The following is a 904,652-nucleotide window of genomic DNA, read 5'->3' as shown; positions in this document are numbered from 1 at the left end:
CGGGGATCCCTGCGGCGTCGGCCGGACGTCCCCCTGATCGGTGCAGTCGATCGGTGCCCCCCCGGGGGCCACGATCGACTGCAGGTCGGTGGCGGCCTGCGGTGCGTCGGGAGGCTGTGGGATGGTCGGGACATGGCACAGCGACGTGTGACCCTGACCTTCCTGGGGGCGGCCGGGACGGTGACCGGGTCGAAGTACCTGCTGACGGTCGGGCCGGAGGACGGCGGTGGGCAGGGCGAGCGCCGGATCCTCGTCGACGCGGGGGTCTTCCAGGGGGAGAAGCAGTGGCGCCTGCGCAACTGGGAGGAGTTCCCGGTCGACCCGGCCACCATCAGCGACGTCGTCCTCACCCACGCGCACAACGACCACGTGGGCTACCTGCCGGCGCTCGTCCGGCAGGGGTTCGGCGGACCGGTCCGGGCGACCGAGGGGACGCGACGGCTGGCCGAGATCGTCCTGCGCGACGCCGGCAAGCTGCAGGAGGAGGCCGCCGAGGAGGCCCGGCGCGGCGGCTGGTCCAAGCACGAGGACCCCCAGCCCCTCTACGACGTGCACGACGTGGAGGAGACGCTGCCGCTCTTCGAGACGGTGCAGTTCGACGAGGACGTCGACCTCGGCGACGGCCTGGTCGCGCGGTGGACGCGGGCGGGGCACATCCTCGGATCGGCCAGCGTCCGGCTCGCGGTCGGCGGCACGAGCGTGCTCTTCTCCGGCGACCTCGGCCGGCACGACCATCCGCTGCTCAAGGCCCGGGGCACACCGCCGGCGTCCGACTTCGTGGTCTGCGAGTCCACCTACGGCGACCGCGAGCATCCCGAGCCCGAGGTCGAGCACGGGCCGATGGCCGACGCCGTCAGCCGGACGCTGGCCCGCGGCGGCCTCGTCGTCATCCCGGCGTTCGCCGTCGACCGGACCCAGCTGGTGCTCAAGGTGCTGGTCGACCTCATGCGCTCGGGCCGGATCCCCGAGGTCCCCGTGGTCGTCGACTCGCCGATGGCGCTCAAGGCCCTCGACGTCTACCGCGACGAGTCTCTCGGGGAGCTGCGCGACGACGTCGACACCGACGACTTCACCGGCATGCCGGAGCTGATCGAGGCGTCCACCTCCCGGGAGTCCCGGGCCCTCAACCGCAGGTTCGACCCGATGATCATCGTCGCCTCCTCCGGGATGGTCGAGGGCGGGCGCGTGCTGCACCACCTGGCCCGGCTGCTGCCCGACGTGCGCAACACGGTGATCCTCACCGGGTACCAGGCCGCGGGCACGCGGGGGCGCAGCATCGAGGAGGGCGCCCGGTCGGTGAAGATCAACGGCCACTACATCCGGGTGCGGGCCGAGGTGGTGCGTGACGAGGAGTTCTCGGTGCACGGCGACGCCTCCGACCTGCTCGACTGGTTGCGCGACCTGGGGCGGGAGCCGGAGACCGTCTTCGTCACCCACGGCGAGCAGGACGTCGCCCGGCACTTCGCCGGTCGGATCGCCGAGGAGCTGGACTGGACGGCCGTCGTGCCCCGCTACGGAGAGGTGGTCAGCCTGGTCCCCGGCGCCGCCCACCCCGAGGACCTGCCGCCGGACCCCGCAGGGTGACCGCGGCCCGGAGCTCCTCGGCCACCCACCGGTCGACCGGGACCCACGTCATACCGCGGTCCCACCCGGCACGGGCAGGGAGGGCCCCAGGTATGACGCCCGCGCGCCCCTGCCGACCTACGCTGCTGGGGTGAGGGTGACGACGGAGGCCGCGCGGGAGTCGTGGCAGGCGCTGTGGGGCGGGGGGCGCCTGCGCGACCGGCCCTGGTGGCCCGAGCTGCTCGTCGTGGGCGGGCTGCTGGCCTGGGTGTTCGTCTCCAGCGCCGTCGCCGGGTTCGGGATGCTCGTGCTGGGGATCCTGCAGGTGGTGCCCCTGCTGTGGCGGCGCAGCCATCCGCTGCAGGCGGCGCTGGGCGTGGCCGCGGCCTGCCTGCTGCAGGTGGTCACCACCGACGGACCGCACCCGGCCAACGTGGCGGTGCTCGCGGCGGTCTACAGCGCGGCGGCGTACGGCACCCGCCGGGACTCGATGGTCGTGCTCGGGCTGGGGCTGGTGGGGGCGTTCGTGGCGGCGCTCGACTGGTCGGTCCCGTCCCCGGACGCCACCCGGTCCCTCGTGGTCGTCGCGTTCCAGGGGACGTTCACCGGCCTGTTCGTCGCGGTCGCCTGGGTGCTGGGCGACGTCGTCAGACGGCGGCAGGCGGTCATCGCCCGTCTGGAGCAGCAGCGCGCCGCCCTCGCCCGTGACCAGGCCCAGCGGGCCCGGCTGGCCGCGCAGTCCGAGCGGGCCTCGATCGCGCGGGAGATGCACGACGTCGTGGCGCACTCGCTGGCCGTCGTCGTCGTCCAGGCGGACGGGGCGCTGTACGCCGCGCAGCGGGCGCTCGCCGCGCCGCCGGCCATCGGTCCGGACCGGGCGGCGCTGGAACGGGCCGCCCAGACGCTGGAGACGCTCGCCGGGACCGCGCGGGAGTCGCTGGCCGACACCCGTCGTCTCGTCGGGGTCCTGCGGGACGAGGGGTCGACGGCCGAGCTCGAGCCGACGCAGGGGCTGGCCTCGCTCGACGACCTCGTCCAGCGCGTGCGCGACTCGGGGGTCCGGGTCGACCTCGCGGTGCGGGGGGACGTCGGTGGACTGCCGCGCGAAGCCGACCTGGCGGCATACCGGGTGGTGCAGGAGGGGCTGACGAACGTGATGAAGCACGCCGGGCCGGGCGCCGCGGCCGACGTAGACCTCCTGCGCACGCCCGCCGTGCTGCTCGTGCGGGTCACCGACGACGGAGGCGCCCCACCGCGCACCGACGCGGACGGCCCGCCCGCCCGGGGCCGTGCGGTGCACCCCGAGGGGGACGCGACGGACGGCAACGGGCTGCGGGGGATGGCCGAGCGGGTGGAGGTGCTGGGTGGCACGGTCCACGCCGGGCCGCGCCAGCGCGGCGGCTGGGAGGTCGTGGCGACCATCCCGACAGGGACTCCGGTGGGTGCGCCGTCCGGGAGACCTGGAGGAGCGACGGCGGCGGTTCCTTCCGGGATGCCCTCCGCCGCCGGTGGGGGCCGGGGCCACGGAGCAGGACGAGGGACCGCATGAACGACCAGGAGGTCGGGGCGGGGCACGGCGGTCCGGGCGCAGGACCCCGTGACGAACGCCCGGGTGACGGTGGCCCCACCGGGGGAGGTCCGATCGGAGGGCCCGTCCGCCTGTTCCTCGTCGACGACCAGGAGCTCGTGCGCGCCGGCTTCCGGATGGTGCTCGACGCCCAGCCCGACATGACCGTGGTCGGCGAGGCGGCGGACGGACTCGCGGGGGTCGAGGGCGTGGCCGCGACCCGACCGGACGTGGTGCTCATGGACATCCGGATGCCCCGGATGGACGGGGTCGAGGCCACCCGCAGGATCAGGGAGTCCGTCGACGCGCCCAAGGTGCTGGTGCTGACCACGTTCGACCTCGACGAGTACGTCTTCGCGGCTCTGCGGGCAGGTGCCGCCGGGTTCCTCCTCAAGGACGCCGGACCGGCCGAGCTGCTGGCGGCGATCCACGCGGTGCACGAGGGGGACGCCGCCATGGCACCGTCGACGACCCGGCGGATGCTGGAGCGGTTCGTGCCCCAGCTGCCCGACGGCGACCTCGAGCTGGCGCGGGCCGCTGAGCGTCGCGCCGCCCAGGCCCGGCTGGCGCCGCTGACCGACCGCGAGCGCGAGGTGCTCAGGGCCGTCGGTCACGGGCTGACGAACGGCGAGATCGCCGCCGAGCTGTACCTGGCCGAGGCCACCGTCAAGACCCACATCGGGCGGGTCCTGCACAAGCTGGACCTGCGCGACCGGGTGCAGATGGTCATCACCGCCTACGAGACGGGGCTGGCGGGCCGCCCGGAGTAGACGGGCGACCCTTCGACGACGCCACCGGCGGGCTGCTCCACGAGGGCGCGCGGGCCGCCGGCAGCGGGACGACTCTGTCCTCCGCAGCGCCACGGCCTGGACGGCCGGGGCCAGCAGCAGACCGACGAGGTAGGGGGCGAACACCGCCAGGGAGAAGACGTCCTGCCCCAGCGCCAGATGAGCGCCAGCGGCGGCCTCGCGGTCGACCTCTGTGGCGGTCGGCCCGGTTGTCCACTTGGCTGCAGGTCTGACCACTCGTGCAGTCGGTCGTGGCCCTGTCCGGGGCACCTATCGACTGCGGTCCGTCCTGTCAGGTGAGGGCGAGCTGTATCCAGGCCGTGATCCTCGGCGTGGGCACGCCGAGCCGGTCCGGGTCGACCGGGTCCAGGAGGCGCAGCCAGGACGCCGCACGGTGGACGGCACCCAGACGGTCGGCGGCGTCCAGGACCTCCGGCCGGTCGGGCCGGGGGACCTCCGGCCACCGCTCGACGTAGGCGTCCACGATCCGTCGGGTGAGCGGGGTGTCGGGCCGGGGGCCGGAGAGGCGTACGCCCGCCGCCAGCCGCACGGTGGTGTGCAGGACGGCCCACGGGTGCGAGCGGACGGAGTCGCCGAGGTCGAACAGCCTGACGGGACCGCCGGGTGACGACGGGCCGACGGCGTTGCGCGGGTGGGCGTCGTTGGGCTGCAGGGTCTCCGGCAGCCCGGTCGCGGCCAGGAGGGCCATCTGCTCCTCGAACCGGGCGAGCCGCCTGCTCATCCACCTCGCCCGTCCCGGGTCCAGGTGCTGGGGGTCCGCTGCGGGGAGCCCGGCGAGCCGGTCCACCGTCCGGGCGATCCAGCCGGCCGCGCCGTCCGCGGACAGCTCCGGGACCATGTCGAGCAGCCCGCCGGGCGAGGGCGACGGTGAGGCCGTCGACGAAGGAGAGGCTGAGGGCGAGGGCGAGGGCGAGGGCGAGGCTGACGGCGACGTCGACGGTGAGGCTGAGGGCGACGCCCCCGGCCGACGGCAGGAGCGAGCGCAGGCCCGCTGGAGGTCCGCGACGTCACCGATCAGGTCGACCCAGTCCTGCGGGCGGGTCCGGTCCAGGGTGGGACCGCCGTCGGGAAGGAGCCACCAGCCGGGGTCGTCGTCGACGGCCCAGGGGGTGACGACCCGGTCGGGGACGACCTCCCCCAGCGCCTCCAGCAGCCGGCCCTCGAAGGCCTGACCGGGGTTGCCGACCTTGAGCCAGGCACGAGCAGGACCACGCCCGTGCGACCAGGCCGCGCCGGGACCGGTGACCTCGCGCAGGGGCACCACGAACACCGCCGACCAGAACCGGATCTTCTCCGGCACCAGGGGGCCCGACCGCACGAGCCCCCGCGCTGCGAGGACCTCGTCGGCCCAGGTGGCGGCCTGGTGCTGGAACGCCGTCCCGGACCAGCGGCCCACCAGGTCCTCCATCCCGGCAGGTTAACCGCCGCATCCGCCGCACCCCTCCACCCAGGGACTGACGCGGCGCGCCCGACCCGGGCCCACGTCATACCCCGGTCTGACAGCCGGCTCCCCGGGTCGGACCCGTGGACCGACGCGCGGCACGCCCCGCGGTCCATAGCGTCAGCACCATGACGACCACCACGACCGGGACCGGCCCGGAGCAGAGCACCCGAGAGGCCCCCGGCGCGGGGCTGGCCGCGAGCACACTGGACCTGACCAAGACCTACGGCAGCGGCGAGACGGCGGTGCACGCCCTGGACGGGGTGTCCGTCGGGATCGAGGCGCAGCGCTTCACCGCCATCATGGGCCCGAGCGGGTCGGGCAAGTCCACGCTGATGCACCTGCTCGCCGGCCTGGACACGCCCACCTCGGGCCGGGTCTTCCTCGGGGGTACCGAGCTGACCGCCCTGTCGGACAAGCAGCTCACCACCCTGCGGCGGCGGTCGGTCGGTTTCGTCTTCCAGGCGTTCAACCTCCTGCCACACGCTCACCGCCCGGCAGAACGTCCGCCTCCCGCTCGACCTCGCCGGCCGGCGCGCGGACGCGGACTGGGAGCGGCGCATCGTCGACGGGCTGGGCCTGGCCGACCGGCTGGACCACCGCCCGGGCGAGCTGTCCGGGGGGCAGCAGCAGCGGGTCGCCCTCGCGCGTGCGCTGGTCACGCGGCCGGAGGTGATCTTCGCCGACGAGCCGACCGGGGCGCTGGACTCCACGACCGGCGCCGAGGTGCTCGCCCTGCTGCGGCGCTCCGTCGACGAGTGGGGCCAGACCGTGGTCATGGTCACCCACGACGCCGACGCCGCGGCGGTCGCCGACCGCGTCGTCCTCCTGGCCGACGGCCAGGTGGCCGGCGAGATCCTCGACCCGGCCGTCGACGCCGTGCTGGCCGCCGTGCGCGACCTCGGGAGGCTCTGATGGGCACCTGGCGCACCGCGGGCCTGGCCTCGCGCGGCCGACGCCTGCTCTCCGCGGCGGTGGCCATCGTCATCGGCGTCACCTTTCTCGCCGCCAGCCTGGCCCTGCTCACCACCGCCCAGCGCGGCATGGAGGACGCGGTCGCCGCCGGGGTGCGGGACGCGGACCTCGTCCTCACCGTGGAGGGGGAGGGGATCTCCACCGCGGGGTATGACGTCGCGGCCGCCCTCGAGGAGGTCGCCTCGGTCCGGGGGGAGACGGTCGTCATGGCCGAGGTGACGCCCCAGGAGTGGGTGGCCGGTGCTCCTGTGCCGACGACGGGGGTGACCCTGCTGGAGGGCCGGATGCCCGGGGGCGCCGGCGAGGTCGTGGTGAACTCCGAGCTGGCCGAGGACGTCGCGGTCGGGGAGAGGCTCGAGGTGACCGTCGTGCCGCTGGAGGAGGCGGTGAGCCGGTCGGAGGGCGAGGGTGCCGGCGGCGATGGGAGCGTCGGTGCGGGCGCCCCGTCCACCTCCACGGACCCTGAGACATCCACGCGCGAGACATCCACGCGCGAGACATCCACCCACCGCCCGGCCGCCACGACCGACCGGGCCGCCCTGGACGTCGTCGGCGTGGCCGACTTCGGCGACACCGCCCCGATGCTGTCGTACGGACCCGCCTTCGCCACCGACGACGCGACGCTGCGGCTCGTCAATCCCGGGCTGACCTACGGGTCGGTGATGGTCGAGCTGGTCGACGGGGCCGACGAGGCGGCGGCGCGGGAGTCGCTGGCCGGCGCGGTGCCCGGGGCCACGGTGCAGACCGGGGCCGAGGCCGCCGCTGAGCGGGTCGCCGTGCTCACCGGCGGGACCGACGTGATCGGGGCGATCCTGCTGGGCTTCGGCGCGGTCGCGCTGCTGACCGCCGCGATCGTCATCGCCAACACGTTCACCATCACGCTGGCCCAGCGCACGGGGGAGCTCGCGCTGCTGCGCGCCGTGGGCGCCACCAAGCGCCAGGTCCGCTCGCTCGTGGTCCTGGAGGCGGGCCTGCTCGGACTGGTCTCCTCCGCGGTGGGCGTGGGCTGGGCCTGGTCGCGGCGCTCGGCCTGCTGGCCGTGGGCGACCGTCTCGACCTGGGCCTGCCCCTGCCCGAGGGCCTGGAGCTGACGCCGGTGGTGCTGGGCGTACCGCTCCTCGTGGGCCTCGTCGTCACGGTGCTCGCCAGCCTGTGGCCGGCCGTCCGGGCCACCCGCGTCTCGCCGCTGGCGGCGCTGCGCCCCAGTGGCCCCTCCGGGGAGAAGCAGCAGGTCGGGGTCGTGCGCATCGTCCTCGCCGTGGTCCTCCTCGGTGCCGGCGTGGCCGCGATGGTGTACGCCGCCACCTCCCGCGACATGCTCAGCGGCGTGGTCGGCGGTGTGGTCTCCTTCGTCGGGGTCCTCGTCGCGGCGGTCGTCGTCGTGCCGGCGGCGGTCCGTGCCCTGGGCCTGGGAGCCCGGGCGGCCGGGGTGCCGGGACGGCTGGCCGTCGACAACGCGGTCCGCAACCCGGGCCGGGCGGCCGCGACCAGTGCCGCGCTCGTCGTCGGGGTCACGCTCATCACAATGACCTCGGTCGGTGCCGCCTCCGGGCAGCGCACCGCGATGGGGGAGATCGACGAGTCCTACTCGGTCGACCTGATGCTGTCGGCCGGTGCGGAGTACGCCGAGGCTGGAACCGCTGCCGGTTCCGACCCCGCGGGTGGGAACGGCGCGGCTGGTGGGAACGGCTCGGGCGACGGTGCGGGCGGGGGCGACGGCGGGGGCGACGGGATCGGTGCCGGCAGCGGCGGGACCGAGGGCCTCCACGCGCTGCCGGTCCCCGCCGACGTGCCCGATCGGGTCGCCGCCGTCGACGGGGTGGCGACCGCCCGGGTGACGGACACGGCATACCTGACCCTGGGTGAGGAGGACGGGGGCGGCACCGCCGCGGTCGGGATCGACCCGGCCCGTGACGGGGACGTCGTGCGCGGGGACGAGCAGCTCGCCGCGCTGGTGCCCGGCACGGTCGGGATGGCCGACGGGATGCTGTCCATCTACGCGCTCGAGCCCGGTGACCGGGTCGAGGTGTCCGGGCCGGGGGGGCGCGCCGAGCTGGAGGTGGTGCCGTTCGCGCTGGGGTACGACCTGGCCGTCAACGTCGAGGACCTCGCCGCGCTCGGTGGCGACGCGGTCGCCCCCGGTACCGTCCTGGTACGGCTGGCCGACGGTGCGGACGTCGCCGACGTCATGGGTGCGGTGTCGGACGTCGCGGACGAGCAGGGGTTGCAGGTCGCGGGCTCGGCGGCCGAGCGGGCCGTCATCACCCAGGTGCTCGACGTGCTCGTGCTCGTCACGACCGCCCTGCTCGGCGTGGCCGTCCTCATCGCCGTCGTGGGCATCGCGAACACCCTGTCGCTGTCGGTGCTCGAACGGCACCGCGAGCACGCGCTGCTGCGCGGCCTGGGCCTGACCCGCGGCCAGATGCGGTCGATGCTGCTGGTCGAGGGTGTGCTGCTGGCACTGGTCAGCGCGCTGATCGGCCTGGGCCTGGGTCTGGGGTATGCCGCGCTCGGCGTCCAGACGCTCCTGCCGGAGGACGTCCCGCTGCAGCTGGCCGTGCCGTGGGGACGGGTCGGGCTCATCGTCGGGGTGGCGCTGCTGGCCGGGGTCCTGGCCAGCGTGCTCCCGGCCCGGCGGGCCGTGCGGGTGTCCCCGGCGGAGGGGCTGGCGACGGGGTAGACCACCGGCCCGGTCGCGACCCTCAGGGATGCGGCCGGTCCCGGTCGGGGCGTGGCGGGGAGGGGACACCCCGCCGGCCCGGCGACCCGCGCGGGACACGCGGGAACGCCCCGCCGCCCGGTCACCTCGTCGAGGTGGCCGGGCGGTCAGGTGCTGCGGGGGGCTCAGGCCGGGGGTGTGCGATGCATCAGGTCGTCGACGCCGCCAGCCGCTGACGCAGGCCGCTGGCCCGGACGACCCGGCGCTCCACCGCCGCCCGGACGACCTCCTCGGGAGCGACGACCCGGACGGTCTTCTCCGCCCGGGTCACCGCCGTGTAGAAGAGCTCCCGGGTCAGCAGCGGCGAGTCGGCCTGGGGCAGCAGGACGGTGATCTCCCTGGCCTGGCTGCCCTGGGCCTTGTGGATCGTCATCGCGTGCATCGTGTCCACCTCGCCCAGGCGGCTCGGAGCGAACCGGTGCGACCCCGTGGCTCCCTCGACGACGGCCATCCGCACGGGCGTCCCGTCGGGCGTGCGCGAGGCGACGACGACCCCGGTGTCGCCGTTGAGCACCCCGTTGGCGTAGTCGTTGGCGGTGACGAGGAGGGGGCGGCCGACGTACATCTGGTCGTAGAACGTCAGGCCGGTCTCCTCGCCCAGCCAGGTCTCGGTGAGCTGGTTCCAGGTGCGCACGCCCCGGGGGCCGGTGCGGTGCGCGCACAGCAGCCTGTGGCTGCCCAGGGCGGTGAGAGCGCCCTCGGCGTTCCCGTCGCGGGCGGCGGTGAGCACGCGGTAGGCCTGGGCGGTGAGCATCTGCCGCAGGGCCGGCACCGGGTCCTCGTCGTCGGTGACCCACCGAACCTCCTCGCTGCCCGCCGAGAGGGCCGCGACGACGGCGTCGGCGTCCCCCACCCGCAGGGCCTCGGCCAGCGCGCCGATCGTCTCCCCGAAACGGTGCACCGTGCGCAGCCGGGCGAGGGCGACCGGCGGGTCGGCGGCAGCCTCGGCACCGGCGACCAGGTCGGCCAGGACGGCGCCCGCGTCGACGGAGACCAGCTGGTCGGCGTCCCCGACGAGGATGAGCCGCGCCTGCGGCCGCAGCGCCTCGAGCAGCCGGGCCATGTGGGTCAGCGAGACCATCGAGGCCTCGTCGACGAGGACCACGTCGTGGGGGAGCCGGTTGCCGCGGTGGTGGCGGAAGCGGGAGCGGCTGTCCGGCCGCCAGCCGAGCAGGCGGTGCAGCGTGCTCGGCTCCACGTGGCGGAGCGGCTCGACGACCGTCCGGGTGGCGGGGTCGGGGGTCCGTTCCAGGATCTCCTCCAGCGCCCCGTTCACCGCGACCCGCACCCGGGCGGCGGCCTTGCCGGTGGGGGCGGCCAGCCCGATCCGCAGCGGGCGCTCGCCGGCCGCGGCGGCCTGCTCGGCCAGCAGCGCCAGGACCCCCGCGACGGTCGTGGTCTTGCCGGTGCCCGGACCTCCGGTGATCACGCTCGTCCGGGAACGGGCGACGACCTTCGCGGCGGCGCGCTGCTCGGCATACCCCTCCCCGGGGAAGATCCGGGCGAGCCCCTCGGTCAGCACCTGTTCGTCGACCGCGGGGGCCGGGAGCGCCGCCCGGGCCCGCAGGTCGTCGACGACCTGGACCTCCTGGTGGTGGTAGCGCTGCAGGTAGACCAGCCCCTGGTCGACCACCAGCGCCCCGGATCGGACCAGCGCGCTGGCGGACACGGCGTCGGTCCACCCCCCGGGCGGCGGCCAGGGCAGGTCGGGCAGGGTGTCGGCACCCGTCGTGGCCAGGTCGGCGAGGTCGACGGCGACGGACCCGGACCGGACGGCCCGGGTCGCCACGGCCGCGGCGAGCACGGCCGTCTCGTCCTGCTCGCCGCAGACGCGGGCGAGGGTGCGGGCGACGTGGACGTCGGCGGCGGTGAGGACGCCCGCACGGTTGAGCTCGCCGAGGGTGCCGGGGGTGTCGACGGCCAGCCGGCGGTCGTGCTCGACCGGCTCGAACAGCTCGAGGATCGTCATGCCGCCCCCTCCGTGGTGCGTCCGTCCAGCAGGTCCGACACCGCGGTGACCAGGGCCACCGGTGGTCGCCACGAGAACACGCCGCAGGGGTGGCCGTCGACCACCGGGGTGCCGGGTCCGCACATGCCCCGGACGTAGAGGTAGAGGACCCCGCCCAGGTGACGGTCGGGCCGGTACCCCGGCAGCCGCCAGCGCAGGAAGCGGTGCGCCACGACGGCGTAGAGCAGGGCCTGCAGGGGGTAGGAGGAGTGCCCCATCGCCTCGGCGAGCTTCTCCGGCCGGTAGTCGGCCGCGGTCAGCGGCTCCTCGGGCCGGCCCAGCCAGTTCGTCTTGTAGTCGACGACCAGGTAGCGGCCGCCGGTGCGCAGGACGACGTCGACCGACCCGGTGAGGTAGCCGCGCAGGGCCTGCTCGGCCAGCTCGGGGGATGTGTCCAGCACGTCGGCCCAGGCGCGGACGGGATCGCCGGCCGGCAGGTGACCGCGCAGGAGGGGGACGAGGTCGCCGAGCCGGGCACCGTACGTGGTCCCGCCGCCGGCACCCACGACCGCGTCGCGCCGCAGGTCGCCCCCGCCGAGCGGCAGCTCAAAGTCCAGCTCGCACAGCCGGTCGGCCCGGCCGATCTGCCGCAGGGTCAAGCCCTGGGCGAGCGGGCCGAGGGGAGAGTCGCAGACGTCCACGAGCGCGTCGGCCAGCGCTTCCGGGTCCAGCTCGACCGGCCACTGCACCAGCTGCTCCCGGACGTGCTCGAGCAGCTCGGCCCGCAGGTCGGCCGCCTGCGGGTCGGCGTGCTCGAGCACCCCGTGGACCAGGGAGCCGAAGGTCGCGCCGACGGGCAGGTCGGCCATGGGCGAGGCGACGTCCTGCCCCGGCAGCACGACCTCCAGGCCCGGCAGGGACGGGGTCTGCTCCACCACGGGGTCGACCGTGTCGGGCTCGTCCTCGCGCGGGGAGAGCTCGGGCTCGCTGCCGACGCCACCGGTCAGCTCGTGCCCCTGGGCGTCGCGCGGCGTGGACAGGGCGGTGTATGACGTGCGCCGCCAGTCGGTGTCGATCCGCCGGGACCAGGTCGCCGGGCGGGGCGGTGGGGGCACCTCGGTCGTCATCGGAGGCACGTGCTCGGCATGGTCCGCCCGTTCCAGCGCGAGCGCACCACGGGCGGCCCACTCCTGCAGGCGGGTCGTGGCGAAGTCCTCGGCGGGCACCGGGGTGGTGTCGGGCACGGGTCCGTCGCCGGGACCGCGGCCGAAGAGGATCCGGTGCAGCGGCGAGGGCGAGGTGTTGCGGCCGGTGGGCGACCACCAGGTGACAACCTGTGACTGGGCCCGGGTGAGCGCGACGTAGAGCAGGCGCAGCGACTCGCCGGCCTCCTCGGCCTTGTGCCGGGCGACCGAGTCCTTCCACTGCGGGCCGGTGCTGCCCCCGACGTCGATCGAGCGCGTCCGCTCCGGGGGGTCGTCGTGGCACAGGGGGATGTCCGGCACGTCGGGCACGTTGCGGTCGGTGAGGGCGGGCAGGTAGACGACGGGGAACTGCAGCCCCTTGCTCCCGTGCACGGTGAGCAGCTGGACCGCGGCGGCGTCGCTGTCGAGCCGGCGGGTGCGGGCGTTCGTGGAGGGCGGGGCGTCCTCGGCCATCTGGGCGCGCAGCCACTCCAGCAGCGCGACCAGTCCGAGCTGCCCCTCGCGCCCGGTCTCGTGGAGCAGCTCGGCCACGTGCTCGACGTCGGTGAGGGTGCGCTCGCCGCCCACCTGGCCGAGCACCCGCGCGGTCAGCCCCTCGGCGACGAGCCGCTCCAGGACCGCGGCCATGCCCTGACGGCGTAGACGGCGGCGAGGTCCCGGACGGTCTGCGCCAGGACGTCGTCGAGGTCCTCGCCCCCCTCGTCGACGGCGACCGGGTCGTGCCCGAGCAGGTCGGTGAGCGCGGCGGCGCGGGTGAGCACCGAGCGGTGCGGGGCGACCATCGCCTCCAGCAGGGTGAGCCACTCGTGGGCCGCGCGGGTCTGCAGCACCGACATGCCGCCGGCGCTGACGGCGTGGACGCCCAGGTCGCGCAGCGCCTCCTGGGCCCGGACCAGGTCGCTGCCCTTGTGCGCGAGCACCGCCACGTCGCTGGCCTGCAGGGGGCGGCCGTCGAAGGTGGCGTCGGACCCGAGCAGACCGGCCACGTCGCGGGCGAGGTCGGGGTAGATGTGCTCGCGGGTGGCCCCGATCCGGTCGCTGCCCCGCAGGTGTTCCTCGAGGAGGACCTGCCGCAACCGGACGGGAGCGTCGCTGGGGGCCCCCTTCAGCCGCCGGTCGTCCCTGGCCGCCTCGACGGGCCGGACCACGATCTGCGGGTCGCCCAGCTGGGCGCCCTGCAGCAGCGTGTCCAGGGCGCGGACCACGCCGGGGTCGGAGCGGTAGTTGCGCGGCAGGGTCCTGCGCACGCCCGCCGCCTCGGCGGCGGTGAGGTAGGTGGCGATGTCCCCGCCGCGGAAGCCGTAGATCGCCTGCTTGGGGTCGCCGATGAGGACCATCGCCCGGCAGTGGCCGGTGAAGGCCCGGTCGAGGACCTGCCACTGGACCGGGTCGGTGTCCTGGAACTCGTCGACGAGGACGACCTGCCAGCGCTGCCGCATGCGGTCCCGGGCCAGGGAGTCCGGATCCTCCAGGGCGTCGGCGAGCTGGGTGAGCAGGTCGTTGTAGTGCATCACCTGGAGCCGGCGCTTGCGCAGGTCGAACTCCGTCCGGACCGCTCTGGCGAAGCGTACGCGCCGGGCCGGCACGGTGCCCGGCTCGGCGGCCTGGGGTCGCAGGTCGGCGTGGATGTCGTCGACGGCCGTCCGTCCGGCGATGTCCAGCGCCTCGGCACGCGTGAAGACCGCCTGCCGGTCGTTGCGGAACCCGCGCAGGTAGATGTCGTCGACCACCTCGACGAGCAGGTCGTCGAGGTCCTCCGCGAGGGTGGCCGAGGCGTCGGTCGTGCCGGCCACGCCCAGGCTGCGCAGCACCTCGTGGCAGAACTGGTGGACGGTGGCGATGGTGGCGGCGTCGAAGTCGGTCAGGGCGGCGCGGACCCGTCGGTGCATCTGGGTGAGCCGCCCCTCGTCGGCCGCGAGCAGGTGCGCCACGAGGGCGTCGCCCGCGGGGCAGGTCCGCTCGCGCAGGCAGCGCTCGACGAGCACGAGCTGCTCGCGCACCCGGGCACGCAGCTCCTGGCTCGCCGCGCGGCTGAAGGTGACGACGAGCATGTCGCGCAGGTCGGCCTCGCCCTCGGCGACGAACCGGGCCACCAGGGCCGCGATCGTCCACGTCTTGCCCGTGCCGGCGCTCGCCTCGAGCAGGACGGTGCCGCTCGGCAGCGGGTCGGTGATGTCGAAGTGGTCCACGGTCCTCAGCCCCTCTCCAGCGTCTCGTGACCGGTCAGGAGGGGTTCCCACAGCCGCAGCGACAGCTGGCCCAGGCGGTGCGGCACGTCGGGGACCCACCGTTCGTCGTCCAGCGGGGTCCCGACGACGTCCTGGAGCGGCAGGACGTCGCCGAGGACGTGCTGCCAGGAGGTGTCGTGCTGCTCCTGACGGATGCCCCACCCGCCCTGCTGGGTCTGCCAGCCCCGTTGAGCGGCCCGTTCGTCGGCCGCCCGGACGCTGCGGTTCTTCAGGTACTGCTCCGCCCAGGCACGGCTGGTCTCCACCGGCAGCGGCAGCACCGCGTCCAGACCGCGGTCGCGCAGGTCGACGAGCTGTCCCAGGGTCTGCAGGGCCAGCTCCTGCGGCAGCGGTCCGTGGCTGACGTGCCCGACACCCTTGACCCTGCCGAAGCTGTAGCGGCCAAGGTGGTGGCTGCGGGCGTGCTCCTGCCCGGCCGCGGCCAGGACGAGGGCGTAGATCCAGGAGTGCAGCCGGTGCTTGGCCTTGACGGAGGAGAAGCTGACCGTCAGGGCCGACTCCCCGACGAGCCCGGCCAGCGTCCCGACGAGACGGCGGTGGTCGGGCAGCGGGAGGGCGATGTCGACGTCGAGGCTCTCGCGGTCCAGCGCCTGCCCCCAGCCGCCCTGACCGACGGCCCGCCAGGTGGCCTGGCACAGCTCCTGCACCTGGCCGGTGAGCTGCTCCATGGTGCGGTGGCCCAGGGCGTCCGGCGGGAGCTCGCCGCGCCAGAGCTCGGCCTCGCAGGTCGCGGAGGCGTCCCGCCCTGCCAGGACGGCGGTGAGCATCCGCTCGCCGATGACCCACCGCTGCAGGCCGTCGAGCTCCACGGGGATGCCCTCGCCCCGGAGCTCGGGGACCTCGGGCACGTAGAGACCGATCCGGGAGCGGAGGAAGGCCTTGGCCGGGTTGTCGAAGAAGCGGACGAGGTCGTCCAGGAGCACGTCCTCGCGGGGCCAGGGCGCGAAGGTGCGCCGGGCCAGCGGGACCGGTTCGGTGGGCCGCTCCCGCAGGGCCCGGGCGCCGGCCAGCGCGGACGGGTCGTAGCTGAACGGTGCGTCGTCGGGCAGCAGCGGGACGGTGCCGTCCGGGGTGCGGCCCAGGTTTCGCAGGTCGTAGGGCTGCAGCGGGTGCTCGGTCAGGACCCGCTCGACCCCCTCCCCGGTCGCCGTGACGCGCAGGGCGTCGACCAGCTCGCCCAGGGGGACGGCCGGCGGGCGCGTCTGCCCGGTGTGCTCGTCGAAGCCGGTGTAGGTCACGACGAACGTCTCGCCCGCGGACATCAGTGCGTCGAGCAGCAGCTGGCGGTCCTCGCTGCGGGGGTCCCGTTCGCCCGTGACCGGGCGCCGCGCCAGGACGTCGTCGCCGTCGGGGGTGGTCGACCGGGGGAAGTCCCCGTCGTCCATGCCCACGAGGGCGACCACCCGGTGCGGCACCGAGCGCATCGGCACCATCGTGCAGACGGTGAGCGTGCCGGTCCGGAAGTTGGAGCGGGTGGCCCGCCCGGCCGTCTGCTCCGTCAGGAGTGCGTGCACGTCGGCCAGCGACAGCGAGACCCCGCCCCCGCCGGCGACCCGCCCGGCCGCCTCGGCGGTGCGCCGCAGCTCGCGCTCCAGCTGGGCGACCTGCCAGGCGTCCTTGAACGGCACGTCGGCCAGGTCGAGCACCCCTTCCTCGACGACCCGCAGCCACTGGCCGGCGGTGTCGGCGGTGCGCAGGCCGCGCAGCGTGCGACCCAGCCGCTCGACCAGCTCGGCGAGACGGCCGGCCAGGTCGAGGTCGCCGCTGTCGAGGTCGTCCAGCCCCAGGGTGCGACCGACGTGGTCGACGTCCTGCCCGTCGACCGAGGCGCCGACGAGGATGCGGTCCAGCCCGGCCCGCCAGGTGTTCTGGACGACGTTCCTCAGCTGGTAGTCGGCGCGGTGCTCCCCGTCCAGGCCCCACCGCACGGTCGTGGCCCCGACCCAGTCGCCGATGCGTTCCAGCGCGTCGTCGTCGAACCCGAACCGGTGCCGCACCGGCGCGCTGCGGGCCAGGTCGAGCACCTCCCCGGCGGTCACCCGTCCTCCGGCGAGCTCGGTGAGGTGCAGCGCCAGCCGCAGGAGGGGGTTGAGGTGCACCGGGGCCCGGTCCGCGAGCCGGACCCGCAGGCCGTGGGCCGGGTGCGTGCGGGTCGCGCCGTCCCGCACGACCTCCCCCAGACCGAAACCCGCGTGGACGAGCGGGGCGTAGGCGTCGATGTCGGGGCACATCACGAGGATGTCCCGGGGCTCGAGCGTGGGGTCGCGCTCCAGCAGGTCGGCGAGCACGTCGCGCAGCACCTCGACCTGGCGCGACTGCCCGTGGCAGGCGTGGACCTGCACGCTCCGGTCGTCCGCCGGCACCTGTCGCCCCGCCCGGGTCGCCCGGTCCGGCGCCCTGTCGGCCCGGACGTCGTGCTGGAGCATCGCGAGCAGGCTGACCTCGTCGTCAGACCCGGCCTCTGTGCCGTCGCCCCCCGTGCCGCCCTCCGCGCCGGCCCCCGCGCCGCCTGCCGACGCAGCCAGGCCCGACGCGCCCGACGCGCCCGTCGCACCGCCGGGAGGAGGCGGACCCACCAGCTCCTCGCGCCCGCCCGTGAGGGCCAGGGTGCGCTGCAGCTCGCGGGCGTCGCGGCCCAGGCTGGCCAGGAGCGGGTGCTGCACGAGCTCGCCGGACCGGTCCTCATCCCGGGGCACCGGTCCGACCGCGACGGTGGGCGCGAGCTCCTCCCACGCCGCCGGCGAGGCCTGCGGCAGCCACAGGTGGACGTCCCGGTGCTCGGCGAGCGCGCCGAGCACCTCGACCTCGCTGCGGGAGATGCGGGTGTGCCCGAACAGCGACAACCGCCCGGGCAGCTCCAGCCCGGTCAGGCGTCCGGCGCGCAGCGCTCCACCGCCCGGGCGTGCCGCTCGTCGGGCGCCTCCGAACCCACCACCTCGAGCACCCTGCGCCACAGCGGGGGCTGCCAGGCCAGGTCGTCGGCCACCCGCCCGCCGAGCCCGTCGCCGTCGCCGCCGGCCCGCCAGTCGGTCAGCACCGCGGGCCGCTGGGCGGCGTAGTCGGCGAACAGACCCGCCAGTCGGCGGGCGACGGCATACCGGCGGCCCTGCCTCAGCTCGCGCTCGGTGCCGGTCTCGGCATACCCGAGGTGGTCGGCGAGCGTCGTCGCCCACGGCTCACCCAGGCTCTCGTCGACCGCCCGCAGCACGGCCCACGCGAGCTGCCCGGGCCGCCAGGGGTCGTCGCGCTCGACGCCGAGGACCATCGTCACGAGCGAGTGCGGGCTGAGGAAGCGCACCCCCGCGCACACCCCGTCGTGCCCCGACGGGCCGGCCCCGAGCCGGTGGGACAGGCGCTGGGCCAGCCACCGCTCCACCCCGCGGGGGGGGCACGGCGACGACCTCCTCGGCGAACGGGTCCTCGAGCGGACTCCCCAGGAGCTCGGCCAGACCGTCGGCCAGCACCCCCGTCCCGGCCGCCCGGTGCACGATCAACGTCACGCGGTGACCCTACCCACCGGCCCCGACAGACCCGGGCCGGGCCTCAGCGCACGCGGACGACCTCGCCACCCGTCACCCGGACGAGCTCCTCGAACGTCAGCGGCACGATCGAGTCGGGTGTCCCGCCGGCGGCCCACACGGTCCCGTAGGCGCGCAGGTCCTCGTCGACCAGCGTCCGCAGCGGGGTGGGGTGGCCGGCCGGTGCGACGCCGCCGATGACCTGACCGGTGGCCGCGCGCACCTGGTCCGCGGAGGCCTTGGTCACCGCCCCGGCGCCGACGGCCGCGGCGATGACCTGGGTGTCGACGCGGGCGGCACCGCTGGCCATGACGAGGAGGGGTGCGTCGTCGGCCATGAACACCAGGCTGTTGGCGATCGCACCGACCGGGCAGCCGAGCTGCTCGGCCGCGAGCGGGGCCGTGCGGGCGTGCTCGTCGAGAAGGCGGATCTCGGCCTCGACGCCGGCGACGCGAAAGGCGTCCTGGACGACCTGGTTGCGGGGGCGCATGCGGGGAGTATGCCGTGTCGGTGCCCGCCTCTACACTGAGCACGCTCGGGGAGGTGGCGTGACGTCGGGGCTGTCGCGCCAGATCGAGCGACGGAGGGGAAGTGCGGACGTGGGCGGTGCAGGCGTGGGCGGGTCGGTCGTGAGCGGGACGGTCGTGAGCAGGTCGGTCCTGGGCGGGTCGGTCGTGAGCAGGTCGGTCCTCGCGACGATGGTGTCGTTGCTCCTCGTGGTCGCAGGGATCGGGCTGCCGGCCCAGGCGCTCACCGACGACGCGGACGACCTGGGAGCCAGGGCCCTGAGGGGTGCGACCTGGAGCACCCCCGTGGCCGAGCCGGACGACATCACCCGCAGCGGGCCCGTCGTCCCCATGACACCGCCCTGGAGACGCTCTACAACGAGAACCCGAGCTACTACGACGACGGCTGTCACGTGGACGCCAGCGGCACGAAGGTTCTTCCCGGCTGCACCTATGGCGATCCTGCCGGCACGGTCGAGGTCGCCATGGTGGGAAGCTCCAAGGTGGGACAGCTCTTCGGGGCCCTCGACGAGATCGCCCGGCGGGAGGGCTGGCGGTTGCGGGCGTACACCAAGAGCGCCTGCGCGTTCGTGCACACCCCGCACTCGTCCTACGCCGAGTGCAACGTCTACAACGAGGCGCTGCGCGCTCACCTGGCGGCCGACCCCCCTGATCTCGTCCTGACCGGTGGCATGCGTCGCAGCGTGACCGACGGCTACGTCCAGACGTGGACGTGGCTGCGCGAGCTCGGTGTCGAGCGCATCGTGTCGTTCTGGGACACCCCTGTCCCGGATGTGCAACCGGCCGAATGCGTCGCGGCCGCTCTCTCGGGCGGGACCGATCTCACGGCGTGCGCCACACTGCTCCCGGACAGCGTCAGCGGGAACCCGTCGATGCGGACCGCGGCCGCCCAGGTCGAGGGCGCTGATTTCGTCGACCTGCGTGACTGGGTCTGCCCTTCCACCTGGTTGAGCCCTCGGTGTCCGGCGGTGGTCGGTAGCGCCCAGGTGTACGCGGAAGGCTCGCACATGGCCCCGGCCTACGGCGCGAGCCTCACCGACCCGATCCACGAGCGGCTCCACGAGCTCGGGGTCGCCCGCTACCGACCCAGCGTCGACCGGGTCGGGGGCGCCAACCGGTACGAGACCGGGGCGCTGATGGCCGGCGACGTCGAGCCGGGTGCCCGGGTCTTCGTCGCCAGCGGCCAGGAGTACGCCGACGCGCTCACCGCCGCGGCCCAGGCGGGTCAGGACGGTGGCGCCGTGCTCCTTGCCAAGGACATCGACCTCCCCTCGGCCACCCGGGCGGCCCTGACCAGGCTCCGTCCTCGGGAGATCGTGCTCGTCGGCGGCGATCTTCGGATCCACGACGAGGTGCTTCTCGCGCTGCGGAACTACAGCCCGGTGGTGCGCCGGGTCGCCGGGACGGACCGCTACGAGACCGCGGCCGCGCTGGCCCGGTTGGACGGGCCGTCCTCGGGCGGGACGGTCTACGTGGCGACCGGGACCGACTTCCCGGACGCGCTCGCCGCGGCGGCCCAGGCCGGGCAGCGGGACGCCCCGGTCCTGCTCGTCAAGCAGGACTCGGTGCCCCAGGTCACCGAGTCCGTGCTCCGCGAGCTGGCCCCCCGCCGCGTGGTGGTGGCCGGCGGCACCGTCTCGGTCTCGCAGGACGTCGTCGACCGGCTGGCGGAGCTGGTGCCCGGTGAGGTCGTCCGGCAGGCGGGCGCCAACCGGTACGAGACGGCCGTCGCGCTCGCGCAGGGAGCGTTCGGGCAGGCGACGGGGGAGCGGCTCCTGCACGTGGCCTCGGGCACGTCCTACGCCGACGCGCTCACGGCCGCGCCCGCGGCCGCCGCCGCCGGGGGTGCCGTCCTGCTCGTGCCGGGTGACCGCATACCCTCCGCGACGGCGGCCGGCGTGCGCGGACTCGCACCCACCAGGATCGTCCTGGCCGGCGGGAGAGGCGCGGTCTCCGACGAGGTCGAGCGCGGGCTCATCCGTCTCGTCGAGTGACTCGCGGTCTGCGAGAGGTCGAGCGCGGGCTCATCCGTCTCGTCGAGTGACTCGCGTTCTGCGAATAGTCGAGCGGGGGCTCATCCGTCTCGTCGAGTGACCTCGCGGTCCCGGGCGAGCTTGCGTGCGGCAATCTCCTTCCACACCGGCGCGTTGGTGATCCCGATGTCCTCGGGGTCGAAGACCGGGTCGAGGCCGGCGGAGCGCTGCCGGTCGTAGTCCCGCACCACCGCGGTGGCCTGCTTGCTCAGCAGCACGAGCGCGACCAGGTTGATCCACGTGTAGATCCCCAGGCCCACGTCGGCGAGGTTCCAGGCGAAGGTCGCGGAGCGCAGCGAACCGAGGAAGATCGACCCCGCCAGGACCACCCACGCGATGTTGACGACGAGCCGCTCCCGGCGGCTGTTGCGCAGCAGGTAGGCGATGTTGGTGTCGGCGTAGAAGGCGAACGACAGCAGGGTGGTGAAGGCGAAGAAGAACATCGCCACCGCGATGAACGCCGATCCCAGGCCCGGGAAGGAGGCGTCGATGGCGGCCTGGGTGTACTCCGGCCCCTGGACGAGCCCGGGAACGTTCTCGGTGACCATCTCCCCGTCCGGTCCCTCGACGTTGTAGGACCCGGTGACCAGGATCATCAGACCGGTGACGGTGCAGATGAGCAGGGTATCCACGTACGCCGAGAACCCCTGGGCCAGCCCCTGCTTGACCGGGTGCGACACCTCGGCGGCGGCCGCGGCCTGCGCGCCCGAGCCGGTGCCGACCTCAGAGGAGTAGATCGCCCGCTTGACGCCCCACATGATCGCCGCGCCGACGATGCCGCCGAAGGCCGCGTCCGTCCCGAACGCGCTGCTGAAGATCAACCCGAACATCTCTGGGACGGCGTCGGCGTTGATCACCAGCAGGACGATCCCGAGGAGGATGTAGGCCGCCGCCATGATCGGCACCACGAGCCCGACGACCCGCCCGATCCGGTGCATGCCGCCGAAGACGACGAGGCAGAAGAGCGCGGTGACCACGACCCCGGTGATCCACGGCGGGACCGAGAAGGCCGACTCGGCCGACACCGCGATGTTGTAGGACTGGATCGAGGGCCCGGTGATCGTCAGCGCGAAGACCGCGGCCGCGGCATACAGCACCGCCAGCCACTTCCACCCCAGACCCTTCTCGATGTAGAAGGCCGGCCCGCCGCGGTACTCCCCGCCGACCTCCTCCTTGTAGACCTGCGCCAGCGAGCTCTCCGCGATGGCGACGGCCGCGCCGACGAACGCGGTGACCCACATCCAGAAGAGCGCCCCAGGGCCGCCGAAGTGGATCGCGGTCGCGACGCCGGCGATGTTGCCGACACCGACGCGCCCGCCGAGCGCCATCGCGAACGACTGGAAGGACGACAGGCCCTGCGTGGAGTCGTCGCCGCCGACGAGGTAGCGGACCATGTCGGGCAGCCGCCGCACCTGCGGCACGACCATCCTGACGGTGAACCAGACCCCGGCCGCGAGGACCAGGACGACCATCGGGGTGCTCCAGAGGAGCTCGTTGACCCTGGCGATGACGGTGTCGAGCATGGGCGCAGGCCTTCCGGGAGGGTGGAGGCAGACTATGCGCGCACCGGGCGCAGTGCCCACCGGAGGGACCCAGGGGTATGCCGTCGCTCGCGGTCCCGAGGTCCGCCCGGCTCAGTAGTCCGCCCGGCTTAGTAGGTCGTGCGCCCTGGTCCTTCCGACCACCGCCGCATGACCTCGGCGGCCTCCGGGACGTCGAGCCGGTGCAGGGGGAGCCGGCGCTCCTCGGCCGGCCTGCCGAGCTCCTCGTAGATGAGCGAGTCGTCGAAGCCCACGGCCGCCGCGTCCTCGTGGGTGGCGGCGAAGTGGACCTGCGCCGGGCGGGCCCAGTAGAGGGCCCCCAGGCACATGGGGCACGGCTCGCAGGAGGCGTACACGTGGGCGCCGGTCAGCTGGAAGCTTCCGAGCGCCGCGCACGCCCGCCGGACGGCGACCATCTCCGCGTGGGCCGTCGGGTCGTCGGTCGCCACGACCTCGTTCCAGGCCTCGGCGACGACCCGGCCGTCCACGACGACGACCGCGCCGAAGGGGCCGCCGTCACCGCGGTCGGACCCTTCGCGGGCCAGCTCGACGGCGCGCAGGAGGTGGCGGCGGTGCTCGGCGTCGTGGTCCTCCGTGCGGCGGAGACCCTCGGCGACGGCGTCCGTCCGACCGTGATCCCCGGCGTCGGCGTCGGCCTCCGTCCGGCCGTGGTCCCTGGCGTCCGCCTCCGTCCCGACGTGTCCCCCGACCTCACCCTCGCTCACAGGTCGGCCAGCAGGGTGCCCGGCCGTTCGACGCCGTCGGCGACGTACCGCAGGAAGCCCCCGGCCGTCCCCCCGTCGCACACCCGGTGGTCGAACGTGAACGACAGCTGGGTCACCTGCCGCAGCCTCACCTTCCCCCTGTGCGCCCACGGTTTCTCCACGATCCGGCCGACGCCGAGCATGCCGGCCTCGGGGTGGTTGATGATCGGGGTCGAGCCGTCCACGCCGTACACGCCGTAGTTGTTGAGCGTGAACGTCCCGCCGCTCATCTGCGCCGGCGACAGCGTCCCCTCGCGGGCCGAGGCGGTCAGCTCCCTCAGCGCGGAGGCCAGCTCGGTGGTGCTCATCGCGTCCGCGCCGTGCACGACGGGGACGACGAGGCCGCGGGGGGACTGGGCGGCGAAGCCGAGGTTCACCCGTCCGTGCCGGAGGATCTCTCCGGCCTCGACGTCGACCGAGGCGTTCAGCTCAGGGTGCCGCGCCAGCCCGGCGACGACGATCCGCGCCAGCAGCGGCAGCACGCCGATCCGGGCGTCGGGCGCGCCTCGCGCAGGGTGTCCTTGAGCCGCATCAGCCGGGTGGCGTCCACGTCGACCCAGGTGGTGGCGTCGGGGATCTCGCGCCGGGAGGTGGTCAGGCGGTCGACCATGAGCCGGTGCACGCCCTGGATCGGCACGCGCACGTCCTCGCGGGTCCGGGGGGAGGAGGGGTATGCCGTGGTGCCGCCGCCGGTCCCGTCCGTGGCGGCCACATCCGCAGCCGCGCCGCCGCCGGAGCGGCCACCGGTGCGCACGTCCTGAGGACCTCGGGCGTCCCGCGCCGCCTCGAGGTCGGCGCGTCGGACCACGCCGGTCGGGCCAGGCTTCACGGTCCGCACGTCGATGCCCCACTCGGCGGCCAACCGGCGGACCAGCGGCGAGATGACACGGACGGCCTGCCGGCTGTCGGAGGAGGCTGCCGTCGTCTCCCTCTGACTGCCCTCCGAGGGGGCCGACGTCGTCCGCGCCCGCTGCTCCTGAGCGGGGCCGCTCCCGTCGGACGTGCCCATCTCCGGGACGGAGGAGCTCCGACCGCCGCGTCGACGACCGCCCCGCCGTCGCCGCTCGGGGGCCTCGCCCGCGCCGTAGCCGATGAGCGGCCGCTCAGGCCCCCCGTCCTCGGACTGAGCGGAGCCGCTCCCGACCGACACGCTCGCCCCGGCACGCTCCTCGGTGCGGTACTGCTCCACGGCGTGGTCCGCCTCGGAACCGCCGGCGCCGTTGGTCGACGCCCCGCCCTTCGACGCCCTGCTGTTCGAAGCTGCGCCGTTCGACGCCCTGCCGTTCGACGCCCTGCCGTTCGACGCCCCGCCGTTCGACGCCCTGCCGTTCGACACCCCGCCCTTCGACGCCCCGCCGTTCGACGCCCCGCCCCCCTGCGCTCCAGAGCCCTCCTCGGCCGCCGGCACCGGCTCGGCCGCTGCCGAGACCTCGCCCACGGTGATGAGCGGCTGACCGACGGCCAGCACCGTGCCGGCCTGGACGTGCAGCTCGGCCACCGTGCCGGCGTACGGGCACGGCACGTCGACGGACGCCTTGGCGGTCTCGACCGTGACGACATCCTGGTCGATGGAGACCTCGTCACCGACGGCGACGTGCCACTCGACGACCTCGGCCTCGGTCAGGCCCTCACCCAGGTCGGGCAGCCGGAAGACGAAACCCCCGCTCACGCAGACACCTCCCGGTCCGCGCCCGGGCCGGACGGCACCGTGCCCGCGCTGGGTGACGCCCCGCCCGAGGCGGGCGGCACGGCATACCTGAGGTCGGGTTCGTCGTCCCACTGCAGCCGCGCGACCGTGTCGAGGATCCGGTCGACCCCCGGCAGGTGCGAGTGCTCCAGGATCGGCGGCGGGTAGGGGATGTCGAGGCCGCTGACCCGCAGCACCGGCGCGGCGAGGGAGTGGAAGCAGCGTTCCTGGACCCGCGCGGCGATCTCCGCACCCATGCCGGCGAAGCCCTGCGCCTCGGCGAGGACGACGGCGCGACGCGACGGTCTTGCGCACGGACGCCATCACCGTCGCGTCGTCGAACGGGACGAGGGTGCGCAGGTCGACGACCTCGAGGTCCCAGTCCTCCTCGGCGGCGGCGACCTCGGCGGCGCGCAGGGCGTTGGGCACCTGCGGGCCGTAGGTGATGACGGTGACGTCCGACCCCTCGCGGCGCACGGCGGCCCGGCCGATCGGCTCGGTGGTGGTGGGCAGCTCGACCTCGGCCTTGGACCAGTAGAGCGACTTGGGCTCCATGAAGACGACCGGGTCGTCGGAGGCGATCGACTCGCGCAGCAGGCTGTAGGCGTCGGCGGGGGTCGACGGGGTGACGACGTGGAGGCCTGGGGTGTGGACGTAGTAGCCCTCGGAGGAGTCGCAGTGGTGCTCTACCCCGCCGATGCCGCCGGCGTAGGGCACCCGGATGACGATCGGCATCGTGAGCCGCCCGCGGGTGCGGTTGCGCATCTTGGCGATGTGCGAGACGACCTGCTCGAACGCCGGGGAGCCGAAGGCGTCGAACTGCATCTCGATCACCGGCCGGAAGCCCTGCATCGCCAGTCCGACCGCGAACCCCGCGATGCCGGCCTCGGCCAGGGGGGTGTCGAAGCACCGGTCCTCGCCGAAGTCCCTGGTCAGGCCGTCGGTGATGCGGAACACGCCCCCGAGCGCCCCGACGTCCTCGCCGAAGACCAGGACGTTCTCGTCCTCGGTCAGCGCGTCCCGCAGGGCGGTGTTGAGGGCCTGGGCGTATGTGGTGGGTCGGCTCATCGGGCCACCTCCTCGGTCTCGGGCCGGCTGGCCTCGCGCTCGGCCGCGACCATCTCCGCCTGCTCGCGCAGCTGGGGGGTGGGCTCGGCGTAGACGTGGGCGAACAGGTCGGCCGGGTCGACCTGAGGGTCGGCGTTCATCCGCTCGCGCAGGTCGGCGGCGAGCTCCTCGGCCTCCTGGCGCACCTCCTCGACGCGGGCGTCGTCGACGGCGCCCTGCGCGACGAGGTAGGCCTGCAGACGCACGAGCGGGTCCTGCCCGGTCCACCCGTCCACCTCGTCGGGCGTGCGGTAGCGGGTGGCGTCGTCGGCGTTGGTGTGCGCCTCCATCCGGTAGGTGTGCGCCTCGATGAGGAAGGGGCCCTGCCCCGAGCGGGCGTGCTCGTAGGCCTTGCGGGTCACCGCGAGGACGGCGGCCGGGTCGTTCCCGTCCACCTGCTCGGCGCGCACGCCATACCCGATCCCCTTGTAGGACAGCGCAGGTGCCTTGGTCTGCTTGGCGAGGGGCACGGAGATGGCGTACTTGTTGTTCTGCACGAGGTAGACGACCGGGGCCTTGAAGACGCCGGCGAAGTTGAGGCCTTCGTGGAAGTCGCCCTCGGAGGTGGCCCCGTCGCCGATGAAGCACAGGGCGACGGCGTCGGATCCCCTGCGGCGCAGGCCGTCCGCGGTGCCGGCCGCGTGGACGGCCTGGGTCGCCAGGGGGGTGCACTGGGGGGCCGTGCGGGTGGCCTGGGGGTCGTAGCCGCAGTGCCAGTCGCCGCGCAGGAGGGTAAGCACCTCGACCGGGTCGATGCCGCGGGTGACCAGGGCCATCGAGTCGCGGTAGGTGGGGAAGAACCAGTCGTCCTCCTGCAGCGCCAGCACCGGCGCGACCTGGCAGGCGTCCTGGCCGCGGGAGGAGGGGTAGACCGCCAGGCGCCCCTGCTTGGTCAGCGCCGTGGCCTGGGCGTCGAAGCGGCGGCCGACCACCATCGCGCGCCAGACCTTCACCAGGTCCTCCAGCGGAGGTATGGCGTAGCCGCGGTCGGTCATCTCCTGCGTGGGTGCGGCCTCGGTCCCGTCGGGGGACAGGAAGCGGACCGGCTCGCGGCAGGGGAGCAGGTCGTCGATCTCGCTCATCGTTGAGTCCTCACGGGTGGTGGTCGGCAAGACGATCGTGACGTCCATCGTCTCGCACGGGGGTCGTGGCCCCGGCATCCTGGGGATGAGTCGAGACGTCTGGCATAGTGTGTAGATGAGCGATGACAGATCGTCCAGTGTGACCCCGGACACGTCCGGGTCGGGGAGACGGGTGGCCGCGGGGGCGGTGGGGGTGGACGACACGGACCGGGCGATCGTGACAGCGCTGCGGTCGGACGGGCGGATGTCGGTGCGAGCTCTGGCCGAGCAGGTGCACATCTCGCGGGCCAACGCCTACGCCCGGCTGGAGCGGCTGCAGCGGGACGGTGTGATCACCGGGTTCACGGTGCGGGTGGACCCGGTGCGGCTGGGGCTGATGACGTCGGCCTACGTGTCCGTCTCGATCGAGCAGGGGTCCTGGCGCGAGGTGCTGGGGGTGCTCGAGCAGCTGCCGGGGGTGGAGAAGGTGGCGCTGGTCGGGGCGGAGTTCGACATGTTGGTCGAGGTGCGGGCGCACGACAACCACGAGCTGCGGGACGTGGTGCTCGAGCAGATCCAGGCGGTGCCGGGGGTGCGGGCGACGCGGACGTGGTTGGTGTTCGACGAGTGGAGCACGTGAGGGGGCACCTGCACCCTGCCGGGTCTCACCTGTCCGTGGCCATGGAGCGACGTCTCTGCGGTGGCCCGGAGCCGCTCCCCGGGCAGGAGTGGCACGGTCCGGCCCCGACCCCTACGGTCGAGGGTGTCGGGCCGACCCGACCGGCCCGGGAGAGGACGGAGGACCATGGCGGTCTGCGAGGTCTGCGGCAACGACTACGACAAGAGCTTCGAGGTGATCGCTGCCGGCCAGCGGCATGTGTTCGACAGCTTCGAGTGTGCGGTGCACCGGATGGCGCCGGTGTGTGAGCACTGCGGCTGCAAGGTCATCGGGCACGGCACCGAGGTGGACGGGCGGTTCTACTGCTGCGCCCACTGCGCGAAGGACTCCGAGGGAGACGTCGCGGTCGACGACCGGGTGGGTTGACAGGACTGCTCGGCTGTCAGCTCATCCCGTGCGGCCGTCGATGGACTCGCGGAGGAGGTCCGCGTGGCCGTTGTGCTGGGGGCGTACTCCTCGATCATGTGCACCAGGATCCAGCGCATCTTCGCCGGCACACCCAGGTAGGTGGGTCGCACCGCGAGGGTGTCCAGGCCCTCGGGCGTGTCCAGCAGGTCCTCGGTGATCCTCCGGGACTGGGTGACGGCTGCGTCATACAGCGTGAGCAACTGGCGCGGGGAGTCCTGGGCGGCGGAGTGCCACTCCCAGTCGGGGTCAGCGGACCAGTCGACGGTGTCGAAGGGCTCGAGCAGGGGCCCGCCGAGCAGGTCTTCGGAGAAGAAGCTGGACTCCACGTAGGCCAGGTGCTTGAGCAGCCCGGCCAGGGTCATCGTCGACGGGGGCAGCCGCTGGTTGAGCTGGGGGTAGTCGAGGTCGGCGCACTTGTGACGGAGGGCAGCCCGGTGACGGTCGAGGATGTCGAGGAGCACCTCGGCCTCGTCGCCCTGGACCGGCTCGGGAGCGGTCTCGTCGGGGGCCATCGCTCCACGGTGGCACGGTACCGTCGATGGTAAAGAGCCGGCGCTCCTACGCGAGGTCCTCCCATACGAAGGTCGACACGGTGCCCGTCTCCCAGTCGCGACGCAGGATGCCGTAAGCGACGGAGGCGACCGGGTCGGCGCCATCGACGGGCCAGCCTTCCCGGTAGTGGGCCTCCTTGAGGAAACCGCAGCGAAGGAACGTCCGCCGCATCGGGAGGTTGTCCTCGCGGGTCTGTCCCTCGAATCGATTGACCTGGGGCATCGTCCGGAAGACATGGTCCGTGGCTGCCCTCAATATCTCCCGGGACAACCCACGCCCACGAAAGTCCAGCGCGAGCCGGAGGTCGAAGAGTGGCGCGTCGTCCGACAGATCCTCCAGGCGGAAGAAGCCGACCCGCCCCAGTTCGTCGTGCTCGACCCAGAAGGAGTCGTTGTCCTCGTCCCGGTAGGCGCCTTCTCCGACCCAGGACTCCACCTGCGCCCGAGTGGGGCGAGGGACGACGTGGAAGGGGAACTCGTTGTCGGTCATGAAGGCCACCAGGTCCTCGTGGTCGGCGCCGGTGGGGTCGAGGCGACGGAGGGAGATGCTCACCGGGGGGAGGCTACCCGCCCAGCTTGCAACGATCGGTCCGAGAAGGCTGCTTGCGGGGCGCGCGTTCCCATAGGGGACGAGGACGGTCAGAAGGGTGGGGTGCCGTAGGTGCGCTTGCCCCAGGGGGTGTTGCCGTTGGCGTCGCCGTGGTCGCCGTGGGTGTCGTCGCGGTCGCCGTGAGCGTCATCGCCGTCGTCGGCGGCGTGACCCGGTCGGGTCGAGGTGCACGGCGCGGGGGGCTGGGTCGGTCCGGTCGGGGCGAGCGGGTTGATCGGCGTACCTCCACCGCTGCCGACGGTCGGGGCGTCGCAGGGGGTGGTGGTCTGGTCCGGCTCGGTCGGCGGGGGTCCCCAGCGGCGTCGACCGTCGGGGTCGGTGTGGGTGAGGGTGGTGGCGGCGTCGGCGGTGAAGACCTGGTCGGTGTCGCCGCTGGGCTCGCCGTGCTCGTCGCGACGATGGCCGGCGCGGCCGCCGTCGTGGTGGGGTCGGTGGTAGGGGTTGTCGTAGGGGGTGAGGTCTTCCTCGGCGGTGGGGAGGGGGTCGGTGGGTGCGCGGTGGCACAGGGCGGTGTAGATGGCGTGGTCGATGGCTTCGGCCCGGGCGGTGCGGGGGTCCTGGCCGGTCGCGGTGGCTGCGGTGGCTGCGGCGTGGTGGACGGTGGCGATGGCGGTGTTCAGGAGGGTGGTGTAGGCGCGGTGGTCGCGGACCCGGGTGGCGTAGATGCGTCCTAGCAGGGTCTGCCAGGTGAGGTTGCGGTGGGCGTCTATGGTGGCGTGCCAGTGGCGGGCGGTCTTGAGGTCGTGGTGGGTGGTGCACAGGCATTGCAGGTTGCACAGGGTGGTCGCCCCGCCGGTGGCGTGCTCGTGGACGTGGTCCAGCTGGGTGTAGATCGCCGGTCGGGTGCAGCCGGGGGCGCGGCAGGTCCCGTCGGCGGCGGTGGCCTGGGCGCGCATGTGCGCGTCGGGCTGGTAGGCGGTGGTGGAGCGTTCCACGCACCGCCCGTCCAGGGGGTCGATCACGAGCCGGTGCAGGGTGGTGCCCGGGGTCAGGACCAGGCCGGCGATGTCGGTGGCGTTCAGGAACGCGGGAGTGGTGCCGCTCGCCTGCGCCACCGCCAGCAGCATCTCCTGCCCATCGCCGGGTGGGTCCGTCCCGGGCGGGCCGGCTGAAGGGGTGGAAAGTTCTGACGGGTCCGGGGTCCGGTCCGTCGTTCCGGGTGCTGCGGACGCCCCAGGCTTCTGCGGCGGGATCGTCCCGGACGGCGCGGCCGGAATGGTCGTTGCGCTCCTTCCAGGTGGTGCGGCGGGGCGGGGCGGTGGTGACGCGGCGGGGCAGGGGGTGGTCGTGCACCGGTGGGGGTGCTCGTGCCCGCTGCCGGTGCCGGTGCCGGTGCCGGTGCCGGTGCCGGGGGTGCTGCCGGTGCCGGTGTCTTTGGTGCCGGGCAGGAGGTGCCAGGGGGTGATGACGTTGAGGGTGGCGGCGGGCAGGCCTTCCAGGATCGCGGCCAGGGCGCTGATGTGCTCGACGGTGATCTGGTCGGGGTCGGTGGGGGTGTCGGGCAGGGGCAGGGTGCCGTGCAGCAGCAGGGCGGTGGCGGTGTCGGCGCGCAGCTGGGCCAGGGTGCGGGTGTCGCCGTGGCGGCGGGCGGCGCGGGCGGCGGCGTGCAGCCGGTCGATCAGGGCGCTGGCCTGGGTGGGGGTCGCGGTGATGCTCACCGTGGCGGTGCCGTCGTCGTCGATGCGGGCGGTGGCGTCACGGGCGGCGCGGGCACCGGCCCGGGCGGCCCGGGCGGCGGGGGCCTCGCCGCGGGTGAGCTTGGCGGTCTCACGGTCCAGGGCGTGGTGGTAGGCCCGGTGGCCCCAGGGCAGGGTGGACACGGTCCCGGTGGGGGTGAGGCGCTCGACGGCGACCCGGTCGGGGTCGGTGCCGAACATCACCTGGGCCAGGTGGGCGGTGGCGGCCACGTCCAGCCCCGCGGCGTGGGCGGTGCGCCAGGCGCGGCGCACCAGGCGCCACGGGACGCTCCCGGTGCCCAGCGCGTCCAGGACGGGGCCGGTGATGGCTGCCGGGGCGGTGGCCACGGCGACCAGGTCGCGGGCCTCGCCGATGCCCCACCCGGACGCTGCGGACAGTTCGTGCGCGGTGGCCGAGCGGGACCGGGCGGCCCACCGCTCCCGGGCGGTGGGAGACAGCTCGGCCGGGTCGGTGGCGCCCTTGGCCGCCAGCAGCAGGGCGGCGTTGGCCGTGGCCAGCTGCCCGGTCGCGGCCAGCAGCGCCCCGTCCAGGCGGGCGCCCAGGTCCAGAAGGTCCTCGATCCGGTCCAGCACGCCCTGCCCGGCGCGGCGGGCCGCCCCGGCGTCGGGGACACCCACCCCGGTCTCACCCCCCTCACCGGGGGCACCGGGGCCGGCCCCGTGCCCGCGGACGCCGGGTCGGCATCGGCGTCGGCATTCGTGCAGCGCTCCTCCTCATCGACCCTCTCACCCCTCCCCTCGGGGTCGCCGGCGCCGACGGCGGGGCGGTTGGCTCGGGTCGTGGTCGAGGGGGCGATCTGCGCCAGCGACCGGCCGGTGCGGACCGCGGCCAGGGTCGTGGCCGCCGAGGACAACAACGCCACCGACCCCGCATCCAGACCCATCTCGGACAACACCTCCCGCAACCGCACCTCCACCGGATCACCAGACCCTGAAGCGGTGGGCTCCTCGATGGTCGGGGTGTCCGAGGACGGGCTGGTGGGGACCGTGGAGGTGGTGGGGGAGTCGGTGGCGGTGCCGGAAGGACCGTCGCTGTCCCCCGGGGAGAGAAGGCCTGCGTAGCCCGGTCCGCTGTGCGGTGCGCCCACCTCCACGCGCACGACCTGCCCGGCCAGCCTGGGTCCTGGGGCGAAGGAGAGAAGGTGTTCCAGCTCCCGCTCCAGCGGGGACTCACCGGCCCCTCCTGCCGCGGCAGCTCCAGCGGTGGCCTCATCGTCCCTCCCCTCTGTCCGAACCAGGACCGCCAGGACGGTCCCCCCTCATGCGCCTTACCGCCGCTCCTTCCGACGATGTGACCATATTAGGACACCTGTACGACATACCTGACTGAGCGAAGCGGGCTGTGGATGAAGGGGAGGCTCCACCTGCGGATGTGGACAGCAGCAGCCTCGCCGTGCCTCAGCCTCGCTGCGCCGACCCCGCCGCTGCGCCTACCCCGCGCCGCGCCTACCCCGCCGCTGCGCTTGCCCTGTGTCGCCGCGTCTAGCCCCTGTGACCGCGCCTGCCGCGCGCGACGCCCTACCTCACCCGTGGCAGCCTCTGGCCCGCCTGCAACACGCTCCGGAACAGATCCCCACGCTCGGCCAGCCGCTCCACGATCGTCCGCACCGTCCACCTGTCCGGCCGCAGCTCAGGATCCTCCAGCTCGTCCCAGGAGATCGGCGCCGACACCGGCGCGCCCGCCGCCGGCCTCGGGCTGTACGGCGCCACCAGCGTCTTGTTCACCGCGTTCTGCGTGTAGTCCAACCGTGCCAGCCCGCCCCGCTCCTTGACCGACCAGCTCCAGCTGACCAGCTCCGGCACGACGGCCCCGATGCTCCTGGACACCTTCTCCGCCCACGCCCGTGTGTCCGCGAAGCTCGGGCCCCGTCGGATAGGCACCCACACCTGGAACCCCCTCCGACCGGTCACCTTCGGATACCCCCGGATCCCCATGTGGTCCAGGGCGGTCCGGTGCAGCCGGGCGATCTCCAGCGTCTGCTCCCAGGTCGTCTGCTCACCCGGGTCGATGTCGAACATCACGTAGCTCGGACGGTCCGGCGCCTCCGTCGGCGAGGTCCACGGATGCCACTCCAGCGCACCGAAGTTCGCCGCCCAGACGAGCGCCGCGGCCTCATCCACGACCAGGTACGTCCTCGTCTCCCCAGGGCCGGCCTCCGGGTTGTCCCACCGCGGCAGCCAGTCGGGGGCGTGGCCGGGCAGCTCCTTGTGCCAGAAGCCCTTGCTGTCCGCGCCGTCCGGGAAGCGGTGCAGGTTGAGCGCCCGTCCCGCGAGGTAGGGCAAGGAGACCGGGGCGACCTGCGCGGCATACCTGATCAGGTCGCGCTTCGTGACGGGCTCCTCACCCTCTCGTGCGGGGAAGAGGTTCTTGTCGAGGTTCGTCACCCGCAGCGTCCGGCCGAATACAACCCAGCTCCCCGACCCGCCGAGCTCGTCCAGCGCCGCCAGCTCGTCGTCCCCCACCCCGTCGATCTCCCTCCCACCGACCTGCAGCGAGGCACGCTCCGCGGGCAGGTCGCTGCGCCATACCCGCTCCGGGTCCGCCCGCACCTCCTCGTTGGTGCGCCCGCTGAGCACCGAGCGGGGGAAGTCCTCGGCGTCCCACCCCTCCTCGACGTGCTCGTCGTGCTTGTGGAAAAGCAGCCACTGCTCCTTGTCCCCCTCCTGCCGGCCGGGTCCGCACGAGCATGAACTCGCCCCGCAGCCTTTCCCCGTGCAGCCGCACGTGCAGCGTCCCCGCGCGGATCGCCGCGGCCGGGTCCTCGTCGTGCGAGTCCCAGGTGCCGGTGTCCCAGACGATGACGTCGCCCCCGCCGTACTCCCCGGCCGGGATGACGCCCTCGAAGTGGAGGTACTCCATCGGGTGGTCCTCCACGTGGATCGCCAGCCGCCGCACCTCGGGGTCCAGCGAGGGTCCCTTCGGCACAGCCCAGCTCGCGAGCACCCCGTCGACCTCGAGCCGGACGTCGTAGTGCCTGCGGGTCGCCCGGTGCCGCTGGACGACGAAGACGGGGTCGGGGCTCGGTCTGTCGGGCTGCGGTCGGTCGCCGGTGCCTGGTCGCTCGTCGTCACCGGTCCGGTCGCCGTGATCCGAGCGGTCGTCGGGGGTCCCCCCGCTCGGCTCCGGCGTCCTCCCGAAGTCCCGCATCCTCCGATAGGTGCGCAGAGCCTCCTCGGGCGTCGGTCCCGCCTCTGGGGACGCGTCCTCGTCTGGGGTATGCCGCTCGCGCGCCACCCCTCCACGGTGCCACGGGGAGGGGGCCGGCGCCCGGTGGTGGTCGAATCCTTCTTCCACATCCTGGCCGGGAGCGGACGTGCGTGCTCGTGGAGCAGCTGAGGACGCTGGACGTGGGGCGGCTCGGTCCGCTGGTCGGTCACCTCGGGCTCGCGGACCAGGAGTCCGTGGACCGGGCCCTCGGGCTGGTCCTCACGCTCGATCGTCGGGGCGCCGTGTAGGCGAGGTCTGCGCGGAAGGAAGGGTCTGCGGGAAGGTGGGGTGATGGCGCAGTCCGAGGTCACGGTGCAGACCGCCTACGACCTGGTGGCGGACGACTACGCGCGCCTGCTGCCGGACACCCGGGCGGAGACGACCCTGGACCTGGCCGTTCTCGACGTCTTCGTCGAACGGGTGCGGGACGTGGGGGAGCTCCTCGACGCCGGCTGCGGGGCCGGGCGGATCGCGCGGCACCTGACAGACCGGGGATGCCGGGTCAGGGGTGTGGACCTCTCACCCCGGCTGGTGGCCGCTGGGCGGCGCACCCACCCCGACCTCGATCTGTCGGTGGCCTCACTCGCCGAGCTTCCCTTCGAGGACGACCGGTTCGCGGGGGTGATGGCGTGGTACTCGACGATCCACACCCCCGACGACGAGCTGCCCGGCGTCCTGGTCGAGCTCGTCCGGGTGCTGCGGCCGGGCGGCCACCTGCTCGTCGCGTTCCAGTCCGGGGAGGGCGTCGTGGACCTGGCCGGGTCCTACGGCCGGCACGGACACGCCGTGGTGCTGGAGCGCTACCGGCGCACGGCGGACGCGATGGCCCACCTCCTGGATCGGGCAGGGTGCCAGGAGGTGGTCCGGATGGTGCGTGCCCCGGAGGGGAGGGAGGCGGAGGACCAGGCGGTGCTGCTCCTGCGCCGGTGCTGATGGCGCGGCAGTCCTGCGCCGGCGCTGATGGCGCGGCAGTCCTGGTCGCGCGGCGGCGCTGAGCGGCCGCTCAGCCCAGCCAGACCTGCTCCGGTTCCGGGTGCGACAGGAAGTGGCTCATCGCCTGCGTGAAGGCGTAGGCGCCGGCCTGGCCGAACACCACGACGTCGCCCGGACACAGGTCCTCGGGCAGGTCACCCGTGCCGACCCGGTCGAGCGAGGTGCACAGCGGTCCGGCGAGCGTGGTCGGGACGAGGTCCTGCGACAGCACCCCCACCCCCGGCCGCAGCGCCAGGGTCGGGAACGACTGCCCGGTCAGCAGCGGTCGCAGCAGGTGGTTGATCCCGCCCTCGAGCATGACGAAGCGCTGCCCGCGCGAGACCTTCGTCCGCACCACGCGGGCGCAGTAGACCCCCGTCGGCGCCGACAGCCACCGGCCCGGCTCGAGCAGCAGCTCACCGGTGAACCACGGGTGCTCCGCGAGCACCCGCCCCAGCCCCGCACCCAGGGCGCGCACGTCCAGGCTCGCCTCGCCGGCGGCATACCTGACCCCCAGGCCGCCACCGAGGTCGATCAGGTCCAGCCCGCGCCCGAGCAGCCCGGCCAGATCCCGACCGATGCGCAGCGCGGTCCGGTGGTTGGCCAGCAGCCGCCCGGCGTCGAGCTCGTTGCTCGCCGCGAACACCTGCAGGCCGGTGATGCGCACCCGGTCGTACGCCCGCGCCGCCGCGACGAACTCCGCCACCTCCTCCTCGTCGACACCGAACGCGCTCGGCCCGCCGCCACCGATGATGGTCGCGACCTCCGACACACCCGAGGCCGGGTTCACCCGCACGCTCACCTCGAGGGGGTCGTCGCCGGTGTGGAGGGTATGCAGCCGCGCCACGTCCTCGATCCCGTCCACCTGGACGCGGGCGCCGGCGAAGAGCGCCGCGTGGAGGTCACGCTCGGACTTGGCCGGCCCGGCGAAGACCATCCGCCGGCCCGTGCCCCCGGCCGCGAGCACGGCCGAGACCTCGCCGGCGCTCGCGCAGTCGAACCACGCGCCGGCGGCCGAGAACGTCTCCAGCAGCGGCAGGCCCGGGTTGGACTTCACGGCGTAGGCGAGGCGTACCCGCTCCGGGAGCGCGGCCCGCAGCCGCGCGAACCGCTCGCGCGCGACGCCCAGGTCGTAGGCGAAGAACGGGCCGGCGCGGTCGGCCGTTAGGTCGAGCAGCCGCTCGGCCCCGAAGGTGAACAGGTCGGTCGTCGAGGGTGCCAAGATCATCCTTCCCACCAGGGCGCCAGGCGCACCAGGCCCTCCACGAGCTCCTCGACCGGGCCGCCGAGGCTGACCCGCAGGTAGCCGGCACCGGCCGGCCCGAACGCGTCGCCCGGCACCGTCGTCACCAGGGCCTCGTCGCGGACCCGCAGCGCGAAGGCGGTCGTGTCCACCGGGTCGGTCCCGGCGGGGAGGGGGAGCCAGAGGTAGAAGCCGGCGCGCGGCGTGACGGGCGTCGTCGCCCTGCCCGCCGCCTCGTCCGCCAGCGCGCCGCAGCTCGGGCGCGACCTCGGCGAGCACCTCCCACCGCCGGGTGACCTCCCGCCGCGCGGCCGGGAGCACCTCGCCCGCCGACGACGTCAGCAGCGCGGTCGCCGCGTCCTGCGACGGCCTGGCCGGCGCGGTCGTCATCGCGTTGTGCACGATCCGCGCGGGGGCCAGCGCCTCGGCCGGACCGACCGCCCACCCGACGCGCAGGCCGGGCGCTCCGTACGCCTTGCTCACCGACCCCAGCACCACCCCCGCCTCCAGCCCGGCGGCCTCGTGCAGCCCGGCGGGTCGCTCGCCCAGCCAGAGCTCGCGGTACACCTCGTCGCTCACCAGCAGCACTCCGTGCCGCGCGCACACCTCGGCGACCCGTCGCAGGGCATCGGCGTCGGCCAGCCCGCCGGTCGGGTTCGCCGGGTGGTTGAGGACGACCATCGACACGGGCCGGGGCCCGTCGGTCGCGTCCCCCCGTCCAGCCCCGACGCGTGCAGCCCCACCTCGTGCAGCCCTGCCCCGTCCAGGCGCACCTCGTCCAGCCGCGCCCCGCAGCGCCCCGACCAGCGCCTCCTCGAGAAGGTCGGCGTCGAGCGCGCCCCCGGGCCCCACGGCATACCCCACGGGGTGCGCCTGGCAGAGCTGCGCGAGCGAGCGGTACGCGACGAAGCCCGGGTCCGGCACCAGCACCGCGCTGCCCGCCTCGACGTGCGCGTGGAACAGCGCGAACAGCGCCGCCTGGCTGCCGGAAGTCACCATGACCTGCTCCGACGCGAGGGGTATGCCGTGCTGCCCCGCCACCGCCGCGACCAGTTCGGGGGAGGCGGAGTTGGGGCCGTAGGGGAGCGGCCCGTCTGCCCGGCCCTGGTGCGCGAGGGACCGGCGGGCGGGGGCCGGCATCGGCCAGCCGGGCTCGCCGAGGGCCAGGCTGACGGTGCCCTCGGGAGCGCCCACGGCCATGCGTCGGATGGGCGAGACGGCCAGCCCGCCCACCCGTGCGGCGACGCTCACCGGAGCGTCCCCCGGAGGAGAGGCTGGACGACGCTCACCGGAGCGACCCCCCGGAGGAGGGCCTGGGCGACGCTCACCGCAGCGTCCCTTCGAGCACCGTGGCGGCGTCGGTCCCGGCGTCGCGGTACTTGACGATCACCGGAGCGTAGAGCGAGAGCCCCAGCACGTCGGCGTAGTCGCCGCGGGCCGGGCGGGACCCGGGCACCACGACCGCGCCTTCGGGCACCTCACCCTGCCACTCGCGCTCCTCGACCAGGTCGTACACCGTCGTCCCGGCCGTCAGCACGACCCCCGGCGCGAGGACGGCGCGCGAGCGGACGACCACCCCCCCCTCGTAGAGACCGCACTGGGCCCCCACGAAGACGTCGTCCTCCACGACCACCGGGCGGGCGCCGACCGGCTCGAGCACGCCGCCCAGCTGGACGGCCGCCGAGAGGTGGACGCGCTCGCCGACCTGCGCGCAGGAGCCGACGAGCACGTGGCTGTCGACCATCGTCCCGGCACCGACGTACGCGCCGACGTTGACATAGCTCGGGGGCATGACGACGACCCCACGCGCCACGTGAGCACCACGGCGCACCGAGGTCCCGCCCGGCACGACGCGGATGCCGTCGACCGCCCCGAAGGTGCGCGCGGGCACGAGCGACCTGTCGACCGCACCGCCGGGCCACTCCATCTCGACGGTGTCGCTGAGCCGGAAGGCCGTGAGGATGCCCTCCTTGACCCAGGCGTGCGCCGACCACCGACCGTCCGCGTCGCGGGTCGCCGCCCGGACCGTCCCGGCCTCGAGGTCGGCGAGGAGCTGCTCGACCTGCTCGGGCGTCTCGACCGGGCGCTCGCCACCCGGCGCCTGCGCCTGGCCGGGCACCTGCGACGCACCCGGCGCCTGCGCCTGGCCCGGCACCTGCCGCTCACCCGCCTGCGCCTGGCCCGGCACCTCCACCTCGTCCACGTCGTTCCTCTCCGTCTGCTCCTGCGTCTCCACCGTCACGACGCCACCCGTCCGCCCAGGCTCTCCCGCGCCGGCGGATCCGTCCGGGCGGCCCGGCGGGCGGCGACGACCCCGGCGAGCGCGGTCTGCACCTGCGACCAGGTCCCCGGCTCGGCCGGTGACAGCGGCAGCCGCACCATCGCCGTCCCCAGCCCGAGGCATGCGAGCGCGGCCTTGACCGGCACCGGGTTGGTCTCGACGAACATCGCCTCCATCAGCGGCGCCAACGACGCGAACGCCGCCCGCGCACCCTCCAGATCCCCGCACCGCGCCGCCCGCACGAGCTGCGCGGTCTCGACCGGGGCGACGTTGCCGCACACCGACACCAGCCCCTGCGCACCGACGGCGATCGAGGCCAGCGCGAGGTCGTCGTCGCCCGCGAGCACGACCCGCCCCGCGGGCGCTTCCTGGCAGATCCGCGCGATCTGCCGCAGGTCGCCGGAGGACTCCTTGACGGCGACCACCTCGTCGACCTCCCAGATCCGCCGCATCGCCTCGGGGGTGAGGTCGTGCCGGTGCGGCCGGGCACGTTGTACGCGACGATCGGCACGCCCGGCGCCGCCTGTGCGACGGCCCGGAAGTGCGCGACCAGACCGCTGACCTGCGGCTTGTTGTAGTACGGCGTGACGACCAGCAGCCCGTCCGCCCCTGCGGCCACGGCCTCGGCGGCCAGCTCGCAGGTGCGCTCGGTGTCGTTGTGCCCGACGCCCACGACGACCGGGACGCGCCGCCCCAGCCGACCCTGACGTCGCGCGGAGCCGACGTGCTGGACCGCCTGCCGCACGAGGGCGTGCCGCTCGGCGTCGGTCACCGTCGCGGCCTCACCGGTCGAGCCGAGCACGACGAGGAAGTCGACGCCCCGGCCGTCGGCGAGCACGTGGTCGAGCAGCCGCGCGTACGCCGGGTGGTCCACCTCCGGCTTTCGCCCCGCCCCGACCGCGTCGGTGCCGGTGGTGAACGGGGTCGCCAGGGCGACGCCGAGACCGGTGAACGGGGCAGCAGCCAGGTGGACGGACATGGTGGACCTTCCTCGGGGGTATGCGGCGCGCCCGGTCAGGCGGCCGCGTGCGGCGCGGGTGCGCCGGGGGTCGAAGGGGTGGGGGGTATGCCGTGCGCGCGGCCCGGGTCGGGGTCGCTCCCGCCCGGTTCCGGTGCGGGGCTGCCCGAGCGGCCGGCGAGGTCGCCGAGCTGCTCGGCCGCCAGGTCGGCCATCGACCAGCGACCGGCCGGGCGGCCGACCAGCCAGCGGGCGGCGGTCAGGGCGCCGGTCGCGAAGACGGCCCGGTCGTGGGCCTCGTGGGTGAGCGCGATCGTCTCCAGCGCTGAGGCCGCGACGACCTCGTGCCGCCCGACGACCTCACCGACCCGCAGGCTGGTGGTCTGGACCTGGACGTCACTGCCGGCGCCGTCGACGAGTGCGTCCCGCAGGACGATCGCCGTGCCGCTCGGTGCGTCCACCTTGTGCCGGTGGTGCGTGTCGGTGACGGCCAGGTCGACGGGGGAGGGGGCGTGCGCGGCATACCGTCCGAGCACCCGCGCCAGCTGCTCGACCAGGGCGACGCCGAGGGAGAAGTTGGAGGCGAGCAGGACGGGGACGTCGACGTCGTCGGGCACCAGGGCCCGGTCCCAGCCGGTGGTGCCGACGGCGATCGGCGTGCCGGTGCGCCGCGCCCAGCCGAGGTGCTGGGGGACCGCGGCGGCGTTGCTGACGTCGATCGCGACGTCGACGGGCGGCAGACTCTCGAGCTCGGCGCCTCGGCCGACCGCCCAGACGATCTCGACGTCGTCGCGGGGCGCGGCAGCAGCGCGGACCGCCGCGCCGAGGCGGCCGGTGCCGAGGAGTCCGACGGAGAGGGGCATGCATTGAGTATGCCGCCGTCCAGGCGCCCTGTCGGACCACGTTTCCGCAGGTCAGAAAGGGTGTGTACGGCGATCGCGGGGAGTGACGGGACGATCTCCTGTCGCTGGGTGGCGATCCGGTCGTGGACGTCCCGTGGATGGAGAAGAAGTTGGTACGGGCGTTGCCACGGACCTGTCCACGGTGCCACGCTTGACGTTGCGTCACCTTCGGCCAGCCAGGTCGACCGGACGTCGCCTCGGGAGACATCATGAACAGATCGCTCAGGAAGTACCTCGCCGCTTCGGCCGCCCTCGCGGTGGCCCCTGCAGCGATGATCATGACCGCAGCCCCTGCCTCGGCCACCGTCCACGAGATCGTCGGACAGTGGTGCTCCGGCCAGGGCGAGCTGAGCCCGCCGGGTATCAGCGGCGGCAGCAAGGCCGACAACTTCGCGAAGCCGCTGCAGGCCAGCGGGTTCATCGGTGGGCTTGCCCCGCACAATGACGGGATGAGGATCGTCTTCAACTACGACCAGCCCAACTCCAAGGTCATGGGCACGGGCGTCTTCGTCGAGATCGGCACCGTCCCCACGCCAGAGGGCACGGTGCCCCTCTACCTCGAGCTCATCGAGCCCGACCCCGACTTCCCCGCCTTCCGGCACTGCCCCAAGCTGGCCGGCTGACCCCGGACCCTCGCTGCAGGGCCATCGAATCGGAAACCATCCCCCAAGGGCGGCGGACTCACGCGTCCGCCGCCCTCGGTGTGCAACCCGTCCACCGGGCAACCGGTCCCGCGGTGCGACCCGTCCCGCGGTGCAACCCCTCCCGCCGTGCAACCCTCCCAACCCCTCGGCGCGCCCCCCTTGGCGGCAGGCCCCGCGCCTCAGGGACGCACGAGCCCCGAGCGGTACGCCAGCGCGACCAGCTGGGCCCGGTCGTGCGACCCCGTCTTCATGAGCAGCCGCGAGATGTGCGTCTTCACCGTGGCCTCGGACACGAACAGCATCTCGGCCAGCTCGGCGTTGGTGGGGGCGTCCGCCATCAGCCGCAGCACCTCGACCTCCCGCGGCGAGAGGTTCTCCAGCGTGGGGCGCCCTCGGCCGTCGACCGGTGAGCTCGCCCGCAGGGTGGCGATGACCTTCCCGGCCACGCTCGGGTCGATCCACGACCCCCCGTCGGCCACGACCCGGACCGCGTCGACGAGGGTCGACGGCGCGGACTGCTTGAGCAGGTAGCCCGAGGCCCCCGCCTTCAGCGCCCCGTAGAGCACGTCGTCGTGGTCGAACGTGGTCAGCACGAGGACCGCGACCGTCTCGCTGCACCGTCCGCCCCGCCGGCCCGGCTCGTGCGCGGCGTGCCCCTCGGTGATCCGCCGGGTCGCCTCCACCCCGTCGATCCCGGGCATCCGGATGTCCATGACCACCACGTCGGGGTGCTCCCGCTCGGCCATCGCCACCGCCTGGACCCCGTCCTCGGCCGTCCCCACCACCTGCACGTCCGGCTCGGCGGAGAGCATCATCGACAGCCCTCCGCGCACCGCCGCCTGGTCGTCCGCGACGACGATCCGGATCACGGGGCCGCTCCGGTCAGCGGCAGGTCGGCCGTCGTGACGAACTCGTCCCCGACCCACCCGGCCTCGAACCGACCGCCGACGAGCTCCACCCGCTGCCGCAGCCCGACGAGCCCCTTGCCGCCACCGCGGGCGTCGGGCCGGAACCCCTGGTGCCCGGACCGGCACCGGACCTGGAGCCTCACCTCACCAGGCAGCCAGGACTCGAACACCTCGACCACCGCACCCTGCCCGCCGTGCTTCATGGCGTTGGCCAGCGACTCCTGCACGACGCGGTACCCCGCCAGCCCCACCGACCAGTCCACCGGCCGCTCCTGCCCGGAACGGTGCCGCTCGACGACGAGCCCGCTGCTGCGGGTGATCCGGACGAGGTCCTCCAGCGCCTCCAGCCCCGGCGGGCTGGTGGTCACGCCGACCGCCGGCTCGTCCTCCCGCAGCGCCCCGAGCAGCCGCTGCAGCTCCCGCATGCTCTGGGACCCGGTCGCCTCGACGGTCGCGAGCGCCTGCTCGACGCTGGCCCAGCGCGGATCACCCTCGCCGACCCCGCCCTCCTCCGCGTCCCGCCCGATCGCCCTGGCCACCGCCCGCCCCCCGGCCGCCGCCTGCATCATCATCGCGCTGACCGAGTGGGCCAGGATGTCGTGCAGCTCCCGCGCGATCCGCTGCCGCTCGGCCGCGGCCGCGTGCTCCTGCAGGTGCGCCAGCTCCACCCTCAGCGCGGCCGTGCTGCGCACCGCCCGCTGCTCCCGCCGCCCGGCCAGCCACACCCCGCCGGCCACGGCCGCCCCGATCGCGGAGGCGATCAGCACGTCGTACCCCCGGTCCTGGTGCAGCGGGATCTGCCCGGCCACCGCGACCACCCCCAGCACCAGCGACGTCCGGGCGATCCAGGCCCGTTCCACGACCGCGGCCGTGGCGTAGAGGGCCACCAGCACGCCGACGATCGGTTGTGCGAGCTCGGAGACGTAGCTGAGCACCAGCGCCAGGACGGTCATCACGACGAGCACCGCGAACGGCCAGCGCCGGCGCAGGAACAGCGCCGAGTAGGCACCCGCGAGCAGGATCACGTACGTGCTCACGTCCACGTCCCACCGGGCCGAACGCCAGCCAGTGGTGCCCCACCCGCTCGCTCGCCGGCGCCATCGTGAGGAACAGGTCCAGCAGGTATGCCGTCACCGTGCCGAGCACGAACCCCACCTGCCGCAGCCGCTCGGGCGGGAACCACGACGCCCGGCGCGAGCCCGCCCGCGCCGGCGACGCGCCCGCGGGTGAGGCACCCGTCCGCGAAGCACCCGTCGGCGTCCCGCCCGAGGACCGGGCCCGCGGGGCAGGGTCGGTGCGCGACGTCATACCTCCCCCTCTCGGCGCGGCGGGCTCTGCCGACCATTCCTAGCAGAGCCGGGGTATGCCGTGGGGTCGGCGCTCGTCCCTGCCGCCCCCTGCAGCGGCAGGGACGAGCGCGCGATGCATCCACGGGCGCGCGACACCCCTGACAACACCGCGCGGCCGCACCCTCGAGGCGGAGAGGATTCCCGTAGGAGGTCTCTGCGAGATGCAACGCCTGCCAGTCTGGGCGCCGGATCTGCGTACGGCGTCATCCTGGAGAGTGATTTCTGGGCGTCACCTGAGACGTTGCGCCCCGTCGGCGGGGGGTGTGGTTGTGGCAGGCTGGGCGCACACGTCCAGCGTCCCGGTCGCGGCGCGGACCAGGCACCAGGAGGACCCATGGAGCGCGTGCAGGTCGAGCTGGACACCGAGGGTGTGGGCCGCGGGACCGTCATCCGGTACGGCCACTGGGGGCGGCCGGTGCTCGTGTTCCCCTCCGAGGCCGGGCGCGCGTGGGACTTCGAGAACAACGGGATGATCGACGCGATCCGCGACCTGATCGACGGGGGACGGGTCAAGCTCTACTGCGTGGACGCCTTCGACCACGTGAGCTGGTCGGACAACAGCCTGCCGACCGAGGAGCGGGCGCGGCGGCACGGGGTCTACGAGCGGTGGATCCTGGAGACGGTCGTGCCGCGGATCAGCGACGACTCGCCCGGCCACTCGGGCATCGTGACGACCGGGTGCAGCATGGGCGCCTTCCACGCGGTGAACTTCGGGCTGAAGCGGCCCGACGTCTTCCCGGTGGCGATCGGCCTGTCGGGCAACTACGACCCGACGTCCTGGCACTGCTGGGGCGACCTGGGCGAGGCGACCTACTTCGCCAACCCGTGCGCATACGTCCCGGGGATGGACGACGGCCACCTGGACTGGGTGCGGGCGAACGCCAGCATCGTGCTGGTCGTGGGGCAGGGGGCCTTTGAGGTGCACCCGACCAAGTCGCTGCCCGGCGCCCACCAGCTCGCCGACCTGCTCGCCCAGAAGCAGATCCCGCACGAGCTGGACGTGTGGGGCTACGACTCGGCGCACGACTGGCCGTGGTGGCGCCAGCAGCTGGCCCACCACCTGCCGCGGTTCTGCTGAGGTTGGTGCGGGTCGTCGGTGCTCAGCTCTGGGGCTCTCAGATCCCGGGCAGGTAGCGCGGCTCAGCTCTCGTGTGTCGTGCTCAGCCCTCGGGCACGCAGCACCGCTCAGCCCTCGTGTGTCGTGCTCAGCTTCAGGCACGCAGCACCGCTCAGCCCTCGCGTGTCGGTGCTCAACCTTCGGGGAGGTAGCGCCGGCACTCGTCGGCGAAGTCGGGCAGTCCGCTGCGACCGAGGGTGCCCAGGATCTCGCTGATGGGGCGCGGCGGTCGGGTGTAGCCCTCGGACTGCCGGCCCAGGGCCTCCAGGACCAGGCCCGGCGTGAGGTCCAGCTGGCTGGACATGAACTGGTCCGGGTGGACCGTCTCGATGCCCCAGGGTTCGAGGCTCTCGGCGGGGAAGTCGTCCAGGTCGAAGGTGACGACGGTGTGCGCCTCGGACCGGATCGCGGCGGCCAGGACGTGACGGCGACCGGGGGTGTTGGTGAGGATCGGCTCGATCTCCTCCTGGCCGGCGACCTCGGCGTAGGGGAAGGCAGAGGTCATGGCTCCCACCCGCCGGGAGGCTGCGCTCGCCGACGCGCCGGCCGAGACCATCCGTTCGGCGACCTCGTCGAGGATCCGCCGGGACCAGCGGGGGCCGACCACCCCGGCCTCGGCGACCCGCAGGACGGTGTCTGCCAGCGTGGGCGGGACGAGGACGCCGGCGTCGAGCAGGACCGGGAACACGGCGCTACCGCCCTGCCCTGCTGAGGGTCGGCGCGGTGGTGCGGCCGACTGGTGGTGACGTCCCGCCGGGGGGTGTGGTGGTGCGGCCGGCTGGCGGTGACGTCCCGCCGGGGGTCGCGGTGGTGCGGCCGGGTGTTGGTGACGTCCCGCCGGGGGGTGTGGTGCTGCCGCCGGGTGGCGCGGGCCGGCCGTCGAGCAGCTCGTAGAGACCCTCGACCTGGGCGTCCACCTGCATGGACGCCAGCGAATCCGCCCGCTCGCCGTGCAGCGCGTCCTGGTGCCTGAGCACGTCGTCGAGCCGGACCCGCCGGTGCCGGCCGCGCATCTCGTGGGGGATCGTGCCGTCACCGAGCAGCCCGAGCAGCGTGGGCCGCGGCACCCCCAGCAGGTCGGCGGCTCCTGCGTGGTCAGCCACCGGTGACGCGGGACCACGCTGACGCCCTGCCCCTCGGCCAGCGTCCGGCAGACCCGGGCCAGCAGGTCCGTCAGCCGCGGCGAGATCTCGTGCAGGATGCCGTCGTCGGTGATGACGCCCGCCTGGGCCTCCACCCTCGAGCGGTTCCTGGCCTCCAGGGCGGTGCACAGCTCGATGAGCTGGGCCTGTTCCTCCTCGTCCGGCACGTACGTCTCCGGCTCCACCGACCGCACAGGATGTCCCATGACGTCTCCTCCCACCGAGGACTCGATGCTAGTAGCCAGAGCCGCCGATGGGGAGGGGTCGATGGGACCGGATCGGGCGCGGTGCCGACCCTCAGCGGGCGTCCTCGGCTTCATTCCGGGCACTGTCGGCCGGTTCTTGTCGAAGGGCCTCATCGTGACCTGCGGTTTTGTCGTGAGCCACGTCAACAACCGGCTGATAGTCAGGGTGAGGCCGGCTGACAGACCCTGGTGGCGGGGAGGTGTCGTCCACTTTGCACACCCGCGTCGGATCGCGACCTGCGGAAACGCGGTCGGCGTCTGTGCAAACCGGACGACACCTTCGGCCGACCGGCCGGCAGTGCGCGAAACGGCCGCGGCACCTCCCGCAGACCGGCCGACACCCGACCCGGGACCTCAGCCCACCGGATGCCCGGCCGCCACCAGCACCTGTTCCCAGGTCACCGACCGCGGAGCGCCCAGCCGGTCGGGCGTGGCCAGTGTCGCGATGGCCTGCGCCCGCTCCCGGCGGCCCAGCTCCTCGCCGAACCGGTCCACCACGAGCAGCGCACGGGGTCGGGCAAGACCGCCGAGCAGCTCGCGCACCGTGTCCATGAGATCCACGGCGATGGCGTCGAGGTCGGCCGAACCCGCGCCACCGGCCGAGCCGGCGCCACCGGCCGACCCACCAGACCCGCCCGACACCCCCGCCGCTCCCGACAACGTCACCGCCGCCACGAGCGACCGTCCCAGCTCAGGGTCCTTCCGCCAGGTCACCTCCGCCCGGTCGACGTAGGGATGCTCGGTGAGCACCTCCCGGACCTCCCGCAACGACACCAGCTGCCCCGAGATCGACACCACGTCGTCGGTCCGGCCGAGGAACTGCACGCACCCGTCCTCGTCGAACCGCCCCAGGTCACCGGTCGCATACACGCCGGGGTGCCGCGTCCAGTGCGCCTCGGCCACCCCGGACGAGTCGCCCTCGACGCCGACCATCGTCGCCGCCCACGGGCGGGTCAGCACCACCTCACCGGTCTCGCCGACCGGCACCGGCACGCCGTCCACGTCCACGATCGTCAGCCCGCAGTCCGGCAGCGGTGGTGCGTCGGACAGCCCGGTGATCCGCACGATCCCGCCCAGCTCCAGCTGCCCCCACGCGTCGGCCACCTCGGTGCCCTCGACCCCGAACGCCCCCCGCAGCCACGACGCCAGCTCCTCCTCGACCGGCTCACCGGCCGTCGCCACCCGGCGCAGCGTGGGGATCCCCGACACCTCGGGCATCTCCCTGGCCCACCCCCGCACCGTGCGCATGACGGACGGGCTCGTGAGGAGGGACTCCACGTCATACCGGCGGATGATGTCCCAGGCCCGCTGGTGGTTGGGCACGTCGAGGGTGCCCTCGTACATCACCGTCGTCCCCCCGCACGCCAGCGGCCCGTAGATCCCGTGGAACTGCGTCACCGCCCACGCGATGTCCCCCACGCACCAGAACGGCCCACCTGTCGACAGGTGCTCGTGCACCGCCACCGCGCCGGCCAGCATCGTCCCGGTCCCGTGCACGATCGAGAGGGCCTGGCCGCCCCGGTTCGCCAGCGGGATGCTCGCCACCGGGTGGTCGACCGGCAGCGCGACCGCGTCACCGTTCACCTCCGGCCGCGCCCCGTCCAGCCCCGGCCGCGACCCCGCGAGCAGGTCGTGGAGCCAGCGGTCGCCCTCGTACCACTGCACGTCCATCCCCGTGCGCCGCACCACGACGACCGTGTGCTCGATCCCGCCCGCGGCCAGCATCGCCTCGTCCGCGCGCGCCTTGAGCGGCAGCACCGTCCCGTGCCGCCACGCACCGTCCTGGGTGAAGAGCACCTTGAGGTCCAGCAGCGAGAGCCGGTCGGCCAGCGGCTCCACCGGCAGCGGCGCAGGCAGCACCGTGTGCACGGCTCCGATCCGCGCGCACGCCAGCATCGCCACGACGGTCTCGGGCAGCCAGCCCAGGTGCAGCCCCACCCGGTCGCCGACGCCCACGCCCATCTGCCGCAGCGACCGCGCGAGCGCCACGACCTGCTCGTGCAGCTCGGCGTACGTCAGGCTCCGCCGGTCCCCGGGCTCACCCTCCCAGTGCAGCGCGACCTGATCGCCGCGCTCGGGCAGGTGCCGCTCGACGCACGAGACCGACAGGTTGATCGTGGCCCCCGACATCCACGTCCCGGACCGCGCGCCGGGCTCCCACAGCGTCCCGTGGTCGGACAGCAGCCCCAACCGCTCCTCCACACGCCCGCCCACGCGAGCTCGTCCGGCCCCGTCATGGACCGAGGGTATGCGGCGGAGCTCACCTCTTCCTCGCTCGGGGCGGTGGAGGAGGGGTATGCCGAGGAGCTCACTCACCTCGGCGTGGTCCGCCGGCGGCCGACCCGCCACGGTCACCTCGTCCTCACGCATGGCCGAGCGTCCGTCCGGCGGCGCGGGCGGCCCGGCCGAGGTGGGCGGCGACGGTGGCCACGTGCGCCTCGTCGGTCGTGTCGTCGACGGTGGCGGCCAGCGCGGCGACGGTCGTGCCCTGGCCGTCGACGACCGGGACGGCGACCTCGGCGGGCAGCATCGGGTCCTCGGGGGTCACGGCCAGGTGGTCGGCCGAGGCCCACGCCTGCTGCTGGCCGCGGGCGATCTCGATCAGATCCTCGGAGGCCGTCTGCAGCAGCCGTTCCCACTGGTCGGTGTCGCCGCGGGCCCCGAGGATCCGGCCGCCGGCGCTGTCGAGCGCGCGTGGTGCACGCGCGGTGGGTGTCGCGGTAGGGACCCCGGTCCTGGCCGTCCACCCGGTCGATGTCGACGACCTCGCAGCGCACGAGCGTCTGGACGCGGACCGTCGCGCCGACCTGGTCGCGCACCTGGGTCAGGTAGGGGGCCAGCGCGCCGAGCAGCGGCAGTCGCGAGAGGTAGTGGTTGGACAGCCGGGTCAGCTCCGGCCCCAGGCCGTAGCGCGAGGACCGCGGGTCCTGCACGACGAGGTCGGCCAGCACGAGCGAGCGCAGCAGGCGGTGGACCGTCGGCACCGAGAACTGGCTGCGCTCGGCCAGGTCGGTGAGGTGCTGGTAGGCGGGGCCGTCGCTGAGCAGCTCGAGCAGCTGCACGGCGTTGCGGACGGTCCCCAGGCCGCCCCGGGCCGCGGCCTCGCCCCCTGCGTCATGGTTGGGCATGAGGGCCATCTTCCACCACGTGTCGACTTCGTACCACCATCCGGCAGAAACTTTCTGTAGACAACGCTTGATTTCAGATAGTGAAAATGTAGCGTCAGTCTCCGAACGGATCGACGACGACCGAGGAGCCCCCGTGACGAGGACCCGCCCGTGCTGACCAGGGCCTACCAGCACTCGCTCAACGGCAGCAGCCGCCCGGCCGGCCTGCCGCTGCTCGAGGTCGACGACATCTCGCTGCGATTCGGCGGCGTCAAGGCGCTGACCAACGTCTCCTTCACCGTCACCCAGGGCGACGTGCACGCGATCATCGGCCCCAACGGCGCCGGCAAGTCCTCCCTGCTCAACTGCATCAGCGGCATCTACCACCCGCAGGAGGGCCAGATCCGCCTGCACACCGGCGGCGGGCAGGACGTCTCCGGCAAGGACGTCGCCGAGGGCCACCACCTGCTGACCCAGCTGCCGCCCTACAAGGTCGCCCGCCTCGGCGTGGCCCGCTCCTTCCAGAACATCGAGCTCTTCTCCCACCTCACGGTGCTGGAGAACCTCATGCTCGGCCGGCACATCCACATGAAGCACAGCGTCCTGGCCTCCATGCTCTGGTTCGGCCCGGCCCGCAAGCAGGAGATCGAGCACCGCCACCTGGTCGAGGAGGTCATCGACCTGCTCCAGCTGCAGGAGTTCCGCAACAAGCCGGTCGGCGCCCTGGCCTACGGCATCCAGAAGCGGGTCGAGCTCGGCCGGGCCCTGTGCATCCAGCCCGCGCTCCTGCTCCTCGACGAGCCGATGGCCGGCATGAACGCCGAGGAGAAGGAGGACATGGCCCGCTACGTCCTCGACGTCCACGAGCTCGCCGGCGTCACCGTCATGCTCATCGAGCACGACATGAACGTCGTCATGGACGTCTCCGACAAGGTCAGCGTCCTGGACTTCGGCAAGCTCATCGCCGACGGCACGCCCGACGAGGTCAAGAAGGACCCCGCGGTCGTCGAGGCCTACCTCGGCGCCGACGAGGACGAGGACGCCCAGGCCCCCGCACCCGCCGCCGGCGCGACCAGGACGGAGGGCTGACATGGCGACCGCGAGCACCAGGATGAAGAAGACCGACCAGACCCCGGTCGACCTGGACACCGCCACCTTCCCCCGCCTGCTCCTGGACCTGGCCGCCACCCGTCCCGACGGCATCGCCATGCAGGAGAAGCTCTACGGCATCTGGCAGCCGCTGACCTGGGCCGACTACCGCCAGCGGGTCGAGGACTTCGCCCACGGGCTGGCGGGGTACGGCGTGCAGCGCGGCGAGATCGTCGCCGTCCTGGGCGACAACCGCCCCGAGTGGCTCATCGCCGAGCTGGCCGCCCAGAGCATGGGCGCCGCGGTCGTGGGCATCTACCCCACCTCCATCGGGGAGGAGCTCGAGCACATCCTCACGACGTCGCGCGCCCGCGTCGTCGTCGCCGAGGACCAGGAGCAGGTCGACAAGCTGCTCCGCCTGCGCGAGACCAGCGACAGCCTGCTCGTGGAGCGCGTCGTCTCCTACAACCCGCACGGGCTGGAGGCCTACGACGACCCGTGGCTGTGGACTTCACCCAGGTCGAGGCGCAGGGCCGCCGGCGCGCGGAGACGCACCCGACCTGGTTCGAGGACGAGATCGCCCGCAGCACCCCCGAGGACATCGCGGTCATCTGCACCACCTCGGGCACGACCTCCAAGCCCAAGCTCGGCGAGCTGTCCCACCGCAACCTGCTGACGATGGCCGACCACCTCACCGAGATCGACCCGGCCGACCACACCTTCCGCTACGTCTCCTTCCTGCCCTTCGCCTGGATCGGCGAGCAGATGCTTGCGGTGGCGATCGGCCTCTCCCGCGGCCTGACGATCTCCTTCCCCGAGGACGCCTCCACCCAGCGCAACGACCTGCGCGAGATCGGGCCGGACGTCATGTTCTCCCCGCCGCGCATCTGGGAGTCGATGCTCTCGGAGGTCCAGGTGCGCATCGACGAGGCCGGCTGGCTCAAGCGCAAGATTTTCGGATGGGGGTATGACGTGGGGGACCGGGCCGCGCAGGCGCGCGTCCAGGGCAGGGGCGGGGGTGGCCCGCTCGGCTGGGTCGCCGACCAGGTCAGCACCCGCCCGGTCCGCGACCAGCTCGGCCTGTCCCGGGTGCGCCGCGCCTACACCGGCGGTGCGCCGCTGGGGCCGGACGTCTTCCGCTTCTTCCACGCCATCGGCGTCAACCTCAAGCAGATCTACGGCCAGACCGAGATCTGCGGCATCGCCGTGGTCCACCGCGACGACGACATCGCCTTCAACACGGTCGGCCAGCCGATCCCAGGCACCGACCTGCGGATCAGCGACGACGGCGAGATCCTGCTGCGGTCCGCCTCGATCTTCCGCGGCTACCACCGCCAGCCGGAGGAGACCGCCAAGACGGTCGACGCCGAGGGCTGGCTGCACACCGGCGACGCCGGCTACCTCGACGAGGACGGCCACCTGGTCGTCATCGACCGGGCCAAGGACGTGCTCACCGCGCCCGACGGCAGCCGCTACTCCAGCGCGTTCATCGAGAACAAGCTGAAGTTCAGCCCCTACGTCGAGGAGGCGGTCGTCTTCGGCCCCACCCGCGAGGGCGAGCGGATGACCGCGATGATCACCATCGACCCCGGCACCGTCGGGTCGTGGGCCGAGCACGAGCGGCTCAGCTACACGACCTACACCGACCTGGCCGGCAAGCCCGAGGTCTACGAGCTCCTCGCCGAGGAGATCACCCGGGCCAACGAGGACCTGCCCGAGTCGATCCGGGTGGCCCGCTTCCTGCTCCTGCACAAGCAGCTCGACCCCGACGACGACGAGATCACCCGCACCCGCAAGGTGCGGCGCAACGTCATCGACGAGCGCTATGCGGACCTCATCGCCTCGCTGCGCCGGGGGGACGACTCGGTGGGCATCTCCAGCCGGGTGACCTACCAGGACGGCAGCTCGGTCCTGCGCGAGCTGTCGCTGACGATCTTCGACCTGACCACCTACTCGATCCCGGAAGGCCGGGGTCGTCGACCCGTCTGGAGCGGCCGCCGATGAGAGCGACAGGGTGACGAGGACACGAGCCTGCGAGGCCCGCAGGCACCCGCGGAGCTGGTCGGAGGAGACGTTGTGAGCGCCTTTCTGAACCTGCTGGTCTACGGACTGGCCGACGGGGCGATCCTGGCGCTGGCCGCGCTCGGCTTCGTGCTGATCTACAAGGCCACGAGCGTCATCAACTTCGCCCAGGGCGAGTTCCTGCTCGTCGGGGCCTACATGTTCTACACGGCCTTCGTCGTCCTGGGGCTCCCGCTCATCGCGGCCGTCGCGGTCGGCGTCGTCGTCGCCACGATCGTCGGTGTGGTCGTCGAGCGGTTCATCCTGCGGCCGATGGTCGGGGAGGACCCGATCAGCATCATCATGGTGACGATCGGCCTGTCGATGCTGCTCTCGGCGCTGGTGCAGATGTTCTACGGCACCAGCCCCAAGAGCCAGCCGGCGATCCTGCCGCGCGGCTCCGTGGAGTTCTTCGGCGCGACGGTGCCGCTCAACCGGCTGCTCGTCATCCTCATCGCCGCCATCGTGCTGACCGCCTTCACGATCTTCTTCCGCCGCTCCCGGCATGGCATCGCGATGCGCGCCGTCGCCGACGACCAGCAGGCGGCGATGACGATGGGCATCTCGGTGCGGCGGATCTTCGCCCTCGCCTGGGTGCTGGCCGCCGTCTCGGCCCTCATCGCCGGCGTCCTGCTGGCCGACATCTCGGCGGTCGACCAGAACCTGGCCGCCTTCGGCCTCATGGTCTTCCCCGTCGTCATCCTCGGCGGGCTCGACTCCGTCCCCGGCACCATCGTCGGCGGGCTGACGATCGGCCTGCTCAAGCAGTTCGTCTCCGGCTACCTCGACCCGGGGCTGGCCACGGTCATCCCCTACGTGGTGCTGGTGCTCATCCTGCTGGTGAGGCCCTACGGCATCTTCGGCGAGCAGCGGATCGAGAGGGTCTGAAGCGATGGCGACCGCAACCGGCATCTACCACCGCACGTACTCCTCGGAGCTGCGCTGCGCAGCACCCGCGCGGAGCTCTTCCGCCTGGGGCTCATGCTGGCCCTCCTCGTCGTCCTGCCGTTCGTGCTGGACAACTACTGGCTCTCGATCGTCAACACGATCCTCATCGCCGTCATCGGCGCCGTGGGCCTGAACATCCTCGTCGGCTACACCGGCCAGATCAGCCTGGGCCAGGGCGGCTTCCTCGCGGTCGGCGCCTACAGCTCGGCGATCCTCTCCGAACGGATGGGTATGCCGGTCCCGCTCGCGATCGCGTCCGCGGTGGTCTTCACCGCGGTGATCGGGACCTTCTTCGGCCTGCCCGGCCTGCGGCTCAAGGGCCTCTACCTGGCGATCGCCACCCTGGCCTCCCAGCAGATCATCGAGTTCATCATCCGCCGCTGGGGCTGGCTGACCGAGGACCGCGGCTTCATCAGCCTCTCCCGGCTCGACGTCTTCGGGTGGACGCTGCCGCGGGAGTCCTTCGAGCAGAGCTGGTACTGGATCCTGGTGGTCCTGGCCGGGATCGCCGTGATGGCCGCCCGCAACCTCTTCCGCACCGGCCTGGGCCGCTCGTTCATGGCCGTGCGCGACCAGGACATCGCCGCCGAGGCGATCGGGGTCAACATCACCCGGGCCAAGCTCACCGCGTTCGCGGTCTCCAGCGGGTTCGTCGGCCTGGCCGGCGCGCTGACCGCGCACTACACCGAGACGGTCACCTGGGAGGCGTTCACCCTCAACGTCTCGATCATGTACCTGGCGATGATCATCGTCGGCGGCCTGGGCAGCATCGCCGGCGCCGTCTACGGCGCGGTCTTCATGTCCCTGCTGCCGGTGCTCATCCGCGAGCTCGCCGACGTCGTCGGCCCCGCCGCCCCGTGGCTGTCCAGCCAGCTCCCGGCGATCCAGAACGCGATCTTCGGCCTGGTCATCATCCTGTTCCTCATCATCGAGCCCCGCGGCCTCAACCGGCTGTGGGAACGCGCCAAGGAGTACATCCGCTTCTGGCCCTTCCGCTACTAGTCACCTCACACCACCCCCCACAAGGAGAACACCATGAAGAGCACTGGACGTGGCGCGTTCGTCGCCTCCCTCGCCGCGCTGGCGCTGGGCCTGTCCGCCTGCGGCAGCGACGACGGCGGAGACGGTGGCGGCGGCGGTGACGCCGGCGGAGACTCCGGCGAGCCGATCAGCGTCGGCATGATCGCCGACCTCACCGGCGCGACCGGCGACGTGGGCGCCCCCTACAACGAGGGCATGCTGGCCTACGTCGAGTGGCGCAACGCCAACGGCGGCGTCGCCGACCGCGAGCTCGAGCCGATCTCCAACGACTACGCCTACGAGGTCCCGCAGGCCGAGCAGCTCTACAAGCAGTACGTCAACGACGGCGTCGTGGCCATCCAGGGCTGGGGCACCGGCGACACCGAAGCGCTGCACACCAAGGTCGCCGCCGACGAGCTGCCGTTCATGTCCGGCTCCTTCGCCGAGAGCCTCACCGACCCGGAGGAGGCGCCCTACAACTTCGTCGTCGCGCCGACCTACTCCGACCAGATGCGGATCGCGCTCAACTGGATCAACGAGGACTCCGGCGGCGGCGCCGAGGTCGCGGTCTTCCACCACGACAGCCCGTTCGGCCAGGCCCCCGTCGGCGACGGCGAGGCGTGGGTCGAGGAGGAGGGGCTCGACCTGGGCTACCAGGCCTACGCGATGCCCGGCGGCCAGCAGAACTACGTCGGTCTGCTCTCCCAGGCGCAGAGCCAGGGCGCGGAGTACATCGTCATCCAGAACGTCGCCTCCCCGGCGGCGCAGGTGGCCAAGGACATCGCGGCCCAGAACCTGGACATGAAGATCGTCTGCCTCAACTGGTGCGGCAACGAGCTGTTCATCACCACCGCCGGCGAGGAGGCCGCCGAGGGGCACATGCTCATCCAGCCGTTCGCGCCGATCACCTCCGAGAAGGACGGCCACGAGGAGATGACCGCCTACCTGGAGGAGCAGGGCGAGGACCCGGCCAGCAAGGGCACCTCCTGGGTGCAGGGCTGGATGGTCATGCACGTCATGGCCGAGGGCATGGAGAAGGCCGCCGAAGACGGGGACATCACCGGCCCCGCCATCAAGGAGGCCCTGGAGACCATGGGCGCCATCGACACCGGCGGCGTCATCGGTGAGGGCAACATCGAGTTCTCCGCCGACTCCCACCGCGGCTCCACCAGCGCCGGCATCTACATGGCCGAGGGCGGCCAGATGGTCGAGGTCGAGGCGGGCGCCACGCCATGAGCACCACCGCAGGAGCCACCCCCGGCGCAGCCTCGGCTGCGCCGGGGGGCGGCCCCGGCACGGGCGACCTGCTCGTCCTCAACAACGTCGAGGTCATCTACGACGACGTCATCCTCGTGCTGCGCGGCCTCTCGCTCGGCGTGCCGGAGGGCAAGATCGTGGCGCTCCTCGGCTCCAACGGGGCCGGAAAGTCGACGACGCTCAAGGCGGTCTCCGGGCTGCTGCCCAGCGAGCGCGGCGAGGTCACCGACGGGTCGATCCACTTCGGCGGCGAGGACATCACGCGGATCGAGGCCTCCGACCGGGTCACCCGCGGGATGAGCCTGTGCATGGAGGGACGGCACGTCTTCGAGCACCTCTCGGTCTCCGAGAACCTCGTGGCCGGCGCCTACACCCGCTCGGGCAAGGAGTCGGCGCAGGACCTGGACGTCGTCTACGAGTTCTTCCCCAAGCTGGCCGACATGCGGGCCCGGGTCGCCGGCTACCTCTCCGGCGGCGAGCAGCAGATGCTCGCCATCGGGCGGGCGCTGATGGCCCGGCCCACGCTGCTCATGCTCGACGAGCCGAGCCTGGGGCTGGCGCCGCTGCTGGTGCAGGAGATCTTCGGCTACATCAAGCGGCTCCACACCGAGACCGGGCTGACCGTGCTCGTCATCGAGCAGAACGCCCGGCGGGCCCTGGAGGTGGCCGACCACGGCTACATCATGGAGCAGGGCCGGATCGTGCTCGAGGGCCCCGCGGCCGAGCTGCGGGAGAACCCCGACGTCAAGGAGTTCTACCTCGGCCTCGGCGACGAGGGCAGCCGCAAGAGCTACCGCGACGTCAAGCACTACAAGCGCCGCAAGCGCTGGCTGTAGACCCCCCACCTTCCACAAGGAGTGACCCATGTCGATCCAGGCTGCCCTCAAGGCTCGTGAGGAGGCCCTCGCGCCCGCGCTGGAGCAGAGCCTGCGGCGGGCCGCCGAGCGGGTGCCGGGTTTCGCCGCCCGGCTCGCCGAGGCGGGTCTGACGCCGGACAGTTTCCAAGCAGGGCATGCCGTCTCCGAAGTGTTGGGGCAGCTGCCGGTGCTGTCCAAGGACGAGCTGGTGGAGCGGCGGCAGCAGGCCGACCCCCCGCACGGGGGGATGCTGGCGGCGGACGCGGACGTGGCGCGGTGGTTCCAGTCGCCGGGGCCGCTCTACGAGCCGCAGCTGGAGGGCGCCGACTGGCGGTGGGGGCAGGCGCTGGCCGACCTGGGCGTGGGCGCCGAGGACGTGGTGATCAACTGCTTCGGCTACCACCTCTCGCCGGCCGGGGCGATGCTCGAGCAGGGCGTGCGCTCGGTCGGGGCGGCCGTGGTGCCCGGCGGGATCGGCAACCAGGACCTGCAGGCGCGGGCGCTCGCCGACCTGGGCGTGACCGGGTACGTCGGGCTGCCGTCCTACCTCAAGGCGCTGATCGAGCGGTTCGACGGGCTCGAGGGTGTGGCGGCCGACCGCTGGCGGCTGGAGCGGGCGCTGATGACGGCCGAGCCGCTGCCGGAGTCGCTGCGGGCCGTGATCGCCGAGCGGGTGCCGGCGGCGCGGATGGCCTACGGGACGGGGGAGACGGGGCTGCTGGCGTGGGAGCCGGCGGGGGAGGACCCGTTGGCCGGGCACGGGATGGTGCTGGCCGACGGGGTGGACGTGCAGGTGTGCGAGATCGGCACCGGGCGGCCGGTCGACGACGGGACTGAGGGGGAGGTCGTGGTGACGCTGCTGCGCAGCGACTACCCGCTCGTGCGCTTCGGCACGGGTGATCTGTCTGGGTGGACGCTGGGGCCGGACGGCTCGCTGCGGCTGCGCGGGGTGCTGGGCCGGACCGGGGCGGCGGTGAAGGTGCGGGGGATGTTCCTGCACCCGCGCCAGGTCGCCTCGGTCATGGAGGGGGTGGAGGGGGTCGCCGACTACCGCTTCGTCATCGAGCGGGTCGACCACGTCGACCAGCTGCGGTGCGAGGTGGTGCCCGCCGCCGCCAGCGGCGGGGAGCCCGGCGCCGGCGCGACGACCACCGGGCCCGAAGGCGAGGCTCTGGCCCGCCGGGTGGCCGACCGGGTGCGCGAGGGGTTGCGCTTCAGCACCCGCGTCCAGGTGGTCGAGGCGCTGTCGCCGGGCGACGGGCCGGTCGTGGACGTGCGGGACTGGAGCTGACCGCCGGTGGAGGGGGCCGCGCCCGCGTCCCTTTCCCGCGCCTGGACGAGGGCCGTCAGCCGACCTTGACACCTGGGTGCCCCCGGCGAACCTGTCGTGCCAGCCCCGCCGCCCGGCGGTGTCGCTGCTGATGCCGACCGCGATGGCGATCATGGCGGCGAGCTGGGCCAGGCCGGCCAGGAAGCCGCCCACGAACGGGAGGATGCCCAGGAGCGTCAGGGCGACCCAGATGTTGCGCCTGACGGCCTCCTCGATCGTCGGGCGACCGCCGCCCGCGCCCCGGGTCTCGAGCTTGACGACCATCTTGCCGATGGTCTGCCCGCGGCTGGACTCCAGGTAGGCGAAGTAGCCCAGGTAGATCGCCGTGGCGAGCACCGAGCCGACGGCCCCGGTGAGGAAGTTGCCTCCGCCGCCGAACATTCCGCCGGACCCGCCCATGAGCGACCCGACGACGACGAAGGAGACGAGGACGAAGTTGACGACAAGCAGGATGACGTGGTCGATGAGCCGCGCGAGGAAGCGGTCGAGCAGCTCGGCGGGGCGCCCCACCATGCCCCCCGCCTGGGTGCCGGGGTGTCCCGGCTGCTGGTAGTACCCGTCCTGCGGCGGCGTGCCCTGCCGGTAGCCGCCCTGTGACAGTGGTGGGGGCTGCTGGTAGCCACCCTGCGGCGATGGCTGCTGGTAGGGCGGCGGTGGGGACTGCTGGTAGCCGCCCTGCGGCGGCGGGGGCTGCTGGTGACCACTCTGGGGTGGTGGCGCCTGCTGGTAGCCCCCGGGAGGAGGCGGCGGCGCGGCGCTGGCACCCTCGGTGGGCTCGTCCTCGGGCCTGGGCTGTGGCGACATCGGATCCGTCATCGTGCATGCACTCCTTCGTCCTGGTTGCCACGGCTCGCCCCGGTGCTCAGGAGGAGACGCCGCGGGCCGAGCCCCCGTCGACGTCGGCCACCGCCACCGTAGCGAGGTTCCGCGGGCCTGGGAAGGGTGCCGCCGGCCTGCTGCACCAGCCCTGCACGGACAAGGGTGTGCACCGGATACCAGGTCGTCGACGGTGCATCTGCGCCACAACCTTGTCCCGCGACCGGTCGACCTGCTTCGGTGTGCAGATGCACCTCAGCCGCCCGGCCTTAGGCCGTCCTGCCCTCGCCGTGAGCCTCGTCGGTGCCCTCGTCCTCACGGCCTGCGAGCCGGCGGTCGAGGGCTCGCCCCAGGAGGTCGCCGCCGCCGTGGCCGCGGCGTTGGAGACGGGGACCTTCGACGCGGTGCCGATGGCGGACGCCGTCCCCGCCGACGTCCAGGCCCAGCGTGAGGAGGCGTACGCCGGGCTCGGTGAGGTGCCCCTCGACGTGCAGGTGCTCGACGTCACCGAGGAGGACGACACCGCCGAGGGACGGCTGCAGCTGACCTTGGACCTGCCCGGCGAGGGCGACGACCTCGTGCGCGAGGTGCCGGTGCGGATGCAGGTCGTCGAGGAGGAGTGGACCGCCACCTGGGAGCACGCGCTGCTGGGCGTGCCCGACGGTCAGGTGCTCGACCTGGAGGAGACCGAGCAGCCGCGTGCCGACATCTCGACCGCGACGGCGAGGGGCTGGCCACCTCCCGGCCGGTCTGGCACGTCGGCATCGACAAGACCCAGGTCGGGGCCGATGAGGTCGAGGAGTCCGCCCGCCGGCTCGCCGAGGCGGCCGGGACCGACCCGGCGGGGTATGCCGCCTCCGTCGCCGCCGCAGGACCCGAGGCCTTCGTCCGGCTCATCACCTACCGGCAGAGCGACGAGGAGGGGGACAGTCTCGTCGCCGCCACCGAGGAGATCCCCGGTGCGGTCGCCCTGGACGCCACCCAGGTGCTGGGACCGACGCGGACCTTCGCCCAGCCCCTGCTCGGCACGGTGGGAGAGGTCACCGCCGAGCTCGTGGACTCCGACCCGGAGCGCTACGCGCTGGGCGACGTGGTCGGGCTGTCGGGGTTGCAGTCGGCCTTCGACGACCAGCTCCGCGGCGAGCCGGGGCTGCGCGTCTCGGCCGTCGACCCCGACACCGGCGAGGGCTCCGAGCTGCTGGATCGCGAGGGGGTGGAGCCCGAGCCCCTGCAGGTCACGCTGGACACCGACCTGCAGGAGCTGGCCGAGGAGGTGCTCGCCGATGTCGGGCCGGCGAGCGCCCTCGTGGCGCTCCAGCCCAGCACCGGCGACGTGCTGGCCCTGGCGAACGGCCCAGGGTCCGAGGGGACGTCGACTGCGCTCGCCGGCCAGTACCCGCCCGGCTCGACGTTCAAGATCGCGTCCGCGCTCGCGCTCCTGCGGGAGGGCCTGACGCCCGAGTCCACGGTGCGGTGCGAGCCGTCGCTGGTGGTGGACGGCTACGAGTTCACGAACGTCACCGGCTACCCCGAGGCCGCGCTGGGCGACATCCCGCTCGTGACGGCGATGGCCAACTCCTGCAACACCGCGCTCATCGGTGAGCGCGACCGCATACCGATGGAGGAGCTGGCGCAGGCCGCGCGGGACCTGGGGATCGGGGCCGTGTGGGAGATGCCGGTCACGGCGTTCAGCGGCAGCGTCCCCCCCGAAGAGGCGGCCTCGCAGACGGAGCACGCCGCCAGCCTCATCGGGCAGGGCTCGGTGCTGGCCTCGCCCGCCGCGATGGCGGCGGTGGCGGCGAGCGTCGCGGAGGGCGGGCCGTTGGTGCCGCGCGTGGTCCTCGACCAGGAGGTGCCGGAGCCGGAGGGCGGCCTCTCGACCGAGGAGGCCGATGGGCTGCGCACGATGATGCGGGCCGTGGTGACCGAGGGGAGCGCCTCAATGCTCGCCGACAACCCCGGCGAGCCGGTGCTGGCCAAGACCGGCACGGCGGAGTTCGGCACGCAGGACCCGCCGCAGACACACGTGTGGATGGTCGCCGTCCAGGGCGACCTGGCGGTGGCGATCTTCGTGGAGGAGGGGGAGTTCGGCTCGACGACCGTCGGACCGCTGATGGACGCGTTCCTGACGGAGGCGGTGGGCTGACGGGTATGCGGTGGGCCGGCCACCCGTGCGTCGACCAGCGGGGCCGTCCTCAGCCCTCGATGAGGATCTCGGCGAAGGCCAGCGCCCACTCCTCGGCCGTCGGGTCGTCGGAGGCGATGGTGGACAGGTCGACGACCGCCACCCGGTCGGCGTTGTCCTGCGCCCAGGCGAGGATCTCGTCGGCGACGCCCGGCCCGTACAGCTCCGGAGGGGCGACGGCGACGAGCACGGGCAGGTCCTCGTCGATCGCGTCCACCTCGGCCAGCAGCGTGTCGAGCGAGGCGGCGACGTCCTCGTCCTCGCTGTCCATGCCGAGCGAGACCAGGACCGCGTCCACGTCGCCCGCCTCGTCGGCGAACCGGTCGACCCGTTCGGCGGCGTCGGCGATGGACGTGCCGTCCCGGCTCGCGCTCCAGATCGTCAGCTGAGGACCGTCCTCCTCGGACAGGACGATCGGGTCGTTGAAGGTGACGTCCGCCGCCTCACCCCAGTGGTGGATGGTGACGGGGCGGTCGCTCCCGACTTCATCGCCCCAGAGCTGCACCCACTGCGTGGGCATGTTGCTGTAGCCGTCGCCGATCACCAGGAGGTCGCTCTCGTCCGACCAGGCGTGAACCCAGGCCTCCACCGTCGCACGGTCAGCGGGATCCGTAGCGTCGGTGGTAGGCGCGGCCATCTCGACCGAGCCCTCCGTCCGAGTCGCACCGTCGGACGACGTGACAGCCGCACCGTCGGCGCCCTGCTCACCCACACCGGTGGTCACTGCGGCGCCGTCCGGCTCCGCGGTCGAGGCCCATCCGGCGACCTGCCCGGCCGGCCCGTCGAGCGAGGGGTGCGGACGGTTGACGCTCCACACCGCATAGGCCGAGCTCGCGACCGCCAGGGCGGCGAGACCGGCGATGAGCGCGTTCTGGCTGCGGGTCGACAGTTCCATCGATCAGCCCTGGGCGACCGGCGTCTGCGTCTCGCGCCGCGCCTTCCGTGACCGGGGCCGACGTCCGCGGCCTTCAAGCTCGGTGTCGGGGCGGTAGTTGCCGTAGGAGTAGCTGTAGGCGTCCGGGCCCTTGGTCGACAGACGGTTGGCGACCAGGCCCAGCAGCTTGCCGCCCACTCGCTCAAGCGTGCCGAGGGCCCGCTCCAGCTCGTCCCGTCGGACGACGTTGGCTCCGACCACCACCAGGACACCGTCGGTCAGCGTGGAAAGGATGGCGCCGTCCGTAACGGCGAGGAGCGGCGGGCCGTCGATCAGCACATAGTCAAATTCCGTGCTGAGCCGCTCCAGCATACGGTGCATCGCGTCTGACCCGAGCAGCTCGCTCGGGTTTGGCGGGATCGGGCCGCAGCCGAGGACGTAGAGGCCCTCGACGTAGGGCTGCAGCACGTCGGCGAGCTCGACCCGTCCCACGACGACGTCGGTGACGCCGGCTGCGTTCTCCAGGCCCATGTAGTCAAGTAGCCGGGGACGGCGCAGGTCGCCCTCGATGAGACAGACCGTCGATCCGGTCTCGGCGATCGTGAGCGCCAAGTTCGCAGTGGTCGTGCTCTTGCCCTCCCCAGGGACCGACGAAGTGATGAGGAAGGTTGTCGGCTGGTCGTCCGGGTCGAGGTAGAGCAGGTTGGTCCGCAGCGCCCGGAATGCTTCGGCCCGGGGGCTGTGGGGGTCTATCTCGATGACCAAGGGGTGCGCAGGGGCGTCCTTGTCGAAGGAGATCGCGCCGATCGTCGGCTCCTCAGTGACCCGGGCGATGTCGGATTCCCCACGGACGCGGCGATCCAGCAGATCGCGCAGCACGGCGAGTACTAGCCCAAGCAGGGTTCCCAGCACCGTGGCGAGGGCGAGGTTAAGTAGCGGATCGGGCTTGGCGGGGGACTCCGGCGCGATGGCGGGCCGCACGACCGTTGCCTTGACCGGGCTCTGGGCGTCGTCCGAAACCCGTTCCAGCTCCTGCACCGTCTCAGTGAGATGGCCGGCGACACTATTGGCGATCTGCGCGGCCTGCTCCGGGTCGCGATCAATCACGGCGAGGTCGATGAGCACCGTATTCAGTGGCACCGTCGCTGTCACCTGCTCCGCCAGCGAACTGGCCGATAAGTCAAGACCCAAGTCGTCGATCACCGGTCCCAGCACAGCGGGCGTGGTGACAATGTCGGCATACGTCGCGACCTGCCGCTGGGTGAACGAACTGCCCTGCACGAGGTCTGAAACATTGTCTCCAGCGGCCGTCGAGATAAAGAGCTCGGCCTCCGCACGATACTCCCGCGGCGCCAGCGCCGTGAGCAGCGCGGCGACCGCGATCGTCGCGAGCAGCACGGCGACGACGAGCCGCCAGCTGCGCCGGACGATGCGCAGATAGTCAGACAGTTCCATTCACGATCCTGGGCTCGGTGGGACGATCGGCCAAACGACGCCCAACCTACCGGACCGGGTAGCGTTCCCCCATGGCGAACGACGTGCGCACCCACCTCATCGGTCTGCTGCTCGGCGCGGAGGAGGACTGGCCCCGCGCCTTCGAGACCATCCTCGGCATGGTCGGCCCGCTCAAGGCGGGCGGCCAGACGCACACGATCTCGAGCGAACGGGTGCGCATCCACCCCTTTGACCTCACCGACCCGGTGCGCCATGGCCTGGTCATCGACCGCCTCGCGTACTGGTACTACCACCCCCGAGAGTGGCTCAAGAAGGCGTCGCTGATGAACGACACCTATCTGCTCAACAGCCCGTTCACCTTCCAGGCCATGGAGAAGCACAGCGCCTACGTCGCGATGCTGCGGCTGGGCATGAAGATCCCCCAGACCGTCCTGGTGCCCTACAAGAACCCCGTCGACAACGTGCGTTGGGCCTACACCTCCTCGCGCTACAACGACCCGTTCGACCTGGAGAAGATCGCCGAGGAGGTCGGATACCCGCTCTACATGAAGCCCTTCGACGGGGGTGGCTGGCGTGGCGTGTCGCGGGTCGACAACGTGGACGACCTGCACCGGTCCTACGACGAGTCCGACAAGATGCTCATGCACCTGCAGGCCACCGTCGACTACGACCACTTCGCCCGGGCGCTGTCCATCGGGGCCGGAGACCATGGTGATGGACTTCCGCCCCGGCGAACCCATGCACAGCAGGTATGCCGTCACCCACGACTTCCTCTCCCCGCAGGCCGGGTGGGAGACCGAGACGGTGAGCAAGGTGGTCAACGCCTTCTTCGGCTGGGAGTTCAACAGCTGCGAGATGCTCGTCAAGGGCGACGAGGTCCACCCGATCGACTACGCCAACGCCTGCCCCGACGTCGCCCTGACCTCGCTGCACTACTACTTCCCATGGGCGATCACCGCGCTCGTCCGCTGGTCGACCTACTGCATGGTGACCGGCCGCCGGTCCTTCATCGGGGTGCGTTCGCCTCGGGCCTACTTCGACATCGCTGACGACCCGGACCGCAGCTACGCGGAGAAGATGCAGGCCTACCGCGAGTTGGCGGACGATGAGTTCGAGACCGACCGCTACTGGGAGTGGTGCGAGCGGAACCTGCCTTACCTACCGGCGCGGGTGCTGGAGTGGGTCAGCTCGGACGACTTCGACCGGCTGCTGGTCGAGACGGTCAAAGCAACCTACCCGGAGCACGAGCACGAGCAGTTCGTCGCGCACTTTCGCGGGCTGACGGGGATGTGGGTGACCGATCAGACTGGCCTCGGCCCGCGGGAGGGGTGAAGCGTCTCAGGGCGGAGGGGATGTACGGGCGGTGTAGGGACCGATGGGGCCGGGACACCGACAACGCGATGGCCCCAAGCCGCCCCCACCGCCAGCCACAGCCCACATGGGGGCGGCATCACCCTGAGGCCTAGTGATGAGGATGCCGCAGTTGGACCCAATGGCTACCGGCTGGTTAACTATCCCAGGTATTGCACGGGTAAAGGGCTGGCGGTCCGGTGAGACCGCCGTGGGGCGGCCTGGTCGGGTAGATGGGAACTTTTCTTGATTTCTTCGGTGGAGATCCCGCGTGAGCCGCAGGGGGCTCGCGACGGTCTCGGCGTCGGGTCCGCCCCGACGCCGCTCTTCGTCGTCCCCGACGGACTGCAGGGTGGGCGACGGAGGGGGCTGCCCCAGGCCCGCAGGTACCTGACGGGTTACCTGTCGGTGGTGCGGGTGGCCGACCTGCTCGTGGTGGCGGTGGCCGTCGTGGCGGCGCAGCTGTTCAGGTTCGGGACCGACGGGCGCGAGCTGCAGAGCGCGCTCGGGGCGGTGAGCTACACGACCGTCTCGCTGGCGCTGATGGCCGGGTGGATGGCCTCGTTGCACCTGCAGAACTCCTACGACGGGCGCCTGGTGGGGCACGGCGTGCAGGAGTACAAGCAGGTGTTCCAGGCCTCGACCTGGCTGTTCGCGATCGTGGCGATCGTCGCGCTGGCGCTGAAGGCGGACTTCGCCCGGGGGTATGTCGTGCTGGCCTTCCCGCTGGGGACGGTGCTGCTGCTGGTGGCCCGCTGGAGTGCGCGCCGATGGTTGGTGCGCCGGCGCCGGGAGGGTGCGCTCTCGGACCGGGTGCTTCTTGTGGGGGACCGGGACCACGTGGCCAGCCTGGTGGTGGCGCTGGGGCGGGCGCCGGACGCGGGCTACCAGGTGCTGGGGGCCTGTGTGGACGGTGCCAGCGAGGGCCGGGTCGCCGGGGTCCCGGTCCTGGGGCCGGAGTCCGACGTGCTGGTCAAGGCGCTGGAGATGGACGTGGACGTGGTGGCGGTGTCCTCCTCCGCGGGGCTGGGCCAGGAGGGGTTGCGCCGGCTGGGGTGGGCGTTGGAGGGGACCGACATCGACCTGGTCGTCGCGCCGGGGATCATGGACGTGGCCGGGCCGCGGGTGCTGACCCGTCCGGTGCAGGGTCTGCCGCTGATCCACGTGGAGTCGCCGCGGTTCGCCGGTCCGCAGCTGGTGGCCAAGAACGTGGTGGACCGGATGGCGGCGGTGGCGGTGCTGGTGGTCATGGCTCCGGTGATGGGGCTGGTGGCGCTGGCGGTGCGGGGCGAGGACGGCGGTCCGGTGCTCTTCCGGCAGGAGCGGGTGGGCCGTGACGGACGCACGTTCGCGATGCTGAAGTTCCGCAGCATGGTGGTGCAGGCCGAGGAGATGCTGCCCACGCTGCGGGCGGTGGACCAGGGGGCCGGGCCGATGTTCAAGGTGCCCGAGGACCCGCGGGTGACGCGGGTGGGAGCCTTCATCCGGCGCCACTCCCTGGACGAGCTGCCCCAGCTGATCAACGTGCTGCGCGGCGACATGAGCCTGGTCGGGCCGCGCCCGCCGCTGCCGCGGGAGGTCGCCGCCTACGAGGCGGCCACCCATCGTCGACTCCTGGTCAAGCCGGGCATGACCGGCCTGTGGCAGATCAGCGGGCGCAGCAACCTCTCCTGGCAGGAGTCGGTCCGCCTCGACCTCTACTACGTCGAGAACTGGACCCCGGTGCTGGACCTGATGATCCTGTGGCGCACCGTCCAGGTCGTGCTCAAGCCCGACGAGAACAGCGCTTACTGAACGCTTGGGCGGGGCTTTGGGTCACCGCCGGGACCTCTCCTAGGCGGTCTATCCGCTACTTGTTGGTCTCGTCCGCCAGCTGCTTGGGGCTCTTGCGCTGGCCCTTGGCGACCACCCTGGTGGTCTCGCGGTTGGCCAGCATCCGGACCATCCCGACGACCGCACCGGACAGCACCGCGAAGGCGATGGCCTCCTTGATGTCGATGTCCGGGTCCTCCGGGTTGCTGGGGGAGTCCTTGCCGGTGACGAACTTCCACGTGCCGTCCGTCATCTTGCGGGCGACGACGCTGGCGCCGATCGCGGCGGCGGTGGTGGCGAGCTTTGCGACGAGGTTACCCATGAGAGCGATCCTGCCACAGCGGTGCTAGCGTGGATAACGGAAACGACAGGGGAGCGCCCTGAGCGCTGAGAGTGCGGCACCCGCCGCAGACCCTCGAACCTGCACCGGTTAGCACCGGCGAAGGAAGTCGACAAGGAGACTCGATGATGCCCATCCACCGGTCCACCCTCCGCGCCCTGGCTCTGAGCGCCACCGCCGGCCTGGTCCTGAGCTCGTGCACCCTGCTGGGGGGTGACGAGGAGCCGAGCCCAGCACCGGCGCCCGCGCCGACCCAGGACCCGGCAGACGAGGGGACGGCCACGGGCGGCTCGGGGCTCGACGGTGACAATGCGACCGCGTCCTCCGGCAACGACGCGGACCGCAGCACCGGGACCGCGGCGGCCCCCACCACCGACGAGGTCGTGCTCGTCACCCACTCCTCCTTTACCGTCCCCGAGGAGCTGGTCGCCGCGTTCGAAACCGAGACCGGTTGGGACCTGACCATCCAGTCCTCCGGCGACGCCGGCGAGCTGACGAACAGGTTGGTCCTCACCTCGGGCAGCCCCATCGGGGACGTCGTCTTCGGGATCGACAACACGTATGCCAGCCGCGCGGTCGACGAGGGGGTGCTCGCGGCATACACCCCCTCGGACCTGCCCGAGTCGGCGGAGGAGCACGCGCTGGAGGGGGGCGCGGCATACCTGACCCCGGTCGACTTCGGTGACGTGTGCGTGCGTGAACGTGGACGACGTGTGGTTCGCAAACAACGGCATCGCCCCGCCGGAGACGCTGACCGACCTGACGGAGCCGGAGTATGAGGACCTGTTCGTCACGCCGGGGGCGAGCACGTCCTCGCCGGGGCTGGCGTTCCTGTTGGCCACGGTCGGGGAGTTCGGGCCGGGGCAGTGGCAGGGCTACTGGGAGGACCTGATGGCCAACGGGGCCAAGGTCACCAGCGGGTGGACCGACGCCTACACGGTGGACTTCACCGCCGGCGGGGGTGGTGGTGACCGGCCGATCGTGCTGTCCTACGCCAGCTCGCCGCCGTTCACCATCCCCGAGGGTGGGTTCCAGCCGACGACGCGGGCGCTTATGGAGACCTGCTTCCGGCAGGTGGAGTACGCCGGGGTGCTGGAGGGGGCGCAGAACCCTGAGGGTGCGCAGGCGGTCGTGGACTGGCTGGTGAGTCCGCAGGTGCAGGCTTCGATCCCGGACAACATGTTCATGTTCCCGGTGGACGAGGAGGTGGCGCTGCCCGAGCTGTGGGCGCAGTGGGCGGCCGTGGCCGAGGACCCGATCGTGGTGCACCCCGACCAGATCGAGGAGGAGCGGGAGACCTGGCTGCGGGAGTGGGCGGACATCGCGACTGGGTGAGTGTCGCGGCTCCGTGATTTGGCGGGCCGAGGTGGCTAGCGCCGCCGGTCGCGGCGGGGCTTCGAGAAGGGGCTCCCCCCTCCTGCGCTACGTCTCGACCGCGGGTGCGACGGCATACCCCGTCCGGAGTCGGGCGACCAAGGTCACGGAAAGGGCTTTACTCATTCCGATGCCATCCCGCCGATTGAAGGGCCGCCACGAGCCCCCGAGCGCCCGCTCGCCACGTGTAGGCCCCAGAACGTTGCCTACTCGAAACACTTAGTCGTTCGCGCAGATCGCGATCATGCCACAAGTGTTGAATGGCTTCTGCAAGAGCGGGAGGGTCGTCGGGATCGATCAGCACGCCGCTCTCGAGGGCCTCAACCATTGCTTGACTGGCCCCTCACCCGTGTTGCCACGACCGGCGTTCCCAGCGCTGCAGCCTCGAGAACCTTGTAGGGGGACACCCCGCGTTCAGAAGCTGGGCCGGCTTTTCGCACAGCCAAAGACATGGCCGCACCTCCAGTCCAAGCTAATGCTCGTTCAGCGCTCACCCGTCCTACGTAGTGAACGCGAGAGTCTCTAGCCGCGGCAGCCACGACCAGTGGCTCGTCCGCCCCATCGCCCACGAAGACGATTGGCAGGTCGTCAGGCCAATGCTCGGAATCGAGAGCCGCTAGAATCGTGTCGATTCCCTGCCAAGTGGCGAACTTCCCCACAAACACGACGAAACCATTATGCCGAAGGCCCATCTGTGCCAACTCCTCCGTGGAGATGGGTGACACTGCAGCGACGCTATCGCCGTTGAACCCATTTTCGAGAACGAACCCACGCGGGGTCGTCAGTCCCAGATCATGATTGATCCAATCCAAGATCCCAGCGCTCGGTGCGACAAGGGACGTAGACATGGCGATCGTCGGCTTGATGAATAACGTTTCTATTGGCAGTCTAGCCGTGAACGGGTAAGCCGCGTGCATATCGGCAGTGTTCCCCTGGACCATCAGTACGACAGAACCTCCGCGCAGCTTTTGGAGCGCGACCGGCAGAAGGCTGGCAGGGTGCATACGACCCAGTAGGAGCCGCTCTCGGCCGCCCGCCCGGACGGCCCTCACCTGCATAAGCGCTAGGCGTTTGACTCTCGCGATCCATCCGGGCCTGGAAGCTCCGGTCTGCGCGACGACGTGTGCAACGGGCACTGCCGCCTCATCGAGCCGTTGAAGAGTTCCCTCCAGATGTTGCCCTGCGGCCGTTCCAGGCTCGGCCGACTCAAACCAGACCAACACAACGTCCTTCACGAGACGTCCTCTCTGCTGATCGCTGTCGTCCACCGGAACCCAACCACGGTTTGCGGCAAAGCCATGTAAGTGTTGTAGCCAGACCTGGTTGCGGGAGTGGGCGGACATCGCGACGGGGTGAGGTGGTGCGGCCCCGTGGGTCGTGGGCTGTCGGGCCGTCGCGGCTAGCGCCTGCGGTCGCGGCTGGGCTTCGAGAAGGGGTTCCCCCGCCCGCGCTGCTGCTCGACCGCGGGTGCGACGGCATACTCCGTCAGCTGTTCCTCGGTGCGGCTGACCACGGTGACGGTCCCGCCTCCGTCGGCGCAGCGACGGCGCGCGTACCCCTGGGCGCGCAGCTTGTCGCCGTGGAAGAGGCGTTGGCCGGTGTCGTCGAGCACCTCCCAGCTGCCTCGGTCGTTCATCTTCACCACTAGACGTGTCACGGTCGTCTCCCCAGAGCGTGGACTGAGGGCATATTTTTTCACACTTGTGTCGCAGGGAGGTCGGGCGGCGACGGGGGTGGGGAGCGCCGGACCTTGCGGGTTCCTCCTGGTGCCCGTGGTGACGGTGGCCCGCCGGGAGATAGTCTGCGCGGGTCAAGCTCACGGTCTTCTCGGGGAGGCTCAGGGTCGCGTGCCCACCATCACTGTCGTCGCCGTCGTCATCGTCCTCGTCCTGCTGGTCGTCGCCGTCCTGGCCCTCTCCGCCCGGCACGCACGCGACGTGATCCGCGGGGCCGGGACGTGGCTGGACCCCCGGAGCGAGATCGAGGACCCCGGCGACGACGACCGGCGGTCGCGCGGCGCGAGGGGTGAGGGGCGGGACGGCGAGGACGGGCGCTGCGCGTAGGGGGGCGACGGCGGTCCGAGACACCCGGGTCAGGGCGCCTGGTCGCCCACCGTCTCGACGGTGCGCCGGGGGCGGTTCCACCACCGTGCCTCGCGTCCTGGGGCGGCGCGCTCGCGCCGACCGTGCCGGGGCGGATCGGTCGCTGCTGAGGGTCCGTACTCGTGGTAGTAGCCGTAGGTGCTGGCCCCGCTGGACGGGAGGCGGTTGAGCAGCACGCCCAGCACCTTGGCGTCCACGCTGTTGAGGGTGGCCAGGCTCTGGGCCAGCTGGTGCCGGCGCACGATGCCCGACCCCACCACCACGATCGTGCCGTCGACGACCTTGGACAGCACCGCGGCGTCGGTCACGGGCAGGAGCGGAGGAGCGTCGACGACGACGTACTCGAAGCGGGACCGCAGGTCGTCCATGAGAGCACGCATCGCCGGCCCGCCGAGCAGCTCGCTGGGGTTCGGCGGGATCGCGCCCGCGCCCAGCGCCGTCAGGTGGTCGCCGTAGGGCTGCAGGACGTCGTCGAGCGAGGCCTGCCCGATCAGGACCGACGTCAGGCCGGCGGTGCCGTCCAGGCTCATGTACTCCAGCAGCTTGGGACGGCGCAGGTCGGCCTCGACCACGCACACGGACGCGCCCGACGCCGCAAGCGTCAGCGCGAGGTTGGCCGCGGTGGTCGACTTGCCCTCACCGGGCAGGGACGAGGTGAACAGCAGCGCCCGGGGCTGCTCGGCCGCGTCGATGAACTGCAGATTGGTGCGGACGGCGCGGAACGCCTCGGCCCGGGGGCTGTAGTCGCCGTCCTGCACCATGAGCGGGTTGCGCGGCGCGTTGCGGTCGAAGGTGATCCCGCCGATGACGGGCCGGTCGCTGACCCGCTGGACGTCGCTCGCCCCGGTGATCCGGGTGTCCAGCATCTCCCGCAGGACGGCCGCGGCCACCCCGAGCATGAGGCCGAGGCTCAGACCGAGGGCGAGGTTGCGGGAGGGGTTGGGCGAGACCGGGACGGTGGCGGCCCTGGCCGGCCGGATGAGCGAGGCTTTCACCGGGCTGACACCTTCGCCGTCGGACTGCTCCAGGTCGGCCACCGTGCGGGTGAACTGCTCGGCGACGGCGTTGGCGATCTCGGCCTCGCGCTCTCCGTCCTCCCCGGTGACGCTGATGTTGATGAGCACCGTGTCATTGGGAACCGACGTGCTGATCCGGCCTGCCAGGGCCTCCGGTGACACGTCCAGATCCAGCTGCCTCACCACCGGCTCGAGCACCACCGGGGGCCGTGACCATGTCGGCGTAGGTGGTCACCTGCCGGAAGGTGAACGAGCTCCCCTGCGCAAGGTCGGCCACGCTGCTCTGGGCGGGGCTGGTGGAGATGAACAGCTGGGCCGTCGCCCGGTAGACCGGGGTGGTCAGGTTGGTCGCGGTCACGGCCCCGCCCACGCACAGCACGAAGACCAGGGCCATCCAGCGCCACCGCCGGCGCAGCACGCGCAGATAGTCGTGCAGCTCCATGACCGACCTCCCGAGTCCTGCTCGTCGTATCCGGAGCGTAGTCCAGGGGGTCGTGATCCGGCATGATGACGCACGTGCCCCCCCACCGGCTCGACCGCGGGTTCGCCCGCAACGTCGGGGCCCTGCTGATCGGCCAGGTCCTGCGGGTGCCGATCACGGCCGTCTACTTCGTGGTGGCGACGCGGGCGCTGGGGGTGGAGTCCTTCGGCCGGCTCACGGCGGTCGCCGCCCTCATCATGATCGCGGCGCCGTTCTCCGCCCTGGGGCTCGGGCGCGCTCATCGTCAAGTACGGCGCGACCGACCCGGGCACCACCCGGCACTGGCTGGGCGCCGGTCTGACGATGAGCCTGCTGGGCTCGGTGCTGGTCGGTGCGCTGCTCCTCCTGCTGTCCCCGTTCCTGGTCCCGGTCGGGACGGGCCTGGCCGTCGTGGCCGGGCTGCTCCTCGCCGAGTTCGTCTTCGCCCGGGCCGCGGACCTGTCCTCCTCGGTATTCGTGGCGCGGGAGGAGATGCACGTCACCGCCTTCTGCCAGGTCCTCGTGCCCGCCCTGCGGCTCCTCACCGCCGTGGCCCTGGTCCTCTCGCCCACTCCGGTCGGCCTGGGGACGTGGGTCCTCGCGCTCGTGGTCAGCTCGGCGGTCTCCGGCGTGGTCTGCCTGGTCCTCGCGGTGCGGGCGGTCGGCCGGCCGGTCCTGGGGCTGGCGCCGTTCCGGGGACGTTGGCGGGAGGCGGCGCTCTTCAGCGTGGGGATCGGCATCCAGGCGGCGCACAACGACGTCGACAAGGTGATGCTTGGCCGTATCGACGGTCCGGTCGGGGCGGGCCTCTACGGCGCGGCCTACCGCGTCGTGGACACGGCCTGGCTGCCGGTGCGGGCGACGCTGGGGGCGGCCTGGCCCCGCATCTTCCGGCACGCGAGGGGCGGACCGGTCGAGATGCTGCCCTTCGTCAGGGCCGTCGCCGGGCCGGCGCTGCTCTACAGCACGGTGGTCGTGGCGGCCATGGTCGGCGGCGCGGCCCTCCTGGTCCCGCTCCTGGGGGAGTCCTACGCCGAATCTGTGCCGCTCCTGCGTGTCCTGGCCGTCGTCGTGCTGCTGCGCTGCCTGCACTACCTGCCGGCGGACGTGCTCACCGGGATCGGGTGGCAGGGGGTGCGCACGACCATCCAGGTGGTGGTCCTGGCGGGCAACGTGCTGCTCAACCTGTGGCTCATCCCCCGGTACGGCGTCTGGGGGGCGGCCTGGGCGACGCTCGCCTCCGAGAGCCGCCCTCGCCGTCGCGCTGTGGGTCGCCCTGGTGGTCTGGCTGCGCCGGCCGCACGGCGGACGGGCGCCGATGGTGCAGGAGACCGGATGAGACGCCGGGCCGCGCCGGCGTCGTCCCTGTCTCCGAGGCGGGTGACCTTCCTGGCGACGGTGCTCACGCCCCGCCTGGGGATGGAGAACGCCCTGCTGCGGCTGGCCGCGGCGCTCGCGGAACGGCACGACGTCGAGGTCCTCGTCCTGCACGACCCCGGCCCCCTGCGCGTGCCCGGGGTCAGGATCACCTGCCTCGACGCGGGGAGCGAGCGCCGGACCCGCAGGTCCCTGCGCCGGCGGTTGCGGTCCGCGGCCGGGAGGGAGGTGCTGGTCGTGACCGGGGTGTGGGCCGGGGCGCAGCTGCTCCTGGCGGCGCCCTGGCGGTTCCGCTCCGCGGTGGCGTGGGAGCACTCGGTCACGCCCCGGCGCCTGGTCACGGGGCGGCTGTTCCGCCTGCGCGCCGAGGCGGTGGCCCGCGCATACCGGCGCTGCGCCGGGGTCGTCAGCGTCAGCGCCCCCGTCGCCTCGACGCTGCGCGAGCGCTGGGGCGTGGAGTCCCTCGTCGTGCCCAACCTGCTCGACCTGCCGGCGCGCTCGCCCGGGGCGCGGCGGCATACCCCGCAGGGTGGTGCCCCGCCGCCCGCCCGAGCGGACGGCCCCGCCCGACTCCTCGCGCTCGGTGAGGCGCGGGCGGTGAAGAACTACGACGTGCTGGTCCGCGCGCTGCCGCTCCTGGACGTGGACTGGCGGCTGGCGATGGTGGGCGGCGGGCAGGTGGCCGGGCTGCAGGAGCTGGCGAAGGGGCTCGGCGTCGGCGACCGCGTCACCTGGCACGGGCACGTCGCCGATCCCGCCGGGTTCATGGCCGACAGCGACCTGCTCGTGCACCCCTCGGCCTCCGAGACCTTCGGCTACGTCCTGCTGGAGGCGGCCGAGCAGTGGCTCCCGGTGGTCGCGACCGACGCCCCGGTCATGGACGCGCTCGTCCCGGACCTCGTGCCCGGCGTCCTCACGGCCCCCACCCCTGCCGCGCTCGCGGCCGCGATCGGCACGGCGCTGCGGCGGTTCTCCACCCCGCAGGTAGCGTCGGAACTCCTCGCCGCGGACGACCGCCGCCGGCGGGAGTTCGACGCGGCGGCCACGCTGGCCGCCTGGGAGGGGGTGCTCGGTGTCTGAGACCACTCGCCCAGCAGGTCGCGTGCGGGTGAGCGCGGTCCTTCCCGTGCGCGACCCGGGTCCGGGCCTGGCCTCCAGCCTCGCCGCGGTCAGGGCCACGCTCTCCGACGCCGACGAGCTCGTCGTGGTCGACGACGGGTCCACCGACGGCACCCCCGAGCTGCTGCGCCGCACCGACCTCGGGGGCCTGCGCACGACGGTGCTGACGACGCCCGGGCACGTGGGGGTGGCCGCCGCGCGCAACCTGGGCCTGTGGCGGGCCGCGGGGGAGCTGGTCTGGTTCGTCGACTGGGACGACCGCTGGGACCCGCGGATCGTCGAGGCGCTGTATGCCGCGCACCTCGCCTCGGGCGCGCCCGTCGTGGGGTGCGGGGCCGACCTCGTCGACCAGGACGGTCGCCGTCGCGAGCTGCTGGGCACGGTGCCGCGCCCCACCCCCTGCTGAGGGGCGGGGAGATCGGCGTGGCGATCCTCGACGGCCGCCTGCGCGGCTACCTGTGGAACAAGCTATTCGCCCGGGCCGTCCTGGGGGAGGCGCCCTTCCCCGAGCGGCGGACGCGGTCCGACTTCGCCGGGTCCGTCGAGCGCATGGCCGCGCAACCCACGGCATGCCTGCTTCCCGAGGTGCTCTTCCACCACGTCCGGCGGCCGGGCTCGCTGACGACCGGACGCCATCCCGAGCTGTCGACCCTGCGGGAGTCCCTACGCATCGCCGAGCGGGTCGCCGTCCTGGCCAGGACCCACCCCGCCGGTCCAGCAGCGGACTCCGCGGTGGACGCCGCGCTGCGGGTGTTCCGCTACCGCGAGTGGCACCTGGCGGTCGCGGGCACCGCGGCGCGTGCGCCCCTCGACGCGACCGAGAGGCAGGAATGGCTGCGCCAGGCCCTCGAGGGTGCCCGGTGGAGGGACGCCGTCGGCCTGGCCCGGCACGACCCCGCCACGGCCGCCCGGGCCGCGCTCCTGCTCGCGGCGCGGCACCGCTACCCGGCGGTGCGCCGGTCGTGGGTGGCGGCACGCTCCGCGGCTCGCCGGGTGACGGGGCGGGGGGGCCGGTCGTGAGGGTCCTGCTGCTGACCAACATCTACCCGACGTCGGGCGTGCCGAACGCGGCGACGTTCATCCGCTCCCGCCTCGACGCGCTCGTGGCCCACGGGGTGGAGGTCGTGCCGGTCGCCCTCCGGCCGACGTGGACCCCCACGGCGCAGGTGCTGCGGAGGCTGGCGGGTCGTCAGGTGGAGGATCCTCCGAGCGAGCCCTTCCGGGAGGCGACGGCACCCCTGGGACCGCGCACGCCCGCCGGCGACGGCTGGAGACGCGGTCGGGGGGACGGTGGCTGGACGCCGTGACCGGGTCGGTGCTGGCGTCCGTGACCGGACCCGTGGACGTGGTGCATGCGCACGGCATGTACGACCTGCCCGCCGGTCTCGTCGCCCAGGCGGTGGCCGGCCGGCTGGGCGTCCCCTACGTGGTCACCATGCACGGCACCGACGTCAACCTGCTCATGCCGCGACGGACCGGTCTCTACGGCCGCGTGCTCGCCGGAGCCTGCGCCACCGTCTACGTCAGCACCGCCCTGAAGGACCGGGCCCACTCCCTCGTCCCCCCGCACCCGCGGGCCCACGTGGTCCCCAACGGTGTCGACCTGTCCCTCTTCCGCCCGTCCCCGCGGGCGGCCGCCCCCACGGTGCTCTACGTCGGCAACCTCGAGCACGTCAAGGGGGCCGACCGCCTGCCGGCCATCTGGCGTGGGGTGCAGGACGCCCTGCCGGAGGCCCGCCTGACCGTGGTCGGTGCGGGGACCCTGGAGGGCGCGCTGCACCGCGAGCTGACGGGTCCGACGGTCCGGTTCCTGGGACGGCTGGACCAGACAGAGGTGGCCCGGCAGATGGGGGAGGCGCACGTGCTGGTCCTGCCGAGCCGGGCCGAGGGCGGGCCCACGGTGATGATGGAGGCCTACGCGGCCGGCACGCCGGTCGTGGGGACGGCGGTCGGCGGCATCCCCGAGACCGTCGTGGACCCCTGGTGCGTGGTCCCGAACGGGCCCGACGTCGAAGGTGCGCTGGCCCGCGCGGTGGTGCGGGTGCTGCGGTCGGAGGAGGATTCCCGGGACCGCCTGGTGGACGTTGCCCGGCCGTTCTCCTGGCGCAGCGTGGGGGCTCGGGAGCTGGCGATCTACCGCGGCTGCGGGTCCTGACACCGGCGCGGCCGGGGTGTCAGGATGACCCATGGGGCAGACACCGCGGCAGGCACTGACCGTCGCCACCGTCTCCAGGAGCCTGGCCAGAGCCCGGAGGCCTGGCGGGTGCTCCGCGACCGGGGGTACACGATCACGTTCGCGGCCGCCCGCGACACGTGGACCGACCGCCTGCTCGCAGGTCACCCCGGGAGCGCCTTCCACGAGATCCGGGCCGAGCGGAGCCTGCGCCCCCGCACCCTGCTCGGGCTGGCCGGGCACCTGCGGGCGCTGAGCCGGCGGGACTGGGACCTGGTGCAGGTGCAGTCGCCGATCATCTCCGTCCTGTGGCGAGTGGTGGCGACGCCTCGTGCCCGCCGGCGCACGGTCTACGTCGTCCACGGGTTCCACTTCCAGCCCGGTGAGCGGGGTGCGAAGGCGCTGGCCGTGCGGTTCCTCGAGGGTGCGCTGGCGCACCGCACGCTGGCGCTCGCGACGGTGAGCGCGGCGGACCAGGCGTTCGTGCGCCGCCTGCCGCGTCCCCTGAGGCCCCGGGTCCTGGCGGACCTGCCGGGCGCCGGTGTCCCGGTCGAGGAGTACCGCGACGCCGCCCTGGGCGGCGGGCGTCCCCCGGGCCTGCCCGAGGGGCCCTACGCGCTCTTCGTCGGGGACCTGAACGCCAACAAGGACCCGCTGTGCGCCGTGGACGCCGTCGCCGAGTGCCGACGACAAGGCCTGGCCCTGGACCTGGTCGTCATCGGCGAGGGCCCGCTGACCGCCGGGGTGGCCGACCTGGCCCGGACCCGTCCGTGGCTGCACCTCGTCGACCGCTCCGACGACGTCCCCCGGTGGATGGCCCACGCCGCGGTGCTGCTGGCCCCCAGCCACCGCGAGGGGCTGCCGCGGGTGGTCCTCGAGGCGCTGGCCGCGGGCACGCCCGTCGTCTCCCGGCGCAACCGGGGGTCGGCCGAGCTGCTCGCCGGCGGGGTCGGGGTCCTGCTGGAGACCGGCGCTGCCGGCCGCTGGGCCGACGCCGTCCACGCTGTCCTCGAGTCACCGCCCGGTATCGAGGCTCTGTGGGCCCGGGCGCGGCGCTACGGCGTCGACCGCTTCCGGACCGCCTACGAGGGCCTGGTCGCCGCGGTCGAGACCGAGCAGGCTCAGCATGGCGACGACCCACACCAGGCTCATCGCCTGCGGCGTGTACATCGGGGTCAGGGTCAACGAGGCCAGAGTCACGACCGCACTGATCACGATCAGCGGAACGACGTTGCGCGCGCCCCGGCGGTGCAGGAGGAGCGGTGAGAGCAGGGCCAGCACGTAGGTCCCGACCAGCAGCACCCCTCCCTGCAGGTAGTACGCCACGAACTGGTTGTCGATGAAGCTGATGAACTGGACCTGTGGAGGTCCGAGGGTGCCCAGGCTGAACCGGGGGTCCAGGGGGGAGTAGCTCAGCGCCAGCTGCCACGCCTCGACCCGGCCCAGGAGGTTCTCGTCCGCGTCGACGCCCTCGGTGACGACGGAGAGCGCCGTGGTCAGCCGGGCGACGAGCGTGCTCGCGAGCACCATCTGGAACAGCCCCATGGCCCAGGCGACGACGAGGAGCGGGAGCCCGAGCACGGCGGCTCGCAGGACGTGCCTGCTGGCCTGGGTCGAGTCGCGCAGGGCCTGGGCGCCCCAGAGCAGGAGCAGGACCGTCAGACAGGCCAGTCCCGTGCGCGACTGGCTGCCGACGATGCCCAGGACCGCTACGGCGACACCGCTCCACCGCCGCCAGCCGCTCAGGTAGAAGTAGGACAGGACCAGGGCCACGGCCGACCACAGCGCGAACGCGTTGGCGTTGATGAAGAGCCCCGTGGAGCGCCCGTAGATGACGTAGGCCTCCGACAGCGAGCGCTGCGTGGCGGCGTCCCACTCCTGCAGGGGCGTCCACAGCGCGTCCGGCACGATGCCCACCCGGAAGAGGGTCTGCCCCAGCCCGTAGCCCCCCTGGACCAGGATCGCCGCGTGCACGAACGGCAGCAGCCGGGCTCCGGCCGCGGCCGTCAGGGCGAGGACGGCGAGCGGGACGAGCACCACTATCCAGAAGTAGAGCGAGGTCATCCCGTAGGTGCCGAGAAGGACCCCGAGCAGGGGCAGGACCAGCAGCAGCACGAAGAGCGGTCCGACGCTGACGACCCAGCCGCCGCGGATGGTGGGCCGGGGCGAGCCGGCCTGGATCCAGGCGAGGAAGGCGGCGGCGACGAACGCGATCTCCAGCACCGGCACCCCCGGGAACCCGGGGACCCGACCCGGGTGCACCCGCTCCCCGAGGGTGAGGTAGGCGACGAACAGGGTCATCGCGACGGTCGTCACGGTGCGGGCTCCCGCAGCCGGTGCAGTCCGTCCGCGTCCGCGAGCACGCGCCCGTGCTGCTCCCACCCGCCCCCGGCACCGGCTGCGCGCGCCTGCTCGGCCAGCGGCTCGCGGACGCCCGCTCCAGCAGGCTGCGGACCGCCCGGGCCAGCAGGTCGACCTCCGGGGGCCAGTCAGGCTGCTCCGGGGCGGTGCTCTCCAACCAGAGGACGGCCGTGCGCGGGATCTGGTCGGGCACCGGCGTCACATCCCCTTGAATCGGACCACCTCGACGACGGTGGCCAGCAGGATCCGCACGTCCGTCAGGCAGGTGGCCCGGCGGACGTAGTCGAGGTCGTAGTCGAGCTTCTGGTGCCAGTCTGCCACCGAGGTGGTGTAGCAGTGCCGGACCTGGGCCAGGCCGGTCAGCCCGGGCCGGACGCTGTGCCGCTGGGGGAAGGAGGAGAACTCCGCGGTAAGGAGCCCGACCAGCTCGGGACGTTCCGGACGGGGACCGACCAGCGACATGTCCCCGCGCAGGATGTTGATCGCCTGGGGCATCTCGTCGAGGTGGCTGGCCCGCAGGAGCCGGCCGAGGCGGGTGACCCGCGGGTCCCCGCAGTAGGTCCAGCGGGGCAGACCGTCCTCCTCCGCGCACGGAACCATCGAGCGCAGCTTGTAGATGGAGAAGGGTCGACCGTCCAGGCCGACCCGGACCTGGGTGTGGAAGACGGGACCACGGCTGTCCAGCTTGAGCAGCAGGGCCATCAGGGCAGCGTCAGCGCGAGGACCACGAGCAGGACCAGACCCCCCGAGACGTCCAGGAGCCGCTTGGTCCGGGAGGCCACCAGCGGGTGTCGGGTGTCGACGGTCGCCGGAACGAACCTCACCCGTGACGGGACGCGCAGCGTCGTGCCTGCATGTCCGAACTGTTGAACGGCCGAACGTATCGTCGGCGTCGCCATGATCTGCAGCCCCCGAGACTGTCTGTCAGGCCGGCCGTGAGGCCCCTGGTCGGTCAGGCCATGGAGGATCCGGTGGATCGGCCCAGGCGCGTAACCCGTCTCCTGCTCGGCGTGGACTCCCCGACACGCACAGCCTCATCTGTCCCCACTCCTTCATCGTCACGGGACGATCGATGACGGTTGAGCGTATCGCTTTGAGTCCGCTCTGGATAGAGATTTTGTGAGATTGGTCTCCTCTGTCTTTACCTCCCTTTGACCTGCGCTTTAGGAGCGCGAGGTCCACGCGCGCCCCTCTCCACCCCGTCGCTACGCTCGAACCCGTACACGACAGGGGAGCGCCCCGGCGCTGAGAGTGCGGCCCGCAGCCGCAGACCCTCCGAACCTGATCCGGTCAGCACCGGCGAAGGAAGTCGACCATGACTCCGCCCACCACCGCACCGGCGCGCCGGTCGCCGTTCCCGACCCCGCCCGGCCCCGCGCCCGGGGGCAGGACCGCGCGGCGGGGGCGGACGGCATACCCCTCCGGGCCGGGCCTGGTGCTCGGACTGGCGGCGCTGCTCCCGCTGGCCTTCCTCGCCGTCTTCTTCCTGCTGCCCGTCGGCGGGATGCTGGCGCGCGGGTTCCTGCCCGAGGGGCGGCTGGACCTCTCCGGGGTGCCCGACGTGCTCGGGCGGGCGCGCACCCTGCGGGTGCTGTGGTTCACGCTGTGGAGCTCGGCGGCCGGCACTGTGGGGACGCTGCTGCTGGGGCTGCCGACGGCGTACGTGCTCTACCGCCTGCGCTTCCCCGGCCGCGGCCTGCTGCGGGCGGTCGTCATCATGCCGTTCGTGCTGCCGACGGTGGTCGTCGGCGTGATGTTCCGCTCGCTGCTCTCCAGCGGCGGGCCGCTGGGGTTCCTCGGCGTCGACGGCACGTGGGTGCCGATCCTGCTGGCGTTCGTCTTCTTCAACCTGGCCGTCGTCGTGCGTACCGTCGGGGGGATGTGGGAGGGGCTGGACCGGCGGGCGGAGGAGTCCGCCGCCACCCTCGGGGCCACCCCCTGGCAGGTATGGCGCACCGTCACCCTCCCCGCGCTCGCGCCCGCCGTCGTCTCGGCGGCCACGCTCGTCTTCCTCTTCTGCTCGACCGCGTTCGGGGTGGTGCTGACGCTGGGCGGGCTGCGCTACGGGACGATCGAGACCGAGATCTACCTGCTGACCACGCAGTTCCTCGACCTGCAGGGGGCGGCGGTGCTGTCGGTGCTGCAGCTGGTGGCCGTCGTGGCGATGCTGACGCTGGCGGCACGGACCCGGCGGCGCACCGAGGGGGCGCTGAAGCGGGTGGGTGCCAAGGCGGCGGCGCGCGGGCCGCGCGCGGACGACATACCCGCGCTGGTGGTGACCGGACTGGCGGTGGCGCTCGTGCTCGTGCCCGTCGGCACGCTCGTGGTGCGCTCGCTGCGGCGGGGCGGGGGGTGGACGCTGGAGAACTACCGGATGCTGACCGACCCGGCCTCGACGCCGGTGCTGCGGGTCAGCGTGGTCGACGCGGTGGAGAACTCGCTGCGCACCGCCGTCGACGCGACCGTCATCGCCATGACGCTCGGGCTGGTCGTCGCGCTCGTGGTCTCGCGCCGGCCGCGCTCGCCGCGGTGGGCGCGGACGGTGTCGGTGCTGGACGGGGCCTTCATGCTGCCGCTGGGGATCTCGGCGGTGACCGTGGGCTTCGGCTTCCTCATCACCCTCGACCGGCCGCCGCTGGACCTGCGCTCCTCGCCGGTGCTCGTGCCGATCGCGCAGGCGATGGTGGCGCTGCCGCTGGTGGGTGCGGACCCTGACGCCGGTGCTGCGCTCGGTCGACCCGCGGCAGCGGGAGGCGGCCGCGGCGCTGGGGGCCGGGCCGTGGCGGGCGGCGTGGACGGCCGAGGCGCCGGTGCTGGCGAGGCCGCTGGCGGCGGCGACCGGGTTCGCGTTCGCGGTGTCGCTGGGGGAGTTCGGGGCGACGGCGTTCCTGGCGCGGCCGGACCGGCCGACGGTGCCGGTGGTGATCTACCAGCTCATCTCGCGACCGGGTGCGGAGAACCTGGGTATGGCGCTCGCCGCGTCGGTCGTGCTGGCGGGGTTGACGGTCGTGGTGATGGCGGTCGTGGAGCGGCTGCGCGTCGGGTCGGTCGGGACGTTCTGACATGGGAGAGGCGATGCTGGAGCTGAGGGACGTGACCGTGCGGTTCGGGGCACTGGCGGCGGTGCGGTCGGTCTCGCTCGACGTGGCGGAGGGGGACGTGCTCGCCGTGCTCGGCCCGTCCGGGTGCGGGAAGTCGACGCTGCTGCTGCGGGCCGTCGCCGGGCTGGAGCCGCTGACCGCCGGGTCGGTCGTCTGGGACGGGCGGGACCTGGCGGGGGTGCCCACGCACGAGCGCGGGTTCGCGCTGATGTTCCAGGACGGGCAGCTGTTCAACCACGCGTCGGTGGGGGAGAACATCGCCTACGCGCTGCGCCTGCGGGGGCTCGGGCGCGGGGCGCGCCGGGCGCGCGTGGAGGAGCTCCTCGAGCTGGTGGGGATGCAGGGGTATGCCGACCGCCGCCCCTCGACCCTGTCCGGGGGTCAGCAGCAGCGGGTGGCGCTGGCCAGGTCGTTGGCCGCAGACCCGGCCCTGCTGCTGCTGGACGAGCCGTTGTCGGCGCTGGACCGGTCGCTGCGGGACCGGTTGGCGGGGGACCTGCGGGAGATCCTGCGGCAGACCGGGACGACGGCGGTGATGGTCACGCACGACCACGACGAGGCGTTCACGGTGGCCGACCGGATGGCGGTGATGCTCGAGGGGGAGATCGCCCAGGAGGGGCCGACCGGTGAGGTGTGGCGCTCGCCGGTGTCGCGGGAGGTCGCGGAGTTCATCGGGTACGAGACGTTCCTGGAGGGGGAGGCAGCGGAGCGTGTCGTGGGTCGGGCCGGAGATGAAATCGTGGCCCTCCGCCCGAGCGCGCTGCGGGTCGAGGACGCCGGCGAGCTCGTCGGGGTCGTGCGGCGGGCGGTCACGGTGTCGGACGCGGTGCACCTGGACGTCGAGGTCGACGGCGTGGGGACCGTCGCGGCGCTCGCCGACGAGCCGGACCACCAGCCGGGGGAGACGGTACGGCTGCGGCTGGACCGGAGAGGGGTCGCGGGTCTGAGCGGGGCGTCACGGGCCTGATGCGGGGCTGACGCGGGGCTTGCAGACCGGAGGCAGGCGTCACCGACCTGCCCGGTGGGCGTCAGGGGCGGAAGATGTCCTTGCCGAACCGGGCACGCGGGTAGCCGGCGACGACCGAGGAGCTGGTCATCAGGTCGTGCAGCCCGCGGTTCTTGCGGTCCCGCAGGGGCCAGAGCACCGCCAGCACGAAGAAGATCCCACCGGTGACCCCGCCGAGCACCCACAGGATCGCCGAGCGCACCAGTCCTACCGGGCCGCCGAGCGTGGTCCCGTCGACGTCCCGGACGACCCGGAGCCCCATGACGGCCTTGCCGGGCGACTGACCCTTGCTGCCGTTGAGCCAGGCGAGGTAGCCGGCGAACCCGATCCAGAGCATGGCCGCGAGACCGCCGAGCGTGTCGGAGAAGTCCGTCAGGGTCCCCAGCACGACCAGGGTGCCCAGGAGGATCCCGGAGTCGACCAGGCCGGCGCCCAGCCGCTCCGCCCAGTCGGCGTAGCGCGACCCTGCCGGTGAGGGGGCGGGGCCGTTCCCCTGATGCGGCTGCACCGGGTGGCCGACGTGCGGCTGGGTGGTCCATCCCGGGTGCGTCTCCGGGACCCCGGCCCCCGGGGGCGACCAGGTGGGGATCGGCGGGGGGGCCGGCCGACCACGGCGCGTCGTCCAACGGTCCGACGGGGCGTTCCTTGTCGCGGCCGTCGTCCTGCGGGTGCCGCGGGGCGTTCGGCTCCTGGGGTGGCCAGCTCATGGTGTCCCTCCTGCTCTGGGCGCACGCTGCCGTCGGAGCGAGACAGCGGCGCCCTCCCAGTGTCGGACATGAGGAGCTGGGCAGCGACACCGGGTGGCTCCGTGCTTACGGTGTGAGCAACAGCACCGGGCCGGGCCATAGACGTCCGTCACAGCCTGCGGTTAGGGTCGTGCCCTCGACACCGGTGGGTGTCCGAGCCTCTCGCGACACCCCCCTGGAGCTTTCATGGCAGTACTGTTCAGCCGTCGGTCCGTCGTCCACGTCGCCCTGGTAGCCGTCCTGGCCTCGATGCTGGTCTGGATCCAGCCGTCGGTGGCCGTCATGGCCCCCAGCACGCTGGCCGACCAGAAGCCCGTGCAGGCAGGACCCGTGGAGACCGACTTCCCGATCGACTACGTCGGCGTGCTCTACGACGCCCCTGGGGCGCACGGCCACGACAACGAGCACGGCCACGCCGCCTCGCAGGCCGCCGTCCGCCTCCGCCACGACGGGGTATGGGGTACCTGGATGCCCCTGCAGGAGGACGGCGCCCAGGCCGAGGACCGGTGGACCAGCGCGCTCGTCTCCGCAGCCGGCGCGACGGCATACCAGGTCCGGGGTGTGCCCGCGGCGGCCCTGGACGCGAAGGCAGTTGCCATCAACACCACGGACGGCCCGCTGGAGAAGGTGGGGGAGCGGCCGGGCGGCGCGGCGGACGCTCTGTCGACCGCGGACTGCGTGACGCGGGCCGAGTGGGGTGCGGACGAAAGCTGGCGGACGACGGGGAGGAACAAGCGCTACACGCCGGAGTACCAGGACGTCCAGGCGCTGACCGTGCACCACACCGTGACCGCCAACGACGACCCGGACCCGGCGGGGACAGTCCGCGCGATCTACCGCTGGCACGCCGTGGACACGGGTGGGGCGACATCGGCTACCAGTACCTGATCGGCGAAAGCGGCGCCGTCTACGAGGGCCGCTGGTCGGGAGGCGACAGTTCGACCTGCGATGACTTCGCCCACGAGCAGGGCACGGACCGCGTCGTGACCGGTGCTCACACGGGTGGGTGGAATTCCGGAAACGTCGGGGTCGCCCTCCTGGGGACGTTCGAGGAGACGCCGACTGTCTCTGCGGCGGATCCGGCCCCTGCGGCTGTCGACGCCCTCGAGGGCCTGCTGGCCGACCTGTCCGTGCGGCACGACCTGAGTCCTGGGGCGGAGATCACGTACCTGAACCCGGTCAGCTTCGAGGAGAAGGTGGTTCAGACCATCGGTGGCCACCGGGACTACAACGCGACCGCCTGCCCGGGAGAGCGGCTCTACGCGCAGCTGCCGGCGATCCGGACGGCGGTGGCGGAGCGGATGGCCGGAGGCCCGGAAGACCCGGCGCCCACCGACCCCACGGACCCGGGCGACCCGACGGACCCGACCGAGCCGACGGACCCGACCGAGCCGACGGAGCCCACAGATCCGACCGAGCCCACGGATCCGACCGATCCGGGACCGACCGACCCGGAACCCGCGACAACCGTGCACGTCGGGGACCTCGACGCGACGACCGTTGACGACAAGAACCAGTGGCGCGCCGATGTCACCGTCACGGTCGTGGACGGCAACGGTGGGCCGGTCGACGGTGCTGAGGTGGTGGGCACCTGGACCACGACCGGTGGGTCCGACTCGTGCACCACGGACGCCGGCGGGACGTGCACGGTCGCCGCGACGACCGGTAAGAAGGACAACGCCCTCACCTTCGTCGTCGAATCCGTGATGGCGACAGGCCTCGACTATGCGCCGGCCGCCAACACCGATCCGGACGGCGACTCCAACGGCACGACCATCACGGTCGTACGGGTGAATTAGCCGCAGGCCTCGGAGCGCGACCGGCTGTGGTCGTCCTGACGACCACGACCGGTCACGCTGATCTCAGCCCCTGGTCCGCGCGGCCTCGAACCCGTCGTCCAGCCCCTGCAGCTCCACCAGGCCGGCCTCCTGGACACCCCGGCGTTCGGGCTGCGCAGCTTGGCCACCGCGCGGGTGACGCGACCGGTGTCCACGCCCTGAACCTCGGCACGGCGCAGGTTGGCCGGGCTGTCCAGGCGTCTCCTCAGTGGCGCATACGTCTGCAGCCGATGAGGACATCTCTGCCAGGGTGTGTCTTCGTCGATGGCGTCAGCGGTGACATGTCCGTTTCGACCCGGGGGCAACCGGACCCACACGGAGGAGGCCCCTCCCGGACGGATCCGGGAGGGGCCTCCTCGTTGGGTCGACGGTCTAATCGTCGGTGGTCATCCTCAGGGGTTGACAGTCACGAGCGTGCTGCCCGCGAGCGTCGTGCCCTCGAGGAAGTTGACCTGACCGAGGTAGCGCTCACCACCAAGCAATCCGTCCCACGAGGCGGTCACCGTCACCGTGGTGCCTTGGGTCACCGTCAGTGATGCAGGCGAGGCTGTGAGGTTGGCTTCATCCTCGTCACCCAGATTCCAGATGTGCACCGGTGCGGTGACCGACGCTTCGTCACTGTAGAGGTCGACGATGGCCGCGTACGTACCGGGCTCAAGGCTCTCCACGGTGATTTCCTCGCCCGAATCGAAGTTGCCACTGGAATCCACCAGCACGAGGCCGCGAGAGGTCAGGCGAGCGAGATAGAGGTCGATGTCTTCGGCTTGCACCTCGTCCGCAAAGGTGGAGAGACGGGTGACCTTCGTGCCCGCGGGCACCTCGAAGAAGTCACCACCATCGACGACTGTTGTGCCGTCCTTGATGACGTCTAGCGGCAGGACCGTTGACGGCAGGAGGCCGTCCACGTCGGTGTTCATCACACCGCTGAAGCCGGTGGTGATGTCCAGCTCGAGAGAACCGGAGGCGCCGGACGCGTAAACCTCACCCGGAGCGGCCACGGCGACCGGACGGACGGACCGCGATGGTGCTGGTGCTTCGGACCGGCTGGACCTTGGTGCTGGACGGCTGCCAGGTAAGAGCGCCGAATGCGTAGGTGTTGAGCGCGGCATCCGTCCGGGTGATGGTCACCTCGAAGGTGGCCTCACCCTTGGCCGGCACCTCGATGGTGCTCGGCTCGACCGTGACCGTCGTGCCTGCCGGCGCCTCCACCTGTGCGGTGTAGGTCATCGGCCCCTGTCCCACGTTGGTGACGGTGCGGGTGATCGTCTGGGAACCCGCGAGGTCTCCGACCGAGATGCTCGGGTAGTTCAGGTCGCTCGGGTCGACCGGGGTCTCCGGACACGGGGCTGCGAGCTGACCGATGCCGCACGCGTAGGCGAGCCAGTCGTTCCACCCGGCGTCGTAGACCAGGCCCGGGTTGTAGGACTCGATCGGCTGCACCTCACCGGCACCGTAGTTCAACGGGGTCGCGACGGACGGTCCGCGCATGATGGGCTCGCCGGCGTCGGTGGTCTGACGAGCAGTCGTCATCATGGCGGACTTGACCGCTGCCGGGCTCCACATGGGGTTCTTCTGCTTGAGCAGCGCACCGAGTCCGGCCACGTGCGGGGCAGACATCGACGTTCCCGACAAGAGGTCGTACTGCGACTCTCCCGTCTCCGGGTTCTCGCCGACGGCTGCCAGGACATCGGCACCAGGGGCTGTAATGTCCGGCTTGAGCAGGTCACCGCCACCGGCCAGTGCAGGGCCGTAGGAGGAGAAGCCCGCCATCGAGGGGGCGTCGACCTGGACCGTGGTGGTCTCCGAGATCGCCCCGGTCCCAGCCTGCCCAGCCGCGTACTCCTTGACCTCGGCGCCGTCCGGCGCCGTCAGGTGGGTGGCGGGCAGGCCATAGATGATGGCGTTCTGGTTGGCAGCACCCCCGGGCAGGTTGACGAGCACCATTCCGGCTCCACCAGAGTTCTTGACCTCCGCAGCCTTGTCGACGAGTGCGTACGCACCGCGGTCGCACACGACCAGCTTGCCAGCCGTCAGTTCGTCGTCGAGGCTCCCCGTGGGACACAGCTCAGGGTCTTCCGCACCAGCGGCCGCCACATCAGCAGCGAGCACAAGGTCGGTGGCGTCGAGGGGACCGCCGTAGCCGACGCCCTCGAACGTACGACCGTCGCCCAGTGTGAGAGTGTTCAACGCACCCCGGTCGTGCGTGCTGGCTGCGACGGTCATGGTCCATGGGGCGTTGTGCGCCACGGACGAGACACCGACGCTGTCACCGCTGTTGCCGGCGGACGTCGAGACGAATACTCCGGCGTCGGCTGCAAAGAGGAAGGCGATCTCATCCGGGCCGACGACCGAGGTGCTGGACCCGGAGACCGAGTAGTTGATGACGTCGACGCCGTCAGCGACGGCGTCGTCGATGGCTTCGACCAGGCCGGACGTGGTGCCGGATCCACCGCCGTCCTCCGTCTGCCAGAGCGCCTTGTAGACCGCGATATGCGCAGCAGGAGCCATCCCGGAGCCGGTGCCCATGTCCTGGCCCTGCACCGTCATGGGGACGCCGTGGTTTCCGGCGGCGGTCCCCGCGGTGTGAGAACCGTGACCGTTCATGTCGCGCGGACTTTCGTAGTCGTACGCGATGTTGTTCCCGTAGTCAGTGCCGTAGTAGCGAGCCCCGACGATCTTGGTAGAGCACTTGAACTTGGGGTCCCTGGGCGTGGCGCACTTGTACTTCCCCTTGGGCTTCTTCACCTTGTCGGTCTGGGCGAAGCTTGGGTTCTCCGGGTCGATCCCGGTGTCGATGACACCGACCACGACTCCCTTGCCGGCGTCTGCCGTGCCGCCGAACTGCTCGGCCCAGACACCGTCCTCGCCGGTCATCCCGAGGTAGTCGGGGGTGTGGCGGTGTCCGCATACCGGATCTCATCTTCCCAGACCTGGACCACGTCGGGGGACTTGGAGAGCTTTGCCGCCTCGACTGCAGTCAGGTCCGCAGTGAAGCCGTTCAGCGCCACCGTGAATTCGTGAACCTTGGCCTCGGTGGGAAGACCTGCACGGCGCAACGCCTTGGCGTGCTCGTTGCGTAGATGGACCTCGTATGCGCGTGCATTGCGAGACTCCGTGTCCACCTTCTCGCCCTTGGCGGGCTTGGTGGCCGGGATGCCGGCGACGCCTCCGGTGTAGCTGGCAATCGGCGCGTCATCGAGCTGGACGATGTACGTCTTGCGGCTCTGGTCCAGCTGCAGTTCTGGTGCTGCAGTGGCCGACATGGCGAGCGGCGAGACGACGACGGTGGCGGCGGTGGCGAACGCGGCGATGCGTGCACCCCGGCGCGGGGACGTCATACCCACGGGGTTCCTCTCTCACAGGGACGGGACGGATCTGGGCGGCCACCACGGTGTGGCCTGATTCCCAGATCCGCCCTGATCCTGCGCCCCGCGACGCCGGAAGTACACGGTCTTTGCCGAATTGTTACCAGCAAGTCACCCTTCGGGGTGGGACCGGTCCTCGAACTCCTCGTCCAGCCCCTGCAGCTCCACCAGGCCGGCCTCCTGGACCGCGGTGTTCGGGCTGCGCAGCTTGGCCACCGCGCGGGTGACGCGGCCGGTGTCCACGCCCTGGACCTCGGCCCGGCGCAGGTTGGCGGGGCTGTCGATCTCCATCGCCAGGACGGCCTCGGCCTGCTGACGCACGCTCAGGTCGGTCCCGCGGGCGGGAAGCTCGGTCGACGTCGACCGCTCGGTGCTGCCCGTCGGGCCCAGGTCCGCGTCGGCGCTGGTCACCTTCTTGCCCTTGCCGCCACCACCCTTGCCGCCGCCCTTCCCGCCACCACCGGTCGAGCCGTCGTCCCCGCCCCCGCCACCGGACGAGGGGACGAGCGCGGGGGCGATCGCGACGGCATACCCCTCGTTGCCCAGCCTGTTGGGGTGGTAGGACTCCACGATCGGGTTGCTCAGCCCGTTGATCCACTCCGGGTCGTCGCAGACGGCGTGGCCGAGGAAGTCGTCGCGCACCTCGACGTAGGTGAAGCCTGCTCCGGTCGCCCTGGCCTGGATCAGCGTGTCGAGCTCGGCGGTGCCCGCGTTGAGCTCGCGCATCTCGCCGGAGGAGAAGAAGGTGGCCAGGTTGCAGTCCTCGCCGTTGAACAGGTACGGGTAGCCGGCCACCGCGACCGTCGCGCTCGGTGCGCCCGCGCGGATCTCGCCGTAGAGCGCGTCCAACCGGCCCGGCATCACCCCGGTCAGGATGCTCCGGGACCGGTCGATCTCGCCGTAGCAGTTGCTCAGCCACCCCGGCAGGGCGCACTCGGTGATGACGTCGGCGAACCCGACGTCGTTGCCACCGATCGTCATGGTCACGTATGCCGTCGCGTCCGTGAGCGTGCCCAGCTGGTTGGCGTGCACGTCGGCGGTCGTCGCGCCGGAGCAGGCCTGGTAGTCGAGGGTGAGCTGCTGGCTGGAGGCGAGCAGCGCGGGGTAGCCGTAGGGCGAGCGGTAGCACCCGTCCGTCGATGCCCGGGTCCCGGTGCCGGCGGAGAAGCTGTCGCCGAGGGCGACGTAGTGCTCGCCGGCGGCCTGGGTCGGGCTCGCGGCGAGGGTGGCGGTCAGTGCGGTCGCGCAGAGGGCCGTCAGTGCACGTGTCGTCGTTGACATGGGGGAATGCTGGCACCCGGCGGCGCTCCCGGCAAGGGGAGACGTGGCTCAGGTCACATGTCGGTCGGGTTCGCGCCCCCGCCGGTCGGTGCTGACGGGTCGGCGCAGTAGCTGAACGAGCCGTCCCTGGACGCGTGGTAGCTGGCCGTCTGCCCGTCGACCGCCAGGATCAGCTGCCGTCCGGGCACGAGCGCCTGGGTGTACATCATCCCCGGCTTGGGGCACCCCAGGCTGCCGTCCGGCCAGGTCACCGCGGCGTACCCCACGACCTCGACGTCCTCGGGCTCCACGCCGCGACGGGCGGCCTCGGCGGCGATCGCCTCCTGCACGGCGTCGCTCTGGACGATCGAGTCCGGCACGGGGCCGGTCGGCAGCGCGGGTCCGGGGACCGGGATCGGGGTCAGGCCTGGGTCCATGTCGTCCTCCGTGGTGGTGGCGTCGTCGCCGGGGTCGTCGGTCGTGGGGGCGGGCTCGTCGGTCCGGGTGGGCTCGGCGCTCGCGTCGTCGTCGGCGGGTGCCTGGCCCGGCGCCGTCGCCGCCGTCCCGTCGGTCTCGGCCGGCTCGTCGGCGTCCCCGCACGCCCCGAGGAGCAGCGCGCCGGCGGCGGTGAGGGCCAGCACCGCCCGCGCGCCGGGGCGCGGACGGCCAGCCCGTCCGGTGGCGGCTCTGCGCATGGGTCCTCCTCGACCGGTCTGCTCCCGCCGGCCCGACGGCCGACGAGCGGAGCATCTCACTCCTGGGGGTGCGACGCCTGCGCGACCGGTCCCGTTCCGTGCCGCGCCAGACCCAGCCGCACCGGTGACGAGGACCGGACGATGGACGTCGTCCATGGCGGGAGGGTAGGGCGGAAGGTAGGGCCGGTGGCGGGGACGCGGCTACGCTTCCGCCATCCGGTCGTGCCCGGGGATGGCGCGACACCGTGGTCGTCGAAGGGACTCCTCATGGGCAGGGTGCTCAAGGTCGTGTCGCTCCTGGTGGTCGGGGCGCTGGCCATGGTCGGGGTGATCGGGGCGGCCGGTCTGGCGGGGGTCACGTTCCCGTTCCAGACAGAACGGGTCGACCGGAACCACCCGGCGCTGCTGCGGTCGGTCCAGGACATCAGCCAGTTCCACGCCGCGGTCGGCAGCTTCGAGATCGTCCTCGACCAGGAGGACGACGTGAGGTGGGTGCCGGGCTTCATCGCCGGCGAGCGCTCGCTGTTCGTCGCGGCCGGCACGGTCAACGCCTACGTCGACCTCTCCGGCCTGGCCGACGGCGACCTCACCCTGTCGGCGGACGGGACGTCGGCACGGATCCGGCTGCCGGCGCCGCAGCTGGACGCGCCCAACCTCGACCACGACCGGACCTACCTGGTCTCCCAGGAGCGGGGCGTGATCAACCGCCTCGGCGACGCCCTCTCGGCGCAGGATCAGCAGGAGCTCTACCAGGAGGCCGAGCAGAGGATGCTGGCCGCAGCCGAGGAGTCGGGGCTGGTGCAGCAGGCCGAGGAGAACACGCGGGAGATGCTGACCGGCATGTTCGGCGCCCTCGACATCCAGCTGACGGTCGTGGAGGGTTGAACACCGCGGATCGTCAGCCGGTGCGCAGGAGGTGGAGCGCCGGTCCCCTGAACCAGCGCCCCACCCCTGCTCCCCCCAGTGAGCCACGCGCCATTGCGACGCCCCTCGTGACTGCATCGGGTGTCCCGTCCCGACATCAGTAAAGACGTCGGGGAACTGCTAGACGTTGCCCCCGTTTCGTGTGATCTGCATCACACTTTCCGCGGCGCTGGATGAATCGCCCCCCGGACCGCCGTTTCTACCCCCTCGCCCGGATCGTCAGCGACTGCTCCACCGTCCCGACCGGTCCCGACCTGTCGTGCACCACCGACGACGTCTGGCCGGTTCCGCCCGGCCCCCAGCTGACCGAGGTGTCCAGCCCGACCCACTCACCCTCGGGCTGGCGGTGCAGGTGCAGCGTGAGGTCGACGTTCGGATAGAGCCACTCCGTCGGCGGCCGCCGGTTCGCGACCCCGTTGGCCACGTCCAGCAGCCCGCACCACCGCGCGAACCGGCTGCTCTCCTCCCCGTCCACCAGCCCGACCGGCGTCCGCACCCAGGCCTGCCCCCGCCCCGGCCTCGACTCCGCGGACAGGAACTCCAGGGAGTGGATGAACCCGCCGCCCCAGTGCTCCATCCCCGTCCACGGCGGCACCCCGTCCGGCCCCGGCAGCGACGGCGCCTCCACGCCCGCGACCTGCGCGGTGTCGGCCCTGGCCAGCCGCCACGCGGTCGCCCGCACGACGTCACGCCCACCGGCGCTGGCGGTCGCCTCCACCAGCTCGATCGTCCGCCCCGGCCGCAGCGTGCGCGTGACCACGGTCGTCTCCTCCAGGTGGATCATCCCCAGGATGTCGAAGGTGATCCGCGCCCACTGGAGCTCGGGCCGCGGGTCGTGCCGCTCCAGGCAGTGCACGAGCAGCCCGGCGACCGGCGCCATGTGCTGCTCGGTCTCCTGCCAGGCGCCCTGGGCACGGAGGGTCGGCGCGTACCGACCCTTCCCCTGCGCGACGTAGTAGAAGTCCTGGTTCTCATCCGCGCTCACCCGGCGAGTGTAGTAATGGACCATGGCCCCCCTCCCGCCGCCCGACGCCGCCGCCTGGAGCCGCATCGCGCGCGCGGTCGTCACGACGCCCTACCCGTGGGCGCCGGGCCACGTCGTCACCGGCCCCGACGACACCACCCTCGTCCCCGAGCGTCTGCACCCCGCCTTCCACGGGTCCCTGGACTGGCACTCCTGCGTGCACGTCCAGTGGTCCCTGGTCACCCTCCTGCTCCGGTATGCCGACGCGCTCGGCGAGGAGGAGAGCGCCGCCGTGGTCGGTCTGCTGGGGGGGAGCGGCTGACCGCGCAGAACCTCACGGTCGAGGTGGCCTACCTGCGGGAGCGCCCGGCTTTCGAGCGGCCCTACGGCTGGGCCTGGGCCGCCCAGCTGGTCGCGTCGGTGACGGAGGGGGTGGCGGGGTTGGGCTCGGACGCCATGGAGCGGGCGGAGGAGCACGGGGACAACTCCCAGCCGGGGACCGCGGGCGGGGCGGGGGAGGGCTCCGCCGGCGCGCGGCATACCCCCTGGTCGTCCTGGGCCGACGCACTGGCGCCGCTGGGGGAGGTCCTGGCCGAGCACGTGCTGGGGTGGTTGCCGCGGCAGACGTACCCGGTGCGGCACGGGAAGCACCAGAACGACGCCTTCGCGCTGTGGCTGCTCGTCGACGCCTTCGAGCGGCTGGGGCGGGACGACGTCGTGGCCGCGTGCCGGGAGAAGGCGCTCACGTGGTTCGGGGAGGACGCGGGTGCGCCGACCGCGTGGGAGCCCGGGGGCACCGACTTCCTCAGCCCCGCGCTGACCGAGGCCGGGCTCATGACGCGGGTGCTCGAGCCGGGAGCGCTCGCGGCGTGGCTGGACGGGTTCCTGCCCGGGCTCGGCGAGGGGCGGCACGAGCACCTGCTGGAGGTGCCGGAGGTGGGCGACCCGACGAACGGGCAGTACGCCCACCTGCTCGGGCTCGCGCTCAGCCGGGCCTGGCAGCTGAGGGTGCTGGCGGGGCGGGTCGAGGTTGACGGAGTGGCCGGGCGGTTGCGGGCGGCGGCCGACGCGCAGGAGGCGGCGGTGCTGCGGCAGATCACCGACGGGGACTTCATGGCGACCCACTGGCTCGTGTCGTTCGCGCTGCTGGCCCGCGGGGTGCTGGAGGAGCGGTGGGCCGGGGCCGGGTCTCGTGGCGTCCCGCCCTCGCCCCGACAGGACGGCCGCGTCGCGCCGCGCCGGCAGGACGGCCGTGTCACGCCGCGCCGGCAGGGCGGCCGTGGCGCGTCCTCGCGCCGGCAGGACGGGGGGGTTCGCCGTGAGGGGGCGCGCGTGGTCCGTGCGACAACGCCTGCTGGCCCTCATCGTCGCGGTGATGACGGTGGGCCTGCTGGTGACCGGGCTGGTGAACTACGCGCTGGGCTACCGCTCCCTCGTGGAGCGGGTGGACGCCGAGCTGCTGCAGGAGCAGTCCGAGCTGCTGCTGCTCGCGCAATCGGGGCCGGACGGTGACGGGCAGCCCTACCGGGACGCCGACCAGCTTTTCCTGACCTTCCTGCAGACCGCGGTGGCAGGGGAGGACGAGGCGCTGCTGGCGGTGGTCGACGGGCAGGTCGTCCTCTACTCCGGCGGCGAGCGGCCGTTCGACGTGCGGCACCCGGACATCCGGGAGGCGGTCGAGGAGCTGGCCGTGGAGGAGGGGCGGGCCCGGATGACGACGCTGAGCTCGCAGGACACCTCGCTGCGGATGCTCGTCAGCGACGTCCAGCTGCCGGGGGAGACGCGTGAGGCCACGTTCGTCGTCGTCATCGACCTGGGGCGGCAGAGCACGCAGGTCACCCGGCAGGCGCTGACGTACGCCGGGCTGTCGCTGGCCGTGCTCTCGGTCGCGGCGCTGCTGGCGCACCTGTCGCTGGGACGGCTGCTGCGGCCGCTGCGCGACCTGCAGCAGGCGACCGCCGAGACCACCACCGAGGACCTGAGCCGGAGGGTGGAGGTGGAGTCGGCCGACACGGAGGTGGCCGAGCTGGCGGTGCGCTACAACGACATGCTCGACCGGATCGAGGCCGGCGTGCGGGAGCAGCGGCAGTTCCTGGACGACGCGGCCCACGAGCTGCGGACCCCGCTGACGATCGTCCGGGGCAACGCCGAGCTGCTCGACACGCGGGACGCCGAGGACGTGGCGGCCTCGCGGCGGTTGATCCTCGAGGAGGTCGACCGGATGCAGCGGCTCGTGGACGACCTGCTCATGCTCGCGCGCTCGCAGCGGCCGGACTTCCTGCGGCCGGCAGGGACCGACGTGACCCAGCTGGCGGTGGAGGCCATGGACCGGATCACGGCGCTCGGGCCCCGGGCCTGGCGGCTGGACGTCGGGGCCGAGGGGGTCGTGGAGCTGGACCGCCAGCGTGTGCTCCAGGCGCTGGTCCAGCTGGCGGCGAACGCGGTGAAGTTCAGCGGGGAGGGGTCGACCGTCGAGCTGTCCACGGCGTGGGCGCCGGCGGGGTCGGGCCTGGGCCGTCTGGCCGAGGAGCTCGGTGCCCGCCCGGCCCCGCGCTACCTGGTGCTGGGGGTGAGCGACCGGGGGATCGGCATACCGCGGGAGAGCCGGGAGCGGGTGTTCGACCGGTTCACCCGCGCCGAGAACGCCGCCCAGACCGAGGGGTCCGGTCTCGGCCTGCCGATCGTGCGGGTGATCGCGGAGGCGCACGGCGGCGCGGTCGGGGTGGAGTCCGAGGAGGGCGTCGGGTCGACGTTCCGGATCTTCCTGCCCGACTTGGGGAGGCCGGAGGAGGGTGGCCTTGAGGGGGATGGCCGCCAGGCGGAGCACCGGGACGGGGTGCCTCAGGGTGTGGTCAGCGACTGACGGGGCTGGACGGCTCTGGTTCGTGGGTGCGGACCGGGTCAGCGACGGATGAGCGTGGGCGGGTCGTCGAGGTGCGCGTGGACCGGGTTAGCCGGGATGGCACGCCGACCCGGGTCAGCGGTGGGCGAAGGGGGTCGTGGGGTGCGCGGCGGCCGGATCGTGGCCCGGCTCGCTGTCGGGGATGTCCGGGAAGGCCGCCCCCATGGCCAGCAGACCCACCCCGCTGGTCACCAGTGCGTAGGTGCAGGCGGTGAGCAGGGGCTGAAGGAGCTCGGAGGCTGCGGTCCGGTCGACGAGGGCAGATCCGGCGGCCAGGAGGACGAGGCCGACCATCAGGCAGACGACGCCAACGCGCACGAGGTTGAGTGAACGCATCGGAGGACCATAACCCCGCTCCCAGGCTTTCCCAAGTCTGTTGTCCACAGGGATGTGGCGGACCCGCATCGTCGCTGTTCAGGGGGGCTGTCTGGGGATCGTCGACGGCTGTCGCAGCGCGCTGGCGTGGTGCTGTCGGGGGGCGTCGCAGCGTGCTGGCGTGGTGTTGTCGGGGGGCGTCGCAGCGTGCTGGCGTGGTGCTGTCGGGGGGCGTCGCAGCGTGCTGGCGTGGTGCTGTCGGGATTGGCCGGTCGTCCTCCAGCGCCGGCCCTGGGGTGTCCTCCAGCACTGGGCCCGTGGTCTCGTCCGGTGTCCGCCTGGGGGTGTCGTCCGGTTTGCACATCTGCCGATCGCGTTTTCGCAGGTCGCGCTTTTAGCAATCTGTGCAAAGTGGACGAGACCCTGCCCAGGGTGCTCGCCGGTGAACGATGCGACGGCTATGAGATGCAGTGATGCCGACGCTCAGGAGGCGGGCCTGACCCGTGGGACGGTCCTCGCGGCGTCCTTGATGTAGCGGTCGATGAGCTCAGGCTTCGTCAGATCCTCGTTCCCCACGCGGACCACGCCATACCCCAGACGCCGGATGCGGTCCTCCCGGTGCTTCTCGGCGACGACGGCGTCAGCGTCACCCGTTCCGTCGGCCCGGACGTACTTCACCCGCCCGTCGAACTCCACGACTACCCCCAGCTCGGGCAGGTAGAAGTCGACCCGCGCGAAGACCCGGCCGTCCTCGCAGATGGCGTGCTGCGCCACGACCGTGTACCCGAGCTCGAGGAGGATGAGCCGCAGCCAGGACTCGGGCGACGACTCGGCCAACCCGTCCGACCTCTCCAGCGCCTCACGGGCGTGCGGGATGCCGGGGACGAAGCGCATCCGGCCGAGCCAGTCCTGCAGCTGGGGGACGGTCGCCAGGCCACGGTGACGGACGGCGTCCATGATGCTGACCGCGATGCTCGGGCGGGTGAGGAGTGCGCTCTGGATGGCGGCGACGGCCGGATGGACCACCGGCACGGTCGGTGCCTCGCACCGGGAGGGTCCGGCGACGGCATGGGCCCGGTCAGACGTGGGGTCAGGCAGGACGATCCCGAAGGCGTTCGAGGACCGGACGACCTGTGCCGCGACGACGGCGCCCTCGCCCGGGCAGCAGTGCACCGTGAACTCGCGGTGCAGACGGGTCGTTCCCTTCCGCGTCCGGTGGCAGACATGCATGCGTTCCATCGCCGAGGTCGTCACCGGCAGACCCCACATCACCGCCGCACTGGTGTGGCTGGCCGCGAGGTCCTCGGGGCGGGTGCGCAGCAGGACGGTGGTCCTGAGGACGTGCCGCGCCTCGAATCGCACAGCCAGCATCGCCGACCTCGTGACGTAACCCCCGCGGACCACCCGGACCAGCTCTCCGGTGTGCACCGCCGCGCGGATCTTCTCGGTCCTGATCCCCACCGACCTGGCCTCCCGCGCGGTGACGATCTGGTCGTGCTCGGCCAGGTAGCTCTCCAGGTCCCCATCCATGCCGCAGCACGATGACGCATCGGGGCCTCCCGCCGCTGCCGCACCGCGCCAGCCTGTGGACGACACGACCGCCGCACAATGATGATCGCCCGATCTGCTCAAGTGTCAGCCGTCGGGCCTGTCAGCCGTCGGGCCAGGGGTCTCATCCACTTTGGACGAATCCCACCCGCGTTTGCCCAGGTCATCTCGTCCGGCCTGCGGGCAAAGTGGATGACACCTTCGTTATCGGCCGACCCCCCGCTCGCCGTCGTGGCCCTTCCCGCCCCCGACTACCCTGACCGGATGCATCACATCCTGATCGCGGAGGACGAGGAGGGCATCGCCCGCGTCATCGATCGCGGTCTGCGGGGGGCCGGCTACCGGACGACCGTCGTGAGCGACGGGTTGGCCACGCTCGAGGTTGTCGCCGAGGGCAACGTCGACCTCGTCGTCCTCGACGTCGGGCTGCCGCGGATGGACGGGTTCACCGTGCTCAGGATGCTGCGCACGATGGAGGACCCGGTCCCGATCATCATGTGCACGGCCCGCGACTCGGTCGAGGACACGGTCTCCGGACTGGAGAACGGCGCGGACGACTACCTGGCCAAACCTTTCCGCGTGGAGGAGCTGCTGGCCCGGGTCAAGGTCCGGCTTCGGCAGAAGACTCACGTCAGCACCGACGCCCAGCAGGTCATAGCCGGAGGCGTGGTCCTGGACCTCGTCGCCCACACGGCCGAGGTCGACGGGACGCCGGTCGACCTGTCCGCCCGGGAGTTCACCCTGGCGCGCGAGCTGATGGAGCACGCCGGCCAGGCCCTCAGCCGCGACCAGCTCCTCGACCGGGTCTGGGGGTACGAGGTGACGGGCAGCTCCAACGTCGTCGACGTCTACATCCGCTACCTGCGCACCAAGCTGGGTGCCGACCGGATCACCACCGTGCGCGGGATCGGCTACCGCTTCGAATCCTGACGAGGCCGCACCTCGGCACCGCTCGCCTCCCACGTCCAGCGACCAGCCACCGTGATCGCACGGTCGACTCTCACCTCCAGCGACCAGCCAGCGTGATCGGCCGCTTGCCCCACCTGCATCCACCCGCCAGCGTGATCGGGCGCTCGACCCCCACCTGCAGCGACCAGGCAGCGTGGTCGCGCGGTCGCGGCCGCAACCCTTTCGCGGCGCTCGGCCAGGACCTGCTGGCGGACGCATGAGAGCACTCTCACCGGGACGTCATCCTGTGCTCATCCCCCGGTAGTTGACTCGTTCCACAGCCGTCATCCCGACGGCTGGGACGAGGAGGACGACCATGAGCAGGGACACCGTGCCACCGCCGGTCGCCCATCCCACGTCCGGTCCCGCCCAGGATGCCGCACCGGCCCCGGTCGCCCATCCCGCGTCCGGTCCCGTCCGGCACGCCGTGGCCGAGCCGGTCCGGGTGGTCTTCTACTCCCACGACTCCCAGGGCCTGGGCCACTTCCGGCGCAACCGGGCGCTGGCCCATGCGCTCGCGGGCGGACTGCCCGGACTCACCGGTCGGCAGGTCACCGGCCTGCTCGTCAACGGCGTGGCCGGCACATCGGGCGCCTCGGTCCCCGACGGTTTCGACGTCGTCACGCTCCCAGCGGTCGGCAAGAGCGGCACCGGCTACGGACCGCGCAACCTCGGCATCGGGATGGCCGCCGTCACCGGGCTGCGCAGCGAGATCGTCCGCGCCACCCTCAACGCCTTCGCGCCGGACCTCGTCGTCGTCGACCGGCACGCGCTGGGCGTCGACGGCGAGCTGGCCCCCGCCCTCGCCGAGCTGCGCGCCACCCGAGCCGGCGCCCGCACCGTCCTGGGTCTGCGCGAGGTCCTCGACGACCCGTCGGCCGTCGCGGCCGAGTGGTCGCGCACCCCCGCGTCCGTCGTGCGGGAGCTCTTCGACGAGATCTGGGTGTATGGCGATCCTCGCGTCCACGACCTCCGCACCACCGGGGAGCTCCCCGAGGCGCTCCACGACCTGGCCCGCTACCAGGGCTACCTGTCCCACGGCCGCGCCGAGGACCCCGACGACCTGCACCCCGAACGGCCCTACCTCATCACCACGGCCGGCGGCGGCGGGAGCGACGGGGTGGCGCTGTGCCTGGCCGCCGCGGCCGCACCGGTCCCCGCCGGCCACCGCCACGTCGTGGTCACCGGGCCGCAGATGGCCGACGCCGACCACCGCAGCGTAGAGCTGGCGGCCGGGCCCCGCACCAGGGTCGTCCGCTCGGTGCCCGACGCCGGCGGCCTGATCCGTCAAGCCGTCGCCGCCGTCTCGATGGCCGGGTACAACACCGTCGCCGAGTCGATGGCCACCGACGTCCCCGCGCTGCTCGTGCCCCGCGAGTGGCCCCGCCGGGAGCAGCTGATCCGCGCCGAGGGGCTGGCCGAGGCGGGTGCCGCCGACGTGCTGCGCCAGCGCGACCTGTCCCCCGCCCGCATCGGCGACTGGTGGGCCGGTGCCGTCGACCGTCGGGTCGACCGAAGCCACCTCGACCTCGCCGGCCTGTCCGCCGTGGTGCGGTCCACGGTCCGGCTGACCTGCGACGGGGCGGCGACCTCCACCGCCACCTCCGCCCGGGTCGACCACCTGGCCGACGCGACCGCATACCCGATCCCTGCCGCCCGATCCGAGGAGCTGCGCCATGCAGGCTGAACCGACCACCCTCGCACCCGTGACCGCCCCCGCGGCACCCCCGCGGCGCACGGCCTACGTGCTCAAGGTCTACCCCCGGTTCTCCGAGACCTTCGTCGTCACCGAGATCCTGGCCCGCGAGGCGGCGGGGGAGGAGCTGGCGATCTACGCGCTGCGGCCCACGAGCGACGCGCGCTTCCACCCACAGCTGGCGCAGGTCCGCGCGCCGGTGACCCACCTGCCGCGGCCGCACAAGCTGGCCACCGAGTGGGAGGTCCTCGCGCGGGCGCAGGCCGAGCTGCCCGGGTTCGGCGAGCGGTTCGGGGCCCTCATGCCGCTGCTCGTGCGGCTCGACCCCTCGGTCGTCACCCAGGGCGTCGACCTCGCGCTGCGGCTGCGGGCCGACGGGATCACGCACGTGCACGTGCACTTCGCGTCGATGGCCTCGTGGGCGACCGCGATCGCCGCGGCGCTGACCAGCATCCCCTACACCGTGACCACGCACGCCAAGGACCTCTTCCACGACAGCGTCGACCGGGTCGTGCTGCGCGAGGTGCTGCGACGGGCGAGCCGGGTGGTGGCGATCAGCGACTACAACCGGCGCTTCCTCCTCGCGCTCGACCCGACGCTGGCCGACACGGTCGTGCTGGTGCGCAACGGGCTGGAGCTGTCGAGGTTCGGCTACCGGGACCCGCAGATGCCGCGGAACCGGCTTCGGGTGCTGGCCGTGGGGCGGCTGGTGGAGAAGAAGGGGTTCACCCACCTCGTCGAGGCCGCGCGGCTGCTGGCGGGGGGTGGCCACGCCGGGGACGGGCCAGCCGGGGACAGGCCAGCCGGGGACGGGCCAGCCGGGGACGGGCCAGCCGGGGACGGGTCGGCGGCGGCAACGCCCGGCTCTGACCGGACCCCCGACCGCACCCCCGGGCGACTGTCGCTCGAGGTCCGGATCGTCGGCGACGGCGAGCTCGGGCCGGACCTCGCCGCCCAGGTCGAGGCCGCCGGGCTGGGCGGGACCGTCACCCTCCTCGGGCCGCGCAGCCAGGCCGAGCTCGTCGAGGAGCTCGCCGCGGCCGACGTCCTCGTGGCGCCCTGCATCGTCGGCGCGGACGGCAACGCGGACGGCCTGCCCACCGTGCTCCTCGAGGCGATGGCCAGCGGCGTCCCGTGCATCGCGACCGACGTGACCGGCATCTCGGAGGCGGTCCATCCCGGCGGCGAGCACGGCCCGGCGACCGGCATCCTCCTGGGCGCCGACCCGTCCGACCTCGCGGAGCGGCTCGCCGGTGGGCTCGCCGAGGTCGCGGACCCGACGTGGCCCCGGGTGGAGGTGGCCCGGGCCGCCCGGGCGCTGGTGGAGGCGGAGTTCGACACCGCCCGCCAGAGCCGTCGCCTGGCTGCGCTAGAGGGTATGCCGCGCGCCGGCTCCGGTGACGGTGAAGCCTTCGGCGTCGCCGCAGAGGACCCCGCACGGGCCGCCACCTCCGAAGCGTCCGCCGGGGACGGCACCGACGAGGAGCCGACGGGTGCCGTCCCGACGATGGCCGGTGCGCGATGAGCCTCACCGTCGCCTACGTCTGCGCCGACCCCGGCATCCCGGTCTTCGGGACCAAGGGGGCGAGCGTGCACATCCAGGAGCTCGTCCGGGCGTGGCGGGCACGGGGCGCCTCCGTCGAGGTGTACGCCGTACGCCGCGGTGACGACGTCCCCGCCGACCTGGCCGACCTGCCGGTGCACGTCGTGCCGGTCGCCAAGGTCCCCCGGGAGGGTTCGTCGCGCGACCAGGTCGTCGAACGCGAGTCGGCCCAGCAGAAGGCCGCCGCGCAGATCGCCCGGATGGTCCTCGAGCGGGGGCCCGACGTCGTGCACGAGCGGTACTCCTTGTTCTCGACCGTCCTGGTCGACGTGCGGGCCGGTCTGGCGGCGCGCGGTGCCGAGGTGGCCACGGTCCTGGAGGTCAACGCCCCGCTGATCGACGAGCAGCGCACCCACCGGGTCCTGGTCGACGAGACGGGTTCCCGCCGTGCGCTGGCCGACCAGCTGGCCGCCGCCGACGTCGTGGCCTGCGTCTCCGAACCCGTCGCCGACTGGGTGCGGGGCCAGATGGTCGAGCGTCTAGCGGTCCGTGACGACCACCGTGCACAGCAGTCGTGTCACATCGGTCGCCAGGACGACCACGGTGACACGACAGCGATGCACGGCGGTGGTGCTGAACCGGCGGACGCCTCTGTCCCCGCACCCGTGGACGCCTGTCCAGGGTGGGATTGGACGCAGGAGGGTCCGGTGGTCGTGGTCACGCCCAACGGCGTCAACACCGACCGGATCCGCCCGACCACCCCCGACCTGTCGGACGATCCTGTCGTCGTGTTCGTCGGCACCCTCAAGCCGTGGCACGGGGTCGAGGACCTGCTCCGCGCAGCGGCCCTGGCCCACCGGCCCTGGCGGCTGCGGATCGTCGGCGACGGGCCGCAGCGCCAGGTCGTCGAGGAGCTCGCCGCCACCTGCGGCCGGCCGGTCGAGCTCATGGGAGCCGTGGCGCCGGAGCAGGTCCCGGCCACCCTGGAGGGGGCTCTCGTGGCGGTCGCGCCCTACCCGGAGTCGGGAGACCACTACTTCTCGCCGCTCAAGGTCTACGAGTACGCCGCGGCCGCACTGCCCGTCGTCGCCTCCCGCATCGGCCAGATCCCTGCGGTGGTGCAGGACGGGCGCACCGGCGTCCTCGTCTCGCCGTCCGACCCCGCGGCCCTGGCGGCCGCGATCGACGCCCTCGTCGCGGACCCCGCCCGGGCGCAGCAGATGGGCCGGGCCGGCCGCGAGGCCATGGTGGCCTCCCACTCCTGGCACGCGGTCCTCGAGGCGACGCTCGCCCCGCTCGCCGGGTCGCCCACCGACCCTCGCCCGGTTCCCGTCCCGTCCACGGGCGCGCCCGGTGGCGCGACCGCATACCCCGTCCTCGCCGGAGGTGCCCGTGGCCTCGCGTGACACCGTCGACCCGTCCGCGCTGCGGCGCACCCTGGGCCTGCTGCGCCCGCACCTGCCCGGGCAGCGGCTGCTGCTCGCCGGGGGCGGCGGGCTGCTGCTGCTCGAGGTCGGCTTCCGCATCCTCGAGCCGTGGCCCACCAAGCTGGTCGTCGACGCGGTGACCCGCAGCCTGGGCGCCGACCTGGGCGAGGCCGGCCCGACCGCGGGCGTGCAGCTCCTGCTCGCCTGTGCGCTCGCGACGGTCTCGATCATCGGCCTGCGAGCGGTGTGCAACTTCGGCGCGACCGTGGCGTTCGCGCTGGGCGGGTCGCGGATCGCGACGGCGCTGCGCGCTCAGGCGTTCGACCACGTGCAGTCGCTCAGCCGCAGCTTCCACGGGACTGCGCGGTCCGGCGACACCGTCCAGCGGCTCGTGGCCGACGTCGGCCGGCTGCAGGAGGTCGCCGTCTCGGCGGGAATGCCGCTGCTCGTCAACGTCATCACGCTCGTCGCGATGCTGGGCGTCATCACCTGGCTCGACCCGGTCATCGCCCTCGTCGTGCTCGTGGCCGTGCTGCTGTTCGCGCTGTCCTCGCCGCGCAGCAGCAGCCGGATCACGCAGGCCTCGCGCAAGACCCGCCGCAGCGAGGGGGACCTGGCCAACATCGCCCAGGAGACGCTCTCCGGGATGACGCACGTGCACGCGTACGGGATGGAGGACGACCGCGCGCAGCACTTCCGGGGGTCCAACTCGCGCGCGCTCAAGGACGGCGTGCAGGCCAAGCGGCTGGCGGCCGGGCTCGAGCGGCGCACCGACGTCCTGGTGGGCGTCGCGACGGCGGCCGTGCTGTTCATCGGCGGGCTGCGCGTCGTCCAGGGCGCGATGACCCCCGGCGACCTGGTCATCGTGCTGACCTACCTCAAGACGGCGATGAAGCCGCTGCGGGACATGGCCAAGTACACCGGCCGCATCGCCCGCGCGACCGCCTCCGGCGAGCGGGTCGCCGACCTGCTCGACGTCGTCCCGGACATCACCTCCCCGGCCGAGCCGACCCCGCTGCCGCGCACCGTCCGCGGTGAGCTGGAGTGGCGCGACGTCGACCTGTCCTTCGTGCCCGAGGTTCCCGTGCTGCGGGGCTTCTCCCTCCACGTCCCCGCAGGTCAGCAGGTCGCGCTCGTCGGTCCGTCCGGCTCCGGCAAGTCGACGCTCGTCGCCCTCGCGCTCCGCCTCGTCGACCCCGACCGGGGCAGCGTGCGGCTCGACGGCATCGACCTGCGGCGCCTCGACGTCACCGGGCTGCGGGCGCAGACCGCGCTCGTGCAGCAGGACGCGGTGCTGTTCACCGGAACGGTCGAGGACAACATCCGCCACGGCCGCCCCGGGGCGAGCGACGTCGAGGTCGCGCGCGCCGCGCGGCTGGCGGGGGTGGACGAGTTCACCGACGCCCTCCCGGAGGGTATGCAGTCGCTCGTCACCGAGCGCGGCGGCAGCCTCTCGGGCGGTCAGCGGCAGCGGATCTCGCTGGCCCGCGCGTTCCTGCGGGACGCGCCGGTGCTGCTGCTGGACGAGCCGACGACCGGGCTGGACCCCGAGAACGTCGAGCTGGTCAGCCGGGCCATCGAGGAGCTGTCCCGCGGCCGGACCTGCCTGGTCGTCACGCACGACGCCCAGACCGCCCGCCGGGCCGACCGGGTCGTCGTGGTCGAGGGCGGCCGGGTGACCTGGGACGGGTCGCCGCAGGACGCGCCGCTGGAGCGGGTGCTCGAGGAGGAGACGACCGCTGCCGGTCCGCACGATCAGCACGCCCTGCGGAGCGTCTCGTGAGCCTGGCGGACGCGGGGCTGTCCCTGCTGCTGGACCCGGACCGCCTGACCGCCCTCGTGGGCCGGCCGGTCCGTGCCACCCACCTGCGGCCCAAGCCAGGCGTCAGCACGACGGCGGCCCTGGTCGACGGGGAGGGACGGCCCTGGGGCTGGATCCGCACGCTGACCGGCGACGCCCGGGCCAAGGCGGACAAGGCCCGGGCGGTGGCCGAGGAGGTCGGGCTGGCCGACCGCCTGGGTGAGGCCGAGCTCACCGGTCGCGACACCGTGGTCCAGTGGGGTCCGGTCGCGACCGACCTGCGGCTGGCCCGGGAGCTGGTGGGCGTGGCGGCCGCGATGGGAGAGGTCCGGGGCGGGGTGGGACCGAGCGAGCCGCCGGGGTCCCGCGGCAGCAGGCCGCCCGTGGTCCTGCCGGTGCCCGGGGTCCACGGGAGCGCCGAGGACCTGGTCGGGCGGTCCACGATCCTTCGCTACAACCCGCTGCGCCGTCTCGTCCTGCGCCACGACGACCTCGTGCTGAGGGTGACGGCGGACCGGCACCGTCGTCGCCTGGAACGCACGACCCGCCCGCTCGTCGCGGAGGGGATCCCTTTGGTCGGCCCCTGGCGCTCCCCGGCCGACCCGGTGAGCGACGGCCCTCCGCACACGGCCTCCTCGTCCCAAACCGCTCCCACCCGGCCGCCTCCTCCCGCACCTCCGTGTGGCCCTGGGTCCCCGGAAAGGATGCCTCCGGGAGCACCGACCCCGACGTCCTGCGGGCGGTGGGTGAGGCCCTCGGCCGGCTGCACCGGGCGGACCCGGCCGGCACGTCGGACCGGCCCGACCTGCCGCGGCGGGGTTGGTCCGAGCTGCGCGCCGCCGCCGCCGACTCGGTCGCGCTGCTGGAGCAGGTCGCCCCTGGGGCAGCCTCCGCCGCGGCCCGTGCCCTGGCGCTGCTGCCCGAGGAGAACCCGGGTCCGCACGTCCCCCTCGTCCTGGTCCACGGCGACTTCTCGCTCGACCAGTGCCTCGTCCTGGTGGGTCGGCACGCCACCGACGAGCCGCCCATCGGTCACCGCCCCACCCACCGGCCAGCTGTCCGGCTCACCGACCTGGACCGGGCGGCGCTGTCGGTCCCCGTCCTCGACCACGCCGTGCTCCTGGCCACCGCGCTCGCAGATGACGACCCGGTGCTGGCCGTTCCGGAGGCGCTGGCGGCGCTCGCCGACGGGTACGCCACGACGACCGGGGCCCCCCTCGTCGTCCCCGGACCCTGGGTCGCGGCGGCCCTGCTCGCCCGCGTGGCCGAGCCCTGGCGCGCCCAGCGCCCCGGCTGGCACGCCGAGACCGCCCGCCGCAGCCTCCTGGCCGCACGGCTCGTCCCCGAGCAGGACGCCTGGCCGCGCGCGACGCGGGCCCCGGCCCCTTCCGACGCGGGGAGTCCTGTCGCCAGCCCCGCCACGGTTCTCACCACCTCGACGCCCGTCGACGCCGCACCCTCGACGCCCGTCGAGCCCGCAGCTGCGGGCCGGGGTGCCGACGCACGGCACCGGATCGGCGTCGACCGCGCCTGGCCGGGCCGGGTCCGGAACGGGTTCCGCGAGACCACCGTGGAGGGCCGGGACCACCTCGGCCGGGTGCGGGCCGGGACCGTGGGGCGCGACGGCATACCTCGGTTCCTCCTGCCGCCCGCGGAGGACCCCCGCCTGCCCGCGCTCGCCCGCGTCGCCGACGGCGAGGTCGTCGTGCACCGGGCCGGGCGGCGCGCGGTGGTGCGCACGGGGGAGGGGTACGTCAAGGTGCTCCGCCCCGGTCGCGCCCCCGCGGTCGCCGAGGCCGGGCGGGTCGGTGCCGGGTTCGCGCGGGCCGCCGGGCTGGCCGCGCCGGCCGTCCTGGCAGCCGACGACGACACGGTGACCTTCGCGCGGTTGCCGGGCCGGTCGGTGCACGAGCTGTCCGGCTCCCCGCAGTGGACGCAGGTATGGCGCGACTGGGCGCGGGCGTGGACGCGTCTGCAGGAGCTGGACGGGCTGGTCGCCGACCTCCCTCGGCACACGGCGGCGGACGAGGCCGAGGTCGTGCTGACCTGGGTCGACCGCGCGCAGGAGGCGGGTCTGCTGGGCGGCCGGTGGGTCGAGCGGGGCCGGTGGGTCGCCGACCGGCTGCGATCGGCAGGACCCCCCCCAGGCTCGTGCCCACCCACCGGGACCTGCACGACAAGCAGCTGCTGTGGGACGGACCGGCGCGCGGCGGTCCACGGCTGGGTGTGCTCGACCTGGACACCGTCTGCCTGGCCGACCCGGTCCTGGACCCGGTCAACCTGGCCGTGCACGCCGACCTGCGCCGGGCGCAGGGGCTCTGGGCGCCGGCGTCGTCGGAGGTCGTCGTCGGAGCCGTCGGTGAGGTCCTGGGAGAGCTCGGCCACGACGGGGTCGCAGCCAGCCGGAGGGCCGAGCTGGCGACCGTGGTGCGGCTGGTGTGCGTGTACGCGTTCCGGCCGCGGTGGCGCGGCACCGTCGACCGGTGGGCCGAGGAGCGGTGGGCCCGGGCGCTCGATGAGACCTTTCTCATCGACGTCTCACCCCCCTCTCCTGCGGACCGTGCATCCTGGGTGTCATGAAGGTCCTCGCGTCGGCGCTCGCGCTGCTGCTCGTCGGTCTGACGGGGGTGTGGCTGTGGTACGACGCCACGGCCGAGGCGGGTCAGGACCGGGCCGGCGTGGTCATCACCGGTGCCGTCGACCCGGCCACCGCCCGCGAGCTGGCGGAGGCGGCCGGGCTGGACGGCCCGCCCGTCGCCCCGGAGGTCGACGGTGCGAGCACCGCGGGCGGGGCTGACGGCGCCGTCCGGCGTGACCCGGCCCGGGCCGACCGCGCGGTCGACGTGCTCACGGACGCCTCCGCCGAGCTGCGCGAGCGGTGGCAGGAGACGGTCGAGGCCGCCGAGCGGGCGGCCCAGGAGGAGGCCGACGCAGCGCAGGAGCGGGAGGAGGCCGAGCGGGAGGCCGAGGAGCGCGCCGCCGAGGAACGGCGGGAGGCCGAGGAGCGTGCCGCCGAGGAGGAGCGTCGCGCCGCCGAGCAGCCAGCGCCCATCCCCGTCCAGCCCGCGCCCGTGGCTCCCGGCGCGGACGAGGACGACTGGGACGACGACGACGACGACGACGATGATGACGACGACGACGACGATGACGACGACGACTGACGCCCGCCCCCTCCTCCACGGCTGATCCCCTGCTCGCCCGGTTACCGTGACCCGGTGACCACCCCCGACCGCCGCACGCTCCTGACGGAGACCGTGCTCGTCCTCGGTGTCAGCCTGGGCGCCTCGGCGGTCTGGTCGCTGCTGTCGCTGGTGCGCAAGCTCACCGCCGAGGTTCCGCTGTCGGCGCAGACCACGTCGATGAACACCAGCCGCGCCCCCGACCGGCCCTGGCTGGACCTGGCCTACCAGCTGGCCGAGATCACCCTGGCCCTGGTCCCCGTGCTCCTGGCGCTGCACCTGCTGGCGCGCGACCGCGGCCCGGACGTCGCGGTGGGCCACGGCCCGGGCGACGCGGTGGGCCACGGCCCGGGCGACGCGGTGGGCCACGGCCCGGGCGACGCGCGCGACCGCGGCCCGGGCGGCACCCCCGTCTCCCCCTCCCGCCTCATGGGCCTGGACCTGGCCCGGCCGGCCCGGGACCTGCTGCACGGGACCGCCCTGGCCGCCGCGATCGGCATACCCGGTCTTGGTCTGTATCTCGGGGCGCGGGCGCTCGACCTCAGCACGACGATCGCGCCCGCCAACCTCCCGTCCGTGTGGTGGGCGGTGCCGGTGCTGATCCTGGCGTCGGTGCAGAACGCGCTGCTGGAGGAGGTCGTCATGGTCGGCTACCTCTTCCGCCGGTGGTCGCAGGCCGGCTGGTCGACGGCGGCGATCATCGTGACCTCGGCGCTGGTCCGCGGGGCCTACCACGCCTACCAGGGCTTCGGCGGGTTCGTGGGCAACGTGGCGATGGGGCTGCTGCTCGGCTGGGTGTACACGCGCACCCGCCGGGTCATGCCCCTCGTCGTGGCGCACACCCTCCTCGACGTCGTGGCCTTCGTGGGGTATGCCGTGCTCGCCGACCGCGTCGGGTGGCTGTGACGGGCCTCGCCGCTAGGGTGGGCGTATGACCAACGTCGCAGTCGTGCACCGACCGACCCGCCGAGTCCCGCTGGGAGGCCATGAGCGGGGAGGACGTGGTGGGCCACCTGTCCTACGACACGATCGGCAACACCGTCGACCTGCACCACACGGTCGTGGACCCGGCCCACCGCAACAAGGGTGTCGCCGCCGCGCTCGTCGAGGAGGCCGTGCGGGAGATCCGGGCCGAGAAGATGAGCGTGCGGCCGACCTGCTCCTACGTGCGGGCCTGGATGGACCAGCACCCCGAGCACCAGGACCTGCTCGAGCCGAGCCTGCTGCCCGAGGACCAGGACGTGGCGGCCGACGAGGACTCGTCCGGGGACCAGCGTAAGGCGGGCGAGGGCGCGTCCGGCGGGCGCTCCCCGTCCGACCCGGCGCCGTGAGCGACGGGCCGGTCCAGCAGGTGCCGATCCGGGACGGGTCGATCCGTCTCGGACAGCTGCTCAAGCTGGGCAACCTTGTCCAGGACGGGGCGATGGCGCGGATGGTCGTGGAGAACGGCGAGGTCACCGTGGACGGTGAGACCGTGATGCGTCGCGGGACCCAGATCCGCCCGGGCCAGGTCGTCGAGTACGCCGGCCAGGCGATCACCCCCACCCACGGGTGAGCGGGCGGCGGGTCCGGCGGCATACCCGCGGCACCCCCTCCGCGCGTTCGCACCCTCCGGAGGCACCTGCGATCATCGGGTGATGCACACCCCTCCTGTCGCACTGACCATCGCAGGGTCGGAGGCCACCGGCGGCGCCGGCGCCCAGGTCGACCTCAAGACCTTCCAGCAGCACGGCGTCTTCGGCTGCATGGCCCTGACCTGCATCGTCTCCTTCGACCCGCAGGACGACTGGAACCACCGGTTCGTCCCGGTCGAGCCTCAGGTCATCGCCGACCAGCTGGAGGTCATCACGACCGCCTACCCCCCGGAGCAGCTGCGCGTGGCCAAGATCGGCATGCTCGGCACGCCCGCCACCATCGGCACGGTCGCCGAGGCCCTGCAGCAGCGGCGGTTCGACCACGTCGTCCTCGACCCGGTGCTCATCTGCAAGGGGCAGGAGCCGGGCGCCGCGCTCGACACGGACGAGGCGCTCAAGGCCCAGGTCCTGCCGCTGGCCACGTTCGTCACCCCCAACCACTTCGAGACCCTGTCCCTGTCCGGCATGGAGTCGATCGAGACCGTGGAGGAGCTCACCGAGGCGGCGCGCCGGATCCACGAGGGCTCCGGCGCGGTGGTGCTGGCCAAGGGCGGGGTGCACCTGCCGGGCGACGACGCGGTCGACGTCTACGTCGACGCCGAGCGGGTCGAGGTCCTGTCCGCGCCCAAGCTGGGCGACGGCGCGCAGGTCGCCGGGGCGGGCTGCACGCTCGCCGCCGCCGTGGCCGCCCGCCTCGCGCTCGGCGACGAGCCCTTCGGCGCCGCGAGGGCCGCCAAGGAGTTCGTCACCCGGGGGATCGAGGCGCGGCTGACGAGCGCGGCGCCCTTCGACGTGGTCTGGCAGGGCGCCTGAGGTGACCCTCTCGCCGAGCGGTGCGAACGCCGTCGTGACCGGGCACCCCGGTCGCGCGTGGTCGATCATGCTGGTCGGCGGGGTCCTCGGCTGGATCTCCGGTCAGTCCTGGAGCGTGGAGCGGGGTTTCGGGGAGTTCTTCTCCCTGCTCATGGCGTTCGGCACGCTCGCGGTCATCGCCGCCCCGGCCCAGCTCATCGCCGGCCGGGCGGCGCGGCCGGTCTGGATGGCGGTCGTGGGGGCGGTGGGGATCACCGTGCCGTGGTTCTTCGACCTGGCCATCGAGCTGGGCGGCGACGGCGTGTGGCTGCCGACCCTGTTCGTGCTCGTCGTCGGGTTCACCGTCACCTACGTGGTGGCCACGCTGACCCGGGTCGCGATGTTCCGGTTCGAGGACCTGTAGGTCAGGTCCGCACCGGGGCCTCCCGATCGCCCCGGACCCGGCCCGGCCACGGCCCGGACCCGATCCGGACCCGGTCCAGACCCGGCCCGGGGACCCCGCCGGGCACCCCCTGGCCGCCGGTCGCTCTGTTCCTCACCCCCGGCTGCGCAACCACTCCCCGGCGATGCCGATCAACCGGTCGTTGGCCTCCCTCTCCCCGACCGAGCAGCGCACGCCCTCGCCGGCGAACGGGCGCACCGTCAGCGCCCGGGCCTGGCATGCCTGGGCGAAGGGCACCGCGTCCTCGCCCAGCGGCAGCCAGACGAAGTTGCCCTGCGCCGCAGGCACGTCCCAGCCCTGCTCGGTCAGCGCGGCGTGCACCCGCTCCCGCTCGGCGACGAGCTCCTCGACCCGCACCATCAGCTCGTCGCGCGCCCGCAGCGAGGCGATCGCGGCCTGCTGGGCCAGGTCGGTGACCCCGAACGGCGTGGCCGCCTTGCGCAGGGCGGTGGCCACGTCCTCCTGCGCCACGGCATACCCCACCCGCAGACCCGCGAGCCCGTAGGCCTTGGAGAAGGTGCGCAGCACGACCACGTTGGGGTGCTCGCGGTAGAACGCCAGCGCGTCCGGGACCGTCTCGTCGGTGGTGAACTCCAGGTAGGCCTCGTCGATCACGACCACGACGTCCCGGGGCACCTTCGCCACGAACGCCCGCAGCTCCTCCTCGGTGACGGCCGGACCGGTCGGGTTGTTGGGCGTGCAGACCAGGACCAGCCGGGTCCGCTCGGTGACCGCCGCGGCCATGGCGTCGAGGTCGTGCCGGGCCTCGGCCGTCAACGGCACCTGCACCGAGCTGGCGCCGGAGAGGGCCACGACGATCGGGTAGGCCTCGAACGAGCGCCACGCGTAGACGACCTCGTCGCCGGGCTCGCAGGTGATCTGGACCAGCTGGGCCAGCACCGCCACGCTGCCGGTGCCGGTCGCCAGGTGCTCCGCCGGCACCCCCAGGTGCTCCGAGAGCGCCCGCGTGAGCTCCACGACGCCCATGTCGGGGTAGCGGTTGATGCTCCGCGCCGCGTCGGCCACGGCCTGCACCACCGAGGGCAGCGGCGGGAACGGGTTCTCGTTGGAGGAGATCTTTGTAGGCCGTCATCCCCTCCACCGGCGCCGGCGGGCGGCCGGGGGAGTAGGCGGGCACCTTCGCCAGGGCCTCGCGCAGGCGGACGGGGACGGGCCGGTCGGCGGACTGCTCGGACGTCATGGCCGCAGCCTAGTGAGCCGGACCGACGGAGGGGACGGGACCCGGACGACGGAGGGAACGGAACCCCGACCGACGGAGGGCGGGACCCCGGACGGACGACTGGGGCCGAGGCCCCGCCGCTGGACGGACGGGACGGGGGACGACCGACGGGCTGTCGGACCCGCGTGCCACGATGGACCCATGAGCATCCTCATGCAGATCGTCGCCAACGGCGTCGCCCTCTGGGTGGCCTCCCTCCTGCTGGACGGGATCGAGTTCGGCGGCAGCGGCACCCAGAAGCTGATCACCATCATCGGCGTGGCCGTCGTCTTCGGGCTCGTCAACGCCCTGGTCAAGCCGTTGCTGAAGCTCATCTCGCTGCCCCTGGTCATCCTGACGCTCGGCCTGTTCCTCATCGTCATCAACGCCCTGATGCTGCTGCTGACCTCCTGGCTCTCCGGCGTCATCGGGCTCGACTTCAGCGTCCAGTCCTTCTTCTGGGACGCCGTGCTCGGCGGCATCATCGTCGGTGCCGTGGCCACGGTCGTCGACATGCTCCTGCCCGACGGGAAGGACTGAGATGGCCGGCGGGTCGACCGCGTCCGCCGGCGGGTCCCGGCGCGAGCCGGTCCGGCACGAGATCAGCACGGCCGACGGGCCGCTGCCCGCACTCCTCTGGCTGCCCGAGGGTGCCTCGGCGGACGCCCCGGTCCCCGGGCTGGTCCTGGTGCAGGAGATCTTCGGGCTCAGCGACTACATCCGCTCCCGCGGCGCGGACCTCGCCGACCAGGGGTATGCCGTGCTCGCGCCCCAGGTCTTCGCCCGCCTCGCCCCGCCCGTCGAGGCGGTGGAGGACGACGACCCGGACGTGCTCGGCACGGCGATGGGCCTCGTCGTCGGCAGGTCGACTGGGAGCTGGCGGTCCGGGACGTCCTGGGAGCCCGGGACGCGCTCGTCGCGATGCCCGAGGTCGAGGACCTGTCGGTGGGTCTGGTCGGCTTCTGCTTCGGCGGCGGCCTGGCCTTCGACGTGGCCGCCCGGGCAGCCCAGGCCGGCGCGCCGGTCGCGGCGCTCGTCAGCTTCTACGGATCGGCGCTGCCCGGGCTGCTGGCACAGGCCGAGCACGTCACCTGCCCCAGCCTGCACGTCTTCGGCACGGCCGACAGCTACATCCCCAGCGAGCAGGTCGAGCAGATCCGCGAGGCCGTCACCGCCGGCGGCACCCGGGAGCAGGTGCGCCTCGAGCTGCACGAGGGCGCCGGGCACGCGTTCGACAACCCCAACCCGATGTTCCACCACGAGGAGGCGAGCCGGGCGGCGTGGGCGCAGGCCGAGGAGTTCCTCGCCGAGCACCTCCCGACGGGGCGTTAGGCGGGCGGTGGCGCCAGCGGGAGGGGCGGCGCACCCGTCCGGCACGAGCGGCACCCGTCCGGCACGGGCGGCGGCAGGCGCCTGCGGCACGGGCGGCATACCCCTCCCTCACTGCTTGACGTTCACGTCCGGCAGGCTCCCGCCGGTGCGGTAGCGTGACCCTCCGAACGAAGCCGTCACCGTCACGCCGCGGCAGGCACGCCGCACCGATGGAGGAGTCAGCGTTGAGCGACGAGGAAGTCGCGCGGTCCACCGCGCCCAGCACGCACGAGCCGCCCGAGCGGGACATCACCGACGGTGGTCCGGACATGGTCCAGTTCCTCGCGGCCGACGGCACGCGGGTCGAGCCCAGCGCGGCGAGCGCGCCCTACCTGTCCTTCCTCGAGGACGTCGACGACGAGGCGATGCGCGGGATGTTGCGCGACCTGATCCTCGTGCGCCGCGTGGACGCCGAGGGCTTCGCGCTGCAGCGCCAGGGCGAGCTCGGCCTGTGGCCCAGCCTGCTCGGCCAGGAGGCCGCCCAGGTCGGTGCCGGCCGCGCGATGCGCCCGCAGGACTACGCCTTCCCCGGCTACCGCGAGCACGGCGTGGCCTGGTGCAAGGGCGTCCCGCCGGAGAACCTGCTCGGCCTCTTCCGCGGGGTCAACCACGGCGGCTGGGACAGCAACGAGAACAACTTCCACCTCTACACGATCGTCATCGGCAACCAGATGCTGCACGGCGTCGGCTACGCGATGGGCGTCCAGCTCGACGGTGACGTCGCGACCGGCGACCCCGACCGCGACACCGCCGTGATGGCCTTCACCGGCGACGGCGGCACCGCGCAGGGCGACTTCAACGAGGCGCTCGTCTTCGCCTCCGTCTCCAACGCCCCGGTCGTCTTCTACGTGCAGAACAACCACTGGGCGATCTCCGAACCCAACGAGCGCCAGTTCCGGGTGCCGCCCTACCGCCGGGCCGACGGGTTCGGCTTCCCCGGCGTGCGGGTGGACGGCAACGACGTGCTGGCCTCCTACGCCGTCACGCGCGCCGCGCTGGACCGCGCCCGGTCGGGGGAGGGACCGACGCTGATCGAGGCGTTCACCTACCGGATGGGGGCGCACACCACCTCCGACGACCCCACGAAGTACCGCATCTCCGCGGAGGTCGACATCTGGAAGGCCAAGGACCCGGTCGAGCGGATGAGGAAGTACCTGCTCACAGAGGGGATCGTCGACGATGACTGGCTCACCGGTGTCCAGGAGGAGGCCGACGAGCTGGCCCGCCGCATCCGCACCGCCTGCCAGACGATGCCGGACCCGCCGCACGAGCTGATGTTCCAGCACGTGTACGCCGACGCGCACCAGCTGGTCGAGCGCGAGGCCGCCGAGTTCGCGGCCTACCAGGCCGGCTTCGAGGACTGAGGAGGAGAACGGGATGACGACGACGACCAGCGCCTCCGCGGGCGGGGCGGCCTCCGCGCCCGCCGCACGCCCGGGTGGAACCGCCGCCGGGACGGGGAGCACGGCGCGGCGCACGACGATCGCCAAGGCGCTCAACGCCGGCATGCGTGCCGCGATGGAGCGCGACGACAAGGTCCTGCTCATGGGCGAGGACATCGGCAAGCTCGGCGGCGTCTTCCGGATCACCGAGGGCCTGCAGAAGGACTTCGGCGAGCACCGGGTGCTCGACACCCCGCTGGCCGAGTCGGGGATCATGGGCACGGCCGTGGGCCTGGCGCTGCGCGGCTACCGGCCGGTGGTGGAGATCCAGTTCGACGGGTTCGTCTACCCCGCCTTCGACCAGATCGTCTCCCAGGTCGCCAAGATGCACTACCGCTCCCTCGGGCGGCTGAAGCTGCCGATGGTCATCCGCATCCCCTACGGCGGCGGCATCGGCGCGGTCGAGCACCACAGCGAGTCCAACGAGTCCTACTTCTCGCACACCGCCGGCCTGCGGGTCGTCACCGCGTCCACGACCGAGGACGCCTACTGGATGATCCAGCAGGCGATCGCCAGCGACGACCCCGTCGTCTTCTACGAGCCCAAGCGCCGCTACCACGAGCGCGGGATGCTGGATCTCGGCGACGGCAGCGCGCCCGACCTGGCGGAGGCGCCATACTCCCTGGGCGAGGCGGTCGTGCGCGCCGAGGGGACCGACGTCACCGTGCTGACCTACGGCCCGATGGTCAAGGTCGCGATGGCCGCGGCGCAGGCCGCCGAGCTGGAGGACGGGCCCTCGATCGAGGTGCTCGACCTGCGCTCGCTGTCGCCGATGGACACCGACGCGATCGAGGCGTCGGTGACGAAGACCGGGCGGTGCATCACCCTCTCGGAGGCGCAGACGTTCACCAGCGTCCACGCCGAGATGGCCGCGTGGGTGCAGGAGCACTGCTTCTACTCCCTCGAGGCGCCGGTCCTGCGGGTCGGCGGCTACAACATCCCCTACCCGCCCAGCCGCCACGAGGAGGTCTTCCTCCCCGACCTCGACCGCGTCCTGCACGCCGTCGAGACCGTGCTGTCCTACTAGGACGTATGCCGTTCGCGCGCGCCCGTCCTCGTCCCTCCGCCCGTCGCGCCGCCGACGCTGATCACGCAAGGAGCTCCTCGTGCCCGAGTTCAAGCTGCCGGACCCCGGTGAGGGTCTGGTCGAGGCCACGATCGTCCAGTGGAAGGTCGCCGTCGGCGACACGGTGAAGACCAACGACATCGTCGTGGAGGTCGAGACCGCCAAGTCGCTCGTCGAGCTGCCCATCCCCTGGGACGGCACCGTGACCGCGATCCTGGCCCCGGAGGGCGAGGAGGTCGAGGTCGGTGCCCCGATCATCACGATCGACACCGGGGACGGTGCGGGAGCCGGGTCGGCGGGGGACGGTGCGGGAGCCGGGTCGGCGGGGGTCGACGACGGCGGTGCGGGAGACACCTCGGCCGAGGACGTGACCGACGCGGCGACCGCCGCCAGTGACGACCTGGTGCCCACGCCGCCGGCCGGTGGCGGGGACGAGGGTGGTTCGGGGTCGGGCGGCTCGGGTGGTCGGGAGGCGATGCTCTCGGGTACGGCGCGATCGAGACGTCAACCACCCGCCGCCGCCGTCGGGGTGCCGCGGTCACCGAGGAGGCCGCGCAGCAGGCCGGTGCCCCGCGCCGGGCCAAGGCCGCGCCGCCGGTCCGCAAGTACGCCAAGGACAGGGGCGTCGACCTGACCCGGGTCACCTCCAGCCGCGAGGACGGCGTGGTCACCCGCGCCGACGTGGACAGCTTCCTCGCCGGCGACGCCGCCAGCGAGTCGGCCCAGCACGCGGCCGCCCAGCACGCCGTGCCCCCGGCCCAGGGTGCGGCGACGGAGCTGGGCGAGGTCGCCTCGCCGGCGACGGCTGGGGGGGACACCGGGGGCGGCGCCCCCCGGGCGGCATACCAGCGTCCCTCGTTCTCCCGCTCCGGCGAGCGCGAGGAGCGCACCGAGGTCAAGGGCGTGCGCAAGATGATGGCGCAGGCCATGGTCAGCTCGGCTTTCACCGCACCGCACGTCACCGAGTTCGTCACGGTGGACGTGACGAGGATGATGGACCTGGTCGAGCGCCTGAAGAAGGACCGTTCCTACGGCATGACCGACCTCAAGGTCAGCCCGCTGCTGGTGCTGGCCAAGGCCATGTGCCTGGCGGTCCAGCGCAACCCGGGCATGAACGCGGTCTGGGACGAGGACGCGCAGCAGGTCGTGCAGCGCAACTACGTCAACCTCGGGATCGCGGCGGCCACCCCGCGCGGGCTGGTCGTGCCGAACATCAAGGACGCCGACCTGATGGACCTGCGCCAGCTGGCCGTGGCGCTGGGCGACCTCGTCGCGACGGCCAAGGCCGGGCGCACCCAGCCGGCCGACATGTCGGGCGGGACGATCACGATCACCAACGTGGGCGTCTTCGGCGTCGACACCGGGACGCCGATCATCAACCCCGGCGAGTCGGCGATCGTGGCGTTCGGCGCGGTCCGGCGGATGCCGTGGGTCGTGGGTGAGGGCGCGGACGAGCGTATCGAGCCGCGCTGGGTCACCCAGCTGGCCGTGTCGTTCGACCACCGCCTCATCGACGGCGAGCTCGGGTCGAAGTTCCTCGCGGACCTGGCCGCGCTGATGGAGGACCCCGCCCGGGCGCTCGTCTGGGGCTGAGGTCGGCTGGCCAGGTCGGGACACGCCCCGCCCGGACGACCCTGAGGGTTCACGTGAACCCCGTGGGTCGAGCCGGACTGGCGTGTCGCGGCCCGGTCGGACCGATCTGGGGGACGGCGAGGCCCGGCGCACTCCCGACGCCTCCGGGTCGGGCCGATCTGGGGGACGTCGGGGCCCGGCGAGCTCCCGTCACCTACCCGTCTGTGAGGTGACCTGTCCGCCGCGGGCCCGCGGCCGCATACGATCGCGCACATGGCTTCCCGCGCCCGGCTCCAGGACCGGTTGTTCTCGCTGCTCACGACCGTCGCGGCGCTGGTCGTGCTCGTGGTGGGGCTCAGCCGCGGCAACGTGCGCTTCGCGGTCCTGGGGATGCTGTTCTTCCTGGGGGCTACGGGGTGCTGCACTCGGTCAGCCGCCGGCTGATGCCGGCCGCCCGGCTGCTCGACGGGTCGGAGGCCGACCAGGCCGAGCGGATGGCGCAGTTCCGCGCGACGAGGCTCACCGGGCAGGTGGCGCTGGGCGTGGCGGCCGTCGCGCTGGTGCTCGAGCTGACGATGCAGTGGCCGCAGGCCCTGTGGGTGGCCGGTACGGCGATGCTGGTGGTGGCGGTCTTCGTGGGTGCGCTGTGGTTCTACGGCCGGTCGGCGAGGCGCTGACTCTCCACCGGCACCGGCACCGGCACCGGCACCGGCCGCTGCACCGGCACCGACACCGGCACCGGCACGGCCGCTACACCGCCGCGCCGGACCCCGGAACGACCCGCCACCTCAGCGGTCGACGCCGCGCCCGTCAGGTGCTGCGCCCGTCAGGGTCGCGAGCGTCGTCGGCCACCTGAGTGACCTCCTCCGTCGTGGTCCCCTCGTCGACCGCCCCGCTCCCGGCTCCCACGCTCGGGCCGACCCCGCGCCGTCGCGTCGCCGCGAGGGCCTGCAGCTGGTCGGTCTTGTCACGGGCCGCCTGCTCGCCGGAGTCGATCGCGATCGTGGACCGGTGGAAGTCGCCGATGTCCACACCTGCGATGGGCGGGTCGATGAGCACGTCCGGCCGGTAGAAGCCCAGCCTGGCCGCCGTCAGCTGCGCCTGCATGACGTCGATCGCCCGGAACGCCTCGCGCAGGGTGCCCAGCGCGTGCCGACGCTGGTAGCGGTCCGCCTCGATGTCGGGGGCGGACATCGGCGTCAGCGTCGTGGCGTCGACGGCGACGACCCGGCGGGCGCCCAGGGCCAGCGCCCCGTCGACCGGGATCTGGTTGAGGATGCCGCCGTCGACGAGCAGCGCGTCACCGGCCGGGACGGGCGGGATGACGCCCGGGTAGGCGGTCGTCGCCCGCAGCGCGGTGATGAGGTCGCCCTGGGAGAGGTAGTGCAGGCGCCCCTCCACGATGTCGGTGGTCGCCAGCACGAGCGGCAGCTCGAGCTCCTCGAAGGTGGCAGGCAGGTGGTCCGAGAGCCAGGCGGCGATCCTCTTGCCGCTGAGGAGCCGCCCGCTGATGCGCCAGTCGATCATGGAGGTCCACCGGACCTCTCCCGCGACCCTGGTCATCTCCTCGGCGGTGTACCCGGCCGCGATGAACGCCCCCACCAGCCCGCCCATGCTCGTCCCGGCGACGAGGTCGGGGCGGATGTCCAGCTCCTCGAGCACCCGCATGACACCGATGTGGCACAGCCCCCGTGCGCCTCCGCCACCCAGCGCCAGGCCCAGCGGCGACTCCAGCCGGCGCAGCTCGGCCTGGTGGTCGTGGGGCGCGGGCGCGCCCCGACGGCCACGCTCCCTGCGACCCGGCGGCAGCGGCACGGCTCAGGGGGTGAGGTTGAGGACGTCGAGGACGGCGCGGGCCAGCTCCTCGTCACCCACGACCTGGTAGGCCGTCCCCTCCGAGGGGCAGCGGCCGGCCGCGCGGCGCCCGAGGGCGTGGGTGGACAGGGCGATCGAGGTGGTCCGGTCGGCCGACTCGTCGTCGACGCTGGGGACGTCGTCCTCGTCGCTGGTCTGGCCGGTGAACAGCTCGTGCGCCACGGGGTCGCCGTCGGCGTCGGTGCCGATGCGCACGCCGCCGCGGGCCGTGACCGGTCCGGTGCACTCGAGGATCACGACCGTGCCGGGCTCGGGCCGCACCTTCTCCAGCACGATGGTGGGCAGGGCGTCCAGGACCTGCGAGACGACCTCGCTGGCCCCCGGGGAGTCCAGCGAACCGGGCCGGTCCAGGGCGTCGCGCAGGTCCTGCTCGTGGACCCAGACGTCGAAGATGCGCCGGCGGGTCAGGTCCTCGAAGGTGGCCTGGCGTCCGCGCACCGACCGGACGGGGGTGTCCAGCTCCAGGTCGGGGTCGTACATGCTCGCGGCCCGCACGTCGAGGAGCCCGCGCAGCTCGGCGACCAGCGCCCCCGCGGGTCCTGGTCGCGGCGGGCGCGCACGCCCTCCTCGACCCAGGCGCCCAGGGAGTTGCGCACGTGCTCGGGCTCGCCCACGCGGACGGGATCGTCGCCGACGCCGGACCAGCCGGCCCCCGGGTGCTCGGAGCCGGACAGGTAGTCCTCGACGTGCACGACGTGGGCCAGGTGGTCGCGGGCGGTCCACCCGGGGCAGGCGGTGGGCAGGTCCCACTCCTGCTCGCGGAGGGAGTCGGCGACGTCGCAGAACGAGCTGAGCGTCTGCCGGTAGGCCTCGACGAGGCCGGAGACGTCGACGGGCGGAGCAGGATGGACGGGCATGTCCCTCAGGCTACGCGCCAGCCCCGACAACGCCCCAGTCGTGCAGGTCGGAACACGCAGGTATGCCGTCGCGCGGCCCGGTCCTCCCCGGCGCCCCGGGACGCGAGGACCCGGGGCCGTGACGTCGTCGGGTCAGGAGGTGCAGGAGGCGAGGAGCTCCTCCTGCGCGGCGCGGAGTCGGTCGTGTCCACCTCGGGCACGGTGATCTCCGCGTCGGACACGGTCTGGTCCGGGTCGTCGAGGACGGCGTCGCGGACCTGGACGAACGGGGCGTTGACCCGCTCGAGCAGGCCGGCCTGGTCGGCGGAGGCGTCCTCGACGAGGTCGGTGATGCGCTGGCTGAGCAGGCTGACCTCGCCGTAGGAGGCGGGGTCGCTGACCTGCGCGTCGTCGAGCATCGTCCGGTTCTTCTCGGCACGGTCGGCCAGCTGCACGGCCCCGCTCTGGAAGAAGTCGGCGCAGACCTGGTCGTCCATGGGGGCGGCGTCGGCGGTGCCGCCGGCGGTGTCGGTCCCCTCGGCCCCGGCGTCGCCGGTGCTCCCGGTCGTGCCGTCCTCGGTGGTGCTGCTCTCGCTGGCGGCGGGGGGGTCACGGTCTCGTCCGCGCCGTCGTCGGAGCAGCCCGCCAGCACCAGGCTCAGACCCAGGGTGGCGGTCACGGTGATGCGTCGCATCGTCATGTCATCCTTCGTCTCGTCGTGTCCACGTGCCGCAGGGACGGACGTCGTCGGTGCACCCGTGCCATGCCGGAGGTCACGCTCCGGGCGGCCGACGCCTCCTGGGGACGGAGCGCACGGGGGTCGCGGTACAGGGGCACCCGTGCGCAGTCCGGCACCCGTGTCGCCTGCGACCTCCCATTATGACTCCTCGGTAACACCGGGACGAGCCAGGGTGGGCCGGGACGGTCAGGGGGCCGACCTAGCATGGCCCCATGTCCACCGTCAGCGCCTCCGCGACCGGGTCGCCGCGGTGGGCCACGCCCGTCACGGTCCTGCTGGTCGCCCTCGTGACGGCGGTGCCGGCGGCCGCGCTGACGGGAGCCGCCGCCCCGCTGGTGCTGGGGGACGCCGGTCCGCTCGTGCGCTGGGGTATGCCGCTCGTGGGGGTGGTGCACGACCTCGCGGCCGCGCTCACGGTCGGGCTGCTCGTCGTCGCCGCGTTCCTCGTCCGCGAGGGCCCGCACGACCGACCGTCGGGGGAGCGCCGCCCGGCTGGCGGTGCGCTCGACCCTCGTGTGGCTGGCGAGCGCGGTCGTGGGCCTGGTGCTGACCTTCGCCGAGCTGGCCGGCATCCCGGTCTCCGCCCCGGGGTTCGTCGGCGACCTGGTGGACAACGTCTGGCGGCTGGAGCTCACGCGCCTGCTCCTCACCGAGATCCTGCTGGTCACCCTGCTCCTGCTCCTGGTGACGTGGGCACGGACCCGTGGGGCGCTCGCCTGGTCGACCGCGCTCGCCGTGCTCGCGCTCACGCCGCTGGCGTTCACCGGGCACTCCGCCTCGGCGATCGGCCACGAGACGACGGTGACGGGTCTGGGCCTGCACCTGGTCGGGCTCAGCGTCTGGGTCGGCGGGCTGATGGCCATCGCCATGCTGCTGCCCGTGCTGGGACAGGCGCTGCCCGACACCGTGCGCCGCTACTCGGTGCTCGCGCTGTGGAGCTACGTCGCGGTCGGCCTGTCGGGCGTCATCTTCTCCACCGTGACGCTGGGCGGCCTCGAGAACCTCACCACCCCCTACGGCCTGGTCGTCGTGGCCAAGGCGGGACTGCTGGTCGCGCTGGGCGTCCTCGGCTGGCAGCAGCGGCGCACCGTCGTGGCGCGTGGCGTGGTGGACTCCCCGGGCCGGTTCGCCCGGCTGGCCTCCGTCGAGCTGGCGGTGATGGGGGTGGCCGTCGCCCTCGGGGTCGTGCTCGCCCGGACCGAGCCGGCGGTGCCCGAGCAGGTCGACGTCAACTCCGTCATCGACCTCACCGGCTACCCGATGCCCGAGCCGTGGGGCGCCGACCGGTTGCTGACGACCTGGCGGGTGGACTGGTTGTTCCTGCTCATGGCCCTGACCGCCGTGGGGCTCTACGCGTGGGGCGTGGTCAGGCTGCGGCGGCGCGGCGACCGCTGGCCCGCGTGGAAGCTGCTCCTGTGGGTGCTGGGGTGGGCCGTCTTCGTCTACGTGACCAACGGCGCGCCCGGTGTCTACGGGCGGGTGATGTTCTCGGTCCACATGGTCGAGCACATGGCTCTCATGATGGCCGTGCCGATCCTGCTGGTCCCGGCCAGCGCCATCACGCTCGCCCTGCGTGCCCTGCGGGCCCGGCGGGACCGGACCCTGGGTCCGCGCGAGGTGCTGCTGGCGCTCGTGCACTCCCGGTGGGCCTCGTTCGTGGTCAACCCGGCCGTCGCCGGTGCGATGTTCTTCGGCAGCCTCGTCGTCTTCTACTGGAGCGGCATGCTCGGGTGGGCGCTGACGACCCACGTCGGCCACCTGTTCATGGTCATCCACTTCACCCTGACCGGCTACGCCTTCGTCTGGTCCCTCGTCGGCACCGACCCAGGCCCGCCCAAGTGGCCCGCGCCGTTCCGGATGATGGTCCTGCTCATCACCCTCGCCGCGCACGCGTTCTTCGGGCTGGCGCTCATGCAGGGGGCGTGGTTGCTCGCACCGGAGTTCTTCAAGACGATCGCGTGCCGTGGGTGCCCGACCTGCTCGCCGACCAGCAGCTCGGGGGCACCATCGCCTGGGGCATCGGCGAGCTGCCGACCGTCGTCCTCATGCTCATGGTCGGTCTCGACTGGCTGCGCCGGGACACCCGGGAGGCCGTGCGCTCGGACCGGCAGGCCGACCGGGACGACGACGCCGAGCTGCGGGCCTACAACGAACGGCTCGCCGCCATGTCCGCCCGTTCCGACCGGAGGAGCACACCATGAAGATCGCCATCATCCAGCTGGGCTACGGCGAGGGGGCCGACGAGAGCGTCGTCGCCCGGGCCGCCCGCGTCGCCGACCTGGTCAGCGAGCACGCGCCGGGGCACGACCTCGTCGTCCTGCCCGAGCTGTGGAGCGCGGGCGGCTTCGCGGTCTCGGAGTGGGAGGAGCGTGCCCAGTCGCTGGAGGGCCCCGAGCTGCCCGAGGCCCTGGCCCCCCTCCGGGAGGCGGTCCGAGGCACGGGTGCGGTGCTGCACACACCGGGTCGGTGGTGGAGCGGACCACCGAGCCCGGGGTGGAGGGCCGCCACCTGCGCAACACCTCCGTGGTGCTCGACCCGGAGGGCCGCGTCCTGGCGACCTACCCCAAGATCCACCGCTTCGGGTTCGGCGGCGGCGAGCCGCGGCTGATGGAGGCCGGGGGCGACCTGGTCGTCATGGACCTGCCCGCCCCGGCCGACGCGCTGCGGGTGGGCCTGTCGACCTGCTACGACCTGCGCTTCCCCGAGCTGTACCGCGCCCAGGTGGACCTCGGGGCCGAGCTGTTCCTCGTCCCGGCGGCCTGGCCGGCGCCGCGCGTGGAGGCGTGGCGGCTCCTGCTGCGGGCCAGGGCGATCGAGAACCAGTGCTTTCGTCGTGGCCTGCAACACCGTCGGCGAGCACGCCGGCATCCGGATGGGCGGCTTCAGCGCGGTCGTCGACCCGTGGGGCAAGGTCCTGGCCGAGGCGGGGACCGAGCAGGAGGTCCTGTCCGTCGAGATCGACCCGGGCGAGGTCCGGCGGGCCCGGACCGACTTCCCCGTGCTCGGCGACCGGAGGCTGTGAACCGGGCCGGGGCGGACCGGGGCCGGGAGCGGCCAGCGCGTCCGGCCTGCCTCGTGGTGCGGAACGGGCTACCGTGGTGGGCGATCTCCTCGGAAAGGAACCACCATGGGCCTGGGCCTCGGCATCTTCCTCCTCGCCGTCGGCGCGATCCTCGCGTTCGCGGTCGACTACGCCGTCAGCGGCATCGAGGTGAACACGATCGGATTCATCCTCATGGCGGCCGGGGTGCTGTCGCTGCTGCTGGGTCTGGTGATGAACACCCAGCGGGCCAACACCACGCACCGTGAGGTCGTCGACCGCCGCGACGACACCGACGTGCGTCACCGCGACGTCTGAGGCCCGTCGCGATCCAGGACCGGACGGACGTCGGGGGGTCGGGCCAGGGCGGGCGTCGGGGGCGCGCCCAGGTCGCACAGCACGCACCCAGGTGGGGTCCCTACCCTGGAAGCGTCCCCCCGTGTCCCACCGTGAGGCTCCCTGACGCATGAGCGAGACCGCCCACCGCGAGGCCGCCGTGCTGTCCCCGCCGGCCTCCGGGCGCGCGCCGACGCCTCCCGGGCGGGACCTGACCGGCGTGCCGGCGCTCACCGCCGCCGAGCGGTTCGCCCTGCTCCGGGACCGGGTCCACCGGACCCTCCCCGGAGCGCTCGGGCGGATCGTGCCGGCCACGGCGATCGGCTTCGCGGCGATCAGCTCCTTCACCTACGCCGTCGACCTCGGCATCCTGGCCGTGGGCTACGGCCTCGTCGGCCTGCCGTACCCGCTGGCCGTCACCCTGGGCTACCTCGTCGCCTTCACCCTGGCCTTCGTGCTCAACCGGTGGCTGAACTTCCAGTCGCACGGCCACGTCGCCGGGCAGACCGGGCGCTACGTCCTCACGGTGGCGGCCAACTACCTGCTGTTCATCCTGCTGCTGTCGACCACGCTCGAGGCCGTGGGCGTGCACTTCCTCGCCGCCCGGCTCGTCGCCGGCGCCTGCGAGGCGGTCTTCATGTACCTGATGATGCGCATCGTCGTCTTCCGGCAGAAGCGCTACGCCTGACGGCGCCGAGGCCCCGCCCGGTCCGGGCGAGGCCTCTCCGACCGTAGGGGTCAGGCGCTCAGAAGGACTCCTCCGGCAGCTCCATCAGGTCGGACGCGTCGCCGGCGGTGACCACCCGGCGGTCCGAGCCCAGGCGGGGCAGCACCTCCGCCGCGAAGAACCGGGCGGCGGCCACCTTGCCGCGCAGGAACGCCTCGTCGGCCGGGCGCTCGCCCGCGTCGAGCAGCCGCTGGGCCACCTCGGCCTGGCGCAGCAGCAGCCAGGCGATGAGCAGGTCGCCCGCGGCGAGCAGCAGCCGGGTGGTGTGCAACCCGACGGCGTAGATCTGCTCGGCCTCCTGCTGGGAGGCCATCGCCCTGCCGGTCAGGTGCTCGATCATGGCCTGCAGCTCACCCAGCGCCCGCAGCACGGCCTGCCGTACGTCGCCGAGCCCGTCCTCGGTCTGCGCGGTGGCGGTGCCCATGATCTGCTGCGCGACGTAGCCCAGCGCCGCGCCCTTGTCCCGGAGGATCTTGCGGAAGAAGAAGTCCAGGCCCTGGATGGCGGTCGTGCCCTCGTAGAGCGAGTCGATCTTGGCGTCGCGGACGTACTGCTCCAGCGGGTAGTCCTGCAGGAAGCCGGACCCGCCGAAGGTCTGCAGCGACTCGGTCCCGAGCAGCACCCAGGCCCGCTCCGACCCGCACCCCTTGACCAGCGGCAGCAGCAGGTCGTTGACCCGCACGGCCATCGCGGCGGGGGAGTCCGCCTCGACCTGCTCCCCGCCGGAGGCCAGCTGGGCGGCCTGCACGGTGTCCTGGAAGGAGGCGGTGTAGAGCATCAGCGCCCGCAGCCCCTCGGCATACGACTTCTGCAGCATGAGCGAGCGCCGCACGTCGGGGTGGTGGGTGATCGTCACCCGCGGGGCCGTCTTGTCCGTCATCTGCGTCAGGTCCGCGCCCTGGACCCGCTCCTTGGCGTAGTCGAGCGCGTTGAGGTAGCCGGTCGACAGCGTCGCGATCGCCTTGGTGCCCACGAGCATCCGGGCGTACTCGATGACGCGGAACATCTGCGCGATCCCGTCGTGCACCTCGCCGACCAGCCAGCCGACGGCCGGCCGCGACGCGTCCTCGCCGAAGCGCAGCTCGCAGGTGGTGGAGACCTTCAGGCCCATCTTGTGCTCGATGTTGGCCACCTCGACGCCGTTGACCTCGCCGAGCTCACCGGTCTCCCGGTCGACGTGCGTGCCGGGGACGATGAACAGCGACAGCCCCTTGGTGCCCGGGCCGGCGCCCTCGGGCCGCGCCAGCACGAAGTGGATCACGTTGTCGTAGAACGGAGCCGTCCCGCTGGTGATGAAGCGCTTGACCCCCGTCACGTGCCAGGTGCCGTCCTCCTGCTGCACCGCCTTCGCGCGCGCCCGGCGCCGACGTCGGAGCCGGCGTCCGGCTCGGTGAGCACCATGGTGGCGCCCCACTTCTTGTCCACCATCAGCTGGGCGAAGCGCTGCTGCTCGGGGGTGCCCAGGCGGTAGAGCACGGTCGCGAAGGAGAACCCGGCGGCATACATCTTCACTGCGGGGTTGGCCCCGAGCACCATCTCGGCGACGGCCCACGCCAGGCTCGGCGGGGAGGCGGTGCCACCCAGCTCGGTCGGGACCTCCAGGCGCCACCACTCGTTGTCGACCCAGGTCTGGTACGACCTCTGGAACGACTCGGGCATCGTCACCGACCCGTCGCTGGTGTCCAGCACGGGAGGCGTGCGGTCGGACTCCATCAGCGAGTCCCCGATGGGTCCCTCGGCCAGCTCGGCGACCTGGCGCAGCACGTCCCGCGCGGTCTCCGCGTCGATGTCCTCGAACGGCGCGGTGCCCAGCACCTCACCCCGTTCGAGCACGTCGAACAGCATGAACTCGATGTCACGGACGTTGCTCCGGTAGTGCCCCACGGTCGCCTCCACGCTGAGTCCCAGTACCCGGTACCGGGAGTACCTACTTCTTGGTAACAAGTGTGGACCACGGGTCCCGGGAAAGCAACAGCGGGGGTATGCGGTCGCGCCCCGGGTGCGGGGGCGCTCGAAGGCCGCGTGTGCTGGGGTGCGCGGATGTCGCGCCTGTCTGTGTGCGGATGGTGGGCGTGCCTGGGGGCAACGGTGTTGCGTAGCCGGGGTGCGCGGCTCCTGCGTGTGCCCGGGGTGCGCTCGTCAGAGCCTGAGCAGCTGCTCGCGGGTCGCCCGGGCCAGGCACTCGGCCGTGCGGTGCCAGGAGGCGTGCGCACCGAACCGGGCCGAAAGGTCGACCGCGCTGACCTTCCCCACCTGCGCGACCGGGGTGCCCGGCCGCACGGTCCCGACGAGGACCACGACCGGGATGCCGTGCCGGGCCGCTGCCGCAGCCACGCCCCCGACCACCTTGCCGCGGAAGGACTGCTCGTCGAGGGCGCCCTCACCGGTCAGGACCGCGTCGGCCCCGTCCAGCGCGGCCTCCAGACCGACGTGCTGCGCGACGACGTCGAAGCCCGGGGCGAGCCGGCCCCCCAGCGCCACCAGCCCGGCGCCCAGGCCACCGGCGGCACCGCCGCCCGGCAGGGTCGGCAGGTCGACACCGGCGGCGCTCATGCGCGCGCCGAAGACGTCGAGGTACTCCTCCTGGACGCGTTCGAGCCGCTCGGTCAGCTCCTCCACCTGCTCGGGACTGGCGCCCTTCTGCGGTCCGAAGACCCTGGCGGCGTCGGTGAGCACGGTCGTCACGTCGCAGGCGACGACCAGGTCGACGCCCAGCCCCAGCGGGGTGCGTCCGTCCAGGCCCTCCAGGACCGCGGCGACGGCGTCGCGACCGCCGTCGGTCATGGCCGATCCGCCGAGACCCACGACGACGGTCCGGGCACCGGCGCGCACCGCCTCGGCCACGAGCTCCCCGGTGCCGCGGCTCGTCGCCCGCACCGGGTCGTTGCCGGCGCCCCCGCCGGCCAGGAGCAGGCCCGAGGCGCGGGCGCTCTCGATGACGGCCGTGCCGTCCTCGCCCAGCCGCCACGGCGCCTCGACCGGCCGCCCGTGCGGCCCGGTCACCAGGCTCGTCCGCGTGGCCCCGCCGAACGCGTCGAGCATGCCCTCCCCGCCGTCGCAGAACGGCATACCTTTCACCTGCCAGCCCAGCTCCTCGGCGGCGGGGGTGACCGCGGCGACGACCTCGGGGGCGGTCAACGAGCCGCGGAACTTGTCCGGGGCCACGACCAGGACGCGGCGGCGGTCGCCGGCGCTGCTGCCCCGCGCCGCTCCGCTTGCCTCGCCCCTGTCCATCAAGCGATGCTAGCGGTCGACCGGACAGGGGGTGGCAGGTGAAGCAGCTGCTCGGCCGTGCCGCCACCGTCCTGGGCGTGGTGGTCGTGGCCCTCGGCCTGTGGGCGCTCGCGGAGCCGCGGCTCGTCCTCGAGACGGCGCGCCACACCGTCGAGATCCCCGGGCTGGACGCGGACCAGTCCGGTGTCGAGGTGGCCGTGCTCTCCGACCTGCAGGTGGGGATGTGGTGGGCCAACACCGGCATGGTCCGCCGGGCGGTCGACGAGGTGCTGGCCGAGGACCCCGACCTGGTGCTCCTGCCGGGCGACTTCCTCTACAGCACCGAGCCGGACGTGCAGACCCAGGTGGACACGGTGCTCGCGCTGCTCGCGCCGCTGGTGGACAGCGGCATCCCGACCCTGGCGGTCCTCGGCAACCACGACCACGAGGCGGGAGGTGCCCAGGAGATCGAGGCGGCGCTGGAGGACGCCGGCATCGACGTGCTGCTCAACGAGTCGGTCGTGGTCCCGGTGGCCGGGACGGGGGGCTCCCAGGAGGGCGGGGGAGAGACCGGTGGCCTGCACGTGGTGGGCGTGGGCCCCTCCCGTCCCGGGCTGGCGGACCCCGAGAAGGCCGTGGCCGACGTCCCGCCGGACGCGCCACGCATGGTGATGATGCACAACCCGGCCGCCTTCGTTGACCTGCCGGCACAGACCGGGCCGCTCGCCGTGGCCGGCCACACGCACTGCGGCCAGATCGCGCTGCCGTTCGCGCCCCACTCCTCCTACCTGGGGCTGACCGAGGAGGAGGAGGTGGTGGCCGACGGCTGGGCGCCGGACGACCACGGCGCCGAAGGCAACGACCTGTTCGTCACCTGCGGCGTGGGCTTCAGTCTGCTGCCGGTGCGCTTCAACGCGCCTCCGCAGGTCGCCTTCTTCGAGCTGGTGGCCCCGGGCGGCTGACGGCCAGGCCGGGTGGTCTGGCCGGGCGGCCCAGCAGGGTCTGGCCGGGCGGTTCGGACGGAGACGGCCAGCTGGGTGGTCTGGCGGAGCGGTCTGGGCCGAGACGCGCACGGCCGCGACGACCCTGAGGGTTCACGTGCACCCCCCAGGTCGAGCAGCCCGGGCGTGTCCCGACATGGGGGGTCGGCGACGAGTGCGGGTCAGCGGGGGTCGGCGCGGAGAGTGCGGGTCAGGGCGGGTCGCCCGGAGAGTGCGGGTCGGCGCGGAGAGTGCGGGTCAGCGCGATGAGCGGTCTGGCGTCGACCGTCCCTGGCCGTCGTCCTGCTCCGGCTGGTCGCGGCCCCGCGGGGGCTGCTCCTTATCGCGCCCCTTCTCGCGCTTCTCCTGCTCCTTCGCCTCCTGCTTCCTCTCCTTTCGCTCCTCCCGCTCCTGCTTCTGCGCCTCCTGCTCCTCCTCCTGCTCCTCCCGCTCCTTCTCCTCCCGCTCCTCCTCCTCGTGGGAGAGCTCGCGCTCGGACAGCATGTCCAGGGTCTTGGACATCGTGATGAGTACCGCGGTGGCCGTGGGGGAGGCGGGGGTCGAGGGGTCGTTGACGGCCTCGTCGAGACGCGCGGTGGCGGCGTGCATCCGGCGCAAGTCCAGCTGGTCCTTGGTGAGGCGCCACTCGTCGAGGAGCTCCTGCAGTGCGGCCAGCGCCTCCGTCGTGGCCTCACGCACCAGGTCCGGCATCCGGGGACCCTTCAGGTCCCGTCCTGCCGAGACCAGCTCCATCGCGGCGGCCGCGAACTCCCAGGTGCGCAGCTGGTCCTCGGCGCGCGCGATGGTCGCGGCGTGCTGGTGCGCGCGCTGGTTCTTGCGCCGTGCGTCGCGCAGCTCGGCGACCGACTGGCGGGCCCGGGAGAGCTCCTGGTCGAGGTCGGGTCGGCGTCCCTTGCGGGGGTCCTCGGCGTCCTCCCGCATCTTCTCCAGGCTGCGGGCGTCCTCCTGGCGGGTGCTCTCGGTCTCGGTACCTCCGGTCGTCGCCGCTCCCCGGGTCTCGCGCTGGTCGTCGCGACCCTCGGCGTCGGCGGAGTCGCGGGGCGCGTCCTCGTCGGCGTCGGCGTCGCCGTCGGCGTTCCTCTCGCCCTCGTGCGAGCCCTGATCACCCGTCCTCTCGTGACCGTCCCCCTCCTCGTCACGCTCGTCTCTCGTCGACGCCCTCGATGCACTCCTCGATCCGGGTCGACAGCGCGTAGCGCAGCCGGTCCAGGTCACGCTCCGCCAGCGCCACCGGCTGACCGGGCAGGACCACCGCGATGAGCACCGCGACGGCGGCCCCGATGAGGATGAGGCCGGTGTAGTAGCCGACGAACTCCAGCTCCCCGTTGCCGAAGATCAGCGTGAACAGCGCCGCGGTCGGCACCCACGACCCCATCGGGCCCAGCCAGCGGAAGGCGCCCAGCAGCACGGCGAGGCCGACGGTGATCGCCATCGGGAGGAAGTTGTCGACGTCGCCGAAGATGTCGGCCACCGCCGCCGCGGTGCCGCCGAGCACGATCGCCGCGGCCGCCTGCAGCGCCGTGCGCAGCGAACCGCCCGGGTTGTTCGTGGTGGCGATGACCGCCCCCAGGGGGGCGTAGTAGGCGTACTGGGACGCCTCGCCGGGCAGGTTGTACCCGACGATCCAGGCGAGGCCCACGGCCAGCATGGTCCGGAAGGCGTTCGCTGCCACCGGGTTGCGGTCCCACAGGGACACGGAGGTGTGCAGGGCGGTGCGCGCGGAGGTTGCGGTCGGGGTCGCCACCCTCCGATTGTGACCCAGGACGCTGGGCGGGGCGGGAGCGGGTGGTGGTCCCGCGGCAGCCGGTGGCCGCCGTCCCCCCGCAGCGGATGGCCGTCCCGCGGCAGCCGGTGGCCGTCCCCGGCGGCCCGTGGCCGTCCCCCGGGCCGGGGGTGGGTGGCGGCACGGGGGTGCCATGCAGGATGATGCGGGACCATGAGGACGTCGATGAGGACGAGAACCCGTGGCCGCGCCGTCGCCGGCGTCGCCGCGGTGGCCCTGCTGACCGGGTGCAACGCGGGCGCCGGCAGCAGCGACCCCACCACCGATCCGGACGACGGAGGGACGGCGGAGGGGGACCCGCCCGACGGGGGCAGCGACACCGCCGACGCCACCGGTGGCACGGCCGCTCCCGGGGGCGCCGCCGGCAGCGATGAGACGGTGCGCGTCGGCCTCGTCGCCGAGCCCGCCAGCCTCGACTTCTCCACCACCGACGGTGCTGCGATCCCGCAGCTGCTGCTCGACAACGTCTACGAGACGCTCGTGCGGGTCGACGTGGAGACCGGTGAGGTCGTCGGCGCGCTCGCCGAGGACTGGGAGGTCAGTGACGACCGGTTGACCTACACCTTCACCCTCAAGGAGGGCGTCACCTTCAGCGACGGCGCGGACTTCACCGCCGAGGACGCGGCGTTCTCCCTCGAGCGGGTCTCCTCCGACGCCTGGACCACCAGCCTGAAGGCCCAGCTCGACGTGGTCGAGAGCGTCGAGGCGGTCGACGAGCAGACCCTCGAGGTCACCCTGGCCCAGCCGAGCAACCAGTTCCTCTACGCCCTGACCACCCGCGTCGGCGCGATGTACGACACCGAGGGCGTCGACGACCTGGCCAACGACCCGGTCGGCACCGGCCCCTACGTCTTCGACGAGTGGCAGCGCGGCTCCCAGATCACCCTTCAGCGCAACGAGGACTACCACGGGGAGACGCCGTACTTCGCCACCGTGGAGATGCACTACTTCCGCGACCCCAACGCGCTGAACAACGCCATGCTCACCGACGCCATCGACATCGTCTCGACCGTCCAGGCGCCGGAGTCGCTCGCCGAGTTCGAGAACGAGGACTACCAGATCGTCGAGGGCACCACCAACGGCGAGGTCGTCCTGTCCTTCAACAACGCCGACGGGCCGTTCTCCGACCTGCGCGTGCGCCAGGCCGCCCGCCACGCCATCGACCACCAGAGCCTGCTGGACACCTGCTGGGCCGGCCGCGGCGAGCTCATCGGCAGCATGGTGCCCCCGACCGACCCCTGGTACGAGGACCGCACCGGCGACTACGCCTTCGACCCCGAGCAGGCCCGCACCCTCCTGCAGGAGGCCGGCGCCGAGGGCGAGGAGGTGCGCCTGCGCCTGCCCACCCTCCCGTATGCCGTCGCGTGCGGCACCGTGGTCGAGTCCATGCTCGAGGACGCGGGCTTCGAGGTCACCGTCGACGAGCTGGAGTTCCCCTCGGCCTGGCTGGAGACGGTCTACACCAACAAGGACTACGACATGTCGGTCATCGCGCACGTCGAGCCGCGGGACCTGGGCACCGTCTTCGGCAACCCCGACTACTACACCTCCTACGGCACCGAGGAGCTGCAGGCCCTGCTGGCCGAGGCCGACGCCGGCACCCAGGAGGAGCAGGTCGAGACGATGAAGGAGGCGGCCGAGCTGATCAGCACCGACGCGGCCGCCGACTTCCTCTTCCTCCTGCCCAACCTCATGGTCGCCGACCCCGACATCACCGGGCTGCCGGAGAACGCGATCACCGAGTCCTTCCGCCTGGCCCCGCTCGGGCGCGGCTGAGCGGCATACCCGAAGATCCCCAGCGGCCCCTCCCGGGGCGAGACGGAGACCACCTCCCCCATGCTCCTGCGAGTCGCGCACCGGTTGATGGTGCTGCTGGTGAGCCTGGCGCTGGCCTCGGTGGTGGTGTTCGCGTTTATGCGCGTGCTGCCCGGCGACCCGGCGCGGGTGGCGCTCGGGGTGAACGCCTCGGAGGAGGCGGTGCGGGCGCTGCGCACGCAGTTCGGGCTGGACCGGCCGGTGGTCGTGCAGTACGTCGACTGGGTCGGCGGGCTGCTGACCCTGGACCCGGGCATCGAGTTCCTCTCCCGCGCGCCGATCGGTCCGCAGATCGCCGACCGGCTGCTGGTGACCACGTGGCTCGTCGTCGCCTCGATGGTCCTCGCGCTGGTCGTCGCGGTCCCCGTCGGCCTGTGGATGGCGCTGCGGCACCGCCACTGGGACGGGATCGTCCTCTCGGGCTTCTCGCAGGTGGGCGTGGCCGTGCCCGCCTTCCTGGCGGGGATCCTCATGATCTCGGTGTTCGCCGTCCGGCTGGGCTGGCTGCCCTCCGGCGGGTGGGTCGTCCCGGCCCGGGACCCCGTGGCTTCCTGCAGCGGCTGGCGATGCCGACGCTGTCGCTCGCGCTGGTGCAGGGGGCGGTGCTGGCGCGCTACGTGCGGTCGGCCGTGCTCGACGTGCTCCGCGAGGACTACCTGCGGACCGCCCGGGCCAAGGGGCTGCGGCCGGTGCAGGCGCTGGTGCGGCACGGCCTGCGCAACGCCGCGGTACCGGTCGTCACGGTCCTGGGCCTGCAGCTGGCGACCCTGCTCATCGGGGCGGTCGTCGTCGAGCGGGTCTTCGTCATCCCTGGGCTGGGCTCGCTGCTGCTGGACTCGGTCGCCAAGCGCGAGCTGCTGACCGTGCAGACGGTGGTCATGGTGCTCGTCGTGGCGGTGCTGGTCATCAACTTCGTCGTCGACCTGCTCTACCTGCTCATCGACCCGCGGCTGCGTAGGGCGGCGCGATGAGCGGGCAGGGCGGACCCCTGACCGGTCCGGGCACGCCGGAGGGGCCCGTCACCGGCGGCCGCGTCGAGGAGCCGGGGGGCCGGTGGCGGGCCGGGGACCGGCGGGGGGTCGGGGACCCCCGGTGCCGGACCAGTCCTCGAGACCGCGCCGTCGACCGGCCGTGCCTGGGGGCGGCGGCTCAACCCGAGCCTCGTGGTCGGCGGCCTGCTGGTGGCCGCGATCGTCGTGCTGGCCCTCGTCTCCTACGTCTGGACGCCCTGGCCGCCGATGCGGGTGCTGCCCGTCGAGGCCTACCAGACCCCCAACGCCGAGCACTGGCTGGGCACCGACCGGCTGCGGCGCGACGTGTTCACCCAGATCCTCGTGGGCGCGCGCACGACCCTGTACGTCGGGCTGGTCGCCGTCGGCGTGGCCGCCGTCGTCGGGGTGCCGCTCGGCATCCTCGCCGCGATGTCGCCGGGCTGGCTCGGCCAGGTCGTCATGCGCACCAACGACGTGCTGCTGGCCTTCCCCGCCCTGCTGCTGGCGATCATGTTCGCCGCGCTCTACGGCGGGTCCACCCGGGTGGCGATGATCGCCATCGGGATCGCCACCATCCCCGCCTTCGCGCGGATCACCCGCTCGGGGGCGCTCGGGGTGATGAAGAGCGAGTATGTCGTCGCCGCGCGCGCCGCGGGGCGCTCCCCGCTGGCGATCGCCTGGCGCCACGTGCTGCCGAACGTGGCCGGGCTGGTCATCGTCCAGGCGTCGGTCTCGTTCGCGATCGCGATCCTGGCCGAGGCGGCGCTGGCCTACCTCGGCCTGGGCACGCCCACCGGTCAGGCCTCGTGGGGGCGGATGCTCTACGAGGCGCAGACGACGCTGCGCTCGGCCCCCCACCTGGCGCTCATCCCCGGCGGGGCGATCGCGCTGTCGGTGCTGGGCTTCAACCTCTTCGGGGACGGCCTGCGCGACTGGCTCGACCCCAAGCTGGAGAGGCGGTGAGCGGCGTGGGCGAGGAGGCACCGGGCGGGGCGACGGCGGTCCGGCCGGAGGAGGGCGGCGGCCGGGACGTGCCCGAGGTGCCCGACCGCACCTCCTGCAGGTCACCGGCCTGGACGTGCACGCCGGGTCCACGCCGCTGCTGCAGGACGTCTCGTTCTCGATCGACCGGGGCGAGCGGGTGGGGCTGATCGGCGAGTCCGGGTCGGGGAAGTCGTTGACCGCCCTGGCCGTCATGGGCCTGCTGCCCGAGGGACTGTCTGCCGGGGGCGACGTGCGGCTCGCGGCGCGCAGCCCCGCGGAGCACAACCTGCTCCAGCTGGGCGAGCGGCAGCTGGCCCGGCTGCGCGGGGACGGCATGTCGATGGTCTTCCAGGAGCCGATGACCGCCCTCAACCCGACCATGCGGGTGGGGTCCCAGGTCGCCGAGGTGATGGTCCTGCACCGCACCCGCTCGACGGCGGACGCCCGTCGACGGGCCGTCGAGCTGCTCGACCAGGTCGGCCTGCCCGACCCCGCGCACGTGGCCCGGGCCTATCCGCACGAGCTCTCCGGCGGCCAGCGCCAGCGCGTCGTCCTGGCGATCGCCCTGGCCAACGACCCGGCGCTGCTCATCTGCGACGAGCCGACGACCGCCCTGGACGTGACCGTGCAGGCGACCGTGCTCGACCTCGTCGTGCGCGGCGTGGAGGCCCGCCACGCCGGGATGCTCTTCATCACCCACGACCTGGGCGTGGTGGCGACGGTGTGCGAGCGGGTGCTGGTCATGTACGGCGGCCGCATCGTCGAGGCCGGTCCCGTCCACGAGGTGTTCTCCGACCCGCGGCACCGCTACACGCAGGGGCTGGTCGCCGCGAGCGACCTCTCCGGGGCCGACGGTCGGCGCGGACGGGCCCAGCTGCCGACGATCCCGGGGACGGTCCCGCCGGCGGGCCGCTTCCCCGACGGCTGCGTCTTCCGGACCCGCTGCGAGCACGCCACCGACGTCTGCGCGACCCTGCCGCCGTGGACGGCGCGCGGGGAGCACGCGGCGGGCGCGACCGCATACGGCTATGCCTGCTTCCACCCCGCAGGAGGTGAGGGGGATGGCTGAGAGAGCCCGCCGCCCGCCCCGCCCGGGCCGCGTCCGCCGACGGGGCCGACGTAACCGACGGGGTCGGTGCGGCCGACCCGACCGTCCCCGCCGTCGAGCTGCGCGGGGTGGGCCGGCAGTTCCGGCGCCGGCGCACGTCGCTGCTGACCCCTGCGCCGGTCGTCGACGCCGTCCGCGACGTGTCCGCCACGATCGCCCGGGGCGAACGGTTCGGCATCGTGGGCGAGTCCGGGTCGGGCAAGTCGACCCTCCTGCGGCTCATCAGCGGGCTCGACCAGCCGACGGCGGGGGAGATCCTCGTCGAGGGCCGGCCGGTGCACGACCAGCCCGCGCGCCGGCTGGGCTGGCTGCGCGAGACGCTGCAGCTGGTCTTCCAGGACCCGATGAGCAGCCTCGACCCGCGGATGCGCGTGCGCGACATCATCGCCGAGCCGCTGGTCGCCCAGGGCCGGCACGACAACCGGGCGCGGGTGGACGAGCTGCTCGTGGCGGTCGGGATGTCGGCCGAGGCGGCGGACCGCTACCCGCATCAGTTCTCCGGCGGCCAGCGCCAGCGCATCTCGGTCGCCCGCGCGCTCGCCCCGGGGCCGGACATCCTGGTCGCCGACGAACCGGTCAGCGCCCTCGACGTGTCCGTCCGCGCGCAGGTGCTCAACCTCATCGACGAGGTCGTCGAGGAGTTCGACCTGACGCTGGTCTTCGTCTCCCACGACCTGTCCGTCGTGCGCCACGTGTGCGACCGGGTGGCGGTGATGCGGCGGGGGGAGTTCGTCGAGGTGGCGCCGACGGAACAGCTGTGGACCGACCCGCAACACCCGTACACCCAGCAGCTGCTCGCCGCCGTGCCCGACCTCACGAGTGCCCTCGCCGGCCGGACGGCGAGGGAGCTGGCCGCCGACGTGGCGCGGCGGGGGCAGGACCCCGGGGCGACGGGTGAGGTGGGGGCGACGGGCGAGGCGGGCTGAGGTCCCGGGCACCCGAGCACGCGCCGAGGGCCCGGGTGCCGGGCCCGGCGGCGGACTCACGCCTCGGAGGAGGCCCAGTCGGCCGGACGCGGCAGGGTGCGCAGCGCCCGGCTGGACAGCACCGCCCCGACGGCGAGCAGGCAGACGCCGGCGCACACCAGCAGGGTGGGCCGCAGCCCGAGCAGGCTCAGGCCCCACCCCGCCAGCACCGGTGCGAGCGGCAGGGCACCGGCGCCCACCAGCTCGGCCGCGCTCATCACCCGGCCCAGCACCCGACGCGGCGTCTGGTGCATGAGGTAGCTCATCATCGCCGCGTTGGTCGCCGGCCCGCCGAGGATGCCGACGGTCAGCACCGCCAGGGTGCCCCAGAACCCGGGGACGAACGGCAGCACGAGCATGGACAGCCCCGCCAGCGACATCCCCGCCATCGCCACCAGGCCCGACGGGAAGCGCTGCACGACCGGGCCGGCGGCCACCGCGCCCACGAGCATCCCGACGCCGAGCGCGGTCGAGACCAGGCCGATGCGCGCCGGGTCCTCACACGGTCGTGGCCAGGTGGTAGAGCAGCGTCGTCACGGCCGCGTTGAGCCCGAGGTTGAGGAGCAGGGCCACGGTCATGACCCGCCGCAGCTCGGCGCGCGCCCACAGCCACCGCAGGCCTTCGACGGCCTCGGCGCGCACGGACGCGGCAGTGGTCGTCCGCTCGGGCCGGAAGTCGCCCCGGAGCACCAGGGCGCCCGCCGCGGCCACGAGGTATGCCGCACCCGCCGCGGCGAGCGCGGGCACCGCGCCGATCCCCAGCAGGACCCCGCCGAGCGGCGGGCCGCCCATCGCCACGGCGGCGTCCCGGGCCTGGTTGGCGCTGGAGGCGGTGGGCAGCAGGGGGGCGGGCACGACCTGCTTGAGCGCCGCGTCGGAGGCGCCGGCCAGCAGGCCGGCGCGGACGCCCGCCAGCAGGTTGAGCGCGCCGAGCGCCAGCAGGCCGAGGTCCAGCCGCAGGACCACGACCATGCCGGTGACGACCGCCGCAGCTCCCGCCCCGCTGAGCATCATCAGGTGGCGCAGGTCGTGGCGGTCGGCGAGCACCCCGCCGAGGAGGGTCGTGGCGATGCGCCCCCCGACGCCGAGCGCGGCGACCGTCCCGGCCGCGGCGGCGCTGCCGCTGACGAGGACGACGAGCAGGGGGACGAGGAAGAACTGCAGCGAGGAGCCCAGGGCCTGCCCGGTGTCGCTGAGCAGCCAGGCCCAGTAGGCCCGCTGGCGGTGGAGCGCAGGGGCGGACGTGGCAGGGGCTCCGCCGGTGGCGGCAGCGGCCCCGTGGCCGGCTGAGGAGGCAGCGTCGGTGCTGGCGGCCGAGGAGGTGGCCGGTGCGGTGGTGGTCATGGCACAGACGGTAGACCCGCACGAATAATTGCGCAATAGAAAGTGCGCAACTTTCTCTGCGGAATGATCGGTAGGGTGCCGTCATGACCGACGACCCACCCTCCGAGCCCGTCGCCGACCCGGCGTCCGGAGCCGTCCGGCTCACCTCGCCCATGCTCAAGGCGATGGCCCATCCGATGCGCCGCCGTCTCCTGGAGCTGATGCACGAGGACGTGCCCCGTCGCGCGACCGACCTGGCCGAGCTCGTCGGGGCCCCGGCCAACTCGGTCAGCTTCCACCTGCGCCAGCTCGCCAGGGCCGGCCTGATCGTGGAGGCGCCCGAGCACGCCCGGGACCGACGCGACCGGGTCTGGGTGGCCGCCGGCAGCGGCTTCACCGTCCGGCCGCCGGAGGGCCCGGTCAGCGCCGACGACGAGCTCGTGCTGCGCTCTTTCATGGACCAGGAGGCCCTCGACCTGCACGACCTCGTCGACCGCATCACCGCGTGGGCGGCGGCGTGGGGCAGCGGGCGGGCGGAGAGCACCCGTGCCGCCATCCACACCGGCCTGGTCGAGCTGACCGAGGAGGACGTGCGCTGGCTGAGCGGTGAGCTCGAGCAGCTCATGGACCGCGCGATCGACCGCAGCCGAACGCCCACCGACCACCGACCAGCCGAAGCGGCTCTGGAGGATGGTCTCCCTCGTCGCCGACGACTCGTTGCCCAGCCCGCCCCAGCACGACCCAGGAGGAGCACCATGACGACCGAGCCCACCGCCGGCCCCACCAACTCGCTCGTCGACGTCGCCGGCCTCGCGGTCGGCCATCACACCGCATCCGGCGACGGGTGGCTCACCGGCTCCACCGTCGTCCTCGCCCCGCCGCAGGGCGCCGTGGGCGGGGTCGACGTCCGCGGCGGCGGTCCCGGCACCCGCGAGACCGACCTGCTGGACCCGCACAACCTCGTCGACCGGGTGCACGCCGTGTCGCTGTCCGGCGGCTCGGCGTTCGGGCTCGCGGCCGCCGACGGGGTGATGCGCTGGCTGCTCGACGAGGGCCGCGGCTTCCCGATGGGCGCCCCCGGCCAGGTGGTCCCGATCGTGCCCGGCGCCGTCATCTTCGACCTGGGCCGCGGCGGACGCTGGACGAGCACGCCGGACGCGTCGTTCGGCCGGCAGGCCTGCGAGCGCGCCCAGGACGCGCTCGCCACCGGCTCCGAGGGGTATGCCGCCGCGCCTCCGGTCGGAGCCGTCGGCGCGGGCACCGGCGCCCAGGTCGCCGGTGGCCTCAAGGGCGGCGTCGGCACCGCCAGCCTGGTGCTCGACGACGGGACGACCGTGGCGGCGCTCATCGTCCTCAACGCCGTCGGGTCCACGGTCGACCCGGCCACCGGCGAGCTCTACGCCGCCGACCGGCTCCTGGCCCGCGACCTGGAGGACCTCCCGGGCTTCCCCGAGGGTGCGCGGCTGCACACCCCCGAGCCGGTGGACGTCGAGGCCGCCCGTACGCGCGCCGCCGAGCTGGGGTCCGAGGCCCTGCCCCGCACGCTGGCCACGACGATCGGGGTGATCGGCACCGACGCCGCCCTGACCAAGGCGCAGGCGTCGCGGCTGGCGATGAGCGGGCACGACGGCATGGCGCGGGCGGTCGTGCCGGCGCACACGATGTTCGACGGGGGGACACGCTGTTCACGCTGGCGACCGGAGAGCGGGACGCTCCCGACGCGTGGGCGATGCACCAGCTGCTCCAGGGGGCGGCCGACGTGGTGGCCCGGGCGATGGTGCGCGCCACGCTGGCCGCCCCGACCGTGACGACGTCGGCGGGTACCTGGCGGGGTTACGTCGACGCCTTCCCCAGCGCCGTGTGGTGACCCGTCCTCCCGTGTGGTGACCCGTCCTACCGTGTGGTGACCCGTCTCCCGTGAGGTCGGCTTCCACCGACCTCCATCGCCGTACAGGCCGATGGAGGTCGCGACGACCCGACCTCACCCCGGGAGGGAGCGCCTCACGGGAGTGCAGCCACCCGGCCTAGACTCGCTCCCCGTGACCGCCGAGCCCGGACGCGACGTCGTCCTCACCCTGTCCTGCCCCGACCGCCCCGGGATCGTCCACGCCGTCTCCGGGGTGGCCCTGGAGCAGGGCCTGACGATCACCGACAGCCAGCAGTTCGCCGATCCCTCCAGCGGAGAGTTCCACCTGCGGATGGAGCTGCGGCGCGAGGGTGGGCCTGCGCCCCTCAAGGAGCTGCGTGCGGCGTTCGCACCTGTGGGGGACCGGTTCGGCGCCCAGTGGGACGTCCACGACCGGGCCAGGCCGCACCGGGTGCTCGTCATGGTCAGCCGGATGGGCCACTGCCTCAACGACCTGCTCTTCCGGGCGCGCAACGGCCAGATCCCGATCACGGTCCCCGCCGTCGTGTCCAACCACGAGGACTTCGCCGACCTCGCCGCCTGGCACGGCATCCCGTTCCACCACGTCCCCGTCACCAGGGACACCAAGCCGCAGGCCGAGCAGCGCCTGCGGGACCTGCTCGCCGAGCACGACGTCGACACGATCGCGCTCGCGCGCTACATGCAGGTGCTCTCGCCGCAGCTGTGCGCCGACATGTCGGGGCGCATCATCAACATCCACCACTCGCTGCTGCCCAGCTTCAAGGGCGCCAAGCCCTACACCCAGGCGCACGACCGCGGCGTGAAGGTCATCGGCGCGACCGCCCACTACGTCACCGCCGACCTCGACGAGGGGCCGATCATCGAGCAGGACTTCCGCCGGGTCGACCACCGGCTCACGCCCGAGCAGCTGGCGCAGGCCGGCCAGGAGGTCGAGGCCGCCGCGTTCTCCCGGGCCGTGCGCTGGCACGCCGAGCACCGGGTCGTGCTGCGCGGCGGGCGCACGGTCGTCTTCAACTGACCTCCCCCTGGCAGCACCGGGGCGCACGCTGCCAGGATCGGGGTATGACGCCGCTCGACTACGCCCGCATGTTCCGCCTCGACGGTCGGCACGCGGTGGTGGTGGGGTGCGGCGGGATCGGGGCCGAGATCGCCGCCGGGCTGGCCGCCCAGGGGGCCCGGGTGAGCTGCCTCGACAAGGACGAGGCGGTGGCCGCCGCCGTGCGGGACCGTCTGTCCGACAACGGAGGCGAGGGGGACCTGCCCACCGACGGGGGTGACGGGACCGGCGGGGCAGGGCACGCGGCATACCTCGTCGACGTCCTGGACGAGCGCTCGCTGGACGCGCTCGCCGCCGCGCTGGGCGACGTCGACGTGCTCGTGCTGACCGCGGCCACCAACGTGCGCAAGCGGCTGCTGGACTACACGGTCGAGGAGTTCGACCGTGTCGTCGCGCTCAACCTGCGCGCGACCTTCACCGCCGCCCGGGCGTTCGCGCCGCGGATGGTCGACCGGGGGACTGGGTCGGTCGTGGTGATGACCTCCATCCGGGCGGTGACCGTCGAGCCGGGGCAGGGGGCGTACGCGGCGACGAAGGCCGGGGCGATGCAGCTGGTGCGGACCCTGTCGGCCGAGCTCGGGCCGGCCGGGGTGCGCGTCAACGCGGTGGCGCCCGGTGTCGTCGAGACGCCGCTGACGCAGCAGATCCGCGACGACGCCGACTGGGGGAGGGCCTACGCGGAGAAGTCGGCGCTCGGCCGGTGGGCCCGGCCCGAGGAGATGGTGGGGGCCGTCTGCTGGCTGGCCTCGGACGCCGCGAGCTTCGTCACCGGCAGCCAGGTGATGGTCGACGGGGGGTGGACGGCGATCGACGGGCGGTTCACGCCCCCGACCTGAGGCTTCCGCCGCGACCGTCAGCCGGTTCTTGACGCGGGCCCGGACGTTTCCGCAGGTCGCGCAGAGGCCATCTGCCAGGAACCGGACGAGAGTGCGCTGCGGCCCCGGCCGGCGTCACTCCCCGCGCTCGCCCCGGCCGGCGTCCCTCGCGCTCGCCCCGGCCGGCGTTCCTCGCGCTCGCCCCGGCCGGCGCCTCTCCCCCCCGCTCGCCCCGCCTCACTCCTGGATCAGCTGCTCGCCCTTCTCTCGCAGCTCCACCTTGCGGATCTTGCCGGTGACCGTCATCGGGAACTCCTCGGTCACCTGCACGTAGCGCGGGATCTTGTAGTGCGCCAGCTTCCCGGAGCAGAACTCCCGCACGGCCTCGACGTCCAGCCGCGGCGCCCCCGCGCGCAGCCGCAGCCAGGCCATCAGCTCCTCGCCGTACTTCTCGTCCGGCACCCCCACGACCTGGGCGTCGACCACGTCCGGGTGGGACATGAGGAACTCCTCGATCTCGCGCGGATAGATGTTCTCCCCGCCGCGGATGACCATGTCCTTGATCCGGCCGGTGATCTCCACGTAACCCTGCTCGTCCATCACCCCGATGTCGCCGGTGGCCATCCACCCGTCGCGCACCACCTCGGCCGTCTTCTCCGGCTCCTCCCAGTAGCCCAGCATCACCGAGTAGCCCTTCGTGCAGAACTCCCCGGGCTGCCCCCGCGGCACGACCTCCCGGGTCACCGGGTCCACGATCTGGATCTCCAGGTGCGGGCCGACCCGCCCGACGGTCCCGACCTTCTTCTCGAACGGGTCCCGGGGCGAGGTCTGGGTCGACACCGGCGAGGTCTCGGTCATCCCGTAGGCGATCGTCATGTCGCGCACCCCGGCGTCGATGAGCCGCTGCATCACCGACGCGGGGCACAGCGACCCGGCCATGATCCCGGTCCGCACCGTGGCCAGGTCCTCGACCGAGAACCCCTGGTCGGCGTCGATGAGCTCGAACATCGCGATGAACATCGTCGGCACCCCGTACAGCGAGGTGCAGGACTCCTCGCGCACCGCCGTCAGGGTCGCCGCCGGGTCGAACCCCGGCCCGGGGATGACCATGCACGCCCCGTGAGTGACACAGGCCAGGTTGCCCATGACCATCCCGAAGCAGTGGTAGAAGGGCACCGGGATGCAGACCACGTCCTCCTCGGTGTAGCCGCAGCCCACGCCCACGAACCAGCCGTTGTTGAGGATGTTGCGGTGCGAGAGGGTCGCGCCCTTGGGGAAGCCGGTGGTCCCGGAGGTGTACTGGATGTTGATCGGGTCGGTCGGCGAGAGCCGGCTCTGCGCCTCCGCGAGCCGGTCGCGGGTGACCTGGTGCGATCCACCGCGGAACTCATCCCACCCGGAGCTGCCGATGACGAGCACCTGCGCCAACGACGGGCACCCGCGCCGCACCTCCTCGACCATCGCCGGGTAGTCGCTGCTGCGGAAGGCTTCCGCCACCACGATCGTGCTGATCCCCGACTGATTGATCACGTAGGCCAGCTCGTGGGTGCGGTAGGAGGGGTTGATGTTGACCAGGATCGCGCCCATCTTGGCGGTGGCCAGCTGCACGAGCGTCCACTCCGCGCAGTTCGGCGCCCAGATCCCCACCCGGTCGCCGGTGCGCACCCCCGAGGCGATGAACGCCCGTGCCAGCAGGTCCACGTCCTGGAGCAGCTCGGACCAGGACCACCGCCGGCCGCTGGCCGACTCGACGAGCGCCTGCCGGTCCCCCTGCCGACGGGCGGTCGCGTCCAGCGCCTGCCCGATGGTCCCCTCCAGGAGGGGTATGTCGTCGCGCCCCCGGGTGTGCGAGAGCTCCGGGGAGGGGGTGCGGACTTCGCTGTCGGCCATGGAGCCATCCTGCCCCCGGCCGGGCGCGGGGCACCACCCGGGGGCGCGCGCACGGCATACTCGGGAGGCATGACCGACACTCCCGCCGCCGACCCCTCCGTCCCCGCCGCCGACCCCGCCCGCGAGGCGCGGATCCGGGAGCTCTCCAAGGCGCACGTGTTCACCTCGTGGTCGGCGCAGAAGGCGGTCGACCCGCTGCCGCTCGCGGGGGGTGAGGGGGGGCGTGGTTCTGGGACTTCCGGGGTCGCCGGTTCCTCGACCTGACCAGCCAGCTGGTCAACGCCAACCTGGGCTACCAGCACCCCGCGCTGAGCCGGGCGATCGCGGACGCGGCGATGCGGATCACCACCGTGGCGCCGTCGTTCTACGAGGAGTCGCGCGCCGAGGCGGCCGCGGCCGTCGCGGCCGTGGCCCCGGAGGGGATGAACAAGGTCTTCTTCACCAACGGCGGCACCGAGGCCAACGAGCACGCCACCCGGATGGCCCGCCACCACACCGGGCGGCAGAAGATCCTGGCCGCCTACCGCAGCTACCACGGCTCCACCGCGGGCTCGGCATCCCTGACCGGGGAGCCCCGCCGCTGGGGATCGGAGCCGGCGGTGCCCGGGGTCTTCCACTTCTGGGGGCCCTACCTCTACCGCAGCGAGTTCTGGTCGAGCACGCCGGAGGAGGAGACCGAGCGGGCGCTGACCCACCTGCGGCACACCGTCGAGGCCGAGGGGCCGCAGCACGTGGCGGCGATCGTGCTGGAGAGCGTGGTCGGCAGCGCCGGGGTGCTGCCGCCGACGCCGGGCTACCTGCAGGGGGTGCGCGAGCTGTGCGACGAGCACGGCATCATGCTCATCGCCGACGAGGTGATGGTCGGCTTCGGGCGGACGGGCGCATGGTTCGGGTTCGACCACGCGGGGATCGCGCCGGACCTCATCAGCTTCGCCAAGGGCGTCAACTCCGGCTACGTCCCGCTCGGCGGCGTTCTCATGTCCGACGAGATCGCCCGGACCTTCGACGACGTGCCCTACCCGGGCGGACTGACCTACTCCGGGCACGCGCTGGCCACGGCGTCGGCGGTCGCGTCCCTGCGGATCCTGCACGAGGACGGCATCGTCGAGCACGCCCGGGAGCTGGGGGAGCGCACGCTCGGACCCGGGCTGCAGGCGCTGGCGGAGCAGCACGGCGTCGTCGGCGAGGCGCGCGGGCTGGGGGCCTTCTGGGCCCTGGAGCTCGTCGCCGACCCGGACACCCGCGAGCCGCTGGACGCCGGCACGATGAAGAAGGTCGCCGCCGCCTGCCAGGAGCGAGGGGTGTGGCCGCTCGTCGTGGCCAACCGGATCCACGTGGCGCCGCCGCTGGTCATCACGCACGAGGAGGCCGCCTCCGCCGTCGAGACGCTCGGCGCGGCGCTGACCGAGGTGGTCGGGTGAGCACCGAGGGTCCCGGGCGCGGGGTCCGGCACCTCGCGGGGGAGGGACGGGCGCTCTCGCTGGCGGCCGCCCGCGGCGTGACGGAGGAGACGGACGACGCGGGTGCCGACAGCGCGGGGCAGCACCCCGCCCTCGTGGAGGCGCACGTCAGCGTGCCCGACACCGACATGGCCCAGCGCATCGCCAGCGACCTCGTCGCCCGGCAGCTGGCGGCCTGCGTGCAGGTGCTCGGGCCGATGACCTCGGTCTACACGTGGGACGGCGAGGTGCACCGCAACCAGGAGTGGCTGCTGGTCGCCAAGACGACCGAGGAGGCCTTCCCCGACGTGGCCCGGGCGGTGCGCACCCTGCACAGCTACGACGTGCCCGAGGTCGTCGCGGTGCCCATCACCCAGGCGCTGGGCGAGTACGCCTCCTGGGTCCGGCAGCACTCCGACGGCATCGACGACGCCGAGCTGACGGGGCACGACGGCGGCCAGCCCTGAGGGGTCGGCGACTCCGGCGACCAGCCCCGAGCAGATCCGCGGTTCCGCCAGCCGGCCCGGGCGGCCAGGCCTCAGGTGTCCGTCGTCCCCTCGTACAGGCCGACGGTGTTGCCGTCCGGGCCTCGAAGATCGCCCACCAGCTGGTCTCGCTGATCGGACTGCGGTCCATCACGACGCGGCCGCCCTGGTCCTGCACCGCCCGCAGCGTCTCCTCGATCGAGTCCACCTCGACGTAGGACCGCGGCTGGGTGAAGCCCTCGCTGCGGGGCGTCAGGCCACCGCCGCTGATCTCGTTCGGCGCCTGCCACATCGGGTAGCCCTCGAACCCGGGCAGCTCCGCGATATGCCAGCCGAAGAGGGTGCTGTAGAAGGCCTGGGCGCGGTCCATGTCCGAGACCGGGATGTCGATGTGGGTGATGTCTCCGTGAGCCATGGTGTCTCCTCTGGAACGGGCCGCCCCTCCTGCGGCGGGGGCGGCTCACCCTCATCGTGGCACCGATCCCGGCCGTGGGGGAGGGTCCTCGTCCGGTCAGTCCAGGCAGAACTCGTTGCCCTCGGGATCGGCCATGACGATGAAGCCGACGCTCATCGGCGGGTCGGGTTCGAACCGCTGCAGGCGGGTGGCGCCGAGGGCCAGCAGGCGCTCGCACTCGGTCTCCAGCGCCGCCATCCTCTCCTCGCCCCGCAGGTCGGAGGCGGTGCGTACGTCCAGGTGGAGCCGGTTCTTGGCGACCTTGTCCTCGGGCACCTGCTGGAAGTACAGCCGCGGCCCCGACCCGTCCGGGTCCTCCAGCGCGGAGGCGCTGTTGCGCTGCTCCTGGGGCACCCCGGCCTGCTCGAGGAAATCGTCCCAGGCCGCCAGCGGGTCGGCCCCCTCCGGCAGGTCGACGCCCGGCGGCGGCGGATGGACGTAGCCGAGCACGTCCCGCCAGAAGACGGACAGCGCCCGGGGGTCGTGCGCGTCGAAGGTGACCTGGATCTGACGGCTCATCGCGCCTCGCCTTCCTGGACCGGGTATGCCGTGCCGCACCGGCACGGCACACCCACTGTGCCGCAGCACCCGGTCCGGCGGAACCCCCCGTGCCCGGACGAGGGGCGGAAACCCCCCGTGCCCGGACGAGGGGCGGAACCCAGGATGCCCGCCCAGGCGCGAAGGCTTCGGCACCCCGGTGACCGGGACGAGAAAGGCCCCGACGGTGGTGACCGGCGGGGCCTTCCTGGGTGGAGCGGGCGACGAGAATCGAACTCGCGTATTCAGCTTGGGAAGCTGATGTTCTACCATTGAACTACGCCCGCGCGCATCCGACCCGAGGTCTCCCGGGTCGGGTAGAGAGCATACCCCACCTGCGCAGTCGCCCCGAAACCAGGCCGGGGACGCGCCCACTACAGTGGCTGCCGTGCTGCTCTCCGACCGCGACATCCGCGCCCAGATCGACGCCGGCAGGGTCGTGCTCGACCCGTGGGACCCGGTGATGGTCCAGCCCTCCAGCGTGGACGTGCGGCTGGACCGCTTCTTCCGGCTCTTCGACAACCACAAGTACCCGGTCATCGACCCCGCCCAGGACCAGCCCGACCTCACCCGGCTGGTCGAGGTGGAGCCGGACGAGTCGTTCGTGCTGCACCCCGGGGAGTTCGTGCTCGGGTCGACCTACGAGGAGGTCAGCCTCCCCGACGACGTCGCCGCCCGGGTCGAGGGCAAGAGCTCGCTGGGACGGCTGGGGCTGCTCACCCACGCGACGGCCGGCTTCGTGGACCCCGGCTTCACCGGGCACGTGACCCTGGAGCTGTCCAACGTGGCGACCCTGCCGATCGTGCTGCACCCGGGGATGAAGATCGGCCAGCTCTGCTTCTTCCAGCTCAGCTCGCCGGCGGAGCACCCCTACGGCTCGGACGTGCGCGGCAGCCACTACCAGGGGCAGCGCGGCCCGACCGCCAGCCGCTCGTGGGCCAACTTCCACCGCACCCAGATCGTCTCGTAGGGCCGTGGCCGGCACCACCTCCGACGGGGCGGTGGTGCCTACCGTGCGCTTCGCCGGGCTGACCTGGGCCGTCAAGGTGGCCGCCGAGCCGGTCGGGCCGGGCCCCAACCGGTTCGCCGCGGGGTCCGTGCGCGCGGAGGGTGGGGCGGTCCGGCTGCAGGTCCTCCCGGACGGGCGGGGCTGGGTCTGCGCCGAGATCGTCGCGCTGGGCACCTTCGGATACGGCACCTACACGTGGGACGTCGAGGTGGACGTGCCCGGGCTCGACCCGTCCTCCGTGCTGGGGATGTTCACCTGGTCCCACCGGCCCGAGCACCACCACCGGGAGATCGACGTCGAGCTGGGCCGCTGGGGCGACCCGGGGGCAGAGCTCGACGGGCTGCACGTCGTTCAACCGGGCGGCCCGGGACATGAGCACCGGTTCGAGACGGGCCGCTCCGGCCGGGGGCGGCACACGATCGACTGGGCACCGGGACGGGTGCGGCTGACCTCGACGGGCGGCGGCCAGACGCACTCCTGGAGCGTGACCGGTGCCGCCGTCCCTCCGGCAGGGGGAGGGGTGGCGCCCCGGATCAACCTGTGGATGTTCCGGGGGCGGGCGCCGACGAGGCCCCAGTCGGTGCGGGTGACCGGGTTCGGCTACCGGCCCTGAGGCTCGTCGGTGTCGGCGGTGGGCGCAGCGTCCGAGGGCTGGTCGACGGCCGACTCCGGACCCTCGGTCCGGTCGACCGCCTCGTCCTCGCGCGGGGCGACGCCCTCCTGGACGGCGTCGCCCTCCGCCTGGGCCTGATCGGCCACCGGGGCCGACGGGTCGTCGGCGCCCGGGACGGGCGCGGACGTCGTCGCAGACCGTGCCGCAGTGGCGGGCGCGGCCTCCCGCGTCCGCGTCGTTCCGGCCGGCGACACGTCGGCGTCCTGGACGGCGATGGCCTCCGGCGCCTCGTCGACCTCCGGCTCCTCCCCGCGGCGCACGGCGGCGAGCAGCATCTGAGCCACGTCGACGACCTCGACCTCCTCGCGGGCGCCCTCCGACTGCTTCTGGGTCAGTCCGTCGGAGAGCATGACCCGGCAGAACGGGCAGCCGATCGCGATCCGGTCGGCGCCGGTGGCCAGCGCCTCCTCGGTGCGGTTGAGGTTGATCCGGGTCCCGAGCTTCTCCTCCATCCACATCCGCGCACCGCCGGCGCCGCAGCAGAAGGACTTCTCCGCGTGCCGCGGCATCTCCCGCAGCTCCACGCCGGGCAGCGCGCCGAGCAGCTCGCGCGGCGGGGCGTAGACCTGGTTGTGCCGGCCCAGGTAGCACGGGTCGTGGTAGGTCACCGACGCGGCGGTGGAGGCCACCCCGCTGGTGTCGGCCCGGTCGGGCCGGGAGACGGGGGTCAGCCGCTGGTCCCGCACCAGCTTGTTGAGCAGCTGGGTGTGGTGGACGACCTCGAACTGGCCGCCGACCTGGGGGTACTCGTTCTTGATGGTGTTGAAGCAGTGGGCGCAGGTCACCACGATCTTCGTCGCGTTGACCTCCTTGAGCACCTCGACGTTCTGCATCGCCAGCATCTGGAAGAGGAACTCGTTGCCGGCGCGCCGGGCGGGGTCACCGGTGCAGGTCTCCCCGTCACCCAGCACGGCGAAGGAGACGCCGCCGGCGTGTGCAGCAGCTCGGCCACCGCCCGCGTCGTCTTCTTGGCACGGTCCTCGAACGCGCCGGCGCAGCCGACCCAGAAGAGGTAGTCGACCTGGGAGAGGTCCTCGACGTCGGCACCGGCCATCGGGATGTCGAACGGCAGGTCCTTGGCCCAGTCCATCCGGAGCCGGGCGTTCATCCCCCACGGGTTGCCCTTGTTCTCCAGGTTCTTGAACAGGCCGCCGAGCTCGTTGGGGAAGGCCGACTCGATGAGGTTCTGGTAGCGCCGCATGTCGACGATCGCGTCGACGTGCTCGATGTCCACCGGGCACTGCTCCACGCAGGCGCCGCAGGTCGTGCACGACCACAGGACCTCGGGGTCGATCACGGCGCCGCCGTCGGGGACGGTCGGGTCGCCGACGGTCTCCCCGACGAGGGGCCGGGCGGCCTCGGCGACCGCGGTGGTGGGTATGCCGTGCAGCTGCTCGGGGCGGTCCCCGTCGCCGAGCGCCTGGAAGGCCTCCATCGCCGCGTCGCGGTGCTCGCTGTCGGCCAGGAGCCACGGCGCCTTGGCGTGGTGGTGGTTGCGCAGGTTGACGACGAGCATCTTGGGCGAGAGCGGCTTGTCGGTGTGCCAGGCCGGGCACTGCTCCTGGCAGCGGCCGCACTCGGTGCAGGTGGAGAAGTCGAGCAGACCCTTCCAGGTGAAGTCCTCGACCTTGCCGGCGCCCAGGGAGGCGTCCTCGTCGAGCTCCTCGATGTCCTCGAAGTCGACCGGCTTGCCGTCGACCGCGACCGGCTGCAGGGCGCCGAGGCTGGTGGCGCCGTCCGCGTGCCGCTTGAACCAGATGTTGAAGAAGGCCAGGAACCGGTGCCAGGCCACGCCCATCGTCGGGGTCAGCGCGATGATGATCATCCAGGCCATCGAGATGAGGATCTTCAGCAGGGCGACCAGGACGATGCCGGTCTCCAGCGCGCCGACCGACAGGCCGGAGAAGAGCCCGCCGACCCAGGCGGTGAACGGGAAGTGCCCCAGCGTCGCCCAGGACTCACCGGTCGCGCGACCGAGCGCGTACTCCATACCCCGCAGGGCCACGATGCACAGGCCCACGCCGAGGATGACGGCCTCGACCACGTAGGCCTGCCAGAAGCTGGACCCCCAGAACCGGGAGCGGCGGCCCTCGCGGCGGGGGTGGCGGACCTGACGGACGACGATCAGCGCGAGGATGCCGAGGACGGCGGCCCAGCCGAAGAGCTCGGTGATCCACTCGTAGGGGGCGAAGTGTCCGATCAGGGGAAGGACGAAGTGGGGGTCGACGAGCTGCCCGTAGGCGGTCAGCAGGGTGAGGAACAGCAGACCGAAGCTCACCATGACGAACCAGTGGGCCACCGCGACCCCCGGTTTGCGGGCCATCCGTCCGTGCCCGACCACCTCGCGCAGGAGGGTCAGCGTGCGGGTGCCGGGCTCGTCCGTGCGGTGCTCGGGCTGGCCGACCCGGAACTTCGCCACGAAGCCCGCGACCGTCCGGACGAAGAGGGCGACCGCGGCCAGCGTGACCAGGCCCGCGACGACGATGGCGAAGACCTGCAGCGTGCTGACGTCCATGGGTGCAGGGTAGCCGTCACCCCCGACGGACCGGCGGGGGCTCGTGGGCCCACCCATGGAATAACGGGGCATTCCGTGATGTATAACTGCTGGAACGTCTTCCTGCCCCCGACGAAAGGTCACCTCCCGTGCCCGTCTACGACGACGTCACCCAGGTCATCGGCCGCACCCCCCTCGTCCGCCTCAACCGGCTGACCGAGGGCATCGCGGACGGCGCCCAGGTGCTCGCCAAGCTCGAGTCGCAGAACCCGGCCGCCTCGGTCAAGGACCGCATCGGCGCCTCCATCGTCGACGCCGCGGTGGAGAGCGGCGAGCTGCAGCCCGGCGGCACCATCGTCGAGGGCACCTCCGGCAACACCGGGATCGCCCTGGCCATGGTCGGCGCCGCCCGCGGCTACAAGGTCGTCCTGGCGATGCCGGACACCATGTCGATGGAGCGTCGCGCCCTGCTGCGCGCCTACGGCGCCGAGCTGGTGCTGACCCCCGGCGCCGAGGGGATGAAGGGCGCCGTGGCCAAGGCCGAGGAGATCGCCTCCGAGCGCGGAGCCGTCCGGGCCCGCCAGTTCGCCAACCCGGCCAACGTCAAGGTCCACCAGGAGACGACCGGCCCGGAGATCTGGGAGGACACCGACGGCGGTGTCGACGTGTTCGTCGCCGGCGTGGGCACCGGGGGGACGATCACCGGCGCGGGGCGCTACCTGCGCGAGCAGAAGCCCGACGTGCAGCTGGTCGTCGTGGAGCCGGCGGCGAGCCCGATCCTGTCCGGCGGCCAGCCCGGTCCGCACAAGATCCAGGGCCTGGGCGCCAACTTCGTGCCCGAGATCCTCGACACCGAGCTTTACGACGAGGTCGTCGACGTCGAGCTCGACGACGCCCTGACCACCGCCCGTGCCCTGGCGACCCAGGAGGGCATCCTGGCCGGCATCTCCTCCGGCGCCAACGTGTGGGGCGCCCTCGAGGTCGCCCGGCGTCCCGAGAGCGCCGGCAAGACGATCGTCGTCATCATCCCCTCCTTCGGCGAGCGCTACCTGTCCACCGTGCTGTTCGACGGGTTGCGCGACTGATGAGCCTGCGCTCGACCGTCGGGGCGCTGGCCCGAGCGGCCGGCGACCTGGCCACGCACGTGCGGGAGGACCTGGACGCCGCGGTCGCCCGCGACCCGGCCACCGACTCCCGGCTGGAGATGGCGCTGGCCTCGCCCGGGCTGCACGCGGTCTGGACCCACCGGGTCTCGCACGCGCTGTGGACCTCGGGGTCCAGGCTCCCGGCCCGGCTGCTGTCCCAGGCGGCCCGCGCCGCGACCGGGGTGGAGATCCACCCCGGGGCCCAGATCGGCCGCCGGTTCTTCATCGACCACGGCATGGGCGTCGTCGTGGGCGAGACCGCCGAGGTGGGTGACGACGTCATGCTCTACCACGGCGTCACCCTCGGCGGCCGCTCGATGGAGTCGGTCAAGCGCCACCCCACCGTCGGCGACGGGGTGACCGTCGGCGCGGGAGCGAAGATCCTCGGGAACATCGTCCTGGGGCACGGCGCCCAGGTGGGTGCCAACGCCGTGGTCACCAAGGACGTGCCCTCGATGGCGGTCGCGACCGGCATCCCGGCGAAGATCCGCCGCACCGACGGCAGCGTCGACCCCCAGCACGCGCTGTACGACGAGCCCGCCCTCTGGATCTGAGGCGCGAGAGGGTCTGAGCACGAGAGACGGCCGGGCCGTCACCCTCGAGCCACACCACCCACGCACGAAGCGGCCCGCCCCGGAGTGATCCGGGGCGGGCCGCTTCGTCGGTGTCAGCAGCCGGTCAGGGCAGCTTCTCCCCGCCGGGGCCGAACGACGTGGAGTCCACGTCGACGCCGGCGTTCGGGTCGTAGGACCCGGTGGCGTTGGAGTAGGTGCCGTCGGACGTCGTGCCTCGTGCCCACCGACCTTGGACTTGACCTCGCCGGCCTTGGACTTGGCCTGCTCGGAGAACTTGTTGGCGACCTCGGGGGCCTTCTCCTTGACCTCCTCGACCTTGGTCTGGACGCGGGGGTCGGTCCACAGCTTGTTGGCCTGGTCGGCGATCTGGTCGTAGCGGTCGCGACCGGCGCGGGCCCCCAGCACGTAACCGACTCCGGCACCGACGAGCAGCAGCAGCTTGTTCATGATGACTCCTTCCATGGGTCAACGTCTTTCACCCCGACCCTACAAGGCGTACCCGGCGATGGCACACCGAACCGCGTCCCCCGCGTGGCGAGGGCCGTGGTGGGACGTCGCCCGGCGCGCACGGCGTCGGCGGGCGAGGGTGGCGGAGGGTGTGGGATTCGAACCCACGGAGGTCTCCCTCGGGCGCTTTCAAGGCGCCTGCACTCGGCCACTATGCGAACCCTCCTGCACCGACGGCTCGGCCGGCGGCAGGTGACCATCATTCCACGCGCGTCCGCAGCCCTGTGGAGGATGCGCGTCGGGGGTCGCCGTGCTGCTACCGTTGACCCTGGTTGACGTTGCATTTCTCTGGCTGTGAAGGACACCGGCCCACCCATCGCTGCGGCAGTGGGAGGACGGCGAGCGCACGACCCCGGGTCGCCCGGGTCGCTGGGGGGTTCATCGCTCACCGTCCCCCGCCGACCTGGTGGGGGTCGCACCTGGCAGTACTGCAGAAAGAGACATCCCATGGCACAGGGAACCGTGAAGTGGTTCAACTCCGAAAAGGGCTTCGGCTTCATCGCTCAGGATGGCGGTGGCCCCGACGTGTTCGTCCACTACTCGGCCATTGAGAGCAACGGGTACAAGTCCCTCGAAGAGGCGCAGCGCGTCGAGTTCGAGGTCACCCAGAGCCCGAAGGGTCCGCAGGCGGACGCCGTCCGCGCGATCTGATCCCAGCTCACCGAGCTTCCGAAGGCCCTCGTCACCAGCGGTGACGGGGGCCTTCGCCCGTCCCGGCACCGCGACTCACCCCGCGACTCAGTCGCAGACCGTGCCGATCTCCTCCAGCTCGTCGGCCGGCTCCGTCGTGGTCGCCGACCCGTCGTCCACCGGCGAGGTGGTCGGCGCGTCCTCGGTGGCCCCGGTCGGCGTCGCACCGTCCACGTCCTCGGTGGGCACCGCCGGCGCCGGCTCCTCGGTCGGCTCCGGCTCGGGAGCGGGGTGCAGCGCGCCCCAGACGCGGTAGCGGATGTTCGAGTAGTTCGGGTCCGCGGTGTCGGTGTTCTGCGCCGTGAAGGGCAGGCTCTTGAGCGTCCCGTCCTGCACGAGCAGCGTCAGCTCGGCCCACGCGCCCAGGTCCTGGCGGGGGATGTCGGTCACGACGTTGTCCCCGACCGCGGTGATGATGGCCGGGTAGCGCTGCAGCAGCGTCATCGGGTTGGCCTGGTCGATGACCGCGGCCACCATGCACCGCTGCCGGCGCATCCGGTCGAAGTCGTCGGAGAGGACGCGCGAGCGGGAGTAGCCCAGCGCCTGGAACCCGTTCAGCCGCTGGGTGCCCGGCTGCAGCCACTCCAGCTGCGGGGAGTTGGGATCCAGCTGCAGCTTGCCGTTGGCGTCGGTGAAGGTCCGCCCGTTGATCGGGATCTCCTCCTTGACCGTGATGGTCACCCCGCCCATCGCGTCGATGAGGTCCTCGAAGCCCTCGAGGTTGACGATCACCGTGTGGTGGATCGGCACGCCCAGCACCGTCTCGAGCGTGCGCCGCGTAGCGGTGAGGCCGACGTTCGGGTCCCCGGCGTAGAGCCCCGGCTCCTCCTCGGCGTGCCTCTCCGCCTCCATCCAGACGGCGTTCATCAGGCACTGGTCGCCGCAGTCGTAGCCGTCGGGGTAGACCTCGTGCAGCGGGTGGTCGCGGGGGAAGGGAACCTGCTGCAGGTTGCGGGGGACGGAGAAGAGCACCGCGTCCCCGGTGCGGGTGTCGATGCTGGCCACGATCATCATCGTGTCGGTGCGGGTGCCCTCGCGGGCCTCGGCGGCGTCGGAGCCGAGCAGCAGCATGTTGACGCGGGGCAGGTCGACCCACGGGTCCTCGCCCGGGCGCAGCGAGGAGGTCGCCACGGCGCCGTCGTCCGCGTCCCCGCCGCCGACGGTGCCGTCGGTGAAGACCTTGTCCATCGCGTCCAGGTGGCTGTCGATGTAGCGCACCCCCATGACCGCCGGCGCGCTGACGACCAGGCACAGCAGCCCGGTGAAGGAGGCCAGGGCCACCCGCTGCCCGGTCGAGGAGCGGCGCGGCTGGGTCATCAGCGCGGTGAGGGAGATCGAGCCGATCCACACCAGGGTGCCGGCCACGAGGATCCCGATGATCGTCCGCAGACGTCCTCCGTCGGCGGCGGTCTGCAGGGCGGTGCTGGTCAGCCCCTCGCGGGAGACCCACCAGCCGACCGCCACGAGTGCGGCGACGGCGAGGGCGACGAGCACCAGGCCCATGCCCCGGCGGCGGGTGGGCAGCAGGCCGGCGCCCGGCACGACGGCGCTCAGCGCGGTCAGCCCCAGGGCCCGGCCCAGTCCCTGCCGGGGTCGACGTCGTCGGTGCTCCGCGCGGGTCACGTGCGCAGCGTGCTCTCCGCCGGACCGCGCGCGGCTGACGCGGTCGGCGTCGCGCGACTCGTTCATCGGGCCGGGGCAACCTTTCGTTCCAGGTGGAGGACCATCATGTCCTACCAGGCGCCGCTGGTGAACCGCTGGGAGCGCCCGCGGTGGTTTGGGGGCCGGACGGGGGGTGCAGTAGGCTGACCTGCGATCTGGAGGCGTCGCCTAGTCTGGTCTATGGCGCCCGCCTGCTAAGCGGGTTTGGGGTTTAGAGCCCCATCGAGGGTTCAAATCCCTCCGCCTCCGCCGGTCCGCTGCGCACCGCGCAGACGCCGAAGCCCCCGGACCTCGGGTCCGGGGGCTTCGGCATACCCGCTCCGGTCCGCTCCGGCGGGACCGCCCAGGTATGACGCTCAGTCGGGTTCGTCCGCGCCCTCGCCGTCGTCGGTGGGGTCGGCCTCGGCGTCCGCGTCGGAGGCGGCGTCGCCCGGCTCGTCCCCGTCGCCGGGGCCGTCGGCGGCTTCGCCCTTCTCGACCGTCTCGTCACCGTCCTCGTGCTGGCCCTCGCCCTCGACCGCGTCGGCCGCCTCGTCGGCCTGCTTGGCCTCCTTCGAGCCGCCCTCGCGCACGCTCCGCTCGATGTCGTCGACCGCCTCGACGCGCTCCTCCTTGCCCGGGGGCAGGGGCTCCTCGGCCAGGAGCGGCTCCGTCTCGTAGGGGCCGGGCTCGGTGCCCGGGACGATGCCCATCAGGCACCTGCTCCGGCGAGACGCTCCTGGAGCGTGGCGAGCTCGTCCGCCATGGCCGAGGGGAGGTCGTCGCCGAACTTCTCGAACCACTCCTGGATGAGCGGCAGCTCCTCACGCCACTCCTGGGCGTCGAAGTTCAGCGCCCTGGCGACCTGCTCCTCGTCCACGTCCAGGCCGTCGGTGTCCACGTCGCCGGGGTGGGGCAGGTAGCCGATCGGGCTCTCCTGGGCCTCGACGTTCCCCTCGAGCCGCTCGAACATCCACTTCAGCACGCGGGAGTTCTCACCGAAGCCGGGCCACAGGAAGGACCCGTCCTCGTCGCGGCGGAACCAGTTGACCATGAAGATCTTCGGCAGCTTCTCGGCGTCGGCCTGCTTGCCGAGCTCCAGCCAGTGGTCCACGTAGTCACCGGCGTTGTAGCCGATGAACGGCAGCATCGCCATCGGGTCGCGGCGCACGACGCCGACCGCGCCGGTCGCCGCGGCGGTGGTCTCCGAGGACAGCGTCGCGCCGACGAAGGTGCCGTGCTGCCAGTCCCGGGACTCCGAGACGAGGGGCACGGTGGTCTTGCGCCGTCCGCCGAACATGATCGCCGAGATCGGCACGCCGTCGGGCTCGTCGTACTCCGGGGCGATGGTCGGGCACTGGGTGATCGGCGTGCAGAAGCGGCTGTTGGGGTGCGAGGACACCTTGTCCATGTCCGGGGTCCAGCGTTCGCCGTGCCAGTCGATCAGCTCCGCCGGCGGCTCGTCGGTCATCCCCTCCCACCAGACGCCGCCGTCCAGGGTGCGGGCGACGTTGGTGAATATCGAGTTGCCCTTCTCGATCGTGGCCATGGCCACCGGGTTGGTGTCGGCGCCGGTGCCGGGGGCGACCCCGAACAGACCGAACTCTGGGTTGACGGCATACAGGCGTCCGTCTGGGCCGAAGCGCATCCAGGAGATGTCGTCGCCGACCAGCTCGGCCTTCCAGCCGGGCATCGTGGGCTGGATCATCGCCAGGTTGGTCTTGCCGCACTGCGAGGGGAACGCGCCGGCGATGTAGTGGGTCTTCCCCTCGGGGTTGGTCAGCTTGAGGATGAGCATGTGCTCGGCCATCCAGCCCTCGTCGCGGGCCATGACCGAGGCGATGCGCAGGGCGTAGCACTTCTTGCCGAGCAGGGCGTTGCCGCCGTAGCCGGAGCCGTAGGACCAGATCGCCAGCTCCTCGGGGAAGTGGACGATGTACTTGGTCTCGTTGCAGGGCCAGGGAACATCGTCCTGGCCTTCGGCCAGGGGGGCGCCGACGGAGTGCAGACCCTTGACGAAGGGAGCCTGGGTCTGCTCCATCTGCGCCAGGATCTTCGCGCCGATGCGCGCCATGATCCGCATCGAGGCGACCACGTAGGCGGAGTCGGTGACCTCCACGCCGTACTTGGGGTCCTCGGCGTCGAGGTGGCCCATGACGAAGGGGATGACGTACATCGTGCGGCCCTGCATCGACCCCTCGAAGAGCGGCCACAGGAGGTCCTTCATCTCCTGGGGGTCCATCCAGTTGTTCGTGTGCCCCGCGTCCTTCTCCTCCGCCGAGCAGATGTAGGTCTGGTCCTCCACCCGGGCCACGTCCTGCGGGTCGGACAACGCGTGGTAGCTGTTCGGCAGCGTGTCGTCGGACAGCTTCGTGAAGGTCCCCGCCTCCACGAGCTCGGCGTTGATCCGCTCGATCTCCTCGTCGGACCCGTCGATCCACACGACCTCGGTGGGCCTGGTGTGGGCGGCCACCTCCTTCACCCACGCGTCGAGCTCGGCGTGGCTGGTGCCTCCGACGGTCTGCGTCTGATGCATGAAATGAGTCCCTTCCCTGGCCTCGGCGCCATTGGTCCCTGCAAGGCGTCAGTGCCTTGACCTTTACCGTATCGTGACCCCGCCGGCCCGCAGCCCGGGGTCGCGCCCCGGGGCCGCGAGATCGGTCACACCGGTGCCGGGCCGCGAGCGCCCCGGAGGGGTGCGCGCCGGCACTACGCTTCGCTGGTGTCCGCCGAGATCGTCTACCTGCTGCTGGGCCTGGGGCTCCTGCTCGCCAGCGTGCTGCCCACGATCGTGGAGGGACGCGCGTTCTCGGCCCCGATGGTCGTCCTGACCTTCGGCGTGGTCGCCGGGCTGGTCGTGCCGGGGGAGGACCCGATCAGCCCGATCCTCGACGCCCGGGCCACCGCCCACCTGGCCGAGGCGACCGTCATCATCTCGCTCATGGGCGTCGGGCTGGCGCTCGAGCGGCCGCTGCACTGGCGCACGTGGATGCCCACGTGGCGGATGATCGCCCTGGCGATGCCCCTGAGCATCGCCGCCGTGGCCCTGCTGGGCTGGTGGTCGATGGGCCTGACGGTGCCGGCGGCGGTCCTGCTCGGTGCCGTGCTCGCGCCGACCGACCCGGTGCTGGCCAGCGACGTGCAGGTGCCTGGACCGCAGACCCCGGGGACCGGGCGCACCGAGGGGGACGTCGCGGACGTGCTGACCGAGGAGGACGAGGTGCGCTTCACGCTCACCTCCGAGGCCGGTCTCAACGACGCCTTCGCCTTCCCCTTCGTCTACCTCGGACTCTTCCTCATGGGGCGGGGAGCCTGGCAGGAGTGGGGTATGGAGTGGCTCCTGTGGACCCTGCTCGGCAAGATCGTCGTCGGGTGCCTGGTGGGATGGCTGGCCGGCCGGTTGCTCGGGGCGCTGCTCTTCCGGGGCCGGCTGCGCGGCCGGCGGGTCGCCGAGGTCGGCACCCCGCTCTTCGCGCTCGCGGCCACCTTCGCGGTCTACGGGTTGACCGAGATCGTGCAGGGGTACGGCTTCCTGGCCGTCTTCGTCGCCGCCCTCGTCCTGCGGGGCGCCGAGCGCGACCACGGCGTGCACACCGCCCTGCACGAGTTCGTCGAGCGGACCGAGACCATCCTCACCCTCGTGCTCCTGCTCATGGTCGGGGCCGCCATGTCGGCCGGGCTGCTGGCGGGGCTGACCTGGGGCGGTGCGGCCGTGGGCCTGCTCCTGGTCCTCGTCGTGCGCCCGCTCGTCGGCTGGATCTCCCTCCTTGGCTGCCGCCGCGTCGACCTGCCCGAGCGGGCGGCCATCTCCTGGTTCGGCGTGCGCGGCATCGGCTCGATCTACTACCTGGCCTACGCGCTCAGCAGCGAGTACGTCGCCGAGGGTCTGGAGCTGTGGTCGGTGGTGGCGTTCACCATCACGCTGTCCGTCGTGGTGCACGGACTGCTCGCCACCCCCGTCATGCGCTGGCTCGACGCGCGCCCCCACCGGGGCCGCGGCGGCGATTTCGCCCCCTCCGCACCCGTGGGCTAAAGTGGGTCGTCGCCGGCGCCCGTAGCTCAACGGATAGAGCATCTGACTACGGATCAGAAGGTTAGGGGTTCGAATCCCTTCGGGCGCGCGCTGTGTTGAGACAGTCGAGCGAAGGCCCTCTCCGTCAGGAGGGGGCCTTCGTGGTCGTGGGGGTCGGTGGACCGGGGTTCTGCCGACCGAAGGGTCAGCCGACCGGCGTGACCGGGTCCTCGCCGGCGAGCACGGCCACGACGTTGCGCGCGGCCAGCAGCGCCATCCCGGTGCGCGTCTCGACGGTGGCCGACCCCACGTGCGGCAGCAGCACGACGTTCTCCAGCTCCAGCAGCCCGGGGTGGACCCGCGGCTCGTGCTCGTAGACGTCCAGCCCCGCCCCGGCGATCGTGCCCTCCTGCAACGCGTGCACCAGCGCCTCCTCGTCGACGACCGGCCCCCTGGCGGTGTTGACGAGGTATGACGTGGGGCCCAGCCGGGCGAGCTCGTCCGCCCCGACCAGGTGGTGGGTGGCGGCGCTGTAGGGCAGGTGCATCGAGACCACGTCACCGGCCTCCAGCAGCTCGGCCAGCTCGACCCGCCGTGCACCCAGCTCCTCGACGACGTCCGACGGTGCGTCCCGCCGCCCGGTGTAGAGGATGTGCATCCCGAACGCCCGGGCCCGGCGTGCCGTGGCCCGGCCGATGCCGCCCAGGCCGACGATGCCGAGGGTGCGGCCCTGCAGCCCCCGGCCGAGCAGAGCTGCATAGCTGCATACCCCACTGCCACTCCTGCCCCGACCGCACGAGCCGCTCGGCCTCGCCCAGCCGGCGCGTGGACATGAGGACCAGCGCCATCGCCAGGTCTGCGGTGGCCTCCTCAGCACGCCCGGGGTGTTCGTCACCACGACCCCCCGGTCGGCGCAGACCGGGACGTCCACGTTGTCGTAGCCCACCGCGACGTTGGCCACCACCCGTACCCCCGGCCCTGCGGCGTCCAGCAGCTCGGCGTCGACCCTCTCGGTCACGAGCGTGACGAGCGCGTCGGCCCCCTCGACCAGCGCGAGCAGCTGATCGCGGGGGACCGGTCCGTCGTGCTCCCACGCGCGCACCTCGTGCCCCGCGTCCCGCAGCGCTCCGAGCGTCTCGTCGGGGAGCCTGCCCGTCACCACGACCGTCGCCATCGCCCCAGGGTATGGCGTCCGTCCTCGTCCTCGTCCTCGTCCTCGTCGCCGGCAGTCCGCCGGCCCCGTCCGCAGGCACCGTCCGCCGCCGGCCCCGTCTGCCGGCCCCGTCCGCCGGCGGGGGCGGCGCGCCAGGTGGCGCAGGTCACACCTTCAGGTGCAGACTTGCGGGCACCTCGTCGCCGGAGGAGCGACGACGAACTCCTCGGGAAGGACGGGCCATGGCCACCACCACGGGTGAGGGCGAGCGGGACTACGTGCTCAGCAAGGCGATCCACCTCGCCTCGGTCGCCGCGCTGGGCGGCTTCCTCTTCGGCTTCGACACCGCCGTCATCAACGGCGCGGTGAACGCGATGCGCGAGGACTTCGAGATGGGGTCGGCGACCACCGGCTTCGTGGTCAGCTCGGCGCTGCTGGGCTGCGTGCTCGGTGCCTACCTGGCCGGCCGCCTGGCGGAGCGGATCGGCCGTATCCGGGTGATGGTGATGGCGTCCGCGCTGTTCACCGCCTCGGCGATCGGGTCGGGCCTGGCGTTCGGCGCCTGGGACATGATCTTCTGGCGAGTCCTGGGCGGCGTCGGCGTGGGTGCGGCCTCGGTGATCGCACCGGCCTACATCGCCGAGATCTCCCCGGCCTCGATCCGCGGGCGTCTCGGCTCCCTGCAGCAGCTGGCGATCGTCACCGGCATCTTCCTGCCCTGCTGTCCGACTACTTCCTCGCGACGGTGGCCGGCGGGTCCGGCGAGCCGCTGTGGGGCAGCACCGCCTGGCGCTGGATGTTCCTGGCCGAGGTCATCCCGGCCGTCTCCTACGGCGTGCTCGCGCTGACCATCCCGGAGTCGCCGCGCTACCTCGTGGCCCGGGGCCGGATGGACGAGGCCAAGGAGGTGCTCGGCCGGGTGATGCTCAAGGGCATCCCCGAGCGGATCGCCGAGATCAAGCGGACCGTGCGCCAGGAGGCGCGGGCCTCCCTGTCGGACCTGACGACCGACGCGGGCAAGGTGCTGCCGATCGTCTGGATCGGGATCGCGCTGTCGGTCTTCCAGCAGTTCGTCGGCATCAACGTGATCTTCTACTACTCCTCGACCCTGTGGCAGGCGGTCGGCTTCACCGAGGAGGACGCCCTCACCCAGACGGTCATCACCTCGGTGACCAACATCGTCGTCACCCTCGTGGCGATCTCGCTGATCGACAAGATCGGCCGGCGGGTGCTGCTGCTCATCGGCTCGGCGGGCATGTTCGTCTCGCTCGGGCTGATGGCCTGGATCTTCGCCACCGCCAACCAGGTCGCCAACGAGGCCGGCGAGCTGGAGCCGGTCCTGGGCGACACCCAGGGCCTCATCGCCCTCATCGCCGCCAACGCCTTCGTCGTCTTCTTCGGGATGTCCTGGGGCCCGGGCGTGTGGGTGCTCCTGGGCGAGATGTTCAACAACCGCATCCGCGCCACCGCCCTGGGCATCGCCGCCGCCGCCCAGTGGCTGGCCAACTTCGCCATCTCGACCAGCTTCCCGGTCATGGCCGACCTGGGTCTGGGCTTCGCCTACGGCTTCTACACCCTTTGCGCCGTCCTGTCCTTCTTCTTCGTCCTGAAGTGGGTGCCGGAGACCAAGGGCAAGGAGCTGGAGGACATGGACTGACCGCCGCGGGCCCGCGTCGTGCGCACGACGGGGGCCGGTCGGGCCAGACGCGGTCGGGTCAGACGGGACGCGGGCCGGTCAGGCCGAACGAGGGCCGGTCCGACCGAACGAGGGCACGGGTTGTGCTGCCGGATCACGGATTTCGGCTGAACAACCCGTGCACTCGTTCGCTCGCCCGGCCCAGGCACCGTCGACAGGGCCGAGCACCGCACGCCTCGGTCCAGCAGCCGCCTCGGTCTGGCCGCACACCTCGGTCTGGCCGCACGCCCAGGCCTACCTCACGCCTGGGCCTGGCAGGCCAAGCTCCGGCCGCCGGCGGCCTGACCCTCAGACCTCGTCGGAGGACTGCGTGGACGGGTCCCACTTGAGCACGCCGTCGGCGGCCCAGCCCCGGTCCTTGATCGCCTCGCGGGCCTCGGTCTTGACGGGGCCGGTCAGCCGGTCCACGTAGAGGTAGCCGTCCAGGTGGTCGGTCTCGTGCTGCAGGCACCGCGCGAGCAGCCCCTCGCCCTCGACGACGACCTCGCCGCCCTCCAGGTCCGTGCCGGTGACCCGCGCGCGGGGGTGGCGGGCCAGCGGGAACCACTCGCCCGGGACGGACAGGCAGCCCTCGCCGTCCTCCTCGGAGTGCAGCGGCGGCGGGGTGCCCATCTTCTCCAGGACCGGGTTGACCACGACCCCGCGCGCGTTCGGACCGTCGGGCACGGGGCAGTCGTAGACGAAGATGCGCAGCCGCGAGCCCACCTGGTTGGCCGCCAAACCGACGCCGTCGGCGGCCTCCATCGTCTCGAACATGTCGGCGACGAGGGTACGGATCTCGTCGGTGACCTCCTTGACCTTCTTGGTCGGAGCGTGGAGGGCCTTGTGCCCGATGACGGTGATGGGACGGACTGCCATGGGGACGATTCTAGGATCGTCCGGAGGATGCAGCCGCACGCGTCGACGCCGCTGGGCCGGCAGGCCCGCGCAGCGCCCGCGCCAACCGCACGCGTCGACGCCGCTGGGCCGCTGGGCCGCCCCAGCGCCTACGCTTCGCCCATGAACTGGATTGAGGTGGTGGCTGGACGGGCTCGGCGGTCCTGGTGATCTCCCTGCTGCAGACCCGGCTGCTGCGGCTGCGGATCATCAACCTGGCCGGTTCGCTGATCCTGCTGGGCTACAACGCGATCATCGAGGTGTGGCCGATGGTCGGCCTCAACGTCGTGCTGTCGCTCATCAACGTCGTCTACCTGTGGCGGATGCTGCGCTCGCGGCACGACGCGCAGGCCTACACGGTGCTGGAGGTGGAGCCGGACGACCGCTACCTGGCCCACGTCCTGCACGTCCACCGTGAGGACATCGCCCGCTACAACCCCGGCTTCACGCACGATCCGCACGGGGACCACAGCGCCTACCTCGTGCTCAAGGGGGACGAGACCGTCGGGGTCGTCCTCGTCCGGGACGCCGGCGACGGGGTCGCCCAGGTGGTGCTCGACTGGGTCAGCCCCGGCTACCGGGACTTCACCCCCGGTGAGTTCGTGTACCGCGAGTCCGGGCTGTTCGCCCGGCGAGGCTTCGAGCGGGTGCTGTCCCCGGCCGGCATGGCCAACCCCTACTACGGGCGCATCGGGTTCCGGCCCGAGGGGGAACGCTGGGTGCTCGACGTCCGCGAGGACGCGGCCGGCTGAGCCTGCCACGGACCCGGGGTATGCCGCCGTCAAGCGGCCCGGTCCACGCGCCACGGACCCGCGGTATGCCGCCGTCAAGCGGCCCGGTCCACGCGCCACCGACCCGGGGTATGCCGCCGCGCGGGCGCCGCGTGCCACGTGCCTACGGACGCCGGTCCCGTCGGTCGCGTCCAGCCCGTTGGCCACGCCGGTCCCGGGGCTCCTGGCCCTCGGGGGACCGGCTGGGCGTCGGGTCGGGGTCGACCGCCACCCGGCGTCGCGTGCGCGGCTCGTCCACCCAGTCCCAGTCGGCCGGCAGCTCGCCGCGGTCCACCGCCTCCCACCGGCTCCCACCCTCCCGGTCCCGCGCGTCAGCTGCCTCCTCGCGCCGGTCCTGCCGCCGCACCCGCCCGGCGGGCGTCCCCCGCCGGGCGACGATCACGTCCGCGTCGAACCGGTCCGCCATTCCCGGGTCGTCCGACAGGTCCGTCTCGAACGGGTCCTGCACGGCCGGCTCGTCCCACGCCCCGGCGCGGGCGACGTCATACCCCTGGTCCTCCCGGTCCTCGTCGGGCCCGGGGCCCGCGTCCTCGTCGGGGTCCCACCCGGCGGTGCCGAAGATCGTGGAGCAGATGCGGCGGTACTTGTCGTCCGGGTCCGGCAGCCAGTTGATCTCCCGCATCGCCTGCTCCTGCCCGGCGGACTCCAGCACGAAGGTGCCGTAGCCGAGCATCCGACCGAGCAGGCTGCGGCCGTAGTTCATGTCGGTGACCTTGCGCAGCGGCATCATCGCGACCTTGTGCGTCAGCAGCCCGTAGGTCATGATCAGCCGCTTGTCGGTCGCCACGAACCACTCGTTGCGCCACTCGGCGAACCGCCACACCGCCCGCCCCAGCACCGCGAACCAGACCCACCACAGCACCGCGACGAGCTCGCCGACCGTCTCCTCGACCGCGGGCGACACCGCGGCGACGGCCACCAGGGAGACGAGCGCGGTGGCGACCGGCTCGAAGAGGTAGGCCCAGTGCTGGCGGGTGGCCACGACCGGCCGCTCGTCGTCGAGCAGGTAGCGCTGCAGGATGCGCCGGCTGAGGCGGATCCCGTCGTCGGTGGTCGCGGCCACGGCCATGGCGCCTGTGCTACCCGTCGACGATGTTGCCGAAGAAGCGCCCGATGTTGAGCACGCCCTGGCTGATGATGTCCCAGATGGCGCGGACGATGTCGGCGGCGCGGTCGGGGTTGGTGACGACCGCGTAGATGATGAACCCCCACAGCAGCCAGTGCAGGACCTTCTTCACCGTGGCTGGCATCGGGCGTCCTCCAGGGGGTCGGGGTCGGGGTCGGTCTGGGTCGCGGGCCGGGCACCGGTCGGCGCCTGCCCACAGGTCTGGTGCCAGTGTGGCAGAAGTGACGGAGTATGCCGTGCTCCGTCCGGTCGGGGTGTGTCGCACCTCCGTCGCAGCCGGCCGCCACCGCCCGCCGGCCCGGTCCCACCTGGCCGCGCCCCCGTCGGTGGAGCCTGCGTGCCGCTCAGCCGGCCTGGTTCAGCCCCGCAGCAGCGGCGAGGCCACCATCCGGTCCAGGGCCTCCTCGACCTCGGCCGTCGACCCGGCGAAACTCAGCCGCACCATCCGGTGGCCCTCGACGGTGTCGAAGTCCACGCCGGGGGTGATCGCCACGCCGCAGTCGGCGAGCAGGGCCTGGCACCAGGCCACCGAGTCGTCGGTGAGGTGGCCGACGTCGCACCAGGCGTAGAACGCGCCGTCCGGCGGGGCGTCCGTGCGCAGCCCGACCTCGGGAAGGCGGCGGACGAGCACCTCGCGGGTGACGGCATACCGCTCCCGGTGGCCCTCCAGCTCGGCCCGCGCCTGCGGCGTGAACGCGCCGAGGGCGGCGTACTGGCTGATGCGGGCGGGCAGATGTTGAGGTTGCCGGTGAGGACCTCGAGCGGGCGGCGCAACGAGGCCGGGGCGAGCAGCCAGCCCACCCGCCAGCCGGTCATCGAGAAGTACTTGCTCACCGAACCCACCACGACCGCCTCGCGGGAGGTCTCCCACGCGCTCGCGGTCGCCCGGCCGTAGCTCAGCCCGTGGTAGATCTCGTCGCTGACCAGCAGCGTCCCGTGCTCCTCGCACCAGCGGGCCAGGCCGGCCAGCTCGTCGGCGTCGATCACGGTCCCGGTCGGGTTCGCCGGGGACGCGACGATCAGCCCGGCGGGCGGCCCGGACGCCGCGGCCAGCTCCTCCATCATCGCCACCGTCGGCTGGTAGCGCGTGTGCGGCCCGCAGTCCAGCTCGTGCACCCGCACGCCGAGCGCCTGCAGGGTGTTGCGGTAGGCGGGATATCCCGGCCGGGCCATCACGACCGTGTCGCCGACGTCGAACGCGGCGAGGAAGAGGGCGGTGACGCTCCCGAGGACCCGGGGAAGACGAGCACCTCGTCCGGGTCGACGTCGATGCCGCTGAGCTCCCGGTGGTGCTCGGCGACCGCCTGCCGCAGGGGGAGGATGCCGGTCGACTCGGTGTACCCCAGCACCTGGGAGGTGGCCGCCCGGACCGCCGCCTCGACGGCGGGCGCCGGCGCGGGCGTCGAGGGCTGGCCGGCGCAGAGCATGAGGACGTCACCGTGGGTGCGCTGCCGCTCGGCCGCGGCCTTGAGCACCTCCATGACGTGGAAGGGCTCGACCGCGGACCGCCGCGAGACCCGCGCGGGGCGCGACGCCATACCCGGTGCTCCTCAGACCACGCCGTAGAGCCGGTCGCCCGCGTCCCCCAGGCCGGGGACGATGTAGCCGTGCTCGTTGAGCCGCTCGTCGATGGCGCCGGTGACGATGGTGATCGGGCACTCGACGTCGGACAGCTCGGACTGCAGGCGCTCGATGCCCTCCGGGGCGCTGAGCAGGGTGATCGCGGTGATGTCGTCGGCGCCGCGGTCGACGAGGAAGCGGACGGCGGCGGCGAGGGTCCCGCCCGTGGCCAGCATGGGGTCGAGCAGGTAGCACTGCCGCCGGTCCAGGTCCTCGGGCAACCGGTTGGCGTAGGTGTGCGCCTCCAGCGTCTCCTCGTTGCGCACCATGCCCAGGAACCCGACCTCGGCGGTCGGCAGCATCCGCATCATGCCGTCGAGCATGCCCAGGCCGGCGCGCAGGATGGGCACGACGAGGGGCTTGGGCGAGGCCAGGTGGATGCCCTTGGTGGGCGCCACCGGCGTCTCGATGTCGAACGGGGCGACCCGCACGTCCCGGGTGGCCTCGTAGGCGAGCAGCGTCACCAGCTCGTCGGTCAGCCGGCGGAAGGTCGGGGTGTCGGTCCGCCGGTCACGCAGGTACGTGAGCTTGTGGGCGATGAGGGGGTGGTCGGCAACGTGCACGCGCATAGGCAAGACTCTAGGTCGTGGCGGATCGCGGCGGCACCCCGGTCGGGGGCGGAGGGCCCGGGAGGGCGGACGGGGCCTCCGGCGTGCGCGTCGGACCGGGCGCCGGCCCGGCCTTCCCCCCGAGGTATGCGGAGTGGCTGCGGCTCGCGCTCGACGAGGCCGGGGCGGCGGCCGGGTCGGGCGACGTGCCGATCGGCGCGGTCGTCGTGGACGAGGACGGCCGGGTGGTCGGGCGGGGGCACAACGTGCGCGAGGCCGAGCACGACCCCACGGGGCACGCCGAGGTGGTCGCCCTCCGGGAGGCGGGGAGGGCGCAGGGACGGTGGCGGCTGGAGGGCTGCACGCTCGTCGTGACCCTGGAGCCGTGCGCGATGTGTGCAGGGGCGGCGGTGCTGGCCAGGGTCGACCGGATCGTGTTCGGCGCGTGGGACGAGAAGGCCGGGGCGTGCGGGTCGGTGTGGGACCTGCCGCGGGACCGGGCGGCGCTGCACCGGCCGGAGGTCGTCGGTGGGGTGATGGCCGAGGAGAGCGCCCGGTTGCTGCTGGACTTCTTCGCGGGGCGTCGCGGGATGACGCGGGCCGACGGGGCCGACGGGGCCAGTGGGGACGGCGGGGACGGCGGGGATGGCGGGACCGAGGGAGGGCGTCCGCTGACGCCCGATCCCGATGCGCACTGATTTTCAGGCCCCGGGGCCGTTCGGGTAACCTGTCCGGCGGTGGCGTGTCCGAGCGGCCTAAGGAGCACGCCTCGAAAGCGTGTGAGGGCGCAAGTCCTCCGTGGGTTCAAATCCCACCGCCACCGCGCTGGTCCGAGCAGGACCCGAAGACCCCCGAGCTGAACGGCTCGGGGGTCTTCTGCGTCCTGGTCGCTGCGGGGCTCCCAGGGGTGCCCGTGCAGACCCCGCTGGACGGGGAAGGCGACGGGGCGTTGCCCAGAATGGACCTCACTAGTTGCGCTGTCTGACTAGTCAGATATACGATCTAGTCATGCAACGAGAGCAGTGGCCGAGCGAGTGGCTGCGGGGTGTCCTGGGGGTCTGCGTGCTGCGGATCCTGCTCGACGGCCCCAGCTACGGCTACGCCATCACCCAGCGGCTGGCCGAGGTCGGTCTCGGCGAGGTCAAGGGCGGGACGCTCTATCCCCTCCTGGGCCGGCTCGAGCAGGCCGGCCACGTCGAGGTCGAGTGGCGACCCGGCGACGGCGGGCCGGGACGCAAGTACTTCGCCCTCACCGGCACAGGTCGCGCCCACGCCCACCGGCAGGCGGCCGACTGGGCCGCCTTCACCACCACCACCCGCGCGCTGACCGACGGCGCGCTCGACCCCCAGGGGGAGCACCGATGAGCAGGACGAGCAAGCAGAGGAACGGCCGGGCAGGACGCGACCGGTCGGCGCAGCACCCGGCGGACCGGGACCCGGCGGACCTCGCGCCCAGCGTCGACCGGGCCTGGGCGGACGAGTTCGCGCTCGAGCAGCGTCTGCTGGACGTGCCCGGGGCCCGGATCGGCGACGCCCTCGTCACCGTCGAGACGCACGTGGCCGAGTCCGGTGAGACGGCGCAGGAGGCGTTCGGCGACGCCCGGGCCTACGCCCGGGAGCTGGCCGACAGCGAGGGGGCCGCACCCGGTCCGGTCGGGGTGACCACGGCGACGTGGGCGGTGCTCGGCCTGGTCGGGATGGTCCTGTCCGGGTGGGGGTTCTCGGCGTGGCTCGAGGAGGTTCCGGCCGACATCTCGGTGGGCGCGCTCGTCGGTGGCGCGTTCGTGCTGACCTCCCTGGGGGTCCTCCTGCTGGCCCCGGGCGTCGTCCTGCGGGCCCTCGTCTCCCGGCTCTGGGTCGGTGCGGTCCTGATGGCGGTCCCCGTCATGGCGATGGGCGTCGCGATGGTGCTCCTCCCTGCCACCGCGTTCCAGGTCCCCGCACTGCCGGTGCTGGCTCTCGGGCTGCTCCTCGTGGCCGTGGCCAGCGTGCTCGGGTGGTTCGACCACGACCAGGGCGACCTGGTCCTGGCCCCCGGGGAGCGACCGACCGGAGACAGCCGCGTCCGCCTGCGCCTGGCCCTCGTCCTGCCGGCGGCCACCCTCGTCGTGCTGATGCTCTCGTGGGTGGTTGACCTGCTGCTGTGAGCGGAGTGCTCAGCCCGTGGTGGTGGAGACCGACGTGATGAACAGGCCCATGAACGCCAGGAAGACCAGGGTCCCGAGCACCAGGAAGACGGTGCCCACGATGCCGGTGACCATGCCCCCGACGAGCATCGAACGGTTGGCGGCCGGGACGCCCGAGCGGTCGACCTCCTTGAGCGCGCTGTGGCCCATGGCCCAGGCGAACGGCCCGAGGAGGGGCAGCATGACGACGCTGAGGATGCCCAGCACCAGGACGGTCGTCCCGCGGGGGTGGTTGTAGGCGGCGGGTGCGCCCCAGGGCGCCGGCCCGGCGGCCGGGCCGGTCTCCATGCCGGACCGGTCGTCCGGCAGGCCGCCGGTCGGGGAGGAGGGAGCCGCGGACCCGTGGGACAGCTGGGGCCGGTAGGCCCAGGGATCCTCCGGCTCGCTGCCCCCGGTCGGCGGGGTCGGCCTGAACTCGCGCATGCAGGCGACGGTACTCCTGGCAGCACCTCCTCGGGAGGGCCGACGACGAACCTGTGGACGGAGCACCGACGGGGCAGCGGCCACCGCGAGATGCGGCGACCGACGCCGGGCGGACGGGCCGGCGGCGACCCTCAGCCGCGCGCGAGCTCCTCGGCCGCGCGGGCGATGTCGTCCAGCTCGGTCCTCAGGGACTTCTCGGTGAGCTTGGTCCCCAGCGGACCGACGACCTTCAGCGCCAGCCGCTGCAGCCGGCTCGGGTCGGTCACGTGGGCCTCGAAGACGACGGTCAGGAGCGTGCCGGCCGACTCGTCCAGCGACTCCAGCAGGAGCGTCGTGCGGTAGCGCGTGCTGCCGTCGACCGCCTCGGTCACCGTCCGGCGGAGCGGGTCGTTGTCCACGACGACCATCTCCTGGGTCTCGGAGGCGCCCATCATCCGCCGCGTCTCGCGCCAGCGGGTGCCGACGGCGTACGGGCCGTCGGAGACGACGTGCAGCTCGGTGACCTGCGAGAGCCGCTCCGCCGCCCGGTCGAGGTCGGTGACGACCTCCCAGACGGCCGCGGGCGGTGCCGAGACCCGTCGGGAGAGGGTGACCTGGTGGTCCATGCTCAGCCTTCCTCGGTGCTCTCGGCGTCGGTCTCGGCGCCCTCGTCGGCGTCCGGCGCGGCCAGGTCCTCCCACTGGGAGCCCAGCACGAGGTCGACCGACAGCGCCTCCCGCCCGTCCTCGACGAGCTCGACGCCCTCCGGCAGCGCGTCCAGCAGGACCTGCGCCTCCTCCAGGCCCTCGGGGCCGTGCCGGACGACGGCCACCCCGTCGATCGTGGCCCCCTCCGGGTCGTTGGCGACGGTCAGCACGTCGAACGAGCGGGCGCGCAGGGCCTCGCCCGCCCGTCCGGCCGCCCCGGACCCGGCGTTGGCGTTGTACACGTTGACGGGCACGTCCTCCGGGGCCAGGCTCGGTGCAGGCGCGGGCACCGCCGTCGTCACCGCCGCGTCGTCCGTGCCCCCCTCGTTGAGACCGAACCACCCCTGCACGTAGGCCAGCGCGAAGCCGAACACCAGCAGCAGGCCCAGCAGGAGGGCGACGATCACCAGGACGGCCCGGCGGCGTGCCCGGCGGGCGGCCGTCGACATGCCGGCGGTGCGCACGTAGCCCACGGGGCTGGTCCTTCCGTCGTCGGGGTCGGGTCGGTGGTCGGGGTCGGGTCGGTGGTCGGGGTCGGGTCGCAGGACCCGCTGTGCGAGGTTAGCGACCGCCGCGGGCGTCCAGGTCCAGGACACGCCCGTGCACCACCGGACGCCCCTGGAGCGCGGCCCTCAGCGCCCGGTGCAGCCCGTCCTCGAGGTAGAGCGTGTCCTGCCACTTCACCACGTGGCAGAAGATGTCGCCGTAGAAGGTCGAGTCTGGCGACAGCAGCACGTGCAGGTCCAGCTCGGCCCGGGTGGTGACGAGGTCGTCGAGGCGCAGCATCCGCGGCGGCAGGTGGGCCCAGTCGCGGGCCTCGTCCAGCCCGTGCGGCGGGTAGGGACGTCCGTCGCCCACACCCTTGAAGATCATGGGCGCGAGTGTAGGCGGCGGCAGGTCCGTCCGCCCGTCGCACTAGAGTCGGCGGCGTGAGCGAGGAGAGCAACGAGCAGAGCAGCCAGGTCGAACTCATCCGCGAGGGCTACGCCTTCAGCGAGCCCAGCATCGTCCTGGGTGGGGCCGTGGACGACGGGCAGGTCGTCCCTGACGCGGTCGTCCGCCTGCCGCTGGGCTCGATGAACCGCCACGGTCTGGTGGCCGGCGCCACCGGCACGGGCAAGACGGTGACCCTCCAGGTGCTGGCGGAGCAGCTCTCGGACGCCGGCGTCCCGGTCTTCCTGGCCGACATCAAGGGAGACCTGACGGGTATGGCGTCGCCCGCCGAGGGCGGTGGGCGCATCGACGAGCGCATGGGGGCGCTCGCGCAGGAATGGAGCGGGACGGCATACCCCGTGGAGCTGATGAACCTCGGAGGGGAGGGGGTCGGCACCCCCGTGCGCGCCACGGTGACCTCCTTCGGTCCCACCCTGCTGTCCAAGGTGCTGCGGCTGAACAAGACGCAGGAGTCCAGCCTCGGCCTGGTCTTCCACTGGGCCGACCAGCAGGGGCTGGCGCTGCTGGACCTCAAGGACCTCACCGCCGTCATCCAGCACCTGCTCTCCGACGAGGGCAAGGGCGACCTGAAGTCGCTCGGCGGGCTGGCGACCTCCACCGCGGGCGTCATCCTGCGTGAGCTCGTCGGGCTGTCCGCGGCCGGCGGCGACGTCTTCTTCGGAGAGCCGGAGTTCGACACCGCCGACCTCATGCGCACCACCGACGACGACAAGGGCATCATCAGCTGCCTGGAGCTGCCGGGCGTGCAGGACAAGCCGGTGCTCTTCTCCACCTTCCTCATGTGGCTGCTGGCCGACCTCTTCCAGGACCTGCCCGAGGTGGGCAACCCGGACAAGCCCAAGCTCGTCTTCTTCTTCGACGAGGCGCACCTGCTCTTCGACGACGCCTCCGACGCCTTCCTCGACTCCGTCGAGCAGGCGGTGCGGCTCATCCGCTCCAAGGGTGTCGGCGTCTTCTTCGTCACCCAGACCCCCAAGGACGTGCCCGACAGCGTGCTGGCCCAGCTGGGCAACCGGGTGCAGCACGCCCTGCGCGCGCACACGCCGAACGACGCCAAGGCGCTGAGGGCCACGGTCTCGACGTTCCCGAGGAGCGGGTACGACCTGGAGGAGCTGCTGACCGCGCTCGGGACCGGCGAGGCGGTGGTGACCGTCCTGTCGGAGAAGGGCGCACCCACCCCGGTCGCGCACACGATGATGCGCGCCCCGCAGGGACGGATCGGGCCGTCGGACCAGGCCGTGGTCCAGCAGGTCGAGGCCGGGTCGGCGATCATGTCCCGCTACGCCGAGCAGGTCGACCGGGAGTCGGCCTACGAGCTGCTCGCCGCCCGGCTCGAGGCCGCCGCCGACGAGGCTGCGGAGGAGGAGAGCGGGGCCGGGACCTCGGGGCGGAGCGGTCGCACCGGCTCCGGGCGGGGCCGGGCCGCCGAGGAGGACAAGGGCATGATCGGTCAGGTGGTCGAGTCGACGGCGTTCCGCTCGATGCTGCGCTCGGCCGGCACGGTCATCGGTCGGGAGATCACCCGGTCCATCTTCGGAACCGGTCGACGGCGCCGCTGACCTGCGATTTCGGCCCCCGGGCGGCTGTCGGGTATCCTCGTCGGCGGAGGATTCGCATAGTGGCCTAGTGCGCACGATTGGAAATCGTGTTGGGGATGAAACCCCTCGCGGGTTCAAATCCCGCATCCTCCGCCACCGTCCAGCAGGACACCATCAGACCCCCGGCGCCCCGGCCCGGGGGTCTGATGCGTGTCGGGGCGCGGTGTGTCACGATAAGTGTTGCTTCCCACGTTCATAGCAACGACTGATAGGACCGTGATGGGCACCACCACCTGGCGACCGGACCCCACCTTCTACCCCTCCCCGGAGCTGGCGGGGGAGGCGCCCCCGGAGCAGCACGCCTTCGTGGCCACCTTCTGGCGGGGGGAGGGGGAGCCGGGCAAGGACGCCCTGGCGGTGGTCAGCGTGGACCCGGCGGCCCCGGACTACGGCCGGGTCGTCGGCTGGTGCGAGATGCCGAACGTCGGGGACGAGCTGCACCACCACGGTTGGAACGCCTGCTCCTCGGCCCTGTGCCCCGGCAGCGCGCACCCGCACGTGGAGCGCCGGTACCTGCTGCTCATGGGGCTGCGCTCCTCGCGGATCCACTTCGTCGACGTCAAGGACGACCCGCGCAACCCCACGATCGCCAAGGTCATCGAGCCCGAGGAGTACAAGGCCAGGAGCGGGTACTCCCGCCCGCACACGGCCCACTGCGGGCCCGAGGGCATCTACATCACCAACCTCGGCACCGCGGAGGGGGATGAGGGGCCTGGCGGGATCGCGCTCCTGGACCACGACACCTTCGAGGTCAAGGGGGCCTGGGAGAAGGACCGGGGCGAGCAGTACCTCGCCTACGACTTCTGGTGGCACCTCAACCACGACCGGATGATCACCAGCGAGTGGGGGACCCCCCGCCAGGTGGAGAACGGTGTGCTGCCCGAGGACCTGCTGGCCGGCCGGTACGGCAACAAGGTCCACGTCTTCGACCTCGTGCGCCGCACCCACCTGCAGACCCTGGAGCTCGGCCCGCAGTACCAGATGGCCCTGGAGCTGCGGCCGGCCCACGACCCCGACCAGCAGTACGGCTTCGTCGGCGTGGTCCTGAGCCTGGAGGACCTCTCCGGCTCCATCTGGTGCTGGCAGCGCGACGGCCGGGACGGCGACTTCAGCATCACCAAGGTGTTCGACATCCCGGCCGAGCCCGTGGCCGACGAGGACGTGGACCGTCTGCCGGAGCTGCTGCGTCCGTTCAAGGCGGTGCCTCCGCTCATCACCGACATCGACCTCTCCGTCGACGACCGCTTCCTCTACGTCTCCTGCTTCGGGACGGGACAGACGATCCAGCTCGACGTGACCGACCCGCTGCACCCGAAGCAGGTGGGCGAGATCCGCCTCGGCGGCATCATGACGAGGGCCAGCCACCCGGCCGCACCGGACCTGCCCCTGGCCGGCGCCCCGCAGATGGTGGAGATCAGCCGGGACGGCCGGCGGGTCTACTGGACCAACTCGCTCTACGGCGCCTGGGACGACCAGTTCTACCCCGACGGGGTGGGGGCCTGGATGGCCAAGGCCGACATCGACCCCGAGACCGGCCGGATGACGCTGGACGAGCGGTTCTTCCCCCACGGGGACGACTTCCGGGGCAACCGCGTGCACCAGACCCACCTCGAGGGCGGCGACGCGTCGAGCGACTCCTACTGCTTCAGCTGACCTGCCCGGTGCCGTCCTCGCCCGGGCCGCCCGCCGACGCCTCGGTGCTGCTGACGCACGCCGGTCACGGCGGGGGCGGGGCGGTCGACGTGGCCGCGCTCCTCGCCGCGCTGGGCCTGGGTCTGTTCCACGGCGTCAATCCCGCGATGGGCTGGTTGTTCGCCCTCTCCTACGGCCTGCAGGAGAAGAGCCGCCGGGCGCTGCTGCGCTCCCTCGCGTGGATCGTCCTGGGCCACGAGCTCTCGGTGCTCCCGACCGCCCTGGTCGTGACCCTCTTCGCCAGCCAGGTCTCCCGCGGGCTGGCGCTGGGGGTCGTGGCCGTCGTGCTGCTCGTGTTCGGGGCGGTGCAGCTGCTGCGGCCGCGCCACTTCCGCTGGGTGGGGATGCGGCTGCGGCCTTGGCAGCTGGCCTGGTGGTCGTTCCTGATGTCCACCGCGACCGGGGCTGGCCTCATGCTCGCGCCCGTGCTGCTCAGCACGACGACGAGCGGGCACGAGGACGCCGTGGCCGGCGCGCTGGCCGGGGACCTGTGGGCGGCGGTGCTCGTCGCCGTCGTGCACGCGCTCGGGATGGCCCTGGCCGCCGGCGCCACCGCACTGGTCGTCCACCAGGTGCTCGGCCTGCGGGTGCTGCGCTCGCACTGGATCAACCTCGACAAGCTCTGGGCCATCGCCTTTCTCGTCGCCGGGGCCGGCGTGGCCCTCGCGTGGTGGCTCGGCTGAGGCCCTGCAACCGGGGCTGGCCTGAGGCGCTGCGACCGACCCACAGCGGCATCCGGCTCCTGGAGCGGGTTCCTCCCTGCTCCAAGAACCGGTTCCCGCTGTGGGTCGCCCGCTCTTTGGCCGGCCCGCGGCCGTCGCCTACACTGGTCCCCGGACCCCTCGTGCGGTGGTACCTCACTGAACTCCCCCAGGGCAGGAATGCAGCAAGGGCAGGTGAGCTCTTCCAGGTGCGCGAGGGGTTCTTCTCGTTCCGGGGTGTCGTCCGCTTTGCCCGACCTCCGCCTGCGTTTGCGCAGGTCGCGATCCAGGTGCCCGTGCAAACCGGACGAGACCCCTGTGCAGACCGGATGAGACCCCTGTGCAGACCGGTCGAGAGCCCTTCGCAGACCGGGCGAGACCGCTGTCGACACCGGCCGGCCTGCCCGGTGGCGGCCAGGTGCAGGGCGTCCGACGGAGCTCCTCGCCGGACCGGGACGGCACCCCGCCGGTGGCCGCCCACCGTCAGGGCGTGAGCATCACCTTGATCGCCCGGCGCTCGTCCATCGCGCGGTAGGCCTCGGCGACCTCGGCCAGCGGCAGCGTCAGGTCGAACACCAGACCCGGGTCGATCTCCCCGGCCAGCACGTCGTCGCGCAGCTGCTCCAGGTAGTGCCGCACCGGCGCCACCCCGCCGGCCAGCGCGACGTTGTGCCGGAACATCCGCCCGACCGGCACCTCCACTCCGTGCGGGACGCCGACGAAGCCGACGGTCCCGCCCGGCCGCGCCGAGTCGAAGGCCTGCGTCATCGACTCCCCGGTCCCGACGCACTCCAGCACCCGGTCGGCCCCCACGCCGTCGGTCAGCTCCAGGATCTTCTCCGCACCCTCGGCGCCGCGCTCGGCGACCACGTCGGTGGCGCCGAACCGCCGGGCGATCTCCTGGCGCGGCACGTGCCGCGACATCGCCACGACCCGCCCCGCGCCCATCCGGGCCGCCGACAGCACGGCCGACAGACCGACGGCCCCGTCGCCGACCACCACGACGGTCTCGCCCTCCTGCACCCCGGCCGAGACCGCGCAGTGCCATCCGGTGGCCATGACGTCGGACAGCGCCAGCATCGAGGGCAGCATCGCCTCGTCCGGCACCTCGGGCGTGGCGACGAGGGTCGCGTCGGCGTAGGGCACCCGCATGACCTCCCCCTGGCACCCGGGGGTCCACTCGCCGTCCCCGTCCCGGCCGCCCCAGCCGTCGCCGCCCAGCACGCACGAGGTCTGCACCCCGTTCCGGCAGTGCGCGCACTCCCCGCAGCTGAACCGGAACGGCGCGATGACGAACTGCCCGGGCCGCACGGTCTTCACCTCGGCCCCCACCTCCTCGACGACGCCCACGAACTCGTGGCCGATGCGCTGGGGCTTGGACACCTTGTTGATCCCCCGGTAGGGCCACAGGTCCGAGCCGCACACGCAGCTGGCGCTCACCCGCACGATCGCATCCGTCGGGCGGACCAGCTGCGGGTCGGGCACCTCCTCGAGACGGACGTCGCCGGGCGCGTGGAGGATCGTGGCTCGCATGGCCCCCATCCTGCCACCGCCGCCGTGAGGGAGCCGCCCCGCCGTCTGCCCGAGAAGGCCCCCCACCGTCCCCGCGTCGTACCCGCCCCGCCGTCTGCACGAGGAGGCCCTCCACCGTCCCCGCGCCGTCCTCCACCCGCACCCCGACGCGCACCCGCAGCCCCCTGCACCGCATACCCGGTCCGTGGGAGGATGGGGCGCCCTCGGCGTCCCGCGTCGGGAGCCTCCCCAGAAGAGAGGAAGCGACGGCATGCCGTTCCACGTCGGCTCCGAGGTCGGGCGCCTGCGCCAGGTCATCGTCCACCGCCCGGGCCTGGAGATGCACCGGCTCACCCCGGCGAACAAGGAGCGCTACCTCTTCGACGAGATCCTGTGGGTCGAGAAGGCCCAGGAGGAGCACGACGACTTCTCCCGCGTGATGACCGAGCGCGGCATCACGGTGCACCACTTCGACCAGCTGCTGCGCGAGACCGTCGCGGTGCCGGAGGCCCGGCGCTACATCCTGGACGCCTCGCTCGACCAGCGGCACGTCGGGCCGATGGCCGCCGAGGAGCTGCGTACCGCGTTCGAGCAGATGGACGACGCGCTGCTGACCCGCCACCTCATCGGGGGGATCACCAAGGCCGAGATCCTCGAGGTCCTGCCCGCGCCGCAGTCGCTGATGATCGAGCAGCTCGACCTCTACGACGCGGTGCTCGCGCCGCTGCCCAACCACCTGTTCACCCGGGACACCTCCGCCTGGGTGCACGACGGCGTGGCCGTGAACTCGATGCACAAGAAGGCCCGTCGCCGCGAGACGGTGCACTACGACGCGATCTACACCTACCACCCGATGTTCGCCGGGGCCGGCATGCGCTGGTGGGCCCACGGCGTGCACGACGGGCCGGCCACCGCCGAGGGCGGCGACGTCCTGGTGCTCGGCAACGGCGTGGTCCTCGTCGGGCTCTCCGAGCGCACCACCGCGATGGGGGTCGAGCGCCTCGCCCGCCGGATGCTCGCGGCCGGCGACTTCACCACCGTCGTCGCCCTCGACATGCCCAAGGCCCGGGCGGTCATGCACCTCGACACCGTCATGACGATGATCGACGAGGGCACCTTCACCCGCTACAGCGGGCTGCCGGACCTGCCGTCGTGGACGATGACCGCCGGCGACCCGTCCGGCGACGGCGAGGTGGACGTGGTCATCCGTCGCAACGCGCCCGAGCGGATGATGGACGTCATCGCCGAGGCCCTGGGGATCGACTCCCTGCGGGTGCTCGCCGCCGACCAGGACCCCCGCCGCCGCCCGCGAGCAGTGGGACGACGGCTGCAACGTGCTCGCCCTCGAGCCCGGTGTGGTCGTGGGGTACGAGCGCAACACGGTGACCAACGACCACCTGCGCGCCCAGGGGGTGGAGGTGCTGACCATCTCCGGCTCCGAGCTGGGCCGGGGCCGCGGCGGGCCCCGCTGCATGTCCTGCCCGATCGAGCGCGACCCCCTGGGCTGAGGGGTGCCGGCACGACGGCGCACCGACCCCGCCGAGGGGGAGCAGGCCCTGGCGGCCTGGCGCGCGGCCACCCAGGGCGAGGACGACCCGCAGGTATGGCGTGCCGCCTCCGCCGCCCTCGGGCGGGCCGTGCTGGGCCCGGCGGTGCGGTGGACCACCGAGGAGCTGGCCCTGCGTGCCCCCGGCCGCTCGGTCGAGGTGCGGGTGCCGCCCTACGCCGCCGTGCAGTGCATCGAGGGGCCGCGGCACACCCGCGGCACGCCGACGAACGTCGTCGAGACCGACGCGGCCACCTGGCTGGCGCTCGCCACCGGCCGGCTGACCTGGGACGACGCCCTCGCAGAGGGGGCCGTCCGGGCCTCGGGCCGACGGGCCGACCTGGCGGAGCACCTGCCGCTGGCCTGAGCCGGGCCCTTTCCCGCCGGGGGACGTGCGCACGGGCTGCGGCACGGCATACGCACCTCTGCGTATGGCGTGGGCCGCACCCGGGCCGCCACGCTGGTCCGGAAGTGCCCCGCCGGGGGGCACGACACCGAAGGAGAAGACCATGCGGATGCGTCAGCGGGCCGTCCGGGCCCTGGCGGCAGGAGCCGCACTGTCCCTGCTCGGGGCTGGTGCCGCGTCGGCCCACGAGTGCTACAAGCACGACTGGCAGCAGCAGGCCTACGACAACCTCGCCGCCAACGGCTCGGCCTGGATGCCGGTCAGCGGGATGGTGCGGATGTTCCTCGTCGCCCCGGACGAGCAGGAGACGTGCGGGCCGCTCGCGGACGCGGCCGTGGCGGAGTGGGTCCAGACGTGGGACTTTCCGCGGGAGCCGCTGATCCACAGCCGGGCGACGATCGGCGGAGGGGCCAAAGCCAAGGGCAAGAACCCACCGCCGATCGGCTACCTGACCGACGACCAGTTCGGCAGCCTCATCGGAGGGGTGGTGGGAGCCCTGGGACCGGCAGGCTGCACGCTGCCCCCGATGGACTGAGCGCCCGCTCCCGGGTGGAGGCGTCCGGCACCGGGTCCAGGAGGGGCGGTGCCGGCAGCAGCCCGAGCTGCTGGCCGGTGAGGACGGCCGAGAGCCGGTCGACCGCACCGAGCTTGCGGTAGAGGTGCTCCTGGTGCTTGTGCACGGTCCGCGGGGAGATCGCCAGCCGGGCGGCGATCCCCGCGGCCGTGCGCCCCTGGGCCAGCATCACCAGGACCATCCGCTCCCGGGCGGTCAGCCGGGGCGCGTCGGCTGCCGCGACGGGGCCGGGCGGACTCGCGGGGCGGTCCGGGCCCGCCGGGGCAGCCGCCGGGCCCGGTGCAGGGCCCGGCGCAGGGCCGAGCCGGGCCAGCAGCCCCAGGTGGTGGTCCGCCCCGACGATCGTCGGGGCCGCCTCGACGATCCGGTCGACCGCGCAGGAGGGCAGCGGCTCCTCGGAGACGAGCACCCACCCCAGCCAGGCGCCCTGGCGCAGCGGCCGGGGGTCGCGCACGGTGGGGATCGTCAGCTGGTGGGGGGAGAGGTGCAGCCGCTCGTACTCCTCGTGCGTCCGGGCGTCCCCGGTCCAGCCCGCCGCCACGGCGTCCTGCAGGAGCGTGGGGCGCAGGGTGCCGGTGTCCCGGTGGAACCGGGTGAACGGGTGCTGGCGGAAACGCTCCGGCCCCGGCCACTCCGCGGCAGGGGGTAGCGGGGCCCACGACGGGGCCATGATCTCCCAGTCCGTCACGTCGACACCGAACCGCAGCCGCGCGGCCAGGCCGGCGCCGCTGACCTGCACGAGCCAGTCGGCCATCACCTCGACGGCCGCGGGGCGCGTCCGGCGCGTCCAGGATCTGGACCGCCAGGTCGGCCGGGGTGGGTGCAGCGACCACACGGAGCTCCTCGCACGGTGCGATCACCGGCCGCGGGCGACGGCCGGGACCCCGAGACCTCGTAGCGTACTCCTGACCGGCGCTCGGAGGGATCTCTCAGCCGCCGGGGTGATACTGGGAGGCGTGGCACGACAGCGAGACGACATCGAGACCGTGGACCAGCCCGGCCCCCAGCACGTGCCCGTGCGGCGCCGTCCGGACCTGGTCAGGTTCCTCGTCACCGGCACCGTCCTCGGGGCGGTCCTCGGCGGGCTGATCGGCTGGCTGGGCCCGGACGCCTACGGCCGGACGCAGGGGCAGGAGGTGGTCCTGCTCGCCGTGGTGGGTGCGCTCCTCCTGGGCCTGGTCGCGGCGGTGGCCTACCTGGTGGCCGACCGCTCCAGCCTGCGCGGGCAGGACTGACCGCCCGCGGTCGCCGCCCGGCTGCTCACCCCCGGGCCAGGCCGCGCCTGATTGCGTCGGCGAAGGCGTCCACCGGCTGGGCCCCCGCGACGCCGTAGCGGTCCGCCACGACGACGAACGGCACGCCGGTCGCGCCGTAGGCCCTGGCCTGCTCCACGTCGGCGGCCACCGCCCCGGCGAACTCCTGCCCGGCGAGCACCTCGTCCACCCGGTCGGCCGGGAGCCCGACCTCGCCCGCCACCTCCCGCAGCACCCTGTGGTCGCTGACGTCGCGCGCCCCGGCGTGGTAGGCCGTCATCAGCGCCGCGACCGCCTCCGCCTGCAGCGGCGCCCCGCCCTCCTCGCGGGCCAGGTGCAGGAGCCGGTGCGCGTCGTGGGTGTTGACGTGCGGGGCGGCCTCGGGTCGGTGGGTCAGCCCCTCCTGGGCGGCCAGGTCCCGCACCTGCCCGACCATCGCCGCCACCTGCGCGGGGCCGGCGGCGTAGCGCCGCCCGAGCGCCTCCACCGTCGTCTCGGCGGGCGGCACCGGGGCGTCGGGGTCGAGCTGGAAGGAGCGCCAGACCACCTCCACGTCCTCGGCGCCCGCCGTCCCCTCGTCACGCACGAGCTCCAGGGCCCGCTCGAGGCGGCGCCGGCCGATGGAGCACCACGGGCAGACGATGTCGGACCAGATGTCGATGCGCACCCGCCCAGGGTAGGCGTCGGGGCCCTCGGCGCACGGCATACCCCTGCCCGGCCCCTGTGGGATGATCGGGCCGTGGCACGCGCTGACGGACGGCTCTCGCACGACCTGCTGCCCGGGGAGCGCCTGCCCCAGGACGCCTGCGGGGTGTTCGGGGTGTGGGCCCCCGGCGAGGAGGTCGCCAAGCTGACCTACTTCGGCCTCTACGCGCTGCAGCACCGCGGCCAGGAGGCGGCCGGCATCGCGACGAGCGACGGTCAGCGGCTGGTGGTCTACAAGGACGTCGGGCTGGTCAGCCAGGTCTTCGACGAGTCCGCGCTCGCCTCGCTGCAGGGCCACCTGGCGGTCGGCCACTGCCGCTACTCCACCACCGGGCGCAACTCCTGGGAGAACGCCCAGCCCACCCTCGGCGGCACCGCCGACCGCACCGTGGCGCTGACCCACAACGGCAACCTCATCAACACCGCCGAGCTGCGCGACCTGCTCGCCGAGTCCCACGGCGGGGACCTGTCCAGCTCCCGGGGCGAGGTCGGCCGGGGCAACACCACCGACACGGCCATCGTCACCGGCCTGCTCACCGCCGACGAGGACCTTCCCCTGGAGGAGGCGGCGATGCGGGTGCTCCCGCTGCTGCGGGGCGCGTTCAGCCTTGTCTTCTGCGACGAGGGCACCCTGTATGCCGCGCGCGACCCCCAGGGGGTCCGCCCGCTGGTCCTGGGTCGCCTCGAGCGCGGCTGGGTGGTGGCCTCCGAGACCGCGGCGCTGGACATCGTCGGCGCCTCGGTCGTGCGGGAGGTCGAGCCCGGCGAGCTGATCGCCGTGGACGAGCACGGCCTGCGCTCGCAGCGGTTCGCGAGGCCGCGCCCAAGCGGTGCGTCTTCGAGTGGGTCTACCTGGCCCGGCCGGACACCACGATCGCGGGCCGGGAGGTCTACGACGCGCGGGTGGAGATGGGTCGCCGGCTCGCGGGGGAGCACCCCGTCGAGGCCGACCTGGTCATGCCGACGCCGGAGTCCGGCACCCCCGCCGCGATCGGCTACGCCGAGGCCTCGGGCATCCCGTTCGGCCACGGCCTGGTCAAGAACGCCTACGTCGGGCGCACCTTCATCGCCCCCAGCCAGACGATCCGCCAGCTGGGCATCCGGCTCAAGCTCAACCCCCTGCGCGACGTGATCAAGGGCAAGCGGCTCGTGGTCGTCGACGACTCGATCGTGCGCGGCAACACCCAGCGGGCCCTGGTGCGGATGCTGCGCGAGGCCGGCGCCGCCGAGGTGCACGTGCGCATCTCCTCCCCGCCGGTGCGCTGGCCCTGCTTCTACGGGATCGACTTCGCCACCCGCGCCGAGCTCATCGCCACCGGCCTGGACACCGAGTCGATCCGGGCCACGATCGGGGCCGACTCGCTCGGCTACATCAGCGAGGACAGCATGGTGGAGGCGACCCAGCAGCAGCCCTCGACCCTGTGCACCGCCTGCTTCAGCGGCACCTACCCGATCGAGCTGCCGCACGAGGACCAGCTGGGCAAGGACGTCCTGGAGCTGCAGTTCCCCGTCCACGAGGGGGTCGACCCCACCGACGTGGGCACCCTCGACGTCGAGGGCGTCAGCCTGGGCGCGGCACTGGGCGGCTCGGACGCGGTGCGACGTCCCTGACCGGCTGCCCACGCACGCCCAACCGCCCCCACCGGCCCACCCGCACCAGCCCACCGCCCGTCGACCCACCCGTCCACCCACCCGTCCACCCGCCCGCCGACCCGAGCTGCGCCATACCGACCCGTCCGGAGGACCGCGATGACCGACCAGCCGATCACCTACGCCAGCGCGGGCGTCGACGTGCACGCCGGGGACCGGGCGGTGGAGCTGATGAAGGACTCCGTGCGCCGGGCCCAGCGGCCCGAGGTGCTCGGCGGGCTCGGCGGCTTCGCCGGGATGTTCGACGCCTCGGCGCTGAAGGGGATGCGACGCCCGGTGCTGGCCACCTCCACCGACGGGGTCGGCACCAAGGTCGCGGTCGCCCAGGCGATGGACGTGCACGACACGATCGGCCAGGACCTCGTGGGCATGGTCGTCGACGACATCGTCGTCTCCGGGGCCGAGCCGCTGTTCATGACCGACTACATCGCCTGCGGGAAGGTCGTGCCCAAGCGGATCGCCGCGATCGTTTCGGGCATCGCCCGCGGCTGCGAGCTGGCCGGGGTGGCCCTCGTCGGCGGGGAGACCGCCGAGCACCCCGGGCTGCTCGACCCGGACGAGTACGACGTGGCCGGCGCCGCCACCGGGGTGGTGGAGCACGACGACGTCCTGGGGCCGCACCGGGTGCAGCGCGGCGACGTCGTCCTGGCGCTGCCGTCCTCGGGGCTGCACTCCAACGGCTACTCCCTCGTCCGCCGCGTCGTCGCGGCCGCCGGGTGGGACTGGGACCGGCACGTCGACGAGCTCGGTCGCACCATCGGCGAGGAGGCCCTGGAGCCCACGCGGATCTACACCCGGGCGCTGCTCGAGGTGGTCCGCGCCGACGTGGGGCTGCACGCCCTCTCGCACGTCACCGGCGGCGGGCTGGCGGCCAACCTGGCCCGGGTGCTGCCCAGGGACACCCTGGCCACCGTCGAGCGGTGCTGGAGCCCGCCACCGATCTTCGGGCTGGTGCAGGAGCTGGGCCGGGTCCCGCTGGCGGACCTGGAGCAGACGCTCAACATGGGCGTCGGCTTCGTCGCCGTCGTCGCGCCGGAGGGTGTCGCGCGCGCCCAGGAGATCCTGCGGGCGCACGGCACGGAGCCCTGGGTGGTGGGGGCGGTCGGCGATCCCAGCACCGTGTCGACCTACGGGGCGCCGGTCGTGCAGGGTGCCAAGGGCGTCGACGGGGGCGCGGTGATGATGCTGGGGGACTACCCCGCCTGAGAGGGGGTCACCAGCAGCCAGTAGCTCGTCGGTCCCCGGGTGCCGACCGTCCCGGTCCACCGGGTGTCGGCGGCGTCGGAGGTCAGGGCGGTGCGCACGGTGCCCTCGTCGTGGTCGAAGAGCACCACGCTGCGGGCGGGCTCGGGCAGGTCCACCTGCACGGCGTTGGCCACCGTGTCGATCGGCACGTCCTCGAACTGCCAGGTCGGCCCCTCGGCGGAGACCGGGTCGCGCGGACTGGACTGGTGCCACAGGCGCACCCGCTCCTCGGTGACGTCGGTCGGGGTGCACCCGGCCGCCTCGACGTCGGCGCTCGTGGCGTCCTCGGCCAGCGGCTCCTGACAGATCTGCAGCTGCACCTGCAGGTCCTGGAAGTTCAGCTGCCGGGTGAAGGCCCACGTCGAGATCACGGCGATGAGGCCGAACAGCACGAGGATCACCCAGAACCGGTTGCGGGCCACCCGCCCCTTGACGACCGCGTCCTCGGCCGTCCACCGTGCCTCGTGCCGTGCCCTCGTCGCCATGCGTGCGGTCCTCCCCGTCGTACGTCGCCGACCCAGGGTATGCCGTGCCGCGAGGTGCCGACGAGCCGTCTCCGGACCGGGTGGCTGGGTGGTCGGGGCGACCGGGTGGCCGCGTGCTTGGGGCGACCGGGTGGTCGGGGCGATCTGGTGGCCGGGGCGGGGTCGGTCAGGCGACCCCGTCCGTGAGCACACCGGTCTGCACGGCCCACAGGTCGGCGTAGGGGCCGGGCCGCGCGACCAGCTCGTCGTGGGTGCCCGCCTCCACGACCCGGCCGGCCTCCAGGACCCAGATGCGGTCGGCGTGCCGCACGGTCGAGAGCCGGTGGGCCACCATGATCGTGGTCCGGCCCTGGCTCACCTCGGCCAGCGAGCGCTGGATCGCCGCCTCGGTCTCGTTGTCGACGGCCGAGGTGGCCTCGTCGAGGACCAGCACGGCGGGGTCGCGCAGGATGGCCCGGGCCAGCGCCAGGCGCTGGCGCTGGCCGCCGGAGAGGGTGACCCCGCGCTCGCCGACGAGGGTGTCGTAGCCATGGGCGGTCCGGCTGACGAACTCGTGCGCCGCGGCCTGCTCGGCGGCCCGCCGCACCTCCTCACGGGTGGCGTCGGGGCGGCCGTAGGCGATGTTCTCAGCGATCGTGCCCTCGAAGAGGAAGACGTCCTGGGCCACGTAGCCGATGCGGCCGCGCAGCGAGTCCCAGGTCAGCTCCCGCAGGTCGGTGCCGTCGAGCAGCACCTGACCGGCCCGGGGGTCGGCGAAGCGCAGCAGCAGCCGCAGGAGCGTGGACTTGCCCGCTCCCGTGGCCCCCACGACCGCGTGGACCTGCCCGGCCGGGACGTCCATCGACACCCCGTGGAGCACGTCGGGGCCGTCGGCGTAGCCGGCCCGGACCTCGACCAGCTCCAGGTGGCCGCGCACCTGGGGGAGCGTGCGTCCGCCCTGGACGGTGACCGGCTCCTCGTCGAGCAGGGCCAGGATCCGCCGGACCGAGGCCATCGCGCGCTGGTAGAGGTCGAGCACCTCGCCGACGGAGGTCAGCGGCCACAGGAGGCGCTGGGTCATGAAGACGAGGACGGAGTACAGACCGACCTCCAGGGTGCCGTCCAGCGCCATCCACCCGCCCATGAGCAGGGTGGTGGTGAACCCGGCGAGGATGGCCATCCGGATGAGCGGCACGAAGGCCGCCGAGGCCCGGATCGCGTCGGCGTTGGCGAGCCGGTACGCCTCGGAGACCTCCCGCACGCGCGCCAGCTCGCGGTCCTCGGCGGTGAACGACTTGATGGTGGCCATCCCGCCGAGGTTGGCCGAGACCAGGCCGCTGATCCTGGAGACGGCGGCGCGGACCACGGCGTACCGGGGGACGAGGTGGCGCTGGAACCACAGCGAGCCCGCCACGATCACCGGGATGGGCAGGAAGGCCAGCAGCGTCAGCGTCCAGCTGCTGACCGCGAAGACGGCACCGACCAGGAGGATGTTGAGGGCCAGCGTCCACAGCTTGTCGACACCCGCGTCGAGGAAGCGCTCGAGCTGGTTGACGTCGTCGTTGACGACCGCGAGCGTGCCGCCGGTCGGCCGGGACTCGTGCCAGGCCATGTCCAGGCCCTGGACGTGCCCGTAGACCTCCAGGCGCAGGTCGTGCTCGACCTGCTGGGCCAGGTTGCGCCAGGTCAGCGCGGAGAGGTAGTCGAAGATCGACTCCAGGACCCACACGACTGCGTTGATGACCGCGAGCCAGAGGAGCTGGTCGCGCCGGTCGGCCACACCCAGCACGTCGGCGACGAAGGAGTCGCTGCCGCGGACGACGACGTCGATGGCCGCGCCGATGAGCAGCTCGGGCACGACGTCCATGACCTTGCGGACCGTGGACAGCAGGAACGCCAGCACCACGCGTGCGCGGTACTGGCGGTACCTGGTCCAGAGCTGGGCGAGCGGGTGGGTCACCTCACCACCACGGGGCCCGGGGCGGGTGCGCTCACCTCAACGGGTGCCTCCGGGTGCCCAGGCTCCGTCGTCGCTCTCGTCGTCGTCGTCGGAGTCGTCGACGTAGGCCGCGTACGGGTCCTGGTCGTCGTCCTCCTCGTCGGCGTCCGCGTGGTCGCTCTCGTAGGTGAACTCACCTCGTCCGCTGCGGAGCTCGCGCTCCAGGGCGGTGAGGTCGGTGCTGGGAGCCGAGTTGTACTTCAGCTTCCGGGCGACCTTGATCTGCTTTGCCTTGGCTCGGCCGCGCCCCATGGCGTGACCCCCTCGTGTCGTGTCGTCCGGAACGGCACCGCTTGCTGATCACATCAGGTCGCGCAGCCGGCCCGGGAGTGCGAATGTTCGTGCGCCCAAGGCTACATGAGACGACGCTCACAGCCCGCATCGCCCCGGCCGGGGCTCAGCCGCGACGGTTGCGGGTCCAGGTGTGCACCAGCAGCGCCGCCAGCCCCAGGACGGCGAGCCCCACGACGAGCCAGACCCACCCGGGCAGGCCGGTGTCCACCCCCTGCGCGACCGGCGGATCGACGTCCTCCTCGTCCTCGCCGGCGTCGGCAGCGGCCGTGCCGTCGTCGGTCGTCCCCCCGGCGGGCGTCGAGCCGTCGGTGCCGTCGGGGGAGTAGTCCTGCGCCGCGGCGCCACCGGCGCCACCGGCGGCGTCGGCGCCGTCGCCCGTGGTGACCGTGAAACCCAGCGTCCCGGAGATCGGGTGGCCGTCGGAGCTGGTGATCCGCCAGGCGACCTCGTAGGTCCCGTCGACCATCCCGGTGACCTCCTGCACGACCGCCCGGCCGTCCACGACGGGCTCGCCGACGAGGTGGTCCTGCCCGGGGCCGGTCGTCACCGCCACCTGGGCACCGACGGGGGCGACCTCGCCGGAGAAGGTGAAGGTCAGTGCCTCGGGGGCCTCCGTCAGCACCGCGCCGTCAACCGGATCGGTCCCGGTCAGCTGGTCGTGGGCCTGCGCCGCCCCGGGCACGAGCAGCAGCAGCGTGGCGAGCAGGAGGATCAGCGGACGCAGGAACCGGGTCACGTCTCTACTGTAGGTCGGCTCCGACGCAGCGTCGGACCGGCCCGACCCCACCGGCCGGGCCAGGTCGACCCCACCGGCCGGACAGCCCCACCCCGTGGCGCGGGCCTGTCCGGCCCCACGGCATACCCTGCCCGGATGGGCCCCTCCTCCTACCGCACGCTGGCCGCCGGGGCCGAGGCCACCCTGGAGGACCGCCGCTCGGTCTTCACCTGCTGGCTGCGCCGGGTCGAGGACGAGGCGCAGGCCAGGGCGGTCGTCGAGGAGGCCCGCAGCACGTTCTGGGACGCGCGGCACCACTGCTCGGCCTTCGTGCTCGGGCCGGACGGGGCCACCGTGCGCAGCAACGACGACGGGGAACCGGGCGGGACCGCGGGGGCGCCGATGCTCGAGGTGCTCACCGGGTCGGGGCTCACCGACGTCGTCGCCGTCGTCAGCCGGTGGTTCGGCGGGACGCTGCTGGGGAGCGGGGGACTGGTCCGCGCCTACTCCGGGGCCGTCCGCGAGGCGCTCGCCGGCGCCCGGGTGCTCGCCCGCGTGCGGGTCGAGGAGGTGGACGTCGTCGTCGGGCACGACCTGGCCGGACGCCTCGAGCACGACCTGCGCTCCCGGGGGGTCGTGGTGCCCTCCGTGGGGTATGCCGACCGCGTCCGGCTGCGCGTGCGGGTGCCGGTCGACCGGGCCGGGGAGCTGCCCGGGCTGCTCGCCGGGCTCACGGGCGGGGTGGCCGTCCTCGACGAGTCCAGCCGGGTGCAGGGCTGGGCCGACGAGGGGACCTGAGGCGCCGGTCGGCCCGGCCCTGGAGACGGCCGTGACGGCGACGCGCCCGACCCGACCGACCTGGGGGATCACGTGAACCCTGGGGGTCGGTCCGCCCGGGCGCGTGCCGGCCGGCTGGTACTTTTCCCGCATGCCCCCGCACACCTCCACCGTCCCCTTCGTGCCCGTGGTCATGGGCGGGGAGCTGGCGACGTACACCCTGGCGCGGGCCTTCCACGCCGAGCTCGGGGTGCGCACGACGGTGATGACCCGTGGCGTCCCCGCCCCGGTCCGCGGGTCGGCGATCATCGACAACGAGGTCGTGCCCGGGCTGGACGACCTCGACGAGGTGGTGGCCGCGGTGCACCGGGTGGCCGACGCCCGGCCCGGCCACCGGGTGATGCTCATGGGCACGATGGACTGGTGGGTGGAACGGCTCGGGGCCCTGCGCCACCGGTTCGACGAGCGGGTCGTCGTGCCCTACCCCGAGCTGCCTCTCATCGAGCGGCTCAGCGACAAGGAGCGCTTCGCCCAGGTGTGCGCCGAGGTCGGCGTCGCCCACCCGCGCACGGTGGTCGTCGACCACGCCGTCGCGGAGCAGGACGTCGCGGGGATGCTGGCCGACCTGCGCCCCCCGCTGGTCGTCAAGCCGGCCGACTCGCCCGCCTTCCACGGGCTCCTCTACGCCGGCAAGCAGAAGGTGGGGTATGCCGCCGACGTGGCCGAGCTGCTCGCCCTGCGCCGGGTCATGACGGGCGCGGGCTACGCCGGTGCGCTCGTCGTCCAGGAGCGGGTCCCCGGCGGGGACGAGCAGATGCGCGTGCTGACCACCTACTCCGACGGCTCCGGCAGGGTCCGGTGGGGGCGGATGGGCCACGTCCTGCTGGAGGACCACGACCCGGGGATGATCGGCAACCCGCTGGCGATCGTCCACGGCGCCAGCAGCTCCGCGATGGCCGACGCCACCCGGCTGCTCGAGCACGTGGGCTGGACCGGCTGGGCCAACTTCGACATCAAGGTCGACCCGCGCGACGGCCGGGAGCACTTCTTCGAGCTCAACCCGCGGCTGGGCCGGTCGCACGGGTACCTCACCGCGGCGGGCCATCCGGTCGCCACGCCCTGGGTGCGCGAGCACGTCGAGGGGCTGGACCCCTACGAGGGCCTCGACGTCGGCGCGGAGACCGACGACTGGCTCTACTCGATCGTGCCCGTGCCGCTGCTGCGGCGCTACGTCACCGACCCGCGGACCAAGGAGCGCCTGGCCCGGATCCGGCGCACGGGCCGGGTCGTGCGGCCCTTCGTCTACGGGCCGGACCGCGGCCGCGACCGGCGGCTGGCCCAGCTGAAGAACGACGTGCTCTACGCGCGCAGCTTCGCCCGCCACTACCGCCGCCCGGTGACCTCGTGAGCACCCCCGGACGCCTGCTGCCGGACACCTGGGACCGTCCGGTCCTGGGCGTGCTGGGCGGGATGGGGCCGGCCGCGACCGTGGCCTTCCTCGACGCGCTCGTGCGGGCGTGGCCGGTGACGCGCGACCAGGACCACCTCGACACCGTCGTGCTGGGCCACTCCTCCACCCCCGACCGCACCGCCCGGCTGCTCGACCCCGAGCAGCCCGACCCCACGCCATACCTCGTGGGGGACCTGGAGCTGCTCGCCCGGCTGGGCGTCAGCCGGGCGGTCATCGCGTGCAACACCGCGCACGCGTTCCTGCCGGAGGAGCTGCCGCTGCCCCTCCTGTCGCTGGTGCGCGTCGGCGCGGAGGCCGCCGTCGACCGGGCCCGCGCGCAGGGCGCCGCCAGGCCGCGCGTCCTCGTGCTGGCCACCGACGGCACGGTCCTGAGCCGGGTTTACCAGGACGCGCTGACCGACCTGGGCGCCGAGCCGCTGGTCCCGGACGAGGAGGGCCAGCGGGCGGTCATGACGATGATCTACGACGGGGTCAAGGCCGGCGTCGAGGTCCCCACCGGCGACCTCCTCGCCCTCCTGCGGCGCCTGCGCGGCGACGCCGACGCGGTGGTGCTGGGCTGCACCGAGCTGTCCGTCCTGGCCGAGCAGGCCGGTGACGCCCTGCCGGGGTATGCCGTGGACGCGCAGGCCGCGCTCGTCGCCCGGGTGGTCGAGGAGCTGGGTCGGCCGGGCGACGGGGCGGGGTGACCGGACGGCGGGTCCCGACGAGCGGGCAACGGGCGGCAACAGCCGACGTCCACGCCGGGTCCCGACGAGCGGGCAACGGGCGGCAACAGCCGACGTCCACGCCGGGTCCCCGATACGGTGGCCGGCATGACCCCCCTGCTCGCACCGGCCCCCGGCGTCCCCGTCCACGTCGTCGTCATGGGTGTGTCGGGGTGCGGCAAGAGCACGATCGCACGGGCCCTGCACGAGCGGCTCGGGTGGGAGTTCGCCGAGGGCGACGAGTACCACCCGGCGTCCAACGTGGAGAAGATGGCCGCCGGACGGCCGCTGATGGACCAGGACCGCTGGCCGTGGCTGCGCACGCTCGCCCGGTGGACGCAGGAGCGGGACGAACGGGGGGAGAGCACGATCCTGTCCTGCTCCTCGTTGAAGCGCAGCTACCGCGACCTGCTGCGCGAGGGTGCCCCCGGGACCTACTTCGTCCACATGCACGGGGACAAGGGCCTGCTGCTGGAGCGGATGGAGACGCGAGAGCACTTCATGCCCCCGACGCTGCTGGAGTCCCAGCTGGACACGCTGGAGATGCTCGAGCCGGACGAGCGCGGGGTCGTCGTCGACATCGCCCACCCGGTGGAGCGGGCCGTCCGCGTCGTGCTGGCCCACCTGGAGTAGGTCTCAGACCAGCTCGAGCCCCTCGGCCACCACCCGACCGCGGTGCAGGACGGTCCGGTCGGGCAGCCGGTCCATGACCGCGGCGGTGGGTGTCTCCCCGTCGAGGAGCAGCAGGTCGGCGCGGTCGCCGACGGCCAGCCCGGGGCGGTCCTCCACCCCGGCGAGCCGGGGCAGGTCGGCGTCCATGATCGAGGCCCCGCCGCGGGTGGCCACCGCCAGGCAGTGCTCGACGAGGTCGTCCCGGCGGAAGCCGTGCGTGAACGCCAGCTGCCAGGTGCGGTCGAGCATGTCGGCGTTGCCGTAGGGAGACCAGTAGTCGCGCTGCCCGTCCTCGCCCAGCCCCACCCGGACGCCGTGCTCGACGAGCAGCTGCAGCGGCAGGTTCTGCCGGCCTCCCGGCGCCACCGTCGCGGTCGCGACGTCGGCCTCGGCGAGCCGCTCCACCAGCGCCCGCGTCTGCGACTCCGTCCCGTCCCACAGCCCGTAGCCGTGGGAGATCAGCACGCGGCCCTGCATCCCCAGGGCGTGGGTCCGCTCCAGGATGAGGTCGGCGGAGAAGCGGCCCAGCTCGCCCGGCTCGTGCAGGTGGACGTCCACGGGCAGGCCGTACCGCTCGGCCAGGCCGAAGACGACGTCCAGGTGGCGGACCGGGTCGCGGTCCAGGCTGCACGGGTCGATGCCGCCCACGACGTCGGCCCCGGCACGCAGCGCGTCCTCGAGCACCCGGGCCGACCCCTCCTCGCGCAGGAGCCCCGCCTGGGGGAAGGCGATGACCTGCACCTCGGCCCGGTCGCGGAAGGCCTCGCGGGCGGCGAGGACGGCCTCGAGCCGCTCCAGCCCGGCGTCCACGTCGACCTGGGCGAAGGAGCGCACCCGTGTCGTGCCGCGGGCGACCATCATCCCCAGGGTCCGCGCCACCCGCTCGGTGATGCCCTCCTCGGCCTGGCGCCAGTGCTCCCGGTCGTTGAGCATCATCGCCCACACGCCGGGCGCCCCGGTGTGCGGCCGGAAGGGCAGCCCCAGCCGGGTCGAGTCCAGGTGGACGTGCACGTCGGCGAAGGCGGGCAGCAGCAGCCGTCCGCGCCCGTCGACGTCGTCGGGCCCGACGTCGGCCCGGGCCCGCGCAGCGTCCGTCCCGACGCCCGCGGCGGAGCCGCCGTCCGCCGCATCCACCCCGACCGGCACCACCTCGGCGACCAGCTCCCGCTCGAGGCGGACGTCGGACAGGGCGGCGCCCCACGGGCGGCAGCGGCGGATCCACATGGTCGTCAGGGTATGTCGTGGCCGTGCCACCCTGGGGGCATGGACGGACCTCCCAGCCCCCGCGTGCTCCAGGTGCTCCCCTCGGCCGCCGCCGCCGTGACGCCGCTCGTCGAGGGTGTGCCCCCGCAGCGCTGGACCGCCCCGACGCCGTGCCAGGGATGGGACGTGCGCACCCTGGTCAACCACCTGGTCGCCGAGCACCTCTGGGCCCCTCGGCTGCTGGCCGGGGAGGGTCTGGCCGACGTCGGCGACGCCTACGACGGCGACGTCCTGGGTGAGCACCCGGTCGAGGCCTGGCGCTCGGCGATCGCCTCCTCCCTGCTGGCCTGGGCGGACGTCCGGGACCCCGACCGGTCGGTCGAGGTCTCGGTCGGGCCGGTCCCGGTGACCGAGTACGCCTCCCAGATGCTCGTCGACCTCGTCGTGCACGGCTGGGACCTGGCCGTGGCCACCGGGCAGCCCTACACGCCGACCGCCGAGGCGGTGGCGGAGGCGCTCGCCTACGAGGAGCCCCGGGTGGAGGCGGGCGGTCTCGAGGGACTCTTCGACCCGCCCGTGCAGACCTCCTCGACGGCGCCGCTGGACCGGCTGGTCGCCCTGCTGGGCCGCACGCCGCGCTGAGCCGGGTCCCTCCCGGGGCCGCACGCCGCGCTGAGCCGGGTCCCTCCCGGGGGCGCGCGCCCCGCCGGGCCGGGGAACCCCATACCCTGGGGTGCGTGCTGACCCAGGACCTGCCCCGCGACTGGTGGAAGAGCGCCGTCGTCTACCAGATCTACCCCCGCAGCTTCGCCGACAGCGACGGGGACGGCGTCGGCGACCTGCGCGGGATCATCGGCCGGCTGGACCACCTGGCCGCCCTGGGGGTGGACGTCGTGTGGCTGTCGCCGGTCTACCGCTCGCCGCAGGACGACAACGGCTACGACATCAGCGACTACCAGGACGTCGACCCCCTGTTCGGCACGCTCGAGGACCTCGACGAGCTCGTCGCCGCCGCGCACGACCGTGGCCTGCGGGTCGTCATGGACCTGGTCGTCAACCACACCAGCGACGAGCACGCGTGGTTCCTGAAGAGCCGTGCGGCCACGGACTCGCCGAAGCGCGACTGGTACCACTGGGCGCCGCCGCGGCCCGGTCACGTCGGCGGGCAGCCGGGGGCCGAGCCGAGCAACTGGGGCTCCTTCTTCTCCGGGTCCGCCTGGGAGTGGGACGAGGCCACGGGGGAGTACTACCTGCACCTGTTCAGCCGCAAGCAGCCCGACCTGAACTGGGAGAACCCGCAGGTCCGCGAGGCGGTCTACGCGATGATGCGCTGGTGGCTGGAGCGGGGTGTCGACGGCTTCCGGATGGACGTCATCAACCTGCTCGACAAGCCCGAGGGCTACCCGGACGGGCAGGTGCCGCCGGACGGCCTGTGGGGCGACGCCTTCTCCATGGTGGCCACCCGGCCGAAGGTCCACGAGCACCTGCAGGAGATGTACCGCGAGGTCTTCGCCGACCATCCGCGCGCCTTCCTCACCGTCGGGGAGATGCCCGGCGTCACGATCGAGCAGGCACGGCTGTTCACCGACCCGGCCCGGCGCGAGGTCGACATGGTCTTCCAGTTCGAGCACGTCGACCTGGACTCCGGCCCGGGCGGGAAGTTCGACGTGGCGCCGCTGTCGATGCCGCGCCTGCGGGAGAACCTCATGGCCTGGCAGACCGGGCTCGCCGACCTGGGCTGGAACAGCCTCTACTGGGACAACCACGACCAGCCGCGCGCGGTGTCCCGCTTCGGCGACGACGACGAGGTATGGCGCTCCCGCTCGGCGCGGACGCTGGCGACGGTGCTACACCTGATGCGCGGCACGCCCTACGTCTACCAGGGCGACGAGATCGGGATGACGAACGTCGGCTTCACCGCGCCGGAGCAGTTCCGGGACATCGAGTCGGTGAACTACCTCGCCGAGCAGACCGCCACCGGGCGCACGGTCGAGGAGGTCCTGCCGGGGCTGTCCTTCAAGAGCCGGGACAACGCCCGGACCCCCGTGCAGTGGACGGCGGGGCGGCACGCGGGCTTCACCACGGGGGAGCCGTGGATCGCGGTGGCGGACAACCACCACACCGAGATCAACGCCGAGTCTCAGGTCGGGGTCCAGGGGTCGGTGTTCGAGCACTACCGTGACCTGATCGCGTTGCGGCACGACGAGACCGCCGTCGCCCACGGTGACGTCGAGCCGCTCGCCGCGGACCACCCGGACCTGTGGGCATACGCCCGCCGGCACGAGGGGACCGAGCTGCTCGTCCTGGCCAGCTTCACCCGGGAGACCCTGACCGTGCCTCCGGGGCTGCTCGAGGGTTGGGCCGGCGCCGAGGTGCTGGTGCCGACGTCGTCCGAGGCCGCGCGGTCGGTCCTGGCCGACGGCACGCTGCCCGGGTGGGAGTCGCTCGTCCTGCGACGGGTGCGCTGACCTGCGGCCACGCCGCCGCAGCGGCGGCCGACCTCACCGCAGCGCCGGCAGGACCTCCTCGGCGAAGGCGTCGATGAACGCCTCCTGCTCCTGGCCCACGTGGTGCAGGTAGAGGTCGTCGAACCCGAGGTCGGCGTACTCGGCCAGCCACTCGCGGTGCCGGCCCAGGTCGTGGGAGATGCGCACGCTCTCGCGCACGACGTCCAGACCGACGTGCTCGGACGCGACGTCGAAGCCCTCGGTGGTCGCGGTGTCCCAGTTGACCGGCTCGGAGAAGACGTTGGAGCGCCACTGGTCGACGGCGATCCGCTCGGCTTCCTCCTGGGTCGGCGCCCAGGAGAGGTGGATCTGCAGCGAGGTGCGGCCGCGGCCGCCGGCGTCCCGGTAGGCCGCGAGCAGCTCGCGGAGCGTCTCGACGGGCTGGTTGATCGTGACCAGCCCGTCGGCCCACGCGGCGACCCGGGCGGCCGACCCCACCGACACGGCGGGACCGACGAGCAGGGGAGCGGGGTCGGCGGTCTCCCAGATCCGGGCACGGTCCACGCCCACCAGCCCGTCGTGGGAGACCTCCTCGCCGGCGAGCAGCCGCCGGATGACCTCGACGCTCTCCTCCAGACGCCGGGTGCGTATCTCCTTGCGCGGCCAGACCTCACCGGTGACGTGCTCGTTGATGTTCTCGCCGCTGCCCAGCGCCACCCAGAACCGGCCGGGGAACATCTGTCCCAGCGTGGCGATCCTCTGGGCGTGCACCACCGGGTGGTAGCGCTGCCCCGGGGCCGACACGCACCCGAGGGTGAGGTCGGTCGTGGCGAGGGCCGCACCCAGCCAGGACCAGGCATACCCCGAGTGGCCCTGGCGGGCGCTCCACGGGTAGAGGTGGTCCGAGCACATGGCCATGTCGAAGCCCGCCCGCTCGGCGTGCTGGACGTCGGTCAGCAGCTGGCGGGGACTGATCTGCTCGTGCGAGGCGTGGAAACCGATCCTGCTCATGCCGGTCCTTCCGGGAGGGGATGCGCGCGGGGTGTGCCGTGGGTGCGGGCCGGGGTGCGGCGACCGCGGGGTATGTCGTGCACGCGGGCGGCGTGGTCGTGGTCGTGGTCGTGTTGAGTCTGCCCGGTCACGGGATGGACAGCTCGCCCTGACGGCGCAGGCGGACCCAGCGCACGCCGTAGCCGTCGAGCTGCACGGGCAGGACCCGGCCCTTCTCCACCTCCAGCGTCTCGTGGGAGAGCAGGTCGGTCAGGTGCGGGTCGGGGATCGGCCCGTCGACGGACACCTGGACGGTGACCGGCTCCGGCCCCAGGTTGTGCACCGTGAGGACGGCGGACCCGTCGACGTCCAGGCGGTGCGCCAGCACCTGGGGGCCGGCGTCGTGCTCGAGCACCGTCAGCTCGCCCCAGCCCACCTCGGGGCAGGAACGGCGGATGTCGATGAGGCGGCGCATCCAGGACAGCAGCGAGTCCGGGTCGTGCTGCTGGCTGAGCACGTTGACGTGCTCGGGGCCGTAGGGCCCGGGCACGACGCGCTGGACGAGCTGGGAGGGTCGGGCGGTGGAGAAGCCGCCGTTCTTGCCCGGGCTCCACTGCATCGGGGAGCGCACCGCCATCCGGCCCTCGGCCTGCAGGTCCTCGCCCATCCCGATCTCCTCGCCGAAGTAGAGGGTCGGGGTGCCGGGCAGGGAGAACATCAGGGAGTAGGCCATCGCGATCCGGCGCGGGTCGCCCCCGAGCATCGGCGGGAGGCGGCGCTTCAGACCTCGGTCGTAGACCTGCATCTCCTCCTCCGGCCCGAAGGCGGCGAAGACCTCCTCGCGCTCGCCCTTGGTGAGCTTGTCGAGGGTGAGCTCGTCGTGGTTGCGCAGGAAGGTCGCCCACTGGCAGGTCCGGTGGATCTCCGGGCGGCTGTGCAGGGCCTCGACGATCGGCCGGGCGTCCTGGCGGGCCATCGCGAGGTAGGTCCGCTGCATGAGGATGAAGTCGAACTGCATGTGCATCTCGTCGGCGGCGTCCCCGCCGAAGAAGCGCAGCTGCTGCCTGACGGCTCAGGTTGACCTCGCCGAGCATCATGGCCGAGCCGTTGCGCCGGGAGAGGAAGTCGCGCAGCTGCGCCATGAAACGGTGCGGGTCCACGACGTACTCCGGGGGAGCCGGTGGCCTCGGCGGACTGCTCGAAGAACGGCACCCCGTCCACCCGGAAGCCGTCCACGCCCAGCTGCAGCCAGAACCCGACCGTGCGCATGATCTCGTCGACGACCGCGGGGTGGTCGAGGTTGAGGTCGGGCTGGTGCTTGTAGAAGTGGTGCAGGTAGTACTCGCCGGTCTTCTCGTCCAGCTCCCAGATGGAGTCCTCCTCGTCGGGGAAGACGACCTGGTCGGAGGTGTCACCGGGGTCGTCCGGGCGCCACACGTAGAAGTCGCGGTAGTAGTTCTTCTCCGGGTCCTTCTCCTTGCGGGAGGCCTTGAACCACGGATGCTGGTCGCTCGTGTGGTTGATGACCAGGTCGGTGATGACCCGGATGCCGCGGTCGTGGGCCAGCCGGACCAGCTCGACGAACTGGCCATGGTTGCCCAGCCGCCCGTCGACGCCGTAGTAGTCCATGACGTCGTAGCCGTCGTCCCGGTCGGGGCTGGGGTAGAACGGCATCAGCCACAGGCAGGTGATCCCCAGGTCCGCCAGGTAGTCGATGCGCTGCGCGAGGCCCTGGATGTCACCCACCCCGTCGCCGTCGGCGTCGTAGAACGTCTCGACGTCCATGGAGTAGAGGATGGCGTTCTTCCACCACAGGTCGCTGGTGTCGGTGATCCGCATGCCCCCACCCTGTCCTGTCGCGCCCTCCGGCTCAACCGGTGGGGGTAGGACAGTCGTCGGCCGTGCAGTCGCCCGTGGCCCCTGGCGGGGCCTGGATCGACTGCACGAGTTCCGGGTGGTCCTGCCGGTGAGCGGCCCAGCCGTGCCCGCCGGCCGTGCAGTCGCCCGTGGCCCCTGGCGGGGCCCGGATCGACTGCACGAGATGCCGGCCGGACGCGGAACGGGGCCGCGACCTTGCGGTCACGGCCCCGTCCTACGGTGCTGCGGTGGGCGCTCAGCCCTCCGGGCTCTGGTCCCAGGGCTTGCGCTCGCCGGCGGGCCGCTCCCAGGAGTGGGCACCCGGCTGGTCGCGGTGCGCACCCTGCGCGGGCCGGTCGGCCACCGCCGGGTCCTGGTGCTCGGGCAGGTCGGGGACGACCTGCTCCTGCTGCGGCAGGGTGCCCAGCTCGGGCGACCCCTCGGCCGCACGCTGCTGCTGGGCGGCCTTGGCCTTGCGGGCGGCCTCGGCCACCGCGGCCTCGGCCTCCTTGCCGGAGCGCTGCTTGGTCGCGCCCTCGGCGTCGCGGGAGGCGTCCTCGGCCTCGGCCCGGGCACGACGCAGCGCCTCGCGCGGGTCCTCCAGGGTCGGGGTGTCGAGGTCGTCCAGCCCGGTGTAGCCGGCGTCGTCGCGCAGGCCGGCGCTCGGGCCGTCCAGCCCCGCGTCGGCACCGCCGCCGCTGCCCCCGCCGAGCGCCTTGCCGATGCCCGAGAGGGCCGCGGTGAGCTCGGTGGGCACGACCCACATCTGGTTGGAGTCGCCCTTGGCGATCTCGGGCAGCATCTGCAGGTACTGGTAGGCCAGCAGCTTGCTGTCCGGGTTGCCCTTGTGGATGGCGTCGAAGACCTGCAGGATCGCCCGGGCCTCACCCTGGGACTCCAGGATCGCCGACTGCGCGGTGCCCTCGGCCCGCAGGATCTGGGCCTGCTTCTCACCCTCGGCCGTGAGGATCTGCGACTGCTTGACACCCTCGGCGTTGAGGATCGTGGCGCGGCGGTCGCGCTCGGCGCGCATCTGCTTCTCCATCGAGTCCTGCACGGAGGCGGGCGGGTCGATCGCCTTGAGCTCGACCCGGTTGACCCGGATGCCCCAGCGGCCGGTGGCCTCGTCGAGGACGCCGCGCAGCTGGCCGTTGATCATGTCGCGGCTGGTCAGCGTCTGCTCCAGGTCGAGGGACCCGATGACGTTGCGCAGCGTGGTGACGGTCAGCTGCTCGATGCCCTGGATGTAGTTGGCGATCTCGTAGGTCGCCGCCTTGGGGTCCGTGGGCTGGAAGTAGATGACGGTGTCGAGATCGAGACGACGAGGTTGTCGCTGGTGATCACCGGCTGCGGCGGGAAGCTGACGACCTGCTCGCGCAGGTCCACGACCGAACGCGGCCGGTCGATGAAGGGGATGAGGAAGTGCAGGCCGGCGTCGAGGGTGCGGTCGTACTTGCCCAGCCGCTCCACGATGACGGCGGTGGCCTGGGGGACGATCCGGATCGCGCGGGCGATCGCCACGATCGTGAACAGCACGAGCAGGGCGACGACGGCCCACACGATGATGCTGACGGGGTCTGGCATGACACGGCTCCTTCGGTGTGTCGGACCCGGAGGACGCTGCGGTCCGCCGGACGGTCAGGTCGGGTCTGGGGTGCTTCGGAGGTGGGGGTATGCGGTGCGAGGGCGAAGGGTGCGCCGGCCTCAGTCCCGTGCGGGGGGCTCGAGCGGCTTGTCCTCCGGGGTGGCGGCCGCCACGACCGCGGTGGCGCCGTCGATGCGGACGACGGTGACCACGTCCCCGGGGGCGAAGCTCTGCCCGGCCAGCTCGGCCCGGGCGGTCCAGGTCTCCCCGCGCAGCTTGACCAGCCCCGCGTGGTCGGTCACGGTCTGCTCGACGGTGGCCGGGTGGCCGATGTTGCCCTCGACGCCGATCCGGGCGCCCTTGCCCTCCAGGTTCCAGTACTTCAGCGCCATCGGACGCAGGGCCAGCACGAAGAGGCCGGCCGCGCCGATGAAGACGAGGACCTGGACGAGGATGGGCAACCCCGCGCCGGCGACGACGGCGGCCACGAGGGCCCCGAGCGCCAGCATGAGGAAGAGCAGGTCGAGCGTGGTCATCTCCACGACACCGAACGCCAGCGCCGCACCGAGCCACCACAGCCACTGCGTGTCGCGCAGCCAGTCCATGTGGTCTCCTTTCCCTCCCGGGGTCCCAGTCTAGGGGTCCGACGCGGGCCGGGCCCGGGTGGTTCCCCAGGGTGCGGCCGGTTCGCGCTGCGGGAGCACGAGCAGCGCACCGACGAGGAGCAGCGCCGCGGAGAGGACCAGACCCGCCCCGAGGCTGTCCAGCCGGTCCGAGAACCATCCGGTGAGCCACGGGCCGACCGTCTGGCCCGCCCCGAACGCGGCCGTCGTGAAGGCCAGCCCGGAGGTCCACAGCCCCGCGGGCAGCGCCCGGCGCACACCGACCGTCATCGCGGTGACCACCGACAGGAACGTGCCGCCGACGACGACACCGGAGAGCAGGAACGCCCAGGTCTGCGCGACGACGACCGGCAGCACCGTGCCCAGGGCGAGCACCGTCATCAGGACGGTCATCGCCCGTGCCCCGCCCAGGCGGCCGATGAGCGGGCCCCACACGAACCAGCCTGCTGACGCCGCCAGGCCCACGACCACCCAGAACACGGCCACGGTCCGCAGGCCCACGCCCTGCTCCTGCAGGAAGGCGATGACGAAGGTGAGGTAGGCGATGTAACCCAGCCCGAAGAAGGTGTAGCCCGCCGACAGCCAGCCGACCTGGCGGCGGTCCCGCGTCGGTGCTCGGCGGCCGGCGGCGCGGGGTCGCTGGTCGACCGCAGCGCCAGCGCCGCCACCGCGGTGGCGACCCCGGCCAGCACGGCCAGGGCCACCCAGCCCAGCTGCCAGCCCGCGAGCCCGGCCAGGAGGCCGTCCGGTCCGACGCCGGGCCCGCCGCCCGCCCCGAGGCCGGACGATCCATCCGCCCCGACGCCGGACGATCCGTCCGCCCCGACGCCGGACGATCCGTCCGCCCCGACGCCGGACGCTCCATCCGCCCCGCCGCCGGTCCCTCCACCGGCGTCCGAGCGGTCAAGGACCCACGGCACGAGCAGCCCGGCCAAGGTCATCCCGCCGCCGGCCCCGCCGTAGTACAGGCCGAGCATGAGCGCCGCCCGGCGCGGGGTCCCCTCGGCACCCGCGGCGACGACGAGCGCGGCGCCCAGCACGAACGCCCACGCACCGCCCACCCCGGCGGCCGCGCGGGCCACGAGCAGCAGGGGGTAGGCGACCGTGACGGCCGTGAGGAGCAGCGCGGCCGTGCAGACCGCCGACCCGAGCAGGAAGGCCCGGCCGGTCCCCAGACGCCGCGCGACCGGTGCCGCGACGAGCGCGCCGAGGAGGTAGCCGGCGGCGTTCGCGGTGTTGAGCGCCCCGGCCTGGGACCACGTCCAGCCCAGGTCCGCCCGCATCTCGGGCAGGAGCAGGGCGTAGGCGAAGCGGGCCAGGCCGAGGGAGACCAGCGGGCCGGAGGAGAGCGCCAGCGCCACGAGGAGACGGTCGGCGCGGCTGGTCACTGCTGCAGTCTGCCAGCCGCCGTCCTCACCAGAGGCTGGGACCGGCGACGAGCGGCACCGGGGTCGAGGCGGCCGACGCGACGGCCGGTCCCCCGTTCTCCGCGCCCGCCGCCTCCTGCCCGACCACGGCCTCGCCCCCTGCCCGCGCCGATGGACGGTCGGCGGTCCGAGGGCGGGGAGGACGGTTCGCCTGCGGCACCGGGTCGCTGCGCAGCGCCCGGGCGACGATCGCGAAGACCTGCTCGGTCTCCACGAGGAAGGCGTCGTGCCCGTAGGGGGACTCGATGGTGGCCAGCTCCCGGCACGCGGGCGACGCGGCGACGACCGCTCCGTCGGCCGGGGTGAACAGCCGGTCGCTGGAGACCACGCCCACCGTCAGCTCGGCGGTGATGCGGCGCAGCGCGGCCTCGACCCCGCCGCGTCCGCGCCCGACGTCGTGGGAGTTCATCGCCTCGGTGAGCGCGAGGTAGGCGTTGGCGTCGAACCGGCGCACCAGCTTGGCGCCGTGGTGCTCGAGGTAGGACTGCACGGCATACCGACCTCCGCGCAGCGGGTCCTCCCCGCACTGCCCGTCCCGCCCGAACCGCAGGGCCAGCTCCTGCGCGGAGCGGTAGGTCGCGTGCGCGATCTGGCGGGCGATCGCCAGGCCCTGTCGCGGCCCGGGGCCGGGGTAGTAGTCCCCGCCCTGGAAGGCCGGGTCGAGGCGGACCGCGTGCTGCTGCGGCACCGACCAGGCGATCTGGTCGGCGGTGGCCGCCGCGCCCGCGGCGAGCACGACGCACCGCTTCACCCGCCCGGGCAGCGTCACCGCCCACTCGAGCGAGCGCATACCTCCCACGGAGCCGCCGACCACGAGGGCGAAGCTGTGGATGCCCAGGGCGTCGGCCAGCAGCGCCTCAGCGCGGACCTGGTCGCGGACGGTCACGGCCGGGAAGCAGGAGCCGTAGGGGCGCCCGTCCGGGGCGGCCGAGGAGGGGCCGGTCGTGCCGCCGCAGCCGCCGAGGACGGCCGGGGCGACGACGAACCACTCGTCCGTGTCCACCGGGCAGCCGGGCCCGACGAGCCCGGGCCACCATCCCGCGGTCGGCTGGCCCGGCCCGCGCGGGCCGACGACGTGGCTGTCACCGGTCAGCGCGTGCAGGACCAGCACCGCGTTGTCGCGGGCCTCGTTGAGGCGGCCCCACGTCTGGTAGGACACGCGCACACCCTCGATGACCTTCCCCGACTCCAGGGTCAGGTCGCCCACGGGCTGGACGCGGCGCCGGCCGGCGGACACGGCTCAGGCCGCCGCGGTCTCGGCGGAGCCGGCGACCCGGGCCGCGGCCTCGAAGCCGGTCCCCAGGTCGGCCAGGATGTCCTCGATCCCCTCGATGCCGACGGCCAGCCGGACCAGGCCGGGGGTGACGCCGGCGGCGCGCCGGGCGTCCTCGGACAGCTGGCTGTGGGTCGTCGAGGCGGGGTGGATGACCAGGGAGCGCACGTCCCCGATGTTGGCCACGTGGCTGTGCAGCTGCAGCGCCGAGACGAACGCCTTCCCGGCCTCGACCCCGCCGGCGATCTCGAAGGCCAGCACGGCTCCGGCGCCCCCGGGGAGGTAGCGCTGCGCGAGCTCGTGCGAGGGGTGGTCGGGCAGGCCGGCGTAGTGGACCTGCTCGACCTGGTCGTGCCCGGCGAGCCACTCGGCGACCCGGCCGGCGTTGGCGACGTGCCGCTCGACCCGCAGGGACAGCGTCTCCACACCCTGCGCGATGAGGAAGGCGTTGAACGGCGCGACGGCCGGGCCGAGGTCGCGCAGCAGCTGCACGCGGGCCTTGAGGATGTAGGACAGGTTGACCCCGAAGATGCCGTCCTTGCCCAGCGTCTCGGCGTAGACGAGCCCGTTGTAGGAGGGGTCGGGCTCGGTGAAGCCGGGGAAGCGGTCGCCCTGGCCGTAGTCGAAGGCTCCCCCGTCGACGATCACACCGGCGATCGAGGTGCCGTGGCCGCCGAGGTACTTGGTGGCCGAGTGGACCACGACGTCCGCGCCGTGCTCGATCGGGCGGCACAGGTAGGGGGTGGCGATGGTGTTGTCCACGACCAGCGGCACGCCGACCTCGTGAGCCACGTCGGCGACGGCGCGGATGTCGAGCACCTCGCTGCTGGGGTTGGCGATCGTCTCGCCGAAGAACAGCTTCGTCTCCGGCCGGGCGGCGGCCCGCCCGCCACGACTCGGGGTCGGTCGGGTCCTCGACGAAGGTGACCTCGATGCCCAGCTTGGGCAGGGTGTGGGCGAAGAGGTTCTGCGTCCCGCCGTAGAGCTGCGGGCTGGCGACGAGGTGGTCGCCGGAGCCGGCGAGGTTGAGCACGGCGAGGGTGATGGCCGAGGAGCCGGACGCCACGAGCAGGGCACCGACGCCGCCCTCCAGGTCGGCGATCCGGTTCTCGACGACCTCCTGGGTCGGGTTGGTGATCCGGGTGTAGATCGGGCCCAGCTCGGCCAGGGCGAACCGGTTCGCCGCCTGGTCGGCGTCCTCGAAGACGTAGGAGGTGGTCTGGTAGATCGGCAGCGCGCGGGCGCCGGTGGCGGCGTCGGGGGTCTGGCCGGCGTGGATCTGACGGGTGTCGAAGGAGAGCTGGGCGGAGGTGGACGAGGTGCTCATGGGGAGGCCTTCCGGTGCAGGGTGGGGGCAGGTGAGGAGGTGGTGTCACGCTGCTGAGCCCGCCTCGACAGCGGAGGGTATGCCGTGGGGCACCGGGGGTGCCGCCGGTCGCGCACGGGGCGCAGGCTGCGAGGGGGAGGCTCAGCAGCTGCGCATTCGGCGTCGCGAGGTCGTCATGGAAGAGATGTCTAGCAGCGCGCGACGACCGAAGTCAATTCGTCAGACGGGCCGTGTCGACCCGAACTGACACAGAATCCTCGGATGCAAATCCGGTTGGCGGGCAACGTCTTCGGTCATGCCCGTCCTCACGGCAGGACGGACGGCCGCAGGGCCGGCGGACACGGGTTTCTCCCGATCCACCGGCCCTGTGCCGCAGCGTCCTCGTGCCCCTCAGGGAAGGTCCACCGCCCAGCCGCCCTCGAGCGTGCCCAGGTCGAACCGGGCCAGGCCCTGGTGGTCGAGGGCCCACAGGTCCTGACCCACGACGATCGTGCGGGAGGGTGCGTCCACCCACCGGTCGTCCGCGTTCGTGCGGGCCCGGCCGCTCTCGGCGAGGACGCCGGGGCCCACGTCGTCAGGGCGAGGACGCCTGCGAAGCCCGGCTTGTCCTGGACGTCCCCGTCCCCCTCGGAGGCCACCGTGCCCCACGTCATCGCGGGCAGGAAGGCCTGACCGGTCGAGGGCCAGGCGGTGAACGCCCGGTGGTCCCACTCGACGGGGGAGTAGGTCTCGGGCCAGGTGAGCACCTCGGTCCGGACCGGCGCGTTCACGTCGCGCACGTCGAAGAGCGAGGCCTGCAGGCCCTTCGTCTGCCCGGTCCGCTCGTCGGCGTCCTGGCCGACGCCCAGCAGCCACCCGTCGCCGACGGGGTGCAGGTAGGCCGAGTAGCCGGGGATCTTCAGCTCGCCGGCCAGGGTCGGCGCGGAGGGGTCGGAGGTGTCGACCAGGTAGAGCGGGTCGGTCTGCCGGAAGGTGACGATCGCGGCCAGGTCGGCGTCCAGGTAGCGCACGGCGTAGATCTGCTCGGTCTCGCCCAGGCCGTCCACCCGCCCGGTCTCCACCAGCTCCTCGCCCTCCTCGGCGAGGACGACGAGCGAGGAGCTCGAGGTCTGCGAGCGCCCCGGCGGGTCGATCGTCGTGGCCACCCGCAGCACGCCGTCCTGCTCGTCCAGGGCCCACTGGTTCAGCAGGTGGCCCTCGACGCTGCCGGAGGCGACGTAGCGGGTGGCGGCCGGGTCGGAGATGTCGAAGGTGTGCAGGTCGGTGCGCATCGGCCGGTCCTGCGGCCACGGCATGCTCATGGCCGCCCACTGCCAGGCGTCCCAGGCGCTGGTGCCGACGACGAGCCGGTCGGGGGAGGCGTAGACGGTGCTGCCGCTGGCCACCAGCCCCGCGCCGGAGGTGGGGGTGACCTGGCCCGAGGCCAGGTCGAACGTCAGCACGGACATCGTCGACAGGCCGGCGGGGTCGCGCGGACGGGAGATCTCCGAGCACTCCAGCAGCGGCTCGGTGCCCACGACCCGCCCGTCGGCGTCCAGCTCCTGGCGGTGGGGCACCCAGTCCTCGATGGTGGTGGAGCGGATGAGCTCCCGGTTGCGCTCCTCGGCCTCGTCCTCGGCCCGGAGGCTGCCCGAGCCGGGCTGGGTCTGCGGGACGCCGGGGGGCTCGGTGACCATCACCATCCGGACGGTGCCGTCGATCATCCGGGCCGAGCGGTAGGACCCCTCCACGCGGACCGTCCCCAGCACCTGCGGCCGGCTCGGGTCGGACAGGTCGACGGTCATCACCAGGGTGCGGCTGGCGGGGTAGGCCACCCGCAGGCCGTCCACCGGCTGCGGCGAGGACCACTCCTGGCCGAGCACGACGAGGGTGCTGCCGTCGAGCAGCAGCTCGGAGGGGGAGGCCTGGTCGGCGCGGCCCGGCATCGGGATCCGGGCGAGCACCTCCTCGGAGGCCAGGTCGACCACGCGGACCTGCCCGCCGGTGGTGGTGACGAGGATCCGGCCGTCGGTCTTGACCGTGTCGGCCTCGTCGACGCCCTCCTCCTGGACGTTGGTGCTCGAGTGCTCGGGCGCCGCGCCGCCCCCGTCGGAGGCGGCGGACGCGGCGTCGCCGCCGGCGGCGGAGTCCTCCATCGCCCCGCCGGAGTCGTCGACGGCCATCCCCCACCCGCCGCCCCCGAGCCCGTAGGGGGTGACCAGCTCCAGCGCGTTGGCCTGGTAGTAGGTGAGCAGCTGCTGGCAGTCGTCGAAGGGCGCGAGGTAGCCCGCCGGCAGGGCCGTGGTCGCGGCCCGGACGGTCGCCTCGTCCCAGGGGGCGGGCGTCCCGCTCGTCGGGGCCCCCGTCGTCGGTGCCGACCCCGGCGGCGCCGGCTCGGGGTCCTGGGGGGCCGGGGCGCAGGCCGTAAACGCGAGGACGGCGGTGAGCGGCAGGCCCACCCGGCGGAGTGCGGTTGGCGCGGGCACGGCAGCCTCCTGGGGTGCGTGGTCGACGATGACAGGGGTATGACGTGCCCCGCCTCCGCGGCGTTCCGCCCGCCCGTGCGCTGCCGTTCCGCCGGCCCGTGCGGTGCCGATGCGCCCGCCCGTGCGGCGCCGTTCCTCCGGCCGTCCGTGCGACGGGCCCGGCGACACCGCGGCGGATGGGCGGGAATGGCATCCCGCCCGTTGTTAGGTTGGACCGTATGCCCCCCTCGCCAGGAGCCGTCCTCGTCCTGGCGCACGTGCGGGACCGGGCGGCGGTGACCGTGGCCCGCGCCCTGCGCCGCCAGGGGTGGCGCGTCGGTGCCGGGACGCCCCGGGCCTCGGCCGGGTTCGTCGGTGCCTCCCGCGCGGTGTCCGCCACGCACGTCGTGCCCCGGGCCCGCGGGACGCTGGGCGAGTTCGTCCGCGCGGTCACCGCGGCCGTGGAGGCCGAGGGCTACGACCTGGTGGTGGGCGCCGGCGACGACTGGATGGCCGCGCTCTCCCACGTCGCCGACCGGCTGCCCGTCCCGGTCGCCGCCCCCTCCCGCGCCGTGGTCGAGCAGGCCCTCGACAAGCTGGGCCTCGTGGAGGCCGCGGGCGCGGCGGGACTGGCGGCACCGCATACCTGGATCCCCTCCGACGATGTGGACCCCGGGTCGGTGCCGCTGCCCGTCGTGGTCAAGTCGCGCACCCACTGGCGGCCGGGGGTGACCCGCCGCCACCGGGTGGAGGTGGAGCTGTGCCACGACGCCGACGCGCTCGCCGGGCAGCTCGCCCGGATCCGGGCGCACGGGGACGAGCCCGTCCTCCAGCAGCCGGTGCACGGGCGGCTGGGCGCCCTCGTCGGGGTGGTGCACGAGGGACGGCTCATCGGCCGCGTCCAGCAGGTCGCCCCTCGGCTGTGGCCGACCCCGCACGGCGCTTCCGCCCGGGCTGTCACGGTGCCCGTCGACGCGGAGCTGGCCCGGCGCAGCGAGGACCTTCTGCGGCGCATCGGCTGGGTGGGGCTCGTCGAGCTGCAGTTCCTCACCGGCAAGGACGGGACCCCCTGGCTCATCGACTTCAACGGGCGGCCGTTCGGGTCGGTGGCGCTCGCCGAGAGCGCCCGGCCGGGGCTGCTCGACGCCTGGGTGCGCGGGGCGCTGGACCTGCCGGTGCCGGACCTGGCCGACGGGCGGGTCGGGGTCCGCTACCAGTGGCTGGCCGGCGACCTGCGCCGGGCGCGGATCGAGCGGCGCGGGGGACTGGCCCGGGACGTGGGGAACAGCCTGCGGTGGGCCGTCGGCGCGCGGCACAGCCTGACCCGGCTCGACGACCCGGGGCCGGTGGCGCACCTGCTCACCGCACGCTTCCGGCCCGACGACCCCGACCCGGACCACGACGAGGACGCGTCGCGCGGCACGCCCCGCAGCACCCCGCCGCTGGCGTCCTGAGGGGACGGGGGCAGCAGGTCAGGCCCGGCGTCGGAGCAGACCGACCACCTCGGCGACCACCCGTCGCTCGGGCGCCCGGAGCAGGTGCAGGACGGCCTGCTGCCCGGCCAGGGCGGCGAGCCCGACCACGGGCACGACGAGCAGGTCCGGCGCGGAGCCGAGGGCCAGGGCCGTCCCGGCGGCGACGACGAGGCCGGCGGCCAGACCGCTGACCAGGGCACGCACGACCTGCCCGCGGGCCTGGGCGACGTCGAGCAGGGAGTGGCGGTCGGCGACGTACCAGCTGGTGAGCACGGCCGCGAGCACCAGCGACACCGAGGTGGCCAGCACGATGCCGGGAACGCCCAGGACCGGTGCCAGGACCAGGTCACCCACGACGTTGACGACCATCGCCACGATGCTGATCGCCACCGGGCCCCGGGTGTCGCCGACGGCGTAGGAGGCGCTCACGACGACGTGCCGCCAGCCGACGGCGAGCAGCGCCGGCAGGAACCACACGACGGCGGTCGCGGTGAGCGCGACCGCGTCCTCGTCGAAGGAGCCCCGGCCGAACGCCAGCGCGACCACCCGGTCGGGCACCACCGCCAGGGCCGCCACCACCGGCACGAGGATCGTCAGCGTCACCCCCGTGCCGCGGTGCAGCAGCGCCCGCAGCTCCCGCGGACGACCGGCGGCGGCGGCCCCCCATCGCGGGGTAGAGCGGCGCCATGAGGGCGGCGACGATCAGCGTCTCCGGAAGGCTGGTCAGCCGCCACCCGAGGAAGATCGCCGAGACCGCGCCCTCCTCCACCGTGGAGGCCACCGCCCGGTCGACGAGCGTGTTGACGTTGACGACGGCCTGACCGACCATCAGCGCCGGCACCATGGCGGTGATCTCGCGCCAGCCGGGACCCTCGAGGTCCAGGCGCGTCGCCAGCCGCCAGCGGTGCCGGTGGGCCGGCCACAGCTGCAGCAGCATCCGCAGCAGCGACCCGACGACGAAGCCCCAGGCCAGGGCGGAGATGCCGTACCGGGGGCCCAGCAGCGCGGCCGCGGCGATCATCACGAGGTTGAAGGGGATCCCCTGCAGGGCGACCCAGCGGAACACGCCGTGGCCGTGCGCCAGGCCGGCGAGCAGGTCGGTCGCGGCGATGAGAACCGTGGCCAGCAGCACCACCCGCACCAGCAGGACCAGGGTGCCGTCGTCGCTCCCGGCCAGACCGGGGGCCAGGACCACGGAGATCGGCGCCGCCGCCAGGCCCAGGACGACACCGACCACCCCCAGGGCGACGGTGCCCACGACGCTGGCGGTCCACCAGCCGGGGTGGCCGGTGCAGCGTCCGGCGGCGTCCGCCCCGTCGGGTGGGCCAGCGGCACCGGTTGCGCCGGCCACCTTCTCGGCCTCCGCCTCGCGGGCGACGACCGGGGTGACCGCCCGCGTCAGCGAGGTGCCGAGGACCCCGAGCAGGATGCTGGAGAGCCCCAGCGCGACGAACCACGCGTCCAGCTCGGCGCCGGCGCCGTAGACCGCGGCGACGACCGCGTCCCGGACCAGGCCCAGGACGGTGGACACCGCGGTCAGCGCCGCGACGAGCAGGGCCGCCCTGCCCACGCCGGAGCGTGCGGCCATCACGCGGGCCCCGGTGCCCGCGTCAGAAGTTGATCATGTGGCCGGCGATGCCGTGCATGGCCTCCTTGACGGCCTCACCCAGGGTCGGGTGCGCGAAGACGACGCGGGAGACCTCGTCGGCGGTGAGGTCCCAGGTCTGGGCCACGTTGATCGCCGGCAGCAGCTCGGTCACGTCCGGTCCGATCAGGTGGGCCCCGAGGATCTCGTGGTGCTCGGCGTCAGCGACGATCTTGACGAACCCGACGGGCTCGCCCAGGCCCATGGCCTTGCCGTTGGCGGTGAACGGGAAGCTGGCGACCTTGATCTCGTGCCCGGCGTCCTTGGCCTGCTGCTCGGTCAGGCCCATCGAGGCGACCTGCGGCTGGCAGTAGGTGGCCCGGGGGATCATCCGGTAGTCCAGCGGCATCGTCTCGGCGCCGGCGATGACCTCGGCCGCGACGATGCCCATCGACTCGGCCACGTGGGCCAGCATCAGCTTGGCCGTGACGTCGCCGATGGCGTAGACGCCGTCGACGTTGGTGCGCATGTAGTCGTCGATCGCGATGGCGCCGCGCTCGGTCAGCTCGACGACTCCGGTGCTCTCCAGGCCGAACCCCTCGGTGCGGGGGGCGAAGCCGATGGCCGACAACAGCCGGTCCGCCTCGAGCGTCTCCTCCTTGCCGTCCTTGCTCACCTTGACCTTCACGCCCGATCCGGTGTCCTCGACCGCCTCGACCTTGGTGCCGGTGAGGACCTTCACGCCGAGCTTCTTGTAGTGCTTGGCCAGCTCCTTGGAGATGTCCGCGTCCTCGGCGGGGACCATGCGGTCCATGAACTCCACGATCGTCACGTCGACCCCGAAGTTCTTCATCACGTAGGCGAACTCCACACCGATCGCGCCGGAGCCGGCGATGATGATCGAGCCGGGCAGCTCCTCGTCGAGGATCTGCTCCTCGTAGGTGACGACGTTCTTGCTGACCTCCACGCCCGGGAGCATCCGGGTCACCGAGCCGGTGGCGAGGATGAGGTTGTCGAACTCCAGCTGCTGGGTCTGGCCGTCGTTGAGCGCGACGTCCATGCTCTTCGGGCCGGTGAGGGTGCCCCAGCCGTCGATCTCGGTGATCTTGTTCTTCTTCATGAGGAAGTGGACGCCCTTGACGATGCCGGCCGAGACCTGCCGGCTGCGCTTGAACGTCGGGCCGTAGGACATCGTGGCGTCACCCTCGATGCCGAACTTCTTCTTGTCGTGCTGCAGCGTGTGGGCCAGCTCGGCGTTCTTCAGCAGCGCCTTGGACGGGATGCACCCGACGTTGAGACAGACACCGCCCCAGTACTGCTTCTCGACGACGGCCACCTTCTTGCCCAGCTGGCTCGCGCGGATCGCCGCGACATACCCACCGGGACCGGCGCCCAGGACAACAACGTCAAAGTGATCGGCCATGGGGTCAGTATGCCGTCAGGCCTCCGGCGCCGCGCCCCGGGCACCCCCGGAGGGCCGCAGCCGCCCCACCAGCACCGTCGCCGGGAACAGAGCCAGCGCCGCCGCCCCGACCATCTTCGCCGTCTCCTCGGCCACCCGGCGCACCGTGGAGTCGATGCCGGTCAGGTCGAGGGCCACCGACGCGGCCATGGCGTCAGGGCGCGGACGGGCACCAGGGGCAGGAGGGGTCGTCGACGCGACGTCGGCACGCTCACTCCTCGATGATCTCTCCCTCGGCGACCTCGTCCTCGCCGTCGGGGCCCGCGCCTCCCGCCCCCGGGTCGTCCTCGCGGGCGACCTCGGTCTCGGCGAGCATCCGGTAGAGCTCGCGCCGGGTGCGGTCCAGCAGCCCGGCCGCCCGCTCCGTGAGGTCCTCGTCGCCGGACTGGCCCACCGCCTGCGCGGCGACCGCCAGCCCGCCCACGGCCTTCCACAGCCGCGTGCCGCTGCCGCGGCCGGACTCCCGGCGGCCACGCCGCCCGCCGCCCGCGCTGCCCGTGCCGCGACCGGTGCCCGCCCACGGGTCGGCCGGCTCGTGGCCGGTGGCGAACCCCGGGTCGGGGCCGTCCGCGGCAGCCTGCCGGCCGGCGTCGGTCAGCGTGTAGGCCTTGCGCCCGTCGTGCTCGACCTGCTCGATGAGGCCCTCGTCCTCCAGCTGGGCCAGGGCCGGGTAGATCGCGCCCGAGCTGGGCTGCCACTCCCCGAACGTGCGCTCGGAGATCTCCTGCATGAGCTGGTAGCCGTTCATCGGCCCGCCCGCGAGCAGGTGCAGGACGGCGTTGCGCACGTCCCCGCGGCGGGCCCGTCGGGCCCGTCCCTGCGGACCGCCCCGGCGGTGCTGGTGCCGGTCGCCGCCGAGGCCCGTGCCGCCCAGGTCCACCCCCGGCCAGGAGCCGGTGCCGAACGGCCCCTGCGGACCGAAGATGCCGCCCGGGCCCATGGGGCCGCGCGGACCGAACGGTCCCTCGGGACCGAAGAACTGCTCCGGGTCGAACCCGCCTCGTCGCTGTGTCATGGCTCCATCGTCCGCCTGCGGTGTCGACATGTCAACGTCATATCGATAGCGGCGCACCCGGCTGCCCCGGGGTGCACTGCATACCTGTGCGGTCGGTCACATATCCATCCAGGGGGTTGACGTCGCGGCAGCGATGGGCCAGAGTTGCGCCCATGCACCTCTTCGTTCTCGTACTTATTAGCCAGGGACGCGCCACGGCCTGATCTCAGACCGCGCCGCGTCCTCCCCTCGTCAGCCCTCCGGGCCGAGGGGTTTTTTGTTGCCCGACCACCACTCCGACACCCTCCAGCACCCCTCGTAGTCAGGACCAGGACGATGACCGCCACCCCCGTGAGCAGCGACACGATCACCGACGGCGCGACCGTGACCGCCCCCGGCACCACCGGCGGGCGGTCCGTGGACGGAGGCCCCCGCACCGGGGCCGAGCAGCTCGTCGACACCCTCCGGCGGGTCGGGGTGGAGCACATCTTCGGCCTGCCCGGCGGCGCGGTGCTGCCCCTCTACGACGCGCTCTACGAGGCCGAGGGGATCCGCCACATCCTCGTCCGGCACGAGCAGGGCGCCGGCCACGCCGCGCAAGGGTATGCAGCCGCGACCGGGAAGGTCGGCGTGTGCCTGGCCACGAGCGGGCCGGGGGCGACGAACCTGGTGACCCCGCTGGCCGACGCCAACATGGACTCGGTCCCGATGGTGGCGATCACCGGGAACGTGGCCAGCACCGCGATCGGCTCGGACGCCTTCCAGGAGGCGGACATCCGCTCGATCTCGATGCCGGTGACCAAGCACTCCTTCTTCGTCACCCGTCCCGACGAGATCGCCGCCACCATCGCCTCGGCCTTCCACCTGGCCTCCACCGGCCGTCCGGGCCCGGTCCTGGTCGACATCACCAAGGACGCCCTGATCGCCCACGCGAGCGACGAGCTGCGCCAGCTGCCGATGCCCGGCTACCGGCCCGCGACGGCCCCGGCGCCGCAGGAGGTCCGCGACGCCGTCGAGCTGATGCTCACCGCCCGTCGTCCCGTCCTCTACGTCGGCGGAGGCTGCATCCGCGCGAACGCCTCCGAGCAGGTGCGGGCCCTGGCCGAGCTCACCGGGATGCCGGTGGTCACCACCCTCATGGCCCGCGGAGCCTTCCCGGACAGCCACCCCCAGCACATGGGGATGCCGGGGATGCACGGCACCGTCTCGGCGGTCGCCGCCCTGCAGAAGTCCGACCTCATCATCAGCCTGGGCGCCCGCTTCGACGACCGGGTCACCGGGGCCAAGGACTCCTTCGCCCCCGGCGCCACGATCGTGCACGCCGACATCGACCCGGCCGAGATCGGCAAGAACTTCCCCACCGCGGTCGGCCTCCTGGGTGACGCCCGCGCGACGATCGAGCTGCTCGCCACCGAGTGGACCCGCCGCACCGCCGAGGGCGCGACCTACGACTTCGAGGCGTGGAACGCCCGCTGCCGCGGCTGGAAGTCGCGCTACCCGCTGGGCTACGAGGAGCCCAGCGACGGTGCCCTCGCCCCGCAGTACGTCATCGAGCGCCTCGGCGCCCTCGCCGGTCCGGACGCGATCTTCGCCTCCGGCGTCGGGCAGCACCAGATGTGGGCCAGCCAGTTCATCGGCTACGAGGAGCCGCGCCGCTGGCTCAACTCCGGCGGGCTGGGGACCATGGGGTATGCCGTGCCCGCCGCCATGGGCGCGAAGGTGGCCATGCCGGGCAGCACCGTCTGGGCCATCGACGGCGACGGCTGCTTCCAGATGACCAACCAGGAGCTGGCCACCTGCGCGATCGAGGGCATCCCGATCAAGGTCGCGATCATCAACAACGCGGCCCTGGGGATGGTCAAGCAGTGGCAGGCGCTGTTCTACTCCGAGCGCTTCAGCGCCTCCCAGCTGCCCTCGGCCCAGATCCCGGACTTCGCCGCGCTGGCCCGGGCCTACGGCTGCGTGGGGCTGCGCTGCGACACCCGCGAGGACGTGGACCGCACGATCGAGGAGGCCATGGCCGTCGACGACCAGCCGGTCGTCGTGGACTTCCGGGTCAGCAAGGACTCGATGGTCTGGCCGATGGTCCCCGCCGGCACCAGCAACGACGCCATCCAGCACGCGCGCGACCTCACCCCCGAGTTCGGCGAGGACGAGTGATGACGCTGCTCCACGACTACCCGCTGCCCGACCGCGAGGTCCCCACGGCCCCGCAGGCCCACCGACCCGTTCCTCCCTCCTCCACCCCTCCCCCCCCCCACCGGCACCACCACGAAAGGCACTCCCATGCGACCCGACCACCACCGCCACGCCCTGTCCGTCCTGGTCGAGAACAACCCCGGCGTCCTCGCCCGGGTCTCGGTCCTCTTCGCCCGGCGCAACTTCAACATCGACCACCTGGTCGTCGGTCCGACCGAGGACAACAAGGTCTCCCGGATGACCATCGTCGTCAACGTCGACGCGGAGCAGCTGCACAAGGTCACCAGCCAGCTGGACAAGCTCGTCGAGGTCATCCACATCCAGGAGCTCGACGACGCGGACGCCATCCGCACCCAGCTGTGGGAGATCAACGACAACGGTCCCCGCCCGGTCGGCGCCATGGCGGCCGCCGCCTTCTGACCCGGCGGCGCGCCGCACCGCATACCCTCTGCACCACCTGGACCACGGCGCCACCCCCGCGCCGCGGTCCCCCCACCTGCACCCCACCACCACAGGAGAGAACACGCCGATGGCCACCATGTACTACGACGACGACGCCGACCTGTCCATCATCCAGGGCCGGAAGGTCGCCGTGCTCGGCTACGGCAGCCAGGGGCACGCGCACGCGCTGTCGCTGCGGGACTCCGGCGTCGACGTCCGGGTCGGGCTCGCCGAGGGCAGCTCGAGCCGGGACAAGGCGCGGGCCGAGGGGCTGGCCGTCATGACGCCGGCGGAGGCCTGCGCGGAGGCCGACGTCATCATGGTGCTCGTCCCCGACCACGTGCAGCGCCACCTCTACGCCGAGGCGATCGAGCCGCACCTCTCCGACGGCAAGGCGCTGTTCTTCAGCCACGGCTTCAACATCCGGTTCGGCTACATCAAGCCCCCGGCCGGCGTGGACGTGTGCATGGTCGCGCCGAAGGGCCCGGGCCACCTCGTGCGCCGGGAGTACGTCGACGGGCGCGGCGTGCCGGTGCTCGTGGCCGTGGAGCAGGACGCGACCGGCGACGCCAAGGCGCTGGCGCTGTCCTACGCCTCGGCGATCGGCGGCCTGCGCGCCGGCGGCATCGAGACCACCTTCACGGAGGAGACCGAGACCGACCTCTTCGGCGAGCAGTCGGTGCTCTGCGGGGGCATGAGCCAGCTGGTGATGTACGGCTTCGAGACGCTCACCGAGGCCGGCTACCAGCCGGAGGTGGCCTACTTCGAGTGCCTGCACGAGCTCAAGCTCATCGTCGACCTCATGTACGAGGGTGGCATCGCCAAGCAGCGCTGGTCGATCTCCGACACCGCGGAGTACGGCGACTACGTCTCTCGGTCCGCGGGTCATCGACCCCAGCGTGAAGGAGAACATGCAGGCGGTGCTGGAGGACATCCGCAACGGGTCCTTCGCCGACCGCTTCATCCAGGACCAGGACGCGGGCGCGCCGGAGTTCAAGGCCCTGCGCGAGAAGGGCGCCCAGCACCCGATCGAGGCCACCGGCAAGGAGCTGCGCGGGATGATGGCCTGGGTCAAGTCGCACGACAGCGACTACGTCGAGGGGTCGGCCGCACGTGACTGAGCCCACCGTCCCGACCGGGGTCGACCCCAAGCCCCGCTCGCGGGACGTCACCGACGGGCTGGAGAAGACCGCCGCGCGCGGCATGCTCCGGGCGGTCGGCATGGGGGACGACGACTGGGTCAAGCCCCAGGTCGGCGTCGCCAGCAGCTGGAACGAGATCACGCCCTGCAACCTGTCGCTGGACCGGCTCGCCAAGGCCGTCAAGGACGGGGTGCACTCCGCCGGCGGCTACCCGCTGGAGTTCGGCACGATCTCGGTCTCCGACGGCATCTCGATGGGCCACGAGGGGATGCACTACTCCCTGGTGTCGCGGGAGATCATCGCCGACTCCGTGGAGACGGTGATGTCGGCCGAGCGGCTCGACGGGTCGGTGCTGCTCGCCGGCTGCGACAAGTCGCTGCCCGGGATGCTCATGGCCGCGGCCCGGCTGGACCTGGCCTCGGTGTTCGTCTACGCCGGGTCGATCCTGCCCGGCCGGGCCCGCATGTCCGACGGCTCGGAGCGCGAGGTCACGATCATCGACGCCTTCGAGGCCGTCGGGGCGTGCGCCGCCGGGCTGATGTCGCGCGAGGACGTCGACGCCATCGAGCGGGCGATCTGCCCGGGCGAGGGCGCCTGCGGCGGCTTCTACACGGCCAACACGATGGCCGCGGCGGCAGAGGCCCTCGGCATGTCGCTGCCCGGCTCGGCGGCACCGCCGGCCACGGACCGCCGCCGGGACGGGTTCGCCCGCCGGTCCGGCGAGGCTGTGGTGAACATGCTGCGCACCGGGCTGACGGCCCGGCAGATCCTCACCCGGGAGGCGTTCGAGAACGCGATCGCGGTGACGATGGCCTTCGGCGGGTCGACCAACGCGGTGCTGCACCTGCTGGCGATCGCCAGCGAGGCCGAGGTGCCGCTCACGCTGGACGACTTCCGGCGGATCGGGGCCAAGGTGCCGCACCTGGCGGACGTCAAGCCGTTCGGGCGGCACGTCATGGTCGACATCGACCGGATCGGCGGCATCCCCGTCGTCATGCAGGCGCTGCTCGACGCCGACCTGCTGCACGGCGACGCGATGACGGTGACCGGGAGGACGGTGGCCGAGAACCTGCGCGAGCTCGGCGCCCCGCCGCTGGACGGGACGGTCCTGCGGACGATGGACAACCCGATCCACGCCACCGGTGGGCTGACGATCCTGCAGGGGTCGCTGGCCCCCGGGGGAGCGGTCGTGAAGTCGGCCGGTTTCGACTCCGACGTCTTCCGCGGCACCGCCCGGGTCTTCGACGGGGAGCGAGCCGCGATGGACGCGCTCGAGGCCGGCGCCGTCTCGGCCGGCGACGTCGTGGTCATCCGCTACGAGGGACCCAAGGGGTGGCCCGGGCATGCGCGAGATGCTCGCGATCACCGGGGCGATCAAGGGCGCCGGCCTGGGCAAGGACGTCCTGCTCATCACCGACGGGCGCTTCTCCGGCGGGACGACCGGCCTGTGCGTGGGCCACATCGCCCCCGAGGCCACCGACGGCGGCCCGGTCGCGCTCGTGCAGGACGGCGACCCGATCGTCCTGGACGTGGCGGGCGGCCGGCTCGACCTGGAGGTCGACGAGGCCGAGCTGGAGCGGCGCCGGGCGGGCTGGTCGCCCCCGGAGCCGCCCGCGCGGGCGCGTCGCGGCGTGCTGGCCAAGTACGTCCAGCTCGTCGGGTCCGCCTCGGAGGGTGCGGTCACCCACTGAACGTGCAGTCGGTCGTGGCCCCGGCCGGGGCCACGATCGACTGCGGCCGCCCAGGCCCGGGATGGGAGGATGGCCGGCATGCCGTCCCGCCCCCTCGACCAGATCCTCGCCGACCCCTCGGGCCAGTCCTGGGCGGTCCTGTGGCGCGAGGGTCAGCAGCAGGCCGAGGTGGTCGTGGGCGACGTCGTCGACCTGCACCGGCTGGCCGACCTGCCCCGTCCGCGCGAGGGCGAGCCGGTCCTGGCGCTGGTGCCCTACCGGCAGATCACCGAGCGCGGCTTCGCCGCCCACGACGACGGCACCCCGCTGCGCGTGCTGCGCCCGGCCGGCCCCACGGCATACCAGCACCTGCCCGTGGACGAGCTCGTCGCCGCGCTGCCCACGGTGCCCGTCGAGGTGACCGACGAGCGGTTCAGCGTCTCCGACGACGACTACGCCCGGATCGTCGAGCGGGTCATCACCGACGAGATCGGCACCGGCGAGGGGGCGAACTTCGTCATCCGCCGGGACGTGCTGTGCCGCACCGCGACCGACCCTGCGCTGGCCGCCCTGACGTGGCTGCGGACGCTGCTCACCGACGAGCAGGGCGCCTACTGGAGCTTCGCGGTGCACACACCCGGGCACACCCTCGTCGGCGCCACCCCCGAGCGGCACGTCAGCGTCAAGGACGGGCGGGTGTGGATGAACCCGATCTCGGGCACCTTCCGCCACCCGCGCGGCGCCGACCCCGACGGCAGCGTGGTGACGGCGGCGTTCACCGACTTCGTCCAGGACACCAAGGAGACCGAGGAGCTCTTCATGGTGGTCGACGAGGAGATGAAGATGATGGCCCAGATCTGCTCCGACGGCGGGCGGATCACCGGCCCGCTGCTGAAGCAGATGGCCCACCTGACGCACACGGAGTACCTCCTGGACGGCGCCAGCGAGGCCGACGTACGGGACGTGCTGCGCGCCACCATGTTCGCCCCGACGGTCACCGGCTCGCCGATGGAGAACGCCTGCAGCGTGATCCGCCGGCACGAGCCCGGCGGCCGCGGCTACTACTCCGGGGTGCTCGCCCTCGTCGACCTCGACGAGGAGGGAGGGGAGCGGCTGGACGCGCCGATCCTCATCCGTACCGCCCACGTCGACGACGCCGGCACGATCACCGTCAGCGCGGGGGCCACGCTCGTGCGCCACTCCGACCCGCGCTCGGAGGTGGAGGAGACCAGCGCCAAGGCGCGGGGCATGCTCGCCGCGCTCGGCCTGCGCGAGCGCCGGGGAGGAGGGTATGCGGTGCAGCTCGCCTCCCTGCCCGGCGTCGCCGAGGCCCTGGCCGCGCGCAACGAGACCCTCTCGCCGTTCTGGCTGTCGCCGCAGGAGGTGCGTCCGGACCCCGATCTGGCCGGCCGGCGGGTGCTGGTGGTCGACGCCGAGGACACCTGGACCCAGATGCTGGCGCACATGGTCCGGCACGTGGGGATGACCGCCACCGTCCGCCGGTGGGAGGACGTCCGGGTCGAGGACGTCCTGGACGAGGGGCTGGACCTGCTCCTCCTGGGCCCGGGGCCCGGCGACCCGACCCGGCGGGAGGACCCGCGGATCGCCCGGTTGCGCGAGCTGGCGCTGGCGCGGCTGGAGGCCGACCGGCCCCTGCTGGCCGTGTGCCTGTCCCACCAGGTGCTCTGCGACCTGGCGGGCCTGGAGATCTCGGTGCTGCAGAGGCCGAACCAGGGCGTCCAGCTGCCGGTCGACCTGTGGGGCCGCCGGCGGCTGATCGGCTTCTACAACACCTTCGTCGCCAGGCCGTCCGGGGTGGCGCCGGTGCTGGCCGGGCGGGACCTGGAGGTGGCGCTGCACGAGGACGGCCAGGGGGTCGTCGCGCTCCGCGGCCGGGGGGTGGCCACGATCCAGGGTCACGCCGAGTCGGTCCTCTCCCGGGACGGCCTGGTCACCCTGCACGAGCTGCTTCGGCACGCCGTGGGAGCACCCTAGGGGGAGACTGGACGGATGCGCACCGTCGGCGTGGAGGAGGAGCTGCTCCTGGTCGACGTGCGCACCGGCGAGCTCGTCCCGGCGGCGGAGGTGGTCCTGCGGGACGCCGACGAGCGGATCACCTCCGAGTTCCTCGCGCAGATGATCGAGACGCGCACCCGTCCCCACGCGGACGCCGACGACCTGCGCGCGGACCTGCTGGGCCTCCGGAGCGAGGTGGCCGTCCGCGCGGCCGAGCTGGGGGCCGTCCCCGCGGCCCTGAGCACCTCGCCGCTCCCGTTCCGGCCCGTGGTCATGCCGGTGGAGCGCTACGGGCGGATCGTGCAGGAGTACGGCGTGCTGGCGCGCCAGCACCTCACCTGCGCCTGCCACGTGCACGTCGAGGTCGCCGACGAGGACGAGGGTGCAGCCGTCCTCGACGGGCTACGCGACTGGCTGCCGGTGCTGCTGGCCCTGTCGGCCGGGTCGCCGTTCGCGGCGGGGGAGGAGACCGGCTTCGCCAGCTACCGCTGGCAGCTGATGGCCCGCTGGCCCACCTCCGGGCCACCTCCGCCGGTCGGCTCGGCGGAGGGGTACCGGCGCGTGGTGGACGCCCTGCTGGAGACGGGGGTGATCCTGGACCCGGGGATGCTCTACCTCGACGCCCGCCTCTCGGCCCACCAGCCGACCGTGGAGGTCCGGGTGGCCGACGTGTGCCCCGACGTGCGGGTGACGGTGCTGCTGGCCGTGCTCGTGCGGGCGATGGTGGAGACGGCGGCGGAGGAGGGTGCCGGGGCTGCGGCGGCGGGTGCGGCGACGGACACGGCGCTGCTGCGGGCGGCCACCTGGCAGGCGTCCCGGGCCGGTCTCACGGGCCGGCTGGTCGACCCGACGACGGGTCGGCTCGCCCCGGCGGCAGCGGTCGTCCGTGGCCTGGTCGACCACGTCCGGCCGGCGCTGGCGCGGGCCGGTGACCTGGAGCTCGTCGAGCGCGAGGTGGGGCGGCTCCTCGATGCCGGGGGTGAGGCGTCCCGGCAGCGCGATGTGCTGCGCCGGACCGGGAGGCTGGCCGACGTGGTCGCCGACGTGGCCCGGCGGACGGTCGAGGGCACCTGACGCGATCGGTCTGCGGGGCGGTCGGCTGAGGGCAGCAGGTGCACCGAGGGCGGTCGGGTGCGCCGGGACGTCAGCTCCGGGCACGCCGGACGTAGACCTGCTTGCGGATGCGGGCGACCAGGGTGCCGTCGTCGGCGGTCACGTCGTTCTCGAACCAGTGGAGCACCCGGTCGCCGTCGTCGGCGCGCACCTGCAGGTCGTCGAGCACCTCCTGGGAGAGGTGGAAGGTGGTGCAGACCGGCCCCCGGCCGGGTGCGAGGAACTCGACCTCGGCAGCCCGGTCCCAGACCACGTAGCCCGGTCCGAGGTTGCGCAGGACCATGAGCATCCAGAAGGGGTCGCACATCGCGAAGATCGACCCGCCGAACTGGGTGCCCACGTAGTTGCTCGTCAGCGGCGTGTGCCGCAGGCGGACCGCAACCTCGCGGAAGTCGCCGGCGATGTGCTGGACATGGATCCCGGAGAACAGGAAGGGCGGCCAGACGTTCATCCCGACGCGCAGCACCCGGGCGTCGCGGGCCATGGCCTTGAACGGTCCGACCCGCTGGTCGACCTGCTGCCGGGCCCGCCCGGCCGACCTGCTGCCGGGCCCGCCCACCCGCCGGCAGGACGGACGGGCCGCTCACGTCTCGGCCCCGGGGACGGCCCGGCAGGGGCCGTCGACCCAGGCGGCCACGGTGTCCCCGACCGCGGGCGGGAAGGCTCCCGTGCGGGCCTGGGCGGTGAGGCCGCCGGCCAGCTCGAGGGTCACCAGGGCGTCGTGCCCGTGGAAGTCGACCGTCATCACCCGGGCCCGGACCGACCCTGCCGGCGCCGGTCGCCTCGGGTCGTCGGCCGGGGCCAGCTGGACCTGCTCGGGGCGCACGACGACCCGGGTGGCACCGGGGACGCCCGGCACCACCTCGACCCGACCCAGGGGAGTGCTCACCTCGGTGGCGGTCTCGTCGACGAGGTCGACCAGGTCCGCCTCGCCGACGAAGGAGGCCACCCAGGCGTCCACCGGCGTGCCGTAGACCTCCTCGGGCGTGCCGACCTGGCGCACCCGCCCGTCGCGCATGACGGCGACCCGGTCGGCCATCGAGAGGGCCTCGGCCTGGTCGTGGGTGACGAGGATGGCCGTGGCGCCGTCCTCGTGCAGCGCGCGGCGCACGTCGCGGCGCAGCTCCACGCGCAGCGAGGCGTCCAGCGCGCTGAACGGCTCGTCCAGCAGCACCAGGGGTGGGCGCGGCGACAGCGCACGGGCCAGCGCCACCCGCTGCTGCTGGCCACCGGAGAGCTCGTGCGGCATCCGGGCCCCGAGCCCGGCGAGGCCGACCAGCTCGAGGCACTCGGCGATCCTGGCCGAGCGGCGGCGGTCGCGACGGGGCAGTCCGAAGCCGACGTTCTCGGCCACGGACAGGTGCGGGAAGAGCGCCCCCTCCTGCGGGACGACGGCGACCTGACGGCGGTGCGGGGGCAGGTGGATGCCGGGCAGGGCGACGGCCCGGCCGTCCAGGGCGATCCGTCCGCTGTCGATCCGCTCGAAGCCGGCCATGCAGCGCAGCAGCGTGGTCTTGCCGCAGCCGGAGGGGCCCAGCACGGCGAGGAACTCCCCGGAGTCCAGCTGGAGGGAGACCTCCTCGAGCGCGGTGACGTCGCCGAACCGCTTGCTCACGCCGACGATCTCGACGGCGTGCGCCGCCGCCCGGGCGGCCTGCGGGGTGCGGGTGGTGGACGTCGTCATGGTCAGGTTCATGGTTGCATGCCTCTCACGAGATCGACCTCCGGCTCCTCCAGCTCCTCCACCTCGGCCACCGGAGCCCCCGGGCCGACCGCGGGCAGGATCCCGCTGCGGCGGGTGATGAGCCAGGTCGGGACGGCCGCGAGCGCGACCAGCACCAGCGCGTAGGGGGCGGCCTCGGCGTAGCGGCCGATGGCGGTCGCGCTCCACAGCCGGGTCGCCAGCGTCTCGGTCCCGGTCGGGCGCAGCAGCAGCGTGGCGGGCAGCTCCTTCATCGCGGTGAGGAAGACGAGCGCGGCGCCGGCCCCGATCCCGGGCAGCGTCAGCGGCAGGGTGACCCGGCGGAACACCACCGCAGGGGTGGTGCCCAGCGCCTGCGCGGCCTCCTCCAGCGACGGCGGCGCCTGCCCGGCGGCCGAGGCCACCGCGCTGACGCCCAGGGGCAGGAAGAGGGTGGCGTAGGCCAGCGCGAGCAGCCAGGTGGTCTGGTAGAACGGCAGCGCCACGGTGACGCCGAAGAACACCAGCGACAGGCCCACGACGACGCCCGGCAGGGAGTGGGCGAGGTATGCCGCGCGCTCCAGGGCCGCGGACAGGCGCCCCGGGTGGCGGGCGGCGAGGATGCCGACCGGCAGGGCCAGCGCCATCGTCAGCAGCGCACCGGCCCCGGCCGCCGTCAGGGAGCCGGCCGCGGCCTCCCCGAGCCGCTCCCACGCCTGCGACCCCGAGGTCCCGTCGCCGATCCACCGGACCAGGGACAGGGCGGGCACGCCCAGGGCGGCGACGACCACGGCGACCAGACCTGCCAGGGCGGGCCAGCGCCATACCCCGAGGTCCAGTGCCCGGGCCGGGCGCACGACGCGGGGGGAGGAGAACCGGGCCCCTGCCCGCCGGGTCCGCCCCTCGCCCCAGAGGATCGCCAGGGTGATGAGGACGAGCAGCGTGGCCAGGGTCAGCGCCATCGTGCGGTTGAAGCCGGCGTTGAACGCCGTGAAGATCGCCCGGGTGAAGGTGTCCACGCGCAGGATGGACACGGCGCCGAAGTCGGCGAGCACGTAGAGGGACGCGAGCAGCGCCCCTCCCGCGATGGCGGGACGGACCTGCGGCAGCGTGACGGTGGTCAGCGTGCTCCAGGGGCCACGGCCCAGGGAGCGGGCGACCTCCTCCTGGCTGGGGTCCACGCGGACGAGCGCCGCGGCCACGGGCAGGTAGACGTAGGGGTAGGTGTAGAGGGTGAGGACGACCGCGGCGGCGGTGAAGCCCTCGAACCGGGTGCCCGGGTCGGCCGACCACAGGTCGGCCACCGAGACCCAGGTGAACGCCGCGACGTAGCTGGGCACCGCCAACGGAAGGGCCAGCAGGACCGCGAAGAGCCGCCGGCCGGGCACGTCGGAGCGGGTGACGAGCCAGGCGCCGGCGACGCCGATGACCAGGCAGGCGAGGGTGACGACGGCCGCGAGCAGCAGGGAGGTGCTCGCCAGGGTGGCGGTGCGGGCGGTGACGACCGTGTCCCACCAGGACGACAGACCCCCCTGGGCCGTCCGCAGCAGCAGATAGCCCAGGGGGATGAGCGCCACCGCCGTGGCCACGAGGGCCCCGGCGGTGAGCGCTGGGTGCGGTCGTCGGCTCAGAGCAACCCTGCCTCGGTGATCATCTCGATGGTCGTCTGCAGGTCGTCGAGGTCGTTGAGGTCGACGTCGGGCACGTCCAGGCTGTCCAGCGAGGGCAGCGACGGGTCGGGCTCGACGCCCTCGACCATCGGGTACTCGTGGGTGTTCTCCACGAAGTAGGTCTGGCCCGCCTCGGAGAGCAGGTAGTCGACCAGGGCCTGGGCGTCGCCGTCGGCCTGCTCGCCGACCAGACCGATGCCGGAGATGTTGACGAGGGCACCGGTGTCGCCGTCGGGGAAGAAGTGCAGCGCCGCGGAGAGGTCCTCGGCCGGGACGCCCTGCTCCTCGGCCAGCTCGTAGAGGTAGTAGTGGTTGACCAGGCCGGCGTCGATCGCCCCGGAGTCGACGTCGGCGACGATGATGCCGTTCTTCTCCCGGATCTGCGGGTCGTTGGCGGCCATGTCGGTCAGCCACTGCCGGGCGGCGTCGTCGCCCTCGAGCACCCTCATGGCGGTGACGAAGGACTGGAAGCTGGCGTTGGTGGGGGCGATGCCGACGCGACCGGCCCACTCGTCCTCGGTGAGCTCCTGCACCGAGGTCGGCAGGTCCTCCTCGGAGACGGCGTCCTCGTTGTAGACGAGCACCCGGGCGCGTCCGGTCAGACCGACCCAGTCGCCGTCCTGGGACCGGTAGGTCTCCGGGACCAGCTCGAGGGTCTCCTCGGGCAGCTCGAGCAGGCGGCCCTCCTTGGCGACGGCGCCGAGCGCGCCGGCGTCCTGGGCGAGGAAGACCTCGGCGGGGGAGTTGTCCCCCTCCTCGAGGATCTGCGCGGCCATCGCGGCGGTGTCGGCGTAGCGGACCTCGACCTCGATCCCGGTCTCCTCGCTGAAGGCGTCGAGGACGGGCTGGACGAGGTCCTCGTTGCGGCCGCTGTAGAGCGTCACGGTGCCGTCGCTCGAGTCGCCGGCGGCGGCGTCCTCGGTGGTCGTGCCGTCGTCGGTCGTGCCGTCGTCGGTCGTGCCGTCGGCGGTGCCGTCGGCGCCGGACGTCGGCTCCTCGGCGTCCGTCCCGCACGCGGTCAGGCCGAGGCCGAGCACGGCGAGGGCGGCAACGGTGCGCGTGGCGCGGATCGTCATCGGGGGGTCTCCTGGGATGTGATGCGACAGGGAGTGCTTGCGCTTCATCGCTGAGGCAAGGCAACCCTTACTTCAGCACAGGATCGGCGGAGAAGCAATTGGCCACACCAGGACGTGCCGTAAATCACATCGGGTGAGGGGAGGCGGCGCGAAAGGGGCAGGGACGCCACGGCGCTCACGGGGCTTCGCGGCGAGCGCCCCTCGACCCGCGGAGACGTGCGGCGCGCGCCCCCTCGACCCGTGGAGACGTGCGGTGCGCGCCCTCGACCCGCGGAGACGCGAAAGCCGCGGGGGTCTCAGGGGCGCCCCGCGGCTTGTCGCCGTGGCCAGGGGCGGGGTCGAACCGCCGACCTTCCGATTTTCAGTCGGACGCTCGTACCAACTGAGCTACCTGGCCCGGAGTAGTGCAGAGGCGTGGCCCCGGTCTGTCGACCGGAACCACGCCGCACTCTCTGCGACCCCGACGGGACTCGAACCCGCGACCTCCGCCGTGACAGGGCGGCGCGCTAACCAACTGCGCTACGGGGCCTCGTAACAGGACGAGACCTGTGCATCCCCAACGGGATTCGAACCCGTGTTACCGCCGTGAAAGGGCGGGGTCCTAGGCCACTAGACGATGGGGACCCGTCCTGCTCGGTCCCTCGCTCAGAAGCCCTGCTCGGTTCCGTTGAGGACAGTGAGAGAGCATACGGGATGCCGGGCCGGACGCCAAAATGCCCGTCGTCAGGCCGGCGTGGTCCCGCCGGCGACGGCGTCGAGAGCCTGGTCGACGGGCACGTCGCCCCCGTTGAACACCAGGGTCGTCCCGGCGAGCGCAGGACGCTCCACGGCCGCCGCGAGGACCGCGGCCACGTCCGCCCGGGGCACCTGGGCGCCCTCGAAGCCGTCCGCGGGACGGCCGGAGCCGTCGGCCGTCACCAGCTCGACCGCGCCGGTGCCCGGGTCGTCGGTCAGGCCGCTGGGCCCCAGGATCGTCCAGCCCAGGTCGCTCCCGCGCAGGTGCATGTCGGCCGCGCTCTTGGCGTCGGCGTAGGTGGCGAACGGGTTGTCCTGCGGCACACCGTGGTCGGGGCGCGAGCCGGCGTAGGACACCATGACGTAGCGGTCCACCCCGGCGGCCTGGGCGGCGTCCATGGATCGGATGGCCGCGTCCCGGTCGACGGAGAGGGTGCGCTCGGGGCTCCCACCACCGGCGCCCGCGGACCAGATCACCAGGTCGTGACCGTCGAGGAGCTGGGTGAGGCCGGACACGTCGAGCGTCTCGACGTCGGCGACGACCGGCTCCATGCCGGCCTCGCGGACGTCGGCCTCGTGGTCGGGGTTGCGGACGACGCCGCTGACGTCGTGACCGGCCTGCTGCAGCAGGGGACCGGCGAGGAGGGCGATGTTGCCGTGGGCTCCGATGAGTGCGATACGCATGTCAGGGCCAACAGGCAGCCCCCGGCCCGGCATTCCTCAGGGCCGGGCCCACTCCAGCAGCTGCTCCCGCGGCCAGGTGTTGACCACCCGCTCCGGCGGCACGCCCAGCCGCTGGGCGCGCTCGCACCCGTAGGCCAGGAAGTCCAGCTGGCCCGGGGCGTGCGCGTCGGTGCTGATGATCGTGAACAGGCACCCCAGCTCCAGCGCGAGCGTCATGAGGTCGTCGGGCGGGTCCTGGCGTTCGGGCCGGGAGTTGATCTCCACGGCCGTCCCGGACTCCACGCACGCGGTGAAGACCTCCTCGGCGTCGAACTCGCTCGGCGGTCGCACGCGGGCGCCGCTGCGCCCCTCCCCGCCCTTGTCGCCCTTGCGCGGCATCACCCGGCGACCGGTGCAGTGGCCCAGCACCGTGGTCAGCGGGTCGCGCACCGCGGCGACCATCCGACGGGTCATCGCCGCGCTCTCCATCCGCAGCGAGGAGTGGACCGAGGCGACCCGCACGTCCAGCTGCGCCAGCAGGTCGCGGTCCTGGTCGAGCGACCCGTCGTCGAGGATGTCCACCTCGATCCCCTTGAGCAGGGTGAACGACCCTCCCGTGTGCGCGTTCACGGCGTCGACGACCTCGAGCTGGCGGCGCAGCCGGGCCGCGGTGAGGCCGTTGGCGACCTTCAGGCGGGGGGAGTGGTCGGTCAGCGCGACGTACTCGTGCCCCACCTCCATCGCCGAGGCGACCATCTCCTCCACCGGCGACCCGCCGTCGGACCACGACGAGTGCGTGTGCAGGTCGCCGCGCAACCGCTTCCGCAGCTCCTCGCCCCCGTCGACGAGCGGTCCGCCGTGCGTGCGCTCCAGCTCCGCGAGCCTGTCCGGGACCCGGCCGGCCACGGCCTGCTCCACGACGGCCGAGGTGGAGGACCCCACCCCCGCGATCTCGCGCAGCCGCCCCTCCTGCACGCGCCGGCGCACCTCGGCCTCGCCGAGCGGCAGGATCGCGGCCGCGGCCCTGCGGTAGGCCTCCACCCGGTAGGTCGACTCGCGGTGCCGCTCCAGCAGGAAGGCGATCCGGCGCAGGGCGTCGACAGGCTCGATCGGCATGGGAGCACGGTATGCCGCACCCGCCTCCCCCACCACGGCACGGGACGTCGACGCCCGCCCGCGCGACGGCATACCCTCCCTGCATGCGTCGTCCGACGACCCCGGCCCCGGTGCACCGCGGGTGCGCGCCGCGCGGCTGGTCGACCTCGACCCGGTCACGCTGCACGACCTGCTGCGGCTGCGGGTGGACGTCTTCGTCGTCGAGCAGGAGTGCGCCTACCCCGAGCTGGACGGGCGGGACGCGGACGGGACGACCGAGCACCTGTGGGTGGAGGCGGACGGCACGCCCGTGGCCACGCTGCGCCTGCTCACCGACGGGGACGGGGCCCGCCGGATCGGGCGCGTCGCCACCGCGCGGGGTCACCGTGGCCAGGGGTATGCCGACGCGCTGGTCCGCGAGGCGCTGCGCCGGTCGGGCGGGGCCGAGGTGGTCCTCGACGCGCAGACCTACCTGGAGGGGTGGTACGCCCGGTTCGGGTTCGTCCGCACGGGGCCGGACTTCGTCGAGGACGGGATCCCGCACCTGCCGATGGGTCGGGCGGGCGGCGGGGCAGCCAGCACCTGACCTAGGAGGTCCGGTCGGTGGGCTGCTCGGCGGCGGGATCGTCGGTGGCCCCGTCCTGGGTGGGGTGCTCCTGCACGGCCCCGTCCTGGGTCGACCGCCCCTGGACGGCGTCGTCCCCGGTGGGCTGCTGACCCAGGGAGCGACGCTCCACCGGATCCTTGCGCAGCGAGGTGCGCAGGAAGTCCTCGCCGAGGTACTCCATCGCCAGCCGGGCGAGCACCTGCTGCTCGGTGACCGTGCGCTCGGAGCGGTCCCGGCCCACGAAGCTCACCGCCCAGTGCATGAGCGTGGTGACCTGGGACTTGAACCCGATGATGTAGAAGAGGTGGACCGCGAGCCAGGCCACCCAGGCGGGCACGCCGGTCAGCTCGATGCGGCCGCGCTTCATCACCGCCCGGAAGCGGGAGATCGTGGCCATCGACCCCTTGTCGAAGTAGGAGAACGCCTGGCCGGTCTCCTGCCCGCGGATCCGGCGCAGGAGCTGGTCGGCGGCGTGCCGGCCCATCTGGATCGCGCCCTGGGCGACCCCGGGGACGCCCTCCATCGCCACCATGTCGCCGACGGCGTACACCTCGGGGTGGCCGGGCAGGGTGAGGTCGGGGTTGACGCGGATGCGCCCGGCGCGGTCCAGCTCGGCGCCGGACTGCTCCGCAAGGGTCTTCGTCAGCGGGTTGGCCTGGACGCCGGCGGCCCACACCTTGGTGGTCGCCTCGATCCGCTCGGTGGTCCCGTCCTGGGTCCTGACCTCCAGGCCGCCGGCGTCCACGTCGACGACCATCGTGTTGAGACGGACCTCGATGCCGACCTTCTCCAGGTCGCGGCGGGTGCGCTCCGCCAGGTTCAGGCCGAAGCTGCCCAGGACGGCGTCGGCGGCGTCGATGAGGATGATCCGGGCCGCGCTCGGCTCGATGTGACGGAACTCCTTGGTCAGGGTGCGGCGGGAGAGCTCGGCGAGCTGACCGGCCATCTCCACCCCGGTGGGACCGGCACCGACCACGACGAACGTCAGCAGCCGGCGGACCGCCTCGTGGCGGCCGGAGGCGGCGGCCACCTCGGCCATCTCGAAGGCGCCGTAGATGCGACCGCGCAGCTCGAGGGCGTCGTCGATCGTCTTCATGCCGGGGGCGAACTCGGCGAAGCCGTCGTTGCCGAACCACGACTGGTTGGCGCCCGCCGCCACGATGAGGCTGTCGTAGGGGTAGACCGTCTCCTGGCTCACGGTCCCGGCCATGACCGTCCGGGCGTCGAGGTCGATGTCGATCACGTCGCCGAGCATGACCTGGACGTTGTCCTGGCCGGCCAGGACGTCGCGCGTGGTCGGCGCGATGACGCCCTCGGACAGGATGCCGGTGGCCACCTGGTAGAGCAGCGGCTGGAAGAGGTGGTGACTGGTCCTGGCCACCATGGTCACGGCCACGTCGGGCTCGTCGAGGGCCTTGGTGGCGAACAGGCCGCCGAAGCCGGAGCCGACGACGACGACACGGTGGGGCGAGGCGGGTGCGGGCGCAGTCATGTCCTGAACAGCGTCGTGCGCCGCCCGATTCTTCCCCGGCCCACCTGGATGCGAGGGGACGACGGGCCGCCCGCGGGGCGTGGAGCGCTGCCACACTGGGGGGATGAGCACCCTGGAGAAGGACCCGCCGGAGCGGGTCTGCGGCGACGAGGAGCACGACCGTCCGGAGCTGGTGCCGCCCCGCGAGGTGCCCCTGGGCGGTCCGCGGGCCATGCGGGTGCGCCGCACGCTGCCCGCCCGCGGCCGGTCCATGGTGGGGGCGTGGTGCTTCGTGGACCACTACGGGCCCGACGAGGTCGCCGAGACCGGCGGCATGGTGGTCCCGCCGCATCCGCACACCGCCCTGCAGACCGTGTCCTGGCTCTTCCAGGGTGAGATCGAGCACCGGGACAGCACCGGTGCCCACGCGATGGTCGTACCCGGCGAGCTGAACCTGATGACCGCCGGTCACGGCGTGTGCCACAGCGAGGTCTCCACGCCCGCGACCGAGGTGCTCCACGGGGTCCAGCTCTGGACCGCGCTGCCGGCGGAGCACGCGGAGGTGGACGCCTCCTTCGTCCATCACGTACCCGAGCCGGTGGAGGTGGGCGACGCCGTGGTCAGCGTCTTCCTGGGCGAGCTGGGCGTCACGGCAGCGGGTGTCGCCGGCGGGGAGCCAGCCGGCGCCGGGGACCCGGCCCCGGTGAGGTCCCTGGGCAGCCCCGTCACGACATACTCACCGCTGCTGGGGGCCGAGATCGTGCTGCACCCGCACGCCTCGCTGGTGCTGCACGTGGACCCGGCGTTCGAGCACGGGATCCTGCTCGACCGGGGGGAGCTGAGGGCGGCGGAGCAGGACGTCCCCGGGGCGCACCTGCTCCACCTGCCGGTGGGACGGGACACGGTCGAGCTGGCGGCCGGCGCCGAGGGGGCGCGGGTGGTGCTGCTAGGGGGGACGCCGTTCGGGGAGGAGATCGTCATGTGGTGGAACTTCGTGGGGCGCAGCCACGACGAGGTCGTGCGGGCCCGTGAGCAGTGGCAGGCCGAGCTGGGGCACGTCGCCGACGGTCGTTTCGGTGCGGTCGACCATCCGGGGGAGTCGCTGCCCGCCCCCGCGCTGCCGCAGGTCCGGCTGCGGCCGCGTCGCTGAGCCCTGCGCGTGGACCGTCCCGTCCTGCTCGTCGACAACGTCGACAGCTTCACCTACAACGTCGCCGACCTGCTCCACCGGGTCCTGGGGCGACCGCCCGTGGTCTGGGGGCACGACCACCCCGCCACGACCGCGGACCTGCAGCGGTTCGCGGCGATCGTCGTGGGTCCCGGGCCGGGGCGTCCGCAGGTGGCGGCCGACATGGGCCTGTCCGACCTCGCGCTGCGGCAGCGCGACGTGCCCGTGCTCGGGGTCTGTCTGGGACACCAGGGGATGGCGCACCTCGCGGGTGACCAGGTCGTCGAGATGGCCGTGCCGCGGCACGGGATCGTCAGCGAGCTCGCCCACGACGGGACGGGGATCTTCGAGGGCGTTCCCGAGGGGCTGCAGGTGGTGCGCTACCACTCCTTGCAGGTGGCCGACCCGATCGCCTCCGGGCTGAGGGTCACCGCCCGGGCGAGGGACGACGGCTCGGTGATGGCGCTCGCCGACCCGGACGCGCCGAGGTGGGGGGTGCAGTTCCACCCCGAGTCGGTGTTGTCGCAGCACGGGGACCGCATCGTGGCCAACTTCCTGCGGCTGGCGGGCGTCGACCTTTCTGACCCCGGCCCGGACGCCGGGACGGTGGCTGTCGGCGACGCGCTGGCGCCCCACCCCACCCGTGGTGGGGGACGGCGGGTGCGGGTCGAGGTATGCCGCACGGCCGGCCCGGTCGACCCGTGGACCCTGCGGGAGCAGCTCGTGGGCGGGTCGCCGACGTCCGTCTGGCTCGACGCGTCGGACGGGACCGGATGGTCGGTGGTGGTCGACGGCGAGGGGCCGCTCGCGCACGAGCTCACCCACCGCGTCGGGGAGGGGCGCCCGCTGCTGGACCGGATCGACGACGAGCTCGGCCGGTGGGAGCTGGTGGGGCCCGTGCCCCAGGTGCCGTTCGGATGGCGCCCGGGGTACGTCGGCTACCTGGGCTACGAGCTGAAGGCCGAGACCGGCGGCAGCGTCGCGCACCGCTCGCCGTGGCCGGACGCCTGGCTGGTCTTCGCCGACCGGGGCGTGGTGGTCGACCACGGGTCCGGGGACGTGTGGGCGGTCTGGCTGGAGGAGGAGGCGGGGGACGGGCCCGTCGGGGACCGGCAGCGGTCGTGGGCCGCCCGGGTCCGCGAGGCGGTGGGACGGTCTCGTCCCGGGGTGGCGGCGTCGGGCCGGAGCGAGGAGTCGGGGCCGGGAGAAGAGTCGGGCCGGAGCGAGGCGTCGGGCCGGAGCACGGCGTCGGGGCGGGCGGGGGCCACGGCGTCGGGGCGGGCGGAGGCCACGGGCACGACCTCGATGCCGGCTGCCTCCGGGACGGCGGGCGCCTCCCCGCGGGAGGACGCGACCGCATACCTGGACCTGGTCCGGCGGTGCCAGGAGGAGATCGCCCGCGGTGAGTCCTACGAGATCTGTCTGACGACCACCTGGTCGGCGCCGGGCACCGGGGTGGCGGAGGACGATCTCTACCGCGCGATGCGGGCGGTCAGCCCGGTCCCCCACGGGGTGTGGCTGCGCTCGCCGCACCTGAGCGTGCTGGGCTGCTCGCCGGAGCGGTTCGTGTCTGTCGCGGCGGACGGGCGCGTCGAGGCGCGGCCCATCAAGGGGACCCGCCCGCGAGGGGCCGACCCGGTCGAGGACGCGGACCTCGTGGCCGACCTGGTCTCGGCGGAGAAGGATCGCGCGGAGAACCTCATGATCGTCGACCTGCTGCGCAACGACCTGCACCGCGTGTGCCGGGCGGGAACCGTCCACGTGCCGGAGCTCTTCGCCGTGGAGACGTACGCGACGGTGCACCAGCTAGTCTCCACGGTCAGAGGGCAGCTCGTCGAGGGGATGGGTGCGACGGACGTGCTGCGGGCCTGCTTCCCCGGCGGGTCCATGACCGGTGCGCCCAAGGTGCGGACGATGGAGATCCTCGACCGACTGGAAGGAGCGGCCCGGGGGGTGTACTCCGGCGCGATCGGGTGGATCGGCCTCGACGGGTCGATGGACACCTCGATCGTCATCCGGACGGCCACGTGGCACGACGGCGATGTGACCTTCGGTGTCGGCGGGGCCATCACGGCACTGTCCGACCCGCAGGAGGAGCTGCAGGAGACGACGACCAAGGCCCGGTCGGTCCTGGTGGCGCTGGCGTTGGCGCGAGACGGCGCAGCCTCGCTCCCCGCGTCGCGCCCCTCGTCCTCCTGACGGCTGGGCCGGCCAGATCGCCTGCGTGCCGGCCTCCGGGGGGACCTGCACGCTCAGGCGCTCCGTCGGAGGGGGTCGTCCTCGTCGTCGAGGGCGCTACCGGTGCGCGGTGATGGTGCTTTGGCCGGTGGACGGCCGTGGAAGGTGTCCAGGACCGGTGGTGGGTCCTGGTAGGTGCTGGGTGGTGGGTCGGCGTGGCGGGGGTGCTCGCGGGCCAGGTTGCAGCGGGCGCACAGGCCTCGGGCGTTGTCGACGGTGGTGGTGCCGCCGTCGCGGTAGCGGGTGATGTGGTCCAGGTGGCGGATGGGCGCGCCGCACCAGGCGTGGGCGCAGTAGCGGCCGCGGGCGATCAGCGTGGCGCGCAGGGCCCCGGTGAAGACGCGGCGCCGGGGGTCGCGCACGGTCAGCACCCCGGTGAGCGGGTCGGTCCACAGCCGGCGCAGCCACACCGTGCCGGCCCTGATCGTGCCGGGGTCCGGCCCGGGCAGCCCGGGTGACCCGGGTGACCCCGTAGACGCGGGTGGCCCGGTTGACCCGGTTGACCCGGCAGACCCGGTTGACCCGGGAGACCGAGGGGTCCCTGCGGTGGGGCCGCCGGGTGTCTGGGGTTGCTGCTGGGAGGTGCGGGTGGGCAGGGTCGGTGGGGGCGGCCCTGGGGGTGTACCGCCGTGGACGGCGGTGCACCGGGCGTCGGTGCACCGGCCACCGGCCGGGCACGGCCCAGGAGCCTGCTGCCGCCCGCGGGCCGGCCGATCCTTGTCGCCGGTGCCGTGCTGCCCGGCGCCGGTGTTCTGCTGCCCGCCGCCGGTGCTGCGCTCCCACTCGTCGTCGTCGACCTGCGGGTGGTCGGTGTCGTCGTGGTCGTCCGGGGCTTCCCGGGTGTCGGTGTCGTGCGTGTCCTGGGTGTCGGTGGAGGGGGTCAGCAGGTCGCGGGCCAGGTCGGCGGGCAGGGGCCCGTACCCGGTCAGGTCGGCCGCGGCGCTGTCCCCGGCCAGCAGGGTCGCGTCGGTCAGGACCAGGCCGACCTCGACGTCGATGCCGTCCACGACGGTGCGGCCGGTGACCCGCGCGACCAGCTCGTCGGCCATCAGCTGGTTCAGGGTGCGCGGGTCGCCGGCGGCGCGGGCGCCTTCGGCGTGGGTGCGCAGCACCTGGTGGGTCGCGATCGCCTGCGCAGCCGGCAACCGGGCGCACAGCAGGCCCATCACGTCCGGGGCCGGGCGCACCGACACCCCCCGGTCGGCCGCCGCTCGGCGGGCCCGTCCCACGAACCCGGCCGGGTCGAGCTCGTAGGCCAACGCACGGGCCGCCGCCACGATCTGCCGGGTGGAGGCCCCTTCCAACGACCCGGCCAGCCGCCGGTCCACCTGCGCCCGGTCTGCGGGGTCCAGGCAGGAGGTGGCCTCGGTGACCAGACGGGCCTGGGCCGGGCTGATCGTGCCCACGGCCAGTGCGGCGAACGTGGCCGGCATCTCGCCCACCAGCGCCCGCGCCGCGGTCAGCTCCCGCCCGGCCCAGTACGGCGAGGTACGCCGCGCGGCCGCCAGATCATCAGCCACCGCCCTCCCGCGCCTGGAGGCGGGGACCCCGTCCCGGGCCTGGGCGGCCACCTGGGAAGCACCGAAGGCGACCTGCACCCGCGCCGAGGCCGCCCCCCGACCCCCCCAGCACCTCCAGCCCCTCCACCAGGGCCAGCAGCCCCGCATCGTCGATCTCCGACACCTCCGCGCCGGCCAACGCCCGGGTCCAGCCCTGCACCACCTCGACCAGACCCGGCTCCCCGGGCCCGGCCGAGGCGCAGCGGCACCCGCACGAGCAGGCGGGTGACGCCATACCCCGCCCCTGCCCGGCCGACTCCGCGGCCGGCCCGGTGCCGATCCCCTCCGGTCCTGCGTCCACGTCCCCCACCCCCTCCGGTGGTCCAACGGCGAAACCTCCCCCGGCTCCACCTTTGAAGAACACCCTAGGACCCACCACCGACAGACCCTCGAACACACGTCCGGCCACCCCCTGAGCAGCCACGATGCCCACGAGGGTCCGGACCGCGGCCGTCAGTCGGGCTGGTCGGGACCCACCACGCGGACCCGTACCGTCCCGGCGCGCCGGGCCGTCCCCCTGCCCCGACCCGGAGGACGCCCACCCGCCTCCGCCAGGTCCAGCACAGGGCCGTCGTCCGTCTCGGCCCACCCGCTGATGACGACCGACCGGCCGGACGTCATGGCGCGCACGACCCGTCCGAGCGCCATCGGATCGACCGACGCGACGAGGAAGGTCGTGCCGTCGCCCATCCGCAGCCTGCCCACGCCCCCGACGGGCCCGTGCTCGACCAGGCGCACAGGCACCCGGCGTTCCACGAGGCCGGGGAGCAGGACACGCACGTGCGCCACCGGGTCGTGCGGGCGCCCGGACCGGGCGCCCCCGGTCGACCCGGCGCGGGACGGATCGGTCGGATCCCCCGGGCCGGGCGTCGCGGACGGGTCGTCCCAGTCGGACGGCATGGTCAGAGTCTGTCCCTAGGCTCGGGTTCATGACTACCCAACCGATGATCGAGCTCAACAACGGCGTCCGATCCCGCAGGTCGGCCTGGGCACCTTCAAGGTCGACGAGGACGACACCCAGCGCGTGGTGGAGGCCGCCCTGGAGGTGGGCTACCGACACGTGGACACGGCCGCCGGCTACTACAACGAGGCCGGGGTCGGTGCGGCGCTGCGGGCCAGCGGCCTGGCCCGCGAGGAGCTGTTCGTCACGACCAAGCTGCGCAACGGCGACCAGGGGTACGACAACGCCCTGCGCGCCTTCGATGACAGCCGGGCCGCCCTCGGCGTGGACGTCGTCGACCTCTACCTCGTGCACTGGCCGGTGCCGTCCAAGGGACTGGCGCCCGAGACGTGGCGCGCCTTCGAGAAGCTCTACGACGAGGGGGCGGTCCGCGCGATCGGCGTCTCCAACTTCCTCCCGGAGCACCTCGAGGACCTGCTGCGCACCGCCCGGGTGGTCCCGGCCGTCAACCAGATCGAGATCCACCCCTCGTTCCAGCAGCCCGAGGCGCAGGCGGCCAGCAGGGAGGCCGGCCTGGTGGTGGAGGCCTACGCCCCGATCGGGCGTGGTGAGGACCTCGAGCTCGGGCCGGTCGTGGACCTGGCGGAGGAGCTGGGGGTCAGCCCGGCGCAGGTCGTCCTGCGCTGGCACCTGCAGCGTGGCCGGGTCGTCATCCCCAAGTCGAGCACCCCGGAGCGGATCGCCGCGAACATCGACGTGTTCGGCTTCGAGCTGACCGGACCCCAGCTCGAGGCGATGGACGCCCTCGACACGGACGAGCGGATGTTCGCCGACCCGCGGACGGCGGAGTTCACCCAGTTCCGTTCCTGAGGGGTATGCCGGACCTGTTCCTGACGGGTGTGCCGGACGCGCGACACCCCCGCACCGTTCGACCGGTGCGGGGGTGCGGCTCACCAGGGGCAGGGGGACGTCCCCGGGGAGAGGAGGGGCTCAGGCCGCCTTGATGAGCGAGATCTCGAACTCGAGGGTGGCCTTGTCGGAGACGAGCACGCCACCGGTCTCCAGCGCGGCGTTCCAGGTGAGGCCGAAGTCCTTGCGGTTGACGACGGTCGAGCCCTCGAAGCCGATCCGGGTGTTGCCGAAGGGGTCCTGGGCGGCGCCGGCGTACTCGAAGTCGACGGTCACCGGGCGGGTGACGTCCTTGATGGTCAGGTCGCCGGTGACGCGGAGGGTGTCGTCGTCGGCGGCCGCGACGTCGGTGGAGCGGAAGGTCATGGTGGGGTACTGCTCCACGTCGAAGAAGTCGGCCGACGTGAGGTGCGCGTCGCGGTCGGCGCTGCGGGTGTCGACGGAGGCGGTCTGAATGGTGACCTCGACCGAGGCGTTCTCCAGCCCGGGGGCGGTGGTGGCCTGGCCGCCGACCTCGTTGAAGGCGCCGCGGACCTTGGTGACCATCGCGTGGCGGGCGGAGAAGCCGAGGCGGGAGTGGGACGGGTCGATGGTGTAGGTGCCGTTGAGCTCGTTGACCGACATGGGAGGTCCTTCCGGAGGGGTTGTGGTTGATGTGTCACCAACATTACAGGAGCATCGATGACGCGTCAAGCAACTGGTAGGATGGGGTCATGACGAAGGCCGAGACTCCCTGGTTGGATGACCGCGAGCAGCAGCTGTGGCGCCGGTGGCTGCGCGTGCAGACCGAGCTGCCCGCGGCCCTCGGCCGCGCCCTGTCGCGCGACAGCGGCCTGTCGATGCAGGACTTCGAGACGCTGGTGTGGCTGTCCGAGGCTCCGGGGGAGCGGCTGCGCATCTCCGCCCTCGCCGAGCAGATGCACTGGGAGCGCAGCCGGTTGTCGCACCACCTGCGCAGGATGTCCGCGCGCGGGCTGGTGGTCAAGGAGGACTGTCCGGAGGACGGTCGCGGCTCCTTCGTCCTGCTCACGCCGGCCGGCCGGGCGGCCCTCGAGGCCGCCGCGCCGGGCCACGTGCGGACCGTGCGCGCCCTCTTCCTCGACGGGATGGACGACCAGGACGTCGAGACCCTCTCCGTGCTGCTCGGCAAGGTCCTGGCCCGCGCCCAGGAGCAGCCGGACCAGGACGAACCCGGTCAGGAGCACCTGCAGGAGGAGCAGCTCCGGGCGTAGCCCCGGCCAGCTCCGCGGCCGCACGCCACCCTCTTCCCGCTGTCCTGCCCGCCTGCCATGATCGACCCAGGGCCGCCGGCCCGGTCGAGGAGGCGTCATGGAGTCCCTGCGCAACGAGCTGTCCCGGGTCCTGGGACCGGGGCAGGTGTCCGACCGCGCGATCGACCGGCACGCCCTGGCCCACGACGCGTCCCACTACCTGCTCGTCCCCGACCTCGTCGTCCGCCCGAGGGACCAGGCCCAGGTGGCCGCCGTGCTGGCTGCCTGCGACCGGGCGGGGACGCCGCTGACCTTCCGGGCCGCCGGGACGAGCCTGTCCGGGCAGGCGGTCACGGACACGGTCCTGGTCGACGTGCGCCGCCACTTCCGGGGGGTGGAGGTGCTGGACGACGGCATGCGGGTACGGGTCCAGCCCGGCACGACGGTCGGCATGGTCAACGCCCACCTGGCCAGGCACCGCCGACGCCTCGGGCCCGATCCGGCGAGCGAGGCCGCCTGCACCGTGGGCGGGGTGGTGGCGAACAACTCCTCGGGCATGCAGTGCGGCACCGAGGCCAACACCTACGCGACGCTGGAGTCGATGGTGCTGGTCCTGCCCTCGGGCACCGTCGTCGACACCGGTGCCCCCGACGCCGACGCGCACCTGCGCGCGGCCGAGCCCGAGCTGCACACCGGGCTCCTGTCCCTGCGCGACCGGGTGCGTGGCGACGCGGAGTCCGTCGCCACGATCCGGCGGCTGTTCGCGATGAAGAACACGATGGGCTACGGCGTCAACGCCTACCTCGACGCCGACGAGCCGGCCCAGATCCTGGCCCGGCTGATGATCGGCAGCGAGGGCACCCTGGGGTTCGTCGCCTCCGCCACCTTCCGCACCGTGCCGGTGCGCTCCCAGGTCGCGACCGGGCTGCTCGTCTTCGACGACGTCGTCACCGCGACCGGCACCGTGCCGCGGCTCGTCGAGGCCGGCACCGCCACCGCCGAGCTGCTGGACGCCGCGTCCCTGCGCGTCTCCGCCCAGGATCCGGCCTGCCCGCAGGTCATCCGCGACCTGCACGTCGTCGACCACGCCGCACTGCTGGTGGAGTGGCAGGCCGACGACGCCGAGGAGCTCGCCGACGCGGTCGAGCGGGCGGGCCGCCTGCTGGCGGACCTGCCGGTCAGCAGCCCCTACCGGCTGACCCGCGAGGCGGACGAGCGGGCCGGGCTGTGGCGGGTGCGCAAGGGTCTCTACAGCGCGGTCGCGGGGGCCCGGCCCAGCGGCACCAACGCCCTGCTCGAGGACGTCGTGGTGACCGTGGACCGGCTCGGTGGCACGATCATGGCGCTGACCGAGCTGTTCGAGCGGCACGACTACCCCGAGTCGGTCATCTTCGGCCACGCCCGGGACGGCAACGTGCACTTCCTGCTCAACGAGCGGTTCGAGGACCCGGTGGCGCTGGAGCGCTACGAGGCATTCACCGAGGACATGGTCGACCTGGTCCTGTCCGAGGGCGGGTCGCTGAAGGCCGAGCACGGCACCGGGCGGATCATGGCGCCGTTCGTGCGGCGGCAGTACGGCGACGAGCTCTACGCGGTGATGTGGGAGACCAAGCGGCTGATCGACCCCCGCGGCCTGCTCAACCCGGGGTCGGTCCTCTCCGACGACCCCACGTCATACCTGCTGCACCTCAAGACCGCGCCCGAGGTGGAGGTGGAGGTCGACCGGTGCGTGGAGTGCGGCTTCTGCGAGCCGGTGTGCCCCTCGCGGGACCTGACGACCACCCCGCGGCAGCGCATCGTGGCGCGGCGGGAGATGCGGGCGGCGGAGCTGCGCGGGGACACCGGGCTCGCGGCGGAGCTGGCGGAGCAGTACGAGTACGACGGCACGCAGACCTGCGCGGTCGACGGGATGTGCCTGACCGTGTGCCCGGTGCAGATCAACACCGGCGACCTCACCCGGCGGCTTCGGGCGGAGTCCTCCGGTCCCGTGGGCGAGGTGGCGTGGCGGGGAGCGGCGCAGGTATGGGGTGCGGGCACCGTCGCGGCGTCCGCCGCGATGTCGGTGGCCGGGCGGGTCCCCCGGCTGGCGGAGATGACGACCGGCGTCGCCCGTCGGGTGCTGCCGCACGAGCTGGTGCCGCGCTACGACGGGCGGCTGCCCGGCGGTGGTCCGCGGCGCGGGAGCGGTCCGGAGGCGGGGGCCGGGGTGCGGCAGGACGGGGCGGTGCCGACGGCGGTGCACTTCGCGCCGTGCGTCGGGACGATGTTCGGCTCGGACGGTGCCGGCGAGGACGGGCTCCGGGGGGCGGGGGCCGAGCGGGCGCTGCGCGTGCTGGCCGACCGCGCGGGCGTGGCCCTGGTCGACCCCCCGGGGCTGGGCGGTCTGTGCTGCGGGACGCCGTGGAAGTCCAAGGGACGCACCTCCGGGTATGCCGCGATGATGCGTCGGGTGCTCCCGTCGCTGTGGGAGGCGAGCGACCACGGCCGGCTGCCGGTGGTCTGCGAGGCCTCGTCGTGCGCCGAGGGCCTCGTGCAGATGATCGCCAAGGACCCGGACCGACCCATGCAGGTGGTCGACGCCACCCGCTGGGTCGCCGAGCACCTGCTCGACCGGCTGCCGGTGACCAGCCCCGTGGGTCCTGTCGTCGTGCACCCGACCTGCTCGGGCGTGCACCTCGGTTCGACCGAGGCGCTGGTGGCCGTGGCCCGGCACGTCAGCGACGACGTGACGGTCCCGCTGGCCTGGGGGTGCTGCGGCTTCGCCGGCGACCGCGGGATGCTGCACCCCGAGCTGACCGCCTCGGCGACCGCGCCGGAGGCCGCCGAGGTCGCGGGCCGCAGCTACGCGGCGTACGTGTCGGACAACCGGACCTGCGAGATCGGGATGAGCCGGGCGACGGGTCGGGCCTACGAGCACGTGCTGGAGGTGCTGGCGGCCGCGACGAGGTGAGCGGGAGGGCCGCTCGGGCCTCCACGGCAGGTTCGGTCGGCGCCGGCCTCACCCCTGTCGGGGCCGCAGCGCCGCGTAGAGGAGCATGTCCACCCGCCGACCGCCGACCTCCTGGTGGCTCCGGAGCCGCCCCTCGTGCGCGTAGCCCGCTGTGGTGGCGGTCCTGACCGAGGCGACGTTCCACGGCTCGATGTAGAGCTCGATCCGGTGCACCTCCGGCAGCGTCCAGGCGAAGGCGGTCAGGGCCGCCAGTGCATGGGCGGCCAGTCCCCGGCCCCGGTGGACCGGGGCGACCGCATACCCGGCGGTGGCCCTGCCCGAGGCGACGCTCCGCAGCCCCAGGCCCGCCTGTCCGACGGCCTCGTCCGTCTCCCGGAGGGCGACGCAGAAGGAGAAGCCGGCCCCGGTCACCAGCCGCTCGTGCTGCCGTCGGACGTAGTCGAGGGCGGACTCCCTGTCGGCGTCCCCCGGGAGGGTGCCGGTCAGGGGGACGTAGGGGTCGGTCGACAGGTCCATCAGCATGGGCACGTCGTCGGCGGTGAACGGCCGCAGGTGGACCGCTCCCCAGCCGGGGCGGACGCGGGCAGGACGAGCGGCGTCGGCATCCGTCTACGCGGGGTTGACCGGACCGTCCGCGTCGACGGGCGGGTCCTCGGGACCGGCGGGGGCCTGGGGAACCGCGCCGCCCCCCTCCTTCAGACGGCGGCTGCCGGCGTGCCAGTCCTCCTGGGTCCCGGGCTCTGCCACGTCCACGCCCAGCCCGGCCAGCTGGGGAGTCTCCCGCAGGCTGCGCTTGAGCTCGGCGAAGCCGGGGAAGCCGGCCAGACCGACGACGTGGTCCCAGAGCCGTCCGGCGTCCTCCTCGTCCGGCAGCCGGCTGATGACCGGCCCGAAGAACGCCACGCCCCCGGGCGGCTGGAAGTGGATGATCGGCGTGCCGACGTCCTTGCCGGTGAGGCCGAGCGCCTCGTCGGTCTCGGCCTGGACCACCGCGTCCAGGGTGTCGTCCTCCAGCGCCTCCGCCAGGCCGAGCGGCAGGCCGGCCCCGGCCAGGACCGGCTCGAGGAAGGCGCGGGTGCCCCGGCGCTCGCGGGTGCTGGACGCGTCGGGCGGACCGGACCAGGTGTCGAAGATCCGGGCGCCGAGCGCGGCATACAGGGTGTCCACCGCCCCCGGCCCGAGCTCCGCGCGAGCCCGGGCCGCGACCCTCAGCAGCCGCAGCCCCGCGGTGTGCCCGGCCTCGTACTCCGGCGGGAAGTGGGCGTCGTAGTCGACGTCCGCGTTGAGCAGCCGCAGGGAGATGAACCGCCAGTCGACCGTGTAGTCGCGCTGGGCCTGGACGAGCCGGACCCACTTGCTGGTCATCCACGCGAACGGGCAGACCGGGTCGAAGTAGAAGTGGATGTCGCTCATGGAGCGAGACTACGGTCACCGGTCAGGACGGGGCAGAGGTCCGGGGCTCGACGACGAGGCCGTGGCACGATCAGGTATGGCGGTCACGCAGACGGAAGGACGGTCGGACCGGGTGCGCGTGGGCCTCGTGGGCTACGGGCCGGGCGGTTCGACCTTCCACGCGCCCTTCATCGATCGAGACCACGCCGGCGCTGGACCTCGTGGCCGTCGTGACCTCGGACCCGGGGCGCAGGTCCCTCGTGCAGGAGCGGCACCCGGACGCACGGGTCGTCGGGTCGGTCGAGGAGCTGCTGGCCCGTGCCGATCTCGACGTGGTGGTGGTCACCACACCCAACGCCACCCACGTGCCGCTGGCCCTGCAGGTGCTGCGGTCGGGCCGTCACGTCGTCGTGGACAAGCCGGTCGCGCCGACCACGGCGGAGGCGCGGGCGCTGGCGACCGCGGCCGCGGAGCACGGGAGGGTGTGCATCCCCTTCCACAACCGGCGCTGGGACGGTGACTTCCTCACCGTGCGCGACCTCGTGACCCGGGGGCGGGTCGGACCCCTGCTACGCGTGGAGATCCGCTGGGAGCGGTGGCGGCCGCAGGCCTCCTCGCCGGGACGGGAATGGAAGGACGACCCGTCACCGGGGGCCGCGGGCGGGGTGCACTACGACCTCGGCCCGCACGTCGTCGACCAGGCCATGCTGCTGCTGGGTCGGCCGTCGACGGTCTACGCCGAGCTGGCGACCCGGCGCCCGCAGGCCCGTGCGGTCGACGACGCGTTCCTGGCCCTGACGTTCCCGGACGGTGCGGTCGCGCACCTGACGACGAGCCTGACCGTGGGTGGACCCCTGCCGCGGTTCCACGTCGTCGGCCGGGACGCCACCTACGTGGGGGCGAGCACCATGGACCCGCGGTGGGGGGTCGCGCTGGCCGAGGGACGGATCCCCGCCGGGCCGTCGTGGGGACGGGTCGAGGAGTCCGGGTGGGGGACGCTGCAGGCCGGCGAGCGGTCCGAGGTCGTGGCCACCCTGCCCGATGACCACGGAGCCTTCTACCGGGGGGTGGCCGAGACCGTCCTGACCGGGGCGCCGCCCCCCGTCGCCCTCGACGAGGCGGTCTCCGGCCTGCAGGTCCTGGAGGCGGCGCGCCGCTCGGCGGACGAGGGCAGGGTGGTGCGGCTGCCCGGTCGCAAGGACGCGGACTGAGAGGGAGGGACGAGGGCGAGACCGCCGGAGGATCAGTCGCGGAGGGTGGGGGTGAGGCGCTTGTGCACGCCGTCGCACCAGGGGAGCCGCTGGCTGGATCCGCAGCGGCACAGGGCGACCACGGGACGGGTCACCGGGTGGCTGACGCCCTGGGCGTCGACCACGGTGAGCGCGCCGCGCACGAGCAGGGGACCGCCCTCGCACTCGGTGGTGCGCACCTGCTCGGCCGGCAGCGGGGTGGCTGTCGGTGGGGTCGCCGGGCGGTCGCGGCTCACGCCGCCGCCCAGGGCCGGAGCGGCGCACGCAGGCAGGACCGACCCTGGTGCCAGGCACCCATGGCCTGCTCGGCGACGGCAGCCTCGACGGACAGCCCGACCACCGCGCCGACCAGCAGGGTGGGCAGGGACCGCGGGTCCTGCGCCACGAGAGGTCCGCACACGTCGCGGACGGCGACCTGCTCGTGGGCGGCGTCGGCCTCCACGTGCTCGTCGAAGTAGCGCCACGCGGCCTCGGGCAGACCCAGGCGGCGGGCACCGGCGACGTAGAACTTCGACGGCAGCGAGCTGGTCATCTCCACCATGGTCAGGTGGCCGACCACCGCCGGCGCCCAGCGCCTGCGCCCGGCCAGCCACCCCAGTGCCACGTTCGCCAGCAGGACCGGAGCGGGCCAGGCGTCGGCATACCCTCCGTAGGAACGGTTTAGACCCACCGCCGCCATCGCCTCCCCGTAGAGCTCGGAGTGCATCGCCCCGGGATCGCCGCTGCCGTACTCGTCGAACTGGATCTCCATCAGGGCCACCTTCGCCGCACCGGGGACACGGGGTATGGCGAAGGTGTGCGGGTCGGCCTCCTTGAGCTGGGACGCCGATCGCAGCACCAGCATCTCCCGCCACTGGTCGATCGTCATGGAGGACCGTGCCCAGGCCGAGATCGAGGGTGCGTCGGCCGCGACCCGGTCCGGAAGGGAGAAGAGCGTCGTGGTGAGGTCCTCACGGGCCTCGGGCAGCAGCTGCTCCACCACCGGCAGCGCCACGTCCAGCAGCTCCCGCTGCAGCTCCTCCTCGAGCCGGACGCGGGCCCCCACCGCCGGCAGGTCCCACTCCAGGTCGGGGTCCACGTCCGTGTAGCCGTGGTAGCTCAGGCCCTGCAGCAGCCAGAGGGCCAGCAGACGGTCCTCGTCGTCGGTGATCCCGGGGCGGGGATCGCGAAGGGCGGACTGCAGCCGCTCCTCGGTGCTCGGGGAGGGGTCGCGCAGGTGCTCGACCACCGAGGTCGAGATCGGGCCGCGAGGCTGGGGGAGGTCCACCGGGCGTCTCCTTCTCGTCGAGGGACCAGGCTAGACGCCGTTCCTGCCGGTGCCGACGGCAGAGGCCGGAGAGCAGCGCCGGGCTCGGATCAGTCGGCGGTCTCCTCCAGGCGGCGGACCAGCGTCGGTGGAACGACCGTGTCGGGGTCCCGTCCGGCCAGGTCGTGCAGGGCGTCGTCGTGCCGACGAGGGCGGCGTACAGGGGGTGGACAGGTCGGACAGCGCTCCAGGTGGGTGGCCACGCGACGCGCGACCAGCGGGTCGAGCTCTCCGTCGATGTAGTCGCTGACCTGCTGGCGGGCCTCCCAGCAGCGCAGAGGCACCCCCTTGAGGGCCTGCCGACGCTCACGGCCGCGGGCGAGCTCGCTGACCAGCATCATCCGCCCTCGGCGCAGTCGTTGCTTGGCGGCCGGCAGGCTGATCCCCTGGACGGCGGCGACCTGCGGCATGGTCATCCCTTCGGCATCGTGCAGCAGCACCGCGCTGCGGTAGATGACGGGCAGGTGGGTCAGGGCCTCCAGCAGGCTGTCGCGCGCCTCGGCCCGCGCGACCACGTCCGCCGCGTCGACCGTGTAGTCGTCCCGCTGCCACCGCCGCTCGACCTCCTCGGCGACGGTGTCCTGGGCCGGGACCTCGCGGTCGCGCCGGGCCACGTCGACGGCGAGGTTGTGCAGGATCCGGTGCAGCCAGGTCGCCAGGGACGCCTCGCCGCGGAACTGCCCCGCCCTCTGCAATGCTCGCGCCACGGTCTCCTGGACGAGGTCCTCGGCGCGGCCGGGGTCGCGGGTCAGGGAGCGGGCGTACCGCAGAAGTCCCGGCAGCTCGGGGACCAGCCGGTCCCCGAGCTCGGTGACGTCCATGCGGGAAAGGGTAGCGATCCCGGTCTACCTCGCTGCGGACCTGCTCACCTGGTGACGGTTGCTCGTGCTGATGCCCAGCAGCCGGTAGAGGGGGCAGAAGCCGACGGCTGCTGTCCCGAGCAGGACGGCGGCGACGACGAGCAGCGCCAGGCCGGCTCCGCTCGTGACGCCGGTGACGAACGCCCACCCCAGGGCGGCTGCGCCCACGACGGCTCGGGCGGCCCGGTCCACGGTTCCGACGTTTGCGGTTCATGATGTCCTCCACGGGAGATCGGTCGAGACGAACACCCCATGGACGCACCAGGTGCTCCCACCGATACATCGGCATCGGGGCCCAAGAGCGGGTGGTGACGGCCGTGATCGAGCCTCCGGAGCGGTCGGGCGCAGGTCCTCCCGTCCTGCCAGGATGGAGTCACCACCTCGAGGAGACCGGCATGAACAGGAACAGCTTCTCCGTCGCCACGTTCAACCTGTACAACCTCAACCTGCCCGGGCTCCCCATGTACCGGGACGCCGAAGGCTGGGACGCCGACCAGTACGGGCGCAAGGTCGCCTGGTCGGCCCGCATGCTCCAGGAGCTGCAGCCCGACGTGCTGGGCGTGCAGGAGCTGTGGCACGCCGACGCGCTGGCCGCCGTCGTGGAGCGGGCGGGGCTGACCGAGGAGTACGAGGTGCTGGCCGAGGTCGCGACCGGCGGCAGGATCGTGTGCGCCGCCGTGGTCCGGAGGAGCCTGCTGGTGGCGGGATCCGCCGGATGGGTCAGCACCTTCCCGGAGGCCCTGCGCCTCGAGTCGGCGGGGGAGGATCCGCAGACCCCGATGGTGGACGTGCGGATCCCGGGCTTCTCCCGGCCCGTGCTGCGCTTCGAGCTGCGGCTGCGGGAGGACCAGCCGGCCACGGTGGTCTACGTGTGCCACTTCAAGTCCAAGGCGCCCACCCAGATCTGGCGGGAGCCCTGGTACAACGCCGATCGTGAGCGGTACAAGGCCCACACCACAGCCCTCGGGGCCGCCCTGTCCACGATCCGTCGGACCGCCGAGGCGACGGCGCTGCGGGTGCTGCTCACCGAGGAGATGAAGGGCACGGTGACTCCGGTCATCGTCCTCGGCGACCTCAACGACGGGGTCGGGTCCAACACCCTCAACGTGCTGACCGAGCAGCCGCGCTACCTGGTGGGAGGTTCACGCGGAGGGGGAGACATCGCGCTCTACTCCGCAGAGACCCTGCAGAAGTACCGCGACACCCGCGACGTCTACTACACGCACGTCCACCAGGACATGCGCGAGTCTCTGGACCACGTCCTGGTCTCCGAGCAGTTCTACGACCACTCCTACCGCAGGCTGTGGATGTTCGACGGGCTGGCGATCTACAACGACCACCTCAACGTCGAGGACCACAAGGAGCGGGGGACCGGTGACCATGGCGTCGTCCTGGTGAACTTCCGGCACGCCCCCGCCTGAGAGACCGCCTGGACCGGGAAGGTGGGCAGCCGTTGACCAGTGGACGCGCAGAGCGGGTTCGGGCGCTGTACCAGGCGTTCAACGACCGAGATCTTGACGTCGTCATCAGCGCGATGGCGCCAGACGTCGACTGGCCCAACGGCTGGGAGGGCGGTCGACTTCTCGGAAGTGACAATGTCCGGCAGTACTGGGAACGACAGTGGGCCCAGGTGCGCCCGACGACGACGGTCAGAGGGATCGTGGAACGTCCGGACGGAACGGTCGAGGCGCAGGTGCACATGGTGGTTCGGGACCCCGCCGGCACCGTCCTGACCCGGTCCGACGTCGTCCACGTCTATGAGTTCGCGGGGCCTCTCGTCCAGCGCATGAGTGTCGAGGAAGGACGCGCCCGCCGCTAGCGGTCCGCCCGGTCGAGCGGGGGCCGTCGTCAGCCGCACACGCTGTCGACCTGCGCCGAGAGCAGGCTGTTGAACAAGGACCGCAGCAGCTCGGGCCTGGCCCCGGTGGTCGCGGTCGGATCAACCGAAGGATGGATGCTGGCAGGGCGAGACGGACCCCAGGCCCGGCCTAGCGTCGAATCATGGTCACCCGCACATCTTTCTCTGCGCTGCCGCACCTGCTCACCGGGCGCCGTGGCGCCCTGGTCACTCTCCTGCTCGCTGTCCTCGTCTCGGTCGGTCTCGTGGGCGCGCTGCGGGGTGCTGAGGTGCTCAACGACCACGGGTCGCCGCCGCCGGGTTCGGAGTCGGCCCAGGTCGAGGACCTGCTCGCCGAGCTGCCCGGTCACGACGTCCAGCAGCTCGTCGTGGTGCTCACCCGCCAGGACGGCACTGCCCTCACCGACGGCAACCTCGGCCAGCTCGCCGGCCTGGGCGCCGCGCTGCCCGCCGCTGCCGGACACGAGGTCACCGGCCCTGTTCCGGCCGAGGATGGTGGCGCAGCGCTCCTGCAGGTGCCGGTGAGCGTCGTCGGCACCGACACCGAGGCGATGCGCGAGGTGGTCGAGGACGTCCGGGGCACGGTCGCCGCCGAGCTGCCGCAGGGCCTGTCCGCCCAGACCACCGGGGGCCCCGCCTTCGGCGCGGACCTCGCCGCCTCCTTCGACGGTGCGAACCTGCGTCTGCTGCTGGTGACGGTCGGCGTGGTCGGTCTGCTGCTGCTGTTGACCTACCGTTCGCCGATCTTGTGGCTCGTCCCGCTGACCGTGGTCGGAGTCGCCGACCAGGTCGCCGGCGTCTTGACCCGGACGGTCGGTGAGCGGCTGGCGCTCAACTTCGACTCCGGCATCATCAGCGTGCTGGTCTTCGGGGCGGGCGCCAACTACGCGCTGCTGCTCATCTCCCGTTACCGCGAGGAGCTGGCGGGGTATGACGACCACCGCCAGGCGCTCGTCGTCGCCTGGCGCGCCACGTTCCCGGCGATCCTGGCGAGCAACGTCTCGGTCGTGCTGGCTCTGGCCACCCTGACGCTTGCGGTGATCCCGGGCACCCGGGGGATCGGCGTCGCCGCTGCCGTGGGGCTGCTCGTCGCCCTCGCCTTTGCGGTGCTGGTGCTACCGGCGGCCCTGGCCGTCGTAGGGCGGGGGGTCTTCTGGCCGTTCGTGCCGCGCCCGGTCCGGGAGGGCGACGGGGTCGTCCGCGAGCCCGGTCGTGACCCGTGGGGTGCCGTGGCCGGCCTCGTCGTCCGCCGGCCCTGGCAGGTGCTGGCAGGCGGGATCGCCCTCCTTGCGTTGATGGCGACCGGCCTGGTCGGGACCCAGGTCGGGCTGAGCCAGACCGAGCGCTTCCGGGTCGCGTCGGAGTCCGGTGCTTCGCTGGAGACCCTCGCGGAGCACTTCCCGGCCGGCAGCAGCGGCGCCCCGATGACCGTCGTGACGACGCCGGAAGAGCTCCAGGAGGTCGCAGCGACGGTGGCGACGGTGCCCGGAGTCGCCTCTGTCCGCCCCCGCCGACACCGGTCGACGTCCGTCGGCGAGATCGCCACCCTCGTGGTCACCGGGGACGCCACGCCAGGCTCGCCGGCCGAGCGCGTGCTGGTGGAGGGTGTGCGCGAGGCCGCGCGTGGCGTCCCAGCAGCGGACGCGCTCGTGGGTGGTGCCCCCGCCGCCGAGCTCGACGCCCGTGACGGGGCACTCGGGGACCTGCTGCTGATCGTGCCGCTGGTGCTGGCGGTCGTCGCGGTCGTCCTGGCGTTCCTGCTGCGCTCCGTCGTCGCGCCGGTCGTGCTGCTCGCCGTCAACGTCCTCAGCACGCTGGCCACCATCGGTGCCGGTGCCTGGCTGGGTCGCACCGTGTTCGGGTGGGAGGCGCTGGACACACCGGTGCCGCTGCTGGCCTTCCTCTTCCTGGTAGCGCTGGGCATCGACTTCACGATCTTCCTCGTGCACCGGATCCGTACCGAGGTGCCGCACGTCGGGACGCGCCGCGCCGTGGTCCGGGGTGTGAGCACCACCGGTGCCGTGATCACGAGCGCGGGGATCGTCCTGGCAGGTGTCTTCGCCGCGCTGGGCGTGCTTCCCCTCATCACGCTCGGCCAGCTCGGGCTGATCGTCGGCCTCGGGGTCGTCCTGGACACGATGCTGGTCCGCACCCTGCTCGTCCCGGCGGTGATCGTGCTGCTCGGCGACCGGTTCTGGTGGCCGGGCGGGCCCGGCGCCGCACCCGTCCCCGACCCTTCCTCCGCCGCGTCCACGCTGTCGGAGGTCAGCCCCCAGCCAGCCCTGACACGATGAGGGCGTGAGCCACCCCACCGTGATGATCCGTCGCCTGGCGGGTGTGCAGCACGTGCTGCTCGCGTTCCTGGTCGTCGTCGGTGTCAGCCGCGGGCTGGGCGCCGGCGACGACGCCGGTCTTCTCTGGGAAGCGCCGCACTCTTCCTCGTCTGGTATGCCGTGGGGGCGCGTCGTGCCGCGTCCGGTCTCGCGGACGGGCGGGGCCGCCCCGGGCGGGGACTGCCCGCCGGCGGGTGGTGGCTCCTGGGGCTGGTGGCCGCGTGGCTGCTCACCGTCGCCGCGTCCCCGGAGATGGTGTGGGTCGCCTTCTCCCTGTGGTTGCTCATCGGCCACCTGCTGCCGCTGGTTCCTGCGGTCGTCGTGTCGGTGCTGGTCCTGGTGGTGGTCGTCGGTCGTGGCGGTCATGCCGAGGGCTGGTCGACGGCTGCGGTCCTCGGGCCCGTCATCGGCGCAGTGTTCGCGGTGGCGCTCTCCCGTGGCCTGCAGCTGATCGTCCGCGACAGCCTGCAACGCGAGCAGCTCGTGACCTCCCTCGTCGCCGCTCAGGCGAAGGCCGAAGAGCTGCACGCCGAGCTGGCCCAGACCCAGCACGCCGCAGGGGTGCTGTCCGAGCGGACGCGGCTCTCGCGCGACATCCACGACACCCTCGCCCAGGGGTTCTCCTCCATCCTCCTGCTCGCCCGTGCCGGTGCCGCCACCGGGGAGCCGGCTGCCAGGACCCGCCTCCTGGGACAGATCGAGTCCAGTGCGGCCGAGCACCTGCAGGAAGCCCGCCGTGTCGTCGGCGCCCTCGCCCCGACCCCGCTGGAGTCCGGTCTCGTCGACGCCCTCGGTCGCATCACCGCCCGCCTGGAGCAGGAGACCGGTGTGCGGACCGAGGTCCGGGTCGAGGGTGAGGTCACCTCGCTCCCCCCGTCGACGGAGGTGGCCCTGCTGCGCACGGCCCAGTCCGCCCTGGCCAACGTCCGGCAGCACGCACGGGCCACCTCGGTCGTGCTCACGCTGGCAGAGGCCGAGGACTCGGTGCGCCTGGACGTCGTGGACGACGGCCGCGGGTTCGACGTCGCGACGCTGGGCGCGGCGCAGGGTGGTCCGGCGCGTGGGGGCTACGGGCTGCGGGCTCCCGGGAACGGCTCCAGGAGCTGGGTGGTGGGCTGGACGTCGAGTCCGAACCGGGCCGCGGCACCGCGCTGAGCGCGCACCTGCCGCGCGGGACGGCGGGAGGGTGGGGGTGAGCGGTCCGGACCCCGGCGCGCAGCGGCATACCCCGGTGTCGGTGCTCGTCGTGGACGACCACCCGGTCGTGCGCGCCGGACTGACCGCACTGCTGTCGGTGCAACCCGGTCTGCTCGTGGTCGGCGAGGCCGCCGACGGGACGGAGGCGGTGCGACTGGCTGCGGAACTGACCCCTGACGTGGTCCTGTGCGACCTGCGCCTGGGGGACGTGCCAGACGGGGTCCAGGTGACCCGGTCGGTGGACACGGCCGTCCTGATCCTGACGACCTACGACCACGACGCCGACCTCGTGCGGGCCGTGGAGGCCGGCGCGGCGGGTTACCTGCTCAAGGACGCGGCCCCGGCCGACATCGTCGCCGCGATCCAGTCCGCCGCCCGCGGTGAGACCGTGCTGGGCCCCTACCTGACCAGCCGGGTGGTGGCAGCCATGCGGGTACGTCGCAGTGAGCTGTCGGCCCGTGAGCTCGAGGTCCTCGGCCTGGTCGCGCGGGGGCTGTCCAACCGCGAGATCGCCCGTCAGCTCGTCGTCAGCGAGGCCACGGTCAAGACGCACCTCAACCACGTCTTCGGCAAGCTGGGCGTCGACAACCGCACCGCCGCGGTCGCAGCCGCGCGGGGGGCCGGCATGGTCGACTGAGCCAGACGCGAGCGGCGTCCGTGAGCGGCTCACCCGCGCGCCCAGGACGCCTGGTCCACCTGCCACGCGTCCTGGGAAATGGACCGGACCGCGTCCTGGCGTCCTGGCGTCCTGGCGAACGAGTCAACCGAAGGATTGATGGCGGCGTCGGGCGCACGGCACCTGGTGCTCCGTACCGTCGAGACCATGCTTCGTTACCTGTTCCGCTCCGCCGTCACCTGGACGGTCCTCGGTCTTCTCGGAGGGCTGGCCTACCGCGAGGTGACCAAAGCCTTCGACTTCGCCGGCCGTACCCAGCTGGCCGTCGTCCACACCCACGCGCTCACCCTGGGCACGCTGCTCATGCTCCTGCTGCTGGCTCTGGCGGCCGCCCTGCCCGGCCTCCGCGCGGACAAGCGCCTGCGCTGGGGCACCCACCTGCTCAACACCGGCCTCGTCCTGACCGTCGGCATGCTGGCCTACAAGGGAACGCTGCAGGTGATCGGTGCCTCGTACGCCGACCACTCTGCTCTCGCCGGCGTCTCCGGCCTCGGGCACATGCTGCTCACCGTGGCGCTGACCCTCGCGCTGATCGCCACCGGCCGCGGGGTCGACGCCGCGGTCGATGCCTCGACGGCAGACGCTGCCGCTGTCCGCGGTCAGACCCGCGAGCTCCTGCGACCACGATGAACCCGCTCCATGACGCGGCTGGCACCATCCGGGTCGTCGATCGACCGGCCCGCGCCGCTGCGGTCTCATCCGGAGAGATGGACACGTGCCCGACCACGCTGCGCGTCGTGGTCGCCGGTTCCGGCAGCGAGATCCTGAGCCGCATCACGGTCCTCCTGACGAGCCGGGCGGTGACCACCCGCTCGCTCTGCGCCACCTGCGACCCGGCCGCCGGCGTGACCCTGGTCCACCTGGTCGTCGAGTGCGCCCCGGCCAGAACCCCCCTGCTCTGCAGCCAGCTGGAGCGCCTCGTCCAGGTCAGTTCAGTCGAGGTGCTGCGGACGTCCTGCACCGATGATGCGCTGGACACTGCGCACTGCCAGGCGTGAGTGCGGGTTGTCAGCTGATGACAGGGACGTCGTGGCCGCCATCCCGGCGGGGGTGGGGCCCTACGGCGGGGCCCCAGCCCGGACGGGTGGTGCGCACATGAGGCGATCGTCAGTTCCTCAGATGTTGCTGTCGAGTGCGGGAAAGCCTGGGGGCAGGTCCGCAGCTCCTGCGTCCGAGGCGTCCGACTCGGACACGCTCTGCCCCTGCGTGCTGGACCGGTGTGCCTGGTCCAGGTCGATCCCCAGGGTGTAGGCAGCCATCGAGATGGACCCCGCGGCATGACCCTCGACCAGAAGGTCCAGCGGCTCACCGTCGGCCAGGCCGGCCACATACAGCAGCGGCAGGTAGTGGTCGGGGGTCGGGACCGCCGCGTCGAAGTCGGCGTGCCCGTCCAGCGCGGCGACACCGGTCGGGTCCTGCGTCAACGTCTCCCGAGCCACGTCGTCGAACCGGCGGGCCCAGTCGTAGCCGTCGTGGGGCAGCGAGAAGTCGACGGCCCGCAGGTTGTGCACGATGTTGCCGCTGCCGATGATCAGGACCCCCTCATCGCGCAGGGCACCGAGTCTGCGGCCCAGCTCCAGGTGGTGGTCGAAGTCCTTGAAGGCGTTGAGCGAGAGCTGGACGACCGGCACGGAGGCGTCGGGGAAGGCGTGCAGCAGGACCGACCAGGTGCCGTGGTCGATGCCCCAGCTGTCGATGTCCTGGCCGACCCAGGTCGGCTTGACGACGTCGGCGACCATCTCCGCGACGTCCGGGGCCCCCGGCGCGGGGTACTGCACGTCGAAGAGCTCCTGGGGGAACCCGTAGAAGTCGTGGATCGTGCGCGGGCGGGGCATCGAGGTGACGGCGGTGGCATTGGTGTACCAGTGCGCCGAGATGACCAGGATCGCCCGCGGCTTCGGCACCGACCGACCGAACAGCTGCCACGCCTGCGTATAACGGTTGCGCTCCAGGGCGTTCATCGGGTTCCCGTGGCCCAGGAATGCCGCCGGCATGCGGGTGCTCGTGGCGCTCATGACACTCCTTCCGGGAGACGTGCACCTCAGACTAGGCACCTTCATCGTGTCCGCAAAGGACCTCGGCTTCGACCACTGGGGGGTTACCACTGGCAAGGTCGACGCCCAACGCCGGAACCCGGAGGTCGGCCCGCGGCCAGTGGCCTGATGGTGGCCATGGACAACACGTCAAGACGGGCGCATGACCGAGCTACCCCGGCGTCAGGGCCCTGACCAGCACGTAGGGCCCCGTGGGAATCGAACCCACAACCTACGGATCAAGCGGCAGCTGCACTGCCCTGCAACGGGCTGGCTCTTGCCTTGATCGGCCGAAACGAGCGTCCCTGACCCAATCAGCGCCCCTCGCGACGATGCTGTGGTGGCCAGATGGTGGCCACCGACGGCTCGGTCCTTCCCTGGGGGAAGAGCACGCCCGACGGCTCTTGAACGGCGAACCATGCTGGGCGCTGAGACGAACCGTCCTCTGCGCAGCCCCGTCCCCGCCACTTGCGCGACCCTGTGCACGACGACAAGGGCGCGGTCGTGCGACACCGCGTGTCTGCTGCTGAGGGCTAGGAGGTGCAGCGACTGGGGAGGCGTGGCCACCACTCTCTGGTGGCCACATCGCCAACGCCCTACAGACGACCGTGATGTCGAGATCATCGTGGCGGGTTGGGTTGATGATCGACTTGACCGGCTTGCGGACTCGGGTGATCGGGCCTGCCACTTCGGGCAAGGACAACGCAGAGGGTGAACATGACGAGGGTGAATGGTCCCCAGCCAAAGCGTTCCCAGGGGCTGGACGAGGCGAAGTTCATCAACGCGCCCAGGCCTAGAAGGCCCACCAGCACCCAGGTTCCCACCCGGACGAGACCCTCCGGGAGGGGAGCGAGGGCACGCCCTCCTCTGGCCAGAACAAGCAGCGTTGCGAAGAGCCACACGAAAGCGGAGAAGCCGGTCACGAGCCGGAGCGCGTCGGGGAGTTGTCCGGGGTTCTTGCCTCCCAGGGCAGCAGCGCCGAACGGCGCACCGAACGTGAGGGCGGCTTGGAATGCCGTCACGATCAGTAGGCCGGTCGCCAGCACGACAGCCACTCGGCGCCGTGCGGCTTGGTCGTTGGTACGTTGTGCCGTCGTCCTGGTGTGCATGGTGGTTGCCTCGCAGCCGCTGGGAAGTGGGTCGGAAACAGGCACGGTGACAGGGTCGGGTGCGCCGTAGAAGTGCGGATCCCGCCCGGCTCAGTGTGTGCTTCCTGGCGGCGAGCTGAGGCCCCACTGGCCTGCCAGCGGGGCCCCAAGTGCTTATGCCGCGAGGACTGCCTGTTCGGCGGGTCGGAGGGTCCGCACGCCTCGGATCAGGAGGTAGAAGAGCATCGAGCCCTCGGCCACCGAGAAAAGGGTGACCAGCACGGGGTTGACGGCATCGGCGAGCTCGGGGGTGAGGAACTGCAGCAGCACGTCGAGCAGGTAGCCGGCGGAGGCCACCATCAGCAGCCGGGCCAGCAGTCGCGGGAACATCCCGGAGCGGATGGCGAGGAGCCCGAGCGGGAACAGCCACAGGCCGAAGAAGATCTGGGCGACGAGGTATCCAAAGTGCTGCAGGTCGAGCAGCAGCAGAACGAGGGCCTCCGATCCCTGGACGCCGAACGCGGCGGCGTACGCGGGGTCGGTGGCGACCAGGAGCGCCCCGAGCTGGTGGATCATGTTGAGGCAGATGATGGCGACCGCGATGACGACGAAGATGACCATCGCGCGGGCCACGTTCTTGCCCGCGTGGTGCAGCAGTCGGTAGAGCGTCATCACGACGAACACGAGGAATGTCGCCTGCACGAGGTCGGCGACGAAGCTGTGGTTGACCAGCGAGGCTTTGGCCACAACGTTGTCCGCCGAGGCCGCGGCGTCTCCTGGCACGTAGACCTGTGCGCGGACGATGTGGGCGAAGGCGCCTAGGACGGCGACGATCAGGTAGTACATTCCTGCGGTGCGGGCGAGGCGCTTCTGGGAATCCATGACGTGCTCCTTTGTCTGGGTGTGCTGTCCGAGTGATCAAGAAAGTTCGTCATCGGCGGGGGACGGTCGCCTTACCGTGGCGAGCCTGAGGACCAGGGAGGGGACATACCCGAACTTCGTGTGAACGACGGCGTTCATCACCGGTGCCGTGTCACCGTGCTGTGAAATGTTCGACGGTGTGCCTGCGGTGTGCGCCATGGCGGGGCGTCCTTCGTGGTCGATGCGTGCCTTGGTGCCCCAGGATGTGCGCGGGGGGCCTGTCGAGTTCGACGCTACGAACTGCCGTTCCGCGCCACGATGGGGCAGGCAGCACGACCTGGGGGGTCAGCACTCGTGCGCAGGCGGGTGACCCCCATGACGCCGTACCTGTGGCTACAGTCGTGGGCATGGTGCTGCGCGTCGTCTTCGCCGACGACAACTTCCTGGTCCGGGAAGGGGTGTCCGGCCTGCTGGCAGAGGCTGAGGGCGTGGAAGTCGTGGCTGCCGTGGGTGACGCGCCCAGCCTGCTACGGGCCGTAGAGATGCATTCCCCTGATGTGGTGCTTACCGACATACGGATGCCGCCCACCAACACCAAGGAAGGCATCGACGCGGCCAAGCAGATCCGTGCCCGGCACCCGGGCACCGGTGTTGTCGTCCTGTCGCAGTACGTCGAGGAGGACTACGCCTTCGAGCTCCTTGCCGAGGGCGTGGCCGGTATGGGATACCTGCTGAAAGAACGGGTGTCGGACCTGGACGAGGTGGCGCGCGCCCTTCATCAGGTGGCCGGCGGAGGGTCCGTTCTGGACCCGCTGGTGGTGGAGGCGCTCCTGGCGCGTCGAGCCGCTGACGCCCCGCTCCTGGGTCTGACCGACCGGGAGCGAGAGGTCCTCGAGCAGATGGCCACCGGTCGCAACAACGCGGCCATCGCCCAGACCTTGTTCATGAGCGACCGTGCCGTGGAAAAGCACATCGGGGCCGTCTTCCAGAAGCTCGGGCTCGTGGAGGAGCGCGCGGTCAACCGGAGGGTCAGCGCGGTACTGGCCTACCTCGAGGCGCGCGGCACGCGCCGTTGAGCCCACTGGCGTCAGCCCCCGCGGCGAGTGGGGGACAGCCGCACTTGCGGGTTCGGGCCGCCCCCTGCCCATCGGGGGCGCAGAGGAGCACACTGCCTTATGAGTGCCCGCCGTGTGCTGTCGCGAGTGCATCGCCGCTGGAGCGGGCGATTGGCTGTCATGGTCGCGCTGCTCGGGTTCGTCGTCCTGGTCTACGTCATCATCGTCGTCGTGGTGGGCGGCGTGCTCATCGGCAGCACGGAGTCGCCGTCTGTGCCGCTGTCGGTGCTGGCCACCGTCGTGGTCGCGCTGCTCATAGCGCCCGTGCAGGCGACGCTGCAACGGTGCGTGGCCCGGGTCGGACACCACAGCGCTGCCACACCGTACGACGTGCTGAGCCGGTTCTCCATAGACCTCACCGGGGGCGGCACCACAGACCAGTTGCCCGGTCGCATGGCGAAGCTGCTGACGGAGGGGACCGGTGCGCAGTGGGCACAGGTCTGGCTGGTCGTCGCCGGCCGACTGACTCTGGCCGGCAGTTGGCCGGTCGACGCAGACACCGACCCGCGTCAGCCACCGGTGCCGTTCACGGACCGGGAGGCAGCCGAGGAGGTGGGACGGCGTTCCCTGCCGGTCAGGCACGATGGGCAGCTCCTGGGAGTGCTGAGGCTTCAGGAGCGCCCTGGACTCACCCTCACCGTTGTAGAGCAACGGCTGTTCAACGGACTTGCCGGCCAGGCTGGTCTCGTCCTGCGCCTGGTGGGGCTTCAGGCCCAGCTCGAGGCCCATCACGCCGAGCTGGTGGCTCACGCCGAGGAGCTGCGCGTCTCCAGGCACCGGTTGATCGGCACGCAGGACGCCGAACGACGGCGCCTGGAGCGGGACATGCACGACGGTGCGCAGCAACACCTGGTTGCCCTGGCCGTGCACCTGCGCCTCGCCCAGGCCGTCGCGGGGAGCTCCCCGCAGCGCGCGGCGCAGCTGCTGGTCTCGCAGGCGGACGCGGCTCTGGAGGCGATCGCGACGCTCACCTCGTTGTCCCGCGGCATCTACCCACGGTTGCTGACAGAGGCTGGCTTGCTGGCCGCGCTGCGGTCCGCGCTGGCCGCCAGCGCCACGCCCGTCACCGTGCACGGCCCCCAGCTGGGACGCCTGCCGGCGCCGGTGGAGGCCGCGTTGTACTTCTGCGCGATGGAGGCGGTCCAGAACGCGACCAAGCACTCCGGCGCCGAGCACGTGACGGTGACGGCACGTCGAGACGACGAGCACCAATGGTCGCTCCTCGTCGTCGACGACGGCGTGGGATTCGACAGCGAGCTGCTCCTCGCCACCGCGGCGTCGGGGGGCCTGCTCAACATGGCGGACCGGCTCGGCGCGGTGGGTGGAACGGTCGAAGTCCTCTCCCGTCCGGGTGGTGGCGGGACCAGCGTCACGGCACGAGTGCCATGTGAGGAGTGCTCAGGCGTGGCACCCACCGCGCCCGTCCGGCACCGGGCGGTGTCGACGTGAGGGTCCGGTTGGCCTGGGCGTTCGTCGGCATAGCCGTTGTGGCGATCATCCTCGACACGATGTTCACGGCGGCCCACCGGTCGCTGCTGAGCGAGGCCACCTGGGCCGACCACGGCTGGCCGTTGACCCCGTTGGCCAGCCTGGGGTGCGCGTTGATGGGGGCGCTCATCGTGTCGCGGCACCCCGGACAGCGGGTCGGGTGGCTGCTGTGCGCCGCCAGTCTGCTCTCGGTGACCCTGGCCGGTGAGGCGTACAGCATCTGGGTCCTCGACGGGGAAGGTCCCGGCAGCCCGTACTGGGCGCACAGGATCGCGTGGGCGGCGCCGCTGCTGGGCTGGCCCGCGTTCGTGGCGCTGATCATGGTGTTCCTGATCGTTCCCGATGGTCATCTGTTGTCGCCGCGGTGGCGCTGGGCCGTCGGAGCCACGGTCGCGGGGCTGGTGCTGCACACCCTGGGGTCACTGATGAGCCCGCCAGCCGACGTCGTCTACGGGGAGCAGTACAAGGGGAGCAGCACAGCGACCGTCCTGCTCACCGTCGGCTACCTGCTGGTCGCTGCCGGTCTCATCGCCTCCGCCGTGTCCTTGCTGGTCAGGCTGCGGGGCGCGCGGGACGACGCGCGACGGCAGCTGCTGTGGATAGCCTCTTCTGCCACGTTCTGGCCGTCGGCGTCGTGGTCATCCTCGTGGTGCCACAGGTGCAGGGTGTGGAAGGGACCTGGCTCGCGGGGTTGCCGCTGCGGCTCGCTCAGGTGGCGGTCCCGGTCTGTGTCGCCGTCGCCGTCCTGCGGCACCGGCTGCTGGAGATCGACCTCATCATCAACAGGGCCATCGTCCTGGCCCTGGCGGCCGCGGTGGTGGGTGTCGGATATGTGCTCGTCGTGGTGCTGACGGGGTCGGTCGTGAGCGGGGGTACCGACAGCTTCTGGCTTTCTCTGCTGGCGACCGCGCTGGTGGCCACGGCGTTCCAGCCGCTGCGCAGCAGGGTGCTTCGGGCCGCTGACCGGTTGGCCTTCGGGGCCGCTGCCGCCCCGTACGAGGCACTGGCGAGCTTCAGTCTCCGCCTCGGCGAGCGCCCTGACCCGGCGGGGCTGCTCCCCGCCATGGCCCAGGCCACCGCAGAGGCCGTCAACGCCCACCACGCTGTCGTGCGACTGGACGTGGAGCACGGGCAGGACCAGTCCGCGCGGTGGCCTCAGCACTGTCCCGACAACTGGGGCGGCTCGACCACCGAGGTGCCCATCGTGCACGGCGGGTTGCCGCTGGGAAGTGTGACGGTCGCGATGGCACCCGGACACCCGCTGCGGGCGCGTGAGCATCGGCTGGTGGTCGACCTGGCCGAGCAGGCCGGGCTGGCCTTTCGCAACGCGCGGCTCACGGCCGAACTCTTCGGGCAGGTGGACCAGCTCCGCCAGCGCACCGATGAACTGGCGCTGTCCCGCATGCGACTCATCGACGCCGGTGACGCCGAGAGAAGCCGGCTGGAGCGGGCGATCGCCGGTCAGGTCATCCCCCACCTGGCCACCATGCCAGAACGGTTACGCCGGCTGGCCCGTTCCGCCAGGACGGAGGACCCACCGCTGGGTCCGGCACAGCTGGAGCCGCTGCTGAACGCCTCGACGAGTGCTCTCGAGGCCCTGCGTGAGATCACGCGCGGCGTGTTCCCGGCTCAGCTGGCCCGGTCAGGACTTTCTGCGGCGCTCCGCTCTCTCCTGGCCCGCGAGGGCACCTCGGGCCAGCTGCTCGTGGCTGATGAGGACGCCGGTCGACGTGTCGACGCACGTGCGGAAGCAGCCGCATACTTCTGCGTGGCCGAGCTGGCCCGCGAACTGGCCAAGCCGGTCGTCGTCCGTCTCGGGGTGCGCCACGGCGAGCTGTCGGTCGAGGTGTCGGGGGAGAACCGCCTCCCTGAGCTCGACCTCCGTCATATGAGGGATCGGGTCGATGCGGCCGGCGGTTCCATCGCCCTGACCGCGTCGGAAAGCCGCGCAGTGGTCAAGGTCTCCCTTCCTGCGACCGAGAGGGTGGCCGCCGGGTTGCCCCTGGCGCGTCGATCACCTGGTGGGTGAGTCACCCTGACAGCTGGGCCCACGTCCGGGCCAGGACGTCGGGTGCGAAGGCCGACTTGGTCACGTAGGCGCTCGCCCCCGACTCGACCAGGAATCGCTCGCCTGTTTCCTCGTCATACGTCGACAGCAGCACCACCGCGGGCGGTACGTCCCCGCCACACAGTCGGCGCGCCACCTCCACGCCGTCGATATCAGGCAGGTTCACATCCAGGAGCACCAGATCCACGCCCACCGTCGTGGTCAGTCGCAGGCACTCCTCGCCCGTGGCGGCCTGCCCCACCACCGTGAAACCGGCCGTCTCTCCGACCACGGCCGCGAGGGCGGACATGTACCTCGGCTGGTCATCGACCAGCAACACGCGGACGTCCACGAGGGAGCCACCTCCTGGGACAATTCTGCGCTTCAACCGCCGGAGAGTGTAGGGGGCGGGCCGCACGGTCCAGGTGCTTGACCCCTCGACCTATGGGATGTGCATCCCCCCCGGTCTGCTGCTGCCTCTCAGACCCCATGAGGAACTGACGGGGGCCCCGGCACAACGACGACCGCGAGCGCTGCTAGGCCCCTGCCACCGCCCTCGGGCTCCCTGGACCCCACTCCGGACCGGTGAGATGGCACGAACCCGGGATCATCCCGGATACGACCAACCCCCGCCGCTGCAACGCTCAGGAGACACCGACGAACCGAGGAGACGACGATGGGATCGGCATCAGACGTGACGATCAGGGTTCGGCAGGGTGCCGTGGCGCCCCTTGGGACGAGCCTGGTCGGGACCTACGCAGGCGGGGAGGCCTGGACGACCGGGGCGGGCTCGTTGGAGGTTCGCGACCCCGGCAGACTGGACGAAGTGGTGGGCGTGGTGTCGACGGCGACCGTGGACGACGTCGATGTCGTCGTAGATATCGCTCGTCGGGCGCAAGCCGGTTGGCGCGCACGACCGGTGGAAGAACGCGCCGCGCTCCTGACCCGTGCCGCCGATGACCTCCAGGGCGCGCACGAAGAGCTCGCGGTCGTGCTCACCCGGGAGAACGGCACGGTTCTACGAACACGCGCCGAGAGCTGCTGGGTGCGTCGGGGGTGCTGCGTACCGCGTCCCGGTGGGGGCAGGATCTGCTCGGAGCCGGCTCCGTCTTCGAGGACTCGTGGGGGTGGGTCCGTGTCGAGCGTCGCCCCCTGGGGGTCGTCGCCTGCATCGTCCCGTGGAACGCACCGGTCGTGCTGGCCGCGCAGAAGATCGGACCGGCGCTGGTCGCGGGCAACGCGGTCATCGTCAAGCCCTCGCCATTCGCTCCGCTCGCCGTCTCCCTGGCGCTGACACGGATCGCGAGCCTCCTCCCACCCGGGGTCCTCAACGTCGTCCACGGCGACTCCGACGTCGGGGCCGCCCTTGTCGCGAACCGCGAGGTCCACAAGGTCTCGTTCACCGGGGGCGGCCCCGCCGCAAAGCTGATCATGAAGTCTGCGGCCGATACGCTCACCAGGATCCACTTCGAGCTCGGCGGCAACGACCCGGCCATCGTCCTCGATGACGCCGACCTCGAGCGCACCGCGGACCAGATCTCGGCCCAGGCCTTCCAGAGGGCCGGTCAGGTCGCTACGCCATCAAGCGGGTCTATCTGCCGCGTGCCCTCGTACCCGACTTCAGTGAGGCGATGCTGGACCGGGTGGGTAGCATCGCGGTCGGCCACGGACTGGACCCGGAGGCCACGATGGGGCCGGTGAACAACCGCCCGCAGCTCGACCGGATCCGAGCGATCCACTTCCGCCTGGCCGAGGCCGGCGCAGACGTCCGCACGACCGGCCGGGTCCTGAGCCCGGACCGCTGGGACGAGGGCTACTACCTGCGGCCCGCCGTCGTCGTGGACGCGGACCCGAGGGACCCGCTCGTCCTGGAGGAGCAGTTCGGTCCGATCCTTCCCATCGTCGGTTACGACACCGAGGAGCAGGCCATCGAGATGGCGAACGCCACCGAGTACGGCCTCGGATCGTCCGTGTGGGGCTCCGACCCCGAACGCGCCGAGTCTGTCGCCTCGCGGATGGAGGCTGGGCTGGCCTTCGTCAACCACCACACCGCCCTCTCCCCCTCGGTCAGAAGCACGTTCCGTTCGGTGGGATCAAGCAGAGCGGGATCGGCTGGGAAAACTCGCCGTCCGGCCTGGGTGAGTACCTCGAGTTCCGCAGCCTCCTCATCCCCGGGCCCGAGGCTGTGCGGTGATCACCACGGTGCAGGTGGCCCAGTCCCGATCGGCCACAGACTGTGGTCGTGGTGGGCCGCTCCGGCCTCCAGTACAGCGACCATGCCGGTCTCGACGTCGGTCTGCCGCGCGCCCCTCGGCGGGGTCATCCGTCAGCGTAGGTAAGAAGTGGCTCTCCGCACGTCCCTGGCCAAGGGAGTCCTGGCGCGGTGTGCATCGGCAGGTTCACCGAGGAATGCCAGGGCGGCGTAGGCGATTCCGGCTGCGGGGTCGCCTGCGAGCTGCAGGCTCCTGGCCTGCTGGTAGGGGCATCCGGCCGAGAAACTCGAGAAGCTGCTCCCGTTCCGCGGTCAACAGGGGCCGAACATCCACCACCGGTGCCGCAAGAAGATCCATGGACACAGTCTGACCGGTCGACCGGAGTGGAGTCCATCAGAGTGGTGTACGACGACCACGGTGGTGAGCGTGTCCTGCTGATGTAGGCGCGGTCACCGCGTGATCCTTCGAGTGAACCTTCCACAGCACTCTCGAACGGAGCATCACGATGACCGCTTCTCCCAGTATCGACCCTGAGGTCTTCCTGCACGAGCAGCTCGCGCAGGCGAGCCCGGACCTGATGCGGCACCTGCTGCAGTCCTTCATCAACACGCTGCTCTCGGGGCAGGCCGACGCGGTCTGCGGCGCCGACTACGGCGACCGCAGCGCCGAGCGGACCAACCGGCGTAACGGGTACCGGCACCGCGACCTGGACACCCGGGTCGGCACGCTGGACGTGGCGATCCCCAAGCTGCGCGAAGGTTCGTTCTTCCCCGACTGGTTGCTCGAGCGGCGCAAGCGTGCCGAGGCGGCCCTGACCACGGTCGTGGCGACCTGCTACCTGCTCGGGGTCTCCACGCGCCGCATGGACAAGCTGGTGACGGCGCTGGGCATCACCGGCCTGTCCAAGTCGCAGGTGTCGGTGATGGCGGCCGAGCTGGACGAGCACGTGGAGTCCTTCCGCACCCGGCCCCTGGACGAGGGGCCGTACACGTTCGTGGCCGTCGACGCCCTGGTGCTCAAGGTCCGCGAGGGCGGGCGCGTGGTCAAGGTGTCCGCGCTGGTGGCCACCGGCGTGAACGCCGAGGGCTACCGGGAGATCCTGGGCATCCAGGTCGCCACCGGGGAGACCACGGCCTCCTGGCTGGCGTTCTTCCGCGACCTGGTGGCCCGCGGGCTGACCGCGGCCGGTCCGGTGGGCCTGGTCACCTCCGACGCCCACGCCGGCCTAGTGGAGGCCATCGGCGCGACCCTGCCCGGGACCGCGTGGCAGCGGTGCCGCACGCACTACGCGGCCAACCTCATGGCCGCCACGCCCAAGTCGTCCTGGCCCTGGGTCAAGGCGCTGCTGCACTCGGTGTACGACCAGCCCGACGCGCCAGCGGTGCAGGCCCAGTTCGACCGGGTGCTGGAGACGCTGGCCGGCAAGCTGCCCGCGGTCGCCGAGCACCTCGAGGACGCCCGGGCCGACATCCTGGCCTTCGCCGCCTTCCCCAAGGAGGTGTGGCGCCAGATCTGGTCCAACAACCCCCAGGAGCGCCTCAACCGCGAGATCCGCCGCCGGACCGACGTCGTGGGCATCTTCCCCCACCGTGAGGCCATCATCCGCCTCGTCGGCGCCGTCCTGGCCGAGCAGCACGACGCCTGGGCCGAGCAACGCCGCTACATCGGCATCGACGTCCTCACCCGCTGCCGCCACGCCCTGGCCCCCACCACCACCGGACAGGAGGAAACCGCTGCTACGGTCCCCGCACTGACGGCCTGATCAACCCCACCGAGGGATCACCGTCGTATACCACTCCACCGGACTTGACCTCGACCGGCCGGCGCACGCTCATGCCGCGGTCGTGGCGTTGCGTCTTCCGTGTCGATTCACGAGCGGGTGGCTGGGTGGATGACGGCGCGACTCTTCGGTTCTTCGGTACGGTTCACGCCATGGACGACGCTCGGGACTGCACCGAGCGGCGTCGAGAACCGGCGAAATGGCGTTCGACGGCTCTGGTGGCCATCGTTCTGTGTCTACCCGGTGTCTACCTGCTGGGGCGCGGACTGTTGACGGCCTTGCCGATCGTCTACGGCGGGTCGGAGGAAGAGGCCGCGAGGCGGGCCCTTGGTCTCGTCCTGTTGCCCGTCGGGTGCGCGCTGCTCGCCCTCCTCGGAATCATCCTCGCCCTCGCGGGGGGTCGCCCCATCGGGGACGTCATTGTGGTCGCGGCAGTGGTTACCGCCTTTCTGGGCCTGGGGATGAGTTGGAGTCTGTACGCATATTTCGCCGGGCTGCCGCTGGCGGCCTTTGCGATCGGCGGGACGGCTGCAGCGGTGCACGAGTGGAGGGGGGTCCAAACGCCACTCGCCCTCAACACGTGACAGGGCTATACGCCTGCGAGTCATACTTGAGTTGCAGGCGTACCGACGTACTCCTTTGCCGCTGGCCGGGCTGAGTTGAACACGGCGCCTCCACGTCGCTGGCTAGAGTGCTCAGGTGGCTGTGCTCTTCGACTACTTCGCCGCGTCAAGTGACGCCGAGGCCGCGCTGGCGGTCCACCGCCCGGGGGGTCCTGGACAGCCGGCGGAGTCAGCGCCGGCAAAGCGTACAGGGATCTTCTCTCGTCGGCAGCGCGTCGACGATCACGGACATCAGCCGACTTTTCAAACTGTCGCGGACACCGGCATCGACCCTGTAGTCAAGGGCGGAACTCTCGAGGAGTTGTTAACCGGGAGGCCGTATGCGGAGATTGCGCAAGACGCACGCTCTGGCCATGCCCTCGCTGTTCGCCATGACGGTGAACGACTGGTTCTCACCTTGACGGACGGATTGGTAGATGCGCTAGCAAAGGCAACACGGGAGCGACTCGGTGCTATAGCGCGGTTCCGTGGTCAGGGACCGAGGAGTTCATGGGTGCCGGAGATCCCGAACAGCTCGAGTCACTCCTGCTGGACCTGTCCGCTCTGGCACGAGACGCGCGGGCACGGGGAGGCTCCGTCTACTGCTGGGTGTCGGTCTGACGACGCACTACTTTGCCGCTGTTGCATGCCGGCGTCCGAGTACCGGTGAGTGCGGTCCGGGGGCAGCTGCGTCTCGTTATCTCGTGCTCCACGCGATCGAGCCAGTCGTGTACGAGGGTGTTGAAGGCCTCCGGTCGCTCGATCTGCGCGTTGTGTCCCGCAGCGTCGAGCACGGCAAAGGTGGCTCGAGGGTAGTGCTCGATGAGGTCCCACACGTCGAGGTAGCCGGTAGACGAGTCTTGGCGACCAGTGACGATGACCGTGGGCCAATCGAACGGCGGACCACTCTCCGGATCGCGGGTCAACGCCCACCGAGTGCGGATGCGCTCCAGCGCCGTCGCGTCTGCGCACATGAGGCCCGCTACGACTTCACGCTGCGTGCGGTCGAAAGTCTCCTGGGTCTGCACCACTGCAATCTCCGCGAAGGGTGCGTCGGGCGCGAGGTCAATCTCCGAAACCAGCACCTGATGCTCGGGCACCCTGCGGTCTGCGTTCTCAACTGCGGAGCCCATGGGGCAGATCAGCACCATTCCCCGTACCTGGTAAGCCCGATGCGCCGCGAGAGCGCGAGCGACATAGCCACCGTAGGACTCGCCAAGGAGGAGGAACGGCTCACTACCGATGTGCTCGTCGATGAACGCTTCCACGCTTTGGAGCACGTCGTCCGACGAGTCAACGCCCACAGCTTCAGATTGCCCCATCCCGGGAAGGTCGGGATATAGCCGGCGGTACGACCCTTCACGGGCCGCGAAGACGGGCTCGCAACAGCCCACCATCAGGCGGTGGTCAGGACTCCACCCGTGGATCGCCAAGACGGACAGACCATCCCGAGGACCCTCTTCAACGAAGTTCAGACTTGGGCGCGCGCGCGACTTCATGCCGCCTTGTCTAGCAGTGAGCACCGACTCGGCCTTCATCCAGCGCAGGCGCTGTCAGGTCATCCGACTTTGCCGCAGACCGATGGCGAGCGTAGTGTCCGAACATGCCGCATCCGGTGCGCTTGGGCGGCGTTGTGGATCCTCAGTTAGTCGTGAGGGACCTGACGTAGGCGCCGAAGCCTGGGACGGTGAACTGGAGCATTCCGTGGGCGGGTGCGTCCAGGATGCCCTTGTCGAGCAGTGACTGTCGGGCCATGGACAGGGCAGTCGTGTGTACACGAATCTCTTCGGCGATGGCGCCGCGTGGGACGGGGCCTTCGGGGTGGTTGGCCATGGCGGTGAGGATGTCGCGTTCGCGGGCGGTGGCTTTGGCCCAGCGGGTGCGGTACAGCTCGGTCAGGTCGACCTCGACACGTTCCTGGGCGGCGTTGACGTCGTCGAGGGTGAGTTGGCCGCCGGCGTCGGGGTTGCCGGCGGCGTGCCATGCCTCGTCCCCGTAGACCTGGACGAAGTAGGGATACCCCTGGGCGCGTTCGACGACGGCTGTCAGGGCGTCGGTGGCCCAGGAGACTCCTAGGGCCGCGCTGGGCGCGGTCAGAGCCTCGCGGGTCTCGTGCGGTTCGAGATCGCGCATCGGACGGTACTGGAAGCGCTCGGCGTGAGTGACGGCGCGGGTGACGACATCAGGGGTGTGGGACAGACCAGCGGCCAGGAGCGCAGCCGGAACGGGGCTGTCGGAGGCCTGCAGCTCCTGCCAGGCGTAGGCGATCGTGCGCAGGGAGTCGGGGTCGGCTGCCTGGAGCTCGTCGATGAGCACGAGGATTCCCTTGTGGTCGGCGTCCGATCGCGCGGCCTGGGCGGTGTGGGCGATGAGCCCACGGAACGCGCGCGTGGCTTCGGGTTCGGGTGCTGGGCGTTGCCCACCCGTGAGTTCGAGGTGACCGACCCCGGGGACACCGGCCGAGACCTTGACCTGGCTGACCCGCTCGGTCAGCACGTCGCCGTGTCCCCAGGCACGGGTGAGCTGGTGAACCTCATCGGCGATCACCGCTGTCAGGATGCCGTTGCCGGCCGTCACGAACACCGACGCCAGGCCGAGGTCGTGCGCCGTACGTTGGGCACGCCGCAGCAGGCTGGTCTTTCCCACACCACGCGGACCGACGTCCACGCGCACCCGACCGGCGAAGCGCCCCTCGAGGGCGACCCGACCCAGCAGGCCTGTGATGTCGGTGAGCTGCGTCTCCCGCCCGGGGATCTCGCGAGCGGTCACACCTGGCGTGTAGGGACTGGGCTGCACGATCGCTCCTCCGCGCTCAGAAGATACGCCCTTATAGATTCCCTCAACTATAAGTCTTGATCAGGCTGACCGTCGGGAAGCGCGAGGATCGGGGTTCGCCCAGACGCACCGGCCCGTGGGCACAGGCATACCTGTTGGTTCACCGACCCGGCCCAGCCAGCCGCCGAAGCGTCGCCGCACAATCCGTAGGTCCGTCATGGACCGTTCCATGCGTGACCAGTCACGATGCCCGCCCCGGTGAGCCGGCGACGCACGGATCGGACTGGGGTCCGGTGGCCTGACGGTGGCCAAGGACACCATGCCAAAGTGGGCCCGTAACCGAGCTCCCGGCCGCGTCAGGGCCCTGACCTGCAGAAACACAGTGGGCCCCGTGGGACTCGAACCCACAACCTACGGATTAAAAGTCCGCAGCTCTAACCATTGAGCTAGAGGCCCTCGCGCCCGACACCGCCGCCCACCGCGCAGGCGTCGGGACCTGTGCAGTCTAGAGCCCGTGCCGCCCGTCGCTGGATGCGCCCGGCCGGATCCGTTCCGACGGGCCGGCGGTCCCGGCGGGTTCCGGCTGGTGCAACGGCGCTCAGGCCGGGAGCACGTAGACGTACATCAGCAGGAAGTGCAGGAACGCGGCGATCATCACCAGCAGGTGCCACAGCTCGTGGAAGCCGAACACCCCGGGCCAGGGGTTGGGCCGCTCCACGACGAAGACCACGAAGCCGACGCTGTAGACCAGCCCGCCCACCGCCATCAGCGCCAGCGCCCCGAACGGCAGGGTCGTCCCCTCGGCCAGCAGCACGGTGGGGATCCAGCCGAGGGCGATGTAGAGCGTGTTGGTGACCGACTTGGGCAGCTGGCGCCAGACCGAGCGCACGACGATCCCGAGCGCCGCGATCCCCCACACCGTCCCCAGGACCGCCCAGCCGAACGGGGAGCGGAAGAGCACGAGCACGAGCGGGGTGACGGTACCGGCGATGAGCCCGAAGACCGACGTGTAGTCCAGCGTCCGCAGGATCTCGTTGAACCGGGGGCCCCGGTCGAGCCCGTGGTGCAGGGTGCTGCTGACAAAAAGCGTGATGAGAGAGGCGCCGTAGACGCTGAACGAGACGATCTTCCACGGGTCGCCTTCGGCCGAGGCCTGGACCACGAGCAGCGCCGTGCCGAGCGCGGCCAGGCAGGCAGGCACCCACCAGGTGCGAGAGCGTGTTGAACCGCTCGTCGGTGACGTGGACGCTGCCGTCCCGGCTGCGGTGGGGTGCATCCATCGTCCGATCCTAGAGGCCGGGCGGAGGTATGCCGTGCGCGTGCGGCTCGGCCCTGCCGGGCCCCCGCCGCCGTCCCTGACCCGGCCGACCGCACCCGGTCGCACCCACCCTCAGCGGTAGTCCAGCCAGCGCACCGCCTCGGTCGTCGCCGAGGACACCGCGACCGGCCCGCCGGCCACGCGGACCGTGGGGGCCTCCAGGCGCAGCAGCGCACCGGCGGCCGCCGAGGTCAGGGCGTCCGGCCGGGTCAGGACCAGCGGGACCCCCTTCGCGGCCGCGGCGGGAGCGGCGGCCAGGGCGTCCGGGAAGTCGGTGCCGCTGGCCAGCCACGCTGACGGGCCGGTCACCGGGTAGAGCCTGGCCAGGCGGGCGGCCACCTCGTACCGGTTGGCGCCGTCGATGCGCACCACGGTGGTCGCCAGCGCGCAGCTGGGTCTCGACGGGCGCGCCGACCGCCGCGGGGCCGCCCACCAGGACGATCCGGCTGGGGGAGAGGCGCTCGATGGCCGCCGCCGTGTCGGCCGGCAGGCCGTCGGGGCGGGTCAGCAGCACCGGCGAGTCGGTCGCGCCGGCCCGCGAGGCCGCCGACAGGGCGTCCGGGAAGGCCACGCCGCTGGCCACGAACACCGTGTGCACGTCGGCCGGGTAGGTCGAGGCCACCCTGGCCGCCACGGCATACCGGTCCTTGCCGTCCATCCGCTCGACCGGCAGCCCGAGCGCGCGCACCTGGTCGGCGACGGTCTCGGACACGGCGACCGTGCCGCCCAGGACGACCACCCGGGCGGGCGCCAGCGTCCGCAGGGCGGACGCGGTCACGCTGGGCAGCCCGTCCGCCCGGGTCAGGAGCACCGGCACGCCCTGCTTGCCGGCGAGCGCACCGCCGGAGAGAGCGTCGGGGAAGGCCTGGCCCGAGGCGAGGAGGTAGACGACGGGCCGGCCCGCGGCGAAGGTGTCGAGCGCGACGTCGGCCGCCGTGGCGTAGCGGTTGGGACCGCTGTGCCGCACGACCGCCGGCCCGGCCGAGGCCGGGTCCTCGGTGATCGTCACGGTGCTGCCGCGGGAGTCGCCGTTGCGCGCCCGCAGGGTCACCGTGTGCGCTGCGGTGTCGCTGCCGGGGTAGGTGAAGGAGAAGGCCCCGTCGGCCGCGACCGCAGGGCTGGTGACGAGGGAGCCGTCGACGCGCACGTCCATCACCGTCCCCGGCGCGACCGAGTCGCCGGACTGCCGGGTGAGCCGGCCCGACACCGTCTGACCCGTGCTCCACCGGGCCCGCCCGGTGAGGGCGTCCGCGTAGCGGGCGGAGGGCAGGCTCGCCCGACCCAGCCAGAACGCCACCTCGGCACCGGGCCGCCAGTCGTCCAGGTCGGTGACGAGGGAGGCGGTCGCGTAGGGGGAGCCGTCGGCGTAGGAGTCGTAGGAGGAGGTGATGCCGACCGCCTTGTGGCCCGAGACCCACGGCCCGCCGGAGTCGCCGGGGACCACCCGGGTGTCGGCGAAGAGGGACCACACCCAGCGCTTGGGGCGGTTGATGTCGCCGGAGCCGTCCCCGATCCACTGCCAGCCGACGCTGCGCACCCGCGTGCAGGTCCAGCCGGTGCGCCGTCCGCTCTTGCAGACCGGCATGCCCACCACCGGTGCCGCCTGACCGGTCACGGTGACCGTCGAGGCGTAGGTGGTCACGCTGGCCGGATAGCTGTGCCCGGCGACCACGTCGACGGTGGCCAGGTCCGTTCCCCAGCTCTCCCAGGCCGACCCCGGCGCCCCGAACTGCCACCAGTCGACGGTGCCGAGCGTGCTGCCGCCGATCGAGACGCTGCCGCCCCCGGCGTAGGGACAGTGCCCCGCGGAGATGCCGCGTCCGTCGCCGTTGTACCACCCGTTGAACCCCCACGAGCAGATCACCGAGCCGAACTCCACGCCGGCTCCGCCCCGCACCGTGGCAGCCGGGGTGGTGGGGCCGGTCGTGGCGACGGTCTCGACGCCCGGGTGCTGGGCGGCCCACTGCGTGGGGGAGAGGAGCGGGCCGACCGCGTCGGTCCGGCCGCGCTCGACCACCTCGTCGGGGTCGATCACGCGCACCTCGTAGCCGGTGGCGGTGTAGGCCAGCCCGGTCAGCCCCTCGGGCCCGACCTGGCTCAGGTAGCTCTCGCGCAGCTCCTCCAGGTCGGCGAAGGAGGCGGTGGCCTCCTCGGTGCCCGAGCCGTCCGTCCCGATCGACCCGTTCCCGCCGCGGACGACGACCTCGCCCCTGCGCAGCACCCCCACGGCCAGCCCGCCCGCGTCGGCGACGAGGGGGGCCGCCTGCTCGGCGAGCGCACCCGCCTCGACGAACTGCTCCATCGTCAGCCCCAGGTCGCCCGCCAGGGCCTCCTCGATGCTCCGGCCCTCGGCACCGACCTCGGCGTCCGCCCCGGGCTCCGCCGCCGTGGGCTCCGGATCATGTCCGGCCGGGTGGACGACCGCCTCCGGCGAGGTGGGGTATGCCGCGTGCGCGGCGGGGTCCGGCGTGGCACCGACCGCGATCGCGGCCGCGGCGACGACGGCGATCAGCGCGGACACGGGGCGGGTCCTGGTCATCGGTGCCTCCCTGGGCGATGACGGTGGGTCGAGGAGCACCCTAGACCTGCAGGCCACCCGTGTCAGGCCCTGTGCCAGAGTGTCCTCCCATGACCGAGAACCCCTCCTCCACGCTCACGACCACCGAGCGCTCGCTCGTGGAGGTCAACGGCATCGAGGTGATCGACGAGGCCGAGCGCACCGCCAAGCCGTCGGACCTGTTCTGGCCGTGGTTCGCGGCCAACGTGTCGGTGTTCGGCATGAGCTACGCGGCCTTCGTCTACGGTTTCGGGATCTCCTTCGCCCAGGCGGTCGTCGTCGCCGTCGTGGGAGTGGTGCTGTCGTTCTTCTTCTGCGGGGTCATCGCCATCGCCGGCAAGCGTGGCTCCGCCCCGACGATGGTGCTCTCCCGGGCCGCCTTCGGCGTCGACGGACAGAAGGTGCCCGGCGTGGTCTCCTGGCTGGTCTCGATCGGGTGGGAGACGTTCCTGGCCATTCTGGCGGTGCTGGCCACCGCGACGGTCTTCCGCGAGCTCGGCTGGGCCAGCGGCACCGCCACCAAGGTGATCGCGACGCTGGTCGTCACCGCTCTCATCGTCCTCGCCTCCGTCGCCGGCTACCACACGATCATGCGGCTGCAGTCGGTCCTGACCTGGCTCACGGGGGCCATCACGATCGTCTACATCGCGATGACCTTCCACCTCGTCGACATGTCCACCGTGACGCTGCGGGAGAGCGGGTCGACCGAGTCCGTCATCGGTGCCCTCGTGATGGTGATGACCGGCTTCGGCCTGGGGTGGATCAACATCGCCGCCGACTGGTCGCGCTACCAGAAGCGGACCGCCTCCGGCGCCTCGATCGTCTTCTGGAACACCCTCGGCGGTGCCCTTCCGGTCGTGCTGCTCGTCGGTTACGGACTGCTGCTCGTCGGGTCGAGGCCGGACCTCGAGGAGGGGATCGCGAACGACCCCATCGGCACGCTCGCGACGATCCTGCCGACCTGGTTCCTCGTGCCCTTCCTCCTCGCCGCGGTCCTGGCGCTGGTCAGCGGCGCGGTCCTGGGCATCTACTCCTCCGGGCTGACGCTCCTCTCGCTGGGCGTCAACATCCCCCGCCCGGCCGCCGCGGGCCTCGACGGGCTCATCCTCACCGCCGGCACGATCTGGGTGGTCTTCTTCGCGGAGAGCTTCCTGGCCCCGTTCCAGAGCTTCCTCATCACCCTCGGCGTCCCGCTCGCCGCGTGGGCCGGCATCCTCATGGCCGACATCGCGCTGCGCCGCCGCGACTACGACGAGCGCGCGCTGTTCGACGCGGCCGGTCGCTACGGCGCCTGGGACTGGACCTCGGTCGGCACGATGGTCGTCGCCTCGGTCGTCGGCTGGGGGCTGGTGATCAACCTCTTCGCCGACGCCGCCTCGTGGAACAACTGGCAGGGCTACCTGCTCGGCCCGCTCGGCCTGGGTGGCAAGGAGGGGACCTGGGCCTTCGCCAACGTGGGTGTGCTCGTCGCCCTGGCGCTGGGCTTCCTCGTGACGTATGCCGCCCGCCGCGCCACCGTGCGCCGCCAGGAGGCCGGGCCGGTCCGGGTGGAGGAGCCGGTGGTCGCCCCGTGAGCACCGCCCCCGGTCAGGACGGTCCGTGGCTGGTCGTCGTCGACGCCCAGCGCATCTTCGCCGACCCCGCCTCGGACTGGGGGGCTCCCCGCTTCGCCGAGACCCTGAAGCCGCTGCGCGGGCTGGTCGCCGAGCACGCCGGACGGACCGTGGTCACCCGGTGGGTGCCGCCGGTGACCAAGCAGGGCTCGTGGGTGCCCTACTTCGAGCAGTTCGCCTTCGCCGACCGGCCCGCCGACGACCCGATCTTCGACCTCGTGCCCGAGGTGGCCGCGCTCGGGGTCGAGCACCTGGTGAGCGCCCCCACGTTCGGCAAGTGGGGTCCGGCGCTGGCCGGGATCACCGGGCAGCTGGCCCACCTCGTGCTGGGCGGGGTCTCCACCGACTGCTGCGTGCTCTCGACCGCGCTGGCGGCCGCGGACGCCGGGTGCACCGTCGAGGTCGTCGCTCAGGCGTGCGCGGGGTCCAGCGACGAGGCGCACGAGCGGGCGCTGGCGGCGATGGCGCTCTACGCCCCGCAGATCACCGTTCGCTGAGGGGGACCGCCACCGGTCGTCCGGCGCCGCGGTCTCGGCCGCGGCGCACCGCCCCGGCACGGGTCAGCGCCGCTGCAGCACCTCCAGCAGCGCCAGGCCGTAGGCCTCCTCGGCGTCCTCGTGGACGAAGGTCCGCGGCTCGCCGTCGAGGAGCGCGACCACGGCATACCCCTCCTTGGTCAGGCCCAGGCCGACGAAGTCGTGCCCGAGGACGGCGCGCAGCTGGTCCTCCCGCGGGAGCCACACCGTCTCCTCGAGGGCGACGGAGTCCAGCGCCCACTCGGCGACGCCGTTGAACCCGATGACGCTGCCGCCGACGAACTCGTGGACCTCGACCGTCATGTCGGCCAGGTGGAAGACGTCGTGCGCCACGCCGGGACGGTCCACGGCGAACCGGTCCCCGGGCAGCGGGGACCAGACCATCCCGGTGTCGAGGAGTCGTCGGGCCAGGTCCACGGAGATCATCCGCCCAGTCTGGCAACCGAGGCTGGGAGGTCCCCCCTGGTGGTGGGTCGTGCGCAGGTGCCGGTCCGTCCCGTGGACGCAGGACGCCCCGCCGGGGACGTCGACGGGGTCGACGTCCCTGCGGGGCGTGCGGGTGCGAGCGGGTCTGCTCAGACCTCGCTGCGGGCTGCGGGCCGGACGGCGCGGGCGGCCTCGGAGCCGACGGCACGCAGGCCGAGACCACCGAGGATCATGGCCAGGCCGGTACCCATCGCCATCAGGGCGACGCCGAAGGAGACGACCGAGGTGAACAGCGAGGCGCGCAGGAACGAGGCGTTCATCGCGACGTCGCGCAGGGGGTCCTCGCGCTCGAGCTCGGCGTAGGTCTTGCCGTCGGTGCTCTCCAGGGCGTGCTTGTCGATGATCATCGCCTGGGAGTAGGCCGAGAAGGGGCCGTCGACGTGGTCGCCGGCCAGGAAGTCGGCGTCCTCGGCCACGGTGACGTTGGCCCGGCTCAACTCCTGGCTGACCATGACGTAGGTCGCTCCGCCGGCGATGATGAAGATGAGTCCGAGGATCATGAGGAGGGTCCCCATGGTGCGGCTGGTACGCATGTGTGGTGCCTTTCATTCAGTGAAATACCAGCCTAGGCCCTTCCGGGACCTGTTTTACTACATTTAGTCGTAATCTGGTGTGACCTTGGGCACGCCCCGTGCCCGACAATGGGAGGGATGACTGCCGACCCCGCCCCCGAGGCCTCCGTCCCCGAGGCCACCACCGCCGCGTCCACCCTCGTGGACCGGCTGCCCTCCGGGCCGTTCGACCCGGACGCCACCTACGAGGTGTTCGAGGCGTGGGCCGCCGAGCGGGGCACCCCGCTCTACCCCCACCAGGAGGAGGCCGTCCTGCACCTGCTCGGCGGGGCCAACGTCGTCCTGTCCACGCCGACCGGCAGCGGGAAGTCGCTCGTGGCCACGGCCGCGGCGCTGCAGGCGCTGGCCGACGACCGGGTCACCTTCTACACGGCCCCGATCAAGGCGCTGGTCAGCGAGAAGTTCTTCGACCTGTGCCGCGTCCTGGGCGCCGAGAACGTCGGCATGCTCACCGGGGACGCCTCGGTCAACGCGGACGCCCCGGTCGTGGTCTGCACCGCCGAGGTGCTGGCCAACATCGCCCTGCGCGAGGGGGAGGGCGCCGACGTCGGCATGGTCGTCATGGACGAGTTCCACTTCTACGCCGAGCCGGACCGGGGCTGGGCCTGGCAGGTGCCCCTGCTGACGCTGCCGCACGCGCAGTTCCTGCTCATGTCGGGCACGCTCGGCGACATGAGCAGGATCAGCGAGGACCTGACGCGACGCACCGGCCGCGAGACCGCCCTGGTGACCGGCGTGGACCGCCCGGTGCCGCTGCACTTCAGCTGGGCGATGACGCACGTCCCGGAGACGATCACCGACCTGCTCCAGGAGCGCAAGGCACCCGTCTACGTCGTGCACTTCACCCAGAAGGACGCGCTGGAGCGGGCCCAGTCCCTGATGTCGGTCCAGCTGCTGACCAAGGAGGAGAAGGAGTCGGTCCGCGAGGCCATCGGCGCGTTCCGGTTCACCGCCGGCTTCGGGCGCACCCTGTCCAAGCTGGTCCGGCACGGCATCGGCGTGCACCACGCGGGCATGCTGCCCCGCTACCGCCGGCTCGTGGAGCAGCTGGCCCAGGACGGGCTGCTGAAGGTCATCTGCGGCACCGACACCCTGGGGGTGGGGATCAACGTGCCGATCCGGACGGTGCTGTTCACCGGGCTGGCCAAGTACGACGGCACCCGGTCGCGCATCCTGCGCACCCGCGAGTTCCACCAGATCGCCGGGCGCGCCGGGCGCGCGGGCTTCGACACCGCCGGGTATGTCGTGGTGCAGGCGCCCGAGCACGTGGTCGAGAACGCCCGGGCGGTGGCCAAGGCCGGTGACGACCCCAAGAAGCAGCGCAAGATCCAGAAGAAGAAGCCCCCGGAGGGCTCGGTGTCCTGGACCGAGGAGACCTTCACCAAGCTGGTGGACGGACAGCCCGAGGCGCTGGGGTCCCGGCTCAAGGTCGACCACTCCGTCATCCTCAACACCGTCGCCCGCTCCGGGGACCCGGTGCGCAACCTGGCGACCCTGCTGCGGGACAACCACGAGGAGCCGCGGGCCCAGGCCCGCCTGGCCCGCAAGGCCGTCGTCCTGGGCCGCTCCATGCTGGACAGCGGCGTGCTGGTGCGCCGGGAGGCGCCGGGGGCCGACGGTCGGACCGTCGACCTGGCCCCCGGGGTGCAGGAGAACTTCGCCCTCAACCAGCCGCTCGCCCCCTTCGCCCTCGCCTCGCTCGAGCTCTTCGACCGGGAGTCCCCGACCTACGCCCTCGACGTGCTCTCGGTCGTGGAGTCGGTGCTCGACGACCCGATGCCGGTCCTCGTGGCCCAGCGCTACAAGGCCCGCGGCGAGGCCGTCGCCCGGATGAAGGCCGACGGGCTGGAGTACGACGAGCGGATGGCCGAGCTGGAGGAGGTCACCTGGCCGCGCCCGCTCGCCGAGCTGCTCGAGGGGACCCTGGCGATCTACCGGCAGACCCAGCCGTGGGTGCGCGAGGACGCCCTGTCGCCCAAGGGGGTCGTGCGGGACATGTGGGAGCGGGCGATGAGCTTCACCGAGTTCGTCGGCTTCTACCAGCTCACCCGCAGCGAGGGCGTGCTCCTGCGCTACCTCACCGACGCCTACCGCACGCTGCGCCAGACGGTGCCGGAGACGGCATACACCCCCGAGCTCGACGACGTCGTGCAGTGGCTGGGGGAGACCATCCGCCAGACCGACTCCTCCCTCCTGGAGGAGTGGGAGGCACTCACCGACCCCGAGGCCGTGGCCGCCGCGGCGGCCCGGGCGGCCTCCGGGGACCCGACACCGCCGAGCCGGCCGATCACGAGCAACGAGCGGGCGTTCCGGGTGATGGTGCGCAACGCCCTGTGGCGGCGGGTCGAGCTCGTCGCGGCCGATGCGTGGGAGGCGCTCGGCGACCTGGAGGCGCAGGTGGCCGCGCTGCCGGACCCGCCGGTGGAGCCGCTTCTGAGCCGCGCCGCCTGGGACGACGCGCTGGAGGCGTACTACGACGACCACGACCACGTCGTCCTCGACGCCGACGCCCGCGGGCCGCAGATGCTGCTCGTCGAGCCGCTGGCCGGGGAGCACGCCGGGATCACGGACGGTCGGCCAGGACGGGTGTGGCGCGTGGTGCAGACGCTGCTGGACCCCGACGGGGACAAGGACTGGGTGGTCGAGGCCGAGTGCGACCTGGACGCCTCGGACCTGGTCGGCGAGCCCGTCCTGCTGGCCACCGCCATGCGCCGGCTCGGGGGCTGAGCCGTGGCAGCCACCCTGCACGTGCAGGGGTTCGGGGCGGCCCACGGCGCCCGGCAGCTCTTCGCCGACCTGACCCTGACGGTGGCCCCCGGCGACGTGTGGGGACTGGTGGGGGCCAACGGCGCCGGGAAGTCGACCCTGCTCGCGGCGCTGGCCGGCCGGCCGGGGACCGCGGAGACCACCGGGCGGGCCGTGCTGTCCCCGCCGCACGCCACGGTCGGCCATCTCGACCAGGAGCCGGAGCGCCGGCCGGGTGAGGACGTCCTGGCCTTCCTGCACCGTCGGACCGGGGTCGCCGGGGCGGCCGCCGCCATGGAGGCCGCCGCCGAGGCGATGGCCTCGGTGCAGGACCCCACGCTCTCGCGCGGCGGCGCTCCGAGCCTGGCCGACGCCTACTCCGCGGCGCTCGACCGGTGGCTGGCGCTCGGGGGTGGTGACCTGGACGACCGGGTGCCGCCCGCGGCCGCCGACCTGGGCCTGCGGGTCCCCCTCGACGCCCCGATGACGACCCTGTCCGGGGGAGAGGCTGCCCGGGTCGGGCTGCTCGCCCTGCTCCTGCAGCGCTACGATGTGGTGCTGCTCGACGAGCCGACCAACGACCTGGACCTGGCCGGGCTGGAGCGGCTCGAGCAGGTGGTGCGCGGGTCGCGGGCACCGATGGTCGTCGTCAGCCACGACCGGGAGTTCCTCGCGCGCTGCGTCACCGGCGTCGTCGAGCTGGACCTGGCCCAGCAGCGGGTGACGGTCTACGACGGTGGTTACGAGTCCTTCCTCGCCGAGCGGGAGCGGGCCCGGCGGCGGGCGCGGGATGACTACGAGGAGTACGCCGACACGCTCGGCGCGCTCAAGGACCGTGCGCAGACGCAGAAGCAGTGGACCGACAAGGGCGTGCGCAACGCCCGCCGGAAGGCCCGCGACAACGACAAGAACCTCGTCGCCCGCGCGGTGTCGCGCTCGGAGAAGCAGGCCGCCAAGGTGAGCCAGTCCGAGCGGGCCATCGAGCGGCTGGAGGTCGTGGAGGAGCCGCGCAAGGAGTGGCGGCTGCAGATGTCGGTCGCCCCCGCCGCGCGCTCCGGCGCCGTGGTGGCCACCCTCGACGCCGCCGTGGTGCGGCGCGGGCCGTTCACGCTCGGTCCGGTGACGGCGCAGGTCGACGCGGGGGACCGGATCGTCGTCACCGGGGCGAACGGCTCGGGCAAGACCACCCTGCTGTCCCTGCTGCTGGGTCGGGTGGAGCCGGACGCGGGGCGGGCCACTCCGGGCGCCTCGGTCGCGGTCGGCGAGGTCGACCAGGCGCGGTCGCTCTTCGACGGGCCGGACCTGCTGCCCCGCACGTTCGGCCGGCTCGTGCCCGACTGGTCCGAGGCCGACGTGCGGACGCTGCTGGCCAAGTTCGGGCTCGGGGGCGAGCACTCCCGCCGCCCGGCGTCCTCGCTGTCGCCGGGGGAGCGCACCCGGGCGGCCCTGGCGCTCCTGCAGGCGCGCGGGGTGAACCTGCTGGTGCTCGACGAGCCGACCAACCACCTGGACCTGCCGGCGATCGAGCAGCTGGAGCAGGCGGTGGACTCCTTCGGCGGCACCCTGCTGCTGGTGACGCACGACCGGCGGATGCTCGAGCAGGTGCGGGCCACCCGCCGCTGGCACCTGGACCAGGGCCGGCTCACCGAGCTCTGAGCGCTACAGGACGCCGGCCAGGTAGTCCATGACGCTGGTGCGTACCGGCATCAGGTAGACGTGGTGGTCGCGCTCGCGGGCGAAGTCGATCGCCTGCCGGGCGAAACGGCGCTGCCACCGCAGGGTCGGCTCGAAGTCGGTCGGGAAGGCCACGAGGTTGCGACGCCGCCAGTATCCGACCGCCCCTTGGCTGGTCACGGTCGTGGCGCCCCACCACACCGGCAGGTCCCGGGGCAGGATGCGCGCCCAGGCCCCCATCAGCCCGACGTCGAAGAAGGGCTGGGTGAACACGCCCGTCGCCCCGGCCGACAGCTTGCGCTCCAGGTAGCGCATCTCCTGGGCGATCCCCTGCCGGTAGGGATCCAGCCCCGCGTAGATGCGCAGGTGGGGCAGCTCGGCCCGGATCCGGCGGATCACGTCGACCGCGTCGACCGGGTAGGTGTGGTGGGTGAAGTAGTCGGCGTCGTCACCGGAGACCACGAGCACCTCCTCGGCACCCTGGTCGGCGAGGGAGCGTGCCATGGCCAGCGGGGCCTCGGGGTCGACGTCCGCCGCCCTCAGGTGCGGGATCGCGCGGTATGCCGTGCCGTCGGGGCGGCGCGCGGACTCACGGGCGAGTGCGGTCGCCTGCCAGCTGCGCAGGTCGAACTTCACCAGGTCGGGCACGTTGACCGTGTCCGCCCAGGGAAGGTGCTCGGCGACCTGCGCCATCTCGGTCCTGATCGACTCCTCCGTGCGCGGGACGAGCTCGACGGAGATGCGGGACTGGGTGGCGGTCATCGTGGTCAGTCTTCCAACCCGCCGGGCGGGTCGAGAAATCGCGGTCCGCTCCGACGGTCCTGCGTCGGGGGGGCCTCGAGACCGTGCGACCTGCGGGCGAGGATTCCGCTGCGTCAGGGTCGGAGGATCTCCAGCACCTCGTCCAGCTTCGTCTCCACCGACTCCAGCTGCTGGGTGTGGGCGCTGACGGTGGTGGTGATCGTCTCCAGCTGCTGGGTGTGGGCGCTGACGGTGGTGGTGATCGTCTCCAGCTGCTGGGTGTGGGCGCCGACGGTGGTGGAGATCTCGTCGAGCCTGGTGGTGTGCCTCGTCTGGGTGACCTGGATCGTGCCCAGCAGCTCGTAGATCGCGGTGACGTCGTTCTCGAGCCGGCCCACCCGGTGCTCGAGGTTCGAGGAGGTCATGTCTGCCACTGTACGCATCGTGACGGGACGTCAGCGGGCCGCGGACGGTCGCCTGTGGACGACGACGCCCCCGCCGGCGGACCGGCGGGGGCGTCGTCGTGCGGGGTGGTGCCGGAGAACCCGGCACCACGGCATACCTCACTCCGAGGTGGGCAGCTCCGGGAGCACGTCGGGGTTCTCCTCGATCCAGGCCTTCACGGCCTCGGCCTCGTTGCCCTCGCCGTACTCGTTGACGACCATGTCCTCCAGGGACCCGTACTGGTCGTCGTCCAGCTTCAGCTGGCCGATCCACTCGGCGGCCTCGGGGAACTCCTCGGCGAAGCCCTCGCGGCCCAGGAAGTGCAGGGCCTCCGGGTCGCCCAGGGCGCCCTCGGGGTCCTCGAGGTCCTTGACCGGGAACTCGGCGTTGGCCCAGAACGGCCGCCACAGGGTGACGACGATGTCCTCCTCGTTCTCCACCGCGTTCTGCAGCTCGGTGAGCATCGCGGTCGTGGAGGAGGTGACCAGCTCGAACTCCTCATCCAGCCCGTAGGTCGGGAAGACGCTCTCGTTGGTGACGCGGGTCAGACCGGCACCCGGCTCGATGCCGATGACCTGGCCGTCGAAGCGGTCGGCGTTGTCGGCCAGCTCCTCCAGGGAGTCGATGTCGACGTACTCCGGCACCGCGATGGTCAGCACCGCGCTGTCGTAGTAGCTGCCCAGGTCCTCGATGCTGTCGCCGTACTCCTCCATGTAGTCGGCGTGCGTGACCTCCGACCACGCCGAGGGGTACATGTCGACGTCCCCGTTGGCCAGCCCGGCGTAGAGCGGGGCCGGCTCGGTGAGGGTCTCCATCTCGACGGTGTAGCCCATCTCCTCCAGCTGGTTCTCCAGCAGGTAGGCGGTGGACAGCCCGTCGGTCCAGGAGGGCAGGAAGCCCAGGGTGATCTCGCCGGAGGCCCCGCCGGCGGCGGCGGCGTCCTCGGTCTCCTCGGTGGTGGTGTCCTCGCCGCCGGTGTCCTCGGCGGCAGGGTCCTCGCCGCCGTCGCCGCAGCCGCAGCGGCCAGCACACGAGGCCGGCGGTGGCGAGGCTGGCGACGAGCCCGGTGGTGCGGGCCCGGCCGGTGGTGCGCGTGATCGTCGTGTTCCTCATGATCGGATCGTTCCTTTCGGTCGAGGTCGTGCGGACGGAGTATGTCGTCGCGCCGGTCAGGTGCCGGCGCGGACGGACGTGTCGGTCGGGGTCGGGGACGTCCCGGAGGAGTCTCCCGACGGGGTCTCGGAGGTGGTCGTCGGCTGCGGTCCGCCCGCCGCGGTGCGGCGCGCGCGCAGGCGGGCCAGCAGCGAGCCGGGCTGCCGGCCGGGGTTGCCCAGGGCGGAGGTGACCCGGTCGAGGAAGATCGCCAGGATCACCACGCCGATGCCGGCCTCGACCCCGAGCGGGGTGTTGAGCCGGGCGATGGACTCCACGACCAGCTTGCCCAGGCCGTCGGCGCCGGTGAAGCCGGCGATGACCGCCATCGACAGGGCGAGCATGATGACCTGGTTGACGCCGGCCATGATCGTCGGCACCGCGAGCGGCATCTGGATGCCGCGCAGGATCTGCCAGGAGGAGGCGCCGAACGCCTGCCCGGCCTCGACGGTCTCGGCGTCGACCTGACGGATGCCCAGCTCGGTGAGCCGGACCCCCGGCGGCAGGGCGAAGATGATCGTGGCGAAGATGCCGGGCACCAGGCCGATGGAGAAGAAGGTCACGGCCGGGATGAGGTAGACGAACCCGGGCATGGTCTGCATGAAGTCCAGCACCGGCCGGACCACGGCGCTCACCGCGTCGTTGCGCGCGGCGAGCACGCCCAGCGGGATGGCGACGGCCACCGCCACGACGGTGGCGACGATGACCAGCGCGAGCGTCTGCATCGAGGGCAGCCAGATGTCCATCGAGATGATGAGCGCGAAGCCCAGGGCGGTGCCGACCGCCAGCCGCCAGGAGGCGACCACCCAGGCGACGAGGGCGAAGAGCGCCACCATGACCAGGGGCGGGGGCCACATCAGCAGGTCGACCAGGCCCTCGACGACGAAGGTCATGACGTCGCGGAAGAGGGTCAGCAGGACGTTGAGGTTGTCGTCGATCCAGTCGAACGCGGTGTCGATCCAGTCGCCGACGGGGACGCGCGGCAGCATGCTCTCCTCGGCCGTGCTCATCGGGACACCTCCTCGGCGGGGTGGTTGGACAGTGCGGTCAGCAGCGTCACCTGGGGGATGAGCCCGGCGAGGCGACCCTGCTCGTCCACGACGAGCAGCGGGCTGGTCCGGCGGGCGGCGTCGGCGAGCAGGTCGGCCAACGGGGTGCCCAGCGTGACGGTGCTGGCGCTGCGCTCGGTCAGGGGCAGGTCGGTGCGCCCGGCGCGGACCGCGGCCGCGATCTCACCGGGCAGCACGACCCCGACCGGGGTGCGGTCCCGACGGACCACCGGAAGCGCCTCGAGCTGGTGCTCGCGGATGAGCTTGTGCGCCTGCTGGGGGCCCTGCTCGGCACCGATGACGTACTCCGGCTTCTCCATCACCGCGCCGGCCGTGAGCACCTTGGCCCGGTCGACGTCCTGGACGAACTGGGCCACGTAGTTGCTGCTCGGGTCGTTGAGGATCTGCTCGGCGGTGCCGATCTGCTCGATCCGTCCGTCGCGCATCATGGCGATCCGGTCGCCCAGGCGCATGGCCTCGTTGAGGTCGTGGGTGATGAAGACGATGGTCTTGTCCAGCCGCTGCTGCAGGTCCACCAGCTGGTCCTGCATCTCCCGACGGATCAACGGGTCCAGCGCGCTGAAGGCCTCGTCCATGAGCAGGATGTCGGTCTCGGCGGCCAGGGCCCTGGCCAGGCCCACGCGCTGCTGCATCCCTCCGGACAGCTCGCCGGGCAGGGACTCGCCCCAGCCCTCGAGCCCGACCATCTCCAGAGCACGGTCGGCGCGCTCCTCGCGGTCGGCGCGGGACATCCCCTGCACCTGCAGCCCGTAGGCGGCGTTCTCGCCGACCGTGCGGTGCGGCAGGAGCGCGAAGTGCTGGAAGACCATGGAGATCTTCTCGCGGCGCACGCGCCGCAGGGCCTCCCCCTTCAGCCCGGAGAGGTTCTCGCCCTCGATGACCACCTCGCCGGCGGTCGCGGGGTGCAGGCCGTTGATCATCCGGATGAGCGTGGACTTGCCGGAGCCGGAGAGCCCCATGACGACGAAGATCTCGCCGGGCTCGACCTCGAAGGAGGCGTCGATGACCGCGGGGGTCAGCCCGTCGGCGCGCAGCTCGCTCCGGGTGGCGCCCCGCGTCAGGGCGTCGACCCCCCGCTGGGGTCGTCGGCCGAAGATCTTGTACAGATGCTCGGCGGCTAGGAGTGGCACAGGGTCGTCCCTCGGTCGTCGGTCGGCGGTCGTCGGACAGCAGCTCGCTCGCGCGGTCGTCACGCGGCAGGGTCGCGGTCCGCCGCGCGGGGGGATCGTCGCCGACGGCGACGACCGTCTCGCCCGGCCGGGGCGCCAGGAGGCGCCGACACCGGCAGCGCAGGACGACCCTTTTCGACGTTAGAGGACGCGAATGCCGGGCAGCCACCGCAACCGTCGTGAATTGCGGTTTCGTGATCACACCGTGATCGGCCCGTGGCCGGATCGTGACGGGGAGGACGGAATAGGTCCCCGGTGGGAAAGGCCCTCCCACCGGGCGCGGAAGGGCGCGGCTGGCTAGACTCGCCGGCACCGGCGGAACCGGCCGCGGGTCCGCCCGTCACCCACGGAGGTCACGCATGTTCCTCACCCCGCTGATGAAGCGCCTCGAGGAGACGGAGGGCCTCGACGCCGCCGTCGACTCGGCCCGGTCGACGGTCAACACCGTCCTGCCGCAGGGTCCGGTCAAGGACGTCCTGCACGGCAAGCCGCTGGGCCACGCCCTGCACCCCCTCCTCGTCGCCCTGCCGATCGGCCTGAACGTGGGCGCCAGCCTGCTGGACGTGCTCGGCGACGAGGGCGACCAGGCGGCGGCCCGCCGGCTCGTCGGGGCGGCGCTCGTCTCCACCGTGCCGACGGTGGCCACCGGGTGGGCCGACTGGTCCGAGCTCGGCTCGGCGCAGCGACCGGCGCGGGTGGGCCTTGTCCACGCCGTCGCGAACGGCGCCGCCGCGGGGGTGTTCGCGGCGAGCTGGTTCGCGCGCCTGGCGGGCCACCACCGCGCCGGCGCGGCGCTGTCGATGGTGGGCCTGGCGGGACTGGGGGCTGCCGGCTACCTCGGCGGGCACCTCGTCTACGCCCAGGGCGTCGCGGTGAGCCGCACGATGGACCACGAGCCGGCGCCAGCCGACTGGACCGACGTGGCGGCGGCGGAGGACGTGGGGGAGGGGCTCCTGCGGGTGGAGGCGGCCGGCCAGCCGGTCGTGCTGACCCGGGCCGGGGGTGGGCTCGCCGCCCTCGCCGCCACCTGCACCCACCTGGGCGGACCGCTGGACGAGGGCACGGTGGAGGACGGGTGCGTCGTGTGCCCGTGGCACGGCAGCCGCTTCGACCTGCGCGACGGTGCGGTCGAGCGGGGCCCGGCCTCGGTGCCCCAGCCCGCCTACGACGTCCGGGAGACGGACGGCCGCGTCCAGGTGCGCGCCCGGCCCTGACCCGACCCGATCAGCGCAGGAGGGGGCCGAGCCAGCGCTCGGCCTCCTCCACCGACCAGCCCTTGCGGTCGGCGTAGTCCTCGAGCTGGTCGCGGTCGATCCGACCGACGGCGAAGTAGGTCGCCTCGGGGTGTCCGAGGATCAGCCCGGACACCGCGCTGTTGGGGCTCATCGCTCCGTGCTCGGTCAGCACCATCCCGGCGGCCCGCTCGGCGTCCAGCAGCGTCCACAGGGTGAACTTCTCGGTGTGGTCCGGCTGGGCCGGGTAGCCGGGAGCGGGCCTGATCCCGTCGTAGCGCTCCTTGATAAGGTCCTCGACCGGCAGGTCCTCCTGCGCCGCGTAGCCCCACAACCGGGTCCGCACCTCCCGGTGCGTCCACTCCGCGAACGCCTCCGCGAGCCGGTCGGCCAGCACCTGCACCATGATCGCGCCGTAGTCGTCGTGCTCCTCGCGCAGCTGCGCGGCCAGCTCCTCGGCCCCGTGGATCGAGACGGCGAACGCCCCCACGTGGTCGTCCTGCGGCGCGACGAAGTCGGCGAGCGCGGCATACCCTCCCTGGGAGCGTTCCCGCTGCTGCCGCAGCGTGTGCAGTCGCACCGGCCCGCCGTCCAGGTCTGCGTCCACGTCCAGGAGGATGTCGTCGCCGTCGCGCCGGGCCGGCCACAGCCCGACGACGCCGCGGGCCCGCAGCAGACCCTCCTCGAGGATGAGTTCCAGCCACCGCTGCCCGTCGGCCCAGGTGGTGCGGGCCTGCTCGCCGACCTTGGGGTCCTGGAGGATGCGGGGGTAGGAGCCGCGCAGCTCCCAGGCGGTGAAGAAGGGCGTCCAGTCGACGATCTCGAGCAGGTCCGCCAGCGCGGGCTCGAGCACCTGGGTGCCCAGCAGCGCGGGCGTGGTCGGCACCGGCTCGGTGACCGCCCGGCTGCTCGCGCGCGCGGTCTCCAGGGGCACCAGCGAGACCTTCTTGCCCGCGTGCCGCTCGCGCAGCTCGGCGTAGGCGAGCGCCGTGCGGTCGCGCAGCTTCTCCTCGTGGTTGATCGCGTCGGCGACCACCCCCACGGCGCGGGAGGCGTCGACGACGTGCACGACGGTGCCCTCGTAGGCGGGGTCGATCTTCACCGCCGTGTGCGCCGCCGACGTGGTCGCGCCCCCGATGAGCAGGGGCGTGGCGAGCCCGCGGCGCTGCATCTCGGTCGCCAGCGAGACCATCTCGTCCAGGCTCGGCGTGATGAGGCCGGAGACCCCGACCACGTCGGCCCCGATCTCGTCCGCGACGGCCAGGATCTTCTCCGCCGGCACCATGACGCCCAGGTCGGTGACCTCGTAGCCGTTGCAGCCCAGCACGACCCCGACGATGTTCTTGCCGATGTCGTGCACGTCCCCCTTGACCGTGGCCATGACGACCCGTCCCTTGGTGCGGCCGCCGGTCTCCGCGGCGGCGGCCTCCAGGTAGGGGGTCAGGTGGGCGACGGCCTTCTTCATCACCCGCGCGGACTTCACGACCTGCGGCAGGAACATCTTGCCGGCACCGAAGAGGTCGCCGACCACGTCCATGCCGGCCATGAGCGGGCCCTCGATGACCTGCAGGCCCGAGCCCAGCTGCTGGTAGGCCTCCTCGGCGTCCTCGACGACGTAGGTGTCGATCCCGTGCACGAGGGCGTGCCGCAGACGCTCGGTGACGTCGGCGTCGCGCCAGGCCAGCTTGGCCAGGGCGGCGGCCGACGGGCCGCCCCCGCCGGGGCCGGCCGCCTCGGTCTCCGCCTTGATCCTCTCGGCGAGCTCGATGAGCCGCTCGGTGGCGTCCTCGCGACGGGCGAGGACCACGTCCTCGACGTGCTCGCGCAGCTCCGGGTCGAGGTCCTCGTAGACGCCGAGCATCCCGGCGTTGACGATGCCCATGTCCAGGCCCGCGCGGATGGCGTGGAAGAGGAAGACCGAGTGCATGGCCTCGCGCACGGTGTTGTTGCCACGGAAGGAGAAGGACACGTTGGAGATGCCGCCGGAGACCAGGGCACCGGGGAGGTTCTCCTTGATCCAGCGGGTCGCCTCGATGAAGTCCAGGGCGTAGCGGTCGTGCTCCTCCATGCCGGTGGCCACCGTCAGCACGTTGGGGTCGAAGACGATGTCGTGGGCGGGGAAGGGCTCCGGCAGCGCCTCGCCCCGGGTGGTCAGGAGGCGGTAGGCCCGCTCGCACACCGCGGTCCGCCGCTCCAGGGTGTCCGCCTGGCCCTGCTCGTCGAAGGCCATGACGACCACGGCGGCGCCGTACCTGCGCACGACGGCCGCCCGCCGCAGGAACTCCTCCTCGCCGTCCTTGAGCGAGAGGGAGTTGACCACCCCCTTGCCCTGGATGCAGCGCAGCCCCGCCTCGAGCACCTCCCAGCGCGAGGAGTCGATCATCACCGGCACCCGGGCGACGTCCGGCTCACCGGCGAGCAGGTTGAGGAAGTGGGTCATCGTCGCCGGGCCGTCGAGCATGCCCTCGTCGACGTTGACGTCGATGAGCTGGGCGCCGGCCTCGACCTGCTGCCGCGCGACCGCCACCGCGGCGTCCCAGTCGCCCTCGGTGACGTGGCGGGCGAACTTCGGGCTGCCGGTGATGTTGGTCCGTTCACCGACGTTGACGAAGTTGACGTCGGGCGTGAGGGTGAACGCCTCCAGGCCGGAGGTGCGCAGGTATGGCGTGCCGCTCCCGGGGGTGCGGGGGGCCGCGTCGGCGACGGCCTCCGCGATGGCGCGGATGTGGTCGGGGGTGGTGCCGCAGCAGCCGCCGACGATGTTGAGCAGTCCCTCCTGGGCCATCGAGCCGAGGACCTCGGCCATCTCCTCGGGGGTGTCGTCGTAGCCGCCGAACGCGTTGGGCAGGCCGGCGTTGGGGTGCACCGAGGTGAGGGCCGTGGTGGCGGCGGCGACGTCCCGCAGGTGCGGACGCATGGCCTCGGCGCCGAGCGCGCAGTTGAGGCCGAGCGAGAACAGGTCGACGTGCTCGGTGGAGACCGCGAAGGCCTCGGGGGTCTGGCCGGACAGGGTGCGGCCGGAGGCGTCGGTGATCGTGCCGGAGAGCATCACCGGGACCGGTCCGTCGGCGGACCCCGAGGCCAGGCGCCCCTCCTGGACGTCGGCGATCGCGTGCAGGGCCGCCTTGGCGTTGAGGGTGTCGAAGACGGTCTCGACCATCAGCAGGTCGACGCCGCCCTCCAGGAGCGCGGCCGCCTGCTCCGCGTACGCCGCGCGCAGCTGGTCGTAGGTGATCGCGCGGACCTCGGGGCGCTCGACGTCGGGGGACAGCGACGCGGTCCGGTTCGTCGGTCCGAGCGAGCCGGCGACGAAGCGCGGACGGCCGTCCTCGGCCGCCACCTCGTCGGCGGCCCGGCGGGCGACGCGGGCCGCGGCCACGTTGATGTCGTGGACCGCTCCTGGGTGCCGTAGTCGGTCTGGGCGATCGAGGTCGCGCTGAAGGTGTTGGTCGTGAGGATGTCGGCACCGGCGCGCAGGTAGGCGCGGTGCACCTCGGCCACGACGTCCGGTCGGGTCAGCCCCAGGAGGTCGAAGTTGCCCCGCAGCGCCGTGCCGGCGTGCGCCGACCATCCGGGACCCTTCCCGTGGAAGTCGGCCTCCCCGAGCTCGACCTGCTGCAGCATCGACCCGTATCCGCCGTCCAGGACGAGGATTCTTCCGCGGGCAGCGGTCCGCAGGGGGTGTTCAGGGGTCGATGCTTCGGCGGTGGTCGTGGTCGAGGGCACCCGCCCACTGTAGGTGCCGCCACGTCAGGGTCCGAATCTCCCGGGGCGCCCTCAGTCTCCTGCGGCGTCCTCGTCCACCCGGTTGTCCGGACCGGGGGCGTCCGGCAGCTCGCTGGCCCGGACCAGCCGCAGGGCGGTGACGAAGATCAGGCCGCCCAGGATGTTGAGCGGCACGACGTACCAGAACCAGGCCAGCCACTCGCCGTACGTCACCGACCCCTCGGCGTGGATGGCGCCGAAGATGATGATCGAGTCGAGCACGGAGTGGAACAGGCTCAGCCCCGCCAGGAGGAAGCCGGCGGCGAACGCGGCCACCACCTTGACCCCGTCCGAGTCCGTGCCCTGCTGCATCCGCGTCAGGACCGTGATGACGAAACCGCCGAGCAGTGCGAGGGCGACCGCGCGCAGGTCGAGCGGCGCGTCCACGAAGTGCCGGGCGGTCTCGGTGAGCACCTCGCCGTACTCCGGGAACGCGCGGGCGACCAGCCACATGAACACCCACCCGCCCACGAGGTTGGTCACCAGGGTGACGCCCCACAGCCGCATCAGCTGCAGGAACGTGCCACGGCCGGCGAAGAGGGCCATGACCGGCAGCAGGAACCCCTCGGTGAACAGCTCGCTGTGCGCGAGGTAGAGCGCCATGAAGCCGATCCCGAACGCGAGCCCGGCCAGCAGGTGGTCGCCCGTCGCGTGCAGCACCGCGAGGTAGGCCAGGATCCCCAGTCCTACCTCGAACCCGCCGGAGATTCCGGTCGTGAGCAGCGCCCGCCAGCTGCGGTGCAGCCGCTCGGCGCCCTCGTCCACCGTGTCGTGGAAGGAGTCGACCACCTCTTCCTCGGCCCGGGGCGCGGTGGCGTCGACCTGGCCCTGCCGGTCCTGGGCGAGCTTGTCGTCCGTCGGCCGTGCGCCGGTCTCGCTCATGGTGCCTCCTGGGTCCTGGGCTGCCCATGCTAGATCCGCGGACCCCCTGGAACCCCCCAGCCGGGGGGTGGGTCGGCGTCCCGGCCCGCGGGATGCTGCAGGGGAGGCCACCGGATCCGCGCGTGGCCGCACCGAGGAGGACGAGATGGATCGGGGAAGGGTCGAGACGGACCAGGTGCTGGTGGTCGGCAGCGGACCGGCCGGGCTGGCGACGGCGGCGGAGCTGCTGCGCCGCGGCATACCCACGACGGTGCTGGAGCGGGGCGAGCGTCCCGCGGCCGCCTGGGCCGGCCGGTACGACGGGTTGCGCTTCAACACGAGCCGCTGGTGGTCGGCGCTGCCGGGAGCGCCCTTCCCCCGGTCCTACGGGTGGTTCCCGACCCGGGACCAGTACGTGGACTACCTGGACGCCTACGCGGCCCGCCACCACGTCCCGGTCCGGACCGGCGTGGAGGTCCGGCGCATCGACCCGACCGACGACCGGGACGGGTGGACCCTGACGACGGGAGAAGGAGCGGTGAACGCCCGGCACGTGGTCGTGGCCACCGGGATCGCCAACCGGCCCGTCCTGCCCGGCTGGGCCCACGGGTCGCCGTTCACGGGGACTGTCGTGCACTCGGCGGCCTACCGGAACGCAGGCCCCTACCGCGACCGGCGCGTCCTCGTGGTGGGGGCCGGGTCCTCGGGCATGGAGATCGCCCACGAGCTCGCGGTGGGCGGCGCTGCCGAGGTGCTGCTGTCCGTGCGAACCCCGCCGAACCTGCTCCTGCGCTCCAGCGGCGGGTTGCCGACGGACCTTCCGGTGCCGGTCTTCTTCCGCCTGCCTGTCCCGCTGGTGGACGGCATGCTCCGCCGGCTGCAGCGCCTCACCGTGGGAGACCTGTCCGGCCACGGACTGCCCCCGTCGCCAGAGGGCTCGATCGCGGCGCTCATGGCCCGCGGTGCGGGGACGGCGATCGTGGATCGCGGCACCGTCGCGTCGATCCGGGACGGGTCGATCCGGGTGGTCCCCGCCGTAAGCGGCCTGGACACCACGGGCGCGCGGTTCACCGACGGCAGGCGGGCGGACGTCGACGACGTGGTGCTGGCCACGGGGTTCAGCACCGCGCTGGAGGAGATGGTGGGACATCTGGACGTGCTCGGTGTGCTGGGACTGCCCCGCGTGGCCGACGGGGGCGAGGCCGCCCCCGGTCTGCGGTTCGTGGGGTACGTCTACCGGCCCGGTCTCACCGGGTTCGTGGGGCGGCTGGCGCGCGGCGGGCCGCCCGTGAGCTGGCCCGGGAACGGCGTGGCGCCCCTGCCCCCGCGCCCGTCTGAGGGCGCCGGACGGGGAGCCGTGGCGCGGGCCGTCGAGCAAGCCCCGGCGGGACGGGTCCTCGAGGTCAGGACCCGCGGGCCGACCGTACACGGGGCTCGTGGGAGAGCCGGGCGACCAGCTCCACGCGGCTGCCCACGCCGAGCTTGGCGAAGATCGCCTTGACGTGGCCGCGCAGGGTCTCGGACGTGATCCACAGCTGCTGGGCGATGTCGGCGGTCGACATGCCGGTCAGCAGGAGCTGGGTGACCTCGCGCTCCCGGGCGGTGAGCTCGTGCAGGTGCAGCAGCAGCGGTGCCACGTCGGACCGGCGGGCCGGCTCCACGAGGACGGCGGTGCGGCCCGAGGGACCCGCCAGCCTGGTCCCCCGGACGAGCAGCCACTCCCCGGTGACGGCGCGGGCCCGGGCCACGGCGGGCGGACCGGAGACGCACCGCTCGGCCAGCGCCCGCGCCTGGGCCGCAACCTCGTGGACGACCACAGATCCGTCGAGCCGGCCGTCCTCCACCGGTCCCAGACGCTCCAGGGCGTCTGGGGTGGCGGACTCGACGCCGCCGTCGTCGTCGAGGACGACCAGACCGGGGCCGTCGTCGCGGTGTGCCTCCTCGGACCACTCCTCGTGCAGCAGGAGCCCCGTGCGGATCCCGTGGGCCACGTGCGGGGACAACCGCGCGACGACGTCCACCTCGCGCCGGCTGAACCACGGCTCCTCGGCGAGGCGGGTCAGGCACGCGTGGCCCCACATGACGGCGCCCGTGCGGAAGACGGTGCGCAGCTCGTCGCCGAACCCCTCGGGGTCGTAGATCCGCGTCCACCGCAGACATCGCTCCAGATGCCCCCCCGTCGTCGCGCTGAGCGCGGCCGCCGGCACCTTCGCCCGTCCCAGGTCGACGAACTTGTTGAGGTCGTCCCCGTGGCTGCCCAGCTCCAGCTCGATGAGTCCCAGCTGGGCCTGCCGGGGCACGTCCTCCTCGTAGACGCCGTTGATGAGCAGGGTGTCGGGATCCACGAGGAGCCAGCCTGCGACGTCGTAGGGAACGTGCCGACGGACCGCCGCCGCGACCCGCTCCAGCAGGACCAGGGGCTCCTGGGCACGCGCGCAGATCCCGGCGACCTGCGTCACGAGCCGGTCGTCGTCCGCGCGGGAGCGGAGCGCCATGATCGCTCATTGTGCTCACCTCCGCCCCCGGGTGTCGAGGGCCTGGCCACCGGGCGGGGCGACGTCCGGGGGTGTCGACCGCCCCGCGTTTGCCAGACCCCCGGGGCGCTGGGACAGGGTGGAGCAGTCCGAGGCGCGTGCGCACCCACCACCCCCCGGTGGTGGCCGTGGGCGTCGAGACCGGCCCCGGCCGGTCGTCGCACCGACGATGAGGAGACCTCATGCTGACCGTCACCGAGAACGCCCAGGCCGTCGTCAAGGGCCTGACCTCCGAGCGGCATGCCCGAGACCGCGGGGCTGCGCCTGGCGCTGGCCCCCGACCAGACCCAGCTCCAGGTGGCCCTCGTGCCGCAGCCGGAGCCGACCGACCAGGCCGTCCCGAGCACCGAGGCGCCGGTCTACGTGGCCGAGGACACCGTCCCGGCCCTGGCCGACCAGACGCTCGACGCGGCCCAGACCGCCGAGGGCGTCGGCTTCACCCTGCAGCCGCAGGAGCCGAGCGCCTGAGCAGCTCCTCGCGCACGACGGCCGTCGGACCCCAGCCGGGTCCGGCGGCCGTCGTGCGGAATGGTGGTCGGTCGGTCCTTGCTGGGACACTGGTGCAGCCATGACGAACCCGCAGAGTCCCGACCGCCGACCCCTCACCGCCACGTACCGGATGCAGCTGCACGCCGGTTTCACCTTCGCCGACGCCGAGGCCGTGCTGCCCTACGTCGAGGCGCTGGGCGTGAGCCACCTCTACCTCTCCCCGGTGCTTACGGCGGTACCGGGCTCCGAGCACGGCTACGACGTCCTCGACCACACCCGGGTCAGCCCCGAGCTGGGCGGCCGCGAGGGGCTGGGCCGGCTGGCCGACGCCGCCCACGCCCGGGGGATGGGCGTGGTCGTGGACATCGTCCCCAACCACATGGCGCTCGTGGAGCCGCTGTGGCGCAACGCCCCCGTCTGGGAGACCCTCCGGGAGGGCCGGTATGCCGCGCGCGCGCACTGGTTCGACGTGGACTGGGACCACCTCGGCGGGCGCTTCGGACTGCCCGTGCTGGGCGCTCCCCTGGAGGACGTGCTCGCGGCGGGCGAGCTGACGGTCGACCGGGGTCGCCCCGACGAGGGGGACGGGCGGATCGCCGGTCAGCCGGTGGTGCGCTACTTCGACCACGTCTGGCCCCTCGCGCCGGGCACCGAGCACCTGCTCGAGGACCTGCCCGCGCTCCTGCAGGCCCAGCACTGGCAGCTGGGCTTCTGGAAGGACGCCGCCGAGATCCTCAACTACCGGCGCTTCTTCGAGGTCGACCAGCTCATCGGCGTCCGCGTCGAGGAGCGCGACGTCTTCGAGGCCACCCACGCCGAGCTGCTCGACCTGCACCACCACGGCGTGATCGACGCCTTCCGGATCGACCACCCCGACGGCCTCGCCGACCCCACGGCATACCTGCAGACCCTGGCCTCCTCGGTCCGCCCGGGCACGCCGGTGTGGGTGGAGAAGATCCTCGAGGGCGACGAGCGGCTGCCGCAGGGGTGGGCCTGCGCGGGCACCACCGGCTACGACGCCAACGCCGCGATCACCGCCGCTCTCGTGGACCCCACCACCGCCGACGCGGTCAGCACCGCGTGGTTCGCCACCGGCGGGGAGCCCGACCTGGAGGTCGAGGTCGACCGCTGCAAGCGGCAGGCCGTCGATGCCCTCCTGCAGCCCGAGATGGGCCGGCTGGTCCGCCGGGCCGTGGAGGCGCTGCCCGGCCACGACGAGCACCGTCTGCGCGCCGCGCTCGCCGAGCTCCTCGTCGACGTGCACGCCTACCGCGCCTACGTCCGGCCCGGGCCGGAGGACGCGCCGGAGCTGCGGCAGCCCCTGCTCGACGCGGTCGACCGGGCCAGGGCGACCAGGCCGGACCTGCTGGCCGAGGTGGACGCCCTCGCCGAGGTCCTGCTGCACCCGGAGGGCAACGGGGCGGCACCCGCCGCCGCGGCCGACCTGTGCGTGCGCTTCCAGCAGACGACCGGACCGGTGATGGCCAAGGGGATCGAGGACACCGCCTTCTACCGGTGGCACCGGCTGGTGGCCCTCAACGAGGTCGGCGCCGACCCCTCCCGCGGGCAGGCGCCGGACGTGGCGGTCCTGCACGCCTGGGCCGCCCACCAGGCCGAGCACTGGCCCCGGGGCATGACCACCCTGTCCACCCACGACACCAAGCGCAGCGAGGACGTGCGGGCCCGCATCCTGGCCGTCGCCGGTGACGCGGACGCCTGGCGGGCCCTGTCCGCCGCCGGGGCTGCCGCCGCCCAGCGCCACGGTGTCGACGCCCCGACCGCCCACCTGGTCTGGCAGACCCTCGTGGGCGCCGGCCGGGTCTCGGAGGAACGGCTGCACGCCTACCTCACCAAGGCCGTCCGCGAGGCCAAGCTGCACAGCACCTGGGTGGAGCCGGACGAGGACTACGAGGCCCGGGTGATGTCCCTGGCCAGCGAGATGGTCTCCGAGGGCGAGGTGAGCGAGGCGATCGGGGCCGCGCTGCGCGACAACGAGGCCACCGTGCGCACGCTGACCCTGGCCCAGAAGCTCGTCCAGCTCACCGTGCCCGGGGTGCCGGACACCTACCAGGGCTCCGGCCTGGTCGACCTCTCGCTCGTCGACCCCGACAACCGCCGACCGGTCGACTACGACGAGCGGATGGAGCGGTTGCGTCGCGTCGACGGCGGGGGTGACCTGCGCGACCTCTCCGACGAGGTGCTCTGGGTCACCTCCCGCACGCTGCGGCTGCGCGGCTGGCTTCCCCAGGCCTACGGTCCAGGCGCCTCCTACGCGCCCGTGGAGGCCGGCCAGCACGTGCTCGGCTTCCTCCGCGGCGGTGCCGCCGCCACCCTGACCATCCGCGCGCCGCGGGCGCTCGGCGCCGCCGGCGGTCTGCAGGAGACCCGGGTTCCGCTGCCGCCGGACGTGTGGACCGACGCGCTCACCGGTCGCGACCACGTCGTGGGCGACGACGGCGTGCTCGCCCGGGAGGTCTTCAACCGCCTCCCGGTGGCCCTGCTCGTCCGCGCCCGTGACCTCCAGGAAGGACCCCGATGACCTCGTCGCACACCTACCGCGTCTGGGCGCCCGACGCCGACCGGGTCGACCTGCACGTCGGCGTCGCCGACCCGCGGGTCGAGCCCATGGCGACCGCCGGGGGCGGCTGGTGGGAGCTGACCACCGACCGGGGCGACGGGCGCTACGCCTTCGCCCTCGACGGCGGTGACCCCCGGCCCGACCCCCGCTCCCGCCGGCAGCCCGACGGGGTCCACGCGCCGAGCGCGATCGTGGACACCGCGGCGTTCGGCTGGACCGACGACGGGTGGGGCGGCGTCCAGCTGCGCGACGCGGTCGTCTACGAGCTGCACGTGGGCACCTTCACCCCCGACGGCACCCTGGACGCGGCCGTCGAGCACCTCGACCACCTCGTCGACCTGGGCGTCACCGTCGTGGAGCTCATGCCCGTGGCCGCCTTCCCGGGCGACCACGGCTGGGGCTACGACGGGGTCGACCTGTACGCCGTGCACGAGGCCTACGGCGGCCCCGAGGGGCTGGCCCGCCTCGTCGACGCCGCCCACGCGCGGGGGCTGGCGGTCTGGCTGGACGTGGTGCACAACCACCTGGGCCCCAGCGGCAACTACCTCGCCGAGTTCGGGCCCTACTTCACCGACCGCCACCACACGCCCTGGGGCGACGCGGTCAACCTCGACGGCCCCGGCAGCGACGAGGTGCGGGGCTTCCTGCTCGACAACGTGCGGCTCTGGCTGGAGGACTACCACCTCGACGGCCTGCGCCTGGACGCCGTGCACGCCCTGCACGACGAGCGGGCGGTCCACCTGCTCGAGGACCAGTCCAGGCTCGCCGACGAGATCGGGCGCGCCACCGGGGTCCCGCGCACGCTCGTGGCCGAGTCGGACCGCAACGACCCCTCCTTCGTCGCGGTGCGCGGACCGGGCGGCTCCGGCGGGCTGGGACTGCACGGCCAGTGGGCCGACGACGTGCACCACATGCTGCACGTGCTGCTCACCGGGGAGACGCAGGGCTACTACCACGACTTCACCGACCCGCACGCGGCCGTCAAGGTGCTCGGCTGGAGCCCGTTCCTGCACGACGGGACCTTCTCCACCTTCCGGGGCCGGGTCCACGGGAGACCGGTCGACCCGCGCGTGACGCCGGGCTGGCGGTTCGTGGCCTCCCTGCAGACTCACGACCAGATCGGCAACCGGGCCGCGGGGGACCGGGTGCACCACGGCATACCCGCGGGTCGGCACGCGATCGGCGCCGCCCTGCTGCTCACCTCCCCCTACACCCCCATGCTGTTCATGGGGGAGGAGTACGCCGCCTCCACCCCCTGGCAGTACTTCACCGACCACGCCGAGGACTGGCTGGCCCAGGCGATCCGGGAGGGGCGCGAGCGCGAGTTCGCCGAGCACGGGTGGGCCGGCGACGTGCCCGACCCGCAGGACCGTGGCACGGTCACCGCCTCCACGCTGCGGTGGGAGGAGGTGCACCGGGGGGAGCACGCGACGATGCTGGAGTGGTACCGCACCCTCCTGCGGCTGCGGCGGGAGAGGCCCGCCCTGCGCGAGACCCCCCTGGGTGAGGCCGAGGTATGGCGTGCGCCCGCCGGGGACGGGGAGCTGCTCACCCTCGCCCGGGGCGACGTGCGCGTGCTCGCGCTGCTCAGGGAGGGGTCCGCCGAGGTCGCCCTGCCGGACGGGGCCGAGGTGCTGGCCAGCTTCGCCCGGGTCACGGTGGAGGAGGACCGGCTCGTGCTGGGTGCCGACTCCGTCGCCGTCGTCGGGGGCTGGACGTGAGCGGGCCCGGGCGTGAGCGGCGCCCGTTCCACCGGCCCACCCTGCGGCCGCCGGAGGCGCTGGACGCCGCGGCCGGCGGGGTCGACCCGCTCGACGTCGCCGAGGCGGCCCACCGGACGGCGCAGATGGTGGTCGGGCGTGGCCGGGACAGCGGCGACCCGGAGGTCACCGACAGGCTGGTCAACCTCGTGTCCGAGGTCGGTCTGGCGACCGTCGCCCAGATGTGGGCCGACCGCCCCGCCCGGACCCTCCCCGGGGCGCTGTGGCGGCTGTACCTGCTGCACGAGTGGGTGCTGCGCCAGCCGGAGGAGGTCGGGCGGTTGTTCTCCTCCGGCCGCGCGCACACCGAGGTCTGGTCGGCGGTGGCCGGGGTCGCCGAGCCGCCGGACCCCCACGCGCTGCGGCGGCTGACCGAGGAGATCCTCACCGGCGTCTTCGACGGCGACCTGGGGCTGGCGCTGGAGCGGGCCTCGGCCTTCTGCCACGTGGTGGCCGTGGGGCTGTCCGAGCCGGGGGCGGAGGACATCCCCACCGAGCAGGTGCGTCGGGCGGCCCGGATGCGCGACACCGCCGACGACCTGATGGCCTGCGCCCGCCTGTGGCGCCGGGACTCGCTGCACTAGCGGCACCAGCGACCGGGTCGGTGGAGGAACGGCATGACGTCGGCGGGACCAGGACCGGAGGAGCCTGCCCCCGGCGCCGGGGGTCCGGCGACGGGGGACCACCGGACGCCCGAGGACTTCTTCGCCGGCTCTCCCGAGGGGACGGCGGTCTTCCATGAGGTCCACCGGGCGGTGCAGGCCCTCGGGCCCGTCGACGTACGGGTGACCCGCAGCCAGGTCGCCTTCCGGCGGCGCCGGGGGTTCGCCTACCTGTGGCGGCCCGGACGCTACGTGCGCAGCGACGTTCCTGCGGTGCTGTCCGTCGTCCTGCCCGCCCACGACCCGTCCGGACGGTGGAAGGAGGTGGCCCACCCCTCGCCGCGGGTCTGGATGCACCACCTCGAGGCGAGGTCGCCGGACGAGGTGGACGACGAGGTGCGGGCGTGGCTGCGGGAGGCCTACGGAGCGGCCGGCTGACGGGACGTTCGACCCGGAGCCCGGTCCGCGCGGGGGAACAAACCTCCGGCCCGCCTCGTTGTCACCTGTCGCGTGCCGGGCCGCGGTAGCCCCGGGCTCCAACATTCGCCGCTACGAGCGGCCTCGCGCCGAGAGGCGCTCCCGGTCCGGCACGCACCAGCCTCCTCTGTCCGGCGGACTCTCACCGCCGCGGGACTTCTCGCCGTCGGACCGTCCGCGCGCGGGCTCCTCGCCGGCGACGCCGGCTCAGCCCGGCGGCCGGTGCCGCACGACCGCGACGACCTCGGCCTCGTCGCCGGCCCCGACCATCGTCAGCGCCAGCACCTCGCCCTTGTCCAGGCCCACGTCCACGAGCCGGGCCAGCATGCGCCGGTCGGTGCCGGGCAGGTCGGCCCCGGCGCGGGCGAGCAGGTCGGTCAGCACCGGTCCCATCACCGGACCGTGGGTGCACACCGCGACCGCCTCGGCGGCGTCCATGATGCGGCGAAGGTGCTTGCGCACCTTCTCCGGACGTGCCTCGAAACCCTCCTCCGACAGCCCGCGCCGGGTCACCAGCTCCACCCCGCGCGCCGTGCAGAAGGGCTCGACGGTGTGGAGACAGCGCACCGACGGGCTGGTCAGCACGCGGGCCGGGGCGTAGGCCTCCAGCAGGCCGACCAGGCGTGCGGCACGGCGCACCCCGACCGCGCTCAGCGGGCGGGAGGCGTCGGGCCCCGACCAGCCGCTGCGCGGGTGGGCGTGGGCGTGCCGCACGACGAGGAGGGGCCAGCTGCCCAGCCGGTCCCGCCCGTCGAGCGCGACGAGGGCGTCCAGCTGGTCGCGGTCGCGCCCGTACGTCAGCCGGCGGGCGGCCAGCGTCGGGGACAACCACGGACCGCGTCGACCTCGTGCTCCAGCTGCCCGTCGCCACCGACGACCTCGCCCGCCCAGTAGCGCACGAGCTTGTCCTGGCCGCCGGTCAGGGCGTAGCGCGACTCGGGCAGCGGCCGGCCGAGCCGGACCCGCAGGCCGGTCTCCTCGAAGGTCTCGCGCGCCGCCGCCGCGGCGAAGTCCTCACCGGGGTCGAGCTTGCCCTTGGGCCAGGACCAGTCGTCGTACCGCGGCCGGTGCACCAGGGCCACCTGGAGCACCCCCTCGTGGACCCGGTGGGGGAGGACCCCCGCGGCCCGCACGAGCGGGACCCCCGCGCTCACGACCGGTCGGGCCCGGCGGCATACATGACGTCCACGGCCGAGCGCTCGAAGTCGAGCCGGCCGTAGGTGGCGATCGCGGAGGAGTTGTCGCCGTCCACGTAGAGGGTGGCCACCTCGCACCCGACGTTGCGCAGGTGCTGCAGCCCGAGCAGGGTCACCGCCCGGCCCAGGCCACGGCCCTGGTAGTCCGGGTCCACGCCGACGACGTAGACCTCGCCCGTGGGCGGGTTCCCGGCCTGGGGCGGCTCCACCTTGGTCCAGTGGAACGCGGCGATCCGGGCGTTGCCGTCGGGGTCGACGTCGGTGGTGTCCTCGACGATGAGGAAGCCGTGCGGGTCGAACCACGGCTCCTCCTCGCGCTCGCGCAGGTCGGTCCCCGTCATCCGGCCCTGCTCGGCGTGCGCGGCGAACGCGCGCGCGTTGACCGACAGCCAGGGCTCCTCGTCCTGGCCCACGACGAAGGGCCGGACGGCGAAGCCGTCGGGCAGCTCGACGTGGTCGGGCAGGTCGCTCCACTCGCCGCGCAGCGGGCGGCTCATCTGCCACAGCTCGCGGACGACGACGAGCTGGCGGGAGGTGTAGAGGCGACGGGCGTCCTGCAGGTCGCCGTGGCTCCACAGCCGCACCCCGGGCCAGCGCCGCAGCACGTGGTCCAGCAGCATCCCGCCCAGACCGCGGCGGCGCTGCTCGGGGTCGACGACGAGCTCGGCGGAGGGATGGTCGGGGTCTCCGTGGTCGACGTGGCCGTATGCCAGCACCCGCGGGTTCGGGGTGCCGGGCACCTCCTCGGTGATGACGAGGTGCGTGGACGTGGGCACGGCCACCTCGCCGGAGAAGCGGCGCGCCTCGAGCACGGTCTGTTCCGACAGGGGTCGGACGCCGTCGTGCTGGGCCGCGCGGACGGCGAGCGCGAGCACGTCGCCGGACAGGCGGGGCGGAAGGGTGGGCAGCTCCTCGACGGTGGGGCTCTGGCCAGGCATGGGGTCAGTCTGGCACGCTCACCGGTCCTCGCCACCCCGCGGGCCGCTGAACCGGTAGCCCACGCCGCGGATGGTGCCGATGAGGGACTCCCGCTCCGGCCCGAGCTTGGCCCGGAGCCGTCGGATGTGGACGTCGACGGTGCGGGTGCCCCCGTAGTAGTCCATCCCCCAGACCTCCTGCAGGAGGGTGTCCCCGGTGGACCACGCGCCCGGGTCGCCTCACGAGGTAGCGCAGCAGCTCGACTGACCACGCGCCCGGGTCGCCTCACGAGGTAGCGCAGCAGCTCGAACTCCTTGTACGTCAGGTCGAGCACCTGGCCGCCCGCCCGGACCGTCCAGCTGGCCTCGTCGACGACGACGTCGGCCACGCGGATGGCCTCGGGCTCCTCGGAGGCCCCCGGCCGTCCGCCCCCGTCGGGGTGGACCTCACCGGCGCCACCGACGGCCCCCTGTGCTCGGTGGTGGTGCGGCCGCGCCAGCAGGAGCCGGACCCGGGCGGCGATCTCGGCGGGCCCGGCCTCGCGCAGGACGAGGTCGTCCAGCGGCCAGCTGTCGTCGAGCAGGCCGAGGGCCGCGTCCGAGACGACGGCCAGCACCGGTCGGTGCAGCTCGAGGGCGGCGAGGGTGCGCAGCGCACCGTGCGCGGCGACGAGGTCGGTGACCGCGTCGACCACGAGCAGGTCCGGGTCCGGCGCCGTCCGGGTGAGCAGGCCGCCGACGTCCATCCCCAGGACGGCGACCCGGTGCGGCAGCAGGACCAGCCCGGGCGCCACCTGGGCCACCGCGGCGTCGGCCGGGGTGCGGGGCGTGAGGAGGACCAGGTCGGCCACGGACCCAGCCTAGTGGCGTGGTCGGGCACGCCCGGCCGAGCACGTCCGGCCCGCGCGCACGGCACCCGGCAGGGTCGGGCTCGCCCGGCCGAGCACGCCCGGCCTGCGCGCACGGCATACGGCAGGATGGGCGCATGTCCACCGAGCCCGAGCCCCGCCCGCGGATCACGCCGTCGGCGCACGTGGCGGGGGCGGTCTCCACGGTGGGCGGGGTGCTGGCCCTGGCCGCGGCGGTCTCCCCGGAGCTGCTGACCTTCGCGATCGCGGCGGCCGTGGTCGCGCTGGCCTGGGGCTGGGCCGGGACGCTGGCGCTGCCCACACCCCGCGGCTCGCTGGGGGTCATCGTCGTCGGCGGTCTGGCCCTCGTGCTGGCGGTGGGGACGCGTCAGGAGGGCCCCTGGCTGGTGTGGGTGCCGCCGCGCTGAGCATCTCGATGATCGCGGCGTTCGCCCACCAGCTCTTCCGCCGGGACGGCCGCCCGCGGCTGGTGGTCTCGGTCAGCTCGGTCGTGCTCGCGCTGACCCTCGTGGCCGTCGGCACGCTCATGGTCCCGCCGACGCACACCCTCCAGGGCACCGGCCTGGTCCTGGGTGCCCTGGCCGCCGCGGTGGCCTCGGCCGGCACCGACCTGCTGGGGCGGTGGCCCGCGCTGCGGGCCTGGCTCGTGCCGCTGGCCATGACCGGCGGGGCGGTGGCGTCGGTGGTCGTCGCCCTGGTCCTGGACGAGCACTGGACGACCTGGCTGCTGGTCGGCGTGGCCAGCGGAGCGCTGAGCCAGGCGGTGAGGGCGGTGCTGGCCCCCCTGCCGACCCTGGCCCTGCCGCGCCCGCGGCTCGTCGCCGCGATCGCCTCGGTCCTCGTGGTCGGGGCCGTGCCCTACCTCGTCGCGCTCGCCCTGGTGCCGGACGCCGTCGCCTGAGCGCAGCCGCCGGGCCCACTCCCCGACGACCTGGTCGCGCGCCCCCGACGGCCCGGGCGCGCTCACCCCTACGATGGGCGCGTGCCTATCGAGCTGGACCCCACCATGCACCCCGACCTCGCCCCGCTGGCCTGGATGATCGGCTCCTGGGCCGGTGCGGGGGTGGTCGGCTACCCGTCGATCGAGTCCCGCAACTTCGGCCAGGAGATCGAGGTCACCCACGACGGCCGGCCCTTCCTGCGGTGGAGCTCGCGGGCGTGGCTGCTCGACGAGGAGGGGCAGAAGGTCAAGCAGGCCGCGGTCGAGACCGGCTTCTGGCGTCCGCAGCCGGACGGCGAGGTGGAGCTCGTGCTGGCCCACCCGACGGGGATCGTCGAGATGTACTTCGGCCACACCCAGCCCGCCCGGGTCGAGGTGCGCACCGACGGCGTGATCCGCAGCCCGCACGCCAAGGAGTACACCGCGGCCCACCGGATGTACGGCTACGTCAACGGCAACATGATGTGGGTCATGGACATGGCCGCCACCGGCCACGCCCTGCAGTCGCACGTCTCCGCCGAGCTGCGGCGGGTCTGAGGCCCGTCGGCCCCCGGGGCGTCGGCCTCTCGACCCGATGCGACGAACCTCCCGGTCCAGGTTGACGTGCCCGGCGAGCTCGAAGCGGCCGCGGGGGACGATCAGCCGCCGAAGCCGGTCCGGGGGGAGACCGGGTCGGAGTAGGACTCCATCGTGTCGGTGCGCAGGTGCTCCCCGAGGGTGGCCATCTGCTGGTCGGCCATCAGCACGATGGACCCGGCGACCGGGTGCATGTCGATGCCGCGCCACGGGCCCTGCCAGAAGTGGATGTCGCCGCCGCGCACGCCCCTCATCTCGAACGCCAGGTTGCGCATGTCGCCGACGCGCAGGTCCTGGTCCACGGTGAGGTTCGTCGTCGCGGCGTCGACGAAGTTCGCCAGCCGGCCGGGGTTGGTCAGGGTCTCGCGCGAGAGGGCCTTGAGCATGACGGCCTTGACGAACTGCATCTGCCGCTCGCCGCGGGAGATGTCGCCCTGGCTCAGGGAGTAGCGCTCGCGCACGAAGCGCAGGCCCTGCTCGCCGTCCATGTACTGCGTGCCCACGTCGAACCCGCCGCCGGCCTCGGTCACCTGCACCTCGACCCCGCCGATCGCGTCCGTCATCGCCTTGAAGCTCTCGAAGTTGACGATGACGACGTGGTCGATCGGCACGTCGATGAGCGGCTGGAGCGTCTGGACGAGCAGGGGTGCGCCGCCGTAGGCGTAGGAGGCGTTGATCTTCGAGCTGCCGCCGGTGCCCGCGATCGGGACGAAGAGGTCACGCGGGAAGTGCACCAGGTCGACCCGCTCGCGCTCGTCGTCCACGTGCGCCAGCACGATGACGTCCGATCGGCCGCGCTCCACGGACAGGTCGCGGCTGTCGGTGCCGATGATGAGGAAGTTCATCGCGTCGCCGGCCTCGTCCGGCCGGGCCGGGACGCTCGCCTCGACCTCGACGCCGGTGACGTCGATCTCCTCACCGTCCTCGCCGACGATGGGGGCGACCTCGTCGTCGACCTCCTCCACCTCGGTGTCGTCCTCGGCGTCGACCCTCCCGGCGCCGTCGGTCTCACCCTCCTCGCTCGGCTGCTCGCTCCCGTCGCCCTCGTCCTCGGTGCCCTCCTGACCGGGGCGCTGACCGCCGGAGACGTCGGGGGACAGGGTGATGGTCGACCGGTCCTCGGCCACCAGGTCGTCGTGCACGATGTTGTTGGTGACGGTGCGCTGGAGCCAGAAGGCGTAGCCGCCCAGCACCAGGACCCCCAGCAGGGCGAGGAGCCCGACACCGGCGGTGAGCGTGCGCAGGGGACCCCTTCGACGGCGTCGACGGCTGGACGCGGTGTCGCCCCGGTCACGGGCGGAGCGCTCGGTGAACCCCATGGCGGGAAGTGTAGGACCCCGTCCTGACAACCGGCTGTCCGGACGCTGCCGCGACGGGCCGCGACGAGGAACCACCGGGAGGGCCCGGTGACCAGCCCGGTGACCGGCCCGCCGGGGAGTCCGACGAGGAGCCCGACGAGGAGCCCGGTGAGAGGTCGCGGTGACGTACCGTGGCGGGCGGAGCACTGCACACCCCCTGGAGAGGAGACGAGCCGTGAGCGTCCTGCTGAGCCGTCCCGGTGCCGTCGAGGCGACCGGACCGGACGCCGGCGTCGCGTCCCACTACGGGAACCCGTCGAAGGAGCAGCGCCTGCTCGCCGAGGGCCTGGCCGTCGTCGACCTGTCCCACCGCGGGGTGGTGACCGTCACCGGCCCGGACCGGCTCTCGTGGCTGCACTCGCTGACGACCCAGCACCTGCTCGGGCTGGCGCCGCGCACGTCCGTGGAGACGCTGGTCCTCTCGCCCAAGGGCCACGTCGAGCACGCGCTGCACCTCGTCGACGACGGGGAGACGACCTGGCTGACCACCGAGCCCGGCGCGGCCCCGGCGGTCGTGGCGTGGCTGGACTCGATGCGCTTCATGCTGCGGGTGGAGGTCGCCGACGTCACCCAGGGGTATGCCGTGCTCGGCGAGCCGGTCGCGGCGGAGTCGGTCGAGGGCGAGCCGGTCGCCTGGGTCGACCCCTGGCCGCGGGAGGTGGGGGACACCTTCGCCTACGGGCCGCCGGAGTCGCAGCACCCCGCCCGGGGGCGGGCCTGGCGCGAGCTGGTCGTCCCCCGGGACGACCTCGAGGCGGCGGTGGGGGACCGCCCCCTGGCCGGGACCTGGGCGGCCGAGGCGCTGCGGGTCGCCGCGTGGCGGCCCCGCGCCGGGGTCGACACCGACCACCGCACGATCCCGCACGAGCTCGACTGGCTGCGCACGGCAGTCCACCTGCAGAAGGGCTGCTACCGCGGGCAGGAGACGGTCGCCCGGGTCAGGAACCTGGGGCGGCCGCCCCGGCGGATCGTCTTCCTCGACCTGGACGGGTCGGGCCACCTGCTGCCGGACCCGGGGACCGAGCTCGTCCCGGTCGAGGGGGGCCGTGCGGTCGGCACGCTGACCAGCGTGGCCAGGCACGCCGAGGACGGTCCGGTCGGGCTGGGCGTGGTCCGCTACGGCACCGATGTCGACCTCGTCCTCCTGGCCGGCGACGTGTCCGCCGCGCAGACGCCGATCGTCCTGCCGGAGCGACCGGTGCGGCGGGAACGCCCCTCCGCGCCCCGTCCGCCCGGGCCGCGCTGAGGCCGGACGGCACCGACGCCCCGGCCGCCGACCCGGCCTGCCCACCGCCCACCCCCACGGAGGAGACGACGATGCACGCGGAGCACTTCGACCAGCAGGCCGCCACCTGGGACGACGACCCGGACAAGGTCCGGCGGGCCCGTGACGTGGCCGAGGCCGTCGCCACCGCCGTGCCGCTGACCGGTCGGGAGCGGATGCTGGAGTACGGCGCGGGCACCGGCCTGGTCTCCCAGGCGCTCCAGGACCGGGTCGGGCCGGTCACCCTGGCCGACACTCTCGCGGGAATGCGGTCGGTGATGGAGGGCAAGGTCGCCGCCGGCGTCCTTCCCCGGGACGCCCGCGTGGTGTCCCTCGACGTGGAGATGCAGCAGGTGCCGCAGGAGCGCTTCGACCTGATCGTGGGCTCCCTGGTGCTGCACCACGTGCAGCAGCTCGACGCGGCCCTGGCCGCCCTGGCCGACCTGCTCACCCCGGGCGGGCACCTGTGCATCGCCGACCTGGACAGCGAGGACGGCTCCTTCCACCAGCACGACTTCGACGGGCACCACGGGTTCGACCGGGTCGCGCTCGCCGCCGACCTCGAGGCCGTCGGGCTCACGGACGTGCGGGTGGAGGACTGCACGACGATCGAGAAGGACGGCGGCACCTACCGGGTCTTCCTGGCGACGGCGCGCCGCGCCCTGGCCGACACGGGGCCGTCCACCGAGCCGGTCGGGGAGGTCGCCCCGGGGTCGCCGGGGGAGCCTTCCGGCGCCGGCCGCTGACGACGACCGCCGACCCCGTCCCCGTAGTGCGCCTCGTCGACGACCGCGAGCGCCGGAGCAGGCTCGCGGTCCGGCACGCGCTGCACCCGCGCCACCGCGTGCCCGACCCGGTCGCGGCGACCAGGGCGATGACCGTGCTGCACGCGACCGAGGCCGCCACGGTCCACCTGGCGGTGCGCGCCCGGACCGACCCGGCCGGACCCCCGTCCCCCCAGGACGTCGACCGCGTGCTCTACCAGGACCGGTCCCTGGTCAAGCAGCTGGCGATGCGCCGGACCCTGTTCGTCCTGCCGCGGGACCTGCTCCCGGCGGCGCTGGGCAGCGCGTCCGCCCGGGTCGCGCAGACCCAGCGGCGCGCGCTCGCCCGCGACGTGGAGCGCCACGGCGTGGCCCCGGACGGGGACGCCTGGGTCGAGCGGGCCCGGCGGGCGGTCCTGGAGCGGCTGGCCGGGTCGGAGCCGGTGGGCGCCCGTCGGCTGCGCGAGGAGGTTCCGGAGCTGAGCGGGGAGGTGCTCTACTCCCCCGGCAAGCGCTACGGCGGGGCGGCGCCGCTGGCGCCGCGCGTGCTCACCCTGCTGGGGGCCGAGGGCCGGGTCGTGCGCGGACCCAACGTCGGCCACTGGCGGCTCAACCGGCCGACGTGGGTGCTGGCGCAGGAATGGCTGGGCGAGCAGGTCGAGCCGGTCGCCTCCGGGGAGGGGTATGCCGAGCTCGTGCGCCGCTGGCTGCACTCGTTCGGGCCCGGCACGCTGGAAGACGTGCAGTGGTGGCTGGGGTCCACGCGGACGGCGGCGCGGGCGGCCCTGGCCGCGGTCGGGGCGGTCGAGGTGTCGCTGCAGGACGGGTCGGCCGGCTGGCTGCTCCCGGACGACCTCGCCCCGACGGCCCCGGTGGAACCGTGGGCGGCCCTGCTGCCGACCCTGGACCCGACGACGATGGGGTGGAAGGGGCGGAACTTCTACCTGGACCCCGCCCTCGTCCCCCATCTCTTCGACACGAACGGCAACGCCGGCACCACGGCCTGGTGGGACGGCCGCGTGGTGGGCGCGTGGGTGCAGGACGAGGAGGGGGTCGTGCGGGTGGTCCCCGCGCCGGGGGTCGCCCTGGGAACGGACGCCCGCGCGGCGCTGGCCGAGGAGGCCGGGCGGCTCACCCGCTGGCTGGACGGCGTGAGGATCGGCAACGTCTACTCCTCGCCGCTGATGAAGCAGGCCCGCCTGCCCTGACCGCACGAGGTGCCGCGTCCCGGCACCCGCCGGCCGCACGCCATACCCGCCGGCCCCCGACCGGTGCCGGTCCCCGACCGGCTGGCAGGATCGGCCCATGCCCGCTCCGACCCTGATCACGGTGGCGCCCACGGGCGCCGAGACGGCCAAGGCCGACGTCCCCCAGCTGCCCACGACGCTCGAGGAGCTCGTCGCCACGGCGCTCCGCTGCCAGCAGGCCGGCGCCGGCCTGGTGCACGTGCACGTGCGCGACCCGGAGGACGAGCACCGGCCCACCCTGGACCCCGCGCGGCTGCGCGACGCGGTGCAGGCGCTGCGCGAGGCCACCGACCTGGTCGTCCAGCTCTCCACCGGGGGCTCGGTGCACGACCCGCTGGAGCGCCGGCTGACGGTGCTGGACGCCGAGCCGGACTCGTGCTCCCTGACCTGCGGCACGGTGAACTTCGGCGACGACGTCTTCCTCAACCCCTTCCCGTTCATGAGCGAGCTCTACGTGCAGGCCCAGGAGAAGGAGGTCGTGCCCGAGTTCGAGCTGTTCGACCTGGGCCACGTGGCGGCGCTGCGCCGGCTGATCGACCAGCACGGCCTGCCCTACGGCGGAAAGGTCCACGTCGACTTCGTCACCGGTGTCCCCGGCGGCATGCCCGGCACCGTCGAGGCGCTCGTCGCCGGGGTGCAGATGCTGCCCCAGGAGGTCACCAGCTGGTCGGCCACCGGCATCGGCCGGGCGCACCTGCCGGTCGCCGCCGCGGCGCTGGCGATGGGCGGGCACCTGCGCGTCGGGATGGAGGACAACCTCATGTACGCCCGGGGGCAGCAGGTCCAGCACAACGCCGAGCTCGTCGAGCGGGTCGCCGGGCTGGCGACGACGATGCAGCGCCCGCCGACGACCCCTGAGCAGGCGCGCGAGCTGCTGGGCGTCAAGGAGAGGAGGACCCGGTGAACGGGGGCCAGGGCACGCGCCCGGCCCGGCCGGGCGACAGCCCGCTCGCCGGCGCGCCGGTGGTGGCCGAGGTCGTGCGCAACGGCTTCGTCGAGTCGGTCCACCACGGGATCGTCGTCGCGACCGCCCCGGGCGGCTCCGCACCGGTGGCGATCGGCCCGGTCGACGCCCCCGTCCTGCCGCGGTCCTCGCTGAAGCCCCTCCAGGCGGTGGCGATGCTGCGCGCCGGTGCCGACCTGTCCGGCGAGCTGCTGGCGCTGGCCTGCGCGCGAGCCACTCCGGGGAGGACGTGCACCAGGAGGGGGCCCTGGCCATCCTGCGCTCGGTCGGGCTCGGCGAGGAGGCCCTGCAGAACACCCCCGACCGTCCGCTGGAGGACGACCTGCGCGACCGGTGGTACGCCGAGGGGCGGCCGCCGACGTCGCTGGCGCAGAACTGCTCGGGCAAGCACGCCGGGATGCTGGCGGCCTGCGTGGCCGCCGGGTGGGACACCGGCACCTACCGCGACCCGCACCACCCCCTGCAGCAGCTGGTCGTGGAGACGGTCGAGGAGCTGACCGGCGACCGGGTGGGCGCGGTCACCGTCGACGGCTGCGGCGCACCGGCGCTCGCGGTCAGCACCAGGGGCCTGGCGCGGGCGTTCGGCCGGATCGCCTCCGCCGTCCCGGGCACGCCCGAGGGGCGGGTCGCCGACGCAATCCGTGCGCACCCGCGCCACCTCGGCGGCACCGGCCGCGACGTCACGCTGCTCGTGGACGGGGTCGCCGGGCTGATCGCCAAGGACGGGGCCGAGTCGGTGTACGCCGTCGGCCTGGCCGACGGCCACGGGGTGGCCGTCAAGATCACCGACGGAGCCGAGCGGGCACGGGTGGTCGTGACCACCGCGGTGCTGCGGCGGCTCGGGGTCGGCCGGGACGAGGCCCGCGTGGCCGCCCTGCTGGACGAGCTCGACGCCCGGGCGGCCGTCCGCGGGCACGGCGAGGTGGTGGGCGGGGTCCGCGCGGCGGGGATCTCGTGAGGGCGGTCCTGCAGCGGGTCACCCGCGCGCAGGTCACCGTCGAGGGGGAGGTGGTCGGGGCGATCGGGCCGGGCCTGGTCGCGCTCGTGGCCGCCACCCACGACGACGGTCCGGCCGAGGTGGAGCGGATGGCCCGAAAGATCGCCGAGCTGCGGATCCTGCCGCAGGAGCGGTCGGTGTCCGACGCCGGGGCCGCGGTGCTGGTCGTGAGCCAGTTCACCCTCTACGGGCAGACCCGCAAGGGCCGCCGTCCCTCCTGGGTCGACGCTGCTCCGGGCGAGGTCGCCGAGCCGCTCGTCGACGCGGTCGTCGCGGAGCTGCGCGGGCGGGGGATCGAGGTCGCGACCGGTGTCTTCGGCGCGATGATGGAGGTGGAGCTGGTCAACGACGGGCCGTTCACGGTCGTCGTCGACACCTGAGGATCCAGCCGGCCCCCAGCGGCGCGGCATACCCTGGGAGCATGCCTGCGATCTTCTCGGCCCAGAGCCTGCTCGAGACCGTCATCGGGGTGGGCGTCTTCGCGATGATGGTGTGGGCGCTGATCGACGCCGCGCGCACGCGGCCCGACGCCTTCCCGGCGGCGGGCAAGCGGACCAAGACGTTCTGGCTGCTGCTGACCGGGGGGGCCACGGCGATCGGGTTCATCTTCATGTTCAGCCCGTTCAACCTCTTCAACCTGGCGGCCATCGTCGCCGCCGGCGTCTACCACGCGGACGTCAGGCCGGCGCTGCGCGCGGTGCAGCAGCGGGGCGGGTCCGGTTCCCACATGGGCCCCTACGGCCCGTGGTGACCGCCAGACCCGACCAGGCCAGACCCGACGACACCCGGCGCGACGAGACGCGCACCGACCAGACACGCACCGACCGGACGCGCACCGACCAGGAGCGCACCGACCGGACCCGGACCGGTCCCGCCCGTCCCTCCTCCCGCGCCGCCGGCTCCACCCGCACCCGCCTCGTCCCCGGTCTGGACGGGGACGTCGAGGTGCTGACCACCGGCCGCGGGCGACCGCACACGGTCCTGGCCCACGGGGCGGGCGGGTCGATCGCGACCACCCGGCCCTACGCCGGCCGCGTCGCCGGGACGCGCACCTTCGTCCACCAGCGCGGACACGGCCGGTCCCACCGGCCGGCCGGCACGACCTGGGGGTATGGGGATCTCGCGGGGGACCTGTGGGCGGTCGCCGACGTGGTGGAGGCCGACCGGGCCCTGGGGATCAGCATGGGGGCAGGGGCCCTGCTGGCCGGCCTGGCGCAGGACCCCGACCGCTTCCAGCGGGTCGTCCTCGTGCTGCCGGCCGTGCTCGACCGGGTGCGCGAGGACGCGGCGACGGTGCGGCTCGGCCGGTTCGCCGACCTTCTCGACGCCGGTGACGCGCAGGCCGTCGCCGCGCACCTGCTGGCCGACCAGCCGGCGACGGTCCGCCACGACCCCGCCGTGGTGCGCTGGGCCCACGACCGGGCAGAGGAGCTGGCCGGGAGCGGGGTCGCCGACGTGCTCCGGGTGCTGGTGGACCGCACGCCGCTGACGGACCCCCGTCTGCTGCAGCAGGTCCGCTGCCCCGTGCTCGTCCTGGGTCAGGAGGACGACCCCCTCCACCCCGCGTCGGTGGCCCGGGAGGTCGCCTCGCTCCTGCCGCGCTCGGTGCTGCACGTGGCGGGGCCGGGTGGCATCATGTGGGAGCACCGCGAGCGCACCCGTGACCTCGTCGGTGAGTTCCTCTCGGCGCACTGAGGGGAGCAGGGTGGCACGGCCGGAAGGGAGCCCGGCGACGTGCGTCGCAGAGAGGCCGGAACGAGGATGAGCGCACAGCAGCAGGGGTTCGACGACGACGGCCGGGGGCCGGGGGCGCCCGGCGCGCCGGACCAGGACGGCGACGGAACCGGCTCCGACGTGCGCCGGGACCGCACGCAGGACATCTTCGTCGAGCGCCGGCCGTGGGGGCGCTTCCAGCAGTTCGCCACGAACGAGCCGGTCACCGTCAAGATCATCACGGTCGAGCCGGGTCACCGGCTGTCCCTGCAGCGACACGGCCACCGGGCCGAGATGTGGCACGTCCTCGACGGCCCGGTCGACGTGACCGTGGGGGAGCGCCGCTGGTCGGTGGCCGCGGGCGAGGACGTGTGGGTGCCCGGCGGGGCCGTGCACCGGCTCGGCAACTCGGGGGACCGGACCGCCCGGCTGCTGGAGGTGGCGTTCGGCGACTTCGACGAGGCCGACATCGAGCGCCTCGAGGACGACTACACCCGCCGCTGACCGACGGTGGGGGCCACCGCGTCCCAGGCCACGGTGAGCTCGCCCTGGCGCCACCGCGCGGGCCCGCCGCCAGCGGCCAGCCGCGGTCGGTCAGCTCCCGGGCGAGCGCGACGAAGCGCTGACGGGCGCCGTAGGCGCCCAGCGGGGCGTGCCGGGCCCAGGCGCGGTCGAGGTCCTGCATCAGGGCGTGCACCGGCTCACCGGGCACGTTGCGGTGGATGAGCACCTTGGGCAGGCGTTCGGCCACGACCGACGGGCGGTCGAGCCCGGCCAGCCGCCAGGCCAGGGTCAGGGACCGGGGGGCGGGCGCTCCGTCCTCCCCCCGGCGCACGTCCACCCACGCGGCCAGACGGCCCGGCTCGTCGCAGGTGCCTTCCACCAGCGCCCCGCCGAGGGCGAGCCTCGACACGACCCGGGACCAGGCGTCCGGGACCTGCTCCTCGTCGTACTGCCGCAGCACGTTGAACGCGCGCACCAGCACCGGACGCCCGCCCCCGGGCACCGGCACCTCGAACCCGCCGAGCACGAAGTCCACCGCGGGCGGGTCGGCGACCGCCCGTCCCCGGGCCACCCGCACCGGGTCGATCTCCACCCCCAGCACGCGCACGTCCGGGCGCACCGCGCGCAGACGGGCCGCCAGCTCGAGCACGGTGACCGGCGAGGCGCCGTACCCCAGGTCGACGACCACCGGGGCCTCGACCGGCCCCCGCAGCAGCGGCGCCATCGTGCGGGCGGTCCAGCGGTCGACCCGGCGCAGCCGGTTGGGGTTGGTCGTCCCGCGGGTGACGGTGCCGACCGGACGTGCTGCCACGCAGGACAGGGTATGCCGGGACCACCCGTGGGACACTGGGCCGATGACCAGTGCGGACACGTCCGGGGGCCCCACGGGGCGGCCCACCGGGGGACTGAGCAGGGTGGCGATGCTCACGGTGCACACCTCCCCGCTGGAGATGCCGGGCACCGGGGACGCCGGCGGGCTGAACGTCTACGTCGTGGAGACGGCGACCCGGCTGGCCGCCCGCGGGGTGGCGGTCGACATCTTCACCCGGGCCACGAGCGGCGCCCAGGGGGAGGCGGTCGAGCTGGCCCCCGGCGTCGTCGTCCACCACGTCGTCGCCGGACCGCTGGAGGGCCTGGGCAAGGAGGACCTGCCCGGCCAGCTGTGCGCCTTCACCGCGTCCACCTCCCACCACGTGGCCCAGCACCCCGAGCACCACCACGACCTCATCCACGCCCACTACTGGCTCTCCGGGCAGGTCGGCTGGCTGGCCTCGGACCGCTTCGACGTCCCGCTGGTGCACACGATGCACACGATGGCCAAGGTGAAGAACCAGGCCCTGGCCGACGGCGACGACCCCGAGCCGCGCGGCCGGGAGATCGGCGAGGAGCAGGTCGTCGCCGTGGCCGACGCGCTCGTGGCCAACACGCAGGAGGAGGCGCGTCAGCTCGTGGAGCTCTACGACGCCGATCCCGCCACCGTGCACGTCGTGCCGCCCGGCGTCGCGCTGGAGACCTTCCGGCCCGGCCCGCAGGAGGAGGCGCGCGCCCGGGTCGGGCTGGCGCCCGAGGCGGTCGTGCTCCTCTTCGTCGGACGCATCCAGCCGCTGAAGGCGCCCGACGTGCTCCTGCGGGCGGCCGCCGAGCTGCTCCGGCGACGTCCCGAGCTGCGCGAGCGGCTGGTCGTCGCCGTCCTCGGCGGGCTCTCCGGCTCGGGCCTGACCCGCCCCGACCTGGTCCAGGACGTCGTCGACCAGGAGGGGCTGAGCGACGTCGTGCGGCTCGGCCCGCCGGTCTCCCGCGAGGAGCTGGCCGACTGGTACCGCGCCGCAGACGTCGTGGCCGTGCCCTCCTACAACGAGTCCTTCGGCCTGGTCGCCGTGGAGGCGCTGGCCTGCGGGACCCCCGTGGTCGCCGCGGACGTCGGCGGTCTGCCCGTGGCCGTCGGCGAGGCCGGCGTCCTCGTCGAGGGGCACGACCCCGGACGGTGGGCAGACGCGCTCGACGGCGTGCTGCACACCCTCGAGGTCCCCGCGGAGCGGGAGGCCTGGTCGTGCCGAGCGGTGGCGCACGCCTCCAGGTTCTCCTGGGAGGTCACCGTCGACCGGCTCGTCGAGGTCTACGCCGGCGCCGTGGCGGCCCGGCGCGCCCCGGGGCGGAGGAGCAGGTGAGCGCGGCCCCGGTCGACGTGGTCGAGCACCTTCGCCACCTGCTCGATCGGATCGGCGTGGACTGGGAGGAGGGAACGCGCGACGGCGAGACGGTCGTCACCCTCCCCGGGGAGCGCAAGCTGCGCACCGTGGTCTCCCTGCTCGTCGGCGAGCGGGCGCTGGACCTGCGCGCCTTCGTCATCCGTCACCCCGACGAGAACCACGAGGAGCTCTACCGGCACCTGCTCCGACGGGCGCTGCGCCTGCCCGGGCTGGGGTATGCCGTGGACGCGGTCGGCGACGTCTACGTCACCGGGCGGCTGCCGCTGGCCGCGATCGAGGAGGAGACCGTCGACGAGCTCCTCGGGGCGGTGCTCGCGGCGTGCGACGACCCCTTCGACGACCTGTTGCGGCTGGGCTTCTGGACCTCGATCCGGCGGGAGTGGGCCTGGCGCCGCTCGCGGGGGGAGTCCACCGCCAACCTGGAGGCCTTCCGGGCCGAGCTGGAGCGGCTGGACGGTGCCGCCGGGCAGCCTCCGGTCCCCGGGGCCGGGCGGGCCGCACCCCAGTAGGGTGGGGCCATGAGCGACGTCGCACACACCCTCATCCTGCTCCGTCACGGCGAGAGCGACTGGAACGCCAAGAACCTGTTCACCGGATGGGTGGACGTGGACCTCACCGACAAGGGCCGTGCCGAGGCCGCGCGCGCCGGCGAGCTGCTGCTGGGCGAGGAGCTGCTGCCCGACGTGCTGCACACCTCGCTCCTGCGCCGGGCGATCACGACCGCCAACACCGCCCTCGACGTGGCCGACCGGCACTGGATCCCGGTGCGCCGGTCCTGGCGGCTCAACGAGCGGCACTACGGCGCGCTGCAGGGGCTGGACAAGGCCGAGACGCGGGAGAAGTACGGCGAGGAGCAGTTCATGCTCTGGCGGCGCAGCTTCGACACGCCGCCGCCGCCCATCGAGGCCGACTCGCAGTTCTCCCAGGCCGGCGACCCCCGCTACGCCGACGCCGACGGTCCGATCCCCGAGACCGAGTGCCTCAAGGACGTCATCGCCCGGATGCTGCCCTACTGGGACTCCTCGATCGTGCCCGACCTGCGGGCGGGCAGGGTCGTCCTCGTCGCCGCCCACGGCAACAGCCTGCGGGCCCTGGTCAAGCACCTGGACGGGATCAGCGACGACGACATCGTCGGCCTGAACATCCCGACCGGCATCCCGCTGCTCTACGAGCTCACCGCCGACCTGGAGCCGGTGACCCCGGGCGGCCGCTACCTGGACCCCGACGCCGCCGCGGCCGCGATCGAGCAGGTCGCCAACCAGGGCAAGGCCAAGGCCTGAGCCCGGGCGGTCAGGCGGCCGTCTCGAACTTGTAGCCCAGCCCCCGGACCGTGACGATGTGCACGGGACGGGAGGGGTCCGGCTCGACCTTGGCGCGCAGGCGCTTGATGTGCACGTCCAGGGTCTTGGTGTCGCCGACGTAGTCGCTGCCCCACACCCGGTCGATCAGCTGCCCGCGCGTGAGCACCCGTCCGGCGTTGCGAAGCAGCATCTCCAGCAGCTCGAACTCCTTGAGCGGCAACGATATCGACGTGCCGTCGACCTGGACGGTGTGGCGCTCGACGTCCATCCGCACCGGCCCGGACTCCACGGTGGAGGGCAGCAGCTCCTCGGGCTCGACGCCCCGGCGGAGCACGGCCTTGATCCGCGCGAGCAGCTCACGCCCCGAGTACGGCTTGGTGACGTAGTCGTCGGCGCCGATCTCCAGCCCGACGACCTTGTCGACCTCGGAGTCCTTGGCGGTGAGCATGATGACGGGCACGCTGGAGCGCTGGCGCAGCGCGCGGCAGACGTCGGTGCCGGACAGCCCCGGCAGCATGAGGTCCAGCAGCACCAGGTCGGCCCCGCTGCGGTCGAACTCCGCGAGCGCCTCGGGCCCGGTCTCGGCGACGGCCACGTCATACCCCTCCTTCTCCAGCAGGTAGGACAGGGGGTCGGAGAAGGACTCCTCGTCCTCGACCACGAGGATCCGCGTCATCGGTGGTCACCTTTCCGTGGGGGCGTGGGTGCTGCGGGCGTCGACGGGTCCCAGGGTATGCCGTCGCCGCGGGCCGGTCCGTCGCCCCCGCCGGCTGCAGGCGCCTCGGGAGCCCCGGGGGTCTCCTGGGTGCCGGGGGTCTCCTGCGGGCCGTCGACCTCCCGCGGGCCGGCGACCTCCTGGAGCGCGGGACCGACGGGGTGCTGCCCCGGTCCGTGCGGTGCCTCGGACCCGACGGGTCGGTCGTCGCCGACGACCGCCGGCAGCCGGAGGGTGAAGGTCGAGCCCTGCCCCTCCTGGCTCCACACCGTCACCTCCCCGCCGTGGTTGGCGCAGATGTGCTTGACGATCGACAGCCCCAGACCCGTGCCGCCCGTGCTCCGGGACCGGGCGGCGTCCACCCGGTAGAAGCGCTCGAAGATGCGCTCCTGGTCGGCGACCGGGATGCCGCGGCCCTGGTCGGTGACCGAGACCTCCACGAGGTCGTCCACCCGCCGGGTCACCACGCTGATGCGGGTGCCGTCCTCGGAGTAGGCGATGGCGTTGGTGATGAGGTTGCGCACCGCCGTGGTGATCAGCTCGGGGTCGCCGTAGACCCGCAGCCGGTCGCGCGCCTGGGTGGTCAGCGCCACGACCTCCCGCTCACCGGCGAGCAGGCGGGTGTGCTCGGCCGCCTCCTCGGCGCAGCCGGCGACGTCGACCACGACCATCCGGTCGAGCACGTCGTTGGTCTGCAGGCGGGACAGGTCGACGATCTCGCTGACCAGCCGGGTCAACCGGGTGGTCTCCTTCTTCATCCGCCCGGCGAACCGGGCCACGGCCACCGGGTCGTCGGCGGCGTCCTCGACCGCCTCGGCCAGCAGCGCGAGGCCGCCGACCGGCGTCTTGAGCTCGTGGGAGACGTTGACGACGAAGTCGCGCCGGACCTCCTCCACCCGCCGGGCCTGGGTGCGGTCCTCGACCAGGGCCAGGACCAGCCCGTCGCCGATGGGGGCGACCCGGGCACCGACGACGGCCCGCCCCGGACCGACGGGACCGCGGGCGATGTCGTACTCCGCCTCGCGGATGACCCCGTCCTGCTGGACCTGGGCCACCAGCTGGCGCAGGTCGTCGTGGACCACGTCCCGCCCGCGGACCAGACCGAACGCGACGGCTGAGGCGCTGGCGGTACGGACGGTGCCGCTGCGGTCGACGACGATGCCGCCGGAGCGCAGGACCGAGAGCACGTCCAGGACCCCCTCGGGCAGGGCGGGGGGCTGGTCGACCGGCTCCGGGGGGCGCGCCTGCGGCCGGCCGGCGAGCAGGACCACCCACCAGACGATCGCCGCCAGGAGCAGACCCACGGCCATGCCGACGACGGCCGCGATGACAGGACTCACGGGTCCAGCCTAGGCCGGGCGCCCGGGGGTCCCGGACCGTGCGCGCCGTGCGACGGGGGCGCGACGGCAGCGCGACGGCACCGGCCAGGGTCCTCGCCGGGTGCTGTCGGCCCAGAGTTCACCCGGGTGTCGTACGGTGTTCACACGTCGCTGCCATGGTCGTCGGGCGTGGTCCCCGGTCGGGCCGGCCCAGGGGCCGCCGCACCCGGACCAGGGCGCGCCACACGTCGTTCACCACGAAAGGACCGGTCGATCCATGCGCAGTCTGTTCCACGAGGAGCTCGAGACGCTCTCCGACGAGCTCGTCGAGCTGAGCAGGCTCTCGGCGCGGGCGCTCGAGCGCGCCACCCAGGCGCTGCTGGAGGCCGACCTGGAGCTGGCGGAGCGGGTGATCAGCGAGGACGAGCAGATCGACGCGCTGCGTCGGGACCTGGACAACCGGGCCATCGACGCGATCGCCCGCCAGCAGCCGGTGGCCACCGACCTGCGCCAGCTGGTCACCACCCTGCGGATGAGCGCCGACCTGGAGCGCTGCGGCGACCTGGCCCGGCACGTGGCCAAGCTGGCCCGGCTGCGCTACCCGGTGGTCGCGGTCTCCGGCGAGCTCACGGACGTCTTCGCCCAGATGTCCGAGCACGCCCGCGCCATGTGCCTGCGGTCGGGTGAGATCGTCTCGGCGCAGGACCCCTCCGGGGCCGTGGAGCTGCAGCGGCAGGACGACACCATGGACCGGCTGCACCGCGAGGTGTTCCGCATCCTGCTGGAGCCCGACTGGGACGGCGGCACCCAGGCCGCCATCGACGCCACGCTGCTCTCGCGCTACTACGAGCGCTTCGCCGACCACGCCGTCTCGGTCGCGATCCGGGTGGTCTACCTGGTCACGGGGGTGTGGATGGACGAGCAGGACCCGGCCGCCCGCGACCACCGCGGCGGTGGGGGAGTGCCCCGCGCGGGGATCTGACGCTCGTCCGTCCGACGAGCGGCCCCGCAAGCCGTCGCGGACGGGCGGCGCACCCGGCCCGTCCGGACCGCGTGGGCGCAGGTCGTCAGTGGTCGGCGTCGCCCTCGTCGCCCTGCGGCGGCTCGACGGTCCCGCCCGCGTCGTCGGCGTACTGCTCGTAGGGGCCCCGCGGGAGCAGGACCGGCGCCTCGGCCGTGAGGGTCTCCTCGGCGGTCTGGATCCGGACCTCGACGAGCTGGCCCGCCACGGCGTCGACCGCCTCCACGACGAGGCGCTCGCCCTCGGAGCCGTCGGGCTGCACTCCGTCGAGGCGGACCGCCTGGCCCGGCTCGACGGTCACCTCGGACCCGACCTGCTGGCCGGCGACGGCCACGGTCACGGTGGCGGGTTCGGCGCCGGAGTTGACGACCGAGCCGGACACGACGCCCGGGGCGCCGGAGCCCTGGCTCACGACGAACAGGTCGCGCACGTCGACCGTCTCGCCGTCGAGCTCGACGCCGTCGGCCGGCGCGTAGCGCAGGGTGGTCGTGGTCGGGTCGTTGGTGACCGAGCAGCCGCTCAGGGCCACCGCGCCCACCGCGGCGGCGGTGAGCAGCACGGCGCCGCGGCGCGTACGGGGGGTGGGTGCAGTCGTCACGCCGCACAGCCTAGTGGGTGCCGCCCCCGCCGGGTGCCCGCGACCCGCGCTGACCTGCGTCGACGGGGGCCCGGAGCCGGCGCCGGACCGGGTGCGGGGGAGCGTGCACGGCATACCCCCGGAAGTATGGTAGGCCGCTGACCTGCACAGATGTCGGTCGCCGATTCCCCTGGCCGATTCTCCCGTGATATCCTGGAGATCCGCGAAAGGGGCTATCTGAATGACGTTCAAGGTCGGCGAGACGGTTGTGTACCCGCATCACGGAGCCGCTCTCATCGAAGAGATGAAGACACGCACCATCAAGGGTGAGGAGAAGCTGTACCTCAAGCTCAAGGTGGCCCAGGGCGACCTCACCATCGAGGTCCCTGCGGAGAACTGCGACCTGGTCGGCGTCCGCGACGTCGTCGGCAAGGACGGCCTCGACAAGGTGTTCGCGGTGCTGCGCGCCGAGCACACCGAGGAGCCCACGAACTGGTCGCGCCGCTACAAGGCCAACCTGGAGAAGCTCGCCTCCGGCGACGTCATCAAGGTGGCCGAGGTCGTCCGCGACCTGTGGCGTCGCGACAAGGACCGGGGCCTGTCCACCGGTGAGAAGAGGCTGCTGAGCAAGGCCCGGCAGATCCTCGTCTCCGAGCTCGCGCTGGCGGAGAAGACCAACGAGGACACCGCCGAGGCCACCCTCGACGAGGTCCTCGCCTCCTGAGCAGGATGTCCTCCTGAGCAGGAGGTCAGGCCAGCCCGACGACACCGTCGGTGCTGGCCTCATCCTTGTCGCCGCCGGGCAGGGCACCCGCCTGGGTGCCGGTCGTCCCAAGGCGCTCGTGCTGCTCGGTGGCGACGGGAACGGTGACGGGGGCAGGGGCACGGGGACGGCGGCCGAGCCGATTCTCGTCCACGCCCTCCGCGGCGCGCTGCGGTGCCGGGCGGTGACCGACGTCGTCGTCGTGGCCCCGCCCGACCCGGAGGCCTTCGCCGAGGTGGACGAGGCGGTCGGCTCCGTCGTCGACGGCTCCGGCCGCGTCGGGGTCCAGGTGGTGGCCGGAGGGGCCGAGCGGTCGGACTCCGTGGCCCGCGGGTTGGCGGCGCTGCCGCAGCACGTGGGGGTCGTCCTCGTGCACGACGCCGCCCGGGCCCTCACGCCGGTCGAGGTCTTCGACCGGGTCATGCACGCCGTGCACTCGGGCACTCGGGCCACCCCGCCGTCACCCCGGCGATCGCCGTGGCCGACACGATCAAGCAGGTCCGGACCGGACCGACCGGTGTCGAGACCGTGGTGGCCACCCTCGACCGGTCCACGCTGCGGTCGGTGCAGACGCCCCAGGGGTTCCTGCGCGAGACGCTCGAGCGGGCGCACGCGGCCCCGCCGCCGGCACCGGCCACCGACGACTGCGGCATGGTCGAGGCGCACGGCGGTCGGGTCACCGTCGTCGAGGGCTCCCCGCGCGCCCTGAAGATCACCACGCCGCACGACCTCGAGGTGGCGGCGGGGTGGCTGCGGCCGGCCGGGGGAGCTCATGACTGAGCAGACCGGTCCGGCCGGAGGAGCCGACGGGGCACGCGGGGTGCCCGCGCTGCCCCGCACCGGCATCGGCGTGGACGTCCACGCCTGGGCGCCCGAGGGCGAGGACCGGGTCCTGTGGCTCGGCTGCCTGGAGTGGCCGGGGGAGCGCGGCATCGCGGGGCACAGCGACGGGGACGTCGCGGCCCACGCCGCCTGCAACGCCCTGCTGTCGGCCGCCGGCCTGGGCGACCTTGGGTCGGTCTTCGGCACCGACCGTCCCGAGATGGCCGGCGCGTCGGGGGCGCAGATGCTCGGTCACGTCGCGGACCTGCTGGACCGGGCCGGCTTCGTCGTCGGCAACGTCGCCGTCCAGGTCGTCGCCCGTCGTCCCCGCGTGGGCGCGCCGCCGGGCCGAGATGGAGGCCGCGATGTCGGCCGCCCTCGGGGGCGCACCGGTCTCGGTGAGCGCCGCCACCACCGACGGCCTCGGCTTCGTCGGCCGGGTGGAGGGGCTGGCCGGGCTCGCCAGCGCGCTGGTCGCCCGGCGCTGACCCCGAGCCCCGGGTCGGCTCAGCCGCCGGCGCGCTCGCGCAGGGCCAGGATCCGTTCGCGCACGTGCCGTCGTAGCACCTTGCCCAGCTGGCTGCGCGGCAGGTCGTCGAGCACGTGCAGGTCGCGCGGCACCGCATATCGGGAGACCTTGTCCTGCAGCCACTCCCGCACCGAGGGGAGGTCCACCGAGGCGCCGGGCTCGAGCACCAGCGCGGCGACGACGTGCTCGCCCAGGGAGGTGTCCGGCAGGCCGACCACCGCCACGTCGACGACGCCGGGCATCCCGCGGACGGCCTCCTCCACCTGCGAAGGGTAGATGTTGAACCCGCCGGAGACGATGAGCTCCTTGCGGCGGTCGGCCAGGGCGACGAACCCGTCGGCGGGGTCACGGCGGACCAGGTCGCCCGTGCGCAGCCACCCGCCGGGCAGCAGGACCTGGGCGGTCTCCTCGGGGGCGTCCAGGTAGCCGCCGAAGACCTGCGGGCCGCGGACGAGCAGCTCGCCCACCTCGCCGTCGGGCACGTCCGGCGCGTCGGCGTCCTCCTCGACCAGGTCGGGATCCACGACGCGGATCTCGGTGCCCGGGAACGGGATCCCCAGCGTCCCCGGGCGACGCTCGGGCCCGAACGGGTTGCCGAGAGCGATCGGGGAGCACTCGGTCATGCCGTAGCCCTCGATCACCAGTCCTCCGGTCGCGGCCTCCCAGCGGTCGGCCACCTCGGGCTGCAGGGCCATCGCGCCGGAGATGGCGTAGCGCAGCGGGTGCAGCAGCTCAGGGTTCTCCTCCCCGGCGGCGGCGAGCCGGTCGAGCATCGGCGGAACCCCGGCGAGGAACGTCCACGGCCGCCGCCTCATCGCCGCCAGCACCATGTCGACGTCGAAGTTGGGAAGCACCACCTGGGTGGCACCCATCGACACCGCGAAGGTCAGCGACAGCGTCATCCCGAAGGCGTGGAAGAACGGCAGCACCGCCCCGAACGTCTCCTCGCCCTCCTGCAGCCCGGGCACCCACTGGCGGCCCTGCGCGACGTTGGCCATGAGGTTGGCGTGCGTCAGCGGCACGAGCTTGGGGGTACCGGTGGTCCCGCCCGTCGGCAGCAGGACCGCGACGTCCTCCGGCGACGGACCCGGGGTATGCCGTTGCGCACCTCTCTCGTCCGTGCCACCGGGTGAGGTGCCCGTGCCGCGGCGCGCTCGCCCCGAGCCCAGGGCTGCGGCGACCTCGCGGTCCCAGGAGCCGACGCCCTCCGGCACCGGGGCCCGGAGCTTGGCGCGCTGGGCCCGGGCCGCCTTGACGGGGAGCCGGAGGAGGAGCCGGGTCCGCCACGGCATCGCCGCGGAGAGGTCGACGGCCAGGACGGTGCGGTCCTGACCCTCCTGCGGCAGCACGGTCCCCACGGCGTGCTCCCACGCCACGACCACGCGGGCGCCGTGCAGCTTCAGCTGGGCACGGACCTCCTCGGGGGCGGCGAGCGGGTTGTGCTCGGCCACGGTGGCCCCCAACGAGGTGACCGCGTAGAAGGCGACCACGTGCTGGGGGCAGTTGGGCAGGACGAGGGCCACCCGGTCACCGGGGCCGACGCCGAGGCCGGCCAGCACCCGGGCAGCGGCGGCCACCTGGTCGGCGAGCTCGGCGTACGTCGTCGTCGCACCCAGGAAGTCGACCGCCACCCGCTCGGGCCACCGTCGGGCGGTCTGTTCGAGCAGGGTGGTGGTCGTCGGCGCGGGGTCGACGGTGAGCGGGATCAGTGCGTTCGATGACACGGTCCCAACCTACGGTCCCGTAGGTTCAGGTGCACGCCCGGGGGTCCGGCTCTGGTGGAGCCGGCCGGGCGCCGGGGCTAGATTGAGGCGAGGGGGCAGGTCGGCCTCCAGTCCGTCGGGGCCCGGAGGGCGAACGGGTCGCCACGCACGTCGGCCACGCACGTCGGCCCACGCACCGTGACCGTGCACGGCGGAGGGGGCACGAAGGGAGCCAGGTGGGAGCCAGGGTGGGAGGGGTACGGGGTGCGGCCGGGGTCGTCGTGGTGGCGGGGCTGATCACCGGGTGCTCCGGGCCGCTGACCGAGCCCGCCGCCCGGCCGTCCCGCTTCGTGGAGGAGCCGGTGGTCTCCGCCGCTGCCCGGGAGTCGTACGGGCCGGCCGCCGAGCAGGCCTACCAGGAGCTGGCCGCGTTCGTGCTGGACGAGTCGCTCGTCGTCGACCTGCTGGAGGTGCCGAGGGAGGAGATCACCGCCGAGCAGCTGAACGAGGGGATCCGGGAACGGTTCGCGCCCGAGAGCCGACCGGGCTGGGAGATCCGCGTGGGTGCCGCCCTCGCAGGCGACGCCGAGGCACAGGCGGACGTCCAGGTGCTGCGCCTGCACGACCTGCAGGTGCCCGAGGGGGTGGGCCTGGCCACCGAGGACCCGGTCCGCAGCCAGGTCGTCACGGAGGCCGTGACCGACGTCGCCCAAGGGTCCGCGGACGAGGGTGGTGCCACCACCCCTCCGGACGACGTCGACGGCGGCACGGCGGGGGCGGACCGGCCGCTGACCGTGGCGTTCCGGCACCGGGCGGTCATCGCCCTGCGCGGCCGCGGCGGACGTCAGGACGTCGAGCTGGACCGGGTGCTCAGCTTCGAGGTGGTCCAGAACACCTCGACCACCGAGGGGTACGCCTGGCTGATCCAGAGCTACGAGGGTGACGTGACCCTGACGGTGGCGGACGAGGAGCTGCCGCTCGTGGACGAGGCGACCACGACGGCCGGGTCCGGTTCGGGATGAACGCCGGACCGGCCTAGCGGCCCTCGGGGGGAAGCGCGCCCCGGTCCCGGAGGACCTGCACCGCCACCGGGAGGCCGGCCAGCGCGTCGACGAGGTCGTCCGGGGACGCGACGGCGTGGGCGTTCTCCGCGAGGTAACGGCGCACCGCCTCGTCGAACGCGTCCGGATCCACGGCCCGACGGGCCTGGACGAGGGCCCGGCCTCCGTCGAGGTAGACGGTGTCGACGTAGGTGCGGCCGGGCTGCCGGCGGTCGGCGAAGAACTCCATCGGGCGCCCCACGGCGCCGGGCACCCCCACCGCGTCCTCGGTCGGGTCGTCGTCCCCGGACACGAGGTGCTCGGCGTAGTTCGCGAAAGCCTCATCCATCCACGGGTCCCGCGCCTGGTTGTTGCCGACGAGCCCGTAGAACCACTGGTGGGCCACCTCGTGGACGAGCAGCCAGCGCTCCCCTCGGGGGTCTACGTCACCGAACTGGATCGCGCCCGAGTACTCCACGCCGTCGGTGACCCCCGGCAGGACGCTGACCCACAGCTCGTCGTAGGGCACCGGTCCGAAGTGGTCTGAAAGGTCCGCGGCGGCGTCGAGGACCTCCTGGGCCCACTCGGTGGCCGGCGCCCGGCTTCCTCCGGCGGGGACGGCCACGACGACCGTGAGTCCGTCCGCCGACTCCCGGACCAGGTCGAGCTCGCCCACGGTGACGGTGACGTCCCGCACGACGGGGGCCGAGAAGCGGTGCTCGGTCGTCCCGTCGGCGCGCTGGACGGCCGGTGCCGGTGCACCCACCCCCGTCACCTCGAACCTGGACGGTGCCCTGACGACCAGCGAGGCGAGCTCGAAGGCGGTGCTGGTGGTCGTCTCCCCGGGGACCGGGACGGCGTCGTCCAGGGCCCACCCGGCGCCGTCCCAGGCGAGCAACGGGTATGCCGTGCCGAGCCACGCGACCTCCTCCCGGGCCGAGTACCCGATCCGCTCGTCGGTGCCCTCGCCGAGCTCGACGCTGAACGAGAGCTCGACGTCCAGGGTCTGGCCCGCAGCGGTGCACTCCGCCAGCGGGAGGGTGACCAGGGTGCCCGGACTGTCCGGCGGGGCGCCCCCCCCGGCTCCGTGCGCACGGTGACCTCGGCACCGTCCACGGTGGCGTCGAGGACGGTGAGGGCGTTGCCCGTCGCGGCGGTGAACGGCTTGTTGGGCCAGGCGCGGAACACCACCTCGCAGACCCGCGCCCCGGGCGTGAAGGACACCCGTTCGGTCCCGGTGGCGCTGGCCAGGTCCTCGGCGACCTCGAGGGCGAGCTCGACCACGGGTCGGTCCGCCGGAGGGTCCGGCCAGGTCGGACCGGACGGCTCGAGTGTCGTGGGTGTCGTGGGTGGTGTCGTCGGCGTCGTCGTCGCGCACCCGGTGGCGACCGCGCCCAGGAGGACCACGGTCCCGAGGAGGTGGGAGGAGCGTGTCACCACCGGGTGAGACTAGCGGCTGAGAGGCGGGGGTCGGCGTCCTGGAGGTCAGGTTCCACCGTGGTCACACCCACGGCGGCCAGGGTTCCGGCCACGGTGGGCAGGTCGACGTCGGCCAGGGCGACCGGGACGGCGGCGAGGTCGGCGCCGGCCAGGTCCGCGTCCCACGCCAGGAGGCGGGGAGGCCCTCCCGGGGGTGAGACCCGCAGCGCTCGTGGCGGCACCGACAGGCCGTGGCCGAGCGCCTTGAGCACCGCCTCCTTGCGCGTCCACCAGCGCACCAGGGCGGTGCTCCGCGCACCCGCGGGCAGGGCCAGCCACTCGCGGTGCTCGGTGGGTCCCAGGACCTCGCGGGCGAGCGTCCCGTCCCCCGCGGGGTCCGCCGCGAGCCCGGGTGGAGGCCGCCGCGGCTCGGCGTCGAGACCGACGAGCGGGCGGTGCCGGGGGGAGACCGCGAGCAGCACCGTCCCTCCCGCGTACGTGAGGCTGAGATCGAGGTCCGCTCCGGGCACCCGCGGTTTCCCGTGGGGCCCGCCGCACCGCCGGCACGTCCGGTCGAGGACGAGCCGGCCCGGCGCGAGGCCGACCAGCGGGGCCACCACGACCTGCAGGAGCACCTGTCCGGTGAGGTGTGCGTCCCGATGTCGTGGGTCGGTGATCCTTGCACCCGTCGCGGGCCCGTCGCGATGTCGGGGGTCGGTGATCCTGCACCCCCGTCGCCGGGCCACGTCGTCCCCGGCCAGCAGCCGGACCACGTCGTCCCCGTCCCGGACGGTGGCGTGGAAGACCGGAACCCTCATCGGCCCAGGGTGGCCAGGAGGAGGTCGACGGCCAGGTCCGTGGCGAGGGGCGAGGGCGGATCCAGTCCGGCGTCGGTGAACCAGTCGCGGGTGGCCTCGGGGTGCGGGCCGAGCACTCCCACCCGGCCACGGCCGTAGCGGCAGACGACCGCCGCCACCGGCCCGTCGTCGTAGCGCGCCAGCACCTGCGCGTCTGCGTCCGGCCGCAGGTGCACGGCGGCGCCGTCCTGGAAGTACACCCTGCGGGTCCGGCCGCGCCAGCGCACCGCCACGACGGTGTCGCGGCCGTCGCGGACCGTGGCCGAGGGTGCGGCGGTGTACTGGTCCGTGTCACCAGGAAGCAGTCCGAACCCCGGGTCGTGGTCGGCCAGGTAGGCGCCCAGGCAGTAGCCCAGGTAGGCGCCCCCTCCCGACACGTAGTCCCTGATCGTCGGGGCGACCCCGCGGAGCAGGGGCCACGCCCGGTCCAGCTCGTCCCCGCCGGGCTGGGCGTAGGCCGCCGCGCCGGAGAGGGCCCTCACGTCCAGGGGCAGGCGTTCGTGCGGTCCGACGAAGCGGGGGACCAGCCCCGCGGCCACGACGGTCTGCGCCACCGCCTCGGCGCACCCCGGCAGGCTGGCAGGACCCCGGTAGACGAGGACGACCCGGCGCCGGCGCGCACCGGGAGTCATCCTCCCGTGCCCTGGGGCCGGCCGGGGCGGTGCCGGCCCCGGGCGGCGCGGCGGGCGAACACTCCCGAGGCCGCCCACCACACGGCACCCTCCAGGGGCCCACGGGGGAAGCGGCGGTGCCAGAGGAGGGCGAACACCGTCAGGGCGACCACGTGGACGGTGAACTCCACCGACGCCGCCCACCGGGAGTCCGTGATGGGCAGGAGCAGGGCGTGCGCGGTGTAGAGGGTCAGCGTCATGCTTCCGGGGGTCGCCACCACGTCCAGGGCACCGTGGAAGGCGTGCGCGAGCACCAGGCAGACGCCCAGCACGGCCAGCGCCACGCCGCTGGTGCTGACGAGGTCCAGCGGCGTGCCCGAGTGCGGGGCGGCCGTGGCCAGCCACCACCAGGTGTCGGTGGGAGCCGTTCCGTCGCCGCCCCACATCAGCCGGTCGGTGAACTCCTGCAGGCTCATCCTCCCCACCGCCTCGTCCGCCAACCTGTCCCTGACCCCGAGCGGGCCGAGCAGCAGGGCGGACAGGACGGAGGCGGACGCGGCCACCAGGGTGCCCGAGACCGTGAGCAGCACGGCGACGCGCCGGGACCCCAGCTCCAGCCGTCCGACGCCGATGCCGAGGCACAGGTAGGCCATCCAGGTGAGGGCGGGGAAGGAACCGGACAGCAGCACGGTCGTCAGGGCCTCCTCCGGACCGGCGAGCACCTCCGGAACCGTCAGGTTGGAGGCGTCGGGCAGGTCGGCACCTCGGCGCAGCCAGTGGCTGGCGACCGGCCCGGCCACGCACCAGGCCGCCCACAGCGCGATCAGCACGGGCGGTCTGAGCATGAGGAGCGGGAGCGCCAGCACGAACATGACACCGAGGTAGGGAAGGATGACCAGCAGATGCTCGGTCCCGACGGCGGCGCCGAGGAGCAGACCCACCAGGGTGATGAGCACGCCGCGGATCACGGGCACGCGGGCACGGCGCGGGAGGGTGCCGAGCGTGACGCGGCGGCGTCGCCCCGTCATGAACGCCAGCCCGATGCCGGCCAGGACCGCGAAGAGCGCCGAGGACCGTCCGGAGGCCAGTGCCCAGGGGAGGCTGACGTCTCCCTCCGGGGTGCCGGCGGGGTAGACGTGCACGGCGAACATCCCGAGCAGGGCCAGGCCCCGCGCCACGTCCACGCCCGCCAGGCGGCCCACCAGCCGCGACGGGTCGGCCCCGGGCTCGTGGGTCTGCGGTTCGCAGTCGTGGGGCAGCGCGTCGAGGTGCTCGCCCGGGGACGGCTCGCCCGGGTGCACGCCGGGGGCACGCCCGTCCGCGCCCACGGCCTTCGGCCCGGCCGTCCGGGTCACGGTCACGGCGGCGACCCCGTCCGGCCGAACGGCTGGGCCGGGATCCCTGCCCAGCGGGTGGCGGCCGGCAGCGACTCCCCCTTCATGACCAGGGACAGCGGCGCCAGCTGGGCCTCCTCGCCGACGTGGGCGTCGTAGAGCACCACCGCCCGGGTGCCGAGGTCGGTCCGGCGGCCCAGCTCGACGGTGCCCATCTTCATCACCCGGTCCTCGAAGAGGTGGGTCTGCAGGGACACGTCCGGGCCCACCACGCTCTCGTCGCCGATCCGCACCAGGTCGAACTCGGTGAGGTAGGTGGTCTCCACCAGGGTGCGCCGACCGACGTGCACCCCGTAGAGCCGCAGCAGCGGGCCGAGCATGGGGGTGCCGGTCAGCAGCGTGAGCAGGGCGGGGACGGCGGCCGTCTCGTAGACACCGGTCACCAGTTCGGTGCGCCGGACGAAGGAGCTCCACAGCGGCTCCACCCGGGGCCGGTAGCGTCCGACCAGCGCCCACTTCAACAGCGCCACGAGGATCACGACGCCCAGGCCGGACAGGAGCGCGGCGCCCGGCACCGTGATGGCGACCAGCCACCAGGGGGCACCCGCGCCGGCGGCGATCGAGGCCAGGTGCAGGGTGGCGAAGAGCGAGACGGCCAGGAGGGATGCGGGCAGCGTGATCCGGACCGCCTCGACCAGGTAGCGGGCCACCACCTTGCGCCGCGGGGGGCGGTAGGTCTGCTCGTCGCCGAAGTTCTCGTAGAGCTCGCGCCTGGGCAGGAAGATGGGCGGGTTGCCCAGCCACGAGCTGCCGGCGGGCACCCCGGCGGCCGGGGGCACCGAGCCGACACCGATCAGCGAGTCGTCGCCCAGGTGGGTGCCCGAGGGGACGAAGGCGGCGTTGCCGACGAACGACCGGCGCCCCACGGTCGTGGTCCGGAAGGCCACGTGACCGTTGCAGTACGTGGCGCTGCCGACGCTGGCCATGTCGGCGACGAAGGACTCCTCCCCGATGGTCAGCAGGTCGGGGTCGATGTTGGCGATGGTGGAGACCTCGGCCCGTGGGCCGATGTGGGCCCCCAGCTGACGCAGCCAGGGTGCGGTGTACAGGGTGGAGTAGAGGGAGTTGGTCAGCAGCAGGCTGGCCTCGAGCAGCTTGTCGGCGAACCACTTCTCCACCCCGAGCCGGGAGCGCAGGTGGTGGATCCCCACGGGCGCCTGGGGGAGGCCGAATCGCCGCAGGGCCAGGATGAGCAGGCAGGCGGTGACCACGAACACCGGCCCGGTCGCGGCCGTGACCACGAGGGCCCAGATCTCCGGCCCGGACAGCAGCGTCCACCACACCAGCGCCACCACCGGGAGCAGGGCGACCAGGGGGGTGAGCTCGAGGGCGACCAGGCCCAGCGCGAAGCGTGCCCGCAGGGGGGGCGCCCACGTGCGCGGGGCGTGCTCGCACCCGGCCATGACCTCGAAGACGGGGTCGCCCACCGAGCTCAGCCGGACCGACGGGGAGCCCTGCCAGGCCTCGGCCTCACCGGTCGACTGACCGGGCCGTAGCGAGGACTGCTCCCGCAGCACCGTCCGGGGACCCACGGCGCAGGGGCCGACCAGCACGCAGTTGGCGGCGACCGTCGACCCCGTCCCCAGGCGCACCCGCCCGAGGTGGAGCCGCCCGCCGCGCACGTCGTAGCCCTGCAGGTGGGTGGCGTAGCCGACGGTCACCCGGTCCTGCAGCTCCACCAGGCCCGGAAGCGCCACCTGGGCGCTGCCGAGGTGGCACTCCGCCCCGATCCGGGCCCCGGCGGCCCGCAGGTAGGCGGGGGCGAAGGCGGAGCCGGCCAGGTTGCCGAGCGGCGAGAGGGACATCGCCTTGGCCACGATCCAGACCCGCAGGTGTGTCCACCCGTACAGCGGGTGGGTGCCCTCGACGAGTCCCCGCCCGACGACCCGGGCTACCACCAGGGGGAGCAGCCACCGTTCGCCGAGGTAGACGAAGGCGAAGAGCAGAGCGAGCTGACGGACCATGGCGGAGGAGGGGACGCCCCCGTGCCACCAGTAGATCAGCGAGACCGGGAGGAAGGTCAGGGTGAGCAGGGCGAAGATGCACGCCAGCTGGACGGCTCCGAAGGTGGCCACCTGCAGGCTCGAGGCCAGCCTGCGGCGTGCCGACCGGCGCTGCGGGTCCGCCTCCTCGACCTGCCCGTCCTGCCGCACCAGGAGCCCGGCGTCGAGCCGGGTCGCCAGCTCCCGGACGGTCGGGGAGGCGTAGAGGTCGATCACGGACATCGACGCGCCACGGGGGTCGGTGCGCAGCCGCGAGGTGACGGTCGCGGCCAGGAGGGAGTGCCCGGCCAGGTCGCCGAAGAAGTTGGCGGTCACGGACAGCTGCTCGGGTCGAGCCGGAAGGTCTCCGCCCACACCTCCTGCACCCACCGCTCGGTGGGGGTGGCCGGGGGGACGAGGTCCCCGTCGCCACCCACCAGCCGCCCGGTCCGGGGCTCGGGCAGGGCCGGGCGGTCCACCTTGCCGCTGGGCAGCATGGGCAGCTCGTCGACCTGCTCGAGGTAGGACGGGACCATGTAGGGCGGCAGCGAGGCGCGCAGGGCCTGGTGGACCCGGGTAATCACCTGCTGCGCCGCCCGCGCGTCGGTGGCGCCCGGCAGCACGAGGTAGCCGGCCAGGTCGTCCCCGACCTCGGAGCGCAGCGGCCTGACGGCGGCGCTGGGCACGTCCTCGTCCCGCATGATGACGCTCTCGATCTCACCCAGGTCCACCCGGTGCCCCCGGATCTTGACCTCGGCGTCGGCCCGTCCGAGGTAGACGATCTCGCCGTCCTCCTGGACTCTGGCCAGGTCGCCCGTGCGGTAGATGCGGCCGCCGCCGGGGTCGGTGGGTCCTTGATGAACCGCTCGGCGGTCAGCTCCGGCCGGTTGAGGTACCCGCGGGCCACCCCCGGCCCGCCCACGCACAGCTCGCCGACCTCCCCCTCCGGCACCGGCTGCAGGTCCTCGTCCAGGATCACCGCGGTGTACGTGGGGACCGGGACCCCGATGGTCACCGGACGGCCCGGCAGGAGGACGCTCCAGACGCAGGTGACGGTCGCCTCGGTCGGGCCGTAGGTGTTCAGCATCCACCGCCCCGGGGCCCAGCGCTCGACCAGCTCTGCAGGACAGGCCTCGCCCCCGACGAGGAGTCCACGGATCGAGGGCACGGTCCGCTCGACCGTGGACAGCACCGTCGGCACGCAGTAGAGCAACGTGATGTGGTGGTCCTCGAGGAACGCGGTCAGGCCTGCACCGACCCGACGTCCGTCGGTGGGTCCGGCCACCAGGGTCGCGCCCGCGGCCCAGGTCGGCCACACCTCCTCGATCGCGAAGTCGAAGGAGATCGTCATGCCCTGGTAGACGCGGTCGGAGGCGCGGACGTCGTACACCTCGGTGATGACGTGGATGAAGTTGCAGATGCTGGACTGGGCCACGTCCACGCCCTTCGGGGTACCGCTGGACCCCGAGGTGTAGATGACGTAGGCGGTCGGGTCGCCGTCGACGGTGATTTCCGGCCGCCCGGCGGGCCGGTCGAGCACCGCGAGCCGTTCGGCGACCCCGTCGACGCACAGGACGGGCACCGGCGAGCCGGCCAGCCGGTCGGCCAGGTCCTCCACGGTGACCATCAGGACGACCGCGGCATCCTCGGTCACGAAGCGCACCCGGTCGGGCGGTGAGTCGGTGTCGACGGGCACCCACGCCGCACCGGCCTTCTGGACGCCGAGCAGCGCGACGTACAGGTCCCGCGAGCGGGGGACCATGAGTCCCACCCGCCCGCCGGGGCGCACGCCGAGCGCGACGAGGTGGTGCGCCAGTCGGTTGGCGTCGGCGTCCAGCTCGGCGTAGGGGGAACGGCCGCCCTCCCACTCCAGGGCCACCGCGTCGGGACACCGGTCGCAGCTGGCCTCGAAGTAGTGGTGCATCCGCGTGCGCAACGGAGGTCGGACACCCGACATGAGCACGTGCCGGGTGGGCGAGGAGGACGCCCGCGGAAGCTCCGTGGGTGAGAACCTCGTGGACAGGCGCGTGCGCGGCGGGTGCTCCGGTCCGGAATGCTCCCGGAGCCCCCCGTCGGAGGTCCTGCGATGTCCTGACATGTCTGTGGTGACCACTGCGTCCCCTTGACGGACTTCGCCCCCGGCCCCGTCTGCTTTACCAGGGGTTTACCGAAACTTGACCATAGCGTGACCGAGCGAGGTCCTCGCGGTCAACAGTCCCCGCTCCCCTGACGGGGTCAGCGGCGTGGTGAGCCCGGCGGACCGGCCGACCGGGGTCGGGCCCGCATCCGTGCCGGCAGGGCCCACCACAGGGAGCCGAACACCAGCAGCGCCGCGGTGCCGGCGGCATACCCCGCGGTCCGACCCAGCACCACCCCGAAGATGAGCACGAGCACCGCCGTCATGGTCAGTCCGAGGGTGACGAGGCCGACCCGGGTCATCCGGTGGGAGACCTCGACGAGGTCGTCCTTGCGGTGCTGCCGGAACAGGGCCCGGTGCAGGCTCACGGGTCCGACGAGCAGCACCGTGGTCAGGAACGCCAGCACGATCGCCACGAGGAAGACCGTGCGGTGCTCCAGGCTCAGGTCCGGGAAGCGCGCCTGGAACGGCAGGGTCATGAGGAAGCCCGCCAGGATCTGGGTACCGGTCTGCAGCACGCGCAGCTCCTGCAGCAGCTCCACGAAGTTGCGGTCCATCCGCTCGTCGTGGGACTCGTGCCGGTCGTCGGGGGACTCGCGCCGTCCGTGGGTCGCCGGCTCGCCCCGGGTGGAGGGGTCGGGCTGCCGGGCCATGCGACCACTGTGGCCCGGGCGCGTGCGCTCGTCCAGCCGTCACTTGCGTCGCGCGCCCCGCGGCGGGGTTGGCTGGGGGCACCGTTCCCCGTGACCAGGAGGTTGTCGTGCCCAGCACCGTCAAGGGTGTCATCGCCCGCAGGAAGGGGGCCGACGTCGAGGTCGTCGACGTCGTCGTGCCCGACCCGGGACCCGGTGAGGCGGTGGTCAAGGTCGAGGCGTGCGGCGTCTGCCACACCGACCTGCACTACCGCGAGGGCGGCATCAACGACGAGTTCCCCTTCCTCCTCGGGCACGAGGCCGCGGGCACCGTCGAGGCCGTGGGCGAGGGCGTCACCGACGTCGCACCGGGCGACTTCGTCGTGCTCAACTGGCGGGCGGTGTGCGGGCACTGCCGCGCGTGCGCCAAGGGGGAGCCGTGGTACTGCTTCAACACCCACAACGCCACGCAGAGGATGACGCTGGCCGAGGACGGCACGGAGCTGACGCCGGCCCTGGGCATCGGGGCCTTCGTGGAGAAGACCCTGGTCCACGCCGGGCAGTGCACGAAGGTGGACCGGGAGGCCTCGGCCGTGGCGGCCGGTCTCCTGGGCTGCGGCGTGATGGCCGGCTTCGGCGCGGCGGTCAACACCGGCAACGTCACCCGCGGCGACTCGGTCGCCGTCATCGGCTGCGGCGGGGTCGGTGACGCGGCGGTCGCCGGGGCCCGCCTGGCCGGGGCCACGACGATCATCGCCGTCGACATCGACGACCGGAAGCTGGAGGCGGCGCGGTCCTTCGGCGCCACCCACACCGTCAACTCCTCCGGCACCGACCCGGTGACCGCGATCCAGGAGCTCACCGGCGGCAACGGTGCCGACGTCGTCATCGACGCGGTGGGCCGTCCGGAGACCTACAAGCAGGCCTTCTACGCCCGGGACCTCGCCGGCACGGTCGTGCTCGTCGGCGTGCCCACGCCCGAGATGGAGATCACCCTGCCGCTGCTCGACGTCTTCGGCCGGGGCGGGGCGCTGAAGTCCAGCTGGTACGGCGACGCACTGCCCTCCCGCGACTTCCCGATGCTCATCGACCTCTACCGGCAGGGCCGGTTCAACCTGGACGACTTCGTCAGCGAGACGATCGGCCTGGGCGACGTCGAGGCCGCCTTCGAGAAGATGCACGCGGGTGAGGTGCTGCGCTCCGTCGTGATCGTCGACGACGCGGCCACCCCGACCACGGACGCCGACGGGACCAGCACGTCCACCACCGAGGAGGCCGGCGCATGAACGCGCGCATCGACCACGCCGTCACCACCGGGACCTTCAGCCTGGACGGGGGCACCTGGGAGGTCGACAACAACGTGTGGGTGATCGGCGACGACGAGGAGTGCATCGTCGTCGACGCCCCGCACGACGCGGACACGATCGTGGCCGCCGTCGCCGGCCGGACCGTGCGGGCCCTGCTGCTGACCCACGGTCACGACGACCACGTCGACGCCGCCCCCGAGGTGGCCCGCCGCACCGGCGCGACGACCTACCTGCACCCCGACGACCGGATGCTGTGGGACCGGGTCCACGACGTCTCCCCGGGCGGCGACCTGGCGGAGGGAATGGCCTTCGAGGTCGCCGGGGTGACGCTGCACGTGCTGCACACGCCGGGACACAGCCCCGGCGCGTGCTGCTTCCTCGTGCCCGAGATGGACGTCGTCTTCTCCGGCGACACCCTGTTCGAGGGCGGGCCGGGGGCGACCGGGCGCTCGTTCAGCGACTTCCCGACGATCGTGGACTCGATCACCCAGAAGCTGTTGACGCTGCCGGAGGAGACGGTCGTGCACACCGGGCACGGCGGCACGACGACGATCGGGGCGGAGAAGCCGCACCGCCAGGAGTGGCTCGACCGCGGCCACTGACCTCCTCGGACGGGGCCGGCGCGACGCCGGTCAGCCGCTGCTCGCGCCGCCGGCCGTGACCGCAACCACCATCACGGCCGTCGTGGCCTCCTCCACGGCCTTGGCCACGGCCTCCGGCGCCCACCGTCCCTTGGTGATCTCCTTGCCGCGGCGCTTGACCTCCCCGTTGGTCATCCCGGGTCGCATCTCCTTGGTCACCGCCTTGGGCAGGGCCTCGACGGCGTGCAGGAGCGAGATCAGCGCACCGGTTCGGGAGTCCGGTTCGCGGGCTCCCGTGATGACCTGGACGAGGTCCGCCAGGACGGCGTCCCGCGGGCCGGTGACGAGCGCCGGCCACCGGGTCGTCAGCTTCAGCCCGAGCGCCGTCACCGGCTCGGGGCGGACCAGCTCACGACGGACGAGGCTGTCGAGCAGGGGCTGCTGAAGCTTCTTGCCCACGCGGTCGAGCACGTCCTTGGGCTTCTTGCCCTCCCGCTCGGCGAAGCGGACCAGGGCCTCGTCGAGCACGGGCTCGCCGATCGCGCCGCCGTCGAGGATCCGCAGCCGCTTGCGGTCGTCGACGTTGAGCCGCTCCCGCAGGGCCAGCTCGGTGAGCAGGGCCCCGCCGAGGACGACGGTCCGGGAGCTGCCCAGCAGGCTGCGGCCCTCGGGGGAGGTCCCGACGAGAAGAAGTTCTTCGGCGATGAGCATGACCCCGACGTTAGGGGCCGGCCGGCCGGCTGCGCATCGGTCCCTCGTCGGAGGCGCGGCCGGGGCGCCTCATCCGGCGGGGGGAGGCGAGGAAGCCGTCTGCTCCCGGGCGTCGTGACCTGCGCGCTCGCGGACGGCCGGCCATAGACCGCGCCGGGCCGACCGCTCCCGCCGCCGGGCCTCCTCCGAGCAGACAAGGATGTGCACCGGATGCGCCGTCGAGAATCGTGCATCCGGTGCAGAGCCTTGTCCGGGCGTGGTCTTCTCATGGATGACAGCCGACCGGTCCGCGTGCCACGGCGTCCATGCCGGCGCCACCGGTGCCACGGGGTCCCGTGCGACCGGGCCGCTGCTCCACTCCGATCTCAGCCGATCGCGGACGACCGGGCCTCGGCGCGGGCGATCGCCTCGAGGAGGCGGCGGCGGACCAGGTGCGGGCGGGCCAGGTCGGCCCACCGGAGCCTGACCACCTCGTACCCGGGGCACGAAGGCGGTCCTCCCGGTCCTTCTCGGCAAGGAGGGCCCCATGGCCGGTGTACTTCCCGGTCCCGTCGAACTCGACCAGAACGTCCCACCGGGCCAGCTTGAGGTCGACGATCCCCACCAGCTGGTCGCCGTCGTGGACCACGAACTGCGGGATGCACGGGCCGAGTCCGAGGACGTGGACCAGCCACCGGGTGCGGCTCTCGCCGGCGGACTCACCGCGGCCGTCGGCCAGGTCGACGACGAGTCGGACGGTCGGGGTGGCAGACCCGAAGCCTTCCTCGAGAGCCTCCGCGACCTCCTGTCCCACCTGGGCGGCGGCGGGGTTCTCCGGACGACCGTCACCCTCCTTGTCCTGCTCCTGCGCCGCATGCAGCACACCGTCGAGAGCCACCAGTCCGGCCTCAGCACCGTGGGTCGCTGCCACCTGCAGGGCTGCCATCGCCGGTGCCACCAGCACGAGGCCGTCGAGCTCCACCGTCCATCGGGCGTCCACGGGCCGGTGCACCCAGACGGTCCCGTCCCGCCGGCCTCGTCGGCCGTCGGTGCGGACCAGGTGGATGAGCCCGTCCTCCCCGAACCAGGGCAACCCGTGCACCATCAGCGCGCTCTCGTGGCTCAACGCGTGCGTCGTGCTGTCGCTCGCAGTCGCTGCGAGGCTCCGTCCTACGGCCCGGGCGACCAGTGCCTGTCTCTCCCACGGGGTGGAACCCGCGAGAGCGCTGGCGAGGACGAGCGCGTCGCGGCGCACCCGCACCAGCTCCCCCCGCCGCACCATGATCTCCACCGAACGGCGGGAGAAGCCGCCCCGTTGCAGCTCGCGACCGCTGGCCGCCCCGCCCTGCATCTGCAGCAGGCGGGTGATCTCCTCGTCCATGGGCCGAGTCTGCCGTTCCTGCGGCCGCCGGCTCCGAGCTCGTCCACAGGGTGGCCGGACGGGCCACCGTGCCGTGCCAGACCAGCCAGGACGACGAGCCGATGGGCCCTGCCAGCGAGCTGGCCCCACGACAGACAAGAGTATGCACCGCAGACAACGTTCTCGACGGCGCATCAGGTGCAGAGCCTTGTCTTCATCGTGAGGGGTGGGTGGTCGACGCGGGTGGCCCGCTGGGGAGGGTGGCCGGTTGGGTAGGGCCCGGCTGGAGAGTGACAGGGGCGGTGCCGTCGGCCGGCGCAGGGCGGCCCTGGGCCAGGAGGTCAGCGGGTGGGAGGCGCGCCGGTACCCTTGAGCGGGTGAGCCTGCACCTCTTCGACACCGCCACCCGGCAGCTGCGGCCGTTCGAGCCGCTCGAGCCCGGTCGGGTCGGTCTCTACATCTGCGGGCTCACGACCCAGGGCAGCCCGCACATCGGGCACGTGCGGTTCGCGGTGGCCTTCGACGTCCTCCGCCGGTGGCTCGAGCGCGGGCACGGCTACGAGGTCACGCTCGTGCGCAACGTCACCGACATCGACGACAAGATCCTCACCAAGGCGGCCGACGCCGGGCGCCCCTGGTGGGCCTGGTCCTACAAGCACGAGCGGGAGACCACCCGGGCGCTGGAGCTGCTAGGAGTCCTGCCACCGACCTACGAGCCGCGCGCCACCGGGCACATCACCGAGCAGCTCGAGCTGGTGCAGGCCCTGGTCGAGAGGGGGCACGCGTACGTCGCCGAGGACGGCAGCGGTGACGTCTACTTCGACGTGCGCTCCTGGCCCGACTACGGGTCGCTGACCCGGCAGCGGCTCGAGGACATGGAGCCCGCCGGCGACGCCGACCCCCGCGGCAAGCGCGACCCGCGCGACTTCGCGCTGTGGAAGGGGCACAAGCCCGGCGAGCCGCTGACGGCCTCGTGGCCGGCGCCCCACGGGCGCGGCCGCCCGGGCTGGCACCTGGAGTGCTCGGCGATGGCGCGCAAGTACCTCGGCGACGCCTTCGACATCCACGGCGGCGGCGTGGACCTTCGCTTCCCGCACCACGAGAACGAACAGGCCCAGTCCCGCGCCGCCGGCCTCGACTTCGCGAGCTACTGGCTGCACAACGCCTGGGTCACGGTCAAGGGCGCCAAGATGGGCAAGTCCCTCGGCAACGCCCTCGCCGTCACCGAGCTGACCAAGACCGTGCGCCCGCTCGTGCTGCGCCACTACCTCGGCGCCGCGCACTACCGGTCCACGATCGAGTACGGAGACGACAGCCTCGACGAGGCGCTCGCCGCGGTCGAACGGATCGAGGGGTATGTCGTGCGCGCCCGGGAGGTGCTGGGGTCGCCCCCCGAGGAGCTGCTCGAGGCCTCCCGAGCGCTGCCGGCGAAGGAGGCCTTCCCGGCCGACTTCCGGGCCGCCCTCGACGACGACCTCAACGTGCCGGAGGCGCTGGCTGTCGTGTTCGGCCTGGTGCGCGACGGCAACCGCGGCCTCGACGCCGCCGGTGCCGGGGGCGACGCGGATGCGGTGCGGCATACCCTCCTGCAGCTGCTGGCGATGCTCGACGTGCTCGGCACCAACCCGCTCGACCCCTCCTGGGGAGGCGGGGCCGCGGGGGACGACCGCGGCGCCGAGGTGCTGGCCGCGCTGGTGCAGGAGCGGCTCGACGCCCGCGCCCGGGCCCGGGCCGAGAAGGACTTCGCGACCGCGGACGCCATCCGCGACCACCTGACCGCGCTCGGCGTGGTCATCGAGGACACCCCGGCCGGCGCCCGCTGGTCGCTGCGCTGAACGAAGGACGAGAACACCATGGCCGGCAACCAGCAGCGCCGCAACGCGCGCACGAGCAACAAGAAGGGCATGGTCGTCGGCTCCGGCGGTCAGCGCCGCAAGCAGCTCCAGGGCCGCGGACCGACCCCCAAGGCCGAGGAGCGGGTGGGTCACGTGGCCTCGCGCCGCGCCGGGGCCACGTCGGGCACCAGGAGCGCCGGCCGGGGCGGACCCCGCCGGGCGGGACCGGGCCGGGGAGGCGCGACCGAGATCGTCGTGGGCCGCAACAGCGTGCTGGAGGCGCTGCGCACGCACGTGCCCGCGAGCACCCTGTATGTCGGGTCGCGGATGGAGAGCGACGACCGGGTCAAGGAGAGCATCACGCTGGCGACCGAGCGCGGGATCGCCGTCCTCGAGGCGCCGCGCACCGAGATGGACCGGCTCACCGACGGGGCGGTCCACCAGGGGCTCGCGCTGCAGGTGCCGCCGTACGAGTACGCCCACCCGGAGGACCTGCTGGACGCCGAGCTGCCCGGGACGCCGCTCATCGTCGCCCTCGACGGGATCACCGACCCCCGCAACCTGGGCGCCGTCGTGCGCTCGGTCGGGGCGTTCGGCGGCCACGGGGTCGTCGTGCCGGCCCGGCGCTCCGCCGGGATGACCGCGGCCGCCTGGAAGACCTCGGCCGGGGCCGCCGCCCGGGTCCGCGTGGCCCAGGCGACCAACCTGACGCGGGCGCTGGAGGACTACCGCAAGGCCGGGTTCTTCGTCGTCGGCCTGGACGGCGAGGGCGATGTCGAGCTGCCCGGTCTTGAGCTGGCCGACCAGCCGCTGGTCGTGGTCGTCGGCTCCGAGGGCAAGGGCCTCTCGCGGCTCGTGCGCGAGACATGCGACCAGATCGTCTCCATCCCGATCGCCGCGGTCACCGAGTCGCTCAACGCCGGCATCGCCACGGCCGTCGCGCTCTACGAGATCACCCGCTCGCGCCGGCTGCGGTAGGGCGGAGGGCCTCGGTCCCTCAGTCCTCCAGCTGGGCCCGGATGGGGATCTCCTGGGTGTCCACGCCGACGACGGCCACCTCGTCCGGCCGCGACGGCAGCACCGTCTCCAGGTAGTCGCGCACGGCGTCCTCGATCGGGGTGTCGTGGCCGGCCTGCTCGGAGAGGTACCAGCGGTGCTCGAGGATCTCGTGGAAGAACTCCGCCGGCTCCAGCTTCGAGCGCAGCTCGCGGGGCACCGAGCGGATGACCGGCTCGTAGATCCGTGAGAGCCACTCGTGGGCGACCATGTCCTCGTCCTCCTCGCTCTGCCGGTCGGTCGCGGCACGGTAGGAGTCGAGGTCGTTGAGCAGGCGCCGGGCCTGGTTCTCCTCCACGTCCAGGCCGGTCAGGTGCATCAGCCGCCGGGAGTGGTGGCCGGCGTCGACCACCTTGGGCTGCAGCCGGATGTGGGTGCCGTCGACGTCGGTGCTCATCTCCAGCTCGTCGACGTCGAAGCCGAGGTTGTTGAGCCGCCGGATCCGCTCGTCCACCCTCCAACGGTCGCCGCGCTCGAAGCGCTCCTCCCCGGTCAGCTCGTTCCACAGCAGGTCGTAGCGGTGCATGATGAGGTTGGCGATCTCGATCGGGTCCTCGCCCTCGTCCAGCTGGCCGCCGGCCTCCAGGTCCATCAGCTCCCCGGCGATGTTGCCGTGGGCGATGAACAGGTCGTGCTCGCGCTGGCCGTGCGACAGCGTCGGGTGCAGCTCGGCGGTCTCGGCGTCGACGAGGTAGGCGGCGTACTCCCCGGCGTCGCGGCGGAAGAGGGTGTTGGACAGCGACACGTCCCCCCAGAAGCACCCGGACAGGTGCAGCCGCACCAGCAGCACGGCCAGCGCGTCCAGCGTGCGCCGCGCGGTGTCGGGCCGCAGCCGCTGGGAGAAGACGGCCCGGTAGGGCAGCGAGAACTTCAGGTGGCGGGTGATCAGGCAGGCGTCCAGCGGGTTGCCCTCGGCGTCCAGCCGCCCGGACACCACGCCCAGCGGCTCCACGGCCGGCTGGTCCAGCCGCCGCAGGTTGCGCAGGGTCTGGAACTCGCGCCGGGCGAGCGGCTCGCTGATCTCCTTGACCGCCATCACCTTCCCCGACAGCCGCACGAAGCGCACGACGTGGCGCGAGATGCCCCGGGGGAGCGCGGCCAGGTGCTGCTCGGGCCAGTCCTCCAGGGGCACCTCCCACGGCAGGTCCAGCAGGGCCGGATCCGGCGCGATGGCGGTGATGTCGAGGGCCATGGGACGAGGGTATGCCCCTCGGCGCGCACGAGGGCCGGGCGGCGGCGCGCCGCCCCCCACGTCATACCCTCCGGTGCGGTCGCTGCACCGGGAGCGCGGTCACTGCGTGAGGCGCTCCCCGGTCTCCGTGTGGAAGAGGTGCAGGTGGTCGCCCTTGGGCTGGAAGTGGACGATCTCACCCTTCTTCGGCGGCGTGCGGCCGTCGACCCGGGCGATGAACGGCTTGTCGTTGATGCCGGCACCGGGCAGCTCGCCGTAGATGTAGGCGTCCGCGCCGAGCTCCTCGACCACGTCCACCTCGATCGGCAGGCCGCGGCCGGAGTCGGAGATGGTCAGGTCCTCCGGGCGCACGCCCAGCACGACGTCGCTGCCGGCCCGCGAGAGGATGTCGCGGTCCACCGGGTGCACGTAGTCGCCCAGCTTGACGCCGCCGTCGGCGACCGGGACGGTCATGAGGTTCATCGCGGGGGAGCCGATGAAGCCGGCCACGAAGACGTTGTTCGGGTGGTCGTACATGTGCCGGGGGGCGTCCACCTGCTGGAGGATGCCGTCCTTGAGCACCGCCACCCGGTCGCCCATCGTCATGGCCTCGACCTGGTCGTGGGTGACGTAGACGGTGGTGACGCCCAGGCGCCGCTGCAGCGAGGCGATCTGGGTGCGGGTCTGCACGCGCAGCTTGGCGTCCAGGTTCGACAGCGGCTCGTCCATGAGGAAGACCTGCGGCTGGCGCACGATGGCCCGGCCCATGGCCACGCGCTGACGCTGGCCACCGGAGAGGGCCTTGGGCTTGCGCTCGAGGTAGTCGGTCAGGTCGAGGATCTTGGCGGCCTCCTCGACGCGCTCGCGGATCTCGGCCTTGGGCTTGCCGGCGATCTTCAGGGCGAAGCCCATGTTGTCGGCCACCGTCATGTGCGGGTAGAGCGCGTAGTTCTGGAACACCATCGCCACGTCGCGGTCCTTGGGCGGCATGTGGGTGACGTCGCGGTCGCCGATGAGGATGCGACCGCCGTTCACCTCCTCCAGGCCGGCCAGCATGCGGAGGGAGGTCGACTTGCCGCAGCCCGAGGGGCCCACGAGGACGAGGAACTCACCGTCGGCGATCTCGATGTTGAGCTTGTCCACCGAGGGGGAGTCGGCCCCCGGGTAGATGCGGGTGGCCTCGTCGAACGTCACTGTTGCCATCTGTATGCCTTTCCTTCACCGGCAGGTACGTGCCGGACGATCCGTCGTAAAGGAACCCGTCCGCGGGTGCGGGCGGGCGTCGTGCGGTGTCTTCGGGAACGGCGCGGGAACGACGGACGACAAGGTATGGCGTGCCCGGCGCCGTTGCCGGTGACGGTCCTCACGCTAGCACGGGGCCGGACGCCGCGCTGCAAGATTTTGCAGAACTTTCGCAGCGACCCCATACTGAGGTCGTACGTCGCGGCTCGGTCTCCCCGGGTCGTCGTGTACCGGCGTCGTGGCCGTCCTGAGCGCCACGGGCCTGGGAACACCACAGTTCGAAGGAGAACCATGAAGCGCACCACCGGAGCGGTCGCCATCGCCAGCGCGGCGGCCCTGCTGCTGTCCGCCTGCGGCGGCGACACCGCCGACACCGCCGACGAGCCCACCACCGCCGCCGAGGAGACCGCCGAGGACGACGCGGCCGCCGAGGACGACACCGAGACCGAGGACGCCGCCGCCGGTGACGACGCCGCCGCCACCTCCGAGGCTGCACCCCCGGCCGCCAGCGACGGGACGAGCCTGGTCATCTGGGCCGACGACCTGCGCGCCGCCGCGCTCGAGGACGTCGCCGCCACCTTCGAGGAGGAGACCGGCGTGCCGGTGACCCTCCAGGTGGTCGCCAACGAGAACCTGCGCGAGCAGTTCAAGGACTCCGTCGGCGCCGGCGCCGGTCCGGACATCGCGGTCGGCGCGCACGACTGGCTGGGCGAACTCGTCCAGAACAACGTCGTCGCCCCCGTCCAGCTGTCCTCCGACCTGGCCGGCCAGTTCACCCCCGAGTCGGTCGAGGCCTTCACCTACGAGGGCCAGGTCTACGGCGTGCCCTACTCCGTGGAGTCGCTCGCCCTCATCCGCAACACCGCCCTGGCCCCCGAGGAGCCCGAATCGATGGAGGCGCTCGTGGAGACCGGCAAGCAGCTGGTCGCCGACGGCGAGGCCGAGCTCGTCATGGCCCAGGAGCTGGGCCAGGAGGGTAACGCCTACAGCATGTACCCCTACCTGGCAGCCTACGGCGGCGGCATCTTCCCGCTGCTGGAGGAGGGTGGCTTCGACTCCACCCAGGTCATCATCGACTCCCCGGAAACCGTCCAGGGCGGCGAGAAGATCGCCTGGCTGGGGCAGGAGGAGGCGCTGAGCGTCAACATCGACCCCTCCAACGCCATCCCGCAGTTCGTCGAGGAGAACACCGCGTTCCTCGTCTCCGGCCCGTGGGCGGTCCAGCAGGTCGTCGACGCCGGCATCGAGTACGAGATCACCTCGATCCCCGACTTCGAGGACGGCGGCGAGACCACCCCGTTCCTGGGCGTCCAGGGCTTCTACGTCTCCGCCGAGTCGCAGAACCCGCAGATCGCGCAGACCTTCGTCCAGGAGTACGTCAGCCGCGCCGACGTGCAGGTCTCGCTCTACGAGGCGGGCGACCGCCCGCCGGCCCTGGTCGAGGCCTACGACCAGGTCTCCGAGGGCAACACCGACATCGAGGCCTGGGGCGCCGCCGCCGAGGGTGGCACGCCGATGCCGAACATCCCGCAGATGAACGCCGTCTGGGGCCCGCTGGGCAAGGCGACCGCCGACATCGTCAGCGGCAACGACCCGGCCGAGCGTCTGGGCACCGCGCAGTCCGAGGTCGAGGCCGCGCTCTGACGCAGGCCTGATCCCGCCACGGCGGGTGGGTGCCTCCGGGAGGCACCCACCCGCACCGGCGAGGCGTGGTATGCCGTGCGTGCGCACCCCTCGGGGCGCGCCCGCACGGCATACCTCCCCCTCCGGTCCTTCACGAGGAGACATCGATGTCCCAGACCGTCGCCGACCCTCCACGGTCGTCCGGCCCGCCCTCGGGCCCCCTGTCCGACGAGGTGGCGCACACCCCCGTGTGGGTGCACGCCGCCCGGTGGGGCCTGATCCTGCTGACCGTGGTCATCCTGGGCTACGCGGCCCAGCAGGCCGTCGAGGCCGGTGCCTGGCTCATCGTCATCGCCGTGGCGTTCATCGCCATGTCCGTGCTGGTCGTCTACTCGACCCGGCGGTTCATCCCGCTGAAGTACCTGCTGCCGGGTCTGGTCCTGCTCCTGCTGTTCCAGATGTGGCCGATCATGTACACCGCGGCCACGGCGTTCACCAACTACGGCGACGGCCACACCCTCTCCAAGGAGGAGGCGGTCTCGGCGATCCAGGCGCAGTCGGTGCGCCAGGACCCCGACGCCCCGCGCTACGGGATGTCGGTCGCCGTGCCGGAGGACGAGCCGATCGAGACCGGTGAGCTGTCGCTGCTCCTCACCGTGCCGCCGGCCGAGGACGCCGGCGAGCTGGAGGAGGGGGCCGAGGAGGGTGCCGGGGGGGCGCCGAGCTCGGGGAGAACGTGACCGCCGAGGGCTACCAGCTCTTCGTCGGCACCGAGGAGGGGCTGGAGCCGCTGGCCGCCGAGGGGGTCGAGGTCCGGGGCAACGGGACGATCGGCGCGGCGCCGGGCTACCGGGTGCTCAACCTCCTGGAGGCCAACCAGCGCGCGCAGGAGGTGCAGGCTTTCGCGGTCCCGGTCGGGGAGGAGGGGGCCGCGGTCAAGCCGGCCACCACGTCACAGGCGTTCGTGGGCCAGCCCACGATCTCCTACGACGAGGAGAACGACGTGATGGTCACCGCCGAGGGGGAGCGCTACGTGGCGCAGGACGGCAACTTCGTCCCCGAGGACGGCCAGGGGCCGGTGCTCCCGGCCGGGTGGACCGAGAACGTCGGCTTCGACAACTTCGCGACGATCTTCACCGACCCGACCTTCCGCGGCGGGTTCCTGAAGATCTTCCTGTGGAACCTGGCCTTCCCGCTGCTCAGCGTGGCCAGCACGTTCGTCCTCGGGATGCTCCTGGCCCTGCTGTTCAACGACCCGCGGCTGAAGGGCAAGGGCGTCTACCGCTCGCTGCTGATCCTGCCCTACGCCCTGCCGATCTTCGTGACCGGCCTGGTGTGGGCGGCGATGTTCAACCAGCAGTTCGGCCTCATCAACGAGGTGACCGGGCTGAACATCAACTGGCTCGGTGATCCGTGGGCGGCCCGGGCGGCCCTGCTCATCACCAACCTGTGGCTGGGCTTCCCCTACATGTTCCTCATCTGCACCGGGGCGCTGCAGTCGATCCCCAACGACGTCAAGGAGGCGGCGGCGGTGGACGGTGCCGGGCCCGTGCGCACGCTGGTGTCGGTGACGATGCCGCTGCTGCTCGTGGCGGTCGGACCGCTGCTGGTGGCCAGCTTCGCCTTCAACTTCAACAACTTCACGCTGATCTACCTGGTGACGCGGGGCGGACCCTTCGACGCGGGCAACAGCCTGGTCGGCAACACCGACCTGCTCATCAACTTCGCCTACCGGCTGGCGCTGGAGTCCGGCCAGCCGAACATCGGTCTGGCCTCCGCGGTGAGCATCGTCATCTTCATGCTCGTCGGTGCCATCAGCTACGTCGGGTTCCGCCAGTCCGCGGCCCTGGAAGAGGTGAACTGACATGACTCAGCCCACGGCCAAGACCCCCGCCGCCGACGCCAACGCTCCCGCGCCGGTGCCCGAGAGCAAGCGGGCCGCCGCGAGCACCGTCTCCAGGCCCCGGACGGGGGTCTGGTGGCGGCACGCGCTGGCCCTCGTCGCCCTCGTCTGGGCGCTGTTCCCGGTGATGTTCATCCTGTCGGCGGCACTGAACCCGGCGGGGACGCTGAGTGCCTCCTCGCCCCTGCCCCAGCACTTCTCGGGCAAGAACTTCTCCGACCTGTTCGCCTCGACGACCTTCCCGTTCTGGACCTGGTTCCGCAACAGTCTTCTGGTGGCGGGCCTGGGCACGGTCTTCCAGGTCTTCATCGGCGCGGCCGCGGCCTACGCCTTCTCCCGCCTGCGCTGGTCCGGCCGCCGCCCGGGCCTGATGGGTCTGCTCCTGGCCCAGATGTTCCCGGCGCTGCTGGCCTTCCCGGCGCTCTACATCATGTTCCTGCGGATCGGCGAGGTCCTGCCCGCCATCGGCCTGAACACCCTGTGGGGACTGCTGCTGGTCTACCTGGGAGGGGCGATGGGGGCCAACGTGTGGCTGCTCAAGGGCTACTTCGACACCATCCCCAAAGAGATGGACGAGGCCGCCAAGATGGACGGGGCCAGCCACGCCCGGATCTTCTTCACGATGACCCTGCGCCTGGTGGCCCCGATCCTGGCGACGGTCGGGATCCTGGCCTTCGTCATGCTGTGGGGCGAGTTCCTCCTGGCCAGCATCTTCCTGCTCGACCAGGACCAGCGCACCCTCGGCGTCGGGCTGTACTCGCTCAACGCGGCCGACCGCAACCGCTACTTCGGCATGTTCAGCGCCGGTGCGCTCCTGGCCTCCATCCCCCCGGTGCTGGTCTACCTGTCCTTGCAGAAGCAGCTCATCGGCGGGCTGACCTCCGGCGCCGTGAAGTGACGAGCACGCCCACACCTCCTGCGCGCCGGGGGGAGGGTGAGCCGGGCGGTGCCCGCGGCCGCCTGGCCGACCTCGCCTCCTACGCCGGGGTCAGCGAGGCCACCGTCAGCAGGGTGCTCAACGACAAGCCCGGCGTGGCCGCCGGCACCCGGCAGGCCGTGCTCACGGCGCTGGACGTGCTCGGCTACGAGCGCCCGAGCAAGCTGAGGCGCAACAGCGCCGGCCTCATCGGCCTCGTCGTGCCCGAGCTGACCAACCCGGTCTTCCCGCTCTTCGCCCAGAACATCGAGACCTTCCTCGCCGCCGCCGGCTACACCCCGGTGCTGTGCACCCAGACCCCGGGAGGGGTCCACGAGGACGAGTACGTCCAGATGCTGCTCGACCGCGGCGTCTCCGGCATCGTCTTCGTCAGCGGCTACCACGCCGACTCCCGGGCGGGGACAGAGCGCTACACCCGGCTGCGCGAGCGCGGCCTGCCGATCGCGCTCATCAACGGCTACCGCGAGGGGATCGACGCGACCTTCATCAGCCACGACGACCGGGTGACGATGCAGCTGGCGGTGCGGCACCTGCGCGAGCTGGGCCACTCGCGGATCGGTTTCGCCACCGGGCCGGCGCGCTACGTCCCGGTCCAGCGTCGGGTCGAGGGGTTCCTGGAGGCGATGGCCGGGGTGGAGGGCGTGCAGCCCGAGGAGATGGTCCGCACCACCTTCTTCTCGGTGGAGGGCGGCGCCGCCGCGACCCGTCAGCTCGTGGACGCGGGCGCGACCGCGGTCGTGGCCGGTTCCGACGTCATGGCGCTGGGCGTGCTGCGGGCGGCCCGCCAGCTCGGCCTGCGCGTCCCGGAGGACCTCTCGGTCGTCGGCGGCGACGACGTGCCGTTCATGTCCTTCGTCGACCCGCCGCTGACCACGGTGCGCATGGACGTCCCCGGCATGGCCGAGGCCGCCGTGAGCACGGTCCTGGAGGAGATCGCCGGGGAGAGGGTGGAGCACCGGGAGTACCTCTTCGAGCCCGAGCTCATCCTGCGCCGCTCGACCGCCGGCGCCCCGACCCCGACCTGACGCTCCGGCCGGGCGTCCGGCCTCCCGAGTCGTCCGGCGTCACCCGTCGTCCGGCGTGTCGTGCACCGTGTCGCTTCCGCTGCGGCGTGTCGCGGGTCATAGCCCGGTTTCTGCAACACGTGATCTGCACCGGTGCGCGACACGCCGACGAACGGCAGCCAGGGTGGAAGGACCGTCGGTCGCGGTCAACCCATCGGTCGCGGTCAACCCGCCGGTCACGGTCAACCCGCCGGTCGTGGTCAGCCCGCCGGCCGGTGCTCCCGCCGGGCGTCGAGCAGCGCCCGGAGCACCTCGACGAGGGAGGGCTCGTCGGGGACCCGGAACTGTGCGCCCGTCTCCCCGTCCCCCACCCGCACGGTGAGCCGTCGCGCGGCCCGGTCCTGGTCGGGGTCGTCGGCCAGCGCGGCGAATCCCTGCTCGTCGGTGAGGTCGTCACCGGCGTAGAAGACCCCGTCCACGCCCAGCTCCTGCGCCAGGTCGACGAGCGCCACGCCCTTGCCGACGTGGGCGACGGCCAGCTCGACCACCTCCTTGCCGGGGGTGACCACCAGCGAGGTATGCCGTTCGCCGAGGGCGTGCGCGGACTCCAGGGCGGCGGCGCCCACCTCCGGATCGAGGCCCCGGGTGTGCAGCACCCGTCCGGCCGGCTTGTCCTCGACGCGGGTGCCGGGATGACGCTCGACGACGGCGCGCAGGTCGGCGTCGAGGGTCGCGAGCAGGTCCCGCTGCTCATCGTCCAGCGCCAGCCCGTCGGGCCGCCGCGAGTCCTCCACGCCGTGGCTGCCCACGAGCAGGAGCGGCTCGGTGGCTCCGGACAGCTCCCGCAGCGGGGCGAGCGCACGCCGGAGACGAGGGCGACCGTCGTGCCGGGGAGGTCGGCGATCGCGGCGAGCGTCTCCATACCCCCCTCGACGGGGCGGGACCGCAGGGGATCGGTGACGAGCGGCGCCAGCGCCCCGTCGAAGTCGGTGGCGACGAGGACGGTGGGCAGCGCGGCGAAGCGGCGGACCGCCGCGGTCAGCTCGGGCGGCTGGGCCATGAGGTCTCCTGGTCGGACGGTCAGCGGCGGGGCCGCGGGCGGGGGCGGTCGGGAGCGACCGCGAGGGCGGCGAGGAACTCCTCGGCCCAGGTCTGCACGTCGTGGCGGCGCACCCGGCGGCGCAGTGCCGCCATCCGCCGGGTCTTCTCTCCGGGGTCGTCCCGGATCGCCCGCAGGATCGTCTCCTTCAGGCCCTCGATGTCGTGCGGGTTGCACAGGTAGGCCGCCCGCAGCTCCTCGGCCGCCCCGGTGAACTCGGAGAGGACCAGGGCACCGTGGCCGTCGTGGCGGGCGGTGACGTACTCCTTGGCGACGAGGTTCATGCCGTCCCGCAGAGGGGTCACGAGCATGACGTCGGCGACCTGGAAGAGCGCAGCCATCTCCTCGCGCGGGTAGGACTGGTGCAGGTAGTGCACCGCGGTGTCGCCCAGGTGGGAGAAGTCGCCGTTGATCCGGCCCACGGTCGCCTCGATCTGCTCGCGCAGCGTCCGGTAGGCCTCCACCCGCTCGCGGCTGGGGGTGGCCACCTGGACGAAGATGACGTCCGGCGGGGCGATGTCGCCGTCGGCGTAGAGCTCCTCGATCGCGCGCAGGCGGTGGCGGATCCCCTTGGTGTAGTCGAGCCGGTCGACCCCGAGCAGGACGACCTCGGGGTCCCCGAGCGAGGCGCGGATCTCCCGGGCACGCTCGCGGACCTCGGGGGAGTCGGCCAGCCGCTGGAACCCGGTCGCGTCGATGGAGATCGGCACGGCCGCGGCGCGCACGGTCCGGGCACCGGCACCGGTGCGCTCGTCGTCGGTGCCGGCCCAGCCCAGCGGACCTGGTCGCCGGCGGCCCGGGCGCCGAGCACCGCCCGGCAGGCCCGTCGGAAGTTGCGGGCGTCGTCGGCGCGCTGGAAGCCGAGGAAGTCGGCGCCGAGCAGGCCGCGCAGGATCGAGGCCCGCCACGGCAGCTGGGCGAACAGCTCGACCGGGGGGAAGGGGATGTGGTCGAACCACCCGATCCTGACGTCGGGGCGCCGGTCGCGGATCATCGCCGGGACGAGCTGGAGCTGGTAGTCGTGCACCCACACGGTCGCGCCCTCGGCGGCCACCTCGCAGACGGCCTCGGCGAAGCGCTCGTTCACCCGGCGGTAGCAGTGCCACCAGGAGCGGTGGAAGGTCGGCGGGACGATGACGTCGTGGTAGAGCGGCCACAGGGTGTCGTTGGAGAACCCCTCGTAGTGGTCGGCGACCTCCTCGGCCGACAGGGACACCGGGACCAGACGCAGCGGCCCGTCGTCGAAGGGCTCGGGGGCCTCGCCGGGGAAGCCGGCCCAGCCGACCCAGGCGCCCTCCCGGTCGTGCATGACCGACTCCATGGCGGTCACGAGGCCACCGGGGCTGGTCTGCCAGGTCGTCGTGCCGTCGGGCTCGACGTGCCGGTCCACCGGCAACCGGTTGGCCGCCACGACGAAGTCGTAGGTGCCGTTCGTGCCGCCCGTGGACGAAACCATCTGACCTCCTTGCTCGTTGACCTCGTCGACCCTCCGGTGACCAACCCTAGTGAGCGCCTCCGGAGCCCGCCCGTCGGACCCGCACGCCGGGTCGCCCGAGGAGGAGACCGCATACCGTGGACCCTGTGACGACCGAGCTGCCCCGCACCCCCGGTGCCGACCCGACCCGTCGGGTGCCGGTGGTCGTGCCGCGTCGGCTGGGCCGCTACGAGCTCCTCGAGCGGATCGGGGAGGGGGGCATGGGGGTCGTGTGGCGGGCCGTGGACGACCGGGGCCGCCAGGTCGCGGTCAAGGTGCTGCGCGAGCACATCGCCCACGACGAGCAGGCCCGCGCCCGGCTGCGGCGGGAGGTGCACAGCCTGGCCAGGGTCCACCACCCGCGGGTGGCCGCGGTCGTGGACGCCGACGTGGACGGACCGGCGCCGTACATCGTCACCGAGCACGTCGCCGGCCGGCCGCTCGACGAGGTCGTCCAGCAGGAGGGTCCGCTGAACAGGGAGGAGCTGCTCCGGCTGGGGCGGGGCCTGGGGGAGGCGCTGGACGCGATCCACCGCGCCGGGATCGTCCACCGCGACCTCAAGCCGGGCAACGTCCTCATGGTCCCCGGCTCCGGCCGGGGCCACGGGGCGGACCGGCTCGACCCGGTGGTCATCGACTTCGGGATCGCGCAGGTCGCCGACGACGTGCGGCTGACGATGACCGGGATGGTCATGGGCACGCCGGGATACCTCTCGCCCGAGGTGGTCGAGGGGGGTGACGTGGGGCGCGCCACCGACTGGTGGGGCTGGGCCGCCACGCTGGCCTTCGCCGCGAGCGGGGAGCCGCCGTTCGGTCGGGCCCCGATGACCGTCGTGCTCGACCGGGTCACCCGGGGGCGGCTGCGGATCGACGGGGTGGACCCCGAGCTGCGGCCGCTGCTGGCCGCCGCGCTGGACCCCGACCCCGGGCGACGCCCGACCCAGCAGCAGGTGCTGGACGGCCTGGAGCGCTATGCCCGGGGGGAGGACGTGACCGGGGCGCTGCCCCGCGGCGCGACCGTCGTCGGTGTCGCCGGGACCCACGGGCCCGCCGACGCGCCGGACGTCGACGTCACCCGCAGGCAGCCGGTCGTCGACCCCACCCGCGGCACGCCCCAGCACCACCCCCGGGTCCAGGCGGTGCCCCCGCCTCCGTGGGAGGCCCCGCACGCCGACCCGGCGGGCCGCGGGGGAGCGGCGCCGACGGCATACCCCTCGCACGACCCGAAGCCGGGTCGTGGGGGACCGGTGGCACCCTCCTCGCCCGACCCGGGGCAGGATCCCTACGCGGTCCCGCCGGGGGAGCAGGGCGGTCCCGACCCCAGGATCGGTCGCAGCCCGCGGACGGGCACGTTGGCCGCCCTTCTCGTCGCTTTCGTGGGGCTGGCCTCCGCCGTCCCGCTGCTGGCCTGGTCGCTCTTCGCGCTCTGGGGGGTGGCCGCCCGGACGGTGGACGCGAGCCTGACCACCCTCGTCCTGCGCCGCCACGAGGCGGGGCGCCGACGCAGCGACGTGCCCGTGCTCGTGGCCGCCTCGCCCTGGCACCTGACCCGGGGGGTGCTGGCGACGGCGTTCTCGCTGCTGCTTCCGCTGGGGATGGCCGCCCTCGTCGCCCTCGTCGTCTCGGGGGTCGTCACGACGACGGAGACGATGATCGGGGTCGACGTCGAGCATCCGGTGCCCGTCGCGACCGGGTCGATCGTCGGGGCACTGCTGGCCTGGTGGGGGCTGTCCGCCACCCCGCTGCGCCGCGGCTCCCGCACCATCCTGCGCGGAGGTGTTCCGGCCGGTCTGCCCACGGTGGGGCTGGTCACGGTGACCCTCGTGGGAGGTGTGGCGCTCGCCGTCTGGGGGTTCCTCGACGCACCGGCGGTGTCCTGGTGGCCGCTGCCGCCGGACCTCGATCTGCGTGACGTGCTGCCCATCCAGCTGCCCTGAGCCCTAGCAGTCCGCGTCGCCGAGGGCGTGGAGGAACGGGTATGAGGTGCGTCACATCCCCTTTCCCTGCGCCTCGAGAAGCCCTACGCTGGTCCGGCTTGTCCCATCCGTCACACCCGTCACTGTGGTGCGACGACCGCGGCGTCCGTCCCGGCGCTCGCGGCCCCTGCCGGAAGGACTTCTCCATGGCCTCCACCGTCTCCCACCGCGCGCCCCGCACCGGGGCGCTCCGGCGCCGGGCAGGTCGTCTGACCCTGGCCGGTGCGACCTCGGTCACGGCTGTGGGGCTCGCGGCACACGACCGCCGCCGCCGACGACCACAGCGTCTGGGACCGGGTGGCCGACTGTGAGTCCAGCGGCAACTGGAGCATCAACACCGGCAACGGCTTCTACGGCGGGCTGCAGTTCTGGCACCCCACCTGGACGGGCTTCGGGGGAGCGGAGTTCGCCCCTTACGCCCACCAGGCGACCAAGCTGCAGCAGATCACCGTGGCCCAGCGGGTCCTGAAGGTCCAGGGGCCTAATGCCTGGCCGGTGTGCTCGGTGCGCGCGGGGCTGACGATGACCAACGGGCTGGCGCCCTACGGGGACGAGGCGCCGGCACCCGCGCCGACGCCGGACCCGGGGGTGCAGGGGTCGTGGTGGGTGAGTGCGACGCCGGGGGCGAACGTGCGCTCGGGTCCCTCGACGTCGTATGCGGTGGTGGGGGCTGCGGCGAAGGGGTCGAAGGTCACGGGTGTGGCGAGCAACGGGTGGGTGCGGCTGGCCGACGGCCGTGGGTGGATCGCGCTGTCGACGTTGACGGACAAGGACCCTGGGGCCTCGGCGCCGGCTCCGACGCCGGACCCGGGGGTGCAGGGGTCGTGGTGGGTGAGTGCGACGCCGGGGGCGAACGTGCGCTCGGGTCCTTCGACGTCGTATGCGGTGGTGGGGGCTGCGGCGAAGGGGTCGAAGGTCACGGGTGTGGCGAGCAACGGGTGGGTGCGGCTGGCCGACGGCCGTGGGTGGATCGCGCTGTCGACGTTGACGGACAAGGACCCTGGGGCCTCGGCGCCGGCTCCGACGCCGGACCCGGGGGGGCAGGGGTCGTGGTGGGTGAGTGCGACGCCGGGGGCGAACGTGCGCTCGGGTCCTTCGACGTCGTATGCGGTGGTGGGGGCTGCGGCGAAGGGGTCGAAGGTCACGGGTGTGGCGAGCAACGGGTGGGTGCGGCTGGCCGATGGCCGTGGGTGGATCGCGCTGTCGACGCTGACCGACAGGGACCCTGGGGCCTCCACACCGGAGCCCGACCCCGCACCGCCGTCGGCCGCGATCAGCTGGACCGTCACCGCGACCGCCGGGGCGAACGTCCGTTCGGGCCCGTCGACGTCCTACGCGGTGGTCGGGGGGCTGGCCCACGGCGCACAGGTGCACGGCGAGCTGTCGACCAACGGCTGGGTGCGCCTGACCGACGGGCGTGGCTGGGTCAGCGGCTCGATCCTCAAGCCCGCCGGTGGAGCCGCCAGCGGGACCGACGCGGGGACGGACGACGCGCCGGTGGCGCCCGCCTCGGACCTGGCGCCCCTCGCGCTCGACGGAAGCATGGGCCCGTTGACGGTCAAGGCCGTGCAGCACTGGGTCGGGCTGCCCGGGACGGGGCGGTGGGACGGCACGACCATCCGTGCCGTGCAGGCCGAGGTCGGCACCCGGGTCGACGGGGCCTGGGGTCCGATGTCGCAGGTCGCGCTGCAGGACCACATCGGACTGTCGCGGGACGGGTCGACCTACCTGAACCACCGCACCGTGGTGGCTCTGCAGGCGTGGCTGAACGCGAACGTCATCGGCTGACCGGCGGACCGGTACGATCGACCGTCGCCGGGGGGACTCCCCGGCCTGCTGGCGTGGCGCAATTGGTAGCGCACCTGTCTTGTAAACAGGTGGTTGAGGGTTCGAGTCCCTTCGCCAGCTCTCCTCCTGAACACGCGATCTAGCCCTTTGACCTGCGAATACGCGAACCGCGCGTCGCAGACCGCAGTGGTCAGTCGTTGCCACGGATGGTCAGTCACGACCCCCCTCTGCCGCGGCCGCCCGTCGCACGCCCAGCGGGGACGCTCCCGGGAGCGCTGCAGGGACGCAGCGGGGACGATGAGCGATCAGGGAGATCGGGGTCCTCCGTGTGATGCCTGTTCACGGGCGTGGATGAGGAGGACACTCCGGACATGGACTCTTTCTCCCGGGCACTGGACGTCGCGCACGACCACGCCATGGGCTGGCTGGACTCGCTGGGGGAGCGGCCGGTGCCACCGCAGGCATCCGTCGAGGAGGTGATCATGGCGCTGGGCCCGGACCTGCCCCAGCGCGGTTGTCCACCGGAGAGGCCGTCGCGCTCCTGGCGCAGGCGTGCGACCCGGGGTTGACCGCCATGGCGTCTGGCCGCTTCTTCGGGTTCGTCATCGGTGGCACGCACCCGGCCGCACTGGCCGCGGACTGGTTGGTCAGCGCCTGGGACCAGAACAGCGGTCTGCGCACGCTTACGCCGGCGCACAGTGCGGTCGAGGACGTCGCCAGCGCGTGGCTGCTGGATCTGCTCGGCCTGCCCATCGAGAGCGCCGTCGGTTTCACGACAGGCGCGACGATGGCCAACTTCACCGGCCTGGCTGCCGGGCGTGACGCGGTGATCCGCCAAGCGGGCTGGGATGTCGCTCGTCGGGGGCTCGCCGGTGGACCTCCGGTCCGGGTGCTGGTCGGGGCCGAGCGGCACGACACCGTGGACGTGGCGCTGCGCTACCTGGGCCTGGGTGCTCCCGAGGTCGTCGACGTCGACGACCAGGGACGGATCCGGGCGGACGCCCTCGAGCTGGCCCTGAACCGGGGCGACGCCGGGCCGGTCATGGTCGTGCTGCAGGCCGGCAACATCCACTCCGGCGCCTGCGATCCCTTCGCCGAGACGGTTCAGGCCGCGCACCGGCACGGCGCCTGGGTGCACGTCGACGGCGCCTTCGGGCTCTGGGCCGCCGCCTCACCCGCCTACCGGCACCTCGTCCAGGGGTATGAGGCGGCTGACTCCTGGGCGACCGACGCCCACAAGACCCTCAACGTGCCCTACGACAGTGGGTTGTGCATCGTGCGTGACGCCGCGGCGCTCCAGGCGGCGATGGGCGCGCACGGTGCCTACCTGGTGCGCGACGAGACCTGCCAACCGCTGGACAAGGTGCCCGAGCTCTCCCGTCGCGGCCGGGCGATCCCGGTCTGGGCCGTGCTGCGCTGCCTCGGCCGGGACGGGGTCGCCGACCTGGTCGAGCGACTCTGCCGGCACGCCGCCATGTTCGCGGACGCCCTGCGCACCATCCCGGGCGTCACCGTCCTCAACGACGTGGTGCTCACGCAGGTGTGTGCCACCTTCGGCTCGGACGAGCGCACGGACGAGGTGGTCCAGCGGCTCCTCGCCGACGGCACCACGTGGATGACCGGTTCGACCTGGCACGGGCAGAGGATCCTGCGCATCTCGGTCAGCAACTGGTCGACGACGGAGGATGACGTGGATCGGTGTGTGGCGGCTGTGCGGCGGGTCGCTCGCGAGGTCGGTTGACTATTGCCTGCGTCGGTCGTGCTCGACGAACGCGGCGCCAGAGGTGTCAGCAGCTCGGTCGCAGCACCGCTGATGCACAGGCGCTGTGGAACGGTCGTCGAGCGCAGAGTCACCGTGCCGGTCCGGCAGTCTCCGCGCTCGGCGCGTGTGTGGATCGACGTGCTGGACCGCCTGACCTGGGCGCTGAACACGAACCGGATGGATGAGGATGACCTCGCAGTGCTCGAGCGCACGGCGGCCGTACCGGCCACTTGTCCGCGCCCTCCCACCGCGCGAAGGACTCCCTCCGGGCTCCCTGCCTGGCCGGCGCTGGGGCACTAGCCTGACGTCGTGGCCCAGTCCATCCGCTTCTGCACGTCGGCCGATGGAGTGCGTCTGGCGTTCGGGGTCCGCGGGACCGGCCCTCCGCTGGTACGTGTGGCGACGTGGATGACGCACCTGCAGTACGACCGCGACAGTCCTTTGTGGCGCCACTGGCTGGACGCCCTCGCTGAGGGGCGGACCCTGATCCGGTACGACGAGCGCGGTTCGGGGGTTTCAGACCGCGACGTGTCGCGCTTCTCCGTGGACGCCTGGGTGGAGGACCTGGAGGCAGTGGTCGACGCGGCCGAGCTCGAGCGCTTCTCCCTGCTCGGACTCTCGAACGGCGGCGCGGTCGCGATCGCCTATGCAGCGCGCCACCCGGAGCGGGTCAGTCACCTGGCCCTCTGCGGTGCCTTCGCGCGGGGACGTCTGCGTCGCGAGCCGACGGCACGCGTGGAGGCCGAGGCGATGCTGTCGTTGATCCCGGATCGGCTGGGGCCAGGCGAATCCGGCGTTCCGACGAATCTTCACCACGCTGTTCGTCCCGCACGCGACCCCCGAGCAGATGCTGTGGTTCGACGAGATGCAGCGGATCTCTGCCGCCCCCGAAACGGCAGCGCTCATGCGGCTGGCCCGCGAGGAGGTCGACATCACCGACCTTCTCCCGCAGGTCCTCACGCCGACACTGGTCATGCACGCCCAGGACGACGCCGCCGTGCCGTTCGAGCAGGGCCGGGAGGTGGCGTCATCCATCCCCGACGCTCGCTTCGTCCCTCTCGAGGGACAGAACCACATCCTCCTCGCCGACGAGCCCGCGGGGGCGGTGTTCCTGCACGAGCTCAACACCTTCCTCCCGACGCTGCGCCCGGACCACGGCACGGAGGGGGTGCTGACCGCACGCGAGGCCGAGATCCTCGAGTGTGTAGCAGCGGGGATGACCAACCAGGCGATCGCAGAACAACTCTTCGTCAGTGTCCGACGGTCGAACGCCACATGGGCAACATGTACGAGAAGTTCGGGCTGCGTGGCTCGTCCAGCCGTGCGGCGATCGCCGCTCGCGCCGCCTCGTTGATCGAGCAGCAGCGGGACGCCTAGCCCGAACCGTGGCGGGAGGCCGCCACCGCGGCGAAGCCGGGGCGCCACATCTGCGTGCTCGCCCCGATGTGCACACCCTGGTGCCGAACCTAGCCTCGTCCTTATCAACGACGACGTGGGGAGACGCCATGACAGGCCTCGCGGCAGACACGGATACACCGGCCAGGCGGGTCTGGGCCGTGATCCCCAACAGCTGCAACGACTGACCACAATCCGGGGCTCCCACAAGCCGCATCACCCAGGCGCCCACGTACGGGCGCCACAACCGAAAGGAAGTGTTATGCCGCTCATCCAGGTCAAGGTGATCGAGAACGTCTTCACCCACGAGCAGAAGCAGGAGATCGTCCGCAGGCTCACCGACACGATGGTCGAGATCGAGGGCGGGCGAGAACATGCGTCCCGTCACGTGGTGCCTCGTCGAGGAGGTGCACAGCGGCGACTGGGCCATCGCGGGCAACCCGCTTTCCACCGCCGATGTCAAGGCCCTTGCCGCCGGGGTCGGCGTCTGAGGTCCCCTCGCAGCTCAACCGTCGGCACGGTCGCTGTGCAGTGGCCGTGCCGACGGTGGGTTCCGACAAAGGGCCCTTCTCCGTACGGCAGGAGCGGTAGATACCAGAGTGGTTCCATGGTCGGATGGCGATCACTCTGCGACTGTCCCCGGAGGACGAGCGAGCCCTGGCGGCAGTGGCCGAAGCCGAGGGTGTGAGCAAGCAGGAGGCGACGGTGCGGGCGATCCGAGAGGCGGCCGCGCGGCGCGGCCACGAGGAGCGTGTCCGCGAGCTGTCCGCACGTGGGCGAGAGCGGTACGCCGACCTGCTTGAGCGTCTCGGGCGCTGACCCGGGAGTACCTGACCACCGAGGACCTGCTCGCCCTGGCGGCGGACCTGGGCGTGGGGCCGATCCAGGACATCGGCCTGCTGGACTCCGCTGCCCACCGCGCCAGCGCCAGTCTCTTCGGACGTGACGCTTGCCCCGACATCGACCCCAAGGCTGGCGCGCTCCTGGAGTCCGTCGTCGTCAACCACCCGCTGGGCGGCGACAGCACGTCGGGCAGTCACCGTGGTGCTGCTCGGTACGGGTGCGCTCGTCACCCTCCAGGGGTGTCTCGGCGACGCCCCTCCCGACCCTCGGAGCGCGCCGCTGGAGGTTGTGCTGGACGGATGCCACGTGAACCGCCCTGACGTCCAGGCGGGCTCTCACGAGATCTCCATCATCGGTGAGGGACGGCTGAGCGTCACGGACGAGGCGGGAACGGAGGTGCTGGAGGCGGGCGGCATGCAGATCCCGCAGAACGCCCCCGCGGTGACGGTCATGCCCGAGGGATACCCACCCACCCTCGTCTCGACGAGCCAGACCTACACCTTCACCTGCACGGTCGGCTCCAAGGTCACCAGCGCCACCCTGGAGTCACTTCCCGCCTCGAACCGATGAGCGTCGGTCAAGTGGTTTATCCCACGACAGCGCCAGGGTCGTCAGCCTCTTCGACACGACAGCGTCGGACCGAACCATCCGGGATGTCGAGGCACGTGCGAGCCTCAAGCGTCACTGGCATCCGCGGCTGGAGCGAGCCGCTGCGCCGGCGGATTCCGCACAACTAGCCTTGCGGGCATGTCTGGAAGGCTACGGGCGCTGTGGGCACGCACACCACTTCCGTGGGAGACGTTCGCAGGTATGGCCGCAGCAGTGGGAGCGCAGCACGCGCGGCCGCTGCGCCTACCGGCATGGCCGCAACTGTGCGGTGCTGCTGTGGCGTGCATGGGCCTCGGCCTGGTGACTGCAGCGGTGCGGGAGCGAGGGCCGGGGTCATTGGCCGAGCCGGTCACCCTTGTCACCCGAGGACTGCACTCGCGGTCTCGAAATCCGATGTATGTGGGTTGCTGCCTGGTCCAGGTGGGGCTCGCCTGCGTGACCCGCAACGCTTGGATGCTGGCGTTCTCTCCAGTGAGCGCGGCGCTGTTGCACCAGTCGATCCTGCGCGAGGAACACGTGCTGCACGAACGGTTCGGCGTCGAGTACGACTCCTACGCCGCCGAGGTGCCGCGCTACTGGTGACTCCGTCCACCGGACTTCCGGCGCGACGCGAAGGGGCAGTACCGCAGCGACTCACCCGGCGGCAGCAGCGTCCGACCACGCGCTTGGTGCGCGGTTGCTTCGCTACCCAAGGTGTTCGTGTAGCAGCGTCACCAGGCTCAGCAGAACCGCGTAGAGGACCATGCCCACGACGAACCAGCCGTAGTGTGACCGACCGCCGGTAGGGATCTCCTGGGTGAAGACGTTGAGGAGCACGCTGCCGGCCAGGAAGGCGACCATGAGGGTGACGACCAGGGAACCCGACGGCGCAAAGATTGCCGCGAGCCCCCATCCGGCCAGCAGGGCCACTGCCAGCGGAGGCGGGGGCCCCGCCGGTCGAAGCGCTTGCCGTAGTGCTCTTCCAGGCCGCGGTCGACGAGGATGAAGTGCAACGCCATGGCCACGGTGAACAGCGCTGCGAAGGGCACACTGGTGCGGTAGTTCAACGGCAGGGAGTAGGCGATGATCGCGTTGTACAGCATGAAAGAACTCAGATGGAGCCAGAACACCGCCGGTGCCGCCGACGCGTCCTCACGGCGTGAGCGGTGGGCCAGCCTGTCCAGGCCGTAGAACACAGCGAACCCCACCAGGGCCACGAAGAAGACCTCCAGACCCAGCAACGGGCTGGGGTCACCCTGCTCACCCAGCACCTCCCGCAGCGACTCGTTGCCCTCCGCCAGTTCGGGAAGAAGGTGCAGGAAGACGTAGGTGACCGCCACGCCACCGGCGAAGGAGCCCGAGGCGTCCTCAGGGACCAGCGGGAGCTGCCGGATGCGTGGCGCCAACAGGTGCAGGGCGACGAGGACAGCTACCGAGCCAGAGCCAGGAGGAGCGCGGGTCCGGTCTCCACCCCGCTGCCCCCTACATGCTCGTCCACCGTGCTCATCACCGTCATGCACTTCCTTCCGCGGTTGTCGGTAAACCGCGGTGGACGGCCCGGGACAACCGGGCCCGCTCCAGGCAGCCGGCCGGCAAGTGGATCTGCGTCGCGCCTTGACCAATCTCGCGAAGCTCGTCACGTAGAGCGCCAAGATCGACCCTCAAGGTAGACCTGACCCTGCGCGACGTCGACCTGGCGCCGCCTGGCGATGCTAGGCGGCGACATCTGCTGCCCCCGTGGGCGCTCGCGTAGAGGAGGCCGGTGTAGTGGAGCACGACGACGGTCTGGTGCGGTCCGGCGCTCAGGCTGACGATGGCGCGCTGTCGCTGGGTGCGGTTGCGGTGCTCTTCGTCTTCGTGCCGGTTGCGGTGATTTCGTTGCCGTGCCGGCAACCCTGCCTGCCGTGAGCCTGGGACTGGTCGGCTTCCTGTCCGTGCCTGACCTGTCGTCGGCACATGTGCGTGAATGGCTAGCCGAGTCCGCGGGAGGCGAGGTGTGGGGAGGAACATCCGAAGCGTCAGGTGCCAGTCGATGAGGCGCCGCTCAGGGGCGGAAGGTGGTGCCCAGGTTCTTCAGAGCCTCGTTGTCGACGGGGAGTTCGCCGCGCTTGACCGCGGCCAGCAATTGGTCGTGGTCGGCCTCGGTCTGATCGGCGTACAACCGGGCGAACCGGGTTAGGGCGACGTCCACCTTGTCCGAGCCCCCGACATACCCCGCGATCATGGATGCACCGCTGGTGCGGGCGTGCCCCTTGGCGAGCAGGTGGCCGACGATGCCGGCGTAGTCGGTCAGTGCGGGGGCGTCGATCGCGTCCAGGGGGATGGTGCCCTTGCTGTTGCGGAACTGCCGCACGTAGTAGGTGTAGTCGGCGCCGACAGTCGCCCACCCCAGCAGCGGGTCACTGACCGTCTGCAGTGCCTGCTGGTACTCGACCACCCGTTGGCCCTGGTGCTCGTGCAGCGCGGAGTCGCCGTGCACGTGGCGGGCGATGACCGAGCGACGGGCCTGCTTGAGCTGCAGGAATAGCACGTCGTCGGGCGTACTGCCCTCCAACAGCGCGACGTAGGCGCGCAGGCCGACGCTGCCGACCCCGACCACCTTGTGCACGATGTCGACCAGGGTGTAGCCGCCGACCACCCGACGCCAGTGCGGTGCGAGCGTCATCAGGTAGCCGTCGAGCGCCTCGGCCAGTGCCTCCCGCTCGGTGTCGCTGACCCGGGTGATCGTCGGCGGGTCCTCGACGATCACGCGCCGCCCGGCCTGCTCGGCCGTGAACTTCGGTAGCGCCCGGTCGCTGGTGCGCCTGCGGGCCCGCTTGGCCGAACGTTGGATCTCCTTGCGCAAGGTCTTCTCGGTCGCGGTCTCGTGCATCCGGCCGACGTCGAGCCGGTTGTAGGAGCGCATCATCAGGGGCTGCTCGGCCAGGAATCTCAGTTCGGTGCGGTATGCCGTGACGCAGGCCCGCACGGCAGCCTCGCACTGCTCCTCGGACAGGCCGTTCTCGCGTCCGGCGACGTAGATGCTGGCGACCAGGCGGCGCAGGTCCCACTCCCAGCACCCGGGGTGGGCCTCGTCGAAGTCGTTGAGGTCGATCACCAGCTCGCCCTCGGGGGAGGCGTAGAAGCCGAAGTTCCCGAAGTGCGCGTCACCGCCGATCACCGGCATGATCCCGGTCGACGGCAGCCGCGCGACATCGTCGGCCATCACCATGGCCGTGCCCCGCAGGAAGCCGTAGGGGTTGATGATCATCCGGGCCACGCGCAGCGGGATCAGCTCACTGCGCCGCCCCTTGTGCGACTCCTGGATCAGCGTCACCGGGTCCGGACGCCCCGGCCAGAGTCTCCAGTCGCCAAGGCTCTTGCGCGGTACGTCCTTATGTAGCGCCTTGCCCATGGCATAACGCTCCGCCCGCGAGGTGGGTCGTTTGCGGATGGAAGCGTAGGCCGTGCTGTCGGCGGTGGCGAGCACCCTATGGCCGGTTGTTGCGGAGGTCACGAGACCGGGCCCGCTTCCGCGGCCTGTCGGTACCCTCGGACCGCGGTCCAGTCCACCGCAGCGTAGGAATGATCGACTGGCACGAACCTCACCCTGGCGTGTTCGCGCCACCCCTGCAACACCTCGCTGGCCATGACCCCCAGGACCAGTGCCCGGCCGGGCTCGGTCCAGGTGGTCGGCGCAGTCGCTCTCGTAAGGGGGCCCGCCCCCGGTGGTGTGACCCATGCTCGCCTGCTCGATACGCGTCACCCGCTTGACCTGAGCACGTCGACATCCGTGCGCGCAGTACCCGCGGCATCTCCGTATGCGGGTATGCGCTTACCGCGCTGGGGGTCGAGGAGGCGGGCTGGGCCGTGGCCAAGGTCGTCGCCTACCGGCTCGCCGCCAAAGATCACCTCGCAGGTGACGTCGTCGGTCGAGTCCTGTGAACCGGTGAGCACCAGTGGATGCCGTGCCATGCCATGCCTTGTCCAGATCCACGGAGGTCTCTTCGTCGTCGGACTCCAGCAGCGACTTGATGCTGTCGGTGCTCTCGACCAGTTCAGCGGCCTCGTCGGCCGAGCGTCGGTAGGCGACCCAGATCATTCCCACCTGGGCATAACCCGTGAACGGCCGCCGTCGCCACCCGCGGCATGGGTGTTCGGCGGAACGCCGTGAGCCTGGCCTGGCCTGGGTCCGGTCATCGGTACCGTGTACTCACGATGCTTCGTCTCCGGCCCTTTGCGGCTGGGCATTGCGGGGGCAACCGCGATCATGCTGGGCGGATCGTGAACGGAAGGGGGCAGCCGGAATGAGCCTTGGCCAGCAGATCGGCCCGGAGTTCGAGGCCTTCGACTTCACGCACGACACGCGCACCTACGAGGTGTTCCGGGGCGGTTCTGGGCCGGCGGTTCTGGTGCTCCATGAGATCCCGGGCTTGCATCCGGGCGTCATCGACTTCGCCCGCCGGCTCATCTCCGCCGGGTACACCGTGTTCCTGCCGTCCCTGTTCGGTCGGCCCGCGGTACCGGCGACGGGCCGCGAGGTCGCGCGATCGATGCTGCGCGTCTGTGTGGCACGTGAGTTCACCAAGCTGGCCGATCGCACGAGCCCGGTCGTGGGGTGGCTGCGGGCACTGGCAGCGTCGGCCTACGGCGAGTGTGGCGGGCCGGGGGTCGGTGTGGTCGGGATGTGCTTCACCGGAGGCTTTGCGCTGGCGACGGCGCTTGAGCCCTCGGTCGTCGCCTCCGTGATGAGTCAGCCGGCCATGCCGGGGCCGATCGGGCAGCGTGGCCGTGCCGCCCTTGGTCTGGATCCCGAGGACCTCGCCACGATCACGGCACGAGCCAATGACGACCTGCGCGTGCTCGGGCTCCGGTTCACCAACGACCGGGGTTGCCCGCCGGAGAGGTTCGAGACCCTGCGGGCGTCGCTCGGGGCATCCTTCGAGGGAATCGAGATCGACTCGTCGCCGGGCAACGCTGCTGGTATCGCGCCGTCGGCGCACTCGGTCCTCACGATCTCTCTGGTCGACGACCCGGGGCATCCGACGAGGGTCGCCCTCGATCGGGTCCTGGCGTTTCTGGCCGAGCAACTGCGACGTTGACCTCCCCATGCGGTTCTCCTCGACGGGAAGGGCGTCGCCAGGTGGGTGCGCAGCATGGTCCAGAGTCCGGTATGGAACATCGTCGCGGCCGCCTGGTCGGACCAGATCGCGGCGGGGACGCCCGCCTGCCGAGCATGGCCCGGCGGGGGCGGGGTCGGGAGCCGGTGGACGCGGCGGGTGGTCCAGGGCGTCATCGTGTGGATGGTGGCGATCGCGCCGCCGCCGGGAATGCGCGCTGGGAACTGGCGGTTGCTGCCGCCGGAAGATGACGAGCCCCGGCGGGGCACATTCTTGTGAGAAGGAGCACGATGAAGGCAGTGTTTTACGACGAGTACGGTGATCCCGACGTTCTCCAGTACGGCGACCAGCCTGACCCGAAGGTGGGGCCGGACAGCGTGCTCCTGGACGTGCGGGCATCGTCGGTCAACCCGGTCGACTGGAAGATCACCGCCGGCTACCTCGACGCTGCCCTGCCAACCTACTTTCCGGTGATTCCGGGTTGGGACGTGGCTGGCGTCGTCGTGGAGCCGGGAGTCTCGGTGACCGAGTTCCAGGCCGGTGACGAGGTGATCGGCTACGCCCGCATGGACACGGTGGGGTTGGGCACGTTCGCCGAGCGCGTCGCCGCTCCGGTGCGGGCCCTTGCCCGGAAACCGAGCAATGTGTCCTGGGCCGAAGCAGCCACCATCCCCCTTGCGGGACTGACGGCGTACCAGTCGCTCGAGGCGGTCGACGCGACCGCGGGTGACACCGTCCTGGTGCACAACGGCGCGGGCGGCGTTGGTACCTACGCCATCCAGATCGCCACGGCGTGGGGAGCCCGCGTCCTGGCCACCGCGTCCGAGAAGAACCACGACTTCCTGCGCTCGCTCGGCGCCGAACCGCTGACCTACGGGGACGGGCTCGGGGAGCGCGTCGCCGAGGCGGCGCCCGATGGGCTCGATGCCGTCGTCGACTTCGTGGGAGGCGAGGACTGGATGGCATCCCTGCCGTACCTGAGGACGCCCGGGCGGGTTGCCTCCGTGGTCGACGACGGGGTGAAGGAGAAGGGTGGCCGTTACATCTTCGTCCGCCCCAACCCTGTTCACCTGCTTGCGCTCACCGAGCTCGTGGAGGTCGGGAGGGTGAAGCCGGTCGTCGCCGACACCTTCCCGCTGGAGCGCGCGGCCGACGCCTTCCGTCGCAGCATCGAGGGACACGTGCGCGGCAAGATCGCCATCACCATCGGCGACCAGAGCTAGATAAGGCTCCTCGGACCCTGCGCCGGCGTTGCAGCCGCCGCGGCTTCCGACGCAGGGTCCGTACACTCCCGCTGTCGGAGCATGGAGCACTTGTGGGTGGGGCACTGCCACTCCTCTGCCTTCGGAGCGGGCCTGGCGTTCCTCGGCTGAGCATGGCATCGCCCACCTCGATCCCACCTGGTCCAGCAGTTGCACACTCACGGCTCGCGCGCGGCTGAGTTGAACGGAAGAGCCGGCCCCTGCGCGGCGTGACCGAACCTTGAGCCGCGGCAGATGAGGGCGTGCGCTGCGTGTCCGAGGGCCTTCAGAAGGCCACGGATGGGACTAGGGACGCACCAGCTTCACGAGTGCCTCGACGGTCTCCTTGGCGTCCCCGAAGAGCATCCGGCTGTTGTCCTTGTAGAAGAGCGGGTTCGGTACGCCTGCGTAGCCGCTAGCCATGGACCGCTTCAGCACCACCACGTCGCGGGCCTTCCACACCTCCAGCACCGGCATGCCGGCGATCGGTGACCCGGGCTGGTCGATCGCCGCTGGGTTGACGGTGTCGTTCGCGCCGATGACCAGCACCACGTCGGTCTGCGGCAGGTCGTCGTTGATTTCCTCCATGCTGAGCACGACGTCGTAGGGGACCCTGGCCTCGGCGAGAAGCACGTTCATGTGGCCGGGAAGCCTCCCGGCCACCGGATGTATGCCGAAGCGCACCTGTGCGCCTCTGGCGCGCAGGCACGCGGTGAGCTCCGCCACCGGGTACTGCGCGCGCGCGACGGCCATGCCGTAACCGGGCGTGATCACCACCGACTGCGCGTGCCGCAGCAGCTCGGCGACCTCGGCGGCGTTGCTCTCCCGGTAGTCGCCGTAGTCGGTGCCGTCGCCCTCGAAGGTCGTCCCCTCCGTGCCGAAGCCGCCGGCGATTACCGATACGAACGAGCGGTTCATGCCCTGGCACATGAGGTAGCTGAGGATGGCACCGGAGGAGCCGACCAGCGCACCGGTGACGATGAGCAGGTCGTTGCCGAGGAGGAAGCCGGCCGCGGCCGCCGCCCACCCGGAGTAGCTGTTGAGCATCGACACCACGATCGGCATGTCACCCCCGCCGATGGCGGCCACCATGTGCCAGCCGAGCGCCAGCGCGACGGCGGTCATCAGGACCAACGGCATTGCGGTGTGGGTGAGGACGAACCAGACCATCAGCCCAGCCGAGGCGAGCAGAGCCACCAGGTTGAGCAGGTGCCGGTGCGGCAGCACCAGCGGGTTGGCCGAGATGCGGCCACTGAGCTTGAGCGCGGCGACGACGGAGCCGGTGAAGGTCACGGCTCCGATGAGGACGCCGAAGAACACCTCGACGAGGTGGAACGTCTCCTCGGAGGAGGGCAGCGCGCCTGGCGCGAGGTAGGCGTTGTAGCCGATCAGGACCGCGGCGATGCCGACGAAGCTGTGCAGCATGGCGATGAGCTGCGGTACGCCGGTCATCTCGACCACCCGCGCCCGCCACAGACCGATCCCGGCCCCGACCAGCATGGCCGCCGCGATGAGGGCCAGGGTCAGCTCCGGGTCTGCCGCACGCTCCGCGGCCAGCCAGATGGTCGCGGCAAGCGCGATCGCCATACCGACGATGCCGAAGGCGTTGCCCCGCCGGGCGGTCTCGTGCTTGGAGAGTCCGGCGAGGGACAGGACGAACAGGACGGCCGCGACGACGTAGGCGGCCTGCACGACGGTGACGCTCATGCGTCGCCCTGCCGCCGGAACATCTTCAGCATGCGCCCGGTGACCGCGAAGCCTCCGAAGACGTTGATGCTCGCGACGACGGTGGCGCCGAGCGCCAGGCTGCGGACCAGCGGGTCCTCGCTGCCCACCTGGAGCAGTGCACCGACGAGGATGATGCCGCTGATCGCGTTCGTCTCCGCGAGCAGAGGGGTATGGAGCGCGTGCGTCACGTTGCTGATCACGTAGAACCCGACGATCACCGCCAGCACGAACACGGTGAAGTGGCCCAAGAACGCAGCGGGCGAGACGGTGGCGACCAGCGTGAACAGGACCGCAGCCATGGCCATGGCGAAGTAGCCGCGCCGAGCGTCGAGCCGGACGGCCGCCGGCGGGGGCGTCCCGACCGGAGGATCGGCGGTCGGGGCGGGAACGGACGGGAGGGCGGACACGCTCACGGGCGGCGGTGGCCACAGGACCTCCCGCTCGTGCGTGACGGTCAACCCCCGCACCACCTCGTCGTCCAGGTCCAGGACGATCTGCCCGTCCTTGGCAGGGGTGAGCAGGGCGAGGAGGTTGACGATGTTGGTGCCGTAGAGCTGGGAGGCCTGGGTCGGCAGACGCGCGGGCAGGTCCGTGTAGCCCACGATCTTCACCCCGTTGTGGCTGATGACGACCTTACCCGGCTGCGTGAGCTCGCAGTTGCCGCCGTTGCGGGCAGCCATGTCCACCACCACGCTGCCGGAGCGCATGCGCGCGACCGTCTCGGCCGTGACGAGCCTGGGAGCGGGGCGACCGGGGATCAGCGCGGTGGTGATGACGATGTCGGCCTCGGGACACTCGCGGGCGTAGACCTCCATCGCCCGCCGGTGGAGGTCTCCGCGCATCTCGCGGGCGTAGCCGTCCGCACCCTCGCTCTCGCCCTCAGACGCGATCCACACGAACTGGCCGCCCATCGACTCGACCTGCTCACCGGCGGCCCGCCGGATGTCGAAGGCGCGCACCACCGCGCCCAGGCTGCTCGCCGTCCCGATCGCGGCGAGCCCGGCGACACCGGCGCCGATGACGAAGACCCCGGCCGGAGGGACCTTGCCCGCGGCGGTGACCTGGCCGGTGAAGACCGAGCCGTACTCGTAGGCCGCCTCGATCACCGCGCGGTAGCCGCCGATGTTGGTCATCGAGGAGAGGACGTCGAGCGACTGGGCCCTCGAGATCCGGGGGACAGCGTCCATCGCGAGCGCCGTGACGGCCCGGTCGGCGAGCGCCTGGAGGAGCTCGGGGCTCTGACCGGGGCTGAGCTGGGTGGCCAGGATGGCACCGGCCCGGAGGCGGCCGACCTCCTCCGCGGTGGGGGCGTCCACCTTGGCCACCACGTCGGCGGCCCACACCGCTGGACCGGGGTCGAGGGTGGCGCCGGCCCCGGCGTACTGCTCGTCAGGAAAGCTGGCCCGCTGGCCAGCACCCTCCTGCACGACGACCTGGTGGCCCAGCCGCATGAGCCTGCCAACCGTCTCGGGCGTCGCCGCCACACGGGTCTCTCCGGCCTTGGACTCCGTCGGTATGCCGATCAGCACGCGGCCTCCTTGCCTCGTGGGTCGCCGGGAGGTGCCGTGCGCGTGTGACCGTGGCACCCTCGCCGAGCCGCACCCTACAAGGCCCCTGTGTCCAGCAGCCAGGCGTACCGCCTCACCAGGAGGGGGCCCCGGCAGAGTGGGTGTCTTCAGCTCACCGGATCGGCGGCACTCGAGGAGCCGCAGTGCGGCAGGAGCGGACGCTACCGCGTGCGCAGTGCGGCCATAGGAAGGCGTTGTCGCGCTGGGGTCTGGACGTGAGGAACGTCCTCCTGATGCGCTTGTCGGGCTTGGTGTCCCATCGCCTTCAGGAGGACGTCCCCATGTCCACCCCTGGTGGTGTCTCGCGTGGTGACCGGAACCGGAACGCCCGGCTGGCCCGCCTGCGCGACGGTCCCGCCCACGAGCGCGATCGTGGGGATCGACCTGGCCGACCGTAGACCGGCCAGCATGCCGCCCGGCACGGGTTCGCCGGGCACCTTGCGGCCGGGCGCGAGCCAGCCGCCCAGTTGACTGAAGCCCTGCGGCCGCACAGGTGGGCGACCCGCGGCAGAGGCGCGCCTCTGGTTCTCATGCGGCTCCGGCGTGCGTGCACACTCCATGCGCAGTTGGGTGCGTCCGCTGGTCAGCCAGATGCGGTGGGCGGTGGCGGCGCAGACCCGGACGTGTCGGCGAGGATTGTTGGCTAGCCTGGACAGCACGAGCCAGACCCGCAGGCGCGTGATCCAGAGTGTTCGCTCACCGATGAGGAGAACCGATGCCCACAGAGTCACTGACAGAGCTCGTACAGCAGCACCTCGAGACAGCCTCGACCGCGTCCAGCGGGCGTAGCGCCCATACGATCTACGGCGGTCACGAGAACGTGCTCCGACAGACCCTGATCGCCCTCCGGGCAGGTAGCAGCCTCGACGAGCATGAGAGCCCTGGCGAGGCCACCCTTCAGGTGCTGCACGGGCGTATCACTCTGGTGGCAGGACAGGACCGGTGGAACGGCTCCCCCGGTGATCTCATCCCCATCCCCGACTCTCGCCATGCGCTCGAGGCGGTTGACGACTCCGTGGTCCTCCTCACGGTCGGGATGCGTGAGGCGTAGCAGGCCCCAGGAACGGTCCACGAAAGGTGGTCCACGGTTCCGTCAGTTGGCGACGCGTGCAGGCCATCGCCGCACTGGATGATTGCTGACGCTGCTCCATGACCGCGGCGAGCAGGGCCTGCTCGGAGCGGTGGTGGTGGTCAGCGTCCGCATCGACCACCGCGGTCGCCTCCTTCGTGCCAGGGTGAGGGGGCCGCTTGACACCCGGCCCGTCCTGTCAGTCCAGCCGGACCGACCGAGCGCTCGCTCGGTCAGGTCCCAGCACGAGAGAGCGTGAGTCGATGAGGCCCTGGGAGGCGCACTACCCCGCCGGTCTCACGGCGCAGGCCCCGCCCACACCGGCCGACCTGACGACGGCGTGGAGGGAGCGGGTCGAGCGTGACCCCGACGGGCTGGCCCTCCTGCACCTCGGGCGGGCAGTCACGGCCGCCGAGCTGGACGCCCAGGCGGAGGCGTTCGCCGCTCTCCTGGCCAGCCGGGGCATCGGTGCCGGGGACCGGGTCGGCATCGTCCTGCAGAACGTCCCCACCGCGGCCGTCGTGCTGCTGGGCGCCTGGCGCCTCGGCGCGGTGGTCCCGCTGCTGAACCCGATGTACCACGGCACGGAGCTGCGGACCCTGATCAAGACCTGCGGCGCTAGCGCCCTCGTCGTCGACCCCGACCTGCTGGGGACGGTCCGCAGCGCCGCCGAGGGCACGACGGTCGAGGTGATCTGGGCAGACGGCGACCCCGAGCTCAGCTCCCGTCGGGACGAGCGCGTCGACCCGGCGCTGCAGAGCACCGACGACGTCGCGCTGCTGACCTTCACATCCGGCACCACGGGCGTGCCGAAGGCGGCGATGAACACCCACGGCAACGTGCTCACCGTCGCCGCCTGCGTCCGCGACTGGATGGGGCTCACCACGCAGGACCGGGTGCTCTGCGTCGCTCCCGTCTTCCACATCACCGGCGCGGTCATCACGCTCATGGCGCCGCTGCTGGCCGGTGCCGCGGTCGTGCTGATCGGGCGTGCGAGCCCTGAGGGCGTCCTCCGCGCCTTCCGCGAGGACGGCGTCACCACGACCACCGGGTCGATCACCGTCTTCAACGGGCTGGCCCGTCTTGAGGGGGTCTGCCGGGACGATTTCCCCAAGGTCCGCCACCTCTACTCCGGCGGGGCGCCGGTGCCGCCCTCCACCGTCGAGCGCTTCCGCCGCGAGCTGGGGGTCTACATCCACAACATCTACGGCATGACCGAGACGACGTCCCGCGTGCATCGGCGTGCCGCCCGGGGGCGAGGCCCCGGTGCACGAGCCGACCGGCTCGCTGGCCGTCGGGCTGCCCTTCCCCGGGCTCGAGGTCCGCGTCGTCGACCCCGAGGGCCACCCCGTGCCCGCGGGAGCGCCGGGCGAGCTGGAGCTGCGGGGCCCGCACGTCGTGCCCGGCTACTGGGAGGACGAGCAGGCCACCGCCGCCACCTTCCCCGGCGGCGCGCTGCGGACCGGTGACGGGGCCGTCCTGGACGAGCAGGGCTGGGTCTACATCGTCGACCGGCTCAAGGACCAGATCAACACCTCCGGCTACAAGGTGTGGCCGCGCGAGGTCGAGGAGGCCCTCCTGCGGCACCCGGCCGTCCACGAGGCCGCCGTCGTCGGGGTTCCGGACGACTACCGCGGCGAAGCCGTGACCGCGTTCGTCACCTCCGTGGCCGGCGCCGCCGTGACCGAGGACGAGCTGCGCGCGCACGTCCGCGCCGAGCTGGCGGCATACAAGGTGCCCCGCCGCATCGGGTTCCTCGACGAGCTCCCCAAGACACCCACGGGCAAGATCCGCCGACGCGACCTGCGCGACGGCCTCGACGAGGAGGATTCTCAGGTATGACGCAGCGACCGCTTTCCGGACAGGCGGCCCTGGTCACCGGGGCCAGCCGGGGGATCGGGCTGGCGATCGCCGCCCGCCTGGTCGAGCTCGGTGCCCAGGTGGTGATCACCGCCCGCGGCCAGGAGACCCTGGACGAGGCCGTGGCGAGCCTCGGCGACGCGGCGCTCGGCGTCGCCGGCAAAGCCGACGACCCCGACCACCGGGCCCAGGTGCTGCAGACCGTCGCCGATCGTCACGGCCGGCTGGACATCCTCGTCAACAACGCCGGGATCAACCCCGCCTACGGCCCGCTGGAGGAGATCGACCTCGGCGTGGCCCGCAAGATCCTCGAGGTCAACGTGCTGGGCAACCTGGCGTGGACGCAGGGCGTCCTCGCGCACGAGGGGCTGGGCTTCCGGCAGCACGGGGGCCGCATCGTCAACGTCTCCTCCGTCTCGGCCAGCGTCCCCAGCCCGGGGATCGGGTTCTACGGCGTCTCCAAGGCCGCCGTGCACCACCTCACCCGCACCTGGGCGGTCGAGCTGGGCCCGGAGATCCGCGTCAACGCGGTGTCCCCGGCGGTGATCAAGACCGACTTCTCCAGGGCGCTCTACGAGGGCAAGGAGGCGGACGTCGCGGCTGGCTACCCCCTCGGGCGGCTGGGGGAGACGCGGGACGTCGCCGACGTCGTCGCCTTCCTCGTCGGCGAGGAGTCCCGCTGGGTGACCGGGCAGGTCGTCGACGTCGACGGCGGCCTCCTGGTGGGCGGGGGCCACGCATGAGCACCCGTCCCGACGCGATGTCCCCCGAGCTGGCCGACCTGGTCGCCCGCACCCGTGCGTTCGTCCGTGAGGTCGTGATCCCGGCCGAGCCCAGGCCGGGGGAGACCCTTGAGCTGGACGCCCGCCGCGAGCTCTCGGAGAGGGCCAAGGAGGCCGGCGTCTTCGCCCCCGTCTCCAGCGCGGCCTACGGCGGGCTGGGCCTGCCGCTGCGCGACTGGTCGCCGGTCCTGCAGGAGGCCGGCTACAGCCCGATCGGTCCTGCGGTCCTCAACTGCATGGCCCCCGACGAGGGCAACATGCACATGCTCTCCCTCATCGCCACGGAGGAGCAGAAGGAGACCTTCCTCGCGCCGCTGGTGCGCGGGCAGGAGCGCTCCAGCTTCGCGATGACCGAGCCCCACCCCGGCGCCGGCTCCGACCCGTCCGCCCTGACGACCACCGCCCGGCGCGAGGGGGACGAGTGGGTCATCGAGGGCCGCAAGCGCTTCATCAGCGGGGCCAACGAGGCGGGGATCGCCATCGTCATGGCCCGCACCGAGGAGACCGTCGACGCCGACGGGCGGACCCGGCCGGCGGGGGCCACGATGTTCCTCACCCGCACCGACGTGCCGGGCTGGCGCGTCGGGGCCCAGATCCACACCTCCGAGCAGATCATCTCCGGCGGCCACCCCTACGTGCATCTCGAGGGCCTGCGCGTGCCCGGCTCGGCGGTGCTGGGCCAGGTCGGGGAGGGCTTCCGCTACGCCCAGGTCCGGCTCGGCCCGGCGCGGCTGACGCACTGCATGCGCTGGCTCGGACTGGCGCGCCGGGCCCTGGACACGGCGCTGGACCGGGTCGAGCGGCGCGAGCTCTTCGGCTCGCCGATGAGCCAGCTCGGGCTGGCCCAGGGGCTGGTCGCCGACTCGGTCATCGACATCGAGACCTCCGACGCCATCATCGCCCGCACGGCCGCGCTGCTGGAGAACGACGAACGGGCCGGGCAGGCGATGAGCTCGGTCGCGAAGGTGCACTGCGCCGAGGCGATCTACCGGGTCGTGGACCGCAGCATGCAGCTGTGCGGCGGCGACGGGATGAGCGAGGAGCTGCCGCTGGCGCAGTTCCTCATGGAGGTCCGGCCCTTCCGGGTCTACGACGGCTCCAGCGAGACCCACCGGTGGGCCATCTCCCGACGGGCCTCCCGCGCCCGGCGCCGCGAGATCGAGGCCGGGGCGAGCCCGCTCGACCGGGTCGCCCCCGAGGAGCACGATGGCTGAGTCGCGCCCGGACGGGGTGGACGTCGTCGCCACCCGCGCCGAGGCGCAGGGTATGACGATGCCTCCGCTGCTGGTGCTCGACGCCCTGGGCGAGTGGTTGGACGGGCAGGGGATCGGCCCGTCGGGTGGCCCGTTGTCCTGGGAGCGGATCGGGGACGGACAGTCCAACATCACCTACCTCGTGCAACGTGGGGACGGCGCGGACGCGGCGCGCGTCGTGGTGCGTCGCGGCCCCCGTCCACCGCTGCCGCCCTCGGCCCACGACATGGTCCGGGAGTCGCGGATCCAGCGGGTGCTGGGGGAGCGGGAGGTGCGCGTCCCCCGCATCCTCGGCGTCTGCGAGGACGAGTCGGTGCTGGGTGTCCCGTTCTACGTCATGGAGCACCTGGACGGCGTGGTCGTCACCGACACCGAGCCGCCGGCGCTGGGCTCGGCGCAGGCCCGGGGCCGCACGAGCGCTGCGGTCGTCGACACGCTCGTCGCGCTGCACGCGGTCGACGTGGCCGATCCCGCGGTGGCTGCCCTCGGCCGGCCGGCCGGCTACCTGGAGCGTCAGGTGAGGCGGTTCGCCGGGCTGTGGCCGCAGGTCTCCGTCCGTGAGCTGGACGACTTCGAGGTCGTGACGCAGTGGCTGGCCGACCGCCTGCCCGGGCAGGCGGGGAACGCCGTCGTCCACGGCGACTACCGGCTCGGCAACCTCATGCTCGACCGTGGCGCTCCGGACCGCGTGCTCGCCGTCCTCGACTGGGAGATGGCCACCCTCGGTGATCCGCTGGCCGACCTCGGTTACGTCACCGCCACCTGGAGCGATCCCTCCTGGGAGCCGACGGTGATGGATCACGCCACGGTCACCCGCGACGAGGGCTGGTGGCACCGCACAGATCTGGCGCAGGCCTACGCTGCCAGGACCGGCGCCGACCTCGACGCCCTTCCGTGGTACCAGGCCCTGGCGATGTGGAAGTCTGCCGTCTTCTGCGAGGCGATGTACACACGATGGCTCCGCGGCGAACGCCCGGGCGACACCACCTTCGCCCCTCGTCTTGAGCGCGGGGTCCCGGGGCTGCTCGCGAGGGCGCGCGCGCACGCAAGCGAGCTGGCCTGACCCCAGCACGCCCCGCAACGCGCCACACCTGGCCGCCTTCCGAGAGGTGTGTGTGCCGTTCCTAGGACGCCTGCCGGCCGACCCGCTCTCCCAACGCATCCTCCAGGAGCGTGACCAGGGCCTCGAGCTGGACGTCGGAGGACTCGGCGATCTCCTGGTCGGCCCCGTCGAGCGCCCGGGCGGCCAGCCCCGCCTTGCTGTCGATGAGCTCGGCGATCCTCGTGTCGAGGGTCTGCGCTGCGATGATCCGCCACGCCGTGACCGGCTCCTCCTGCCCGATGCGGTGGACGCGGTCGATGGCCTGGGTCTGCTCGGCGTCGGTCCACGACAGTTCCGCGAGCACCATGTTCGAGGCGACCTGCAGGTTGATGCCCACGCCGGCGGCCGTCAGCGAGCACACGACGACCGCGACGTCCGGGTCGTCGGTGAAGGCGTCGATGTGCTTCTGCCGGGCCGCCGCCGTCTGGTCGCCGCGGATGGAGGCGTACCGGATGCCCCGCCGGGCGAAGGTCGCCTCGGCGGTGTCCATGACATCGATGTGCTTGGCGAAGAAGACGACCTTCCCCGCGCTGCGGGCGAGCTGTGCGGCGTAGTCGGCCGCGAGGCCGGCCTTGGCCTGACCGATGCGCCGCATCATCGTGAACACGTTCTCGTCCGACGTCTTCGTCGCCTTGTTCGCCCGCTCCCACGCGGCCACCTGACGCACGAGGTCGTGGTCGATGCCCTCGACGACCTCGCCGGCGTGCCGCGCCTCCAGCGCCCGCTCGTAGCGTGCGACGAGTCGGCGGGCGAGGGCTTGCTCGGCCGCCCGGATGGACCGCCCGGCCTCGTCGTCGAGCTCGACGGGGACGTCGGCCACGCGGCGGGCGGGCAGGTCGGCAGCCACGTCCCTCTTGCGTCGCCGGACGATGCCTCGGTCGATGACGGCGGCGCGGGCGACGGTGGAGAAGCCGCGGTCCGCCGGCGTCAGACCGCTCTCCTCCAGCGCCACCATCAGCTCACCGACCGGTCTGGTCTCGTCGATCCAGCCGAGGAACTGCCAGATCGCCGTGAAGTCCTCGATGTCGTTGATCAGCGGTGTGCCGGTGAGGGCCATGAGCAGCGGATGACCGGTCCGCGTGCGGATGCGCTCGGAGAGCTTCAGCACGTTCTGCGACCGCTGCGACTTCCTGTTCTTGATGTAGTGCGCCTCGTCGACCACCATTCCCCGCAGGCCCAGTTCCCCGAGCCACCCCACGTGCCGGTCGAGCACCTCGTAGTTGACGACGATGATGTCCGCGAAGCCGTCGATCGTGTCACCGTCGCCGTGGACCACGGTCGCGGGGTGGTTGGGCGTCCACAGGGCGGCCTCGCGCGCCCAGTTCATCTTCACCACGTTGGGCACGACGACGAGCAACGGGTAGGCGTCCGCCGCCTCCGCCGCGAGCAGAGCCTGGGCCGTCTTGCCCAGGCCGGGCTCGTCGGCGAGCAGGAACGTCCGGTGCCCCGCCGCCGCGGCGGCGACCAGTCTCCCCTGGTGCGGCATGAGCTCTAGCCCACCGGACACGCGGGTGGCGCCAGGTTCCGGCAGGGTCATGCACGAGAGCGCGCCGCCGTCCTCGAAGGACGTGAGCAGCGGTCCGATGAGCTCCCAGCCGACGAGGCGGCGGGGCTTGGCGGTGCGCCTGGCGACGGCCGAGAAGTCGGGTGCGAGGAAGGGGTTGGCGAGCTGGCGGGACACCACGGACCTGGGCACCACCCGGCGCTGGACGGCTGCCGTGGGCTCGGTGGGTGCGGGTTTCTCCGCGGGGTCCGGCGGCACCTCGACCCCGGCGGCCTCCAGCAGCTCGCGACGGAGCGACCGCGCGCGGTCGGAGATGACGGCGTCGTCGGCGAGCAGCCCGAGGAGGGAGGTGTCGCGGGCGGCCGTCGTCGCGAGGATGGTGGCGATGCCGTCGAGGCGCTTCAGCTCCTCGGTGCGCCGGGCCGCGGACGTGCTCTCCTCCGCCTTGACGCGGGCGCGCTCCTCGCGCATGAGGAGGGCCACCACCTGGAACTTCGTCCGGATCGAGGGTTGCGTCCGACCCCGCTGGACCGCGGACTCGACCTCACGGACGGCCTTGGCGAGCACCTGGATGACACCGTCGTCGTCGCGGGGGCGCTGGGCGCGCGGGCGCGTGCCGTTCTGACGCGGGTGCGCGCCGTTCTGACGCGTGCGCGCGTCCTTGTGACGCTGGGCTCCTCGAGCCACGAACTCCTCCTCGGAGCGATCGGTCAATCCCCGGCGGACCCAGCCCTCACCGCACCTGCGGGGGGATGGACGTCCCAGCCGCCCCCGGCAGAAGACGTCCCGGGGAGCTGCTGGTTCAGCGGATCTGCGATGAGATCGACGCGTACGACGTATCCAGCCACGATGGCATCTTCAGCGTACCGCGTACCGGGTGCATGTCGGGCCTCGGGGAGCCGAGGAGGACCTCGTCCTGTCGATCCCCACCACCGTCGGCGGCGTCGGGGGTCTGCTCAGCCTCACCGGGTCACCGGTCACCGATGTGCGTCGGCACGTGCAGGGTCGTCTGCGGGAACGGGTGGGCGCGGGGCAGGACCGGTGCGGCGTGCTCACCGCCGTCGATCCGGACGGGGACCCGGTCGGCTGTCGAGGACTGCGGCGTCCTGCGGAACGGCGGGAGGTGCCTGCGGGACGAGCAAGGGGGTTCGTGCAGGTTCGTTCTGCCCGAACTCGGTGTACGTGGCGAGCACGGCGCGGCCGCGGCCCGGCAGGTCACCGTCCCGCTCCACGCCGGCGCGGACCCGCCTGCGATCTTCGGGTGGGGGGAGGGGGACGAGCCGTTGGACCGCGGGGTCGTCGTGCTTGCCGGCGCACGGCATCGCCACGGCGTGCTCAGCCAGGGTCAACGTCACCGACGGCGGGAGGAGGTCGATGCCCCGGGGTGGCATGTCGCACCACAGCACCGCGTACATCGTCCACCCCTGGCGGGGCAGGGTGTCCAGGATCAGCGGCCTGGTGGCATCGGCGTAGTCGATGGTTGCGACGTCGATGAGCCGGAGGCCTTCCGGGAAGGGCGGCGCCTCGGCGCGCGGTACGCGACCTGAGGTCTGGCGGTCTTCGGGTGGGGACCGGCACGGCCGTGGCCGAGGCTGGCGAGCGGCCCTCGTCGGCCGGGTACGAGGACGTGCGGTCACCGCCGTCCGGGTCGACAAGAGGTTCGCTCAGCGCCGCGGTGAAGAGGTCCTGCGCCGGTCCGTAGTGGTGGTACGCCACCGCGTGGAGGCGTCGGCCAGGCCCTCGGTCTGCGGCACCAGGGAGGGGATGCGCCGGGGTGGCACGCCCAGCACCTGCGCGGTGTGCTCGGCCGCCCACCCCTGGACCAGCATGAGGACAGCGGCGGCACGCTGGCGGGCGGGCCACGACCCGCAGATCCCGAGACGGCTCATCTGACCCTGGGGCCATGTCTCAACGTCGCACCGGCACCAGACCTTGGCAAGAACGAACCCGCACCGGGTGGGTGCCGCGCATCCGCTGACAGGCCGGTGGAGCCAGCCCTCTGGGGTGACCGTCACACCGACCAGGTGTCAGGCTGGGGTCGTGGCTTCCGAGGCTGGATCCTACGCGCGCGTGTTCCGTCGACACGCTCATCCCGTCAGTGCCTGGTCGAGACTGCTGAGCACACCCCTTCTGCTGGTACCACCGTGGACCCGGCGCTGGTGGTTGTACGTGCCCATCGGTGCCTGGTTCGCGGTCAACCCGGTGATGACCCCGCCGGCTCACGACACGTCCTCGTTCGCGACGAGGGCCATCCTGGGCGAGGAGTCCTGGACCCGGGACCCCACGTCCGAGCCGAAGGTCCTGGCCCTGACAGGCGTGGTCACGGCCTCGCTCGTGGGCGCCATGGTGGCCAGCTACCAGCACAGGAGGACCGCCGCGGTCGTCGGCACGGGGAGCTGCGTGGTGCTCACGCTGTGGCAGTGGAAGCTGTGGGCGGACCGGTTCACGCGGGAGACCCGTCGGACGGCCGACGGCGAGCGGGTGCGGTGAACCACCGGGGCCCCCTCGCAGCCACGCTCAGGTCCTGACGGGGCGACCCGGGAGGCGCTCTACCGGCCCGACGCACGGACGGCGGCTCGGACCGTGAAGACTGCCGCGTAGCGTGAGACGCCATGGCATGGACGTACTCAAAGGTGGCCTGGGTCGCCGCCCTGATCTCGCTGTTCGCGCTGCTGCGCGGCCTGCGCGGGCTGGTGGAGGTCGACGACCGACCGGTGGCGCTGGTCGTGGCGGTCGTGGTGGTGGCCGTCACCGGCCTGGTGCCGTCCACCCTCGGCCGGGGGCAGGTGCTGCCCGAGCAGGCCGGTTGGCGCAAGACGCTGCAGTTCTTCGGTGCGAGCGCGGCGACGGTGCTGGCGGTCCTCCTGGGTGTCGACGTGGTCCTCGCCGGGGTGGTCGGTGTGGCCGCCGCCGCGGTGGTGCCACTGGCCTGGCGGGCGCCGCAGAGCTGACCGGAGCCGGGTGAGTCCCCTACGAAGGGGTCCCGCGGGAGCGCGGCCTGGCGAAGAGGCGGGAGAGCCCGAGCCGCAGGGCGGTGACGTCGGTGTCGACGGCGACGAGGTCGGCCTCGGGCGCCACCTCGAGAAGGGCCGGTCGGCCAGCCATGAACCCCACGACCTTTCCTGCCCCGCGGGCCAGGCCGACCACGTGCCGGAGGGCCTGGACGGTCTGGGCCGAGTCTGGCTCGGGATAGCCGGCGGAGATCGAGAGGTCGTAGGGACCCACGAAGACGCCGTCGATCCCGGGCACCGCGAGGATGTCGGCGGCCCGCTTCAGACCGGTGGCGGTCTCGACCATCGGCAGCAGGAGCTGCTGCGCGGGGGCCCGGGTGACGCCGAGAGCCTGCCGGCAACCGCCTGTGCTGCGGGTGCCGTGCGGAGGGGTCCGGCACGCCGACACCAGGGCGCGGGCCTGGTCGGCCGTCTCCACCATGGGGACGATGAGGCCGTCGACCCCGGCGTCGAGGAGGCGGCCGATCGTCGCGGCGTCGTGGGAGGGTGTCCGTGCCAGGACGGGAAGCCGGGCGTGCTCGACCACGCGCAGCAGCCCCGGGACGTCCGTGGGCTCGAGGTCGCCGTGCTGCAGGTCGAGACCGACCCAGTCGACGCCGCTGCCGACGACGACCTCCAGCCCGTAGGGGTTGAGAAAGCTCACCCACAGTCCGCGGCGCAGACCCTCTCCCTCCCCGGCGGCTGCGGTCAGCAGCCTCGTCCTCAGGTCCGGGGCGGGGGTGTCGTCCGGCGCGGGCATGGGCACCTCCTGGGGTGGGCGAGCGTGTCGTTCCAAGGGTCAGAGTGCCAGCAGTCCACCTGCGACCTCGACGAGGTCCTCCCCGCGGACGTCAGCAGGAAGGAAGACGTCGCCGGGCTCACCCTCCAGGCGGGAGCACCAGCCGGCGAGGGCACCGACCTTCTTGGCACCGTGGCAGTCCCAGGCGTGCACCGCGACGAGCGCCGTCCGGTCCACCTCGCAGCCGAGAGCCTGCGCGGCGTGGCGGTAGACCTGGGGTGCGGGCTTCCACACGCCGACGGTGTCGCAGGTCACGACCTCGTAGTCCGCGACGTCGCCGGCGAGCGTCAACGCCATCGCGTCGCGCTGGAACCGCATGAAGAACGCACCCAGCACCTCGGGGCGCTGCCCCACCTCCACGAGCCTCTCCGCGATCGGATGCAGGTCGAGCAGGGTCTCCAGGACGTCGAACACGACGGCGTCGACACGGGGAGTCAACGCAGCTCCTCCAGCAGCGCGGGAAGGACCTCGTGCATGTCACCGATCACGGCATACCGCGCCTTGGTCACCATCGGCGCCTCCTCGTCGGTGTTGACCGCGATGATGGTCCGCGAGGACGAACACCCCGCCCAGTGCTGGATCGCGCCGCTGATGCCGCACGCCAGGTAGAGGTCCGGGCTGATGCGGCTGCCGGTCTGACCCACCTGCTCGTGGTGCGGACGCCAGCCGAGGCTGGTCACCACCCGCGAGACACCGACCGCGCCACCGAGCCGCTCCGCCACGGCCTCCGCAGCCGCGAACCGGTCCGCCCCGCCGACCCCTCGTCCGACCCCCACGACCACCGAGGCGCCGGTCAGGGCCGAGGTGTCGCCGGCCTCGCGGGCCTCGGTCCGCCGCACCTGGGCGACCAGGTCGGCCGGGGTCAGCTCGACCTCGACCTGCTCCACCGTCGTCTGCCTCGGATCCGACGCCGGGGCGGGTGCCACCGCGTGCCCCGCCACCGACGCCACGGCGGGCCGGCCGCCGAGCCCGACCCGCTCCAGGACCGCGCCGCCCACGACCTGCCGCTCGACCTCGAGCGGGTCGGACTGCACGACCTGCACCACGTTGGCGGCCATCGGCACGTCGTGGACGGCCGCCACGTGCGCCAGCACCTCGGTGCCGCGCGGGGTGCCACCGGCGAGGAGGTATGCCGCGCCGCTCGCCTCGAGGGCGGCGTCGACGACGCGCGCCCAGGCGCGTGCGGCATACCGCTCCAGCCGTGCGTCCGTGGTGACGAGCAGGGTGCGCACCCCCTGCTCGCGGCACTGCGCCAGCACCTCCTCACCGGGCTGGCCCACCTGCCCGACGAGCACCGCGTCCACCGCCTCCCCGGGCAGGTCACGCGCGAAGGTCAGACTCTCCTCGGCCACCACGGACAGCCCCGCCCCGCCCTGGCCGGGATCCTCCAGCTCCACCAGCACCAGCACGCTCACCGAACGACCCCCAGCTCCCGCAGCACCTCGGCCAGCCGGACAGCACCGCCGGCACCCTGCCCGAGCACCTCCACCCGGCTCTCCGGCGCAGGCAGCACCCGCAGCCCGAGCCGGCCGCTGCCGCGCGGCTCGACACCCGGGTCGACCACCTCGACGGGCGTCTTCCGGGCGCGCATCCGTCCGGTGATGGAGGGGTAGCGCGGCTGCACGCCGCCCTCCAGCACGGTCACGACGGCGGGCAGGGGGAGCTCGTAGACCTCGGTGCCCGTCGCGGTCCCGGCCCGGACCTCGGCCCGTCCCTGCGCCACGGTGATGTTCTGCGCCCCCGCCACCACAGGACGCCCGAGGAGGTGCGCCAGCCGGATGCCGACCTGGTGGTCGCCGGTGTCGGCAGCGTCGTTGCCCAGCAGCACCAGGTCGTAGCCGGTGCCGGCCGACTCCTTCTCGCGCACGACGGCGGCGATCGCGGCCGCGACGTCGCCCGGGCCGAACGCGTCCGCCTCGGCGTCGACGCGGACGGCCGCGTGGGCTCCCACGGCGACCGCGGCCCGCAGCTGCTCCTCGCAGTCCTCGTCCCCCAGGCTGAGCACGGTGACCTCACCACCGGACGCGCCGGCGACGTCCACCGCGATCTCCACGGCGCACTCCTCGTGCGCGCTCATGGTGTAGCCGGCGTAGCGTCCGTCCACCGCGTCGCCGGCCTCGGTCAGCACCACCTCACCGCTGTCGTCGGGCACCCTCTTCACGCAGACCAGCACGTCGGCCATCTCAGGTGCCCCCCGCCCGGGCGCCCAGCTCGGCATACCGTCCTTTGACCCGCAGGTTGTCCGGGTCGAGCAGCGGGCTGGCGTCGGCGCGGACCACGGTGACGGGGAAGAGCTGCTCCATGTAGGAGACCGCCAGCCCGGTCCCGGGCACCGCCTGCGCGGGCGGGAGGAACGCCATCAGCACGTGCTGGCCCAGGCTCGGGGCCGAGGCGGCCGAGGTGACGTACGGATGGTGCCCGTGCCCGTCGGTCAGGGGGTGGCCCTCCCGGGTGAGGACGGGCTCGCCGCCGAGCATGTAGCGCTTCGTCCCGTCGGCGCTCGTGTGGTCGTCGACGGTCAGGGCGCACAGGACGGCCCTGGGGGCCATCCTCTCCTGCTCGAGGACCGCCTGCCTGCCGATGAAGTCGGCGTCCTTGATCCTGGCCCTGCTCATCCCCGTCTCGGCGAGGCTGCGCTCGGCGTCCAGCTCCGCCCCGAAGGCGCGGTACCCCTTCTCGATCCGTCCGGTGGCGGTGTAGACACCCGTCCCGACCGGCACCACGCCGTGCTCGCGACCGGTCCGGACCAGCCGGTCCCACAGCGCCGCCCCGGTCTCCATCGGCACGTAGAGCTCCCACCCGAACTCGCCCACGTAGGAGATCCTGGAGGCCAGCACCGACAGCTCCCCGACCTCGATCGTCCTCCACGTGCCGAACGCGAACGTCTCCGGGGAGATGTCGTCGTCGGTCAGCGCGCCGAGCACGTCGCCGGCCGTGGCCCCCACAGACCGATCGTGCTGATCGCGGAGGTGAGGTCGACCAGCTGGGCCCCCTCGGGCAGGTGGTCGGCGAACCATTTCTTGTCGACCATGCCGTGCGCTCCGCCGGTGACGACGCGGAAGCGGTCGTGCCCGAGGCGCATGACGGTCAGGTCGGAGCGGAAACCACCGGCCTCGTCGAGCACCGGGGTGTAGACGACCCGGCCCACCGGGACGTCAGCCTGCGCCACGACGATGCGCTGGACCGCGGCCATGGCCTGGGGGCCGACGACGTCGAGGACCGCGAAGGAGGTCAGGTCCACGATCCCGCCGCGGGCCCGCATCGCCAGGTGCTCGGCGTTGATGATCGGGCTCCACCAGCGGGCGTCCCACTCGTTCTCCCGGGGCATCACCGCCTCACCGAACTCCTCCAGGAGGCCGGCGTTGCTCTCGTACCACTGGGGGCGCTCCCAGCCCACGGCCTCGTGGAAGACCGCTCCGAGCTCGCGCTGGGAGGCGTGCATGGGGGAGAGGCGCACCGGGCGCGAGCTCTGCCACTGCTCCGCGGGGTGCACGATGCCGTAGGTCTTGTTGAAGGCCTCGCTGGTGCGGGCGCGGACGTGGGCGCGCGTGCGCTGGTGGGGGTAGAAGCGGGCGATGTCGCTGGCCCCCAGGTCGATCTCGGAGTGGCCGTGGGTCATCCACTCGGCCACGGCCCGGCCGACCCCGGGGCCCTCCTTGATCCACACCGCGGCGCAGCTCCACAGCCCGGCGACCTCGGGCGTCTCTCCCAGCACCGGTGCGCCGTCCGGGGTCAGCGAGAGCAGACCGTTGATGGCGTATCGGATCTCGGCCCGCTCGTCGCCGAGCAGCTCGGGCATGAGCTCCAGCGCCTGCTCCAGCTGCGGGTCGAAGTCGTCCTCGGTGAACGGCATCTCGGTCGGCGAGAGCTTGGCCTGCGCGATCGAAGGGATCTCCTCGGGCTCGTGCAGGATCGGCCGGTGGGCGTAGGAGCCGACCTCCATGTCCGAGCCGTGCTGGCGCTCGTAGCAGAAGGTGTCCATGTCGCGGACGATCGGGACGCTGATCTCACCGTCCGTCACGGCCAGCGGGGCGCAGGGCCCTACCGAGATCATCTGGTGCACCGCCGGGGTCAGCGGGATGTGTGCGCCGGCCATCCGCGCGAGCTTCGGGCTCCACACGCCGCAGGCGATGACGACCACGGGGGCCTCGATCGTGCCCTTGTCGGTCTGCACGGCACGGACCCGGCCGTCGACGACGCTCATCCCGGTCACCTCGACGTTCGGGACGGTGGTCAGGGCGCCGGACTCCTGGGCCCGCTCCCGCATGATGGTGCCGGCACGCAAGGAGTCGACCACGCCGACGGACGGCGTGTAGAAGCCCCCGACGACGACGGAGGGGTCGACGAAGGGCACCAGCTCCACGATCTCCTCCGGGGTGACCAGCCGCGACTCGATCCCCCAGGCCCTCGCCGAGGACATCCGGCGCCGCAGCTCCTCCATCCGCTCCTGCGTCCGGGCGACCTCGATGCCGCCTGACTCGGTGAAGACACCCATCTCGCGGTACTGCCGGACCGAGTCCACCGTCAGGTCGGTGATCTCGCGGCTGTGGTCGACCGGGAAGATGAAGTTGGAGGCGTGGCCGGTGGAGCCGCCGGGGTTCGGCAGCGGCCCCTTGTCGATCTGCACGATGTCCTGCCACCCCAGCCGAGCCAGGTGGTGGACCAGCGCGTTCCCGACGATGCCGGCTCCGATGACCAGCACGTCGCAGCGGTCCGGGAGCGGTGACGTGCTCATCGAGCACCCTTCGACGTGCGTAGTGCGCAACTGTGCGCACAGGACGCAGTCATCGTGGCTGCGGGCCGAGCGTCTGTCAAGGGTCCTCCTGGCGGGTCCCCGGGAGAGGGTGACGAGCCGGGCGCCTGTGCCCGTCGTTGCGTATGACGCAGACCGTTGCACACTCCGCACCGCTGGGGTAGCGTCGAAGCACGCTGGATCACAGCCCCCGCTCCGGTCGGTCCGTGCAGGCCCGGCCCCGCACCACAAGGAGGGCGCCGATGACTCTGACCGAGAGCACCGCGACCCGCTCTGACGACGCCGCTGACCTCGCCGCCCCACCCACGTCGGCACCCCGGACCATCCACCCCAACCACCCGACGGTGGACCAGGGCCGGACCGTCCCGGTGAACCTCCGGCAGAGCGGCCCGACGCCGGTGGAGCTGCTGATCTCCACCCGCATCCGCAAGTCGCCCTACTGGCACCTGTCGGTCGCCGCCGGCGCCTGGCGCGCGGAGGTCTACAACCGCGTCTACCACCCGCGTGGCTACCTCTCGATGGAGGAGGGGGGCCCGCTGGCCGAGCACCGGTCCGTCGTGGACGACGTCAGCCTGTGGAACGTCGCGGTGGAGCGGCAGATCCAGGTCAAGGGTCCGGACGCCGAGGACTTCGTCAACTACGTGATCACCCGGCAGGCCAGGAAGATCTCCCCGATGCACGCGCGCTACGTCATCCTGTGCAACGAGGCCGGCGGCATCCTCAACGACCCGGTCCTGCTGCGGCTGTCGCAGGACGAGTTCTGGTTCAGCGTGTCCGACTCCGACCTCATGCTCTGGCTGCAGGGGGTGAACGTCGGCAAGGGGTACGACGTGCACATCCAGGAGATCGACGTCTGCCCGGTCCAGATCCAGGGCCCCAGGTCCACGGCCCTGATGCGCGACCTCGTCGGCCCGGTGGTCGACGACATCCCGAACTACGGTCTCGCGGCGGCCGAGGTCGCCGGGCTGCCGGTCATCGTGTCCCAGACCGGGTTCACCGGGGAGAAGGGGTACGAGATCTACCTTTACGACGCCACCCTGCACGCCGAGGAGATGTGGAACGCGGTGCTCGAGGCCGGCAGGGCGCACAACCTGCGGGTGATCGCGCCGGCCCACCCCCGCCGCGTCCAGGCCGGCATCCTGTCCTGGGGTCAGGACATGGACGCCGAGACCTCCCCGCTGCAGACCAACCTGGCCTACCAGGTGCCGCGGATGAAGGAGGAGGACTACGTCGGCAAGAAGGCGCTGGAGGCGCAGCGGGCGCAGCTGGAGGCGGGCGAGGCGCCCTTCACCCAGATGCTGGTCGGGATGCGGCTGGGCGGGAAGCCGATCACCGACTACGCGCCGGACTTCTGGCTGGTGAGCACCGCCGAGCACGACGACCCGGTCGGCTACCTGACCTCGCCCTGGTACTCACCCGAGCTGGGGACGAACATCGCCCTCGGGTACGTCCCGGTCGCGCACAGCGGGATCGGCTCCCGGATGCGGGCCTGGCTGCCGGAGGAGTATGCCGAGACCCCCGGCGAGCCGGTCGACGCCGAGGTGGTGGAGGTGCCCTTCCGCCCGTCGGTCAACCCGAACACCCGCGAGGTGCTCAAGGACGAGGGCAGGCAGTTCCTCTGAGCCTCAGCCGTGCCAGCCGAGCCGGGTGGACAGGTCGTCCGCGGCGCGGCGCAGCGGGGCGAGCAGCTCCCGCTCCCGCTCGACGTCCATCCGGAAGGACGGCCCGGACAGGCTGATCGAGGCGACCAGCTCGCCGTGGACGTCGTAGACCGGGGCGGCCATCGCGGTGAGGCCGATGTCCAGCTCGTCCCGCACCACGGCATACCCCTGCTCCCTCGCCGCCTGGACGAGCCGCTCCAGCTCCGCCGGCTGCGTCACGGTGTGCTCGGTGAAGGCGGTCAGCTCACCCCAGACCTCGCTGCGTTCGGCCGCCGACAGCCCACCGAGCAGCACCCGGCCGTTCGAGGTGGCGTGCAGCGGGATGTGCTGCCCCACCCAGTTGTAGGAGGTGATCGTCGAGGGGCCGAGCGCCTGGTCCACGTACAGAGCCGTGGGCCCGGCCATCACCGCGACGTTGACGGTCTCGCCGGTCTCCTGCGCCAGCGCACGGCACACCGGCCGCCCCTCCTGGACGAGGTCGAGCCGGGCGGTCGTGGCCCCGGCCAGGCGGAGGATGCCCGCCCCCAGCCGCACCGGACCGCGAGGCTCGGGCTGCTCGACCAGGTCGTGGGCGGACAGGGCGGCGACCGTCCGGCTGACGGTGCTCTTGTGGACCCCCAGCTCCTCGGCGATCTCGCCCAGACCCGCCTCGCCGGCGCGGGCCAGGATCTCGAGGATGGTCAGGGCCCGGTCGACCGACTGTACCGGGGAGCGGTCGCCTCCGTCGCTCTCCTCGTCCGCCACGCGCCCCACCCTAGGGACCGACGGGGCGGGAGCCCCGTCCGGGGTGGTCGACCGACAGCAGGTCCAGCTGCTCCTGCCGCCAGGACTCGGTCAAGCCGACCTGGTTGAACGTGTAGACGTGCAGCCCGCAGATCCCGAGCCGCTCGTCGGCCGCCAGCCGGGCGATCCTGTGCACGAAGCCGGTGCTGGAAAAACCGGGCAGGGCGATGCGGGCGAACACGTTCTTCTGCTTGCGCAGGAAGCGCATCGAGTCACCGACCCCGATCGTCGCGGCCATCCGCAGCAGCCTGCCGGGGTCGACCGGGCCGGGGACGCCGATGCGGACGGGCAGCGTGACGCCGCGGTCGCGGACCGCCTCGAGCCACCGGCGCACCATCGCGTCGTCGAACGTCATGTTGGAGACGATGGAGGTGGCGTGCTCGTGCTTGGCCCACATGGACTGCACCAGGACGTGGTCCTCGATGCCGGGGTGGGACTCCGGGTAACCGGTGATGCCCACGTGCGGGAAGGGCCTGCCCAGGTCGTCCAGGGCCAGCAGCAGCTCGAGCGCACCGGCGAAGGTCTCGTCGGTGCCGGTCGCGTCCCCACCGGGCACGAAGACCTCGGTCACGCCCGCTTCCTGCAGCCGGGACACCAGGTCGGGAAGCCCGGCCCGGGGCACCATCCGGGCCGCCAGGTGCGGCACCACGTGGTAGTGCTGGGCGAGCCTCTCGGTCACCTCGAGCGTGGCGTCCAGTCCTCTGGTCGGTGACGCGGTCACGGTGATGGCGCGCGCCCAGGGGCCACGTGCTCGAGCACCCGGTCGACGATGCCGGCGGACGGCAGGACCTCCAGCCGGGCGTCGAGCAGCAGCGACTGCAGGGCCGAAGGCGGACGCTTGTTGCCCATCACGCAACCTCTTTCTCAGGACGCATCCAACCTACGAGAGTCCGGGGTCCGGGACAAGCGCCGGAGCGTGAGTCGTCCGGGTGAACAGCGTGCGCCGTCCCCGGACCTCAGGTCCCGCAGAACGTGCGGTACGGACCGAGGTCCGACGGGGCGGGGGCGGCGTAGCGCTCCAGGTGGGGACGCTCGACGTAGGGGTCGGTCACCGCCTCCAGCAGTCGGTGCACCAGCGTCAGGTCGCCCTCCACGGCGGCGTCCAGCGCCTCCTCGACCAGGTGGTTGCGGGGGATGTGGACGGGGTTGACCAGGTCCATCGACGCCGCGTCCGGCCGCAGGGGCAGCCAGCGGCCGAACCAGGCGTCGAACGCGGCCTCGTCCGCTCCGGCACGGCGTGCGGCACCGGTGTCACCGCGTGCCACGGCGCCGAGGCTGCGGAAGAACGCCGTGTGGTCGACCCGGTGCTCCTGCAGCAGACCCAGCAGCTCCTCTGCCAGGGAGCCGACGTCGCCCGACGCGACCTGCTCCGGCAGGCCCAGCCTGGCCCGCATCCCGGACGTCCAGGAGGCGCCGTAGGCCGGGACGAACGCGTCGACCGCCTCCACCGCGAGCTCGACCGCGCGGTCCTGCTCCTCGTGCAGCAGCGGCAGCATCGCCTCCGCCAGCCGGGCCAGGTTCCACCGGGCGACGGCGGGCTGGTTGCCGTAGGCGTAGCGTCCCGCCGTGTCGATCGAGCTGTAGACCGTCGCCGGGTCGTACCGGTCCAGGAAGGCGCACGGCCCGTAGTCGATGGTCTCCCCGGAGATCGTCGTGTTGTCGGTGTTCATCACGCCGTGGACGAAGCCCACGAGCATCCACCGCGCCACGAGCGAGGCCTGGTCGGCGACCACGGCCCGCAGGAGCGCGGCATACCGGTCGTCCGTCCCGGCCGCCTCGGGGTGGTGACGGTCGATCGCGTGGTCGGCCAGGCGCTGCAGCAGGGCGACGTCGCCGGTGGCGCGGGCGAACTGGAAGGTCCCCACGCGCAGGTGGCTGCCGGCCACCCGCGCGAGCACCGCGCCGGGCAGCGTCCTCTCCCGCTGCACCCGGCGACCGGTGGCCACCACCGCCAGCGACCGGGTGGTGGGGATGCCCAGGGCGTGCATCGCCTCGGAGACGACGTGCTCGCGCAGCATCGGACCGACCGCGGCCAGGCCGTCACCCGCGCGGGCGAACGGGGTGCGCCCGGACCCCTTGAGGTGCAGGTCGCGACGGCGGCCGGCAGGGTCGAGCACCTCACCCAGCAGGAGCGCCCGCCCGTCCCCCAGCCGCGGGGAGTAGGCCCCGAACTGGTGCCCGGCGTAGGCCTGCGCCACGGGGGTGGCGTCGACCGGGACGCTGCGCCCGGTCAGCAGGCCCACGCCCTCGGCGCCGCGCAACCACTCCGGGTCGAGGCCCAGCTCGGTGGCCAGGGGTTCGTTCAGGACCAGGATCCTCGGGTCCGGGGCGGCCTCGGCCTGCCAGGGGATCGCGAGCTCGGACAGCTCGGCGGCGAACTGACCGCCGAGAACGAGGGCCGGTCGGGTGGACGTGCTCATCCGACGAGCCTAGGTCAGCCCCGCGGCCCCGGACGGATCAGCCGACGTCCGGGGCGGTCGGCGGGCGGGACGGACCGGTCGGACCGGTCGAGGCACGACGTGCTGCGCGCAGCTCGCGGCGGCCGCGGTCCCAGGCGCGGTGGGCCAGGTCGCGCGGAGGGTGCTGCTGCATCCACCGGCGCAGCTCGTCCTGCGCGGCCTCCCGCCCCGGGTCGGGCCCGGTGACGTCGTAGCCGCGCACCGCGGCCTCCTGCTCCGCGCTCATGGGTATGGCGTACCGGTGCACCTGCTCGGTGATGAGGGCCCGGTAGCGCGCCGGAATCAGGTCCAGGGCGGGCTCGTAGGAGCGGGCGAGCCAGGTCCGCGGGTCGGGGCCGGCCTTCGCGGCGACGAGCCGCATCAGCTCGCTGGTCCCGCCGTCGGCGAGGTAGCGGTGCGCGCAGTGGGCCAGCACCGGTTCGACCTTCATCGGTTCCGCCAGCAGGTGCTGCCGCGACTCCGTCCCCCGCCACTGCCGCTCCAGCACCCGGTCGGACGGCCACGCGCCGCTGATGGTGGAGGCGAGGAGGGTCTTGCGCGCGCACTTCGGGCACCGTCCGCAGGGGCGTCCCAGCCGGGGGCCCCGCACGCAGGACTGGGCCGCCCGACCCACCGGGTGGGTGGCCACGATCGTGCTGGTCACCAGCTCGGACACCCCGGCGACGGGGACGCACACCGCCAGGCCCAGCGCGGCGAGCACCGGGCCCCACTCGGCCACGAAGGGCGACTGCGCGTAGTCGCGGTAGCGGCCGCGCTGCAGGCGGTAGGTGGCCTCGAGCGGGGCGCCCCACGCGACGGCGTCCAGCCGGTCGGCGTCGGCGTGCAGCAGCAGCGGGACGGCGGTGGTCAGGTCGTGCGGGAAGCCCACGGGGTCGGCGAGGTACTCCACGTCGCTGGGCACGACCCTCACCGCCCGTCCCTGCCGACGCAGCACCTCGCAGGACTCCAGGGCGGCCCGGCCGTCCATGAGCGTGGACCGGCGCTCGCCGGCGGGCGCCCGCCGGGCCAGGTGGTAGCTGCAGGTGGTCGCGGGCATGAGGGCCAGGGCGGCCACGCTGTCCGTGCCCCCGCTGAAGCACAGGCCCGGTCGTCCGTCCGCGGGGGCGTGTCGCGGCGTCCCCGTCCCGACGTTCGCGAGCCGCAGGCGGGGTCCGGCGCGCAGGGCCTCGGCCAGCTCCCGGCTCGCCGGGACCGAGCAGGAGAAGCGCCTCCGGCGGGGGACCCACGGCCGGGCGCAGAGCAGGGCGGCGACGACGAGCAGGTCGGGGTGGACGCCGCCCGGCGGGACGTCGAGGTGGACGTGGGCCGTGCGCCGCGCCAGGTGGACCCGGCCGGTCCCGTCGCCGTCGTCCGGCTGCAGGGTGAAGGTCACCCGGCCCGGGACGTGCTCCACCTCGACGTGCATCGGCCGAACCTACCGGAACGCCGCTGCCCGACGTCCGCGGTCACCCCGGCTGCGGACCCGTCCCTCCGCCCGGCACGTAGCCGCGCCGCTTGTCGACCACGTTCTCCAGCGGCTCCGCGTCCAGCCAGCGCCGGGCGTTGGCGACGAACTGCTCGGCCAGCGTGTCCCGCCACCCCAGGACGTCGCCGGACATGTGCGGTGAGACGACCACGCCCGGGGCGTCCCAGAACGGCGAGTCCTCCGGCAGCGGCTCGGTGGCGAAGACGTCGAGCGTGGCACCGTCGAGGCGGCCCTCGCGCAGCGCGGCGAGCAGGTCGTCCTCGACGACGGTCGGGCCCCGCCCGACGTTGATCACGTGGGCCGTCGACGGCAGCGCCGCCAGCACCTCGGCGTCGAGCAGGCCCCGGGTGCGGTCGGTCAGGGGAGCGGCGTTGACCAGGTAGTCCACCCCGCCCAGGTGCTCGCGCAGCCGTCCGCTGTCGAGCACCTTGCCGAGCTCCGGGTCCGTGCGGGCGTGGCTCCCGGCCACCGAGACGTCCATCCCGACGGCGCCCAGCAGGCGCGCGGTCTCCCGGCCGATCCCCCCGGTGCCCACGACGACCGCCCGGGCGCCCCTCAGCGAGCGGGTCTCCCGGTGCCGCCACTCCCGCCGCCGCTGCAGCGCCGAGCTCTCGTGGAGACGTTTGGCGTGGGCCAGGACGGCGGCGAGCACGTACTCGGCGATCGGCCGGTCGAAGACGCCCCGGGCGTTGGTGACCACCACGTCCGAGCCGCGCAGCTCGTCGAAGAGGAGGGTGTCGACCCCCGCGGCGGCCACGTGGATCCACTGCAGGTCACCGCAGTGCTCCCAGACGTCCCGCAGGGCGCCGGAGAAGAAGTCCCACAGGAACAGGGCCCGGGCGCCCCGCACCGCCTCGCCGAGGTCCGCCTCGGTGGCGGTCCGCAGGTCCACCCGGCCCGACAGCGCCGCCAGGTGCGGCGGGGCGTCGTCCGGGCTCGCGCACAGGACGACCAGGACCGGCAGGGTGCTCACCCGGTCACCGTAGGAACCGGCCTGTCTGATTGTCAACAATCCAGGCGAGGGTGCACGATGGCCCCATGCCCTGGCCTGGTGACGGAACCCCCGACGACCCGACGGACGTCGAGTCCCGGCCGTTCCCGCGGGCCGAGTACCGGGACCGGCTCCAGCGGGTGCAGGAGGCCATGGCCCGCCACTCCTTCGGGGCGCTGGTCGTCGTCGACCCGGCGAACCTCTACTACCTCACCGGCTACAACGCCTGGTCCTTCTACATGCCCCAGTGCCTGATCGTCCCGGCCCACGGCGAGCCGCACCTGTTCACCCGGGCGATGGACGCGCAGGGGGCGCACTACACCGCATACCTCCCGCCCGCCCAGATCCACGGCTATCCCGAGGACCTGGTCCAGCGTCCCGACGTCCACCCGTTCGGGTGGATCGCCGACCGCGCCCTGGAGGTGGGCCTGCTGCCCGGCGGCCCGGACGCCCGGGTGGCCGCGGAGACCGACGCGCACTTCTTCTCGCCCCGCGGCTACCTGGCGCTGCTCTCGCGGCTGGGGCAGGGGCACCTGCTCGACAGCCACGAGCTGGTCAACTGGGTGCGGGTGGTCAAGTCGCCGCTGGAGCAGGACAAGCTGCGCGTCGCCGGCGAGATCGCCCAGCAGACCATGCGGATCGCGGTCGACAGCATCGAGACCGGGCGGCGCCAGTGCGACGTCGTCGCCCAGATCCAGTACTCCCAGGCGCTCGGCGCCCGCAAGCTCGGTGGCGACTACCCGGCGATCGTGCCGATGCTGCCCACGGGTGAGACCGCCGGCACCCCCCACCTGACCTGGAGCGACCTGCCGCTGCGGGCGGGGAGGCGACCACGATCGAGCTGGCCGGCGTGCACCACCGCTACCACGTGCCGCTGGCCCGCACGGTCAGCCTGGGCCGGCCCCCGCACGAGCTGGACCGGTGCGCCGGGGCGGTCACCGAGGGCCTGCAGGCGGCCCTCGAACGGATGCGGCCCGGTGTCCCGGCCCGGGACGTGCACGCCGCCTTCACGCGGGTCATCGCGCAGTACGGGTACACCAAGGCCTCGCGCATCGGCTACTCCATCGGCATCGGCTACCCGCCCGACTGGGGCGAGCACACCATCAGCCTGCGACCGGAGGAGACGACCGTCCTGCAGTCCGGCATGGCGCTGCACGTGATCCTCGGGATGTGGATGGACGGATGGGGCTACGAGCTGTCCGAGTCGGTCCTGCTCGGCGACGACGGTCCCGAGCGCCTGGCCCCCCTGCCCCAGGAGCTGGTCGTGAAGATCTGACCCGGCCCCACGGCATACCCCCCACCCGCCCGCACGAGACCGACGACGAGACCTGACACGAGAGGGCCCACCATGACCACCCCCCCCACGACCGCACTGCCGCTGGCCGCCCGCACGACCGGGCTGGTCGGCTCGGTCATCGACTCCAGCACCTCGCTGCTGGCCGGCCAGACCCACGACATCGTCCGCTTCGCCATGGGTAGCCCCGCCCGGGAGGCCATCCCCGCGGAGATCCTCGCCGAGGTGGGCCGGGAGGCGATCGGCGCGCAGGCGCACGACGCCTTCGACTACGCCGCCACCGAGGGCGACCCGGCGCTGCGCGAGGCGCTGCTCGAGATGCTGGAGGGCACCACCGACGCGACCACGCCCGAGCGGCTCACCATCACCTCCGGCGGCATGCAGGGGCTGGACCTGGCCTGCAAGCTCTTCGTCGACCCCGCTGACCTCGTCGCCGTCGAGTCACCCACCTACACCAACGGCAGCGGCACGGCCCTGTCCTACCAGGCCGAGCTGCTGGAGATCCCCGTCGACCGGGAGGGCATGCAGGTCGCGACGCTGCGCGAGGAGGCGCAACGGCTCGGCCGCCGGCCGAAGGTGATCTACACGATCCCCACCTTCCAGAACCCCTCCGGAGCGACGATGACCCTGGAGCGCCGCCGCGAGCTGCTGGAGCTGGCCCGCGAGTGGGGCAGCCTCGTCATCGACGACGACCCCTACGGGATGCTGCGGTTCGCGGGCGAGCCCCTGCCCAGCCTGCACGAGCTCGCCGAGGGCGACCCGCTGGTCTTCTCGGTGCGGACCTTCTCCAAGATCGTCGCCCCCGGGCTGCGGGTGGGCTGGGTGGACACCGACCCGTCCCTGCAGCCGCTGCTCATCAACGCCAAGCAGGCCATGGACACCTGCACCAACCTGCCGATGCAGCGGCTCGTGGCCGCCTTCCTGCGGGGCGGTCACCTGGACGCCCACCTCGTCGAGCAGCGCCAGCAGTACCGTCGCCGGAAGGAGACGATGCAGGCCGCGCTCGCCGAGCACTTCGACGGGCTCGCCCGCTGGACCGACCCCGAGGGCGGGTTCTTCCTGTGGGTGACCTTCGACCCGGCGGTCGACACCCAGGCGCTGTTCCCGGTCGCGCTCGAGGAGGGGGTGGCCTACATCCCCGGCAACGCCTTCTCCCCCGAGGGTCGCTTCCCGGACGCCCTGCGGCTCTGCTTCGCCTCCACCCCGCCCGAGCGGATCGTCGAGGGCGTGCGGCGGCTGCGCGGGGCCGTCGACCGGCTGGGCGGCGGCCCGGGGTGAGCACGCCGGGCAGGCTGGAGGGGGATCCGCTGCCGCACAGCGGAAGCGCCGGCCCGGGCGACGACGGGCGCTCCCTGCTGACGCCGGTCGTGCAGGAGTCCACGCCGAGCATGATCGCCTCCCGGCTGCGGGAGGCGATCGCGGCGGGGGAGCTGGCGCCGGGCAGCCGGCTCAGCGAGGCCCGGCTCGCGGCCCGCCTCGGCGTGAGCCGGGGGCCCCTGCGGGAGGGTATGCAGCGCCTCACCCAGGAGGGGCTGCTCGTCTCGGTGCGCAACCGGGGGCTGTTCGTCACCGAGATGACGCCGGACAACATCGAGGACATGTATGTCGCGCGGCAGGCGGTCGAGCGCGCCGCGGCCCGGTGCGTGCTGGCGGCCGATCCCGGGGCGGCGGGCCGCTCTCTGCTGCTGGTGGTCGACCGGATGGAGGCCGCGGCCCGGGCGGGGGACGGCGCGCTGGTCGGCGAGGCGGACGTGGAGTTCCACGAGCGGCTCGTGGCCCTGGCCCGCAGCCCGCGGCTGTCCCGCATGCAGCAGACGCTGCTCACCGAGACCCGGATGTGCATCCACGCCCTGGAGGAGACCTACCCCGACCCGCTGGTCCGCGTGGAGGAGCACCGGGCGATCGCCGAGGCGCTGCGCGACGGCCGGGCCGAGGAGGCCGACCGCCTGCTCATCGCGCACATGGTCGACGCGATCGACCGGCTCACGAGCACCGGGCCCGGCGCCCGGCTGACCGGGGCCGGGGGACGGGGGTAGCCGACGGCCCCTCAGGACAGGGCGATGCCGACGTACTTGGTCTCCAGGAACTCCTCGATCCCCTCGGCGCCGCCCTCGCGGCCCAGGCCGGACTGCTTGATGCCGCCGAAGGGGGCGTAGGGGTTGGACACGACGGCCTGGTTGAGCCCGACCATGCCGCTCTCGAGGGCCTCGGCCACCCGCAGCGCACGCCGCAGGTCGTTGGTGAACACGTAGGAGACCAGACCGAACTCGGTGTCGTTCGCCAGCCGGACCGCCTCCTCCTCGGTGGAGAACGGGGTGAGGGGTGCGACGGGTCCGAAGATCTCCTCCCGGGCCATCCGGGCGTCGGTCGGCACGCCGGTGAGCACCGTGGGCGGGTAGAAGAAGCCCGGCCCCTCGACCCGTTCGCCGCCGGTGAGCACGGTGGCGCCGCGCCCGACCGCGTCGGCCACGAGCGAGCTGACCTTCTCCAGGCCGGCCTCGTCGACCAGCGGCCCGACGTCGACGCCGTCGTGGGTGCCGTCGCCGACGGTGAGCGCCCCCATCCGCTCGGCCAGCCTGGTGCCGAACTCCTCGATGAGGGAGTCGTGCACGTAGATCCGGTTGGCCGCCGTGCAGGCCTCGCCCATGTTGCGCATCTTGGCCTGCAGCGCCCCGGCGACCGCCTCCGCGAGGTCGGCGTCCTCGAAGACGACGAACGGGGCGTTGCCCCCGAGCTCCATCGAGGTGCGCAGCACCTTCTCCGAGCACTGCTCCAGGAGGATCCGGCCCACCCGGGTGGACCCGGTGAAGGACAGCTTGCGGGCCTTGCCGGAGCGGATCAGCGGCTCCATGGTGCCGCCGGCGTCCGTGGCGGTGAAGCAGTTGACCACCCCGTCCGGCACGCCCGCCTCCCGCAGGACGTCCATGAGCGCCAGCATGGACAGCGGCGTCTGGTGGGCCGGCTTGACGACGCTGGTGCACCCCGCGGCGATCGCCGGGCCGAGCTTGCGGGTGCCCATCGCCATCGGGAATTTCCACGGCGTGATGAGCAGGGACGGGCCGACCGGCTGCCGGGCCACGAGGAAGCGGGACCCGCCCTGGGGCGCGACCTGGTAGCCGCCGTCGATCCGCAGCGCCTCCGCGGCGAAGTGCCGGAAGAACTCCGCCGCGTAGGTGATCTCGCCCCGGGAGTCCTTGAGGGGCTTGCCCATCTCGGTCGTCATCAGCAGCGCCAGCTCGTCGATCCGCTCGTGCAGCAGCCGGAAGGCGGTCATGAGGATCTCGTGCCGTTCCAGCGCCGTCGTCGCGGCGAAGGCCGGCTGGGCCTCCACCGCGGCGTCCAGCGCCGCCATGGCGTCCGCAGGGGAGGCGTCGGCCACCTGGGCGATCTCCTCGCCGGTGGCCGGGTTGAGCACGGGGAAGGTCGCGCCGCCCTCGGCGTCGACCCAGCGCCCTCCGACGAACAGCTGACGGGGGGCCGGTCCGGTCACGGACTGCGTCATGGTGTGCACCTTTCTCACGTCGGGACCCTGAGATACGCTGATTGTCGACAATCTATCAAGGAGGTCTGGCGTGACGTCGTTGTCACCGGTGCTCAAGCAGGCCACGGGCGTCGTCGCCGCCCGTGGCGAGGGTGCGCTCATCTTCGACGAGGAAGGACGGCGCCACCTGGACTTCACGGCCGGGATCGGCGTGACCAGCACCGGCCACTGCCATCCGCGCGTGGTCGCCGCCGCGCAGGAGCAGGTGGGCCGGATCATCCACGCGCAGTACACGACCGTGATGCACCGGCCGCTGCTGGACCTGACCGAGCGGATGGGGGAGGTGCTGCCGGCCGGCCTGGACCGGATGTTCTTCGCCAACTCCGGCTCGGAGGCCGTCGAGGCGGCGCTGCGCCTGGTGCGCCAGGCGACCGGCCGCCCCAACGTCGTGGTCTTCCACGGCGGCTTCCACGGCCGGACGGTGGCGGCAGCCTCGATGACGACCTCGGGCACCCGGTTCCGCTCCGGCTTCTCCCCGCTCATGCCCGGCGTGGTCGTCGCGCCGTTCCCCGACCCCACCCACTACGGCTGGAGCAGGGAGGAGGCGACCCGGTTCGCCCTGGAGCAGCTGGACTACACCCTGCAGACGATCAGCGCCCCGGCCGACACGGCCGCGTTCGTCGTCGAGCCGGTGCTCGGTGAGGGCGGCTACGTCCCGGCCAGCACCGAGTTCCTCACCGGCCTGCGGGAGCGGGCCGACCGCCACGGCATCCTGCTCGTGCTCGACGAGGTGCAGACCGGGTGGGGGCGCACCGGGAGGTTCTGGGGGCACGACCACTTCGACGGGCGCCCCGACGTCCTCGTGACCGCCAAGGGGCTGGCCTCCGGCTTCCCGCTCTCGGGCATCGCCGCCTCCGAGGAGCTCATGGGCAAGGCCTGGCCGGGCTCCCAGGGCGGCACCTACGGAGCCAACGCGGTGGCCTGCGCCGCCGCCCTGGCCACCCTCGACGTCATCAAGGACGAGGGGCTGGTGGACAACGCCGCCGTGCGGGGCGACCAGCTGCGCGCCGGTCTGGAGACGGTGGCCGCGGGGCAGGAGCGGATCACCGACGTGCGGGGCCTGGGCCTGATGCTGGGCTGCGAGTTCCGGGACGTCGACGGCCGGCCCGACGGGGCCGCCGCGGCCGCGGCCCAGCAGGAAGCCGCCCGGCGAGGGCTCCTGCTGCTCACCTGCGGCGCCTGGGGTCAGGTGGTGCGGTTCATCCCGGCGCTGGTCGTCGACGAACCGCTCGTCGAGGAGGCCCTGGGCATCTGGAGCGAGACGGTCGCAGCGGTGTCCTGAGCCGCAGAGTGCCCCGGTGCGGCTGACCTCGGAGCTGCAGGCCAGGCGTACGGCGGCTGCGACGGGGGTTGACGTCCGGACGCCGGTCGGGACGGCCGGCGGTTCAGCCGAGCTGGGGCAGCACTGCGGAGGCCACCAGCTCGAGGTGGTCGAGGTCGGACAGGTCAAGCATCTGCAGGTAGAGCCGCTCCACCCCGCTGCGTTCCCGCCAGCGGCCGATCTGCTCGACCACCTCGTCGGGCGTGCCGACCAGTCCGTGCCCGCGCAGGCCGTCGAGGTCCTGGCGGGTCGCACCGGCCCGTCGGGACACCTCGACGCCGTCCCGGCCGACGCACGCCGTTAGCGCGGCGGAGCGCAGCAGGGTCCCCGGGTCCCGACCGACGACCCGGCAGGCCTCGTCCACCCGCGCGAGCTGCTCCCTGCCCCCCTCGACCGTGACGAACGGCAGGTTGAACTCGTCGGCGAACCGGGCCGCCAGCGCAGGTGTGCGCCGGTGCCCCTTCCCACCGAGGATGATGGGCGGACGGGGCTGCTGGAGCGGCTTGGGCAGGCCCGGCGACCGGGTCACCGTGACCGTCGGACCCTCGTGGTCGAAGAGCTCCCCGGGCGGGGTCGCCCACATCCCGGTGACCACCTCGAGGGTGTCCTCGAGCAGGTCGAACCGGGTCCCGACCTCCGGGAAGGGAACCCCGTGGGCCGCGTGCTCGGCCTCCATCCAGCCGGCGCCCAGCCCCAGCTCGACCCGCCCTGCGCTCATCGCGTCGACCTGGGCCACCTGCACCGCCGTCAGCCCGGCGTGGCGGAAGGTCACCGAGGTGACCAGGGTGCCGAGCCGCACCCGCGAGGTCTCCCGGGCCAGCGCCCCCAGCGTCACCCAGGCGTCCGTGGGGCCCGGCGCGCCGTCCCGGGAGAGGAAGTGGTCGGACCGGAACCAGGCGCCGAACCCGCAGTCCTCGCTGAGGCGGGCGTGCCTGAACTGGTCCTCGTAGGTGGCGCCGAGGTGGGGTTCGGTGAAGATACGCAGGTCCACGCCGACCCAGTCTTCCCCTCCACCGGCGTCCACGCACCCCCGAGGGGCACCGGCGACGACGACCGGTCGAGCCCCCCCAGGTCGACCCCGCCCAGGTCGTCGCCGCCCAGGTCGACCCCGCCCCGTCGCCGTCCAGGGCGTCGCCGGCCACGAGCCGGCGGCCCGCCGGACCGGACGCCCTCGGCAGCACCGCGCCCGCGGCTACGCTGCCGGGATGACCTGGGTCCGACACCGTCCCATCGCCCTGTCCTGGGCGCTGCTGCTCGCCTTCCTCGCCGTGCTGGGGGTCACCGTCCACCGCTACACCGCGGGCGGGGTGGCGGTGGGCGAGGACCTCCTCGGCCTGGTCCTGCGGCTCGTCGTGCTGGGGGTGGTGGTCGCGGCCTACCTGCGCACCGGTGGCAGCACGACCGCCTCGTCGGACGGCCTCTCGGTGCACGACGGCATCCGCCGGGTCGAGGTCCCGACCGCGCAGGTGAGCAAGGTCGTCGAGGAACCGTCGCGCAACGGTGCCGTCGCGGTCCTGCAGGGCGGTCGCCGGCTGGCCCTGCCCGGGGTGCCCGCGGAGGCGGTGCACGACGTGCGCCGCCGGCTGCGGGGGCGCTGAGGCGGCCGACCCCACCAGGCTCCCGGCCACCACCAGGAGGCCGGCCTGGACGAGGACCCACGACCTTCGGTGGTACGTCGACCGCATGCCGGTGGCGGCAGGCGTCCTACGCTGGACGGGTGCGACCCTCCCGCCCCGCGCGGCCCCCGACCGGCGAGTGGCTGATGCAGCCGCGGTGGCTGCCCGCCCTCCGGGCCGCCCTCGGCGTGGCCGTGGTGCTCGTCGCCCTCGTCGCGCTGGTCGCGACCCGTCCCGGACCGGTCGGGCTCGTCGTCGTGGCGGCCTGGTCCGCCTACGGCCTCTTCCTGGTCTGGGCCAGCCGGCACGAGCACAGCGGCACCCGGTTGGAGGACGACGCGATCGTGCTGACCGAGGGCCGGCGGGTGCGCCGTCTGACCCGCGCCGACATCCTCGACGTGCGCCCGGACGCACCGGGGGACCAGGCCTGGCGGGTGCAGGCGCTGCTGGCCGACGGCAGCCTGGTCACCCTCCTCGGCGTGCCCCCCACGGAGCTGGAGCGCCTCCGGCGCTGGCACACCGGGGTATGACGTCGCGCGGCTTCGTCGTCGTGCCCGCTCAGCGGGGCGGCATCCGCAGGGCCCCGTCGAGGCGGATGACCTCGCCGTTGAGCAGCGGGTTCTCGACGATGTGGGCCACGAGCGCGGCATACTCCTGGGGCTTGCCCAGCCGGGCGGGGTGGGGCACGAGCGCCTCCAGGGACTCCTTCACGCCCTCGGGCATCCCCGCCATCATCGGGGTCTCGAAGACCCCCGGGGCGATGCACATGACACGGATGCCCTTGTCGGCCAGGTCGCGGGCGGCGGTGAGGGTCAGCCCGGCGACGCCGGCCTTGGACGAGGCGTAGGCGGCCTGGCCGACCTGCCCGTCGAAGGCGGCGACCGAGGCGGTGGTCACCACGACCCCGCGGTCGCCGAGCCCCCGGTCGTCCTCGACCGGCTCGTTGGTGGCCATCTGCTCGGCGGCCAGCCGCAGCACGTTGAACGTGCCGACGAGGTTGATCTCCACCACCGTGCGGAAGGTCTCCAGCGGCAGCACGCCCCGCCTGGACAGGATGCGGCCCGGGGTGGCGACCCCGGCGCACGCCACGACGATCCGCAGCTCGCCCAGATCCGCCGCGGTGGCGACGGCGGCCGCGACCTGCTCCTCGTCGCGCACGTCCGCAGCGGCGAACCGGACCCGCTCGCCCAGCTCGGCGGCGAGCTCCTCGCCGCGTCCGCCGGGCAGGTCGACGAGCACCACCCGGGCTCCGTCGGCGAGCAGGCGGCGGGCGGTCTGCTCACCCAGGCCGGAGGCCCCGCCCGTGACGAGCGCGACCGTGGACTTGGTGATCTGCATGCGTTCCTCCGGGTGTGCGGGGCGGGCTCAGCGGTGCTGCGCGAGGACCTGGCGCGAGATCACCAGTCGCTGGATCTGGTTGGTGCCCTCGAAGATCTGGGTCACCTTGGCCTCGCGCATGAAGCGCTCGACCGGGAAGTCGGTGGTGTAGCCGTAGCCGCCGAGCACCTGGACCGCGTCGGTCGTGACGCGCATCGCGGCGTCGGTGGCGACGAGCTTGGCGATCGAGGCCTCCTGGGTGTGCGGCTGACCGGCGTCCTTGAGCCGGGCGGCGTGCAGGTAGGTCGCCCGGGCCGAACCGACGGCCGCGGCCATGTCGGCGAGCAGGAACGCCAGCCCCTGGTTCTCGGCGATCGGGCGGCCGAACTGCTCCCGCTCGGTCGCGTAGGCGGCCGAGACCTCCAGCGCGCGCTGGGCCAGGCCGGTGGCCGCCGCGGCGATGCCCAGGCGGCCGGAGTCGAGCGCGGCGAGCGCGAGCTGCATACCCTGCCCCTCGGCGCCGATGCGGCGGGCCTCCTCGACGCGGAGCCCCTCGAGGAGGACCTCGCCGACGGTGTCGCTGTGCAGCCCCATCTTGCGCTCGGGCTCGGCGAAGGTCAGGCCCTCGGCGTCGGCGGGCACGAGGAAGCAGGACAGTCCGCGGCCGCCGTCGTCGGAGGTGCGCGCGAAGGTGGTGTAGAAGTCGGCGTGGCCGGCGTGGCTGATCCACGCCTTGCCGCCGGTGAGGACGTAGCCGTCCCCGTCGCGGACGGCCCGGGTGCGGATCGCCGCGACGTCGGAGCCCGCCTGCGGCTCCGAGAGGCAGTAGGCACCCAGCTGCTCGCCGGAGAGCATCCCCGGCAGCCAGCGCTCCTGCTGCTCGGACGTGCCGAAGGTCGCCAGCGGGAAGCAGGTCAGGGCGTGCACCGAGACGCCGACCGCCACCGACATCCAGGCGCGGGCGATCTCCTCGACGACCTGCAGGTAGACCTCGGCCGGCTGGCCGCCGCCGCCCTGCTCCTCGGGGTAGGGCAGCGAGAGCAGCCCGGCCCGGCCCAGCAGGGTGAACACCTCGCGGGGGAAGCGGGAGGCCGCCTCGGCCTCGTCCACCTGGGGGAGCAGCTGCTCGTCGGCGATCTCGCGCACCAGCTCCAGCAGGTCGCGCGCCTCCTCGGTCGGGAGCACTCGTTGCACCATGGGCCGAGGCTAGCGCCGGACGCCGCGTCAGGAGGTAGTCGGGGTGGGACGGTGGGGCCGGCGGGTGGGGCGACGGCGTGTCGTGCACCGGCGGCCGGTTGTCCGCGGCGGGTGGGACAACGGCGTGTCGTGCACCGGGGCCTGCTGTCCCCGGCGTGTCGTGCACCGGGGGCCGGTTGTCCCCGGCGTGTCGTGCACCAGGGCCGGCTGTCCGCGGCGTGTCGTGCACCGTGCTGTCGCCGCTGCGGCGTGTCCCGCGTCAGGGCGCGGTTCCTGCACAGTCGCCTGCTGGCAGCACCCGTCTCGCCCCCGCCTCACCCGTCTCGCCCCCGCCTCCCTCGCCCCCCTCACACCCTGCACCCACCGCCCCACCGGTGCCTCTCGTCCGTCAGGCGGGCTGGACCCGGACCTCGGTCGCCTTGACCGAGGCCCACAGCCGGGTCCCCGCGACGACGCCGAGCTCGGCGACCGCCCCGGCGGTGATCTCGGCGACGAGGGGGACCGGCCCGTCGAGGCCGATCCGGGCCCGCTGGCCGGCCATGGTCACCTCGGTCACCACGACCGGCCACACGTTGCGGGGCGAGCCGGCCGGGCGCTCGCGGTGGACCGACACGGCGGCGGGGTCGACCGTGACCAGTGCCCGGGACCCGGCCGCAGGACGGCCGGGCTCCTCGGCGGTGACCACCTCGGCCCCGGTCCCGTCCACGACGACGATGACGGGAGGACCGGTGCGGACCGTCCCGGCGAGCAGGTTCAGGCCCACGACCTGGGCCGCGTACGGCGTGCGCGGATGGGCGACGACGTGCGCCGGGGTGCCCTCCTGGGACACCCGGCCCCCGTCGAGGAAGACGAGCCGTCCGGCCATCGTCAGGGCGTCGACCGGGTCGTGGGTCACCAGCAGTGTCACCCCGTCGAACTCCTGCAGCCGGCGGGTGAGGTCCGCCCGGGTGCTCGACCGGGTCTGCGGGTCCAGCGCCGACAGCGGCTCGTCCAGCAGCAGTACCGCAGGGTCGGTGGCCAGGGCCCGGGCGAGGGCGGCCCGCTGGGCCTGCCCGGAGGACAGCCCGCGCGGCCGGCGACGGGCCAGGTCCGACAGGCCGACGCGGTCGAGCTCCAGGCGGGCCCGGTCGCGCGCGGCACGCCGCGGTACACCCCGGGAGCGAGGTCCGAAGGCCACGTTCTCGACGAGGTCGAGGTGAGGGAACAGGAGCGGCTCGGCCAGCAGCAGGCCGACGCTGCGGCGGTCGGCGGGCAGGTCGACGCCGCGGGCGACGTCGAGCCAGTCCGGCTCGGGGGCACCGGGGACGCGGACGTGACCGGCCCGCGGCCGGCGCAGCCCCGCGAGGGCCGTGAGCGCGGTCGTCTTGCCGGAGCCGTTCGGTCCCAGCAGGGCCGTCACGCCGGCCGCGCACGCGAGGGTGAGGTCGAGGGAGAACTCGCCGGCGTCCACGACGAGGCGCGCGTCCAGGGCCACCTCCTCCCGCGACGGGGCGGGTGCCGCACTCACGGCAGCCACCGGGAGCGCAGGGCTCCGAGCACGACGACGACGGCCACGAGGAGCATGACCAGCGAGAGCGCGATCGCGGCCTGCGGGTCCTGCTCCAGGGCGGCGTACACGCCGAGCGGCGCGGTCTGGGTGCGGCCCGGGAAGCTGCCGGCGAAGGTGATCGTCGCGCCGAACTCCCCGAGCGCCCGGGCCCACGCCAGCGCCGAACCGGCCGCGATGCCGGGCAGCACCATCGGCAGCGCGACCCGGGTGAAGGTGCGCACGGGTCCCGCTCCGAGGGTGGTGGCGAGCTGGTCGTAGCGCCGGTCCAGGCCGCGCATGGCCCCCTCGACCGTGATGACGTAGAACGGCAGGGCCACGAAGATCTCGGCGAGCACGACGGCCACGGTCGTGAACGGGACCGTCAGCCCCGTCGTCCGCTCGAGCCAGCCGCCGACGACGCCGCGCCGGCCGTACGTCATCAGCAGCGCGACGCCCCCGACCACGGGCGGCAGGACCAGCGGGACGGTGACCAGCGCGCGCAGCCAGGAGGTCAACCGGTGGTCCGAGCGGGCCAGGAGCCACGCGAGCGGGGTGCCGACCAGCCAGACGACGACCATGGTGGCGCTGGTGGTCACCGCCGAGAGCCGCAGGGACTCGCCGACGACCGGACGGGACAGGTGGGTGGGCAGCTGCGTCCACTCCACCCGCAGGAGGAGCGCGAGCATCGGCAGGACCACGAGGGTGACCGCCAGCCCGGCCGGCACGATCAGGGGCAGGCGTCCGCCCCGGACCCTGGTGCTCACGGCGCCCCGAACCCGGCGTCGACGAGGACCTCCCGGCCCTGCGCGGACGTCACGGCCTCGACGAACCAGCGAGCCGCGGGGTCGTCCGAGACGACGGCGAGCGGGTAGTCGTTGCGCACCTCCGCGCCCTCGGGCAGGGGGACCTCGCGGACCCGTCCCTCCGCGGCGAGCACGTCGGTGCGCCAGACCAGCCCGGCGTCCGCCTCGCCGAGCTCGACCTTGGTCAGCGTGGCGCGGGCGTCCGGCTCGTACGAGGCGATCCGTGGCTCCAGGCCCAGGTCGGCGAACAGGGCCTGCGCGGCCCGCCCGCAGGGGGCCTCGGGACGGCACACGACGAGGCGTATGCCGTCGCGCTCGAGGTCCTCCACCGAGGCCACCGGGGCTCCCTGGTCGGCGGGGAGGTCCGAGCTGCCCGGGTCCGCGGGGTCCACCGGCACAGCCAGGGCGAGGGTGTTCGTGGCGACGACGACCGGGTCGCCGCGCACGAGGTCGGGGTCGAGGAGCGTCAGCGGCTCGGGCCCGGCCAGGACCACGACGTCCACGGGGGCGCCCTGCTGCACCTGCTGGACCACCGTGGAGCTGGCGGCGAAGGCGAGGTCGACCTGCAGGCCGGGGTGCTCGGCGCGGACCAGGTCGGCGACGTCCGACAGGACGTCGGTGAGCGAGGCGGCCGCCAGCACGGTGAGCCCGTCGGAGGTGGGAGCGCCGTCGTCCGCGACACCGTGGTCCGCAACCCCCCGTCGTCCCGCCACGCCGCCGGGGGGCTGGGCGCAGCCCGCGAGGCCGGCCACCGTGGCCAGGAGCCCCGTGGCCAGGACCAGCGTGGCCCGGACGTCCGCGGCCCCGACCCTCACCGGGGCAGCCCGACGGTGACGTGCGTGGACTTGATGGAGGCGACCACGACGCTGCCCACCTCCAGCCCCAGCTCCTGCACCGCCTCGGTCGAGAGCAGCGACACCAGCCGGAACGGGCCGGCCTGCACGTCGACCTGGGACATGACGGTGTCGCTGACGACGCGGGTCACCAGCCCCCGCATCTGGTTCCGTGGCGAGGAGGTCCCGGTGCCGGCCTCGGCGGCCTGGGCGGTGCGCTGGGCGTAGCCGGCCAGCTCGGCGCCCCCGACGACGATCCGGCCGGCGTCGTCGCGGCTGGAGCGTAGCCGGCCCGCGTCGATCGCCCGGCGGACGGTGTCGGGGGAGACTCCGAGCAGGGACGCGGCCTCGGCGACACGCAGGTGCGACATAAGACGCAATACATACAATCGCAGATGCGTCGTGAACGATCAGATGGATCGAACGAGTGCACGGCCTGTCCTGACCGCGACGCCCAGGAGCCGGAACCACGCGTGCACTCGTTCGTCCGCGACGGCGACCGCGCCCATGTGCGGGAGTGTGCCTGGTGCGGCTGCGCCCACACGCCGGTATGCCCGGTGCGACCGCGCCCAGACGCGGGAGGTGTGCCTGGTGCGGCCGCCCTCAGATGCGCAGGGTCACCTCCTGCTCGCGCCACTCCTGCACGAACGGGGCCAGTCCCTGCTCCAGGAGCGGCAGCTGGGGGACGAGGCAGAGGCTCGCCACCATCTGCACCCGGCGGGCCGCGTCCATGGCCTCGACCAGGCGGGGGTCGGTCGGGCGCAGGTCCAGGTTCTCCACCGCCTCGTCGTAGGCGGCGACCGCCTCGGCGCCCAGACCGGCCAGGTCCCACTCCACCGGGCCCACGCACACGTCCTCGAAGTCGGCGAAGACCAGCCCGTGCGGGCTGCGGATGACGTTGTGGGCCGGCGCGTCGCCCTGGATCGGCTGCACGGTCGTGGGGCCGAAGCGCGCCTGGAAGGTCTCCTCGTCGGCCAGCACCGGGGCCAGCGCGTGCCACTGGGCGTGCAGCCGGTCGACGTCCTGGGCCGACAGCAGGGGAGAGGCCTCGGCGGCCTCCACCATCGCGGCGAGCGAGCCGTTGAAGGGGGCCAGGAAGGGCAGCGCGCCGGGATAGGCCGCGAGGGCCAGGTGCAGCGCCGCCGCCACCTGCGGGTCGGCCGCCCGGTAGGGACGGTGCTCCGGCGTGGTCTCCACCAGCTCCCAGAAGGTGATCGAGAAGCCGTCCTGACGGACCGGCTCGGGCGGCAGGAGGGGGCTGGGCCGGGTGGCCGGGACCCCCTGCTCGTGCAGCCAGCCCGCGACGTCGAGCTCGCGGCACTGGCGCTCCTCGACGAGCTCGGCCGTCACCCCGGGCGGGTGGACCACCGGGATCCGGGCCACGACGGGGGCCGGCGAGAGGCGGACGACGACCGAGAAGGCGTCGTGCAGCACCTCCGTGTCGGTCACGTCCAGGTCAAGGTCGCTCGCGGCGGTGAACGCCGCCTCGCACGCGAGCTCGGTGCGCCGGGTGGTCTCCTCGGGGGTCAGGACCGGGTGTGCCATACCTCATCGTGGCAGGGTCCCCCCTCACCCGCACGCGGGGGTCCGGACGGGCTCGGCCAGAGGTCCGGGCGGTCAGCCCGCCGGGTGCTCGACGGGCAGCAGCGTCGGCCGCTTGGCGGTGCGCCCGTCGCCCGAGGAGCGGCCCTGCACCCGGCGCCGCACCCAGGGGCCGGCGTGCTCGCGGGCCCACCGGCCGTGCTCGCGCGCGCCGGCGACGAACCCGGGCGGCTGCTGCGGGGGGAGGGGGACGTGCCAGTCCGCCTCGGCGGGGTTGTGCCCGAGGGCGGCGTAGGCGGCCAGCGCCACCCGACGGTGCCCCTCGGAGGTCATGTGGATCCGGTCGTCGGCCCACATCCGCCAGTCCTGGAGGAAGTCGCAGGCCCACTGGTTGAGCACGTAGCACCCCTGCCGCTGCGCGATCGACCAGATGTGGGCGATGTAGGTCGCCGCCCGTCCGCGGGTGCGGCCGATGATCGGCGCCCCGACGGGGTCCGTGGGCGTGGCCATGAGCACGTCGGCCCCGGTGGCCCGCACCCGCGCGACCGCCTCCTCGAGCCGGGCGGCCAGGGCGTCGACGTCGGCCCGGGGCCGCAGGATGTCGTTGCCCCCGCCCACGATGCTCACCAGGTCCGGCTCCAGCGCCAGCGCCGCGTCCAGCTGCGGGCCGGCCACGTCCGCGAGCTTGCGTCCGCGCACCGCCAGGTTGGCGTAGCCGAGCTCGTCGGTGTGCGCCGCGAGCAGCGAGGCGAGCCGGTCGGCCCAGCCGACGTAGCGGTCGGGGTCGTGCGGCGAAGCGTCGCTCATCCCCTCGGTGAAGGAGTCACCCACCGCCACGTAGCGCGACCACGCCCGGGGCACGGGGCGCACGCTGCCGGCCTCCCCGTGCACGAGCGCACCCGAGGGGAGGGACGGCATACCTGCGGGCGGGGTCACGGCAACCTCCAGTCGACGGGGTCGGCACCCTGCTGCTGCAGCAGGGCGTTGGTGCGGCTGAACGGGCGGCTGCCGAAGAACCCGTGCCGGGCCGACAGCGGGGACGGGTGGGCGCTCTCGACGCGGGGCACGTCGCCCAGACGGGCGGCCAGGCTGCGGGCGTCGCGGCCCCACAGGACCGCGACCAGCGGGCCCCCGCGACGCACGAGCGCGTCGATGGCCAGCTCGCTGACCTGCTCCCAGCCCTTTCCCCGGTGGCTGGCCGGGGCTCCGGGCCGCACGGTCAGCACCCGGTTGAGCAGCATCACGCCACGCTCGGACCACGGCCCCAGGTCGCCGGTCGAGGGCGACGGGCAGCCGAGGTCGTCGACGAGCTCGGTGAAGATGTTCTGCAGGCTGCGCGCGGCAGCGGCGAGACGTCGGGGGCGACCGAGAAGCTGAGGCCGACGGCGTGGCCGGGCGTGGGGTAGGGGTCCTGGCCCACGACCAGCACGCGCACCTCGGACAGCGGCCGCTGGAAGACGCGCAGCACCTGCGGGCCGGGCGGGAGGTAGCCGCGCCCGGCGGCCAGCTCGGCGCGCAGGAACTCGCCCAGGTCGGTGACGGTCCGCGCAGCCGGGGCGAGCGCGTCGGCCCAGCTGGGGTGGACCAGCTCGGTCAGCGGGGCGGTGGCGGGCACCGGGACAGGGTATGCGGTGGTGCCGGGGGCGGCGAGGCGGTGCGCCGCCGGCGGGTCAGAGCTCGATGCCCAGGCGGCGCGCCGAGCGGCTGCGCTGACGGCTGGCGCGCTGGCGCCGGAGACGCTTGATGAGCAGCGGGTCGTGCGCGAGGGCGGCCTCGCTGTCGATGAGCTGGTTGAGCAGCTGGTAGTAGCGCGTGGGGCTGAGGTCGAAGAGCTCCTTGACCGCGTCCTCCTTGGACCCGGCGTACTTCCACCACTGGTGCTCGAAGTCGAGGATCTGGCGGTCGCGCTCGGACAGGTCGGTCCCGACATCGTTGACCCGCGGGGCCGCGCCCATGAACACTTCCTCTCGTTCCGGTTGGTGCCTGGCCACGCCCGTGCCAGAGCCGTTCGAACTGGTCGTCAGTCTACGACACCGAAGTTGCACCGGTGTGATTTGCCGGGAGTGTCCCGGCCCCGTCCGGACGGAGGTGGGACACTCCGGTCCCGCAGGTCACAGACGTCCCACGGGCCCCTGGCGCCTGGTCGCTCGACCACGCCCGGTGACTTCGGCGACCACTCCCGCGGCGCCGCCCGACCACCCCGCACCCCCCGCGGGAGCAGTCGGTAGCGTGAGACGTCACGCGGGGCCAACGGCGGCCCCGCCCGGTGCCAGGAGGCCAGCCGCCCGTGAAGACCGACGTGCAGATCGCCCAGTCCGCCACCCTGCGCCCGATCGGTGAGATCGCCGAGGGCCTGGGGCTGGGGCCGCAGGACTACGAGCCCTACGGCCACGACAAGGCCAAGCTGTCCCTGGAGATCCTCGACCGGCTCGCCGACCGCCCCGACGGGCGGCTCGTCCTGTGCACGGCGATCAACCCGACCGCGGCGGGGGAGGGCAAGACGACGACCAACGTGGGCCTGTCCATGGCGCTGAACCGGCTCGGCCACCGGGCCGTGACGACCCTGCGCGAGCCCTCGCTGGGGCCGGTCTTCGGCATGAAGGGCGGGGCCGCGGGCGGCGGCTACGCGCAGGTGGTGCCCATGGAGGACATCAACCTGCACTTCACCGGGGACTTCCACGCCATCACCTCGGCGCACAACCTGCTCGCGGCGCTGCTCGACAACTCCATCCACCAGGGCAACCCGCTGGGCATCAACCCCAAGCGCATCACCTGGAAGCGCGTCCTGGACATGAACGACCGCGCGCTGCGCAACGTCGTCGTGGGCCTGGGCAAGGTGCGACGGCGTCGTCCGCGAGTCCGGCTTCGAGATCACCGTGGCCAGCGAGATCATGGCGGCGCTGTGCCTGGCGACCGGTGTGGAGGACCTCAAGGAGCGCCTCGGCCGGATGGTCGTGGGCCAGACCTACGACAAGCGGCCCGTGACGGCCGCCGACCTGGGGGCGGCCGGGGCGATGGCGCTGCTGATGAAGGACGCGGTCAAGCCCAACCTGGTGCAGACCCTGGAGAACACGCCGGCGATCATCCACGGGGGACCCTTCGCCAACATCGCGCACGGCAACAACTCGGTGCTGGCGACGAGGACGGCCCTGAAGCTGGCCGACTACGTCGTCACGGAAGCGGGGTTCGGTGCCGACCTCGGGGCGGAGAAGTTCTTCGACATCGTCGCGCCGGCGGGCGGGCTGACCCCCTCGGCGGTCGTGCTGGTCGCCACCGTCCGCGCGCTGAAGCTCAACGGCGGGAAGGACAAGAAGGAGCTGGCCGAGGAGGACCTGGAGGCCCTGGGGCGGGGAGTGGTCAACCTGGAGCAGCACCTGGAGAACCTGCACAAGTACGGCGTCCCCGTCGTGGTCGCCCTCAACCGATTCCCGACCGACACCGACGCCGAGCTGGACCTCGTGCGCGCACGGTGCGCGCAGCTGGGGGCCGACGTCGAGCTGTCCGAGGTCTTCGCCCGCGGCGGGGAGGGCGGGGAGGACCTCGCCCGCGCGGTCGTCGAGCTGTGCGGGCGGCCGAGCCGCTTCGCGCCGCTCTACGCCCCCGAGGACGACCTGCTGACCAAGATCGGCACGATCGCCCGGGAGATCTACCGGGCAGACGGAGTCGACCTCACCGGACCGGCGCGCACGCAGCTGGCCGAGCTGGAGGCGCAGGGGTACGGCGGCCTGCCCGTGTGCATGGCCAAGACGCAGTACTCCTTCTCCGACGACCCGACCCTGCTGGGCGCACCCCGGGGGTTCAGGATCACCGTCCGCGAGCTCGTCGTCAACGCAGGCGCCGGGTTCGTGGTCGCCCTGACGGGCGACATCATGCGCATGCCCGGGCTGCCCCGGGTGCCCGCGGCCGTCGGGATGGACGTCGCCGAGGACGGGACGATCACCGGGCTGTCCTAGCCCGCAGCTCGCCCCGCTCCTGCGGCTCAGGCCCGGGTCCTGCGGCTCAGGCCCGGCTCCGGCTCAGGCCCGGGTCCTGCGGCTCAGGCCCGGCTCCGGCTCAGGCCGGGCTCCTGCGGCTCAGGCCCGGCTCCGGCTCAGGCCCGGCTCCGGCTCAGGCCGGGTCCTCAGGCTCAGGCGTAGACGACCACGAGGAACGCCGTCAGCGCGAGCAGCCCGATGGACAGGAAGCGGTAGTTGGCCCAGAACGGGGTGCCCCGCAGCTCCTTGCTCTCCTCCGTCCAGTACTTCTTCTTCCAGGTCAGCTCGCCGGTCTTCGACTCGTCCGGAGAGGGGCCGAGCAGGCTGATCCCGAAGAGCATCAGGACCGAGAGCCCGAAGCTGATCCCCGCGGCGTAGAGGAACTGGATCGTCGGCTCCTCCGGCAGCACCTGGGTGACGATGAAGAGGGCCAGGCCCAGCGGCTGGAGGATCACGAGGGTGAGGAAGGCCGCGGTCGCGCTGATCCGCTTGGAGGCGATCCCGACGAGGAAGACGGCGACCACCGGGGGCACGAGGAAGGACAGCACCGACTGCAGGTACTGGTACAGCGTGTCGAACTGCGCGATGAACGGGGCCCAGACGATGGCCACCACCAGGGCGACGACGGTGGAGACCCGGCCGCTGAACACCAGGCGCCGCTGGGAGGTGTCCGGACGCAGGGTCTTGACGAAGTCCATCGTCACGATGGTGGAGGCGGAGTTGAGGATCGAGTCGACCGTCGAGGTGATCGCGGCGATGACGGCGGCCAGGATGAGCCCGCGGAGCCCGACCGGCAGCAGGTCGAAGACCAGCGTGGGGAAGACCGTGTCGGAGCTCTCCAGCTCGGGGTAGAGGGAGAGGGCCATGACGCCGGGCAGGATGAAGAGGAAGAGGAAGCTCAGCTTGATGAGGCCGGCGAGCAACGAGCCCCACCGGCCGTGGTCGAGCGAGCGGGCGCCGAGGGTGCGCTGGACGACGAGCTGGTTGGTGGTCCAGTAGTACAGACCGATGATCAGCACGCCGGTGATCAGGCCGGGCCACGGGAGGTCGGGGTGGTCGGCGGGCAGGATGAGGCTCATCTTCTCGTCGCCCGCGGTCTGCACGACGGCGTCCCAGGACTCGATGGCGTTGAAGGTGGCGATGAGGACGATGACCCCGCCGATGATCGTCACGGTCGCCTGGATCGAGTCGCTGATCATCACCGCGCCCAGCCCGCCGATCACCGTGTAGACGGCCGCGAGGATGGCCAGCACGGCCACCGAGACGATCATCGGGATGTCGGGGTAGAGCACCTTGACCACGACCGCACCGGCGAAGAGGGCGGCCGCCATGTCGATGAACATGTTGGCGAAGAGGTTGAAGCCCGCGAAGGCCATCCGGGAACGACGGTCGTAGCGGTTCTCGAGGTACTCGGGGAGCGTGAAGACCTTGGAGCGCAGGTAGAAGGGCAGGATGAAGAAGATGAAGATGACCAGGATGACCGCCGACATCCACTCGTAGGCGAAGATCGAGATGCCCTGGTCGTAGGCACCGCCGGCGAGGCCGACGAAGGTCGCGCCGGACATGTTGGTCGCGACCAGCGAGAGCCCGACGAAGGGCCAGATGAAGTTGCGACCACCCAGGAAGTAGTCCTCGGACTCGTCGGTCTCCTTCCCGCCCGCCTTGGCCTTCTTCTTCATCCGCGCGCTGGCCACGAGCGGGATGATCCGGCTCAGCACGAGGTAGCCGATGATGACGGCCAGGTCGAGGCCGGTGACGGTGAACTCGGGCATGCCACCCCCGGAGGTGGTCGAGGCTGGCAGCATCACTGCTCCTTCGAGGCGGGTCGGACGACGAGGACGTCGCAGGGGGCGTGGCGCAGGATGGTCTCGGCGTCGTCCCCGAGCAGGACGCGGGAGAAGGCGTTCAGGCCGCGGCTGCCGATGACGACCAGGTCGGCCCCGATCTCGTCCTGGACCCTGAGGACCTCGTGCGGCGGTCGGCCCAGGCGCAGGTGCGGCTCGGCCTCCAGACCCGCCCGTCGCACCGCGGCCACCTCGGCGTCGAGCACCGGGCGGGCCTCGTCCAGCAGGCGGCTGCGGTGCTGCTCGCCCAGCGGGCGCGGGGTGGTCCAGGGACTGGCCAGCGCCACGTGCACCACGTGCAGCTCGGCACCGGTGTACCGGGCCAGCTCGACCGCGCGCTCCCGGGCGAGCGCCGCGGTCGTCGAGCCGTCGGTGGCCAGCAGGATGCGCGCGGCGAACGTCATGGGAAGCTCCTCCGAGTCGAACGGTGCCGTCTGCGCGGCACCCTAGAGCGGATGTGTGACCCGCGCCACACGAACTACCGGGACCTGGCCCGCAGCGGGGCGCGCCCGGACCGGCGGGGTGCGCCATACCCGTCGGACCCGTATGACGGACCCCCGGGCGGAGGGGGCACGCACGCCCCGCCCGTAGAGTGGGGGCATGGCAGAAGTCACCTGGCGCAGCGTGGCGCCCGGGGTCTACGTCCGTCGGCACGAGGAGCTCAACCTCAACTGCGGGCTGGTCGTCGGCGACGACCGGGCCCTCCTCGTGGACACCCGCAGCTACCACCAGCACGGGGTGGAGCTGGCCGAGGCGGTCCGGGAGATCACGGACCTGGAGATCACGGTCGTGAACACCCACGCGCACTACGACCACTGCTTCGGCAACTCCGCCTTCCGCGACTCCCAGATCTACGCGCACGCCGGTGCGGTGGAGGACCTGCGCCGCACCGGTGAGCACCAGCGCGAGCAGATCGTGGCGCACATGCGGGCCACCCACCGGGAGGCGATCGCCGCGGACATCCTCGACACCGAGATCGTGCTGCCGTTCTACCTCGTGGAGCAGGACACCCCTCTCGACCTGGGCGGACGCTCCGTGGAGCTGCTCTTCTCCGGCCGTGGGCACACCGATCACGACCTGGCCGTGTCCGTGCCCGACGCGGGCGTCGTCTTCGCCGGCGACCTCGTGGAGGAGGGTGCCGACCCGATGATGGAGGACGCCTTCCCCCAGGAGTGGGCGCCCACGCTCGAGGCGCTCCTGGCCAAGCCCTCCGCCGGGGGGTCCGACGTCTGGGTCCCGGGGCACGGAGCCGTCGTCGACCGCGGCTTCGTCGAGGAGCAGGCGGCCCGGCTGGCCCACCTGGGGGAGCGCTTCGACGAGGTCCTGGCCGGCGGGCTGGCGGGGGTCGACGCGCTGGTGAGCGCGGGCCGCGGGCTCGGGCTGCAGGACCAGACGCTGCGCGACGCGGCGGTGCGGGCGCTCGAGCTGCGCTGAGGCATTTGCACTCGGAGGGGTCGAGTGCTAATCATGGACCTAGCACTCTCGACGTGAGAGTGATAAGACCGACCGGCAGTGTCGAGGGTCGGGAGCCCGGGCGACGTGAGCCCGAGGGGACCGGCCCGTCCGTCGCGGGCGACACCGCGGGTCAACCGCCCATCAGCGTGTGGAGGACAGACCACGATGGCCAAGACCATTGCATTCGACGAGGAGGCCCGGCGCGGGCTCGAGAAGGGTATGAACACCCTGGCCGACGCCGTGAAGGTGACGCTCGGCCCCAAGGGCCGCAACGTCGTGCTCGAGAAGAAGTGGGGTGCGCCCACCATCACCAACGACGGTGTGAGCATCGCCAAGGAGATCGAGCTGGAGGACCCCTACGAGAAGATCGGCGCCGAGCTGGTCAAGGAGGTCGCCAAGAAGACCGACGACGTCGCCGGTGACGGCACCACCACCGCGACCGTCATCGCCCAGGCGATGGTCCGCGAGGGCCTGCGCAACGTCGCCGCCGGCGCCAACCCGATGGCGCTCAAGCGCGGCATCGAGGTGGCCGTCCGCGCCGTCAACGACGAGCTGCTCAGCATGGCCAAGCCGGTGGAGACCAAGGAGCAGATCGCGCAGTCCGCGTCCATCTCCGCGGCCGACACCGAGATCGGCGGCATGATCGCCGAGGCCATGGACAAGGTCGGCAACGAGGGTGTCATCACCGTCGAGGAGTCGAACACCTTCGGTCTGGAGCTGGAGCTCACCGAGGGCATGCGCTTCGACAAGGGCTACATCTCGCCCTACTTCGTCACCGACACCGACCGGATGGAGGCCGTCCTGGAGGACGCCTACGTCCTGGTCGTCAACTCCAAGATCTCCTCGGTCAAGGACCTGCTGCCCCTCCTGGAGAAGGTCATGCAGTCCGGCAAGCCGCTGGCGATCATCGCCGAGGACGTCGAGGGCGAGGCCCTGGCGACCCTGGTGGTCAACAAGATCCGTGGCAACTTCAAGTCGGTCGCCGTCAAGGCCCCCGGCTTCGGCGACCGCCGCAAGGCCATGCTCGGCGACATCGCCATCCTCACCGGTGGCCAGGTCATCTCCGAGGAGGTCGGCCTCAAGCTCGAGACCGCCGACCTGGACCTGCTGGGCTCGGCCCGCAAGGTCGTGGTGACCAAGGACGAGACCACGATCGTCGAGGGCGGCGGCGACGCCGACCAGATCGCCGGTCGCGTGTCCCAGATCCGCACCGAGATCGAGAACAGCGACTCCGACTACGACCGCGAGAAGCTGCAGGAGCGCCTGGCCAAGCTGGCCGGCGGCGTGGCGGTCATCAAGGCCGGCGCGGCGACCGAGGTCGAGCTCAAGGAGCGCAAGCACCGCATCGAGGACGCCGTCCGCAACGCCAAGGCCGCGGTCGAGGAGGGCATCGTCGCCGGTGGTGGCGTGGCGCTCATCCAGGCCTCCAGCGCCTTCGAGGGGCTGACCCTGGAGGGTGACGAGGCGACCGGCGCGAACATCGTCAAGGTCGCCATCGAGGCGCCGCTGAAGCAGATCGCCATCAACGCCGGCCTCGAGGGTGGCGTCGTCGCGGAGAAGGTGCGCAACCTGACCCCCGGCGAGGGCCTCAACGCGGCCACCGGCGAGTACGGCGACATGCTGAAGTTCGGCGTCGCCGACCCGGTCAAGGTGACCCGGTCCGCCCTGCAGAACGCCGCCTCCATCGCGGCCCTCTTCCTGACCACCGAGGCCGTCATCGCCGACAAGCCGGAGAAGGCTCCGGCCATGCCGGCCGGCGACGGTGGCATGGGTGGCATGGACTTCTGACCCACCCGGGTCGGAGCACAGCGCGCCCGCGTTCCTCGCGGGCGGTCATCGCACCGACGGGGCGGTCCCTCCCAGCGAGGGGCCGCCCCGTCGGCGTGCGTGCAGGGGGTCGACGGCCTCAGCCCGTCTGGAAGCGCATCCGGTTGGTCTGCTCGACCAGCTCGTAGTCCTGGCCGGCCGTGCGCAGGGTCGTGGAGATCTGCTGCAGCGAGGAGCGGACCCGCTCCTGGGTGGCGCTCCAGTCCTGGGTGACCGTCTGGAAGCCGGCGGACGCCGACCCCTGCCAGCAGTCCTGGAGCGCGGTCAGCTTGCCCATCATCGCGCGCACCTCGGCCTCGATCGTGGCCGAGATCCGCTCGATGTCGCCGGAGGCGGCGGCGATCCGCGCGGTGTCGACGGCGAACGTGTTGCTCATGGGTGTCCCTCCTCGTCGTGGCGGCCGGTCGGCCCCCTCGACCCCGACGGTAGGCCCGATGACCGCGAGGCCCGGCGAGTTGTCCACAGCTCCCCGGGCCTGCGCCCCACCTCCCCCCGCACCTGCGTCCGGCCGGCCCGGCGCCATACCCCCTCGGCCCCGCCCCACCTGCCGCTCGCCCCCCGGACCCGCGTGCGCGACGCCACACCCCTCGCCCCCGGTAGTCTCGGACGCCATGACCGGACGCTCGATCGCCCTCTTCGCCCTCGCGGCGCTGCTGGAGATCGGTGGTGCCTGGCTGGTGTGGCAGGGGATCAAGGAGCACCGGGGGTGGCTTTTCGTGGGGGTCGGGGTGGTCAGCATGGGTCTGTACGGGGTGGTCGCCGCGTTCCAGCCGGACGCGCACTTCGGCCGGGTCCTGGCCGCCTACGGCGGGGTCTTCATCGTCGGGTCGCTGCTGTGGGGGGTGGTGGCCGACGGCTTCCGGCCCGACCGCTGGGACGTCCTCGGCGCGCTGACCTGCCTCGTGGGGGTCGCGCTGATCATGTACGCCCCCCGGCCGGTGGCATGACCGTCTACCTGGACCCGCCCCTGTGGCCCGCCCACGGACGGCACTTCTCCCACCTCATCAGCGACTCCTCCCTGGCCGAGCTGCACGCCTTCGCGCGCGCGGTCGGCCTGCCCGAGCGCGCCTTCGAGGGCGACCACTACGACGTCCCCGAGGAGCGGTATGCCGCCCTCGTCGCCGCGGGTGCGGTGCCGGTGCCGGCCACGGAGCTGGCGCGCCGGCTGCGGGACAGCGGGCTGCGCTTCCGCAAGCGGCGGGGGGAGCGCCCGCTGGCGCGGGTGGAGAACGGCCTGTCGACGGCCACGTCGGCGCCCCACGTCCTGGACGTGGTCGCCTCCGGCCTGGAGCAGACGCAGGCCGGCGCCGCGGTCGTCCTCGTGCGTGCGCAGCAGTGGATGGCACTGGTGCGCAACGCCTCCCGTCCCGGATGGTCACCGCCCGGCGGCAAACGGGAGCGCGGGGAGAGCGTCCGGGAGGGGGCCGTGCGGGAGGTGGTCGAGGAGACCGGGCTGGTGCTGGAGACCAATGCGCTGGTGGCGGTGGGCTACGAGCGCATCACCGTGCCCGACGGGGTCGATCCGCGTCCGTTCGAGACCGGGGTGAACCATCTGCAGGTGTTCGGGGCGGTGGTGGCCCCGCGGTCCGACGGCCGGTCGAGGGCCGACCGGTCCGCACCGGGGGGACCGGGTACGGTCCCGGCCCCGGACGGCCTGCCGGTGCTGCGGCCCGACCTGGACGACGTGCTGGAGGCCGGGTGGTTCACCCGCCGGGACGCCGTGGAGCTGGCCGGGCACGAGCCGTGGTGGCCGCTGGTGGACTGGTGGTGGGAGCGGGGCTGACGTCCTACGCCGCCTGCTCAGAGGTGCTTGGCGGCCTCACGCCTCGTCAGGCCGCTCAGCCCGTCGCCGTGGCGTGCGAGCACCGCGAGCACCCAGGCTGGGTCGGTCCGGGCGTGCTCCCTCAGCGCCCAGCCCAGGGCCTTGCGCACGAAGAACTCGCCTCCGAAGGGGGAGTCCTGGAGGTTGGCCGCGACGCACCGCTCGAGCAGGGCGGTGTCGGTGGCCTCCCGGTGCTTGAGCTGGGACAGGATCGCCACTCTCCGGAGCCAGAGGTCCTCCCCGGTGGCCCAGTCGTCCATGAGGGGGGTGACGGCGTCCCGGTACGTCAGCAGGACCGGCCCGACGAGCCGGGTCGCGACCGTGTCCACGAGGTCCCACCAGGCGCCGGTCACCGCGAGGTGCCGGTGCAGGGGGAGCACGTCGGGGTCCTGCCACCCGCGGGCGGAGCGGTGCTGCGCGAGGGCGAGCGCGGCATACCTCTCCTCGCGGTGCGTCGCGCCGTCCCAGAGCTCCCGGACGGTCGCCTCCCAGGTCCTGCGGTTGGCCGGCGCCCACGCCCGCAGCAACGGACGCAGGAGGCCCCGCAGCTCGGGCGCGGTGATGCCGTGGAAGGGCATGGCCGATTTCATGTAGGACTGCTGCCCGGCGGCCCGTCCGGGTTCGCCGGCGGCGGCCAGGGCCGACCGCAGCTGGGCGACCAGCGCCGCGTCAGGCCCCACGGTCCAGCTCCGCGAGCTCGCCGCGCAGGTTGGCCCGTGCCCGGGCCGTCCAGCGCTCGTGGGCGTGCGCGGTGCGGTAGAGGCGGTCCCGGGCGCTGAAGGCCTGCAGCACCTCGGCCCGTCCGGTGCGGAAGGCGGCGTCGGGGACCGAGGCGTGCTCCTGCCGGACCTGCGCGCGGTAGGCGGCGTAGCGGCCGGGAGGCGCGGACAGGATCCACAGGTCGGCGTCGTGCACCGCCGCCTGCACCGCCGGGTGCCGCGCGTCCGCCCGGACCTCGTGGGTGGCCGTCATGAGCACCCCCGCCTCGACGGCGTCCACCACGACGTCGTCGGCCCCCAGGTGGTGCAGGTGGTCACGGGCCAGGGTGGCGCTGCGGTGCTCGTTGCTGCCCGGGGCGGCGCGGGGGTCGTAGGCCAGGTCGTGGTACCACGCCACGGTGCGTGCGACCAGCGCGTCCTCGGGGGCCAGCGGGACGGCGGCCTCGAGCTCGTCGAGGGCGGCCAGCATCTCCGCGAGGTGCTCGCCGGTGTGGTAGCGGCGGTGCGGCTCGGTCCACCCGGCCAGCAGCCGGGAGCCCTCGCCCAGCCACCGGTCGCGCCCGGCGTCCGGTGCCAGCACGGCGGCGTCGAGCAGCCAGCGGTCGAGCAGGGCCTCGGGGTCCGGCGTCATGGTCGTCAGCCTGCCACGGCGGGTGCGGGGCCGGGACCCCGCCGGCGGGCGAGGGCCACGGTGCTGCAGGCGTCGGTGGACCACGGCGCGGACGGCGACGGCGACCGCGGCGGGTGCCGGGTCGCCGTCGACGGTGCCGGGCCGGTCAGCGCTTGATGAGCGACTCCGCGAGGTCGGCCAGGGTGTCGGCGAGGTCCTCGCGCGCGTCGTGGGCGCTGCTGAGCAGGCCCTTGACGCCCTTCTCCGCCTTGTGCGAACCGGAGCCGACCGCGCCGGTGACCCCGGAGGCGACCGCGCCGGCGGCCCCGGTGACGCCGCCCGCGACCGCCTCGGCCGCGTGCTTGGTGCCGGAGAGGAAGGACTGCATCGCCAGCGTGAGACCGGCACCGACGAGCCAGACGTCCTTGGCCACCGCAGTGCCCTCCTGGGTCGGCCGGATGCCGTCGTCCTGGGTCATGCCGGGGGTGTTCAGGTACATGCCGACCAGGCCTGCGCCGAAGGCGGTGAGCGCCCCTCCGGCGACCGCGGAGGGGACGGTGGGCAGCAGCAGGAGAGCGCCCACGCCGATCTCGCCGTAGCCCAGGAGCTTGGTGAAGTCGGCGGGCTTCATGTCCTTGAACACCGGGTAGACGCTGGAGGCCCAGCCGTGCATCTGCTCGGCGGCCTCCTCGTCGGCCTTGAGCTTGGTGAGCCCGGAGTTGACGATGAAGGCGCCGGTGGTCAGCCGCAGCGGGACGTGGGTGGGGTGCATGGTTGCTCCTTGTCGGTGGGGTGGTTCGTCTGGTCCCACGGTATGCCGTGCCCCGGCCGGGTGCGACCTCACCCCTGCCGCAGGGGGGCGGGCAGCGGTCGCGCGTGCACGACCGTCAGGCCGCTGACCGCCCGGGTCAGCACGACGTAGAGCCGGCGCAGGCCGCTGCGCAGGTCCGGCTCGGCGGCGGCGATGTCGGCCGGCTCCACCACGACGACCTGGTCGAACTCCAGGCCCTTGGCCACCGTTGCCGGGACCAGGTGCACCGGCAGCAGCCGCTCCTCGGCGTGCTCGCCGTCGAGCACCTCGTGCTCCAGCCCGGCGACGGTCAGGGCGGCGGCGACCCGGTCGACCCAGGCGTCGGGCACGACGACCCCGACGGTGCCCTCGTCCTGGGCCGCCGCGGCGACCGCGGCGACGGTGCCGGCCACCGCGTCGGGCACCTGCAGGACGTCCAGCCGTCCGGGGTCGGTGCGCACCGACTCCGGAGCCGCCAGACCCGGCGCGACGTGCGGAAGCAGGCGGGCGGCATACCCGATGACCGAGGCGGGCACGCGGAAGCCTCGGACGAGGACCTCCAGGTGGGTCCCGTCGGCGTGCGGGTCCTTTCCCAGGTGGGTGAGCGACTCCTCCCAGCTGTCCGTCGACCAGGGGGTGGTGCCCTGGGCGATGTCCCCCAGCACGGTGAGCGACCCGGTGGCGGCGCGCCGGCCGACGGCCCGCAGCTGCATCGGGGAGAGGTCCTGGGCCTCGTCGAGCACCACGTGGCCCAGGCTCGGGGTCCGCTCGAGCAGGTCGGCGACCTCGTCCAGCAGCGCCAGGTCGGCCACGCTCCACCGCGCCGAGCCCGGTGAACGGGGCGGCCGGGCCCACACCACGTCCTGCTGGTCCGGCGCGAGGCCGTCGCCCGTGCCGAGGACGCCGGCGAGGACGGACCCGGGGGTCAGCTGCGGCCAGACCTGCTTCACGTACGCCCTGACCGGGGCCGAGCGGGCGACGGCGTCCTGGACGCGGTCGTCGGGGGAGTCGCCGGCCCGCTCCATCTCCAGCAGGACGGCGTGGGCCAGCCGGTGGGGCAGCATGGCGCGCGCCGCGGCGTAGCGCACGCCCCGGGTGCGCAGCTCGTCGAGGATGTCCTGGACCTGGGAGGCCGGGAGGCGCCAGCGGCGCGACCCCCGGGGCACGACCAGCGCCTCGGGAGCCGGACGCACGGAGGACCAGACCGCGTCGGAGAGGACCTGGGCCATCCGGGCCTCGCCCTTGAGCCGGGCCACGTGGGCGGGGTCGGCCGCGCGGACGGGGGCGTGGGCGAGCAGCTCCTCGACGGTGGTGTGCCGCACGGTGATCTCACCGAGGGAGGGCAGGACCGCGCCGACGTGCTCGAGGAAGGCGCGGTTCGGCCCCACGACGAGGACCCCGGAGCGGGCCAGCCGCTCGCGGAAGGCGTAGAGGAGCCAGGCCGCCCGGTGCAGGCCCACGGCGGTCTTGCCGGTGCCGGGGGCGCCCTGGACGCAGATAGTGGTGGAGACGTCGGCGCGCACGATCTCGTCCTGCTCGGGCTGGATGGTCGCGACGATGTCGCGCATCGGTCCGATGCGGGGGCGTTCGATCTCGCGGGCCAGGAGGGCGCTCCGGCCCGTTCCGCCGGCGTCCGGGTCGCCCGGGCCGGTGTCCGCAGGGGTCAGCCACTCGTCCTCCAGCGCCGTGATCTGCCCGCCCTCCACGCCGAAGCGACGGCGTCGCCGCACGCCCATCGGCTGGGTCGGCCCCGCCCGGTAGAACGGCGTCGAGACCCCGGCCCGCCAGTCGACGACGACCGGGTCGCCCGACGCGTTCGTGACGTGGCGGCGGCCGATGTAGAGCCTGTCCTCGCCGACGGCTCCCTCGGTGTCGATGCGTCCGAAGAACAGCGTGGTGCGGGGGTCGTCCTGCAGGGCCCGGGCCCGCAACCAGAGGGTGTGCGCCAGGGCGTCGCCGGCGATCGCGTCGCCGGCGTCGGCACCGAGTGAGAGGGTGTGCTCCCGCATCCGGGCCAGCTCGGCGCGGGCGAGGGCCAGGTGGGCGCGCTCGGCGGCGAGCTCGTCCGCGGGGGCGGAGACCGGCTCAGAGGTCGCGGAGGTCGCGGAGGTCGGGGGAAGACGCGGGGGAGGTGGCGGAGCAGGCACGACGAGACCTCGGGAAGGAGGGGGAGCACGACGATACACCCGGCCGGCGGGTCCGGGAGGCCTGTGCAGGAAAGGTGCCCTGGCACGCGACACGCCGCAGCGGCGGTGGCACGGTGCGCGACACGCCGGGGCTGCGGGGCACGCGGCACACGCGGCACGCGACACGCCGCAGCGGCGGTGGCACGGTGCGCGACACGCCGGGGCTGTGGGTCAGGGGTGGCGGGCGCGCAGGAGCCGGGGCACCGGGGCGCGGCCCTGGTGCCGTTCGACCGCCAGCTCGTAGTCGCGGACGAGCGACTCGGTCGCGGCGCGCCAGGAGTGCGTCTCGGCGTCGTCGCGGGCGGCCCGCCCCATCCGCCTGCGCAGGTCGGGGTCGGTCACCAGCGTGCGCAACCGCTCGGTGAGGGCGTCCGCGTCGCCCGGCGGCACGAGGAAGCCGGTGCGCCCCTCGTCGACCACGAAGGGGATCCCGCCGGCGTCGGCCCCGACGACCGGCACGCCGCTGGCCATCGACTCCAGCGCGACCAGCCCCAGCGTCTCGGTGGTGGAGGGGAAGGCGAACACGTCGGCCGAGGCGTAGGCCGCCGCCAGGTCGGCCCCGCCGAGGTAGCCGGTGAACACCGTCGGCGTCCCGGCGAACATCCGCTCCAGCTCGGCCCGGCCCGGACCCGAGCCGACGAACGCCAGCCGGGCGCCGGCCCCGGCGAGCCGCCGGAGCGGTTCGAGGAGCTGGTCCAGATCCTTCTCCCGGGACAGCCGGCCGACGTAGAGGATGAGCGGTGAGTCCGGCTTCCCCCCGGTGAGGCGGCGCCGCATCTCCTGGGTCCGGGCGCCGGGGTGGTAGACGCGGGTGTCCACCGCCTTGGGCCACAGGTCCACCTCGCGGATGCCGACCTGTCGGGCGCGCTCGACCATCTGTCCCGACGTGCACAGGTTGACCTCGGCCAGGTTGTGCATCCCGGTGATCCACGCCTGCGAGGGTGCCCGCAGCGCCGACAGTCCGAGCCGGGTCGTGTAGGAGGGCACGTCGGTGTGGAAGCTGGCCAGCAGGGGCAGGTTGCGCCGCCGGGCCGAGACCACGCCGTAGGCCGCCAGCCACACCGGGTTGACCGCGTGCACCACGTCGGGCTGGAAGGCCATCATCTCCCGGCGATCCGCGCCGTCGGCAGTCCCACCTTGATCTCGGGGTACCAGGGGCGGAAGGACACCGACCGCACCTTGACGACGCGGTGGGGCCCGTAGCTCTCCGGCGGGTCCCCCGGCGCGAAGACCAGCGCGGTGTGCCCCAGGTCGGTCAGCTGGTCGAGGGTGCGGGTGATGCGGGTGACGACCCCGTCGACCTTGGGCAGGAAGACCTCGGTGAAGAGCGCGACGCGCACGGGGGTATGCCGTCGCTCAGGCGGACCGGGGGGCGGTCGCCGGAGCAGGGACCGCGCCGTCAGTCCCCTGGACGGCCTGCGGCGGGGCGGGGGCGGGGCCGCGGGAGGTGGGCACGCCCGGCTGCTGCTGGCGGGTCCACACCGAGGTGCACGGGATCGCGTCCAGGTCGGCCCGGTCGGCGTAGCGGCGTGCCACGTCCTCGACCTCCAGGAGCAGCCCCTCCTCCAGGAGGGTGGGCTCCAGCCCCAGGTCGAGGAAGGTGTCGTTGCTCACGTGCAGCTCGTTCTCCGGCGCCTCGGAGCGGGGGTTGGGGACCAGCTCGACGGTGGCTCCGCTGATCCGGGCGACGAGGTCGGCGAGGTCGCGCACCCGGTGGGTCTGGGTCATCTGGTTGAAGATCTTGACCCGGTCGCCGCGCGCCGGTGGGTTCTCCAGCGCGATCTGCACGCACCGCACCATGTCGCGGATGTGGATGAAGGCCCGGGTCTGCCCACCGGTGCCGTGCACGGTGAGCGGGTAGCCCACCGCTGCCTGCATGAGGAAGCGGTTGAGCACCGTGCCGTAGTCGCCGTCGTAGTCGAACCTGTTGATCAGCCGTTCGTCGCGCAGCGTCTGGTCGGTGTGCGTGCCCCAGACGATCCCCTGGTGCAGGTCGGTGATCCGCAGCTGGTCGTTCTTGGCGTAGTAGGCGAAGAGCTGCTGGTCGAGGCACTTGGTCATGTGGTAGATGGACCCCGGGTTGGTCGGGTAGAGCATCTGCACGCTGACACGGTCCCCGTCCGCCCCACCCTCGGGGACCACCTCCACGTCCAGGTAGCCCTCCGGGATCTTCATCCCGGCCGTGCCGTAGCCGTAGACGCCCATCGTGCCCAGGTGGACCAGGTGGGTGTCCAGACCGGACTCGACGAGGGCGCAGAGCAGGTTGTGGGTCGCGTTGGTGTTGTTGTCGACCGTGTAGCGCTTGTGCGCCGGCGACTTCATCGAGTAGGGGGCGGCCCGCTGCTCGGCGAAGTGCACGACCGCGTCCGGGCGCTCGGTGAGGAGCAGGTCCAGGAGAGCGTCGTAGTCCTGGGCGACGTCGACCTCGACGAAGCGGATCTCCCGGCCGCCCACCTGCTCCCAGGCCGACAGCCGTTCCTGGGGGGAGGCGATCGGCGTCAGCGAGGAGGCCCCGAGCTCTTCGTCGATCCGCCGGCGGGAGAGGTTGTCGACGATGACGACGTCGTGACCGAGGTCGGACAGGTGCAGGGACGCGGGCCAGCCGCAGAACCCGTCACCGCCCAGGACGGCGATCTTCACGTGAGCACTCCTTGTCGCAGGGTCGCCGCGGCACTACAGGCGGCCTCGTGAGCGTATCAACGCCCTGCGGCGGCGGAGCGCGACGACCCGGGCGGGTCAGCCCTGGTCGGGGCGGGTGGCCAGGGTGACGGTCACCTGCAGACGCTCGCCGTCGCGGACGACGTCGAGCTCGACCTCCTCGCCGGACGCGCGCTCGCGGACCTGGCCGACGAGGGCGATGGCCGAGGGGACCTGCTCCCCGTCGATGGCGACCACGAGGTCGTCGTCCTCGATCCCGGCGCCGGCCGCCGGCGAACCGGGCTCCACCTGGCTGACCTGGGCGCCGGTGAGGGCGGCCCCGTCGATCTCGGCGGCACCGTCGCGCAGACCGACGCCCAGGAAGGCGTGCTCGGCCGTCCCGTCCGCGATGAGCTGGTCGGCGATCACCCGCACCTTGGTCGCGGGGATGGCGAACCCGATGCCGATCGAGCCGGCCTGCGACTGCCCGGCTGCGGGTAGCGCGGCGATCGAGGAGTTGATGCCGACGAGCTCGCCGGCGGCGTTGACCAGGGCTCCGCCCGAGTTGCCGGGGTTGATCGCGGCCGAGGTCTGGATCGCGTTGGTCACGACCTCCGTGGCCACCGGGGCACCGCCGGGCGTGGTGCCCGTGGCCTGGGTGGTGACCGGCCGGTCGAGGGCGCTGACGATGCCGGTCGTCACGGTGCCGGACAGCCCCAGGGGGTTGCCGATCGCCATCACGGGGTCGCCCACCGCCAGGACGCCGTCGTCCCCCACACGCACCGGCTCCAGGCCGGCCGGAGCGTTCTCCAGCGCCAGGACGGCCAGGTCGCTGGAGGGGTCCTGGCCCACCACCGAGGCTTGGTAGCGCCGACCGTCGGAGAGGACGACCTGGACCTGCTCGGCGCTGCCCACGACGTGGGCGTTGGTCACCACGTGCCCCTCGGTGTCCCAGACCACGCCCGACCCCGAGCCCTGACCCTGCCGGCCGACCACGTCGATCGAGACCACCCCCGGGGTCACCGAGGAAGCGACCGCGGCCCAGTCCTGGTCTCCGGCGAAGGAGACCGTGGTGCCGTCGGCGGCACCGTCCTCCTCGGGCGCGGACGTCGGGTCCTGGGCCGCCGACACGGCGTCCGCGCTCGTCGACGGTGCGGGGGCCGGGTCACCGGCGTCGGTGGCCTGCACCACGGCATACGTCCCGCCGGAGGCCAGCACGGCCGAGAGCAGGCTGGCCGCCACGACGTCCCCCCAGCGACGCCCGCCGCGGTCCCGCACGCCCCCCGGAGGCGCTGTCCCGGGTCCCCCGGCCGTGGCGCGGTGGGCGCTGGCGGCGTCGGTGGGGGTGTGCGGGCGCAGGTCGTCGTGGGGCGTGGTCATGGTCCCAGGAGACCATCCGCCGGTGGACCCTGCCTGGAGATCTCCTGGACGTTCCCTGGGCGTGAGGGGTCACGGAGCGGTCGCGTCCAGGTTGCTATCGCATAACGATGCGTGATCCCGGCCGTCGTGAGGCGTGCTGACGGTTGAGACGTCACCGGTCCTCTGGCACGGTCGAGGAGTTACCAGCCAGTCCAATCGGGGCGACCTGTTCCCCGCGTACTCGCACATCCGTGAGCGCGGCGGGGAGGCATGTGCCTCGTCCAACCGAAAGGACCGTGGTCGACCATGACCCAGCACACCATCGCGACCGGCGGCACGACCGCCCGGCGTCGCGTCTCCTTCATCGCGGCCGTGGCGGCCGCCGGCCTCGGCCTTGCAGCCTGCGGCGACGGCGACGGCGACGGCGGGAGCGCCGGCGGCGACGCCGAGGAGGCGTCCACGCTCGAGCGGCTCCAGGAGGAGGGCACCATCAAGGTGGCCTTCGCCGGGGAGATCCCCTACAGCTACGAGGAGGACGGTGAGCTCACCGGCGCCACGATCGCCCTCGACCGGAAGATCTTCGCCGCGATGGGCATCGACGAGGTCGACGGCCAGCTCGTCGAGTGGGACGCGCTCATCCCGGGGCTCAACGCCGGTGAGTACGACGCCGTGTCCGCAGGCATGTCGATCCTGCCGGACCGCTGCGAACGGGCCGCCTTCGCCGAGCCCACGATCATGTACACCAGCACCCTCATGGTCCCCGAGGGCAACCCGGAGGGGCTGAGCGACTTCGCCAGCTTTGAGGGCTCGGACCTCACGCTCGCCGTGCAGTCCGGGGCGATCGAGCAGGGTTACGCCAGCGACATCGGCCTAGAGAACACCATGACGGTCAACTCGGCGCAGGACGGCATGGACGCGGTGTCCAACGGTCGCGCCGACGCCTTCGCGCTGACCAACATCACGCTCTCCACGATGGCGGAGGAGAACCCCGACGCGGGCGTGGAGACCACCGGCGGCTTCGTCGCCGAGATCGACGGGGTCAAGCAGATCAGCGCCGGCTCGACCGTCTTCCGCCCGGAGGACACCGAGCTGCTCGAGGCCTACAACGAGGAGCTGGCCAACATCGTCGGCGACTCTGCCGGCTTCGAGGAGGTCGTCGGCGAGTTCGGCTTCACCGACGCCGAGCGTCCGCCGGAGGGTCTGACGGCCCAGATGCTCTGCGACGGTGACCTGGAGGCCGCCAACGAGGCTGCGGACCAGGCCGGCGAGTGAGACCTCGCCCGTGACCGAGTTCGTCACCGACCTCGGCACGGTCCTGCCGCGGCTGCTCGGCGAGGGTCTTCGGGACACCCTCGTCGCCTTCCTCGGCGGGACCGTGCTGATGCTCGCGGTCGCCCTGGTGCTGGGCCTGGCCCTGCACCAGGGCCCGCGGTGGCTCCGGGTGTTCGCGCGCGTGGTCGTCGAGTTCTTCCGCGGCACCTCGCTGGTCGTCCAGCTCTTCTTCCTCTTCTACGTCATCCCCACCCTGACCGGGCTGGACATCGGCTCGACGTGGACCGCGATCCTGGCCCTGGGCCTGAACTACGGCGCCTACGGCGCCGAGGTCGTCCGGGGGTCGCTGAACGCGGTGCCCCAGGGGCAGTGGGAGACCGCGACCGCGCTGTCGATGCCGTGGGGCACGACGATGCGCCGGGTCATCTGGCCCCAGGCGTGGGCCCTGATGCTGCCCGGCATCAACAACCTCGCGGTCATGCTCGTCAAGGGCACGGCCGTCGTCGGTCTGGTGCTGCTCAACGACCTCACCTTCGAGGCCGACCAGGCGCGGCGCGAGGTGGGCACGTGGCCGGCCTTCGTCGCGGCGCTGTTCATCTACTTCGCCATCGCCTGGCTCGTCTCGCTGGTGCTCCGCCAGATGGAGGCCCGCGCCCAGCGGCGTCTCGGACTGGGCGACTTCGAGATCCGCAAGGCCCGCAAGGACGCCGACCGGGTCCTGGCCGGAGCCACCGCCCCGGGCGGATCGACGGGAACGAGGTGAGCTGATGTTCGAGACAGAGCTCTTCCTGGAGGCCCTGCCCGTCCTCATCGAGGCGTTCGTCCGGGTCACGCTGGTGGTGACCGTGGTCGGTTCGCTGCTCGCCGCGGCGCTCGGCCTGGTCTGGGCGATCACGCTGCGGGAGCTGCCCGCCGTGGTCGCCCGCCCGCTGGCCTTCGTCCTGGACTTCATCCGGATGACGCCGCTGCCGGTGCACCTGCTGGTGATCTACTACGCGTTCACCGAGCTCAGCCCGATCACCGTGGGCATCCTCGTCATCGGCGTCCACTACTCGACCTACATGGCCGAGTCCTACCGGTCCGGCATCGAGTCGATCGGCAAGGGACAGTGGGAGGCGGCCAAGGCGCTGTCGCTGCCCCAGCACCGGACCTGGCGCGCGGTGATCCTGCCGCAGGCCATCCGCAACACCCTGCCCTCGCTGGGCAACTGGGCGATCGCGATGTTCAAGGACACCCCCTTCCTGATCTTCATCTCGGTGCCGGAGATGGTGACCGCCGCGCGCGAGTTCGGCGGCCGCCACTTCTCCTACGTCGAGGCGATGACCGTCGCCGGCCTGCTGTTTCCTGCTGGCCAGCTACCCCACCGCGGTCCTGATGCAGAAGCTGGAGAAGAAACTTGCCTACTGACCCGGACCACCGATCCCACCCCGACCCCGACGCCGGTCCGACCGGGTCGACCGACGGCCAGCGCCCCGGCGGCGGCGAGGAGCCCCGCGTCCGGTTCGAGGACGTGCAGAAGAAGTTCGGCCGCACGACGGTCCTGGAGGACCTCAACTTCACCGTCGACCGCGGCGAGCGGGTGACCCTCATCGGGCCCTCCGGGTCGGGGAAGACGACGATCCTGCGGCTGCTGATGACCCTGGAGACGCTGACCGGCGGCTACATCTGGGTGGACGGGGACCCGCTCACCCACGACCGGCGGGACGGGAAGCGGGTCGAGCTGCGAGCCAGGCAGGTCGCCGAGGTGCGCAAGCGCATCGGCATGGTCTTCCAGCAGTTCAACCTCTTCCCCAACATGACCGTGCTGCAGAACATCGTCGAGGCACCGATCCACGTGCTCGGCCAGAGCCGGGAGCAGGCCTCCGAGAACGCCCTGTCCCTGCTCGACAAGGTGGGGCTGGGTCACCGGGGCGACGCACACCCCACCGAGCTCTCGGGCGGCCAGCAGCAGCGGGTGGCCATCGCCCGCGCCCTGGCGATGGACCCGGAGATCCTCCTGCTGGACGAGGTCACCTCCGCGCTGGACCCCGAGCTCGTGGGCGACGTCCTCAACGTCCTCAAGGACGTGGCGGCGAGCACCGACATCACCATGCTCATCGTCACCCACGAGATGCAGTTCGCCCGCGACGTCTCCGACCGGGTGATGATGTTCGACGGCGGCCGCGTCCTGGAGGAGGCCCCGCCGGCGGAGCTGTTCGGCAACCCCCGCCACGAGCGCACCCAGAAGTTCCTCGAGGCCGTCGTCTGACGCAGGCGCGGGCTCAGGCGCCCGAGGACATCTCGTCCACGGACTCCTGCGCGTCCCACCCGTCGGGCGGGGCGGCGGGCAGCTCGACCCGGAAGGTCGCCCCGCCGCCGGGGGTCGGCCGGTGCCGCACCGAGCCACCGTGCCGCGCGACGATGGCCGCGACGATCGCCAGGCCCAGGCCGGTGCCGCCGGAGGCCCGGCTGCGGGAACGGTCGGCGCGGTAGAACCGCTCGAACGCGCGCTGGGCGGCGTCCTCCTCCAGTCCGGTGCCGTGGTCGCGGACCTCGACCGCCACGGTGCCGTCGGCCCGCCCCACCGCGACCTCCACGGGGGTGCCGGAAGGAGTGTGGGTCAGGGCGTTGGCGACCAGGTTGGTCAGCACCTGCCGCAGCGCCCCGTCCTCGCCGACGACGACCGAGGCGGCCGAGCGCTCCGCGTCCTCCAGGGCGACCAGGCGCACCGTCCGGTCCGGCGTGCGCACCCGCGCGTCCTGGACCGTGTCCGAGGCCAGCACGGTCAGGTCCACCCGGGTGGGCGACATCGGCGGCTCGGAGTCCAGCCGGGTGAGGGTCAGCAGGTCCTCCACGAGCCGGGACATGCGGGTGGCCTCGTCCTCGATCCGCCGCATCGCCCCCGGCACCTCGCCGGGGGGCACGGCCCCGACCCGGAACAGCTCGGCATACCCCTTGACCGTGGCCAGGGGCGTGCGCAGCTCGTGGGAGGCGTCGGCGACGAAGTCGCGCATCCGTCGTTCCGACCCCTGCCGCGCCGCGAAGGAGTGCTCGATCTGGGCCAGCATGCGGTTGAGCGAGTCCGCCAGGGAGCCGACCTCGTCGTTGGTCCCGCGCGGCGGGATGCGACGGGTCAGGTCGCCGGCCGCGATGGCGGCGGCGGTGTCCTCGATCCGGGTGAGGGGGCGGAAGGCCCGGCGCACGGCGAACCAGCCGAGCACCCCCACCAGGACCAGGGTGGTCAGTCCGATGACGGCGGTGAGCCAGGCCAGCGTGCGCACGGTGCTCTCCACGCTCGTCAGCGGCAGGGCCACCGCGATCGTCCCGCCGGTGCGTCCCTGGCCGTCGGTCAGCTGCGCGGCCAGCACCCGCCAGGAGCCCACGCCGTCCTCGCCGTCGACCGTGAAGTGCTCCCCGAGCCGGGGGTCCTCCACGTCGACGCGGTGCAGCGCGGGCATGCTCACCTCCAGCCGGTGCGGCTGGAAGACCCGCGTGCGGGCGGGGCTGGAGGGGTCGGCGGGGGTGAAGACGACGACGTAGGGGTTGGGCGGCACGAACGTCTGCTGCTCCAGGTCCACCTGCTCCCCGGTCGCCTCCTCCACGATCTGGCTGTAGGTGCGCTGGGCGAGCGGTTCGATGTAGGCGCCCAGGTCGGCGTCCGCCCGGTCGACGAGGTAGCCGCGGAGCATCATCAGCGACACCGACGTGGTGAGCACGTAGGCGGCCAGCACGAGCAGGACGACCACGGCGACGAGCCGGTGCGTCAGCGACAGCCCGTGCAGCCGCTGGTAGGTCCAGCTCCTCAGCCGGCGGATCACCCGCGCGGACCTCAGGTCGGCCGCGGCGCGCGCAGCACGTAGCCGACCCCGCGCTTGGTGTGGATCAGCGGGTCGCCGACGACGTCGATCTTGCGGCGCAGGTAGGAGATGTAGGACTCCACGATGTTCATCTCGCCGCGGAAGTCGTAGTCCCACACGTGGTCCAGGATCTGGCTCTTGGACAGCACCCGGCCGGGGTTGAGCATGAGGTAGCGCAGCAGCTTGAACTCGGTGGGGGAGACCTCGATGACCTTCCCGGCCCGCCGCACCTCGTGGCTGTCCTCGTCCAGCTCCAGGTCGGCGACCCGCAGGACGAGGTCGTCCTCGGGGTCCACGACCCGGGTGCGGCGCAGCACGGCCCGGATACGGGCGACCACCTCCTCCAGGCTGAACGGCTTGGTCACGTAGTCGTCGCCGCCGACCGTCAGGCCCTTGATCTTGTCGTCCAGGGAGTCGCGCGCGGTGAGGAAGACGATCGGCAGGTCGGCCCCCCGCTCGCGCAGGGTCCGCGTCACGCTGAAGCCGTCCATGTCGGGGAGCATGATGTCGAGCACGGCCAGGTCGATCTCGTGCTCGCCGGCCAGCTGCAGCGCGGTCCGCCCGTCGGGCGCGGCGTGCACGGTGAAGCCGGCGAAGCGCAGGCTGGTCGTGAGCAGCTCACGGATGTTCGTCTCGTCCTCGACCACCAGCAGGGTGGCCTCGGGCTCCTGGGTCGGCGCGCTCATGGTCCCCATGGTCCCCCGCGCTCCTGGGAGTCCTCTGGGAGCTGCCTGGGAGTGCGGTTCCCCTCACCCGGCGCTGCGGTCCAGCGGCGTGCGGTCCTCCCGGGCGGCCGGGGAGGGCTCCGCCGCGAGCAGACCGTCCCAGTCGGCCTCCAGCAGCTCCTCGGGGGTGCCGGCCACGTGCACCGCGCCGGCGTCCTCGAGCTCGACGCGGCCGAAGCCGCCGGAGAGCAGGGCCACGCACGGAGCTCCCATGCGGGCGGCCGCGGTGACGTCGTAGGTGGTGTCGCCGACCACGACGGCCGAGGACCCGCCCGCGGCCTCGGCGCGCGCTGGTCAGGATGTCCGGCTCGGGCTTGGAGTGCTCCGCGTCGTCCGAGCTGGTCGTGGCGGCCAGGGTGTCGGCGGGCAGGTCGAGCAGGCCGACCACGTGGTCGGTGAACCGGGCCTTCCCCGAGGAGGCCAGCGCCACCCGCACGCCCCGGCCGGACAGGAGGAGCACGAGGTCGCGGGCGCCGGGCAGCAGCACGATCTCGGGCAGGAGGCGCTCGTACTCCTCCTCCCAGCGCTCGCGCAGCGCGTCCCCGGAACGCTCCTCGACGTCGTCCCCGGCGACCGCGGCGACGAGCTTGTCCCCGCCCATGCCGATCGCCCGGTGCACCTGCCACAGCGGCGGCGTGAGGTCGTGCGCGGCGAAGGCCCTCGCCCAGGCGAGCGCGTGGTGGTAGGTGGTGTCGGCGAGCGTGCCGTCGACGTCGAGCAGGACGGTGTCGTGGGGAGCCATGCCCCCATTCCACCCGGTATGGCGTCCCGCGTCACCCCAGGGGGTCAGGCGCGGTCGAGGGTCTCCAGGTCGTCGGCGTCCACGATCCGGTAGGCGTAGCCCTGCTCGGCGAGGAAACGCTGGCGGTGGGCCGCGAACTCCGCGTCCACCGTGTCCCGGGCCACCGTGGTGTAGAAGTGCGCCGTGCGCCCGTCGCCCTTGGGCCGCAGCACCCGCCCGAGGCGCTGGGCCTCCTCCTGGCGGGATCCGAACGTGCCGGAGACCTGGATGGCCACGGAGGCCTCGGGCAGGTCGATGGAGAAGTTGGCGACCTTGCTGACCACGAGCAGGTCGATCTCGCCCTCGCGGAACTGTCGGAAGAGCTCCTGGCGCCGGGTGACGGTGGTGGCCCCGGTGATGAGGGGGGCCTCCAGCCGCTCCGCCAGCTGCTCGAGCTGGTCGAGGTACTGACCGATGACCAGGGTCGGCTCGCCCCGGTGACGCTCGACGAGCGTCTCGACGACCGCGTCCTTGGCCGGGGCGCAGGCGGCGAAGCGGTAGCGCGTCGTCCGGCTCGGCCACGGCATACGCCATCCGCATGGACTCCGGCAGGGAGACCCGCACCTCGACGCAGTCGGCCGGCGCGATCCACCCCTGGGCCTCGATGTCCTTCCAGGGGGCGTCGTAGCGCTTGGGGCCGATGAGGGAGAAGACGTCGGACTCGCGCCCGTCCTCGCGCACGAGGGTGGCCGTCAGCCCCAGGCGCCGGCGGGCCTGCAGGTCCGCGGTCATGCGGAAGATCGGGGCGGGCAGCAGGTGCACCTCGTCGTAGAGCACCAGGCCCCAGTCGCGGGCGTCGAGCAGGTCGAGGTGGGGGAAGACGCCCTTGCGCTTCGTCGTCAGCACCTGGTAGGTCGCGATGGTGACCGGGCGGATCTCCTTGCGGGCGCCGGAGTACTCACCGATCTCGTCCTCGGTGAGGCTCGTGCGGCGCAGCAGCTCCTCGCGCCACTGGCGGGCCGAGACGGTGTTGGTCACCAGGATCAGGGTCGTGGTCTGCGAGCGCGCCATCGCCCCCGCCCCGACGAGCGTCTTGCCGGCGCCGCACGGCAGCACCACGACGCCCGAGCCGCCGTCCCAGAAGCCGTCGACCGCCTGCTGCTGGTAGGGGCGCAGGGACCACGCGGGACTGCGCCCGCCGTGCCCGTCGTCCTTGCCCCCGGTCGCCAGCTCGATCGGATGGGCCTCGCCGTCGACGTAGCCGGCCAGGTCCTCCGCGGGCCAGCCGACCTTGAGCAGCTCCTGCTTCAGGTGGCCCCGCTCGGAGGCGTGCACGACCACGGAGTCCTCGTCGACGCGCTCGCCGACGAGGGGCTTGATCCGCTTGTGCCGCAGCACCTCGGTGAGCACCGCGCGGTCGGTCGTGCGCAGGACCAGACGGGTCACGGGCAGCCCGGTCTGCGGGTCGTTCTCCCCGTCGACGGGTTCCTTGGCCAGCGACAGGCGGCCGTAGCGGGCCATCGTGTCGGCGACGTCCACCAGGAGGGCCTGCGGCACCGGGTAGCGGCTGTGCGTGAGCAGGGCGTGCACCACCTGCTCGGCGTCGTGCCCCGCGGCCCGGGCGTTCCACAGCCCCAGGGGGGTGATGCGGTAGGTGTGCACGTGCTCCGGGGCTCGCTCCAGCTCGGCGAACGGCGCGACGTCACGACGGGCCGCCTCCGCGTCGGGGTGGTCGACCTCGAGGAGGAGGGTCTTGTCGGACTGGACGATCAGTGGGCCGTTCATCGTGGGGACAACGGTGCGCGGGGGTCCGGGCATTCCGGGTCGGCCGCCGGCGTGCGTCCGCCGGGTCGCGCGGACGCGCCGCTCACGGTAGGAAGTCGACGTGAGCGCACCGCACCTGGACGTCGACCCGTGGACCGTCCGTGAGCCCGAGGTCGACGTGGAGCGGCTGCCGGTCTCCGAGACGCTGTTCAGCCTGGCCAACGGTTTCGTCGGCCTGCGCGGCACCCTGGACGAGGGGCGTCCGTGCACGACCCGCGGCACCTTCCTGTCCGGCGTCTTCGAGACCTACCCCCTGTCCTACCCCGAGCGGGGGTACGGCGACCCGCCGGAGGGGCAGGCCGTCGTCTCGGTGGCCGACGGGACCGTGGTCCGGCTGGTCGTCGACGGCGCGGCGGTCGACGCCCGCAGCGTCCGTCCGCGCCGGCACGAGCGGACGCTCGACCTGCGCTCCGGCACCCTGGACCGGCACGTGGAGTGGACCCTGCCCTCGGGCACGACCCTGCAGGTCCGCTCCCGGCGTCTGGTCTCGCTGCGGGAACGGGCCGTGTGCGCCGTGCGCTACACGGTGCGGGCGGTGGACGGCCCCGCGCACCTCGTCCTGCGGTCCGACCTGGCCGGGCTCGTGGACCGCCCGTCGGTCACCAAGGGCGACCCCCGGGTCGAGGAGGTCCTCGCCGAACCGTTCGAGGTGCTGCGCCAGCACGCCGGCGCGGACGGCGGGGAGATGGTCGCCCGCACCAGGCGGTCGGACGTCGTGGTCGCGTCGGCCGTGGCCCACCGGGTGCAGGGCCCCGGGACGGTGGGGACCGAGCTGTCCGACCACACGGTGCGCACCACGGTGACGGCCGACCTGGCGGCGGGGGAGGAGCTGGTCCTGACCAAGGTCCTGGGCTACGCGTGGCAGCGGGAGGGCGACCCGGGGGACGTCCTCGACCTGGCCCGGGCCGCCGTCGTGTCGGGGAGCGACCTGGGGTGGGACGGGCTGCTGGCGGCCCAGCGCGAGGTGCTCGACGACTTCTGGGACACGGCCGACGTGGAGGTCGACGGCGACGGCGGGCCGGAGCTGCAGCAGGCGCTGCGCTACTGCCTCTTCCAGCTGTTCAGCTCCGCGGCGGTCATCAGCGACGCGCCGGTGGGGGCGAAGGGGCTGAGCGGCCTGGGCTACGACGGGCACACGTTCTGGGACATCGAGGGCTTCGTCGTCCCGGCGCTGACCCTGCTGCGGCCCGACGTGGCGCGACGGCTGCTGCGCTGGCGGGCCGGCTCGCTGGACGAGGCGCGCCGCCGGGCGGACGTCCTGGACCTGCAGGGGGCCACCTTCGCCTGGCGCACGATCGACGGCCGCGAGTGCTCGCCGTACTGGCCCGCCAGCACGGCCGCGATGCACGTCAACGCCGACGTCGTCCGGGCCTTCTGGCTGCACCGCAACGTCACCGGCGCGCCGTTCGACGACGACCTGAGGCTCGGCGAGATCCTCGTGGACACCGCCCGGCTGTGGATGTCGATGGGCCACCGCGACGCCGGGGGCGGGTGGCACCTGCTGGGGATGACCGGGCCGGACGAGTACACGGGGGTCGTGGACGACAACGTCTTCACCAACCTCATGGCGCGTCGCAACCTGCTGTGGGCGGCCGAGGCCGCGGAGGAGGAGCCCGCCCTGGTCGGCCGGCTCGACGTCGGGCCCGAGGAGGTCGACGCGTGGCGGGACGCCGCCGCGTCGGTGCACGTCCCGTGGGACGAGGAGCGGCAGGTGCATCCGATGAACGACCACTTCACCACCTACCGCGAGTGGCGCTTCGCCGACCACCAGGACTCCTATCCGCTGCAGGAGCACCACCACTACGCCAAGATCTACCGTCGCCAGGTGCTCAAGCAGGCCGACCTCGTCCAGGCCCTGTGGTGGTGCCGCGACGACTTCACCGACGAGGAGGTGGCGCGCGACCTGGACTACTACGAGGCCAGGACGGTGCGCGACTCCTCCCTCTCCGCGGCGGTCCAGGCGGTGGTCTGCGCCCAGGCCGGCCACCCGGACCTCGCGCTGCGCTACCTGCGGGAGACCGCCCTCGTGGACCTGCGCGACGTGCAGGGGGACACGGACGAGGGCCTGCACCTGGCCTCGGTCGCCGGCTCCTGGCTGGCGCTCGTGGCCGGGCTCGGGGGGCTGCGCGAGGACCGCGAGGAGCTGGAGCTCTCGCCGGTGCTGCCGCAGGCGCTGGAGCGGACGGCGTTCCACCTCACCTGGCGGGGCCGGGTGCTCCGGGTCGAGACGACGCGGGAGGGCACCACGGTCACGCTGCGGCGGGGGGAGGGGCCGGTGACCGTCGTGGTCGACGGGGCGGCCCTGCAGGTGCGGCCCGGGAGCCCGGTGCGCGTGCCGCTGCGGACCCCGTCGGCGCTGCTGCCGGAGCCGACGCAGCCGGTCGGTCGCGAGCCGCGCACCTGACCACTGGCTGCGAGCCGCGCACCTGACCCCGGGCCCCGCACCCGTCCCCGGTCCGCGCACCCGTCCCCGGTCCGCGCACCCCTTCCGCGCGGTGCTGCTCCCGTCGGTGGCTGGGGGATGATGGGGCCCATGACGCCGGAGTCCCGCCAGCTGCCGATGACCGTCCCGATGCCGGGGATGCCCGACCGGGTGACGATCTACGAGGTGGGTCCCCGGGACGGGTTGCAGAACGAGCCGACCTCGGTGCCGGTGGAGACCAAGGCAGAGTTCGTGCGCCGACTGCTGGACGCCGGGCTGGACACGGTCGAGCTGACCAGCTTCGTCCCGAAGCGGTGGGTGCCGCAGCTCGGTGACGCCGAAGAGCTGCTCGACCTGCTCGGACCCCTCGGCACCGGGCAGCAGCGTCCGGTCCTGGTCCCGAACGAGCGCGGCCTGGACCGTGCCCTGGACAAGGGCGTCGGCGCGGTCGCGGTGTTCGCCAGCGCCACCGAGACCTTCGCCCGAAAGAACCTCAACCGTTCGGTGGGCGAGTCCCTGGAGATGTTCGCCCCGGTGGTGCGCCGGGCCCTGGACGGCGGCGCCTGGGTGCGTGCCTACGTGTCCATGTGCTTCGGGGACCCCTGGGAGGGGCCCGTGCCGGTGGGCCAGGTCGTGGACGTGTGCTCCCACCTCATGGACCTGGGCTGCGACCAGCTCTCGATCGGCGACACGGTCGGGGTGGGGACGCCGGGACAGGTCGTCCGGCTGCTCTCGGCGCTGGACGCCGCCGGGATCGGGGCCGACCAGGTGGCCGTGCACTTCCACGACACCTACGGCCAGGCCCTCTCGAACACCCTCACGGCGCTGCAGCACGGGGTGAGCGTCGTCGACGCGGCCACCGGCGGCCTCGGCGGCTGCCCCTACGCACGGTCGGCCACCGGCAACCTCGCCACCGAGGACCTCGTCTGGGCCCTCGACGGTATGGGCGTGGAGACCGGCGTCGACCTCGACGCCCTGGTCGCCACGAGCACCTGGATGGCCGAGCAGCTGGGACGCCCGGCCCCCTCCAGGGTGGTGCGCGCCCTCGCCGGCGGCTGAGGGCAGCCCGCCGGTCAGAGGTTCCGGACGATCTCCGCGTCCTCCTCCAGCTCCTCGAGGATGGTGGCCAGCGCCTCGTTCTCACGCTCCCGGGTGAGCTGCTCGGCCAGCTGCTCCTGCACGTCGTCGAACGCGGGGACCGAGCTGTCGTCCGCCCCGCCGGTGGCCGCGGCGTCGTCCGCGCCGTCGACGCTGCCGGTGAGCTCCTCGTAGTAGGCGCGCAGCTCCTCCTCGCTCGGGGCCTGCACCTGTCCCTGCTCCTGCACCAGCTCGTCGATGAGCAGCAGCCGGCCCACCTCCTCGCGGACCTGCTCCTCGGCCATCCCCTGCTCGCCCAGCACGGCGACGAGCTCGTCCCCCGGAACCGACCCCGTTGAGCTCGGCCAGCGTGTCGAGCTCGGCGTCGATCTCCTCGTTGCTGGCCTCCAGGCCCAGCCGCTCGCCCTCCTGGGTCAGCAGGGCGCTGCCGACGAGGGACTCGAGGACACCCTCGCTCAGCGCGACCTCGTCGACCGGGGGGCCGCCCGCCTGCTCCTGCTGCCGGCTGGCCTCCAGCTGCTGCTCGAACACCTCGACGAAGTCCGCCCGGGTGATCTGCTCGCCGTTGACCTCGGCGACGGGGTCGGGCAGGGCGTCGGGGTCGATCCCCGCGGTCCCGTCGGCCGTGGCCGATCCGGCATCGGTGGTGGCGGAGGCCGCGTCCGCACCGGAGCCGGCGTCCGCCCCGGAGGTGACGGCGGCGTCGTCGCCCTGGCCGTCCTGACCGTCGGGGGTCGAGCAGGCCGCGAGGGCGAGCGTGGCGGCGAGGGCGATCCCCAGGGCGCCGCGGCTCCTGCTGCGGGTCGTGCCGGTCACGGGCTGCAGGATGCGTCGCATCCTGGTGATGCTACGGGCCGGGTCTGGACGTCGGTCCCAGCCGGGCTCCAGCCGGCTCCCAGGTGCGAGAACCCCCGGCGGGCGCGAGGGGCGGATACGCTCGCGGGTCATGACCGGTCCCGGGGAGAGTACGTCGCGGGAGCGCGGCGTCGGCCCCTCGGGTGCCGGGGACCCCGGCGGCACCGCGGGTGCTGAGCGCCCGGTCGGCACGGCGGGGCGCGTGCTGGCGGGCCTGCGCTCGCGGTGGGTCCGACGGGGGTTCGTCGTCGCCGCGGTGGCGGCGGCGGTCGTCGCCGTGGCCCTCGAGCGCGAGGCGGTCGGGCAGGCGCTGCGCCAGGTCTCGTGGTCGTTCGTGGCGCTCGCGTCGGCGCTCTCCCTGCTCAACGTCCTCTTCGCGGCCCTGTCGTGGCGGGCGGTCGCGGGCGGGCACGGGGTGCGGCTGGGGGTGCGCGACGCCGCGGTGGTCTACCTGGTGGGGCAGGTCGGCAAGTACCTGCCCGGTGGCGTCTGGAACCTGCTCGCCTCCGCCGAGCTCGGCCGCGACCGCGGGGTCGGCCGACGGCGCACCGTCGGGACCCTCCTCGTGGGCGTGCTCCTCTCCGCACTGGTGGGTGGCCTGCTCGTGCTGCTCACCCTGCCCGGGGTGCCGGGAACCCCCCTGGCGACCCACGGATGGTTGACGCTCCTGGCGCCGCTGGCCCTGCTCGCGATGCTCCCGCCGGTCCTCGACCGGGTGCTCGGCCTCTTCCTGCGCGTCGCCCGGCAGCCGCCGGCCGCCGAACGGCTGGACGCCGCCGCGGTCGCCGTGGGCTCGCTCTGGTCGCTGGCCTCCTGGGTCGCGATCGGTCTCCAGGTCCTCGTGCTGGCCGTGGCCGTCGGCGCGGACCCCGGCCTGCCGCTGCTCAGGCTCTCGGTGGGCGGTTACGCGCTCGCGTGGATCGTGGGCACCGCCCTGGTGTTCCTGCCCGCGGGGGTGGGGGCCCGGGAGGCCGTCCTGGCCCTGGCGATGGCCCCGGTGCTGGACGCGGGTGGCATCCTCGTCGTCGTCCTGCTCTCGCGGGTGCTCCTCACCCTGGGCGACCTGGGTGCCGCGAGCGGAGCGCTGGCCGTGCAGCGGTGGTGGCCGGGAGGTCAGCCGGTGCCGACGTCCCGGCGGCGGTAGCCCGCCAGGCCCACCGCCATGAGGGCCACCGCCGCCAGGGTGGTCGCCAGCACCGGCGTCCAGGCCATCTCCTCCACCGGCAGCGTGGGCAGCGGTTCCCAGGGGGTCAGGGCGGTGAGCCATCCGGGCAGTCCCAGGGTAGTCCCCACCCAGACCATGAACAGGGACCACCCGAGCAGCAGCCACACCAGCCATCCGGCCCGCGGGACCCAGCCGTGCAGCGCCACGGCCACCCCGAGGACGAGCAGGGCGCCGGGCGCCAGCGCCAGCGAGGCCCCGGTCGCCCTGGTGACGACGTCGCCGCTGCCGGTCTCCACCGCGTAGGGCGCCCCGAGGAGGGCCCCGAAGAGCGCAGACGTGCCGAGACCGACCACGACCGCGACGGCCAGGTGCGACAGGGCGAACCGGGTGCGCCGGACCGCGGTGGACAGGACGAGCTCGGCGTGGCCCAGGCGCTCCTCGGCGGCCAGCCGCTGCCAGACGAGCACGACGAGCACGGCGATGAGCACCGAGACCAGACCGAGCATCGCCACGTAGAAGGCGTCGACGAGCTGGTCCGCGCCGCCTCCCATCCGCCGCAGCACGACCTCGAACTGGGGCAGGTCGGCGATCATCCGCTCGAAGCTGCCGGTCAGCGAGCCCATCCCCAGGGCGAAGACCGACAGTCCCAGCACCCAGCCGAGCACCCCGGGGCGGTGCAGGCGCCAGGCCAGCCCCAGCGGCGAGCGCAGCCCGGGCGCGGCTCCCGCCGGACCCGGCCGGACGGCATACACCCCCGACCCGTGGTCGCGCCGCTCCTCCAGGGCGAAGGCGCCGACCACGAGGAGCGCGGTGAGCACCAGGGGCAGGAGGAGGACCGCCCAGCGCTCCTCGGCGTAGGGCCTGGCCAGGGCCATCCACTCCACCGGGGAGGCCCAGCGCAGAGCCTGCACCGTCGAACCGTCCGCGGCGGCGTCGGCCACCGCCCGCAGCAGGTAGGCGCCACCCAGCACCGCCAGGCCCAGACCGCGGGCGGCCCGGGCGCTCGCCGTCAGCTGGGCGGTCACCGCGCCCACGCCGACGAACACGGCGCCGGTGAGGGCCGTGCCGACGCCGAAGGCGACCGACCCGCCCACCGGCTCGCCCACGAGCACCATGCCCACCGTCAGCAGCAGGCCCAGGACCCCGACGGCCAGCAGGCCGACGACCAGCGCGGCGGTCAACGGGGCGTGCCGGCCCACGACGCCGGAGCGCAGCAGCTCGGTGCGGCCCTCCTCCTCGTCGGCCCGGGTCACCCGGACCACGCCCAGCACCGCCATCAGCCCGGCCAGGGTGGCCACGAAGGTGCCGACGCGCCAGACGGTGAAGCCGCCCGGGGTGGTGAGGTCGTGCGGCGGGCCGAGCATGGCGCGCATCGTGGGGTTGGCGGCCATGACGTCCAGGGCGCCCGCCCCGGCCAGCCCGCCGACGACCGTCTCGTAGGCCGCCGCGGTGGCGGGCGCGAGGACCGCCAGGCCGACCACCCAGGCCAGGTAGTACCAGCGGCTGCGGCGCAGCGCCAGCGCGACGAGGGCCCGGGTGCCGGTCATCGGCGCGAGCCGTCGTAGTGCCGCAGGAACAGCTGCTCCAGGGTGGGCGGGGAGGAGCGCAGGCTGCGCACGCCCAGGGGCAGGAGCCGGGCCAGCAGGTCGCCCAGGGCGACGTCGTCGACCTGGCAGGTCAGCAGGTGGCCGTCGACCACCGCGTCGTGCACGCCGGGGGCGTGCGCCAGCTCGGGCGGGACCGGCGTGGCCAGCTCGGCCTCCACCTGCGTGCGGGTCAGGTGGCGCAGCTCGGCCAGCGTGCCGCTCTCCACGACCCGGCCGGCGCGGATGATGGAGACCCGGTCGCACTGGTGCTCCACCTCCGAGAGGATGTGGCTGGAGAGCAGGACGGTGCGCCCCCGTCCCCGCTGCTCGCCGACCACCTCGCGGAACTGCGCCTCCATGAGCGGGTCCAGGCCCGAGGTCGGCTCGTCGAGGAGCAGGAGCTCGACGTCGGAGGCCAGTGCGGCCACGAGCGCGACCTTCTGCCGGTTGCCCTTGGAGTAGGTCGAGCCCCGGCGCCGGGGGTCCAGGTCGAAGCGGTCGAGCAGCTCGTCCCGGCGGGCCGGGTCCAGGCCGCCCCGCAGCCGTCCGAGCAGGTCGATGACCTCGCCGCCGGTCAGACCGGGCCACAGCGCGACGTCACCCGGGACGTAGGCCAGCCGGCGGTGCAGCTGGGCGGCGTCGGCCCAGGGGTCGCCACCGAGCAGCCGGGCGGAGCCGCCGTCGGGGCGCAGCAGCCCGAGCAGGACGCGCAGGGTGGTCGACTTGCCCGACCCGTTGGGACCCAGGAAGCCGTGCACCTCCCCCTGGGCCACCGACATCGTCAGGCCGTCCAGCGCGACCGTGCTCCCGAACCGCTTGGTCAGATCCCGGATCTGGATCGGGTCCATGGGCGCAATCTACGCCCGTCCACCGACCCGGCGCCGCGCCGCGCAGGCCGGGCGCGCGCACCCGCCGGGGCGCCGCATACGGTGGGGGTATGCAGTTCTTCACCGACAGTGCCGCCGACACCGCCGGGGCCCGCGCCTCCGGCATCGACCGAGCCCTCATGGACCCTGCGGTCCGGCCCCAGGACGACCTGTTCGCCCACGTGAACGGCACCTGGCTGGCCACCGCCGAGATCCCTGCCGACCGCGCGCGCTACGGCGCCTTCGACATGCTGCGGGAGAACGCCGAGACCCACGTCCGCGAGCTCATCGAGCAGGCGGCCGCACGGCGCCCCGCGCCGGACAGCCCCGAGGGCAAGGTCGGCGCGCTCTACGCCAGCTTCATGGACACCGACCGGGTCGCCTCGCTCGGCACCGACCCGCTCGTCGGGCCGCTGGGCCGGATCGCGGCGGTCACCACCCCGGTCGACGTCGTGCGGGTCAGTGCCCAGCAGGAGCGGGAGGGGGCCGACGGACTGGTGAGCACCTGGGTCACCGCCGACGCGGGAAGCCCGGAGGAGTACATCGCCTACCTGCACCAGGGGGCCATCGGTCTGCCCGACGAGGCCTACTACACCGACGAGGAGCACGAGGGCGTGCGGGAGGCCTACCGGACCTACCTGGCCCGGCTCCTCGAGCTGGCCGCCCCGGCGCTGTCCGGCGCGGGGCTGGACCTGGGTGAGGACCCGGTCGCGGCGGTCTATGCCCTCGAGGAACGGATCGCGGCCGCCCACTGGGACCGCGTGGCCGCCCGGGACGCCGTCCGCTCCTACACGCGGCTGGACCGGGAGGAGCTGTCCGGGCGGACCCCGGGCTGGGACTGGGACGCCTGGGCCGAGGGTCTGGGGGCGCCCGCGGGGGCGCTCGAGCGGGTCGTGGCCCGCCAGCCCGACGTGCTGGCCGCGGTCGCTCTTGCCCTGCAGGAGGTGCCGGTCGGGCACTGGCGCGCCTGGCTGACCGTCCGCCTGCTCGACGCCACCGCGCCCTACCTCACCGAGGAGCTGGTCGCCGCGCACTTCGACTTCCACGGGCGGGCCCTGTCGGGCACCCCGGAGAACAAGGAGCGGTGGAAGCGGGGCGTGGCGCTCGTGGAGGGCCTGCTCGGCGAGGCGGCCGGCGAGCTCTACGTCGCCGAGCACTTCCCGCCGGCCGCCCGGGAGCGCATGGAGCAGCTCGTGGAGCACGTCGTGGCGGCGTTCCGGCAGCGCATCGGAGAGCTGGAGTGGATGAGCCCGGAGACCCGCGACCGCGCCCTGGAGAAGCTGGCCGCGTTCCGGCCCAAGATCGGGCACCCGCCGGCCTTCCGCGACTACTCGGCCTACGAGCTGGACGCCACCGACCTGCTCGGCAACGTCCGGCGCGGCAGCGCGTTCGAGACCGACCGGCAGCTGGCCAAGGTCGGCCGGCCCATCGACCGCGACGAGTGGCTGATGACGCCGCAGACCGTGAACGCCTACTACCACCCGATGCTCAACGAGATCGTCTTCCCCGCGGCGATCCTGCAGCCGCCGTTCTTCGACGTCGACGCCGACGACGCGGTCAACTACGGCGGCATCGGGGCGGTCATCGCCCACGAGATCGGGCACGGGTTCGACGACCAGGGCAGCCGCTACGCCGGCGACGGGTCGCTCACCGACTGGTGGACCGAGCAGGACCGGGAGCGCTTCGACGCCCGCGCCCAGCGCCTCGTCGAGCAGTTCGGCACGCTCTCCCCGCGCGACCTCCCCGACGACGCCACCGTCAACGGCGGACTGACCGTCGGGGAGAACATCGGCGACCTGTGCGGGCTCGAGCTGGCCCACCTGGCCTACCGGATCGCCACCGACGGGCAGGCTCCGCAGATCGAGGGCTGGACCGCCGACCAGCGGTTCTTCCTGGGCTGGGCCTCGGTATGGCGCACCACCGCCCGCCCGGAGGAGGCCCGCCGCCTGCTGTCCGTCGACCCCCACGCGCCGGCGGACCTGCGGGCCAACACGGTGCGCAACGTCGACGCCTTCCACGAGGCCTTCGGCACCGCCGAGGGCGACGACCTGTGGCTCGCGCCCCAGGAGAGGGTGCGGGTCTTCTAGGCGACCCCCGGCCCGCGCCACGTCACGATCCGCACCACGTCAACGAGAGGAAGCACCATGAGCTACACCATCGGCGTCACCGTCGAGCAGGACTACGCGAGCACCGTCGAGGCCACCCGGGCGGCGCTGGCCGACCAGGGCTTCGGCGTGCTCACCGAGATCGACTTCGCCAAGACCCTCAAGGAGAAGCTCGACGTGGACGTGCCCGCCCACGTCGTGCTGGGCGCCTGCCGTCCGCCGCTGGCGCACCAGGCCCTGCAGATCGACCCGGCCGTGGGTACCGTCCTGCCGTGCAACGTGGCCGTGCGCGACCTGGGTGACGGCACCACCCGCGTGGAGGCCTTCGACCCGGACGCCATGAGCCAGCTGGCCGGCGACGCGTTCGCCCCGGTGGCCGCGGACGCCAAGGAGCGGCTGCAGAAGGCGCTCGACTCCCTCGTCTGACCCGGGCTCGACCCGGCACGCCCGGGTCGGGCACGCGTCTGGACCAGCGAGGTCCGACCCGTCACCGCGAGGGTTCCTTCAGAGCAGGCCCTCGTAGCCCAGGGCGAGGAGGTTGTCGCGGGAGGTGACGAGGCAGTCGAACGGGTCGCGGCCGTACTGCTCGTCCTGTTCGATGAGCAGGTACTTGGCCCCGGAGGCGACGGCCTGTCGATGACCTCACGCCACTCCAGGTTGCCCTCGCCGACCTCGCCGAACTGGACGACCCCGGTGAAGGCGGCCATGAACGCCGCGAGGTCTCCGGCGCGCAGCGCGTCGAAGGCCGTCGGGTCGATGGCGCCGACGCGGTAGTCCTTGAGGTGGACGAGGTCGATGAGGCCGGCGTACTTCTGCAGGGTGCGCACCGGGTCCTTGCCGCCGCGCTGGACCCAGTGGACATCGATCTCGAGGCGCATGCGCGGGGCCTCCGCTCGGATGACGTCGAGGATCAGCTCGCCGCCCACCTTCGCGAACTCGACGTGGTGGTTGTGGTAGTGGAGGCCGATGCCCTCGTCGGCGAGGCGCCCCGCGAGCTGGTCGGCCTGGTGGCAGAAGTCCAGCAGCGCCTCGTGGGAGGTCATTGCGGAGAAGGGCATCATGCCGATCCGCACCATGGTGGCTCCCAGGGTGCGGGCATCGGCGACGATCTTGTCGAAGTTCGTGGTCAGGGAGTCGTTCGGTGAACCTTCGTAGGCCTCCACCGCCGCCGAGAGCGCGGCGTAGTCGATGCCGAGCTCCTCGCGGGCACGCGCCATCTCGGCGACGTTCTCGGCCGTCATCGGGATCTGCGACACCTCGACCGCACGGAACCCGATGTCGCGCAGGCGCCGGAGGGTCTCGAACGGCCCGAGCTCCTCGACCGGGGACTTGAGCATCATCATCTGGACGCCGATGGTGGCCATGCGAACTCCTTCTCGGTGGGGGCGCCCGACCGGGGTGGCCGGCGCCGGGGCGATTCAGACGCCGGGGACGGACAGACGGCTCTGCCTGTAGACGTCCTGGACGATGCGGAGGGACTTCATCGCCTCGCGCGGGCTGAGCCAGAACGGCTCCTTCTCACCGCGGCGGTCGTAGAAGTCCTCGATCAGCAGCTCGTGGGACACGCCCCAGTAGGACCTGCCCGTCGAGGGCGCGCGGCGCTCGGGCACGACCACGGTGCGGCCGTCGGCGTAGTGACGCTGAGGTCGTGGCGGATCGAGAGGGTGGCTCCCTCGGTGACGATGTCGATCGTGACGGGTGCGTGGACGACGTTCGCGAGGGTGGCGAAGAGCACGCTCCTGGCCCCACCGGCGTGGTCGAGGACCATCTCGGCCGTGTCCTCCACCTCGATGACGTCGGCGTAGACGTGCGAGGTCGCGCTCCCGCGGACCCGCACCACGTCGCCGACCAGCCACTGGACGAGGTCGACGGTGTGGATGGCCTGGTTCATGAGCACCCCACCACCGCTGCTGGCCATCAGGCCCCGCCACGGCTTCGCCTGGTAGTACCCGGCCGTCCGGGTCCACATCACCGTCGCACTGGCGCCCAGGACGGCGCCGAGCTCACCGGAGTCCAGGAGGGTGCGCGCGGCCTGAGCGGTGGCGTTGTACCGGTTCTGGAAGCACACGCCCGCCCGGGCAGTCCCGGCCTCGGCGGCGGCGACGAGCCGCTCGCCCTCGCCGACGGAGGCGGCCAGGGGCTTCTCGGTCAGGACGTCCACCCCGTCCGCGAGGCAGTCGAGGGCCACGGGGACGTGCTGATCGTGCGTCGTGCAGACGTGGACCACGTCGGGTCGCGCCTCCGCCAGCAGGGCGCGGTGGTCGGCGAAGCCGGGGACGCCCCAGGCGTCGACCGCGGCGGCGAGCGCACGCGGGTCGGTGTCGCAGACGGCCACGAGCTCGGCGCCGTCCATGGCCGCGAGGGCCTCGAGGTGGACGATCGAGACGTCGCCGCAGCCGACGACGGCCGCCCGGGGCACGGCCCGCTTTCCCGGGCCGGTCAGCATGCGCCGCTCATCGGTACGCGATGCCCTCGGAGTCCAGCAGTCCGGTAAAGGCCTCCCAGGCCTCGGTGAACAGCTCCGGCCCGGAGAAGCCGCCGAGGCTGTGCGCCTGGCTCAGGTGCGGCTCGAGGGAGAAGAAGCCTTCGAAGCCGTCCTCCCGGAGGGCGCGGAGAGTCTCGCGGACCTCCCCGTCGCCGCGCCCCGCAGGCACCACCTCGCCGTCCGCCATGGTCGCGTCCTTGATCTGGACGTACTCGAGGAAGGGGCGGATCTGGGCGAAGGCCTCGGAGAAGGGCCGGACGCCGACCTGGACGAAGTTGGCCGCGTCCCACGCCGCCCGGAGGTGGGGTGAGCCGACGGTCTCGAGGAGGTCGACGCAGCGGCGCGGGATGTCGCCGTAGATCTCCTTCTCGTTCTCGTGGAGCAGGACGACGTCGCCCTCGGCGGCGATGTCGGCCAGGGCGCGCATGCGGTCGACGACCTCGTCGCGGTGGGAGTCCGGGTCGTCACCGGGGCGGATGAAGAAGGAGAAGATCCGGATGTACGGCGCGCCGAAGTGGTGGGCGACCTCGACGGCGTGGCGGGCCCGGGCCTGGTGCTCCGCGAAGTCCTCGTCGATGAAGATCTTTCCGATCGGTGAGCCGATGCTCGAGACGCGCAGGCCGTGGGCGTCGAGGATCTCCTTGGCCCGGGCGAGCTGGTCCGCGTCGAGGTCGAGGACGTTCGTGCCCCAGGCGCTGCGCAGCTCGACGAAGCCCATGCCGAGCTTGCGCACCAGGGCGCACTGCTCCTGCAGGTCGGGGGAGATCTCGTCGGAGAAACCGGACAGGGTCCACATGGCGCTGCTCCTCGCTGGGGTGACGGGTCCTGTCCACTGTGATGCCCGGCGACGGTGCACACCGAGGGTTGCCATCAGTTGCCACCGAATCGGCGGGAGTGGCAACTCATGGCAACTCTTTGGGTCGGCGCGGGGGGGACCGGAGAGTGGGAGGCCAAGGACCCGGTCGCCGCAGCACGGTCGGACGGGCCTGACGACACCACCAGGAGGAGCTCACCATGGCTGACAAGGTCCGTCTCGGCATCATCGGGCTAGGTGCCCAGGGCTCGATGTACGCGAGCTTCATCGACCAGGGCACGGTCCCCAACATGGAGATCGGCGCCATCGCCGACATCGACGCCACGAAGGAGCAGGCCGCCGCGACGGCGTACCCGGGCGTCCCGTTCTTCACGGACTACACCGAGATGCTCGCCAGCGGGACGGTGGACGCCGTCGTCACGTGCGTTCCGCACTACCTCCACCCGGAGATGGGCATCGCCGCGCTGCGCGCCGGCATCCACGCCCTGGTGGAGAAGCCGGCCGGGGTCTACACCGCGCAGGTCACCGAGCTCATCGACTACGCGACGACGCGGCCGGAGCTGACCTTCGGCATCATGTTCAACCAGCGCAACAACCCCCTCTACCGGCGCATCAAGGAGATCGTCGACGCCGGCGAGATCGGCGCGATCCGCCGCACGAACTGGATCATCACCACGTGGTGGCGCCCGCAGGGCTACTACGACCAGAGCGACTGGCGGGCCACCTGGGGCGGGGAGGGAGGGGGCGTCCTGGTGAACCAGGCGCCCCACCAGCTCGACCTGTGGCAGTGGATCTGCGGCGTGCCGACGTCGGTGTTCGCGAAGGTCGGCTACGGCTTCCGCCGCGACATCGCCGTCGAGGACGAGGTCACCGCCGTCGTCGACTTCGGGGACGGCGTCACCGGCGTCTTCGTCACGGCCACGCACGACATCGTGGGGACCGACCGGTTCGAGATCCTCGGCGACCGCGGCAAGATCGTCGTCGAGGGCTCGCAGACAGCCACGGTCAGCCGCCTGGTGAAGGACGAGCGCGAGCTGTCCGAGTCCATGGACATGGAGGCGGTCCGCAAGCTCTTCATGGGGGAGATGGACCCCGCCGACTACTACTCGGACGAGGTCATCCGGTTCGATTCCCCCTGGGGTGCGCAGCACGCCGGTGTGCTGGAGAACTTCGCCGCGAACGTCCTCGACGGCACCCCGCTGCTCGCCCCGGGCAGCGACGGCATCAACGGCGTCCGCCTCGCCAACGCCATCCACCTCTCGAGCTGGCTCGGCGCGGAGGTCCCGCTCGACTTCGACGAGCAGCAGTATCTCGCCGAGCTCAACGAGCGCATCCGCGCGCCGAGGGGGCGTTCCCCGAGCGCGCGGCGCCGTCCGGCACGGCAGGCACCGGGTGAGGACCCCGTCGCCGACGACCGGCGGGCACGGGTGCCGATCTCAGCGGAGCACGTGACGAGGTCGCCAGCGCGAGCAGCGCGAGGCCGAGCACGGAAAGGTCCGGCCGGCCGCGAGCGTGTCACGCCCGAGCCGGCACGCGACCGGACCAGCGGGATCCGGTCCGTCACCTCGACGGCGGTGTCCTCGACGGCTCAGTCCGCCGGGGCCACCCCGGTGATCCGGTGCAGCAGGAAGGTGCGCCGGGCGTCCCCGTCGCCGACCCCGGCCCGCAGCCGGCCGGCCTCGACGGCCAGCGGCCGGACGAGGTGGGTGCCCACCCCGCCGGCGTCGTCGGCATACCCGATCCGCACCGCGACCCCGTCGGCGACCGCCTCGCGCAGGACCGCGGCCACGACGACCGGGTCGGCGGTGCGCCCGAAGGCGCCTGCGCCCGTGCCCTCCGCGCCCACCGGGTCCACCGAGACCGGCGGGTCCGCCGAGCCCCTCCGTCCCGTCGGCGTCGAGCCCCTCACCCTCGCCACCGACGCGTCGGGGCCGCAGCACCTCGCCCCTGCGGAGCTGGGCCACGACCTGCCGGGCGACCTGGTCGTCCACGCTGCTGACTCGCACGGGGGAGGAGGTGCGCGGCGACGTGCGCCGCGCCGTCGTCGTCGACACCTCCAGCCCGCCGTCGCCACCCTCGACGAGGGGGCCGTACTGCTGCTCGCGCAGGAGGTCGACGACCGTGGGCGCCGGCACCGGGCTGACCAGCACGCTGGGCGCGATCCGCCGCCACTGCAGCATCCCCAGTGCCCGGTCGCGCTCGATCCGGTCCAGCAGGGCGGGGTCGTCGGAGCGCAGGTAGGCCGCGCAGGCGCCCACCCGCGCCTGGCCGTGGCGCCGGGCCACGTCCCGCACCAGGTAGTCGAGAGGCTGCGGCACCCCGGTGCGCGAGGCGTCGGCCAGCTCGGCGAGCACCCGGTCCGCCGACCAGCCCAGGTCCAGCGCCCGGCGCACGCTCGTCTCGCTGAACCGGTGCACGCTGGCACCGCCGCGGGACTCCACGTCGCTGACGACCTGCAGCAGCGAGCGCACCGGGCCGTCCAGGCGGCCGGGCGCCACCGCCGTCAGGTCCGCCTGCAGCAGGACGTGGTCGACCGCGGGCGGGACGAGCGGCTCCATCAGGGCGGCCACCCGGGCGGGGTCGTCGCCGGTCACCACCGCACGGCCCGGGCCGCCGAGGGCGCCCCGGCCGGTGACGCCGGCCCACTCCGCCTCCCGGGCCACCACCTCCAGCCCCGGTCCCAGGTCCGCCGCCCGGGCGGTGCGCAGCGGGTGCCGCCAGCGCAGCAGCTCGGTCAGCCCGTCCAGGGTGGGTGCCGACCCCGCCGGCAGGGTGGCCAGCGCCGCCAGCGCGTCGTGCCGGCGCACGCGCCCCAGGGGGTATGACGTGTGCACGGACAGGGCGTTGACCCGCCCCGCGTCCCCGGAGGTCACCAGGCTGGGAGCGGCGGGCATCGACCACCAGGCGGCGGCCAGGGCAGCCCACCGGGCTCCCGCGCCGGCCTCGAGCCAGTCGTCGGCGGCCGTGGTCGGCACCCAGGCCGGCTCGCCCGTGCCCCGCGGACCACCGTCGTCGGCCGCGACCAGGCCGGCCGCCAGCGCCGTCTCCAGCAGCCAGGCCGTCTCGTCCTGGCCCACCTCCAGGTGGGCGGCCAGCCGGGTGAGGTCGCGCACGGCCAGCCCGCCGGAGCGCAGCACCCGCGGTGGCCGGGCGCCCCACCGGTCCAGCACCTCGGTCACCAGGACCAGCAGGTCCCCGGCCCGGCCGCCCGCGGCGGCGTCGACGACCTCCTGGTCCAGCCCGGTCGTCTCCACGGCGGGCGGCTCCGGGGCCGGGTGGCGGTGCAGGCGGCCCTCCCGCAGCCGCAGGGCCAGCACGCGGGGCAGGACCACGTGCGCGCCTCGTCCTGCCGGACGAGCAGACCGGCCTCCACGAGCGACCGTGCGGCCGTGGCCATCGGCGCGTCCGGGTCCTGCGGGAGCGTGCCGACGGCCGGTCCCCAGGTGAGGGCGTCCAGCAGCTGGCGTCCGGGCGGGTCGAGGTCCGCCAGCGCACCGTCGGGGTCGGCGCTCACCCCGGGGGAGGGGCGGACGTCGGCCGCCGCCAGCCCCGCCGGGTCGCCGACGACCTCCAGGACGGGCCGGGCGGGCAGCAGGCCGTCGGCGGAGATCCAGCACAGGGCCAGCGTCCGCAGCCGGCCGGTCAGGGCCTCGGCCCGCTCGGCGGAGGTGCCCAGCAGCGCGGCGACCTCCGCGGGCCCGGCCGGTGCCGCCACCACGACGGCCTCCAGTGCCTGCAGGTGGGCCAGGTCGAGGTGGTCCAGGGCCCGCCGCACGCTCGCCAGGGTGGTCGCACGGGCGGCGAGGGTGGTGACGTCGGCGGGGGTGGGCCGGGCCAGGTCGGGCCGTGCCCGCAGGAGGGCGGCCAGCTCCTCGTCGCTGCGTCCCCGCAGGTCGTCGGCCAGCGAGCGCACGCTCACGGATCAGCCGAAGAGCGCGTCGTAGACCCGCTCGAACCGCTGGAAGCGGTCGGTGTAGTAGCGCCGCCGGTTGTAGTCCGGCGTCAGGGCCCGTCCCCGGTCCGGCCGGGCGCGGCGCACGTCCGGGGCGAGGGACTCCAGGGCCAGCAGCGCGGTGCCGTGCAGGGTCGTGCGCTTGATGCGCACCGGGGTGACCGGGGTGCGCATCGCGTCCGCCATCACCTGCAGCAGCTCGGGGTGGTCGGTGGTCACGCTGCCGCCGGCGAAGAGCCGCTCCGGCTGCGGGGCCACCTCCCGCAGCTGGCTGACGATCCGGGCGTAGGACAGGGCGATCCCCTCGACGACGCCGCGGTAGACCTCCACCGGCGCCGACCCCGCGGACACCCCGACGACCACGGCACGCGCGTCGGCCGCCCCCAGCCGGTGCTGCGCTCACCGGTGAAGAACGGCAGCACCAGCGGGGTGGTCTCGTGCGGCTCGGCCAGGAGCGCCGCCGACAGCTCGTCATCGTCGATCTGGTCGACCGCGAGGGTCACGTCGGCCCAGGCCAGCGCGCGCCCGACGTCGTTGAGCGCGCCGCCGACCAGCGCCCGGTCGTGCGAGACCCGGTAGCACCACAGGCCGGGCGGCAGCTCGTCGGGCATCTCCTGGACCAGCACCCGCAGGGCTCCGGAGGTGGCGCAGGAGGCCCCCATGGCCGTCTCGTCGTAGGCGCCGAGGCCGACGTTGGCGGCCAGGCCGTCGGTGATCGTGGCGTACCAGGCGGCGTCCTGGAGGTTGGGCCAGCGCTTGGCGATCTTGCCCGCCCGGCGCTCCTCCACCTGCAGCGGCTGGTCGAGGTGGTGGATGGGCGGCAGCTGGTCGGTGGTGATGCCGACGATCTCGGCCAGCTCGGGGTACCAGTCGGCCGTGTGCCGGCGTCCACCATCCCGGTCCAGGCGGCGCTGGAGGTGCCCGTCCCCAGCGTGCCGGTGAGGCGGTGCAGCACGTGGTCGCCGAGGGAGAGATAGCGGGCGGCCTGCGCGGTGACCTCGGGGCGCTCCTCGGCCAGCCAGCGCAGCCGGGCCGGCCAGTAGCTGGCGTGCACCCGGGTGCCGGTCCGCTGCTGCAGGGCCTCCTCGTCCAGCTCGACCCGCAGGGCGGCGACGTGGTCGGCGCAGCGGGAGTCGGCGTAGGTGAAGCACGGGGTCAGCGGCCGGCCGTCCTCGTCGACGACGACCATCGAGGAGGCGAAGGTGTCGAGCGCGACGCCGGCGACGGGGGTGTCGTCGAGCGCCTCGACCAGCTGGTCGAGAAGGGTGGTGACCTCCTCGACGATCTGGTCGGGGTCGATCTCCGACGTGCCGTCGGGGGCGGTGGTGAAGGAGTGCGCGACCTTGGCCCGCTTCCCGACGGGGCGGCCGTGCGCGTCGTAGACGGCGCCCCGGCTGGCGGTGGAGCCCACGTCGAGCGCAAGGACGAGCGGGAGGACGGCGTCCTTGAGCTCGATGTCGAAGTCGGAGGCCATGGTCGGTCACTCTACTGGGGCGCGCGGGGCCCGTGGCAGGATCGCCCCGTGCACCCCTCCACGGCCCTGGCCACCGTCCTCGTCGACGAGCTGGTGCGCGGCGGGGTGCGCGAGGCGGTGCTGTGTCCCGGGTCGCGCTCCGCGCCGCTGGCCTACGCCCTCGAGGAGGCCGACCGAGCCGGTCGGCTGCGGCTGCACGTGCGCGTGGACGAGCGCTCCGCCGCCTTCCTGGCCCTGGGTATGGCGCGCGCCTCGGCCCGGGCGGTCCCCGTGGTGACCACCTCGGGCACGGCCGTGGCCAACCTGCACCCGGCGGTGCTGGAGGCGCACCACGGCGGCGTCCCGCTCGTGGTGCTCTCCGCCGACCGGCCGGCCGAGCTGCGGGGGACGGGGGCCAACCAGACCACGGTGCAGCCGGGCATGTTCGGCGGTGCGCTGCGCCACGAGGTCGACCTGCCCGCGCCGGAGCGGCGTGCCGGTCAGGTGGCGCACTGGCGCTCGTCGGTGTGCCGGGCCCTGGCCGCGGCGCTCGACCCCGGCGCGGTGGCCGGGTGGTCCAGGCGCGGCCCGGTGCACCTGAACGTGGGGCTGCGCGACCCCCTCGCGCCCGCCCTCGAGGACGACGGGTGGCCCGAGCCGCTCGACGGCCGGCCGCACGGCGGCCCGTGGGTGCGGGTGGCACCGCCCGGTGAGCAGGTGGGTCCGGGCGGACGCACGCTCGTCCTGGTCGGTGACCTGCCCGACCCGGAGCTGACGCGGGCGGCGCTGGACTGGGCGGGCCGGGCCGGGTGGCCGGTCCTGGCCGAGCCGTTCGGGGTGCTGGCCACCGGAGGGCACGTGGTCCGGCACCCGCCGGTGGTCGCCGCCCGTGCCGCCGCCGACCCCGGGCTGCGGCCGGACCGGGTCGTGTGGGTGGGACGGCTGACCCTGTTCCGCGAGCTCGCGGCGCTGCTGCGGCTGCCCGGCGTCGTCGTCGAGCAGGTCTCCGCGGTCCCGGCGTGGACCGATCCCTCGCACGTCGTGCAGGTGGTGCACGGACCGGAGGTGCTGCGCACGCCGCCGGAGCGGGCCCCGGGCGCGGAGGCGTGGGTGCGGGACTGGGTGGGCCTGGGGGAGGCGCTGACCGGAGGCGTCCGGGCGGCCGTGCTCGCGGACCCGGACCGCCCGTCGGGACCGGCCGTCGCCGCGACCGTGGCGGCCTCGCTGGGGGACGCGGACGTGCTGGTGCTGGGGTCCTCCAACGGGCCGCGCGACCTGGCGACCGGGCTCGGCCTGCTCGAGCAGAGAGGTGCCCCCCGGGTGGTCTCGGGCCGGGGGCTGGCCGGCATCGACGGGACGGTGTCCGCCGCGGTCGGGGTGGCGCTCGCCGTGCGCGGGGCCGGCGGCGGCCGCGACCGGGACCATGCCCCCCGGCCTGCCAGCTGGAGAGGCACTGCCGGTCCCGTCGGACGCACCGTGGCACTGATGGGCGACCTGACCTTCCTCCACGACGTCAACGGGCTGCTGGTCGGCACGGGGGAGCCCCGTCCCGACCTGACGGTCGTGGTCGTCAACGACGACGGTGGCGGCATCTTCTCCACGCTGGAGTACGGCGACCCGGCCCGGTCGGCGACCCCGGGAGCCGGGGCCGCCACGGAGCGTCTCTTCGGAACCCCGCACGGCACGGACCTGTCGGCCCTCTGCGCCGCCCACCACGTCGAGCACCACCGGGCCGCCACCGTCGAGGACCTCGCCGAGCTGCTGCGCCGGCCCGCGGAGGGGATCCGGGTGCTCGAGGTGCCGGTCGACCGCTCCGGCCACCGACGCCTCCACGACCTGCTGCGGCCGACCCGCCCGCCCGAGGCCGGTCCGACCGCCTGAGCCGGGTGGCCGCCCGAGCCGGGTGGCGTCCGCCCGAGACGGGTGCCCCGCCCCGAGACGGGGGCTGACCCTCCCGGCCGAGCCGGGTGCCGTCCCCTCCTGTCGCTCCTGTCCGCTCAGGGTGGCCGGTCAGAAGCCGATGGCCCCCACCGGCTCGGTGTCGCCACGCATCGCCCGGGAGAGCTGGCGGACCGCGCCCGGACGCAGCTCCCGCACGCCCAGGGTGGGCACCTGCGCCGCGATCGTCCGGCCACCGGCGTAGGCCGCGCCGAGGGCGGCCACGGGCAGGACCACGTCGGGCGCGCTCCCTCCGGCGGCCGGCTCGCAGGTCGCCGCCCCCGAGCCGTCCACCGTGAGCCGCCAGCGACCGGCGTTCCAGGGGCACAGCTCGTCGACCACCTCCAGCACGAGGTCGGCGGGGGCCGCGTACCCCCGCTCGGCCAGCGCCCGGGGGACGTCCACGAGCCGCAGCCACAGGCTGTCGATCGCCACGACGCCGACCGACCGGGGGCCGCCGCACCACCACAGCACCGGGTCGTCGACCGAGCGCGCCCGGAGGGTCACCTTCGTGGTCAGGTCCAGGTCGACGAGACGCCGGACCAGGGCGAGCAGGCTCGCGTGGTCGGTGGCGCCCAGCTCGTCGACGGTCACCTCGCCCCGGGACCGCTCGTCCTCCCACCTGCTCTCCCGGCGGAGCACGGCATACCCCGTGAGGGCACCGTCGCGGCGGGCGAGCAGGAGGCGACGGGGCTCCTTGCTGCCGCGGGCCTTGGGCACGTCGCGGTACCAGGTCGCCGCGAAGGCGTCGGGGCGGGTCACCGCCCCCAGGCTGGTGGCGGCGCACGCCAGGTGGGCCTCGTGCAGCGCGGCGGTCCCCTCGGGGGTGGGCAGGGTCACCAGGTGGGTCTCGACCGCGTCCGCGGCGGTCCCGAGCTCATCCGGGACGCGCAGCTCCTGACCGCGGTCGAGCACCAGCTTGACGTCCAGGCTGGCCGAGCCGTAGCCGAAGCGCCCGTAGATGGCCGGCTCGGAGGCGTGCAGCCCGGCGACCGCCTCGCCGCGCTCGTGCACCCGGTGCAGGTGGTCGCGCATCATCCGGGTGAGCAGCCCCTGGCGGCGGGCGTCCGGGTGGACGCCGACCCAGGTGAGCCCGTCGACGGGCACCGTGCGCAGACGGTCGCCGGGAGCGGGCACGGTCAGGCGCAGGTCGTAGGCGCTGTAGACGCCGACGAGCGGCGGCCGGTCCCGCTCCGGCTCTCCGGGCAGGGCCGGTCCGGTCCGCTCCAGCGCCCGCGCGTGCCGCAGGTCCAGGTGGTGGACCAGCTCCTCCGGCTCGGTCCCCGGCACGACCTCGAACCAGACCAGCGTGTCCAGCTCCTGGACCCGGGGGAGGTCCTCGCGGGTGAGGTCGAGAAGGCGTGCGTCGATGTCCACCGGCCCAGTGTGGCGTCGTAGGGTGGTGACGAGCCAGGGGTTTTCTCCGCGGCCGCCCGCGGTCCCGGCGACCCGGTCTCCCCGCTCCCCGGCACCCCACCACCGCGCGCCGTCGACGTCGCGCCCCACGCCCCCGACGTCGCGGCCTCCTGCGTCGCCGCACGAGAGGACAGCCATGCCCGCCGACGACCCCCGCACCGTCCCGGCCGCCGCCGGCTCGCGGACGAGCGGACCAGACCGGTCGGCCGAGGACCGACGGTCGATGCAGGACCGAGAGCCGCCCCGGGACGCCGGGCAGCCCGCCCGCGGGTCGGTCCTGGGCGTCATGGTCGTCTTCGCGGCCGCCGGCTTCGTCATGGGCCAGGCGCTGGCGCGGGTCCCGGCCGTCCGGGACGCGCTGGGCGTGGACAAGGCCCAGCTGGGCCTGGCGCTCATGGGCATGGGTCTGGGGTCCCTGCTGGCGATGCCGTTCACCGGGCGGCTGGTCGACCGCTTCGGCAGCCGTCGCGTCGTGCTCCTCGCCGTGGTCGTCGGGTGCGCCGGCTGGGGCGCGGTCGCGCTGGCTCCCTCCGCGGCAGTGCTCATGGGCACCCTGGTCGTCACCGGGGTGGCGTCGGCATCTGGGACGTGGCGATGAACATCCAGGCGACCCACGTCGAGCAGCAGCGGGGACGCTCGTGGATGCCCTACTTCCACGCGGGCTTCTCCGGCGGTGCCGTCCTGGGCTCGGGGACGGGCGCGCTGCTGGCCTGGCTCGGGGTCGGTCTGGTCCAGCTCCCGGTGCTGGCGGTGGTCGCCGCGGTCGCGGGGGTGCTGGGAGCCGTCCGCTTCGTCCGGGAGAGCGTGGGGCAGGAGCAGGACGACCCGTCGCCGGCCGGGGGCGAGCGGCCGGTCCGCCGCGGGGTCACCCGGCTGGAGATCCTCATCGGCCTGGTCTGCCTGGCTGCGGCCCTGGCGGAGGGATCGGCCAACGACTGGCTCGCCCTGCTGCTCGTCGACGTCCAGGGGGCCCCCGAGGCATTCGGGGCCCTGGCGCTCACGGCCTTCAACCTCACGATGACGATCGGCCGGCTGGTCGGCGGGCCGACCATCGACCGCTTCGGGCGGGCGGTCGTGGTGCGGGCGGGAGGCGTGCTGGCGGCGACCGGCATCCTGGTCGTCACCCTCGTGCCCTCGACGAGCCTGGCCCTGGTCGGGGGGCTGCTGTGGGGCCTGGGGGTCTCCACGATCTTCCCGGCCGCGATGTCGGCGGCGGGCGAGGTCCCCGGGCGGGGCAACCGGGCGATCACCGTGGTGTCGACGATCGCCTACGGGGCCTTCCTGTTCGGGGCGCCGACGATCGGCCTTCTCGCCGAGCTGGTGGGGCTGGACCGGGCGCTCTTCCTCGTCGTCGGCTTCCTGCTGGTCATGGCGGTCCTGGCCCCCGTCATGCGAGACCAGCGGGTCAGGTCGTGATCCAGTAGCGCCGGGCGGGCGGGTGCCCGGCCACGGTGCGGACGTCCTCCAGAACCCCTCCGCACGCCTCGACCACCCGGGCCGAACCGGCGTTGTCGTCGTCACAGGTGACCAGGACGCGCTCCACCCCGAGGTCGCGCAGGCGGGCGACCGACTGCGCAGGATCTCGGTGGCGTGGCCGCGCCTGCGGAACTGCGGGCCCACGGCATACCCCACGTGTCCCCCGTGCTCCAGCAGGGTCGGGGTCAGCCGGTGCCGGACCGAGACGCGCCCGACGACCTGGCCGTCGACCTCGGCGAGCAGGAAGTCGGCCGGGACCCGACCGGGCGGAAGGTCGGTGCCGGCGGCGTCCCGGGCGCAGGCCGCCAGCACCTCCTCCCAGGTCCCGTCGGCGAGCAGGAAGCTGAAGCCGTCGGAGCGCAGCTCCTCGTGCAGGGCGCGGGCCGCGGCCTCGTCCCCGGGCCCGGGAGGACGCAGCCGCAGCGTCACGACGGCTCCGGGAGCAGGCCCAGGGCGTGCCGCATCGCGGTCAGCTTGACCTCGGTCTCGGCGAGCTCGGCCTGCGGGTCGGAGGCGGCCACGATCCCGCCCCCGGCGAAGATGCGCAGCGAGCGGCGGTCGGGGGCCAGCTCGCCGCAGCGCAGGGCGATCCCCCAGTCGCCGTCCCCGGACCCGTCCACCCAGCCGACGGGACCCGCGTAGCGTCCGCGGTCCATCCCCTCCAGCTCCTCGATGAGGGTGGCGGCGGCCGGCGTGGGCGTCCCGCAGACGGCGGCCGAGGGGTGCAGCGCGCAGGCCAGGCGCAGGGAGGTGGCTCCGCTGACCATGCGGCCGGTGAGGTCGCTGGCGAGGTGGTAGACGTCCGGCAGCTCCAGGACGTAGGGCGCCTCGGGGACCTGCAGGTCGGTGCAGTGCGGAGCCAGGGCGTCGGCCACCGACCGCACCGCGTAGGCGTGCTCCTCGAGGTCCTTGACGCTGCTCACCAGCCGCAGACGGGGGTCGGTGGGGTGGTCGGTCGTCGTGGGGTCGGGAACCGGGGTGGGGGTCGGAGCCGGGGCCGGGGCGGGTACCAGGGCGGTGGTGGGGACCGGGGCCGCGGCCGGAACCGGGGCGGGGGTCCCGCGCCGGATCGTGCCCGCCAGGACGCGGGAACGGGCCCGGCCGCCCTGCAGCCGCACGAGCATCTCGGGCGTGGCACCCACGAGGCCGTCGACGGCGAAGGTCCACGTGGCGCCGTAGCGCGCCTGCAGGCGCTCCAGCACCGGGGCCACCCGCACGACGTCGCCGTCGCGGTGGCGCACGGCCACGTCCCGGGCGAGGACGACCTTGTCGACCACGCCGCTGCCGATCCGGCGGACCGCGCGGGCCACGACCTGGGGCCAGTCCTGCGCCGCCACCGTGCCCGGGAGCTCCACGAGCGGGTCCAGCCGGCCCAGGTGCGGGTTGGTCCGCGCGAGCATCTCGGCCGGGTGCCCGGTGGGCCACGGCTCGTCGTCCACCACCACCTGGGTCACCCAGGCGAGCCCGTCGCGGCGACCGATGAGCGTGCGGGGCACGGTGAGGACGCTGTCGTCGGCGGACCCGGGGGAGAAGGCGAAGGAGCCGAAGGCCACCAGGCCGGTGCCGGGCAGGCGCACCTCGTCCTCGACCTCGGCGCGGTGACGGACCCCGTCCCACCACGTCTCGGCGGCGGTGAACCGCTCCGGCCCGCGGGTGCGCACCACCGCGGCCCGGCCCCACCCGACCATGCCGTCGCCCTCCCGCAGCCAGGAGACCACCTCCCGGGGGTCGACCTCGTCGGGAACGCGGGTGAGCAGGTCGCCGGTGACGTCGACGGCGACCGATCGTGCGCGCAGGCGCGGGGGAGGCGGGGGCACGAGGGATCACTGTAGGTGGTGGGAGGATGGGGGCCATGAGCCCCTCCCGCGCCAGCCTGGAGAAGAAGCCCCGCGAGGTCGCCGAGATGTTCGACGACGTGGCCCGTCGCTACGACCTGACCAACACGGTGCTGTCCGGCGGGATGGACCACCTGTGGCGGCGGGCCGTCGCCAGGGCGGTCGACGCCTCGCCCGGCGAGCGCGTCCTGGACATCGCCGCGGGGACCGGCACCTCCAGCGAGCCCTACGCGGACCGGGGCGTGCAGGTCGTGCCGGCGGACTTCTCCCTCGGCATGCTGCGGGAGGGCTACCGGCGTCGTCCGGACCTGCCGTTCACCGCCGCGGACGCGATGTCCCTGCCCTTCGCCGACGACTCCTTCGACGTGGTGACGATGAGCTTCGGGCTGCGCAACGTCGCCGACGTCGACCTGGCGCTCCGCGAGTTCCTGCGGGTGGCCCGGCCCGGCGCGCGGCTGGTGGTCTGCGAGTTCTCCACCCCGGTCGTGCCCCTCTTCTCCACCGTCTACAGCAACTACCTCATGCGGGCCCTGCCGCGGGTGGCCCGGCGGGTCAGCTCCAACCCCGACTCCTACGTCTACCTGGCCGAGTCGATCCAGGCGTGGCCTGCCCAGCGTGAGCTGGCCGCGCGCATCCGGGACGCCGGCTGGGGCCAGGTGCGCTGGCGCAACCTCACCGGCGGCGTGGTGGCCGTCCACCACGCCGTCGCCGGCGGGGACTGAGACCGCACATCCCACCACCGCCGAGGAGGCACGACATGGACGTCGAGCTCGCCGAGGTCAGGGACTTCCTGGCCCAGCACCCGCCCTTCGACGCGCTGCCGCCGGAGGTGCTGGACCGGCTGCCGGCGCGGTGCACCCTGCGGTACGCCCGCCGGGGCAGCGTGATCCTGCACGCCGGGGGGCGGGGGGACCGGCTGTGGGTGGTCCGCAGCGGTGCGGTGGACATCACCGACGAGGGACGGCTGGTGGACCGGCTCGGGGCGGGGGGCTGCTTCGGCATGTCGGCGCTGGTGGAGCACGGACCGATCCGCTACGACGCCACCGCCCGGGAGGACAGCCTGCTCATCACCCTCCCGCAGGCGGACTTCGACGAGCTGGCGCAGGAGCACCCGGCCGTGGCCGTGCACTTCGCGGCCACCCACCACGGCAGGATCCGGACCGCGCTGAGCCAGCTGCAGCAGCCCCGCACGGGGTCGGCGGTCTTCCGGACGGCGGTCAGGGACCTGGTCCGCGGGGAACCGGTGGCCACCGGTCCCCAGGTCTCCGTCGCCGAGGCCGCCCGCCGGATGACCGAGGCGGGCGTCTCCTCGATCCTGGTCATGGAGGGTGACCGCCTCGTCGGCATCCTCACCGACCGGGACCTGCGCCGCCGCGTGGTGGCCGCCGGGACGCCCACGGACCGGCCCGTCCGCGAGGTGATGACCCTGAACCCGGTGACGATCAGCAGCGACGCGCTCGCGCTGGAGGTCATGCTCGAGATGACCGGGCGCAACATCCACCACCTGCCGGTGGTGGACGCCGAGGAGCGGGTGGTGGGCCTGGTCACCACGACCGACCTGGTCCGGCTGGAGCGCTCCAACCCGGTCTACCTGGTCACCGACCTGGCCAAGGCGCCGGACGTCGGCGCGGTCGTGGGGCTGGCCGCCCGCATCCCGCGGATCGTGGAGCAGCTGGTCAGCGAGGACGCGACGGCGGCCGACGTCGGCCGGGTCGCCACCGCGCTGACCGACGCCGTCACGGTGCGCGTGCTGCTGGAGCTGGCGCAGGCCGAGCTGGGTCCGGCCCCGGCGCCCTGGGCCTGGGTGGCCCTGGGGTCCGCCGCCCGGGAGGAGCTGACCCTTCGCGGCGACCAGGACCACGCGATGGTCCTGGGGGAGGAGGCGGACCCGCAGGACCCGTGGTGGGCGGCGGTGGCCGACCGGGTGACCGACGCGCTGGAGGCCTGCGGGCTGGAGCGCTGCGACGGCGACGTCATGGCCACCAACCCGCGGTGGCGCAAGCGCGTTCCGGAGTGGCGGGCCCAGTTCGCCCGCTGGGCGCACGAGCCGCAGCCCGAGGCGGTGCTGTGGGCGGCCATCTTCTACGACATGCGTCCGGTGCACGGCGACGCGGACCTGGTCGCCGGCCTGCGCGAGCAGGTCGTGCGGATGGGCTCACGGTCGGACCTGCTGCTGGCGCACCTGGCAGGGCAGGCCGCGCGGATGCGTCCGCCGATCGGATTCTTCCGCGGGTTCGTGCTCGAGGACGCCGGGGAGCACCGCGACACGCTGGACATCAAGCGCGGCATCTCCGCGATCGTCCAGCTGGCGCGGATCCACTCGCTCCGGGCCGGCGCCACGGCGCTGCCGACCGGGGCACGGCTGGCGGCGGCCCGTGCCCGCGGAGTGCTGGCCGCCGAGTCGGCGGTCGACCTGGCCGACGCGCACGAGCTGATGTCCTACCTCCGCCTGCAGCACCAGGTCGCGCAGGTGCGCGACGGCCGCCGGCCGGACAACCACCTCGACCCCGAGCTCCTGAGCAGCCTGGACCGGCGCCACCTGCGCGACGCCTTCCAGATCGTGCGGCAGGCGCAGCACGGGCTGAGCACCCGGCTGCCGCAGGTGACCTGAGGTGGGGTGGTGGGACGACTGGCGCGGACGGCTCGGTGTCGGTGGCGGTGGGAACGGGCGGCGCCGGGGGCCCCTGCGGGAGGGTCTCGACCCCGTCCTCACCCAGGCGTGGGAGCGGTTGTCGGCGGCTGCTCCCTACCCGCCCGACACGCCGCTGGACGACGTCGAGCTCCTGGCCCTCGACCTGGAGACGACCGGGCTGCAGCCCGCGAAGCACGAGCTGCTCTCCTTCGGCCTCGTCCCCGTCCGCAAGGGCGAGGTGCGGCTGGCGGGGGCGCTCCACCTGCCGGTGCGGCCGCGGGGTGACGTGGGGGACTCCGCCACCGTCCACGGCCTGACCGACGACCGGCTGGCGCGCGAGCCGACGGTGGCTGAGGTGCTGCCTCAGGTCCTGCGGGCCCTCGTCACCGAGGACGGCCGCCGGCGGGTCCTGCTGGCGCACTTCGCCCTGGTGGAGACCTCCTTCCTGGAGGACGTCGGGGTGGACGTCCTGGGCACGTGGCTCGACCTGCAGGTGGTCGACACCCTGGAGGTGGAACGTCGGCTGCTCGGGGCGCAGCACAGCGAGATGCGGCCCGGTGCGGTGCGCCTGCACACCTGCCGCACCCGGCACCACCTGCCGCGCTACCAGGCGCACTCCGCCGTCGTCGACGCCGTCGCCTGCGGTGAGCTCTTCCTGGCCCAGTCCGCCACGCTCGTCCACCGGCGCCGGCGCCCCCTCCTCCTGGACGACGTGCTCGAGCGCTGACGGTGCCGTTGCCGTTGCCTTGCCGTCGCCGTTGCGGTTCCCGTTGCCGGTGATCGTGACGGTGCCCGGTGGTCGCGTTTCGGCATACCGGCGTCCGCTAATTCCAGGCAGGCATCCCTCGCCCGGAGCGCGGAGGGGCGACACCTAGACTGACCAGGTTCGTGAAGGTCGGCACAAGCGAGGCGCAGACACGGTGAGTGGACAGGTCGAGACGGCTGACGTGATCGTCGTCGGGGCGGGCCCGGGAGGGGCCTCGACCGCGGCGTACCTGGCTGCGCACGGGCTGGACGTGCTGCTCCTGGAGAAGGCGTCCTTCCCCCGCGACAAGATCTGCGGGGACGGCCTGACCCCCCGGGCGGTGCGCGAGCTCATCAGCCTCGGCGTGTCCATCCGCGAGGAGGACGGCTGGCACCGGACCAAGGGGCTGCGGATGCTCGGCGGCGGCGTCCGGATGGAGCTGGACTGGCCCGGCAACGCGACCTTCCCGCCCTACGGCCTCGTCCGCACCCGGATGGACCTGGACGAGATCCTCGCCCGGCACGCGCAGTCCCGCGGCGCCCGGCTCCTGGAGCGGATGAACGTCTCCGAGCCGGTGCTCGACCACCGCGGCCACATCTGCGGGGTGCGGGCCAAGGTCATGGGGGAGGACGGGCGGCCCACGGGCCAGACCCGGGAGTTCCGCGCCCAGCTGGTGGTGGCCGCCGACGGCAACTCCAGCCGGCTGTCGCTGACGATGGACCGGCCCCGGCGTGACGACCGTCCCATGGGGGTCGCCGTGCGGACGTACTACCGGACGCCGCGCCACGACGACGAGTACATCGAGTCCTGGCTCGAGCTGTGGGCCAAGGGCGAGGACGGCCAGCAGGACGTGCTCATGCCGGGCTACGGATGGATCTTCCCGGGGGTGACGGCACCGCGAACGTGGGCCTGGGCATCCTGGACACCGCCAAGGACTTCGGCACCTTCGACTACAAGGACGTCATGCGTCGCTGGGTGGCGACCATGCCGGCGGAGTGGGAGTTCGGCGAGGAGACCCAGCTCGGGCCGATCCGCGGTGCCGCCCTGCCGATGTGCTTCAACCGCCAGCCGCTGTACGACCGGGGGCTCCTGCTCGTGGGCGACGCCGGCGGCATGGTCAACCCGTTCAACGGCGAGGGCATCGCCGAGGCGATGGAGGCGGGGCGGCACACGGCCGAGGTCGTCGCCTCCGCGCTGGCGCGCGCCACGCCCGGGGAGCGGGAGGCGGTGCTGCAGTCCTACCCCGGGGTGATGAAGGAGTCCCTCGGGGGCTACTACATGCTCGGCAAGCAGTTCGCCACGCTCATCGGCAACCCGGAGATCATGCGGCTGGCCGTGCGCTACGGGCTGCCGCGGCGCGCGCTGATGCGCCTGCTGCTCAAGATCATGGCCAACCTGCCGCAGGAGCGCGGCGGAGGTCTCGACGACCGGATCATCAACGCGCTGAGCCGGGCCACCCCTGCCGCATGAACGCCCCGACCATGACTAGGCTAGGCGCGAGCCCGCCCCGTCCCTGGGCGGGCCCGACGCCGCGCTCGTCCCGAAAGGAGTCCTGGCTCTGATGGACTACCACCCCTATCTGCCGGTTCTCTTCTTCCTCTTCTTCGGCCTGCTGTTCGCCTTCGGGTCCGTCTTCGGCGGTGGGCTGCTGGGGCGCTCGACGTACAACCGGGCCAAGGCGGAGGCCTACGAGTGCGGCATCCAGCCCACCCCCCAGGCCCACGAGGGGGGCCGGGTGCCGATCAAGTTCTACCTGACCGCCATGCTCTTCATCGTCTTCGACGTCGAGGTCCTCTTCCTCTACCCCTTCGCGGTCGCCTTCGACCAGGTCGGGCTCTTCTCCGTGCTGGCGATGCTGCTCTTCCTCGTGGTCGTCTCCGTCCCGTTCGTCTACGAGTGGAGCAGGGGGGGTCTGGAGTGGGACTGAGCAGGGACAGCGACAGGGACAGGGACGTCAGCGGGTGCGACGAGGTGCCGGTGACCGGGGCGAGCGCCCCGACCGGCGGAAGGATGAGTGAGACAGATGGGTCTTGAGGACAAGATTCCCGGCGGCATCCTGCTCTCGACCGTCGAGGGGCTCGCCGGGCAGCTGCGGCAGCAGTCGGTGTGGCCGGCGACGTTCGGGCTGGCCTGCTGCGCCATCGAGATGATGGCCGTCGGCACCCCCGACTACGACATCGCCCGCTTCGGGATGGAGCGCTTCGCCGCGACCCCCCGTCAGGCCGACCTGATGATCGTGGCCGGGCGGGTGTCCCAGAAGATGGCTCCCGTCGTGCGCCAGGTCTACGACCAGATGCCCAACCCCAAGTGGGTCATCTCCATGGGCGTGTGCGCCAGCTCCGGCGGCATGTTCAACAACTACGCGATCGTCCAGGGCGTGGACCACATCGTCCCGGTGGACATCTACCTGCCGGGCTGTCCGCCCCGCCCCGAGATGCTGCTCAACGCGATCCTGGAGCTGCAGCGCCAGATCAGGGAGTTCAAGTTCGGCGTGCACCGCGAGCAGGCGGCGCGGGCGGCCGAGGCCGCCGCGCTGGCCGCGGTGCCCCGGCAGGAGATGAAGGGGCTGCTGGCATGAGCGAGGAGAAGACCCCGCCCGCGGAGGGGAGCACCCGCGACGAGGCCCACCAGCCGCGCCAGGACGAGGACCAGCTGGCGGACACCACGCACGCCCAGGAGGGGGCGGCCGGGGCGGTGCCGACGAGGGTCGGGACGCCGGGCGAACCGGTGCCGGTGGCCTCCCGCCGGGGCATGTTCGGCGGGTCCCTGGGCACCGACACCAGCGGCTACGGCGGCCTGAAGACCCCCGTCCTCTACCCGGGTGCCGCCGAGCGGCCCTACGGCTCCTACTTCGACGAGGTCGTCGACGCCCTGCGCGACGCGGCACCGGAGGCGTTCGAGGCCGGGATCGAGCGGGTCGTCGTGGACCGGGGCGAGCTGACCCTCGTCACCCGGCGCGAGCACCTGCGCGAGCTGCTCCAGCCGCTGCGCGACGACGCCCGCCTGCGCTTCGAGATGTGCTCCGGGGTCTCCGGCGTGCACCTGCCCGAGCACGAGGGGGCCGAGCTGCACGCGGTCTACCACTTCCTGTCGATCACCAACGGCGGGCGCCGGGTGCGCTTCGAGGTCACCTGTCCCGACGCCGACCCGCACGTGCCCTCGATCGTGGACATCTACCCCGGCAACGACTGGCACGAGCGGGAGACCTTCGACATGTTCGGGATCGTCTTCGACGGTCACCCGGGCCTGACCAGGATCCTCATGCCGGACGACTGGGCCGGCCACCCCCAGCGCAAGGACTACCCGCTCGGCGGGGTCCCGGTGGAGTACAAGGGCGCCACCATCCCCGCGCCGGACCAGCGGAGGAGCTACTCGTGACCATCGACCCCCACCCACACCGACACCGGCCCCCGCCGGGCCGACACCAAGGCCGGCGAGGGCGCCGAGCACCTGGCCTCGACACCGACCGACCTCTACGCCGAGGGCGGCCCGACCGTCGACTCCGTCGACGGCGGGGCCGTCTACGACGCAGCCGGGGGGGACTGGGACGAGATCGCCAAGGACGTGGCGACCCTGGGGGCCGAGCGGATCGTGGTCAACATGGGCCCGCAGCACCCCTCGACCCACGGCGTGCTCCGGCTCGTCCTGGAGCTCGACGGCGAGACGGTCCGCGAGGCACGCGCGGGCATCGGCTTCCTGCACACCGGCATCGAGAAGAACATGGAGTACCGCACCTGGGTGCAGGGGACCACGTTCTGCACCCGGATGGACTACCTGACGCCGATCTTCAACGAGGCCGCCTACTGCCTGGCCGTGGAGAAGCTGCTCGGCATCACCGACCAGATCCCGCGCCGGGCCAGCGACATCCGGGTCCTGACGATGGAGCTGAACCGGATCTCCTCCCACCTCATCGCCCTGGCGACGGGTGGGATGGAGCTGGGAGCCACCACGATCATGACGACCGGCTTCCGCGAGCGCGAGCGCATCCTGCGCTTCCTGGAGGCCATCTCCGGCCTGCGGATGAACCACGCCTACGTGCGCCCCGGCGGGGTGGCCCAGGACGTGCTCCCCGAGCACCTGGACCAGCTCGAGGCCGAGCTGCCCGAGCTGCGCCGCGGCATCCGCCAGCTGGAGCTGCTGCTCCTGGAGAACCCGGTCTTCAAGGGCCGCACCGTCGACGTCGGCCACCTCTCGCTGGCCGGGTGCATGGCGCTGGGGGTCACCGGCCCGATCCTGCGGTCCACCGGGCTTCCGCACGACCTGCGCAAGCTGGACCCCTACTGCGGCTACGAGACCTACGAGTTCGACGTGGTCACGCGTCGCGACTCCGACGCCTACTCCCGCGTGGTCATCCGCTTCGACGAGATCTGGCAGTCGTTGCGGATCGCCGACCAGGCGATCGAGCGGCTGCGCGCCAGCCAGGGCGACCCGGTGATGGTGGCCGACAAGAAGATCGCCTGGCCCGCCCAGCTGTCCGTGGGCGCCGACGGCCAGGGCAACAGCCTGGACCACATCCGGGACATCATGGGCGAGTCCATGGAGGCGCTCATCCACCACTTCAAGCTGGTCACCGAGGGCTTCCGGGTGCCGCCGGGCCAGGCCTACGCCGCGATCGAGTCGCCCAAGGGCGAGCTCGGCGTGCACGTCGTCTCCGACGGCGGCACCCGGCCCTACCGGGCGCACTTCCGCGACCCCAGCTTCCACAACCTGCAAGCCGCGTCGGCGCTGTCGGAGGGCGGCCTCATCGCCGACGTCATCGTCGCCGTCGCCTCGATCGACCCCGTGATGGGAGGCGTGGACCGATGAGCACCCACACCGACGGAGGACGGCCGCCCGGCACCGCACCGGGACCGACCACGGCCCCGCCGGGCACGACGCCCACCCCGGGTCGGGGCTGCACCACCACACCCCGTTGCACGCCTCGGAGGAGCCGTACGCCGAGGAGGTCCTCGCGCAGCTGCGGGCGGACGCCGCCGAGATCGTGGTGCGCTACCCGCAGAAGCGCTCGGCACTGCTGCCGCTGCTGCACCTGGTGCAGTCCGTGGACGGCTACATCACCGGCCGGGGGGTCCAGTTCTGCGCCGAGCAGCTGGAGCTGACCACCGCCGAGGTCAGCGGGGTGGCCACGTTCTACACCCAGTACAAGCGCCACCCCAACGGCGAGTACACCGTCGGGGTGTGCACCAACACCCTGTGCGCCATCATGGGCGGCGACCAGATCTTCGACGAGGTCAGCGAGCACCTGGGGATCGGCCACGACGAGACGACCGAGGACGGTCGGGTCACCCTCGAGCGGGTGGAGTGCAACGCCGCCTGCGACTACGCGCCCGTCGTCATGGTCAACTGGGAGTTCTTCGACCAGCAGACGCCGGCCTCCACCAAGGAGCTGGTCGACCGGCTGCGTGCGGGCGAGCAGGTCACCCCCACCCGGGGCGCGTCGAGGGTCTGCACGTTCAAGCAGGTCTCCCGCGTGCTGGCCGGCTTCCCCGACGGGCTCGCGGACGAGGGTCCCGGCGCCGGAGGCCCCTCCCTGGAGGGGCTGCGCGTGGCCGAGGAGCACGGCTGGACCGCCCCGGTGGCCCAGCAGGACGAGGGCGACACCGACACCGACGCCACGGCCGAGGGCCGGCAGGGCGGTCTGGCCGCCGGGCGGCACGACTCGGTGAACGCCCCCACCAACGAGCCCGACGAGAAGCCGGGCGACGCCGAGGTCGGCGACGGCACGCCGGCCGGGGAGAAGGAGGACGGCCAGTGAGCACGCAGCTGACCCCGATCCTGACCAGGTTCTGGGACGACCCCCGGTCCTGGACCATGGACACCTACGAGGCCAACGAGGGCTACCAGGCCCTGCGCCGCGCCCTGGAGGCGCCCGCCGAGGACCTGGTCCAGGCGGCCAAGGACTCCGGCCTGCGAGGGCGCGGCGGAGCGGGCTTCCCCACCGGGATGAAGTGGGGCTTCCTGCCCCCGCCGGACGGCGGACCCCGCTACCTGGTGGTCAACGCCGACGAGTCCGAGCCGGGCACCTGCAAGGACGTCCCGCTGATGATGGCCGCCCCGCAGTTCCTCATCGAGGGCATGATCATCACCAGCTACGCCATCGGCTGCGACCACGCCTTCATCTACGTGCGGGGCGAGGTCGTGCACGTCTACCGCCGCCTCCTGCGCGCGGTCGAGGAGGCCTACGACCGGGGCTACCTCGGCAAGGACATCCTCGGCTCCGGCTTCGACCTGGACATCACCGTCCACGCCGGTGCGGGCGCCTACATCTGCGGCGAGGAGACGGCCCTGCTGGACTCCCTGGAGGGGCGGCGCGGCCAGCCCCGCCTCAAGCCCCCGTTCCCCGCGGTCGCGGGCCTGTACGCCCGCCCCACCGTGGTCAACAACGTCGAGAGCATCGCCTCCATCCCCCCGATCGTCCTCCACGGGGCCGACTGGTTCTCCGACATGGGCACCGAGAAGTCCAAGGGCTTCGGCATCTTCAGCCTGTCCGGGCACGTCACCCGTCCCGGTCAGTACGAGGCGCCGCTGGGCATCACCCTGCGCGAGCTGCTCGAGATGGCCGGCGGGGTCCGCGAGGGCCACCGGCTCAAGTTCTGGACCCCCGGCGGGTCCTCGACGCCGATCTTCACCGACGCCCACCTCGACGTCCCGCTGGACTTCGAGTCGGTGGCCGCCGAGGGATCGATGCTGGGGACCCGGGCGCTGCAGATCTTCGACGAGACCACCTCGGTGGTGCGCGCCGTCTCGCGGTGGACCGACTTCTACGCCCACGAGTCCTGCGGCAAGTGCACCCCCTGCCGGGAGGGCACCTTCTGGCTCAAGCAGATCATGATGCGCCTCGAGGCGGGCCAGGGTCTGCCCGGCGACATCGAGAAGCTCGACGACATCTGCGACAACATCCTGGGCCGGGCGTTCTGCGCCCTCGGTGACGGAGCCACGAGCCCGATCACCTCGGCCATCCAGTACTTCCGGGAGGAGTTCGAGGCCGGCATGCACACCCCCTGGCACGAGCTGTTCCCGCCCGAGCGCTCGACGCTGTTCGCGAAGGAGACGCAGCCCGCATGAGTGTCAACACCTCTCCTGCCGCCGGCGGCAACGCGGTGACCGACGGGGGCAACGCCGAGCCACCGACCGAGCCCGAGGTCCCCCAGGTCACCCTGACCATCGACGACGTCCCGGTCAGCGTCCCGGAGGGCACGCTGGTCATCCGCGCCGCCGAGGAGATCGGGATCCAGATCCCACGCTTCTGCGACCACCCGCTCCTGGACCCGGTCGGCGCGTGCCGCCAGTGCCTCGTCGACGTGGCGACGCCGGACCGCGAGGGCAACGTCAAGGCGATGCCCAAGCCGCAGGCCTCGTGCACCATGACGGTCTCCGAGGGCATGGTCGTCAACACCCACCACACCAGCCCGGTCGCCGACAAGGCGCAGCACGGCATCATGGAGATGCTGCTCATCAACCACCCGCTGGACTGCCCGGTCTGCGACAAGGGCGGCGAGTGCCCCCTGCAGAACCAGGCCATGTCCAACGGTCGGCCGACCTCGCGCTTCGACGACATCAAGCGCACCTTCCCCAAGCCGATCAACATCTCCTCCCAGGTCCTCCTGGACCGCGAGCGCTGCATCCTGTGCGCGCGCTGCACCCGCTTCTCCGACCAGATCGCCGGGGACCCGTTCATCGCCCTCATCGAGCGGGGGGCGCTGCAGCAGGTGGGGATCTACGAGGAGAAGCCGTTCGAGAGCTACTTCTCGGGCAACACGGTCCAGATCTGCCCCGTCGGCGCGCTCACGGGCGCGGCCTACCGCTTCCGGTCGCGGCCCTTCGACCTGGTGTCCACGCCCAGCGTGTGCGAGCACTGCGCGTCGGGCTGCTCGATCCGCACCGACCACCGCCGAGGCACCGTGCTGCGCCGGATGGCGCTGAACGACCCGCAGGTCAACGAGGAGTGGAACTGCGACAAGGGCCGCTGGGCCTTCACCTATCCCACCCTGCCCGACCGCCTGCGCGACCCCGTGGTCCGCGGCCAGGACGGGGAGTATGCCGTCGCCCCCTGGCGCGCCGCGTACGAGGCGGCCGCCCGCGGCCTCTCGGCGGCCCGGGACGCCGGTGGCGTGGGGCTGCTCGTGGGTGGCCGGGCCAGCGTCGAGGACGCCTATGCCTGGAGCAAGTTCGCCCGGGTGGCCCTCGGCACCAACGACGTCGACCACCGTGCCCGGCCGCACAGCGCCGAGGAGGCCGACTTCCTGGCCGCCAGCGTGGTCGGCCGTCGGGACGTGAGCTACGAGACCCTGGAGCACGCCTCCTCCGTCCTCCTCGTCGGCCTGGAGCCGGAGGAGGAGAGCCCGATCGTCTTCCTGCGGCTGCGCAAGGCGGTCCGGCGGAACACAGACCCAGGTCTACGCGGTCGCCCCGTTCGCCACCCGGGGCCTGACGAAGGTGGACGGCACGCTGCTGGCCTCCGCGCCGGGCACCGAGGCCGAGGTCCTCGGCGCCCTGGCCGGCCGGCGTCGCCAGGGTGGGGACCCCGTCGATGGCACGGCCGTCCCGGTCGACGTCGACGGCGGCCCGGTGAACGAGTACCACGCCGCCTCCGACTCCCTGGGCAGCGGCTCGGTGATCCTGGTGGGCGAGCGGATGGCGACCGTGCCCGGTGCGCTGTCCGCGGCCGCCGCGCTGGCCGAGCTCACCGGGACCGCGCTGGCCTGGGTGCCCCGCCGCGCGGGGGAGCGGGGGGCCGTGGAGGTCGGGGCGATGCCCAACCTGCTGCCCGGTGGCCGCCCGGTCACCGACGCGTCGGCGCGGGAGGACGTGGCCGCGGTCTGGGCCGCCGGTCGCCCGGTCCCGGCCGGGGCCGGCCGGGACACCGCAGAGATCCTGGCCGCCGCCGCCCGTGGCGAGCTGTCGGCGCTGGTCGTCGGCGGGGTCGAGGTGGAGGACCTGCCCGACCCCGAGCTGGCCCGTCGCGCCCTGGCGAACACCTTCGTGGTGTCCCTGGAGGTGCGGGAGAGCACCGTGCACGAGTACGCCGACGTCATCCTGCCCGTCGCCCCGCAGCAGGAGAAGTCCGGCGCCTACGCCACCTGGGAGGGGCGGCTCCGGCCGTTCGAGCAGGCCCTCGACTCGGCCTCCTCCTCCGACCACGTCATCCTGGACCGTCTCGCCGACGCCATGGGCGTGCGGCTGGGCACCGGGACGGTCTCCGCCGTCCGGCAGGAGCTCACGGCCCTGGGCACCGGCAGCGGCTCGTCGCCGGCCCCGCAGGTCTCCCCGGCCGGCCCGGCCGCCCCGGGGCAGGGTGAGGCCGTGCTCGCGACCTGGCACCACCTGCTCGACGCCGGCGCGCTGCAGGACGGCGAGCCGTTCCTGGCCGGCACCGCACCGCGTCCCGTCGCACGGGTCTCGGCGGCCACCGCCGCCGCGGCCGGGGCCGGCGACGGCGAGCTGCTCGCGGTGTCCACCGACCGGGGCGAGATCGTCCTGCCCGTGGTGGTGACCGCCATGCACGACGGGGTCGTCTGGGTCCCGACCAACTCCGCCGGCTCCGCGGTGCGGGCGACCCTCGGGGTCGACGCCGGTGCCGTCGTGCGGATCACGGCCGCGCCCGCGGCCACCCCGCAGAACCAGCGAGGGAAGGCATGAGCATGCTTGCGGCATACCCCGACCTGCTGGCGCTGGCCCAGGTGCCGGCGGCGATGCCGCTGGTGACCGAGGACCTGCCGTCGGCCGACTTCAGCGACACCCCGCTGTGGCTGTCGTTCGTCAAGGCGGCGCTGCTGTTCGTCTACCTGATGATCTCGGTCGTCGTCGTCATCTGGTTCGAGCGCCGCGTGGTCGGCCGGATGCAGCAGCGCCCGGGCCCCAACAGGCTCGGCCCGCTCGGCATCCGCAGACCGCCGCGGACGGGATCAAGCTCTTCCTCAAGGAGGACGTGACTCCCAAGAACGCGGACCGCCTGATGTTCTTCGCCGCCCCGCTGCTGGTCGCGAGCCTGGCCTTCGTCGCCTTCGCGATCATCCCGCTCGGCGGCGACGTGCGGATGTTCGGGCACACGACCCCGCTGCAGCTGACCGACACCCCGGTCGCGGTCCTGCTGGTGCTGGCCGTCGCGGGTGTGGCGGCCTACGGCTTCGTGCTGGCCGGCTGGTCCTCGGGCTCGACCTACCCCCTGCTGGGCGGGCTGCGCTCCACCGCGCAGGTGGTCTCCTACGAGATCGCCATGGGCCTGTCGCTGGTCGCCGTCTTCCTCTACGCCGGGTCGATGTCGACCAGCCAGATCGTGGACGCCCAGGCGCAGACCACCGTGCTCGGACTGCCGATGTGGTACGTCGTGCCGCTGTTCTTCAGCTTCGTCGTCTACGTCATCACCATGGTCGGCGAGACCAACCGGTTGCCGTTCGACCTGGCCGAGGGCGAGGGTGAGCTGGGCGGCGGGTTCCACACCGAGTACTCCTCGATGAAGTTCGGCATGTTCTTCCTCGGTGAGTACATCAACATGTTCACCGTCTCCGGCCTGGCCACCACCCTGTTCCTGGGGGGCTGGCACGCGCCCTGGCCGATCAACCTCGTCGCCGACGGCATGTTCGACCAGGGGTGGTGGGGGCTGCTGTGGTTCACCCTCAAGATGTGGGTCTTCATCTGGTTCTACGTCTGGCTGCGCGGCACCCTGCCCCGGGTGCGCTACGACCAGTTCATGAAGCTGGGATGGAAGATCCTCATCCCGCTGTCCCTGGTCTGGGTGATCGCGGTGATGATGATCCGCGCCGCCCAGGAGGGCTACTTCGGTGACGGCGTGTGGCCGCTCGTGCTGACCCTCATCATCATCGGCGTGTTCGTCGTCGCCGGGATCCTGGTCTGGGACCACTACACCCAGCGCCGGACCGCCGAGCGCGAGGAGCGGATGGAGGTGCCGACCGAGGTGGACCCCTTCGCCGACGGCTACCCGGTGCCCCCGCTGCCGGGCCAGAAGCTGGTGGAGCCCCGGCGCGCCGTCGCCGCCGCCCCGCCGGTGACCACGACCCGCCCCAGCGCCGAGACCGACCCGACCCCGGAGGACCGCCGTGGCTGACCCGACCGATCCGACCACCCGCGGGACGGAGGAGACCTCCCCGACCCGTCGCGCCCAGGCCGACGCCCCGGCCCGACGGGCCAGCGACCCGACCGGCGGCAAGGAGGAGTCCGGCCTGCTCGGACAGCTCTTCGCCCCGGTCGCCGGGTTCGGGGTGACCTTCGCCCAGCAGTTCAAGAAGGTCCCCACCCAGGAGTACCCCGAGGAGAGGCGTCCGACCGCCAAGCGGTTCCACGGGCGTCACCAGCTCAACCGTCACCCCGACGGGCTGGAGAAGTGCGTGGGCTGCGAGCTGTGCGCCTGGGCCTGCCCCGCCGACGCGATCTACGTCGAGGGCGCGGACAACATCGACGAGGCCCGGTTCTCCCCGGGCGAGCGCTACGGCCGCGTCTACCAGATCAACTACCTGCGCTGCATCTTCTGCGGCCTGTGCATCGAGGCGTGCCCGACCCGGGCCCTGACGATGACGAACGAGTACGAGATGACCGACGCCAGCCGTCGTCCCCTCATCTACGAGAAGCACCAGCTGCTGGCCCCGCTGCGCCCCGACATGCTCACGCCGCCGTTCCCGATGGCCGAGGGCATGGAGGAGCGCGACTACTACCGGGGTCGGGTCACCGGGCCCACCCAGGCGCAGAAGGACCACGTCGCCGACCGTGAGGCCCGGACCGAGCCGGAGCCGGGCGACCCGAGCCACGAGGAGGTGGCCCGATGACCCCCACCCCCGGGGCCGAGGTCATGGGCGGGGGCGAGACCCTCGTCTTCTGGGTGATCGCCGTCGTGACGGTCGTGGGCGCCCTAGGGCTGCTCTTCTCACGCCGGGCCGTGCACGCCGCGATGGCGATGGCCATGGCGATGGTCGGCCTGGGGATCCTCTACATCACCCAGGACGCCGAGTTCGTCGGGATCATCCAGATCTTCGTCTACTCCGGCGCGGTGATGATGCTCTTCCTCTTCGTCGTCATGACCGTGGGGGTGGACGCCTCCGACTCGATGGTGGAGACCCTGCGCGGCCAGCGGTTCTGGGCCTTCCTCCTCGGCGCGCTGTTCGCCGCGGTGGCCGTCTTCGGGCTGAGCCGGGTCGCCTGGCCGCAGGCCGTTGGTCTGTCCCAGGTGCAGGCGGAGGGGCCGGTCACCGGCCTGGCCCGCGAGATCTTCGAGCGGCAGGTGCTCTCCTTCGAGGTGCTCGGCGCCCTGCTCGTCATCGCGGTCATGGGCGCGATGGTGATGGCGCACCGCGAGCGCCTCACGCCCCGCCGCACCCAGCGGGAGTGGAGCGAGGCGAAGATGCGCTCGGGCCGCTGGCTCGCCGGCAAGCCCAACCCGGGCGTCTACGCCCGGCACAACGCCGCGGACACCCCGGCGCTGGCGCCCGACGGCACCCCCGTGGAGGCGTCGGTGCCCCGGGTGCTGGTCGCCCGCGGCCAGGTGGGCTCGCCGTCCGCCTACCGCCTGCAGGACCCGCGGGAGACCACGGTCGAGCACGAGCCCGAGGTGGCCGACGGCACCCCCCCGGCGGACGCCGGGCACCAGGGTGCGGCGCAGCCGACGCAGACCGCCACCGGTGAGGTGGCGGCGGGGGCCCGCACGCACGGACCGACGACCGGGTCCACGACCGGGTCGGGAACCAGCCCCGGGGAGGGTGAGCGCTGATGGGGCTCGAGGCCTACATCTACCTGTCGGTGGTCCTGTTCACGCTCGGCGCCGTCACGGTGCTCGTCCGGCGCAACACGATCATCGTCTTCATGGGCATCGAGCTGATGCTCAACGCCTGCAACCTGGCGCTGGTGACCTTCTCGCGCATGCACGGCACCCTCGACGGGCAGGTCTACGCCCTGTTCGTCATGGTGGTCGCCGCCGCCGAGGTCGTCGTCGGGCTGGCGATCATCATGGCCATCTTCCGTGCGCGCCGGTCGGCCTCGGTCGACGACGCCAACCTCTTGAAGCTGTAAGGAGCGAGCTGACGTGTCCTTGCTCGAAACGACGCTGCTCAGCGTCGCCCCTGCGGCCGCCGACGTCGGCACCAACACCGGGACCTACTCCGCCGTCGACGGCGGCGTGGCCCAGGTCGGGTGGCTGATGGTCGCGCTGCCCCTGCTCGGTGCGGCCCTGCTGCTGCTCGGCGGCCGTGCCACCGACCGGTGGGGCCCGCTGCTGGCCACCGTGCTGTCCTGGTCCTCCTTCGCCGTCGGCGTCCTGGTGATCGTGCAGATGCTGGGTCTGGCCCCCGAGGAGCGGGCGCTGCAGCTGCCGCTGTGGGAGTGGGTCGCAGCGGGGGAGCTCTCGCTCACCGCCGGCCTGCTCATGGACCCGCTGTCGATGGCCTTCGTCATGCTCATCACCTTCGTGGGCTCCCTCATCCACGTGTACTCCCTGGGGTACATGGAGCACGACCCCGACAAGCGCCGGTTCTTCGCCTACCTCAACCTCTTCGTGGCGGCGATGCTGCTGCTGGTGCTGGCGGACTCCTACATGCTGCTGTTCGTCGGCTGGGAGGGCGTCGGACTGGCCTCCTACCTGCTCATCGGGTTCTGGAACTCCAACCCCGCCTACGCGGCGGCGGCCAACAAGGCGTTCATCGTCAACCGGATCGGCGACTTCGGCCTGATCACCGCGATGGCGCTCATGCTCGCCACGTTCGGCGCGCTCGACTACGCGACGGTGCACGCCAACGCCTCCGGCGCCAGCGGCACCGTGCTCACCCTCATCGGGCTGGCGCTGCTGCTGGGGGCCACCGGCAAGTCGGCCCAGTTCCCGCTGCAGAGCTGGCTGGGCGACGCGATGGCCGGTCCCACCCCGGTGTCGGCGCTCATCCACGCGGCGACCATGGTCACCGCGGGCGTCTACCTCGTGGCCCGCTCGCAGGCGATCTACGACCTCACGCCCGACGCCCGCCTGGTCGTGGCCGTCGTCGGCGCGATCACGCTGATCTACGGGGCGATCGTCGGCTCGGCCAAGGACGACATCAAGAAGGCGCTCGCAGCCTCGACGATGTCCCAGATCGGCTACATGATGCTCGCCGTGGGCCTGGGCCCGATCGGCTACGTCTACGCCATCTTCCACCTGCTGACCCACGGCTTCTTCAAGGCCGGGATGTTCCTGGGCGCCGGCTCGGTCATGCACGCGATGAACGACCAGGTCGACATGCGCCGCTTCGGAGCGCTGAGCACGAAGGTGAAGATCACCTGGCTGACCTTCGGCGCGGGCTGGTTGGCGATCATCGGCTTCCCGTTCACCGCCGGCTGGTTCTCCAAGGACCACATCATCGAGTCGGCCTTCACCGCCCCGGGCTGGCAGGGCTGGGTCTTCGGCCTGGTCGCGCTGCTCGGCGCGGGGATCACCGCCTTCTACATGTCCCGCCTGTTCTTCATGACCTTCCACGGCAAGGCCCGCTGGACCGAGGACGTGCACCCGCACGAGGCTCCGCTGACGATGACCGTGCCGATGATGGTCCTCGCCGTCGGGTCGCTGGTCCTGGGCGCCGCCCTCTACCCGACGGGCATCCTCACCGGCTGGCTGGACCCGGTGTTCGGCACGGTCGAGCACGGGGAGCCGCTGATCCCGCTGCTGGCGATCCAGATCTCGGTGTTCGTCCTCATGGTGCTCGGCGCCGGGCTGGCCTGGAAGATGTACGTCGCCGGCGACGTCCCGCAGACGGCCCCGCACGGCTCCGCCCTGACCCGGGCGGCCCGCCGCGACCTCTACCAGGACGACGTCAACGACACCTTCTTCGTCGGTCCGACCCGGACCCTGTCCACGACGGTCGTCGAGACCGACCGCGACCTGGTCGAGGCCGGCCTCACGGGCGGGGGACCACCGCCGGACTGACCGGGCTGGCCTCGGTCCTGCGGAGGACCCAGAACGGGTTCGTCCGCTCCTATGCCCTGACGATGCTGATCGGCGTCGTCGCCATCCTCGGTGCCGTGTGGGTGATGCAGTGATGAACTTTCCCTGGTTGACCACCCTGCTGGTGCTTCCGCTGCTCGGCGCGCTCGTGGTGGCCCTGCTGCCCCGGGCCAGCACCGCGGTGCGCCCGGTCGCGCTCGGCTTCTCGCTGCTGACCCTGGCGGTCGGCGTGGCGATGACCACGCAGTTCCGCACGGGCTCCGACGAGGCGTTCCAGCTGACCGAGACCTACTCCTGGATCCCGCAGTTCGGCGTCTCCTACGCCCTGGGCATCGACGGCATCTCGTTGACGATGATCCTGCTGGGCCTGGTCCTGGTGCCGATCTGCATCGTCGCCGCCTGGGACGACGTGCCGGCCGTGGACCGCCGCCAGCACACCTACTTCGCCCTCATGCTGGCCCTGGCCTCGATGATGGTCGGCGTCTTCGCCGCGATCGACGTGTTCCTCTTCTACGTCTTCTTCGAGGCGATGCTCATCCCGGTGTTCTTCCTCATCGGGATGTTCGGCGGGGCCCGGCGCTGGAAGGCCGCCACGACCTTCCTGCTCTACTCCCTCGTCGGCGGCCTGGTGATGCTCGTCGCGGTCATCGGCGTCTACCTCGCCGGTCCCCGCGGACCGGAGGGCTTCCTCGTCACCAACCTCACCGGCCTGGACCTGTCCGTGGCCGCGGGCCGCTGGCTCTTCGTCGGCTTCTTCATCGCCTTCGCGATCAAGGCGCCGATGTGGCCGGTGCACACCTGGCTGCCGCTGGCGGCCGAGCAGGCCCGTCCCGCGACCTCGGTGCTGCTGGTCGGCGTGCTCGACAAGGTCGGCACCTACGGCATGATCCGTTTCGTCGTCACGATGTTCCCCGAGGCCACCCAGTGGGCGACCCCCCTCATCCTGGCCCTGGCCCTGGTGTCCATGTTCGTCGGCGCCTTCCTGGCCATCGGCTCCACCGACATCATGCGCCTGATCGCCTACACCTCGGTGAGCCACTTCGGCTTCATCGTCCTGGGCATCTTCGCCTTCACCACGGTGGGCGGCACCGGCGCGACCCTCTACATGGTCAACCACGGGTTCACGACCGCGGGGCTCTTCCTCGTGGCCGGGATGCTCGTCGTGCGCCGCGGGTCGCGCGACCTGCGCGACTTCGGCGGCTGGCAGCGCGTCACGCCGCTCATCGCCGGGTCGTTGCTCGTGGCGGGCCTCTCCGGCCTGGCCCTGCCCGGCCTGAACTCCTTCGTCAGCGAGTTCATGGTCATCATCGGCCTGTTCCAACGGCACCCGTGGCTCGGCTTCGCCTCCGCCCTCGGCGTGATCCTCGCCGCGGTCTACATCCTGGTCATGTACCAGAAGGTGGCCACCGGCCCCCGGCCGCAGCTGGCCGACGTGCCGGACATGACCGGACGCGAGAAGTTCGTCGTCGCCCCGATCATCGCCGCGTTCCTCATCCTGGGGTTCTACCCCCAGCCGGTGCTGGACGTCCTCGAGCCCGCGGTGGAGCAGACGCTCCAGCACGCGGGGACGAGCGACCCCGAGCCGGCCGTCGACACCGCCAACGCTGAGGGGAGTGGCCGCTGATGACCGACGTCTTCGTCGCGCCCGACATCGACTGGATCGCCCTGCTTCCGCTGATCATCGTCTTCGTCGGTGGTCTCGTCGGCGTGCTCGTGGAGGGTTTCGCGGGCCGGGGGAGCCGGTATGCCGTGCAGGTCCCCCTCTCCGTGGCCACGCTCGTGCTGGCCTTCGTGGCCCTCGTCGTGCTCGGTCCGGACCGCCAGGGCCGCACCGCGGACGCCGTGCTCGTCCTCGACGGGCCGGCCCTGCTGCTGCAGGGGATCATCCTCGTGCTCTCGCTGCTGGGCCTGATGGTCATGGCCGAGCGGCTCGGCGGGCAGCAGCCCGACACCTTCACCCAGGCGGGGTCGCTGGTCCCCGGGTCCCCGGAGGAGTCGCAGGCCGCCCGCCTCGGCGCCACCACCACCGAGGTCTTCCCGCTCACGCTGATGTCGGTCGGCGGGATGATGCTCTTCGTCGCCGCGAACGACCTGCTGCTCCTGTTCATCGCGCTCGAGGTGCTCTCGCTGCCGCTCTACATCCTCGCGGGCCTGGCCCGCCGGCGCCGCCTGCTGTCCCAGGAGGCCTCGCTGAAGTACTTCCTGCTGGGGTCCTTCAGCTCGGCCTTCTTCCTCTTCGGCGCCGTCCTCATCTACGGCTACGCCGGGTCGATGCGCTTCGACCAGATCGCCCTGGCGATCTCGAGCAACGTCGGGATGGACGGACTGCTGGTCCCCGGCGTCCTGCTCGTGGCCGTCGGCCTGCTGTTCAAGGTGGGCGCCGTCCCGTTCCACGCCTGGACCCCGGACGTCTACCAGGGCGCTCCGACCCCGGTGACCGGCTTCATGGCCGCCTGCACCAAGGTCGCCGCCTTCGGCGCGATGCTGCGGGTGTTCTACGTGGCCGTGGAGGGCGTCCGGACCGAGTGGCAGCCGATCATCGCGGCCGTGGCCACCCTCTCGATGGTCGTGGGTGCGCTCATGGCCATCGTGCAGACCGACGTCAAGCGGATCCTGGCCTACTCCTCGGTGGCGCACGCGGGCTTCATCCTCGTCGGGCTCGTCTCGATGGACCAGGCCGGCATCTCCAGCACGATCTTCTACCTGGCGACCTACGGGTTCATGACGATCCCCGCCTTCGCCATCGTCGCGCTGGTGCGCTCCTCGGGCACGGAGGCCTCCCAGGTCGGCCAGTGGGCCGGGCTCGGCCGACGGGCCCCGTGGCTGGCCGCCGCGTTCACCTTCCTCATGCTGGCCTTCACCGGCATCCCGCTGACGTCCGGCTTCACCGGCAAGTTCGCGGTGTTCTCCGCCGCGATCAGCCAGGGATGGGCCTGGCTGGCCGTCGTGGGTGTCCTGGCCAGCGCGGTGACCGTACTACATCTACTTCAAGCTCGTCGTGGTGATGTGGCTCGGTGACGAGGAGAGCGGCGACACGAGCGTGATCAACCCCTCGCTGCTGACCACCACGGCCATCGTCACCGGTCTCGTGGTGACCCTGGGCCTGGGCGTCATGCCGTCCCCGCTGCTCGACCTGGCGCAGAGCACCGCCACCTTCCTGCGGTGACGGTCGGCACCAGCGCCGGAGCGTCCGTCGTCCCCACCGTCCCGGGGATCGACGAGGCGCTCCAGGCGCGGGTCGTGGACGCCATGGGAGCGGTCGCCTCCCGGCTGGCCGAGGTCGTCGACCACGAGGACCCCTTCATCGCCGAGGCCTCCGGCCACCTGGTCGCCGCCGGCGGCAAGCGCTTCCGTCCCCTCCTGACCGTGCTGGCCAGCGAGGTCGGGCAGGGGTGGAACGAGCAGGTGGTCGACGCGGCCGTCGGGGTCGAGCTGACCCACCTGGCCTCGCTCTACCACGACGACGTCATGGACGAGGCGGACCTGCGCCGCGGGGTGACCAGCGCGAACGCCCGCTACGGCAACGCGACCGCCATCCTCGTCGGGGACCTGCTCTTCGGCACGGCGTCCAGCGTCGTGGCGGGCCTGGGCGCCGAGGCCGTGCGCATCCAGGCGGACACCTTCGTGCGGCTGTGCGCCGGGCAGATCCGCGACGACCGGCAGGCGGCCCTCGGGGCCGAGGCGGCGGTGCTGGCCGGGGACGCCGACGACGACGGGGCGGTCGCGGCATACCTGCAGATCCTCGCCGACAAGACCGGTGCCCTCATCGCCACGGCGGCCCGGTACGGGGCGATGTTCGGCGGGTGCGAGCCCCGGACCGTGGAGGCCCTGACCGCGTTCGGCGAGAAGCTGGGCGTGGTCTTCCAGCTGGCCGACGACCTGCTCGACGTCTCCTCGGACACCTCGGGCAAGCCGGCCGGCGCCGACCTGCGGGAGGGCAAGGCCACGCTCCCGGTGCTGTACGTGCGCACCTCGCCGACCCCGCGGACGCCCGCCTCGTGGAGCTGACCAGGCGCCCCGTCGAGGGTGCGGCCGAGCTGGAGGAGGCGCTGCGGCTCCTGCGCGCCCACCCGGCCATGGAGGAGGCGCGGCGGCACACCCGCCGGCTGGCCGACGAGGCGCGGGCGCTCCTGGACGGGATGGGCGACGGTCCGGCCGTCGAGGCACTACGGTCGTTGGTGGACGGCGTGGCCGAGCGGTCCGTCTGAGCGACCGTCCGCGGCGGCCCGGCACGCGGCCGCCCACGACCCGGAAGGACCTCAGCGACATGGACACCCAGGACCCCGCGGTCGGCGGCAGGGACGAGGGACGGCAGATCCGCATCTACCTCCTCGACGACCACGAGCTCGTGCGTCGCGGGCTGCACGACCTGCTCTCCGCCGAGCCCGACCTGCTCATCGTGGGGGAGTCCGGGTCCGCCGTGACGGCGGTGCGGGAGATCGTCGAGCTGGCTCCCGACGTGGCCGTCCTGGACGGCCGGCTGCCGGACGGATCGGGGGTGGAGGTCTGCCGGGACGTGCGCGCCGCAGATCCCGCGATCCGCGGGCTCATCCTCACCAGCTACGACGACGACGAGGCGCTCTTCGCCGCGATCATGGCCGGCGCCGACGGCTACGTCCTCAAGCAGATCGCCGGCACCGACCTCATCGAGGGGATCCGCAGCGTGGCGTCGGGGCGCTCCCTCATCGACCCCTCGCTGGTGACCAAGGTCATGGACCGGCTGCGCCGCGGAGACCCGCAGGCCGACAAGCTGGCCCTGCTGACCGACCAGGAGCGACGGATCCTGGAGCTGATCGCCGAGGGCATGACGAACCGTCAGATCGCCTCGACGATGTACCTGGCCGAGAAGACGGTCAAGAACTACGTCACCAACGTCCTGGCCAAGCTCGGCCTGGAGCGGCGCACGCAGGCGGCCGTGCTGGGCGCCAAGCTCTTCGACAAGTAGGTCTCCCTCGGGGGCCAGGCCCCCGGGGCGGTGCCGGCGGGTGGGGTGGGGTCCGTGTGGGTGGTGGGGGTGGGGACCTTGGTCCTGTCCGGGTGTGGACCTGTGCCTCTACTACGGGGGGTCGTGTTCTTGGGAGGGTGGTGTCAGCCAAGCGGAACACGATGAGAGAAGGAGCTGGCTGTCATGACTGCTCGTAGCGAGATCAGGGTCGACCCCCACCTGGATGGTCTGGTGGGTGAGAAGCACTACCTGCCCATGGCGGGTGGGTATGCGTTGGGTGTGCTGCGGATCGCGTTCGGGTTCACGTTCTTGTGGGCGTTCCTGGACAAGCTGTTCGGGCTGGGTTTTGCCACGCCGGCGGAGCGGGCGGTGGTCAACGGTGGGTCGCCGACGACGGGGTACCTCTCGGGGGTGGAGGGTCCGTTCGCGGGGGTGTTCAACGCGATGGCCGGTGGTGCGGTGTGGGACGTGCTGTTCATGGCGGGTCTGCTGGGTATCGGTGTGACGTTGATGCTGGGTGCTGGTGCCCCGGGTGGGTGCGGTGGCGGGTGCGTTCATGTACCTGTTCATGTACCTGGCGGCGTTGCCGATGGTGAACAACCCGGTGCTGGATGACCACCTGAGCGGTGTGCTGGTCATGGTCGTGATCGCCACGGTCCCGGCGTCCTGGTCCTTCCTGGGTCTGGGCGAGTGGTGGGCCCGGGTCTCTCCCTCGCGCTTCCTGCGCTGAGATCGGCGGTCGGGTCGTGAGCGCCACGGTCCGGGCCCTGGGTCCGGTGCTGGTGGGCGTGGACGGGTCGGCCTCCGCCGCCTCCGCGGTCGCCTGGGCGACCGCGGAGGCCTCCGCGTCCGGGGTCGGACCGACCCCGACCACGCACCGCGGCGAGGGGCCGGCGGCCCCCGCCCTGCGGGAGGCGGCGCGGGCCGGGGTCCTGGTCGTCGGCCGGAGGGGTGCCGGCGGCTTCGACGGGCTGAGCCTGGGCTCCACGGCCCGCCGCCTCGTGCACGAGGACGGCCCGGTCACGGTCGTCGTCCCGGCGGAGGGGGGCCGGCCTGCGGCCGACGCCCCCGTCGTCGTCGACGTCTCACCGGACGCCGGCTGGGCCGGCACGGGATCGGGGCCGCTCCCGCAGCACCGGGCCGTGGGACCGGAGGAGGTCCTGACCCTGGCGGCCTCCAGGGCGGCACGCGAGCGCCGTCCCCTGCTGGCCGTGCTGCACTGGGCGGTGCCCTCCTCGGCCGCCGCGGAGGGCCGCTCGATCGCGCAGGTGTGGGACGAGCACGCCCGCCTGGCGGCGCGCCGGCTCGAGCGGCTGCTGGAACCGTGGCGCGCGGCATACCCCTCGGTGGAGCTGCGCACCCTGGTGACCGACCGGCACCCCGTCTCCACCCTGCTCGACCTGGGACGGCGCGCCGAGCTGCTCGTGCTGCCCCGCGGCCCGCGGGCGTGCGCGGTCGTGGAGGACGCGACCTGCGCGGTCGCCGTCGTCTGAGGACTACAGGGGGACCGACCAGGTCAGCTCGGTGCCGTGCGGCTCCACCCGGCGCAGCCGCACGGCACCGTCGCGCTCCCGCGCCCGCGCGCGGACGTTGCCCAGCCCCGACTCGGCCACGTCCGACCCGATGCCCACCCCGTCGTCGCGCACGACCAGCCGCAGGCCGGAGGGGTCGTCGAGGACCTCGGCGGTGACCACGACCGAGGTGGCCCGCGCGTGCCGGGCCACGTTGGACAGCGCCTCGCGCACGACCATCAGCACCTGGGTGTGCACCTCCTCGTCGGCCACGGTGTCGAGCGGGCCGCGCAGGTGCACGACCGGGGCGAAGCCGAGGGTCGAGGCGTAGGACTCCACGAGCTGACGCAGGTCGGCCCGGAAGCTGCCCGCCCCCGGGTGGTGGCGCAGCTCGAAGATCGTGGCCCGGATGTCCCGGATCGTCTGGTCCAGCTCGGCCACCGCCCCGTCGAGCCGCTCGACGATCTCCGCGTCCGGGCTGTGCCGGGCCGAGCCCTGCAGGGTCAGGCCCACGGCGAAGAGCCGCTGGATGACGAGGTCGTGCAGGTCGCGCGCGATCCGGTCGCGGTCCTGCAGCAGGGTGACGAGGTCGTGGTCGCGCTCACCGTGCTCCCGGTCCAGGACCAGGGTGGCGTGCAGGGCCAGCGCGCTGATGACGTCCCGCACCTGCTGGGCCGAGACGCCCGGGGCCGGTGCCCACCGGTGGGCCACGAGCACCACGGGCAGACCGGCCCGGGTGTCCAGCGGGACGAGGCTGGTGCTGCTGCGCTCCGTGGGGTCAGGACCGGCGGCGGAGGTGCGCGGGGTGGCGGTCGCCGCGAGCGAGACCGGGTCGCGGGTCGTGGTCCAGTGGTGCGGCGACCCGTCGGCCATCACCTCGCGCAGGTCCGGCCCCAGCTCGGCCAGGGCCGCCCCGGCCTCCGGGCCGGAGGCCGCCAGCACGCGCAGCTCCCCGTCCGGACGCGTCCCGACCAGGGCCACGGCGCGCGCGCCCGTGAGCTCGCGAGCGCGGTCGGTCAGCAGCGGCAGGGTGACCTCCAGGTCCACCTGCTCCACGATCGTGCGGTCGATCGCCCACAGGGAGCCGGCCACCGCCTCGTAGAGACCGGCCACCTGGCGCTGGCGCTCCTTGCCCAGCCGCAGCCCCAGCACCGTGGCCACCAGGCGCAGGCAGCTGGGGGCCGCGCGCCCGGCGGTCGGGGGGACCCCGACCACGTGCAGCGACCCGTAGCGCAGGCCACCCACGACCACCGGCGCGTGCAGGACCGCCTCGGGACCGTCGTGGGGGGCCGAGGCGGTGAGCGACTCCACGACCGGGTCGTCGGGGGCGACGCCGTCGGTGAGCACCTGCGCCACCCAGCCGGGGTGCTCCTCGTCCTCGACCGTGAGCACGGCGGCCCGCGCACCGGTCAGGTGCCGCGCCCCCGCCAGCGCCGTCCTCATGGCGTGGCGGACGTCGCCCACGTCGGCGGCGGCGCGATCTGCCGGACGGTGTGCACGACCAGACCGAGGGTGTCCTCGGGGTCGCTGCTGGCGGAGGTCGTCGTCATGGCGCCTCCAACCTAGACCAGCGGGTCGCGGGTCCGGGGCCGACAGGCGGTCGGTGCCGGACCCGCGACACCGGTCAGCGGCCCGCCCGGCCCCTGCCCCGCTGCACGCGGTGGACGTGCGCCACGCCCGGCCGCGGCACGGGGTCGCCCAGGTAGGGGTAGCTGCTGGGCAGGCCACCCTCACCCGGGTGCTGCACGCACACCAGCACGGAGCGGTCGTCCCAGGAGACGACCGGGCCGCAGCACTCGGCGCCGGCGGGCACCGAGAGGAACTGCTGGACCCGCCCCTTCTCCGGTCCGGCGGTCGGCAGAAGGAACATGCCGTCGCAGGTGCCGATGGTGCCCGGGGCGCCGTCGGTGGAGATCCACAGGTGGTCCGCCTGGCTGTCGAAGGCCACGTTGTCCGGGCAGCTGATCGGGCTGACCAGGCTCTTGTCGAAGCCGTCGAACCAGCTGCCCGGGTCCTCCGGCCGCCCGGCGATGAGGACGATGCGCCAGCCGAAGGTGAGCGCCGCGGCGTCGTCCCCGGCCTCGGTCATCTCGATGACGTGCCCGAACTTGTTGTTGGCCCGCGGGTTGGCCTCGTCGATCTGCGACGGGGCACGGCGGGTGTTGTTCGTCATCGCGGCGTAGACGCGGCCGGTGTGCGGGTTGGGCTCGACGTCCTCGGGACGGTCCATCTTGGTGGCGTCGACCTGGTCGGCGGCCGTCCGGGTCCACAGGAGCACCTCGGCCACCGTCATGCCGGGGACCGTCGAGGCGCCACCCTCCACGAGCGGGAGCCACTGCCCCGAGCCGTCGAACTCGCCGTCGCCGAGCCCGTCGCCGGTGTAGCGGGAGACGTAGAGGTCGCCCTCGGACAGCAGCGTCATGTTGTGCCGCCTGTCGCCCTCGCGGTAGCGGTCCTTCGACACGAACTTGTAGACGTAGTCGAACCGCTCGTCGTCACCCATGTAGACGACGGCCCGACCGTCGGCGGCCAGCCGCACGGTGCCGCCCTCGTGCTTGAAGCGGCCCAGGGCGGTGTGCTTGACCGGCGTCGACGCGGGGTCGTCCGGGTCGACCTCGACGATCCAGCCGAACCGGTTCACCTCGTTCGGCTCCCCGGCGACCAGGAAGCGGGGCTCGGCCTGCTCCCAGCCGCGCCCGCCCGAGGTGATGCCGTAGCGCGCCAGCCGGCCGTCACCGTCGTCCGCGCCGGTGGCGTTGAAGTACTGGTTGAAGTTCTCCTCGCCGGACAGGCTCGTGCCCCACGGGGTCTCGCCACCGGCGCAGTTGTTGAGGGTGCCGAGGACGACCGTCCCGGTCGGGTCGGCGGCGGTCCGCAGCGCCTCGTGGCCGGCGGCCGGACCGTCGACCGCGAACTCGGTCCACGTGTGGATCCGCCGGTTGCGGGCGCCGTGCCTGTCGTAGACCCACGGCGAGAAGGAGTTGCGGCGCTCGACCTCGACGATCGTCATGCCGTGCGCCGCCATCTCGATCCGCGCCTGCTCCGCGGTCAGGACGCCGTCGAAGCCGGGGAACATCGCTTCGGGGTTCGTGTACTCGTTGTTGAAGACGATGAGGGCCTTGTCGGCGGCGTCGTTCCCGGCGCCGCCGCGCCGCAGGGCGAGGTAGTCGGCGTTGTAGCCCGCCTGCTTCATCTGCGCCTCCACGGTCTGGTGGGAGGCGTCGAACTTGGGGGCGCCCGGCTCGACGGGGTCGCCCCAGGAGACGACCGGCGACCAGGTGTAGCCCTCGGGGACGACGAGCTCGTCGACGTGGGCGGGCGTCGGCGCGATCGGCTCGAACCCGGCGAGGTTCTTCCGGCCCCGGCCCCCGCCGGGAGCGGCGTTGGCGTTCTCGGCGGTGCCCCAGGCGAGGCTGGTCACGACGGCGGCACCGGCACCGCCCTGCAGCACGGCCCGGCGCGAGACCGAAGCGGCGACGACGTCGCCGAAGTAGGCGTTGGCGGAGGTGTTGGGCACCGGCTGGGAGCACTGGTCTCCGCACCGGTAGCGGCAGGTCGCGGCGCTGCGGTTGGTGAGGTGCTCGGAGAAGCTCAGCAGGGGCAGCAGGGAGCGGCGGGTCGTCGGAGCGGTCACGTTCTCGTCCTTCGTCGGCGGTGGCGTCCCGGGACCCTGCGGCCCCGGTCGTCGGCGACGCTAGGCCGCCCCGATGGCCACGCCGGCGACGCCGCGGTGAACCCTGGTCGGCGGGCGGGTGACGGTTCCGTGACCGGGTGCGCGGCCGCATACCCTGGAGCGGTCCCGCCCCCGCCCGAGAGGAACCCCGTGCGCCGCGTCCTGGCCGGCCTGTGGGCCATGCTCCCGCTGGCCCTGCTGCTGCTGACCCTGCCCTGGACGGCCCGGGGCGGCGGCGCGGCCGTCGACGTCGGGCTCCTGCAGACCGGGCTGACCGCCACCGTGATGGCCGCGCTCGCCGCGGCGGGGGTGGCGCTGCTGAGCAGGGTGGTGCCCGCGGGCTGGGGCCGGTGGGGGTTGGCTGCGGCCTCGGCCCTGGGCTGGGGCGGGTATGCCGTGCCGCTGCTGGGGGCGGTGGCGCCGGGTCTGCGGTGGACGGTCGTGGGGGTGGCCGCGGTCCTCGCCGGGTGGGTGGGCCACCGGCTGCACGGGTCGCGCGCGCTGCCCCGGGACCAGCTGCTGCGGCGGGTGCCGGAACGGGCCCGCGTGCAGGCGCTGCGGGGGCGGGCCGTCGCCCCCGTGCCGGTGTGGACGAGCGACGTCACCTCGGGCACCCTGCGGGTCCAGGGACTGGTCCTGCTGGCGGTGTTCAGCCTCACGGCCGTCGTCGTGCTGCTGCTGGGCGAGGGGGTGCTCCTGACCCTGGGGGTCCTGCTGTTCGGCCTCGCCGGCGGCGGGCTGGCCCTGGCCTGGTCCCGGGTCACCCTCCGGGTCGACGAGGACGGCCTCCAGGTGCGCTCGGGCGTGCTGCCCGCTCGGCTGCTGCGGGTGCCCGCCGGCGACGTGGTGGGGGTGGAGGTCCTCGACCTGGACCCGATGGCCTGGGGCGGGATCGGCCTGCGGCCCCTGCCCGACCGGACGTCCTACGTCGTGGACGCCGGCCCGGGCCTGGTGGTCTGGCGCTCCGACGGGCGCCGGCTGGCGGTCCAGGTCACCGAGGGCGACCGGGCCGCCCGCGCCGGCGCCCGGGCGCTCGCGCAGGCCGCCGGTCAGCGGCTGGGGGTCGCCACCGGCTCCTGAGCGGAGGAGGTCGCCGCGTCCTGGGTCGGCCCGGCGAGCGCGCGCTCGAGCTGGGCGCCCTCCACGTCCACGTCCGGCAGGATGCGGTCCAGCCAGCGTGGGAGCCACCAGGCCTTCTCCCCGAGCAGGGACATGATCGCCGGGGTGAGCGTCATCCGGACGAGGAAGGCGTCGATGAGCACGCCGACCGCCAGCCCCAGCCCCATCGGCCGCACCATCGCCAGGTGCGCCCAGACGAACCCGCCGAAGACCGAGATCATGATGATCGCCGCGGCCGTCACCACCCGGGCGCTGTGGTTGAAGCCGGTCACCACGGCCCGGCGGGCCTCCTCCCCGTGCACGTGCGACTCGCGCATCGCCGAGACGAGGAAGACCTGGTAGTCCATCGCCAGCCCGAAGAGGATCCCGATGAGCAGGGTCGGCAGGAAGCTGAGGACCGGTCCCGGCTCGTTGACCCCGAAGACGCCGGAGAGGTGACCCAGCTGGTAGACGGCGACCACGGCGCCGAACGAGGCGACGAGGCTGAGCAGGAAGCCGCCCGTGGCCAGCAGCGGGATGACGACCGAGCGGAAGACCAGCAGGAGCAGGATCAGCGACAGCCCCACGACGACGACGAGGTAGAGCGGCAGGGCGTCCGCGAGCTGGCCGGAGATGTCGATGTTGGCCACGGTCGCCCCGGTGAGGCCGACCTCGGCGCCGATCTCCTGGCCCAGGTCGTCGAGCACGGGCACCAGCCGGTCCACGAGCGCCTCGGTCGAGGCGTCGGCAGGACCGCCCTCGGGCTGCACCTGGAAGGCGAGCGTGTCCCGGTCCGCGCTCACCCCGGCGGGCAGCACCCGCACGACCCCGTCGACGGCCGCCAGCTGCTCACCGACGTCAGCCTGGGTGGTCAGCAGCGCGGTCTCGCCGTCGGCGACCGGTGCGTCCAGCTCGGCGACGACCAGGAGCGGGCCGTTGGCCCCCGCCCCGAACTCCTCGCGCACCGTGTCGAAGGTCCGGTACGCCGTGGAGCCGGCCGGCTCGGTCGACCCGTCGGGCAGGCCCAGGCGCAGCTGGCCGACCGGCCAGCCCAGCCCGGCGACGAGGGCCAGCGAACCGACGATCACCAGCCAGGGGTGGCGCTGCACCCACGCGGCCCAGCCGCGCCGGACGTCGGCCTCCCGCTCGTCCTCGGCCCGGGCCACGGCCAGGTCGCCCCGGGCCACGGCCTCCCGCTCGCGCCGGGGGAGCACGCGCAGGCCGAGCAGGGACAGCAGGGCGGGGGTCAGCGTGAGGGCCACGAGGACGGCGACCGCCACGGTGCCGGCCGCCACCAGCCCCATCACCCCCAGGAACGGGATGCCGGTGATGGTCAGCGCCGCCAGGGCGATGATGACCGTGAGCCCGGCGAAGGTGACCGCGTTGCCCGAGGTCCCCACGGCCAGGGCGAGCGACTCGCGCACCCCCATCCCGTGCCGCAGCTGCTGGCGGTGCCGGTTGATGAGGAAGAGCGAGTAGTCGATGCCGACGGCCAGGCCGAGCATGAGCGCGAGCGCGGGGGTGACCGAGTTCATCGAGATCCACTGGGTCAGCGTCATCGCGGCGCCCAGGCCCACGCCCACCCCGACGAGCGCCATGAGGAGCGGCAGCCCGGCGGCCAGCAGCGAGCCGAGCATGACGACCAGGACGACCGCGGCGACGACGAGGCCGATGACCTCGCCCGGTCCGAGCAGGCTGGACAGGTCGTCGGTGAGCTCCTTGGAGAAGTCCACCTGCACGTCCGCGGCGGCCAGGTCGTCGGAGACCGCCAGGATCGCCTCGCGCGTCTCGGGGGCGAGGGTCCCGGAGGCGTCCTCGACCGTGACCTGGGACATCGCGACGGTGCGGTCCTCGTTGACCAGGAGGGTGCCCTCGGTGAGCGAGGTGACCCGCTCACCGGCGGCCAGCGCCTCCTGGCCCTCGACCAGCTCGGCCCGGCCGTCCTCGAGCTCCTGCTCGCCGCGGGCGATCTCCTCCTCGGCAGCCTCGAGCTCGGCCTCGCCCGCGGCGATCGCCTCCTCGCCGGCGGTCAGCTCGGCGCGCGAGGCCTCCAGCTGCGCCCGCCCGGCCTCCAGCTGCTCCCGGCCGGCATCCAGCTGGGCCTGACCCGCGGCGATCTCGGCGCGGGCCTGCTGCTCGGCGGCCGGCGGCACCATCCCGGCGGCCACGCCGGCGTCGAGCTCGGCCAGCTGGGCGTCCAGCTCGGCCTGGGCGGCGTCGAGCTGCTCGGCTCTGGGGGTGCCAGCTCGGCCTCGCCGGCGTCGAGCTCGGCCCGTCCCTCCTCGAGCTGGGCGCTGCTCCCGGCCAGCTCGTCGCGGCCCTGCTCCAGCTGCTCGCGGCCGTCGGCCAGCTCCTGCTCCCCGGCGTCCAGGTCGGCGCGGCCCTGCTCCAGCTCGGCGCGTGCCTGCTCGATCCGGGTGCGTCCTGCCTCCAGCTCGGCCTGGGCGGCCACCGGGTCGACCGCGGAGACGCCCTCGACCGACTCCCACTCCTGGACGGCGTCGGCGATCGCCTCCTCCTGCTCGTCGTCGAAGGGGGTGTCGCTGCGCAGGACGACGGTGCCGGTGGTGCCGGCCGCCTCGGGGATCTCCCGCTGCAGGGTCTCCAGCACCTGGGCGAACCTGGCCCCGGGCAGCGAGAACTCGTTGGTCAACGGCTTGGACAGCAGGACGGTGCCCGCGACCAGGAGCGCCAGCAGGGTGCTCCACGCGGCGACGACGAGCCACCGGCGGTCGGCGCACCAGCGTCCGAGGCGGTGCAGGAGGATGGCCACGGTGGTGGTCCTTTCACGAACGGCGGGGGAGGGGTATGGCGTGGGCGGGCCCGGTGGTCGTGCCCCGGCGGGGTCCGGGCGACCCGGGCGTGGTCCTGGGCCCCGCGGTGGGGTCCGGCGCGGGTCGTCCGGTCAGGGGCCCGGTGCGGTCGGCAGGGCCCAGCCGTCGGCGACGTAGCCCAGCGCCCGGTCGAGGTGCTCGAGGAACGCGGTGACGTCCTCGGCGGTGAGGTCCACCCGGCCGTCGAGCCGGGCGAGCCAGGGCTGCTCGGCCGCCGCGAAGGCGCTCATGACGGCGTCGGCGAGGGTGGCGACGTAGACCGGGTCGACCTCGGCGGGAAGAGCTTCGACGAGCAGGCCGCGGAACCAGTCGCCCAGGTCGGTCCAGACCGCACGCTCGACGAGCACCGCGGTCTCGCTCGTGGAGCCGTGGCAGTTGAGGGCGGCCATCCAGGTGAGGAACTCCGCGGACAGGCCCCGGTCCCGCAGCACGCGGCGTAGCGAGGCGACCGGGTCCTCGCCCAGGGGATCGGTCTGCAGCCCCTCCACCAGGTGGGTGGTGTGCCCGCGCATGACGTCGGCCAGCACGGCCGCGATGCCGCCGTAGTAGTTGAAGAAGGTGCGGCGGGAGATCCCGGCCCCCTCGGCGACCTGGTCGACGGTGATGTCGGCGACGGGGTGGCGCACCAGGAGCGTGCGCAGAGAGCTGGCGACGGCCTCGCGGGTGCGGGCCTTGTTGAGCTCTCGCCGACCGGCCGGTGCGTCGGCCGGTGCCCTGCCCGCGGTGGTCGGCTCGGTCACCCCCACAGGATACGCGGACGTGCACGGTGTGCAAAATTGCCCTGAGTGCACGAACCTGTGAGGTGCGTCATACCCCGGTCTCAGGGGGCGGGCTCGACCAGGTCCCGCCGGGCGCGCACGGACCGACGCACGTGCCTGGCCATGTCCCAGGTCAGCACCGCCAGGGCGAGCCAGACCATGGCGAAGCCGACCCAGCGCGAGGCCGGCACGGTCTCACCGAGGAGGAGCACACCGGTCATCAGCTGCAGGACGGGGGTGAGGAACTGCAGCAGGCCGATGGTCGACAGCGGCACCCGGCTGGCCGCCGCGGCGAAGAGGAGCAGCGGGACCGCCGTCGCCACCCCGGTGGAGACCATGAGCAGGGTGTGCACGCCGCCGTGCGCCAGGAAGGTGGTCTCCCCCCGTGCCGAGAGCCACACGAGGACCACGACCGCGACCGGCAGGATGGCCAGCGACTCGCCGGCCAGGCTGCGGATGGGGGACAGGGAGATGCCCAGCCGGTTCTTCAGCAGGCTGTAGGAGGCGAAGCTCACGGCCAGGACCAACGAGATCCACGGGGGGCGGCCGTAGTCCACGGTCAGGTAGACCGCGGCGATCCCGCCGACGCCCACGGCCACCCACTGGGCACGACGCAGGCTCTCCTGCAGGACCACCACGCCGAGGGCCACGGTGACCAGGGGGTTGAGGAAGTAGCCGAGGGCGGCCTCGGTGACGTGCCCGCTGAGGACCGCGTAGGTGTAGACCCCCCAGTTGACGGCGATGAGCAGCCCGGCCAGGGCGACCCCGCCGGCCCGCCGGGGCCGGCGCGCGAGGTCGGCCAGCCAGCGCACGTCGCGGGTGAGCAGCAGGACGAGCGCGCACAAGAGCAGGGTCCACACGATGCGGTGGGCCAGGATCTCCCACGGTCCGGCCGGTCGCAGCGTGGCGAAGTAGAGCGGGAAGGCGCCCCAGAGCAGGTAGGCCAGGAAGCCGGCGGCCGTGCCCTCCTGCCGACGGCGCGCCTCGGTCACTCCTCGTCCAGCGCTTCCTCGCGCTCCTCGACCAGGGCGTCGCCGGCCGCGGGGATGGGTCCCTCGGTGGTCTCGCCGGCGAGGGTCTGCTCGACCTGGCCGGCCCGGGTGCCGTCGATCGTCCAGGTGTCCCGGCCGCGCAGGAGCGCGGCGAGCTCTCTCGTCAGGCGTTCCGGCCGGCGGGGCAGCGGCCACGGCCGCGGCCACCTGCGCCCGCACACCGTCGTCGTAGGTGGGGCGGCTCACCGCGCGGAAGACGCCCATCGGCACGTGCTGCATGCTCGCGTCGTCGAGGCGGGACAGGGCGAAGGCCGTCGAGGGGTCCGGGTCGGTCGGGTCGTGCACGACCACCCGGGCGGGGTCGGCGTCGGTCTCGGGGACGACGGCCAGCCGGCCGGAGTCCTCCCGCACCACCACGCGGGCGTCCTCACCGTCGCCGATGCGCACCGGCTCGCCGGCGCGCAGGTGGGCCAGGCGGGCGGTCGCCTCGTCGCGGTCCTTGAGCAGCTGGAAGGCACCGTCGTTGAAGATCGGGCAGTTCTGGTAGATCTCCACCAGGGCCGTGCCGCGGTGCTCCGCGGCCTGGCGCAGGACCTCCGTGAGGTGCTTGCGGTCGGAGTCCATCGTGCGGGCCACGAAGCTGGCCTCGGCGCGAGAGCGCCAGGGAGACCGGGTTGAACGGGTGGTCCACGGAGCCGGCCGGCGTGGACTTGGTGACCGCGCCGACCTCGGAGGTGGGGGAGTACTGGCCCTTGGTCAGCCCGTAGATCTTGTTGTTGAACAGCAGGATCGTCAGGTTGACGTTGCGGCGCATCGCGTGGATGAGGTGGTTCCCGCCGATCGAGAGCGCGTCGCCGTCACCGGTGACGACCCACACCGACAGGTCCTCCCGGGCGGTCGCCAGGCCGGTCGCGATGGCCGGGGCGCGCCCGTGGATGGAGTGCATGCCGTAGGTGTCCAGGTAGTACGGGAAGCGGCTGGAGCAGCCGATCCCGGAGACGAAGACGATGTTCTCCCGGCGCAGCCCCAGGTCGGGCAGGAACCCCTGGACCGCCGCGAGCACGGCGTAGTCGCCGCACCCGGGGCACCAGCGCACCTCCTGGTCGGAGGTGAAGTCCTTCTTGGTCTGGGCGGACCCGTCCTGCAGGGCGGGCACGCCCGCGGTGCCCCCGCGCGACGGCATACCGATGTCGGTGGTGCGTGTGCTCATGAGCGGCGTCCCTCCTCGGACCCCTCGGTGACCTCCAGCAGGTGTGCGTGGATCACCTCGGCCAGCTCGGCCGCCGTGAAGGGCAGGCCGCGGACGGCGGTGTGCGACCGGACGTCGACCAGGTAGCGCCCGCGCAGGAGCAGGGCCAGCTGGCCGAGGTTCATCTCCGGCAGCAGCACCCGGTCGTAGCTGCGCAGCACCTCGCCGAGGTTGGCCGGGAACGGGTTCAGGTGCCGCAGGTGGGCCCGGGCGACCGGCGCTCCGGAGCTGCGCACCAGCCGGGTGGCGGCGGCGACGGGTCCGTAGGTGGAGCCCCAGCCCAGGACGAGCACGCGGGCCCGACCGTCGGGGTCCTCGACCTCCAGGGGCGGGACCGTGTCGGCGATCCGGTCGATCTTGGCCTGGCGGAGCCGGACCATCCGGTCGTGGTTGGCCGGGTCGTAGGAGATGTGCCCGGTGACGTCGGCCTTCTCGATGCCGCCGATCCGGTGCTCCAGGCCGGGGGTCCCCGGGACGGCCCACGGCCGGGCCAGGGTGCGTTCGTCGCGCAGGTAGGGGTGGAAGACCGGCTCGCCGGCCTCGTCCACCGCGTTGGGCGTGGTGGCCTTCTCCACGGTGAGGTCGGGCAGGGAGGCCACGTCCGGCACGGCCCACGGCTCCGACCCGTTGCCCAGGTAGCCGTCCGAGAGCAGGATGACGGGCGTGCGGTAGGTGGTGGCGATGCGGACCGACTCCAGGGCCGCGTCGAAGCAGTCGCTGGGCGAGCTCGCGGCGACGACGGCCACGGGGGACTCCCCGTTGCGGCCGTACATGGCCTGCAGCAGGTCGGCCTGCTCGGTCTTGGTCGGCAGCCCGGTCGAGGGGCCGCCGCGCTGGATGTCCACGACGACGAGGGGCAGCTCGGTGGAGACCGCCAGCCCGATGGTCTCGCTCTTGAGGGCCAGCCCGGGCCCGGAGGTCGTCGTCACACCGAGCGCCCCGCCGAAGGAGGCGCCGAGGGCCATGCCCACGGCGGCGATCTCGTCCTCGGCCTGCAGGGTCGTCACGCCCAGGTGCTTGAGGGCGGAGAGCTGGTGGAGCACGTCGGAGGCGGGGGTGATCGGGTAGGAGCCCAGGACCAGCTGGAGCCCGGCGCGCCGGGCGGCCGCGACCAGGCCCAGGGCCATCGCCTGGTTGCCGGTGATCGTCCGGTAGGTGCCGGGGCGCATGGGGGCCGGCGCCACCTCGTAGCGCACGGCGAAGTCCTCGGTCGTCTCGCCGTAGGCGTGCCCCGCCCGCAGCGCAACCAGGTTGGCCTCCAGCACGTCCGGCGCCTGGGCGAACTTGGCCCGCAGGAAGGCCTCGGTGCCGCTGGTGTCCCGCGAGTAGAGCCAGGACAGCAGGCCCAGGGCCAGCATGTTCTTGGCCCGCTCCTTCTCCTTGCGGGTCAGCTCGAAGTCGGTGAGCGCCTCGACCGCCATGGAGGTCAGGGGCAGGGCGTGGACGTGGTAGCCGGCGTCCGTCAGTGACCCGTCGTCCAGAGGGTTGGCGCTGTACCCCACCTTGGCCAGGTTGCGGCGGCCGAACTCGTCGCTGTTGACGATGAGGGTCGCACCGCGGGGCAGGTCTCCCAGGTTGGCGCGCAGCGCCGCCGGGTTCATCGCGACGAGGACGTCCGGGGCGTCGCCGGGGGTGGCGATGTCGTGGTTGGCGAAGTGGAGCTGGAAGCTCGAGACGCCGGGCAGGGTCCCCTGGGGGGCCCGGATCTCCGCCGGGAAGTTGGGCAGGGTGGACAGGTCGTTGCCCAACGAGGCGGTGTCGGAGGTGAACCGGTCGCCCGTCAGCTGCATCCCGTCGCCGGAGTCCCCGGCGAAACGGATGACGACCCGGTCGAGCTGGTGGAGTTGAGTCGAAGACATGTCACCCATCACCCTACGCCTCCGTAGGTCGTGCGGCCGAACGTCCCGGCCGTGGCGGTGGTCAGCGGGGCAGGGTGAAGCGGCCGGCGATGCGGCGCGGCGGCACGGCGGCGTCGTTCGCCGACTCCGAACGGTTGGTGCGGCCGAGGAAGGCCAGGCGCGGACGGTGGGAGCCGCGGCGGGCCGGGGAGGCCGTGCCGAGCACGACGGGCACCTGGGCGAGGGCCGCGAGCTCCGCACGCTGGGCGGTCGTGGGCATCTGCGATGTTGTTGACATGTCCCCATTGTGGCTCAACAGGCACTATGCGTCCAATGTACGGATGACATATCACTCTTGTTCTGCAAGCATGGGTCGATGGACGTGCGTACCCTCCGGTGGTTCCAGCAGGTGGCCGACGGCCTCACCCTCACCGAGCTGGCCGACCTGGAGTCGGTGGCCCAGTCGGGGATCTCCCGTGCCCTGGCCCGGCTCGAGGCCGAGGTCGGGACGCCGCTGCTGGGACGCTCCGGGCGCACCCTGCGGATGACGCGCGCCGGCGTGGCGTTCAAGCGGCACGTGGACGCGGCCGTCCACGAGCTCGACGACGGGCTGGCCGCGGTGCAGCAGCTGCTGGACCCCGAGGCGGGCACGGTGCGCCTGGCCTTCCAGCCCTCCCTGGGGACCTGGCTGGTGCCTGGGCTGGTGAGCGGGTTCCGGCGGGCGCATCCCGGGGTCGGCGTGGAGCTGGTCTCCAAGCAGGAGGAGCTGGTCCTGGCCGTCGGCGGGCCCACCGGTGTGGAGCTGGAGTTCACCACCCGCCCGCCCGAGGACCGGACGATCCGCTGGCGGGTGCTGGTGCGGGAGCCGCTGATGCTGGCGGTCGGGCCGGAGCACCGGTGGGCGGGGCGGACGCACCTCGACCTCGCCGAGGCCGCCGCCGAACCGTTCGTGGCGACCCATCCGCGCTCGCACCTGTGGGAGGTGGCCCTGCGGCTGTGCCGGGGGGCCGGGTTCGACCCCCGGGTGGCCCTCGTCTGCCAGGACCTGCCCACCACCCGGGCGTTCGTCGCCGCGGGGCTGGGCGTGGCGGTCCTGCCCGTCCCCGACGCGTGGGTCCCCACGCACGAGGGCCTGACGCTGCTGACCCTGGACGACCCCCTGGCCCACCGCGACGTGGGCATCGCCTGGTCGACCGACCAGCTGATGCTCCCCTCGGCCCAGCTGTTCCTGGAGCACGCCGTGCGCCACACCGAGGAGGTGCCGCAGGGCGGGGGCTGAGCAGGGGCTGACGACGGTCGGGGCGGGCGCCGGGCCGGGCGCCGTGCGCCTCAGGTGCTGTGGGCCACGCAGGTCGTCGCCCAGGGACGGGCCTCCAGCCGACCGGCGGGGATGGAGCTCCCGCAGACCTCGCACACGCCGTAGCGGCCCTGATCGAGGCGGGCCTGCGCGTGCCGCACGGCGTCGAGCAGGCCCTGCAGGTTGTCGTGGGCCGTCACCGCGGTGAGCCGGTCCACGGCCATCGCGGTGCCGTCGCCGACCCGCTTGCCGAAGGAGATGCTCCCCTGCTCCTGCATGGGTCGGCTGAGCGTCGTCATCTGCTCGACGATCTCGGCCTCCTTGGCCACCAGCACGTCCCTGACCTGCGCGTCCATCGGCCCAGCATCCCACGTGGGCCGTGGTCGGGCCCTCCGGGGCGGTCCGGGGCCCCGCCGGAGGCCCGACGACGTCTGCTTGACTGGCGCCCATGCACATCATGACGGTCTGCCTGGGGAACATCTGCCGCTCGCCGGCGGCCGAGGCGGTGCTGGTGCGTCGGTTGTCCGAGGCCGGCCTGGACGAGGTGCGGGTCTCCTCGGCCGGCACGGCCGACTACCACGTGGGCGAGCGACCGCACCCCACCAGCCGGGCGGAGGGGGAGCGGCGCGGCTACGAGCTCACCACCCGGGCCGCCCAGCTGGAGCCGGCGGACCTGGAGCGGGCCGACCTGGTGGTGGTGATGGACGAGGCCAACGAGCAGGACGTCCGTGCGCTGGCCCGGCGTGCCGAGGACGTCCGCAAGGTCGTCCGGCTGGGGGTCTTCGCCCCCGACGCCGAGGAGGGGGTGCAGGACGTGCCGGACCCGTGGGGGCGACCCGAGGTGGCCTACGTGGAGATGTACGACCAGATCGAGCGGGCCGTGGACGTCCTCGTCGCGGCCATCGCCGACGGCTCCCTGGAGCAGGTCCTCGACCGGCACCGGACGGCGTCGTGAACGCCCCCGGCAACGGGCCCGAGGGGCTCGCCGACCGGATCGAGGCCAGGGCTGCCGAGCTGCGCGCCGAGGCCGTCCTCACGATGACCGACCTCGCGGGTCCCACCAGCGCGTGCTCGCTGGCCCGCGACGGCCGTCCGTTCCCCGCCTACAAGCTCCACGAGGGCAGGTACGCCGCGGCGAGCGAGATCGTCCGGGCGCTGCGGGAGGAGCTGGCCGGCGAGGGGAGGGGCACCGCCGCCGTCGCGGTCCTGGAGGGTGCGCGCGAACGGTGGGCGCAGGAGGTCCTGCGCCGCCAGGACCAGGGCCAGGACTGGCTCGCCTACGCCACGGGCGCCGCCGACCTGGTCGAGCAGCTGGCCGATGAGCTCGTCGAGGAGGGTGGCGGGGCGTGACCTCCGCGCACCCGACCGGCACGCCGGCCCGGGACCACCTGCCCGACGGCACGGAGGTCTTCACCAAGACCCTGACCGGGGCCCCGCCCCGGTTCTTCGAGCGCGAGGCCGCCGGCCTGCGGGCGCTCGCGCAGGCCGGGGCGCGGGTTCCGCAGGTGCTGGCCGTCGACGCGGAGCGGATCACCCTGGCCTGGGTGCCGCAGGGCCACGGCCGGACGGCGGCGACCGAGGAGCAGTTCGGCCGCGAGCTGGCCGCCCTGCACCGGACCACGGGGCAGCGCTACGGCTCGGTCGACGAGGAGTCGACCGCCTACCTCGGCGCCTGTCCCGTCGACCTCACCCCGACCCCCTCCTGGGCCGGGAGCTGGCTGGAGCGCCGGGTCGTGCCGCTCGCCCGTCGGGCGGCCGACGAGGGGCGCCTCGACCCGGACACCGCAGCGCTCGCCGAGCGGATCGACCTCGACCGGCTGGGGCCGCCCGAGCCGCCCACCCTCGTGCACGGCGACCTGTGGGGCGGGAACCGGCTGCTCGACCCGGCGGGGCGCAGCTGGCTGATCGACCCGTGCGCGCACTACGGGCACCGGGAGGTCGACCTGGCGATGATGCAGCTGTTCGGGGGGTTCAGCGGCCGGGTGTTCGCGGCCTACGTCGAGGAGTTGCCGCTCGCCGACGGCTGGCGCGAGCGGGTCGCGGTCTACCAGCTCGTGCCGCTGCTCGTCCACGCCCTCCTCTTCGGCGGCGGGTACGGCGTCCAGGCCGGCGACGCGCTGCGCCGGGCCGCCGGATGAGCGCCGGGCCCGCCCCGGTGGCACCGCGCGCGGACGGCGAGGTGGCGGCATACCTGCGCGACCTGGGTCTCCCGGGCCTGGCGGACGTGCACGTGCACTTCCACCCCGACCGGCTCATGCGAAGGATCTGGGCCTACTTCGACGAGGGCGAGCGGCACTACGGGGTGGCCTGGCCGATCCACTACCGCACCGGCACCGAGGACCGGCTGCAGACCCTGGCGGCCCTCGGGGTGCGGCGGGTGCCGGCGCTCACCTACGCGCACCGGCCGGGGATGGCGGCGTCGCTGAACGCGTGGTGCGCCGAGTTCGCCGACGCCCACCCCCAGGTGCTCCGGTGCGCGACCCTCTACCCCGAACCCGGTGTCGCGCAGCAGATGCGGGACGCCGTCGGCGACGGACTGCAGCTGGTGAAGGTGCACGTGGTGGTCAGCGACCTGGACCCCAACGACGAGGAGCTCGACGAGGCGTGGGAGGTGCTGGCCCGGGCCCGGGTGCCGGTGGTGATCCACGCCGGGCACGGACCGCGGGCGGGGCGCTTCAGCGGCCCGGAGGGGGTGGCCCGCCTGCTGGGCGACCACCCGGACCTGACGCTCGTCGTCGCGCACATGGGGATGCCGGACTACGACGCCTTCGCCGACCTCGTCGAGGCCCACGACCGGGTGCACCTGGACACCACGATGGTCGGCACCGACTTCATGGAGCGCCTGGCCCCGGTGCCGCCGCGCTTCCTCGGCCGTCTCGCCGAGCTGAGGTCCAGGGTCGTGCTGGGCAGCGACTTCCCCAACGTCCCCTACCCCTACGCCCACCAGCTCGAGGCGCTCCACCGCTGGGGGCTGGGCGAGGACTGGTTGCGGGACGTCCTGTGGCACAACGGTGCGCGGCTCGTGCCCGGCTACCTGCCCCCGGCGGGGGTGGGCGTGAACGCGAGCGGGTAGCGGACCGCGCCGGTGTTCCCGGAGACCGGCAGCCACTCCCCGGGACCGTCGGCACGGGCGTCCGGCATCCGGGCGGCGAGGACCGGCAGGGCCACGGCCATGTCCATCCGTGCGACCCAGTGGCCCAGGCAGTGGTGCACGCCGCCCCCGAAGCCCATGTGCATCGGGTGCTCGACCGTGATGTCGAAGGACGGGTCCGGCTGGGTTCGCGGGTCGGTGCCGGCGCTGTGCGAGAGCACCTGCACGATGTCGCCCTCCCGCAGCACGAGGCCGTCCCCGAGGTCGACGTCCTCGAGCGCCTCCCGCGTGATCCAGGTGACGGTGGGGTTGACCCGCATCACCTCCTCGACGGCGTTGCGGCCCAGCTCCGGCCGCTCCGCCAGCAGGCGCCACTGGCCGGGGTGGGCCAGCAGGGTCTGCACGGCGAGGCCGAGCTGGTTGCGGGTGGTCTCCATGCCGGCGAAGACGAGGAAGACCAGCGCGACCGACAGCTCCTCGGCCGACAGCCTGCCCTCCTGCTGGGAGCGCACGAGGTCGGAGACGAGGTCGTCGCGCGGGGCGGCGGTGCGGTCCCGGACGACGTCGTCGCAGTAGCCGTAGAGCCCCTCCAGCGCCCGCTCGATGCGCGGCAGGTCCTCCCGGATCCGCACGCCGAAGCACTTGCCGAGGTCGTCCGCCCAGTGCGCGACCTGGGCCCACTCCTCCTCCGGAAGACCGACGAGCCTGCACAGGACGCGGGAGGCGTAGGGCTCGGCGAACTCGCCGACGAGCTCGACCGACCCGCGGCCGCTGAAGCCGTCGACCAGCTCGTGCGCCAGCGCGGTGAAGCCCGGAACCATCGGCGTGACCGCGCTCTGCTTGAAGGCCGGGTTGAGCAGCCGTCGCAGCCGCAGGTGGTCCTCGCCCTCGAGCGAGAGCAGCACCCTCTGCCACCAGTCGCTGAACAGGCCCGAGGAGATGCCGTTCTGCGCCGGCCACCGGGCGTTGCCCTGCCGGAAGCGACGGTCCTTCAGCAGTGCGGTCACCTCGGCGTGCCGCAGCACCGCGTACCCGTAGCTGGTCCGCGCCCAGAAGGCCTCCTCCCGGGCGTCGCGCACCTCGGTGCCCGTCACGTCGAAGGCGGGGTCGGCAAGATCGAGGAAGCGGGTGCCGGTGTGCATGATCAGATGCTAGGAGGGCGGGTATGCCGCAGGGGCCGGTGGGTGCGCCCCAGCGGCCCCTGCGGCACGGCATACCCGTCAGGAGCGGGCGGAGACCACCGTGCCGGCGTAGGTCTCCTCGATGAACCGCGCCACCTCCGCCGAGCCCAGCAGTTCCGCGAGGGCGGCGACGCGGGGGTCGGACCCGTCGCCCGCCCGGACCACGAGCAGGTTGGCGTAGGGGTTGCCCTCGGCGGACTCCGCCGCGATGGCGTCCTCGGCCGGCGACAGGTCGGCCTCGATGGCGTAGTTGCCGTTGATCACGGCGGCGTCCACGTCGGGCAGGCTGCGCGGCAGCTGGGCGGCCTCGATCTCCACGAAGTCCAGGTTCCTGGAGTTCTCCTCCACGTCGAGGACGGTGGCCGACGCCTCGCCGGTGTCGGCCAGCGTGATGAGGCCCTGGTCGGCGAGCAGCTGGAGGGCGCGGGCGCCGTTGGTCGGGTCGTTGGGGATGGCGACCTGCGCGCCGTCCCCGATCTCCTCGACCGAGCCGAGCGTTCGGGAGTACAGGCCCAGGGGCTCGAGGTGCACGGGGGTGACGGCCTCGAAGTCGTAGCCGGCGGCGGCCTCCTGCTCGGCCAGGTAGGGCTCGTGCTGGAAGTAGTTGGCGTCCAGCGAGCCGTCGTCGAGGGCGACGTTGGGCTGGACGTAGTCGGTGAACTCGACCAGCTCCAGGTCCAGGCCCGCGTCGGCCGCCAGCTCGTCGTCGACGAACTGCAGGATCTCGGCGTGCGGGACGGGGGAGACGCCGACCGTCAGGGGGCCCGTCCCGGCGTCGGCGTCGTCCGTGCCGGAGCTCGGGGCGGTGCCTGTGCCGCAGGCGGTCAGCAGCAGGGCCGCGGCCGGGAGGAGGGCGGTGAGGGGGAGGTGGGTGCGCATGGGGTCTCCTTCGTCGATGGGGTGGTCGGGGTGTGCCGCGGGGCGGAGCGGGTGTGCCGTGCGGTGGGTATGCCACGGGGTGGTGCGGGTCAGAAGGCCGCGACGACGGCCCCGCGGTAGGTCTCCTCGATGTGGCGGCGGACCTCCTCGGAGGTGAGCAGCTCCAGCAGCTGCTGCAGGCGCGGGTCCTCCTCCTCGCCGGCGCGGACGACGAGCTGGTTGGCGTAGGTCGTGTCGCTGGTGTCCTCGGCGACGAGGGCGTCGTCCTGCGGCGAGAGGTCGGCGTCGAGCGCGTAGTTGCCGGGCACCGCCGCGACGTCGACGTCACCGAGGCTGCGCGGCAGCTGGGCGGCCTCGACCTCCTCGAACTGCAGGTCCTTGGCGTTGTCGGTGACGTCGAGCAGGGTCGGCACGGCGGCGTCGGGGTCGGCCAGGGTGATCAGTCCCTCCTGGGCGAGCAGCTTCAGCCCGCGCGAGCCGTTCACCGGGTCGTTGGGGAGGGCGACCGTGGCGCCCTGCGGCAGGGCGTCCAGGTCCGTCACCGTGCTGGAGTACAGGCCCATCGGCTGGAAGCTGATCGTGGCCAGCCCGGTGAAGTCGTAGCCCGCCTGCTCCTCCTGGTCGGCCAGGTAGACACCGTGCTGGTAGTAGTTGGCGTCCACCGAGCCCTCGTCCAGGGCGGAGTTGGGCTGGAGATAGTCGGTGAACTCGATGATCTCCAGGTCCAGGCCGACCTCCGGGGCCAGCTCGTCGTCGACGAACGCCAGGATGTCGGCGTGCGGCACGGGGGTGACGGCGACCCGCAGCGGGTCGGAGGTCCCGGTGGCGGCGTCGGAGCCGGGGTCGGAGCCGGCACCACCACTCGCCGAGCCGCAGGCGGACAGGGCCAGGGCGGCGGCCAGGGCGGTGGTGACGAGGGCGGGACGGCGGGGTGCGGAGGACGGCATGACGGATCCTTGGGGGCTCGGGAGAACGGGGGAGGTCAGGAGGCGAGGACGGGCAGGGCAGGGGGTATGGGGCGCCCGCCCGGCTCAGCGGTGCGCGAGCCGACGGGCCAGGCGGTCCCCGGCGGACTGCAGCAGCTGGACCATGACGAGCAGGACCACGACCACCGCCACCGTGACGCCGGTGTCGAAGCGTTGGTATCCGTGCCGGATGGCGAAGTCGCCCAGTCCGCCGCCGCCGATCGCGCCGGCCATGGCCGAGTAGGAGATGAGGGCCACGAGCGTGACCGTCCCGGCGGCCACGAGGCCGGGGCGGGCCTCGGGCAGCAGGACCACGCGCACGATCTGCCGGGTGCTGGCTCCCATGGAGCGGGCCGCCTCGACCTTGCCCGGGGCCACCTCGCGCAGCGAGGCCTCCACGAGGCGGGCGAAGAAGGGCACAGCGGCGATGGTCAACGGCACGATCGTGGCGGTGGACCCGATGGTCGTGCCGGTCAGGAGCCGGGTCACCGGTGCCACGAGGACGAGCAGCACGATGAACGGCACCGACCGGCCCACGTTGACGAAGGCCCCGAGGACCTGGTTGACGACCCGGCGGGGCGTCAGCCCGTCGGGGGCGGTGAGCAGCAGCAGGACGCCGAGGGGGATCCCGAGCAGGACGGCCAGCACCATGGAGACGCCGACCATGTAGGTGGTCTCCAGGGTGGCCTGCCACAGGGCCGGGCCGATGCGGTCCCAGTCGATCATGCGAGGGCTCCTTCGAGGGTGCGGGCGGCGGGACGGTCCGTGACGTCACCGGTGGGGTCGGTGGAGCCGGTTCCGTCGTCCTCACCGGCCTCGTGCTGGTGGACGGCGAGGTGGTCCAGGGCGGCCCGCACCTGCTCGGGGGCACCGTCGACCCGCAGCTGGAGCCGGCCGAACCGCTGGTCGCCCAGGGTCTCGACCGAGCCGGCGAGCACGGCCACGCGGACGTCGTGGAGGCGGATGAGGTCGGTGAGCACCGTGTCGTGCTCGGTGGCGCCGACGATCACCTCGACCACCTGCTCCCCGCCGGGAGCGGCTGGAGGAGGCAGCAGCCGGGTGGCCAGGGGCGAGCTCGGCCGCCGGACGACGTCGCCCAGGGCGCCGGAGTCGACGACCCGACCGGCCTCCAGGAGGGTGACCCGGTCGCAGGCGCGCTTGACGACGTCCATCTCGTGGGTGATGAGCACCGTGGTCAGGTCGAGCTCGTCGGTCAGGGTGCGCAGCAGCGCCAGGACCGAGGACGTGGAGACCGGGTCGAGCGCGGAGGTGGCCTCGTCGCACAGCAGCACCGTGGGCCGGGGCGCCAGCGCCCGCGCGATACCCACGCGCTGGCGCTGGCCGCCGGAGAGCTGGGCCGGGTGGGCGTCCACCTTGTCGCCCAGTCCCACCCGCTCCAGCAGCTCGGCGGCGCGCGCCCGGCGCTCGCGGGTCCCCACGCCGGCCAGCTCCAGCGGCAGCTCGACGTTGCCCCGGGCGGTGCGCGAGTCGAGCAGGTTGAACTGCTGGAAGATCATGCCGATGCGGCGCCTGGCCCGGTCGAGCTCGTGCGGGCGCAGGGCGGTCAGCTCGACCCCGTCGACGGTCACGGTGCCGGCGGAGGGACGCTCGAGGAGGTTGACGACGCGCGCCAGGGTCGACTTCCCCGACCCGGAGGGGCCGACGACCCCCATGACCTGACCGCGCTCCACGCTCAGGCTGACGTCGTCGAGCGCGGTGACGGCGGGGCTGCGACGGCGGGCGGGAAAGGTCTTGGAGATGTGCTGAAGGGTGATCACGGAAGGTTCCTCACGACGGGCAGGTCGACGGGCCCGACCGGCGGCGCGGCGACGTGGCCGCAGGCGCGGGTGGGCGGAGCGTGGAGGGCAGAGGGTGCTGTGCGGGGGAGGGGGACGCTCGGGCGGTGGCGTCAGCGGTCGTGCCGCCGGGACGCCGGGGGCTGTGGCCCGCCCGGCGCCTCGCACATTCGTCGATCGATCCTCGAGGTCCTCATCGGGTCCCACGCTAGCCGCGCGGGATGGCGGATCCCAAAGCGGACGACGAACGATCTTTTCCGATCGGCCCACAAGATCCGATCTGCCCGGAACGATCTTCGGTGACCGCCTCCATCTCCACCTCGGTCTTCGTCGAATGCGTCGACGAGCAGACGGCTTTCGACGGACGCGCCGCCGGAGTGAGAGGTGCGCCACACCCGCGAGGGACAGGGGTCGAGACTGCCGGTCCGGACGCGTCGGGGAGCGACGTCGCCCGGCCCCCCCGGTGGTGGGGCCGGCCGGTGAGGAGCATGATGACGGCCATGGGTCCGCCCCGGTCGCAACGCTACGAGGCGGCGGTGCGCTCCGCCCGGGAGTCCTACGCCGCCCTGCCGCCCGACGCCCCCGTGCGCCTGGCCAAAGGGACCTCCAACCTGTTCCGGCCGCGCTCGGACCCCGGTCCCTCCGGTCTGGACCTGTCCGCGCTCCAGGGGGTCTTCGACCTGGACCCGCAGGCGGGCCTGGCCCGGGTGGGCGGGCTGACGACCTACGAGCAGCTCGTGGACGAGCTGCTGCCCCACGGCCTCATGCCGCTCGTCGTGCCGCAGCTGCGGACCATCACCGTCGGCGGGGCGGTCATCGGGCTGGGGATCGAGGCCACCTCCTTCCGCTCCGGCCTCCCGCACGAGTCGGTGCTGGAGATGGACGTGCTCACCCCGACGGGCGAGGTGGTGACCGCCACCCCCGACGGGGAGCACGCCGAGCTGTTCCGGACCCTGCCCAACTCCTACGGCTCCCTGGGCTACGTGCTCGGTCTCGTCGTCGAGCTCGAGCGCACCAGCAGGTATGTCGTGCTCGAGCACCTCCGGTTCGAGGACGTCGAGGAGGTCGTCGAGGCGATCGGGGAGGTGATGGCCACGGGGGCCCACGGGCAGGCCCACGGCGGTGCCCGGGTCGACTTTCTGGACGGCGTCGTGTTCGGGCCCACCGAGGCCTACCTGACGCTGGCCCGGTGGACGGACAGCCTCGGGGGCGCCACGCGGCCCAGCGACCACACGGGTGCCGAGCCGTTCTACCGCTCCGTCCAGCACCGCCGCCGGGACGTGCTCACCGCCCGCGACTTCCTGTGGCGGTGGGACACCGACTGGTTCTGGTGCTCGCGGGCCTTCGGCGCCCAGCGCCCCCCTCGTCCGCCGGGTCTGGCCACGCCGGCTGCTGCGCAGCGACGTCTACTGGCGGATCATGGCCTTCGAGCAGCGCCACGGCTGGGTCTCGGCCTACCGCCGGGCGCGGGGGCGGGCCCCCCAGGAGCGCGTGATCCAGGACGTGGAGATTCCGCTGGCGCGCACGGCCGACTTCCTGCGCTGGTTCCAGCGCGAGGTGCCCATCGAGCCGGTCTGGCTCTGCCCGGTCCGGCTCCGGACGTCCACCCCGGCCCCCGGCGGAGGCCCGCCCTGGCCGCTCTACCCGATGCGCGTGGGCGAGGACTACGTCAACGTCGGCTTCTGGTCGGCCGTGGACATCCCGCCCGGGGGCCACCACGGGGACACCAACCGGGCCATCGAGGAGCAGGTGCACGCCCTGGGCGGCCACAAGGGCCTGTACTCGGAGTCGTTCTTCGACGAGGCGACCTTCGAGCAGCGCTACGGCGGGGCGGCCTACGGCACGGTCAAGCGGCGCTACGACCCCGACGGGCGCCTGCCCACCCTCTACGACAAGGCGGTACGAGCGCGATGAGGACGAACGGGCCCTCGCCCACCGGGACGACGGCAGGCCGCGGCTCCCGCGCCTCGTCCCGGACCGTGGCCGGGACGGTCCACGAGCTGCTCGGGGAACCGCCGGAGGTCCGCGTCGTGGGCCCGGACGGCTCGTGCGCCGGCCCCGACGGCGGGCGGGTGCTGCGGATCCGCACCACCCGTGGTCTGAGCTACGTCGCCACGCACCCCGGGCAGCTGGGGTTCGTGCGGGCCTACCTCCAGGGTGACCTGGTGGTCGACGGCATGGACGAGGCCTACCCCTACGAGGAGCTGAAGCTGCTCGGCGGGCTCGACCTGAGGCGTCCCCCGCTGCGCGAGGTGCCCGACCTGCTCCGGATGGCCCGCGCCACGGGCCTGCGGGTGCCCGAGCTGCCCGCCCTCGAGACGCCCTCCGAGGTGCGCAAGCTGGCCCACGGGCTGCGGCACGGTCGGCGTCGGGCCGCCGAGGCCGTCCAGCACCACTACGACGTCTCCAACCGCTTCTACGAGCTGCTGCTGGGTCCCTCGATGGCCTACACCTGCGCCGTCTACCCCCGGGCGGACGCCACCCTGGAGGAGGCCCAGGAGGAGAAGTTCGACCTGGTCTGCCGCAAGCTGGGGCTGGAACCGGGGATGCGGCTGCTGGACGTGGGGTGCGGCTGGGGAGGGATGGTGCGGCACGCCGTGCGCCACTACGGCGTCACGGCCCTCGGGGTCACGCTCTCCCGCGCCCAGGCCACGTGGGCGCAGGAGGCGATCGAGCGCGACGGGCTGACGGGCGCCGAGGTCCGGCACGCCGACTACCGCGACGTGACCGAACGGGGCTTCGACGCGGTCTCCTCGATCGGCCTGACCGAGCACATCGGCGTGCGCAACCACGGACGCTACTTCGCCTTCCTGCGCGACCGGCTCCGGGACGAGGGCCGCCTCCTCAACCACTGCATCACCTGGCGCGACCCCGACCGGGCCCCGGCGAGCCACACCGACTTCGTCTTCCGCTACGTCTTCCCCGACGGCGAGCTGGCGGCGTCCGGGCGCATCGTCACCGAGATGGAGCGGGCCGGCCTGGAGGTGCAGCACCACGAGAACCTGCGGCAGCACTACGCCCGCACCTGCGGGGCCTGGTGCGAGAACCTGTCGGCCCACTGGGAGGAGTGCGTGGCCGAGGCGGGCCTGGCGACCGCCCGGGTCTGGGGTCTGTACCTGGCCGGTTCCCGGCTGAGCTTCGAACGCGGAGGCATCCAGCTCCACCAGGTGCTGGCCACCCGCACCGGTGCCGACGGCGCCACCGGCTACCCCCTGCGCCCGCGCTTCTGAGCCGCGCGCCCCACGGCATACCCCCGCGTCACCGCCTCCCGCCGCGCCCCGCGGGGAGCGACTAGGGTGGGCGCGATGCGTGAGTACCTCGTCGTCGCGGCCGTCACCCTGGCCGGCGTGGCCCTGGTGGCCGCCGGCATGGGCGTGCGCCGCCTGCTCGCGCCGAGCGACCCGACGACCGCCAAGCTGAGCACCTACGAGTCGGGCGTCGACCCGATCGGCAGCGGGTGGGAGCAGGGCAGCGTGCGCTACCTGGTGTTCGCGCTGCTCTACGTCATCTTCGCCGTGGACGCGGTCTACCTCTTCCCCTGGGCGCTGGTGATCCGCAGCGAGCTCGGCGTCGCCAGCCTGGTCGAGATGGCCGTCTTCATCGGGGTCCTGGTGGTGGCCCTCCTGCACGTGTGGCGTCGCGGCCTGCTGAGGTGGTGGTGACGATGGCGACCCCCCCGCCCGCCGCCGGCGCGCCACCCACCTCCACGGCCCTGCCCACCCCGCGCGTCGGAGCCCCCGTGGAGCGCGCACCCCGGGCGGTGCAGGTGGTCCTCAACTGGGGCCGCAAGTACTCCCTGTGGGTGTTCAACTTCGGCCTGGCCTGCTGTGCGATCGAGTTCATCAGCGCTTCGACGGCCAGGCACGACTTCATCCGGCTGGGCGTCATCCCGTTCGCGCCGGGTCCGCGCCAGGCCGACCTCATGGTCGTCTCCGGCACGGTCACCGACAAGATGGCGCCGGCGATCCGGCGGCTCTACGACCAGATGCCCGAGCCGAAGTACGTCATCTCCTTCGGGGCCTGCTCCAACTCCGGGGGCCCCTACTGGGACTCCTACTGCGTGACCAAGGGCGTGGACCAGCTCATCCCCGTCGACGTCTACGTCCCCGGGTGCCCGCCGCGGCCGGAGGCGCTGCTCGCCGGGATCGTCCAGCTCCAGGGCCAGATCGCCGCCGAGGTCCCCGGGCGGGCCCGGGCCCACGCGCGCTACGGCGACCGCGACGTCTCCGCCGGCGAGGTCACCCGCGGGCTGGTCCGCGCGCCCGGGACGGATCCGGCGTGAGCGTCGAGCTGCGGCGGGTCGCGCCGGCGGAGTGGGTGGATGCGGCGCGCGCGGCCAGGAACGAGGGGTACGCCTTCTTCGACTGGCTCTCGGCCGTCGACGAGACCGACGCGAGCGACGAGCACGGTCCGGGCCTGGAGGTGGTCTGCCACCTGATCGACGTGCGGCGCGGTGAGGACGGGCTGCGGCGGGTGCTGCTGAGCACCAGGGTCCCCGAGGGGCAGCGGCTCGGGTCGGTCACCGGCGTCTTCCCCGGTGCCGGCTGGCACGAGCGGGAGACCCACGAGATGTTCGGCCTGGACCTCGAGGGGTTCGACGACGGCACCGGCGAGGGGCTGCGTCCGCTGCTGCTGCCCGAGGGTTTCGAGGGGACCCCGCTGCGCAAGAGCTTCGTGCTCGCGGCCCGGGCGTCCAAGGCGTGGCCGGGCGCCAAGGAACCGGGCGAGGGGTCGGGGGCCAGGCGGTCACCGTCCCGCCGGAGGCTGCTGCCGCCGGGGGTGCCGGACCCCTCGTGGGGTCCGCGGTGACGTCGTCCGGCGACGCACCGCTGCAGGGCACGAGGGTCGTCAGCGTCGCCGTCAACCTGCCGGGGCCGGCCGCCGCGGCCCGGCTGACCTCGCTGGGGGCGCAGGTCACGACGGTGCTGCCGCCAGGCGGCGACCCCCTGGACCACTACCACCCGGACTGGTTCGCCGACCTGCACCGCGACCAGCAGCTGGTCACCCTCGACCTCAAGCAGGAGGCCGACCGGGACCGGCTGGACGCCCTCCTGGCCGGTGCCGACGTGCTCCTCACCTCGTCCCGGCCCTCGGCGCTGCGGAGGCTGGGCCTGGACTTCGGGACGCTGCACGCCCGCCACCCCGGCCTGTGCCAGGTCGACGTGGTGGGCTCGCCGGGGGAGCGCGCCGAGCTCCCGGGCCACGACCTGACCTACCAGGCGGCGGTCGGCCTGGTGCGACCGCCCGACGTGCCACCCACCCTGGTCGCCGACCTCGTCGGCGCCGAGCGGGCCGTGGGAGAGGCCCTGGCCGCCCTGCTGCGACGGGGGCGCACGGGGGAGGGCTCACGGCGGGAGGTGGCCCTGGAGGACGCGGCCCGGACGATGGCCGAGCCGGCGGTGCGGGGGCTGACCGCGCCGGGGGGTCTGCTGGGCGGTGGGCTGCCGGGGTATGCGGTGTACCCGGCCGCCGAGGGACACGTCGCCCTCGCCGCGCTCGAGCCGCACTTCCTGCGCCGGACCGTGGAGGCGCTGGGGGTGGAGGCCACCCACGAGGCCTTCGCCGAGGTGTTCGGGCGACGGACGGCCGGGGAGTGGGAGACGTGGGCGAGCGAGCACGACGTGCCGCTCGTGGCGGTCAGCGTTCCTTGGGGATGATGATCCACAGGGCGAGGTAGACGAGCTCGCCGACGCCGACCAGCCCGAAGACCACGAAGCCCACCCGGACCAGGAACGTCGGCAGGCCGAAACGGTCCGCGAGCGCCGCGCAGACGCCCGCGATGATCTTGCCCCGACGGGGACGGACCAGGGCGTTCGACATGAGGGAACCTTTCGTCGACGGGCCTCCAGTCTGCCACCGTGGCCCGCGGACCTCTCTGCCACAGTGGTGGCATGCGTCTGCCGGCGATGCCCCACCCCCACCTCGTCGCGCTGCGCAGCGCCGTGACCGTGGTGCTCAGCTGCCTCATCGGCCAGGCCGGCTGGGCGGCCGCCTTCCTGGACGGTCAGGACAGGTACCTGCGTCACCACCAGGTCGGCGCCTGGGTGACCCTCGTGGCCGCGGTCCTGTCCGCGGTCGTCTACCTCGTCCTGCGACGGTCCGCCGGACCGGTCAACACCACCCTGGCCGTGCTGCTCGCCCTGGCGGTCGCCGTCCAGTTCGGCCTGGGGGAGTCCGACCAGCGGGCGCTGCACATCTTCCTCGGCGTCCTCGTGGTCATGCTCGGCACCGCACTGACCTCGTGGACCTACCGGCACGACATACCCTCCCGTCCCTGAACCGGCCGGGTCCGGCGCGGCGCGGGGCCAGCGCACCGTCGGTCGACTTGGTTAGGGTGGCGCCGATGCCGTCCGAGCTCCCCCTCCTCGTCGAGGTCGCCCTGAAGGCCGCGGTGGTCCTCGCGGTCTTCCTCACCATGCCCCTGGCCCTGGGCCAGCTGGAGCACAAGGTGATGGGGCACATGCAGGGACGCCTGGGCCCCATGGAGGCCGGTCCGCACGGGATCCTGCAGCTGGTCGCCGACGGCATCAAGTTCGTCCAGAAGGAGGACGTCACCCCGGCCGCCGCGGACCGGCCGGTGTTCCGCCTGGCCCCCGCGGTGGCGCTGATCCCCTACCTGGTGGCGCTCGCGGTCATCCCCTTCGGCGCCTCGTGGGTCGCCGCCGACGTGCCCGGCTCGCTCCTGCTCGTGCTGGCCGTGACCAGCGTGGGCGTCATCGGCACCCTCATGGCCGGATGGGGCAGCGGCAACAAGTACTCCCTGCTCGGCGGCATGCGGGCCGGCGCCCAGCTGGTCTCCTACGAGCTGCCGCTGGTGATCGCCGCGGCCAGCGTGGCGATGGCCGCGGGCACCCTGTGTCGCTGACCGGCATCGTCCAGGAGTGGTCCTGGTGGTGGCTCCTGTGGCAGGCGCCGGCGGCCTTCGTCTTCCTCGCCGCCAGCGTCGCCGAGCTGCAGCGCACCCCCTTCGACGCCCCGATCGCCGACTCCGAGGTGGTCTTCGGCCCGCTGACGGAGTACACCGGGCTGCGCTTCGCCTTCTTCCTGCTCGCCGAGTACGCCGGCATGGTCGTCATGGCGCTGCTGTTCACGGTGCTCTTCCTCGGTGGCTGGCGGGGGCCGTGGGCCGACGCCGAGGTGGTCGGCGTGGTCGGCGTTGTCGGCGTGCTCTGGACGCTCCTGAAAGCCACCGCCGTCGGGCTCGTCTTCCTCTGGCTGCGGGTCGCCTGGCCCCGGGTTCGGGAGGACCAGCTGCAGCGCTTCGCCTGGCTGGTGCTGCTGCCGGTCGCGCTGCTCCAGCTGGCCGTCACCGGCGTCGGGGTGGTGTTCCTGTCGTGAAGGGCCTGCTCAAGGGACTGCGCACGACCGCCCGGGTGCTCGCACGGGGAGCGCACACCCGCCAGTACCCGCACGAGGAGCCGACGCTGCCTGAGCGCTCGCGCGGCGTCATCGCGCTGCTCGAGGAGAACTGCACCTCCTGCATGCTCTGCGCCCGCGAGTGCCCGGACTGGTGCATCTACATCGACTCGCACAAGGAGGAGCTGCCGCAGGAGGGCGACGCTCCGCGCGGGCGGCCCCGCCTGGTGAACAAGCTGGACCGGTTCGAGATCGACTACTCGCTGTGCATGTACTGCGGCATCTGCGTCGAGGTGTGCCCCTTCGACGCCCTCTTCTGGGCGCCGGAGTTCGCCTACGCCGAGGGGGACATCCGCAACCTGCTGCACGACAAGGAGCGGCTGGGCGGCTGGATGGAGCAGGTTCCCCCCGCCACCCTGCCCGAGGGGCACCGGCCCGGCACCGCGGACGAGGGGGGTGAGCGGTGAGCGGTCCGGACGTGCTCTTCGTCGCCGTCGGCCTGCTCACCGCAGGGTCCGGCCTGCTCGCGGTGACCGCCGGACGGGTGGTGCACGCCGCCCTCTGGCTGGTCGTCGCCCTGGTCGGCCTGGCCGGCTGCTACCTGGTCCTGGGCGCCGAGCTGGTGGCCCTGGTCCAGCTCCTCGTCTACGTCGGTGCCGTCGTCGTCCTCCTCCTCGTGGCGCTCATGCTCACCCGCGCCGGAGGCGTGCCGGTGGTCACCTCCCGGGGCCAGCGGGCCGGTGCGGCGGTCGTGGGCGCCGCGACCACCCTGCTCCTGGGGGTCGCCCTGGTGGGGACCGTGGGCTGGGCGCCGGTCGAGCTGGGCGGTCCGGACAACGCGCGAGTGGCCGAGGGGATCTTCGGCGTCTACGTGTGGCCCTTCGAGCTGCTCTCCGCACTGCTCCTCCTGGCGCTCGTCGCCGGGGTCGCGGTCGCCCGCGGGGGGGTGAGCGGTCGTGATCCGCCCCGCCCTGCCCTACCTGCTGGTCGCCGTGCTCGCCGGTCTGGGGGTCTACGGGATCCTCGCCCGCCGGCACGCCGTGCTCGTGCTGGTCGGGGTCGAGCTGCTCCTGGGCGCCGCCGGGCTGCTGCTGGTCACCGTCGGCTCGACCACCGCCCCGCAGACCACGGCCGCGGCCACCTCCGGTCCGGTCCTGACGCTCTTCCTCATCACCATCGCCGCCGCCGAGGTGGTCGTGGCCCTGGCCGTCTTCCTCGCCCTCTCCCGCGAGCGCGGCCACGTCGACCTCGCTGCGCCGCTCGAGGACGGGGGGCCCACGCCGTGACCCGCCTGCCCGCCGCCCCGCCCGCCCTGCCGGCCCCGACCGTGTCCTGGGACGACCTGCAGATCCCGCTGCCCCCCGTCCCGCCGATGCCCGACCTGCCCTTCCTGCCCGGACTTCCGGACTTCTGGGGCACGCCGATGCAGTGGCTCGTCGTCGTCCCCGCGCTCACCGCGCTGGCGGTGATCACCCTCAGCGGGCGGTCGAACCGGCTCGCCGCCTGGCTGGGGGTCGGAGGTGGCCTGGTGACCTTCCTGGCCGCCCTGTGGCAGCTGGTGGTGCTCGTCCGGCTGGACGGCCGGCACACCTCCGGCTCGCTCGGCGCCCTGCCCTTCGGCGAGCTGTCCGTCCCGCTGGGGCTGCAGGTGGGGTGGCCGCTCGGTCTCGTCGCCGTGGCCGTGGCGCTCGTCGCCCTCGTGGTGCAGGTCTACGGCCGCTGGTACCTCTGGTACGACCCGCGCTACAAGGTGTTCGCCGCCACCGTGGCGGCGTTCACCGCAGCGATGCTGCTGACCGTCCTGGCCGACGACGTCCTGCTGCTGCTCGTCGGCTGGGAGGTGATGGGCTGGTGCTCCTACCTGCTCATCGGCCACCACTCCACGCGGGCCGCCGCCCGGCGGGCGGCCCTCAAGGCGCTGGTCGTCACCCGCACGGCCGACGTCGGGGTGGTCCTGGGGCTGGTCGTCCTCGCGGCGGGGGCGGGCACCACGTCCCTCACCCGGATCGTCGAGCACTGGTCGCAGGTGGCCGGCGAGGCCGCGGCCGGGTCCTCCCCGGGAGGCCCCGGTCCGGCCCTCACCGCGGCGATGGTGCTGCTGGTGGTCGGCGTCGCCGGCAAGTCGGCCCTGTTCCCGTTCCAGGACTGGCTGCCCGACGCGATGGAGGGACCCACGCCCGCGTCGGCCCTCATCCACGCCGCCACGATGGTCGCGGCCGGCACGGTCGTCCTCGTGCACGTCTTCCCGCTCCTGGCCGTGACGGACCCCGCCCGTCTGCTGCTGGCCGTGCTCGCCGCCGTGACCATGCTCGGTGCCGCCCTGCTGGCCTTCGCCCAGGGTGACCTCAAGCGGCTCCTGGCCTGGTCCACGGTCAGCCAGGTCGCTCTCATGCTCGGCGCGCTGGCCGCGGCCACCCCCCAGACCGGACCGGACGCGGCCACCCAGCACCTGCTGGCGCACGCCTGGTTCAAGGCGCTGCTCTTCCTGTCCGCCGGCTGGCTGGGCGTGCTCGTGGGCGGCACGGCGATGGCCGTGGTCGCCTCCGGCGGGCGGCGCTACCGGGTGCTGCGCCGGCGCTTCGCCTGGGGGCTGCTCGCCCTCGCCGGCGTGCCCCCGTTCGTGGGGTTCGTCTCCAAGGAGCTGGTCCTGGGCACCGCGGAGACCGGGGCCATCGGTGCCGGAGGAGCGGCCTCCGTCGTGGTCCTGGCCGCGGTCGGCGCCTCGGCGCCGCTGACGGCCGCCTACTGCATGCGGGCCTGGCTGGTCCTGGACCGTCCCACCCTGGCCCAGCAGCACGCCGCCACCTACCACACCGGACCGGTGGAGCGGATCGACGACTTCTTCGACGAGCCCCAGGTCGTGCACGAGGCCGAGGGGGTCGAGCGCGCGGAGGCGGCGATCACCTCCTCCGCCCGGCTGGGCACGACCGTGCTGACGGTGATGACCCTCCTCGGCTCGATCGTGGCCCTGCTCCCCGTCTGGCGCTCCGACGTCCACCTCAACGTGCAGCTCCTGCTGGCCACCCTCGTCCTCATGGCCGCGGCGGCCCTGGCCGTGTGGTTCGCCGCCCGCGGGGTGCGCACGCGCGACGCGGCCGCCCGGGTCCCCGCCCGTCTGAGCCTGGCCGCCGAGCGCGGCCTGGGGGCCGACTACGCCTACCGGCTCGTCGTGGCCACCCCCGTGATGGCCCTGGCCCGGGCCGTCACCTGGTTCGACGGTCAGGTCCTCGACGCGTGGGTCCGCGGGGCCGGTTCGGGAGCCCGGCTCGTCGGGCGCGCCGGTGACCTGCTGACGCCCCGACGGGTCACGCCGTCGCTGGCGGGGGTGCTCGGCGGGATGCTCCTCGTCGTGCTCGTGGCGGTGGTCACCTCGTGACCGGTTCCCTGCGCTCGGCCGTCGAGCAGGCGGTCGACCTCGTCCCCGACCTGGGCCCCTGGTGGCTGGTGCTGGCCCTGGCCCCCCTTCTCCTGGGAGCGGTGGTCCTGCTCACCGCCGCCGGCCGGTGGCCGACCGTCCCGGGCCACCGTGCGGTGCAGGTCCTGTCCCTGGCCGCGGCCACGCTGTCGGCGGCCGGTGCCGCCGGGACCGCGCTGCACCGTCCCGAGCTGGAGGTCCCCTGGATCCCCAGCCTGGGGGTGTGGCTGCGGCTGGGGGCCGACGGGATCAGCGCCCCCCTGGTGCTGCTCACCGCGGTCGTCGGGGTCGTCGCCGTCGTCCAGCACCTGCACGTCCCCCCGCCGTACCGGCCGGTGGACCTGGACCTGGACCTCGACCGCGACGCCGGGGCCGGGACGCTGGAGCGCACCGCGCCGATCCCGCTGCTGCGGGGCACCGACGTGCCCGGGCTGGCGACCTACCACGCCTGCCTGCTGCTGGTCCTGCTCGGGGCGCTGGTGGCCTTCCTGGCCGGGGACGCGCTCCTGTTCTTCGTCGGCTTCGAGCTCGTGCTCGTGCCGATGTGGGTGCTCGTGGCCCGCTGGGGAGACCCCCGCAGCGACCGCGACGGGGCGGCCCTGCGCTTCCTCCTCGTCACCGTGCTCGGTTCCACCCTCGTCCTGGTCGGGCTGCTCGGCGTCGCGACCGCCACCGGCACCACCGACCTGGGGGTCTGGGCCGACCTGCGCGGCGAGGGCATCTCTGCGCGCACCCAGGTTGTGCTGGCCGCCCTGCTGCTGACCGGACTGGCGCTGAAGGTGCCGCTGTGGCCCCTGCACACCTGGCTGCCGTGGGTGCACGCCACCGCCCCGACCGCGGGCTCGGTCCTGCTCGCCGCCGTCCTGCTCAAGCTGGGGACCTACGGCATGGTCCGGCTCGTCGTCCCCGTCCTGCCCGAGGGCTTCGCCGCCCTGGCGCCGCTCCTCGGCGGCCTCGCGGTCACCGGGATCCTCTGGGCGGGCCTGGCCTGCCTCGTCGAGCGCGACCTCAAGCGGCTCATCGCCTGGGCCTCGATCGCCCACCTCGGGTTCGTGGTCCTCGCCCTGGCCACGGGGACGGAGACGGGCCTGCAGGCGGCCCTCTTCGGCAACGTGGCCCACGGCCTCGTCTCGGCCCTGCTCTTCGTCGTCGTCGGCGGGCTCAAGCACCGCTGGGGCTCGGCCGACCTCACCGTCGCCCGGGCGGCGCTGCGCGAGAGCAGCCCGCGGCTGGGGGCGGCCCTGGTCCTGGGCATGGCCGCGGCCATGGGGCTGCCCGGCCTGGCCGGCTTCTGGGGGGAGATCGGCGCGGTCTACGCCGCCTGGGCCCCGGCCGAGGGCCTTCCCCTGCCCTGGTTCCGCGGGTATGCCGTGGCCGCCGCCCTCGGCGCGGTGCTGGCCGTCGCCTACGGCGCCAGGGTGCTCAAGGAGGTCTGGGCCGGTGACCGGGTCGAGCCGCGGGTCCCCGACGCGGTCCGCACCGAGCGTCTGTCCGTGCGGGTGCTCGCCGCCCTCGTCGTCCTGCTGGGCGTGGTGCCGCACCTGCTGCTGGCCGTCACCGCCCCGGCCGTCGAGGCGGTGCTCGCCCGATGAACCTCGAGCTCGACCTCGTCGCCACCCTCCCGGTGCTCGCCCCGCTGGTCGCCGCCGTGCTGGTGCTGCTGCTGGACGCGGCCGTCCCCGGTCGCCGCGAGCCGCACCTGCTGCTCGCGGCGGGCGGCCTGGCCGCGGGGGCCCTGGGCACATGGCCCGGTCTGCGGCTGGGCGCCGGGGACCGGCGGGGGGCCTTCTGCCTGCCGACGGGTGAGTGCCTCTACACCGCCGACCGGCTGACCTCCGTGCTCCAGCTGACCGCGCTCCTGGGGGCGCTCGTCGTGCTCGTGCTCGCCTGGGACGACTGGCGCCAGCGCTCGGTCACGGGCCGCGCGCCCGTGGTGGCGGCCCTGGTCCTGGGGGCCACGGCCGGTGCCGCCGCGGTGCCGGCGGCCGGTGACCTGGGCACGCTGCTGGTGTCCCTGGAGCTGGCCACGCTGCCCACGGTGGCGCTCGTGGTGCTGGCCGACCCGCGGTGGACCTCGGGCCACCCCGGGCCGGGGCCGTGGACGGGGCGGTGGCCCTCCTGACGACCTCGCTCGTCTCCTTCGGGCTGATGGCCCTGGGGGCGGCCCTGTGGGTGGCCGCGACCGGGACCGCGCTGCTTACCGTCCCCACGTCCGAGGAGACCGGACTGCTGGTCGTGGCCGCGGTCCTCCTCCTGGCGGGGCTGGCGTTCAAGGTGTCCGCGGTCCCCTTCCACGCCTGGACCCCCGTGACCTACACGCGCGCACCCCTGCCCGTGACGGCATACCTCGCGACGGTCTCCAAGGTCGCCGCCCTCGGCGGGCTCGTGGTGCTCGTGCGCGCGCTGGGCACCGTCGACGGGACCACCCTGGTGGCCGTGGCCCTGCTGGCCGCCCTGTCGATGACCGTCGGCAACCTCGTCGCGCTGGGGCAGGTCGACACCGTCCGGCTGCTCGCCTGGTCGACGGTCGCCCAGGCCGGCTGGGTGCTGCTGCCCCTGGCCGGGCTCTCCTCGCGGGCGGTGCACGCGGCCGGGTCCTATCTCGTCGTGTACGTGCTGGGCACCCTGCTGGCCCTGGTGGTCGTCGTGGCGGTCGCCCGTGCGGGCGCGGCCGACCCGGTCGCCGCCGGCCCCGGGACCGCCCTGGCCGCGCACCAGGGGCTGGTGCGCCGCCGACCGCTGCTGGGGCTGCCGCTGGCCCTGGCCCTGCTCACGCTCGCCGGTCTGCCGCCGGCCGTGCTGGGACTGGTCGCCAAGATCGTCGCCCTGCGTCCGGTGGCGGCCGAGGGCACCTGGTGGCTCGCGGTGGTGGCCGCCGTCAACGTGGCCCTGGGGATCGCCGTGTACGTCCGGTGGATCGCCGTGCTCCTGCAGGCGCCGGACCCGGCGAGGCCCACCCGCGCGGCTGCGGTCGGGAGCACCGAGGGTGCGGTCGGGAGCGCCGGGGACGGGAGCGCCGAGGACGAGGACGCCGGGGACGGGGACGCCGGGGACGGGGGCGCCGGGCGCACGGGGGCCGGGGACGAGGGTGCCGGTGACGGGGGTGGTGCCGCCCGCACCGTCCCCGTGCGCGAGGCCGTGCTGGTCGGTGCGCTGACCGCGGTCGTCGTCGTGGGCAGCATCGCGCCCTTCGGCGTGCTCTGACATCGGCACGCCGCGGTCCGTCGGCTGCGCGGAGCGGCACGCTCCGGAACACCGGGGGGTGGGACCCGCGTTGGACCCCACATGCACAACCACTTCAACGGTGTGAAGACCACGCTGCTGTTCGGCGCCATCATGGCGCTCTTCCTCGGGCTGGGCGCCGTCGTCGGCGGGGGCCGCTACATCTGGCTGTTCGCCCTCCTGGGCCTGGGCGCGACCTTCTACAGCTACTGGAACTCCGACAAGCTGGCGATCCGGGCGATGCGCGCGCACCCGGTCACGCCGGAGCAGCAGCCGCAGATGTACCGGATCGTGGAGGAGCTGTCGCAGAAGGCCGGCAAGCCGATGCCGCGGCTCTACGTGAGCCCGACCGCGGCGCCCAACCTTCGCCACCGGGCGCAACCCCGAGAACGCGGCCGTCTGCTGCACCGAGGGGATCCTGCACCTGCTCGACGAGCGCGAGCTGCGGGGGGTCCTCGGGCACGAGCTCATGCACGTCTACAACCGCGACATCCTCACCAGCTCGGTGGCCGCGGGGATCGCCGGCGTCATCACCTCCGTCGCCCAGATGATGCTCTTCTTCGGGGGGGCCAACCGGGGCAACGGCGGAAATCCGCTCGCGATGCTGGCCATGGCGCTGCTCGCGCCGTTCGCCGCGACGGTCATCCAGCTGGCCATCTCCCGGACCCGTGAGTTCGACGCCGACGAGGACGGGGCCGCGCTCACCGGGGACCCGCTGGCCCTCGCCTCCGCGCTGCGCAAGCTGGAGACCGGCACCGCCCGGGCACCGCTGCCGCCCGAGCCCCGCCTGCAGAACGCCGCGCACATGATGATCGCCAACCCGTTCCGGGCCAAGGACGCCGGTGCCCTCTTCGCCACCCACCCGCCGATGGCCCGGCGGATCGCCCGCCTGGAGGGTATGGCGCAGTCGCGCCAGCCGGGCATCGAGCGGCTCTGAGCCGGGTCACTCCCAGCTCTGCCAGTCGATGGCCTCGTCCGCCACGGCCAGGACCGTGTAGTGCATCCCGTCGCCGGTGAGCAGCTTCCACACCGGGACCTCCAGGGAACCCCCGGTCTGGGTCCACATCGCCCCCCGCACCAGCTCGGCGTCGGTGACCGTCTTGTCCTTGATGAGCATGGGGATCTTCATGCCCGGTTCGAGCGCGACCGGCTCGGGCATCTCGTACTCCGGATAGGGCACGGACGTGTCGGCACCCTCGAGCGAGGCCGCGTCCTCGGGGAGGTAGACCCCGTAGTCGACGGAGAACTCCCGCAGGCCGTAGCGCTCGACCGCCTCGACCGGTGAGACGACCGGGTAGTCCCCGAGGGAGGTGAGCTCCCCCGTCACGCCCCAGGCGCTGACGACCCCCTCCGGGCCGACGGTGACGCTGACGCTGAGCTCCTGGAAGGTGGAGTCGGCGGGTCGGCCCTCGACACCGACGGTCCGCGAGCCGGGCTCGTCCCACCCCGGCACCTCCAGGGTCCAGTCCTGCCCGACGACCCCGGTGTCGTCGAGGAAGTCGCGGGCGGCGGCGACCGCCTGCTCGGGGGTGGGGGCCTCGCCGGTCACCTCACGGCAGTCGTCCGGGTCGGGCATCGGGACGTCCGGACCCCAGGACGCCGCCCACTCCTCCTGCATCTGCTCGCGGCTCCCGGCGTCCGGCGGCACCATCTCCCGGCACCACGGTGAGCGGAAGCTGTCCTCGTAGGAGTAGTTCAGCGCCCCGCCCTCGGTCGCGTGGACGCTGAGCATCCGGCCGGTCGCGGGGTCGTACAACCCTTGACCGGAGCCCCACAGGTCACCGGTCTGCGCCACGGTGTCCCCGTCGAGCCCCAACGAGGTGGCCCAGGTCGTCAGGAACTCCTCGGGATCGAGGTCGGAGACCAGCGCCCGCACCTCCGCGCTCGTCCGCTCCTGCGAGAGGTCCTCGCCCGCGAGCAGCCGGACCGGGCCGGGGTCGACGTGCATCCCCTCGACCGTCCCGCCGCTCGTGGCCATCCCGGCCTCCGAGGAGCCGGTCTCCGAGGCCACCATCTCCTCGAGCGGCTGGGCTCCCGGGGAGGTCCCCGTCAGCGTGCCGTCGGCGGCCGGCCCGGGCGTCCCGTCACCCGTCCGGACGGCCACCACCCCGGGGTCGTCGGCGGCGCGCGAGCCGAGCAGGTAGCCCCCCGACCCCATCCCGAGCGCCAGCGCCACGGCGGCGGCGACCCAGGGCAGGGGTGCCCTGGCGCCGCGCCCGACCTCGTCGGGCACGGCCGTGGCACGGTCGGCGTCCAGGCTGTCGGGGGCCTTGCCCGCCACGCGGGCACGCAGGGAGTGCAGGTCGGGGTGGGACCCGGTGGCCGGGTCGCTGGTCCGCAGGCGGGCGAGGGCCTCGTCGTCGGTGCTGTCGTTGTCGACCATGGTGAAAAACGCCTCCTCGGTCGTTCAGTGGTCCTCGGACCAGGCCTGGCGGAGCCGGGCCCGGGCGCGGGAGAGGGCGGCCGCGGCGCCACCGCGGGTCAGACCCAGGGCGCGCGCCAGGCCCTCACCGTCCACGCCCTCCCAGGCGTGGAGCATCAGCACGCTGCGGTCCCGCGGACTGAGCAGGGCCATCGCCGCACGCACCTCCTGGTCGGCCATCACGAGCTCGGCGGGGTCGGCCGTCCTCGTGGTGTGCCGCTCCTGCTGGCTGCCGTACTCCGAGATGAGCGTGAGCGTGGGCCGACGGCGGTGGTTGGCCAGGACGTAGGAGGCGGTGCGGTAGAGCCACGGCAGTTCGAATCCCGTCGGGATCCGCTCGCGCCGCCGCCACGCGGTGGCGAACACCTCCGCCGCGAGGTCCTCCGCGTCGTCCCGGGAGGCGCGGCGCACGAAGTAGCGGTGGACGGACGTGGCGTGGTCGGCGAAGAACGCGTCGAACCACGTGGCGTCCCTGGGGTCCGCGACGCGCGCGGCCGTGCCGTCGTCGTCGGCGAGGCTCACACCCATCGCTCCTCCTGGCGCTCGAAGCTGGCGCCGGCCCCCTGGTCGGGGGCCGACACCCGCACTATGTCGCCGGTGGCCCCGGTGTTGCACGCACCGCGCCGGAAGGTGGGCGCGCACCGTGCCGGGAACGACGAAGGGCCCCACCTCGGTGGGACCCTCGCGTGCTGGTGGCAGGTGCAGGATTCGAACCTGCGTAGGCGTACGCCGACGGATTTACAGTCCGCTTCCATTGGCCACTCGGACAACCTGCCAGTGCGCTGCGCGCGGATGAAAGGATAACAGGACGGGACCACGGGTCCGAACCGACCACAGCAGGAGGTATGCCGTCATGGCCGACTCGTCCTTCGACATCGTCAGCAAGGTGGACCACCAGGAGGTGGCCAACGCCGTCAACCAGGCGGCCAAGGAGATCAGCCAGCGCTACGACTTCAAGAACGTCGGCGCCAGCGTCGAGCTGTCCGGGGAGGTCATCAAGATGGCGGCCAGCAGCGAGGAGCGGTGCCGGGCCGTGCTCGACGTGCTGCAGACCAAGCTGGTCAAGCGCGGCGTCTCGCTCAAGCACCTGGAGTACAGCAACGACGGGGAGCCCCGGCTCTCCGGCAAGGAGTACCGCCTCGAGGCCACCCTGACGGCCGGCATCTCGAGCGAGAACGCCAAGAAGATCTCCAAGATCATCCGCGACGAGGGGCCGAAGAACGTCAAGGCCACGATCCAGGGCGACGAGCTGCGGGTGACGTCCAAGTCCCGCGACGACCTGCAGGAGGTGCAGCGGCTGCTCAAGGCCAAGGACCTGGACGTGGCGCTGCAGTACACCAACTACCGCTGAGCGGGCGGGGCCGGGTGCCGGACGGCCCGGTCCCGTGACGTTGGTCACCCCGGGGCCGGAGCCTCTTCCGGCGTCCGCGCGGCAGAGATAGAGTGGGGATGACCAAAAGAAGGTGATCGCGATGACTGCGGTCCTCGCAGCGGGAACCGTTCCCGCCTACCCCGTCCACCTCACCGCCGAACCCCGACCGGACCGGCCCTCCCGCGGACTGTGGGTGATCAAGTGGCTGCTGATCGTGCCCCACGCGATCGTGCTCGCGGTCCTGTGGGCGGCGTTCCTCGTCCTCACCGTGGTCGCGTTCTTCGCGATCCTGTTCACCGGGCGCTATCCCCGGGCGGTCTTCGACTTCAACGTCGGCGTGCTCCGCTGGAGCTGGCGGGTGGCCTACTACGCCTACGGCGCCCTGGGGACCGACCGCTACCCGCCGTTCACCCTGCACGACGTGCCGGACTACCCGGCCCACCTCGAGGTCGACCGCCCCGGGCAGCTGTCGCGGGGCCTCGTCCTCGTCAAGTGGTGGCTGCTGGCGATCCCCCACTACCTGGTCGTGGCGGTGCTGACCACCAACGGCATCCGGTGGGTGGGCGACGCCCGCGTCGACGGTCTGGCCTGGGAGACCGCCGAGGGTGCCCGGTGGGTCTGGGAGGGGGGTGGGCTGATCGCCCTGCTGGCCGTGGTCGCCGGGTTCTTCCTGCTGTTCACCGGGCGCTACCCCCAGGGCCTCTACGACCTGCTCCTCGGCCTCAACCGCTGGGTGCTGCGGGTCGCCGGCTACGCCGCCCTGATGACCGACACCTACCCGCCGTTCCGGCTGGACCAGGGTGGCGGGAGCGACCCGCAGGACACCCTGGCTCCCTACGCCCCCGCAGGGACCTCCCTGCACGCCGGGAGCCCGCTGCTGCAGGACGACGCACCCCAGGCTCCCTCCACGACGGGCCGTTCCTCGTGGACGACCGGCCGGGTCGTCTCCGTGGTCGCCGGGGCGCTGGCCCTCCTGCTGGGTCTCGGCCTCGTCGTCGGCGGCGCCGGGGTCTCCGCCCTGCGCCAGGACGGCTGGGTCACCAGCCCCACCCTGCGGGTGCAGACCGACGGGTATGCCGTGGCCACCGAGCCGCTGGAGCTGCGCGGCCTCGGTCTGGACGAGGGTCTGGGCCAGCTGCGCGTGCGCGCGCAGGACACCGACGGCGGTGAGGTCTTCGTCGGGGTCGCCCGCGCGGACGACGCGGCCGCCTACCTCGCCGGCGTCCAGCACACGGTGCAGACCGGTCCGCTCACCGCGGACGCGCGCGAGGTCGAGGGCCTCGCGCCGCGCACCGACCCCTACGGCCACGACGTCTGGGTGGCCAGCGCCGAGGGCCCCGACCGCCAGTCGGTCGAGCTCCCGGCCACCCCGGGCAGCTGGGTCGTGGTCGTCATGCCCGCGGACGGCACCGCCGGCCTGGAGGCCCGGATCGACGTGGCCGCCACCATGCCGTGGGCGCGACCCCTCGGCGGTGCGCTGCTGACCCTGGGGGTGCTGCTCCTCCTGGGCGGCGGGGCGGCGGTCGCCCTGGCCGTGCGGGCCGCGGAGGCCGACACCCGGGCGTGACCTACGATCGACCACCATGTCGACGACGACGACGCCCGCGACGAGCGAGCACGAGCAGGCCCCCACCCGCGCCGAGCGGATGGGGCGCCTGCCGTACACCCGGGAGCACACCCGCACCCTGCTGGGCGCGGGCACCGGCTGGGCCCTGGACGCCATGGACGTCGGCCTCATCTCCTTCGTCGGCCTGGCGATCGCCACCTCCTGGGACCTGACGCCGACCGAGCAGTCCTGGCTGCTGTCCATCGGCTTCGTCGGCATGGCGATCGGTGCCACCTTCGGGGGGATGCTGGCGGACCGCTACGGCCGCCGCACCGTCTTCGCGCTCACCCTGCTCGTCTACGGGGTGGCGACCGGCGCCTCGGCGCTGGCCACCGGCCTGGCGGTGCTCCTCCTGCTGCGCTTCCTCGTCGGTCTGGGCCTGGGGGCCGAGCTGCCGGTGGCCTCCACGCTGGTCAGCGAGCTGTCGCCGACGCGCATCCGCGGCCGGATGGTCGTGGCGCTGGAGTCCTTCTGGGCCGTCGGCTGGCTGCTGGCGGCGCTGATCGGGTTCTTCGTCGTGCCCCGGTTCGACGACGGCTGGCGCTACGCCTTCGCCATCGGCCTGGTGCCGGCCCTGTGGGCCGTGGTGATCCGCTGGGGCCTGCCGGAGTCCCCGCTCTTCCTGGAGAGACGCGGTCGCGCCGAGGAGGCCGAGGCGGTCGTGCGCCGCTTCGAGGACTCGGCGGGGGTGGAGCCGCCGGCCCGCAGCCGCCCGCTGCCCCCCGTCCCGCCGAAGACCCCGGGCCAGCTGTGGTCCCCGGCCCTGCGGCGGCGGACCCTGGGCATCTGGCTGGTCTGGTTCTGCGTCAACTTCTCCTACTACGGCGCCTTCATCTGGCTGCCGAGCCTGCTGTACGCCCAGGGCTACGACATGGTCCGCTCCTTCGGCTTCACCCTCATCATCACCCTCGCCCAGCTGCCCGGCTACGCGCTGGCGGCCGTCCTCGTCGAGGTGTGGGGCCGCCGGGTCACGCTGGCCAGCTTCCTCGTGGGGTCGGCGGCCTCGGCGGGCCTGTTCGGCCTGGCCGAGGGGACCACCCAGATCCTGGCCGCGGGCATGGCCCTGTCCTTCTTCAACCTCGGGGCGTGGGGGGCGCTGTATGCGGTCACCCCCGAGATCTACCCCACCTCGGTGCGCGCGTCGGGGGCCGGGGCCGCGGCCGGGTTCGGGCGCATCGCCTCCATCGTGGCCCCGCTGTCGGTGCCGGTGCTGCTCGGTCTGTGGGGCAGCGCCGGTCTCTTCGCCCTCTTCGGCGGCACGTTCCTCGTCGGGGCCGTGGCGGCATACCTGCTGCTGCCCGAGCGCGCGGGGGAGAGCCTCGACGCGACCTGAGCGACGCCGACCCGGCTTTGCATACCTATTCTCGGCATCGCATACTTAGTCGATCGAGTCCGGCGGTGCCGCCGGACCGTGCCTCCCCGACCCGCACCCCGGTCCACCCCCGGCCCCACCCTAGGATGACGCGTATGACGCAGCTGTCGACCAACCAGGACTTCATCGACCTCGAGGACAAGGTCGCCGCCCACAACTACAGCCCGCTGCCCGTCGTCGTGGAGCACGCCGAGGGGATCTGGGTCACCGACGTGGAGGGCCGGCGCTACCTCGACGCGCTCTCGGGCTACTCGGCCCTGAACTTCGGCCACCGTCACCCCGCGCTGGTGCAGGCCGCCAAGGACCAGCTGGACCGGTCGACGCTGACGAGCCGCGCGTTCCACAACGACCAGCTGGGTCCCTTCTGCGCGTCGCTGGCCGAGCTGGTCGGCAAGGACATGATCCTGCCGATGAACACCGGGGCCGAGGCGGTGGAGACCGCGCTGAAGATCGCCCGCAAGTGGGGCTACCTCGTCAAGGGCGTGGAGGCGGAGCAGGCCGAGATCATCGTCATGGACGGCAACTTCCACGGCCGGACGACGACGATCATCTCCTTCTCCGACGACCCCGAGGCCCACGACCACTACGGGCCCTACACCCAGGGCTTCGTCTCGGTGCCCTACGGCGACCTGGCCGCGGTCGAGGCCGCGATCCACGACAACACCGTCGCGGTGCTGGTGGAGCCGATCCAGGGCGAGCAGGGCGTGAAGATCCCCAAGGAGGGCTTCCTGCCCGGGCTGCGGCAGCTGTGCACGGACCGGAACGTGCTGATGGTCGCCGACGAGATCCAGGCCGGCCTGGGTCGGGTGGGCACCACCCTGGCCTGCCAGTACGAGGGCGTCGAGGCCGACATGTACACCCTGGGCAAGGCCCTGGGCGGTGGCATCGTGCCGGTGTCGGCCGTCGCCGCTGACGCCGACGTCATGGGGGTCATCACCCCCGGCACGCACGGGTCGACGTTCGGCGGCAACCCGCTGGCGGCGGCGGTCGGCAAGGCCGTGTGCGACCTGCTCGCCACCGGGGAGCACCAGCAGAACGCGGCCACCCTGGAGGGGCAGTTCCGTCAGGACCTGGAGGCCCTCATCGGCCAGGGTGTGGACGAGGTGCGCGTGCGCGGGCTGTGGGCCGGCGTCGACATCGACCCCGGGCTGATGTCCGGGAAGGAGGCCTGCAAGGCGCTCGCGAAGAAGGGCGTGCTGGCCAAGGACACGCACGGCTCCACGATCCGGCTGGCCCCGCCGCTCACCATCACCGGTGAGGAGCTGAAGATGGTCACCGACGCCCTCACCGAGGTGGTCGCCGAGGCCCGGGAGGGCTGAGACCGGCCCGGCCAGACCGACGACACGCCCGGTCGCACCGACCCCGGGGGTTCACCTGAACCCTTTGGTCGGTGCGGCCGGGCGTGTCGGCGTGACGGGACGCCGCTGCTCAGGCCTGGGCGCCCGGCGTCCACCGGGCGGGGTCCTCGGCGAGCATCGCCGAGCCCAGCCAGGCCTCCGGCACGCCCATGCCCTCCACGAGCTCGAGGGCGTGCGGCCGCAGCTCGGTGCACAGCGCGTTGATCTGGGCGGTCACCGCCTTGGCCCGCGCGGCCGACATGCGGTTGTGCGACTGGAACCAGCCGGAGTCGGCCTCGATGGAGCTGAGCGCGTAGAGGGTGCACAGGCGCTCCAGGACGTCGCGCACCTCCCCGTCCTGGCAGGCCTCGACGCCCTCGACGAAGGCCTCCAGGACGACCCGGTCCATGTGCGTGCGGGCCGCCATCAGCACGTGGTCCTGCGCGTCGTTGAAGGCCGCGAAGGAGTCCTCGTCCTTGGCCCGGGCACGCATCCGGTTGGCCAGCGTCTGCAGGACGTGCTTCTCCCGGTCCACGAACATCGACAGGTGCCAGCCCCGGTCGAGCAGCGTCTCGTCCTCCGAGCGCCGGGCGGCGGCCGCGACGAGCCGGTTGACCAGCGGCCGGACGGCGGTCGCCTCGACCACCTGGCCACCGATCATCCGGGCGCCGGCCGCGACCATGCCCCGGGTGTCCAGGTCGCCCCACATCTCCTGGTAGCCGGTCAGCAGACCCTTGGCCACCAGCTGCAGCAGGACCGTGTTGTCGCCCTCGAAGGTGGCGAAGACGTCGGCGTCGGCCCGCAGGACCGTGAGTCCGTTCTCGGCCATGTACCCCGCCCCGCCGCACGCCTCACGGCATACCTGCAGGGTGTCGTTGGCGAACCGGGTGACGACGGCCTTCAGGCCGGCGGCCCGGGTCTCCAGCTCGCGCTGGGCGACCTGGTCGCGCTCGGGGGCCTCGTGCAGCTCCTGGAGCCGCTCGATGCACTCCTCCAGCGCGAAGGCGTGCGCGTAGGCCGTGGCGATCGCCGGCAGCAGCTTGAGCTGGTGGGCCCGGTAGTCCATGAGGACGACCTCGCCGTCCCGGCCGGGGGCGCCGAACTGCCGCCGCCGCAGGGCGTAACGGGTGGCGATCGACAGCGCCTTGCGGGAGGCGACCCCGGCGCCGGCGCCGACGCAGATGCGGCCGCGCACCAGCGTGCCGAGCATCGTGAAGAAGCGCTTGCTGTCGCCCTCGATGTCGGAGACGTAGCGGCCCTCGTCGTCGATGCCGCCGTAACGGTCGAGCAGCATCCGGCGGGGCACGCGCACCTGGTCGAAGGCGATCGTGCCGTTGTCCACACCGAGCAGACCACCCTTGGGACCGTTGTCGCCGAGGGTGACGCCCGGCAGGGGCCGGCCCTCCTCGTCGCGGACCGGCACGAGCACGACGTGCACGCCGTGGCCGGTCCCGTCGACGACCAGCTGGCCGTAGACGGCCGCCATCCGGGCGTCGCGGGCGGCGGCCCCGATGTAGGTCTTGACCGAGGACGGGGTGGGGGAGTGGACGACGAGCTCGTCGGTCTGCGGGTCGTGGGTGATCGTCGTCTCCAGGGAGGCCACGTCGGACCCGTGCCCGAACTCGGTCATCGCGTAGCAGCCGATCTGCTCCATCGAGATCACCGGGGGGAGGAACTCCTCGTGGTGGCGCGCGGTGCCCAGCGAGGTGACCGCTCCGCCGTACAGCCCGAAGTGCACGCCGGACTTGAGGTGACGGACAGGTCGCCGTGGGCGGTCATCTCGAAGTCGACGCAGGAGCGCCCGATGTCGTCCAGCCCGCCGACGGAGGTCGGGAAGCCGGTGCCGCCCAGGCCCAGGTCCAGCAGCGCGCGCAGGGTCTGCACCGTCCAGTCGCGGGCCTCCTCCATCGTCATGGCGGGGTCGCGCACCATGAGCTCGGCGGGCAGCGTGGTGCGCATGAGGTCGCGGACGGGTCCGTAGCGCCCGGCGGTCGCCCGGCGCAGCCCCGCCCCGAGCGGGGTCAGGTCCTCGGTCGTGCGCACGGTGGTGGCGGCCTCGGTCGCCGCCGAGGTCATCGGCACCCCGGCCGCGGCCGGGGCGTCGGGGGCGCCGGGGAGCGCCCCGGTGGAGGTGCTCGCCTGGGTGGTGGTGTCGGTCATCGTGGTCCTCCGGTATGACGTGGAGCTGGTCACGGGTGGGTTCGGGCCTGGGGACGGGTCAGGGCGGGGCGCAGCAGGGCCACGACCGCCGTGGTGAGGGTCTCGGAGTCCTGGGCGGTGTCGCCCGGGCGGGTCAGCCAGTGCTCGGAGGCCGAGCGGACCATCCCGACGACCATGTGGCCCCACAGGGGGGCCAGGACGGCGGCGTCGGGACGGCCGGTGGTGTCGAGGTGCTCGTGCAGGATGGTGCCCAGCTGCTCGGCGATGCGGTCGGTCAGCTGGTGGACGGGGTCGGCGGGGTCGACCTCGGTGGTCTCGAGCGGCCGGGTCATCACGAACCGGTAGATCTCGGGGTCCTGCTCCACCAGCCGCAGGTAGGAGCGGACCATCGCCGCGATCCGCTCCACCACGTCGTCGCTCGTCGCGCGGGCCTGGGCCAGGTCGGCCAGGATGCGGCCGTCGACGGCCTCGACGACCGCGCGGTAGAGACCGGTGCGGTCCCCGAGGTGGCGGTAGAGCACGGTCTTGCTCGTGCCGGCCTCGGCGGCGATCTCGTCCATCCCGACGCCGGCCCCGTGCGAGCGCACCGCCCGCAGGGCCGCCTCGACGAGCTGACGTCGTCGCTCGGTGCGGTGGGCCTCCCAGCGCACGTCGCGGCCGTCCCGGGCCCCGCGGACGGGGCCCCGACGCGGTCGGCCGACGGTGGTCATGACGCCCACAGTACCGCGTACCGGACGTATCGGCTACAGTCGGTACCGGATACCTTTCCGCCCACGTCGTGCCGGTTCCGGTGCCGGCCGCCCCGAGGAGTGTCGATGACCGACCAGCCCGACCAGCCCGTCCAGCCACGTCCCCGAGAGGCCGTCGTCGTCGGCGGCAACCGCATCCCGTTCGGCCGCGCGGGCGGGTCCTACGCCGCGGCCTCCAACCAGGCCATGCTCACCGCCGCGCTGGACGGGCTCGTCGCCCGGTTCGGGCTGGCCGGCGAGCAGCTGGGCGAGGTCGCCGCCGGTGCCGTGCTGAAGCACTCGCGCGACTTCAACCTCACCCGGGAGGCGGTGCTCGGCTCGGCCCTGGCGCCCACCACCCGGCCTACGACCTGCAGCAGGCCTGCGGCACCGGCCTGGAGACCGTCATCCAGGTGGCCAACAAGATCACGCTCGGTCAGATCGAGGCGGGCGTCGCGGGCGGCGTCGACTCCGCCAGCGACGCCCCGATCGCCGTCGGTGAGGGGCTGCGGAAGGCGCTGCTGAAGGCCAACGCGGCCAAGAGCCCGCTGCAGCGGGCCAAGGCGCTCGCCGGCATCCGGCCCGGGGACCTGGCGCCCGAGACGCCCCGCAACGCCGAGGCCCGCACGGGTCTGTCGATGGGGGAGCACCAGGCCCGCACCGCCAAGGAGTGGGGAATCTCCCGCGAGGCCCAGGACGAGCTCGCCGCGGCGAGCCACCACAACCTGGCCCGCGCCTGGGACTCCGGCTTCTTCGACGACCTGGCCACCGGCTTCCTGCGGCTCGCCCGCGACGAGGGCCTGCGGCCGGACACCTCCGTGGAGAAGCTGGCCACCCTCAAGCCGGTCTTCGGCAAGGGGGAGGGGGCGACCATGACGGCCGGCAACTCCACGCCCCTGTCCGACGGCGCCGCCACGGTGCTGCTGTCGAGCCGCGAGTGGGCCCAGGAGCGGCACCTGCCCGTGCTGGCCCGCTTCGTCGACGCGCAGGTCGCCGCGGTCGACTACGTCTCCGGCGAGGAGGGCCTGCTCATGGCCCCGGCCTACGCCGTACCCCGGATGCTGGCACGGCAGGGGATGAGCCTGCAGGACTTCGACCTCTACGAGATCCACGAGGCCTTCGCCTCCACCGTCCTGGCCACCCTGGCCGCCTGGGAGAGCGAGGAGTTCACCCGCGAGCGTCTCGGCCTGGACGCCCCGCTGGGGTCGATCGACCGGGCGAAGCTCAACGTCAACGGGTCCTCCCTCGCCGCGGGGCACCCCTTCGCGGCCACGGGCGGGCGCATCGTGGCCACGATGGCCAAGCTGCTCCACGAGAAGGGCCCCGGTTCGCGCGGGCTCGTCTCGATCTGTGCCGCCGGCGGCCAGGGTGTCGTCGCGATCCTGGAAGGGTGCTGACATGGCCGACCTCGTGCAGCTGCTCACGTCCAACCCGCTCGCCCGCCAGCTGGGCGTGCCCCAGCCGACGCGGCTGCGCCGCGGCCGGACCCTGCCGACCGGGCCGGTCGTCGTGGGCGCCGCCGGCGGGTCGCCGACCCTGGTGCGGCGGACCCTGGACGTCCTGGGGGTCTCCGCCGAGGAGGCCCTGGTCGACACGCCGGAGACGCGCGTGACCGAGACCACCGACGAGGGGAGCACCCGGGAGGTGCCGGCGCCCTACCCCGGGAAGATCGGGGCGGTGCTCGTGGACGCGACCGCCGCGACCGCCCTGGAGGACCTGGAGGCCCTGCGCGGCGTCCTGCGCCCGGCGCTGAAGGCTCTCGAGGCCTCGGGCCGGGTCGTCGTCGTGGGGGTGGAGCCGGAGACGGCCGGGGGGCCGGTGGCGGTCGCCGTCCAGCAGGCCATGGAGGGCGTGGTGCGCAGCGTCGGCAAGGAGCTGCGCAGGGGTGCCACCGCCAACCTCGTGCGGGTGGACCTGCTCACCGACGCCCCGACCACCCCGACCGACCTGGCCTCGACGCTGTCCTTCCTCCTGGAGGGGCGCTCGGCCTACGTCTCCGGACAGGTGCTGCACGTCGGTCACGCCGACGAGGCGCGCGTCACCGAGATCACCTCCGAGCGGCCGTTCGAGGGTCAGGTCGTCGTCGTCACCGGCGCCGGCCGCGGCATCGGCGCCAGCATCGCCGAGACCTTCGCCCGGGACGGGGCCATGGTCGTGGCGGTCGACGTGCCGGCCGGTGGTGAGGGCCTGTCCCAGGTGGCCAACGGCATCGGCGGGACCGCGCTCCAGCTGGACATCACCGCTCCCGACGCCGGCGAGCGCATCGCCGGCCACGTGGCGCAGCGGTTCGGCGACGCGGCCAGGATCCACACGATCGTGCACAACGCGGGCATCACCCGCGACCGGCTGCTCGTCAACACCGACGAGGAACGCTGGGGCAGCGTGCTCGAGGTCAACCTGGCCGCCCAGATCAGGATCAACGAGGTGCTGCTGGATCCCGGCCTGTCCGGCGGGCTGGACGACGGCGGGCGGATCGTCGGGGTCGCCTCGACCTCCGGCATCGCCGGCAACCGCGGGCAGGCCAACTACGCCGCCTCCAAGGCCGGGGTCGTCGGCCTGGTCCGGGCGATGGGCTCCGACGCACGCCTCGCCGACCGTGGCATCACGGTCAACGCCGTCGCCCCCGGGTTCATCGAGACCGAGATGACGGCGAAGATCCCCGTGGCGACCCGCGAGATCGGCCGGCGGATCAACTCGCTGCAGCAGGGCGGTCAGCCGGTGGACGTCGCCGAGACCATCGCGTGGTTCGCCCAGCCCGCCAGCGCCGCCGTCACCGGCCGGGTGCTGCGGGTCTGCGGCCAGTCGCAGCTGGGGGCGTGATGGGCGACGTCGACGTCCGTCTCCTCGACGGACCACCCAGCATCCCGGCCCTGTTCGCCCGGGCGGTCGCCACCTCCCGGGGTCGCCGCGGCGCCGCCGGGAGCCTGCCCCGCCACCGACTCGTCCTTCCCGGGGTCGAGCAGGACCTGGCCCGCCTGCGCGACTACTGCGAGGTCACCGGTGACGTCCTGGGGGACACCGTGCCGGCCACCTGGCTGCACGTGCTCACCTTCCCCCTGCAGGTCCGGCTCATGGCGGACCGGTCCTTCCCGTTCGCCATGGTCGGGATGGTCCACGTGGCCAACTCGATGACCCTGCACCGTCCGGTCCGGGTCGCCGAGACGCTCGTGCTCTCGACCTGGACCGAGAACCTGCAGCCCCACCGGCGCGGCCACACCGTCGACCTGTGCGGCGAGGTGCGCGTGCAGGACGAGGTTGTCTGGGAGGGCCGCAGCACCTACCTGGCCCGGTCGAGCTCCTCGGACGACCAGCAGGCGGAGCAGGACCGGCCGAACCCCTCGTCGGAGGGGTCGGACGGCCCGGTGCCGACGGCCGAGATGGCCCGCTGGCGCCTTCCTGCGGGGCTGGGGCGGCAGTACGCCGCCGTCTCGGGCGACGCCAACCCGATCCACCTCACCGGCGTGACCGCCAAGGCGTTCGGCTTCCCGCGCGCGATCGCGCACGGGATGTGGACGCACGCCCGGGTGCTCGCCGCCGTCCGGCCCCGGGTGCCGGAGGTGGCGACGGTCGACGTGCAGTTCCGCAAGCCCGTCCTGCTGCCGTCCACGGTGGTGCTGCGCGGGGAGCTCGAGCCCGACGGCGCGCGCCTGGCCGTCACCGACCGCGACGGCGGCCGCCTGCACCTGACCATGCAGGTGGGGCGGGCCGCGTCGGCCACCGGGACCGACGTCGACGCCGGTGAAGGGGGGACCTCCGACGCCGGTGACGGCCGCCCGTGAGGCCGTCCACCGATGCCGGACGGGACGTTTTGGACTGCCCGGCACGGTCGTGTAAAGTTGCGGATCGCTGCCTGCGGGCCGGAAGGGCCGGCAGGAACGACAGTCCGCCCCCATAGCTCAGTCGGTAGAGCGTCTCCATGGTAAGGAGAAGGTCAACGGTTCGATTCCGTTTGGGGGCTCTGGCCGGCCGACCCGACGTGGGTCGCCGCCCGAGGCGGGATAGCTCAGCTGGTTAGAGCGCACGACTCATAATCGTGAGGTCGCGGGATCGAGCCCCGCTCCCGCTACCACCCCGACAGCAGCACCCCATCGTTCCGAGAGCAGGTTTGCACCGTGGCCAAGAGCACCGACATCCGCCCCAAGATCACCTTGGCGTGCACCGAGTGCAAGGAGCGGAACTACATCACCAAGAAGAACCGGCGGAACCACCCCGACCGGCTCGAGATGGCGAAGTTCTGCCCGCGCTGCGGCAAGCACACCGCCCACCGCGAGACCCGCTGACCCGGGTCGAGCAGCACGAGGCCGTCACCCCCGCCGGGGTGGCGGCCTTCGTCGTCCGGGAGCGCGTCCCCACTAGGCTGACCGGCATGCCTGTCAACACCGACTACGCCGGTCGGGAGTACCCGCCCGCCGGGCCGTTCCCGGTCACGCGCGAGGAGATCGTCGCCTTCGCCGAGGCCCTCGGGTCGACCAACGGGGCGCACCTCGACCCCGGGACGGCCCGCAGCCTGGGTCACGCCGACGTCGTGGCGCCTCCCACCTTCGCGGTCCGCCTGGCCCAGCGCTGCGAGGCGCAGCTCGTCCAGGACCCGGAGGCCGGCATCGACTTCTCCCGGGTCGTGCACGGCGAGGAGGGGTTCACCCACCACCGCCCGATCGTCGCGGGGGACGTGCTCACCGGGACCCTGCACGTGGACCGGATGCGGGAGGCGGGAGGCCACGGGATGGTCTCCACCCGCGTCGAGCTCACCGGTGCCGACGGTGGGCCGGTGACCACGGTGACCTCCACGATCGTGGTGAGGGGGCAGGGCTGATGGGACCCGACCGCGAGACCGCCGGGGGCACACCCACCGGGACCCCCGGTCCCGACGTGCTGCGCCGCACCGTCACCGTCGACCGTGCCCGGCTGCTCGCCTACGCGGACGCGTCGGGCGACCAGAACCCGATCCACCAGGACGCCGGGTTCGCCCGGTCCGTGGGCCTGGAGGACGTCATCGCGCACGGCATGTGGACGATGGGTGCCGCCCTCGACGTCGTCACCTCCTACGCCGGCGGCGACCCCGCGCGCGTCCTGTCGTGCTCCACGAAGTTCACCGGCATGGTCGTCGTCCCCGAGGGAGAGACGGTCGAGGTGCTGGTGCAGGGCGTGGTGAAGCGCTCCGACGAGGAGGCGGGCACCCGGACCCTGGAGCTCACCGTCACCTGCGGCGGCCAGAAGGTCCTCGGCCGCTGCCAGGCCGTGGTGCGGGCATGACGCAGCCCGCCGGCTCCCCCGCCGTCGACCCCGCGGCACACCCCCCGCTCGCCGAGCTCACCACCATGCGGGTGGGCGGGCCCTCCCGACGGGTGGTCGTCGCGACGACGGAGACCGAGCTCGTCGACGCGGTCCGCGAGGCGGACGGCGCCGGTGAGCCGCTGCTCGTCGTCGGCGGCGGGTCCAACCTGCTCGTGGCCGACGAGGGCTTTCCGGGCACCGTGGTCCTCGTCCGGACGCGCGGCATCGAGGTCCCGCAGGACTCGGCCTGCGGAGGCGTCACCGCGACGGTCGCGGCCGGCGAGGTCTGGGACGACGTGGTGGCGCACGCCGTGGAGCACGGCTGGTCCGGCATCGAGGCCCTCTCCGGCATCCCCGGGTCGACCGGGGCCACACCGGTGCAGAACGTCGGTGCCTACGGCCAGGAGGTCGCCCAGACCGTCGCCCAGGTGCGGGTGTGGGACCGCCTCGAGCAGCGCGTCCGCACGATGTTCGCCGCCGACCTGGAGTTCTCCTACCGCCACTCGGTCCTCAAGGAGTCCATGCTGGGCGCCGACGCCCCCGGCGGGGCGGTGACACCGCGCCACGTCGTGCTGTCGGTCACCTTCTCGCTGCGCCCCACCGAGCTCTCCCAGCCGATCGGGTATGCCGCGCTCGCGGACGGTCTGGGGGTGCCCCTCGGGGGGCGCGTGCCCCTCGCCGACGCCCGGGCCGCGGTGCTGGAGCAGCGGGGCCGCCGAGGCATGGTCCTGGAGGCCGCCGACCACGACACCTGGTCCTGCGGGTCCTTCTTCACCAACCCGATCCTCACGCTCCACGCCATGGCCCGGCTGCGGGCGCGCGCGCAGGAGCACCTCGGCGCCGGGGGACCGGTGCCGCCGCAGTTCCCGGCCGGCGACGAGGCCCACGTCAAGACCTCGGCCGCGTGGCTGATCGACCGGGCGGGGTTCCCCAAGGGCTACGCGACCGTGCAGGGCCGTCCCGCCGGCCTGTCGACCAAGCACACCCTGGCCGTGACGAACCGCGGGTCCGCCCGCGCGGCCGACGTGCTCGAGGTGGCCCGGGAGGTCCGCGACGGGGTCGAGCGCGTCTTCGGGGTCCGCCTCGTCAACGAGCCGGTGCTGGTCGGGCTCCAGCTCTAGACTGGTCGGGCTCCAGCTCTGGAGGGGCCGTCTCTCCGCCCGTCCACCCCGTCCACCCCGTCCACGTCGCGCGTCTCGTCCGCGTCGTGCGGGTCGCCCGCCAGCCAGTCGTCGACGGCCGTCAGGAGCCCGGCCCGCACCGCGGCCGGAGCCGAGGAACCACGCACCGACGCGCGGGCCAGCTCGGCCAGGACCTCGTCCGGCAGGCCCTGGTCCCGACGGGCGCTCTCGTACTGGGCGACCAGGCGGCTGCCGAAGAGCAACGGGTCGTCCGCGCCGAGGGCCACCCGGGCCCCCGCGTCGAGGAGCCGACGGAGGGGGACGTCGGCCAGCGTGGGGTAGACGCCCAGCGCGACGTTGCTGGTCGGGCAGACCTCCAGGGTCACCTCCTCCTGCACCACCCGCGCCAGGACGGCCGGGTCCTCGGCGGCGCGGACACCGTGACCCAGCCGGTCGGGCCGCAGGTGCTCCAGGGCGACGTGCACGTGGTCGGCCCCCAGCAGCTCGCCGGCGTGCGGCACGCTCGCCAGCCCCGCCCGCGCGGCGATCCGGAAGGCCGGGGCGAACTCGCTCGTCATACCCCGTCGTTCGTCGTTGGACAGCCCGAACCCCACGACCGTGCCAGCGCCCTCGCCCGCGTGCCGGGACGCCAGCCGGGCCAGCGTGCGGGCCTCCAGCGGGTGCCGCATCCGGCTGGCCGCGACCACGACGGCCACGTGGGTCCCGGTGTCCGCGCTCGCGGTCCGCGCCTCGTCCAGGACGATCTCCAGCGCCGGGGTGATGCCGCCGACGAAGGGGGCGTACGACGTGGGGTCCACCTGCAGCTCGAGCCAGCGCGAGCCCTCGGCGGCGTCGTCCTCGGCGGCCTCGCGCACGATGCGGCGCATGTCCGCCTCGCCGCGCACGCACGCGCGGGCGGCGTCGTAGAGACGCTGGAAGCGGAACCACCCGCGCTCGTCTGCCCCGACAGCTGCGGGGGCCAGTCGCTGGTGAAGGCGTGCGGGAGACGCAGCCCGTGCTGCTCCGCGAGGTCGCGCACCGTCGAGACCCTCATCGACCCGGTGAAGTGCAGGTGCAGGTGCGCCTTGGGCAGCGTGCGCACCGGACGGGTCATGGTCCGTGTCTACCTCATGGTGCGGAACCTTCACCCGTCCACCCCGACCCGTTCAGGCGATCCCCACCCCACCGGGCACCCGCGGGGGATACTGTCGCCGCCATGGGTGTCGTCGAGACGCAGGGGCTGGGCAAGCGCTACGCCGCCGGCTCCGTCGTGGCCCTCGAGGACCTGACGCTCGACCTCGGTGGCGGAGTGACCGGCCTCGTCGGGGCCAACGGGGCGGGCAAGTCGACCCTCATCAAGATCCTGCTCGGTCTGCTCCGGCCCACCAGCGGGTCGGCGCGCGTCCTGGGGCACGACATCACCGGGGCCGGTCCGCAGATCCGGCAGGTGGTCGGCTACCTGCCCGAGCACGACTGCCTGCCGCCCGACATGCGGGCGATCGACTTCGTCGTGCACATGGGGCGGATGTCGGGCCTGCCCGCCGCCGCGGCCCGGGAGCGCGCCGCCGACGTCCTGCGGCACGTGGGCCTGGCCGAGGAGCGCTACCGCCTCATGGGCACCTACTCCACGGGGATGAAGCAGCGCGCCAAGCTGGCGCAGGCCCTGGTGCACGACCCGCGGCTGGTGATGCTCGACGAGCCCACCAACGGCCTGGACCCGGCGGCCCGGGACGACATGCTGGGGCTGATCCGCCGCATCGGCCACGACTTCGGCATCCCCGTGCTCGTCACCTCCCACCTGCTCGGCGAGCTGGAGCGGGTCAGCGACCACGTCGTGGTCCTAGACGCCGGTCACCTGCTGCGCTCGGAGTCCACCCGGTCCTTCCTGGGGGACACGGGCGTCCTCGTCGTCGAGGTGCTCGAGCCGGCCGGGCACGGCTCGGACGCGCAGGCGCGGGAGGGACGGGCGCTGGCCGGCCGGGGCCTCGTCTGCCGCCCGCGCGGGACGCTGCTGGAGATCGACCCGACGACGACCGCGCCGGACGTGCTCCGCGACCTCGTCCGGGACACCGCGGTCGACCTGGGGCTGGGGCTGGTGCGGCTGCAGGCCAAGACCGGTCAGCTCGAGGACGTCTTCCGCGAGGAGGCGGCCCGATGAGCGGCGCGCCCGGGCGGCAGGGCGTCATCCACGACATCGGGTACCGCAGCTACGGGGGGCCGCGGGTCGGGACGGGTGGGATCGCGCGCTCCCTGCTGTGGTCGGGGGTCCTGGCGGTGTTCGGGTTCGGACGGTCCGGAAAGGCCAAGATCCTGCCCTTCGCCCTCCTGGCGATGAGCATCGTCCCGGCCGTCGTGCTGGTGGGCATCATGGCCTTCATCGGGCTGGGGCCCGAGCTGCTCAACTACGCCGGCTACACCCAGAACACCGCCTTCCTCGTGGCGCTCTTCGTCGCGGCCCAGGCGCCGGTCCTCTTCTCCCGCGACCTGCGCTCGGGGGTGATCAGCCTCTACCTGGCCAGACCGCTGGGGGCGGCGCAGTTCGCGCTCCTGCGGTGGTCGTCCCTGCTGCTGTCGATCCTGGCCTTCGTCGTCACCCCCCTGCTGATCCTCGTCGTCGGCGGCCTCGCGGCGGGGGCGGACCCGGGGGAGGAGCTGCCCAAGGTGGCCGTCGCGATCGGAGGCGCCGTCCTCCTGGCGGTCATGCTGGCCACGGTCGCGGCGCTCGCGGCGTCCTGGACCATGCGCCGGGGGCTGGCGGTGGGCGGCACGATCATGGTGCTCCTCATGGGGCTGGGCATCACCGCGGCCCTGCAGGAGGTCGCCTCGGGGGAGGGCCAGGACCGGCTCGCCACCTGGCTCGGGCTGCTGTCGCCCTTCGTCGTCGTCGACTCCGTCCAGGCGGGGCTGAGCGACGCCGCCCCCGTCTACCCGGCACCGGCCGGCACGGCGGGCACGGCGCTGCTCATGCTCGCCGTCGCCTTCGCCCTCGTCGTCCTGGGGCTGGGAGCCCTGGTCCGTCGCTACCGCAGCAAGGGGTCCTGAGGTGAGCGAGCTCGTGCTGGAGAAGGTCTCGCGCTGGTACGGCAACGTCGTGGCGGTCAACGACGTGTCGATGACGATCGGGCCGGGGGTCACCGGCCTGCTGGGTCCCAACGGCGCCGGCAAGTCCACGCTGATCGCGATGATGGCCGGGTTCCTGGCCCCCTCCGCCGGCACGGTGACGCTGGACGGCACGCCCGTGTGGCGAGAGGTCGGCACCTACCGCCACCTGGGTCTCGTCCCCGAGCGCGAGGTCAGCTTCTCCTACCTGACCGGCCGCCAGTTCGTCCGCGCGAGCGCGGAGCTGCACCGGCTGCCCGACCCCGGTGACGCGGCGGCCCGCGCCCTGGAGGAGGTTGACCTCGTCGAGGCGGCCGACCGGCCGATCAGCACCTACTCCAAGGGGATGCGCCAGCGGGCCAAGCTGGCCTCGGCCCTGGTGCACGAGCCCCGCGTGCTCCTCCTCGACGAGCCGTTCAACGGTGTCGACCCGCGCCAGCGGATGCACCTGATGGACCTGCTGACCCGGATGGGGGAGCAGGGTCGGGCCGTGCTCTTCTCCAGCCACATCCTCGAGGAGGTCGAGCACATCGCCCGCCACGTCGAGGTGGTCGTCGCCGGCCGGCACGCCGCCAGCGGGGACTTCGGAGCCATCCGCCGGCTGATGACCGACCGGCCCTCCCACTACACCGTCCGCAGCAGCGACGACCGGCTGCTGGCCGCCGTCCTCATGCGGGAGCCGAGCGTGCGGGCGGTCGGCCTGGCCGAGCTGGCCGGCGGACCGGCGACGACCGTCGAGGTGACGGACACGGGCGGGTTCAGCCTCGCCCTGCCCCGGCTGGCCCGGGAGCACGGCATCACCGTGCGCGAGCTGCTGCCCACGGACGAGTCCCTGGAGTCGGTCTTCACCTACCTGGTGCAGTCGTGAACGCCACCATCATGCGGCTGGCGCTGCAGGCGCTCGCGGGACAGCGGCGCGGGCTGCTGCTCGCCGGCCTGCCGCTCCTGCTCGTCGCCACCGCCGGGGTGCTCCGGGCGCTCACCGGGGGGCCGGTCAGCGCCTCCCTCGTGGTGCTCGAGCTCGGGCTGGCCCTGGTCGTCCCGCTCGTCGCCCTGCTGGCGGCCAACGGCGTGCTCGGCCCGGAGATCGACGACGGCTCGGTCGTCTACCTGCTCTCCACCCCCGTGAGCAGGTATGCCGTGGCCCTGTCCAAGTTCGTCGTCGCCGCGGGCGTGAGCGTGCTGCTCGGGGCCGGCGGCCTCGCGGCGACGGCGTTCGCGGGCGGGCTGAGCGGGCGGTGGGTGGCGACGGCAGCTTTCCTCGGGGCGGTGGCCGCCGTCCTCTATACGGCACTCTTCACCGCGATGTCGGCCGCGACCCGGCACGGCATGATCGCCGGGCTGGTGTACGTGCTCATCGTCGAGGGTCTCCTGGGGGGACTCCTGGTCGGGGTGCGCTACGTCTCGGTCCGGTCCCTGGTCCAGCGGCTCGGAGACGCCGCGACCGAGGTGGACGTCCCGCCGGTGGACCTGTCGACGACCTACGCCGTGGTCGCCTCGGTCGTGGTGCTGGTCGTGGGCGTGCTCCTCGCGGGCTGGCGGCTGCAGCGCTTCCAGCTGCGCGGGGACGAGTAGCGGACGGACCGGGGCCCGCTGCGGCATACCCTGACCTGCGGATTGCATATCTATGCGAAGGTCCGCATACACTGATCGGCATGTCCAAGGTCTTGACGAGCATCCCCGTCGGTGAACGTGTCGGCATCGCCTTCTCCGGCGGTCTCGACACCTCGGTGGCGGTCGCGTGGATGCGGGAGAAGGGGGCCGTGCCCTGCACCTACACGGCGAACATCGGCCAGTACGACGAACCGGAGATCGACACCGTCCCGGCCCGGGCGCAGGAGTACGGCGCCGAGATCGCCCGACTGGTCGACTGCCGGCCCGAGCTCGTCGAGGAGGGTCTGGTCGCCCTCGCGTGCGGCGCCTTCCACATCCGCTCCGGCGGGCGCACCTACTTCAACACCACGCCGCTGGGCCGGGCCGTCACCGGCACGATGCTCATCCGGGCGATGAAGGACGACGGCGTCAACATCTGGGGCGACGGCTCGACCTTCAAGGGCAACGACATCGAGCGGTTCTACCGCTACGGCCTGCTGGCCAACTCCAACCTGCGCATCTACAAGCCCTGGCTGGACGAGGCGTTCGTCCACGAGCTGGGCGGTCGCGACGAGATGAGCCAGTGGCTCTCCGAGCGGGACCTGCCCTACCGGGCCAGCAAGGAGAAGGCCTACTCCACCGACGCCAACATCTGGGGCGCCACGCACGAGGCCAAGTCGCTGGAGCACCTCGACGTCGGCATCGAGCTGGTCGAGCCGATCATGGGCGTGCGCTTCTGGGACCCCGAGGTGGAGATCCCCACGGAGGACGTCACCGTCTCGTTCAAGGACGGGCGGCCGGTGGCCATCGACGGGGACGACTTCGACGGCGACGCCGTGGCCCTGGTGATGAAGGCCAACGAGATCGGCGGGCGGCACGGGCTGGGCATGGCCGACCAGATCGAGAACCGGATCATCGAGGCCAAGTCCCGGGGCATCTACGAGGCACCGGCGATGGCGCTGCTGCACATCGTCTACGAGCGGCTCGTCAACGCGATCCACAACGAGGACACCATCGCCGCCTACCACGACCAGGGCCGGCGCCTGGGGCGGCTCATGTACGAGGGCCGCTGGCTGGACCCGCAGGCGCTGATGATCCGCGAGTCGCTGCAGCGGTGGGTCGCCTCGGCGGTGACCGGTGAGGTCACGCTGCGGCTGCGGCGCGGCGAGGACTACTCCATCGTCAGCACCGGCGGCCCGGCCTTCTCCTACCACCCGGACAAGCTCTCGATGGAGCGGGTCACCAACGCCGCCTTCGGCCCGACGGACCGGATCGGCCAGCTCACGCTGCGCAACCTGGACATCGCCGACTCGCGCGCGCGCCTGGAGCAGTACGTCGGCATGGGCCTGCTCGGCAGCGGCGGGGCCGCCGCCTCCGCGATGGGCCTGGCCACCACCTCGCTCGTCGGTGAGCTGACGCCCGGCGGCGCCGAGCGCATCGCCGGCGGCGTGGGTCCGACCGAGGACGAGGAGGAGGCCCTCGACTGGGCCGCGATGGAGTTCGGCACCGACTGAGGTCGCCCGACACGACGAAAGTCGCCCGGATCAGGGGAAATATCCCCCGATGCGGGCGACTTCCGTCGCCTCGACCCGGCCGGCCACCGGCCCGTCCGGCCACCGGCCCGTCCGGCCACCGGTCGTCCGGCCAGGTTCAGCGGGCCTCGCCCAGCAGCGCCTGGATCCGGCCGACGCCCTCCTTGAGGTCCTCGTCCCCGAGGGCGTAGCTCAGCCGCAGGTAGCCGCTGGGGCCGAAGGCCTCACCGGGCACGACGGCCACCTCTACCTCGTCGAGGATGAGCGCGGCCAGCTCCGCGGACGTCTGCGGGGTCCGGCCCCGGATCTCCTTGCCCAGCACGCCCTCCACCGAGGGGTAGGCGTAGAACGCCCCCTGCGGCACGGGGCAGTGCACGCCCTCGATCGCGTTGAGCATGTCCACCATGAGGCGTCGGCGACGGTCGAAGGCCGTGCGCATCTCCTCGACGGCGTCGAGACCGCCCTCCAGGGCCGCGATCGCGGCCCGCTGTGAGACGTTGGCGACGTTGGAGGTCGCGTGGCTCTGCAGGTTGGTCGCGGCCTTGACCACGTCCGCGGGGCCGATCATCCAGCCCACGCGCCACCCTGTCATCGCGTAGGTCTTCGCGACGCCGTTGAGCACCACGCAGGTGTCGGCCAGCTCCGGGACGAGGACCGGCATGGAGGGCGCCTGCGCCCCGTCGTAGAGCAGGTGCTCGTAGATCTCGTCGGTGACCACCCAGATGCCGTGCCAGGGCCCAGCGGCCGATGGCCTCGACCTGCTCGGGCGGGTAGACGGCCCCGGTCGGGTTGGAGGGGGAGCAGAAGAGGAGCACCTTGGTGCGGTCCGTGCGGGCCGCCTCGAGCTGGTCCACGGACACCAGGTATGCCGCGTCGGCCCCGGCGAACACGTCCACCGGCACGCCGCCGGCGAGCCGGATCGCCTCCGGGTAGGTGGTCCAGTAGGGGGTGGGCAGGAGCACCTCGTCACCGGGGTCGAGGAGGGTGGCGAAGGTGTTGTAGACCGCCTGCTTGCCGCCGTTGGTGATGAGCACGTTCGCCGGCTCCACGGCATACCCCGAGTCGCGCCGGGTCTTGGCCACGACGGCCTTCTTCAGGTCGGGCAGGCCGCCGGCGGGGGAGTAGCGGTGGTTGACCGGCTGGCGTGCGGCCTCCGCCGCGGCCTCGACGACGTAGTCGGGCGTGGGGAAGTCGGGCTCTCCGGCGCCGAAGCCGATGACCGGGCGACCCTCGGCCTTCAGTGCCTTGGCCCGGGCGTCGACCGCCAGGGTGGCCGACTCGGCGATGGAGCCGATCCTGGCGGAGATGCGGGGCGTGGGGGTCTGCGTCTGCTCGCTCACCCGTCCATCTTTGCACCTGGGGAGGGGCTCACGTAGACTGCCTGTTCGGGTGTTCGCACCGTGCGTCAGCCTGCCCCCCACCGGCGGCCGGCGCAGCACCACCCGGTGAAGGGCATTAGCTCAATTGGTAGAGCACCGGTCTCCAAAACCGGCGGTTGGGGGTTCGAGTCCCTCATGCCCTGCGCGAGCGGTCAGATCCGCACGACCCGGCGCAGGTCCGTACGACCGGGCGCCGACCGCGCTCGACGACAGGCTATAGACAGCACGAGGAGAGGCGATCCGTGGCGAACCCGGCCCACGACACCGAGGGTGTCGCGCGTGGTGGCGGCCCGACCGGCACCGGTCAGCCGGCCCGCCCGTCGTCCTTCGTCGAGCAGGTCCTGGCCGAGCTGCGCAAGGTCGTCCAGCCCACGCGGCAGGAGCTGATCACCTACACCATCGTGGTGCTCGTCTTCGTCGCCGCGGTCATGGGCTACATCTTCGGCCTGGACCAGCTGTTCCGAGGGCTGATGGGACTCGTCTTCGGGTCCTGAGCAGCACCACCGAGCACCCGCGCCGCGACCCGTGGTCGCGACGACGACACCGTATGAGGAAGTAGGGCATGGCCGAGCAGACCCCCGAGACCGACGTCCGCCTGGGCGCCGGCGACCCCTCCGTCGACGAGGGCACCGCCGAGCAGTCCGTGCAGGAGGCCGACCTGGCGGCGGCCGAGCGGTTCGACGCCGCCCCGGACGACGAGCAGACCGAGCCCGGCACCGACGTCGCCGACACGACCGCGCCCTCGGACGACATGGACCCCTCCACCGGGACCGACCCCGCCGAGGAGGCCGACCTCACCCCTGCGGTGGACGAGGCCGTCGAGACCGACGACGAGGCCGTCGAGACCGACGACGACGAGCCGGCCGCCGGTGCCGACGACGAGCCGGCCGACCCGCTGGAGGACTTCAAGTCCGTCCTGCGGGGCAAGTTCGGCGACTGGTACGTCGTGCACTCCTACGCGGGCTACGAGAACCGGGTCAAGCACAACCTCGAGACCCGGATCACGAGCCTGAACATGGAGGACTTCATCTTCGAGGTGGAGGTCCCCATGGAGGAGGTCACCGAGATCAAGAACGGCCAGCGCAAGCAGGTGCGCCGCGTGCGGATGCCCGGCTACGTGCTGGTGCGGATGGACCTGACCGACGAGTCCTGGGGCGCTGTGCGGCACACGCCCGGCGTCACCGGCTTCGTCGGCAACGCCCACCAGCCGGTGCCGCTGAGCATCGACGAGGTCGTCTCCATGCTGGCCCCCACGTTCGACACCCCGGCCGCCGCCGGATCGGGCGCCCCGGCCACGGGCGCCGCCGGCGCCGGGTCCTCGGCCGGCGGTGCCTCCGGTGGCCAGGTCGACTTCGAGGTCGGCGAGTCGGTCACCGTCATGGAGGGTCCCTTCGAGACCCTGCCCGCGACGATCTCCGAGATCATCCCCGAGAGCAACAAGCTCAAGGTGCTCGTCTCCATCTTCGGCCGGGAGACCCCGGTCGAGCTGTCCTTCAACCAGGTCGCGAAGCTCTGAGCCTCCGCCCTGCGTCCGCCCGGCGTCGACCGACGTCGGGACTGCAACCGGGTCATCGCCCACGGCGTCGGCCCACGACAAGGAAGTAGTTCGCATGCCCCCCAAGAGCAAGAGGGTCTCCGGCTTCATCAAGCTGCAGATCCAGGCCGGTGCGGCCACCCCCGCGCCCCCCGTCGGCCCGGCCCTCGGTCAGCACGGTGTCAACATCATGGAGTTCGTCAAGGCGTACAACGCCGCGACGGAGTCCCAGCGCGGCAACGTCATCCCCGTGGAGATCACGGTCTACGAGGACCGCTCCTTCACCTTCGTCACCAAGACCCCGCCGGCCGCCGAGCTGATCAAGAAGGCCGCCGGCGTGGCCAAGGGCTCCGGCGAGCCGCACAAGACCAAGGTCGCCACCCTCACCGACGCCCAGCTCACCGAGATCGCCGAGATGAAGATGCAGGACCTCAACGCCAACGACGTGGACATGGCCAAGCGGATCATCGCCGGTACCGCCCGGTCGATGGGCATCACCGTCCAGTGATCCACCACCCGGGTATGCCGCCCGCCCCCTGGGGCGGACCGCGCACCCGGGACCCGGGAGACCGGGAGGGTGCGCACCGGTGCACCCTCCCGCCACCCCACCCCGTGGCAGGGCCTGCTTCGGCCCGTCCGACCACACCTCCCACCACCACCAAGGAGTGCACATGAAGCGCAGCAAGGCCTACCAGGCCGCCGCCGAGAAGATCGAGGACGGCAGGCTCTACGGCCCCGTCGAGGCGGTGCGGCTCGCCAAGGAGACCGCCACCACGAAGTACGACGCGACCATCGAGGTCGCCCTGCGCCTGGGTGTCGACCCGCGCAAGGCCGACCAGCTGGTCCGTGGCACCGTGAACCTGCCCAACGGCACCGGAAAGACCGCCCGCGTCCTGGTCATCGCCAACGGTGACAAGGCCGAGGCCGCCCGTGAGGCGGGCGCGGACTTCGTCGGCTCGGACGACATGATCGAGAAGATCGCCGGCGGCTGGACCGACTTCGACGCCGTCGTGGCCACCCCCGACCTCATGGGCAAGGTCGGTCGCCTGGGCAAGGTGCTCGGCCCCCGCGGCCTCATGCCGAACCCCAAGACCGGCACCGTCACGATGGACACGGCCAAGGCCGTGACCGAGATCAAGGGCGGCAAGATCGAGTTCCGCGTGGACAAGCACGCCAACCTGCACTTCATCATCGGCAAGGTCTCCTTCGACGAGGCCGCCCTGGTCGAGAACTACGGCGCCGCCATCGACGAGGTCCTGCGGCTCAAGCCGTCCAGCTCCAAGGGTCGCTACGTCACCAAGGCGACCGTGGCCACGACGATGGGCCCGGGCATCCCGGTCGACCCCTCGCGCGTGGGCAGCACCTCCACCGAGAGCGAGTGATCCCGGCCGGCGTCGCCGGTCATCACCCGTCCCGGAGCCCGGGGAGCGATCCGCTCCCCGGGCTCCGGCGCGTCCGCCCGGGTGCGGCAGGATGGTGCCCATGAGCGGCGGACCCGATCCCCAGGACCTGCGGGCCTCGGTGGACGCCTACGTCGCCCACCTGCCCGAGCTGGAGGTGGCCACGTACGGCTTCGTCCGGCTGGTGACCGACCTCCTCGACGACGCCGGGGTCAACTACCTGTCCGTCACGGGGCGCACCAAGAGCGTGCAGTCCTTCGCCGCCAAGGCAGGACGCACCCACGACGGCAGGCCGGTCTTCCCCCGGCCGCTGGCCGAGATCACCGACCAGATCGGCCTGCGGGTGATCACCTACGTGCGCGACGACGTGGAGATCGTCGCCGAGCTGCTCGCCTCCACGCTCGCCGTGCTCGAGGACCGGGACATGGGCCGGGAGACGGCGGACCAGGGTGCGTTCGGCTACGCCAGCCGCCACCTGCTCGTCGCCGTCGACGCCTCCCGCTCGCTCACCCCGGAGCGCGAGCTGCTGCGGCCCTACACCGCGTCCGTCCAGGTGCGGACCGTGCTGCAGCACGCCTGGGCGGAGTTCGAGCACGACATCCGCTACAAGGGGACCGTGCCCGTGGAGCACGCCTCCGACCTCAACCGCCGGTTCACGCTCGCCGCCGGCCTCCTCGAGCTGGCCGACCGGGAGTTCTCTGCGATCCGCGACCGTCTCCAGGCGATGCCCGCGGTGCCCTCCGAGGCCGACGGGGACGACCCGCGGATCGGCGCGCAGGAGCTGGCGACCTTCCTCGCCGGCCGCTTCCCCGGGGCCGGGTGGTCGCGCACCGAGCACTACGGCTGGATCGCCGGGCTGCTGCTCGAGCTGGGGATCACCTCCCTGGAGGAGCTGGGCGCCCAGCTCGCGGGCATCGACACCGAGGCGGTCAACGCGACGATGGGCTACCGCTACCCGCCGGCCGCGGTGCGGCGGCTGGACGACGCGCTGCTGTCGCTGCACGGCCCGGCCTACCTGGAGCTGCACGGCAACGCCCACCGTGCCGAGCAGCTGCGGGAGCGGCTGGGCACGCTGCGCGCCGCCGGCCCGGACGAGGGCGGGCCCCGGTGAGCGAGGGTCGGCCGCAGGCACGGCCCGGACGGACGGAGGGCGGGCCGCGCGGAGGCGACAGCCGGGGCGAGCCGGCGTCGGTGCGCTGGTACCACCGGCTCGTCACCGCGGACACGGAGGCAGAGGAGCAGCTGGGTGGCGCCCGGCGGGTGGCGTCCGGAGGGCTCCGGCTCATGGCGGCGAACGCGCTCCAGAGCGCCGGCGACCAGGTGGTGAACGCCAAGACGGTGCTGCCGTGGCTGCTGACGCTCCTCGGTGCGCCCGCGGCGCTGGTCGGCCTGCTCGTGCCGGTGCGGGAGTCCGGGTCCATGCTGCCCCAGGCGGCGCTGACGCCGTGGGTGCTGCGGGCACCGCGGCGCACCCGGGTCTGGATGGTGGGAGCGACCGGCCAGGGACTGGCCACCCTCGGGATGGCGGCGGCCGCCACGTTCGCCGAGGGCCTGCTGGCCGGCGTCCTCGTCGTGACCGCGCTCGCGGTGTTCGCCCTGGCCCGGGCCCTGTGCTCGATGGCTTCCAAGGACGTCCAGGGCCGGGCCGTGCCCAAGGGCCAGCGCGGCCAGGTCACCGGCATCGCCACCGCCGTCTCCGGCATCGTGGCGGTCGTGCTCGGCGTGGCGCTGCAGCGGCTGGGGCAGGACCTGGACGTCGCCGTGCTGGCGGCTCTGCTCGTCGGGGCGGCGCTCACCTGGTTCATCGGCGTCGCGGTCTACGCCGGCATCCCCGAGAGCCCCGAGGGTCCGTCCAGCGACCCTCGTGGGGGGAGGAGGGCAGGCCCGGACGCCGGAGGGCAGCGACGCGGGGAGGGCAGCGGGCCGGGCGCGAGGACCGGGGGACGGGCGCCGGGTCGTCGTGGGTGCGGGACACCCTGACCCTCCTGGGGACCGACCGGGAGTTCCGCCACTTCGTCGTGGCCCGGGCCCTGCTGCTCGTGTCCGCGCTCGCACCGCCCTTCCTCGTGACGCTGGCGGCGGACCGCGGCAGCTCGTGGCTGGCGGGCCTGGGAGCCTTCGTCATCGCCCAGGGGGTCGCGTCCGTCGTCGGGGGACGGGTCTTCGGCCGGCTGGCCGACCGCTCCAGCCGGCTCGTCATGGTGGTCGGTGCGGCGGCCGCCTCGCTCGTGGTCCTGCTCGTCGTGTGGGTGGTGGTCGCGGGGGCCGACGTCCTGGTGCTGCCCGCCCTCGTCGGGGGCTACCTGGTCATCAGCCTGGTCCACGTCGGTGTGCGGGTGGCCCGTAAGACCTACGTCGTCGACATGGCCGAGGGGGACCTGCGCACCCGCTACGTGGCCACCGCGAACACGGCGATGGGGGTCATCCTGCTGGTCACGGGCGCCGTCAGCGCCGGCCTGGCCACCCTGGGGGAGGTGCCGGCCCTCGTCTTCCTGGCCGTGCTGGGTCTGGTGGGTGCGGCGGTCTCCTGGCGCCTGCCGGAGGTGTCCGGGCGGGGCTGAGGAAGATCCACCTCCGCAAGGCCTGGGCGGGCCGGGTGGGGGTCGGTCTCAGAGGTGCGGGCAGCGGTACGCCCGCACCCCGTCTCGGCCCGACGTGGTCACCGCGCTGCGCAGCGAGGCGAGCACGGCCTCCTCGACGACGTCGGCCACCGCCACGAACCAGGCCGAGAGCCACGGCCCGTCCCGACGGGCCGGTCCGGTCGGGTCGGCGGTGCTCCACGCCAGCACGAACTCGCCGGACCCGTGGGCCGTGGGCACCCCGGTGCGGGCGAGACCGTTCTGGGCGCGCCGTGCCAGCCGGCCGAGCTGACGGGAGTCGAGCGGGGCGTCGGTGGCCAGGAGGACCACGACGGACCCGTCGACCGGGTCCGGCCCCCCGCCGGTCCCGGGACCACCCACCCGTCGCCCGTGCAGGACCAGGTCCTGCGCCCGTCCCATGTTGGTGAGGACGAGGGCTCCCAGCGTCCGGCGGCCCCTCCCGTCCGGGTCGAGGACGGGCGTCGAGGAGGTGCCGATCCCGCCCTTCCAGCCGAAGGCCACCATGCCGGCCCCCGCGCCCACCGCTCCCTGCTCGACCCGGTGCCCCGGGTCGGCGGCCCTGGCCGCGGTCACGGCCGCCACCGCATGCCGCGGCCGCACCGCCAGGGTCCGCAGATCGGTGAGCCGCCCGTCGTTGCACTCCAGCACCACCGGGTTGACCGTCGCCGGCCGACCCAGGTCGGGGTGGCGGGCCAGCAGCTCGCGGAGCGCCCCCTCGTGGGCCGCCCCCACCCCGAACGTCCCGGTCAGCAGGACGGGAGCCTCCAGCTCACCCAGTTCGCCCACCTGGCTCAGCCCCACCGGCTTGCCGTAGCCGTTGACGACGTGCACGGCCGCGGGAACGGGTTCGGCGAGCAGGTCGCGGACGTGGGGCAGCACGCACGTCACGCCCGTGCGGACGACCGGCTCCTCCTCGACGAGGGTGACGTGGCCCACCCGTACCCCGGCGACGTCGGTGATGCTGCCCATGGGGCCACCCTGCCACCGGCCAGGGGATTTGGGGTGCTCCCGGCGGATGCCGTACCCTCGATCCATACCCATGACCGCCGGTCGTCGGTGTGCCCGGGTGCCGAGAGGCATCCGCGGGGCGTCGGCCGAAGGCCTCCACGACGGAGCGACCAGCGCAGGATGAAACGAGCCTCGCTCAGCGGGCGACCCTGGTCGCCCCTGCAGCGTCCGAGCCCCGTGCGCCTGCGCCGGGGCTCGTTGTCGTGCGGCCCGGGGGTAGCCGGCACCACGTGACGAAGGAGGCCACCATGGCGACGCCCGAGAAGGCCGCAGCCATTGCCGAGCTGACGGAGAAGTTCCGCAGCTCCGGTGCGGCCGTGCTGACCAACTACCGCGGTCTGACGGTGAGCCAGCTCACCGAGCTCCGCGGCACGATGCGCGAGCACGCCACCTACGCCGTGGTGAAGAACACGCTGACCAGGCGCGCTGCCGCCGAGGCCGGGATCGAGGGCCTGGACGAGCACCTGGTCGGGCCCACCGCGATCGCCTTCGTCGAGGGCGACCCGGTCGCCGTCGCCAAGGGTCTGCGTGACTTCACCAAGGCCAACCCGGCCCTGGTCATCAAGGCGGGGGTGCTCGACGGCAAGCCGTTGACCCCCGAGGAGATCACCAAGCTCGCGGACCTCGAGTCCCGCGAGGTCCTGCTGGCCAAGCTCGCAGGCGCCATGAAGGCGAACCTGAGCAAGGCCGCCTCCCTCTTCGCCGCCCCGCTGTCGCAGACCGCCAGGGTCGTCGACGCGCTGCGCGCGAAGGTCGAGGAGCAGGGCGGTCCCGCCGCCGCGCCGGCCGAGGCCGACGCTGCTCCGCAGGCTCCGGCCGAGGACACCACCGCCGAGGCTCCGGCCGAGGACACCACCGCCGAGGCTCCGGCCGAGGACACCACCGCCGAGGCTCCGGCCGAGGACACCACCGCCGAGGCTCCGGCCGAGGACACCACCGCCGAGGCTCCGGCCGAGGACACCACCGACGTCGCCGAGGGTGGCGACGACAGCTGAGACGACCGTCCGGTCCGACCAGCAGCACCACCCCCCACGCCACTCACGGCACGAGAGAAAGGACGCCATCATGGCGAAGCTGAGCACCGAGGAGCTTCTTGACCAGTTCAAGGAGATGACCCTGATCGAGCTGTCCGAGTTCGTCAAGGCCTTCGAGGACACCTTCGAGGTCACCGCCGCCGCCCCGGTCGCCGTCGCGGCCGCCGGTGCGCCGGCCGCAGGCGGCGGCGACGCCGGTGCGGGCGCCGCCGAGGAGCAGGACGAGTTCGACGTCGTCCTCGAGGCCGCCGGCGACAAGAAGATCCAGGTCATCAAGGAGGTCCGTGCGCTGACCTCCCTCGGCCTGAAGGAGGCCAAGGACCTCGTCGACGGGGCCCCCAAGCCGGTCCTGGAGAAGGTCGACAAGGAGACCGCCGACAAGGCCAAGGAGCAGCTCGAGGGCGCCGGCGCCACCGTCACCCTCAAGTGAGCCCCTTCCGGACGGCCTGACCGTCCGGGACCGCTCCGCCACGGGCGGGGTCGCACCAGCGCATGCGCTGGTTGCGGCCCCGCCCGTCGGGCGTTCCGGGGACGCGACGGCGCGGCGACGGTGCGGCCCACCGGCGCGCACGCTTGACGAACGCCCCCCGGAGGGGCACAGTTGCTGCCACGACGACGCCGTCGCGGCAAGGGGGACGCCGCAGGGGTTGGACGACGTGTGTCTGGACGTGTATGCTGTCGCTTTGCGCTGCCCTGCACCTGCCTCCCGCCCACCGCTGACCGCTGCCGCACGTCGAGACCTCGTCGTGCCCCTCGGTCCGGCACGCGAGGGAGCAGGTCCTGGCCGCGATGAACCTAGCCGCCCCCAGGCCCGTGGAAGGACCAATCCTTGGCTGCCTCGCGCACTGCGAAGAAGACTGTGTCCACCGCTCGTACGGCTTCCGGCCGTCTGAGCTTCGCTAAGATCAGGGAGCCTCTCGAGGTTCCCGACCTGCTCGCCCTCCAGACCGAGAGCTTCGACTGGCTGCTCGGCAACGAGGCGTGGCAGGCGCGTGTCGCCGCCGCCCAGGCCGACGGACGCGACGACATTCCCAGCACCTCCGGTCTGGAGGAGATCTTCGAGGAGATCTCCCCGATCGAGGACTTCTCCGGTTCCATGTCCCTGAGCTTCCGGGACCACCGGTTCGAGGAGCAGAAGTACTCCATCGAGGAGTGCCAGGAGAAGGACATGACCTACTCCGCGCCGCTCTTCGTGACCGCGGAGTTCATCAACAACTCCACCGGTGAGATCAAGAGCCAGACCGTCTTCATGGGCGACTTCCCGCTCATGACGCCGCCGCGCGGCACGTTCATCGTCAACGGGACCGAGCGGGTCGTCGTCTCCCAGCTGGTCCGTTCCCCGGGCGTCTACTTCGAGCGCAGCCTCGACAAGACCTCCGACAAGGACATCTTCTCGGCCAAGGTCATCCCCAGCCGCGGTGCCTGGCTGGAGTTCGAGATCGACAAGCGTGACCAGGTCGGCGTGCGCGTGGACCGCAAGCGCAAGCAGAGCGTCACGGTGCTCCTGAAGGCCCTGGGCATGTCCGAGGCCGAGATCCTCGAGCAGTTCGGCGACTACGAGTCGATCCGGGCCACCCTGGAGAAGGACCACACCGCCGGCCAGGACGAGGCGCTGCTGGACATCTACCGCAAGCTGCGTCCGGGCGAACCGCCCACCAAGGAGGCCGCCCAGAACCTGCTGGACAACCTCTACTTCAACCCCAAGCGCTACGACCTGGCCAAGGTCGGCCGCTACAAGGTCAACAAGAAGCTGGGGCTGCAGGCGCCGCTCGGCGAGTCCGTGCTCGGTCTGGACGACATCGTCTCCACGATCCGCTACATCGTCGCGCTGCACGCCGGGGAGACCACCCTGGACGCGCCGGCCGGCGAGCTGCCGGTCGAGGTCGACGACATCGACCACTTCGGCAACCGTCGTCTGCGCAGCGTCGGCGAGCTCATCCAGAACCAGGTCCGCACGGGCCTGTCCCGGATGGAGCGCGTCGTCCGCGAGCGGATGACCACCCAGGACGTCGAGGCGATCACGCCGCAGACCCTGATCAACATCCGGCCCGTCGTCGCCTCCATCAAGGAGTTCTTCGGCACCAGCCAGCTGTCCCAGTTCATGGACCAGAACAACCCGCTCTCCGGGCTGACGCACAAGCGTCGTCTGTCCGCGCTGGGTCCGGGTGGTCTGTCGCGTGACCGTGCCGGCATGGAGGTCCGTGACGTCCACCCCAGCCACTACGGTCGCATGTGCCCGATCGAGACCCCCGAGGGTCCGAACATCGGTCTGATCGGCTCGTTGGCCTCCTACGGGCGGATCAACCCCTTCGGCTTCGTCGAGACCCCCTACCGGCGGGTCGCCGACGGCAAGGTCACCGACGAGGTCGACTACCTCTCCGCCGACGAGGAGGACCGCTTCGTCATCGCCCAGGCCAACGCCCAGCTCGGTGACGACGGCACCTTCCTCGACGAGCGCGTGCTCGTGCGGGCCCACGACGGCGAGGCCGTCGACGTGCCCGCCAGCGAGGTGGAGTACATGGACGTCTCGGCGCGCCAGATGGTGTCGGCCGCGACGGCGATGATCCCCTTCCTGGAGCACGACGACGCCAACCGCGCGCTCATGGGCGCCAACATGCAGCGTCAGGCCGTCCCGCTCGTGCGGGCCGAGGCTCCGCTCGTGGGCACGGGTATGGAGCACCGCGCCGCCCTGGACTCGGGCGACGTCGTGCGCGCCGGCAAGCCGGGCGTGGTCCAGGAGGTCTCCGCCGACCTGGTCACCGTGGCCAACGACGACGGCACCTACACCTCCTACCGCATCGGCAAGTTCACCCGCTCCAACCAGGGCAACTGCTACAACCAGCAGGTCCGCGTGGACACCGGGCAGCGGGTCGAGGCCGGCGGTCTCATCGCCGACGGACCGGCCACCGACGGCGGGGAGATGGCTCTGGGTCGCAACCTGCTGGTCGCGTTCATGCCGTGGGAGGGCTACAACTACGAGGACGCCATCATCCTCTCCCAGCGCATCGTCCAGGACGACGTGCTCTCCTCCATCCACATCGAGGAGCACGAGCTCGACGCCCGGGACACCAAGCTGGGCCCGGAGGAGATCACCCGGGACATCCCGAACGTCTCCGACGAGGTGCTGGCCGACCTCGACGAGCGCGGCATCATCCGCATCGGCGCCGAGGTGCGCGACGGCGACCTGCTCGTCGGCAAGGTCACGCCCAAGGGTGAGACCGAGCTGACGCCGGAGGAGCGCCTGCTGCGCGCCATCTTCGGGGAGAAGGCCCGCGAGGTGCGCGACACCTCGATGAAGGTCCCCCACGGCGAGACCGGCACCGTCATCGGCGTCAAGGTGTTCGACCGTGAGGAGGGTGACGAGCTGCCCCCGGGCGTGAACCAGCTGGTCCGCGTCTACGTCGCCAACAAGCGCAAGATCACCGACGGCGACAAGCTGGCCGGCCGCCACGGCAACAAGGGCGTCATCTCCAAGATCCTCCCGGTGGAGGACATGCCCTTCCTCGAGGACGGGACCCCGGTCGACGTCGTGCTCAACCCGCTGGGCGTGCCCGGCCGGATGAACATCGGCCAGATCCTGGAGCTGCACCTGGGCTGGGCCGCCGCGCAGGGCTGGAAGATCGAGGGCGACCCGGAGTGGGCCGATCTCATCCCGGCGGACGCCCGCGAGGCCGAGCCGCGCACCCGTGTGGCCAGCCCGGTCTTCGACGGTGCCCGCGAGGAGGAGATCACCGGTCTGCTGGAGTCGACCACCCCCGCGCGGGACGGTCAGCGCCTCATCGGTGCCAGCGGCAAGGCGAAGATGTTCGACGGTCGCTCCGGCGAGCCCTACCCGGACCCGGTCTCCGTCGGCTACATGTACATCCTCAAGCTGCACCACCTCGTGGACGACAAGATCCACGCCCGCAGCACGGGGCCGTACTCGATGATCACCCAGCAGCCGCTGGGCGGGAAGGCGCAGTTCGGCGGTCAGCGCTTCGGCGAGATGGAGGTCTGGGCCCTGGAGGCCTACGGCGCCGCGTACGCCCTGCAGGAGCTGCTGACGATCAAGTCCGACGACGTCACCGGTCGCGTCAAGGTCTACGAGTCCATCGTCAAGGGCGACAACGTGCCCGAGCCCGGCATCCCCGAGTCCTTCAAGGTGCTCATCAAGGAGATGCAGTCGCTGTGCCTGAACGTGGAGGTCCTCTCCTCCGACGGCACGCAGATCGACCTGCGCGAGTCGGACACCGAGGTGTTCCGCGCGGCCGAGGAGCTCGGCATCGACCTGTCCCGGCGGGAGCCGAGCAGCGTCGAGGAGGTCTAGGCCGGGGGCGCGCACGCGCCTGCCCCCGGTGGAACGAGGTCGCCGGGCGACGCCTCGACAGAGGCAACGCCCGGCGACCCACCCACGAACGAACTTTTCACTGCATACCTGACGAAAAGGAAGCACGAAGTGCTGGACGTCAACTTCTTCGACGAGCTTCGTATCGGCCTGGCCACCGCGGACGACATCCGCACCTGGAGCCACGGTGAGGTCAAGAAGCCCGAGACCATCAACTACCGCACCCTGAAGCCGGAGAAGGACGGGCTCTTCTGCGAGAAGATCTTCGGTCCCACCCGCGACTGGGAGTGCTACTGCGGCAAGTACAAGCGCGTTCGCTTCAAGGGCATCATCTGCGAGCGCTGCGGCGTCGAGGTGACCCGCGCCGGCGTGCGCCGCGAGCGCATGGGCCACATCGAGCTGGCCGCGCCCGTGACCCACATCTGGTACTTCAAGGGCGTCCCCTCGCGCCTGGGCTACCTGCTCGACCTGGCCCCGAAGGACCTGGAGAAGGTCATCTACTTCGCGGCCTACATGATCACGCACGTGGACGAGGAGCAGCGGCACGCCGACCTGCCCAGCCTCGAGGCGCAGATCCAGACCGAGAAGAAGGCGCTGGAGAACCGTCGCGACGCCGACGTCGAGGAGCGCGCCAAGAAGCTGGAGTCCGACCTGGCCGAGCTCGAGGCAGAGGGTGCCAAGGCCGACGCCCGGCGCAAGGTCAAGGACGGCGCCGAGCGGGAGATGAACCAGATCCGCCGGCGTGCCGACCAGCAGATCGAGCGGCTCGAGCAGGTCTGGGACCGCTTCAAGAACCTCAAGATCCAGGACCTCGAGGGCGACGAGGTGCTCTACCGCGAGATGCGGGACCGCTTCGGCATGTACTTCGAGGGCGGGATGGGCGCCGCGGCGCTGCAGAAGCGTCTGCAGACCTTCGACCTGGACGCCGAGGCGGCCTCGCTGCGCGAGACCATCGCGACCGGCAAGGGCCAGCGCAAGACCCGCGCCATCAAGCGGCTCAAGGTCGTCACCTCGTTCCTGCAGACCAAGAACGAGCCGGCCGGGATGGTCCTGGACTGCGTCCCGGTCATCCCGCCGGACCTGCGGCCGATGGTCCAGCTGGACGGTGGACGCTTCGCGACCTCCGACCTCAACGACCTCTACCGTCGTGTCATCAACCGCAACAACCGCCTCAAGCGGCTGCTCGACCTCGGTGCCCCCGAGATCATCGTCAACAACGAGAAGCGGATGCTGCAGGAGGCCGTGGACTCGTTGTTCGACAACGGTCGTCGTGGCCGCGCCGTCACCGGTCCGGGCAACCGGCCGCTGAAGTCCCTGTCCGACATGCTCAAGGGCAAGCAGGGCCGCTTCCGTCAGAACCTGCTGGGCAAGCGCGTGGACTACTCGGGCCGTTCGGTCATCGTGGTGGGTCCGCAGCTGAAGCTTCACCAGTGCGGCCTGCCCAAGCAGATGGCGCTGGAGCTGTTCAAGCCGTTCGTCATGAAGCGCCTGGTCGACCTGGACCACGCGCAGAACATCAAGTCGGCCAAGCGCATGGTCGAGCGGGGCCGCAGCGTCGTCTGGGACGTGCTCGAGGAGGTCATCACCGACCACCCCGTGCTGCTCAACCGGGCACCCACGCTGCACCGCCTCGGCATCCAGGCCTTCGAGCCGCAGCTGGTCGAGGGCAAGGCCATCCAGATCCACCCGCTGGTCTGCACCGCCTTCAACGCCGACTTCGACGGTGACCAGATGGCCGTGCACCTGCCGCTGTCGGCCGAGGCCCAGGCGGAGGCGCGCATCCTCATGCTCTCCTCCAACAACATCCTCAAGCCGGCCGACGGTCGCCCGGTGACCATGCCCACCCAGGACATGGTGATCGGCCTGTTCCACCTGACCTCGCCCAGCGAGCCGGGCCAGGGCAGCGACCACACGGTCGTCGACGCGGACGGGCAGGACCACCTGCGCGCGTTCAGCTCGGTCGCCGAGGCCCAGATGGCCTTCGACGCCGGACAGATCGCGCTTGGGACGCCGATCCGGCTGCGCCTGACCGACACCGCGCCCCCGCTGGGCCACGAGCTCCCCGAGGGGGCCGTCGTGACCGACGACGGCGTCGTGGACGCCTTCGAGCTGGACACGACGCTGGGCCGGGCGGTCTTCAACGACGCCCTGCCGCCGAACTACGCCTACGTCGACGACGTGGTGGAGAAGAAGCGCCTCTCGGCGATCGTCAACGACCTGGCCGAGCGCTACACGAAGGTGCAGGTCGCGGCGAGCCTCGACGCCCTCAAGGACCTGGGCTTCCACTTCGCGACCCGTTCGGGCACGACGGTGGCGATCTCCGACGTGCAGACGCCGGAGCGCAAGATCGAGATCCTCTCCGGCTACGAGGCCAAGGCCGCCAAGGTGCAGCTGCAGTACGAGCGCGGTCTGATCACCGACGACGAGCGTCGCCAGGAGCTCGTGGAGATCTGGACCCAGGCGACCAACGAGGTCGCCAAGGAGCTGGAGACCACGATGCCCAAGGACAACACCATCTACCGGATGGTCACCTCCGGGGCGCGAGGCAACTGGTTCCAGCTGCGGCAGATCGCCGGCATGCGAGGCCTGATGGCCAACCCCAAGGGCGAGATCATCCCGCGGCCGATCAAGTCGAACTTCCGCGAGGGCCTGTCCGTGCTGGAGTTCTTCATCTCCACGCACGGCGCCCGCAAGGGGCTGGCGGACACCGCGCTGCGGACCGCCGACTCCGGCTACCTGACCCGTCGCCTCGTCGACGTGTCCCAGGACGTCATCATCCGTGAGGACGACTGCGGCACCGAGCGCGGCTTCGTCATGCCGATCGCGGTCCGCCTGGAGAGCGGCGCCCTGCGCGAGCACGACGACGTGGAGACGGCCGTCTACGCCCGCACCCTGGTCGAGACGATCACTTCCGAGGACGGCGAGGTGCTGGCCGAGGCCGGGATCGACCTGGGTGACGTGGTCATCGACCGCCTGGTGGCTGCCGGCGTCGAGCAGGTCAAGGTCCGCTCGGTCCTGACCTGCGAGTCGCTGGTCGGCACCTGCGCGCGGTGCTACGGCCGCTCGCTGGCCACCGGCAAGCTCGTGGACATCGGCGAGGCGGTCGGCATCATCGCCGCCCAGTCGATCGGCGAGCCCGGCACCCAGCTGACGATGCGCACCTTCCACACCGGTGGTGTGGCCGGCGACGACATCACGCAGGGTCTGCCCCGCGTCGTCGAGCTGTTCGAGGCCCGCACCCCCAAGGCGGTCGCCCCGATCGCCGAGGCCAGCGGCCGGATCGAGATCGAGGACACCGACAAGACGCGGCGCCTCCTGCTCACCCCGGACGACGGCTCGGAGGAGCACGCCTACCCGGTCAGCAAGCGCGCGCGCCTGCTGGTCCAGGACGGGCAGCACGTCGAGGTCGGTGCCCAGCTGGTCACCGGTGCGATCGACCCCAAGCAGGTCCTGCCTGCGCATCCTCGGCCCCCGCGCCACCCAGCAGCACCTGGTGGACGAGGTCCAGCACGTCTACCGTCAGCAGGGCGTGTCGATCCACGACAAGCACATCGAGGTCATCGTGCGGCAGATGCTGCGCCGGATCACGGTCATCGAGGCCGGCGACGCCGAGCTGCTGCCGGGCACCCTGGTGGAGCGCGGCCGGTTCGAGGCCGAGAACCGCCGGGTCGTCTCCGAGGGCGGGCGCCCGGCGTCCGGCCGGCCCGAGCTCATGGGCATCACCAAGGCCTCGCTGGCCACCGACTCGTGGCTCTCGGCGGCCTCCTTCCAGGAGACCACCCGGGTGCTCACCGAGGCGGCCATGGAGGCCAAGAGCGACCCGCTGCTCGGCCTGAAGGAGAACGTCATCCTCGGCAAGCTGATCCCCGCGGGGACCGGACTGCCGCGCTACCGGAACCTGCCGGTGGAGCCGACCGAGGAGGCCAAGGCCGAGGCCTACGCCCCGCCGGTCTACGAGGACTTCGACTACGCCGGCGCGTTCGGCCAGGGCACCGGCGAGGCCGTGCGCCTCGAGGACCTGCCCGCGGGCGACGAGCGCTACTGACCCCGTCGGGTCGGGCCCGTCCCGGCCCCAGGTCCGCCGCGAGGGGCGGGTATGCCGTGCGAACGGCATACCCGCCCCTCGTGCGTGGCGAAAGGTCCGGGCGGGGAGCGCGCACCGTGATTTGTCCGTGCCCCCCGGCAGCCGGTACTCTGGAGAACTGTGTGTGGGCCAGGCCCTGCACGCGTGCAGGTGCCCGGTCCCCGACCAGGCCCGACCACGACCATCTCTCGCCGGGCAGTCCGCCCCGGTCCCGCCCGTGAGGCACATCATGCACCACGGCGGGTCGGACGGGAAGTGCAGGGGAGAGCAGCGTGTCCGACCTCCTTCCCGGGGGACGGACAGGCGAAACCCAAGGAGCGCGACCCGCGGCGAGCAGCCGGGGGACCCGCGGAAGACCAACGACTGACGGAGAATCAGTGCCCACGATCAACCAGCTCGTCCGCAAGGGCCGCTCGGACAAGGTGAAGAAGTCCGACTCGCCGGCCCTCAAGGGCAACCCGCAGCGCCGCGGCGTCTGCACCCGCGTCTACACCACCACCCCCAAGAAGCCGAACTCCGCCCTGCGCAAGGTCGCCCGTGTGCGCCTGACCAGCGGCGTCGAGGTCACGGCCTACATTCCGGGCGTCGGCCACAACCTGCAGGAGCACTCGATCGTGCTCGTCCGCGGCGGCCGCGTGAAGGACCTTCCGGGTGTCCGCTACAAGATCATCCGCGGGTCCCTGGACACGCAGGGCGTCAAGGGGCGCAACCAGTCCCGCTCCCGCTACGGCGCGAAGAAGGAGAAGAAGTAATGCCTCGTAAGGGCCCCGCTCCCAAGCGCCCGCTGATCCAGGACCCGGTCTACGGCAGCCAGCTGGTCACCCAGCTCGTCAACAAGATCCTCACGGACGGCAAGAAGTCCACCGCCGAGCGCATCGTCTACGGCGCCCTCGAGGGCTGCCGGGCCAAGACCGGCACCGACCCGGTGCAGACGCTCAAGCGTGCGCTGGACAACGTCAAGCCGGCCCTGGAGGTCAAGTCCCGTCGCGTCGGTGGCGCCACCTACCAGGTGCCGATCGAGGTCAAGCCGGGCCGCAGCACCACGCTGGCCCTGCGCTGGCTCGTCGGCTACTCCCGTCAGCGTCGCGAGAAGACGATGACCGAGCGCCTGATGAACGAGATCCTCGACGCGAGCAACGGCCTGGGCGCCGCGGTGAAGCGTCGCGAGGACACGCACAAGATGGCCGAGGCCAACAAGGCCTTCGCGCACTACCGCTGGTGACCGCGCGGGGGTGAGGGTATGCCGCGCGCGCCCGCCCGGGCGCCGCGCGCCCCTCGCCCCCCGCACCCGCCGCACACGACGACGAGCACCACCAAGCAGAGAGAGAGACCGTGGCACAGGACGTCCTGACGGACCTGACGAAGGTCCGCAACATCGGCATCATGGCGCACATCGATGCCGGCAAGACGACGACCACCGAGCGCATCCTGTTCTACACGGGTGTCAAGCACAAGATGGGCGAGACGCACGACGGCGCGTCGACGACCGACTGGATGGACCAGGAGAAGGAGCGGGGGATCACCATCACCTCCGCCGCCGTCACCAGCTTCTGGAAGGGCACGCAGATCAACCTGATCGACACGCCCGGCCACGTGGACTTCACCGTCGAGGTGGAGCGCAACCTGCGCGTGCTCGACGGCGCCGTCGCCGTTTTCGACGGCAAGGAGGGTGTCGAGCCCCAGTCCGAGACCGTCTGGCGCCAGGCCGACAAGTACGGCGTCCCCCGCATGTGCTTCATCAACAAGATGGACAAGATGGGGGCCGACTTCTACTTCTCGGTCAAGACCATGGTGGACCGCCTCGGCGCGACCCCGCTGGTCATGCAGCTGCCGATCGGGTCCGAGGCCGACTTCGTCGGCATGGTCGACCTGGTGAGCATGAAGGCGCTCACCTGGTCCATCGACACCCCGCTGGGTGAGGCCTACGAGACCGGGGACATCCCGGCCGACCTGCAGGAGCGGGCGGACGAGTACCGCAGCATCCTGCTCGAGCGGGTCGCCGAGTCCGACGACCAGCTGCTGGAGAAGTACCTCGGCGGCGAGGAGCTGACCGAGGAGGAGATCAAGGCCGGTGTGCGTGCGCTGACCCTGGCCGGCGAGGTCAACCCGGTGTTCTGCGGGACGGCGTTCAAGAACAAGGGCGTGCAGCCCCTGCTCGACGCGGTCGTGGCCTACCTGCCCTCCCCGGTGGACCTGCCCCCGACCGAGGGGCACAAGCCCGGTGACGAGGAGACGGTCATCACCCGCAGCCCGGACACCAAGGAGCCGTTCGCGGCCCTGGCGTTCAAGATCGCCTCGCACCCCTTCTTCGGCACCCTGACCTACATCCGGGTCTACTCCGGCGAGATCACCGCGGGCTCGCCCGTGATGAACGCGACCAAGGGTCGCAAGGAGCGTCTGGGCAAGCTGTTCCAGATGCACGCCAACAAGGAGAACCCGGTCGAGAAGGTCTCCGCGGGTCACATCTACGCCGTGATCGGGCTCAAGGACACGACCACGGGGGACACCCTGTGCGACGTCGGCCAGCAGATCATCCTGGAGTCGATGACCTTCCCGGAGCCGGTCATCCACGTGGCGATCGAGCCCAGGACCAAGGGTGACCAGGAGAAGCTGGGCACCGCGATCCAGAAGCTCGCGCAGGAGGACCCCACCTTCACCGTCCGTCTGGACGAGGAGACTGGTCAGACCGTCATCGGCGGCATGGGCGAGCTCCACCTCGACATCCTCGTGGACCGGATGAAGCGCGAGTTCAAGGTGGAGGCGAACGTGGGCGCCCCCCAGGTCGCCTACCGCGAGACCATCCGGCGCAAGGTGGAGAAGTTCGACTACACCCACAAGAAGCAGACGGGTGGGTCGGGCCAGTTCGCCAAGATCCAGATCGCGCTGGAGCCGATGGAGACCGGCGAGGGCGAGCTCTACACCTTCGAGAACGTCGTCACCGGTGGCCGGGTCCCCAAGGAGTACATCCCCTCGGTGGACCACGGCATCCAGGACGCCATGCAGCTGGGCATCCTGGCCGGCTACCCGGTCGTGGGGGTCAAGGCGACCCTTCTCGACGGTGCCTACCACGACGTCGACTCCTCGGAGATGGCGTTCAAGATCGCCGGCTCGATGGCCTTCAAGGAGGCCGCCCGCAAGGCCGACCCGGTCCTGCTCGAGCCGGTCATGGCCGTCGAGGTGCGCACGCCCGAGGACTACATGGGCGACGTCATCGGCGACCTGAACTCGCGCCGCGGGCACATCCAGGCGATGGAGGACGTCTCCGGCGCCAAGGTGGTCCGGGCCGTCGTGCCGCTGTCCGAGATGTTCGGGTACGTTGGTGACCTCCGGTCCAAGACCCAGGGTCGTGCCAACTACACGATGCAGTTCGACTCCTACGCCGAGGTTCCCCGGAACGTCGCGGAGGAGATCATCAAGAAGGTCCGCGGCGAGTGAGCTGACAAGTCACTTCGCCCTGCGGAGTGATGGACCGACGCACCACCTTTCCAGCAAACCAGTGAACGTCGTCGCGGCACCCAGCCGGTGACGAGCACAACCCGTCCAACAGGAGGACCCCAGTGGCCAAGGCCAAGTTCGAGCGGAGCAAGCCGCACGTCAACATCGGAACGATCGGTCACATCGACCACGGCAAGACCACGTTGACGGCTGCCATCTCCAAGGTGCTGCACGACAAGTACCCGACCCTGAACGAGGCGTCGCCGTTCGACTCGATCGACAAGGCTCCGGAGGAGCGTCAGCGCGGTATCACGATCTCGATCGCGCACATCGAGTACCAGACCGAGAAGCGCCACTACGCGCACGTCGACTGCCCCGGTCACGCCGACTACGTGAAGAACATGATCACCGGTGCGGCCCAGATGGACGGCGCCATCCTCCTCGTGGTCGCCGCCACCGACGGCCCGATGCCGCAGACCAAGGAGCACGTCCTCCTGGCCCGCCAGGTCGGCGTCCCCTACATCGTCGTGGCGCTGAACAAGTCCGACATGGTCGACGACGAGGAGATCATGGAGCTCGTCGAGATGGAGGTCCGCGAGCTGCTGTCCTCCTACGAGTTCCCCGGCGACGACCTCCCGGTCGTGCGCGTCTCCGCGCTCAAGGCCCTCGAGGGCGACGAGAAGTGGGCCCAGAGCGTGGCCGACCTCATGGACACGGTGGACGAGTACATCCCCGAGCCGGAGCGTGACCTCGACAAGCCGTTCATGATGCCCGTCGAGGACGTGTTCACGATCACCGGTCGTGGCACCGTCGTCACCGGTCGTATCGAGCGCGGCGTCCTGAAGGTCAACGAGGAGGTGGAGATCGTCGGCATCAAGGAGAACTCGATGAAGACGACCGTCACCGGCATCGAGATGTTCCGCAAGCTGCTCGACGAGGGTCGGGCGGGCGAGAACGTCGGTCTGCTGCTCCGTGGCACCAAGCGCGAGGAGGTGGAGCGCGGCCAGGTCATCGTCAAGCCGGGCTCGATCACCCCGCACACCGAGTTCGAGGCCCAGGCCTACATCCTGAGCAAGGACGAGGGTGGCCGCCACACCCCGTTCTACGACAACTACCGTCCGCAGTTCTACTTCCGGACCACGGACGTGACCGGCGTGTGCCACCTGCCCGAGGGCACCGAGATGGTCATGCCCGGCGACAACACCGACATGCGCGTGGAGCTGATCCAGCCGATCGCCATGGAGGAGGGCCTGATGTTCAACATCCGCGAGGGTGGCCGCACCGTCGGCGCCGGCCGGGTCACCAAGATCCTCAAGTGACCTGACCCTCCCGGTCCAGCAGGCCCCCGCCACCCACCCGGTGGCGGGGGCCTGCTGCATGTCCTGGTGTCCTCCCGGCCTTTCGGGCCGGTGGCAGGTACGCTGCGGAAGGACAGGACCACCGCGCCGGCACGGGCGCGGGCGACCATGACAACAGGAGGAGTCCCGTGGCCGACCTCGACCCAGCGATGGCGGGCGTGTGGCGTTTCGACCCGGGCCACACGCGCATCGGCTTCTCCGCCCGGCACGCCATGGTCACCACGGTGCGGGGCACGTTCACCGACGTGGAGGGGACCATCCACGTCGACGCCGAGAGCGTCTCCGCCTCCCGGGTGGAGGTGCGGCTGGGCACGGCGAGCGTCACCACGAACAACGAGCAGCGGGACGAGCACCTGCGCTCCATCGACTTCTTCGACGCCGAGCGCTACCCCGACATCCGGTTCGTCTCCTCCACCATCGACGAGGTCGAGGAGGGCAACTTCATGGTCGTGGGGGACCTGACCATCAAGGAGGTCACCAAGCAGGTGGCCATCCCGATCGCCCTGCTCGGGGTGCAGCGCGACCCCATGGGAAACCTGCGGGCCGGCTTCGAGGCCACCCGCCGGCTCAACCGCAGGGACTTCGGCTGCACTGGAACATGCCCCTGGACACCGGCGGGGTGCTGGTGTCGGAGAAGGTGAGCCTCGAGTTCGAGATCTCCGCCATCAAGCAGGAGAGCTGACCGGGCGGACACCCGGACGACCCACCCTCCCGGGGGCCCGACCGGGCGGATTTGGGGTGCGCCACCGCTTCGTGGCACACTAGGCAGGTTGCTTGACGCGTGACGCGCACCCGTGTGTGCGTCGCCAGCCGTCCGGCACGCGCGATCGTCGTGGTCGGGGCAGCCGCCCCGGGGACACGGAAGGAGCGCGGGCGACGGCAGCGCAAGCCCCGGCGGTCGCCGGGACGGACACCAGCCCGATGAAGTAGCGCGAGCGAGCGTGGGACACCTCCGCAGGAGGCGCGACACGCCCGACCGCGGGGGTCGGAGTCCGGTCCAGGGTGACCGACGGTCCAGGAATGTTCTGTAGGACGACGAGAGAGAGTCAGACAAGCGATGGCGGGACAGAAGATCCGCATCCGGCTGAAGTCTTATGACCACGAGGTCATCGACAGCTCGGCGCGCAAGATCGTTGACACGGTGACCCGTGCCGGCGCCACCGTGGTCGGCCCGGTGCCGCTCCCGACGGAGAAGAACGTCTTCTGCGTCATCCGGTCGCCCCACAAGTACAAGGACAGCCGCGAGCACTTCGAGATGCGCACCCACAAGCGGCTCATCGACATCGTCGACCCGACGCCCAAGGCGGTCGACTCGTTGATGCGCCTCGACCTGCCGGCGGACGTCAACATCGAGATCAAGCTGTGAGTGTGACGATGACTGCTACCACTACCACCGTGCGCGCCGTCAAGGGTGTCCTCGGCGAGAAGCTCGGCATGACCCAGGTCTGGGACGCCGAGAACCGCTTGGTGCCCGTGACGGTCGTCAAGGCCGGCCCCTGCGTCGTGACCCAGGTCCGCGACGCGCAGACCGACGGGTACGACGCCGTCCAGATCGGCTTCGGCACGATCGACCCCCGCAAGGTCACCCAGCCGCTGCGCGGCCACTTCGAGAAGGCCGGGGTCACCCCGCGCCGCCACCTCGTGGAGCTGCGCACCTCCGACGCCGGGGAGTACCAGCTCGGCCAGGAGGTCACGGTCGAGACCTTCGAGGACGGTCAGCGGGTCGACGTCACCGGCACCACCAAGGGCAAGGGCTTCGCCGGCGTCATGAAGCGTCACGGCTTCCACGGCGTGGGCGCCTCCCACGGTGCGCACCGCAACCACCGCAAGCCTGGCTCGATCGGTGGCTGCGCCACCCCGGGCAAGGTCTTCAAGGGCCTGCGCATGGCCGGCCGCATGGGCGGCGTGCGTCAGACCACCCCGAACCTGACCATCCACGCCGTGGACGCCGACAAGGGCCTGCTGCTGATCAAGGGTGCCGTTCCCGGCCCTCGTGGCGGCATCGTCCTGGTCCGCACGGCCGCGAAGGGGGCGTGAACATCATCATGGCACTTCCGACCGTCTCCGTTCACACACCGGCCGGTGGCTCCGCCGGCACCACGGAGCTGCCCGCCGAGCTGTTCGACGTGCAGACCAACGTGCCGCTGATCCACCAGGTCGTCGTGGCCCAGCTGGCCGCGGCCCGCCAGGGGACGCACTCCACCAAGACCCGCGGCGAGGTCCGCGGCGGTGGGCGCAAGCCCTACCGCCAGAAGGGCACCGGCCGCGCCCGCCAGGGCTCGGTCCGTGCGCCGCAGTTCGCCGGCGGTGGCGTCGTCCACGGCCCGCAGCCGCGGAACTACGCCCAGCGGACCCCCAAGAAGATGAAGGCCGCCGCGCTGCGCGGGGCGCTGTCCGACCGGGCCCGTCACGGCCGCATCCACGTGCTGACCGCGCTCGTCGAGGGTGAGACCCCCTCGACCAGCACCGCGTGGGCGGCACTGTCCGGCCTCACCGAGCGGCCCAACCTGCTGGTGGTCATCGACCGTGCCGACGAGATCGGGCTGAAGAGCCTGCGCAACCTCGCCGACGTGCACGTGCTCTTCGTCGACCAGCTCAACACCTACGACGTGCTGTGCGCCGACGACGTGGTCTTCACCCAGGCCGCGCTGGACGCCTTCGTGTCCCGCGCCGGCACGGCCGCACCGGCCACCGAGGAGGAGAAGTGAGCACCGTGCAGAAGGACCCGCGCGACATCCTGCTGTCGCCGGTCGTCTCCGAGAAGTCCTACGCGCTGCTGGACCAGGGAAAGTACACCTTCCTGGTCGACCCGCGCGCGAACAAGTCCGAGATCAAGAAGGCCGTCGAGAACATCTTCGGCGTCAAGGTCTCCTCGGTCCACACCCTGAACCGCCCGGGCAAGTCGCGCCGCACGCGGTTCGGCACCGGCCGCCGCAAGGACGTCAAGCGCGCGATCGTCACGCTCAAGGACGGCACCATCGACATCTTCGGCACGCTCTGAGCGCCGAGGGTCTAGAGCTAAAGGACTGCAACCCACATGGCTATCCGTAAGTACAAGCCGACGACGCCGGGCCGACGCGGCTCCAGCGTGGCGGACTTCGTCGAGGTGACCCGCACCACGCCGGAGAAGTCCCTGGTGCGGCCGCTGAGCAAGACCGGCGGACGCAACGCCTCCGGTCGGATCACCACCCGCCACATCGGCGGCGGGCACAAGCGTGCCTACCGCGTGATCGACTTCCGCCGTGCCGACAAGGACGGCGTGAACGCCAAGGTCGCCCACATCGAGTACGACCCCAACCGCACCGCCCGCATCGCGCTGCTGCACTACACCGACGGCGAGAAGCGCTACATCGTCGCGCCGAACAAGCTGCGCCAGGGCGACACGATCGAGAACGGGCCGTCCGCGGACATCAAGCCCGGCAACAACCTGCCGCTGCGCAACATCCCGGTCGGCACCGTCGTGCACTGCATCGAGCTCCGCCCCGGTGGCGGCGCCAAGATCGCCCGTTCCGCCGGCACCCGCGTCCAGCTGGTCGCCAAGGAGGGCAAGATGGCGCAGCTGCGCATGCCCTCCGGCGAGATCCGCAACGTCGACTCGCGCTGCCGCGCGACCGTCGGCGAGGTCGGCAACGCCGAGCAGAGCAACATCAACTGGGGCAAGGCGGGCCGGATGCGGTGGAAGGGACGTCGTCCCACCGTGCGCGGTGTCGTGATGAACCCGGTGGACCACCCGCACGGTGGTGGTGAGGGTCGCACGTCCGGCGGTCGCCACCCGGTCAGCCCGTGGGGCCAGCCCGAGGGTCGGACCCGTAAGCCCAACAAGCCCAGCGACAAGCTCATCGTGCGTCGTCGCGGCAAGAAGCGCTGAGCTAGGAGTAACGACAGATGCCTCGCAGCCTGAAGAAGGGCCCGTTCGTCGACGACCACCTCACCAAGAAGGTGGACGCGCAGAACGAGGCCGGAACCAAGAACGTCATCAAGACCTGGTCCCGCCGGTCGATGATCACCCCCGAGATGCTCGGCCACACCCTGGCCGTGCACGACGGCCGCAAGCACGTCCCGGTCTTCGTGACCGAGTCGATGGTCGGCCACAAGCTCGGTGAGTTCGCTCCGACCCGCACGTTCAAGGGTCACGAGAAGGACGACAAGAAGGGCCGCCGACGTTGAGCACCACGACCAGCGAAGGACAGACGATGGAAGCCAGGGCCCAGGCCCGGTTCGTCCGCGTGACGCCCATGAAGGCGCGTCGCGTGGTGGACCTGATCCGCGGCAAGAGCATCGCCGAGGCGGTCGCCCTCATGCGGTTCGCCCCGCAGAGCGCCAGCGAGCCCGTGCTCAAGGTGCTCAACAGTGCCGTGGCCAACGCCCGGTTCGCCGCCGACCAGACCGGCACCGCCTTCGACGAGACCACCCTCGTGGTCTCCTCCGCCTACGTGGACGAGGGCCCGACCATGAAGCGGTTCCGGCCGCGCGCCCAGGGCCGCGCCAGCCGCATCAACAAGCGTACGAGCCACATCACCGTGATCGTCGCTCCTCGTACCCCCAAGGGAGGTGCCCGCTGATGGGGCAGAAGATCAACCCGAACGGCTACCGCCTGGGTATCACGACCGACCACCGCAGCCGCTGGTTCGCCGACTCGACCAAGCCGGGTCAGCGCTACCGCGACTACGTGAAGGAGGACGTCGCCATCCGACGTCTCCTCTCCACCGGCATGGACCGCGCCGGCATCTCCAAGGTGGAGATCGAGCGCACCCGTGACCGCGTCCGGGTGGACATCCACACCGCCCGTCCGGGCATCGTCATCGGTCGCCGTGGCGCCGAGGCCGACCGCATCCGTGGCGAGCTGGAGAAGCTCACCGGCAAGCAGGTGCAGCTGAACATCCTCGAGGTCAAGAACCCCGAGGTCGACGCGCAGCTCGTCGCCCAGGGCGTTGCCGAGCAGCTGGCTGCCCGCGTGACGTTCCGCCGCGCGATGCGCAAGGGCCTGCAGTCGTCGCTGCGCGCCGGTGCCAAGGGCATCCGGATCCAGTGCTCGGGCCGCCTCGGTGGCGCCGAGATGTCTCGCTCGGAGTTCTACCGCGAGGGCCGGGTGCCCCTGCACACCCTCCGCGCGAACATCGACTACGGCTTCTACGAGGCCAAGACGACCTTCGGCCGCATCGGCGTGAAGGTCTGGATCTACAAGGGTGACCTCACCGCCAAGGAGCTGGCGCGCGAGGAGGCCACGGCCGAGCGCCCCCGCGGCGACCGTCGCCGGGGCGACCGCCCCGAGCGCGGCCCGCGCGGCGGAGCCGGGGACCGTGGTGACCGTCGAGGCGGCCGCGCCCCGCGCCGCGAGGACGCTCCGGCCGCCGAGGGTGCCTCCACCGAGGTTCCCGTCGCTGCTGCGGCGGAGGCCGCCCCTGCTACCACCGAGGGAGAGCAGTCCTGATGTTGATTCCCCGTCGAGTCAAGCACCGCAAGCAGCACCACCCCAAGCGCAGCGGCATGGCCAAGGGCGGCACGACCGTCGCCTTCGGTGACTACGGCATCCAGGCCCTGGAGCCCGCCTACGTCACCAACCGGCAGATCGAGTCGGCGCGTATCGCCATGACCCGTTACATCAAGCGTGGTGGGAAGGTGTGGATCAACATCTACCCGGACCGTCCGCTGACCAAGAAGCCTGCCGAGACCCGCATGGGTTCCGGCAAGGGCTCGCCCGAGTGGTGGGTGGCCAACGTCAAGCCGGGCCGCGTCATGTTCGAGCTCTCGGGCGTCTCGGAGGAGATCGCCCGCGAGGCGCTCCGGCTGGCGATGCACAAGCTCCCCATGAAGGCCCGTTTCGTCACGCGTGAGGGTGGTGACATCTGATGGCACTGGGTTCCTCGAACCTGACCCCCGAGCAGCTGCGCGGTCTGGAGGCCGGCCCGTTGGCCGACGCCCTGGCCGAGGCCAAGAAGGAGCTGTTCAACCTGCGTTTCCAGTCGGCCACCGGCCAGCTGGACAACCACGGCCGCCTGCGCGCCGTCCGTAGGGACATCGCGCGGATCTACACCGAGATGCGCGAGCGCGAGCTCGGCATCGGCCGCGAGACCGTCGAGACCGAGACCAGCGAGAAGGTGGGCTGAGGATGAGCGAGAACACCACGACCGAGGTCGAGGCCAGCCCGGAGCAGACCGTCGAGGCCCACCAGCCCGACGCGAGCGCCCTGGGCCACGGCGGCGACCGCAACTACCGCAAGACCCGCCAGGGCCTGGTGGTCAGCGACAAGATGGACAAGACCGTCGTGGTCGTCGTGGAGGACCGCGTCAAGCACGCCCTCTACGGCAAGGTCCTGCGTCGCAGCCACAAGGTGAAGGCGCACGACGAGGGCAACACCGCCGGCGTCGGCGACCGCGTCCTCATCATGGAGACCCGCCCGCTCAGCGCGACCAAGCGCTGGCGCGTGGTGGAGATCCTCGAGAAGGCCAAGTAAGCAACACCCGTCCACAACGTTCGGCCAGGCTCGGCCCCCCGGGGCGAGAACCAGCCGGCACCTAGGAGAACGAACAGTGATCCAGCAGGAGTCGCGACTTCGTGTCGCCGACAACACCGGTGCCAAGGATCCTGTGCATCCGCGTGCTCGGTGGCTCCGGCCGCCGCTACGCCGGCATCGGGGACACCATCGTGGCCACCGTCAAGGACGCGATCCCCGGCGGCAACGTCAAGAAGGGCGACGTCGTCAAGGCGGTCGTCGTGCGCACGCGCAAGGAGCGCCGTCGTCCCGACGGCAGCTACATCAAGTTCGACGAGAACGCAGCGGTGATCCTCAAGACCGACGGTGACCCTCGGGGCACCCGCATCTTCGGCCCGGTGGGCCGCGAGCTGCGTGACAAGAAGTTCATGAAGATCGTCTCGCTCGCGCCGGAGGTGATCTGAGCCATGGCGAAGATGAAGATCAAGAAGAACGACCTCGTGCAGGTCATCGCGGGCAAGGACAAGGGCCTGCAGGGCCGCGTCATCGCCGTCAACACCGACACCGACCGGGTGCTGGTGGAGGGCGTGAACCGCATCACCAAGCACACCCGTGCCGGCGGCGACCGCGGTGTGAACACCGGTGGGATCCAGGTCCAGGAGGCTGCCGTCCACGTGTCCAACGTGATGGTGGTCGACCCCGAGGACAAGCGACCCACCCGTGTGCGCACCCACGTCGAGACCGTCGAGCAGGAGGACGGTCGGACCAAGACGGTGCGCAGCCGCGTTGCGGTGCGCTCGGGTAAGGACCTGTGAGCGACATGACTGAGACCATCAACGAGACCCAGGGCGACGCGGCCGAGGCCGCGGAGGCCCGCACCGCGCCGCGCCTGAAGCAGCGCTACGCCGACGAGATCAAGCCGGCCCTGGTCGAGGAGTTCGGCTACGGCAACGTCATGCAGGTTCCCGGCCTGGTCAAGATCACCGTCAACATGGGCGTGGGGGAGGCGGCCCGCGACAGCAAGCTGATCGAGGGCGCCATCCGCGACCTGGCCACGATCACCGGGCAGAAGCCCTCGGTGACCAAGGCCCGCCGCTCCATCGCGCAGTTCAAGCTGCGCGAGGGGATGCCCATCGGTGCGCACGTCACCCTGCGGGGCGACCGCATGTGGGAGTTCCTGGACCGGCTGCTGTCCCTGGCGCTGCCGCGCATCCGCGACTTCCGCGGGCTCTCGCCCCGGCAGTTCGACGGCCGCGGCAACTACACCTTCGGTCTGACGGAGCAGTCGATGTTCCACGAGATCGACCAGGACCGGATCGACCGCGTCCGCGGGATGGACATCACGGTCGTCACGACCGCCACCACCGACGACGAGGGCCGGGCGCTGCTGAAGCGGCTGGGCTTCCCGTTCAAGGAGAACTGACCCATGGCGAAGACCGCACTGGTCAACAAGGCCAACCGCAAGCCCAAGTTCAAGGTGCGCGCCTACACCCGCTGCCAGCGGTGCGGCCGTCCCCACTCGGTCTACCGCAAGTTCGGCCTGTGCCGGATCTGCCTGCGCGAGATGGCGCACGCCGGCGAGCTGCCCGGCGTGACCAAGTCGAGCTGGTGACCTCAGCCAGCCCGCACGCACGGCATACCCGAAACCTCATCACGCACCACCTGGAACATCGCAGGTCGCCCGCCCGGTCCGCCCGGGCGTGGGGAAACCGCGATGAGAAAGGGCATGAAGCCCCATGACCATGACCGACCCGATCGCGGACATGCTGACCCGCATCCGGAACGCCAACTCGGCGCACAAGGACCAGGTCCGCATGCCGTACTCCAAGCTCAAGTCCAACATCGCCGACATCCTCAAGGCCGAGGGCTACATCGCCTCCTGGTCCGAGCAGGAGGCCGAGGTTGGCAGCACGCTCGTCATCGACCTGAAGTACGGGCCGAACCGCGAGCGCTCCATCGCCGGCGTGCGCCGGGTGTCCAAGCCGGGCCTGCGCGTGTACGCCAAGTCCACCAACATGCCGCGGGTCCTCGGCGGGCTGGGCGTGGCGATCATCTCCACGTCCTCCGGTCTGCTGACCGACCGGCAGGCTGCCCAGAAGGGCGTGGGTGGGGAAGTCCTCGCCTACGTCTGGTGAGCAGGGAAGGAGCCAAGAAGACATGTCTCGTATCGGACGACTCCCCGTTCCCATCCCCGCGGGTGTGGACGTGAACATCGACGGGTCCACCGTCACCGTCAAGGGCCCCAAGGGGCAGCTGGCGCTCGACGTGGTCGAGCCCATCTCCGTGGCCAAGGCCGAGGACGGGGCCCTCGAGGTCTCCCGCCCGGACGACGAGCGGGACTCCCGCTCCCGTCACGGCCTGACCCGCAGCCTCCTGGCCAACATGGTCGAGGGTGTGACCAACGGCTACACCAAGAAGCTCGAGATCCACGGCACCGGTTACCGCGTGACCGCCAAGGGGAGCGACCTCGAGTTCGCCCTGGGCTACTCGCACACGATCCTCATCAAGGCCCCCGAGGGCATCACCTTCGCGGTCGAGAACCCCACCCGGTTCTCGGTCACGGGCATCGACAAGCAGCAGGTCGGCGAGGTCTCTGCCAACATCCGCAAGCTGCGCAAGCCGGACCCGTACAAGGGCAAGGGCGTGCGCTACGAGGGTGAGCACATCCGCCGCAAGGTCGGAAAGGCTGGTAAGTAAGCCATGGCACAGATCGTCAAGCGCTCCAAGACCAAGATGGCGGCGCGCAACCGCCGCCACGTGCGCCTGCGCAAGCGGGTCACCGGCACGGCCGCGCGTCCCCGCCTGGTGGTCAACCGCTCCTCGCGGCACGTCTTCGTCCAGCTGGTCGACGACACCGAGGGCCGCACGCTGGCCTCCGCCTCCACGATGGAGGCCGACCTGCGTGCGCTGGAGGGCGACAAGACCGCCAAGGCCCGTCGCGTGGGCGAGCTGCTCGCCGAGCGCGCGAAGGCCGCCGGCGTCGAGTCGGCCGTCTTCGACCGTGGTGGCAACCGGTACGCCGGTCGCGTCGCCGCGATCGCCGACGGGGCCCGCGAGTCCGGCCTGTCCCTGTGACCACCCCGACGTACGGAAAGAGGAACAACCATGGCTGGTGACTTCCAGCGCCGCGGCACCGGCGACACCAACACCGCCGCCGCGGGTGACGCCCGCGACAACCGTCGGGGCGGGAACCGTGACAACCGCGGCTCCGGGCGCGACCGCGACTCGCGGCGCTCCGGCGGCCGTGAGGACGACCGCAACCAGTACCTGGAGCGGGTCGTCACCATCAACCGCGTCGCCAAGGTCGTCAAGGGCGGCCGTCGCTTCAGCTTCACCGCGCTCGTCGTGGTGGGTGACGGCGACGGATCCGTCGGCGTCGGCTACGGCAAGGCCAAGGAGGTGCCCGCGGCGATCGCCAAGGGCGTGGAGGAGGCGAAGAAGAACTTCTTCCGCGTCCCCCGCATCGCCGGCACCATCCCGCACCCGGTGCAGGGTGAGGCGGCCGCCGGTGTCGTCATGCTCCGTCCGGCCAGCCCCGGTACCGGTGTCATCGCCGGTGGCCCGGTGCGTGCGGTCCTGGAGTGCGCGGGCATCCACGACGTGCTGAGCAAGTCGCTCGGCTCGGACAACTCGATCAACATCGTGCACGCCACGGTGGCGGCCCTGAAGGGTCTGGAGCAGCCGGAGGCCGTGGCCGCCCGGCGCGGCAAGTCCGTCGAGGACGTGGCGCCGGCCGCCATGCTGCGCGCCCGTGCCGCCGCGCGTGCCGAGCAGAAGGCAGGTGCGTGATGGCTCGCCTGAAGGTGACCCAGACGAAGTCGACGGTGGGCACCAAGCACATGCACCGGGAGACGGTTCGGAGCCTCGGCCTGAAGCGCATCGGTGACACCGTCATCAAGGAGGACCGCCCCGAGTTCCGGGGAATGGTCCGCACGGTCGCCCACCTGGTGACCGTCGAGGAGGTTGACTGACCATGGCTGACAGCACGAAGACCACCGAGGGTGGATCCGCGCTGAAGGTCCACCACCTGCGCCCCGCCCCGGGCGCCCGGACCGCCAAGACCCGCGTGGGTCGTGGTGAGGGCTCCAAGGGCAAGAGCGCAGGGCGTGGCACCAAGGGCACGAAGGCCCGCTACCAGGTGCCCGCGACCTTCGAGGGTGGACAGACCCCGATGCACATGCGGCTGCCGAAGCTGCGCGGGTTCAAGAACCCGTTCAAGACGACCTTCCAGGTCGTCAACGTCGCCGACATCGCCGCCCTGTTCCCGCAGGGTGGCACCGTGACCGTCGAGGAGCTCGTGGCCCGCGGCGCGGTCCGCAAGAACCAGCCGGTCAAGGTCCTCGGCGACGGGGAGATCGGCGTGAAGGTGGACGTCACCGCCACGAAGTTCAGCTCCTCCGCCAGGGAGAAGATCGAGGCGGCCGGCGGCAGCGTCACCGAGGCCTGAGCCTCCCACCCCCGGCGGGAGGGAGGGAGACCTCCTCCTCCCGCCCCAGCACGACGGGCCCCGGGCCGCTTCCAGCGGCCCGGGGCCCGACGCGTTCCCGCCGCGACCGGCGCTCCGCCGTTCCCTGCCCCTCAGCGCCGGGTGTTATCGTCGTCGGCGATCACGCCCGCACCCGGCGCCAGCCCGCCCCCCGGGCCCACGTGTCCCGGGGACCACAGGAGGACCCTCCGTATGCTCTCCGCCTTCGTGCGTGCGTTCCGGACACCGGACCTGCGCACCAAGCTGCTCTTCACGCTCGCGATCATGGCGATCTACCGCCTGGGCACGCACATCCCCAGCCCGGGCATCGACTACGGCCTGGTCCAGCAGTGCCAGCAGAACGCGACCGCGTCCAGCAGCGTGCTCGGCATGGCCAACCTCTTCTCCGGCGGCGCGATGATGCAGCTGTCGATCTTCGCGCTGGGCATCATGCCCTACATCACGGCCGCCATCATCGTGCAGCTGCTGACCGTGGTCATCCCGCGCTTCGAGGAGCTGAAGAAGGAGGGGCAGGCCGGTCAGACCAAGATGACCCAGTACACCCGCTACCTGACGATCGGGCTGGCGGTGCTGCAGGCCTCGACGCTCGTCGTCATCGCCCGGGACCCGGCACGGCTCTTCGGCGGCACGTGCACGAGCGTCATGCCCGACGACGGCATCCCGGTGCTGGTCCTCATGGTCCTCACGATGACCGCCGGCACGGGCCTGATCATGTGGCTCGCCGAGCTGATCACCGAGAAGGGTGTCGGCAACGGGATGTCGCTGCTGATCTTCGTCTCCATCGCCGCCACCTTCCCGTCCTCGCTGTCGGTCATCTACCAGAAGTCGGTGACGACCTTCGTGCTCGTCATGCTCATGGGGCTGGCGATCATCACGGCCGTCGTCTACGTGGAGCAGTGCCAGCGCCGGATCCCCGTGCAGTACGCCAAGCGGATGATCGGGCGCCGCCAGTACGGCGGCACCTCGACCTACATCCCGTTGAAGCTGAACATGGCCAACGTCATCCCGATCATCTTCGCCAGCTCCATCCTCATGCTGCCGCAGCTGGCCGGGAACTTCGCCCGGCCCACCGACCCGGCCCAGCAGTCGCCGGAGTGGGTCACGTTCGTGGACCGCTACCTGTCCATGGGGGTGACCGGGCAGGGCACGCACTGGGTCTACATGCTGCTCTACGTCGCGATGATCATCTTCTTCACGTTCTTCTACGTGGGGGTGACCTTCAACCCGACCGAGGTCGCGGACAACATGAAGCGCTACGGGGGCTTCATCCCGGGCATCCGCGCGGGCCGGCCCACCGCCGAGTATCTTGAGTACGTGATCAACCGGATCACCACCCCGGGTGCGCTGTACCTGGCGGGGCTCTCGCTCATCCCGCTCATCGCGTTCAACGCGCTGCAGGTGGCGGACTTCCCGCTGGGCGGTGCCTCCATCCTGATCATCGTGGGTGTCGGTCTGCAGACGGTGAAGCAGATCGAGTCCCAGCTCCAGCAGCACGACTACGAAGGGTTCCTCCGCTGATGCGTCTGATCATGCTCGGTCCCCCCGGTGCCGGCAAGGGCACCCAGGCCGCCCTGGTGTCCGCCGCCCACGGCATCCCGGCCATCTCGACCGGAGACATCTTCCGGGCCAACATCAAGAACGAGACCCCCCTCGGGCTGCAGGTCAAGGAGATCACCGCCTCCGGGGGCTACGTCCCCGACGAGATCACCAACGCCATCGTGCGCGACCGGCTCGCCGAGCCGGACGCCAGCCAGGGGTTCCTGCTCGACGGCTACCCCCGGACGACCGGTCAGGTCGAGGCGCTGGACGGCATGCTCGAGGAGTCGGGCCACGCGCTCGACGCCGTCGTCGAGCTGACCGTGGACACCGACGAGGTCGTCGGCCGGCTGCTCGCACGGGCCCAGGAGCAGGGCCGGGCCGACGACACCGAGGAGGTCGTCCGGGAGCGGATGCGCATCTACGCCGAAGAGACCGCGCCCCTGGCCGCCGTCTACCGCGACCGCGGGCTGCTGCGGGTGGTGGACGGCATGGGGACCGTCGAGGAGGTCACCGCCCGCATCGAGGCGGCCCTGGCCCCCTCGGCCGGGCGACCCGCCTGACCCGGGCCGCCGACGATGTCGCTCTTCCGTCGCCGCACCTCCATCGAGGCCAAGACGCCCGACACCAGCTGCGGGCCATGCGCCGCGCCGGCCTCGTGGTGGCCGACACCCTCGCCATGGTCCGGGAGCGGGCGGTCGCAGGCGTGAGCACCGGTGAGCTGGACGCGCTCGCCGAGGACCTGATCCGCTCCGCCGGCGCCCGACCCAGCTTCCTGGGCTACCACGGCTTCAGCGGCAGCCTGTGCACGTCGGTCAACGAGGAGGTCGTCCACGGGATCCCGGGGCCGCGCGTCCTGGCGGACGGCGACCTGCTCTCGGTCGACTGCGGGGCGATCGTCGACGGCTGGCACGGGGACGCGGCCATCACCCTCGTGGTCGGGGGCCGGGACCGGGGACGCCCCGAGGACCTGGCGGTCATGGACGACACCGAGGCTGCCCTGTGGGACGGCATCGCGGCGCTGCGCGCCGGGGGTCGGTTGTATGCCGTGGGGGACGCGGTCGAGGCCTCCGTCGAGTCCGCGCTCGAGGGTCGCGCCGCGCAGGGGGTCTCGACCTACGGGACCTACGGGATCCTGGAGGACTACGTGGGCCACGGGATCGGGCGGCAGATGCACATGGACCCCAACGTGCCCAACTACGCCGTCACGTCCACCGGCCCGACCGTGCCCTCGGGTGCGACGCTGGCCATCGAGCCGATGGTGACCCTCGGCACGATCGAGACCCGGACGCTGGACGACGACTGGACGGTCGTCACCTCTGACGGCAGCAGGGCCGCGCACTGGGAGCACACCGTCGCCGTCACGGACGGGGGGCTGTGGGTGCTCACCGCCGCGGACGGCGGGCAGGAGCAGCTGCGGGCCAGGGGAGCGGCCTTCGCCCCCCTGTCCGACTGACGACCGTCCGCGGGAGGACCGTTCCCGGGCCCGTCACGAACGACCGTTCCCGGCTCGTCACGGACGCCGCGCGGGGGCCGCGGGCCGCGGCCCGGCACGGATTGGCCTTCCCTTCCCCGATTCGCGTACGATGGTGCGTCGGCCCGGACTGGGTCGATGCAGTGCAGTCACGCGAAAAGTGGAGGACATGGCGAAGAAGGACGGCGTCATCGAGATCGAGGGCACGGTTGTCGAAGCCCTTCCGAACGCAAACTTCCGGGTGGAGCTGACCAACAAGCACGTCGTGCTGGCCCACATCTCCGGGAAGATGCGTCAGCACTACATCCGGATCCTCCCCGAGGACCGGGTCGTGGTGGAGCTCAGCCCGTACGACCTCACCCGTGGACGCATCGTCTTCCGCTACCGCTGACGACCCGGGCCCCGACTGCCGCCGGCAGGGAGGGGCCCCTCGCTGCACACGCACCACATCCACCACCCGAAGATCCGAAAGCAGGCAGGCCATGAAGGTTCAGCCGAGCGTGAAGAAGATCTGCGACAAGTGCAAGGTGATCCGCCGTCACGGCCGGGTCATGGTGATCTGCGACAACCTGCGCCACAAGCAGCGCCAGGGCTGAGCAGAGCACGACCGCACGGCTCGCAGGGCTTCCCGCCACGTCGAGAAGCGCGACACAACTTCATACCGAATGCAACAAGCAGCACCCGACCCCCGTCGACACGGGACGTCACCCCCGGCCGCGAGAGCCGGGGACCGCGGGCTCCGGCCCAGTTCAGAGGATGCGGACCGGTGCTGCACCAGACTCTCGCACGATTTCTAGGAGCACCTGCCACATGGCACGACTCATCGGAGTCGACCTCCCGCGCGACAAGCGCGTCGAGGTCGCCCTCACCTACATCTTCGGCGTGGGTCGCACCCGCGCCGACCAGACCTTGGCGGCAGCGGGCGTGGACCCCTCGACCCGCGTCAAGGACCTGACGGAGGAGCAGCTGGTCGCTCTGCGTGACCACCTCGAGGGCGCCTACCGCCTCGAGGGTGACCTGCGCCGTGAGGTGGCCGCCGACATCCGCCGCAAGGTGGAGATCGGCAGCTACCAGGGGATGCGGCACCGCCGCGGCCTGCCGGTGCACGGTCAGCGCACGAAGACCAACGCGCGGACCCGCAAGGGCCCCAAGCGCACCGTCGCCGGCAAGAAGAAGGCCGGCAAGTAATCACCCCGGGGGGCTCCGCCCCCCGTGCACCCCCGCCAGGGCTCCGCCCGGCGCCGGTGCGAACCGAACAGCTTCCTCGTCAGGAGAGACAATGCCCCCCAAGAGCCGTCAGGCCGGCGCCCGCAAGGTGCGCCGCAAGGAGAAGAAGAACGTCGCCGTCGGGCACGCTCACATCAAGAGCACGTTCAGCAACACCATCATCACCATCACCGACCCCACCGGGGCCGTCATCGCCTGGTCCTCCTCGGGCCAGGTCGGCTTCAAGGGCTCGCGCAAGTCGACGCCCTACGCCGCCCAGATGGCTGCCGAGGCCGCCGCCCGTCGCGCGATGGAGCACGGCATGCGCAAGGTGGACGTCTTCGTCAAGGGCCCGGGCTCGGGCCGCGAGACGGCCATCCGCTCGCTGACCGCCGCCGGCCTGGAGGTCGGCACGATCAGCGACGTGACGCCCCAGGCGCACAACGGCGTCCGCCCGCCCAAGAAGCGCCGTAACTGAGCCCCGGAAGGAACCAGGTAACTACATCATGGCCCGTTACACCGGACCCATCACCAAGAAGTCCCGCCGGCTCAAGGTCGACCTCGTCGGCGGCGACAAGAACTTCGACCTCCGTCCCTTCCCGCCGGGGCAGCACGGCCGCCGCCGGTCCCAGGAGAAGGAGTACCTGACCCAGCTGCAGGAGAAGCAGAAGGCCCGCTTCACCTACGGCGTCATGGAGAAGCAGTTCCGTCGGTACTACGAGGAGGCGGCCCGCCGCCCCGGCAAGACCGGCGCCAACCTGCTGGTCATCCTCGAGTCCCGCCTGGACAACGTGGTCTACCGCGCCGGACTGGCGCGCACCCGTCGTGCGTCCCGTCAGCTGGTGACCCACGGTCACTTCCTGGTCAACGGCCGCCGGGTGGACGTCCCGTCCTACCGCGTGGAGAAGTACGACATCGTCGAGGTCCGTCCGCAGTCGGTCGAGACGTTCCCCTTCCAGCTGGCGCGCGAGACCTACGGCGACCGCCCGGTCCCGGCCTGGATGAAGGTGCTCCCCGGCTCGCTGACCATCCTCATCCACCAGCTGCCCACGCGTGAGCAGATCGACACGATCCTCACCGAGCAGCTGATCGTGGAGCTGTACTCCAAGAACTGATCGTCGGGGGCAAGCCCCCGACCACCCCCACAGGCGGGGAGCTCGCTTCGCTCGCGCTCCCCGTCTGTTCCGGGAAGACCAGGGCTCGCTTCGCTCGCCGGTCTTCCCGGGCTCGCTCCGCGAGCTGCCCGGTATGGCGTTCTGCACCTCATACCGTGCAGCTCACCTCCGCGGTCACGGACAGAGGTGACCACGGTGACCGGCCCCAGGCCGGTGCGTGTCACGAGGCGTCATATAGCGGGCGCCCGTGGAAAGGAAAGATCACCCGTGCTCATCGCACAGCGTCCCATCCTCTCCGAGGAGGTCGTCTCTCCGACGCCCGTTCCCGGTTCTCCATCGACCCGCTCGAGCCCGGCTTCGGCTACACCCTCGGCAACTCCCTGCGCCGCACCCTGCTCTCGAGCATCCCCGGCGCCTCGCTGACCAGCATCCGCATCGACGGCGTGCTGCACGAGTTCTCCACCATCCCCGGGGTCAAGGAGGACGTCACCGAGATCATCCTCAACCTCAAGCGGCTGGTCGTCTCCAGCGAGCACGACGAGCCGGTCGTGATGTACCTGCGCAAGCAGGGCGCCGGTGCCGTCACCGCCGCCGACATCGCTCCGCCCCGCCGGGGTCGAGGTCCACAACCCCGACCTGCACCTGGCGACGCTGAACGAGTCGGGCACGATCGAGATCGAGATGACCGTCGAGCGCGGTCGTGGCTACGTCTCGGCCCAGCAGAACAAGTCGGGGGAGCAGGAGATCGGCCGGATCCCGGTCGACTCCATCTACTCCCCGGTCCTGGCCGTGACCTACAAGGTCGAGGCGACCCGTGTGGAGCAGCGCACCGACTTCGACCGTCTCGTCGTCGACGTCGAGACGAAGAGCTCGATCAGCCCGCGCGACGCCATGGCCTCGGCCGGCAAGACGCTGGTGGAGCTCTTCGGGCTGGCCCGCGAGCTGAACACCGAGGCCGAGGGCGTGGAGATCGGCCCCTCCAACGGGGACGGGGCACTGGCCTCCGACCTGGCGCTGCCGATCGAGGAGCTGGACCTGACGGTGCGCTCCTACAACTGCCTCAAGCGCGAGGGCATCCACTCGGTCGGCGAGCTCGTCGGCCGCAGCGAGGCCGACCTGCTGGACATCCGCAACTTCGGCGCCAAGTCCATCGACGAGGTCAAGGACAAGCTGGCCGAGATGGGCCTGGCGCTCAAGGACAGCCCCCCCGGGTTCGAGGGTGCGAGCTCCTACGAGGACGGGTCCTACGACGACGAGGGCGACGCCGCCTTCGTCGAGGACGAGCAGTACTGATACCGAATTTTCCACCCCAGGAGTCAATCTCATGCCTGCACCCAAGAAGGGCCCGCGCCTCGGCGGCGGAGCCGCTCACGAGCGTCTCATGCTGTCCAACCTGGCCACCGCCCTGTTCGAGCACGACCGGATCACCACCACCGAGCCCAAGGCGCGCCGGCTCCGGCCCCTCGCCGAGCGCCTGGTGACCTTCGCCAAGCGCGGTGACCTGCACAACCGCCGCAAGGTCCTGACCACCATCCGGGACAAGGGCGTCGTGCACCGCCTCTTCACCGAGATCGCCCCGGACATGGCCGACCGCCAGGGCGGCTACACCCGGATCACGAAGATCGCCCCGCGCAAGGGGGACAACGCCCCCATGGCCGTCATCGAGCTCGTCCGCGAGCCCGTGGCCCGCAAGGCCGTGGTCACCCAGGCCGAGGGCGCCACCCGGCGATCGGCGAAGGACCGTGACGCCGCGGCGGCCGCGCCGATCTCCGACGCGGAGCTCCAGGCCGAGGAGCCCACCACCACCGACGAGGCCGCGGTCGACCAGACCCAGGCCGAGGTGGAGGCGGCGGACAGCGCCGCCGAGCAGGGCGTGGACGTCGCCGCTGCCGGCGAGGTCACCGAGGTGAGCGAGAACGAGACGGCCGAGGACACCACGGAGGCCGCCATGGTCTCCGGCGGTGCGGACGACGCCGACGAGTCGGCGGCGGACGACGCCGAGGAGCCGGCGGAGGCCGACGACAGCAAGTGACGTCGTCGCTGCGCTGAGCACCACGCAGGCCGCCCACCCCCGAGCCGGGGTGGGCGGCCTTCGTCGTCGGCGGTGCAGGATGGGACCGTGCGCATCCGGATCGACCTCGCCTACGACGGGACCGACTTCTCGGGGTGGGCCCGTCAACCCGGCCGACGGACGGTCGAGGAGGAGCTGGGCAGGGCCCTGACGACGGTCCTGCGCCGCTCTGAGGTCCGGCTGACCGTCGGCGGACGCACCGACGCCGGGGTGCACGCCCGCGGATCGGTGTGCCACCTCGACCTGGACCCCGACGAGTGGGCGGCGGTGACTGGTCGGTCGGCACGGGTTCCGGCCGAGGCGCTCGTGTCCCGGCTGCGCGGCGTGCTGCCGCCCGACGTGGTCGTGCGGAGCGCACGGGAGGTGCCGGACACCTTCGACGCGCGGTTCTCCGCCGTCCGCCGCCGCTACACCTACCGGTTGTGCGACGACCCCACCCGGCTCGACCCGCTGCGCCGTCGGGACACCGTCGTGTGGCGGCACCGCCTCGACGAGGAGGCGATGACCGTGGCGGTCGACGGGCTGGTGGGCCTGCACGACTTCGGGGCGTACTGCCGTCCTCGGGAGGGAGCCAGCACGGTACGGCACCTGCAGTCCTACCGGTGGGAGAGGGACGACGACGGGACGCTCCGGGCCACGCTGGTGGCGGACGCCTTCTGCCACAGCATGGTGCGCGCCCTGGTCGGCGGGGCGGTGGCGGTGGGGGAGGGCCGCCGGCCCACGACCTGGCCCCGCGAGGTGCTGGAGCGTGGGGTCCGGGACCCCGGCGTGCAGGTCATGCCCGCCCACGGGCTGTGCCTCGAGGCGGTCGAGTACCCGGACACCGACGAGGCCAGGGCCGCCCGGGCCGCGGAGAGCCGGGCCGTCCGGGGGCCGGTCCACGGCCCCGGCCGGGATGCACGCTAGGTTGGCGGCATGCTGGCTGCCTACGTCGACGCCATCAACGCCGAGGACCCGCTGAGCGGGCTCGTCGTGGGAGACCGCCCTGCGCCGGAGGAGAGGGTGGGGTGGGTGGTGCTCCCCGTCCTCGCGGCCGGGCTCAACCACCACGACCTGTGGTCGCTCAGGGGGGTCGGCCTGCCCGCCGACCGGCTGCCGATGATCCTGGGCTGCGACGCCGTGGTCCGGCACCCCGACGAGGGACCGGTCGTGGTCCTGCCGGTGGTGGCCGGAACCCCCGGCTGGGACGGCGACGTCACCCTCGACCCCCGGCGTTCCCTGCTCTCCGAGCTCCACCAGGGGACCCTCGCCGAGCAGGTGGCCGTCCCTGGGGAGGGAAGCTGGGCCCCCGCACCGGCGCACCTGTCGACGGTGGAGGCGGCCGCACTGTCCACCGCCTGGCTCACGGCCTACCGGATGCTCTTCCGCAACGCCGACGTCCGTCCGGGTGACACCGTGCTCGTCCAGGGCGCCGGCGGGGCGGTGTCCACGGCACTGGTCCAGCTGGGCGCGGCCGCCGGACTCACGGTGTGGGTCACGAGCAGGGACGAGGCGAAGGGGAGGGCGGCCGTCGAGCTCGGCGCCGCCCGCGCCTTCGCCAGCGGGGATCGCCTGCCGCAACGCGTGGACGCGGTCCTGGAGAGCGTCGGGGCCGCCACGTGGTCGCACTCGGTCAACGCGCTCAGGCCGGGCGGGACGATCGTCATCTGCGGGGCCACCTCCGGCGACGCGCCCGAGAAGGCCGAGCTGACCAAGATCTTCTTCAAGCAGCTGCGGGTGGTCGGCTCGACGATGGGGACCCTGGCGGAGCTCCGCGGGTTGTGCCGCTTCGTCGAGACCGCCGGCCTGCGGCCGGCCATCGACAGCACCTACCCGCTCGCGCGTGCCGCCGACGCGCTGGCCCACTTGGCCGCCGGAGACGTGCGGGGAAAGGTCGGGATCACCGTCGCAGAACCGCTCTGACCAGCGCTGATGTCGACGCACCCACTGTGTCGAACAGGTGCCGGCGGCGGCGATTTGGACCGCACCCCCGGGTGTGTGTAACGTATCTCCTCGCTGCCCCGCGGAAGCGGAGCGGCGGGCCAGCTCCCTGGCCGCCCCAACCCCCACCTCCTCGCACCGCGAGGATTCGGTGAGCCGGAGCGGATCAGGTACGCTGGACAGGTTGCCCCGGATGAGGCTTGCACGGTTGTGTGGGTGTTCTGATGGTGTGTGTCCGATCTTTGAGAACTCAACAGCGTGTCAGTTTATTGATGCCATGTATTTGTTTTGCCACCGCGCTTCTGCCCCCCGGTGGGGTGTGGTGGTTTGTTTGTCAGGAAACTGGGTTCTTTGGTAAGAGTTTTGGTTTTTATCGGAGAGTTTGATCCTGGCTCAGGACGAACGCTGGCGGCGTGCTTAACACATGCAAGTCGAACGATGAAGCGGTGCTTGCACCGTGGATTAGTGGCGAACGGGTGAGTAACACGTGAGTAACCTGCCCTTCACTCTGGGATAACTCCGGGAAACCGGTGCTAATACTGGATATGACTCCAACTCGCATGGGTATGGAGTGGAAAGCTTTTGTGGTGGAGGATGGACTCGCGGCCTATCAGCTTGTTGGTGGGGTAATGGCCTACCAAGGCGACGACGGGTAGCCGGCCTGAGAGGGTGACCGGCCACACTGGGACTGAGACACGGCCCAGACTCCTACGGGAGGCAGCAGTGGGGAATATTGCACAATGGGCGAAAGCCTGATGCAGCGACGCCGCGTGAGGGATGACGGCCTTCGGGTTGTAAACCTCTTTCAGCTCTGACGAAGCTTTATCGTGACGGTAGGAGCAGAAGAAGCACCGGCTAACTACGTGCCAGCAGCCGCGGTAATACGTAGGGTGCGAGCGTTGTCCGGAATTATTGGGCGTAAAGAGCTTGTAGGCGGTTTGTCGCGTCTGCTGTGAAAGCCCGGGGCTTAACCCCGGGTCTGCAGTGGGTACGGGCAGGCTAGAGTGTGGTAGGGGAGACTGGAATTCCTGGTGTAGCGGTGGAATGCGCAGATATCAGGAGGAACACCGATGGCGAAGGCAGGTCTCTGGGCCACTACTGACGCTGAGAAGCGAAAGCGTGGGGAGCGAACAGGATTAGATACCCTGGTAGTCCACGCCGTAAACGTTGGGCGCTAGGTGTGGGTCCCATTCCACGGGGTCCGTGCCGCAGCTAACGCATTAAGCGCCCCGCCTGGGGAGTACGGCCGCAAGGCTAAAACTCAAAGGAATTGACGGGGGCCCGCACAAGCGGCGGAGCATGCGGATTAATTCGATGCAACGCGAAGAACCTTACCAAGGCTTGACATGTACCCGGAAACTCTCAGAGATGGGGGCCCCGCAAGGTCGGTACACAGGTGGTGCATGGTTGTCGTCAGCTCGTGTCGTGAGATGTTGGGTTAAGTCCCGCAACGAGCGCAACCCTCGTTCTATGTTGCCAGCACGTGATGGTGGGGACTCATAGGAGACTGCCGGGGTCAACTCGGAGGAAGGTGGGGATGACGTCAAATCATCATGCCCCTTACGTCTTGGGCTTCACGCATGCTACAATGGCCGGTACAGAGGGCTGCGATACCGCGAGGTGGAGCGAATCCCTTAAAGCCGGTCTCAGTTCGGATTGGGGTCTGCAACTCGACCCCATGAAGTCGGAGTCGCTAGTAATCGCAGATCAGCAACGCTGCGGTGAATACGTTCCCGGGCCTTGTACACACCGCCCGTCAAGTCACGAAAGTCGGTAACACCCGAAGCCGGTGGCCCAACCCTTGTGGAGGGAGCCGTCGAAGGTGGGACTGGTGATTGGGACTAAGTCGTAACAAGGTAGCCGTACCGGAAGGTGCGGCTGGATCACCTCCTTTCTAAGGAGCACATCTGGCCCCAGCTGGTCCGTTCCCGTTCGGGGGTGGGCCTGGGGTCTGGTGCCCGTGTCGTGGGCGTTCGTCCCGCGGCGGGTGCTCGGGTGGAACATCGATATTCCGTCGCCTCACCGGCGCTCCTGCTGTCCTGACCTGGTACGGCCCGTCCCCCTTTTCGGGGGGGTGGGTGTGGAACGGTCGGCGCGGGGGTGGTTGGTGCTGGTGCTGACACGTTGTTGGGTCCTGAGGGATCGGGCGGCCCCCGTTGGTGGGGGTCTTCTGGTTGCTCTGGTTCGTCCGGGACCCTGGGTGCTGCCGTACCCGTCCGGTGCCGGTGCGTGCCTCGCGTAGAGCGGGGTGTGGACCGGTGGTGGGTGTGTGGCGGTGGTGTTTGCCTGGGGTTGGCCTGGTCGTGTGTTGAGAACTGTACAGTGGACGCGAGCATCTTTGTGGCTTTTTTGTCAAGTTTACAAGGGCGCACGGTGGATGCCTTGGCACCAGGAACCGAAGAAGGACGTGGGAATCTGCGATAAGCCTCGGGGAGTCGATAACCAGACTTTGATCCGAGGATTTCCGAATGGGGAAACCCGGCTGGACTCATCTCCAGTCACCCGCACCTGAATATATAGGGTGCGTGGAGGGAACGCGGGGAAGTGAAACATCTCAGTACCCGCAGGAAGAGAAAACAACATGTGATTCCGTGAGTAGTGGCGAGCGAAAGCGGACGAGGCCAAACCTCAGCTGTGTGATCACCTGGTAGGGGTTGCAGCTGGGGGGTTGTGGGAGTGTGTGTACCGGTGCTACCACGCCGGTGCGGAGTAAGAAATCGAGTTCATAGGCGAAAGGTCTGGGAAGGCCTGGCACAGACGGTGAGACCCCGGTAGCCGAAATGTTCTCGACTCCGTATCGCACGTCCCAAGTAGTACGGGGCCCGAGAAATCCCGTACGAATCTGGCAGGACCACCTGCCAAGCCTAAATATTCCCTGGTGACCGATAGCGGACAAGTACCGTGAGGGAAAGGTGAAAAGTACCCCGGGAGGGGAGTGAAATAGTTCCTGAAACCGTGTGCCTACAATCCGTCGGAGCCGGCCCGTGGGCTGGTGACGGCGTGCCTTTTGAAGAATGAGCCTGCGAGTTAGTGCTCAGTGGCGAGGTTAACCCGTGCGGGGTAGCCGTAGCGAAAGCGAGTCCGAACAGGGCGAATGAGTCGCTGGGTCTAGACCCGAAGCGGAGTGATCTACCCATGGCCAGGGTGAAGCGCGGGTAAGACCGCGTGGAGGCCCGAACCCACTTAGGTTGAAAACTGAGGGGATGAGCTGTGGGTAGGGGTGAAAGGCCAATCAAACTCCGTGATAGCTGGTTCTCCCCGAAATGCATTTAGGTGCAGCGTCATGTGTTTCTTGCCGGAGGTAGAGCTACTGGATGGCTGATGGGCCCCACCGGGTTACTGACGTCAGCCAAACTCCGAATGCCGGTAAGTAAGAGCATGGCAGTGAGACTGCGGGGGATAAGCTTCGTAGTCGAGAGGGAAACAGCCCAGATCACCAGCTAAGGTCCCTAAGCGTGTGCTAAGTGGGAAAGGATGTGGAGTTGCGAAGACAACCAGGAGGTTGGCTTAGAAGCAGCCACCCTTTAAAGAGTGCGTAATAGCTCACTGGTCAAGTGATTCCGCGCCGACAATGTAGCGGGGCTCAAGCACACCACCGAAGCTGTGGCAACGACACCTTTGCCCGGCCCTCCCCTTCGCGGGTGGGTCCAGGCGTGTCGTTGGGTAGGGGAGCGTCGTGCCGCGGGAGAAGCATCCGAGTGATCGAGATGTGGACGCGGCACGAGTGAGAATGCAGGCATGAGTAGCGAAAGAAGAGTGAGAAACTCTTCCGCCGAATGACCAAGGTTTCCAGGGTCAAGCTAATCTGCCCTGGGTAAGTCGGGACCTAAGGCGAGGCCGACAGGCGTAGTCGATGGACATCCGGTTGATATTCCGGAACCGGCGAAGGACCGCCCAGTACCGAATCATGTGATGCTAAGCGCCTGAAGCCTTCGCAGACCCTGTCCCCTTCGGGGGGTTGGTGAGCGGGGGTGGAACGCGTGGCCCGAGCGTGTAGTAGGTAAGCGATGGAAGGACGCAGGAAGGTAGCCTCCGCGTGGCGATGGTAGTCCACGTCCAAGAGCGCAGGACCGGGGAGAGGTAAGTCCGCCCCATCGGTGTCCGAGGCTTGATGGTGACCGTGTATGCGGGAAGAAGGGTGATCCTATGCTGCCTAGAAAAGTTCCTAGCGAGGTCCGAGCCGCCCGTACCCCAAACCGACCCAGGTGGTCAGGTAGAGAATACCAAGGCGATCGAGTGAATCGTGGTTAAGGAACTCGGCAAAATGCCCCCGTAACTTCGGGAGAAGGGGGGCCCGACGTGTGAGACCCCTTTGCGGGTTGGCACGGAGGGCCGCAGAGACCAGGGAGAAGCGACTGTTTACTAAAAACACAGGTCCGTGCGAAGTCGCAAGACGATGTATACGGACTGACGCCTGCCCGGTGCTGGAACGTTAAGGGGACGGGTCAGCCGCACTTGTGCGGCGAAGCTCTGAACTTAAGCGCCAGTAAACGGCGGTGGTAACTATAACCATCCTAAGGTAGCGAAATTCCTTGTCGGGTAAGTTCCGACCTGCACGAATGGCGTAACGACTTCTCCACTGTCTCAACCACGAACTCGGCGAAATTGCACTACGAGTAAAGATGCTCGTTACGCGCAGCAGGACGGAAAGACCCCGGGACCTTTACTATAGCTTGGTATTGGTGTTCGGTACGGCTTGTGTAGGATAGGTGGGAGACTGTGAAGCGGGCACGCCAGTGTCCGTGGAGTCAACGTTGAAATACCACTCTGGTCGTTCTGGATGTCTAACCTCGGTCCGTGATCCGGATCAGGGACAGTGCCTGGTGGGTAGTTTAACTGGGGCGGTTGCCTCCAAAAAGGTAACGGAGGCGCCCAAAGGTTCCCTCAGCCTGGTTGGTAATCAGGTGTCGAGTGTAAGTGCACAAGGGAGCTTGACTGTGAGACAGACATGTCGAGCAGAGACGAAAGTCGGGACTAGTGACCCGACGGTGGCTTGTGGAAGCGCCGTCGCTCAACGGATAAAAGGTACCCCGGGGATAACAGGCTGATCCTGCCCAAGAGCTCATATCGACGGCATGGTTTGGCACCTCGATGTCGGCTCGTCGCATCCTGGGGCTGGAGTCGGTCCCAAGGGTTGGGCTGTTCGCCCATTAAAGCGGTACGCGAGCTGGGTTTAGAACGTCGTGAGACAGTTCGGTCCCTATCCGCTGCGCGCGGAGGAAACTTGAGAAGAGCTGTCCCTAGTACGAGAGGACCGGGATGGACGAACCTCTGGTGTGTCAGTTGTCCTGCCAAGGGCACCGCTGATTAGCTACGTTCGGACGTGATAACCGCTGAAAGCATCTAAGCGGGAAGCACACTTCAAGATGAGGTTTCCATACCCCTTGTGGGTGAGAGGCTCCCAGCTAGAACACTGGGTTGATAGGCCGGACGTGGAAGCACAGCAATGTGTGGAGCTGACCGGTACTAATAAGCCGACAACTTGACTTAAACCCAAGCCCGAAGATGTTACGCGTCCACTGTACGGTTCCCGAGACACGAACCACCACCACCCCCACCACAAAATGTGGGGGTCGGCCCCGGAACGTTCGTGAACTCCATAAAGTTACGGCGGTCATAGCGTCAGGGAAACGCCCGGTCACATTCCGAACCCGGAAGCTAAGCCTGACAGCGCCGATGGTACTGCACCGGGGACGGTGTGGGAGAGTAGGACACCGCCGGACCACCATTGCCAGAAGGGCCTTGGTCGATCATCAGATCGGCCAGGGCCCTTCTGCATGCAGCGGGACTGTTTCAACCGCTCGGACGGTCGCCGTCCTGGTCCAACCCACCGGCTGAGCCGGGGCCGGGGTGCGCCCCCGACGGCTGCCCCGGCGGGCTCTCGGGGCCGAGCCCGGAGGGGGCACGGCCCGTCCCCCGCTGTCCGCGCCGACGGACGGTGGGGGAGGATGAGAACGTGAGCACCCACGAGTCCGTCCAGACCCCGCCGCCGGCCGACGCCGGGTCCGGGACGCGCATCGGCATCCTCACCTCGGGCGGCGACTCGCCGGGGATGAACGCCGCGGTCCGGGCCGTGGTCCGCTCCACCCTGCGCCTGGGAGGGCGGCCCTTCGGCATCCTGGAGGGCTGGCGCGGAGCCCTCGCCGGTGGCGACGGCATCCGCGAGCTGGGCTGGGACGACGTGGGCTCGCTGCTCCACCGCGGCGGCACGGTCCTGGGGTCGGCGCGGTGCCCGGAGTTCCGCGAACGCGACGGGCTGCGTGCCGCCGCGCTCCACCTCGTGCAGCACCAGATCGACCGGCTCGTCGTCATCGGCGGCGACGGGTCGCTGCGGGGTGCCGAGGAGCTGCGGCAGGAGTGGCCGGAGCTGCTGACCGAGCTGGTCCGGGCCGGGGAGCTCGACGGGACGGCCGCCGAGGCGCACCCGCGCCTGCGCGTCGCCGGGCTCGTGGGCTCGATCGACAACGACATGGCCGGCACGGACATGACGATCGGGGCCGACACCGCGCTGCACCGGATCATCGAGGCCCTCGACGCCCTGTCCTCCACCGCCGCGAGCCACCAGCGCACCTTCGTCGTGGAGGTCATGGGACGTCACTGCGGCTACCTGGCGCTCATGGCGGCCGTCGCCGGGGGCAGCGACGCCGTCCTGGTGCCCGAGGGCCCGCCCGCCGACGGGTGGCAGTCCGGACTCGTCGCCTCGATCGAGCGCACGCGGGCCACCGGCCAGCGGGACAGCCTGGTCATCGTCGCCGAAGGGGCGACCGACCAGGCCGGCCGGCCGATCACGAGCGCGGCCGTGGCCGAGGCGCTCGGGGAGCGGATGGGGGAGCGGGCCCGGGTCACGATCCTCGGTCACGTACAGCGCGGCGGGCGACCGTCCGCCTACGACCGCTGGATGCCCACCCTCCTGGGGTATGCCGCGGTGCGCCAGCTCCTGCAGGCAGCGGCGGACGCGCCGTCGCAGATCGTCGGGGTACGGCACAACCAGGTCGCGGTGCTGCCGCTGAGCGAGGCCGTGCGCGACACCAACGCGGTGAAGACCGCGCTGGAGTCGTGCGACTTCGACGTTGCCCGCGAGGCCCGGGGCAGCTCGTTCGCCACGCTGTCGCGCCTCTACGCCCAGCTGTCCCAGCCGCCCGCCGAGCTCGTCGACGGCCGGCCCCACCCTAGCCGGGCCTTCACGGGCGGGGCGGCGAGCAGCGGTCCCGGACCCACGGGTCCACGCCCACGGGTCGGCGTCCTGCACGTCGGCGGTCTGGCACCCGGGATGAACACCGCCGTCCGGGCGCTGGTGCGCTTCGGGCTCACCGACGGCATGGAGGTCGTCGGGATCGAGGACTCGCTGGCCGGACTGGCCCGGGGACGCGTCCGGGACCTGGGCTGGGCCGAGGTCGACGACTGGGTCGGCCGAGGCGGTGCCTTCCTGGGCACCCGACGGCACGTGCCCACCCCTGCCGAGCTGCCGGCGCTCGTCGACGCGGTCGCCCGGCACCGCCTCGATGCGCTGGTTCTCGTCGGTGGCCTGGACGCCTACCTCACGGCCGAGGTCCTGGTCCGGGGAGGCGCCGAGCACGGCCCGCTGGGGATCCCGGTCGTCTGCCTGCCCGCCTCGATCGACAACAACCTGCCGGGAGCCGACCTCTCTGTGGGCGCCGACACGGCGCTGAACACGGTCGTGGAGGCGCTGGACCGCATCCGCACGTCCGCCTCGGCGACCCAGCGGTGCTTCGTCGCCGAGACCAAGGGTGGGCGGTGCGGCTACCTGACGATGATGGCGGGGCTCGCCTCCGGTGCCGAGCGGGTCTACCTGCCCGAGGACCGGTTGCGCATCGCGGACATCGCCGCCGACGACGCCGAGCGGATGAGCCGGTCGTTCGCCGAGGGGCGCCGGCTCTACCTCGTGCTGCGCAACGAGATGGCCTCCACGCACTACACCACCGACCTCGTCGCCCGGGTCTTCGAGGAGGAGGGCGGCGACCTCTTCGACGTGCGCAGCACCGTCCTGGGGCACGTGCAGGACGGCGGCGACCCGACGCCGTTCGACCGGCTGCTCGCCACCCGGCTCGCCCGGGTCGCGCTCGACGAGGTGTCCCGACGGTGGGCGGAGGGCGCGGCGGGCGGATGCTACGTCGGGGAGGTCGCCGGACGGGCCACCGTCACCCCGGTCGACCGCCTCGCGGAGGAGACCGACCTGGTCGCCGGCCGGGCCCGCTCCCCGTGGTGGTCCGAGCTGCGGCCGGTGATCGCCGTGGTCTCCGACCGGCACCGCAGCGTCGCCCCGGTCGACCTGCCGCTGGCCGCGGGCCGGGACCAGGCCCGATGATCCGGCGCCACCGTCCGGCACCACGTCCCGTCGACCTCGGGGCCGCCCGCGCCCACTGGGTCAGGTCCGACCTCGTGGCCCTGCCGGCCACCGCGCTCCCGCACGACCTGCCGGTGCACGAGCTGACGGTCCGGCTCGAGCACGCCCCCGACGGGGGCCTGGACCCCGGCGACCGGCCGGGGCCGGGCTGGGACCTGCGGCCCGATGATGGCGGGCTGCCGCCGGAGACGCTGCGCGTCGTGCCGCACCTGGCCGGGGCGCTGGCCCTGCGTCTGCCGGACGAGGCGTCCGCCCGGGCGGCCCGGCTGCTCACCGGGCAGGTGGCCCTCACGGTGCGCCACCGGGCTCGCCTGGTCATGGCGACCTCCCTGCAGGTGCCGCACGTGCTCGACGACCTGTACGCGGCGCAGGCGCGCCGACGCCGGTGCGGGGCCACCTGGGGGCCTGCCGAGCACGACGCCCCGGACAGCCCGGACCGGCGCGGCGCCGGGGCCGGCGCGGGTGCCGTCGCCGACCTCGTCCCCACGGTCACCGTGTGGGCACCCACGGCCCGGGAGGTGACCCTCCTGCTGTGGGACGCTGTCCCGCCGGAGGGCTCGAGCGCCGCCTGGACGCCACCCGGTGACCCGGTCCGCCATCCGCTGGCCCGCTCCGACGACGGGGCCTGGTCGGTCACCGGTGCCTCCGACTGGCGCGACCGGTGCTACCAGCTCGAGCTGCGCCACGTCATACCTCCGCGGTGGACCGAGCAGGTCGTGCGCACCACCGACCCCTGGTCGGTGGCGCTGACGCTCGGTTCGACCCATTCCGTCCTCGTGGACCTCGACGATCCGCGCTGGGTCCCGCCCCGGTGGGCGCAGGCGCCGGTCCCCCCGCGGCTGCGACCCGTCGACCAGAGCATCTACGAGCTGCACGTGCGGGACTTCTCCCGGGACGATCCAGAGGTGCCTCCCGAGCTGCGCGGCACCTACCGCGCGTTCGGGGCGGACGGGCTGGGACGGCGCCACCTGCGCACCCTGGCCGGGGCCGGGTGAACACCGTGCACCTGCTGCCGGTCTTCGACCTCACCTCGGTGCCGGAGGACCCGGCCGAGCGGGTCGGGCCCGACCCCGAGGTGCTGGCGGAGCTGACGCGCCGGGACCCGGCCGGCACGGAGCAGCAGCAGCTGGTGCGGCGCACCGCGCACCGGGACGCCTTCAACTGGGGCTACGACCCGTGGCACTTCCTGGCGCCGGAGGGGTCGTACGCGACCGGTCCGGGTGCGGCGCACGGTGGTCGACGGGTCGCGGAGTGCCGCGAGATGCTCGGTGCGCTGCACGACCTCGGCCTGCGCGTCGTGCTCGACCAGGTCTACAACCACACCACGGACTCGGGGCTGGAGCGCACCTCCGTGCTGGACCGGGTGGTGCCGGGCTACTACCACCGGCTCGACGAGGAGGGCCGGGTCGAGACGTCCACCTGCTGCCAGAACCTGGCCACCGAGCACCAGCTGGCCGAGCAGCTGATGGTCGACGGGTGCGTCCTGTGGGTCCGGCACTACCGGGTCGACGGCTTCCGGTTCGACCTCATGGGCCACCATTCGCGAGCGAACCTGGATGCCGTGCGGGCCGCGCTCGACGCCCTCACCCCCGCCCAGGACGGGGTGGACGGCTCGGCCGTCACGCTCTACGGGGAGGGCTGGAACTTCGGCGAGGTGGCCGGCGACGCCCGCTTCCCCCAGGCGGTCCAGGGCCAGCTGGACGGGACCGGGATCGGGACCTTCAACGACCGGTTGCGCGACGCGGTGCGCGGCGGGGCGGTGCACGACGACTCGGGCCGGTCGGGGCACGGCTGGGTCACCGGGGGGTCGGACCCCCACGACACGGACCTGCTGCAGGTCGGGCTGGCGGGTGGGCTGCGCGACCTCCGCCTCCTCTCCCACGCCACCGGTCGGTGGACCACCGGGGCAGGGGTGCCCTACGGCGGCGCCCCCGGAGGGTATGCGGCTCAGCCCGACGAGGTGGTCTCCTACGTCGACGCGCACGACAACGAGACCCTGTGGGACACGTTGCTGCTCAAGCTGTCCGACGACACGCCGATGGCCGAACGGGTGCGGCGCAACACGCTCGCCCTCGCCTGCGTCACCCTCTCCCAGGGGATCTCGTTCTGGCACGCCGGTGCCGAGATCCTGCGCAGCAAGAGCCTGGACCGCAACAGCTACGACTCCGGCGACTGGTTCAACGTCCTCGACTGGTCGTTGCAGGACAACGGGTTCGGTCGCGGACTGCCGCCCGAGCCGGACAACGGGCGACGCTGGGCGGAGATGGCGCCCCTGCTGGCGGACCCCTCCTTGCGGCCCACCCCCGCCGACGCCCGCACGGCGCTGGACGGCGCCCTCGACCTGCTCCGGCTGCGGCGTGACCTGCCGCTGCTGCGGCTCGGAACGGCCGAGCAGATCCTGGCCAAGGTCTCCTTCCCGCTGTCGGGCCCGCAGGGGCGTGCGGACCTCGTGGTCATGCTCGTGGACGACCTGGTCGGTGCGCCGGTCGACCCGGTGTCCTCGGGGCTGCTCGTCGTCCTCAACGCCTCCCGGGAGGAGCAGGTGCCGCGGCTTCCCGGGCTGGCCGGTCAGCACTGGGAGCTGTCGGCCGTGCAGCAGGAGGGCGCCGACCCCGTCGTGCGCTCCACCCGGTGGGAGCCCGGCACCGGCCGCCTGGTGGTGCCCGGTCTGTCCGCCGCGGTGCTCGTGCGTCGCGGCTGAGGCGACCCGGACCCGGACCCCGACCTGGACCCGCCAAGCGGTCACGACCGGCACAGGTCGCTCCACGACCGGCTCCGGGTCAGGGTCCGGTCAAGATCGGGTACGGGTCTGGTCAAGAGTCTTGCGCGGCGGTTCGGCCCCCGGTGATGCTGTCGGCGCGCCACGACGATGTGGCCCACATCACACCCCTGAGGAGCACTCCATGACCCACCGCCGACCCCGGGCACTGGCAGCGATCGCCGGTGCCTCCGTCCTTGCCCTCGCCGCAGCCCCGGCCGCCGTGGCCACCGCTGCCGGCAACGACGCCCGCCCCGGGGCGGCGACGCGTCACATCGTCCTGCTGGAGGCCGGTGCCGAGGCGGGCGAGCAGCGCGGTGCCGTCGGCACCGCGACGGCGCGGGCCGTGGCCGACGCCCGCGCCCGCGGTCTGGACGTGGAGCGGGCGCTGCCGGCGCTGGGCGGCTACGTCGCGACGATGACCCCCGCGCAGGCCCGGTCGCTCGCCGAGGACCCCGCGGTCAGCACGGTGTCCGTCGACGGCGTCGTGTCGGTCTCGACCGAGCAGCAGGGCGCCACGTGGGGTCTGGACCGCATCGACCAGGCCGACCCACCGCTGGACGGGATCTACCGCTACACCGCCACCGGTGCCGGCGTGGACGCCTACATCGTGGACACCGGCATCCGGAGCACCCACGGCGAGTTCGCAGGACGGGTGCTCGCGGGTGCCAACTTCGCCCGCGGCAAGAACACCACCGAGGACTGCAACGGGCACGGCACCCACGTGGCCGGGACGGTGGGTGGGAGCACCTACGGGGTGGCCAAGGAGGTGAACCTCGTGCCCGTGCGCGTCCTGGACTGCCGGGGTTCCGGCAGCTGGTCCGGCGTGGTCGCCGGCATGGACTGGGTGGTGGCCGACGCAAACGGACCGTCGGTGGCCAACCTGAGCCTCGGCGGCGGGGCGAACGCCTCGGTCGACGAGGCCGTCGCCCGGATGGTGGACGCGGGCGTGACCACCGTCGTGGCCGCCGGCAACGAGGACCAGGACGCCTGCGCCACCTCCCCGGCCCGGGCCCCCGGCGCCCTGACGGTGGGGGCGACCGACCGCGACGACCGGCGGGCCTCCTTCTCCAACCACGGATCCTGCCTGGACCTCTTCGCACCCGGCGTGGGGATCACCGCCGCCTGGCACAAGGGGGACGCCTCGACGAACACCATCTCGGGCACCTCGATGGCCTCGCCGCACGTCGCCGGCGTCGCCGCCCTGGTGCTCCAGAGCAGCTCCTCCGCCAGTCCTTCCCAGGTCGAGGGTGCGATCGAGACGGCCGCCACGCGGGGAGTGGTGAGCGACCTCGCCGGTTCCCCGGACCGGCTGCTGCGCGCCACCTCCTGATCGTCAGGAGTTCCGCCCGCACGCGCCGGCACCGCGCACCCGTCTCACCCCCGGGGGGCGGGCCACCGGCCCGGACGAGGCACCTCGCCCCGTCCGGGCCGGACCGCGGCCCCGGAGGCGTGCCTCCGCGACGTCAGGTGCCGCCGCGACCGCTGGGCGGCAGCGGCAGGGCGCATGTGTAGACGACGACCCTGCGCGCCTGCGGGTTGCCCTGCCCGACCCGGCGGTAGCGCTCCAGCACCTCGAGCAGCTCGGCCCGCATGGCCGTCAGCTGCTCGCCGGTCACCTGCACGGTGTGGTCCTCCAGGCCGCAGGCCTGCTGCCAGGTGGTCTCCTCCAGCGGCCGCTCGCGCAGCCAGGCCTCGGTGCGCTCGCCGAAGTGCGCCAGGTAGTCCAGGGCCAGCCAGTCGGCGGCCCGGGCGTCGTCCTCGTCGAGGTCCTGCTCGGCCCCGCCGGCGACCCCCAGCCCCACCCCGAGCACGCCGGGTCGGTCAGGGTCGGGGACCGCGCTCCATACCCTGCGCCGGCCGGTGCCGGTGCCGGTGTCCTCCACCAGACCCGCCTCCTCCAGACGGCGCAGGTGGTATGACGTGGCGCCGGTGTTCGAGTCCAGCGCGGCGGCGAGCTCGGTCGCGGTGGCACCCCCGTGGACGCGCAGCTCGGCGAGGAGCCGGCTGCGCAACGGGTGGGCAAGGGTGCGCAGTGCCTGGGACGACGAGGGCGGGGGGGCCGTGGCCGGTGGTGTCATGCTGGCCTTCCACGGGTAGATGGCGCCGAGTGCGTGCACAATTATTATGCACAGATCGGCTGCAGACGCCGGTCGACGGTCCTAGGATGGCTCCTGACCTGCGACGACGTCGATTTGGGTGGTCCCGGAGACCCTCGGTAGACTTGAACGGTTGCCCCACCACACGAGATGAAGGTTCTTCTACCGTGCGTACCTACACCCCCAAGCCCGGCGAGATCACCCGCGCCTGGCACATCATCGACGCCACGGACGTCGTGCTGGGTCGCCTCGCGTCCCAGACCGCGATCCTGCTCCGCGGCAAGCACAAGACGATCTTCGCGCCTCACATCGACACCGGCGACTTCGTCATCATCATCAACGCGGACAAGGTTGCCCTGACCGGCGCCAAGCTGGCCCAGAAGAAGGCCTACCGCCACTCCGGCTACCCCGGTGGCCTCAAGGCCGTCAGCTACGAGCAGCTGCTCGAGCAGCACCCGACCCGGGCGGTGGAGAAGGCCGTGCGCGGCATGCTTCCCCGCAACTCCCTGGGTCGCCAGATGCTCGGCAAGCTCAAGGTCTACGCCGGCGACACCCACCCGCACGCGGCGCAGCAGCCGGTGCCGTTCGAGATCTCCCAGGTCGCGCAGTAAGGAACGTCTGACACATGACTGACACCACCACCGTGGAGACCGACGAGTTCGACGAGAACGCCGTCTCCGAGTACACCACCGAGTCGTCGGCCGCGGCCGACGCCACCGCCCGCCCCACCGCCACCGCCCCCGGTGCCGCCACCGGTCGTCGCAAGCAGGCGATCGCCCGCGTGCGCATCGTCCCGGGCACCGGCGAGTGGAAGGTCAACGGCCGCACCCTGGAGGAGTACTTCCCCAACAAGGTGCACCAGCAGATCGTCAACGAGCCGCTGGCCGCGCTCGACCTCATGGGTGCCTACGACGTCCTCGTGCGCGTGCACGGCGGTGGCCCCTCGGGCCAGGCCGGTGCGGTCCGCCTGGGCGTGGCCCGCTCGCTCAACGGGATCGACCCCGACCTGAACCGCGCCACCCTGAAGAAGGCCGGTCTGCTCACCCGGGACGCCCGCGTCCCCGAGCGCAAGAAGGCCGGTCTGAAGAAGGCCCGCAAGGCGCCGCAGTACAGCAAGCGCTGACGCGCCGTCCGACGCCGGGACCCGGGGTCGCGACGGACGCACCGAAGGCCGGTGGGAGCACAGCTCCCGCCGGCCTTCGGCCTGTGTGCGGACGTGGTCGGCGCAGCGTGACGTCGTCGACGAAGAAGGACGTGGCGCCAGCCCCCCTGCGGCTCGCAGTCCCGGACCCCTCCGCGGTGGGGGGCGGCCTCCGCCCGCACGTACGGCATACTTTCTGAGGATCCGCGACGGGTCCGCCGCAGGACGACGAGACGAGGCACAGCACATGGGACGACTGTTCGGCACCGACGGGGTGCGTGGACTGGCGAACAAGGACATCACCGCCGAGCTGGCGCTGGACCTGTCCGTCGCCGTCGCGCACGAGCTGGGCGGGCAGGGTGCCTTCGGAGGTCACCGGGCCACGGCCGTCGTCGGCCGGGACCCGCGGGCCTCCGGCGAGTTCCTCTCCGCAGCCGTCATGGCCGGACTGGCCTCCGCGGGCGTCGACGTCCTCGACGCGGGAGTGCTGCCCACGCCGGCGATCGCCTACCTGACGCAGCGGATGAACGCCGAGATGGGGGCGATGCTCTCCGCCTCGCACAACGCGATGCCGGACAACGGCCTGAAGTTCTTCGCGCGGGGCGGGCACAAGCTCGCCGACGAGATCGAGGACCGCATCTCCGGGCGCCTGGGGACCCACTGGGACCGGCCCACCGGCGCGGCCGTGGGGCGGATCCGTCCGTTCGACCGCGGGGCCGAGTTCTACATCGAGCACCTGCTCGAGGCGGTTCCCGGACGGCTCGACGGTCTGCGCGTGGTCATCGACGCGGCGCACGGCGCGGCCTCGGTCGTGGGCCCGGAGGTCTTCCGCCGGGCCGGGGCCACCGTCGACGTGATCGGCGGCGACCCGGACGGTCTCAACATCAACGACGGCGCCGGCTCCACCCACCTGGAGCAGCTGCAGGAGGCCGTCCGCCTCCGGGGCGCGGACATGGGCGTGGCCTTCGACGGTGACGCCGACCGCTGCCTGGCGGTGGACGCCCACGGCGAGACGGTTGACGGCGACCAGATCATGGCCATCCTCGCGCTGTCCATGCACGAGGGCGGCCGGTTGACCGACGACACCCTCGTGGCGACCGTGATGAGCAACCTGGGCCTGATCAAGGCGATGGAGTCCGAGGGGGTCCGGGTCGTGCAGACGGCCGTGGGGGACCGCTACGTCCTGGAGGAGATGCGCCGGCACGGCTACTCCCTGGGCGGGGAGCAGTCGGGCCACGTCATCATGCTCGAGCACGGCACCACCGGCGACGGTGTGCTCACCGCCCTCGCCCTCGGTCAGCGGGTCGTCTCCTCCCAGACGCCGCTGCGCGACCTGGCGTCGGTGATGACGCGCATGCCGCAGGTGCTGATCAACGTCAAGGGGGTGGACCGGTCGCGGGTGGACAGCGACGAGGCGCTCACCGCGGCGGTGCGGACCGTGGAGACCGAGCTGGGTGCGGACGGCCGGGTCCTGCTGCGCCGCTCCGGCACCGAGCCGCTCGTGCGGGTCATGGTGGAGGCGGACTCCCAGGACCGGGCGCAGGGGTATGCCGACCGGCTGGCCGACGTCGTGCGGGAGCGGCTGACCCTCTGAGCCCGGACGTCCGAGCCCGGACGTCCGAGCCTCGGACCGACCCGCCCGGGCTCGCCTCAGGCGCGGACGCCCTGCTGCTCCCCGGGCGGCGGGGCGGAGGTCTCGGAGGTCGCGTCCTGGGTCTCCGCGAGCTCGGCCTCGATGTCCTCGACGAACTGCTCGATGCCGTCCACGCCGTTGACGGGTCCGCCTGCGAGCAGGCCGTCGGCTCCCAGCAGCACCGCCCCGGGACTCGACCCCACGCCCAGGTCGTCGTAGACGCGCGAGCCCGGGTCCCACCAGATGCCGGACAGGCCGGGGTCGAGCGCCGACGCGTCGAAGGGGTGGGGGACGAAGACCATCTGCACTCCCAGCTGGGGCAGGCGCTCGCGCCAGCGGGGAAGACGCTCGAGGGGCTCGTGCGTGGGGCCGCACCAGCAGTTGACCAGGACCAGCAGCTGCGCCTGGCTCCGGGCGAGGGAGCTGAGCGCGACCGTGCCGTGGTCCCGGCCGACGAGCACCCCACGGGGTATGGGGAGGCGCACGTACTCGAGCTCGTCGGGCTCGGCAGGGACGGACGTGGTGGCCGCCGCCGCTGGGGCGGGGGCGGAGGAGGAGCGCGCCGCGCCCCCACGACCGGTCCGGCGGGTCGTCCTGGCCACGGCGGGCCCCCCGCCGAGGACCATGACGGAGACCGCGGCGAGCGCGACGGCCAGGACGAGCCACCACACGTCGTTGGCGGTGTACCGGGCCAGGAGCTCGCCGGTGCTGGTCCCGGCCAGGCCGATCCACAGGGTCAGCCCGGCGAGGGCCACCAGGACGGTGTTGCGCACGACGGTCCGGCCGTTGATGCGGTGGTCGCCGATCCGGCCGAAGCAGCCGCAGGTGGGCCGGGGGTCGAACCCCATCGCCCGCACCACGACGGCCCAGAAGGCCACGAACAGTCCCATCGCCAGCACCGCCCCGGCGAGGAAGGGCCATCGCCAGGGGAGCAGCAGCAGCGCCGCGGTCACCAGCTCCACGACGGGAAGGGCGCGGGCGGTCGGACGGTTGGTCACGAGCGCAGGGAGGCGCAGCAGCCGCAGGACGCTGAACGTGGACCCGGTGTCCTGCAGCTTGGCCACCCCGCTGAGGACGAGGACGGCGGCCAGCGTCAGCGGCGCGAGCGACAGGGCGGGGTGCATGGCGTCCACGATACGGCAGGCGCCGACGGCGGATGACGTGTCATGCAGCCGTCTGCGCGTGGGTGCGGGGGTGTGGCGAGGGTGCGGGACGGGCTGGCGTGGGCCTGGCGTGGGCCCTCTTGTGGCCGGGGGGTGGCCAGGGAGCGGCGGGGCTCAGACGAGCTGCTCCATCCGCCCGGTGTCCACGTCGTAGAGGAAGCCGCCGACCTGGGCCCGGTCGCCGATGAGCGGATGGCTGGTGACCCGGAGGACGTCCTCCATGAGCGCGGCGCGCTGGTCGGGGACGACGTGGAAATGCTGCCACCAGGCGTCCTGGCCGGAGAGCTCGGTGATCGTCGTGCGCAGCTCGTTCTCGGACATCTTCGTCATCGCGCAGCGCGTGTGCGGGACCACGAGGATGCGACGCACCTGCAGCAGGTGCACCCCCAGGACGAGGGCCTCCAGCGCCGCGTCGGTGACCCGGCCGCCCGGGTTGCGGAAGATCTTGGCGTCCCCGTGCGTCAGGCCCAGCATCGTCAGGGGCTGGATGCGGGAGTCCATGCAGGTGACGATCGCCACCCCCGCACGGGCGATGCCGTCAAAACCCCCGAGGGTGAAGTTCTCGGCGTAGGCGGCGTTGGCCTCGAGCAGGTCGGCGAAGGCGGAGGCGGGCTCCGCCTCGGTGCCGGGCGGGGTGTCCTCGTGGTGCGTCATACCGGGTTCCTCTCTGCGCGCGGGAGCTTGTCGGGGGTTCGTCGGGGGATGTCACGGGGCTCGTGGGCGATGTCGGGCTCGGCGCGGGGCTCGGGCGGCCGCCCTCGTTCAGCCGAGCTCGGCGAGGTCGGCCCTGGTCGGGGCGGCGGCACCGGCCCGACCGACGGTCCAGGTGGCGCAGTCGACGGCCCGGCGCAGGGCGGGGGCCACGTCGTCGAGGTCGGTCCGGCGCAGGCGGTCGCGCGCTCCGGCCGAGCCGAGGAGACCGGCGTCGAGCAGGCCGCTGAGCAGGCCCGCCATGAAGGAGTCGCCCGCCCCGACCGTGTCGACCACCTGCACGGCGACCGGGTCCAGCTCGATGGTGGTGTCCGTGCGGGACAGGTGCACCAGGGCGCCGTCACCGCCCCGGGTGACGACGACCAGCTCGGGACCCAGCCGCCCCCAGAGGTGGGCCACCTCCGGGGGTGGGGCGCCGTCGTAGAGCCAGGCCACGTCCTCCTCGGAGGCCTTCACCACGTCGGCTAGACCGATGCACTCCTCGATCCGGGAGCGCACGTCGTGAGGGGCGCCCATGATCGAGGGACGGCAGTTGGGGTCGTAGGAGATCGTGGCGGTCGGGCGGGCGCGCGTCATCAGCGCCAGCACGGCGGAGGCGCCGGGCTCCAGGGTGGCCGCGACCGAACCGGTGTGCAGGTGGCCGACCCCGTGGAGGTCCTGGGTGCCCACGTGCCACAGCAGGTCGAAGTCGTAGGTCGCCGACCCGTCCACGTCCAGGTGGGCGGTGGCCGTGGAGGTGCGCTGGGCCGAGTCCGACCCCGGGGTGAGCACGACGTCGGCGTCCAGGAGGTGCTCGCGCACCCGCCGGCCGCGCTCGTCGTGGCCCAGGTGGGCCGTCAGCCGGCTGTCGTGGTCCAGGGCGGCCAGGCCCACGGCGACGTTGGCGGGCGAGCCGCCGACGTGCTCGGTGCGCTCCTGCCCGTTCCGGGCGACGACGATGTCGACGAGGGCCTCGCCGACGGTGAGGACAGCAGGCTGGTCCATCGGCGGCCCCTCAGTGACCCGTGGCTTCCGGGGACAGGGAGTCGGCGATCTGCGCGACCTTGTCCAGGCGGTGGTGGGAGGTGATCTCCCGGATGGTGCCGGAGCGGGAGCGCATGACGAGGGAGTGGGTCACGGCCGTGCCGGAGCCGTAGCGCACCCCGCCCAGCATCTCGCCGGTCGTGATGCCGGTGGCGACGAAGAAGGCGTTGTCGCCGGTGACCAGGTCCTCGGTCGACAGGACCCGGTCCAGGTCGTGGCCGGCGTCGATGGCCCGCTGGCGCTCGTCGTCGTCCTTGGGCCACAGCGTGCCCTGGATCACCCCGCCCATGGCCTTCATCGCGCACGCGGTGATGATGCCCTCGGGGGTGCCGCCGATCCCGATGAGCATGTCCACCGAGGACTCCTCGCGCGCGGCGGCGATCGAGCCGGCGACGTCGCCGTCGGTGATGAAGCGCAGCCGGGCGCCGGCCTCGCGGACCTCCCGGGTGTACTGCTCGTGCCGCGGTCGGTCGAGCATGATCACCGTCAGGTCGTCCACGAAGCGCTTCTTGGCGCGGGCGATGCGCCGCAGGTTCTCCTTGATCGGCAGCCGGATGTCCACCCGGTCGGCCACGTCGGGGCCGACGACGAGCTTGTCCATGTAGAAGACGGCTGAGGGGTCGTACATCGTGCCGCGCTCGGAGACGGCCATGACGGCGATGGAGTTGTCCATGCCCTTGGCGGTCGGGGTGGTGCCATCGATCGGGTCGACGGCGACGTCGACCTGGGGTCCGGTGCCGTCGCCGACCCTCTCCCCGTTGAAGAGCATCGGCGCCTCGTCCTTCTCGCCCTCGCCGATGACGACGATCCCGTCCATGGCGACCTGACCGATGACCTTGCGCATGGCCTCGACCGCCGCGTTGTCCGCGAGGATCTTCTCCCCCCGGCCGACCCACCGGCCGGCCGCCAGCGCTGCCGCCTCCGTGACCCGGACCAGCTCCATGGCCAGGTTGCGGTCCGGGATGACCTGCTCGGTGCTCGGACGGGTGGGCTGCTCGGCGGCCATGCGGGACTCCTTCGTCGGTGACGGCTGCGCGGCTGACGACTGCGCGACGTGGGTTCGGCCAGCCTAGCGGCCGCGGGAGGCCCCGGTCCTGGGGGATGGGACGATGGAGGGGTGAGCCCTGCTACCTCCTCGAGCACCGGACCCGACACGGTCCGGGACCGACCCTCCGACGCTTCACCGCCCCCGGACGGGCGGCAGAAGCGGCTGGCGGCCTGGACCTTCCGCAACATGGTCGTCTCGGTGCTGCTCGTGCTGGCCGTGGTGCTGACCTGGTGGTCGATGACCTACCAGCCGGAGGAGTCGCAGCGTCGTCCCGCGGACGTGAGCCAGGTCGTGCCCTTCGCCACCGAGCAGGCGTCGTGGCCCGTGTGGGTGCCGGACCCGGGCGAGGGGTGGACGCCCACGGTCGTGTGGTTCGACGAGCGTCTCGCCGGGGTCCCCACCTGGCACGTCTCGTGGACCACCCCCCAGGGGGAGTATGCCGCGCTGCACCAGGCCGCCGACGTCACCGACGCCTGGCGGGAGGAGGTCCTCGTGGACGCCGAGCCGGTCGGCGAGGAGGAGCTGCCCGCCCCCGGTGGGACGCAGGCGTGGCAGGCGTGGGAGGGTCCGGTGCCCAGCAACGTGGAGAACGCCTGGGTGCTCGGTCCGGAGGAGACCGGCGGCGCGACGGTCGTGGTGAGCGGGACGGCCGGGACCGACGAGATGGCCGAGCTGCTCGAGTCCGTGGACGCCCGCGACTGACGGGGCGGTCGGGGGTCCCGATGCCCTCGCCCCGGGGGAGGCGTGGCCAGGGTTCCTCCGGGCCGCCGTGCCGGCGTCCGGGCGGGTGGTTCGTACAGGTGTGTCAGTGGGGGGTGCTTGGGTGGGGGTATGTCGTTCTTGTGGGGTGGGGCAGCGGGGGGTGGTGGAGGAGGTCCACGATGCGGGCGACGTCGTGCCGGAGCCGGTGTCGGAGCGTGAGCGGCTGTTCGTCGCGGGGGTGATGGCGCAGCAGGAGGTGCAGACGCCGGAGTGTGAGGATCCGGCGGGGGCGGGGTACTGGGAGCTGCTGGCCGACATCGAGGAGACGTTGGCGGCAGAGGCGGGCGGGGACGGTGGCTGGGGTGTCCCGGGCGGGTTGGCCTCGCAGGAGCTGGCCGCGGGGTTGGACCTGGCGATGGTGGGGCTGGACCGGGCCGCGGTGGGTCCGCAGGGTGTGGTGGGGGTGTTCGACCCGTCCTTGGTGGAGGGTCTGGAGGCGGCCGGTCGGGTGCGTGCCCGGGTGGATGCACTGGTGGTGACGTTGGCGGTGGAGGCGCAGCGGCGGGGGTTGCCGGGCGCGGTGGGGATGGGTCTGGTGGACTGGGTACGGGTGCGTTGCCCGTGGCTCTCGGGCGCGGAGGCGGCGCATCTGCGGGCGGTGGTGGCTGCGGCCGGTCAGTACTGGGGTGCTCCGGTGCTGCAGGCCGTGATCGAGGGGCGGGCGGGGTTGGCCCGGGCGGGCCGGGTGGCGGCCACCCTGTCCCGGGTGGTGCCGGGGTTGGACGTGGACCAGGCGCAGGCGTACGCGCAGATCGCGACCGGCGCCGCGTGTGATGGGGGGATCAGCGAGCGGGATCTGGGGCGGGTGTGCCAGAAGCTGCTGGTGGACCTGTTGGAGGAGGCGCCCCGGGAGGCCGAGCAGCAGACGGCGGAGGGGTTGCGGTGCGTGTCCCGGCGGCGGGTGGGTCCGGGGTTGGTGCGCTACGTCCTGGACGCCCCGGACGCCGACGCGGTCCTGATCGACGGGGTGCTGGACGGGCCGCTGGCCGCGCCCGATCCCGCCCGCGACAACGCCGGGCACGACGGCCAGGACGGCCGGGAGGGGCAGGGGGAGCGGGATGGCCGGTCGGTGGGGCAGCGGCGTTACGACGCGGTGCTGACGGTGATCTCGCGGGGGTTGGGAAACCCGGGGGCGCCACCGTCGACGGGCCGCGCCAGCGTGATCCTGACGGTGGCGGCGGACCCGGACACGGGTCGTCCGCGGGGGGCGGCGTTTGCGCAGGCCGGTGATGCGGGGCTGGACGCGGGGCAGGCGGGCCGGTACGCGTGCCTGGGGGACGTGACCCCGGTGGTGCTGGGCCCTACGGGGGAGCCGTTGCGGCTGGGTCGCACGGTGCGGTTGGCCACGCCGGGACAGTTCAAGGCGTTGCTGGTCCGGGACGGGAGGTGCACGTTCCCGGGGTGCTCGGTGCCCGGGTCGTGGTGCGAGGCCCACCACCTGGTGTGGTGGTGCCGTGGCGGGGGCACCGACATCGAGCTGCTGGTCCTGCTCTGCGGGCGGCACCACAAGAAGGTGCACGAGAAGGACCTCATGGCCACCGTCACCGGTGGCACCACGACCTGGCACGTCTGACGACCCCGCCCCACACCCGGCCCCACCCGGCCGGGAGCACCACCACGCCCGGGAGGACGTCATTCGGCCCCCACGAGCCAGGGGCGGACGGCGCGACTCCGGAACGCAGCTCGGACGTCAGGCGCCGCCGTGACTACCGTCGTGTGGCTCCGTCGTCTTCGTCGATGGAGGCGTCGTCACGTCGGCAGCCGGGGAAGCGCTCGTCTCAGCAGAGGTCTCCTCGTCGGCCGAGCCGTTCCCCGGGCTCTCCGCCCCCTCGGCACCGGCCCGTGTGGTGGCCCGGTCGAGGGTCTCCTGGGCGGAGTCGAGCTTGGCCTGGCAGTGCGCGGCGAGCTCCTCCCCGCGTTCCCACAGGAGCATCGACTCCTCGAGGGGCACCTGACCGGACTCGATGCGGGACACGAGCGCGACCAGCTCGTCGCGGGCCTGCTCGTAGCTCAGCTGACCCACCGGGGTGGGCTCGGGAGTGGTGGCGTCGACGGGAGTCACCCGACCACCCTACGACCCGGTGGCCCGCCACCCGGCCCGCCCGCGAGCGGAGCGAGCACGGGTCCGGCCCGACCGCGAGCGGAGCGAGCACGGGTCCGGCCCGACGTCCAGGACCGTCAGTCGGCGATCCAGCCGGCACTGCACCCCCGTGGTGGAGGTCAGCCCCGACGGTCAGCCCGCGACGGGGCGGACGGCGAAGTCACCGCGGGCCACCGTGATCCGCAGCAGCTCCTCCGCGTCCACCTCCGCCCGGTCGCGGACGATGGTTCCGTCCGCGTGCCGGACCACGGCATACCCGCGCTCGAGGGTGTGCTGCGGCGAGACGGCCCGCAGGTGGCGCAGGAGCTGGGCGGACCGGTCCTGCTCACGGACGAGCCGGTCGGCCAGGCGGCGACGACCACGTGCCTGCAGGTCCTCGACCTCCGCACGGTGGCGGGCGACGATCGCCGCCCGGTCTGCCATGACCGGCCTGCTCATGACGGTGCTGATCCGCTCGCGCTCCCGGGCGATGCGCGTGAGAAGCGCGCGTCGCGACCGGGTGCGCACGGTCACCAGGCCCCGCAGCTCGTCGGCGACGTCGGGCACCACCGCGGCGGCGGCGTGGGTCGGGGTGGAGGCGCGCAGGTCGGCCACGAAGTCCACGATGGGGGTGTCGCTCTCGTGCCCGATGGCCGAGACGACGGGGGTGCGGGTGGCCGCGACCGCCCGGACCAGCGCCTCGTTGCTGAACGGCAGCAGGTCCTCGAAAGACCCGCCGCCCCGCGCCACCACGATCACGTCCACCTCGCCGAGCCCGTCGAGCTCGCGGACCGCGGCGCACACCTCGGTCACCGTCGTGGCTCCCTGGACGGCGACCTGACGGATCTCGAACCGGGCGGCCGGCCAGCGCCTGCGCACGCCGGCCAGGACGTCGCGCTCGGCCGCGGTGTTGCGACCGACGACCAGACCGATGGTCCGGGGCAGGAAGGGCAGCGGCCGCTTGCGTCCAGGCTCGAAGAGGCCCTCGCTGCGCAGCAGCTGCTTGAGGTGCTCGAGCCGCGCCAGCAGCTCCCCGACCCCCACGTGTCGCATCTGCCGGGCGTCCATCGTCAGGGTGCCCCGCTTGGTCCAGAACGACGGCTTGAGGTGCACGACGACCCGGGCGCCCTCCTGGGGCGGTGCCGGCATGGCCGCGAGCGCCCCGACCGAGATGGACACCGACAACGACATGTCGACGTCGGTGTCGCGCAGCGTGAAGTAGGCGCGGGACATCCCCGGGCGGTGGTTGAGCTGGACGATCTGCCCCTCGACCCACAACGGGGACATCTTGTCCACGTAGTCGCTGATCTTCATCGACAGGGTGCGCACCGGCCAGGGCTGCTCGGCGGTGGTGTCCCTCGCGGTGGGCGGCAGCGACGTCGGTGGACTCACGGGGCCTAGCCTAGGTCGGTGCACCCACGGCCCCTGCTCGTCCTCGTCCACGGCTCCCGGTTCTCGCGCCGCCAGTGGTCCGGGTATGCCGCGCAGCTGCCCTCGGCCGACGTGGTCGCCGTCGACCTCCCCGGCCACGGGGAACGGGTGGGTATGGCGTTCACGGTCGGGTCCGCGCTGGACGTCATCGACGAGGCCGTCCGGTCGGGCGGACCGGGACGCCGGGTGGTGCTGGCCGGGCACAGCCTCGGGGGCTACCTGGCGTCCTTGTACGCGGCCGAGCACCCCGGCACCCTGGCGGGGCTGGTGCTCCTCGGCGCGACAGGTGACCCCGCGGGACGGTTGACCGGGGTCTACACCGGGTTCGCCAAGCTGCTCCCGCGGGTCGGGTTCGAGCGGATGGCCCGGCTCGCGAACGCCGTCATCCGTGCCCTCGGGGCGCGTCCGGAGGACTTGCCCGACGCGGCGGCATACCCCGTGCTCGGCGACGCCTGGGACGCGGTGGTGGAACGGTGCGGCCCGCACGTCCTGACCACGGTGGACTGCCCGGTGACGATCGCCAACGGCCGGTGGGACCAGATGCGGATCCATGCCGCGCGGTTCGCCGCCGCCGCGCCGCAGGCCCGTGTCGTGGTGGTGGAGGGGGCGAGCCACCTCTTCCCCCTGACCCACCGGGCAGCCACCGTCGAGACCCTGCGCCGGGCCCTCGCCGAGGCCGCACCCAGGTCGTGCGCAGAGCACCCACGTACGATGGACCGGTGACTGCCACACCTTCGACCCGACCGACCGACGTGACCGTCCCCGAGTCCGCCGGAGAGCAGCGACGCGTGCTGCTCGCCGCCCCACGCGGCTACTGCGCCGGCGTGGACCGGGCGGTGGTCACCGTCGAGAAGGCCCTCGAGCTCTACGGGCCGCCGGTCTACGTGCGCAAGGAGATCGTGCACAACAAGCACGTGGTGCGCACGCTGGAGAAGCGCGGCGCGATCTTCGTGGAGGAGACCGACCAGGTGCCCGAGGGGGCACGGGTGATCTTCTCGGCCCACGGGGTCAGCCCGGCCGTGCACGCGGAGGCCCGCGCGCTGTCCCTGCAGACGATCGACGCCACCTGCCCCCTGGTGACCAAGGTGCACCGCGAGGCGATCCGGTTCGCCAGCGAGGACTACACGATCCTGCTGTCGTCGGCCACACCGGCCACGAGGAGGTCGAGGGCACCGCCGGCGAGGCCCCGGACAACACCATCGTCGTGGAGAACCCGGCGCACGCCGCCGAGGTCGAGGTGCCGAACCCGGAGCGGCTCGCGTGGCTCTCCCAGACGACCCTGTCGGTGGACGAGACGATGCAGACCGTGGCCATCCTGCGGGAGCGCTTCCCGCACCTGCAGGACCCGCCGAGCGACGACATCTGCTACGCCACCCAGAACCGCCAGGTCGCGGTGAAGCAGATGGCCGCCGAGTGCGACCTCATGATCGTCGTCGGCTCGCAGAACAGCTCCAACTCCAAGCGCCTGGTCGAGGTGGCCGTGGAACACGGCTCACGGGCCGGCTACCTGGTCGACTACGCCGACGAGATCGACGAGGCGTGGCTGGACGGGGTGCGGACCGTGGGAGTGACCAGCGGCGCCAGCGTGCCCGAGGTGCTCGTGCGCGACGTGCTCGACTGGTTGGCGGAGCGGGGGTACGCCGACGTCAGCGCCGTCACCGCCGCCGAGGAGTCGCTGCTCTTCGCCCTGCCGACCGAGCTGCGCCGCGACCTCAAGGCCGCGGGCAAGGAGGCCGCCAAGGTCAAGCACGACCCGGGTGCCATCCCGAGCGGCCGGGGGAGCCAGCTGCACTAGCAGGGGTCAGCACGGCCGGTCGCTGCGGGGGGCTCAGGATCCGCGTGTCAGGCCGTGTTCCGGCTTCCCCCACTCGATGAGGGGCCGGTGCCGCCCTCCGCCGCCCTCCCGGGCAGGTCCGTCTCGAGCGTCGGTCGTGCCGGGGTGAGTTCGTCGAGCTCGGTCGCCAGCAGCTCCGGGCTCGTCAGCGGCCGGGGCGCCACCGTCAGCGGCTCGAGGGTCTCGGGTGCGCCCTCGGCCAGGTCGAGCTCGTGCATCCGGCGGGCGGTGACCATGACCCGGGTTTCCAGCGTCCCGACGAGCTGGTTGTACGTCTCCACCGAGCGGCGCAGGGCGGTGCCCATCGCGGTCGTGTGCCGTCCCAGGGTCGCCAGCCGTCGGTGCAGGTCGGCGCCCAGCCTCAGCAGCTCGCGGGCGTGCGTGGTCAGCGCGTCCTGCTGCCAGGCCAGGGCCGTGGCCCGCAGCATCGCGAGCAGCGTGCCCGGGGAGGCGAGCACCACGCGCTGGCCCTGGGCGTGGTCGTAGAGGTCCGGGGCCGCCCGCAGCGCCGCGGCCAGGACGGCGTCGCTGGGCACGAAGCAGACCACGAGCTCGGGGGAGTGGTCGAACGCGCTCCAGTACTCTTTCGCCGCGAGCTGGTCGACGTGCCGCCGCAGCGCGCGCCCGTGCTCGACCAGCTGCCGGTCGGCCTCGTCAGGCGGCACCCCGTCCCCCTGGGCCCGCAGGAAGGCCCCCAACGGGGCCTTGCTGTCGATGACGAGGTTCTTGCCACCCGGCAGGTGGACGACGACGTCGGGGCGGACCCGCACGTCGTGCCGGGTCGTGGCGGACACCTGCTCGTCGAAGTCGCACCGGGCCAGCATCCCGGCGTGCTCCAGCACCCGCCGCAGCTGGACCTCGCCCCAGGTGCCGCGCACCGCCGAGGAGGACAGGGCGCCCGACAGGGCGCTGGTCTGCTCCTGCAGGGCGCGTGTCTGGTCGGCCACCTGGGCCAGCTGCTCCCCGACCTGGCCGTAGTGCTGCACCCGGTCCCGCTCCAGCATCCGCACCTGCGACTCGACCCGGTCGAGCGAGGCCCGCAGGGGGGCCAGCTCGGCGGCCGCCTCCCGGTCCTGCTCGACGGCCCGGGTGAGACCGGCCACCCGCTCGTGCAACCCGTCCCGCTCCGCCTCGAGCCGGGCGCGGTCAGGGGCGCCGGCGGCCACGCCCAGGGCCCTGCCGAGGACCAGCCCGACGCCGAGGGTCACCAGGACGAGCGCGACCAGCTGCCACCACTGCAGTTCCATGCCGCGCACAGTGCCACCCCCGACCGACACACCCCGACCAACGCACCCCCCGACCAACGCACCCCGGACCGACACACCCCCGGCCGACACACCCCGGACCGACACACCCCCGGCCGACACACCCCGGTCCCGCACGGTCACTGCGGCAGGACCCCCGGGCCCGACGCGCCGACGGTGCCGTGACCGGATCGTGATCCCCGCGCCGTTGACACGCCGGACGCACCTCGTTAGCGTTCCCGTCGAAACCTGAATCACCTTTCAGGTTCGTCGTGCACGAAGGAGTGTTCCCGGTGATCCGCACCCGACTGTTCGCCCTCATGTCCACCGCAGCGGTCCTGACCGTGGCCGGCTGCGCCCCTTCGGACTCCGGTTCCTCCGGGTCTGCCGACGAGCCGGACGGAGGTGCCAGCACGGGGACCGAGGCCGCCGCCGAGGAGGGCGGCGGCGAACCCGTCCAGGTCGGCATCATCTACTCCGAGACCGGGCCCCTCGCCGCCTACGGCAAGCAGTACAAGGAGGGCCTCGAGGCCGGCATCGACTACGCGACCGACGGCACCGGCGAGGTCGACGGCACCCCCATCGAGCTGACCTACCGCGACGACGCGGGCAACCCCGACACCGCGGTCGCGGCCGCCAAGGACCTCATCGGCCAGGACTTCAAGATCATGGGCGGCACGGTCGTGTCCGGCATCGCGCTGGCCATGGCCGAGCAGGCGGCCCAGAACGAGGTCCTCTACATCTCCGGCCCCGCCGCCGCCGACGCCGTCACCGGCATCAACGAGTTCACCTTCCGCTCCGGCCGCCAGTCCCTCCAGGACGTGGCGACGGCCGGCGCCATGCTCGACGACGCGAGCGGCAAGGTCGTCGTCCTCGCCCAGGACAACGCCTTCGGCCAGGGCAACCTCGCCGCCGTCGAGGCCGTTCTCGGCGCCGAGGGGGCCGAGGTCGACAGCGTCCTCGTGCCCGAGGACGCCACCGAGTTCACCGGCTTCGCCCGTCAGGTCATCGACGCGGAGCCCGACCTGATCTTCGTCGCCTGGGCCGGGGCCACCGCGGGCAGCATGTGGCAGTCGCTCGACCAGCAGGACGTCTTCGACGTCGCCCCGGTCGTGACCGGGCTGGCCGACAGCGCCACCTTCTCCGCCTACGGCCCCATCGGCGAGAAGATCAGCTTCCTGTCCCACTACTTCCCCGGTGCCGCCGACAATGAGGTCAACCAGGCCCTGGTCGACCACGTCACCGAGGCCGGCGGCACCCCCGATCTGTTCACCCCGGACGGCTTCGTCGCCGGCCAGATGATCGTGCAGGCCGTCGCCGAGGGCGGGGACGACGTCAACGCGATGATCGACGCGCTCGAGGGATGGGAGTTCGAGGGGCCCAAGGGCACCACGTCCATCCGCGAGAGCGACCACGCGCTCATCCAGCCGATGTTCACCGCCACCCTGACCCAGGACGGGGACGCCTGGGTGCCCGAGCTCGTCGACACGGTCCCCGCCGACAAGGTCGCCCCGCCGGAGGCGTCCGGCAAGTGACCGACGTCACCACGACCTCCGACGCGGGGGCGGCCGGTTCCGCCGCCCCCGCGCTCGAGGTCCGCGACCTGTCGCTGCGGATCGGGGGAGCCCAGATCCTCCAGGACGTCAGCTTCGCCGTCCCCGCCGGTCAGATCGTGGGGGTGATCGGTCCCAACGGTGCCGGCAAGACCACGCTGTTCAACCTGGTCTCGGGCGTCATGGCACCCACCGCCGGCCAGGTCCTGCTCGGCGGCCGCGACATCACCGGTCGAAGCGTGACCCAGCGGGCCACCGCCGGCCTGGGACGCACCTTCCAGACCTCCTCCCTGTTCCCGCGCCTGACGGTGGAGGAGAACGTGCGCCTGGCCGCCCAGGTCAAGGAGGGGCGGGCGCTGTCCCTGCTCAGCTTCCCCCGTCGTGGGGACGCGGCCTCGCGCCGGGCCCTCGAGCTGCTCCATGAGGTCGGGCTCGGACACCGGGTCGGACGGATGGCCGGGGACCTGCCCCACGGCGACAAGCGCAAGCTCGAGATCGCCATGCTGCTGGCCACCGACCCCTCCGTCGTGCTGCTCGACGAGCCGATGGCCGGCGTCGCCTCCGGCGACGTCGACGGCCTCACCGAGGTCATCCGCAGCCTGCACCGAGACCACGGCCGCACCGTTCTTATGGTCGAGCACCACATGGAGGTGCTGCTCGGCCTGGTCGAGCGGGTCGCCGTGCTGCACTTCGGCACCCTGCTCACCATCGACACCCCGGAGGCCGTGATGGCAGACTCCACGGTGCAGAGCGCCTACCTGGGGGAGACGGTATGACGTCGCGCACCCCGTCGCCGTCGTCACCGGACGCCTCCCCGCGGCCCGGGGAGGCGCGTGCGTCCGCGCAGGCCTCGCCCGGTCCCGTCCTGGTCGTGCGCGACCTCTCGGCCAACGTGGCCGGCCAGCAGGTCGTCGAGCACGTCGACCTCGAGGTGGCACCGACCGGCGTCACCGCCCTGCTCGGCCGCAACGGCGTCGGCAAGACGTCCACGATCAGGGCCGTCATGGGGCTCATCGGCCGGGCGGGCACCATCGAGCTGGACGGGCAGGACATCAGCACGCTGCCCACCTTCAAGATCGCCTCGATGGGGGTGGGCTACGTCCCCGAGGACCGCGAGGTCTTCTCCGGGCTGACCGTCGGGGAGAACCTCCGGCTCGCCGAGCGCCGCGGAGGCTCCTACCGCTACGACCTCGTCTACGAGCTCTTCCCCGAGCTGGAGGAGCGCACCTCCCAGACCGCAGGCACGCTCTCGGGCGGTCAGCAGCAGATGGTCTCCCTCGCCCGTGCCCTGCTCAACGAGAACCGCGTCCTGCTCATCGACGAGCCGACGAAGGGGCTGGCCCCCCGTCTGGTCACCGACGTCGCCCGGGCGCTGGCCCGCGCGGCCGAGGTGGCTCCCGTCCTGCTCGTCGAGCAGAACCTGCAGGTGGTGCGCGACCTGGCGCAGCACGTCGTCGTCCTCACCGACGGCCGCAGCGTCCACCACGGCGACGCCGCCGCCTTCGACGACCCCGTCGCCACCCAGCGCCTGCTCGGCGTGCACGGTGGCAGCACCCCGGCAGGAGCCGCATGAGCACCGTCGTCCTCCTCCTCATCACCGGCGTCGGTCTCGGTGCCATCTACTTCCTCGTCAGCTCGGGCCTGTCCCTGATCTACGGCCTCATGGGCGTGCTCAACTTCGCCCACGGCGTCTTCCTGACCTTCGGCGCCTTCATGGGCTGGGAGGTGGCGGCCCGGATGGGTGCCACGACCTGGGCGGGCTTCGTCGCCTCGCTCCTCGTCGGGGCCCTGGCCGGCGCGGCCTTCGCCGCGCTCACCGAGCGCTTCCTGGTGCAGCGCCTCTACGAGCGGCACATCGAGCAGGTCCTCATCACCGTGGGCCTCGCCCTGGCCGTCGTCGCCCTCTTCGACGGGATCTGGGGCACCGACCCCCGCTTCATCAGCGGCCCGGCCTGGATGGCCCGGACCACGACGGTGGGCGGCGCGAACGTGCCCAACGACCGCTTCGTCGCTATCGTCGTGGCCGTCGTCGTCCTGGTCGCGCTCGTCCTCTTCCTGCAGCGCACCCGCTACGGGATGATCATCCGGGCCGGGGTCGAGAACCGGTCGATGGTCACCGCGCTGGGCATCGACGTCCGCACCGCCTTCACCCTCATCTTCTCCATCGGCGGCGCCGTGGCCGGGATGGGCGGGGTGCTCGCGTCGCACTACTTCGGCTACGTCTCGCCCGTCCTGGGCCAGACCCTGCTGATCTTCGCCTTCATCGTCACCGTGATCGGGGGGCTGGGGTCGCTCACCGGCGCCGCCGTCGCCTCGGTGCTCGTGGCGGTGCTGCAGCAGTTCGCGAACTACTACTGGGGCTACGGCGACTTCGCCGTCGTCATCCTGCTGGCGGTGGTCGTGCTGACCCGACCCACCGGTCTCCTGGGAAAGAAGGTGGCGACATGAGCGGCCCGACCCCCGCGACGCGACGTCGCACGCCGCTGCTCCGGCTGCTGGCGCCCCTCGGCCTCGTCGTGCTGCTGGCCTCCCTGCCGCTGCTCGACGTCTCGCTCCCCGGGGTCCTGCCCGGCGCCACCTACACCCCCGGCACCCTGCACCTGCTCGCGCTGGCGTGGGTCATGGCGGCGGTGGCCCTGTCCTACCACCTGCTGTTCGGGGTCGCCGGCCTGCTGTCCTTCGGGCACGCGCTCTACTTCGGCCTCGGTGCCTACGGCCTGGGGATCATCATGCGCGAGCTCGAGCTGGGGCTGGTGCCCGCCGCCCTGCTGACCCTCGTGGTGGCCGTGGTGATGTCGGCCGTCCTCGGTGCGGTCAGCCTGCGGGTGACCGGCATCCCCTTCGCCATGGTGACGCTGGCCTTCGCCCAGGCCGGGTACGTCTGGGTCCGTCGGGACCCCGAGCGCCTCACCGGGGGCGAGGAGGGGCTGCGCCTGCCGACGGAGCACGTCCCCGGCTACCTCGTCGGCGTCGCGGACACGCGCAACCTCTACTGGCTGGCGCTCGCGGTCCTGGTGCTGGCCTACCTGCTCACCGCGTGGGTGCAGAACAGCCGCGCCGGCCACGTGGCCGAGGCGGTGCGCGAGAACGAGCTGCGGGTGCGGGTCCTGGGCATGCGTCCCTTCATGGTCAAGTTCGCGATCTTCGTGTCCGCCTCCGTGATCGCCTCGATGGTGGGCATGGTCCACCTGCTGCTCAACTCCGGCGCGGTGCCGACGATCATGAGCGCGGAGTTCACGATCTCCCTCCTGCTCATGGTGGTGCTCGGCGGGGTCGGCTCCCGGTGGGGCGCCGTCGCCGGCGCGATCCTCTACGTCCTGCTCAGCCAGCGCCTCACGGTGCTCTCCCAGGCAGGATGGGTCGACGAGCTCCCCGCCGTCCTGCGCATCCCCCTGTCCGAGCCGCTGTTCATCCTCGGCACCCTCTTCGTCCTCGTCGTGCTCTTCCTGCCCGGCGGCCTCGCCGGTACGGTGGCACGGGTGGTCGGGCGTCGCAGCGGACCGCACGGAGACGGCGGAGCCTCCCCGTCGGAGCCCGCCACGTCTGCGCAGGAGGGCGACCCGGACGACGTCCGGGAACCCCTGGAGGTGAGGTGACCGTGGGTCCGGGCACGAGCAGGGACGGGCTGCACACGCTCGGCCGCTGGCCGGCCGACCGGGCGCGGATCGACCCCGGCCACGTCGCCGTCGTCGACCGGGGGGTCCCGCTCGACTACGCCGGGTTGCACCACCGCGTGGAGAGCATGGTCGAGCGTCTGCGGACCGCCGGGCTGGGCCGGGGCGACCGGGTGGCCACCCTCGTCGGGAACAGCGCCGGTCACGTCGTGCTGCTCTTCGCCTGCGCCCGCCTGGGTGCCGCGCTCGCGCCGCTCTCCTGGCGCTCCACCACCGCTGAGCTCGCCCGTCAGCTGGACACCGTCGACCCGGTGCTGCTCGTCGCCGAGGACGAGACCGCCGACCTGGCCCGCGCCGCCGGTGACGGGGCCCGCACCCCCGTCCCCACGGCATACCTGGGGAGCCTGGACGGCGAGGGGCACGTGCCCCAGGTGCGCCCCGGGCCGGGACCGGACGGGCCGGTCGAGGACGAGGACCCGCTCCTCGTCGTGCTCACCAGCGGCAGCGGGAGCGCGCCCCGGGCGGCCGTCCTGTCGCACCGGGCGTGCTTCTGGACCAACCTCTCGCTCTCCCGCACCGTGGAGCTGACCGCCGGCGACGTCGTGCTCGCCGTGCTGCCGCAGTTCCACGTGGGAGCCTGGAACGTGCAGCCCCTGCTGGCGCTGTGGACCGGGGCCACGGTCGTGCTGGAGCGCTCCTTCGACGCCGGCCGCGTGCTGGCCCTGGTCGCCGAGCACCGGGTGACCACGATGATGGGGGTGCCGACGCACTACCTGCTCATGGCCGAGCACCGCAGCTTCGCCACCGCCGACCTGACCAGCCTGCGCAGCGCCGTCGTGGGCGGAGCGCCGATGCCGGCGCCGCTGCTGCGGACCTACCACGAGCGGGGCGTCGCGCTGACCCAGGGCTACGGGCTCACCGAGGCCGGCCCCAACGTCCTGTGCCTGCCGCCGCACGAGGCGACCGCGCGGGCCGGCTGGGCGGGCGTTCCGTACCCCCACGTGGACGTCGACCTCGTCGACCCCGCCACCGGGCGCCGGGTCGAGGGTGCGGGCACGGGCGAGCTCGTCGTGCGCGGTCCGGGGCTGTTCAGCGGCTGCCTGGACGACCCCGAGGCCTCCGCCAGGGCCCTGCGCGAGGGCTGGCTGGCCACCGGCGACGTGGCCACCCGCGACGACGAGGGATATCTGCGCATCGTCGACCGCCTCAAGAACATCTTCATCTCCGGCGGGGAGAACGTGGCCCCCGCCGAGGTCGAGGGCGTGCTGCGCCGCCACCCGGCCGTGCACGAGGCGGCCGTCGCCGGGATCCCCCACGAGCGGTGGGGGGAGGTGGGCGTCGCCGTGGTCGAGCCGCGGCCGGGCGTGCCCACCGACGAGACCGAGCTGCTGGAGCACTGCCGCCGCGAGCTGGCCGCGTTCAAGGTGCCCGCGCGCATCCACCTCGTGCGCGAGGTGCCCCTCGTCGCCGTGGGCAAGGTCGACCGTCCGGCGGTGCGCCGCCTGGTCGCGGAGCTGGACGGACGGGCCGACGCGCGGCCCGCCGGCGAGCGCGCGGCGGAGGGCCGTCCGTGAGCGCCGGCGGGGTGACCGCGCCCCGGACCGCCCGGGGAGCCCGCACCCGTGCCCGGCTGCTGCAGGCGGCGGAGGACGTCTTCGCCGACGTCGGCTACCCGGACGCCTCCATCGTGCGGATCACCGAGAAGGCGGGGGTGGGGCTGGGGACCTTCTACGTGCACTTCCCGGGGAAGAAGGAGATCTTCGACGAGGTCGTGCACGACCTCAACCGCCGGGTCCGCTCGGCCATGACCGCCGCCGCCGACGCCGCACCGGACCGGCTCAGCGCCGAGCGCGCCGGCTTCAGCGCGTTCTTCCGGTTCACCGCCGAGCACCCCGCGCTCTACCGCATCGTGCGGCAGGCCGAGTTCGTCTCCCCCGAGGCGATGCGCGACCACTACGGCAGCATCCTCGCCGGCTACGAGCAGGCGCTCACCCGCGCCCGCGACGACGGCCAGCTGGGCCGGGTGGACCCGACCGTGGCCGCGTGGGTGCTCATGGGGGCGGGTGAGCTCATCGGTATGCGGTGGGTGCTCTGGGAGGGCGAGGCCGCCACCCGCGCCGGCCACCCGGACGGGGTCCCGCCGCACGTCTTCGAGGCGCTCATGGACATCGTGGCCCTCATCGTCACCCCGCCCGGTGCGGACCAGGACCCCAGGAGGACCCAGCCATGAGCACGCCCACCCTGCCGCCGTCCGTGGCCGAGGTCACCGGCCCGCGCCACCGGACCGAGCGCGTCGCCGTCGACGGCGGGGACCTGGTGTGCGGCGTGTGGGAACCCGTGGCCGGCTCCGTCGACGGCGACGGCGACGGCTCCGCACCGACGGTCCTGCTCGTCCACGGCATCACCTCCTCCCACCTGGCCTGGGCGGCCACCGCCGAGCTGCTCCCGCACGTGCGGGTGATCGCACCGGACCTGCGCGGACGCGGCAGGTCGCGCGACCTGCCCGGTCCGTACGGGATGGCCCGGCACGCCGACGACGTCGCGGCCGCCCTGCGCCTTCTCGGGACCGGCGGACCGGCCGTCGTCGTCGGACACTCGATGGGGGCCTTCGTCGGCGTCGTGCTCGCCCACCGCCACCCCGGGCTGGTCACCTCCCTGGTCCTCGTCGACGGCGGGCTGCCGCTGACCCCACCCGCCGGCGTCAGCCCCGACCAGCTGGCCTCGGCCACCCTGGGCCCGGCGGCCGCCCGGCTGGAGCAGACCTTCGCCACCTCCCAGGACTACCGGGACACCTGGCGCGCGCACCCGGCCTTCGCGACGAGCTGGTCGGAGCTGGTCGAGGCCTACGCCGACTACGACCTCGTCGGGGTCGAGCCGCAGCTGCGGGCCGCCACCAGGGTGGAGGCCCTGCAGGGGGACATCCGCCAGCTGGTCGACGGGGACGACGTCCTGCGGGCCCTGGAGCACCTGCCCGGGCCCACGCCCTGGCTGCTGGCGCCCCGCGGGCTCATGGACGAGGTGCCCCCGCTCTACCCCGCGGACCTCAGGGGCCGGTGGGAGGCGGCATACCCCCTCCTGGAGGTGGTCGAGGTCGGCGACGTGAACCACTACTCGATCGTCCTGTCGCGCCAGGGGGCCGCGCAGGTGACGCCCTGGGTGGAGCGGGCGGTGGCCGGCCTGCACGGTGACGGGAACGGGCCGTCCGGCGGCTAGACTCCTGACCCCGTGGCACTCACCATCGGAATCGTCGGCCTGCCCAACGTCGGCAAGTCGACCCTCTTCAACGCGCTGACCAAGAACTCCGTGCTCGCGGCGAACTACCCGTTCGCCACGATCGAGCCGAACGTCGGGGTGGTCCCGCTCAAGGACGACCGGCTGGCCCGCTGGCGCAGATCCACGGCAGCGCCCGGATCCTGCCGGCCACGGTCAGCTTCGTGGACATCGCCGGGATCGTGCGCGGTGCGAGCGAGGGGGAGGGGCTGGGCAACAAGTTCCTGGCCAACATCCGCGAGGCGGACGCGATCTGCCAGGTGGTGCGCGCCTTCCGCGACGACGACGTCGTGCACGTGGAGGGCAAGGTCTCGCCGCGCGACGACATCGAGACGATCAACACCGAGCTGGTCCTGGCCGACCTGCAGACGTTGGAGAACGCCGTCCCGCGGCTCGAGAAGGAGGTCAAGGGCAAGCGGGTGGACAAGGAGGTCCTCGACACCGCGCTCGCGGCCCGGACGGTGCTGGAGGCGGGGGACACGTTGTTCACCGCCGGACCGCCCGCGGGGGTCGACATGGCGCTCGCCCGCCAGCTCGGGCTGCTCACGACCAAGCCCTTCCTCTACGTGTTCAACCTCGACGAGGACGGTCTGACCGACGAGGCGCTGCACGACGAGCTGGCCGCCGTCGTGGCCCCCGCCGAGGCGATCTATCTCAACGCCAAGCTCGAGGCCGACCTGGCCGAGCTGGACGACGAGGAGGCCCGGGAGCTGCTGGAGTCCGTCGGGGTCGACGAGCCCGGCCTGGACCAGCTCGCCCGGGTGGGCTTCCAGAACCTCGGCCTGCAGACCTACCTCACGGCCGGCCCCAAGGAGACGCGCGCCTGGACCATCCGCAAGGGGTGGACCGCGCCGCAGGCCGCCGGTGTCATCCACACCGACTTCGAACGCGGCTTCATCAAGGCCGAGGTCGTCTCGTTCGAGGACCTGGACGCCGCCGGGTCGATGGCGAAGGCCAAGGAGGCCGGCCGGGTCCGGATCGAGGGCAAGGACTACGTCATGCAGGACGGCGACGTCGTGGAGTTCCGCTTCAACGTGTGAGGTCCTCGCCGTGTGAGGTCCTCGCCGTGGAACACGGGTGGGGGCCAGGAGCAGGTCCCCCTCGACGGCGGCCCGGCGACCCTCGGCGCAGGTCCTACCACCCAGGGTCGTCGGTCGGCGGTGGCTCCTCGTGCCGGGAAGGCTCGTCGGCCAGCCGTGGTGCGTCGTGCCACGGGGGTTCGTCGAACCACCCGACCCCGTCCATCGACGCCGGCCCCCAGGAGCCCCAGGGGGCGTGAGCCGGGTCCGTGCCGCCAGGATCCAGGGCCCGTTGGACCAGCGTCCGTCCGACCGTCGCCTCCAGGTCCTCCCACAGGCCCTCGGCCCGGACCCGGGTCAGCAGCCGGTCGCGCACGCGATGGCCTCCCCGGTGCTCGAGGACGAACACCTCGGCGATCTCCAGCAGCTCCTCCGGGTTCAGCCCCTCCAGCCCCCGCCGCAGGTACACCGGCCTCTCGACGGGTGGCGGCGGTGGAGAGGTGCGCAGAGCCGCCGCCCAGTCGTAGGCGGGGTCCTGCTCCAGCAGCTCGGCCAACCGGGGGAGGGCCCGGTCGCGTGGCAGGCCGCGCTCGTCCACGGGCAGCATCCGTCGGGCGCGGTCCAGGACGGCGACCCAGGATCGGCCCAGCTCCTCGGCCAGCGGCTCCAGCCCCGTTCCACGGCGGCAGCCGCCCACCAGCCGCTCGTAGTCCTCGTCGGTCCAGGGCAGGCCATTCCGGGCCGGCCGAGGGGTCGTCCCGGCCGGCCGGGAGGACGGTGCGACCGGCCGCGAGGCCGCCCCGGTCGTCGGCAGCAGACCGGCGGTCATGGACCCGCTCCCGTCGAGCCCGCCGTCAGGTGTCAGGTCCTCCCACGCGACCCCGTCGGTCCCTCTACCCTCGGTCCCTCCACTCTCGGTCCCCTCCATAGGTGCTCCCCTCTCGCGTCTACTCGGTGCACCCACCGTCGCACGACCGCCACCGGGGACAGCCCGTGTCCACAGAGGCGGCGTCCCCGCCCCCGGCGGGGGCCGAGGGTGTGGACGGCGTCGCGAAGGGTGTCGGACCCGTCGCCGAGGGTGTGGGGGACGCCGTCGTCGAGGGTGTGGCAACCGACGTCCGGATCAGGGACGGGCGAGCTCGTCGTCGACGTACACGGGCAGCGACACCCGGAGCCCCGCCAGGGTCATCAGCACCCCCGAGCCCATGAGCAGGACGAGCACGAGGGTCCAGCCGCCGGTCGCCTCGTGGATCAGGCCCACCGCGAACGGTCCGGTCGCCGCCAGGGCGTAGCCCACCGGTTGCACGAACCCCGACAGCCGGGCGGTGACCTGCGGGCTGCGGGACCGGGCGGTGAGGAGCGCGATGGCGGTCGGGAAGGCGAACCCGGCCAGACCCAGGGACCCGGCCCACAGCCAGGGTAGCGTGCCGGGGGCCACGAGCAGGCCGGCCCATCCGGAGACCTGCAGCACGCCGAAGGCCACCATCCACGGCGCGAGCGTGCGCGACCGGGCGATCACCGTCGGCATGAGCAGACCCCCGACGATGCCCAGCGCCGTGAGCAGCGACATCAGCAGTCCGGCGCTCGTGGCGCTGAGCCCGGCGTCGCGGTAGATCTGCGGGAGCCAGCCGAACTGGACGTAGGCGTTCATCGACTGGATGCCGAACAGCGCCGTGAGGGCGACTGCGGTGGGGGAGGAGGCGATGCGACCCACGAAGGGTCGTGCGGGGGTCCTCCCCAGCCGGAGGGTATGCCGTTCACCCGCGCTCAGGAGCACCCAGGGGACGAGCGCGGCGAGGGCGACCAGGCCCCATACCCCCAGGCCTGCCCGCCACCCGGCTCCGCTGGCCTGGCCCACGGGGGCCGCGAGGGCCGCGCCGAGCGCCCCGCCGAGCGTCAGCCCGGTGCTGTAGAACGTCATGAGGCGGACGCCGCCGTCGCGGGAGTGGCGCTTGATCCAGGCCGGGACCAGGACGTTGCCCACCGCCATGCCGGCCAGCGCCAGGGTCGAGGCCAGCAGGAACACCCAGGCGGAGCCGGCGAAGGAACGGGCCACGAGACCCAGGACGACGGCCAGGACGCCGGCGGCGACCACGGCGCTGAGCCCCAGCCGCCGGGCGAGCGTCACCGCCAGCGCGCCGACGGCGCCGAAGCAGAGGCCGGGCAGGGCGGTGAGCACACCGGCCGAGGCCGGGCCCATCCCCAGGTCCGCGGTCAGCTCGGCCAGCACGGGTCCCACGGACGAGGCGCCGGGGCGCAGGTTGATCGAGACCAGGACGACGGCGGCCAGGATGAGGCCCACCCCGACGTGGCTGCGGGCCGGCCGCGGCCGACCGCCGGGCAGGAGCGTGGTCATCCTCGCCCCCGGGGACGGCTTGCTAGCCTGGGCGACGAGCCCGACCGGCTCCCGGACGAGGGTGGTCGTACCCGGATCGCGACAAGACGACCACGTGGAGGGTTCATGTCCTGGTTCGTCCTTGTCGTGTCCGGCCTGTTCGAGGCGGTGTGGGCCACGGCCCTGGGCCGGATGGACGGTCTGCGTCCCGGCCCGGTCGCCGTGTTCCTCCTCGCCCTGACCGTCTCGATGGTCGGACTGGGGTGGGCGATGCGCGAGCTGCCCACCGGCACGGCCTACGCCGTCTGGGTGGCGGTGGGAGCCAGCGCCACCGTGGCCTGGGCGATGATGACCGGCGCCGAGCCGTTCACCCTCGCCCGGGTGCTGCTCATCGCCGGGATCATCGCCTGCGTGGTCGGGCTGAAGCTGCTCCCGCAGGAGTAGCCCCCGGCGCGGACGGGGCACCCGGTGCCCCGGACGACGGTCGTCGCCCGGGGCGCCGGCGTCCGGTCAGCCGCGCAGGGCGTCGATGACCGCGTTGAAGGTCGCCGACGGGCGCATGGCCGCGAAGGTCTTGGCGTCGTCGGGGTGGTAGTAGCCGCCGAGGTCGACCGGGGAGCCCTGCACGTCGAGCAGCTCCTGGGCGATCTGCTCCTCCTTGGCGGACAGCTCCTCGGCGACGGGGGCGAACCGCTGCGCCAGCTCGGGGTCCTCGTCCTGGGCCGCGAGGGTCTGGGCCCAGTAGAGGGCCAGGTAGAAGTGGCTGCCGCGGTTGTCGATCTGGCCCAGCTTGCGGGCGGGGGAGCGGTCCTCGGTCAGCACCTTCTCGGTGGCGACGTCGAGGGCGTTCCCGAGCACGCGGGCGCGGGGGTTGTCGTCCCGGTCGGCCAGGTGGCGCAGCGACTCGGCGATGGCCAGGAACTCCCCGAGGCTGTCCCAGCGCAGGTAGTTCTCGCTCTGGAGCTGCTGGACGTGCTTGGGGGCGGACCCGCCGGCGCCGGTTTCGAACAGACCCCCGCCGTTCATGAGCGGGACGACCGAGAGCATCTTGGCGCTGGTGCCGACCTCCAGGATGGGGAAGAGGTCGGTGTTGTAGTCGCGCAGCACGTTGCCGGTGACCGAGATGGTGTTCTGGCCGGCGCGCAGGCGCTCGACCGAGAGCCTGGTGGCCTCGACCGGGGAGAGCACGCGGATGTCCAGCCCGTCGGTGTCGTGCTCCTCCAGGTACGCGCCCACCTTGGCGATGAGGTTGGCGTCGTGGGCGCGGGCCTCGTCCAGCCAGAAGACCGCCGGGTCGCCGGTCGCCCGGGCACGGGTGACGGCGAGCTTGACCCAGTCGCGGATCGGCTCGTCCTGGGTCTGGCAGGCGCGCCAGATGTCGCCCGCGCCGACCTGGTGCTCCAGGAGCACGGTGCCCGAGCCGTCCACGACCCGGACGGTGCCCGGGGCGGCGATCTCGAAGGTCTTGTCGTGCGAGCCGTACTCCTCGGCCTTCTTGGCCATCAACCCCACGTTCGGGACCGACCCCATCGTGGTCGGGTCGAAGGCGCCGTTGGCCTGGCAGTCCTCGATCACCGCCTGGTAGACACCGGCGTAGGAGGAGTCCGGGATGACGGCCAGCGTGTCGTCCTCCTCGCCCTGGGGGCCCCAGAGCTTGCCGCCGTTGCGGATCATGGCGGGCATCGAGGCGTCGATGATGACGTCGCTCGGCACGTGCAGGTTCGTGATGCCCTTGTCGCTGTTGACCATCGACAGGCGGGGCAGGTGCGAGAGCCGCTCCTGCACCGCGGCCCGCACCTCGTCGGCCTGCTCGCCCAGCGCGTCGAGCCCGGCGAGGATGCCGCCCAGACCGTCGTCGGACGAGAGGCCCGCGGCCGCCAGCTGCTCGCCGTAGCGCTCGAAGACGTCGGCGAAGAAGGTCTCCACCGCGTGCCCGAAGATGATGGGGTCGGAGACCTTCATCATCGTGGCCTTCAGGTGCAGCGAGAAGAGGACGTCCTCCTGCGCCGCCGCGTCGACCTGCTCGGCGAGGAAGGAGCGCAGGGCCTGCACGTCCATGAACGTGGCGTCCACGACCTCGCCGGCGGTCACCGGCACCGAGTCCTTGAGCACGGTCTCCGTGCCGTCCTCGGCGACGTGGACGATCGAGAGCGCGCCCGCGGACTCCACGACGACCGACTTCTCGTTGGTGGCGAAGTCGTGCTCGCCCATGGTGGCCACCCGGGTCCGGGAGTCGCTGCTCCACTCGCCCATCGAGTGCGGACGGGAGCGGGCGTAGTTCTTGACGGCGTCGGGCGCCCGGCGGTCGGAGTTGCCCTCGCGCAGCACGGGGTTGACGGCCGAGCCCATGACCTTGCCGTACCGGGCGCGGACCTCGCGCTCCTCCTCGGTCTGCGGCGACTCGGGGTAGTCGGGCAGGTCGTAGCCCTGGGACTGCAGCTCGGCGACGGCCGCCTTGAGCTGCGGCACCGAGGCCGAGACGTTCGGCAGCTTGATGATGTTGGCCTCGGGCGTGGTGGCCAGCCGACCCAGCTCGGCCAGGGCGTCGGGCTGGCGCTGGTCCTCCGTCAGGCGGTCGGGGAACTGGGCCAGGATGCGACCGGCGAGGGAGATGTCGCGCGTCTCGACCTCGATGCCGGCCGCGCCCGCGAACGCCTCGATGACGGGCTTGAGCGAGTAGGTCGCCAGCAGGGGGGCCTCGTCGGTGCGCGTGTAGATGATCGTGGACATCAGCTGAAGGTCTCCTACGTGCTGGAACGGGCGTGCTGTCGTCGGTACGAGGCTACTCGACCCCCGCGGGCGGAGGCGCTGGCGGCCGGGGAGCCGCCCTCCCTGGCCGGACCGGCCCCCGATAGCATGAGGGTGGTCGACCACCGCGGTCGCGGTCGGTCCGGCCGGGCGCCTGCGGTGCCGGGGCGCCCCGGTCCACGCACACGGAGGTGGTGGCGGTGTCGGAGCAGGGACGTCCGGTCGTGGTGGGAGCCGACGGGGGCGGGACGGACTCGGCGGCCGTGCGGTGGGCCGCCCGGTTGGCCGAGCGTCTGCACCGCGAGCTCGTGGTCGTGCACGCCAGCGAGCCGGAGGCGCTCGCCGCCCGCGCCGCCGGGGCAGGGGCGCCGGACGTGACGGCGCTGCTGGAGGCCGAGGAGGAGCGGGCCGACCTCATCCGGCAACAGACCGAGGAGCTGGGTGCGGCCACCGGGGTCGAGGTGCGGCTGGACGTCCACCGCTCCTCGCCGGTCAGGGCGCTGCTCGAGCACGAGGCGACCGCCTGCGCGATCGTCGTCGGAACCGGGCGCAAGGGTGTCCTGGAGGAGTTCGTCCTGGGCACCACCTCCATCGGTGTGGCCGCGCACGCCACCTGTCCCGTGGTCGTCATCAACCCCGAGGTGGACGTCGACTCCCTGGACCGGGGCGTCGTCGGGGTCGCCGTGGACGGCAGCGAGGACAGCAGGGCCGCCGCCCGGGTCGCCCTGGACTACGCCGGTGCGACCGGGGCCAGCGTGCTGGCGCTGACGACGTGGTACCTCGAGGTCGTCGACGGGTACGTCGTCACCGAGCCGGACAGTCCCGAGTGGCGCCAGCTGGAGGCCGAGCGCGCCGCCGTGCTGGAGTCCGCCCTCGCCGGGCCGATGAGGACCCACCCGGACGTGCCGGTCGAGCTCTCGGTCCGCCGGGGCCCGGTGCTCAGCACGCTGCTGGAGGCCAGCGCCGACGTCGACCTCATGGTCATGGGCAGCCGGGGCATGGGCAGCTCCGCCGCGGGCGGCTCCTGGGCTCGGTCAGCCAACGCATGATGCGGGCCGCCGGTGTGCCCGTGATGGTCGTCACCCGACCGCGCGACAGGCACTGACGCGACCCGCTCGGCAGGTCGGAGCGGGTCAGTCGCGCTCGGCGAGCGCCTCGGCCGCCCGCTCCGCCAGCGTGGTGCCCGCCCCCTCGTAGAGCTGCACCACGACGTCGGCACCCAGCTCCTGGTACTCGAGAACCTCCGTGTCGTACTGCGCGACGACCGCGACGATGCCGGTGTAGTCGCTGGCCGTCAGCTCGCGCAGGGCCAGCTTCCCGGCGCCGTGGAAGGGCATCGCCAGCACGACGATGTCGACCTGGCCGGTCGATTCCAGCCGGGCCCAGAAGTCCCCGTCGGCGGCGTCCGCCTCGACGATCGCGAACCCGTCCTCGCGCAGGTCGGTCACCCGGGTGGGCAGGTTCTCCACCCCCAGCACCTCCAGGCCGTAGACCTGGCCGAGCTCGGCGTAGGCGGCGCGCCCCACCCGGCCCATCCCCATGACCACGGCACGGGCGGGCCCGAAGGAGATGGGGCGCTCGTGCGGGTGGACGTCGTAGGGGGGGTGCATCGGCATGACCCGGCGTGCCAGCCGCAGCCAGCCGTCGGAGCGGGCGTTGATCACGGTGGCCACGACGAAGCTGGCCGCCACGGCCACCGACATGACGACGAGCCAATCCTCGTCCAGCAGGCCCGAGGAGGTGGCCACCGCGGTGACGATGAGACCGAACTCGGAGAAGTTGCCGAGGAGCAGCCCGGCCTTGACCGAGGTGCGTCGGCGCAGCCGGTGGCGGTCCAGCAGCCAGACGTAGAGCAGCACCTGCGCGGGCAGCAGGAGGAGCAGGACCAGGCCCAGCACCACCGTCTGCACGTTGGCGGTGCCCCCGAACCCGATCGAGATGAAGAACCCGACCAGCAGCAGGTCCTTGAGGCCGAAGAGGCGGTGGGACAGCTCGCTGGCGGCGGCGTCCCCGGCCAGGAGCATCCCCACCACCAGGGCCCCCAGGTCCCCCTTCAGACCGACGGCGTCGAAGGCGGCATACCCCGGCCCCAGGGCCATGGCCAGGCCGAACAGCGCCTGCATCTCCCCGGGCGGAACGACCCGCCAGAGGCGGCGGGCGACCCACCCCAGCGGCCACAGGCCCAGCAGGAGGGGAAGGGCCCACAGGCTGGGCAGCTCCCCCTTGGAGGCGGTCATGAAGATCACGGCCACGAGGTCCTGCATGACGAGGATGCCGATGGCGATCCGGCCGTAGAACGACTGGATCTCGGCCTTGTCCTCCAGGACCTTGACGACGAAGACGGTGGAGGAGAAGGAGAGCGCGAAGGCGATGAGCGCCATCGTGCCCACGTCGGCACCGGTGAGCAGGGGGAAGCCGAGGAGCGCGAGGATCCAGAGGAAGCCGGTGCCGACGGCCACGGACAGGGCCACGTGCGCCCCGGTGGTCACCCACACCTCGCGACCCAGCAGGCTGCGCAGGTCCAGCTTCAGGCCGATGCCGAACAGGAGCAGCGTCACCCCCAGCTCGGCGATGAAGTCGAGGTAGGGCAGCTCACGCACCCCCGCGGCCTCCAGGAGGAAGCCGGCCAGCAGGAACCCCAGGAGCGCGGGGAGCTTGACGACGGACATCAGCAGGCCGGCGGCGAAGGTGGCCGCGAGGAAGAAGGCGATGTCGGTCATGCAGCACCCCCTGCGGTCGCGGCGGGCCGGGTCAGGGCGATTCTTCCATCCCGGCGGGCCCGCCCGCCCCGAGGACCGTCCGGCCGAAGGTGCGCACCAGCCGGGCCCAGCCGCGGTGCAGCTCCCGGGTGCGCCGCTCGAGCTCGGCCACGACCTGCTCCTCCTGCGCGGTGAGGTCGCGGTCGGCCGCCCACCCCCGCACGACCGCGGCGGTCACCTCCGGGTGGAACTGCACGCCCCAGGCGCGGGGGCCCAGGCGCAGGGCCTGCACGGCCCCGTCCGGCGTGCGGGCGAGGACGGTGGCGCCCGCCGGCGCCCGCACGACCACGTCGTCGTTCCAGTGCAGCACCTCCGGGCCGCCGCCCAGGCCGCCCAGCAGCGCGTCCTGCAGCCCCTCCGGGGTCGCGCCGAGGGGGTGCAGGGCGCGGGTGGGACGGGTGTGGGGACGCACCTGTCCGCCGAGGGCGGCGGCCGCCAGCTGGTGGCCCAGGCACACCCCGAGGAACGGCATACCCCCGGCGGCGACGGTGGCGATCAGCGCCTTGGTCGGGCCCAGCCAGCGGTGCCGGGCCTCGTCACCGGCCCCCATCCGCCCACCCAGGACGATCAGGCCGGCGTGGTCGACCAGGTGGGCCGGCACCGCCCGGCCACGGTGGGCGGCCAGCACGTCGCAGTCCAGGCCCACGTCGGCCAGCCAGGGCTCGATCATCGCGACCGGGCAGTCGTCCTCGTGCTGGACCACCAGCACCCGTGGGCGGGGCGTCACGGGCGCAGACTACTGCACCGGGTCGACGAGGTCCTTCGCGCCCAGGCTGGTGTCCGAGGGGGAGGTCGAGCTGATGGACTCCACGGACTCCGGGCTCACCTCGTGCGGCTTCAGCTCCCCGGTCGCGATCTGCTCGGCCCAGTGGCAGGCCACCCGCTGGCCGGGGGGTGCGCCGGCCACGTCGAGGGGACGCAGCACCGGTCGCTCGTCGTGGCAGCGGGTCGGCTGGCGCCAGGGGCACCGGGTGTGGAAGCGGCAGCCGGAGGGTGGGTCGGCGGGGGAGGGGAGGTCGCCCACCAGCAGGATCTGCTCGCGGGAGTCCTCGACGACCGGGTCCGGGACCGGGACGGCGGAGAGCAGCGCGCGGGTGTAGGGGTGCAGCGGCCGTTGGTAGAGGTCGTCCGCGTCGGCCTCCTCGACGAGGGCGCCGAGGTACATGACCCCGACCCGGTCGCTGATGTGCCGCACGACCGCCAGGTCGTGGGCGATCACCAGGTAGGTGAGGTTGAACTCCGCCTGCAGGTCGGCCAGCAGGTTGATGACCTGGGCCTGGACCGAGACGTCGAGCGCGCTGACGGGCTCGTCGGCCACGATGAGCTGCGGGTCGACGGACAGGGCCCGGGCGATGCCCACGCGCTGACGCTGCCCGCCGGAGAACTCGTGGGGGTACTTGGTCAGGGCCGTGCGCGGAAGACCGACCGCGGTGAGCAGGTCCTTGAGGCGCTGGCGGGCGTCCACCCCCTTGGTGAGCCCGTGGGCACGCATCCCCTCGAGCAGCAGCTGCTCGACCGTCTGCCGGGGGTCCAGGGAGCCCAGCGGGTCCTGGAAGACCATCTGCATGTGGCGGCGCTGCTTGCGCAGCTCCTCGCCCTTGAGGGAGGCCAGGTCGGTCCCCTCGAAGAGGACCTGGCCCTCGGTGAGGTCCTCCAGCCGCAGGATGGCGCGGCCCAGGGTCGACTTGCCGCACCCGGACTCACCCACCAGGCCGTACGTCTCACCACGACGGATCTGCAGGTCGACCCGTCCACCGCGTAGACGTGGCCGACGGTCCGGTCGAAGACGACCCCGCTCTTGATGGGGAAGTGCACCTTGAGGTCGCGCACGTCGAGCAGGACGTCGGCGTCCGGGTCGGGGGTACGACGGCCGGCCCCGGCGGGAGCCTCCTGGCGGGGCCCGGTCGCGGACGGCTCGGCGGCGGTGCTCATCGGTCGGTCTCCTCACCCACGGGGGCGTCGCGGTCGTCGTCCATCGGGTTGGACTCCAGCGGGTTGTGGCAGCGCAGCAGGCGGTCCGGCCCCAGCTCGGGCCGGTCCTGCACCAGCTCGGGCGTCCGCTCCAGGCAGACCTCGATGGCCGAGGCGCACCGCGGTGCGAAGGCGCAGCCCGAGGACCAGGGGATGTTGTCGGCCACCGAACCGGGCACCGGCGTCAGCCGTCGGCCCCTCTCCTCGTGGAGGCGGGGGATGGAGGCCAGCAACCCGCCGGTGTACGGGTGGCGTGGCTTGGCGAACAGGTCGTGCCGCTGGGCCCGTTCCACGATGCGCCCGCCGTAGAGGACGTTGACCTCGTCGCAGAGCCCGGCCACGACGCCCAGGTCGTGGGTGATCATGATCAGGGCCGTCCCGGACTCCTGCACGAGCTCCTTGAGCAGCGCCAGGATCTGCGCCTGGATCGTCACGTCCAGCGCGGTCGTGGGCTCGTCGGCGATGAGCAGTCGGGGCTCGCACGCCAGGGCCATGGCGATGAGCGCACGCTGGCGCATCCCCCCGGAGAGCTGGTGCGGGTACTCCTTGAGCCGGCGGGTGGGGTCGGGGATCCCGACCTTGTCGAGCAGCTCGGTGGCCCGCCCCATGGCCGCGTCCTTCTTCATGCCCCGGTGGCGCTGGAGCACCTCCGCCACCTGAACGCCCAGGGACACCACCGGGTTCAGGGACGAGAGCGGGTCCTGGAAGATCATCGCCACGTCGCGGCCGCGGCGGTCGCGCAGCTGGTCGCCGGGCAGGTCGAGCAGCTCGTCGCCGTCGAAGCGGACGCTGCCGGTCACCGTGTTGCCGCGGGAGGGGAGCAGCCCCATGATCGCCAGCGAGGTGACCGACTTGCCGCAGCCGGACTCGCCGACGAGCCCGACCGTCTGCCCGGGGGCGACGTCGAAGCTGATCCCGTCGACGGCGGTGAACGCCTTGCGCCCGCGGCCGAACGTGACGGACAGGTCGCGGACCGACAGCAGCGGGGCCGCGCCGGGACCGGTGGCCGGGCCGGTCGACGTCGTGGTGGGAACGGTCATCGCAGGCTCCTCATCGACGGGACTTGGGGTCGAGGGCCTCGCGCAGCGACTCACCCATGAGCGTGAAGCCCAGGGCGACGACGATGATGCACAGGGCCGGGTAGACGGCGACCTCGGGGTGGGTGTTGAAGTACTGCTGGGCCTTGCCCAGCATCTGTCCCCACTCCGGGACGGTGTCGTCGGGGCTGCCCAGGCCGAGGAAGGACAGGGCCGCGGCGTCGATGATCGCCACCGCGAGCACGAGGGTGCCCTGCACGATCACCGGTCCGAGCGAGTTCGGCAGCATGTGCCGGAAGACGATGGCGGCCGGTCGCACGCCCAGGGCCCGGGCGGCCAGGACGTGGTCGCTGTGCCGCTGGGCCATCATCGACCCGCGCAGCAGACGGGCGAAGATCGGGATCTGGATGATCGCGATCGCCAGGATCACCGTCCACTGGCTGGGGCGGGCGAACATGGCCGCGATGGAGAACGCCATGAGCAGCGACGGGATCGAGAGCATCACGTCGACGACGCGCATGACGGCCCCGTCGACCCAGCCGCCCAGACCGCCGGCGAGGGTGCCCAGCGTCAGCCCGCCCGCCAGGCCCCCGAGCGTGGCCATGACGCCGACGATGAGGGTCTGGCGCGAACCGACCAGGAGCCGGGAGAGCATGTCCCGACCGGCGTCGTCGGCGCCCAGCGGGTGACCCGGCTGCGGCTCGGGGATGGGGTTGTTGGGCGTGCGCTGGTCGATCAGCAACCGGGCCGCCGGGTCGTGCGGCGCGATCCAGGGGGCGATCAGCGCCAGCACGAGGAAGAGCGCGATGATCACCGCACCCACGAGGAAGACGGGGTCGCGGCGCAGGCGGCGCCACGCGCTGCGCCACAGGCTCACGCCCTCCTCGTCGGAGAGGGTGCCCGCCTCGGCCAGGGCGTCGATCCGGTCCTTCTTGCGCTGGCCCGGTGAGGTCATGGAGGTCACGGTGTTCTCCTCACTTGGTCCGCACGCGCGGGTCGATCACGGCGTAGAGGATGTCCACGACGAGGTTGACGACGATGTAGATGAGGGCGGCCATCATGATGAGCACCTGCAGGACGGGGTAGTCCCGCCGCTCGAACCCGATGGCCAGCGCCTGGCCGATCCCCTGGAAGGCGAAGACCTTCTCGGTGAGGACCGCCCCCGCCAGCAGCGCCCCGATCTGCAGCCCGACGATCGTCACCACGGGGATGAGCGCGTTGCGCATGATGTGCCGCAGGCGCACGACCCGGGGGGTCAGGCCCTTGGCGCGGGCGGTGCGCACGTAGTCCTCGTCCATGACGTCGATGACGGCGGCCCGGGTGATGCGGAAGATGATCGCGAAGGGGATCGACGACAGGGCGATCGCCGGCAGGATCAGGTGGCGGAAGGCGTCCCAGGCGGCGTCGAACTCACGGGTGAGCAGGCCGTCCAGGACGTACATGTTCGTGATGTGCGTCGCGTTGATGCCCACGCTCTGCCGTCCCGACGGGGGGAGCCAGCCGAGCTGGACGGCGAAGACGTACTTCAGCACGTAGGCCAGGAAGAAGACGGGGACGGCCACGCCGACCAGCGAGAACATGATCGAGCCGGTGTCCAGCGGGCCGCCGCGCCGACGAGCGGCGACGTAGCCCAGCGGGATGGCCAGCGTGAGGGCGATGAACATCGCGAAGAAGCTCAGCTCGACGGTGGCCGGCAGCCGCTGCAGGAAGACGTCGAGGGCGGGCTCGCCGCGGAAGACGCCGTTGGAGGTCCCGAAGTCCCCCTGCAGGGCGCGCTGGAGGAACTTCCAGTACTGCACGGGCAGGGGCTGGTCCAGCCCGAGCTGGGCGCGCAGCGCCGCGGTGGACTCGGGGGTGCCGCGCTCGCCGAGCAGGGCGCTGACCACCCCGCCGGGCAGCGAGCGCAGCCAGGCGAACAGCAGGACGCTGAGCACGAAGAGGGCCAGGACGGCCTGCAGCATCCGTCGGACGATGAACCTCAGCACGGGGATCCTCCGGAGGGGGGTGCGGCGTGGGCCGCGGGGAGGGGGTTCGGGGTGCCGTCGACGTGGACGACGCTGACGTCGGCGGCGACGAGGTCGGCGACGAGGTCGGCGACCGCGGGCGGCGGACCGGGCACGGGGCCCGGTCCGCCGCTGCGACCGCTGGTGGGGCTGATCACCCCGCGGGGTGACCGGTCACTCGGAGATGGTGACGGTGGAGAAGTCCTCCGCCGTCAGCGGGCTGGGCACCAGACCGTCCACGTTCTCGGCGACCACGATGGCCGGCGGGCTGTGGGAGATCGGCAGGCCCGGGAGCCAGTCCTCGCTCATGATCTGGGCGTTGAGCTCCTCGTACATCCCGGTGCGGGTGTCCTCGTCCGGCTCGGCGTCGGCGGCCGTCAGCGACTCCTGCAGCTCGTCGTGCCAGTCGTACTCGCTCGTGCCGAACGCGTTCTCGTCGCCGCAGAAGAAGGCGCACAGGAAGTTGTCGGCCGAGTTCAGGTCACCGGTCCAGCCCAGGAAGTAGGCCGGGGCCTGGGAGGTCTGGGCGCCGTCGATGTAGCCGCCCGCCCAGGGCTTGGAGATCGGGTTGACCGTGATGCCGGCGGCCTCCCAGTCGGACTTGACCGCGTCGTAGACGCGCTGCGGGTCCGGCAGGTAAGGGCGGGTGACCTCGGTCGGGTACCACAGGTCGATCTCCAGGTCGGACTTGCCGGCCTCCTCCAGCAGCTGCTGAGCCTTCTCGACGTCGTACTCGTAGGCCTCCAGCGAGCCGTCGTAGCCGCTCACCGTGTCGGGCATGAACTGCGTCGCCACGGTCGCGCCCTCGGGCAGCTGGGAGGACACCAGCTGCTCGCGGTTGATCGCGTGGTAGAGCGCCTGGCGGACCAGCGGGTCGGCCAGCTGCGGGTCGGCGATCGGGTTCAGGCCCAGGTAGAGGACGTTGAACGGGTCGCGGATGAGGACCTGGTTGCCGTCGTCCTCCAGGCCCTGCCAGTCGACCGGGTTCGGCAGGTCGTAGCCGTGGATGGTGCCGGCCTGCAGCTCCTGGCGACGGGCGTTCTCGTCCGGGACGATCTTGAACACCAGCTCGGCCACGCCGGCCGGCTCGCCCCAGTAGTCCTCGTTGCGCGTGAGGGTCACGGTGCCGCCCGCGTTGTCGTAGGACTCGAACTTGAACGGTCCGGTGCCGGTCGGGTGCTCGTCGTACTCGGGGAAGACGAACGCGTCGCCCTCGGCCTGAACGTCGTTGGCGTTGTACTCCTCCAGCGCGGTGGGCGACTGGATGGCGTAGGACGACTGCGACAGCACCATGGGGAACTTGCCGGTCACGCGGCTGACCGTCACCTCGGCGGTGAGGTCGTCGACGGCCTCGCAGGACTCGTACAGCGAGTCCTCGCCGAAGCCGAAGTCGTTGCCGTAGTAGTAGGCCATCGCCGGGGACTGACCGACCTCGTTCTGGTCGGCCCAGCGCTCGAAGTTGTAGCAGACGGCCTCGGCGTCGAACGGTGTCCCGTCGTGGAAGGTCACGCCGTCCTGGAGCTCAAAGGTCCAGGTCAGACCGTCCTCGCTGCCCTCCCAGGAGGTGGCCAGCTCGGGGACACCCTCGGTGCCGCCCTCCTTGATGCCGATGAGGTTCTGGTAGATCTGCCGGCTGATCCGGAAGCTCTCGCCGTCGCTGGCGTAGAACGGGTCGAAGGTCGCTGGGGCGCCGGCCGCGCCGAAGACGAACGTGGCGTCCGAGCTGGCCTCCCTCCGGCGGCGCCGTCGTCGGTGCCGCTCGCGGCGGTGTCGTCGTTGGTGTCACCGGTGTCCGAGTCGCGCTCCGACTCGGCACAGGACGTGAGCACCAGGGCCAGCGCGGCGCTGGTCGCCAGGGCCCCCACCATGCGGTTCTTCATCGTGCCTCCTAGGCATGGACGTGGTTCCGACCGGTACAGGGCCGGTCGAGCCGACCTCACCACAACCCGGCCCCCAGGGGAAGAGCGTGTGGCAAGTCGTGACGAGACCGTGACCTGCCCCGACGTGGGGGAAGGCTCGGGCAGGATGAGGGTATGACGCTCGAGCCCGGACGGGTGGCGGTGGCCGCCGTGGCCCTCGTGGACGACCTGCGCAGGCCGCGCCGGCTGCTCGCGGCGCGGCGCAGCGGGCCGCCGGCGCTCGCCGGCGGGTGGGAGTTCCCGGGCGGGAAGGTGGAGCCCGGCGAGGAGCCCGCGGCTGCGGCCGTGCGGGAGGCCGCCGAGGAGCTGGGCGTGCGGGTCGAGCTCGGGGAGCCTGCCGGTGGGCCGTGGCCGCTGGGCCGTTCCCACGAGATGCACCTGTGGTGGGCGGTCACCGCCCCGGGCGAGGGGGAGCCCCGTCCGCTGGAGGACCACGACGCGCTGCGCTGGCTGACCCGCGCGACACTGCACGCGGTGCCCTGGCTGGAGAACGACCTCCCGGTGGTCGAATTCGTGGCGGCGCACCTGGTGCCCGACGGCTGCGACAATGGTGGGCATGCCTTCTGACGACACCGGTTCCGGCGTGCGCGCCGACCGCCTCGACATCCGCAACGTGGCCATCGTGGCCCACGTCGACCACGGGAAGACCACGCTGGTCGACGCGATGCTGACGCAGGGCGGTGCCTTCGCCGAGCACCGCTCGCCCGGCGAGGACGTGGAGCGGGTGATGGACTCCGGCGACCTCGAGCGGGAGAAGGGGATCACCATCCTCGCCAAGAACACCGCCATCCACTACGCGGGCGCGCACGCGCCCGAAGGCGGCATGACGATCAACATCATCGACACCCCCGGGCACGCCGACTTCGGCGGCGAGGTCGAGCGGGGGCTGTCCATGGTGGACGGGGTCGTCCTGCTCGTCGACGCCTCGGAGGGCCCGCTGCCCCAGACCCGGTTCGTGCTGCGCAAGGCGCTGGCCGCGCACCTGCCCGTCGTGCTGTGCATCAACAAGGTCGACCGGCCCGACAGCCGGATCGCCGACGTCGTCGACGAGGTCTACTCCCTGTTCATGGACCTCCTCGACGACCACGACCCCGAGGTCGTCGAGCGGGCGCTGGACTTCCCGGTGGTCTACGCCTCGGCCAAGGCGGGACGCGCCTCCCTGACCGCCCCCCAGGACGGGGAGCTCCCGGACAGCCCCGACCTGGAGCCGTTGTTCGCCACCATCCTGGACACCGTGCCGGCGCCGACCTACACCGAGGGCGCGCCGCTGCAGGCCCACGTGACCAACCTCGACTCCAGCCCGTTCCTGGGCCGCCTGGCCCTGTGCCGTGTGCGGGAGGGCACGATCCGCAAGGGCCAGCAGGTGGCGTGGTGCCGCCGCGACGGGTCGGTCGAGCGGGTCAAGATCACCGAGCTGCTGCTGACCGAGGGGCTGGAGCGCAAGTCCGCCGACGAGGCCGGCCCCGGCGACATCATCGCCATCGCCGGCATCCCCGAGATCACGATCGGCGAGACCCTCGCCGACGCCGAGCACCCGGTCCCGCTGCCGCTGATCACCGTCGACGAGCCGGCCATCTCGATGACGATCGGCACCAACACCTCGCCGCTCGCGGGCCGGGTCAAGGGCTCCAAGGTGACCGCCCGCCTCGTCAAGGACCGGCTCGACAAGGAGCTCGTCGGCAACGTCTCGCTGCGCATCCTGCCGACCGAGCGACCCGACACCTGGGAGGTCCAGGGCCGCGGCGAGCTGGCGCTCGCCATCCTCGTCGAGCAGATGCGTCGGGAGGGGTACGAGCTCACCGTCGGCAAGCCGCAGGTCGTGACCAAGGAGATCGACGGCAAGCTGCACGAGCCCGTCGAGCGGCTGACGATCGACACCCCCGAGGAGCACCTCGGCACGATCACCCAGCTGATGGCCGCCCGCAAGGGGCGCATGGAGCAGATGACCAACCACGGCACCGGCTGGGTCCGGATGGAGTACGTCGTCCCCTCGCGGGGCCTCATCGGCTTCCGGACCGAGTTCCTCACCGAGACCCGCGGCACCGGCATCGCGCACCACGTCTTCGACGGCTATTCGCCCTGGTTCGGCGACATCCGCACCCGCCAGTCCGGCTCCCTGGTCTCCGACCGCACCGGCGTGGCCACCACCTACGCGATGTTCAACCTCCAGGAGCGCGGCACTATGTTCCTCGAGCCGACCACCGAGGTCTACGAGGGCATGATCGTGGGGGAGAACTCGCGCGCGGACGACATGGACGTCAACATCACCAAGGAGCGCAAGCTCACCAACGTCCGGTCCGCGGGCGCAGACGTCTCGAGCGGCTCGTCCCGCCGCGCCTGCTCTCCCTGGAGCAGTCGCTGGAGTTCTGCCGCGAGGACGAGTGCGTGGAGGTCACCCCCGAGGCCGTCCGCGTCCGGAAGGTCGTCCTGGACGCCAACCTGCGCGCCCGCACCGCGGCCCGGGCGCGCAACAAGTCGTGACGGCCGCCGGCGGGGGACCCGTCCCGGACCCGCCGGGACGGCCCGACCTGCGCGCCGCGGCCGCCGCCCCGGACCGGCCCCTGCGCGTGGTCGCCGTGCACGCCCACCCCGACGACGAGACCCTCGCCACCGGGCTGGCGCTGGCGCACTCCGTGCTGGCGGGGGACGAGGTGCACGTGATCACCTGCACCCTCGGCGAGGAGGGCGAGGTCATCCCCCCCGACCTGGCCCACCTCGAGGGGAGCGAGGAGCTCGGTCCGCACCGCCACGGCGAGATCACGCGGGCCACGGCCGCCCTGGGCGTGCAGCACCACTACCTGGGCGGTGACCGGCCACGGTGGCGCGACAGCGGCATGGCCGGCTCGCCGGCGGCGCGGCACCCCCGGGCGTTCGCCGCCGCGGACGTCCCGGAGGCCGCCGCCGTCCTCGCCGGCCAGCTGGCGCAGGTGCGGCCCGACCTCGTCCTGACCTACGACCCGCAGGGCGGCTACGGCCACCCCGACCACGTGCAGACCCACCGGGTCACGGTCGCGGCGGTGCGCGCCATACCCCGGGACGAGCGTCCGCGGCTCCTCGTGGTCCTGACCCCGCGGTCCTGGGCCGAGGAGGACCGGACGTGGCTGCAGCGGCACGTGCCCCGGGGCGCCCGCAGCCCGGCGGGCGGGACGGTCCGCGTCCCGGCGACGGACGACCCGTTCCCGCCGTCGGTCGTGACCGACGGGCTCGTGACGCACGCGGTGGTCGACGCCGACGCCCTGACCCGTCAGGTCGCGGCGCTGCGCGAGCACCCGACGCAGGTGACCGTGCACGAGGAGTGGTACACGCTGAGCAACGACGTGGCCGCCCGGCTGCCCGGCCGGGAGGGCTACGCCGTGTGGGAGGTCGAGGAGTCCTGAGCACGCCCACGCCCGCGCCGGGGGACGACCCCGAGGTCGATCCCGGCCGCTACCGGCAGGCCATGGGCCGGTTCGCCTCCGGGGTCACGGTCGTCACCTCCCGGCACCGGGGCCACGACGTGGCCCTGACCGTCGACACCCTCACGAGCGTGTCGCTGCGCCCCGTGCTCCTCCTCGTGAGCCTGCACGACGAGGCGCGCGTGCTGGAGGGGATCCGGGCCGGCGAGGCCTGGGGCGTGAGCATCCTGCCGGCCCGGCACCGGGCCCTGGCGACCTGGCTGGGGGAGCCGGGGCGACCGCTCCACAACCAGCTGGCCCGGGTCTCCCACCGCCGGGGGGAGCGCACCGGGGTGGCCCTCGTGGACGGTGCGCTCGCCACCTTCGAGTGCCGAACCTTCGCCGTCCACCCGGCGGGGGACCACCAGCTGTGCGTCGGCGAGGTGGTCTCCGTCGACGTGCCGACGACCGACGAACCCGCGCTGGTCCACTACCGTGGGGGGCTGGGCGAGCTGCGGTGACCGCGCCGCGGCCCGCCGCCGAGCACCGCTGGACCAGACGGAGGGACCACCCGCACGATGAGCGACGCACCTGACGACGGCACGGGGCTGCAGGAGGAGTCGCGCACGGGGGGCGAGTGGAGGGCGGTCGTGCTGCGGCTGCTGGCCGCCGTCGTCGTGCTCGGGGGGATCTACGTGGGAGCGGCGCTCTACTTCCAGGACCGGCCCCCCGCCGGGATGACGGTGGACGGGATCGACATCGGGTCGATGACCCGCGACGAGGCCGTGGAGCGCCTGGACCGCGAGCTGGCCGACCGGCTCGAGGAGCCGGTGGTCGTGACGGTCCGGGCGAGCGGGGACGGCGGTGGGGCGGCAGGGGTCGACGGGGCCGACGAGGTCGCCGACGAGACCCTCGAGCTGGTGCCGGAGGACGCCGGGCTGGCCTTCGACCTCGACGCGACGCTGGAGGGGGCCACCGGTCTGAGCTTCGACCCCCGCGTGCTGTGGTCGCACGTCTCCGGCAGCGACCGGTCGCTGCCGCTCGTGGGGGTGGTGGACCGCGCGGAGCTCCGGGCGGCCGTCGAACGGCTGGCCCAGGACTACGACACCGACGTGGTCGAGGGCCAGGTCACCCTCACCGACGAGGGGGTGCGCGTCGTCGAGGCCGAGGTGGGACGGACGCTCGACGTCGGGGCGACGGCCGAGGCCGTCGCGGGCGCCTGGCCGGACAGCAGGGAGGCCGACGGTCGGGCCATGGTGGCTGCGCCCACCCTGTCCCAGGACGAGGTCGAGCGGTTCACCCGCGAGGAGGTGGACCCGGCGCTCTCCGGTCCGGTGAGCGTGACGGCCACCCGCGGGTCGGGTGACGACGCCCCCACCGCCACGGCCGAGATCGCGCCGCGCGAGCTCGTCGAGCTGCTCGGGACCGAGCGCACGGGGGACGCCCTGGCGCTGACGCTCGACGAGGACGGCCTGCTCGCCCGCATCCGTCAGGACATCGGCCAGCTCGAGCGGGGCCCGCGGGACGCCACCGTCGAGCTGGACGGGGACGACGTGGTCGTCGTCCCGGCGCGTGCCGGGACGGAGCTGCAGGAGGAGGGTCTGTTCGACGCCGTCCGCGCTGCGCTGTCCGCCGACGGTGACGACCGCACGGTCGAGGCGACCCTGGCGGCGGTCGAACCGGCGATCCCCACGGAGGTCAGCGAGGACTGGACCTTCGAGGAGATGTCGGAGTTCAGCTCGGTGTTCCCGACCGGGGAGGCCAACGCGGCCCGCACCCACAACCTGCGCGTCGGTGCGGAGAACGTGAACGGCACCGTGGTCATGCCGGGCCAGCAGTTCAGCCTCGGGGTGGCACTGGGGGACCTCAGCGAGGCCGGGGGTTACCGTGAGGCACCGGTCATCGTGGACGGCCGGCTCGTCATGGGGCTGGGCGGTGGACTCTCCCAGATCTCCACCGTGGCCTTCAACGCGTCCTGGTTCGCCGGGGTGCAGCTGGACGCGCACACCCCGCACTCCTACTACATCTCGCGCTACCCGGCCGGACGGGAGGCGACGCTGGCCTACCCGGTCATCGACAACGTGTGGACCAACGACACCGACAACCCCGTCGTCGTGCGCTCCTGGATCGAGGGTGACCAGATCCGGATGGTCCTCCTGGGCGAGCGGCAGTACGAGGTGGAGACCGTCGACGGACCGCGACGCGACGTCCGTCAGCCCGAGCGGCACGAGGACGACAGCCCCGAGTGCGTGCCGCAGGGTCCGGCCGAGGGGTTCACGATCACCAACGTGCGCATCCTGCGCGCCGGCGGGCAGGAGGTCTCGCGGGACGAGTTCACCACGACCTACGCCCCGGCGGACGAGGTCGTGTGCACCCATCCCGAGGCGGGCTTCTGAGCACCCCGTGCCGTCCGGGTGCCCGGAGACGGCATACTCTGTCCCCATGACGTACGTGATCGCCCAGCCGTGTGTGGACCTCAAGGACAAGGCCTGCATCGAGGAGTGCCCGGTCGACTGCATCTACGAGGGCGAGCGGTCGTTGTACATCCACCCCGACGAGTGCGTCGACTGTGGCGCCTGCGAGCCGGTCTGCCCGGTCGAGGCGATCTACTACGAGGACGACGTCCCGGAGGAGTGGGCGGAGTACTACAAGGCGAACGTCGAGTTCTTCGACGACCTCGGCAGCCCCGGCGGTGCGGCCAAGATGGGCATGATCCCCAAGGACCACCCGATCATCGCCGTGCTGCCACCGCAGCCGCACGACGAGTGAACCGCACCCCCCGACCGGCCTACCCCCCACCAGGAGGACAGATGACCGACCCGACCACCACGCCCGCGGCCACGCTGCGTCACGGCGAGAACGAGCTCGAGCTGAAGGTGGTGCCGGCCGTCGAGGGAAACAACGGTCTGGACATCAGCGCCCTGATGAAGACCACCGGTGACACCACGCTGGACGTGGGGTACGTCAACACCGCCTCCTGCCAGTCCGCGATCACCTACATCGACGGGGACGCCGGGATCCTGCGCTACCGCGGTTACCCGATCGAGCAGCTGGCCAAGGAGTCCAGCTTCCTGGAGACCAGCTACCTGCTCATCTACGGCGAGCTGCCGTCCGCGAGCGAGCTGGAGGACTTCGACCAGCGGGTGCGCAGGCACACCCTGCTCGTGGAGGACATGAAGCAGTTCTTCGACGGCTTCCACCGCGACGCGCACCCGATGTCGGTGCTGGCCTCCTCGGTGTCCGCGCTGGGCACCTTCTACCAGGACAGCCTGGACCCGCGGGACCCGGAGTCGGTGGAGATGTCCACGATCCGGTTGATCGCCAAGCTGCCGACGATCGCCTCCTACGCGTTCCGCAAGAGCCAGGGCAAGTCCCTGCTGTACCCGGACAACAACTACAACCTGGTGGAGAACTTCCTGTGGATGACCTTCGGTCAGCCCACGGAGGACTTCGATATGGACCCCGACCTGGCCAAGGCGCTGGACCTGCTGTTCATCCTGCACGCCGACCACGAGCAGAACTGCTCCACGTCCACGGTCCGCCTCGTCGGCTCCTCGGAGGCCAACCTCTTCGCCTCCATCTCCGCCGGCATCCAGGCGCTGTCCGGCCCGTTGCACGGCGGGGCCAACAGCGCCGTCCTGGCGATGCTCAACGACATCCACGACCGCGGCGGCGACGTCAAGGAGTTCGTCCGCAAGGTCAAGGACAAGGAGGACGGGGTCAAGCTCATGGGCTTCGGCCACCGGGTCTACAAGAACTACGACCCGCGCGCGGCCATCGTCAAGGAGACGGCGCACGAGCTGCTGGAGAAGGCCGGGCACAACCCGCTCCTCGACCTCGCCATGGAGCTGGAGCAGACCGCCCTGGAGGACGACTACTTCGTCGACCGCAAGCTCTACCCCAACGTCGACTTCTACACCGGCCTGATCTACGAGTCGATGGGCTTCCCCAGCAACATGTTCACGGCGCTCTTCGCGATCGGCCGCCTCCCCGGCTGGATCGCGCAGTACCGCGAGATGATCAACGACCCGGCCACCAAGATCGGGCGTCCGCGTCAGGTCTACGTCGGCGAGCCCGAGCGGCAGTACGTGCCCACCGGGCAGCGCTGACCGGCCCGGCACCGGGGGCCGGCCCCACGGGGCACGTCCCACGCACCGCCTGACGACGGCCTCCGCAGCACTGCTGCGGGGGCCGTCGGCGTCTGCGGGGGCCGTCGGCGTCAGCCGAGCTCGACGACGACCTCGGTGGCGGGGCGGGCCTCCTCGACGACGGCCCACTCCAGGTCCGACCGGTCCCGCTGCCACCGGCGGTCGCCCACCGTCACGCCGGCGACCCCCCGGGCGTCGGCGTGGGCGACCGCCCACGTCGCCACCGCCCACGCGGTGGCGGGGTCCCCGGTCGAGGCCCGCACCGTCACGGTCCCGGTCCCCGACGACCCCTGCCCCGACCCCGGCCCCTCCTCCAGCGCGACGACCGGGCCGAACTGCTCCGCGAGGCCGTCGACCAGTCCGGCGGGGTCGCCCCGGCCGTCGTCCGCGAGGCGGCAGGTCATCAGGGTCCGTGCGCCCTCCTGACCGGTGAGCACGGAGGCGAGCACCCGGCCCTCCTGCTCGTGGTCGGCGTAGGCCTCGGGAAAGGCGCTGCGCTGGACCTCCTGTGCCACCTCGGTGACCACGCCGGTCTCCCAGCCGGGCACCTGGACCAGGGCGTCGTAGAAGGAGCCGGTCGCGTGCACGGGGTCGGTGACCTCCTCCTCGCTGCCCCATCCCTGCGAGGGCCGCTGCTGGAACAACCCCTGGCTGTCGGCGTCCCCGTAGCGCAGGTTGCGCAGCTTGCTCTCCTGGATCGCCGTGGCCAGGGCGACGGTGGCGGCACGCGGTGGCAGCTGCCGGGCCACGGACACGGCGGCGATCGTGGCGGCGTTGGCCGTCTGCTCTCGGGGGAGAGCCGCACGGTGGTGTCCCCGACCTGCACCAGGCACCGGTCGGGCCGCACCTCCTCCACGAGCCAGCGGGTACCGACCACCGCGCCGGCGCCGGTCACGGCAACCAGGGCCAGGACGGTCAGCGTGCCGGTGGTGCGTCTCACCCCGGGATCCTACGGGTCGGACCTGCCCGTCCCCCGGTGACGGCGGGCGCGCGGGCCCGGGCCCCGACCACGTAGGGTCGGGGGCTGTGAGCCGACACGAGTACCGCAAGGGGCCGGTGACGCTGCGCGGGACCCGCGTGCCCCGGAGCACGACCGACCAGCGCCTGCTCGACAGCCGCGGTGCCGCGGACTGGGTGCACACCGACCCCTGGCGCGTCATGCGCATCCAGGCCGAGTTCGTCGAGGGCTTCGGGACCCTGGCCGAGCTGGGGCCGGCCGTGGCCGTCTTCGGCTCCGCGCGCACCGGGCCGGGGCACCCGACCTACGAGCTCTCCCGCGCGGTGGGCTCGGCCCTCGTCGGGGCGGGGTATGCCGTGATCACCGGAGGCGGTCCCGGCACCATGGAGGGGGCCAACCGGGGTGCCACCGAGGCGGGCGGCACCTCCGTGGGCCTGGGGATCGAGCTGCCCTTCGAGGCCGGTCTGAACGACTACCTCAACCTCGGCATCAACTTCCGCTACTTCTTCGTGCGCAAGACGATGTTCGTCAAGTACGCCGAGGGTTTCGTCGTGCTGCCGGGCGGCGTCGGCACCCTGGACGAGCTCTTCGAGGCGCTGACCCTGGTGCAGACGGGCAAGATCACCAGCTTCCCGATCGTCCTCCTGGGCACCGCCTTCTGGGGGCCGCTGCTGACGTGGATGCGCGACACGCTCGTCGCCGGAGGCACCATCGGCGAGGCCGACCTGGACCTGCTGCGGCTGACCGACGACGTGGACGAGGCGGTGTCCTGGATCGCGAGCGAACGGGCCGGCCGCGCGGCCCGCGGGGCGGGGACCGGCACCCCGGACGTGTGAGCGGCGTGCCGGGGCTTCTCCACGGGTGCACCTCCGTGCGAGGATCGGTGCCGTGATCATCCTCGCAGCCGTCGTAGCCGTCCTCGCGCTCGGCGCGGGGCTGGCCTGGCTGGTCGCCCGGGCGGACGTCCCGGGCGTGCCGCCGGCCGTGACGACCGAGTCCGCCGTGCCGCTGCCCGCCGGGCCGCTGGGGCCGGACGCGGTGCACGGGCTGCGCTTCGACCAGGCCGTCCGCGGCTACCGGATGGCCCAGGTGGACGCAGCGCTGCGCCGGCTGGCCGAGGAGCTGGCCGACCGGGACGCCCAGATCGCCCGGCTCCGCGGCGAGCCGGGGGAGCGCCCGGCGCCGGAGGGGCACGAGCACGCCGATCTCACCGGAGGGATGCCAGCATGACCGACACCGCGCCGCACCCGGACCTGACCGTGGGTCCTGACGGGGTGGTCCGCTGCGCCTGGCCGGGCCTGGCGCACGCCGACTACCGCGACTACCACGACCGGGGAGTGGGGCAAGCCGGTGCACGGGGAGACCGCCCTGCTGGAGCGGCTGTGCCTCGAGGGCTTCCAGTCCGGTCTGTCCTGGCTGGTCGTGCTGCGCAAGCGGCAGGCGCTGCGGGTGGCGCTGGCAGGGTTCGACGCCGAGCGGCTCGCCGAGTTCACCGACGCCGACGTCGAGCGCCTGCTCACCGACGCCTCCATCGTGCGCAACCGCCGCAAGATCGAGGCGGCGGTCACCAACGCGCGGGCCACCCTGGCCCTGCGGGACGGCGGCGGGCTGGAGGAGCTCCTCTGGACCCACGCGCCGGAGCCGACGCCCCGGCCGCACCGGTTCATCGACGTCCCGTCGCAGACCCCCGAGTCCGAGCTGCTCGCCAAGCGCCTGCGCAAGGCCGGCTTCGTCCAGCTGGGCCCCACGACCGTCTACGCCACCATGCAGGCCTGCGGACTGGTCGACGACCACCTGGTCGGCTGCTTCCGGGCCGGGGCCTCGCGCTCGGGTGCCCGGCTCACGGCGGTGCGCAGCAGCGCATGACCCTCGTCGCCCCCGCGCGACGCCCCCTCGACCTGCGCTTCGTCCTGGTCGTCGTCGCGCTCTGGACGCTGCTGCGCGCCCTGACCGCCGTGCTCCTGCACCGTCTGGCCACCCAGCACCAGGACCCCTCGGTCTACGACGACGCCGACGTCGCGCGGTACTTCCAGTTCGCCACCCTGTGGGACGGTGCCTGGTACGAGCGGATCGCCACCGAGGGGTACCCGACCGAGCTTCCCGAGCGGGACGGGCAGGTCCGGCAGAACCCCTGGGCGTTCTACCCGGTGTTCCCGCTCATGGCCCGGGTGCTGACCGCCCTGACCGGCCAGCCGTTCGCGGTGACCGCCACCGTGCTGGCCACCGTCCTGGGGTATGCCGCGGCGCTGGTCGTCGCGGGTCTGCTGCGGGAGCGCGTGGGGACGGCGGCGGCCCTGGGAGGGGTCACCCTGCTGGGCACCTACCCGGCCGCGCCCACCCTGCAGGTCGCCTACACCGAGTCGCTGGCGGTGCTGCTGGTCGCGGGCGTCCTGTGGCTGCTGGTCCGACGGCGGTGGGGGTGGGCGGCCGCCCTGGCCCTGGCCACCGGGCTGGCCCGTCCGGTGGCCCTGCCCCTGGGACTGGTCTGCCTGGTGGCGGTCCTCGTCCGGTGGCACGGACGACACACCCGCCCCGTGCCTGCGCGGGAGGCCGCCGGGATGCTCGCCGCGCTCGTGGGCTGCGGCCTGTCCGGCCTCGTCTGGCCGGCGGTCGCCTGGGCCCGCACCGGTCGCCCGGACGCCTACACCGCGACGATGTCGGCCTGGCGCGGAGGGGAGCCGGTGCGCCCGTTCCTGCCGACCCTCGAGCGGGTCCAGTGGCTGTGGGGCGACCTCACCGGCCTGCTGGTCCTGGGGACCGGTTTGGGGCTGCTGGTCCTCGCGGTGGCCGGGCCCTGGGCGCGGGGTCTGGGGGTGGAGATGCGCACCTGGTGCCTGGGCTACGTCCTCTACCTCTTCGCCGCCCTCGACCCGTGGACGAGCATCTTCCGCTATCTCATCCTGCTCTTCCCGCTCTTCGTGGTCGCGGTCGGCGGTGGCTGGGACCCCCGGGACCCCGCCGCGCGGCGGCGCCCGACGTGGGTGCTGGTCGTGCGCACGGTCACCCTGGCGGGCCTCTTCCTCGGCTGGCAGGTGTGGTGGGCCTGGGAGCTGTTCATGTTCGTCCCGCCCCGCGACGACCCGCCGTGAGCCGCGGCGTCAGCGTCCGGTGAAGGTGGGTCGCTCCTTGTCGAGGAAGGCCTGGACCGCCGCGCGGTGGTCCTCGCTGACGCCCGTGCGCCGCATGAACTCGTCCTCCAGGTCCAGCGAGTCGGCCAGGGAGTGCGAGGAGGAGAAGGCGATCGCCCGGCGGACGGCACCGTAGGCGCGCGTGGGTCCCTGCGCCAGCTGCCGGGCCACCGTGCCGACCCGGTCGGCCAGCTCGTCGTCGGGCACGACCTCGGTGAGCAGTCCCATCTCCAGCGCCTCGGCCGCCGGGAGGGTCCGGGGGAAGTAGAGCAGCTCCTTGGCCTTCGCCGGCCCCACGAGCCGCGGCAGGGACCAGGAGGTGCCCGAGTCGCAGGAGAGCGCGATCGCGGTGAAGGCCAGGTTCAGTCCCGCGGACTCCCCGGCGTACCGCAGGTCCGCCGCCAGGGCGAAGGCCGCACCGGCGCCCGCGGCCACCCCGTTGAGGGCCGCCACGACCGGCTTGTCCATGGTGACGAGAAGCTCCACCACCGGGTTGTAGTGCTCGGCCACGGTGCGCCACAGCTCCTCGGCGCTCTCCGCGAGCAGCTGCACGTGCTCCTTGAGGTCCTGGCCGACGCAGAAGGCGCGCCCCGTGCCGGTGAGCACCACGCAGCGCACCTGCTCGTCGTCGGCGACCTGGCGCAGGGTGGCGAGCAGCAGCTCCTTGGTGGCCACGTCCAGGGAGTTCATCGACTCCGGGCGGGTGAAGGTCACGGTGGCCACGCCGTCGACGACCTCCAGGCCGACGGGGGGCGGGGCGCTGGGGGTCGGTGCGGTGCTCGGCGTCGTCATGGGTCCAATCTACGCAGCGGGACCGCCCCCGGGACGGGCGGACCGCAGGGTCCCCTCCACGAACGCTCCGGCGGAGGGAGCCAGGGCGTCGGCGACCTCCAGCAGACGCTGCCGCACCCGCTGCCCCGGCCATCCCGGCGGCAGCACCTCCGCGGGCAGCCCGGGGTCCCGGAAGAGGAACTTGCGCCACTCGTGCACCAGCCGGGTGCGCAGGGGGTATGCCGCGTGCGGCGGCAGGGTGCTCAGGCCCGGCTCCGGCGCGGGCAGGGTGCGGGCGAACTCCTCGTAGGAGGCGGCCAGGGCGGGCAGGTCCCAGAGCCGGCGGGCCAGCTCGGCGGGGGAGCGCGACCCGTGGGGGTCGCCCGTCCAGGCGGTCCAGGCTGCGCCGTGGCCCTCGAGGACGGCGCCGAGCTCAGGGCTCACCCACGGGCTGACCCAGGTGGCCGTCGCCAGGTGGCCGTAGCCCAGATAGCCCAGCGACGCGGCCACGTGGTCGCGGCGCCGCCGGTCTCCGTGGTGCTCCACGACGACGACGTGCCAGCGTCCGTCCCAGGCCGGGGGACCCGGCGCGTAGATCCTTACGTGCGCCCGACGGAGCCGGTGCTGCGCGAGGGGCGTCGCGGCATACCCCCGGGCACCGTCGATGGTGCGGGCCGCGAGCCAGCCCTCGCGGACCAGCCGCGAGACGGCGGTGCGGGTCGCCGCGGGGGTGACCCCGCAGGTCTGTGCCAGGCGCACGACACCGGCGACGGGAGCCCACCACCCGTGGGCGGGCAGGTGGTCCCCGTACAGGTCGACGACGGCGGAACGGGCGTGCATCCGGCCAGTATCGCCCGGCCCGGCGGGGGCCGGGTCGATTAGGCGGGTCAGGAGGTTCGGTAGATAATGGTGCGTAGTCACCCAGGCCCGGGGCACCCGCGCCGGGCAGCGGTCCTTGGCCGCGCCACAAGGAAGGGCAACCCATGGCAGCAATGAAGCCTCGCACCGGCGATGGTCCTCTGGAGGTCACCAAGGAGGGGCGTGGAATCGTCCTGCGCATGCCGCTGGAGGGCGGCGGCCGCCTGGTGGTGGAGATGAACGCCGAGGAGGCCACGGCGCTCGGGGACGCCATCAAGGAGTGCGTCGGCTGACGCCACCCCCGCCGACCGTGCACCAGGCCCCCGTGTCACCGGACGCGGGGGCCTCGTCGTGCCCGGTGATGCGGGGGAGGGGGGCGTGGGTGCTGCGCGTGCGGGCCGTCAGCGGCGCCGGTGGGGTCAGCCGCGCGGGCGGCTCAGCGGCGGACCGCCACCAGCAGGCCGTCGCCCACCGGCAGCAGGGCCGGCAGCAGCCGGTCGTCGTCGCGCAGGGTCTTGCCCAGGTCGCGCAGCAGGGTGGTCACGGTGTCCCGGCTGGCCGGGTCGGCCACCTTGTCGTGCCAGAGCATGTCGTGCACGGCCAGCACGCCTCCCGGGCGCAGCAGCCGGATCGCCTGCTCGACGTAGGCGGGGTAGCTCTCCTCGTCGGCGTCCACGAGCACCAGGTCGTAGGCCCCGTCCGTGAGGCGGCCCAGCACCTGCACGGCGTCCCCGCTGATCACCCGGGTGCGCTGCGGCGGGATGCCCGCGGCGGTGAAGGACTCCCTGGCCGCGCGCTGGTGCTCGGGCTCGACGTCGATCGAGGTGAGGATGCCGTCGTGGGGCATCCCCTGGAGCAGCCACAGGCCCGAGCTGCCGGCCCCGGTGCCGACCTCGACGACGTGACGGGCGGCCACGGCCGCCGCGAGCAGCCGCAGCGCGGCCCCGGTGGCGCTGCTCACCGGACGGGCGCCGAGCTCCTCGCCCCGGCGCTGGGCCTGCTCGATCACCGGGTGGGGGGTGAGAAAGTCCTCGGCATAGGCCAGGGAGGACGCCTTCGCAGCTGCCATGGTCCCCACCCTATGCGCCGCCGGGACGCACCGGCGCCCGCCGGGACGCCCTGATCGTCCAGCAGGCTCCCAGCAGACCCTGCCAGCCTGGGGTCATGAGCCAGCAGGGCGTCGCGACGGAGCTCCTCGAGCTGTCCCCCACCGGGGCGGACCCGACGTGGGTCCCCCCGTCGTGGGAGGAGATCGTGCGTGAGCACTCCGCCCGGGTCTACCGCCTGTCCTACCGGTTGACCGGGGACCCGCACGAGGCCGAGGACCTGACCCAGGACGTCTTCGTCCGGGTCTTCCGCTCCCTGGACAGCTACCGCCCCGGCACCTTCGAGGGCTGGCTGCACCGCATCACCACCAACCTCTTCCTGGACCGGGTCCGGCGACGTCAGCGGCTGCGCTTCGACGCCCTCACCGAGGAGCTCGCCGCACGCCTGCCGGTCCGGGCCCTGGCCGGCCAGCCGGAGGAGGCCTACGAGATGAACCACCTGGGCCCTGACGTCCAGGCGGCTCTCATGGCGCTGCCGCCGCAGTTCCGCGCGGCCGTGGTCCTGGCCGACATCGAGGGCTTCTCCTACGAGGAGGTCGCCCGGACGCTGGGGGTCAAGATGGGCACCGTGCGCTCCCGGATCCACCGTGGCCGGGCCCTCCTGCGCCAGTCCCTGGCCCACCGGCGCCCGGCTCCGGCCCCGGCGGAGGGTCGCGGTCCCCGTCCGCGCGGGCTCCCGGCTCCGGCCCTCGGGTGAGCGGCGGTCCCGACCTCCTTCCCGGGCTGGCACCATCGGGTCCCATGGACAGACGTCGACGCAGCGGGCGCACGAGCCTGGCGGTCGTGCTGGCCGCCCTCCTCGCCGGTGCCGTCGCAGGCTTCGGCGGAGGAGTGCTGGCCCACCAGCTGCAGCCCGACGCCCCGGTGGCGGCCCCCGCGACGCCGGTGGCCCACCGGAACCCGGCACCGGCCCCGGTGGCCGTCGACGGCACCGTTCCCGGCCTGTCCCGCGCCGTCCTCCCCAGCGTCGCGCTCATCTCCCTCGGCGAGGACGGGCAGGTGGGGCAGGGGTCGGGGTTCGTCGTGCGGGCCGACGGCTACCTGCTGACCAACCACCACGTCGTGGCTCCGGCCGGCGACGGGGGCCGGATCACCGTCGAGCTGCCCGGCCGGGAGCCGGTACCGGCCGAGGTGGTGGGCTCGGACCCGGTCTACGACATCGCCGTGCTCAAGGTGGACCAGGGCGACCTCGTCCCGCTGCCCTTCGCCGACTCCGAGGCCGTGGAGGTGGGTCAGACCGTGGTCGCGGTCGGCGCGCCCCTGGGCCTGGACAGCACCGTCACGAGCGGGATCGTCTCGGCCCTCGACCGTCCGGTCGTCGCCGGCGGGGACGACGAGATGAGCTACATCAACGCCATCCAGACCGACGCCGCGATCAACCCGGGCAACTCCGGCGGGCCGCTCCTCGACCTCGAGGGACAGGTGGTGGGGGTCAACTCCGCGATCGCCCAGCTGCCCACCAGCGCCCTGGGCGGTCCGGCCGGCAGCATCGGGCTGGGCTTCGCCATCCCGGCCGAGCAGGCCGAGCGCACCGCGACCCAGCTCATCGAGACGGGCCGCAGCGAGCACCCGGTGATGGGGGTGCACATCGACCTGCAGCACACCGGTGAGGGCGCCCGGGTGATGACGGAGGCGCGACAGGGTTCGCGGCCCGTGATCCCGGGCGGTCCGGCCGAGGAGGCCGGGGTGCGGGCCGGCGACCTCATCCTGCGCGTCGACGACACCGCGATCCGGGACCCCCAGCACCTGCTGGTGGTCCTTCGCTCCTACGCCGTGGGGGACACCGTCACCCTGCAGCTGCGCGACACCGGGGGCGAGGAGCGGACGGTGACGCTGACCCTGGCGGGTTCGGGGGACTGAGGACCCTCCTGGGCTGGGTAGGCTGTGGCCGGGATCGCACGGTGGGCGGCCGGCCACCGGGACGAGGAGAGGCGTGACGTTCTTCAATCTCTCACGAGCACCGAGATCATGCTGCTCGTGCTGCTGGCCGTCGTCGTGCTCGGTCCTCGTCGGCTGCCGCACTACGCGGCCCGGCTCGCCGACCTCGTCCGCAAGGCGCGGGACCTGGCCGAGGGGGCCAAGGCGCAGATCAAGCAGGAGATGGGACCAGCCTTCGAGGACGTCGACTGGCGCCAGCTGGACCCGCGTCAGTACGACCCCCGGCGCATCGTCCGCGAGGCCCTGACGGAGTCTGCTCCGGGCGAGCGGGGGCCGACGACCGGTGGAGCCGGAGCCCGTGGAGGAGCGACCGTGGCGGCGCGGACGGCCGCGGCCGGGGGGACCGGCAGGGACGCGGTCGGAGGAGCGACGTCGAGCCGCCCGCGCACCGGGGGCGGCGGGGGGACCGGTACCGGGGTCGGGCGGTCGTTCGACCCGGGTCGGCCGGTGCCCTTCGACCCCGACGCGACCTGAGGATCAGCGGCTCGTCGGGGTGATGCCGAGCTTGCGCCCGGCCAGCCCGCGACCGCGGCGGGCCAGCTGACGGGCCACGCCCCGCAGGGCGGTGGCCGCCGGGGAGTCGGGGTGGGACAGCACGACCGGGCGGCCGGTGTCCCCGCCCTCCCGCAGCGTCACGTCCAGCGGCACCTGCCCCAGGAGGGGCACCTCCGCCCCGATGGACCGGCTCAGCGAGTCGGCCACGGCCTGGCCGCCACCGCTGCCGAAGATCTCCTGGCGGCTGCCGTCGGGCAGCTCGAGCCAGGACATGTTCTCCACGACGCCGACGATGCGCTGGTGGGTCTGCAGGGCGATCGACCCGGCCCGCTCGGCCACCTCGGCCGCCGCCTGCTGGGGCGTGGTGACGACGATGAGCTCGCTGCTGGGCAGCAGCTGGGCCACGGTGATGGCGATGTCGCCCGTGCCGGGCGGGAGGTCCAGCAGCAGGACGTCCAGGTCCCCCCAGTAGACGTCGGCCAGGAACTGCTGCATGGCCCGGTGCAGCATCGGGCCGCGCCACACGACGGGCTGGTTGCCCGGGACGAACATGCCGATCGAGATCACCTTCACGCCCCCCGGCTCGGCCACGGGCGGCATGATCATGTCGTCGACCTGGGTCGGCGGGCGCGTCACCCCCAGCATGCGGGGGACCGAGAAGCCGTAGATGTCGGCGTCCACCACGCCCACCCGCAGCCCCTCGGCGGCCAGGGCGGCGGCCAGGTTCACGGTGACCGAGGACTTGCCCACGCCGCCCTTGCCGGAGGCGACGGCATACACCGTCGTGAGGGAGTCGGGACGCGCGAACGGGATGTCACGCTCGGCGGCGCCGCCGCGCAGCTGGTCGCGCAGGGCGCCGCGCTGCTCGTCGCTCATGACGCCCAGCTGCACGTCGACCCCGGTGACGTGCTCGACGCGGGAGACCGCGGCGGTCACGTCCCGGGTGATCGTGTCCTTCATCGGGCACCCGGGCACGGTGAGCAGCACGGTGACCCTGACCCGGCCGTCGTCGCCGACGTCCACGGACTCGACCATCCCCAGGTCGGTGATCGGCTTGCGGATCTCGGGGTCGTCGACCGTGGCGAGGGCAGCGTGGAGGGCGTCGGTGGTGGGGTGGGACATGTCCCCCATGCTAGGCGTCGCGGCGGGGTGCTCCGGTCCCCGGGCCGTCGCCGCCGGGCCCGTCGCCGTCCGTCCTCCCGTCCCGGTCGACCAGCTCCTCCAGGAGGGAGCGCAGCTCGGAGCGCACGAAGTCACGCGTGGCCACCTCGCGCATGGCCAGGCGCAGGGCGGCGACCTCGCGGGTGAGGAACTCGGTGTCGGCCAGGTTGCGCTCGTCCCGGGCACGGTCCTGCTCCATCTGGACCTTGTCCCGGTCGTCCTGCCGGTTGGTGGCCAGCAGGATCAGGGGGGCGGCGTAGGAGGCCTGCAGGCTGAGCATGAGGGTGAGGAAGATGAAGGCGTAGGGGTCGAAGCGCACCGACGGCGGGCCGATGGTGTTCCAGACCACCCACACCGCGACGAAGACGGTCATCCAGACCAGGAAGCGGGCGGTGCCCATGAACCGGGCGAACCGCTCCGCGAAGGCGCCGAAGCTCTCGGGGTCCATCCGGGAGGGCAGCCTCCAGCGCCCCGCCTTGGCCAGCGGCTGGTCGAGGCGGTCGGCGGGGCGGCCCGCCGACCGTTCCCCGCCCCGGTCGCGGCGCAGGGGCTCAGACATCGACGACCTCCGTCACGTCGGCCTCGTCGTCGCGCTCCTCGCGCCAGTCGTCGGGCAGGATGTGGTCCAGCACGTCGTCCACCGTGACCGCGCCGACGAGCCGGCCCTCGGGGTCCACGACCGGGAGGGCGACGAGGTTGTAGGTGGCCAGCGCCCGGGTGACCTCGCCGAGGCTGGCCTGCGGGGTGACCGGGTCGAGGTCGTCGAGCACGGAGCCGACCGGCTGGTGGGGGGCCTCGCGCAGCAGCCGCTGGATGTGCACGCTGCCGAGCAGCCGCCCGGTGGGGGTCTCGTGCGGGGGACGGGTGACGTAGACCAGCGAGGCGATCGCCGGGTGCAGCTCCTCACGGCGCACCAGGGCCAGCGCCTCGGCGATGCTGGCGTCCGGGCCGAGGATGACCGGTTCGGTGGTCATCAGACCGCCCGCGGTGTTCTCGTCGTAGGTGAGCAGCCGGCGCAGGTCGGCCGCCTCGTCGGGCTCCATCAGCTGGAGCAGCTCCTCCTGGGTGGCGGCCGGGAGGTCGGCGAGCAGGTCGGTCGCGTCGTCGGGCTGCATGACCTCCAGGACGTCGGCCGCGCGCTCGGCCGCCAGGTGGGTCAGGATCTCCAGCCGGTCGTCGTCCGGGAGCTCCTCCAGCACGTCGGCCAGCGTCTCGTCGTCGAGGGCGTCGGCGACCTCCGAGCGGCGCTTGGGGCTCAGCCCGTGGATCGCCTCGGCCAGGTCCTGGGGCTTGAGGTCCTCGTAGGCCTCGAGCAGGGCGGTGGCCGCCTGCGCGGGTCCGGTGTCCTGCAGCCCCTCCACCTGCTCGGGGTCGACGAGCAGGGTCTCGCCCCGTCGGCGGCCGAGCCGCAGCCCCCGGACGGGACGCTGCGGCATACCACGGCGCACGAACAGCTTGCTCAGGCGCCAGTCGCCGCTGCGCTGCCGGTCCATCGCGATGTCCTCCACCACCGCGGGCTCGCGCCGGCCGTCCTCGACGATCGCGACCTGCCGGTCGAAGAGCTCGCCCACGACGAGCGTCTCGCCCGGGCGCTGCTGGAAGCGCCGCATGTTCACCAGGCCGGTGGTGATGACCTGGCCCGCGTCGATGGCGGTCACCCGGGTGATCGGGACGAAGACCCGCCGTCGCCCGGGCACCTCCACGACCAGGCCGATGACGCGCGGTCCCTGGCCCCCGACGCGGCCGGAGAGCGTGACCAGGACGTCTCGCACCCGACCCACCTCGTCGCCCAGGGGGTCGAAGACGCTCATCCCGTTCAGCCGGGCGACGAAGACGCGGGGAGTGCTCACCGGGGCAGGATACCGACCCGGGAGGTCCGGCCCGGGCCGTCGGACGGCGCGGGCCGGCGGTCCGGAGGTCCGGGTGCGGGGTGGGCGCTCCGTTCGCGGCGCGGGGCGGCCGGGGGGCACAATGGCGTGGTGACCTCACCAGCCGCAGCGAACCGACCCGGCCCCGTGCTGGCCCTGGAGTACCCGAGGAGCCTGGGGGTCCACGACTCCTACGAGGAGGCGCAGGGCGTCGTCGACTACCTGTCCGACCAGGAGTTCCCGGTCGACCAGTGCATGATCGTCGGGACCGACCTCAAGCAGGTGGAGCGGGTCACGGGACGGCTGACGACCGGTAGGGTCGCGTTGGGCGGTGTCGCGTCGGGCGTGTGGCTCGGCCTGTTCGTCGGCCTGATCTTCGCGCTGTTCGCCCCGACCGGGGACGCGCTGGTCACGGTCCTGGGTGCGGTCGCCTTCGGTGCCTTCTTCGGCGTGGTGTGGGCGCTCATCGGGTACGCCATGACCCGGGGACGCCGCGACTTCGTCTCGGTGACCCAGGTGGTGGCCACACGCTACGAGGTCCTGACCGAGCACAAGCACGCCGAGCGTGCCCGGGAGCTGCTCGACCAGCGCCCGGGGGCTCCCCTCGGCTAGCGCCGTCGGCCGGGGGCTCACCCCGGCTGGGGCCGCTCGCCTCCGTCGCGCACCCAGGCCTCGACCTCGTCGGGGGTCCGGGGGAGCATGACCGAGAGGTTGCGGTACCCGTCGGCGGTGATGACCACGTCGTCCTCGATCCGCACCCCGATGCCCCGCAGCTCCGGCGGGACCCGCAGGTCCTCGGACTTGAAGTACAGCCCCGGCTCGACGGTGAGCACCATGCCCTCGCGCAGCTCCCCGTCGCCGTAGTCCTCACGCAGCGCCAGCGCGCAGTCGTGGACGTCGATCCCCAGGTGGTGGCTGGTGCCGTGCACCATCCAGCGGCGGTGGAACTGGCCCTCCTGCGCGTCCAGCGTCTCCTCGAGCGTGACGCCCTCGGGGAGCAGTCCCCACTCCAGCAGGTACCGGGCGACCACCTCGATCGCGGCCGCGTGCACGTCCTTGAACCGGTTGCCGGGGCGGCAGGCGGCCAGGCCGGCCTCCTGGGCCTCGAGCACGGCCTCGTACACCCGCCGCTGCGCGGGGGTGAAGGTCCCGTCGACGGGCACGGTGCGGGTGACGTCGGCGGTGTAGAGGCTGTCGAGCTCCACCCCGGCGTCCAGGAGCAGCAGCTGGCCCGGCTCCAGGTCCCCGGTGTTGCGGATCCAGTGCAGCGTGGTCGCGTGCTCGCCGGCGGCGGCGATGGAGTCGTAGCCCACGCCGTTCCCGGCGTGGCGGGCGTGCAGGCCGAACACGCCCTCCACCCAGCGTTCCCCGCGGCCCCGGGCGACCGCCTCCGGCAGCTGGGCCACGACCGCGTCGAAGGCCCGGGCGGTGGCCTCCACCGCCTCCTCCATCTGGCGGACCTCCCAGTCGTCCTTGACCAGACGCTGCGTGGACAGGGACCGGGCGAGGGCCAGGTCGGCCTCGTGCGCGGCCTCCAGGTCCTGGTGGGCGAGGGCTCCGCTGCGTCCTCGCACGCCGTCGACCAGGGCGGTCACCTCCCGGTCCGCGTCGCGCACGACCCGCAGGGTCAGGCCGCCGGCACCCAGGTCCTTGGCCAGCGCGTCCTCCAGCTCACCGAGGTGGCGGGTGGTCACGCCCAGCTCGGCCGCGGCGGAGGCCAGCGTGGGACGGGCGCCCACCCAGAACTCGCCGACCCGGGAGTCGGCGAAGAACTCGGTGCTGTCGCGGTCGGCCAGCGGCAGGAAGTACAGCACCGGCTCGTGCCCGGCGCCCAGGCCGTCCTCGCCCTCGACGGGCTCCAGGACGAGCACCGCGTCCGGTTCGCGGTCGGCCCCCAGCCCGGTGAGGTGGGCGAAGGCGCTGTGGGGGCGGAAGACGTAGTCGGTGTCGTTGCTGCGCACCTTCAGGCCCCCCGCCGGGACGACCAGCCGCTCCCCGGGGAAGGCGGAGGAGACCACCTCACGGCGCGCTGCGGCATACCTCGCCGCCTCGGTGAGCGCGGGGAGCTCGTCGGTCCGGGGGGCCCAGTCCTGACCCATGAAGGCGCGGAAGGCCTCCCCGGTGGGGCGGTTGCGGTGCTCGGCCTGGTGCTGCTTCTCGCTCACCCGGTCATCGTAGGTGCGGGTGGACGGACGGGGGTGCCGCGCCCCCTACCCTGGGACGGTGAGCGAGAAGGTGGTGCCCGAGGTGTTCGGCGGGGTGACCGGCCCGCAGCAGGTCAGTCCGCGCGAGGTGCGGCCCGCGGGGCGGGTCGGCCGGATGTGGCGCCGGCGGGCGTCCGACGTGGTCCGCAGCGCCTCCCCGCCCACCCTGGCCCTGGGGACCCGGCTCGGTGGCGACGACGCCGTCAGCCAGCGGGAGGCGCGGGCGGTCATCGACCTGGCCCTGCGGGTCGGGGAGGCCATGCTGTCCACGGGCGCCTCGGCCGCCGACTGCGTGGCCTCGGTCCTGCGGCTGGTGACGGCCTACGGCGTGCGGTCGGCCCACATCGACATCACCTTCACCTCGATCACGGTCTCCATCCACCGCGGGCTGCACGAGGACCCGCTCTCGGTGATGCGGGTCATCCCCGGCCGGTCGCCCGACTACTCGCGCCTGGAGGGGGTCCAGGGTCTGGTCGACGACATCGTCCGGACGGCGGAGGGGCCGGGCGAGCCGATCCCCGTCGACGTGGCCAGGGCCCGGCTGACCCGGGTGCTGTCCGCCCCCCACCCCTACCGGCGCTGGGTCGTCACGGTCGGTTTTGCGCTCCTGGCCGTGGGCGTGGTCATGCTCTTCGGCGCCTCTCCCGGCATGTGGGTGGCCGCCGCCGTCTCGGCGACCGTGGTCGACCGGGTGCAGCGGGTGCTCTACGCCACGGGCGTGGCCGCCTTCTTCACCCAGGCGGTGAGCGCCGCCGTGCCGACCACGATCGCGCTCGGCCTGCACTGGCTCGCCTCGATGGACATGCCGGTCCCGGGGGTGGAGTCGCCGTCGCTGGTCGTCATCTCCGGCATCGTGGTCCTGCTCGCCGGCCTGGGCGTGATGGGCGCCGCCCAGGACGCGCTCGACGGCTACTTCGTCACGGCGGGGGCGCGCGGGATGGAGGTGCTGCTCATGACGGGCGGGATCGCGGTGGGGGTCGCGGTCGTCATCGGCACGGCCAACCGGTTCGGGGTCGACATGGAGGTCTCGCCGTTCGTCAGCCTGGGCGGCAACCCCCTCCTGGGCGTGGTCGGGGCGATGCTCGTCGCACTCGGGTTCTGCCTGTCCACCTACTCTGGGCTGCGCACGACCCTCGTGTCGATGGCGGTCGCCGCAGGGGGATGGATCGTCTTCGAGGCCTGCCTGGCCGTGGGCCTGGGCGGTCCCGAGGCGACGGCGGTGGCCTCGACACCGGTGGGCATGGCGGCGTACGCCGCCCACCGCCGGCTGCGGATGCCCGAGCTGGCGGTCGGGACGGCCGGGATGCGTCGTCTCGATGCTGCCGGGGCTGTCGGTCTACCGGGCCATCTACCTGATGCTCAGCGACTCCGCGGCCGTCGTCGGCAACGCGGTCCTGCACTTCGTCACCGCGGTCTCGACCGGAACGGCCCTGGCTGCCGGACTGTCCATCGGAGGGTTCCTGGCCCGCCGCAAGCTGGGGCTGGATCTCGCTGCCCAGCGGGCCCGCCGGCGCTCGCGCGGCCGCTACGTCCAGGGCTGACGGGGCGTCGTCGGGCGGGCGGCTCAGTCGGTCCAGGTCCAGGAGGCCAGCATCGCGTCGAGCAGCTCCCCGGCCTCCTCGTCCTGTCCCTCCACGGCAGACAGCGTCACCACGTAGAGGGTCCCGTCGTGGCTGACCCAGCGCTGGGTCTGGCGCACGTCCGTACCGTCCACGTCCCGGGTCAGGACGTAGCCCGGGGCCCGGTTGCCGTCCACCTCGGCGGGCTCGAGCAGCTCGTACTCGCCGTCCTCGCCCGCGAGGTCCTCGGCGGTCTGCTCGACGGCCGAGGTGAGGTTGCTGATGTACTCCTCGCGGGTGATGACGACGTTGGTGAAGAAGTCGTCCGCCTGCTGGGTGTCCTTGACCGCCAGCACGATGCCCGTCTCCTCGCCCTCCGCGAGCTCGCCCGGGTCGACCAGGTCCAGGGCGTCCTCCCAGTCGTCCGGGATCTCAACCTCGAACCCCTCGTCGCCCGAGGCCACGGTCGTCGGTCCGGCCGCGGTGGGCTCCTGGGTCGTCGCCGCCGCGTCGGCGGTGGCCTCCTCCTGGTCACCGGCCGTCCCCGCGGCGGTGTCGGGCGGGGCGGTCGTGGTGGCCGCGTCCTCGCCCGTGGTCGCCGCGGCCTCGTCCTGCGTGGGTGCGGGCCCGGCGCTGACCTCCTCGGTCGCGCTCGGCTGCTCCTCGTTGGTGGGGGCCTCGTCGGCGCACCCGGCCACCAGGGCCAGGGCGAGCAGCGCGGCGGCCGTCGTGCCGACGGCGCGGCGGGGCTGCGACAGGGTCATGGTGCTCCTCGGGTGCGGCCGCGACGTGCGGCGGTGGCGGTGGTCGACCTCCAGTATGACGTGCGCCGCGGCGTACGGTGGGCGGCATGCAACGGTCCCGCCCCGACGCCGTCGTCGACCTGCACGCCCACTCCGACCACAGCGACGGCACCGAGCCGCCGGGCGTCGTCGTGGAGCAGGCCCGGGCCGCAGGGCTGGACGTCGTGGCCCTGACCGACCACGACGTGGTGACCGGGTGGGCGGAGGCGGACGAGGCGGGCCGTCGCGCGGGGGTCTCCGTGGTCCCGGGGATAGAGGTGTCCTGCAGCTGGCGAGGGATCTCGGTGCACCTGCTGGCCTACCTGCCGGACCCGCAGGACGCCGCCCTCGGGGCCGAGCTGGAGGCGAGCCGGCAGAGCAGGGACACCCGGCTGCAGGTGATGATCGAGCGTCTGCGGGCCGACGGCTACCCGGTGAGCGAGGACGAGGTGCGACGGGTGGCCGGCGATGCGGGTGCACTGGGGCGCCCGCACGTGGCCGACGTCCTGGTCCGGGAGGGGGTCGTGGCCACCCGGGACGAGGCCTTCGTGCGCATCCTGTCCTCCACCGGTCCGTACTACGTCACCCACGCGGCGCCGGACCCGGTGGTCGCCACCGGGCTGGTGGTCGCCGCCGGTGGTGCGGCCGTGATCGCCCACCCGTTCGCGGGCAGCCGCGGTCGGGTGGTGGACGACACGGTGGTGGCGGACATGGCGGACGCGGGGATGGTCGGCATCGAGGTCGACCATCGCGACCACGGTCCGCAGGAGCGGGAGCACGCGGCGACCCTGGCGGACCGGCTGGGGCTGCTGCGCACCGGCTCCAGCGACTACCACGGCAGGGGCAAGCAGAACCGGCTCGGGGAGCACACGACCGCCCCGTCCGTGCTGGACCGGATCCTGGCCGCGGGCACGGGGACCCCGCTGCTCGGCGCCCCGCTCTAGAGGACCGGTCCGTCCGCTGGTCAGTCCGTGCCGGCTCCGCCCGCCGCACCGTCCACGCGGGTGGTACGCCGACGCCGGCGCCGGCCCCCTCCGGTCGAGCGCTCGCCGTCCCCGGCCCGCTGGGGGCGTTCCGCGACGGGGTCGGAGCCACGGCCCCGGCCGGCGTCCGACCGTCCCTCGCCCCGTCCTCCCTGTCGACGGCCGCCGCCCGAGCGTCCTGCATCAGAGCGTCCACCGCCGTCGCCGCGGGCAGCCCGGGGTCCGTTCCCACGGGCCCCACGGCCGCCCCGGCCCGGCTCGCCGAGATCCTCCAGCTGCTCGGCGTCCAGTCCCTCCCGGGTCCGCAACGACCGGGGGAGCGTCCCGCGGGTGCCCGCCGGGATGTTGAGCTGCTCGAACAGGTGCGGGCTGGAGGAGTAGGTCTCGTCCGGCTCCGGGTAGCCCAGGTCCAGGGCCTTGTCGATGAGGCTCCAGCGGGGCAGGTCGTCCCAGTCCACGAACGTGATGGCCACGCCCGTGGCACCGGCGCGCCCGGTCCGGCCGATTCGGTGCAGGTAGGTCTTCTCGTCCTCGGGGCACTGGTAGTTGATGACGTGCGTGACCGCCTCCACGTCGATCCCGCGGGCGGCGACGTCGGTGGCGACCAGGACGTCCACCTTGTCGCTGCGGAAGGCCCTCATCGCCTGCTCGCGCGCGCCCTGGCCGAGGTCGCCGTGGATCGCCGCGGCCGCGAACCCGCGGTCCATCAGCTCGTCGGCCACCTTGGCGGCCGTGCGCTTGGTGCGGGTGAAGATGATGGTGCGCCCGCGGCCCTCGGCCTGCAGGATCCGGGCCACCATCTCGATCTTGTCCATGGCGTGCGCCCGGTAGGCGAACTGCTCCACGGCCGCCACGGTCTGACGCTGGTCGTCGCCGTCGTCACTCATGGCCCGGATGTGCGTGGGCTGGGTCATGTAGCTGCGCGCCAGGGACACCACGGCGCCCGGCATCGTGGCGCTGAAGAGCATGGTGTGGCGACCTGCGGCGTCAGGGCGAGGAGCTTCTCCACGTCGGGCAGGAAGCCCAGGTCCAGCATCTCGTCGGCCTCGTCGAGCACGACCGTGCGGGCGTAACCCAGGTCCAGGTGCCCCTTGGCAGCCAGGTCGAGCAACCGGCCCGGGGTCCCGACGACGACCTCGACACCCTTGTGGAGGGCCTCGATCTGCGGTTCGTAGGCCCGGCCGCCGTAGATCGTCAGCACGCGGATGCCGCGACGGACCCCGGCCCTGGCCAGGTCGCCGGACACCTGGACCGCCAGCTCGCGGGTGGGGGCCACGACCAGGGCCTGGGGGGCTCCGCCGCCGGGGAGCTGGTCGGCCCCCTGGTCGCCAGGGGCCAGCACGTGGTGCAGGATCGGCAGCCCGAAGCCCAGCGTCTTGCCCGTCCCGGTCTTGGCCTGGCCGATGATGTCGTGCCGCGCCAGGGCCACGGGCAGGGTCATCGACTGGATGGGGAAGGGGTGCGTGATCCCGCCGTCGGCCAGCGCGGCCACGATGTCGGGATGGATGCCGAAGTCGGCGAAGGTGCGGTCGTCCTGCAAGGGTCTCTTCCGATCGGTGGGTGCGGTCCGTACCACGGGGTATGCCGTGGTACGGGTCGTACGGAGCCGATCGGGACTGTTCTTGGGGAGCCGGGCGACGCGCCCGACGAGAGCAACCGTGCCAGGCACGGCCGACCGGTCACCGGTCCAACGGCCCCAGCGTAGCGGACCGGGATCCCGGACCGGAGCCGACGAGGCAGCCGGCCTCCCCGTCCGGGTCTATGGGACGGATGAGACAGAGAGGCCGCACGCACGACGGCGCCCCTCCGAGGAGGGGCGCCGTGCGGTGCGGTCGAACCGCGGTCCGGGACGGTCCAGCCGTCCGACGTGGGTCGGGGTCAGCGACCGACGCGGTTGTTCGTGCTCTCGCGCCCGGTGATCGCGCCGTACGCGAGCACCACGATGATGGCGCCGATGACGCCCAGGATGATCCCCCAGAAGTTCAGCAGACCGCCGTCGTAGTTGAAAACCAGCGAACCGAGGAACGACCCGAGCAGGGCACCGACGGCGCCGAGCAGGATGGTCATCGGGATCGAGATGTTCTGCTTGCCCGGGAGGACGAGGCGGGCCAGCGGGCCGACGATGAGTCCTGCGATGAGCGCGGTGATGATGGTACCGATCATGGTGTACACCTTTCCAAGACGTCCACCCTGGGGACACCCCCGGGATGGTGGTCACGGGCGTACCCGTATGAACCGGCGATCACATTAGTCATTATTCTTCCCAGGGTCCACTCAGGCAGGAAGAACCGGGCCGACCACAGGGGATGGCGGCCTGGCACGACGCGGCGACCCGCGCCTGAGGTCACCGGCCGAAGCCGACGCGACCCTTCTCCTGGGCGCCGATCTCGACGTAGGCCAGGGCCTCGGTGGGCACGAGCACCGTGGCGCCCTTGTCGTCCTCCAGCTCGATGAGCTGGCTGCCGGAGGACAGGGCGTCCGCGACGGTGGCGCGGACCTGCTGCGGGGTGTGGGCCGACTCGAACGCGACCTCGCGGGCCACGTTGCGGATGCCGATGCGGACCTCCACGGGCGATCCTCCTTGCTCGGGGGTATTGGGTGTGGGTCGAGGGTAACCGGCGCTGAGGTCCGTCACGACGGCGGCTGGTCGTCGACCTGCGGGTAGTGGGCGATCCCGCGCCAGGCCAACGTGGTGACCAGCTCCGCGGCCTCCGGGAGCGGGATGCTCGACCCGCCCTCGAACCACTGGCGCGCGGCCGACTGCACCATCCCCACGAGGGTGGTCCCCAGCAGGACGCACTCGGTCCAGCCCAGCGCGGTCTGGTCCCGCAGGACCCGGCCGATCGCCTCGGCGCACCGGCTGCGGGCGTCGTCGAGGATCGCAGCCACAGCGGGATCGGCCCCCATGTCGGAGGCGAAGACGAGCCGGTACCCCGACGCGGGCCGGTCGACGAACTCGAAGTAGGCACGTGCGCAGGCCGCTATGCGTGCTCCGTTGTCGGAGGTCGAGTCCAGGGACCGGGTGATCGTGGCGACCACGTCGTCGGCCACCCGGGCGGCGAGGGCCAGGTAGAGCTCCAGCTTGCTGTCGAAGTGCTGGTAGAGGACGGGCTTGGAGACCCCCGCCCGCTCGGCGATGTCGTCCATCGACGTCGCGTGGTAGCCGTTCTCCGAGAACGCGGCCAGGGCCGCCTCCAGCAGGGTGGCGCGCCGTGCGTCGCGCGGCAGCCGGACCCGGTGGTCGGAGCGGTGGGGGGGTGTCGTCACGACGGCCTCCTGAGCTGGGGTGCGGCCAATCCTAGGGGGCGGGCGCGGGGCCGCCCGGCGAACCGGCCCGCCAGGTGTGTCGGGCTCGGGTGATGAGATGGCGTCCATGTGGGAGGACCGGGACGACCTGACCCAGGGCGACGACGGCCGACGATCCGTCGTCGCGCACCGGGGCGGGGTCCTGCTCGTCACCGGGGCGCCCGGGACGGGCAGGACGACGGCCCTGGTGGATCACGTGCGGCGCAGGATCGCCGAGGGGGCCGATCCGGACGCGTGCCTCGTCCTGGCGCCGACGAGGCAGGCGGCGGCCCGGGTCCGGACCGCCGTCGGCCGCGGGCTCGGCCACACCTACACCGAACCGCTGGCGCGCAGCGCCTCCTCGTTCGCCTTCTCGGTCCTCCGGCTGGCGGCGGCCGCCTCCGAGGGGCCCCCGCCCCGTCTGCTGTCCGGCGCGGAGCAGGACGTGATCCTGCGGGAGCTGTTGGCCGGGCACGCCGTCGACGGGACGGGGCCCATTTGGCCCGAGGAGCTCGCCCCGGCGCTGCCCACGGCGGGTTTCCGGGCTCAGCTGCGCGACCTGCTGATGCGGGCCGTCGAGCGGGGGCTCGAGCCTGAGGACCTGCGCATCCTGGGGGCTCTGCACACCCGCCCGGAGTGGGTGGCGGCGGCCGACGTGCTCGCCGAGTACGACGAGGTCACGGCTCTCTCCGAGCCCGGGGCCTACGACCCCGCGTGGATCTGCACGGCGGCCGCCGACGCCCTGGAGGAGGACCCCGGGCTCCTCGCGCGGATCCGTGACCGGCTCGAGGTCGTCGTGGTGGACGACGCCCAGGAGCTCACCGCCTCCGCCGGACGTCTGGTGGCGGTGGTCCGCGGCGCCGGGACCGACATCGTCCTGGCGGGAGACGCCGACGCCTCGGTCCTGGGTTTCCGCGGCGCGGTCCCGGAGCTCTTCGTCGAGCTGGCCCACGAGCTGCACGCAGACGACCGGCGGGTCCTCCCGGGGGTGGCGCCCACGCTGCCCACGGTCGTCCTGCGGCACCGCTACCGCGGTAACGCCGAGCTCTCGGAGGCCGCCGCCCGGGTCGCCGACCGGGTGGGCGTGGTGCACGGCACGGCGCACCGGCACCCGGAGACCGCCCGGACCTCCCGCCCGCCCGCCGGTGCCGGGCAGGACGGAGGTGGCGGACCCGAGCAGGGGCTCCACCCGCCCGCCCGCCGTCCAGGTCGCCCTGGCCCGGAGCCGCGCTCAGGAGGCCGCCCACGTGGCCCGGTGGCTGCGCGAGGCCCACCTCCTCGAGGGTGTCCCCTGGGCGGAGATGGCCGTGGTGGCCCGCTCCGGGGCGCAGCAGGAGTCCGTGCGTCGGGCGTTGGCGTCGGGGGGTGTCCCGGTCCGGCTCGACCGGTCCGGGGTCCCGCTCGGCCAGGACCCGGCGGTCGTGCCGCTGCTGACCGCCTTCGACGTGGCCACCCGTGATCCGGAGGCGCCCTGCCGGGTCCGGGCCGAGGAGGCGGTCCTGCTGCTGACCTCCGCCCTGGGCGGGGTCGACCCGGTCCACCTCCGCCGCCTGCGGCGCCGTGTCCGCCGGGAGGAGATGACTGCCGGGGGCGACCGGTCGGCCGACGAGGTGCTGGCGGACGCGCTGTCCGACGACGACCACCGCCGTGCCCTGCCCTCGGACACACACCCTGACCTGCGCCCGCTGGCCCGACTGGGCCGGGTCCTCGAGGCCGGCCGGGCCGTCCTCCGGGCCGATCCTCCCGGGACCGCTGAGGACGTGCTCTGGGCGGTGTGGGAGGCAGGCGGTCTGGCCCCGGTGTGGACGGAGCAGGCGCACGCCGGGGGAGCGACGGGGGCCCGCGCGGACCGCGACCTGGACGCCGTCATGGTCCTGTTCGGCGCCGCCGAGTCCTACGTCGACCGGCTCCCGGGCAGCTCCCCGCGGGGCTTCCTCGACCACGTCCGCAGCGCCGAGGTCGCCGCCGACAGCCTCGCCGTCGGCGCCCGGGACCGGGAGAGCGTGGAGGTGATCACCCCGCAGGCCGGTGCGGGCCGGCAGTGGCGTCGCGTGGCCGTGGTGGGGGTGCAGGACGGCGTGTGGCCGGACCTGCGGCTGCGGGACACCCTGCTGGGGTCCGAGGCGCTCGTGGACGCAGTGAAGGGCAGGGCCGCGACCGGCCCCGAGGCGGTGCGGGCCGCCCAGGCCCAGGTCCGCGCGGGGGAGCTGCGTCAGTTCCACGTCGCCGTCACCCGCGCGCAGGAGCGGCTGCTCGTCACCGCGGTGTCGAGCACCGAGGACCAGCCCTCCAGCCTGCTCGACCTGGTCCGGCCCGGATATCCGCGGGACCGCCTCGTGACCGTCCCTCCACCGCTGACCCTGAGGGGCATGGTCGGCCAGCTGCGCAGAGAGGCGGTGCGCGCCCAGCGGACCGGCGACCACGGTCGTCGGGACGCCGCGCTCGACGTCCTCCTGAGGCTCGACGCGAGCACGACGCCGGGCACCGACCCCGTCGACTGGTGGGACACCCGGCAGGTCTCGACCGGCCGCCCCCTGGTGCCCGACGGCCCGGTGCGGGTGTCGCCGTCGCACGTGCAGGCCTTCTCGGACTGCTCCCTGCGCTGGTTCCTCACCGGTCGCGGCGGCGAGGACGGACAGGCCGTCAAGGCCGAGATCGGCACCCTCGTCCACGACGTGGTGGCCACCCGGCCGGACGCTGATCTCGACATCCTGCTCGAGGAGCTGGACCGGCGGTGGGCCGACGTGGGGCTGCGGCCCGGGTGGGTCGAGGAGCGCGAGCACCGTCGGGCCCGCGCGATGCTCGTGAAGTACGTCGCCTACGCCTCCGCCGCCTCCTCCGCCGGGCGCACCCTGCTGGGGACCGAGGTGCCGCTCCGCGTGCCGGTGCCGGCCGACGACGCGGCCTGGCGAGACGTGGAGCTGGTGGGTTCCGTGGACCGGCTCGAGCAGGACGGCGAAGGCCGTCTGTGGATCGTGGACCTGAAGACCGGGCGCTCCAAGCCGCCTGCCGCCGACATCGTGGAGCACGCCCAGCTGGGTGCCTACCAGGTGGCGGTGGAGGAGGGCGCCTTCACCGAGCGCGTGGGGTCGGCCCGCAGCGGCGGCGCTCAGCTGGTCCACCTCGGCACGCCGGACAAGACCGTCAGCACCCAGTCGCAGCCTGCCGTGCAGGAGGCGGACGATCCGGCCTGGGCCCGTCGGCTGGTGACGGGCGCCGGCACCGGGATGGCCGGCCACGTCTTCCCGGCCCGGTTGGACGACCAGCGCTGCCGCACCTGCACCGTGCGGTTCTCCTGCCCCCTCCAGCCGGAGGGACAGCAACGATGACGGACCGACCGACCGCCGCGCCCGGCGTGCCCGGGCTTCCGCACCCGCCGCGGTATGGCGCGGACGAGCTGGCGGAGGCGTTGGGCACGGACCGCCCCACGGACGAGCAGAGGGCCGTCGTGGAGTTCGACCTCTCACCGGCGGTGGTGGTCGCCGGCGCGGGATCGGGCAAGACCGAGACGATGGCCTCGCGCGTCATCTGGCTCATCGCGAACGACTACGTCCGGCCGGAGGAGGTGCTGGGCCTGACCTTTACCAGGAAGGCCGCGCACGAGCTGAGCGCGCGCCTGGCCGTCAAGCTCGAGCAGCTGCGCGGCACCGGCCTGTGGCGTCCGGAGTCCTCGTCCGACAGGTCGTACGAGGACGCCTTCGACCTGCCGACCGTCTCCACCTACCACGCCTACGCGGGTCGGCTGGTGGCCGAGCACGGGTTGCGTCTCGGGGTGGAGCCCGACTCCCAGCTGCTGTCCGAGGCCGCCTGCTGGCAGCTGGCGCACGACGTCGTGGCGGGTCACGACGGCGACATGACCGCGACCGAGAAGGCCGAGTCCACCGTCGTGCGGGCCGTCCTGGACCTGGCCGGCGAGCTCGGGGAGCACCTCGTCCAGCCGCACGACGCGCTGGACTGGGTCGAGCGGCTCGCCTCCCGCGTGGCTGCGCTGCCGGGCAAGGGCGGGGGTCGGCCCCTGGCCGTGAGCCGCGACCTGGCGTCGGCGCTCCGGGAGCAGGCGCTGGTCTACCCGCTGGTGCTGCGCTACCGCGAGGCCAAGGCCGAACGTACGTCCCTGGACTTCGGAGACCAGATGGCCCTGGCCGCGCGGCTCGCGCGGGACGTCGAGGCCGTGGCCGCGGGGGAGCGCGCCCGGTACCACGCCGTGCTCCTGGACGAGTTCCAGGACACCTCTGAGGCCCAGATGGTGCTCATGAGCTCGCTGTTCGCCGGCCTCGACCTGCCGATCACCGCGGTCGGCGACCCGCACCAGTCGATCTACGGATGGCGCGGAGCCAGCGCCAGCACCCTCAGCCGGTTCCCGGGCGTCTTCGCCGCGTCGGGCAGGCCGGCGGCCGTGCTGAGCCTGAGCACGTCCTGGCGCAACACGAGGAGCGTGCTCGCGGCCGCCAACGCGGTCGCCGGTGACCTGCAGGCAGCGACGAGGATCCCCGTGCGGACGCTCACACCCTCCCCCTCGGCGGGTCCTGGTCTGGTCGAGGCGGCCCGCCTGGTCGACCACGTCGCCGAGGCCGACCACGTCGCGGCCTGGGTGTCCGAGCACTTCGGTCCGGGGCGCACGGCGGCCGTCCTGTGCCGGGCGCGGGCGCAGTTCCCGGTGCTCGTGGACGCCCTGCGCCGGCGGGGCCTGCCCGTCGAGGTGGTCGGCCTGGGCGGGCTGCTGGACACCCCCGAGATCCTCGACCTCGTCGCCGTCCTGTGGGCGACCCAGGAACCGACCCGCGGCGACCAGGTCATGCGTCTGCTCACCGGGCCGGTCTGCCGCCTGGGGGCGGCGGACGTGGACGCCCTCTGGGCATGGGCCCGGGAGCTGGCCCGGCCGCCCGACGGGGCCGGGAAGGACGGCCGGGAGCACGCCCCGGTCCTGGCCGAGGCGGTGGAGCACCCTCCCACCGTCGACTGGGTGGGACCCCGGGGCCAGCACCTCTCCCCGGAGGGAGCCGACCGCGTCCGTCGTCTGGCCGTCGTCCTGCGGCGACTGCGCTCCCTGGCCGGGCTGGCCCTGCCCGACCTGATCGTCGAGGCGGAGCGGCTGCTCGGTCTCGACCTGGAGGTCGCCGCGGACCCCGACCTGCACCCCGCCTGGGGGCGGGCCCAGCTCGACGCGCTGGCCGACGTCGCCGCCGGGTACGTCGGAAGTGCCGAGCGGGCCACGCTGGGCGGCTTCCTCGACTGGCTCGACGCCGCACGGGAGCACGAGCGGGGCCTGGAGGAGGCGGACGTCCCGGAGCTGGCCGAGGTGCACGTCGACGCCGGGGCCGTGCAGGTCCTGACGGTTCACGCCGCCAAGGGTCTGGAGTGGGACCTCGTCGCCGTGCCCGGCCTGGTGGAAGGCACCTTCCCCTCCGGCCGCGTGCAACCGCGGCCGGAGGTGGGCGGCTGGGTCGTGGGCCCGCGCAAGGACCGGACCTGGCTCACCGGGATCGGTCGGCTGCCGACGCCGCTGCGGGGCGACCGCCAGGACCGGCCGGACCTGGGCTGGGAATCGATGGCCGACACACACGAGCTGCGGGAGGGCCTGGAACAGCTGGCTCTGCAGGGCGGCGCCTACTCCGTCATGGAGGAACGGCGTCTGGCCTACGTCGCCTTCACGCGGGCTCGCCGCCGGATGCTGCTGACGGCCCCCGTGTGGTCGACGGGCAAGCTTCCACGCGTGACCTCCCGGTTCCTCGAGGACGTCCTGGGCGATGCCGACACGTCGGTCAGCACCAGGGAGTGGGCCGAGATGCCGGACCCGGCGGATCCCTCGCAGCACCGCAACCCGCGCCTGGAGGAGGAGGAGACGGCACCCTGGCCGACCACGCCCGACGCCCGCCGGGACGCCGTCAGGGACGTCGCCCGTGCCCTCGTGACGGCCAGGGCGGTCGGCACCGGCGGCGGTCCTGCAGGACCGGAGGTGCCCGAGAAGGCGGAGTGGGACCACCTGGTGGACCTCCTGCTGGCCGAACGGGCCGATCGACGTCCCTCCATCGAGGACGTGCTCCTTCCGGACCACCTGTCCACCTCCGCCGTCGTGGAGCTGTCCAAGGACCCGGTCGCCTTCCTGGCCGCGCTGAGGCGGCCGGTTCCTCGTCGACCTGCTCCGCACGCCCGGCTGGGCACGGCCTTCCACGCGTGGGTGGAGCAGCACTACGCCGCTGCGGCGCTGGTCGACCTGGACGACCTGGAGACCCGGGACGAGGGAGAGGACCCGGGGGAGGAGCTCGAGCGGCTGCAGGAGAACTTCCTGGCCAGCGAGTGGGCCGACCGGGCACCCGTCGCGGTGGAGGTCGCCGTCGAGACCACGGTGGCCGGCCGTCGGGTCAGAGGGCGCCTCGACGCGGTGTTCGGCGACGACGACGGAGGGGTCACCGTGGTCGACTGGAAGACCGGCAGCCCCGGCCCCCCGGAGGCGCAGCAGCACCGGGCCCTCCAGCTGGCCGTGTACCGGCTCGCCTACGCCCGGCTCACCGGACGACCCGAGGCCCAGGTGAGGGCGGCGTTCTTCTACGCCTCCACGGGCACGACCATGCGTCCCGACCTGCCCGGAGAGGTCGCGCTGGAGCGTCTCCTCGCGCAGCTGACGTTCCAGGACGGGGACGCTGCCGGGCGACCCTGACGGTCCGGTGACGCCCGTTCCCTACCGCGGGCCCGCCGGGGGGGGAGTCGTCCGGTCGTCCGCGGCGCGGGCCGGGTCGTCGGGCTCCGCCGGCATGCCGTAGAGCTCGGTCAGCCGGTGCTCGTCGTCCAGCTCCTCGGGGTCCTCCTCCAGCCGCGTCCGCTCGTCGGCCTCCCCGGCGTGCGCCTCGGCGTCCTCCACGGGGTCCGCCTGCACGTCCTCGCCGCCGTCCTCCTCCGGGTCGTCCTCGCCGTCGGCCGTAGGCCCGTCCCCGTCCCCCGCCGCGCCGCGCTCGTCGCCCGCGTCGGGCGTCTCCCTCATGACGTCGCCCGTCTCCTGGCCCGGCTCAGCCTCCGAGGCCGGGACGGTCGCGCCAGCGCTCCCGGCCCTGAGGTGGTCGGGGACCGGCACCTCCATCGTCACGTCGTCGCCGTCCGGCTCCTGGGGGGTCACCTGGTCCGCACCGGCAGGAACCTCGGACACGGGGTGACCCTCCGTGGGCTCGTCCACGTCCACGGCCTCGGGTTCCAGAGACACGGCGGTCCCGGCATCCTCCGGGTCGCGCGAGAGTTCCGCCGGGGTGGTCGATCCACGGGCGGTCACGGGCACCAGGGCGTCGTCGTCCTCGGTCAACCGGTCCATGCGGCGCAGCGCCTCCTCGGTGCGGCGGACGACGTCCGCCCGGTCCTCGGCGACCGCCGCCGCCAGGCCGTGGAGCGCGCGGACCTCGGCGTGCAGTCGCGCTCGCACGTGGAGGTAGGGATCCGGTCGCTGCGCGCGGGCCAGGGTGTAGCTCTCCAGCACCGACCGCCACGCCTGGGGGGACGCCTGGGCGCACAGCTCGGCCAGGTCGACGGCGGGGTCGGAGACCGCCGCCTCCTCCCAGCCGGTCACCGCCACCACCCGGCCGGTGGCGGCGTCGTCGTCGGTGAAGGTCACCAGCACCGTGCTTCCCCGGAAGCGGCCGTGGACCGGGGTGGTCGCGAACTGCCACAGCGGTGCGGCGTCGAAGGCCTCCTCCCACCGGGCCAGCAGCCCGGTCGGCACCCGGCCGGTCTCCGCGGCCCGGTCCACCTGCGTGATCAGCCGCTGCCGGCAGCCGGCCGCGTCCAGGACGGGTACGTCCTGCTCCTCGAAGGCCCCCCGGGGGATGTTGTGCACCGCGGCCACAGCCCGGGCCAGAGCGGCGGCCAGACCGGGTCCGGCCGGCACCCGGCGGAGGTCGACCGGCGACCCGTCCACGAACGGGTACACGGCGGCCCGGCCGTCCGGACCCACGTCGGCGTACCCCACGGGTGCCGGCACCTTGAAGGGCACGTGCCGGGACAGCTGCCGGACCAGCTCGTCGTGCTGCTGCAGCCGGGCCCCTGCCACCGGGCTCAGCGGCGCGCGGACGAGCCACCGGCGTCCTGTGGTGTCCTCGACCAGGGCCTGCTGGTGCTCCTCCGGGGAGTCGTCGTCGGCCGGGCCGATCGCCGCCACCGCCACGGGCTTCATCCCGGGGACGGCGGCACTGGCGAGGGCGGCCAGGGCCAGGTCGCTGCGCATCACGGGATCCACCGTATGCGGTGGCCGCCCCGCAGCCCCGCAGGCTGGGCGGTACGTCCCGGGACGGTCGGTCCGGCCACCTACAGTGGCCGGGTGAGCCCGCCCGACGAGACCCTGCTCGACCTGGCGCTGTCCCGTTCCACGGTGCCCAGGTCGGCCCACGAACGTGCGGACGCGGCCACCCTCGAGCGGGCCCTGGCCGACAGCGGTACCCGCGTGGTGGACCTGCTCGAGGGGCGGGCGCGGGTCGTCTCCGGCCCGTCGGCCCGGCTCGCGCTGCGCGCGCCGCGGGACGAGGACGCCGGGCGGACCCCCTGGTTCCTCGGTCGGCACGGGGGAACGGCATACCTCGCGGTCGACCTGGGCGTCGCCGAGGAGGACGGAGCCGGTGCGCACGTCGACGGTGCGCAGCACCAGGAGTGGGCCTCCCTCCGGGAGGTCGGGGCCGACCTGGACGACCTGGAGGCGGGCCTGCTCACGACGGCCACCGCCCTGCACGGCTGGCACCGTACCCACCGGCACTGCCCCCGGTGCGGGGACACGACGGACGTGGTGCAGGCGGGGTGGGTCCGCCGCTGCCGGCGGGACGGTTCGGAGCACTACCCGCGGACCGACCCGGCCGTGATCATGGCCGTCGTCGACGACGCGGACCGGCTGCTCCTCGCCACGGGACGGCCGTGGCCCGACGGCCGCGTCTCGGTGCTCGCCGGCTTCGTGGAGGCGGGGGAGACCCTGGAGGCCGCCGTCGCCCGAGAGGTCCACGAGGAGGTGGGGGTCGAGGTGACGGACGTGCAGTACCGCGGGAACCAGCCGTGGCCCTTCCCCGCCTCGCTCATGCTCGGCTTCCGCGCCCGGGCGGCGACGGTCGCCCTCACGGTCGACCCCGTCGAGCTCAGGTATGCCGCGTGGTACACCCGGGAGGAGCTGCGGACGCGCGTCCAGGAGGGCACGCACACCCTGCCCTCCCGCGTCTCGATCGCCCGTGTCCTCATCGAGGAGTGGCTTGGCGGCCCGGTCGACGCGCCTCCGGGGAGGGACGACCGATGACCCGGCCAGCGGCCGACCGATCGCCGGAGGACCTGCTGGCGGGCCTGGACCCCGAGCAGCGTCAGGTCGCCGGGAACCCCACCGGCCCGATGGTCGTCCTGGCCGGGGCCGGGACGGGCAAGACACGGGCGATCACCCACCGCATCGCCTACGGCGTGGCCACCGGTGCCTACCACCCCGGGCGCGTGCTGGCCGTGACCTTCACCGCCCGTGCGGCGGGGGAGATGCGTACCCGGCTGCGGAGCCTCGGGGTCCCCTCCGTGCAGGCGCGGACGTTCCACGCCGCCGCGCTGCGCCAGCTGCAGTTCTTCTGGCCGCAGGCCGTCGGCGGGGCTCCGCCGGACGTCGTGGCACAGAAGGTCCCCCTGGTGGTCGAGGCCACCGGCCGGCTGCGGCTCCGGCTGGACCGGGCGGGCCTTCGGGACGTCGCCGCGGAGATCGAGTGGGCAAAGGTGAGCATGCATGCTGACCGCCGAGGGCTATCCGGCGGCGGCCAGGGCCGAGGGCCGCCAGCCCGCGGGGCTGGACGCGACCGCGATGGCCCGGGTGCTGGAGGTGTATGCGGAGGTGTGTGCCGAGCGGCACGTCATCGACTTCGAGGACGTCCTGCTGCTCACCGTGGGCCTGTTGGACGAGCATCCCCAGGTGGCCGCCCAGGTGCACCAGCAGTACCGCCACTTCGTGGTCGACGAGTACCAGGACGTCAACCGGCTCCAGCAGCACCTCCTGGAGCAGTGGGTGGGACAGCGGGCGGACCTGTGCGTCGTGGGTGATCCCGCCCAGTCCATCTACTCCTTCACCGGGGCCTCCGCCGACCACCTGCTCTCCTTCTCCCAGCGACACCAGGACGCGCGCACGGTCCGTCTCGTCCGCAACTACCGCAGCTCCCCGCAGGTGGTCCACCTGGCCAATCTGGTGCTGGGTGGGGGTCGACGCTCCGGTGGCCGCCCGGACGGGGAGGCCCCGCCGACCCCGGGCCGCGGTGCGACGGTGGAGCTCGTCGCCCAGGCGGCGGACGGTCCGGAACCCACGCTGACGGCCTACGACGACGACGAGGCGGAGGCGCGGGGGGTGGCTCACCGCGTCGCCACGCTCATGGGGGAGGGCGTACCCGCCAGCGAGATCGCGGTCCTCTACCGGACCAACAGCCAGTCGGAGGCCGTCGAGTCCGCGCTGGCCCAGGCCGGTGTCCCCTACCTGGTTCGGGGCGGGGAGCGCTTCTTCTCCCGGGCCGAGGTCCGCTCGGCGGTCCTGCTGCTCCGCGGCGCGGTGCGGTCCGACGACGGGTCCTCGGGCCTAGGGGAGAACGTCCGGGCCGTGCTCTCCGGTGCCGGCTGGTCCCCGGAGCCGCCCCCGGGCGGAGGAGCCACCCGGGAACGGTGGGAGAGCCTGCAGGCGATCGCCCTGCTCGCCGACGACCTGGAACGCTCCTCGCCGGGGGCCCGGACCGCCGAGCTGGTCGCCGAGCTCGACCGCCGGGCCGCGGAGCAGCACGCCCCCACCGTCCAGGGCATCACCCTGGCCTCCCTCCACGCCGCCAAGGGCCTGGAGTGGGACGCCGTGCTGCTGATCGGCTGCAGCGAGGGGCTGCTGCCCATCACGCTGGCCGACAGCCCCGAACGGGTGGAGGAGGAGCGTCGTCTGCTCTACGTGGGAGTGACCCGGGCACGACGTCACCTCGACCTGAGCTGGGCGGGGTCGCGGTCCGCGGGCGGACGGTCGACCCGGAAGGTCTCCCGGTTCCTGGCGCCGGCCGCCCCGGTGCTCGGCGGGTCGGCCGCCGGCCCGTCGGGCGGACGCTCCAGGGGCCGACGCGCGGCGTCCGGCTCGCGGACCCCCCGGACCTGCCGCACCTGCGGCACGCTGCTCTCCGGGGCGGGGGAGCGCAAGATCGGTCGGTGCTCGCAGTGCCCTCCGACCTACGACGAGGCGACGTTCGAGCAGCTGCGCCAGTGGCGGCTGGAGGTCGCCCGGTCCTCGGGCGTGCCGGCCTTCGTGGTGTTCACCGACGCGACGCTGACGGCCATCGCGGAGACCGACCCCGTCGACCCGGCAGGGCTGCGTGCCATCTCGGGTGTCGGTGAGCGCAAGCTCGACCTCTACGGGCAGGGCGTCCTGGACGTGCTCCGACAGGCCCGTGAGGCCGGTCCGGGGCCCGGCGGCACCGCCCCGGTCTGACCTGCGCAGGTCCGTCGCAGGAAAAAACCGTTGCCAGGGCGGACGGTTCGTCCTAGAGTTGTTCGGGTCCAGCCCACGGCAGGTCCGTGGGGTCCAGCGCAGACGGAAGGAGGGTGGCCAGCATGAAGACGATCGTCCTCGGTCACGGCGACCTCGACGTCGCGGCACGCCCCTCCGGCGCGGCCGCCCGGCGGTCCGTCCTGCGCCCGTGGGAAAGCTCTGTCCTCGGAGCCTTCGCCGGCGGACGCACGGAGCGTCCCACCGCCACCCTGCCCACCGACCCCACCCTGGACCAGACCGCTCACCGGACCACGTAGGCCGACCGCCTGCCGACCTCCGGCCGCGAGTCCTCGTCCGAGGGCCCGCGGCCGTTCTGCTGTCCACCTCCTTTCGCGCGGAGGGCGGCGCGGACGCGGGGCCACCGCCCAGGAGCACCCCGATGTCGAGCCCCCCGCCTGGCCTCACCCAGGACGACCACCGCACCCGCCCGTCGAGCCACCCCACCCGCCCGTCGAGCCACCCCACCAGCCCGTCCGAGGAAGGACCTGCCGTGTCCGGCGCACCGACCACCGCGACCCTCGCCACCACGACCCTCGCCACCACGACCAGCTGCTCGGACGCCACCAGCGGCACGCGCCCGGTCCTGGAGGACCTGCCCTGCCGTCGTCACCCGGCCGACCTGTGGTTCGCCGAGCTTCCCCAGGAGGTGGAGCTCGCCAAGGAGCTCTGCGGCGACTGCCCGATCCGTCAGGCGTGCCTGACCGAGGCCCTGCGCCGGGCGGAACCCTGGGGCGTGTGGGGCGGCCAGCTCGTGCTGCAGGGCAAGGTCGTGGCCCGCAAGCGCCCCCGCGGCCGTCCGCGCAAGGACGAGGTGGCAGCCTAGCCCCAGCCCGAGCCCGAGCCCGAGCCCCCGGCCGGCCAGCCGGTGTGCCACGGGCAGCGGTGATGGGTCGCCCACCGTCTCAGGACCACGTGCGGCGGGTGCGGGCCGACCTCGTGGGAGAGGCCAGGCTGCACGGGACGGCCCTCCCGGATCGCGTCCACGAGAAGCAGGACCAGACCCTCGACCGCCGCCTGCAGGGACTCCGGGACCGGGGAGGGGGAGATCTGCTCGACCGGGTGGCCGAGATGCGTCGCCACGAGCGGCCAGTGCGCGTCGCGGTCGCACCGGTGCAGGTCCAGGCAGTGCAGACAAGGACCCTCGGGGGTGGTGACCGGCCCGACGACGACCCTGCGCGGCTGCACCACCACGGGCAGGAGCGTCCGCCCGGACCGGGCGGCGGCGAGTCCGACCTCCGGCGGCACGACGTGCTGGTGGACCACCACCTCGAGCAGCGCTCCGGCCGGGCCCGCAGGCGCGGCACCTCCCAGCGAGAGGCGCAGACGCCGGGCGAGCGGCCCCGCACCACGGACCTGCACCTGTGGACCGCCGTCGGACGCGTCGCGTGGGCCGGTGGCCAGCGCGGCAGCCACCCTGCGGGCGGTGTGCGCCCACGGCCCCGGCGTCGTGCGGCTCCGGGGCGACCCGCCCTCGACCGCGCCGCCCGGGCCGCCGTCCACGACGACGGCCCCCGGCCCCACCCCGACCCGCCAGCGGGCGCCCCTCCTCGAGGCGGGCAGGGGGACCGCACCGTCGGCCAGGGGTCGGTCGCCGTCGCGCATGCGGACACCCTGCCACCGCCGCGTGCCCACCCGCCCCGTGCGTCCACAGGGCGGGTGCGCGGAAGGACGTCAGCCGCCGGAGGGGTGCTCGCGTCCCTCGCCGGAGGTGCCGTCCTCGTCGTCCCCCGAGCGGTCATCCGGTCCGCCGGTACCCTCCGACGGGCCCGCCCCGCCCGAGGCCAGCAGCTCCTCGATGTCGGCGTCGGAGATGGAGACGGCGTCCTGCGCGCCGGTGCGCCGCTCGGCATACCCGAGAGGGTCGTCCAGGTCGGCCGCCGTCGGCGCCACGTCGGGGTGACCCCAGGCCTCGTCGCGTGCGGTCTGCCCGTGGGCGGACTCCAGGGCGGCGAAGAGGTTCGCGGCGTCCCGCAGCCGCCGCGGCCGCAGCTCGAGACCGACCAGGGAGGCGAACGTCTTCTCCGCGGGTCCCCCTGTCGCCCTGCGTCGACGGACCGCCTCGGCGAGCGCGTCCGCGTGCGGCAGGTGCTGGTCGGACGCGCGGGCGGCGACGACGTCGACCCAGCCCTCCACGAGCGCCAGCAGGGTCTCCAGGCGGGCGAGGGCCGCCTGCTGCGCCGGGCTGGGCTCGGTCGCGAAGAGGCTGTCGCCCAGGGCCTCCTGCATGGCCTCGTGGTCCTGGGGGTCGGCCTGGCGCACCGCCTCCTCGATGCCGTCGGTGTTGATGCGGATGTCCCGCGCGTACTGCTCCACCGCGCCGAGCAGCTGCGGACCCAGCCAGGGGACGCCGGCGAACAGCCGCACGCGGGCCGCCTCGCGCACCGCCAGGTAGAGGTGGACCTCCCCCCCGTCGAGCTCCAGCCCCTCGGCGAAGGCGGCGACGTTGACCGGCAGCATCGCGACCGACTCGTCACCCATCGCCGGGATGCCGACCTCGGTGCCCGAGACGATCTCGGTGGCCAGCGTGCCGACGGCCTGTCCGACCTGGGCGCCGAACATGCTGGCGCTCATCCGGCGGACCATGGGCTCCATCTGGCCCATCAGCGCCGCCGGGTTCATCCCCGGGGGCAGGCCGGGGATCTCGGGGCCACCCTCCTGCCCCAGCTGGGACATCTGCTCGCGGATGGCAGTGGACATGGCGGTCTGCAGACCCTCGGCCACCGGGGCCGTCAGCCGCTCCCACAGCGGCAGGGTGAGCTCCACCCACTCGGCCCTGCTCAGCGCGCGGGTGGGACCCTCCGGCCGCGGGAGATCGGTCACCTGGTCCAGCCACAGCGAGGCGACCTGGACCACCTGCTCCACGTCCCGCACGGTCCCCGGGCCGACCGAGGCGTCACCGGACTCCTGGGCGACCACCTGGCGGGCGACGTCCCGGGCCAGGTCGGAGTTGACCGGTCCGTCGTCAGCGCCCCCGCCTCCTCCCAGGAGCAGCTCCATCTGGGCGCGCATCTGACGCACCTGCTCGGGGTCCATCGACCCGAGCCCCATGGCCTCCAGCGCCTCACGCATCTGGGGCGGGACGGGTCCGCCGAGCAGGGCCTCGAAAGGGTCGGGCTGGTCGTCGGGGCGTTCGGAGGGTGGTGGGTTCTGCGACACGTCGATCTTGTCCTTCCGCACGGGATCGTTCGCCCCAGCCTGCCACGGGACGGGGCCGGGTTCCGGGCGGCCGGTGGCACCGGCCTTCTCCTGCGACAACGCGCCCACCGGCGAGGACGTTCCGCCAGGTGCCGTGGTCGGCGACGGTCTCGCGGTCGCGCCCAGCACGCTCCCAGGCGGCGTACGGCATGATGGCGCGGTGAGTGCTGAGCCGTCCGTCGTCGCCGAGGTGCGCGACTCCCCGTTGTCCGTGGACGAGGCCCTGGCGGGCGTGCGCCACCCCAGGGCCGGGGCCGTGGCCCTCTTCGTCGGCACCGTGAGGGAGCACGACGAGGGCCGGGAGGGGGTGTCCCTGCTGGAGTACAGCGCCCATCCGGACGCCGTGGCCCACCTGAGCAGGATCGCCACCTCAGTCGCCGCCGAGGACCAGGTGCTGGGGGTGTATGCCGTGCACCGCTCGGGTGCGCTGCACGTGGGCGACCTGGCCGTCGTGTGCGCCGTGGCCGCGGAGCACCGCGCCGAGGCCTTCGACGGTGCCCGTCGCCTGGTCGAGGAGCTCAAGGCGCAGGTGCCCATCTGGAAGAAGCAGCAGTGGTCCGAGGGCGACCACAGCTGGGTCGGTCTGTGAGGAGGGGGCGGTGAGCGAGGGATACCACCACGGCTACCCCCAGCAGCCCAGGACGAAGGTGCCGCACACCGGCATCGGCCGGCGCTCCGGCGCGGCCCTGCTGCTGGTCCCGCTGCTCGTGGTGGCCGGCGCGGCGGCGAGCTGGGTCGGCGTCGACAAGGTCGTCTACGAGCCAGGTCCCCTCTTCGACACGCTGGACTCCATCGACGGGACGCCCGTGGTCGAGCTCGACCCGGAGCTCGAGGACCATCCGACCGAGGGCGACCTGTTCTTCACCACGGTGCGCCTGGACGGTGGGCCGGGGGAGAAGGTGACGCTGCTGGAGTGGGGCCGGGCGGCGCTCGACCCCGCGCTGACCGTCCACCCCCGGGAGGACATCTTTCCCGAGCAGGTGACGGCCGAGCAGGTGCGCGAGCAGAACACCGAGCTGATGGAGCACTCCCAGCAGGACGCCGCCGTCGTCGCGCTGCGCGAGGCGGGCCTGGAGGTCCCCGAGGAGATCGTCGTGGCCCAGGTGATCGCCGACGCCCCGGCCGACGGGGTCCTGCACGTGGACGACGAGATCCTCACGGTGGAGGGGGAGGAGATGACGGACGCCGAGACCGTCCGGTCCCGGCTGCAAGAGGTGACCGCGGGGGAGAGCGCGAGCATGACGCTGCTCCGCGAGGGCGAGGAGGTCACCCTGGACGTGCCGACCGTGCGGGACGAGGAGACGGGTCGGACCATCGTGGGCGTCTACCTGGCCCCGCGCTACGACATGCCCTACGACGTGACGATCAGTGCCGGCAACGTCGGCGGCCCCAGCGCCGGGCTCATGTTCTCCCTGGCCATCTACGACCGGATCACCCCAGGCGCCCTCACCGGTGGCCGCTCCGTGGCCGGGACCGGCACCATCAGCGGACTGGGCAACGTGGGCCCGATCAGCGGCATCCGCCAGAAGATGTATGCGGCGGACGACGCGGGCGTCGAGCTCTTCCTCGCACCGTCCGAGAACTGCGACGAGGTGCTTCAGGGGCAGCCCGCGGACCTGCTCGTCGTCCCGGTCGCCACGTTCGACGAGGCCCGTGCGCACGTCGAGGCGGTGGCTTCCGCCGACGACGTGGACGGGCTGGACCTGCCGACCTGCCGCACCCTTGCCGAGGAGCAGGCCCCCGCCACGGGGTGACCCGAGCGCTCAGTCGTCGCGCAGCGTCGCGGCCAGCGCGTGGGTGAGACCGGGGGCGATGTCACGCCCGACGGCGACGGCGTCGTCCTCGTCGTGGTCGCGCTGACGAAGCAGGCAGATCTGCTCGCCGTCGCGCAGGCAGGCGGCCAGGAGGCGCACGTCCTTGCGCCCAGGATGTCCGGCCAGCCGGTCGGTGGCCTCGCGCGGGTCGTCGGGCAGGTCCCGCTCGGCCTCCGGGGGGACGACGATGCGCTCGACGGACAGGGCCACCCCGTCCACCTCCGCCGGCCAGGCCATGCGCCCCAGGAGGGACTCCAGGTCCGACGTCTTCGGCAGGCCCTCCTGCTCGATGGCGGTGTACCCCTCGTACTCGGCGGTGCCCAGCCGGTCCAGCAGGGAGGGCTCCCGCTCGCGCAGCACGCTGGTGCGGACGAGGGCGAAGAGGCGCGGGGGCTGGTCCCACCCGACCCGGGCGACGTGGCGCTCGGTGTCGACGGCGGCGGTCAGCAGCGCTGAGGGGGTCGGGGCAGGATCGTGCTGGCTCACCCGACCATGGTGCCACCCCGGCGGTGAGGGAACTTCCAGGTCCGGCGTCTAGGGTGGGCGCGTGAGCGACCAGGACAGCACGCCCGACCCCGACGAGCCCGTGGGCCCGCCCTCCGGGGGTGGCTCCGGCCCGGCCGAGGGACCACGAGGAGGTCCGTTCGGCCCGCTGGGTGCCGGCGGCGCCGCCGGTGGTGGTGGGCGCGGGCCAGGCGGTCCCGGGGGTGCCCGGCCGGGGCGCCCCGGCCCCGGGTCCGGTGGTCCCCGCCGACCCTCCGGACCCCGGCGCCCGGGCGGCGCCGGCCGCAGCCGGTGGGTCCCCACCCTGTTCGTGCTCGTGGCCCTGCTGTCGGTGGTGGGCTACGCGTCCACGCTCTGGACGGAGTTCCTCTGGTACGACTCGGTCGGCTTCCGCACGGTCCTGACGACCCGTCTGCTGACCCAGGTGGCGCTCTTCCTCCTCGCGGGTGCGCTGACCGCCCTGGTGGTCTGGTCGGGTCTGTGGCTGGCGTGGCGGCACCGACCCGTCTACGCACCGAGCACACCGGAGCAGGCCGCGCTGGACCGCTACCGCAGCGCCCTGGACCCGGTCCGCAAGCTGGTCTTCGTGGCCGTCCCCCTGCTGCTGGGCGCCTTCACCGGCACCGCGGCCGCGTCCCAGTGGCAGAACATCCTCCTCTTCATCCACCGGGAGCCGTTCGGGGTCGAGGACCCGGAGTTCGGGCTGGACGTGGGGTTCTTCGTCTTCAGCCTGCCGTTCTGGCAGATGGTCGTCTCCTACAGCACGCTGGTGCTGGGCCTGAGCCTGGTGGGGGCTCTGGTGACCCACTACATCTACGGCGGCCTGCAGCTGCAGGCCGGACCGGGGCGTCCTCGGACCACGACCGCGGCCCGCATCCACCTGGCCGTCCTCCTGGCGCTGCTGCTGGTCGTCCGCGCCGGCGGCTACTGGATCGAGCGCTTCACCCTGTCGATGAACGAGCACGCGCGCATCACCGGCATGACCTACACCGACGTCAACGCCGTGCTCCCCACCCGCAGCATCCTGGCCGTGGCCTCCCTGCTGGCCGCCGCCTTCTTCCTGTCCACGATCTGGACCAAGGCCTGGCGGCTGCCGCTCATCAGCCTGGCCGGCCTGCTGGTGGTGTCGCTGCTGCTCGGCGGGGTCTACCCCTCGCTTGTCCAGTCGCTGCAGGTCCGGCCCTCGGAGGCCCAGCTCGAGGTCCCCTACATCGAGCGGGCGATCGACAGCACGCTCAGCGCCTACGACCTGGACGGGTTGGAGAAGATCGACTTCGACGCCGAGACCGAGGCCGAGCCCGGACAGCTGCGCGCCGACGCGGACACCATCCCCGGGATCCGCATCGTCGACCCCTCGGTGGTCTCTCCGACGTTCCGCCAGCTCCAGGGCGTGCGCAACTACTACCAGTTCGCCGACGCCCTCGACGTGGGCAGCTACGAGATCGACGGCGAGACCGTGGACACGGTCATCGCCGTGCGCGAGCTCAACCTGGACGGCATCTCGGCCGGTCAGCGCAACTGGGTGAACGACCATACGGTGTACACCCACGGCTTCGGCGTGGTGGCCGCCTACGGCAACCGTCGCTCCACCGAGGGTGAGCCGCTCTTCTTCGAGCGCAACATCCCTCCGGTGGGCGGGCTGGGCGACTACGAGCCCCGGATCTACTTCGGCGAGGCCTCGACGAACTACTCTCCATCGTCGGCGCCGCCGAAGGGGAGGGACCCCGCGAGCTCGACTACCCCGCCAGCGGCAACGAGACCGGCGAGGTGCGCAACACCTACGCCGGGTCCGGCGGCGTGGAGATCGGGTCGATCGTGCGCCGGGCGGCCTACGCGATCAAGTACCGCCAGATCGAGATCATGCTCTCGGACTCCCTCAACGAGAACTCCCGCATGCTCGACCACCGGGAGCCCCGCGAGAGGGTGGAGCGGGTCGCCCCGTGGCTCCGGCTGGACGGCAACCCCTACCCGGCGGTCGTCGACGGCCGGGTCCAGTGGATCGTGGACGGCTACACGGTGAGCGACCGCTACCCCTACAGCCAGATGGAGGACCTGGGCGCCTCCACGGCGGACTCCCTCCAGCAGGCGGAGAACATCGCCTCGATCGGGCAGGGCCAGGTCAACTACATCCGCAACTCGGTAAAGGCGACCGTGGACGCCTACGACGGCACGGTGCGGCTCTACACCTGGGACGAGGAGGACCCCCTGCTCATGGCGTGGTCCAAGGCCTTCGACGGCACCGTCCTGCCGATGTCGCAGATCGACGGCGACCTGATGGACCACCTGCGCTACCCCGAGGACCTGTTCAAGGTGCAGCGCTCGGTGCTCTCCCGCTACCACGTGCAGGACGCGGGGTCGTTCTTCACCGGTCAGGACTTCTGGACCGTCTCCGAGGACCCCAGCGTGCCGGGCGAGACCAAGCCCGACATGCCGCCGCACTACCTCTCGGTGGCGCTGCCGGGGCAGGACGAGCCGACCTTCAGCCTGACGACCACCTACATCCCGGCGGGGTCGCAGCGGCAGAACCTCACCGGCTACCTCGCGGTGGACGCCGACGCCGGCAGCCAGGCGGGCCAGCGTCGGGAGGACTACGGTCAGCTCCGCGTCCTGGTCCTGCCGCGCGACACCACGGTCCGCGGGCCGGGCCAGTTCCAGAACGACATCAACTCCTCGGACGCCAACTCCGAGGCGTTCGCCCAGACGCTGTCGCAGTTCATCAACCTGAACAGCTCGGACGACTCCCGGGTCGACTACGGCAACCTGCTGACCCTGCCCGTCGGTGGCGGCCTGCTCTACGTCGAGCCCATCTACGTGCAGGCCCGCAGCGCCTCCGCCTACCCGCTGCAGCGCGTGGTCGTCGTCGCCTTCGGCAACGACCTGGCCTGGTCGGACACCCTCGACGGGGCTCTCGACGAGCTCTTCGGCGGGGACTCCGGCGCGACCGCGGGCGACGCCGGGGCCTCGGGCTCGCCCGGGGAGGAGGCCGAGCAGCCCGCGACGGAGACGGAGACCGACCCGGACACCGCGCTGGCCCGTGCCGTCGGGGACATCGAGCAGGCCTACGCCGAGGGGCAGACCGCCCTCGAGGCCGGTGACTGGGAGGCCTACGGCCAGGCCCAGGAGCGGCTGCAGGACGCCATCGAGCGCGCCGTGCAGGCGAGCCCGGAGGGCGGCTCGGTGTCGGTCGACGGAGCGGACCAGACCCAGGCGCCCGGTGACGGGGCGGAGGCCACCGCCGAGCCGTGAGTGCTGCGGGCGGCCCGGGCCGCGGGGGGCGATTTGATCCCCCGCGGCCCGTCCCGTAGAGTAGGCGGAGCAACAACGACGCGGGGTGGAGCAGTTCGGTAGCTCGCCGGGCTCATAACCCGGAGGTCGCAGGTTCAAATCCTGCCCCCGCTACTTCACGCGTCAGCATGACGAAGGCCCGGACCTCTGGTCCGGGCCTTCGTCATGCGCCGGGTCCGCCCGACCTTCCCCCGACCGGACCGTGCGGACCCTCGCCGGGAGGGTGGAACGTACAGTGGGCGCACCATGCCTCTGGACTACCCCATCAGCACCGCGACCCTGGACAACGGACTGCGTGTCGTGGTGAGCCCGGACCCCTCCGTGCCGTCCGTCTCCCTCAACCTGTGGGTCGACGTGGGGTCCCGGCACGAGCGCCCCGGCCGCACCGGACTGGCCCACCTCTTCGAGCATCTGATGTTCCAGGGGTCGGAGCTCGTCGGGGAGGGGGAGCACATGTCCTTGCTCATGGCCCACGGTGGACGGTCCAACGCCACCACCTCCTTCGACCGGACCACCTACGTCGAGTCGGTCCCCGTCGGTGCGCTCGACCTGGCCCTGTGGCTGGAGGCGGACCGCCACGGACACCTGCTGGCGGCCGTGACCCAGGCCAACCTGGACAACCAGCGGGACGTGGTCGTGGAGGAGAAGCGGCAGCGCTACGACACCGTCCCCTACGGGCAGGCCCTGGCGCACGCGTGCCGGAGCGTGTTCCCGGCCGACCACCCATACCGCCACACCACGATCGGTGAGATGGACGACCTGCTGGCGGCCGACCTGTCCGACGTCCACTCCTTCTACCGCACGCACTACGGGCCCGGGACGACGACCCTGACCGTCGTGGGCGACGTCGAACCGGCGACGGTGGTGGACCGCGCCGAGCACTTCTTCGGCCACCTCGTGGACGGCACCGAGCCCCGCCCCGCGCGGCGGCCAGCGCTGGGGCCGTCGACGGATCCGGTCGAGCTGCAGCTCGTCGAGGACGTGCCCTCCGACCGGCTCTACCTCACCTTCCGGCTGCCGCCGGTGACCGACCCCCGGTACCTGCCCTGCGCGATGGCGCTGGACGCCCTGGCGTCCCTGGACGTCTCCCGGCTGCACCAGCGTCTGCTCCGTCGGGAGGAGAGCGCCAGCGGCTGCCACGCCTCGGCCCTGGGTCTCGTGGACGGCGCGTCGCTGGGGCTGCTGATCCTGGACGTCTCGGAGGACGTGGACCCGGAACGGGTCGAGTCCGCCGTGCGCGAGGAGCTGGACGCCCTGGGCCGCGAGGGCCCGGGCGAGGCGGAGCTGGAGGCCTCACGGTCCGACACCGAGCGGTCCTGGCTCGAGGCGCTGTCCGCCCACGACGAACGGGCCGAGCTGCTCTCCCGCGCGGCGGTGAGCCTGGGGGACGCGCAGCACGTCAACACCTACCTGGACGAGGTGATGGCCGTCACCCCCGAGCAGGTGCAGGAGGCGGCGGCGACGTGGCTCTCGCCTGAGGTCATGAGCACCGTGCGGTTCCGCCGACCGGGTCCGGGGAGCCGGCCCGGCCCGGTCGTCGAGGCCGCCCAGCGGCCGGCGGCCCACGCGGCCGGTGAGGACCTCTCGTGAGCAGCCGGGTGACCGCGCGTCCGCCCGTCGGCCCGCCGGTCCCGTGGTCCTTCCCGGAGCCGTCGCTGGTGGACCTGTCCAACGGGATGCGGCTGCTGACCGTCGATCTGCCCGGCCAGCACGTCCTGTCCCTGCGCGTCTCGCTCCCCCTGCCGGTCTCCCACGAGGAGCCGGGGACCGAGGGGGCGACCCTGCTCATGGCGCGCGCCCTGGACGAGGGGACCGAACGTCACAGCGCCGAGCAGCTCGCCGAGCTGGCGGAGCGCAACGGCATCGCCTGGGGGGCGGGTGCGGGCGAGCGGGGGGTCCACCTCGGCCTGGAGGTCACCGGCCGGCACCTGGGGACGGCCCTTGCCCTGGTCACGGAGTGTCTGACCTCGGCGACCTTCCCCGAGCCCGAGGTGGCCCGGCTGCGTCGGCACCGGCTCGTGGACCTGGCCCACGAGCAGGCCGACCCGGGGTCGACGGCTGCCCGAGCCTTCCACGAGACCTACTTCGACCCGCGGGACCGTCCGCACCTGCCGCTGGGGGGGACGACGACCACCGTGTCCTCGCTCACCAGCGACCACCTGCGGGCGCGGCACGCGCAGCTGACCGCCCGGGGTGCGACCGTCGTCCTCGCGGGCGACCTGGCCGGCGCCCCGGCCGCGGTCCCCACCGTCGCCGCGACGCTCGGCACCTGGCGCGGCAGCGACGAGGTGGTCGGCGCCCCGGGCCCGGCCCGCAGGTCGCCGGACGCCGGCCGCACGGTGCTCGTCCCGCGCCCGGGACTGGCGCAGACCGAGCTCTACCTGGGTCGCCCCGGACCCGACCGGCGGACCCCGCGGGGGTGGGGCACCTATCAGGTCCTGGGCATGCTGCTGGGAGGCGCTCCCCACGCCCGGCTCGACCGGGTGCTGCGCGAGGAGCGCGGCTACACCTACGGGGTCCGGCTGGGCTTCCGTCCCCGCAGCGTCGGCGGAACCACGGTCGTCGGCGGGTCCGTCCGGGCCGACGTCACCGTCGAGGCCCTGGCCGAGACCCTCCGCATCCTGGACGTGCCGGGCAAGGACCTCACCGGACGCGAGGTGCGCGAGGCGGCCGACTTCGTCACGATGACCGCGCCCGGTCGCTACGCCACGGCCGACGCCGTGGCCGACGAGCTCGTGTCCCTGGCCGGGGACGGGCTGGCCCTGGACACGGTGACGCGCACGCTGAGGCAGGTGCGCGAACTGGGGCGCGAGGACGTGGGCGCGGCCTGGGACGAGGTCCGTGCAGGTCCGCCGTGGACCGTCGTCCTCGTGGGGGACCCCGACCGCGCCGCCGGGGTGGAGGGACTTGAGCTGAGCGTGGAGACCCCGGCGCCCTGACGCCGGCGCTCCGTCGCGCCGTCGCGCCGTTCAGCCCTGGGGCTGGTCCCCGTCGCCCTCTACGTCGGGCCCTGCGTTCACGGGCACCGGTGCCGCACCGTGCCCGCCTCCGTGGCCGTCTGCGCCCCACGACCCCTCGCGTCGCCGGGGCTCTCCCGCCCCCCGCCCGGCCGTCGTGGCCGCCCGGCTGCCGAGCATCGACAGCACCTCCTCGTGGAGCACCCCGTTGGTGGCGACGACGGCCGAGGCGGCCCGGGGGTCGCCCCCCGACGTCCCGCCCGTCGGGGGTGCTCGTCCGGCCCCCGGCCTCGGCGACGAGGACGCTGAGGGGGGCCGCCTGGTAGCCGTCCATCCAGGCGGCGAGCGCCACGTCCACCGCGCCCTCGGCGAGGAGCGTGTGGCTCCAGAAGTCCCCGAAGGCGCGGGTGCGCCATACCCGGTCCGTCAGCCGGTCGAAGCCGTCGCCGTGGGGACCGTGGGACCACGCGGCCACCTCGTCGGCCGACACCGAGGCGTGGGCCAGCACCTCGGTGCTGCTCACCCGGACCGGCACGGCCTGCGACAGGGTCCTGCCGGTCCACGCGCCGGAGCCACGTCCGGCCCACCAGCGCCGGGACAGGGAGGGTGCGGCCACCAGCCCCAGGACGGGTGTGTCCTCGACCACCAGGGAGATGAGCATGGCCCACACGGGGACGCCCCGGACGTAGTTGGCCGTGCCGTCGACCGGGTCGAGCACCCAGCGCCGGTCCCCCTGGCCGGTCTCCTCGTGCACCCGTCCCACGACCCGGTCGCGGGGTCTGGTGCGCCCCAGCTGGTGGCGGAGCAGCGTCTCCAGCCGCTCGCTGGCCTGGGTCGTGAGCGACCCGTCGTCCCCCACCGAGACCTGCAGGTCCGGGGAGCCGAAGAGGTCGAGCGCGGTGCGCTCGACGGCGTCGGCCAGGACGTGGGCGAGGCGCAGGTCGTCGTCGTAGGCGGGCACCGGCCCACCGTAGCCGTCGCGGGTGCGCTCGGCCGCGCTCCTCGCCGGAGCGGGTGCGCTCGGCCGCGGTCCTCGCCGGAGCGGGTGCGCTCGGCCGCGGTCCTCGCCGGAGCGGCTGCGCTCAGCCGCGGTCCTCGCCGGAGCGGCTGCGCAGGAGCCGGCGCAGGGACTCCAGGCGGTCCGCCCCGTGCGGGTCGTCCCGCTGGGCCACCCACGCGTCCAGCCCGCAGGCAGGTTCGTCGTGGCTGCACCCGCGCGGGCACAGCGCGGTGCCCGGGGCCAGGTCCTCGAAGTGCTGGACGAAGGTGGCCGGGTCGACGTGCCCCAGGCCGAAGGAGCGCACGCCGGGGGTGTCGACCACCCACCCACCGTCGGCGAGCTCCAGGGCCACCGCCGAGGACGAGGTGTGCCGGCCCCGGCCGGTCACCTCGTTCACCGGTCCGGTGGCGCGGTCGGTGCCGGGCACCAGCGCGTTGACGAGCGTCGACTTGCCCACCCCCCGGAGTGGCCGACGAGCACGCTGGTGCGTCCCGCCAGGTGCCGCCCGACCTCCTCGACCCCGGCCGCGTCGAGGGCGCCGCCCGACCCGCCCCTGCTCACCACGTGGGGGACGTCCAGCGCCGCGTAGTGCGACAGGAACCCGGCCGGGTCCGCCAGGTCGGCCTTGGTCAGCAGCAGCAACGGCTCCATCCCGGCGTCGTAGGCGGCCACGAGGCACCGGTCGACCATGCGGGTGCGGGGTTCGGGGTCGGCGAGGGCGGTGACGACGACGAGCTGGTCGGCGTTGGCCACGATGACCCGCTCGACCGTGTCGCTGTCGTCGGCGCTGCGCCGCAGCACCGTGCGACGCTCCTCGACCCGGACGATGCGGGCCAGGCTGTCTGGCGCGCCGGTCGTGTTCCCGACCATGGCGACGCGGTCCCCGACGACGATGCGGGTGCGGCCCAGCTCCCGGGCGCGCATGGCCACCACCGTGCGCTCCTGGACCCGGACGCTGTAGCGGCCGCGGTCCACCCCCACGACCATGCCGTCGACGGCGTCCTCGTGCGCCGGGCGGTCCTTGGAGCGCGGGCGCGTGTTCCGACGGGAGGGGCGCTCCCGCACCGACGACTCGTCCAGGTGGTCGTAGCGGCCCATCAGCGCCGCCCCCGGGCCGTGGCGACCGCGGTCTCCCACGTCCGGTCGAAACCGGGGAAGGTCTTGTCGGCGCAGGCGACGTCCTGCACCCGCACCCCCGGGACCACCGCGCCGACGACCGCGGCGAACATCGCCATCCGGTGGTCGTGGTAGGTGCGCAGCTCGGCAGCGTGCAGGGTCGTGGGGGTGATCTGCAGGCCGTCGTCCGTCTCCTCGACGCTGCCGCCCAGCCGCCGGATCTCGGTGGTGAGGGCCGCCAGCCGGTCGGTCTCGTGGCCGCGCAGGTGGGCGACCCCGCGGATCCGGCTGGCCGCCCCGGCCAGCACGCAGAGGGCGGCGACGACCGGGGTGAGCTCCCCGACCTCGGACAGGTCGAGGTCCAGACCTCCCCGGAGGCGGCCCCCCGCCGGTCCCTGGACGGTCAGCCCGGCCTCGTCCCGCACGGTCCGGCAGCCCATCGACTCCAGCACGGACGGGAGCCGGTCCCCGGGCTGGGTCGTCGAGGAGGGCCAGCCGGGAACGGTGACGCGGCCTCCGGAGACCGCGGCCAGGGCGAGGAAGGGGGCCGCGGAGGACAGGTCGGGCTCGACGTGCACGTCCAGGCCCGGGACCGTGCCGGGGAAGACCTGCCAGGCCGAGGGCCCCGGGCGGTCCACGCGCACCCCGGCCCGGCGCAGCACCTCCACGGTCATGTCGACGTGCGGCAGGCTCGGCAGCACCCCGCCGGCGTGCTCGAGCAGCAGCCCGTCGGCGAACCGGGGCGCCGCCAGCAGGAGGGCGGAGACGAACTGGGAGCTGGCCGACGCGTCGAGGCGGACGCGCCCTCCACGGACGGCACCGGTGCCCCGCACGGTGTACGGCAGCGTCCCCCGACCCTCGTCCTCGACCGCCACCCCCAGGTCCCGCAGGGCCTGCAGCACGGGACCCACGGGTCGGGAGCGCGCCGTGACGTGCCCGTCGAGGCGGACCGGCCCGTCGGCGAGCGCGGCCACGGGGGCCAGGAAGCGCATGACGGTGCCGGCCTGGTGGCAGTCGACGGTCACCGACCCGCGCAACCGGGCCGGGGGGTCCACCCGCCACCGGTCGTCGCGGCCGTCGTCCACGGCGGCGCCCAGCGTGCGCAGCGCCTCGACCATGGCCCGGCTGTCCTGGGACCGGAGCGGGTCGTGCAGCAGCGACGGCCCCTCGGCCAGGGCGGCCAGGACCAGCCAACGGTTGGTCAGCGACTTGCTGCCGGGCACCCGCACGGTGGCGTCGACAGGCCCTCGGGCGACGGGGGCTGCCCAGGTCTCGGGCTCGGTCATGGCGGCGGGTCCTCGGGGTCGGCGGTGGGCAGGCCGTCCAGCAGCATACGGACCGCGGTGCTCAGGGCCGGCAGGTCCGCGGGGGAGTGGGTCCCCCGGACGGGGACGACGGTGAGGAGGGGGTCCGGGACGGCGCGCCGGACCTCGTCGGGTCCCCCGAACGGGTCGGCCGAGCCCTGGACCACGAGCGTGGGCAGGCCGGCCCGGACCGGGAGGACCAGCTCGTCGGCCCGGCTGCGGTCGGGGCGACCGGGCGGGTGCAGGGGGAAGGACAGGCAGACGACGGCGGCCACCCCCGGGACGGGGGTCCCGTCCTGGGCCACGGACGTGCGGCAGGCGACCCGGGCCCCGGCGCTGCGGCCTCCGAGCACCCAGGGCCGGGGGAGGGGTATGCCGTGCTGGGCCCCGGGTGATCCCGGCGCCGCGGGGGCCCGGCCTTCCCGGTGGCTGCCGGGTGCCTCGGGGGCGCCGGGCACGTCCGTCAGGAGCGCCAGGGCCGCCACGACCTGCCGCCAGGCGGCGTCCAGCCGCGGCGGTGCCGTGGCCACGCGCCGTCCGGCGACCCGCCAGGGCTGGTCCACGAGGACCACGGTCCAGCCGTGGTCGGCGAGCGCGGTGAGCGCGAGCAGGTCCGGGCTGTCCCGCTGCCCACCCGCACCGTGCCCGAGCAGCAGGGTCCCCCGCCGCTCCCGGGCGGGGAAGACCCGGACGCGGCCCGGGCCCTGGTCGGTGGGTACCAGCACTCCCTGGTGGTCGGCGGGCGTCACGGCCCGACCACCTCGCCCGTCCCCGGGTCGACGACCCCCTCGAGCTCCTCGGCCGGCGCCGGCTCGAGCAGACCTGGCCCGTTGCTGCGCGAGGAGTTGACCGCGGTGCTCACCGGCCACGCGCGGAAGCGACCGGGCACGTGGGAGGCGGCCAGCAGGGCGCCCACGTCCTCGGGCGCGGTGGTCCCGGGGTCCAGCCAGGCATCCCAGGCGCCGGGGTCGAGCGCGACCGGCTGCCGGTCGTGGATGCGGTCCAGCCCGGGCTCGGCGGTCGTGGTGATGATCGCGTAGGACACGACCCAGGACCGCGGGTCGTCCGCGGGTGCGTCCGGGTCCTTCCAGAACTCGTACAGCCCGGCCAGCGCCAGCGGGGCCTCGTCCGCCCGGACGATGAAGAACGGCTGCTTGCGCGGCCGGCCCCGCGCGTCCAGGGCCACGGGGCTGGCCTGCCACTCGTACCACCCGGTGACCGGGACGAGACAGCGACGACGGGCGGCTGCCCGCGCGAAGGCCGGCTTGTCCAGGACCGTCTCTGCGCGGGCGTTGGTCATCCGCGCCCCGACGGAGGGGTGCTTGGCCCACGACGGGACCAGCCCCCAGGTCAGCAGCCGCAGCTGGCGCACCGGGTCGCCCGGCTCAGCCTCTCCCCGCGGTGCCCGGGTCAGGACCACCGGTGCCTGCTTGGTCGGAGCCACGTTGTGGTCGGGCTGCCCGGGCGGCGGCTGCTGCGGGGACCGCAGCAGGCTCCGGGACACCTCGCCGGTCGCGTCCAGGGCGACCTCGTACGCCTCGACGAGCTCGTCCGGGTGGGCGGTGGCCGCATACCTGCCGCACATGGGCGTCCCTCACCTCACTGCTGGTAGGAGGCCAGGAAGTTGCCCATCCGCTCCAGGGCCGCGCGCAGGTCCGAGCCCCAGGGGAGGGTGACGATCCGCAGGTGGTCCGGGGTGGGCCAGTTGAACCCCGTGCCGTGGACGACCAGGATCTTCTCCTGCTCGAGCAGGTCGAGGCACAGCCGGACGTCGTCGCGGATCTCGTGCACGTCGGGGTCCAGCCGCGGGAAGACGTAGAGCGCCCCGTGCGGCTGGACCACGGAGACGCCCTCCATCCGACCGAGCATGGAGACGGCGATGTCGCGCTGCTGGGTCAGCCGCCCGTCGGGGGCGATGAGCTCCTCGATGCTCTGGTGCCCGGAGACCGCGACCTGGATGGCGTGCTGGGCGGGGACGTTGGGGCACAGCCGGGTGGAGGCCAGCAGCTCGATACCCTCCAGGAACCCCCGGGCGTGGTGCGTGGGCCCGGTGATCGCCACCCAGCCCGCCCGGTAGCCGGCGACCCGGTAGGTCTTGGAGAGCCCGTTGAAGGTCAGGCACAGCAGATCGGGAGCCAGGGCCGCGATCGAGACGTGCTCGGCGCCGTCGTAGAGGATCCGGTCGTAGATCTCGTCGGCCATCACGAGCAGGGAGTGCTCCCGGGCCACCTGGGCGATCTGCTCCAGGACCTCCCGCGAGTAGACCGCTCCGGTGGGGTTGTTGGGGTTGATGACCACGATGGCCTTGGTGCGCGGGGTGATCCGGCTGCGGATGTCCTCCACGGAGGGGTTCCAGCCGTCCTGCTCGTCGCACAGGTAGTGCACGGGGGTCCCGCCGGCGAGCGAGGTCGCCGCGGTCCACAACGGGTAGTCCGGCGCCGGAACCAGGACCTCGTCCCCGGGGTCGAGCAGGGCCTGGAGGGTCATCATGATCAGCTCGGAGACGCCGTTGCCCAGGTAGACGTGGTCCACGTCCAGGTCCGGGAACCCGGACACCTCCTCGTACCGCGCGACGACCGCCCGGCGGGCCGACAGGATCCCCTTGGACTCCGAGTAGCCCTGCGCGGTGGGCAGGGCGGCGATCATGTCCTGCAGGATCGTGTCCGGAGCCTCGAAGCCGAACGGCGCCGGGTTGCCGATGTTCAGCTTGAGGATGCGGTGCCCCTCGGCCTCCAGCTGGGCCGCCCGGGCGGCCACGGGCCCACGGATCTCGTAGAGGACGTTCTGCAGCTTCAGCGGCTGGGTCAGCTCGCGGAGGGGATGGCGGAGGCTCGCGTTCACGAGCCCATCGTCGCACCTGCCAGCAGGTACCCTGCCAGGGCACTGGACGCGGTGGCGTCGGGCCACCCGGTGCGCAGCTCGAGGGAGGTGGCCGGATGCGCAGGCTCCAGGACGTGGGACTGGTCCTGCTGGCCCTGCTCGCCGGCGCCCTCAGCGTGCTCACGTTCACCGCGGTGTCGGGCCCGGGGACGGCCGGCCCCGGCGGGTCCGGCGAGCCCGGCGCGTCGGCCCGCGCCGGTGCGGCGGGCCTGGCCGACCTGTCCCGGGCCACCCCGTCGGTCCCCGACGGTGCGACGTCCACGGCCGGGGTGCCCGGGGACGAGGGCCGCACCGCGGACGGCGGAGTCGACGGTCCCCGGCCGGACGAGGCCCGCGCAGTCCTGGACCAGGACGGGCCGGTCGTCGTGGCCGCCCTGGGCGACTCCACGGGGAACGAGACCTGGGAGTGGGTCTACGCGTGGGGGCGGACCCTGGCGTCCGAGCGGCCGGTCCGGGTGGTGTCCTGGAACGAGTGGACCGAGGACGGCTACATCGACCCGGTGCTGCTGGGCCAGGACGCCGAGGGCGAGGCCGTGACGATCTACTCCGGCCACCAGTCGGGCGCGGGTGCGGCATACCCGGTGGAGCGGATGGACGCCCTCGTGCCGGAGGAGCCGGACCTGGTGATCCTGAACTTCGGCCACAACGACAGCGTCGAGAGCGTGCGGGAGGGCACGTCCCGGACCTTGTCCACCCTGCGGGAGCGGTTCGGTGCCGAGATCCCCGTCGTGGTCACGCTGCAGCAGCCGCAGGCCGACGACGCGAACGCCGACGTCCGGCGCGCCCTGGCCGAGCTGGCCACGGACGAGGGGCTGCCGACGATCGACGTTGCCGCGGCCTTCGAGGAGACGGGCGACCCGGGGGCGCTCCTCGCGGACCGGGTGCATCCCGACGAGGACGGTGCCCTGCTGTGGGCCCGGACGGTGGGGGAGACGCTGGAGGCTCCCTGACCGGGACGGGAATGCCTCGCCCGGTCGCGCCGTTGCCGCCAACGGACCGAGTCGAGGCAGGAGGAGCCTGTGCTGATCACCACCCATCTCCCGGGGGAGCGGGCCGGCGCGAGCGCGCTGGTCGGCGACCACGGGATAGGCTGGACGTCGATGGACACCCACCAGCCCACGATCGCGGAGCTCGACGCCCAGGCGCTCGCGGAGGCGGACGCCACCGTGGACGTCGCCACCGAGACGGAGCAGCAGCGCGTCGCGCGGTTCGAGCGCGAGGCCATGCCCCTGCTCGACCAGATGTACTCGGCGGCGCTGCGGACGACGCGCAACCCCACCGACGCCGAGGACCTGGTCCAGGAGACCTACGCCAAGGCCTTCGCGGCGTTCCACCAGTACCGGCCCGGAACCAACCTCAAGGCGTGGATGTACCGCATCCTCACCAACACCTACATCAACACCTACCGCAAGAAGCAGCGGCAGCCGCTGGAGTCGGACGCGGCCGAGATCGAGGACTACCAGCTGGCCCGGGCGGCCTCGCACAGCTCGAAGGGCCTGCGCTCGGCCGAGACGGAGGCGCTCGACCACCTTCCCGACAGCGACGTGACCCGGGCGCTCGCCTCGATCGGGGAGGACTTCCGGCTCGCGGTCTACCTCGCGGACGTCGAGGGGTTCTCCTACAAGGAGATCGCCGAGATCATGGACACGCCCATCGGGACGGTGATGTCCCGGCTCCACCGCGGGCGCAAGCAGCTCCGGGAGCTGCTCACCGACTACGCCGTCGAGCGTGGAGTCATCTCCTCACCGGAGGAGGCCCGCCGATGAACCACCGGCACGACGAACGCGACGATGCCCAGGCCGTCGACTGCGCCGACGTGGTCCTGCGGCTGTTCGAGTTCGTGGACAACGAGACCGGCCCGGTGGACCAGGAGCGCATCCAGGAGCACCTGGACGAGTGCGGGTCCTGCCTGGCCGAGTACGAGCGGGACCTGCTGATCAAGGCCCTCGTGCGCCGCGCCTGCGCCTGTGAGCAGGCGCCGGCGGCACTGCGCACCCAGATCCTCACCCGCATCACGACGACCTCGGTGACGGTCGTGCGGGAGCGCCGCGAGCGCTGATCCTGGGGCCCACGTCCGGGCGTGCGGTGGGAGGACCGGCCGGGAGGCAGGTCGCCGAGCTGGAACGCCCGCAGCTGGAACGCCCGGCACGACGAAGGACCGGACCCCCGGCCGGGGTCCGGTCCTTCGTCGTGGTGCGGTCAGGCGTTGGGCTTGCGACCGTGGTTGGCCGCCTTCTTCTTGCGGTCGCGGCGCTTGCGGGCACGCTTGCTCATGGGAGCCTCCGTGGGTCGAGGGACGTGGTCGGTCGGCCCGCCGGCCGGCGAGGGCGCGGTGGGCGATCGGTTCATCATCGCACACGGCAGAACGGCGTCTCGACTCAGATGTGACGTTCGTCACTCCGTGGGTAAAGTCTTGTTCAAGAAGTGGTTCGAGGGGTCCCACCTGGCAGGACGGCACCCGCGCGCTGTGCCACAGTAGACAGACGGTCTCCCCCGGCCGTTGTCTGCCCGGGTGTCCCCCCGCGGGACACGGACGAAAGGACCCCCCGACATGTACCAGCTCTTCATCGCCCTGCTCTCCTCCTTCGGCGGGATCGGCATCGACGTCGTCTCCCTGGAGGACTGACGAGCCAGACCCTCGCGACGCGGGGCCGACGCCAGGGCGTCGGCCCCGCGTCGCTGCGCGCGGACGCCTACATCCTGGCGCTGGCCTTCGCGGCCGGGGTCGTCTGCTGGTGGGGCTGGACCAACGAGGGCGCGGACGGTCGACCCAGCACCGACGTCCTGATCGCTCTCCTCGTGCTGGGCGTGGCCGGGGTCGCGCTGCGGGAACGTGATCTCGGCCCCCACCTGGGCGTGTCGGTCGCGATGGTGGTCCTCGCCGCGGCCCTGCCGCTGTCCGGCCCCTCGGGTGCGGTCCTGGTGGGTGCCACCGCCTACGCGCTCGACCCTCGACGCAACCGCTGGCGCACCCGGGCCTTCAACGTCGCCATGACGGGCTTCCTGGGTGCCGGCGGGGGGCTCGTCTACCTGGGCCTCGGGGGCCTGCGCATCCGGCAGGTGGAGCTGGATCCCGTCGGCCTGCTGCTGCGGGTGGGGCTGCCGCTGCTGGTCGCCTACGCGGCCATGACGGCGCTCAACGCCGTGGCGATCGCGGTCATGCTCCGGATCATGCGCGGTACCCCGACGTCCGAGACGGTCTCGCGGGTGCTGCGCAGCCTGGGATGGGGCTACCTCACCCACGTCGTCGTCGCGTTTCTCTTCGCCGTGCTCTGGGGTCCGGCGGGCCTCGGCGCGCTGAGCGCCCTGTTCGTGCTCGGCCCGCTGCTGGTCGCCCACTGGTCGATCGGCCGGGAGGTGGCGGCCCGACGGGAGCACCAGGAGACGGTCACCACGTTCGTGGCGGCCCTCGAGCAGGCCGATCCCGCCTCGGTCGGCCACAGTGCCCGGGTGGCCGACCTGGTGGACCGGATCGCCGCCGGGCTGGGGATCCGTGGGCAGGCGGCCGAGGACCTGCGGTACGCCGCGCTGGTGCACGACATCGGGATGGTCGCCGTCCGACCGGAGCTGGCCACGGGAGCCGACCGGGAGCCGCTCACCCGGCTGAGCGTGCTCAGCGGGCACCCCGTGGCGGGGGTCGACGTCCTGCGGGGGCTGGACTTCCTCACCGGTGCCCTCCCGGCGGTGCGGCACCACCACGAACGGCTGGACGGCCGGGGCTACCCGGCCGGGCTGCGTGGCGACCAGATCCCCCTCGCCGCCCGCGTCATCGCCGTCGCCGACGCCTACGACGCCCTCACGGTGGACCGGGGCGAGGGTGCGGGCGACCCCGTCACGGCGGTGGCCGAGCTGCGCCGGCGCGCCGGCACCCACCTGGACCCGGAGGTGGTGGAGGCGCTCGCTTCTGCGCTGGGCGTGGACCGCTCGGCCCCGGCCGCCCCGCAGGTCCGGTCGGACGGTGCGACGAGGTCTGCAGTGCCCGAGGCCGGCGGTGCCTCGACGACCAGCTGGGTGGACCACGACGACCCCCGCGTCAGCGACGCCTACGCCCGGTGGCGTCCCGAGAGCCTGGGGCGTCCCCGGTGATCCTCGGACCGGGGGCGGCCCTCGTCGCCCTGGCCATCATGATCCTGGGCGAGGCCTGGCGGGTCGCCGTCCCCGGGGCCGTGCGCGACGCCCCCCTGGCCCAGGCGACCGGCATCGCCGTCGCCGTGTCCACGGCCTGGCCGGCGACCGGTTCACCCCCGGTGGGGTTGGGCGGTCTGGTCGGCCCGTCGGGCCTGGCGGTCGCGGCGGTGCTCGTGGTCGCCGCGGTCCACCGGTCGACCTCCTCGCTCGGTGCGGACCTGTCCCGGGCCCTGGGGACGGTCCTGGTGGCCGGCACGCTGGCCCGCGTCGCCGGCCCCGGCGGGGAGACGCTGCTGGAGCGGGCGGCCGAGCCCGGGGTGGGCAGCGGGCTGGTCGCGCTCCTGCTGCTGGCGGTGGCCGTGGTGACCGTGGCCGTGCCGATCCTGGCGCGCTCCACCGTCCGGGCCCGGGTCGAACCGGTCTCCGTCCTCGCCGAGCTGACCACCGACCTCGGCAGGCACGGCCCGCTCGCGCTGGCCACGGCGTCCACGGCCGCCGTCATGGCCTTGTCCCTGCAGGTCCTCGGCCCGGTCGCCCTCGTCCTCTTCCTCGTGCCCCTGGGGGTGCTGCAGACGGCGGTGACCCGCCAGCGCCGCATCCGGGCCGCCCAGCGGCAGACTCTCTTCGCCCTGGCGCGCCTCACCGACCAGGCCGGGCTCACCGCCCGCGGCCACGCCCACCGGGTCGCCACCCTTGCCGTGCCGGTCGCCCGCGAGGTCGGCGTCCCGGACGCCGAGCTCCGGGACGTCGAGGCGGTAGCGCTGCTGCACGACGTCGGGCAGGTGGGTCTTCGCCGTCCCGTCCCGGGAGGGGCGACCGTCGAGGTCTCCGCCCGGGACCAGCGCCGGATCGCCAGCACCGGGGCGGCCATCCTGGCGCGCACGGCCGAGCTCTCGCGGCTGGCGGCGACGGTGGCCGACGTCGGCCTGCCCCACCACCGGGCGGTCCTGCGGGGTGACGTCCCGCCGGCCGCACGGGTGGTCCGGGCGGTCTCCGCCTACGACGACCTCACCCACCAGGGGCCGGGAGGGTCCGATCCCACCGACGCCCTCGCCCGGCTGCTGCGCAACACCCCCCACGAGTACGACCCCGAGGTGGTTGCGGCGCTCCTGCGGCACCTCGTCCGCAGGGGGCGGCTGTCACCGGTGGCCGCCGAGCGGCTGTCGCGCGTCGGCTGACCCGGGGCCGGCGGTGGGGCAGCAGGCATGCGCGGCCAGCCGCACGAGGAGGTGCCGGTCAGCCGCTAGCCTGGAGGCGTGCTGCTGGCGATCGACACCTCCACCGCGGCCGTCGGTGCCGCGCTGCACGACGGTGCCCGGGTGGTCGCCCGCGCCGTGCACGAGGACGGCCGCCGCCACGGCGAGCTCCTGGCACCGGCCGTCCGACGGGTGCTGCTCGACGCGGGTGTCGACCGCACGGACCTCACCCGCGTCGTGGTGGGTGTCGGGCCCGGGCCGTTCACCGGTCTGCGGGTGGGCGTGGTGACCGGACTGGTGATGGCGCACGCGCTCGGTCTTCCGGCGCCGACGGGCCTCTGCTCGCTCGACGCCCTGGCGCACGCGCTCGTCGGTCGGCACGAGGGTCCCGTGCTCGTGGCCACCGACGCACGACGCAAGGAGGTCTACTGGGCGGTCTACGAGGTGGGCGCGAACGCCGCCCGACGGGTCCAGGGGCCCGGCGTCGCCCGCGCCGCCGACCTCCCCCTGCAGGTGCGGGAGCTGCCCAGCGTGGGTCGTGGCACCTCCCTCTACCCCGAGGCCCTGACCAACGCCCTGCCGCAGGCAGCCGTCGACGTCGATCCCGGGGTCCTCGCGGCCCTCGCCCACCGGATCGTCGAGGGGGACCACCCCGACGCCGGCCGGGCGCAGCTGCCCCCCGAGCCCCTCTACCTGCGGCGGCCGGACGCGGTCGTCGCCGCCACCAGGAGCGCGCGCACGTGAGGGACGGTCTGCACCTGCGCCCCGCCGGCTGGCGCGACCTGGCCGACATGGCCGAGCTGGAACGCCGCTGCTTCCCCTCCGACGCGTGGTCCGAGTCCGTGTTCTGGGCCGAGCTGGCCGCCCGCCCCACCCGGTCCTACTGGGTGGTCGCACCGGGGGGTCCGGCTCCGGGACGCGGATCCACCCCTGCGGATCCTGAGCCGGTCCTGGGGTATGCCGGACTCAGCTCCGACGGTGAGGTCGCAGACGTCATGACGCTCGCGGTCGACCCCCGGTTGAGGGGCCTCGGCTGGGGGGCGAAGCTGCTGGACCGTCTGCACCAGGGTGCGCGGGAACGTGGTTGCCGGGTGATGATGCTGGAGGTCCGGGCCGACCACGTCGGCGCCCGCAGCCTGTACGCCGCCGCCGGTTACCACCAGGTGCATCTGCGGCGCGGCTACTACCGCTCCGACGACGGCGGACCCGCCGTCGACGCCCTCGTCCTGCGCAAGGAGCTGTCGGTCCGGTGAACGAACCCCTGGTGCTGGGCATCGAGACCAGCTGCGACGAGACCGGCGTCGGTCTGGTCCGCGGCGGGACGCTCCTCTTCGACGCGATCGCCAGCAGCGTCGACGAGCACGCCCGGTTCGGCGGGGTCGTGCCCGAGGTGGCCAGCCGAGCCCACCTCGAGGCCATGGTCCCCACCATCGAACGGGCCTGCCGGGAGGCGGGTGTGCAGCTGCGGGACGTCGACGCGGTCGCCGTGACGTCCGGCCCGGGGCTGGCCGGTGCGCTGCTCGTGGGGGTGGCGGCCGCCAAGGCCCTGGCGATCGCCCTCGACCGTCCCCTCTACGGGGTCAACCACCTCGCCGCGCACGTCGCCGTCGACGTGGTGGAGCACGGACCGTTGCCGGAGCCCACCATGGGCCTGCTCGTCAGCGGCGGACACTCCAACCTCTTGCTGGTACCGGACGTCACGCACGACATCCGCTCGCTTGGAGCCACCATCGACGACGCCGCCGGAGAGGCCTTCGACAAGGTCGCGCGCCTGCTGGGGCTGCCCTTCCCCGGTGGCCCGCACATCGACCGGGCCGCGCGGGAGGGGAGCCAGGTGGCCATCGACTTCCCCCGCGGGCTCACGTCCGGGCGGGACCTGCAGCGGCACCGCTTCGACTACTCCTTCTCGGGCCTGAAGACCGCGGTGGCCCGGTGGGTCCAGGCCCGGGAGCACACCGGCGAGCCGGTCCCCGTGGCGGACGTCGCCGCCAGCTTCCAGGAGGCGGTCGTCGACGTCCTCACCCGCAAGGCGGTCCTGGCCTGCGCCGAGCACGGCGTCGACGACCTGCTCATCGGTGGCGGAGTGGCGGCCAACACCCGGTTGCGGGCGCTCGCGCAGGAACGGTGCGACGCTGCCGGCATCCGTCTGCGGGTGCCCCGCCCCGGGCTGTGCACGGACAACGGGGCGATGGTGGCGGCCCTGGGGGCCCAGATGGTGCAGAAGGGTCGCGCGCCTTCCGAGCTGGACCTGCCCGCGGACTCCTCCCAGCCGGTGGAGCTGGTGCAGGCGTTCGGAGGACCCGGGCACCACCACCACTGAGCGGGCCGGGCACCACCGACCAGGGCGGGCCCGCGTCAGGAGGCGGTGAGAGGCTGGACCACCAGGGTGGCCGGACGTCCGGCCACCCTGGTCAGGACCAGCACCACCTCGGGGCCCTCCCCGCCCATGCGCAGCTCGGCGCGGAACCTGTCGGGGTCCACGGTGACCCCCCGCTTCTTGAGCGTGACCCGGCCGGCTCCCATCGACCGCAGCCGGGCGCGCACCTGGCGTGCCCGCAGGGGGAGCACCTCCTGGACGGCGTACCAGCGGGCCCAGGGGAGGGGACGGGGACGGTCGGCCGACACGTAGCCGACCCCGTGGTCCAGCTCGTGGCCCTCGACCGCCGCGGCGAGCGCTCCGGTGAGCCGGGCCGCGACGACCGCGCGGTCAGGCTCGGCCAGGAAGGGTCCCGGGTGCTGCCCCGCCGTCAGGACGTCGGGCTCGTCCGACGGCGGACGGACGACGTGCCACTGCACCGGCCCGGCCTCTCCGGTGCGTGGCACCGACCCCACGACGGCCGACCGCCCCGGGGAGGCTGCGGCCGCACCCCACCACAGCGCGCACTCCAGCACGTCCCCGCCGAGGGAGACCCACTCCGCCTCGACCCCGGCCGGGACGTCGGTGGGGGAGAAGCCCGGTGAGAGCTTGACGCCCGCCCCCTCCACCCCGGTCGCCACCGCCTGCACGTGCTCCCACGAGGGGGACAGCTCGCTGAGCCGGGACCGGCGGCGGGTGCGGCCGTGGACGTCGGCCACCCCGGGGCTACGGCGGGCTGGATCGAACCAGACACCGTCACCGGGGGCCGGGGAGACGTCCTCCACGTCCCCCTCGAGGACCCGGACCCGGGAGTGGGCCGACAGGTTGGCCCGGGCGGCCGCCGCCACCGCGGGGTCGCGGTCGACCGCCGTCACCGCAGGGCCGGCCTCCGCCAGGGCCAGGGCGTCCAGGCCGAGCCCGCACCCCAGGTCCCAGACGTGGTCGAGGCCGGCGTCGACGAACCGGGCCGCGTGGCGGGCCGCCACGGGTGGCCGGGTCGCCTGCTCCAGCCCGTCCTCGGTCAGCAGCAACCGGTCGACCAGGTCGCCCAGGCGGGCGCGTCCGCGGGCCCGCAGGCGCGCCTGGGTCAGCGCCGCCGCCACCAGGTCAGCCGGGACCCCCTCGCCCCGCAGCCGGGCCGTCAGGCCCAGGACGTCGTCCTCGTCGTAGGGCGGCAGCGCGTCCAGCACGGCGCGCCCGGCTCCGTCGTGCAGGCTGCGGAGCACCGCAGCAGCACGGTCCTGGGGACCCTGGTCGTCGTCCGGTGCCACGGCGTCCATTCTGCGCCCAGTAGATTGCTGTCCATGCCCCGCGTCCTCGCCCCTGAGATCCACACCCTGCTGCGTCGTGGCCGGCAGGCCGCGGTGCGGGTGGTCGGGTGGGGGATCGCGGGTCAGCTGGGGCTGGCCGCGGCCGTGGTCGCCGCGGACGAGCTGCGCAAGCGGCGGAGCCCGCGGGAGGAGCACCAGGCCCCGGCCGACGAGCCGCGTGAGGCGACCGTCGGGCGCAACGAGATCACCACCTACACCTACGGCGAGATCCTCTACGACGACATGGTCGCCGCGATCGACGACGCGGAGCACTTCGTCTACCTGGCGTCCTACATCTGGAAGGGTGACGAGGTCGGGCAGCGGTTCAAGGACGCCGTGGTGCGGGCGGCCGAGCGGGGCGTGCTGGTCTGCGTCGTCTACGACGGCTTCGCCAACATCGTGGTCCCGCCGTCGTTCAAGCGCTTTCCCGACGGCGTGCACGTGCTCGCCTTCCCCGTGGTCCGCGCGGGGATCCCGCTCATCAACGTCCGTCGCAGCGGCAGGGACCACCGCAAGATCCTCGTCGTGGACGGGGTGGTGGGCTTCGTCGGGGGGTACAACATCGGGTCCCTGTACGCCACCCGCTGGCGGGACACCCACCTGCGGGTGCGGGGCCCGGGCGTCTGGGAGGTGCAGAACGCCTTCGTCGACTTCTGGAACCGTCACCGGCGCCGGGAGCTGCCGCAGCTGCCGGACAGCGGGTCCCCGCACTGGAACCCCTCGGTGAGGGCCGCCCGCAACGAACCGAGCCGACTCATCTACCCCGTGCGGGCGCTCTACCTGGAGGCGATCGACCGGGCACAGCACCACATCTGGATCACGCAGGGGTACTTCATCCCCGACAAGGAGATCCTCGAGGGGCTCCTCGGGGCCGCCAGGCGGGGGGTGGACGTGCGGGTGGTCCTGCCGGAGTGGTCCAACCACGTGCTCGCCGACGTGGTGGCACGCTCCTACTGGGAGACCCTGCTCGAGGGCGGTGTCCACCTGCACCTGTACCGCAACGTGATGGTCCACGCCAAGACGGCCACCGTGGACGGCGCGTGGGCCACCGTGGGTACGGCCAACATCGACCGGCTGTCGCTGCGGGGCAACTACGAGATCAACATGGAGATCGTGGACCCGGCCCAGGCCGGGCGGATGGAGGAGATCTTCCGGCGCGACCTGGAGGCCTGCCGCGAGCTCAGCCTGGAGGAGTGGCGCAGGAGGCCGCGCTACTACGGGCTCATCGAGTGGGCCCTGCGGCCTCTGGGCCACCTGATGTGACCCTGTTCCGTCCCGGGTCCTGGCACTCGGCTTGACCGAGTGCTAAGGACGAGCCTAGATTCGTCCTTAGCACTCTCGGCACGCAAGTGCCAGCACACCCGGTCGGCACCCGCGACGGCGGCCGGGCGCGCAGGGAGTGACGTCCGCACCACGACCGCACCGGCCGGGAACCCCCGGTCGGCCCCATGCAAAGGAAGGTAACCGTGTCGGTTTCCATCAAGCCGCTCGAGGACCGCATCGTCGTCAAGGCCGTCGAGGCCGAGCAGACCACCGCCTCCGGTCTGGTCATCCCGGACACCGCCAAGGAGAAGCCCCAGGAGGGCGAGGTCCTGGCCGTGGGTCCGGGCCGCTGGAACGAGGACGGCGACGAGCGCGTCCCCATGGACGTCCAGGTCGGCGACCGGGTCATCTACAGCAAGTACGGCGGCACCGAGATCAAGCACGGTGGCGAGGAGTACCTGATCCTCTCCGCCCGCGACGTGCTCGCCATCGTCGGCTGACGCACCGGTGAGGACCCGCACCCGCCGAGCCCGCCGTGGCTCGAGCAGGCCCTGCGGGTCCACCTCGGCCGGCACCGCCGGCCCACGCACGAACCGGCCCCGCCCGACCCGCCCCCGCGGCGAGGTGGGGCGGGGCCGCGTGCGTTCCCACCCCATACCCCGAAAGGAGCTGTGAGCCCATGGCCAAGCAGCTTGAGTTCAACGACAAGGCCCGCAAGGCGCTGGAGCGCGGCGTGGACGCGCTCGCGAACACGGTCAAGGTCACGCTGGGCCCCAAGGGCCGCAACGTCGTCCTCGACAAGAAGTGGGGCGCCCCCACGATCACCAACGACGGCGTGACGATCGCCCGCGAGGTGGAGCTGGAGGACCCCTTCGAGAACCTGGGGGCCCAGCTGGCCAAGGAGGTCGCCACCCGGACCAACGACATCGCCGGCGACGGCACCACCACCGCGACCGTCCTGGCGCAGGCGATGGTCCACCAGGGCCTGCGCAACGTCGCCGCCGGTGCCGGGCCGGCCGCGCTCAAGCGCGGCATCGACCAGGCGGTGGCCGCGATCAACGACCGTCTGCTGGAGACCGCGCGCGAGCTGGAGGGCCGGGACGAGATCGCCCAGGTCGCCGGGCTCTCCGCGCAGGACCCCGAGATCGGCGAGCTCATCGCCGACGCCTTCGACAAGGTGGGCAAGGACGGCGTCATCACGGTGGAGGAGTCCTCCACCACCGCGATGGAGCTGGACTTCACCGAGGGGATGCAGTTCGACAAGGGCTACCTCTCGCCCTACTTCGTCAGCGACGCCGACCGCATGGAGGCCGTCCTGGAGGACGCGCTGATCCTGCTGCACCAGGGCAAGATCTCCGCGGTCGCCGACCTGCTTCCCCTGCTGGAGAAGGTCGTGGGCGCGGGCAAGCCGCTGCTCATCATCGCCGAGGACATCGAGGGCGAGGCCCTCTCGACCCTGGTCGTCAACAAGATCCGCGGCACCTTCAACGCGGTGGCCGTCAAGGCCCCCGGGTTCGGGGACCGCCGCAAGGCGATGCTGCAGGACATGGCCATCCTCACCGGTGGCCAGGTCGTCGCCGAGGAGGTCGGGCTCAAGCTGGACCAGGTCGGTCTCGAGGTGCTCGGCACCGCCCGTCGCGTGGTCTCGACCAAGGACTCCACCACCCTCGTGGAGGGCGGCGGGGACGCCGACGCCGTCGCCGACCGGGTCAGCCAGCTGCAGCGCGAGGCCGAGGCCTCCGACAGCGACTGGGACAAGGAGAAGCTCCAGGAGCGGATCGCCAAGCTCGCCGGCGGTGTGTGCGTCATCAAGGTCGGCTCGTACACCGAGGTGGAGCTGAAGGAGAAGAAGCACCGCATCGAGGACGCCGTCTCGGCCACCCGGGCGGCCATCGAGGAGGGCATCGTCGCCGGCGGCGGTTCGGCCCTCGTGCACGCGGCCTCGGCCGTGGACGACCTCCAGCTGGAGGGCGACGAGGCGGTCGGCGCCCAGGTCGTGCGACGCTCGGTCGTCGAGCCGCTGCGCTGGATCGCCGAGAACGCCGGCATCCAGGGTTACGTCGCCACCACCAAGGTCGCGGAGATGGCACCCGGCCAGGGTCTGAACGCCGCGACCGGGGAGTACGGCGACCTCTTCGCCGCCGGGGTGATCGACCCGGTCAAGGTGACCCGGTCGGCGCTGCGCAACGCCGCCTCGATCGCCTCGATGGTGCTCACCACGGACACGCTGGTCGTGGAGAAGCCGGAGGAGGACGAGGACGACCACGGGCACGGCCACAGCCACTGACCCGGTCCGTCCACACGCACGAAGGCCCCGCCCGGTCCACCGGGCGGGGCCTTCGCGCTGGGCGGGAGCGTGGGGCCGGGCGCTCAGGCCCCGGCGGCGTCCTCCTGGGCGTAGTACGCCTGACGCTCGTCCTCGGTCATCCCGCCCCAGACGCCGTAGGGCTCCCGGGCGGCCAGTGCGTGGTCGCGGCAGCGCACCAGGACCGGACAGGTGGCGCACACCTCCTTGGCCCGCTCGTCCCGACGACGACGTGCCGGGCCGCGCTCGCCCTCGGGGTGGAAGAACACCTCGGGGCTGGCGGTGCGGCAGGCCCCCTGGTACTGCCACTCCCACAGGTCGGCGACAGGACCCGGCTGGTGGACGGTCTCTGCCACGGTTCCTCCTTACGGGAGCATGCGGACGCGCATGGCCCCCCTGGTGTTGCACGATGCCTCACCACGGTTTATACCGGATGAAGGTATGGGGAGGGTAAAGTCCGGACCGGGTTCCCCCCCAGGGGTGGTCCGGCAGGTGCTCCACAGCACCCCGGCCGGTACGCTCGGGCGAGGCAGGAGGTCGAACTGGTGGTCGTGTCTTCCTCCGCGGTGCCCTGGGGGTCGTTCCCGCACGGAGGGTACGGCGCGCCGGGGCGTCGTGCCGGAGGACGCACAGGGAGGGGCTCGATGGGCGGCGCGCCGCTGGACCGGCCCGTGGACCGGATCGACGAGGACCGGTCCCTGACGACCCGGGCGAGGGAGGGTGACGCCGAGGCCCGCGAGGAGCTGCTCGCGCACGTCCACCGGCTGGCCCACCGGTACGCCCGGGCCCGGCTGGGCACCTATCCGGCGGCGTCCGAGCTGTCGGCCGACGTGGCCCAGGAGGTCTGCATGGCCGTGCTGACCGCGCTCCCGGCCTACGACGAGCGCGGGGTGCCGTTCGAGGCCTTCGTCTACCGGATCGCGGCCCACAAGGTCGCGGACGCACAGCGGGCACAGGCCCGGGGTCCGGTGACCGCGGACGTGCAGGGGCCCGCGTGGCCGCAGGGTCGGGTCAGCTCGGCCGAGGACGACGTGGTGGCCGCCGACGAGGCCTCCCGGTTGCGGGACGTGCTCTCCACCCTCTCGCAGAAGCACCAGGAGGTCCTGATCCTCAGGGTGGCGGTCGGGCTGACGGCCCGCGAGACCGCCGACGTCCTCGGTTCGACGCCCGGGGCGGTGCGGGTGCTCCAGCACCGGGCGCTCGCCGCCCTGCGGGACCGTTGGGAGGTGCAGTGAGATGACCGCGCTTCCCGACCTGCTGCTGACGGACCGTCTGCTCGACGCCCTGGGGAACCGCCTGCCCGCCGGTCCTGAGGACGACACCCTGACCCGCGCCCTGCTCGCCTTCGCCCAGGAGGTCGACGGCGACCCGGAGGTCCGCTCCGCCGGACCTTCCGTGCCCGCGGCCGTGCCCCGACCCGCCGGTACCGTCCCGGGGACGCGTCGGCCTGCGGGACGGCGGCGCTGGCTCGGGGGAGGGACGCTGGCTGCGGTCCTGGTGACCGGGTCGACGATCGCTGCCGCCCTGACCGGGCTGGATGAACCAGATGGTGGTTCCTTCGGCGTCGCGGCCCCCGAGACCCGGACGACCGTGCGCGAGGACGCGTCCGATCCGGCGCTCGCGCCGTGGTCGGGGGCGTGGTCCCTGTTCCCCTCCGCCCAGGACCCGTCCCCGCCCGTACCGGACGTGGGACAGCCGGGCGCGGGTGTGTCGGCCTGGCTGGGGCTGGACCTCGGCCTGGTGGCCTCCGGTGGCCTCCCGGACCCCGTGTCCCCGCCGGACCCGGCCGGGACCGGCACGGTTCCGGCAGAGGCGCCCGTCGTGCTCGTCGACGACCCGGTCCGTCCGTCGGACCGGGGAGAGGCGGCCGGTGCTCCGGCCCCGGCGGGCACCGTCGTTCCACCGGACCCGCAGACCGCTGTCGGTGCGGGGGGCCCGGCCTCGCAGTCGGTCCCTGCGACGACCTTCCGGTCCTCGGCGGACTCCGCGTCCGGCGCCCCGGCAGGCCCCCGAGGTCGGTGGTCGACAGATCCGGCCACCCCGGCCGTCCCCGCCGACCCCGGTGGCCCGGGGTCGCGCGCCACCCCCGCTGTACCGGCGGAACCGGCAGGGCGGGGAGACGTGTCCGGCTTCGCCACGTCGTCCCGTCCGGCCACCCCGGCCGACCCGGGGGAACCGGGGCGTCCGGCGATCCCTGCCGTCCCCGGTGCCGGGCGCTCGGCCACGGCCCCCGCCGACCCGGGCGGGCCGGGTGTTCCCGCCGCCCCAGCCCAGCCGGTCCCGCCGACCGGACCCGCAGGACCCGCGGACGGAGGCCCACCCGCCGGCCCCGCCGAGCCCACCACGCCGGCCGACCCCGCCGATCCCACCACCCCGGCCGACCCCGCCGCACCCCCGCCACCGGAGGGGGCACCGCCGCCCGGCCCGGTGCCGCCCGGTCCGCCCCCAGGGGCCATGGAGCCGGTGCAGCCCACCCAGCCACCGGGTGCCGGGGAGCCGGCGCAGCCCCCAGGGGCAGATGGGCCGGGACCGCCGACTCAGCCCCCGGGGCCTTCGGAACCCGCGCCGCCGGAACCGTCCCCGACCGAGCCGTCGCCGGGCGAGCCCGTGCCCCCGCCACCGCCGCCGGTGACCGGTCCACCCCTGGACCAGGGTCCGGCGGATCCACCGCCCTCGGCCCCCGGGCGTCATCAGGACGACCGTCCCCGGCCCTAGGCCCGCGGCGACGGGCGAGGCGGGAGGGCGCCCGGGTGGCCCCTAGAATTCGGTGCATGACCCCGGTCGACCACACCAGCCCCGTCCCCCCGGCGTTCGCCCGCCTGGGGCTCACCTACGACGACGTTCTCCTGCTGCCGGGAGAGACCGACCTGGTCCCGGACGAGATCGACACGACGAGCCGCCTGACCAGGGAGATCTCCCTGCGCGTGCCCCTCGTGTCGGCGGCCATGGACACCGTGACCGAGGCGAGGATGGCCATCGCGATGGCCCGCCAGGGCGGGATCGGCATCCTGCACCGGAACCTGTCCGTGGCCGACCAGGCCGCCCAGGTCGACATGGTCAAGCGCACGCAGACCGGCCGTATCACCAACCCCATCACGATCGGACCGGACGCCACCCTGGAGGACCTGGACCGGGTCTGCGGCACCTACCGGGTCTCCGGCCTGCCGGTGGTGGACGAGAACGCCCGGCTCCTGGGCATCTGCACCAACCGGGACCTGCGATTCACGCCGGTCGCCGAGTGGGAGCGCACCCTCGTCCGGGACGTGATGACCCCGACTCCGCTCGTCACGGCTCCGGCCGACGTGTCTCGGGAGGAGGCCACCCGCATCCTGCGGGCCCACAAGCGCGAGCGGCTCCCGCTGGTGGACGACGAGGGTCGTCTCGTGGGACTCATCACCGTCAAGGACTTCGTCAAGTCCGAGCAGTACCCGCGCGCCAGCAAGGACGGCCAGGGGCGGTTGCTCGTGGGCGCGGCCATCGGGTACTTCGGCGACGCCTGGGACCGGGCCACCACCCTCGTGGACGCGGGGGTGGACGTGCTCGTCGCGGACACCGCCCACGGCCACGTCCGGCTGCTCACCGAGATGGTGCACCGCCTCAAGTCCGACCCGGCCACGCGGCACGTGCAGGTGGTCGGCGGCAACGTCGCCACGGCCGCCGGTGCACGGGCCTTCGTGGAGGCGGGGGCGGACGCGGTCAAGGTGGGGGTCGGCCCGGGCGCCATCTGCACCACCCGGGTGGTCACGGGTGTGGGCGCGCCGCAGCTGACGGCGGTGCACGAGGCGGCGGCGGCGGCCCGCGAGCACGGGGTGCCGGTGATCGCCGACGGCGGTCTGAAGTACTCCGGCGACATCGCCAAGGCGCTGGCGGCCGGGGCCGAGTCGGTCATGATGGGGTCCATGCTCGCCGGGTGCGAGGAGGGGCCGGGGGAGCTGATCCTCGTCAACGGCAAGCAGTTCAAGAGCTACCGGGGGATGGGGTCGCTCGGCGCGATGAGCTCCCGGGGACAGCAGTCCTTCTCCAAGGACCGCTACTTCCAGGCCGAGGTGGCCAGCGACGAGCACCTGGTGCCCGAGGGCGTCGAGGGCAAGGTGCCCTACAAGGGGTGCCGTGAGCGCGGTCGTGCACCAGATGGTGGGCGGTCTGAAGCAGGCGATGTTCTACGTCGGCGCCCGCACCGTGCCCGAGCTGCAGGAGAAGGGCCGGTTCGTCCGGATCACCCAGGCCAGCCTGCAGGAGTCGCACCCGCACGACGTCGAGATGACCGCCGAGGCGCCCAACTACAGCCGCTGACCCGGTGTGTGCGGACCGGAGCACCGCCCTGCACTGGGTAGCCTGGGCGGGTGAGCGAGATCGAGATCGGACGCGGCAAGCGTGGGAGACGCGCCTACACCTTCGACGACATCGCCGTCGTCCCCTCCCGCCGCACCCGGGACCCGGAAGAGGTCTCCATCTCCTGGCAGATCGACGCCTACCACTTCGCGCTGCCCGTCCTCGCAGCGCCGATGGACTCGGTGACCTCGCCGGAGACGGCGGTGGAGGTGGGTCGGCTCGGGGGACTGGGGGTGCTCGACCTGGAAGGTCTGTGGACCCGCTACGACGACCCCACCTCCGCCCTCGCCGAGATCGCCTCGCTCGACCCGGCGGAGACGACCGTGCGGATGCGGGAGCTCTACGACGCCCCCGTCCGGCCGGAGCTGATCACCGAGCGCCTCCGCAGCATCCGTGAGGCCGGTGTCACGGTCGCGGGATCGCTCTCCCCGCAGCGCACGCAGCAGTTCTGGAAGGTGGTCGTCGACGCCGGCGTGGACCTCTTCGTCATCCGGGGGACCACGGTCTCCGCCGAGCACGTCTCCGGCCGGGCCGAGCCCCTCAACCTCAAGCGCTTCATCTACGAGCTGGACGTGCCCGTCGTCGTCGGCGGGGCCGGGACATACACGGCCGCCCTCCACCTGATGCGCACCGGGGCGGCGGGTGTCCTCGTCGGCTTCGGCGGCGGCTCGGCGCACCGCACGCGGACCAGTCTTGGGATCCACGCGCCCGCCGCGACAGCCATCGCCGACGTGGCCGCGGCGCGTCGCGACTACCTCGACGAGTCCGGCGGACGCTACGTCCACGTCATCGCCGACGGCGGGGCGAGCAACTCGGGCGAGATCGTCAAGGCGGTCGCCTGCGGTGCCGACGCGGTCATGCTGGGCGCCGCCCTGGCACGCGCCACCGAGGCGCCGGGCGGTGGTTTCCACTGGGGCCCGGAGGCCCACCACCCCCAGCTTCCCCGGGGGGAGAGGGTGGACGTCGGGACGGTCGGCACGCTCGAGCAGATCCTCGTCGGGCCCGCGACCGCGGCCGACGGCACGACCAACATGATGGGTGCCCTGCGGCGGGCGATGGCCACGACCGGGTACACCGACCTGAAGGAGTTCCAGCGAGTGGAAGTTGTGGTGGCCCCCTATGGCAACTGAGGACGACATCGGCGGCCGGCACCGGCCGGGACTCGCCGGAGGGCTTCAGATGCGCAAGGACCCCGTCTACGTGCGCCGCCGGCGGGCGGTGGCCGCCGGCGTCGGCGTGCTGCTGCTCCTCCTGGTGGTGTGGGTCGCGGTCTGGCTCGGAGGTCGGGGGGAGGACGCGGACGCGGCCGGGACGGACGACGCCCCCGGGGTGGCGGCCCCGGCCCCCGCGCCCGGGGACGAGGAGACCGAGGACGAGGACGAGGACGCGCAGGCCTCCGACGACGGGGCAAAGGACGAGGCCGCGCCGACCAGCGAGGGGCCGCCGGCCATCTGGCAGCGCGAGGCCGTCCCCGCGGAGATGCCCAGCGACACCACGGCCATGGAGCCGCTGGACTACCTGACCGGGGAGATGACCCCCAAGTCGGTGATGTCCTCCGACCACGGGCTGATGATCGCCAACAACATGATGTACAGCCACACCTCGACCGTGTTCGACTCGGTGACCCGGGAGCGGGTGGCCGTCCTGGACGACGCCGTCGACCTGGGCGAGTTCGGCGTCGAGGGGCACCCCGGCATCTCCCAGGGATCACCGGTGGAGGCCGTCTGGACCGCCGACGGGCGGTACGCCTACGTGTCCCAGTACACGATGTTCGGCGAGAACTTCGGGGTCCAGGGGTTCGACGCCTGCACCCAGGACAGCGGGGTCGGGCCCTCCTTCGTCTACCGGTTCGACGCCGAGGAGATGGCCTGGGACCAGGTCATCAAGGTCGGAGCCGTGCCCAAGTACCTGGAGATCACCCCTGACCAGTCCACGATCCTGGTCTCCAACTGGTGCGACGCCAGCATCTCCGTCGTCGACGTCGAGAAGGCCGAGGAGGTCAAGGTCATCGACGTCAACGAGTCCCCCCGGGGGATCGCGATCATGCCCGACAGCAACACGGCCTACGTGGTCGCCATGTACGCCCAGTCGCTGTTCAAGATCGACATCGAGGCGGGCACGAGCGAGCTCGTGATGAACACCACCCTGCGGCCGCGGCACCTCAACCTCACCGAGGACGGGTCGACCCTCTACATGACGGTCAGCTCGGCGAACACGATCTACAAGATCGACACCGACACCGACGAGATCGTCGACGAGGTCTCCCCGGGCCTGGAGCCGCGGAGCGTCACCATGTCCCCGGACGAGACCGCGCTGTACGTCGTCAACTACAACGAGGCCACGGTGGCCAAGGTCCGCACCTCCGACATGACCGTCATCGACAAGCGCAACGTCGACGCCGATCCGATCGGCATCGACTACGACCCGGTGACCAACACCGTCTGGGTCGCCTGCTACAACGGTTCGATGTACGTCTTCGACGACCAGAGCACCCAGCTGTAGCCCGGCCGGACCGGGCGCCCGTCCGTCCGGGCGTGTCGGTCGGCCCGGTGCCATCACCTACCCTGGAAGCGTGATCCGCACCGCCCTCCGGCCCCCCTGGCTGGCACTGCTGGCGCTGCTCGTCGCAGTCGTCTGGGCGTTCGTGCAGCTGGGCACCTGGCAGATCGGTGTCAGCAGCAACGAGGCCGCCCGGGAGCGGGCCGTCGAGCAGGCCGCCCGGCCCACCGAGCCCCTGGGCGAGGTGACGGCTCCGCACCGGACCTTCCCCGACGACGCGGCCGGCCTGTCGGTGGGCGCCGAGGGCCGGTACGTCCCGGAGCACCAGTTCCTCGTGCCCGACCGGTTGCTCGAGGGTGACCGGGGCTACTGGGTGGTGACGCCGCTGCGCACCTCGGCCTCCGGGGAACCTGCGCTGCTGCCCGTCGTGCGCGGCTTCGTGACCGACCCGTCGGCGGCGGACCGACCGCCGGAGTCCCCGGTCCGGCTCACCGGGACCCTCGCGCCCAGCGAGTCCCCCGTGGAGGGAGGACCCTGGCCGCCGGGGATCCGCGCGTCCATTGACAGCGCCGACCTGGTCAACGACTGGGACGAGCCGCTCTTCACCGGTTTTCTCTTCCTGGTCGAGGAGGACCCCCCTGCCCTGACGTCGGCCGGGGTCGACCGCATCCCTCCGCCGGTCTTCGGCGAGAGCGGCATCGTGTGGCGCAACTTCGGCTACGGCCTGCAGTGGTTCGTCTTCGCGGCGTTCGCGGTCTACATGTACCTGCGCTTCCTCCGCGACGCGGCGCGAGGCAACGACACCGGAACGGCCCGAGGACCCGACAGAGGGCCGCAGGACGGGACCGACCCCGGCGACGGGACCGACCCCGACGACGGCCCGCCCGGGCCGGGCGCGGCCGGCATACCCGCCGCCCGCCGACCCCTGACCACCACCGGCTCCCGAGGAGACCACCGATGACCGCCCGTGCCAAGCTCACCTTCTTCCGCGTGATGGCCTTCCTCGTGGGGGTCGGCCTGCTGGTCCTCGTGGCGCACATGGTCCTGCGCTACGGCTTCGACAACCACGCCCTCGCCTGGTGGCCGGCGCCGCACGGGTGGTTCTACATGGTCTACGTGGCCGCGGTCGCCCTGCTGGGCTTCGAGCTGCGCTGGGGACTGGGGCGGATGGTGCTCGTCATGCTGGCCGGGTGCGTCCCGTTCCTGTCCTTCTGGGTCGAGCACCGGGTCAGCCGCGAGGCCTCCGCGCAGATCGCGGGGGAGCGGGTCGACGCGGATAGGGTGGCGGCGTGACCCAGCCCCTGGACCAGCGACCGGTCCTGGTCGTCGACTTCGGCGCCCAGTACGCCCAGCTCATCGCCCGCCGCGTGCGCGAGGTCGACGTCTACAGCGAGATCGTGCCGCACACGATGCCGGCTGCGGAGATGCTGGCCAAGGACCCGGCCGCCATCATCCTCTCCGGAGGTCCGTCGTCGGTGTACGCCGAGGGCGCTCCCGCCCTGGAGGAGGCCGTGGTCGAGGCCGGCGTGCCCGTGCTGGGCATCTGCTACGGGTTCCAGGCGATGGCCGAGGCGCTCGGAGGGGCGGTCGCCCGCACCGGGTCGCGCGAGTACGGCGACACCACCGCGGCGGTCACCGACACCGGCAGCACGCTGTTCGCCGGGCAGCCGGGGAGCCAGCAGGTCTGGATGTCCCACGGCGACGCCGTCACCGCAGCGCCCCCCGGGACCCGCGTGACCGCGACCACCCCGGGCGCCGAGGTGGCGGCCTTCGAGGACGACGACCGTCGCCTCTACGGCGTCCAGTGGCACCCCGAGGTCCTGCACTCGGCGCACGGGCGGGAGGTGCTGACCAACTTCCTGGTCAGCGGTGCCGGCATCCAACCCACCTGGACCAGCGGGAACGTGGCCGACCAGCTCGTCGAGGAGATCCGCGAACGGGTGGGCCAGGACCGGGTGCTCTGCGGACTCTCCGGCGGAGTCGACTCCTCCGTCGCGGCCGCCCTGGTGCAGCGGGCCGTGGGCGACCAGCTGACCTGCGTCTTCGTCGACCACGGGCTCCTGCGAGAGGGGGAGGCCGAGCAGGTCGAGGAGGACTTCGTCGCGGCGACCGGTGTCGACCTGGTGGTCGTCGACGCCCGCGAGCGCTTCCTCTCCGCGCTGGCCGGGGTCAGCGACCCGGAGGAGAAGCGCAAGGTCATCGGCCGGGAGTTCATCCGGGTGTTCGAGCAGGCGGCCCGGGACGTGGTGCGCGCCCACGAGGCCCCGGGCGCCGTCGCCGGCGGGGACCACCCGGTCAAGTGGCTCGTGCAGGGCACCCTCTACCCGGACGTCGTCGAGTCGGGCGGGGGGACGGGCGCGGCCAACATCAAGAGCCACCACAACGTGGGCGGTCTGCCCGACGACCTGCAGTTCCAGCTGATCGAGCCGCTGCGCACGCTCTTCAAGGACGAGGTGCGCCAGGTCGGGCTGGAGCTCGGCGTGCCGGAGTCCATCGTCTGGCGCCAGCCCTTCCCCGGCCCCGGGCTGGGCATCCGGATCGTCGGCGAGGTGACCGGCCCCCGTCTGGACGTCCTGCGCCGCGCCGACGCGATCGCCCGGGCCGAGCTCAGCGCGGCCGGGCTGGACCGGGAGATCTGGCAGTGCCCCGTCGTGCTCCTGGCCGACGTGCGCTCCGTGGGGGTGCAGGGCGACGGGCGCACCTACGGGCATCCGGTGGTCCTGCGACCCGTCTCGAGCGAGGACGCGATGACGGCCGACTGGACCCGCGTGCCCTACTACGACGTGCTGGCCCGGATCTCCTCGCGGATCACCAACGAGGTCCCCGAGGTCAACCGGGTCGTGCTGGACGTCACCAGCAAGCCGCCGGGCACCATCGAGTGGGAGTGAGGGGTATGCGGCTGCGCACCACCGCGGCGCTCGTCGCCGGGCGGGGGGCCCGGCTCGCCTCGCGCCTGCGGGGCGGGGGCTCGGCGCTCCCGGGCCTCGTCGCCGAGCGGATCGACCCGGCGGTGCTGCGGCACACCCTGGGGTCGCTGCCCCGGGGCGTCGTCGTGGTGTCGGGCACGAACGGCAAGACCACGACCACCAAGATGCTCGTGGCCCTGCTGCGGGCGCACGGATGGCGGGTGTTCACCAACCCGACCGGGTCGAACTTCACGCGCGGGGTCATCTCCTCGCTGCTGGGGGAGGTGCGCCTGGACGGGCGGCTGGAGGCGGACGTGGCGGTCGTGGAGCTGGACGAGGCGCACGCGCTGCACTTCGTGGCCCAGGTGCCGCCCACGCACGCGCTGCTGCTCAACGTGGCCCGCGACCAGCTGGACCGGTTCGCCGAGATCGACCACACCGCCCGGCTGCTGACCCGGCTCGCGGAGCAGACGACGACGGGGGTGGTGCTCAACGCCGACGACTCGTTCATCTCCCGGGTGCGTGGCCGGCTGGCGCCGGGCGTGCGGGTGCGCTGGTTCGGGGTCGACCCCAGCATCGCGGACCGTCTGCCGGAGCTGCAGGAGGCCGACGTCCGGTTCGAGGACGCGGACGAGCGCCCGTCGCTGGGGACGCACGACGGCCTGCTGCTGCCGGACGCGGACGGCCGTGCCCTGACGGTGCGCTTCCCCGGCGGCACCGACGTCGGCCCCCTGACGCTGCGCCAGCGCGGACTGGCCGCGATGATCAACGCCACGGCGGCCACGACCACCGCCCGGGAGCTGCTCGGGGAGGAGTTCTCCACCGAGATCGCGGCGCGGGCGCTGGCGGCGGTGGAGCCTCCGTTCGGGCGGGGCGAGGTCGTCGACGTCGACGGGGCCCCGCTGGAGCTGGTGCTGGTGAAGAACCCCGCCGGGTTCACCGTCGCGCTCGGCACCTACGGCAACGAGCCGGTCGACACGATGGTGGCCATCAACGACAACTACGCCGACGGGCGGGACGTCTCCTGGCTCTACGACGTGTCCTTCGAGTCCCTGCGGGAGCGCGGGGTGGCGCTGACCAGCGGGGTGCGTGGGTGGGACATGGCGCTGCGCCTGCGCTACGACGGCGTGGAGGTCGGCGCCGTGGAGACGGACCTGGACCGGGCCCTGGACCGGTTCCTGGAGGACCACCGGGGTCGGCCCACGCGGATCTTCTGCACCTACACCGCCATGATGCACCTGCGTCGGCGGCTGGCCGAGCGCTACGGACTGGCCCGTTTCGGAGAGGACCCCACGGCATGAGCGGTCTGCCCGACGACCCCGCGTCCGCCCCGGACCCCGCGTCCGCCCCGGACCCCGCGTCCGCCCCGGACCCCGCGTCCGCCCCGGACCCCGCGTCCGCCGGGTCCGCCCCAGGCCCCGCACTGCCGCCGGAGTTCGGGGACGGGCTGCCCCGGGCCGTCACCGAGCTGGCGGACGTGCCCGCGGACAAGGGCGAGGTGCACCTGGTGCACCTCTACCCCCGGGAGATGAGCATCTACGGCGACCTGGGCAACACCCGCTGCCTGGCGTCCCGCCTACGCTGGCACGGGTACCGTCCCGTGGTGCACGACCACCACCCGGGCGCACCCTGGCCGGACCGGGTGGACCTCGTCCTCGGCGGAGGAGGGCAGGACAGCGGCCAGGCCCGCGTCCAGGACGACCTGGCGGCCAACGGCGACCGGCTGCGGGCGCTGGCGGCGGACGGGGTGCCGATGCTCATGATCTGCGGGATGTACCAGCTCTTCGGCGAGGCGTTCGTCACCGTGGAGGGCACCCGGCTCCCCGGCCTGGGCATCCTGTCGGTGACGACGACGGGCAACGCCACCCGGATGATCGGGCCGGTGGTCCTGGAGACGGGGCTGGGCGAGGTCGTGGGCTACGAGAACCACTCGGGGTCCACCGTCCTGGCGCCCGGGCAGGAGCCCTTCGGCCGGGTGCGCGTCGGCAGCGGCAACAACGGCGACGACGGCACGGAGGGTGCGCGCAGCGGCAACGTCATCGGCTCCTACCTGCACGGGCCGGTGCTGCCGGCCAACCCCGGTCTCGCCGACGGCCTGCTGCAGATCGCGGCCCGCCGCGCGACCGGGGACTTCGTGCCCGAGGCCGTGGACGACACCCTGGCGCAGCGGGCGCACGAGCACCAGGTGCGGCGCCTGCTGCGCGCCGGTCAGTCGGACGGGGGGGCCTGGCCCGTTCCCCGGTGGCTCCCGTCCTGGGTCCCCGGCCGGTCGGGACGGCCGCCCGTCACCACGGGCTGACGGGCCACGACCGCCCGTCCGGGACCCACCCACCAGTGCAGGAGGGCGGCCAGCCCGAACGGGACGACGAGAGCAGGTGGGCGTACACGGCATACAGCAGGGCCGTGGCCGACGCCGCACCGGCGTCCCCGCCGAGCAGCACGAGCACCCCCGCGGTCCCCACCTCGGTCACACCCAGCCCGCCCGGGGTCACCGCCATGACGGTGAGCAGCTGGCGGAAGGTGTAGGCGCACACGAGGGCGGCCACCGGCAGGTCCATGCCGACGGTGCGGGCCGCCAGCCAGTAGAGCCCGAAGAGGAGGACGAACTGGCCCGTCATGCCCAGGGTCATCGTGCCCCAGCGGGAGCCGACGACCTCGCGGACGCGTCGCCGCTGGTCCCCGACGACCAGGTCGGCGACGGCGTGCGAGGCGCGGACCCGGCTGCTGAACGGCGTGGCGACCAGCCGGACCACGGTCGCGACCGCCGTCGCCACCCGGTCCGAGAGCAGCACCAGGGCGGTCCCCGCGACCACGCCCGTCCCCAGGGCTCCCGCCACCCACGCACCGGCCACCACCGCGGACGGGGCGTCGACCGGGCCTGCCACGAGCACGAGGCAGCCGACGACCGGCAGGGCGACCCGGGCGAGCACGTTGAGCACCCCGGTGACGAGGAAGGAGCTGGAGATGGCCCGCCGCGGAAAACCCCAGGTGCGCAGCATGGTCCAGGCGGCCGCGACGCCGACGGCGGCTCCCAGGGGGACCAGGTTGGCGATCGTCGCCGTCACCGCGTTCAGACGCAGCGCCCGCCCCGCCCCGAGGCCGGGCAGCGACCCGGTGAGGACGAAGGTGTAGCAGTACAGACCGGCCAGCAGCAGGGCCCCCATGGCCACCGCCGGCCCCGGGCGCAGCCGTCCCAGCTGGGTGCCGATGGCGTCCCAGGACGTGTCCAGCAGGGACGGGAGCCCGTAGGCGATGAGCAGGGCGACCACGGCCAGGCCGAGCACGGACTGCAGCACGTCGCGCCACCCCGGGACGCGCAGCGTGGGGACGGCGGGGCTCACCGGGCCGCCACCGGGGCGCCGTCCCTCGAGCCGGGCGCCCCGTCCCGACAGCAGCCACCACAGCCCTGCGACCGGCAGCACGAGCGGGATGAGGAGGTAGCCGACCCCGTAGCCGGACCACACGGTGGCGTCGGGGAACATCTCCGGGGCCAGCAGGCTCCACGTGCCCACGACCAGGACCCCGACCAGCTCCACGGACAGGGCCACGACGCTGACCCACCAGGCCGTCCGCCCGGGCATGGACAGCGAGACCAGCGCCACGACGTAGACGACGGCTGCCAGGGCCGACAGCGAGTAGGCGAGCGGGGCCGCCTCGAAGCGGGTGAGGATCTGGGCCGCCGACCGGGAGACGGTGCCGATGACGAAGACGAGGTAGAGCGCCAGGATCACCCGTCCGGGTCCGTGCCGCCGGTCACCGGCGTGCGCGGTCGGTGCCCTCACGGGGCGAACCCGACGCCGTACCAGATCTGGGCCGACCGGGCCGCCATGACCGCCACCGTGAACGCCGCGACGGACAGCACGAACGTGCTCCACCGGGTGCGCTCCTCCCGGGCCCAGATGAGCGCGACCGCCGGCAGGAAGGCGATCGTCACCAGGTAGGCCCACAGCTCCCACCCGGGGCCTCCGGGGGACTGCCCGGCCACCTGGCGCCAGAGGTAGAGGCCCAGGTAGGCCAGGGCGCCGACCTGCAGGAGCACCGTGGCACCGACGGTCACCGGACCGGGGGCCCGCCCGTCGAGCCCGGCGACCAGGCTGAGGAGGGCGACGAGGAGCCCGCCCACCAGGATCACCAGGGTCGGCGCGTCCAGGTAGCTCGACGTGCCGTCGGTGGCCCGCGCCGCGAGGGCGAGGGCGCTCACGACGGGGTGCCCGGGCCGGGTCCGGGAGGGCTCGCAGGGGTGCACACGCGTCCCAGGGTATGCGGCGCGCGTGCCGGTCGGGCTGTGGAGGTCGGCCGGGAGCGTCGCCGACGACGCCTACCATGGTCGGACGATGAGCAGCCTGTTCGACCACCTCTCCTTCGACGCTCCGCCGTCCGCACCGCCGGCCGGTGCGGCCGCCCGCGCCGACGACGTCGACGAGCGGGGGGTCCCGGCCTGGGCGGTCGGGGAGGGGTCCCCGACCCCCGTCCGGACGTCCGGACGGGGGTCGGAGGAGGGGGCGCGCGGATCCCAGGGCCCGGGCAGGTCGGTGGCCCAGCTGCTCGAGGGGCTGAACGATCCGCAGCGGGAGGCGGTCGTGCACGAGGGCAGCCCGCTGCTCATCGTGGCCGGCGCCGGGTCGGGCAAGACCAGGGTCCTGACCCACCGGATCGCCTACCTCCTGGCCCGGCGCGGCGTCCACCCCGGGCAGGTGCTCGCCATCACGTTCACCAACAAGGCCGCCGCCGAGATGCGCGACCGGGTCGAGACCCTCGTCGGTCCCCGGGCACGGGCCATGTGGGTCTCGACCTTCCACTCCGCGTGCGTGCGCATCCTGCGGCGGGAGGCGACCACCGCCGGTCTGCGCTCGACCTTCTCCATCTACGACGCGGCCGACAGCCAACGGCTCATGGGCATGGTCGTGCGCGACCTCGACCTGGATCCCAAGCGCTACCCTCCCCGGGCCTTCCTGGCCAAGGTGTCCGCCGCGAAAAACGAGCTGGTCGACGAGGAGACCTTCGCCGCCGGGGTCGGTGCCAACCCGTACGAGCAGAAGGTCGCCGAGGCCTACACGATGTACCAGCGCCGCCTGCGGCAGGCCAACGCGCTCGACTTCGACGACATCATCGCCACCACCGTGCACCTGCTCCGGGCCTTCCCGGACGTGCGTGAGCACTACCGCCGCCGCTTCCGGCACGTCATGGTCGACGAGTACCAGGACACCAACCACGCCCAGTACGCGCTGGTCCGCGAACTGGTGGGCACCCCCGGCGACATCGTCGACGGGGCCGGACGGACGCTGGAGCCGGCGGAGCTGTGCGTCGTCGGGGACGCGGACCAGTCGATCTACGCCTTCCGCGGCGCCACCATCCGCAACATCGTGGAGTTCGAGCAGGACTACCCCGACGCCAGGACCATCCTGCTCGAGCAGAACTACCGCAGCACCGCCACGATCCTGCAGGCCGCCAACGCGGTCATCGCCCGCAACCCCCAGCGCCGGGACAAGCGGCTGTGGACCGAGGCGGGGCAGGGACACCCGATCGTGGGCTACGTGGCCGACAGCGAGCACGACGAGGCCTCGTTCGTGGCCCGCCGGATCGACGAGCTGGCCGACGAGCGGGGGGTCCGCCCCGGCGACGTCGCCGTCTTCTACCGCACCAACGCCCAGTCGCGGGCGCTGGAGGAGGTCCTCGTCCGCACCGGCCTGCCCTACAAGGTGGTCGGCGGCACGCGGTTCTACGAGCGCCGGGAGGTCAAGGACGCGCTCGCCTACCTGCGGGTGGTGGCCAACCCCGCCGACGACGTCAACCTCCGGCGCATCCTCAACACCCCCCGGCGCGGCATCGGCGACCGGGCGGTGGGTGCGGTGGCCGCCCTCGCCGAGCGGGAGCGGATCCCGTTCGTCGCGGCGCTGGGCAGGGCGGCCGACGCCCCCGCCATCGCGAGCCGGTCGGTGGCCGCCATCAACGGCTTCACCGCCCTGCTCGAGGGCCTGGGCCGCACCGCGGAGGACCCCGACAGCGGGGTCGGGGCCCTGCTCGAGGCGATCCTGGAGCGGACCGGCTACCTCGCGGAGCTGCGCGCCAGCACCGACCCCCAGGACGAGACCCGGGTGGAGAACCTGGCCGAGCTGGTGACGGTCGCGCGCGAGTTCGACGAGACCTACCCCGAGGGCGGCCTCGTGGACTTCCTCGAGCAGGTGTCCCTGGTGGCCGACGCCGACGAGATCCCGGACGGGGGCGACGGTGGGGGCGTGGTCACGCTGATGACGCTGCACACGGCCAAGGGACTGGAGTTCCCGGTCGTCTTCCTGACCGGCCTGGAGGACGGCACCTTCCCGCACCAGCGCAGCCTGGACGACCCGGCCGAGCTGGAGGAGGAGCGCCGGCTGGCCTACGTCGGCATCACCCGGGCGCGCGAGCAGCTCCACCTGTCGCGGGCCGGTGCCCGGGCCGCCTTCGGGGCCCCGCAGTGGTTCCCGGCCTCGCGCTTCCTGGACGAGATCCCCGAGGAGCTGGTCACCTGGCAGCGCACCGACGCCGACCGGAGCAGCATGACCGGGCGCCGCTCGGCGGCCGAGGGGATGGGCTGGCAGGGTGGCTGGGGCGGGGACCGCGGCCCCGGGCGGCCCGCCGCGGTGCGTCTCGACCCCCGGGGCAGCGCCCCCCGGCGGTCCCGGACGGAGGCGGAGGAGGCTCAGCTGGCCACCCTGTCCGAGGGGGACCGGGTCAGCCACGACTCCTTCGGCCTGGGCACCGTGGTGCGCATCGAGGGCACCGGCCGGCACGCGATGGCGCACGTGGACTTCGGTGGCGAGACCGGCGTCAAGCGCCTCCTGCTGCGGGTGGCTCCTCTCGAGAAGCTCTGATCGCCGGCGGCGGGCCGGACCCGACCGGCCGCGTCGACGGCCGCAGGCCCTGCGATAGTCTGCGGCCATGACCTCATCACCGTTGCGCGTGGTCGTGGCCAAGCCCGGTCTCGACGGCCACGACCGGGGAGCCAAGGTGGTCGCCCGCGCCCTGCGGGACGCCGGCGTGGAGGTGATCTACACCGGGCTGCACCAGACCCCCGAGCAGATCGTCGCCGCCGCCGTCGCCGAGGACGCGGACGCGATCGGGCTGTCGGTCCTCTCCGGTGCCCACCTCACGCTCTTCCGGCGGGTCCTGGACCTGCTCACCGAGCAGGACGCCCGCGACATCGTCGTCTTCGGCGGTGGGATCATCCCGGAGGACGACATCCCGGTGCTCAAGGAGATGGGGGTGGCCGAGGTCTTCACCCCCGGCAGCAGCACCTCCGCGATCACCCGATGGGTGGACGAGCACCTCGCCCAGCCCGCCTGAGGTCCGGCCCCCCGGGCGTCCGCCCCGGGCCGGTGGCACACCTGTTCCGACCAACCACCACCACACGATGGGAAGCTGACTCGTGGATCTGTTCGAGTACCAAGCACGCGACATGTTCGAGAAGCACGGCGTCCCCGTGCTGGCCGGTGCCACCGCGGACACGCCGGAGGACGCGCAGGCGGCCGCCGAGCGGGTCGGGGCAGGGTCCGGCGGCGTCACCGTGGTCAAGGCCCAGGTCAAGACCGGCGGTCGGGGCAAGGCCGGCGGCGTCAAGGTGACCAAGAGCCCCGAGGAGGCCCGCGAGGCCGCCGAGGCGATCCTCGGGATGGACATCAAGGGACACACGGTGCACCGCGTGATGATCGCCGAGGGAGCCCGCATCGCCGAGGAGTACTACTTCTCCGTCCTGCTGGACCGCGCCAACCGCTCGCTGCTCGCGATGTGCTCCAAGGAGGGCGGCGTGGAGATCGAGCAGCTGGCGGTCGAGCGTCCCGAGGCGCTGGCCCGGGTCGAGGTCGACGCCAACACCGGGATCGACGAGGCCAAGGCCCGAGAGATCGTCGAGCAGGCCGGGTTCGACGCCGAGACGGGGGAGAAGATCGTCCCGGTGCTGCAGAAGCTGTGGACCGTCTACCGCGAGGAGGACGCCACGCTCGTGGAGGTCAACCCTTTGGTCAAGACCGAGGACGGGCAGATCGTCGCCCTCGACGGCAAGGTCACCCTCGACGCCAACGCCGACTTCCGCCAGCCGCACCACGCCGAGCTGGAGGACAAGGCCGCCACCGACCCCCTGGAGGCGCAGGCCAAGGAGCTGGACCTCAACTACGTCAAGCTCGACGGCAACGTCGGGATCATCGGCAACGGCGCCGGCCTGGTCATGTCGACCCTGGACGTGGTCGCCTACGCCGGCGAGGAGTTCACCGGAGGGGTCGCCAAGCCCGCCAACTTCCTCGACATCGGGGGCGGCGCCTCCGCCGAGGTCATGGCCAACGGACTGCACGTCATCCTCGGCGACGACCAGGTGAAGTCGGTCTTCGTCAACGTCTCGGCGGCATCACCTCCTGCGACGCGGTCGCCAACGGCATCGTCAAGGCCCTGGAGATGCTCGGCGACGAGGAGACCAAGCCCCTGGTCGTGCGCCTCGACGGCAACAACGTGGAGGAGGGCCGGCGCATCCTCGCCGAGGCCGCCCACCCCCTCGTGACCATCGAGGAGACCATGGACGGCGCCGCCCGCAGCGCTGCCGAGCTGGCCGCCAAGTAAGCCCCCGAGACCACGAACGAAGGATCAGAGACTCCTATGGCAATCTTCCTCGACGACAGCTCCAAGGTCATCGTCCAGGGCATGACCGGTTCCGAGGGTATGAAGCACACCCAGCGGATGCTCGCCTCCGGCACCCAGGTGGTCGGCGGCGTCAACCCCCGCAAGGCCGGCACCGAGGTCGAGTTCCAGGGCGGTGCCACCGTGCCCGTCTTCGGCTCCGTGGCCGAGGCGATGGAGGCGACCGGGGGGGACGTGTCCGTCGTCTTCGTCCCGCCGAAGTTCGCCAAGGACGCGGTGATCGAGGCGGTCGACGCCGGCATGCCGCTGCTGGTGGTCATCACCGAGGGCATCGCGGTCCGGGACACCGCCGAGTTCTGGGCCTACGCCCGGGACCGGGGGACCACCCGCATCGTGGGGCCCAACTGCCCCGGCCTCATCAGCCCCGGGAAGTCCAACGCCGGCATCATCCCGGCCGACATCGCCGGGCCGGGCCGGGTCGGCCTGGTGTCCAAGTCGGGCACGCTGACCTACCAGATGATGTACGAGCTGCGCGACATCGGCTTCTCCACCGCCGTCGGCATCGGTGGCGACCCGGTCATCGGCACCACCCACATCGACTGCCTGCAGGCGTTCCAGGACGACCCCGACACCGACGCCATCGTCATGATCGGCGAGATCGGCGGCGACGCCGAGGAGCGGGCGGCCGACTACATCAAGGACAACGTCACCAAGCCGGTGGTCGGCTACGTGGCCGGCTTCACCGCACCGGAGGGCAAGACGATGGGCCACGCCGGCGCCATCGTCTCCGGCTCCTCAGGGACGGCGCAGGCCAAGCAGGAGGCGCTGGAGGCCGCGGGCGTCAAGGTCGGCAAGACCCCCTCGGAGACCGCCCGCCTCATGCGGGAGATCGTCGCCGGGCTGGACTGACCCACCTGCGGCAGCGCACGACGGGCGGCTCCCTCCGGGGGCCGCCCGTCGGCGCGCCTGCGTCCGGGTCCACCCCCCACGCGCGACGATGGGCGGGCCATGACTGTGCTGCAGCGACCCGAGACCGTCCCCGACCCCGGCCCCCGGGACCGTCCCGACCCGCGCCCCCGTGGGCTGACGGCGGGGCGGCTGGTCGGCCTGCTCCTGGCGGTCCTCTCCGGGGCGGCCTGCGTCCTGCTCGGGGCGATCGCGGTCGCCCTGCCGACCGTGGTCACGTGGGTCGCCGACGAGCGCAGCACGGCCTCGTTCTGGCAGACGCTGGGGGCCTCCGTGGACGTCTGGGCCCTGGCCCACCGGGCGCAGGTGCGCGCCGACGGCACCGACGTGGTGCTGGCACCGCTCGCGCTCACCGCGCTGCTCGTGGGGGTCTGCGCCTACGCCGCGCACCAGGTCGTGCTCACCCGCACCGACCTGCGCTCGCGCGTCCCCCGCATCGGGGGCTGGCGCGCCGCCTGGCACGCGCTCGGGGGCGACGAGGCGGTCGCCTTCGTGCTGGGGTATGCCGTGGCCGCGCTGCTCCTGGCGCACACCGCCAGCTTCGGGGTCGCCCCGGTGTGGCTCCCCAGCCTGCTGCCCGGTGCCCTGCTGGTCCCGGCGCTGGCGGTCCTGGGCGTGTGGTGGGCCGAGCACCGGCGGGCCGACCACCCGGTCGTGGACGCGGGCCTGCGGTGGATGACCCGGCGCACGCCGACGAGCGTGCGCAGGGCGGCGGCCCCGGCGGTGGAGGTCCTCGTCGGGTTCTCCGCGGTCGCCTTCCTCATGGTGCTGGGCCTGCTGCTGATGCGGGGCGACCGGGTGCTGGCCCTCTACGCCGCCCTCGACGCCGGCTGGGTGGGCACGGTCGTGCTCACCCTGGCCCAGCTGCTCGTCCTTCCCAACCTCATGGTCTGGGCCCTCGCCTGGTTGGCCGGTGCGGGGGTGCACGTGGGGACCGTGCACGTCGGCTGGACCGGCTCCACGCCCGGCGACCTGCCCCTCCTGCCGGTCCTGGGCGCCCTGCCGGAACCGGGGGCCCTGCCGCCGGGCCTGTGGGCGATGGCCCTGGTGCCGCTCGTCGCCGGCGGATGGCTGGGCCACCGGGTCGCCGGGTCCGCGCCGCGGCTGTCCACCTGGTGGTCCAAGGCCGCGACCGCGCTCGTGGGGGCCGCGACCGTGGCCCTGGTCGCCCTGCTGCTGGGCTGGCTGTCCTCCGGTGGCCTGACCCCGGGCCTGCTGGGCACCGTGGGCGTGCGGCCGTGGCACGTCGCCGGACTCCTGGGTGCCGAGGTCGCCGTGGGCGCGCTGCTCGTCGTGAGCGTGCGGCACCTGGTCGGTCGCGGACGGCTCGGCCGTCGGTGACCCCGACCACGCAGCCCCCGGGTGCGTCGTCGTCCCCGGCGCGGGTGGTCGTGCTCGTGTCCGGGACGGGCACCCTGCTGCAGGCCCTGCTCGAGGCCTGCGTCGACCCGTCCTACGGCGTCGCGGTCGTCGCGGTCGGCGCCGACCGCGACCGGATCGCCGGTCTGGACCGGGCCCGGGACCGGGGACTGCCGACCTTCGTGGTGCCTCTCCGGGAGCATGCCGACCGGGCCTCCTGGGACGTCGCGCTGGCGGAGGCCCTGGCCGAGCACCGGCCCGACCTCGTCCTCTCCGCCGGGTTCATGAAGATCCTCGGCCCCGCGGTGCTCGGGCGCTTCGTGGTCGTCAACACCCACCCGGCCCTGCTGCCGTCCTTCCCGGGGGCCCACGCCGTCCGGGACGCCCTGGCCCACGGGGTCCGCGTGAGCGGGTGCACGCTGCACCGTGTCGACGCCGGGGTGGACACCGGGCCGATCCTGGCCCAGCGTGCCGTCGCGGTGCTGCCGGACGACACCGAGGAGAGCCTGCACGAGCGGATCAAGGCCGCCGAGCGCGAGCTCCTCGTGCAGGAGCTCCCGCGCCTGCTCGGCCGCTAGACTGACCGCGACACGACTGGCGAGGGTGGACCACCACCGGGGAGTGACGTCGTGGGCATCGCCCGCCTGGGTGCCCGCACCGCGATCCGACCGCTGAGGAGACCCGCCGTGCAGGACCCCCGCCCGACCCCCGGGAGCGAGAGCTCCGACCCCGCCGGTCCCGGCGCACCGGCGACCTCCGAGGTTCCCGCGGCGCCCGACGTCGCGACCGTCCGCGAGGCCGGGGACGACGACGGTCGACGGCCGCTGCGCCGGGCCCTCGTGTCGGTCTACGACAAGACGGGTCTGGACGAGCTGGTCGCCGGCCTGCACCGCGCCGGGGTGGCGCTGGTCTCCACGGGGGGATCGGCCGCCCGGATCGAGGAGCTGGGCGTCCCGGTGACCAGGGTGGAGGACCTCACCGGCTTCCCCGAGTGCCTCGACGGCCGGGTCAAGACCCTGCACCCCCGCGTCCACGCCGGCCTGCTGGCCGACACCTCCAACCCCGACCACGTGGCCCAGCTCGAGGAGCTCGGGGTCGAGCCCTTCGACCTCGTCGTCTGCAACCTCTACCCGTTCACCGAGACGGTCGCCTCCGGCGCCGACCAGGACGCCTGCGTGGAGCAGATCGACATCGGCGGCCCCTCGATGGTCCGGGCCGCCGCGAAGAACCACCGCAGCGTCGCCGTGGTCACCAGCCCCGCGGCATACCCCCGGGTCGTGGCCGCCGCCGCCGGCGGGGGCTTCGACCTGCCGGAGCGGCGGCGACTGGCCGCCGAGGCGTTCGTGCACACCGCCACCTACGACGTGCACGTCGCCTCCTGGATGGGCAGCGTGCTGACCGACACGGGGGACGGCTCGGGGTTCCCCGCCTGGGTCGGTGCGACCTGGGAGCGCAGGGCGGTGCTGCGCTACGGCGAGAACCCCCACCAGCGCGCTGCGCTCTACGCCGACGGCTTCCGGCCCACGCCCGGGCTCGCCCAGGCCGAGCAGCTGGGGGGCAAGGAGATGTCCTACAACAACTACGTCGACGCCGACGCGGCCCGCCGGGCCGCGTCCGACCACGGCGACCGCCCGACGGTGGCGATCATCAAGCACGCCAACCCCTGCGGCATCGCCGTCGGGGCCGACGTCGCCGAGGCGCACCGCCGGGCGCACGCCTGCGACCCGGTCTCGGCGTTCGGCGGGATCGTGGCGACCAACCGGCCGGTCACCCTGCTCATGGCCGAGCAGCTCAAGGACGTCTTCACCGAGGTCGTCGTCGCCCCCGACTTCGACGCCGACGCCCTCGAGCTGCTGCGGACGAAGAAGAACCTGCGCCTGCTGCGGGCGGCCCCGCCCTCCGCCGGCGGCACGGAGACCCGTCCGATCTCCGGCGGGCTCCTGCTGCAGTCCGTGGACGCCGTCGACGCCGTCGTCGAGGACGGCGGTGACGACGCGTCGCGCTGGCGGCTGGTCGCCGGCCCGCCCGCCGACGAGGCCACCCTCGACGACCTGCAGTTCGCCTGGCGGGCCGTGCGGGCCACGAAGTCCAACGCCATCCTGCTCGCCTCCGACGGGGCCAGCGTCGGGATCGGGATGGGCCAGGTCAACCGGGTCGACTCCTGCCACCTGGCGGTGAGCCGGGCCGGGGATCGGGCCGCCGGTGCCGTCGCCGCGTCGGACGCGTTCTTCCCCTTCGCCGACGGCCTGCAGGTGCTCCTGGACGCCGGGGTGCGGGCCGTCGTCGCGCCAGGAGGCTCCGTCCGGGACGAGGAGGTGGTCGCCGCGGCGGAGGCCGCCGGCGTGACGACCTACTTCACCGGCACCCGACACTTCGCGCACTGAGCCACGACCTACACTCGGGCCCATGAGCGCCACCATCCTGGACGGCAAGGCCGTCCTCGCCACGATCAAGGACGAGCTGCGGACACGGGTGAGCGCCCTGGCCCGGCGGGGGACGGTCCCGGGGCTCGGGACCGTGCTCGTGGGGGAGGACCCGGCCAGCTCGTGGTACGTCGGGGCCAAGCACCGCGACTGCGCCGAGATCGGCGTCGCCAGCCTGCGGCGCGACCTGCCGGCGGACGCGACCCTCGACCAGGTGCTCGCCGTCGTCGACGAGCTCAACGCGGACCCGGCGTGCACGGCCTTCCTCGTGCAGCAGCCCACCGGGCTGGACGAGTTCGCGATCCTCTCGCGCGTCGACCCGGTCAAGGACGTGGACGGTCTGCACCCCTTCAACCTGGGCTCGCTCGTGCTGGGCGAGCCGGCGCCCCTGCCGTGCACGCCGGTCGGGGTCGTGGAGCTGCTGAGGCGCTACGACGTGCCGCTGGCCGGGGCAGAGGTGGTCGTGGTGGGCCGGGGTCTCACCGTCGGGCGCCCGCTGGGGCTCATCCTTTCCCGACGCTCGGAGAACGCCACGGTCACGCTGTGCCACACCGGGACCCGTGACCTGGCCGCGCACACGCGCCGGGCCGACGTCGTCGTCGCGGCCGCCGGTGTCCCCGACCTCATCACCCCGGACATGGTCCGGCCGGGGGCCGCGGTCCTCGACGTCGGGGTGGCCCGCCGCGACGGGAAGATCGCCGGCGACGTCCACCCCGACGTGGCCGAGGTGGCCGGGTGGCTGTCGCCCAACCCGGGCGGCGCCGGGCCGATGACGCGGGCCATGCTGCTGAGCAACGTGGTGGAGGCCGCCGAACGGGCCGCCGGCGCCGGCCCGGCGTGAGCCCGGGGCCACCCGCAGGACCGCTGGACGACGACCCCGAGGCCGAGCGCAGGGCCGCCGTGCCCCGGCAGCCGCTCGGCCTGTGGTGGGGTGCCGGCGTCGCGGGGCTCACCGTGGCGGCGGTGCTGCTCGTCACCGAGAACCTGCGTGCCTACGGGTATGCCGTGGGCGTGACCATGGGCGTCCTCGCCCTCGCCCGGATCCTGCTGCCGGACGCCGCGGTCGGGGGGCTGGCGGTGCGCTCGCGCTGGGTCGACGCCACGATCATGGCGCTGCTCGGCCTGGCCGTCGCCGTGCTCGCGGCCACCCTGCGCATCCTCTGAGACCGGCGGCGCACCTGGCCAGGGACGCGACCTGCGGCCGCCGGCAGACTCCCCGCGTGGCGCGCCCGCCCCTGCGCGTCACGCGCCACGGGCCCCTCCCCGGCGGGGGAGGGGCCCGTGGTCAGCGGCGGCGGTCCCGTCGGACCGACCGGTGCCGCGTCCTCAGACCAGCCCGAGCTGGGTGACCGCGTCGCGCTCCTCGGCCAGCTCGGCCACGGAAGCGTCGATGCGACCGCGCGAGAAGTCGTCGATCTCCAGGCCCTGGACGATCTCGTAGCCGCCGTCCCGGGTGGTCACCGGGAAGGAGCTGATCAGGCCCTCGGCCACGCCGTAGGACCCGTCGGAGGTGACGGCCCATCGACACCCAGTCGTTCTCGGGCGACCCGCGCAGCCAGTCGCGGGTGTGGTCGATCGTCGCCGACGCCGCGGAGGCCGCGGAGGAGGAGCCCCGCGCCTCGATGATCGCGGCGCCGCGCTTGGCGACCGTCGGGATGAAGGTGTTCTCCAGCCACTCCTGGTCTCCCACCGCCTCGGCCGCGTTGCGACCGCCCACCTTCGCGTGGAACAGGTCGGGGTACTGGGTCGCGGAGTGGTTGCCCCAGATGGTCATCCGGGTGATGTCGGTGACCGGTGCACCGACCTTGGCGGCGAGCTGGGCGATGGCCCGGTTGTGGTCGAGTCTGGTCAGGGCGGTGAACCGCTCGGCCGGGATGTCGGGGGCGTTGCTGCGGGCGATGAGGGCGTTGGTGTTGGCGGGGTTCCCGGTCACGGTCACGCGGACGTCGTCCGCGGCGTGGTCGTTGAGGGCCTTGCCCTGGGCGGTGAAGATCGCGCCGTTGGCCTCCAGCAGGTCGCCGCGCTCCATGCCCTTGCTCCGGGGGCGGGCGCCGACGAGCAGCGCGACGTTGACCCCGTCGAAGACCACGTCCGGGTCGTCGCCGATCTCGATGCCGGCCAGCGTGGGGAACGCGCAGTCGTCGAGCTCCATGACGACCCCCTCCAGCGTCTTCAGCGCGGGCGTGATCTCCAGCAGCCGCAGCTCGACGGGGGTGTCCCTGCCCAGCAGCTCGCCCGAGGCGATGCGGAACAGGAGGCTGTAGCCGATCTGACCGGCGGCGCCGGTCACGGCAACCTTGACGGGTGCGTTCATGAGGGGGTGCCCTTTCCTCGGGTATGGGGTTGCGCCGGGTCCCGCAGGCCCGAGCCCGGGCGGCTGCGGTCCCGTCGGTCCGACGCTAGCACCGGCCCGCCGGGCCGGCTGAGCCGGATGCGGGCGCCACGGCGGGCGCCGTCCCCCCACGGGGTGGCGGGGGTCGGCCCCGCCGGATAGCGTGGCGTCCGGACCGGCCGGGACACCCGGGGGTGGCGACCCACCCCGCCCCGCACCGGTGGAAGGAGTGGACGATGGGTTTCTTCGACAAGGTCAAGGACGCGCTGACCGGCTCGGACGAGGCGCGGGCCGAGAGCGCCCGGGAGCGTGCCCGGGAGGCGCAGGAGAAGGCCGACCGGGTCACGGCGGAGGCACGCGCGAAGGCCGACGAGGCGCAGCGGGAGGCCGACGAGGCCGCCCGCAAGGCCGACGACCCGGCCGACAGCATGACCGCCGAGGACGCGACGACCAAGCAGCGGCTGGCTGACGAGGCGAAGAAGGACGCGGCCGAGGCTGAGGCCGAGGCCGAGAAGGAGGTCGTCCAGGCGGAGGCGAAGGCCCAGAAGGAGGCCGCCCAGGCTGAGGCGGGGGCCAAGAAGGAGGCGGCCGAGCAGCAGGCCGGCGCCGAGCAGGAGGCCGCTGAGCAGCGCTCCGACGCCGTCGCGCACAAGGCCGAGCAGACGAAGGCGGCGCAGCACCGCACCCACACCGTGCAGCGGGGCGACACCCTGGCGGGCATCGCCGAGCACTACGGCGTCGACGCCGACGAGATGGCCCGCCTGAACAACCTGGACAACCCGGACCTGATCTACCCGGGTCAGGTCTTCAAGGTTCCCGCCGGCTGAGCCCGGCCCCCGGCCCAGGTCGGGGAGGGTCACCCCCCGGTTCCGGGCCCGTCGGCGCAGCGCGTCGGCGGGCCCGTGCCCGCCCCCGGGTAGGGTGAACCGCGTGTCCGCTCCCGGAGCCGCCCCCGACGGCCCGACCACGCACGTGCCCGCCGCTCCCGTCGTGGGGGTGGCCCTCCCGGTGCCCGAGCCCTGGGGAGGCCATCTGCAGCGGCTGCGCCAGGACTACGGCGAGCCGGGCGCGGTCCACATCCCCACGCACATCACGCTGCTGCCGCCGACCCCGATCACCCCGGACCTCGTGGCGCCCCTGCGCCAGCACCTGGCGGCGGTGGCGCGCACGCACGACCCGTTCACCGTGATCCTGCGGGGGACGGGCACCTTCCGGCCCGTCTCCGACGTCGTCTTCGTCCAGGTGTCGCAGGGCGTGTCGAGCTGCGAGCGCCTGGAGCGGGACGTGCGGGCGGGGCCGGTGGAGCGACGGCTCGACTATCCCTACCACCCGCACGTGACGATCTCCCACGACCGCTCGCCCGAGGTCCTCGACCGGGCCTTCGCCGACCTGGCCGCGTTCTCGTGCACCTTCGAGGCGGTCAGCTTCCGGCTCTACCTGCACGGCGGGGACGGCATCTGGCAGGTCGTGCAGGACTTCGCGCTCGCCGGCTGAGGCGCGACCCGTCCGCTCAGGCGACCGCGCGGGCGGCGTCCGCCACGACCCGGCCGTAGTGGCTCAGGAGCTGGTCGACCAGGGCCGGCCAGGAGCGACCCACCACGCGCGCGCGCCCGGCCGCTCCGGCGCGGGCGCGCCGCCCGGCGGCGTCCGGCTGCTCGAGCAGGCTCTGGACGGCGGCTCGCAGCGACCCCGGCCGGTCGGGGTCGAAGAGCTCGCCGGTGCGGCCCACCTCGACCAGGTCCAGGGGTCCGCCCCGGGCCGGGGCGACCACCGGCAGCCCCGACGCGGAGGCCTCCTGCAGCGTCTGACCGAACGTCTCCCGGGTGCCGGTGTGCACGAAGGCGTCGAAGGCGCCGTAGGCCCGGGCCAGGTCGAGCCCCTCCCGACGGCCCAGGAACGCGGCTCCCGGCAGCAGCGCCTCGAGCTGGTCCCGGCTGGGTCCCTCCCCGACCAGGACCAGCCGGGTCCCGGGCAGGTCGACGAGCTCGGCCAGGCGGTGCAGCTCCTTCTCCGGGGCCAGCCGGCCCACGTACCCCAGCAGCACCTCCCCGTCGGGAGCCAGCCGCGCCCGCAGCGCGCGGGTGGCCGGCTCCTCCGCGCGGCCGGGGTGGAAGAGGTCGGCGTCCACGCCCCGGCCCCACAGGGCCACCCGCGGCACGTCGTGGTCCGCCAGGTCGTGCAGGGCCGCGGTGGAGGGGGCCAGGGTGAGGTCGGCCTGCTGGTGGATCCGGCGGATCCAGCGCCAGGCCGCACGGGACGTCAGGTCGCCGGCGGGACCGGAGTGCTGGCGGATGTAGGAGGGCATGTCCGTCTGGTAGACCGCCACGGACGGCAGCCCCAGGGCCCGGGCCGCGATGAGGCCCCGGACCCCGAGGACGAACGGCGAGGACACGTGGACCACGTCGGGCGCGAACCGGTGGAGCACCGTCTCCAGCTCGTAGGAGGGCAGCCCGACCCGGAACTGGCGCACCGGGACGCTCGTCACCGAGTGCACCGGGAACCCGGCGTACCACTCGGGGGTGGCGGTCGGGCTCCAGGGGCTGGTCCCCGGTGCGACGACGAGGGCGTCGTGGCCGCCTGCCCGGAGGTTCTCCAGGATCTTGCACACGCTCGTGGTGACCCCGTTCAACGCCGGCAGGAACGACTCGGTCACGATGGCCACGCGCACGTGCTCCAGGGTGGGGGTCCCGGGTGTGCCGGGGGCGACCGTGGGGTGTGCGGCGGGTGAGCGTCGGGTGAGCAACGGGTGGCCGAGCCCGTCCCGCAACCGCCCGCGGCGGCGCGGCGGGTCCTCGTGCTCGCCGGCGGTGCTCAGGTCAGCTCCTCCCGACCGGTGCGGCGCAGGGTCTCCACCAGGCCTTTGATGTCCTGGCAGTGCTGCCGGGTGGTGACCAGGACGGCGTCGGGGGTGTCCACGACGACCACGTCCTGCAGTCCGAGGGTCACCACGGTCCGACCACCCCGGGGCGCGACGAGGCCGGTCGACCCCTCGTCCACGACGAGGTGGCCGGGGCCCAGGACGCGCAGCCCGGGGTGCTCGGCCGACTCCGGCAGCAGGTCGGCCAGGGAGGAGAAGTCGCCGACGTCGTCCCAGCCGAACGGCGCCGGCACGACCGCCACCCGACCCGCCGCGGCGGCCGGCTCGGCGACCGCGTGGTCGATCGAGATCCGCGGGAGCGACCCCCAGAGCTCCTCGATCGCGGAGGGGTCCTCGGCCACGCGGCGCAGGGTCTGCACCATCCGGGGATGCCGCGTCGCCAGCAGCTCCAGCAGCGTGCCGGCCCGCACGACGAACATCCCGGCGTTCCACAGGTAGGTGCCGGAGGACACGTACTCCGCCGCCAGCTCGGCGTCGGGCTTCTCCACGAACGCCTCGGCGTGCCGCACCTGCGGCGCCCCGGTGACCCCCAGCGCCCGCCCCACCCGCACGTAGCCGAAGCCCGTCGCCGGGCGGGTGGGCGTGATCCCGAGGGTGACGAGCAGACCCTCCCGGGCCGCGCGCACCGCCTGGTGGACCCGCTCGCGGAAGACCTCCGGCTGCTCGATCACGTGGTCGGCGGCGAAGGAGCCGAGCACCGCCTCGGGGTCCCGCCGCTCCAGGACCGCGGCCGCCAGGCCGATCGCCGGCATCGAGTCCCGGGGGCCGGGCTCCACGAGCAGGTTCGCCGGCAGCAGGTCGGGCAGCTGCTCACGCACGGCGTCCGCGTGCCGCGTCCCGGTGACGACGAGGACCCGGTCCCCCGCGAGCGGCCGCAGACGCTCCACGGTGTCCTGCAGGAGCGAGCGCCCCGACCCGGTGAGGTCGTGCAGGAACTTCGGGGAGGCGGCGCGCGACAACGGCCACAGCCGGGTCCCCGAGCCCCCGGCGGGGACCACGGCGGTCAGGTCGGGCACGAGGTCTCCTGCCGGGTCCGGGGTGGGCATGGGGCTCAGTCTAGGGTGGCGCCATGCCTGCGCCCCCGGGTCCGACCGCCGCGTCCGCCCCCGCCCGCCGTGCCGGTGGCGCCGTCGCGGTCACGGCATACCGGAGGGTGGTGCGGCCCCTGCTGTGGCGCGCGGACGCCGAACGGGTCCACCACGCGACCGTATCCCTGGCCCAGGGGCTGGGGGCCACCGCCCCGACGCGGGCCCTGGCCTCCCTGGCGGGGTATGCCGTGGGGGGGCGGGGCGTGGGAACCGAGCCGTCGAGGTGCTCGGGCTGCGGATGCGCCACCGGGTCGGCCTGGCGGCCGGCATGGACAAGGACGGCCGGGCGGTGCCCACCTGGGGCGCGCTGGGGTTCGGGCACGTGGAGCTGGGCACGGTGACCGCCGTCGCGCAGCCGGGGAACCCGCGGCCGCGCCTGTACCGGCTGCCCGCGTCGGGTGCGGTCCTCAACCGGATGGGCTTCAACAACGAGGGGGTGCACGCCCTGGCCGACCGGCTCAGGGCGGCCAGGGAGGCCGGGCTCGTGGACGTGCCGGTCGGGGTGAGCATCGGCAAGAGCAAGGTGACCCCGGTGCCGGAGGCCGTGGGCGACTACCTGACGTCGGTGGCCGCTCTGGAGGGGCTGGCCGACTACCTGGCCGTCAACGTCTCCAGCCCGAACACGCCGGGGCTGCGCTCGCTGCAGGACGCCGGGCCCCTCCGGGAGCTGCTCACCGAGGTCGTCCGGGCCGCCGCCGGCACGCCCGTCCTCGTCAAGCTCGCCCCCGACCTGACCGACCCCGCGCTGGACGAGGCGCTCGAGGTGGCGACCGGGGCCGGGGTCGCGGGCATCGTCGCCACCAACACGACGCTGTCCCGGGACGGGGTGGTGCCCGCCGAGCGCGAGCTCGCCTCCGCCCAGGCCGGCGGGCTCTCGGGGGCGCCGCTGACCCGTCGTGCCCGGGAGGTCGTGGCCCGCGTCGTGGCGCGCACCGACCTGCCGGTGGTGGGGGTCGGCGGCCTGATGACCGGGGACGACGTGCGGGCGATGCTCGACGCGGGGGCCAGCCTGGTGCAGCTCTGGACCGGCCTCGTCTACGCCGGACCGGGGCTGCTGGGAGAGGCCGTGCGGGCAGCGGGTGCGGCGTCCCGGCCCGCCGGGGAGGTGCGGCGCGGGCCCGGCCCGGCGTGAGCGCGGCCCGACAGTAGGCTGAGGTCATGTCAGAGGCGACGACCGAGTCCGGGCTGCCGATCAGGGCGCGCTACGGACCAGAGGACCTGGACGGCTTCGACCCCGCCACCCGGCTGGGCGAGCCCGGTGCCTACCCCTTCACCCGAGGGGTCTACCCGAGCATGTACACCGGGCGTCCGTGGACCATGCGCCAGTACGCCGGGTTCGGCACCGCGGCGGAGTCCAACGCCCGCTACAAGGAGCTGGTCGCCAACGGCACCGGCGGGCTGTCGGTCGCCTTCGACCTGCCCACCCAGATGGGCTACGACTCCGACCACCCGCTGGCCTCCGGCGAGGTCGGCAAGGTGGGCGTGGCGATCGACTCGGTCGAGGACATGCAGCTGCTCTTCGACGGGCTCCCGCTGGACGAGGTGTCCACCTCGATGACGATCAACGCCCCGGCCGCCTCGCTGCTGCTGATGTACCAGCTCGTGGCGGAGGGCAACGGCATCCCCGCGTCCTCGCTGACCGGGACGATCCAGAACGACGTGCTCAAGGAGTACATCGCCCGCGGCACCTACATCTACCCGCCGGCGGAGTCCCTGCGGCTGATCAGCAACATCTTCGCCTACTGCCAGCAGGAGATCCCGCGCTGGAACACGATCTCCATCTCCGGCTACCACATGGCCGAGGCCGGGGCCACCCCGGCGCAGGAGGTCGCCTTCACGCTGGCCAACGCCAAGGCCTACGTCCAGGCCGCCCTCGACGCCGGGCTGGCCGTCGACGACTTCGCCCCGAGGCTCTCCTTCTTCTTCGTCGCCCGCACCACGCTGCTGGAGGAGGTGGCCAAGTTCCGTGCCGCCCGCCGCATCTGGGCCCGGATGATGAAGGAGGAGTTCGGTGCGCAGAACCCCAGGTCGATGATGCTGCGCTTCCACACCCAGACGGCGGGCGTGCAGCTCACCGCCCAGCAGCCGGAGATCAACCTGGTCCGGGTGGCCCTGCAGGGGCTCGGGGCGGTCCTGGGCGGGACCCAGTCGCTGCACACCAACTCCTTCGACGAGGCGATCGCCCTGCCGACCGCCAAGGCCGCCCGGCTGGCCCTGCGCACCCAGCAGGTCCTGGCCTACGAGACGGACGTGACCAAGACCGTCGACCCCTTCGCGGGCTCCTACGTGGTCGAGTCCCTCACCGACGACCTGGAGGGGGCCGTCGAGGCGCTGATGCAGGCGGTCGAGGACCGTGGGGGAGCGGTCCGGGCGATCGAGCAGGGGTTCCAGAAGGGCGAGATCGAGCGGTCGGCCTACGAGAACGCCCTCCAGATCGACTCGGGCGAGCGGGTCGTCGTGGGGCAGAACAGGTTCACCGTGGAGGAGCACGAGCGCTACGAGCCGCTGCGGGTGGACCCGACCATCGAGGCGGCCCAGGCCGAACGGCTGGAGCGGCTGCGGGCCGACCGTGACCAGGGCGCCGTGGACCGCGCGCTGGCCGACCTGCGCGCCGCGGCCCAGGGCACCGCCAACGTCCTGCCCCCCATGCGCGAGGCGCTGGCCGCCAGGGCCACGGGGGGCGAGGTCGCCGACGCCCTGCGGGAGGTCTGGGGTCAGCACGTCCCGCACGAGACGTTCTGACCGGGCGGGGTGGGGTTGTACCCTGGGTGGTCGACCACCCGCCGCCGACCGAGGTGAGAGAACCCCCGTGACGACCCCTACCGCCCGCCGCGCCCGACGCGCCGACGACTCCTGGACCCCCCGGGAGGACCCCGGGATCGTCGAGACGGTCGGTCGGCACGTGGAGGGTATGGCGGAGCGGCTGGTCCAGCTGCGCCGCACGGTCCACCAGCAGCCCGAGCTCTCCTGGCACGAGCTGCGCACGACCGCCCTCGTCACCGACGTGCTCACCGACGCCGGGGTCGAGGTGACGGCGCTCCCGGGGACCGGGGCCGTGGCCGACCTGGGCCACCCCGACCCCCGCGTGCGGATCGCCCTGCGGGCCGACCTCGACGCGCTGCCGCTGGAGGAGGCCACCGGCCTGCCCTTCGCCTCGCGCACCCACGGGGTGTGCCACGCCTGTGGCCACGACGTGCACACCGTCGGCGTCCTCGGTGCCGGGCTGGCGCTCAAGGCGGTCGAGGACGAGCTGGTGCGGCGGCGGATCGGCGTGCGCCTCCTCTTCCAGCCGGCGGAGGAGACCATCCCCGGCGGTGCCCACACGGTCATGGAGCACGGCGGGCTCGACGGGGTGGACCGCCTGCTGGCGGTCCACTGCGACCCCTCGGTGGACGTCGGGTCGGTCGGCCTGCGCGTGGGTCCGATCACCGCCGCCTCCGACTCGGTGCACGTGGCGCTGACCGGCCGGGGAGGGCACACCTCCCGGCCCCACCTGACCCAGGACCTCACCTACGCGCTCGGCAAGGTGGTCACCGAGGTGCCGGCGGTGCTCTCCCGACGCCTGGACCCCCGGGACGGCGCCACGCTCGTGTGGGGCATGGTGCGCGCCGGCTCGGCGCCCAACATCATCCCCACGCGTGCCGAGTGCACCGGGACCCTGCGCATCCTCGACGCCGACGCGTGGCACAGCACCGGACCGCTCATCGAGGAGATCGGCGCTCGGTGGTGGCGCCGTACGGCGTCGGCGCCGAGGTGACCTACGTCAAGGGCGTGCCGCCCGTGGACAACGACAACGACGCCGTCGTGGCGCTGTCCAAGGCGGCGATGTCCCTCCTCGGCCCGCACGCGGTGGTGCCGACCAAGCAGTCCATGGGAGGGGAGGACCTGGGGTGGTACCTGACCCAGGTGCCCGGTGCGATGGCCCGGCTGGGGACCCGGACGCCCGGCGGGACCACCCACGAGCTGCACCAGGGCGACCTCGTCGTCGACGAGCGCGCGGTCGTCGTGGCCGCACAGGTGCTGGCGGCCAGCGTCCTGACCTCCGTGGGGCCCGACGGACTCCTCTGAGGGCCGTCGCCCCTTCGGTGCAGGACGGGCGTCCCAGCATGTTCCGGGGGGAGATACCATCAGGACTGCACAAACCCTATCTGCTGATCTAAGGAGGACCCCGTGCGTCGGGTTCTGAAGCTCGCGGCCGTCGGTGCCGCCGCCTCCTCGTCCTCGCCGCCTGCGGCGAGGCCCCGGAGGACACCGACACCGGTACCACCAACAACGACTCCGGTGCTGGCGCCACCGACGACACCGCCGCCACCGACGACGGCGCGGCCGCCGGCGGTGCCGAGGACTTCCAGGCGTGCATGGTCTCCGACTCCGGCGGCTTCGACGACCAGTCCTTCAACCAGTCGGGCAAGGAGGGTCTGGACGCGGCGGCGGAGTCGCTGGGGATCGACACCACCGAGGTCGAGTCCCAGTCGGACGCGGACTACGCCACGAACGTGAACAACCTGGTCAGCCAGGGCTGCAACCTGACCATCGGGGTCGGCTTCCTCCTCGAGGACGCGATCCAGGAGGCCGCGGACGCCAACGCGGACACCAACTTCGCCCTCATCGACTCCGCCTTCAGCGACGCCGACTTCAACCCGGTCGAGCTGGACAACGCCAAGCCGATCCTCTTCAACACCGCCGAGGCCAGCTTCCTGGCCGGCTACCTCGCCGCCGGCATGACCGAGACCGGCACCGTGGCCACCTTCGGCGGCATCCAGCTGCCCTCGGTGGCGATCTTCATGGACGGCTTCGCCGACGGTGTGGACAGGTACAACGAGGACAACGACGCCGAGGTCCAGCTCCTGGGCTGGGACAAGGAGGCGCAGGACGGGTCCTTCTCCGGCGACTTCGAGAACCAGTCCCAGGGCCAGACCCTCACCGAGCAGTTCATCGCCCAGGGTGCCGACGTCATCATGCCCGTCGCCGGTCCCGTCGGCCTCGGCGCAGCCGCGGCCGCCAGCGAGAACGAGGGCGTCAAGGTCGTCTGGGTCGACTCCGACGGCTACCTGACCGCCTCGGAGTACTCCGACATCATGCTCACCTCGGTCATGAAGCAGATCGGCCCGGCCGTCGAGGACACCATCACCCAGACCTACGAGGGCGGCTTCACCAACGAGCCCTACGTCGGGACGCTGGAGAATGAGGGCGTCGGCCTGGCGCCGTACCACGACTTCGAGGACGCGGTGGCCGAGAAGACCGCCGTCGGCCCCGACGGCGAGGAGATGCCGCTCAACGAGGTCATCGACGCCTACGAGGAGCAGATCGTCTCCGGCGAGCTGGCCATCGAGACGCCGAACGCCCCGCAGTGACCCGGTGACCCCCGGGGCCAGGCCCCGGGGACACCAGCGACGGCGCAGCGGCCCGGCCCTTCGGGTCGGGCCGCTGCGGCGTCGCCCACCGCCACCACCGCCAACGACACGAAGGCACCCACGCGATGAAGCTGGAACTGCGGGGCATCACCAAGGTGTTCGGCCCCCTGGTCGCCAACGACCACATCGACCTCGTCGTCGAACCGGGTGAGATCCACGCCCTGCTCGGGGAGAACGGGGCCGGCAAGAGCACCCTGATGAACGTCCTCTACGGCCTCTACGACCCGGACGGCGGGCAGATCCTGCTCGACGACCAGCAGGTCCGCTTCAAGGGCCCCGGGGACGCGGTCGCCGCCGGGATCGGCATGGTCCACCAGCACTTCATGCTGGTGCCCGTGTTCACGGTCGCCGAGTCGGTGGCCCTGGGCTACGAGCCCGCCGGCCCCGGCGGGGTGCTGGACCTGGACCGGGCCCGGCAGCGGGTCACCGAGATCTCCGAGCGGTTCGGCTTCCACGTGGACCCGGACGCGCTGGTCGAGGACCTTCCCGTGGGGGTGCAGCAACGCGTGGAGATCATCAAGGCGCTCTCCCGGGACGCCCAGGTGCTCATCCTGGACGAGCCCACGGCCGTGCTCACGCCCCAGGAGACCGACGAGCTCATCGGCATCATGGGTGAGCTGAAGGAGGCCGGCACCTCGATCGTCTTCATCACCCACAAGCTGCGCGAGGTGCGCGCCGTCGCCGACAAGATCACCGTCATCCGCCGGGGCAAGGTGGTCGGCGAGGCCAGCCCCAGCTCCACGGAGACCGAGCTGGCCTCGATGATGGTCGGACGCTCCGTGAGCCTCACCGTCGACAAGCAGCCGGCCACCCCGGGCGACGCCGCCTTCGTCGTGGAGGACCTCACCGTGGTCAGCCCCGCCGGCACCGTCCTGGTGGACGACATCTCCTTCGAGGTGCGCGCCGGGGAGATCCTGTGCATCGCCGGTGTCCAGGGCAACGGGCAGACCGAGCTCGCCGAGGCGATCCTGGGCCTGGAGGAGATCGAGTCCGGCCGGATGCTCCTCGACGGCACCGAGCTCGGCGGGACCGGGGTGCGGGACCGCCTCCGCGCGGGGATCGGTTTCGTGCCGGAGGACAGGTCCACCGACGGTGTCATCCCCAGCTTCACCATCGCCGAGAACCTGGTCCTGGACATCTACGACACGCCCGAGTTCGCGCGCGGGGTCACCATGAGTCCCGCCAAGGTGGCCGACAACGCGGTCCGGCGCGCCGAGGAGTTCGACGTGCGCTACACCGACGTGCAGGACCCGGTCTCCACCCTCTCTGGCGGCAACGCCCAGAAGGTGGTGCTCTCGCCCGGAGATGTCCCGTCCGCTCCGGCTGCTCGTCGCCTCCCAGCCCACCCGCGGCCTGGACGTGGGATCCATCGAGTTCGTGCACGGCCGGGTCGTCCGCGAGCGGGACCAGGGCACCCCCTGCATCATCGTCTCCACCGAGCTGGACGAGGTGCTCGGGCTGGCCGACCGGATCGCGGTGATGTACCGCGGCCGGATCGTCGGCGTGGTCGACGGGGCGGACGCCGACCGCGACATGCTGGGGCTGATGATGGCCGGGGTGCCCATGGACGAGGCCCGCCGGCAGGCGGCCGAGCACCACTCGGTCCTCGGTTCGGCCGACCTGGCCCGGGCGGGCGGCGGCAGCACCGCCCCCGCCCCCGCACCCCATACCCCCGACCCTGCGAGCGCGGAGGAGCGGTCGTGACCGACCACCCGAGCCCCCACGACGGCACGGACGCCGCCGACGAGCGGTCCGCCGCCGCCGCACCCCCCGCCGAGACCGGTGACGCGCAGCCCGCGGCCGCCTCCCCGGAGGGGCCCACGCACCGGGACGAGGACCACCCCGGGGTGCTGCACCAGATCCTCTCCGGCAACGCGCTGATGTCGGTGTTGGCGGTCGTTCTGGCGCTGCTCATCGGCGGGCTGCTCATCGCCTTCGCCGACGAGGAGACCCGGGCGGCCTCCGGCTACTTCTTCTCCCGCCCGGGCGACATGCTCTCGGCCGGCTGGACCGCGATGACCGACGCCTACGTGGCGATGTTCCGCGGTTCGGTCTTCAACTGGCAGTCCGACACCTTCGCCGGCATGATCAAGCCGCTCACCGAGTCGATGGTCTTCGCCGTCCCCCTGATCCTCGCCGGCCTCGGCATCGCCGTGGGCTTCCGGGCCGGCCTGTTCAACATCGGGGCCCAGGGCCAGATCATCGTCGGTGCCATCGTCGCGGCCTGGCTCGGCTTCGCCTTCGACCTGCCGCCCGTCGTCCACCTGCTGGCGGCGATCCTGGGCGGCGCGATCGGCGGGGCGGGCCGTCTACGGCGGCATCCCCGGCGTCCTCAAGGCCCGGTTCGGGGCCAACGAGGTGATCGTGACGATCATGCTGAACTACATCGCGGTCTACCTCATCAGCTTCGTCCTGCGGCAGCCGACCTTCAACCCGGGCCGCACCGGGCAGCGCAGCCCGGCCGTGTCCGCGGACGCCACCTACCCCCTGCTCATCCCCGAGTGGCTGGTGCCCGGCAACACCTTCCGGCTGCACTGGGGCTTCGTCGTGGCCGTCCTGGCGGCCTGGTTCGTGTGGTGGCTCCTGGAGCGCTCGACCGTCGGCTTCGAGATCCGCGCCGTGGGCGCCAACGCCAAGGCGGCCCGCACCGCGGGCATGTCGGTGGGGCGCACCACGATCATCACGATGGTCGTCGCCGGGGCCCTGGCCGGGCTGGCCGCCACCGCGCAGGTGCTGGGCACGGAACGGTCCCTGACGGCCGGGGTGGCCGCCTCCTACGGGTTCGACGCGATCACGGTCGCCCTGCTGGGGAGGTCCCGGCCGTGGGGCACCTTCTTCGCCGGGCTGCTGTTCGGGGCGCTCAAGGCCGGCGGCTTCCTCATGCAGTCCCTGACCCAGACGCCGATCGACATCGTGCTGGTCGTCCAGTCCCTCATCGTGCTGTTCATCGCGGCACCGCCGCTGGTGCGCACCATCTTCCGTCTGCCCGCACCGTCGGCGGCGCGACCACGGTCCCGCCGCGCAGTCAAGGAGGCCGCCGCGTGAGCACCACCACCGAGCGCCCCACCCCCTCGGGCGCCACCGCGGCCGGGCCCGGCCCGGGCACGCGGCGAAGGACGAGCCTGAAGCCGACGGTCGTGTACGCGCTCGCCGCCCTGGCCTCGCTGCTGCTGTTCGTCCCGGGCACCCCCAGCGACGTGCGCACCGTCTTCCAGTTCGGCTCGGGACGGGAGTTCATCCGGGTCCCGGACGTCCCCGTGCCCTCGCTGGTCACCCTCGTCCTGCTGACGGTCCTGCTCTCGCCGGGGCCGCCGTGTGGGCCTTCCTGCAGCACCGGGCCGGACGACCCCTGCCCGCCTGGTGGCACGTCCTGGTGGGCGTCGCCTTCATCACCGCCTTCCTCACCTACGTGGGGGCGGGCCGATCCTCGGTCATCCCCGTCGTCGCGCTGCTCGCCGGTGCGCTGGCGCTGTCCGTCCCGCTGGTCTTCGGCTCCATGTCGGGCGTCATCTGCGAGCGCTCCGGGGTGATCAACATCGCCATCGAGGGGCAGCTGCTCTTCGGCGCCTTCGCGGCGGCCCTGGTCGCCTCCTCGGTCGGCATCGGCTACGTCGGCCTGCTCGCCGCCCCGGTCGCCGGCGCGATGGTCGGTGGCCTGCTGGCCTGGTTCGCGGTGGCCTACCGGGTCAACCAGATCATCGTCGGCGTGGTGCTCAACACCCTGATCATCGGCCTGACGGGATTCCTCTTCTCCACGCTGATGTCGGACAACAAGGCGTTGTGGAACACCCGGATGCCGCTGCCGCGGCTGCCGGTCCCGGTGCTCTCGGAGATCCCGGTGGTCGGGCCGGTGCTCTTCGACCAGACCATCCTGGTCTACCTCATGTACGTCGTCGTCGCGGTGTTGCAGTTCATGCTCTTCCGCAGCCGCTGGGGCCTGCGGACCCGGGCCGTGGGGGAGCACCCCAGGGCGGCGGACACCGTGGGCATCAAGGTGAACACCCGGCGGGTGCTCAACGTCATCCTCGGCGGTGCCGTGGCCGGTCTGGGCGGCGCCTTCTTCACCGTCGGCTCCGGCCTGGCCTTCGGCCGGGAGATGTCGGCCGGCCAGGGCTACATCGCGCTGGCCGCGATGATCCTGGGCAAGTGGAACCCCAAGCTGGCGGTGCTGGCGGCGCTGCTGTTCGGTTTCTCCAAGAACCTCGGCAACGTGCTGTCGACCATCGGGTCGGGCGTGCCCTCGGAGCTGCTGCTCATGCTGCCCTACGTCATCACGATCCTGGCCGTCGCCGGGTTCGTCGGACGGGTCCGTCCGCCGGCCGCCAACGGCACGCCCTACACCAAGAGCTGAGCGGGAGGTACGACGTGAGCGAGCAGGAGGTGTCCGCGGACGCCGTGGACTGGGAGGGCCTGCGGGCCAGGGCCGTCGAGGTCATGGGGCGGGCCTACGTCCCCTACTCCCGCTACCCGGTCGGCGTCGCGGGCCTGGTGGACGACGGCCGGGTGGTCTCGGGCTGCAACGTGGAGAACGCCAGCTACGGCCTGACCCTGTGCGCCGAGTGCGGGATGGTCTCCGACCTCGTCGCCGGAGGTGGGGGCCGGCTGGTGGCCGTGGTGTGCGTCGACGGGCACGGCGGCACGCTGATGCCCTGCGGCCGGTGCCGTCAGCTGCTCTGGGAGCACGGCGGCGCGACCTGCCTGCTGGCCACGCCCGAGGGCGTGCTGCCGATGGACCAGGTGCTGCCCCAGGCGTTCGGCCCGGACCACCTCACCCGCTGACCCGGGTGGGGCGGTCGACCAGGGCTTGCCGCGGCATACCGGCCTCCAGCGCCAGCCGGGCGGCCTCGGGGCTGCGGGGGACGTAGAAGACCTCACCGGCGATTCCGCGCACCCGCTCGTGCAGGGTGCGCACCGTGCCGGCGTCGACGACCACGCGACCCTGCTCCGGCGGCAGGTAGAGGTCCTCGCCGAAGGTGCCGCCGCCGTCCCTGCGGGCGACCCGGGTGACGTCCACGGGACGGTGTCCCATCGCCTCGGCCAGCGTGCGCATCAGCGTGTCGTCCTGGGGCTCCCCGCCCTCCTGCGGCGTCCCCACAGCGACCCGGCCCTCCGGGCCTAGCTCCACGCGCTGGAGGACCTGCTTGGCCAGCAGGTCGCGGGTCATGACCGTGTAGACCAGGGCGCTGTGCCCGTCCACCTCGGCCTGCGCGGCGAGCACCAGCGCGGCCGCGTCCACCCCGACGGCCAGCGTCCGTGCGGCCGAGAGGGTCGCCGCCGTCCGGGGCGTGGAGACCCCGGCGACCACGCGACCGTTGCGGACGGCGATGATGGTGGGGAACATCGGCTGCTCGCCGTGCGTCCCACCACGGGCGCGGGTGCGCCGCAGCAGGTCGGTCACAGGAGGGACGACGAGGGCCATGACGTCAGCGATGAGCACGCGGGTCAGGATGCCACACCGGGGCGGGGCACGGCCGTGAAGGCCTCCCAGGTGCCCTGGTGGGGCTGGGTGCTGCTCGTGCTCGGGACGCTGAGCCTCCTGGACGCCCTGGACGGCGGGCTGCTCCCGCTGATCATCCTGGGGGTGATCGGGTGGAAGGTGTTCGGCAAGCAGCTGTCGGCGGGAGCCGGACCCCGCAACCGCGTCCCGCCGGCGGGCCGGCCCGTCGGCGGAACCGCCGCGCCGGGGGAGCGCAGCCCCTGGGGTCCGCCCTCGACCGGTGCCGGCCACGCCGGCCCGCTCGACCGTCCCGGTGGGCCCCCGACCATGCCGACGATCGACGTGCCCCGCTACCCGGGGTCGGCCGGGAACACCCGCACCGCCGCCGCCCGGCGCGCCGACCGGTCCGGGCAGCGCGGGCGACCCCGCCCGCTCGCTCCTGCGGCTGCAGCTGTCCCAGGTGGGGCGCGACCTGGAGCAGGCCCTCGCGGCCGGCGACGCGGGGCGCGCCAGGCAGCTGCTGGAGGGCATGGACCGCCAGCTCACCGCCGGCCGGGCCGAGGGGGCGCAGGAGCGCGCGCTGCACGACGACGTGCGCACGGCCCTGGGTGCGCTCACCCGCGGCTCCGGCGGCGTCGACCGCGCCGCGCTGGACCGGGTCGTGGCCCGGTGCCGCGCGATGGGCCAGACTGGGCACCATGAGTGAGTCCTTCGACGCCGTCGACATCATCCGGACCAAGCGGGACCGGGGGGAGCTGTCCCCCGAGGAGATCGCGTGGGTGGTGGACGCCTACACCCGCGAGGTCGTGGCCGACGAGCAGATGTCCGCGCTGGCCATGGCCATCCTGCTCAACGGGATGAACCGCCGCGAGATCGGCGACTGGACGGCGGCGATGATCGCCTCGGGGGAGCGCATGGACTTCTCCTCCCTCTCGCGGCCGACGGCGGACAAGCACTCGACCGGCGGGGTCGGCGACAAGATCACCCTGCCGCTGGCTCCGCTCGTGGCCGCCTGCGGGGTCGCCGTGCCCCAGCTCTCCGGGCGGGGACTGGGCCACACCGGCGGGACGCTGGACAAGCTGGAGGCCGTCCCCGGGTGGCGCGCCTCGCTGTCCAACGAGGAGATCCTCGACCAGCTCGAGGACGTGGGCGCGGTCATCTGCGCGGCCGGCTCCGGGCTGGCGCCGGCGGACAAGCGTCTGTACTCGCTGCGGGACGTCACCGGCACGGTCGAGGCGATCCCGCTCATCGCTTCCTCGATCATGAGCAAGAAGATCGCCGAGGGCACCGGGGTGCTCGTGCTCGACGTCAAGGTCGGCTCGGGGGCGTTCATGAAGACCGAGGCCGACGCCCGCGAGCTGGCCGAGACATGGTCGCGCTGGGGCAGGACGCCGGCGTGCACACGGTCGCCCTGCTCACCGACATGTCGACCCCGCTGGGCCTGACGGCCGGCAACGGCCTGGAGGTGCGCGAGAGCGTCGAGGTGCTGGCCGGCGGGGGGCCCCAGGACGTCGTGGAGCTCACGCTGGCCCTGGCGCGCGAGATGCTCGCCGGGGCGGGGGTGGAGGACGTCGACCCGGCCGACGCGCTGCAGGACGGCCGGGCCATGGACGTGTGGCGCCGGATGATCTCCGCCCAGGGCGGAGACCCGGACGCCGAGCTGCCGACGGCCAAGGAGACCCACCAGGTCGTCGCCGACCGCGACGGCGTGCTCACCGAGCTCGACGCGCTCGCCGTCGGGGTGTCCGCCTGGCGGCTGGGCGCCGGCCGCGCCCGCAAGGAGGACCCGGTGCAGGCGGCCGCCGGCGTGGAGCTGCACGCCAAGCCCGGTGACCGCGTCCGGGCGGGGGAACCGCTGATGACCCTGCACACCGACACCCCGGAGCGCTTCGAGCGCGCCGTCGCCGCCCTCGACGGTGCCTGGGCGGTCGGGGACCGGGCGCCCGACCGGCCGGACGTCGTCCTCGACCGCGTCGACTGACGCGGTCGGCAGGGGCGTCCTCGGTGCCCCCTCAGTACCCCTGGCCGTCGGCGGTGCCGCCGGCCGCCCCGGCCTCCGGGACGACGAGCGTGCCCGCGTCTGCGCGCTCGCGCGCACCGGTGAGCAGGGCTTCGGTGGAGGAGGTGCCGATCCGGGTGACGCCCTCGGCGCACATCGCCAGGAGGGTGTCGATGTCGCGGACGCCGCCGGAGGCCTTCACCTGGACCTTCGGTCCGGTGCTGGCGCGCATGAGGCGCACGTGCGGCAGGGTGGCCCCGCCCCCTGCGAACCCCGTCGAGGTCTTGACGAAGTCGGCCCCCGCAGCCTCGGCCGCCCGGCACCCGGCGACCACCTGGTCGTCGTCCAGCAGGGCGGTCTCCAGGATGACCTTCACGAGCGCACCGGCCGCGTGACCCACCTCCACGACGGCGGTGATGTCGTCCTGGACGTCCTGCAGCTCGCCGCCGCGGAGCCGGCCGATGTTGACGACCATGTCCAGCTCGGTCGCACCGTCCTCGAGGGCCTGACGGGACTCGGCCACCTTCGCCGTGGTCGAGGTGGTCCCGTGCGGGAAGCCGATGACCGTGCACACCCGGGTGCGGTGCCCCTCGACGGCCCGCGCCGCCAGGACCACGTCGCTGGGCCGCACGCAGACCGACCAGATCTCGTGCCCGGCGAGCTCGCGGCAGGAGCCTTCGACCTCCTGCGGGGTCAGCTCGGGCTTGAGCAGCGCGTGGTCCACGAGGTCGGCGACGTCCTGGACGGTCAGGGTGCTCCCGGGGGCATAGGTGTTCGGCATGCGTCCCACTGTAGGTGGACCACCTAGGATCGCGGTATGCCGACGACGTTGCGGCCGGTCCGGGTGCCCGGGACCGGGGAGAAGCTGATCCAGGAGCTGGCCGGCGCCGCCAGCACGGGGCACCGGACGGTGTCCTTCGCGCGGATGACGGCACCTCCGGGGTGGTCCGAGCCGGGCCAGCGTCCCGAGTTCGACGAGATCACCTACGTGCTCGCGGGGGAGATCCTCGTGGAGCACGAGGGCGGCTCGACGAGCGTCACCGCCGGGGGGTGCATCCTCACCCGCGCCGGGGAGTGGGTCCGCTACGCCGTCGGCGCCGCCGGGGCGGACTACCTGGCGGTGTGCGCCCCGGCCTTCACCGTCGAGGGGGCGCGGCGGGACCCCGGTCCCGACCCCGTCGGCGGCTGAGCCGCGTCCGGGGGGAGCAGGCGCCGGCGCAGGGCGTCGTCCCTGCCCAGGCGGGCCTCGTCGCGACGGCGGCGCTCGGCCAGGACCCCGGCGAGCAGCTCCTCGGGGTGCTCGTCAGCGGGCGCGGCAGGTGCCACGCGAGGGGCCACGGCCGTCCACAGCTCGGCAGCGGCGCGCGAGCGGGCGTCCGGGTCGAGCTGGTCGGCCCGGGAGAGCAGCTGGCGGACCGCGACGACGAGGGCGTCGGGCAGGGGGCCGATGTCCGCGTCCCTCGCCCAGGCGGTGACGGTGGGGCCGGCGGAGGGGAGCTCGACCGCGGGCAGCCTGACCCGGTCGCGCACGACGTACGTCCCGGCCAGCAGGTCGCCCAGGCGCCGGGCCCGCTCGTTGGTGGCGGCCACGAGGAGCGCCAGCCCGCCGAGGGTGAGCCACAGCTCCACGGTGCCGGCCAGGGCGCGGATCGTGGCGTGGCGCAGACCGATCGGACCGGTGTCGTCCCGCACGGTGCGCAGACCCAGGACGAGCTTGCCCACCGTCCGTCCGTGGAGGAGGGTCTCCAGCGTGACCGGCACACCGGCCATCCCCAGGACCATGAGCAGGATGAGGAAGGTCTGGCCGAGCGCGCCGTCGGCGGCGAAGAGCTCGACGGGGGTGAGGAGCAGGACCGCCGTCAGCAGCGCCGCGACGACCAGCAGGTCGATGAGCCCGGAGACCATGCGCAGCGGCAGGGAGGCCGCGGGCAGGTCGACCTCGACCGCCTCGCCGGTCACGAACCGGTCGACGTCGAAGATGCCCTGCCGCGCCACGGGCCCAGCCTAATGGGGGTGCAGTCACCCGTTCGGAGTGGATGGGAGGCTGGTGGCCGAGCCGTCGGCCGGTGAACACCGCTCTCAGCCTGAGGCCCTGTGGACCTCTAGCCCTAGATCGTGTCCCGGCCGGCGGGTAGGTCGCCCGTTGAGTGCTGCTGGGATGTCGTGCCCCACCACCCGTGGTGAGCACTGATCCATTAGGTCGCTACCGGGGCGGTCTCGGCTCACGGGAGATGACAGGACCGACAACGGAAGGAGGCGGTGGCAGTGATCTTCGTCGGCAACGACTGGGCAGAGGATCACCACGACGTGTACGTGATGGACGAGGCGGGCAGGAAGCTCGCGGCCAAGAGGGTCGGCGAGGGCATCGAAGGACTCAGCGCCTTCCACGCCCTGCTCGGCACCCACGCCGAGGATCCCGCGCAGGTGCGGATCGGGATCGAGACCGACCGGGGCCTGTGGGTCAACGCGCTGGTCGCGGCCGGGTACCAGGTCCACGCGATCAACCCCAAGGCGGCCGCGCGGTACCGGGACCGGCATCACCTCAGTGGTGCCAAGTCCGACGCGGGCGACGCCAGGATGCTGGCCGACCTGGTCCGCACCGACGCGCACAACCATCGCCTGGTCGCCGGTGACAGCGCACAGGTGGAGGGCATCAAGGTCATCGCCCGGGCGCACCAGAACCTGATCTGGTCCCGGACCCGGGAGGCCAACCGGCTGCGCAACGCGCTGCGGGAGTACTACCCCGCCGCGCTGGTCGCGTTCGAGGACCTGGACGACCGGGACGCCCTGGCCGTGCTGGGTCGGGCCCCCGACCCCATCACCGGGGCCAGGCTGAGCCTGTCCCAGATCAAGACCGCGCTGCGTGCCGGTGGACGCCGCCGGTACCTGGAGGCCACCGCCGAGCGGATCCAGGAGGCGCTGCGCAGCGAGCAGCTGGCCGCACCGGCCCCGCTCGTGCAGGCTCACGCAGCCAGCACCAAGGCCCTGGTGGGGGTGCTGGTCGCGTTCAACACCCAGATCAGCGACCTGGAGGCCCAGCTGGGCCAGTCTTTTGAGCAGCACCCGGACGCCGACATCTACCTCTCGCTGCCAGGCCTGGGTGACGTCCTCGGCGCCCGGGTGCTCGGCGAGCTCGGGGACGACCCCGAACGCTTCGCTGATGCCAAGTCTCGCAGGAACTACGCCGGCACCTCACCCATCACCAAGGCCTCGGGCAAGAGGAAGATCGTGCTGGCCAGGTACGTGCGCAACAAGCGGCTGTACGACGCGATCGACCAGTGGGCCTTCTGCTCCCTGAGCACCAGCCCCGGCGCCCGCGCCTACTACGACGAACGCCGCGCCGCGGACTACGAGCACCACGAAGCCCTCCGCGCCCTGGGCAACCGCTGGATCGGAATCCTGCACGGCTGCCTCAAGCACCGCACCCCCTACGACGAACACACCGCCTGGGCCCACCGCCACGCCACGGCAGCTTGACACGTTAGACCCCTGGGATATCTAGTGGGAGGACAGCCACCCGCCCGGGATGAGGCAGGGCGACGGGGGCGACCGGCCCTGCGGACGGCCCTACCGGCCTGCACCCCTACCAGCGGCGGCGGACCTACAGTGGCCCCGTGGACCTGGATGCGCTCGTGACGCGCCGCCGCGCGGACTGGCACCGGCTGGAGACCCTGTCGCGGCGACGTCGGCTCAGCGGGGCGGAGGCCGACGAGCTGGTGGACGGCTACCAGCGGGCCGCGACCGACCTCTCCCTCGTGCGCTCCGGCGCCCCCGACGCCGGGGTGGTCTCCTACCTCTCCGCGCTCGTGGCCCGTGCGCGGGCCCGGGCGGGGCGGGTCCCGACCGCGTCGTGGTCGGGGGTGGGCCGGTTCTTCGCCGAGGACTTCCCGGCCGCGCTCTACCGGCTGCGGTGGTGGTGGGGCACCACCGCCGTGGTCAACGTCGTCGTCGGGCTGGTGCTGGGCTGGTGGCTCTACCACCACCCGGTCGTGGAGAACACCCTGCTCACGCCGCAGGAGGTCCAGCTCCTCGTCGACGTCCAGTTCGAGTCCTACTACTCCGAGCACCCCGCGAGCAGCTTCTCCACGCTCGTCTGGGTCAACAACGCCTGGGTCGCGGCGCGGGCCATCGGGATGGGGGTGCTGGGGTTCCCGGTCGTGTGGGTGCTGTGGCAGAACATCGCCAACGTCGCGGTCATCGGCTCGCTCATGCACCGCTACGACCGCGCCGGTGTCTTCTGGGGGCTGCTGACGCCCCACGGTCTGCTGGAGCTCATGGCCGTCTTCGTGGCTGCCGGGGTGGGCCTGCGGCTGTTCTGGGCGTGGGTCGCCCCCGGACCCAGGACCCGGCTGGCCAACCTGGCCGCGGAGGGTCGCACCGCCGCGGGGGTGGCGCTCGGGCTGGTCGTCGTCCTCCTCGTGGCCGGCGTCATCGAGGGCTTCGTCACACCCTCGCCGCTGCCGACGTGGGCCCGGGTGGGGATCGGGGTGCTGGCCCTGCTGGGCTTCCTGGCGTACGTCTTCACCCTCGGCCGGGCGGCCGTCCGGCGGGGCGTGACCGGGGACGTGGGGGAGGACCAGCAGGCGGCGTCCGCGCCCTCGGCGGGCTGACCCCGGCCGGCGGTCCTCAGACGCCCATGTCCTCGTAGGAGCGAGGATCCTCGATCGGTTCCAGGTGGCAGTTCACCCGCAGGTCGGGATAGGCCTCGAGCAGGGAGTCGGTGATGTCCTCGGCCAGGTCGTGGCCCCGCTTGACGCTCCACTCCCCGGGGACGAGCAGGTGCATCTCCATGAAGCGACGGTGCCCGGACTCCCGGGTGCGCACGGCGTGGAACTGGACCTCGTCGCTGGCCCACCCGTCCAGGATGCGGCCGATCCGTTCGTTGTCCTCCTTCGGCAGGCTGGCGTCCATGAGCCCGGCGGCGGAGGTGGCGACCAGGCTCCACCCGGTGACGAGGATGTTGACTCCCACGGCGAAGGCCACCACCGGGTCCAGCCGCTCCCACCCCGTCAGCCAGACCAGGGCCACGCCGACGACGACGCCGACCGAGGTCCACACGTCGGTGAGCAGGTGCTCGCCGTCGGCCGTGAGGGTGATCGAGCGGTGCCGACGACCCGCCCGCAGGAGGACCCAGGCGACCCCGCCGTTGACCACCGACGCGAGCACCGAGATGAGCAGGCCGACCCCGACCCGCTCCAGCGGCTGCGGGTCCAGGAAGCGCTGCACGGAGACCATGAGGATGACGGCCGCGGCGACGAAGATCATCAGACCCTCGACCGCGGCGGCGAAGTACTCGGCCTTGCTGTGGCCGTAGTTGTGCTTCTTGTCCGGCGGGCGCAGGGCCACCCGCAGGGCCACCAGGGCCACGATCGCCGCGACCAGGTTGACCAGCGACTCCGCGGCGTCCGAGAGCAGGCCCACGGAGCCGGTCAGCAGCCACGCCCCCGACTTGAGGCCGATCGTCACCAGCGCGGCCGCGATCGAGAGCCAGGCGAACCGGGTCAGGTCCTGGGGGGCGGGGTGGCGCGTGCTGGGGGTCGGGTCGGGGGTGCTGCTCATCGACGACGCGGCGGGCAGGGGGCGGTGGACACCCGACGATGCTACCGGCGGGCAGGCGGGTCGGCGGTCCACACCCACCGTGCACTCAGAGGCGGCCGGTCGCCTTCAGCCGCAGGTAGTGGTCGGCGAGGGCGGGCGCCAGGTCGTGCGGCGGGCGGTCCACGACGTCGACCCCGAGCTGGTGGAGGGCCGAGGCGGTCCGGCGGCGCAGCGACCCGGTCCGCTCGGCGGCGGCCGCGTCGTAGACCGACCCGACCGAGCCCAGGTCGTGGGCCATCTCGGCCACCGAGGGGTCGGCGACGGAGGCCAGGACCACGTGGTGGTGGGCGGTCAGGCTGGGCAGCACGGGCAGCAGCCCCTCCTCGACCGCGGCCGGCTCCAGCGGTGTGAGCAGCACGACCAGGGCCCGCCGCCGGGTGGTCGCGTTCACCGCTCCCGCAAGCCGGGTCCAGTCGGCCTCCACCAGGACCGGTTCAAGCGGCGCCATCGCGGTCACCAGGCGGTGCAGCAGGTCGGCCGACCCGGCGGCGCTCCCCGCACCTGAGCCCACCCGCGCCCGCATGACTCGGTCGCCCGCCAGCAGGTCGACGCGGTCACCGGCCCGGGTCGCCAGGGCCGCCAGCAGCAGGGCAGCGTCCATCGCCGCGTCCAGCCGAGGCTCGTCGCCGACCCGGGCCGCGCTGGTGCGGGAGGTGTCCAGGACCAGCAGCACGCGGCGGTCCCGCTCCGGCTGCCAGGTACGCACGACGGTGTGCTGGCGCCGTGCCGTGGCCCGCCAGTCGATGGACCGCACGTCGTCGCCGTCGACGTAGTCGCGCAGGGAGTCGAACTCCGTGCCCTGCCCGCGCGTGCGCACCGCCGAGCGCCCGTCGATCTGGCGGAGCCGGGCCAGCCGGCTCGGCAGGTGGCGGCGGGACCGGAAGGGGGGCAGGGAACGGACCACCCCGGCGACGGCCGTCCGGCGCTGCCGCCCGGCCAGGCCGAGGGGGCCGTGCACGCGGACGGTGACCGTCGTGGCGGGCCGGTCACCGCGCCGGGTCGGCGTGAGCACGGTCCGGACCCGCTGCACCCGGCCCGGAGCGAGGTCGAGGACGTGCCGGGCGCCGTCCGCCCCGGCCGACGGCACCCAGGCGTCCTGCACCAGCCCCCGCACGCGGCGGGACCCCTCGTGGGTGAGGGTGAGCTCCGTGGCGCTCGATCCGCCCAGACGCACCGGCGGCACCTCACCGCGCACCACCGTCAGCGCCCCCGGGGAGGGGGTCAGCAGCAGGTCCAGCGCTACGAGCACGGCGACGAGGAGCAGCCAGCCCGCGGCGACCACCCCGGCCCGCCCGGGCCACAGGGCGGCGGGGACGAGGCCCAGGAGCACCAGGGCCACGACCGGCCCACGCACGACCACGGCCGGCCTCAGCGGGGGACGGGGACCGAGGAGAGCACGGTGCGCAGCACCGCGTCGGCGTCCACGCCCTCGAGCTCGGCCTCCGGGCGCAGCGCCACCCGGTGCGCCAGGGTGGCGGGAGCCAGCGCCTTGACGTCGTCCGGCGTGACGAACCCCCGCCCTGACAACCAGGCCCAGGCGCGCGCCGAGGCCAGCAGGGCCGTCGCCCCCCGGGGACTGACCCCCAGCTGCAGGGAGGGGGCGGTCCGGGTCGCCCGGGCCAGGTCCACGACATACCCCACGATCTCGGGGGAGACCTGCACGGACCGGACGGCCGTCGACGCGGCCGCCAGGTGCGCCGCCCCCGCGACCGGGGTGACCCCTGCGGCCGCGAGGTCACGCGGGTCGAAGCCCGCGGCGTGGCGGGTGAGGACCTCGACCTCGTCCTCCCGGGGCGGCAGGGGGACCGTCAGCTTGAGCAGGAAGCGGTCCAGCTGGGCCTCCGGCAGGGGGTAGGTTCCCTCGTACTCCACCGGGTTCTGGGTGGCCGCCACCAGGAAGGGCGTGGGCAGCGCGCGACCGGTGCCGTCGACGGTGACCTGCCGCTCCTCCATGGCCTCCAGCAGGGCCGACTGGGTCTTCGGCGGCGTGCGGTTGATCTCGTCGGCCAGCAGCAGGTTGGTGAAGACCGGACCGGGGCGGAAGGTGAAGTCGCCCCGACCGCTGTCGTAGACCATCGAGCCGGTGACGTCGCCGGGCATGAGGTCGGGGGTGAACTGCACCCGCGCGGTGCGCACGGACAACGCCCGGGCGAGCGCCCTGACCAGCAGGGTCTTGGCCGTCCCGGGCACCCCCTCCAGCAGCACGTGCCCGCCCGTCAGGAGCGCGACGAGCAGCCCGGAGACGGCCTGGTCCTGACCCACGACGGCCCGCGCGACCTCCGTCCGGACGGCCTGCAGGGCGAAGCGCGCGTCCTCGGGGTCCGGGGGGACGTCGGGAGGTGCGGCGTCGGACGTGCCGGACGGTGTCGGCGGGGGAGTCATCGATGAGGTCCTTCCTCGAGGGATCGCAGCCGGCGCGCGACGTCCACCAGGGTGGCGTCGTCGTCGGCGGTGGGGTCGGTGAGCAGTCGTCGGACGGCCCCGGGCGGCTGGCCGGTCGTGGCGGCGACCCGCTCGACCAGGTCGTCGGTGCCCGTGGCGGGCGGCAGGCCCAGGCGCTGGGCCAGGCGGTGGCGCGTGCCCTCCTGCAGCGCGCCCAGGGCGTGCTCCCGGTCGTGCGCCTGCCGGTAGAGCCGGCCCCGGGCCCGGGTGGTCTCGGCCGCGTGGACGACCGCGGGGAGGGGCTCGACGACGACCGGGGCCAGCCGCCGACCCTGCCACAGCCCGGTGACGAGCACCGCCGCCGCGAGCAGGACCACCGAGGCGGTGAGGTTGCGGGGCAGCACGTCCCACAGTCCCTGGGCCGAGGCGTCGGGGGGTGCGTCGCCGGGGGAGGGCACCACCCACACCAGCTCCTCGGGGCCGCCCAGCAGCCGCAGGCCCAGCGCGGCGTGCGCCTCCTCCAGGACGTGCTCGTTGGTCAGCGCCGAGGGGAAGCCGACGAGGGTGAGGGGTGGGTGTCCGGAGGTGGCGGGCAGCTCCAGCAGCGCGCCGACCCGCGCGCCTCCGGCGTTGTGGCTGGGGGTGGGCGGGTAGCAGGCGGTGGCCGCGGCACGCTCCGCCCCGTCGACCTCGAGCATGACGTCCGCGCGGGCCAGCAGGTCGCCGTCGCGCACCCACGGGGCCGTGCACCCCGCCTCCAGGACCCGGTCGCCGCCCGGTGCCGTCGAGACGGGCAGGTCCAGGACCGCCCCCGGGTCGGCGGAACCGTCGGGGACGAGCACGACGAGGCGGTCGGCATCGGCGACGTGCGCGAGCAGCTCGGCGCCCGCCTCGGGCCCGAGGTATGCCGTGTGCCCCAGGAGCACGGTCGTGCCCGGCCCCACCGGACGCTCCAGCAGGCGCCGCGTGCCGTCCACGACCTCGACCCGGGTCCCCTGCTGCTCCAGGACCCGGGCGAGGGCCCTGGTCCCCTCGTGGCCGGGGTTGTCGGGGGAGAGCGGCTCCCCGGTGTCCTGGCGGGTGAGCAGGGTGGCGACGACCGCCATCCCCAGCAGGAGGAGCACCCACGGGACCCATCGGCGCACCCACGGGACGCGTCGGCGGACCCCCGGGGACGGTGCGCCCGTGGGCCCCCCGGACGGTCGGTCCGACCGCGCAGCCGGTCGACGCGCCACGGCGGCGGTCACCGGGGGACCGCCGGCCCGGGGACCCGGGCGGTCGTGGCACGGACGGGGGCCTGCTCGAGGCGGGACCCCAGCTCCAGGACCGCCCGCGCCTGCTCCGGGGTGGCGCGGCCGTTCCCGTAGCGGACCGCGTCGAACCGGTCCGCGGCCGCCGTGAGGTCGCCGGCCAGTGCGGGCACCCGGGCGGCCAGCTCGGCCGCCAGCTCGTGGGCGGTCCGGCCGGGCCGATCGGGCAGCCAGCCCCGCTCGTCGGCGGTGGCCGCCACCGCCCGGTAGGCCTCGAGCAGGGCGGTACCGGGGTCGTCACCGACCAGGGCCCGCTCCGAGAGCTCCCGGTAGGCGGCCGCTCCGAGGGGTCGCTCGGGCAGCACCGAGGGGTCGACCGCGCGCCGTGACAGGGCCGTCTCGCGGCGCCGCTGCCGGGCCGAGCGGGTCAGGACCGCGAGGACGGCGAGGACGACGCCGGCCAGGACCAGCCAGGCCGCCCCGGGCGGGAGCGTCCCCGCGAGGGAGGGGGAGGGCAGCAGGTCGGCCAGCCAGCTGAGGACCCGCTCCACGACCGACTCCCGGACCTGGTACTCACCGCCGGAGAGCTCCTCCTCCAGCCACCGGCGGGCCTCCTCCCGGTCGGGCCCGGGAGTCCCCGCCCGCAGGGCGGTCAACGCCGCCGCCGCGCGGCCCGCTCCTGGGCGGTGCGGTGCAGCATCAGGTCCAGACCCTCACGACGGATCCGCTGGTCGAGGTAGAGGAGCGCCGTCACCCCGGCGGTGAACGGGACGACGACGGCGTTGACGACCAGCTGCACGACGTGGTCGAGCACGATGGCCAGCGTCGACGGGCCCCCGCCGCCGGTGAGGAACCCCTCGCCCAGCAGGAGCAGGACCACCGAGACCGGCACCTGCACGGCGGCCGTGAACGCGGCGGTGACCAGGCCTGCCAGGACGGTGATCCCCGTGATCCGCCAGGACTGCCGCCCCGAGGACAGCGCCCAGGCCCGCCGCACCCCCTGCCACGGCCCGGCTCGCTCGAGCACGACGGGGGCCGGGGCCAGCGAGAGGCGGCTCCCCGACCAGAGGAGCACGACCGCGGCCGCGAGGCCGCCCAGGACGGCCACGAGGACGGCGATCACGTCGCCGGCGCCGCTGGCCGCCCACGTGGCCAGCACGACGAGGAGGACCACCGCGGCTCCGAGCAGGAGCAGGAGCACGGTCATCACCACCAGCGCCCCCAGCAGGGCGGGCAGGCGGCCGCGGACCGCCTCCCAGGCCTCCTGCAGCCCGGCCCGGTCGCCCAGGACGGCCTCACCGACGGTGTGGACGATCAGGCCGGTGAGCGTGGTGGAGGCCAGGGCCGAGAAGAGCAGCGTGACCAGCAGGAGCACGGCATCGCGGTCGGTGGGGGCGATCGCGCTCGTCCTGGCGACCCCCAGCGAGAGCACCAGGGAGGGCAGGAGCAGGACGGCCAGGACCAGCAGGGCCATCCCCACGGTCGCACGGGGGTTGCGGCGCATCGTCTGCAGCGACCCGCCGAAGACGTCCCCCAGGCCCAGCGGGCGCAGCGGGACCACGCCGGGCTGGTGCTGGTGGGCCAGCTCCTCGGGCGTGAGCCGCTGCCACGGGTCTGGCCCGTCCGCGGCGGGAGGGGGCAACGGTGCTCCTGACCCGGGTGGCGGCATACCGGGCGGCGGCGGCGCCCCGGGCGGGAGACCGTGCAGCGGTGCGCCGGGTGGCGGCATACCGGGCGGTGGTGCCCCGGGCGGCGGCATACCGGGCGGTGGTGCCCCGGGCGGCGGCATGCCGTGCGGCGCCTCCCCGGGCCCCCCGTGCGGCTGCGTCATCCCCCGGCTCCTCCTGCGGTGCGGACGCCCGCCCCCTCGGGTGCGAGCAGGTCGTGGACGAGGCGCTCGGCCTCCTTGGCGGTGACCGGGACGGCCCCGAGAGCCTCCTGGGCGGCCACGATACCCGGCTCGGCACGACGCAGGACGTGCCCCCGGCGCCACAGCGTCCACGGCGGCTTGCGCCGTTCAGCGAGGTCGCGCACGAGACGACGCCCGAAGGTGAGCCAGGGGCGGTTGCGCACGCAGAAGGCCTGGGCCAGCAGGCCCTTCTCCCGCAGCCCGGCCACGGTGTGCGCCGCGAAGATCCCCTCGGCCACGACGACGTGGTGGCGCCCTCGCACGAGCACGTGGTGGCCGGTGATGCTGGAGCTGGAGATGTCGTAGACCGGCACGTCGGTGCAGCCGTGCACGCAGAGCTCCTCCAGCGCCTCCAGCGCCGCGTCCACGTGCCAGGAGCGCACGTCGTCCCAGTCCACCAGGCCCAGCGGACTCATCGGCAGGTCCGGGTCGCCGCCCTCGCGGTAGAAGTCGTCCAGCGCCACCATCGGCCAGCCGAACCGGGCGGTCAACCGGCGGGCCAGGCGGGACTTGCCGGCACCGCTGGGCCCGGCGAGCACGAGGACCCGCGCGGGTCGGGTGGCAGCGGGCTCCATGGCCCGACAGTCTAGGACGTGCCGCGCCTAGACTCTGCGGGCGTGAGCACCTCTCCGCCGTCCGGCCACCCGCCCGTCGACCCCGCGCGGGGACCCGGCCCCGGCCCCGGCGCCGGTCGTCTGCAGGGGCCGCTGGTGCGGGTCTACCGGACGCTGCCGGCCCGGTTGATGGGGTGGGCGCTCGTCGCCGGGGCCGGTGTGCTGGCGGTGCTGACCCTCGTGGACGTCGTGTCGGGGCACCGCACCGGTCTGCTCCCGCCGACCGCGCTCGTGGTGGGGGTGGCGGCCCTGGGCTGGGTGCTGTTCCTGCGGCCCTCGGTGCGGCTCCACGAGGACGGGGTCGTGCTGGGCAACGTCCTCACCGACACCGTCGTGCCGTTCGCGGCGGTCGAGGAGGTCACCCACCAGTGGTCCCTGGAGCTGCACGACCTGCAGGGCAGGCGGCACGGGTCCTGGGCGGTTCCGGTCAAGCGCGAACGGGTGCGGCGACGGTCCGTGGACGACTTCGCCGAGACGACCGTGCGGGGGCGGGGGGACGCCGGGACGACCGCCCAGGGGGTCGCCGACGAGGTGCAGCGGGCCCTGCAGCGCTGGCGCCTGGACGGCGGGGAGCTCGGTGTCGCCGCACGCGACCGGCAGGACCTGGCCGGACCGGGCAGGGCCGCGGCCCCGGGGTCCTCGGCAGCGACGTCGCCGCGCGTGGCCCAGCGGCCGGCCTGGGGAGCGGTCGCCGTGCTGACGCTCGCCGTGGCCCTGGTGGTGCTCGCGGTCCTGGCCTGAGGTCCGGGCCGCCCGGTCGCCTCCCGGTCAGACCCGGGTGAGCTCCTCCATCGCCGCCCGCGCGTCCGCCAGCCGCCGCCCGGCCTCCTCGCGGGCCGCGGCCAGGCCGTCGTCCCCCTGCACGGCCACGACCGCCTCGAGGTAGACCTTCAGCTTGGGCTCGGTCCCGCTCGGCCGCACGATGACCCGGGTGTCGTCGACCAGCAGGAACCGCATTCCCTCGGTCGGGGGCAGCCCGTCGACCCCGTCGGCCAGGTCCTCGACGCTGCTGACGTCCGTGCCGCCCAGCCGCGCGGGCGGTTCCTCACGCAGCCGCTGCATCACCGGGGGGATCAGCGCCAGGTCGGACACCCGCACCGAGAAGGCGTCGGTCTGGTGCACCCCGTGGTGCCGGGCCAGGTCGTCCAGCACGTCCAGCAGCGTGCGGCCCTGCGCCTTGAGCCCGGCCGCCATCTCCGCGGCCAGAAGCGCGGCGGTGACCCCGTCCTTGTCCGGGACCGTGGCCGGGTCGACGCAGTACCCCAGCGCCTCCTCGTAGCCGTAGGCCAGCCCGGGGACGCGGCCGATCCACTTGAACCCGGTCAGGGTCTCCTCGCCCGGCAGGCCCGCGGCCTCGGCCATCGCGCCGAGCAGGCGGGAGGAGACGATCGAGCGCGCCAGCACCCGGCGGTCCCCGGTGGCCCGGCCGCGGTCGATGACGTGCTGCCCCAGGAGGGCGCCGACCTCGTCGCCCCGGAGCATCCGCCAGGAGCCGCCGTCCCGCACGGCCAGGGCGCACCGGTCGGCGTCGGGGTCGTTGGCCACCACCAGGTCAGGGTGCTCGCGCTCGGCCAGCGCCAGCGCCGCGTCGATGGCCCCCGGCTCCTCGGGGTTGGGGAAAGCCACGCTGGGGAAGTCCGGGTCCGGTTCCTGCTGCTCGACCACCTGCTCCGGAGCGGGGAAGCCGGCCCGGACGAAGGCCTCGCGGACGACCTGCGAGCCCACGCCGTGCAGCGCGGTGTGCACGACGGACAGCGAGCGCGGACCGTCGGGGTCCAGGACCGCGACGGCGGCGTCCAGGTAGGCCTGCGTCACCGAGTCGTCCAGCGTGACCCAGCCGTCGTCGGCCCGCGGGACCTGAGCGACCGAGGGCACGGCGGCGATCTGCTCGGCGATGTCCCGGTCGGCGGGCGGGACGATCTGCGACCCGTCACCCAGGTAGACCTTGTAGCCGTTGTCCTCGGGCGGGTTGTGGCTGGCGGTGACCATGACACCGGCCTCGGCCCCCAGGTGCCGGACGGCGAACGCCAGCACCGGTGTCGGCAGGGGGTGGGGGAGGACCATGGCGCGCCCGCCCGCGGCGGTCACGACCGCGGCGGTGTCCCGGGCGAAGACGTCGGAGTTGTGCCGGGCGTCGAAGCCGACGACCACGGTCGGCCCGTCGCCGTCCCCGCGTCGGCGCAGCATCTGGGTGAGGTATGCCGTGAGGCCGGCGGCGGTGCGCAGGACGACGGCGCGGTTCATCCGGTTCGGGCCGGCCCCGAGGGCCCCCCGCAGCCCGGCGGTACCGAACTCCAGGAACCCGGCGAACCGGTCCTGCAGGTCGGCCCGGGCGTCACCCTCCCCGGCGCGGACCCGCTCGAGCAGGTCGGCCAGCTCGGCGCGGGTCACCGGGTCCGGGTCGTCGGCCATCCAGGCGTCCGCGCGCTCCAGCAGGGCGGGGTCGAGGTCGTCGTGCTGCGTCATCGGTGTCCTCCGGGATCGGCTCGGTGCGCGGGCCGGTCGTCGCCGCGCGGGACGTCGTGAGGGGGGCGGGTGGGAGGGGGGATCACAACCGCGCCACGATCCGGGCGAGCAGCTCGCCGCAGCGCTCGCCGGCGGCCCGGCCGGCTTCGATCACGTCCTGGTGGTCCAGGGGCACCGGGCTGATCCCGGCCGCGGGGTTGGTCACCAGGGAGATGCCCAGCACCTCCAGTCCGGCCTCCCGGGCGGCGATCGCCTCCAGGGTGGTGGACATGCCCACCAGGTCGCCCCCGAGGGTGCGGGCCATCCGCACCTCCGCCGGCGTCTCGTAGTGCGGCCCGCGGAACTGGACGTAGACGCCCTCGGGCAGGTCGGGGTCCACCTCCCGGGCCAGGTCGCGCAGCCGGGGGGTGTACAGGTCGGTGAGGTCCACGAACGTGGCCCCCTCCAGGGGCGAGGCCGCGGTGAGGTTGAGGTGGTCCGAGATGAGCACCGGCGTCCCCGGTCCCCACTCGGGCCGCAGCCCGCCGCACCCGTTGGTCAGCACGACCGTGCGGCACCCGGCCGCGGCCGCGGTCCGGACCGCGTGCACGACGGCCCGCACCCCCCGTCCCTCGTAGAAGTGGGTGCGGGTGCCGTAGACCAGGACCCGTCGACCGTCGGGGAGGGGGATCGAGCTGATCGTCCCGGTGTGGCCCGCGACGGCCGCCGCGCCGAACCCGGGCACGTCCGTGTTCTCGATCACGGTGTCGGGCGTGCCGAGCCGGTCGGCGGCGGGCTTCCACCCGCTGCCGAGCACGAGCGCCACGTCGTGCCGGGCGGCACCGGTGCGCTCGGCCAGGACCGCGGCCGCGGCCCGGGCGACCTCCTGGGGGTCGGTGCGGGGGTCGTCGAGGTCGGGGGCGGGAGAGGCGTCGGTCACCCGGGCAGCGTACCGATGGTTTGATGGGGGCGTGAGTGCAGCCAACAAGTCCGTCGTGGTGATCGGTGGTGGCCCCGGAGGCTACGAGGCGGCCCTGGGGGCGGCCCAGCTGGGCGCGGAGGTGACCGTCGTGGAACGGTCCGGGCTGGGCGGCGCCACGGTGCTGACCGACTGCGTGCCGAGCAAGGCCCTGATCGCCACCGCCGACTTCATGGACCGGTTCAGCGCGGCCAAGCGCATCGGGGTGCACTTCGACGGCGCCCAGGTGCCCGGGGACCAGGGGGTCACCGCCCACATCACCGACGTCAACGCGCGCATCATGCGCCTGGCGGCCGCCCAGAGCCGCGACATCGGGGAGCGGTTGGAGTCCGCGGGCGTCGAGGTGATCCAGGGGGCCGGCCGGCTCCTGCCGGACGGGACGGTCGAGGTCGTCGAGGGGGTGGGGGCCGTCCCCTCGGGGGAGGAGCCCGCGCCGCACGGGGCGGACCGCGACCAGGGGCGGGTCACCCGCACCCTGGAGGCCGACCTCGTGCTCGTGGCCACCGGCGCCCGCCCCCGGGTGCTGGACACCGCCCGGCCCGACGGCGAGCGCATCCTCACGTGGCAGCAGATCTGGGACCTCACCGAGCTGCCCGCGCACCTGGTCGTCATCGGCTCCGGCGTCACCGGGGCCGAGTTCGCGCACGCCTACCTGGGCCTCGGGTCGCAGGTCACGCTCATCTCCCTCCCGCGACCGCGTGCTCCCGGGGGAGGACGCGGACGCGGCCAACGTCGTCGAGGAGGTCTTCCGCCGCCGGGGCATGACCGTGCTCAACCGCTCGCGGGCGGCCGAGGTGCGCCGCGAGGGGGACGGGGTCGTGGTCACCCTGGAGGACGGGCGCGAGGTGCCGGGGACCCACGCCCTGCTGGCGGTGGGGTCGATCCCCAACACCACGGACCTGGGGCTGGAGGAGGCCGGGGTCCGGCTGACCGCCTCGGGCCACGTCGAGGTCGACCGGGTCTCGCGCACCAGCGTCCCCGGGGTCTACGCCGCGGGCGACTGCACCGGCGTGTTCCCGCTGGCCTCGATCGCCGCGATGCAGGGCCGCATCGCCGTGGCCCACGCCCTCGGTGACGCCGTGGCGCCCCTGTCGCTGGGCAAGGTCAGCTCGAACATCTTCACCGACCCAGAGATCGCCACGGTGGGGGCCAGCCAGGCCGACGTGGACGAGGGCCGGGTGGACGCCCGGGCGGTGATGCTGCCGCTGACCAAGAACCCCCGGGCCAAGATGCAGAACCTCTCCGACGGCTTCGTCAAGCTCTTCGCCCGCAAGGGCAGCCACACGATCGTCGGCGGCGTGGTGGTCGCCCCGAGGGCCAGCGAGCTGATCTTCCCCATCGCCCTGGCCGTGGCCAACCGGCTCAACGTGGACCAGTTCTCCTCGACCTTCACGATCTACCCCTCGATGTCGGGGTCGCTGGCCGAGGCCGCCCGGCAGCTGCACGAGATCGCGGACTGACGACCGCGGGACGCCGCTGCCGCCGGGCTGCCCCGGACGCCGGACGCCGGGCGGCCCGTGGCGGCACGGCGGCCGGGCACGGTGGTAAAAACCCCCCGCCCACCTGCCGCGGACCCGTCAGTCCTTGAGCTCGCAGATCACCGCGCCGTTGGCGACGGTCTCGCCGACCGACGCGCTGAACCCGGTGACCGTGCCCGCCTTGTGCGCCTTGAGCGGCTGCTCCATTCATCGCCTCCAGGACCACGACCACGTCGCCCTCGGCCACCTGCTGGCCCTCCTCGACGGCGATCTTGACGATCGTGCCCTGCATCGGGGCGGTCACCGCGTCGCCCGAGGCCGCCGCACCACCACCGCCGCCGCGGGAGCGCTTGGGCGCCTTCCGGCGGGTGGAGCTCGTGCCGCCACCGTTGCCCCCGAGGGACAGGCCGGCGGGCAGCGAGACCTCCAGGCGCTGGCCGCCGACCTCGACGACGACCGTCTGGCGCTCGCCGTCCTCCGGCGTGTCGTCGGCGGTCGGCCCCGACCAGGGCTGGATCTGGTTGTCGAACTCGGTCTCGATCCACCGGGTGTGCACGGAGAACGCTTCGGAGGGCTCCGACGGGGCGAAGGCCGGGTCGGACACGACGGCCTGGTGGAAGGGCAGCACCGTGGGCATGCCCTCGACCACGAGCTCGCCGAGAGCGCGGCGCGACCGCTCGAGGGCCTGCTCGCGGGTGCGACCGGTGACGACGAGCTTGGCGATCATCGAGTCGAAGGCGCCGGCGACGGTGTCGCCCTCGACGATCCCGGCGTCCCAGCGGACACCCGGGCCGTGGGGGACGACCATGCGCGAGACGGTGCCGGGTGCGGGCATGAAGTCGCGGCCGGCGTCCTCGCCGTTGATGCGGAACTCGAACGAGTGCCCCTGGGGGGTCGGATCGTCATACCGCAGCTCCTCGCCGTCGGCGATGCGGAACTGCTCGCGCACGAGGTCGATCCCGGTGACCTCCTCGGTCACGGGATGCTCGACCTGCAGGCGGGTGTTGACCTCGAGGAAGGAGATCGTGCCGTCCTGCGCCACGAGGAACTCGCACGTGCCGGCGCCGACGTAGCCCGCCTCCTTGAGGATGGCCTTGGAGGCCCGGACGAGCTCGGCGCGCTGCTCCTCGGTCAGGAACGGGGCCGGGGCCTCCTCGACGAGCTTCTGGTTGCGGCGCTGGAGGGAGCAGTCACGGGTCGAGACCACGACCACGTTGCCGTGCTGGTCGGCCAGGCACTGCGTCTCGACGTGGCGGGGCTTGTCGAGGAACTTCTCGACGAGGCACTCGCCCCGCCCGAAGGCGGTGACGGCCTCGCGGACCGCGGAGTCGAACAGCTCGGGGATCTCCTCCATGGTGCGGGCGACCTTGAGCCCGCGGCCGCCACCGCCGTAGACCGCCTTGATGGCCACGGGGAGGCCGAACTCCTCGGCGAGCGCGACGACCTCGTCGGCGTCCTTGACCGGGTCCTTGGTGCCGGGGGCCAGCGGGGCCCCTGCCCTCACGGCGATGTGCTTGGCCTTCGCCTTGTCGCCGAGCGCGTCGATCGCCTCGGGGCCGGGACCGATCCAGGTGAGGCCGGCGTCCATGACCGCCTGAGCGAAGGAGGCGTTCTCCGCCAGGAAGCCGTAGCCGGGGTGGACCGCGTCGGCGCCCGCCTGCCGCGCCACGTCCAGCAGCTTCTCCTGGACGAGGTAGGAGTCTCCCGGGGTCGTGCCGCCCAGGGACCATGCCTCGTCGGCCACCTTCACGTGCAGCGCGTCCCGGTCGGGGTCGGCGTAGACCGCGACCGAGGTCAGGCCTGCGTCCTTGCAGGCACGGGCGATGCGGACGGCGATCTCGCCGCGGTTGGCGATGAGGACCTTGCTGATCGGCATGGCGATCACCCTAGACCCACGGGGGCGTCGCGACGCGCCAGGGTATGCCGTGCCACGGCCTGCGTCGGTCGCTCCGCGGGGCGCCGGTCACGCCGTCCCCGGGGTCATCCGGGCGAGGTCCGCGGAGCACCGGCGCTCGAGGTCGTCCAGCTCCCGCAGGGACTCGTCCACGTCCCGTCGGCGCCGCTCGAGGTCCGCGCGACGGTCGCCGATCTGGTCCAGCAGGTAGCGCAGCTGGCCGGCCTCGCCCGGCTGGTCGTCGTACATCCCCAGGATGGTGGAGATCTCCTCCAGGGAGAACCCCAGGCGGCGGCCCCGCAGGATGAGCGCCAGGCGGGTGCGCTCCCGCCGGCGGTAGACCCGCCGCTGCCCCTCCCGCCCGGGATCGACCAGGCCGAGGTGCTCGTAGTGGCGCAGGGCACGGTGGGTGACCCCGTAGTCGTCGGCCATCTGCGCGATGGTCCAGGTGGGTTCGTCGTCGGTGCGGTTCACGGTTGTCCTTACGTCAACTGGCGGTCCGGGCATCCTGCTTGACCTTCGCGTCAACGTCAAGGACGATGGGGCTCGCGACCGCCGCACCCGCAGGCCCGGGAGGCGGCCTGCGCCCCGCAGCCACCGCCCGGAAGGACGAGGACACCGATGTTCGAGCTGACCCAGGACCACGAGGACTTCCGCCGGCTCGTGCGCGAGTTCGCCGAGGCCGAGGTGGCCCCCCACGTCGAGCAGTGGGACCGGGAGGCGCACTTCCCGACCGACCTGGTGCCCAAGATGGGCGAGCTCGGCCTCTTCGGTCTCAACGCCCCGGAGGAGTTCGGCGGCGCCGGCCTGGAGGAGGGCGGCTTCACCTACCTGTGCCTGGCGATCGAGGAGCTCGGTCGCGTCGACCAGTCCGTCGGCATCACCCTCTCCGCCGGTGTCGGCCTGGGCATCAACCCGATCCTCTCCTTCGGCTCGCAGGAGCAGAAGGAGCGCTTCCTGCCCGACCTCGTCGCCGGTCGTGCGCTCGCCGGCTTCGGCCTGACCGAGCCCGAGGCCGGGTCCGACGCCGGGGCCACCCGGACCCGGGCCCGGCTTGAGGACGGCTCGTGGGTGGTCAACGGCGCCAAGGCCTTCATCACCAACTCCGGCACCGACATCACCTCCGTCGTGACGGTCACCGCACGGACGGGGGAGACCGCCGACGGCCGGCCCGAGCTCAGCGCGATCATGGTGCCGTCGGGCACCGAGGGCTTCGTCGTCGAACCCGCCTACCGCAAGCTGGGCTGGCACATCTCCGACACCCACGGCCTGACGTTCGAGGACTGCCGGGTGCCCGAGGACCACCTGCTGGGCGCGCCCGCGGCGAGGGATTCAAGCAGTTCCTCAAGACCCTCGACGACGGCCGCATCGCGATCTCCGCGCTCGCCGTCGGCTGCGCCCAGCGGATGCTGGAGGAGACCACCGCCTACGCCTCCGAGCGGATCGCCTTCGGCCGCCCGATCGCGGTCAACCAGGGGGTCTCCTTCCAGATCTCCGACCTGGCCGTCATGGTCGAGGCCGCCCGCCTGCTCACCTACAAGGCCGCCTGGCTCAACGACGAGCGCGAGGCGGGCCGTCGCTCGCTCGCCGAGGTGAAGCAGGCCGCGGCGATCGCCAAGCTCTACTCCACCGAGGCCGCGGTCACCACCACCCGCATCGCGACCCAGGTCTTCGGCGGCAACGGGTTCATGGAGGAGTACCCCGTGGCCCGGTTCTTCCGGGACGCCAAGATCCTGGAGATCGGGGAGGGTACCTCGGAGGTCCAGCGGATGGTCATCGCCCGGGGCCTCGGCCTCCCGTCCTGAGCGGGGCTGGCACGATGACGGGCATGGAGCACTCCGGCACCGGGGGCGACCCCTCCCAGGACCCCCGGGTCGCGGACCTGCGCGCCCGGCTCGCGACGGCATACCAGGACTCGGCGCAGCCGTCGGAGAAGGCGCGCGCCAAGCTCGACGCCCAGGGCAAGCTCTACGTGCGCGAGCGGATCGCGCTGCTCTTCGACGACGGAACCTTCGTCGAGGACGGGCGCTACGCCAACGCCACCGCGGCGGGGCTGCCCGCCGACGGCGTCGTCACCGGGCGGGGCGAGGTCGACGGGCGGCCTGCGATCGTGGTGGCCAACGACCCCACGGTCAAGGCCGGGTCGTGGGGGGCCCGCACGGTGGAGAAGATCATCCGGGCCACCGAGGCGGCGCTGCGCGAGGAGCTGCCGCTGTTCTGGTTCGTGGACTCCGCCGGGGCCCGGATCACCGACCAGGTCGACCTCTTCCCGGGCCGGCGCGGGGCCGGACGGATCTTTTCCAACCAGGTCGCCCTGTCGGGCAAGGTTCCCCAGATCTGCTGCCTGTTCGGCCCGAGCGCCGCGGGCGGGGCCTACATCCCCAGCTTCACCGACGTCATCATCATGGTCGAGGGCAACGCGTCGATGTACCTCGGGAGCCCGCGGATGGCCGAGATGGTCGTGGGGGAGAAGGTCAGCCTGGAGGAGATGGGCGGTGCCCGGATGCACTGCACCGTCTCCGGCGTCGGCGACCTGCTCGCCGCCGACGACACCGAGGCCGTCGAGATGGCCCGGCACCTGTTCTCCTACCTGCCCGACACCTGGCACGACCCGGTGCCGCACTACGAGGCCGAGCCGCCGGCCCGGCCGCTGACCCGCGACGTCGTGCCCGAGGCCGAGTCGGTGCCGTTCGACGTGCACGAGGTCGTCGAGGGACTGGTCGACGACGACAGCTTCTTCGAGATCAAACCCCTGTTCGCCCCCGAGCTGGTCGTCGGGCTGGGGCGGATGGAGGGACGCACCGTCGGGATCGTGGCCAACAACAGCGCGGTCAAGGGCGGGGTGCTGTTCACCGACTCCGCCGACAAGGCGTCCCGCTTCATCTGGCTGTGCGACGCCTACGGCATCCCCCTGCTCTACCTGGCCGACGTGCCCGGCTTCATGATCGGCTCGGAGGTCGAGCGCGGCGGCATCATCCGGCACGGGGCCAAGATGGTCTCCGCGGTGTCCGAGGCCACCGTGCCGCAGCTGTGCGTCGTCGTGCGCAAGGCCTACGGCGCCGGGCTCTACGCGATGGGCGGCCCGGGTTTCGGCCCGGAGGCCACGATCGCGCTGCCCACCGCCCGGATCGCGGTCATGGGACCGGAGGCGGCGGTCAACGCCGTCTACGCCAACAAGATCGCCGAGATCGCCGACCCGGCGGAGCAGGCCGCCTTCGTCGAGGCCCGTCGGGCGGAGTACCTCGAGGACGTCGACCTGGAACGGCTCGCGGCCGACCTCGTCATCGACGCGGTCGTCGAGCCCGAGCAGCTGCGAGAGGAGGTCGCGCGGCGGTTCCGCTACGCCGGCCGCCGCGACCGGCACTTCTCCACCCGCCACCGCAGCATCCCGCCCGTCTGAGCCGGACCCCGTGGACGCCGGGGACGGGTGCGCGTACCGTGACGGACGTGCGACGCGCTGCGGCGGCAACGGCGGTGGTCGTCCTCCTCCTGGCCGGGTGCCAGGAGGACGGGGACGACCCGTCCGGAACGCCTGCGGGGACCTCGGCGCCCGCGGACGCCGCCACGTCCACGCCGAGCGACGCCACCACGACGACGGACGACGGAGCCGGAGCACCGGGGACCACGGAGGATCCCGGCACGACCACGGGCACCGAGGACGAGCGGACGGGGGAGGTGACGGAGGACCCCACGGACCCGGGGCAGACCTCCGGCGAGCCACCCGACGACGCGACGGAGGAGCCCGGCACCGTCGGCGACGAGCCGACCGGCACGGGGTCCGAGCAGGCTCTTCCACCGTGGACCGACGATCCGCAGAGCGGGCGTCCGCCGCGTCGGACGAACCCCAGGAGATCACCGGCGTCCGCACGGGCCTGCACGAGGACTTCGACCGGGTGGTGCTCGACCTCACCGGTGACCGACCCGTCCTCGGATGGTTCGTGGGGCCGGTCGACGAGGCGGTCGAGGACCCCACGGGCTTCTCGCTCGGCGTGGAGGGCGAGGCCTTTGTCGAGGTGTCCGTCCGGGGGATCGACTGGACGACGGAGTCGCCCGAGCGCTACGACGGGGACCGGGTCCTCGGCGCCGGCACCGAGGTCCTCACCGAGGTGGTCCTCGGCGGTCTCTTCGAGGGGCAGCAGCAGGTCGTCCTGGGTCTGCGCGAGGAGACGGACTACCGGATCTTCACGCTGTCCGACCCGGCCCGCATCGTCGTCGACGTGCGCCACCCCTGAACGGGCGGACGCTCCACCGCCGGCCGGCGCCCCGCCGGCCCGCCTGCTGCACCGACCGGTGCGCCCCCGCCCCGCGGGAGCAGGTCACCGGCGCAGGTGCTCCTCCCACCACGCCAGGACGTGCTCGAAGCGCTGCACCCGGTGCCGCGGCTGTCCAGCCCGGGAGAGCTCGTGGCCCTCGCCGGGGAAGACGAGCAGCTTGGTGGGCACGCCGTTGCGGCGCAACCGGGCGAAGAGCCGCTGCCCCTGCTCCAACGGGCAGCGCAGGTCGCGCTCGGAGTGGACGACCAGGGTGGGGGTGCGGATCCGGTCCGCCCACGTGAGCGGCGACTGCTCGTGCTGGTGGTCCCCGGCGTACTCGTCGGCGAAGAACCACCCGATGTCGCTCGTGCCGGCGAAGGAGTCCCACGCGTTGACCGCCCGTTCGCTGATCGCGGCGGTGAACCGGTCGGAGTGCGCGACCAGCCAGGTCGTCATCAGCCCGCCGTAGGACCCGCCCTGGACACCCACGAGGGAAGGGTCCAGCCCGGGCCGGGTGAGGGCGTGGTCCAGCAGGGCCGTCAGGTCGGCCACGTCCACGGTGCCGATCGCCTCCTTCACCGCCCGTCCGTGGGCGGCCCCGTAGCCGGACCCGCCGCGCGGGTTGCCCATCACCACGGCATACCCCGCCCCCGCGAGGACCTGGGCCTCGTCGAAGAGGTTGCCCGAGTACTGCGTGTACGGACCGCCGTGGACCATCAGGACGACGGGGTGCCCCTCGGGGCGGGGCGGCCCGCCCGTCGGACGGACGAGCCAGCCGTGCACCGGGTAGCCGTCCTCGGCCTGCGTGCGCAGCTCCTCGGGCAGGATCGGCGCGGCGGTCCCGGTGAGGTGCCGCTCGGCCAGGTCGGTCGCCGGGGTGAGGCGGTCTCCCAGCCGGCCCACGAACAGCTCGCCGAAGGAGGAGCGGGTGCCGGAGACGGCCGCGACCATCCCGCCGCCCACCGCCAGCCCGGTGACGCTCACGTGGCCGTCGAGCAGCACGACGCCCGCCGGGAGGTGGCGGACCACGGTGTCGCCCTGGTGCTCGAGGGCGACGACCACCACGGTGCCGTCGCCGGCGACGGCGGGGGCGCAGGCCAGGTGGTCGGCCTCGGCGTCGGTGAGCGGGGCGTCCTCGCCCAGCCGGTGCAGGACCGCGTTGCGGGCGACGAAGTCCTGTCGGGAGGGTCCCAGGTCGCCGAGGCCCACGACGACGGTCCCGTCGGGGCCGCGGTCCAGGCCACCCACCGCACCGTGTCCGCCGGTGTGCCGCCGCAGACCGTCCCCCCGCAGGTCCACGGACCACACGTCCGAGACGAGGGTGTCCGGTGCCCACCGGCCCTCCTCGTCCCGGGAGGCCACGAAGGCCACCCGCTCCTCGTCCAGCCAGACGGGGGAGTCGTCGTCGCCGTCACCGTCCGTCAGCTGACGGGCGCCGGGCAGGTCCTCGGCGGCGTCGCCGTCGGCGGCGGGCAGGTCGGCCAGGTCGAGCAGGAAGATCTTGCTGGGACGGTCCAGGACGTAACCCAGCCCGTCGGCCTGGTAGCGGGAGTGCTCGATGAGCGGGGGGGCCTCCTGGTCGGGCTTGACGTCCTCGTCGGTGCCGTAGCGGCCCTGCTCCGGGACGCGGGCGGCGTAGGCGATCCGGCGCCCGTCGGGGGACCAGGCGAAGGAGCCCACCCCCAGCTTGTGGTCGGTGAGCCGCCGGGCGTCGCCCCCGTCGGCCGGGAGCAGGTGCAGCTGGGCCGGGCCGTCCTCCTCCCCGCGGAGCAGGGCGACGCGGGTGCCGTCCGGGGAGTATGCCGCGGAGCCGTCCCGGGTGCCCTGCGTGAACCTCTCGAGGGGGCCGGCCGCGGTGCCGTCGGGGCCGAGCGTGAGGCGCCACAGGCTGGTGCGGTAGCGGTTCTCGTCCACGTCGGGACGGCTCATCGTCACCAGGACGTGGGTCCCGTCGGGGTGGACGGAGGGTGCGGACAGGGTGCGGACGGAGGTGAGGTCGCTGGGCAGCACCGCAGCAGACTACGTGCTCGTCCCGCCGCGGCGACGACGCCGGGGGAGCAGGCTGAGCAGGTAGGGCATGCCCACCCGGCGGGCCACGTCCCGCAACGGCCGCGCCAGGCTGGCGCCGACGACGATCCCCAGCGAGATGGCCACGACGACGAGGGTCACGCCGAGGAAGGCGGCGACGGCCACCTCGGGCGCGGCCTCGAGCCGGGACACCGAGATCAGGCCGAGCGAACCGGGGACGAGCAGCCAGAAGCTCGGCAGGAAGGCCACCACCCGGGGCAGGTGGGGGCGCAGGAACTCCACGAGGGTGGCGCCCAGGCTGGCGACGACCGCGCCGAGGAACGCGCCGGCCCACCGGGTCCCCAGGACCGTGTGGCCCGCCCACTGGGCCAGGTAGGTGGCCAGGACGACCGCCAGCAGCCACGGCACCAGCCGGGACGGCACGGACTCCATGAGGGAGATGGCCACCGTCACCAGGACGACGCCGATGAGGGGCGCCCACCAGCCCAGCTCGGCCGGACGGGCGGTCTCGACCTCCTCCAGCGGCACCCGGAGCAGGGGGGCCGCCGCACCGACCCCCAGGGCGAAGAGCAGCATCTGCATCGTCCCGTGGGCCAGCCGCGCCGTACCGGCCACCATCGACCCGGCCGACAGCTCGGTGAGGCCGGTGACGATCGCGGCCCCGGGCAGCAGGACCGCGATCGGGCCGACCAGGGTCCACAGCGGCGCCGGGGCCCAGCCCTCACCGGCGGCCAGGAAGGCGGCGGCGCCCACGACGAAGGCGGCGATCAGCGGGGAGACGGTGCGCATCGTGCGGCCGGCCCGCGAGAGCAGCAGGAGCAGCGCACCGGTGACCGGGGCCAGCAGGGCGGCGAAGACCACCGCGGACCAGGCCGGTGCCAGGATCAGCGCGATGCCGACCCCGGAGAGGACGGCACCGGAGAACAGGCCGAGCCGGCGGTAGCGGTGCGGCTGCGCCCGCAGACGGGTCAGCCGCTCCAGGGCCTCGTCGGGCGACAGGGTCCCGGTCCGCAGGCTGGCGCGCACCGCGCAGACGTCGGCCAGCTGGTCCAGCCGGACGGCCCCCTCCACCTGCTCGAAGGTGGCCGGCCGCCCGGCGGCCAGGGTCACGGTGATCGCGGTCGGCAGGCAGCCCACCTGGGGTGCGGGGTGGCCCAGGCCGCGGGCCGCCTCGTGGATGTCCTCCTGGACCTCGTGCACGGGCATCCCGCCCGCGAGCAGGCCCGCCCCGAGCCAGGCCAGCAGGCGGCGGTCACGGACGTCGCGCTCCTCGAGCTGCGCCGTCGGGTCCGCGCCCGCCTGCCCGCTCACGCCGACCTCCCGTCCGGGGAGAGGTCGCCCGGCTCCATGCCGGCGACCTCCGCGCACGCCCATGCCGACAGGACGGCGGCCAGGAGGGAGGGCACGACGACACCGGCGACCTGGAGCGCGACGGAGCCCCCGCCCACCTCGGGGCGGCCCCACGACAGGGCCGCCAGGCCGGTCAGGCCCGCGGCGTGGACCACCCCGGCGGACGACCCGGCCCGCACGGCCACCGTGGCCCGGTCCCGGTGCCCACCGGCCGCCACCGTGGTCACCGCGCCCGAGAGGATCCCCAGCAGCGCACCGAGCGCGGCTCCGACGATCAGCCCCGCGAGGCCCGAGCCCACGGCGCTCGCGGCACCGCCGTCGACGCCGTTCGCGGAGGCCCCACCCGTCAGGGCGGTGGCCACACCGGTCACCGCCCCCACGGTCGCGCTCACGGCGACCCCCACGAGGACGCAGGCGACGAGGTACCGCCACCTCACCGCCGCCTCCAGGTGACGACGGCGAAGCCGGTCCGCGGGTCCCGCGAGACCTCCTGCCACCGGGCGGGGTCGATCGTGGGGAAGACGGTGCTGCCGGCGGGTTCGTCGTCCACCTCGCTGACCACGAGCCGGTCGGCCCAGGCGATCGCCTCGGCGTAGACCTGACCGCCGCCCACGACGAAGACCTCTCGGTCCCCGGCCGCCAGCAGGGCCTCGGGCCAGCTGTGGGCCACCTCGGCGCCGGACGCGGTCCAGGCGCGGTCGCGGGTGAGCACGATCGTGCGCCGCCCCGGCAGGGGCCGCCCGATCGAGTCCCACGTCGCCCGTCCCATGAGCAGCACCCCTCCGGCGGTGGTCTCCTTGAAGTGCCGCAGGTCCTCGGGCAGGTGCCAGGGCATCGTCGACCCGTCGCCGATCACCCCGTTGCGCCCCACCGCGGCGACGAGGGTGAGCGTCTGGTCGAAACCGTGCACGAGCACCGTGGGCGGCGCACCGGCGGCCAGGTGCTCCAGCGCGCGCCGCTCGTGCGGGACGGTCCGCGGGGGCAGCTGCGCCAGCGGCCACCAGCGCAGCTCCTGCGCCTTGTCCGGCTCCTGGACGGAGGGCTCGCCCGTCCAGGAGCGGGTGGCGAAGAAGAGGTCGACGCGCTGCTCGAGCGGGTCCGGCAGCGCGCAGGTGCGCTGGATCACCGCCACCGGGGCGAGGTCCGAGGGGTCGACCTGCACCCCCACCTCCTCCAGCGCCTCGCGCGTCGCGGCCCGGTATGCCGTCTCGCCCGCCTCCACGTGCCCGGCGGCGGCGCAGGCCCACCACCCGTCCATGAATCCCGTGCCGGACCGCAGCTGCAGCAGCACCTCCGGGTCGTCGGCGGGACCGCGCAGCAGGGCGAGGTAGGCGGCGGGGACGACCTGGATCCTGCCGCCGGTGGCCGGCGGCGTCATACCGCGATCGGCGCCTTGATCGTGGGGGCGGCCACGTAGTCGCGCACCTCGACGTGCCCGAGGTCGAAGGCGTCCAGCTCGCGCACCGTCGGGTCGAGGTGGAGGGTGGGCAGCGGTCCGGGGGTGCGGGTGAGCTGCTCACGGGCCTGGTCGAGGTGGTTGAGGTAGAGGTGGGCGTCCCCCAGGGTGTGCACGAAGTGCCGGGGTCGCAGGTCGACCACCTGGCCGACCATGTGCGTCAGCAGCGCATAGCTGGTGATGTTGAACGGCACGCCCAGGAAGGTGTCGGCACTGCGCTGGTAGAGCTGGCAGGACAGCCAGCCGCGCCGGTCCTCGTCGTCGGGGGCGGCGGGGGCGACGTAGAACTGGAAGAGGGTGTGGCACGGCGGGAGGGCCATGGCCTCCACCTCGGCCACGTTCCAGGCGGAGACGATGTGCCGGCGCGAGTCGGGGGAGGTCCGCAGCCCGGTCACCAGGCGGTCGATCTGGTCGATGGTCCGCCCGTCCGGAGTGGGCCAGGAGCGCCACTGGTGCCCGTAGACCGGACCCAGCTCGCCGTCCTCGTCGGCCCACTCGTCCCAGATGCTGATGCCCCGGTCCTGCAGCCAGCGCACGTTGGTGTCGCCGCGCAGGAACCACAGCAGCTCGCCGACGACCGAGCGCAGGTGCAGCCGCTTGGTCGTCAGCGCGGGAAAGCCCTCGGTGAGGTCGAAGCGCATCTGGTGGCCGAAGACGGACAGGGTGCCGGTGCCGGTGCGGTCGCTCTTCTCCACGCCCTCGTCCAGGATCCGGCGCAGGAGGTCCAGGTACTGCTGCATACCGCAAGACTAGGCGCACCCCGGGTTGTGACTCAGATCACATGACTGGCGCGTAACATTGGGGGCCTCTTCGCCGATATGACCTGTGACCGCCCTGCTGCTCGGACCCCCCGAGCGGGCAGCAGGGCGGTTCTTCACGTCCGGGGCGGTTCTTCCCGTCCGGGCCCCGTGGTCCTGGCCTTCGCCTCCCGGAGGAGGGGCACCGGAGGCAGGCCGACGAGGTGGTGCGGCCGGACGATGCTCAGACGTCCCGGGGTCCGGGCTCGTCCCAGGGGTGCTCCGGCTCGACCGGAGCGCGGCGGGACCCGCCGGTGCCGTGCGACGGTCCGTCCACGGCACGAGGGGCCGCCCGCCCCTGCTCGCGGGCCGCGAGGCGGCGGGCCTGCTCGGCGATCTGGTTCTCGGAGGGCTCCTGGTCCCACCGGAGGGCGGCCAGGTGGAGCACCAGGGCCAGGCCCCATCCCATGGCGGGCCAGACCGGCCAGAAGTAGCCACCGCCGGAGACGAGCCAGATGGCCGTGAGCAGGCCCATGACGGCCAGGTAGACGGTCAGGTGCTGGCGGAAACCCGCGCGGGCCTCCAGCTGCTGCTTGGCCCTCGCCCGCAGCCGGGGATCGTCGGCCGGGTCGGCGAGGGGCCCCGCGGGGTCCCTGCGGACGGGATCCGCCGGCGGCTCCTGACCGGGGGGCGGCAGGGGCGGTCGGTCCATGGTGCCTCCTCCGGGTGGTCCGGGCCAGCCTAGTCCGGTCGGGGCCGCGATGTGGAGCTGCAGGGCGTGTGACGCGTGGTGCGGACGGGGATCTGGCGTACGGTGCGAGCGTGGCCAAGACTGCGACCTCGACGTCCCGCACCCGCTCCGGCGGCACCGGCGGTGCCTCGGCCCGTCCCGCGAGCCGATCCGGCCCGGGCGGGCGGGGCGGGACGTCCGGGAAGGGTGCCACGGCCGCCGCCGCCCCGGGCGGGGGGACGTCGCTGCCCGGGAAGGCCTTCCGCGGGATCGCCGGTGCCACCGGCGGCACGGTCCGGGCGATGACCGACACCGCCCGTGACCTGGAGCCGGAGCACCGCCGTGACGGCGCCGGGTTCCTGCTGCTCGCGCTGGCCCTGGTCGTGGCCCTGCGGGAGTGGTGGGGACTGGACGGGATGTTCGGCGACGCGGTGCACGCCGTGGCCGCCGGCACCTTCGGCCGGGTCTCGCTCGTCCTGCCGGTGGTGCTGCTGTTCTTCGCGGTCCGACTGTTCCGCCGGCCCGGCGAGCAGCAGGCCACCAACCGGATGTCCATCGGCACCGTGGCGCTGCTGCTGGCCGGCAGCGGGCTGACCCACCTGGCCACCGGTGCTCCGGACTACGCCGAGGGCCCGGGGGTGATGCAGGCCTCCGGAGGGATCCTCGGCTTCATCGCCTCCTCGATGCTGTCGGCGGCCATCACGGCCACGGGGGCGGCCGTCGTCCTGGGCCTGCTCGCGGCCTTCGGCTTCCTGGTCCTGACCCGCACGCCCGTGCACCGGATCCCCGACCGGCTGCGCGAGCTGGAGCAGCAGCTCTTCGACTCGGCCCGGTTCGACCGCGTGGACCCGGTGACGGGGGAGGTCCTGCCCCGGGGGCGGCGTTCCCGGGCCCACCTCGACGAGCGCGAGGGCGACGTCGCCTTCGAGCAGGCGGCCCACGTGGACCGGACCGCCAAGGGGCGCTCCCTGCGGGCAGCTCCCCGGGACCGCCGCGGCCGGCCGGAGGACTCCTCGGACGCCGCTCCCGCAGAGGGCGCGACCCCCGGGCGGCGCGGTGGCGGCAGCGCCGCGGACGGGGGCGGTGGAGCCACGGCGGCCAGGTCCGAGGCGGGCGCGGGCCGGAGGCCGGGGACCCGGGCCCGTGCCGAGGGGGAGCGCACCGAGGAGATCCCGGCCGTCCGGCCCGGGCAGAAGCGACCCGAGAAGGTGCCCTCCAAGCCCCAGCTCGAGGCCCCGCCGACCAACCCGCTGCCCCAGCGCGTCGAGCAGCTGCAGCTGGCCGGGGACGTCACCTACACCCTTCCCGACCCCTCGGTGCTCAAGCCGGGGACGCCCCACAAGGAGCGGTCGGAGGCCAACGACCGGGTCGTGGACGCCCTGACGGGGGTGCTCGAGGACTTCAACATCGACGCCCAGGTCACCGGGTTCATGCGCGGCCCCACCGTGACGCGCTACGAGGTCGAGCTCGGCCCCGGGGTCAAGGTCGAACGGATCACCGCGCTGTCCAAGAACATCGCCTACGCCGTCGCGTCCGCCGACGTGCGCATCCTCTCCCCGATCCCCGGCCGCTCGGCGGTCGGCGTGGAGATCCCCAACACCGACCGGGAGAACGTCAACCTCGGCGACGTCCTGCGCAGCCAGGCGGCCCGCAACAACACCCACCCGATGGTCATGGGGGTGGGCAAGGACGTCGAGGGCGGCTACGTGATCGCCAACCTGGCCAAGATGCCGCACCTGCTGGTCGCCGGTGCCACGGGCTCGGGCAAGTCGAGCTTCGTCAACTCGATGATCACCTCCATCCTCATGCGCTCGACCCCCGACGAGGTGCGGATGATCCTCGTCGACCCCAAGCGCGTGGAGCTGACGGCCTACGAGGGCATCCCGCACCTCATCACGCCGATCATCACCAACCCGAAGAAGGCCGCGGAGGCGCTGGCGTGGGTCGTGAAGGAGATGGACCACCGCTACGACGACCTGTCCGCCTTCGGCTACAAGCACGTGGACGACTTCAACAAGGCCGTCAAGGCCGGCAAGATCACGCTGCCGCCCGGCTCGGAGCGTGAGCTGCGCCCCTACCCCTACCTGCTGGTCGTGGTGGACGAGCTCGCCGACCTCATGATGGTCGCCCCCCGGGACGTCGAGGAGTCCATCGTCCGGATCACCCAGCTGGCGCGGGCGGCCGGGATCCACCTGATGCTGGCCACCCAGCGTCCCTCGGTGGACGTGGTCACCGGGCTGATCAAGGCCAACGTCCCCAGCAGGATGGCCTTCGCGACCTCCTCGTTGGCCGACAGCCGCGTCGTGCTGGACCAGCCTGGTGCCGAGAAGCTCATCGGCCAGGGCGACGCCCTGTTCCTGCCGATGGGGGCCAGCAAGCCCATGCGCATCCAGGGCGCCTGGGTCGCCGAGTCCGAGGTGCACGACGTGGTCGTGCACGTGACCGGCCAGCTGCAGCCCAAGTACGTCGAGGAGGTCGTCGCGGCCCCGGCCAAGAAGCAGGTGGACGAGGACATCGGGGACGACCTGGAGCTGCTGCTGCAGGCGGCCGAGCAGGTCATCACCACCCAGTTCGGCTCGACCTCGATGCTGCAGCGCAAGCTGCGGGTGGGCTTCGCCAAGGCAGGCCGGCTGATGGACCTCATGGAGTCCCGCGGCATCGTCGGGCCCTCGGAGGGCTCCAAGGCGCGCGACGTGCTGGTCAAGCCGGACGACCTGGAGGAGACCCTCGGGCTCCTGCGGGGGGACGACCCGCCCCCGCGTCCGGAGCCGGAGACCGACAGCGCCCCCTTCGACGCGCTCGCGGCCGAGGTCGTCGACGAGCCCGTCGGGCAGCAGGACCCCTGGGACGAGGACGCGCAGGAGCCCCCCGTCCCCCCGGCGACCGGACGGAACACCAGCTACGACGGGGACCCCGTCTCCGGCAGCCGGGTCGAGGAGGCCGAGGAGGAGGAGTCGGAGGACGCCTGGGCGCTGACCGACCGCGGGGGCCGGGAGCGGTACTGATCCCCGGACGCGGCGCGCGGGGCGGGCGGGCCGCCGACCGTAGACTGGCGCTCATGTCCCGCTCCGTCGCCGTCGTCACCCTCGGCTGCACCCGCAACGAGGTCGACTCCGAGGAGCTCGCCGGGCGGCTGGCCGCCGAGGGCTGGACGCTCGTCGACGACGCCGCCGAGGCGGACGTGGCCGTGGTGAACACCTGCGGCTTCGTGGAGCAGGCGAAGAAGGACTCCATCGACGCGCTGCTGGAGGCCAACGACCTCAAGCGGACGGGGCGGACCCAGAAGGTCGTCGCCGTGGGCTGCATGGCCGAGCGCTACGGGGAGCAGCTGGCCGCCGAGCTGCCGGAGGCCGACGCCGTCCTGGGCTTCGACAGCTACACCGACATGTCGGGCCACCTGCGCCGCATCCTCGCGGGGGAGCGACCCGCCTCGCACACCCCCCGGGACCGCCGCACGCTGCTGCCCCTCGCCCCCGCGGCACGGCATACCTCCGGCTCGTCGGTGTCCCTGCCCGGTCACCAGCAGGCGTCCGCCGTCGCACCGGAACCGGTGACGCCGCTGGCCCAGGTGGCTCCCGCCAGCGGGCCCCGCGTGGTGCGGGCGCGGCTCGACGGACGTCCATGGGCCCCGCTGAAGCTGGCCTCCGGATGCGACCGGCGGTGCGCCTTCTGCGCGATCCCGATGTTCCGCGGCGCGTTCGTGTCGCGACCGCCGCAGGACGTCCTGGCCGAGGCCCGGTGGCTGGCGGAGCGGGGCGTCCGGGAGGTGTTCCTCGTCAGCGAGAACACCACCTCCTACGGCAAGGACCTCGGCGACCTGCGCCTGGTGGACGCGCTGATCGGCGAGCTCGCCGCCGTCGAGGGGATCGACCGGGTGCGGGTGTCCTACCTGCAGCCGGCCGAGATCCGGCCCGACCTGCTGGACGCCATGGCCAGGACCCCCGGTGTGGCGCCCTACTTCGACATCTCCTTCCAGCACGCCTCCGGTCCCCTCCTGCGACGGATGCGCCGGTTCGGGGACCGGGAGGGCTTCCTGGGTCTGCTGGAGCAGGTGCGCTCCAGGGTGCCCGAGGCCGGGATCCGGACCAACGTCATCGTGGGCTTCCCCGGGGAGACCGAGGAGGACCTGGCCGAGCTCACCGCATTCCTGGAGGCCGCCCGGCTGGACGTGGTCGGGGTCTTCGGGTATTCCGACGAGGACGGCACGGAGGCCGAGGGGTACGAGGACAAGCTCGACGAGGCGACGGTCCGGGCCCGGGTGGAGCGCGTGTCGGCCCTCGTCGAGGAGCTGACCGCCCAGCGGGCCGAGGACCGGGTCGGTACGACCGTGGAGGTGCTCGTGGAGGCGCTGGACGAGGACGACGGGCGGCTCGTCGGCCGGGCCGGGCAGCAGGGCCCCGACGTCGACGGTGTGACCTACCTGCAGGCCGCCGACGGGAGCGTTCCCGACGTCCGCGTCGGTGCGCTGGTCATGGCGCGGGTCGTGGCCACCGAGGGGGTCGACCTGGTCGCCGTCCCCGTGCAGGAGGTGGCGGCGTGATCGGTCCGCACGATCCGGACGGACCCGACGTGGCCACCGCGGCGTCGGCGCCGCAGGCCTCGCCGTGGAACGTGCCCAACGCCCTGACGGTGCTGCGCATCCTCATGGTGCCCCTGTTCGGATGGCTCCTGCTGGCCCACGGTGGTGAGGAGACGGCCTGGCGCTGGTGGGCCACCGTGGTCTTCGTCGTCGCCATCGCCACCGACTGGGTCGACGGTTTCCTGGCCCGCCGGGACGGGCTGATCACCGACTTCGGCAAGCTGATGGACCCGATCGCCGACAAGGCGCTCACCGGCACGGCGCTGGTCGGCCTGTCGCTGGTCGACGTGCTGCCGTGGTGGATCACCGTGGTGGTGCTCGTGCGCGAGATCGGCATCACCCTGCTGCGCTTCGTGGTGATCCGCCGCGGCGTGATCCCGGCCAGCAAGGGCGGCAAGCTCAAGACCGTCCTGCAGGCGCTGGCGATCACCCTGCTGCTCGCCCCCGTCGGCGGCCTGCTGGGGGCGCTGGGTCTGTGGGTCATGTACGCGGCGGTCGTCGTCACCGTCGTCACGGGCGTGGACTACGCATGGCAGGCGTTCCGTCCGCGCTCCCGCCCGTGACCGCCGGCTCGGCCCCGGAGCCGGCGGAGGGGGCTGCCGCCGGGACCGCCTCGTGGGTGCTCGACCTCCTCGGGGCGCGGGGACAGACCGTGGCGGCCGCGGAGTCGCTCACCGGGGGGCTGGTCTGCGCCGCGCTCACCGAGGTCCCCGGGTCCAGCGCCGTCGTGCGCGGCGGCGTCGTCTCCTACGCGGTCGGGGTCAAGCACGACGTGCTGGGCGTGCCCGAGGACCTGCTGGCGGCGCACGGTGCGGTCTCGGCCCCGTGCGCGCTGGCCATGGCCGCGGGGGTGCGGGAGCTGCTCGGTGCCGACTGGGGCCTGGCCACGACGGGGGTGGCCGGGCCGGACCCGAGCGAGGGGCATCCGGTCGGGACCGTCCACGTCGCGGTGGTCGGGGAACACGGGCAGCTCCACCGGGCGTTGCACCTGCAGGGTTCCCGCCGCCAGGTCCGGGACGGGACCGTGACGCAGGTGCTGGAGCTGCTCGAGCACGTGGTTCGGCAGCTGTCGGTGGCGGCGGGTACGGTAGAGACCTGGTCGTCGGAGAACGCGGAGGAGGGTTGAGGCATGGTGCTGCTGCGTCGTGAGATGGGGGACGTCCTGCGCGAGCGCCGCCAGGGCCAGGGCCGGACGCTGCGCGAGGTCAGCGCCGAGGCCTCCTGCTCCCTGGGCTACCTCTCCGAGATCGAGCGCGGTGAGAAGGAGGCCTCCTCCGAGCTGCTGGCCTCCATCTGCCGGGCGCTGGACCTGCCCCTCTCCCAGATGCTGTCCGACGTCGCCGACCGCGTGAGCCTCGTGGAGGCGGCCGACACCCAGATGACCGCCCTGCTCACCGACGGCCTGGCCCGTCCGCTCGCCCAGGGACAGGTGCGCCGCCGTGGTGACCAGGTCGTCTCCGCCGCCTGACCGGACCCGGAAGCGTGAGCGGACCGGGCCTCATACCCCAGGGGGTATGATGGGAGGCATGCACCTCTCCCTTCGGCGCGTCCTCGCGCTCGCTCCCGCGGTGGCCCTCCTCGCCGCCTGCGGGACCGGCACGACGGAGCCGAATGCCGTCCCGACGTCCTCCGCCTCCGCCCCGGCGGCCGACGCCACCGGTACCGACCTGGGTGTCGACGCGTTTCGCCGAGCGGGTCGCCGGGAGCGGCACCGTCGTCGTCGACGTGCGCACGCCCGCCGAGTTCGCCCAGGGACACCTGCCCGGCGCGGTCAACCTGGACCTGCAGTCGGCGGACTTCCAGCAGCAGCTCGGCGAGCTCGACCCGGACGCGCGCTACGCGGTCTACTGCCAGTCGGGCAACCGCTCGGCGCAGGCGCTGGCGACGATGGTCGAGCTGGGGTTCACCGACGTGGCCCACCTCGAGGGCGGCATCGGTGCCTGGCAGGGCGCGGACCTGCCCGTCGTCACCGGCTGAGCCCGCCCGCGGACACCGGCCTACGCCTCCGGTCGACGGCCGGCCGCGCCGGGTCACCGCCCTCGCCGCCCGGTTTCCGGGCCTCTCCGCCCGGGCGCGGCTACTCGTAGCGGCGACGGCCGTGCCCCAGCGGCGTCTGCCGCGCGCCGTCGTCGGTGGGGGCCAGCCCGCCCTGGCAGGTCGGGCAGTAGAACATCACGCGCTGCTGGGGCTGGGTCCCGATCGTGGCCAGCCGCACGGCCGTGCCGCACCGTTTGCAGGGAAGCCCGACCCGTCCGTGCACCCACGCGTCGTCGGCGTCGACGTCCGCGCGTCCGGTGACCGTCGTCCGGCCGACCCGGCAGCTGAGCACCAGCATCCGCCGCGCCGTGGTGAGCAGCTCCTCGACCTGCGCGGGGTCGAGCCGGCCGACGGGCGTCCAGGGGTTCACCGCGTGCACGAAGAGCGGCTCGGCGGTGAAGATCGTGCCCATCCCCGCCACGTTGCGCTGGTCCAGGCAGGCCTCGGTGATCGTGCGGACGGGGTCGGACAAGACGTTGCGCAGGGCCCGGTCGCCGTCGTAGCCGGGGTCGAGCAGGTCCGGACCCAGGTGCCCCACGACGCGGTGCTCCTGGCTCGTACGGACCAGGTCGAGCGCCCCCAGGGAGTCGCCCACCGCCACCCGCGCGGGGGTCCACAGCAGGGCCCGCACCGTGTGGGCGCGTCCGAGCGCGTGCCGCCGGCCCACGGGATGCACCCGCCAGGACCCCTCCATCCGCAGGTGGCTGTGCAGAGTCAGGTCGTCCTCGAGCCGGTGCAGCAGGTGCTTGCCGCGGGGGACCACCTCGACGGTGCGGCGGCCGGAGAGGTCGGCCGTGGCCAGGGCCGGGACCCGCAGGTCCGCCCCCTCGAGCCGGTGCCCGGCCAGGGCGCGGTGGAGGCGGCGGGCGGTGCGCCAGACGGCGTCACCCTCGGGCACGACGGTCCAGGGGACGGGCGGTCATGGCGCGGCGGTGTCGGACGGGGCGGCGCAGGGTCGTCGACCGGTCAGCGCGCCTGGGCGTGGTACTCGGCGTTGGGCACCATGGCCAGCGCGGTGGAGATCCGGTTGGTCATGTTGAACATCCCCACGACCTGGACCGCCTCCAGGATCTGGTGGTCGTCGAGCCCGACCGTGCGCAGCGGCTCCAGGTCCGCCGGCGTGACCTCGGCGGGGGTGAGGGTGAGCTTCTCGGCGTAGGCGGCCAGCGCTGCCTCGCGCGGCGGCAGGTCGGCCTGGCGCCAGTTCACCGCGACGAGGTCCGCGGTGACCGGATCCTCGCTGAGGTGTCGCAGGGCCGCGCCGTGGGAGACGGCGCAGTAGGTGCAGCGGTTCAGACCGCTGACCACCACGGCGATCAGCTCCCGCTCGGTGGTGCTCAGGTACCCCTCCTTGTTGACCAGGAGGTTGAAGTAGGTCCACCAGGCCTGGAACTGCTCGCCGTTGAGCGCCTGGGCGAGGAACACGTGGGGGACGAAACCGAACACCTCCAGGGACCTGTCCCAGAGCCGGCGCACGCCCTCGGGCACCTCGGCCCGGTCCGGGAGGGCGAGGGCGGAGATCGAGGGGTCGGCGGGCGCGCTCATGCGGCCAATGTAGGCCCTGCCGGGACGGGCGGACGGGGGACCCTCCCCGTGCGGCCCCGGCGCCTCCCGCCGGGTTGGCACCGGGGGACCGGGCCGCACCCGGCGGCTGGTCGCCCGCAGTCGCCTCCGCCGCTCCGGCGGACACCCCCCGAGGACCGGCCTCAGCGTCGCAACCGCAACCCCTGCGGGGCGGTGTGGAACCCGGCGCCGACGAGGGCCCGGGCCAGGGGTGCGTCCGAACCCAGCGCCGTCTCCCCGTCGACCCGGGCGACGGTCAACCCCCGCAGGGACCCCGACCGCACGGCGTCGACGAGCCGGGAGGCGACCGCCTGCCAGACCTGGTCGGCCGGAAGGTGGGGCGGAGGGTCGGCGGTGAGGGCGCTGCGCCCGCCGCGTTCGAGGTACAGGACGAGGGCGCCGTCGACGAGGACCACCATGGCCCCCGCCTTGCGTCCCGGTCGGTGGCTGCCGGGTGCGCCCGTCGCGGCGACGCCCGCGACGGGTGCGGGCGTCGGGGCAGGACTCGTCGAGGAGGTGGTGTCCTCGGCCCCGGGTCCTGGTCGGCCCTCGTCGGCCCCGGGGCGCACCCCGTCGGTCGATGCCCCGGCGCGGTCCGGCCACGGCACGGCCGCCCCGTAGGGGTTGGCCGGATCCGTGGCCGCGAGCAGGACAACCTCCGGCTCACGACCGGGACGGTCCAGGTCACCGTCCATCGCGCGGAGCCGGTCGATGGCACCGGCCGTGCCGAACTGGGCGGCGCCGAGGCCCTCCACGACGTAGCCGCGACGGACGCGACCGGCCTCCTCGGCACCGGCGAGCACCCTGTAGACGCCCGCGTAGCCCCCGGGCACGCCCTCGGCCACGACCGACCCGCGGGTGAGCACCCCGTAGCGGTCCAGCAGCTGCTCGGCGGTCGCGAGGGCGCGGACGGTCGGGTCCTGCTCCGGCGGCGGCAGCAGCGACCACCGGCCGACACCGGTCGGTGGTCCGGACCGCGCGGGCATGGTCGGGCGTGCCGGGCGCGAGGCGAGCGCGACCGAGGTGCGGGACCAGCGTGCCGCCCGGCGCGGTGCCTGCCGGGACCGGTGGGTCGAGCGCCCGCCCGAGAGCACCGCACGGACCGGGGCGAAGCCGTCGGCCGAGACGTGGCCGGCCCACACGAGCTCCCACAGCGTGGTCAGCAGGGCGCCGTCGTCGGTGGAGCCGACGGCGTCGGACAGTGCACGGAAGAAGTAGGCGCCGCCGGGCACCCGCTCGAGCAGCTCGAGCACCTGCTCGGCCGTGCCGCCCTCGACCGCCTCCGGCGGCGCGAGCGTCAGGTGGGCGGTGTCGGCCAGGTGCAGGGAGATCCACCCGTCGTCGCCCGGCAGGGTGCCGTGCCCCTGCCAGAGCACCTCGCCGGAGGCCATCAGCTCGTCCAGCAGGGCGGGGGAGTAGTCGCGGACCCGGGCCGGCAGGACGAGGGACTCGACGGCGGAGGCGGGCATCCGCGCGCCGGCCAGCTGCTCCACCGCGCGCGCCAGGCCGTCGATCCCCCGCAGCTCACCGACCGACTGCCAGCGGGGCAGGAAGCGCGCGAACGTGGCCCCGGTGACCGGTTCCACCTCCTGCCGGAGCGCGGCCAGCGACCGACGCCGCAGCAGCCGAAGCACCTCCGCGTCGCACCAGTCGTCGGCACCGCTGCCGTCCGGCACCAGCGCCCCCTGGACGACCCGGCCGGAGGAGGCGAGCCGGCGCAGGGCGTCCCGCACGACCGCGGCCCCGAGGCCGAGCCTGGAGGCCAGCTCCTCGAGGGTGAAGGGGGTGTGCGTGCGGGCGTAGCGCACGACGAGGTCGCCCAGGGGGTCCTCGACCGCTTCGAGGAACGCGGCGGGCACACCGACGGGCATGGCCACGCCCAGCGCGTCCCTCAGCCGGGCGGCGTCCTGACCGTCGGCCCAGCGCTGCTCGCCGGCCACCCGCACCTCGACGAGCCGGCGGGCCTCGACCAGCTCCGCCAGCCATCCGGGGACGTGCCCGCGCACCTCGTCCTGGGTGCGGGCCACCAGCTCGTCGGTCGTGGACGGACCCAGGACGCGCAGGAGGTCGACGAGCTCCTCCGGGTCCCGCGCCGCCCGTTCCGGGGTGAGCCGCTGCAGCTCCGCGAGCGTGCGGGCCACGACCCGCGGATCGAGCAGGTCGCGCAGGGACGCGCCCTCGCCGCGGCCCAGCAGCTCGGCCAGCAGGGCGGGGTCGAGGGACAGCGCGGCGGCCCGACGCTCGGCGAGCGGCGAGTCGCCCTCGTAGAGGAACTGGGCCACGTAGCCCATGAGCAGGCTGCGGGCGAAGGGCGAGGCGGTGCTGGAGGTGACCGAGACGACCCGGACCCGACGGGCGGCGATGCTGCGCATCAGCTCCACGAGCGCGTCCACGTCGTAGACGTCCTGGACGACCTCGCGCACCGCCTCCAGCACGATCGGGAAGGTGGGGTAGCGGGCCGCGACCTCGAGCAGCTGGGCGGAGCGCTGCCGCTGCTGCCACAGCGGCTGGCGTCGACCAGGGGTGCGCCGCGGCAGCAGCAGCGCACGGGCGGCGCACTCCCGGAAGCGGGAGGCGAACAGGGCCGACCCGCCGATCTCGGCGGTGACCAGGTCGGGGACCTCGTCCGGGTCCAGGGTGAGCAGCTCGGCGATCTCGGCGTCCAGCCGGGCGTTCCGGGTCCGCTCGTCGGTGGGGGAGCCGTCCTCGTCCCAGGCGCCCAGGTCGGGCAGCCGGAGGACGATGCCGTCGTCGGCCGCCAGCGCCTGCACGTCCGTGCCGTAGCGTTCGCGCATCCGGGCGGCCAGGCAGAGCGCCCAGGGGGCGTGAACCGGGGTGCCCCAGGGGGAGTGGACCACGACGCGCCAGTCGCCGATCTCGTCGCGGAAGCGCTCCACCACCACCGTCCGGTCGTCGGGCACGTGCCCGGTCGCCTGCCGCTGGTCCTCCAGGTAGGTCACCAGGTTGCGCGCGGCCCAGTCGTCCAGGCCGCGTCCGGACAGCTCGGCCAGCGCGGCGTCACGGGGGGCTGCGGCCGTCCTGCGCAGGAACTCTCCGACCGCGGCCCCGAGCTCGGCCGGCCTGCCCTGGGACTCGCCCTTCCAGAACGGCAGCCTGCCGATCTGGCCGGGGGCCGGGGTGACCAGCACCTGGTCGTGCGTGATGTCCTCGATGCGCCAGCTGGTCGTGCCCAGGGTGAAGACGTCACCCACCCGGGACTCGTAGACCATCTCCTCGTCCAGCTCGCCCACGCGCCGGCCGGGTCCGTCCCCGGTCGCCAGCATCACGGCGTACAGACCCCGGTCCGGAATCGTCCCGCCCGAGGTGACGGCGAGCAGCTGGGCCCCCCGGCGGGCGGAGAGGCTGTCGGTGACCCGGTCCCAGACGATGCGGGGACGCAGGTCGGCGAAGTCCTCGCCGGGGTAGCGTCCGGCGAGCATGTCGAGCACCGCCTCGAAGACGGTGCGAGGCAGGCTCGCGAACGGAGCGGACCGGCGGAGCAGGTCGAACAGGTCGGTGACCGTCCAGTCGTCCATGGCCACCATCGCCACGACCTGCTGGGCCAGCACGTCCAGGGGGTTGGCCGTCACCTGCAGCCGCTCGATGAGCCCGGATCGCATCCGGTCCACGACGACGGCGGTCTGGACCAGGTCGGCCCGGTGGGTGGGGAAGAAGACCCCGTGGCTGACGGCGCCCACCTGGTGTCCGGCCCGGCCGACGCGCTGCAGGCCGGAGGCGACGCTGGGGGGACTGGCCACCTGGACCACCTGGTCGACCGCGCCCATGTCGATCCCCAGCTCGAGACTGCTGGTGGCCACGACCGCCGGCAGCCGGCCCGTCTTCAGGGCGTCCTCGATGACGGCCCGCTGCTCCTTGCTGACCGACCCGTGGTGGGCGCGGGCCAGCACCGGCGGTGCGCCACGGTCGGCGCCCGCCTGGCCCATCACCTGGGCGGGCGGCCGGCCCCCCGGGGCGGGCGGGTCGTCGGTGCCGGAGTCGTCGGGCGCCGTGCCCCGGGCGTCCCAGTGCTCGTTCAGGCGGGCGGTGAAGCGCTCGGCCACCCGTCGGGAGTTGGTGAAGACCAGCGTCGACGTGCGCCGTCCGACGAGGTCCACCACGCGCCGCTCCACGTGGGGCCAGATGGAGGCGCGCTCCTCCGGGTCGGGGGCCGGAGCCCACACCTCGCCCGTCCCGGGGCCGCCGTCGGTCGTCGCCGCCGTCGTCGTCGCCGCTGTCGCCGCCGCCCCGTCGCCGTCCAGGTCCGGCAGCACCGGGCCCGTCCCCGTCGTCCACGCGTCCTCCGTCGGTCCCCCGTCGGTCGCGGGGGCACGGACCACGGCCCGGGCCCCGGCCACCTCGCCCCGCTCCGTGGCCCCCGGGTCCGACATGTCGGGGACGGGGACGACGACCTGCAGGTCCCACGCCTTGGTGGACGGGGGCTGGACCGTGCTCACCGGACGTCCGCCGGCCAGGTATCGGGCCACCTCCTCGACCGGGCGGACCGTCGCGGACAGGCCGATCCGCTGGGCGGGCCGCTCCAGCAGCGCGTCGAGCCGGTCGAGGGTCACGGCCAGGTGCGCCCCCCGCTTGGTGCCGGCCACCGCGTGGACCTCGTCCACGACCACCGACTCCACCCCGGTGAGGGCGCTGCGGGCCTGGGAGGTGAGCAGCAGGAAGAGGGACTCGGGGGTGGTGATGAGGATCTCGGCGCCCTCCCGGGCGAACGCCCGGCGTTCCGCGGCCGGGGTGTCGCCCGAGCGGACCGCCACCGAGACCGACGGGGACGCCAGCCCCAGCCGGGTCGCGGCGTGACCGATGCCGACGAGGGGCGAGCGCAGGTTGCGCTCGACGTCGACCGCGAGGGCCTTGAGCGGGGAGACGTAGAGCACCCGGCAGCGGCCGGTCCCGGGGGACGGCGTCCCCCCGGTCCGTGCCCCGGCGGCAGGCCGCCTCGCGGGGGTGCGGTCCTCCGTCACCGTCGGCTGTCCACCCCCCGTCGACGTCGCCGTGTCGGTGACCCGGGCGGCGCGAGCGGTGGGACCCACCGGCGTCGGCCGGGGGTCGGCCACGATCCGGTCGATGGCCCACAGGAACGCCGACAGCGTCTTCCCCGACCCGGTGGGTGCGACCACGAGGGTGTGCTCACCCCGGCTGATGGCGTCCCAGGCCCCCACCTGGGCGGGCGTGGGCGCGGGGAAGGAGGCGTCGAACCAGGCCCGGGTGGCGGGGGAGAAGCGGTCCAGGACCGTCGCGGCGTCCAGCGTCACCGGATCACTGTCCCACCCGGCACCGACAGTGTGGGGTCAGACCCCGTCGTCGCTCTGCGGCACGAGCCGCCGGCGGGTGGCGGAGACGACGCGGTTGCCGTGCGCACCGGTCACCGGCGGAGCGGCGGGGCGCTCCATGTCACGCACCTCGTGGTGGAGCGTGCGGTGCGGCGGGCGCCACAGCTTCGCGGCCACCAGCAGCTTCTGCCACCAGGCCAGGTCCTGACGAGTGCTCACGGGTCTCCTCCACGGTGCGGGTATGGGCCGGTCCATCCTCTCACCCCCGTCCCCGGGGGAAAACCCGTGGTGGTGGGGCGGGGGCACGCCTAGGCTTGGTGCTCGCCATGCGCGACTTCCCCCCCACCGTGACGGCCTGGACGCCGTCCGCCGACTACCCGCCCACCGACTCCACGGCGCGGCGGTCCATCGGGGTGCCCGACACCCAGGGGCCGGTCAGGTTCCTGTGGTGGTTGCTGCGCCAGCAGCCCGACCTCGTGCTGGCCGGGTGCCTGTGCAGCCTGCTGTGGATGCTGCCGGCCGCCCTCACCCCCTGGATCCTGGGCCGGGCCATCGACGAGGGCATCCTCGGCGGCGACGGCGGCCGGCTGGGGACCTGGCTGCTCGTCCTGCTGCTCGTCACCCTCCTCGGCGGGGCCAGCGGCGTCTTCTACCACACCGTGGTCGTGCGCTCCTGGCTCGTGGCCTCCTACGGGCAGACGTTCCTGGTGACCCATCAGGGGGTGCGCCTCGGGCACGTGCTGCCCCGCCGGGCGGCCACGGGGGAGGTGCTCAGCGTCAACGGCAGCGACGGCGACCAGTTCGGCCACTTCGTGGAGATCGTCTCCCGGCTCGTCGGCAACGTCGTGGCCTACGCCCTCGTCGCGGTCATCGTGCTCCAGGTCTCGGTGCCGCTGGGCCTGGTGGTCCTCCTCGTCGCGCCTCTTCTCGTGGTGGTGTCCTCGGTGCTGCTGCGGCCCCTGGCCGCGGCCCAGACCCGGGAGCGCGCCCGCGACTCCGAGCTCACGTCCATGGCCACCGACATCGTGGCCGGCCTGCGCATCCTGCGTGGGATCGGCGGCGAGCGGACGTTCGGCGACAACTACGCCCGGCAGAGCCAGCGGGTGCGCCGCGCGGGCGTGCGCTCGGGCGCCTGGGGCGCGTTCGTCGAGGCGGTCGGTGTCCTGCTGTCCGGACTCTTCGTGGTCGTCCTCATGGTGCTCGGGGTGGACCGGGTGCGCGCCGGCGACCTGCAGGTCGGTGAGCTCGTGACCTTCCTGGGGTACGCCCTGTTCCTGGTCCAGCCCATCCGGGTCGTCTTCGAGGCCGCTCAGCAGCTGACCCGGTCCCTCGTGGCCGCGCGGCGCACGGTGGGGGTGCTGGGCACTCCCGACCCGTGGCCCCGGCCCGCCCTGGTGGCACCCGAGGAGCTCGAGCGGCTGGGTCGCGGGGAGCTCGTGGACGTCGCCTCGGGCCTGCGGGTACGGCCCGGCCGGCTGACGATGGTGGTCGCGGCCGTGCCCGACGACGCGGCCGCGCTCGCCGACCGGCTCGGCCGCTACCTCCCCGCCGCCGACGGGGTGCCGGGGGAGGAGGACGACGACGAGGACGAGGACGGCGACCGTCGGGCGCTCGCCCTGGCCCGGCGGGAGCGCGCGGCGGCCCGGGCCCGTCTGGAGCGCGCCGACCAGGAGCGCGCGCTCGCCCCCTGGGGCGTGACCCTGGGCGGGGTCGACCTGGCCCGGCTGCCGATGGAGCAGGTGCGCCGGCTCGTGCTGGTCAGCGACGCCGGCGCCCAGGTCTTCTCCGGCACCCTGCAGGAGGCGGTGGACCCGCACGACCGCCTCGACCACGCGGCGGCGGAGGCCGCGCTGCGGTCGGCCGCCGCCGAGGACGTCTACGACGTGCTGCCCGGGGGGTGGCAGGGCCGGCTGGAGGAACGTGGCCGGGGGCTGTCCGGAGGACAGCGCCAGCGGCTGGTCCTGGCGAGGGCGCTGGCCGCCGACCCCCCGGTGCTCGTGCTCGTCGAACCGACCTCGGCCGTCGACGCCCACACCGAGGCCCTCGTCGCCGCCCGGCTTCCCGGGCACCGGCGCGGCCGCACCACGGTGGTCGTGACCGCCTCGCCGCTGCTGCTGCACCACGCCGACGACGTCGCCCTGCTGGACGCGGGCCGCGTGGTCGCCACCGGCACCCACGAGGAGCTCGTCACCCGAGACCCGGACTACCGGCGCACCGTGCTGCGCGGCGACCCCGCCACCGACACCGTCCCGGTGCCGGGCGGCACCCCGGTCCTGGCCGGGGAGGTGACCCCGTGACCGCCACCCTGCCCGCACCGCCGGACCGGGCCAGCACCTGGGTGGACCGCCGTGGGACCGCCCCGCCGGTGCCGGCGGCGCTGCGGCCGCCCCCGCGGGGCAGCGCCGGCCCGCGCGAACGCCACCGGTCCCTGTGGGCCCGGCACGCCCTGCGCCGGCGGCGCGCCGAGGAGCACCTGCTCACCGCCCTGTCCCCGGACCGGGGTCTGCCCGTGGCGCCGACCCCCGTCGTGCTGCGCTACCTGGCGGGGCTGCTGCGGGACCGGACGCGCCTCCTCGTGCTCGTCGTCGCGGCCAACGGGCTGGCCGCCGCCGCCGGTCTGGCGGTCCCGCTGCTCCTCGGCAGGCTCGTGGACGCGGTCGTCGAGGCGGACGGTCGCCCGGCCGTGGCGACGGTGAGCACCTTCGTCGCCGTCGTCACGGGGGTGCTCGTGGCCCAGGCGGTCCTGACCCACCTGGCCAAGTGGCTCGCCGCCGTGCTGGGACAGGACGTGCTGGCCCAGGCCCGTGAGCACGTCGTGCGGGCGGTGCTGCGGCTGCCGCTGGGCACCGTCGAGTCCACGGGCACCGGCGACCTGGTGACCAGGGTCACCCGCGACGTCGCCTCGATGAGCCGCGCGGTGCGCTGGGCCCTGCCCGAGTTCGTCATCGGGGTGGTGACCCTCGGACTCACCGTCGTGGCGATGGTGGTCAACTCCTGGGTGCTGGCCCTGCCCACCCTGGTCACGGCCACGCTCTCGATGGAGCAGGTGCGCCGGTACCTGCGCCGGGCGCCGGCGGCATACCTGCTCGAGGGGGCCACCTACAGCCGGATCGGCAGCACCCTGGCCGAGACGGTCGAGGGGGCGCGGACGGTCGAGGCGCTGGGCCTGCAGGAGGAGCGCCGGCGGGCGGCCGAGGACGACGTCGAGGTCAGCGCCCAGGCCGAGCGCTACGGCCTGACGCTGCGCAACGTGCTGTTCGCGGTCATGGACATGGCGTTCTCCCTGCCCCGGGTCATCACCCTGGGCGTCGGCGCCGTGCTGCACGCGCAGGGGGTGGTCACCCTCGGGCAGATCACCGCCGCGATGCTCTACATCGAGACCTTCTACGGTCCCTTCGACCGTCTGGTGGGGGTGGTGGACGAGCTGCAGGTGGGCATCGCCTCCACGACCCGCCTGCTGGGCATCGCCGAGGTTCCCCCGGACCGGACGCCCGGGACGGACCGTCCCGTCGACGACCACCTGGTGGGCCGGGGGATGACCTACGCCTACCGGGAGGGTCAGGACGTGCTGCACGGCATCGACCTGGACCTGGCGCCGGGGGAGCGGCTGGCGGTGGTCGGGCCGTCCGGGTCCGGCAAGTCCACGCTGGGCCGGCTGCTCGCCGGCGTGCACGCCCCCCGCACCGGGTCCGCCACCGTCGGAGGGGTCGACCTGGTCTCCCTGCCCCTGAACGAGCTGCGCCGGCAGGTCGCGCTCGTCACCCAGGAGCACCACGTCTTCCGTGGCAGCCTGCGCGACAACGTCGCCCTCGCGCGCGAGGACGCCACCGACGAGGAGGTATGGCGTGCGCTGGCCACGGTGGACGCGGCGGCCTGGGTGCGGGCCCTGCCGGGCGGGCTGGCGACCGTGCTGGGGTCGGGGCACCACGAGCTGACCCCCGGGCAGGCGCAGCAGGTGGCGCTGGCGCGGCTCCTCCTCGCCGACCCGCACACCCTCGTCCTGGACGAGGCGACCAGCCTCATCGACCCGCGCACGGCACGACACCTCGAGGGGTCGATGCACGCGCTCCTGACCGGCCGCACCGTGGTGGCGATCGCCCACCGGCTGCACACCGCGCACGACGCGGACCGGATCGCGGTGGTGCAGGAGGGGCGGATCGTCGAGCTGGGCAGCCACGAGGAGCTTCTCGCCGCGGACGGGCAGTACGCCGCCCTCTGGCGGGCCTGGACCAGCTGAGCCGGCCCGACGGTCCGGGGGTCAGTCCCCGGTGGAGAGCTTGCCCAGGGTGCGCGGCCGCAGCCGGTCGTCGGCCTTCTGCCGCAGCCGTCGGGGGCTCAGCCCGTGCTGCTCGTTGTACCCCTCCACGACGGAGGCCCGCAGCGCCCGCGCCGTGGCGCGGGGACGGTCGCCGTCCTCCACGATCGTGTCGACCAGACCCTGGGAGCGAAGGTCGTCGGCGGAGGCCTTCATGGTCTCCAGCGTCATCGCCACCTGCTCCACCGAGGGGTTGGCCACGTTGTACAGGATGGTCGCCGTGGAGCGCGGCTCGGAGACGAAGCCGAGCGCGCTGTCGAACATCACGGTGTGCCGTCCGAACGGCGTGGTGGCCAGCCCGCCACCGCTGCCCATGGCTCCGGTGATCACCGCCACGGTGGGGTAGGGGTGGGAGGCGGCGCGCTTGATGCACTGGGCGATGGCCCGGGACTGGCCGCGGCGCTCGGCGGCCATCGTCGGCAGCGCCCCCAGCGTGTCGGTGAGGAAGACGACCGGCAGCTCCCAGCGCTCCGCGGCGTCCAGCATGCGGACGGCGTACTCGTAGTCCTCCGGACCCGGGTTGGGCGGCCGCTTGCCCACGTAGTCGCCGCTGATCCGGTAGGAGGGCTGGTCCCCGATGACCATGAAGGAGTGGTCCCCGATCGTGGCCAGCGCCGCGACGACGTGGGGGTAGATCGTGTCGTCCTCGAACCGGACGTGGTTGTAGAAGGGGACAGCCGAGTCGAAGACGGTGCGCAGGAGGAACTCGGTGTCCAGACGCCCCGCCCCCGCGGCGATCTCGTTGTACCGCGCGATGAGCGTCTCCCCGGCCGTCGCGCGGCCACGGTCCCGGCGGTCGCGGGGCAGGTGGACCCGGCGCTCGACCCCCTGGCGGTCCCACAGCGCGGCCGAGAAGCCCTCCGGACCCACGGTGACCTCCCGGCCGGTGTCCTCGGCCCCGTCGGCGACGTCGTCGCGCCGACGGTCGCGCAGCCGTGAGGTGGAGCGGCCGGCCTCGAACATCCGCCCGAGCAGCTCGACCAGCTCGTCGACGTCCTTGACGAGGACGTCGACGTTGCGGTCCAGGTAGTTGGCCTCGGCGCTCTGCAGCCCGCGCGGGACCTCCTTGCCCTCGAAGGTCTCGATGACCCGGCGCCCGGCGAACCCGTAGTCGGTGCCCTCGAGCGCCACGATGAGGTCGGCGGCGGGCACCGCGCTCGCCGACATCCCGCCCCACACCTGCCCCGCCAGGACGCTGACGTAGGGGCGGTTGGTGGTGTGCTGGAACTTGTTGGCCGCGGCGGCCATCCGCTGCATCTGGATCAGGCCCAGGACGTTCTCGTGCTGGCGCACCCCGGAGGAGGCCCCCATGCTCACCAGCGGGAGCTTCTCGCGCTCGGCCAGCTCGGCGGCCTGGACGAACTTCTCCCCGGCGACCTCGCCCAGGGACCCGGCGAAGAAGGACCAGTCGACCACGTAGACCACGGCCCTCTGCCCCCGGAAGTGCCCGATCCCGAACTTGGCCGACTCCGTCGACCCGCTGCGCGCCTCGGCGCTGGTGAGCTTGTCGGTGTAGCGCTCGATCGTGTCCCCGACCCGGCGCTGCAGGCCGATGAGGTCGTCCACGACCCGCAGGTGGCCGTAGCGCTCCTGGAGGTCCACCGAGGCGATGAAGGCCCGGGCGGCCTCGGTCGGGTTCAACCCCGGCCGCTTCTCGTAGAGCGAGGCCACGGTGCGGGGGGTGCGGGGCCGCAGGTCGAGCAGGTCGGGCGTCACGCCACCGTCGCCGGTGACGTAGTCGTCGTGGAGGTCGTGGTGGTCCTCGCCCTGGTCGGGACGGCCCGGATCGCGCATTCCACGCAGGCTAGCAGCGGGCCGTCGACCCTACCGACAGGTAACGCCGCGCGACCGCGATAATGCGGTCCGTGGCGGCCGTGCTCCAGGGATTCTGGCTGATCGCGGCGGTCGTCGCGGTCGGGTGGCTGCTCGCGCACACCCGCCTCTTCGGCCGGACCGAGCAGCAGATGCTCGCCCGGCTCACCTTCTGGGTCGGCTCGCCCGCGCTGCTCTTCCTCGTCGTGGCGGACGCCGACGTCGGCGTGATCTTCTCCGGCTTCCTGGTCGCCACGGTGGCCGGCGTGGTGGTGACGGCCGCGGCATACCTCCTCCTGGCCCGGCTGGTGCTGCGCCGCAGCCTGACCCACGCCCTCATGGGCGGGATGAGCGTGAGCTACGTCAACTCCAACAACCTCGGCCTACCGATCGCCATCTACGTGCTGGGCGACGCGTCGTGGTCGGCCCCGATCATCCTCATGCAGCTGCTCGTCCTGCAGCCGGCCTGGCTGGCGGCGCTGGACGCCAGCCAGTCGGGGCGGGTGTCGCTGGGGCGGCTGCTGCGCTCGCCGGTCACCAACCCGCTAACCATCGGCAGCATGCTCGGACTGGTCGTCGCGCTCACCGGCATCACCCTCCCCGCGGTGGTGCGGGGGCCCACGGAGCTCGTCGGCGGCCTGGCGATCCCCGGGATGCTGCTCGCGTTCGGGATCTCGCTGCGCCTCTCACCCCTGCCGCGCGGACGCGACAACCTCGCCGAGCTGGCGGCCGTCGTCCTGCTCAAGCTCGGGCTGATGCCTGCCGTGGCGGGCCTGGTCGCCGGCCCCGTCCTGGGGCTGTCGGGGGCGGAGGTGCTGGCGGTCGTGGTGATGTCCACGCTGCCGACGGCACAGAACGTCTTCGTCCTCGCGGTGGCCTACGGGCGGGGGGAGGACATCGCCCGGGACAGCGTCTTCGTCACCACGGTGCTGGCGGCGCCCGCGATGCTGCTGGTCGTCGCCCTCGCCGGCGGTGGGTAGGCTGGCGCGGTGCGGTTGAGCGAGTTCTGGGCCCTGATGGAGCAGGAGTTCGGGCAGGGGTATGCCGCGCTCGTCGCCCAGGGGCAGGCCCTGGGGTCGCTGGGCAGCCGGACGGCCGAGCAGGCCCTGGCCGACGGAGACCCGGTCCGGCAGGTGTGGGAGGCCGTCGTGCGCGACCTCGAGGTGCCCCCAGAGCACCACTACCTGCCCGACCGCCGGCGTACCCGCTCCTGAGGCCTCCTCAGGGCTGGCGCGGGGCGTCCGTGGCCGTGTCGCCCACGGGAGGTTCGCCCGCCAGCCCGCCGGCGACCGCCCGGCGGATCTTCTCGATCATCTCCTGCTCCGCGGGCGCCACGCCGTCGGAGGCCTGGGCCACCCGGTCGGCCGCGGCCAGGACGACGTCGCGGTAGCCGTCCGCCTGCGCCGGTGCCTTGGCGCGGAGGACGTCGACCGCCCGCCCGAGCTCGTCGAGGACGGTCTGCTCCACCTCGTCCGGGGACCCGGTGGGCGGGGTGGGGAAGCCGCCGTCGCGCAGCAGCTCCTGGACCGCAGCCGGGGCCTCCTGGAACGCCTTGGAGCCGGCCATCGACTCCTTGAACATCGCGAAGAAGCCGGGGTCGGAGCGCGAGACGAGGGCGATGGCGCCGAAGGCGGAGCGCTTGACGAGCGCCTGCTCGTCCTCGGTCAGGGCGTGTGCTGCTGTCGGTGTCGGTCATGGTCCCACTGTGGACCGTGCGGCCCGGCCTGTCATCCGCGCGGCCGGGTCAGAGGTCGTGCTGCAGGAGGAGCTCGGCGATCTGCACGGCGTTGAGCGCCGCGCCCTTGCGCAGGTTGTCGTTGGCCACGAACATCACCAGGCCGCGACCCTCGGGCACGCTCTGGTCGACCCGGATACGGCCGACGAAGGAGGGGTCCTGCCCGGCGGCCTGCAGGGGCGTCGGCACGTCGGCGAGCGCGACGCCGGGAGCCTGGCCGAGCAGCTCGGTGGCCCGCTCCGGGGTGATCGGCCGGGCGAACTCGGCGTGGACCGCCAGGCTGTGCCCGGTGAAGACGGGCACCCGCACGCAGGTGCCGGACACCGCCAGCGCGGGGACGCCCAGGATCTTGCGCGACTCGTTGCGCAGCTTGACCTCCTCGGAGGTCTCCCCGTCCTCGACGAGGTCGCCGGCCATGGCCAGGACGTTGAACGCGATTCGGGGCCACGTAGGTGGTCGGCTCCGGCAGCGCCACCGCCGACCCGTCGTGGGTCAGCGCCTCCACCGGCTCCTCGCCGGCCAGGGCCGCGCGCACCTGGTCGCCGAGCTCGCGCACGCCCGCGAGCCCGGACCCGGAGACGGCCTGGTAGGTGGCCACCCGCAGCCGTTCCAGCCCGGCCTCGGCATGGAGGGGCCGCAGCACCGGCATGGCCGCCATCGTCGTGCAGTTGGGGTTGGCCACGATCCGCGACCCGCCCCCGCCCAGCGCGAGCCCCAGATCCTGCGGGTTGACCTCGCTGACGACCAGCGGCACCGCGTCGTCCATCCGCCAGGCGGAGGAGTTGTCGACCACGACCGCACCGGCGGCGGCGAGGCGGGGTGCGTGCTCCTTCGAGGCGGAGCCCCCGGCGGAGAAGAGGGCCACGTCGATGCCGGACAGGTCGGCGGTGGCCACGTCCTCGACGAGGATCTGGCGCGCCTCGGCATACCCCTCGAGGCCGTTGGCCGACCCGTCCCAGGGCAGCTCGGTGCCGGCGGAGCGGGCGGAGGCGAGGTAGCGCACGGAGGCGACGGGGAAGTCGCGCTCGGACAGCAGCCGCCGCATCACCGCGCCGACCTGTCCGGTCGCCCCCACCAGGGCCACGTGCAGGTGCCGGTCGTGCCCGGTCACGGCGTTCACCGGCCCGTCCCGCCGTAGACCACGGCCGCGTCCTCGGCGTCCAGCCCGAAGGCCGTGTGCACGGCGCGCACGGCGTCCTCCAGGTCGGACTGGTCGCAGATCACCGAGATCCGGATCTCGGAGGTGCTGATCATCTCGATGTTGACCCCGGCGTCGGCCAGGGCGGCGAAGAGCTGGGCGGCGACCTGCGGGTTGGAGCGCATGCCCGCCCCCACGAGCGACAGCTTGCCCACGTGCGAGGTGTAGAGGACGTCGTCGAAGCCCATCTCGTCCTGCAGCGCCCGGACCGCGGCGACCGTGGTCGGGCCGTCGGTCTCGGGGGATGGTGAAGAGGATGTCGGAGGTCGCCGCGTCCGAGGTCGAGACGTTCTGCACGATCATGTCGATCGAGACGCCGGCCCGGGAGGCCGCGCCCACGACGGCTGCCGCCGCCCCGGGGCGGTCCGGGATGCCGACGGCGGTGACCTTGCCCAGCGAGCGGTCGTGCGCGATGCCGGAGATGATCGGTTCTTCCATGGTGTCCTCCGTGAGGGGTCGGCCGACGAGGATCCAGGTGCCCTCCTGGTCGGAGAAGCTGCTGCGGACGTGGAGCGGGACGTGGAAGCGCCGGGCGTACTCCACCGCCCGCAGGTGCAGGATCTTGGCGCCGTGGGCGGCCATCTCGAGGGTCTCCTCGATGGTCAGCCGGGTCACCCTCCGGGCGCTGGGGACGATCCGCGGGTCGGCGGTGTAGAGGCCGTCCACGTCCGTGTAGATCTCGCAGACGTCGGCGTCCAGGGCGGCCGCCAGCGCCACCGCCGTGGTGTCGGACCCGCCGCGGCCCAGGGTGGTGATGTCGTCGTCGGTCGAGATGCCCTGGAAGCCGGCCACGATGGCCACGCCGCCCTCCTCCAGGGTGCCGCGGACCCGGGCGGGCTGGACGTCGAGCAGTCGGGCACGGCCGTGCGCGGTGTCGGTGCGCATCCCGGCCATGGCGCCGGTGAAGCTGCGGGCGGGCACGCCCAGGTCCTGGATGGCCATCGCCAGCAGGGCCATCGAGATCCGCTCGCCCGCCGACAGGAGCATGTCCATCTCGCGCTCCGGCGGCGGTCCGTCGGCGATCTGGGCGGCCAGGTCGAGGAGCTCGTCGGTCGTGTCCCCCATCGCGGAGACGACGACGGCGACCTGGTCGCCCGCGCGGTGGGCGGCCACGACGCGGCGGGCGACGCGGCGCATCGCCTCGGCGTCGGCGACGGACGAACCGCCGAACTTCATCACGAGCAGAGCCATGGTGCTTCCTGGGCAGGGGGCAGGGTGGCACGGGATGACGTCGGCGTCGCAGGTCCCGGACTGGCAGCCAGTGTAGGGGAGAGGAACGGGGGTCGTTGACGCGGCGGAAGGAGCGGGGAGCGCGGTGACGGCGCGCGTCCGGTCACGTCGGGTCGGGTCGGGTCGGGTCAGACGAGCGTGGTGAGCGCGAGGACGACCACGGCGAGGGTGGCGACGATCTCGCCGACCCCGAGCCGTGCGGGGCTCCACCCGAGGCGGGGCACGGCGGCGGCCCGCACCGCCAGGACCAGGGCCAGACCGCCCAGGGGCAGCCGCGCGCCGTGGGGCAGCAGGGCGAGGGCGAGGACCGCCAGGAGCAGGTGGTAGCCCACCGAGAGCAGGAGGAAGACGGTGCTGCCCCGTCGCCGGATCGCGCTCTTGACGTAGAAGACGGTGCCGGTGAAGTAGCCCGCCAGGACGCCGGTGAGGATCCAGGCCACCGTCCACCGCTCGCCCGGACCCAGGTCGTAGGCGACCGGCGTCATCAGGCAGGACCCGGCCGCGGTGGCCAGTCCGGCGATCAGGGCCCGCTCGTGCCGGGTCGCCGAGGCGACCATGCCGACCGAGAGCGGGACGACGAACAGCGGGGCCCAGCGCACCAGCGTCGGCTCGACCAGGAGCAGGGCCGCGCCCAGGGCGGTCGCCAGGGCGACGTACACCTGTACCGGAGCCAGGTGGCGCGGCCGTCGGCGGGACTTCAGCCAGAGCGTGGCCGCGAAGAAGGCGAGGTAGCCGGCGAACCAGAAGGCCGCCAGCAGCAGGTGCGCCCAGCGGGGTCCCGAGGCCAGCGTGCCGACGAGGAGGGGGGCCGACAGCATCGCCCAGGCCCCGTGCTGGTTGGGGACCCAGCCCGGCCGTCGGCGCCGTCGGCCTCCCCGGTGACCCGCCCCCGGCCCGGGCAGCTTCCGGGCGGTGGGCGCCACAGAGGACCGGACGCTCATACGACGCAGTGTAGTGAACAGATCGGCAGACCGCGCCGGGTGGGTGTCGCGGACGGCGCCGGGTGAGTCGTCCCGGAACACGCCGGGAGGTGGTTCAGCAGTTCGTACAGACTTTCGACTACGCTCGTCCCCATGGTCCCCCCGACGGGACCGGACACCCACAGGTATGCCGTGGGAGGCCGGGTCTGTCGGTGGCGGCACCTAGCGTCTGACTGGACACGGGACGAGGCCCTGCAAGGGGACGGCGGCCGGAGGTCGGTCGAAGGTAGGCGCGCCCACCACGAGCAACGAAGGAGCACGGACATGGCCCAGGCCACGACGAAGACGGCATCGCCGGTCGCTGCCGGCAACGACAGGATGCGGGCTCTCGACGCCGTCATGGCGCAGATCGAGAAGCAGCACGGCAAGGGGTCGGTGATGCGCCTGGGGGACGAGGACCGTCCGCCCATCCGGGTTATCCCGACGGGGTCCATCGCCCTCGACGTCGCCCTGGGCGTGGGCGGTCTGCCCCGCGGCCGCGTGGTGGAGATCTACGGGCCGGAGTCCAGCGGCAAGACCACGGTCGCGCTGCACGCCGTGGCCAACGCCCAGAAGGCCGGCGGGATCGCCGCCTTCATCGACGCCGAGCACGCGCTCGACCCCGACTACGCGAAGAACCTCGGCGTGGACACGGACGCCCTGCTGGTGAGCCAGCCGGACACCGGCGAGCAGGCCCTGGAGATCGCCGACATGCTGATCCGGTCGGGGGCGATCGACATCATCGTCATCGACTCGGTCGCGGCGCTCGTGCCGCGGGCCGAGATCGAGGGCGAGATGGGCGACAGCCACGTGGGTCTGCAGGCCCGGCTGATGTCCCAGGCCCTGCGCAAGATCACCGGCGCGATCAGCACGACCGGCACCACGGCGATCTTCATCAACCAGCTGCGCGAGAAGATCGGGGTCATGTTCGGCTCGCCGGAGACCACCACCGGTGGCAAGGCGCTGAAGTTCTACGCCTCGGTCCGCATCGACGTGCGCCGCATCGAGACCCTCAAGGACGGCACCGACGCGGTCGGCAACCGCACCCGGGCCAAGATCGTCAAGAACAAGGTGTCGCCGCCGTTCAAGCAGGCCGAGTTCGACATCCTCTACGGGCAGGGCATCTCCCGGGAGGGCGGCCTCATCGACGTGGGCGTCGAGCACGGCTTCGTGCGCAAGTCCGGCGCCTGGTACACCTACGAGGGCGACCAGATGGGGCAGGGCAAGGAGAACGCCCGCCAGTTCCTCAAGGACAACCCGGACCTGTCCGAGGAGATCGACCGCAAGATCAAGGCCAAGCTCGGCATCGGGGTGCCCAAGCAGACCGCCGAGGACCTGCCGGACGGGGTCGACCCGGTGACCGGTGAGGTCTCGGTCGACTTCTGATGGGCACCGACGCAGACCGGTTGTCTGCGGCGCGGCGGGCGCTGGCGGAGGCGGAGTCCGTCGCCAGCGCTTCCGGGCTCAGCCCCGGCCGGACCTCGTCGACGGCCCTCGCGGACGGCGGGACCCCCGTCGACGGGGAACACGGTCGGGGTCGGGCAGCAGGACGTCGGGACGGTCCGGGGGACCGGGCCGTTCCGACCCCGACCCCCACGCCGTCGCCCGTCGCATCGTCCTGCGCCAGCTGGCCATGGGCCCGCGCACCCGCCGCCAGCTCGAGGACAAGCTGCGCGACAGGGGGTGCGAGCCCGACGTCGCCCGAGGGGTGCTGGACCGGATGACGGAGGTCGGCCTCGTCGACGACGAGTCGTACGCGGAGATGTACGTGCGGTCCAAGCAGGAGACCAAGGGCCTGGCCGCCGGTGCCCTGCGCCACGAGCTGCGGCAGAAGGGCGTCCCGGACGAGGTGGCCGACGCGGCGCTGGAAGAGATCGACCCCGAGCGGGAGAAGGAGCAGGCCCGCGCCCTGGTCGCCCGCCGCCTGCGCACCATGCGTGGGCTGGAGCGGGACGTGCAGACGCGCCGGCTGGCCGGGTTCCTGGCCCGCAAGGGCTACGGTCCCGGCGTGGCCTACCAGGTCGTGCGGGAGGCGCTCGACGAGCTGCCGGAGAACCGCCGGGACTGACCCGCCGGCACGGGCGTCGTCCGGGTGCGCCTACTCCTCCTCGTCGCGGGCGACGACGCTCTCGGGGGTCCATTCCTCCTCGGAGAGGTCGTCGTCCTCCCCGTCGGTGTAGTGCATCGCCGACTCCTCGGGGGAGTCCCAGCTCGTGGCGCGACCCTCCCGGGCGACCAGCCGCGCCTCGCGGTCGGGGTGCAGGCCCTCGTCGGGAGCCACGAGACGGCCGATCCGTCCGTGGTCGCCCCCGTAGACGTCACGGCCGGCGGGGACCGCGTCCACGTCGTCGCCGCCGAGCATGTCCTCCTCGGTCCCGTCCAGCCCGGACTCGTTGTCCGGCGCGCCGTAGGCCGACCAGGGATCCGCCTCCTCCTGACGGATGCGCTGGTCGATCGTCTCGTCGCCCCGCTGCTCGCTCGCCGTCACTCCGTAGGCCAACGACCCGTGCAGGCGGTCCGGTGCGGTGTAGCCCCGGTCCAGCGGATCCCCGTCGCCGTCAAGGGTGTCGGCGGAGGACAGCTGGTCCTCGTCGTCGACGCTCCAGACGCCCAGCTCGTCGCCGATGCTCTCGCGATCGTTGTGGATCATCGCCGCTCCTTCGCAGACGGGTGCTCCTCGGACCCTCATCCTACGACCCCACTACAGTCGGTCGCGCGAGGCTCCCCGACCAGCGGGGAGAGGCGGAGGAGGCGCACATGGCGTGGCGCGTGTGGGACCTGGCCGGGCCGGCCCGATCCCAGCGGCTCAACCGTCACCTGGCCTACCACCTCGCCTGGACCGCGGGCGTGCTGAACTCGGTCGGCTTCGTCGCGGTCGGCTTCTACACCTCCCACATGACGGGCCTCACCGCCAGCGTCGCCGACCACCTCGTCCTGGGCGGGTGGGTGGTCGTCGCGATGGGCCTGCTCGCGCTGACCGCCTTCGTCCTCGGCGCGATGACCTCGGCCCTGCAGTTCCACTGGGCCCGGCGCCGGGACCGCTGGCACGACCGTCGGTTCGCCCTCGTCCTGCTGACCGAGGCGGTGCTCGTCCTGCTGATCGGGGCCCTGGCCGACCTGGTGCCCGGGCCCGAGCGTCAGTGGCCCCTGGTGGCGGCCCTGGGGTTCGTCATGGGGCTGCAGAACGCGCTCATCACCAAGGTGTCCGACGCCACCATCCGCACGACGCACGTGACCGGGATGGTCACCGACATCGGCATCGAGCTGGGCAAGGGCGCCTACCGCAACCGGCTCGACGGCGCTGTTCCGGTGCGTGCCGACCTGGACCGGTTGCGGATGCACGCCACGCTCGTGGCCCTGTTCTTCCTCGGCGGGGTGATGGGGGCGCTGGGCTACCTGACGGCGGGCGTCGTGGTGCTCCTGGTCCCGGCCGCGCTGCTGCTGACGATCGCCGTGCCCCCGCTCCTCACCCGACCCGGTCCGCCCCCGGCCCCCGCCCGACTCCTGCCGTGACCGTCGTCGGCGGGAGACCCACCCCCGCCGACGGGCTCCGACGCCTCGGGGTCTGTCCGGTCCGGCTGGGGATCCGTCCGGTCCGGCTGGGGATCCGTCCGGTCCGGCTGGGGATCCGTCCGGTCCGGCCCGGTCCGGGTCCGGGTGCTCACCGGTCCGTCGGGGCCGCGGTCCCCGGTTACCCTGGACAACGGTATGGAGACCCTCAAGACCTACGACGTGCGCACCCACGGGTGCCAGATGAACGTGCACGACTCCGAGCGCCTGGCCGGGCTGCTGGAGACGGCCGGCTACGTGGACCTGGCCAGCCTGCCCCCGGGGCAGCGGTCGGACGTGGCCGACGTCGTCGTGTTCAACACCTGCGCCGTGCGTGAGAACGCCGCCAACAAGCTCTACGGCAACCTGGGTCAGCTGCGCCCGGCGAAGCTGGCCAACCCGGACCTGCAGATCGCCGTCGGCGGCTGCCTGGCGCAGAAGGACCGGGCCACCATCGTGGAGCGGGCGCCGTGGGTGGACGTGGTCTTCGGCACCCACAACGTCGGCTCGCTGCCGGCCCTGCTGGACCGCGCCCGGCACAACAGGGCGGCCGAGGTCGAGATCCTGGAGTCGCTCGAGGTCTTCCCCTCCACCCTCCCGACCCGGCGCGACTCGGCATACTCGGCCTGGGTCTCCATCTCCGTGGGTTGCAACAACACCTGCACCTTCTGCATCGTCCCCGCCCTGCGCGGCAAGGAGAAGGACCGCCGTCCGGGCGAGATCCTCGCCGAGGTCGAGGCGCTGGTGGCCCAGGGCGTCGTCGAGATCACGCTGCTGGGACAGAACGTCAACACCTACGGGGTGGAGTTCGGCGACCGGCTCGCCTTCGGCAAGCTGCTGCGCGCCTGCGGACAGGTCGAGGGGCTGGAGCGGGTGCGGTTCACCAGCCCGCACCCGGCCGCCTTCACCGACGACGTCATCACCGCCATGGCCGAGACGCCCAACGTCATGCCCAGCCTGCACATGCCGCTGCAGTCGGGCTCGGACCGGGTGCTGAAGGCGATGCGGCGCTCCTACCGCAGCGAGAAGTTCCTCGGCATCATCGACCGGGTCCGTGAGCAGATCCCCGACGCGGCGATCACCACCGACCTCATCATCGGCTTCCCCGGCGAGACCGAGCAGGACTTCCAGGACACCCTCGAGGTGGTCCGTGCCTCGCGCTTCTCCAGCGCGTTCACCTTCCAGTACTCCGTCCGCCCCGGCACGCCGGCCGCGACCATGGGCGACCAGGTGCCCAAGGCGGTCGTCCAGGAGCGTTTCGACCGGCTGCTGGCCGTGCAGGAGGAGGTCTCCTGGGCGGGCAACCGCGAGCTCGAGGGGCGCCGCGTCGAGGTGCTCGTCGCGCCGGCGGAGGGCCGCAAGGACGCCGAGACCGAGCGTCTGTCAGGTCGGGCGCGGGACAACCGGCTCGTCCACTTCGCCGTCCCCGCCGGGGCCGAGCGGCCCCGGCCGGGGGACGCCGTGACCGTCGAGGTCACCTACGGCGCCCCGCACCACCTTCTCGCCGACTCGGGCGTGCGGGGCGGGACGTATGCCGTGCGGCGCACGCGGGGCGGTGAGGCCTGGGCGGCCCTGCAGGACGGTGGCACAGAGGGGACCACCCGCAAGCCCGCGGTGAGTCTGGGCATCCCCACCGTGGGCCGGCCCCCGGCGCCGGAGCCCCTGGCCCCGGCCTGCTGCCCGACGTCCTGACGCCCGGGCGGCCACCGCCGGAGCGGACCGCGCCAGCTTCCGCCCCGTCGACGCGTCGCGCGGGAAGGGTCAGCCGCCGTCGCGCACGGGGCTGGCCCCCCGGCGTCTGGCACGCGTGGGGACGGCCACGCCCGCGGTCCGCATCCGACGCAGCCGGCGTCTCGCCTCGACGCGGTGCCGACGGCGCGCCCGGTAGCGCTCCTCCATCCGCAGCACGTCCGCCATCGCGGCCGGGTGACCGTGGAAGCGCCGGGTGGCGTAGACCAGCAGTCCCAGCGCGATGACGGCCGAGACGATCATGGTGATCCCCACGGCGGGCCCCCCGAAGAGCCACCACCGCTCGGCCACCGGCCACCAGCCGGGAGCCGGGGGGCTCCACAGCCACAGCACCGCGATGCCGATCATCACCAGGGCGACGACCACGGAGGCGGCGATGCGCGGGACGGTCTCCACACCCTCGGCAGCGCCCCGCCAGGCCTTGACCCGCACCGGCTCCATCAGCCGTCGGGCCCAGCCGTACTGGGTGGAGAGGATCGCCAGGCCCGCGAGCGTCAGCAGCAGGCCGGGACCGGGCAGGAACAGGGCGAGGATGCCCACGCACAGGACGACCCACCCCAGGGTCTCCAGCGCTATTCGCTTCGCCGCGGTCACGACGGATGAGCCTAACGGTCCGGTCTGCGAGCACCCTGGCCCGCACCCGGGCCCGCAGGACCGGTCGTGACCGGTGGGTGCCTACGATGTCCCGGTGAGCGCAGCCGAGCCGACCCCCCGTGAGCGTCGGGCCGGACAGGTCGCGGCGCTGCTGGTGGCCCTCGAGGCCGTGGTGCTCGCGGGCATCGCCGCGTTCTACCTCTACGAGCTGGCCGTGGGCGAGGGCAGCGACCCGCTCATCGTCATCATGTCCGTCGCCACGATCGCGGTCTTCGTCATCGGGCTGGCCTACACCGCCCGGGGACTGCGCGCGCGGCACCCGCGGGCCCAGGCACCGGCCATCGCCGCGAACTTCATGCTCGTGCCCCTGGGCATCGCGATGTTCCAGTTCGCCCCCTGGTGGCTGGCCGGCCTCGTGCTGACCGCCGGGTCGGCCACCGTCGCCGCGACCTTCCTCATGGGTCGTCTGGAGGTCCGGACGGACCCCTGACCTGGACCCGGGTGCAGCGACCCCTGAGGACGAGCACGCCCCGTCCCGGGACGCGCAGGTCTCCTGTGGGCAGGTCGACGGCCAGCGGAGCGCCGTGACCCACGAGGGAGGGCTGGAGCACCAGTCCCGTCCGGAGCCGGCCGACGTAGGGGACGGCACCGCGGAACAGGGCCGAGCACGCCGTCAGCTCGCCACCGACGAGCAGCCGTCCACGGGTGCGGTCCGCCCAGGCGAGGACGGTCTCCTCGGTCCGGGAGCCGGTGAGCAGATGCGCCTCGTCCAGCACGACGGTGCCCACCGTGCCGTCCAGGGCTGCGCGCAGCTCGTCGTCGTCCCACGAGCCCGGACCGGCGACGCGCACGACACCCTGCTGGTGCGTCCCGCCGGTGCCGTTCCCCTGCTCCGGCCCGGCGAGCAGCCCGAGGGTGGAGGTGACGCCCGATCCCGGGGGGCCCAGGACCAGCGCAGACCCGGTGGGGCGCGGCACGGGTTCGGCCCGTTCGCCGCCGACCGCCCACGGTCCGTCCGCGTCCAGCCGTCGCGGCAGGGTGACCAGACGGGGTGGAGCAGGACCCGGTGGTCGAGCCGGAGTCGCGCGACCGCCGACGGGAAGGTGCACCTGGGCCACCAGGCCGTCCGAGGCCCGGACCGCCCGCCCGGCAGGCCGGTGCCGTGGCACCTGGACGGGTCGCAGCCCGACCGCGGCGACGTCCGTGGGGTCGTGCGTGGGGAGCAACCAGGTCTGCGGGACGTGCCTGCCCACCGTTCCGGAGACGAGCTGCCGGTCGCCGGTGAGGACGACGCAGACCCCGGCGGAGGGTCCGTCGCGCAGCACCCGCGTCGCCAGCTCGCGGGCCTGCCCCCGGTCCGCCTCCTGCTCCTGGACCCACCGGTCCCAGCCGTCCACGACGAGGACGACCGGTGCGGCCGCGCCGGCCTCCACCGCGGCGAGTCGGCGGTCCACGACCTCGACCAGGGCGCGCAGGACGGCCGTGGCGTGGGCCGGGTCGCCAGGACCGACCCACGCCCGCAGGCCCGGGTGTGCGGACAGCTCGCTGCCGGCGAGGGCGCCCGCCGGGTCGACGACGTAGAGCCAGACGTCGCCGGCGGCGGCGACGAGGGAGCGTGCGGCGGTGGACCGGCCGCTGCGGGGCGCCCCGACCAGGGCGACGTGCCCGTCACCGCGCCAGGTGAGCGGTTCCCACGACTGCTGCTCCGGCCGGTCGGCCACCGCCCAGGCACCGGGGTCCTTCACCGGCAATCGGTCGGGCAGCGGCGGGTGCCACACGGGCCGGGCGCGGACCGGCGTCGACGACCGGGCCGCGTCCTCTTCCGCCGTCCGGCGGAGCACCTCGACGATCCCCTCGACGGCGAGCGACCGTGAGAGGTCGGACGACGGGTCCGTGGCCCGACCGTCGTCCGTAGCCGTCACGACCCGCCAGCCCGCCCACGCGTCCGCCACCTCCTGGACGGTGACCTGCGGGTGGCGGACCCCGGGCCCGGCCGAGGGCCCCGGGTCGTGCGACCGTGCCGGTCCGGCGGGAGGTCCGACCTGGACGGTCTGGAAGGACCGGGCGGGTGAGGCCCCCGTCCGCAGGAGGCCGGCACCGGGGCGACCCTCGGGCAGCTGAGCGGCGTCCGGCACGTCGAGGACGTCCAGGCTGTCGGCCACCTCGCGCACCCGCAGGGCGATGCGGAGGTTGACGTTGGCCCGCAGGTCGGGCGAGACCACCCCGCCCGGCCGCTGGGTGGCCAGCACCAGGTGGACGCCGAGGCTGCGCCCGACCGTGGCGACGCGCACCAGACCGCTGAGGAAGTCCGGCAGCTCCTCGGCCAGGACCCTGAACTCGTCGACGACGATGAGCAGCCTCGGGATGCGGTCCCCGCCCTCCGCCACGTCCCGCAGGCCCTCCTGGGCGAGCTGGCGCTCGCGCCGACGGAGCTCCGCGCGCAGCGACTCCAGGACGCGGTGCCCCAGGTGCGGGTCCAGGTCGGTCACCAGACCGACGGCGTGGGGCAGGGCCGAGAGCTGTCCCAGCGAGGAGCCGCCCTTGTAGTCCATGAGCAGCACGCCGAGGCGGGACGGCGGATGGGCGAGCGCGAGCCCGGTCACGAGCGTGCGCAGGAGCTCGGACTTGCCCGATCCGGTCGTCCCGGCGACCAGTGTGTGCGGGCCGTCGCGGACGAGGTCCACGACCACGGGGGTGCCCCGCGCGTCGGTGCCGAGCGGGACGGACAGCCCCTGCGCCCCGGCCGCCGACGACCACCCCCGGCGCACCTGGTCCGTGTCCGTGGGCCACGGCGCGAGGTCACCCAGGGTCGCCGGCCGGGAGAGCGGGCCGGGTCCTGCAAGGGGGACGTCCTCGGCGCACCCCGCGAGCAGACGGGCCAGCCGGCGGGCCAGCGGCAGGCCGAGCATCGTGGGCTCGAACCGCAGGTCCGGTTCGCCCGGTCGTCGCAGCACCGCCTGCCCCGGCGCGGCCACCTCCACCCGGGGTCGCCCGGCCGGTGCGTCACGGACGTCGTCGACCAGGCACAGGTGCTCACCCCAGCGCAGCCCGTCCGTCCCCCCGTCCGTCCACCCGTCCGGGCTCGCCGGACGGGTGTGCGGCAGCCACGCCAGCAGGTCCCACCCGTCCCCGGGGGTTCCACGGGATCGACCAGCAGGCGCAGGGCGGAGGGCGGGTGGGTGGTGGCGACCTGCAGCAGCACCGACCGGACCAGGCCGTCCCGCAGGTGTGCCGGACCCACCACCGCCAACGGCTGCTCCAGGTCCAGGGTCACCGGGCCGTCCCCGTGGGTCAGCACCGCACCGTCGTGACGCACGCCGGCCGGGCACCGGGAACGGCCCAGGACGACCTCCAGCGGTTCGTGGGCCCGGGACCACAGCTCCGTGGAGGGCGCCGGCAGCAGGGCGGTGACCACCCCGCCCAGACCGGGACGAGCGGCCCGCAGCGCGGTCAGGTCGTCGGCCAACGCGCGACGGCGGACCTCCTCGAGGCGGATCAGTTCCTCGTCGTGCCGGGCCGCGGCGTCCCGGTGCTCGGTCCGCGTCCGGCGACGCTCGCCGAGGTGGTGGCCGAGGACCATCGCGGGCGCCATCAGGCCGAACAGCAGGAGGAAGGGCATCCGGAGCACCACGGCCAGGGCCACCGACGCCGCGAGGGGGAGTCCCCAGGACCACGCGCTGGGGGGCCGCACGACCTCCCGCTGGGGTGGAGCGGGGGTGCTCAGCGACACCTCCGGCCGTGGCGTGCCGGTGCGGGGCCAGGGTCTGACCTCGGCCCTTCCGCCGCGCCAGCGCACGGGCAGCGGTGCCCCAGGCCGGGTCCGCAGCGTCAGCCGTGAGCCTCCGACCAGCAGGTCGTGGCCGGGGACCCAGCGGCGCGGGCCGGCGGTCCCCTCGGTGCAGGGGTGCGCCTCCTCCTTCTCCGGCGACCAGCGCATCCCGTTGGTCGAACCCAGGTCCTCGACCGTGATGCCCTCGCGGTCCGCGGCGACCCTCACGTGCCACCGGGAGAGCGCGGGGTCGAGGACGGTCAGGTCGCAGGAGGGGTCGCGGCCGACCGTCACCGACGCCCCCGGAGCCACCTGCACGCACGCCCCGGCGTCCGGTCCGTCGGCGACGACGAGCCTGGGCAGGGGCGTGGCGGGCGGGAGGGCCGCGGGCCCCACGGCATACCCGTGCAGGGGGAGCCGTGCGGCGGGGGGCGGGACGGCTACGCCGACCAGGGCGTGGACGTCTGCGGGGGTGAGGTGTTCGGGGCCCTCGAGCACGAGGTACCTCGGCGCCGGGCACGCCGGCACGGTGATCATCGCTCGCACCGGCCCATGGTGGCTCGTTCTCCGCCCGCAGCCTCTCCGTCGTCCACAGCCCCGGGGTCTGTCCACAGATCTGGTTCGGGTTTGGTCAGGCTTTGGCAAAGTCCCTTTACAGTCCTGCTCACGCTTGGTCGCATGGTCCGCTGTGGGGCCGGTGGCCCGGCACGACGGTTCGGAACGACAGGGGGAGGGCAGGTCCATGCAGGCCGCGCTGCACGATCTCGAGGAGGACGTGCGTGAGCTCATCCGTCGACGTCGGCTCGACCCCTCCCGCGACGACCTGGAGGTGCGCGACCTCATCGGCGAGGTCCTCGACGACTACGACGAGCGCGCGCTCCTGGGCGGACTGGTCCCGCTGGGGGACCGTCGTGAGGCGCAGCGCGCCCTCCTGGAGTCGGTGGCCGGCTTCGGCCCGCTGCAGCCCTACCTCGACGACCCGACGGTGGAGGAGATCTGGATCAATGCTTTTCGGGGTTACGGTAACGGATGGTGAAGAGTGAACCCGCTGGTCAAAGGCCTATGCGAGCGTTGGCAGCATTGGCAAAGAACGGCCTTGAATGATCCTCGTGCGGCCCCTGTGCGGCCCCGCTCGGGTCTCTTCCTGTTGTCGGACCTGCCTGAGCCAGGCCATCCGGACGCCCGATCCGAACCGCCCTCCGTGCCTGGACTGCTGTCGCCGCCTCAGCCGGACGGAACCAACGATGCCCAACGTAGCTAGGATCGGGGCCCATGACTCAGGCACCGGGAAGAGAAGAAGCAGCAACTCAGGACGACGACGGCATCACGGTGTACCTCATGGACTCCCAGGGCGAGGTGTCCGTTCGCCGTTCCAATGAGATTCCCCCCGACACTGACGGTCTGCTCGAGTTTGTGGTCTTCACGGCTGGCATGGATGGCGACTTGCACCAGCACTGGTTCGTCGCCGACGGCCAAGACGCCCCCTTCGACATCAAAATCGGGCCCGGCGGAGACCTCGCTGTGGGCATCGAGGGCAAGATGCTGATGATGTTTGCGCCAGGCGTGTGGCGACAGGTGCGTACAGCTGCGGCCATGCCCTGACCGCTCCCTCACCATCAAGCATGTTGGAAGCCGCCGCGGCGGTCCCAGTAGCTCCTGGACTCGACTACTGCCTTAGCGAACTCGCGCTGAGAGACCTGCAGACCTACCTGGATGGGTCGGTCGACGGCCGCCAGGAGCACCCGCTCGGCGTCTGCTGAGAGCTGCACGACCGGAGCCGACCCCCCATTGCCCGGAGTCGACGAGGTCCGATCCGAGGCGGTGCGTAGCCGTGGGGGTGCGTCGATCGAGGGCGACTCGAAGCTCGTGGAGGCGACCTCGTCGGTCAGCCCTCCCAGGGTGCTCCTGACGTCCCCGAAGCGGTCCTCCAGACCCCTCACGAAGCCGTCGATGATGAGCTGACCGGCGCCGCGCAGGATGCTCCGGTCCTTGGACGCGGGACCCTTCCAGTCGGGCAGCAGGTTGGTCAGCCTGCCCAGCTCGCCCCTCACCCGGTCGAAGCCGCCCCGGAGGCCGCCGAGGAAGCCGTCGATCACGTCGGCCGCGGCGCCGGTGAGCAGTCCGGAGAGGTTGCCGAGGGCGGAGACGATCCGTCCGGGCATGTTGCGGAAGAAGCCGAGGACCCGGTCGATGCCGTCGCTGACGGCGGTGCGTGTCGCGGTCATCGCGGTGGTCGCCAGGTCGCTCAGGCGCGACGTGAGGGCGCTGGCGGCGTCCTGGGCACGCCCGGGCAGGTTCTGGAAGAACGTCACGACCGCGTCGATACCGGTGCTCACCGCGGTGCGGATGGAGGTCATCATGTCGCTGAACTTCGACGGCAGGGTCTGCAGCCATGCCCAGGCGGCTTGGACGCCGGCGGTGATCGCCTGCCAGGCGTTGATGACGGCGTCCCGGAAGCCGTCGTTCGTGTTCCACAGGATGAGGAACCCGGCGACGAGACCGGCGACGAGCGCGATGACGAGGCCGATGGGGTTGGCGAGGAGGGCGGCATTCAGCAGGAGCTGGGCGGCCGCTGCGGCGGTCGTGATGACCCTCCAGGCGGCCATGGCGATGGTGAAGGCCTTGAACCCGGCGACGGCGCCGAGGATGGCACCGGTCAGCGGCAGGAGCCAGGCGGCGTTGTTCTGGACCCAGGTGCCGAAGGAGGCCAGGGCGGGCACGACGGTGCCGGTGAGGAAGTTGCCGAACTCCTGGATCTTGGGCACGACGGTCTCGGTGAGGAACGCGCCGAACTCCTGCAGGCGGGGCACGCCCTCGTTGGTGAACCAGGCGCCCAGGGACTGCAGGGCGGGCAGCAGGTGGTCCTGTGCCCAGGTGCCGAGGGCCTGGATCGCGGGGACGCCCTGCTCCAGCAGGTAGCCCATGGCGGCGGTCGCGGCGGGCAGGAAGACGGCACCGAACTCGGCGGCCAGGTTGCCGGCGACGGCCTTGGCCCGCTCCATCTTGCCGGCGAGGGTGTCGTTCTCGGCGGCGAACATCCCGGCGGCGTCGGCCGACTGCTCCATGATGAGCGCCTGGGTGGCGAGGGCCTTCTCCTGCTTGGTCAGCTCGGCCACGTTGGCCTTGCCACTGTCGGCCAGGGCGCGGGCGTTGATGTCGGCCTGGTTCAGGGACACGCCGTACTGGCGCAGCGGCTCGAACTCACCGCGCAGCGCGGAGGCCATGGCGTTGCTGGCGTCCACGACGGTCCCGCCGAAGGTGGCGGCCAGGTCGGAGGACCGTGAGATCAGCTCGTCGGTGGTCCCGGCCAGCTCCTTCATGGGGGTGCCGCTGTTCTTCAGCGAGGTCCCGATGACGACGGTCGCCAGCTCGTTGTAGGCGTTCTGGGTCAGCCCCAGGTCCATGTCGGCGCCCTTGGCGAGGGCGTGGACCTCGTCGGCGGTCTGCTTGAAGACGGCGTCGACGCCGCCCATGGACTGTTCCAGCCCGGAGGCGGCCTTGACGCCGGCGACGGTGAGCGCGGCGAAGCCTGCCCCGGCGGCGGTCGCCCCGACCGCGACGGCCTTGCCGAGGGCGCCGACGGCCTTGCCGATCTTGCCCAGGCCCATCTCGTTGCTGAGGTTGTTGAAGGCCTTGGACAGCGGCTTGGTGTCTGCCAGGACGCTGACGGTGATCGTCTGACCTGCCACGGTTCACCCCCTCCTCTTCTGGGTCTTGTTCCACTCGGTGACGATAACGCGGTGCTCGGCCACGGTGAGGGCGTAGTAGTCGCCCGGGGTCATCCGCAGGTGGACGGCGAACTGGGCCATCTCCTGCAGACGGGCCTCCCTCAGCTCTTCCGCTGGGTCTTCCTCGAACGGGCCGGGGTGGCGGGCTCGTCCAAAGGGTCGGACCCCTCCTCGTCCTCGGCGGCCGGGGTCGGCTGCAGGATGGTGTTGGCCTCTTCGAAGGTCAGCTCCTGGGCCTTGTTCCAGGTGAAGGTGGGGTCCTCGCGGCGCTTGGCGATGAAGGCGAACGCGGCCAGGGCCAGGCCCTTGGGGCGGTCGTCGTCGCCGAAGGAGGTGATCGGCTGACCGGACAGCTCCTCGATCTTGGCGACCTCGCCGAGGGTGAGCTTGTTGACGTCGATCATGGGTGGCTCCTTAGGTCAGGTTCTGCTTCTTCAACAGGTCACCGACGCCGTCCTCGAGGGCGGCGAAGGTCTTGGCGCGGGTCGACTGGACCGCGTCGGCCAGGAAGGGCTTGGCGGCGATGTTGCGGGCGGGCCAGCCGTAGTGCTGGACACCGGCGTAGGGGACCCGGGCGCCGCCTGCACGGACGACGGCCTTGGTCTTGCCCCGGCCGGCCCGTAGCGAGCCGGCCAGGGCGCCCGACAGGGTTGGCGCGTTGGGGGTGGCGGTCGCCACGACGATCAGCCCGATGGAGTGCATCAGGTCCTTCATGTCCTCGGCGGACGCGCCGGCGGCCTCGAAGGCCCGTAGCGCCTTGCGCAGGCCCTCGATCTTGACCTGGGCGCCTCCGGAGCTGAAGGTCACGTCCTTGACGGCCATGGCGCCGGTCAGACCCCGCCCTCGTCCAGGGTCGGGCCGGTCTCCACGTCGAGGCGGACCTCGAAGGTGAACTCGCTCGTGCGGGACGCCTCGCCACCGACGGACGGCTTGGGGCCGACCTTGCAGGTCCCCAGGAAGTGGGGCTGCTCGGCGGTGGCGGTCTCGTTGCCGTGGGGGGCGTAGGTGAACGGCACGACCTCGCCGGTGCTCTCCCACAGGTAGCGCCAGAAGGAGCCGGTGGCGGTGGACTGCACGGCGGAGATGGTGAAGAACCACTGGCGGTCGGTGCCAGACTCACCGGCGGCGTCCTCGAAGGTGACGACGTCGGAGTCCTTCTCCTCATTCTCCAGGACGACGCTGGTCGCGTCGGCCCAGTAGTCGGTGCCGGGGGTGCCGAAGGTCAGGGCGAGCTTGTTGCCCCGGATGCGGGTCGAACCCATGGTGTTTCTCCTATTCGGTGGTCGTGACCCGGAGCGGGCCCTGGACGATGTGGAAGCGGGACTCGAAGGTCTGCTCGGTGGTGCGGCCCGCGGACCCGCCCAGGCGTGGGGCGAGGGGCACGGTCAGGACACCGGTGAAGTGGGGCTGGTCCTCGGTCGGCAGGGGGTTGCCGTGGGGGGCGTAGGCGAAGGGGACGGTCTGACCCTGGTGCTCCCAGCAGAACGTCCACAGGGAGGCGGCGGCGGTCGACTGGACGGCCTCCACGTCGAACCAGGAGCGCAGGCGGATCAGCTTGACCTCGCCATGCATGTCGGGGACCTCCAGGTCCTCGCCGTCCATGACCACGCTGGTCGCGTCGGCCCAGTGGTCCACGCCGTCGACGTGGAAGGAGAGTCGGTCGCCCTTGATCCTCGGAGAGCCCATCAGGTGCCCCCGTCCGTGATCGTGTCGACGGTGCGGGCGACGTCCACGGTGGTGGACAGGAAGTGGGTGCCGGCGTGGCCGAGCATGGTCGGCTGGTCGATCCGCTCCACGTCCCAGGCGCCTTGGTCCAGGGCCACGGCCGTGGCCGCGACCACGTGGTCCAGCTGGCGGGTGGCGGTCTGGTTGGTGCCCTGTGAAGCGACGAGCACCACGGTGAAGCGGACCGACCAGGATCCGAAGGTCTCACCGGCCTCCACGTACGGGGAGCCGGCGGCGATGATCGCCACGGGAGGGGTGATCCGCTCGGGCAGGTGGTCCAGGACCGTCCCGATCGGGGCCAGGACGGCCTGCAGGTCCTCCCGCAGGGCTCGCAGCGTGTTCATGCGAGCCCCGCGGGCAGGAAGCGGTCCAGGATGGGGTACGCGCCGAGCATGGGGTCTCGGGCCATCCGGACCGGTGACGGTCCGTCCAGGGCGGCGAACTGGGTGATCCCGCCCGGGGCGTTGCGTCGGTGGAACAGCTCGGCCGCGACCTCCAGCGTCGCCCTGTGCAGGGTGACGGCAGGCACCACGTTCAGCCCGACGTAGGCGGCGACGAGCTCCTCGGCCTCTGCCCAGCAGGCAGCGACGAAGGGCTCGTCGGCGGTCGCCGTCGAGTTGACGTAGGCGCTGAGGTCGGCGGCGCTCATGGTCAGACGACCGGGGCGGTGACCTTGACCAGGCCCGGGCGGACCTGGACGTAGGAGGCGGCGTAGCCGTACACGCTGAACGCCTTGGACAGGTTGACGATGTTCTCGTCCTGCAGCCGCATGGGGGCGCCGGGCGCCTCCTGGGTGCGGATCGCGGTCTCGTCGTAGGCCACCGTCGCACCGGTCGGGGCGCCGGGCCAGAGGGTGACCGGCACGCCGGCGATGTTGCCGGTCAGGCTGGACACGGTCAGGGTGCCGAGCTTGTCGGTCGGCGCCTGGGTGACCTGCAGGATCCGGTCCGTGGAGGGGACGGCCAGCAGGGAGAGGAAGACGTCCTTGGCGACGATCAGACCGGAGAGCGTCACGTCGGAGTCCTCGAAGTGCTCGACCAGGTCGATCAGGCCCTCGACGACGCCGTCCTGGGTGGTCAGGTCGGCCTCGATCTCGGCCAGGGCGGTGGCGGTGGCGTCGTTGTACGCCGCCGTCAGGGTGCCCCGGGTGAGGGTCTCCACGGCCTTGGCGTAGCGCAGGGCCATGGCGCGGAAGGAGAAGTCGACCACGTTGACCGAGGACCGCTCGATCTCCTGGCGGGTCATCTGGGTCCAGCCACCGAGGGTCTTCACCGCTGCCGTGGCGGTACCCAGGTCGACCTTGCCGTAGAGCAGGTCATCGCCCTCGGCGGCCTGCACGTCCACCTGGGTGGTGTCGTCGGCCAGGTAGCCGTACTCCACGTTCATGCCCTCGGGCGGAAGGTCCTTGGTGTGCTGGAAGAGGCTGGTGACCCGCTGGCGGGCCTCGCCGAGGCGGATGACGTCGCCGACCCAGGAGTCGCGGGAGATGGAGTCCGCGGTCGTCGCGCCGGTGTAGGCACGCATGGCGGTCTCGTCGCCGGCGGCCACGGCCTTGACGTACTCGCCGAAGGACCGGAACTGCAGGGCCGGCTCCTCGTCGGTGCGGGTGGCGACCTGGGAGCCGACGAGCTTCAGCTCGCGGTCCAGGTCCTCGATGCTGGTGCGGACCTCGTCAAGGTCCGCCCGGGTGAGCGTGTCGCTCATGGTTTCCTCCTGGTGGGGGGTGGGCTGTGCCTCGCGGACCGAGGTCACGGTGGCCTTGTCGTAGGCCGGGATGGGGACGACCGAGACCTCGCGGACCCGGATCTTGGTGCGCGTCAGGGTCATGGACCCGTCGTCGTGGACCTCCTCGCGGTGCTCCACGGGCACGAAGCCGATGGAGAGCCGGTCGACCACGCCGTCGCGCAGCAGCGTGTAGGCCTCCTCGCCGCGGCGGGGGGGTGCGGGACAGGACGCCGGTGATCTGCCAGCCCTCGTCGGTGTCCTCGGTACGGGTGATCCGCCCGATCGGCTCGGCGTGGCGCCACCACACCTTGGCGTCCTCGGAGTCGACGACCGCGCCGCGGGCGATCCGCTCCTCGTAGAGATCTCCGATGCGGGCGACGGTGTCCCAGGGGACCGCGATGCCGGTGAACTCGCGCTTCTCCTCGTCGGTGTCCTCGGCCAGGCGGACCTGGAACTCGCGGACCTCCAGCTCGGGGGTGGTCGTGGTCATGAAGGCTCCTCGGTGGGTGCAGGGGCGGGGCCGAGCGGGTCCAGACCCTCGATCCGGCGGACCTCGTCGACGGTCAGGAAGCCGGCCTCCAGGGCGACCTTGTGCGCGTCGTAGCGCTCCTGGGTCGAGGGGCGCAGGATGGCGTCGACGTTGAAGCGGGCGGTCTGACCACGGGGCAGCAGCGCGGTCACGGCCTCCTCGATCTCGCGCAGGTAGGCCATGAGGGTCCAGCGCAGGAAGGACAGGTCGGCGGCCTGTCCGTTGAGGTAGGTCATGGACCCGCCCTCGACGACGGAGAGCATCAGGTGCGAGGGGATCCCGAACAGGCGGGCGATGTCGGTGACGGTGAACTGCCGCGACTCCAGGAACTGGGCGTCCTTGGGTGAGATCAGCAGCGGCCGGTAGTCCAGTCCGTTGCCCAGCACGGCAGGCTCGGCGCCGTTGACCGAGGTCAGCCACTGGGTCTTCACCGCGGCGGCCTGCTCGGCGGTGATGTGCTGGTCGGACTTCAGGACGCCGTTGGGCACGGTGCCGGCGTTGAACCACTCGGAGGCGTAGTCGCGCAGGTCTGCGGCGCCGGTGAGGTCCTGTGCGGCCGCCTGGATCGGCCCGAGCCCGCGCAGCCTGCCGGGGACGCGCAGGAGGGCCAGGTGCTGCACCTGCCAGGAGGCCAGGGTGCGGCCGCGGTGGGAGAAGGTGCCGTCGTCGTTGATGTGGACCTCGTTGGGGTCCAGCACGAGCAGCGCGGAGGGTGCCTCGGCCGGTGAGGACCGCTCGACGCGCCAGAACGCGTTGCCGTTGGCGGCCAGGGACGTGGTCGTCATCTCCAGCCACGCCGAGCGGGGCACCTTCACGTCAGGGCGACGGACCCACGTCGGGGAGGGGATCGTCTCCTCGCCACGCCACAGGTCCAGGGAGAGCTGGGACACGGCCGAGGAGATCAGCGAGAAGGCCCGGTAGACCGGGATGAGGGTGAGCGCCTGGGCCTGGGTGATCGGCAAGCGGTCGGACCGCGCCGGGGGCATGACGCCCTCGGGGGTGGTCTCGGAGCGGATCTCGTCCTGCAGGTCGGGCAGTCGCTCGGCTCCCTCGATCACGGGGAGCCCCAGCAGTTGCGACCACCAACCCAATGCAGATCCGATCCGGACGCGGTAGCGGGACACCCTCAGTCTATCATAATGATTCTCATTCTCAGTAGACCGTCGGCGGGGTGTCCGTCTCGACCCTCGGCGGCCAGGACGGCCAGGGCGGTGGCGACGACCGCGTCGATCTCGACCGAGGAGTCCTTGCGGCTGATCCGGTAGGCGTCCCCGACGTTCTTGCGGACCGTGCGAGGCACCTGGACGGACAGCAGGGGGTCTCCACGGTGCTTCAGGCGGCCGTGGGCCAGCTTGGAGTGCAGCAGGCCGCTGGCGTTCACCATGTCGCCCTGGGAGCAGATCCGTGCGGGCAGACCGCGGCGCTTCAGCTCAAGGCCCAGGTCGCGCAACTGGTAGGAGTCCATGGCGTAGGTGACGGGCGACCACCGGGCCAGGTCGGTGCAGACCGCTGCCAGACGCTCGATGGTGGGCTGCGGGATGGAGGCGACGAGCTGGGTCCAGACGGTGTCCCCGACCCGGACCGCGGCGCTGATCGAGGCGAAGCCCCACTCGGGCGTGCGGTCGATCCCGAAGACGGGGCGCAGGTCGCGCGGGAAGGCTTGGTCCTCGGCCCAGGCCGCGGCGACCCACTCACCGGCCCCGATGAAGACGCCCGACGAGCTCACGAAGCGGTTGAGCCGGTAGCGCACCACGTCGGCCGGCGGCATGGAGCGCACGTCGGACAGGACGGTCTCCAGGTCGACCCGCTCGGCGGCCAGGGCAGGACCGGCGGCCTGCAGGTAGCGGGCGAGGGTGGCGTCGTCGTCGGGCACGGTCGACTCGGGTGCCTCCCATATGAAATGGGCGAAGGTGTCCCCGGCCTCACCGGTCTCGGCCAGCTTGTAAAGGTGCTTCAGCAGGTCGGAGCCGTCGTCGCCGGCCGTGGTGATCCCGACGACGAGACAGTCCGGGCGGCCACCGGTGCCGGAGACCAGGTCGGACCACAGGGCCATCCGCAGCAGGTGGACCTCGTCGACCAGGCCCAGGTCGATCGGCAGACCCTGCAGCGCGGCCGACTTCGACGCCTTGATCTCGTACCGGCCACCGTCCTTGGCCCGGATGCCGCGGGTGTCCGTCAGAGCCTCGAAGGCCACGGCCAGGCCGGCGTTGGCCGAGATGACGCGCATGGTCCGGTCGTAGACCAGGCGGGCCTGCTCGGCGCTGGAGGCGATACCCACGACATAGGGCGACGTCTTCCACAGGAGGAACAGCAGGCCCAGGGCGGCGGCGATCTCGGTCTTGCCGGACTGGCGGGCCATGGAGACGAGGACCTGCCGGCGGCGCAGGCGACCCGTCGCGGGGTTGATCTCGGTGATCGCCTCGAGCAGGTGCTCCTGCCACTCGTCCAGCTGGTAGCCGCGGGCGGTCTGCCAGGCGATCCGGAAGACGGCGCGGTAGCGGCCGAAGACGGACGGGAAGTCCTCGGTCAGCGGGGGCGACCAACGCGCCGGGGGCCAGGCGGGGATCACGAGGCCCGGGCCTCCTGCAGCGCCACGGTCAGCGGGTCGACGCCAGACTCGACGGGACGCTCCTTGGACAGGGACCGGAACGCCAGGCCGAACTGACCCAGGAGCGCAGGGGCCATGTCGCCGGCGTCCAGCTGCACGGCCATCGCCCGCAGGGACACCACGGCCGGGGCGTGCTGGGGTCCCAGCCATGGCGAGGCGTCCTCGAACTCCTGCACGGCGGCGCTGAACGTCACCGGGGTCTTCTTGCGGCTCATCGTGGCTCCTCGCCGGATATTTGGGCCTCGTCGGTGGGAATCAAAGGGGAGGCGGGGTCAGGGAGGGGCAGCGCTAGAAACGGGATCGGGTCGGCTCGTCGGTCAGACACGTCGGATCCATTCGGGGTCGTACCAGGCGGTGCGGGCCATGACCCGGGCACCCTTGGACGCGTTGCAGCGGTTGCAGGCGCTGACGAGGTTTGCTTCGTCGTCGGTGCCGCCGTTCTTCTTGGCGACGATGTGGTCGACGGTCGTGGCTTCTCGTCCGCAGTACGCGCAGGTGTGAGCGTCACGGGCCAGGACGCGGGCGCGGGTCCGTTCCCAGTCGGTGCCGCTGCTGGAGTAGCGGCTCACCGCTGCAGGTCTCCTCGTCGCTCGGCCCGGTAGTGCGCGGGGCACAGGCCCTTGGCCCGGACGGTGTCCTCGCAGTCGGGGACCTCGCACACCTTGGGGGGCAGGGCCTCCTTGTGGTGGTCCTGGCACAGGGTGCCCCCCCTCTTGCGGCGGGGCTGGGTGCAGCCGGGGGCCTCGCAGGGTGGGGCGTCCTGGCGGCGGGCCCTGTTGTAGTGGACCCCGCACATGCCCTTGGACTTGGCCGGGGCGGTGCAGTCCTCGACGCTGCAGGGGGGTGCCTCGGACAGGCGGACCTCTTCGTAGTGGGAGCCGCACAGGCCTCGGCCCCGGACGGGTCGGTCGCAGCCGTCGAGGCTGCACGGGGTGGGCGTGCGGGCACGCTTGTCGGCCATGTAGTGGGCCATGCACATGCCCTTGGCGTGGCTGCCGTTGGTGCAGTCCCCGACGCTGCAGGGCGCCACCTTGGCCTTGTGGCGTTCGTAGTGCAGGCGGCACTTGCCGCGGGAGTAGTGGCCCTCGGTGCAGCCGTCCTCCTCGCAGGTGGCCGGCGGGGTGTAGGTCTGCCAGTCGCCGCGGTCGACGGCTCGGTTGCGCTCGAAGTTGTAGTGGTTGCGGCACAGGCCTCGGCCGACGGGTGGCTTGGTGCAGAGGTTGACGAGGCAGTAGTCACCGGCGCTGGTGTAGAACGTGGCGCCGAGGCCTTGCCGGTCGATGTCGTCGGCCTGGGCCTGCAGGTCCTCGAGCTTGATGATGACGGAGGCGGGGTCGTCATCCTCGAAGGCTCGGGTCCACATGGGCCCGTGGGTGTAGACGACGCCCTTGCCGGGGCCGTCCAGGGCTTCCTGCTGGGCTTCCAGGGAGGGGCCGTACTTCTTGCGTGCCTCGATGCCGGCGGCGGCCTTGGGTGAGCGTGGGGCGTAGCCGACGACGTCGGAGAAGTGGTTGCGGGCGCGGTGCTTGAGCGACCCGTAGAGCCATGCTGCGTACTGGCGCTCGGGGGCGGGGTGCCAGGGGTCGGGGGTGAACTCGGTGCCGGCCTCGACGGCCTTGACGAGGAGCCAGTCGCGCAGGTCGTCGCGCAGGTCGTGGTCTCGGTGGGTGTCGTAGAGGCGGGCGCCGGTGTTGCGCCAGACGGTCTCGGCGGTGTGCATGGTGTATTCGGCCCAGGCGTGGGGCCATTGGTGCCACAGGTAGCGGTCCCACGGTTCGGGCATGCGGGTGGCGAACCACATGGGGATGCCGGCGTCGGTGAAGAAGTCGATCGCCTGCTCGGCGGTCAGCTCGGTGGTGGGGCCGGGGTCGAGGATCCGGTCCATGGAGCGACGACGGCTCATGATGCCTCCTTGGCTTCGGCGGGGCGTAGGCCGGGGATGCCGATCACTCCCCAGGCGCGGTCGTTCTGGATGCTGGAGAGGACGCTGCGTAGGACGGTGCGGTCCTGGAGCAGCTCTTCGAGGGGTCGGGGGTTGCCGTACATGGCCTCGCCCTCATAGGCGATCTGGTGGTCGGCGGCCTCCTGGTCGACGAACTCGTCGTAGAGGCGTTCCAGCATGGTCTGGGCGTCGGGGCCCTTGCGGGTCATCCAGGTGTCGTCCGTCGCTGCGCTGGAGACCCCCCAGGGGTCGTTGGCGTCCTGTACGAAGGCCAGGAAGTTGCGCTCCAGGTCGCCACGTTCGTGGCACCTGGTCATCCATGCCTGGGCGGACTTGACGTTGTGGGCCTTGAGGAAGTCGTCGATCAGGTCCAATCGCTCATCCTCCTCGTCCCAGGCGAGGAGGTGAGCTGCGTGACGTCGTGCGGGCGAAGAAGATGAGTTTGGATCTTTGATATGAACCTTTGATTGAGTACGTCTCCCGTACTGCTGGATGACGGGAGACGTACTGCTGGCGTCGTGAGGCGTACTGCTGGACTGGGCCAGGGGTCCGTCTCCCGTACTGCTCAGGGGTCCGTCTCCCGTACTGCTGGGCTGCTCAGGGGGTCGCTCGCCCGACCCCCTGGAGCCACCGGGGATGACCATGGCGTAGGTCGTCGGCTTGTGCTGGCGACCCTTCTCCACGACGACGAGCCACCCGCTGTCACGCAGGCCCTTCAGGGCACGGTTGGCGGCGTCTCGGGAGAGGCCGGTGCGCTCCATCAGCCGGCACATCGTGACCCACACGAGCCGCTGGTCTCGTGCGTGGTCGGCGAAGATGGAGGCGACGAAGCGCTCCAGCGGCTTCAGGTCGCTCGAGTAGACGGCGTTCATCCAGTTGTGCCGCCACCACAGTCCCGTCGTCTCGGTCATCGGTTGCCGGCCCTCCCTCGTGCCTTCAGCGCCGCGACGTACTTCTCCCGCTGGCGGGTGTCTGCCCGGTAGACCTTCAGGGCGGCCCGGGCGAGGGCGGCGTCCGTGCGGCTCGTCCTGGCGGCCACGACGGTCTTCCAGCGGTCGGGGCGTGCTCGTGCCCATCGCAGGGCACGGGCGGCCTCGTCGCGCTCCACGACGGCCACCAGGCCGTACGGGAGCGTGACCTCGTCCTCAGGGTCCTCGTCCTCCCACAGGGGTTGGGTGGCCGCGGTCATGCGGCCTCCCGGACGGCTTGGGTGCCACGCCAGATCCGGCAGACCCCACCGTGACGGGTCGGCCGTGCCGAGGGCTGGTAGCGGACCGGCTCGATCAGGCCCCTGGCGCTGGCGTTGAGGAACAGGGGACCCCACCGGTGGGGCTTGTCAGGCTCGGGCACGCCGATCCCGACCAGGTCGTAGGCCTCGAACTCGGCGCCGCTACGCGCCCACCACAGGAGGGCGCGTTCGGCGCAGTCGCGCCACCATGTGTCGGCGTTGTCGAGGACCTGGTCGGGGTCGAAGGTGGGGATCTCCTGGGGCTCCATCAGACGGACCTCGCCTTCCTGTCGACGCGCATGAGGGTGCTGACGTAGCGGCTGCTGATGTCGTCGGTGCACTTGTCGCAGACGCCGGGCGGGAGGCCTGACCCACCGTCGACAATGCAGCCGAGGGCGTGGAAGCGCAGGCCGCCCGGGCCCTTGCCGGCCCTGGTGCGGTTCGGCAGCTGGTGGCCGGCGTTCGTGGGGATGACCAGGTACCCGTGGCGCGTCACCCGATCACTCCCATGCCGTCAAGGACCTCCAGCGCCTCCTTGTACGCGTCCAGCTCGTCCTGGGTGAACCGCTCCCGCACCAGACGCTTGGCTTGGTCCCGGTCGCTGATCCCGTGCCGGGCGAAGAGATCCCGGATCGTGCGGGCGGCCTCGGCGGGGGTCATCAGCCGACCTCCCCGTCGTGCCCGAGCGCCTGCATGGCGGCGGCGATCGCCTGGTAGTGCTCGGCAGCGTCGTCGACCGAGCGGGGCGTGAGGTCCGCGCAGCGGCGCCACTCGTCGGCGTGGGCCTGGTAGCTCTGCACGTCGCCGTCGTTGGTGATCCGGTAGGTGCCGCCGTTGAGGGCCTGCCAGGTCAGGGGGAAGGTGGCGGCCGGGCGGCCCTCGATCAGGTCAGCGGCCGTGATGAGGGCTTGACCCAGGCGCCGGGCGTCGATGGCGGTGACGGTGACCTCGGCGACGCTGTCGACGTAGACGCTGACCTCGGTCAGCGACTCCCGCGGACCGTGATCGTTGACGAACGCGCCCACGGACACCCGCAGCTGGTCGTAGCTAATGTGCGCGGCCGAGGGGGTGCTGACCCACTCGTCGATGAACCGGTCGTAGTAGGCGCCGTAGTCATCGGGGTGGACCCCCTCGCCGCGCTGGGGGGCCACGTCGGTGGCGGGGTCCTGCATCCACGCCTCGGGGGTCTTGATGCTGTCGGTCCCGTCTGGGATGATGGTCATGGACTTGCTCACTTCCTGGTTGGTGGTGGGGTGGTTCAGGCCCTGGCCGGTGTTGCAGCACCGTGCCGGGGCGTTCTTCGTGGTGCGGGTCATGTCAGACCGCCGTTCGGTGGCTTGAGGTCTGCCGGTAACGGGTCTCCATCCACTCGATGACCTCGTCCTCCCATGCGACCAAAGACGCCCGGAGAGTTTGAAGAGGTTGGGGCCCTTCTCTGGAGCGTTCGAACGCCAGTACCGAAGGGTGTTCTTAGGGACGTGGGTCATCGAGCTGACCTCGTCGAGGGACAGGATTCGCCTGGCCGCTCGGGCCTGGTCGTCCGCCATGGTCTGTACCTTTCTGGTTGGTGGTGATGACACCAGTATGACACGGAACCGGACTGATGGGCAATGGGTGTACCCGATCGGTGTGTTGCGGGGGTAGGGTGGTCTGCATGGACACCGATGAGCAGATCGGGCGGAACGTGCGCGCCCTGCGTGAGGCGCAGGGGTTGAGTCAGGCCGAGGTCGCCGCACACATGTCGCGGCACCATGCAGGCTTCTATCCGCAGACGATCACGAAGATTGAGGCGGGCCGCCGATCGCTGAAATTTGTTGAGGGGCTGCGGCTCGCTTCGCTGCTCAGGGTGAGCCCGCAGGAGCTCTTCAAGCCCAGCGGCCACGCTGTGGGGGACGTCAGGGCCACCGGGCTCATGATGAAGGCTCGTGAGGGTTACGACGCCTTGAGGCGCGGCTTCGACTTCTGGCTGCAGTCACGGGAGAAACTGCAGGCCGCCCTCGGTGGAGAGAGGGACCTGGTCTCGGAGTCGGTGGCAGAAGAGGCCCTCGCCGTCCTCGAGCAGACCCAGATTCCGATCGATGTAGAGATTGGGTTGGCGGGCGTGTTCGAGCCTCCTCTGGACCAGGCCAAGATCGAAGCGGCTCAGAAGGACGACGCCAGACGACTTGCCGCCATGTCGTCGGTGCGGGTGGAAATTGCGCAGCAAGAGGCTCAGATCCGGGCGGAGCGATGGGAGCGCCGGCGACGGGAGTCGGGGCAGGGCGAGGACGTGTCGGGGCACATCAAGCATGTGGTCGAGTCGGGGCAGGCGGAGGTCGTCGACGACCGCTCCGAGGGGTCGAAGGGTGGTGGCCGGATGGTCTGGTCTGCGGAGGGCACGGGCCTGTCAGCGGAGGACAAGCGACGTGCGGAGGACCTGGCCCGGGAGCCGACGGCCAAGGCGAAGTCGAAGAAGGGGGAGTAGTCCATGGGGCGCAGGGCTGGACGGGCGTTCATCGAGGACCGCTGGTATCGGGAGGACCGCGCCACGGGGAAGAAGGTGCCGGCCAAGCGCCACGGGGTCGGGAGGCGCTGGAAGGCCCGCTGGATCGAGGAGGACGGGCGGGAGCGGTCCCAGTCCTACGACCGCAAGGTCGACGCGCAGCGGCGCCTGGACGAGGTCACGGCCGACGTCCTGACGGGGCGGTACGTCGACGCACGGGCGGGGGAGGTCACCTTCTCGGCGTACATGGCCCGGTGGGCGGCCCTGCAGGTGTGGAAGCCGCGGACGACGGTCGGGGCGGACCTGATCCGCCGGTCGGTGCCGTTCGGCGACGTCGCGCTGAGGTCGCTGACCAAGGCCCACGTCGAGGCGTGGAAGAAGCAGATGATCGCCGACGGTTACGCGCCGCTGACGGTCAATCACCGGCTGGTGACGGTCCGCTCGGTGCTGAAGGCGGCCGTGGAGGACAACGTCGTGCCCTCCAACGTGGCGGCCAGCGTGCGTCCGGTGCGGCTGGACGGTCGGACGAAGAGGGTGGAGATCCCGCCGGCGCAGGACGTGGCCGCGGTGATCGAGGCGTCCGAGCCGCGGATGAAGGCCTACGTGGAGCTGGCGGCCTACGCCGGTCTGCGGCTGGGGGAGATCTCGGCGGTCCAGGTCGGTGACGTCGACTTCCTGCGGCGGGTGCTGCACGTCCGTCGTCAGGTCCAAGCGCGTCCTGGTGGCCCTCCGGAGGTCCGTGAGCCGAAGTATGAGAGCGTGCGCGACGTCCCGATCCCGGACGAGCTGGTGCAGACGTTGGCCCGGCACGTCGAGGATCACGGGGTCTCCTCCCAGGGGTGGCTGTTCTTCACCGGCGCGGGGCGGCCGATGCCACCGTCGTCGGTCAACAACTGGTGGGGCAGGACGACGAGGGCGGCGGGGTCGAGGGGCTGCACCTGCATGCCCTGCGGCACTTCTTCGCCAGCGGGCTGATCGCGGCCGGGTGCGACGTCGTGACGGTGCAGCGGGCGCTGGGTCACTCCAAGCCGTCGACGACGCTGGACACGTACTCGCACCTGTGGCCCGACGCCGAGGACCGGACGAGGGCGGCCGCGGGGTCGTTGGCCCGCAGGGTGCGGGAGAGCGGCGGTGCGGCCCAGGTGCGGCCCGGCGGTGCGGTGACCACCGTCTGACCTGCACCGATGGGGGGCTACGGTTCGTTCTGGATCAACGAGCCCCACAAGGTCTTCGTGGCCAGGCACGGTCGGCCCGAGCTGACGCCGACGTTCCTCACCGAGCAGCAGGTCCAGGACCTGGTGGAACGCATGCTGCGCAGCTCCGGACGGCGCGTCGACCTCAGCAGTCCGTTCGTCGACGCCTCGCTGCCGGACGGGAGCCGCCTGCACGTGGTGATCCCCGACATCACCCGGCGGCACTGGGCGGTGAACATCCGCAAGTTCGTCGTGGCCGCGGACGACCTGTCCGACCTGGTGCGGCTGGGCAGCCTCACGCAGGCGGCCGCGGACTTCCTGGCCGCCGCGGTGGCCAGCGGTCTGAACATCCTGGTGGCGGGCGGGACCCAGGCCGGCAAGACCACGATGCTCAACTGCCTGGCTGCCGCCATCCCCGCCCACGAGCGGGTGGTGACCTGCGAGGAGGTCTTCGAGCTGCAGATCAACCTGCGGGACGTGGCCGGGATGCAGTGCCGCCAGGCCGGTCTCGAGGGTACCGGCGAGGTGCCTCTGCGACGCCTGGTCAAGGAGGCGCTGCGGATGCGGCCCGGGCGCATCGTCGTGGGTGAGGTCCGCCAGGAGGAGAGCCTCGACCTGCTGATCGCGCTCAACAGCGGCCTCCCAACTGTACTTGAGGCCGCTTGATGCTCGCGCCGACTGACCCATGCGTAGCGTCGGACGCTGCATCGCCGGCCGGTGCACGTTCTAGGCGGCCTATGCGGCAATCCAAAACAACTTCTCGGGCTCTCTGAGGTAGATTGTCAAATCCGCGCCGCTACGAGGAGGTAATCGGTGTATTTTTCGGAAGCGTTCGCCATCGACGCAGAATCCCCGGAATGGGTCGACATCGTGCTCAACGACGACACGGCTCTATTCGTTGACCCTTTCCTAATCTTTCAGGACGAGAGCGATGAGTGGAAAGACGCGCACAGTGAGTTGATGGCGCATTTTCAGAAGAGCTATGACTTTCTAGCCGGGCATCAAGACAACGAAAATAGTTTGCAATACAAACGCGTTGTCGAGTGGATGAAGTTCCCAGAGCCTAGGGAGTTCTGCTTGGGGGTTTCGTCGGAGAGTGTCGACGGTGCTGGGGGAGGCCTTGGCCTCGCGAGGACCATCGTCGAAGGGATGGCCATCGCGATAAATGCAGGTATCGAGGATCTGACTCACTTCGAAGAGTTGGGTGTCCTGGTCCCCCGCATCGGGCGTGATCGCATATCGGACCTGACGTGCAACATTCTCAAGAACCGGTTCATAGAATATACGCAAAGCGTCTGTAGGGACTTTGAGATCCCAATGAAGGCCGTTCCCGTGGCGAGATCCCAATGGGATTCATCAAGGAATCGCTACGTGGACGCGGTGCATGAGCTGCCGGAAAACCCCTTCTACGAAGGTAGAGGCATTCTCTTGACGCCGAAGCGATTCGTGCGTCAATTGCCGGTGCTGGGGTCTGACGACTGGTACGAATACATTGACACTGAGTTGCGCGATGATCTGAACCTGGCCATCAGTGAGAACCTGAACAAGGCACGGATCGTGGAGATTGCTCGGTCGAATCCACAGTTGGTCAGGTCTTGGGTCGAGTCTCGCGAGGACAGGGAGCAAGGCGCTTATGACGTGGATCGCGATCCGGCGGGTCTTCTGAATTGGTTGGCGCAGGGCAGGGAAGTGGCTGACCAGTTCGCCTTCCATATGGCGGTGCAGTCGACCTCGGACTTGATGGAGTTCGTCGAGGAAGTAAATCGGAAGTTCGCGCGCTTCGTGGAGGCGCAGGGAGGCTGGTCCCTGTTGTGGAATGACGATTCTCGCAAGCCAAAGCATGAGTCGGCTATCCAGTTGCTTTACCGAGGTGTGGTTCAGGCGTATTGTGAAGCTAATGATGTGATCGTCGATCGTGAAGTGGAATTGGGTAGAGGGCCGGTGGATTTCGCGTTCTCGCGCGGCGCATCCATACGCGTCCTCATGGAGATAAAGAAGTTGAATAGTGATGCCATATGGCACGGGCTTGAGGAGCAACTTGTGTCCTATATGGAGAGTGATGGTTGCACGAGCGGGTGGTACTTGGCCGTGCAATTCTATGACTCGCCGACCCAGAAGGAACGGTTAGCCGACTTTCCAGGAAGGGTTGATGAGGCGGCTCAAGCTACGGGTTTCGATCTCCATGGACGGGTAGTGACAGCGATTCGACCCAAGCCAGCCAGCAAGGCCAAACGGGTGAAGAAGGCCACTCCCTGAGCCGCCGCATTGGCGTGACGTGGCCTGAAGTGCTTCAGGAGGTTCGATGAACGCAGGCCGCGCGAGAAGCCCAGACCCGTACACGACGGCAGGTGCTATGCCGGGTCGACGGTGGGGGTTGGATCGGCCGGGTTGGCCCCCACCCCTGGGCGAAATCTCACCAACCTCCGGGAGGACGGAGGCCGGGGTGGGGCTCGGCCGCGCGCGACGTTGAGCGTCGTCGTGCTGCCGATGCCTGCCCGCCCTCGGTGCCGGTCTTGCGCGCGTGGTGGTGCACACACAAGGCTTGGAGATTGGTGAGTCGGTGGTCCCGGCTGCGGACGACGTGGTCGACTTGATTGGCGCGGGCGCCGCACCGTCCGCGTTCGTCGTCGGTGCGCCACTGGCAGGCGTGCCGGTCACGCTGGAGCACGAGGCGGCGCCGTTGCTTCCAGTCCGGGGGGAGTTCGTCGCGACGGCGGTGGCCGGTCCACGCCATGGGCTACCGGCCCGCGGGGGTGAGGAGGCCGAGACGCCGCGCGGCGCGGGCAGGGATCGTGACCTTCGGCCTGCCCATGGTCGGGAGACCCGTCGTGGCCGACGTTGGGGTGACGCGGCGCTTGGTGACGACGGCGTTGGCGATGCGGCCCTTGTAGGCGTGGGCGCGTTTGCTCATGGGGTGGGGGCCTTCCGATAGGTGGAGTGTGGGCGGGGCAGGGACTAACGGAGAGGACTCGCCATCCGCCACTAGGCGCTCGGCAAGGGGATCCCCACCAAACGTCGGTGAGGCTCGCGGGGTAGCGTTCGTCGCATGGCCGTACCTGACTTCCAGACCGTGATGCGCCCGATCCTCGATGCACTGTCGAATGGCGATCCGCATACCCTGCAGCAGATCCGCGGGGAGGTCGCGACGACGTTGGGGGTTACGGAGGAGGATCAAGAAGAACTCCTGCCTAGTGGCAAGCAGACGACGTACTCGAACCGTATTGCGTGGGCGCTCACGCACATGGGTAAAGCGGGGTTGGTGGATCGCCCGGCCAGGGCGACTTACGCCCTGACGGACCGTGGTAGCGAGGTCCTGCAGAACCATCCTCAACGAGTCGACATGAACGTACTTAACACTTTCGACGAGTACCGAGAGTTCCGCACACCCAAGAGCACGGATGTTGAATCGCCACTAGTCGCTCCGGCAACCGCGGATGAGTTGTCGCCCAGTGAGGCGGTCGGCAACCTCCTGCAGTCCGCTGACAAGCTCTTGGCGGCTGATCTCCTGGATCGGATATTGGCGCAGCCTCCCGCCTTCTTGGAGCGGTTGGCTCTACGGCTTCTGAAGGCGATGGGTTACGGCGGGAAGGAGTCTCTCCTGGAGCACACTGGCAAGTCGGGAGACGCCGGACTTGACGGGATCGTCCGCCAGGACGCCCTGGGGCTGGAGCTGGTTGGAGTGCAGGCCAAACGCTACGACAAGGGCAACACCGTGCCAAGGCCCGAGTTGCAGGCGTTCGTAGGCGCGCTGCAAGGGGCACAAACCAATCGCGGGGTATTCGTGACGACAGGACGCTTTAGCGCGGGGGCGCGGGCGTTTGCTGAGGGGGTAGCCATGCGGCTGGTCCTCCTGGACGGGGAGGAACTCACCCGACTCATGGTGCGCTACAACGTGGGGGTGGGTGTTCGCGAGACCTTCGATCTCAAGCAGATCGATGAAGCGTTCTTTGAGGACTGACACGACGTTTAATGGAGGGAGACCTCTTAAGTTCCTCGTTCCCGGGGGACCGAGAGTGAGGGTTAGGGCTGCGGAAGACGGGGCTAAGGGTCGTAAGGGTCGGTCTTCCGGGACCATTGGCGGGCGCGGCTTTGGGGCACCCGGGGAGGGGCGTGGGGGCGCCCCTGCCCTATGTCTTCTTCTTCCGGTGAGTGGGAAGACTGCATCTGTGCCCGGAAGACCGACCCTTACGACCCTGCCGTCCCTGCAAACCCGCCTGACCTGCGGCGCATGGAGGGTCGTTGGTGTGACCCTCAAGCGACCCTGCCACAGGATCTAACGACCCTAGAAGACCCTCGGGCCGGGGGCCGGGTGGGTTTCTGGCAGGTACGTCTCAACCGCCTCCGCGTGGGCGGGGTCGGCGGGCCCGATCAACTCGATATAGCGGTCACCGTTGGACTTGCCGGTGGTGTAGGTCACGCCCGCGCGGCGGAGTGCCTCCGCGGCCACCTTGAGGGCTCGGGAGAAGGCGCGGCCGTCACTCGGGCACCATGAGACGTGGGTGTCTCCCCCGGTGTAGGACGCCGCGAGGGGACTGACGAAGTCGGCAGGCTTGGCCTTGGTCCTCCCGCCGCGCTTGGCGACGAGGGCGAGGACGGCCGCGGTGAAGGGGTCGTCCAGCGCGGAGTCCGCGAGGACCTCGTCAACGGCCCCGACGTACGCCGCATAGAGGCGCTCGTCCACGCCCGCGACCACCTGCGCGTAATCGGCCATGCGGGGCCAAGATCGGCCCTCGGCGACGAGACGGGAGCGATTGCGGAGGGAGGTAACGACGTCGTCCAGGACCGCTCCGAGGAGAGCGGGCTTGGACGCGTGATAGGCGGTCCAGAGCTCGGCCTCGGAGCGGCGCTCGGTGTCGGGGACGCGGTCAAAGTCCACGAGGGAGATCCGCTCCAGGGCGTCAGGCTTAAGACCCGGAGGGAGTGCGATGGAGGTGGAGACGCCGCTGCGCCGGTAGGTGACGGGCCGGAGACCATCGTCGGTGTAGAGGGTGCGCCGGTCATCGGTCACGCCGGTCACGAGGCGGCATATCCAGTCGGAGGTGTTCTGCGAGACCGAGGTGACGTTGTCGAAGGACACGAGATAGCGGCCCCGGGCCGCCGTGGAGTCGTCGCGCTCATTGCGTCCGGGCTCTTTGCCGAGGGCCTCTGCGGGCTCCACGAGGGAGAGGACCATGCGGGCCCGCGTGGACTTGCCCGACCCCTGCGGCCCCGTCGCCCAAAGCAACGGGCGCGGGACCTCGGAGAAGAGGGAGCCGACGAGCCACCCGCGGATCTGGAGCCATCGGCGATCCTCCGCGTCCAGCCCGAGGAGATCCCGCAGAACGGCCAGGTCCCCACCCCTGACGGGGACGGGGAGGGGCTTGGTGGCCTCGGAACGGCGGAAGAGGGGCGTTCCCTCGTCGGGGTCGCGGACGCTCCAGCCTGCTCGGGTGATCTCCACCACGCGGCCCGTGGCGTCGCCAAGGTCCAGGACGACACGGTCGTCCCCGACCTGGGCGGAACGCATGGCGACGTGGACGGGGTCGGCCTCTTCTGCGTAGGCAGCCACGGTGTCAAGGGCGTTGCTCAAGGTCTCACGGCCGAGGACCACTCCGGTCCCCGTGGCGGCCTTACGGTCCTCGCGGAATGCCTTGAGTACGTCGGCGCGGATAGCGCGGATCTCCTTTGCGATGCGGAGGGTGCCGGGCCGGGTAGGGACCGCGAAGAGGAGGCCGTCGTCGGAGCGGCGGCCAATCTGGTAGTTGTAGAGAACCCACTCCACGACGTCATTAGCTGTATGGCCCTTCTTGTCGGCAGCCGGTGCCTCCGGTGCTGCGGCCAGGGCGGTGCCCTCGGCCCTGACCTCACGGAGGGCGGCGTTGAGTCCGTCCTCGGTCATACCGAGGGCAGCGGGGAGTTCGTCGTAGGGGCGCTTCTCCTCGGAGCACGTAGCGCAATCGGTGGACGCATAGGTCAGGACGTCGTGTTCGGGGGTGAGGGTCCAGACGTTGCGGCCGTGGGGAGTGTTGCAGACCGGGCAATCCACGAGGTATCCGCACCACTTGGCAGGGTCGGGCTTGGCGCGACCTAGGGGGAAGTGCGTTTGCACGAAAGTACGGAGGTCCATTACTAGTGTCTTCTCTCAAGGTGGTAGAGGTGGACTTGTCCTCGGCGTGGCGGTGCCTAAAGACAAGGGGTGGAAGGTGGGAGTTTCGAGGGAGGTGTAAACGCGGAAAGGGTAGGTACCCGAAGGCGCCTACCCTTTCCACGTCACGATCCGCCACAGATCTCTACCACCCGACCCGGTCCGAAGACCGGGGGGTTTAGGTTTCCAGGGTTGATTGCTCATGGGCCCCGGCGTCGCCCTTACTTGGCCGTCGCCGGAGGCCAAAGGCCATCACTCCGCCATGATCTCCGCGATGATCTCCAGCATGGCGGGGGAGAGCGGCTTGGGCGGGCCAAGGATGGCGTTGGCCTGCGCGGTGTAGTCGTCATAGGCGCGGACGTCGCCACGCATGAGGGCATCGGAGGCGTGGTGCAGGAGGGCCATTCCGGCCATCTGCTTACGCCGGTTCACGAGATACCGGCATCGGTCCGAGCAGAATACGCGGTCAACGCGGCTGCCTTCGGGGATCTCATTGTGGCAATCGAAGCGGTCGCAAAACATGGGGGCTCCTTTGGTGAGAAGTGACGAACGTGTGGAAGGGAAAGGGGGGAGCGCCGGGACAGAGGTAGGTCTGTCCCGGCGCTCATGGGGAGGTCTGCGAGATCTCCCCTAGTGGCTCACGAGGTAGGTCAGGCGACCGGCTCGGCGTCGGCGATGCTCATACGGACGACGCCGGCGTTGGGTACCAGGGCTACGGTGCCCGCGGTCTCGTCCACGACGGCAAGCGGCATGGCCTGTGCGGCGACCAGGGCGCCCACGAGGGATCGGTCGGCTGCCACCGAGGAGTCGTAGTCCTGGAGAGCCCGGACGGCGCCGCTCTCGGTCTGCACCGAGGCCCCGCGGGTAGCACCCTCGGGCATGGTCGGCGCAACGAAGACGAGGGTGAAAGCCTCCTTGACGAAAACGAAGAGGTCATTGGCGCCAAGCCTGTTCGACTCTCGCAGCTCAATGCCGCGCACCTTGGTTGTGCCGGGATCGAAGCCGAAGCCACCCTCGGCCCCGAGGAGGGCCTCGTAGACGTTGGTGCCCGCGACCCCGACGATCTGAGACTCCGCGGACACGCCGTTGTCGCGGAGTACGCGGCGGGCGGCGACGACGGCCCTGTAGGGCTTGTCACGGTCGTAGGTGATCGCAGTGTTGAGCGGCGTCGCAGCGAAAGCCTCGGCGAGGAGGGCCTCACCCTTGCGGGAGATAGCGGCACACTGAGGACTAAGCACCTGCGTGGCGTAGGAGGTCAGGTCCAGCGACATATCCTTCTCGGATAGAATGACCGAGGAGTGGACAAAGTCGTCCAGTGCGACGCTAATGGCCTGCTCGGAGATCTCGTCCGACACAATGGCGGTGGTCTTGTCGCCCGCGCTACGGGTACGGGCCGGAACGGCGCCGGGTACCTTTACGCGGATGGTGGCGCCGCGGCCACCCTCAAACTCGGCCTCCAGGTGTCGCATGACGAGCGGGGCGAGGCCGCCACTGTCAAGGCCCACGAGGCTAGCGGCGACCTTGGCGATGTTGCCGGTGTCAGTGGTCAGAATAGTATTGCTCACGGTTGGGCTCTCTTTCGTAGATTGGTGTAAGTGAATTAACCGCACTCGCGGCGCACTCACCTATGAAAGGGCCTTGCCTTTATCGGTGAAAGCGGAAGGGGTCGGCGCGGACCTTGCCGCGGCGACGGGTGATACGAGGGTGAGGCCGGACGGCCGGAGAGACCTCACTAAAGGGGATCTTCATCCGGCCGTCCGGGCTCGGTGGACGGCGGCGGCGGCCACCCTTGGGAGCATGCTGCGCCGTTCGTGCTCCATTGCCGTTGTCAGGCTCGACCCTAGGACCTTGGCTATGGAGCGTATGGCCCGCGCCGCTTGGCTGGCTTCCGGCAAAGAGAGCGACCAAACGGGGGCCATGATTGGGGGGCCGCGGAGTAAAGGGCGGTCTACTCCGCGGCCGGTTCACCTGTCCATGACTTATCCGCATCGGACTTTGTTTGAGGAGGTGAGTGACTAAGGCGTGCGCCTTGGTCTACTTAGGAAGTCTGCGAGGCGATCGGGTCATTGGCTCACATCGGGCCCATATCGGCCGTTTCGACCCTTCTTGTGTGACCAGGATCACAATCGGGCCTCCAGGTCGGAGTCGCTGGAGGGCCTGCAGGCCCACGCGAGAGCCCTCGCCCACCGTGGAGGTGGACGAGGGCCGGGCGTCCGGGAGACGGGCGCTCAGACCGCTGCGAAGGCCGCGCGATCCTCACTGGCGGAGGCGTCGGCAAGAACCCCTATGGGATGGGCGGGTTGCCAGACGAGGTTGACGCGGGAAGGGTCGAGACCGTGGGCGCCACGTCGCCCCTTGGAGACGGCGAGGATGGCGAGGTTGGCGGCAAGGAGTCCGCGTCGCGCGACGTGGTCCTCCGCCGCCGTCAGCCGCTCCCACGTCTCGGCAAAGGTCTCACCTGAGGGCACGAGTTCGACCACAGGGGACTTCTGCTCCCTGCGCAGGATGACTCGACGGGCCTTGAGCGCACGGACCCGAGCCGCCAGGGCTTCGTCGTCAGCGTCCTCCTCGGCCATGGCCGAGTACAGCGCTTTGATCCCGCGCTGGACTTCGGCTAGGTCGCCGTCCGCTCTGGTGGACTCCCGGCGCTCGTGGCGTTGGAGATCGCCACAGGTGGCGAGAAAGCGGGACACAACTAGCCTTTCCAAGTTCTCAGCGGTCACGGCTACACCAGGGCAGGATCGGCCCTTGGACCGCGCAGAGCACCCATAGGCAACGTTCCCGCCCCCGTTTACACGAGGGTAGAGAGCCGAGCCGCAGGCAGCGCAAGAGACGAGACCCGCAAGGAGGCGTAGGGACCGAGGACGCCGTTCGCCGCGTTGCGTCTCCGGGCGCTGACGGGCCCAGCCGAGACCCTCGCGGAGGATCTCGACGGTGTCCGGATCCAGGACCGCGGGCCATGGGGTGACGGGGACTCCAGCATCGTCGCGGACCAGGAGTCCCCGGTGGGTCACACGGCCCATGATGGTGTCCGAGGTCAGGATCCGCGCGAGGGCTTGCACGGTCCAGGTTCGATGCCGCCTCGTGGGCACCCCGCGGGCGTTGAGGTCATGCGCGACGCCATAGGCGGACTCACCGGCGATGACGCGCGCGGCGGCCTCCTGAACGATCACAGCTTCCTCCTCCGCGACCTCAAGGACGCGGCCGGGGCCGTTCGGGTTAGCCGCGGGGCGATAGGAGTAGGGGACGGTGCCTCCGGTGTAGCGGCCAAGTGAGACCCGCTCCGCGATGGACCGCGACACTCGGATGCGCACGGCCGCCCTCTCTTGCTCGGCGATTGTGGCGAGGATGGCGGCGATGACCTCCCAGAAAGGCGTGGCGGAGTCCACGCCGTCCTTGATGCTGACGAAGCGTGCGGTGGGGGTGTCCTTGAGGGTGGTTACGAGGGCCCCGAGGGCGGGGATGCCCGAGCGGCTCCAGCGGTCGAAGCGCCAAACACAAAGTATGTCGGCGCGCCCGTCACGGAGATGCTGGAGAACGGCCTCGGTGTCGTTGTGGGCGCCGGAGACGCCGTTCTCTTTCACGACCTCCACGACGTCCCATCCCTCGGCGGCGGCGCGGGCGCGGAGATCTTTCTCCTGAGCCGCCAGGGAGGTTGAGTCATCCTTGGATACGCTGAGGCGGACGTAGAGAAGGGCTCGGGGGTTGCTCATGGCGTGTGCTCCGATGCTGGGAAGGGTCCTCGTCGGAGTGGAGGTCTGCGAGTCGGAGACGTTCCGCTCATCCGCACCTAACGAGGCTGACCTGCCCGGGATGGCGACCGTCCACGCCAACAGCGCCCGGGAGGCCGTCACCAAGATGTGCACCCTGCCGCTGCTGGCGGGGTCCAACGTCTCGGCCAGCTTCGTCGTGCCCACGGTGGCCTCCTCGGTGGACCTCGTCGTCCACCTGGGCATGGACGCGGACGGACACCGTCGGGTCCGGGAGATCACGGCCCTGCCCGGCCGGGTGGAGGGTGACGTGGTCGAGACCGCCGACATCTTCGTACGCCAGGGCCAGGACCTCGTGCGGGCCGACGGGTTCCCGCCGCACCCGGAGCGGTTCGCCCGTGCCGGGCACGATCTGGGCGCACTGCTCGGGAGGGCCTGATGGAGGGGGCGTTCTGGGGACTGCTGCTTGGCATCGGCCTGGCCAGCATCTGGTGGTCGTTCTGGCCGCGGGCGACGGGCCCGGTGCCCGTGGTCCGGCGGGGGAGGGTGGAGCGCCTCGGCGACGAGATCGTGCTCGCCGGCGTCCGGGGCCTTGGGCCGCGGACCTTCCTGGCCTTCACCGGGGTGCTCGCCCTGCTCGTCCTCCTCCTGGGGTATGCCGTCACCGGGGTGTGGTCGGTCAGCCTGTGCTTCGCGGTCATGGCCGCCTGGGCGCCGTTCGCGGTCGTGCGCGGGCGCGCCCGTTCCCGCAGGAGCACGCTGCGGGAGGTGTGGCCGGACGTGGTGGACCACGTGCACTCCGCGGTCCGGGCCGGACTGTCGCTTCCTGAGGCGCTGATCCAGCTGGGGGAGCGGGGGCCTGCCGAGCTGCGGCCCCAGTTCGTGGAGTTCAGCCACGACTACCGGGCCACGGGACGCTTCTCGGAGTCGCTCGACCGGCTCAAGGAGCGCCTCTCCGACCCGGTGGCGGACCGGCTCGTCGAGGCGCTGCGGCTCGCCCGCGACGTGGGCGGCACGGACCTGGGGCGGGTCCTGCGCGCACTGTCCTCCTTCCTGCGGGAGGACGCCCGCGCACGGGCCGAGCTCGAGGCACGCCAGTCGTGGACCGTCAACGCCGCCCGGATGGCCATGGCGGCCCCGTGGGCGGTGCTGCTCCTGCTGGCCACGCGCGGGAGCACGCTGGAGGCCTACGGGACACCCACCGGTGCCGCCGTGCTGGCTTTCGGTGCCGGTGCCAGCGTGCTCGCCTACCGGTTGATGCTCACGATCGGCCGCCTGCCCCAGGAGCAGCGGGTGCTGCGGTGATGGTGCTGACCTGGTGGGGAGCCCTGCTCGGACTGGGACTGGGGACCGGCGTCCTGCTCATGTGGGCAGGGGTGCCGATGAGTCGACGGGTCGACCTGGCCGCCAGGATCGAGCCGTACCTGGACCGTCCGCCGCAGCGGTCCCGGCTGCTGCGACTGGACGATCCGCGGCCGTGGCACCTGGCCGACGTGGTCGAGCCCCTGACACGACGGGCGGCCGACCTGCTCGACCAGGTGCTCGGCGGGACGGACTCCGTGCGCACCCGCCTGCACCGCGCGGGTCTGCCCGCCGACGTGGAGGGCTTCCGTACCCAGCAGGTGCTCTGGGGACTGGGTGCCTGCGTCCTGGCCGCGGGGCTCGGCTCGCTGCTGTGGTGGACCCGCGGCGCGAGCGTCGTCGCCCTCGCCGTGCTCGTCGCCTGCGCCTTCCTCGCCGGCGTGGTCCTGCGCGACGCGGCCCTGACCCGGTCCGCGAGGAGTCGGGAGCGGCGGATCATGGCGGAGTTCCCGGCGGTGGCCGAACTCCTGGCCCTGTCGGTCACAGCAGGGGAGGGCACCGTGCAGGCCCTGGAGAGGGTGACCCGCCTCTCCTCCGCGACCTGGCCTCCGAGCTGGAGCTGTGCCTGGCCGAGGCGCGCACCGGCGCCCCGCTGCCCGAGGCGTTGCAGGCGCTGGGCCGTCGCACGGGCCTGGGGCCGATCGTCCGCTTCGTCGACGGGCTGGTCGTGGCCATCCAGCGGGGCACGCCCCTGGGTGAGGTGCTGCGCGCCCAGGCCGCGGACGCTCGGGAGGCGGCCCGCCAGTCGCTCATCGAGGAGGGCGGTCGGCGCGAGATCACCATGATGGTCCCCGTCGTCTTCCTGGTCCTGCCCGTCACCGTCCTGTTCGCCGTCTTCCCAGGAGCCTCGATGCTGCAGATCTCGCTGTAGGCCGACGGGGCGAGGCACCCGCGGTGCCGCCACCGGGACATCTCCGCAGTCCTCCGTCCAGCACACCCATCCATGACCACGGGCCACCGGCCCCACGACCAGACCAGGAACCGCTCCGCGGCCCGACCCGGCCCGGACCCGACGAGAGAAGGACGACCATGCAGCAGCGATCCACCCTCCGCACTCCCAGCACAGCGCGCCGCCGGCCGCTGGCCCGCCGTGCCCTGGCCCGCCACCTGCGTGCCTGGGCGGACGAGCCCGAGCGGGGCGACGTGCCCGGCTGGGTGCTCATCACGATCATGACCGCAGGCCTCGTGGCCGCCCTGTGGCTGGTGGCCGAGCCGCTGCTCACCCAGCTCTTCACCACGGCCGTGACCAGCGTCGGGACGTGATCCGCAGGACCATCCACCGCAGGGTGACCGCTGCCCCAGATCGGGCCGCCGTCACCCACCGGGCGGCGGCTCCCGATCGGGCCCCCTTCACCGACCGGGGGGCGGCTCCCGACCGGGGGGCGGCGGTCACCGAGTTCGCGCTCCTGGCCGGGATGGTCTCGGTGCTCCTGCTGGCGGCGGTGCAGCTGGCCTTCGCGCTGCACCTGCACAACACGGCGACGGCCCACGTCGTCGAAGGTGCACGGTACGGGGCGCGGGCCGACGCCGGACCGCAGGACGGTGCCCACCGGGCGCGTGAGCTCCTGCGGACCAGCCTGCCGGGGACGAGCGGGGTGGCCGTCTCGGCGCACCGTACGTCGGTCTCGGGGGTGGAGGTCGTGGAGGTCAGCGCCTCGCTGCGGCTGCCGGTGCTCGGCCCGTTCGGGCCGGCCGACCGGATGGTCGTCTCCGGGCAGGCCTACGCGGAGGACCAGTGAGTGCCCTCCTCCGTGCCTCGGACCGGGGATCGATGACCGTGGAGGTCGCCTTCCTCCTGGTCCTGCTCGTGGTGCCGCTCTTCTACCTCGTCGGCTCGGTCGGCCGCGTGCAGGCGGGGGCGTACGCGGTGACCGCGGCCGCCCGGGAGGCCGGACGCAGCTACGTCACCGCCGAGTCCGTCCTGGACGCCCCGACGCGGGCGCAGGCGGCGGCAGCCCTGGTCGCGCAGGCGCACGGCTTCGCGGCCGAGGACGTCCGCCTCTCGCTGGGCTGCGGCGGGCCGGGCTGTCTGGAGCCGGGAGCGTCGTCGTGGTGGACGCGGTCGTGGAGGTGCCGCTGCCCCTGGTCCCGGACATGATGGCCGACCGGGTGCCGGCCTCGATCACCCTCACCGCGCAGCACACGGAGTCCGTCGACGCCTTCCGGGAGCGTGGACGATGACGGGCCGCACGGACCCGGAGGCCGGTCAGGTGAGCATCCTGCTGATCGGCATGGTGGCCGTGGCCCTCACGGTGGTGCTGGGGGTCGTGGGCGTCACCTCGGTCCAGCTGGCCCGGATCCACCTGCTCGACGCGGCGGACGCGGCCGCCCTGGACGCCAGCGACGCCCTGGACGAGGCGACCGCCTACTCCACCGGTGTGGGGACGGGCGTGCCGCTGACCGACGCCGGCGTGGCGCTGGCCGCCTCCGACCACCTGGCCTCGCGCACCCTGCCCTCCCGGTTGACGGGATGGCAGGTCGCCGCGGGGACCGGCACGCCGGACGGGCGGACGGCGGTCGTCGTGCTGTCCGGGGGCGCCCGGATACCGGTGGCCTCCTCCGTCCTGTCGGCGTTCGGCGGGTCGGTCCCCATCACGGTCACCTCGACCGCCCGCAGCGACCTGGAACCCTGAAGGCATTCCGCGGGTATGCCGTCCGCGGGGTCGGAGGCACGCCGGCGGCCTGGGAGGATGGCCCGGTGAGCTCCGCTGCGACGACCGACCTGTCCACGACCACCTTCGACGCGGTCCTCTTCGACAACGACGGCACCCTGATCGACTCCAGCGGCGCCGTCGTGCGGGCCTGGACCGCCTGGGCCGAGCACCACGGTATACCCCTGGAAACGCTCGTCGGCCTCCACGGGGTGCCCAGCCGCGGCATCGTGTCCCGGGTGGCGCCGCACCTGGACGTCGACGCGGCGACCGCCGACATCGACCGGCGCGAGCTCGAGGACGCCGAGGGGGTGGTGGCCCTCCCCGGAGCCAGGGAAGCGCTGGCCGCGGTGGGCGGCCGCGCCGCCATCGTGACCTCCGCCGGACGCCACCTGGCGGTGCTGAGGCTGGACGCCGCCGGGCTGACGCCTCCCGCGGCCTTCGTCACCGCCGACGACATCACCCGCGGCAAGCCCGACCCGCAGCCGTTCCTGCTGGGCGCCCAGAAGCTGGGCGTGGACCCCGCCCGCTGCCTCGTCGTCGAGGACGCGCCGGCGGGGCTGCAGGCCGGGCGGGCGGCCGGTGCCGCGACCATCGCGGTGACCACGACGAGCGGGGCGCACGAGCTGGCGGAGCTGGCCGACGCCGTCGTGACGGACCTCTCGCAGGTGACCTTCCAGACCGTGCGCGACGGGGTGCGCGTGGACCTGGCCTGACGCAGCGGATGCCGTCGGGCCGTCCACGCAGGGCCCCCTGCTGCCCTCCCAACGAGGGTTGACGCGGACCCCGGGTGCGTCCTGGGGCGACGCGCGGCCGTCCCACGTCCGTCAGGACGCGGTACGGGCGACCTCCTGCTCGAGGACGGGCACCTCGAGCTCGGCGAGGAGGGCGCGCACGCGGGCCTCCAGCTCGTCGGCGATCCGGCGGGCCGTCGACAGGTCCTGGGCGTAGGGGTCGTCGACGTCCCAGCGCAGGGTGCGACGTCCGGCGAAGTCGGCCTCGTCCTCGCAGCAGCCGATCAGCACGATGACGTCGGCCGCGTCGAGCGCGTCGGCGTGCACGGTCTGCGGGAGGGGGTTGCGCAGCTCGATGCCACGTTCGGCCAGGACGGTCGCCGCGTGCGGGTTGAGCCGGCCCGTCGGGTTGATGCCTGCGGACCGGACCAGCACCTGGCCCCCGGAGAGGTGCTCGGCGAGGGCCCCGGCGACCTGGGAACGGCCCTCGTTGTGCTCGCAGACGAACAGCAGCTTGGGCAGGGGGGACAGCGCCCGTCCCTCGGCGCGCGCCGTCGCCAGCAGCTCGTCGCGGGCCCAGTGCTCGAGGAGCGCGGGGATGAACTCGGGGTGGCGTCCGTTCTCCTCCAGCTGACGACGCCCGCGGGTGACCACCTCGGCGACCTCGTCCGCGGTGAAGCCGGCAGCGAACCGCTCGGTCAGGTCGCGCTGGACCCGGCGCAGCGTGCGCTCGTACATGGGGCTCCGTGCCTGCATGTCGCGCCTCCGATCAGGTGAACAACTGATGAACACCAAGTGTACGCCAGGATCGCGCAGCAGGTCGGAGGAACGGCCCGGAGATCGGGCGGTGTCGTGCTGGCGTCCGGGGGAGACAGGCCCGGGCGACTTACGTTACCGTAACCTACGGAACCGAAACCTACGTTAGCGTAGGTACCCGACCCGAAGGTGAACCCCCCGCATGCCCGCAGTTGCTGCCGCATACCCCCGTCCTGCCGAGCCGGCCCCCGCCGGGCCCGCAGGTCTGCCCGAGACCGCCGCCCAGCCGGGCCCGGGCGAGACCGGACGCCGCCGCCCGGTGGTCATCCAGGGCGGCATGGGGGTGGCCGTCTCCGGCTGGCGCCTCGCCCGCGAGGTCTCCACGGCCGGTCACCTGGGCGTCGTGTCCGGCACTGCGATGGACGCCGTGCTGTCCCGCGTGCTGCAGGACGGCGACCCCGGCGGGCACTACCGCCGGGCGCTCGCGCACTTCCCCTCCCCGGCGATGGTCGAGCGGGTGCTGGACAAGTACTTCGTCGAGGGTGGCCGGCACCCCGACGCGCCCTACAAGCCGATCCCCAAGCTGACGCTGCAGACGGCCCGCGCCGGGCAGGAGCTGGGTGTGCTCGGCAACTTCGCCGAGGTGTGGCTGGCCAAGGAGGGGCACGACGGCGTCGTGGGCATCAACGCCCTCGAGAAGGTGCAGATGGCCACGCCGACGGCCCTGTTCGGGGCGATGCTGGCCGGCGTCGACTACGTGCTCATGGGGGCAGGCATCCCCCGTGAGATCCCCGCGCTGCTGCGCGCCCTGGCCGCCGGCACCGCCGGGCGCATCAGCGCCGACGTGGCGGGCGGCAAGCTGCGCCGCTACGTGGAGGTGGACCCGGTCGACCTGCTCGGCGAGGACCTACCCGCGCTGGTCCGGCCCGACTTCCTGGCCATCGTCTCGGTCGACCAGCTCGCCTCCTACCTGCACCGCGACCCCGACATCCGCCCGGACGGGTTCGTCGTCGAGCGGCCGCCGGCCGGCGGTCACTCCGCACCGCCGCGGGGCAAGATGCAGCTCGACGAGCACGGGGACCCGGTCTACGGCGCCCGCGACGAGGCCAACCTGGAGAAGATGGCGGCCCTGGGCCTGCCGTTCTGGCTCGCCGGCGCCTTCGGCACCCCCGAGCGGGTGGCCGAGGCGGTGGCCTCCGGCGCGGTCGGGGTGCAGGTCGGCACGCTCTTCGCCATGTCGGCCGACTCCGGTCTCGCCGACGGTGTGCGCGCCAAGATGCTCGACCGGCTGCGCGCCGGCGACCTGGACGTGCGCAACGACCCCCGGGCCAGCCCGACCGGGTTCCCGTTCAAGGTGGCCACCCTCGAGGGCACCGCCAGCCAGGTCGAGGTCTACGAGGCCCGCCCCCGGCTGTGCGACCTGTCCTACCTGCGCCAGCCCTACGAGCGCGAGGACGGGGAGGTCGGCTACCGCTGCGCCTCGGAGCCGGTGCACATGTACCTCAAGAAGGGCGGCGAGCTCGAGGAGACCGCCGGCCGCAAGTGCCTGTGCAACGGGCTGATGGCCAACATCGGCCTCGAGCAGCACCGCAAGGACGGTTACGTCGAGGACACCCTCGTCACCCTCGGCCAGGACCTCGAGGGGGCCCAGGTCCTCATCCAGCGGCACCCCGAGGGGTGGACGGCCCGCCAGGCGCTGTCCTACCTGCAGGAGGCGGTCGCCACCTCCGCGACGGGCCGGCTGGTGGCCATCGCCTGAGCGCGGCTACTCCCCGGTCTGCCCGTCGACCAGCTCGCGCAGCAGGTCGGCGTGGCCGTTGTGCCGGGCGTACTCCTCCACCATGTGGGTGAGCAACCAGCGCAGCGTGACCTGCGCCTGACCGTCCCAGGCGGGGTAGGTGCGGCCCAGCGCCTCGGGTCCGCGCCCGACCAGGTTCTCCACGACGGACCGCGACCGGGCCACCGCGCGCTCCCACCGGCCGTGGACCTCGGCGGCGGGCAGGGTGTCCGCCGAGGTCCACGCCCGCAGATAGTCTGACCCGTCCTCGGAGCGCTGCCACTCCTCGGGCATCGGCGAGCCCGTCGCGCCCGCGGAGAAGTAGAAGTCCTCCACCCAGGCCAGGTGGCTCAACAGCCCGCCCAGCGTCAGCCGGGAGGGGTGGGCGTCGAGCCGGCGACGCAGCCCCTCCTCCTCCAGCCCCCGGGTCTTCCACTCCAGGGTCGCGCGCTGGAACTCCAGGAACCCCACGAGCGTCCCCGCCTCGTCCGCCGTCAACGGGGGTTCGGGTCGTCCCTGGTCGTCGGTCCGTGGCTCGCTCATGCGCGCCAGGGTATGCCGTGCACGCTCCGGAGTGGGCCGTGCACCCTCCCGGGTGGGAGGCCCGGCCGAGACCCGGGCGCCCCGGGGCTGCCGTAGGCTTGACCCTCGTGGCCGTCGACTTCGAGAACGAGATCAAGCAGCTCCGCGCGACCATGGCGTCGGTGCGCGACGTCACCGACCTCGACCGCCTGCGGGAGCAGATGACGGAGCTGGAGACCGAGGCCTCCTCACCGAACCTGTGGGACGACGTCGAGCACGCCCAGAAGGTGACCTCCTCGCTGTCCCGCGCCAGGGCCGAGCACGACAAGGTGACCGGCATGGACGCACGGATCGACGACCTCGAGGCGCTCGTCGAGCTCGGCCAGGAGGAGAGCGACGCCGAGACGATGGTCGAAGCCGAGCGGGACCTCGCCAAGCTGCGCAAGGACGTCGAGCAGCTCGAGGTGCGGACCCTGCTCAACGGGGAGTACGACCAGCGTGAGGCCGTCGTGACGATCCGCTCCGGTGCCGGGGGGGTGGATGCCGCCGACTTCGCCGAGATGCTCATGCGGATGTACCTGCGCTGGGCCGAGCGGCACGACTACCCGACCACCGTGCTGGACACCTCCTACGCCGAGGAGGCCGGGCTGAAGTCGGCCACCTTCGAGGTCAAGGTCCCCTACGCCTTCGGCACCCTGGCGGTCGAGGCCGGCACCCACCGGCTCGTGCGGATCAGCCCGTTCGACAACCAGGGCAGGCGGCAGACCAGCTTCGCCGCCGTCGAGGTCATCCCCCTCATCGAGTCGACCGACAGCATCGAGATCCCCGAGAACGACCTGAAGATCGACGTCTTCCGCTCGTCGGGTCCCGGTGGCCAGTCGGTCAACACGACCGACTCGGCCGTGCGCATGACGCACATCCCGACGGGCACAGTGGTCTCGATGCAGAACGAGAAGAGCCAGATCCAGAACCGGGCCGCCGCCCTGCGGGTGCTCCAGTCCCGTCTGCTGCTCCTCAAGCAGGCCGAGGAGGCCGCCGAGCGCAAGGAGATGGCCGGGGACGTCAAGGCCAGCTGGGGGGACCAGATGCGCTCCTACGTCCTGCACCCCTACCAGATGGTGAAGGACCTGCGGACCGGCCACGAGGTGGGGTCCACCTCGTCGGTGCTCGACGGCGAGATCGACGACTTCATCGAGGCGGGCATCCGCTGGAAGCGCGGCCAGGAGCGGGCGCAGGACTGAGGTCGGCCCGCCCAGGCGCCGGCCGTAGGGTCGGAGCATGACCGCGACCACGACCTCCGACCCGGGTCCGTCGAGCCCGGGTCCTCTCGGCCCCGGCTCCCTCGACCTGGTGGCGCTGCGGCATACCGTCACCTCCGGCGCCTCCGCCGACCTCGGTTGGCGCCGGGCGCACCTGGGGGCCTTGCGCCGCCTGCTCGTCGAGCACGAGGCCGAGCTGTTGGACGCCGTCGCCGCCGACGTCGGCAAGCCGCGGCTGGAGGCGCGGCTCACCGAGAGCTACGTCATCGTCGAGGAGATCGACCATCTGCTCGCCCACCTGGAGGAGTGGACGGCGCCCCGGCCGGTCTCCCTGCCGCTGACGCTGCGTCCTGCCCGCGCGCACGTGCAGCTGCAGCCCAAGGGTGTGGTGCTGGTCGTCGCGCCGTGGAACTACCCGCTCCAGCTGCTGCTGACCCCGGCGGCCGGTGCCCTCGCCGCCGGCAACACGGTCGTGCTGAAGCCCAGCGAGCACGCGCCCCGTTTCGCCGCCCTGGTCGAACAGCTCGTTCCGCAGTACTTCCCCGCCGACGTCGCCAAGGTCGTCACTGGCGGCGTCGAGGAGACGACCGCCCTGCTGGAGCGCCGCTTCGATCACATCTTCTTCACCGGGTCCGGCCGGGTGGGTCGCATCGTCATGCGCGCCGCGGCCGAGCACCTCACGCCCGTGACCCTCGAGCTGGGCGGGAAGTCTCCGACGTTCGTCGACGACAGCGTCGACCTGGGTGTGGCCGCCCGGCGGATCGTCTGGGGCAAGTTCACCAACGCGGGCCAGACCTGCGTGGCGCCCGACCACGTGCTCGTGACCCGCGCCGCCCGGGACCGGCTGCTGGCCGAGCTGGCCGCGGCGGTGCACGAGTTCTTCGGCGACGATCCGCGCAGGAGCCCGGACCTGGGGCGGATCGTCGACGGGCGGCAGCACGCCCGCCTCGTCGAGCTCCTGGACGGAGCCGGGGGGAGCGTGGTCACCGGTGGGCAGCACGACGCCGGCGAGCGGTACATCGCCCCGACGGTCCTCGCCGACGTCGACCCCGGCGCGCCGATCATGCAGGAGGAGATCTTTGGCCCGATCCTGCCCGTCATCACCGTCGCCGACCACCAGCAGGCCATCGAGCAGATCACCTCGCGCGAGCACCCGCTGGCGCTCTACGTCTTCTCCGAGCGGGAGGACGTCAGGGACGCGTTCGCGCGGCGCACCACTTCGGGAGGGATGGCGTTCGGCGCCACCGTGATCCAGTTCGGCGCCCCGCAGCTCCCGGTCGGGGGGGTCGGGGCCTCCGGCACGGGCGCCTACCACGGCCGCGCGTCGCTCGAGAGGAGCTGAGCCATCACCGGTCGGTGCTCGACAAGCCGCTGGGTCCGGACACCCTGCGTGTGCTGTACCCCCCGTTCGAAGGCCTCAAGGGCCGGGTCGTCGCGGCCGCGACCGCCCCCGGCTGGGCGGGGCGGCCCGCCGCGCTGGTCCGGGAGGGTATGGCGAAGGTGCGCGGCCTGGTGCGGCGCGGCTGAGAGCTGTCTGCGCCGCCTGCGTGAGCGGGGCTCGGACGGGTGGGACGTGCCGACGGGCGGCACCCTGCTGGGTGCCGCCCGTCGGGTGGTGCTGGGGTCGGGTTCGACGCGCGCCGGTCAGGCGGCGTCCTCGGCCTCCTCGTCGTCCGTCGGCAGGTCGCCCTGCGGGTGCGGCTTGCCGGACTTCCCGGCGCTGCGCTTGCCGTTGATCTCCGAGGTGTCCTGGGCGAGCGTCAACGCCGCGTGCGCGATGGCGTCGCTCATGATGTCCAGGGCCTCCCGGTCGACGTTGTCGATGTCGTCGAGGACGGTGTGGTAGTTCGGGTCGTAGGTGATGCCGGCGGTGCCGCCGAACAGCTCGACCTCCTTCTCCGTCTTGGTGCCGTCGGCACCGGTGAACAGGCCTGAGGCCGGGACCCCGCTGAGGATGAACGCCTGGTAGTCCGAGCGGCCCGAGTAGGCGGTGTCCACCCACGGCTGACCGGTCAGGTCGAAGTAGTCGGTGAAGACCTCCTCCGTCTGGATCGATCCGGCCGGCGGGGCGACGCCCGCCTCGTAGGTCGACTCGTCCGCGTCGTAGACGCCGATGACGTGGTTGGGCGAGCCCACCATGTCGAAGTTGAGGTAGGTCGCGATGTCGTCCAGCTCGGCCGGCGACTGGTCGGCGACCCAGGCGTTCGACCCCTGCAGGCCGTCCTCCTCACCGCCCCACCAGGCGAAGCGCACCGTGTTGTTGGTCTTGTTGACCCTGGCCAGCTGCACCGCCGTCTCCAGGATCGCGGCCGACCCGGTGGCGTTGTCGTTGATGCCGGCACCCTCCTGGGCGCTGTCGAGGTGGGCACCGAGCATGACGACGTTGTCGTCCCGGCCGGTCGAGGTCTCGGCGAGCACGTTGAAGGTCTCGACCACCTCGTCGATGGTGCGCAGGTCCAGCGTCGCGGTGACGGTGTCCTGCGCCATCTGCGCCAGCAGCGCCTGACCGGCCTCCTGTGTCATGCCCGCCGCCGGCACGAAACCGGAGTCGGGTCCTCCGAGGGTGCCGTTGAGCGCCCCGGGTTCGTTGTTGTAGACGAGGACGGCCTCGGCTCCGACTGCGGCGGCGGCCAGCGACTTCGCGGAGAAGGCGCACGTCCCGCGCGAGACGATGGCGATCTGGCCGGTGAGGTCGGCACCCTCGCCGTAGGCGGCCGCGTCGCAACCCTGGGGGTCGACGGTCGGCGCCGCCAGTGGGCCGGTGACACCGCCGTCGGGCGTGCTGGGGCTGTAGCTCATGGCGATCACCGCTACGTCTTCACCGCCGACGGTCAGGTCCTCGGCCAGGGTCCGGGTGCGGGGGTAGCTGAAGTCGTGGCGCTCGGTCTCGTAGCCGGCGTCCTGCAGGACCTGCTCGACGTACTCGGCGCTGGCCTCGTACCCGGGGAGGCCGGAGGCCCGGTTGCCGCCGTTCTCGTCGGCGATCTCCTGGAACTCCTCCAGGTGCGTCCAGACGTTCTCGACGTCGACCGCCTGGGTGATCTTCTTGCTGGTGTTCGGGTTGCCGTTGTTCTCGCCGCCCTTGCCCTTGGCCAGCGCCGGCGACCCCATGCCGGCCAGGACGACCGCGGCCGTGGCCGTGACGGCCAGGGTGCGGCGGGCGGTGCTGCGGCCGGACCGCGGGGTCCGGTGGTCGGTGCTCGTACTCACGTCGTGCGTCTCCTTTGACGGGGGGAGGCCCGCGGACGACCGAGGGCCCTGTCGCAAGGTAGGCACCCGCGGGCCCGCGGTCCAGGGTCTTGACCGAGTCCAGACCGACTTCTGACCGACCCCTGACCTGGGCCCTACCGTCCCTTGACAGAACCCGGGCGGGACCGGATCTCGACAGGCCCGGCGCGGGTCCTTGGTCGCCCCGGGTCCCTCGGTTACCGTGAACGCCGACCGCCAGCCCGCCCCACACGTCCCCCCCGTCCCAGCAGCACCGCATACTCTCCCCTGGAGCCCGCCCGCGTGATCACCCTGGAGAACGTCAGCCTGCGCTACGCCAAGGGCGACCCCTGGGCGTTGCGCGAGGTGGACCTCGACGTCACCCGCGGAGAGTTCTGCTTCGTGGTGGGACAGTCGGGCTCGGGGAAGAGCTCGCTGCTGCGTCTGGTCATCCTCGAGCAGGCGCCCACGGCGGGTCGGGTGCTCGTGGCCGGGCACGACCTTGGCGAGCTGCCGCAGAGGCGGGTGCACCTGCTGCGCCGCCAGATCGGCACGGTCTTCCAGGACTTCCGGCTGTTGTCGGGCAAGACGGTGGCGCAGAACGTCGCGTACGTCCTGCAGGTGCTCGGGACCCGGCGGCACGAGATCAGGCAGCGCGTCCCCGAGACCCTGGCCCTCGTCGGGCTGCAGGACAAGGGGCGACGCCTGCCGCACGAGCTCTCCGGCGGGGAGCAGCAGCGCGTGGCCATCGCCCGCGCCATGGTCAACAAGCCGCCGATCCTGCTCGCCGACGAGCCGACCGGCAACCTCGACCCGGACACCAGCAGCGAGATCGTGGCCATCCTCGAGCGCATCAACCGCGCCGGCACGACCGTGCTCATGGCCACCCACGACACCTCGATCGTGGACCAGTTCCGCAAGCGGGTCGTGCAGCTGCACGAGGGCCGGGTGGTCCGCGACCAGGCGGTGGGCGGCTACCGGCAGGTGGCGGCGCCGTGAGGCCCGGGTTCCTGCTCGGTGAGATCGGCAACGGCCTGCGCCGCAACGTCTCGATGGTCGTCTCGGTCGTGCTCGTGACGATGGTCTCGCTGTTCTTCCTGGGCATCGGCCTGCTCGCGCAGCAGCAGGTGAGCACGGCCAAGGGCTTCTGGTACGACCGGGTCGAGGTCTCGATCTTCCTGTGCACCCCCGGTGCCGCCGAGGTGGCCTCGTGCAGCGGGGGAGGGGTGACCCAGGAGCAGCGCGACCAGATCAGGGCCGACCTGGAGGGCCTGAGCCCGTTGGTCACCGAGGTCTTCTACGAGTCCAACGAGGAGGCCTACGAGCGCTTCCGCGACCAGTTCCGCAACAGCCCGGTCATCGACTCCATCCCCCAGGAGGCGATCCCGGAGTCGTTCCGGGTCAACCTGTCCGACCCCAGCCGCTACGAGGTGATCCGGGCCGCGTTCGAGGACGCGCCCGGCGTGGAGAGCGTGGAGGACCAGCGCGAGGTCGTGGACAAGCTCTTCACCTTCCTGGGGGTGCTCAGCGTCGGGGCGCTGGCGCTCGCCGTGGCGATGGTGGTGTGCGCCGTCCTGCTCATCTCGACCACGATCCGGCTCACCGCCTGGACCCGGCGACGCGAGACCGCGATCAAGCGGATGGTCGGCGCCTCGGCCTTCTCCATCCACCTGCCCTTCGTCCTGGAGACCGTCGTGGCGACCCTGCTCGGGGCCGCGCTCGCCGTCGGTCTCCTGTGGGCCACGGTGCGCTACGGCGTCACCGGGTTCCTGTCCGAGCTGCTCGCGGGGGAGAGCGGCCTGATCAGCCTGGTCGGCGAGCGCGACCTGTGGCTGATCACCCCGTTCCTGGTCGGTGGGGCACTCCTGCTGGCCGTGGTCACCGCCTGGTTGGCCCTGCACCGGCACGTACGGGTCTGATCCCGTGGACGCCCAGAGGAGAAGCACGATGAGCGGTTCCGTCCAGCACCCACCCGCCCGACGGCAGGGTCGGTATGCCGCCGCCCGGGTCCGCGGCGTCCTCGCCCTCGCGCTGGCCGGCGTGATGGTCGCCGCGCCCGCACTCGCCGACGACCTCGACGAGATCCGGGACCGGATCGAGCGGGTGGAGGCCGAGGAGGAGCGCAAGCGTCAGGCCGAGGAACGCTCTCGTCAGCAGGCCGCCGAGCTGGACGAGGAGCTGGACCACACCGGCCAGGAGCTGGTGGAGGCCAGCGAACGGCTGGCCCGCACCACCGAGCAGGTGGCCGAGGCCCGGGTGGCGCTCGCCGAGGCAGAGGCCGACCTGACCGACGCCGAGGCTGAGGCGGAGCGCATCGAGGCCGAGCTGGGGCTGGCCCGCGCGGACGAGGAGCGCATCGAGGAGCGCCTCGCCCAGAACGAGGAGCAGCAGGCCGAGAGCCGGGACACCGTCGGCGCCATCGCCCGGGAAAGCTACAAGCAGGGCGGCATGGGGTCCCTGGCCTCGACGCTGGAGCTGCTCTCCGGGGAGTCCGACGCGGTCGACGAGATGTCCATGGCCCGCACCGTGCTGCGGGTGCAGGACCAGCAGATCCGGGCCCTGGCCGGCCAGGAGGCCGAGCACGTCGTGGAGCAGGACCGGCTCGCCGGCGTGCGCGGCGACATCGCCTACCTGCTCGCCCGCGCCGAAGCCATGGTGGTCGCGAAGGAGGAGGCCCGTGCCGCGGCCGAGGCCGTGCGCGCCGAGCTGGAGGAGCTGGAGGCACGGCAGGCGCGCGAGAAGGAGGCGCTGGAGGAGGAGAAGGCTCGCGTCGCCGAGGAGCTGGCCGGGGAGCAGCGGCGCTCCGACGACCTGGCGGCCGAGCTCGCGGAGCTGGCCGAGACCAAGCACGGGCTCAAGGCCGACGAACAGGCCGAGGAGGAGCGGATCGCCGAGGCCGAGCTCAGGGCGGCCGAGGAGGCCGCCCGTCGCAAGGCCGCCGAGGAGGCCGCACGGAAGGCTGAGGAGGAGGCGCTCCGCAAGGCCGCCGAGGCGGAGGCGGCCCGGCAGGCGGCGGAGCAGGCCGCTGCCGAGCAGGCGGCCGAGGAGCGGGCCAGGCAGCGGGCCGCCGAACGGGAGGCCGAGCGGCAGCGGCAGGCCGAGGCCGACGCCCAGCGTCGCGCCGACGAGCAGGCCGCGGCGGAGGCCCGGCGGCGGGCCGAGGCCGCCGCGCAGGAGGCGGCCGCCGCGGAGCGGGCCGCCCAGGAGGCCGACGAGCGGCAGGCCGCCGAGGAGCGCGAGCGTCAGGTCGCGGCGGAGGCCGAGTCCGAGCGCCGGGCCCAGGTCGCCCAGGTCGCGGCACAGACGTCCTCAGGGTTCTTGTCCCAGCCGGTGGCCGGCGGCGTGACCAGCGAGTTCGGGATGCGGCTGCACCCGATCCTCGGAGTCACGCTCCTGCACTCGGGCATCGACTTCAGCGGCGGGTGCGGGGCACCCATCACGGCCGCGGCCGACGGCGTGGTGCACTCCACCCCCTACGACGACAGCCGCGGCAACTACGTCGTGCTCGACCACGGGATCCAGCGAGGGGTCAACCTGACCACGGCCTACCTGCACCTGCAGAGCTTCGCCGTCTCGCCCGGCCAGTCGGTCTCCCGCGGGCAGGTCGTGGGCTACGAGGGGACGACGGGTTCCTCGACCGGCTGCCACCTGCACTTCGAGACCCGGGAGAACGGCGCGCCCGTCAACCCGCGGATCTGGCTCTGACGGCGTGAGGGGTGTGAGCGGTGGAGCGGCCTGAGCGGCGGAGCGAGCGTGAGCGGCGGAGCGAGCGTCAGGAAGGGGCCGTGATGGCTGCCCGGCGACGCGCGCTCAGCCGTGCCGCTTCAGGTGGGCAGACATGGCCCGCTCCGCCTCGCGGCGGTCCTGCCGTTCGCGTAGCGTCTGCCGCTTGTCGTGCAGCTTCTTGCCCTTGGCAAGCGCGATCTCGACCTTGGCGCGCCCGTCCTTGAAGTAGAGCGACAGCGGGATGATCGTGTGCCCGGCCTGCTCGGCCTTGGCGACAAGCTTGTCCATCTCGTCCCGGTGCAGCAGCAGCTTGCGCCGGCGCCGGGCCGAATGGTTGGTCCACGTCCCCTGCGTGTACTCCGGGATGTGCACGCCCTCCAGGTACAGCTCGCCGCCGTAGGACGTCGCGTAACCGTCGGCCAGCGAGGCCCGACCCTGCCTCAGCGACTTCACCTCGGTCCCGGTCAGCACGAGGCCGGCCTCGACGGTGTCCTCGATGAGGTACTCGTGCCGGGCCTTCTTGTTGTTCGCGACGACCTTGCGTCCGGTTTCCTTGGGCATGACCGGCCCAGTCTAGGCGAGCAGGGGGTATGCGGTCGCGCGGGTTTCCCCTCCGCTTGCCCGTGGGGCGGGGGCGGGGCAGGGTGGGGAAGGCACGGAACCGCAACCCCCTCGAAATGGAGTGACATGACCACCGCACGCGAGATCATGACCGCCGAGATGCACACCGTCACCGAGGACCAGTCGCTGGCCGAGGCCGCGACGCTGATGCGAGACCACGGGGTGGGGGCCCTGCCGGTGATGTCAGGGGACGGGTCGCTGTCGGGCATCGTCACCGACCGGGACATCGTCGTGCGCGGAGTGGCCGAGGGCGCTGACCTGGCTACCACGACCGTCGGGTCGGTAGCCCAGGGCATCGTCTCCACGGTCGGGTCGGAGGAGGATGTCGACCGCATCGTCGACACCATGGGCGACCAGCAGATCAAGCGCCTGCCGGTCGTCGACGGTGGCCGTCTCGTCGGGATGATCAGCGAGTCCGACCTGGCCCGTCATGTGAGCGACGACAAGGTGGCCCACTTCGTCCAGATGGTCTATGGCCGCGGCTGAGACCCGCCCGGTGCCGGTGCCGGTGGGGGGGCCGGCGCGGCGGTTGGGCGCGCCGGAGGGAATCCGCGTGGACCTCACGGTGTTGACCCCCGTAGGATGACGGTCTGCCCCGTCCGCGAGGACGCGGTGGACCGGTTGACAACTGCACAGCGTGAAGGCACCCCATGGGGGTGATCGGTTTCGACGTCGTTCAGCGTCTCAGGGGAAGCGGGTCGAGGATGCAAGGTCATCTCGTCAACGATCCTTGCGAAACCAATAGCTGCCAATTCCAACCGCAGCGACTTCGCCCTCGCCGCCTGAGCGAGCCCGAAGTCTGTCAGCCTGAGCTAGTCCTCGTCTCAGTGTCTGGCATCAGCTAGAGGACTTGCTGCGTCGTCACGTCACGGGACGGCGCGGGACTCCTACGTGACTGGGCCTGTCAGGGAACGTGTGCGCGCGAGCCCTGGGGCCGAGAAAATCCTTAGCGCACTGCACCCGGAGAAGCCCTGGATTCCTGGCGACGGACGCGGGTTCGATTCCCGCCACCTCCACTTACGTGTCTTCACGCCGTGCAGTTGTCGCACGTCAACCCCTAGATTGCGCCTGAGGACGCGAATCTGGGGGTTTCGTGCATCCGAACAGGAGTGGTCAGGAGTAGCGTCAGACGACCACCCGGATTGACATAGGGCTGACACACCCGCGCCGGATCATCCGGAGGCGGATGACGTGAGCATGAAGCAACAGCAGAGCCCGTCACCAACTAGATGGTGCTACCCGCAAGCCGTCTGGTCCCTTCCGGTGCAGGGACCCAGACCACAAGCGATGCGCGCTCCACGCCCAACGCTTGCCACAGGCAGGGCTCTGTGAGCGCCTCTCATCAGCGATATGCCGGTGGCCGGCACACGTCGAGGGTCGATACATCGCTGCCACGCCGGGGTGCGTGACATCAAGACTCCGCCGAGTTGTGGATGCCACTGCGACATCCCCTCGGAGGCGCGCGTGACATCGCGCTCACATAACGCCGATGAGCGCGAACTCATCGGGAGCATGTGCGCGAGCGGCGCTATGCCCGAGGCGGCGTAACCCACCCTGACTTGGGCCACTTTCGCGCGATGGTGACAGTTCCACCGCGGTGATCTGACGGTTCGTGACCGCTCAAACCGGCTTCATCCACGCGGTGCCGGTACCCCTGCGGGTGTCCCTTGTATGGTGCTCGCGTGCACGACTGCGACGAAAGGGGTGGGCGTGAGGAGCGGCGGGGCATGCTCATGCCGCTCGCCGTCCTGGCCAATCTCTTCGGTAGCGGAGATCTGGCTACCATCGCGCACGCCGGCGGCCTGTCCCGGGCGGAGTTGGAGGCCGAGGTCAAGGCGGTGGGTGCACCGCTGTACAGGCTCCCTGAGCAGGCGCTGCCCTGGTTCGAGAACTGGGTCCAACCTCAGAGCGTGCCAGGAACGGACCCGGTCGAGTACGAGGCCCTCGTGCCGTTGTGGACGAACATCGGCATGGCGGGGAGAGCGGCCCGCGTCCGGTTGGTTCCGTCGGGGTTCGAATCGACGTTCCGACGCCACGTGGTCGGGTTCGAGGACGTCGTGCCACCGCCTGAGGTCACGGGCATGGTCCCGGATCCGGCCCGTCAGCCGCGCCCGTCGGAGGTTCGTCTGACGGAGCCGCTGGTGCCGATGGACTACCCGATACCCGAACGATGGCGTCCCTTGATCCGTCAGGTGGTCGACAGCTTGGTCGCCGGTGACTATGAGCGTCTTGAGCGGGAGGGCGTGATCGCGCACGTCGGCGGGCCCGGTGACATGGTCCAGGGCAACCTCGAGGCCTACCACGACTCCTTGGTGCCGCTCCCGCCCTACGCGTGGGCGTGGTCGGATCACCTGCCGGTCTCTGCCGGCCCCGGGGTATACGCCGTGACGCTGCCGTTGTGGACGGCGGTCGAAGGCGTCAGCGACCTCACGCTGACAGCAGAGGTACACGATGACGGTACGAACGTGAGAGTCGTGGTCACGAGTGTGCACGTGCTCTGACGCGCGGATGCGGCAGGCTGCCGTGTTCCCCCTCAACCTCCTCGTCAAGGAGGCGTTCGGCGCCGTGCGGCCGTTCTCCCGGATGGACGAGACGAACCTGAGACAGAGGCTGGCGTCGCTGGGGGGCCGGGTGCAGCCCCTATCGCCCCAGGCCGTCCGCGAGCTGACGGCGCGCCCGGCCGGCGGCCGTCCGGACCAGTTCGACATCGTCGTCCCGCTGGTCACTGCTGACGGCCCGACGGGGGTCGGTCTGCTGGTCCGGGTCACGGAGCGCGGGTCGTACTACCGGCCCGAGGTGCTCTCCCTTGTCGACGTGGGATCCACCGAGGCGCAGGGTCGTGCGGCCGACGTGCGTGACGCGAGGTTGGCCCGTTCTCCCGGCTGGCAGGGTATTCCCGACGGTCTTCGTCCGGTGCCCGAGCGATGGCGACCGGTCATCGCGGGCGTCGTCCGTCGCCTGGCGGCCGGCGACTACGCCGGCCTGGTGCGGGACGGGGTAGCACCGGCCAGTGAAGGCCCTGACGACCTCGGTTTCGAGCACTGGGTCGTGGAGTATCCCGCCACCGTCGTCGACCTTCCCGACGACGCCTGGGCTTTTACCGACCACCAGCCCACGGGAGAGCAGGATGTCTGGGACGTGTCGGTCGACCTGTGGACCGCGGAGGAAGGACGCAGCGACCTGACACTCGAGGGACAGGTCCGGGATACCGGGAGCGCGGTCACCCTGTGCATCAAAAGAATCCATACCCTGTGAGTCGACGACGGCGGCTCCGTCGTCCGGGGAGAGGAAAAGATTGGCATACAGCAGACCCGAGGTGGTCTCTGCGGTCGGCGGGGTGATCGGCGCGCTCTCGGCCGGCGAGCTATCTCTCGTCGCCGGCCGGGTGGCATGAGCGCTGAGCAGCTGCGGGACGGTCTGGTCGGCGTGGAGGACCGGCTGCGTCCTTACCCCGACGCCCTGTGGTCGTGGCTGGACGAGCACCTGGTCCTCGTCGCTGTCGAGGGCACCTCGCCGGTGGAGCACGAGACCGTGGTGCCGGTGTGGACCCCAGGGGTAGAGAAGGTCTGCCCGTAGACCCCGGTGGTGCGCCGCCACGTGCACTGTCATGCCGCAGGCCGCGTGGTTCCTGGCTCAGTCTGCCCCGCCGAGTGATGCCGCACCTTCCGCGCCACTCTGCAGCCGGGTCGCGATGTCGATGAGATGCTGCTCAATGCGTTGGCCGGCGAGGTCGCCGCGCCTCACATCCTCGACGTCGAAGTCCCTCCGTTCTACGAGGACTCGCGCTGGGTCGCAAACTGGGCGAGCACGCGGCCAGCGCCGCCCGCAACGTCCACTTCGGCTTTGTCATCGACAGGCATGCAACAGCGCCGTTGGCCGAGCGGATTTGGGACCTGCGGCACCAGTACACGAGCTACGACGCCGCCTACATCACTATGGCAGAGGCGCTAGGGGCGCCGCTACACACGTGCGACGCCACGCTCGACAGCGGCGGCCACAACGCGGTCGTCCACGTTCACGGACAGACGCACTGAACTGCCGCCGCGCGGTCACAAGCGCAGATGGAGGCGCAGTGCTTCGTCGACCGCAGCCATCAATCGAGGCGAAACCCGGCCTACTGCAGGGCCGATCCGTTCAACGGCGACCGAGCGAACCTGCTCACCTTGGGCTTTGAAGTCCACCCGCAGTCCCGTCTCGTCCGCTGGCAGGAGCACCTGAAACGGAAAGATTCGCTCCACGTTGCTGGTGACGGGCACGACGGTCACTACGCCGCGACCAAGTCGCTGAGCCATGGTGTTGGCCTGGTCATTGCTGACCAATACCGCGGGGCGACGCTTGTTGGCCTCGCTACCGCGCACAGGGTCCAGATCGACGAGGTGAATCTCACCGCGCAGCATCGGTGAGCCCGTCCGAGGACGCAGCGGCCCACGCGTCTTCGTCCCCCGCGCGGGCCCACTCCTGCCAGGCGGCGGCATAGTCCGCCTCCAGCTGCGGATCCTGCAAGCGGCGGATGGCCTGCTGGACGGCAGCCGACCTTGACTCCAGACCGGCTTGCTCGACGTACCGGTCCAGGGCCGCGAGGTCTTCCTCGCTCAGACTTACACTCACCTTCATGACAGCGATACTACCTCGGTAGGATCACAACGACTACCCCAGTAGCACCATTCGCGCATGCCGCTGGTCGCTCTCCATTCCAGCTCGATCGGAAGGCATCGTCTCTGGGTTCAGGGGCGATCACGGCTCTTGGAGCAACGGCACCTCGAGGTCGTACGCCAGCACGATGGCTCTTGCAAGGTGGCGCTCCTGCTCGGGCGTGAGGAGCCCCAGCGTCCTGCCCAGGAGGTCGGCGGGGATGGTCAGGACGTTGTCGATCGAGACAGCACTGTCGTGGTCCAGCCCGTTGGCACGTCCTACCGGTACTTCGCTGGACAACCCCTTGACGGTCGACGTGATGGGAGCCACGGTCACCTTGGTCATCACGGCGCGGGCAGTGTCGCGGGTGAGCACCAGGACGGGGCGCGTCTTGTCCAGCCTCGCCAGGCAGATCTCGCGCAAGGTCAGTCGTCCAGTGTCGCGTGGGCCACGGGCCAGGCCACGAGCTCGTCGAGGTCATCGGCCGTGCCCTTCTTCTTCAGGGTCTGGACGTCCTGCTGCGCGGCCTGAAGGCGCATCTCGCGCTCTAGGGCCGCGGCCACCAGCGCGGCTCGGCTGGCAGCCTTGCCACTGGCGACGCTCCGGTCCAAGAAGCGAACCATCTCGTCAGGGAGCCGTACCGCGATCTGTGTCGTCATGCCGTGAGCATACCATCGAGCATCCCATAATGGGATGCACTTGCCACGGATCGACCGGTTACTGCTCAGGAGTCATGGCCTGCACGGGTGTCCCGATCCCGTGCCCGAGCTGATGGGCCGCCTCGATCTCTCGAGAGCGGCGCAACGAGGGTCGCTGGCACTGGCAAGCCCTACTCGTAGTGAGCCCACATCCGCAGCACGTGGACAACGCGCTCTTCCGGGAGCACCTCGCACACGAGTCGGTGCTGGATATCGATCCGCCGGGCGTAGCAGCCGGCGAGGTCACCGACGAGCTTCTCGTAGCGCGGGGGCGTGGCGAACGGGTCCTCGGCCAGGATGTCCAGGAGGCCCTGCGTCTATGGCATGCCCAGGAGCTGACGGCTGCGGCGTCTACGTCGACCTTCTACCCTGGGCTCATGCTCGAGCTCAGCCAGCTGGACCTGGACGAGATCGCGACAGCACTGTCCGACCAGACCGACTACGACCATCGGTGGCTGATCGACCCCACGTCGGGGCAGGTGTCCTTCTGGACTTCTGACACTGGCCTCGACGGGGAGAACCCCGTGGACCTTGAGGACGTGGACCTCACGCTGATCGATCCGCTCCCGTCGTATGTCTGGTACCAAGACATGGCCGATTTCGCGGACCGGTTGAGCGATGACCCCGCGGGACGCCGACTCGCGCGAGCCATTGCAGGCAAGGGTGCCTTTCGGCGGTTCAAGAACGCGCTGCACGAGGAGTTCCCCGATCTCCTACCAACCTGGCACGCCTTTCGAGAGACCCGCGCGAATAGACGAGCGGTCGACTGGCTCGCGGACGAAGGCCTCATCCCCGAAGACGACGCCGGCCAGTATCGACAGAACCACCCCGACCCCGAGGTGCCCTAACCCCGGCGTCAGTCAGCCCCTCCTGTGGCACGCACTCACGTGCCGCTGGTGGCATGGTGCCGTGGGCAGGGCTGAGGCCCTCCGCCCGCCTGGCATCCGTCGCCTCGCCGCAGGGCCCACGCCCAGAGCCTTGTACTACAACGTCCTTCGGTGACACTGGATTCGTGAGTGAGAAACTCCATTGGGACGCCGAGTCGATGGACTACATCGGCTTCCGCTCCAGCCGCTACACCGACGCCATGGATGTCGCGTCCGACTGGACCCGTGAGGTCTATGGCCGACATCGACATGGTGGCACTGGAACCGGACCCGAAGTCTCGGATGGGCGCCTCCCGGTTCATCGGCCACTCGCCCTCCGCCGGGCGCGTGCTGGTCGTCATCGCCTACCGCGACCTCGACGGTGAGCCACACGGAGTGAACGCTTGGCCGGCCACCGGGGCCGACCTGCAGATATACCAGGAAGGACTCGAGGATGGCCAAGACAGTTGACCCCAAGCTGATCTCCGGGTTGCGCGAGGAGTCCGAGCGCACCAAGGACGACCCCTACCCGACGGGTACCCAGGGCAAGCGGCCGAACCGGTCTCGGTGTGTACTCGGTACGGCTGAGCGCAGATGAGCAGGCCAGGGTCCAGAGCGTGGCCGACGCCAAGCACCTACCTGCATCCACGCTCGTGCGCTCCTGGATCCTTGAACGGCTTGACCAAGAGAGCGCCTATCCCGCACTACTTTGCCGCGGGTCGTTAGACCACGCGCACATCGATCAGGTCCCCAATTCCGGCGAAATCATCCGGGTTGCGGGTGTAGAGCGCAGCGTCATGTGCATGGGCGGTGGCTGCGATCAACAGGTCCATTGTGCGTCGGCGGGGTTGACGTCCGGCTTCTAGGACCGCGGCCGCGAGGCGGCCGTAACTGGCCGCGACGACCTCGTCGAGGGGCAGGGCATCGAACCGGCGCTGAAGGATGCTGAGTCGTCGCAGGCGTTCGGCGCGCACCTCGGCGGACTTGGCAACGAGGACCCCGAAGTGCAGCTCCGCCAAAGTGACGGTGCTGATAGCCAGGACGCCGGGGATTGGCGCGAGGTCCTCGGCAATCACCACGCTCGTGTCGAGCAGGCCACGCTCGTCCGTTTCCGTTTGCTCGGTCACTGCTCTGCCCAGGGGTCGCGGACGGTGTCCTCGACCAACTCTCGATCAGTCTCCCAGTCCGCATCGGCAGGGCCGGCGAACAGGTCCGTGACCTCATCCCAGCGGTGCCAACGGGTCTGCCGAGCTGGTACGAGTCTGGCGCTGGGCCGACCAGAGACGGTGATGATGATCTCCTCGCCTCGCTCCACACGTCGCAGAAGGCCAGAGGCGTCCTGCCTCAGCTCACGAAGTCCCACCGTTTCCATAACCCCATGGTAGCGCTTGTGCTACACACTCCCTCATGGCTCCCTTCCACGACGCCGGTTGTCAAGCGGGGGTGGCCGGGGAGGCGTTCGAGCGCGCCGACGTTGGTCGGTGTCAAGTCGTTCGTCCGGTGGGGCGCTCCACGTTGACACTTCCGGCGCGTCGGCGCGGTGGGCCTGGTGCCTCCCCGGTTGGATCTCTTGGGTGGGCGCCGGGCTGGGTAGCGTGGTGGGTGCGGGTCCGGGAAGTGGCTTTTCCGAAGGGCCGGTGTCCGGGGTCAGGCCGGCCACGCTGGATTGCGAAGTCGTCCCCGAGTGCCCCCCCGGGCCCGCCTCGAGTGCGTCGTCGGTGCGGGCGGCCGCGTCGGCGGCGAGCTGGCGGTAGACGACGTCGGACAGGCGCCGGCGCAGGCAGCGCATCGCTTCCATCGACGTCTTGCCCTTGCTCCGGCACACCTTCGTCACCACCATGCTCGACGCCGGCGTGGACCTGCGCGACGTCCAGACCGCGGCCCGCCACGCCGACCCCCGCACCACCATGCGCTACGACCGAGCACGCAAGAACCTCGACCGTCACCCCAACTACATCCTTGCCGCCTACATGGCCTCCGGCACCTGACCAAAGGGTCTGTCCGATGAACGCCAGAACCACCGTTCATCGGAGAGACCCGGACGGGCGACTCTTGTCCAGCCGGGCCAGACAAATCTCGCGCTCCAGGGCGGCGACCACCAGTGCGGCTCGGCTGGACGCTTTGCCACTGGCGACGCACCTGTCCGTACCGCTATCGGTGCAGCGCCGGGGTCGTGGATGTCGCAGTCGGGCACCGTCACGACGGTGTGAGCACCGTAAGGCGCCTGTCGCGGTCCCGTCGGGGACACTGGGGGAACACCGACCGCATCTTCGACAAGGAGTCAGCCGTGACCCAGGGAACCGTCCGCTGGTTCGATGCCGACCGGGGGTTCGGCTTCATCGCCCTCGGACAGGAGGCAGAGGACCTGTACGTGCATGCGTCCGAGATCGTCAGCGGCGACGCGACGAAGCTGCTCAGGGAGGGGCAGGTGGTCGAGTTCGAGATCGGCGAGGGGGACCGCGGCCCGACAGCACGCCGCGTCCGGGTCACGGCCGACCAGGCCGCCGATACACCGCTGGGTCTGCTCGGCACCGTCTCTTGGTACGAGCCTGCCAAGGGGTACGGCTTCATCACGCCCGACGGCGGTGGTGCCGAGATCTTCATGCACAGCTCGGCCATCGTGGGGGGCGGCGTGGTCTCGGAGGGGCAGCGCGTGGCGTTCCTCGTCGTCGACGGGGAGAGGGGACCGCAGGCCGACCATCTGCTTCCCTTGGCAGACCAGGCTGCCCAGCAGGCCGTGGCATCCGACGGGGCGGACGGCACAGTGTCCTGGTATGACGTGGGTAAGGGTTTCGGGTTCATCACCCCCGAGTCGGGCGACCCCGATGTCTTCGTCCACGTCCGGGCGCTGGCCGACGGGCTTCCCGAGCTGGGCGAGGGGGACCGGGTGACGTACGACGTCGTGATGAGCGAGAGGGGCCCGCAGGCTCGCGACGTACGCCTCGCGCGCAGCTCGACACCGCGGGGCGCACCTACGACGTCGACGACCCGTGCTCGGTCGGGACGTCGGGAGGCCTCCGACGTCCCGGCGCGCGGCGGCGAGGGAGTGGTCGCGCGCTACGACGAGGAGCGGGGATTCGGCTTCATCGCCCCGGACACGGGAGGCGCGGACCTGTTCGTGCACGTGTCGGTTCTGAGAGGTGCCGAGGCGCTGCATCAGGGCGATCGGGTCCGGTACCAGGTGCGACAGAGCGATCGAGGACCACAGGCCGACCGCGTCGAACGGGTGTGAACGGGACGGCGCGTCCCTGGCGGGTGGTGCCCGAGAGCAGGTCTACGTGACCACCAGGTGCTGGTGACCGTCGATCCGTTCGCGGGCCATGTCCAGGTGGCCCGCGTGGGTGGCCGTCTCGAGAAGGAGCCTGACCACGCACTGACGAACGTCGGCAAACGGTGGAAACGGAAACACGTCCTCCGAGGGCCACCAGCGCGGGGGCGCGTCGAAGTCGGCCTCGGCAAGGAGGACGTCGGCTCGACGCGACCAGTGCCGGTAGCGCTCGACTGCACCAGCGCCAGACGTCGCGGGAGCCTTCCATCCGTCCTGGATCAGACCGATCGCCTCTCTTCGTCCCCACCGATGATGGCGCTGCCCCAGAGAATCTCATCGTCGTAGGTCAGGTGGTTCAGCAGCTGGGCGATCGACCACCCCGACGAAGCCATGGCACGGGTCAGGTCGGCTTCACCCACCCCGTCCACGGCAGCCAGCACGTGCTTTCGTTCTGCCTCGAGGTGTTCCAGGAGCACCGTCCGCTCTCGCGTCATACCCAGCACCGTACGGGAGCACACCAGGACGCGGTCCTCTGCCGCGGGGCGTGGACGGACGGTGGTGACGCCAGAAGCGTCCCCGCACCGGTCAGGGTGTGCGCGACACCGCGTATCGAACCCCGACCACACCGTTGCCGAACCGGCGGTGATCCAGCAGTTCCAGGTCGAGTCGTAGGCCTCGGGGGAGCGCCGGCTTGCCTCCGCCCACGAGCACGGGGCACAGGAGCAGCACGCACTCGTCGACCAGCCCGTGCCGGAACGCCTCGGCCCCGATGGCCGCGCCGCCGATGCTCAGGTCGGAACTGGTCCTCTCCTTGAGCCGTCGGACCGCCACGGGGTCGAACTGCCGCTCCATCCGCGTCCGCGCGGTCGAGACCGCTTCGAGCGTCGTGGAGTAGACGACCTTGTCGGTATCGCGCCAGATCGCGGCGTACTCACGGACGACTGCCGGAGCGGTGGCCAACCAGTCGTCGCTCTCCCACACGCGCATCGTCTCGTACATGTGGCGGCCGTACAGCGCCGTGCCGATGCGCCCCTCGTGCTCGTTCCAGAACTCGTGCACCTCGTCGTCAGGCGTGGACCAGTCGATGGAACCGGTCTCGTCCTCGAGATAGCCGTCGAGCGAGGTGTTCGCTGCGTAGATCAGCTTGCCCATGAGGCCTCCGGTCCGACGGGGGCTCTCAGCGTGCAGCGTCAGTCAAGCAGCGTCAAGAGCACCGATGGACGCTCCGCCTTCGACGTGTTCACCCCGAGCGTGCACCTGCTGGCCGAGGTCGACGACGCGGCCGCGCGGGCGGGTCAGGAAGGAGGTGGCCCCCGGTCCGCCGCCCGCACGATCCGCTGGTCGAGCGCTGCGGCGACGGCGCCCGCCCGGGTCTCCACACCGAGCTTGGCGTAGATGTGGGACAGATGGCTCTTGACGGTCGCCTCGGACACCAGCAGCTCGCGCGCGAGATCCTTGTTGCCCAGCCCCCGCACCAGGAGCTCGAGCACCTGAACCTCGCGCTCGGTCACGACCGGTCCCGGGGAGGATGCGCGGCGGAGCAGGGTTGCGGCGACGGACGAGGAAAGGACCATCTCTCCGTGCGCCGTCGCGTGGATCGCGGCGAAGAGCTCCTCGGGCGGGGCGTCCTTGAGCAGGTACCCTGCGGCCCCCGCGTCCAGGGCCCTCAGGATGTCGGACTCGGTGTCGTACGTCGTCAGCACGAGCACCCGGGGGGACGGAGACAGGGACCGCAGCCGCGGGATGATCTCGACCCCGCCCGGCCCCGCCCCGAGGTTGAGGTCCATGAGCACCACGTCCGGACGCTCGAGGGTGACCGCTCGGACGGCGCTCGCCAGGTCGGCGGCCTCGCCGACCACGGCCAGGTCCTCCTGCCCGTCGACGAGGGCCCGAAGGCCCGCACGGACGACGGGATGGTCGTCGCACAGGACCAACCGGATCACGATCGCCCGTCCAGCGGGAAGGCGACCGACAGGGTGGTGCCCTCGCCGGGCGAGCTCTCGACCGTCGCCTGTCCGCCCAGCTCCTTCGCACGGTGGTGTATGCCGTTCAGACCGCGACCCCGTGCGCCGCCCGTCCCGGGACGGGCGGGGTCGAACCCCCGCCCGTCGTCACGGACGTCGAGGAGCAGCTCGTCAGGGTGGTAGGTGAGGGTCACGACGACGGTCCGTGCATCCGCGTGCTCGACGGCGTTGGCCAGCGCACCCCGGGCGGACCGCATCACCGCCGTGCCGACGTCAGGGGGTACCGGGACGGGTGCGCCGTGCACGTGCACGCTCGCGTCTAGCCCGTGGGCGTCCACTCTCGACCAGCCTGCGCACCGCGGCCGGCAGAGCGGCCCCGTGCACGTCACCGTCCAGACCTGCCGGGGCGAGGTCCCGCACGACGCGACGCACCTCCTCCAGCTCGTCCCTCGCGGTCGAGGCCGCCGTGCGAACGTGGGCGCGGGCGACCTCGGGAGAACGGTCCCAGTCCTGCTGGGCCGCGTTGAGGAGCAGGTTGATGCTGGACAGGCCCTGGCCGACGGAGTCGTGGATCTCGCGGGACAGCCGTGTGCGCTCGGCGAGGGCCCCCGACTGCCGCTGGGCCGCGGCCAGGTCGACCTGGGCGGCGGTGAGCTCGTCCAGCAGGAGCTGGCGTGCCGTCGACTCACGCTTCAGGGACCGGTAGGCCACGACGGTCACCAGGGCGATACCCACCGGTCCCACGACGATCGTGACGTCGAAGCGCTCCGCGATCCGCAGCCAGCCGGCGCTGACGACGGCCGTCATGAGGACCACGACCCCCGCGGCCCAGCTGAACGGCAGGACCTGCAGGACCGCGAAGGCCACCGGCACCGCGGTCCAGGCGAACGACGGCGCGGCGAGGGTGAGCGAGGTCCACAGCGCGGTGGTCAGGAGCACCCAGGCCACCGGTCCACCCGCACCCGTCGGAACCGCTGCACGGGCGGCATACACCAGAGCGAACCCGGCGGCCCCGGCGAGGACCACCTGACCCGTGGGTCCTAGGCCGTGACGGTCCACGTACCGGAGCGCGCAGGCCAGGACCAGGGCGAGGAGCACGACCTGCAGCCACCGGTCCAGGCCTCCGGCGGGCGCGAGGATTCCCCGCACCCGGGGCGCGTGCGAGACGCCGTGCTCCATGGGCGCACAGGCTACGGCCGTCGGCCCGGCTCGTCATCATCCGATCGGCTAGCGAGGGATGGACCGTCGTCGGTCGTCCCGGACCCTCGTCCGCGCGAGGCTGGACGGTACCGACCCGTTCATCGAGATGGAGACCCTCATGAAGCGCCCGCTCGTCGCCCTCCTTGCCGCGCTCGCTCTTCCTGCGGTCGGCGCCCTCCCGACGGCCGTGGCCCACGACGACCCACCCGGCCGGCCCACCACATACGTGCTGGACGGGGACGACGGCGGATCCAGGTTCGAGGGGATCGGCACCGACCAGCGACGGGGCACCTTCTACGTCAGCGAGGTGACCGGGGGTGAGATCCACCGGGGCACGGCCAACCGGGCGCACACCTCGGAGTGGCTCGCCGGGGACGGTGCTGACGGTCGCTTCACCGCCAGAGGCATCACGACCGACCGGCGGGGGAACGTCTACGTCGCCGGCGGTCCGAACGGCATCGGCCCCGACGGCCGCGACAACGGTCGCCCGGACGTCTGGGTCTACTCACGGTCCGGTCAGCTGCTCGCCGCGCTGCAGGTGCCGGGGGACAACGCCTTCCTCAACGACGTGTGGATCGGGCCCGACGGCGCCGCCTACGTCACCAACTCGAACGCACCGCAGATCTTCCGGGTCGTGCGCGAGCACGGCAGCTGGACGGTCGAGCTGTGGGTCGACGCGACCGGCACCATCCCGACCGTGCAGGGACCCGGCCAGTTCAACCTGGGCGGCATCGTCACCTCCCCGGACCGCAGCGCTCTGATCGTGGCCCAGGGCAACCTCGGCCGGCTGTGGCGCCTCGATCTGCAGGAGCGCTCGGTCACCCAGGTCGACACCGGGGGAGTGGACCTGGTCGGCGCGGACGGCCTGGTGCTGCGGGGGAACCGGCTGACCGTCGTCCGGAACTTCCCGCGGGTCGTCACCACGCTGCGGCTGTCGGCCGACGGGTCCGACGCGCGGCTGCTGTCCGAGCAGGCCACCGACCCCGAGCGGGTGCTGACGACGGCCAAGGTGCTGAACGGGCGGATCCTCTACGTCGACAGCAAGTTCGACGAGGCGGTGGCCACGCCGCCCTACGAGGTGGTCACCGACCCGTTCGTGCGCTGACGGGTGGGCCGACCCCGCCGGGGCGCGTGCTCACATGGACGGACGTCGAGCACGCGCGAGGCCCTCCCACCCGATCGGGTGGAGAGGGCCTCGGACGTGCCGTGGGCGGGGCGGCTCAGGCCTGCTGCTCGGCCATCTTCGCGCGGACGTCCTCCATGTCCAGTCCCCTGACCTGGTCGATGACCGACTCCAGGTCCCGGGCGGGCAGCGCACCCGGCTGGCGGAAGACGAGCATCCCGTCGCGGAAGGCCATGATCGTGGGGATCGAGGTGATGCCCGCACCGGCGGCGAGCGCCTGCTGGTCCTCGGTGTCGACCTTGCCGAAGACGACGTCGGGGTGCTGCTCGGAGGCCTTGTCGTAGACCGGGCCGAACATCTTGCAGGGGCCGCACCACTCGGCCCACCAGTCGACCAGCACGATGTCGTTGCCGGTGACGGTCTGCTCGAAGGTCTCTGCGGTCAGGTTCACGGTGCTCATGGTCCGGTCAACGTCACGAGGGGGCCGATCTCTTCCGAAAGATCCTCACCCCTGGTCCTCCGGGTGGGGTGGAACGTCGTCGGCCACGACCGCGCCCCTCCGCCCCGGACGGCGTTCGGCCCCCACCGTGGTGTCCCGGGCCGTCTGCCGCTCGGACTCGGCGTTGAGCGCCGCCCCGAGGACGACGAGCAGCACCGTGAGCCAGAGCCACAGCATGCTGATCGCCACCCCGGCCAGCGAGCCGTAGGTGCGCTCGTAGCTGGAGAAGTTCGTCACGTAGCCGAACAGCGCGGCGGAGGTGAGCAGCCAGGCGAGCGTGGCGGACACGGAGCCGACGCTGACCCAGCGCCACCTGGCCCGGCCGCGACGGTCGGGCGCGAAGCGGTAGAGCACCGCCAGCGTGAGGACCATGAGGAGCGCCAGCCCGACCCAGACCGCAGCCACGACGACGGACCGGACCACGTCGGGGACCCCGGAGAGGGTCCGGAAGAGCACCGTGCTGGCGCTGATCACCGCACCGACCGCCACCGCGCCACCGAGCACGAGGGCCAGGGCGACCCCGGTCCGGCGCAGCCGCCCGCGGGTCTCCTCCTCCCGGTAGGCCACCGTCAACGCCTCCATGAGGAAGGTCGTCGCGGTCGTCGCCGTCCCCAGCGCGACCGCGACGGCGAGCAGGCCCCGGACGGTGAGCACCTGGGTGGACGCTGCCGTGATCGAGACGAGCTGGTCAGCCAGGACGTCACCGACCGCCGGCGGAAGGACGTCGACCACCCCGGAGAGGTGGGTCATGGCCTGGGTGGGCGTGTTGACCGCGCCGTAGACGGACAGCGCGGTCAGCAGCACGGGCGCGACGGAGAGCACGGCGAAGAAGGCCACGGCGGCGCTGTGCAAGGAGAACCGGTCGTCCCCGAGACGGCGCAGGACCCGCCGCAGGATCTGCAGCCAGGCACGCCAGGGAAGGTTGCGGGGGTCCACGACGCCGGCACCCCGGCGCTCCGGCTCCTGCTCGCGGTCAGGGGCGGACGTCATACCCCAGTGTCACCCGGCCTCCCCGGGGCCGCACGGGGACCGCTGCCCCTCCCGTCGTGCACGGGGCCGGGGTCCGTGCGTGACCCGGATGGGGGCAGGGGCGGGACCCCAGGGAAGAATGTCCCCCCATGAGTCCCGTGCCCTCCGTGTCCAACTCCATCACCGTCCGGCTCGAGCTGCCCGCCCGGGTCACCGCCGTCTCCGAGATCACCACCGCGGTCTCCGACGTGGGCGGCATGGTCACCGCCGTGGACATCAGCGAGTCCGGCACCGAGCGCCTCCAGGCCGACCTGACCGTCGCCACCCACGGCACCACGCACGCGGCCGAGGTGGTGGAGGCCATCGCCGGGGTGGACGGGGTGGAGATCGGCCGGGTCAGCGACCGGACCTTCCTGGCCCACCTGGGGGGCAAGCTGGAGGTGCGCTCCAAGCTGCCCATCCGCAACCGGGACGACCTCTCGCTCGTCTACACCCCGGGCGTGGCCAAGATCTGCCAGGCCATCGCCGAGAACCCCGCCGACGCGCGCCGCCTGACCATCAAGCGCAACACCGTCGCGGTCGTGACCGACGGGTCGGCCGTCCTGGGGCTGGGCGACATCGGTCCGCTGGCCGCGATGCCGGTCATGGAGGGCAAGGCCGCCCTGTTCAAGCGGTTCGCCGACATCGACGCCTTCCCGATCTGCCTCGACGCCCACGACGCCGACGAGATCGTGCGCATCGTCAAGGCCCTGGCCCCCGGGTTCGCCGGGATCAACCTGGAGGACATCTCGGCACCGCGCTGCTTCCACATCGAGGCCCGGCTGCGCGAGGAGCTGGACATCCCCGTCTTCCACGACGACCAGCACGGCACCGCGATCGTCGCGCTCGCGGCCCTCAAGAACGCCCTGCGCGTCGTGGGCAAGGGGATCGACGACGTCAAGATCGTCATGTCCGGCGCCGGGGCCGCCGGCTCGGCCATCATCCGGCTGCTGCTGCGCGCGGGTGCCACCGACCTGGTCGTCGCCGACGTCGACGGCGTGATCCACTCCCGCCGCCCCGACGTCATGTCAGGACACAACGGCAACCTCGCCTGGATCGCCAGCCAGACCAACCGTGCGATGGAGACCGGCACCCTCAAGGACGCGCTCGTCGGCGCGGACGTCTTCATCGGCGTCTCGGCCGGCAACATCCTCACCGGCCAGGACGTCGCGCAGATGAACGAGGACGCGATCGTCTTCGCGATGGCCAACCCGGTGCCCGAGGTCGACCCGGTGGAGGCGGGCCGGCACGCGACCGTCGTGGCCACCGGCCGCAGCGACTTCGCCAACCAGATCAACAACGTGCTCGTCTTCCCCGGCGTGTTCCGGGGCCTGCTCGACGCGCAGAGCGACCACATCGACGACGAGATGCTGCTCGCCGCGGCGTCGGCCCTCGCGGACGTGGTCGGTCCCGACGAGCTGAACCCCACGTACATCATCCCCAGCGTGTTCAACACCGCCGCGACCACCGCGGTCGCCCGCGCCGTGGAGCAGGCGGCCCGCGAGCGGCAGCAGGGGGACGGCTCCTGAGCGGGCGGACCGGCCCGGGTGGGCCGGGTCCCGGAGGAGCGGGTCCCGGAGGGGCAGGCCCAGGAGGGGCAGCCTCAGGACGAACGGGCGGTCCCGGTCCCGGGGGAGCGGCCCAGGACCCCGTCCGGCTCCTGACCTGGCTGGCGCTGCTCGTGATGCTCCTCATCCAGGTGGTCGGCCTCTACTCCGACTCCGCCCCCGGGCCCGACGGCCCGGCCGGGAGCGACAAGGTCGGGCACCTGCTCGCCTTCGCCGGGCCCGTGGCGCTCGCCCGGGTGCTCGGGGCACGGTGGCTCGTGCCGGTGCTGCTCGTGCACGCCCTGGTCGCCGAGCCGCTCCAGGCCTGGGTCGCCCCCTCCCGGATGATGGACCCCTGGGACACCGTGGCCAACCTCGCGGGCGTCGGCCTCGGGGTCGTCGTGGCGCGCGGAGCGGGGCGGACCTGGGCCAAGATGGAGGGATGAGGACGCGCGAGGAGGGGACGGTGTGAGCGGACCGGACGTGGCAGGCGGGGGCCGGACCGGCGGGCAGGACCTGACCGGTTCCCTCCTCGTGGCCACGCCGCTGACCGGGGACGTCTTCGAGCGTGCGGTCGTCCTGGTGCTGCACCACGACGAGGAGGGGGCCCACGGGCTGGTGCTCAACCGGCCGATGGATGCCCGCGTGGAGGCGGTCCTGCCCCAGTGGCAGCCCTTCGTGACCGCGCCCGGTGTGCTCTTCCGGGGTGGCCCGGTCGGACCCGACACCGCCATGGGCCTGGTCAGCGTCCCCGGCCACGACCCGCACGACCCGCCCCTGGGCACCCAGCTGCTGTTCGGAGGGATCGGGCTGGTCGACCTGGACGCCCCCGCGCCGCTGGTCGTCCCGGAGCTGGGGGCCTTCCGGATCTTCGTCGGCTACTCCGGGTGGGCGGCCGGGCAGCTGGAGTCCGAGCTGCGCCGTGGCGCCTGGTACGTCGTGCCCCGGGAACCGCGCGACCCCTTCCACGAGGACGTCGCCGGGCTGTGGCGCGAGGTGCTGCTGCGTCAGCGCAGCAGCATGGCCTTCGTCACCACCTGGACCGACGTGCCCGAGACCAACTGACGGGGGACCAACGGAGCCGACCACGGCCGGCCGACCACTGCCCGACGTGCCCCTCGTCGTCCTACACTGGCGGGATGGCGACCGTGACCTCCTCCGACCAGCCGCTCGACGCCCCCGAGGCACCCTCCGGGCCGGCTCCGCAGCGGACCGCCCTGCTCGAGCGCACCGGCACCAGCGCCGACCCCCGCCTCTCCGAGCCCGGCGACCACGAGCGGTTCGCCCACTTCGTGCGCAAGGAGAAGATCCTGGAGAGCGCGATGACCGGCAACCCGGTGATCGCCCTGTGCGGCAAGGTCTGGGTGCCCGGGCGCGACCCCGAGAAGTTCCCGGTGTGCCCCATGTGCAAGGAGATCTACGACGGTCTGCGCGAGCCCCAGGACGGCGGCGGAGGCAAGGACTCCGGCGGCGCGGGGGACTGAGGCGCGACACGCCATACCACGGTTGAGGGCGTCCCCACGGGCGCGGCGGGCCGGGTGAGTCCGCTCCCGAAAGCGCCTATCCTGGGTCGGCCATGTCGACCTCCGCCGCCTCCCACCTGCCTCCCGCCTATCCGGGACGCGCCGCCTGGGGGACCGCCAACAAGCTGCGCGCGTGGCAGGCCGCGGCGCTGGAGCGGTACCTGACGGAGCGGCCCCGCGACTTCCTCGCCGTGGCCACGCCCGGTGCGGGCAAGACCACCTTCGCCCTGCGCGTGGCCACCGAGCTGCTGGACCGGGGGGAGATCACCCGGGTGACCGTCGTCGCGCCCACCGAGCACCTCAAGGTGCAGTGGGCCGAGGCCGCGGCCAAGGTGGGCATCCGGATCGACCCGCGCTTCGCCAACGCCCAGGGACGGCACGCCGCCGACTACGACGGCGTCGCCGTGACCTACGCCGGGGTGGCGAGCAAGCCCCTCCTGCACCGTTCACGCACCGAGGCGGCCCGCACCCTCGTCATCCTCGACGAGGTCCACCACGGTGGCGACGCGCTGTCCTGGGGCGAGGCGATCCGCGAGGCCTTCGAACCGGCCGCCCGGCGGCTGGCGCTGACCGGCACCCCCTTCCGCTCCGACACCGCCGCCATCCCGTTCGTGCGCTACGAGATGGACCAGGGGGGCGAGCTGCGCTCGCGCGCCGACTACACCTACGGGTATGCCGACGCGCTCGGCGACGGGGTCGTGCGCCCCGTGCTGTTCCTGGCCTACGGCGGCACGATGCGCTGGCGCACCCGGGTGGGGGACGAGCTGGAGGTGCGCCTGGGGGAGCCGCTGACCAAGGACGTCAGCAAGCAGGCGTGGCGGACCGCCCTGGACCCCGCCGGGGACTGGGTGCCCTCGGTGCTGGCGGCCGCCGACAAGCGGCTCTCCGAGGTCCGCCGGCACGTCGACGACGCCGGTGGCCTGGTCATCGCCACCGACCAGAGCTCGGCCCGGGCCTACGCCCGCCAGCTGCACGAGCTCACGGGGGAGCGTCCCACGGTGGTCCTTTCCGACGACACCGGCGCCTCGGCGAGGATCGAGGAGTTCGCCGGGAGCAGCTCGCGCTGGATGGTCGCGGTGCGGATGGTCTCCGAGGGGGTGGACGTGCCGCGGCTGTGCGTGGGCGTCTACGCCACGTCGACGTCAACCCCGCTGTTCTTCGCCCAGGCCGTGGGCCGGTTCGTCCGGGCCCGGCGCCGCGGGGAGACCGCCTCGATCTTCCTGCCCAGCGTCCCGACGATCCTGCAGCACGCCGGCACCATGGAGGTCGAGCGCGACCACGTCCTGAACCGTCGTCCCACCGAGCAGGACGAGGACGTCTGGGCGCCGGAGGAGCAGCTGATGGCGCAGGCCAACGCCACGGAGGGGGCCGCCGACGAGCTCGAGGGCTCGTTCGAGGCGCTGCACTCGGCCGCCGAGTTCGACCACGTCCTCTTCGACGCCGAGCAGTTCGGCCTGGGCGGGCTGCCCGGGTCCCAGGACGAGGAGGAGTACCTCGGCCTGCCCGGCCTGCTCGAGCCCGACCAGGTGGCGCACGTGCTGCGCGAGCGCCAGAAGAAGCAGGTGTCCCGGGGCGGTGGCCACGAGCGGGCGCAGGCGGTCTCGGCGCACCGGGCGCTCGCCGAGCAGCGCAAGGAGCTGAACAGGCTGGTCTCGGCCTACGCCCAGAAGGCGGGCCGGCCGCACGCGGTGGTGCACGCCGAGCTGCGCCGCACCTGCGGCGGACCCGAGCTGGCGACCGCCAGCAGCGAGCAGGTGGGGACCCGGATCGAGACGATCCGGCGCTGGTTCGTCGGGCGTCGCTGACTGGGGCGAGCTGGACGCTGCTCGGCTACCCGGCCGTGGCGCTCGCCTCTTCGTCGTCGCCGCGGTGGCCGTGCTCGTTTTGGTGGGCCACACGGTGGTGACCGACCGGCGCGACGCCCGCCGTGGTCGTCAGGGCACCAGCGGCGAGGTCCGGTAGGGGATCCGGGTCGAGAGGCAGATCACCGTCGCGGACCGTTCGACCATCTCGTGGGCCACGACGAGGTCGATCACCCGCTGCAGGTCCGCGTTGTCCCGGGCGACCACCCGGATCATGAGGTCTCCCGGGCCGGTGATCGTGTGCGCCTCCAGGACCTCGGGGATGGTGCCGACGTGCTCCACGACCGGCCCCCCTCCCGTGCCCTGGCGGATCTCCAGGGTGCAGAAGGCCGTCACCGGGTAGCCCAGCGCGACCGGGTCCAGCTGCGGGGCGAAGCTGCGGATCACCCCGCGCGCCACGAGCTTGTCCAGCCGGCTCTGGACGGTGCCGCGGGCGACCCCCAGCCGGCGCGAGGCGCCCAGCACGCCCACGTGCGGGTCCTCCTCGAGCAGTGTCAGCAGGTGGGCGTCCAACTCGTCGACGTGGTCGGCCATGGTCACAGTGTGCAGGATGCCGACCGGATCGGCCCGGGCGCTGGACAGATCGACCACCCACGCCGGGGTTCCTTGCACGGCATACCCCTTCCCGGCCACGCTCGGACCCATGACCGACACCGACGTCCGTTTGACCGACCAGGAGCGCGAGGCCCACCTCGAGCTCGACCAGCTCAAGCAGCTCGTGGGGCTGGTGCCCTACGACGAGACCACCGACGTCTTCCCGGTGACCGGCTGGGACTCCATCCACTTCGTCGTGGGCAACGCGACCCAGACCGCGCACTTCTACCAGTCCGCCTTCGGGATGGAGCTCATCGGCTACTCCGGTCCCGAGACCGGCAACCGCGACCACAAGGCCTTCGTCCTGAAGTCCGGGTCCATCCGGTTCGTCATCAAGGGCGGCGTGGACCCCGAGAGCCCGCTGCACGAGCACGTGCGCCGCCACGGTGACGGCGTCGTGGACATCTCCCTGGAGGTGCCCGACGTCGACCGGTGCATCGCGCACGCCCGCACGATCGGTGCCACCGTCCTTCAGGAGCCGCAGGACCTGCAGGACGAGCACGGCACGGTGCGGGTGGCGGCGATCGCCACCTACGGCGAGACGCGGCACACCCTCGTGCAGCGTCGTGGGGTCACCGCGGACGGGTCGGTGTACTCGGGGCCCTACCTGCCGGGCTACGTGGCGCGCAGCTCCGCCTACGTCAAGCGCGACGGGGAGCCCAAGCGGCTCTTCCAGGCGCTGGACCACATCGTCGGCAACGTCGAGCTGGGCCGGATGGACGAGTGGGTCGAGTTCTACAACAAGGTCATGGGCTTCGTAAACATGGCCGAGTTCATCGGCGACGACATCGCCACCGACTACTCGGCCCTGATGAGCAAGGTCGTGGCCAACGGCAACCACCGGGTCAAGTTCCCGCTCAACGAGCCGGCCGTCGGCAAGAGGAGGTCGCAGATCGACGAGTACCTGGAGTTCTACCAGGGGCCGGGCGCCCAGCACCTGGCGCTGGCGACCAACGACATCCTCTCGACGGTGGACCACATGCGCGCCAACGGGATCGAGTTCCTCCAGACGCCGGACTCCTACTACCAGGACCCCGAGCTGCGCGGCCGCATCGGCGAGGTGCGGGTGTCGATCGAGGAGCTGCAGTCCCGCGGGATCCTCGTCGACCGCGACGAGGACGGCTACCTGCTGCAGATCTTCACCCGGCCGGTGCAGGACCGTCCCACGGTCTTCTTCGAGCTCATCGAGCGGCACGGGTCGCTCGGTTTCGGCAAGGGAAACTTCAAGGCCCTCTTCGAGGCGATCGAGCGGGAGCAGGAGAAGCGCGGGAACCTCTGAGGAGTCGTGGCACGCTTGGGGGCATGAGCCAACGAGCAGGGTGGTACGACGACCCCGAGGACGAGCAGAACCTGCGGTACTGGGACGGGGTGCAGTGGAGCTCCCACACCAGCCCCAAGCGGATGCCCGGCCTGGACCAGGCCGGGCAGGCCGGCACCCACCACGAGGCCGGCCCGGCCGACCAGCCGGCCCAGGTCTGGGGCGGGCAGGGCCCCACCGTCGGCGAGCAGCAGGCCGCGTGGGGCGGGCAGGAGCAGGGCCGGTGGTCCGCGCCGATGCCGGGCGCGGACGACCGGTGGCAGCAGCCGCAGCACCGGGACACCACCCCCGACGGCCAGCCGCTGGCCGGCTGGGGCCTGCGTCTGCTCGCCCGCATCGTCGACGGGATCCTGCTGAGCCTGGTCACGGGCTTCGTCATCCTGCCGCTGGTGGACCCGACCCTGCTGGAGGACTACACGACCTGGATCATGACGGCCGACCCGTCGTCGGCCTTCGAGATCCCCGAGGGGCTGGCCTCGGGGCTGCTGCGCGTCAGCATGGTCAGCCTGGTCGTGGGCCTGGCCTACGAGGTCCTGATGCTGCGCCTGCTCGGCGCGACGGTCGGCAAGCTGCTCACCGGCCTGCGCGTGCGGCTGCGCGAGACGCCCGGCCAGCTCCCGTGGGCCGCGGCCGCCGTCCGGGGCCTGGTCTGGCAGGGGCCCTCGGCGATCAACGGCCTGGGCCAGGTCTTCATGCTGCTCAACGGCCTGTGGCCGCTCTGGGACGCCAAGCGGCAGGCGCTGCACGACAAGGCGGCCCGGACCAACGTGGTCCGCAACCGCTGACCCGCCTCAGGTCGCGGGCCGCACCGTCCCGGTCACCTCGGCCAGCCGCAGGACGCCTCCTGCGGGGCCGGGGGCGGTCGCGGTGATCGTCACGGTGTCACCGTCCTGCAGGAAGGTGCGGCTCGAGCCGTCCGCCAGCCTCAGCGGCTCGGTGCCGTTCCAGGTCAGCTCCAGCAGGGAGCCCCGCTCCTGCGGCTGCGTCCCCGAGACCGTGCCGGAGGCGAAGAGGTCACCGCTGCGCAGGCTGGCCCCGTTGACGGTCAGGTGCGCCAGCATCTGGGTCGGTGACCAGTACATCGCGCGGTAGGGCGGACGGGAGACCAGGGTGCCGTTCAGCCGGACCTCCATGGTCAGGTCGAGCCCGAAGAGGTTCTCCGGGCGTCCGCTCAGGTAGGGCAGCGGTTCGGGGTCCTGCGGCGGCAGCGCGACGCGGGCCCGCTCCAGGGCCGCCAGCGGGGTGATCCAGGCCGCCATGGACGAGGCGAACGACTTGCCCAGGAACGGGCCCAGCGGGACGTACTCCCAGGCCTGCACGTCCCGCGCCGACCAGTCGTTGAACAGGGCGACCCCGAACAGGTGGCCGGTGGCCTCGTCGACCGGCACGCTCGTGCCCAGGGAGGTCCCCCCACCCACGACGAACGCCAGCTCGGCCTCGATGTCGAGGCGGACGGAGGGTCCGAAGACCGGGACCGGGTCGTCCTTGCCCTTGCGCTGGCCACGCGGACGGACGACGTCGGTGCCGCTGACGACCACGGTGGAGGACCGGCCGTGGTAGCCGATGGGCAGGTGCTTCCAGTTCGGGGTCAGCGGCTCCCCGTCGGGGCGGAAGATCCGGCCCACGTTGGTCGCGTGGTGCTCGCCCGCGTAGAAGTCCACGTAGCGGCGACGGCCACCGGCAGGTGGGGAACGAGCCCGTCGACAGCGTGCAGGTGCGGCTCCAGCAGGGCCCGTCCCCGCTCGTCGACGAGCTGCTCCTGGAGCCAGGACCGCAGCCCGGCCCAGGCCCGGGGGCCCAGGTCCAGGAAGGGGTTCAGCACCGGTCCAGACAGCGCCTCCGACCAGGGCGTGCCGCGGGTGACCGCGGCCAGGTCCAGCGCGGAGTCACCCACGCGGACGGCCAGCCAGGGCTGGGACCCGGCCCGCGACACCGCGCCGTAGGGCAGGTGGTCCGTGCCGTAGGGGTGGTCGGCGGGCAGGTCGAGGGGGGAGCGGCTCATGGGGTCCTTCCAGGGGGGACGGGGTGGGTGTCGCGCGGGGCGGGCCGGTGGACCCGCCCGACGCCGGGGGAGGGGAAGCGGGCGGTCACCGGGTCAGCACCCCCAGCGCAGCCAGCTCGTCGAGCGGGTCGGTCACGCCGCAGCAGCCGAAGGACCGGAACCTGTGCCGCAGCCGCGTCACCGCCGCCTCGTCCGGGGCGGCGTCCTCGGACGTCAGCGCCCCGACCAGGCGATCGGCGTCCTCGATCCTCAGCGCCTCGACCAGGGCCTCCTCGTCGGCCCCGTCCATGAGCCGGGCGACCGCGACCAGGACGTTGAGGACACCGTGGCGCTCCGGAGGCGCGCCCCCGGCCGTGCCCCGGGCGACCGCGTGGTGGAGCCCGCCGGTGAGCTTGACCGGCAGGTCGCGGGCGTCGGCGCCCACGAGGAAGGCAGCCAGCTCCGACGGCGCGGGCACCGGCTGCTGCGGCGTCGCCTGGGTGCGCAGCTTGGCCAGGACCCTCCCGGCCGGCCCGGTCGCCGCGGCCAGAGCGTCGAGGGCCCGGGGCATCCCGCCGGGGTCCGGGCCGACCTCGACGGCCACGGGGACCTCGAGGTCGAGCGCCCGCCGCCAGGACCCGGCGGGGTCCAGGGCGGTCTCCACGGACACCACCCGGACGGCCGCGACGACCCGCAGGCGCGCGACGGCGGACAGGAGCTCCTCCACGGGCGTCCCGGGCCGGCAGACCACGGCCACGGCCACGGGCGCGCCGTCCTGCTCCTCACCGGCGACCTGCGCCAGCCCGGCGGCGTGGCCGGTGCCCACGAGCAGGGGACCCAGCAGGTCGGCATACCCTTCGCGGCGCAGCCGCAGGTGCTCCTCCCACGCCCGGGCCACGGGGGCGTTCCCGGGAGGGAACACCGCTGCGTCGTCGACGAGCCCGCGGAACAGGCTGCGGGGCGGTGTCCTCGTTGACATGCCCGGGAGGCTACTGCACAGTGACGGGCGAGGACACCGTCGTCCGGCCGGCCCACCCCCAGTCGGGGTCGCCCGGACGGCACGGCACGACCCCGCGACCACCCACGAACGGAGCCGCCGATGGCCTACTACCGCAGCACGGGCGACGTGCCGCCCAAGCGGCACACCCAGCACCGCGACCCCCAGGGCAGGCTCTACTCCGAGGAGCTCATGGGGGAGGAGGGCTTCTCCTCGGACTCCTCGCTGCTCTACCACCGCAACATCCCCTCGGCGGTGGCCGACGCCCGCGTGTGGGACCTGGGGGACATGTCGACGGTGCCCAACCACCCGCTGCTGCCGCGGCACCTGAAGCTGCACGACCTGTTCGTCCGGGCCGGGAGCGACGCCGACGCCGACGCCGACGCCGACGCCGACGCCGGGGACGGCGCGGGGCCGGTCCTCGAGCAGGGCGTGGACGTGGTGACCGGCCGCCGGCTGGTGCTGGGCAACGCCGACGTCCGGCTGCTCTACGTCGTGGCCGACACCCCCAGCCCGTTGTACCGCAACGCCATCGGGGACGAGTGCGTCTACGTCGAGCGGGGTGCGGCCCGGGTGGAGACGGTCTTCGGCTCCTTCCAGGTCGCCGAGGGCGACTACCTGGTCCTGCCCCGCGCCACGACCCACCGCTGGCTGCCGGTGGTCGAGGGGGACGAGGGCTGGGTCGAGCCGTTGCGGGCCTACGTCATCGAGGCCAACAGCCACATCGGACCGCCCCGGCGCTACCTCTCCAGGTTCGGCCAGCTGCTGGAGCACGCGCCCTACTGCGAGCGCGACCTGCGCTGTCCGGAGGGACCCCTGCTGGCCGAGGACGTCGGCGCCGACCCGGACGCCCCGACCGAGGTCCTCATCAAGCACCGCGGCTCCGGAGAGCACTCCTCCGGCGGGCTGGTCGGGACGGTCTACACCTACCCCTACCACCCGTTCGACGTCGTCGGCTGGGACGGGTGCCTCTACCCCTACGCCCTCGACATCCGCGACTTCGAGCCGATCACCGGGCGGATCCACCAGCCACCGCCGGTGCACCAGGTCTTCGAGGGCCACAACTTCGTGGTCTGCAACTTCGTGCCGCGCAAGGTGGACTACCACCCCCTGGCGGTCCCGGTGCCGTACTACCACTCCAACGTGGACTCCGACGAGATCATGTTCTACGTCGACGGGGACTACGAGCGCGCAGGGGCAGCGGGATCGGCAAGGGGTCGATCTCGGTGCACCCGGGCGGACACGCCCACGGGCCGCAGCCCGGGGCCACCGAGGCGTCCCTGGGCGTGGAGTACTTCGACGAGACCGCCGTCATGGTGGACACCTTCCGGCCCCTGGAGCTCGGTGAGGCCGGGCGGGCCGTCGACGACGGCGTCTACGCCGGCTCGTGGAGCCGGGCCCTGCACGCAGGAGGAGAGGGCTCGGACGAGGTGTTCTCGACGAGCTGACCCCCCGGTCGCTCCCGGTCAGGCGGAGGGCCCGTCGACCACCTCGACCCCGGCGTCCCTCAGCTCGGCCAGGGCGTTGCGGGTCGTCTCCGGGGCCACCCCGGCGCACAGGGTCGCCAGCACCCGGGTCCGGAAGCCGGCCCCCACCGCGTCCAGGGCGGTCGCCCGGACGCAGTGGTCGGTGGCCAGCCCCACCACGTCCACACCGCGGACCTCCCGCTCGGTGAGCCAGTCCGCCAGTCCGGTCGTGCGACCGTGCGCCTCGGTGCTGCCCTCGAACCCGCTGTAGGCCGCCTCGTGCTCGCCCTTGCGGAAGACGGCCTGGACGTGCTGGAGCGCAGGGGCGAGGTCGGGGTGGAACTGCGCACCCTCGCTCCCGGCGCGGCAGTGGACCGGCCAGGAGGTGCGGTAGTCCGGGTCCTGGGACCAGTGGTCGCCCGGGTCGACGTGCCAGTCGGCGGTGGCCACCACCACCGAGTAGTCCTGCCCGTGCCGGCGCAGGTGCTCGCCCACGTCGGCGGCGACCTGCGCCCCGCCGTCCACCGCGAGCGACCCTCCTTCGCAGAAGTCGTTCTGCACGTCGACGATGATCAGTGCACGGCTCATGGTCCTCAGCTCCAGTCGTCCAGGTAGGTGGTCGGGATGGCGGGGTCCCCGTGCGAGAGCCGCAGGGCCCGCTGGGGCAGCTCGGCACGGGCGGTCTCGTGGTGGGCCCTTGCGGTGCCGGCGTCGGTGGGGCCACCACCTCGCCCGTCCGTACGAGGGGGGTCAGCAGGGGGCGGTCGTCCCCGTCGTCGCCCGGCTGCTCGTCGATCCCGATGATCTCGGCCTGCGCGGTGCCGTCGGGCCCCCGGCGCCGCAGGGCGTACTTGCGACCCCCCACGGAGGCCTTGTCGGCGCTCGCCTTGGCCACCCCCTCCATCCGGCCCGACGCACCCTCCCGGCTGACCAGCTTGTAGACCATGCCGGCCGCCGGGTGGCCCGACCCGGTGACCACCCGGGTGCCGACGCCGTACGCGTCGACCGGGGCCACCTGCAGCGCGGCGATGGCGTACTCGTCGAGGTCGGAGGTGACCACGATCCGGGTGCCGGTGGCCCCCAGGGCGTCCAGCTGCTCGCGCACCTCGTGCGCCTGCGAGACCAGGTCGCCCGAGTCCAGCCGCACCCCGCCGAGCGTGGGGCCGGCCAGCTCCACGGCCAGCTCCACCGCGGCCCCGACGTCGTAGGTGTCCACGAGCAGGGTCGTGGAGAGCCCGAGGCTGGCCAGCTGGTTGGCGAAGGCCTCGCGCTCGTCGTCGTGCAGCAGCGTGTAGGAGTGCGCGGCGGTCCCGGCCGTGGGGACGCCGTGGCGGCGGCCGGCCTCCAGGTTGGACGTCGAGGCGAACCCGGCCACGTAGGCCGCGCGCGCCGCGGCCACGGCGGCCTGCTCGTGGGTGCGCCTCGACCCCATCTCGATGCAGGGCCGCCCGTGCGCGGAGGCGGTCATCCGGGAGGCGGCCGAGGCCACCGCGGAGTCGTGGTTGAGGACGGACAGGACCATGGTCTCCAGCACGACGCCCTCGGCGAAGCCCGACTCGACCACGAGCACCGGTGAACCGGGGAAGTAGACCTCGCCCTCGGCATACCCCCAGACGTCCCCGGAGAAGCGGTAGTCCGCGAGCCACTCCAGGGTGGGTCCGTCCACGACGCGCCGCTCCTCGAGGAAGGACAGCGCCTCCTCGTCGAAGCGGAAGTCGCGCAGCGCCTCCAGGATCCGGCCGGTCCCGGCCACCACGCCGTAGCGGCGCCCGTCCGGAAGGCGGCGGGCGAAGGTCTCGAAGACGCACCGGCGGTCGGCGTGGCCGCTCGCCAGGGCTGCCTGAACCATCGTCAGCTCGTAGTGGTCCGTCAGCAGGGCCGTGCTCGGGTTCACCCGATCAGCGTAGAGCCCCCGGCGCAGGCCGCCTACAGTGGACGGGTGCCCGTCGACGTCCCACCACCGCCCTCTCCTCCGGCCGGCCCCGGGACCTCGCCCCGGGAGCAGGGCGGGGTGGCCGTGCTGGACCGGCCCGAGGTGGACACCCCCTGGGTGTGCCTGGTCTGGAACGACCCGGTCAACCTCATGAGCTACGTCACCTGGGTCTTCCAGGCGCACTTCCACTATCCGCGGGCCCGGGCCGAGAAGCTGATGATGGACGTGCACACCAAGGGCCGCGCGGTGGTCTCCACCGGCAGCCGGGAGCAGGTCGAGGCCGACACCGAGGCCATGCACGGCTACGGGCTCTGGGCCACCTTCCAGCACGCGGACCAGGGATAGGCCCGGGTATGGCGACCGCGTTCCGGCGGGTGGGTGGCAGGCTCGTGGCCGGCTTCGACGCCGAGGAGGTCGAGGTGGTGCTGCACGTGCTGCGGCTCACCCGTGACTTCGTGGCCCCGGAGCGCCCCGGCAGCGGAGACCCCTTCCTCGACCTGGTGGCCGGGCTCGGCGAGGACGTCGACCCGGAGGAGCCCTCGGACCCGGCGCTGGCCAGGCTGCTCCCGCCGGCCTCGCGGGACGACGACGAGCAGGCCCGGGAGTTCCGCCGGCTCACCGAGCACGGCCTGCGCACCCGCAAGGCCGCCACGATCGCCACGGCGGTCGCGGCGCTGGAGGAGGCGGAGCCGCCCGAGGTGTCGCTCGACGACGCCGGGGCGCACGCCCTGGCCGTGGCCCTCACCGACGTCCGGCTCATCCTGGGGGAGCGGCTGGGTCTGCGGACGGACGAGGACTCAGAACGGCTGCACGACCAGCTGGAGGCCGCCCTGGCGGGGGAGGCGGAGCTGGACCCGGCGACCGCCCAGCAGATGGCCTACTACGACTTCCTCTCCTGGGTGCAGGAGAGCATCACCACGGTGATGCTGGAGGGCGACGGGCCGGCGGTAGTCTGACCGCACCATGACGACGAACCCCGTTCCCGCTGCGCCGCACGAGTCCGAGCAGGTCGACGCCGAGGTGACCGGCTCCGACGTGCGGGTGCGCTTCTGCCCCAGCCCGACCGGTACCCCGCACGTGGGGATGGCCAGGACCGCCCTGTTCAACTGGGCCTTCGCCCGGCACCACGGCGGCACCTTCGTCTTCCGCCTCGAGGACACCGACGCCGCCCGGGACAGCACCGAGTCGGCCGACCAGCTCCAGGAGGCCATGGCCTGGCTGGGCCTGGACTACGACGAGGGCCCGGGCGTGGGCGGGCCCCACGGCCCCTACCGGCAGAGCGAGCGCCGGGACGTCCACGACCGGGTGGTGGGTCAGCTGGTGGACGCCGGGCTGGTCTACGAGTCCTTCTCCACCCCCGAGGAGGTCGAGGCGCGTCACCGGGCCGCCGGGCGGGACCCCAAGCTGGGCTACGACAACCACGACCGGGACCTGAGCGCCCAGCAGCGCGACGCGCTGAGGGCCCAGGGCCGGGAGCCGGTGCTGCGGCTGCGGATGCCGGACGAGGACATCACGTTCACCGACCTGGTCCGGGGCGAGGTGACCTTCCGCGCCGGGTCGGTGCCCGACTTCGTCGTGGTGCGCGGCAACGGGCAGCCGCTGTACACCCTCGTCAACCCGGTCGACGACGCGCTGATGCGGATCACCCACGTCATCCGCGGGGAGGACCTGCTCTCCTCCACGCCGCGGCAGATCGCCCTCTACCGCGCGCTGGTGCAGATCGGGGTGGCCGAGCGGGTGCCGACCTTCGGCCACCTGCCCCTCGTGCTGGGGGAGGGCAGCAAGAAGCTGTCCAAGCGCGACCCGCAGTCCGACCTCTTCCGGCACCGGGATCGCGGTTTCGTGCGCGAGGGGATGATCAACTACCTCGCGCTGCTGGGCTGGTCGATCGGCCCGGACCGCGACGTCTTCACCCCCGACGAGCTCGTCGCCGCCTTCGACGTGCGCGACGTCAACCCGAACCCGGCCCGCTGGGACCAGAAGAAGGCCGAGGCGATCAACGCCGACCACGTGCGGATGCTGCCCCTGCCCGAGTTCACCAGCCGGCTGCTGCCGGTGCTCCGGGCGGCCGGGGTCCTGGGTCCGCAGTCCGGGATGGGCGAGCTCGCCCGCCTGGAGGCCGTGGCCGAGCTCGTCCAGACCCGGGTCCAGGTGCTCTCCGAGGCGGTCCCGCTGGTGGCGCCGTTCTACGTCCGTGGTGAGGAGCTGCCGATCGCCGACGACGCCCGCGCCCAGCTCAAGGACGACGCGGGCACCGTGCTGGACGCCGCTGCGGCTGCGCTGGAGGAGATCTCCGGGGCCTACCCCAAGCCGCTGGGTGGAGGCGTGGAGTGGACGGCGGCCAGGATCGAGGAGGTCCTGCGGACGGCCCTGGTGGACGGGCTGGGGCTCAAGTCCCGCTTCGCCTTCGGGCCGCTGCGCACCGCCGTGTCCGGACAGCGGATCAGCCCGCCGCTGTTCGAGTCGATGGAGATCCTCGGCAAGCACGAGACGCTCGCGCGGCTGCGCCGACTCCGCGCCGAGGTGTGAGGCTGCGCGGGCACCGGCGATTTGGGTCCGGCCGGGGAGCACGGTAAGGTAACTCCTCGGTTCACCGCCTGCGAAAAGGCTGGCGGCGATACCCCTTGGGGTATGGTGTAATTGGCAGCACGACTGATTCTGGTTCAGTTAGTCTAGGTTCGAGTCCTGGTACCCCAGCGCAGGTCGACCCCGGTCGATTTCGCTCCGCGCCTGCCTCTCGGGTAAGGTTGCGGGTCGGCGCCACGCGCCGGACAGCACGGCCCCGTTGTGTAGTGGCCTAGCACGCCGCCCTCTCAAGGCGGTAGCGCGGGTTCGAATCCCGTCGGGGCTACGCAGGACGAAGGACCCCCACCACTCGCCTGGTGGGGGTCCTTCGTCGTTCCGGGCTGGGGCACCGGATCGGGTGTCCCGCATCGACACCGGGCCCCCACCGGCGTAGCGTGACGCATTCCGACGGGCGGCCGTCCCGCCGGTCCCACGGCGAGGAGAGTGCGATGAACAAGGTGGAGCTGATCGAGGCGCTGGCGCCCCGGCTCGGTGGGCGTCAGCTCGCCGCGATGGCGGTTGAGGCACTGGTCGACGCGGTGCTGCGGGAGGTCTCCGCCGGCGGGTCGGTGGGGATCACCGGGTTCGGCACCTTCGAGAAGGTCGACCGGGCGCCCAGGACCGGCCGCAACCCGCACACGGGGGAGCCGGTGCCCATCGCCGCGACCAGCTCACCGCGCTTCCGTCCCGGTGCCTACTTCAAGGAGGTCGTGGCCGACCCGGAGCGGCTGCCCACCGAGGGTCTGGCCGGTGTCCGGGTGGGCAGTCACGGCGAGATGGCCGAGCCGGAACCCACCAGCCGCCCGAACAGCGTGCGCCGGTCGGCACGCCAGGACCGCCCGGACGACCAGCAGGTGGGCGGGACGGGTGCCCAGCAGGGTGGGACGGGCGCCGGACCGGGCGCACCGGGCCCCACGGAGGAGGAGGGCCGCACCCCGGGCACCCGTCGTCGACGGGCCGCGAGCGGGACTCCTCCGACCGTGCGCGCGAGCCGCGGGCGCGACACGGCGTCCACCGGCGCGGAGCGGGGGGCCGGCCGCGGGGGCGCTCAGGACGCGCCGGACGGCGGGTCGGGGGAGACGACGTCTCCCACCGCGGGGCGGGGACGCTCAGGAGGCCAGGACATCACCATGGGGATGATCACGGCCAAGAAGGCCCAGCTGGCGAGAGTGAAGAACGACGACGTCGTGGCCGGCGTCGGGACCGGGGCGAAGGGCTCGGGCAAGGGCTCCGACGACGGCAGGGGCGGGAAGGCTGCCAAGGAGAGCGCGAAGGGCAAGGGCAAGAAGGACAAGAAGGGGAAGAAGGACAAGAAGGGCAAGAAGAGCAAGAAGGGGTCCTGAGCCTCAGCGGATGGGTTCGCCCTCACCGATCCCGACGATCCACAGGCGGCTGAGGCGGGCGTCGGGCTGCTCGGGATCGGCCGGCTCCACCTCGACGCTGACCCGCTGGCCCACCCGGACGTGGCGCAGCCCGCTGGCGAGGAACACCTCCTCGTCGAACGGCAGCCTGCGCCCGGTGTCCAGCAGGACGGAGCCGGACCGGCTCGTGAGGTCGAAGGTGTGCACGCTGGCCTGCATGAGGTCACTGTAGGCGTCCGTCCCCTCGTCCGATCCCGCGCAGGACACCACGCGTGCGGGCCCCCACCCCCAGCGCCCACGCCCGGGCGAGGTCCGCAGCCACGTCCACGTCCTGCCGCAGCCGGGGGAGCTGCAGGGCCAGCAGCGCCGCGTCCTGCGCGTGCCGGGCCGCGGACCCCGGGCCGAAGCGCGGCGTCGGCGGACGGCGCGTCGAGGTCAGCAGGGTCGTCCCGCTGCCCGCGGCGTCCGGCACCACCGCGGACGGGTGCCGCGCGCACACGGCCAGGGCGGTGAGCAGGTCGCGCGGACGCAGGGCCGGCAGGTCACCCAGGAGCGCGGCCCATCCGGTGCCGGGCTCGACCTGCCCGGGGGCGCAACCGGCCAGACCGGCGCGCACCGCCTCGTTCAGCCCCCGCCCGGGATCGGTCAGCACCGTGGCCCCCCAGGACCGGACGGTGGCACCCACCGGGTCGTCGGAGGTGACCACCACCAGGGACCCGGCCCCCAGCGCCGTCGCGGCAGCCTCCAGGGTGTCCAGCGCCATCGCGCGCGCCAGGGCTGCCCGCACGGCGGGGGAGGTGCCCCTCAACCGGGACTTGGCCCGACGGGCGTCCTTGACGGGCACGACCACGACCAGCCGCCCCGCACCGGGTCGTCGTCAGGGGTGGTCCGCACCCGGCCATTCTGGTGGACGCCTCGGCGTGGGTGACAAGATGTCGCCGTGACCCGTCAGCCCGCCCGCCAACCGATCCCCTGGTCCTACCGCGCCGTCATCGCCACCGTGCGACCCGTGCTGATGGGCATCACCCGTCGTTCCTGGTCGGGCGGGGAGCACGTGCCGCCGACCGGAGGCTTCATCGTGGCGAGCAACCACTACTCCGAGGTGGACCCGTTCATGCTGGCGCACTACCTGGTCGACCACGGGCGCCCTCCCTTCTTCCTGGCCAAGTCCTCCCTCTTCGAGGTGCCGCTGCTGGGTCCCGCGCTGCGGCACCTGGAGCAGGTCCCCGTGCGTCGGCGGAGCACCCAGGCCAAGGACGCCCTGGACGAGGCCCGACGGGCGCTCGTGGAGGGCAAGTGCATCGCGATCATGCCCGAGGGCACCCTGACCCGCGATCCGCAGCTGTGGCCCATGCGGCCCAAGCCGGGTGTGGGCCGCCTGGCGCTGACCAGCCGTGCCCCGGTCGTCCCGGTGGGGCAGTGGGGTGCCCAGGAGGTGCTGGGGCGCTACGCGCGGCGCCCCGGCAACCTGCTGCGCAGGCCGGTGCAGCACGTCGCCGCGGGTCCCCCCGTCGACCTGTCGGACCTCTACGGACGTGCCGAGGACCCACGTGCCCACGCCGAGGCGACCGGCAGGGTGATGGCGGCGGTCACCGCCATCGTGGCCGAGCTCCGGGGCGAACCGGCCCCCGCCGTGCCGTACGACCCGGCGACCAGGTCCGGTGGCAGCGCCGGCCCGGTGACGCCGGACGCCGAGGAGCCACGGTGACCCGGGCCGCCGTCTTCGGGGCCGGGAGCTGGGGGACCGCCTTCGCCCAGGTGCTGGCCGACGGAGGGGTGTCGCCGGTGACGCTGTGGGCGCGGCGGGAGGAGGTCGCCTCCGCCGTCCGGGACCGGCACACCAACCTCGACTACCTCCCCGGGATCGCCCTCCCGCCGGCCGTGACGGCCACCACCGAGCCCTCGGAGGCGGCGCAGGGGGTCGACGTGGTCGTCCTCGCCGTCCCCTCGCAGAGCCTGCGGGAGAACCTGACCCGCTGGTCGGGGGTGATTCCCGCCGACGCCCTCGTCGTCTCCCTGATGAAGGGGATCGAGCGCGGCACCGGGCTGCGGATGAGCGAGGTGATCGAGGCCTCGGGCGTGGACCGCGACCGGATCGTCGTCGTCTCCGGACCCAACCTCAGCAAGGAGATCGCGGCCCGCCAGCCGGCGGCCAGCGTCGTCGCCGGCACGGACCTGACCGCGGCCGAACGGGTCGCGGCGATGATCGCGCCCCCCTACTTCCGGCCCTACACCCAGACCGACGTCGTGGGCGCCGAGATCGGCGGCGCCGTCAAGAACGTCATCGCGCTCGCGGTCGGGATGGCCGAGGGGCTGGGCTACGGGGACAACACGAAGTCCTCGCTCATCACCCGGGGCCTGCCGAGATCAGCCGGCTCGGCGAGGCGCTGGGAGGCGAGCCGGCCACGCTCATGGGGCTGGCGGGCGTCGGCGACCTCATCGCCACGTGCATGTCTCCGCTGTCGCGCAACCACCGGGTCGGGGTGGCCCTGGGCCAGGGACGGTCGGTGGAGGAGATGGTGGCCGTGCCCCACCAGACCGCAGAGGGCGTGCGCTCGTGCCGCTCCGTGGTCGACCTGGCGGCCGGGCACGGGGTCGACATGCCGATCTGCCAGGGCGTGACCGCCGTGGTGGAGGGGCACCTGAGCCCCGAGCAGCTCACGGGTGCGCTCATGTCGCGCGCGCGCAAGCACGAACGCGGCTGACCGGCTCCGCCGGGCCGGCCGTGGCCCGGCCTGAGGACGGGCCCGAGGACGGGCCCGAGCAGCGGCGCAGGCGCGCCATACCCTCGTGCCGGTAGGCGCCCACTAGGCTCGGGCGCGATGGACAGCCAGCCCCCCGCCCCCGCCGCGCCCTCCACCGAGACCCGGGTCGCCCTGCCCCGGGTCGCCGTCGTCTTCGGCGGCCGCTCCGAGGAGCACTCGATCTCCTGCGCGACCGCCGCGAGCGTGCTCCGGACCCTGGACCGGGACCGCTACGACGTCGTGCCGATCGGCATCACCCGGGAGGGACACTGGGTGCTCGTCCCCGACGACCCCTCGGCCCTGGAGATCCGCGACGGCCGGCTGCCCGAGGTGCCCGGGACCGGCCGGCAGGTCATGGTGCCCCTGGGCGGGGTGGACCACGTGTGGCGGCTGGTGGAGGACGACGGGTCGACGACGGAGATCGGCGTGGTCGACGTCGTGCTGCCGCTGCTGCACGGGCCGTTCGGCGAGGACGGGACCATCCAGGGCCTGCTGGAGCTGGCCGACATCCGCTACGTCGGCTGCGGGGTGCTGGCCTCCGCGGCGATGATGGACAAGCACGTCATGAAGGTGGTCTTCAGCGCGGCCGGGCTGCCGGTCGGTCCCTACACCGTCGTGACCGACCTGGCCTGGCGGCGGGACCGGGAGGCCTGCCTGGAGGCGGCCCGCGCCCTGCGGTTCCCGGTGTTCGTCAAGCCGGCCAGGGCGGGGTCGTCGGTGGGGGTCCACAAGGTCGACGACCCGGCGGAGCTGGAGGCCGCGGTCGAGAAGGCCCGCACCCACGACCCCAAGGTGCTGGTCGAGCAGGGGGTCGCGGGCCGGGAGATCGAGTGCGGCGTTCTCCAGGGGCGCGGCACCGACGAGCCGAGGGTCAGCGAGTGCGGCGAGATCACCGTGACCGGGGGAGGGCACGAGTTCTACGACTTCGAGGCCAAGTACCTCGACGAGGCGAGCGTGCGGATCACCGCGCCGGCCGACGTCGCCCCCTCGGTGCGCGAGGAGATCCACCGGGTGGCGCGCACGGCCTTCGAGGCGGCCGGGTGCGAGGGACTGGCACGCGTGGACTGCTTCGTGACCCCCGAGGGAGGTGTCGTGCTCAACGAGATCAACACGATGCCCGGGTTCACCCCGTTCTCCATGTACCCCCAGGCGTGGGCCGCCACCGGCCTGTCCTACCCCGAGCTGGTCGAGGAGCTGCTCCAGCTGGCCCTGGCCCGTCCGCTCGGGCTGCGCTAGCCGCAGCCGGCGCGTCAGCCGCCGGCGTCGGAGGCGGCCACGCAGCGGCCCGCCGTCTGCGGCACCTGCCGGGCCGCCTGCTCGAACGCGGGCAGCAGGAGCGGGGCGGTGCCGTGCTCGGAGGGGACGAGCACCTCCAGGGCAGGGTCGCGGCCGTAGGTGGTGAACATGGTCCCGTCCTCCAGCTCGGTCGCCACCCAGTCCACCCCGCTGACGTCGATGCAGGGGTCGGTGGTCGGGCCCGGCGCGGCCTTGCCGCAGCGCGCCACGACCGGGGGCTCGCCCCACGCGGCGACCCCCTGCGACTGCACGGCGGTGACCCTCGGCTCCAGCCCGCCCACCGTCGCGGGCCAGTGCTCGGCCACCGCGCGGCACGCGGGGGAGTCGGACCGCTCGAAGGGCGTGGCGCGCACGGGCTGCTCCCCGCACGCGGCGAGGACGGCGGTGACGGTGAGCAGGACCGGGAGGATCCTCAGAACTCGACGACGGTGCACGTGGTCGTCCGGGTGATGCGCGGGACCTCCTGCACGGCGGCGATCACCTCGCGACCCAGGGCCTGCACGGTCGGTGCCTCCGCCACGACGACCGCGTCGTAGGGGCCGGCGACGATCTCTGCGCTGCGCACACCGGGCAGGGCGCGGACGGCGGCGGTCACCTGCCCCGCAGCACCCACCTCGGTCTGCACGAGGATGTAGGCCTTGATCACGGTGCACCTCCAGGACGGGACGTGCGCAGGCTACCGTGCCAGCGGCAGCGGAACGACGGAGGGACGGGTATGGAGCAGCGAGCGCAGCCGCAGGACCGTGGCCCGACCCTGGCGGGGCTCGGGGAGGGGCGGCTGCTGGCCGAGGTGTTCGCCGCCTACGCCGACCTGCCGGACGGGGCCGTGCCGTGCGCGTGGGCCCCGGTGACGACACGGCCCTGCTGACCGTAGGGTCGGGCTCGGTGCTGGCGACCACGGACACCGTGGTTCGTGACCGCGACTGGCGGGACGCGTGGTCCTCGGGGGAGGACGTCGGCATCAAGGTCGTCACCCAGAACCTGGCCGACCTGGCGGCGATGGGGGGACGCGGGACCGGTCTGCTGGTGACCCTCGTCGCGCCGCAGGACCTGGCCGTGGACTGGGTGCGCGAGCTCGTCGCCGGGACCGCGCTGGCCGCCGCCCGGGCGGGCGTGCCGGTCGTGGGGGGAGACCTGTCCTCGGCCGGGGCGGAGGAGGTCGTCGTGTCCGTGACCGCACTAGGGGAGCTGGGCGACGGGGTGGGGGCACCGGTGCTGCGCAGCGGCGCCCGGCCGGGCGACGTGGTGGCGGTCTCAGGACCCCTGGGCCGGTCGGGCGCCGGGCTGCTGCTGCTGCAGCGCGGGGTGACCCGTGGCCGCGACGCGCAGGAGGAGCGGCTGCTGCGCCACCACCGCCGGCCGACGACGGACCTGGCGCAGGGACCGGCCGCGGCCAGGGCCGGTGCCCGCGCCATGATCGACGTCTCCGACGGGCTCGTGCGCGACGCCGACCGGGTCGCCCGGGCCAGCGGGGTGCGTCTCGAGCTCGACCCGGCGGCCCTGGGCCGTCTCGCCGAGGGGCTGGTGCCGGCCCTGGGTCCGGCGGAGGCCCGGGCACAGGTGCTCGTGGGCGGCGAGGAGCACGAGCTGCTCGCCACCTTTGCGCCCGGGGCGCACCTGCCGGACGGCTGGTCGCGGCTCGGCCGGGTGCGCGAGGCCGGGGGCGGACCGGGGCCGGGGCGCGGGGCCGGCGCGTCCGGCGTGTGGCTGGACGGCCGACGGCTCGACCCGTCGGCGGGGGGCTGGGACCACTTCGGCGGCTGAGGACCCGCCGGCAGGGATCCGGACGCACGTGGTCCGGACGCACGAGAGCCGGCGCGCACCCTCGGGGTGCGGCCGGCTCCGGTGGATCGGGTCGCGGGACGACCCGGGCGGTCAGCGGGTGACCTTGCCTGCCTTCAGGCAGGAGGTGCACACGTTGAGGCGCTTCGGGGTCGCACCCACCATCGCGCGGACGCGCTGGATGTTCGGGTTCCACCGGCGCTTGGTGCGGCGGTGGGAGTGCGAGATGCTGTGACCGAAGCTCGGTCCCTTGCCGCAGACGTCGCAAGTGGCAGCCACGGTGTACTCCTGGTGTCGGTCGGTGCGATGGTCGTCGTGCCGGCGAGCGGGGGCGAGGTCGGGTCGCACGTCGCCGCCGGGCAACCTCGTCAGCGTACCGGAGGGGCGCGGCGGTGCCCAAATCGCCGCCAGGCGCCAGATCCTGCCGGACACGGCCGGGCTGTGGGAGGTCGCCGGGCACGACGGGGCCGGACAGGTAGTTTGGGCACGTGCCGCCTCCCGTCCTCGACCTCGTCACCGCCCGCCGGTGGGCGGTGACGGCGAGGTCGATGCTGGCCTCGGCCCGGGAACGGATCGACGCCCTCAACGTCTACCCGGTGGCCGACGGGGACACCGGGACCAACATGTACCTGACGATGGACGGTGCCCTGGACTTCGTCCGCGGCCAGTTCGAGCTGGGTGCCGGCACCGAGCGGCTGGACGAGGGGCTGGCCCTCATCGCCCGCGGGATGCTCCTGTCGGCACGGGGCAACTCCGGGGTCATCCTGTCGCAGCTGGCGCGGGGACTGGCCGAGTCGGTCGGACCGGGGGTGCGCGTGGCGGGGCCGGTCGACCTGGCGGTCGCCTTCGAGACGGCGGCGGGGGCGGCGTGGGACGCGGTCGCGGCCCCGGTGGAGGGCACCATCCTGTCCGTGGCCACGGCCGCTGCCGAGGGGGCCAGAGGTGTCGTCGACGCGGGCGGCACCCAGGTCGCGGACGTGGTCGCCGCCGCCCTCCAGTCGGCCCGGGTGGCCCTGGCCCGGACGCCCGAGCAGCTGCCCGAGCTTCGCTCCGCCGGGGTGGTCGACGCCGGTGGTGCCGGTCTCGTCGTCGTCGTGGAGGCTCTGGACGCGGTCCTGCAGGAACGTCCCCACGTCGTGGTGTCCGAGCTGCCCCGGTGGTGGGAGGTGCCCACCACGGGCTCGGCGTCCTCGACCGGCTCGAGCGGGCGGAGGGTCCCGGGGGACCACGGCGCCGGCGCGGGTGCTCCCGGGTGCCTGGCCGCCGCTGGAACCGACCAGGTCGAGGTGATGTACCTGCTCACCGGCAGCGACCCCGGTCGGGCCGACCGGCTGCGGGCCCACCTGGGCCGGCTGGGGGACTCGGTCGCGGTCGCGGGAGGACCGCACGACTACCGGGTGCACGTCCACCTGCGCGACCCCAGGGCGGCCGTGGAGGCGGGAAGCTCGGCCGGGCAGGTCGAGGACGTGCGGCTGACCTCCCTGACCGACGGCCGGTCGGTCCAGGAGGGCCCGGCCGACGGGGACGGGCACCCGCAGGGGGAGCGCGGAGCGGCGGAGGAGGGGGGACCCGGGCTCACGTCCGACCACCCGGACCCCACGGAGCACCGGCTGGACGTGGTCGTGTGCGCGCTGGGTCCCGGCCTGCACGCGCTGTTCTCGGAGGCGGGGGCCCAGGTCGTGCCCTCCGGGCCCCGCCGGCGGGCCTCCGCCGGCCAGCTGCTCTCGGCCCTGTGGGGCGCGCGGGCCGCCCACCTGGTCCTGCTCCCGAACGACCCCGACACCGTCATGGTCGCCCGCGCCGCCGCCCAGGAGGCCAGGTCCGGCGGCCTCGTCGTCGACGTCCTCCCGACGACGAGCGTGGTCGAGGGCCTGGCCGCGCTCGCGGTGCTGGACCCGGACGCCGAGCCCGGTCCGACCGTGGCGGCCATGGCCGAGGCGGCCGCCGGAGTACGTTCCGGGGCGCTCACGCCCGCCGACCGGGACGCCGACACCCCCGTGGGGAGGGTGCGTCGGGGGCAGTGGCTGGGCCTGGTCGACGGGGACGGTGGTGGCCGTGGGCGAGCGGGCCGCGGAGGTCGCCGCACCGGTGCTGGACCAGTTGTGGCACCCGGCGGCCGAGGTGGTCACGGTGGTCCGGGGGGAGCGGTCCGACGCCGAGGACCTCGACCCGGTGCTCGACGACGTGCTGGCCGAGCACCCGGACGTGGAGGTCGTGCGGCTCGACGGGGGTCAGCCGACCTTTCCCTGGCTGCTGGGGGTGGAGTGACCGTGGACACCCGGGGGAGGCATCCGTGAGCGGCGTCGACCTGGACACGCGGCTGCGGACCGTCGTGGGCGCCACGGCCGCCCGGCTGGAGACGGCCCGGGGCCTGCGCACGGTGCGCGACCTGCTGGACTTCCTGCCCCGGACCTACCTCGACCCCGCCCGCCCGACGGCCTTCGCCCAGCTGCCGCACGGCGAGGACGTCGTCGTCGTCGGCACGGTCCGGGCCGCCACCACCCGCCAGATGCGGCAGCGCAGGGGCCGGATGCTGGTCGTGGACGTCGAGGACGAGGTCGGGGGCACCATCCAGCTGACCTTCTTCAAGCCCTACGGCCACCAGGACCGGCTCGTGCCCGGTGCGCGGGTGGTCTGCTCCGGCCAGGTCGGCAGCTACGGCCGCTCCCTGCAGCTGACCCACCCCGACTACGCCGTCCTGGGGGACTCCAGCGGTTCGACCTCCGGCGGCTGGCTGCTGGGGGGCCTCGTCCCGGTGTACCCCGCCACCCCCAAGGTGTCCCCGATCGTGCACGGGGACACCCTCGACCTGGTGCTGCACGCCCTGCAGGAGCTGCCCGACCCCCTGCCGCAGGAGGTCCGGGACACGCACGGCCTGCCCGGCCTGCGGGAGGCCTACCAGCTGGTGCACCGGCCGCAGCGGGAGGCCGACCACCGCCGCGGGCGGTGGCGGCTGAAGTTCCAGGAGGCGTTCGTGGTGCAGGCCGCCCTCGCCCGGGCACGGCTCGCCGACGACGCCGCGGCCGCCGTGCCACGTAATCCGGTCGAGGACGGCCTGGTCGACGCACTGCTGGGCAGGCTGCCGTTCGACCTGACGCAGGGCCAGCAGACCGTCCTGGGGGAGCTGCGCTCCGACCTCGCCGCCGACGTCCCGATGCACCGGCTGCTGCAGGGCGAGGTCGGCTCGGGCAAGACGGTCCTGGCCCTGCTGGCCATGCTCGCGGTCGTCGACGCCGGCGGGCAGGCCGCGCTGCTGGCCCCCACCGAGGTGCTCGCCGCCCAGCACCACCGTGCCATCACCGCCATGCTCGGCCCGCTGGCCGAGGCGGGCATGCTCGGGGGGGACGACCGGGCCACCCGCCTCGCCCTGCTCCTCGGCAGCCAGACGGCGGCCGAGCGGCGGGAGAACCTGCTCGCCGCCGCGTCCGGCTCGGCCGGGATCGTCGTCGGGACCCACGCCCTCATCCAGGACCACGTCCAGTTCGCCGAGCTGGGACTGGTGGTCGTGGACGAGCAGCACCGCTTCGGGGTGGAGCAGCGCGCGACGCCCTGAGGGCCAAGGCCGAGAGCTCCCCCCACGTGCTCGTCATGACCGCGACCCCCATCCCCCGGACCGTGGCGATGACCGTCTACGGCGACATGGAGACCTCCACCCTGCGCGAGCTGCCGCGCGGCCGACGTCCGATCAGCACCCACGTGGTGCCGGGGGGACGGCCCGACTGGGTGGGACGGACCTGGGCGCGCGTCGCCGAGGAGGTGCGCACCGGCGGCCAGGCCTACGTCGTGTGTCCCCGGATCGGGCAGGAGGAGGACCCCGACCTCCCCGCCGGCGCCACGGTCGGACCGGGAGGCCCGACGGTCGGTGCGCCGGCCGGACCGACGGACCAGGCCACCGACGGCCCGGCCGACCAGGACCGGGCCGTTCCGTCGACGGGGGTCGACGAGGAGGTGCAGGAGCCCACGCTGCACGGGGTGCACCAGGTGGCCCGGGCCCTGCAGCAGCTGCCCGCGACGGCACCCCTGCGGATCGCCACGCTGCACGGCCGGCTCTCCGGGGAGGACAAGGACGCCGTGATGCGCCGCTTCGCGGCGGGCGAGGTGGACGTGCTCGTGGCCACGACGGTCATCGAGGTCGGGGTGGACGTGCCGGACGCCACGACGATGGTGGTGCTGGACGCCGACCGGTTCGGGATCTCCCAGCTGCACCAGCTGCGCGGCCGGGTCGGTCGCGGCGGCCGCCCGGGCCTGTGCCTGCTGGTGACCCAGCAGGCCGGCGGTCCCGAGGACGGTCCGGCCGTCGAGCGGCTTCACCAGGTGGCCTCCACCACCGACGGCTTCGAGCTGGCCCGCCTGGACCTGGAGACCCGCCGGGAGGGCGACGTCCTCGGGGCCAGCCAGAGCGGGGGCCGCAGCGGACTGCGCTTCCTGCGGCTGGCCCGCGACGAGGAGCTGATCGTGGCCGCCCACGAGGCCGCCTGGGAGACCGTCCGGGCCGACCCCGACCTGGAGCGCCACCCCGTCCTGCGGCGCGAGCTGGACCAGCTCGACACCGAGCGGGCGGCCTTCCTGGAGCGGGGGTGACGGCCGGGTGACCCGGATCATCGCCGGCCGTGCGGGCGGGCGCACCATCGCCACCCCCCGCGGCGCCGCGACCCGCCCCACGACCGACCGGGTGCGCGAGGCGGTCTTCTCACGCCTGGAGGCGCTGATGGACCTCGACGGGGTGCGCGTCCTCGACCTCTACGCCGGCTCCGGCGCGCTGGGCCTGGAGGCCCTCTCGCGGGGTGCCGGCCACCTGCTCGCCGTCGAACGGCACCGGGCCACGGCCACCCTGGTCGCGCGCAACGCCCGGACCCTCGGGATGGAGACCCAGGTCCAGGTGCGCCCGGCGACCGTCCCGGCGGTCCTCGACGACGGTCCCGACGAGCCCTACCACCTCGTCCTGCTGGACCCCCCCTACGACCTGGGCGAGGAGGACCTCGGCGAGGTGCTGGGGCTGCTCGTCTCCGCCGGCTGGCTGGACCCGGACGCCCTCGTCGTCGTGGAGCGCGGGACCCGTTCGCCGGAGCCGTCCTGGCCGCCGGGCCTGCGCCCCCTGGACCGCCGCAGCTACGGCGAGACCACCGTCCACCTGGCCGAACCGGTCCCCGGGGGCGGGTGACGCCATACCCCGTATGGATGCCCCGTCCGGCCCCCGTCGACCGGGGGAGGCGGTGCACGACCCCGGGTCGAGCGCCGGGGGCACGGCTGCCATGATCGATCCATGACCGACTACCACATCCCCCGCCCCGTGTCCGGCGACGTCGTCGACCTCATCCTGGACGACCACCGCCTCTTCGAGAGCCTGATGCGCGAGATGCGCGACAGCTCCGCCGACCGTGCGGGTGCGCGCGCTGCCTTCGCCGACGTGCTGGTCGCGCACGGGGAGGCCGAGGAGCAGGAGGTCTACCCCCGGTTGCGGCGCCGCACCGAGGACGTCGGCGAGCACGAGGTCGAGCACGGCGAGGAGGAGCACGCCGAGATCAACGAGGCCCTCCTGGCCCTGCTGGAGTGCGTCGGGACCGACACCCAGAAGTTCGACGACGCGGTCGAGGCGATGAACGAGGTGCTCCAGCACCACCTCACCGAGGAGGAGCTCACCATCCTCAACCCCGCCCGGGACGACGTCCCCGAGGACGAGCGGCGCACCCTGGGGGAGAAGTTCCTCGCCGCCCGGGGCACCCAGCTGGACCAGGGCTGCGGCTCGCTCGAGAACGTGCAGCGGCTCGTGGACGAGGCCCGGCGCGAGGGGCTGCTGACCGAGGACGAGGAGGGGTCGGCGCAGAGCTGAGGCGAGCCGGTCGCTCGATAGGGTCGGGGTATGACGCATCTCGAGCGCCGCTGCGTGTGCCCCGGCTCCTTCGACCCGGTCACCCACGGCCACCTGGACGTGGTCCGGCGCGCCGCCGAGCTCTTCGACGAGGTGGTGGTGGCCGTCCTGCACAACCCGGCCAAGGCGGGGACCTTCCCGGTCGAGCGCCGGCTGGCCCTGGTGCGCGACTCCCTTCCACCGGGCCTGGCCGACCGGGTCCGGGTGGAGGCCTTCGCCGACGTGCTGCTGGTGGACGTGTGCCGTCAGGTGGGGGCCGGGGCGATCGTCAAGGGTCTGCGCGGCGGCACCGACTTCGCCTACGAGCTGCCGATGGCCCGCATGAACCGCCACCTGACCGGGGTGGAGACCGTCTTCCTGCCCGGCGACCCGTCGCTGGAGCACGTGTCCAGCTCCCTCGTCAAGGAGGTCCACCGCTACGGCGGCGACGTGAGCGGCCTCGTGCCGGACGTGGTCCTGGCCGCCCTCGACGCCCTCCCGGGGGACGGGACAGGCTGAGGGACGGGCGACGGTGCCCGGCGGTCGACTTGGTCGCACCGCCGGCGCTCGGCTAGTCTTGTCCGTCGGCCCGTGTCCACGTCGTGTCTCGTCGTGACCGGCCCGTCCCCACCACGGCGAACGAGGATGAAGGATCATGGCTGCGCACGAGCAGGACGGCCCCTGGGTGCTCGACACCCGCGAGCTGCTCCGCCGCCCGGGCACCATGCGCCGCGCCTCGTGGACCGTGGAGGCGCCCGAGCGCATCGGGACCGACGTCGTCGCCGTTCCGGCCGGCCGCAAGGTCGAGCTGGACCTGCGGCTGGAGTCGGTCGTCGAGGGCGTCCTGGTCTCGGGGACGGTCCGCAGCTCGACGAGCGGGACGTGCGTGCGGTGCCTGGACCCGATCGAGGACGACCTCGAGGTGGAGATCCAGGAGCTGTTCGCCTATCCCGAGCGGGCGGCCCACCACCATCAGGTGGCCGGGTCGACCCGTCGTGGCGAGGAGGACGAGGCCGAGGATGAGCAGTACGTGCTCGACGGCGACCAGATGGACCTCGAAGAGGTCGTCAGGGACGCCGTCGTCACCGCCCTGCCCTTCCAACCGGTGTGCCGGGACGACTGTCCGGGACTGTGCTCCGAGTGCGGCGCACGCCTGGCGGAGGACCCGGAGCACCATCACGACGTGATCGACCCCCGGTGGTCGGCGCTGGCCCCCATGGCCGCGCAGGCCGACGACGACGAGAAGAGGAACTGACGTGGCCGTCCCCAAGCGGAAGATGTCGCGCTCGAACACCCGGAGCCGCCGCTCCCAGTGGAAGGCTGCGCCGATCGCGCTGAGCACCTGCCCGCAGTGCGGTTCGGTGCGCACCCCCCACCAGGCCTGCACGAGCTGCGGGACCTACGCCGGCCGCCACTACGCGGCCGCCGAGCGCACCGAGCACCAGGACTGAGGTCCTGCGCCGACGCATGCGCCCCGCCGCCGAGCTCAACGACTACCTGACCGAGGTCGTCGGCCGGCCCTGCGACGAGGCGCTGCTTCTGCGTGCCCTGACGCACCGGTCCTACTCCTACGAGAACGACGGGCTGCCGCACAACGAGCGGCTCGAGTTCCTCGGGGACGCGGTCCTGGGCGTGATCGTCACCGACACGCTGTACCGGACCCATCCCGACCTGGCCGAGGGGCGCCTGGCCAAGCTGCGCGCCGCCGTGGTGAACTCGCGGGCGCTGGCCGAGGTCGCCCGGGCCGTCGACCTGGGTGCCTACGTGCTGCTGGGCAAGGGGGAGGAGACCACGGGGGGGCGGGACAAGGACTCCATCCTGGCCGACACCACCGAGGCCGTCATCGGCTGCGTCTACCTCTCCTCCGGAATGGCGGCGGCCGACACCTTCGTCCATCACCTGCTCGACCCCCTCCTGCTCCGCAGCGCGGCCCTGGGCGCCGCCCTGGACTGGAAGACGAGCCTGCAGGAGGTCGCCGCGACCGCCGAGCTCGGGGCGCCGGAGTACCGGGTGGAGTCCGAGGGGCCGGACCACGACAAGCGGTTCACCGCGCGCGTCCTGGTCGACCAGGAGGTCGTCGGCACGGGCGGGGGCCGGTCCAAGAAGGCCGCCGAGCAGCAGGCGGCGGAGTCCGGGTGGCGGACCCTGACGGACCGGGCCGTGCGGGTCGTGGGCACCATGCCCACCGTCGACGACGGCAGCGACGACGGCAGCGGTGCCTGAGCTGCCGGAGGTCGAGGTCGTCCGTCGGGGGCTGGAGCAGCACGTCCGCGGCCGCACCGTGCAGGAGGCCGTCCTCACCGGTACCCGGGTGGCGCGTCGGCATCCGGCCGGTCCGGCGGACCTGGCGGCGCGCGTCGCCGGCGCCCGGGTCGAGCAGGTCGACCGGCGGGGCAAGTACCTGTGGCTGGTGCTCCGACCGCCGCACGACGACCCCCAGGCGCTCGTCGTGCACCTGGGGATGAGCGGACAGCTGCTCGTGGAGCAGGCGCAGGCACCCCGGGAGAAGCACCTGCACGCCACCTTCACCTTCGAGGACGACGGGCCGCAGCTGCGGTTCGTCGACCAGCGGACCTTCGGCGGGCTCGCCCTGGCCGAGCTGCGCCCGGACCCGCACCGCGGACCCACCCACCCCCACGGCATACCCGCGCCGGTGCTGCACATCGCCCCCGACCCGCTCGACCCGGTCTTCGACCGGACGGCGGCCGTGCGGCGGATGAAGGCCAGCGGCAGCGAGATCAAGCGGGTGCTGCTGGACCAGCGGGTCGTCAGCGGCATCGGCAACATCTACGCCGACGAGGCCCTGTGGCGCGCCGAGGTGCACGGACGGCGTGCGGCGTCGGCGCTCACCCGTCCGGCGCTGGGCCGGCTCCTGGACCACGCCACCGACGTCATGACCGAGGCCCTGGGCCAGGGCGGGACCAGCTTCGACGCGCTCTACGTCAACGTCAACGGGGCCAGCGGCTACTTCGACCGGTCCCTGGACGCCTACGGGCAGACCGGTCGCCCCTGCAGCCGGTGCGGGACGCCGATCGTGCGCGAGGAGTTCATGAACCGCTCCTCCCACTCCTGCCCACGCTGCCAGGTCCGTCCGCGCGCTCCTCGTCGCGGATGAGCGCCGCCCGGGGCGGTCGCCCGGCGCTTCAGGCAGCCGGTCCGCCCGGGGTCGTCCCGCCGGGGCCCGTCCCCGTCCCGTCCTCGCGCCCCGGCCGACGCCGGGAGTGCTCGTCGACGGCCCGCCCCAGGCGGTCGGCCCGCTCGCGTCCTGCCCCGAGGAAGAGCCCCAGCCCGGCCCGGACACGGTCGGCCAGGTAGACGGGGGTCCACCGGCGCGGGGGCAGCCGGTCCGCCGGCGGCGTGGCCAGCTGGCCCAGGAGGGCCAGCGCCACGAGGGCGCCGAGCGTGAAGACGATGAGCTCGGTCATCCGCCCAGTGTGCCCCACCCTCAGGTGTGCAGCGGTTCCTCCTCCTGCGGGTAGCGCACCCCCAGCTCGCGACGGGCCGACTCCAGGATCGTCATGATCGCCACCGTGTCCGCGTGCGGCACGGCCGGAGACTCGGGCAGACCCGCCCGCAGGCAGCGGTGCACCTCCTCCGCCTCGTGCACCAGACCCCGCCGTTCACCACCCACCAGCTCGCCCTCGCTCTCCCGCCCGCGGTAGACGGTGAAGCTCTCCGGGTCGTTGACCGGCCCGTGCACCTCGATCCACCCCGTCGTCCCCCGCACGACGGTGCGGCTGGCTCCGCTGCTGCGGGAGTCGCACAGCACCTGGGCGACCGCACCCTCCGGCGTCATCCACTGCAGCCCGACGAGATCGTCGGCGCCCGTGGGGGCGGTGGACCCGATCACCTGCACGTGGGTCGGATGACCCAGCAGCAGGTGGGCCAGCGTCACCGGGTAGATCCCGATGTCCAGCAGGGCCCCTCCGCCGTTGGCCAGGTCGAAGAGCCGGTGGTCCTCGTCGTAGTCGAAGGGCACGGTGAAGGCCGCAGCCAGGCTG

At 73.0% G+C, this 904,652-nt stretch carries 814 protein-coding genes, 18 tRNA genes, 3 rRNA genes, 2 other RNA genes, 94 pseudogenes and 4 riboswitches (1 of these 935 only partly in view); of the genes and pseudogenes, 536 read left to right on the top strand and 395 right to left on the bottom strand.

What is annotated here, in order from left to right:
- Positions 1-132: 132 nt before the first annotated feature.
- The 3 genes from ACQ95T_RS17905 to ACQ95T_RS17895 all read left to right on the top strand — a co-directional run bounded on the left by ACQ95T_RS17905 (position 133) and on the right by ACQ95T_RS17895 (position 3,900).
- Complete coding sequence (locus ACQ95T_RS17905; RefSeq protein WP_425942286.1) at positions 133-1,584, top strand: MBL fold metallo-hydrolase RNA specificity domain-containing protein; 1,452 nt, start codon at positions 133-135, stop codon at positions 1,582-1,584.
- A 130-nt stretch (positions 1,585-1,714) separates the two neighbouring features.
- Positions 1,715-3,112: a sensor histidine kinase gene (locus ACQ95T_RS17900; protein ID WP_425942284.1), complete on the top strand. Its 1,398-nt coding sequence runs from the start codon at positions 1,715-1,717 to the stop codon at positions 3,110-3,112.
- A 155-nt stretch (positions 3,113-3,267) separates the two neighbouring features.
- Positions 3,268-3,900 (top strand): response regulator, encoded by a 633-nt coding sequence (locus ACQ95T_RS17895; protein ID WP_431473855.1) that lies wholly within the window; start codon positions 3,268-3,270, stop codon positions 3,898-3,900.
- A 310-nt stretch (positions 3,901-4,210) separates the two neighbouring features.
- Here ACQ95T_RS17895 and ACQ95T_RS17890 read toward each other — a convergent pair whose 3' ends face one another.
- Entirely contained in the window at positions 4,211-5,347 is a 1,137-nt protein-coding gene (locus ACQ95T_RS17890; RefSeq protein ID WP_425942280.1) for a hypothetical protein, read from the bottom strand.
- A 161-nt stretch (positions 5,348-5,508) separates the two neighbouring features.
- Here ACQ95T_RS17890 and ACQ95T_RS17885 point away from each other — a divergent pair.
- The 3 genes and pseudogenes from ACQ95T_RS17885 (at position 5,509) to ACQ95T_RS17875 (ending at position 9,035) form a co-directional block, all read left to right on the top strand.
- Positions 5,509-6,295, top strand: a pseudogene (locus ACQ95T_RS17885) (ABC transporter ATP-binding protein).
- A complete protein-coding gene (locus ACQ95T_RS17880) occupies positions 6,295-7,446 on the top strand; it encodes an ABC transporter permease (RefSeq protein WP_431473221.1) in 1,152 nt (383 codons plus the stop codon). The pseudogene ACQ95T_RS17885 and the gene ACQ95T_RS17880 overlap by 1 nt, the downstream one beginning before the upstream one ends.
- Positions 7,395-9,035, top strand: coding sequence for an ABC transporter permease (locus ACQ95T_RS17875; protein ID WP_431473220.1), 1,641 nt, complete (start codon positions 7,395-7,397; stop codon positions 9,033-9,035). Before ACQ95T_RS17880 ends, ACQ95T_RS17875 begins: the two co-directional genes overlap by 52 nt.
- Positions 9,036-9,222: 187 nt before the next feature.
- On the opposite strand, the gene recD is transcribed toward ACQ95T_RS17875, so the two are convergent.
- The 6 genes from recD to ACQ95T_RS17845 all read right to left on the bottom strand — a co-directional run bounded on the left by recD (position 9,223) and on the right by ACQ95T_RS17845 (position 18,484).
- Positions 9,223-11,043, bottom strand: coding sequence for an exodeoxyribonuclease V subunit alpha (recD, locus tag ACQ95T_RS17870; RefSeq protein ID WP_431473219.1), 1,821 nt, complete (start codon positions 11,041-11,043; stop codon positions 9,223-9,225).
- Complete coding sequence (locus ACQ95T_RS17865; RefSeq protein ID WP_431473218.1) at positions 11,040-12,854, bottom strand: 3'-5' exonuclease; 1,815 nt, start codon at positions 12,852-12,854, stop codon at positions 11,040-11,042. Before ACQ95T_RS17865 ends, recD begins: the two co-directional genes overlap by 4 nt.
- On the bottom strand, positions 12,815-14,416 hold the full coding sequence (locus tag ACQ95T_RS17860; protein WP_431473217.1) for a UvrD-helicase domain-containing protein: 1,602 nt from the start codon (positions 14,414-14,416) through the stop codon (positions 12,815-12,817). The genes ACQ95T_RS17865 and ACQ95T_RS17860 overlap by 40 nt, the downstream gene beginning before the upstream one ends.
- A gap of 5 nt (positions 14,417-14,421) precedes the next feature.
- Complete coding sequence (gene recC / locus ACQ95T_RS17855) at positions 14,422-17,319, bottom strand: exodeoxyribonuclease V subunit gamma (RefSeq protein WP_431473216.1); 2,898 nt, start codon at positions 17,317-17,319, stop codon at positions 14,422-14,424.
- A 23-nt stretch (positions 17,320-17,342) separates the two neighbouring features.
- Positions 17,343-17,852 (bottom strand): exodeoxyribonuclease V subunit gamma, encoded by a 510-nt coding sequence (locus ACQ95T_RS17850; RefSeq protein WP_431473215.1) that lies wholly within the window; start codon positions 17,850-17,852, stop codon positions 17,343-17,345.
- A 167-nt stretch (positions 17,853-18,019) separates the two neighbouring features.
- Entirely contained in the window at positions 18,020-18,484 is a 465-nt protein-coding gene (locus ACQ95T_RS17845; protein ID WP_425942269.1) for a YbaK/EbsC family protein, read from the bottom strand.
- 429 nt (positions 18,485-18,913) lie between these two features.
- Between ACQ95T_RS17845 and ACQ95T_RS17840 the strand changes: the two genes are divergently transcribed.
- Entirely contained in the window at positions 18,914-20,515 is a 1,602-nt protein-coding gene (locus ACQ95T_RS17840) for a cell wall-binding repeat-containing protein (protein WP_431473214.1), read from the top strand.
- 80 nt (positions 20,516-20,595) lie between these two features.
- On the opposite strand, the gene ACQ95T_RS17835 is transcribed toward ACQ95T_RS17840, so the two are convergent.
- The 7 genes and pseudogenes from ACQ95T_RS17835 to pdhA (ACQ95T_RS17805) all read right to left on the bottom strand — a co-directional run bounded on the left by ACQ95T_RS17835 (position 20,596) and on the right by pdhA (ACQ95T_RS17805) (position 26,735).
- The gene (locus tag ACQ95T_RS17835; RefSeq protein WP_425942265.1) at positions 20,596-22,077 is read right to left on the bottom strand and encodes an alanine/glycine:cation symporter family protein; all 1,482 of its coding nucleotides are present in this window, start codon (positions 22,075-22,077) and stop codon (positions 20,596-20,598) included.
- A 128-nt stretch (positions 22,078-22,205) separates the two neighbouring features.
- Complete coding sequence (locus tag ACQ95T_RS17830) at positions 22,206-22,820, bottom strand: nucleoside deaminase (RefSeq protein ID WP_425942263.1); 615 nt, start codon at positions 22,818-22,820, stop codon at positions 22,206-22,208.
- Positions 22,817-23,341: a 2-oxo acid dehydrogenase subunit E2 gene (locus tag ACQ95T_RS17825; RefSeq protein ID WP_431473213.1), complete on the bottom strand. Its 525-nt coding sequence runs from the start codon at positions 23,339-23,341 to the stop codon at positions 22,817-22,819. The genes ACQ95T_RS17830 and ACQ95T_RS17825 overlap by 4 nt, the downstream gene beginning before the upstream one ends.
- Entirely contained in the window at positions 23,284-23,868 is a 585-nt protein-coding gene (locus ACQ95T_RS17820; protein WP_431473854.1) for an E3 binding domain-containing protein, read from the bottom strand. Before ACQ95T_RS17820 ends, ACQ95T_RS17825 begins: the two co-directional genes overlap by 58 nt.
- 489 nt (positions 23,869-24,357) lie before the next feature.
- Positions 24,358-24,450: pseudogene (locus tag ACQ95T_RS17815) on the bottom strand (biotin/lipoyl-containing protein); the annotation flags it as partial.
- A 74-nt stretch (positions 24,451-24,524) separates the two neighbouring features.
- Positions 24,525-25,614 (bottom strand): annotated as a pseudogene (locus tag ACQ95T_RS17810) (alpha-ketoacid dehydrogenase subunit beta).
- Complete coding sequence (pdhA, locus tag ACQ95T_RS17805) at positions 25,611-26,735, bottom strand: pyruvate dehydrogenase (acetyl-transferring) E1 component subunit alpha (RefSeq protein ID WP_425942257.1); 1,125 nt, start codon at positions 26,733-26,735, stop codon at positions 25,611-25,613. Before pdhA (ACQ95T_RS17805) ends, ACQ95T_RS17810 begins: the two are co-directional and overlap by 4 nt.
- 115 nt (positions 26,736-26,850) lie before the next feature.
- Between pdhA (ACQ95T_RS17805) and ACQ95T_RS17800 the strand changes: the two genes are divergently transcribed.
- Positions 26,851-27,354 (top strand): Lrp/AsnC family transcriptional regulator, encoded by a 504-nt coding sequence (locus tag ACQ95T_RS17800; protein WP_425942255.1) that lies wholly within the window; start codon positions 26,851-26,853, stop codon positions 27,352-27,354.
- Between the two features lie 165 nt (positions 27,355-27,519).
- The gene (locus tag ACQ95T_RS17795; protein ID WP_425942253.1) at positions 27,520-27,759 is read left to right on the top strand and encodes a hypothetical protein; all 240 of its coding nucleotides are present in this window, start codon (positions 27,520-27,522) and stop codon (positions 27,757-27,759) included.
- On the opposite strand, the gene ACQ95T_RS17790 is transcribed toward ACQ95T_RS17795, so the two are convergent.
- The 3 genes from ACQ95T_RS17790 to ACQ95T_RS17780 all read right to left on the bottom strand — a co-directional run bounded on the left by ACQ95T_RS17790 (position 27,693) and on the right by ACQ95T_RS17780 (position 31,277).
- Positions 27,693-28,313 carry a DinB family protein gene (locus ACQ95T_RS17790; RefSeq protein ID WP_431473212.1) on the bottom strand — a complete coding sequence of 207 codons (621 nt, stop codon included), beginning with the start codon at positions 28,311-28,313 and terminating at the stop codon, positions 27,693-27,695. The genes ACQ95T_RS17795 and ACQ95T_RS17790 overlap by 67 nt on opposite strands.
- 46 nt (positions 28,314-28,359) lie before the next feature.
- Entirely contained in the window at positions 28,360-28,905 is a 546-nt protein-coding gene (locus ACQ95T_RS17785) for a GNAT family N-acetyltransferase (RefSeq protein WP_425942249.1), read from the bottom strand.
- Positions 28,906-28,991: 86 nt separating this feature from the next.
- Positions 28,992-31,277: an HNH endonuclease signature motif containing protein gene (locus ACQ95T_RS17780; protein WP_431473211.1), complete on the bottom strand. Its 2,286-nt coding sequence runs from the start codon at positions 31,275-31,277 to the stop codon at positions 28,992-28,994.
- 162 nt (positions 31,278-31,439) lie between these two features.
- Here ACQ95T_RS17780 and ACQ95T_RS17775 point away from each other — a divergent pair, with 162 nt between their 5' ends.
- Complete coding sequence (locus tag ACQ95T_RS17775; RefSeq protein WP_431473210.1) at positions 31,440-31,721, top strand: hypothetical protein; 282 nt, start codon at positions 31,440-31,442, stop codon at positions 31,719-31,721.
- Positions 31,722-32,177: 456 nt separating this feature from the next.
- Here ACQ95T_RS17775 and ligD read toward each other — a convergent pair whose 3' ends face one another.
- Both ligD and ACQ95T_RS17765 read right to left on the bottom strand, forming a co-directional pair.
- The gene (ligD, locus tag ACQ95T_RS17770) at positions 32,178-33,236 is read right to left on the bottom strand and encodes a non-homologous end-joining DNA ligase (protein ID WP_431473209.1); all 1,059 of its coding nucleotides are present in this window, start codon (positions 33,234-33,236) and stop codon (positions 32,178-32,180) included.
- Positions 33,237-33,381: 145 nt separating this feature from the next.
- Positions 33,382-33,807, bottom strand: a pseudogene (locus ACQ95T_RS17765) (DNA polymerase ligase N-terminal domain-containing protein); the annotation flags it as partial.
- Between the two features lie 176 nt (positions 33,808-33,983).
- On the opposite strand from ACQ95T_RS17765, the gene ACQ95T_RS17760 reads away from it, so the two are divergent.
- Both ACQ95T_RS17760 and ACQ95T_RS17755 read left to right on the top strand, forming a co-directional pair.
- Entirely contained in the window at positions 33,984-34,115 is a 132-nt protein-coding gene (locus ACQ95T_RS17760) for a hypothetical protein (protein ID WP_425942243.1), read from the top strand.
- A 43-nt stretch (positions 34,116-34,158) separates the two neighbouring features.
- Positions 34,159-34,800 (top strand): methyltransferase domain-containing protein, encoded by a 642-nt coding sequence (locus ACQ95T_RS17755; protein ID WP_425942241.1) that lies wholly within the window; start codon positions 34,159-34,161, stop codon positions 34,798-34,800.
- Positions 34,801-34,870: 70 nt separating this feature from the next.
- On the opposite strand, the gene ACQ95T_RS17750 is transcribed toward ACQ95T_RS17755, so the two are convergent.
- The 4 genes and pseudogenes from ACQ95T_RS17750 to ACQ95T_RS17735 form a co-directional block, all read right to left on the bottom strand.
- On the bottom strand, positions 34,871-37,333 hold the full coding sequence (locus ACQ95T_RS17750) for an aminotransferase class I/II-fold pyridoxal phosphate-dependent enzyme (protein WP_431473208.1): 2,463 nt from the start codon (positions 37,331-37,333) through the stop codon (positions 34,871-34,873).
- 73 nt (positions 37,334-37,406) lie between these two features.
- Entirely contained in the window at positions 37,407-38,324 is a 918-nt protein-coding gene (locus ACQ95T_RS17745) for a 2,3,4,5-tetrahydropyridine-2,6-dicarboxylate N-succinyltransferase (protein WP_431473207.1), read from the bottom strand.
- Positions 38,321-39,342: pseudogene (dapA, locus tag ACQ95T_RS17740) on the bottom strand (4-hydroxy-tetrahydrodipicolinate synthase). The gene ACQ95T_RS17745 and the pseudogene dapA overlap by 4 nt, the downstream one beginning before the upstream one ends.
- 35 nt (positions 39,343-39,377) lie before the next feature.
- Positions 39,378-40,184 carry a 4-hydroxy-tetrahydrodipicolinate reductase gene (locus ACQ95T_RS17735; RefSeq protein ID WP_425942231.1) on the bottom strand — a complete coding sequence of 269 codons (807 nt, stop codon included), beginning with the start codon at positions 40,182-40,184 and terminating at the stop codon, positions 39,378-39,380.
- Between the two features lie 248 nt (positions 40,185-40,432).
- On the opposite strand from ACQ95T_RS17735, the gene ACQ95T_RS17730 reads away from it, so the two are divergent.
- Positions 40,433-40,846 (top strand): hypothetical protein, encoded by a 414-nt coding sequence (locus ACQ95T_RS17730; RefSeq protein ID WP_425942229.1) that lies wholly within the window; start codon positions 40,433-40,435, stop codon positions 40,844-40,846.
- A 200-nt stretch (positions 40,847-41,046) separates the two neighbouring features.
- Here the strand turns inward: ACQ95T_RS17730 and ACQ95T_RS17725 are convergent, their stop codons facing one another.
- Both ACQ95T_RS17725 and ACQ95T_RS17720 read right to left on the bottom strand, forming a co-directional pair.
- Positions 41,047-41,736: a response regulator gene (locus tag ACQ95T_RS17725; protein WP_425942227.1), complete on the bottom strand. Its 690-nt coding sequence runs from the start codon at positions 41,734-41,736 to the stop codon at positions 41,047-41,049.
- Positions 41,733-42,812 (bottom strand): sensor histidine kinase, encoded by a 1,080-nt coding sequence (locus ACQ95T_RS17720; protein ID WP_431473206.1) that lies wholly within the window; start codon positions 42,810-42,812, stop codon positions 41,733-41,735. The genes ACQ95T_RS17725 and ACQ95T_RS17720 overlap by 4 nt, the downstream gene beginning before the upstream one ends.
- A gap of 646 nt (positions 42,813-43,458) precedes the next feature.
- Between ACQ95T_RS17720 and ACQ95T_RS17715 the strand changes: the two genes are divergently transcribed.
- Complete coding sequence (locus tag ACQ95T_RS17715) at positions 43,459-44,202, top strand: esterase family protein (RefSeq protein ID WP_425942223.1); 744 nt, start codon at positions 43,459-43,461, stop codon at positions 44,200-44,202.
- 172 nt (positions 44,203-44,374) lie between these two features.
- Here the strand turns inward: ACQ95T_RS17715 and ACQ95T_RS17710 are convergent, their stop codons facing one another.
- From ACQ95T_RS17710 to ACQ95T_RS17690, 5 genes and pseudogenes are all read right to left on the bottom strand, one after another.
- Positions 44,375-44,929: a PIN domain-containing protein gene (locus tag ACQ95T_RS17710; RefSeq protein ID WP_425942221.1), complete on the bottom strand. Its 555-nt coding sequence runs from the start codon at positions 44,927-44,929 to the stop codon at positions 44,375-44,377.
- Positions 44,930-44,933: 4 nt separating this feature from the next.
- Positions 44,934-45,344 (bottom strand): excisionase family DNA-binding protein, encoded by a 411-nt coding sequence (locus tag ACQ95T_RS17705; protein ID WP_431473205.1) that lies wholly within the window; start codon positions 45,342-45,344, stop codon positions 44,934-44,936.
- A gap of 638 nt (positions 45,345-45,982) precedes the next feature.
- Positions 45,983-47,842: an acyl-CoA synthetase gene (locus ACQ95T_RS17700; RefSeq protein ID WP_431473204.1), complete on the bottom strand. Its 1,860-nt coding sequence runs from the start codon at positions 47,840-47,842 to the stop codon at positions 45,983-45,985.
- A gap of 148 nt (positions 47,843-47,990) precedes the next feature.
- A complete protein-coding gene (locus tag ACQ95T_RS17695) occupies positions 47,991-48,176 on the bottom strand; it encodes a hypothetical protein (protein ID WP_431473923.1) in 186 nt (61 codons plus the stop codon).
- A gap of 433 nt (positions 48,177-48,609) precedes the next feature.
- Positions 48,610-48,756 (bottom strand): annotated as a pseudogene (locus tag ACQ95T_RS17690) (hypothetical protein); the annotation flags it as partial.
- A gap of 150 nt (positions 48,757-48,906) precedes the next feature.
- On the opposite strand from ACQ95T_RS17690, the gene ACQ95T_RS17685 reads away from it, so the two are divergent.
- From ACQ95T_RS17685 to ACQ95T_RS17650, 8 genes and pseudogenes are all read left to right on the top strand, one after another.
- Positions 48,907-49,824 carry an ABC transporter ATP-binding protein gene (locus ACQ95T_RS17685; protein ID WP_425942213.1) on the top strand — a complete coding sequence of 306 codons (918 nt, stop codon included), beginning with the start codon at positions 48,907-48,909 and terminating at the stop codon, positions 49,822-49,824.
- Between the two features lies 1 nt (position 49,825).
- Positions 49,826-50,227: pseudogene (locus ACQ95T_RS17680) on the top strand (AMP-binding protein); the annotation flags it as partial.
- 95 nt (positions 50,228-50,322) lie between these two features.
- Positions 50,323-51,828, top strand: coding sequence for an AMP-binding protein (locus ACQ95T_RS17675; protein WP_431473203.1), 1,506 nt, complete (start codon positions 50,323-50,325; stop codon positions 51,826-51,828).
- A gap of 72 nt (positions 51,829-51,900) precedes the next feature.
- Positions 51,901-52,773, top strand: coding sequence for a branched-chain amino acid ABC transporter permease (locus tag ACQ95T_RS17670; RefSeq protein ID WP_425942209.1), 873 nt, complete (start codon positions 51,901-51,903; stop codon positions 52,771-52,773).
- A gap of 93 nt (positions 52,774-52,866) precedes the next feature.
- Positions 52,867-53,835: a branched-chain amino acid ABC transporter permease gene (locus ACQ95T_RS17665; protein WP_431473202.1), complete on the top strand. Its 969-nt coding sequence runs from the start codon at positions 52,867-52,869 to the stop codon at positions 53,833-53,835.
- A gap of 33 nt (positions 53,836-53,868) precedes the next feature.
- On the top strand, positions 53,869-55,089 hold the full coding sequence (locus ACQ95T_RS17660; RefSeq protein WP_425942205.1) for an ABC transporter substrate-binding protein: 1,221 nt from the start codon (positions 53,869-53,871) through the stop codon (positions 55,087-55,089).
- Complete coding sequence (locus ACQ95T_RS17655; RefSeq protein WP_425942203.1) at positions 55,086-55,946, top strand: ABC transporter ATP-binding protein; 861 nt, start codon at positions 55,086-55,088, stop codon at positions 55,944-55,946. The genes ACQ95T_RS17660 and ACQ95T_RS17655 overlap by 4 nt, the downstream gene beginning before the upstream one ends.
- 28 nt (positions 55,947-55,974) lie before the next feature.
- Positions 55,975-57,258, top strand: coding sequence for a phenylacetate--CoA ligase family protein (locus ACQ95T_RS17650; RefSeq protein ID WP_431473201.1), 1,284 nt, complete (start codon positions 55,975-55,977; stop codon positions 57,256-57,258).
- Between the two features lie 141 nt (positions 57,259-57,399).
- Here the strand turns inward: ACQ95T_RS17650 and ACQ95T_RS17645 are convergent.
- Both ACQ95T_RS17645 and ACQ95T_RS17640 read right to left on the bottom strand, forming a co-directional pair.
- A pseudogene (locus tag ACQ95T_RS17645) lies at positions 57,400-57,810 on the bottom strand (RDD family protein); the annotation flags it as partial.
- A 572-nt stretch (positions 57,811-58,382) separates the two neighbouring features.
- Complete coding sequence (locus ACQ95T_RS17640; protein WP_431473200.1) at positions 58,383-58,754, bottom strand: hypothetical protein; 372 nt, start codon at positions 58,752-58,754, stop codon at positions 58,383-58,385.
- Between ACQ95T_RS17640 and ACQ95T_RS17635 the strand changes: the two genes are divergently transcribed.
- A complete protein-coding gene (locus ACQ95T_RS17635; protein WP_431473199.1) occupies positions 58,733-60,259 on the top strand; it encodes a penicillin-binding transpeptidase domain-containing protein in 1,527 nt (508 codons plus the stop codon). The genes ACQ95T_RS17640 and ACQ95T_RS17635 overlap by 22 nt on opposite strands.
- 49 nt (positions 60,260-60,308) lie before the next feature.
- On the opposite strand, the gene ACQ95T_RS17630 is transcribed toward ACQ95T_RS17635, so the two are convergent.
- Together ACQ95T_RS17630 and ACQ95T_RS17625 are read right to left on the bottom strand one after the other, a co-directional pair.
- Positions 60,309-61,193, bottom strand: a complete 885-nt coding sequence (locus ACQ95T_RS17630) for a hypothetical protein (protein ID WP_425942196.1) — start codon at positions 61,191-61,193, stop codon at positions 60,309-60,311.
- Positions 61,194-61,196: 3 nt separating this feature from the next.
- Entirely contained in the window at positions 61,197-62,627 is a 1,431-nt protein-coding gene (locus tag ACQ95T_RS17625; protein WP_425942195.1) for a polysaccharide biosynthesis tyrosine autokinase, read from the bottom strand.
- 71 nt (positions 62,628-62,698) lie between these two features.
- On the opposite strand from ACQ95T_RS17625, the gene ACQ95T_RS17620 reads away from it, so the two are divergent.
- The 3 genes from ACQ95T_RS17620 (at position 62,699) to ACQ95T_RS17610 (ending at position 65,771) form a co-directional block, all read left to right on the top strand.
- Positions 62,699-63,676, top strand: coding sequence for an ATP-grasp domain-containing protein (locus tag ACQ95T_RS17620; RefSeq protein WP_431473198.1), 978 nt, complete (start codon positions 62,699-62,701; stop codon positions 63,674-63,676).
- Positions 63,642-63,959 carry a hypothetical protein gene (locus ACQ95T_RS17615; protein ID WP_431473197.1) on the top strand — a complete coding sequence of 106 codons (318 nt, stop codon included), beginning with the start codon at positions 63,642-63,644 and terminating at the stop codon, positions 63,957-63,959. The genes ACQ95T_RS17620 and ACQ95T_RS17615 overlap by 35 nt, the downstream gene beginning before the upstream one ends.
- 276 nt (positions 63,960-64,235) lie before the next feature.
- Positions 64,236-65,771: a sugar transferase gene (locus tag ACQ95T_RS17610; RefSeq protein ID WP_425942191.1), complete on the top strand. Its 1,536-nt coding sequence runs from the start codon at positions 64,236-64,238 to the stop codon at positions 65,769-65,771.
- Between the two features lie 55 nt (positions 65,772-65,826).
- Here ACQ95T_RS17610 and ACQ95T_RS17605 read toward each other — a convergent pair whose 3' ends face one another.
- On the bottom strand, positions 65,827-66,111 hold the full coding sequence (locus tag ACQ95T_RS17605) for a DUF4235 domain-containing protein (protein WP_425942189.1): 285 nt from the start codon (positions 66,109-66,111) through the stop codon (positions 65,827-65,829).
- A gap of 37 nt (positions 66,112-66,148) precedes the next feature.
- Positions 66,149-66,254: riboswitch (TPP riboswitch) on the top strand.
- Here ACQ95T_RS17605 and ACQ95T_RS17600 point away from each other — a divergent pair.
- Positions 66,255-66,908 (top strand): hypothetical protein, encoded by a 654-nt coding sequence (locus ACQ95T_RS17600; RefSeq protein ID WP_431473196.1) that lies wholly within the window; start codon positions 66,255-66,257, stop codon positions 66,906-66,908. It begins immediately after the preceding riboswitch.
- Positions 66,841-67,464: a thiamine ABC transporter substrate-binding protein gene (locus ACQ95T_RS17595; RefSeq protein ID WP_431473195.1), complete on the top strand. Its 624-nt coding sequence runs from the start codon at positions 66,841-66,843 to the stop codon at positions 67,462-67,464. The genes ACQ95T_RS17600 and ACQ95T_RS17595 overlap by 68 nt, the downstream gene beginning before the upstream one ends.
- A 359-nt stretch (positions 67,465-67,823) precedes the next feature.
- Here ACQ95T_RS17595 and ACQ95T_RS17590 read toward each other — a convergent pair whose 3' ends face one another.
- Both ACQ95T_RS17590 and ACQ95T_RS17585 read right to left on the bottom strand, forming a co-directional pair.
- Positions 67,824-68,771 carry a glycosyltransferase gene (locus ACQ95T_RS17590; RefSeq protein ID WP_431473194.1) on the bottom strand — a complete coding sequence of 316 codons (948 nt, stop codon included), beginning with the start codon at positions 68,769-68,771 and terminating at the stop codon, positions 67,824-67,826.
- Between the two features lie 131 nt (positions 68,772-68,902).
- Complete coding sequence (locus tag ACQ95T_RS17585) at positions 68,903-69,145, bottom strand: hypothetical protein (protein WP_431473193.1); 243 nt, start codon at positions 69,143-69,145, stop codon at positions 68,903-68,905.
- 205 nt (positions 69,146-69,350) lie between these two features.
- Between ACQ95T_RS17585 and ACQ95T_RS17580 the strand changes: the two genes are divergently transcribed.
- A complete protein-coding gene (locus ACQ95T_RS17580) occupies positions 69,351-69,566 on the top strand; it encodes a hypothetical protein (RefSeq protein ID WP_425942184.1) in 216 nt (71 codons plus the stop codon).
- A gap of 29 nt (positions 69,567-69,595) precedes the next feature.
- On the opposite strand, the gene ACQ95T_RS17575 is transcribed toward ACQ95T_RS17580, so the two are convergent.
- Both ACQ95T_RS17575 and ACQ95T_RS17570 read right to left on the bottom strand, forming a co-directional pair.
- Positions 69,596-70,729: a polysaccharide biosynthesis tyrosine autokinase gene (locus ACQ95T_RS17575; RefSeq protein ID WP_431473192.1), complete on the bottom strand. Its 1,134-nt coding sequence runs from the start codon at positions 70,727-70,729 to the stop codon at positions 69,596-69,598.
- A 4-nt stretch (positions 70,730-70,733) separates the two neighbouring features.
- The gene (locus ACQ95T_RS17570; protein ID WP_431473191.1) at positions 70,734-71,063 is read right to left on the bottom strand and encodes a Wzz/FepE/Etk N-terminal domain-containing protein; all 330 of its coding nucleotides are present in this window, start codon (positions 71,061-71,063) and stop codon (positions 70,734-70,736) included.
- Between the two features lie 62 nt (positions 71,064-71,125).
- On the opposite strand from ACQ95T_RS17570, the pseudogene ACQ95T_RS17565 reads away from it, so the two are divergent.
- From ACQ95T_RS17565 to ACQ95T_RS17530, 8 genes and pseudogenes are all read left to right on the top strand, one after another.
- Positions 71,126-71,281, top strand: a pseudogene (locus tag ACQ95T_RS17565) (hypothetical protein); the annotation flags it as partial.
- A gap of 124 nt (positions 71,282-71,405) precedes the next feature.
- On the top strand, positions 71,406-73,538 hold the full coding sequence (locus ACQ95T_RS17560; RefSeq protein ID WP_431473190.1) for a glycosyltransferase: 2,133 nt from the start codon (positions 71,406-71,408) through the stop codon (positions 73,536-73,538).
- A complete protein-coding gene (locus ACQ95T_RS17555) occupies positions 73,531-73,983 on the top strand; it encodes a glycosyltransferase family 2 protein (RefSeq protein WP_431473189.1) in 453 nt (150 codons plus the stop codon). Before ACQ95T_RS17560 ends, ACQ95T_RS17555 begins: the two co-directional genes overlap by 8 nt.
- Positions 73,984-74,000: 17 nt before the next feature.
- The gene (locus ACQ95T_RS17550) at positions 74,001-74,597 is read left to right on the top strand and encodes a hypothetical protein (RefSeq protein WP_431473188.1); all 597 of its coding nucleotides are present in this window, start codon (positions 74,001-74,003) and stop codon (positions 74,595-74,597) included.
- Complete coding sequence (locus ACQ95T_RS17545) at positions 74,594-74,884, top strand: hypothetical protein (RefSeq protein ID WP_431473187.1); 291 nt, start codon at positions 74,594-74,596, stop codon at positions 74,882-74,884. Before ACQ95T_RS17550 ends, ACQ95T_RS17545 begins: the two co-directional genes overlap by 4 nt.
- Positions 74,881-75,732 carry a glycosyltransferase gene (locus ACQ95T_RS17540; RefSeq protein ID WP_431473186.1) on the top strand — a complete coding sequence of 284 codons (852 nt, stop codon included), beginning with the start codon at positions 74,881-74,883 and terminating at the stop codon, positions 75,730-75,732. The genes ACQ95T_RS17545 and ACQ95T_RS17540 overlap by 4 nt, the downstream gene beginning before the upstream one ends.
- Positions 75,733-75,756: 24 nt before the next feature.
- Positions 75,757-77,016 carry a glycosyltransferase gene (locus tag ACQ95T_RS17535; protein WP_431473185.1) on the top strand — a complete coding sequence of 420 codons (1,260 nt, stop codon included), beginning with the start codon at positions 75,757-75,759 and terminating at the stop codon, positions 77,014-77,016.
- Positions 77,017-78,119: 1,103 nt separating this feature from the next.
- Positions 78,120-78,323 (top strand): hypothetical protein, encoded by a 204-nt coding sequence (locus ACQ95T_RS17530; RefSeq protein WP_431473184.1) that lies wholly within the window; start codon positions 78,120-78,122, stop codon positions 78,321-78,323.
- On the opposite strand, the gene ACQ95T_RS17525 is transcribed toward ACQ95T_RS17530, so the two are convergent.
- Both ACQ95T_RS17525 and ACQ95T_RS17520 read right to left on the bottom strand, forming a co-directional pair.
- Positions 78,310-78,813: a sugar transferase gene (locus ACQ95T_RS17525; protein WP_431473183.1), complete on the bottom strand. Its 504-nt coding sequence runs from the start codon at positions 78,811-78,813 to the stop codon at positions 78,310-78,312. The genes ACQ95T_RS17530 and ACQ95T_RS17525 overlap by 14 nt on opposite strands.
- Positions 78,813-78,935: a hypothetical protein gene (locus ACQ95T_RS17520; protein ID WP_431473182.1), complete on the bottom strand. Its 123-nt coding sequence runs from the start codon at positions 78,933-78,935 to the stop codon at positions 78,813-78,815. Before ACQ95T_RS17520 ends, ACQ95T_RS17525 begins: the two co-directional genes overlap by 1 nt.
- 394 nt (positions 78,936-79,329) lie before the next feature.
- A riboswitch (TPP riboswitch) is annotated at positions 79,330-79,436 on the top strand.
- Here ACQ95T_RS17520 and ACQ95T_RS17515 point away from each other — a divergent pair.
- Both ACQ95T_RS17515 and ACQ95T_RS17510 read left to right on the top strand, forming a co-directional pair.
- Positions 79,427-81,173: pseudogene (locus ACQ95T_RS17515) on the top strand (ABC transporter permease). (Overlaps the previous riboswitch by 10 nt.)
- A gap of 13 nt (positions 81,174-81,186) precedes the next feature.
- A complete protein-coding gene (locus ACQ95T_RS17510; protein ID WP_431473181.1) occupies positions 81,187-82,179 on the top strand; it encodes an ABC transporter ATP-binding protein in 993 nt (330 codons plus the stop codon).
- A gap of 61 nt (positions 82,180-82,240) precedes the next feature.
- Here ACQ95T_RS17510 and ACQ95T_RS17505 read toward each other — a convergent pair whose 3' ends face one another.
- Positions 82,241-82,726: an RDD family protein gene (locus ACQ95T_RS17505; RefSeq protein ID WP_431473180.1), complete on the bottom strand. Its 486-nt coding sequence runs from the start codon at positions 82,724-82,726 to the stop codon at positions 82,241-82,243.
- A 424-nt stretch (positions 82,727-83,150) separates the two neighbouring features.
- Here ACQ95T_RS17505 and ACQ95T_RS17500 point away from each other — a divergent pair, with 424 nt between their 5' ends.
- Complete coding sequence (locus tag ACQ95T_RS17500; RefSeq protein WP_431473179.1) at positions 83,151-83,852, top strand: hypothetical protein; 702 nt, start codon at positions 83,151-83,153, stop codon at positions 83,850-83,852.
- Entirely contained in the window at positions 83,804-84,763 is a 960-nt protein-coding gene (locus tag ACQ95T_RS17495; RefSeq protein WP_431473853.1) for an N-acetylmuramoyl-L-alanine amidase, read from the top strand. Before ACQ95T_RS17500 ends, ACQ95T_RS17495 begins: the two co-directional genes overlap by 49 nt.
- Positions 84,764-85,194: 431 nt before the next feature.
- Here the strand turns inward: ACQ95T_RS17495 and ACQ95T_RS17490 are convergent, their stop codons facing one another.
- The 5 genes from ACQ95T_RS17490 to ACQ95T_RS17470 all read right to left on the bottom strand — a co-directional run bounded on the left by ACQ95T_RS17490 (position 85,195) and on the right by ACQ95T_RS17470 (position 90,122).
- The gene (locus ACQ95T_RS17490; protein ID WP_431473178.1) at positions 85,195-85,800 is read right to left on the bottom strand and encodes a hypothetical protein; all 606 of its coding nucleotides are present in this window, start codon (positions 85,798-85,800) and stop codon (positions 85,195-85,197) included.
- Positions 85,784-87,676: a S8 family serine peptidase gene (locus ACQ95T_RS17485; protein WP_431473177.1), complete on the bottom strand. Its 1,893-nt coding sequence runs from the start codon at positions 87,674-87,676 to the stop codon at positions 85,784-85,786. The genes ACQ95T_RS17490 and ACQ95T_RS17485 overlap by 17 nt, the downstream gene beginning before the upstream one ends.
- Entirely contained in the window at positions 87,673-88,140 is a 468-nt protein-coding gene (locus ACQ95T_RS17480; RefSeq protein WP_431473176.1) for a protease inhibitor I9 family protein, read from the bottom strand. Before ACQ95T_RS17480 ends, ACQ95T_RS17485 begins: the two co-directional genes overlap by 4 nt.
- A 138-nt stretch (positions 88,141-88,278) precedes the next feature.
- Positions 88,279-89,448, bottom strand: coding sequence for an SGNH/GDSL hydrolase family protein (locus tag ACQ95T_RS17475; RefSeq protein ID WP_425942157.1), 1,170 nt, complete (start codon positions 89,446-89,448; stop codon positions 88,279-88,281).
- 53 nt (positions 89,449-89,501) lie between these two features.
- A complete protein-coding gene (locus tag ACQ95T_RS17470; RefSeq protein WP_425942155.1) occupies positions 89,502-90,122 on the bottom strand; it encodes a hypothetical protein in 621 nt (206 codons plus the stop codon).
- Positions 90,123-90,389: 267 nt separating this feature from the next.
- Here ACQ95T_RS17470 and ACQ95T_RS17465 point away from each other — a divergent pair, with 267 nt between their 5' ends.
- Positions 90,390-91,007 carry a DUF4230 domain-containing protein gene (locus ACQ95T_RS17465; protein WP_425942153.1) on the top strand — a complete coding sequence of 206 codons (618 nt, stop codon included), beginning with the start codon at positions 90,390-90,392 and terminating at the stop codon, positions 91,005-91,007.
- 238 nt (positions 91,008-91,245) lie between these two features.
- Here the strand turns inward: ACQ95T_RS17465 and ACQ95T_RS17460 are convergent, their stop codons facing one another.
- Positions 91,246-92,055: a thioesterase family protein gene (locus ACQ95T_RS17460; protein WP_425942151.1), complete on the bottom strand. Its 810-nt coding sequence runs from the start codon at positions 92,053-92,055 to the stop codon at positions 91,246-91,248.
- Here ACQ95T_RS17460 and ACQ95T_RS17455 point away from each other — a divergent pair.
- The 3 genes from ACQ95T_RS17455 to ACQ95T_RS17445 all read left to right on the top strand — a co-directional run bounded on the left by ACQ95T_RS17455 (position 92,054) and on the right by ACQ95T_RS17445 (position 94,873).
- On the top strand, positions 92,054-92,332 hold the full coding sequence (locus tag ACQ95T_RS17455) for a DUF2891 family protein (protein ID WP_431473175.1): 279 nt from the start codon (positions 92,054-92,056) through the stop codon (positions 92,330-92,332). The two genes, ACQ95T_RS17460 and ACQ95T_RS17455, sit on opposite strands and share 2 nt — an antisense overlap.
- Before the next feature lie 23 nt (positions 92,333-92,355).
- Positions 92,356-93,522 (top strand): DUF2891 family protein, encoded by a 1,167-nt coding sequence (locus tag ACQ95T_RS17450; protein WP_431473174.1) that lies wholly within the window; start codon positions 92,356-92,358, stop codon positions 93,520-93,522.
- A 199-nt stretch (positions 93,523-93,721) separates the two neighbouring features.
- On the top strand, positions 93,722-94,873 hold the full coding sequence (locus tag ACQ95T_RS17445; protein ID WP_431473852.1) for a sensor histidine kinase: 1,152 nt from the start codon (positions 93,722-93,724) through the stop codon (positions 94,871-94,873).
- A 114-nt stretch (positions 94,874-94,987) separates the two neighbouring features.
- Here ACQ95T_RS17445 and ACQ95T_RS17440 read toward each other — a convergent pair whose 3' ends face one another.
- Both ACQ95T_RS17440 and ACQ95T_RS17435 read right to left on the bottom strand, forming a co-directional pair.
- On the bottom strand, positions 94,988-95,248 hold the full coding sequence (locus ACQ95T_RS17440; protein WP_425942145.1) for a hypothetical protein: 261 nt from the start codon (positions 95,246-95,248) through the stop codon (positions 94,988-94,990).
- A 462-nt stretch (positions 95,249-95,710) separates the two neighbouring features.
- Positions 95,711-96,757 carry a hypothetical protein gene (locus ACQ95T_RS17435; RefSeq protein WP_425942143.1) on the bottom strand — a complete coding sequence of 349 codons (1,047 nt, stop codon included), beginning with the start codon at positions 96,755-96,757 and terminating at the stop codon, positions 95,711-95,713.
- 282 nt (positions 96,758-97,039) lie between these two features.
- Here ACQ95T_RS17435 and ACQ95T_RS17430 point away from each other — a divergent pair, with 282 nt between their 5' ends.
- From ACQ95T_RS17430 to ACQ95T_RS17375, 12 genes are all read left to right on the top strand, one after another.
- Positions 97,040-97,705, top strand: a complete 666-nt coding sequence (locus ACQ95T_RS17430; protein WP_425942141.1) for a response regulator transcription factor — start codon at positions 97,040-97,042, stop codon at positions 97,703-97,705.
- A 334-nt stretch (positions 97,706-98,039) separates the two neighbouring features.
- Positions 98,040-99,410 (top strand): glycosyltransferase family protein, encoded by a 1,371-nt coding sequence (locus tag ACQ95T_RS17425; protein ID WP_431473173.1) that lies wholly within the window; start codon positions 98,040-98,042, stop codon positions 99,408-99,410.
- Entirely contained in the window at positions 99,400-100,944 is a 1,545-nt protein-coding gene (locus ACQ95T_RS17420) for a glycosyltransferase (RefSeq protein ID WP_425942137.1), read from the top strand. The genes ACQ95T_RS17425 and ACQ95T_RS17420 overlap by 11 nt, the downstream gene beginning before the upstream one ends.
- Complete coding sequence (locus tag ACQ95T_RS17415; protein ID WP_425942135.1) at positions 100,941-102,368, top strand: glycosyltransferase family 4 protein; 1,428 nt, start codon at positions 100,941-100,943, stop codon at positions 102,366-102,368. Before ACQ95T_RS17420 ends, ACQ95T_RS17415 begins: the two co-directional genes overlap by 4 nt.
- Positions 102,355-104,172 (top strand): ABC transporter ATP-binding protein, encoded by a 1,818-nt coding sequence (locus tag ACQ95T_RS17410; RefSeq protein ID WP_425942133.1) that lies wholly within the window; start codon positions 102,355-102,357, stop codon positions 104,170-104,172. The genes ACQ95T_RS17415 and ACQ95T_RS17410 overlap by 14 nt, the downstream gene beginning before the upstream one ends.
- A gap of 2,169 nt (positions 104,173-106,341) precedes the next feature.
- Positions 106,342-106,770 carry a hypothetical protein gene (locus tag ACQ95T_RS17405; RefSeq protein ID WP_431473172.1) on the top strand — a complete coding sequence of 143 codons (429 nt, stop codon included), beginning with the start codon at positions 106,342-106,344 and terminating at the stop codon, positions 106,768-106,770.
- A complete protein-coding gene (locus tag ACQ95T_RS17400) occupies positions 106,767-107,351 on the top strand; it encodes a hypothetical protein (protein ID WP_425942129.1) in 585 nt (194 codons plus the stop codon). Before ACQ95T_RS17405 ends, ACQ95T_RS17400 begins: the two co-directional genes overlap by 4 nt.
- A 54-nt stretch (positions 107,352-107,405) precedes the next feature.
- The gene (locus tag ACQ95T_RS17395) at positions 107,406-108,275 is read left to right on the top strand and encodes a CPBP family intramembrane glutamic endopeptidase (protein WP_425942127.1); all 870 of its coding nucleotides are present in this window, start codon (positions 107,406-107,408) and stop codon (positions 108,273-108,275) included.
- Between the two features lie 80 nt (positions 108,276-108,355).
- Positions 108,356-108,700: a GNAT family N-acetyltransferase gene (locus tag ACQ95T_RS17390; protein ID WP_431473171.1), complete on the top strand. Its 345-nt coding sequence runs from the start codon at positions 108,356-108,358 to the stop codon at positions 108,698-108,700.
- A complete protein-coding gene (locus tag ACQ95T_RS17385; RefSeq protein ID WP_425942123.1) occupies positions 108,697-108,924 on the top strand; it encodes an RNA-binding S4 domain-containing protein in 228 nt (75 codons plus the stop codon). Before ACQ95T_RS17390 ends, ACQ95T_RS17385 begins: the two co-directional genes overlap by 4 nt.
- A gap of 82 nt (positions 108,925-109,006) precedes the next feature.
- Positions 109,007-109,816 (top strand): bifunctional hydroxymethylpyrimidine kinase/phosphomethylpyrimidine kinase, encoded by an 810-nt coding sequence (locus tag ACQ95T_RS17380; protein WP_425942121.1) that lies wholly within the window; start codon positions 109,007-109,009, stop codon positions 109,814-109,816.
- 1 nt (position 109,817) lies between these two features.
- Positions 109,818-110,219 carry a hypothetical protein gene (locus ACQ95T_RS17375; protein WP_425942119.1) on the top strand — a complete coding sequence of 134 codons (402 nt, stop codon included), beginning with the start codon at positions 109,818-109,820 and terminating at the stop codon, positions 110,217-110,219.
- A gap of 132 nt (positions 110,220-110,351) precedes the next feature.
- On the opposite strand, the gene ACQ95T_RS17370 is transcribed toward ACQ95T_RS17375, so the two are convergent.
- The gene (locus ACQ95T_RS17370; protein WP_431473170.1) at positions 110,352-111,284 is read right to left on the bottom strand and encodes a histidinol-phosphate transaminase; all 933 of its coding nucleotides are present in this window, start codon (positions 111,282-111,284) and stop codon (positions 110,352-110,354) included.
- A 355-nt stretch (positions 111,285-111,639) separates the two neighbouring features.
- Here ACQ95T_RS17370 and ACQ95T_RS17365 point away from each other — a divergent pair, with 355 nt between their 5' ends.
- The 9 genes and pseudogenes from ACQ95T_RS17365 to ACQ95T_RS17325 all read left to right on the top strand — a co-directional run bounded on the left by ACQ95T_RS17365 (position 111,640) and on the right by ACQ95T_RS17325 (position 117,605).
- Positions 111,640-112,017: a phage holin family protein gene (locus tag ACQ95T_RS17365; protein WP_425942115.1), complete on the top strand. Its 378-nt coding sequence runs from the start codon at positions 111,640-111,642 to the stop codon at positions 112,015-112,017.
- A 1-nt stretch (position 112,018) separates the two neighbouring features.
- A pseudogene (locus tag ACQ95T_RS17360) lies at positions 112,019-112,225 on the top strand (hypothetical protein); the annotation flags it as partial.
- A gap of 173 nt (positions 112,226-112,398) precedes the next feature.
- Positions 112,399-112,809: a dienelactone hydrolase family protein gene (locus ACQ95T_RS17355; RefSeq protein WP_431473169.1), complete on the top strand. Its 411-nt coding sequence runs from the start codon at positions 112,399-112,401 to the stop codon at positions 112,807-112,809.
- 224 nt (positions 112,810-113,033) lie between these two features.
- Positions 113,034-114,212, top strand: a complete 1,179-nt coding sequence (gene pdhA / locus ACQ95T_RS17350) for a pyruvate dehydrogenase (acetyl-transferring) E1 component subunit alpha (RefSeq protein ID WP_425942112.1) — start codon at positions 113,034-113,036, stop codon at positions 114,210-114,212.
- A gap of 13 nt (positions 114,213-114,225) precedes the next feature.
- A complete protein-coding gene (locus ACQ95T_RS17345) occupies positions 114,226-115,317 on the top strand; it encodes an alpha-ketoacid dehydrogenase subunit beta (protein WP_425942110.1) in 1,092 nt (363 codons plus the stop codon).
- Between the two features lie 79 nt (positions 115,318-115,396).
- Positions 115,397-115,990, top strand: coding sequence for a biotin/lipoyl-containing protein (locus tag ACQ95T_RS17340; RefSeq protein ID WP_431473168.1), 594 nt, complete (start codon positions 115,397-115,399; stop codon positions 115,988-115,990).
- Positions 115,987-116,949 carry a dihydrolipoamide acetyltransferase family protein gene (locus ACQ95T_RS17335; RefSeq protein ID WP_431473851.1) on the top strand — a complete coding sequence of 321 codons (963 nt, stop codon included), beginning with the start codon at positions 115,987-115,989 and terminating at the stop codon, positions 116,947-116,949. Before ACQ95T_RS17340 ends, ACQ95T_RS17335 begins: the two co-directional genes overlap by 4 nt.
- A gap of 252 nt (positions 116,950-117,201) precedes the next feature.
- On the top strand, positions 117,202-117,372 hold the full coding sequence (locus ACQ95T_RS17330; protein WP_431473167.1) for a hypothetical protein: 171 nt from the start codon (positions 117,202-117,204) through the stop codon (positions 117,370-117,372).
- Positions 117,345-117,605: a hypothetical protein gene (locus tag ACQ95T_RS17325; protein WP_431473166.1), complete on the top strand. Its 261-nt coding sequence runs from the start codon at positions 117,345-117,347 to the stop codon at positions 117,603-117,605. The genes ACQ95T_RS17330 and ACQ95T_RS17325 overlap by 28 nt, the downstream gene beginning before the upstream one ends.
- A gap of 133 nt (positions 117,606-117,738) precedes the next feature.
- Here the strand turns inward: ACQ95T_RS17325 and ACQ95T_RS17320 are convergent, their stop codons facing one another.
- The 5 genes from ACQ95T_RS17320 to ACQ95T_RS17300 form a co-directional block, all read right to left on the bottom strand.
- Entirely contained in the window at positions 117,739-118,743 is a 1,005-nt protein-coding gene (locus ACQ95T_RS17320; RefSeq protein ID WP_425942104.1) for a patatin-like phospholipase family protein, read from the bottom strand.
- A 3-nt stretch (positions 118,744-118,746) separates the two neighbouring features.
- Positions 118,747-119,283 carry a hypothetical protein gene (locus ACQ95T_RS17315; protein ID WP_431473165.1) on the bottom strand — a complete coding sequence of 179 codons (537 nt, stop codon included), beginning with the start codon at positions 119,281-119,283 and terminating at the stop codon, positions 118,747-118,749.
- Positions 119,208-119,660, bottom strand: a complete 453-nt coding sequence (locus ACQ95T_RS17310) for a maleylpyruvate isomerase N-terminal domain-containing protein (protein WP_431473164.1) — start codon at positions 119,658-119,660, stop codon at positions 119,208-119,210. The genes ACQ95T_RS17315 and ACQ95T_RS17310 overlap by 76 nt, the downstream gene beginning before the upstream one ends.
- A gap of 5 nt (positions 119,661-119,665) precedes the next feature.
- A complete protein-coding gene (locus ACQ95T_RS17305) occupies positions 119,666-120,136 on the bottom strand; it encodes a hypothetical protein (protein WP_431473163.1) in 471 nt (156 codons plus the stop codon).
- Between the two features lie 441 nt (positions 120,137-120,577).
- A complete protein-coding gene (locus ACQ95T_RS17300; protein ID WP_431473162.1) occupies positions 120,578-120,793 on the bottom strand; it encodes a hypothetical protein in 216 nt (71 codons plus the stop codon).
- Between the two features lie 440 nt (positions 120,794-121,233).
- On the opposite strand from ACQ95T_RS17300, the pseudogene ACQ95T_RS17295 reads away from it, so the two are divergent.
- The 5 genes and pseudogenes from ACQ95T_RS17295 to ACQ95T_RS17275 all read left to right on the top strand — a co-directional run bounded on the left by ACQ95T_RS17295 (position 121,234) and on the right by ACQ95T_RS17275 (position 124,442).
- A pseudogene (locus ACQ95T_RS17295) lies at positions 121,234-122,579 on the top strand (cytochrome c oxidase assembly protein).
- Positions 122,580-122,706: 127 nt separating this feature from the next.
- A pseudogene (locus ACQ95T_RS17290) lies at positions 122,707-123,147 on the top strand (nitrilase-related carbon-nitrogen hydrolase); the annotation flags it as partial.
- 64 nt (positions 123,148-123,211) lie between these two features.
- Positions 123,212-123,400, top strand: a complete 189-nt coding sequence (locus tag ACQ95T_RS17285) for a nitrilase-related carbon-nitrogen hydrolase (protein ID WP_431473161.1) — start codon at positions 123,212-123,214, stop codon at positions 123,398-123,400.
- A gap of 105 nt (positions 123,401-123,505) precedes the next feature.
- Positions 123,506-123,736, top strand: a complete 231-nt coding sequence (locus ACQ95T_RS17280) for a DUF6458 family protein (protein ID WP_425942094.1) — start codon at positions 123,506-123,508, stop codon at positions 123,734-123,736.
- Between the two features lie 148 nt (positions 123,737-123,884).
- The gene (locus tag ACQ95T_RS17275) at positions 123,885-124,442 is read left to right on the top strand and encodes a GtrA family protein (RefSeq protein WP_425942092.1); all 558 of its coding nucleotides are present in this window, start codon (positions 123,885-123,887) and stop codon (positions 124,440-124,442) included.
- A gap of 58 nt (positions 124,443-124,500) precedes the next feature.
- Here the strand turns inward: ACQ95T_RS17275 and ACQ95T_RS17270 are convergent.
- Together ACQ95T_RS17270 and ACQ95T_RS17265 are read right to left on the bottom strand one after the other, a co-directional pair.
- Positions 124,501-126,365, bottom strand: a pseudogene (locus tag ACQ95T_RS17270) (acyl-CoA dehydrogenase).
- Between the two features lie 255 nt (positions 126,366-126,620).
- A complete protein-coding gene (locus ACQ95T_RS17265) occupies positions 126,621-127,715 on the bottom strand; it encodes a glycerate kinase (protein ID WP_425942088.1) in 1,095 nt (364 codons plus the stop codon).
- 38 nt (positions 127,716-127,753) lie between these two features.
- Between ACQ95T_RS17265 and ACQ95T_RS17260 the strand changes: the two genes are divergently transcribed.
- Complete coding sequence (locus ACQ95T_RS17260; protein ID WP_425942086.1) at positions 127,754-128,656, top strand: metallophosphoesterase; 903 nt, start codon at positions 127,754-127,756, stop codon at positions 128,654-128,656.
- Positions 128,657-128,932: 276 nt separating this feature from the next.
- Here the strand turns inward: ACQ95T_RS17260 and ACQ95T_RS17255 are convergent, their stop codons facing one another.
- Both ACQ95T_RS17255 and ACQ95T_RS17250 read right to left on the bottom strand, forming a co-directional pair.
- Positions 128,933-129,910 (bottom strand): hypothetical protein, encoded by a 978-nt coding sequence (locus ACQ95T_RS17255; RefSeq protein WP_431473160.1) that lies wholly within the window; start codon positions 129,908-129,910, stop codon positions 128,933-128,935.
- The gene (locus ACQ95T_RS17250; protein WP_431473159.1) at positions 129,831-130,439 is read right to left on the bottom strand and encodes a hypothetical protein; all 609 of its coding nucleotides are present in this window, start codon (positions 130,437-130,439) and stop codon (positions 129,831-129,833) included. Before ACQ95T_RS17250 ends, ACQ95T_RS17255 begins: the two co-directional genes overlap by 80 nt.
- A gap of 204 nt (positions 130,440-130,643) precedes the next feature.
- Here ACQ95T_RS17250 and ACQ95T_RS17245 point away from each other — a divergent pair, with 204 nt between their 5' ends.
- The 5 genes and pseudogenes from ACQ95T_RS17245 to ACQ95T_RS17225 all read left to right on the top strand — a co-directional run bounded on the left by ACQ95T_RS17245 (position 130,644) and on the right by ACQ95T_RS17225 (position 136,303).
- Entirely contained in the window at positions 130,644-132,254 is a 1,611-nt protein-coding gene (locus ACQ95T_RS17245) for an ABC transporter substrate-binding protein (RefSeq protein WP_425942082.1), read from the top strand.
- 60 nt (positions 132,255-132,314) lie between these two features.
- Positions 132,315-133,264: pseudogene (locus tag ACQ95T_RS17240) on the top strand (ABC transporter permease).
- 192 nt (positions 133,265-133,456) lie between these two features.
- Complete coding sequence (locus tag ACQ95T_RS17235; RefSeq protein WP_431473158.1) at positions 133,457-134,248, top strand: ABC transporter permease; 792 nt, start codon at positions 133,457-133,459, stop codon at positions 134,246-134,248.
- A gap of 115 nt (positions 134,249-134,363) precedes the next feature.
- Positions 134,364-135,338 carry an ABC transporter ATP-binding protein gene (locus tag ACQ95T_RS17230; RefSeq protein WP_431473157.1) on the top strand — a complete coding sequence of 325 codons (975 nt, stop codon included), beginning with the start codon at positions 134,364-134,366 and terminating at the stop codon, positions 135,336-135,338.
- 107 nt (positions 135,339-135,445) lie between these two features.
- Complete coding sequence (locus ACQ95T_RS17225; RefSeq protein ID WP_431473156.1) at positions 135,446-136,303, top strand: ATP-binding cassette domain-containing protein; 858 nt, start codon at positions 135,446-135,448, stop codon at positions 136,301-136,303.
- A 56-nt stretch (positions 136,304-136,359) separates the two neighbouring features.
- Here the strand turns inward: ACQ95T_RS17225 and ACQ95T_RS17220 are convergent, their stop codons facing one another.
- Together ACQ95T_RS17220 and ACQ95T_RS17215 are read right to left on the bottom strand one after the other, a co-directional pair.
- Positions 136,360-136,794: an MFS transporter gene (locus tag ACQ95T_RS17220; protein WP_431473155.1), complete on the bottom strand. Its 435-nt coding sequence runs from the start codon at positions 136,792-136,794 to the stop codon at positions 136,360-136,362.
- 46 nt (positions 136,795-136,840) lie between these two features.
- Positions 136,841-137,686: an MFS transporter gene (locus ACQ95T_RS17215; RefSeq protein ID WP_431473154.1), complete on the bottom strand. Its 846-nt coding sequence runs from the start codon at positions 137,684-137,686 to the stop codon at positions 136,841-136,843.
- Between the two features lie 83 nt (positions 137,687-137,769).
- Between ACQ95T_RS17215 and ACQ95T_RS17210 the strand changes: the two genes are divergently transcribed.
- The 3 genes from ACQ95T_RS17210 (at position 137,770) to ACQ95T_RS17200 (ending at position 141,446) form a co-directional block, all read left to right on the top strand.
- Positions 137,770-139,473 carry a P1 family peptidase gene (locus ACQ95T_RS17210; RefSeq protein ID WP_431473153.1) on the top strand — a complete coding sequence of 568 codons (1,704 nt, stop codon included), beginning with the start codon at positions 137,770-137,772 and terminating at the stop codon, positions 139,471-139,473.
- Between the two features lie 231 nt (positions 139,474-139,704).
- A complete protein-coding gene (gene purU / locus ACQ95T_RS17205; protein WP_425942067.1) occupies positions 139,705-140,571 on the top strand; it encodes a formyltetrahydrofolate deformylase in 867 nt (288 codons plus the stop codon).
- Positions 140,572-140,615: 44 nt separating this feature from the next.
- On the top strand, positions 140,616-141,446 hold the full coding sequence (locus ACQ95T_RS17200; RefSeq protein WP_425942065.1) for an SDR family NAD(P)-dependent oxidoreductase: 831 nt from the start codon (positions 140,616-140,618) through the stop codon (positions 141,444-141,446).
- A 216-nt stretch (positions 141,447-141,662) separates the two neighbouring features.
- Here the strand turns inward: ACQ95T_RS17200 and ACQ95T_RS17195 are convergent, their stop codons facing one another.
- Positions 141,663-143,315, bottom strand: coding sequence for an AMP-binding protein (locus tag ACQ95T_RS17195; RefSeq protein ID WP_425942063.1), 1,653 nt, complete (start codon positions 143,313-143,315; stop codon positions 141,663-141,665).
- Positions 143,316-143,384: 69 nt separating this feature from the next.
- Between ACQ95T_RS17195 and ACQ95T_RS17190 the strand changes: the two genes are divergently transcribed.
- The 3 genes from ACQ95T_RS17190 to cutA are packed head-to-tail and all read left to right on the top strand — an operon-like array spanning position 143,385 to position 145,221.
- Positions 143,385-143,579: a hypothetical protein gene (locus ACQ95T_RS17190; protein WP_431473152.1), complete on the top strand. Its 195-nt coding sequence runs from the start codon at positions 143,385-143,387 to the stop codon at positions 143,577-143,579.
- Positions 143,576-144,736 (top strand): aminotransferase class III-fold pyridoxal phosphate-dependent enzyme, encoded by a 1,161-nt coding sequence (locus ACQ95T_RS17185; RefSeq protein WP_431473850.1) that lies wholly within the window; start codon positions 143,576-143,578, stop codon positions 144,734-144,736. The genes ACQ95T_RS17190 and ACQ95T_RS17185 overlap by 4 nt, the downstream gene beginning before the upstream one ends.
- On the top strand, positions 144,733-145,221 hold the full coding sequence (gene cutA, locus ACQ95T_RS17180; protein WP_425942059.1) for a divalent-cation tolerance protein CutA: 489 nt from the start codon (positions 144,733-144,735) through the stop codon (positions 145,219-145,221). The genes ACQ95T_RS17185 and cutA overlap by 4 nt, the downstream gene beginning before the upstream one ends.
- A gap of 71 nt (positions 145,222-145,292) precedes the next feature.
- On the opposite strand, the pseudogene ACQ95T_RS17175 reads toward cutA, so the two are convergent.
- From ACQ95T_RS17175 to ACQ95T_RS17165, 3 genes and pseudogenes are all read right to left on the bottom strand, one after another.
- Positions 145,293-145,654, bottom strand: a pseudogene (locus ACQ95T_RS17175) (VOC family protein).
- A gap of 96 nt (positions 145,655-145,750) precedes the next feature.
- Positions 145,751-146,212, bottom strand: a complete 462-nt coding sequence (locus tag ACQ95T_RS17170) for a VOC family protein (RefSeq protein ID WP_425942056.1) — start codon at positions 146,210-146,212, stop codon at positions 145,751-145,753.
- A 231-nt stretch (positions 146,213-146,443) separates the two neighbouring features.
- Positions 146,444-146,517 (bottom strand) — tRNA-Gly (locus tag ACQ95T_RS17165).
- 101 nt (positions 146,518-146,618) lie between these two features.
- On the opposite strand from ACQ95T_RS17165, the gene dcd reads away from it, so the two are divergent.
- A complete protein-coding gene (gene dcd / locus ACQ95T_RS17160) occupies positions 146,619-147,200 on the top strand; it encodes a dCTP deaminase (protein ID WP_425942054.1) in 582 nt (193 codons plus the stop codon).
- A 4-nt stretch (positions 147,201-147,204) separates the two neighbouring features.
- Positions 147,205-147,852, top strand: a complete 648-nt coding sequence (locus ACQ95T_RS17155; protein ID WP_425942052.1) for a hypothetical protein — start codon at positions 147,205-147,207, stop codon at positions 147,850-147,852.
- Here the strand turns inward: ACQ95T_RS17155 and ACQ95T_RS17150 are convergent.
- A pseudogene (locus tag ACQ95T_RS17150) lies at positions 147,840-150,427 on the bottom strand (heterodisulfide reductase-related iron-sulfur binding cluster). The gene ACQ95T_RS17155 and the pseudogene ACQ95T_RS17150 overlap by 13 nt on opposite strands.
- A 128-nt stretch (positions 150,428-150,555) precedes the next feature.
- On the opposite strand from ACQ95T_RS17150, the gene cysK reads away from it, so the two are divergent.
- Together cysK and epsC are read left to right on the top strand one after the other, a co-directional pair.
- On the top strand, positions 150,556-151,491 hold the full coding sequence (cysK, locus tag ACQ95T_RS17145; protein ID WP_425942048.1) for a cysteine synthase A: 936 nt from the start codon (positions 150,556-150,558) through the stop codon (positions 151,489-151,491).
- Positions 151,491-152,105, top strand: coding sequence for a serine O-acetyltransferase EpsC (epsC, locus tag ACQ95T_RS17140; protein WP_425942046.1), 615 nt, complete (start codon positions 151,491-151,493; stop codon positions 152,103-152,105). Before cysK ends, epsC begins: the two co-directional genes overlap by 1 nt.
- A 608-nt stretch (positions 152,106-152,713) precedes the next feature.
- Here the strand turns inward: epsC and ACQ95T_RS17135 are convergent.
- A tRNA-Ser gene (locus ACQ95T_RS17135) sits at positions 152,714-152,799 on the bottom strand.
- A gap of 281 nt (positions 152,800-153,080) precedes the next feature.
- On the opposite strand from ACQ95T_RS17135, the gene ACQ95T_RS17130 reads away from it, so the two are divergent.
- Entirely contained in the window at positions 153,081-153,284 is a 204-nt protein-coding gene (locus tag ACQ95T_RS17130; protein ID WP_425942042.1) for a cold-shock protein, read from the top strand.
- Positions 153,285-153,371: 87 nt separating this feature from the next.
- Here ACQ95T_RS17130 and ACQ95T_RS17125 read toward each other — a convergent pair whose 3' ends face one another.
- A complete protein-coding gene (locus ACQ95T_RS17125; protein WP_431473151.1) occupies positions 153,372-155,012 on the bottom strand; it encodes an LCP family protein in 1,641 nt (546 codons plus the stop codon).
- A gap of 130 nt (positions 155,013-155,142) precedes the next feature.
- Between ACQ95T_RS17125 and ACQ95T_RS17120 the strand changes: the two genes are divergently transcribed.
- A tRNA-Ser gene (locus ACQ95T_RS17120) sits at positions 155,143-155,234 on the top strand.
- 107 nt (positions 155,235-155,341) lie between these two features.
- Here ACQ95T_RS17120 and ACQ95T_RS17115 read toward each other — a convergent pair.
- A complete protein-coding gene (locus tag ACQ95T_RS17115; RefSeq protein WP_425942038.1) occupies positions 155,342-155,677 on the bottom strand; it encodes a hypothetical protein in 336 nt (111 codons plus the stop codon).
- Positions 155,677-157,500, bottom strand: a complete 1,824-nt coding sequence (locus ACQ95T_RS17110) for a phosphoenolpyruvate carboxykinase (GTP) (protein WP_425942036.1) — start codon at positions 157,498-157,500, stop codon at positions 155,677-155,679. Before ACQ95T_RS17110 ends, ACQ95T_RS17115 begins: the two co-directional genes overlap by 1 nt.
- A gap of 186 nt (positions 157,501-157,686) precedes the next feature.
- Here ACQ95T_RS17110 and ACQ95T_RS17105 point away from each other — a divergent pair, with 186 nt between their 5' ends.
- Positions 157,687-158,997 (top strand): cation:proton antiporter, encoded by a 1,311-nt coding sequence (locus tag ACQ95T_RS17105; protein ID WP_425942034.1) that lies wholly within the window; start codon positions 157,687-157,689, stop codon positions 158,995-158,997.
- Between the two features lie 15 nt (positions 158,998-159,012).
- Positions 159,013-159,085: transfer RNA gene (locus ACQ95T_RS17100), tRNA-Arg, on the top strand.
- A 96-nt stretch (positions 159,086-159,181) separates the two neighbouring features.
- Here ACQ95T_RS17100 and ACQ95T_RS17095 read toward each other — a convergent pair.
- On the bottom strand, positions 159,182-160,150 hold the full coding sequence (locus ACQ95T_RS17095) for an NAD(P)-dependent oxidoreductase (protein ID WP_431473150.1): 969 nt from the start codon (positions 160,148-160,150) through the stop codon (positions 159,182-159,184).
- Between the two features lie 221 nt (positions 160,151-160,371).
- Between ACQ95T_RS17095 and ACQ95T_RS17090 the strand changes: the two are divergent.
- Positions 160,372-161,786: pseudogene (locus ACQ95T_RS17090) on the top strand (sugar porter family MFS transporter).
- 327 nt (positions 161,787-162,113) lie between these two features.
- Here the strand turns inward: ACQ95T_RS17090 and def are convergent.
- Positions 162,114-162,683: a peptide deformylase gene (gene def / locus ACQ95T_RS17085; RefSeq protein ID WP_425942028.1), complete on the bottom strand. Its 570-nt coding sequence runs from the start codon at positions 162,681-162,683 to the stop codon at positions 162,114-162,116.
- A 185-nt stretch (positions 162,684-162,868) separates the two neighbouring features.
- On the opposite strand from def, the gene ACQ95T_RS17080 reads away from it, so the two are divergent.
- Positions 162,869-163,453 carry a hypothetical protein gene (locus ACQ95T_RS17080; protein ID WP_431473149.1) on the top strand — a complete coding sequence of 195 codons (585 nt, stop codon included), beginning with the start codon at positions 162,869-162,871 and terminating at the stop codon, positions 163,451-163,453.
- Between the two features lie 142 nt (positions 163,454-163,595).
- Here ACQ95T_RS17080 and ACQ95T_RS17075 read toward each other — a convergent pair whose 3' ends face one another.
- The 6 genes and pseudogenes from ACQ95T_RS17075 to upp form a co-directional block, all read right to left on the bottom strand.
- Positions 163,596-164,561: a PH domain-containing protein gene (locus ACQ95T_RS17075; protein ID WP_425942024.1), complete on the bottom strand. Its 966-nt coding sequence runs from the start codon at positions 164,559-164,561 to the stop codon at positions 163,596-163,598.
- A gap of 10 nt (positions 164,562-164,571) precedes the next feature.
- Positions 164,572-164,742 carry a hypothetical protein gene (locus ACQ95T_RS17070; RefSeq protein ID WP_425942022.1) on the bottom strand — a complete coding sequence of 57 codons (171 nt, stop codon included), beginning with the start codon at positions 164,740-164,742 and terminating at the stop codon, positions 164,572-164,574.
- A 234-nt stretch (positions 164,743-164,976) separates the two neighbouring features.
- A complete protein-coding gene (locus ACQ95T_RS17065; RefSeq protein WP_431473922.1) occupies positions 164,977-165,249 on the bottom strand; it encodes an aminotransferase class I/II-fold pyridoxal phosphate-dependent enzyme in 273 nt (90 codons plus the stop codon).
- A 146-nt stretch (positions 165,250-165,395) separates the two neighbouring features.
- Positions 165,396-165,791 (bottom strand): annotated as a pseudogene (locus tag ACQ95T_RS17060) (aminotransferase class I/II-fold pyridoxal phosphate-dependent enzyme); the annotation flags it as partial.
- Positions 165,791-166,156 (bottom strand): aminotransferase class I/II-fold pyridoxal phosphate-dependent enzyme, encoded by a 366-nt coding sequence (locus tag ACQ95T_RS17055; RefSeq protein ID WP_431473148.1) that lies wholly within the window; start codon positions 166,154-166,156, stop codon positions 165,791-165,793. The pseudogene ACQ95T_RS17060 and the gene ACQ95T_RS17055, both read right to left, overlap by 1 nt.
- A 12-nt stretch (positions 166,157-166,168) precedes the next feature.
- Positions 166,169-166,807, bottom strand: coding sequence for a uracil phosphoribosyltransferase (gene upp, locus ACQ95T_RS17050; protein ID WP_425942018.1), 639 nt, complete (start codon positions 166,805-166,807; stop codon positions 166,169-166,171).
- 137 nt (positions 166,808-166,944) lie between these two features.
- Between upp and ACQ95T_RS17045 the strand changes: the two genes are divergently transcribed.
- The 4 genes from ACQ95T_RS17045 to ACQ95T_RS17030 all read left to right on the top strand — a co-directional run bounded on the left by ACQ95T_RS17045 (position 166,945) and on the right by ACQ95T_RS17030 (position 168,933).
- A complete protein-coding gene (locus ACQ95T_RS17045; RefSeq protein ID WP_425942509.1) occupies positions 166,945-167,484 on the top strand; it encodes a nucleoside deaminase in 540 nt (179 codons plus the stop codon).
- Between the two features lie 38 nt (positions 167,485-167,522).
- Positions 167,523-167,609: transfer RNA gene (locus ACQ95T_RS17040), tRNA-Ser, on the top strand.
- A 185-nt stretch (positions 167,610-167,794) separates the two neighbouring features.
- Positions 167,795-168,151 carry a PadR family transcriptional regulator gene (locus ACQ95T_RS17035; protein WP_425942016.1) on the top strand — a complete coding sequence of 119 codons (357 nt, stop codon included), beginning with the start codon at positions 167,795-167,797 and terminating at the stop codon, positions 168,149-168,151.
- Positions 168,148-168,933 (top strand): hypothetical protein, encoded by a 786-nt coding sequence (locus ACQ95T_RS17030; RefSeq protein ID WP_431473147.1) that lies wholly within the window; start codon positions 168,148-168,150, stop codon positions 168,931-168,933. Before ACQ95T_RS17035 ends, ACQ95T_RS17030 begins: the two co-directional genes overlap by 4 nt.
- Positions 168,934-168,942: 9 nt before the next feature.
- Here the strand turns inward: ACQ95T_RS17030 and ACQ95T_RS17025 are convergent, their stop codons facing one another.
- The 4 genes from ACQ95T_RS17025 to ACQ95T_RS17010 all read right to left on the bottom strand — a co-directional run bounded on the left by ACQ95T_RS17025 (position 168,943) and on the right by ACQ95T_RS17010 (position 170,954).
- A complete protein-coding gene (locus tag ACQ95T_RS17025; protein WP_425942012.1) occupies positions 168,943-169,395 on the bottom strand; it encodes a DUF4190 domain-containing protein in 453 nt (150 codons plus the stop codon).
- A 131-nt stretch (positions 169,396-169,526) separates the two neighbouring features.
- Positions 169,527-170,000 carry an SRPBCC family protein gene (locus tag ACQ95T_RS17020; protein WP_425942010.1) on the bottom strand — a complete coding sequence of 158 codons (474 nt, stop codon included), beginning with the start codon at positions 169,998-170,000 and terminating at the stop codon, positions 169,527-169,529.
- Positions 170,001-170,002: 2 nt separating this feature from the next.
- Positions 170,003-170,554 (bottom strand): LytR C-terminal domain-containing protein, encoded by a 552-nt coding sequence (locus ACQ95T_RS17015; protein WP_425942008.1) that lies wholly within the window; start codon positions 170,552-170,554, stop codon positions 170,003-170,005.
- Positions 170,555-170,642: 88 nt separating this feature from the next.
- Entirely contained in the window at positions 170,643-170,954 is a 312-nt protein-coding gene (locus ACQ95T_RS17010) for a type II toxin-antitoxin system VapB family antitoxin (protein WP_425942006.1), read from the bottom strand.
- A 56-nt stretch (positions 170,955-171,010) separates the two neighbouring features.
- Between ACQ95T_RS17010 and ACQ95T_RS17005 the strand changes: the two genes are divergently transcribed.
- The 5 genes from ACQ95T_RS17005 to ffs all read left to right on the top strand — a co-directional run bounded on the left by ACQ95T_RS17005 (position 171,011) and on the right by ffs (position 175,254).
- Positions 171,011-172,594, top strand: a complete 1,584-nt coding sequence (locus tag ACQ95T_RS17005; RefSeq protein WP_425942004.1) for a helicase HerA-like domain-containing protein — start codon at positions 171,011-171,013, stop codon at positions 172,592-172,594.
- A 45-nt stretch (positions 172,595-172,639) separates the two neighbouring features.
- Positions 172,640-172,729, top strand: a tRNA-Ser gene (locus ACQ95T_RS17000).
- A 123-nt stretch (positions 172,730-172,852) separates the two neighbouring features.
- Positions 172,853-174,286 carry a selenium-binding protein SBP56-related protein gene (locus ACQ95T_RS16995; RefSeq protein WP_425942002.1) on the top strand — a complete coding sequence of 478 codons (1,434 nt, stop codon included), beginning with the start codon at positions 172,853-172,855 and terminating at the stop codon, positions 174,284-174,286.
- Between the two features lie 8 nt (positions 174,287-174,294).
- Positions 174,295-175,008 carry a hypothetical protein gene (locus tag ACQ95T_RS16990; RefSeq protein WP_425942000.1) on the top strand — a complete coding sequence of 238 codons (714 nt, stop codon included), beginning with the start codon at positions 174,295-174,297 and terminating at the stop codon, positions 175,006-175,008.
- A 151-nt stretch (positions 175,009-175,159) separates the two neighbouring features.
- Positions 175,160-175,254, top strand: an RNA gene (ffs, locus tag ACQ95T_RS16985) — signal recognition particle sRNA small type.
- 255 nt (positions 175,255-175,509) lie between these two features.
- Here the strand turns inward: ffs and ACQ95T_RS16980 are convergent.
- Entirely contained in the window at positions 175,510-176,559 is a 1,050-nt protein-coding gene (locus tag ACQ95T_RS16980; protein ID WP_425941998.1) for a zinc-dependent alcohol dehydrogenase family protein, read from the bottom strand.
- Between the two features lie 250 nt (positions 176,560-176,809).
- On the opposite strand from ACQ95T_RS16980, the pseudogene ACQ95T_RS16975 reads away from it, so the two are divergent.
- The 4 genes and pseudogenes from ACQ95T_RS16975 to ACQ95T_RS16960 form a co-directional block, all read left to right on the top strand.
- A pseudogene (locus ACQ95T_RS16975) lies at positions 176,810-177,763 on the top strand (arginine deiminase family protein); the annotation flags it as partial.
- Positions 177,764-177,872: 109 nt separating this feature from the next.
- Positions 177,873-178,046, top strand: coding sequence for an arginine deiminase family protein (locus ACQ95T_RS16970; protein WP_431473146.1), 174 nt, complete (start codon positions 177,873-177,875; stop codon positions 178,044-178,046).
- Positions 178,047-178,049: 3 nt separating this feature from the next.
- Positions 178,050-178,451: a sterol carrier family protein gene (locus tag ACQ95T_RS16965; RefSeq protein WP_425941994.1), complete on the top strand. Its 402-nt coding sequence runs from the start codon at positions 178,050-178,052 to the stop codon at positions 178,449-178,451.
- Between the two features lie 142 nt (positions 178,452-178,593).
- Positions 178,594-179,025, top strand: coding sequence for a hypothetical protein (locus ACQ95T_RS16960; protein WP_425941992.1), 432 nt, complete (start codon positions 178,594-178,596; stop codon positions 179,023-179,025).
- Here the strand turns inward: ACQ95T_RS16960 and ACQ95T_RS16955 are convergent.
- Positions 178,964-179,818: a helix-turn-helix domain-containing protein gene (locus tag ACQ95T_RS16955; RefSeq protein WP_431473145.1), complete on the bottom strand. Its 855-nt coding sequence runs from the start codon at positions 179,816-179,818 to the stop codon at positions 178,964-178,966. The genes ACQ95T_RS16960 and ACQ95T_RS16955 overlap by 62 nt on opposite strands.
- Positions 179,819-180,020: 202 nt before the next feature.
- Between ACQ95T_RS16955 and ACQ95T_RS16950 the strand changes: the two genes are divergently transcribed.
- The gene (locus ACQ95T_RS16950) at positions 180,021-180,299 is read left to right on the top strand and encodes a hypothetical protein (protein ID WP_425941988.1); all 279 of its coding nucleotides are present in this window, start codon (positions 180,021-180,023) and stop codon (positions 180,297-180,299) included.
- A 25-nt stretch (positions 180,300-180,324) separates the two neighbouring features.
- Here the strand turns inward: ACQ95T_RS16950 and ACQ95T_RS16945 are convergent, their stop codons facing one another.
- Positions 180,325-180,984 (bottom strand): DsbA family oxidoreductase, encoded by a 660-nt coding sequence (locus ACQ95T_RS16945; RefSeq protein WP_431473144.1) that lies wholly within the window; start codon positions 180,982-180,984, stop codon positions 180,325-180,327.
- 72 nt (positions 180,985-181,056) lie between these two features.
- Here ACQ95T_RS16945 and purF point away from each other — a divergent pair.
- Positions 181,057-182,633 (top strand): annotated as a pseudogene (gene purF / locus ACQ95T_RS16940) (amidophosphoribosyltransferase).
- Between the two features lie 138 nt (positions 182,634-182,771).
- Positions 182,772-183,878 (top strand): phosphoribosylformylglycinamidine cyclo-ligase, encoded by a 1,107-nt coding sequence (purM, locus tag ACQ95T_RS16935; RefSeq protein WP_425941982.1) that lies wholly within the window; start codon positions 182,772-182,774, stop codon positions 183,876-183,878.
- Here the strand turns inward: purM and ACQ95T_RS16930 are convergent.
- The 4 genes from ACQ95T_RS16930 to ACQ95T_RS16915 all read right to left on the bottom strand — a co-directional run bounded on the left by ACQ95T_RS16930 (position 183,866) and on the right by ACQ95T_RS16915 (position 187,410).
- On the bottom strand, positions 183,866-184,402 hold the full coding sequence (locus ACQ95T_RS16930; RefSeq protein ID WP_425941980.1) for a hypothetical protein: 537 nt from the start codon (positions 184,400-184,402) through the stop codon (positions 183,866-183,868). The two genes, purM and ACQ95T_RS16930, sit on opposite strands and share 13 nt — an antisense overlap.
- A 166-nt stretch (positions 184,403-184,568) precedes the next feature.
- The gene (locus ACQ95T_RS16925; protein WP_425941978.1) at positions 184,569-186,341 is read right to left on the bottom strand and encodes an ABC transporter ATP-binding protein; all 1,773 of its coding nucleotides are present in this window, start codon (positions 186,339-186,341) and stop codon (positions 184,569-184,571) included.
- A 36-nt stretch (positions 186,342-186,377) separates the two neighbouring features.
- Positions 186,378-186,632 (bottom strand): DUF3073 domain-containing protein, encoded by a 255-nt coding sequence (locus tag ACQ95T_RS16920; protein WP_425941976.1) that lies wholly within the window; start codon positions 186,630-186,632, stop codon positions 186,378-186,380.
- A gap of 145 nt (positions 186,633-186,777) precedes the next feature.
- The gene (locus ACQ95T_RS16915; protein WP_425941974.1) at positions 186,778-187,410 is read right to left on the bottom strand and encodes a copper resistance CopC family protein; all 633 of its coding nucleotides are present in this window, start codon (positions 187,408-187,410) and stop codon (positions 186,778-186,780) included.
- A gap of 135 nt (positions 187,411-187,545) precedes the next feature.
- Between ACQ95T_RS16915 and ACQ95T_RS16910 the strand changes: the two genes are divergently transcribed.
- The 4 genes from ACQ95T_RS16910 to ACQ95T_RS16895 all read left to right on the top strand — a co-directional run bounded on the left by ACQ95T_RS16910 (position 187,546) and on the right by ACQ95T_RS16895 (position 190,974).
- A complete protein-coding gene (locus ACQ95T_RS16910; protein ID WP_425941972.1) occupies positions 187,546-188,187 on the top strand; it encodes an IMPACT family protein in 642 nt (213 codons plus the stop codon).
- A gap of 130 nt (positions 188,188-188,317) precedes the next feature.
- Complete coding sequence (locus ACQ95T_RS16905) at positions 188,318-189,574, top strand: carboxylate--amine ligase (RefSeq protein ID WP_425941970.1); 1,257 nt, start codon at positions 188,318-188,320, stop codon at positions 189,572-189,574.
- Positions 189,571-190,323 (top strand): aspartate/glutamate racemase family protein, encoded by a 753-nt coding sequence (locus ACQ95T_RS16900; RefSeq protein WP_425941968.1) that lies wholly within the window; start codon positions 189,571-189,573, stop codon positions 190,321-190,323. Before ACQ95T_RS16905 ends, ACQ95T_RS16900 begins: the two co-directional genes overlap by 4 nt.
- A 126-nt stretch (positions 190,324-190,449) precedes the next feature.
- Positions 190,450-190,974, top strand: a complete 525-nt coding sequence (locus ACQ95T_RS16895; protein WP_425941966.1) for a gluconokinase — start codon at positions 190,450-190,452, stop codon at positions 190,972-190,974.
- A 3-nt stretch (positions 190,975-190,977) separates the two neighbouring features.
- Here the strand turns inward: ACQ95T_RS16895 and ACQ95T_RS16890 are convergent, their stop codons facing one another.
- Complete coding sequence (locus ACQ95T_RS16890; protein ID WP_425941965.1) at positions 190,978-192,237, bottom strand: amidohydrolase family protein; 1,260 nt, start codon at positions 192,235-192,237, stop codon at positions 190,978-190,980.
- Positions 192,238-192,276: 39 nt separating this feature from the next.
- Here ACQ95T_RS16890 and ACQ95T_RS16885 point away from each other — a divergent pair, with 39 nt between their 5' ends.
- Positions 192,277-192,858, top strand: coding sequence for a TIGR03086 family metal-binding protein (locus ACQ95T_RS16885; protein WP_425941963.1), 582 nt, complete (start codon positions 192,277-192,279; stop codon positions 192,856-192,858).
- Between the two features lie 95 nt (positions 192,859-192,953).
- Positions 192,954-194,684 carry an alpha-glucosidase gene (locus ACQ95T_RS16880; protein WP_431473143.1) on the top strand — a complete coding sequence of 577 codons (1,731 nt, stop codon included), beginning with the start codon at positions 192,954-192,956 and terminating at the stop codon, positions 194,682-194,684.
- Between the two features lie 33 nt (positions 194,685-194,717).
- Here the strand turns inward: ACQ95T_RS16880 and ACQ95T_RS16875 are convergent, their stop codons facing one another.
- From ACQ95T_RS16875 to ACQ95T_RS16830, 10 genes and pseudogenes are all read right to left on the bottom strand, one after another.
- Positions 194,718-195,674 carry a TIGR03885 family FMN-dependent LLM class oxidoreductase gene (locus ACQ95T_RS16875; RefSeq protein WP_425941959.1) on the bottom strand — a complete coding sequence of 319 codons (957 nt, stop codon included), beginning with the start codon at positions 195,672-195,674 and terminating at the stop codon, positions 194,718-194,720.
- Positions 195,675-195,801: 127 nt separating this feature from the next.
- A complete protein-coding gene (locus tag ACQ95T_RS16870) occupies positions 195,802-196,458 on the bottom strand; it encodes an alpha-glucosidase C-terminal domain-containing protein (protein ID WP_431473142.1) in 657 nt (218 codons plus the stop codon).
- Complete coding sequence (locus tag ACQ95T_RS16865) at positions 196,434-197,492, bottom strand: alpha-amylase family glycosyl hydrolase (RefSeq protein WP_431473141.1); 1,059 nt, start codon at positions 197,490-197,492, stop codon at positions 196,434-196,436. Before ACQ95T_RS16865 ends, ACQ95T_RS16870 begins: the two co-directional genes overlap by 25 nt.
- Positions 197,493-197,766: 274 nt before the next feature.
- Positions 197,767-199,094: pseudogene (locus ACQ95T_RS16860) on the bottom strand (SPFH domain-containing protein).
- Positions 199,095-199,214: 120 nt separating this feature from the next.
- Positions 199,215-199,700, bottom strand: coding sequence for an NfeD family protein (locus ACQ95T_RS16855; protein ID WP_425941953.1), 486 nt, complete (start codon positions 199,698-199,700; stop codon positions 199,215-199,217).
- Between the two features lie 30 nt (positions 199,701-199,730).
- The gene (locus ACQ95T_RS16850) at positions 199,731-200,300 is read right to left on the bottom strand and encodes a YbfB/YjiJ family MFS transporter (protein WP_431473849.1); all 570 of its coding nucleotides are present in this window, start codon (positions 200,298-200,300) and stop codon (positions 199,731-199,733) included.
- Between the two features lie 377 nt (positions 200,301-200,677).
- A pseudogene (locus tag ACQ95T_RS16845) lies at positions 200,678-201,001 on the bottom strand (YbfB/YjiJ family MFS transporter); the annotation flags it as partial.
- Positions 201,002-201,131: 130 nt separating this feature from the next.
- Positions 201,132-202,352: a homoserine O-acetyltransferase MetX gene (gene metX / locus ACQ95T_RS16840; RefSeq protein ID WP_425941949.1), complete on the bottom strand. Its 1,221-nt coding sequence runs from the start codon at positions 202,350-202,352 to the stop codon at positions 201,132-201,134.
- Positions 202,353-202,385: 33 nt separating this feature from the next.
- A pseudogene (locus ACQ95T_RS16835) lies at positions 202,386-203,745 on the bottom strand (bifunctional o-acetylhomoserine/o-acetylserine sulfhydrylase).
- A 305-nt stretch (positions 203,746-204,050) separates the two neighbouring features.
- Positions 204,051-206,210, bottom strand: coding sequence for a beta-propeller domain-containing protein (locus tag ACQ95T_RS16830; protein WP_431473140.1), 2,160 nt, complete (start codon positions 206,208-206,210; stop codon positions 204,051-204,053).
- Positions 206,211-206,428: 218 nt separating this feature from the next.
- Between ACQ95T_RS16830 and ACQ95T_RS16825 the strand changes: the two genes are divergently transcribed.
- Positions 206,429-207,643 (top strand): ATP-grasp domain-containing protein, encoded by a 1,215-nt coding sequence (locus tag ACQ95T_RS16825; protein WP_425941944.1) that lies wholly within the window; start codon positions 206,429-206,431, stop codon positions 207,641-207,643.
- A gap of 18 nt (positions 207,644-207,661) precedes the next feature.
- On the opposite strand, the gene ACQ95T_RS16820 is transcribed toward ACQ95T_RS16825, so the two are convergent.
- From ACQ95T_RS16820 to ACQ95T_RS16800, 5 genes and pseudogenes are all read right to left on the bottom strand, one after another.
- Positions 207,662-208,249: a lipid II flippase MurJ gene (locus ACQ95T_RS16820; protein WP_431473139.1), complete on the bottom strand. Its 588-nt coding sequence runs from the start codon at positions 208,247-208,249 to the stop codon at positions 207,662-207,664.
- Positions 208,250-208,388: 139 nt separating this feature from the next.
- Positions 208,389-209,252 (bottom strand): annotated as a pseudogene (locus ACQ95T_RS16815) (lipid II flippase MurJ); the annotation flags it as partial.
- A 22-nt stretch (positions 209,253-209,274) separates the two neighbouring features.
- On the bottom strand, positions 209,275-210,672 hold the full coding sequence (lpdA, locus tag ACQ95T_RS16810) for a dihydrolipoyl dehydrogenase (RefSeq protein ID WP_431473138.1): 1,398 nt from the start codon (positions 210,670-210,672) through the stop codon (positions 209,275-209,277).
- Between the two features lie 15 nt (positions 210,673-210,687).
- Complete coding sequence (locus ACQ95T_RS16805) at positions 210,688-210,861, bottom strand: hypothetical protein (RefSeq protein WP_425941938.1); 174 nt, start codon at positions 210,859-210,861, stop codon at positions 210,688-210,690.
- A gap of 61 nt (positions 210,862-210,922) precedes the next feature.
- Positions 210,923-211,726 (bottom strand): PadR family transcriptional regulator, encoded by an 804-nt coding sequence (locus ACQ95T_RS16800; RefSeq protein WP_425941936.1) that lies wholly within the window; start codon positions 211,724-211,726, stop codon positions 210,923-210,925.
- 315 nt (positions 211,727-212,041) lie between these two features.
- Here ACQ95T_RS16800 and ACQ95T_RS16795 point away from each other — a divergent pair, with 315 nt between their 5' ends.
- The 6 genes and pseudogenes from ACQ95T_RS16795 (at position 212,042) to ACQ95T_RS16770 (ending at position 220,247) form a co-directional block, all read left to right on the top strand.
- Positions 212,042-213,865 carry an acetolactate synthase large subunit gene (locus ACQ95T_RS16795; RefSeq protein ID WP_425941934.1) on the top strand — a complete coding sequence of 608 codons (1,824 nt, stop codon included), beginning with the start codon at positions 212,042-212,044 and terminating at the stop codon, positions 213,863-213,865.
- A 126-nt stretch (positions 213,866-213,991) separates the two neighbouring features.
- Positions 213,992-214,324, top strand: coding sequence for an acetolactate synthase small subunit (gene ilvN, locus ACQ95T_RS16790; RefSeq protein WP_431473137.1), 333 nt, complete (start codon positions 213,992-213,994; stop codon positions 214,322-214,324).
- Positions 214,325-214,433: 109 nt separating this feature from the next.
- Positions 214,434-215,466: pseudogene (ilvC, locus tag ACQ95T_RS16785) on the top strand (ketol-acid reductoisomerase).
- Positions 215,467-215,548: 82 nt separating this feature from the next.
- Positions 215,549-217,178, top strand: a pseudogene (gene ilvD / locus ACQ95T_RS16780) (dihydroxy-acid dehydratase).
- 78 nt (positions 217,179-217,256) lie between these two features.
- Positions 217,257-219,152 carry a chorismate-binding protein gene (locus ACQ95T_RS16775; RefSeq protein ID WP_425941928.1) on the top strand — a complete coding sequence of 632 codons (1,896 nt, stop codon included), beginning with the start codon at positions 217,257-217,259 and terminating at the stop codon, positions 219,150-219,152.
- Between the two features lie 15 nt (positions 219,153-219,167).
- Positions 219,168-220,247: a carboxylate-amine ligase gene (locus ACQ95T_RS16770; protein ID WP_425941927.1), complete on the top strand. Its 1,080-nt coding sequence runs from the start codon at positions 219,168-219,170 to the stop codon at positions 220,245-220,247.
- Between the two features lie 70 nt (positions 220,248-220,317).
- Here the strand turns inward: ACQ95T_RS16770 and ACQ95T_RS16765 are convergent, their stop codons facing one another.
- The 9 genes from ACQ95T_RS16765 to ACQ95T_RS16725 all read right to left on the bottom strand — a co-directional run bounded on the left by ACQ95T_RS16765 (position 220,318) and on the right by ACQ95T_RS16725 (position 227,227).
- On the bottom strand, positions 220,318-220,845 hold the full coding sequence (locus tag ACQ95T_RS16765; protein ID WP_431473136.1) for a DUF4442 domain-containing protein: 528 nt from the start codon (positions 220,843-220,845) through the stop codon (positions 220,318-220,320).
- A gap of 24 nt (positions 220,846-220,869) precedes the next feature.
- Complete coding sequence (locus ACQ95T_RS16760; protein ID WP_425941923.1) at positions 220,870-221,970, bottom strand: ABC transporter ATP-binding protein; 1,101 nt, start codon at positions 221,968-221,970, stop codon at positions 220,870-220,872.
- Between the two features lie 8 nt (positions 221,971-221,978).
- Positions 221,979-223,556, bottom strand: a complete 1,578-nt coding sequence (locus tag ACQ95T_RS16755; RefSeq protein WP_425941921.1) for an ABC transporter permease — start codon at positions 223,554-223,556, stop codon at positions 221,979-221,981.
- 38 nt (positions 223,557-223,594) lie between these two features.
- Complete coding sequence (locus ACQ95T_RS16750) at positions 223,595-224,713, bottom strand: iron ABC transporter substrate-binding protein (RefSeq protein ID WP_425941919.1); 1,119 nt, start codon at positions 224,711-224,713, stop codon at positions 223,595-223,597.
- Between the two features lie 323 nt (positions 224,714-225,036).
- A tRNA-Phe gene (locus tag ACQ95T_RS16745) sits at positions 225,037-225,110 on the bottom strand.
- Positions 225,111-225,168: 58 nt separating this feature from the next.
- Positions 225,169-225,242 (bottom strand) — tRNA-Asp (locus ACQ95T_RS16740).
- 22 nt (positions 225,243-225,264) lie between these two features.
- Positions 225,265-225,337: transfer RNA gene (locus ACQ95T_RS16735), tRNA-Glu, on the bottom strand.
- Between the two features lie 99 nt (positions 225,338-225,436).
- Positions 225,437-226,132 (bottom strand): NAD(P)H-binding protein, encoded by a 696-nt coding sequence (locus ACQ95T_RS16730; protein ID WP_425941918.1) that lies wholly within the window; start codon positions 226,130-226,132, stop codon positions 225,437-225,439.
- 36 nt (positions 226,133-226,168) lie between these two features.
- The gene (locus ACQ95T_RS16725) at positions 226,169-227,227 is read right to left on the bottom strand and encodes a PHP domain-containing protein (protein ID WP_431473135.1); all 1,059 of its coding nucleotides are present in this window, start codon (positions 227,225-227,227) and stop codon (positions 226,169-226,171) included.
- On the opposite strand from ACQ95T_RS16725, the gene ACQ95T_RS16720 reads away from it, so the two are divergent.
- Positions 227,226-227,792, top strand: a complete 567-nt coding sequence (locus tag ACQ95T_RS16720) for a GNAT family N-acetyltransferase (protein ID WP_431473134.1) — start codon at positions 227,226-227,228, stop codon at positions 227,790-227,792. The genes ACQ95T_RS16725 and ACQ95T_RS16720 overlap by 2 nt on opposite strands.
- 1 nt (position 227,793) lies before the next feature.
- On the opposite strand, the gene ACQ95T_RS16715 is transcribed toward ACQ95T_RS16720, so the two are convergent.
- A complete protein-coding gene (locus ACQ95T_RS16715) occupies positions 227,794-229,305 on the bottom strand; it encodes an NAD(P)/FAD-dependent oxidoreductase (RefSeq protein ID WP_425941913.1) in 1,512 nt (503 codons plus the stop codon).
- Between the two features lie 103 nt (positions 229,306-229,408).
- On the opposite strand from ACQ95T_RS16715, the gene ACQ95T_RS16710 reads away from it, so the two are divergent.
- Entirely contained in the window at positions 229,409-230,434 is a 1,026-nt protein-coding gene (locus tag ACQ95T_RS16710; RefSeq protein ID WP_425941911.1) for a pirin family protein, read from the top strand.
- 9 nt (positions 230,435-230,443) lie between these two features.
- The gene (locus ACQ95T_RS16705; RefSeq protein ID WP_425941909.1) at positions 230,444-232,651 is read left to right on the top strand and encodes a chorismate-binding protein; all 2,208 of its coding nucleotides are present in this window, start codon (positions 230,444-230,446) and stop codon (positions 232,649-232,651) included.
- A 53-nt stretch (positions 232,652-232,704) separates the two neighbouring features.
- On the opposite strand, the gene ACQ95T_RS16700 is transcribed toward ACQ95T_RS16705, so the two are convergent.
- From ACQ95T_RS16700 to ACQ95T_RS16690, 3 genes are all read right to left on the bottom strand, one after another.
- Entirely contained in the window at positions 232,705-234,261 is a 1,557-nt protein-coding gene (locus tag ACQ95T_RS16700) for a DUF222 domain-containing protein (RefSeq protein ID WP_431473133.1), read from the bottom strand.
- Positions 234,203-234,550: a hypothetical protein gene (locus tag ACQ95T_RS16695; protein WP_431473132.1), complete on the bottom strand. Its 348-nt coding sequence runs from the start codon at positions 234,548-234,550 to the stop codon at positions 234,203-234,205. The genes ACQ95T_RS16700 and ACQ95T_RS16695 overlap by 59 nt, the downstream gene beginning before the upstream one ends.
- 152 nt (positions 234,551-234,702) lie before the next feature.
- Positions 234,703-235,149 carry a hypothetical protein gene (locus ACQ95T_RS16690; RefSeq protein ID WP_425941905.1) on the bottom strand — a complete coding sequence of 149 codons (447 nt, stop codon included), beginning with the start codon at positions 235,147-235,149 and terminating at the stop codon, positions 234,703-234,705.
- A gap of 29 nt (positions 235,150-235,178) precedes the next feature.
- Here ACQ95T_RS16690 and ACQ95T_RS16685 point away from each other — a divergent pair.
- Positions 235,179-236,020, top strand: a pseudogene (locus tag ACQ95T_RS16685) (aldo/keto reductase).
- Positions 236,021-236,140: 120 nt separating this feature from the next.
- On the opposite strand, the gene ACQ95T_RS16680 reads toward ACQ95T_RS16685, so the two are convergent.
- Entirely contained in the window at positions 236,141-236,683 is a 543-nt protein-coding gene (locus ACQ95T_RS16680; protein ID WP_425941901.1) for a YceI family protein, read from the bottom strand.
- An 89-nt stretch (positions 236,684-236,772) separates the two neighbouring features.
- Here ACQ95T_RS16680 and ACQ95T_RS16675 point away from each other — a divergent pair, with 89 nt between their 5' ends.
- Positions 236,773-237,291 (top strand): MarR family winged helix-turn-helix transcriptional regulator, encoded by a 519-nt coding sequence (locus tag ACQ95T_RS16675; RefSeq protein ID WP_425941899.1) that lies wholly within the window; start codon positions 236,773-236,775, stop codon positions 237,289-237,291.
- A 97-nt stretch (positions 237,292-237,388) separates the two neighbouring features.
- The gene (locus ACQ95T_RS16670; RefSeq protein ID WP_425941897.1) at positions 237,389-240,220 is read left to right on the top strand and encodes an FAD-binding and (Fe-S)-binding domain-containing protein; all 2,832 of its coding nucleotides are present in this window, start codon (positions 237,389-237,391) and stop codon (positions 240,218-240,220) included.
- A gap of 48 nt (positions 240,221-240,268) precedes the next feature.
- Here ACQ95T_RS16670 and ACQ95T_RS16665 read toward each other — a convergent pair whose 3' ends face one another.
- Both ACQ95T_RS16665 and ACQ95T_RS16660 read right to left on the bottom strand, forming a co-directional pair.
- On the bottom strand, positions 240,269-240,742 hold the full coding sequence (locus ACQ95T_RS16665; RefSeq protein WP_431473131.1) for a GNAT family N-acetyltransferase: 474 nt from the start codon (positions 240,740-240,742) through the stop codon (positions 240,269-240,271).
- Positions 240,743-240,829: 87 nt separating this feature from the next.
- Positions 240,830-241,633: a hypothetical protein gene (locus ACQ95T_RS16660; RefSeq protein WP_425941893.1), complete on the bottom strand. Its 804-nt coding sequence runs from the start codon at positions 241,631-241,633 to the stop codon at positions 240,830-240,832.
- Between the two features lie 200 nt (positions 241,634-241,833).
- Here ACQ95T_RS16660 and ACQ95T_RS16655 point away from each other — a divergent pair, with 200 nt between their 5' ends.
- Complete coding sequence (locus tag ACQ95T_RS16655; RefSeq protein WP_431473130.1) at positions 241,834-242,823, top strand: Gfo/Idh/MocA family oxidoreductase; 990 nt, start codon at positions 241,834-241,836, stop codon at positions 242,821-242,823.
- A 32-nt stretch (positions 242,824-242,855) separates the two neighbouring features.
- Here the strand turns inward: ACQ95T_RS16655 and ACQ95T_RS16650 are convergent, their stop codons facing one another.
- The 4 genes from ACQ95T_RS16650 to ACQ95T_RS16635 form a co-directional block, all read right to left on the bottom strand.
- Positions 242,856-243,098, bottom strand: coding sequence for a CDGSH iron-sulfur domain-containing protein (locus ACQ95T_RS16650; protein WP_425941889.1), 243 nt, complete (start codon positions 243,096-243,098; stop codon positions 242,856-242,858).
- Positions 243,095-244,129, bottom strand: coding sequence for an iron-containing redox enzyme family protein (locus tag ACQ95T_RS16645; protein ID WP_425941887.1), 1,035 nt, complete (start codon positions 244,127-244,129; stop codon positions 243,095-243,097). Before ACQ95T_RS16645 ends, ACQ95T_RS16650 begins: the two co-directional genes overlap by 4 nt.
- Positions 244,130-244,218: 89 nt before the next feature.
- Positions 244,219-244,989 carry a sigma-70 family RNA polymerase sigma factor gene (locus ACQ95T_RS16640; protein WP_431473129.1) on the bottom strand — a complete coding sequence of 257 codons (771 nt, stop codon included), beginning with the start codon at positions 244,987-244,989 and terminating at the stop codon, positions 244,219-244,221.
- 24 nt (positions 244,990-245,013) lie between these two features.
- A complete protein-coding gene (locus ACQ95T_RS16635) occupies positions 245,014-245,220 on the bottom strand; it encodes a YgaP family membrane protein (protein WP_431473128.1) in 207 nt (68 codons plus the stop codon).
- 203 nt (positions 245,221-245,423) lie between these two features.
- On the opposite strand from ACQ95T_RS16635, the gene ACQ95T_RS16630 reads away from it, so the two are divergent.
- The 7 genes from ACQ95T_RS16630 (at position 245,424) to ACQ95T_RS16600 (ending at position 252,090) form a co-directional block, all read left to right on the top strand.
- Entirely contained in the window at positions 245,424-246,449 is a 1,026-nt protein-coding gene (locus ACQ95T_RS16630) for an endonuclease/exonuclease/phosphatase family protein (protein WP_425941881.1), read from the top strand.
- Between the two features lie 32 nt (positions 246,450-246,481).
- Positions 246,482-246,847: a nuclear transport factor 2 family protein gene (locus ACQ95T_RS16625; protein ID WP_425941879.1), complete on the top strand. Its 366-nt coding sequence runs from the start codon at positions 246,482-246,484 to the stop codon at positions 246,845-246,847.
- A 182-nt stretch (positions 246,848-247,029) separates the two neighbouring features.
- On the top strand, positions 247,030-249,180 hold the full coding sequence (locus tag ACQ95T_RS16620; RefSeq protein ID WP_431473127.1) for an MMPL family transporter: 2,151 nt from the start codon (positions 247,030-247,032) through the stop codon (positions 249,178-249,180).
- Between the two features lie 159 nt (positions 249,181-249,339).
- Positions 249,340-250,374 (top strand): sensor histidine kinase, encoded by a 1,035-nt coding sequence (locus ACQ95T_RS16615; protein WP_431473126.1) that lies wholly within the window; start codon positions 249,340-249,342, stop codon positions 250,372-250,374.
- 37 nt (positions 250,375-250,411) lie between these two features.
- Entirely contained in the window at positions 250,412-251,053 is a 642-nt protein-coding gene (locus tag ACQ95T_RS16610) for a response regulator (protein ID WP_425941873.1), read from the top strand.
- Positions 251,054-251,239: 186 nt separating this feature from the next.
- Positions 251,240-251,722, top strand: a complete 483-nt coding sequence (locus ACQ95T_RS16605; protein ID WP_425941872.1) for a DUF2871 family protein — start codon at positions 251,240-251,242, stop codon at positions 251,720-251,722.
- A 77-nt stretch (positions 251,723-251,799) separates the two neighbouring features.
- Positions 251,800-252,090, top strand: a complete 291-nt coding sequence (locus tag ACQ95T_RS16600; protein ID WP_425941870.1) for a hypothetical protein — start codon at positions 251,800-251,802, stop codon at positions 252,088-252,090.
- A 117-nt stretch (positions 252,091-252,207) separates the two neighbouring features.
- Here ACQ95T_RS16600 and ygiD read toward each other — a convergent pair whose 3' ends face one another.
- The 3 genes from ygiD to ACQ95T_RS16585 form a co-directional block, all read right to left on the bottom strand.
- Positions 252,208-253,107: a 4,5-DOPA dioxygenase extradiol gene (ygiD, locus tag ACQ95T_RS16595; RefSeq protein ID WP_425941869.1), complete on the bottom strand. Its 900-nt coding sequence runs from the start codon at positions 253,105-253,107 to the stop codon at positions 252,208-252,210.
- A 638-nt stretch (positions 253,108-253,745) separates the two neighbouring features.
- A complete protein-coding gene (locus tag ACQ95T_RS16590) occupies positions 253,746-254,279 on the bottom strand; it encodes a hypothetical protein (protein ID WP_425941867.1) in 534 nt (177 codons plus the stop codon).
- Between the two features lie 108 nt (positions 254,280-254,387).
- Positions 254,388-255,095 carry a DUF4386 domain-containing protein gene (locus tag ACQ95T_RS16585; protein ID WP_425941865.1) on the bottom strand — a complete coding sequence of 236 codons (708 nt, stop codon included), beginning with the start codon at positions 255,093-255,095 and terminating at the stop codon, positions 254,388-254,390.
- Between the two features lie 386 nt (positions 255,096-255,481).
- On the opposite strand from ACQ95T_RS16585, the gene ACQ95T_RS16580 reads away from it, so the two are divergent.
- Together ACQ95T_RS16580 and ACQ95T_RS16575 are read left to right on the top strand one after the other, a co-directional pair.
- Complete coding sequence (locus ACQ95T_RS16580) at positions 255,482-256,150, top strand: response regulator (protein ID WP_425941863.1); 669 nt, start codon at positions 255,482-255,484, stop codon at positions 256,148-256,150.
- A gap of 27 nt (positions 256,151-256,177) precedes the next feature.
- Positions 256,178-257,638 carry an ATP-binding protein gene (locus ACQ95T_RS16575; RefSeq protein WP_431473125.1) on the top strand — a complete coding sequence of 487 codons (1,461 nt, stop codon included), beginning with the start codon at positions 256,178-256,180 and terminating at the stop codon, positions 257,636-257,638.
- Here ACQ95T_RS16575 and ACQ95T_RS16570 read toward each other — a convergent pair.
- On the bottom strand, positions 257,559-257,999 hold the full coding sequence (locus ACQ95T_RS16570) for a hypothetical protein (protein WP_431473124.1): 441 nt from the start codon (positions 257,997-257,999) through the stop codon (positions 257,559-257,561). The genes ACQ95T_RS16575 and ACQ95T_RS16570 overlap by 80 nt on opposite strands.
- Positions 258,000-258,272: 273 nt before the next feature.
- On the opposite strand from ACQ95T_RS16570, the gene ACQ95T_RS16565 reads away from it, so the two are divergent.
- Complete coding sequence (locus tag ACQ95T_RS16565; protein ID WP_431473123.1) at positions 258,273-259,706, top strand: hypothetical protein; 1,434 nt, start codon at positions 258,273-258,275, stop codon at positions 259,704-259,706.
- 1 nt (position 259,707) lies between these two features.
- Here ACQ95T_RS16565 and ACQ95T_RS16560 read toward each other — a convergent pair whose 3' ends face one another.
- Positions 259,708-260,076 carry a response regulator gene (locus ACQ95T_RS16560; protein WP_425941859.1) on the bottom strand — a complete coding sequence of 123 codons (369 nt, stop codon included), beginning with the start codon at positions 260,074-260,076 and terminating at the stop codon, positions 259,708-259,710.
- Positions 260,077-260,400: 324 nt separating this feature from the next.
- Between ACQ95T_RS16560 and ACQ95T_RS16555 the strand changes: the two are divergent.
- From ACQ95T_RS16555 to ACQ95T_RS16545, 3 genes and pseudogenes are all read left to right on the top strand, one after another.
- Positions 260,401-262,063 (top strand): annotated as a pseudogene (locus ACQ95T_RS16555) (aldehyde dehydrogenase family protein).
- Between the two features lie 379 nt (positions 262,064-262,442).
- Positions 262,443-263,699 (top strand): IS256 family transposase, encoded by a 1,257-nt coding sequence (locus ACQ95T_RS16550; RefSeq protein WP_425941857.1) that lies wholly within the window; start codon positions 262,443-262,445, stop codon positions 263,697-263,699.
- A gap of 170 nt (positions 263,700-263,869) precedes the next feature.
- Positions 263,870-264,301: a hypothetical protein gene (locus ACQ95T_RS16545; RefSeq protein ID WP_431473122.1), complete on the top strand. Its 432-nt coding sequence runs from the start codon at positions 263,870-263,872 to the stop codon at positions 264,299-264,301.
- Between the two features lie 617 nt (positions 264,302-264,918).
- On the opposite strand, the gene ACQ95T_RS16540 is transcribed toward ACQ95T_RS16545, so the two are convergent.
- From ACQ95T_RS16540 to ACQ95T_RS16520, 5 genes are all read right to left on the bottom strand, one after another.
- Positions 264,919-265,716 (bottom strand): alpha/beta fold hydrolase, encoded by a 798-nt coding sequence (locus ACQ95T_RS16540; protein WP_431473848.1) that lies wholly within the window; start codon positions 265,714-265,716, stop codon positions 264,919-264,921.
- A gap of 244 nt (positions 265,717-265,960) precedes the next feature.
- Positions 265,961-267,088 carry an ATP-binding protein gene (locus tag ACQ95T_RS16535; protein ID WP_431473121.1) on the bottom strand — a complete coding sequence of 376 codons (1,128 nt, stop codon included), beginning with the start codon at positions 267,086-267,088 and terminating at the stop codon, positions 265,961-265,963.
- A 389-nt stretch (positions 267,089-267,477) separates the two neighbouring features.
- A tRNA-Lys gene (locus tag ACQ95T_RS16530) sits at positions 267,478-267,550 on the bottom strand.
- A 142-nt stretch (positions 267,551-267,692) separates the two neighbouring features.
- Positions 267,693-268,295 carry a PAQR family membrane homeostasis protein TrhA gene (gene trhA / locus ACQ95T_RS16525; RefSeq protein ID WP_431473120.1) on the bottom strand — a complete coding sequence of 201 codons (603 nt, stop codon included), beginning with the start codon at positions 268,293-268,295 and terminating at the stop codon, positions 267,693-267,695.
- 88 nt (positions 268,296-268,383) lie between these two features.
- On the bottom strand, positions 268,384-270,951 hold the full coding sequence (locus tag ACQ95T_RS16520; protein ID WP_431473119.1) for a cell wall-binding repeat-containing protein: 2,568 nt from the start codon (positions 270,949-270,951) through the stop codon (positions 268,384-268,386).
- 89 nt (positions 270,952-271,040) lie between these two features.
- On the opposite strand from ACQ95T_RS16520, the gene ACQ95T_RS16515 reads away from it, so the two are divergent.
- Both ACQ95T_RS16515 and ACQ95T_RS16510 read left to right on the top strand, forming a co-directional pair.
- Positions 271,041-272,543, top strand: a complete 1,503-nt coding sequence (locus ACQ95T_RS16515; protein ID WP_425943298.1) for a purine-cytosine permease family protein — start codon at positions 271,041-271,043, stop codon at positions 272,541-272,543.
- Entirely contained in the window at positions 272,540-273,079 is a 540-nt protein-coding gene (locus ACQ95T_RS16510; protein ID WP_425943297.1) for a cysteine hydrolase family protein, read from the top strand. Before ACQ95T_RS16515 ends, ACQ95T_RS16510 begins: the two co-directional genes overlap by 4 nt.
- Positions 273,080-273,142: 63 nt before the next feature.
- On the opposite strand, the gene ACQ95T_RS16505 is transcribed toward ACQ95T_RS16510, so the two are convergent.
- Together ACQ95T_RS16505 and ACQ95T_RS16500 are read right to left on the bottom strand one after the other, a co-directional pair.
- Positions 273,143-273,544 (bottom strand): pilus assembly protein CpaE, encoded by a 402-nt coding sequence (locus ACQ95T_RS16505; RefSeq protein ID WP_425943296.1) that lies wholly within the window; start codon positions 273,542-273,544, stop codon positions 273,143-273,145.
- A gap of 149 nt (positions 273,545-273,693) precedes the next feature.
- Positions 273,694-274,137, bottom strand: a complete 444-nt coding sequence (locus tag ACQ95T_RS16500) for an aromatic ring-opening dioxygenase LigA (protein ID WP_425943295.1) — start codon at positions 274,135-274,137, stop codon at positions 273,694-273,696.
- A gap of 117 nt (positions 274,138-274,254) precedes the next feature.
- Here ACQ95T_RS16500 and ACQ95T_RS16495 point away from each other — a divergent pair, with 117 nt between their 5' ends.
- Together ACQ95T_RS16495 and ACQ95T_RS16490 are read left to right on the top strand one after the other, a co-directional pair.
- Positions 274,255-276,903 carry a DEAD/DEAH box helicase gene (locus ACQ95T_RS16495; RefSeq protein WP_425943294.1) on the top strand — a complete coding sequence of 883 codons (2,649 nt, stop codon included), beginning with the start codon at positions 274,255-274,257 and terminating at the stop codon, positions 276,901-276,903.
- A 3-nt stretch (positions 276,904-276,906) separates the two neighbouring features.
- The gene (locus ACQ95T_RS16490) at positions 276,907-278,577 is read left to right on the top strand and encodes an ABC-F family ATP-binding cassette domain-containing protein (RefSeq protein ID WP_425943293.1); all 1,671 of its coding nucleotides are present in this window, start codon (positions 276,907-276,909) and stop codon (positions 278,575-278,577) included.
- Between the two features lie 3 nt (positions 278,578-278,580).
- Here the strand turns inward: ACQ95T_RS16490 and ACQ95T_RS16485 are convergent, their stop codons facing one another.
- From ACQ95T_RS16485 to ACQ95T_RS16465, 5 genes and pseudogenes are all read right to left on the bottom strand, one after another.
- Positions 278,581-279,357 (bottom strand): methylenetetrahydrofolate reductase, encoded by a 777-nt coding sequence (locus ACQ95T_RS16485; protein ID WP_425943292.1) that lies wholly within the window; start codon positions 279,355-279,357, stop codon positions 278,581-278,583.
- Between the two features lie 113 nt (positions 279,358-279,470).
- On the bottom strand, positions 279,471-279,761 hold the full coding sequence (locus tag ACQ95T_RS16480) for a hypothetical protein (protein ID WP_425943291.1): 291 nt from the start codon (positions 279,759-279,761) through the stop codon (positions 279,471-279,473).
- Positions 279,762-279,899: 138 nt separating this feature from the next.
- Positions 279,900-280,799 (bottom strand): annotated as a pseudogene (locus tag ACQ95T_RS16475) (glycine betaine ABC transporter substrate-binding protein); the annotation flags it as partial.
- A gap of 150 nt (positions 280,800-280,949) precedes the next feature.
- Positions 280,950-281,942, bottom strand: coding sequence for an ABC transporter permease (locus tag ACQ95T_RS16470; RefSeq protein WP_425943289.1), 993 nt, complete (start codon positions 281,940-281,942; stop codon positions 280,950-280,952).
- On the bottom strand, positions 281,939-283,132 hold the full coding sequence (locus ACQ95T_RS16465; RefSeq protein WP_425943288.1) for a quaternary amine ABC transporter ATP-binding protein: 1,194 nt from the start codon (positions 283,130-283,132) through the stop codon (positions 281,939-281,941). The genes ACQ95T_RS16470 and ACQ95T_RS16465 overlap by 4 nt, the downstream gene beginning before the upstream one ends.
- Positions 283,133-283,530: 398 nt before the next feature.
- Here ACQ95T_RS16465 and ACQ95T_RS16460 point away from each other — a divergent pair, with 398 nt between their 5' ends.
- Positions 283,531-284,385 (top strand): Rieske 2Fe-2S domain-containing protein, encoded by an 855-nt coding sequence (locus ACQ95T_RS16460; protein ID WP_425943287.1) that lies wholly within the window; start codon positions 283,531-283,533, stop codon positions 284,383-284,385.
- Positions 284,386-284,395: 10 nt separating this feature from the next.
- On the opposite strand, the pseudogene metH reads toward ACQ95T_RS16460, so the two are convergent.
- Together metH and ACQ95T_RS16450 are read right to left on the bottom strand one after the other, a co-directional pair.
- Positions 284,396-288,027: pseudogene (gene metH / locus ACQ95T_RS16455) on the bottom strand (methionine synthase).
- Positions 288,028-288,180: 153 nt separating this feature from the next.
- Complete coding sequence (locus ACQ95T_RS16450; RefSeq protein WP_425943285.1) at positions 288,181-289,050, bottom strand: formate/nitrite transporter family protein; 870 nt, start codon at positions 289,048-289,050, stop codon at positions 288,181-288,183.
- A 145-nt stretch (positions 289,051-289,195) separates the two neighbouring features.
- Here ACQ95T_RS16450 and ACQ95T_RS16445 point away from each other — a divergent pair, with 145 nt between their 5' ends.
- Complete coding sequence (locus tag ACQ95T_RS16445; protein WP_431473118.1) at positions 289,196-290,530, top strand: flavin-containing monooxygenase; 1,335 nt, start codon at positions 289,196-289,198, stop codon at positions 290,528-290,530.
- Here ACQ95T_RS16445 and ACQ95T_RS16440 read toward each other — a convergent pair.
- Positions 290,433-291,524, bottom strand: a complete 1,092-nt coding sequence (locus ACQ95T_RS16440; RefSeq protein ID WP_425943283.1) for a helix-turn-helix transcriptional regulator — start codon at positions 291,522-291,524, stop codon at positions 290,433-290,435. The two genes, ACQ95T_RS16445 and ACQ95T_RS16440, sit on opposite strands and share 98 nt — an antisense overlap.
- Before the next feature lie 279 nt (positions 291,525-291,803).
- On the opposite strand from ACQ95T_RS16440, the gene ACQ95T_RS16435 reads away from it, so the two are divergent.
- The 5 genes from ACQ95T_RS16435 to ACQ95T_RS16415 all read left to right on the top strand — a co-directional run bounded on the left by ACQ95T_RS16435 (position 291,804) and on the right by ACQ95T_RS16415 (position 297,430).
- Positions 291,804-292,031 carry a Fe-S cluster assembly protein HesB gene (locus tag ACQ95T_RS16435; RefSeq protein ID WP_431473117.1) on the top strand — a complete coding sequence of 76 codons (228 nt, stop codon included), beginning with the start codon at positions 291,804-291,806 and terminating at the stop codon, positions 292,029-292,031.
- Positions 292,032-292,131: 100 nt separating this feature from the next.
- A complete protein-coding gene (treY, locus tag ACQ95T_RS16430) occupies positions 292,132-294,591 on the top strand; it encodes a malto-oligosyltrehalose synthase (protein WP_425943281.1) in 2,460 nt (819 codons plus the stop codon).
- Entirely contained in the window at positions 294,588-296,351 is a 1,764-nt protein-coding gene (treZ, locus tag ACQ95T_RS16425; RefSeq protein ID WP_425943280.1) for a malto-oligosyltrehalose trehalohydrolase, read from the top strand. The genes treY and treZ overlap by 4 nt, the downstream gene beginning before the upstream one ends.
- Entirely contained in the window at positions 296,348-296,974 is a 627-nt protein-coding gene (locus ACQ95T_RS16420; protein WP_425943279.1) for a hypothetical protein, read from the top strand. The genes treZ and ACQ95T_RS16420 overlap by 4 nt, the downstream gene beginning before the upstream one ends.
- 33 nt (positions 296,975-297,007) lie before the next feature.
- Positions 297,008-297,430 carry a DUF5655 domain-containing protein gene (locus ACQ95T_RS16415; protein WP_425943278.1) on the top strand — a complete coding sequence of 141 codons (423 nt, stop codon included), beginning with the start codon at positions 297,008-297,010 and terminating at the stop codon, positions 297,428-297,430.
- 246 nt (positions 297,431-297,676) lie between these two features.
- Here ACQ95T_RS16415 and ACQ95T_RS16410 read toward each other — a convergent pair whose 3' ends face one another.
- The 5 genes and pseudogenes from ACQ95T_RS16410 to ACQ95T_RS16390 all read right to left on the bottom strand — a co-directional run.
- Positions 297,677-298,297, bottom strand: coding sequence for a SixA phosphatase family protein (locus ACQ95T_RS16410; protein WP_431473116.1), 621 nt, complete (start codon positions 298,295-298,297; stop codon positions 297,677-297,679).
- A complete protein-coding gene (locus tag ACQ95T_RS16405) occupies positions 298,267-298,623 on the bottom strand; it encodes an NUDIX hydrolase (protein WP_431473115.1) in 357 nt (118 codons plus the stop codon). Before ACQ95T_RS16405 ends, ACQ95T_RS16410 begins: the two co-directional genes overlap by 31 nt.
- A complete protein-coding gene (mshD, locus tag ACQ95T_RS16400; protein ID WP_425943276.1) occupies positions 298,620-299,603 on the bottom strand; it encodes a mycothiol synthase in 984 nt (327 codons plus the stop codon). Before mshD ends, ACQ95T_RS16405 begins: the two co-directional genes overlap by 4 nt.
- 18 nt (positions 299,604-299,621) lie before the next feature.
- On the bottom strand, positions 299,622-299,768 hold the full coding sequence (locus tag ACQ95T_RS16395) for a winged helix-turn-helix domain-containing protein (protein ID WP_431473114.1): 147 nt from the start codon (positions 299,766-299,768) through the stop codon (positions 299,622-299,624).
- A 374-nt stretch (positions 299,769-300,142) separates the two neighbouring features.
- Positions 300,143-300,376 (bottom strand): annotated as a pseudogene (locus ACQ95T_RS16390) (DNA-binding response regulator); the annotation flags it as partial.
- A 191-nt stretch (positions 300,377-300,567) separates the two neighbouring features.
- On the opposite strand from ACQ95T_RS16390, the gene ACQ95T_RS16385 reads away from it, so the two are divergent.
- From ACQ95T_RS16385 to ACQ95T_RS16375, 3 genes are all read left to right on the top strand, one after another.
- The gene (locus ACQ95T_RS16385) at positions 300,568-300,858 is read left to right on the top strand and encodes a hypothetical protein (protein ID WP_431473113.1); all 291 of its coding nucleotides are present in this window, start codon (positions 300,568-300,570) and stop codon (positions 300,856-300,858) included.
- Positions 300,840-301,352, top strand: a complete 513-nt coding sequence (locus tag ACQ95T_RS16380; RefSeq protein ID WP_431473112.1) for a hypothetical protein — start codon at positions 300,840-300,842, stop codon at positions 301,350-301,352. Before ACQ95T_RS16385 ends, ACQ95T_RS16380 begins: the two co-directional genes overlap by 19 nt.
- A gap of 81 nt (positions 301,353-301,433) precedes the next feature.
- Positions 301,434-301,928 (top strand): FABP family protein, encoded by a 495-nt coding sequence (locus ACQ95T_RS16375; protein WP_425943273.1) that lies wholly within the window; start codon positions 301,434-301,436, stop codon positions 301,926-301,928.
- A 101-nt stretch (positions 301,929-302,029) separates the two neighbouring features.
- Here the strand turns inward: ACQ95T_RS16375 and ACQ95T_RS16370 are convergent, their stop codons facing one another.
- Positions 302,030-303,286, bottom strand: coding sequence for an LCP family protein (locus tag ACQ95T_RS16370; RefSeq protein ID WP_425943272.1), 1,257 nt, complete (start codon positions 303,284-303,286; stop codon positions 302,030-302,032).
- Positions 303,287-303,500: 214 nt separating this feature from the next.
- Between ACQ95T_RS16370 and ACQ95T_RS16365 the strand changes: the two genes are divergently transcribed.
- The 10 genes and pseudogenes from ACQ95T_RS16365 (at position 303,501) to ACQ95T_RS16320 (ending at position 310,778) form a co-directional block, all read left to right on the top strand.
- The gene (locus ACQ95T_RS16365; RefSeq protein WP_425943271.1) at positions 303,501-304,571 is read left to right on the top strand and encodes a YgfZ/GcvT domain-containing protein; all 1,071 of its coding nucleotides are present in this window, start codon (positions 303,501-303,503) and stop codon (positions 304,569-304,571) included.
- Between the two features lie 71 nt (positions 304,572-304,642).
- Positions 304,643-305,335 (top strand): methyltransferase domain-containing protein, encoded by a 693-nt coding sequence (locus ACQ95T_RS16360; protein ID WP_431473111.1) that lies wholly within the window; start codon positions 304,643-304,645, stop codon positions 305,333-305,335.
- A 26-nt stretch (positions 305,336-305,361) separates the two neighbouring features.
- Positions 305,362-306,561, top strand: a complete 1,200-nt coding sequence (locus ACQ95T_RS16355) for a winged helix DNA-binding domain-containing protein (RefSeq protein WP_425943269.1) — start codon at positions 305,362-305,364, stop codon at positions 306,559-306,561.
- A gap of 97 nt (positions 306,562-306,658) precedes the next feature.
- Positions 306,659-307,504, top strand: a complete 846-nt coding sequence (locus ACQ95T_RS16350) for a 3-keto-5-aminohexanoate cleavage protein (RefSeq protein ID WP_425943268.1) — start codon at positions 306,659-306,661, stop codon at positions 307,502-307,504.
- Positions 307,501-307,713 (top strand): annotated as a pseudogene (locus ACQ95T_RS16345) (asparaginase); the annotation flags it as partial. The gene ACQ95T_RS16350 and the pseudogene ACQ95T_RS16345, both read left to right, overlap by 4 nt.
- An 80-nt stretch (positions 307,714-307,793) precedes the next feature.
- Positions 307,794-308,522, top strand: a complete 729-nt coding sequence (locus ACQ95T_RS16340; RefSeq protein ID WP_431473110.1) for an asparaginase — start codon at positions 307,794-307,796, stop codon at positions 308,520-308,522.
- Positions 308,519-308,941 (top strand): D-aminoacyl-tRNA deacylase, encoded by a 423-nt coding sequence (gene dtd, locus ACQ95T_RS16335; RefSeq protein ID WP_425943266.1) that lies wholly within the window; start codon positions 308,519-308,521, stop codon positions 308,939-308,941. The genes ACQ95T_RS16340 and dtd overlap by 4 nt, the downstream gene beginning before the upstream one ends.
- 41 nt (positions 308,942-308,982) lie before the next feature.
- Positions 308,983-309,312 (top strand): DUF2516 family protein, encoded by a 330-nt coding sequence (locus ACQ95T_RS16330; RefSeq protein ID WP_425943265.1) that lies wholly within the window; start codon positions 308,983-308,985, stop codon positions 309,310-309,312.
- Entirely contained in the window at positions 309,306-310,256 is a 951-nt protein-coding gene (locus ACQ95T_RS16325; RefSeq protein ID WP_425943264.1) for an alpha/beta fold hydrolase, read from the top strand. Before ACQ95T_RS16330 ends, ACQ95T_RS16325 begins: the two co-directional genes overlap by 7 nt.
- Before the next feature lie 66 nt (positions 310,257-310,322).
- Positions 310,323-310,778 (top strand): phosphomannose isomerase type II C-terminal cupin domain, encoded by a 456-nt coding sequence (locus ACQ95T_RS16320; RefSeq protein ID WP_425943263.1) that lies wholly within the window; start codon positions 310,323-310,325, stop codon positions 310,776-310,778.
- Here ACQ95T_RS16320 and ACQ95T_RS16315 read toward each other — a convergent pair.
- Positions 310,763-311,589 (bottom strand): annotated as a pseudogene (locus ACQ95T_RS16315) (class I SAM-dependent methyltransferase). The gene ACQ95T_RS16320 and the pseudogene ACQ95T_RS16315 sit on opposite strands and share 16 nt — an antisense overlap.
- Positions 311,590-311,632: 43 nt before the next feature.
- On the opposite strand from ACQ95T_RS16315, the gene mshA reads away from it, so the two are divergent.
- Genes mshA through ACQ95T_RS16300 form a run of 3 tightly spaced genes read left to right on the top strand, consistent with a single transcriptional unit; the run spans position 311,633 to position 314,268 of the window.
- Positions 311,633-312,946, top strand: a complete 1,314-nt coding sequence (gene mshA / locus ACQ95T_RS16310) for a D-inositol-3-phosphate glycosyltransferase (protein ID WP_425943261.1) — start codon at positions 311,633-311,635, stop codon at positions 312,944-312,946.
- A complete protein-coding gene (locus ACQ95T_RS16305) occupies positions 312,943-313,497 on the top strand; it encodes a YbjN domain-containing protein (RefSeq protein WP_425943260.1) in 555 nt (184 codons plus the stop codon). Before mshA ends, ACQ95T_RS16305 begins: the two co-directional genes overlap by 4 nt.
- Positions 313,498-313,506: 9 nt before the next feature.
- Positions 313,507-314,268, top strand: coding sequence for a phosphoglyceromutase (locus tag ACQ95T_RS16300; protein ID WP_425943259.1), 762 nt, complete (start codon positions 313,507-313,509; stop codon positions 314,266-314,268).
- Between the two features lie 10 nt (positions 314,269-314,278).
- Here ACQ95T_RS16300 and ACQ95T_RS16295 read toward each other — a convergent pair whose 3' ends face one another.
- Entirely contained in the window at positions 314,279-314,965 is a 687-nt protein-coding gene (locus ACQ95T_RS16295; RefSeq protein ID WP_425943258.1) for a response regulator, read from the bottom strand.
- Positions 314,962-316,344, bottom strand: coding sequence for a sensor histidine kinase (locus ACQ95T_RS16290; RefSeq protein ID WP_425943257.1), 1,383 nt, complete (start codon positions 316,342-316,344; stop codon positions 314,962-314,964). Before ACQ95T_RS16290 ends, ACQ95T_RS16295 begins: the two co-directional genes overlap by 4 nt.
- A gap of 256 nt (positions 316,345-316,600) precedes the next feature.
- Between ACQ95T_RS16290 and phoU the strand changes: the two genes are divergently transcribed.
- Positions 316,601-317,305, top strand: coding sequence for a phosphate signaling complex protein PhoU (gene phoU / locus ACQ95T_RS16285; protein WP_425943256.1), 705 nt, complete (start codon positions 316,601-316,603; stop codon positions 317,303-317,305).
- 85 nt (positions 317,306-317,390) lie between these two features.
- On the opposite strand, the gene ACQ95T_RS16280 is transcribed toward phoU, so the two are convergent.
- Positions 317,391-317,942 (bottom strand): hypothetical protein, encoded by a 552-nt coding sequence (locus tag ACQ95T_RS16280; protein WP_431473109.1) that lies wholly within the window; start codon positions 317,940-317,942, stop codon positions 317,391-317,393.
- Positions 317,943-318,162: 220 nt separating this feature from the next.
- Between ACQ95T_RS16280 and ACQ95T_RS16275 the strand changes: the two genes are divergently transcribed.
- The 4 genes and pseudogenes from ACQ95T_RS16275 (at position 318,163) to ispF (ending at position 319,994) form a co-directional block, all read left to right on the top strand.
- The gene (locus ACQ95T_RS16275) at positions 318,163-318,645 is read left to right on the top strand and encodes a CarD family transcriptional regulator (RefSeq protein WP_075957107.1); all 483 of its coding nucleotides are present in this window, start codon (positions 318,163-318,165) and stop codon (positions 318,643-318,645) included.
- Positions 318,646-318,763: 118 nt separating this feature from the next.
- Positions 318,764-319,075: pseudogene (locus ACQ95T_RS16270) on the top strand (IspD/TarI family cytidylyltransferase); the annotation flags it as partial.
- Between the two features lie 86 nt (positions 319,076-319,161).
- Positions 319,162-319,464, top strand: coding sequence for an IspD/TarI family cytidylyltransferase (locus ACQ95T_RS16265; RefSeq protein ID WP_431473108.1), 303 nt, complete (start codon positions 319,162-319,164; stop codon positions 319,462-319,464).
- Positions 319,457-319,994: pseudogene (gene ispF, locus ACQ95T_RS16260) on the top strand (2-C-methyl-D-erythritol 2,4-cyclodiphosphate synthase). Before ACQ95T_RS16265 ends, ispF begins: the two are co-directional and overlap by 8 nt.
- 19 nt (positions 319,995-320,013) lie before the next feature.
- Here ispF and ACQ95T_RS16255 read toward each other — a convergent pair.
- Positions 320,014-321,759 carry an AMP-binding protein gene (locus ACQ95T_RS16255; protein WP_425943252.1) on the bottom strand — a complete coding sequence of 582 codons (1,746 nt, stop codon included), beginning with the start codon at positions 321,757-321,759 and terminating at the stop codon, positions 320,014-320,016.
- Between the two features lie 215 nt (positions 321,760-321,974).
- On the opposite strand from ACQ95T_RS16255, the gene ACQ95T_RS16250 reads away from it, so the two are divergent.
- A complete protein-coding gene (locus tag ACQ95T_RS16250) occupies positions 321,975-322,760 on the top strand; it encodes a hypothetical protein (RefSeq protein ID WP_425943251.1) in 786 nt (261 codons plus the stop codon).
- A gap of 13 nt (positions 322,761-322,773) precedes the next feature.
- Here ACQ95T_RS16250 and ACQ95T_RS16245 read toward each other — a convergent pair whose 3' ends face one another.
- The 8 genes from ACQ95T_RS16245 to ACQ95T_RS16210 form a co-directional block, all read right to left on the bottom strand.
- Positions 322,774-324,156, bottom strand: a complete 1,383-nt coding sequence (locus ACQ95T_RS16245; RefSeq protein ID WP_431473107.1) for a M1 family aminopeptidase — start codon at positions 324,154-324,156, stop codon at positions 322,774-322,776.
- 55 nt (positions 324,157-324,211) lie between these two features.
- A complete protein-coding gene (locus tag ACQ95T_RS16240) occupies positions 324,212-325,015 on the bottom strand; it encodes a 4'-phosphopantetheinyl transferase family protein (RefSeq protein ID WP_431473106.1) in 804 nt (267 codons plus the stop codon).
- The gene (locus ACQ95T_RS16235) at positions 325,012-325,686 is read right to left on the bottom strand and encodes a BPL-N domain-containing protein (protein ID WP_425943248.1); all 675 of its coding nucleotides are present in this window, start codon (positions 325,684-325,686) and stop codon (positions 325,012-325,014) included. The genes ACQ95T_RS16240 and ACQ95T_RS16235 overlap by 4 nt, the downstream gene beginning before the upstream one ends.
- Positions 325,683-327,026, bottom strand: coding sequence for a heparan-alpha-glucosaminide N-acetyltransferase domain-containing protein (locus tag ACQ95T_RS16230; RefSeq protein WP_425943247.1), 1,344 nt, complete (start codon positions 327,024-327,026; stop codon positions 325,683-325,685). Before ACQ95T_RS16230 ends, ACQ95T_RS16235 begins: the two co-directional genes overlap by 4 nt.
- Positions 327,023-329,377 (bottom strand): Pls/PosA family non-ribosomal peptide synthetase, encoded by a 2,355-nt coding sequence (locus ACQ95T_RS16225; RefSeq protein WP_431473105.1) that lies wholly within the window; start codon positions 329,375-329,377, stop codon positions 327,023-327,025. The genes ACQ95T_RS16230 and ACQ95T_RS16225 overlap by 4 nt, the downstream gene beginning before the upstream one ends.
- Positions 329,374-329,727 carry a hypothetical protein gene (locus ACQ95T_RS16220; protein WP_431473104.1) on the bottom strand — a complete coding sequence of 118 codons (354 nt, stop codon included), beginning with the start codon at positions 329,725-329,727 and terminating at the stop codon, positions 329,374-329,376. The genes ACQ95T_RS16225 and ACQ95T_RS16220 overlap by 4 nt, the downstream gene beginning before the upstream one ends.
- The gene (locus ACQ95T_RS16215) at positions 329,622-330,965 is read right to left on the bottom strand and encodes an amino acid adenylation domain-containing protein (protein WP_431473103.1); all 1,344 of its coding nucleotides are present in this window, start codon (positions 330,963-330,965) and stop codon (positions 329,622-329,624) included. The genes ACQ95T_RS16220 and ACQ95T_RS16215 overlap by 106 nt, the downstream gene beginning before the upstream one ends.
- 311 nt (positions 330,966-331,276) lie before the next feature.
- On the bottom strand, positions 331,277-331,831 hold the full coding sequence (locus tag ACQ95T_RS16210; RefSeq protein WP_425943245.1) for a DUF6328 family protein: 555 nt from the start codon (positions 331,829-331,831) through the stop codon (positions 331,277-331,279).
- A gap of 107 nt (positions 331,832-331,938) precedes the next feature.
- On the opposite strand from ACQ95T_RS16210, the gene ACQ95T_RS16205 reads away from it, so the two are divergent.
- Together ACQ95T_RS16205 and ACQ95T_RS16200 are read left to right on the top strand one after the other, a co-directional pair.
- On the top strand, positions 331,939-333,096 hold the full coding sequence (locus ACQ95T_RS16205) for an S-(hydroxymethyl)mycothiol dehydrogenase (RefSeq protein WP_425943244.1): 1,158 nt from the start codon (positions 331,939-331,941) through the stop codon (positions 333,094-333,096).
- Positions 333,093-333,719: an MBL fold metallo-hydrolase gene (locus tag ACQ95T_RS16200; protein ID WP_425943243.1), complete on the top strand. Its 627-nt coding sequence runs from the start codon at positions 333,093-333,095 to the stop codon at positions 333,717-333,719. The genes ACQ95T_RS16205 and ACQ95T_RS16200 overlap by 4 nt, the downstream gene beginning before the upstream one ends.
- 30 nt (positions 333,720-333,749) lie before the next feature.
- On the opposite strand, the gene ACQ95T_RS16195 is transcribed toward ACQ95T_RS16200, so the two are convergent.
- Complete coding sequence (locus ACQ95T_RS16195; RefSeq protein WP_425943242.1) at positions 333,750-334,409, bottom strand: GOLPH3/VPS74 family protein; 660 nt, start codon at positions 334,407-334,409, stop codon at positions 333,750-333,752.
- A 265-nt stretch (positions 334,410-334,674) separates the two neighbouring features.
- Positions 334,675-335,769 (bottom strand): hypothetical protein, encoded by a 1,095-nt coding sequence (locus ACQ95T_RS16190; protein ID WP_431473102.1) that lies wholly within the window; start codon positions 335,767-335,769, stop codon positions 334,675-334,677.
- 356 nt (positions 335,770-336,125) lie between these two features.
- Between ACQ95T_RS16190 and cysS the strand changes: the two genes are divergently transcribed.
- Both cysS and rlmB read left to right on the top strand, forming a co-directional pair.
- Complete coding sequence (cysS, locus tag ACQ95T_RS16185) at positions 336,126-337,583, top strand: cysteine--tRNA ligase (protein ID WP_425943240.1); 1,458 nt, start codon at positions 336,126-336,128, stop codon at positions 337,581-337,583.
- 18 nt (positions 337,584-337,601) lie between these two features.
- A complete protein-coding gene (gene rlmB / locus ACQ95T_RS16180; protein ID WP_425943239.1) occupies positions 337,602-338,561 on the top strand; it encodes a 23S rRNA (guanosine(2251)-2'-O)-methyltransferase RlmB in 960 nt (319 codons plus the stop codon).
- Between the two features lie 19 nt (positions 338,562-338,580).
- Here rlmB and ACQ95T_RS16175 read toward each other — a convergent pair whose 3' ends face one another.
- Positions 338,581-339,831 carry a DUF4032 domain-containing protein gene (locus ACQ95T_RS16175; RefSeq protein WP_425943238.1) on the bottom strand — a complete coding sequence of 417 codons (1,251 nt, stop codon included), beginning with the start codon at positions 339,829-339,831 and terminating at the stop codon, positions 338,581-338,583.
- Positions 339,832-339,930: 99 nt separating this feature from the next.
- The gene (locus ACQ95T_RS16170) at positions 339,931-341,013 is read right to left on the bottom strand and encodes an ABC transporter ATP-binding protein (protein WP_425943237.1); all 1,083 of its coding nucleotides are present in this window, start codon (positions 341,011-341,013) and stop codon (positions 339,931-339,933) included.
- A gap of 330 nt (positions 341,014-341,343) precedes the next feature.
- Between ACQ95T_RS16170 and ACQ95T_RS16165 the strand changes: the two genes are divergently transcribed.
- The 5 genes from ACQ95T_RS16165 to ACQ95T_RS16145 all read left to right on the top strand — a co-directional run bounded on the left by ACQ95T_RS16165 (position 341,344) and on the right by ACQ95T_RS16145 (position 346,540).
- Entirely contained in the window at positions 341,344-342,696 is a 1,353-nt protein-coding gene (locus tag ACQ95T_RS16165; protein WP_425943236.1) for a sugar ABC transporter substrate-binding protein, read from the top strand.
- 146 nt (positions 342,697-342,842) lie between these two features.
- A complete protein-coding gene (locus tag ACQ95T_RS16160; RefSeq protein WP_431473101.1) occupies positions 342,843-343,415 on the top strand; it encodes a hypothetical protein in 573 nt (190 codons plus the stop codon).
- Positions 343,412-344,539 carry an ABC transporter permease subunit gene (locus tag ACQ95T_RS16155; protein ID WP_431473100.1) on the top strand — a complete coding sequence of 376 codons (1,128 nt, stop codon included), beginning with the start codon at positions 343,412-343,414 and terminating at the stop codon, positions 344,537-344,539. The genes ACQ95T_RS16160 and ACQ95T_RS16155 overlap by 4 nt, the downstream gene beginning before the upstream one ends.
- A 1-nt stretch (position 344,540) precedes the next feature.
- A complete protein-coding gene (locus ACQ95T_RS16150; protein ID WP_425943234.1) occupies positions 344,541-345,476 on the top strand; it encodes a sugar ABC transporter permease in 936 nt (311 codons plus the stop codon).
- The gene (locus ACQ95T_RS16145) at positions 345,473-346,540 is read left to right on the top strand and encodes a LacI family DNA-binding transcriptional regulator (RefSeq protein WP_425943233.1); all 1,068 of its coding nucleotides are present in this window, start codon (positions 345,473-345,475) and stop codon (positions 346,538-346,540) included. Before ACQ95T_RS16150 ends, ACQ95T_RS16145 begins: the two co-directional genes overlap by 4 nt.
- 239 nt (positions 346,541-346,779) lie before the next feature.
- On the opposite strand, the gene ACQ95T_RS16140 is transcribed toward ACQ95T_RS16145, so the two are convergent.
- Both ACQ95T_RS16140 and ACQ95T_RS16135 read right to left on the bottom strand, forming a co-directional pair.
- Complete coding sequence (locus ACQ95T_RS16140; RefSeq protein ID WP_431473099.1) at positions 346,780-347,328, bottom strand: trehalose-phosphatase; 549 nt, start codon at positions 347,326-347,328, stop codon at positions 346,780-346,782.
- A gap of 271 nt (positions 347,329-347,599) precedes the next feature.
- Positions 347,600-349,074 (bottom strand): annotated as a pseudogene (locus tag ACQ95T_RS16135) (alpha,alpha-trehalose-phosphate synthase (UDP-forming)).
- Positions 349,075-349,199: 125 nt separating this feature from the next.
- Here ACQ95T_RS16135 and ACQ95T_RS16130 point away from each other — a divergent pair.
- The 10 genes and pseudogenes from ACQ95T_RS16130 to ACQ95T_RS16085 all read left to right on the top strand — a co-directional run bounded on the left by ACQ95T_RS16130 (position 349,200) and on the right by ACQ95T_RS16085 (position 358,047).
- Positions 349,200-351,029 carry a protein kinase domain-containing protein gene (locus ACQ95T_RS16130; RefSeq protein ID WP_425943230.1) on the top strand — a complete coding sequence of 610 codons (1,830 nt, stop codon included), beginning with the start codon at positions 349,200-349,202 and terminating at the stop codon, positions 351,027-351,029.
- Positions 351,030-351,365: 336 nt separating this feature from the next.
- Positions 351,366-352,856: an SH3 domain-containing protein gene (locus tag ACQ95T_RS16125; RefSeq protein WP_431473098.1), complete on the top strand. Its 1,491-nt coding sequence runs from the start codon at positions 351,366-351,368 to the stop codon at positions 352,854-352,856.
- A 47-nt stretch (positions 352,857-352,903) separates the two neighbouring features.
- Positions 352,904-352,976 (top strand) — tRNA-Thr (locus ACQ95T_RS16120).
- A gap of 251 nt (positions 352,977-353,227) precedes the next feature.
- Positions 353,228-354,597: pseudogene (locus ACQ95T_RS16115) on the top strand (pyridoxal phosphate-dependent decarboxylase family protein).
- A 429-nt stretch (positions 354,598-355,026) separates the two neighbouring features.
- Positions 355,027-355,338: pseudogene (locus tag ACQ95T_RS16110) on the top strand (alpha/beta fold hydrolase); the annotation flags it as partial.
- A gap of 127 nt (positions 355,339-355,465) precedes the next feature.
- Positions 355,466-355,972 carry a LuxR C-terminal-related transcriptional regulator gene (locus tag ACQ95T_RS16105; protein WP_431473097.1) on the top strand — a complete coding sequence of 169 codons (507 nt, stop codon included), beginning with the start codon at positions 355,466-355,468 and terminating at the stop codon, positions 355,970-355,972.
- A 303-nt stretch (positions 355,973-356,275) separates the two neighbouring features.
- Positions 356,276-356,347 (top strand): annotated as a pseudogene (locus ACQ95T_RS16100) (tautomerase family protein); the annotation flags it as partial.
- A 281-nt stretch (positions 356,348-356,628) separates the two neighbouring features.
- Complete coding sequence (locus tag ACQ95T_RS16095) at positions 356,629-356,832, top strand: CopG family transcriptional regulator (RefSeq protein WP_425943225.1); 204 nt, start codon at positions 356,629-356,631, stop codon at positions 356,830-356,832.
- 330 nt (positions 356,833-357,162) lie between these two features.
- A complete protein-coding gene (locus tag ACQ95T_RS16090; RefSeq protein WP_425943224.1) occupies positions 357,163-357,426 on the top strand; it encodes a hypothetical protein in 264 nt (87 codons plus the stop codon).
- 177 nt (positions 357,427-357,603) lie between these two features.
- A complete protein-coding gene (locus ACQ95T_RS16085; RefSeq protein WP_425943223.1) occupies positions 357,604-358,047 on the top strand; it encodes a methyltransferase family protein in 444 nt (147 codons plus the stop codon).
- A 137-nt stretch (positions 358,048-358,184) separates the two neighbouring features.
- Here ACQ95T_RS16085 and ACQ95T_RS16080 read toward each other — a convergent pair whose 3' ends face one another.
- Complete coding sequence (locus ACQ95T_RS16080; protein ID WP_431473096.1) at positions 358,185-358,850, bottom strand: hypothetical protein; 666 nt, start codon at positions 358,848-358,850, stop codon at positions 358,185-358,187.
- A 361-nt stretch (positions 358,851-359,211) separates the two neighbouring features.
- On the opposite strand from ACQ95T_RS16080, the gene ACQ95T_RS16075 reads away from it, so the two are divergent.
- Positions 359,212-359,352, top strand: coding sequence for a hypothetical protein (locus ACQ95T_RS16075; RefSeq protein WP_425943221.1), 141 nt, complete (start codon positions 359,212-359,214; stop codon positions 359,350-359,352).
- A 136-nt stretch (positions 359,353-359,488) separates the two neighbouring features.
- On the opposite strand, the gene ACQ95T_RS16070 is transcribed toward ACQ95T_RS16075, so the two are convergent.
- Positions 359,489-360,913 carry a DUF2252 domain-containing protein gene (locus ACQ95T_RS16070; RefSeq protein WP_431473095.1) on the bottom strand — a complete coding sequence of 475 codons (1,425 nt, stop codon included), beginning with the start codon at positions 360,911-360,913 and terminating at the stop codon, positions 359,489-359,491.
- An 817-nt stretch (positions 360,914-361,730) separates the two neighbouring features.
- On the opposite strand from ACQ95T_RS16070, the gene ACQ95T_RS16065 reads away from it, so the two are divergent.
- Positions 361,731-362,525, top strand: coding sequence for a dienelactone hydrolase family protein (locus tag ACQ95T_RS16065; RefSeq protein WP_425943218.1), 795 nt, complete (start codon positions 361,731-361,733; stop codon positions 362,523-362,525).
- 308 nt (positions 362,526-362,833) lie between these two features.
- Positions 362,834-363,766, top strand: a complete 933-nt coding sequence (locus tag ACQ95T_RS16060) for an NADP-dependent oxidoreductase (RefSeq protein WP_425943307.1) — start codon at positions 362,834-362,836, stop codon at positions 363,764-363,766.
- A 324-nt stretch (positions 363,767-364,090) separates the two neighbouring features.
- Here ACQ95T_RS16060 and pntB read toward each other — a convergent pair whose 3' ends face one another.
- On the bottom strand, positions 364,091-365,491 hold the full coding sequence (pntB, locus tag ACQ95T_RS16055; RefSeq protein ID WP_425943217.1) for a Re/Si-specific NAD(P)(+) transhydrogenase subunit beta: 1,401 nt from the start codon (positions 365,489-365,491) through the stop codon (positions 364,091-364,093).
- Positions 365,488-367,041: a Re/Si-specific NAD(P)(+) transhydrogenase subunit alpha gene (locus ACQ95T_RS16050; RefSeq protein WP_425943216.1), complete on the bottom strand. Its 1,554-nt coding sequence runs from the start codon at positions 367,039-367,041 to the stop codon at positions 365,488-365,490. Before ACQ95T_RS16050 ends, pntB begins: the two co-directional genes overlap by 4 nt.
- A gap of 754 nt (positions 367,042-367,795) precedes the next feature.
- Between ACQ95T_RS16050 and ACQ95T_RS16045 the strand changes: the two genes are divergently transcribed.
- The 7 genes and pseudogenes from ACQ95T_RS16045 to ACQ95T_RS16015 all read left to right on the top strand — a co-directional run bounded on the left by ACQ95T_RS16045 (position 367,796) and on the right by ACQ95T_RS16015 (position 373,107).
- Positions 367,796-368,131, top strand: a complete 336-nt coding sequence (locus tag ACQ95T_RS16045) for a cupin domain-containing protein (RefSeq protein ID WP_425943215.1) — start codon at positions 367,796-367,798, stop codon at positions 368,129-368,131.
- A gap of 281 nt (positions 368,132-368,412) precedes the next feature.
- Positions 368,413-369,327, top strand: a pseudogene (locus ACQ95T_RS16040) (class I adenylate-forming enzyme family protein); the annotation flags it as partial.
- A 64-nt stretch (positions 369,328-369,391) separates the two neighbouring features.
- A pseudogene (locus ACQ95T_RS16035) lies at positions 369,392-369,502 on the top strand (hypothetical protein); the annotation flags it as partial.
- A 45-nt stretch (positions 369,503-369,547) separates the two neighbouring features.
- The gene (locus ACQ95T_RS16030) at positions 369,548-369,991 is read left to right on the top strand and encodes a class I adenylate-forming enzyme family protein (protein ID WP_431473847.1); all 444 of its coding nucleotides are present in this window, start codon (positions 369,548-369,550) and stop codon (positions 369,989-369,991) included.
- Entirely contained in the window at positions 369,988-370,752 is a 765-nt protein-coding gene (locus tag ACQ95T_RS16025; RefSeq protein ID WP_425943213.1) for an SDR family oxidoreductase, read from the top strand. Before ACQ95T_RS16030 ends, ACQ95T_RS16025 begins: the two co-directional genes overlap by 4 nt.
- Positions 370,749-372,005 carry an acyl-CoA dehydrogenase family protein gene (locus ACQ95T_RS16020; protein ID WP_425943212.1) on the top strand — a complete coding sequence of 419 codons (1,257 nt, stop codon included), beginning with the start codon at positions 370,749-370,751 and terminating at the stop codon, positions 372,003-372,005. Before ACQ95T_RS16025 ends, ACQ95T_RS16020 begins: the two co-directional genes overlap by 4 nt.
- Entirely contained in the window at positions 371,998-373,107 is a 1,110-nt protein-coding gene (locus ACQ95T_RS16015) for a phosphotransferase family protein (RefSeq protein ID WP_425943211.1), read from the top strand. The genes ACQ95T_RS16020 and ACQ95T_RS16015 overlap by 8 nt, the downstream gene beginning before the upstream one ends.
- A gap of 61 nt (positions 373,108-373,168) precedes the next feature.
- On the opposite strand, the gene ACQ95T_RS16010 is transcribed toward ACQ95T_RS16015, so the two are convergent.
- Positions 373,169-375,337, bottom strand: coding sequence for a DEAD/DEAH box helicase (locus tag ACQ95T_RS16010; protein ID WP_425943210.1), 2,169 nt, complete (start codon positions 375,335-375,337; stop codon positions 373,169-373,171).
- Between the two features lie 977 nt (positions 375,338-376,314).
- The gene (locus ACQ95T_RS16005; protein WP_431473094.1) at positions 376,315-376,539 is read right to left on the bottom strand and encodes a hypothetical protein; all 225 of its coding nucleotides are present in this window, start codon (positions 376,537-376,539) and stop codon (positions 376,315-376,317) included.
- Positions 376,540-376,606: 67 nt separating this feature from the next.
- On the opposite strand from ACQ95T_RS16005, the gene ACQ95T_RS16000 reads away from it, so the two are divergent.
- On the top strand, positions 376,607-377,140 hold the full coding sequence (locus ACQ95T_RS16000) for a DUF6653 family protein (RefSeq protein WP_425943209.1): 534 nt from the start codon (positions 376,607-376,609) through the stop codon (positions 377,138-377,140).
- Between the two features lie 122 nt (positions 377,141-377,262).
- On the top strand, positions 377,263-377,601 hold the full coding sequence (locus ACQ95T_RS15995) for a hypothetical protein (protein ID WP_425943208.1): 339 nt from the start codon (positions 377,263-377,265) through the stop codon (positions 377,599-377,601).
- Between the two features lie 19 nt (positions 377,602-377,620).
- On the opposite strand, the gene ACQ95T_RS15990 is transcribed toward ACQ95T_RS15995, so the two are convergent.
- The 5 genes and pseudogenes from ACQ95T_RS15990 to ACQ95T_RS15970 all read right to left on the bottom strand — a co-directional run bounded on the left by ACQ95T_RS15990 (position 377,621) and on the right by ACQ95T_RS15970 (position 383,174).
- Positions 377,621-378,400 (bottom strand): HpcH/HpaI aldolase family protein, encoded by a 780-nt coding sequence (locus tag ACQ95T_RS15990; RefSeq protein ID WP_425943207.1) that lies wholly within the window; start codon positions 378,398-378,400, stop codon positions 377,621-377,623.
- 39 nt (positions 378,401-378,439) lie between these two features.
- Entirely contained in the window at positions 378,440-378,877 is a 438-nt protein-coding gene (locus ACQ95T_RS15985) for a hypothetical protein (RefSeq protein ID WP_425943206.1), read from the bottom strand.
- A complete protein-coding gene (locus ACQ95T_RS15980) occupies positions 378,874-379,854 on the bottom strand; it encodes an electron transfer flavoprotein subunit alpha/FixB family protein (protein WP_425943205.1) in 981 nt (326 codons plus the stop codon). The genes ACQ95T_RS15985 and ACQ95T_RS15980 overlap by 4 nt, the downstream gene beginning before the upstream one ends.
- A complete protein-coding gene (locus tag ACQ95T_RS15975; protein ID WP_425943204.1) occupies positions 379,851-380,621 on the bottom strand; it encodes an electron transfer flavoprotein subunit beta/FixA family protein in 771 nt (256 codons plus the stop codon). Before ACQ95T_RS15975 ends, ACQ95T_RS15980 begins: the two co-directional genes overlap by 4 nt.
- Position 380,622: 1 nt before the next feature.
- Positions 380,623-383,174: pseudogene (locus ACQ95T_RS15970) on the bottom strand (GcvT family protein).
- Positions 383,175-383,434: 260 nt separating this feature from the next.
- On the opposite strand from ACQ95T_RS15970, the gene ACQ95T_RS15965 reads away from it, so the two are divergent.
- Complete coding sequence (locus tag ACQ95T_RS15965) at positions 383,435-384,814, top strand: glycine cleavage T C-terminal barrel domain-containing protein (RefSeq protein ID WP_425943202.1); 1,380 nt, start codon at positions 383,435-383,437, stop codon at positions 384,812-384,814.
- Between the two features lie 3 nt (positions 384,815-384,817).
- Here the strand turns inward: ACQ95T_RS15965 and ACQ95T_RS15960 are convergent, their stop codons facing one another.
- The 6 genes from ACQ95T_RS15960 to ACQ95T_RS15935 form a co-directional block, all read right to left on the bottom strand.
- Positions 384,818-385,597 (bottom strand): IclR family transcriptional regulator, encoded by a 780-nt coding sequence (locus ACQ95T_RS15960; protein ID WP_425943201.1) that lies wholly within the window; start codon positions 385,595-385,597, stop codon positions 384,818-384,820.
- A 10-nt stretch (positions 385,598-385,607) separates the two neighbouring features.
- Positions 385,608-386,315 (bottom strand): methylenetetrahydrofolate reductase, encoded by a 708-nt coding sequence (locus ACQ95T_RS15955; protein WP_431473093.1) that lies wholly within the window; start codon positions 386,313-386,315, stop codon positions 385,608-385,610.
- 38 nt (positions 386,316-386,353) lie between these two features.
- Positions 386,354-386,488 (bottom strand): hypothetical protein, encoded by a 135-nt coding sequence (locus ACQ95T_RS15950; RefSeq protein WP_431473092.1) that lies wholly within the window; start codon positions 386,486-386,488, stop codon positions 386,354-386,356.
- 104 nt (positions 386,489-386,592) lie between these two features.
- A complete protein-coding gene (locus tag ACQ95T_RS15945; RefSeq protein ID WP_425943199.1) occupies positions 386,593-388,056 on the bottom strand; it encodes a protein adenylyltransferase SelO in 1,464 nt (487 codons plus the stop codon).
- Positions 388,057-388,093: 37 nt separating this feature from the next.
- Complete coding sequence (locus ACQ95T_RS15940; RefSeq protein WP_425943198.1) at positions 388,094-389,500, bottom strand: DUF6395 domain-containing protein; 1,407 nt, start codon at positions 389,498-389,500, stop codon at positions 388,094-388,096.
- Positions 389,501-389,540: 40 nt separating this feature from the next.
- Positions 389,541-390,533, bottom strand: coding sequence for a D-2-hydroxyacid dehydrogenase (locus tag ACQ95T_RS15935; RefSeq protein ID WP_425943197.1), 993 nt, complete (start codon positions 390,531-390,533; stop codon positions 389,541-389,543).
- Between the two features lie 65 nt (positions 390,534-390,598).
- On the opposite strand from ACQ95T_RS15935, the pseudogene ACQ95T_RS15930 reads away from it, so the two are divergent.
- From ACQ95T_RS15930 to ACQ95T_RS15915, 4 genes and pseudogenes are all read left to right on the top strand, one after another.
- Positions 390,599-391,066 (top strand): annotated as a pseudogene (locus tag ACQ95T_RS15930) (aminopeptidase P family N-terminal domain-containing protein); the annotation flags it as partial.
- Between the two features lie 335 nt (positions 391,067-391,401).
- Positions 391,402-391,827 (top strand): M24 family metallopeptidase, encoded by a 426-nt coding sequence (locus tag ACQ95T_RS15925; protein ID WP_431473091.1) that lies wholly within the window; start codon positions 391,402-391,404, stop codon positions 391,825-391,827.
- Positions 391,828-391,899: 72 nt separating this feature from the next.
- Positions 391,900-393,123, top strand: coding sequence for a PLP-dependent aminotransferase family protein (locus tag ACQ95T_RS15920; protein ID WP_425943195.1), 1,224 nt, complete (start codon positions 391,900-391,902; stop codon positions 393,121-393,123).
- A complete protein-coding gene (locus tag ACQ95T_RS15915) occupies positions 393,120-393,881 on the top strand; it encodes a GntR family transcriptional regulator (protein ID WP_425943194.1) in 762 nt (253 codons plus the stop codon). Before ACQ95T_RS15920 ends, ACQ95T_RS15915 begins: the two co-directional genes overlap by 4 nt.
- Before the next feature lie 11 nt (positions 393,882-393,892).
- Here the strand turns inward: ACQ95T_RS15915 and ACQ95T_RS15910 are convergent, their stop codons facing one another.
- Positions 393,893-395,347, bottom strand: a complete 1,455-nt coding sequence (locus tag ACQ95T_RS15910) for an NAD-dependent succinate-semialdehyde dehydrogenase (protein ID WP_431473090.1) — start codon at positions 395,345-395,347, stop codon at positions 393,893-393,895.
- Between the two features lie 70 nt (positions 395,348-395,417).
- Between ACQ95T_RS15910 and ACQ95T_RS15905 the strand changes: the two genes are divergently transcribed.
- On the top strand, positions 395,418-396,668 hold the full coding sequence (locus ACQ95T_RS15905) for an aspartate aminotransferase family protein (RefSeq protein ID WP_425943192.1): 1,251 nt from the start codon (positions 395,418-395,420) through the stop codon (positions 396,666-396,668).
- A 103-nt stretch (positions 396,669-396,771) separates the two neighbouring features.
- Here ACQ95T_RS15905 and ACQ95T_RS15900 read toward each other — a convergent pair whose 3' ends face one another.
- Positions 396,772-397,698: an LLM class F420-dependent oxidoreductase gene (locus ACQ95T_RS15900; RefSeq protein ID WP_425943191.1), complete on the bottom strand. Its 927-nt coding sequence runs from the start codon at positions 397,696-397,698 to the stop codon at positions 396,772-396,774.
- 214 nt (positions 397,699-397,912) lie between these two features.
- On the opposite strand from ACQ95T_RS15900, the gene ACQ95T_RS15895 reads away from it, so the two are divergent.
- Together ACQ95T_RS15895 and ACQ95T_RS15890 are read left to right on the top strand one after the other, a co-directional pair.
- Positions 397,913-398,305: a hypothetical protein gene (locus tag ACQ95T_RS15895; protein WP_425943190.1), complete on the top strand. Its 393-nt coding sequence runs from the start codon at positions 397,913-397,915 to the stop codon at positions 398,303-398,305.
- Between the two features lie 119 nt (positions 398,306-398,424).
- Entirely contained in the window at positions 398,425-398,853 is a 429-nt protein-coding gene (locus ACQ95T_RS15890; RefSeq protein WP_425943189.1) for a hypothetical protein, read from the top strand.
- Between the two features lie 28 nt (positions 398,854-398,881).
- Here the strand turns inward: ACQ95T_RS15890 and ACQ95T_RS15885 are convergent, their stop codons facing one another.
- The 10 genes and pseudogenes from ACQ95T_RS15885 to ACQ95T_RS15840 all read right to left on the bottom strand — a co-directional run bounded on the left by ACQ95T_RS15885 (position 398,882) and on the right by ACQ95T_RS15840 (position 407,498).
- Entirely contained in the window at positions 398,882-399,661 is a 780-nt protein-coding gene (locus ACQ95T_RS15885; RefSeq protein ID WP_425943188.1) for an SDR family NAD(P)-dependent oxidoreductase, read from the bottom strand.
- A 27-nt stretch (positions 399,662-399,688) separates the two neighbouring features.
- The gene (locus ACQ95T_RS15880; RefSeq protein ID WP_425943187.1) at positions 399,689-400,837 is read right to left on the bottom strand and encodes an acyl-CoA dehydrogenase family protein; all 1,149 of its coding nucleotides are present in this window, start codon (positions 400,835-400,837) and stop codon (positions 399,689-399,691) included.
- A 388-nt stretch (positions 400,838-401,225) separates the two neighbouring features.
- Positions 401,226-402,344: an ABC transporter ATP-binding protein gene (locus tag ACQ95T_RS15875; protein WP_425943186.1), complete on the bottom strand. Its 1,119-nt coding sequence runs from the start codon at positions 402,342-402,344 to the stop codon at positions 401,226-401,228.
- Positions 402,341-403,129 carry an ABC transporter permease gene (locus tag ACQ95T_RS15870; RefSeq protein WP_431473089.1) on the bottom strand — a complete coding sequence of 263 codons (789 nt, stop codon included), beginning with the start codon at positions 403,127-403,129 and terminating at the stop codon, positions 402,341-402,343. Before ACQ95T_RS15870 ends, ACQ95T_RS15875 begins: the two co-directional genes overlap by 4 nt.
- Complete coding sequence (gene modA / locus ACQ95T_RS15865) at positions 403,126-403,983, bottom strand: molybdate ABC transporter substrate-binding protein (RefSeq protein WP_431473088.1); 858 nt, start codon at positions 403,981-403,983, stop codon at positions 403,126-403,128. Before modA ends, ACQ95T_RS15870 begins: the two co-directional genes overlap by 4 nt.
- Positions 403,980-404,372 carry a TOBE domain-containing protein gene (locus ACQ95T_RS15860; protein WP_425943183.1) on the bottom strand — a complete coding sequence of 131 codons (393 nt, stop codon included), beginning with the start codon at positions 404,370-404,372 and terminating at the stop codon, positions 403,980-403,982. Before ACQ95T_RS15860 ends, modA begins: the two co-directional genes overlap by 4 nt.
- A 232-nt stretch (positions 404,373-404,604) precedes the next feature.
- The gene (locus ACQ95T_RS15855) at positions 404,605-405,546 is read right to left on the bottom strand and encodes a phosphotransferase family protein (protein ID WP_425943182.1); all 942 of its coding nucleotides are present in this window, start codon (positions 405,544-405,546) and stop codon (positions 404,605-404,607) included.
- A gap of 72 nt (positions 405,547-405,618) precedes the next feature.
- Entirely contained in the window at positions 405,619-406,461 is an 843-nt protein-coding gene (locus ACQ95T_RS15850) for an SGNH/GDSL hydrolase family protein (protein ID WP_425943306.1), read from the bottom strand.
- A gap of 14 nt (positions 406,462-406,475) precedes the next feature.
- Positions 406,476-407,158 (bottom strand): annotated as a pseudogene (locus ACQ95T_RS15845) (uracil-DNA glycosylase).
- A 55-nt stretch (positions 407,159-407,213) separates the two neighbouring features.
- On the bottom strand, positions 407,214-407,498 hold the full coding sequence (locus ACQ95T_RS15840; protein WP_425943180.1) for a DUF3263 domain-containing protein: 285 nt from the start codon (positions 407,496-407,498) through the stop codon (positions 407,214-407,216).
- A gap of 332 nt (positions 407,499-407,830) precedes the next feature.
- On the opposite strand from ACQ95T_RS15840, the pseudogene ACQ95T_RS15835 reads away from it, so the two are divergent.
- A pseudogene (locus ACQ95T_RS15835) lies at positions 407,831-409,496 on the top strand (formate--tetrahydrofolate ligase).
- A 173-nt stretch (positions 409,497-409,669) separates the two neighbouring features.
- On the opposite strand, the gene ACQ95T_RS15830 reads toward ACQ95T_RS15835, so the two are convergent.
- Complete coding sequence (locus tag ACQ95T_RS15830; RefSeq protein ID WP_425943178.1) at positions 409,670-411,322, bottom strand: sodium:solute symporter; 1,653 nt, start codon at positions 411,320-411,322, stop codon at positions 409,670-409,672.
- Positions 411,322-411,765, bottom strand: a complete 444-nt coding sequence (locus ACQ95T_RS15825; RefSeq protein WP_425943177.1) for a universal stress protein — start codon at positions 411,763-411,765, stop codon at positions 411,322-411,324. The genes ACQ95T_RS15830 and ACQ95T_RS15825 overlap by 1 nt, the downstream gene beginning before the upstream one ends.
- A gap of 196 nt (positions 411,766-411,961) precedes the next feature.
- Between ACQ95T_RS15825 and ACQ95T_RS15820 the strand changes: the two genes are divergently transcribed.
- Entirely contained in the window at positions 411,962-412,795 is an 834-nt protein-coding gene (locus ACQ95T_RS15820) for an MBL fold metallo-hydrolase (RefSeq protein ID WP_425943176.1), read from the top strand.
- Between the two features lie 186 nt (positions 412,796-412,981).
- Positions 412,982-414,604 carry a chaperonin GroEL gene (gene groL / locus ACQ95T_RS15815; protein WP_425943175.1) on the top strand — a complete coding sequence of 541 codons (1,623 nt, stop codon included), beginning with the start codon at positions 412,982-412,984 and terminating at the stop codon, positions 414,602-414,604.
- Positions 414,605-414,722: 118 nt separating this feature from the next.
- Here the strand turns inward: groL (ACQ95T_RS15815) and ACQ95T_RS15810 are convergent, their stop codons facing one another.
- Positions 414,723-415,019 (bottom strand): WXG100 family type VII secretion target, encoded by a 297-nt coding sequence (locus tag ACQ95T_RS15810; protein WP_425943174.1) that lies wholly within the window; start codon positions 415,017-415,019, stop codon positions 414,723-414,725.
- Between the two features lie 235 nt (positions 415,020-415,254).
- On the opposite strand from ACQ95T_RS15810, the gene ACQ95T_RS15805 reads away from it, so the two are divergent.
- Together ACQ95T_RS15805 and ACQ95T_RS15800 are read left to right on the top strand one after the other, a co-directional pair.
- Positions 415,255-415,590 carry a YnfA family protein gene (locus tag ACQ95T_RS15805; RefSeq protein WP_431473087.1) on the top strand — a complete coding sequence of 112 codons (336 nt, stop codon included), beginning with the start codon at positions 415,255-415,257 and terminating at the stop codon, positions 415,588-415,590.
- Positions 415,587-416,426, top strand: coding sequence for a DUF4031 domain-containing protein (locus ACQ95T_RS15800; RefSeq protein WP_425943172.1), 840 nt, complete (start codon positions 415,587-415,589; stop codon positions 416,424-416,426). Before ACQ95T_RS15805 ends, ACQ95T_RS15800 begins: the two co-directional genes overlap by 4 nt.
- Before the next feature lie 17 nt (positions 416,427-416,443).
- Here the strand turns inward: ACQ95T_RS15800 and ACQ95T_RS15795 are convergent, their stop codons facing one another.
- The 8 genes from ACQ95T_RS15795 to ACQ95T_RS15760 all read right to left on the bottom strand — a co-directional run bounded on the left by ACQ95T_RS15795 (position 416,444) and on the right by ACQ95T_RS15760 (position 424,787).
- Entirely contained in the window at positions 416,444-417,145 is a 702-nt protein-coding gene (locus ACQ95T_RS15795; protein WP_425943171.1) for a DNA alkylation repair protein, read from the bottom strand.
- Complete coding sequence (locus ACQ95T_RS15790) at positions 417,135-417,815, bottom strand: HD domain-containing protein (protein ID WP_425943170.1); 681 nt, start codon at positions 417,813-417,815, stop codon at positions 417,135-417,137. The genes ACQ95T_RS15795 and ACQ95T_RS15790 overlap by 11 nt, the downstream gene beginning before the upstream one ends.
- A gap of 145 nt (positions 417,816-417,960) precedes the next feature.
- Complete coding sequence (locus ACQ95T_RS15785; protein ID WP_425943169.1) at positions 417,961-418,566, bottom strand: hypothetical protein; 606 nt, start codon at positions 418,564-418,566, stop codon at positions 417,961-417,963.
- A gap of 68 nt (positions 418,567-418,634) precedes the next feature.
- Entirely contained in the window at positions 418,635-420,731 is a 2,097-nt protein-coding gene (locus ACQ95T_RS15780) for a HelD family protein (RefSeq protein ID WP_425943168.1), read from the bottom strand.
- Positions 420,732-420,941: 210 nt separating this feature from the next.
- Positions 420,942-421,925, bottom strand: a complete 984-nt coding sequence (locus tag ACQ95T_RS15775; RefSeq protein WP_431473846.1) for a glycosyltransferase — start codon at positions 421,923-421,925, stop codon at positions 420,942-420,944.
- A complete protein-coding gene (locus ACQ95T_RS15770; protein ID WP_431473086.1) occupies positions 421,871-422,110 on the bottom strand; it encodes a hypothetical protein in 240 nt (79 codons plus the stop codon). The genes ACQ95T_RS15775 and ACQ95T_RS15770 overlap by 55 nt, the downstream gene beginning before the upstream one ends.
- Before the next feature lie 16 nt (positions 422,111-422,126).
- Entirely contained in the window at positions 422,127-423,410 is a 1,284-nt protein-coding gene (locus tag ACQ95T_RS15765) for an NAD-dependent epimerase/dehydratase family protein (protein ID WP_425943166.1), read from the bottom strand.
- Positions 423,411-423,506: 96 nt separating this feature from the next.
- Positions 423,507-424,787 (bottom strand): S1C family serine protease, encoded by a 1,281-nt coding sequence (locus tag ACQ95T_RS15760; RefSeq protein WP_425943165.1) that lies wholly within the window; start codon positions 424,785-424,787, stop codon positions 423,507-423,509.
- Positions 424,788-425,072: 285 nt separating this feature from the next.
- Here ACQ95T_RS15760 and ACQ95T_RS15755 point away from each other — a divergent pair, with 285 nt between their 5' ends.
- The 4 genes from ACQ95T_RS15755 to ehuA are packed head-to-tail and all read left to right on the top strand — an operon-like array spanning position 425,073 to position 428,286.
- Entirely contained in the window at positions 425,073-426,038 is a 966-nt protein-coding gene (locus ACQ95T_RS15755) for a transporter substrate-binding domain-containing protein (protein WP_425943164.1), read from the top strand.
- Positions 426,039-426,048: 10 nt separating this feature from the next.
- Positions 426,049-426,801 (top strand): amino acid ABC transporter permease, encoded by a 753-nt coding sequence (locus ACQ95T_RS15750; protein ID WP_425943163.1) that lies wholly within the window; start codon positions 426,049-426,051, stop codon positions 426,799-426,801.
- A 4-nt stretch (positions 426,802-426,805) separates the two neighbouring features.
- On the top strand, positions 426,806-427,621 hold the full coding sequence (locus ACQ95T_RS15745; RefSeq protein WP_431473085.1) for an amino acid ABC transporter permease: 816 nt from the start codon (positions 426,806-426,808) through the stop codon (positions 427,619-427,621).
- Complete coding sequence (ehuA, locus tag ACQ95T_RS15740) at positions 427,549-428,286, top strand: ectoine/hydroxyectoine ABC transporter ATP-binding protein EhuA (protein ID WP_431473084.1); 738 nt, start codon at positions 427,549-427,551, stop codon at positions 428,284-428,286. Before ACQ95T_RS15745 ends, ehuA begins: the two co-directional genes overlap by 73 nt.
- Positions 428,287-428,299: 13 nt before the next feature.
- Here ehuA and ACQ95T_RS15735 read toward each other — a convergent pair whose 3' ends face one another.
- The 4 genes and pseudogenes from ACQ95T_RS15735 to ACQ95T_RS15720 form a co-directional block, all read right to left on the bottom strand.
- Positions 428,300-429,835, bottom strand: coding sequence for a sensor histidine kinase (locus ACQ95T_RS15735; protein WP_425943160.1), 1,536 nt, complete (start codon positions 429,833-429,835; stop codon positions 428,300-428,302).
- 11 nt (positions 429,836-429,846) lie between these two features.
- A complete protein-coding gene (locus ACQ95T_RS15730) occupies positions 429,847-430,560 on the bottom strand; it encodes a response regulator transcription factor (protein WP_425943159.1) in 714 nt (237 codons plus the stop codon).
- Positions 430,493-431,269, bottom strand: a pseudogene (locus ACQ95T_RS15725) (HAD family hydrolase); the annotation flags it as partial. The gene ACQ95T_RS15730 and the pseudogene ACQ95T_RS15725, both read right to left, overlap by 68 nt.
- Positions 431,270-431,385: 116 nt before the next feature.
- Positions 431,386-433,105: pseudogene (locus ACQ95T_RS15720) on the bottom strand (DNA repair helicase XPB).
- A gap of 100 nt (positions 433,106-433,205) precedes the next feature.
- Here ACQ95T_RS15720 and ACQ95T_RS15715 point away from each other — a divergent pair.
- Both ACQ95T_RS15715 and ACQ95T_RS15710 read left to right on the top strand, forming a co-directional pair.
- A complete protein-coding gene (locus ACQ95T_RS15715) occupies positions 433,206-435,548 on the top strand; it encodes a glycoside hydrolase family 65 protein (RefSeq protein WP_425943156.1) in 2,343 nt (780 codons plus the stop codon).
- 129 nt (positions 435,549-435,677) lie between these two features.
- The gene (locus ACQ95T_RS15710) at positions 435,678-436,625 is read left to right on the top strand and encodes a hydroxymethylglutaryl-CoA lyase (protein WP_425943155.1); all 948 of its coding nucleotides are present in this window, start codon (positions 435,678-435,680) and stop codon (positions 436,623-436,625) included.
- Between the two features lie 14 nt (positions 436,626-436,639).
- On the opposite strand, the gene ACQ95T_RS15705 is transcribed toward ACQ95T_RS15710, so the two are convergent.
- Positions 436,640-436,966, bottom strand: coding sequence for a hypothetical protein (locus tag ACQ95T_RS15705; protein WP_431473921.1), 327 nt, complete (start codon positions 436,964-436,966; stop codon positions 436,640-436,642).
- A 94-nt stretch (positions 436,967-437,060) separates the two neighbouring features.
- A pseudogene (locus ACQ95T_RS15700) lies at positions 437,061-437,501 on the bottom strand (SurA N-terminal domain-containing protein); the annotation flags it as partial.
- A 109-nt stretch (positions 437,502-437,610) separates the two neighbouring features.
- Here ACQ95T_RS15700 and ACQ95T_RS15695 point away from each other — a divergent pair.
- Positions 437,611-438,663, top strand: a complete 1,053-nt coding sequence (locus ACQ95T_RS15695; RefSeq protein WP_425943153.1) for a lysylphosphatidylglycerol synthase domain-containing protein — start codon at positions 437,611-437,613, stop codon at positions 438,661-438,663.
- On the opposite strand, the gene ACQ95T_RS15690 is transcribed toward ACQ95T_RS15695, so the two are convergent.
- Together ACQ95T_RS15690 and ACQ95T_RS15685 are read right to left on the bottom strand one after the other, a co-directional pair.
- Positions 438,633-440,231, bottom strand: a complete 1,599-nt coding sequence (locus ACQ95T_RS15690) for an ABC transporter permease (protein ID WP_425943152.1) — start codon at positions 440,229-440,231, stop codon at positions 438,633-438,635. The genes ACQ95T_RS15695 and ACQ95T_RS15690 overlap by 31 nt on opposite strands.
- Positions 440,228-441,118, bottom strand: a complete 891-nt coding sequence (locus ACQ95T_RS15685) for an ATP-binding cassette domain-containing protein (protein WP_425943151.1) — start codon at positions 441,116-441,118, stop codon at positions 440,228-440,230. Before ACQ95T_RS15685 ends, ACQ95T_RS15690 begins: the two co-directional genes overlap by 4 nt.
- 89 nt (positions 441,119-441,207) lie before the next feature.
- On the opposite strand from ACQ95T_RS15685, the gene ACQ95T_RS15680 reads away from it, so the two are divergent.
- Complete coding sequence (locus ACQ95T_RS15680) at positions 441,208-443,223, top strand: M13 family metallopeptidase (protein WP_425943150.1); 2,016 nt, start codon at positions 441,208-441,210, stop codon at positions 443,221-443,223.
- Positions 443,224-443,280: 57 nt separating this feature from the next.
- Positions 443,281-443,667 carry a DUF302 domain-containing protein gene (locus tag ACQ95T_RS15675; protein ID WP_425943149.1) on the top strand — a complete coding sequence of 129 codons (387 nt, stop codon included), beginning with the start codon at positions 443,281-443,283 and terminating at the stop codon, positions 443,665-443,667.
- 269 nt (positions 443,668-443,936) lie between these two features.
- Here the strand turns inward: ACQ95T_RS15675 and ACQ95T_RS15670 are convergent.
- The 4 genes and pseudogenes from ACQ95T_RS15670 to ACQ95T_RS15655 form a co-directional block, all read right to left on the bottom strand.
- Positions 443,937-444,482, bottom strand: a pseudogene (locus ACQ95T_RS15670) (sugar phosphate isomerase/epimerase family protein); the annotation flags it as partial.
- Between the two features lie 177 nt (positions 444,483-444,659).
- Complete coding sequence (locus tag ACQ95T_RS15665; protein ID WP_431473083.1) at positions 444,660-444,806, bottom strand: hypothetical protein; 147 nt, start codon at positions 444,804-444,806, stop codon at positions 444,660-444,662.
- On the bottom strand, positions 444,788-445,687 hold the full coding sequence (locus tag ACQ95T_RS15660; protein WP_431473082.1) for a Gfo/Idh/MocA family protein: 900 nt from the start codon (positions 445,685-445,687) through the stop codon (positions 444,788-444,790). The genes ACQ95T_RS15665 and ACQ95T_RS15660 overlap by 19 nt, the downstream gene beginning before the upstream one ends.
- A 7-nt stretch (positions 445,688-445,694) precedes the next feature.
- Positions 445,695-446,522, bottom strand: a complete 828-nt coding sequence (locus ACQ95T_RS15655; RefSeq protein WP_425943146.1) for a sugar phosphate isomerase/epimerase family protein — start codon at positions 446,520-446,522, stop codon at positions 445,695-445,697.
- 218 nt (positions 446,523-446,740) lie between these two features.
- On the opposite strand from ACQ95T_RS15655, the pseudogene ACQ95T_RS15650 reads away from it, so the two are divergent.
- A pseudogene (locus ACQ95T_RS15650) lies at positions 446,741-447,754 on the top strand (Gfo/Idh/MocA family protein); the annotation flags it as partial.
- Between the two features lie 222 nt (positions 447,755-447,976).
- Here the strand turns inward: ACQ95T_RS15650 and ACQ95T_RS15645 are convergent.
- The 4 genes from ACQ95T_RS15645 to ACQ95T_RS15630 form a co-directional block, all read right to left on the bottom strand.
- On the bottom strand, positions 447,977-449,098 hold the full coding sequence (locus ACQ95T_RS15645) for a helicase-associated domain-containing protein (protein ID WP_431473845.1): 1,122 nt from the start codon (positions 449,096-449,098) through the stop codon (positions 447,977-447,979).
- A 617-nt stretch (positions 449,099-449,715) separates the two neighbouring features.
- Positions 449,716-450,459 (bottom strand): hypothetical protein, encoded by a 744-nt coding sequence (locus ACQ95T_RS15640; protein ID WP_431473081.1) that lies wholly within the window; start codon positions 450,457-450,459, stop codon positions 449,716-449,718.
- Between the two features lie 3 nt (positions 450,460-450,462).
- Complete coding sequence (locus tag ACQ95T_RS15635; RefSeq protein ID WP_431473080.1) at positions 450,463-450,843, bottom strand: FGGY-family carbohydrate kinase; 381 nt, start codon at positions 450,841-450,843, stop codon at positions 450,463-450,465.
- 148 nt (positions 450,844-450,991) lie between these two features.
- A complete protein-coding gene (locus ACQ95T_RS15630; protein ID WP_431473079.1) occupies positions 450,992-451,966 on the bottom strand; it encodes an FGGY family carbohydrate kinase in 975 nt (324 codons plus the stop codon).
- 48 nt (positions 451,967-452,014) lie between these two features.
- On the opposite strand from ACQ95T_RS15630, the gene menD reads away from it, so the two are divergent.
- The gene (menD, locus tag ACQ95T_RS15625) at positions 452,015-453,826 is read left to right on the top strand and encodes a 2-succinyl-5-enolpyruvyl-6-hydroxy-3-cyclohexene-1-carboxylic-acid synthase (RefSeq protein WP_431473078.1); all 1,812 of its coding nucleotides are present in this window, start codon (positions 452,015-452,017) and stop codon (positions 453,824-453,826) included.
- 129 nt (positions 453,827-453,955) lie between these two features.
- Here menD and ACQ95T_RS15620 read toward each other — a convergent pair whose 3' ends face one another.
- Positions 453,956-455,260 carry a GNAT family N-acetyltransferase gene (locus ACQ95T_RS15620; protein WP_431473077.1) on the bottom strand — a complete coding sequence of 435 codons (1,305 nt, stop codon included), beginning with the start codon at positions 455,258-455,260 and terminating at the stop codon, positions 453,956-453,958.
- A 175-nt stretch (positions 455,261-455,435) separates the two neighbouring features.
- On the opposite strand from ACQ95T_RS15620, the gene ACQ95T_RS15615 reads away from it, so the two are divergent.
- The gene (locus ACQ95T_RS15615) at positions 455,436-455,897 is read left to right on the top strand and encodes an MFS transporter (RefSeq protein ID WP_431473076.1); all 462 of its coding nucleotides are present in this window, start codon (positions 455,436-455,438) and stop codon (positions 455,895-455,897) included.
- Positions 455,894-456,715, top strand: coding sequence for an MFS transporter (locus tag ACQ95T_RS15610; protein ID WP_431473844.1), 822 nt, complete (start codon positions 455,894-455,896; stop codon positions 456,713-456,715). The genes ACQ95T_RS15615 and ACQ95T_RS15610 overlap by 4 nt, the downstream gene beginning before the upstream one ends.
- Here ACQ95T_RS15610 and ACQ95T_RS15605 read toward each other — a convergent pair.
- On the bottom strand, positions 456,705-456,842 hold the full coding sequence (locus ACQ95T_RS15605) for a GNAT family N-acetyltransferase (protein ID WP_431473075.1): 138 nt from the start codon (positions 456,840-456,842) through the stop codon (positions 456,705-456,707). The two genes, ACQ95T_RS15610 and ACQ95T_RS15605, sit on opposite strands and share 11 nt — an antisense overlap.
- 358 nt (positions 456,843-457,200) lie before the next feature.
- Positions 457,201-458,592 (bottom strand): isochorismate synthase, encoded by a 1,392-nt coding sequence (locus tag ACQ95T_RS15600; RefSeq protein ID WP_425943138.1) that lies wholly within the window; start codon positions 458,590-458,592, stop codon positions 457,201-457,203.
- A gap of 35 nt (positions 458,593-458,627) precedes the next feature.
- Here ACQ95T_RS15600 and ACQ95T_RS15595 point away from each other — a divergent pair, with 35 nt between their 5' ends.
- The 25 genes and pseudogenes from ACQ95T_RS15595 (at position 458,628) to ACQ95T_RS15475 (ending at position 483,336) form a co-directional block, all read left to right on the top strand.
- Entirely contained in the window at positions 458,628-459,332 is a 705-nt protein-coding gene (locus ACQ95T_RS15595; RefSeq protein WP_425943137.1) for a demethylmenaquinone methyltransferase, read from the top strand.
- 35 nt (positions 459,333-459,367) lie between these two features.
- Positions 459,368-461,221, top strand: coding sequence for a DUF294 nucleotidyltransferase-like domain-containing protein (locus ACQ95T_RS15590; RefSeq protein ID WP_431473074.1), 1,854 nt, complete (start codon positions 459,368-459,370; stop codon positions 461,219-461,221).
- 1 nt (position 461,222) lies between these two features.
- A complete protein-coding gene (locus tag ACQ95T_RS15585) occupies positions 461,223-461,969 on the top strand; it encodes an exonuclease domain-containing protein (RefSeq protein ID WP_425943135.1) in 747 nt (248 codons plus the stop codon).
- Positions 461,970-462,162: 193 nt separating this feature from the next.
- Positions 462,163-463,457: pseudogene (locus tag ACQ95T_RS15580) on the top strand (geranylgeranyl reductase family protein).
- A gap of 91 nt (positions 463,458-463,548) precedes the next feature.
- A complete protein-coding gene (locus ACQ95T_RS15575) occupies positions 463,549-463,914 on the top strand; it encodes an NADH-quinone oxidoreductase subunit A (protein ID WP_425943133.1) in 366 nt (121 codons plus the stop codon).
- A gap of 96 nt (positions 463,915-464,010) precedes the next feature.
- The gene (locus tag ACQ95T_RS15570) at positions 464,011-464,565 is read left to right on the top strand and encodes a NuoB/complex I 20 kDa subunit family protein (RefSeq protein ID WP_425943132.1); all 555 of its coding nucleotides are present in this window, start codon (positions 464,011-464,013) and stop codon (positions 464,563-464,565) included.
- Positions 464,562-465,365 carry an NADH-quinone oxidoreductase subunit C gene (locus ACQ95T_RS15565; RefSeq protein WP_425943131.1) on the top strand — a complete coding sequence of 268 codons (804 nt, stop codon included), beginning with the start codon at positions 464,562-464,564 and terminating at the stop codon, positions 465,363-465,365. The genes ACQ95T_RS15570 and ACQ95T_RS15565 overlap by 4 nt, the downstream gene beginning before the upstream one ends.
- Positions 465,366-465,437: 72 nt before the next feature.
- Positions 465,438-466,793: an NADH-quinone oxidoreductase subunit D gene (locus ACQ95T_RS15560; protein WP_431473843.1), complete on the top strand. Its 1,356-nt coding sequence runs from the start codon at positions 465,438-465,440 to the stop codon at positions 466,791-466,793.
- A gap of 106 nt (positions 466,794-466,899) precedes the next feature.
- Positions 466,900-467,742 (top strand): NADH-quinone oxidoreductase subunit NuoE, encoded by an 843-nt coding sequence (nuoE, locus tag ACQ95T_RS15555; RefSeq protein WP_431473073.1) that lies wholly within the window; start codon positions 466,900-466,902, stop codon positions 467,740-467,742.
- Positions 467,739-469,052: an NADH-quinone oxidoreductase subunit NuoF gene (nuoF, locus tag ACQ95T_RS15550; protein ID WP_425943128.1), complete on the top strand. Its 1,314-nt coding sequence runs from the start codon at positions 467,739-467,741 to the stop codon at positions 469,050-469,052. The genes nuoE and nuoF overlap by 4 nt, the downstream gene beginning before the upstream one ends.
- Positions 469,049-471,626, top strand: a pseudogene (locus tag ACQ95T_RS15545) (NADH-quinone oxidoreductase subunit G). The gene nuoF and the pseudogene ACQ95T_RS15545 overlap by 4 nt, the downstream one beginning before the upstream one ends.
- Positions 471,623-473,052 (top strand): annotated as a pseudogene (gene nuoH, locus ACQ95T_RS15540) (NADH-quinone oxidoreductase subunit NuoH). The pseudogenes ACQ95T_RS15545 and nuoH overlap by 4 nt, the downstream one beginning before the upstream one ends.
- Positions 473,045-473,767: an NADH-quinone oxidoreductase subunit NuoI gene (nuoI, locus tag ACQ95T_RS15535; RefSeq protein WP_425943125.1), complete on the top strand. Its 723-nt coding sequence runs from the start codon at positions 473,045-473,047 to the stop codon at positions 473,765-473,767. The pseudogene nuoH and the gene nuoI overlap by 8 nt, the downstream one beginning before the upstream one ends.
- Positions 473,764-474,705, top strand: coding sequence for an NADH-quinone oxidoreductase subunit J (locus ACQ95T_RS15530; protein ID WP_425943124.1), 942 nt, complete (start codon positions 473,764-473,766; stop codon positions 474,703-474,705). Before nuoI ends, ACQ95T_RS15530 begins: the two co-directional genes overlap by 4 nt.
- On the top strand, positions 474,705-475,004 hold the full coding sequence (gene nuoK, locus ACQ95T_RS15525; protein ID WP_425943123.1) for an NADH-quinone oxidoreductase subunit NuoK: 300 nt from the start codon (positions 474,705-474,707) through the stop codon (positions 475,002-475,004). Before ACQ95T_RS15530 ends, nuoK (ACQ95T_RS15525) begins: the two co-directional genes overlap by 1 nt.
- Before the next feature lie 127 nt (positions 475,005-475,131).
- Positions 475,132-476,993: pseudogene (nuoL, locus tag ACQ95T_RS15520) on the top strand (NADH-quinone oxidoreductase subunit L).
- Positions 476,993-478,522 (top strand): NADH-quinone oxidoreductase subunit M, encoded by a 1,530-nt coding sequence (locus tag ACQ95T_RS15515; RefSeq protein ID WP_425943122.1) that lies wholly within the window; start codon positions 476,993-476,995, stop codon positions 478,520-478,522. Before nuoL ends, ACQ95T_RS15515 begins: the two are co-directional and overlap by 1 nt.
- Positions 478,522-479,916: an NADH-quinone oxidoreductase subunit NuoN gene (nuoN, locus tag ACQ95T_RS15510; RefSeq protein ID WP_431473072.1), complete on the top strand. Its 1,395-nt coding sequence runs from the start codon at positions 478,522-478,524 to the stop codon at positions 479,914-479,916. Before ACQ95T_RS15515 ends, nuoN begins: the two co-directional genes overlap by 1 nt.
- Positions 479,900-480,064, top strand: a complete 165-nt coding sequence (locus ACQ95T_RS15505; protein ID WP_431473071.1) for a hypothetical protein — start codon at positions 479,900-479,902, stop codon at positions 480,062-480,064. Before nuoN ends, ACQ95T_RS15505 begins: the two co-directional genes overlap by 17 nt.
- Complete coding sequence (locus tag ACQ95T_RS15500; protein WP_431473070.1) at positions 480,061-480,906, top strand: polyprenyl synthetase family protein; 846 nt, start codon at positions 480,061-480,063, stop codon at positions 480,904-480,906. Before ACQ95T_RS15505 ends, ACQ95T_RS15500 begins: the two co-directional genes overlap by 4 nt.
- Entirely contained in the window at positions 480,897-481,106 is a 210-nt protein-coding gene (locus tag ACQ95T_RS15495; RefSeq protein ID WP_431473069.1) for a hypothetical protein, read from the top strand. Before ACQ95T_RS15500 ends, ACQ95T_RS15495 begins: the two co-directional genes overlap by 10 nt.
- 59 nt (positions 481,107-481,165) lie before the next feature.
- Positions 481,166-481,843: a response regulator gene (locus ACQ95T_RS15490; RefSeq protein WP_425943119.1), complete on the top strand. Its 678-nt coding sequence runs from the start codon at positions 481,166-481,168 to the stop codon at positions 481,841-481,843.
- A gap of 183 nt (positions 481,844-482,026) precedes the next feature.
- A complete protein-coding gene (locus ACQ95T_RS15485) occupies positions 482,027-482,458 on the top strand; it encodes a hypothetical protein (RefSeq protein WP_431473068.1) in 432 nt (143 codons plus the stop codon).
- A complete protein-coding gene (locus ACQ95T_RS15480; protein ID WP_431473067.1) occupies positions 482,448-482,573 on the top strand; it encodes a hypothetical protein in 126 nt (41 codons plus the stop codon). Before ACQ95T_RS15485 ends, ACQ95T_RS15480 begins: the two co-directional genes overlap by 11 nt.
- A gap of 16 nt (positions 482,574-482,589) precedes the next feature.
- Positions 482,590-483,336 (top strand): universal stress protein, encoded by a 747-nt coding sequence (locus tag ACQ95T_RS15475; RefSeq protein WP_431473066.1) that lies wholly within the window; start codon positions 482,590-482,592, stop codon positions 483,334-483,336.
- Between the two features lie 3 nt (positions 483,337-483,339).
- Here ACQ95T_RS15475 and ACQ95T_RS15470 read toward each other — a convergent pair whose 3' ends face one another.
- Complete coding sequence (locus ACQ95T_RS15470; protein ID WP_431473065.1) at positions 483,340-484,797, bottom strand: sensor histidine kinase; 1,458 nt, start codon at positions 484,795-484,797, stop codon at positions 483,340-483,342.
- Between the two features lie 181 nt (positions 484,798-484,978).
- Positions 484,979-486,988 carry a PhoX family protein gene (locus ACQ95T_RS15465; RefSeq protein ID WP_425944189.1) on the bottom strand — a complete coding sequence of 670 codons (2,010 nt, stop codon included), beginning with the start codon at positions 486,986-486,988 and terminating at the stop codon, positions 484,979-484,981.
- Positions 486,989-487,177: 189 nt separating this feature from the next.
- Between ACQ95T_RS15465 and ACQ95T_RS15460 the strand changes: the two genes are divergently transcribed.
- Positions 487,178-488,107 (top strand): hypothetical protein, encoded by a 930-nt coding sequence (locus ACQ95T_RS15460; RefSeq protein WP_425944187.1) that lies wholly within the window; start codon positions 487,178-487,180, stop codon positions 488,105-488,107.
- On the opposite strand, the gene ACQ95T_RS15455 is transcribed toward ACQ95T_RS15460, so the two are convergent.
- From ACQ95T_RS15455 to ACQ95T_RS15425, 7 genes are all read right to left on the bottom strand, one after another.
- Positions 488,077-490,242: an MMPL family transporter gene (locus tag ACQ95T_RS15455; RefSeq protein WP_431473842.1), complete on the bottom strand. Its 2,166-nt coding sequence runs from the start codon at positions 490,240-490,242 to the stop codon at positions 488,077-488,079. The genes ACQ95T_RS15460 and ACQ95T_RS15455 overlap by 31 nt on opposite strands.
- Entirely contained in the window at positions 490,155-490,898 is a 744-nt protein-coding gene (locus tag ACQ95T_RS15450; protein ID WP_431473064.1) for a hypothetical protein, read from the bottom strand. The genes ACQ95T_RS15455 and ACQ95T_RS15450 overlap by 88 nt, the downstream gene beginning before the upstream one ends.
- 132 nt (positions 490,899-491,030) lie before the next feature.
- Complete coding sequence (locus ACQ95T_RS15445; RefSeq protein WP_425944183.1) at positions 491,031-491,699, bottom strand: TetR/AcrR family transcriptional regulator; 669 nt, start codon at positions 491,697-491,699, stop codon at positions 491,031-491,033.
- Between the two features lie 80 nt (positions 491,700-491,779).
- Positions 491,780-492,973 carry an EamA family transporter RarD gene (gene rarD, locus ACQ95T_RS15440; RefSeq protein ID WP_431473841.1) on the bottom strand — a complete coding sequence of 398 codons (1,194 nt, stop codon included), beginning with the start codon at positions 492,971-492,973 and terminating at the stop codon, positions 491,780-491,782.
- A gap of 163 nt (positions 492,974-493,136) precedes the next feature.
- Complete coding sequence (locus ACQ95T_RS15435) at positions 493,137-493,919, bottom strand: 2-oxoacid:ferredoxin oxidoreductase subunit beta (protein WP_431473063.1); 783 nt, start codon at positions 493,917-493,919, stop codon at positions 493,137-493,139.
- Positions 493,916-495,817 carry a 2-oxoacid:acceptor oxidoreductase subunit alpha gene (locus tag ACQ95T_RS15430; RefSeq protein WP_425944177.1) on the bottom strand — a complete coding sequence of 634 codons (1,902 nt, stop codon included), beginning with the start codon at positions 495,815-495,817 and terminating at the stop codon, positions 493,916-493,918. The genes ACQ95T_RS15435 and ACQ95T_RS15430 overlap by 4 nt, the downstream gene beginning before the upstream one ends.
- 61 nt (positions 495,818-495,878) lie before the next feature.
- Positions 495,879-496,094, bottom strand: coding sequence for a hypothetical protein (locus ACQ95T_RS15425; protein WP_425944175.1), 216 nt, complete (start codon positions 496,092-496,094; stop codon positions 495,879-495,881).
- Positions 496,095-496,172: 78 nt separating this feature from the next.
- Here ACQ95T_RS15425 and ACQ95T_RS15420 point away from each other — a divergent pair, with 78 nt between their 5' ends.
- Positions 496,173-497,075 carry a LysR substrate-binding domain-containing protein gene (locus ACQ95T_RS15420; RefSeq protein ID WP_425944173.1) on the top strand — a complete coding sequence of 301 codons (903 nt, stop codon included), beginning with the start codon at positions 496,173-496,175 and terminating at the stop codon, positions 497,073-497,075.
- Positions 497,076-497,125: 50 nt separating this feature from the next.
- On the opposite strand, the gene ACQ95T_RS15415 is transcribed toward ACQ95T_RS15420, so the two are convergent.
- The gene (locus tag ACQ95T_RS15415) at positions 497,126-497,449 is read right to left on the bottom strand and encodes a TraR/DksA family transcriptional regulator (protein ID WP_425944171.1); all 324 of its coding nucleotides are present in this window, start codon (positions 497,447-497,449) and stop codon (positions 497,126-497,128) included.
- A 92-nt stretch (positions 497,450-497,541) separates the two neighbouring features.
- Here ACQ95T_RS15415 and ACQ95T_RS15410 point away from each other — a divergent pair, with 92 nt between their 5' ends.
- From ACQ95T_RS15410 to ACQ95T_RS15395, 4 genes are read left to right on the top strand one after another with little or no spacing between them, the layout of a single operon-like run.
- Complete coding sequence (locus ACQ95T_RS15410; protein ID WP_425944169.1) at positions 497,542-498,048, top strand: low molecular weight protein-tyrosine-phosphatase; 507 nt, start codon at positions 497,542-497,544, stop codon at positions 498,046-498,048.
- On the top strand, positions 498,045-498,443 hold the full coding sequence (locus ACQ95T_RS15405) for a hypothetical protein (protein WP_425944167.1): 399 nt from the start codon (positions 498,045-498,047) through the stop codon (positions 498,441-498,443). The genes ACQ95T_RS15410 and ACQ95T_RS15405 overlap by 4 nt, the downstream gene beginning before the upstream one ends.
- Positions 498,440-499,231: a fructosamine kinase family protein gene (locus tag ACQ95T_RS15400; protein ID WP_425944165.1), complete on the top strand. Its 792-nt coding sequence runs from the start codon at positions 498,440-498,442 to the stop codon at positions 499,229-499,231. Before ACQ95T_RS15405 ends, ACQ95T_RS15400 begins: the two co-directional genes overlap by 4 nt.
- A complete protein-coding gene (locus ACQ95T_RS15395; protein WP_425944162.1) occupies positions 499,228-500,166 on the top strand; it encodes an amidohydrolase family protein in 939 nt (312 codons plus the stop codon). The genes ACQ95T_RS15400 and ACQ95T_RS15395 overlap by 4 nt, the downstream gene beginning before the upstream one ends.
- On the opposite strand, the gene ACQ95T_RS15390 is transcribed toward ACQ95T_RS15395, so the two are convergent.
- From ACQ95T_RS15390 to ACQ95T_RS15370, 5 genes are all read right to left on the bottom strand, one after another.
- Positions 500,124-501,326, bottom strand: a complete 1,203-nt coding sequence (locus tag ACQ95T_RS15390) for a cytochrome P450 (protein ID WP_425944160.1) — start codon at positions 501,324-501,326, stop codon at positions 500,124-500,126. The genes ACQ95T_RS15395 and ACQ95T_RS15390 overlap by 43 nt on opposite strands.
- A 78-nt stretch (positions 501,327-501,404) precedes the next feature.
- On the bottom strand, positions 501,405-502,244 hold the full coding sequence (locus ACQ95T_RS15385; RefSeq protein WP_431473062.1) for a MetQ/NlpA family ABC transporter substrate-binding protein: 840 nt from the start codon (positions 502,242-502,244) through the stop codon (positions 501,405-501,407).
- 89 nt (positions 502,245-502,333) lie between these two features.
- A complete protein-coding gene (locus ACQ95T_RS15380; RefSeq protein WP_425944156.1) occupies positions 502,334-503,191 on the bottom strand; it encodes a MetQ/NlpA family ABC transporter substrate-binding protein in 858 nt (285 codons plus the stop codon).
- A gap of 84 nt (positions 503,192-503,275) precedes the next feature.
- Positions 503,276-503,935 carry a methionine ABC transporter permease gene (locus tag ACQ95T_RS15375; RefSeq protein ID WP_425944154.1) on the bottom strand — a complete coding sequence of 220 codons (660 nt, stop codon included), beginning with the start codon at positions 503,933-503,935 and terminating at the stop codon, positions 503,276-503,278.
- Positions 503,932-504,987 carry a methionine ABC transporter ATP-binding protein gene (locus ACQ95T_RS15370; RefSeq protein WP_425944152.1) on the bottom strand — a complete coding sequence of 352 codons (1,056 nt, stop codon included), beginning with the start codon at positions 504,985-504,987 and terminating at the stop codon, positions 503,932-503,934. Before ACQ95T_RS15370 ends, ACQ95T_RS15375 begins: the two co-directional genes overlap by 4 nt.
- A 239-nt stretch (positions 504,988-505,226) precedes the next feature.
- On the opposite strand from ACQ95T_RS15370, the pseudogene ACQ95T_RS15365 reads away from it, so the two are divergent.
- From ACQ95T_RS15365 to ACQ95T_RS15335, 7 genes and pseudogenes are all read left to right on the top strand, one after another.
- A pseudogene (locus tag ACQ95T_RS15365) lies at positions 505,227-505,862 on the top strand (FAD-binding protein); the annotation flags it as partial.
- 562 nt (positions 505,863-506,424) lie between these two features.
- Positions 506,425-506,919 (top strand): hypothetical protein, encoded by a 495-nt coding sequence (locus tag ACQ95T_RS15360; protein WP_431473920.1) that lies wholly within the window; start codon positions 506,425-506,427, stop codon positions 506,917-506,919.
- On the top strand, positions 506,916-508,235 hold the full coding sequence (locus ACQ95T_RS15355; RefSeq protein ID WP_425944148.1) for a class I SAM-dependent methyltransferase: 1,320 nt from the start codon (positions 506,916-506,918) through the stop codon (positions 508,233-508,235). Before ACQ95T_RS15360 ends, ACQ95T_RS15355 begins: the two co-directional genes overlap by 4 nt.
- Before the next feature lie 75 nt (positions 508,236-508,310).
- Positions 508,311-508,667, top strand: coding sequence for an NADH-quinone oxidoreductase subunit A (locus ACQ95T_RS15350; RefSeq protein WP_425944146.1), 357 nt, complete (start codon positions 508,311-508,313; stop codon positions 508,665-508,667).
- 2 nt (positions 508,668-508,669) lie between these two features.
- Positions 508,670-509,287, top strand: coding sequence for an NADH-quinone oxidoreductase subunit B (locus ACQ95T_RS15345; RefSeq protein WP_425944144.1), 618 nt, complete (start codon positions 508,670-508,672; stop codon positions 509,285-509,287).
- Complete coding sequence (locus ACQ95T_RS15340; RefSeq protein ID WP_425944142.1) at positions 509,284-509,814, top strand: NADH-quinone oxidoreductase subunit C; 531 nt, start codon at positions 509,284-509,286, stop codon at positions 509,812-509,814. Before ACQ95T_RS15345 ends, ACQ95T_RS15340 begins: the two co-directional genes overlap by 4 nt.
- Positions 509,811-510,662, top strand: a complete 852-nt coding sequence (locus tag ACQ95T_RS15335; RefSeq protein ID WP_425944140.1) for a CoA transferase — start codon at positions 509,811-509,813, stop codon at positions 510,660-510,662. The genes ACQ95T_RS15340 and ACQ95T_RS15335 overlap by 4 nt, the downstream gene beginning before the upstream one ends.
- Here the strand turns inward: ACQ95T_RS15335 and ACQ95T_RS15330 are convergent.
- Entirely contained in the window at positions 510,643-510,825 is a 183-nt protein-coding gene (locus tag ACQ95T_RS15330; protein ID WP_425944138.1) for a PspC domain-containing protein, read from the bottom strand. The genes ACQ95T_RS15335 and ACQ95T_RS15330 overlap by 20 nt on opposite strands.
- A 71-nt stretch (positions 510,826-510,896) precedes the next feature.
- Between ACQ95T_RS15330 and ACQ95T_RS15325 the strand changes: the two genes are divergently transcribed.
- The 11 genes and pseudogenes from ACQ95T_RS15325 to htpX all read left to right on the top strand — a co-directional run bounded on the left by ACQ95T_RS15325 (position 510,897) and on the right by htpX (position 519,935).
- Positions 510,897-511,283: a hypothetical protein gene (locus ACQ95T_RS15325; protein ID WP_425944136.1), complete on the top strand. Its 387-nt coding sequence runs from the start codon at positions 510,897-510,899 to the stop codon at positions 511,281-511,283.
- 65 nt (positions 511,284-511,348) lie between these two features.
- Positions 511,349-511,870 (top strand): complex I subunit 1/NuoH family protein, encoded by a 522-nt coding sequence (locus ACQ95T_RS15320; RefSeq protein WP_431473061.1) that lies wholly within the window; start codon positions 511,349-511,351, stop codon positions 511,868-511,870.
- Complete coding sequence (locus ACQ95T_RS15315; RefSeq protein ID WP_431473060.1) at positions 511,861-512,343, top strand: complex I subunit 1/NuoH family protein; 483 nt, start codon at positions 511,861-511,863, stop codon at positions 512,341-512,343. Before ACQ95T_RS15320 ends, ACQ95T_RS15315 begins: the two co-directional genes overlap by 10 nt.
- A complete protein-coding gene (locus tag ACQ95T_RS15310) occupies positions 512,340-512,828 on the top strand; it encodes a 4Fe-4S binding protein (RefSeq protein WP_425944132.1) in 489 nt (162 codons plus the stop codon). The genes ACQ95T_RS15315 and ACQ95T_RS15310 overlap by 4 nt, the downstream gene beginning before the upstream one ends.
- A pseudogene (locus tag ACQ95T_RS15305) lies at positions 512,825-513,232 on the top strand (NADH-quinone oxidoreductase subunit J family protein); the annotation flags it as partial. The gene ACQ95T_RS15310 and the pseudogene ACQ95T_RS15305, both read left to right, overlap by 4 nt.
- An 85-nt stretch (positions 513,233-513,317) precedes the next feature.
- Complete coding sequence (gene nuoK / locus ACQ95T_RS15300) at positions 513,318-513,647, top strand: NADH-quinone oxidoreductase subunit NuoK (RefSeq protein WP_425944128.1); 330 nt, start codon at positions 513,318-513,320, stop codon at positions 513,645-513,647.
- A complete protein-coding gene (locus ACQ95T_RS15295) occupies positions 513,644-515,737 on the top strand; it encodes a proton-conducting transporter membrane subunit (protein WP_425944126.1) in 2,094 nt (697 codons plus the stop codon). Before nuoK (ACQ95T_RS15300) ends, ACQ95T_RS15295 begins: the two co-directional genes overlap by 4 nt.
- Complete coding sequence (locus tag ACQ95T_RS15290; RefSeq protein ID WP_431473059.1) at positions 515,734-517,368, top strand: complex I subunit 4 family protein; 1,635 nt, start codon at positions 515,734-515,736, stop codon at positions 517,366-517,368. Before ACQ95T_RS15295 ends, ACQ95T_RS15290 begins: the two co-directional genes overlap by 4 nt.
- Positions 517,365-517,898 (top strand): hypothetical protein, encoded by a 534-nt coding sequence (locus ACQ95T_RS15285; protein WP_431473058.1) that lies wholly within the window; start codon positions 517,365-517,367, stop codon positions 517,896-517,898. The genes ACQ95T_RS15290 and ACQ95T_RS15285 overlap by 4 nt, the downstream gene beginning before the upstream one ends.
- Entirely contained in the window at positions 517,886-518,980 is a 1,095-nt protein-coding gene (locus ACQ95T_RS15280) for a proton-conducting transporter membrane subunit (protein WP_431473057.1), read from the top strand. The genes ACQ95T_RS15285 and ACQ95T_RS15280 overlap by 13 nt, the downstream gene beginning before the upstream one ends.
- Before the next feature lie 81 nt (positions 518,981-519,061).
- Positions 519,062-519,935, top strand: a pseudogene (gene htpX / locus ACQ95T_RS15275) (zinc metalloprotease HtpX).
- Positions 519,936-519,941: 6 nt separating this feature from the next.
- On the opposite strand, the gene ACQ95T_RS15270 reads toward htpX, so the two are convergent.
- The 3 genes from ACQ95T_RS15270 to ACQ95T_RS15260 form a co-directional block, all read right to left on the bottom strand.
- A complete protein-coding gene (locus ACQ95T_RS15270) occupies positions 519,942-521,381 on the bottom strand; it encodes a hypothetical protein (protein WP_425944118.1) in 1,440 nt (479 codons plus the stop codon).
- A 24-nt stretch (positions 521,382-521,405) separates the two neighbouring features.
- Positions 521,406-521,948 carry an RNA polymerase sigma factor gene (locus ACQ95T_RS15265; protein WP_425944116.1) on the bottom strand — a complete coding sequence of 181 codons (543 nt, stop codon included), beginning with the start codon at positions 521,946-521,948 and terminating at the stop codon, positions 521,406-521,408.
- A gap of 162 nt (positions 521,949-522,110) precedes the next feature.
- Positions 522,111-522,196, bottom strand: a tRNA-Tyr gene (locus tag ACQ95T_RS15260).
- Positions 522,197-522,273: 77 nt separating this feature from the next.
- On the opposite strand from ACQ95T_RS15260, the gene ACQ95T_RS15255 reads away from it, so the two are divergent.
- The 4 genes from ACQ95T_RS15255 (at position 522,274) to rocD (ending at position 527,089) form a co-directional block, all read left to right on the top strand.
- Positions 522,274-522,771: a YajQ family cyclic di-GMP-binding protein gene (locus ACQ95T_RS15255; RefSeq protein WP_425944114.1), complete on the top strand. Its 498-nt coding sequence runs from the start codon at positions 522,274-522,276 to the stop codon at positions 522,769-522,771.
- A gap of 121 nt (positions 522,772-522,892) precedes the next feature.
- Entirely contained in the window at positions 522,893-524,359 is a 1,467-nt protein-coding gene (locus ACQ95T_RS15250) for a DUF4389 domain-containing protein (RefSeq protein ID WP_425944112.1), read from the top strand.
- Positions 524,360-524,375: 16 nt separating this feature from the next.
- The gene (locus ACQ95T_RS15245) at positions 524,376-525,731 is read left to right on the top strand and encodes an MFS transporter (protein WP_425944110.1); all 1,356 of its coding nucleotides are present in this window, start codon (positions 524,376-524,378) and stop codon (positions 525,729-525,731) included.
- 134 nt (positions 525,732-525,865) lie between these two features.
- On the top strand, positions 525,866-527,089 hold the full coding sequence (gene rocD, locus ACQ95T_RS15240) for an ornithine--oxo-acid transaminase (RefSeq protein ID WP_425944108.1): 1,224 nt from the start codon (positions 525,866-525,868) through the stop codon (positions 527,087-527,089).
- Positions 527,090-527,198: 109 nt separating this feature from the next.
- Here rocD and ACQ95T_RS15235 read toward each other — a convergent pair whose 3' ends face one another.
- From ACQ95T_RS15235 to ACQ95T_RS15225, 3 genes are read right to left on the bottom strand one after another with little or no spacing between them, the layout of a single operon-like run.
- Positions 527,199-528,845: an acyl-CoA dehydrogenase gene (locus ACQ95T_RS15235; RefSeq protein ID WP_431473056.1), complete on the bottom strand. Its 1,647-nt coding sequence runs from the start codon at positions 528,843-528,845 to the stop codon at positions 527,199-527,201.
- On the bottom strand, positions 528,767-529,267 hold the full coding sequence (locus ACQ95T_RS15230; protein ID WP_431473055.1) for a hypothetical protein: 501 nt from the start codon (positions 529,265-529,267) through the stop codon (positions 528,767-528,769). The genes ACQ95T_RS15235 and ACQ95T_RS15230 overlap by 79 nt, the downstream gene beginning before the upstream one ends.
- A 29-nt stretch (positions 529,268-529,296) precedes the next feature.
- The gene (locus ACQ95T_RS15225) at positions 529,297-529,977 is read right to left on the bottom strand and encodes a TetR/AcrR family transcriptional regulator (RefSeq protein ID WP_425944104.1); all 681 of its coding nucleotides are present in this window, start codon (positions 529,975-529,977) and stop codon (positions 529,297-529,299) included.
- 105 nt (positions 529,978-530,082) lie between these two features.
- On the opposite strand from ACQ95T_RS15225, the pseudogene ACQ95T_RS15220 reads away from it, so the two are divergent.
- The 9 genes and pseudogenes from ACQ95T_RS15220 (at position 530,083) to ACQ95T_RS15180 (ending at position 536,390) form a co-directional block, all read left to right on the top strand.
- A pseudogene (locus tag ACQ95T_RS15220) lies at positions 530,083-531,392 on the top strand (acetyl-CoA C-acetyltransferase).
- A 1-nt stretch (position 531,393) separates the two neighbouring features.
- Positions 531,394-532,815: a 3-oxoacyl-ACP reductase gene (locus ACQ95T_RS15215; RefSeq protein WP_425944100.1), complete on the top strand. Its 1,422-nt coding sequence runs from the start codon at positions 531,394-531,396 to the stop codon at positions 532,813-532,815.
- Positions 532,815-533,774, top strand: a complete 960-nt coding sequence (locus tag ACQ95T_RS15210; protein WP_425944098.1) for a MaoC family dehydratase — start codon at positions 532,815-532,817, stop codon at positions 533,772-533,774. The genes ACQ95T_RS15215 and ACQ95T_RS15210 overlap by 1 nt, the downstream gene beginning before the upstream one ends.
- 106 nt (positions 533,775-533,880) lie before the next feature.
- A tRNA-Thr gene (locus ACQ95T_RS15205) sits at positions 533,881-533,953 on the top strand.
- Positions 533,954-533,987: 34 nt separating this feature from the next.
- Positions 533,988-534,064: transfer RNA gene (locus tag ACQ95T_RS15200), tRNA-Met, on the top strand.
- 43 nt (positions 534,065-534,107) lie between these two features.
- The gene (gene rpmG / locus ACQ95T_RS15195) at positions 534,108-534,275 is read left to right on the top strand and encodes a 50S ribosomal protein L33 (RefSeq protein ID WP_425944096.1); all 168 of its coding nucleotides are present in this window, start codon (positions 534,108-534,110) and stop codon (positions 534,273-534,275) included.
- Positions 534,276-534,361: 86 nt separating this feature from the next.
- Positions 534,362-534,808, top strand: coding sequence for an FAS1-like dehydratase domain-containing protein (locus tag ACQ95T_RS15190; RefSeq protein ID WP_425944094.1), 447 nt, complete (start codon positions 534,362-534,364; stop codon positions 534,806-534,808).
- On the top strand, positions 534,808-535,248 hold the full coding sequence (locus tag ACQ95T_RS15185) for a MaoC/PaaZ C-terminal domain-containing protein (protein ID WP_425944092.1): 441 nt from the start codon (positions 534,808-534,810) through the stop codon (positions 535,246-535,248). The genes ACQ95T_RS15190 and ACQ95T_RS15185 overlap by 1 nt, the downstream gene beginning before the upstream one ends.
- The gene (locus ACQ95T_RS15180; RefSeq protein ID WP_425944090.1) at positions 535,245-536,390 is read left to right on the top strand and encodes a UDP-N-acetylmuramate dehydrogenase; all 1,146 of its coding nucleotides are present in this window, start codon (positions 535,245-535,247) and stop codon (positions 536,388-536,390) included. Before ACQ95T_RS15185 ends, ACQ95T_RS15180 begins: the two co-directional genes overlap by 4 nt.
- Here the strand turns inward: ACQ95T_RS15180 and ACQ95T_RS15175 are convergent.
- Positions 536,387-537,444: pseudogene (locus tag ACQ95T_RS15175) on the bottom strand (adenosine deaminase). The gene ACQ95T_RS15180 and the pseudogene ACQ95T_RS15175 sit on opposite strands and share 4 nt — an antisense overlap.
- Positions 537,445-537,606: 162 nt before the next feature.
- Between ACQ95T_RS15175 and ACQ95T_RS15170 the strand changes: the two are divergent.
- The 5 genes from ACQ95T_RS15170 to argG all read left to right on the top strand — a co-directional run bounded on the left by ACQ95T_RS15170 (position 537,607) and on the right by argG (position 542,596).
- Positions 537,607-538,548: an ABC transporter ATP-binding protein gene (locus ACQ95T_RS15170; RefSeq protein ID WP_431473054.1), complete on the top strand. Its 942-nt coding sequence runs from the start codon at positions 537,607-537,609 to the stop codon at positions 538,546-538,548.
- The gene (locus ACQ95T_RS15165; RefSeq protein WP_425944084.1) at positions 538,545-539,432 is read left to right on the top strand and encodes a hypothetical protein; all 888 of its coding nucleotides are present in this window, start codon (positions 538,545-538,547) and stop codon (positions 539,430-539,432) included. Before ACQ95T_RS15170 ends, ACQ95T_RS15165 begins: the two co-directional genes overlap by 4 nt.
- A gap of 1 nt (position 539,433) precedes the next feature.
- Positions 539,434-540,357, top strand: coding sequence for an ABC transporter ATP-binding protein (locus tag ACQ95T_RS15160; protein ID WP_425944082.1), 924 nt, complete (start codon positions 539,434-539,436; stop codon positions 540,355-540,357).
- Positions 540,354-541,064, top strand: coding sequence for an ABC transporter permease (locus ACQ95T_RS15155; RefSeq protein ID WP_425944080.1), 711 nt, complete (start codon positions 540,354-540,356; stop codon positions 541,062-541,064). The genes ACQ95T_RS15160 and ACQ95T_RS15155 overlap by 4 nt, the downstream gene beginning before the upstream one ends.
- Before the next feature lie 80 nt (positions 541,065-541,144).
- Positions 541,145-542,596 carry an argininosuccinate synthase gene (gene argG, locus ACQ95T_RS15150; RefSeq protein ID WP_425944078.1) on the top strand — a complete coding sequence of 484 codons (1,452 nt, stop codon included), beginning with the start codon at positions 541,145-541,147 and terminating at the stop codon, positions 542,594-542,596.
- Between the two features lie 136 nt (positions 542,597-542,732).
- On the opposite strand, the pseudogene ACQ95T_RS15145 reads toward argG, so the two are convergent.
- Positions 542,733-543,954, bottom strand: a pseudogene (locus tag ACQ95T_RS15145) (pyridoxal phosphate-dependent aminotransferase).
- Positions 543,955-544,063: 109 nt separating this feature from the next.
- Here ACQ95T_RS15145 and ACQ95T_RS15140 point away from each other — a divergent pair.
- The 8 genes from ACQ95T_RS15140 to ACQ95T_RS15105 all read left to right on the top strand — a co-directional run bounded on the left by ACQ95T_RS15140 (position 544,064) and on the right by ACQ95T_RS15105 (position 549,488).
- Positions 544,064-544,136: transfer RNA gene (locus tag ACQ95T_RS15140), tRNA-Trp, on the top strand.
- A gap of 99 nt (positions 544,137-544,235) precedes the next feature.
- Positions 544,236-544,487, top strand: coding sequence for a preprotein translocase subunit SecE (gene secE, locus ACQ95T_RS15135; RefSeq protein WP_425944074.1), 252 nt, complete (start codon positions 544,236-544,238; stop codon positions 544,485-544,487).
- Between the two features lie 68 nt (positions 544,488-544,555).
- The gene (locus ACQ95T_RS15130; RefSeq protein WP_425944072.1) at positions 544,556-545,509 is read left to right on the top strand and encodes a transcription termination/antitermination NusG family protein; all 954 of its coding nucleotides are present in this window, start codon (positions 544,556-544,558) and stop codon (positions 545,507-545,509) included.
- A 94-nt stretch (positions 545,510-545,603) separates the two neighbouring features.
- Positions 545,604-546,035: a 50S ribosomal protein L11 gene (gene rplK / locus ACQ95T_RS15125; protein ID WP_425944070.1), complete on the top strand. Its 432-nt coding sequence runs from the start codon at positions 545,604-545,606 to the stop codon at positions 546,033-546,035.
- Positions 546,036-546,198: 163 nt separating this feature from the next.
- Positions 546,199-546,909, top strand: coding sequence for a 50S ribosomal protein L1 (gene rplA / locus ACQ95T_RS15120; protein ID WP_425944068.1), 711 nt, complete (start codon positions 546,199-546,201; stop codon positions 546,907-546,909).
- A gap of 100 nt (positions 546,910-547,009) precedes the next feature.
- Complete coding sequence (locus tag ACQ95T_RS15115) at positions 547,010-548,038, top strand: GTP pyrophosphokinase (RefSeq protein WP_425944066.1); 1,029 nt, start codon at positions 547,010-547,012, stop codon at positions 548,036-548,038.
- The gene (locus ACQ95T_RS15110) at positions 548,035-548,907 is read left to right on the top strand and encodes a hypothetical protein (RefSeq protein ID WP_431473053.1); all 873 of its coding nucleotides are present in this window, start codon (positions 548,035-548,037) and stop codon (positions 548,905-548,907) included. Before ACQ95T_RS15115 ends, ACQ95T_RS15110 begins: the two co-directional genes overlap by 4 nt.
- Positions 548,892-549,488: a hypothetical protein gene (locus ACQ95T_RS15105; protein ID WP_431473052.1), complete on the top strand. Its 597-nt coding sequence runs from the start codon at positions 548,892-548,894 to the stop codon at positions 549,486-549,488. Before ACQ95T_RS15110 ends, ACQ95T_RS15105 begins: the two co-directional genes overlap by 16 nt.
- A 48-nt stretch (positions 549,489-549,536) precedes the next feature.
- On the opposite strand, the gene ACQ95T_RS15100 is transcribed toward ACQ95T_RS15105, so the two are convergent.
- The gene (locus ACQ95T_RS15100) at positions 549,537-550,496 is read right to left on the bottom strand and encodes a P1 family peptidase (protein WP_425944062.1); all 960 of its coding nucleotides are present in this window, start codon (positions 550,494-550,496) and stop codon (positions 549,537-549,539) included.
- A gap of 287 nt (positions 550,497-550,783) precedes the next feature.
- Between ACQ95T_RS15100 and rplJ the strand changes: the two are divergent.
- The 49 genes and pseudogenes from rplJ to ACQ95T_RS14855 form a co-directional block, all read left to right on the top strand.
- Positions 550,784-551,425: pseudogene (gene rplJ, locus ACQ95T_RS15095) on the top strand (50S ribosomal protein L10); the annotation flags it as partial.
- A 175-nt stretch (positions 551,426-551,600) separates the two neighbouring features.
- On the top strand, positions 551,601-551,999 hold the full coding sequence (rplL, locus tag ACQ95T_RS15090; protein WP_425944058.1) for a 50S ribosomal protein L7/L12: 399 nt from the start codon (positions 551,601-551,603) through the stop codon (positions 551,997-551,999).
- Between the two features lie 399 nt (positions 552,000-552,398).
- The gene (gene rpoB, locus ACQ95T_RS15085; RefSeq protein WP_431473051.1) at positions 552,399-555,875 is read left to right on the top strand and encodes a DNA-directed RNA polymerase subunit beta; all 3,477 of its coding nucleotides are present in this window, start codon (positions 552,399-552,401) and stop codon (positions 555,873-555,875) included.
- 129 nt (positions 555,876-556,004) lie between these two features.
- Positions 556,005-559,938, top strand: a pseudogene (locus ACQ95T_RS15080) (DNA-directed RNA polymerase subunit beta').
- A gap of 416 nt (positions 559,939-560,354) precedes the next feature.
- On the top strand, positions 560,355-560,729 hold the full coding sequence (rpsL, locus tag ACQ95T_RS15075; protein WP_097188205.1) for a 30S ribosomal protein S12: 375 nt from the start codon (positions 560,355-560,357) through the stop codon (positions 560,727-560,729).
- On the top strand, positions 560,729-561,199 hold the full coding sequence (gene rpsG / locus ACQ95T_RS15070; RefSeq protein ID WP_425944052.1) for a 30S ribosomal protein S7: 471 nt from the start codon (positions 560,729-560,731) through the stop codon (positions 561,197-561,199). Before rpsL ends, rpsG begins: the two co-directional genes overlap by 1 nt.
- A 110-nt stretch (positions 561,200-561,309) precedes the next feature.
- Positions 561,310-563,412, top strand: coding sequence for an elongation factor G (gene fusA / locus ACQ95T_RS15065; protein ID WP_425944050.1), 2,103 nt, complete (start codon positions 561,310-561,312; stop codon positions 563,410-563,412).
- A gap of 122 nt (positions 563,413-563,534) precedes the next feature.
- Positions 563,535-564,731: an elongation factor Tu gene (tuf, locus tag ACQ95T_RS15060; RefSeq protein ID WP_431473050.1), complete on the top strand. Its 1,197-nt coding sequence runs from the start codon at positions 563,535-563,537 to the stop codon at positions 564,729-564,731.
- Positions 564,732-564,898: 167 nt separating this feature from the next.
- Complete coding sequence (locus ACQ95T_RS15055) at positions 564,899-565,411, top strand: YceI family protein (RefSeq protein ID WP_431473049.1); 513 nt, start codon at positions 564,899-564,901, stop codon at positions 565,409-565,411.
- Between the two features lie 416 nt (positions 565,412-565,827).
- On the top strand, positions 565,828-566,136 hold the full coding sequence (rpsJ, locus tag ACQ95T_RS15050; protein WP_006946210.1) for a 30S ribosomal protein S10: 309 nt from the start codon (positions 565,828-565,830) through the stop codon (positions 566,134-566,136).
- Between the two features lie 8 nt (positions 566,137-566,144).
- Positions 566,145-566,807, top strand: coding sequence for a 50S ribosomal protein L3 (gene rplC, locus ACQ95T_RS15045; RefSeq protein WP_425944044.1), 663 nt, complete (start codon positions 566,145-566,147; stop codon positions 566,805-566,807).
- 8 nt (positions 566,808-566,815) lie between these two features.
- Positions 566,816-567,478, top strand: a complete 663-nt coding sequence (gene rplD / locus ACQ95T_RS15040; RefSeq protein ID WP_425944042.1) for a 50S ribosomal protein L4 — start codon at positions 566,816-566,818, stop codon at positions 567,476-567,478.
- Positions 567,475-567,771 carry a 50S ribosomal protein L23 gene (rplW, locus tag ACQ95T_RS15035; RefSeq protein WP_425944040.1) on the top strand — a complete coding sequence of 99 codons (297 nt, stop codon included), beginning with the start codon at positions 567,475-567,477 and terminating at the stop codon, positions 567,769-567,771. Before rplD ends, rplW begins: the two co-directional genes overlap by 4 nt.
- Before the next feature lie 36 nt (positions 567,772-567,807).
- A complete protein-coding gene (gene rplB / locus ACQ95T_RS15030; RefSeq protein WP_425944038.1) occupies positions 567,808-568,638 on the top strand; it encodes a 50S ribosomal protein L2 in 831 nt (276 codons plus the stop codon).
- 17 nt (positions 568,639-568,655) lie between these two features.
- On the top strand, positions 568,656-568,937 hold the full coding sequence (gene rpsS, locus ACQ95T_RS15025) for a 30S ribosomal protein S19 (RefSeq protein WP_075956900.1): 282 nt from the start codon (positions 568,656-568,658) through the stop codon (positions 568,935-568,937).
- 26 nt (positions 568,938-568,963) lie between these two features.
- Complete coding sequence (gene rplV / locus ACQ95T_RS15020; RefSeq protein WP_425944195.1) at positions 568,964-569,332, top strand: 50S ribosomal protein L22; 369 nt, start codon at positions 568,964-568,966, stop codon at positions 569,330-569,332.
- Positions 569,332-570,201: a 30S ribosomal protein S3 gene (gene rpsC, locus ACQ95T_RS15015; protein WP_425944036.1), complete on the top strand. Its 870-nt coding sequence runs from the start codon at positions 569,332-569,334 to the stop codon at positions 570,199-570,201. Before rplV ends, rpsC begins: the two co-directional genes overlap by 1 nt.
- Complete coding sequence (gene rplP / locus ACQ95T_RS15010; RefSeq protein WP_141339053.1) at positions 570,201-570,620, top strand: 50S ribosomal protein L16; 420 nt, start codon at positions 570,201-570,203, stop codon at positions 570,618-570,620. Before rpsC ends, rplP begins: the two co-directional genes overlap by 1 nt.
- Positions 570,620-570,877 (top strand): 50S ribosomal protein L29, encoded by a 258-nt coding sequence (rpmC, locus tag ACQ95T_RS15005; RefSeq protein ID WP_425944033.1) that lies wholly within the window; start codon positions 570,620-570,622, stop codon positions 570,875-570,877. Before rplP ends, rpmC begins: the two co-directional genes overlap by 1 nt.
- Before the next feature lie 2 nt (positions 570,878-570,879).
- The gene (rpsQ, locus tag ACQ95T_RS15000) at positions 570,880-571,224 is read left to right on the top strand and encodes a 30S ribosomal protein S17 (protein WP_425944031.1); all 345 of its coding nucleotides are present in this window, start codon (positions 570,880-570,882) and stop codon (positions 571,222-571,224) included.
- Positions 571,225-571,300: 76 nt separating this feature from the next.
- Positions 571,301-571,667: pseudogene (gene rplN, locus ACQ95T_RS14995) on the top strand (50S ribosomal protein L14).
- 3 nt (positions 571,668-571,670) lie between these two features.
- On the top strand, positions 571,671-572,018 hold the full coding sequence (gene rplX, locus ACQ95T_RS14990; protein ID WP_425944027.1) for a 50S ribosomal protein L24: 348 nt from the start codon (positions 571,671-571,673) through the stop codon (positions 572,016-572,018).
- 5 nt (positions 572,019-572,023) lie between these two features.
- The gene (gene rplE, locus ACQ95T_RS14985) at positions 572,024-572,626 is read left to right on the top strand and encodes a 50S ribosomal protein L5 (protein WP_425944025.1); all 603 of its coding nucleotides are present in this window, start codon (positions 572,024-572,026) and stop codon (positions 572,624-572,626) included.
- Positions 572,627-572,629: 3 nt separating this feature from the next.
- The gene (locus tag ACQ95T_RS14980) at positions 572,630-572,815 is read left to right on the top strand and encodes a type Z 30S ribosomal protein S14 (RefSeq protein ID WP_425944023.1); all 186 of its coding nucleotides are present in this window, start codon (positions 572,630-572,632) and stop codon (positions 572,813-572,815) included.
- A gap of 124 nt (positions 572,816-572,939) precedes the next feature.
- Positions 572,940-573,338: a 30S ribosomal protein S8 gene (gene rpsH / locus ACQ95T_RS14975; RefSeq protein ID WP_425944021.1), complete on the top strand. Its 399-nt coding sequence runs from the start codon at positions 572,940-572,942 to the stop codon at positions 573,336-573,338.
- Between the two features lie 22 nt (positions 573,339-573,360).
- Positions 573,361-573,900 carry a 50S ribosomal protein L6 gene (rplF, locus tag ACQ95T_RS14970; protein WP_425944019.1) on the top strand — a complete coding sequence of 180 codons (540 nt, stop codon included), beginning with the start codon at positions 573,361-573,363 and terminating at the stop codon, positions 573,898-573,900.
- A gap of 3 nt (positions 573,901-573,903) precedes the next feature.
- Positions 573,904-574,278 carry a 50S ribosomal protein L18 gene (gene rplR, locus ACQ95T_RS14965; RefSeq protein WP_425944017.1) on the top strand — a complete coding sequence of 125 codons (375 nt, stop codon included), beginning with the start codon at positions 573,904-573,906 and terminating at the stop codon, positions 574,276-574,278.
- A gap of 30 nt (positions 574,279-574,308) precedes the next feature.
- Positions 574,309-574,992 carry a 30S ribosomal protein S5 gene (gene rpsE, locus ACQ95T_RS14960; protein ID WP_425944015.1) on the top strand — a complete coding sequence of 228 codons (684 nt, stop codon included), beginning with the start codon at positions 574,309-574,311 and terminating at the stop codon, positions 574,990-574,992.
- Entirely contained in the window at positions 574,992-575,174 is a 183-nt protein-coding gene (rpmD, locus tag ACQ95T_RS14955; protein ID WP_141339071.1) for a 50S ribosomal protein L30, read from the top strand. The genes rpsE and rpmD overlap by 1 nt, the downstream gene beginning before the upstream one ends.
- 2 nt (positions 575,175-575,176) lie before the next feature.
- Positions 575,177-575,650: a 50S ribosomal protein L15 gene (rplO, locus tag ACQ95T_RS14950; RefSeq protein WP_425944013.1), complete on the top strand. Its 474-nt coding sequence runs from the start codon at positions 575,177-575,179 to the stop codon at positions 575,648-575,650.
- A 231-nt stretch (positions 575,651-575,881) separates the two neighbouring features.
- Complete coding sequence (gene secY / locus ACQ95T_RS14945; RefSeq protein WP_425944011.1) at positions 575,882-577,207, top strand: preprotein translocase subunit SecY; 1,326 nt, start codon at positions 575,882-575,884, stop codon at positions 577,205-577,207.
- On the top strand, positions 577,207-577,788 hold the full coding sequence (locus tag ACQ95T_RS14940) for an adenylate kinase (RefSeq protein ID WP_425944009.1): 582 nt from the start codon (positions 577,207-577,209) through the stop codon (positions 577,786-577,788). The genes secY and ACQ95T_RS14940 overlap by 1 nt, the downstream gene beginning before the upstream one ends.
- Before the next feature lie 77 nt (positions 577,789-577,865).
- Positions 577,866-578,681: a type I methionyl aminopeptidase gene (gene map / locus ACQ95T_RS14935; protein ID WP_431473048.1), complete on the top strand. Its 816-nt coding sequence runs from the start codon at positions 577,866-577,868 to the stop codon at positions 578,679-578,681.
- 187 nt (positions 578,682-578,868) lie between these two features.
- Positions 578,869-579,090, top strand: coding sequence for a translation initiation factor IF-1 (gene infA / locus ACQ95T_RS14930; protein ID WP_425944005.1), 222 nt, complete (start codon positions 578,869-578,871; stop codon positions 579,088-579,090).
- A gap of 91 nt (positions 579,091-579,181) precedes the next feature.
- Positions 579,182-579,295 carry a 50S ribosomal protein L36 gene (gene rpmJ, locus ACQ95T_RS14925; RefSeq protein ID WP_022925314.1) on the top strand — a complete coding sequence of 38 codons (114 nt, stop codon included), beginning with the start codon at positions 579,182-579,184 and terminating at the stop codon, positions 579,293-579,295.
- A 214-nt stretch (positions 579,296-579,509) separates the two neighbouring features.
- Positions 579,510-579,887 carry a 30S ribosomal protein S13 gene (gene rpsM / locus ACQ95T_RS14920; protein ID WP_075956886.1) on the top strand — a complete coding sequence of 126 codons (378 nt, stop codon included), beginning with the start codon at positions 579,510-579,512 and terminating at the stop codon, positions 579,885-579,887.
- A gap of 91 nt (positions 579,888-579,978) precedes the next feature.
- A complete protein-coding gene (gene rpsK, locus ACQ95T_RS14915; RefSeq protein WP_425944002.1) occupies positions 579,979-580,383 on the top strand; it encodes a 30S ribosomal protein S11 in 405 nt (134 codons plus the stop codon).
- 28 nt (positions 580,384-580,411) lie between these two features.
- A complete protein-coding gene (rpsD, locus tag ACQ95T_RS14910) occupies positions 580,412-581,020 on the top strand; it encodes a 30S ribosomal protein S4 (protein WP_425944000.1) in 609 nt (202 codons plus the stop codon).
- 267 nt (positions 581,021-581,287) lie between these two features.
- Positions 581,288-582,313 (top strand): annotated as a pseudogene (locus ACQ95T_RS14905) (DNA-directed RNA polymerase subunit alpha).
- A gap of 31 nt (positions 582,314-582,344) precedes the next feature.
- Positions 582,345-583,052 (top strand): 50S ribosomal protein L17, encoded by a 708-nt coding sequence (gene rplQ / locus ACQ95T_RS14900; protein WP_425943996.1) that lies wholly within the window; start codon positions 582,345-582,347, stop codon positions 583,050-583,052.
- Between the two features lie 87 nt (positions 583,053-583,139).
- Positions 583,140-583,997, top strand: coding sequence for a tRNA pseudouridine(38-40) synthase TruA (gene truA / locus ACQ95T_RS14895; protein ID WP_425943994.1), 858 nt, complete (start codon positions 583,140-583,142; stop codon positions 583,995-583,997).
- Between the two features lie 9 nt (positions 583,998-584,006).
- Entirely contained in the window at positions 584,007-584,993 is a 987-nt protein-coding gene (locus tag ACQ95T_RS14890) for a zinc-binding dehydrogenase (protein ID WP_431473047.1), read from the top strand.
- 388 nt (positions 584,994-585,381) lie between these two features.
- Positions 585,382-586,905, top strand: a 16S ribosomal RNA gene (locus tag ACQ95T_RS14885).
- A gap of 456 nt (positions 586,906-587,361) precedes the next feature.
- Positions 587,362-590,501: ribosomal RNA gene (locus tag ACQ95T_RS14880) — 23S ribosomal RNA — on the top strand.
- Between the two features lie 116 nt (positions 590,502-590,617).
- Positions 590,618-590,734, top strand: a 5S ribosomal RNA gene (gene rrf / locus ACQ95T_RS14875).
- Together the 16S, 23S and 5S rRNA genes form the textbook arrangement of a ribosomal RNA operon.
- Before the next feature lie 233 nt (positions 590,735-590,967).
- Positions 590,968-593,337 carry a 6-phosphofructokinase gene (locus ACQ95T_RS14870; protein WP_431473046.1) on the top strand — a complete coding sequence of 790 codons (2,370 nt, stop codon included), beginning with the start codon at positions 590,968-590,970 and terminating at the stop codon, positions 593,335-593,337.
- A complete protein-coding gene (locus ACQ95T_RS14865; protein ID WP_431473045.1) occupies positions 593,334-594,371 on the top strand; it encodes a hypothetical protein in 1,038 nt (345 codons plus the stop codon). The genes ACQ95T_RS14870 and ACQ95T_RS14865 overlap by 4 nt, the downstream gene beginning before the upstream one ends.
- Positions 594,368-596,077 (top strand): alpha-1,6-glucosidase domain-containing protein, encoded by a 1,710-nt coding sequence (locus tag ACQ95T_RS14860; RefSeq protein WP_431473044.1) that lies wholly within the window; start codon positions 594,368-594,370, stop codon positions 596,075-596,077. The genes ACQ95T_RS14865 and ACQ95T_RS14860 overlap by 4 nt, the downstream gene beginning before the upstream one ends.
- 202 nt (positions 596,078-596,279) lie before the next feature.
- Positions 596,280-597,467 carry a S8 family peptidase gene (locus ACQ95T_RS14855; RefSeq protein ID WP_425941804.1) on the top strand — a complete coding sequence of 396 codons (1,188 nt, stop codon included), beginning with the start codon at positions 596,280-596,282 and terminating at the stop codon, positions 597,465-597,467.
- Between the two features lie 133 nt (positions 597,468-597,600).
- On the opposite strand, the gene ACQ95T_RS14850 is transcribed toward ACQ95T_RS14855, so the two are convergent.
- Positions 597,601-598,254 carry a winged helix-turn-helix domain-containing protein gene (locus tag ACQ95T_RS14850; protein ID WP_425941802.1) on the bottom strand — a complete coding sequence of 218 codons (654 nt, stop codon included), beginning with the start codon at positions 598,252-598,254 and terminating at the stop codon, positions 597,601-597,603.
- 146 nt (positions 598,255-598,400) lie between these two features.
- Here ACQ95T_RS14850 and rplM point away from each other — a divergent pair, with 146 nt between their 5' ends.
- The 3 genes from rplM to glmM all read left to right on the top strand — a co-directional run bounded on the left by rplM (position 598,401) and on the right by glmM (position 600,968).
- Positions 598,401-598,844: a 50S ribosomal protein L13 gene (gene rplM / locus ACQ95T_RS14845; protein WP_425941801.1), complete on the top strand. Its 444-nt coding sequence runs from the start codon at positions 598,401-598,403 to the stop codon at positions 598,842-598,844.
- Between the two features lie 14 nt (positions 598,845-598,858).
- Entirely contained in the window at positions 598,859-599,356 is a 498-nt protein-coding gene (gene rpsI, locus ACQ95T_RS14840; protein ID WP_425941799.1) for a 30S ribosomal protein S9, read from the top strand.
- Between the two features lie 265 nt (positions 599,357-599,621).
- Positions 599,622-600,968 carry a phosphoglucosamine mutase gene (gene glmM, locus ACQ95T_RS14835; RefSeq protein ID WP_425941797.1) on the top strand — a complete coding sequence of 449 codons (1,347 nt, stop codon included), beginning with the start codon at positions 599,622-599,624 and terminating at the stop codon, positions 600,966-600,968.
- A 56-nt stretch (positions 600,969-601,024) separates the two neighbouring features.
- Here glmM and ACQ95T_RS14830 read toward each other — a convergent pair whose 3' ends face one another.
- The 4 genes from ACQ95T_RS14830 to glpX form a co-directional block, all read right to left on the bottom strand.
- Positions 601,025-602,131, bottom strand: coding sequence for a MauE/DoxX family redox-associated membrane protein (locus ACQ95T_RS14830; RefSeq protein WP_431473043.1), 1,107 nt, complete (start codon positions 602,129-602,131; stop codon positions 601,025-601,027).
- Between the two features lie 153 nt (positions 602,132-602,284).
- Complete coding sequence (locus ACQ95T_RS14825) at positions 602,285-602,824, bottom strand: beta-class carbonic anhydrase (RefSeq protein ID WP_425941794.1); 540 nt, start codon at positions 602,822-602,824, stop codon at positions 602,285-602,287.
- 108 nt (positions 602,825-602,932) lie between these two features.
- Positions 602,933-603,865: a carbohydrate kinase family protein gene (locus ACQ95T_RS14820; RefSeq protein ID WP_425941793.1), complete on the bottom strand. Its 933-nt coding sequence runs from the start codon at positions 603,863-603,865 to the stop codon at positions 602,933-602,935.
- Between the two features lie 10 nt (positions 603,866-603,875).
- Positions 603,876-604,910, bottom strand: coding sequence for a class II fructose-bisphosphatase (gene glpX, locus ACQ95T_RS14815; RefSeq protein ID WP_425941791.1), 1,035 nt, complete (start codon positions 604,908-604,910; stop codon positions 603,876-603,878).
- A gap of 111 nt (positions 604,911-605,021) precedes the next feature.
- Between glpX and ACQ95T_RS14810 the strand changes: the two genes are divergently transcribed.
- On the top strand, positions 605,022-605,654 hold the full coding sequence (locus tag ACQ95T_RS14810; protein ID WP_425941789.1) for a DUF4245 family protein: 633 nt from the start codon (positions 605,022-605,024) through the stop codon (positions 605,652-605,654).
- A gap of 160 nt (positions 605,655-605,814) precedes the next feature.
- Positions 605,815-607,287 (top strand): DUF222 domain-containing protein, encoded by a 1,473-nt coding sequence (locus ACQ95T_RS14805; RefSeq protein WP_431473042.1) that lies wholly within the window; start codon positions 605,815-605,817, stop codon positions 607,285-607,287.
- Positions 607,288-607,404: 117 nt separating this feature from the next.
- Here the strand turns inward: ACQ95T_RS14805 and ACQ95T_RS14800 are convergent, their stop codons facing one another.
- Together ACQ95T_RS14800 and xseA are read right to left on the bottom strand one after the other, a co-directional pair.
- Entirely contained in the window at positions 607,405-607,776 is a 372-nt protein-coding gene (locus ACQ95T_RS14800; protein WP_425941787.1) for an exodeoxyribonuclease VII small subunit, read from the bottom strand.
- A 171-nt stretch (positions 607,777-607,947) separates the two neighbouring features.
- The gene (xseA, locus tag ACQ95T_RS14795) at positions 607,948-609,186 is read right to left on the bottom strand and encodes an exodeoxyribonuclease VII large subunit (RefSeq protein WP_425941785.1); all 1,239 of its coding nucleotides are present in this window, start codon (positions 609,184-609,186) and stop codon (positions 607,948-607,950) included.
- A gap of 18 nt (positions 609,187-609,204) precedes the next feature.
- On the opposite strand from xseA, the gene ACQ95T_RS14790 reads away from it, so the two are divergent.
- Both ACQ95T_RS14790 and ACQ95T_RS14785 read left to right on the top strand, forming a co-directional pair.
- Positions 609,205-609,948: an alpha/beta fold hydrolase gene (locus tag ACQ95T_RS14790; protein WP_425941783.1), complete on the top strand. Its 744-nt coding sequence runs from the start codon at positions 609,205-609,207 to the stop codon at positions 609,946-609,948.
- A gap of 29 nt (positions 609,949-609,977) precedes the next feature.
- Positions 609,978-611,020 (top strand): annotated as a pseudogene (locus ACQ95T_RS14785) (4-hydroxy-3-methylbut-2-enyl diphosphate reductase).
- 47 nt (positions 611,021-611,067) lie between these two features.
- Here the strand turns inward: ACQ95T_RS14785 and ACQ95T_RS14780 are convergent.
- Complete coding sequence (locus tag ACQ95T_RS14780; protein ID WP_425941781.1) at positions 611,068-612,306, bottom strand: DNA recombination protein RmuC; 1,239 nt, start codon at positions 612,304-612,306, stop codon at positions 611,068-611,070.
- Positions 612,307-612,623: 317 nt separating this feature from the next.
- On the opposite strand from ACQ95T_RS14780, the gene ACQ95T_RS14775 reads away from it, so the two are divergent.
- The 9 genes and pseudogenes from ACQ95T_RS14775 to ychF all read left to right on the top strand — a co-directional run bounded on the left by ACQ95T_RS14775 (position 612,624) and on the right by ychF (position 621,780).
- The gene (locus tag ACQ95T_RS14775; protein WP_425941852.1) at positions 612,624-613,838 is read left to right on the top strand and encodes a substrate-binding domain-containing protein; all 1,215 of its coding nucleotides are present in this window, start codon (positions 612,624-612,626) and stop codon (positions 613,836-613,838) included.
- Entirely contained in the window at positions 613,835-614,632 is a 798-nt protein-coding gene (locus ACQ95T_RS14770) for an ABC transporter ATP-binding protein (RefSeq protein ID WP_425941779.1), read from the top strand. Before ACQ95T_RS14775 ends, ACQ95T_RS14770 begins: the two co-directional genes overlap by 4 nt.
- Positions 614,629-615,429: an ABC transporter ATP-binding protein gene (locus ACQ95T_RS14765; protein ID WP_431473041.1), complete on the top strand. Its 801-nt coding sequence runs from the start codon at positions 614,629-614,631 to the stop codon at positions 615,427-615,429. Before ACQ95T_RS14770 ends, ACQ95T_RS14765 begins: the two co-directional genes overlap by 4 nt.
- Positions 615,426-616,304: a branched-chain amino acid ABC transporter permease gene (locus ACQ95T_RS14760; protein WP_425941775.1), complete on the top strand. Its 879-nt coding sequence runs from the start codon at positions 615,426-615,428 to the stop codon at positions 616,302-616,304. The genes ACQ95T_RS14765 and ACQ95T_RS14760 overlap by 4 nt, the downstream gene beginning before the upstream one ends.
- Complete coding sequence (locus ACQ95T_RS14755) at positions 616,301-617,452, top strand: branched-chain amino acid ABC transporter permease (protein WP_425941773.1); 1,152 nt, start codon at positions 616,301-616,303, stop codon at positions 617,450-617,452. Before ACQ95T_RS14760 ends, ACQ95T_RS14755 begins: the two co-directional genes overlap by 4 nt.
- Complete coding sequence (locus ACQ95T_RS14750; RefSeq protein ID WP_425941772.1) at positions 617,449-619,044, top strand: class I adenylate-forming enzyme family protein; 1,596 nt, start codon at positions 617,449-617,451, stop codon at positions 619,042-619,044. Before ACQ95T_RS14755 ends, ACQ95T_RS14750 begins: the two co-directional genes overlap by 4 nt.
- Positions 619,041-619,700: a TetR/AcrR family transcriptional regulator gene (locus ACQ95T_RS14745; RefSeq protein WP_425941770.1), complete on the top strand. Its 660-nt coding sequence runs from the start codon at positions 619,041-619,043 to the stop codon at positions 619,698-619,700. The genes ACQ95T_RS14750 and ACQ95T_RS14745 overlap by 4 nt, the downstream gene beginning before the upstream one ends.
- Positions 619,697-620,683: an alpha/beta hydrolase gene (locus ACQ95T_RS14740; protein WP_425941768.1), complete on the top strand. Its 987-nt coding sequence runs from the start codon at positions 619,697-619,699 to the stop codon at positions 620,681-620,683. The genes ACQ95T_RS14745 and ACQ95T_RS14740 overlap by 4 nt, the downstream gene beginning before the upstream one ends.
- A gap of 12 nt (positions 620,684-620,695) precedes the next feature.
- A pseudogene (ychF, locus tag ACQ95T_RS14735) lies at positions 620,696-621,780 on the top strand (redox-regulated ATPase YchF).
- A 94-nt stretch (positions 621,781-621,874) separates the two neighbouring features.
- Here ychF and ACQ95T_RS14730 read toward each other — a convergent pair.
- Together ACQ95T_RS14730 and ACQ95T_RS14725 are read right to left on the bottom strand one after the other, a co-directional pair.
- Positions 621,875-622,588, bottom strand: coding sequence for a hypothetical protein (locus ACQ95T_RS14730; RefSeq protein ID WP_425941765.1), 714 nt, complete (start codon positions 622,586-622,588; stop codon positions 621,875-621,877).
- A gap of 294 nt (positions 622,589-622,882) precedes the next feature.
- Complete coding sequence (locus ACQ95T_RS14725) at positions 622,883-624,115, bottom strand: MFS transporter (protein WP_425941763.1); 1,233 nt, start codon at positions 624,113-624,115, stop codon at positions 622,883-622,885.
- A 31-nt stretch (positions 624,116-624,146) separates the two neighbouring features.
- A riboswitch (guanidine-III (ykkC-III) riboswitch) is annotated at positions 624,147-624,211 on the top strand.
- Between the two features lie 9 nt (positions 624,212-624,220).
- Here ACQ95T_RS14725 and ACQ95T_RS14720 point away from each other — a divergent pair.
- Positions 624,221-624,538 carry a DMT family transporter gene (locus ACQ95T_RS14720; protein ID WP_425941762.1) on the top strand — a complete coding sequence of 106 codons (318 nt, stop codon included), beginning with the start codon at positions 624,221-624,223 and terminating at the stop codon, positions 624,536-624,538.
- 66 nt (positions 624,539-624,604) lie between these two features.
- Here ACQ95T_RS14720 and ACQ95T_RS14715 read toward each other — a convergent pair whose 3' ends face one another.
- On the bottom strand, positions 624,605-626,824 hold the full coding sequence (locus ACQ95T_RS14715; RefSeq protein WP_425941760.1) for an NADP-dependent isocitrate dehydrogenase: 2,220 nt from the start codon (positions 626,822-626,824) through the stop codon (positions 624,605-624,607).
- A gap of 218 nt (positions 626,825-627,042) precedes the next feature.
- On the opposite strand from ACQ95T_RS14715, the gene ACQ95T_RS14710 reads away from it, so the two are divergent.
- Positions 627,043-627,891 carry a universal stress protein gene (locus ACQ95T_RS14710; RefSeq protein WP_431473040.1) on the top strand — a complete coding sequence of 283 codons (849 nt, stop codon included), beginning with the start codon at positions 627,043-627,045 and terminating at the stop codon, positions 627,889-627,891.
- 84 nt (positions 627,892-627,975) lie between these two features.
- Here the strand turns inward: ACQ95T_RS14710 and ACQ95T_RS14705 are convergent, their stop codons facing one another.
- The 8 genes and pseudogenes from ACQ95T_RS14705 to ACQ95T_RS14670 all read right to left on the bottom strand — a co-directional run bounded on the left by ACQ95T_RS14705 (position 627,976) and on the right by ACQ95T_RS14670 (position 636,151).
- Positions 627,976-629,562: a cation:proton antiporter gene (locus tag ACQ95T_RS14705; RefSeq protein WP_425941756.1), complete on the bottom strand. Its 1,587-nt coding sequence runs from the start codon at positions 629,560-629,562 to the stop codon at positions 627,976-627,978.
- Between the two features lie 31 nt (positions 629,563-629,593).
- On the bottom strand, positions 629,594-630,328 hold the full coding sequence (locus ACQ95T_RS14700; RefSeq protein WP_425941755.1) for a type 1 glutamine amidotransferase: 735 nt from the start codon (positions 630,326-630,328) through the stop codon (positions 629,594-629,596).
- 9 nt (positions 630,329-630,337) lie between these two features.
- A pseudogene (locus ACQ95T_RS14695) lies at positions 630,338-631,533 on the bottom strand (ABC transporter ATP-binding protein).
- The gene (locus ACQ95T_RS14690) at positions 631,530-632,612 is read right to left on the bottom strand and encodes an ABC transporter ATP-binding protein (protein WP_425941751.1); all 1,083 of its coding nucleotides are present in this window, start codon (positions 632,610-632,612) and stop codon (positions 631,530-631,532) included. Before ACQ95T_RS14690 ends, ACQ95T_RS14695 begins: the two are co-directional and overlap by 4 nt.
- A 10-nt stretch (positions 632,613-632,622) precedes the next feature.
- The gene (locus tag ACQ95T_RS14685; protein ID WP_425941851.1) at positions 632,623-633,564 is read right to left on the bottom strand and encodes an ABC transporter permease; all 942 of its coding nucleotides are present in this window, start codon (positions 633,562-633,564) and stop codon (positions 632,623-632,625) included.
- Positions 633,565-633,583: 19 nt separating this feature from the next.
- Positions 633,584-634,594: an ABC transporter permease gene (locus tag ACQ95T_RS14680; RefSeq protein ID WP_425941749.1), complete on the bottom strand. Its 1,011-nt coding sequence runs from the start codon at positions 634,592-634,594 to the stop codon at positions 633,584-633,586.
- The gene (locus tag ACQ95T_RS14675) at positions 634,588-634,728 is read right to left on the bottom strand and encodes a hypothetical protein (RefSeq protein ID WP_431473039.1); all 141 of its coding nucleotides are present in this window, start codon (positions 634,726-634,728) and stop codon (positions 634,588-634,590) included. Before ACQ95T_RS14675 ends, ACQ95T_RS14680 begins: the two co-directional genes overlap by 7 nt.
- 58 nt (positions 634,729-634,786) lie before the next feature.
- Complete coding sequence (locus tag ACQ95T_RS14670; RefSeq protein WP_431473840.1) at positions 634,787-636,151, bottom strand: ABC transporter substrate-binding protein; 1,365 nt, start codon at positions 636,149-636,151, stop codon at positions 634,787-634,789.
- Between the two features lie 494 nt (positions 636,152-636,645).
- Between ACQ95T_RS14670 and ACQ95T_RS14665 the strand changes: the two genes are divergently transcribed.
- From ACQ95T_RS14665 to ACQ95T_RS14635, 7 genes and pseudogenes are all read left to right on the top strand, one after another.
- The gene (locus ACQ95T_RS14665) at positions 636,646-637,098 is read left to right on the top strand and encodes an NUDIX domain-containing protein (protein ID WP_425941745.1); all 453 of its coding nucleotides are present in this window, start codon (positions 636,646-636,648) and stop codon (positions 637,096-637,098) included.
- A pseudogene (gene typA / locus ACQ95T_RS14660) lies at positions 637,088-639,012 on the top strand (translational GTPase TypA). Before ACQ95T_RS14665 ends, typA begins: the two are co-directional and overlap by 11 nt.
- Positions 639,009-639,908: an N-acetyl-1-D-myo-inositol-2-amino-2-deoxy-alpha-D-glucopyranoside deacetylase gene (gene mshB, locus ACQ95T_RS14655; protein WP_425941741.1), complete on the top strand. Its 900-nt coding sequence runs from the start codon at positions 639,009-639,011 to the stop codon at positions 639,906-639,908. The pseudogene typA and the gene mshB overlap by 4 nt, the downstream one beginning before the upstream one ends.
- Positions 639,887-640,426 (top strand): flavin reductase family protein, encoded by a 540-nt coding sequence (locus ACQ95T_RS14650; protein WP_425941739.1) that lies wholly within the window; start codon positions 639,887-639,889, stop codon positions 640,424-640,426. Before mshB ends, ACQ95T_RS14650 begins: the two co-directional genes overlap by 22 nt.
- A 57-nt stretch (positions 640,427-640,483) precedes the next feature.
- Complete coding sequence (locus tag ACQ95T_RS14645; protein ID WP_425941738.1) at positions 640,484-642,301, top strand: VanW family protein; 1,818 nt, start codon at positions 640,484-640,486, stop codon at positions 642,299-642,301.
- Positions 642,302-642,347: 46 nt separating this feature from the next.
- Positions 642,348-642,674 carry a ferredoxin gene (fdxA, locus tag ACQ95T_RS14640; protein WP_425941736.1) on the top strand — a complete coding sequence of 109 codons (327 nt, stop codon included), beginning with the start codon at positions 642,348-642,350 and terminating at the stop codon, positions 642,672-642,674.
- Between the two features lie 41 nt (positions 642,675-642,715).
- On the top strand, positions 642,716-644,014 hold the full coding sequence (locus ACQ95T_RS14635) for a citrate synthase (protein WP_425941734.1): 1,299 nt from the start codon (positions 642,716-642,718) through the stop codon (positions 644,012-644,014).
- Positions 644,015-644,124: 110 nt separating this feature from the next.
- Here the strand turns inward: ACQ95T_RS14635 and ACQ95T_RS14630 are convergent, their stop codons facing one another.
- Complete coding sequence (locus ACQ95T_RS14630) at positions 644,125-644,808, bottom strand: hypothetical protein (RefSeq protein ID WP_431473038.1); 684 nt, start codon at positions 644,806-644,808, stop codon at positions 644,125-644,127.
- Positions 644,809-645,079: 271 nt separating this feature from the next.
- Here ACQ95T_RS14630 and ACQ95T_RS14625 point away from each other — a divergent pair, with 271 nt between their 5' ends.
- The 4 genes from ACQ95T_RS14625 to ACQ95T_RS14610 all read left to right on the top strand — a co-directional run bounded on the left by ACQ95T_RS14625 (position 645,080) and on the right by ACQ95T_RS14610 (position 648,100).
- Positions 645,080-645,847 (top strand): TIGR00730 family Rossman fold protein, encoded by a 768-nt coding sequence (locus ACQ95T_RS14625; RefSeq protein WP_425941730.1) that lies wholly within the window; start codon positions 645,080-645,082, stop codon positions 645,845-645,847.
- 52 nt (positions 645,848-645,899) lie between these two features.
- Positions 645,900-646,241, top strand: a complete 342-nt coding sequence (locus ACQ95T_RS14620; RefSeq protein ID WP_425941728.1) for a DivIVA domain-containing protein — start codon at positions 645,900-645,902, stop codon at positions 646,239-646,241.
- Positions 646,242-646,361: 120 nt separating this feature from the next.
- Complete coding sequence (locus ACQ95T_RS14615) at positions 646,362-646,877, top strand: DNA-3-methyladenine glycosylase I (RefSeq protein ID WP_431473037.1); 516 nt, start codon at positions 646,362-646,364, stop codon at positions 646,875-646,877.
- Positions 646,874-648,100 (top strand): hypothetical protein, encoded by a 1,227-nt coding sequence (locus ACQ95T_RS14610; RefSeq protein ID WP_425941724.1) that lies wholly within the window; start codon positions 646,874-646,876, stop codon positions 648,098-648,100. The genes ACQ95T_RS14615 and ACQ95T_RS14610 overlap by 4 nt, the downstream gene beginning before the upstream one ends.
- A 9-nt stretch (positions 648,101-648,109) precedes the next feature.
- On the opposite strand, the gene ACQ95T_RS14605 is transcribed toward ACQ95T_RS14610, so the two are convergent.
- Both ACQ95T_RS14605 and ACQ95T_RS14600 read right to left on the bottom strand, forming a co-directional pair.
- The gene (locus ACQ95T_RS14605; protein WP_425941722.1) at positions 648,110-648,931 is read right to left on the bottom strand and encodes an enoyl-CoA hydratase-related protein; all 822 of its coding nucleotides are present in this window, start codon (positions 648,929-648,931) and stop codon (positions 648,110-648,112) included.
- 9 nt (positions 648,932-648,940) lie between these two features.
- Entirely contained in the window at positions 648,941-649,750 is an 810-nt protein-coding gene (locus ACQ95T_RS14600; RefSeq protein ID WP_425941720.1) for a PaaX family transcriptional regulator C-terminal domain-containing protein, read from the bottom strand.
- Between the two features lie 143 nt (positions 649,751-649,893).
- On the opposite strand from ACQ95T_RS14600, the gene ACQ95T_RS14595 reads away from it, so the two are divergent.
- Positions 649,894-650,061, top strand: a complete 168-nt coding sequence (locus ACQ95T_RS14595) for a DUF3117 domain-containing protein (RefSeq protein WP_425941718.1) — start codon at positions 649,894-649,896, stop codon at positions 650,059-650,061.
- 143 nt (positions 650,062-650,204) lie between these two features.
- On the opposite strand, the gene ACQ95T_RS14590 is transcribed toward ACQ95T_RS14595, so the two are convergent.
- The gene (locus ACQ95T_RS14590) at positions 650,205-650,837 is read right to left on the bottom strand and encodes an O-methyltransferase (RefSeq protein WP_425941716.1); all 633 of its coding nucleotides are present in this window, start codon (positions 650,835-650,837) and stop codon (positions 650,205-650,207) included.
- Positions 650,838-650,932: 95 nt separating this feature from the next.
- Between ACQ95T_RS14590 and sigE the strand changes: the two genes are divergently transcribed.
- The 3 genes from sigE to ACQ95T_RS14575 are packed head-to-tail and all read left to right on the top strand — an operon-like array spanning position 650,933 to position 653,286.
- Complete coding sequence (gene sigE / locus ACQ95T_RS14585; protein WP_425941714.1) at positions 650,933-651,571, top strand: RNA polymerase sigma factor SigE; 639 nt, start codon at positions 650,933-650,935, stop codon at positions 651,569-651,571.
- 44 nt (positions 651,572-651,615) lie between these two features.
- Positions 651,616-652,734, top strand: a complete 1,119-nt coding sequence (locus tag ACQ95T_RS14580) for a S1C family serine protease (protein ID WP_425941712.1) — start codon at positions 651,616-651,618, stop codon at positions 652,732-652,734.
- A gap of 24 nt (positions 652,735-652,758) precedes the next feature.
- Positions 652,759-653,286 carry a hypothetical protein gene (locus tag ACQ95T_RS14575; protein WP_431473036.1) on the top strand — a complete coding sequence of 176 codons (528 nt, stop codon included), beginning with the start codon at positions 652,759-652,761 and terminating at the stop codon, positions 653,284-653,286.
- 3 nt (positions 653,287-653,289) lie between these two features.
- Here the strand turns inward: ACQ95T_RS14575 and ACQ95T_RS14570 are convergent, their stop codons facing one another.
- Genes ACQ95T_RS14570 through ACQ95T_RS14560 form a run of 3 tightly spaced genes read right to left on the bottom strand, consistent with a single transcriptional unit; the run spans position 653,290 to position 656,318 of the window.
- A complete protein-coding gene (locus tag ACQ95T_RS14570) occupies positions 653,290-654,429 on the bottom strand; it encodes an Mrp/NBP35 family ATP-binding protein (protein ID WP_425941708.1) in 1,140 nt (379 codons plus the stop codon).
- Positions 654,430-654,439: 10 nt separating this feature from the next.
- A complete protein-coding gene (locus tag ACQ95T_RS14565) occupies positions 654,440-655,027 on the bottom strand; it encodes a DUF1003 domain-containing protein (protein WP_425941706.1) in 588 nt (195 codons plus the stop codon).
- A complete protein-coding gene (locus ACQ95T_RS14560; RefSeq protein ID WP_425941704.1) occupies positions 655,020-656,318 on the bottom strand; it encodes a magnesium transporter MgtE N-terminal domain-containing protein in 1,299 nt (432 codons plus the stop codon). The genes ACQ95T_RS14565 and ACQ95T_RS14560 overlap by 8 nt, the downstream gene beginning before the upstream one ends.
- Positions 656,319-656,447: 129 nt before the next feature.
- On the opposite strand from ACQ95T_RS14560, the gene ACQ95T_RS14555 reads away from it, so the two are divergent.
- Positions 656,448-656,948, top strand: a complete 501-nt coding sequence (locus ACQ95T_RS14555; protein ID WP_425941702.1) for a general stress protein — start codon at positions 656,448-656,450, stop codon at positions 656,946-656,948.
- Between the two features lie 17 nt (positions 656,949-656,965).
- On the opposite strand, the gene ACQ95T_RS14550 is transcribed toward ACQ95T_RS14555, so the two are convergent.
- Both ACQ95T_RS14550 and ACQ95T_RS14545 read right to left on the bottom strand, forming a co-directional pair.
- Entirely contained in the window at positions 656,966-658,501 is a 1,536-nt protein-coding gene (locus ACQ95T_RS14550) for an aminopeptidase P family protein (protein ID WP_425941700.1), read from the bottom strand.
- A gap of 45 nt (positions 658,502-658,546) precedes the next feature.
- On the bottom strand, positions 658,547-658,801 hold the full coding sequence (locus ACQ95T_RS14545) for a hypothetical protein (protein WP_431473919.1): 255 nt from the start codon (positions 658,799-658,801) through the stop codon (positions 658,547-658,549).
- On the opposite strand from ACQ95T_RS14545, the pseudogene ACQ95T_RS14540 reads away from it, so the two are divergent.
- Positions 658,800-659,471, top strand: a pseudogene (locus tag ACQ95T_RS14540) (threonine/serine exporter family protein); the annotation flags it as partial. The gene ACQ95T_RS14545 and the pseudogene ACQ95T_RS14540 overlap by 2 nt on opposite strands.
- A gap of 385 nt (positions 659,472-659,856) precedes the next feature.
- Positions 659,857-660,081 carry a hypothetical protein gene (locus ACQ95T_RS14535; protein WP_431473918.1) on the top strand — a complete coding sequence of 75 codons (225 nt, stop codon included), beginning with the start codon at positions 659,857-659,859 and terminating at the stop codon, positions 660,079-660,081.
- A gap of 23 nt (positions 660,082-660,104) precedes the next feature.
- On the opposite strand, the gene ACQ95T_RS14530 is transcribed toward ACQ95T_RS14535, so the two are convergent.
- Positions 660,105-660,863: a hypothetical protein gene (locus ACQ95T_RS14530; RefSeq protein ID WP_425941697.1), complete on the bottom strand. Its 759-nt coding sequence runs from the start codon at positions 660,861-660,863 to the stop codon at positions 660,105-660,107.
- Between the two features lie 86 nt (positions 660,864-660,949).
- Here ACQ95T_RS14530 and ACQ95T_RS14525 point away from each other — a divergent pair, with 86 nt between their 5' ends.
- Entirely contained in the window at positions 660,950-661,825 is an 876-nt protein-coding gene (locus ACQ95T_RS14525) for a PHP domain-containing protein (protein WP_425941696.1), read from the top strand.
- 20 nt (positions 661,826-661,845) lie between these two features.
- Here the strand turns inward: ACQ95T_RS14525 and ACQ95T_RS14520 are convergent.
- The 4 genes and pseudogenes from ACQ95T_RS14520 to ACQ95T_RS14505 all read right to left on the bottom strand — a co-directional run bounded on the left by ACQ95T_RS14520 (position 661,846) and on the right by ACQ95T_RS14505 (position 665,131).
- Positions 661,846-663,404, bottom strand: a pseudogene (locus ACQ95T_RS14520) (DEAD/DEAH box helicase).
- Positions 663,405-663,742: 338 nt separating this feature from the next.
- Complete coding sequence (locus tag ACQ95T_RS14515) at positions 663,743-664,027, bottom strand: GlsB/YeaQ/YmgE family stress response membrane protein (protein ID WP_425941692.1); 285 nt, start codon at positions 664,025-664,027, stop codon at positions 663,743-663,745.
- A 181-nt stretch (positions 664,028-664,208) separates the two neighbouring features.
- On the bottom strand, positions 664,209-664,433 hold the full coding sequence (locus ACQ95T_RS14510) for a DUF3107 domain-containing protein (protein ID WP_425941690.1): 225 nt from the start codon (positions 664,431-664,433) through the stop codon (positions 664,209-664,211).
- Between the two features lie 62 nt (positions 664,434-664,495).
- Positions 664,496-665,131 (bottom strand): TetR/AcrR family transcriptional regulator, encoded by a 636-nt coding sequence (locus ACQ95T_RS14505; protein ID WP_425941688.1) that lies wholly within the window; start codon positions 665,129-665,131, stop codon positions 664,496-664,498.
- A 97-nt stretch (positions 665,132-665,228) separates the two neighbouring features.
- On the opposite strand from ACQ95T_RS14505, the gene ACQ95T_RS14500 reads away from it, so the two are divergent.
- The 3 genes from ACQ95T_RS14500 (at position 665,229) to ACQ95T_RS14490 (ending at position 671,807) form a co-directional block, all read left to right on the top strand.
- Complete coding sequence (locus ACQ95T_RS14500; RefSeq protein ID WP_431473035.1) at positions 665,229-666,608, top strand: UvrD-helicase domain-containing protein; 1,380 nt, start codon at positions 665,229-665,231, stop codon at positions 666,606-666,608.
- A 118-nt stretch (positions 666,609-666,726) separates the two neighbouring features.
- Positions 666,727-668,478 (top strand): PD-(D/E)XK nuclease family protein, encoded by a 1,752-nt coding sequence (locus ACQ95T_RS14495; RefSeq protein ID WP_431473839.1) that lies wholly within the window; start codon positions 666,727-666,729, stop codon positions 668,476-668,478.
- Positions 668,475-671,807, top strand: a complete 3,333-nt coding sequence (locus tag ACQ95T_RS14490) for an ATP-dependent helicase (RefSeq protein ID WP_425941684.1) — start codon at positions 668,475-668,477, stop codon at positions 671,805-671,807. The genes ACQ95T_RS14495 and ACQ95T_RS14490 overlap by 4 nt, the downstream gene beginning before the upstream one ends.
- Before the next feature lie 21 nt (positions 671,808-671,828).
- On the opposite strand, the gene ACQ95T_RS14485 is transcribed toward ACQ95T_RS14490, so the two are convergent.
- The gene (locus tag ACQ95T_RS14485) at positions 671,829-673,355 is read right to left on the bottom strand and encodes a phosphotransferase (RefSeq protein ID WP_431473838.1); all 1,527 of its coding nucleotides are present in this window, start codon (positions 673,353-673,355) and stop codon (positions 671,829-671,831) included.
- Positions 673,356-673,448: 93 nt separating this feature from the next.
- Between ACQ95T_RS14485 and nudC the strand changes: the two genes are divergently transcribed.
- The 4 genes and pseudogenes from nudC to ACQ95T_RS14465 all read left to right on the top strand — a co-directional run bounded on the left by nudC (position 673,449) and on the right by ACQ95T_RS14465 (position 677,463).
- Positions 673,449-674,402, top strand: coding sequence for an NAD(+) diphosphatase (nudC, locus tag ACQ95T_RS14480; RefSeq protein ID WP_425941682.1), 954 nt, complete (start codon positions 673,449-673,451; stop codon positions 674,400-674,402).
- Positions 674,399-676,580: pseudogene (locus ACQ95T_RS14475) on the top strand (ATP-dependent DNA helicase UvrD2). Before nudC ends, ACQ95T_RS14475 begins: the two are co-directional and overlap by 4 nt.
- A gap of 122 nt (positions 676,581-676,702) precedes the next feature.
- Entirely contained in the window at positions 676,703-676,897 is a 195-nt protein-coding gene (locus ACQ95T_RS14470) for a hypothetical protein (protein WP_425941678.1), read from the top strand.
- Between the two features lie 326 nt (positions 676,898-677,223).
- Positions 677,224-677,463 carry a WhiB family transcriptional regulator gene (locus ACQ95T_RS14465; protein ID WP_425941847.1) on the top strand — a complete coding sequence of 80 codons (240 nt, stop codon included), beginning with the start codon at positions 677,224-677,226 and terminating at the stop codon, positions 677,461-677,463.
- Here ACQ95T_RS14465 and ACQ95T_RS14460 read toward each other — a convergent pair.
- Positions 677,460-678,242 (bottom strand): hypothetical protein, encoded by a 783-nt coding sequence (locus ACQ95T_RS14460; protein ID WP_425941676.1) that lies wholly within the window; start codon positions 678,240-678,242, stop codon positions 677,460-677,462. The genes ACQ95T_RS14465 and ACQ95T_RS14460 overlap by 4 nt on opposite strands.
- 69 nt (positions 678,243-678,311) lie before the next feature.
- Entirely contained in the window at positions 678,312-679,817 is a 1,506-nt protein-coding gene (locus tag ACQ95T_RS14455) for a zinc-dependent metalloprotease (protein ID WP_425941674.1), read from the bottom strand.
- A gap of 178 nt (positions 679,818-679,995) precedes the next feature.
- On the opposite strand from ACQ95T_RS14455, the gene ACQ95T_RS14450 reads away from it, so the two are divergent.
- Positions 679,996-680,424, top strand: coding sequence for a molybdenum cofactor biosynthesis protein MoaE (locus tag ACQ95T_RS14450; RefSeq protein WP_425941672.1), 429 nt, complete (start codon positions 679,996-679,998; stop codon positions 680,422-680,424).
- Positions 680,425-680,434: 10 nt separating this feature from the next.
- Positions 680,435-681,589: a YlbL family protein gene (locus ACQ95T_RS14445; protein ID WP_425941671.1), complete on the top strand. Its 1,155-nt coding sequence runs from the start codon at positions 680,435-680,437 to the stop codon at positions 681,587-681,589.
- Positions 681,590-681,598: 9 nt separating this feature from the next.
- On the opposite strand, the gene ACQ95T_RS14440 is transcribed toward ACQ95T_RS14445, so the two are convergent.
- Positions 681,599-682,135, bottom strand: a complete 537-nt coding sequence (locus ACQ95T_RS14440) for a PPA1309 family protein (protein ID WP_425941670.1) — start codon at positions 682,133-682,135, stop codon at positions 681,599-681,601.
- A gap of 61 nt (positions 682,136-682,196) precedes the next feature.
- Here ACQ95T_RS14440 and ACQ95T_RS14435 point away from each other — a divergent pair.
- The 5 genes and pseudogenes from ACQ95T_RS14435 to ACQ95T_RS14415 all read left to right on the top strand — a co-directional run.
- A pseudogene (locus tag ACQ95T_RS14435) lies at positions 682,197-683,786 on the top strand (UPF0182 family protein); the annotation flags it as partial.
- Positions 683,787-683,848: 62 nt separating this feature from the next.
- Complete coding sequence (locus tag ACQ95T_RS14430) at positions 683,849-685,399, top strand: UPF0182 family protein (RefSeq protein WP_431473837.1); 1,551 nt, start codon at positions 683,849-683,851, stop codon at positions 685,397-685,399.
- Positions 685,400-685,478: 79 nt separating this feature from the next.
- Positions 685,479-685,552: transfer RNA gene (locus tag ACQ95T_RS14425), tRNA-Met, on the top strand.
- A 132-nt stretch (positions 685,553-685,684) separates the two neighbouring features.
- The gene (locus ACQ95T_RS14420) at positions 685,685-687,028 is read left to right on the top strand and encodes a M16 family metallopeptidase (protein WP_425941666.1); all 1,344 of its coding nucleotides are present in this window, start codon (positions 685,685-685,687) and stop codon (positions 687,026-687,028) included.
- Positions 687,025-688,377 (top strand): M16 family metallopeptidase, encoded by a 1,353-nt coding sequence (locus ACQ95T_RS14415; protein WP_425941664.1) that lies wholly within the window; start codon positions 687,025-687,027, stop codon positions 688,375-688,377. Before ACQ95T_RS14420 ends, ACQ95T_RS14415 begins: the two co-directional genes overlap by 4 nt.
- Positions 688,378-688,711: 334 nt before the next feature.
- Here the strand turns inward: ACQ95T_RS14415 and ACQ95T_RS14410 are convergent.
- From ACQ95T_RS14410 to ACQ95T_RS14385, 6 genes and pseudogenes are all read right to left on the bottom strand, one after another.
- Positions 688,712-689,254, bottom strand: a pseudogene (locus ACQ95T_RS14410) (inositol monophosphatase family protein); the annotation flags it as partial.
- 223 nt (positions 689,255-689,477) lie between these two features.
- Positions 689,478-690,493 (bottom strand): annotated as a pseudogene (gene rsgA / locus ACQ95T_RS14405) (ribosome small subunit-dependent GTPase A).
- Complete coding sequence (gene aroA / locus ACQ95T_RS14400; RefSeq protein ID WP_425941660.1) at positions 690,493-691,797, bottom strand: 3-phosphoshikimate 1-carboxyvinyltransferase; 1,305 nt, start codon at positions 691,795-691,797, stop codon at positions 690,493-690,495. Before aroA ends, rsgA begins: the two are co-directional and overlap by 1 nt.
- Positions 691,794-692,564, bottom strand: a complete 771-nt coding sequence (locus ACQ95T_RS14395) for an alpha/beta family hydrolase (protein WP_425941658.1) — start codon at positions 692,562-692,564, stop codon at positions 691,794-691,796. Before ACQ95T_RS14395 ends, aroA begins: the two co-directional genes overlap by 4 nt.
- Positions 692,561-693,400, bottom strand: coding sequence for an SOS response-associated peptidase (locus tag ACQ95T_RS14390; protein WP_425941656.1), 840 nt, complete (start codon positions 693,398-693,400; stop codon positions 692,561-692,563). The genes ACQ95T_RS14395 and ACQ95T_RS14390 overlap by 4 nt, the downstream gene beginning before the upstream one ends.
- Before the next feature lie 14 nt (positions 693,401-693,414).
- Positions 693,415-694,656 (bottom strand): pyridoxal phosphate-dependent aminotransferase, encoded by a 1,242-nt coding sequence (locus tag ACQ95T_RS14385; RefSeq protein WP_425941654.1) that lies wholly within the window; start codon positions 694,654-694,656, stop codon positions 693,415-693,417.
- Positions 694,657-694,751: 95 nt separating this feature from the next.
- On the opposite strand from ACQ95T_RS14385, the gene ACQ95T_RS14380 reads away from it, so the two are divergent.
- The 3 genes from ACQ95T_RS14380 (at position 694,752) to rsrA (ending at position 696,754) form a co-directional block, all read left to right on the top strand.
- Entirely contained in the window at positions 694,752-695,645 is an 894-nt protein-coding gene (locus tag ACQ95T_RS14380) for an SGNH/GDSL hydrolase family protein (protein ID WP_425941651.1), read from the top strand.
- A gap of 150 nt (positions 695,646-695,795) precedes the next feature.
- Positions 695,796-696,461: a sigma-70 family RNA polymerase sigma factor gene (locus ACQ95T_RS14375; RefSeq protein WP_425941843.1), complete on the top strand. Its 666-nt coding sequence runs from the start codon at positions 695,796-695,798 to the stop codon at positions 696,459-696,461.
- Positions 696,458-696,754: a mycothiol system anti-sigma-R factor gene (rsrA, locus tag ACQ95T_RS14370; RefSeq protein WP_425941649.1), complete on the top strand. Its 297-nt coding sequence runs from the start codon at positions 696,458-696,460 to the stop codon at positions 696,752-696,754. The genes ACQ95T_RS14375 and rsrA overlap by 4 nt, the downstream gene beginning before the upstream one ends.
- A gap of 140 nt (positions 696,755-696,894) precedes the next feature.
- On the opposite strand, the gene ACQ95T_RS14365 is transcribed toward rsrA, so the two are convergent.
- Positions 696,895-696,969 (bottom strand): 50S ribosomal protein bL37, encoded by a 75-nt coding sequence (locus ACQ95T_RS14365; RefSeq protein WP_373288732.1) that lies wholly within the window; start codon positions 696,967-696,969, stop codon positions 696,895-696,897.
- Between the two features lie 525 nt (positions 696,970-697,494).
- On the opposite strand from ACQ95T_RS14365, the gene ACQ95T_RS14360 reads away from it, so the two are divergent.
- The 5 genes from ACQ95T_RS14360 (at position 697,495) to tsaD (ending at position 702,339) form a co-directional block, all read left to right on the top strand.
- Positions 697,495-698,781 (top strand): HD-GYP domain-containing protein, encoded by a 1,287-nt coding sequence (locus ACQ95T_RS14360; protein ID WP_425941647.1) that lies wholly within the window; start codon positions 697,495-697,497, stop codon positions 698,779-698,781.
- Positions 698,778-700,001 (top strand): HD-GYP domain-containing protein, encoded by a 1,224-nt coding sequence (locus tag ACQ95T_RS14355; RefSeq protein ID WP_425941645.1) that lies wholly within the window; start codon positions 698,778-698,780, stop codon positions 699,999-700,001. Before ACQ95T_RS14360 ends, ACQ95T_RS14355 begins: the two co-directional genes overlap by 4 nt.
- A gap of 78 nt (positions 700,002-700,079) precedes the next feature.
- The gene (gene tsaB / locus ACQ95T_RS14350) at positions 700,080-700,763 is read left to right on the top strand and encodes a tRNA (adenosine(37)-N6)-threonylcarbamoyltransferase complex dimerization subunit type 1 TsaB (RefSeq protein ID WP_425941643.1); all 684 of its coding nucleotides are present in this window, start codon (positions 700,080-700,082) and stop codon (positions 700,761-700,763) included.
- Positions 700,760-701,272 carry a GNAT family N-acetyltransferase gene (locus ACQ95T_RS14345; RefSeq protein WP_425941641.1) on the top strand — a complete coding sequence of 171 codons (513 nt, stop codon included), beginning with the start codon at positions 700,760-700,762 and terminating at the stop codon, positions 701,270-701,272. Before tsaB ends, ACQ95T_RS14345 begins: the two co-directional genes overlap by 4 nt.
- Positions 701,269-702,339, top strand: coding sequence for a tRNA (adenosine(37)-N6)-threonylcarbamoyltransferase complex transferase subunit TsaD (tsaD, locus tag ACQ95T_RS14340; RefSeq protein ID WP_425941639.1), 1,071 nt, complete (start codon positions 701,269-701,271; stop codon positions 702,337-702,339). Before ACQ95T_RS14345 ends, tsaD begins: the two co-directional genes overlap by 4 nt.
- Before the next feature lie 35 nt (positions 702,340-702,374).
- Here the strand turns inward: tsaD and ACQ95T_RS14335 are convergent, their stop codons facing one another.
- A complete protein-coding gene (locus ACQ95T_RS14335) occupies positions 702,375-703,646 on the bottom strand; it encodes a class I SAM-dependent methyltransferase (RefSeq protein ID WP_425941637.1) in 1,272 nt (423 codons plus the stop codon).
- A gap of 33 nt (positions 703,647-703,679) precedes the next feature.
- Here ACQ95T_RS14335 and ACQ95T_RS14330 point away from each other — a divergent pair, with 33 nt between their 5' ends.
- From ACQ95T_RS14330 to groL (ACQ95T_RS14320), 3 genes are all read left to right on the top strand, one after another.
- Complete coding sequence (locus tag ACQ95T_RS14330) at positions 703,680-704,948, top strand: phospholipase D-like domain-containing protein (RefSeq protein ID WP_425941635.1); 1,269 nt, start codon at positions 703,680-703,682, stop codon at positions 704,946-704,948.
- 203 nt (positions 704,949-705,151) lie between these two features.
- Positions 705,152-705,448, top strand: coding sequence for a co-chaperone GroES (groES, locus tag ACQ95T_RS14325; protein ID WP_425941633.1), 297 nt, complete (start codon positions 705,152-705,154; stop codon positions 705,446-705,448).
- Positions 705,449-705,627: 179 nt separating this feature from the next.
- On the top strand, positions 705,628-707,235 hold the full coding sequence (gene groL / locus ACQ95T_RS14320; RefSeq protein WP_425941631.1) for a chaperonin GroEL: 1,608 nt from the start codon (positions 705,628-705,630) through the stop codon (positions 707,233-707,235).
- Positions 707,236-707,318: 83 nt separating this feature from the next.
- Here groL (ACQ95T_RS14320) and ACQ95T_RS14315 read toward each other — a convergent pair whose 3' ends face one another.
- Positions 707,319-707,609: a WhiB family transcriptional regulator gene (locus tag ACQ95T_RS14315; RefSeq protein ID WP_425941629.1), complete on the bottom strand. Its 291-nt coding sequence runs from the start codon at positions 707,607-707,609 to the stop codon at positions 707,319-707,321.
- 288 nt (positions 707,610-707,897) lie between these two features.
- On the opposite strand from ACQ95T_RS14315, the gene ACQ95T_RS14310 reads away from it, so the two are divergent.
- From ACQ95T_RS14310 to ACQ95T_RS14270, 9 genes and pseudogenes are all read left to right on the top strand, one after another.
- Positions 707,898-708,488: a sigma-70 family RNA polymerase sigma factor gene (locus ACQ95T_RS14310; RefSeq protein ID WP_425941627.1), complete on the top strand. Its 591-nt coding sequence runs from the start codon at positions 707,898-707,900 to the stop codon at positions 708,486-708,488.
- A gap of 1,536 nt (positions 708,489-710,024) precedes the next feature.
- A pseudogene (gene guaB, locus ACQ95T_RS14305) lies at positions 710,025-711,546 on the top strand (IMP dehydrogenase).
- 50 nt (positions 711,547-711,596) lie between these two features.
- Entirely contained in the window at positions 711,597-712,715 is a 1,119-nt protein-coding gene (locus ACQ95T_RS14300; RefSeq protein ID WP_425941623.1) for a GuaB3 family IMP dehydrogenase-related protein, read from the top strand.
- Positions 712,705-714,087: a YncE family protein gene (locus ACQ95T_RS14295; protein WP_425941621.1), complete on the top strand. Its 1,383-nt coding sequence runs from the start codon at positions 712,705-712,707 to the stop codon at positions 714,085-714,087. Before ACQ95T_RS14300 ends, ACQ95T_RS14295 begins: the two co-directional genes overlap by 11 nt.
- A gap of 70 nt (positions 714,088-714,157) precedes the next feature.
- On the top strand, positions 714,158-715,045 hold the full coding sequence (locus ACQ95T_RS14290) for an SURF1 family protein (protein ID WP_431473034.1): 888 nt from the start codon (positions 714,158-714,160) through the stop codon (positions 715,043-715,045).
- Positions 715,042-715,377 (top strand): DUF3817 domain-containing protein, encoded by a 336-nt coding sequence (locus ACQ95T_RS14285; RefSeq protein WP_425941617.1) that lies wholly within the window; start codon positions 715,042-715,044, stop codon positions 715,375-715,377. The genes ACQ95T_RS14290 and ACQ95T_RS14285 overlap by 4 nt, the downstream gene beginning before the upstream one ends.
- Positions 715,374-716,972 carry a glutamine-hydrolyzing GMP synthase gene (gene guaA, locus ACQ95T_RS14280; RefSeq protein WP_431473033.1) on the top strand — a complete coding sequence of 533 codons (1,599 nt, stop codon included), beginning with the start codon at positions 715,374-715,376 and terminating at the stop codon, positions 716,970-716,972. The genes ACQ95T_RS14285 and guaA overlap by 4 nt, the downstream gene beginning before the upstream one ends.
- A gap of 5 nt (positions 716,973-716,977) precedes the next feature.
- Positions 716,978-718,291, top strand: coding sequence for a MurT ligase domain-containing protein (locus ACQ95T_RS14275; RefSeq protein WP_425941613.1), 1,314 nt, complete (start codon positions 716,978-716,980; stop codon positions 718,289-718,291).
- Positions 718,288-719,289: a type 1 glutamine amidotransferase gene (locus ACQ95T_RS14270; protein ID WP_425941611.1), complete on the top strand. Its 1,002-nt coding sequence runs from the start codon at positions 718,288-718,290 to the stop codon at positions 719,287-719,289. The genes ACQ95T_RS14275 and ACQ95T_RS14270 overlap by 4 nt, the downstream gene beginning before the upstream one ends.
- On the opposite strand, the gene ACQ95T_RS14265 is transcribed toward ACQ95T_RS14270, so the two are convergent.
- The gene (locus ACQ95T_RS14265) at positions 719,276-720,772 is read right to left on the bottom strand and encodes a lysylphosphatidylglycerol synthase transmembrane domain-containing protein (RefSeq protein WP_431473032.1); all 1,497 of its coding nucleotides are present in this window, start codon (positions 720,770-720,772) and stop codon (positions 719,276-719,278) included. The two genes, ACQ95T_RS14270 and ACQ95T_RS14265, sit on opposite strands and share 14 nt — an antisense overlap.
- Positions 720,769-721,191, bottom strand: coding sequence for a hypothetical protein (locus ACQ95T_RS14260; RefSeq protein ID WP_425941606.1), 423 nt, complete (start codon positions 721,189-721,191; stop codon positions 720,769-720,771). The genes ACQ95T_RS14265 and ACQ95T_RS14260 overlap by 4 nt, the downstream gene beginning before the upstream one ends.
- A gap of 133 nt (positions 721,192-721,324) precedes the next feature.
- Between ACQ95T_RS14260 and pcrA the strand changes: the two genes are divergently transcribed.
- From pcrA to ACQ95T_RS14215, 9 genes and pseudogenes are all read left to right on the top strand, one after another.
- Positions 721,325-723,841: a DNA helicase PcrA gene (gene pcrA / locus ACQ95T_RS14255; RefSeq protein ID WP_425941604.1), complete on the top strand. Its 2,517-nt coding sequence runs from the start codon at positions 721,325-721,327 to the stop codon at positions 723,839-723,841.
- A gap of 67 nt (positions 723,842-723,908) precedes the next feature.
- On the top strand, positions 723,909-724,313 hold the full coding sequence (locus ACQ95T_RS14250) for a cobalamin B12-binding domain-containing protein (RefSeq protein ID WP_425941602.1): 405 nt from the start codon (positions 723,909-723,911) through the stop codon (positions 724,311-724,313).
- Between the two features lie 82 nt (positions 724,314-724,395).
- Positions 724,396-725,576 (top strand): annotated as a pseudogene (sucC, locus tag ACQ95T_RS14245) (ADP-forming succinate--CoA ligase subunit beta).
- Positions 725,577-725,612: 36 nt separating this feature from the next.
- Entirely contained in the window at positions 725,613-726,503 is an 891-nt protein-coding gene (sucD, locus tag ACQ95T_RS14240) for a succinate--CoA ligase subunit alpha (protein WP_425941599.1), read from the top strand.
- 99 nt (positions 726,504-726,602) lie between these two features.
- The gene (locus tag ACQ95T_RS14235) at positions 726,603-727,901 is read left to right on the top strand and encodes a cell division protein PerM (RefSeq protein ID WP_425941597.1); all 1,299 of its coding nucleotides are present in this window, start codon (positions 726,603-726,605) and stop codon (positions 727,899-727,901) included.
- Positions 727,898-728,497: a phosphoribosylglycinamide formyltransferase gene (gene purN, locus ACQ95T_RS14230; RefSeq protein ID WP_425941595.1), complete on the top strand. Its 600-nt coding sequence runs from the start codon at positions 727,898-727,900 to the stop codon at positions 728,495-728,497. Before ACQ95T_RS14235 ends, purN begins: the two co-directional genes overlap by 4 nt.
- Positions 728,498-728,499: 2 nt before the next feature.
- Positions 728,500-728,576: riboswitch (ZMP/ZTP riboswitch) on the top strand.
- A 167-nt stretch (positions 728,577-728,743) separates the two neighbouring features.
- Positions 728,744-730,303, top strand: coding sequence for a bifunctional phosphoribosylaminoimidazolecarboxamide formyltransferase/IMP cyclohydrolase (gene purH / locus ACQ95T_RS14225; RefSeq protein WP_425941840.1), 1,560 nt, complete (start codon positions 728,744-728,746; stop codon positions 730,301-730,303).
- A gap of 22 nt (positions 730,304-730,325) precedes the next feature.
- Positions 730,326-731,183: a bifunctional methylenetetrahydrofolate dehydrogenase/methenyltetrahydrofolate cyclohydrolase gene (locus tag ACQ95T_RS14220; protein WP_425941593.1), complete on the top strand. Its 858-nt coding sequence runs from the start codon at positions 730,326-730,328 to the stop codon at positions 731,181-731,183.
- Entirely contained in the window at positions 731,180-731,506 is a 327-nt protein-coding gene (locus ACQ95T_RS14215) for a DUF3017 domain-containing protein (protein ID WP_425941591.1), read from the top strand. The genes ACQ95T_RS14220 and ACQ95T_RS14215 overlap by 4 nt, the downstream gene beginning before the upstream one ends.
- A gap of 162 nt (positions 731,507-731,668) precedes the next feature.
- On the opposite strand, the pseudogene ACQ95T_RS14210 reads toward ACQ95T_RS14215, so the two are convergent.
- A pseudogene (locus ACQ95T_RS14210) lies at positions 731,669-732,656 on the bottom strand (malate dehydrogenase).
- Positions 732,657-732,910: 254 nt separating this feature from the next.
- Between ACQ95T_RS14210 and ACQ95T_RS14205 the strand changes: the two are divergent.
- A complete protein-coding gene (locus ACQ95T_RS14205; RefSeq protein WP_425941587.1) occupies positions 732,911-733,501 on the top strand; it encodes a LysM peptidoglycan-binding domain-containing protein in 591 nt (196 codons plus the stop codon).
- A 103-nt stretch (positions 733,502-733,604) separates the two neighbouring features.
- Complete coding sequence (locus ACQ95T_RS14200) at positions 733,605-734,168, top strand: 2'-5' RNA ligase family protein (protein ID WP_425941585.1); 564 nt, start codon at positions 733,605-733,607, stop codon at positions 734,166-734,168.
- 16 nt (positions 734,169-734,184) lie between these two features.
- Here the strand turns inward: ACQ95T_RS14200 and ACQ95T_RS14195 are convergent, their stop codons facing one another.
- On the bottom strand, positions 734,185-735,342 hold the full coding sequence (locus ACQ95T_RS14195; protein ID WP_425941583.1) for a glycosyltransferase family 4 protein: 1,158 nt from the start codon (positions 735,340-735,342) through the stop codon (positions 734,185-734,187).
- Between the two features lie 143 nt (positions 735,343-735,485).
- On the bottom strand, positions 735,486-736,598 hold the full coding sequence (locus ACQ95T_RS14190) for a mannose-1-phosphate guanylyltransferase (RefSeq protein WP_425941582.1): 1,113 nt from the start codon (positions 736,596-736,598) through the stop codon (positions 735,486-735,488).
- A gap of 280 nt (positions 736,599-736,878) precedes the next feature.
- Between ACQ95T_RS14190 and ACQ95T_RS14185 the strand changes: the two genes are divergently transcribed.
- From ACQ95T_RS14185 to ACQ95T_RS14150, 8 genes and pseudogenes are all read left to right on the top strand, one after another.
- Entirely contained in the window at positions 736,879-737,772 is an 894-nt protein-coding gene (locus ACQ95T_RS14185; RefSeq protein WP_431473031.1) for a quinone-dependent dihydroorotate dehydrogenase, read from the top strand.
- A 26-nt stretch (positions 737,773-737,798) separates the two neighbouring features.
- Positions 737,799-739,382, top strand: coding sequence for an acyl-CoA mutase large subunit family protein (locus tag ACQ95T_RS14180; protein WP_425941579.1), 1,584 nt, complete (start codon positions 737,799-737,801; stop codon positions 739,380-739,382).
- 67 nt (positions 739,383-739,449) lie between these two features.
- Complete coding sequence (locus ACQ95T_RS14175; protein ID WP_431473030.1) at positions 739,450-740,397, top strand: amidohydrolase; 948 nt, start codon at positions 739,450-739,452, stop codon at positions 740,395-740,397.
- The gene (locus ACQ95T_RS14170) at positions 740,364-740,708 is read left to right on the top strand and encodes a M20/M25/M40 family metallo-hydrolase (RefSeq protein ID WP_431473029.1); all 345 of its coding nucleotides are present in this window, start codon (positions 740,364-740,366) and stop codon (positions 740,706-740,708) included. The genes ACQ95T_RS14175 and ACQ95T_RS14170 overlap by 34 nt, the downstream gene beginning before the upstream one ends.
- 290 nt (positions 740,709-740,998) lie before the next feature.
- Positions 740,999-741,994, top strand: a complete 996-nt coding sequence (locus tag ACQ95T_RS14165) for a BMP family lipoprotein (RefSeq protein ID WP_431473028.1) — start codon at positions 740,999-741,001, stop codon at positions 741,992-741,994.
- Positions 741,995-742,119: 125 nt separating this feature from the next.
- Positions 742,120-743,758, top strand: a pseudogene (locus ACQ95T_RS14160) (ABC transporter ATP-binding protein).
- A gap of 176 nt (positions 743,759-743,934) precedes the next feature.
- A pseudogene (locus ACQ95T_RS14155) lies at positions 743,935-744,291 on the top strand (ABC transporter permease); the annotation flags it as partial.
- 136 nt (positions 744,292-744,427) lie between these two features.
- A complete protein-coding gene (locus ACQ95T_RS14150) occupies positions 744,428-745,099 on the top strand; it encodes an ABC transporter permease (protein ID WP_431473836.1) in 672 nt (223 codons plus the stop codon).
- Here the strand turns inward: ACQ95T_RS14150 and ACQ95T_RS14145 are convergent.
- Positions 745,080-745,328 carry a hypothetical protein gene (locus ACQ95T_RS14145; RefSeq protein ID WP_431473027.1) on the bottom strand — a complete coding sequence of 83 codons (249 nt, stop codon included), beginning with the start codon at positions 745,326-745,328 and terminating at the stop codon, positions 745,080-745,082. The two genes, ACQ95T_RS14150 and ACQ95T_RS14145, sit on opposite strands and share 20 nt — an antisense overlap.
- 39 nt (positions 745,329-745,367) lie before the next feature.
- Between ACQ95T_RS14145 and ACQ95T_RS14140 the strand changes: the two genes are divergently transcribed.
- Together ACQ95T_RS14140 and ACQ95T_RS14135 are read left to right on the top strand one after the other, a co-directional pair.
- Complete coding sequence (locus ACQ95T_RS14140) at positions 745,368-746,405, top strand: ABC transporter permease (protein WP_431473026.1); 1,038 nt, start codon at positions 745,368-745,370, stop codon at positions 746,403-746,405.
- A gap of 14 nt (positions 746,406-746,419) precedes the next feature.
- On the top strand, positions 746,420-746,833 hold the full coding sequence (locus ACQ95T_RS14135) for a cytidine deaminase (protein ID WP_425941568.1): 414 nt from the start codon (positions 746,420-746,422) through the stop codon (positions 746,831-746,833).
- Here the strand turns inward: ACQ95T_RS14135 and ACQ95T_RS14130 are convergent.
- Positions 746,823-747,491 (bottom strand): hypothetical protein, encoded by a 669-nt coding sequence (locus ACQ95T_RS14130; RefSeq protein ID WP_425941566.1) that lies wholly within the window; start codon positions 747,489-747,491, stop codon positions 746,823-746,825. The two genes, ACQ95T_RS14135 and ACQ95T_RS14130, sit on opposite strands and share 11 nt — an antisense overlap.
- 460 nt (positions 747,492-747,951) lie before the next feature.
- Between ACQ95T_RS14130 and ACQ95T_RS14125 the strand changes: the two genes are divergently transcribed.
- Positions 747,952-748,197 carry a hypothetical protein gene (locus tag ACQ95T_RS14125; RefSeq protein ID WP_431473025.1) on the top strand — a complete coding sequence of 82 codons (246 nt, stop codon included), beginning with the start codon at positions 747,952-747,954 and terminating at the stop codon, positions 748,195-748,197.
- Positions 748,190-749,472: pseudogene (locus tag ACQ95T_RS14120) on the top strand (thymidine phosphorylase). The gene ACQ95T_RS14125 and the pseudogene ACQ95T_RS14120 overlap by 8 nt, the downstream one beginning before the upstream one ends.
- Before the next feature lie 31 nt (positions 749,473-749,503).
- On the opposite strand, the gene deoC reads toward ACQ95T_RS14120, so the two are convergent.
- Positions 749,504-750,271, bottom strand: coding sequence for a deoxyribose-phosphate aldolase (gene deoC / locus ACQ95T_RS14115; RefSeq protein ID WP_425941560.1), 768 nt, complete (start codon positions 750,269-750,271; stop codon positions 749,504-749,506).
- Between the two features lie 36 nt (positions 750,272-750,307).
- On the opposite strand from deoC, the gene ACQ95T_RS14110 reads away from it, so the two are divergent.
- Positions 750,308-750,679 (top strand): cupin domain-containing protein, encoded by a 372-nt coding sequence (locus ACQ95T_RS14110; protein ID WP_425941559.1) that lies wholly within the window; start codon positions 750,308-750,310, stop codon positions 750,677-750,679.
- Here ACQ95T_RS14110 and ACQ95T_RS14105 read toward each other — a convergent pair.
- Positions 750,601-751,485 carry an RDD family protein gene (locus tag ACQ95T_RS14105; protein WP_425941557.1) on the bottom strand — a complete coding sequence of 295 codons (885 nt, stop codon included), beginning with the start codon at positions 751,483-751,485 and terminating at the stop codon, positions 750,601-750,603. The two genes, ACQ95T_RS14110 and ACQ95T_RS14105, sit on opposite strands and share 79 nt — an antisense overlap.
- A gap of 270 nt (positions 751,486-751,755) precedes the next feature.
- On the opposite strand from ACQ95T_RS14105, the gene ACQ95T_RS14100 reads away from it, so the two are divergent.
- Both ACQ95T_RS14100 and ACQ95T_RS14095 read left to right on the top strand, forming a co-directional pair.
- Entirely contained in the window at positions 751,756-752,967 is a 1,212-nt protein-coding gene (locus ACQ95T_RS14100; RefSeq protein WP_425941838.1) for an IS110 family transposase, read from the top strand.
- Positions 752,968-753,104: 137 nt separating this feature from the next.
- Positions 753,105-754,100 (top strand): stage II sporulation protein M, encoded by a 996-nt coding sequence (locus tag ACQ95T_RS14095; protein WP_425941556.1) that lies wholly within the window; start codon positions 753,105-753,107, stop codon positions 754,098-754,100.
- 16 nt (positions 754,101-754,116) lie between these two features.
- Here ACQ95T_RS14095 and ACQ95T_RS14090 read toward each other — a convergent pair whose 3' ends face one another.
- From ACQ95T_RS14090 to ACQ95T_RS14060, 7 genes are all read right to left on the bottom strand, one after another.
- Positions 754,117-755,049, bottom strand: coding sequence for a cation diffusion facilitator family transporter (locus ACQ95T_RS14090; RefSeq protein WP_425941555.1), 933 nt, complete (start codon positions 755,047-755,049; stop codon positions 754,117-754,119).
- Positions 755,050-755,134: 85 nt separating this feature from the next.
- On the bottom strand, positions 755,135-756,448 hold the full coding sequence (locus ACQ95T_RS14085; protein ID WP_425941554.1) for a DUF58 domain-containing protein: 1,314 nt from the start codon (positions 756,446-756,448) through the stop codon (positions 755,135-755,137).
- 8 nt (positions 756,449-756,456) lie between these two features.
- A complete protein-coding gene (locus ACQ95T_RS14080) occupies positions 756,457-757,470 on the bottom strand; it encodes an AAA family ATPase (protein ID WP_425941553.1) in 1,014 nt (337 codons plus the stop codon).
- Positions 757,467-758,594 carry a DUF4350 domain-containing protein gene (locus tag ACQ95T_RS14075; protein WP_426947901.1) on the bottom strand — a complete coding sequence of 376 codons (1,128 nt, stop codon included), beginning with the start codon at positions 758,592-758,594 and terminating at the stop codon, positions 757,467-757,469. Before ACQ95T_RS14075 ends, ACQ95T_RS14080 begins: the two co-directional genes overlap by 4 nt.
- Before the next feature lie 119 nt (positions 758,595-758,713).
- The gene (locus tag ACQ95T_RS14070; protein WP_425941550.1) at positions 758,714-759,376 is read right to left on the bottom strand and encodes a DUF4129 domain-containing protein; all 663 of its coding nucleotides are present in this window, start codon (positions 759,374-759,376) and stop codon (positions 758,714-758,716) included.
- Complete coding sequence (locus ACQ95T_RS14065; RefSeq protein ID WP_425941548.1) at positions 759,373-760,362, bottom strand: hypothetical protein; 990 nt, start codon at positions 760,360-760,362, stop codon at positions 759,373-759,375. The genes ACQ95T_RS14070 and ACQ95T_RS14065 overlap by 4 nt, the downstream gene beginning before the upstream one ends.
- A 185-nt stretch (positions 760,363-760,547) precedes the next feature.
- Entirely contained in the window at positions 760,548-761,204 is a 657-nt protein-coding gene (locus ACQ95T_RS14060) for a uridine kinase family protein (protein WP_425941546.1), read from the bottom strand.
- A 42-nt stretch (positions 761,205-761,246) separates the two neighbouring features.
- Here ACQ95T_RS14060 and ACQ95T_RS14055 point away from each other — a divergent pair, with 42 nt between their 5' ends.
- Positions 761,247-761,984: a hypothetical protein gene (locus tag ACQ95T_RS14055; RefSeq protein WP_425941544.1), complete on the top strand. Its 738-nt coding sequence runs from the start codon at positions 761,247-761,249 to the stop codon at positions 761,982-761,984.
- 27 nt (positions 761,985-762,011) lie between these two features.
- Here the strand turns inward: ACQ95T_RS14055 and ACQ95T_RS14050 are convergent, their stop codons facing one another.
- On the bottom strand, positions 762,012-763,709 hold the full coding sequence (locus ACQ95T_RS14050; RefSeq protein ID WP_425941542.1) for a phospho-sugar mutase: 1,698 nt from the start codon (positions 763,707-763,709) through the stop codon (positions 762,012-762,014).
- A gap of 82 nt (positions 763,710-763,791) precedes the next feature.
- The gene (locus ACQ95T_RS14045; protein WP_425941540.1) at positions 763,792-764,628 is read right to left on the bottom strand and encodes a purine-nucleoside phosphorylase; all 837 of its coding nucleotides are present in this window, start codon (positions 764,626-764,628) and stop codon (positions 763,792-763,794) included.
- Positions 764,629-764,659: 31 nt separating this feature from the next.
- On the opposite strand from ACQ95T_RS14045, the pseudogene ACQ95T_RS14040 reads away from it, so the two are divergent.
- Positions 764,660-766,127 (top strand): annotated as a pseudogene (locus ACQ95T_RS14040) (NAD(P)H-quinone dehydrogenase).
- 117 nt (positions 766,128-766,244) lie between these two features.
- Here the strand turns inward: ACQ95T_RS14040 and ACQ95T_RS14035 are convergent.
- Positions 766,245-768,021, bottom strand: a pseudogene (locus ACQ95T_RS14035) (acetyl/propionyl/methylcrotonyl-CoA carboxylase subunit alpha).
- Positions 768,022-768,108: 87 nt separating this feature from the next.
- The gene (locus ACQ95T_RS14030; RefSeq protein WP_425941535.1) at positions 768,109-768,513 is read right to left on the bottom strand and encodes a MerR family DNA-binding protein; all 405 of its coding nucleotides are present in this window, start codon (positions 768,511-768,513) and stop codon (positions 768,109-768,111) included.
- Between the two features lie 147 nt (positions 768,514-768,660).
- On the opposite strand from ACQ95T_RS14030, the pseudogene ACQ95T_RS14025 reads away from it, so the two are divergent.
- The 3 genes and pseudogenes from ACQ95T_RS14025 (at position 768,661) to ACQ95T_RS14015 (ending at position 772,271) form a co-directional block, all read left to right on the top strand.
- Positions 768,661-769,844, top strand: a pseudogene (locus tag ACQ95T_RS14025) (acyl-CoA dehydrogenase family protein).
- Between the two features lie 23 nt (positions 769,845-769,867).
- Positions 769,868-771,439 (top strand): acyl-CoA carboxylase subunit beta, encoded by a 1,572-nt coding sequence (locus ACQ95T_RS14020; RefSeq protein WP_425941531.1) that lies wholly within the window; start codon positions 769,868-769,870, stop codon positions 771,437-771,439.
- Between the two features lie 397 nt (positions 771,440-771,836).
- The gene (locus ACQ95T_RS14015; RefSeq protein WP_431473024.1) at positions 771,837-772,271 is read left to right on the top strand and encodes an AMIN-like domain-containing (lipo)protein; all 435 of its coding nucleotides are present in this window, start codon (positions 771,837-771,839) and stop codon (positions 772,269-772,271) included.
- Between the two features lie 84 nt (positions 772,272-772,355).
- Here ACQ95T_RS14015 and ACQ95T_RS14010 read toward each other — a convergent pair whose 3' ends face one another.
- The 6 genes from ACQ95T_RS14010 to ACQ95T_RS13985 form a co-directional block, all read right to left on the bottom strand.
- Positions 772,356-774,302 (bottom strand): S9 family peptidase, encoded by a 1,947-nt coding sequence (locus ACQ95T_RS14010; protein WP_431473023.1) that lies wholly within the window; start codon positions 774,300-774,302, stop codon positions 772,356-772,358.
- A 9-nt stretch (positions 774,303-774,311) separates the two neighbouring features.
- Complete coding sequence (locus ACQ95T_RS14005) at positions 774,312-775,631, bottom strand: threonine/serine ThrE exporter family protein (RefSeq protein ID WP_431473022.1); 1,320 nt, start codon at positions 775,629-775,631, stop codon at positions 774,312-774,314.
- Positions 775,628-776,107, bottom strand: a complete 480-nt coding sequence (locus ACQ95T_RS14000) for a hypothetical protein (RefSeq protein WP_425941524.1) — start codon at positions 776,105-776,107, stop codon at positions 775,628-775,630. The genes ACQ95T_RS14005 and ACQ95T_RS14000 overlap by 4 nt, the downstream gene beginning before the upstream one ends.
- The gene (locus tag ACQ95T_RS13995) at positions 776,104-777,048 is read right to left on the bottom strand and encodes a dihydrofolate reductase (RefSeq protein WP_425941522.1); all 945 of its coding nucleotides are present in this window, start codon (positions 777,046-777,048) and stop codon (positions 776,104-776,106) included. The genes ACQ95T_RS14000 and ACQ95T_RS13995 overlap by 4 nt, the downstream gene beginning before the upstream one ends.
- The gene (locus ACQ95T_RS13990) at positions 777,045-777,866 is read right to left on the bottom strand and encodes a thymidylate synthase (RefSeq protein ID WP_425941520.1); all 822 of its coding nucleotides are present in this window, start codon (positions 777,864-777,866) and stop codon (positions 777,045-777,047) included. The genes ACQ95T_RS13995 and ACQ95T_RS13990 overlap by 4 nt, the downstream gene beginning before the upstream one ends.
- A 241-nt stretch (positions 777,867-778,107) precedes the next feature.
- Positions 778,108-778,575, bottom strand: a complete 468-nt coding sequence (locus ACQ95T_RS13985; RefSeq protein WP_425941519.1) for a 2TM domain-containing protein — start codon at positions 778,573-778,575, stop codon at positions 778,108-778,110.
- A 320-nt stretch (positions 778,576-778,895) separates the two neighbouring features.
- On the opposite strand from ACQ95T_RS13985, the gene ACQ95T_RS13980 reads away from it, so the two are divergent.
- The 6 genes from ACQ95T_RS13980 to ACQ95T_RS13955 all read left to right on the top strand — a co-directional run bounded on the left by ACQ95T_RS13980 (position 778,896) and on the right by ACQ95T_RS13955 (position 785,149).
- Positions 778,896-781,598, top strand: a complete 2,703-nt coding sequence (locus ACQ95T_RS13980; protein WP_425941836.1) for a DNA translocase FtsK 4TM domain-containing protein — start codon at positions 778,896-778,898, stop codon at positions 781,596-781,598.
- A gap of 53 nt (positions 781,599-781,651) precedes the next feature.
- Positions 781,652-783,133 carry a 30S ribosomal protein S12 methylthiotransferase RimO gene (gene rimO, locus ACQ95T_RS13975; RefSeq protein ID WP_425941517.1) on the top strand — a complete coding sequence of 494 codons (1,482 nt, stop codon included), beginning with the start codon at positions 781,652-781,654 and terminating at the stop codon, positions 783,131-783,133.
- On the top strand, positions 783,130-783,735 hold the full coding sequence (pgsA, locus tag ACQ95T_RS13970) for a CDP-diacylglycerol--glycerol-3-phosphate 3-phosphatidyltransferase (protein ID WP_425941515.1): 606 nt from the start codon (positions 783,130-783,132) through the stop codon (positions 783,733-783,735). Before rimO ends, pgsA begins: the two co-directional genes overlap by 4 nt.
- The gene (locus ACQ95T_RS13965; protein ID WP_425941513.1) at positions 783,732-784,298 is read left to right on the top strand and encodes a CinA family protein; all 567 of its coding nucleotides are present in this window, start codon (positions 783,732-783,734) and stop codon (positions 784,296-784,298) included. Before pgsA ends, ACQ95T_RS13965 begins: the two co-directional genes overlap by 4 nt.
- 3 nt (positions 784,299-784,301) lie before the next feature.
- Positions 784,302-784,640 carry a helix-turn-helix domain-containing protein gene (locus ACQ95T_RS13960; RefSeq protein ID WP_425941511.1) on the top strand — a complete coding sequence of 113 codons (339 nt, stop codon included), beginning with the start codon at positions 784,302-784,304 and terminating at the stop codon, positions 784,638-784,640.
- Positions 784,641-784,843: 203 nt separating this feature from the next.
- The gene (locus ACQ95T_RS13955) at positions 784,844-785,149 is read left to right on the top strand and encodes a rhodanese-like domain-containing protein (protein ID WP_431473021.1); all 306 of its coding nucleotides are present in this window, start codon (positions 784,844-784,846) and stop codon (positions 785,147-785,149) included.
- A 100-nt stretch (positions 785,150-785,249) separates the two neighbouring features.
- Here the strand turns inward: ACQ95T_RS13955 and ACQ95T_RS13950 are convergent, their stop codons facing one another.
- The 4 genes from ACQ95T_RS13950 to ACQ95T_RS13935 form a co-directional block, all read right to left on the bottom strand.
- Positions 785,250-786,107 (bottom strand): DNA-formamidopyrimidine glycosylase family protein, encoded by an 858-nt coding sequence (locus ACQ95T_RS13950; RefSeq protein ID WP_425941507.1) that lies wholly within the window; start codon positions 786,105-786,107, stop codon positions 785,250-785,252.
- A 68-nt stretch (positions 786,108-786,175) separates the two neighbouring features.
- Entirely contained in the window at positions 786,176-786,754 is a 579-nt protein-coding gene (locus tag ACQ95T_RS13945; RefSeq protein WP_425941505.1) for a peroxidase-related enzyme, read from the bottom strand.
- A 161-nt stretch (positions 786,755-786,915) separates the two neighbouring features.
- Complete coding sequence (locus ACQ95T_RS13940) at positions 786,916-792,033, bottom strand: Lhr family ATP-dependent helicase (RefSeq protein ID WP_425941834.1); 5,118 nt, start codon at positions 792,031-792,033, stop codon at positions 786,916-786,918.
- 42 nt (positions 792,034-792,075) lie between these two features.
- Complete coding sequence (locus tag ACQ95T_RS13935) at positions 792,076-792,276, bottom strand: hypothetical protein (protein ID WP_425941503.1); 201 nt, start codon at positions 792,274-792,276, stop codon at positions 792,076-792,078.
- A 107-nt stretch (positions 792,277-792,383) separates the two neighbouring features.
- On the opposite strand from ACQ95T_RS13935, the gene ACQ95T_RS13930 reads away from it, so the two are divergent.
- A complete protein-coding gene (locus ACQ95T_RS13930) occupies positions 792,384-794,354 on the top strand; it encodes an ABC transporter transmembrane domain-containing protein (protein WP_425941501.1) in 1,971 nt (656 codons plus the stop codon).
- A complete protein-coding gene (locus ACQ95T_RS13925; RefSeq protein WP_425941500.1) occupies positions 794,351-796,294 on the top strand; it encodes an ABC transporter ATP-binding protein in 1,944 nt (647 codons plus the stop codon). Before ACQ95T_RS13930 ends, ACQ95T_RS13925 begins: the two co-directional genes overlap by 4 nt.
- A 21-nt stretch (positions 796,295-796,315) precedes the next feature.
- On the opposite strand, the gene ACQ95T_RS13920 is transcribed toward ACQ95T_RS13925, so the two are convergent.
- Positions 796,316-798,166 (bottom strand): carboxyl transferase domain-containing protein, encoded by a 1,851-nt coding sequence (locus tag ACQ95T_RS13920; protein WP_425941498.1) that lies wholly within the window; start codon positions 798,164-798,166, stop codon positions 796,316-796,318.
- A 71-nt stretch (positions 798,167-798,237) separates the two neighbouring features.
- Here ACQ95T_RS13920 and ACQ95T_RS13915 point away from each other — a divergent pair, with 71 nt between their 5' ends.
- A complete protein-coding gene (locus tag ACQ95T_RS13915; RefSeq protein WP_425941497.1) occupies positions 798,238-799,164 on the top strand; it encodes an AEC family transporter in 927 nt (308 codons plus the stop codon).
- A gap of 9 nt (positions 799,165-799,173) precedes the next feature.
- Positions 799,174-799,398 (top strand): DUF3046 domain-containing protein, encoded by a 225-nt coding sequence (locus tag ACQ95T_RS13910; protein WP_425941495.1) that lies wholly within the window; start codon positions 799,174-799,176, stop codon positions 799,396-799,398.
- Between the two features lie 7 nt (positions 799,399-799,405).
- Here the strand turns inward: ACQ95T_RS13910 and ACQ95T_RS13905 are convergent, their stop codons facing one another.
- The 4 genes and pseudogenes from ACQ95T_RS13905 to ACQ95T_RS13890 all read right to left on the bottom strand — a co-directional run bounded on the left by ACQ95T_RS13905 (position 799,406) and on the right by ACQ95T_RS13890 (position 803,288).
- Positions 799,406-799,750: a hypothetical protein gene (locus tag ACQ95T_RS13905; RefSeq protein ID WP_431473020.1), complete on the bottom strand. Its 345-nt coding sequence runs from the start codon at positions 799,748-799,750 to the stop codon at positions 799,406-799,408.
- Between the two features lie 178 nt (positions 799,751-799,928).
- Positions 799,929-800,964: pseudogene (locus tag ACQ95T_RS13900) on the bottom strand (aspartate-semialdehyde dehydrogenase).
- A 71-nt stretch (positions 800,965-801,035) separates the two neighbouring features.
- Positions 801,036-802,308, bottom strand: a pseudogene (locus tag ACQ95T_RS13895) (aspartate kinase).
- A 167-nt stretch (positions 802,309-802,475) separates the two neighbouring features.
- Complete coding sequence (locus ACQ95T_RS13890; RefSeq protein WP_425941488.1) at positions 802,476-803,288, bottom strand: YwiC-like family protein; 813 nt, start codon at positions 803,286-803,288, stop codon at positions 802,476-802,478.
- Between the two features lie 357 nt (positions 803,289-803,645).
- On the opposite strand from ACQ95T_RS13890, the gene recA reads away from it, so the two are divergent.
- Together recA and ACQ95T_RS13880 are read left to right on the top strand one after the other, a co-directional pair.
- Positions 803,646-804,692 carry a recombinase RecA gene (gene recA, locus ACQ95T_RS13885; RefSeq protein ID WP_425941832.1) on the top strand — a complete coding sequence of 349 codons (1,047 nt, stop codon included), beginning with the start codon at positions 803,646-803,648 and terminating at the stop codon, positions 804,690-804,692.
- A gap of 247 nt (positions 804,693-804,939) precedes the next feature.
- Entirely contained in the window at positions 804,940-805,374 is a 435-nt protein-coding gene (locus ACQ95T_RS13880) for a regulatory protein RecX (protein WP_431473019.1), read from the top strand.
- A 30-nt stretch (positions 805,375-805,404) separates the two neighbouring features.
- Here the strand turns inward: ACQ95T_RS13880 and ACQ95T_RS13875 are convergent, their stop codons facing one another.
- Positions 805,405-805,956: a DUF5709 domain-containing protein gene (locus tag ACQ95T_RS13875; RefSeq protein WP_425941484.1), complete on the bottom strand. Its 552-nt coding sequence runs from the start codon at positions 805,954-805,956 to the stop codon at positions 805,405-805,407.
- 107 nt (positions 805,957-806,063) lie between these two features.
- Here ACQ95T_RS13875 and ACQ95T_RS13870 point away from each other — a divergent pair, with 107 nt between their 5' ends.
- Positions 806,064-806,819 carry a YoaK family protein gene (locus tag ACQ95T_RS13870; protein WP_425941483.1) on the top strand — a complete coding sequence of 252 codons (756 nt, stop codon included), beginning with the start codon at positions 806,064-806,066 and terminating at the stop codon, positions 806,817-806,819.
- 195 nt (positions 806,820-807,014) lie between these two features.
- Positions 807,015-808,547: a tRNA (N6-isopentenyl adenosine(37)-C2)-methylthiotransferase MiaB gene (gene miaB, locus ACQ95T_RS13865; RefSeq protein WP_425941482.1), complete on the top strand. Its 1,533-nt coding sequence runs from the start codon at positions 807,015-807,017 to the stop codon at positions 808,545-808,547.
- Between the two features lie 69 nt (positions 808,548-808,616).
- Here the strand turns inward: miaB and ACQ95T_RS13860 are convergent, their stop codons facing one another.
- Positions 808,617-809,198, bottom strand: coding sequence for a PGPGW domain-containing protein (locus ACQ95T_RS13860; protein WP_425941480.1), 582 nt, complete (start codon positions 809,196-809,198; stop codon positions 808,617-808,619).
- 94 nt (positions 809,199-809,292) lie between these two features.
- Here ACQ95T_RS13860 and ACQ95T_RS13855 point away from each other — a divergent pair, with 94 nt between their 5' ends.
- A complete protein-coding gene (locus tag ACQ95T_RS13855; protein ID WP_425941478.1) occupies positions 809,293-809,688 on the top strand; it encodes a hypothetical protein in 396 nt (131 codons plus the stop codon).
- Here the strand turns inward: ACQ95T_RS13855 and ACQ95T_RS13850 are convergent.
- Positions 809,654-811,882 carry an FtsK/SpoIIIE domain-containing protein gene (locus tag ACQ95T_RS13850; protein ID WP_431473835.1) on the bottom strand — a complete coding sequence of 743 codons (2,229 nt, stop codon included), beginning with the start codon at positions 811,880-811,882 and terminating at the stop codon, positions 809,654-809,656. The two genes, ACQ95T_RS13855 and ACQ95T_RS13850, sit on opposite strands and share 35 nt — an antisense overlap.
- A complete protein-coding gene (locus ACQ95T_RS13845) occupies positions 811,798-813,504 on the bottom strand; it encodes an FHA domain-containing protein (protein WP_431473834.1) in 1,707 nt (568 codons plus the stop codon). The genes ACQ95T_RS13850 and ACQ95T_RS13845 overlap by 85 nt, the downstream gene beginning before the upstream one ends.
- 205 nt (positions 813,505-813,709) lie before the next feature.
- On the opposite strand from ACQ95T_RS13845, the gene ACQ95T_RS13840 reads away from it, so the two are divergent.
- Together ACQ95T_RS13840 and ACQ95T_RS13835 are read left to right on the top strand one after the other, a co-directional pair.
- On the top strand, positions 813,710-814,003 hold the full coding sequence (locus ACQ95T_RS13840) for a hypothetical protein (protein WP_425941477.1): 294 nt from the start codon (positions 813,710-813,712) through the stop codon (positions 814,001-814,003).
- Between the two features lie 236 nt (positions 814,004-814,239).
- Positions 814,240-814,569, top strand: coding sequence for a hypothetical protein (locus ACQ95T_RS13835; RefSeq protein ID WP_425941475.1), 330 nt, complete (start codon positions 814,240-814,242; stop codon positions 814,567-814,569).
- Between the two features lie 14 nt (positions 814,570-814,583).
- Here ACQ95T_RS13835 and ACQ95T_RS13830 read toward each other — a convergent pair whose 3' ends face one another.
- The 18 genes from ACQ95T_RS13830 to ACQ95T_RS13745 all read right to left on the bottom strand — a co-directional run bounded on the left by ACQ95T_RS13830 (position 814,584) and on the right by ACQ95T_RS13745 (position 827,768).
- On the bottom strand, positions 814,584-816,656 hold the full coding sequence (locus ACQ95T_RS13830; protein ID WP_431473018.1) for a hypothetical protein: 2,073 nt from the start codon (positions 816,654-816,656) through the stop codon (positions 814,584-814,586).
- Positions 816,657-816,796: 140 nt separating this feature from the next.
- Positions 816,797-817,099 carry a hypothetical protein gene (locus tag ACQ95T_RS13825; RefSeq protein ID WP_425941472.1) on the bottom strand — a complete coding sequence of 101 codons (303 nt, stop codon included), beginning with the start codon at positions 817,097-817,099 and terminating at the stop codon, positions 816,797-816,799.
- A gap of 10 nt (positions 817,100-817,109) precedes the next feature.
- The gene (locus ACQ95T_RS13820; RefSeq protein WP_425941471.1) at positions 817,110-817,517 is read right to left on the bottom strand and encodes a hypothetical protein; all 408 of its coding nucleotides are present in this window, start codon (positions 817,515-817,517) and stop codon (positions 817,110-817,112) included.
- An 8-nt stretch (positions 817,518-817,525) separates the two neighbouring features.
- Positions 817,526-817,957, bottom strand: coding sequence for a hypothetical protein (locus ACQ95T_RS13815; RefSeq protein WP_425941469.1), 432 nt, complete (start codon positions 817,955-817,957; stop codon positions 817,526-817,528).
- A 10-nt stretch (positions 817,958-817,967) separates the two neighbouring features.
- Entirely contained in the window at positions 817,968-818,381 is a 414-nt protein-coding gene (locus ACQ95T_RS13810) for a hypothetical protein (protein ID WP_425941467.1), read from the bottom strand.
- Positions 818,381-818,764, bottom strand: a complete 384-nt coding sequence (locus ACQ95T_RS13805; RefSeq protein WP_425941465.1) for a hypothetical protein — start codon at positions 818,762-818,764, stop codon at positions 818,381-818,383. The genes ACQ95T_RS13810 and ACQ95T_RS13805 overlap by 1 nt, the downstream gene beginning before the upstream one ends.
- A complete protein-coding gene (locus tag ACQ95T_RS13800) occupies positions 818,761-819,069 on the bottom strand; it encodes a hypothetical protein (RefSeq protein WP_425941463.1) in 309 nt (102 codons plus the stop codon). Before ACQ95T_RS13800 ends, ACQ95T_RS13805 begins: the two co-directional genes overlap by 4 nt.
- A gap of 2 nt (positions 819,070-819,071) precedes the next feature.
- Complete coding sequence (locus ACQ95T_RS13795; RefSeq protein ID WP_431473017.1) at positions 819,072-820,316, bottom strand: HK97 family phage prohead protease; 1,245 nt, start codon at positions 820,314-820,316, stop codon at positions 819,072-819,074.
- Positions 820,317-820,631: 315 nt separating this feature from the next.
- On the bottom strand, positions 820,632-821,732 hold the full coding sequence (locus ACQ95T_RS13790) for a phage portal protein (protein WP_425941460.1): 1,101 nt from the start codon (positions 821,730-821,732) through the stop codon (positions 820,632-820,634).
- A gap of 68 nt (positions 821,733-821,800) precedes the next feature.
- Positions 821,801-823,243, bottom strand: a complete 1,443-nt coding sequence (locus ACQ95T_RS13785) for a hypothetical protein (RefSeq protein ID WP_431473016.1) — start codon at positions 823,241-823,243, stop codon at positions 821,801-821,803.
- Entirely contained in the window at positions 823,240-823,497 is a 258-nt protein-coding gene (locus tag ACQ95T_RS13780; RefSeq protein WP_425941456.1) for a hypothetical protein, read from the bottom strand. The genes ACQ95T_RS13785 and ACQ95T_RS13780 overlap by 4 nt, the downstream gene beginning before the upstream one ends.
- 102 nt (positions 823,498-823,599) lie before the next feature.
- Complete coding sequence (locus ACQ95T_RS13775) at positions 823,600-823,851, bottom strand: HNH endonuclease (protein ID WP_425941454.1); 252 nt, start codon at positions 823,849-823,851, stop codon at positions 823,600-823,602.
- Positions 823,848-825,185 carry a hypothetical protein gene (locus ACQ95T_RS13770; RefSeq protein ID WP_425941452.1) on the bottom strand — a complete coding sequence of 446 codons (1,338 nt, stop codon included), beginning with the start codon at positions 825,183-825,185 and terminating at the stop codon, positions 823,848-823,850. Before ACQ95T_RS13770 ends, ACQ95T_RS13775 begins: the two co-directional genes overlap by 4 nt.
- Positions 825,182-826,135, bottom strand: a complete 954-nt coding sequence (locus ACQ95T_RS13765) for a helix-turn-helix domain-containing protein (RefSeq protein ID WP_425941451.1) — start codon at positions 826,133-826,135, stop codon at positions 825,182-825,184. Before ACQ95T_RS13765 ends, ACQ95T_RS13770 begins: the two co-directional genes overlap by 4 nt.
- Positions 826,132-826,413 carry a hypothetical protein gene (locus ACQ95T_RS13760; RefSeq protein ID WP_425941450.1) on the bottom strand — a complete coding sequence of 94 codons (282 nt, stop codon included), beginning with the start codon at positions 826,411-826,413 and terminating at the stop codon, positions 826,132-826,134. Before ACQ95T_RS13760 ends, ACQ95T_RS13765 begins: the two co-directional genes overlap by 4 nt.
- On the bottom strand, positions 826,410-826,721 hold the full coding sequence (locus tag ACQ95T_RS13755) for a hypothetical protein (RefSeq protein ID WP_425941448.1): 312 nt from the start codon (positions 826,719-826,721) through the stop codon (positions 826,410-826,412). Before ACQ95T_RS13755 ends, ACQ95T_RS13760 begins: the two co-directional genes overlap by 4 nt.
- Before the next feature lie 223 nt (positions 826,722-826,944).
- Entirely contained in the window at positions 826,945-827,112 is a 168-nt protein-coding gene (locus ACQ95T_RS13750) for a hypothetical protein (RefSeq protein ID WP_425941445.1), read from the bottom strand.
- Positions 827,112-827,768: a hypothetical protein gene (locus ACQ95T_RS13745; RefSeq protein WP_425941444.1), complete on the bottom strand. Its 657-nt coding sequence runs from the start codon at positions 827,766-827,768 to the stop codon at positions 827,112-827,114. Before ACQ95T_RS13745 ends, ACQ95T_RS13750 begins: the two co-directional genes overlap by 1 nt.
- 338 nt (positions 827,769-828,106) lie before the next feature.
- Between ACQ95T_RS13745 and ACQ95T_RS13740 the strand changes: the two genes are divergently transcribed.
- The 4 genes and pseudogenes from ACQ95T_RS13740 to ACQ95T_RS13725 all read left to right on the top strand — a co-directional run bounded on the left by ACQ95T_RS13740 (position 828,107) and on the right by ACQ95T_RS13725 (position 832,383).
- Positions 828,107-828,916 (top strand): helix-turn-helix transcriptional regulator, encoded by an 810-nt coding sequence (locus tag ACQ95T_RS13740; RefSeq protein ID WP_425941442.1) that lies wholly within the window; start codon positions 828,107-828,109, stop codon positions 828,914-828,916.
- A 3-nt stretch (positions 828,917-828,919) separates the two neighbouring features.
- Positions 828,920-830,109: pseudogene (locus ACQ95T_RS13735) on the top strand (tyrosine-type recombinase/integrase).
- 30 nt (positions 830,110-830,139) lie between these two features.
- Positions 830,140-830,772, top strand: a pseudogene (locus tag ACQ95T_RS13730) (CpaF family protein); the annotation flags it as partial.
- A 168-nt stretch (positions 830,773-830,940) separates the two neighbouring features.
- A complete protein-coding gene (locus ACQ95T_RS13725) occupies positions 830,941-832,383 on the top strand; it encodes a hypothetical protein (protein WP_425941439.1) in 1,443 nt (480 codons plus the stop codon).
- Positions 832,384-832,864: 481 nt separating this feature from the next.
- On the opposite strand, the gene ACQ95T_RS13720 is transcribed toward ACQ95T_RS13725, so the two are convergent.
- Positions 832,865-833,038 carry a hypothetical protein gene (locus ACQ95T_RS13720; RefSeq protein ID WP_425941437.1) on the bottom strand — a complete coding sequence of 58 codons (174 nt, stop codon included), beginning with the start codon at positions 833,036-833,038 and terminating at the stop codon, positions 832,865-832,867.
- Positions 833,039-833,173: 135 nt separating this feature from the next.
- Here ACQ95T_RS13720 and ACQ95T_RS13715 point away from each other — a divergent pair, with 135 nt between their 5' ends.
- Positions 833,174-834,085, top strand: coding sequence for a restriction endonuclease (locus tag ACQ95T_RS13715; protein WP_425941435.1), 912 nt, complete (start codon positions 833,174-833,176; stop codon positions 834,083-834,085).
- A 324-nt stretch (positions 834,086-834,409) separates the two neighbouring features.
- On the opposite strand, the gene ACQ95T_RS13710 is transcribed toward ACQ95T_RS13715, so the two are convergent.
- The 4 genes from ACQ95T_RS13710 to ACQ95T_RS13695 form a co-directional block, all read right to left on the bottom strand.
- Positions 834,410-836,233 carry a hypothetical protein gene (locus tag ACQ95T_RS13710; RefSeq protein WP_431473015.1) on the bottom strand — a complete coding sequence of 608 codons (1,824 nt, stop codon included), beginning with the start codon at positions 836,231-836,233 and terminating at the stop codon, positions 834,410-834,412.
- Between the two features lie 270 nt (positions 836,234-836,503).
- Positions 836,504-836,773 (bottom strand): hypothetical protein, encoded by a 270-nt coding sequence (locus ACQ95T_RS13705; RefSeq protein WP_425941432.1) that lies wholly within the window; start codon positions 836,771-836,773, stop codon positions 836,504-836,506.
- A 128-nt stretch (positions 836,774-836,901) separates the two neighbouring features.
- Positions 836,902-837,816 (bottom strand): hypothetical protein, encoded by a 915-nt coding sequence (locus ACQ95T_RS13700; protein WP_425941430.1) that lies wholly within the window; start codon positions 837,814-837,816, stop codon positions 836,902-836,904.
- Positions 837,817-838,479: 663 nt separating this feature from the next.
- Entirely contained in the window at positions 838,480-839,964 is a 1,485-nt protein-coding gene (locus ACQ95T_RS13695) for a recombinase family protein (protein ID WP_425941428.1), read from the bottom strand.
- 100 nt (positions 839,965-840,064) lie between these two features.
- Here ACQ95T_RS13695 and ACQ95T_RS13690 point away from each other — a divergent pair, with 100 nt between their 5' ends.
- The 8 genes and pseudogenes from ACQ95T_RS13690 (at position 840,065) to ACQ95T_RS13655 (ending at position 844,690) form a co-directional block, all read left to right on the top strand.
- Entirely contained in the window at positions 840,065-840,400 is a 336-nt protein-coding gene (locus ACQ95T_RS13690) for a hypothetical protein (protein ID WP_425941427.1), read from the top strand.
- Positions 840,400-841,266: a type II secretion system F family protein gene (locus ACQ95T_RS13685; RefSeq protein ID WP_425941425.1), complete on the top strand. Its 867-nt coding sequence runs from the start codon at positions 840,400-840,402 to the stop codon at positions 841,264-841,266. Before ACQ95T_RS13690 ends, ACQ95T_RS13685 begins: the two co-directional genes overlap by 1 nt.
- A 13-nt stretch (positions 841,267-841,279) precedes the next feature.
- A pseudogene (locus ACQ95T_RS13680) lies at positions 841,280-842,098 on the top strand (type II secretion system F family protein); the annotation flags it as partial.
- Positions 842,099-842,352: 254 nt separating this feature from the next.
- Positions 842,353-842,586 (top strand): hypothetical protein, encoded by a 234-nt coding sequence (locus tag ACQ95T_RS13675; protein ID WP_431473014.1) that lies wholly within the window; start codon positions 842,353-842,355, stop codon positions 842,584-842,586.
- On the top strand, positions 842,583-843,062 hold the full coding sequence (locus tag ACQ95T_RS13670; RefSeq protein ID WP_425941422.1) for a TadE family protein: 480 nt from the start codon (positions 842,583-842,585) through the stop codon (positions 843,060-843,062). Before ACQ95T_RS13675 ends, ACQ95T_RS13670 begins: the two co-directional genes overlap by 4 nt.
- Positions 843,059-843,421 (top strand): hypothetical protein, encoded by a 363-nt coding sequence (locus ACQ95T_RS13665; RefSeq protein ID WP_431473013.1) that lies wholly within the window; start codon positions 843,059-843,061, stop codon positions 843,419-843,421. Before ACQ95T_RS13670 ends, ACQ95T_RS13665 begins: the two co-directional genes overlap by 4 nt.
- A 79-nt stretch (positions 843,422-843,500) precedes the next feature.
- On the top strand, positions 843,501-843,956 hold the full coding sequence (locus tag ACQ95T_RS13660) for a pilus assembly protein TadG-related protein (protein ID WP_425941418.1): 456 nt from the start codon (positions 843,501-843,503) through the stop codon (positions 843,954-843,956).
- Between the two features lie 65 nt (positions 843,957-844,021).
- Positions 844,022-844,690, top strand: a complete 669-nt coding sequence (locus tag ACQ95T_RS13655; protein ID WP_425941416.1) for an HAD family hydrolase — start codon at positions 844,022-844,024, stop codon at positions 844,688-844,690.
- A 111-nt stretch (positions 844,691-844,801) separates the two neighbouring features.
- Here ACQ95T_RS13655 and ACQ95T_RS13650 read toward each other — a convergent pair whose 3' ends face one another.
- Positions 844,802-845,446 carry a low molecular weight phosphatase family protein gene (locus ACQ95T_RS13650; RefSeq protein WP_431473012.1) on the bottom strand — a complete coding sequence of 215 codons (645 nt, stop codon included), beginning with the start codon at positions 845,444-845,446 and terminating at the stop codon, positions 844,802-844,804.
- Between the two features lie 220 nt (positions 845,447-845,666).
- Between ACQ95T_RS13650 and ACQ95T_RS13645 the strand changes: the two genes are divergently transcribed.
- Positions 845,667-847,223, top strand: coding sequence for a nitronate monooxygenase (locus tag ACQ95T_RS13645; protein ID WP_425941413.1), 1,557 nt, complete (start codon positions 845,667-845,669; stop codon positions 847,221-847,223).
- A gap of 6 nt (positions 847,224-847,229) precedes the next feature.
- Here ACQ95T_RS13645 and ACQ95T_RS13640 read toward each other — a convergent pair whose 3' ends face one another.
- Complete coding sequence (locus tag ACQ95T_RS13640; protein WP_431473011.1) at positions 847,230-847,784, bottom strand: DinB family protein; 555 nt, start codon at positions 847,782-847,784, stop codon at positions 847,230-847,232.
- Between the two features lie 107 nt (positions 847,785-847,891).
- Between ACQ95T_RS13640 and prfB the strand changes: the two genes are divergently transcribed.
- Genes prfB through ACQ95T_RS13625 form a run of 3 tightly spaced genes read left to right on the top strand, consistent with a single transcriptional unit; the run spans position 847,892 to position 850,549 of the window.
- Positions 847,892-849,004 (top strand): peptide chain release factor 2, encoded by a 1,113-nt coding sequence (gene prfB, locus ACQ95T_RS13635; RefSeq protein WP_425941411.1) that lies wholly within the window; start codon positions 847,892-847,894, stop codon positions 849,002-849,004.
- A 37-nt stretch (positions 849,005-849,041) separates the two neighbouring features.
- Positions 849,042-850,364 (top strand): aldehyde dehydrogenase family protein, encoded by a 1,323-nt coding sequence (locus tag ACQ95T_RS13630; RefSeq protein WP_431473010.1) that lies wholly within the window; start codon positions 849,042-849,044, stop codon positions 850,362-850,364.
- 14 nt (positions 850,365-850,378) lie between these two features.
- The gene (locus ACQ95T_RS13625) at positions 850,379-850,549 is read left to right on the top strand and encodes a hypothetical protein (protein WP_431473009.1); all 171 of its coding nucleotides are present in this window, start codon (positions 850,379-850,381) and stop codon (positions 850,547-850,549) included.
- A gap of 117 nt (positions 850,550-850,666) precedes the next feature.
- Here the strand turns inward: ACQ95T_RS13625 and ACQ95T_RS13620 are convergent, their stop codons facing one another.
- A complete protein-coding gene (locus ACQ95T_RS13620; protein ID WP_425941407.1) occupies positions 850,667-852,232 on the bottom strand; it encodes a M28 family peptidase in 1,566 nt (521 codons plus the stop codon).
- 300 nt (positions 852,233-852,532) lie between these two features.
- Here ACQ95T_RS13620 and ftsE point away from each other — a divergent pair, with 300 nt between their 5' ends.
- The 3 genes from ftsE to ACQ95T_RS13605 are packed head-to-tail and all read left to right on the top strand — an operon-like array spanning position 852,533 to position 855,934.
- Entirely contained in the window at positions 852,533-853,228 is a 696-nt protein-coding gene (gene ftsE / locus ACQ95T_RS13615; protein ID WP_425941405.1) for a cell division ATP-binding protein FtsE, read from the top strand.
- Positions 853,225-854,148 carry a permease-like cell division protein FtsX gene (ftsX, locus tag ACQ95T_RS13610; RefSeq protein WP_425941403.1) on the top strand — a complete coding sequence of 308 codons (924 nt, stop codon included), beginning with the start codon at positions 853,225-853,227 and terminating at the stop codon, positions 854,146-854,148. Before ftsE ends, ftsX begins: the two co-directional genes overlap by 4 nt.
- A gap of 28 nt (positions 854,149-854,176) precedes the next feature.
- A complete protein-coding gene (locus tag ACQ95T_RS13605) occupies positions 854,177-855,934 on the top strand; it encodes a peptidoglycan DD-metalloendopeptidase family protein (RefSeq protein WP_425941402.1) in 1,758 nt (585 codons plus the stop codon).
- A gap of 105 nt (positions 855,935-856,039) precedes the next feature.
- Here ACQ95T_RS13605 and smpB read toward each other — a convergent pair whose 3' ends face one another.
- Positions 856,040-856,516: an SsrA-binding protein SmpB gene (gene smpB / locus ACQ95T_RS13600; protein WP_425941400.1), complete on the bottom strand. Its 477-nt coding sequence runs from the start codon at positions 856,514-856,516 to the stop codon at positions 856,040-856,042.
- A 126-nt stretch (positions 856,517-856,642) separates the two neighbouring features.
- Here smpB and ACQ95T_RS13595 point away from each other — a divergent pair, with 126 nt between their 5' ends.
- From ACQ95T_RS13595 to ACQ95T_RS13575, 5 genes are all read left to right on the top strand, one after another.
- The gene (locus ACQ95T_RS13595; protein ID WP_425941398.1) at positions 856,643-857,062 is read left to right on the top strand and encodes a CBS domain-containing protein; all 420 of its coding nucleotides are present in this window, start codon (positions 856,643-856,645) and stop codon (positions 857,060-857,062) included.
- Between the two features lie 166 nt (positions 857,063-857,228).
- Positions 857,229-857,595, top strand: a transfer-messenger RNA (tmRNA) gene (ssrA, locus tag ACQ95T_RS13590).
- Positions 857,596-858,258: 663 nt separating this feature from the next.
- Positions 858,259-859,077, top strand: coding sequence for a DUF7668 domain-containing protein (locus tag ACQ95T_RS13585; protein ID WP_425941396.1), 819 nt, complete (start codon positions 858,259-858,261; stop codon positions 859,075-859,077).
- A 22-nt stretch (positions 859,078-859,099) separates the two neighbouring features.
- A complete protein-coding gene (locus ACQ95T_RS13580) occupies positions 859,100-859,831 on the top strand; it encodes a DUF7668 domain-containing protein (RefSeq protein ID WP_425941394.1) in 732 nt (243 codons plus the stop codon).
- Between the two features lie 135 nt (positions 859,832-859,966).
- Positions 859,967-860,152, top strand: a complete 186-nt coding sequence (locus ACQ95T_RS13575) for a hypothetical protein (protein WP_425941393.1) — start codon at positions 859,967-859,969, stop codon at positions 860,150-860,152.
- A gap of 473 nt (positions 860,153-860,625) precedes the next feature.
- On the opposite strand, the gene ACQ95T_RS13570 is transcribed toward ACQ95T_RS13575, so the two are convergent.
- The 5 genes from ACQ95T_RS13570 to ACQ95T_RS13550 form a co-directional block, all read right to left on the bottom strand.
- Entirely contained in the window at positions 860,626-860,973 is a 348-nt protein-coding gene (locus ACQ95T_RS13570) for a type II toxin-antitoxin system PemK/MazF family toxin (protein WP_425941389.1), read from the bottom strand.
- Positions 860,960-861,190: a ribbon-helix-helix domain-containing protein gene (locus ACQ95T_RS13565; protein WP_425941387.1), complete on the bottom strand. Its 231-nt coding sequence runs from the start codon at positions 861,188-861,190 to the stop codon at positions 860,960-860,962. The genes ACQ95T_RS13570 and ACQ95T_RS13565 overlap by 14 nt, the downstream gene beginning before the upstream one ends.
- Positions 861,191-861,310: 120 nt before the next feature.
- A complete protein-coding gene (locus ACQ95T_RS13560; protein WP_425941385.1) occupies positions 861,311-861,631 on the bottom strand; it encodes a type II toxin-antitoxin system PemK/MazF family toxin in 321 nt (106 codons plus the stop codon).
- Positions 861,632-861,633: 2 nt separating this feature from the next.
- Entirely contained in the window at positions 861,634-861,867 is a 234-nt protein-coding gene (locus ACQ95T_RS13555; RefSeq protein WP_425941383.1) for a YlcI/YnfO family protein, read from the bottom strand.
- Between the two features lie 170 nt (positions 861,868-862,037).
- Positions 862,038-862,202, bottom strand: coding sequence for a Txe/YoeB family addiction module toxin (locus ACQ95T_RS13550; protein WP_425941826.1), 165 nt, complete (start codon positions 862,200-862,202; stop codon positions 862,038-862,040).
- Positions 862,203-862,283: 81 nt separating this feature from the next.
- On the opposite strand from ACQ95T_RS13550, the gene ACQ95T_RS13545 reads away from it, so the two are divergent.
- From ACQ95T_RS13545 to ACQ95T_RS13535, 3 genes and pseudogenes are all read left to right on the top strand, one after another.
- Positions 862,284-862,754 carry a UPF0158 family protein gene (locus ACQ95T_RS13545; RefSeq protein ID WP_425941824.1) on the top strand — a complete coding sequence of 157 codons (471 nt, stop codon included), beginning with the start codon at positions 862,284-862,286 and terminating at the stop codon, positions 862,752-862,754.
- 273 nt (positions 862,755-863,027) lie between these two features.
- Positions 863,028-863,243 carry a hypothetical protein gene (locus ACQ95T_RS13540; protein ID WP_425941382.1) on the top strand — a complete coding sequence of 72 codons (216 nt, stop codon included), beginning with the start codon at positions 863,028-863,030 and terminating at the stop codon, positions 863,241-863,243.
- Positions 863,244-863,341: 98 nt separating this feature from the next.
- Positions 863,342-863,407, top strand: a pseudogene (locus tag ACQ95T_RS13535) (hypothetical protein); the annotation flags it as partial.
- A gap of 87 nt (positions 863,408-863,494) precedes the next feature.
- Here the strand turns inward: ACQ95T_RS13535 and ACQ95T_RS13530 are convergent.
- Positions 863,495-863,899, bottom strand: coding sequence for a type II toxin-antitoxin system VapC family toxin (locus ACQ95T_RS13530; RefSeq protein ID WP_425941380.1), 405 nt, complete (start codon positions 863,897-863,899; stop codon positions 863,495-863,497).
- Entirely contained in the window at positions 863,896-864,144 is a 249-nt protein-coding gene (locus ACQ95T_RS13525) for a type II toxin-antitoxin system Phd/YefM family antitoxin (RefSeq protein WP_425941378.1), read from the bottom strand. Before ACQ95T_RS13525 ends, ACQ95T_RS13530 begins: the two co-directional genes overlap by 4 nt.
- Before the next feature lie 433 nt (positions 864,145-864,577).
- On the opposite strand from ACQ95T_RS13525, the gene ACQ95T_RS13520 reads away from it, so the two are divergent.
- Both ACQ95T_RS13520 and ACQ95T_RS13515 read left to right on the top strand, forming a co-directional pair.
- Positions 864,578-864,760, top strand: a complete 183-nt coding sequence (locus tag ACQ95T_RS13520) for a tyrosine-type recombinase/integrase (protein WP_425941376.1) — start codon at positions 864,578-864,580, stop codon at positions 864,758-864,760.
- 299 nt (positions 864,761-865,059) lie between these two features.
- Entirely contained in the window at positions 865,060-866,004 is a 945-nt protein-coding gene (locus ACQ95T_RS13515) for a cold-shock protein (protein WP_425941374.1), read from the top strand.
- A gap of 42 nt (positions 866,005-866,046) precedes the next feature.
- Here the strand turns inward: ACQ95T_RS13515 and ACQ95T_RS13510 are convergent, their stop codons facing one another.
- The 6 genes from ACQ95T_RS13510 to ACQ95T_RS13485 form a co-directional block, all read right to left on the bottom strand.
- The gene (locus tag ACQ95T_RS13510) at positions 866,047-866,319 is read right to left on the bottom strand and encodes a DUF664 domain-containing protein (RefSeq protein WP_431473833.1); all 273 of its coding nucleotides are present in this window, start codon (positions 866,317-866,319) and stop codon (positions 866,047-866,049) included.
- Positions 866,319-866,534 carry a DUF664 domain-containing protein gene (locus ACQ95T_RS13505; protein ID WP_431473008.1) on the bottom strand — a complete coding sequence of 72 codons (216 nt, stop codon included), beginning with the start codon at positions 866,532-866,534 and terminating at the stop codon, positions 866,319-866,321. Before ACQ95T_RS13505 ends, ACQ95T_RS13510 begins: the two co-directional genes overlap by 1 nt.
- Before the next feature lie 91 nt (positions 866,535-866,625).
- Positions 866,626-867,192 carry a dihydrofolate reductase family protein gene (locus ACQ95T_RS13500; RefSeq protein ID WP_425941370.1) on the bottom strand — a complete coding sequence of 189 codons (567 nt, stop codon included), beginning with the start codon at positions 867,190-867,192 and terminating at the stop codon, positions 866,626-866,628.
- Positions 867,193-867,335: 143 nt separating this feature from the next.
- Positions 867,336-867,983, bottom strand: coding sequence for a response regulator (locus ACQ95T_RS13495; protein ID WP_425941368.1), 648 nt, complete (start codon positions 867,981-867,983; stop codon positions 867,336-867,338).
- Positions 867,980-868,261, bottom strand: a complete 282-nt coding sequence (locus tag ACQ95T_RS13490; RefSeq protein ID WP_431473007.1) for a sensor histidine kinase — start codon at positions 868,259-868,261, stop codon at positions 867,980-867,982. Before ACQ95T_RS13490 ends, ACQ95T_RS13495 begins: the two co-directional genes overlap by 4 nt.
- Before the next feature lie 16 nt (positions 868,262-868,277).
- The gene (locus tag ACQ95T_RS13485) at positions 868,278-869,183 is read right to left on the bottom strand and encodes a sensor histidine kinase (RefSeq protein ID WP_431473006.1); all 906 of its coding nucleotides are present in this window, start codon (positions 869,181-869,183) and stop codon (positions 868,278-868,280) included.
- 139 nt (positions 869,184-869,322) lie between these two features.
- Between ACQ95T_RS13485 and ACQ95T_RS13480 the strand changes: the two genes are divergently transcribed.
- On the top strand, positions 869,323-870,309 hold the full coding sequence (locus ACQ95T_RS13480; RefSeq protein WP_426947829.1) for a gluconolaconase: 987 nt from the start codon (positions 869,323-869,325) through the stop codon (positions 870,307-870,309).
- Between the two features lie 115 nt (positions 870,310-870,424).
- Here the strand turns inward: ACQ95T_RS13480 and trxA are convergent, their stop codons facing one another.
- Both trxA and ACQ95T_RS13470 read right to left on the bottom strand, forming a co-directional pair.
- Complete coding sequence (gene trxA, locus ACQ95T_RS13475; RefSeq protein WP_425941363.1) at positions 870,425-870,787, bottom strand: thioredoxin; 363 nt, start codon at positions 870,785-870,787, stop codon at positions 870,425-870,427.
- A 45-nt stretch (positions 870,788-870,832) separates the two neighbouring features.
- On the bottom strand, positions 870,833-871,816 hold the full coding sequence (locus tag ACQ95T_RS13470; RefSeq protein ID WP_425941361.1) for a YihY/virulence factor BrkB family protein: 984 nt from the start codon (positions 871,814-871,816) through the stop codon (positions 870,833-870,835).
- Between the two features lie 128 nt (positions 871,817-871,944).
- On the opposite strand from ACQ95T_RS13470, the gene ACQ95T_RS13465 reads away from it, so the two are divergent.
- The 5 genes from ACQ95T_RS13465 (at position 871,945) to ACQ95T_RS13445 (ending at position 876,709) form a co-directional block, all read left to right on the top strand.
- Entirely contained in the window at positions 871,945-873,363 is a 1,419-nt protein-coding gene (locus tag ACQ95T_RS13465) for an NAD-dependent malic enzyme (protein ID WP_425941359.1), read from the top strand.
- Positions 873,364-873,518: 155 nt separating this feature from the next.
- Positions 873,519-873,827, top strand: coding sequence for a hypothetical protein (locus tag ACQ95T_RS13460; RefSeq protein ID WP_431473005.1), 309 nt, complete (start codon positions 873,519-873,521; stop codon positions 873,825-873,827).
- Between the two features lie 22 nt (positions 873,828-873,849).
- Complete coding sequence (locus ACQ95T_RS13455) at positions 873,850-874,446, top strand: YqgE/AlgH family protein (protein ID WP_425941355.1); 597 nt, start codon at positions 873,850-873,852, stop codon at positions 874,444-874,446.
- 74 nt (positions 874,447-874,520) lie between these two features.
- The gene (locus tag ACQ95T_RS13450; protein WP_425941353.1) at positions 874,521-874,865 is read left to right on the top strand and encodes a DUF3039 domain-containing protein; all 345 of its coding nucleotides are present in this window, start codon (positions 874,521-874,523) and stop codon (positions 874,863-874,865) included.
- Between the two features lie 92 nt (positions 874,866-874,957).
- Complete coding sequence (locus ACQ95T_RS13445) at positions 874,958-876,709, top strand: DEAD/DEAH box helicase (protein WP_425941351.1); 1,752 nt, start codon at positions 874,958-874,960, stop codon at positions 876,707-876,709.
- 129 nt (positions 876,710-876,838) lie between these two features.
- Here ACQ95T_RS13445 and ACQ95T_RS13440 read toward each other — a convergent pair whose 3' ends face one another.
- Positions 876,839-877,300, bottom strand: coding sequence for an Lrp/AsnC family transcriptional regulator (locus tag ACQ95T_RS13440; RefSeq protein WP_425941822.1), 462 nt, complete (start codon positions 877,298-877,300; stop codon positions 876,839-876,841).
- Between the two features lie 109 nt (positions 877,301-877,409).
- On the opposite strand from ACQ95T_RS13440, the gene hppD reads away from it, so the two are divergent.
- Positions 877,410-878,639, top strand: a complete 1,230-nt coding sequence (gene hppD / locus ACQ95T_RS13435) for a 4-hydroxyphenylpyruvate dioxygenase (protein ID WP_425941349.1) — start codon at positions 877,410-877,412, stop codon at positions 878,637-878,639.
- A gap of 23 nt (positions 878,640-878,662) precedes the next feature.
- Complete coding sequence (locus tag ACQ95T_RS13430; protein ID WP_425941348.1) at positions 878,663-879,463, top strand: RDD family protein; 801 nt, start codon at positions 878,663-878,665, stop codon at positions 879,461-879,463.
- 6 nt (positions 879,464-879,469) lie between these two features.
- Here ACQ95T_RS13430 and ACQ95T_RS13425 read toward each other — a convergent pair whose 3' ends face one another.
- From ACQ95T_RS13425 to ACQ95T_RS13415, 3 genes are all read right to left on the bottom strand, one after another.
- The gene (locus ACQ95T_RS13425; RefSeq protein ID WP_431473004.1) at positions 879,470-880,339 is read right to left on the bottom strand and encodes a fumarylacetoacetate hydrolase family protein; all 870 of its coding nucleotides are present in this window, start codon (positions 880,337-880,339) and stop codon (positions 879,470-879,472) included.
- Entirely contained in the window at positions 880,267-880,680 is a 414-nt protein-coding gene (locus tag ACQ95T_RS13420; protein ID WP_431473003.1) for a hypothetical protein, read from the bottom strand. Before ACQ95T_RS13420 ends, ACQ95T_RS13425 begins: the two co-directional genes overlap by 73 nt.
- 85 nt (positions 880,681-880,765) lie before the next feature.
- On the bottom strand, positions 880,766-881,638 hold the full coding sequence (locus ACQ95T_RS13415; protein ID WP_425941344.1) for a hypothetical protein: 873 nt from the start codon (positions 881,636-881,638) through the stop codon (positions 880,766-880,768).
- A gap of 120 nt (positions 881,639-881,758) precedes the next feature.
- Between ACQ95T_RS13415 and ACQ95T_RS13410 the strand changes: the two are divergent.
- Positions 881,759-883,104 (top strand): annotated as a pseudogene (locus tag ACQ95T_RS13410) (homogentisate 1,2-dioxygenase).
- Between the two features lie 18 nt (positions 883,105-883,122).
- Here ACQ95T_RS13410 and ACQ95T_RS13405 read toward each other — a convergent pair.
- On the bottom strand, positions 883,123-883,710 hold the full coding sequence (locus tag ACQ95T_RS13405; protein ID WP_425941341.1) for an isochorismatase family protein: 588 nt from the start codon (positions 883,708-883,710) through the stop codon (positions 883,123-883,125).
- A gap of 5 nt (positions 883,711-883,715) precedes the next feature.
- Positions 883,716-884,971 (bottom strand): annotated as a pseudogene (locus ACQ95T_RS13400) (nicotinate phosphoribosyltransferase).
- A 90-nt stretch (positions 884,972-885,061) separates the two neighbouring features.
- Here ACQ95T_RS13400 and clpS point away from each other — a divergent pair.
- The 6 genes from clpS to ACQ95T_RS13370 all read left to right on the top strand — a co-directional run bounded on the left by clpS (position 885,062) and on the right by ACQ95T_RS13370 (position 888,963).
- Complete coding sequence (clpS, locus tag ACQ95T_RS13395) at positions 885,062-885,400, top strand: ATP-dependent Clp protease adapter ClpS (protein WP_425941338.1); 339 nt, start codon at positions 885,062-885,064, stop codon at positions 885,398-885,400.
- A gap of 8 nt (positions 885,401-885,408) precedes the next feature.
- Positions 885,409-886,011, top strand: a complete 603-nt coding sequence (locus tag ACQ95T_RS13390; protein WP_425941336.1) for a DUF2017 family protein — start codon at positions 885,409-885,411, stop codon at positions 886,009-886,011.
- A 7-nt stretch (positions 886,012-886,018) separates the two neighbouring features.
- Positions 886,019-887,584, top strand: a complete 1,566-nt coding sequence (gene gltX, locus ACQ95T_RS13385) for a glutamate--tRNA ligase (RefSeq protein ID WP_425941334.1) — start codon at positions 886,019-886,021, stop codon at positions 887,582-887,584.
- Positions 887,585-887,680: 96 nt separating this feature from the next.
- Positions 887,681-887,752, top strand: a tRNA-Gln gene (locus ACQ95T_RS13380).
- A gap of 81 nt (positions 887,753-887,833) precedes the next feature.
- Positions 887,834-887,906: transfer RNA gene (locus ACQ95T_RS13375), tRNA-Glu, on the top strand.
- A gap of 163 nt (positions 887,907-888,069) precedes the next feature.
- Positions 888,070-888,963: an HU family DNA-binding protein gene (locus ACQ95T_RS13370; protein WP_425941333.1), complete on the top strand. Its 894-nt coding sequence runs from the start codon at positions 888,070-888,072 to the stop codon at positions 888,961-888,963.
- Between the two features lie 3 nt (positions 888,964-888,966).
- Here the strand turns inward: ACQ95T_RS13370 and ACQ95T_RS13365 are convergent, their stop codons facing one another.
- Complete coding sequence (locus ACQ95T_RS13365; protein WP_425941331.1) at positions 888,967-889,200, bottom strand: hypothetical protein; 234 nt, start codon at positions 889,198-889,200, stop codon at positions 888,967-888,969.
- A 4-nt stretch (positions 889,201-889,204) separates the two neighbouring features.
- Positions 889,205-889,825, bottom strand: a complete 621-nt coding sequence (gene cofC / locus ACQ95T_RS13360) for a 2-phospho-L-lactate guanylyltransferase (RefSeq protein ID WP_431473002.1) — start codon at positions 889,823-889,825, stop codon at positions 889,205-889,207.
- A gap of 96 nt (positions 889,826-889,921) precedes the next feature.
- On the opposite strand from cofC, the gene ACQ95T_RS13355 reads away from it, so the two are divergent.
- From ACQ95T_RS13355 to ACQ95T_RS13345, 3 genes and pseudogenes are all read left to right on the top strand, one after another.
- Positions 889,922-890,689, top strand: coding sequence for a lysophospholipid acyltransferase family protein (locus ACQ95T_RS13355; RefSeq protein ID WP_425941328.1), 768 nt, complete (start codon positions 889,922-889,924; stop codon positions 890,687-890,689).
- Positions 890,686-891,686 (top strand): annotated as a pseudogene (locus ACQ95T_RS13350) (NAD(P)H-dependent glycerol-3-phosphate dehydrogenase). Before ACQ95T_RS13355 ends, ACQ95T_RS13350 begins: the two are co-directional and overlap by 4 nt.
- 117 nt (positions 891,687-891,803) lie before the next feature.
- A complete protein-coding gene (locus tag ACQ95T_RS13345) occupies positions 891,804-892,961 on the top strand; it encodes a D-alanine--D-alanine ligase family protein (RefSeq protein ID WP_425941324.1) in 1,158 nt (385 codons plus the stop codon).
- 14 nt (positions 892,962-892,975) lie between these two features.
- Here the strand turns inward: ACQ95T_RS13345 and ACQ95T_RS13340 are convergent, their stop codons facing one another.
- On the bottom strand, positions 892,976-893,374 hold the full coding sequence (locus tag ACQ95T_RS13340; protein WP_431473001.1) for a DUF3515 family protein: 399 nt from the start codon (positions 893,372-893,374) through the stop codon (positions 892,976-892,978).
- 59 nt (positions 893,375-893,433) lie between these two features.
- A complete protein-coding gene (locus ACQ95T_RS13335) occupies positions 893,434-893,667 on the bottom strand; it encodes an Lrp/AsnC ligand binding domain-containing protein (protein WP_425941320.1) in 234 nt (77 codons plus the stop codon).
- A gap of 69 nt (positions 893,668-893,736) precedes the next feature.
- On the opposite strand from ACQ95T_RS13335, the gene ACQ95T_RS13330 reads away from it, so the two are divergent.
- Complete coding sequence (locus ACQ95T_RS13330; protein WP_431473000.1) at positions 893,737-893,889, top strand: hypothetical protein; 153 nt, start codon at positions 893,737-893,739, stop codon at positions 893,887-893,889.
- On the top strand, positions 893,853-894,785 hold the full coding sequence (gene thiL, locus ACQ95T_RS13325) for a thiamine-phosphate kinase (RefSeq protein WP_431472999.1): 933 nt from the start codon (positions 893,853-893,855) through the stop codon (positions 894,783-894,785). Before ACQ95T_RS13330 ends, thiL begins: the two co-directional genes overlap by 37 nt.
- 111 nt (positions 894,786-894,896) lie before the next feature.
- Here the strand turns inward: thiL and rpmB are convergent, their stop codons facing one another.
- Complete coding sequence (gene rpmB, locus ACQ95T_RS13320) at positions 894,897-895,082, bottom strand: 50S ribosomal protein L28 (protein ID WP_084617151.1); 186 nt, start codon at positions 895,080-895,082, stop codon at positions 894,897-894,899.
- Positions 895,083-895,351: 269 nt separating this feature from the next.
- Here rpmB and ACQ95T_RS13315 point away from each other — a divergent pair.
- The 11 genes and pseudogenes from ACQ95T_RS13315 to mutM form a co-directional block, all read left to right on the top strand.
- A pseudogene (locus ACQ95T_RS13315) lies at positions 895,352-896,788 on the top strand (DAK2 domain-containing protein); the annotation flags it as partial.
- 61 nt (positions 896,789-896,849) lie between these two features.
- Entirely contained in the window at positions 896,850-897,071 is a 222-nt protein-coding gene (locus tag ACQ95T_RS13310; RefSeq protein WP_431473832.1) for a hypothetical protein, read from the top strand.
- A 25-nt stretch (positions 897,072-897,096) separates the two neighbouring features.
- Positions 897,097-898,356: a DEAD/DEAH box helicase gene (locus tag ACQ95T_RS13305; RefSeq protein WP_431472998.1), complete on the top strand. Its 1,260-nt coding sequence runs from the start codon at positions 897,097-897,099 to the stop codon at positions 898,354-898,356.
- 35 nt (positions 898,357-898,391) lie between these two features.
- Positions 898,392-899,384, top strand: a complete 993-nt coding sequence (locus ACQ95T_RS13300; protein WP_431472997.1) for a helicase-related protein — start codon at positions 898,392-898,394, stop codon at positions 899,382-899,384.
- A gap of 7 nt (positions 899,385-899,391) precedes the next feature.
- Positions 899,392-899,964: a 16S rRNA (guanine(966)-N(2))-methyltransferase RsmD gene (gene rsmD / locus ACQ95T_RS13295; RefSeq protein ID WP_425941312.1), complete on the top strand. Its 573-nt coding sequence runs from the start codon at positions 899,392-899,394 to the stop codon at positions 899,962-899,964.
- 102 nt (positions 899,965-900,066) lie between these two features.
- Entirely contained in the window at positions 900,067-900,633 is a 567-nt protein-coding gene (locus ACQ95T_RS13290; protein ID WP_425941310.1) for a hemerythrin domain-containing protein, read from the top strand.
- A gap of 30 nt (positions 900,634-900,663) precedes the next feature.
- The gene (gene coaD / locus ACQ95T_RS13285; protein WP_425941308.1) at positions 900,664-901,170 is read left to right on the top strand and encodes a pantetheine-phosphate adenylyltransferase; all 507 of its coding nucleotides are present in this window, start codon (positions 900,664-900,666) and stop codon (positions 901,168-901,170) included.
- 136 nt (positions 901,171-901,306) lie between these two features.
- Complete coding sequence (locus tag ACQ95T_RS13280; protein WP_425941306.1) at positions 901,307-901,906, top strand: YceD family protein; 600 nt, start codon at positions 901,307-901,309, stop codon at positions 901,904-901,906.
- A 1-nt stretch (position 901,907) separates the two neighbouring features.
- Positions 901,908-902,102, top strand: coding sequence for a 50S ribosomal protein L32 (gene rpmF, locus ACQ95T_RS13275; protein ID WP_425941304.1), 195 nt, complete (start codon positions 901,908-901,910; stop codon positions 902,100-902,102).
- Positions 902,103-902,118: 16 nt separating this feature from the next.
- Positions 902,119-902,874: a ribonuclease III gene (gene rnc / locus ACQ95T_RS13270; protein WP_425941302.1), complete on the top strand. Its 756-nt coding sequence runs from the start codon at positions 902,119-902,121 to the stop codon at positions 902,872-902,874.
- Positions 902,867-903,766, top strand: coding sequence for a bifunctional DNA-formamidopyrimidine glycosylase/DNA-(apurinic or apyrimidinic site) lyase (gene mutM / locus ACQ95T_RS13265; protein WP_425941300.1), 900 nt, complete (start codon positions 902,867-902,869; stop codon positions 903,764-903,766). The genes rnc and mutM overlap by 8 nt, the downstream gene beginning before the upstream one ends.
- 28 nt (positions 903,767-903,794) lie before the next feature.
- Here the strand turns inward: mutM and ACQ95T_RS13260 are convergent, their stop codons facing one another.
- Complete coding sequence (locus ACQ95T_RS13260; RefSeq protein ID WP_425941298.1) at positions 903,795-904,076, bottom strand: hypothetical protein; 282 nt, start codon at positions 904,074-904,076, stop codon at positions 903,795-903,797.
- A gap of 20 nt (positions 904,077-904,096) precedes the next feature.
- Positions 904,097-904,652 carry the 3' portion of a Gfo/Idh/MocA family protein gene (locus ACQ95T_RS13255; protein ID WP_425941296.1) on the bottom strand. The gene runs 479 nt beyond the window's last position, so the window shows 556 of its 1,035 coding nt (coding positions 480-1,035); its start codon lies off the right edge, out of view — the gene reads right to left on this strand; it ends in the stop codon at positions 904,097-904,099.

Origin of the sequence: Ornithinimicrobium carbonis (assembly GCF_050703245.1) — a bacterium.
In the GTDB taxonomy this organism is placed as follows: Bacteria; Actinomycetota; Actinomycetes; order Actinomycetales; family Dermatophilaceae; genus Ornithinicoccus.
This window is presented reverse-complemented; position numbering and strand designations above follow the sequence as displayed.

Coding starts and splice junctions, on each gene's coding strand:
- ACQ95T_RS17460 (WP_425942151.1), bottom strand. CDS start 92,055: ATGGTCCATTACTACACTCGCCGGGTGAGCGCGGATGAGAACCAGGAC.
- rplA (WP_425944068.1), top strand. CDS start 546,199: ATGAAGCGCAGCAAGGCCTACCAGGCCGCCGCCGAGAAGATCGAGGAC.
- ACQ95T_RS16385 (WP_431473113.1), top strand. CDS start 300,568: ATGTCCACCGAGCCCGAGCCCCGCCCGCGGATCACGCCGTCGGCGCAC.
- ACQ95T_RS16620 (WP_431473127.1), top strand. CDS start 247,030: ATGGTCACCCGCACATCTTTCTCTGCGCTGCCGCACCTGCTCACCGGG.
- ACQ95T_RS16955 (WP_431473145.1), bottom strand. CDS start 179,818: ATGGCCGACTGGCTCGTGCAGGTCAGCGGCGCCGGCCTGGCCGCGCGG.
- ACQ95T_RS13705 (WP_425941432.1), bottom strand. CDS start 836,773: ATGTTTTGCGACCGCTTCGATTGCCACAATGAGATCCCCGAAGGCAGC.
- ACQ95T_RS13605 (WP_425941402.1), top strand. CDS start 854,177: ATGAGCGGTTCCGTCCAGCACCCACCCGCCCGACGGCAGGGTCGGTAT.
- ACQ95T_RS16025 (WP_425943213.1), top strand. CDS start 369,988: ATGACGCAGCGACCGCTTTCCGGACAGGCGGCCCTGGTCACCGGGGCC.
- ACQ95T_RS13555 (WP_425941383.1), bottom strand. CDS start 861,867: ATGACGACACAGATCGCGGTACGGCTCCCTGACGAGATGGTTCGCTTC.
- ACQ95T_RS14490 (WP_425941684.1), top strand. CDS start 668,475: ATGACGGACCGACCGACCGCCGCGCCCGGCGTGCCCGGGCTTCCGCAC.
- ACQ95T_RS13980 (WP_425941836.1), top strand. CDS start 778,896: ATGACCGACACCGCCCGTGACCTGGAGCCGGAGCACCGCCGTGACGGC.
- nuoN (WP_431473072.1), top strand. CDS start 478,522: ATGACCGACGTCTTCGTCGCGCCCGACATCGACTGGATCGCCCTGCTT.
- ACQ95T_RS16750 (WP_425941919.1), bottom strand. CDS start 224,713: ATGACGATCCGCGCCACGCGCACCGTTGCCGCCCTCGCCGTGCTCGGC.
- ACQ95T_RS16680 (WP_425941901.1), bottom strand. CDS start 236,683: ATGTCGGTCAACGAGCTCAACGGCACCTACACCATCGACCCGTCCCAC.
- ACQ95T_RS15655 (WP_425943146.1), bottom strand. CDS start 446,522: ATGTGGACCCTGTCCGGTTTCTCCGACGAGATCTCCCCCGACCTGCAG.
- ACQ95T_RS15595 (WP_425943137.1), top strand. CDS start 458,628: ATGAGCCCCTCCCGCGCCAGCCTGGAGAAGAAGCCCCGCGAGGTCGCC.
- ACQ95T_RS14635 (WP_425941734.1), top strand. CDS start 642,716: ATGACCGACCCGACCACCACGCCCGCGGCCACGCTGCGTCACGGCGAG.
- ACQ95T_RS15130 (WP_425944072.1), top strand. CDS start 544,556: ATGGCCGAGCAGACCCCCGAGACCGACGTCCGCCTGGGCGCCGGCGAC.
- ACQ95T_RS16995 (WP_425942002.1), top strand. CDS start 172,853: ATGGGCACCACCACCTGGCGACCGGACCCCACCTTCTACCCCTCCCCG.
- ACQ95T_RS14530 (WP_425941697.1), bottom strand. CDS start 660,863: ATGACCCTGTCGCAGCCCCGCCGCGCCGTCGGCACGACGGCCGCCGCG.
- ACQ95T_RS14295 (WP_425941621.1), top strand. CDS start 712,705: ATGGCAACTGAGGACGACATCGGCGGCCGGCACCGGCCGGGACTCGCC.
- ACQ95T_RS14610 (WP_425941724.1), top strand. CDS start 646,874: ATGACCCTCGTCGCCCCCGCGCGACGCCCCCTCGACCTGCGCTTCGTC.
- rplP (WP_141339053.1), top strand. CDS start 570,201: ATGTTGATTCCCCGTCGAGTCAAGCACCGCAAGCAGCACCACCCCAAG.
- rpsI (WP_425941799.1), top strand. CDS start 598,859: ATGACTGACACCACCACCGTGGAGACCGACGAGTTCGACGAGAACGCC.
- ACQ95T_RS16870 (WP_431473142.1), bottom strand. CDS start 196,458: ATGCAGGTCTACGACCGAGGTCTGAAGCGCCGCCTCCCGCCGATGCTC.
- ACQ95T_RS14205 (WP_425941587.1), top strand. CDS start 732,911: ATGGGTTTCTTCGACAAGGTCAAGGACGCGCTGACCGGCTCGGACGAG.
- ACQ95T_RS15590 (WP_431473074.1), top strand. CDS start 459,368: ATGGACGTCGAGCTCGCCGAGGTCAGGGACTTCCTGGCCCAGCACCCG.
- ACQ95T_RS17440 (WP_425942145.1), bottom strand. CDS start 95,248: ATGCGTTCACTCAACCTCGTGCGCGTTGGCGTCGTCTGCCTGATGGTC.
- ACQ95T_RS16415 (WP_425943278.1), top strand. CDS start 297,008: ATGACGTCGGCGGGACCAGGACCGGAGGAGCCTGCCCCCGGCGCCGGG.
- ACQ95T_RS15760 (WP_425943165.1), bottom strand. CDS start 424,787: ATGACCACGCCCCACGACGACCTGCGCCCGCACACCCCCACCGACGCC.
- ACQ95T_RS16485 (WP_425943292.1), bottom strand. CDS start 279,357: ATGACCGCCACCCAGTCCCGCATCTCCGTCGAGCTCGTCCCGCGCACG.
- ACQ95T_RS15575 (WP_425943133.1), top strand. CDS start 463,549: ATGGACTACCACCCCTATCTGCCGGTTCTCTTCTTCCTCTTCTTCGGC.
- ACQ95T_RS17210 (WP_431473153.1), top strand. CDS start 137,770: ATGACCGACGACCCACCCTCCGAGCCCGTCGCCGACCCGGCGTCCGGA.
- ACQ95T_RS14600 (WP_425941720.1), bottom strand. CDS start 649,750: ATGCACGCCCGTTCCGCCGTCGTCGACCTGTACGGGGACCACCTGCCC.
- ACQ95T_RS16795 (WP_425941934.1), top strand. CDS start 212,042: ATGACCGCCACCCCCGTGAGCAGCGACACGATCACCGACGGCGCGACC.
- ACQ95T_RS16805 (WP_425941938.1), bottom strand. CDS start 210,861: ATGGCCGCGTCGGTGGCCCTCGACCTGACCGGCATCGACTCCACGGTG.
- ACQ95T_RS14570 (WP_425941708.1), bottom strand. CDS start 654,429: ATGTCCCACCCCACCACCGACGCCCTCCACGCTGCCCTCGCCACGGTC.
- ACQ95T_RS16360 (WP_431473111.1), top strand. CDS start 304,643: ATGCACGCGGAGCACTTCGACCAGCAGGCCGCCACCTGGGACGACGAC.
- ACQ95T_RS17095 (WP_431473150.1), bottom strand. CDS start 160,150: ATGGCGACGGTCGTGGTGACGGGCAGGCTCCCCGACGAGACGCTCGGA.
- ACQ95T_RS16760 (WP_425941923.1), bottom strand. CDS start 221,970: ATGACGACGTCCACCACCCGCACCCCGCAGGCCGCCCGGGCGGCGGCG.
- ACQ95T_RS14825 (WP_425941794.1), bottom strand. CDS start 602,824: ATGACGCACCACGAGGACACCCCGCCCGGCACCGAGGCGGAGCCCGCC.
- ACQ95T_RS13845 (WP_431473834.1), bottom strand. CDS start 813,504: ATGATCACCGTGCCGGCGTGCCCGGCGCCGAGGTACCTCGTGCTCGAG.
- ACQ95T_RS13820 (WP_425941471.1), bottom strand. CDS start 817,517: ATGGCCGTCAAGGACGTGACCTTCAGCTCCGGAGGCGCCCAGGTCAAG.
- ACQ95T_RS15800 (WP_425943172.1), top strand. CDS start 415,587: ATGACCGTCTACCTGGACCCGCCCCTGTGGCCCGCCCACGGACGGCAC.
- ACQ95T_RS17195 (WP_425942063.1), bottom strand. CDS start 143,315: ATGGCCGACAGCGAAGTCCGCACCCCCTCCCCGGAGCTCTCGCACACC.
- ACQ95T_RS17020 (WP_425942010.1), bottom strand. CDS start 170,000: ATGGACCACCAGGTCACCCTCTCCCGACGGGTCTCGGCACCGCCCGCG.
- ACQ95T_RS13480 (WP_426947829.1), top strand. CDS start 869,323: ATGAAGCGCCCGCTCGTCGCCCTCCTTGCCGCGCTCGCTCTTCCTGCG.
- ACQ95T_RS14250 (WP_425941602.1), top strand. CDS start 723,909: ATGACCTCATCACCGTTGCGCGTGGTCGTGGCCAAGCCCGGTCTCGAC.
- ACQ95T_RS13445 (WP_425941351.1), top strand. CDS start 874,958: ATGTCGACCTCCGCCGCCTCCCACCTGCCTCCCGCCTATCCGGGACGC.
- ACQ95T_RS14590 (WP_425941716.1), bottom strand. CDS start 650,837: ATGGCAGCTGCGAAGGCGTCCTCCCTGGCCTATGCCGAGGACTTTCTC.
- ACQ95T_RS13690 (WP_425941427.1), top strand. CDS start 840,065: ATGGCGACCGTCCACGCCAACAGCGCCCGGGAGGCCGTCACCAAGATG.
- ACQ95T_RS14685 (WP_425941851.1), bottom strand. CDS start 633,564: ATGACCTCACCGGGCCAGCGCAAGAAGGACCGGATCGACGCCCTGGCC.
- ACQ95T_RS14310 (WP_425941627.1), top strand. CDS start 707,898: ATGGGCGGCGCGCCGCTGGACCGGCCCGTGGACCGGATCGACGAGGAC.
- ACQ95T_RS16195 (WP_425943242.1), bottom strand. CDS start 334,409: ATGCTCATCGCCGAAGAACTTCTTCTCGTCGGGACCTCCCCCGAGGGC.
- ACQ95T_RS16020 (WP_425943212.1), top strand. CDS start 370,749: ATGAGCACCCGTCCCGACGCGATGTCCCCCGAGCTGGCCGACCTGGTC.
- rsrA (WP_425941649.1), top strand. CDS start 696,458: ATGAACCACCGGCACGACGAACGCGACGATGCCCAGGCCGTCGACTGC.
- ACQ95T_RS17245 (WP_425942082.1), top strand. CDS start 130,644: ATGAGGACGAGAACCCGTGGCCGCGCCGTCGCCGGCGTCGCCGCGGTG.
- ACQ95T_RS17715 (WP_425942223.1), top strand. CDS start 43,459: ATGGAGCGCGTGCAGGTCGAGCTGGACACCGAGGGTGTGGGCCGCGGG.
- ACQ95T_RS13420 (WP_431473003.1), bottom strand. CDS start 880,680: ATGAGCCGCTCCCCCCTCGACCTGCCCGCCGACCACCCCTACGGCACG.
- ACQ95T_RS14485 (WP_431473838.1), bottom strand. CDS start 673,355: ATGCGCAGCGACCTGGCCCTGGCCGCCCTCGCCAGTGCCGCCGTCCCC.
- ACQ95T_RS16105 (WP_431473097.1), top strand. CDS start 355,466: ATGCTGTGGTTCGACGAGATGCAGCGGATCTCTGCCGCCCCCGAAACG.
- ACQ95T_RS15745 (WP_431473085.1), top strand. CDS start 426,806: ATGTTCGAGACAGAGCTCTTCCTGGAGGCCCTGCCCGTCCTCATCGAG.
- ACQ95T_RS15485 (WP_431473068.1), top strand. CDS start 482,027: ATGACTGCTCGTAGCGAGATCAGGGTCGACCCCCACCTGGATGGTCTG.
- ACQ95T_RS16660 (WP_425941893.1), bottom strand. CDS start 241,633: ATGAGCGACATCCACTTCTACTTCGACCCGGTCTGCCCGTTCGCGTGG.
- ACQ95T_RS15785 (WP_425943169.1), bottom strand. CDS start 418,566: ATGCACCCCACCCACGTCCCGCTGCGGCTGACCACCGGCGCCTTCATC.
- ACQ95T_RS15820 (WP_425943176.1), top strand. CDS start 411,962: ATGGCAGAAGTCACCTGGCGCAGCGTGGCGCCCGGGGTCTACGTCCGT.
- rpsC (WP_425944036.1), top strand. CDS start 569,332: ATGGGGCAGAAGATCAACCCGAACGGCTACCGCCTGGGTATCACGACC.
- ACQ95T_RS17355 (WP_431473169.1), top strand. CDS start 112,399: ATGCCCGAGGTCGAGGACCTGTCGGTGGGTCTGGTCGGCTTCTGCTTC.
- ACQ95T_RS14820 (WP_425941793.1), bottom strand. CDS start 603,865: ATGGACCAGCCTGCTGTCCTCACCGTCGGCGAGGCCCTCGTCGACATC.
- ACQ95T_RS14270 (WP_425941611.1), top strand. CDS start 718,288: ATGAGCGGTCTGCCCGACGACCCCGCGTCCGCCCCGGACCCCGCGTCC.
- rplQ (WP_425943996.1), top strand. CDS start 582,345: ATGCCTGCACCCAAGAAGGGCCCGCGCCTCGGCGGCGGAGCCGCTCAC.
- ACQ95T_RS13575 (WP_425941393.1), top strand. CDS start 859,967: ATGAGCGCTGAGCAGCTGCGGGACGGTCTGGTCGGCGTGGAGGACCGG.
- ACQ95T_RS16775 (WP_425941928.1), top strand. CDS start 217,257: ATGCCGTCCCGCCCCCTCGACCAGATCCTCGCCGACCCCTCGGGCCAG.
- ACQ95T_RS14110 (WP_425941559.1), top strand. CDS start 750,308: ATGCCGACGACGTTGCGGCCGGTCCGGGTGCCCGGGACCGGGGAGAAG.
- ACQ95T_RS17075 (WP_425942024.1), bottom strand. CDS start 164,561: ATGGCCGTGGCCGCGACCACCGACGACGGGATCCGCCTCAGCCGGCGC.
- ACQ95T_RS13750 (WP_425941445.1), bottom strand. CDS start 827,112: ATGACCCCCGCCGAGGCCGCCCGCACGATCCGGGATCTCTTCGCCCGG.
- ACQ95T_RS13485 (WP_431473006.1), bottom strand. CDS start 869,183: ATGGAGCACGGCGTCTCGCACGCGCCCCGGGTGCGGGGAATCCTCGCG.
- ACQ95T_RS13260 (WP_425941298.1), bottom strand. CDS start 904,076: ATGACCGAGCTCATCGTCTTCACGCTCGGCGCCCTCGTGGCGCTGGCC.
- ACQ95T_RS16505 (WP_425943296.1), bottom strand. CDS start 273,544: ATGATCTCCGTGGACCTGGCCCGACGACTCCTCGACACCGGGATGGTC.
- ACQ95T_RS14865 (WP_431473045.1), top strand. CDS start 593,334: ATGATCCGGCGCCACCGTCCGGCACCACGTCCCGTCGACCTCGGGGCC.
- ACQ95T_RS15320 (WP_431473061.1), top strand. CDS start 511,349: ATGCCGTCCGAGCTCCCCCTCCTCGTCGAGGTCGCCCTGAAGGCCGCG.
- ACQ95T_RS16825 (WP_425941944.1), top strand. CDS start 206,429: ATGCCCCCCTCGCCAGGAGCCGTCCTCGTCCTGGCGCACGTGCGGGAC.
- ACQ95T_RS14690 (WP_425941751.1), bottom strand. CDS start 632,612: ATGACCGTTCCCACCACGACGTCGACCGGCCCGGCCACCGGTCCCGGC.
- ACQ95T_RS14940 (WP_425944009.1), top strand. CDS start 577,207: ATGCGTCTGATCATGCTCGGTCCCCCCGGTGCCGGCAAGGGCACCCAG.
- ACQ95T_RS17280 (WP_425942094.1), top strand. CDS start 123,506: ATGGGCCTGGGCCTCGGCATCTTCCTCCTCGCCGTCGGCGCGATCCTC.
- rlmB (WP_425943239.1), top strand. CDS start 337,602: ATGGCCGGCAACCAGCAGCGCCGCAACGCGCGCACGAGCAACAAGAAG.
- ACQ95T_RS16395 (WP_431473114.1), bottom strand. CDS start 299,768: ATGGACTACTACGGGGGCACCCGCACCGTCGACGTCCACATCCGACGG.
- rpsJ (WP_006946210.1), top strand. CDS start 565,828: ATGGCGGGACAGAAGATCCGCATCCGGCTGAAGTCTTATGACCACGAG.
- ACQ95T_RS16980 (WP_425941998.1), bottom strand. CDS start 176,559: ATGCGAGCCACGATCCTCCACGCGCCCGGCGACGTCCGTCTCGAGGAG.
- purM (WP_425941982.1), top strand. CDS start 182,772: ATGACCGACCAGCCGATCACCTACGCCAGCGCGGGCGTCGACGTGCAC.
- ACQ95T_RS16580 (WP_425941863.1), top strand. CDS start 255,482: ATGGTGCTGCGCGTCGTCTTCGCCGACGACAACTTCCTGGTCCGGGAA.
- ACQ95T_RS17475 (WP_425942157.1), bottom strand. CDS start 89,448: ATGTCAACGACGACACGTGCACTGACGGCCCTCTGCGCGACCGCACTG.
- sigE (WP_425941714.1), top strand. CDS start 650,933: ATGAGCCAGCAGGGCGTCGCGACGGAGCTCCTCGAGCTGTCCCCCACC.
- ACQ95T_RS16350 (WP_425943268.1), top strand. CDS start 306,659: ATGCCCGCTCCGACCCTGATCACGGTGGCGCCCACGGGCGCCGAGACG.
- ACQ95T_RS17425 (WP_431473173.1), top strand. CDS start 98,040: ATGAGCAGGGACACCGTGCCACCGCCGGTCGCCCATCCCACGTCCGGT.
- ACQ95T_RS15565 (WP_425943131.1), top strand. CDS start 464,562: ATGAGCGAGGAGAAGACCCCGCCCGCGGAGGGGAGCACCCGCGACGAG.
- ACQ95T_RS14050 (WP_425941542.1), bottom strand. CDS start 763,709: ATGACGCAGCACGACGACCTCGACCCCGCCCTGCTGGAGCGCGCGGAC.
- deoC (WP_425941560.1), bottom strand. CDS start 750,271: ATGCCGAACACCTATGCCCCCGGGAGCACCCTGACCGTCCAGGACGTC.
- ACQ95T_RS13760 (WP_425941450.1), bottom strand. CDS start 826,413: ATGACCGCGGCCACCCAACCCCTGTGGGAGGACGAGGACCCTGAGGAC.
- rpsQ (WP_425944031.1), top strand. CDS start 570,880: ATGAGCGAGAACACCACGACCGAGGTCGAGGCCAGCCCGGAGCAGACC.
- ACQ95T_RS16165 (WP_425943236.1), top strand. CDS start 341,344: ATGAAGCGCACCACCGGAGCGGTCGCCATCGCCAGCGCGGCGGCCCTG.
- ACQ95T_RS14775 (WP_425941852.1), top strand. CDS start 612,624: ATGTCCACCGCAGCGGTCCTGACCGTGGCCGGCTGCGCCCCTTCGGAC.
- ACQ95T_RS14150 (WP_431473836.1), top strand. CDS start 744,428: ATGCTGAACTACATCGCGGTCTACCTCATCAGCTTCGTCCTGCGGCAG.
- ACQ95T_RS16710 (WP_425941911.1), top strand. CDS start 229,409: ATGAGCACCCTGGAGAAGGACCCGCCGGAGCGGGTCTGCGGCGACGAG.
- ACQ95T_RS16875 (WP_425941959.1), bottom strand. CDS start 195,674: ATGAGCAGGATCGGTTTCCACGCCTCGCACGAGCAGATCAGTCCCCGC.
- ACQ95T_RS13640 (WP_431473011.1), bottom strand. CDS start 847,784: ATGAGCGAGCCACGGACCGACGACCAGGGACGACCCGAACCCCCGTTG.
- ACQ95T_RS15490 (WP_425943119.1), top strand. CDS start 481,166: ATGGACACCCAGGACCCCGCGGTCGGCGGCAGGGACGAGGGACGGCAG.
- ygiD (WP_425941869.1), bottom strand. CDS start 253,107: ATGAGCGCCACGAGCACCCGCATGCCGGCGGCATTCCTGGGCCACGGG.
- ACQ95T_RS16170 (WP_425943237.1), bottom strand. CDS start 341,013: ATGGCAACAGTGACGTTCGACGAGGCCACCCGCATCTACCCGGGGGCC.
- rpsK (WP_425944002.1), top strand. CDS start 579,979: ATGCCCCCCAAGAGCCGTCAGGCCGGCGCCCGCAAGGTGCGCCGCAAG.
- ACQ95T_RS15100 (WP_425944062.1), bottom strand. CDS start 550,496: ATGGGCAGCATCACCGACGTCGCCGGGGTACGGGTGGGCCACGTCACC.
- hppD (WP_425941349.1), top strand. CDS start 877,410: ATGACCGACACCGACGTCCGTTTGACCGACCAGGAGCGCGAGGCCCAC.
- ACQ95T_RS13740 (WP_425941442.1), top strand. CDS start 828,107: ATGGACACCGATGAGCAGATCGGGCGGAACGTGCGCGCCCTGCGTGAG.
- rnc (WP_425941302.1), top strand. CDS start 902,119: ATGCGCCCCGCCGCCGAGCTCAACGACTACCTGACCGAGGTCGTCGGC.
- ACQ95T_RS15225 (WP_425944104.1), bottom strand. CDS start 529,977: ATGACCACCGTCGGCCGACCGCGTCGGGGCCCCGTCCGCGGGGCCCGG.
- ACQ95T_RS15675 (WP_425943149.1), top strand. CDS start 443,281: ATGAGCTACACCATCGGCGTCACCGTCGAGCAGGACTACGCGAGCACC.
- ACQ95T_RS17055 (WP_431473148.1), bottom strand. CDS start 166,156: ATGGCGTCGCGCCCCGCGCGGGTCTCGCGGCGGTCCGCGGTCGAGCCC.
- rplF (WP_425944019.1), top strand. CDS start 573,361: ATGTCTCGTATCGGACGACTCCCCGTTCCCATCCCCGCGGGTGTGGAC.
- ACQ95T_RS14185 (WP_431473031.1), top strand. CDS start 736,879: ATGCGCCACCGGGTCGGCCTGGCGGCCGGCATGGACAAGGACGGCCGG.
- ACQ95T_RS16910 (WP_425941972.1), top strand. CDS start 187,546: ATGGGCCCCTCCTCCTACCGCACGCTGGCCGCCGGGGCCGAGGCCACC.
- ACQ95T_RS15940 (WP_425943198.1), bottom strand. CDS start 389,500: ATGCACGTCGAGGTGGAGCACGTCCCGGGCCGGGTGACCTTCACCCTG.
- ACQ95T_RS16855 (WP_425941953.1), bottom strand. CDS start 199,700: ATGGACTGGCTGCGCGACACGCAGTGGCTGTGGTGGCTCGGTGCGGCG.
- ACQ95T_RS15170 (WP_431473054.1), top strand. CDS start 537,607: ATGGGTGTCGTCGAGACGCAGGGGCTGGGCAAGCGCTACGCCGCCGGC.
- ACQ95T_RS15730 (WP_425943159.1), bottom strand. CDS start 430,560: ATGAGCGCGCCGACCCAGGAGCCCGAGGCCACCCTGCTGGTGGTCGAG.
- ACQ95T_RS15810 (WP_425943174.1), bottom strand. CDS start 415,019: ATGAGCAACACGTTCGCCGTCGACACCGCGCGGATCGCCGCCGCCTCC.
- ACQ95T_RS16330 (WP_425943265.1), top strand. CDS start 308,983: ATGCCTGCGATCTTCTCGGCCCAGAGCCTGCTCGAGACCGTCATCGGG.
- coaD (WP_425941308.1), top strand. CDS start 900,664: ATGACGCATCTCGAGCGCCGCTGCGTGTGCCCCGGCTCCTTCGACCCG.
- ACQ95T_RS16630 (WP_425941881.1), top strand. CDS start 245,424: ATGAACAGGAACAGCTTCTCCGTCGCCACGTTCAACCTGTACAACCTC.
- ACQ95T_RS14190 (WP_425941582.1), bottom strand. CDS start 736,598: ATGCCCACCCCGGACCCGGCAGGAGACCTCGTGCCCGACCTGACCGCC.
- ACQ95T_RS13330 (WP_431473000.1), top strand. CDS start 893,737: ATGGAGCAGCGAGCGCAGCCGCAGGACCGTGGCCCGACCCTGGCGGGG.
- ACQ95T_RS14470 (WP_425941678.1), top strand. CDS start 676,703: ATGAAGACGATCGTCCTCGGTCACGGCGACCTCGACGTCGCGGCACGC.
- pdhA (WP_425942257.1), bottom strand. CDS start 26,735: ATGAGCGAGATCGACGACCTGCTCCCCTGCCGCGAGCCGGTCCGCTTC.
- ACQ95T_RS14720 (WP_425941762.1), top strand. CDS start 624,221: ATGTCCTGGTTCGTCCTTGTCGTGTCCGGCCTGTTCGAGGCGGTGTGG.
- ACQ95T_RS16460 (WP_425943287.1), top strand. CDS start 283,531: ATGTTCCTCACCCCGCTGATGAAGCGCCTCGAGGAGACGGAGGGCCTC.
- ACQ95T_RS14380 (WP_425941651.1), top strand. CDS start 694,752: ATGCGCAGGCTCCAGGACGTGGGACTGGTCCTGCTGGCCCTGCTCGCC.
- mshD (WP_425943276.1), bottom strand. CDS start 299,603: ATGCCTGGCCAGAGCCCCACCGTCGAGGAGCTGCCCACCCTTCCGCCC.
- ACQ95T_RS16585 (WP_425941865.1), bottom strand. CDS start 255,095: ATGGATTCCCAGAAGCGCCTCGCCCGCACCGCAGGAATGTACTACCTG.
- ACQ95T_RS13815 (WP_425941469.1), bottom strand. CDS start 817,957: ATGGGTTCGACCCGCATCCGGGGCAACAAGCTCGCCCTGACCTTCGGC.
- ACQ95T_RS15470 (WP_431473065.1), bottom strand. CDS start 484,797: ATGAGGACGGCGCTGGCGGGGGCGCGGCACCTGACCGGTGCGCGGGCC.
- ACQ95T_RS16905 (WP_425941970.1), top strand. CDS start 188,318: ATGCCCCCGCACACCTCCACCGTCCCCTTCGTGCCCGTGGTCATGGGC.
- ACQ95T_RS16160 (WP_431473101.1), top strand. CDS start 342,843: ATGTCCCAGACCGTCGCCGACCCTCCACGGTCGTCCGGCCCGCCCTCG.
- ACQ95T_RS14515 (WP_425941692.1), bottom strand. CDS start 664,027: ATGATCGGTACCATCATCACCGCGCTCATCGCAGGACTCATCGTCGGC.
- ACQ95T_RS17650 (WP_431473201.1), top strand. CDS start 55,975: ATGTCGATCCAGGCTGCCCTCAAGGCTCGTGAGGAGGCCCTCGCGCCC.
- ACQ95T_RS16215 (WP_431473103.1), bottom strand. CDS start 330,965: ATGCACCACTACTTCGAGGCCAGCTGCGACCGGTGTCCCGACGCGGTG.
- ACQ95T_RS15850 (WP_425943306.1), bottom strand. CDS start 406,461: ATGCCGTCCCTCCCCTCGGGTGCGCTCGTGCACGGGGAGGCCGGCAGC.
- ACQ95T_RS16150 (WP_425943234.1), top strand. CDS start 344,541: ATGACTCAGCCCACGGCCAAGACCCCCGCCGCCGACGCCAACGCTCCC.
- ACQ95T_RS17220 (WP_431473155.1), bottom strand. CDS start 136,794: ATGCTCGTGGGCGCGGTGGCCGCCGGCCCGGTCGTGCAGCGCTTCCCG.
- rplE (WP_425944025.1), top strand. CDS start 572,024: ATGACTGAGACCATCAACGAGACCCAGGGCGACGCGGCCGAGGCCGCG.
- rimO (WP_425941517.1), top strand. CDS start 781,652: ATGTCCCGCTCCGTCGCCGTCGTCACCCTCGGCTGCACCCGCAACGAG.
- pcrA (WP_425941604.1), top strand. CDS start 721,325: ATGAGCAGCCTGTTCGACCACCTCTCCTTCGACGCTCCGCCGTCCGCA.
- ACQ95T_RS13685 (WP_425941425.1), top strand. CDS start 840,400: ATGGAGGGGGCGTTCTGGGGACTGCTGCTTGGCATCGGCCTGGCCAGC.
- ACQ95T_RS13645 (WP_425941413.1), top strand. CDS start 845,667: ATGCCCGCAGTTGCTGCCGCATACCCCCGTCCTGCCGAGCCGGCCCCC.
- ACQ95T_RS16770 (WP_425941927.1), top strand. CDS start 219,168: ATGCGCACCGTCGGCGTGGAGGAGGAGCTGCTCCTGGTCGACGTGCGC.
- ACQ95T_RS16235 (WP_425943248.1), bottom strand. CDS start 325,686: ATGACTCCCGGTGCGCGCCGGCGCCGGGTCGTCCTCGTCTACCGGGGT.
- lpdA (WP_431473138.1), bottom strand. CDS start 210,672: ATGGCCGATCACTTTGACGTTGTTGTCCTGGGCGCCGGTCCCGGTGGG.
- ACQ95T_RS15435 (WP_431473063.1), bottom strand. CDS start 493,919: ATGAGCACACGCACCACCGACATCGGTATGCCGTCGCGCGGGGGCACC.
- argG (WP_425944078.1), top strand. CDS start 541,145: ATGTCCAAGGTCTTGACGAGCATCCCCGTCGGTGAACGTGTCGGCATC.
- ACQ95T_RS14730 (WP_425941765.1), bottom strand. CDS start 622,588: ATGACCGCCGGTCTGCTGCCGACGACCGGGGCGGCCTCGCGGCCGGTC.
- ACQ95T_RS15570 (WP_425943132.1), top strand. CDS start 464,011: ATGGGTCTTGAGGACAAGATTCCCGGCGGCATCCTGCTCTCGACCGTC.
- secY (WP_425944011.1), top strand. CDS start 575,882: ATGCTCTCCGCCTTCGTGCGTGCGTTCCGGACACCGGACCTGCGCACC.
- ACQ95T_RS14760 (WP_425941775.1), top strand. CDS start 615,426: ATGAGCACCGTCGTCCTCCTCCTCATCACCGGCGTCGGTCTCGGTGCC.
- trxA (WP_425941363.1), bottom strand. CDS start 870,787: ATGAGCACCGTGAACCTGACCGCAGAGACCTTCGAGCAGACCGTCACC.
- ACQ95T_RS17630 (WP_425942196.1), bottom strand. CDS start 61,193: ATGGAACTGTCGACCCGCAGCCAGAACGCGCTCATCGCCGGTCTCGCC.
- ACQ95T_RS14565 (WP_425941706.1), bottom strand. CDS start 655,027: ATGTCTGAGCCCCTGCGCCGCGACCGGGGCGGGGAACGGTCGGCGGGC.
- ACQ95T_RS14545 (WP_431473919.1), bottom strand. CDS start 658,801: ATGGCCTCCCCGACCCGCAGGGCCAGGTCGATGACCGCCCGCGCCTCC.
- ACQ95T_RS13370 (WP_425941333.1), top strand. CDS start 888,070: ATGAACAAGGTGGAGCTGATCGAGGCGCTGGCGCCCCGGCTCGGTGGG.
- ACQ95T_RS16930 (WP_425941980.1), bottom strand. CDS start 184,402: ATGGCGACGAGGGCACGGCACGAGGCACGGTGGACGGCCGAGGACGCG.
- ACQ95T_RS13890 (WP_425941488.1), bottom strand. CDS start 803,288: ATGAGCGTCCGGTCCTCTGTGGCGCCCACCGCCCGGAAGCTGCCCGGG.
- ACQ95T_RS16515 (WP_425943298.1), top strand. CDS start 271,041: ATGACCGAGAACCCCTCCTCCACGCTCACGACCACCGAGCGCTCGCTC.
- ACQ95T_RS15830 (WP_425943178.1), bottom strand. CDS start 411,322: ATGCTGCCAGCCTCGACCACCTCCGGGGGTGGCATGCCCGAGTTCACC.
- ACQ95T_RS15375 (WP_425944154.1), bottom strand. CDS start 503,935: ATGATCGACTGGGACCGCATCGGCCCGGCCCTGTGGCAGGCCACCCTG.
- rpsH (WP_425944021.1), top strand. CDS start 572,940: ATGACCATGACCGACCCGATCGCGGACATGCTGACCCGCATCCGGAAC.
- ACQ95T_RS13565 (WP_425941387.1), bottom strand. CDS start 861,190: ATGAAGGTGAGTGTAAGTCTGAGCGAGGAAGACCTCGCGGCCCTGGAC.
- ACQ95T_RS14705 (WP_425941756.1), bottom strand. CDS start 629,562: ATGACCGACATCGCCTTCTTCCTCGCGGCCACCTTCGCCGCCGGCCTG.
- recA (WP_425941832.1), top strand. CDS start 803,646: ATGCGGGCTCTCGACGCCGTCATGGCGCAGATCGAGAAGCAGCACGGC.
- ACQ95T_RS16060 (WP_425943307.1), top strand. CDS start 362,834: ATGAAGGCAGTGTTTTACGACGAGTACGGTGATCCCGACGTTCTCCAG.
- ACQ95T_RS14020 (WP_425941531.1), top strand. CDS start 769,868: ATGGAGCACTCCGGCACCGGGGGCGACCCCTCCCAGGACCCCCGGGTC.
- ACQ95T_RS17415 (WP_425942135.1), top strand. CDS start 100,941: ATGAGCCTCACCGTCGCCTACGTCTGCGCCGACCCCGGCATCCCGGTC.
- ACQ95T_RS14080 (WP_425941553.1), bottom strand. CDS start 757,470: ATGACTCCCCCGCCGACACCGTCCGGCACGTCCGACGCCGCACCTCCC.
- ACQ95T_RS13765 (WP_425941451.1), bottom strand. CDS start 826,135: ATGACCGAGACGACGGGACTGTGGTGGCGGCACAACTGGATGAACGCC.
- ACQ95T_RS15360 (WP_431473920.1), top strand. CDS start 506,425: ATGGCCTTCGAGCAGCGCCACGGCTGGGTCTCGGCCTACCGCCGGGCG.
- ACQ95T_RS16175 (WP_425943238.1), bottom strand. CDS start 339,831: ATGGCCCTCGACATCACCGCCATCGCGCCGGATCCGGCCCTGCTGGAC.
- ACQ95T_RS13545 (WP_425941824.1), top strand. CDS start 862,284: ATGCTCGAGCTCAGCCAGCTGGACCTGGACGAGATCGCGACAGCACTG.
- ACQ95T_RS13345 (WP_425941324.1), top strand. CDS start 891,804: ATGGACAGCCAGCCCCCCGCCCCCGCCGCGCCCTCCACCGAGACCCGG.
- rpsD (WP_425944000.1), top strand. CDS start 580,412: ATGGCCCGTTACACCGGACCCATCACCAAGAAGTCCCGCCGGCTCAAG.
- ACQ95T_RS15380 (WP_425944156.1), bottom strand. CDS start 503,191: ATGCCGTCCTCCGCACCCCGCCGTCCCGCCCTCGTCACCACCGCCCTG.
- ACQ95T_RS15410 (WP_425944169.1), top strand. CDS start 497,542: ATGCACATCATGACGGTCTGCCTGGGGAACATCTGCCGCTCGCCGGCG.
- ACQ95T_RS13995 (WP_425941522.1), bottom strand. CDS start 777,048: ATGACGCCGCCGGCCACCGGCGGCAGGATCCAGGTCGTCCCCGCCGCC.
- ACQ95T_RS15265 (WP_425944116.1), bottom strand. CDS start 521,948: ATGGGTGTGAGCCTCGCCGACGACGACGGCACGGCCGCGCGCGTCGCG.
- fdxA (WP_425941736.1), top strand. CDS start 642,348: ATGACGTACGTGATCGCCCAGCCGTGTGTGGACCTCAAGGACAAGGCC.
- ACQ95T_RS17380 (WP_425942121.1), top strand. CDS start 109,007: ATGCACACCCCTCCTGTCGCACTGACCATCGCAGGGTCGGAGGCCACC.
- ACQ95T_RS17130 (WP_425942042.1), top strand. CDS start 153,081: ATGGCACAGGGAACCGTGAAGTGGTTCAACTCCGAAAAGGGCTTCGGC.
- ACQ95T_RS16885 (WP_425941963.1), top strand. CDS start 192,277: ATGGACGGACCTCCCAGCCCCCGCGTGCTCCAGGTGCTCCCCTCGGCC.
- ACQ95T_RS15270 (WP_425944118.1), bottom strand. CDS start 521,381: ATGGTCGACAACGACAGCACCGACGACGAGGCCCTCGCCCGCCTGCGG.
- ACQ95T_RS16720 (WP_431473134.1), top strand. CDS start 227,226: ATGGGAGCACGGTATGCCGCACCCGCCTCCCCCACCACGGCACGGGAC.
- ACQ95T_RS13875 (WP_425941484.1), bottom strand. CDS start 805,956: ATGATCCACAACGATCGCGAGAGCATCGGCGACGAGCTGGGCGTCTGG.
- ACQ95T_RS16085 (WP_425943223.1), top strand. CDS start 357,604: ATGTCTGGAAGGCTACGGGCGCTGTGGGCACGCACACCACTTCCGTGG.
- ACQ95T_RS17430 (WP_425942141.1), top strand. CDS start 97,040: ATGCATCACATCCTGATCGCGGAGGACGAGGAGGGCATCGCCCGCGTC.
- ACQ95T_RS13415 (WP_425941344.1), bottom strand. CDS start 881,638: ATGTCAACGAGGACACCGCCCCGCAGCCTGTTCCGCGGGCTCGTCGAC.
- ACQ95T_RS15790 (WP_425943170.1), bottom strand. CDS start 417,815: ATGACGCCGGACCCCGAGGCCCTGCTCGACCGCTGGCTGCTCGACGCC.
- ACQ95T_RS13755 (WP_425941448.1), bottom strand. CDS start 826,721: ATGGAGCCCCAGGAGATCCCCACCTTCGACCCCGACCAGGTCCTCGAC.
- ACQ95T_RS15325 (WP_425944136.1), top strand. CDS start 510,897: ATGCGTCTGCCGGCGATGCCCCACCCCCACCTCGTCGCGCTGCGCAGC.
- ACQ95T_RS16240 (WP_431473106.1), bottom strand. CDS start 325,015: ATGAGGGTTCCGGTCTTCCACGCCACCGTCCGGGACGGGGACGACGTG.
- ACQ95T_RS17890 (WP_425942280.1), bottom strand. CDS start 5,347: ATGGAGGACCTGGTGGGCCGCTGGTCCGGGACGGCGTTCCAGCACCAG.
- ACQ95T_RS17625 (WP_425942195.1), bottom strand. CDS start 62,627: ATGGAACTGTCTGACTATCTGCGCATCGTCCGGCGCAGCTGGCGGCTC.
- ACQ95T_RS17365 (WP_425942115.1), top strand. CDS start 111,640: ATGAGCATCCTCATGCAGATCGTCGCCAACGGCGTCGCCCTCTGGGTG.
- rarD (WP_431473841.1), bottom strand. CDS start 492,973: ATGGGCGTCTTCCGCGCGGTGAGCCGCCCCACCTACGACGACGGTGTG.
- ACQ95T_RS17070 (WP_425942022.1), bottom strand. CDS start 164,742: ATGCCAGCCACGGTGAAGAAGGTCCTGCACTGGCTGCTGTGGGGGTTC.
- ACQ95T_RS13365 (WP_425941331.1), bottom strand. CDS start 889,200: ATGCAGGCCAGCGTGCACACCTTCGACCTCACGAGCCGGTCCGGCTCC.
- ACQ95T_RS13930 (WP_425941501.1), top strand. CDS start 792,384: ATGCGCGACTTCCCCCCCACCGTGACGGCCTGGACGCCGTCCGCCGAC.
- ACQ95T_RS17755 (WP_425942241.1), top strand. CDS start 34,159: ATGGCGCAGTCCGAGGTCACGGTGCAGACCGCCTACGACCTGGTGGCG.
- rplB (WP_425944038.1), top strand. CDS start 567,808: ATGGCTATCCGTAAGTACAAGCCGACGACGCCGGGCCGACGCGGCTCC.
- ACQ95T_RS17730 (WP_425942229.1), top strand. CDS start 40,433: ATGAACAGATCGCTCAGGAAGTACCTCGCCGCTTCGGCCGCCCTCGCG.
- ACQ95T_RS15975 (WP_425943204.1), bottom strand. CDS start 380,621: ATGGCCGACGTGCTGGTCTGCGTGAAGAGGGTGCCCGACGACAGCGGT.
- ACQ95T_RS17570 (WP_431473191.1), bottom strand. CDS start 71,063: ATGGAGCTGCACGACTATCTGCGCGTGCTGCGCCGGCGGTGGCGCTGG.
- phoU (WP_425943256.1), top strand. CDS start 316,601: ATGCGCAGTCTGTTCCACGAGGAGCTCGAGACGCTCTCCGACGAGCTC.
- ACQ95T_RS17500 (WP_431473179.1), top strand. CDS start 83,151: ATGGCAGTACTGTTCAGCCGTCGGTCCGTCGTCCACGTCGCCCTGGTA.
- epsC (WP_425942046.1), top strand. CDS start 151,491: ATGAGCCTGCGCTCGACCGTCGGGGCGCTGGCCCGAGCGGCCGGCGAC.
- ACQ95T_RS16960 (WP_425941992.1), top strand. CDS start 178,594: ATGCGGATGCGTCAGCGGGCCGTCCGGGCCCTGGCGGCAGGAGCCGCA.
- ACQ95T_RS17605 (WP_425942189.1), bottom strand. CDS start 66,111: ATGGGTAACCTCGTCGCAAAGCTCGCCACCACCGCCGCCGCGATCGGC.
- ACQ95T_RS17125 (WP_431473151.1), bottom strand. CDS start 155,012: ATGAACGAGTCGCGCGACGCCGACCGCGTCAGCCGCGCGCGGTCCGGC.
- ACQ95T_RS13745 (WP_425941444.1), bottom strand. CDS start 827,768: ATGACCCGCACCACGAAGAACGCCCCGGCACGGTGCTGCAACACCGGC.
- ACQ95T_RS17190 (WP_431473152.1), top strand. CDS start 143,385: ATGACCGACACTCCCGCCGCCGACCCCTCCGTCCCCGCCGCCGACCCC.
- ACQ95T_RS17880 (WP_431473221.1), top strand. CDS start 6,295: ATGGGCACCTGGCGCACCGCGGGCCTGGCCTCGCGCGGCCGACGCCTG.
- ACQ95T_RS14285 (WP_425941617.1), top strand. CDS start 715,042: ATGACCGCCCGTGCCAAGCTCACCTTCTTCCGCGTGATGGCCTTCCTC.
- ACQ95T_RS13505 (WP_431473008.1), bottom strand. CDS start 866,534: ATGACGCGAGAGCGGACGGTGCTCCTGGAACACCTCGAGGCAGAACGA.
- rpsE (WP_425944015.1), top strand. CDS start 574,309: ATGGCTGGTGACTTCCAGCGCCGCGGCACCGGCGACACCAACACCGCC.
- ACQ95T_RS16295 (WP_425943258.1), bottom strand. CDS start 314,965: ATGACGCGGATCCTCGTGGTCGAGGACGAGGAGTCCTTCTCCGACCCC.
- ACQ95T_RS15840 (WP_425943180.1), bottom strand. CDS start 407,498: ATGGGCGCGGCCCCGCGGGTCAACGATGTCGGGACCGACCTGTCCGAG.
- ACQ95T_RS15530 (WP_425943124.1), top strand. CDS start 473,764: ATGACCCCCACCCCCGGGGCCGAGGTCATGGGCGGGGGCGAGACCCTC.
- ACQ95T_RS15710 (WP_425943155.1), top strand. CDS start 435,678: ATGACGCCGGAGTCCCGCCAGCTGCCGATGACCGTCCCGATGCCGGGG.
- ACQ95T_RS13905 (WP_431473020.1), bottom strand. CDS start 799,750: ATGGCCGGCTCCAAGGCGTTCCAGGAGGCCCCGGCTGCGGTCCAGGAG.
- ACQ95T_RS15680 (WP_425943150.1), top strand. CDS start 441,208: ATGCAGTTCTTCACCGACAGTGCCGCCGACACCGCCGGGGCCCGCGCC.
- ACQ95T_RS15210 (WP_425944098.1), top strand. CDS start 532,815: ATGGGCGACGTCGACGTCCGTCTCCTCGACGGACCACCCAGCATCCCG.
- ACQ95T_RS13780 (WP_425941456.1), bottom strand. CDS start 823,497: ATGAGCCGCAAGAAGACCCCGGTGACGTTCAGCGCCGCCGTGCAGGAG.
- ACQ95T_RS15330 (WP_425944138.1), bottom strand. CDS start 510,825: ATGTCGAACGCCCTGGTCCGTCCCCGTCGGGGCAAGATCATCGCGGGC.
- ACQ95T_RS14605 (WP_425941722.1), bottom strand. CDS start 648,931: ATGACGACGCCGAGCACCGCACCGACCCCCAGCGCCCCGCCCCCCGTC.
- ACQ95T_RS17420 (WP_425942137.1), top strand. CDS start 99,400: ATGCAGGCTGAACCGACCACCCTCGCACCCGTGACCGCCCCCGCGGCA.
- rpsS (WP_075956900.1), top strand. CDS start 568,656: ATGCCTCGCAGCCTGAAGAAGGGCCCGTTCGTCGACGACCACCTCACC.
- ACQ95T_RS17480 (WP_431473176.1), bottom strand. CDS start 88,140: ATGACGTCCCCGCGCCGGGGTGCACGCATCGCCGCGTTCGCCACCGCC.
- ACQ95T_RS15685 (WP_425943151.1), bottom strand. CDS start 441,118: ATGGACCCGATCCAGATCCGGGATCTGACCAAGCGGTTCGGGAGCACG.
- ACQ95T_RS16550 (WP_425941857.1), top strand. CDS start 262,443: ATGACCGCTTCTCCCAGTATCGACCCTGAGGTCTTCCTGCACGAGCAG.
- ACQ95T_RS15945 (WP_425943199.1), bottom strand. CDS start 388,056: ATGAGCACGTCCACCCGACCGGCCCTCGTTCTCGGCGGTCAGTTCGCC.
- ACQ95T_RS13840 (WP_425941477.1), top strand. CDS start 813,710: ATGCAGGCCGCGCTGCACGATCTCGAGGAGGACGTGCGTGAGCTCATC.
- ACQ95T_RS16690 (WP_425941905.1), bottom strand. CDS start 235,149: ATGCCGTCCGACTGGGACGACCCGTCCGCGACGCCCGGCCCGGGGGAT.
- sucD (WP_425941599.1), top strand. CDS start 725,613: ATGGCAATCTTCCTCGACGACAGCTCCAAGGTCATCGTCCAGGGCATG.
- ACQ95T_RS13470 (WP_425941361.1), bottom strand. CDS start 871,816: ATGACGTCCGCCCCTGACCGCGAGCAGGAGCCGGAGCGCCGGGGTGCC.
- ACQ95T_RS16675 (WP_425941899.1), top strand. CDS start 236,773: ATGACGAAGGCCGAGACTCCCTGGTTGGATGACCGCGAGCAGCAGCTG.
- ACQ95T_RS13290 (WP_425941310.1), top strand. CDS start 900,067: ATGACCGACTACCACATCCCCCGCCCCGTGTCCGGCGACGTCGTCGAC.
- nuoK (WP_425943123.1), top strand. CDS start 474,705: ATGGGGCTCGAGGCCTACATCTACCTGTCGGTGGTCCTGTTCACGCTC.
- recD (WP_431473219.1), bottom strand. CDS start 11,043: ATGACGATCCTCGAGCTGTTCGAGCCGGTCGAGCACGACCGCCGGCTG.
- ilvN (WP_431473137.1), top strand. CDS start 213,992: ATGCGACCCGACCACCACCGCCACGCCCTGTCCGTCCTGGTCGAGAAC.
- ACQ95T_RS17795 (WP_425942253.1), top strand. CDS start 27,520: ATGGCGGTCTGCGAGGTCTGCGGCAACGACTACGACAAGAGCTTCGAG.
- ACQ95T_RS15355 (WP_425944148.1), top strand. CDS start 506,916: ATGAGGACGAACGGGCCCTCGCCCACCGGGACGACGGCAGGCCGCGGC.
- ACQ95T_RS13430 (WP_425941348.1), top strand. CDS start 878,663: ATGAGCCAACGAGCAGGGTGGTACGACGACCCCGAGGACGAGCAGAAC.
- ACQ95T_RS15395 (WP_425944162.1), top strand. CDS start 499,228: ATGAGCGCCGGGCCCGCCCCGGTGGCACCGCGCGCGGACGGCGAGGTG.
- ACQ95T_RS17845 (WP_425942269.1), bottom strand. CDS start 18,484: ATGCGCCCCCGCAACCAGGTCGTCCAGGACGCCTTTCGCGTCGCCGGC.
- ACQ95T_RS15630 (WP_431473079.1), bottom strand. CDS start 451,966: ATGGCCTCCGACTTCGACATCGAGCTCAAGGACGCCGTCCTCCCGCTC.
- ACQ95T_RS15345 (WP_425944144.1), top strand. CDS start 508,670: ATGGCGACCCCCCCGCCCGCCGCCGGCGCGCCACCCACCTCCACGGCC.
- ACQ95T_RS13825 (WP_425941472.1), bottom strand. CDS start 817,099: ATGATCGACGTCAACAAGCTCACCCTCGGCGAGGTCGCCAAGATCGAG.
- ACQ95T_RS17435 (WP_425942143.1), bottom strand. CDS start 96,757: ATGGATGGGGACCTGGAGAGCTACCTGGCCGAGCACGACCAGATCGTC.
- ACQ95T_RS17275 (WP_425942092.1), top strand. CDS start 123,885: ATGAGCGAGACCGCCCACCGCGAGGCCGCCGTGCTGTCCCCGCCGGCC.
- ACQ95T_RS16045 (WP_425943215.1), top strand. CDS start 367,796: ATGCCCACAGAGTCACTGACAGAGCTCGTACAGCAGCACCTCGAGACA.
- ACQ95T_RS13990 (WP_425941520.1), bottom strand. CDS start 777,866: ATGCAGCAGTACCTGGACCTCCTGCGCCGGATCCTGGACGAGGGCGTG.
- ACQ95T_RS16480 (WP_425943291.1), bottom strand. CDS start 279,761: ATGACCTCCTCGAACCTCGAGCACCGGGTGGGCCGGCTCGAGAACGAC.
- ACQ95T_RS16445 (WP_431473118.1), top strand. CDS start 289,196: ATGGATCGGGGAAGGGTCGAGACGGACCAGGTGCTGGTGGTCGGCAGC.
- ACQ95T_RS13945 (WP_425941505.1), bottom strand. CDS start 786,754: ATGAGCGCGCCCGCCGACCCCTCGATCTCCGCCCTCGCCCTCCCGGAC.
- ACQ95T_RS17025 (WP_425942012.1), bottom strand. CDS start 169,395: ATGCGCGAGTTCAGGCCGACCCCGCCGACCGGGGGCAGCGAGCCGGAG.
- ACQ95T_RS16730 (WP_425941918.1), bottom strand. CDS start 226,132: ATGCGTATCGCACTCATCGGAGCCCACGGCAACATCGCCCTCCTCGCC.
- ACQ95T_RS17835 (WP_425942265.1), bottom strand. CDS start 22,077: ATGCTCGACACCGTCATCGCCAGGGTCAACGAGCTCCTCTGGAGCACC.
- ACQ95T_RS15180 (WP_425944090.1), top strand. CDS start 535,245: ATGACGCAGCCCGCCGGCTCCCCCGCCGTCGACCCCGCGGCACACCCC.
- ACQ95T_RS16440 (WP_425943283.1), bottom strand. CDS start 291,524: ATGGCGCTCCGCTCCCGCGCGGACGACGACCGGCTCGTGACGCAGGTC.
- ACQ95T_RS16500 (WP_425943295.1), bottom strand. CDS start 274,137: ATGCGTACCAGCCGCACCATGGGGACCCTCCTCATGATCCTCGGACTC.
- rpmJ (WP_022925314.1), top strand. CDS start 579,182: ATGAAGGTTCAGCCGAGCGTGAAGAAGATCTGCGACAAGTGCAAGGTG.
- infA (WP_425944005.1), top strand. CDS start 578,869: ATGGCGAAGAAGGACGGCGTCATCGAGATCGAGGGCACGGTTGTCGAA.
- ACQ95T_RS17315 (WP_431473165.1), bottom strand. CDS start 119,283: ATGTACGACCCCGACCTGGAGCTGGACACCCCCGTCCGGTCGGTGCGC.
- ACQ95T_RS17465 (WP_425942153.1), top strand. CDS start 90,390: ATGGGCAGGGTGCTCAAGGTCGTGTCGCTCCTGGTGGTCGGGGCGCTG.
- ACQ95T_RS17330 (WP_431473167.1), top strand. CDS start 117,202: ATGGCTTCCCGCGCCCGGCTCCAGGACCGGTTGTTCTCGCTGCTCACG.
- ACQ95T_RS14235 (WP_425941597.1), top strand. CDS start 726,603: ATGACTGTGCTGCAGCGACCCGAGACCGTCCCCGACCCCGGCCCCCGG.
- ACQ95T_RS17735 (WP_425942231.1), bottom strand. CDS start 40,184: ATGCCCCTCTCCGTCGGACTCCTCGGCACCGGCCGCCTCGGCGCGGCG.
- ACQ95T_RS16495 (WP_425943294.1), top strand. CDS start 274,255: ATGACTGCCGACCCCGCCCCCGAGGCCTCCGTCCCCGAGGCCACCACC.
- ACQ95T_RS17390 (WP_431473171.1), top strand. CDS start 108,356: ATGAGCGGGGAGGACGTGGTGGGCCACCTGTCCTACGACACGATCGGC.
- rplR (WP_425944017.1), top strand. CDS start 573,904: ATGGCACAGATCGTCAAGCGCTCCAAGACCAAGATGGCGGCGCGCAAC.
- ACQ95T_RS13630 (WP_431473010.1), top strand. CDS start 849,042: ATGACCGCGACCACGACCTCCGACCCGGGTCCGTCGAGCCCGGGTCCT.
- treZ (WP_425943280.1), top strand. CDS start 294,588: ATGACCTCGTCGCACACCTACCGCGTCTGGGCGCCCGACGCCGACCGG.
- ACQ95T_RS16570 (WP_431473124.1), bottom strand. CDS start 257,999: ATGATCAGCGCCACGAACGCGGGCCAGCCCAGCAGCGGCGCCGCCCAC.
- ACQ95T_RS15285 (WP_431473058.1), top strand. CDS start 517,365: ATGAACCTCGAGCTCGACCTCGTCGCCACCCTCCCGGTGCTCGCCCCG.
- ACQ95T_RS14780 (WP_425941781.1), bottom strand. CDS start 612,306: ATGGAACTGCAGTGGTGGCAGCTGGTCGCGCTCGTCCTGGTGACCCTC.
- ACQ95T_RS17790 (WP_431473212.1), bottom strand. CDS start 28,313: ATGGCCCCCGACGAGACCGCTCCCGAGCCGGTCCAGGGCGACGAGGCC.
- ACQ95T_RS14220 (WP_425941593.1), top strand. CDS start 730,326: ATGAGCGCCACCATCCTGGACGGCAAGGCCGTCCTCGCCACGATCAAG.
- ACQ95T_RS16890 (WP_425941965.1), bottom strand. CDS start 192,237: ATGTGGATCCGCCGCTGCCGCCCGTGGGGCGCCGCCCTGTCCGACGTC.
- ACQ95T_RS14830 (WP_431473043.1), bottom strand. CDS start 602,131: ATGCACCCCGCCCTGTCGCTCGCGCCGCTGACGCTGGCCGCCGTCCTC.
- ACQ95T_RS15660 (WP_431473082.1), bottom strand. CDS start 445,687: ATGCTGACCGGCCCGGGAAAGCGGGCCGTGCCCCGGGCGGCCGTCGTC.
- gltX (WP_425941334.1), top strand. CDS start 886,019: ATGACGACGAACCCCGTTCCCGCTGCGCCGCACGAGTCCGAGCAGGTC.
- ACQ95T_RS13440 (WP_425941822.1), bottom strand. CDS start 877,300: ATGGCCGACCACGTCGACGAGTTGGACGCCCACCTGCTGACACTGCTC.
- ACQ95T_RS17665 (WP_431473202.1), top strand. CDS start 52,867: ATGCTGGCCCTCCTCGTCGTCCTGCCGTTCGTGCTGGACAACTACTGG.
- rpsG (WP_425944052.1), top strand. CDS start 560,729: ATGCCTCGTAAGGGCCCCGCTCCCAAGCGCCCGCTGATCCAGGACCCG.
- ACQ95T_RS16370 (WP_425943272.1), bottom strand. CDS start 303,286: ATGGGGTTCACCGAGCGCTCCGCCCGTGACCGGGGCGACACCGCGTCC.
- ACQ95T_RS13720 (WP_425941437.1), bottom strand. CDS start 833,038: ATGAGCAAACGCGCCCACGCCTACAAGGGCCGCATCGCCAACGCCGTC.
- aroA (WP_425941660.1), bottom strand. CDS start 691,797: ATGACCGAGCCCGAGACCTGGGCAGCCCCCGTCGCCCGAGGGCCTGTC.
- ACQ95T_RS17535 (WP_431473185.1), top strand. CDS start 75,757: ATGACCCATGGGGCAGACACCGCGGCAGGCACTGACCGTCGCCACCGT.
- treY (WP_425943281.1), top strand. CDS start 292,132: ATGACGAACCCGCAGAGTCCCGACCGCCGACCCCTCACCGCCACGTAC.
- ACQ95T_RS17600 (WP_431473196.1), top strand. CDS start 66,255: ATGATGCCCATCCACCGGTCCACCCTCCGCGCCCTGGCTCTGAGCGCC.
- ACQ95T_RS17215 (WP_431473154.1), bottom strand. CDS start 137,686: ATGACCACCACCGCACCGGCCACCTCCTCGGCCGCCAGCACCGACGCT.
- ACQ95T_RS17560 (WP_431473190.1), top strand. CDS start 71,406: ATGAGCCTGCTGGGCTCGGTGCTGGTCGGTGCGCTGCTCCTCCTGCTG.
- ACQ95T_RS13810 (WP_425941467.1), bottom strand. CDS start 818,381: ATGGGCTCTCCGAGGATCAAGGGCGACCGACTCTCCTTCCACGTCGAC.
- ACQ95T_RS13715 (WP_425941435.1), top strand. CDS start 833,174: ATGGCCGTACCTGACTTCCAGACCGTGATGCGCCCGATCCTCGATGCA.
- ACQ95T_RS13650 (WP_431473012.1), bottom strand. CDS start 845,446: ATGTACGAGCGCACGCTGCGCCGGGTCCAGCGCGACCTGACCGAGCGG.
- ACQ95T_RS13280 (WP_425941306.1), top strand. CDS start 901,307: ATGGCTGCGCACGAGCAGGACGGCCCCTGGGTGCTCGACACCCGCGAG.
- ACQ95T_RS13770 (WP_425941452.1), bottom strand. CDS start 825,185: ATGAGCCGTCGTCGCTCCATGGACCGGATCCTCGACCCCGGCCCCACC.
- ACQ95T_RS14275 (WP_425941613.1), top strand. CDS start 716,978: ATGCGGCTGCGCACCACCGCGGCGCTCGTCGCCGGGCGGGGGGCCCGG.
- ACQ95T_RS14665 (WP_425941745.1), top strand. CDS start 636,646: ATGACGCTCGAGCCCGGACGGGTGGCGGTGGCCGCCGTGGCCCTCGTG.
- ACQ95T_RS16865 (WP_431473141.1), bottom strand. CDS start 197,492: ATGCGGATCACCGACACCAGCGACCTGTGGTGGAAGAACGCCATCCTC.
- ACQ95T_RS16725 (WP_431473135.1), bottom strand. CDS start 227,227: ATGCCGATCGAGCCTGTCGACGCCCTGCGCCGGATCGCCTTCCTGCTG.
- rpmC (WP_425944033.1), top strand. CDS start 570,620: ATGGCACTGGGTTCCTCGAACCTGACCCCCGAGCAGCTGCGCGGTCTG.
- ACQ95T_RS14715 (WP_425941760.1), bottom strand. CDS start 626,824: ATGTCCACGATCATCTACACGCGCACCGACGAGGCCCCCCTGCTGGCG.
- groL (WP_425941631.1), top strand. CDS start 705,628: ATGGCCAAGCAGCTTGAGTTCAACGACAAGGCCCGCAAGGCGCTGGAG.
- ACQ95T_RS13300 (WP_431472997.1), top strand. CDS start 898,392: ATGACCGCGACCCCCATCCCCCGGACCGTGGCGATGACCGTCTACGGC.
- ACQ95T_RS14180 (WP_425941579.1), top strand. CDS start 737,799: ATGTCAGAGGCGACGACCGAGTCCGGGCTGCCGATCAGGGCGCGCTAC.
- ACQ95T_RS13985 (WP_425941519.1), bottom strand. CDS start 778,575: ATGGACCGACCGCCCCTGCCGCCCCCCGGTCAGGAGCCGCCGGCGGAT.
- ACQ95T_RS16275 (WP_075957107.1), top strand. CDS start 318,163: ATGACGTTCAAGGTCGGCGAGACGGTTGTGTACCCGCATCACGGAGCC.
- ACQ95T_RS15215 (WP_425944100.1), top strand. CDS start 531,394: ATGGCCGACCTCGTGCAGCTGCTCACGTCCAACCCGCTCGCCCGCCAG.
- ACQ95T_RS15860 (WP_425943183.1), bottom strand. CDS start 404,372: ATGTCGCACCTGCGTGTCGCCGAGGCCGCGTCCCTGCTCGGAGTCTCC.
- ACQ95T_RS14495 (WP_431473839.1), top strand. CDS start 666,727: ATGACTGCCGGGGGCGACCGGTCGGCCGACGAGGTGCTGGCGGACGCG.
- ACQ95T_RS16300 (WP_425943259.1), top strand. CDS start 313,507: ATGAGCGACGTCGCACACACCCTCATCCTGCTCCGTCACGGCGAGAGC.
- pntB (WP_425943217.1), bottom strand. CDS start 365,491: ATGAGCGTCACCGTCGTGCAGGCCGCCTACGTCGTCGCGGCCGTCCTG.
- ACQ95T_RS13960 (WP_425941511.1), top strand. CDS start 784,302: ATGGTGCTGCTGCGTCGTGAGATGGGGGACGTCCTGCGCGAGCGCCGC.
- ACQ95T_RS16450 (WP_425943285.1), bottom strand. CDS start 289,050: ATGAGCGAGACCGGCGCACGGCCGACGGACGACAAGCTCGCCCAGGAC.
- ACQ95T_RS14580 (WP_425941712.1), top strand. CDS start 651,616: ATGGACAGACGTCGACGCAGCGGGCGCACGAGCCTGGCGGTCGTGCTG.
- ACQ95T_RS14645 (WP_425941738.1), top strand. CDS start 640,484: ATGAGCGACGCACCTGACGACGGCACGGGGCTGCAGGAGGAGTCGCGC.
- ACQ95T_RS15610 (WP_431473844.1), top strand. CDS start 455,894: ATGAACATCCAGGCGACCCACGTCGAGCAGCAGCGGGGACGCTCGTGG.
- ACQ95T_RS13595 (WP_425941398.1), top strand. CDS start 856,643: ATGACCACCGCACGCGAGATCATGACCGCCGAGATGCACACCGTCACC.
- ACQ95T_RS15385 (WP_431473062.1), bottom strand. CDS start 502,244: ATGCGCACCCACCTCCCCCTCACCGCCCTCCTCCCGGCCGCGGCCCTG.
- ACQ95T_RS15805 (WP_431473087.1), top strand. CDS start 415,255: ATGACCGGACGCTCGATCGCCCTCTTCGCCCTCGCGGCGCTGCTGGAG.
- rplD (WP_425944042.1), top strand. CDS start 566,816: ATGGCACTTCCGACCGTCTCCGTTCACACACCGGCCGGTGGCTCCGCC.
- ACQ95T_RS13870 (WP_425941483.1), top strand. CDS start 806,064: ATGGCGTGGCGCGTGTGGGACCTGGCCGGGCCGGCCCGATCCCAGCGG.
- ACQ95T_RS13450 (WP_425941353.1), top strand. CDS start 874,521: ATGGCGACCGTGACCTCCTCCGACCAGCCGCTCGACGCCCCCGAGGCA.
- ACQ95T_RS15920 (WP_425943195.1), top strand. CDS start 391,900: ATGACCACCCCCCCCACGACCGCACTGCCGCTGGCCGCCCGCACGACC.
- ACQ95T_RS14595 (WP_425941718.1), top strand. CDS start 649,894: ATGGCAGCAATGAAGCCTCGCACCGGCGATGGTCCTCTGGAGGTCACC.
- ACQ95T_RS14165 (WP_431473028.1), top strand. CDS start 740,999: ATGGTCTCCGACTCCGGCGGCTTCGACGACCAGTCCTTCAACCAGTCG.
- rplV (WP_425944195.1), top strand. CDS start 568,964: ATGGAAGCCAGGGCCCAGGCCCGGTTCGTCCGCGTGACGCCCATGAAG.
- ACQ95T_RS15420 (WP_425944173.1), top strand. CDS start 496,173: ATGGACGTGCGTACCCTCCGGTGGTTCCAGCAGGTGGCCGACGGCCTC.
- rpmD (WP_141339071.1), top strand. CDS start 574,992: ATGGCTCGCCTGAAGGTGACCCAGACGAAGTCGACGGTGGGCACCAAG.
- ACQ95T_RS15855 (WP_425943182.1), bottom strand. CDS start 405,546: ATGGCACACCCGGTCCTGACCCCCGAGGAGACCACCCGGCGCACCGAG.
- ACQ95T_RS13570 (WP_425941389.1), bottom strand. CDS start 860,973: ATGCTGCGCGGTGAGATTCACCTCGTCGATCTGGACCCTGTGCGCGGT.
- ACQ95T_RS17445 (WP_431473852.1), top strand. CDS start 93,722: ATGACGACGCTGAGCTCGCAGGACACCTCGCTGCGGATGCTCGTCAGC.
- ACQ95T_RS17820 (WP_431473854.1), bottom strand. CDS start 23,868: ATGGGCACGTCCGACGGGAGCGGCCCCGCTCAGGAGCAGCGGGCGCGG.
- ACQ95T_RS17305 (WP_431473163.1), bottom strand. CDS start 120,136: ATGGACGACCAGGTCTGCGCCGACTTCTTCCAGAGCGGGGCCGTGCAG.
- ACQ95T_RS15255 (WP_425944114.1), top strand. CDS start 522,274: ATGGCCGACTCGTCCTTCGACATCGTCAGCAAGGTGGACCACCAGGAG.
- ACQ95T_RS14525 (WP_425941696.1), top strand. CDS start 660,950: ATGCAACGGTCCCGCCCCGACGCCGTCGTCGACCTGCACGCCCACTCC.
- rpsM (WP_075956886.1), top strand. CDS start 579,510: ATGGCACGACTCATCGGAGTCGACCTCCCGCGCGACAAGCGCGTCGAG.
- ACQ95T_RS17800 (WP_425942255.1), top strand. CDS start 26,851: ATGAGCGATGACAGATCGTCCAGTGTGACCCCGGACACGTCCGGGTCG.
- ACQ95T_RS15430 (WP_425944177.1), bottom strand. CDS start 495,817: ATGTCTTCGACTCAACTCCACCAGCTCGACCGGGTCGTCATCCGTTTC.
- ACQ95T_RS16015 (WP_425943211.1), top strand. CDS start 371,998: ATGGCTGAGTCGCGCCCGGACGGGGTGGACGTCGTCGCCACCCGCGCC.
- ACQ95T_RS13405 (WP_425941341.1), bottom strand. CDS start 883,710: ATGAGCCGTGCACTGATCATCGTCGACGTGCAGAACGACTTCTGCGAA.
- ACQ95T_RS14855 (WP_425941804.1), top strand. CDS start 596,280: ATGACCCACCGCCGACCCCGGGCACTGGCAGCGATCGCCGGTGCCTCC.
- ACQ95T_RS13675 (WP_431473014.1), top strand. CDS start 842,353: ATGCAGCAGCGATCCACCCTCCGCACTCCCAGCACAGCGCGCCGCCGG.
- ACQ95T_RS14740 (WP_425941768.1), top strand. CDS start 619,697: ATGAGCACGCCCACCCTGCCGCCGTCCGTGGCCGAGGTCACCGGCCCG.
- glpX (WP_425941791.1), bottom strand. CDS start 604,910: ATGGCCGCCGAGCAGCCCACCCGTCCGAGCACCGAGCAGGTCATCCCG.
- ACQ95T_RS16095 (WP_425943225.1), top strand. CDS start 356,629: ATGGCGATCACTCTGCGACTGTCCCCGGAGGACGAGCGAGCCCTGGCG.
- ACQ95T_RS16210 (WP_425943245.1), bottom strand. CDS start 331,831: ATGGCCCGGCAGCCCGACCCCTCCACCCGGGGCGAGCCGGCGACCCAC.
- ACQ95T_RS16540 (WP_431473848.1), bottom strand. CDS start 265,716: ATGGTGGGCTGTTGCGAGCCCGTCTTCGCGGCCCGTGAAGGGTCGTAC.
- ACQ95T_RS16200 (WP_425943243.1), top strand. CDS start 333,093: ATGAACGCGCGCATCGACCACGCCGTCACCACCGGGACCTTCAGCCTG.
- ACQ95T_RS14765 (WP_431473041.1), top strand. CDS start 614,629: ATGACGTCGCGCACCCCGTCGCCGTCGTCACCGGACGCCTCCCCGCGG.
- ACQ95T_RS15645 (WP_431473845.1), bottom strand. CDS start 449,098: ATGGAGCCGCTCGTCCCGCCCGCGGTCGACCACGTCCTGCTGCAGGCG.
- ACQ95T_RS14330 (WP_425941635.1), top strand. CDS start 703,680: ATGCCCCGCGTCCTCGCCCCTGAGATCCACACCCTGCTGCGTCGTGGC.
- ACQ95T_RS14500 (WP_431473035.1), top strand. CDS start 665,229: ATGGCGTCCATGTGGGAGGACCGGGACGACCTGACCCAGGGCGACGAC.
- ACQ95T_RS15885 (WP_425943188.1), bottom strand. CDS start 399,661: ATGCAGATCACCAAGTCCACGGTCGCGCTCGTCACGGGCGGGGCCTCC.
- ACQ95T_RS13710 (WP_431473015.1), bottom strand. CDS start 836,233: ATGGACCTCCGTACTTTCGTGCAAACGCACTTCCCCCTAGGTCGCGCC.
- ACQ95T_RS14090 (WP_425941555.1), bottom strand. CDS start 755,049: ATGAGCAGCACCCCCGACCCGACCCCCAGCACGCGCCACCCCGCCCCC.
- ACQ95T_RS16920 (WP_425941976.1), bottom strand. CDS start 186,632: ATGGGGCGCGGCCGAGCCAAGGCAAAGCAGATCAAGGTCGCCCGGAAG.
- ACQ95T_RS14725 (WP_425941763.1), bottom strand. CDS start 624,115: ATGACCACGCTCCTGCCCGGCGGTCGGCCGCGGCCGGCCCGCAGCCAC.
- ACQ95T_RS17620 (WP_431473198.1), top strand. CDS start 62,699: ATGGCGAACGACGTGCGCACCCACCTCATCGGTCTGCTGCTCGGCGCG.
- ACQ95T_RS15825 (WP_425943177.1), bottom strand. CDS start 411,765: ATGACGTTCGCCGCGCGCATCCTGCTGGCCACCGACGGCTCGACGACC.
- ACQ95T_RS17525 (WP_431473183.1), bottom strand. CDS start 78,813: ATGGCCCTGCTGCTCAAGCTGGACAGCCGTGGTCCCGTCTTCCACACC.
- ACQ95T_RS14375 (WP_425941843.1), top strand. CDS start 695,796: ATGGACACCCACCAGCCCACGATCGCGGAGCTCGACGCCCAGGCGCTC.
- ACQ95T_RS16665 (WP_431473131.1), bottom strand. CDS start 240,742: ATGCTGATGGACCTGTCGACCGACCCCTACGTCCCCCTGACCGGCACC.
- miaB (WP_425941482.1), top strand. CDS start 807,015: ATGGAGACCCTCAAGACCTACGACGTGCGCACCCACGGGTGCCAGATG.
- ACQ95T_RS16895 (WP_425941966.1), top strand. CDS start 190,450: ATGACCCCCCTGCTCGCACCGGCCCCCGGCGTCCCCGTCCACGTCGTC.
- ACQ95T_RS14755 (WP_425941773.1), top strand. CDS start 616,301: ATGAGCGGCCCGACCCCCGCGACGCGACGTCGCACGCCGCTGCTCCGG.
- ACQ95T_RS17010 (WP_425942006.1), bottom strand. CDS start 170,954: ATGATCTTCAAGGGTGTGGGCGACGGACGTCCCTACCCGCCGCACGGG.
- ACQ95T_RS17470 (WP_425942155.1), bottom strand. CDS start 90,122: ATGCGCAGAGCCGCCACCGGACGGGCTGGCCGTCCGCGCCCCGGCGCG.
- ACQ95T_RS17265 (WP_425942088.1), bottom strand. CDS start 127,715: ATGGACAGGGGCGAGGCAAGCGGAGCGGCGCGGGGCAGCAGCGCCGGC.
- ACQ95T_RS13490 (WP_431473007.1), bottom strand. CDS start 868,261: ATGCGGTCCGCCCGGGGTGCGCTGGCCAACGCCGTCGAGCACGCGGAT.
- ACQ95T_RS17030 (WP_431473147.1), top strand. CDS start 168,148: ATGAGCAGGACGAGCAAGCAGAGGAACGGCCGGGCAGGACGCGACCGG.
- ACQ95T_RS17905 (WP_425942286.1), top strand. CDS start 133: ATGGCACAGCGACGTGTGACCCTGACCTTCCTGGGGGCGGCCGGGACG.
- ACQ95T_RS17400 (WP_425942129.1), top strand. CDS start 106,767: ATGAAGGTCCTCGCGTCGGCGCTCGCGCTGCTGCTCGTCGGTCTGACG.
- ACQ95T_RS15230 (WP_431473055.1), bottom strand. CDS start 529,267: ATGACCGACACCACCACCCAGGCGAGCACCTCCACCGGGGCGCTCCCC.
- ACQ95T_RS17310 (WP_431473164.1), bottom strand. CDS start 119,660: ATGCCCGTCCATCCTGCTCCGCCCGTCGACGTCTCCGGCCTCGTCGAG.
- ACQ95T_RS13800 (WP_425941463.1), bottom strand. CDS start 819,069: ATGAGCGCCGCCGACCTCAGCGCCTACGTCAACTCGACGGCGACCGCC.
- ACQ95T_RS17345 (WP_425942110.1), top strand. CDS start 114,226: ATGACGACGACGACCAGCGCCTCCGCGGGCGGGGCGGCCTCCGCGCCC.
- ACQ95T_RS13460 (WP_431473005.1), top strand. CDS start 873,519: ATGCTCCTCATCCAGGTGGTCGGCCTCTACTCCGACTCCGCCCCCGGG.
- ACQ95T_RS15245 (WP_425944110.1), top strand. CDS start 524,376: ATGTCGACGACGACGACGCCCGCGACGAGCGAGCACGAGCAGGCCCCC.
- ACQ95T_RS16715 (WP_425941913.1), bottom strand. CDS start 229,305: ATGACTGCGCCCGCACCCGCCTCGCCCCACCGTGTCGTCGTCGTCGGC.
- rplC (WP_425944044.1), top strand. CDS start 566,145: ATGACTGCTACCACTACCACCGTGCGCGCCGTCAAGGGTGTCCTCGGC.
- ACQ95T_RS13880 (WP_431473019.1), top strand. CDS start 804,940: ATGGGCCCGCGCACCCGCCGCCAGCTCGAGGACAAGCTGCGCGACAGG.
- ACQ95T_RS17455 (WP_431473175.1), top strand. CDS start 92,054: ATGGCCCCCCTCCCGCCGCCCGACGCCGCCGCCTGGAGCCGCATCGCG.
- rplK (WP_425944070.1), top strand. CDS start 545,604: ATGCCCCCCAAGAGCAAGAGGGTCTCCGGCTTCATCAAGCTGCAGATC.
- ACQ95T_RS17510 (WP_431473181.1), top strand. CDS start 81,187: ATGCTGGAGCTGAGGGACGTGACCGTGCGGTTCGGGGCACTGGCGGCG.
- ACQ95T_RS17485 (WP_431473177.1), bottom strand. CDS start 87,676: ATGACCGGCGAGGACGGTGTCTGGGCCGAGCAGTTCGGCGGCACGGCA.
- ACQ95T_RS17170 (WP_425942056.1), bottom strand. CDS start 146,212: ATGAGCCGTCAGATCCAGGTCACCTTCGACGCGCACGACCCCCGGGCG.
- ACQ95T_RS15350 (WP_425944146.1), top strand. CDS start 508,311: ATGCGTGAGTACCTCGTCGTCGCGGCCGTCACCCTGGCCGGCGTGGCC.
- ACQ95T_RS13695 (WP_425941428.1), bottom strand. CDS start 839,964: ATGAGCAACCCCCGAGCCCTTCTCTACGTCCGCCTCAGCGTATCCAAG.
- upp (WP_425942018.1), bottom strand. CDS start 166,807: ATGCGCGTGCACGTTGCCGACCACCCCCTCATCGCCCACAAGCTCACG.
- ACQ95T_RS16600 (WP_425941870.1), top strand. CDS start 251,800: ATGGACACGTGCCCGACCACGCTGCGCGTCGTGGTCGCCGGTTCCGGC.
- rocD (WP_425944108.1), top strand. CDS start 525,866: ATGACGCAGCTGTCGACCAACCAGGACTTCATCGACCTCGAGGACAAG.
- ACQ95T_RS15910 (WP_431473090.1), bottom strand. CDS start 395,347: ATGACGCAGTCCGTGACCGGACCGGCCCCCCGTCAGCTGTTCGTCGGA.
- ACQ95T_RS15615 (WP_431473076.1), top strand. CDS start 455,436: ATGCCCGCCGACGACCCCCGCACCGTCCCGGCCGCCGCCGGCTCGCGG.
- rplX (WP_425944027.1), top strand. CDS start 571,671: ATGGCGAAGATGAAGATCAAGAAGAACGACCTCGTGCAGGTCATCGCG.
- ACQ95T_RS16800 (WP_425941936.1), bottom strand. CDS start 211,726: ATGACACAGCGACGAGGCGGGTTCGACCCGGAGCAGTTCTTCGGTCCC.
- ACQ95T_RS17660 (WP_425942205.1), top strand. CDS start 53,869: ATGAAGAGCACTGGACGTGGCGCGTTCGTCGCCTCCCTCGCCGCGCTG.
- ACQ95T_RS13660 (WP_425941418.1), top strand. CDS start 843,501: ATGACGGGCCGCACGGACCCGGAGGCCGGTCAGGTGAGCATCCTGCTG.
- ACQ95T_RS15695 (WP_425943153.1), top strand. CDS start 437,611: ATGACCGGTCCCGGGGAGAGTACGTCGCGGGAGCGCGGCGTCGGCCCC.
- smpB (WP_425941400.1), bottom strand. CDS start 856,516: ATGCCCAAGGAAACCGGACGCAAGGTCGTCGCGAACAACAAGAAGGCC.
- ACQ95T_RS16520 (WP_431473119.1), bottom strand. CDS start 270,951: ATGACCAGGACCCGCCCCGTGTCCGCGCTGATCGCCGTCGTCGCCGCG.
- ACQ95T_RS14980 (WP_425944023.1), top strand. CDS start 572,630: ATGGCGAAGACCGCACTGGTCAACAAGGCCAACCGCAAGCCCAAGTTC.
- def (WP_425942028.1), bottom strand. CDS start 162,683: ATGGCAGTCCGTCCCATCACCGTCATCGGGCACAAGGCCCTCCACGCT.
- ACQ95T_RS14420 (WP_425941666.1), top strand. CDS start 685,685: ATGCCTCTGGACTACCCCATCAGCACCGCGACCCTGGACAACGGACTG.
- ACQ95T_RS15515 (WP_425943122.1), top strand. CDS start 476,993: ATGAACTTTCCCTGGTTGACCACCCTGCTGGTGCTTCCGCTGCTCGGC.
- ACQ95T_RS17035 (WP_425942016.1), top strand. CDS start 167,795: ATGCAACGAGAGCAGTGGCCGAGCGAGTGGCTGCGGGGTGTCCTGGGG.
- ACQ95T_RS16605 (WP_425941872.1), top strand. CDS start 251,240: ATGCTTCGTTACCTGTTCCGCTCCGCCGTCACCTGGACGGTCCTCGGT.
- ACQ95T_RS14890 (WP_431473047.1), top strand. CDS start 584,007: ATGCTGGCTGCCTACGTCGACGCCATCAACGCCGAGGACCCGCTGAGC.
- mshA (WP_425943261.1), top strand. CDS start 311,633: ATGACCAGTGCGGACACGTCCGGGGGCCCCACGGGGCGGCCCACCGGG.
- ACQ95T_RS16670 (WP_425941897.1), top strand. CDS start 237,389: ATGGAGTCCCTGCGCAACGAGCTGTCCCGGGTCCTGGGACCGGGGCAG.
- ACQ95T_RS16065 (WP_425943218.1), top strand. CDS start 361,731: ATGAGCCTTGGCCAGCAGATCGGCCCGGAGTTCGAGGCCTTCGACTTC.
- ACQ95T_RS15995 (WP_425943208.1), top strand. CDS start 377,263: ATGGCATGGACGTACTCAAAGGTGGCCTGGGTCGCCGCCCTGATCTCG.
- ACQ95T_RS15965 (WP_425943202.1), top strand. CDS start 383,435: ATGACTCTGACCGAGAGCACCGCGACCCGCTCTGACGACGCCGCTGAC.
- groL (WP_425943175.1), top strand. CDS start 412,982: ATGGCCAAGACCATTGCATTCGACGAGGAGGCCCGGCGCGGGCTCGAG.
- ACQ95T_RS16005 (WP_431473094.1), bottom strand. CDS start 376,539: ATGAGCCGTCTCGGGATCTGCGGGTCGTGGCCCGCCCGCCAGCGTGCC.
- ACQ95T_RS15755 (WP_425943164.1), top strand. CDS start 425,073: ATGACCCAGCACACCATCGCGACCGGCGGCACGACCGCCCGGCGTCGC.
- ACQ95T_RS15690 (WP_425943152.1), bottom strand. CDS start 440,231: ATGACCGGCACCCGGGCCCTCGTCGCGCTGGCGCTGCGCCGCAGCCGC.
- ACQ95T_RS15895 (WP_425943190.1), top strand. CDS start 397,913: ATGACCTGGGTCCGACACCGTCCCATCGCCCTGTCCTGGGCGCTGCTG.
- ACQ95T_RS16190 (WP_431473102.1), bottom strand. CDS start 335,769: ATGGACGAGGAGATCACCCGCCTGCTGCAGATGCAGGGCGGGGCGGCC.
- ACQ95T_RS16320 (WP_425943263.1), top strand. CDS start 310,323: ATGAGCGCACAGCAGCAGGGGTTCGACGACGACGGCCGGGGGCCGGGG.
- ACQ95T_RS14460 (WP_425941676.1), bottom strand. CDS start 678,242: ATGCGCGACGGCGACCGACCCCTGGCCGACGGTGCGGTCCCCCTGCCC.
- ACQ95T_RS17110 (WP_425942036.1), bottom strand. CDS start 157,500: ATGCATCAGACGCAGACCGTCGGAGGCACCAGCCACGCCGAGCTCGAC.
- ACQ95T_RS17115 (WP_425942038.1), bottom strand. CDS start 155,677: ATGGGCATCGTCCCGGGCACCGAGCCCGGCCCCTACGAGACGGAGCCG.
- ACQ95T_RS16640 (WP_431473129.1), bottom strand. CDS start 244,989: ATGGACGTCACCGAGCTCGGGGACCGGCTGGTCCCCGAGCTGCCGGGA.
- ACQ95T_RS13805 (WP_425941465.1), bottom strand. CDS start 818,764: ATGAACACGCTGCGAGCCCTGCGGGAGGACCTGCAGGCCGTCCTGGCC.
- ACQ95T_RS15250 (WP_425944112.1), top strand. CDS start 522,893: ATGACTGCGGTCCTCGCAGCGGGAACCGTTCCCGCCTACCCCGTCCAC.
- ACQ95T_RS15425 (WP_425944175.1), bottom strand. CDS start 496,094: ATGTCAACAACATCGCAGATGCCCACGACCGCCCAGCGTGCGGAGCTC.
- ACQ95T_RS17200 (WP_425942065.1), top strand. CDS start 140,616: ATGACGCCGCTCGACTACGCCCGCATGTTCCGCCTCGACGGTCGGCAC.
- ACQ95T_RS14390 (WP_425941656.1), bottom strand. CDS start 693,400: ATGTGCGGCAGGTATGCGGCCACCGCCCACCCGGACGAGCTCGTCGAG.
- ACQ95T_RS17865 (WP_431473218.1), bottom strand. CDS start 12,854: ATGGCCGCGGTCCTGGAGCGGCTCGTCGCCGAGGGGCTGACCGCGCGG.
- ACQ95T_RS15990 (WP_425943207.1), bottom strand. CDS start 378,400: ATGCCCGCGCCGGACGACACCCCCGCCCCGGACCTGAGGACGAGGCTG.
- ACQ95T_RS13525 (WP_425941378.1), bottom strand. CDS start 864,144: ATGGAAACGGTGGGACTTCGTGAGCTGAGGCAGGACGCCTCTGGCCTT.
- ACQ95T_RS14060 (WP_425941546.1), bottom strand. CDS start 761,204: ATGGAGCCCGCTGCCACCCGACCCGCGCGGGTCCTCGTGCTCGCCGGG.
- ACQ95T_RS14535 (WP_431473918.1), top strand. CDS start 659,857: ATGCTGCCGGGGCTGTCGGTCTACCGGGCCATCTACCTGATGCTCAGC.
- ACQ95T_RS13465 (WP_425941359.1), top strand. CDS start 871,945: ATGAGTCCCGTGCCCTCCGTGTCCAACTCCATCACCGTCCGGCTCGAG.
- glmM (WP_425941797.1), top strand. CDS start 599,622: ATGGGACGACTGTTCGGCACCGACGGGGTGCGTGGACTGGCGAACAAG.
- ACQ95T_RS13920 (WP_425941498.1), bottom strand. CDS start 798,166: ATGCGCGATCCGGGCCGTCCCGACCAGGGCGAGGACCACCACGACCTC.
- ACQ95T_RS15390 (WP_425944160.1), bottom strand. CDS start 501,326: ATGCACACCGGCACCCGCTTCCTCGATCTTGCCGACCCCGCCTTCGAC.
- ACQ95T_RS16435 (WP_431473117.1), top strand. CDS start 291,804: ATGCCCGAGACCGCGGGGCTGCGCCTGGCGCTGGCCCCCGACCAGACC.
- ACQ95T_RS15880 (WP_425943187.1), bottom strand. CDS start 400,837: ATGGTGCAACGAGTGCTCCCGACCGAGGAGGCGCGCGACCTGCTGGAG.
- ACQ95T_RS13500 (WP_425941370.1), bottom strand. CDS start 867,192: ATGGGCAAGCTGATCTACGCAGCGAACACCTCGCTCGACGGCTATCTC.
- ACQ95T_RS15115 (WP_425944066.1), top strand. CDS start 547,010: ATGAGCGGCGGACCCGATCCCCAGGACCTGCGGGCCTCGGTGGACGCC.
- ACQ95T_RS13390 (WP_425941336.1), top strand. CDS start 885,409: ATGGCGACCGCGTTCCGGCGGGTGGGTGGCAGGCTCGTGGCCGGCTTC.
- ACQ95T_RS15190 (WP_425944094.1), top strand. CDS start 534,362: ATGCCTGTCAACACCGACTACGCCGGTCGGGAGTACCCGCCCGCCGGG.
- ACQ95T_RS15415 (WP_425944171.1), bottom strand. CDS start 497,449: ATGGACGCGCAGGTCAGGGACGTGCTGGTGGCCAAGGAGGCCGAGATC.
- ACQ95T_RS15185 (WP_425944092.1), top strand. CDS start 534,808: ATGGGACCCGACCGCGAGACCGCCGGGGGCACACCCACCGGGACCCCC.
- rplO (WP_425944013.1), top strand. CDS start 575,177: ATGGCTGACAGCACGAAGACCACCGAGGGTGGATCCGCGCTGAAGGTC.
- map (WP_431473048.1), top strand. CDS start 577,866: ATGCGCCGCGCCGGCCTCGTGGTGGCCGACACCCTCGCCATGGTCCGG.
- ACQ95T_RS13835 (WP_425941475.1), top strand. CDS start 814,240: ATGACTCAGGCACCGGGAAGAGAAGAAGCAGCAACTCAGGACGACGAC.
- rplL (WP_425944058.1), top strand. CDS start 551,601: ATGGCGAAGCTGAGCACCGAGGAGCTTCTTGACCAGTTCAAGGAGATG.
- ACQ95T_RS15165 (WP_425944084.1), top strand. CDS start 538,545: ATGAGCGGCGCGCCCGGGCGGCAGGGCGTCATCCACGACATCGGGTAC.
- ACQ95T_RS16470 (WP_425943289.1), bottom strand. CDS start 281,942: ATGAGCACGGCCGAGGAGAGCATGCTGCCGCGCGTCCCCGTCGGCGAC.
- ACQ95T_RS16545 (WP_431473122.1), top strand. CDS start 263,870: ATGGACGACGCTCGGGACTGCACCGAGCGGCGTCGAGAACCGGCGAAA.
- ACQ95T_RS17895 (WP_431473855.1), top strand. CDS start 3,268: ATGGTGCTCGACGCCCAGCCCGACATGACCGTGGTCGGCGAGGCGGCG.
- ACQ95T_RS17655 (WP_425942203.1), top strand. CDS start 55,086: ATGAGCACCACCGCAGGAGCCACCCCCGGCGCAGCCTCGGCTGCGCCG.
- ACQ95T_RS13540 (WP_425941382.1), top strand. CDS start 863,028: ATGGCCGACATCGACATGGTGGCACTGGAACCGGACCCGAAGTCTCGG.